Source organism: Pseudomonas pergaminensis (assembly GCF_024112395.2).
Lineage (GTDB): Bacteria > Pseudomonadota > Gammaproteobacteria > Pseudomonadales > Pseudomonadaceae > Aquipseudomonas > Aquipseudomonas pergaminensis.
In genome coordinates this window covers 113,074-1,035,819 of record NZ_CP078013.2, presented here as the reverse complement: position 1 = coordinate 1,035,819, position 922,746 = coordinate 113,074, and the positions used below count along the sequence as shown (strand labels likewise).

783 protein-coding genes, 16 tRNA genes, 7 rRNA genes, 22 pseudogenes and 1 riboswitch (2 of these 829 cut by a window edge) are annotated in these 922,746 nt (G+C 60.7%); of the genes and pseudogenes, 379 read left to right on the top strand and 449 right to left on the bottom strand.

Annotation, left to right across the window (positions count from 1 at the left end; all coding sequences use genetic code 11):
• From lptC to KUA23_RS04630, 8 genes are all read left to right on the top strand, one after another.
• Positions 1–497, top strand: the 3' portion of a protein-coding gene (lptC, locus tag KUA23_RS04665) for an LPS export ABC transporter periplasmic protein LptC (protein ID WP_078046893.1). The gene continues 76 nt to the left of window position 1, outside the view; only the last 497 of its 573 coding nucleotides appear in the window; its start codon lies beyond the left edge, outside the window; its stop codon occupies positions 495–497.
• Entirely contained in the window at positions 484–1,017 is a 534-nt protein-coding gene (gene lptA / locus KUA23_RS04660; protein ID WP_078046892.1) for a lipopolysaccharide transport periplasmic protein LptA, read from the top strand. The genes lptC and lptA overlap by 14 nt, the downstream gene beginning before the upstream one ends.
• The gene (lptB, locus tag KUA23_RS04655; protein ID WP_003171806.1) at positions 1,017–1,742 is read left to right on the top strand and encodes an LPS export ABC transporter ATP-binding protein; all 726 of its coding nucleotides are present in this window, start codon (positions 1,017–1,019) and stop codon (positions 1,740–1,742) included. The genes lptA and lptB overlap by 1 nt, the downstream gene beginning before the upstream one ends.
• 185 nt (positions 1,743–1,927) lie before the next feature.
• Entirely contained in the window at positions 1,928–3,421 is a 1,494-nt protein-coding gene (locus KUA23_RS04650; protein ID WP_016974289.1) for an RNA polymerase factor sigma-54, read from the top strand.
• A gap of 75 nt (positions 3,422–3,496) precedes the next feature.
• Positions 3,497–3,802, top strand: coding sequence for a ribosome hibernation-promoting factor, HPF/YfiA family (hpf, locus tag KUA23_RS04645; protein WP_003171804.1), 306 nt, complete (start codon positions 3,497–3,499; stop codon positions 3,800–3,802).
• 10 nt (positions 3,803–3,812) lie between these two features.
• On the top strand, positions 3,813–4,277 hold the full coding sequence (ptsN, locus tag KUA23_RS04640; protein ID WP_061435337.1) for a PTS IIA-like nitrogen regulatory protein PtsN: 465 nt from the start codon (positions 3,813–3,815) through the stop codon (positions 4,275–4,277).
• A gap of 2 nt (positions 4,278–4,279) precedes the next feature.
• Positions 4,280–5,137 carry an RNase adapter RapZ gene (rapZ, locus tag KUA23_RS04635; protein WP_049709982.1) on the top strand — a complete coding sequence of 286 codons (858 nt, stop codon included), beginning with the start codon at positions 4,280–4,282 and terminating at the stop codon, positions 5,135–5,137.
• A 16-nt stretch (positions 5,138–5,153) separates the two neighbouring features.
• Entirely contained in the window at positions 5,154–5,426 is a 273-nt protein-coding gene (locus KUA23_RS04630) for an HPr family phosphocarrier protein (RefSeq protein WP_078046891.1), read from the top strand.
• Between the two features lie 101 nt (positions 5,427–5,527).
• On the opposite strand, the gene KUA23_RS04625 is transcribed toward KUA23_RS04630, so the two are convergent.
• The 6 genes from KUA23_RS04625 to pmbA form a co-directional block, all read right to left on the bottom strand.
• Positions 5,528–6,421, bottom strand: a complete 894-nt coding sequence (locus KUA23_RS04625) for a ZIP family metal transporter (RefSeq protein ID WP_252993512.1) — start codon at positions 6,419–6,421, stop codon at positions 5,528–5,530.
• 33 nt (positions 6,422–6,454) lie between these two features.
• A complete protein-coding gene (locus tag KUA23_RS04620; protein WP_078046889.1) occupies positions 6,455–7,066 on the bottom strand; it encodes a superoxide dismutase in 612 nt (203 codons plus the stop codon).
• 1 nt (position 7,067) lies between these two features.
• A complete protein-coding gene (locus KUA23_RS04615; RefSeq protein WP_078046888.1) occupies positions 7,068–7,496 on the bottom strand; it encodes a DUF2753 family protein in 429 nt (142 codons plus the stop codon).
• A 27-nt stretch (positions 7,497–7,523) separates the two neighbouring features.
• Positions 7,524–8,900: a class II fumarate hydratase gene (locus tag KUA23_RS04610; protein ID WP_252993511.1), complete on the bottom strand. Its 1,377-nt coding sequence runs from the start codon at positions 8,898–8,900 to the stop codon at positions 7,524–7,526.
• Positions 8,893–9,288, bottom strand: a complete 396-nt coding sequence (locus KUA23_RS04605; RefSeq protein ID WP_252993510.1) for a FagA protein — start codon at positions 9,286–9,288, stop codon at positions 8,893–8,895. The genes KUA23_RS04610 and KUA23_RS04605 overlap by 8 nt, the downstream gene beginning before the upstream one ends.
• A 150-nt stretch (positions 9,289–9,438) precedes the next feature.
• A complete protein-coding gene (gene pmbA / locus KUA23_RS04600) occupies positions 9,439–10,785 on the bottom strand; it encodes a metalloprotease PmbA (RefSeq protein WP_252993509.1) in 1,347 nt (448 codons plus the stop codon).
• Positions 10,786–10,893: 108 nt separating this feature from the next.
• On the opposite strand from pmbA, the gene yjgA reads away from it, so the two are divergent.
• Positions 10,894–11,415: a ribosome biogenesis factor YjgA gene (yjgA, locus tag KUA23_RS04595; RefSeq protein WP_017138246.1), complete on the top strand. Its 522-nt coding sequence runs from the start codon at positions 10,894–10,896 to the stop codon at positions 11,413–11,415.
• 45 nt (positions 11,416–11,460) lie between these two features.
• Here the strand turns inward: yjgA and tldD are convergent, their stop codons facing one another.
• From tldD to mreB, 8 genes are all read right to left on the bottom strand, one after another.
• Positions 11,461–12,903, bottom strand: coding sequence for a metalloprotease TldD (gene tldD / locus KUA23_RS04590; protein WP_078046884.1), 1,443 nt, complete (start codon positions 12,901–12,903; stop codon positions 11,461–11,463).
• 16 nt (positions 12,904–12,919) lie between these two features.
• Positions 12,920–13,768 carry a carbon-nitrogen hydrolase family protein gene (locus KUA23_RS04585; RefSeq protein ID WP_100491480.1) on the bottom strand — a complete coding sequence of 283 codons (849 nt, stop codon included), beginning with the start codon at positions 13,766–13,768 and terminating at the stop codon, positions 12,920–12,922.
• A gap of 48 nt (positions 13,769–13,816) precedes the next feature.
• A complete protein-coding gene (locus KUA23_RS04580; RefSeq protein ID WP_252993508.1) occupies positions 13,817–17,632 on the bottom strand; it encodes a YhdP family protein in 3,816 nt (1,271 codons plus the stop codon).
• 76 nt (positions 17,633–17,708) lie between these two features.
• The gene (gene rng, locus KUA23_RS04575; RefSeq protein ID WP_071491141.1) at positions 17,709–19,166 is read right to left on the bottom strand and encodes a ribonuclease G; all 1,458 of its coding nucleotides are present in this window, start codon (positions 19,164–19,166) and stop codon (positions 17,709–17,711) included.
• Between the two features lie 70 nt (positions 19,167–19,236).
• Positions 19,237–19,833: a Maf family protein gene (locus tag KUA23_RS04570; RefSeq protein ID WP_078046881.1), complete on the bottom strand. Its 597-nt coding sequence runs from the start codon at positions 19,831–19,833 to the stop codon at positions 19,237–19,239.
• A gap of 51 nt (positions 19,834–19,884) precedes the next feature.
• Positions 19,885–20,373 (bottom strand): rod shape-determining protein MreD, encoded by a 489-nt coding sequence (mreD, locus tag KUA23_RS04565; RefSeq protein WP_016976217.1) that lies wholly within the window; start codon positions 20,371–20,373, stop codon positions 19,885–19,887.
• On the bottom strand, positions 20,373–21,509 hold the full coding sequence (gene mreC / locus KUA23_RS04560) for a rod shape-determining protein MreC (RefSeq protein ID WP_099494050.1): 1,137 nt from the start codon (positions 21,507–21,509) through the stop codon (positions 20,373–20,375). Before mreC ends, mreD begins: the two co-directional genes overlap by 1 nt.
• Before the next feature lie 140 nt (positions 21,510–21,649).
• The gene (gene mreB, locus KUA23_RS04555) at positions 21,650–22,687 is read right to left on the bottom strand and encodes a rod shape-determining protein MreB (RefSeq protein WP_002555108.1); all 1,038 of its coding nucleotides are present in this window, start codon (positions 22,685–22,687) and stop codon (positions 21,650–21,652) included.
• Positions 22,688–22,897: 210 nt separating this feature from the next.
• On the opposite strand from mreB, the gene gatC reads away from it, so the two are divergent.
• From gatC to KUA23_RS04525, 6 genes are all read left to right on the top strand, one after another.
• Complete coding sequence (gene gatC / locus KUA23_RS04550; RefSeq protein WP_010213142.1) at positions 22,898–23,185, top strand: Asp-tRNA(Asn)/Glu-tRNA(Gln) amidotransferase subunit GatC; 288 nt, start codon at positions 22,898–22,900, stop codon at positions 23,183–23,185.
• Between the two features lie 16 nt (positions 23,186–23,201).
• Complete coding sequence (gatA, locus tag KUA23_RS04545; RefSeq protein ID WP_252993506.1) at positions 23,202–24,653, top strand: Asp-tRNA(Asn)/Glu-tRNA(Gln) amidotransferase subunit GatA; 1,452 nt, start codon at positions 23,202–23,204, stop codon at positions 24,651–24,653.
• A 10-nt stretch (positions 24,654–24,663) separates the two neighbouring features.
• The gene (gatB, locus tag KUA23_RS04540; protein WP_252993505.1) at positions 24,664–26,109 is read left to right on the top strand and encodes an Asp-tRNA(Asn)/Glu-tRNA(Gln) amidotransferase subunit GatB; all 1,446 of its coding nucleotides are present in this window, start codon (positions 24,664–24,666) and stop codon (positions 26,107–26,109) included.
• 144 nt (positions 26,110–26,253) lie between these two features.
• Positions 26,254–26,625: a septal ring lytic transglycosylase RlpA family protein gene (locus KUA23_RS04535; RefSeq protein ID WP_078046877.1), complete on the top strand. Its 372-nt coding sequence runs from the start codon at positions 26,254–26,256 to the stop codon at positions 26,623–26,625.
• Positions 26,626–26,683: 58 nt separating this feature from the next.
• Positions 26,684–27,730, top strand: coding sequence for a calcium/sodium antiporter (locus KUA23_RS04530; RefSeq protein WP_252993504.1), 1,047 nt, complete (start codon positions 26,684–26,686; stop codon positions 27,728–27,730).
• Positions 27,727–28,104 (top strand): carboxymuconolactone decarboxylase family protein, encoded by a 378-nt coding sequence (locus tag KUA23_RS04525; RefSeq protein ID WP_078046875.1) that lies wholly within the window; start codon positions 27,727–27,729, stop codon positions 28,102–28,104. The genes KUA23_RS04530 and KUA23_RS04525 overlap by 4 nt, the downstream gene beginning before the upstream one ends.
• Before the next feature lie 43 nt (positions 28,105–28,147).
• Here the strand turns inward: KUA23_RS04525 and KUA23_RS04520 are convergent, their stop codons facing one another.
• The 5 genes from KUA23_RS04520 to kdgD form a co-directional block, all read right to left on the bottom strand.
• On the bottom strand, positions 28,148–29,089 hold the full coding sequence (locus tag KUA23_RS04520; protein WP_078046874.1) for an AEC family transporter: 942 nt from the start codon (positions 29,087–29,089) through the stop codon (positions 28,148–28,150).
• A gap of 187 nt (positions 29,090–29,276) precedes the next feature.
• Positions 29,277–30,830: a galactarate dehydratase gene (garD, locus tag KUA23_RS04515; RefSeq protein ID WP_078046873.1), complete on the bottom strand. Its 1,554-nt coding sequence runs from the start codon at positions 30,828–30,830 to the stop codon at positions 29,277–29,279.
• Between the two features lie 11 nt (positions 30,831–30,841).
• Entirely contained in the window at positions 30,842–32,206 is a 1,365-nt protein-coding gene (locus KUA23_RS04510; protein ID WP_078046872.1) for an MFS transporter, read from the bottom strand.
• A gap of 184 nt (positions 32,207–32,390) precedes the next feature.
• Complete coding sequence (locus KUA23_RS04505) at positions 32,391–33,836, bottom strand: aldehyde dehydrogenase family protein (protein WP_252993503.1); 1,446 nt, start codon at positions 33,834–33,836, stop codon at positions 32,391–32,393.
• Positions 33,837–33,890: 54 nt separating this feature from the next.
• A complete protein-coding gene (gene kdgD / locus KUA23_RS04500) occupies positions 33,891–34,802 on the bottom strand; it encodes a 5-dehydro-4-deoxyglucarate dehydratase (protein ID WP_034102171.1) in 912 nt (303 codons plus the stop codon).
• Positions 34,803–35,036: 234 nt separating this feature from the next.
• Here kdgD and KUA23_RS04495 point away from each other — a divergent pair, with 234 nt between their 5' ends.
• Positions 35,037–36,194 (top strand): phospholipase, encoded by a 1,158-nt coding sequence (locus KUA23_RS04495; RefSeq protein ID WP_346356374.1) that lies wholly within the window; start codon positions 35,037–35,039, stop codon positions 36,192–36,194.
• Positions 36,195–36,280: 86 nt separating this feature from the next.
• Here the strand turns inward: KUA23_RS04495 and KUA23_RS04490 are convergent, their stop codons facing one another.
• The 8 genes from KUA23_RS04490 to rplM all read right to left on the bottom strand — a co-directional run bounded on the left by KUA23_RS04490 (position 36,281) and on the right by rplM (position 42,077).
• Positions 36,281–37,030: a FadR/GntR family transcriptional regulator gene (locus KUA23_RS04490; protein ID WP_016976230.1), complete on the bottom strand. Its 750-nt coding sequence runs from the start codon at positions 37,028–37,030 to the stop codon at positions 36,281–36,283.
• 157 nt (positions 37,031–37,187) lie between these two features.
• Positions 37,188–37,607, bottom strand: a complete 420-nt coding sequence (locus KUA23_RS04485) for a ClpXP protease specificity-enhancing factor (protein ID WP_078046869.1) — start codon at positions 37,605–37,607, stop codon at positions 37,188–37,190.
• Between the two features lie 17 nt (positions 37,608–37,624).
• Positions 37,625–38,242 (bottom strand): glutathione S-transferase N-terminal domain-containing protein, encoded by a 618-nt coding sequence (locus tag KUA23_RS04480; RefSeq protein ID WP_024073431.1) that lies wholly within the window; start codon positions 38,240–38,242, stop codon positions 37,625–37,627.
• 149 nt (positions 38,243–38,391) lie between these two features.
• Positions 38,392–39,171 carry a cytochrome c1 gene (locus KUA23_RS04475; protein ID WP_034102164.1) on the bottom strand — a complete coding sequence of 260 codons (780 nt, stop codon included), beginning with the start codon at positions 39,169–39,171 and terminating at the stop codon, positions 38,392–38,394.
• Positions 39,171–40,382, bottom strand: coding sequence for a cytochrome b (locus tag KUA23_RS04470; RefSeq protein ID WP_003171746.1), 1,212 nt, complete (start codon positions 40,380–40,382; stop codon positions 39,171–39,173). The genes KUA23_RS04475 and KUA23_RS04470 overlap by 1 nt, the downstream gene beginning before the upstream one ends.
• Entirely contained in the window at positions 40,382–40,975 is a 594-nt protein-coding gene (gene petA / locus KUA23_RS04465; RefSeq protein ID WP_034102161.1) for a ubiquinol-cytochrome c reductase iron-sulfur subunit, read from the bottom strand. The genes KUA23_RS04470 and petA overlap by 1 nt, the downstream gene beginning before the upstream one ends.
• Positions 40,976–41,241: 266 nt before the next feature.
• Entirely contained in the window at positions 41,242–41,634 is a 393-nt protein-coding gene (gene rpsI, locus KUA23_RS04460; protein WP_002555064.1) for a 30S ribosomal protein S9, read from the bottom strand.
• A 14-nt stretch (positions 41,635–41,648) separates the two neighbouring features.
• Positions 41,649–42,077 carry a 50S ribosomal protein L13 gene (gene rplM / locus KUA23_RS04455; RefSeq protein ID WP_003188508.1) on the bottom strand — a complete coding sequence of 143 codons (429 nt, stop codon included), beginning with the start codon at positions 42,075–42,077 and terminating at the stop codon, positions 41,649–41,651.
• A 248-nt stretch (positions 42,078–42,325) separates the two neighbouring features.
• Here rplM and KUA23_RS04450 point away from each other — a divergent pair, with 248 nt between their 5' ends.
• On the top strand, positions 42,326–43,366 hold the full coding sequence (locus KUA23_RS04450; RefSeq protein ID WP_017138269.1) for an NADP(H)-dependent aldo-keto reductase: 1,041 nt from the start codon (positions 42,326–42,328) through the stop codon (positions 43,364–43,366).
• A 113-nt stretch (positions 43,367–43,479) separates the two neighbouring features.
• Here the strand turns inward: KUA23_RS04450 and KUA23_RS04445 are convergent, their stop codons facing one another.
• Positions 43,480–44,616 (bottom strand): acyl-CoA dehydrogenase family protein, encoded by a 1,137-nt coding sequence (locus KUA23_RS04445; protein WP_252993502.1) that lies wholly within the window; start codon positions 44,614–44,616, stop codon positions 43,480–43,482.
• A 220-nt stretch (positions 44,617–44,836) separates the two neighbouring features.
• Here KUA23_RS04445 and KUA23_RS04440 point away from each other — a divergent pair, with 220 nt between their 5' ends.
• The gene (locus tag KUA23_RS04440) at positions 44,837–45,757 is read left to right on the top strand and encodes a GlxA family transcriptional regulator (protein ID WP_178076864.1); all 921 of its coding nucleotides are present in this window, start codon (positions 44,837–44,839) and stop codon (positions 45,755–45,757) included.
• Between the two features lie 141 nt (positions 45,758–45,898).
• On the opposite strand, the gene zapE is transcribed toward KUA23_RS04440, so the two are convergent.
• The 3 genes from zapE to KUA23_RS04425 all read right to left on the bottom strand — a co-directional run bounded on the left by zapE (position 45,899) and on the right by KUA23_RS04425 (position 49,082).
• A complete protein-coding gene (zapE, locus tag KUA23_RS04435; RefSeq protein WP_034102154.1) occupies positions 45,899–46,993 on the bottom strand; it encodes a cell division protein ZapE in 1,095 nt (364 codons plus the stop codon).
• 79 nt (positions 46,994–47,072) lie between these two features.
• Positions 47,073–48,428, bottom strand: coding sequence for a tryptophan--tRNA ligase (locus KUA23_RS04430; protein WP_078046866.1), 1,356 nt, complete (start codon positions 48,426–48,428; stop codon positions 47,073–47,075).
• A 24-nt stretch (positions 48,429–48,452) separates the two neighbouring features.
• Positions 48,453–49,082 (bottom strand): alpha/beta hydrolase, encoded by a 630-nt coding sequence (locus KUA23_RS04425; protein ID WP_078046865.1) that lies wholly within the window; start codon positions 49,080–49,082, stop codon positions 48,453–48,455.
• 147 nt (positions 49,083–49,229) lie between these two features.
• Here KUA23_RS04425 and KUA23_RS04420 point away from each other — a divergent pair, with 147 nt between their 5' ends.
• Positions 49,230–49,667 carry a Z-ring associated ZapG family protein gene (locus KUA23_RS04420; RefSeq protein WP_078046864.1) on the top strand — a complete coding sequence of 146 codons (438 nt, stop codon included), beginning with the start codon at positions 49,230–49,232 and terminating at the stop codon, positions 49,665–49,667.
• Between the two features lie 87 nt (positions 49,668–49,754).
• Here KUA23_RS04420 and KUA23_RS04415 read toward each other — a convergent pair whose 3' ends face one another.
• The 3 genes from KUA23_RS04415 to KUA23_RS04405 all read right to left on the bottom strand — a co-directional run bounded on the left by KUA23_RS04415 (position 49,755) and on the right by KUA23_RS04405 (position 53,405).
• Positions 49,755–51,479, bottom strand: coding sequence for an ABC transporter ATP-binding protein/permease (locus KUA23_RS04415; RefSeq protein WP_100491491.1), 1,725 nt, complete (start codon positions 51,477–51,479; stop codon positions 49,755–49,757).
• Between the two features lie 110 nt (positions 51,480–51,589).
• Positions 51,590–52,150, bottom strand: coding sequence for a response regulator transcription factor (locus tag KUA23_RS04410; RefSeq protein WP_010213178.1), 561 nt, complete (start codon positions 52,148–52,150; stop codon positions 51,590–51,592).
• A complete protein-coding gene (locus KUA23_RS04405; protein ID WP_058423028.1) occupies positions 52,143–53,405 on the bottom strand; it encodes an ATP-binding protein in 1,263 nt (420 codons plus the stop codon). Before KUA23_RS04405 ends, KUA23_RS04410 begins: the two co-directional genes overlap by 8 nt.
• 205 nt (positions 53,406–53,610) lie before the next feature.
• On the opposite strand from KUA23_RS04405, the gene KUA23_RS04400 reads away from it, so the two are divergent.
• The 11 genes from KUA23_RS04400 (at position 53,611) to KUA23_RS04350 (ending at position 70,289) form a co-directional block, all read left to right on the top strand.
• Positions 53,611–54,321, top strand: a complete 711-nt coding sequence (locus tag KUA23_RS04400; RefSeq protein ID WP_100491492.1) for an SIMPL domain-containing protein — start codon at positions 53,611–53,613, stop codon at positions 54,319–54,321.
• A 366-nt stretch (positions 54,322–54,687) separates the two neighbouring features.
• Positions 54,688–57,543: a dermonecrotic toxin domain-containing protein gene (locus KUA23_RS04395; protein ID WP_252993501.1), complete on the top strand. Its 2,856-nt coding sequence runs from the start codon at positions 54,688–54,690 to the stop codon at positions 57,541–57,543.
• A 130-nt stretch (positions 57,544–57,673) separates the two neighbouring features.
• Positions 57,674–59,275, top strand: coding sequence for an ABC transporter substrate-binding protein (locus KUA23_RS04390; RefSeq protein ID WP_214496637.1), 1,602 nt, complete (start codon positions 57,674–57,676; stop codon positions 59,273–59,275).
• Between the two features lie 258 nt (positions 59,276–59,533).
• Positions 59,534–61,162 carry an ABC transporter substrate-binding protein gene (locus tag KUA23_RS04385; protein WP_078046859.1) on the top strand — a complete coding sequence of 543 codons (1,629 nt, stop codon included), beginning with the start codon at positions 59,534–59,536 and terminating at the stop codon, positions 61,160–61,162.
• Positions 61,163–61,463: 301 nt separating this feature from the next.
• Positions 61,464–63,068, top strand: coding sequence for an ABC transporter substrate-binding protein (locus KUA23_RS04380; protein WP_078046858.1), 1,605 nt, complete (start codon positions 61,464–61,466; stop codon positions 63,066–63,068).
• A 170-nt stretch (positions 63,069–63,238) separates the two neighbouring features.
• A complete protein-coding gene (locus KUA23_RS04375) occupies positions 63,239–64,654 on the top strand; it encodes an OprD family outer membrane porin (protein ID WP_252993500.1) in 1,416 nt (471 codons plus the stop codon).
• Positions 64,655–64,734: 80 nt separating this feature from the next.
• Positions 64,735–66,330 (top strand): ABC transporter substrate-binding protein, encoded by a 1,596-nt coding sequence (locus KUA23_RS04370; protein ID WP_078046856.1) that lies wholly within the window; start codon positions 64,735–64,737, stop codon positions 66,328–66,330.
• A gap of 76 nt (positions 66,331–66,406) precedes the next feature.
• A complete protein-coding gene (locus KUA23_RS04365) occupies positions 66,407–67,417 on the top strand; it encodes an ABC transporter permease subunit (RefSeq protein ID WP_017739471.1) in 1,011 nt (336 codons plus the stop codon).
• Between the two features lie 10 nt (positions 67,418–67,427).
• Positions 67,428–68,339, top strand: a complete 912-nt coding sequence (locus KUA23_RS04360) for an ABC transporter permease subunit (RefSeq protein WP_003188486.1) — start codon at positions 67,428–67,430, stop codon at positions 68,337–68,339.
• 10 nt (positions 68,340–68,349) lie between these two features.
• Positions 68,350–69,318 (top strand): ABC transporter ATP-binding protein, encoded by a 969-nt coding sequence (locus tag KUA23_RS04355; RefSeq protein WP_078046855.1) that lies wholly within the window; start codon positions 68,350–68,352, stop codon positions 69,316–69,318.
• Complete coding sequence (locus tag KUA23_RS04350) at positions 69,318–70,289, top strand: peptide ABC transporter ATP-binding protein (RefSeq protein WP_078046854.1); 972 nt, start codon at positions 69,318–69,320, stop codon at positions 70,287–70,289. The genes KUA23_RS04355 and KUA23_RS04350 overlap by 1 nt, the downstream gene beginning before the upstream one ends.
• A gap of 78 nt (positions 70,290–70,367) precedes the next feature.
• Here the strand turns inward: KUA23_RS04350 and KUA23_RS04345 are convergent, their stop codons facing one another.
• The 4 genes from KUA23_RS04345 to KUA23_RS04330 all read right to left on the bottom strand — a co-directional run bounded on the left by KUA23_RS04345 (position 70,368) and on the right by KUA23_RS04330 (position 73,402).
• A complete protein-coding gene (locus KUA23_RS04345) occupies positions 70,368–70,844 on the bottom strand; it encodes a hypothetical protein (protein ID WP_252993499.1) in 477 nt (158 codons plus the stop codon).
• 197 nt (positions 70,845–71,041) lie between these two features.
• On the bottom strand, positions 71,042–71,302 hold the full coding sequence (locus tag KUA23_RS04340) for a hypothetical protein (RefSeq protein ID WP_078046852.1): 261 nt from the start codon (positions 71,300–71,302) through the stop codon (positions 71,042–71,044).
• Between the two features lie 97 nt (positions 71,303–71,399).
• Entirely contained in the window at positions 71,400–71,645 is a 246-nt protein-coding gene (locus KUA23_RS04335) for a hypothetical protein (RefSeq protein ID WP_078046851.1), read from the bottom strand.
• Positions 71,646–71,818: 173 nt separating this feature from the next.
• On the bottom strand, positions 71,819–73,402 hold the full coding sequence (locus KUA23_RS04330; protein WP_078046847.1) for a peptide chain release factor 3: 1,584 nt from the start codon (positions 73,400–73,402) through the stop codon (positions 71,819–71,821).
• A 331-nt stretch (positions 73,403–73,733) separates the two neighbouring features.
• Here KUA23_RS04330 and KUA23_RS04325 point away from each other — a divergent pair, with 331 nt between their 5' ends.
• From KUA23_RS04325 to KUA23_RS04305, 5 genes are all read left to right on the top strand, one after another.
• Entirely contained in the window at positions 73,734–74,450 is a 717-nt protein-coding gene (locus KUA23_RS04325) for an ABC transporter permease (RefSeq protein WP_004372306.1), read from the top strand.
• A gap of 20 nt (positions 74,451–74,470) precedes the next feature.
• On the top strand, positions 74,471–75,367 hold the full coding sequence (locus tag KUA23_RS04320; protein WP_100491497.1) for a glycine betaine ABC transporter substrate-binding protein: 897 nt from the start codon (positions 74,471–74,473) through the stop codon (positions 75,365–75,367).
• A gap of 11 nt (positions 75,368–75,378) precedes the next feature.
• Complete coding sequence (locus KUA23_RS04315) at positions 75,379–76,032, top strand: ABC transporter permease (RefSeq protein WP_065900622.1); 654 nt, start codon at positions 75,379–75,381, stop codon at positions 76,030–76,032.
• Complete coding sequence (locus KUA23_RS04310; RefSeq protein WP_078046845.1) at positions 76,029–77,186, top strand: osmoprotectant ABC transporter ATP-binding protein OsmV; 1,158 nt, start codon at positions 76,029–76,031, stop codon at positions 77,184–77,186. Before KUA23_RS04315 ends, KUA23_RS04310 begins: the two co-directional genes overlap by 4 nt.
• Before the next feature lie 740 nt (positions 77,187–77,926).
• Complete coding sequence (locus KUA23_RS04305; RefSeq protein ID WP_014716890.1) at positions 77,927–79,090, top strand: type III PLP-dependent enzyme; 1,164 nt, start codon at positions 77,927–77,929, stop codon at positions 79,088–79,090.
• A 50-nt stretch (positions 79,091–79,140) separates the two neighbouring features.
• Here the strand turns inward: KUA23_RS04305 and KUA23_RS04300 are convergent, their stop codons facing one another.
• Complete coding sequence (locus KUA23_RS04300; RefSeq protein ID WP_078046844.1) at positions 79,141–79,893, bottom strand: tetratricopeptide repeat protein; 753 nt, start codon at positions 79,891–79,893, stop codon at positions 79,141–79,143.
• 1 nt (position 79,894) lies between these two features.
• Positions 79,895–80,575, bottom strand: coding sequence for a Fe2+-dependent dioxygenase (locus tag KUA23_RS04295; RefSeq protein WP_078046843.1), 681 nt, complete (start codon positions 80,573–80,575; stop codon positions 79,895–79,897).
• Between the two features lie 206 nt (positions 80,576–80,781).
• Between KUA23_RS04295 and KUA23_RS04290 the strand changes: the two genes are divergently transcribed.
• Complete coding sequence (locus tag KUA23_RS04290) at positions 80,782–83,067, top strand: TonB-dependent receptor (protein ID WP_252993498.1); 2,286 nt, start codon at positions 80,782–80,784, stop codon at positions 83,065–83,067.
• A 136-nt stretch (positions 83,068–83,203) separates the two neighbouring features.
• Positions 83,204–85,729, top strand: coding sequence for a PepSY domain-containing protein (locus KUA23_RS04285; RefSeq protein WP_252993497.1), 2,526 nt, complete (start codon positions 83,204–83,206; stop codon positions 85,727–85,729).
• 109 nt (positions 85,730–85,838) lie between these two features.
• On the opposite strand, the gene KUA23_RS04280 is transcribed toward KUA23_RS04285, so the two are convergent.
• The 4 genes from KUA23_RS04280 to ptsP form a co-directional block, all read right to left on the bottom strand.
• Entirely contained in the window at positions 85,839–87,380 is a 1,542-nt protein-coding gene (locus KUA23_RS04280) for an alkaline phosphatase D family protein (RefSeq protein ID WP_252993496.1), read from the bottom strand.
• Positions 87,381–87,480: 100 nt separating this feature from the next.
• Complete coding sequence (locus tag KUA23_RS04275) at positions 87,481–89,187, bottom strand: PTS fructose-like transporter subunit IIB (protein ID WP_252993495.1); 1,707 nt, start codon at positions 89,185–89,187, stop codon at positions 87,481–87,483.
• Positions 89,188–89,198: 11 nt separating this feature from the next.
• Complete coding sequence (pfkB, locus tag KUA23_RS04270) at positions 89,199–90,119, bottom strand: 1-phosphofructokinase (protein WP_252993494.1); 921 nt, start codon at positions 90,117–90,119, stop codon at positions 89,199–89,201.
• Positions 90,120–92,978 (bottom strand): phosphoenolpyruvate--protein phosphotransferase, encoded by a 2,859-nt coding sequence (ptsP, locus tag KUA23_RS04265; protein ID WP_214496643.1) that lies wholly within the window; start codon positions 92,976–92,978, stop codon positions 90,120–90,122.
• Positions 92,979–93,271: 293 nt separating this feature from the next.
• Here ptsP and cra point away from each other — a divergent pair, with 293 nt between their 5' ends.
• The gene (gene cra / locus KUA23_RS04260) at positions 93,272–94,267 is read left to right on the top strand and encodes a catabolite repressor/activator (RefSeq protein ID WP_252993493.1); all 996 of its coding nucleotides are present in this window, start codon (positions 93,272–93,274) and stop codon (positions 94,265–94,267) included.
• Positions 94,268–94,269: 2 nt separating this feature from the next.
• Positions 94,270–95,049 (top strand): TatD family hydrolase, encoded by a 780-nt coding sequence (locus KUA23_RS04255; protein WP_099494021.1) that lies wholly within the window; start codon positions 94,270–94,272, stop codon positions 95,047–95,049.
• Here the strand turns inward: KUA23_RS04255 and KUA23_RS04250 are convergent.
• The 5 genes from KUA23_RS04250 to KUA23_RS04230 all read right to left on the bottom strand — a co-directional run bounded on the left by KUA23_RS04250 (position 94,993) and on the right by KUA23_RS04230 (position 101,427).
• On the bottom strand, positions 94,993–95,424 hold the full coding sequence (locus KUA23_RS04250; RefSeq protein WP_078046834.1) for a hypothetical protein: 432 nt from the start codon (positions 95,422–95,424) through the stop codon (positions 94,993–94,995). The two genes, KUA23_RS04255 and KUA23_RS04250, sit on opposite strands and share 57 nt — an antisense overlap.
• Positions 95,425–95,550: 126 nt before the next feature.
• Positions 95,551–96,255: a methyl-accepting chemotaxis protein gene (locus tag KUA23_RS30220; protein WP_410896872.1), complete on the bottom strand. Its 705-nt coding sequence runs from the start codon at positions 96,253–96,255 to the stop codon at positions 95,551–95,553.
• Between the two features lie 1,563 nt (positions 96,256–97,818).
• On the bottom strand, positions 97,819–98,655 hold the full coding sequence (gene ampE / locus KUA23_RS04240) for a regulatory signaling modulator protein AmpE (RefSeq protein ID WP_078046832.1): 837 nt from the start codon (positions 98,653–98,655) through the stop codon (positions 97,819–97,821).
• Positions 98,652–99,215, bottom strand: coding sequence for a 1,6-anhydro-N-acetylmuramyl-L-alanine amidase AmpD (gene ampD / locus KUA23_RS04235; RefSeq protein WP_078046831.1), 564 nt, complete (start codon positions 99,213–99,215; stop codon positions 98,652–98,654). The genes ampE and ampD overlap by 4 nt, the downstream gene beginning before the upstream one ends.
• Before the next feature lie 61 nt (positions 99,216–99,276).
• Positions 99,277–101,427 carry a DUF1631 domain-containing protein gene (locus tag KUA23_RS04230; protein ID WP_252993491.1) on the bottom strand — a complete coding sequence of 717 codons (2,151 nt, stop codon included), beginning with the start codon at positions 101,425–101,427 and terminating at the stop codon, positions 99,277–99,279.
• A gap of 191 nt (positions 101,428–101,618) precedes the next feature.
• On the opposite strand from KUA23_RS04230, the gene nadC reads away from it, so the two are divergent.
• Positions 101,619–102,467, top strand: a complete 849-nt coding sequence (gene nadC / locus KUA23_RS04225) for a carboxylating nicotinate-nucleotide diphosphorylase (protein WP_252993490.1) — start codon at positions 101,619–101,621, stop codon at positions 102,465–102,467.
• A 43-nt stretch (positions 102,468–102,510) separates the two neighbouring features.
• Here nadC and KUA23_RS04220 read toward each other — a convergent pair whose 3' ends face one another.
• The 4 genes from KUA23_RS04220 to KUA23_RS04205 form a co-directional block, all read right to left on the bottom strand.
• Positions 102,511–102,816 carry a DUF6388 family protein gene (locus KUA23_RS04220; RefSeq protein WP_078046828.1) on the bottom strand — a complete coding sequence of 102 codons (306 nt, stop codon included), beginning with the start codon at positions 102,814–102,816 and terminating at the stop codon, positions 102,511–102,513.
• 160 nt (positions 102,817–102,976) lie between these two features.
• Positions 102,977–103,049, bottom strand: a tRNA-Thr gene (locus KUA23_RS04215).
• Between the two features lie 48 nt (positions 103,050–103,097).
• The gene (locus tag KUA23_RS04210) at positions 103,098–104,498 is read right to left on the bottom strand and encodes an O-antigen ligase family protein (protein WP_252993489.1); all 1,401 of its coding nucleotides are present in this window, start codon (positions 104,496–104,498) and stop codon (positions 103,098–103,100) included.
• 35 nt (positions 104,499–104,533) lie between these two features.
• A complete protein-coding gene (locus KUA23_RS04205) occupies positions 104,534–104,947 on the bottom strand; it encodes a pilin (RefSeq protein ID WP_078050867.1) in 414 nt (137 codons plus the stop codon).
• A gap of 202 nt (positions 104,948–105,149) precedes the next feature.
• On the opposite strand from KUA23_RS04205, the gene KUA23_RS04200 reads away from it, so the two are divergent.
• Genes KUA23_RS04200 through yacG form a run of 4 tightly spaced genes read left to right on the top strand, consistent with a single transcriptional unit; the run spans position 105,150 to position 108,038 of the window.
• Positions 105,150–106,358 (top strand): type II secretion system F family protein, encoded by a 1,209-nt coding sequence (locus KUA23_RS04200; protein WP_252993488.1) that lies wholly within the window; start codon positions 105,150–105,152, stop codon positions 106,356–106,358.
• Positions 106,355–107,221 (top strand): prepilin peptidase, encoded by an 867-nt coding sequence (locus tag KUA23_RS04195; RefSeq protein WP_100491510.1) that lies wholly within the window; start codon positions 106,355–106,357, stop codon positions 107,219–107,221. The genes KUA23_RS04200 and KUA23_RS04195 overlap by 4 nt, the downstream gene beginning before the upstream one ends.
• Positions 107,218–107,841 carry a dephospho-CoA kinase gene (gene coaE / locus KUA23_RS04190; RefSeq protein ID WP_252993487.1) on the top strand — a complete coding sequence of 208 codons (624 nt, stop codon included), beginning with the start codon at positions 107,218–107,220 and terminating at the stop codon, positions 107,839–107,841. Before KUA23_RS04195 ends, coaE begins: the two co-directional genes overlap by 4 nt.
• Positions 107,838–108,038, top strand: a complete 201-nt coding sequence (gene yacG, locus KUA23_RS04185; protein ID WP_003188437.1) for a DNA gyrase inhibitor YacG — start codon at positions 107,838–107,840, stop codon at positions 108,036–108,038. Before coaE ends, yacG begins: the two co-directional genes overlap by 4 nt.
• Here yacG and KUA23_RS04180 read toward each other — a convergent pair.
• Positions 108,035–108,250 (bottom strand): hypothetical protein, encoded by a 216-nt coding sequence (locus KUA23_RS04180; RefSeq protein WP_003171680.1) that lies wholly within the window; start codon positions 108,248–108,250, stop codon positions 108,035–108,037. The genes yacG and KUA23_RS04180 overlap by 4 nt on opposite strands.
• A gap of 76 nt (positions 108,251–108,326) precedes the next feature.
• Positions 108,327–109,016 (bottom strand): energy-coupling factor ABC transporter permease, encoded by a 690-nt coding sequence (locus tag KUA23_RS04175; protein ID WP_252993486.1) that lies wholly within the window; start codon positions 109,014–109,016, stop codon positions 108,327–108,329.
• A 103-nt stretch (positions 109,017–109,119) separates the two neighbouring features.
• Between KUA23_RS04175 and KUA23_RS04170 the strand changes: the two genes are divergently transcribed.
• From KUA23_RS04170 to KUA23_RS04160, 3 genes are read left to right on the top strand one after another with little or no spacing between them, the layout of a single operon-like run.
• Positions 109,120–109,749 carry a DUF1780 domain-containing protein gene (locus tag KUA23_RS04170; RefSeq protein ID WP_010213242.1) on the top strand — a complete coding sequence of 210 codons (630 nt, stop codon included), beginning with the start codon at positions 109,120–109,122 and terminating at the stop codon, positions 109,747–109,749.
• Positions 109,750–109,803: 54 nt separating this feature from the next.
• Positions 109,804–109,977, top strand: coding sequence for a DUF3094 family protein (locus KUA23_RS04165; protein WP_016976295.1), 174 nt, complete (start codon positions 109,804–109,806; stop codon positions 109,975–109,977).
• Between the two features lie 60 nt (positions 109,978–110,037).
• Positions 110,038–111,336: an NAD(P)/FAD-dependent oxidoreductase gene (locus tag KUA23_RS04160; RefSeq protein WP_100491512.1), complete on the top strand. Its 1,299-nt coding sequence runs from the start codon at positions 110,038–110,040 to the stop codon at positions 111,334–111,336.
• Positions 111,337–111,516: 180 nt separating this feature from the next.
• Here the strand turns inward: KUA23_RS04160 and KUA23_RS04155 are convergent.
• The 7 genes from KUA23_RS04155 to rluD form a co-directional block, all read right to left on the bottom strand.
• A tRNA-Pro gene (locus KUA23_RS04155) sits at positions 111,517–111,593 on the bottom strand.
• A gap of 94 nt (positions 111,594–111,687) precedes the next feature.
• A tRNA-Lys gene (locus tag KUA23_RS04150) sits at positions 111,688–111,763 on the bottom strand.
• 5 nt (positions 111,764–111,768) lie between these two features.
• A tRNA-Pro gene (locus KUA23_RS04145) sits at positions 111,769–111,845 on the bottom strand.
• Between the two features lie 10 nt (positions 111,846–111,855).
• Positions 111,856–111,931: transfer RNA gene (locus KUA23_RS04140), tRNA-Asn, on the bottom strand.
• 300 nt (positions 111,932–112,231) lie between these two features.
• A complete protein-coding gene (gene clpB / locus KUA23_RS04135) occupies positions 112,232–114,796 on the bottom strand; it encodes an ATP-dependent chaperone ClpB (protein WP_078046820.1) in 2,565 nt (854 codons plus the stop codon).
• A gap of 148 nt (positions 114,797–114,944) precedes the next feature.
• A complete protein-coding gene (pgeF, locus tag KUA23_RS04130) occupies positions 114,945–115,670 on the bottom strand; it encodes a peptidoglycan editing factor PgeF (protein WP_078046819.1) in 726 nt (241 codons plus the stop codon).
• A complete protein-coding gene (gene rluD, locus KUA23_RS04125; protein WP_034102080.1) occupies positions 115,667–116,629 on the bottom strand; it encodes a 23S rRNA pseudouridine(1911/1915/1917) synthase RluD in 963 nt (320 codons plus the stop codon). Before rluD ends, pgeF (KUA23_RS04130) begins: the two co-directional genes overlap by 4 nt.
• A 149-nt stretch (positions 116,630–116,778) precedes the next feature.
• Here rluD and KUA23_RS04120 point away from each other — a divergent pair, with 149 nt between their 5' ends.
• Together KUA23_RS04120 and KUA23_RS04115 are read left to right on the top strand one after the other, a co-directional pair.
• A complete protein-coding gene (locus tag KUA23_RS04120) occupies positions 116,779–117,804 on the top strand; it encodes an outer membrane protein assembly factor BamD (RefSeq protein ID WP_078046818.1) in 1,026 nt (341 codons plus the stop codon).
• Between the two features lie 123 nt (positions 117,805–117,927).
• Complete coding sequence (locus KUA23_RS04115) at positions 117,928–118,161, top strand: PP0621 family protein (protein ID WP_078046817.1); 234 nt, start codon at positions 117,928–117,930, stop codon at positions 118,159–118,161.
• Here the strand turns inward: KUA23_RS04115 and thiO are convergent.
• The 5 genes from thiO to pilV all read right to left on the bottom strand — a co-directional run bounded on the left by thiO (position 118,148) and on the right by pilV (position 121,460).
• On the bottom strand, positions 118,148–119,257 hold the full coding sequence (gene thiO / locus KUA23_RS04110; protein WP_252993485.1) for a glycine oxidase ThiO: 1,110 nt from the start codon (positions 119,255–119,257) through the stop codon (positions 118,148–118,150). The two genes, KUA23_RS04115 and thiO, sit on opposite strands and share 14 nt — an antisense overlap.
• A gap of 62 nt (positions 119,258–119,319) precedes the next feature.
• Complete coding sequence (locus KUA23_RS04105; protein ID WP_078046815.1) at positions 119,320–119,721, bottom strand: type IV pilin protein; 402 nt, start codon at positions 119,719–119,721, stop codon at positions 119,320–119,322.
• Positions 119,722–119,732: 11 nt separating this feature from the next.
• A complete protein-coding gene (locus KUA23_RS04100) occupies positions 119,733–120,224 on the bottom strand; it encodes a PilX N-terminal domain-containing pilus assembly protein (RefSeq protein WP_410896867.1) in 492 nt (163 codons plus the stop codon).
• A gap of 46 nt (positions 120,225–120,270) precedes the next feature.
• Positions 120,271–120,978: a PilW family protein gene (locus KUA23_RS04095; RefSeq protein ID WP_078046813.1), complete on the bottom strand. Its 708-nt coding sequence runs from the start codon at positions 120,976–120,978 to the stop codon at positions 120,271–120,273.
• Positions 120,975–121,460, bottom strand: a complete 486-nt coding sequence (gene pilV / locus KUA23_RS04090; protein ID WP_256997319.1) for a type IV pilus modification protein PilV — start codon at positions 121,458–121,460, stop codon at positions 120,975–120,977. Before pilV ends, KUA23_RS04095 begins: the two co-directional genes overlap by 4 nt.
• Positions 121,461–121,653: 193 nt before the next feature.
• On the opposite strand from pilV, the gene KUA23_RS04085 reads away from it, so the two are divergent.
• Positions 121,654–122,235, top strand: coding sequence for a GspH/FimT family pseudopilin (locus KUA23_RS04085; protein ID WP_252993483.1), 582 nt, complete (start codon positions 121,654–121,656; stop codon positions 122,233–122,235).
• Here KUA23_RS04085 and ispH read toward each other — a convergent pair.
• From ispH to murJ, 6 genes are all read right to left on the bottom strand, one after another.
• On the bottom strand, positions 122,189–123,136 hold the full coding sequence (ispH, locus tag KUA23_RS04080) for a 4-hydroxy-3-methylbut-2-enyl diphosphate reductase (protein WP_012722142.1): 948 nt from the start codon (positions 123,134–123,136) through the stop codon (positions 122,189–122,191). The two genes, KUA23_RS04085 and ispH, sit on opposite strands and share 47 nt — an antisense overlap.
• A 157-nt stretch (positions 123,137–123,293) precedes the next feature.
• The gene (fkpB, locus tag KUA23_RS04075) at positions 123,294–123,731 is read right to left on the bottom strand and encodes an FKBP-type peptidyl-prolyl cis-trans isomerase (RefSeq protein ID WP_177111390.1); all 438 of its coding nucleotides are present in this window, start codon (positions 123,729–123,731) and stop codon (positions 123,294–123,296) included.
• 7 nt (positions 123,732–123,738) lie between these two features.
• Positions 123,739–124,251 carry a signal peptidase II gene (gene lspA / locus KUA23_RS04070; RefSeq protein ID WP_078046809.1) on the bottom strand — a complete coding sequence of 171 codons (513 nt, stop codon included), beginning with the start codon at positions 124,249–124,251 and terminating at the stop codon, positions 123,739–123,741.
• Complete coding sequence (ileS, locus tag KUA23_RS04065) at positions 124,244–127,075, bottom strand: isoleucine--tRNA ligase (RefSeq protein ID WP_252993482.1); 2,832 nt, start codon at positions 127,073–127,075, stop codon at positions 124,244–124,246. The genes lspA and ileS overlap by 8 nt, the downstream gene beginning before the upstream one ends.
• A 14-nt stretch (positions 127,076–127,089) precedes the next feature.
• A complete protein-coding gene (gene ribF, locus KUA23_RS04060; protein WP_010213269.1) occupies positions 127,090–128,028 on the bottom strand; it encodes a bifunctional riboflavin kinase/FAD synthetase in 939 nt (312 codons plus the stop codon).
• Between the two features lie 119 nt (positions 128,029–128,147).
• Complete coding sequence (gene murJ, locus KUA23_RS04055; RefSeq protein ID WP_078046807.1) at positions 128,148–129,686, bottom strand: murein biosynthesis integral membrane protein MurJ; 1,539 nt, start codon at positions 129,684–129,686, stop codon at positions 128,148–128,150.
• A 253-nt stretch (positions 129,687–129,939) separates the two neighbouring features.
• Here murJ and rpsT point away from each other — a divergent pair, with 253 nt between their 5' ends.
• Positions 129,940–130,218, top strand: coding sequence for a 30S ribosomal protein S20 (gene rpsT / locus KUA23_RS04050; RefSeq protein ID WP_003188401.1), 279 nt, complete (start codon positions 129,940–129,942; stop codon positions 130,216–130,218).
• A gap of 354 nt (positions 130,219–130,572) precedes the next feature.
• On the opposite strand, the gene KUA23_RS04045 is transcribed toward rpsT, so the two are convergent.
• Entirely contained in the window at positions 130,573–131,058 is a 486-nt protein-coding gene (locus KUA23_RS04045; protein ID WP_027606858.1) for an FKBP-type peptidyl-prolyl cis-trans isomerase, read from the bottom strand.
• Between KUA23_RS04045 and KUA23_RS04040 the strand changes: the two genes are divergently transcribed.
• The 3 genes from KUA23_RS04040 to yihG all read left to right on the top strand — a co-directional run bounded on the left by KUA23_RS04040 (position 131,057) and on the right by yihG (position 134,426).
• Positions 131,057–131,347, top strand: coding sequence for a DUF3565 domain-containing protein (locus KUA23_RS04040; RefSeq protein ID WP_100491519.1), 291 nt, complete (start codon positions 131,057–131,059; stop codon positions 131,345–131,347). The two genes, KUA23_RS04045 and KUA23_RS04040, sit on opposite strands and share 2 nt — an antisense overlap.
• A gap of 79 nt (positions 131,348–131,426) precedes the next feature.
• A complete protein-coding gene (pta, locus tag KUA23_RS04035) occupies positions 131,427–133,526 on the top strand; it encodes a phosphate acetyltransferase (RefSeq protein WP_025856577.1) in 2,100 nt (699 codons plus the stop codon).
• Entirely contained in the window at positions 133,527–134,426 is a 900-nt protein-coding gene (gene yihG, locus KUA23_RS04030; RefSeq protein WP_252993481.1) for a 1-acylglycerol-3-phosphate O-acyltransferase, YihG family, read from the top strand.
• Between the two features lie 175 nt (positions 134,427–134,601).
• On the opposite strand, the gene cysN is transcribed toward yihG, so the two are convergent.
• From cysN to KUA23_RS04015, 3 genes are all read right to left on the bottom strand, one after another.
• Positions 134,602–136,500, bottom strand: coding sequence for a sulfate adenylyltransferase subunit CysN (gene cysN / locus KUA23_RS04025; RefSeq protein WP_078046804.1), 1,899 nt, complete (start codon positions 136,498–136,500; stop codon positions 134,602–134,604).
• A 9-nt stretch (positions 136,501–136,509) separates the two neighbouring features.
• Complete coding sequence (cysD, locus tag KUA23_RS04020; RefSeq protein WP_005784641.1) at positions 136,510–137,427, bottom strand: sulfate adenylyltransferase subunit CysD; 918 nt, start codon at positions 137,425–137,427, stop codon at positions 136,510–136,512.
• Between the two features lie 136 nt (positions 137,428–137,563).
• Positions 137,564–138,322 (bottom strand): Nif3-like dinuclear metal center hexameric protein, encoded by a 759-nt coding sequence (locus KUA23_RS04015; protein ID WP_016977054.1) that lies wholly within the window; start codon positions 138,320–138,322, stop codon positions 137,564–137,566.
• Positions 138,323–138,424: 102 nt separating this feature from the next.
• On the opposite strand from KUA23_RS04015, the gene algW reads away from it, so the two are divergent.
• Both algW and KUA23_RS04005 read left to right on the top strand, forming a co-directional pair.
• A complete protein-coding gene (gene algW, locus KUA23_RS04010) occupies positions 138,425–139,579 on the top strand; it encodes a Do family serine endopeptidase AlgW (RefSeq protein WP_034102043.1) in 1,155 nt (384 codons plus the stop codon).
• Positions 139,580–139,691: 112 nt separating this feature from the next.
• Entirely contained in the window at positions 139,692–141,788 is a 2,097-nt protein-coding gene (locus tag KUA23_RS04005; RefSeq protein WP_252993480.1) for a TonB-dependent siderophore receptor, read from the top strand.
• Between the two features lie 124 nt (positions 141,789–141,912).
• Here the strand turns inward: KUA23_RS04005 and hemH are convergent, their stop codons facing one another.
• Both hemH and KUA23_RS03995 read right to left on the bottom strand, forming a co-directional pair.
• Positions 141,913–142,938 carry a ferrochelatase gene (hemH, locus tag KUA23_RS04000; protein ID WP_252993479.1) on the bottom strand — a complete coding sequence of 342 codons (1,026 nt, stop codon included), beginning with the start codon at positions 142,936–142,938 and terminating at the stop codon, positions 141,913–141,915.
• A gap of 14 nt (positions 142,939–142,952) precedes the next feature.
• Entirely contained in the window at positions 142,953–143,852 is a 900-nt protein-coding gene (locus KUA23_RS03995; RefSeq protein WP_078046801.1) for a TIGR01777 family oxidoreductase, read from the bottom strand.
• Positions 143,853–144,062: 210 nt separating this feature from the next.
• On the opposite strand from KUA23_RS03995, the gene KUA23_RS03990 reads away from it, so the two are divergent.
• From KUA23_RS03990 to KUA23_RS03935, 12 genes are all read left to right on the top strand, one after another.
• Positions 144,063–145,049, top strand: a complete 987-nt coding sequence (locus tag KUA23_RS03990; RefSeq protein WP_078046800.1) for an NAD(P)/FAD-dependent oxidoreductase — start codon at positions 144,063–144,065, stop codon at positions 145,047–145,049.
• Positions 145,046–145,261: a TIGR02450 family Trp-rich protein gene (locus tag KUA23_RS03985; RefSeq protein WP_078046799.1), complete on the top strand. Its 216-nt coding sequence runs from the start codon at positions 145,046–145,048 to the stop codon at positions 145,259–145,261. The genes KUA23_RS03990 and KUA23_RS03985 overlap by 4 nt, the downstream gene beginning before the upstream one ends.
• A gap of 112 nt (positions 145,262–145,373) precedes the next feature.
• Positions 145,374–146,333 (top strand): YbgA family protein, encoded by a 960-nt coding sequence (locus KUA23_RS03980; RefSeq protein ID WP_252993478.1) that lies wholly within the window; start codon positions 145,374–145,376, stop codon positions 146,331–146,333.
• A 3-nt stretch (positions 146,334–146,336) separates the two neighbouring features.
• Positions 146,337–147,266 carry a MerR family transcriptional regulator gene (locus KUA23_RS03975; RefSeq protein WP_252993477.1) on the top strand — a complete coding sequence of 310 codons (930 nt, stop codon included), beginning with the start codon at positions 146,337–146,339 and terminating at the stop codon, positions 147,264–147,266.
• On the top strand, positions 147,267–148,712 hold the full coding sequence (gene phrB, locus KUA23_RS03970) for a deoxyribodipyrimidine photo-lyase (protein WP_252993476.1): 1,446 nt from the start codon (positions 147,267–147,269) through the stop codon (positions 148,710–148,712). It abuts the gene before it with no gap.
• Positions 148,705–149,127: a nuclear transport factor 2 family protein gene (locus KUA23_RS03965; protein WP_078046795.1), complete on the top strand. Its 423-nt coding sequence runs from the start codon at positions 148,705–148,707 to the stop codon at positions 149,125–149,127. The genes phrB and KUA23_RS03965 overlap by 8 nt, the downstream gene beginning before the upstream one ends.
• Positions 149,124–149,906, top strand: coding sequence for an SDR family NAD(P)-dependent oxidoreductase (locus KUA23_RS03960; RefSeq protein WP_078046794.1), 783 nt, complete (start codon positions 149,124–149,126; stop codon positions 149,904–149,906). Before KUA23_RS03965 ends, KUA23_RS03960 begins: the two co-directional genes overlap by 4 nt.
• Positions 149,903–151,150 (top strand): NAD(P)/FAD-dependent oxidoreductase, encoded by a 1,248-nt coding sequence (locus tag KUA23_RS03955; protein WP_099493995.1) that lies wholly within the window; start codon positions 149,903–149,905, stop codon positions 151,148–151,150. Before KUA23_RS03960 ends, KUA23_RS03955 begins: the two co-directional genes overlap by 4 nt.
• Positions 151,147–151,956 (top strand): DUF1365 domain-containing protein, encoded by an 810-nt coding sequence (locus tag KUA23_RS03950; RefSeq protein ID WP_214496663.1) that lies wholly within the window; start codon positions 151,147–151,149, stop codon positions 151,954–151,956. The genes KUA23_RS03955 and KUA23_RS03950 overlap by 4 nt, the downstream gene beginning before the upstream one ends.
• Positions 151,943–153,214 carry an SAM-dependent methyltransferase gene (locus KUA23_RS03945; RefSeq protein ID WP_252993475.1) on the top strand — a complete coding sequence of 424 codons (1,272 nt, stop codon included), beginning with the start codon at positions 151,943–151,945 and terminating at the stop codon, positions 153,212–153,214. The genes KUA23_RS03950 and KUA23_RS03945 overlap by 14 nt, the downstream gene beginning before the upstream one ends.
• Positions 153,207–153,686, top strand: a complete 480-nt coding sequence (locus KUA23_RS03940) for a DUF2878 domain-containing protein (RefSeq protein ID WP_078046790.1) — start codon at positions 153,207–153,209, stop codon at positions 153,684–153,686. Before KUA23_RS03945 ends, KUA23_RS03940 begins: the two co-directional genes overlap by 8 nt.
• A gap of 54 nt (positions 153,687–153,740) precedes the next feature.
• The gene (locus tag KUA23_RS03935; protein WP_034102020.1) at positions 153,741–154,046 is read left to right on the top strand and encodes a YkgJ family cysteine cluster protein; all 306 of its coding nucleotides are present in this window, start codon (positions 153,741–153,743) and stop codon (positions 154,044–154,046) included.
• Between the two features lie 127 nt (positions 154,047–154,173).
• Here KUA23_RS03935 and KUA23_RS03930 read toward each other — a convergent pair whose 3' ends face one another.
• The 6 genes from KUA23_RS03930 to hemA all read right to left on the bottom strand — a co-directional run bounded on the left by KUA23_RS03930 (position 154,174) and on the right by hemA (position 159,540).
• Positions 154,174–154,692 carry an acyloxyacyl hydrolase gene (locus tag KUA23_RS03930; protein WP_071491044.1) on the bottom strand — a complete coding sequence of 173 codons (519 nt, stop codon included), beginning with the start codon at positions 154,690–154,692 and terminating at the stop codon, positions 154,174–154,176.
• Between the two features lie 112 nt (positions 154,693–154,804).
• Positions 154,805–155,599 (bottom strand): glutamate racemase, encoded by a 795-nt coding sequence (gene murI, locus KUA23_RS03925; RefSeq protein WP_100491524.1) that lies wholly within the window; start codon positions 155,597–155,599, stop codon positions 154,805–154,807.
• Positions 155,592–156,347 (bottom strand): molybdopterin-synthase adenylyltransferase MoeB, encoded by a 756-nt coding sequence (locus KUA23_RS03920; RefSeq protein WP_099493992.1) that lies wholly within the window; start codon positions 156,345–156,347, stop codon positions 155,592–155,594. The genes murI and KUA23_RS03920 overlap by 8 nt, the downstream gene beginning before the upstream one ends.
• Complete coding sequence (gene prmC / locus KUA23_RS03915; protein ID WP_078046787.1) at positions 156,341–157,171, bottom strand: peptide chain release factor N(5)-glutamine methyltransferase; 831 nt, start codon at positions 157,169–157,171, stop codon at positions 156,341–156,343. The genes KUA23_RS03920 and prmC overlap by 7 nt, the downstream gene beginning before the upstream one ends.
• Entirely contained in the window at positions 157,172–158,254 is a 1,083-nt protein-coding gene (prfA, locus tag KUA23_RS03910) for a peptide chain release factor 1 (RefSeq protein ID WP_078046786.1), read from the bottom strand.
• Positions 158,251–159,540: a glutamyl-tRNA reductase gene (gene hemA / locus KUA23_RS03905; RefSeq protein ID WP_078046785.1), complete on the bottom strand. Its 1,290-nt coding sequence runs from the start codon at positions 159,538–159,540 to the stop codon at positions 158,251–158,253. Before hemA ends, prfA begins: the two co-directional genes overlap by 4 nt.
• Before the next feature lie 182 nt (positions 159,541–159,722).
• On the opposite strand from hemA, the gene KUA23_RS03900 reads away from it, so the two are divergent.
• The 19 genes from KUA23_RS03900 to KUA23_RS03810 all read left to right on the top strand — a co-directional run bounded on the left by KUA23_RS03900 (position 159,723) and on the right by KUA23_RS03810 (position 173,952).
• Complete coding sequence (locus tag KUA23_RS03900) at positions 159,723–161,447, top strand: tetratricopeptide repeat protein (protein ID WP_252993474.1); 1,725 nt, start codon at positions 159,723–159,725, stop codon at positions 161,445–161,447.
• A gap of 4 nt (positions 161,448–161,451) precedes the next feature.
• Entirely contained in the window at positions 161,452–162,069 is a 618-nt protein-coding gene (gene lolB / locus KUA23_RS03895) for a lipoprotein insertase outer membrane protein LolB (RefSeq protein WP_078046783.1), read from the top strand.
• A 1-nt stretch (position 162,070) separates the two neighbouring features.
• The gene (ispE, locus tag KUA23_RS03890; protein ID WP_078046782.1) at positions 162,071–162,922 is read left to right on the top strand and encodes a 4-(cytidine 5'-diphospho)-2-C-methyl-D-erythritol kinase; all 852 of its coding nucleotides are present in this window, start codon (positions 162,071–162,073) and stop codon (positions 162,920–162,922) included.
• A 36-nt stretch (positions 162,923–162,958) separates the two neighbouring features.
• Positions 162,959–163,033: transfer RNA gene (locus KUA23_RS03885), tRNA-Gln, on the top strand.
• Positions 163,034–163,078: 45 nt separating this feature from the next.
• Positions 163,079–164,020 (top strand): ribose-phosphate pyrophosphokinase, encoded by a 942-nt coding sequence (locus tag KUA23_RS03880; protein ID WP_003208392.1) that lies wholly within the window; start codon positions 163,079–163,081, stop codon positions 164,018–164,020.
• A 137-nt stretch (positions 164,021–164,157) separates the two neighbouring features.
• Positions 164,158–164,757: a 50S ribosomal protein L25/general stress protein Ctc gene (locus tag KUA23_RS03875; protein WP_034102008.1), complete on the top strand. Its 600-nt coding sequence runs from the start codon at positions 164,158–164,160 to the stop codon at positions 164,755–164,757.
• Between the two features lie 167 nt (positions 164,758–164,924).
• A complete protein-coding gene (pth, locus tag KUA23_RS03870; protein ID WP_252993473.1) occupies positions 164,925–165,509 on the top strand; it encodes an aminoacyl-tRNA hydrolase in 585 nt (194 codons plus the stop codon).
• A gap of 21 nt (positions 165,510–165,530) precedes the next feature.
• A complete protein-coding gene (ychF, locus tag KUA23_RS03865) occupies positions 165,531–166,631 on the top strand; it encodes a redox-regulated ATPase YchF (RefSeq protein ID WP_078046781.1) in 1,101 nt (366 codons plus the stop codon).
• Positions 166,632–166,902: 271 nt separating this feature from the next.
• Positions 166,903–167,829: a sigma 54-interacting transcriptional regulator gene (locus tag KUA23_RS03860; protein ID WP_099493990.1), complete on the top strand. Its 927-nt coding sequence runs from the start codon at positions 166,903–166,905 to the stop codon at positions 167,827–167,829.
• Between the two features lie 171 nt (positions 167,830–168,000).
• Positions 168,001–168,189 (top strand): hypothetical protein, encoded by a 189-nt coding sequence (locus KUA23_RS03855; RefSeq protein ID WP_078046779.1) that lies wholly within the window; start codon positions 168,001–168,003, stop codon positions 168,187–168,189.
• Positions 168,190–168,253: 64 nt separating this feature from the next.
• Complete coding sequence (locus KUA23_RS03850) at positions 168,254–168,613, top strand: hypothetical protein (protein ID WP_223204493.1); 360 nt, start codon at positions 168,254–168,256, stop codon at positions 168,611–168,613.
• A gap of 6 nt (positions 168,614–168,619) precedes the next feature.
• The gene (gene sctJ / locus KUA23_RS03845) at positions 168,620–169,405 is read left to right on the top strand and encodes a type III secretion system inner membrane ring lipoprotein SctJ (protein ID WP_099493988.1); all 786 of its coding nucleotides are present in this window, start codon (positions 168,620–168,622) and stop codon (positions 169,403–169,405) included.
• Entirely contained in the window at positions 169,398–169,943 is a 546-nt protein-coding gene (locus KUA23_RS03840) for a MerR family transcriptional regulator (RefSeq protein ID WP_252993472.1), read from the top strand. The genes sctJ and KUA23_RS03840 overlap by 8 nt, the downstream gene beginning before the upstream one ends.
• A 14-nt stretch (positions 169,944–169,957) precedes the next feature.
• Positions 169,958–170,554 (top strand): type III secretion system stator protein SctL, encoded by a 597-nt coding sequence (gene sctL, locus KUA23_RS03835; protein WP_214496667.1) that lies wholly within the window; start codon positions 169,958–169,960, stop codon positions 170,552–170,554.
• A gap of 163 nt (positions 170,555–170,717) precedes the next feature.
• Positions 170,718–170,858 carry a hypothetical protein gene (locus KUA23_RS03830; RefSeq protein WP_157806799.1) on the top strand — a complete coding sequence of 47 codons (141 nt, stop codon included), beginning with the start codon at positions 170,718–170,720 and terminating at the stop codon, positions 170,856–170,858.
• 1 nt (position 170,859) lies between these two features.
• Positions 170,860–171,252 (top strand): type III secretion protein, encoded by a 393-nt coding sequence (locus KUA23_RS03825; protein WP_252993471.1) that lies wholly within the window; start codon positions 170,860–170,862, stop codon positions 171,250–171,252.
• 14 nt (positions 171,253–171,266) lie between these two features.
• Positions 171,267–173,402, top strand: coding sequence for a type III secretion system outer membrane ring subunit SctC (sctC, locus tag KUA23_RS03820; RefSeq protein ID WP_346356373.1), 2,136 nt, complete (start codon positions 171,267–171,269; stop codon positions 173,400–173,402).
• Positions 173,399–173,602 (top strand): HrpT family type III secretion system protein, encoded by a 204-nt coding sequence (hrpT, locus tag KUA23_RS03815; protein ID WP_078046772.1) that lies wholly within the window; start codon positions 173,399–173,401, stop codon positions 173,600–173,602. The genes sctC and hrpT overlap by 4 nt, the downstream gene beginning before the upstream one ends.
• 11 nt (positions 173,603–173,613) lie before the next feature.
• Positions 173,614–173,952: a transcriptional regulator gene (locus KUA23_RS03810; protein WP_078046771.1), complete on the top strand. Its 339-nt coding sequence runs from the start codon at positions 173,614–173,616 to the stop codon at positions 173,950–173,952.
• Here the strand turns inward: KUA23_RS03810 and sctU are convergent, their stop codons facing one another.
• From sctU to KUA23_RS03755, 11 genes are read right to left on the bottom strand one after another with little or no spacing between them, the layout of a single operon-like run.
• The gene (gene sctU / locus KUA23_RS03805; protein ID WP_099493983.1) at positions 173,953–175,050 is read right to left on the bottom strand and encodes a type III secretion system export apparatus subunit SctU; all 1,098 of its coding nucleotides are present in this window, start codon (positions 175,048–175,050) and stop codon (positions 173,953–173,955) included.
• Positions 175,047–175,835: a type III secretion system export apparatus subunit SctT gene (sctT, locus tag KUA23_RS03800; protein ID WP_078046769.1), complete on the bottom strand. Its 789-nt coding sequence runs from the start codon at positions 175,833–175,835 to the stop codon at positions 175,047–175,049. Before sctT ends, sctU begins: the two co-directional genes overlap by 4 nt.
• Positions 175,836–175,845: 10 nt before the next feature.
• Positions 175,846–176,109, bottom strand: a complete 264-nt coding sequence (gene sctS, locus KUA23_RS03795) for a type III secretion system export apparatus subunit SctS (RefSeq protein ID WP_065888055.1) — start codon at positions 176,107–176,109, stop codon at positions 175,846–175,848.
• Between the two features lie 7 nt (positions 176,110–176,116).
• Positions 176,117–176,770, bottom strand: coding sequence for a type III secretion system export apparatus subunit SctR (sctR, locus tag KUA23_RS03790; protein WP_078046768.1), 654 nt, complete (start codon positions 176,768–176,770; stop codon positions 176,117–176,119).
• Positions 176,767–177,780, bottom strand: coding sequence for a FliM/FliN family flagellar motor switch protein (locus tag KUA23_RS03785; protein WP_252993470.1), 1,014 nt, complete (start codon positions 177,778–177,780; stop codon positions 176,767–176,769). The genes sctR and KUA23_RS03785 overlap by 4 nt, the downstream gene beginning before the upstream one ends.
• Positions 177,774–178,235, bottom strand: a complete 462-nt coding sequence (locus KUA23_RS03780; RefSeq protein ID WP_214496670.1) for a type III secretion system HrpP C-terminal domain-containing protein — start codon at positions 178,233–178,235, stop codon at positions 177,774–177,776. Before KUA23_RS03780 ends, KUA23_RS03785 begins: the two co-directional genes overlap by 7 nt.
• Entirely contained in the window at positions 178,232–178,660 is a 429-nt protein-coding gene (gene sctO, locus KUA23_RS03775) for a type III secretion system stalk subunit SctO (protein WP_252993469.1), read from the bottom strand. The genes KUA23_RS03780 and sctO overlap by 4 nt, the downstream gene beginning before the upstream one ends.
• A complete protein-coding gene (locus KUA23_RS03770; RefSeq protein ID WP_252994256.1) occupies positions 178,647–179,993 on the bottom strand; it encodes a FliI/YscN family ATPase in 1,347 nt (448 codons plus the stop codon). The genes sctO and KUA23_RS03770 overlap by 14 nt, the downstream gene beginning before the upstream one ends.
• 8 nt (positions 179,994–180,001) lie before the next feature.
• The gene (locus KUA23_RS03765) at positions 180,002–180,901 is read right to left on the bottom strand and encodes an FHA domain-containing protein (protein ID WP_078050865.1); all 900 of its coding nucleotides are present in this window, start codon (positions 180,899–180,901) and stop codon (positions 180,002–180,004) included.
• Positions 180,902–180,911: 10 nt separating this feature from the next.
• Positions 180,912–183,005 carry a type III secretion system export apparatus subunit SctV gene (sctV, locus tag KUA23_RS03760; RefSeq protein ID WP_078046763.1) on the bottom strand — a complete coding sequence of 698 codons (2,094 nt, stop codon included), beginning with the start codon at positions 183,003–183,005 and terminating at the stop codon, positions 180,912–180,914.
• Complete coding sequence (locus tag KUA23_RS03755; protein ID WP_252993468.1) at positions 183,002–184,072, bottom strand: HrpJ domain-containing protein; 1,071 nt, start codon at positions 184,070–184,072, stop codon at positions 183,002–183,004. The genes sctV and KUA23_RS03755 overlap by 4 nt, the downstream gene beginning before the upstream one ends.
• A gap of 262 nt (positions 184,073–184,334) precedes the next feature.
• On the opposite strand from KUA23_RS03755, the gene KUA23_RS03750 reads away from it, so the two are divergent.
• The 6 genes from KUA23_RS03750 (at position 184,335) to pgeF (KUA23_RS03725) (ending at position 189,175) form a co-directional block, all read left to right on the top strand.
• On the top strand, positions 184,335–184,886 hold the full coding sequence (locus KUA23_RS03750; RefSeq protein WP_078046761.1) for an RNA polymerase sigma factor: 552 nt from the start codon (positions 184,335–184,337) through the stop codon (positions 184,884–184,886).
• 191 nt (positions 184,887–185,077) lie between these two features.
• Positions 185,078–185,154 (top strand) — tRNA-Met (locus KUA23_RS03745).
• A gap of 119 nt (positions 185,155–185,273) precedes the next feature.
• A complete protein-coding gene (locus KUA23_RS03740) occupies positions 185,274–186,107 on the top strand; it encodes an EamA family transporter (protein WP_078046760.1) in 834 nt (277 codons plus the stop codon).
• A 57-nt stretch (positions 186,108–186,164) separates the two neighbouring features.
• Positions 186,165–186,515: a DUF2388 domain-containing protein gene (locus KUA23_RS03735; RefSeq protein WP_223204492.1), complete on the top strand. Its 351-nt coding sequence runs from the start codon at positions 186,165–186,167 to the stop codon at positions 186,513–186,515.
• A 77-nt stretch (positions 186,516–186,592) separates the two neighbouring features.
• A complete protein-coding gene (gene ggt, locus KUA23_RS03730; protein WP_252993467.1) occupies positions 186,593–188,422 on the top strand; it encodes a gamma-glutamyltransferase in 1,830 nt (609 codons plus the stop codon).
• A gap of 27 nt (positions 188,423–188,449) precedes the next feature.
• A complete protein-coding gene (gene pgeF, locus KUA23_RS03725; RefSeq protein ID WP_252993466.1) occupies positions 188,450–189,175 on the top strand; it encodes a peptidoglycan editing factor PgeF in 726 nt (241 codons plus the stop codon).
• Here the strand turns inward: pgeF (KUA23_RS03725) and ddlA are convergent.
• The 4 genes from ddlA to KUA23_RS03705 are packed head-to-tail and all read right to left on the bottom strand — an operon-like array spanning position 189,165 to position 191,766.
• Positions 189,165–190,259 carry a D-alanine--D-alanine ligase gene (gene ddlA, locus KUA23_RS03720; RefSeq protein ID WP_099493975.1) on the bottom strand — a complete coding sequence of 365 codons (1,095 nt, stop codon included), beginning with the start codon at positions 190,257–190,259 and terminating at the stop codon, positions 189,165–189,167. The genes pgeF (KUA23_RS03725) and ddlA overlap by 11 nt on opposite strands.
• 44 nt (positions 190,260–190,303) lie before the next feature.
• Positions 190,304–190,942: a LysE family transporter gene (locus tag KUA23_RS03715; RefSeq protein ID WP_214496683.1), complete on the bottom strand. Its 639-nt coding sequence runs from the start codon at positions 190,940–190,942 to the stop codon at positions 190,304–190,306.
• Between the two features lie 31 nt (positions 190,943–190,973).
• Positions 190,974–191,195 (bottom strand): helix-turn-helix domain-containing protein, encoded by a 222-nt coding sequence (locus KUA23_RS03710; RefSeq protein ID WP_099493974.1) that lies wholly within the window; start codon positions 191,193–191,195, stop codon positions 190,974–190,976.
• Between the two features lie 7 nt (positions 191,196–191,202).
• Complete coding sequence (locus KUA23_RS03705; RefSeq protein WP_078046754.1) at positions 191,203–191,766, bottom strand: DUF2975 domain-containing protein; 564 nt, start codon at positions 191,764–191,766, stop codon at positions 191,203–191,205.
• Between the two features lie 195 nt (positions 191,767–191,961).
• Between KUA23_RS03705 and KUA23_RS03700 the strand changes: the two genes are divergently transcribed.
• Positions 191,962–192,783, top strand: coding sequence for an AraC family transcriptional regulator (locus KUA23_RS03700; RefSeq protein ID WP_252993465.1), 822 nt, complete (start codon positions 191,962–191,964; stop codon positions 192,781–192,783).
• On the opposite strand, the gene KUA23_RS03695 is transcribed toward KUA23_RS03700, so the two are convergent.
• A complete protein-coding gene (locus tag KUA23_RS03695; protein ID WP_252994255.1) occupies positions 192,760–194,097 on the bottom strand; it encodes an MFS transporter in 1,338 nt (445 codons plus the stop codon). The two genes, KUA23_RS03700 and KUA23_RS03695, sit on opposite strands and share 24 nt — an antisense overlap.
• Before the next feature lie 122 nt (positions 194,098–194,219).
• On the opposite strand from KUA23_RS03695, the gene KUA23_RS03690 reads away from it, so the two are divergent.
• Positions 194,220–195,104: a LysR family transcriptional regulator gene (locus KUA23_RS03690; protein WP_078046751.1), complete on the top strand. Its 885-nt coding sequence runs from the start codon at positions 194,220–194,222 to the stop codon at positions 195,102–195,104.
• A 39-nt stretch (positions 195,105–195,143) separates the two neighbouring features.
• On the opposite strand, the gene KUA23_RS03685 is transcribed toward KUA23_RS03690, so the two are convergent.
• The 4 genes and pseudogenes from KUA23_RS03685 to KUA23_RS03675 form a co-directional block, all read right to left on the bottom strand.
• Positions 195,144–195,722, bottom strand: coding sequence for a flavin reductase family protein (locus KUA23_RS03685; RefSeq protein ID WP_214496686.1), 579 nt, complete (start codon positions 195,720–195,722; stop codon positions 195,144–195,146).
• A 53-nt stretch (positions 195,723–195,775) separates the two neighbouring features.
• Positions 195,776–196,207, bottom strand: a pseudogene (locus KUA23_RS30215) (methyl-accepting chemotaxis protein); the annotation flags it as partial.
• A gap of 108 nt (positions 196,208–196,315) precedes the next feature.
• Positions 196,316–197,002, bottom strand: a pseudogene (locus KUA23_RS30210) (PAS domain-containing protein); the annotation flags it as partial.
• A 196-nt stretch (positions 197,003–197,198) separates the two neighbouring features.
• Positions 197,199–197,531 carry a DUF2790 domain-containing protein gene (locus KUA23_RS03675; protein WP_078046748.1) on the bottom strand — a complete coding sequence of 111 codons (333 nt, stop codon included), beginning with the start codon at positions 197,529–197,531 and terminating at the stop codon, positions 197,199–197,201.
• 224 nt (positions 197,532–197,755) lie between these two features.
• Between KUA23_RS03675 and KUA23_RS03670 the strand changes: the two genes are divergently transcribed.
• From KUA23_RS03670 to KUA23_RS03660, 3 genes are all read left to right on the top strand, one after another.
• Positions 197,756–199,075 (top strand): OprD family porin, encoded by a 1,320-nt coding sequence (locus tag KUA23_RS03670; protein WP_252993463.1) that lies wholly within the window; start codon positions 197,756–197,758, stop codon positions 199,073–199,075.
• A 358-nt stretch (positions 199,076–199,433) separates the two neighbouring features.
• Positions 199,434–200,108 carry a heavy metal response regulator transcription factor gene (locus tag KUA23_RS03665; RefSeq protein ID WP_058423142.1) on the top strand — a complete coding sequence of 225 codons (675 nt, stop codon included), beginning with the start codon at positions 199,434–199,436 and terminating at the stop codon, positions 200,106–200,108.
• Positions 200,105–201,541 (top strand): heavy metal sensor histidine kinase, encoded by a 1,437-nt coding sequence (locus tag KUA23_RS03660; protein WP_252993462.1) that lies wholly within the window; start codon positions 200,105–200,107, stop codon positions 201,539–201,541. Before KUA23_RS03665 ends, KUA23_RS03660 begins: the two co-directional genes overlap by 4 nt.
• Here KUA23_RS03660 and KUA23_RS03655 read toward each other — a convergent pair.
• The 4 genes from KUA23_RS03655 to KUA23_RS03640 form a co-directional block, all read right to left on the bottom strand.
• Positions 201,465–204,602, bottom strand: coding sequence for a CusA/CzcA family heavy metal efflux RND transporter (locus tag KUA23_RS03655; RefSeq protein ID WP_252993461.1), 3,138 nt, complete (start codon positions 204,600–204,602; stop codon positions 201,465–201,467). The genes KUA23_RS03660 and KUA23_RS03655 overlap by 77 nt on opposite strands.
• An 18-nt stretch (positions 204,603–204,620) precedes the next feature.
• Positions 204,621–205,727: an efflux RND transporter periplasmic adaptor subunit gene (locus KUA23_RS03650; RefSeq protein ID WP_078046744.1), complete on the bottom strand. Its 1,107-nt coding sequence runs from the start codon at positions 205,725–205,727 to the stop codon at positions 204,621–204,623.
• A gap of 18 nt (positions 205,728–205,745) precedes the next feature.
• Positions 205,746–206,969 carry a TolC family protein gene (locus tag KUA23_RS03645; RefSeq protein ID WP_252993460.1) on the bottom strand — a complete coding sequence of 408 codons (1,224 nt, stop codon included), beginning with the start codon at positions 206,967–206,969 and terminating at the stop codon, positions 205,746–205,748.
• Between the two features lie 109 nt (positions 206,970–207,078).
• Entirely contained in the window at positions 207,079–207,984 is a 906-nt protein-coding gene (locus tag KUA23_RS03640) for a cation diffusion facilitator family transporter (RefSeq protein ID WP_100491558.1), read from the bottom strand.
• Positions 207,985–208,204: 220 nt separating this feature from the next.
• Here KUA23_RS03640 and KUA23_RS03635 point away from each other — a divergent pair, with 220 nt between their 5' ends.
• Positions 208,205–209,575, top strand: a complete 1,371-nt coding sequence (locus KUA23_RS03635; RefSeq protein WP_078046741.1) for a GntT/GntP/DsdX family permease — start codon at positions 208,205–208,207, stop codon at positions 209,573–209,575.
• Between the two features lie 2 nt (positions 209,576–209,577).
• Here the strand turns inward: KUA23_RS03635 and KUA23_RS03630 are convergent, their stop codons facing one another.
• Positions 209,578–210,867, bottom strand: coding sequence for an MFS transporter (locus KUA23_RS03630; protein ID WP_252993459.1), 1,290 nt, complete (start codon positions 210,865–210,867; stop codon positions 209,578–209,580).
• A gap of 185 nt (positions 210,868–211,052) precedes the next feature.
• On the opposite strand from KUA23_RS03630, the gene KUA23_RS03625 reads away from it, so the two are divergent.
• The 5 genes from KUA23_RS03625 (at position 211,053) to KUA23_RS03605 (ending at position 216,673) form a co-directional block, all read left to right on the top strand.
• The gene (locus tag KUA23_RS03625; RefSeq protein ID WP_252993458.1) at positions 211,053–212,471 is read left to right on the top strand and encodes a short-chain fatty acid transporter; all 1,419 of its coding nucleotides are present in this window, start codon (positions 211,053–211,055) and stop codon (positions 212,469–212,471) included.
• Between the two features lie 126 nt (positions 212,472–212,597).
• On the top strand, positions 212,598–212,918 hold the full coding sequence (locus KUA23_RS03620) for a hypothetical protein (RefSeq protein WP_252993457.1): 321 nt from the start codon (positions 212,598–212,600) through the stop codon (positions 212,916–212,918).
• Positions 212,919–213,011: 93 nt separating this feature from the next.
• The gene (locus KUA23_RS03615; protein ID WP_252993456.1) at positions 213,012–214,712 is read left to right on the top strand and encodes an acid phosphatase; all 1,701 of its coding nucleotides are present in this window, start codon (positions 213,012–213,014) and stop codon (positions 214,710–214,712) included.
• Positions 214,713–214,834: 122 nt separating this feature from the next.
• Entirely contained in the window at positions 214,835–216,004 is a 1,170-nt protein-coding gene (locus KUA23_RS03610; protein ID WP_078046736.1) for a hypothetical protein, read from the top strand.
• A gap of 147 nt (positions 216,005–216,151) precedes the next feature.
• Entirely contained in the window at positions 216,152–216,673 is a 522-nt protein-coding gene (locus tag KUA23_RS03605) for an SET domain-containing protein-lysine N-methyltransferase (RefSeq protein ID WP_099493960.1), read from the top strand.
• On the opposite strand, the gene can is transcribed toward KUA23_RS03605, so the two are convergent.
• Positions 216,670–217,314 (bottom strand): carbonate dehydratase, encoded by a 645-nt coding sequence (gene can, locus KUA23_RS03600; protein WP_025856499.1) that lies wholly within the window; start codon positions 217,312–217,314, stop codon positions 216,670–216,672. The genes KUA23_RS03605 and can overlap by 4 nt on opposite strands.
• 154 nt (positions 217,315–217,468) lie before the next feature.
• Here can and KUA23_RS03595 point away from each other — a divergent pair, with 154 nt between their 5' ends.
• Positions 217,469–217,873, top strand: a complete 405-nt coding sequence (locus KUA23_RS03595; protein ID WP_028618685.1) for a hypothetical protein — start codon at positions 217,469–217,471, stop codon at positions 217,871–217,873.
• Positions 217,874–217,986: 113 nt separating this feature from the next.
• On the opposite strand, the gene rimI is transcribed toward KUA23_RS03595, so the two are convergent.
• Positions 217,987–218,439, bottom strand: a complete 453-nt coding sequence (gene rimI, locus KUA23_RS03590) for a ribosomal protein S18-alanine N-acetyltransferase (RefSeq protein WP_003188286.1) — start codon at positions 218,437–218,439, stop codon at positions 217,987–217,989.
• The gene (locus KUA23_RS03585) at positions 218,432–219,178 is read right to left on the bottom strand and encodes an energy transducer TonB (RefSeq protein WP_214496705.1); all 747 of its coding nucleotides are present in this window, start codon (positions 219,176–219,178) and stop codon (positions 218,432–218,434) included. The genes rimI and KUA23_RS03585 overlap by 8 nt, the downstream gene beginning before the upstream one ends.
• A 187-nt stretch (positions 219,179–219,365) precedes the next feature.
• On the opposite strand from KUA23_RS03585, the gene mksB reads away from it, so the two are divergent.
• Genes mksB through mksF form a run of 3 tightly spaced genes read left to right on the top strand, consistent with a single transcriptional unit; the run spans position 219,366 to position 224,180 of the window.
• Positions 219,366–220,658, top strand: a complete 1,293-nt coding sequence (mksB, locus tag KUA23_RS03580; protein WP_078046732.1) for an Mks condensin complex protein MksB — start codon at positions 219,366–219,368, stop codon at positions 220,656–220,658.
• Entirely contained in the window at positions 220,648–221,355 is a 708-nt protein-coding gene (gene mksE, locus KUA23_RS03575) for an Mks condensin complex protein MksE (protein ID WP_252993455.1), read from the top strand. The genes mksB and mksE overlap by 11 nt, the downstream gene beginning before the upstream one ends.
• A complete protein-coding gene (mksF, locus tag KUA23_RS03570) occupies positions 221,352–224,180 on the top strand; it encodes an Mks condensin complex protein MksF (RefSeq protein ID WP_078046730.1) in 2,829 nt (942 codons plus the stop codon). The genes mksE and mksF overlap by 4 nt, the downstream gene beginning before the upstream one ends.
• A 189-nt stretch (positions 224,181–224,369) precedes the next feature.
• Here the strand turns inward: mksF and KUA23_RS03565 are convergent, their stop codons facing one another.
• From KUA23_RS03565 to aptA, 10 genes are all read right to left on the bottom strand, one after another.
• The gene (locus KUA23_RS03565) at positions 224,370–226,673 is read right to left on the bottom strand and encodes a PqiB family protein (RefSeq protein ID WP_099493957.1); all 2,304 of its coding nucleotides are present in this window, start codon (positions 226,671–226,673) and stop codon (positions 224,370–224,372) included.
• On the bottom strand, positions 226,666–227,289 hold the full coding sequence (locus tag KUA23_RS03560; RefSeq protein WP_034101913.1) for a paraquat-inducible protein A: 624 nt from the start codon (positions 227,287–227,289) through the stop codon (positions 226,666–226,668). Before KUA23_RS03560 ends, KUA23_RS03565 begins: the two co-directional genes overlap by 8 nt.
• Positions 227,276–227,935, bottom strand: coding sequence for a paraquat-inducible protein A (locus KUA23_RS03555; RefSeq protein WP_078046727.1), 660 nt, complete (start codon positions 227,933–227,935; stop codon positions 227,276–227,278). The genes KUA23_RS03560 and KUA23_RS03555 overlap by 14 nt, the downstream gene beginning before the upstream one ends.
• 162 nt (positions 227,936–228,097) lie before the next feature.
• A 5S ribosomal RNA gene (rrf, locus tag KUA23_RS03550) occupies positions 228,098–228,213 on the bottom strand.
• Positions 228,214–228,370: 157 nt separating this feature from the next.
• Positions 228,371–231,262, bottom strand: a 23S ribosomal RNA gene (locus KUA23_RS03545).
• Between the two features lie 249 nt (positions 231,263–231,511).
• Positions 231,512–231,587 (bottom strand) — tRNA-Ala (locus KUA23_RS03540).
• Positions 231,588–231,617: 30 nt separating this feature from the next.
• Positions 231,618–231,694: transfer RNA gene (locus tag KUA23_RS03535), tRNA-Ile, on the bottom strand.
• Between the two features lie 82 nt (positions 231,695–231,776).
• Positions 231,777–233,313 (bottom strand): 16S ribosomal RNA (locus KUA23_RS03530).
• The 16S, 23S and 5S rRNA genes sit together here with 2 tRNA genes alongside, the layout of an rRNA operon.
• 625 nt (positions 233,314–233,938) lie before the next feature.
• Positions 233,939–235,432: a CoA-acylating methylmalonate-semialdehyde dehydrogenase gene (locus KUA23_RS03525; RefSeq protein WP_099493344.1), complete on the bottom strand. Its 1,494-nt coding sequence runs from the start codon at positions 235,430–235,432 to the stop codon at positions 233,939–233,941.
• Between the two features lie 39 nt (positions 235,433–235,471).
• Positions 235,472–236,821 (bottom strand): omega-aminotransferase AptA, encoded by a 1,350-nt coding sequence (gene aptA / locus KUA23_RS03520; protein WP_065900385.1) that lies wholly within the window; start codon positions 236,819–236,821, stop codon positions 235,472–235,474.
• 125 nt (positions 236,822–236,946) lie between these two features.
• On the opposite strand from aptA, the gene KUA23_RS03515 reads away from it, so the two are divergent.
• From KUA23_RS03515 to KUA23_RS03490, 6 genes are all read left to right on the top strand, one after another.
• On the top strand, positions 236,947–237,867 hold the full coding sequence (locus tag KUA23_RS03515; protein WP_078046725.1) for a LysR family transcriptional regulator: 921 nt from the start codon (positions 236,947–236,949) through the stop codon (positions 237,865–237,867).
• An 88-nt stretch (positions 237,868–237,955) separates the two neighbouring features.
• Entirely contained in the window at positions 237,956–239,350 is a 1,395-nt protein-coding gene (locus tag KUA23_RS03510; protein ID WP_252993454.1) for a uracil-xanthine permease family protein, read from the top strand.
• Between the two features lie 87 nt (positions 239,351–239,437).
• Complete coding sequence (locus KUA23_RS03505; RefSeq protein WP_078046723.1) at positions 239,438–240,097, top strand: TetR/AcrR family transcriptional regulator; 660 nt, start codon at positions 239,438–239,440, stop codon at positions 240,095–240,097.
• Positions 240,098–240,109: 12 nt separating this feature from the next.
• The gene (locus KUA23_RS03500; protein WP_099493346.1) at positions 240,110–240,691 is read left to right on the top strand and encodes an IMPACT family protein; all 582 of its coding nucleotides are present in this window, start codon (positions 240,110–240,112) and stop codon (positions 240,689–240,691) included.
• A 49-nt stretch (positions 240,692–240,740) separates the two neighbouring features.
• Positions 240,741–241,427, top strand: a complete 687-nt coding sequence (locus KUA23_RS03495) for an SDR family oxidoreductase (RefSeq protein WP_078046721.1) — start codon at positions 240,741–240,743, stop codon at positions 241,425–241,427.
• Between the two features lie 145 nt (positions 241,428–241,572).
• The gene (locus KUA23_RS03490) at positions 241,573–242,928 is read left to right on the top strand and encodes an 8-oxoguanine deaminase (protein WP_252993453.1); all 1,356 of its coding nucleotides are present in this window, start codon (positions 241,573–241,575) and stop codon (positions 242,926–242,928) included.
• On the opposite strand, the gene KUA23_RS03485 is transcribed toward KUA23_RS03490, so the two are convergent.
• A complete protein-coding gene (locus tag KUA23_RS03485) occupies positions 242,929–244,020 on the bottom strand; it encodes a calcium:cation antiporter (RefSeq protein ID WP_099493349.1) in 1,092 nt (363 codons plus the stop codon). It abuts the gene before it with no gap.
• A 194-nt stretch (positions 244,021–244,214) separates the two neighbouring features.
• Between KUA23_RS03485 and KUA23_RS03480 the strand changes: the two genes are divergently transcribed.
• Positions 244,215–245,168, top strand: a complete 954-nt coding sequence (locus KUA23_RS03480; protein ID WP_012722045.1) for an adenosine deaminase — start codon at positions 244,215–244,217, stop codon at positions 245,166–245,168.
• A 94-nt stretch (positions 245,169–245,262) separates the two neighbouring features.
• Here the strand turns inward: KUA23_RS03480 and KUA23_RS03475 are convergent, their stop codons facing one another.
• Together KUA23_RS03475 and KUA23_RS03470 are read right to left on the bottom strand one after the other, a co-directional pair.
• Positions 245,263–245,955, bottom strand: a complete 693-nt coding sequence (locus KUA23_RS03475) for an ArsR/SmtB family transcription factor (RefSeq protein WP_078046717.1) — start codon at positions 245,953–245,955, stop codon at positions 245,263–245,265.
• Positions 245,956–246,092: 137 nt separating this feature from the next.
• Positions 246,093–247,019, bottom strand: a complete 927-nt coding sequence (locus KUA23_RS03470) for a LysR family transcriptional regulator (RefSeq protein ID WP_252993452.1) — start codon at positions 247,017–247,019, stop codon at positions 246,093–246,095.
• Between the two features lie 118 nt (positions 247,020–247,137).
• On the opposite strand from KUA23_RS03470, the gene KUA23_RS03465 reads away from it, so the two are divergent.
• The 3 genes from KUA23_RS03465 (at position 247,138) to KUA23_RS03455 (ending at position 248,798) form a co-directional block, all read left to right on the top strand.
• Positions 247,138–247,431, top strand: a complete 294-nt coding sequence (locus KUA23_RS03465) for a putative quinol monooxygenase (RefSeq protein ID WP_025857591.1) — start codon at positions 247,138–247,140, stop codon at positions 247,429–247,431.
• A 25-nt stretch (positions 247,432–247,456) separates the two neighbouring features.
• A complete protein-coding gene (locus KUA23_RS03460) occupies positions 247,457–248,470 on the top strand; it encodes a zinc-binding alcohol dehydrogenase family protein (protein WP_078046714.1) in 1,014 nt (337 codons plus the stop codon).
• Positions 248,471–248,615: 145 nt separating this feature from the next.
• Positions 248,616–248,798, top strand: a complete 183-nt coding sequence (locus tag KUA23_RS03455) for a hypothetical protein (protein ID WP_010213424.1) — start codon at positions 248,616–248,618, stop codon at positions 248,796–248,798.
• 8 nt (positions 248,799–248,806) lie between these two features.
• On the opposite strand, the gene KUA23_RS03450 is transcribed toward KUA23_RS03455, so the two are convergent.
• Together KUA23_RS03450 and KUA23_RS03445 are read right to left on the bottom strand one after the other, a co-directional pair.
• Positions 248,807–250,000, bottom strand: coding sequence for a Bcr/CflA family multidrug efflux MFS transporter (locus KUA23_RS03450; RefSeq protein WP_099493350.1), 1,194 nt, complete (start codon positions 249,998–250,000; stop codon positions 248,807–248,809).
• An 85-nt stretch (positions 250,001–250,085) separates the two neighbouring features.
• Entirely contained in the window at positions 250,086–250,283 is a 198-nt protein-coding gene (locus KUA23_RS03445) for a heavy-metal-associated domain-containing protein (RefSeq protein WP_252993451.1), read from the bottom strand.
• A 147-nt stretch (positions 250,284–250,430) separates the two neighbouring features.
• Between KUA23_RS03445 and KUA23_RS03440 the strand changes: the two genes are divergently transcribed.
• From KUA23_RS03440 to cueR, 3 genes are all read left to right on the top strand, one after another.
• Entirely contained in the window at positions 250,431–250,811 is a 381-nt protein-coding gene (locus tag KUA23_RS03440; RefSeq protein ID WP_078046711.1) for a hypothetical protein, read from the top strand.
• 66 nt (positions 250,812–250,877) lie between these two features.
• The gene (locus KUA23_RS03435) at positions 250,878–253,079 is read left to right on the top strand and encodes a heavy metal translocating P-type ATPase (protein ID WP_252993450.1); all 2,202 of its coding nucleotides are present in this window, start codon (positions 250,878–250,880) and stop codon (positions 253,077–253,079) included.
• Positions 253,076–253,477: a Cu(I)-responsive transcriptional regulator gene (cueR, locus tag KUA23_RS03430; RefSeq protein ID WP_252993449.1), complete on the top strand. Its 402-nt coding sequence runs from the start codon at positions 253,076–253,078 to the stop codon at positions 253,475–253,477. Before KUA23_RS03435 ends, cueR begins: the two co-directional genes overlap by 4 nt.
• A gap of 146 nt (positions 253,478–253,623) precedes the next feature.
• On the opposite strand, the gene KUA23_RS03425 is transcribed toward cueR, so the two are convergent.
• Positions 253,624–254,523, bottom strand: a complete 900-nt coding sequence (locus tag KUA23_RS03425; RefSeq protein WP_014716761.1) for a PA4780 family RIO1-like protein kinase — start codon at positions 254,521–254,523, stop codon at positions 253,624–253,626.
• 124 nt (positions 254,524–254,647) lie between these two features.
• On the bottom strand, positions 254,648–255,925 hold the full coding sequence (locus tag KUA23_RS03420) for an acetyl-CoA C-acetyltransferase (protein ID WP_099493354.1): 1,278 nt from the start codon (positions 255,923–255,925) through the stop codon (positions 254,648–254,650).
• A 114-nt stretch (positions 255,926–256,039) separates the two neighbouring features.
• Here KUA23_RS03420 and KUA23_RS03415 point away from each other — a divergent pair, with 114 nt between their 5' ends.
• The 4 genes from KUA23_RS03415 to KUA23_RS03400 all read left to right on the top strand — a co-directional run bounded on the left by KUA23_RS03415 (position 256,040) and on the right by KUA23_RS03400 (position 262,002).
• Positions 256,040–257,383, top strand: coding sequence for a 3-oxoacyl-ACP reductase (locus KUA23_RS03415; RefSeq protein WP_252993448.1), 1,344 nt, complete (start codon positions 256,040–256,042; stop codon positions 257,381–257,383).
• A gap of 2 nt (positions 257,384–257,385) precedes the next feature.
• Complete coding sequence (locus tag KUA23_RS03410) at positions 257,386–258,234, top strand: MaoC family dehydratase (RefSeq protein ID WP_078046706.1); 849 nt, start codon at positions 257,386–257,388, stop codon at positions 258,232–258,234.
• Between the two features lie 301 nt (positions 258,235–258,535).
• Positions 258,536–260,134 carry a collagen-like triple helix repeat-containing protein gene (locus KUA23_RS03405; protein WP_252993447.1) on the top strand — a complete coding sequence of 533 codons (1,599 nt, stop codon included), beginning with the start codon at positions 258,536–258,538 and terminating at the stop codon, positions 260,132–260,134.
• Between the two features lie 185 nt (positions 260,135–260,319).
• Positions 260,320–262,002, top strand: coding sequence for a ShlB/FhaC/HecB family hemolysin secretion/activation protein (locus tag KUA23_RS03400; RefSeq protein ID WP_252993446.1), 1,683 nt, complete (start codon positions 260,320–260,322; stop codon positions 262,000–262,002).
• A 29-nt stretch (positions 262,003–262,031) separates the two neighbouring features.
• Here the strand turns inward: KUA23_RS03400 and KUA23_RS03395 are convergent, their stop codons facing one another.
• Together KUA23_RS03395 and KUA23_RS03390 are read right to left on the bottom strand one after the other, a co-directional pair.
• Positions 262,032–262,433, bottom strand: a complete 402-nt coding sequence (locus KUA23_RS03395) for a response regulator (RefSeq protein WP_252993445.1) — start codon at positions 262,431–262,433, stop codon at positions 262,032–262,034.
• A 47-nt stretch (positions 262,434–262,480) separates the two neighbouring features.
• Positions 262,481–262,678, bottom strand: a complete 198-nt coding sequence (locus KUA23_RS03390; RefSeq protein WP_078046702.1) for a Flp family type IVb pilin — start codon at positions 262,676–262,678, stop codon at positions 262,481–262,483.
• Positions 262,679–263,009: 331 nt separating this feature from the next.
• Between KUA23_RS03390 and cpaB the strand changes: the two genes are divergently transcribed.
• From cpaB to KUA23_RS03350, 8 genes are read left to right on the top strand one after another with little or no spacing between them, the layout of a single operon-like run.
• Entirely contained in the window at positions 263,010–263,957 is a 948-nt protein-coding gene (cpaB, locus tag KUA23_RS03385) for a Flp pilus assembly protein CpaB (protein ID WP_078046701.1), read from the top strand.
• 19 nt (positions 263,958–263,976) lie between these two features.
• Positions 263,977–265,194, top strand: a complete 1,218-nt coding sequence (locus KUA23_RS03380; RefSeq protein WP_078046700.1) for a type II and III secretion system protein family protein — start codon at positions 263,977–263,979, stop codon at positions 265,192–265,194.
• Positions 265,191–266,384, top strand: coding sequence for a CpaE/TadZ family protein (locus tag KUA23_RS03375; RefSeq protein ID WP_078046699.1), 1,194 nt, complete (start codon positions 265,191–265,193; stop codon positions 266,382–266,384). The genes KUA23_RS03380 and KUA23_RS03375 overlap by 4 nt, the downstream gene beginning before the upstream one ends.
• Entirely contained in the window at positions 266,381–267,652 is a 1,272-nt protein-coding gene (locus KUA23_RS03370) for a TadA family conjugal transfer-associated ATPase (protein WP_078046698.1), read from the top strand. The genes KUA23_RS03375 and KUA23_RS03370 overlap by 4 nt, the downstream gene beginning before the upstream one ends.
• 10 nt (positions 267,653–267,662) lie before the next feature.
• The gene (locus tag KUA23_RS03365) at positions 267,663–268,544 is read left to right on the top strand and encodes a type II secretion system F family protein (protein ID WP_078046697.1); all 882 of its coding nucleotides are present in this window, start codon (positions 267,663–267,665) and stop codon (positions 268,542–268,544) included.
• Position 268,545: 1 nt separating this feature from the next.
• On the top strand, positions 268,546–269,433 hold the full coding sequence (locus KUA23_RS03360; RefSeq protein WP_099493363.1) for a type II secretion system F family protein: 888 nt from the start codon (positions 268,546–268,548) through the stop codon (positions 269,431–269,433).
• A 10-nt stretch (positions 269,434–269,443) separates the two neighbouring features.
• Positions 269,444–270,160 carry a tetratricopeptide repeat protein gene (locus KUA23_RS03355; protein WP_078046695.1) on the top strand — a complete coding sequence of 239 codons (717 nt, stop codon included), beginning with the start codon at positions 269,444–269,446 and terminating at the stop codon, positions 270,158–270,160.
• A gap of 3 nt (positions 270,161–270,163) precedes the next feature.
• Complete coding sequence (locus KUA23_RS03350) at positions 270,164–270,433, top strand: DUF3613 domain-containing protein (protein WP_078046694.1); 270 nt, start codon at positions 270,164–270,166, stop codon at positions 270,431–270,433.
• 11 nt (positions 270,434–270,444) lie between these two features.
• Here KUA23_RS03350 and KUA23_RS03345 read toward each other — a convergent pair whose 3' ends face one another.
• Positions 270,445–271,233: a response regulator transcription factor gene (locus KUA23_RS03345; RefSeq protein WP_100491579.1), complete on the bottom strand. Its 789-nt coding sequence runs from the start codon at positions 271,231–271,233 to the stop codon at positions 270,445–270,447.
• A 126-nt stretch (positions 271,234–271,359) separates the two neighbouring features.
• Positions 271,360–271,809, bottom strand: coding sequence for a prepilin peptidase (locus tag KUA23_RS03340; RefSeq protein WP_252993444.1), 450 nt, complete (start codon positions 271,807–271,809; stop codon positions 271,360–271,362).
• A 72-nt stretch (positions 271,810–271,881) separates the two neighbouring features.
• Here KUA23_RS03340 and KUA23_RS03335 point away from each other — a divergent pair, with 72 nt between their 5' ends.
• Positions 271,882–272,325: a TadE/TadG family type IV pilus assembly protein gene (locus tag KUA23_RS03335; protein ID WP_078046691.1), complete on the top strand. Its 444-nt coding sequence runs from the start codon at positions 271,882–271,884 to the stop codon at positions 272,323–272,325.
• Positions 272,322–275,048, top strand: coding sequence for a PAS domain-containing sensor histidine kinase (locus tag KUA23_RS03330; RefSeq protein ID WP_252993443.1), 2,727 nt, complete (start codon positions 272,322–272,324; stop codon positions 275,046–275,048). Before KUA23_RS03335 ends, KUA23_RS03330 begins: the two co-directional genes overlap by 4 nt.
• Here the strand turns inward: KUA23_RS03330 and KUA23_RS03325 are convergent.
• The 6 genes from KUA23_RS03325 to pbpC all read right to left on the bottom strand — a co-directional run bounded on the left by KUA23_RS03325 (position 275,045) and on the right by pbpC (position 282,960).
• Positions 275,045–276,994, bottom strand: a complete 1,950-nt coding sequence (locus tag KUA23_RS03325; RefSeq protein WP_252993442.1) for a pilus assembly protein TadG-related protein — start codon at positions 276,992–276,994, stop codon at positions 275,045–275,047. The two genes, KUA23_RS03330 and KUA23_RS03325, sit on opposite strands and share 4 nt — an antisense overlap.
• 1,294 nt (positions 276,995–278,288) lie before the next feature.
• A complete protein-coding gene (locus KUA23_RS03320) occupies positions 278,289–278,846 on the bottom strand; it encodes a DUF4136 domain-containing protein (protein ID WP_100491584.1) in 558 nt (185 codons plus the stop codon).
• 45 nt (positions 278,847–278,891) lie between these two features.
• Positions 278,892–279,494 carry a DUF4136 domain-containing protein gene (locus KUA23_RS03315; RefSeq protein WP_078046687.1) on the bottom strand — a complete coding sequence of 201 codons (603 nt, stop codon included), beginning with the start codon at positions 279,492–279,494 and terminating at the stop codon, positions 278,892–278,894.
• A gap of 24 nt (positions 279,495–279,518) precedes the next feature.
• Entirely contained in the window at positions 279,519–280,268 is a 750-nt protein-coding gene (locus KUA23_RS03310) for a methyltransferase (protein WP_078046686.1), read from the bottom strand.
• Entirely contained in the window at positions 280,261–280,569 is a 309-nt protein-coding gene (locus KUA23_RS03305) for a MazG-like family protein (RefSeq protein WP_025857622.1), read from the bottom strand. The genes KUA23_RS03310 and KUA23_RS03305 overlap by 8 nt, the downstream gene beginning before the upstream one ends.
• Before the next feature lie 78 nt (positions 280,570–280,647).
• Complete coding sequence (pbpC, locus tag KUA23_RS03300; protein WP_078046685.1) at positions 280,648–282,960, bottom strand: peptidoglycan glycosyltransferase PbpC; 2,313 nt, start codon at positions 282,958–282,960, stop codon at positions 280,648–280,650.
• 218 nt (positions 282,961–283,178) lie between these two features.
• Here pbpC and KUA23_RS03295 point away from each other — a divergent pair, with 218 nt between their 5' ends.
• Positions 283,179–283,472, top strand: coding sequence for a hypothetical protein (locus tag KUA23_RS03295; RefSeq protein WP_078046684.1), 294 nt, complete (start codon positions 283,179–283,181; stop codon positions 283,470–283,472).
• Between the two features lie 138 nt (positions 283,473–283,610).
• Here the strand turns inward: KUA23_RS03295 and KUA23_RS03290 are convergent, their stop codons facing one another.
• Positions 283,611–288,509, bottom strand: a complete 4,899-nt coding sequence (locus tag KUA23_RS03290) for an alpha-2-macroglobulin (RefSeq protein ID WP_346356410.1) — start codon at positions 288,507–288,509, stop codon at positions 283,611–283,613.
• A gap of 250 nt (positions 288,510–288,759) precedes the next feature.
• Between KUA23_RS03290 and KUA23_RS03285 the strand changes: the two genes are divergently transcribed.
• Complete coding sequence (locus KUA23_RS03285; protein WP_100491585.1) at positions 288,760–290,097, top strand: MATE family efflux transporter; 1,338 nt, start codon at positions 288,760–288,762, stop codon at positions 290,095–290,097.
• Here KUA23_RS03285 and KUA23_RS03280 read toward each other — a convergent pair.
• The 5 genes from KUA23_RS03280 to KUA23_RS03260 all read right to left on the bottom strand — a co-directional run bounded on the left by KUA23_RS03280 (position 290,042) and on the right by KUA23_RS03260 (position 295,160).
• Positions 290,042–290,935, bottom strand: a complete 894-nt coding sequence (locus KUA23_RS03280; protein ID WP_252993441.1) for an alpha/beta hydrolase — start codon at positions 290,933–290,935, stop codon at positions 290,042–290,044. The two genes, KUA23_RS03285 and KUA23_RS03280, sit on opposite strands and share 56 nt — an antisense overlap.
• Positions 290,936–291,033: 98 nt before the next feature.
• Positions 291,034–292,947 carry an arginine decarboxylase gene (speA, locus tag KUA23_RS03275; protein WP_078046681.1) on the bottom strand — a complete coding sequence of 638 codons (1,914 nt, stop codon included), beginning with the start codon at positions 292,945–292,947 and terminating at the stop codon, positions 291,034–291,036.
• A 143-nt stretch (positions 292,948–293,090) separates the two neighbouring features.
• Positions 293,091–293,462: a translation initiation factor Sui1 gene (locus KUA23_RS03270; RefSeq protein ID WP_252993440.1), complete on the bottom strand. Its 372-nt coding sequence runs from the start codon at positions 293,460–293,462 to the stop codon at positions 293,091–293,093.
• 181 nt (positions 293,463–293,643) lie between these two features.
• Positions 293,644–294,180: an NUDIX hydrolase gene (locus tag KUA23_RS03265; protein WP_252993439.1), complete on the bottom strand. Its 537-nt coding sequence runs from the start codon at positions 294,178–294,180 to the stop codon at positions 293,644–293,646.
• Between the two features lie 2 nt (positions 294,181–294,182).
• A complete protein-coding gene (locus KUA23_RS03260) occupies positions 294,183–295,160 on the bottom strand; it encodes a DUF2333 family protein (protein ID WP_371322043.1) in 978 nt (325 codons plus the stop codon).
• 388 nt (positions 295,161–295,548) lie between these two features.
• Between KUA23_RS03260 and KUA23_RS03255 the strand changes: the two genes are divergently transcribed.
• The 13 genes from KUA23_RS03255 (at position 295,549) to KUA23_RS03195 (ending at position 312,624) form a co-directional block, all read left to right on the top strand.
• Positions 295,549–297,219, top strand: coding sequence for a response regulator (locus KUA23_RS03255; protein ID WP_078046678.1), 1,671 nt, complete (start codon positions 295,549–295,551; stop codon positions 297,217–297,219).
• Between the two features lie 1,466 nt (positions 297,220–298,685).
• Positions 298,686–299,234: a methyl-accepting chemotaxis protein gene (locus KUA23_RS30205; RefSeq protein ID WP_371857068.1), complete on the top strand. Its 549-nt coding sequence runs from the start codon at positions 298,686–298,688 to the stop codon at positions 299,232–299,234.
• A 272-nt stretch (positions 299,235–299,506) separates the two neighbouring features.
• Positions 299,507–299,962 (top strand): type II 3-dehydroquinate dehydratase, encoded by a 456-nt coding sequence (gene aroQ, locus KUA23_RS03245; RefSeq protein ID WP_003171482.1) that lies wholly within the window; start codon positions 299,507–299,509, stop codon positions 299,960–299,962.
• Positions 299,963–299,986: 24 nt separating this feature from the next.
• The gene (gene accB / locus KUA23_RS03240) at positions 299,987–300,451 is read left to right on the top strand and encodes an acetyl-CoA carboxylase biotin carboxyl carrier protein (protein WP_010213489.1); all 465 of its coding nucleotides are present in this window, start codon (positions 299,987–299,989) and stop codon (positions 300,449–300,451) included.
• A 17-nt stretch (positions 300,452–300,468) separates the two neighbouring features.
• Positions 300,469–301,830 (top strand): acetyl-CoA carboxylase biotin carboxylase subunit, encoded by a 1,362-nt coding sequence (gene accC / locus KUA23_RS03235; protein WP_025857634.1) that lies wholly within the window; start codon positions 300,469–300,471, stop codon positions 301,828–301,830.
• Positions 301,831–302,094: 264 nt separating this feature from the next.
• A complete protein-coding gene (gene prmA / locus KUA23_RS03230) occupies positions 302,095–302,973 on the top strand; it encodes a 50S ribosomal protein L11 methyltransferase (RefSeq protein WP_099493457.1) in 879 nt (292 codons plus the stop codon).
• Between the two features lie 30 nt (positions 302,974–303,003).
• Positions 303,004–304,236 carry a DUF3426 domain-containing protein gene (locus KUA23_RS03225; RefSeq protein ID WP_214498019.1) on the top strand — a complete coding sequence of 411 codons (1,233 nt, stop codon included), beginning with the start codon at positions 303,004–303,006 and terminating at the stop codon, positions 304,234–304,236.
• Between the two features lie 185 nt (positions 304,237–304,421).
• Complete coding sequence (gene dusB / locus KUA23_RS03220) at positions 304,422–305,435, top strand: tRNA dihydrouridine synthase DusB (RefSeq protein ID WP_099493459.1); 1,014 nt, start codon at positions 304,422–304,424, stop codon at positions 305,433–305,435.
• Positions 305,432–305,752, top strand: coding sequence for a DNA-binding transcriptional regulator Fis (gene fis, locus KUA23_RS03215; RefSeq protein ID WP_003221275.1), 321 nt, complete (start codon positions 305,432–305,434; stop codon positions 305,750–305,752). The genes dusB and fis overlap by 4 nt, the downstream gene beginning before the upstream one ends.
• Before the next feature lie 81 nt (positions 305,753–305,833).
• Positions 305,834–307,441 carry a bifunctional phosphoribosylaminoimidazolecarboxamide formyltransferase/IMP cyclohydrolase gene (gene purH, locus KUA23_RS03210; protein WP_078046672.1) on the top strand — a complete coding sequence of 536 codons (1,608 nt, stop codon included), beginning with the start codon at positions 305,834–305,836 and terminating at the stop codon, positions 307,439–307,441.
• A 167-nt stretch (positions 307,442–307,608) separates the two neighbouring features.
• Entirely contained in the window at positions 307,609–308,901 is a 1,293-nt protein-coding gene (gene purD / locus KUA23_RS03205) for a phosphoribosylamine--glycine ligase (protein ID WP_099493460.1), read from the top strand.
• A 114-nt stretch (positions 308,902–309,015) separates the two neighbouring features.
• Positions 309,016–311,787 (top strand): hybrid sensor histidine kinase/response regulator, encoded by a 2,772-nt coding sequence (locus KUA23_RS03200; protein ID WP_099493461.1) that lies wholly within the window; start codon positions 309,016–309,018, stop codon positions 311,785–311,787.
• A 240-nt stretch (positions 311,788–312,027) separates the two neighbouring features.
• The gene (locus tag KUA23_RS03195) at positions 312,028–312,624 is read left to right on the top strand and encodes a MarC family protein (protein ID WP_003217330.1); all 597 of its coding nucleotides are present in this window, start codon (positions 312,028–312,030) and stop codon (positions 312,622–312,624) included.
• Here the strand turns inward: KUA23_RS03195 and KUA23_RS03190 are convergent.
• From KUA23_RS03190 to cobG, 5 genes are all read right to left on the bottom strand, one after another.
• Positions 312,621–313,400 (bottom strand): hypothetical protein, encoded by a 780-nt coding sequence (locus KUA23_RS03190; RefSeq protein ID WP_252993437.1) that lies wholly within the window; start codon positions 313,398–313,400, stop codon positions 312,621–312,623. The two genes, KUA23_RS03195 and KUA23_RS03190, sit on opposite strands and share 4 nt — an antisense overlap.
• A gap of 236 nt (positions 313,401–313,636) precedes the next feature.
• Positions 313,637–315,274, bottom strand: coding sequence for a precorrin-3B C(17)-methyltransferase (cobJ, locus tag KUA23_RS03185; protein ID WP_100492503.1), 1,638 nt, complete (start codon positions 315,272–315,274; stop codon positions 313,637–313,639).
• Positions 315,274–316,005 carry a precorrin-2 C(20)-methyltransferase gene (locus KUA23_RS03180; protein ID WP_078046668.1) on the bottom strand — a complete coding sequence of 244 codons (732 nt, stop codon included), beginning with the start codon at positions 316,003–316,005 and terminating at the stop codon, positions 315,274–315,276. The genes cobJ and KUA23_RS03180 overlap by 1 nt, the downstream gene beginning before the upstream one ends.
• Positions 316,005–316,631, bottom strand: coding sequence for a precorrin-8X methylmutase (locus tag KUA23_RS03175; RefSeq protein ID WP_078046667.1), 627 nt, complete (start codon positions 316,629–316,631; stop codon positions 316,005–316,007). The genes KUA23_RS03180 and KUA23_RS03175 overlap by 1 nt, the downstream gene beginning before the upstream one ends.
• Positions 316,624–317,913 carry a precorrin-3B synthase gene (cobG, locus tag KUA23_RS03170; protein ID WP_306428758.1) on the bottom strand — a complete coding sequence of 430 codons (1,290 nt, stop codon included), beginning with the start codon at positions 317,911–317,913 and terminating at the stop codon, positions 316,624–316,626. Before cobG ends, KUA23_RS03175 begins: the two co-directional genes overlap by 8 nt.
• A gap of 95 nt (positions 317,914–318,008) precedes the next feature.
• Here cobG and cbiE point away from each other — a divergent pair, with 95 nt between their 5' ends.
• The 11 genes from cbiE to KUA23_RS03115 all read left to right on the top strand — a co-directional run bounded on the left by cbiE (position 318,009) and on the right by KUA23_RS03115 (position 330,174).
• Entirely contained in the window at positions 318,009–319,214 is a 1,206-nt protein-coding gene (cbiE, locus tag KUA23_RS03165) for a precorrin-6y C5,15-methyltransferase (decarboxylating) subunit CbiE (protein ID WP_252993436.1), read from the top strand.
• Positions 319,211–319,930, top strand: coding sequence for a cobalt-precorrin-6A reductase (locus KUA23_RS03160; protein WP_100491592.1), 720 nt, complete (start codon positions 319,211–319,213; stop codon positions 319,928–319,930). The genes cbiE and KUA23_RS03160 overlap by 4 nt, the downstream gene beginning before the upstream one ends.
• Positions 319,931–320,192: 262 nt before the next feature.
• Positions 320,193–320,588, top strand: coding sequence for a DUF2946 domain-containing protein (locus KUA23_RS03155; RefSeq protein WP_252993435.1), 396 nt, complete (start codon positions 320,193–320,195; stop codon positions 320,586–320,588).
• A gap of 46 nt (positions 320,589–320,634) precedes the next feature.
• Positions 320,635–321,117, top strand: coding sequence for a copper chaperone PCu(A)C (locus tag KUA23_RS03150; RefSeq protein WP_078046662.1), 483 nt, complete (start codon positions 320,635–320,637; stop codon positions 321,115–321,117).
• A gap of 11 nt (positions 321,118–321,128) precedes the next feature.
• Positions 321,129–321,524, top strand: coding sequence for a DUF2946 domain-containing protein (locus tag KUA23_RS03145; RefSeq protein ID WP_252993434.1), 396 nt, complete (start codon positions 321,129–321,131; stop codon positions 321,522–321,524).
• 93 nt (positions 321,525–321,617) lie between these two features.
• Entirely contained in the window at positions 321,618–323,678 is a 2,061-nt protein-coding gene (locus tag KUA23_RS03140; protein WP_100491595.1) for a TonB-dependent copper receptor, read from the top strand.
• Between the two features lie 113 nt (positions 323,679–323,791).
• A complete protein-coding gene (locus tag KUA23_RS03135) occupies positions 323,792–325,174 on the top strand; it encodes a PepSY-associated TM helix domain-containing protein (protein ID WP_252993433.1) in 1,383 nt (460 codons plus the stop codon).
• Positions 325,175–325,326: 152 nt separating this feature from the next.
• Positions 325,327–327,435: a TonB-dependent receptor gene (locus tag KUA23_RS03130; protein WP_252994253.1), complete on the top strand. Its 2,109-nt coding sequence runs from the start codon at positions 325,327–325,329 to the stop codon at positions 327,433–327,435.
• Positions 327,435–328,223, top strand: coding sequence for an ABC transporter ATP-binding protein (locus tag KUA23_RS03125; RefSeq protein WP_252993432.1), 789 nt, complete (start codon positions 327,435–327,437; stop codon positions 328,221–328,223). Before KUA23_RS03130 ends, KUA23_RS03125 begins: the two co-directional genes overlap by 1 nt.
• Positions 328,220–329,167: an ABC transporter substrate-binding protein gene (locus KUA23_RS03120; RefSeq protein WP_252993431.1), complete on the top strand. Its 948-nt coding sequence runs from the start codon at positions 328,220–328,222 to the stop codon at positions 329,165–329,167. The genes KUA23_RS03125 and KUA23_RS03120 overlap by 4 nt, the downstream gene beginning before the upstream one ends.
• Positions 329,164–330,174, top strand: a complete 1,011-nt coding sequence (locus KUA23_RS03115) for a FecCD family ABC transporter permease (protein ID WP_078046655.1) — start codon at positions 329,164–329,166, stop codon at positions 330,172–330,174. The genes KUA23_RS03120 and KUA23_RS03115 overlap by 4 nt, the downstream gene beginning before the upstream one ends.
• A gap of 41 nt (positions 330,175–330,215) precedes the next feature.
• Here the strand turns inward: KUA23_RS03115 and KUA23_RS03110 are convergent, their stop codons facing one another.
• The gene (locus tag KUA23_RS03110) at positions 330,216–334,820 is read right to left on the bottom strand and encodes a DUF4329 domain-containing protein (protein WP_346356372.1); all 4,605 of its coding nucleotides are present in this window, start codon (positions 334,818–334,820) and stop codon (positions 330,216–330,218) included.
• Positions 334,821–335,105: 285 nt separating this feature from the next.
• Here KUA23_RS03110 and urtA point away from each other — a divergent pair, with 285 nt between their 5' ends.
• The 11 genes from urtA to ureC (KUA23_RS03055) all read left to right on the top strand — a co-directional run bounded on the left by urtA (position 335,106) and on the right by ureC (KUA23_RS03055) (position 345,276).
• Positions 335,106–336,371: an urea ABC transporter substrate-binding protein gene (urtA, locus tag KUA23_RS03105; protein ID WP_078046653.1), complete on the top strand. Its 1,266-nt coding sequence runs from the start codon at positions 335,106–335,108 to the stop codon at positions 336,369–336,371.
• A gap of 168 nt (positions 336,372–336,539) precedes the next feature.
• A complete protein-coding gene (gene urtB / locus KUA23_RS03100; RefSeq protein ID WP_100491602.1) occupies positions 336,540–338,042 on the top strand; it encodes an urea ABC transporter permease subunit UrtB in 1,503 nt (500 codons plus the stop codon).
• Complete coding sequence (gene urtC / locus KUA23_RS03095) at positions 338,042–339,109, top strand: urea ABC transporter permease subunit UrtC (protein WP_078046651.1); 1,068 nt, start codon at positions 338,042–338,044, stop codon at positions 339,107–339,109. The genes urtB and urtC overlap by 1 nt, the downstream gene beginning before the upstream one ends.
• The gene (gene urtD, locus KUA23_RS03090) at positions 339,106–339,939 is read left to right on the top strand and encodes an urea ABC transporter ATP-binding protein UrtD (protein WP_177409477.1); all 834 of its coding nucleotides are present in this window, start codon (positions 339,106–339,108) and stop codon (positions 339,937–339,939) included. The genes urtC and urtD (KUA23_RS03090) overlap by 4 nt, the downstream gene beginning before the upstream one ends.
• 140 nt (positions 339,940–340,079) lie before the next feature.
• The gene (gene urtE, locus KUA23_RS03085; RefSeq protein WP_078046649.1) at positions 340,080–340,778 is read left to right on the top strand and encodes an urea ABC transporter ATP-binding subunit UrtE; all 699 of its coding nucleotides are present in this window, start codon (positions 340,080–340,082) and stop codon (positions 340,776–340,778) included.
• A gap of 31 nt (positions 340,779–340,809) precedes the next feature.
• Entirely contained in the window at positions 340,810–341,649 is an 840-nt protein-coding gene (locus tag KUA23_RS03080; protein ID WP_252993422.1) for an urease accessory protein UreD, read from the top strand.
• Positions 341,650–341,796: 147 nt separating this feature from the next.
• The gene (gene ureA, locus KUA23_RS03075) at positions 341,797–342,099 is read left to right on the top strand and encodes an urease subunit gamma (protein ID WP_003171437.1); all 303 of its coding nucleotides are present in this window, start codon (positions 341,797–341,799) and stop codon (positions 342,097–342,099) included.
• A 9-nt stretch (positions 342,100–342,108) separates the two neighbouring features.
• A complete protein-coding gene (locus KUA23_RS03070) occupies positions 342,109–342,621 on the top strand; it encodes a GNAT family N-acetyltransferase (protein WP_078046647.1) in 513 nt (170 codons plus the stop codon).
• A 5-nt stretch (positions 342,622–342,626) separates the two neighbouring features.
• Entirely contained in the window at positions 342,627–343,160 is a 534-nt protein-coding gene (locus KUA23_RS03065) for a GNAT family N-acetyltransferase (protein ID WP_099493480.1), read from the top strand.
• Positions 343,157–343,462, top strand: a complete 306-nt coding sequence (locus tag KUA23_RS03060; RefSeq protein WP_078046645.1) for an urease subunit beta — start codon at positions 343,157–343,159, stop codon at positions 343,460–343,462. Before KUA23_RS03065 ends, KUA23_RS03060 begins: the two co-directional genes overlap by 4 nt.
• 113 nt (positions 343,463–343,575) lie before the next feature.
• Positions 343,576–345,276 carry an urease subunit alpha gene (gene ureC / locus KUA23_RS03055; RefSeq protein WP_099493481.1) on the top strand — a complete coding sequence of 567 codons (1,701 nt, stop codon included), beginning with the start codon at positions 343,576–343,578 and terminating at the stop codon, positions 345,274–345,276.
• A gap of 91 nt (positions 345,277–345,367) precedes the next feature.
• Here the strand turns inward: ureC (KUA23_RS03055) and KUA23_RS03050 are convergent, their stop codons facing one another.
• From KUA23_RS03050 to KUA23_RS03030, 5 genes and pseudogenes are all read right to left on the bottom strand, one after another.
• Entirely contained in the window at positions 345,368–349,672 is a 4,305-nt protein-coding gene (locus tag KUA23_RS03050) for an NEL-type E3 ubiquitin ligase domain-containing protein (protein WP_252993428.1), read from the bottom strand.
• 166 nt (positions 349,673–349,838) lie between these two features.
• Positions 349,839–350,438 (bottom strand): hypothetical protein, encoded by a 600-nt coding sequence (locus KUA23_RS03045; RefSeq protein WP_252993427.1) that lies wholly within the window; start codon positions 350,436–350,438, stop codon positions 349,839–349,841.
• 77 nt (positions 350,439–350,515) lie between these two features.
• The gene (locus tag KUA23_RS03040) at positions 350,516–350,992 is read right to left on the bottom strand and encodes a DUF6543 domain-containing protein (RefSeq protein WP_252993426.1); all 477 of its coding nucleotides are present in this window, start codon (positions 350,990–350,992) and stop codon (positions 350,516–350,518) included.
• 7 nt (positions 350,993–350,999) lie between these two features.
• Positions 351,000–352,334 carry a dermonecrotic toxin domain-containing protein gene (locus tag KUA23_RS03035; protein ID WP_252993425.1) on the bottom strand — a complete coding sequence of 445 codons (1,335 nt, stop codon included), beginning with the start codon at positions 352,332–352,334 and terminating at the stop codon, positions 351,000–351,002.
• Between the two features lie 155 nt (positions 352,335–352,489).
• A pseudogene (locus KUA23_RS03030) lies at positions 352,490–353,416 on the bottom strand (DnaJ C-terminal domain-containing protein); the annotation flags it as partial.
• A 239-nt stretch (positions 353,417–353,655) separates the two neighbouring features.
• Between KUA23_RS03030 and KUA23_RS03025 the strand changes: the two are divergent.
• Positions 353,656–354,890 (top strand): annotated as a pseudogene (locus KUA23_RS03025) (Hsp70 family protein); the annotation flags it as partial.
• Positions 354,891–355,187: 297 nt separating this feature from the next.
• Here the strand turns inward: KUA23_RS03025 and KUA23_RS03020 are convergent.
• The 4 genes and pseudogenes from KUA23_RS03020 to KUA23_RS03005 form a co-directional block, all read right to left on the bottom strand.
• Positions 355,188–355,331: a hypothetical protein gene (locus KUA23_RS03020; RefSeq protein WP_252993424.1), complete on the bottom strand. Its 144-nt coding sequence runs from the start codon at positions 355,329–355,331 to the stop codon at positions 355,188–355,190.
• Between the two features lie 893 nt (positions 355,332–356,224).
• A pseudogene (locus tag KUA23_RS03015) lies at positions 356,225–357,240 on the bottom strand (AI-2E family transporter).
• A gap of 200 nt (positions 357,241–357,440) precedes the next feature.
• Positions 357,441–357,738, bottom strand: a pseudogene (locus KUA23_RS03010) (PsiF family protein).
• 72 nt (positions 357,739–357,810) lie between these two features.
• Positions 357,811–358,571, bottom strand: a pseudogene (locus tag KUA23_RS03005) (AraC family transcriptional regulator).
• A 119-nt stretch (positions 358,572–358,690) separates the two neighbouring features.
• Here KUA23_RS03005 and KUA23_RS03000 point away from each other — a divergent pair.
• The 10 genes and pseudogenes from KUA23_RS03000 to ureC (KUA23_RS02955) all read left to right on the top strand — a co-directional run.
• A pseudogene (locus KUA23_RS03000) lies at positions 358,691–358,803 on the top strand (EamA family transporter); the annotation flags it as partial.
• Positions 358,800–359,422 (top strand): annotated as a pseudogene (locus tag KUA23_RS30200) (ABC transporter permease subunit); the annotation flags it as partial. The pseudogenes KUA23_RS03000 and KUA23_RS30200, both read left to right, overlap by 4 nt.
• Positions 359,419–360,252, top strand: a complete 834-nt coding sequence (gene urtD, locus KUA23_RS02990) for an urea ABC transporter ATP-binding protein UrtD (protein ID WP_177409477.1) — start codon at positions 359,419–359,421, stop codon at positions 360,250–360,252. The pseudogene KUA23_RS30200 and the gene urtD (KUA23_RS02990), both read left to right, overlap by 4 nt.
• 140 nt (positions 360,253–360,392) lie before the next feature.
• Positions 360,393–361,091, top strand: a complete 699-nt coding sequence (gene urtE, locus KUA23_RS02985; RefSeq protein WP_078046649.1) for an urea ABC transporter ATP-binding subunit UrtE — start codon at positions 360,393–360,395, stop codon at positions 361,089–361,091.
• A 31-nt stretch (positions 361,092–361,122) separates the two neighbouring features.
• Positions 361,123–361,962, top strand: a complete 840-nt coding sequence (locus tag KUA23_RS02980) for an urease accessory protein UreD (protein WP_252993422.1) — start codon at positions 361,123–361,125, stop codon at positions 361,960–361,962.
• A 147-nt stretch (positions 361,963–362,109) separates the two neighbouring features.
• The gene (ureA, locus tag KUA23_RS02975; protein ID WP_003171437.1) at positions 362,110–362,412 is read left to right on the top strand and encodes an urease subunit gamma; all 303 of its coding nucleotides are present in this window, start codon (positions 362,110–362,112) and stop codon (positions 362,410–362,412) included.
• A gap of 9 nt (positions 362,413–362,421) precedes the next feature.
• Positions 362,422–362,933, top strand: a pseudogene (locus tag KUA23_RS02970) (N-acetyltransferase family protein).
• 5 nt (positions 362,934–362,938) lie between these two features.
• Positions 362,939–363,472, top strand: coding sequence for a GNAT family N-acetyltransferase (locus tag KUA23_RS02965; protein ID WP_099493480.1), 534 nt, complete (start codon positions 362,939–362,941; stop codon positions 363,470–363,472).
• Positions 363,469–363,774, top strand: a complete 306-nt coding sequence (locus tag KUA23_RS02960; protein ID WP_078046645.1) for an urease subunit beta — start codon at positions 363,469–363,471, stop codon at positions 363,772–363,774. The genes KUA23_RS02965 and KUA23_RS02960 overlap by 4 nt, the downstream gene beginning before the upstream one ends.
• Positions 363,775–363,887: 113 nt before the next feature.
• Complete coding sequence (gene ureC, locus KUA23_RS02955) at positions 363,888–365,588, top strand: urease subunit alpha (RefSeq protein ID WP_099493481.1); 1,701 nt, start codon at positions 363,888–363,890, stop codon at positions 365,586–365,588.
• Positions 365,589–365,679: 91 nt separating this feature from the next.
• On the opposite strand, the gene KUA23_RS02950 is transcribed toward ureC (KUA23_RS02955), so the two are convergent.
• Together KUA23_RS02950 and KUA23_RS02945 are read right to left on the bottom strand one after the other, a co-directional pair.
• Positions 365,680–372,720, bottom strand: a complete 7,041-nt coding sequence (locus KUA23_RS02950) for an NEL-type E3 ubiquitin ligase domain-containing protein (RefSeq protein WP_252993421.1) — start codon at positions 372,718–372,720, stop codon at positions 365,680–365,682.
• Positions 372,721–372,804: 84 nt separating this feature from the next.
• Complete coding sequence (locus KUA23_RS02945; RefSeq protein WP_099493483.1) at positions 372,805–373,743, bottom strand: DnaJ C-terminal domain-containing protein; 939 nt, start codon at positions 373,741–373,743, stop codon at positions 372,805–372,807.
• A 239-nt stretch (positions 373,744–373,982) separates the two neighbouring features.
• Here KUA23_RS02945 and KUA23_RS02940 point away from each other — a divergent pair, with 239 nt between their 5' ends.
• On the top strand, positions 373,983–375,251 hold the full coding sequence (locus KUA23_RS02940; protein WP_078046641.1) for an Hsp70 family protein: 1,269 nt from the start codon (positions 373,983–373,985) through the stop codon (positions 375,249–375,251).
• 61 nt (positions 375,252–375,312) lie between these two features.
• On the opposite strand, the gene KUA23_RS02935 is transcribed toward KUA23_RS02940, so the two are convergent.
• The 5 genes from KUA23_RS02935 to KUA23_RS02915 all read right to left on the bottom strand — a co-directional run bounded on the left by KUA23_RS02935 (position 375,313) and on the right by KUA23_RS02915 (position 378,955).
• The gene (locus KUA23_RS02935; RefSeq protein ID WP_078046640.1) at positions 375,313–375,912 is read right to left on the bottom strand and encodes a hypothetical protein; all 600 of its coding nucleotides are present in this window, start codon (positions 375,910–375,912) and stop codon (positions 375,313–375,315) included.
• A gap of 23 nt (positions 375,913–375,935) precedes the next feature.
• On the bottom strand, positions 375,936–376,514 hold the full coding sequence (locus KUA23_RS02930; protein WP_252993420.1) for a hypothetical protein: 579 nt from the start codon (positions 376,512–376,514) through the stop codon (positions 375,936–375,938).
• A 60-nt stretch (positions 376,515–376,574) separates the two neighbouring features.
• Positions 376,575–377,588 carry an AI-2E family transporter gene (locus KUA23_RS02925; protein WP_078046638.1) on the bottom strand — a complete coding sequence of 338 codons (1,014 nt, stop codon included), beginning with the start codon at positions 377,586–377,588 and terminating at the stop codon, positions 376,575–376,577.
• A 207-nt stretch (positions 377,589–377,795) separates the two neighbouring features.
• Entirely contained in the window at positions 377,796–378,095 is a 300-nt protein-coding gene (locus KUA23_RS02920; protein ID WP_017849707.1) for a PsiF family protein, read from the bottom strand.
• A 71-nt stretch (positions 378,096–378,166) separates the two neighbouring features.
• On the bottom strand, positions 378,167–378,955 hold the full coding sequence (locus KUA23_RS02915) for an AraC family transcriptional regulator (RefSeq protein WP_099493485.1): 789 nt from the start codon (positions 378,953–378,955) through the stop codon (positions 378,167–378,169).
• 97 nt (positions 378,956–379,052) lie between these two features.
• Between KUA23_RS02915 and KUA23_RS02910 the strand changes: the two genes are divergently transcribed.
• A complete protein-coding gene (locus KUA23_RS02910) occupies positions 379,053–379,928 on the top strand; it encodes a DMT family transporter (RefSeq protein WP_078046636.1) in 876 nt (291 codons plus the stop codon).
• A gap of 113 nt (positions 379,929–380,041) precedes the next feature.
• Here the strand turns inward: KUA23_RS02910 and KUA23_RS02905 are convergent, their stop codons facing one another.
• Entirely contained in the window at positions 380,042–380,932 is an 891-nt protein-coding gene (locus KUA23_RS02905; RefSeq protein ID WP_099493486.1) for an esterase/lipase family protein, read from the bottom strand.
• A 171-nt stretch (positions 380,933–381,103) separates the two neighbouring features.
• Here KUA23_RS02905 and KUA23_RS02900 point away from each other — a divergent pair, with 171 nt between their 5' ends.
• Positions 381,104–381,634: a ferritin-like domain-containing protein gene (locus KUA23_RS02900; RefSeq protein ID WP_078046634.1), complete on the top strand. Its 531-nt coding sequence runs from the start codon at positions 381,104–381,106 to the stop codon at positions 381,632–381,634.
• A 51-nt stretch (positions 381,635–381,685) separates the two neighbouring features.
• Here the strand turns inward: KUA23_RS02900 and KUA23_RS02895 are convergent, their stop codons facing one another.
• Positions 381,686–383,755 carry an AsmA family protein gene (locus tag KUA23_RS02895; RefSeq protein ID WP_078046633.1) on the bottom strand — a complete coding sequence of 690 codons (2,070 nt, stop codon included), beginning with the start codon at positions 383,753–383,755 and terminating at the stop codon, positions 381,686–381,688.
• A 359-nt stretch (positions 383,756–384,114) separates the two neighbouring features.
• Between KUA23_RS02895 and KUA23_RS02890 the strand changes: the two genes are divergently transcribed.
• The gene (locus KUA23_RS02890; RefSeq protein ID WP_078046632.1) at positions 384,115–384,567 is read left to right on the top strand and encodes a hypothetical protein; all 453 of its coding nucleotides are present in this window, start codon (positions 384,115–384,117) and stop codon (positions 384,565–384,567) included.
• A 153-nt stretch (positions 384,568–384,720) separates the two neighbouring features.
• The gene (locus KUA23_RS02885; protein WP_012721951.1) at positions 384,721–385,353 is read left to right on the top strand and encodes a TetR family transcriptional regulator; all 633 of its coding nucleotides are present in this window, start codon (positions 384,721–384,723) and stop codon (positions 385,351–385,353) included.
• 5 nt (positions 385,354–385,358) lie between these two features.
• Here the strand turns inward: KUA23_RS02885 and KUA23_RS02880 are convergent, their stop codons facing one another.
• Positions 385,359–385,856, bottom strand: a complete 498-nt coding sequence (locus tag KUA23_RS02880) for a C40 family peptidase (protein ID WP_078046631.1) — start codon at positions 385,854–385,856, stop codon at positions 385,359–385,361.
• A 277-nt stretch (positions 385,857–386,133) separates the two neighbouring features.
• Here KUA23_RS02880 and ureE point away from each other — a divergent pair, with 277 nt between their 5' ends.
• The 5 genes from ureE to KUA23_RS02855 all read left to right on the top strand — a co-directional run bounded on the left by ureE (position 386,134) and on the right by KUA23_RS02855 (position 389,811).
• Positions 386,134–386,634, top strand: a complete 501-nt coding sequence (ureE, locus tag KUA23_RS02875; RefSeq protein WP_078046630.1) for an urease accessory protein UreE — start codon at positions 386,134–386,136, stop codon at positions 386,632–386,634.
• Positions 386,631–387,305 carry an urease accessory protein UreF gene (locus KUA23_RS02870; RefSeq protein WP_078046629.1) on the top strand — a complete coding sequence of 225 codons (675 nt, stop codon included), beginning with the start codon at positions 386,631–386,633 and terminating at the stop codon, positions 387,303–387,305. Before ureE ends, KUA23_RS02870 begins: the two co-directional genes overlap by 4 nt.
• 12 nt (positions 387,306–387,317) lie before the next feature.
• Complete coding sequence (gene ureG, locus KUA23_RS02865) at positions 387,318–387,932, top strand: urease accessory protein UreG (RefSeq protein WP_016972570.1); 615 nt, start codon at positions 387,318–387,320, stop codon at positions 387,930–387,932.
• Between the two features lie 22 nt (positions 387,933–387,954).
• Complete coding sequence (locus KUA23_RS02860; protein WP_078046628.1) at positions 387,955–388,527, top strand: HupE/UreJ family protein; 573 nt, start codon at positions 387,955–387,957, stop codon at positions 388,525–388,527.
• Positions 388,528–388,701: 174 nt separating this feature from the next.
• Positions 388,702–389,811 (top strand): AGE family epimerase/isomerase, encoded by a 1,110-nt coding sequence (locus tag KUA23_RS02855; protein WP_346356371.1) that lies wholly within the window; start codon positions 388,702–388,704, stop codon positions 389,809–389,811.
• A 120-nt stretch (positions 389,812–389,931) separates the two neighbouring features.
• On the opposite strand, the gene KUA23_RS02850 is transcribed toward KUA23_RS02855, so the two are convergent.
• From KUA23_RS02850 to amaB, 9 genes are all read right to left on the bottom strand, one after another.
• Positions 389,932–390,837 (bottom strand): cation diffusion facilitator family transporter, encoded by a 906-nt coding sequence (locus KUA23_RS02850; protein WP_078046626.1) that lies wholly within the window; start codon positions 390,835–390,837, stop codon positions 389,932–389,934.
• A 182-nt stretch (positions 390,838–391,019) separates the two neighbouring features.
• Positions 391,020–391,787, bottom strand: a complete 768-nt coding sequence (locus KUA23_RS02845) for an SDR family oxidoreductase (protein WP_078046625.1) — start codon at positions 391,785–391,787, stop codon at positions 391,020–391,022.
• 803 nt (positions 391,788–392,590) lie between these two features.
• Positions 392,591–393,307, bottom strand: coding sequence for an ABC transporter ATP-binding protein (locus tag KUA23_RS02840; RefSeq protein WP_078046624.1), 717 nt, complete (start codon positions 393,305–393,307; stop codon positions 392,591–392,593).
• Positions 393,304–394,179: an ABC transporter ATP-binding protein gene (locus KUA23_RS02835; RefSeq protein ID WP_252993419.1), complete on the bottom strand. Its 876-nt coding sequence runs from the start codon at positions 394,177–394,179 to the stop codon at positions 393,304–393,306. Before KUA23_RS02835 ends, KUA23_RS02840 begins: the two co-directional genes overlap by 4 nt.
• Positions 394,176–395,453: a high-affinity branched-chain amino acid ABC transporter permease LivM gene (livM, locus tag KUA23_RS02830; RefSeq protein WP_078046623.1), complete on the bottom strand. Its 1,278-nt coding sequence runs from the start codon at positions 395,451–395,453 to the stop codon at positions 394,176–394,178. The genes KUA23_RS02835 and livM overlap by 4 nt, the downstream gene beginning before the upstream one ends.
• Before the next feature lie 2 nt (positions 395,454–395,455).
• On the bottom strand, positions 395,456–396,370 hold the full coding sequence (locus KUA23_RS02825; protein WP_010213575.1) for an ABC transporter permease subunit: 915 nt from the start codon (positions 396,368–396,370) through the stop codon (positions 395,456–395,458).
• A gap of 234 nt (positions 396,371–396,604) precedes the next feature.
• The gene (locus KUA23_RS02820; protein WP_078046622.1) at positions 396,605–397,741 is read right to left on the bottom strand and encodes a branched-chain amino acid ABC transporter substrate-binding protein; all 1,137 of its coding nucleotides are present in this window, start codon (positions 397,739–397,741) and stop codon (positions 396,605–396,607) included.
• Between the two features lie 374 nt (positions 397,742–398,115).
• Positions 398,116–399,399, bottom strand: coding sequence for an L-pipecolate oxidase (amaA, locus tag KUA23_RS02815; RefSeq protein ID WP_252993418.1), 1,284 nt, complete (start codon positions 399,397–399,399; stop codon positions 398,116–398,118).
• 173 nt (positions 399,400–399,572) lie between these two features.
• Positions 399,573–401,063 carry an L-piperidine-6-carboxylate dehydrogenase gene (gene amaB / locus KUA23_RS02810; RefSeq protein ID WP_252993417.1) on the bottom strand — a complete coding sequence of 497 codons (1,491 nt, stop codon included), beginning with the start codon at positions 401,061–401,063 and terminating at the stop codon, positions 399,573–399,575.
• 154 nt (positions 401,064–401,217) lie between these two features.
• Between amaB and KUA23_RS02805 the strand changes: the two genes are divergently transcribed.
• From KUA23_RS02805 to nadE, 3 genes are all read left to right on the top strand, one after another.
• Complete coding sequence (locus KUA23_RS02805) at positions 401,218–402,108, top strand: LysR family transcriptional regulator (RefSeq protein ID WP_099493497.1); 891 nt, start codon at positions 401,218–401,220, stop codon at positions 402,106–402,108.
• A 207-nt stretch (positions 402,109–402,315) separates the two neighbouring features.
• The gene (pncB, locus tag KUA23_RS02800) at positions 402,316–403,530 is read left to right on the top strand and encodes a nicotinate phosphoribosyltransferase (protein WP_252993416.1); all 1,215 of its coding nucleotides are present in this window, start codon (positions 402,316–402,318) and stop codon (positions 403,528–403,530) included.
• A gap of 3 nt (positions 403,531–403,533) precedes the next feature.
• Entirely contained in the window at positions 403,534–404,361 is an 828-nt protein-coding gene (nadE, locus tag KUA23_RS02795) for an NAD(+) synthase (RefSeq protein ID WP_078046618.1), read from the top strand.
• A 194-nt stretch (positions 404,362–404,555) separates the two neighbouring features.
• Here nadE and azu read toward each other — a convergent pair whose 3' ends face one another.
• Entirely contained in the window at positions 404,556–405,002 is a 447-nt protein-coding gene (gene azu / locus KUA23_RS02790; RefSeq protein ID WP_010213586.1) for an azurin, read from the bottom strand.
• A 333-nt stretch (positions 405,003–405,335) separates the two neighbouring features.
• Here azu and KUA23_RS02785 point away from each other — a divergent pair, with 333 nt between their 5' ends.
• The gene (locus KUA23_RS02785; protein ID WP_100491614.1) at positions 405,336–405,518 is read left to right on the top strand and encodes a hypothetical protein; all 183 of its coding nucleotides are present in this window, start codon (positions 405,336–405,338) and stop codon (positions 405,516–405,518) included.
• 46 nt (positions 405,519–405,564) lie between these two features.
• Here KUA23_RS02785 and KUA23_RS02780 read toward each other — a convergent pair whose 3' ends face one another.
• The 14 genes from KUA23_RS02780 to rnr all read right to left on the bottom strand — a co-directional run bounded on the left by KUA23_RS02780 (position 405,565) and on the right by rnr (position 424,376).
• Positions 405,565–406,455 (bottom strand): transglutaminase family protein, encoded by an 891-nt coding sequence (locus KUA23_RS02780; RefSeq protein WP_078046616.1) that lies wholly within the window; start codon positions 406,453–406,455, stop codon positions 405,565–405,567.
• Complete coding sequence (locus tag KUA23_RS02775) at positions 406,455–408,941, bottom strand: circularly permuted type 2 ATP-grasp protein (RefSeq protein ID WP_252993415.1); 2,487 nt, start codon at positions 408,939–408,941, stop codon at positions 406,455–406,457. Before KUA23_RS02775 ends, KUA23_RS02780 begins: the two co-directional genes overlap by 1 nt.
• 147 nt (positions 408,942–409,088) lie before the next feature.
• Positions 409,089–412,379, bottom strand: a complete 3,291-nt coding sequence (locus KUA23_RS02770) for a transglutaminase family protein (protein WP_252993414.1) — start codon at positions 412,377–412,379, stop codon at positions 409,089–409,091.
• A 187-nt stretch (positions 412,380–412,566) separates the two neighbouring features.
• Positions 412,567–412,962 (bottom strand): hypothetical protein, encoded by a 396-nt coding sequence (locus tag KUA23_RS02765; protein WP_050587826.1) that lies wholly within the window; start codon positions 412,960–412,962, stop codon positions 412,567–412,569.
• A gap of 50 nt (positions 412,963–413,012) precedes the next feature.
• The gene (locus tag KUA23_RS02760; protein WP_252993413.1) at positions 413,013–413,471 is read right to left on the bottom strand and encodes a hypothetical protein; all 459 of its coding nucleotides are present in this window, start codon (positions 413,469–413,471) and stop codon (positions 413,013–413,015) included.
• The gene (gene ssp4, locus KUA23_RS02755) at positions 413,468–414,388 is read right to left on the bottom strand and encodes an Ssp4 family T6SS effector (protein ID WP_252993412.1); all 921 of its coding nucleotides are present in this window, start codon (positions 414,386–414,388) and stop codon (positions 413,468–413,470) included. The genes KUA23_RS02760 and ssp4 overlap by 4 nt, the downstream gene beginning before the upstream one ends.
• A gap of 211 nt (positions 414,389–414,599) precedes the next feature.
• Complete coding sequence (locus KUA23_RS02750) at positions 414,600–416,903, bottom strand: YgiQ family radical SAM protein (RefSeq protein WP_078046611.1); 2,304 nt, start codon at positions 416,901–416,903, stop codon at positions 414,600–414,602.
• Positions 416,904–417,092: 189 nt separating this feature from the next.
• Positions 417,093–418,490, bottom strand: a complete 1,398-nt coding sequence (gene dnaB / locus KUA23_RS02745) for a replicative DNA helicase (RefSeq protein ID WP_025857358.1) — start codon at positions 418,488–418,490, stop codon at positions 417,093–417,095.
• Between the two features lie 110 nt (positions 418,491–418,600).
• Complete coding sequence (gene rplI / locus KUA23_RS02740; RefSeq protein ID WP_003171376.1) at positions 418,601–419,047, bottom strand: 50S ribosomal protein L9; 447 nt, start codon at positions 419,045–419,047, stop codon at positions 418,601–418,603.
• Between the two features lie 18 nt (positions 419,048–419,065).
• Entirely contained in the window at positions 419,066–419,959 is an 894-nt protein-coding gene (locus KUA23_RS02735) for a YybS family protein (protein ID WP_078046610.1), read from the bottom strand.
• A gap of 36 nt (positions 419,960–419,995) precedes the next feature.
• Positions 419,996–420,226, bottom strand: a complete 231-nt coding sequence (gene rpsR, locus KUA23_RS02730) for a 30S ribosomal protein S18 (RefSeq protein ID WP_002551829.1) — start codon at positions 420,224–420,226, stop codon at positions 419,996–419,998.
• Positions 420,227–420,254: 28 nt separating this feature from the next.
• Positions 420,255–420,677, bottom strand: a complete 423-nt coding sequence (gene rpsF, locus KUA23_RS02725; protein WP_003236224.1) for a 30S ribosomal protein S6 — start codon at positions 420,675–420,677, stop codon at positions 420,255–420,257.
• A gap of 307 nt (positions 420,678–420,984) precedes the next feature.
• Positions 420,985–421,743 carry a 23S rRNA (guanosine(2251)-2'-O)-methyltransferase RlmB gene (gene rlmB, locus KUA23_RS02720; protein WP_078046609.1) on the bottom strand — a complete coding sequence of 253 codons (759 nt, stop codon included), beginning with the start codon at positions 421,741–421,743 and terminating at the stop codon, positions 420,985–420,987.
• The gene (gene rnr, locus KUA23_RS02715; protein ID WP_252993411.1) at positions 421,740–424,376 is read right to left on the bottom strand and encodes a ribonuclease R; all 2,637 of its coding nucleotides are present in this window, start codon (positions 424,374–424,376) and stop codon (positions 421,740–421,742) included. Before rnr ends, rlmB begins: the two co-directional genes overlap by 4 nt.
• Before the next feature lie 225 nt (positions 424,377–424,601).
• Here rnr and KUA23_RS02710 point away from each other — a divergent pair.
• The 4 genes from KUA23_RS02710 (at position 424,602) to KUA23_RS02695 (ending at position 427,663) form a co-directional block, all read left to right on the top strand.
• Positions 424,602–424,688, top strand: a tRNA-Leu gene (locus tag KUA23_RS02710).
• A gap of 152 nt (positions 424,689–424,840) precedes the next feature.
• Positions 424,841–424,927: transfer RNA gene (locus tag KUA23_RS02705), tRNA-Leu, on the top strand.
• A gap of 145 nt (positions 424,928–425,072) precedes the next feature.
• A complete protein-coding gene (locus KUA23_RS02700) occupies positions 425,073–426,098 on the top strand; it encodes an iron ABC transporter substrate-binding protein (protein ID WP_100491620.1) in 1,026 nt (341 codons plus the stop codon).
• The gene (locus KUA23_RS02695) at positions 426,098–427,663 is read left to right on the top strand and encodes an ABC transporter permease (RefSeq protein ID WP_252993410.1); all 1,566 of its coding nucleotides are present in this window, start codon (positions 426,098–426,100) and stop codon (positions 427,661–427,663) included. The genes KUA23_RS02700 and KUA23_RS02695 overlap by 1 nt, the downstream gene beginning before the upstream one ends.
• A 93-nt stretch (positions 427,664–427,756) precedes the next feature.
• On the opposite strand, the pseudogene KUA23_RS30195 reads toward KUA23_RS02695, so the two are convergent.
• From KUA23_RS30195 to KUA23_RS02635, 13 genes and pseudogenes are all read right to left on the bottom strand, one after another.
• Positions 427,757–428,263 (bottom strand): annotated as a pseudogene (locus tag KUA23_RS30195) (methyl-accepting chemotaxis protein); the annotation flags it as partial.
• A 399-nt stretch (positions 428,264–428,662) separates the two neighbouring features.
• Positions 428,663–428,716 (bottom strand): annotated as a pseudogene (locus KUA23_RS30190) (hypothetical protein); the annotation flags it as partial.
• A 1,115-nt stretch (positions 428,717–429,831) separates the two neighbouring features.
• Positions 429,832–431,121: an adenylosuccinate synthase gene (locus tag KUA23_RS02685; RefSeq protein WP_078046604.1), complete on the bottom strand. Its 1,290-nt coding sequence runs from the start codon at positions 431,119–431,121 to the stop codon at positions 429,832–429,834.
• 54 nt (positions 431,122–431,175) lie between these two features.
• Positions 431,176–432,363 (bottom strand): ATP phosphoribosyltransferase regulatory subunit, encoded by a 1,188-nt coding sequence (locus KUA23_RS02680; protein ID WP_034105702.1) that lies wholly within the window; start codon positions 432,361–432,363, stop codon positions 431,176–431,178.
• Between the two features lie 294 nt (positions 432,364–432,657).
• On the bottom strand, positions 432,658–433,524 hold the full coding sequence (hflC, locus tag KUA23_RS02675) for a protease modulator HflC (RefSeq protein WP_078046603.1): 867 nt from the start codon (positions 433,522–433,524) through the stop codon (positions 432,658–432,660).
• Positions 433,524–434,699: an FtsH protease activity modulator HflK gene (gene hflK / locus KUA23_RS02670; protein ID WP_028615515.1), complete on the bottom strand. Its 1,176-nt coding sequence runs from the start codon at positions 434,697–434,699 to the stop codon at positions 433,524–433,526. Before hflK ends, hflC begins: the two co-directional genes overlap by 1 nt.
• Positions 434,700–434,795: 96 nt before the next feature.
• Complete coding sequence (hflX, locus tag KUA23_RS02665; RefSeq protein WP_016976905.1) at positions 434,796–436,097, bottom strand: ribosome rescue GTPase HflX; 1,302 nt, start codon at positions 436,095–436,097, stop codon at positions 434,796–434,798.
• A 12-nt stretch (positions 436,098–436,109) separates the two neighbouring features.
• The gene (gene hfq / locus KUA23_RS02660) at positions 436,110–436,370 is read right to left on the bottom strand and encodes an RNA chaperone Hfq (protein WP_028615514.1); all 261 of its coding nucleotides are present in this window, start codon (positions 436,368–436,370) and stop codon (positions 436,110–436,112) included.
• A gap of 94 nt (positions 436,371–436,464) precedes the next feature.
• A complete protein-coding gene (miaA, locus tag KUA23_RS02655; RefSeq protein WP_078046602.1) occupies positions 436,465–437,436 on the bottom strand; it encodes a tRNA (adenosine(37)-N6)-dimethylallyltransferase MiaA in 972 nt (323 codons plus the stop codon).
• Entirely contained in the window at positions 437,436–439,352 is a 1,917-nt protein-coding gene (mutL, locus tag KUA23_RS02650; protein ID WP_099493507.1) for a DNA mismatch repair endonuclease MutL, read from the bottom strand. The genes miaA and mutL overlap by 1 nt, the downstream gene beginning before the upstream one ends.
• Positions 439,352–440,773: an N-acetylmuramoyl-L-alanine amidase gene (locus KUA23_RS02645; protein WP_078046600.1), complete on the bottom strand. Its 1,422-nt coding sequence runs from the start codon at positions 440,771–440,773 to the stop codon at positions 439,352–439,354. The genes mutL and KUA23_RS02645 overlap by 1 nt, the downstream gene beginning before the upstream one ends.
• Positions 440,774–440,788: 15 nt before the next feature.
• Positions 440,789–441,259, bottom strand: a complete 471-nt coding sequence (gene tsaE / locus KUA23_RS02640; protein WP_078046599.1) for a tRNA (adenosine(37)-N6)-threonylcarbamoyltransferase complex ATPase subunit type 1 TsaE — start codon at positions 441,257–441,259, stop codon at positions 440,789–440,791.
• Positions 441,247–442,107: an NAD(P)H-hydrate dehydratase gene (locus KUA23_RS02635; RefSeq protein WP_078046598.1), complete on the bottom strand. Its 861-nt coding sequence runs from the start codon at positions 442,105–442,107 to the stop codon at positions 441,247–441,249. The genes tsaE and KUA23_RS02635 overlap by 13 nt, the downstream gene beginning before the upstream one ends.
• A 63-nt stretch (positions 442,108–442,170) precedes the next feature.
• On the opposite strand from KUA23_RS02635, the gene queG reads away from it, so the two are divergent.
• Positions 442,171–443,235: a tRNA epoxyqueuosine(34) reductase QueG gene (queG, locus tag KUA23_RS02630; RefSeq protein ID WP_252993408.1), complete on the top strand. Its 1,065-nt coding sequence runs from the start codon at positions 442,171–442,173 to the stop codon at positions 443,233–443,235.
• Here queG and KUA23_RS02625 read toward each other — a convergent pair.
• Complete coding sequence (locus KUA23_RS02625; protein WP_078046596.1) at positions 443,232–443,846, bottom strand: trimeric intracellular cation channel family protein; 615 nt, start codon at positions 443,844–443,846, stop codon at positions 443,232–443,234. The two genes, queG and KUA23_RS02625, sit on opposite strands and share 4 nt — an antisense overlap.
• A 169-nt stretch (positions 443,847–444,015) precedes the next feature.
• Complete coding sequence (orn, locus tag KUA23_RS02620; RefSeq protein ID WP_024073074.1) at positions 444,016–444,558, bottom strand: oligoribonuclease; 543 nt, start codon at positions 444,556–444,558, stop codon at positions 444,016–444,018.
• A gap of 108 nt (positions 444,559–444,666) precedes the next feature.
• Between orn and rsgA the strand changes: the two genes are divergently transcribed.
• Positions 444,667–445,698 carry a small ribosomal subunit biogenesis GTPase RsgA gene (gene rsgA / locus KUA23_RS02615; protein ID WP_078046595.1) on the top strand — a complete coding sequence of 344 codons (1,032 nt, stop codon included), beginning with the start codon at positions 444,667–444,669 and terminating at the stop codon, positions 445,696–445,698.
• A 51-nt stretch (positions 445,699–445,749) separates the two neighbouring features.
• Here rsgA and motB read toward each other — a convergent pair whose 3' ends face one another.
• Positions 445,750–446,769 (bottom strand): flagellar motor protein MotB, encoded by a 1,020-nt coding sequence (gene motB / locus KUA23_RS02610; RefSeq protein ID WP_078046594.1) that lies wholly within the window; start codon positions 446,767–446,769, stop codon positions 445,750–445,752.
• A 3-nt stretch (positions 446,770–446,772) separates the two neighbouring features.
• Positions 446,773–447,624 (bottom strand): flagellar motor stator protein MotA, encoded by an 852-nt coding sequence (gene motA / locus KUA23_RS02605; protein ID WP_016976894.1) that lies wholly within the window; start codon positions 447,622–447,624, stop codon positions 446,773–446,775.
• 166 nt (positions 447,625–447,790) lie between these two features.
• On the opposite strand from motA, the gene KUA23_RS02600 reads away from it, so the two are divergent.
• From KUA23_RS02600 to asd, 3 genes are read left to right on the top strand one after another with little or no spacing between them, the layout of a single operon-like run.
• A complete protein-coding gene (locus KUA23_RS02600) occupies positions 447,791–449,326 on the top strand; it encodes an HDOD domain-containing protein (RefSeq protein ID WP_252993407.1) in 1,536 nt (511 codons plus the stop codon).
• 57 nt (positions 449,327–449,383) lie between these two features.
• Entirely contained in the window at positions 449,384–450,199 is an 816-nt protein-coding gene (gene rhdA, locus KUA23_RS02595; protein ID WP_252993406.1) for a thiosulfate sulfurtransferase, read from the top strand.
• A 15-nt stretch (positions 450,200–450,214) separates the two neighbouring features.
• Positions 450,215–451,075 (top strand): archaetidylserine decarboxylase, encoded by an 861-nt coding sequence (gene asd / locus KUA23_RS02590; protein WP_078046591.1) that lies wholly within the window; start codon positions 450,215–450,217, stop codon positions 451,073–451,075.
• Positions 451,076–451,196: 121 nt separating this feature from the next.
• On the opposite strand, the gene serB is transcribed toward asd, so the two are convergent.
• Entirely contained in the window at positions 451,197–452,411 is a 1,215-nt protein-coding gene (serB, locus tag KUA23_RS02585; RefSeq protein ID WP_252993405.1) for a phosphoserine phosphatase SerB, read from the bottom strand.
• A 133-nt stretch (positions 452,412–452,544) separates the two neighbouring features.
• Here serB and KUA23_RS02580 point away from each other — a divergent pair, with 133 nt between their 5' ends.
• Positions 452,545–454,047, top strand: coding sequence for an AhpA/YtjB family protein (locus tag KUA23_RS02580; protein WP_078046590.1), 1,503 nt, complete (start codon positions 452,545–452,547; stop codon positions 454,045–454,047).
• Positions 454,048–454,160: 113 nt separating this feature from the next.
• On the opposite strand, the gene KUA23_RS02575 is transcribed toward KUA23_RS02580, so the two are convergent.
• The 8 genes from KUA23_RS02575 to KUA23_RS02540 all read right to left on the bottom strand — a co-directional run bounded on the left by KUA23_RS02575 (position 454,161) and on the right by KUA23_RS02540 (position 463,118).
• The gene (locus KUA23_RS02575; RefSeq protein ID WP_252993404.1) at positions 454,161–454,871 is read right to left on the bottom strand and encodes a PqiC family protein; all 711 of its coding nucleotides are present in this window, start codon (positions 454,869–454,871) and stop codon (positions 454,161–454,163) included.
• Positions 454,872–455,047: 176 nt separating this feature from the next.
• Positions 455,048–457,312, bottom strand: a complete 2,265-nt coding sequence (gene parC, locus KUA23_RS02570) for a DNA topoisomerase IV subunit A (RefSeq protein ID WP_078046588.1) — start codon at positions 457,310–457,312, stop codon at positions 455,048–455,050.
• A gap of 73 nt (positions 457,313–457,385) precedes the next feature.
• Positions 457,386–458,381, bottom strand: a complete 996-nt coding sequence (locus KUA23_RS02565; RefSeq protein ID WP_078046587.1) for an esterase-like activity of phytase family protein — start codon at positions 458,379–458,381, stop codon at positions 457,386–457,388.
• Positions 458,381–460,288, bottom strand: coding sequence for a DNA topoisomerase IV subunit B (gene parE / locus KUA23_RS02560; protein ID WP_078046586.1), 1,908 nt, complete (start codon positions 460,286–460,288; stop codon positions 458,381–458,383). The genes KUA23_RS02565 and parE overlap by 1 nt, the downstream gene beginning before the upstream one ends.
• Positions 460,289–460,333: 45 nt before the next feature.
• Positions 460,334–460,942 (bottom strand): YqiA/YcfP family alpha/beta fold hydrolase, encoded by a 609-nt coding sequence (locus KUA23_RS02555; protein ID WP_078046585.1) that lies wholly within the window; start codon positions 460,940–460,942, stop codon positions 460,334–460,336.
• A 205-nt stretch (positions 460,943–461,147) separates the two neighbouring features.
• On the bottom strand, positions 461,148–461,963 hold the full coding sequence (cpdA, locus tag KUA23_RS02550; RefSeq protein WP_099493516.1) for a 3',5'-cyclic-AMP phosphodiesterase: 816 nt from the start codon (positions 461,961–461,963) through the stop codon (positions 461,148–461,150).
• A 97-nt stretch (positions 461,964–462,060) separates the two neighbouring features.
• The gene (locus KUA23_RS02545; protein ID WP_012721893.1) at positions 462,061–462,510 is read right to left on the bottom strand and encodes a DUF1249 domain-containing protein; all 450 of its coding nucleotides are present in this window, start codon (positions 462,508–462,510) and stop codon (positions 462,061–462,063) included.
• A complete protein-coding gene (locus tag KUA23_RS02540; protein WP_078046583.1) occupies positions 462,501–463,118 on the bottom strand; it encodes an NUDIX domain-containing protein in 618 nt (205 codons plus the stop codon). The genes KUA23_RS02545 and KUA23_RS02540 overlap by 10 nt, the downstream gene beginning before the upstream one ends.
• Positions 463,119–463,311: 193 nt before the next feature.
• On the opposite strand from KUA23_RS02540, the gene KUA23_RS02535 reads away from it, so the two are divergent.
• Complete coding sequence (locus tag KUA23_RS02535; protein ID WP_078046582.1) at positions 463,312–464,058, top strand: RsiV family protein; 747 nt, start codon at positions 463,312–463,314, stop codon at positions 464,056–464,058.
• On the opposite strand, the gene cytX is transcribed toward KUA23_RS02535, so the two are convergent.
• The gene (gene cytX / locus KUA23_RS02530; protein WP_252993403.1) at positions 464,027–465,316 is read right to left on the bottom strand and encodes a putative hydroxymethylpyrimidine transporter CytX; all 1,290 of its coding nucleotides are present in this window, start codon (positions 465,314–465,316) and stop codon (positions 464,027–464,029) included. The two genes, KUA23_RS02535 and cytX, sit on opposite strands and share 32 nt — an antisense overlap.
• A 140-nt stretch (positions 465,317–465,456) precedes the next feature.
• Positions 465,457–467,361, bottom strand: coding sequence for a phosphomethylpyrimidine synthase ThiC (gene thiC, locus KUA23_RS02525; protein WP_252993402.1), 1,905 nt, complete (start codon positions 467,359–467,361; stop codon positions 465,457–465,459).
• Between the two features lie 148 nt (positions 467,362–467,509).
• A riboswitch (TPP riboswitch) is annotated at positions 467,510–467,615 on the bottom strand.
• Between the two features lie 196 nt (positions 467,616–467,811).
• On the opposite strand from thiC, the gene KUA23_RS02520 reads away from it, so the two are divergent.
• Entirely contained in the window at positions 467,812–469,251 is a 1,440-nt protein-coding gene (locus KUA23_RS02520) for a TolC family outer membrane protein (RefSeq protein WP_252993401.1), read from the top strand.
• Positions 469,252–469,375: 124 nt separating this feature from the next.
• On the opposite strand, the gene waaA is transcribed toward KUA23_RS02520, so the two are convergent.
• On the bottom strand, positions 469,376–470,653 hold the full coding sequence (gene waaA / locus KUA23_RS02515; RefSeq protein WP_100491631.1) for a lipid IV(A) 3-deoxy-D-manno-octulosonic acid transferase: 1,278 nt from the start codon (positions 470,651–470,653) through the stop codon (positions 469,376–469,378).
• Positions 470,654–470,676: 23 nt separating this feature from the next.
• Positions 470,677–471,567 carry a LysR family transcriptional regulator gene (locus KUA23_RS02510; RefSeq protein WP_078046577.1) on the bottom strand — a complete coding sequence of 297 codons (891 nt, stop codon included), beginning with the start codon at positions 471,565–471,567 and terminating at the stop codon, positions 470,677–470,679.
• Positions 471,568–471,669: 102 nt separating this feature from the next.
• Between KUA23_RS02510 and KUA23_RS02505 the strand changes: the two genes are divergently transcribed.
• The 4 genes from KUA23_RS02505 (at position 471,670) to KUA23_RS02490 (ending at position 475,119) form a co-directional block, all read left to right on the top strand.
• Positions 471,670–472,005: a DMT family transporter gene (locus tag KUA23_RS02505; protein WP_012721885.1), complete on the top strand. Its 336-nt coding sequence runs from the start codon at positions 471,670–471,672 to the stop codon at positions 472,003–472,005.
• A 128-nt stretch (positions 472,006–472,133) separates the two neighbouring features.
• Positions 472,134–473,309: an NAD(P)/FAD-dependent oxidoreductase gene (locus tag KUA23_RS02500; RefSeq protein WP_252993400.1), complete on the top strand. Its 1,176-nt coding sequence runs from the start codon at positions 472,134–472,136 to the stop codon at positions 473,307–473,309.
• On the top strand, positions 473,306–474,118 hold the full coding sequence (locus KUA23_RS02495) for an aldo/keto reductase (RefSeq protein WP_252993399.1): 813 nt from the start codon (positions 473,306–473,308) through the stop codon (positions 474,116–474,118). Before KUA23_RS02500 ends, KUA23_RS02495 begins: the two co-directional genes overlap by 4 nt.
• Before the next feature lie 41 nt (positions 474,119–474,159).
• The gene (locus KUA23_RS02490; RefSeq protein WP_100491633.1) at positions 474,160–475,119 is read left to right on the top strand and encodes a metal ABC transporter ATPase; all 960 of its coding nucleotides are present in this window, start codon (positions 474,160–474,162) and stop codon (positions 475,117–475,119) included.
• A gap of 47 nt (positions 475,120–475,166) precedes the next feature.
• Here the strand turns inward: KUA23_RS02490 and KUA23_RS02485 are convergent, their stop codons facing one another.
• The 6 genes from KUA23_RS02485 to KUA23_RS02460 form a co-directional block, all read right to left on the bottom strand.
• Positions 475,167–476,093, bottom strand: a complete 927-nt coding sequence (locus KUA23_RS02485; RefSeq protein WP_252993398.1) for an NAD-dependent epimerase/dehydratase family protein — start codon at positions 476,091–476,093, stop codon at positions 475,167–475,169.
• Positions 476,086–477,510 carry a bifunctional D-glycero-beta-D-manno-heptose-7-phosphate kinase/D-glycero-beta-D-manno-heptose 1-phosphate adenylyltransferase HldE gene (hldE, locus tag KUA23_RS02480; protein ID WP_078046572.1) on the bottom strand — a complete coding sequence of 475 codons (1,425 nt, stop codon included), beginning with the start codon at positions 477,508–477,510 and terminating at the stop codon, positions 476,086–476,088. The genes KUA23_RS02485 and hldE overlap by 8 nt, the downstream gene beginning before the upstream one ends.
• Before the next feature lie 103 nt (positions 477,511–477,613).
• Positions 477,614–478,222, bottom strand: coding sequence for an adenylyl-sulfate kinase (gene cysC, locus KUA23_RS02475; RefSeq protein WP_252993397.1), 609 nt, complete (start codon positions 478,220–478,222; stop codon positions 477,614–477,616).
• On the bottom strand, positions 478,215–478,919 hold the full coding sequence (locus tag KUA23_RS02470) for a sulfotransferase family 2 domain-containing protein (RefSeq protein ID WP_078046570.1): 705 nt from the start codon (positions 478,917–478,919) through the stop codon (positions 478,215–478,217). The genes cysC and KUA23_RS02470 overlap by 8 nt, the downstream gene beginning before the upstream one ends.
• A gap of 154 nt (positions 478,920–479,073) precedes the next feature.
• Positions 479,074–480,882 carry a lipid A export permease/ATP-binding protein MsbA gene (msbA, locus tag KUA23_RS02465; RefSeq protein ID WP_078046569.1) on the bottom strand — a complete coding sequence of 603 codons (1,809 nt, stop codon included), beginning with the start codon at positions 480,880–480,882 and terminating at the stop codon, positions 479,074–479,076.
• Between the two features lie 9 nt (positions 480,883–480,891).
• Positions 480,892–482,070, bottom strand: coding sequence for an O-antigen ligase family protein (locus KUA23_RS02460; protein WP_078046568.1), 1,179 nt, complete (start codon positions 482,068–482,070; stop codon positions 480,892–480,894).
• A 148-nt stretch (positions 482,071–482,218) separates the two neighbouring features.
• On the opposite strand from KUA23_RS02460, the gene KUA23_RS02455 reads away from it, so the two are divergent.
• Positions 482,219–482,785 carry a BUD32 family EKC/KEOPS complex subunit gene (locus tag KUA23_RS02455; protein WP_178076804.1) on the top strand — a complete coding sequence of 189 codons (567 nt, stop codon included), beginning with the start codon at positions 482,219–482,221 and terminating at the stop codon, positions 482,783–482,785.
• Here KUA23_RS02455 and KUA23_RS02450 read toward each other — a convergent pair.
• The 9 genes from KUA23_RS02450 to KUA23_RS02410 all read right to left on the bottom strand — a co-directional run bounded on the left by KUA23_RS02450 (position 482,774) and on the right by KUA23_RS02410 (position 491,755).
• Positions 482,774–483,859 (bottom strand): glycosyltransferase, encoded by a 1,086-nt coding sequence (locus KUA23_RS02450; protein ID WP_252993396.1) that lies wholly within the window; start codon positions 483,857–483,859, stop codon positions 482,774–482,776. The genes KUA23_RS02455 and KUA23_RS02450 overlap by 12 nt on opposite strands.
• A gap of 47 nt (positions 483,860–483,906) precedes the next feature.
• Positions 483,907–484,668 carry a hypothetical protein gene (locus tag KUA23_RS02445; protein ID WP_078046565.1) on the bottom strand — a complete coding sequence of 254 codons (762 nt, stop codon included), beginning with the start codon at positions 484,666–484,668 and terminating at the stop codon, positions 483,907–483,909.
• 51 nt (positions 484,669–484,719) lie between these two features.
• Positions 484,720–485,676, bottom strand: a complete 957-nt coding sequence (locus KUA23_RS02440) for a glycosyltransferase family protein (RefSeq protein ID WP_100491640.1) — start codon at positions 485,674–485,676, stop codon at positions 484,720–484,722.
• On the bottom strand, positions 485,676–487,085 hold the full coding sequence (locus tag KUA23_RS02435) for a PIG-L deacetylase family protein (protein ID WP_214497991.1): 1,410 nt from the start codon (positions 487,083–487,085) through the stop codon (positions 485,676–485,678). The genes KUA23_RS02440 and KUA23_RS02435 overlap by 1 nt, the downstream gene beginning before the upstream one ends.
• The gene (locus tag KUA23_RS02430) at positions 487,082–487,978 is read right to left on the bottom strand and encodes an antimicrobial resistance protein Mig-14 (protein WP_078046562.1); all 897 of its coding nucleotides are present in this window, start codon (positions 487,976–487,978) and stop codon (positions 487,082–487,084) included. The genes KUA23_RS02435 and KUA23_RS02430 overlap by 4 nt, the downstream gene beginning before the upstream one ends.
• Complete coding sequence (locus KUA23_RS02425) at positions 487,978–489,108, bottom strand: glycosyltransferase (protein WP_252993395.1); 1,131 nt, start codon at positions 489,106–489,108, stop codon at positions 487,978–487,980. Before KUA23_RS02425 ends, KUA23_RS02430 begins: the two co-directional genes overlap by 1 nt.
• Positions 489,092–490,849, bottom strand: coding sequence for a carbamoyltransferase family protein (locus tag KUA23_RS02420; protein ID WP_034136622.1), 1,758 nt, complete (start codon positions 490,847–490,849; stop codon positions 489,092–489,094). The genes KUA23_RS02425 and KUA23_RS02420 overlap by 17 nt, the downstream gene beginning before the upstream one ends.
• Before the next feature lie 142 nt (positions 490,850–490,991).
• Positions 490,992–491,321 carry a YceK/YidQ family lipoprotein gene (locus tag KUA23_RS02415; protein ID WP_410896866.1) on the bottom strand — a complete coding sequence of 110 codons (330 nt, stop codon included), beginning with the start codon at positions 491,319–491,321 and terminating at the stop codon, positions 490,992–490,994.
• Positions 491,322–491,419: 98 nt separating this feature from the next.
• Positions 491,420–491,755 carry a YceK/YidQ family lipoprotein gene (locus KUA23_RS02410; protein WP_078046559.1) on the bottom strand — a complete coding sequence of 112 codons (336 nt, stop codon included), beginning with the start codon at positions 491,753–491,755 and terminating at the stop codon, positions 491,420–491,422.
• Between the two features lie 172 nt (positions 491,756–491,927).
• Here KUA23_RS02410 and KUA23_RS02405 point away from each other — a divergent pair, with 172 nt between their 5' ends.
• Complete coding sequence (locus KUA23_RS02405) at positions 491,928–494,015, top strand: TonB-dependent receptor family protein (protein WP_252993394.1); 2,088 nt, start codon at positions 491,928–491,930, stop codon at positions 494,013–494,015.
• Positions 494,016–494,133: 118 nt separating this feature from the next.
• Here KUA23_RS02405 and KUA23_RS02400 read toward each other — a convergent pair whose 3' ends face one another.
• From KUA23_RS02400 to glnE, 8 genes are all read right to left on the bottom strand, one after another.
• Positions 494,134–495,573 carry a lipopolysaccharide kinase InaA family protein gene (locus tag KUA23_RS02400; RefSeq protein WP_078046557.1) on the bottom strand — a complete coding sequence of 480 codons (1,440 nt, stop codon included), beginning with the start codon at positions 495,571–495,573 and terminating at the stop codon, positions 494,134–494,136.
• Complete coding sequence (locus KUA23_RS02395) at positions 495,573–496,325, bottom strand: lipopolysaccharide kinase InaA family protein (RefSeq protein WP_078046556.1); 753 nt, start codon at positions 496,323–496,325, stop codon at positions 495,573–495,575. Before KUA23_RS02395 ends, KUA23_RS02400 begins: the two co-directional genes overlap by 1 nt.
• Positions 496,322–497,056 (bottom strand): lipopolysaccharide kinase InaA family protein, encoded by a 735-nt coding sequence (locus KUA23_RS02390; protein WP_099492867.1) that lies wholly within the window; start codon positions 497,054–497,056, stop codon positions 496,322–496,324. The genes KUA23_RS02395 and KUA23_RS02390 overlap by 4 nt, the downstream gene beginning before the upstream one ends.
• Entirely contained in the window at positions 497,056–497,862 is an 807-nt protein-coding gene (gene rfaP, locus KUA23_RS02385) for a lipopolysaccharide core heptose(I) kinase RfaP (protein ID WP_078046554.1), read from the bottom strand. The genes KUA23_RS02390 and rfaP overlap by 1 nt, the downstream gene beginning before the upstream one ends.
• Positions 497,859–498,983: a glycosyltransferase family 4 protein gene (locus tag KUA23_RS02380; protein ID WP_078046553.1), complete on the bottom strand. Its 1,125-nt coding sequence runs from the start codon at positions 498,981–498,983 to the stop codon at positions 497,859–497,861. Before KUA23_RS02380 ends, rfaP begins: the two co-directional genes overlap by 4 nt.
• The gene (waaC, locus tag KUA23_RS02375) at positions 498,983–500,044 is read right to left on the bottom strand and encodes a lipopolysaccharide heptosyltransferase I (RefSeq protein ID WP_099492868.1); all 1,062 of its coding nucleotides are present in this window, start codon (positions 500,042–500,044) and stop codon (positions 498,983–498,985) included. Before waaC ends, KUA23_RS02380 begins: the two co-directional genes overlap by 1 nt.
• A gap of 1 nt (position 500,045) precedes the next feature.
• Positions 500,046–501,080 (bottom strand): lipopolysaccharide heptosyltransferase II, encoded by a 1,035-nt coding sequence (gene waaF, locus KUA23_RS02370; protein WP_078046551.1) that lies wholly within the window; start codon positions 501,078–501,080, stop codon positions 500,046–500,048.
• 231 nt (positions 501,081–501,311) lie between these two features.
• Complete coding sequence (glnE, locus tag KUA23_RS02365) at positions 501,312–504,251, bottom strand: bifunctional [glutamate--ammonia ligase]-adenylyl-L-tyrosine phosphorylase/[glutamate--ammonia-ligase] adenylyltransferase (RefSeq protein ID WP_100491648.1); 2,940 nt, start codon at positions 504,249–504,251, stop codon at positions 501,312–501,314.
• Positions 504,252–504,634: 383 nt separating this feature from the next.
• Here glnE and aceE point away from each other — a divergent pair, with 383 nt between their 5' ends.
• From aceE to msrA, 4 genes are all read left to right on the top strand, one after another.
• Positions 504,635–507,280 (top strand): pyruvate dehydrogenase (acetyl-transferring), homodimeric type, encoded by a 2,646-nt coding sequence (gene aceE / locus KUA23_RS02360; RefSeq protein WP_078046549.1) that lies wholly within the window; start codon positions 504,635–504,637, stop codon positions 507,278–507,280.
• Positions 507,281–507,291: 11 nt separating this feature from the next.
• The gene (gene aceF / locus KUA23_RS02355) at positions 507,292–508,944 is read left to right on the top strand and encodes a dihydrolipoyllysine-residue acetyltransferase (protein ID WP_252993393.1); all 1,653 of its coding nucleotides are present in this window, start codon (positions 507,292–507,294) and stop codon (positions 508,942–508,944) included.
• 315 nt (positions 508,945–509,259) lie between these two features.
• Entirely contained in the window at positions 509,260–511,953 is a 2,694-nt protein-coding gene (locus tag KUA23_RS02350; RefSeq protein WP_099492871.1) for a putative bifunctional diguanylate cyclase/phosphodiesterase, read from the top strand.
• Positions 511,954–512,026: 73 nt separating this feature from the next.
• Positions 512,027–512,674 (top strand): peptide-methionine (S)-S-oxide reductase MsrA, encoded by a 648-nt coding sequence (msrA, locus tag KUA23_RS02345; RefSeq protein WP_078046546.1) that lies wholly within the window; start codon positions 512,027–512,029, stop codon positions 512,672–512,674.
• Positions 512,675–512,870: 196 nt separating this feature from the next.
• On the opposite strand, the gene KUA23_RS02340 is transcribed toward msrA, so the two are convergent.
• Positions 512,871–513,707: a 23S rRNA (adenine(2030)-N(6))-methyltransferase RlmJ gene (locus KUA23_RS02340; RefSeq protein ID WP_078046545.1), complete on the bottom strand. Its 837-nt coding sequence runs from the start codon at positions 513,705–513,707 to the stop codon at positions 512,871–512,873.
• Between the two features lie 174 nt (positions 513,708–513,881).
• Between KUA23_RS02340 and KUA23_RS02335 the strand changes: the two genes are divergently transcribed.
• Positions 513,882–515,159, top strand: coding sequence for an O-acetylhomoserine aminocarboxypropyltransferase/cysteine synthase family protein (locus KUA23_RS02335; RefSeq protein ID WP_078046544.1), 1,278 nt, complete (start codon positions 513,882–513,884; stop codon positions 515,157–515,159).
• On the opposite strand, the gene KUA23_RS02330 is transcribed toward KUA23_RS02335, so the two are convergent.
• The 4 genes from KUA23_RS02330 to KUA23_RS02315 form a co-directional block, all read right to left on the bottom strand.
• Entirely contained in the window at positions 515,145–515,828 is a 684-nt protein-coding gene (locus tag KUA23_RS02330) for a DUF4123 domain-containing protein (protein WP_346356370.1), read from the bottom strand. The two genes, KUA23_RS02335 and KUA23_RS02330, sit on opposite strands and share 15 nt — an antisense overlap.
• Before the next feature lie 27 nt (positions 515,829–515,855).
• Complete coding sequence (locus tag KUA23_RS02325) at positions 515,856–517,832, bottom strand: type VI secretion system Vgr family protein (RefSeq protein ID WP_252993392.1); 1,977 nt, start codon at positions 517,830–517,832, stop codon at positions 515,856–515,858.
• Positions 517,833–518,036: 204 nt separating this feature from the next.
• Positions 518,037–519,521: a sodium/proline symporter PutP gene (gene putP / locus KUA23_RS02320; RefSeq protein ID WP_078046541.1), complete on the bottom strand. Its 1,485-nt coding sequence runs from the start codon at positions 519,519–519,521 to the stop codon at positions 518,037–518,039.
• Between the two features lie 121 nt (positions 519,522–519,642).
• Positions 519,643–519,900, bottom strand: a complete 258-nt coding sequence (locus tag KUA23_RS02315) for a hypothetical protein (RefSeq protein ID WP_143523181.1) — start codon at positions 519,898–519,900, stop codon at positions 519,643–519,645.
• Between the two features lie 81 nt (positions 519,901–519,981).
• On the opposite strand from KUA23_RS02315, the gene putA reads away from it, so the two are divergent.
• Together putA and KUA23_RS02305 are read left to right on the top strand one after the other, a co-directional pair.
• A complete protein-coding gene (gene putA / locus KUA23_RS02310; protein ID WP_252993391.1) occupies positions 519,982–523,935 on the top strand; it encodes a trifunctional transcriptional regulator/proline dehydrogenase/L-glutamate gamma-semialdehyde dehydrogenase in 3,954 nt (1,317 codons plus the stop codon).
• A gap of 210 nt (positions 523,936–524,145) precedes the next feature.
• On the top strand, positions 524,146–525,948 hold the full coding sequence (locus KUA23_RS02305; protein WP_100491654.1) for an acyl-CoA dehydrogenase: 1,803 nt from the start codon (positions 524,146–524,148) through the stop codon (positions 525,946–525,948).
• A gap of 7 nt (positions 525,949–525,955) precedes the next feature.
• On the opposite strand, the gene KUA23_RS02300 is transcribed toward KUA23_RS02305, so the two are convergent.
• Positions 525,956–526,249 carry a cell division protein ZapA gene (locus tag KUA23_RS02300; protein WP_078046538.1) on the bottom strand — a complete coding sequence of 98 codons (294 nt, stop codon included), beginning with the start codon at positions 526,247–526,249 and terminating at the stop codon, positions 525,956–525,958.
• Positions 526,246–526,476 carry a hypothetical protein gene (locus tag KUA23_RS02295; protein WP_038844376.1) on the bottom strand — a complete coding sequence of 77 codons (231 nt, stop codon included), beginning with the start codon at positions 526,474–526,476 and terminating at the stop codon, positions 526,246–526,248. Before KUA23_RS02295 ends, KUA23_RS02300 begins: the two co-directional genes overlap by 4 nt.
• A 239-nt stretch (positions 526,477–526,715) precedes the next feature.
• Between KUA23_RS02295 and KUA23_RS30185 the strand changes: the two are divergent.
• The 5 genes and pseudogenes from KUA23_RS30185 to selO all read left to right on the top strand — a co-directional run.
• Positions 526,716–527,477, top strand: a pseudogene (locus KUA23_RS30185) (MCP four helix bundle domain-containing protein); the annotation flags it as partial.
• Positions 527,478–527,507: 30 nt separating this feature from the next.
• The gene (locus KUA23_RS30180) at positions 527,508–528,380 is read left to right on the top strand and encodes a methyl-accepting chemotaxis protein (protein WP_370694346.1); all 873 of its coding nucleotides are present in this window, start codon (positions 527,508–527,510) and stop codon (positions 528,378–528,380) included.
• Positions 528,381–528,612: 232 nt separating this feature from the next.
• On the top strand, positions 528,613–530,355 hold the full coding sequence (locus KUA23_RS02285) for a potassium/proton antiporter (RefSeq protein ID WP_016977199.1): 1,743 nt from the start codon (positions 528,613–528,615) through the stop codon (positions 530,353–530,355).
• A 50-nt stretch (positions 530,356–530,405) separates the two neighbouring features.
• Complete coding sequence (gene mscK, locus KUA23_RS02280) at positions 530,406–533,789, top strand: mechanosensitive channel MscK (RefSeq protein ID WP_078046536.1); 3,384 nt, start codon at positions 530,406–530,408, stop codon at positions 533,787–533,789.
• A gap of 48 nt (positions 533,790–533,837) precedes the next feature.
• Positions 533,838–535,301: a protein adenylyltransferase SelO gene (selO, locus tag KUA23_RS02275; RefSeq protein ID WP_099492878.1), complete on the top strand. Its 1,464-nt coding sequence runs from the start codon at positions 533,838–533,840 to the stop codon at positions 535,299–535,301.
• A gap of 6 nt (positions 535,302–535,307) precedes the next feature.
• Here the strand turns inward: selO and KUA23_RS02270 are convergent.
• Positions 535,308–535,424: pseudogene (locus KUA23_RS02270) on the bottom strand (transcriptional regulator); the annotation flags it as partial.
• Between the two features lie 74 nt (positions 535,425–535,498).
• On the opposite strand from KUA23_RS02270, the gene trxC reads away from it, so the two are divergent.
• Positions 535,499–535,933, top strand: a complete 435-nt coding sequence (gene trxC, locus KUA23_RS02265; protein ID WP_078046533.1) for a thioredoxin TrxC — start codon at positions 535,499–535,501, stop codon at positions 535,931–535,933.
• 32 nt (positions 535,934–535,965) lie between these two features.
• Here trxC and KUA23_RS02260 read toward each other — a convergent pair whose 3' ends face one another.
• Together KUA23_RS02260 and KUA23_RS02255 are read right to left on the bottom strand one after the other, a co-directional pair.
• Positions 535,966–536,175, bottom strand: coding sequence for a DUF6124 family protein (locus tag KUA23_RS02260; protein WP_078046532.1), 210 nt, complete (start codon positions 536,173–536,175; stop codon positions 535,966–535,968).
• Between the two features lie 494 nt (positions 536,176–536,669).
• Entirely contained in the window at positions 536,670–537,440 is a 771-nt protein-coding gene (locus tag KUA23_RS02255) for a ParA family protein (RefSeq protein ID WP_078046531.1), read from the bottom strand.
• Positions 537,441–537,787: 347 nt separating this feature from the next.
• Between KUA23_RS02255 and KUA23_RS02250 the strand changes: the two genes are divergently transcribed.
• Genes KUA23_RS02250 through KUA23_RS02155 form a run of 20 tightly spaced genes read left to right on the top strand, consistent with a single transcriptional unit; the run spans position 537,788 to position 555,159 of the window.
• The gene (locus tag KUA23_RS02250; protein ID WP_214497979.1) at positions 537,788–538,507 is read left to right on the top strand and encodes a beta-ketoacyl synthase chain length factor; all 720 of its coding nucleotides are present in this window, start codon (positions 537,788–537,790) and stop codon (positions 538,505–538,507) included.
• Complete coding sequence (locus tag KUA23_RS02245; RefSeq protein WP_252993389.1) at positions 538,483–539,295, top strand: lysophospholipid acyltransferase family protein; 813 nt, start codon at positions 538,483–538,485, stop codon at positions 539,293–539,295. The genes KUA23_RS02250 and KUA23_RS02245 overlap by 25 nt, the downstream gene beginning before the upstream one ends.
• The gene (locus tag KUA23_RS02240; protein ID WP_014716603.1) at positions 539,273–539,542 is read left to right on the top strand and encodes a phosphopantetheine-binding protein; all 270 of its coding nucleotides are present in this window, start codon (positions 539,273–539,275) and stop codon (positions 539,540–539,542) included. Before KUA23_RS02245 ends, KUA23_RS02240 begins: the two co-directional genes overlap by 23 nt.
• A 9-nt stretch (positions 539,543–539,551) precedes the next feature.
• Entirely contained in the window at positions 539,552–539,806 is a 255-nt protein-coding gene (locus KUA23_RS02235; RefSeq protein WP_003187949.1) for an acyl carrier protein, read from the top strand.
• A complete protein-coding gene (locus tag KUA23_RS02230; protein ID WP_071497133.1) occupies positions 539,803–540,348 on the top strand; it encodes a COG4648 family protein in 546 nt (181 codons plus the stop codon). The genes KUA23_RS02235 and KUA23_RS02230 overlap by 4 nt, the downstream gene beginning before the upstream one ends.
• A complete protein-coding gene (locus KUA23_RS02225; protein ID WP_252993388.1) occupies positions 540,345–542,015 on the top strand; it encodes an acyl-CoA synthetase family protein in 1,671 nt (556 codons plus the stop codon). The genes KUA23_RS02230 and KUA23_RS02225 overlap by 4 nt, the downstream gene beginning before the upstream one ends.
• On the top strand, positions 542,008–542,742 hold the full coding sequence (locus KUA23_RS02220; RefSeq protein WP_252993387.1) for a glycosyltransferase family 2 protein: 735 nt from the start codon (positions 542,008–542,010) through the stop codon (positions 542,740–542,742). The genes KUA23_RS02225 and KUA23_RS02220 overlap by 8 nt, the downstream gene beginning before the upstream one ends.
• Positions 542,739–543,674, top strand: coding sequence for a lysophospholipid acyltransferase family protein (locus KUA23_RS02215; protein WP_099492884.1), 936 nt, complete (start codon positions 542,739–542,741; stop codon positions 543,672–543,674). The genes KUA23_RS02220 and KUA23_RS02215 overlap by 4 nt, the downstream gene beginning before the upstream one ends.
• The gene (locus KUA23_RS02210) at positions 543,658–545,199 is read left to right on the top strand and encodes an HAL/PAL/TAL family ammonia-lyase (protein ID WP_252993386.1); all 1,542 of its coding nucleotides are present in this window, start codon (positions 543,658–543,660) and stop codon (positions 545,197–545,199) included. The genes KUA23_RS02215 and KUA23_RS02210 overlap by 17 nt, the downstream gene beginning before the upstream one ends.
• Positions 545,192–545,617, top strand: coding sequence for an acyl-CoA thioesterase (locus tag KUA23_RS02205; protein ID WP_028615440.1), 426 nt, complete (start codon positions 545,192–545,194; stop codon positions 545,615–545,617). Before KUA23_RS02210 ends, KUA23_RS02205 begins: the two co-directional genes overlap by 8 nt.
• Positions 545,614–546,324, top strand: a complete 711-nt coding sequence (locus KUA23_RS02200; protein WP_252993385.1) for an outer membrane lipoprotein carrier protein LolA — start codon at positions 545,614–545,616, stop codon at positions 546,322–546,324. Before KUA23_RS02205 ends, KUA23_RS02200 begins: the two co-directional genes overlap by 4 nt.
• Positions 546,314–548,626 (top strand): MMPL family transporter, encoded by a 2,313-nt coding sequence (locus KUA23_RS02195; protein WP_252993384.1) that lies wholly within the window; start codon positions 546,314–546,316, stop codon positions 548,624–548,626. Before KUA23_RS02200 ends, KUA23_RS02195 begins: the two co-directional genes overlap by 11 nt.
• Before the next feature lie 33 nt (positions 548,627–548,659).
• Positions 548,660–549,907 (top strand): NAD(P)/FAD-dependent oxidoreductase, encoded by a 1,248-nt coding sequence (locus KUA23_RS02190; protein ID WP_252993383.1) that lies wholly within the window; start codon positions 548,660–548,662, stop codon positions 549,905–549,907.
• A complete protein-coding gene (locus KUA23_RS02185) occupies positions 549,904–550,638 on the top strand; it encodes a class I SAM-dependent methyltransferase (protein WP_078046520.1) in 735 nt (244 codons plus the stop codon). The genes KUA23_RS02190 and KUA23_RS02185 overlap by 4 nt, the downstream gene beginning before the upstream one ends.
• On the top strand, positions 550,635–551,117 hold the full coding sequence (locus tag KUA23_RS02180; RefSeq protein ID WP_214497973.1) for a hypothetical protein: 483 nt from the start codon (positions 550,635–550,637) through the stop codon (positions 551,115–551,117). The genes KUA23_RS02185 and KUA23_RS02180 overlap by 4 nt, the downstream gene beginning before the upstream one ends.
• Positions 551,114–552,280 (top strand): beta-ketoacyl-[acyl-carrier-protein] synthase family protein, encoded by a 1,167-nt coding sequence (locus tag KUA23_RS02175; protein ID WP_252993382.1) that lies wholly within the window; start codon positions 551,114–551,116, stop codon positions 552,278–552,280. Before KUA23_RS02180 ends, KUA23_RS02175 begins: the two co-directional genes overlap by 4 nt.
• A complete protein-coding gene (locus tag KUA23_RS02170) occupies positions 552,277–552,738 on the top strand; it encodes a hotdog family protein (RefSeq protein ID WP_252993381.1) in 462 nt (153 codons plus the stop codon). Before KUA23_RS02175 ends, KUA23_RS02170 begins: the two co-directional genes overlap by 4 nt.
• A complete protein-coding gene (fabG, locus tag KUA23_RS02165; RefSeq protein ID WP_078046516.1) occupies positions 552,735–553,463 on the top strand; it encodes a 3-ketoacyl-ACP reductase FabG2 in 729 nt (242 codons plus the stop codon). The genes KUA23_RS02170 and fabG overlap by 4 nt, the downstream gene beginning before the upstream one ends.
• Positions 553,463–554,689, top strand: coding sequence for a beta-ketoacyl-ACP synthase (locus KUA23_RS02160; protein WP_078046515.1), 1,227 nt, complete (start codon positions 553,463–553,465; stop codon positions 554,687–554,689). The genes fabG and KUA23_RS02160 overlap by 1 nt, the downstream gene beginning before the upstream one ends.
• 26 nt (positions 554,690–554,715) lie before the next feature.
• Complete coding sequence (locus tag KUA23_RS02155; RefSeq protein WP_078046514.1) at positions 554,716–555,159, top strand: hypothetical protein; 444 nt, start codon at positions 554,716–554,718, stop codon at positions 555,157–555,159.
• A gap of 208 nt (positions 555,160–555,367) precedes the next feature.
• On the opposite strand, the gene KUA23_RS02150 is transcribed toward KUA23_RS02155, so the two are convergent.
• Both KUA23_RS02150 and KUA23_RS02145 read right to left on the bottom strand, forming a co-directional pair.
• Positions 555,368–555,754, bottom strand: a complete 387-nt coding sequence (locus tag KUA23_RS02150) for a type II toxin-antitoxin system PemK/MazF family toxin (protein ID WP_078046513.1) — start codon at positions 555,752–555,754, stop codon at positions 555,368–555,370.
• A gap of 87 nt (positions 555,755–555,841) precedes the next feature.
• Positions 555,842–556,735, bottom strand: coding sequence for a LysR family transcriptional regulator (locus tag KUA23_RS02145; RefSeq protein ID WP_099492896.1), 894 nt, complete (start codon positions 556,733–556,735; stop codon positions 555,842–555,844).
• Between the two features lie 172 nt (positions 556,736–556,907).
• On the opposite strand from KUA23_RS02145, the gene KUA23_RS02140 reads away from it, so the two are divergent.
• Positions 556,908–558,134 carry an MFS transporter gene (locus KUA23_RS02140; protein WP_428847452.1) on the top strand — a complete coding sequence of 409 codons (1,227 nt, stop codon included), beginning with the start codon at positions 556,908–556,910 and terminating at the stop codon, positions 558,132–558,134.
• Positions 558,135–558,275: 141 nt separating this feature from the next.
• Here the strand turns inward: KUA23_RS02140 and hemE are convergent, their stop codons facing one another.
• From hemE to pilM, 10 genes and pseudogenes are all read right to left on the bottom strand, one after another.
• Positions 558,276–559,343 (bottom strand): uroporphyrinogen decarboxylase, encoded by a 1,068-nt coding sequence (gene hemE, locus KUA23_RS02135; protein ID WP_252993379.1) that lies wholly within the window; start codon positions 559,341–559,343, stop codon positions 558,276–558,278.
• 230 nt (positions 559,344–559,573) lie between these two features.
• Positions 559,574–560,992, bottom strand: a complete 1,419-nt coding sequence (locus tag KUA23_RS02130; protein WP_034105894.1) for an FAD-dependent oxidoreductase — start codon at positions 560,990–560,992, stop codon at positions 559,574–559,576.
• A gap of 32 nt (positions 560,993–561,024) precedes the next feature.
• Positions 561,025–565,470 (bottom strand): glutamate synthase large subunit, encoded by a 4,446-nt coding sequence (gene gltB, locus KUA23_RS02125; RefSeq protein WP_078046510.1) that lies wholly within the window; start codon positions 565,468–565,470, stop codon positions 561,025–561,027.
• Positions 565,471–565,823: 353 nt separating this feature from the next.
• Positions 565,824–567,383 carry an SPOR domain-containing protein gene (locus KUA23_RS02120; RefSeq protein WP_078046509.1) on the bottom strand — a complete coding sequence of 520 codons (1,560 nt, stop codon included), beginning with the start codon at positions 567,381–567,383 and terminating at the stop codon, positions 565,824–565,826.
• A gap of 10 nt (positions 567,384–567,393) precedes the next feature.
• Positions 567,394–568,494, bottom strand: a complete 1,101-nt coding sequence (gene aroB, locus KUA23_RS02115; protein WP_021492321.1) for a 3-dehydroquinate synthase — start codon at positions 568,492–568,494, stop codon at positions 567,394–567,396.
• A gap of 125 nt (positions 568,495–568,619) precedes the next feature.
• Positions 568,620–569,138 (bottom strand): shikimate kinase AroK, encoded by a 519-nt coding sequence (gene aroK, locus KUA23_RS02110; protein ID WP_003187914.1) that lies wholly within the window; start codon positions 569,136–569,138, stop codon positions 568,620–568,622.
• Between the two features lie 4 nt (positions 569,139–569,142).
• Positions 569,143–570,399 (bottom strand): annotated as a pseudogene (locus KUA23_RS02105) (type IV pilus secretin PilQ); the annotation flags it as partial.
• Positions 570,400–570,537: 138 nt separating this feature from the next.
• Entirely contained in the window at positions 570,538–571,509 is a 972-nt protein-coding gene (locus tag KUA23_RS02100) for a pilus assembly protein PilP (RefSeq protein WP_252993378.1), read from the bottom strand.
• The gene (locus KUA23_RS02095; protein ID WP_078046505.1) at positions 571,506–572,060 is read right to left on the bottom strand and encodes a PilN domain-containing protein; all 555 of its coding nucleotides are present in this window, start codon (positions 572,058–572,060) and stop codon (positions 571,506–571,508) included. Before KUA23_RS02095 ends, KUA23_RS02100 begins: the two co-directional genes overlap by 4 nt.
• A complete protein-coding gene (gene pilM / locus KUA23_RS02090) occupies positions 572,057–572,710 on the bottom strand; it encodes a type IV pilus assembly protein PilM (RefSeq protein WP_100491673.1) in 654 nt (217 codons plus the stop codon). Before pilM ends, KUA23_RS02095 begins: the two co-directional genes overlap by 4 nt.
• A gap of 220 nt (positions 572,711–572,930) precedes the next feature.
• Between pilM and KUA23_RS02085 the strand changes: the two genes are divergently transcribed.
• Positions 572,931–575,390, top strand: coding sequence for a penicillin-binding protein 1A (locus KUA23_RS02085; protein ID WP_410896871.1), 2,460 nt, complete (start codon positions 572,931–572,933; stop codon positions 575,388–575,390).
• 206 nt (positions 575,391–575,596) lie between these two features.
• On the opposite strand, the pseudogene KUA23_RS02080 reads toward KUA23_RS02085, so the two are convergent.
• From KUA23_RS02080 to rpmE, 5 genes and pseudogenes are all read right to left on the bottom strand, one after another.
• Positions 575,597–575,746 (bottom strand): annotated as a pseudogene (locus KUA23_RS02080) (malic enzyme-like NAD(P)-binding protein); the annotation flags it as partial.
• Between the two features lie 185 nt (positions 575,747–575,931).
• Positions 575,932–576,081, bottom strand: a pseudogene (locus KUA23_RS02075) (malic enzyme-like NAD(P)-binding protein); the annotation flags it as partial.
• Between the two features lie 185 nt (positions 576,082–576,266).
• The gene (locus tag KUA23_RS02070; protein ID WP_016979185.1) at positions 576,267–577,535 is read right to left on the bottom strand and encodes a malic enzyme-like NAD(P)-binding protein; all 1,269 of its coding nucleotides are present in this window, start codon (positions 577,533–577,535) and stop codon (positions 576,267–576,269) included.
• Between the two features lie 181 nt (positions 577,536–577,716).
• Positions 577,717–578,523, bottom strand: coding sequence for a thermonuclease family protein (locus KUA23_RS02065; RefSeq protein ID WP_078046502.1), 807 nt, complete (start codon positions 578,521–578,523; stop codon positions 577,717–577,719).
• A gap of 14 nt (positions 578,524–578,537) precedes the next feature.
• Positions 578,538–578,771: a 50S ribosomal protein L31 gene (rpmE, locus tag KUA23_RS02060; protein WP_005784030.1), complete on the bottom strand. Its 234-nt coding sequence runs from the start codon at positions 578,769–578,771 to the stop codon at positions 578,538–578,540.
• A 214-nt stretch (positions 578,772–578,985) separates the two neighbouring features.
• Between rpmE and KUA23_RS02055 the strand changes: the two genes are divergently transcribed.
• The 10 genes from KUA23_RS02055 to KUA23_RS02010 all read left to right on the top strand — a co-directional run bounded on the left by KUA23_RS02055 (position 578,986) and on the right by KUA23_RS02010 (position 591,899).
• Complete coding sequence (locus KUA23_RS02055; RefSeq protein WP_252993377.1) at positions 578,986–581,205, top strand: primosomal protein N'; 2,220 nt, start codon at positions 578,986–578,988, stop codon at positions 581,203–581,205.
• 204 nt (positions 581,206–581,409) lie between these two features.
• Positions 581,410–583,146 carry an arginine--tRNA ligase gene (gene argS / locus KUA23_RS02050; RefSeq protein ID WP_252993376.1) on the top strand — a complete coding sequence of 579 codons (1,737 nt, stop codon included), beginning with the start codon at positions 581,410–581,412 and terminating at the stop codon, positions 583,144–583,146.
• A 1-nt stretch (position 583,147) separates the two neighbouring features.
• Positions 583,148–583,849 carry an SPOR domain-containing protein gene (locus KUA23_RS02045; protein WP_025858692.1) on the top strand — a complete coding sequence of 234 codons (702 nt, stop codon included), beginning with the start codon at positions 583,148–583,150 and terminating at the stop codon, positions 583,847–583,849.
• A 246-nt stretch (positions 583,850–584,095) separates the two neighbouring features.
• On the top strand, positions 584,096–584,626 hold the full coding sequence (hslV, locus tag KUA23_RS02040; protein WP_003171209.1) for an ATP-dependent protease subunit HslV: 531 nt from the start codon (positions 584,096–584,098) through the stop codon (positions 584,624–584,626).
• Between the two features lie 37 nt (positions 584,627–584,663).
• Positions 584,664–586,001: an ATP-dependent protease ATPase subunit HslU gene (hslU, locus tag KUA23_RS02035; protein ID WP_078046500.1), complete on the top strand. Its 1,338-nt coding sequence runs from the start codon at positions 584,664–584,666 to the stop codon at positions 585,999–586,001.
• A gap of 160 nt (positions 586,002–586,161) precedes the next feature.
• Positions 586,162–586,539: a gamma-butyrobetaine hydroxylase family protein gene (locus KUA23_RS02030; RefSeq protein WP_252993375.1), complete on the top strand. Its 378-nt coding sequence runs from the start codon at positions 586,162–586,164 to the stop codon at positions 586,537–586,539.
• Positions 586,540–586,788: 249 nt separating this feature from the next.
• Complete coding sequence (gene phaC, locus KUA23_RS02025; protein WP_100491677.1) at positions 586,789–588,468, top strand: class II poly(R)-hydroxyalkanoic acid synthase; 1,680 nt, start codon at positions 586,789–586,791, stop codon at positions 588,466–588,468.
• 165 nt (positions 588,469–588,633) lie between these two features.
• Positions 588,634–589,479: a poly(3-hydroxyalkanoate) depolymerase gene (phaZ, locus tag KUA23_RS02020; RefSeq protein ID WP_016979176.1), complete on the top strand. Its 846-nt coding sequence runs from the start codon at positions 588,634–588,636 to the stop codon at positions 589,477–589,479.
• A gap of 89 nt (positions 589,480–589,568) precedes the next feature.
• Positions 589,569–591,251, top strand: a complete 1,683-nt coding sequence (gene phaC, locus KUA23_RS02015) for a class II poly(R)-hydroxyalkanoic acid synthase (protein ID WP_078046497.1) — start codon at positions 589,569–589,571, stop codon at positions 591,249–591,251.
• Positions 591,252–591,278: 27 nt separating this feature from the next.
• Positions 591,279–591,899: a TetR/AcrR family transcriptional regulator gene (locus KUA23_RS02010; RefSeq protein WP_078046496.1), complete on the top strand. Its 621-nt coding sequence runs from the start codon at positions 591,279–591,281 to the stop codon at positions 591,897–591,899.
• A 37-nt stretch (positions 591,900–591,936) separates the two neighbouring features.
• Here KUA23_RS02010 and KUA23_RS02005 read toward each other — a convergent pair whose 3' ends face one another.
• Positions 591,937–592,632 (bottom strand): response regulator transcription factor, encoded by a 696-nt coding sequence (locus tag KUA23_RS02005; protein ID WP_223204490.1) that lies wholly within the window; start codon positions 592,630–592,632, stop codon positions 591,937–591,939.
• Positions 592,633–592,975: 343 nt separating this feature from the next.
• Here KUA23_RS02005 and KUA23_RS02000 point away from each other — a divergent pair, with 343 nt between their 5' ends.
• The 6 genes from KUA23_RS02000 to KUA23_RS01975 all read left to right on the top strand — a co-directional run bounded on the left by KUA23_RS02000 (position 592,976) and on the right by KUA23_RS01975 (position 599,414).
• Positions 592,976–593,557, top strand: coding sequence for a fimbrial protein (locus KUA23_RS02000; protein WP_078046495.1), 582 nt, complete (start codon positions 592,976–592,978; stop codon positions 593,555–593,557).
• A gap of 94 nt (positions 593,558–593,651) precedes the next feature.
• The gene (locus KUA23_RS01995) at positions 593,652–594,425 is read left to right on the top strand and encodes a fimbrial biogenesis chaperone (RefSeq protein ID WP_078046494.1); all 774 of its coding nucleotides are present in this window, start codon (positions 593,652–593,654) and stop codon (positions 594,423–594,425) included.
• 7 nt (positions 594,426–594,432) lie between these two features.
• A complete protein-coding gene (locus tag KUA23_RS01990; protein ID WP_100491678.1) occupies positions 594,433–595,200 on the top strand; it encodes a fimbrial biogenesis chaperone in 768 nt (255 codons plus the stop codon).
• Between the two features lie 127 nt (positions 595,201–595,327).
• A complete protein-coding gene (locus KUA23_RS01985; RefSeq protein WP_252993374.1) occupies positions 595,328–597,892 on the top strand; it encodes a fimbria/pilus outer membrane usher protein in 2,565 nt (854 codons plus the stop codon).
• 22 nt (positions 597,893–597,914) lie between these two features.
• Positions 597,915–598,871: a fimbrial protein gene (locus tag KUA23_RS01980; protein WP_306428756.1), complete on the top strand. Its 957-nt coding sequence runs from the start codon at positions 597,915–597,917 to the stop codon at positions 598,869–598,871.
• 18 nt (positions 598,872–598,889) lie between these two features.
• Positions 598,890–599,414, top strand: a complete 525-nt coding sequence (locus KUA23_RS01975; RefSeq protein ID WP_078046491.1) for a fimbrial protein — start codon at positions 598,890–598,892, stop codon at positions 599,412–599,414.
• A gap of 82 nt (positions 599,415–599,496) precedes the next feature.
• Here KUA23_RS01975 and KUA23_RS01970 read toward each other — a convergent pair whose 3' ends face one another.
• The 3 genes from KUA23_RS01970 to KUA23_RS01960 form a co-directional block, all read right to left on the bottom strand.
• The gene (locus KUA23_RS01970) at positions 599,497–600,495 is read right to left on the bottom strand and encodes a phasin family protein (RefSeq protein WP_100491680.1); all 999 of its coding nucleotides are present in this window, start codon (positions 600,493–600,495) and stop codon (positions 599,497–599,499) included.
• A 12-nt stretch (positions 600,496–600,507) separates the two neighbouring features.
• Positions 600,508–600,930, bottom strand: coding sequence for a phasin family protein (locus tag KUA23_RS01965; RefSeq protein ID WP_078046489.1), 423 nt, complete (start codon positions 600,928–600,930; stop codon positions 600,508–600,510).
• Between the two features lie 105 nt (positions 600,931–601,035).
• The gene (locus KUA23_RS01960; protein WP_078046488.1) at positions 601,036–601,311 is read right to left on the bottom strand and encodes a polyhydroxyalkanoic acid system family protein; all 276 of its coding nucleotides are present in this window, start codon (positions 601,309–601,311) and stop codon (positions 601,036–601,038) included.
• A 144-nt stretch (positions 601,312–601,455) separates the two neighbouring features.
• Between KUA23_RS01960 and ubiE the strand changes: the two genes are divergently transcribed.
• From ubiE to KUA23_RS01905, 12 genes and pseudogenes are all read left to right on the top strand, one after another.
• A complete protein-coding gene (ubiE, locus tag KUA23_RS01955) occupies positions 601,456–602,226 on the top strand; it encodes a bifunctional demethylmenaquinone methyltransferase/2-methoxy-6-polyprenyl-1,4-benzoquinol methylase UbiE (RefSeq protein ID WP_003171186.1) in 771 nt (256 codons plus the stop codon).
• Positions 602,226–602,849, top strand: a complete 624-nt coding sequence (locus KUA23_RS01950; protein WP_078046487.1) for a ubiquinone biosynthesis accessory factor UbiJ — start codon at positions 602,226–602,228, stop codon at positions 602,847–602,849. The genes ubiE and KUA23_RS01950 overlap by 1 nt, the downstream gene beginning before the upstream one ends.
• On the top strand, positions 602,846–604,450 hold the full coding sequence (gene ubiB, locus KUA23_RS01945; RefSeq protein WP_078046486.1) for a ubiquinone biosynthesis regulatory protein kinase UbiB: 1,605 nt from the start codon (positions 602,846–602,848) through the stop codon (positions 604,448–604,450). Before KUA23_RS01950 ends, ubiB begins: the two co-directional genes overlap by 4 nt.
• Before the next feature lie 41 nt (positions 604,451–604,491).
• Positions 604,492–604,884 (top strand): phosphoribosyl-AMP cyclohydrolase, encoded by a 393-nt coding sequence (gene hisI, locus KUA23_RS01940; RefSeq protein WP_058423690.1) that lies wholly within the window; start codon positions 604,492–604,494, stop codon positions 604,882–604,884.
• Positions 604,885–604,886: 2 nt separating this feature from the next.
• A complete protein-coding gene (locus tag KUA23_RS01935; protein ID WP_003209299.1) occupies positions 604,887–605,219 on the top strand; it encodes a phosphoribosyl-ATP diphosphatase in 333 nt (110 codons plus the stop codon).
• A 26-nt stretch (positions 605,220–605,245) separates the two neighbouring features.
• Positions 605,246–605,524, top strand: a complete 279-nt coding sequence (locus tag KUA23_RS01930; RefSeq protein WP_003171180.1) for a twin-arginine translocase TatA/TatE family subunit — start codon at positions 605,246–605,248, stop codon at positions 605,522–605,524.
• A gap of 10 nt (positions 605,525–605,534) precedes the next feature.
• A complete protein-coding gene (gene tatB, locus KUA23_RS01925) occupies positions 605,535–605,939 on the top strand; it encodes a Sec-independent protein translocase protein TatB (protein WP_078046485.1) in 405 nt (134 codons plus the stop codon).
• Positions 605,936–606,724, top strand: a complete 789-nt coding sequence (tatC, locus tag KUA23_RS01920) for a twin-arginine translocase subunit TatC (RefSeq protein ID WP_025858678.1) — start codon at positions 605,936–605,938, stop codon at positions 606,722–606,724. The genes tatB and tatC overlap by 4 nt, the downstream gene beginning before the upstream one ends.
• The gene (locus tag KUA23_RS01915; RefSeq protein WP_252993373.1) at positions 606,721–607,428 is read left to right on the top strand and encodes a 16S rRNA (uracil(1498)-N(3))-methyltransferase; all 708 of its coding nucleotides are present in this window, start codon (positions 606,721–606,723) and stop codon (positions 607,426–607,428) included. The genes tatC and KUA23_RS01915 overlap by 4 nt, the downstream gene beginning before the upstream one ends.
• Positions 607,429–608,163: 735 nt before the next feature.
• Positions 608,164–609,222: pseudogene (locus KUA23_RS30175) on the top strand (methyl-accepting chemotaxis protein); the annotation flags it as partial.
• Positions 609,208–610,080 carry a methyl-accepting chemotaxis protein gene (locus tag KUA23_RS30170; RefSeq protein ID WP_428847451.1) on the top strand — a complete coding sequence of 291 codons (873 nt, stop codon included), beginning with the start codon at positions 609,208–609,210 and terminating at the stop codon, positions 610,078–610,080. The pseudogene KUA23_RS30175 and the gene KUA23_RS30170, both read left to right, overlap by 15 nt.
• A gap of 98 nt (positions 610,081–610,178) precedes the next feature.
• Positions 610,179–612,086, top strand: a complete 1,908-nt coding sequence (locus tag KUA23_RS01905) for a methyl-accepting chemotaxis protein (RefSeq protein WP_252993372.1) — start codon at positions 610,179–610,181, stop codon at positions 612,084–612,086.
• A gap of 41 nt (positions 612,087–612,127) precedes the next feature.
• On the opposite strand, the gene KUA23_RS01900 is transcribed toward KUA23_RS01905, so the two are convergent.
• The 20 genes from KUA23_RS01900 to hutU form a co-directional block, all read right to left on the bottom strand.
• Positions 612,128–612,862, bottom strand: a complete 735-nt coding sequence (locus tag KUA23_RS01900) for an amino acid ABC transporter ATP-binding protein (protein WP_078046481.1) — start codon at positions 612,860–612,862, stop codon at positions 612,128–612,130.
• Positions 612,855–613,814: an amino acid ABC transporter permease gene (locus KUA23_RS01895; protein WP_071492396.1), complete on the bottom strand. Its 960-nt coding sequence runs from the start codon at positions 613,812–613,814 to the stop codon at positions 612,855–612,857. Before KUA23_RS01895 ends, KUA23_RS01900 begins: the two co-directional genes overlap by 8 nt.
• Before the next feature lie 181 nt (positions 613,815–613,995).
• Positions 613,996–614,793: a transporter substrate-binding domain-containing protein gene (locus tag KUA23_RS01890; protein ID WP_078046480.1), complete on the bottom strand. Its 798-nt coding sequence runs from the start codon at positions 614,791–614,793 to the stop codon at positions 613,996–613,998.
• 220 nt (positions 614,794–615,013) lie between these two features.
• Positions 615,014–615,814 (bottom strand): transporter substrate-binding domain-containing protein, encoded by an 801-nt coding sequence (locus KUA23_RS01885; protein WP_078046479.1) that lies wholly within the window; start codon positions 615,812–615,814, stop codon positions 615,014–615,016.
• A 196-nt stretch (positions 615,815–616,010) separates the two neighbouring features.
• Positions 616,011–618,581, bottom strand: coding sequence for a glucans biosynthesis glucosyltransferase MdoH (mdoH, locus tag KUA23_RS01880; protein WP_078046478.1), 2,571 nt, complete (start codon positions 618,579–618,581; stop codon positions 616,011–616,013).
• Positions 618,574–620,310 carry a glucan biosynthesis protein G gene (locus KUA23_RS01875; protein WP_078050857.1) on the bottom strand — a complete coding sequence of 579 codons (1,737 nt, stop codon included), beginning with the start codon at positions 620,308–620,310 and terminating at the stop codon, positions 618,574–618,576. The genes mdoH and KUA23_RS01875 overlap by 8 nt, the downstream gene beginning before the upstream one ends.
• Before the next feature lie 267 nt (positions 620,311–620,577).
• Positions 620,578–621,015 carry a D-aminoacyl-tRNA deacylase gene (gene dtd, locus KUA23_RS01870; RefSeq protein ID WP_057724454.1) on the bottom strand — a complete coding sequence of 146 codons (438 nt, stop codon included), beginning with the start codon at positions 621,013–621,015 and terminating at the stop codon, positions 620,578–620,580.
• Positions 621,012–621,983 (bottom strand): prolyl aminopeptidase, encoded by a 972-nt coding sequence (pip, locus tag KUA23_RS01865; protein ID WP_078046477.1) that lies wholly within the window; start codon positions 621,981–621,983, stop codon positions 621,012–621,014. The genes dtd and pip overlap by 4 nt, the downstream gene beginning before the upstream one ends.
• A gap of 104 nt (positions 621,984–622,087) precedes the next feature.
• Complete coding sequence (locus KUA23_RS01860; RefSeq protein WP_252993371.1) at positions 622,088–623,017, bottom strand: alpha/beta hydrolase; 930 nt, start codon at positions 623,015–623,017, stop codon at positions 622,088–622,090.
• Positions 623,018–623,171: 154 nt separating this feature from the next.
• Positions 623,172–624,107, bottom strand: a complete 936-nt coding sequence (locus KUA23_RS01855; protein WP_252993370.1) for a choline ABC transporter substrate-binding protein — start codon at positions 624,105–624,107, stop codon at positions 623,172–623,174.
• Between the two features lie 190 nt (positions 624,108–624,297).
• The gene (gene hutG / locus KUA23_RS01850; protein ID WP_078046474.1) at positions 624,298–625,098 is read right to left on the bottom strand and encodes an N-formylglutamate deformylase; all 801 of its coding nucleotides are present in this window, start codon (positions 625,096–625,098) and stop codon (positions 624,298–624,300) included.
• A gap of 12 nt (positions 625,099–625,110) precedes the next feature.
• Complete coding sequence (gene hutI, locus KUA23_RS01845; RefSeq protein ID WP_252993369.1) at positions 625,111–626,316, bottom strand: imidazolonepropionase; 1,206 nt, start codon at positions 626,314–626,316, stop codon at positions 625,111–625,113.
• 15 nt (positions 626,317–626,331) lie between these two features.
• Positions 626,332–627,741 (bottom strand): amino acid permease, encoded by a 1,410-nt coding sequence (locus KUA23_RS01840; RefSeq protein WP_099491298.1) that lies wholly within the window; start codon positions 627,739–627,741, stop codon positions 626,332–626,334.
• A 154-nt stretch (positions 627,742–627,895) separates the two neighbouring features.
• Positions 627,896–629,434: a histidine ammonia-lyase gene (gene hutH / locus KUA23_RS01835; protein ID WP_099491301.1), complete on the bottom strand. Its 1,539-nt coding sequence runs from the start codon at positions 629,432–629,434 to the stop codon at positions 627,896–627,898.
• Between the two features lie 31 nt (positions 629,435–629,465).
• Positions 629,466–630,974, bottom strand: a complete 1,509-nt coding sequence (gene hutH / locus KUA23_RS01830) for a histidine ammonia-lyase (protein WP_252993368.1) — start codon at positions 630,972–630,974, stop codon at positions 629,466–629,468.
• Between the two features lie 145 nt (positions 630,975–631,119).
• A complete protein-coding gene (locus KUA23_RS01825; RefSeq protein ID WP_005783958.1) occupies positions 631,120–631,944 on the bottom strand; it encodes a quaternary amine ABC transporter ATP-binding protein in 825 nt (274 codons plus the stop codon).
• Complete coding sequence (locus tag KUA23_RS01820; RefSeq protein WP_028615386.1) at positions 631,941–632,792, bottom strand: ABC transporter permease; 852 nt, start codon at positions 632,790–632,792, stop codon at positions 631,941–631,943. The genes KUA23_RS01825 and KUA23_RS01820 overlap by 4 nt, the downstream gene beginning before the upstream one ends.
• A 71-nt stretch (positions 632,793–632,863) precedes the next feature.
• Positions 632,864–633,829 carry an ABC transporter substrate-binding protein gene (locus tag KUA23_RS01815; protein WP_078046470.1) on the bottom strand — a complete coding sequence of 322 codons (966 nt, stop codon included), beginning with the start codon at positions 633,827–633,829 and terminating at the stop codon, positions 632,864–632,866.
• Between the two features lie 69 nt (positions 633,830–633,898).
• The gene (locus KUA23_RS01810; RefSeq protein ID WP_252993367.1) at positions 633,899–635,344 is read right to left on the bottom strand and encodes a purine-cytosine permease family protein; all 1,446 of its coding nucleotides are present in this window, start codon (positions 635,342–635,344) and stop codon (positions 633,899–633,901) included.
• Between the two features lie 145 nt (positions 635,345–635,489).
• Positions 635,490–637,193: a urocanate hydratase gene (gene hutU / locus KUA23_RS01805; RefSeq protein ID WP_252993366.1), complete on the bottom strand. Its 1,704-nt coding sequence runs from the start codon at positions 637,191–637,193 to the stop codon at positions 635,490–635,492.
• Here hutU and KUA23_RS01800 point away from each other — a divergent pair.
• Positions 637,192–637,434 carry a hypothetical protein gene (locus KUA23_RS01800; protein ID WP_252993365.1) on the top strand — a complete coding sequence of 81 codons (243 nt, stop codon included), beginning with the start codon at positions 637,192–637,194 and terminating at the stop codon, positions 637,432–637,434. The two genes, hutU and KUA23_RS01800, sit on opposite strands and share 2 nt — an antisense overlap.
• A gap of 143 nt (positions 637,435–637,577) precedes the next feature.
• Here the strand turns inward: KUA23_RS01800 and KUA23_RS01795 are convergent, their stop codons facing one another.
• Together KUA23_RS01795 and hutC are read right to left on the bottom strand one after the other, a co-directional pair.
• Entirely contained in the window at positions 637,578–638,138 is a 561-nt protein-coding gene (locus KUA23_RS01795) for a HutD/Ves family protein (protein WP_028615382.1), read from the bottom strand.
• Entirely contained in the window at positions 638,135–638,845 is a 711-nt protein-coding gene (hutC, locus tag KUA23_RS01790) for a histidine utilization transcriptional repressor HutC (RefSeq protein WP_017738808.1), read from the bottom strand. The genes KUA23_RS01795 and hutC overlap by 4 nt, the downstream gene beginning before the upstream one ends.
• A 147-nt stretch (positions 638,846–638,992) precedes the next feature.
• Between hutC and KUA23_RS01785 the strand changes: the two genes are divergently transcribed.
• Positions 638,993–640,357, top strand: a complete 1,365-nt coding sequence (locus KUA23_RS01785; RefSeq protein WP_252993364.1) for a formimidoylglutamate deiminase — start codon at positions 638,993–638,995, stop codon at positions 640,355–640,357.
• Positions 640,358–640,487: 130 nt separating this feature from the next.
• On the opposite strand, the gene KUA23_RS01780 is transcribed toward KUA23_RS01785, so the two are convergent.
• The 6 genes from KUA23_RS01780 to KUA23_RS01755 form a co-directional block, all read right to left on the bottom strand.
• Positions 640,488–641,057 carry a lipocalin family protein gene (locus KUA23_RS01780; RefSeq protein WP_010213852.1) on the bottom strand — a complete coding sequence of 190 codons (570 nt, stop codon included), beginning with the start codon at positions 641,055–641,057 and terminating at the stop codon, positions 640,488–640,490.
• A 30-nt stretch (positions 641,058–641,087) separates the two neighbouring features.
• Positions 641,088–641,342 (bottom strand): hypothetical protein, encoded by a 255-nt coding sequence (locus KUA23_RS01775; protein ID WP_017849914.1) that lies wholly within the window; start codon positions 641,340–641,342, stop codon positions 641,088–641,090.
• 176 nt (positions 641,343–641,518) lie between these two features.
• Entirely contained in the window at positions 641,519–642,529 is a 1,011-nt protein-coding gene (locus tag KUA23_RS01770; protein ID WP_003187818.1) for a class 1 fructose-bisphosphatase, read from the bottom strand.
• A 109-nt stretch (positions 642,530–642,638) separates the two neighbouring features.
• Entirely contained in the window at positions 642,639–643,991 is a 1,353-nt protein-coding gene (locus KUA23_RS01765) for a DUF3999 domain-containing protein (RefSeq protein ID WP_252994250.1), read from the bottom strand.
• The gene (locus KUA23_RS01760; RefSeq protein ID WP_252993363.1) at positions 643,991–647,509 is read right to left on the bottom strand and encodes a DUF2339 domain-containing protein; all 3,519 of its coding nucleotides are present in this window, start codon (positions 647,507–647,509) and stop codon (positions 643,991–643,993) included. Before KUA23_RS01760 ends, KUA23_RS01765 begins: the two co-directional genes overlap by 1 nt.
• 200 nt (positions 647,510–647,709) lie before the next feature.
• Positions 647,710–650,160: a glycogen/starch/alpha-glucan phosphorylase gene (locus tag KUA23_RS01755; RefSeq protein WP_078046464.1), complete on the bottom strand. Its 2,451-nt coding sequence runs from the start codon at positions 650,158–650,160 to the stop codon at positions 647,710–647,712.
• 226 nt (positions 650,161–650,386) lie between these two features.
• Here KUA23_RS01755 and KUA23_RS01750 point away from each other — a divergent pair, with 226 nt between their 5' ends.
• The gene (locus tag KUA23_RS01750; protein ID WP_017529542.1) at positions 650,387–650,821 is read left to right on the top strand and encodes a YkgJ family cysteine cluster protein; all 435 of its coding nucleotides are present in this window, start codon (positions 650,387–650,389) and stop codon (positions 650,819–650,821) included.
• A 238-nt stretch (positions 650,822–651,059) separates the two neighbouring features.
• Here the strand turns inward: KUA23_RS01750 and typA are convergent, their stop codons facing one another.
• Both typA and thiI read right to left on the bottom strand, forming a co-directional pair.
• Positions 651,060–652,880 (bottom strand): translational GTPase TypA, encoded by a 1,821-nt coding sequence (gene typA / locus KUA23_RS01745; RefSeq protein WP_025859468.1) that lies wholly within the window; start codon positions 652,878–652,880, stop codon positions 651,060–651,062.
• 139 nt (positions 652,881–653,019) lie between these two features.
• The gene (gene thiI / locus KUA23_RS01740; protein WP_078046463.1) at positions 653,020–654,474 is read right to left on the bottom strand and encodes a tRNA uracil 4-sulfurtransferase ThiI; all 1,455 of its coding nucleotides are present in this window, start codon (positions 654,472–654,474) and stop codon (positions 653,020–653,022) included.
• Positions 654,475–654,808: 334 nt separating this feature from the next.
• Here thiI and glnA point away from each other — a divergent pair, with 334 nt between their 5' ends.
• The 4 genes from glnA (at position 654,809) to ntrC (ending at position 659,794) form a co-directional block, all read left to right on the top strand.
• On the top strand, positions 654,809–656,215 hold the full coding sequence (gene glnA / locus KUA23_RS01735) for a type I glutamate--ammonia ligase (RefSeq protein ID WP_252993362.1): 1,407 nt from the start codon (positions 654,809–654,811) through the stop codon (positions 656,213–656,215).
• A 151-nt stretch (positions 656,216–656,366) separates the two neighbouring features.
• Positions 656,367–656,903, top strand: a complete 537-nt coding sequence (locus KUA23_RS01730; protein ID WP_252993361.1) for a chorismate mutase — start codon at positions 656,367–656,369, stop codon at positions 656,901–656,903.
• 372 nt (positions 656,904–657,275) lie between these two features.
• On the top strand, positions 657,276–658,361 hold the full coding sequence (gene glnL, locus KUA23_RS01725; RefSeq protein ID WP_078046461.1) for a nitrogen regulation protein NR(II): 1,086 nt from the start codon (positions 657,276–657,278) through the stop codon (positions 658,359–658,361).
• A complete protein-coding gene (ntrC, locus tag KUA23_RS01720; RefSeq protein ID WP_069021257.1) occupies positions 658,358–659,794 on the top strand; it encodes a nitrogen regulation protein NR(I) in 1,437 nt (478 codons plus the stop codon). The genes glnL and ntrC overlap by 4 nt, the downstream gene beginning before the upstream one ends.
• Before the next feature lie 622 nt (positions 659,795–660,416).
• Here the strand turns inward: ntrC and KUA23_RS01715 are convergent.
• Positions 660,417–660,857, bottom strand: coding sequence for a hypothetical protein (locus tag KUA23_RS01715; RefSeq protein ID WP_078046460.1), 441 nt, complete (start codon positions 660,855–660,857; stop codon positions 660,417–660,419).
• Here KUA23_RS01715 and KUA23_RS01710 point away from each other — a divergent pair.
• On the top strand, positions 660,856–661,311 hold the full coding sequence (locus KUA23_RS01710) for a tRNA (cytidine(34)-2'-O)-methyltransferase (RefSeq protein WP_197901282.1): 456 nt from the start codon (positions 660,856–660,858) through the stop codon (positions 661,309–661,311). The genes KUA23_RS01715 and KUA23_RS01710 overlap by 2 nt on opposite strands.
• Before the next feature lie 158 nt (positions 661,312–661,469).
• Here KUA23_RS01710 and secB read toward each other — a convergent pair whose 3' ends face one another.
• From secB to KUA23_RS01695, 3 genes are read right to left on the bottom strand one after another with little or no spacing between them, the layout of a single operon-like run.
• On the bottom strand, positions 661,470–661,949 hold the full coding sequence (gene secB / locus KUA23_RS01705; RefSeq protein WP_010213875.1) for a protein-export chaperone SecB: 480 nt from the start codon (positions 661,947–661,949) through the stop codon (positions 661,470–661,472).
• Between the two features lie 42 nt (positions 661,950–661,991).
• Complete coding sequence (gene grxC / locus KUA23_RS01700; protein ID WP_252993360.1) at positions 661,992–662,246, bottom strand: glutaredoxin 3; 255 nt, start codon at positions 662,244–662,246, stop codon at positions 661,992–661,994.
• 1 nt (position 662,247) lies between these two features.
• Entirely contained in the window at positions 662,248–662,661 is a 414-nt protein-coding gene (locus tag KUA23_RS01695; protein WP_010213877.1) for a rhodanese-like domain-containing protein, read from the bottom strand.
• Positions 662,662–662,812: 151 nt separating this feature from the next.
• Here KUA23_RS01695 and gpmI point away from each other — a divergent pair, with 151 nt between their 5' ends.
• From gpmI to KUA23_RS01675, 4 genes are all read left to right on the top strand, one after another.
• Positions 662,813–664,339 carry a 2,3-bisphosphoglycerate-independent phosphoglycerate mutase gene (gene gpmI / locus KUA23_RS01690; protein ID WP_078046459.1) on the top strand — a complete coding sequence of 509 codons (1,527 nt, stop codon included), beginning with the start codon at positions 662,813–662,815 and terminating at the stop codon, positions 664,337–664,339.
• A gap of 256 nt (positions 664,340–664,595) precedes the next feature.
• Complete coding sequence (locus tag KUA23_RS01685) at positions 664,596–665,891, top strand: murein hydrolase activator EnvC family protein (protein ID WP_100491694.1); 1,296 nt, start codon at positions 664,596–664,598, stop codon at positions 665,889–665,891.
• 30 nt (positions 665,892–665,921) lie between these two features.
• A complete protein-coding gene (locus KUA23_RS01680; protein WP_078046457.1) occupies positions 665,922–667,238 on the top strand; it encodes a S41 family peptidase in 1,317 nt (438 codons plus the stop codon).
• Position 667,239: 1 nt separating this feature from the next.
• Complete coding sequence (locus KUA23_RS01675) at positions 667,240–668,013, top strand: divergent polysaccharide deacetylase family protein (protein ID WP_099491323.1); 774 nt, start codon at positions 667,240–667,242, stop codon at positions 668,011–668,013.
• Between the two features lie 52 nt (positions 668,014–668,065).
• Here KUA23_RS01675 and KUA23_RS01670 read toward each other — a convergent pair whose 3' ends face one another.
• The 7 genes from KUA23_RS01670 to KUA23_RS01640 all read right to left on the bottom strand — a co-directional run bounded on the left by KUA23_RS01670 (position 668,066) and on the right by KUA23_RS01640 (position 673,845).
• Positions 668,066–668,821 (bottom strand): substrate-binding periplasmic protein, encoded by a 756-nt coding sequence (locus tag KUA23_RS01670; protein ID WP_214498473.1) that lies wholly within the window; start codon positions 668,819–668,821, stop codon positions 668,066–668,068.
• Between the two features lie 66 nt (positions 668,822–668,887).
• Positions 668,888–669,658 (bottom strand): imidazole glycerol phosphate synthase subunit HisF, encoded by a 771-nt coding sequence (hisF, locus tag KUA23_RS01665; RefSeq protein WP_003171107.1) that lies wholly within the window; start codon positions 669,656–669,658, stop codon positions 668,888–668,890.
• 9 nt (positions 669,659–669,667) lie between these two features.
• The gene (gene hisA, locus KUA23_RS01660) at positions 669,668–670,405 is read right to left on the bottom strand and encodes a 1-(5-phosphoribosyl)-5-[(5-phosphoribosylamino)methylideneamino]imidazole-4-carboxamide isomerase (RefSeq protein ID WP_003187784.1); all 738 of its coding nucleotides are present in this window, start codon (positions 670,403–670,405) and stop codon (positions 669,668–669,670) included.
• Positions 670,406–670,444: 39 nt separating this feature from the next.
• Complete coding sequence (locus KUA23_RS01655; RefSeq protein ID WP_078046454.1) at positions 670,445–670,702, bottom strand: DUF2164 domain-containing protein; 258 nt, start codon at positions 670,700–670,702, stop codon at positions 670,445–670,447.
• Complete coding sequence (hisH, locus tag KUA23_RS01650; RefSeq protein WP_016979116.1) at positions 670,703–671,341, bottom strand: imidazole glycerol phosphate synthase subunit HisH; 639 nt, start codon at positions 671,339–671,341, stop codon at positions 670,703–670,705. It lies immediately after the preceding gene.
• Positions 671,341–671,934, bottom strand: coding sequence for an imidazoleglycerol-phosphate dehydratase HisB (hisB, locus tag KUA23_RS01645; protein ID WP_017849940.1), 594 nt, complete (start codon positions 671,932–671,934; stop codon positions 671,341–671,343). The genes hisH and hisB overlap by 1 nt, the downstream gene beginning before the upstream one ends.
• Before the next feature lie 249 nt (positions 671,935–672,183).
• Entirely contained in the window at positions 672,184–673,845 is a 1,662-nt protein-coding gene (locus tag KUA23_RS01640) for an OFA family MFS transporter (RefSeq protein ID WP_078046453.1), read from the bottom strand.
• Between the two features lie 325 nt (positions 673,846–674,170).
• Between KUA23_RS01640 and KUA23_RS01635 the strand changes: the two genes are divergently transcribed.
• The 4 genes from KUA23_RS01635 to KUA23_RS01620 all read left to right on the top strand — a co-directional run bounded on the left by KUA23_RS01635 (position 674,171) and on the right by KUA23_RS01620 (position 677,893).
• Positions 674,171–676,381 (top strand): AsmA family protein, encoded by a 2,211-nt coding sequence (locus tag KUA23_RS01635; protein ID WP_252993359.1) that lies wholly within the window; start codon positions 674,171–674,173, stop codon positions 676,379–676,381.
• The gene (gene mutY / locus KUA23_RS01630) at positions 676,378–677,445 is read left to right on the top strand and encodes an A/G-specific adenine glycosylase (RefSeq protein ID WP_078046451.1); all 1,068 of its coding nucleotides are present in this window, start codon (positions 676,378–676,380) and stop codon (positions 677,443–677,445) included. Before KUA23_RS01635 ends, mutY begins: the two co-directional genes overlap by 4 nt.
• Positions 677,442–677,714 carry an oxidative damage protection protein gene (locus KUA23_RS01625; RefSeq protein WP_100491698.1) on the top strand — a complete coding sequence of 91 codons (273 nt, stop codon included), beginning with the start codon at positions 677,442–677,444 and terminating at the stop codon, positions 677,712–677,714. The genes mutY and KUA23_RS01625 overlap by 4 nt, the downstream gene beginning before the upstream one ends.
• Positions 677,715–677,817: 103 nt before the next feature.
• Positions 677,818–677,893: transfer RNA gene (locus tag KUA23_RS01620), tRNA-Phe, on the top strand.
• Positions 677,894–678,048: 155 nt separating this feature from the next.
• Here KUA23_RS01620 and KUA23_RS01615 read toward each other — a convergent pair.
• Together KUA23_RS01615 and KUA23_RS01610 are read right to left on the bottom strand one after the other, a co-directional pair.
• The gene (locus KUA23_RS01615; RefSeq protein ID WP_100491699.1) at positions 678,049–679,641 is read right to left on the bottom strand and encodes an ArnT family glycosyltransferase; all 1,593 of its coding nucleotides are present in this window, start codon (positions 679,639–679,641) and stop codon (positions 678,049–678,051) included.
• Positions 679,642–679,728: 87 nt separating this feature from the next.
• Positions 679,729–680,694, bottom strand: a complete 966-nt coding sequence (locus KUA23_RS01610) for an arsenic resistance protein (RefSeq protein ID WP_252993358.1) — start codon at positions 680,692–680,694, stop codon at positions 679,729–679,731.
• A gap of 174 nt (positions 680,695–680,868) precedes the next feature.
• Here KUA23_RS01610 and KUA23_RS01605 point away from each other — a divergent pair, with 174 nt between their 5' ends.
• On the top strand, positions 680,869–681,822 hold the full coding sequence (locus KUA23_RS01605) for an alpha/beta hydrolase family protein (RefSeq protein WP_099491336.1): 954 nt from the start codon (positions 680,869–680,871) through the stop codon (positions 681,820–681,822).
• A 4-nt stretch (positions 681,823–681,826) separates the two neighbouring features.
• Entirely contained in the window at positions 681,827–682,240 is a 414-nt protein-coding gene (locus tag KUA23_RS01600; protein ID WP_078046446.1) for a hypothetical protein, read from the top strand.
• Positions 682,241–682,359: 119 nt separating this feature from the next.
• Here the strand turns inward: KUA23_RS01600 and gabP are convergent, their stop codons facing one another.
• Complete coding sequence (gabP, locus tag KUA23_RS01595; RefSeq protein WP_078046445.1) at positions 682,360–683,751, bottom strand: GABA permease; 1,392 nt, start codon at positions 683,749–683,751, stop codon at positions 682,360–682,362.
• Positions 683,752–684,306: 555 nt separating this feature from the next.
• Here gabP and KUA23_RS01590 point away from each other — a divergent pair.
• The 5 genes from KUA23_RS01590 (at position 684,307) to KUA23_RS01570 (ending at position 688,512) form a co-directional block, all read left to right on the top strand.
• The gene (locus KUA23_RS01590) at positions 684,307–685,080 is read left to right on the top strand and encodes an ABC transporter ATP-binding protein (protein ID WP_078046444.1); all 774 of its coding nucleotides are present in this window, start codon (positions 684,307–684,309) and stop codon (positions 685,078–685,080) included.
• A 13-nt stretch (positions 685,081–685,093) separates the two neighbouring features.
• On the top strand, positions 685,094–685,846 hold the full coding sequence (locus KUA23_RS01585) for an ABC transporter substrate-binding protein (protein WP_003187758.1): 753 nt from the start codon (positions 685,094–685,096) through the stop codon (positions 685,844–685,846).
• Positions 685,847–685,920: 74 nt separating this feature from the next.
• Positions 685,921–686,616, top strand: coding sequence for an ABC transporter permease (locus KUA23_RS01580; RefSeq protein WP_099491340.1), 696 nt, complete (start codon positions 685,921–685,923; stop codon positions 686,614–686,616).
• Positions 686,617–686,654: 38 nt separating this feature from the next.
• Positions 686,655–687,344 (top strand): ABC transporter permease, encoded by a 690-nt coding sequence (locus tag KUA23_RS01575; protein ID WP_078050854.1) that lies wholly within the window; start codon positions 686,655–686,657, stop codon positions 687,342–687,344.
• Positions 687,325–688,512: a methyltransferase gene (locus KUA23_RS01570; protein WP_252993357.1), complete on the top strand. Its 1,188-nt coding sequence runs from the start codon at positions 687,325–687,327 to the stop codon at positions 688,510–688,512. Before KUA23_RS01575 ends, KUA23_RS01570 begins: the two co-directional genes overlap by 20 nt.
• 241 nt (positions 688,513–688,753) lie before the next feature.
• Here the strand turns inward: KUA23_RS01570 and bcsQ (KUA23_RS01565) are convergent, their stop codons facing one another.
• The 10 genes from bcsQ (KUA23_RS01565) to bcsQ (KUA23_RS01520) all read right to left on the bottom strand — a co-directional run bounded on the left by bcsQ (KUA23_RS01565) (position 688,754) and on the right by bcsQ (KUA23_RS01520) (position 704,367).
• Positions 688,754–689,689 carry a cellulose biosynthesis protein BcsQ gene (bcsQ, locus tag KUA23_RS01565; RefSeq protein WP_078046441.1) on the bottom strand — a complete coding sequence of 312 codons (936 nt, stop codon included), beginning with the start codon at positions 689,687–689,689 and terminating at the stop codon, positions 688,754–688,756.
• Positions 689,690–689,865: 176 nt separating this feature from the next.
• Entirely contained in the window at positions 689,866–690,990 is a 1,125-nt protein-coding gene (locus KUA23_RS01560; protein ID WP_346356368.1) for an alginate O-acetyltransferase AlgX-related protein, read from the bottom strand.
• Between the two features lie 12 nt (positions 690,991–691,002).
• Positions 691,003–692,418: an MBOAT family O-acyltransferase gene (locus KUA23_RS01555; protein ID WP_078046439.1), complete on the bottom strand. Its 1,416-nt coding sequence runs from the start codon at positions 692,416–692,418 to the stop codon at positions 691,003–691,005.
• A gap of 16 nt (positions 692,419–692,434) precedes the next feature.
• Complete coding sequence (locus tag KUA23_RS01550) at positions 692,435–693,100, bottom strand: alginate O-acetyltransferase AlgF (protein ID WP_252993356.1); 666 nt, start codon at positions 693,098–693,100, stop codon at positions 692,435–692,437.
• The gene (locus KUA23_RS01545) at positions 693,100–693,762 is read right to left on the bottom strand and encodes an SGNH/GDSL hydrolase family protein (RefSeq protein ID WP_078046437.1); all 663 of its coding nucleotides are present in this window, start codon (positions 693,760–693,762) and stop codon (positions 693,100–693,102) included. The genes KUA23_RS01550 and KUA23_RS01545 overlap by 1 nt, the downstream gene beginning before the upstream one ends.
• A 16-nt stretch (positions 693,763–693,778) precedes the next feature.
• Positions 693,779–697,669: a cellulose biosynthesis protein BcsC gene (locus KUA23_RS01540; RefSeq protein WP_252993355.1), complete on the bottom strand. Its 3,891-nt coding sequence runs from the start codon at positions 697,667–697,669 to the stop codon at positions 693,779–693,781.
• Positions 697,651–698,847 carry a cellulose synthase complex periplasmic endoglucanase BcsZ gene (gene bcsZ, locus KUA23_RS01535; protein ID WP_252993354.1) on the bottom strand — a complete coding sequence of 399 codons (1,197 nt, stop codon included), beginning with the start codon at positions 698,845–698,847 and terminating at the stop codon, positions 697,651–697,653. Before bcsZ ends, KUA23_RS01540 begins: the two co-directional genes overlap by 19 nt.
• Entirely contained in the window at positions 698,844–701,078 is a 2,235-nt protein-coding gene (gene bcsB / locus KUA23_RS01530; RefSeq protein WP_078046434.1) for a cellulose biosynthesis cyclic di-GMP-binding regulatory protein BcsB, read from the bottom strand. Before bcsB ends, bcsZ begins: the two co-directional genes overlap by 4 nt.
• A complete protein-coding gene (bcsA, locus tag KUA23_RS01525) occupies positions 701,075–703,294 on the bottom strand; it encodes a UDP-forming cellulose synthase catalytic subunit (protein WP_252993353.1) in 2,220 nt (739 codons plus the stop codon). Before bcsA ends, bcsB begins: the two co-directional genes overlap by 4 nt.
• Positions 703,291–704,367, bottom strand: coding sequence for a cellulose biosynthesis protein BcsQ (gene bcsQ / locus KUA23_RS01520; protein ID WP_252993352.1), 1,077 nt, complete (start codon positions 704,365–704,367; stop codon positions 703,291–703,293). Before bcsQ (KUA23_RS01520) ends, bcsA begins: the two co-directional genes overlap by 4 nt.
• A gap of 589 nt (positions 704,368–704,956) precedes the next feature.
• Here bcsQ (KUA23_RS01520) and KUA23_RS01515 point away from each other — a divergent pair.
• The gene (locus tag KUA23_RS01515) at positions 704,957–705,181 is read left to right on the top strand and encodes a DUF2790 domain-containing protein (RefSeq protein WP_252993351.1); all 225 of its coding nucleotides are present in this window, start codon (positions 704,957–704,959) and stop codon (positions 705,179–705,181) included.
• A 54-nt stretch (positions 705,182–705,235) separates the two neighbouring features.
• Here the strand turns inward: KUA23_RS01515 and KUA23_RS01510 are convergent, their stop codons facing one another.
• Positions 705,236–705,643: a hypothetical protein gene (locus KUA23_RS01510; protein WP_099491358.1), complete on the bottom strand. Its 408-nt coding sequence runs from the start codon at positions 705,641–705,643 to the stop codon at positions 705,236–705,238.
• A gap of 183 nt (positions 705,644–705,826) precedes the next feature.
• Here KUA23_RS01510 and KUA23_RS01505 point away from each other — a divergent pair.
• Positions 705,827–705,902: transfer RNA gene (locus tag KUA23_RS01505), tRNA-Thr, on the top strand.
• A 131-nt stretch (positions 705,903–706,033) separates the two neighbouring features.
• Here KUA23_RS01505 and KUA23_RS01500 read toward each other — a convergent pair.
• Both KUA23_RS01500 and KUA23_RS01495 read right to left on the bottom strand, forming a co-directional pair.
• Positions 706,034–706,903, bottom strand: a complete 870-nt coding sequence (locus KUA23_RS01500) for an AraC family transcriptional regulator (RefSeq protein ID WP_122456247.1) — start codon at positions 706,901–706,903, stop codon at positions 706,034–706,036.
• Between the two features lie 569 nt (positions 706,904–707,472).
• Complete coding sequence (locus KUA23_RS01495; RefSeq protein WP_346356367.1) at positions 707,473–707,739, bottom strand: hypothetical protein; 267 nt, start codon at positions 707,737–707,739, stop codon at positions 707,473–707,475.
• 250 nt (positions 707,740–707,989) lie between these two features.
• Here KUA23_RS01495 and KUA23_RS01490 point away from each other — a divergent pair, with 250 nt between their 5' ends.
• A complete protein-coding gene (locus tag KUA23_RS01490) occupies positions 707,990–708,211 on the top strand; it encodes a DUF3077 domain-containing protein (protein ID WP_428847366.1) in 222 nt (73 codons plus the stop codon).
• A gap of 136 nt (positions 708,212–708,347) precedes the next feature.
• Here the strand turns inward: KUA23_RS01490 and KUA23_RS01485 are convergent, their stop codons facing one another.
• From KUA23_RS01485 to KUA23_RS01435, 11 genes and pseudogenes are all read right to left on the bottom strand, one after another.
• Positions 708,348–708,635: a hypothetical protein gene (locus KUA23_RS01485; protein WP_252993349.1), complete on the bottom strand. Its 288-nt coding sequence runs from the start codon at positions 708,633–708,635 to the stop codon at positions 708,348–708,350.
• Between the two features lie 207 nt (positions 708,636–708,842).
• A pseudogene (locus tag KUA23_RS01480) lies at positions 708,843–709,378 on the bottom strand (phage portal protein); the annotation flags it as partial.
• Positions 709,379–709,458: 80 nt separating this feature from the next.
• Positions 709,459–710,829 carry an exopolysaccharide Pel transporter PelG gene (gene pelG, locus KUA23_RS01475; RefSeq protein ID WP_099491381.1) on the bottom strand — a complete coding sequence of 457 codons (1,371 nt, stop codon included), beginning with the start codon at positions 710,827–710,829 and terminating at the stop codon, positions 709,459–709,461.
• Positions 710,830–712,344: a GT4 family glycosyltransferase PelF gene (pelF, locus tag KUA23_RS01470; protein WP_025858569.1), complete on the bottom strand. Its 1,515-nt coding sequence runs from the start codon at positions 712,342–712,344 to the stop codon at positions 710,830–710,832.
• Entirely contained in the window at positions 712,334–713,329 is a 996-nt protein-coding gene (locus tag KUA23_RS01465; protein WP_078046424.1) for a HEAT repeat domain-containing protein, read from the bottom strand. Before KUA23_RS01465 ends, pelF begins: the two co-directional genes overlap by 11 nt.
• Positions 713,307–714,674: a PelD GGDEF domain-containing protein gene (locus KUA23_RS01460; RefSeq protein ID WP_078046423.1), complete on the bottom strand. Its 1,368-nt coding sequence runs from the start codon at positions 714,672–714,674 to the stop codon at positions 713,307–713,309. The genes KUA23_RS01465 and KUA23_RS01460 overlap by 23 nt, the downstream gene beginning before the upstream one ends.
• A 5-nt stretch (positions 714,675–714,679) precedes the next feature.
• The gene (locus tag KUA23_RS01455) at positions 714,680–715,198 is read right to left on the bottom strand and encodes a hypothetical protein (protein ID WP_025858572.1); all 519 of its coding nucleotides are present in this window, start codon (positions 715,196–715,198) and stop codon (positions 714,680–714,682) included.
• Between the two features lie 26 nt (positions 715,199–715,224).
• Entirely contained in the window at positions 715,225–718,833 is a 3,609-nt protein-coding gene (locus tag KUA23_RS01450) for a tetratricopeptide repeat protein (protein WP_252993348.1), read from the bottom strand.
• Positions 718,811–721,624, bottom strand: coding sequence for a bifunctional glycoside hydrolase/polysaccharide deacetylase family protein (locus KUA23_RS01445; RefSeq protein ID WP_252993347.1), 2,814 nt, complete (start codon positions 721,622–721,624; stop codon positions 718,811–718,813). The genes KUA23_RS01450 and KUA23_RS01445 overlap by 23 nt, the downstream gene beginning before the upstream one ends.
• Positions 721,625–721,686: 62 nt before the next feature.
• A complete protein-coding gene (locus tag KUA23_RS01440; RefSeq protein ID WP_252993346.1) occupies positions 721,687–722,619 on the bottom strand; it encodes an NAD-dependent epimerase/dehydratase family protein in 933 nt (310 codons plus the stop codon).
• A gap of 360 nt (positions 722,620–722,979) precedes the next feature.
• Entirely contained in the window at positions 722,980–723,504 is a 525-nt protein-coding gene (locus tag KUA23_RS01435) for a hypothetical protein (protein ID WP_250883754.1), read from the bottom strand.
• Between the two features lie 88 nt (positions 723,505–723,592).
• Here KUA23_RS01435 and KUA23_RS01430 point away from each other — a divergent pair, with 88 nt between their 5' ends.
• A complete protein-coding gene (locus tag KUA23_RS01430; RefSeq protein ID WP_252993345.1) occupies positions 723,593–724,480 on the top strand; it encodes an AraC family transcriptional regulator in 888 nt (295 codons plus the stop codon).
• A 15-nt stretch (positions 724,481–724,495) separates the two neighbouring features.
• Here KUA23_RS01430 and KUA23_RS01425 read toward each other — a convergent pair whose 3' ends face one another.
• On the bottom strand, positions 724,496–725,197 hold the full coding sequence (locus KUA23_RS01425; RefSeq protein WP_100491723.1) for an SDR family NAD(P)-dependent oxidoreductase: 702 nt from the start codon (positions 725,195–725,197) through the stop codon (positions 724,496–724,498).
• A 280-nt stretch (positions 725,198–725,477) separates the two neighbouring features.
• Positions 725,478–726,794: an OprD family porin gene (locus KUA23_RS01420; RefSeq protein WP_214498454.1), complete on the bottom strand. Its 1,317-nt coding sequence runs from the start codon at positions 726,792–726,794 to the stop codon at positions 725,478–725,480.
• Between the two features lie 411 nt (positions 726,795–727,205).
• Between KUA23_RS01420 and KUA23_RS01415 the strand changes: the two genes are divergently transcribed.
• A complete protein-coding gene (locus tag KUA23_RS01415; RefSeq protein WP_252993344.1) occupies positions 727,206–729,293 on the top strand; it encodes a TonB-dependent receptor in 2,088 nt (695 codons plus the stop codon).
• 90 nt (positions 729,294–729,383) lie between these two features.
• On the opposite strand, the gene KUA23_RS01410 is transcribed toward KUA23_RS01415, so the two are convergent.
• The 3 genes from KUA23_RS01410 to KUA23_RS01400 form a co-directional block, all read right to left on the bottom strand.
• Positions 729,384–729,602, bottom strand: a complete 219-nt coding sequence (locus tag KUA23_RS01410) for a hypothetical protein (RefSeq protein ID WP_078046414.1) — start codon at positions 729,600–729,602, stop codon at positions 729,384–729,386.
• 234 nt (positions 729,603–729,836) lie between these two features.
• Positions 729,837–730,943 (bottom strand): agmatine deiminase, encoded by a 1,107-nt coding sequence (aguA, locus tag KUA23_RS01405; protein ID WP_078046413.1) that lies wholly within the window; start codon positions 730,941–730,943, stop codon positions 729,837–729,839.
• A 122-nt stretch (positions 730,944–731,065) separates the two neighbouring features.
• The gene (locus KUA23_RS01400; protein ID WP_346356366.1) at positions 731,066–733,966 is read right to left on the bottom strand and encodes an aminotransferase; all 2,901 of its coding nucleotides are present in this window, start codon (positions 733,964–733,966) and stop codon (positions 731,066–731,068) included.
• A 140-nt stretch (positions 733,967–734,106) separates the two neighbouring features.
• On the opposite strand from KUA23_RS01400, the gene rfbB reads away from it, so the two are divergent.
• The 7 genes from rfbB to KUA23_RS01365 are packed head-to-tail and all read left to right on the top strand — an operon-like array spanning position 734,107 to position 741,169.
• A complete protein-coding gene (rfbB, locus tag KUA23_RS01395) occupies positions 734,107–735,189 on the top strand; it encodes a dTDP-glucose 4,6-dehydratase (protein WP_252993343.1) in 1,083 nt (360 codons plus the stop codon).
• Positions 735,186–736,061: a glucose-1-phosphate thymidylyltransferase RfbA gene (gene rfbA / locus KUA23_RS01390; RefSeq protein WP_078046410.1), complete on the top strand. Its 876-nt coding sequence runs from the start codon at positions 735,186–735,188 to the stop codon at positions 736,059–736,061. Before rfbB ends, rfbA begins: the two co-directional genes overlap by 4 nt.
• Positions 736,058–736,603, top strand: a complete 546-nt coding sequence (rfbC, locus tag KUA23_RS01385; protein WP_252993342.1) for a dTDP-4-dehydrorhamnose 3,5-epimerase — start codon at positions 736,058–736,060, stop codon at positions 736,601–736,603. Before rfbA ends, rfbC begins: the two co-directional genes overlap by 4 nt.
• Positions 736,600–737,469 (top strand): dTDP-4-dehydrorhamnose reductase, encoded by an 870-nt coding sequence (rfbD, locus tag KUA23_RS01380; RefSeq protein WP_252993341.1) that lies wholly within the window; start codon positions 736,600–736,602, stop codon positions 737,467–737,469. Before rfbC ends, rfbD begins: the two co-directional genes overlap by 4 nt.
• A 36-nt stretch (positions 737,470–737,505) precedes the next feature.
• Positions 737,506–739,314, top strand: coding sequence for a sensor histidine kinase (locus KUA23_RS01375; RefSeq protein ID WP_078046407.1), 1,809 nt, complete (start codon positions 737,506–737,508; stop codon positions 739,312–739,314).
• Positions 739,311–740,687: a sigma-54-dependent transcriptional regulator gene (locus KUA23_RS01370; RefSeq protein WP_078046406.1), complete on the top strand. Its 1,377-nt coding sequence runs from the start codon at positions 739,311–739,313 to the stop codon at positions 740,685–740,687. The genes KUA23_RS01375 and KUA23_RS01370 overlap by 4 nt, the downstream gene beginning before the upstream one ends.
• Positions 740,688–740,713: 26 nt before the next feature.
• Positions 740,714–741,169 (top strand): YiiD C-terminal domain-containing protein, encoded by a 456-nt coding sequence (locus KUA23_RS01365; RefSeq protein WP_252993340.1) that lies wholly within the window; start codon positions 740,714–740,716, stop codon positions 741,167–741,169.
• A gap of 127 nt (positions 741,170–741,296) precedes the next feature.
• Here KUA23_RS01365 and cysQ read toward each other — a convergent pair whose 3' ends face one another.
• Positions 741,297–742,133 (bottom strand): 3'(2'),5'-bisphosphate nucleotidase CysQ, encoded by an 837-nt coding sequence (cysQ, locus tag KUA23_RS01360; RefSeq protein WP_078046404.1) that lies wholly within the window; start codon positions 742,131–742,133, stop codon positions 741,297–741,299.
• Entirely contained in the window at positions 742,130–742,696 is a 567-nt protein-coding gene (gene nudE, locus KUA23_RS01355; RefSeq protein WP_078046403.1) for an ADP compounds hydrolase NudE, read from the bottom strand. Before nudE ends, cysQ begins: the two co-directional genes overlap by 4 nt.
• An 87-nt stretch (positions 742,697–742,783) precedes the next feature.
• Between nudE and yrfG the strand changes: the two genes are divergently transcribed.
• On the top strand, positions 742,784–743,446 hold the full coding sequence (gene yrfG / locus KUA23_RS01350) for a GMP/IMP nucleotidase (RefSeq protein WP_099491410.1): 663 nt from the start codon (positions 742,784–742,786) through the stop codon (positions 743,444–743,446).
• A 108-nt stretch (positions 743,447–743,554) separates the two neighbouring features.
• Here yrfG and lysM read toward each other — a convergent pair whose 3' ends face one another.
• Entirely contained in the window at positions 743,555–743,995 is a 441-nt protein-coding gene (gene lysM / locus KUA23_RS01345; protein WP_099491412.1) for a peptidoglycan-binding protein LysM, read from the bottom strand.
• A gap of 132 nt (positions 743,996–744,127) precedes the next feature.
• Here lysM and KUA23_RS01340 point away from each other — a divergent pair, with 132 nt between their 5' ends.
• The 4 genes from KUA23_RS01340 to KUA23_RS01325 all read left to right on the top strand — a co-directional run bounded on the left by KUA23_RS01340 (position 744,128) and on the right by KUA23_RS01325 (position 749,026).
• A complete protein-coding gene (locus tag KUA23_RS01340; protein WP_100491733.1) occupies positions 744,128–745,015 on the top strand; it encodes a LysR family transcriptional regulator in 888 nt (295 codons plus the stop codon).
• Positions 745,016–745,112: 97 nt separating this feature from the next.
• Positions 745,113–745,952, top strand: coding sequence for a formate dehydrogenase accessory sulfurtransferase FdhD (fdhD, locus tag KUA23_RS01335; RefSeq protein WP_252993339.1), 840 nt, complete (start codon positions 745,113–745,115; stop codon positions 745,950–745,952).
• Positions 745,949–748,297, top strand: coding sequence for an FdhF/YdeP family oxidoreductase (locus KUA23_RS01330; RefSeq protein WP_078046398.1), 2,349 nt, complete (start codon positions 745,949–745,951; stop codon positions 748,295–748,297). Before fdhD ends, KUA23_RS01330 begins: the two co-directional genes overlap by 4 nt.
• Positions 748,298–748,546: 249 nt before the next feature.
• Positions 748,547–749,026 (top strand): glycine zipper domain-containing protein, encoded by a 480-nt coding sequence (locus KUA23_RS01325; protein WP_078046397.1) that lies wholly within the window; start codon positions 748,547–748,549, stop codon positions 749,024–749,026.
• A 76-nt stretch (positions 749,027–749,102) separates the two neighbouring features.
• Here the strand turns inward: KUA23_RS01325 and KUA23_RS01320 are convergent, their stop codons facing one another.
• Together KUA23_RS01320 and KUA23_RS01315 are read right to left on the bottom strand one after the other, a co-directional pair.
• Positions 749,103–749,534, bottom strand: coding sequence for an acyl-CoA thioesterase (locus KUA23_RS01320; protein WP_078046396.1), 432 nt, complete (start codon positions 749,532–749,534; stop codon positions 749,103–749,105).
• A 23-nt stretch (positions 749,535–749,557) separates the two neighbouring features.
• Positions 749,558–751,495 (bottom strand): RecQ family ATP-dependent DNA helicase, encoded by a 1,938-nt coding sequence (locus KUA23_RS01315; protein ID WP_078046395.1) that lies wholly within the window; start codon positions 751,493–751,495, stop codon positions 749,558–749,560.
• Between the two features lie 163 nt (positions 751,496–751,658).
• On the opposite strand from KUA23_RS01315, the gene KUA23_RS01310 reads away from it, so the two are divergent.
• The gene (locus KUA23_RS01310) at positions 751,659–752,708 is read left to right on the top strand and encodes a S8 family peptidase (RefSeq protein ID WP_346356365.1); all 1,050 of its coding nucleotides are present in this window, start codon (positions 751,659–751,661) and stop codon (positions 752,706–752,708) included.
• A gap of 64 nt (positions 752,709–752,772) precedes the next feature.
• Here KUA23_RS01310 and KUA23_RS01305 read toward each other — a convergent pair whose 3' ends face one another.
• Positions 752,773–753,948, bottom strand: a complete 1,176-nt coding sequence (locus KUA23_RS01305; protein ID WP_252993338.1) for a tetratricopeptide repeat protein — start codon at positions 753,946–753,948, stop codon at positions 752,773–752,775.
• 175 nt (positions 753,949–754,123) lie between these two features.
• On the opposite strand from KUA23_RS01305, the gene KUA23_RS01300 reads away from it, so the two are divergent.
• The 4 genes from KUA23_RS01300 (at position 754,124) to KUA23_RS01285 (ending at position 756,907) form a co-directional block, all read left to right on the top strand.
• Positions 754,124–754,294 carry a YhfG family protein gene (locus tag KUA23_RS01300; RefSeq protein ID WP_003236014.1) on the top strand — a complete coding sequence of 57 codons (171 nt, stop codon included), beginning with the start codon at positions 754,124–754,126 and terminating at the stop codon, positions 754,292–754,294.
• Positions 754,294–754,893: a putative adenosine monophosphate-protein transferase Fic gene (locus KUA23_RS01295; RefSeq protein WP_078046392.1), complete on the top strand. Its 600-nt coding sequence runs from the start codon at positions 754,294–754,296 to the stop codon at positions 754,891–754,893. Before KUA23_RS01300 ends, KUA23_RS01295 begins: the two co-directional genes overlap by 1 nt.
• A 735-nt stretch (positions 754,894–755,628) precedes the next feature.
• Complete coding sequence (locus KUA23_RS01290) at positions 755,629–755,985, top strand: DUF1493 family protein (protein WP_078046390.1); 357 nt, start codon at positions 755,629–755,631, stop codon at positions 755,983–755,985.
• Positions 755,986–756,043: 58 nt separating this feature from the next.
• A complete protein-coding gene (locus KUA23_RS01285) occupies positions 756,044–756,907 on the top strand; it encodes a DMT family transporter (RefSeq protein ID WP_223204486.1) in 864 nt (287 codons plus the stop codon).
• Positions 756,908–756,964: 57 nt separating this feature from the next.
• Here KUA23_RS01285 and KUA23_RS01280 read toward each other — a convergent pair whose 3' ends face one another.
• A complete protein-coding gene (locus KUA23_RS01280; protein ID WP_078046388.1) occupies positions 756,965–758,506 on the bottom strand; it encodes a phosphoenolpyruvate carboxykinase in 1,542 nt (513 codons plus the stop codon).
• A 179-nt stretch (positions 758,507–758,685) separates the two neighbouring features.
• Positions 758,686–759,588: an Hsp33 family molecular chaperone HslO gene (gene hslO / locus KUA23_RS01275; RefSeq protein WP_078046387.1), complete on the bottom strand. Its 903-nt coding sequence runs from the start codon at positions 759,586–759,588 to the stop codon at positions 758,686–758,688.
• A 125-nt stretch (positions 759,589–759,713) separates the two neighbouring features.
• On the opposite strand from hslO, the gene KUA23_RS01270 reads away from it, so the two are divergent.
• A complete protein-coding gene (locus tag KUA23_RS01270; protein WP_100491742.1) occupies positions 759,714–760,517 on the top strand; it encodes a phosphatase PAP2 family protein in 804 nt (267 codons plus the stop codon).
• 115 nt (positions 760,518–760,632) lie between these two features.
• On the opposite strand, the gene KUA23_RS01265 is transcribed toward KUA23_RS01270, so the two are convergent.
• Positions 760,633–761,040, bottom strand: coding sequence for an RNA-binding S4 domain-containing protein (locus KUA23_RS01265; RefSeq protein WP_078046385.1), 408 nt, complete (start codon positions 761,038–761,040; stop codon positions 760,633–760,635).
• A 116-nt stretch (positions 761,041–761,156) separates the two neighbouring features.
• Between KUA23_RS01265 and rimA the strand changes: the two genes are divergently transcribed.
• Genes rimA through rimK form a run of 3 tightly spaced genes read left to right on the top strand, consistent with a single transcriptional unit; the run spans position 761,157 to position 763,334 of the window.
• On the top strand, positions 761,157–761,936 hold the full coding sequence (gene rimA / locus KUA23_RS01260) for a S6 modification regulatory phosphodiesterase RimA (protein ID WP_099491419.1): 780 nt from the start codon (positions 761,157–761,159) through the stop codon (positions 761,934–761,936).
• Positions 761,937–761,949: 13 nt separating this feature from the next.
• A complete protein-coding gene (rimB, locus tag KUA23_RS01255; protein WP_078046383.1) occupies positions 761,950–762,432 on the top strand; it encodes a retropepsin-like aspartic endopeptidase RimB in 483 nt (160 codons plus the stop codon).
• Entirely contained in the window at positions 762,429–763,334 is a 906-nt protein-coding gene (gene rimK, locus KUA23_RS01250; protein ID WP_025855543.1) for a 30S ribosomal protein S6--L-glutamate ligase, read from the top strand. Before rimB ends, rimK begins: the two co-directional genes overlap by 4 nt.
• A 174-nt stretch (positions 763,335–763,508) precedes the next feature.
• Here rimK and KUA23_RS01245 read toward each other — a convergent pair whose 3' ends face one another.
• Both KUA23_RS01245 and ompR read right to left on the bottom strand, forming a co-directional pair.
• Positions 763,509–764,822 carry an ATP-binding protein gene (locus KUA23_RS01245; protein WP_078046382.1) on the bottom strand — a complete coding sequence of 438 codons (1,314 nt, stop codon included), beginning with the start codon at positions 764,820–764,822 and terminating at the stop codon, positions 763,509–763,511.
• A 117-nt stretch (positions 764,823–764,939) separates the two neighbouring features.
• Entirely contained in the window at positions 764,940–765,680 is a 741-nt protein-coding gene (gene ompR / locus KUA23_RS01240) for an osmolarity response regulator transcription factor OmpR (protein ID WP_016979041.1), read from the bottom strand.
• A gap of 357 nt (positions 765,681–766,037) precedes the next feature.
• On the opposite strand from ompR, the gene KUA23_RS01235 reads away from it, so the two are divergent.
• The 7 genes from KUA23_RS01235 to tauD all read left to right on the top strand — a co-directional run bounded on the left by KUA23_RS01235 (position 766,038) and on the right by tauD (position 774,241).
• Positions 766,038–768,362 (top strand): Tex family protein, encoded by a 2,325-nt coding sequence (locus KUA23_RS01235; protein ID WP_099491421.1) that lies wholly within the window; start codon positions 766,038–766,040, stop codon positions 768,360–768,362.
• A complete protein-coding gene (locus tag KUA23_RS01230; RefSeq protein ID WP_078046380.1) occupies positions 768,362–768,745 on the top strand; it encodes a PaaI family thioesterase in 384 nt (127 codons plus the stop codon). Before KUA23_RS01235 ends, KUA23_RS01230 begins: the two co-directional genes overlap by 1 nt.
• Before the next feature lie 214 nt (positions 768,746–768,959).
• Positions 768,960–770,543: a glutamate--cysteine ligase gene (gene gshA, locus KUA23_RS01225; protein WP_078046379.1), complete on the top strand. Its 1,584-nt coding sequence runs from the start codon at positions 768,960–768,962 to the stop codon at positions 770,541–770,543.
• A 243-nt stretch (positions 770,544–770,786) separates the two neighbouring features.
• The gene (tauA, locus tag KUA23_RS01220; RefSeq protein WP_252993337.1) at positions 770,787–771,764 is read left to right on the top strand and encodes a taurine ABC transporter substrate-binding protein; all 978 of its coding nucleotides are present in this window, start codon (positions 770,787–770,789) and stop codon (positions 771,762–771,764) included.
• Positions 771,765–771,780: 16 nt separating this feature from the next.
• Entirely contained in the window at positions 771,781–772,560 is a 780-nt protein-coding gene (tauB, locus tag KUA23_RS01215; RefSeq protein ID WP_078046377.1) for a taurine ABC transporter ATP-binding subunit, read from the top strand.
• The gene (tauC, locus tag KUA23_RS01210) at positions 772,557–773,393 is read left to right on the top strand and encodes a taurine ABC transporter permease TauC (protein WP_078046376.1); all 837 of its coding nucleotides are present in this window, start codon (positions 772,557–772,559) and stop codon (positions 773,391–773,393) included. Before tauB ends, tauC begins: the two co-directional genes overlap by 4 nt.
• An 11-nt stretch (positions 773,394–773,404) precedes the next feature.
• Positions 773,405–774,241 (top strand): taurine dioxygenase, encoded by an 837-nt coding sequence (gene tauD / locus KUA23_RS01205; RefSeq protein ID WP_252993336.1) that lies wholly within the window; start codon positions 773,405–773,407, stop codon positions 774,239–774,241.
• A 132-nt stretch (positions 774,242–774,373) separates the two neighbouring features.
• Here tauD and mgrA read toward each other — a convergent pair whose 3' ends face one another.
• The 5 genes and pseudogenes from mgrA to epsC all read right to left on the bottom strand — a co-directional run bounded on the left by mgrA (position 774,374) and on the right by epsC (position 780,445).
• Positions 774,374–775,411 carry an L-glyceraldehyde 3-phosphate reductase gene (gene mgrA / locus KUA23_RS01200; RefSeq protein ID WP_078046374.1) on the bottom strand — a complete coding sequence of 346 codons (1,038 nt, stop codon included), beginning with the start codon at positions 775,409–775,411 and terminating at the stop codon, positions 774,374–774,376.
• Between the two features lie 108 nt (positions 775,412–775,519).
• Complete coding sequence (locus KUA23_RS01195) at positions 775,520–776,848, bottom strand: OprD family outer membrane porin (protein ID WP_099491428.1); 1,329 nt, start codon at positions 776,846–776,848, stop codon at positions 775,520–775,522.
• 161 nt (positions 776,849–777,009) lie between these two features.
• Positions 777,010–777,102: pseudogene (locus KUA23_RS01190) on the bottom strand (LysR family transcriptional regulator); the annotation flags it as partial.
• A 39-nt stretch (positions 777,103–777,141) separates the two neighbouring features.
• Complete coding sequence (betT, locus tag KUA23_RS01185; RefSeq protein ID WP_174555869.1) at positions 777,142–779,103, bottom strand: choline transporter BetT; 1,962 nt, start codon at positions 779,101–779,103, stop codon at positions 777,142–777,144.
• A gap of 415 nt (positions 779,104–779,518) precedes the next feature.
• Complete coding sequence (gene epsC, locus KUA23_RS01180) at positions 779,519–780,445, bottom strand: serine O-acetyltransferase EpsC (protein ID WP_078046371.1); 927 nt, start codon at positions 780,443–780,445, stop codon at positions 779,519–779,521.
• A gap of 166 nt (positions 780,446–780,611) precedes the next feature.
• Here epsC and KUA23_RS01175 point away from each other — a divergent pair, with 166 nt between their 5' ends.
• From KUA23_RS01175 to KUA23_RS01125, 11 genes are all read left to right on the top strand, one after another.
• Positions 780,612–781,607 (top strand): D-cysteine desulfhydrase, encoded by a 996-nt coding sequence (locus KUA23_RS01175; RefSeq protein WP_252993335.1) that lies wholly within the window; start codon positions 780,612–780,614, stop codon positions 781,605–781,607.
• A gap of 281 nt (positions 781,608–781,888) precedes the next feature.
• Positions 781,889–782,683: a cystine ABC transporter substrate-binding protein gene (gene tcyJ / locus KUA23_RS01170; RefSeq protein WP_252993334.1), complete on the top strand. Its 795-nt coding sequence runs from the start codon at positions 781,889–781,891 to the stop codon at positions 782,681–782,683.
• Complete coding sequence (tcyL, locus tag KUA23_RS01165; protein WP_010214112.1) at positions 782,683–783,348, top strand: cystine ABC transporter permease; 666 nt, start codon at positions 782,683–782,685, stop codon at positions 783,346–783,348. The genes tcyJ and tcyL overlap by 1 nt, the downstream gene beginning before the upstream one ends.
• 3 nt (positions 783,349–783,351) lie before the next feature.
• Positions 783,352–784,098, top strand: a complete 747-nt coding sequence (tcyN, locus tag KUA23_RS01160) for an L-cystine ABC transporter ATP-binding protein TcyN (RefSeq protein ID WP_078046368.1) — start codon at positions 783,352–783,354, stop codon at positions 784,096–784,098.
• A 371-nt stretch (positions 784,099–784,469) separates the two neighbouring features.
• Positions 784,470–785,234 (top strand): hypothetical protein, encoded by a 765-nt coding sequence (locus tag KUA23_RS01155; protein WP_252993333.1) that lies wholly within the window; start codon positions 784,470–784,472, stop codon positions 785,232–785,234.
• Between the two features lie 187 nt (positions 785,235–785,421).
• Entirely contained in the window at positions 785,422–786,663 is a 1,242-nt protein-coding gene (locus KUA23_RS01150; protein WP_252993332.1) for an SfnB family sulfur acquisition oxidoreductase, read from the top strand.
• A gap of 24 nt (positions 786,664–786,687) precedes the next feature.
• The gene (locus tag KUA23_RS01145; protein ID WP_252993331.1) at positions 786,688–787,881 is read left to right on the top strand and encodes an SfnB family sulfur acquisition oxidoreductase; all 1,194 of its coding nucleotides are present in this window, start codon (positions 786,688–786,690) and stop codon (positions 787,879–787,881) included.
• The gene (locus tag KUA23_RS01140) at positions 787,881–789,233 is read left to right on the top strand and encodes an LLM class flavin-dependent oxidoreductase (RefSeq protein ID WP_252993330.1); all 1,353 of its coding nucleotides are present in this window, start codon (positions 787,881–787,883) and stop codon (positions 789,231–789,233) included. The genes KUA23_RS01145 and KUA23_RS01140 overlap by 1 nt, the downstream gene beginning before the upstream one ends.
• A 141-nt stretch (positions 789,234–789,374) precedes the next feature.
• Positions 789,375–790,190: a MetQ/NlpA family ABC transporter substrate-binding protein gene (locus tag KUA23_RS01135; protein WP_252993329.1), complete on the top strand. Its 816-nt coding sequence runs from the start codon at positions 789,375–789,377 to the stop codon at positions 790,188–790,190.
• Entirely contained in the window at positions 790,187–791,302 is a 1,116-nt protein-coding gene (locus KUA23_RS01130; protein ID WP_078046362.1) for a methionine ABC transporter ATP-binding protein, read from the top strand. Before KUA23_RS01135 ends, KUA23_RS01130 begins: the two co-directional genes overlap by 4 nt.
• The gene (locus KUA23_RS01125) at positions 791,292–791,936 is read left to right on the top strand and encodes a methionine ABC transporter permease (protein ID WP_016974994.1); all 645 of its coding nucleotides are present in this window, start codon (positions 791,292–791,294) and stop codon (positions 791,934–791,936) included. The genes KUA23_RS01130 and KUA23_RS01125 overlap by 11 nt, the downstream gene beginning before the upstream one ends.
• 2 nt (positions 791,937–791,938) lie before the next feature.
• Here KUA23_RS01125 and KUA23_RS01120 read toward each other — a convergent pair whose 3' ends face one another.
• Positions 791,939–793,042: a hypothetical protein gene (locus KUA23_RS01120; protein WP_252993328.1), complete on the bottom strand. Its 1,104-nt coding sequence runs from the start codon at positions 793,040–793,042 to the stop codon at positions 791,939–791,941.
• 178 nt (positions 793,043–793,220) lie between these two features.
• On the opposite strand from KUA23_RS01120, the gene KUA23_RS01115 reads away from it, so the two are divergent.
• Positions 793,221–793,847 carry a class I SAM-dependent methyltransferase gene (locus KUA23_RS01115; RefSeq protein WP_078050851.1) on the top strand — a complete coding sequence of 209 codons (627 nt, stop codon included), beginning with the start codon at positions 793,221–793,223 and terminating at the stop codon, positions 793,845–793,847.
• Between the two features lie 167 nt (positions 793,848–794,014).
• Here KUA23_RS01115 and KUA23_RS01110 read toward each other — a convergent pair whose 3' ends face one another.
• The 4 genes from KUA23_RS01110 to KUA23_RS01095 all read right to left on the bottom strand — a co-directional run bounded on the left by KUA23_RS01110 (position 794,015) and on the right by KUA23_RS01095 (position 801,579).
• Positions 794,015–796,192 (bottom strand): glycoside hydrolase, encoded by a 2,178-nt coding sequence (locus KUA23_RS01110; protein ID WP_252993327.1) that lies wholly within the window; start codon positions 796,190–796,192, stop codon positions 794,015–794,017.
• 175 nt (positions 796,193–796,367) lie between these two features.
• Positions 796,368–799,433: an efflux RND transporter permease subunit gene (locus KUA23_RS01105; RefSeq protein WP_099491443.1), complete on the bottom strand. Its 3,066-nt coding sequence runs from the start codon at positions 799,431–799,433 to the stop codon at positions 796,368–796,370.
• On the bottom strand, positions 799,430–800,500 hold the full coding sequence (locus KUA23_RS01100) for an efflux RND transporter periplasmic adaptor subunit (protein ID WP_099491445.1): 1,071 nt from the start codon (positions 800,498–800,500) through the stop codon (positions 799,430–799,432). The genes KUA23_RS01105 and KUA23_RS01100 overlap by 4 nt, the downstream gene beginning before the upstream one ends.
• Positions 800,497–801,579, bottom strand: a complete 1,083-nt coding sequence (locus KUA23_RS01095) for an efflux RND transporter periplasmic adaptor subunit (RefSeq protein WP_078046357.1) — start codon at positions 801,577–801,579, stop codon at positions 800,497–800,499. Before KUA23_RS01095 ends, KUA23_RS01100 begins: the two co-directional genes overlap by 4 nt.
• 121 nt (positions 801,580–801,700) lie before the next feature.
• Here KUA23_RS01095 and KUA23_RS01090 point away from each other — a divergent pair, with 121 nt between their 5' ends.
• Positions 801,701–802,861, top strand: a complete 1,161-nt coding sequence (locus KUA23_RS01090) for an AAA family ATPase (RefSeq protein WP_214498294.1) — start codon at positions 801,701–801,703, stop codon at positions 802,859–802,861.
• Between the two features lie 134 nt (positions 802,862–802,995).
• Here KUA23_RS01090 and KUA23_RS01085 read toward each other — a convergent pair whose 3' ends face one another.
• The 11 genes from KUA23_RS01085 to KUA23_RS01035 form a co-directional block, all read right to left on the bottom strand.
• The gene (locus KUA23_RS01085; protein ID WP_071493188.1) at positions 802,996–803,844 is read right to left on the bottom strand and encodes a transporter substrate-binding domain-containing protein; all 849 of its coding nucleotides are present in this window, start codon (positions 803,842–803,844) and stop codon (positions 802,996–802,998) included.
• Positions 803,841–804,617, bottom strand: a complete 777-nt coding sequence (locus KUA23_RS01080) for an amino acid ABC transporter ATP-binding protein (RefSeq protein ID WP_252993326.1) — start codon at positions 804,615–804,617, stop codon at positions 803,841–803,843. Before KUA23_RS01080 ends, KUA23_RS01085 begins: the two co-directional genes overlap by 4 nt.
• The gene (locus tag KUA23_RS01075) at positions 804,614–805,273 is read right to left on the bottom strand and encodes an amino acid ABC transporter permease (protein WP_252993325.1); all 660 of its coding nucleotides are present in this window, start codon (positions 805,271–805,273) and stop codon (positions 804,614–804,616) included. The genes KUA23_RS01080 and KUA23_RS01075 overlap by 4 nt, the downstream gene beginning before the upstream one ends.
• On the bottom strand, positions 805,254–805,919 hold the full coding sequence (locus KUA23_RS01070) for an amino acid ABC transporter permease (RefSeq protein ID WP_078046355.1): 666 nt from the start codon (positions 805,917–805,919) through the stop codon (positions 805,254–805,256). Before KUA23_RS01070 ends, KUA23_RS01075 begins: the two co-directional genes overlap by 20 nt.
• Before the next feature lie 493 nt (positions 805,920–806,412).
• A complete protein-coding gene (locus KUA23_RS01065; RefSeq protein ID WP_028615272.1) occupies positions 806,413–807,195 on the bottom strand; it encodes a MetQ/NlpA family ABC transporter substrate-binding protein in 783 nt (260 codons plus the stop codon).
• Positions 807,196–807,322: 127 nt separating this feature from the next.
• A complete protein-coding gene (locus KUA23_RS01060) occupies positions 807,323–808,249 on the bottom strand; it encodes a sigma 54-interacting transcriptional regulator (RefSeq protein ID WP_078046354.1) in 927 nt (308 codons plus the stop codon).
• Positions 808,250–808,299: 50 nt separating this feature from the next.
• The gene (locus KUA23_RS01055) at positions 808,300–808,881 is read right to left on the bottom strand and encodes an alpha/beta hydrolase (RefSeq protein WP_078046353.1); all 582 of its coding nucleotides are present in this window, start codon (positions 808,879–808,881) and stop codon (positions 808,300–808,302) included.
• A gap of 173 nt (positions 808,882–809,054) precedes the next feature.
• Entirely contained in the window at positions 809,055–809,456 is a 402-nt protein-coding gene (locus KUA23_RS01050; RefSeq protein ID WP_010565408.1) for an ExbD/TolR family protein, read from the bottom strand.
• Position 809,457: 1 nt separating this feature from the next.
• Positions 809,458–810,180, bottom strand: coding sequence for a MotA/TolQ/ExbB proton channel family protein (locus tag KUA23_RS01045; protein ID WP_252994249.1), 723 nt, complete (start codon positions 810,178–810,180; stop codon positions 809,458–809,460).
• Between the two features lie 51 nt (positions 810,181–810,231).
• Positions 810,232–811,047 carry an energy transducer TonB gene (locus KUA23_RS01040; protein WP_100491754.1) on the bottom strand — a complete coding sequence of 272 codons (816 nt, stop codon included), beginning with the start codon at positions 811,045–811,047 and terminating at the stop codon, positions 810,232–810,234.
• A gap of 240 nt (positions 811,048–811,287) precedes the next feature.
• On the bottom strand, positions 811,288–812,139 hold the full coding sequence (locus KUA23_RS01035) for a LysR family transcriptional regulator (RefSeq protein ID WP_252993324.1): 852 nt from the start codon (positions 812,137–812,139) through the stop codon (positions 811,288–811,290).
• A 106-nt stretch (positions 812,140–812,245) separates the two neighbouring features.
• Here KUA23_RS01035 and KUA23_RS01030 point away from each other — a divergent pair, with 106 nt between their 5' ends.
• From KUA23_RS01030 to KUA23_RS01020, 3 genes are all read left to right on the top strand, one after another.
• Complete coding sequence (locus tag KUA23_RS01030; protein WP_126569777.1) at positions 812,246–812,707, top strand: nucleoside deaminase; 462 nt, start codon at positions 812,246–812,248, stop codon at positions 812,705–812,707.
• Positions 812,694–813,863, top strand: a complete 1,170-nt coding sequence (locus tag KUA23_RS01025) for a CynX/NimT family MFS transporter (protein ID WP_214498292.1) — start codon at positions 812,694–812,696, stop codon at positions 813,861–813,863. Before KUA23_RS01030 ends, KUA23_RS01025 begins: the two co-directional genes overlap by 14 nt.
• A 97-nt stretch (positions 813,864–813,960) precedes the next feature.
• Entirely contained in the window at positions 813,961–814,896 is a 936-nt protein-coding gene (locus KUA23_RS01020; protein WP_252993323.1) for a LysR family transcriptional regulator, read from the top strand.
• Here KUA23_RS01020 and KUA23_RS01015 read toward each other — a convergent pair.
• Complete coding sequence (locus KUA23_RS01015) at positions 814,787–815,881, bottom strand: fatty acid desaturase (RefSeq protein WP_252993322.1); 1,095 nt, start codon at positions 815,879–815,881, stop codon at positions 814,787–814,789. The two genes, KUA23_RS01020 and KUA23_RS01015, sit on opposite strands and share 110 nt — an antisense overlap.
• 101 nt (positions 815,882–815,982) lie before the next feature.
• Here KUA23_RS01015 and KUA23_RS01010 point away from each other — a divergent pair, with 101 nt between their 5' ends.
• Positions 815,983–816,987: an AraC family transcriptional regulator gene (locus KUA23_RS01010; RefSeq protein ID WP_100491757.1), complete on the top strand. Its 1,005-nt coding sequence runs from the start codon at positions 815,983–815,985 to the stop codon at positions 816,985–816,987.
• A gap of 128 nt (positions 816,988–817,115) precedes the next feature.
• Here the strand turns inward: KUA23_RS01010 and KUA23_RS01005 are convergent, their stop codons facing one another.
• Positions 817,116–817,481, bottom strand: a complete 366-nt coding sequence (locus KUA23_RS01005; RefSeq protein WP_058424844.1) for a response regulator — start codon at positions 817,479–817,481, stop codon at positions 817,116–817,118.
• 98 nt (positions 817,482–817,579) lie between these two features.
• On the opposite strand from KUA23_RS01005, the gene KUA23_RS01000 reads away from it, so the two are divergent.
• Together KUA23_RS01000 and uraH are read left to right on the top strand one after the other, a co-directional pair.
• The gene (locus tag KUA23_RS01000; protein WP_058424845.1) at positions 817,580–818,053 is read left to right on the top strand and encodes a GlcG/HbpS family heme-binding protein; all 474 of its coding nucleotides are present in this window, start codon (positions 817,580–817,582) and stop codon (positions 818,051–818,053) included.
• A 10-nt stretch (positions 818,054–818,063) separates the two neighbouring features.
• A complete protein-coding gene (gene uraH / locus KUA23_RS00995) occupies positions 818,064–818,474 on the top strand; it encodes a hydroxyisourate hydrolase (RefSeq protein ID WP_058424846.1) in 411 nt (136 codons plus the stop codon).
• On the opposite strand, the gene KUA23_RS00990 is transcribed toward uraH, so the two are convergent.
• Positions 818,471–819,160, bottom strand: coding sequence for a Crp/Fnr family transcriptional regulator (locus KUA23_RS00990; RefSeq protein WP_071489768.1), 690 nt, complete (start codon positions 819,158–819,160; stop codon positions 818,471–818,473). The genes uraH and KUA23_RS00990 overlap by 4 nt on opposite strands.
• A gap of 83 nt (positions 819,161–819,243) precedes the next feature.
• Between KUA23_RS00990 and KUA23_RS00985 the strand changes: the two genes are divergently transcribed.
• Positions 819,244–819,768, top strand: a complete 525-nt coding sequence (locus KUA23_RS00985) for an Mpo1 family 2-hydroxy fatty acid dioxygenase (protein ID WP_078046345.1) — start codon at positions 819,244–819,246, stop codon at positions 819,766–819,768.
• Positions 819,769–819,900: 132 nt separating this feature from the next.
• Here KUA23_RS00985 and KUA23_RS00980 read toward each other — a convergent pair whose 3' ends face one another.
• The 6 genes from KUA23_RS00980 to dibA form a co-directional block, all read right to left on the bottom strand.
• Positions 819,901–820,881 carry a sulfate/molybdate ABC transporter ATP-binding protein gene (locus KUA23_RS00980; protein WP_034101869.1) on the bottom strand — a complete coding sequence of 327 codons (981 nt, stop codon included), beginning with the start codon at positions 820,879–820,881 and terminating at the stop codon, positions 819,901–819,903.
• A gap of 3 nt (positions 820,882–820,884) precedes the next feature.
• Complete coding sequence (cysW, locus tag KUA23_RS00975; protein WP_078046344.1) at positions 820,885–821,757, bottom strand: sulfate ABC transporter permease subunit CysW; 873 nt, start codon at positions 821,755–821,757, stop codon at positions 820,885–820,887.
• A gap of 13 nt (positions 821,758–821,770) precedes the next feature.
• On the bottom strand, positions 821,771–822,589 hold the full coding sequence (cysT, locus tag KUA23_RS00970) for a sulfate ABC transporter permease subunit CysT (RefSeq protein WP_012721625.1): 819 nt from the start codon (positions 822,587–822,589) through the stop codon (positions 821,771–821,773).
• 162 nt (positions 822,590–822,751) lie between these two features.
• A complete protein-coding gene (locus tag KUA23_RS00965) occupies positions 822,752–823,762 on the bottom strand; it encodes a sulfate ABC transporter substrate-binding protein (RefSeq protein WP_028615255.1) in 1,011 nt (336 codons plus the stop codon).
• A gap of 74 nt (positions 823,763–823,836) precedes the next feature.
• Positions 823,837–824,019, bottom strand: coding sequence for a sulfur starvation response protein OscA (gene oscA, locus KUA23_RS00960; protein WP_003170956.1), 183 nt, complete (start codon positions 824,017–824,019; stop codon positions 823,837–823,839).
• Between the two features lie 305 nt (positions 824,020–824,324).
• Positions 824,325–826,238, bottom strand: a complete 1,914-nt coding sequence (dibA, locus tag KUA23_RS00955; protein ID WP_252993321.1) for a phosphodiesterase DibA — start codon at positions 826,236–826,238, stop codon at positions 824,325–824,327.
• Between the two features lie 165 nt (positions 826,239–826,403).
• On the opposite strand from dibA, the gene desA reads away from it, so the two are divergent.
• A complete protein-coding gene (gene desA / locus KUA23_RS00950) occupies positions 826,404–827,588 on the top strand; it encodes a delta-9 fatty acid desaturase DesA (protein WP_078046342.1) in 1,185 nt (394 codons plus the stop codon).
• Between the two features lie 188 nt (positions 827,589–827,776).
• Positions 827,777–828,778, top strand: coding sequence for a sensor domain-containing diguanylate cyclase (locus KUA23_RS00945; RefSeq protein ID WP_078046341.1), 1,002 nt, complete (start codon positions 827,777–827,779; stop codon positions 828,776–828,778).
• A 24-nt stretch (positions 828,779–828,802) separates the two neighbouring features.
• Here the strand turns inward: KUA23_RS00945 and KUA23_RS00940 are convergent, their stop codons facing one another.
• The 3 genes from KUA23_RS00940 to gabD form a co-directional block, all read right to left on the bottom strand.
• Entirely contained in the window at positions 828,803–830,011 is a 1,209-nt protein-coding gene (locus tag KUA23_RS00940) for an HDOD domain-containing protein (protein ID WP_252993320.1), read from the bottom strand.
• Positions 830,012–830,150: 139 nt separating this feature from the next.
• A complete protein-coding gene (gabT, locus tag KUA23_RS00935; RefSeq protein WP_252993319.1) occupies positions 830,151–831,428 on the bottom strand; it encodes a 4-aminobutyrate--2-oxoglutarate transaminase in 1,278 nt (425 codons plus the stop codon).
• 182 nt (positions 831,429–831,610) lie between these two features.
• Entirely contained in the window at positions 831,611–833,053 is a 1,443-nt protein-coding gene (gabD, locus tag KUA23_RS00930; RefSeq protein WP_025855477.1) for an NADP-dependent succinate-semialdehyde dehydrogenase, read from the bottom strand.
• Between the two features lie 371 nt (positions 833,054–833,424).
• On the opposite strand from gabD, the gene KUA23_RS00925 reads away from it, so the two are divergent.
• The 7 genes and pseudogenes from KUA23_RS00925 (at position 833,425) to KUA23_RS00895 (ending at position 839,537) form a co-directional block, all read left to right on the top strand.
• A tRNA-Arg gene (locus tag KUA23_RS00925) sits at positions 833,425–833,501 on the top strand.
• Between the two features lie 120 nt (positions 833,502–833,621).
• Positions 833,622–834,029: pseudogene (locus tag KUA23_RS00920) on the top strand (DUF927 domain-containing protein); the annotation flags it as partial.
• 71 nt (positions 834,030–834,100) lie between these two features.
• Entirely contained in the window at positions 834,101–834,550 is a 450-nt protein-coding gene (locus KUA23_RS00915) for a hypothetical protein (protein ID WP_252993317.1), read from the top strand.
• Between the two features lie 1,486 nt (positions 834,551–836,036).
• Positions 836,037–837,290, top strand: a complete 1,254-nt coding sequence (locus KUA23_RS00910; RefSeq protein ID WP_252993316.1) for a hypothetical protein — start codon at positions 836,037–836,039, stop codon at positions 837,288–837,290.
• Positions 837,287–838,315 carry a hypothetical protein gene (locus KUA23_RS00905; RefSeq protein ID WP_346356364.1) on the top strand — a complete coding sequence of 343 codons (1,029 nt, stop codon included), beginning with the start codon at positions 837,287–837,289 and terminating at the stop codon, positions 838,313–838,315. Before KUA23_RS00910 ends, KUA23_RS00905 begins: the two co-directional genes overlap by 4 nt.
• 231 nt (positions 838,316–838,546) lie before the next feature.
• Positions 838,547–838,927 (top strand): hypothetical protein, encoded by a 381-nt coding sequence (locus tag KUA23_RS00900; protein WP_252993313.1) that lies wholly within the window; start codon positions 838,547–838,549, stop codon positions 838,925–838,927.
• 313 nt (positions 838,928–839,240) lie between these two features.
• Entirely contained in the window at positions 839,241–839,537 is a 297-nt protein-coding gene (locus KUA23_RS00895; protein ID WP_252993312.1) for a hypothetical protein, read from the top strand.
• Positions 839,538–839,724: 187 nt separating this feature from the next.
• Here KUA23_RS00895 and KUA23_RS00890 read toward each other — a convergent pair whose 3' ends face one another.
• The 9 genes from KUA23_RS00890 to KUA23_RS00850 form a co-directional block, all read right to left on the bottom strand.
• Entirely contained in the window at positions 839,725–840,834 is a 1,110-nt protein-coding gene (locus KUA23_RS00890; RefSeq protein WP_252993311.1) for an XRE family transcriptional regulator, read from the bottom strand.
• A gap of 10 nt (positions 840,835–840,844) precedes the next feature.
• Entirely contained in the window at positions 840,845–841,546 is a 702-nt protein-coding gene (locus KUA23_RS00885) for a hypothetical protein (protein WP_252993310.1), read from the bottom strand.
• Between the two features lie 406 nt (positions 841,547–841,952).
• A complete protein-coding gene (locus tag KUA23_RS00880) occupies positions 841,953–842,546 on the bottom strand; it encodes a hypothetical protein (protein ID WP_078046328.1) in 594 nt (197 codons plus the stop codon).
• Positions 842,543–843,115: an RNA polymerase sigma factor gene (locus KUA23_RS00875; RefSeq protein ID WP_025855475.1), complete on the bottom strand. Its 573-nt coding sequence runs from the start codon at positions 843,113–843,115 to the stop codon at positions 842,543–842,545. The genes KUA23_RS00880 and KUA23_RS00875 overlap by 4 nt, the downstream gene beginning before the upstream one ends.
• A 152-nt stretch (positions 843,116–843,267) precedes the next feature.
• Entirely contained in the window at positions 843,268–844,890 is a 1,623-nt protein-coding gene (locus KUA23_RS00870; RefSeq protein WP_252993309.1) for a vWA domain-containing protein, read from the bottom strand.
• 121 nt (positions 844,891–845,011) lie between these two features.
• Positions 845,012–845,662, bottom strand: coding sequence for a DUF799 domain-containing protein (locus KUA23_RS00865; protein ID WP_252993308.1), 651 nt, complete (start codon positions 845,660–845,662; stop codon positions 845,012–845,014).
• Positions 845,659–846,021: a DUF4810 domain-containing protein gene (locus KUA23_RS00860; RefSeq protein ID WP_100491775.1), complete on the bottom strand. Its 363-nt coding sequence runs from the start codon at positions 846,019–846,021 to the stop codon at positions 845,659–845,661. Before KUA23_RS00860 ends, KUA23_RS00865 begins: the two co-directional genes overlap by 4 nt.
• A gap of 29 nt (positions 846,022–846,050) precedes the next feature.
• On the bottom strand, positions 846,051–846,731 hold the full coding sequence (locus tag KUA23_RS00855; protein WP_078046324.1) for a CsgG/HfaB family protein: 681 nt from the start codon (positions 846,729–846,731) through the stop codon (positions 846,051–846,053).
• 38 nt (positions 846,732–846,769) lie between these two features.
• Complete coding sequence (locus KUA23_RS00850) at positions 846,770–847,351, bottom strand: hypothetical protein (protein WP_078046323.1); 582 nt, start codon at positions 847,349–847,351, stop codon at positions 846,770–846,772.
• A 269-nt stretch (positions 847,352–847,620) separates the two neighbouring features.
• Between KUA23_RS00850 and KUA23_RS00845 the strand changes: the two genes are divergently transcribed.
• Complete coding sequence (locus KUA23_RS00845) at positions 847,621–848,232, top strand: hypothetical protein (RefSeq protein ID WP_078046322.1); 612 nt, start codon at positions 847,621–847,623, stop codon at positions 848,230–848,232.
• Positions 848,233–848,248: 16 nt separating this feature from the next.
• On the top strand, positions 848,249–848,836 hold the full coding sequence (locus KUA23_RS00840) for a hypothetical protein (RefSeq protein WP_078046321.1): 588 nt from the start codon (positions 848,249–848,251) through the stop codon (positions 848,834–848,836).
• 63 nt (positions 848,837–848,899) lie between these two features.
• Here the strand turns inward: KUA23_RS00840 and KUA23_RS00835 are convergent, their stop codons facing one another.
• The 25 genes from KUA23_RS00835 to KUA23_RS00715 form a co-directional block, all read right to left on the bottom strand.
• Positions 848,900–849,532 carry a hypothetical protein gene (locus tag KUA23_RS00835; protein WP_252993307.1) on the bottom strand — a complete coding sequence of 211 codons (633 nt, stop codon included), beginning with the start codon at positions 849,530–849,532 and terminating at the stop codon, positions 848,900–848,902.
• Positions 849,533–849,639: 107 nt separating this feature from the next.
• On the bottom strand, positions 849,640–850,428 hold the full coding sequence (gene lepB, locus KUA23_RS00830) for a signal peptidase I (RefSeq protein WP_214498282.1): 789 nt from the start codon (positions 850,426–850,428) through the stop codon (positions 849,640–849,642).
• 89 nt (positions 850,429–850,517) lie between these two features.
• Positions 850,518–851,336: a hypothetical protein gene (locus KUA23_RS00825; RefSeq protein ID WP_157806810.1), complete on the bottom strand. Its 819-nt coding sequence runs from the start codon at positions 851,334–851,336 to the stop codon at positions 850,518–850,520.
• A 476-nt stretch (positions 851,337–851,812) separates the two neighbouring features.
• Positions 851,813–852,019, bottom strand: a complete 207-nt coding sequence (locus tag KUA23_RS00820) for a transposase (RefSeq protein ID WP_223204520.1) — start codon at positions 852,017–852,019, stop codon at positions 851,813–851,815.
• Between the two features lie 375 nt (positions 852,020–852,394).
• Positions 852,395–852,790 carry an SMI1/KNR4 family protein gene (locus KUA23_RS00815; protein ID WP_078046318.1) on the bottom strand — a complete coding sequence of 132 codons (396 nt, stop codon included), beginning with the start codon at positions 852,788–852,790 and terminating at the stop codon, positions 852,395–852,397.
• A 10-nt stretch (positions 852,791–852,800) separates the two neighbouring features.
• Positions 852,801–854,375 carry an HNH endonuclease signature motif containing protein gene (locus KUA23_RS00810; protein WP_252993306.1) on the bottom strand — a complete coding sequence of 525 codons (1,575 nt, stop codon included), beginning with the start codon at positions 854,373–854,375 and terminating at the stop codon, positions 852,801–852,803.
• A 60-nt stretch (positions 854,376–854,435) separates the two neighbouring features.
• Positions 854,436–855,236 carry a hemagglutinin repeat-containing protein gene (locus tag KUA23_RS00805; RefSeq protein ID WP_252993305.1) on the bottom strand — a complete coding sequence of 267 codons (801 nt, stop codon included), beginning with the start codon at positions 855,234–855,236 and terminating at the stop codon, positions 854,436–854,438.
• A gap of 187 nt (positions 855,237–855,423) precedes the next feature.
• Positions 855,424–856,041: a hypothetical protein gene (locus tag KUA23_RS00800; protein ID WP_252993304.1), complete on the bottom strand. Its 618-nt coding sequence runs from the start codon at positions 856,039–856,041 to the stop codon at positions 855,424–855,426.
• Between the two features lie 321 nt (positions 856,042–856,362).
• Entirely contained in the window at positions 856,363–856,809 is a 447-nt protein-coding gene (locus KUA23_RS00795; protein WP_078046308.1) for a hypothetical protein, read from the bottom strand.
• Between the two features lie 248 nt (positions 856,810–857,057).
• Positions 857,058–857,504, bottom strand: a complete 447-nt coding sequence (locus tag KUA23_RS00790) for a hypothetical protein (protein WP_078046307.1) — start codon at positions 857,502–857,504, stop codon at positions 857,058–857,060.
• A complete protein-coding gene (locus tag KUA23_RS00785; protein WP_252993303.1) occupies positions 857,501–865,408 on the bottom strand; it encodes a two-partner secretion domain-containing protein in 7,908 nt (2,635 codons plus the stop codon). The genes KUA23_RS00790 and KUA23_RS00785 overlap by 4 nt, the downstream gene beginning before the upstream one ends.
• Before the next feature lie 31 nt (positions 865,409–865,439).
• Positions 865,440–867,161, bottom strand: coding sequence for a ShlB/FhaC/HecB family hemolysin secretion/activation protein (locus tag KUA23_RS00780; RefSeq protein ID WP_078046305.1), 1,722 nt, complete (start codon positions 867,159–867,161; stop codon positions 865,440–865,442).
• Between the two features lie 366 nt (positions 867,162–867,527).
• On the bottom strand, positions 867,528–868,010 hold the full coding sequence (pgaD, locus tag KUA23_RS00775) for a poly-beta-1,6-N-acetyl-D-glucosamine biosynthesis protein PgaD (RefSeq protein WP_252993302.1): 483 nt from the start codon (positions 868,008–868,010) through the stop codon (positions 867,528–867,530).
• Positions 868,011–868,012: 2 nt separating this feature from the next.
• Positions 868,013–869,353, bottom strand: a complete 1,341-nt coding sequence (pgaC, locus tag KUA23_RS00770) for a poly-beta-1,6-N-acetyl-D-glucosamine synthase (RefSeq protein WP_099491524.1) — start codon at positions 869,351–869,353, stop codon at positions 868,013–868,015.
• Positions 869,354–869,355: 2 nt separating this feature from the next.
• Entirely contained in the window at positions 869,356–871,353 is a 1,998-nt protein-coding gene (gene pgaB, locus KUA23_RS00765) for a poly-beta-1,6-N-acetyl-D-glucosamine N-deacetylase PgaB (protein WP_100491782.1), read from the bottom strand.
• Between the two features lie 12 nt (positions 871,354–871,365).
• Positions 871,366–873,846, bottom strand: a complete 2,481-nt coding sequence (gene pgaA, locus KUA23_RS00760) for a poly-beta-1,6 N-acetyl-D-glucosamine export porin PgaA (RefSeq protein WP_100491783.1) — start codon at positions 873,844–873,846, stop codon at positions 871,366–871,368.
• 299 nt (positions 873,847–874,145) lie between these two features.
• The gene (locus KUA23_RS00755; RefSeq protein WP_252993301.1) at positions 874,146–875,642 is read right to left on the bottom strand and encodes a YdgA family protein; all 1,497 of its coding nucleotides are present in this window, start codon (positions 875,640–875,642) and stop codon (positions 874,146–874,148) included.
• A 147-nt stretch (positions 875,643–875,789) separates the two neighbouring features.
• Positions 875,790–876,422: an NADH:ubiquinone oxidoreductase subunit N gene (locus KUA23_RS00750; RefSeq protein ID WP_078046299.1), complete on the bottom strand. Its 633-nt coding sequence runs from the start codon at positions 876,420–876,422 to the stop codon at positions 875,790–875,792.
• 81 nt (positions 876,423–876,503) lie between these two features.
• Positions 876,504–877,946 carry an efflux transporter outer membrane subunit gene (locus tag KUA23_RS00745; protein WP_252993300.1) on the bottom strand — a complete coding sequence of 481 codons (1,443 nt, stop codon included), beginning with the start codon at positions 877,944–877,946 and terminating at the stop codon, positions 876,504–876,506.
• Positions 877,943–878,833, bottom strand: coding sequence for an efflux RND transporter periplasmic adaptor subunit (locus KUA23_RS00740; protein WP_099491531.1), 891 nt, complete (start codon positions 878,831–878,833; stop codon positions 877,943–877,945). The genes KUA23_RS00745 and KUA23_RS00740 overlap by 4 nt, the downstream gene beginning before the upstream one ends.
• Complete coding sequence (locus KUA23_RS00735; RefSeq protein WP_012721577.1) at positions 878,830–879,039, bottom strand: DUF1656 domain-containing protein; 210 nt, start codon at positions 879,037–879,039, stop codon at positions 878,830–878,832. The genes KUA23_RS00740 and KUA23_RS00735 overlap by 4 nt, the downstream gene beginning before the upstream one ends.
• Positions 879,036–881,114 carry an FUSC family protein gene (locus KUA23_RS00730; protein WP_252993299.1) on the bottom strand — a complete coding sequence of 693 codons (2,079 nt, stop codon included), beginning with the start codon at positions 881,112–881,114 and terminating at the stop codon, positions 879,036–879,038. Before KUA23_RS00730 ends, KUA23_RS00735 begins: the two co-directional genes overlap by 4 nt.
• Positions 881,111–881,521, bottom strand: coding sequence for a MarR family winged helix-turn-helix transcriptional regulator (locus KUA23_RS00725; protein WP_028615224.1), 411 nt, complete (start codon positions 881,519–881,521; stop codon positions 881,111–881,113). Before KUA23_RS00725 ends, KUA23_RS00730 begins: the two co-directional genes overlap by 4 nt.
• A gap of 347 nt (positions 881,522–881,868) precedes the next feature.
• Entirely contained in the window at positions 881,869–882,114 is a 246-nt protein-coding gene (locus tag KUA23_RS00720) for a DUF2789 domain-containing protein (protein WP_028615223.1), read from the bottom strand.
• Between the two features lie 33 nt (positions 882,115–882,147).
• Positions 882,148–883,752 (bottom strand): glycosyltransferase family 39 protein, encoded by a 1,605-nt coding sequence (locus tag KUA23_RS00715; protein ID WP_252993298.1) that lies wholly within the window; start codon positions 883,750–883,752, stop codon positions 882,148–882,150.
• A gap of 168 nt (positions 883,753–883,920) precedes the next feature.
• Here KUA23_RS00715 and KUA23_RS00710 point away from each other — a divergent pair, with 168 nt between their 5' ends.
• Together KUA23_RS00710 and KUA23_RS00705 are read left to right on the top strand one after the other, a co-directional pair.
• Entirely contained in the window at positions 883,921–886,089 is a 2,169-nt protein-coding gene (locus KUA23_RS00710; protein WP_252993297.1) for a PA5441 family protein, read from the top strand.
• Positions 886,086–886,790, top strand: coding sequence for a DUF3142 domain-containing protein (locus KUA23_RS00705; protein WP_252993296.1), 705 nt, complete (start codon positions 886,086–886,088; stop codon positions 886,788–886,790). The genes KUA23_RS00710 and KUA23_RS00705 overlap by 4 nt, the downstream gene beginning before the upstream one ends.
• A 12-nt stretch (positions 886,791–886,802) precedes the next feature.
• On the opposite strand, the pseudogene KUA23_RS00700 reads toward KUA23_RS00705, so the two are convergent.
• The 10 genes and pseudogenes from KUA23_RS00700 to KUA23_RS00655 all read right to left on the bottom strand — a co-directional run.
• A pseudogene (locus tag KUA23_RS00700) lies at positions 886,803–886,944 on the bottom strand (sigma factor); the annotation flags it as partial.
• Positions 886,945–887,018: 74 nt separating this feature from the next.
• A complete protein-coding gene (locus KUA23_RS00695; RefSeq protein WP_099491540.1) occupies positions 887,019–888,464 on the bottom strand; it encodes an efflux transporter outer membrane subunit in 1,446 nt (481 codons plus the stop codon).
• Positions 888,461–889,519 carry an HlyD family secretion protein gene (locus KUA23_RS00690; RefSeq protein ID WP_252993295.1) on the bottom strand — a complete coding sequence of 353 codons (1,059 nt, stop codon included), beginning with the start codon at positions 889,517–889,519 and terminating at the stop codon, positions 888,461–888,463. The genes KUA23_RS00695 and KUA23_RS00690 overlap by 4 nt, the downstream gene beginning before the upstream one ends.
• Positions 889,520–889,534: 15 nt before the next feature.
• On the bottom strand, positions 889,535–891,070 hold the full coding sequence (locus KUA23_RS00685) for an MFS transporter (RefSeq protein WP_252993294.1): 1,536 nt from the start codon (positions 891,068–891,070) through the stop codon (positions 889,535–889,537).
• Positions 891,071–891,201: 131 nt separating this feature from the next.
• A complete protein-coding gene (locus tag KUA23_RS00680; protein WP_065899503.1) occupies positions 891,202–892,122 on the bottom strand; it encodes a LysR family transcriptional regulator in 921 nt (306 codons plus the stop codon).
• Between the two features lie 52 nt (positions 892,123–892,174).
• Positions 892,175–892,801: an energy transducer TonB family protein gene (locus KUA23_RS00675; protein WP_252993293.1), complete on the bottom strand. Its 627-nt coding sequence runs from the start codon at positions 892,799–892,801 to the stop codon at positions 892,175–892,177.
• Between the two features lie 123 nt (positions 892,802–892,924).
• Positions 892,925–893,773: an ABC transporter permease gene (locus KUA23_RS00670; protein ID WP_012721565.1), complete on the bottom strand. Its 849-nt coding sequence runs from the start codon at positions 893,771–893,773 to the stop codon at positions 892,925–892,927.
• Between the two features lie 11 nt (positions 893,774–893,784).
• Positions 893,785–894,636 (bottom strand): ABC transporter ATP-binding protein, encoded by an 852-nt coding sequence (locus KUA23_RS00665; RefSeq protein ID WP_099491545.1) that lies wholly within the window; start codon positions 894,634–894,636, stop codon positions 893,785–893,787.
• A 1-nt stretch (position 894,637) separates the two neighbouring features.
• Positions 894,638–895,663 carry an ABC transporter substrate-binding protein gene (locus KUA23_RS00660; RefSeq protein WP_099491546.1) on the bottom strand — a complete coding sequence of 342 codons (1,026 nt, stop codon included), beginning with the start codon at positions 895,661–895,663 and terminating at the stop codon, positions 894,638–894,640.
• Positions 895,664–895,676: 13 nt separating this feature from the next.
• Positions 895,677–896,570, bottom strand: coding sequence for a TauD/TfdA dioxygenase family protein (locus KUA23_RS00655; RefSeq protein ID WP_099491548.1), 894 nt, complete (start codon positions 896,568–896,570; stop codon positions 895,677–895,679).
• A 366-nt stretch (positions 896,571–896,936) separates the two neighbouring features.
• Here KUA23_RS00655 and KUA23_RS00650 point away from each other — a divergent pair, with 366 nt between their 5' ends.
• From KUA23_RS00650 to KUA23_RS00630, 5 genes are all read left to right on the top strand, one after another.
• A complete protein-coding gene (locus KUA23_RS00650; protein WP_078046284.1) occupies positions 896,937–897,650 on the top strand; it encodes a GntR family transcriptional regulator in 714 nt (237 codons plus the stop codon).
• 338 nt (positions 897,651–897,988) lie between these two features.
• Positions 897,989–898,747: a DUF3050 domain-containing protein gene (locus KUA23_RS00645; RefSeq protein WP_252993292.1), complete on the top strand. Its 759-nt coding sequence runs from the start codon at positions 897,989–897,991 to the stop codon at positions 898,745–898,747.
• Positions 898,744–899,691, top strand: coding sequence for a diiron oxygenase (locus tag KUA23_RS00640; protein WP_252993291.1), 948 nt, complete (start codon positions 898,744–898,746; stop codon positions 899,689–899,691). The genes KUA23_RS00645 and KUA23_RS00640 overlap by 4 nt, the downstream gene beginning before the upstream one ends.
• Positions 899,688–903,065: an amino acid adenylation domain-containing protein gene (locus KUA23_RS00635; RefSeq protein ID WP_252993290.1), complete on the top strand. Its 3,378-nt coding sequence runs from the start codon at positions 899,688–899,690 to the stop codon at positions 903,063–903,065. The genes KUA23_RS00640 and KUA23_RS00635 overlap by 4 nt, the downstream gene beginning before the upstream one ends.
• A gap of 18 nt (positions 903,066–903,083) precedes the next feature.
• Positions 903,084–903,542 carry an SRPBCC family protein gene (locus tag KUA23_RS00630; RefSeq protein ID WP_252993289.1) on the top strand — a complete coding sequence of 153 codons (459 nt, stop codon included), beginning with the start codon at positions 903,084–903,086 and terminating at the stop codon, positions 903,540–903,542.
• A gap of 44 nt (positions 903,543–903,586) precedes the next feature.
• Here the strand turns inward: KUA23_RS00630 and KUA23_RS00625 are convergent, their stop codons facing one another.
• Complete coding sequence (locus KUA23_RS00625; RefSeq protein ID WP_252993288.1) at positions 903,587–905,467, bottom strand: methyl-accepting chemotaxis protein; 1,881 nt, start codon at positions 905,465–905,467, stop codon at positions 903,587–903,589.
• A gap of 279 nt (positions 905,468–905,746) precedes the next feature.
• On the opposite strand from KUA23_RS00625, the gene KUA23_RS00620 reads away from it, so the two are divergent.
• The 3 genes from KUA23_RS00620 to KUA23_RS00610 all read left to right on the top strand — a co-directional run bounded on the left by KUA23_RS00620 (position 905,747) and on the right by KUA23_RS00610 (position 909,820).
• The gene (locus tag KUA23_RS00620; protein ID WP_078046278.1) at positions 905,747–906,262 is read left to right on the top strand and encodes a sigma-70 family RNA polymerase sigma factor; all 516 of its coding nucleotides are present in this window, start codon (positions 905,747–905,749) and stop codon (positions 906,260–906,262) included.
• Positions 906,259–907,242, top strand: coding sequence for a FecR domain-containing protein (locus KUA23_RS00615; protein WP_078046277.1), 984 nt, complete (start codon positions 906,259–906,261; stop codon positions 907,240–907,242). The genes KUA23_RS00620 and KUA23_RS00615 overlap by 4 nt, the downstream gene beginning before the upstream one ends.
• Before the next feature lie 91 nt (positions 907,243–907,333).
• On the top strand, positions 907,334–909,820 hold the full coding sequence (locus tag KUA23_RS00610) for a TonB-dependent siderophore receptor (protein WP_252993287.1): 2,487 nt from the start codon (positions 907,334–907,336) through the stop codon (positions 909,818–909,820).
• A 190-nt stretch (positions 909,821–910,010) separates the two neighbouring features.
• Here the strand turns inward: KUA23_RS00610 and rrf (KUA23_RS00605) are convergent.
• The 8 genes from rrf (KUA23_RS00605) to KUA23_RS00570 all read right to left on the bottom strand — a co-directional run bounded on the left by rrf (KUA23_RS00605) (position 910,011) and on the right by KUA23_RS00570 (position 918,499).
• Positions 910,011–910,126: ribosomal RNA gene (gene rrf / locus KUA23_RS00605) — 5S ribosomal RNA — on the bottom strand.
• A gap of 109 nt (positions 910,127–910,235) precedes the next feature.
• A 5S ribosomal RNA gene (gene rrf / locus KUA23_RS00600) occupies positions 910,236–910,351 on the bottom strand.
• 157 nt (positions 910,352–910,508) lie between these two features.
• Positions 910,509–913,400 (bottom strand): 23S ribosomal RNA (locus KUA23_RS00595).
• A 249-nt stretch (positions 913,401–913,649) separates the two neighbouring features.
• Positions 913,650–913,725: transfer RNA gene (locus KUA23_RS00590), tRNA-Ala, on the bottom strand.
• A gap of 30 nt (positions 913,726–913,755) precedes the next feature.
• Positions 913,756–913,832, bottom strand: a tRNA-Ile gene (locus KUA23_RS00585).
• An 82-nt stretch (positions 913,833–913,914) separates the two neighbouring features.
• A 16S ribosomal RNA gene (locus KUA23_RS00580) occupies positions 913,915–915,451 on the bottom strand.
• Positions 915,452–916,084: 633 nt separating this feature from the next.
• Positions 916,085–917,305: a CaiB/BaiF CoA transferase family protein gene (locus tag KUA23_RS00575; protein WP_078046275.1), complete on the bottom strand. Its 1,221-nt coding sequence runs from the start codon at positions 917,303–917,305 to the stop codon at positions 916,085–916,087.
• Positions 917,306–917,317: 12 nt separating this feature from the next.
• Positions 917,318–918,499 (bottom strand): acyl-CoA dehydrogenase, encoded by a 1,182-nt coding sequence (locus KUA23_RS00570; protein WP_003170842.1) that lies wholly within the window; start codon positions 918,497–918,499, stop codon positions 917,318–917,320.
• Between the two features lie 158 nt (positions 918,500–918,657).
• Here KUA23_RS00570 and KUA23_RS00565 point away from each other — a divergent pair, with 158 nt between their 5' ends.
• From KUA23_RS00565 to KUA23_RS00550, 4 genes are all read left to right on the top strand, one after another.
• Positions 918,658–919,557: a LysR family transcriptional regulator gene (locus KUA23_RS00565; RefSeq protein WP_078046274.1), complete on the top strand. Its 900-nt coding sequence runs from the start codon at positions 918,658–918,660 to the stop codon at positions 919,555–919,557.
• A gap of 452 nt (positions 919,558–920,009) precedes the next feature.
• Entirely contained in the window at positions 920,010–921,131 is a 1,122-nt protein-coding gene (locus KUA23_RS00560; RefSeq protein ID WP_099493329.1) for a Re/Si-specific NAD(P)(+) transhydrogenase subunit alpha, read from the top strand.
• A 15-nt stretch (positions 921,132–921,146) separates the two neighbouring features.
• Entirely contained in the window at positions 921,147–921,467 is a 321-nt protein-coding gene (locus KUA23_RS00555; RefSeq protein ID WP_003187417.1) for an NAD(P) transhydrogenase subunit alpha part 2, read from the top strand.
• Positions 921,467–922,746 carry the 5' portion of an NAD(P)(+) transhydrogenase (Re/Si-specific) subunit beta gene (locus KUA23_RS00550; RefSeq protein WP_252993286.1) on the top strand. It continues 157 nt past the right edge of the window, so the window shows 1,280 of its 1,437 coding nt (coding positions 1–1,280); its start codon is at positions 921,467–921,469; its stop codon lies beyond the right edge, outside the window. The genes KUA23_RS00555 and KUA23_RS00550 overlap by 1 nt, the downstream gene beginning before the upstream one ends.

Below are 922,746 nucleotides of genomic sequence, written 5' to 3'. Positions count from 1 at the left end.
ATATCAGCCCGGAGCGCTTTCTCGACCAGCCTGCTGCGCAGGTGGACGAGGGCGCTATCGACTACTACGCCATCAATGCCAAGAGCGTGCAATTCCTGCCAGACGGCAAGGTTCAGTACGAGATGACTTCGGACAAGGTCGAGCATGTAAAGGCCAGCGAAGTCACGCTGCTGACCAATCCGGACATGAACATTTACCGCGGTACCGAGTTCCCATGGCACGTCACCAGCAAACGTGGTGAGGTCAACCCGGACGGTACCGAGGTGGAACTGATCGACTCGGTGCGCGTTGCGCGCACGGACGATAAAAAACGTGAGACCGTGATTACCAGCAGTCGCATGACCGTATTCCCGCAGAAGCAATATGCGCAGACCGAGCAAGACGTTAGAATCGACGGCGCTGGCGGTGTATCGACTGGCAAGGGAATGAAAGCGTATTTGAAAGAAAGCAGGATACACCTGCTATCGAACGTAAGAGGACAGTATGAGGCTCGTTAAAACTCTCCCTATTTTGCTCGGTCTGGGCGCAGCACTGGGAAGCGTGAGCGCCTGGGCTCTGCCGAACGATAGCCAGCAACCGATCCACATCTCGGCTGACGATGCACAGCTCGATGACAAGCAAGGCGTCGCCACCTATACCGGCGGTGTGATCATCACCCAGGGCTCGATGAAGATCACCGGCAATACGGTGACACTGACGCGCACCCAATCGGGCGATATCGACGTGGTAACGTCGGTGGGCAACCTGGCTTACTTCGAACAGAAGCAGTCCGCGACCGATACCGGCCCGATGAAAGGCTACGGCAAGACTATCCAGTACCATGCCCAGCAGAACCGCATCGTCCTGATCGACCAGGCCAAGGTGCTCAGCCCCGATGGCAACTCGACGGAAGGTGAGAAGATCACCTATGACACCGTGAAACAGATCGCTAACGCCGGTCGTGCCAATGGCAACAAGGTCACCGCGCCTCGTCCACGCATCGACATGGTTATCCAGCCGAAGAAGAAGGCCGAGTAATGGCAACCCTGAAAGCCCAGCATCTGGCCAAGGCCTATAAAAGCCGTCAGGTCGTGCGCGACGTCAGCCTGTCGATCGACAGCGGCCAGATCGTCGGCTTGCTCGGCCCCAACGGCGCCGGCAAGACCACCTGCTTCTACATGATCGTCGGCCTGGTCCAGGCGGATCAGGGCCGCGTCCTGATCGACGACCTGGACGTGAGCCACCAGCCGATGCACGGCCGCGCACGCGCCGGTATCGGCTATCTCCCGCAGGAAGCGTCGATCTTCCGCAAACTGTCGGTCGCCGATAACATCATGGCCATCCTCGAGACCCGCAAGGAACTCGACCGTGACGGCCGCCGCAAGGAGCTGGAAAGCCTGCTGCAGGAATTCCACATCAACCATATCCGCGACAACCTCGGCATGAGCCTGTCCGGTGGTGAGCGTCGCCGCGTGGAAATCGCCCGCGCCCTGGCCACCGCGCCCAAGTTCATCCTGCTGGACGAACCGTTTGCCGGCGTCGACCCGATCTCGGTGGGCGACATCAAGCAGATCATCCATCATCTCAAGGCCAAGGGCATTGGCGTGCTGATCACTGACCACAACGTCCGTGAAACGCTCGATATCTGCGAAACCGCGTATATCGTCAACGATGGCCAACTGATTGCCGAAGGCGATTCCGCCACTATCCTGGCCAACGAATTGGTCAAGGAAGTGTACCTGGGTCACGAGTTCCGCCTGTAAACACCGTGGTGTCAAGGCCGTTTGCCAAGGTGCGCGGGAGTCAATGAAAACCTCCGGATTTTTATTGTTACCGCGCTCTAGGCAAAGCCCCCGACATCAGGCATATAATTTGCTTATGTTTGGCGCTCACGCGCCCTGTCGTGGATGGCGCATTGCGCCGGCGAATAAGGTGTTAAGCCCCTGCCATGAAACCATCGCTAGTCCTGAGAATGGGCCAGCAGCTGACGATGACACCGCAGCTGCAACAGGCCATCCGCCTGCTCCAATTGTCGACACTGGACCTGCAACAGGAAATCCAGGAGGCCCTGGAGTCCAATCCGATGCTCGAACGCCAGGAAGAAGGCGACGACTTCGATAACGCAGACCCACTGGCCGATAACATCGAGCAAAAACCCAATTCTGACGTGCAGGAACCCTCCTACCAGGAAACCGCCCCTACGGTGGACAACCTTGAGGAAGGCGAATGGAACGAGCGCATTCCCAACGAGCTTCCGGTCGATACCGCCTGGGAAGACGTCTACCAGACCAGCGCCAGCAGCCTGCCCAGCAACGATGACGACGAGTGGGACTTCACCACCCGCACCTCCGCCGGCGAGAGCCTGCAGAGCCACCTGCTGTGGCAACTGAACCTTGCGCCGATGTCGGACACCGATCGCCTGATCGCCGTGACGCTGATCGACTGCATCAACAACCAGGGTTATCTAGACGAGACGCTTGAAGAGATTCTTGAAGCCTTCGACCCTGAACTGGATATCGAGCTGGACGAGATCGAAGCCGTCCTGCACCGCATCCAGCAGTTCGAGCCTGCCGGTATCGGCGCGCGCACGCTCAGCGAATGCCTGTTGCTGCAATTGCGCCAGCTACCCGCCAAGACCCCATGGCTCGCCGAGGCCCAGCGTCTGGTCACCGATTACATCGACCTGCTGGGCAGCCGCGACTACAGCCAATTGATGCGTCGCATGAAGCTCAAGGAAGACGACCTGCGCCAGGTCATCGAGCTGGTACAGAGCCTCAACCCGCGTCCCGGCTCGCAAATCGAATCCAGCGAAGCCGAATACGTGGTGCCCGATGTCATCGTGCGCAAGGACAACGAGCGCTGGCTGGTGGAACTGAACCAGGAGTCGGTGCCGCGCCTGCGGGTCAACCCTCAATACGCAGGCTTCGTACGGCGCGCCGATACCAGTGCCGACAACACCTTCATGCGCAACCAGTTGCAGGAAGCCCGCTGGTTCATCAAGAGCCTGCAAAGCCGCAACGAAACCCTGATGAAAGTCGCCACCCAAATCGTCGAGCACCAGCGCGGCTTTCTGGAATACGGCGACGAAGCGATGAAACCGCTGGTACTGCATGACATCGCCGAAGCGGTTGGCATGCATGAGTCGACGATTTCACGGGTAACCACGCAGAAATTCATGCATACCCCACGGGGTATTTATGAACTGAAATACTTTTTCTCCAGCCACGTCAGCACCTCCGAAGGCGGTGAATGCTCGTCCACGGCGATCCGCGCGATCATCAAAAAACTGGTTGCCGCGGAAAATCAGAAAAAGCCATTGAGTGACAGTAAGATCGCTGGTTTACTGGAGGCACAAGGCATTCAGGTCGCCCGTCGAACCGTCGCCAAGTACCGCGAGTCCCTCGGGATCGCGCCTTCCAGCGAGCGTAAGCGTTTGATGTGACGGGCGGGCCACAGCGTTCCAGTGGCAGGTATTCCTACCTGCCGCTTTATGCACTGGCAACGAAGGAGAAGCTGTATGCAAGTCAACATCAGTGGACACCAGCTGGAAGTCACCAAACCCCTGCGTGAATACACCGAAAGCAAGCTGAACAAGCTGGCGGGGCATTTTGACAAGATCACCAATGTGCAGGTCATCATGGAGGTCGATAAGCTCAAGCAGAAAATCGAGGCCACCCTGCACGTACCGAATGCGAAGCTCGTCGCCAATGCAGAACATGAAGACATGTACGCGGCGATCGACTCGCTCTACGACAAGCTGGACCGCCAACTCATAAAGCATAAGGAAAAGAATCTGCACCTGATGCAAGGTACAGGTCGTTAACTCTCCCCCCATGATCCGACTTGAAACCATCCTGACCCCCGGCCGTTCCCTCGTGAACGTGCCGGGAGGCAGCAAGAAAAAAGCCCTCGAACAAATTGCCAACCTGATCGCGCGCGAAGTGCCGGATCTGGAGATGCAGGATGTGTTCGATGCGCTGATTGCCCGTGAAAAACTCGGCTCTACCGGTTTTGGTAACGGCATCGCCATTCCTCATTGCCGCCTCAAAGGCTGCGAAACACCCGTCAGCGCCCTGCTCCACCTGGAAGCCCCCATCGATTTCGACGCTATCGACGGCGCCCCGGTCGACCTGCTGTTCGTTCTGCTGGTCCCGCAAGCCGCCACCGATGCACACTTGGAACTGCTCAGGCAGATCGCCAGCATGCTCGACCGCAAGGAAGTACGCGACAAACTGCGTAGCGCCAGTAGCAATGAGGCGCTGTACCAGGTTGTCCTGGATGAACAGAACGGGCAGTAATCATGCGTTTGATCATCGTCAGCGGCCGTTCTGGCTCGGGTAAAAGTACCGCCCTCAATGTTCTTGAGGACAGCGGTTTCTATTGCATCGACAACCTGCCCGCCGGCCTGCTGCCGGAACTGGCGGAGCGTGCGCTGATCCACACCGAACTGGCGCAACCCCTGGTCGCCGTTTCGATTGATGCCCGCAACCTGCCCAGCCACCTTGAGCGATTTCCGCAATTGCTCGAGGAAGTGCGCGCCAAGCATATTCATTGCGATGTGCTTTACCTGGACGCCGACGAAGAGACTTTGCTCAAGCGCTTCTCCGAAACCCGTCGACGCCACCCCCTCAGCAGCCCCCACCGTTCCCTGGCAGAAGCCATCGAAGACGAAACCAAGCTGCTGGGGCCGATCATTGACCTCGCTGACCTCAAGATCAATACCACCAGCCTCAACCTGTATCAGCTGCGCGACGCCATCAAGCTGCGCCTGCTGAATCAGCCGGAGCCCGGTACGGCATTTCTTGTTGAGTCATTCGGGTTCAAGCGTGGCATGCCGGTGGACGCCGACCTGGTGTTCGATGTGCGCTGCCTGCCCAACCCCTACTGGAAGCCGGAACTGCGCGAACAGTCCGGGCTGGATCAGCCCGTGGCTGATTACCTGGCAGCGCAGCCGGATGTGGAGGAGATGTTCCAGGACATTTCCAGCTACTTGCTCAAATGGTTGCCACGCTTCGCCGCCAGCAACCGCGCCTACGTCACCATCGCCATCGGCTGCACCGGCGGCCACCACCGCTCCGTCTACCTGACCGAGCGCCTGGGCCAGGTGCTGCAACAAACCCTCAAGAACGTCCAGGTCCGCCACCGCGACCTTAGCTGAAAGGAACACCTGCGCGATGCCCGCTCTGGAAATTGAAATCATCAACAAGCTGGGCCTGCACGCCCGGGCCTCCGCCAAATTCGTGGGTGTGGCTGGGCAGTTTCCCTGTCAGATCCGCGCCGGGCGCTCACCGGAATCGATGGTCGACGGCAAAAGCATCATGGCGATGATGATGCTGGCAGCGGGCAAGGGCACCAAGATTCACTTGAAGACCGAAGGTGAGCAGGAGCAGGAAGCGATGGACGCCTTGGTGGCGCTGATCAACAACTACTTCGACGAAGGCGAATAACCCTCTGTAGGAGCCCGGCTTGCCGGCGAAGGCGTCGCCAAGCGCACTGCACGTCTCAAGGATTGATCGCCGGCAAGCCGGCTCCTACAAGGGAGCGGGCGTTATCCCAAAGCCGTGTCCATCACCATCATCAAGCAAAACCCGATGCACAACCCCAAACTGGCGAGCTTTTCGTGACCATTGCGCCGCGATTCGGGAATGACCTCGTGGGTCACCACCAGCAGCATCGCGCCGGCGGCCAGGGCCAGACCCAACGGCAACAATACCTCGGCCAGGCTGACCAGCCAGGCACAGAGCACCGCAAACACCGGCTCAACCAGACCTGACGCCGCACCGATCAGGAACGCCTTGACCCGCGACATCCCTGCCCCGGCCAACACCAACGCAATCACCAGGCCTTCGGGCACGTCCTGCAACGCAATGCCCATCGCCAGGCTGTCTGCATCCGGCATACCGCCGCCTGCGGAGACGCCGACCGCCATGCCTTCGGGGATGTTATGGGCGATGATGGCAAACACGAACAACCAAATGCGCGGTGGAATCACCGGTTTGTCCGGCGTGCCCACCAGCATTTCCGGGCTAGCGCCGGAGACCTTGCGGTCAACCAGATACAGCCCGAATGCTCCCAGCATAATGCCAAAGCTGATCAGGCCACTTGCCCCCCAGGGCGAGAGCCCCAGGCCTTCAGCCGCGGCAATGCCCGGCACGATCAGCGAAAACGCCGTCGCCGCCAGCATCATCCCGGCGCCAAAGCCCAGCAATGTATCGCTCAACGCCACCGGCATACGTCGGATGACCAGCACCGGCACGGCGCCAAGGGCCGTGCCGAGCGCACAGATGGCGCCGCCCTGTAGGGCACGCAGAATACGCGGTTCCAGGTCCAGCCAGGCCAGCCCGTGGGCCACCAGCAATGCAATACCTGCCAATAGCAGTAGCGAGCCAAACGCATAACGAAACATTCGCCCGCTGCTGATCGCCAGTGTTTCAGTGCCCATAGTCGGCCTTAGATCTTGTTATGAAGGTGAATGTCAGGCCACGGCGGCCTGATAGCGCGCGGCGACTTCTGGCCAGTTGATAACACTGTAGAAGGCATTGATGTATTCCGGGCGACGGTTCTGGTACAGCAGGTAGTAGGCGTGTTCCCAGACGTCCAGACCGAGAATCGGCGTATTGCCGTTCATCAGTGGGCTGTCCTGGTTGCCACTGCTTTCCACCACCAGGGTCTTCTGCGGAGTCACACTCAACCAGGCCCAGCCGCTGCCGAAACGGGTCAATGCAGCCTTGGTGAAGGCCTCTTTGAAACTGTCGAAGCCACCCAACTGTTCATCAATGGCTTTGCCTAACGCGCCTTCGGGTTTGCCGCCACCTTTGGGCGACATCACTGCCCAGAACAACGAGTGGTTGGCATGGCCGCCACCCTGGTTGATGACGGCTGCACGCAGTTTTTCCGGCAGTTGCTGCACACTGGACACCAGTTTCTCCACCGGCCATCCGGCAAACTCAGTGCCTTCGACAGCCGCATTGAGGTTGTTGATGTACGTCTGATGGTGCTTGGTGTAGTGGATCTCCATGGTTTGCGCATCGATATGCGGTTCCAGGGCGTCGTACGCGTAAGGCAAGGCAGGCAAGGTATAAGTCATATCAATGTGCTCCGTAATGAGGAGTGGTCGGCTGTGCCGCAGTACCGCCCAGCAAGCGATGGGTACGAGGGTATTCGCCGTGGTCGCTGATGAAATTCAACAGCTCGACGTAGGTTTTGCTGCTCTGACGCAGGGCCGCCTCCCGTAATTGCGGGCTCAAACGCGAGTCCTGCATGGTCTGCAACAGGCGCTGATGAATAGCGCAGAGGTATTCCGCGCTCTCCTCTGGCTGATTCAGGCGCAGGTGCAAATCCGCCAGGTTGTGATGGGAAATGACGCAAGCCGCCACTGCTTCGTCGGCATCCGCCCAACGTTCGAATAACACTTGAGCCAGGGCCAGGGCTTGCAGATAGGCCTCGCGAGCGTCGACCAGTTCGCCTGCCATAAAGCAGCGATTGGCCCGTTCGATCGTGCGTTTCCAGTGCTCCATGGTGAGCCTCCAAAGCAAGGTCGGTGATTACACGCCGCCAGCCGTGAGCTTTTCCGGATCCAGCAGGATCTCCAGTTGGCTGCGCGGCAAGTCGGTGTGCTCCAGTGCGACCTCAATCACCGTGCGGCCCTGCTGATAGGCTTTCTTGGCGATTTCGGCGGCCTTTTGGTAACCGATGATCGGGTTGAGTGCGGTGACCAGAATCGGGTTGCGCGACAGCGCTTCCTTGAGCTTGGCTTCATTGACCTTGAAACTGGCAATGGCCTTGTCCGCGAGCAGGCGACTGGAATTGGCCAGCAGTTCAAGGCTGCTGAGCAGGTTCTGCGCGATGATCGGCAGCATCACGTTCAGTTCGAAGTTGCCTGACTGGCCGGCGACGGTAATTACTGTGTCATTGCCAATGACCTGCGCGGCGACCATCGCAGTCGCTTCCGGGATCACCGGGTTGACCTTGCCGGGCATGATCGACGAGCCAGGTTGCAGGCCTTCCAGTTCGATTTCACCCAGGCCGGCAAGCGGACCGGAGTTCATCCAGCGCAGGTCGTTGGCGATTTTCATCAGCGACACGGCGGTGGCTTTCAACTGGCCGGACACGGCCACGGCGGTGTCTTGGGAGCCAATCAGGGCGAACAGGTTTTTGCCAGGGGTGAATTTCACGCCTGTCAGGCTGCTCAGTTGCTGGCTGAAACGCGCAGCGAATTCAGGGTGTGCATTGATCCCGGTGCCCACTGCCGTGCCGCCCTGAGCCAGGGCTTGCAAACTCGGCAGAAGGTCCTGCAAATGCCCGATATTGGCCTTGAGCTGCTGCGCCCAACCGTTGAGCACTTGGCTCATGCGCACCGGCATGGCGTCCATCAGGTGCGTGCGACCGGTCTTGATGAAAGGATGGACCTCTTCGGCCTTCCGCTCGATCACCTGCACCAAGTGCAACAGGGCCGGCAGCGTTTGCTCGTGCAGGACCAGCGCGGCACTGACGTGGAGGGTAGTCGGGATGATGTCGTTGCTGCTTTGGCCGCAATTCACGTGATCGTTGGGGTTGACCGACTCGCCCAGCAAACGGCTGGCGAGGGTTGCAATCACTTCGTTGGCATTCATGTTGGAGCTGGTGCCGGAGCCGGTCTGGAAGATATCCACCGGGAAGTGCGGCATGAAATCCCCTTCCAACAAGCCTTGGGCGGCATCGACAATGGCTTTGCCCCGCCCCTCGCTGATCTGCTTGAGGTCAACGTTGACCTTGGCAGCGGCGGCCTTGGCCAGGATGAGCGCGCGAATGAATTGCGCCGGCATGCGTTGGTGGCTGATCGGGAAGTTGTTCACCGCGCGCTGGGTCTGGGCGCCATACAGGGCCTCGGCAGGCACGTGCAGTTCGCCCATGCTGTCGCGTTCGATACGGGTGTTACTCATCGGAAGATCCTTGCACCAGGTAAGAAACAGAAATTGAGGGCAGCAATTCACACGTCGCCAATTGCCAGGCAAAGGTCTGCCAGCGCTTGAGGCGGCAGGCACAGTGAGAGAGTTTTTCCAGGTCACGCAGAGGGCGCCAGGCCTGGTCAAGGCACAAGGAGCGCCAGTGCCAAGGCAGCGCAATATCGCTGGCAGTGTCGAGCAACAGGCGGAATGAGGTTTCGGCGATCGTCCACGGATGGGTCGCAGTGCAGCACGCCAGGTATCGACCTTCATTGAGGTAATGTTCGATCAGGCGCGGTTCGTTGGGGTCGAGGCCGCAGCGAATCTGGCGACTCATCCAGCGCCAGCTCTCGAGGTAGGGATCCTCATGCAGGACAGAACTCATGATCCACACTCATCCGGTAATGATATTTATTATTAAATGATATTGAGAATCAAAACAAGGGTGGCACGTTAATCCCGCTGACACGTGGCCACAAAAAAAGGCGCGCCATTTAAGATGGCGCGCCTTTCTTGTTTAACCGGGTCGGAAGGATCAGCTACCGGCGACGGTCATCCGTTCGATCAACACCGAACCCGTGCGGATATTGCTGCGCAGTTCCAGGTCGTTCCCGACCGCAATGATCTGCTTGAACATATCGCGCATGTTGCCGGCGATAGTCACCTCCTGGACGGCAAATTGAATTTCGCCGTTTTCCACCCAGAAGCCTGCCGCGCCACGGGAATAATCGCCCGTGACCATGTTCAGGCCGTGGCCCATCAACTCAGTCACCAGCAGGCCGCGCCCCATCTTCCGCAGCAACGCTGCTTGGTCTTCATCGCCATGGGTGACGAACAGGTTGTGCACGCCGCCGGAGTTGGCGGTGCTCGGCAAACCAAGTTTTCGGCCGGCGTAGGTACCGAGCACGTAGGACACCAATTCACCGTTTTCGACAAACGGCTTCGCGTACGTCGCCAGGCCATCACCGTCAAACGCCGAACTGCCCATGGCGCGCATCAGGTGTGGGCGCTCATCGATGGTCAACCATTCTGGAAACAGCTTCTGCCCAATCGCCCCGTCCAGGAACGAGGACTTGCGATAAAGGTTGCCCCCGGAAATCGCGCCAAGGAAGCTGCCGAACAAGCCACCGGCCAATTCCGCCGAAAACAGCACCGGCACTTCACAGGTCGGCACGGGGCGCGCGCCCAGGCGGCTCGCGGCACGCTGTGCAGCACGCTGGCCGATGCTGATCGGATCGGCCAGTAAATCGCCCTGGCGGTTCACGTCATACCAGTAATCGCGCTGCATCTGGCCATTGGCTTCGGCGATCATCACGCAGCTCAGGCTATGACGCGTGGACGCGTAACCGCCAATAAAACCATGGCTGTTGCCATACACGCGGCAGCCCTGATGGGTGCTCAATGTGGTGCCATCAGCGTTCTTGATGCGGGTATCGGCGTCGAACGCGGCGGCTTCACAGGTCAGTGCCTGTTCAATGGCCTGCTCGGGCGTGATGTCCCAGGCGTGGAACAGATCAAAGTCTTTCAAGTCCTTGGCCATCAACGCCTTGTCAGCCAAGCCCGAGCTTTCATCCTCGGAGGTGTGCTTGGCGATCGCCAATGCCGCCGCCACGGTCTCGCGAATAGCCTCCGGGCCACTGGCCGATGTGCTGGCCGAACCTTTGCGCTGCCCTACATACAAGGTGATGCCAAAGCCTTGGTCGCGGTTGAACTCCACGGTCTCGACTTCCCGCTGGCGCACCGATGTCGAGAGCCCCTGCTCCAGCGACACCGCCACTTCACAGGCGCTAGCCCCCTGGCGCTTGGCTTCGGCAAGGATCTGCTCGACTTGTTCCTGCAGTGCCGGTAACGCTTGCGGACCGACGCTTTGGGCTGCACTCATGGTTTTCTCCACTCAAATTCTGCTTTCGGTTAAGGCCATCGAGCGACCGGGCCGGACAAGCGGCCCCCGACTGGTTATCATGGCGGCGTTTCTTTGCGGACTGCCACCATGGTTGATTCTTACGACGACTCCCTCGATGGGGAGAAAAGCAAAACCCAGGTCAAACGTGAGCTGCATGCTCTGGTTGACCTCGGCGAGCGCCTTACAACGCTCAAGAAGGATTTGATTGCAAAACTGCCATTGACCGACGAAATGCGCCGGGCCTTGGCGGATGCGCCCAAGCACACCGCGAATATCGCGCGTAAACGGCACATCATGTTTATCGGCAAACTGATGCGCGATCAGGACACTGACGCCATTCTGGCCTTGCTCGATCAAACCGATGCCTCCACTCGCCAGTACAACGAACGCTTCCATAACCTGGAACGTTGGCGTGACCGCCTGATCTCGGGCGATGACGCCGTGCTGGAAAAATTCGTACTGGACTACCCGGACGCGGACCGCCAGCAACTGCGCTCCCTGATCCGTCAGGCCCAGCACGAGCAGGCGCATAACAAGGCGCCGGCCACCAGCCGTAAAATCTTCAAGTACATCCGTGAGCTGGACGAGACTCAACGCGGCCTGCGCTGATCCTCTTCCCCGGGTGGCGGCCTTCGCCACCCGAAGCTCCCGCGTCTACGCCCCCGTGCCACCCACGGTGATCGCATCAATCTTCAGCGTAGGCTGGCCGACACCCACCGGCACCGACTGCCCATCCTTCCCGCACGTGCCCACGCCGCTGTCCAGCGACAGGTCGTTACCGACCATCGACACCTTGCTCATGGCTTCCGGACCGTTACCGATCAACGTTGCGCCCTTGACCGGCGCGGTAATCTTGCCGTCTTCGATCAGGTAAGCCTCGCTGGTGGAAAACACGAACTTGCCGCTGGTGATATCCACCTGGCCACCACCGAGGTTGGCGCAATAGATGCCGCGCTTCACCGACGCAATGATTTCTGCCGGGTCGCTTTCGCCACCGAGCATGTAGGTGTTGGTCATGCGTGGCATCGGCAGGTGCGCATAGGATTCACGGCGACCGTTACCGGTGCGAGCCACGCCCATCAGGCGGGCGTTGAGCTTGTCTTGCATGTAGCCCTTGAGCACACCGTTTTCGATCAGGGTGGTGCACTCGGTCGGGGTGCCTTCGTCATCGACACTCAGCGAGCCACGACGCCCGGCCAGGGTGCCGTCATCAACGATGGTGCAAAGTTTGGACGCAACCATCTCGCCCATACGCCCGCTGTACGCCGAGCTGCCCTTGCGGTTGAAATCACCTTCCAGGCCATGACCGACCGCTTCGTGCAGCAGCACGCCGGACCACCCCGAACCCAGCACCACCGGCAAGGTCCCGGCCGGTGCCGGAATCGCTTCCAGGTTGACCAGCGCCTGGCGCAGCGCTTCGCGGGCATACCCCATGGCACGGTCGTCGGTGAGGAAATAGCGATAGTCGGTACGCCCGCCGCCGCCATGGCCGCCGCGCTCGCGACGACCATTCTGCTCGACGATCACACTGACATTGAAGCGCACCAAGGGGCGCACATCCGCCGCCAGGCTGCCATCGGTGGACGCAACCAGAATGCGTTCCCACACGCCGGCCATGCTCACGGTCACCTGCTGGATACGCGGGTCCAACGCACGCGTCGCGGCATCGACACGCTTGAGCAAGTCGACTTTTTCGGCACGGGTCATCACTTCCAACGGGTTGTCCGGCCCATACAACTGGGTCACGTCCTGGGTGCTGAACGCCTGCACCGTGCCGTTTTGCCCAGCCCGGGAAATAGAGCGCGCGGCACGGGCGGCCAGGCCCAAGGCCTCAAGGGTGATCGCATTGCTGTAGGCAAAGCCGGTTTTTTCGCCGGATTGCGCACGCACACCCACACCTTGGTCAAGGTTGAAACTGCCTTCCTTGACAATGCCGTCTTCCAGGGCCCAGGACTCGGAGATCTGCCCCTGGAAATACAGGTCGGCCGCGTCGATGCCCGGCCCGGCAAGATCGCCCAGCACGGTTTGCAAACTTTCGATGGTCACGCCACCGGGTGCCAGGAGGTGTTCACTGACTGAGGACAACAACTCGCTCATAGGTATGGCCTTAAATTCATCGTTCCGAAGCAGGCCGCTGTGCGCCCTGCGAGAAAAAGCGCCGATGGTTGGCCACCGGCATGCGCGCCCTAATCGACGCTTGTTCACTGCTATCGCGTTCGGCCAGCAACACCGCTTCGCCCTGATCCTGTTGTGCCAGCACGCGCCCCCAGGGATCGACAATCGCCGCATGGCCATGGGTTTCCCGTGGCCCCGGATGCACGCCCCCCTGGGCGGCCGCCAGCAGGTAGCACTGGGTCTCGATGGCCCGCGCGCGAATCAGCACGTCCCAGTGCGCAGCGCCGGTTACGGCCGTAAACGCCGAAGGCGCAGTGATCAATTCAGCCCCCGCCGCGCGCAATTCGCTGTACAGCTCGGGGAAGCGCAGGTCGTAACACACTGTCAGGCCCAAGCGACCAACGGGTGTATCCGCCACCACCACATTGCCCCCGAAAGCATAGTCGTCGGATTCGCGATAACGCCCGCGAGCGTCGGCAACGTCCACATCGAACAAGTGCAGCTTGTCGTAACGGGCAACGATTTCACCCTGATCATCGACCAGCAGCGAGCAGGCATTGGACTTGGCGTGCGGTTGGTCTTTAGGCGGCAATGGCAAAGTACCCGCCACTATCCATAAGGTGAGGTCGCGCGCGGTCTGTTTCAACCATGGCAGGATCGGGCCTTCGCCCAGCGCTTCGGCGCGGCCGATGTCGGCCACGTCACGGCGGCCCATGGCAGCGAAGTTTTCCGGCAATACCGCCAGCTTTGCACCGCCTGCCGCCGCTTCCTCCAACAAGCGCCGGGCCTGGGCCAGGTTGGCCAGCACATCGCTCTGGCTGACCATTTGAATTACCGCAAAGGACATGGGCCGACACTCCATAAAGGGCATGCGGTCATGCTACTCCACAGGCTCTCAGTTTGGTTTTTCAAATGGCTTGTCGAAGGTGATTTTCGGATCCTTCCACGGGCCTTCGACCTTGTATTGCACGCTGGCGAAGCGTGAAACACGGTCACCGATCAACTTGTCGATCAGGAACAACGCACCGCCAATGGCCGGCGCCCCGACGATCAACGCCGCAATCGGCAGGTTGTTGGTCACCGGCAGCGTCACCAGCAACTTGGCATCCACGCGGTCAGCCACCAGGTCCAGGGTGCCATTGAGCTCCAGATTGCTTGACGGCCCGGTCATGGTGATCGGCTCGCGGGTCACGAACACGCCATTGCTGGCCGCCAGCAAGCCTTTGACCCGGTCATAGCTCAAGCCCTTGCCAAGCAAGTCCGAGAAGTCCAGGCGCAGCCGACGCCCGATGGAGTTGAAGTTCAGCAGGCCGAACACCCGCAGGGCCTGGGCGCCCCCCTCGACTTCCACGAACTGGCCGTTGCGGAACGCCGCATCCAGGCTGCCGGAGAATCGCTTGGGCCCGACATAGGCCGGCGAACCGGGCCAGCGTCCATCCACATCCAGGTGGAAATCCTGGCTGGTCACAGTGGGCGCATAACCCCAGCCCTTGAGGACATCGCCGATATTCTTGCCGTCCAGGCGGCCCTTGTACCAACTGCTGCTGTCACCGGCCCCGCCTTCCCAGCCTCCGGCCCCCTTGAGCTGCATGCCCTTCAGGCCCAGGTCCAGATTGCTGAAGGCCAGGCCCTTGGCGGTCGGGCGGATCTTCAGCGACCAGGCACCTATCAGGTCCGGGCCTTGGAACAACTGATCAATGGCGATATCCAGCGCTGGAATGTCCTTGGGATCGATATTTGCCAAGGGATCCGGTGCGTTTTCATCCGCCTGCACGGTTGGGTCTACCGCCGGCAGCTTCACGTATTGCAGGTTGATCGCAATCGGCGCGCCTTTGGCGTCCGGCAGGTTCACCGTGCCCTTGGCTTGCTGGCTGCTGAATTGCAGTCCCCACGCCGCAGGCTTGCGGTCCAGCTGCAAATTGACCTGATCAAACTGGGTACCCATCCCGGTCAGCTTGTCCACCTTGAAGTCGGCGCCGTTGAGCAGTTGCTTGGCACTGCCACCCGGATCGTTGCCCGCGTAGCGGTCCACCAGTTTTTTCCACGGGTCGATATCGAGTTCCGACAAGACCCCACGAATGCGCAAGCCCTTGGCACCCGGCAATACGGCATCGCCATCCCCCAGGAACAGCTCACCACGGCCATCATTGAATTTGTCCGGTGGCGCGGCAAAGGTAAAGTTTGCCAGCTCGCCATAATCGAACCAATAACGGCGCTCGGCACCCTGCAAGGTCATGCGGAACACGCTGTCGCGCCCCTGGCTGGCCGGCATGCCGAACGGCGCCGGCAAATCCACCGCCACGCCCTTGAGGTTGGAGCTGACCATCAGCTGGCTGTCGGCGCCGTTCAGGGTCAGTTGCAACTGGTACGGAATATCGCCGGATACCGGCAACGGCTGGGTGATTTTCAGCCAGTCCGTCAGCCGCTTGACCGTGACCTGGCCCTTGGCAGTCACGCGAGTGCTGATATTGCCCGGCTTGCCGTCGGCAAAGATCTGCGCAGTGATCGGGCGGTCAAACGCCTGGGCCGTGATGTTCTGGCCACTGAGGCCCTTGGCGCTGTCGAAACGGAAGTCGCCCTTGAGCTGATTCAGGTCCAGGGTGGGTTCAGCCAGTTGCAGGCGCGACTTATCGGTCTTGAAGTCCACTACGATCTTCGGCTCGGCGCCCTTGGCCAGCGGAATATCGAGGTCCAGGCTCCCCTGCAGGTCGCCCTCGCCTTTCCAGCCAGCGAAGGTCGAGGCGGTGCCGATCGGCGCTTCCTGGAGGATTTTGAGCCCATCGCCCAAGCCACCGGCAAAACCACCCGTGAGCAGCAGATGGCTGTCCTTGCCCGCAGGCGCGTGGGGGATATTGACGTAGACATCCTTGACCTTGGTGTCGAGCAATTGGCCCTTGCTGGCCAGGATGCGCACGCCGCTTTCCTCGACAAACACTTCGCCATTGACCTTGCTCACGTGAGGCCAGCCCGGCTGGAATGCCAGTTCGGCGTCATGCACCTTGAAAAACAGGCTGATATTGCGCGAGGCCGGCAGTGCGTCGTGGTTCAACGAACCCTGATACTGGAAGAAGCCTTGGTCCACCGCGCCCTTGAGAATCGCGGTGCGCAACCATTCGTCCAACGCCGGGCTCAACACCGCCGGCAGGTATTTGGGGGTGAAACGCCCATCGCCATCGACCATGCCGACACGCAGGTCCATGTAGTCTTCCTGGTTGTGGTCGAAATGCAGGCGGATCAGGAAGTCGGCGGCCACCTTGCCCTCTTCGCCCAGCACCTTGATATACGGCGCGATCAGGGTGAAGCCTTCCTCGTCCAGCTTCCACGTCAGGCGCGCGTTGGCCTGGATGTACTGCCAAGGCTTGGCAAAGATCGGGTCGAGGTGCAGGGAAAAATCCTTGCTGTCCATGCGCAGCTCGCCATGACCCAGGTCGCCGCTGATGCTGCCGGACACATTGCGCGCGGCCGGCGCGCCGAAGTAGGCATCAAAGCCAATGCGTTCAAGGTTGGCAGCGAAGCTGACTTTTTGATCGGTGGTGTCATGTGGACGGAAGTCCACCAGCACGTTACGTAGCAGGCCGGTGGCCTTCAGATGCTGCACAGTCTTGGCAAACCCCTCCGGCAACGGCGCCAACGCATTGAGCAGCGGCGTGATCGGCGTGAGGTCCAGGCGGTCGGCCTGAAGCTTCCAGACTTCCTGGTCCTTGTCGGTAGCCAGCGTCTGCTGCAATTGCAGGCGCGATTCCCAGCGTGTTTCACCCAGGTTCATCGCCAGGGAATCGAACAACACCTTGAGACCAGTTTCACTGCGCTGCAGGTAGGCGGTTAGGGCGAGATTTTCGATATGGACAGGCTTACGGTCGGCGTAGCTGCCTTTCACCTGTGGCGAGTTGAGGCGCACCACCGCGCTTTGCACGGTGCCCTTGGCCCAGCTCAGCCAGAATTCGCCGCCAGCCTTGAATTGCGTGAGTGTCCACTGTTGGGTCAGCTTGGCCGGAATCCACTTGGCCCAGTCGCTTTGCGGCAGGCTCAGGTAGGCCTGGATTTCGGCATCCTTCCATTGGCTGGCACGAATGCGGGTGCGCAGGTTAACGGCGAGCGGCTGGCCGTCGGGCAGGGTCAGGCGTGCATCGAGGCGCTGACGGACGGCGCCGGTATGCAGGCTCAGGCCGACATATGTCAGGGTCACCGGCGCTTGGTCAAACGGCTGCAACGTCACCTGGCTGTCGAGCAGCGACACACGCTTGACCGTCTGCATGCGCTTTAGCACCTGCTCCGGATCCAGCGGCTGGTCGTCTTGCACGGGCAGGCCCTGCAGGGCCCATTTGCCGTCCTTGTCTTCCTTCACACTGAGTTGCAGGCCACTGACTTGCAGGTGCGCAATGCGCACTTCGCGGGCCATCAGGCTGGCCCAGATATCCGGCACCACTTCGACCTGATCCAGGCGAAGGGCACTGCTGCCCTCGCCCACCATCACATCATGGGCGAGCAATACCGGCGCGAAACCACTCCAGCGGCCTTCCAGGCTGCCGATATGCAGGGGCATGTCCACAGCAGCCTGGGCCTTGGCCTCGACTTCTGCACGGTACTCGGCCACCAGCGGCGTCAATTCACGGCCCAGGCTCACGTACACGGCCGCCAATACCAGCAGCAAGGCACAGAGGCCCAGGCCCCAACGGGTCAAAGCGGCAAAAAAGCGTATCAGACGCTCCATGTCAGGCGACCCTCAAGGCGGTAGTCGGACGGCAGATCAAGGCCTGCTCGTCTCATAAAAGGAAAACGATTGGGGATCAGAGCAGCACCACGTCGTATTGTTCCTGGGAATACATGGTTTCGACCTGGAAGCGTATCGTGCGGCCGATAAAACCCTCCAGCTCGGCAACGTTACCGGATTCTTCATCCAGCAGCCGGTCGACCACTTTCTGATTGGCAAGCACCCTGTAACCCTCGGCCTGGTAGGCCCGCGCCTCCCGTAGGATCTCACGGAAAATCTCGTAGCAAACCGTTTCCGGGGTCTTCAATTTACCGCGGCCCTGGCAACTGCTGCACGGCTCGCACAGCACCTGCTCCAGGCTTTCCCGGGTGCGCTTGCGGGTCATCTGCACCAGGCCCAACTCGGTGATGCCAATGATGTTGGTCTTGGCGTGATCGCGCTCCAGTTGCTTTTCGAGAGTACGCAGTACCTGGCGCTGATGCTCTTCATCTTCCATGTCGATGAAGTCGATGATGATGATGCCGCCCAGGTTGCGTAGGCGCAGTTGGCGAGCAATCGCGGTGGCCGCTTCTAGGTTGGTCTTGAAGATGGTCTCTTCGAGGTTGCGATGGCCCACGAACGCGCCAGTGTTGACGTCAATGGTGGTCATGGCTTCCGCCGGGTCCACCACCAGGTAGCCACCGGACTTGAGTGGCACCTTGCGCTCCAGGGCTTTCTGGATTTCATCTTCGACGCCATACAGGTCGAAGATCGGCCGCTCGCCGGGGTAGTGCTCCAGGCGGTCGGCAATTTCCGGCATCAGCTCGGCAACAAATTGCGTGGTGCGCTGGAAGGTTTCCCGCGAGTCGATGCGAATTTTCTCAATTTTCGGGCTGACCAGGTCGCGCAGCGTGCGCAGGGCCAGACCCAGGTCTTCATAGATCACGCTGGGCGCGCCGATGGTCTTGATTTGTGCATCGATCTGGTCCCACAGGCGTCGCAGGTAGCGGATGTCCATGAGGATTTCATCGGCACCCGCGCCTTCAGCGGCGGTGCGCAGGATAAAGCCACCGGCTTCCTTGATGCCTTCGGCGGCCACGCAGTCGCTGACTACTTTCTTCAGGCGTTCGCGCTCGGCTTCGTCTTCGATCTTCAGGGAAATACCCACATGCGCAGTGCGCGGCATGTAGACCAGGTAGCGTGACGGAATCGACAGCTGGGTAGTCAGGCGCGCACCCTTGGAACCGATGGGGTCCTTGGTGACTTGCACCACCAGGCTCTGCCCTTCATGCACCAGGGCGCTGATACTTTCTACCGCAGGGCCTTCGCGCAGGGATATTTCCGAAGCATGGATAAAGGCGGCACGGTCCAGGCCGATATCGACGAACGCGGCCTGCATCCCCGGCAATACGCGCACCACCTTGCCTTTGTAGATGTTGCCGACGATCCCGCGCTTTTGGGTGCGCTCAACGTGGACTTCTTGCAGAACACCGTTCTCTACCACCGCCACGCGCGATTCCATCGGCGTGATATTGATCAGAATCTCTTCACTCATGGCTGGGTCTCGTTCAGGCGTTTTCACAATAGTGACCGGTCGCTTAAGGCTGGGCGCTGGGATACGACGCTCAGCGCACGGTAAGGTTTTGCCAACAGGGTATGCCGAATTGGTCGAGCAGTTGCGCGGTTTCGCACACCGGCAGGCCTACCACGGCCGAATAACTGCCATTGAGCCCGGCGACAAACACCGAGCCCAGCCCTTGGATAGCATAGCCGCCCGCCTTGTCCTGGGGTTCGCCACTGTGCCAGTAGGTTGTAGCCTCCTCGACAGAAATACCGCGAAAACGTACACGACTGCTTACACAAACAGTCTCGCTGCGCTGGCCATCAGTGAGGGCAATGGCGGTGAGCACTTCATGTTCACGCCCCGCCAAGGCCATCAACATGGCCAGGGCATCGGCTTGATCCACAGGTTTGCCGAGAATCTTGCCATCGACAATCACTGCAGTATCAGCCCCCAGCACACAGGCGCCCGAGGTTTGCCCGAGCGCAGCAAAACCCGCCGCAGCCTTGCCGCGCGCAAGGCGCTCGACATAGGCAACGGCGGGCTCATTAGTAAGAGGTGTTTCATCAATAGCGGCGCTGACCACGGTGAAGGGCACACCGATCTGGGTCAGCAGTTCACGCCGCCTCGGAGAGCCCGAGGCCAGGTAAAGCGAATTCATTGCAGACTCTCCCTGTAGGGTTCGATAACCAGGCAGAGCCTCGCAATCCATTCAATTGATTTTATAGCGACGACGCAACCCACGCAGACCGAAGCTGATCCATGGCCACAGCAAAGCACTCACCAGCGCCGGCAGCACCAGCGCCAGGGTGGGTTGGCGGTTGCCGGTCAGGGCGCTGAGCCAGAGCTGGACAAGCTGTGCCAGGCCAAAGATCACCAGGATCACCAGGCACTGTTGCCACATCGGGAACATGCGCAGGCGTTGCTGCAACGACAGCACCAGGAAGGTGATCAGGGTCAGGATCAACGCGTTCTGGCCCAGCAACGTGCCATAGAGCACATCTTCTGCCAAGCCCAGGAACATCGCGGTGACCATGCCGACTTTGTGCGGCAGGTTCAGCGACCAGAAGGCCAGCAGCAATGCCAGCCAGAGCGGGCGCAGGATTTCCATGAATTGCGGCAGCGGCGAAACGCTCAGCAGCATACCGATGGCGAAGGTCAGCCAGACGATCCAGCCGTTGCGTGAATGTGTACTGGCCATTATTCCTCCCTCTGGCGCGTGGTGGCCGGGGCGGTCGCCGCTGGGCGGGCAGCCGGGGCAGCAGGCGGTTTGGTGGCCGGCGTGGTGGTGGCCGGCGTCGACGTGGGAGGTTTGGTCGCAGCCGGTTTAACCGGATGCGCCGCAGGCTTGACAGGTGTAGCCACCGGCGCCGCAGTTGCCGGCGCGGTCGCAGGCGTGGCCGGCGGGGTAGTGGCCGGCTTGGGTACGGTGGCAGGAACGATCGGCGCAGTGCCGTTCTTCTTGTCTTCCGCCTCCTGGGCCTGGGCGGCTTCGTTGGCGCGCTCTTCGGGGGTGCGATTGTCGCTGAACACCAGCAATAGGTAGCGGCTGCGGTTCAGCGCGGCAGTGGGCACGGCACGCACGATGGCGAACGGCTGGCCTGAGTCGTGGATCACTTCCTTGACCGTCGCTACCGGGTAACCCGCCGGAAAACGCTGACCGAGGCCGGAACTGACCAGCAGGTCGCCTTCCTTGATATCAGCGGTATCGGCCACATGGCGCAGTTCCAGCCGCTCAGGGTTACCGGTACCGCTGGCAATCGCACGCAAGCCGTTGCGGTTTACCTGCACCGGGATGCTGTGTGTGGTGTCCGTCAGCAGCAATACCCGCGAGGTGTAGGGCATTAGCTCTACCACCTGGCCCATCAGGCCACGGGCGTCGAGCACCGGCTGGCCAAGAACCACACCGTCGCGCTCACCCTTGTTGATGATGATGCGATGGGTAAAGGGGTTGGGGTCCATGCCGATCAACTCGGCCACTTCGACCTTTTCGTTGACCAGCGCGGAAGAATTGAGCAACTCGCGCAGCCGAACGTTCTGCTCGGTGAGGGCCGCGAGCTTTTGCATGCGCCCCTGCAACAGCAGGTTTTCGGTCTTGAGTTTTTCGTTCTCGGCGACCAGCTCGGTGCGGCTGCCGAATTGGCTGGCCACGCCCTGGTACAGACGTTGCGGCAGGTCGGTGATCCAGTAGGTCTGCATCAACACCAGCGACATCTGGCTACGCACGGGTTTGAGCAGTGCAAAGCGGGCATCGACCACCATCAGCGCGACCGAAAGCACGACCAGCACCAACAGGCGCACGCCCAATGAGGGGCCTTTGGCGAAAAGCGGTTTAATAGGCCGCTCCTCCCAGGCAAATGTTCTCTTTATTCATACGGCATCTAACCGGCCTGGATGCAGATTGAAGAAGATAAACGCCAACAGGCAGCACTGCAAAGTGCTGCCTGCGGGCGAAACATGGGCTAATCAGCAAAGGCTTATTCGCTGGAAAGCAGGTCCATGGTGTGTTTATCCATCATTTCCAGTGCACGGCCACCGCCACGGGCGACGCAGGTCAGCGGGTCTTCGGCGACGATCACCGGCAGGCCGGTTTCCTGGGCCAACAGCTTGTCGAGGTCGCGCAGCAAGGCGCCACCACCGGTCAGCACCAGGCCACGCTCGGCGATATCGGAAGCCAATTCCGGCGGCGATTGCTCCAGGGCGCTCTTCACGGCCTGAACGATGGTGGCCAGGGACTCTTGCAGAGCCTCCAGCACTTCATTGGAGTTCAGGGTGAAGGCACGTGGAACGCCTTCGGCCAGGTTGCGACCGCGCACATCGACTTCGCGCACTTCGCCGCCCGGGTAGGCAGTACCGATTTCCTGCTTGATGCGCTCGGCAGTGGATTCGCCGATCAGGCTGCCGTAGTTACGACGCACGTAGGTGATGATCGCTTCGTCGAAGCGGTCGCCGCCGACGCGTACGGATTCGGCATACACCACACCGTTCAGGGAGATCAGGGCGATTTCAGTGGTACCACCACCGATATCCACCACCATCGAACCGCGCGCTTCCTCTACCGGCAGGCCGGCACCGATCGCGGCAGCCATTGGCTCTTCGATCAGGAACACTTCACGGGCACCGGCACCGAGGGCCGATTCACGGATGGCACGACGCTCAACCTGGGTGGATTTGCATGGAACGCAGATCAGCACACGAGGGCTGGGCTGCAGGAAACTGTTTTCGTGAACCTTGTTGATGAAGTACTGCAGCATCTTCTCGCAGACACTGAAGTCGGCGATCACGCCGTCTTTCATCGGACGAATGGCAGCAATATTGCCTGGTGTACGGCCGAGCATGCGCTTGGCCTCGGTGCCGACGGCAACGACACTTTTCTGATTACCATGGGTCCGAATGGCCACAACCGATGGCTCATTCAGGACGATACCGCGCTCGCGCACGTAAATAAGGGTGTTGGCAGTGCCCAGGTCAATGGAAAGATCGCTGGAAAACATGCCACGCAGTTTCTTGAACATGGGAAAGGGACCCTAGGCAACGCGTGGGTAAAAAAGTGCGGCAAACTCTAACAACGACAGGGATTTTGGGCAAGGCGCCAATGTGCTAAATTGGCCGACTTTCTGTGCACCTAACCCCACAATCGCGGCCGTAAGACCGTAGAAATGCGGTAGTGTTCCGACAATCTAACACACGGACAGCCTCCGTTCTGTTTTCCACTGGAGATTCCCATGACGCTTGAACGCTCCGACGTGGAAAAAATCGCGCACCTGGCCTCGCTTGGCCTCAATGATGCCGATCTTCCACAGACCACCGCAGCCCTGAACAGCATTCTCGGGCTGGTCGACCAAATGCAGGCCGTGAATACCGACGGCATCGAGCCTCTGGCTCACCCGCTGGAAGCCAGCCAGCGCCTGCGCGCAGACGTCGTGACCGAGAGTAATAATCGCGAGGCCTACCAGTCCATCGCGCCAGCGGTCGAAAACGGCCTGTACCTGGTTCCGAAAGTCATCGACTAAAGGGAAAGAGCCTGCAATGCATCACATGACTCTGGCCGAGATCGCCCGCGGTCTCGCCGACAAAAAGTTTTCTTCCGAAGAGCTGACCAAGACCCTGCTGGCGCGCATCGCCGAGCACGATCCAAAGGTCAACAGCTTCATCAGCCTCACCGAAGAACTGGCCTTGAGCCAGGCCAAGGCCGCCGACGCACGTCGCGCCAACGGTGAAAACGGCGCACTGCTGGGCGCACCGATCGCCCACAAGGACCTGTTCTGCACCCAGGGCATTCGCACCAGTTGCGGCTCAAAGATGCTCGACAACTTCAAAGCCCCCTATGACGCCACCGTGGTGTCCAAGCTGGCCGCCGCCGGGGCCGTGACCCTGGGCAAGACCAACATGGACGAATTCGCCATGGGTTCGGCCAACGAGTCGAGCTACTACGGCGCAGTGAAAAACCCGTGGAACCTGGACCATGTGCCCGGCGGTTCGTCTGGCGGTTCGGCCGCAGCAGTTGCCGCACGCTTCCTGCCCGCCGCTACAGCCACCGACACCGGCGGCTCGATCCGCCAGCCTGCGGCCTTCACCAACCTCACCGGCCTGAAACCGACCTACGGTCGCGTTTCCCGTTGGGGCATGATCGCCTACGCTTCCAGCCTGGATCAGGGTGGCCCCCTGGCCCGCACTGCTGAAGACTGCGCAATTTTGTTACAAGGCATGGCAGGCTTCGATAAACAGGACTCCACCAGCATCGATGAACCTGTGCCGGACTACAGCGCCAGCCTGAATACTTCGATCAAGGGCCTGCGCATCGGTGTGCCGAAGGAATACTTCAGCGCCGGCCTCGACCCGCGTATTGCCGAGTTGGTGCACAACAGCGTCAAGACGCTGGAAGGCCTCGGCGCGGTGATCAAGGAAATCAGCCTGCCGAACAACCAGCACGCAATTCCTGCGTACTACGTGATCGCGCCGGCAGAAGCCTCCTCGAACCTGTCGCGTTTCGACGGCGTGCGCTTCGGCTACCGTTGCGAAAACCCGAAAGACCTTACCGACCTGTACAAACGCTCCCGTGGCGAAGGCTTCGGCGCCGAAGTTCAGCGCCGAATCATGGTCGGTGCCTACGCCCTGTCGGCCGGTTACTACGACGCCTACTACCTCAAGGCCCAGAAAATCCGACGCCTGGTGAAGAACGACTTCATGGCGGCCTTTGACCAGGTCGACGTGATCCTCGGCCCAACCACGCCGAACCCGGCCTGGAAGCTCGGCGCCAAGAACGGCGACCCGGTGGCTGCCTACCTCGAAGACCTGTACACCATCACCGCCAACCTCGCGGGCCTGCCGGGCTTGTCCATGCCTGCCGGTTTCGTCGATGGCCTGCCGGTCGGCGTGCAATTGCTCGCCCCGTATTTCCAGGAAGGCCGCCTGCTCAATGTGGCGCACCAGTACCAGTTGAACACTGACTGGCACACTCGCACCCCTACCGGCTTCTGAGGAGAACACTATGCAATGGGAAGTTGTGATCGGGCTGGAGATTCATACCCAGCTCGCCACCCAATCGAAGATTTTCTCCGGTAGCGCCACCACGTTCGGCTCCGAGCCGAACACCCAGGCCAGCCTGGTCGACCTGGGCATGCCCGGCGTACTGCCGGTGCTGAACCAGGAAGCGGTGCGCATGGCGGTGATGTTCGGCCTGGCGATTGACGCCGAGATCGGCCAGCACAACGTGTTCGCACGCAAGAACTACTTCTACCCGGACCTGCCAAAGGGCTACCAGATCAGCCAGATGGAACTGCCGATCGTCGGCAAGGGCCACCTGGACATCCCCCTGGAAGACGGCACCATCAAGCGCGTCGGTGTGACCCGCGCCCACCTGGAAGAAGATGCCGGCAAGAGCCTGCATGAAGAATTCCCGGGCGCGACCGGTATCGACCTGAACCGTGCGGGCACGCCGCTGCTGGAAATCGTTTCCGAGCCGGATATGCGCAGCGCCAAGGAAGCCGTGGCCTACGTCAAGACCATCCACGCACTGGTGCGCTACCTGGGCATCTGCGACGGCAACATGGCCGAAGGTTCGCTGCGTTGCGACTGCAACGTGTCGATCCGTCCCAAGGGCCAGGTCGAGTTCGGCACCCGCTGCGAGATCAAGAACGTCAACTCGTTCCGCTTCATCGAAAAGGCGATCAACAGCGAAGTGCGTCGCCAGATCGAGCTGATCGAAGACGGCGGCAAGGTCATCCAGCAGACCCGCCTGTACGATCCGAACAAAGACGAAACCCGCGCCATGCGCAGCAAAGAGGAAGCCAACGACTACCGTTACTTCCCCGACCCGGACCTGTTGCCGGTGGTGCTTGAGGACTCATTCCTCAATGACATCCGCGCTACCCTGCCGGAGCTGCCGCAGCAGAAACGCGAGCGCTTCCAGGCGCAGTTCGGCCTGTCGGTCTACGATGCCAGCGTGCTGGCCTCCAGCCGTGAGCAAGCCAACTACTTTGAAAAAGTCGTGAGCATTGCCGGCGACGCCAAACTGGCGGCCAACTGGGTCATGGTTGAGCTGGGTAGCCTGTTGAACAAACAAGGCCTGGAGATCGACGAAGCCCCGGTCACCGCCGAGCAACTGGGCGGCATGCTGCTGCGCATCAAGGACAACACCATCTCCGGCAAAATCGCCAAGACGGTGTTTGAAGCGATGGCCAGCGGTGAAGGCTGTGCCGATGAGATCATCGACAAGCGCGGCCTCAAGCAAGTCACCGACAGCGGCGCGATCTCGGCCGTGCTGGATGAAATGCTCGCGGCCAACGCCGAGCAGGTCGAGCAATACCGCGCGGCCGACGAAGCCAAGCGCGGCAAGATGTTCGGCTTCTTCGTGGGCCAGGCGATGAAAGCCTCCAAAGGCAAGGCCAACCCGCAACAGGTGAACGAATTGCTGAAAAGCAAGCTCGAAGGCTGACACGTGCAGGACCCGGCTTCTGTGGGAGCCGGGCTTGCCCGCGATGCAGGCGCCTCGGTGCATCAGTGACACCGAGGTGAAGCCATCGCAGGCAAGCCAGCTCCCACACGAGCCAACTCCAACATTTGTAATGGGACTCCTTGCATGAAGCGTCTACTCGGCCTGCTGGCCCTGTTCTCCCTACTGGCCGGTTGCGCCAGCGGCATCATCAACCCCAACGGCTACGACGAAACCGGCACCGCCTCCTATTACGGCGCCAAGCACCATGGCAACAAGACTGCCAGCGGTGAACCCTTCAACCAGAACGCCCTGACCGCCGCCCACCGGCAACTGCCGTTTGGTACCCAGGTCAAGGTCACCAATCTCGACAACGACAAATCCGTGGTTGTCCGCATCAATGATCGCGGCCCGCATACCCGTGGGCGCTTGATCGACCTTTCACGCAAGGCCGCCGAGCAACTGGGTATGATCGGCAGCGGTACGGCGCGTGTGCGCGTACAAGCGCTGAGCAACTAAAGACGGAGCCCTGGCCATTTTCGGATTAACCGCCCTCTCGCCCTGGAGCCTGCTGGAATTGGTCAGCGGCCTGGTGCTGCTGATCATCGGCGCCGAAATCCTGGTGCGCGCCGCCGTGCGCCTGGCCGCAAGCCTTAAGGTGCGGCCGCTGATCATCGGCCTGACGATCGTCGCCTTTGGCAGCAGTGCTCCGCAGATGACCGTCAGCCTGCAGGCCACCCTGGCCGGCAATACCGATATCGCGGTGGGCAGCGTGATCGGCAGTAGCATCTTCAACATCCTGGTGACCCTGGGCCTGTCGGCGTTGATTATCCCGCTGCGGGTCTCACGCCAACTGGTGCGCCTGGATATCCCGGTGATGATCCTGGCCGGGCTGCTGGTGTTCACCCTCGCCGCCAACGAAGAACTTACGCCGGTCGATGGCCTGTTGCTGCTGGTTGCCTTGGTCGCGTACCTCGGTGTCTTGCATTACCAGACGCGCCACTCGCGCCGCCCTCGCACCCTGGACACCGTGGCCCGCGCGCCGTGGCTGAGCAGCGTGCTGTTGATGCTCGGCGGTTTTTTGATCCTGGTGCTGGCCGGGCATTTGCTGCTGGGCGCGGCGGTGGATGTGGCAGGCGACCTGGGCCTGTCGGAACGCGTAATCGGCCTGACCTTGATCGGCGTCGGCACCTCGCTGCCGTGCCTGGCGACGTCCCTGATTGCCGCCCTGCGCGGCGAACGTGAAATTGCCGTGGGCAACGTGATCGGCAGCAACCTGTTCAACCTGCTTGGCGTATTGGGGCTGACTGCCCTGCTCGCCCCTTCGCCGCTGTCAGTGTCGCCCAATGCCCTGGATTTCGATCTGCCGGTGATGCTCGGCGTGGTGGTGCTGTGCCTGCCGGTGTTCTACACCGGCTACCGCGTGACCCGCGCCGAAGGCCTGGGGCTGCTGGGCCTGTACCTGGCGTACGGGCTGCATGTGATGGCATTTACCACCGGCATGCCACTGGCCAACAAGCTTGAACAACTGATGCTGTATTACGTCCTGCCAGTGCTGGTGGCTTTTCTGTTGTTCAGCACGCTGCGAGCCTGGCGCCGCCAACACAAGAGGGAATCGCAATGACCGATCAGAAGAAGCCCGGGGTTGAAATGCGTCGCCAGGTCATGGGCGATGCATTCGTCGACCGCGCCCTGGGCAATGCCACCGAGTTTTCCCAGCCGCTGCAGGACTTCGTCAACGAACATGCCTGGGGCAGCGTGTGGAACCGTGAAGGCCTGCCACTGAAGACTCGCAGCCTGATCACCCTTGCCGCGCTCACCGCGCTCAAGTGCCCGCAGGAACTCAAGGGCCATGTGCGGGGCGCACTGAACAATGGGTGTACGGTGGAAGAGATTCGTGAAGCGTTGCTGCATTGCGCGGTGTATGCCGGTGTGCCGGCGGCGATTGATGCGTTTCGGGCGGCGCAGGAAGTGATCGATACCTACGAGGCACCGTAGGAGCCGGCTTACCGGCGATCGGTCCTCACAGACACCACAACACTCAGATCCAACCACCCGCCTGCAACACAAAGATCCCGATATTCGTGGTCACCGCCGCCATCAAGGTGGTGATCACGATAATGGCCGCCGCCAGCTCATGATTACCCTCGGCCGCCCTGGCCATGACAAAGCTGGCCGCCGCAGTCGGTGCACCGAAGTACAAGAACAGAATCCCCAGCTCCGGCCCCCGGAACCCCAGCAACCACGCGCCCAGCGTCGCCACCAGCGGCAGGCCGATCATCTTCACCAGGCTGGCGCTCAGGGCCATGCTGCCACTTTTGCGCAACGCTGCCAGCGACAGGGTGCCACCGATGCAGATCAGCGCCAGCGGCAAGGTCATGTCCGCCAGGTACTGGCCCGAAGATTCCAGCCAACCCGGCAAGCCAATCTGGAACACCGCGAACGGCGTGGCCGCAAACACACTGATGATCAGCGGGTTGGCCACCACGCTCTTGCAGATGCTCCACGGGTCGGACTTGATCACCGGGCTGTACACCGCCAGCACGATGGTCGATAGGGTGTTGTAGAACAGGATCACCAGCGCCGCGAGGATCGCGCCGAGGGAAATCCCGTAGTCGCCGTACATGCTCGCGGCCAGCGCCAGGCCGATCACGCCGTTATTGCCACGGAACGCACCCTGGGTATAGATGCCCCGGTCTTCACGCGGGCAACGAAAGATCGCCCAGCCCCAGGCCAGCGCGAAGCTGACCAATGTGGCGACGGCAAAGTAGATCAGCAAACCTGGCTTGAGCGCCGAGTGCAGGTCAGCATGCAGGATGCCGAGAAACAGCAACGCCGGCATGGTGACGTTGAACACCAGGGACGAGGCTGTATGGATAAAGTTGTCGTTGATCCAGTTGATGCGTTTGAGCAGCACACCCAGGAACAGCATGGCAAACACCGGCGCGGTGATGGTCAGGGTGGTGAGGAAAATTGCCAGCATGCCGGGTAGAACCTTGGTGAGCGTCGTTAGGTGGCCAATGATAAGCCAATGTAGGCCGCTTCGTCCGGGCAACGCTGATCATATGTGGGAGCCGGCTTGCCTGCGATGGCGGTGTACCGGTCGATACGCTCGTATCTGACACCCCGCCATCGCAGGCAAGCCAGCTCCCACAAGGTCCGTGGCGGGCTCAGGTAATGGGCGCCGGGTTGAACAAGGTGATGTCGTTGTGCAGCTTGTGGTGCTCCGCCCACGTCTGCTTCTTGCCGCTGGCCACATCCAGGTAGAAGTGAAACAGCTCCCAACCCAGCTCCTCGATGGTCGCGCGCCCGGTGGCAATGCGCCCGGCGTCGATATCGATCAGGTCTGGCCAACGCTGCGCCAGCTCCGTACGCGTCGACACCTTCACCACTGGCGCCATCGCCAGCCCGTAAGGTGTGCCGCGTCCGGTGGTGAACACATGCAGGTTCATCCCTGCAGCCAGCTGCAAGGTGCCGCACACAAAGTCACTGGCCGGGGTTGCGCAAAAGATCAGGCCCTTACTCTTGAAGCGCTCACCCGGGCCCAGCACGCCATTGATCGCGCTGCTGCCGGATTTGACGATAGAGCCCAAGGACTTCTCGACAATGTTCGACAAGCCGCCCTTCTTGTTTCCCGGCGTGGTGTTGGCGCTGCGGTCCGCCTCGCCCTTGGCCAGGTAGCGATCGTACCAATCCATTTCCCGGACCAGTTCCTGGGCAACGGCTTCGCTTTCAGCGCGAGAGGTCAGCAGGTAGATCGCATCGCGAACCTCGGTCACTTCGGAAAACATCACCGTCGCCCCAGCCCGCAGCAACAGATCCGAGGCATAGCCCAGCGCCGGGTTGGCGGTGATGCCGGAGAACGCATCACTGCCGCCGCACTGCATGCCCAGGATCAGCTCGGACGCCGGCACCGTTTCGCGGCGGCGCTGGTCGAGCTTCTTCAGGCGCGTCTCGGCCAGCTCCATGATCTGCTCGATCATCTCGGTAAAGCCGTGGCTGGAGTCCTGCAGCCGATACAGCCACGGCTCGCTCAGGTCGACCGAGCTGTCGTTGTCGTGCATCACCTGCCCGGCCTGCAATTTCTCGCAGCCCAGGCTGATCACCAGGGCCTCGCCCCCCAGGTTCGGGTTGCGCGCCAGGTTGCGCACGGTGCGGATCGGGATGTAGGCATCGGTCGCAGTGATTGCCACGCCACAGCCGTAGCTGTGGGTCAGCGCCACCACGTCATCGACGTGCGGGTACTTGGGCAACAATTCGTCCTTGATGCGCTTGACCGCATGGTCCAGCACGCCCGTGACGCACTGCACCGTGGTGGTGATACCGAGGATATTGCGCGTGCCCACGGTGCCGTCGGCGTTGCGGTAACCCTCGAAGGTAAAGCCCTCCAGCGGTGCCTGGGTTTCAGGCACCTCGGTGGACAGTGGCAAGCTGTCCAGTGGTGGCGCGGTCGGCATGCGCAGTTGATCTTCCTGCACCCAACTGCCGCGCGGAATCGGCGCCAGGGCGTAACCAATGGTCTGGCCGTAGCGAATAATCTGACCGCCTTCGGGGATATCTTCCAGGGTCACCTTGTGGCTCTGGGGGATGAAATCCACGGTCACCAGGCCGTCCGGGAACTCGGTCCCGGCCGGTACGCCCTGGTCATTGACCACGATCACCACGTTGTCGCGCTCGTGCAAGCGAATCGAGCGCGGCGAGTCGGCATGTTCAATCAACTGCATCACACGGCCCCTCAGGAATGCGCTTCGGTTAGGTTGGTCAACTCAGGCCCCTTGGTAGGCGGCTCTTTGAGTACTACACGTTTGATCGGGCCAACGATGACCAGGTAGCTGAACACCGCCACCAGGGCATTGGCGCCCACGAACACCAGGGCCCATTTGAACGAACCGGTGGTGCTGATGATGTAGCCGATGACAATCGGCGTGGTAATCGACGCGAGGTTACCGAAGGTGTTGAACAAGCCGCCACTTAGGCCGGCGATTTGTTTCGGCGAGGTGTCGGACACCACCGCCCAACCCAGTGCGCCAACGCCCTTACCGAAGAAGGCCAGGGCCATGAAACCCACCACCATCCATTCGATATCCACATAGTTGCAGGCCACGATGCTGCTGGAGATCAACAGACCACCGATGATCGGTGCCTTGCGGGCGAAGGTCAGGGAGTGGCCCTTGCGCAGCAGGTAATCGGAAATCACCCCGCCAAGAACGCCACCAATAAACCCGCAGATCGCCGGCAACGAGGCAATAAAACCGGCCTTGAGGATGGTCATGCCACGGTCCTGCACCAGGTACACCGGGAACCAGGTGAGGAAGAAGTAGGTGATGCCATTGATGCAGTACTGGCCCAGGTACACGCCAAGCATCATGCGGTTGGTCAGCAACTGGCGGATGTAATCCCACTTCGGCCCATCGGTTTTCTTGCCCTTGCCTTTGTCCTGGTCCATGTCGACCATCGCCCCATTGGCGGCGATGTGGTTGAACTCAGCTTCGTTGATCATCGGGTGCTGACGCGGGCTGTGGATCACTTTCAGCCAGATCAGCGAGAACACGATGCCGATCACGCCCATCACGATAAACACGTGCTGCCAGCCAAAGCTGTAGACGATCCAGCCCATCAGTGGCGCAAACAGCACGGTGGCGAAGTATTGCGCCGAGTTGAAGATCGCCGATGCCGTACCGCGTTCAGCGGTCGGGAACCAGGCGGCGACAATTCGAGCGTTGCCGGGAAAGGACGGCGCTTCGGCCAGGCCCACCATGAAGCGCAGCATGAACAGCGCAACCACGGCGGTGGAGACACCAAACTCACCGACATAGCCTTGCAGCACAGTGAACAGTGACCAGGTGAAGATGCTCAGGGCATAGACTTTTTTCGAACCGAACCGGTCCAGCAGCCAGCCGCCGGGGATTTGCCCGGCCACGTAGGCCCAACCGAATGCAGAGAAGATGTAACCGAGGGTGACCGCGTCGATGCCGAGGTCTTTTTGCAGGCTGGAGCCTGCGATAGCGATGGTGGCCCGGTCGGCGTAGTTGATCGTGGTCACCAGGAACAGCATGAGCAGGATCAAATAGCGGACGTGGGTCGGCTTGGTCGCTTGCATGTAGAAGTACTCCCACTAATTATTTTTTTTGCGGGTAATGGTCTATTTGTCGGTGGGGACCGCTTTCATGCGGAAGCCGGGCTTGCTCGCGATTCAGGCACCTCGGTGTGTCAGGCACACACCGGTGGATGCTATCGCAGGCAAGCCAGCTCCCACACAAAGCGGGCGCCACGGGTGTCGCGTATTACGAACCGATGTAGCTGGTCTTCACCACGGTGTAGAACTCTTGCGCATAGCGACCTTGCTCACGCGAACCATAGGACGAGCCCTTACGGCCACCAAACGGAACGTGATAGTCCACGCCGGCAGTCGGCAGGTTGACCATCACCATCCCGGCCTGGGAATGGCGCTTGAAGTGGTTGGCGTACTTGAGCGACGTGGTGGCAATGCCCGCCGACAACCCGAACTCGGTGTCATTGGCCATCGCCAGCGCTGCTTCGTAGTCCGCCACGCGCACCACGTTGGCCACAGGGCCGAAGATCTCTTCACGGCTGATACGCATGGCGGCTTCGCTGTCGGCAAACAACGTCGGTGCCAGGTAATAGCCTTCGGTGTCACAGGTCACCAGGCCACCACCGCTCACCAGCCGCGCACCTTCGCTCTGGCCGATGTCGATGTACTTGAGGTCCTGGTCCAACTGGGCCTGGGAAACCACCGGGCCGATGTCGGTGCCGCTCTTGAGGGCGTGGCCGACCTTGATCGACTTCATGCGCTCAGCCATGGCCGCGACGAACTGGTCGTGGATACCGGCGGTGACGATCAAGCGGCTGGAGGCCGTGCAACGCTGGCCGGTGGAGTAGAACGCGCTCTGCACCGACAGCTCGACGGCCTGCTTGAGGTCGGCGTCGTCGAGGATGATCTGCGGGTTCTTGCCGCCCATTTCCAACTGCACCTTGGCCTGGCGCGACACGCAGCTGACTGCAATCTGGCGCCCAACACCGACGGAACCGGTAAAGCTGATGCCATCGACCTTCGGGCTGTTGACCAGCACATCACCCACGACGCGACCGCTGCCCATCACCAGGTTGAACACACCGGCAGGGAAACCGGCGCGGGAAATGATTTCGGCCAGGGCCCAGGCGCAGCCCGGCACCAACTCGGCAGGCTTGATCACCACGCAGTTACCGTAGGCCAGGGCCGGGGCGATCTTCCAGGCGGGGATGGCGATCGGGAAGTTCCACGGCGTAATCAGGCCGACCAAACCCAGGGCTTCGCGGGTGACTTCAACGTTGACGCCCGGACGCACCGACGGTACGTAGTCGCCGGACAGGCGCAGGCATTCACCGGCGAAAAACTTGAAGATGTTACCGGCACGGGTCACTTCGCCGATGGCTTCGGGCAGGGTCTTGCCCTCTTCACGGGCCAGCAGGGTGCCGAGTTCTTCGCGGCGTGCGAGGATTTCGCTGCCGACTTTATCCAGGGAATCATGTCGCGCCTGGATGCCGGAAGTGGACCAGGCCGGGAATGCGGCGCGGGCAGCGTCGATGGCAGCGTTGACTTGGGCAACATCAGCCTTGGCGTATTCACCAATGACATCGGACAACTCCGACGGGTTGAGGTTGACGCAATAGTCGGCACCGGCCACCCATTGGCCGTTGATGTAGTTATCGAAACGTTGGGCTTGGGACACAAATCTTCTCCTGACGCAAAAGGCCGCTGATTACTCAGCGGCCTTGTAGATGGGTTATTGCGCGCCTTGCTTGTCGATCAGCGCGGCCAGGGCTTCATATTCTTCTGGCAGCAGGTCGGTCAGCGGCGTACGCACCGGGCCTGCGTCATAGCCGGCGATTTTTGCACCGGCCTTGACGATGCTCACCGCATACCCGGCCTTGCGGTTACGGATGTCCAGGTACGGCAGGAAGAAGTCGTCGATGATCTTGGCGACAGTGGCGTGATCGTCCTTGGCGATGGCGTGGTAGAAGTCCATCGCAGTTTTCGGGATGAAGTTGAACACCGCCGAGGAGTACACCGGCACACCCAGGGCTTTGTAGGCAGCGGCGTAAACCTCTGCAGTCGGCAGGCCGCCGAGGTAGCTGAAACGATCACCGAGGCGACGGCGGATCGACACCATCAACTCGATGTCACCCAGGCCATCCTTGTAGCCGATCAAGTTCGGGCAACGCTCGGCCAAGCGTTCCAGCAACGGCGCGGTCAGGCGGCAGACGTTACGGTTGTAGACCACCACGCCGATCTTGACCGATTTGCACACGGCTTCAACGTGGGCGGCAACCCCGTCCTGGCTGGCTTCGGTGAGGTAGTGCGGCAGCAGCAACAGGCCTTTGGCACCGAGGCGCTCGGCTTCCTGGGCGTACTCGATGGCCTGGCGGGTCGAACCGCCTACACCGGCCAGGATAGGCACGCTGGTGGCGCAGGTATCAACGGCGGTTTTCACCACCTGGGAATATTCGCTGGCAGCGAGGGAGAAAAACTCACCGGTACCGCCGGCAGCGAACAAGGCAGTGGCGCCGTAAGGGGCGAGCCATTCCAGGCGCTTGATATAGCCCGCCTGGTGGAAGTCACCCTGGGCGTTGAAATCGGTCACCGGGAAAGACAGCAGACCGTGGGAGAGGATGGACTTCAGTTCTTGTGGATTCATTATTCGAACACCCTGGGCGAAGACTTTCTGTCGAAAGGTTGTTGTTGGTTTTGGTGATGTCGTACGTCATCGTACAACTATAAAAAGATTCGTCAACTGCAATTCATCAGACTTCATCGGGTGACGTGTTTAGACGTGCGTTCTTGACGTAGGAAGTTTTTCCTCTATGCTCGGCATTACTGTATATACATACAGTTATTACGGAAGATTCCTACGACATAGCAAGGAGCTAACATGTCAGGTCTAGAACTCGCTGCACCCGAAAAGAACCCGCCTACCCTGCGCTTCGAAGGGGGTGAACACACCGCCATAGGCGACGACACGCTGTTGCGTTTCGTCAAAGACGCACCGGCCATTCCCGCACGCCAAGTCGAACTGCACCTGCCCAACGGGCTGGCGCTGACCTATGGTCAAGTGATCGCCCTGGGCGGCGACTTCTATGGCATCCCCGGCCAGCCCATCAGCGACGGCGCCTCCCCTGCCGATCGTCTGCAACGCTTTACCGCCGCATTCAACAGCCTGGCGGTACTGCCCGCCTCGCGGGAAGAAGCGCACAAGATCCTCGCGGTGATGCAAAAGGAGATCAATGCGGTCAAGCAGGCGATCAAGGATGGCAAGCAACCTCACGAAGCCTACGACGCGCTGGGTGACACGTTGTCGGAAGAATGGAATCGCATCACCGGCGGCGGCAGTGCGGTATCGGCGCTGATTCCGCTGGGGCGTTACTTGAAACTGGCAGCGGACAACGCCGATCACTTCGGGGAATGGGCGCTGTCGGCGTACCTGGCAGGCCACACGGCGGCGCTGCAACAAGCCGTTGTGGCCCACCAGACCGGCACCGACCAGGCGCTGGAACTGGCGTATGCCATGAACAGCTTTGCCGATCACTTTTTGACCGACCTGTTCTCAGCCGGGCACTTGCGTGTCCCACGCAAACAACTCGCAGCGGTGGTGACACCCGGTGAACTGGGTTCGCTGATCAGTCGCTTCATGCATGACGAAGACAGCAAGTTCGGACTCAAAGTACGCAATGCCATGGGCGATCAGTGGCACGCGTATGGGGATAAACGCTACTTCGACGCCATCGATGCGGACAACCGCGTGCAGGTCAAACGCGCTGTGCAAGCTTCGGCGGATGAGATTTTCGACACCTTCATCAGTGGTGTCCCCCCCTCCCCGGCCAACTTCAAGGCACCGCTGTATGTGCCGGACTTGAATGCCGCGCAGAACCCGGCGAACAACTTCTCGCCGTTGTTCAAAATGGAGGGCGACAAGGTGCTGCGTCGCAAGGACGTGAATGACTTGAACGACAAGTACTGGACGAATGATTGGTGGGGGTGGAGCACTTACCTGCTGCTCAAGGACTACAAGCCAAACCAACCCGCCAACTGACGCAGTAGGAGCCCGGCTTGCCGGCGATGACGATCTTTTGGACGCTATCGCCGGCAAGCCGGGCTCCTACAGGGTCGGTGCAGCCTTCAACCGCGCTGCGCTTCTGCCTCTTCATGGGCATGGCGCAGCCGCTCACGGCTGTTGGTCAGGTGCAATCGCATCGCCGCCCGCGCCGCATCGGAATCCTGGCGGGCAATCGCTTCATAGATTTCTTCATGCTCACGACTCAAGCGCCCCATGTAGTGCTGCTGGTCATCATGGGCCAGGCGCGCCGAATTCAGGCGGGTGCGTGGAATGATGCTGGTGCCCAGGTGGGTCATGATGTCGGTGAAGTAGCGGTTACCGGTGGACAGGGCAATTTCCAGGTGGAATGCAAAGTCGGAGGCCACTGCGTCACCGGCGTGAGCCGCGCTTTCATTCAGGGCATCGAGCGCCGCACGCATGGCGGCCAGTTGCTCGTCGCTGCGGCGCAAGGCGGCCAGACCTGCGGATTCCACTTCCAGGCTGATCCGCAACTCCAGAATCGCCAGCACATCACGCAGGGTCACCACGGTGGCCGGGTCGATACGGAAACCGCTCGGGCTTGGCGTATCCAGCACAAAAGTGCCGATACCATGACGGGTCTCGACCTGACCCGCCGCCTGCAAGCGTGAGATGGCTTCACGCACCACGGTGCGGCTGACCCCATGGGCGTCCATGATCGCTGACTCGGTGGGCAGCTTGTCGCCCCGCTTGAGCTGGCCGTCGCGGATCTGCTCGGACAACACCGTGACCAATTCCTGGGCAAGGCTGCGGCGCTTGCGGGGAAGACGAGGGGCGGTGTTGGCGTTTTCCATGATGAATCATCTTTCTCGGTGAGCTTGAGCACGCATCATAGCCCATGGTGGTTGTACGATCACCGTCTGGGCGCGACTTTCATCCTTATCCTGCGCGCAAAAAAATGCCCCGACACAGGTCGAGGCATTTTTCCAGCCACCCCAAGGGGACAGCTCGTTATTTCACGACTTTCAGGCTCGGCCGGCCACTGGGGCGCGGTGGCTCGGAATCCGGTGGCGGCAGATCATCGCCCTCTTCGGTTTCAATCGATTCGTCATCCTCGAAAGGCGACTCCAGATCAAACACCATGCCTTGGCCGTTCTCCCGGGCATAAATGCCAAGGATGGCGCCAATCGGCACGTACAGCGTATGCGGCACACCGCCGAAACGCCCTTCGAAGCTAACCGCTTCATTGTCCATGTGCAGGTGGCGCACAGCACTGGGTGATACGTTCAGCACAATCTGCCCGTCACTGGCAAAACCCTGCGGCACCTGAACCGCAGCAAATTCGGAATTGACCAGCATGTGCGGGGTGCAATCGTTGTCCACAATCCACTCATAGAGCGCGCGGACCAAGTAGGGTCGACTGGAGTTCATCAGCGGCTCCTTAAGCCTTAGCGCATATCGCGTTCGACACCAGACAGACTCGCCTGGAAAGCCTCACGCGCAAACTGGCGCTCCATATAATCAAGCAGCGGCTTGGCAGGCCGCGGCAGTTCAATACCGAGAATCGGCAAACGCCAGAGTATCGGTAATAGGCAGCAATCGACCAAACTTTGTTCCTCACTGAGGAAAAAAGGTTTATCGGCGAACAGCGGCGAAACGCCGGTCAGGCTCTCGCGCAATTCCTTACGCGCCTGTACACGTGCCGCCTCTTTACTGCGGGTATCCAGAATCACATCCACCAGCCCGCACCAGTCACGCTGGATCCGATGGATCAGCAGGCGGCTATTGGCACGCGCCACCGGGTACACCGGCAGCAAGGGTGGATGTGGGTAACGCTCATCCAGGTATTCCATCACGACGGTCGACTCCCACAACGCCAGGTCACGATCGACCAGGGTGGGCAAGCTGCCGTAGGGGTTCACTTCGATCAGTTTGGGTGGATGACGACCTGCTTCCACACTGATGATCTCGGCGCTGACACCCTTCTCTGCGAGCACGATACGTACTCGGTGGGAATAGTGGTCGGCGGGGTCGGAGTAACAGGCCAACCGGTTGGTCACGCCCATGGCGGTCCTCCTCGCTTGTTGAAATTATCGAAAGCTCAAAAACGAGCGCGCCCAGAGAGCATCTCTGTAACGCCTGGTACAACCAGACCGCTACGTATTCAGAGATGCCGCTGGGCGCGCAAGATTAACAGCAATTGCTTACGGTTGGATCAATGCACATCCTTCCAGTATTCGCGTTTGAGCAGATAGGCGAATACGAAGAAGAAGGCCAGGTACAGCAACACATACGTACCGATGCGCTGATGCTGCAGTTTGACCGGATTGGCCGAGTAGGCCAGGAAAGTCACGAGGTTCTTGACCTTCTCGTCGAACTGCTCGTCTGTCAACGAACCTGGGGTTTCTATCTTCAGTTGATCGCACGCTTCATGAGTCAAAGGCGTGCCAGTCAACGGATCGTATTGCTTCTTGCCGTCTTCAACGACCTGAATCTGCTTGCATCCTACCACTTGCTTGCCTTGCAGGCCGACCAGAACGTTAGGCATGCCGACATTCGGGAATACACGGTTGTTCACGCCATAAGGGCGCGCCGGGTCTTCGTAGAAGGATTTCAGGTAGCCGTAGAGCCAGTCGGTGCCGCGTACACGTGCCACCAGGGTCAGGTCAGGCGGTGCTGCGCCGAACCAGGTCTTGGCGTCGGCGGGCTTCATGCCGATGGTCATGTGGTCGCCGATCTTGGCACCGGTGAACACCAGCTTCTCCAGCATCATTTCATGCGGGATACCGAGGTCATCGGCCACCCGTTCGTAACGCTGGAACTTGGCGCTGTGGCACCCCATGCAGTAGTTGGCGAACGTACGTGCGCCGTCTTGCATGGCTGCCTTGTCAGACACGTCGATATCGACTTTTTCCAGTTCCGGGCCGCCGTGCTCGGCAGCGAAGGACAGTAGCGGCAGGGCCGCAAGCATCAATGCAACGAATAACTTTTTCATCAGCCAGTCACCCTTTCCGGAACCGGTTTGGTCTTCTCGAGCCGGGTGTAGAACGGCATCAGAATGAAGTAGGCGAAGTACAGGAAGGTGCAGACCTGCGACAGCAACGTACGCTCAGGGGTCGGCGCCAGTACGCCCAGTACACCCAGGATCACGAACGCAATGCAGAACACCCACAGCCAGATCTTGCTCAGCCAGCCCTTGTAGCGCATGGACTTGACCGGACTGCGGTCGAGCCAAGGCAACACGAACAGCACCGCGATGGCCGCGCCCATGGCGATTACGCCCATGAGCTTGTCGGGGATCGCCCGCAAGATCGCGTAGAACGGCGTGAAGTACCAGACCGGGGCAATGTGCTCAGGTGTCTTGAACGCGTTGGCCTGTTCGAAGTTAGGCTTCTCCAGGAAATACCCGCCCATCTCCGGGAAAAAGAACACGATCGAGCAGAACACGAACAGGAACACCACCACGCCGACAATGTCTTTCACGGTGTAGTAAGGGTGGAACGGAATGCCGTCCAGCGGGATGCCGTTTTCGTCCTTGTGCTTCTTGATGTCCACGCCATCCGGGTTGTTGGAACCCACTTCGTGCAGCGCCAGGATGTGCAATACCACCAGGCCCAGGATCACGATCGGCAAGGCCACCACGTGCAGGGCGAAGAAGCGGTTCAGGGTGATGCCCGAGATCAGGTAGTCACCACGGATCCACTGGGTCAGGTCGTTGCCGATCACCGGGATCGCACCGAACAACGAGATGATCACCTGGGCGCCCCAGTACGACATCTGGCCCCACGGCAGCAGGTACCCCATGAAGGCTTCGGCCATCAGCGCCAGGTAGATCAGCATGCCGAACACCCACACCAACTCGCGGGGCTTCTGGTACGAGCCGTAGAGCAGGCCGCGGAACATGTGCAGGTAGACGACGATGAAGAACGCCGACGCGCCGGTAGAGTGCAGCAGGCGCAGGATCGAGCCGTACTCGACGTCACGCATGATGTACTCGACGGAGGCAAATGCCTCTTCCGCCGACGGGGTGTAGCTCATCGTCAGCCAGACGCCAGTGACAATCTGGTTGACCAGCACCAGCAATGCCAGGGAGCCGAAGAAGTAGAAGAAGTTGAAGTTTTTTGGCGCGTAATATTTGCTGAGATGGTCTTCCCACATTTTAGTGGCGGGGAAGCGCGCATCCACCCAATCCATGAACTTGCTCATCACGCGTTCTCCTTATCGAGGCCAATGACAATGAGGTCGTCAGTTTCGTAGGTATGCGGAGGCACAGGCAGGTTCAGTGGCGCGGGCTGGGACTTGTAGACACGGCCAGCAAGGTCGTAGTGGGAGCCGTGGCAGGGGCAGAAGTAACCGCCAACCCAATCCTTGCCCAGGTCGACTGGGGCCACTTCCGGGCGGAAGGTAGGCGAGCAACCCAGGTGGGTACAGAGACCGACCAGCAGCAGGATCTCTGGCTTGATCGAACGCACTTCGTTCTTGGCGTAGGCGGGTTGGTCGGAATTCTCGGATTTTGGGTCAGACAACTGGCCTTCGATCTTTTTCAGATTCCCCAGGATTTCCTCGGTACGACGAACAATGAAGACCGGCTGGCCGCGCCACTCAGCAATCATCTGCTGTCCTGGCTCGATCTTGCTGATATTCACCTTCACCGGTGCACCTGCGGCTTTCGCCTTGGCACTGGGAAACCATGACCCCACGAACGGGACCGCAGCCCCCACCGCTCCTGCAGCACCCACCACGGATGTGGCTGCTACCAAGAAGCGACGCCGGCCTGCATTCACGCCGTCATTGCTCATTCAGTCCTCTCCCATCAGCTTTTTGGCCTGTTAAATCAGGCGTCTACTAAGTGTTGAATCTTTACTTATAAAAATTTTGCCGAATGGTAATGAAAAGCCCCACGTATGACAAGGGAATTGCCCTGGGCTCAGCCTCCAGGCCTTGTAGTATAGGGGGTCTACGGATGTGGCAAGTTGTCACGGCGATTTTTCTGCATAAATTGCAGGCAATAAAAAACGCCCAGCTCCGTGAGGAGGCTGGGCGTTTTTGTGGAACGTAAAGCGAATTAACGCTTCGAGTACTGCGGACGCTTACGCGCTTTACGCAGACCGACTTTCTTACGTTCAACTTCACGGGCATCGCGAGTTACGAAGCCAGCTTTGCGCAGAGCGCCACGCAGGGTTTCGTCGTACTGCATCAGAGCGCGAGTGATACCGTGGCGGATTGCGCCAGCTTGACCACTTACACCGCCACCGATAACGGTGACGTAGATGTCGAACTTTTCAACGGTCTCGGTCAGTTCCAGCGGCTGACGAACTACCATGCGGGCAGTTTCGCGGCCGAAGAAGTTGTCCAGGGAGCGGTTGTTGATCGAGATGTTACCAGTGCCCGGACGCAGGAAAACGCGTGCGGTTGCGGTTTTGCGACGGCCAGTGCCGTAATTTTGAGTCGCCGACATAATGAACTATTCCGTTAAAACTTCAGTTCTTGGGGCTGCTGAGCAGCATGAGGGTGTACAGCGCCCGCATAGACTTTCAGCTTGCGAAACATATCGCGACCCAGTGGGCCCTTAGGCAGCATGCCTTTGACCGCGATTTCGATCGGGGCTTCAGGCTTCTTGGCAATCAGGCCTTCGAAGTTGGAAGACTTGATACCGCCTGGGAAACCGGAGTGACGGTAGTACATTTTGTCGCTTGCTTTGTTGCCGGTTACACGAACCTGCTCAGCGTTGATGATCACGATGTAGTCACCAGTGTCAACGTGAGGGGTGTACTCAGGCTTGTGCTTGCCACGCAGACGGCTGGCGACTTCAGTGGCCAGACGACCCAGGGTCTGACCAGCGGCGTCGACGACAAACCAGTCGCGCTGAACTGTTTCCGGTTTTGCAGTAAAAGTTGTCATTCTTTAATAGCCTCAGGGGCCGCCCTGTAAATTAGACGGCGGATCTTACTGAATAGTGCGTACTTTGACAAGTCAAAGGCAGCCGGATACAGACGCTATCGGGGGCTCGGGTCGGCGCGTCCGTTCAACGGCAAGATTCTTCGGCAGGCGGCGCATCACTTCCACTGCAGAAAGAGGTGGGCAATTATGCAGATTGCGAAAAAAAATTCAACCTGCTTTTATGATTGTTTTCCCTGAAGGAGCACCCGATGGATTATCGACAGCTGGGCCGTACGGATCTGAACGTGAGCGCGATAGCCCTCGGCACCATGACGTGGGGCGAGCAGAACAGCGAGGCAGAGGCCTTCGCACAGATCGAGCGGGCCAAGGCCGCGGGGATCAACTTCCTCGACACAGCCGAAATGTACCCGGTGCCGCCCAAGGCCGACACCTACGCCACGACCGAGCGCTACATCGGTAATTACTTCAAAAGCCGTGGCGACCGCGCCGACTGGATCCTCGCCAGCAAGATCGCCGGCCCCGGCAACACCATCGACTACATCCGCGATGGCCACCTGCGCCATAACCGCAAGCACATCGTCGACGCACTGGATGCCAGCCTCAAGCGCCTGCAAACCGACTGGATCGATCTCTACCAGCTGCATTGGCCAGAACGCAGCACCAACTTCTTCGGCCAACTGAGCTACAAGCACAAGGACGAAGACGACCTCACCCCGCTGGAAGAAACCCTCGAGGCGCTGGACGAGCAAGTGAAGGCGGGCAAGATCCGCCACATCGGCCTGTCCAACGAGACCCCGTGGGGCACCATGAAATTCCTGGCCCTGGCCGAAGCCCGTGGCTGGACCCGTGCGGTGTCGATCCAGAACCCCTACAACCTGCTCAACCGCAGCTTTGAAGTGGGCCTGGCGGAAGTCGCGATTCGCGAACAATGCGGCTTGCTGGCCTACTCGCCACTGGCGTTCGGCATGCTCAGCGGCAAGTACGAAAACGGCGCGCGCCCGGCAAAGGCACGCCTGACGGAATACAGCCGCTTCAGCCGCTACTTCAACCCGCAGTCGGAGGCGGCGTGCAGCCGGTATGTGGCACTGGCACGCGAACACGGCCTGGACCCGGCGCAGATGGCGCTGGCGTTCGTGACCCAGCAGCCATTCGTGACCAGCAATATCATTGGCGCCACCAGCCTGGAGCAGCTGGACAGCAACATTGCCAGTGCTGACCTGAAACTGTCGAAAGAGGTATTGGAAGGGATTGAAGCGATTCAGAAGGATCACCCAAACCCAGCACCTTGATTGACCGTTAGATCGCTATCGCAGGCAAGCCAGCTCCCACATCTCACGGTGTTCACGCGCCAAAATGTGGGAGCTGGCTTGCCTGCGATGGCGCCCTTAAAAGCCCCACAAGCTCAAAGCGCCCGCGCAATGATCTCCTTCATGATCTCATTGGTCCCCGCATAAATGCGCTGCACCCGTGCATCCGCCCACGCCCGGGCAATCGGGTACTCCCACATAAAGCCGTAGCCGCCGTGCAGTTGCACGCACTCATCGAGCACCTTGCATTGCAGGTCGGTGGCCCAGTACTTGGCCATCGCCGCCGTGGGCACATCCAGCTTGCCCTCCAGGTGCAACGCCATGCACCTGTCGACGAATACTCGGCCGATCTGAATCTCGGTGGCCATCTCCGCCAGCTTGAAGCGCGTGTTCTGAAAGTCCGCGATCGCCTTGCCAAACGCCTTGCGCTCGCGGGTGTATTCCAGGGTCCATTGCAACGCCGCCTCGGCTGACGACAACGCGCCAATCGCCACGGTCAGGCGCTCCTGGGGCAACTCCTGCATCAAGTACGCGAAGCCCATGCCCGCCTGGCCCAGCAGGTTTTCCTTGGGCACCCGCACATCCTGGAAGAACAGCTCCGAGGTGTCCTGGGCCTTCATGCCCACCTTCTCCAGGCGCTTACCCTTGTCGAAGCCTGGCGTGTCGGCTTCCACCAGGAACAGGCTGGTGCCCTTGGCGCCCGCCTTGGGATCGGTCTTGGCGACCACGATCACCAACTCAGCCAGGTAGCCATTGGTGATGAACGTCTTGGAGCCGTTGATCACGTACTCATCGCCATCCAGCACAGCAGTGGTCTTGACGCCTTGCAGGTCGGAACCGGCCCCCGGCTCGGTCATGGCAATGGCCGTGACCATCTCGCCGGAGATCAATTTGGGCAGGTATTTGTGCTTCAGCGACTCACTGCCGTAATGCAGGATGTACGGTGCAACAATGTCCGAGTGCAGGGAAAAACCGATGCCGGTCAGGCCCAGCCGGCTGATCTCTTCGATCACCACCGCGCTGTACAGGAAGTCCGCGCCCAGCCCGCCATATTCCTCCGGCAAGTGCGAACACAGCATGCCCGCCTCCCCCGCCTTGCTCCACAAACTGCGGTCGATGTAGCCCTGCTTCTCCCATTGCCCATGGAACGGCGCAGCGTCCTTTTCGAGGAAGGTGCGCACGCTCTCGCGGAAGAGTTCGTGTTCCGGGCTGAACAAGGTTCTGGGAATCATGGGTCACCTGCGTGGATTGTCGGACAAAGACGAGCCCACAGAGACTATGCCGCGAAGGCAGCACGGGACACTGGACACATGCGACAAAAAATAAGACGATCCAGCCGTCTGGTGACCACTTTCCCCTATAAGAATAAATGAAATTATGTCTAACCAAATCTCCACGCCGTTGCGGCGCGTCAGCATTTTGGCCATTGATCGGGTATTCGCTTCAACCCTCATGCAAGCCAAGGATTTCTTCCATCTCGCCAGCCTGCGTTACGGCAAACAGCAAGGCCTGGGCCTGACCCCCGCGTTTGAAACGCGCCTGGTCAGCCCCGACGGTCAATCGGTGCGCAGCTTCAGTGATGTGATCATGCCGGTGGACGGCGGCCTGGAAGACGCCGACATCATCGTGCTGCCAGCCTTCTGGGATGACTTCGACGCCTTGTGCACACGCTACCCGCAGGTGTTGCCCTGGCTGCGCGATCAGCACGCACGCGGTGCGGTGTTGTGCGGCGAAGCCACCGGGGTGTTCTGGCTGGCTGAAGCCGGCCTGCTCGATGGCAAGGAGGCGACCACCTATTGGCGCTTCTTCAATGCGTTCAGCGAACGCTTCCCCAAGGTCCAACTCAACCAGGACAAGCACCTCACCGACGCCGACAACCTGTATTGCGCCGGCGGCACCACCTCGGCGTGCGACCTCTACATCTACCTGATCGAGCGTTTCTGCGGCGCCAACATCGCCCAGGCCGTGGCCCGCGACATTCTCTATGAAGTACAGCGCAGCTATGCACCGGGACGCATCGGGTTTGGCGGACAAAAGCTGCATCAGGACGTGATCATCCTGCAGATCCAGCACTGGCTCGAAGAACACTTCGCCGACAAATTCCGCTTCGAAGACGTGGCCCGGGAACACGGCATGAGCATCCGCAACTTCATGCGCCGCTTCCAGACTGCCACCGGCGACAAGCCTTTGCATTACCTGCAACGGCTGCGTATCGAAACGGCCAAAGGCCTGCTCTCGGGCAGCCGCAAGAGCATCAAGACCATCAGTTATGAGGTGGGTTACGACGATGCGAGTTTCTTTGCGCGGCTGTTCCGGCAGCACACGGAGTTGTCGCCGAACCAGTATCGCCAGCAGTTTCAGCAGGCTGCCTGAGCAGAGGCAAACACAAAACTAGTGTGGGAGCTGGCTCGCCTGCGATAGCGGTGTATCAGCTAGCAGATAAGCTGGCTGACAGACCGTTATCGCAGGCAAGCCAGCTCCCACATTTTGATCTCCATTTTTCTGAAGATTTGCTTACGGCTTGTGCCCACGCGACAGGAACTCGTGGGACTGCATTTCCAGCAAGCGGCTCAGCGTGCGCTGGAACTCGAAGTTCAGGCGCCCGCCGGTATACAGGTCCTTGAGCTCGACTTCCGCCGAGATGATCAACTTGACGTTACGGTCGTAGAACTCGTCGACCATGTTGATGAAACGTCGCGCGATGTCGTCGGTGGTGACGCTCATCTGCTCCACGCCACTCAGGATCACCGCGTGGAAGATCTTGCCCAGTTCAATGTAGTCGTTCTGGCTACGCGGGCCGTCGCACAGCTGGCGGAACTCGAACCAGGCCACGTCATCACAGGTGCGCAGCGCGATGATTTCGCGGTTCTCGATCATCAGCTTGTCGTTTTCCACCGCCTGGGTGCATTCCGGCGTGAGGGCGCGGAAGCTCTTTTTCAGGCTTTCGTGGGCGGCTTCGTTCAGCGGGAAGTGGAACAGCTCCGCTTGCTCCAGGTGACGCAGGCGGTAGTCGACGCCGCTGTCGACGTTGACGATCTCGGTGTTCTGCTTGATCAGCGCGATGGCCGGCAGGAAACGCGCGCGTTGCAGGCCGTCCTTGTACAGGCCGTCAGGCACGATGTTCGAGGTGGCGACCAGGGTCACACCGTTCTTGAACAGCTCTTCCATCAAGGTGCCAAGGATCATGGCGTCGGTGATGTCGGAGACGAAGAATTCATCGAAGCAGATCACCCGGGCTTCTTCGGAGAACCGCTTGGCGATGATGGTCAGCGGGTTTTTCTCGCCCGGCAGGGTCTTCATCTCTTCATGCACGCGCTTCATGAAGCGGTGGAAGTGCGTCCGGACCTTTTCCTTGAACGGCAGCGCCTCGAAGAAGGTGTCGACCAGATAGGTCTTGCCCCGGCCTACGCCGCCCCAGAAGTACAGGCCCTTGACCGGCGTGTGGTCTTTCTTGCCAAACAGCTTGCTGAACATCCCTGGCTTGTTCTGCGAGGCCGCGATCAGGTCGTCGTACAGGCGCTGCAAATGACGCACCGCGTTTTCCTGGGCCGCGTCATGGAAGAATTCAGGGCGTTTCAGATCAGCTTGATATCGTTCTAGGGGCGTCATAATTTCGTTAGCAAGGCAACAAAAACGGGCCGTCACTGTAACGACGGCCCTGGATAATGGCAATCAACCCTTGGTCGGGTTAATCCTCGAGGGGGGTCAACGCGACGCGCAGAGCAGCGATGGCCGCATCGCGAGACGCTTCGTCGGCGAATTCCGCACTGTCCGCCACCGCCACGCCGTCCAACCATACGCTGAAGCCCAGGGCCTCGGTGCGCAGGTCCAGCGCGTCGCCGCTTTGCAGTTGCTTGGTCACTGCGCCTGCCGCCTTGCCATCGGCAAAGTTGCGCGACAACAGCAGTTGCTCACCATCGGCGGCCAGCAGGCGGAAGCGGAAACTGCCGTCGTCTTCACGGAAGCTCACGAAGCGCGCGGCTTTCGCGGCTTTCTTCTTGGCCGCGACCGGCGCTGCCGCCTGGTTGACGAACGAACGCAGGCCGACCGCTTCACGCAGTTCAGCCAGGAACGGAGCGGCCACGGCACGCGCCTTCTTGGCGCCGATCAGCAGCAAGTCTTCCATGTCCGATGGGCGCGACATCAATTGATGGTAGCGCTCACGGGCTTCGCCCAGTTGGCCATCGAGCAGTTGGAACAGACGGTTTTTCGCCTCGCCCCAACCCAGCCCTTGCAGCAGCTCGGCGCGGAACTCTTCTTCCTGGGCCTTGCTGGCAAACGCCTGGTACAGGGTGAACAGGTGCGAATTGTCCGGGTCCTTGGCTTCGCCCGGCGCGCGGGAGTCGGTGACGATCCGCGAGATCGCGTCCTTCATGTCCTTGGCGCTGGTGAACAGCGGGATGGTGTTGTCGTAGCTCTTCGACATCTTGCGGCCATCCAGGCCCGGCAAGGTGGCGACGCTTTCTTCGATCAACGCCTCGGGCATGGTGAAGAATTCTTTACCGTTGCCGAACAGGTGGTTGAAGCGTTGGCCGATGTCGCGGGCCATTTCCACGTGCTGGATCTGGTCGCGACCGACCGGCACCTTGTGCGCGTTGAACATCAGGATATCTGCCGCCATCAGCACCGGGTAGCTGTACAGGCCCATGCTGATGCCCGCATCCGGGTCTTCGCCGGCCTCAACGTTCTTGTCCACCGAGGCCTTGTACGCATGGGCGCGGTTGAGCAGGCCCTTGGCGGCAACGCAGGTCAGCAGCCAGGTCAGCTCGGGGATTTCCGGGATGTCCGACTGGCGATAGAAGGTCACCCGGTTCACATCCAGGCCACCGGCCAGCCAGGTCGCGGCGATTTCCATGCGCGAGCGCTGGATGCGCTGCGGGTCATCGCACTTGATCAGGGCGTGGTAGTCGGCCAGGAAGTAGAAGGAATCGGCATTGGCGTCCTGGCTTGCGAGGATCGCCGGGCGGATCGCACCGGCGTAGTTGCCCAGGTGCGGCGTGCCGGTGGTGGTGATGCCGGTGAGGATACGGGTACGAGTCGTCATGGGTAATCGCTTATCAGACTGCTATCAATTCGAGAGGCGCGGCAGTACCAGATCCTTGAGATCGGTCAGCTTGCCGTGAAAAAAGTGTCCGCATTCTGCCACTTTCAGCAGCTCATGGGGGCGTTTCAGGGCGGCGGACCAATCGTAGACCAGCTGCGGGTCGACCACTTCGTCGGTTTCCGGCTGGATCAGGGTCAGCGGGCAGCCTTGTGGCAACACATCGGTATCGCGCAGGCGCATCACCGCCGCGGCAACCATAAACAGATGCGATAGCTTTTCACCCTTGGCTTCCAGGCGACCACCGAGGCTCGCCGCAACATAGCCACCGAAGGAAAAACCAAGCAAGGTGATCGGCAAATCAGGGTGTTTTGCCCGCAGCCAGGTGGCAGCCGCTTCGGCATCGTCCACTTCACCGGTGGCCATGTCGTGGGTACCGGCACTCGCGCCGACGCCACGGTAATTGAAACGCAACGTAATCAAACCGGCATCGCGGGCGGTGCGTTGCAGGGTCGATACCACTTTATTGAGCATGGTCCCACCCTGCACCGGGTTGGGGTGGCAGATCAGCGCCAGGCCACGTGGCTCGGGGTGATCCAGGTACAAGGCTTCCAATTGGCCTACCGGGCCATCGATCAAAACGGGGGTTTCACGCATGAGCAAGGAATGAACTCCGTGACCTCTCAAGGGGTCGACTCGTCTAGCTAAAAGTCTGTGCTTGGCATCATTGCGAGCTTAATCGCGGTATACAGCGCAGGTCCGAGCCGTTAACGTAAAGCAAAGCCGTTTATAGAGGAAGGACTCGTGGAACACTCGCTCTTAGTTTGGTTGTTGCCGACTCTTGCCCTGGTTGCCGGTGTCGCCATTGGTTTCCTGGTTGCTCGCTTGCTGCCGAATGCCGCGCCTAACCGCACGCAGCGTCAGTTGGATGACATTCAGGAACGTTTTGACAGTTATCAGAACGAGGTTGTTACCCACTTCAACAGCACCGCGACCCTGGTCAAGAAGCTCACCCAGAGCTACCAGGAAGTACAGGATCACCTCGCCGATGGCGCCAACCGCCTGGCCCTCGACGACATCACCCGTCAGCGCCTGCTGGCCGCGTTGCATTCCGATGCCCCGCAAACCCCACGGGAACGCCTGACCCCACCCCGGGAAAACCAGGAACCACCACGGGACTACGCGCCAAAAACGCCGAACGCCCCAGGCATGCTGGATGCGCATTACGGTTTGAAGAAGTAAATCATCTTCAAGCACTGAAAAGCCCGGCTGATCGATGATCAGCCGGGCTTTTTGTTGGATAGAGATCCGGCTCCTACAAGGACCGTGTCAGGACACGGGTTGCTCTTGCAATTGGCCGCCCTCGATCCGCACATGCCGACCATGGAAGCGCTTGAGGCTGCTGCGATGGCCGACGCTGACGATACTCAACCCCGGCAACTCGTCGATCAGCGCCTGATACAGCGTCGCTTCATCCTCTTCATCCATGGCCGACGTGGCTTCGTCCATGTACAGCCATTGCGGCGCGAACAGCAACGCCCGGGCAAAGGCCAGGCGTTGCTGTTCGCCCGGCGAGAGCATGCGCTGCCAGTGATTGGCTTCATCCAACCGCCCGACCAGGTGCGGCAGGCGGCAGGTTTCCAGGACCTGTGCATAACGCTCTGCCGGGTAAACACTGTCCTCCTGTGGATAACTTAATACCGCCCTTAACGTGCCGATCGGCAAGTAAGGCTTTTGCGGCAGGAACAGATAACGCTCGGCTGGCAGGCGGATGTTGCCATGGCCGTTGGGCCATAGGTTGCCCATCGCGCGCAACAAGGTCGATTTGCCACTGCCCGAGCGACCACTGAGCATCAAGCGCTCACCTTCGGCGACGGTCAGGTCGGCACCCTGCAGCAAATGGCGGCCGTCGGCCAGGTCCAGGCTCAGGTCCTTGACCTGCAAGTTGCCGCCCTGATGCTGCAGGCCAATGCCCATGGTGCGGGTTTCGTTGTCCTGCATGGCCTGGCCGAAACTCAACAGACGATCACAGGTGGCGCGCCAACTGGCCAACAGCGTATAGGCATCGACAAACCAACTCAGGCTGCCTTGCACACTGCCAAACGCCTGGGCAACCTGCATCAACACACCCAGTTCGATCTTTCCGGAAAAGTAACGAGGTGCCGCGACCACAAAAGGAAAGATGATCGCAATCTGGGAATAACCACTGGTAAAGAAGTTCAGGCGCTTCTTGAGCTGCATGATGCTCCAGAAATTGCTCCACACTCGCCCGAAACGCGCGCTCAATTGCTGATGTTCGTTAGGCTCGCCATTGAACAGCGCGATGCTTTCCGCGTTCTCCCGTACCCGCACCAGGCTGAAACGCAAGTCAGCCTCAAAGCGTTGTTGGCGGTTGCTCAAGCCGATCAGTTTTCGCCCAATCAGGTGGGTTAACCAACTGCCAACCACCGCGTAGACCAACGCGGCCCAGAACATGTAGCCGGGAATGGTGATGCCCCACACTTCGATGCTGCCCGACACGCCCCACAGGATCACCGAGAACGACACCAGGCTCACCAGGTTGGCGATAAAGCCCAAGCCCAGCGTGAGGGTGCTGCTGGTAAAGGCGTTGAGGTCTTCGGAGATACGCTGGTCGGGGTTGTCGGTGTAGCCGCCGTATTCCAGGTGGTAGTAATTCTTATGGCCCAGCCACTGGGCGAAATAGGTTTCCGTCAGCCAGCGGCGCCAGCGGATGGTGAGCATCTGTTGCAGGTAGGAGGTAAACACGCCGGTCACGATCGACACCACCGCAATCACGCTGAAGTACATCAGCAAGTGCGTAAAGGCGTCGTAGTCCTTGTTTTCCAGCGCGTTGTAGAAATCACGGTTCCAGCTGTTGAACCACACCGACACGGCGACACTGAACAGCGACAACCCCAGCACTACCAACAGCAGCAGCCAGGCCTTGGCCTTTTCTTCGCTGCGCCAATAAGGCGTAATCAGCCCCCACACCCGCCGTAAAAATTGCCCACGCACCGCGTCGTTGACCGCGGAATACTCAGCGTTCTGATTCATCGTTCAGGCTCTGTAAGAAAATGTGACAGGCGTTCGAACCGATCATAGTTGATCGGTTCGAGGCTCCGTGCGGCCTGAAGCAGATTGTTCAGCTGTTGTTCAGATCAGCCTCAGCGGCGTACCGGGCGCTTCTGCAACTTGCGCTGCAAGGTACGGCGGTGCATGCCCAGGGCGCGGGCAGTGGCGGAGATGTTGCCTTCGTGCTCGGTCAGCACACGCTGGATGTGCTCCCACTGCAGGCGGTCCACCGACATCGGGTTTTCCGGCACCAAGGTGTCGAGGTCGGCATGTTCGGAGAGCAAGGCGGCCAGTACGTCATCGGCGTCCGCCGGCTTGCACAGGTAGTTGCAGGCACCACGCTTGATCGCCTCGACGGCGGTGGCGATGCTGGAGTAACCGGTGAGGATCACCACGCGCATTTCCGGGTCGAGTTCCAGCAGCTTGGGCAGCAGCACCAGGCCGGAGTCGCCGTCCATCTTCAGGTCGAGCGCGGCGTAGTCCGGCAGGTCAGCCTGGGCGATGGTGAAGCCCTCCTCGGCCGACCCAGCGGTGCTGACACGGAAACCGCGCCGGCTCATGGCGCGCGCCATCACGCGGGTAAAGGTGGCGTCGTCATCTACCAGCAACAGGTGCGGCAGTTCTTCGCCTTCGACTTGGATCTCGTCACTCATCGATATCTCCTCGTGCGACACGGGGCAGGCGCAGCTCGGTGAGCGTGCCACCTTCCTCATGACTATAGAGCTTCACTGAGCCGCCCGCGCGGGTCACGCTGGCCTTGCTCAAAAACAGGCCCAGGCCGAAGCCTTTGCCCTTGGTGGTAAAGAAGGGTTTGCCGATCTGTTCGGCAATGGCCAACGGTACGCCCGCGCCGTGGTCACGAATGCTGATGGTCACGTCTTCCGCATCCCAGTCCAGCTGTACGCCCAAGCCTTCGGGGCAGGCGTCAGCGGCGTTGTTCAACAGGTTGAGCAGCGCCTGGGTCAAATCCGGTGGCGGCGCCATGCGTGGCACGGTGCCCTGCCCCAATAGATGAAACCGGTAGCTGGCTTCGGGGCGCATCAGGTGCCAACGGTTCAGGGCTTCGTCGAGCCACTGGGTCACGTCCTGCATCTCCACTGCCAGGCGGCGATTGGCTTCGGCGGCACGTACCAGTTGTTGCAAGGTCTGCTTGCACTGCTTGACCTGTTCGCGCAGCACACCGAGATCTTCCTGCAGCGCCGGGTCGTGATGGTCCTGGGTCATTTCGTTGAGCAGCACGCTCATGGTGGCCAGCGGCGTACCCAGTTCATGGGCGGCGCCGGCGGCCTGGGTGGCGACGGCGAGCAACTGCTGATCGCGCAGGCCTTCTTCACGGCGAATGGCGCGCAGTTCTTCCTGGCGGCGCAGCTCCTCGGCCATGCGCGCGGCGAAGAAGGTGATGACCGCAGCCGACAGGGCAAAGCTCAGCCACATCCCGTAGATCTGCAGGTTTTCCCGGGCGATGGGGAAAGTTTGCAGCGGGTAGAAGCGCGCCAGCAGCAGGGTGTACAGGGTCAGGGCAATGCCAGACAGCACCACCGAATAGCGCCACGGCAGGGTTACGGCGGCGATGGTCAATGGCACCAGGTAATACGAAACAAACGGATTGGTGGAACCGCCAGAGAAATACAGCAACACACTGTGGATAAACAGGTCGCAAGCCAACTGCAGGGCGTATTCCAACTCGGTCACCGGCCACGTGGTGCGCAACCGGATGGCGGTGAACACACAGAGCACAATGGAAAAGCCGAGGGTCACTCCCAGTTGCAGCCACGGCAGCGGCAACAGGTCGAACCAATAGGCGAGCCCGACGGAGCCGGCCTGTGCGGCCAGGACCAGGGTACGGATGAACGTCAGGCGCCAGAGGTTCTGGCGAGTGGCGGAAGTCAGTTTTACGGCGGCGAGCATGAGCTCTCCCGGTGAGCGCTGCAGGCGGATCGGCAGGAGTATAAACGAAGCAGGCCGGCTGGCACGGCGCGTGTGGCTCTTTGCCGCAGGCCGGGCAAATGACCGTTCGTCGGCACCCCCGCAACTTGTAGCTAATGTGTAAACCCGAAGAACCCCACCCCACCGTCTACAGTCATACCCAACACGACTATCTCAAGGAGCTTCCATGTCTCGTTTCACTCGCAGTGCAGCCGCCATCACCCTCAGCATGGGCACCCTGGTCAGCCTGCCAGCACTGGCCGCTGACGCACTGAACTACAACCAGATTTCCCTGCGCGCCGAGGTCAGCCAGGAGGTGGCCCGCGACAAGATGATCGTGACGCTGTACACCGAATCCCAGAACAGCGACCCGGCCAAACTCGCCGCCGAAATCACCACTACCCTGAACAAGGCGCTGGGCCAGGCCCGCGAAGTCAAAGGCGTGACCCTGCGCCAGGGCAGCCGCAACAGCTACCCGATCTACGACAACAAGAACCAGAAGATCACCGGTTGGCGCGAGCGTGCCGAACTGCGCCTGGAAAGCGCGGACTTCCCGGCACTGTCCAAGCTCACCGGCGAACTGCTGAACACCCTGAAAATGGAAAACATGGACTTCGCCATCGCCGACGCCACGCGCAAGTCCAGCGAAGATGCACTGCTCAAGGACGCGGTCGCTGCATTTAAAGCACGCGCGCAACTGGCCACCGATGCGTTGGGCGGCAAGGGCTACAAGATCGTCAACCTGAACTTCAACACCAATGGCTACCCGATGCCTTACGCCCGTGGCGGGATGATGATGAAAGCCGCGATGGCCGATTCCGCACCCACGCCTGAGGTGGAAGCCGGCACCAGCCAGGTCAGCATGAGTGCTGATGGGGTGATTGAAGTACTGCAATAACGCGCTGACTGAGGCGAACGGGTCTGTAACAACGGCGTCAGTACCCGTTCAGCCAACTGAAGGCCTGATAGCTGGCGCAACCTTGTGGATGCGCCTTTTTTATGGGCGCAACCGCTACCAGATAATTCAGTACATATTGTTCGTTACAAACATACTTCCTCACATCCATTCGTACAACGCTCTTTATATGTGCCCCGACTCAATACAGCAGCACAACTAACCCACCTCACACTTTTCAAAAAGTGTTAGCCGTAATATCCAAACAGATATACGGAACAGATGGCAGGAACGTCAACGCGATCATTTCCCACGCATGTATCGAACAAACCAATGCCAGGGAGGCTCACTTGCCAAGAGCGATACAGAATGATCACGACGTCTTTACCCCCTGTTCTTACATCCGCACCCGAAACAACGAACGCCTCGACAACCCCAGCCTCAAACGCAACGCCCGCTAATGCCGAACATGAGGCCCGCCAAAAAAGCCCCAAGCGTCGCAATCATCACGAAACGCTTATTCCGGGTCTGCCCTATAACCCTGGGATAGAGAAGTACATCGCCAAATCGACTGCTGGGTTCAAGACGCCCAGCCAGAACACGGCAGAGATTATTCAAGTAGAGTTAAAGAAGCGTTGGGGGAAGGATTTAGATCCCGATAAAACGTTTATCGTCACGTTGAACTACGACCCCAAGAAGCCAAAGCCTACGAATGGCAAAGTCTTAAACAAAATATCCCTGACCCAAGCCGCACTGCATAACGTACAGCGCGCCAATCACAACGACGAACACCAGACCCCAGCCGAAAAAAAACGATCAACCCTGCACACCTGGCTCGATCGGCTGGCGCCCGTGCTCCCTGTACCCGCAATAGTTGACCAGATAGATACAGTCGCGCATCAGCCAACGACCTACGAAGGCATATTTGTTGGCGCGCAGCCCGGTCAACGGGAGGTGTACAACACGACAAACCTGTTGCCCCATCAACCTGCGGCCTTCCGAAACATCGTGTGGAACACTGAGTTCAGCAAACCCTACACCCAGTTCCTGAATGAGTTCTGGCCCGCCCATCAGCACAAATACGAACAAATGAGCAAAGCGTCCCTAGTGGCGAGTGCCTTGGGGCAATTTGAGAACGATAGTTTGAACGCCCGTGATACCGATTTGGTGATGCGCGCCGCCGGCCTGCCGTCGAACACGACTTGGAAGAACCTGAAGCTGGACGATCTGGGCCCCGCCGCCACCAAGGATCCCGACGTGCAGGTAGGCTTGTTGAGCATCAATAGCTTCAAGTCTGTGAGCTTGCTGACTATCACTGACAAGAAAACCAGCTTCGATACGAACGGTAAGCCGATCAACCGTACACTGCTTTACATACCCGGAAACTCCTCGCCGATTCATGGGTTCGACAGCCCGTCACAGATGAAAACCTGGTTGGCGGAACAGGCGGCGGACCCGGTCAAACGTGAAGCCTTATCGATGCACTTCTCCCAGCGCGATCAGGCTGATCGCTTTTTCTCTGAAGGGGTCAATCAAACGCTGGTAGGGATCGGCGGCTGGTCGAAAAAGGATGCACCCGATGCCAGCGTTCTGGAACGCCTGAATGAATTCGACCCAGAGCAGTTCATTAAAGTTGAACCGCTGGCTGGGGACCCCTTCATCGAAATGACCCAAAGGCAGAAAAAACGCTCATACGACGATGCCGAGACCGAAATAACCACGGATGGCGACGTCACCAAAGCCACTATCCTGGAAGTGTTGGAGACCACCACAAAAATCGCGTTGATGATGACGCCCCTGGCCGCCGTCATGCCCGAAGTGGCAGTGGGGTTGGAGGTGTTTTATCTCACAGCCGGGGCGGCGGAAGCCGGGATTGGTGCAGACGACCTCAAGCATGGCAAGCCCGGTGGCGCAGACCATATTGTATTCGGTGTACTGAATGCGGCCCCCGTCATCGCCGGTGGCGCGAGCAAACTGATAAAGGCCGAGCAGGGGGCGACCCATCTGGTCGGCGATAGCATCGAGGCTTCCGTCAAAGAGCCAGTGGTGCCAGACGTCGAGACGCCAGAGAAGCCCATCGTCGTTGAGCCCCCCGTTAATCGACTCAGGCCGATACAGGCAGCTAACATCAGTCAGCACGCAGTGCCGAACGGCGAGCAACTGATCGAAGGGGCAACTCGCAATTCAAAAGGTATCTATCAAGTCAAAGCCGCTGATGGCACGGACCAATGGCTCATCCGTTACACCGATGCCACCGGCGTTCCCAAGGTGTATGAGATCAAAGGTGATTTCAAACTGAGCAATGATTATGTACAGATCATTGATCGTTCGACGCGCAAGCCAGTGATGACCGTGCATTCCACACTGGACGGCGAATGGGCCCGAGAAATTGGCCCAGGTGGCGCGCGCAAGTGGCCGTGGCAGCGTACGCCATCGCCGACCCCGAGTAACGAGTTGAAGATACCGCCCAAGTTTTCCGATCAATTCGTCACAGTCGAAGGTTCGAAAATCCAGGGTGCCGAACCTTTTGACAAGTACTTTAATTTCGACACAAAAACAGACTATGTTTTGTCCACGACTAACTACGAAGAACAGGGTGCGATCAAGCAGAGCCTCAACGTTTCATGGACACAGGAAGAGGAAAACTTTGCAGTTCTGGCGGGCGAAAAAGCTACGCCTTATGAAGGTGGAAGTGACTACTATGATGGCTTTGTAAAAGATTCCAATCGAAGTAATTACAGCATCCGAACGACGACACCTACTGGGAGTACGGAACACACGTTGAGTAGCACAGGGCGCAGTTCCGCCGAGGAAATACAAGCTGACAAGATCAAACAATTCGAACAACTTATTCCAGATCCAGAATTGCGTGCACGTATTTCCGAAGTGGCTCACCAGGGATCCATGGGACCAGCCATGGAGCCATTTTTTGCACATAAAACAGCCTCTGGCGAATTCGAAAACCGCCTATTAACTGATAACGTAGTTATCAGTAATCGTGACCATGTGCACTTTCACATCGACTACGACCCCTCCAAAAATGTCACCCACGTGACGGCTTCCGGGAACTATCGTCTCATGCACACAGAAGAGGGCGCGTTGGACAACATAAACGTCCAGGCCAGGCGCACCTTTACTATTCACCACACCCCCTCGGCGGGCAGCCGCTACACGATCGACAAAAATGCGCCGACCCATTTCGAAATATCGGTTAAAACACCTTAAACATGGTGAAAAAACGAGGCGTGATTAGCGTTGCCCCTCGGCCATCTACCTGAAAATGCTTAACGGCGGTAACCTCGGTTACCGCCGTTTTTCGTTCGGGCAGCATTTACCTGCCACCTCAGGGGTCTCCATGGAAAGAATTGCCTTAAAACCGCTCATCCTCGCCGCAGGCCTGCTGGCCTTCATGCCGCTGGCCCAGGCCGCCAGCACCCTGGTTTACTGCTCCGAAGCCAGCCCCGCCGGTTTCGACCCCAGCCAGTACACCAGCGGCACCGATTTTGATGCCTCTGCCGAAACCGTGTTCAACCGCCTCACCCAGTTCAAGCGCGGCGGTACCGAAGTCGAACCGGGTCTGGCGACCCGTTGGGACATCTCCAAAGACGGCCTGACCTACACCTTCCACCTGCGCGATGGCGTCAAATTTCACACCACCGATTTCTTCACCCCTACCCGCGACTTCAACGCGGATGATGTGCTGTTTACCTTCAATCGCCTGCTGGATGCGCAAAGCCCATTCCGCAAGGCCTACCCCTCCGAGTCGCCGTACTTCACCGACATGGGCTTGAACACCACGATCAAGAGCGTCGACAAACTCGACGAACACACCGTGCGCTTCAACCTGAATAACGTCGATGCGTCGTTTGTGCAGAACCTGGCCATGAGCTTCGCCTCGGTGCAATCCGCCGAGTACGCCGCGCAACTGCTCAAGCAAGGCAAGGCCGAAGAGATCAACCAGAAACCGGTCGGCACCGGGCCGTTCGTGTTCAAGCGTTACCAGAAGGACTCGCAGATCCGCTACGTGGCCAACAAACAGTATTGGAAGCCCGAGGATGTGAAACTCGACAACCTGGTGTTCGCCATTACCCCGGACGCCGCGTCGCGCCTGCAAAAGCTCAAGGCCGGGGAATGCCAGGTCAGCGGTTACCCGCGCCCTGCGGATATAGAAGTGATGAAGCAGGACCCGAACTTGCGCGTGCTGCAGCAAGCCGGTTTCAACCTGGGGTTTCTGGCCTACAACGTGACACACCCGCCGCTGGACCAACTCAAGGTGCGCCAGGCCTTGGACATGGCCATCGATAAGCCGGCAATTATCAAGGCCGTGTACCAGAGCGCCGGGCAATTGGCGCAGAACGCGCTGCCACCTGCGCAGTGGTCTTATGACCCCAGCATCAAGGACGCACCTCACGATCCAGTGAAGGCCAAGGCGCTACTAAAAGAAGCAGGGGTTGCACCAGGCACCACCATCAACCTGTGGGCAATGACCGTGCAACGCGCCTCCAACCCCAACGCGCGCATGTCCGCACAAATGATCCAGCAGGATTGGGAAAAGATTGGCATCAAGGCCAATATCGTCAGCTATGAGTGGGGCGAATACATCAAGCGGGCCAAAAACGGTGAGCACGACGCCATGATTTATGGTTGGACCGGTGACAATGGCGACCCGGATAACTGGCTGGGCGTGCTCTACAGTTGTGCCGCGGTCAAGGGCAGCAACTACGCCAAATGGTGTAACCCGGCCTACGACAAGCTGGTGCAGCAAGCCAAGGTCAGTAATGACCGCGAGCAGCGCATCAAGTGGTATCAACAGGCTCAGAAAATCCTTAAGGAACAAGTACCTATAACGCCTATTGCGAACTCGACGGTTTTCCAACCGCTGCGCAAGGAAGTGCAGGACTTCAAGATCAGCCCCTTTGGCCTGACGCCGTTCTATGGTGTGAGTCTAGATAAGTAACAGCAGCGCCCCAACCGAGTGCGCTAGACGCCTCGGTTGGTCATTTTTGGTGCGTCAGTTGCACCGAAAAAACCCTCAAAATATGCGCAAATATGTACAAACTTTCATAATTGCGACATTCCTGTACGTTCGTACCACTGTTTCACCCTCACAACGGTTCAGCATCTTGCAATGGGTATGGCGCCTGCATAAGTATCCGCAGGCCGACTCACGAGGTCGCCCTCACCACCAAAAATGACAACAAATCATGAGGCCAACATGCTTAAACACGCAGTCATTCCGTTAATTGTTAGCGCTGGCCTTATGGCCGCAGCTCCTTTCGCCCAAGCGGCGACTAACCTGGTGTTCTGCTCCGAAGGGAGCCCGGCCGGTTTCGACCCAGGCCAGTACACCACCGGAACAGACTTCGATGCCTCGGCCGAAACCATGTTCAACCGCCTGACCCAGTTCGAACGCGGCGGCACCGCTGTGATTCCTGGGTTGGCCACCAGCTGGGACGTGTCCCCGGATGGCTTGACCTACACCTTCCACCTGCGTGATGGCGTCAAGTTCCACACCACCTCGTACTTCAAGCCGACCCGTACCTTCAATGCCGATGACGTGCTGTTCACGTTCAACCGCATGATCAACAAGGACGATCCGTTCCGCAAAGCCTACCCCACCGAGTTCCCGTACTTCACGGACATGGGGATGGACACCAACATCAAGAACATCGAGAAGGTCGATGAACACACCGTCAAGTTCACCCTTGGCACCGTGGACGCCGCCTTCATCCAGAACCTGGCAATGAGCTTCGCTTCGATCCAGTCGGCTGAATACGCCGCCCAACTGTTGAAAGAAGGCAAGGCTGCGGACATCAACCAGAAGCCGGTCGGCACTGGCCCGTTCGTGTTCAAGAGCTACCAGAAAGACTCGAACATCCGTTACACCGGCAACAAGGACTACTGGAAACCTGAAGACGTGAAGATCGACAACCTGATCTTCGCCATCACCACCGACCCGTCGGTGCGTATCCAGAAGCTGAAGAAAAACGAATGCCAGATCACCCTGTTCCCACGTCCGGCCGACCTCAAGGCGCTGGAAGCGGACAAGGACCTGAAACTGCCGAACCAGGCCGGTTTCAACCTGGGCTATATCGCCTACAACGTCATGGACAAGGTCAAGGGCAGCGACCAGCCAAACCCATTGGCTGACCTGCGCGTACGCCAGGCGCTGGACATGTCGGTGAACAAGCAGCAGATCATCGATTCCGTGTACCAGGGCGCCGGCCAACTGGCCGTCAACGCCATGCCGCCGACCCAATGGTCGTATGACACCACCATCAAGGACGCCAAGTACGACCCTGAGAAAGCCAAGTCGCTGCTCAAGGAAGCCGGCGTCAAGGAAGGTACTGAAATCGTTCTGTGGGCCATGCCGGTTCAGCGTCCGTACAACCCGAACGCCAAGCTGATGGCAGAAATGCTGCAAAACGACTGGAAGAAGATCGGCCTCAACGTGAAGATCACCAGCTACGAGTGGGGCGAGTACATCAAGCGCTCCAAAGGTGGCGAGAACCAAGCCATGATCATTGGCTGGAGCGGTGACAATGGTGACCCGGACAACTGGCTGAACGTGCTGTTCGGCTGCGACTCGCTGTCCGGTAACAACTTCTCGAAATGGTGCGACAAGAAATTCGACGGCATCGTGAAAGAAGCCAAGGCTACGTCGGACGTCGCCAAACGCACCGAGCTGTACAAGCAGGCGCAACATATCCTCAAAGATGCAGTCCCGATGACACCTATCGCGCACTCGACGGTGTATCAACCCATGCGCAACACCGTGCAGGACTTCAAGATCAGCCCGTTTGGCTTGAACTCTTTCTACGGCGTGAGCGTAAGCGGCAAGTAAGAAGCCATGACGGCGACGTTTCATAACGTCGCCGTTATTGCATCCGCCTGGACCGTAGGAAACAGACCACGCTCGAAATCGTTGCGTCCTACAGCAATGAACTGCGATGTGTGTCTCCGTTGCCTACAAGGTCAATCCAATTTGGTGCATTTACTGCCAGGTCCACGACCCATAACGTCGTAGGACAGCGGAAGCTCCTTACATGGATAGGCACTTGCTGCGTGTGGGATCAGTGATGTCGCCCTGGCACGCCGGGGTGATTGCTCGCTGATGACAATTACAAACAAGGATCGGGATCGTCATGCGCCATACCACCGTTCTATCCGCAATTTTTGGCACCAGCCTGTTGGCTGCGGCCATGATGGGCCACGCCGCCGACAAGCGGAGCCTGGTGTTCTGCTCGGAAGGCAGCCCGGCAGGCTTTGACACCGCGCAATACACCACCGCCACCGATAACGATGCGGCCGAGCCGCTGTACAACCGCCTGGTTGAGTTTGAAAAGGGCGAGACGGGTGTCGTACCTGCGCTGGCAACCAAGTGGGATATTTCGCCAGACGGACTGACCTACACCTTTCACCTGCGTGAAGGGGTGAAATTCCACAGCAACAAGGAATTCAAGCCGACGCGCGACTTCAACGCCGACGACGTGCTGTTCACCTTCAACCGCATGCTTGACCCCGACCACCCGTTCCGCAAGGCCTACCCCACCGAGTTTCCGTACTTCAACGGGATGAGCCTGAACAAGAACATCGCCAAGGTCGCGAAAACCGATCCGCATACCGTGGTGATCACCCTGAACACAGTGGACGCCGCATTTATCCAGAACATCGCCATGAGCTTCGCCGCGATCCTCTCGGCCGAATATGCCGAGCAGTTGCTCAAGGCCGGCAAGCCCAGCGACATCAATCAGAAGCCGATCGGCACGGGCCCCTACGTGTTCCAGCGGTATCAGAAAGATTCGCAGATCCGTTACGTGGCCAACAAACAGTACTGGGACCCGAGCAAGGTCAAGCTGGACCAGTTGATCTTCGCCATCAACACCGACGCGTCGGTGCGGGTGCAAAAGCTCAAGGCCGGCGAATGCCAGGTGACCCTGCATCCGCGCCCGGCTGACGTCGATGCCCTCAAGGCCGACCCGAACCTGCAACTGCTGACCAAACCGGGTTTCAACCTCGGCTACATCGCCTACAACGTGCGCCACAAACCTTTCGACCAGCTCGAAGTGCGCCAGGCGTTGGACATGGCGGTGAACAAGCAGAGCATCCTGAACGCCGTGTACCAGGGTGCGGGGCAACTGGCGGTCAACGCCATGCCGCCGACGCAGTGGTCCTACGACGACAGCATCAAGGACGCCGCCTACAACCCGGAAAAAGCCAAGGAACTGCTCAAGGCCGCCGGCGTGAAGGAAGGTACCGAGATCACCCTGTGGGCGATGCCGGTACAACGGCCGTACAACCCCAACGCCAAGCTGATGGCCGAGATGCTGCAAAGCGACTGGGCCAAGATCGGCCTCAAGGTCAAGATCGTCAGCTACGAATGGGGCGAGTACATCAAGCGCACCAAGAACGGTGAGCACGATGTGAGCCTGATCGGCTGGACCGGCGACAACGGTGACCCGGACAACTGGCTGGGCACCCTCTACAGCTGCGACGCCATCGGCGGGAACAACTACTCCATGTGGTGTGACCCGGCGTACGACAAGCTGATCAAGCAAGCCAAGGTCGTGACCGACCGCGAACAAAGGACTGTTCTGTACAAACAGGCGCAGCAACTGCTCAAGCAGCAGGTGCCGATCACGCCAGTCGCCCACTCGACGGTCAACCAGCCGTTAAGCGCCAAAGTCGAAGGGTTCAAGGTCAGCCCCTTCGGCCGGAACGTGTTCTCGGGCGTCAGTATCACCCCATAAGAAAATAACCGGATTGCGCAGGGCGAGCCCCGCCTTGCTGCAAACGCGCGGCCTTTTGTTGGGATTTTTCCTACGCCAAACGTTTGCCATGGCTTGAACGAGTTACACACCCAATAGCCGGATCACCAAAAAAGACCGGCATTAAAAAGAGAACCAAAGGAGCTTCACCCATGAAACTGAGCAGCAAAGCGCTTCTGGCCCTGGCCATCAGCAGCATCACGGCAACCGCCTACGCTGAAACCGCCAGCCAGGACTTCGTTCCAACCACATTGGCCGGCGCCAGCGCCCAAAGCGAGGCCAAGGGCTTTATTGATGGTCAAAGCCTGGGCGGCACGACCCGTAACTGGTACTCCAACGAAATGAAATTTCGTGGCCAGAAGTTCGGTTATTACAAAAATGAAGCCGATAAAGCCAATGATGTAACCACCAGGGTTTCCCGCCGCTACAACTGGGCCCAAGGCACCATCCTCAACTACACCTCGGGCTTCACCCAAGGCACGGTTGGCGTGAGTACCGAAGTCGCCGCTTACAACTACATTGCGCTCGACCGGGACCAAAAAGACATCGCCGGCGGCTCCAACCGTACCCTGGCTCACTCCTTCGGTGACGCTGTAGGCCAGTGGAGCAAGCTGGGCTTGGCTAACGTCAAATTCCGCGTGTCCAACACAACCTTGACCGCCGGTCGCCAGAACTTCAGCAGCGGAATTGTCGACACCATCGGCAACCGTGCACTGCCATCGAGCTTCGAAGGTGTGAGCTTCAACAGCGAAGAGTTCAGCAACCTGTCGTTCCAGGGCGGCATCTTCGATCGCGTTTCGCCGCGTACCGAACAAAGCCTGTCGAAATTCCGTTCCGAGTACGGCAATGGCCAGGAAACCGACAAGGTCAAAACCCTGGGCTTCAACTACCAGCCGTTCAAGAGCCTGAAAACCAGCGTATTCGCCGCTAACGTCGAAGACTTCTGGAACCAGTACTACTTCGGTGCCACCCACGAATTGGGTGATGCACAGACCCTGGCACTGACCACCGGCCTGAACTACTACAAAACCACCGACACCGGCAGCAAGAAGATGGGCAACATCGACAACGACACTTACTCGTTGTCCCTGGGCTTGACCCACCAGGCCCACAGCCTGACCTTCTCGTACCAGGAAGTGAACGGTGACGAGTACTTCGACTACCTGCACGAAACCAACGGCATCTACCTGGCAAACTCCCTGACTTCGGACTTCAACAGCCCGAACGAGAAGTCTTTCCAGATCGCCTACGCCATCAACATGGCCGAATACGGCGTGCCAGGCCTGAAGTTCAACGTCTACTCGGCGCGCGGTTGGGGCATCGACGGTACTCACTACAACGGCACCGCCTACGGCGAAGCCGGCGCATCGCGTAGCGACCTGCGCCTGATGGACGGCGAGAAACACCAGGAATACGGCGTTGGTACTTCCTACGCAATTCAGAGCGGCCCGCTCAAGGCCACTACGATCCGTGGCACCTACGTGACTCACCGCGCCAGCGCCCAACAAGCTGACGGCAACATCAAAGAGTTCCGCCTGGTCACCACCATCCCGTTCAACATTCTTTAATTAGCGCCAGGTAAACGGCGGGCTCAGGACGAGCCCGCCGTCTACGCTTGTCTGGTCCCATCGATTGCAGAGGGCTATGAATGAAAATGCTTCCGCTACAAGCCACCATGGCCGCCGCGCTGTTGAGCGTGGCGATCGGCGTTTCGGCCAAACCACTGGTTGTCTGCACCGAAGCCAGCCCGGAAGGTTTCGACCCGGTCCTGTACACCACGGCCGTGACCGCAGACGCCGCCGCTGAAACCATGTTTAACCGTCTGGTGGACTTCAAGCCAGGCACCACTGAAATCGTTCCCGCGCTCGCCAAGACCTGGGAAATCAGTGACGACGGCCTGACCTATACCTTTCATCTGCGCGATGACGTCAAGTTCCACACCACCGACTATTTCAAACCCACGCGCAACTTGAATGCCGATGACGTGCTCTGGAGCTTCCAGCGCCAGTTGGACCCGAAACACCCTTGGCATAACAAATCCACCACGGGTTTCCCCTATTTCGAAAGCATGGGCTTCAAGGAATTGCTCAAAAGTGTCGAGAAGACTGATGACCACACGGTGGTCTTCACCCTGACGCGCCCTGAAGCACCGTTCCTGGCCGATGTCGCGATGCCGTTTACCGCCATCCACTCCGCTGAATACGCCGACAAACTGCTCGCCGCCGGTAAGACCGATGAGCTCAATAGCAAGCCGATCGGCACCGGCCCGTTCATCTTCATCCGCTACCAGAAAGATGCCCAGGTACGCTTCAAGGCCAACCCGGAGTACTTCCGTGGCAAACCGCCGGCCGACCCGTTGATCCTGGCCATTGCGGTCGACAACAACGTGCGCCTGCAGAAGCTCAAGGCCAACGAATGCCAGGTCGCGCTATATCCCAAGCCGGATGACCTGCCCAGCATCAAGAAAGACCCGAACCTGAAGGTCGATGAACTGGCGGCGATGACCACCGCCTACACCGCACTGAACACCACCCACAAGTACATGAGCGACGCGCGGGTGCGTCATGCGATCAACATCGCGTTCGACAAAAAAGGCTACAACGAATCGCTGTACGGCAAAGGCAACGCTGTCGATGCCACCGGCCCGTTTCCCCCCACGCTGCTGGGCTTCAACGACAAGCTGAAAAACCCACCGCGCGACCTCGACAAGGCCCGCGCCCTGCTCAAGGAAGCCGGCGTGCCGGAAGGCACCGAGTTCACCCTGTTCACCCGTAACGGCGGCGGCCCGACCAACCCTAACCCGATGCTCGGCGCCCAGCGCATGCAGGCAGATCTGGCGCAGATTGGCCTGAAGGTGAATATCAAAGTCATGGAATGGGGCGAAATGCTCAAGCGTGCTAAAAACGGCGAGCACGACATGGTGTCCGCCGGTTGGGCGGGGGATAACGGCGACCCGGATAACTTCCTCACGCCGAACCTGAGTTGCGATGCAGCGAAAAACGGCGAAAACTACGCGCGCTGGTGTAACAAAGAGTTTCAAGACTTGATCGACAAGGCGCGCGCTGTCGCTGAACCCGCACAACGCGCTGCACTCTATGAACAAGCCATGGACGTTTTCGACAAGGACCAACCATGGATCCCCATGGCTTACCCGAAAATGTTCACCGCCATGCGCAAGAACGTCGAGGGTTATACCCAAAGCCCTCTGACGAACAATAACTTCGCCACTACCCAGGTGAAGTAAATAAGAAAAACGCTCGGCACCGTCGACACTGACGGTGCCGAACCTGCCTAACCGGCTGATTGAGGTACACGACAAGATGTTTAGCTTTATTGCCCGCCGACTGGGGTTACTGATCCCTACGTTTTTCGGCATAACGTTGCTCACGTTTGCGTTGATTCGCATGATCCCTGGCGACCCCGTCGAAGTCATGATGGGCGAGCGGCGCGTCGACCCCGAGATGCACGCACAGGCAATGGAACGCCTTGGCCTTAACAAGCCGTTGTATGCGCAATACCTGGACTACGTCGGCAAATTGGCCCAGGGCGACCTTGGCGAATCGCTGCGTACTCGCACCAGCGTGTGGACCGAATTCACCGCACTCTTCCCGGCGACCCTGGAACTGTCCATGGCCGCCCTGCTGTTCGCCGGTATCCTGGGCCTGTTGGCCGGGGTGATCGCGGCCTTGAAGCGAGGATCCCTGTTCGACCATGGGGTGATGGGCATCTCCCTGGCGGGATATTCGATGCCGATCTTCTGGTGGGGCCTGATCCTGATCATGTTCTTCTCGGTGAGCCTGGGCTGGACCCCGGTTTCCGGGCGTATCGATCTGCTCTACGACATCGAGCCACGCACCGGCTTCATGCTGATCGACACCCTGCTGGCTGACGAGCCAGACGCTTTCTTCGACGCCCTGCACCACCTGATCCTGCCGGCCATCGTGCTCGGCACCATCCCGCTGGCGGTGATCGCGCGGATGACCCGTTCGTCGATGCTCGAAGTCCTGCGTGAAGACTATATCCGCACCGCCAAGGCCAAGGGCCTGTCGCCGGCGCGCGTGGTGTTCGTGCACGGCCTGCGTAACGCGCTGATCCCGGTACTGACCGTGGTCGGCCTGCAAGTCGGCACCCTGCTGGCCGGTGCGGTTTTGACCGAAACCATCTTCTCCTGGCCCGGCATCGGCAAATGGCTGATCGAAGCCATTGGCGCGCGGGACTACCCGGTGGTGCAGAACGGCATCCTGCTGATCGCCTGCCTGGTGATCCTGGTGAACTTCGTGGTGGATATCCTCTACGGCTTCGCCAACCCACGCATCCGTCACCAGCGCTGAGATCATGACCATGACCACACCTACTCAAGTGTCAGCAGTCGATCAAAGCCTGCTGTACCCGTCCCCGTACAAAGAATTCTGGCAAGCCTTCTCCAAGAACAAAGGCGCGGTTGCCGGCCTGCTGTTCATGTTGCTGATCGTGTTCTGCGCGATCTTTGCCCCGTGGGTTGCACCGCATAACCCAAGCGAGCAGTACCGCGACTTCCTGCTGACCCCGCCGGCTTGGCTGGAAGGCGGGCAGATGCAGTTCCTGCTCGGCACCGATGAACTGGGCCGTGACCTGCTCTCGCGCCTGATCCAGGGCTCGCGCCTGTCCTTGCTGATCGGCTTGTCGTCGGTCGTGATGTCGCTGATCCCGGGGATCCTGCTGGGTCTGTTCGCCGGGTTCTTCCCGCGCCTGCTCGGCCCGACCATCATGCGCCTGATGGACATCATGCTGGCCCTGCCGTCGCTGCTGCTGGCCGTTGCCATCGTCGCGATCCTCGGCCCTGGCCTGATCAACACCGTGATCGCCATCGCCATCGTGTCGCTGCCGTCCTACGTCCGCCTGACCCGCGCGGCGGTGATGGGCGAACTGAACCGCGACTATGTGACTGCCGCCCGCCTCGCCGGCGCCGGCCTGCCACGCCTGATGTTCATCACCGTGCTGCCTAACTGCATGGCGCCGCTGATCGTCCAGGCCACCCTGAGCTTCTCCTCGGCGATCCTCGACGCCGCGGCCCTGGGCTTCCTGGGCCTTGGCGTACAACCGCCAACCCCGGAGTGGGGCACCATGCTGGCTTCGGCCCGTGACTACATCGAACGCGCCTGGTGGGTGGTGAGCCTGCCTGGTTTGACTATTTTGCTCAGCGTGCTGGCAATCAACTTGATGGGTGACGGCCTGCGCGACGCGCTGGACCCGAAACTCAAGAACGCCGCCTGAGGAGATTCCCATGTCACTGTTAGAAATCAAGAATCTCAATGTCCGCTTCGGCGACAAGACCGCCGTGCCGGTGGTCGATGGCCTCGACATTTCCGTCGACAAAGGCGAAGTACTGGCAATCGTTGGCGAGTCGGGCTCGGGTAAATCCGTGACCATGATGGCGCTGATGGGCCTGATCGAGCACCCCGGCATCGTCACCGCCGATGCCCTGAACTTCGACGGCAAGGACATGCTCAAGTTGAGCAGCCGCCAGCGCCGCCAGATCGTCGGCAAAGACCTGGCGATGGTGTTCCAGGACCCGATGACCGCGCTGAACCCCAGCTACACCGTGGGTTTCCAGATTGAAGAAGTGCTGCGCCTGCACCTGAAAATGTCCGGCAAGCAAGCGCGCAAGCGGGCCATCGAGCTGTTGGAAAAGGTTGAAATCCCGGGCGCTGCCAGCCGTATGGATGCCTACCCGCACCAACTGTCCGGCGGCATGAGCCAGCGTGTGGCCATCGCCATGGCGATTGCCGGCGAGCCAAAGCTGCTGATTGCCGACGAACCGACCACCGCGCTGGACGTCACCATTCAAGCGCAGATCATGGACCTGCTGCTGGCCCTGCAGAAAGAGCAGAACATGGGCCTGGTGCTGATCACCCACGACCTCGCGGTCGTGGCCGAAACCGCCCAGCGCGTGTGTGTGATGTACGCCGGCCAAGCCGTGGAAGTCGGCCAGGTGCCGCAACTGTTCGACATTCCGGCGCACCCGTACAGCGAAGCCCTGCTCAAGGCGATCCCCGAGCACAGCCTCGGCGCCACGCGCCTGGCCACGCTGCCGGGTATCGTGCCCGGTCGTTATGACCGTCCGCAGGGTTGCCTGCTGTCGCCGCGCTGCCCGTACGTGCAGGAAAACTGCCGTACCCAGCGCCCCGGCCTTGACCCGAAAAGCAACAGCCTCGCGCGCTGCTTCTACCCCTTGAACCAGGAGGTGGCGTAATGGCCGTCGTTCTTACTGCCCGCGACCTGACCCGTCACTATGAAGTGTCCCGTGGCCTGTTCAAGGGCCACGCCACGGTGCGTGCCCTCAATGGCGTGTCCTTTGAGTTGGAAGCCGGCAAGACCCTCGCTGTCGTCGGCGAGTCGGGTTGCGGCAAATCCACCCTGGCCCGTGCGCTCACCTTGATTGAAGAGCCGTCCTCCGGCTCCTTGAAAATCGCCGGCCAGGAAGTCGCCGGCGCCGACAAGGCCCAGCGCAAGCAATTGCGCAAAGACGTGCAGATGGTGTTCCAGAGCCCGTACGCCTCGCTCAACCCTCGGCAGAAAGTCGGTGATCAACTGGGCGAGCCGCTGTTGATCAACACCAACCTGTCCGCCGCCGAACGCCGTGAGAAAGTGCAGGCGATGATGAAGCAAGTGGGCCTGCGCCCCGAGCATTATCAGCGCTACCCGCACATGTTCTCCGGTGGTCAGCGCCAGCGCATCGCCCTGGCCCGCGCCATGATGCTGCAACCCAAAGTGCTGGTGGCGGATGAACCCACCTCCGCACTGGACGTGTCGATCCAGGCCCAGGTGCTCAACCTGTTCATGGACCTGCAGCAAGAATTCAACACGGCCTACGTGTTCATCTCCCACAACCTGGCGGTGGTCCAGCATGTTGCCGATGATGTGATGGTGATGTACCTCGGTCGCCCGGTGGAAGTGGGCCCCAAGGAGGACATCTACGCGCGTCCCCTGCACCCGTACACCCAGGCGCTGTTGTCGGCCACCCCGACCATCCACCCGGACCCGAACAAGCCGAAGATCAAGATTGTCGGCGAGTTGCCCAACCCACTGAACCCACCGCCTGGCTGCGCGTTCCACAAGCGCTGCCCGTATGCGACCGCACGGTGCAGCACCGAGGAGCCGCAGTTGCGGCCGCTGGATAACCGCCAGGTGGCTTGCCATTACGCGGAGCAATTTGTGGCGTGACACCGCAACAAAAATGCCCTGGGTGACTAAGCCCAGGGCATTGCATGTGTTCTACAGCCCTTCCCATCAGGTTGCGCATCAGCCTGGCGGGAGGGGTTTTCTTTTGGGCTTGGATGGAAAACGCTTGCGCAGGGTTTTACCCCAGGGAGCAGCCCCCTTGACGTCGCCCTCGCCCTTTATCGACATAACACCGCCGTTCAGGGCAACCTCAATCCCAAAAATGAGCTTAACGCGCCAAATGCCCGGATCGCTGGAAGAAAAGTCCGCCGCTTCCCGAACCACGTAGCCGCCCTGCCAACTATTAGGTCGACCGCCGACAGTGTAATGAACCGAGGCTTGATACTCGTCATGGGAACCGTAGGTGTATTTTTTACGTTGCGGGTCTCGTTCTGGAATATAGAGCGTCAGCTCGACATCTACACCATCGCTTGCAGTGGAACGGGCTTGAACCACGAAATCCTCGCTTTGGTCATCAGCCACAAAACCCAGATCGGTCGATTCAAAGGCCTGAGCTCCCACTTTCCATTTAAACCGTCCCGTCGCGTTGTTTTTCATGGTGCTCTCCTGTTTCAGGCATTGATCCGCCCCTGGATAAAGACACCTGAAAAATAAGGAGGCGAGCGCCGGCCGTCTACTGTCAAACCTGACAGGTCGGCTCAGCAATCAAAGGTAATGGGGAGCGTCAAAGAATGCGTTCCCACGCAGAGCGCGGGAACGATCGCGGGCATTACAGGCAGGGGGGCCCAGACGTATCAGGTGTCGCTGTCACCTTCAGTGTCATCGTCATCTGGCGGCGCTTGCTGGTCGTCATCATCCTTTGAGCCGCCCTGATCTTCGTCACCGGGTTCCGACTCGCTCTTGGCCAGTTGCAAACCACCGGCCTGCACCGTCTTCGCCGCCACAAAGCCCGGCGCCTGGCTCTGCACAGCCGCACTGGCCCATGCGGACGAGATGCCCAGGGATAACATCACCAACACTTTCAGCAACAGCACTACACGTTGAAAGATAGTCATGGTCGATTTCCGTCCAGTCAGTGAATCACGTGCGGCGGCGTAGGACCGTCGCTGTGGATTAAGCTAGTTCCGATCCTGGGTTTGCGCCAATTACGCCTCAGGTATCGCCATCATCGTAGGTTTCGCTGTCTTCGCCCTCGTTGTAAGGGTTTTCTGCATCCTCCTTCGGCGCCGGCTGGGCCTGGGGCTGCCAGCTGCCAGAGTTGACCTCGTTCTGTTTGCGCTTGGTGACCGGTCCAGTGTCCTTCCACTGGGGGGTGCCTGCACCCGCCAACGCCCAGGAGGCAGACAACCCCAAGACGCCAAGCAGCACCAGTTGAATGGCGCATCGAGTTAAACGCATCAGGAACTCCTATTCCGTCGGTGAATCGGTGAAATATGTGAACGCTAGACCGGATACGGGGTTAGCGCCAATTCAGTAGGAGCCGGCTTGCCGGCTCCTACAGGTTGGGCTTGTGGCGAGCATGAAAAAGGGCGAAGCCATTACAGCTTCGCCCTTTATCGACCGCTTGGACCTTAGTGGTGCTCGCGGGTCGCGCGGAATTTCACATCTGGCCAGCGCTCTTCCATCAGCGCCAGGTTGACCCGGGTCGGCGCCAGGTAGGTCAGGTGACCGCCGCCGTCCACCGCGAGGTTTTCCACGGCTTTGTTGGAGAACTCTTCCAACTTCTTCTTATCGCTGCACTCGATCCAACGCGCGGAGTACACGGTGATTGGCTCATAGGAGCATTCGACCTTGTATTCCTCTTTAAGGCGGCTGGCGACCACGTCGAACTGCAGCACGCCGACGGCGCCGAGGATGATGTCGTTGCTGCGCTCGGGGAAGAACACCTGGGTGGCGCCCTCTTCCGCCAGTTGCTGCAGGCCCTGGCGCAGTTGCTTGGACTTGAGCGGGTCACGCAGGCGCACGCGGCGGAACAGTTCCGGGGCGAAGTGCGGGATACCGGTAAAGCCCAACGCTTCGCCTTCGGTGAAGGTGTCGCCGATCTGGATGGTGCCGTGGTTGTGCAGGCCGATGATGTCGCCGGCGTAGGCTTCTTCGAGTTGTTCACGCTCGGAGGAGAAGAACGTCAAGGCGTCGCCGATGCGCACGTCCTTGCCGGTACGCACGTGGCGCATCTTCATGCCTTTTTCGTATTTGCCGGAGCAGATGCGCATGAAGGCGATACGGTCGCGGTGTTTTGGGTCCATGTTCGCTTGGATCTTGAACACGAAGCCGGTGAATTTCTCTTCGACCGGTTCCACGGTGCGCTCGTTGGCAACACGGGCCAGAGGCTTGGGCGCCCAGTCGACAACGGCGTCGAGTACATGGTCGACACCGAAGTTGCCCAGGGCGGTCCCGAAGAACACCGGGGTCAGTTGGCCGTCGAGGAACTCCTGCTGGTTGAACTCATGACAGGCGCCCTGCACCAGTTCCAGCTGATCGACAAAGCGGTCGTACTCGTCACCCAGGTGGGCGCGGGCTTCGTCGGAGTCGAGTTTCTCGATGATCTTGGTTTCGGTGCGTTCGTGACCGTGGCCGGCGGTGTAGACAATGATGTAGTCGTCAGCCAGGTGGTACACGCCCTTGAAGTCGCGATAGCAACCGATCGGCCAGGTGATCGGCGCGGCCTTGATCTTCAGGACGGCCTCGATTTCATCCAGCAACTCGATGGGGTCGCGGATGTCGCGGTCGAGTTTGTTGATGAAGCTGACGATCGGCGTATCACGCAGACGGCACACGTCCATCAGCGCGATGGTGCGGGGCTCGACGCCTTTACCGCCGTCGAGGACCATCAGCGCCGAGTCCACCGCGGTCAGGGTGCGGTAGGTGTCTTCGGAGAAGTCTTCGTGGCCCGGGGTATCGAGCAGGTTGACCATGTGGTCGCGATACGGGAACTGCATGACCGACGTGGTAATGGAGATACCCCGTTGTTTTTCCATTTCCATCCAGTCGGAGGTGGCATGGCGGTCGGATTTGCGGGATTTCACCGTGCCGGCCACCGCGATTGCCTTGCCCATCAGCAAGAGCTTCTCGGTGATGGTGGTTTTACCGGCATCGGGGTGGGAAATAATGGCAAAAGTGCGGCGTTTCGCGACTTCGGCGGCCTGGTGGGTCATGGGAAATCGCCTGGCAGGTGAGTCAAAAAAGGGCGGCGAGTATAGCGCAAACCCCAGGGGCCGGACCACCGTTCACCCGATTGGGGGTGGCTAATTGCTGCCAAGTGTGGAACCTTTTAAAAGGTAGAGACGTCCACTCCCCTGCTGCCGCACTCGGAACAGGGGCTGATAAATCAGCAAGTTAGCCTGACGAGGCTGCGCTCATGGCTCGATCGCATACCGCGTTGCCGGTATCGGCGAGCTGCTTTTCGCGAACTCATTCGCCGACAGCCAGGAATGGCATTGCCGCTCGGAAATGTGTTCGCCGACAAAAGAAAAAAGGAGTCCGCCTGTGGCTATTCGCTATGGCAAAGGGCTGATAGGAGGAGCGGTTGTCGTCGCCCTCTTGGCCCTGCTGGTCCACTGGATCGGCATCAACACGATCGAACTGTACCGCGACGATTTGTTGTTTTACCTGCAAGCTCATCTGATCCTCGTTCTTGTCTCCATGCTGGCCGCCCTGATTGTGGGCATCCCCGCCGGTATCCTGCTCAGCCGACCGAACATGGTCGGGCGTGCAGAACGCTTCATGCAGATCTTCAACATCGGCAACACCGTCCCTCCCCTGGCCGTACTGGCCATCGCCCTCGGCGTCCTTGGCATCGGCAGCGGCCCGGCCATCTTCGCGCTGTTCCTCGCCTCGTTGCTGCCCATTGTGCGCAACACCTACGAAGGCCTCAAAAACGTTCAAGGCTCACTGAAAGAAGCCGCCACCGGCATCGGCATGACGCCGCGCCAGGTGCTGTTTCGCGTGGAATTGCCCAACGCCGTGCCGATCATCATCGGCGGTGTGCGCGTGGCCCTGGCGATCAACGTGGGGACCGCCCCGCTGGCCTTCCTGATCGGCGCCAACAGCCTGGGCAGCCTGATCTTCCCCGGCATCGCCCTGAACAACCAGCCGCAATTGCTGCTTGGCGCCGCGTGCACCGCGTTGCTGGCATTGCTGCTCGACGGTCTGGTGACCATGGCCAGCCGCCTCTGGCTGGAACGCGGGTTGCGTCCGTCTTAAGGCTTGGCAAAGGAAATCACATGAAAAGACTGACCCTGATATTGAGCTGCGTCCTGCTGCTTGCAGGTATTGCGCAAGCTGCCGAAAAACCGGTGATCCGCATCGGCGCCCGGGTGTTCACCGAACAGACCCTGCTGGCCGAAATCACGTCCCAGTACCTGCGTACCAAGGGCTATGACGCCCGTGTGACCGGCGGCCTGGGCAGCAACCTGGCACGCAGTGCCCAGGAGAGCGGGCAACTGGATCTCATCTGGGAATACACCGGCGTGTCGCTGGTGGCCTACAACCATGTCGACGAGAAACTCGACAGCGAACAGTCCTACGCTCGGGTGAAAGAACTCGATGCGAAAAAAGGCCTGGTCTGGCTCTCACCGTCGCGCTTCAGCAACACCTACGCCCTGGCCCTGCCCGAGAATGTGGCCAAGGAGTTCCCGCAGATCAATAGCATCAGCGACCTGACCCAAGCCCTGGCAGAGAAAACCAAAGGTACGCGCCTGGTGGCCCTGGACACCGAGTTCGCCAACCGTTCCGACGGCATGGGCGGCATGGTCAAGCTGTATGACATGAACCTCACGCGCAAAAACACCCGGCAGATGGACGCCGGCCTGGTCTACACCGCCCTGCGTAACGGCCAAGTGTTTGCCGGTTTGGTCTACACCACCGACGGTCGCCTGAACGCCTTCAAATTGAAGCTGCTGGAAGACGACAAGCACTACTTCCCGGACTACACCGCCGCACCGGTGATCCGCCAGGAATACCTCGACCAGCATCCAACCCTCGCGGCTGAACTCAAACCGCTGGCCGAACTGTTCGACGACGAAACCATGCGCCAACTGAACGCGCGCGTCGACGTCGACCATGAAAGCCCATCCGCTGTTGCCGCCGATTTCCTGCGCCAACATCCCATCAATCAATAAGAGGAGAAGACATGGAATTCCTGAACGCCTTTTCCCATCTTGATTGGGCCCAAGTCCTGCACTTGACCTGGCAGCACATCACCCTGGTCGGCATCGCCGTGCTGCTGGCGATTTTTATCGGTGTGCCCCTGGGCATTCTGATGACGCGCTTCCCGACCCTCGCCGGCCCATTGCAGGCCAGCGCCACGGTGTTGCTGACCGTGCCGTCCATCGCGCTGTTCGGCCTGCTGCTGCCGTTCTATTCCAAGTTTGGCCAGGGCCTGGGGCCGATGCCGGCGATCACCGCCGTGTTCCTCTACTCCCTGCTGCCGATCATGCGTAACACCTACCTCGCCCTCACTGGCGTCGAGCCGGGCATTCGCGAAGCCGCACGCGGCATCGGCATGACCTTCGGCCAGCGCCTGCGCATGGTCGAACTGCCCATCGCCGTGCCAGTGATCCTCGCCGGCGTGCGCACCGCCGTGGTGATGAACATTGGTGTGATGACCATCGCCGCCACCATCGGCGCCGGTGGCCTGGGTGTACTTATTCTGGCTTCCATCAGCCGCAGCGACATGTCGATGCTGATCGTTGGCGCCGTGCTGGTCAGTCTCCTGGCCATCTTCGCCGACCTGCTTCTGCAATGGCTGCAACGCTCGCTGACTCCAAAAGGACTGCTCAAATGATCGAACTTCAAAACCTGACCAAGACTTTTCAAAGCAACGGCAAGACTGTCTCTGCCGTGAACGACGTAAGCCTGACCGTCAACGAAGGCGAGATTTGCGTATTCCTCGGCCCGTCGGGCTGCGGCAAGAGCACCACGCTGAAGATGATCAACCGCCTGATCAAGCCCACCTCGGGCAAGATCCTGATCAACGGCGAAGACACCACCGACCTCGATGAAGTGACCCTGCGTCGCAACATCGGCTACGTGATCCAGCAGATCGGCCTGTTCCCCAACATGACCATCGAGGAAAACATCGTGGTGGTGCCCAAGCTGCTTGGCTGGGACAAACAGAAATGCCATGACCGCGCCCGCGAGTTGATGAGCATGATCAAGCTGGAGCCCAAGCAGTACCTGCATCGCTACCCGCGTGAGCTGTCCGGTGGCCAGCAACAGCGTATCGGCGTGATCCGTGCACTGGCGGCCGATGCGCCGTTGCTGCTGATGGACGAACCGTTCGGCGCGGTCGACCCGATCAACCGCGAGATGATCCAGAACGAATTCTTCGAGATGCAACGCGCACTGAACAAGACCGTGATCATGGTCAGCCACGACATCGACGAAGCCATCAAGCTGGGTGACAAGATCGCCATCTTCCGCGCCGGCAAGCTGCTGCAGATCGACCATCCGGACACCCTGCTGGCGCACCCGGCCGACGAGTTCGTCAGCAATTTCGTGGGCCAGGACAGCACCCTCAAGCGCCTGCTGCTGGTGAAAGCCGAAGACGCGGCAGACAACGCCCCGTCGGTGAGCCCGGAGACCCCGGTGGCCGATGCCCTGGAACTGATGGACGAAACCGACCGCCGCTACGTGGTGGTCACCTGTTCCGAGAACAAGGCGCTGGGGTATGTACGACGTCGCGACCTGCACCGTCAGACCGGCACCTGCGGCCAGTATCTGCGCCAGTTCAACGCCACGGCGGCGTACGACGAGCATTTGCGCATCCTGCTGTCGCGCATGTACGAGTTCAACCGCTCGTGGTTGCCGGTGATGGATGCGGAGCGGGTGTTCCTCGGGGAAGTGACCCAGGAGTCGATTGCCGAGTACCTGAGCTCTGGTAAGTCGCGTGGGGGCAAGACCAGCATCGTCTCCCCTGCCGAGACGGCGCTCGCATGACCTGACGCGCCGCGTTCAACATGTGGGAGCGGGCTTGCTCGCGAAGGCGGAGTGTCAGCCAACGGATGCATTGGCTGATACACCGCATTCGCGAGCAAGCCCGCTCCCACATTGGATCTTCACAGTGCCTGAAACACCTCAAATTGCCCCATCCGGGGAACATCATTCCGTCACACCTGTCGGTTACATAAGTAGCTGCACGTGGCTCCGCGACGAACGCGTGCAAAAACGCGACATTTTTAGTTGATCTATGGCCCCTCACGTCCTAAAGTTCGCGCCGAACGTCCATGCTGGAAACGATCCATCCGGCTCAAGTACTGACGACGAGACAGCAAGGCCAAGGGAAGCGGTTATTCCCATGGCCTTTTTGCTTTCGGCGACATGCCTTGGGAAGTAGGCGAACCAAAGTGGGGATACGGAGGACGTTCAGGAGGGTGTGTCATCAATGAATTCACGAGTGCGCCGGCGCCTGCTTTTGCGCAGGGCAAGGCATGAGGACCGAAGTTTGGTTGTTCCAAATGAGGTCCGAGTAACGCAGCCCTGCGCAAAAGCAGGCCCGGCCCTTCGGGTTGTGCCTGAGCGCGCGCCATGCTGCGTTGCAGGCCTTGCGAAGGGAATAGCCATTAGCTGCGGCCTGCGCCTTGCCTGGCACGCGCTCAGGCGCAACGCACTCGCGAATTCATTGATGACACACCCTCGCACCCATTGATCAAATTAGTTTGCCCTTAGGAGTTCCCAGCATGTCGATCAACGTCGAAGATTATTTCGCGCGCGCCACTTTTGACAAAATGAAGGCGTTCGCCGACAAGCAAGAAACCCCGTTCGTGGTGATCGACACCGCGATGATCAGCCAGGCCTACGATGACCTGCGCGCCGGTTTCGAATTCGCCAAGGTCTATTACGCAGTCAAGGCCAACCCAGCTGTCGAGATCATCGACCTGTTGAAAGACAAGGGGTCGAGCTTCGACATCGCCTCGATCTACGAGCTGGACAAGGTCATGGACCGTGGCGTCAGCGCCGACCGTATCAGCTACGGTAACACCATCAAGAAATCCAAGGACATCCGCTACTTCTACGAGAAGGGCGTGCGCCTGTTCTCCACCGACTCCGAAGCCGACTTGCGCAACATCGCCAAGGCCGCGCCGGGTTCGAAAGTGTATGTGCGTATCCTCACCGAAGGCTCGACCACGGCTGACTGGCCTTTGTCGCGCAAATTCGGCTGCCAGACCGACATGGCCATGGACCTGCTGATCCTCGCCCGTGACCTGGGCCTGGTGCCGTACGGCATCTCGTTCCACGTGGGCTCGCAGCAGCGCGACATCAGCGTGTGGGACGCGGCGATCGCCAAGGTCAAAGTGATCTTCGAGCGCCTGAAGGAAGAAGACGGCATTCACCTCAAGCTGATCAACATGGGTGGCGGCTTCCCGGCCAACTACATCACCCGCACCAACAGCCTGGAAACCTACGCTGAAGAAATCATCCGCTTCCTCAAGGAAGATTTCGGCGACGACCTGCCGGAAATCATCCTGGAGCCGGGCCGTTCGTTGATTGCCAACGCCGGTATCCTGGTCAGCGAAGTGGTGCTGGTGGCGCGTAAATCCCGTACCGCCGTCGAGCGTTGGGTGTACACGGATGTGGGCAAGTTCTCCGGCCTGATCGAAACCATGGACGAAGCCATCAAGTTCCCGATCTGGACCGAGAAGAAAGGCGAGATGGAAGAAGTGGTCATCGCCGGCCCGACCTGCGACAGCGCCGACATCATGTACGAGAACTACAAGTACGGCCTGCCGCTGAACCTGGCGATTGGTGACCGCTTGTACTGGTTGTCGACCGGTGCCTACACCACCAGCTACAGCGCGGTAGAGTTCAATGGCTTTCCGCCACTGAAATCGTTCTACGTCTGATCATCCCGCCCGGGAACGATCAATCTTTGTAGGAGCCGGCAAGCCGGCTCCTACGGGTTTAGGTGCATAGCGCGACCTTTGTATAGTTCGGCCATCGCGCGGATTTGCGCATTGTCTGCCGCCTCCAACGCCTTCTGCGCCGTGCGCAGAAACTTCAAATTCCCGCCCGCCAACGCCTCTCGCAACCACTCCAGCGCCGCTTCGATTTGACCTCTGTCAGCCAACACCGCCGCATAGCTGAACTGCCCGCGAAAATCCCCGGCTTCGGCGGAGCGTCGATACCAATCCACGGCGGCATCCAAATCCCTTGGGCAGCATTGTCCGTCTTCCAGATAACGGCCCAACAGGTTCATCGACTTGGCATGGCCTTGTTCCGCTGCCTGGCGATATAGGCTCAGCGCTAGTTGCTGGTCTTGGGCAATACCACGCCCGGTCGCCAGCAGATTGGCGTAGTTGTATTGCGCCCAATCCAACCCTGCCTCGGCGGCCAAACGGTAATTGCGCGCCGCTGCCGCTTCATCCGCCGCACACCCCCAGCCATGTTCCAAACAGCGCCCAGTCATATTGCGCGCCATCAGGTGACCGCCCTGCGCCGCAATCTGGAACCAGCGCAGCGCCAAGGCTTCATCGCGCTCAATGCCACGCCCTTCCAGCAGGATTTGGCCGAGCAGCGCCTGGGCATCCACCACGCCTGCCTTGGCCGCGATCAGGATGGCCTGGGCTGCACGCACCGGGGAGTCGTCGAGCATGGATTGGAGTTGTTCGACGTTGAGTACTTCTTCACGACGTAACAAAAAACCCACGTCAGACCTCGACCCAGCGGCGCAACAGGTTGTGGTAGGTGCCGGTGAGCTGGATCAGCGCGGGGTGGTCGGGCACGTCGGCGCTCAGTTGCTGGATCGCGCCGTCCATTTCGAACAGCAGGGTGCGCTGGCTGTCTTCGCGCACCAGGCTCTGGGTCCAGAAGAACGAGGCATAGCGTGCGCCACGGGTGACAGCATTGACTTTATGCAGGCTGGAGCCGGGGTACAGCACCATGTCGCCGGCTGGCAACTTCACGCGCTGCAGGCCGAAGGTGTCCTGGATCTCCAGTTCGCCGCCGTCGTATTCGTCCGGATCACTGAAGAACAAAGTGGACGACAGGTCGGTGCGCACCCGCTCATGGCTGCCACGCGCCTGGCGCACGGCATTGTCGATGTGGAAGTCGAAGCTGCCACCGGCCGTGTAGCAATTGAGCAATGGCGGGAAGACTTTATGCGGTAACGCCGCTGACATAAACAGCGGGTTTTTCCACAACCGTTCGAGCATCGCCGCGCCGATTTCCTTGGCCAGCGGGTGGCCCTCGGGCAATTGCAGGTTGTGCTTGGCCTTGGCGGACTGGTGCCCGGCGGTGATTTTGCCGTCGGCCCAGTCGGTGTTTTCCAAAGCCTGGCGAATGCGCTGCACCTCCTCACGAGAGAACAGGCCGGGAATGTGCAGCAGCATGGGGCAACACCTGAATTCGGAGAGGCGTCAATGGTATTGATTCTTATCCGCCCTGTAAAACGTGGCAGACGAACGAGTTCGTAAAAACCGTAAGCAAAAAGTGTAAAGAATGTAAATTCGATGCAATTAGCAATGTATCGCAATTGATAGAAAGTCTTGTTCGCCCTATATTCCGCGGCCTCACATCCTTGGGGAAAGGACACGTCATGTCGCGCACCATTACAAAAATACCTGCCAGTTCACCTCGCATGTTGGCCTCGGCCATCGGCGTGGCCCTCAGCGCCAGCTCTGTCGCCCACCTGGCGCAAGCGGCCGAAGACACTGAACAAAAAGGCCAGCGCAACAGCATCTCCCTGGGCGCCACCAGCATCACCGGGGAAGAGCAGGACAACACCTCCTACCAGGTCGAAAAAGCTTCGTCGCAGAAATACACCGCGCCGCTGGTCGACACACCGCGCTCGGTCACCGTGGTGCCGCAACAAGTGCTCAAGGACACCGCCGCCACTTCGCTGCAGGATGCCTTGCGTACCGTCCCGGGCATTACGTTCGGCGCCGGCGAAGGTGGCAACCCCCAGGGCGATCGCCCGTTCATCCGTGGTTTTGACGCCCAAGGCGACACCTACCTGGACGGCGTGCGCGACACCGGCGGTCAGAGCCGCGAGATTTTCGACATCGAGTCGATTGAAGTGAGCAAGGGCCCGAACTCTTCGTTCGGCGGTCGCGGCTCGGCCGGTGGCAGCCTCAACCTGGTGAGCAAGACCCCACAAGCACGGGACTTCACCAATGGCGGCTTCACCTACGGTTCCGACCAGACCCGCCGCTACGTGCTCGACGTGAACCGCCAGTTCCTCGACGACAGCGCCGCGTTCCGCCTGAACCTGATGAGCCACGAACAGAACGTGGCCGGTCGCGACGCGATCAATTACGACCGCTGGGGCGTGGCACCGTCGCTGACCTTTGGCCTGGGCACCCCCACCCGCGTCAACCTCAGCTACTACCACCTGGAAAGCAATGACCTGCCGGATTCGGGGATTCCGTACGGCTACGGCTCGTCGACCGCGACTGCCCACGTGCATGACAAACCCAACGACGGCGGCGACAGCAACAACTTCTACGGCCTCAAGGACCGTGACTTCCGCAAGACCCGCGCCGATATCAGCACGTTCTCCATCGAGCACGACCTGAACGACACCATGACGCTGAAAAACACCCTGCGTCACGGCAGCACTGGCCAGGACTACATCCTGACGCAACCGGATGACAGCAAACTCAACGTCAACCGGTTCGGCACCGTGTGGCGCCGCGCCAACAGCCGGGTCTCGACCACAACGACCACCACCAACCAGACGGACTTGTTCGGCAGCTTCCAGGCGTTGGGCTTCAAGCACAGCTATTCCACCGGCCTGGAGTTCACCGGCGAAGAAACCCGCGTGAGCAGCTACACCATCAGCCCCAACGCCAACCCGATCTGCACCGTGGCCAAAGGCAGCCTGGGCGGCCAGTGCACCTCCCTGAGCAACCCGAACCCGGATGACGCCTGGACCGGCAGCATCGCACGCAACTACTACGGCACCGCCACCAAGGCCACCAGCCGTGGCGCCTATGTATTCGACACCATTGAGCTGGACCCGAAATGGCTGCTGAACGTCGGCCTGCGCTATGACACCTTTGACACCGTTGCCAACACCGATTCCGCGACCGGCCGCAGCAAAATCAAAGAAGACAGCCAATTCTTCAACTGGCAGGCCGGCCTGGTCTGGAAGCCTGTGGAAAACGCCAGCGTCTACGCGTCCTACGCCACCTCGGCAACGCCTGCCGGCGGCCTGGTCGGTGAAGGGTCGGACGGCAACCCATTGTCAGCCGGTGCCGCCACCAGCGACCTGCAGCCGGAAGAAACCGTCAACTACGAGCTGGGCACCAAATGGGGCCTGTTCCACGATCGCCTGTCCCTGACCGCCGCGGTGTTCCGTACCGAGAAGAAAAACACGCGCATCCTCGTCGATGCGCTGACCTATCAGAACGCAGGTGAGTCCCAGATCGACGGCCTGGAATTGTCCGCCAGCGGCAAGATCACCGACCAATGGCAAGTGTTCGCGGGCTACAGCTACCTTGACAGCGAACTGGTCAAATCCGGCCTGAACGGTCGCAACGGCGTGGTCAGCTCGGGTTCGAACAAAGGCAATCAAATGCCCAACACGCCGAAGAACACCTTCAGCCTGTGGACCACTTACGACGTCACCGCCAAGCTCACGATCGGTGGCGGCGCGTTCTATGTGGACCAGGTCTACGGCGATGCCGGCAACACTGTTTATGTACCGTCCTACACCCGCTACGACGCCATGGCCAGCTACAAACTGACCAAGAACGTCGACCTGCAATTGAACGTGCAAAACCTGACGGACAAGACTTACTACGACAAGGCCTTCTCGACCCATTTCGCCAACCAGGCGGCCGGTCGGACAGCCCTGTTCTCCACCAATTTCCACTTCTAAACAGCAACGCCACGCAGCAAATAGCCCCACGCATCGGATGCGTGGGGCTTTTGCGTGTAAAACAGAAAGTTTCTCGAAAAGCCACGGCATAATGCGCGCCGTGCCCTACATATCCAGATAGACGAGGCGGTCAGACGTGTTGAAGAAAACCCTGTTCCAGTTGCACTGGTTCTTCGGCATTACCGCCGGGCTGGTGCTGGCCTTGATGGGGATCACCGGGGCTGCGGTCTCGTTTCAGGATGAAATACTGCGCGCGCTCAACCCGAGCGTATTGACCGTGCAAAAACGCGACGCCGGCGTACTGCCGCCCGCCGAGCTGGTGCGCAAGCTGGAGGCCACCGAAGGCCAGACCGTGGCCATGCTGTTCGTCGAGAGCGAAAGCGGCAACGCTGCACGCGTGTTCTTCACCCCGCCGCCCGGCGAGCGCCGTGGCCAGTTGCGCTATTTCGATCCCTACACCGGCGACTACATGGGCGACGTGGTTGGCGAGGACGTCTTCGGTTTCCTGCTGCAATTTCACCGTTTCCTGGTGATGGGCGATACCGGGCGCAACATCACCGGTGCCTGCACGCTGATCCTGGTGTTCTTCTGCCTCTCCGGCCTGTACCTGCGCTGGCCGCGCCAAGTGGCGAGCTGGCGGGCCTGGCTGACGCTGGACTGGCGCAAGAAAGGCCGTGCCTTCAACTGGGACCTGCACTCGGTAGTCGGCACCTGGTGCCTGCTGGCCTACCTGTTGTCGGCGCTGACCGGTTTGTATTGGTCCTACGACTGGTACAGCCAGGGCCTGACCAAACTGCTGTCCGACGCCCCGCACAACGAACGGGTGCGCAAGCGCGGCCCGGCACCCGAGGGTGCGGCGCCCGTGGCCAACTACGACGCGATCTGGAGCAGTATCTACAGCAACGCCGGCCCCGGCTTGAACGCCTACAACATCCGCATGCCCGCCGTCGCGGGGCAACCGGCAACCGTCTACTACCTGCTGGAAAACTCGCCCCATGACCGCGCACTCAACCAGATCAACCTGGACCCGGCCACCGGAGAGGTCAAATCCCACGACCAGTATGCGAACAAGAGCCTTGGTTCCAAACTGCTGACCAGCGTCTACGCACTGCACACCGGCAGTTATTTCGGCCTGGTGGGGCGGATTATCCTCACGCTCAGCTCGGTGTTGATGCCGCTGTTCTTTATCACCGGCTGGTTGCTGTACCTGGATCGGCGGCGCAAAAAGCGCCAGGTGCGTGATGCGCGCAAAGGCCTCGCGGCCAACCACAGCGATGCGCCAGCGTGGCTGATCGGCTTTGCCAGCCAGAGCGGATTTGCCGAGCAGCTTGCCTGGCAAACGGCTGGGCAATTGCAGGCGGCTGGCCTGCCGGTGAAGGTGCAACCCCTGGGCAGCGTCAGCCAGGATGACCTGCGCCAGTCGGAAAACGCGCTGTTCGTGGTCAGCACCTTCGGCGACGGCGAAGCCCCCGACAGCGCCCGAGGGTTCGAGCGCAGCGTGCTCGGCCAGGACCTGTCCCTCAAGGGCCTGAACTATTCGGTGCTGGCCCTGGGTGATCGTCAATACGAACACTTCTGCGGCTTCGCGCGGCGCCTGCATTTCTGGCTCACCCACCAGGGTGGCAATGCATTGTTCGCCCCGGTGGAAGTCGACAGCGGCGACACCAGCGCCCTGCTGCACTGGCAACAACAGCTTGGCCAACTCACCGGCCAAGCGGCGGTCAGCGCCTGGCCAACCGCCCAGTATGAAAACTGGACACTCAGCCAGCGCACCCTGCTCAACCGCGACAGCGCCGGCTCGGATGTCTATTTGCTTGGCCTCACCTCGCCGTCGCCCCAACGCTGGCAAGCCGGCGACCTGGTGGAAGTGTTGCCACGCAATTGCCCCTGGGCCATCGAACATTTCCTCGAAGGCCTGGGCCTGGCCGGCAGTGACGGCGTATTGATCGAAGGCCTCGCGCAATCCCTCAACCAGGCCCTGGCTACCCGCCAACTGCCGGACAACCGCGCGCATCTGGTCGGCCTGCACGCACAGGCACTGGTCAACGCGCTGGTGCCTTTGGGCATGCGCGAATACTCCATCGCCTCGATTGCCAGCGACGGCGTGCTGGAGTTGATCGTGCGCCAGGAGCGCCACCCCGATGGCAGCCTGGGGCTGGCGAGCGGCTGGCTCACCGAGCACGCCACCGTCGGTTCAAGCATCAGCCTGCGCCTGCGCCGCAACAGTGGTTTCCACCTGCCGGAGGCCCCCGTGCCTCTGATCCTGCTGGGCAACGGCACCGGCCTGGCCGGCCTGCGCAGTTTGCTCAAGGCACGTATTGCCGATGGCCAGCAGCGCAACTGGTTGCTGTTCGGCGAACGTAATATCCAGCACGACTTCCTGTGCCAGGACGAGCTGCAAGGCTGGCTGACCAGTGGTGACCTGGCGTTGCTGGACCTGGCGTTTTCCCGCGATCAGGAAGAGAAAATCTACGTGCAGGATCGCCTGCGTGAATCGGCGGATGTACTGCGCAAGTGGCTGTCGGAAGGCGCGGCGATTTATGTGTGCGGGAGTTTGCAAGGCATGGCGGCTGGGGTGGACCAGGCGCTGGTGGACATACTCGGCAGAGAGGCGGTGGATCGGCTGATCGAGCAAGGGCGTTATCGCCGCGACGTCTACTGACCTCCCCCCTCTACTGTAGGAGCCGGCTTGCCGGCGATGAGGCCCCTGAGCCCTGCATACCTCTCAAGGGCGCCATCGCCGGCAAGCCGGCGCCTACAGGGGGCGGGGTTTAGGCGGGTTGTAGCTTTTGTTCGAATACCGAGACGCCATCCAGGTCGCGCAGAATGACCGTCAACTCCGCTGTCTGCGCATCGATCTGCACTTCGCCAAAAAACTGAAAACCCGCGAACGGCGAGGTGTTCTGTGCCGGCGGAGCCTTCTCGAATACCACTTCGGGGCCAAAGGTTTTATCCAGCGGGTTGGGCCCGAAACTCCCCGCATTCAACGGCCCGGCGACAAACTCCCAGAACGGCTCGAAATCCTGGAACGCTGCCCGATCCGGGTGATAGTGGTGCGCTGCGCAGTAATGCACGTCGGCCGTCAGCCACACATGGTTGCGTACTTTTTGCGCCCTTAAAAAGCCCAGCAACTCTGCAATTTCCAGCTCGCGCCCTTGCGGCGCACCCGGATCGTTGTTGGCGATGGCTTCCCAACGCGCCACACCGGGGCTGACCTCACCGTCGGGCACGCCGAGGCCGATGGGCATGTCGGCGGCGATCACCTTCCACTGCGCCTGAGACGCCTTGAGTTCACGCTTGAGCCAATCCAACTGCTCGCGGCCAAGGAAGGGTTTTTCACCGCCCAGGTTGTCATCGTTCGGTCCGCGATAGCTGCGCATGTCCAGCACGAACACATCCAGCAGTGGACCGTAGCTGAGCTTGCGATAAATCCGCCCGCCGCCATCGGCGCTTTGCCGGCGCATGGGGGAGTACTCCAGCCAAGCCTGGCGCGCACGGCCCACCAAGGTGTTGATGTCCTTTGTCTGGTAACGCTCGTCCAGTTGCTTGCTCGGCGACCAGTTGTTCACCACTTCGTGGTCGTCCCATTGCCAGATCTGCGGCACCTCGGCGTTGAAGCGACGCACGTTTTCATCCATCAGGTTGTAGCGGTAATTGCCGCGATACTCATCCAGGGTCTCGGCGACTTTGCTCTTGGCTTCGGTGGTGATATTGCGCCAGATGCGCCCGCCTTCGGTGGTCAGTTGCGCCGGCACCGGGCCGTCGGCGTAGATGGTGTCGCCGCTGTGGATAAAGAAGTCCGGCAGGCGCAGGCGCATGGCTTCGTAGATGCGCATGCCGCCGATGTCCGGGTTGATGCCGAAGCCCTGGCCAACGGTGTCGCCGCTCCACACAAAACGGATGTCGCGGCGCTGTTGCGGCACGCTGCGCAGGTGGCCGAACCAGGGTTCACTGGCGACGCCGGTCTGGGCATCCTCGAAGTGCACGCGATAGAAAATCGCCTGGTCGGCGGGCAGTCCGGTGAGTTCGACGCGGGCGGTGAAGTCGGTGCGATTGTCGGCCAGGGGCGAGATGAACCGGCGCGGGTTGCTGAAGACGCTGCGGGTGTCCCACTCCACCACCATGCGGGCTGGGCGGTCGCTGCGGCTCCAGATCATGGCGCGATCGCCGAGCAGGTCGCCGGACTGCACGCCGTCGGTGAGTTGCGGCCGGTCCTTGACTGACGCGATCACTGCCGGGGCCAGGCCCGGCAACAACAGGCCGGCGCCGACGGCTTGCATCACGCGGCGGCGGCCGAGATCGAAGTGGCTCATGCAGGTGCCCTCTTGAGTATCAAAAGGGAAACTTAACCACGTCGGGATGAAAGCCAGATGACACCCCCCTGTAGGAGCCGGCTTGCCGGCTCCTACAGGGTCAGGCAGGGGCGACGGCCAGCTCTTGCGCTTCGGGGCGTTTGATCAGCGCGTACACCAACCCCGTCAGCAGGCTACCGGCAACGATTGCCAGCAAATACAGCAACGCATGGTTCATCGCATTCGGGATCACCAGCACCGCCAGCCCGCCGTGGGGCGCTGCCAGTTTGCAACCAAAGTACATCGACAAGGCACCGGCCAACGCGCCACCGGCGATGCTGGCCGGGATCACGCGCAGCGGATCTTTGGCCGCAAAGGGAATCGCACCTTCGGAAATGAACACCATCCCGAGAATGATCGCCGCCTTGCCAGCTTCCCGCTCCGTCTGGGCGAACTTGCGGCGCGCCAGGAATGTGGCGATGCCCATGCCGATGGGCGGCACCATGCCCGCGGCCATCACCGCGGCTATCGGCGCGCCACTGTGCTCGGCGAGCATGCCGACCGAGAACGCGTAGGCGGCCTTGTTGATCGGCCCGCCAAGGTCGACGCACATCATGCCGCCCAACAGGACACCCAGCAGCACGGCGTTGGCGGTGCCCATGGTGTTGAGGAATCCCGTCAGGCCCACCAGCATCCGCGCCACCGGCGGCCCGACCAGATAGATCATCGCAAGGCCGGTGAACAGGCTCGCCAGCAACGGGATGATCAGGATCGGTTTGAGCGCATCCAGGCTCTGCGGCAGTTGCACCGCACGGCTGATCAACTTGACGCAGTAGCCGGCGAGGAAACCGGCGAATATCCCGCCGATGAAGCCTGCACCCAGGGTCGTCGCCAGCAGCCCGCCAATCATGCCGGGGGCCAGGGCGGGACGGTCGGCAATGGAGTAGGCGATATAGCCTGCCAGCAGCGGCACCATCAACATGAAGGCCTGGTTACCCACCGTTTTCAACGCGGCGGCGAGGGTGCCTTGCTCTTCAAACGCCGTGATGCCGAACATGAATGACAAGGCGGTCAACAATCCACCCGCCACCACCATCGGCAACATGAACGACACCCCGGTGAGCAGGTGTTTGTAGACGCCGGTTTTTTCCTTCTTGGCCACGGTACCGCTGGCCGCGCTTTCCACCGCGCCTTCAGCAAGGGCTTTGTTAAGGGTGGCTTCGGATTGCTTGAGGGCAATGCCGGTGCCGCAACGGTAGATCTTCTTGCCGGCGAAGCGCTCGGTGGCGACTTCAATATCGGCGGCCAGCAACACCACGTCTGCATCAGCGATGGCCTGCGAGCTCAAGGGTGTACGGGCACCGACCGAGCCTTGGGTCTCGACCTGCAAGTCGTAGCCCAGACGCTTGGCGGTCTGCTGCAAGGCCTCGGCCGCCATGAAGGTGTGGGCGACGCCCGTCGGGCAAGCGGTGATCGCAACAATACGCGGCGCTTTTTTGGCCGCGTGTTCGGTGGCGACATGCACCTGCGCCTCTTCGGCGCCGCGCCGCAATACGGCGTCGACATCTGCCAGGGCCTGGGCCGGTGTGCTCTGGAACACACGCTTGCCGACAAACCGCTGCATATCCACCGGGGTGCTGCTGACCAGCAACACCCATTCGGCGTCGTCGATCGTGGCTTGGGACAACTGGCGTTCCGGGCGCTGCACATCCACCACTTCAACGCTGGTGCTCCAGCCCTGACGCTGCGCGGCGGCGTCCAACAAGCGAGCGCACAGCACACTGGTGACCATGCCGTTCGGGCAGGCGGTAACAATGGCTAACTTCATCACAAACCCTCTTATTGTTCTGTCAGCGTGCGCACTTGGACGCCGCTTTCGAGGCGCGCCAACTGCGCGTGATCGCTGATGCCGAAACCGATCTGCGTCACCGCCATCGCGGCAATTGCCGTGGCTCGGCGCAAGGTTTGATCCGGCGTATCACCCGTGAGCAGACCGTGGAGCATCCCGGCCAGTAGCGAGTCGCCGGCGCCGACGGTGCTGGCGACCGCGACCTTGGGCGGTGTGGCGTGCAGCGATGCGCCTGGGCTGTACCAGCTCACGCCGGCGGCGCCGTCGGAAACCACCACGTGTTCCACACCTTGTTGATGCAACTGGCTGATGGCATCCGGGGCATTACCCAGCGCATCGGCCAGTTCTTCGGTATTGGGTTTGACCAGCCACGGGCCGGCTTTCAAACCGGCGCGCAGCGCTTCGCCGCTGGTGTCCAGGGCGACTTTCAAGCCCAGGCCCTTGATTTTCTCCAGCAAACCCTGGAACCACTGAGGGCTGATACCACGCGGCAAGCTGCCAGCCACCACCACCGCATCGAATTCAGGGCCGACGATGGCGATGAGTTTGAGCAGTGCGTTCTGCGCCTCTTCACTCACCAACGGCCCAGGCGTATTGATGTCGGTGACCCGGCCATCCTGCTCGGCAATCTTGATATTGCTGCGTGTTTCGCCCGGCACGCGAATGAACGCATTGCCAAATCCACGGAGGGCAATCAGCGCGTCGAACGCCTGGGGGTTTTCTTCACCGAGAAACCCGCCCACGCTCACCTGATGGCCCAGATCGGCCAGCACCTGCGCCACATTCACACCCTTGCCGGCGGCATGGGTCAGCAGGGTTTCGCTGCGATTGACTTCACCCGGCTCCAGGCGCGCCAGGCGTACCGTCAGGTCCAACGCCGGGTTCAGCGTCAGGGTCAGAATCCTTGCCATCTACACGGCCTCCACTAGGGCACGCACTTCGGCGGGCGAGCCCACCGCCAGTGCTTGTTGCGCCAGGCCCTGGGCCTCGCTCAGACTGAATTCGCGTACACGCGCCTTCACTTCGGGAATGCTGCGAGCCGACACACTCAGCTCATCAACGCCCAGGCCGATCAGCACCGGCACGGCCAACGGGTCCGCTGCCAGCTCGCCGCACACGCCGACCCATTTGCCATGGGCATGGGCGGCGCGCACGGTGATGTCGATCAATTGCAACACCGCCGGGTGCAGGCCATCGGCCTGGGCCGACAGCGTCGGGTGACCACGGTCGATGGCCAGGGTGTACTGGGTCAGGTCATTGGTGCCGACGCTGAAGAAGTCCACCTCCTTGGCCAGCACCGGCGCGAGCAATGCCGCCGACGGCACCTCGATCATGATGCCCAGTTGCAGGTCCGCCACCGGGATTTCCAGGCGCAGACGCTCGGTCATGTCGCGGGCGGCACGCCATTCGTCAACACTGCCGACCATGGGAAACATGATGCGCAGCGGGCGATTATCCGCCGAACGCAGCAGCGCCCGCAGTTGCGCTTCCATGATCTGTGGGCGCTGCAAGGTGAGACGAATGCCGCGCACACCAAGGAATGGGTTTTCCTCTTGGGCGATCGGCCAGTACGGCAGCGGTTTGTCGCCGCCCACATCGAGCGTGCGCACCACCAGCGGACGACCGGCGAGGCCATCGAGGACGCGACGGTATTCGGCTTCCTGGGTGGCCTCGTCCGGCGCTTGCGGGTGGGCCATGAAAATCAGTTCGGTGCGCAGCAAGCCAATGCCTTCGGCGCCCTGCTCCACCGCGCTGGCCACGCCTGCGCTTTCGCCGATATTGGCAAACACTTCCACGGCGTGACCGTCGCGGGTCAGCGCCGGTTCATGGCGTTGCGCCGAGGCAGCTTGCAGGCGCTGTTCGCGGGTGTCGCGCTCGACCGTGGCGCGTTGCAGCGTGGCAGTGTCGGCGTCCACATGCAGGCGGCCGCGCTGGCCGTCTAGCAACAACGGCGTACCGGAAGCCAACAGCAACACCGCCGGGCCGGCGCCGACCAATGCAGGGATACCAAGGGCGCGGGCGACAATGGCGCTATGGGCCGTCGCGCCGCCACGGGCGGTGAGGATGCCGGCGACGCGCGCCGGATCAAGCCGCGCAACGTCGGACGGGCCGACTTCGTCCATCACCAGAATGTAGGGTTCGCTCGGCTCCTGGGCGGTTTCAACGCCGCACAGTTGCGCCAGCACGCGACGGCCGATATCCCGCAGGTCGGCGGCACGCTCGGCGAGCAGGGCGTCTTGCAGCGACTCCTGCTGCTTGGCGGCCGCTTCGATCACACTCATCCACGCCGCTTCAGCGCTTTCGCCTTGCTTGAGACGGGTGTCGACTTCGTCGGTGAGTTCCGGGTCGTCGAGCATTTCCTGGTGGGTGATGAAAATCTCGCGGATCGCCTTGGATTGGCTGCGCTCGATCAGGCCCTGGATGTCGCGGCGCACCTCGGCCAGGGCGCTGTGCAGGCGCTGGCGCTCGATGGCCGAGGACTCGCCGCGCAACGGGTAATCGAAGGTTTGCTGAACCTGAATATGCGCAGGGCCGATGGCGATGCCTGGCGCGGCGGCGATGGCCTGGATCTGGCTGCCGGCCAATGGCGCGCTGATCACCGGTTCGATATCGAGGGCTTCGGGCTGGGCGCTCAGGGTCGGCAGTGGCTCGACGTCTTCGCCGAGGCCTTCTTCCACCGCCGCCAACAGCGCGGGCAGTGCGTCGCCAGCAATGCTCGGCTCGGCGACAAATTCCAGCACCTGGCCGCGCCGCGCGCCGAGGCTCAGCAGCTTGCTCAGGCTTTTCACCGACACCGCGCCTACCGGGCCATCGACGATGCGCACGCGGATATCGCCATCAAAACTTTTCGCCAACTGCGCGAGGATCTTCGCCGGCCGCGCATGCAGACCGTGGGCGTTGGCCAGGGTGATGCGCACGCTGGGCCAATCGGGCGGCAGTTCGCCGCCGAGCACTTCGAGCACGGCGCGGCTGCTGGTGGCGCGGCCAAGTTCCTGGCCGCGCCCTTCGATCAGCAAGGCGCACAAGCGTTCGAGCAGGGTCTGGTGGGCTTCACCAAGGCTGGCCAGGCAGAACAGGCCATGGAGCGGTTGGCCGAGGTAGCGCATGGGTTTGTCCGGGGTAACAAACGCCAGGCCCGGGCGCTTGACGGTCTGCTCGCTGTGCAGCCACCACAGGCCGTCACCGAGGGGCAGCGCATCCACCTGCTGCAACACGGCGGCGAAACCATTGCTCACACAATCGGCCTGACGCAACAGGCGTGCGCCGCGCCATACCAGCTCTTCAAAGTCGTCGGCGGACACGCCCAGGCTGATCATCTGCGCATCCAGCGCCAGTTCCTGCGGAGCGCCCTGCAACAGTTTCAGCAAGGCTTCGGCGGTGCCGGCGCGGCGCAGTGCCTGGCCCAGGTCGGTTTCGCCAAGGGCGCGGGTGAGCAGTTGCAACAAGCGCAGGTGCTCGTCGGACTTGGCCGCAATGCCGATGGCCAGGTACACGATCTGGCCGTCGCCCCAGTCCACCCCTTCGGGGAACTGCAGCAGGCGCACACCGGTGGAAAACACCTGGTCGCGGGTTTCGGGGGTGCCGTGGGGGATGGCAATACCTTGGCCGAGAAAGGTCGAGCCTTGGGCTTCACGGGCTTGCAAACCGCTGAGATAACCCTCGGCGACCAGGCCGTCGGCCACCAGTTTGTCAGCGAGCAGGTGCAAGGCAGCAGATTTGTCCACAGCCACCTGGCCCATGGAAATCTGCTCTACAGTGAGCTCAAGCATGCCGTTCTCCTAGTTAGTGCAAGGGCGCACTAGGTATTGTTTTAAACAAACAGTGTAAGGGGTGTTCACGATTAACTGACTGAGCAGTCAATTGGCAGTAGCCACTCAGTCGCGAACGTCTTAAAAATACGCTGGCTGAAACGTTTAATCTAGAATTTATGGAAGACTACGCGTTAATTGCGCCTCATTGAAGAACCACTCGGCACTTGAGCTGAGACATTGGTCGGGTGCTGGAATCGGTTACGATTGGACAAAATGTCGGGGCAAGCTTCAGAAAACAAGGAAATCCCGGTTTGAAACTCAGTGATATCGCACGTCTCGCCGGTGTGTCCGTGACCACCGCCAGCTACGTCATCAATGGCAAGGCCGAACAGCAACGCATCAGCAACGCCACCGTTGAACGGGTGCGTGCTGTGGTCGAAGCCCATGGCTTTACCCCAAACCCACAGGCCGCCGGGCTGCGCAGTCGGCACACGCGCACCTTGGGCTTTATCCTGCCGGACCTGGAAAACCCCAGTTACGCACGCATCGCCAAGCTCCTGGAGCAAGGCGCACGGGCGCGCGGCTACCAGCTGCTGATCGCCAGCTCCGACGACGACGCCGAAAGCGAGCGCCAATTGCTGCAACTGTTTCGCGCCCGCCGTTGTGATGCGCTGTTTGTCGCCAGTTGCCTGCCGGCCAGCGATGACAGTTACCGCGAGCTACAAACCAAGGGCCTGCCGGTGATTGCCATCGACCGGGTGATGGGCTCGGACCAGTTTTGCTCGGTGGTCAGCGACGACCGCCAGGCCTGCCAGCAACTGACCAGCAGCCTGTTGCAACCGTTGCCCAAGCAGATCGTGCTGATCGGCGCACGGCCCGAGCTGAGCATCAGTCAGGAACGTGCCGCGGGTTTCCGTGAGGCCCTCGAAGCGTTCACCGGCGAAGTGATCATCGAACATGCTGAAGCCTTCAGCCGCGACTGTGGCCGACAGTTGATGGAGCAACTTCTGCAACAACTGGGGCATTTGCCTGACGCGCTGGTGACCACTTCCTACGTGCTGCTGCAAGGCGTGTTCGATGCCTTGCATGACTTCCCGCTCAAATCACGACCGCTGCGCCTGGGCACCTTTGGTGATACGCAGTTGCTGGATTTCCTGCCGCTGCCGGTCAATGCCATGGCCCAGCAGCACCAGTTGATCGCCGATACCGCCCTGCGCCTGGCGCTGGCCGCGATCGAAGAAGAACAGTATCAACCCGGCGTGCATGCCATCGGTCGAACCTTCAAGCAGCGTATTCACGAGGCGTGAGCGTGGAGCTGATCGACACCCATACCCACCTGGACTTCCCGGATTTCGACAGCGACCGCCGGGACGTCCTCGCAAATAGCCGCACACTGGGCGTGCGGCGCATGGTGGTGTTGGGCGTGTATCAGCAGAATTGGCAGCGCCTGTGGGACCTGGTGCAGGCAGACGAAGGTTTGTTCGCTGCCTTTGGCCTGCACCCGGTGTACCTCGATGAGCATCGCCCCGCCGACCTCACGGAATTGGGCGACTGGTTGACGCGCCTGCATGGCCACCGACAACTGTGCGCGGTCGGCGAGATCGGCCTGGATTACTTCCTCGAACAACTGGACCGCGACCGCCAGCAAAGCCTGTTTGAAGCCCAACTCAAGCTGGCGGTCGACTTCCAATTACCAGCGTTGCTGCATGTACGTCGCAGCCACGCCGCAGTGATCGCCACCCTCAAGCGCATCCGTGTGCCGCATGGCGGCATCATCCATGCGTTTGCCGGTAGCCGCGAAGAAGCCCGTGAGTACATCAAGCTCGGTTTCAAGCTGGGCTTGGGCGGCGCCGCCACTTGGCCCCAGGCCCTGCGCATGCACAAGGTGCTAGCACAACTGCCGCTCGACGCGGTGGTGCTGGAAACCGACTCACCCGATATGGCGCCCGCCATGTACCCCGGTCAACGCAACAGCCCGGAACACCTGCCGGACATTTGCGCTGCCCTCGCCGAGCGCATGGGCACCACCCCCCTATTGCTGGCTGAGGCGAGCACACGCAATGCGTGCGAGCTGTTCAATTGGCAGTGACGGCGTAGCCAGTTGCAGGTCCAGGGTTATGCGCTGGCGATACCGGGCGTATCGCAACACCAGGAAATGCACCAGCACCACCACCAGCGAAATGTTGAACTGGCCGATCACACTGATCAGCCCTACCCACTCGGTCACCAATGCCACGATCAGCACCATGCAGGTCAGCACTACCATGCTCGGCTGTACCAGCGCCCAATGGTCCAGGGATCTGAACTGGCGCAACTGCCGAGGACAGTTCAACTGGAGAATCCACTGGCAATACGGGCAATCGAATGGCTCCTCAATGGCGATGGCATTCACTTGCCAAGGCTTGAGATTGAAGGTGATGTCGCAATGAGCGCAGTGCCCCTTGATGCCGATTACAGCGTTCATCGCTGTGCCTCCTCTAAGCGTGAAATCGAGTGAAACAATTTTCACCCATTCAGGGACCCAGAAAAGAGACGCCGCGAAATCAGGACGGGCACCACGCCAGCAAACGATAAATCCTACAACTAGATCTCACACGCGAAACGCACCGATCAATTGCTTCAACTCGATCACCTGCATCGACAACTGCCGGCTCGCTGCCTCGGTCTGATGCGCACCTTCGGCGGCATGTTCGCCGGCACGATTGATTGCAACAATGTTCTGGTCAATGTCGTGGGCGACAGCGGTCTGTTGCTCCACGGCAGCGGCAATCTGCTGATTCTGGTCGACGATCATTCCTACGGCGCCGAGGATATTTTCCAGGGCCTGCTGGACCTTTTCCGACTGACCCACGGTGCCATTGGCCATTTCATGGCTACTGCCCATGGCCTTGACTGCCGCTGCCACGCCGCCGTGCAAGCGGCTGATCATCTGTTCGATTTCTTCTGTGGAGTGCTGGGTGCGCCGGGCCAGGGTGCGCACCTCATCGGCCACCACCGCAAATCCCCGCCCTTGCTCACCGGCGCGCGCCGCCTCGATGGCGGCGTTGAGCGCCAGCAAGTTGGTTTGCTCGGCGATGCTTTTGATCACCTCCAACACACTGCTGATGGACTGGCTGTCGGTGGCCAACTGGTTGATCACCCGCACCGACTGATCGATCTCCGAGGCCAGCCGCGCAATGCTGCCCTGCTGGGACTGCACCAGGCCACGGCCGCTGACGGTTTCATCGTTGACACTGTGGGCACTGCTGACCGCAGCCGCCGCGCTGCGGGCAACCTCCTGGGCAGTCGACGACATCTGGTTCATGGCCGTCGCCACCTGTTCGATCTGGGTGCGCTGGCCCGACACCGCCTGGTTGCTCCGGGCCGAGACCGTTTCGACCTGACCAGCCTGCAACTCGACTTGGCTGACGGTATGCCCGACGCGCTCGATCAGGTCATGGATCTTCGCCACGGTGCCATTGAACACCTGGCCCAGGTCACCCAGCTCGTCGCGGCTATGGGCAACAAAGGTGACGGTCATGTCGCCGGCCGCCACTTTGTCCATCATCGCGCCCAGGCGGCGCAGCGTGGTGCGCGTGGAGGCGTAGAACCCGGCGTACAGATAGAAGATCAGCAAGAACACCGCTGTCAGGGCCGAGACCAGCACCACCATGTGCGTGCGATGCTGCGCCAAGCGTTGCTCCAGCTGCTGGCCGAGGAACGTCATAGTGGCGTCATCGAGCTGGTAAGTCTGGGCCATCAACCGGCTGACGCTGTCGTAGAAACCCTGCCACGGCGCGTCAAGGGTTTCGGCCATCACCACCTGCTCCTCAAACAACTCGCTGCCCTGCTTGAGGCTGGCGTTGCTGGCCTTGGCCAGGCTGTCGAGCGCTGTGTGAGCAGCGTTGCTGGAGCCCAGCGCATCCTGCAACTTCAGGCCATATTCGGCCTGGAGTTTTTCCAACTGCTGCAACAGTTCGTCAAAACGTGTGCTGGACGACGAATTGAGAAAGCCCTGCCCCAGGGAATACGCGCCCATCGCCCGGCCTTCGCCAAGGGTCTGGGTGACGTGCGGCGTGACACTGGTGATCAGTTCGCTGAGCTGTCGCAGGTCGCTCTGGGGGTCGCGGCTCAAGCCGGATTGGCTGGCAATGATCTGGCTGAGCATCTGCGCCTTGTTGAGCAACTTGCCGATCAGCGCACTTTTGCTCAGCAGCGACGTTTCCTGTTGCTGGGCCTTGAAAGCAGCGATCAACTCGTCGCGCTTGGCGTCAAAAGCAGCGATTTGCTCGGGCTCGGTGGCCATGGCGTCGAGGCCTTGCAGGCGGTTCAGCACGCTTTGTTCCAGGGCACTGATCTTGCCCTCAAGGTCGCCGGCCTTGCCGGACTGGCCGAGGGTGGCATTGATCTGCACTTGGTTATTGAGCGTTTCCAGGTCGCGACGCAGGGCCAGGCTGCTGCCGAGCAAGTCGAGGCTTTGCAGTTCTACGCGCGTGCCCTGGAATTCACGCCATGAATCACGCACCAGGTAATAGTTGGTCGCGAGCATGGGCAGCAGGAATAACACGCTGATCAAGCTGAACTTCATGCCGAAGCTCAGGCGATTCATCAGCGCGACGGCGGGATAGAGCAAGCTCTTCACAGGTGAACTCCCTTTCTTTTATTTTTATTGAGGCGCAGGGCGGCAGTTAGCCAGCATCTGTATAGCTCAATTTGACAGAGAGTTTTGTAACTTAAGGTTAACGACAGGAAGGGCGCGGCAAAAACAAATGTGGGAGCGGGCTTGCTCGCGAATGCAGTGTGTCAGTCAAAGACTCATCGACTGATATACCGCATTCGCGAGCAAGCCCGCTCCCACATTTTTTGACCTTGTTCGCAGTCAGGGCAGCACGGTCCAGATCGCAAACCCGGCATACCACAGCACCGCCGCGCGCAGCAGCAGTTCCCAGAGCCGGTCGAGGCTATTGATGCCGTCGGGGCCTACCGCCGGCGGCGGGATTTCGGCGGCAACCAGGCCGACTTTCTCCACCAACTCGGCGGCACTGATGTCCCAACTCAACAGTTCATGCAGCATCACACGACCAACCGCGACGAAGTTGCCCACCAAGGCAAAGCTGGCCGCCAGCAAGCGTACCGGCAGCCAGTCAAACGCGTGGCGCAATTGGCCCGCACGCTCGGCCACCAGTGGGTTCTTGCTGTGTTCACTGGCCAGTGCGAGCAGGCGATAAGCCAGCGCGGCAACCGGGCCCAGCAGGAAGTACCAGAAAATCACCGCGAAAAAGCTCTGGTAGGCCTGCCACAACAAATGACCCTGCACGCGCTCCAGCAATTGCTCGCCACTCTCGGCGCTCAGGCTCAGGTCACGTTCGGCCACATGTTCGGCGGCCTGCAGGTCGCCCCGCCGCCAGGCATCCCGAAATGGACCGAGCCCGGCGAGCAGGTCACCGCGGCCCAGGCTGTAGATGACGATCAACAGGTGCACCGGCAGCGCCAGCAATCCGTAGGCCACCGGCTCCAGCACCAGCAGCAACAACGCCAGCAAGGCCACCGGCAACAACACCAGCAGGGTCAGAATCAGCCAAGGCTGCTTGCCCATGCGCGGGCTCGATTCCAGCTTGGCCAGTTCGCGCAGCCAACCGCCATCACGTTGCAAACGCTGGCGCAGGGCCGAGAACTTCTCGATCCATACGGCCAGCACCAACACCAGGAAACTCATCGTGCTTGTCCTCCATGCTGCAGGGCGCTGCGAAAGCGCGCCCAATCAAAAGCGGGGCCAGGATCGGTCTTGCGTCCCGGCGCGATATCGCTGTGACCACAAATGCGCTGGGGCGTGATACCTGGGTAAGCCGCCAGCAGTTGGCGGGTCAGATCGGTCAGGGACGCATATTGGGCATCCGTGAACGGCTGATCATCCGTGCCCTCCAGCTCTACCCCCAGGGAAAAGTCATTGCAGGTGTCCCGCCCCTCGAACTGCGAGATCCCGGCATGCCAGGCCCGATCAAGACAGGACACAAACTGCGTCACCGCGCCATCGCGTTCAATCAGAAAATGCGCAGACACCCGTAGGTCGGCAATCCCTTCAAAGTAGGGATGCTCCGTGACATCCAGGCGATTCTGGAAAAATTCCTGCACTTTGCCCGTGGCAAACTGCGCCGGTGGCAGGCTGATGTTATGCACCACCAACAGTGAAATTTCGCCTGCGGGGCGCTCGTTGAAGTTGGGCGAAGGGCAATGGCGGATGCCCTCGCACCAACCGCTGGCGGGGTCCAACTGCATACAGGTTCCTTGAACGAGACAAAGTGTGACCAGTATGCCGCGTTAGACCCTCAGGTTGCGATCACTTGCCGCGATTGAGTTGACGCAGCTCGCCCACCACCGCGGCCAGCGCGCGCTCGAACAGCGGTCCGTCATCCAGGGTATGCAGCGCACCACGCTTGAACGCCAAAGCCAGTTGGCCGGCGCTCTTCTCCAAGACTTTGAGCCCCGTGCGACTGGTGAACACATAGGCATTGGCCGGCGCCATGATCGCCGTCAGCTTGCACCGCAGCGTATGGGCGTCGCCTTCCTGGAAGACCACCCAACTGCCCACCTTGAGTTGATGAGCCTTGAGCAGGTCGGGGTCGTTGTCCGGCAGGTCGATGATGGCGTCCGGTGACGCCGCGCTCAGTACAAACGGCTCGCGCACCTCGCCCCACTCATCGACGCCTTCAGGTGCCTGGACATGCAGGGCCTGCAAGCGCACAAAGAATTCGCGCGTGCTGAAGGGATCGAACGCGGCGCTGGTCAGACCGTCGCGCAACGCCTTGAGCAGGCCCGGCAGTTGCTCCAGCAAATGGCGCCCGGCCTCGGTGTCTTGCTGCAGACCCACACTCCAGATCAACTCATCCATGGTACGCAGCGCCGCCTGCCACTGCACAGACTGCTCGCCGTGCTTGAGACTGGCCAGCAACAGCACCTGGCTCCAGGCTTGCTGCAGGAACTGCACGACCGGACGTGGCAGGACCTTGCCCAGCAATCGCTTATTCATGACATCCGCCACACGCTGGCGAACAACTTCGGTGCGTACGCGCCCGGCTTCGGCATCTCGGGTGTGTTGTTCAAGCAACTCACTGCGACGCCGCTCATCGGCGGTAAACGCGCTGAACTCGGCGAGCAACTGGGAAAAAATCGCCGGGTCTTCGACAAACTCGTTGAGCAGGCGCTGCACGACCTGCTCGATGCGCAGGTAGAGGTGGTCGCGCTGGTAGTCTTCGCTGGGGCTGCTGCCCAGGGCAGCGGCCGCGATTTCGTTGAGCAGGCGCCGCGCCGGGTGGCTGGCGCGACTGAAAAAGCTCTTGTCCAGCAACGCCACTTTGAGCATTGGGATCTGCAAGCGACCGATCAAGGCCTTGAAGGCATCCGGCACGGCGCGGTCGTTAAGGATGAACTCGAACAGCAGCGCGACCAGATTGATTACGTCTTCGTCCGCGCCCTCCACCACCCGCGACTTGCCACTCTTGACGCTAAGGCGGGTGAGCAACTGTTCAAGCTGGCTACGCAGGTCGAAGTCGTCTTCGGCCTCGGGCTCCGGCACGTACTGCTGCAAGTGAGAGAGCAGGCGCAGCAGGTCACGGGTGGAAATGGGCAAGGGCTCGGCGCTGGCCTCGAGCGTCGGCGCCACGCTGCCACGCACCGCCGTAAGCAGCTGTTGGAGCGCAGCGAACGCTTCCTGGCCATTTTCGTCGACGGGCAGGTCGGCAGCCGGCAAGCTTGCTGCTTGCGCATGTTCACGGTCCGCACGCCCTTCAGGGCGGCGGGACGGTATGGCCTTGAGTTCGGGTAATACGCCCGTTGCCACCAGCAGTTGATTGGCTTCGCCGTAGAGTTGGTCGGCATCGCTGAGCACGTATTTTTCAAACAGCTTGAGCATGATCAGTTTGACGCGGATCTCCACGCCCAGACTGCGCCCCGCCCGCAGGAAAAACTCACAGAGCAGCGCAGGTCCCAGGGGGTTCTCACGATCGTCCAGGCGGTTGCCGAGCAACACGCTCAAACGCGCCGTGAGTTGCGCCAGGGCCAGACCGTCGCGGTGCCGCACCCGGCCCAGCATGGCGTCCAGCGCCACCGCTTTTTCGAGGTCATCCTTGGATGAACCCGGTGCGGCCTCATAGGACACCACCGGCACCAGCTGCAACTCGCCCCGCCCCGCATGGCCCAGGCTGGCGAAGGCTTCGAACAGACGCTCCATGAACACGCGTTCGAAATTCTTGCGCTTGAGGCGCAGGTCGCGCATGGCTTCAAAGAAAATATGGTGGTCCAGGTTGTTGCGCGCCTTGTCGGCCATCTCGAACAACGTGTCGTCAGCGTTATCGAATAGGTCCTGCAACCCTTGCTGCAACTGTTGCGCCGCTTTATCGCGGACCTGCAGCAACACCACCGGCAGTCGGGCGAGTGGCGATGGCGTGGCTTGTGCCCGATTGATTGGCACCACCTTTCCGTCATTGTGCATCCTGGCCTCCTGAAACGGCGGTACTGGTCTGAACGTCAAAGCTATGACGCCAATTGCAAGGCGCGAGATTATCTTGCAAATGAGGGGGGTTGCGCCAGCAAACTCTGGCATTGCGCGGTAAATGAGTGCCGAGCCTGGGTTCGAACGCACACTGCCCCTATAATCGGGACACTTTGTATGTGGAGCCTGTTATGCCGAATCTCCGTCTTGCCGACCTTACCGCCGAAATCGAAGCCAACGTGCGCCGCGCACTGCTGGAAGACATCGGCAGCGGCGACATCACTGCGCAGTTGATCCCCGCCGAGCGGCTGGCGACGGCCACCATCATTACGCGTGACGCTGCAGTGATCGCCGGCACAGCCTGGGTCGATGCCGTGTTTCGCCAATTGGACCCCAGGGTCGCCGTGCATTGGCAGGTGGCCGACGGTGAGCGCGTCAACCCTAACCAGGCGCTGTTCCACCTTGAAGGCCCGGCGCGCTCGCTGCTCAGCGGCGAACGCTGCGCGCTGAACTTCCTGCAGTTGCTGTCCGGAGTCGCGACCCGCGCCCAATTCCTGGCGGATTTTGTCGCCAGCACCCAGGTCAAGCTGCTGGATACCCGCAAGACGCTGCCGGGCCTGCGCCTGGCGCAGAAGTACGCGGTCACCTGCGGCGGCTGCCACAACCACCGAATCGGTCTTTACGACGCGTTCCTGATCAAGGAAAACCACATCGCTGCCTGTGGTGGCATTGCCCAGGCGATCACAGCCGCCCACAAGATCGCACCCGGCAAGCCGGTGGAAATCGAAGTGGAAAGCCTGGAGGAACTGCACGAAGCCCTGGCGGCAGGCGCCGATATCATCATGCTCGACGAGCTGAGCCTGGAAGATATGCGTGAAGCCGTGCGCCTGAACGGCGGCAAGGCCAAGCTGGAAGCCAGCGGCGGGATCAATGAAAGCACCCTGCTGCCCATTGCCGAGACCGGGGTGGACTACATTTCGATTGGCGCGATGACCAAGGATGTGAAGGCGGTGGATTTGTCGATGCGGCTTAGCATCTAAGATGATTTGTAGGAGCCGGCTTGCCGGCTCCTACAATGAGTGTTTAAACGACCAGGTCGTTCATCTCGCAATACTCTTCCCATTCAACACCCAGCACCTCGGCCGCCTCTTTGTGCAAGGCCAGCCGTGCTGCTTCGAATTCTTCCGGTGTCGAGGTGTACTTGAGGGTCAGCTCCCAGGGCTGATAGCCCTGGCTCTCGGCCTCGTCCTCGAATGCCCACTGGATCTGGTCGCGCTGATCATCGGCGCTCAGGTCCTTGATCTCTTCTCTGAGCTGCGGCGACTCCGCGAGGTATTTCTCGAGGGCTGCTTGATGCCGAACTTCCTGGGTCATTTCAGTCGTGGTCATGTTGTTCTCTTAGATCGAGGAATGGGGATGCATCTGGGTCATCAAGGTTGCGCAGATACAAAAGAGCAGGCTCACATGCCGGCTCGTCTGGCCTTCAGAACCATTCTGGGATCAACTGAAAACAGTGCCTTTGAAAACGGTGACGCCTTTGTTGCCTTTGTGCCCGAGACAGGAATCGAACCTGCGACCTTCGCGTTACGAGTGCGCTGCTCTACCGGCTGAGCTACACGGGCGGTGGGCTAAAGCTAGCACCGCATGGGGAGTCCGGCAACTTGCCGCCGTCACCGGGCAATCACACCCTGGGCCCAGAAGCGCGGTTGCAGCAAGTTGGCATGGCTGTCCAGGTACTGCTGCTGGGCTTGCTGGATATGCGGCACATCGCGCACGGCGATAAAAACCAGCAGACCAACGGCCAGTACACTCAGCGTTTTCCACGCGCCCCAGGCTAACGGCAGCTCAGCCGTCTCCGGGGTTTTCCACAGGTGCAACGCCATCAACCAACCCACCACCAGCGCCAGCCACACTTGAGAGTTGGGCATCACAATCACACCGTCGACCATGGACTGCACCAACGCACCGACGAGCGCTGCAAACAGGCACATTCGCAGCAAGTCCGCGGTTTCAGAGCACAGCGCACGCTCCCGCAATAGGCCGAACGTGGCCCAACCACTCCGCCACGCCAGCACCGCAACGCACAACGTAGATGGCACACCCCATTCACTGGCCCATTGCAGGATGGCCTGGTGGGGGTGCGCGGCGATTTTATTGGCGATATCGGCAAAATGCATCGGCCCAAAGCCCAGCCATGGCCGCTCGACGAGCATGTGCCAGGCCTGCCACCAGATCGGACCGCGCCCGGACAGGGAGGTGGTGAGACGATCACTGGCGCCATTGAGGATCTGGATCCCGAGGTAATCCGCCAGCACCGTAAACACCAGCCAATACAGCAACAGCCCAGCCAGCACTGCGGCCACTTGCCAACCCACCCAACGCCGGCCCCAAGGGCCCAGCAACGCCACTACCAGCGTCGCCGCGCCCATGCCCAGCCAGGTGCCGCGCGTGCCGCCACCAATCGCGATCAACCACCACACACACAGCAATGCAAACACAGCGGCCCTGAGCGAGCGGGTAAGCGTAGGGATCAGTAAGGGAAGTGCCAGCAGCGGCAAGGTAAATGTCTGGAATTGGCCATAGAATCGCTTGTTGGAAAAGCCGGACAGCAACAGGTCCGGGTCCAGGATTCGTTCGGCGCTGATGAACGCCAATGTGCCCGCATACACATATTGAATCGACTTGATCAGGCACAGCAGCACCACCAGCATGATCAAGTAGCGATCCAACGGCTCACCGCCCTGGCGACGCAACAAGGCAAACGCCACGGCAATTGCCCCGCCACTGACAAACAACGCCACCTCGGCAAACGCCCACAGCGGCTGGTGGGCCAGCACCGATGACACCAGGCCCAACCCGATAATCAGTCCCAGGCCCAGCGCCGTGGGGCGGTCCAGCAGCTGTTGCATGCGAGGGACCGACAGCCCATACAGCACCGCGCAAACCCCGACGGCAATCTGCATGCCGCGCTGCAAATCATGCCCGCTGAACGGCGCACAAATCCCGACGACCAGCAGGCATATCACTGCTACCAGAAAAACATTGCCGCGCTGCGGTACGGATAACGACATCGGCCACCTCATCTTCCCTGTGGGTGGTTTAGCCGTCAGGCCCCGTCGGCGCCGCAGCCTTTAGCGACATATTTTGCGTCAGCGGTGGTGGTGCATTTCCAACCGGTGGTGGCATTGCGCGTCAGGCTGATGGTCTTGCCCAGCACCGGCGCCGGCGCGTCGAGTATTTCGCAACTGATGGCGCCCGCGCCCGTCGCAACATCCCCTGCTACATCGATCTTGCAGTTGGCCGTTGGGCTGGTGCCGCCGATCAATGCCAGGGTCGGTACAGTGCCCTGGTTGAGGGTGTCTTCGTACCCGGCCTTCAACGCGGTGATTTCAGCCAGGCCGGCAGTGAACTTGGCCTTGGCCTGGTGGGTGGTGTACATGGGCAGGCCGATGGTGGCCAAAATGCCGATGATTGCCACGACGATCAACAGCTCGATCAGGGTAAAACCTTTTTGACGAATCACATTCACTCTCCAGGATAGAACTCATGACAAGGCACGTCCTGCGCCCCGTGTTGTGCAGCGGCGCCAGTGTACTCATCCGCAGGCGGTCAATCGCGCACAAGACGCACATTCTGACATTTTATCCGCCACTGCCGGCCTGTCCGAATCCGTCACCTGACTACGCTATAAAGCTTCGACGACCTCTGTGCGGAACCATGACATGGACAACGCTTCAACGCTCTACGCCTGGGAAGGCATCAACCGCAAAGGACGCAGGGTGTCCGGGCAAACCACCGGGCACAACCCTGCCTGGGTGAAGGCCCAATTGCGCAAGCAGGGCATCAGCCCAGGCCATGTGCGCCAGAAATCTCCAATGCTGCCGAGCCTGGCACCCTCGATAATATCGACGGACATCACCCTGCTGACTCGCCAACTGGCCACGCTGCTGAAGGCCGGTATTCCTCTATTGCAGGCCTTCGATATCATCAGTGAGGGCTTCGACAACCGCGCCGTGCGTGAGCTTGTGCAAGGGTTGAAACAGGCGATCGCCGCCGGCACCAGCCTTGCCGAGGCGCTGCGCAAACAGCCTCGTTATTTCGACGCGCTGTACTGCAACCTGGTGGCCGCCGGCGAACAGGCCGGAGCACTTGAAACCCTGCTGGAGCGCGTGGCGATCCACCGGGAAAAGAGCGAGCAGCTAAAGGCCAGGATCAAAAAAGCCATGACCTATCCGATCACCGTGCTGGTGGTCGCCAGCCTGGTCACTGGGGTGCTGTTGATCCACGTCGTGCCGCAGTTCCAGAATCTGTTTGCGGGGGTGGACGGCACGCTGCCCGGCTTCACCTTGCAGGTCATCGCCCTTTCCGAGTTCGTGCAAAAAGCGTGGTGGGGGCTGGCGTTGGGCGTTCTTGCGGGAAGCATGGGGCTGCGCCATGCCTATCGGACGCTCCCTGGATTTAGTCTGTGGTTGGACCGCTGTTTGTTGAAAGCGCCCCTGGCAGGCAAACTGCTGAGCAAATCCGCCGTGGCCCGCTTTGCCCGCACACTGTCCACCACGTTTGCCGCCGGCGTTCCGTTACTGCAGGCGCTGGACTCGGTGGCCGGTGCCGCCGGTTCCGGGCCATTCAGACAGGCAATCGAACATATGCGACGCGATGTAGCGACTGGCATGCCATTGAATCAATCCATGCTTGCCAGCGGCCTGTTCCCCGGCATGGCGATCCAGATGACAGCCATCGGCGAAGAGTCGGGCACGCTGGATCGCATGCTGGAAAAGGTCGCCAACCATTACGAGGCCGATGTGGACAACCTGGTCGATAACCTCACCCACCTCATGGAGCCCCTGATCATGGTGGTGCTGGGCGGCATTGTCGGCGCATTGGTGATCGCCATGTACCTGCCGGTCTTCCAGCTGGGGAGCGCATTTTGAGCCAGCTATTGGCTGTACACCCCTGGGCTTTTGTTGCACTGGCGTCGGTGCTGGGGCTGATCGTCGGCAGTTTTCTCAACGTGCTGGTGTGGCGCCTGCCGAAGATGCTCGAACGGGAATGGCGCGCCCAGGCCCACGAAGTGCTCGGCTTGCCCGCTGAGCCTGCCAGCCCGACCTACACCCTGATGCAGCCTAATTCCTGCTGCCCACAGTGCAACCATCCGATACGCCCTTGGGAAAATATCCCACTGCTCAGCTACCTGTTTCTGCGAGGTCGCTGCGCCCATTGCCAGGGTGCGATCAGCGCCCGTTATCCGCTCACGGAACTGACGTGCGCGCTGATCTCGGCCTGGGTGGCCTGGCATTTCGGCTATGGCTGGCAGGCGGGCGCAGTGCTGGTATTGAGCTGGGGCTTGTTGGCGATGAGCCTGATCGACGCCGACCACCAACTGTTGCCGGATGTGCTGGTGATGCCGCTGTTATGGCTGGGGCTGATCGTCAACGGCTTCGGCCTGCTGACGACACTGTCGGATGCCCTGTGGGGTGCGGTGATCGGCTACATGAGCCTGTGGAGCGTGTTCTGGCTGTTCAAGCTGGTCACTGGCAAGGACGGCATGGGCCATGGCGACTTCAAGCTGCTGGCCTTGCTCGGCGCCTGGGGTGGCTGGCAAATCCTGCCAATGACCCTGTTAATGTCGTCGCTGGTGGGAGTATTCGTGGGCTTGATCCTGATGCGCCTGCGCAAGTCCCAAGCGTCGGCACCGATGCCGTTTGGTCCGTATCTGGCGATTGCCGGCTGGATTGCATTGCTCTGGGGTGGTCAAATAACCGACTTCTATTTGCAGTCTGTCGGTTTCAGATGACCACTTCTGTTGCAACACCCTGGATTCTCGGCCTCACTGGCGGCATCGGCAGCGGTAAAAGTGCCGCAGCCCAGCACTTTATCGACCTGGGCATCGACCTGGTGGACGCCGATCACGCCGCCCGCTGGGTGGTCGAGCCTGGACGGCCGGCATTGGCACGTATCGCCGAGCACTTCGGTGCCGGCGTGCTGCAGCCGAACGGTCAACTGGACCGCGGCGCCTTGCGCAAGCTGATCTTTGAAGTACCCGAAGAGCGCCGCTGGCTCGAAGCCTTGCTGCACCCGTTGATTGGCGAGGAGATTCGCAGCCACCTGGCGCGTGCGAAGTCGCCCTACGCGATATTGGTGTCGCCGCTGCTGATCGAGTCCGGCCAGTACAGCATGACCCAGCGCATCCTGGTGATCGACGTGCCGCAATCGCTGCAGATTCAGCGTACCCTGCAGCGCGACGGCATCAACGAGCAACAGGTGCAGGCGATCCTCAAGGCCCAGTCCAGCCGCGAAGACCGCCTGAACCATGCCGATGACGTGCTGGTCAATGACCAGGACCTTGCCTGGCTGCACAGCGAGGTCGAGCGACTGCACCACTTTTACCTTACTTTGCGTGGAGGCCGATCATGAGCCAACCCTTGACCGTCGACTGCCCAACCTGCGGTGCACCCGTGGAATGGAAAGCGACCAACCTCAACCGGCCGTTCTGCTCGGACCGCTGCAAGCTCATCGACCTGGGCGCCTGGGCCGCTGAGGAACACAAAATCCCCGTGGCCCCGGATGCCGAAGACGAGCTGTTTTCCGAAGACCTGCCGCCGCGCCACTAAGGGCGCATAAAGGCGTATTCCTGCTGGTCGTCGAGGTTCTCTGCAAGGTATTGCAGCTCGTCGGCCAGGTCTTCAAAACTGCGCACACCCTTGCTCTGTTGCACCACCGCACTGAGCATCGCACGCAGGGTCAGGCCCGGGTCAAAACCGATTTCCTGTGCCGCGTCCTGGCTTCTGCGCAACTCCTGCCGTGCCCACTCGTACACACTCATGATCCGTGCTCCCCGCCTTGCCTGGAAAAATTTGGCAGAGCATGGGCCTGCTCGGCCGGCCAGGATTTGATCTGGGTCAACGCTGTGAATCGTCGTCCTTCCAGGGTGCCGACAAGTAGCGCGTGCGGTTGAAAGTCTCCAGCCATTCCGGGCAAAACACCACCAGTGCGCTGATGACCATGCCGTTGATAAAGGCTTCGGGAAAGATGATCAGCCATAGGTAGCCGATAAAATCCTCCAGCCATTCCGGCATGGCGAAACGGCCGTCGAACCACAGCAGCCCCAGCCCAAATAGCAGGCACAGCAGCGCCGACAGCGCGGCAGCAAAAAAACCGGAACAGAAGATATACACAAAGGGATTGCGCGGTTGCGCGCGCTCGACCAGCAACGCGCAGGTTTCGGTGATCAGCACAGGCAACCCGATCAGCAACAGGCCGTTGACGCCCAGGGCTGCGAGGTCCTGGCGACCCAGCGCCATCAAACCCAACTGGGCGACAAAGCCGCCGACAATTGCGAGGGGCCAATCCAGCAACAGGGTCACGGCAGTCATGCCGATGAAGTGGTAGGAAACACCTGTATCGAAATCCCGCCGTACCAGCCACAGCATGAACAACGCGAACACGGTGCCGAACAGCAGATGCTGACGCCGCCGGTCGGCAAACAGTTCGACCCAAGGTGAACGCAGGATCGCCCACACCACCACGGGCGCATACAGCAGCCACCCGATGCCCATTGTTGTCGGCGCCAACATGGCGGCACTGATCACGGCAGCACTCCCCAGGGTCGAATATTGCTCGGATGATCAGTCTACACCGACGTTTCACAGGGGTACTTCCTGCGGTCATCATTTGGGCGCTAAGCTGCTAGCTATGGATGACTCAGATTACTTGCGCCTGCTCACCGTAGCGGCCGAACAAGCCAACGCATTCTTGTCCAATGCCCGCAAATGGGAGCGTGAGCGTTGGGTCTGCCAGCGCCTGCTGCAAGGCTTGAATGTGCCTTACCGTGCCGAGGAATTCCACGCCGCCGGGCAAGAGCCACCGGACGTGCTGTTTCGCGATGCCAGTTTCGAGGTGTTTTTTGTGCTGGACGAGGGCCGTCGCCTGAATGACGAATGGCGCGACGAGTTGCTGCGCCGACGCAGCGCCTTCTCCCTGAGCCAATTGGTGCGGCGCGAAGCCAAGCCGCGACGCATCCCGGCCCATGAGTTTTTACTGCGCCTGGCGCCCACGCTGCGCAAGAAGGCGCATAACTACAAAGAACGCGGGATGGACCTGGGGGAGCTGGATATCGTTGCCTTCACCAGCCTCAAGCGTGAGGTGCTTGACCTCAACAGCCATTTTCCGCCGCCGACGGAATACCTGCGCCAGGGCTGGCGCTCGCTGTCGCTGGTGGGGCCGACCTTTGCACGGGTGTTGTTCGCCCACCCGGATGCACCGGATTTCTTGCGCAACAACTTGGGCCGCAGCATAGTGTTCGACGTGGGCATCAGCCTCTGAGCCCCCGGACTGTAACGTGGCGCCCTTTTGCAACGTCTACCTGACGAGGCCTTTATGACCAGCCGCCTGAACCCCGATGACCAACAGCATGTCGAAGAGTACCTGCAACTCTCCCAGAACCGAGTCGAGCGCAAGCCTTTCCGGCCGTGGCTGCTCCTTGGTGTGGTGCTGGTAGTGGTGATCGGTCTCGGCTTGCTGAGCCGACTTTTGAGTTACCTGACGCTATGAGCTGCCTGGCGCTCGCGGGGGTAACTGCTCCGATTTCTTTTAGCCTTGCGAGATATCCCCATGACCCATCGTATTATTATCGTCGGCGGCGGCGCCGGCGGCCTGGAGTTGGCTACCCGCCTGGGTAAGACTCTGGGCAAGCGCGGCACCGCCAGCATCACGCTGGTGGACGCCAACCTGACCCATATCTGGAAGCCCCTGCTGCACGAAGTGGCAGCCGGCTCGCTGAACTCCTCGGAAGATGAACTCAATTATGTCGCCCAGGCCAAATGGAACCACTTCGAGTTCCAACTGGGGCGCATGAGCGGGCTCGACCGTGAACAGAAGAAGATCCAGCTGGCCGCCACCCTCGACGAAGAAGGCCGTGAACTGGTGCCGGCGCGCGTGCTGGGCTATGACAGCCTGGTGATTGCGGTCGGCAGCACCACCAATGACTTCGGCACCGAAGGCGCCGCGCAGCACTGCCTGTTCCTCGACACCCGCAAGCAGGCCGAGCGCTTTCACCAGCAGTTGCTCAATCACTACTTGCGCGCCCATGCCGGGCAGACCGATGTGGTGGAAAAAATCAGCGTTGCCATCGTCGGCGCGGGTGCCACTGGGGTCGAACTGGCCGCCGAACTGCATAACGCCGCCCACGAGTTGGCCGCTTACGGCCTGGACCGCATCAAGCCGGAAAACATGCACATCACCCTGATCGAAGCCGGCCCACGGGTACTGCCTGCCCTGCCGGAGCGTATCGGCGTGCCGGTGCATAAAACCCTGGAAAAGCTCGGTGTGACGGTACTGACCAATTCGGCGGTCAGCGAAGTGACTGCCGATGCGCTGATCACCAGCAGCGGCCAGGTCATCCCCGCCAGTCTCAAGGTGTGGGCGGCCGGCATTCGCGCGCCAGGTTTCCTCAAGGATATCGATGGCCTGGAAACCAACCGCATCAATCAGCTGCAGGTATTGCCAACACTGCAAACCACCCGCGACGAAAACATCTTCGCGTTTGGCGATTGTGCCGCCTGTCCGCAACCGGGCACTGATCGCAACGTGCCGCCACGTGCCCAGGCGGCTCACCAGCAGGCATCGTTGCTGGCCAAGTCGCTGAAGCTGCGCATCGAGGGCAAGGACCTGCCGACCTACAAGTACACCGACTACGGCTCGTTGATCTCGCTGTCGCGGTTCTCGGCGGTGGGTAACTTGATGGGCAACCTCACCGGCAGCGTGATGCTGGAAGGTTGGCTGGCGCGAATGTTCTACGTGTCGCTGTACCGCATGCACCAGATGGCGCTGTATGGGGTCTTCCGCACGGCGATGCTGATGCTGGGGAGCAAGATCGGGCGCGGCACCGAGCCGCGCCTCAAACTGCACTAACAACACGGTCCCGGATGGGACTTGGTCAATGTGGGAGCGGGCTTGCTCGCGAAAGCGGTGTATCAGTCAGTACATCTACCGCTTTCGCGAGCAAGCCCGCTCCCACATTCGTTTTGCGGTGAGTCAGATTTGCGTGCACAAAAAAAATCCCCGTATCTTTCGATACGAGGATTTTTAATATGGTCGGGGTAAGGGGATTCGAACTCCTGACATCCTGCTCCCAAAGCAGGCGCGCTACCGGACTGCGCTATACCCCGGTAAAAAAAAGGCGACCTTTCAGTCGCCTTCTTCGATCAGCGCTTTTGGCCTCTGATCTTAAGATTCGATTCCAGCGTTAACTGGTCTCAAAAATGGTGGGTCGTGTGGGATTCGAACCTACGACCAATTGGTTAAAAGCCAACTGCTCTACCAACTGAGCTAACGACCCAAATATGGTCGGGGTAGGGGGATTCGAACTCCCGACATCCTGCTCCCAAAGCAGGCGCGCTACCGGACTGCGCTATACCCCGATATTGAAATTGGCTCCGTGACCAGGACTCGAACCTGGGACCCAATGATTAACAGTCATTTGCTCTACCGACTGAGCTATCACGGAACTACATATTTCAAAGTACTACGTTGTTGCTTACTACCTTCTCTTCGACTTGCCCGTATCGCTACGTTCATGTCTCTGAGGCGCGCTATTCTACAATCTTAAAAACCCCTGTCAACCCTTTAAATTGCTTTTAAGACAATGATTTGCGCTTGTTTCTGATTTCTTCTTGGGGAGAAGAAACCCGTGGGCTGACGTTGCTGCGGGGCGCACTTTACAAGCCTTTGCCTTACAGTTCAACGCCCTATCGAAAAAAAAGGCCCCGCAATGCGGGGCCTTCTCTTGTCACCCTGCTGCCAGGGCTCAGTGGAAGACGATTTCGTCGTTTTCCACCGTCGCTGTCACGCTGGTGCCAGGCATGAAGCTGCCCGACAGGATCAACTGGGCCAGCGGGTTCTCGATCCAGCGCTGGATCGCACGTTTCAACGGCCGTGCGCCATACACCGGGTCGTAACCCACAGCGATCAGCTTGTCCAACGCCTCGCGGCTCAGCTCCAGCGACAGCTCACGCTCGGTCAGGCGGCCACGCAGACGACCCAACTGGATCTCGGTAATGCCCGCGATCTGATCCCGCGCCAACGGCTCGAAGATCACCACTTCGTCGACCCGGTTGATGAATTCCGGGCGGAAATGCGAGGTCAGTGCATCCATCACCGCCGCACGCTGGGCTTCACGATCCCCCACCAGCTCCTGGATCTGCGCCGAGCCCAGGTTGGAGGTCATCACGATCACCGTATTGCGGAAATCCACGGTACGCCCATGGCTGTCGGTCAGGCGGCCGTCCTCTAGCACTTGCAACAGGATGTTGAACACATCCGGGTGCGCCTTCTCGACCTCATCCAGCAGGATCACCGAGTAAGGCTTACGCCGCACGGCTTCGGTCAGGTAACCGCCTTCCTCGTAGCCCACATAGCCTGGTGGCGCACCGATCAAGCGAGCCACCGAATGTTTCTCCATGAATTCGGACATATCAATCCGCACCATGGCCTCTTCAGTATCAAAGAGGAACTCGGCCAAAGCCTTGCACAGCTCGGTCTTACCCACACCGGTCGGGCCGAGGAACATGAACGAGCCACTCGGACGGTTCGGATCGGACAACCCGGCCCGCGAACGCCGTACCGCGTTGGAGACGGCCACCACGGCCTCTTCCTGACCGATCACACGCTGATGCAGCAGGTGTTCCATCTTCAGCAGCTTGTCGCGTTCGCCTTCAAGCATTTTCGACACGGGAATGCCGGTCCATTTAGAGACGACTTCGGCAATTTCTTCCTCCGTCACCTTGCTGCGCAGCAACTGGTTCTCAGGCTTGCCATGCTGGTCGACCATCTGCAGGCTGCGTTCCAGGTCCGGGATCACCCCGTACTGCAACTCAGCCATGCGGTTCAGGTCGCCTTTACGGCGGGCAGCTTCGAGTTCCTGGCGCGACTGCTCGATCTTTTGCTGGATCTGGGCCGAGCCCTGCACTTCGGCTTTTTCCGAGGTCCAGATTTCTTCCAGGTCCGAATACTCACGTTCCAGGCGGACGATTTCTTCCTGGAGTTTTTCCAGGCGTTTCTTCGCCGCGTCGTCTTCTTCTTTCTTCAGGGCCTGGGACTCGACTTTCAGTTGGATCAGGCGCCGATCCAGACGGTCGAGCACTTCCGGCTTGGAGTCGATTTCCATGCGGATACGGCTGGCCGCTTCGTCGATCAAGTCGATGGCCTTGTCGGGCAATTGACGGTCAGTGATATAGCGATGGCTCAATTTAGCCGCCGCAATGATCGCGCCGTCGGTGATCGCCACCTTGTGGTGGACCTCATAACGCTCTTTCAAGCCACGCAGGATCGCGATGGTGTCTTCTTCGCTCGGCTCTTCCACCAGCACTTTCTGGAAGCGACGCTCAAGGGCCGCGTCCTTTTCAATGTACTGGCGGTATTCGTTGAGCGTAGTAGCACCGACGCAGTGCAACTCACCCCGCGCCAGGGCAGGCTTGAGCATGTTACCGGCGTCCATCGAGCCTTCGCCTTTACCGGCGCCGACCATGGTGTGCAGCTCGTCGATAAACAGAATGATCTGCCCTTCCTGCTTCGACAGTTCATTGAGCAGGGATTTCAGGCGTTCTTCGAACTCGCCGCGGAACTTGGCGCCGGCGATCAACGACCCCATGTCCAGGGACAGCAGACGCTTGCCTTTAAGGCCATCCGGCACTTCACCATTGATGATGCGCTGGGCCAGGCCTTCGGCGATCGCGGTTTTACCCACACCAGGTTCGCCGATCAGTACCGGGTTGTTCTTGGTGCGACGTTGCAGTACCTGGATGGTGCGACGGATTTCATCGTCACGGCCGATCACCGGGTCAAGCTTGCCCTCTTCGGCACGCTTGGTCAGGTCGACGGTGTATTTATCCAGGGCCTGGCGCGACTCCTCATGGTTGGGGTCGTTCACCGCGTCGCCGCCACGCAGGTTGTTGATGGCATTTTCCAGGGCTTTCTTGCTCACGCCCTGGCCCAGCAACAACTTGCCGAGCTTGCTGTTCTCGTCCATGGCGGCGAGCAGCACCAGTTCGCTGGAGATGAACTGGTCACCCTTCTGTTGGGCCAGGCGATCGGCCTGGTTAAGCAGACGCGCCAAGTCCTGCGACATGTTCACGTCGCCGGTTGGGTTTTGGATTTTCGGCAATTGGTCGAGCTCTTTGCTCAACTCCTTGCGCAGGCTGTTGACGTCGAAGCCCACCTGCATCAGCAAGGGCTTGATTGAACCACCTTGCTGTTCCAGCAGCGCCTGCATCAAGTGCGCAGGCTCGATGGCCGGGTGGTCGAGACCCACCGCCAAAGATTGAGAGTCAGACAGTGCCAACTGTAATTTGCTGGTTAAACGATCAATACGCATTAGTCACCTTCCTTTTGAGCAGGCCGGAGCTAGTAAACACATCCTGAATGAAGAAACCTGCCAGATACCCCTATAGATGGGGTGGATTCTGGAAGATTCAAGCGACAGATGCTTGATGTGCGTCAGTGTTGACCCAGGTCAGGAGAGTCTAGCGCTCGAGCCAGATAAGGGAGGCAAAACGTCCGGTGCGGGGGCTGCGCCGGTAGGAAAAGAAGCGCGGGTCGGTCACCGTGCAGAAACCGCCGCCATACACGGCAGTCACACCGCACGCAGCCAGGCGCAGGCGCGCGAGCTTATAGATGTCAGCCATGAACTTGCCCGGATTGCGACTCGGTACAAAGGCTTCGACGGTGGTCGGCAGTTGCTGCATGAAGACTTCACGCACTTCCGGGCCGACTTCAAAGGCTTGCGGGCCAATCGCCGGACCGAGCCACACCAACACGTCGCCAGCGTCGGCGTCGAGGCTTTCTAGAGTCGCCTCCAACACGCCCGCCGCCAGGCCACGCCAACCGGCATGGGCCGCCGCCACGCGTGTGCCTGCACGGTTGCAGAACAACGCGGGCAGGCAATCGGCAGTCATGGATGTGCAGGCGATGCCTGGGGTGCTGGTCCAGCTGCCATCGGCTTCGGCAGTGCGGCCAGGGTCGGCCTCGACCACGGTCACGCCATGGACCTGGCGCAGCCAGGCTGGCTGGATATCGAAGGCCGTGGTCAGGCGGCGACGATTTTCGAGCACGGCCTCCAGGCGGTCCTCGACATGATCACCCAAATTGAGGCTGTCGAACGGCGCCAGGCTGACGCCGCCCGCACGGGTGGTGACACAGGCCTTCACCTGAGCCGGCGCGGGCCAGTCAGGAATCAGCCAGTCATTCACCCGACAAACGCCTCGCGATCCTGCTTGAGCAGCGACAACAACCAGACCAGGTCGTCCGGCAGAGGCGATTCCCAGCTCATCCGCTTACCGCTCGTCGGATGATCCAGTTCCAGGAAACGTGCATGCAGTGCCTGGCGCGGGAAGTTTTTCAGTGAATCAACCATGGTTGCACTGGCCGCCGGCGGAATACGGAAGCGACCGCCGTAGGCCGGATCTCCGACCAACGGGAAGTTGATGTGCGCCATGTGCACGCGAATCTGGTGGGTACGCCCGGTTTCCAGCTTGACCCGCACGTGGGTGTGGGAGCGGAAACGCTCGAGTACACGGTAGTGGCTCACGGCCTGCTTGCCGCCTTCCATCACCGCCATACGCTGGCGCTGCTGGCCGTGACGACCGATCGGCGCGTTGATCTTGCCACCGGCCACGACTACGCCGATCACGATGCACTCGTAGATCCGGCTGACGCTGCGGCTTTGCAATTGTGTGACCAGCTGCGTCTGCGCCTGAATGGTCTTGGCCACCACCATCAAGCCGGTGGTGTCCTTGTCCAGACGGTGCACGATGCCGCAGCGCGGGACGTTGATGATGTCCGGCACGTGATGCAACAGGGCATTGAGCAAGGTGCCATCAGCGTGCCCGGCTGCCGGGTGAACCACCAGGCCCGCGGGTTTGTTGATGACCAGGATGTCGTCGTCTTCATAGACGATATCCAGCTCGATGTCCTGGGCAACCCATTCTCCCTGGGCTTCCTGCTCGGCAGTCAGCTCAAGAATCGCACCGCCATGGACTATGTCTCGCGGGCGGATAACCGCTCCATCCACAGTCAGGCGGCCGTCTTTGATCCAGGCGGAAAGGCGCGAGCGCGAGTGCTCAGCGAATAATTGTGCGGCGACTTGATCGAGGCGTTGGCCGCCCAATTCGGACGGCACCTCTGCGCGAAGTTCAATTTTATCGGACATGCTCAGACTAGGCGTGGCACAGCCTTTGGTTTCGGCTGCGCGCTTGTGGTTAAATACGGCGTCTTTTGCCCCGAGGCTTTCAACGGGGCGCTCATCATAACAGGACGGCCCCGCCCAAGACAGCGGCCGTCATAGGGACGCAAGCCGCCATGCAAGTGAAACACCTGCTGCTGATCGCCATCCTCGCCATGACTGCTGCTTGCTCGTCAACAAAGGAAGTCGTCGACGAAAACCTGAGCGAAGTCGAGTTGTATCAACTGGCTCAGAAAGACTTGGACAATAATAGCTACACCAGCGCCACAGCGAAGCTGAAGGCACTGGAGTCGCGCTATCCGTTCGGGCGCTACGCCGACCAGGCCCAGCTCGAGCTGATTTACGCCAACTACAAGAACGCCGAGCCGGAAGCTGCCAAGTCCGCCGCCGAGCGTTTCATCCGCCTGCACCCGCAGCACCCGAACGTGGACTACGCCTACTACATGAAGGGCCTGACCTCGTTCGACCAGGACGTCGGCCTGCTGGCGCGCTTCCTGCCGCTGGACATGACCAAGCGTGACCCAGGTGCCGCCCGCGACTCCTACAACGAGTTCGCCCAGCTGACCAGCCGCTACCCCAACAGCCGCTACGCGCCGGACGCCAAGCAGCGCATGATCTACCTGCGCAACCTGCTGGCGTCCTACGAGATCCACGTGGCCCACTACTACCTGACCCGTCAGGCTTACGTAGCGGCCGCCAACCGTGGCCGTTATGTGGTTGAGAACTTCCAGGAAACCCCATCCGTGGGTGACGGCCTGGCGGTGATGACCGAGGCTTACCAGCGTCTGCACCTGGACGAGCTGGCCAGCACCAGCCTGGAAACCCTCAAGCTCAACTACCCGGACCACCCAAGCCTGAAAGACGGCCAGTTCGTGCCTCAGGTTGACGAAGCCGACAACCGTTCGTGGCTGAGCAAGTACACCCTGGGCCTGATCGAGTCCCGTCCACCGCTGCCGCCGGGCGAAACCCGTGCCAACCAGGACGTGATCAAGCAGTACCAGGACGCCAAGGATGCCATTCCTTCGGAGCTCAAGCCCCACGACGAGAACGGCGACGTGATCGAAGAGGAAGAACCGCAGGCCTTGGGCAACAACCAGGATCGCTCGTGGTTCAGCTACATGACCTTTGGTGTGTTCGACTGATCGCACCAGCGTCATCAAAAAGGAGCCTTTCGAGGCTCCTTTTTTGTGGGCGGTATCATTGCGCTGTGCGCCTGGCACGTCCTTGGCTAAACTGGCGCATTCCCTGTCGAGAAACTGCCCATCATGCTTCGTCTATTGTTCTGGATTGCCGTCATTGCCGCCGCAGTATGGTTCTGGCGCAAATTCAAAAGCCCGGCCGCCAAACAGCAACGCTCCAGTGAGCCTGGCGCGGCCCTGATGGTGCGCTGCGCCCACTGCGGCGTGCACTTGCCGCAGGATCGCGCCCTAAGCTCGCGCCAAGAGTGGTATTGCACCCAGGCCCATCTGGAGCAGGGGCCGAAGTCTATCCAGCGTTGATCCGACCTTCGGGTGCATACGGCGCCGGGTCGATGATCGGCGCACGTGCCAGCAGTAAATCGGTAAACAACTGGCAGGAGGCTGGCGCAAGCACCAGGCCATTGCGGTAATGCCCGCAGTTGAGCCACAAGCCCTTGAAGCCTGGCACTTGGCCGATATACGGAATGCCTTCCGGAGACCCGGGGCGCAGTCCGGCCCAGTGCCCCACCACTTCAGCGTCCGCCAGGGCGGGAATCAGCTCCACCGCTGATGCCTTGAGGCTTTCCAGTGCGTTCTGGGTCGGGGTCTTGTCGAAACCTTCGTGCTCCAGGGTACTGCCGATCAGGATGTGCCCGTCACGCCGCGGGATCGCATAGCGCCCCTTGGCCAGCACCATGCTCGACAGGAAGTCCGAGGCGCACTTGTACAAAATCATCTGGCCCTTGACCGGCTCCACCGGCAATGACAGGCCTAATGTGCCGAGCAACTCACCACTCCAGGCGCCCGCCGCCAATACAACCTGATCGCCGAAGATCGGGCCATCAGCCGTGTTTACGCCCACGACATTGCCAGCATCCAGAACAAACCCGGTCACTTCGCATTTCTCATGAAGGGTTACGCCAGGCAGCGCCAGCAGTGCGGCCTTGAGGGATTTGACCAAGCGTGGGTTGCGCACATTGGCGACGTTGGCCATGTAGATCGCCTGGGAGTACCCGCCGCCCAGCACCGGAACGGCGTCATGGGCGGCCGACACGTCGACTTTGCTCAATGGGCGGCCCTCACGTGCGGCCCACGCCAGGGCTTCGGCCTCATCCTCCAGGTCCAGCCAGTACAGGCCTGTGGTGTGAACCTCCGGATCGACGCCCGTCGCAGCAAACAGACGCTCCGCCAACTGTGGATAAAAATCCTGGGACCAATGGGCGAGCGCCGTGACTGCCGGGCTGTAGCGCCACGGATAGAGGGGCGAGACAATGCCGCCGCCCGCCCAGGAAGATTCCTGCCCCAACCCCGCGCGCTCCAATAGCACCACCGCTTGCCCTTTGGTCGCCAGGTTGAACGCCGTCAACAAGCCGATGACACCGCCACCGACAATCACTACCTGCTGTTGCTCTGCCATCATTTGATCCAGCCGATAAATAGGAACAAGCGCGCCCGGCGCCCAGTCGTCCAGCCCCCTCATCATTGCCCCCAGCACAGCTTGCGCGACATTTCTGGTATTGCACCGGGGTTGCTGCGCGTGCCGGCGCTGGTCAGGACGAAATCACCGCAAGGGTCACCAGCCATCATCGAGCCGATAGCAGGCGTCGCCACCAACTGGAAATCCTGAGGGTTCAACGCAGCGCTGATTCTATAGCGATCATTGCCCGCACTGACGCCGCTTGCATCAATAAAAGTACCGTTCCTCGCATAAAAGCGCTCCAGATGCTGAGCCTGCCCGGTCAACAGCGCCACGACTTCAGCGCGATATACTTTTTTCATATGGCCGGTGTATCCGGGGTAAGCAATCCCCGCCAACACCGAAATGATCGCAACCGCGATCAGTAACTCGATCAAGGTAAACCCCTGGCTGTCCATGCCCATTGCAGTGCTCCTTATTGAAGTTGCCGCCACGCCACTCGCCGAAAACGCGAGCCGCCCTGCTCCTCTACTCGCGCATAGACGCTCTCCAGCACCGTGCGCAATTGGCCGCTGAGGCCAACAGCCGTCACTCGATACACCGAAGCCGGCATGTGCGGCGGTAAATGCGCCACCCCGACCGCCGGCCCAAGGGATTGAAGGCCGTATACACCGCCTTTCAGCGCCACCCAGCTAACGCCTGAAACAGGGTCCGCGCCGGGCCCGGACACTGAAAATGCAGCCTCCGGCGGCGCACATCGGGTAATCGATTGACACAACGGCAGCGTCGTAAATGACCGCTGTACCGCCGCCTCCCCGAGCCTCAAGCCACTTTCAGCACGCTGCAGCGATTGATTGCGCTGCCAGACGCTGCCGGCGATCTTTTGCTGGATGAGTGCACCTTGCATCGAGGACAAGCCGACCAGCGACACCAGCAACAGGAACACCAGGCTGATCAGCAGCACCATGCCCGCCTGCCTTAAACGATTACTCTCGCTAAGCACCATGGCCGCCCTACCCCAGCTGGTTTCGCAACGCCGCCACGACGCTGTAGGTTTGAGCTTTTACCCGGCCAGAAGGGTCTTGCAGCGTCATCTGGATACGCACGCTGCGTATCAGGGAGGCGTCGGCTGGCGCGGCGTCGTAACGCACGACCTGCAGTGATGCGGGCTTGGCGGCAAGGCCAAAGCCAAGCTCGAACGCCTGCACGTTATCCACCAGCACGGCCTTGGCGGGTGCTGCAGGGGTGCTGACTTTAAGCTGGCCCGCTTCGAAGGTGTAGGTCACTTGGCGCAATGCAAAACGGATCTCGCCCGGAGCAGGCGCAGGGGAGTTTCCAATGTAAGCCTGGGCGCTACCCGTGCAATCGGACAATACGGTCCAATCAGGCTTGCCGCTTTCATTACCGGCATCTGCAGTCACCAACGTCAGCGACTTGGCGCCCGCCCCACCATCCCAACTGACGGGCCGATCAAAGGCCGGTGGCGCATTCTCGATAAAGCCTGTGGCCAAACAACCAAACATGCCCGCCTGGCGGATGTCCTGAATGATTTTGCCCAGTACGAACCGCGCATCATCCTGCAGCGACATGGCTGCCTGCTGGCTGGCGTGGGTAGCTCTGGAATCAATCACCACCTGGCTGCCCCCAAGCACCAGCACCAAGCCCATGGCCAACGCCAGCAGTAACTCCACCAGACTGAAACCGCGAGCAAGACGCCTCATTGCGCCACCCCCGACTCATCGCTGATACGGCTGGTCAGGGTGAAGGTTTCCCGGGCACCTGGCGTGTTGGTCCCCCGGTTGTCATCCCAGCTGATACTGACCGTTACCTCACTGCCGCTGATCGACACCGAGCCTTTGGCGCCCTCCCCGGCAAAGCCGAGGATATTGGCCTCGAAATCATGCAGGTCCAGATCGCGCACGCTGCCAGTAGCGCCACTGGCATGAGCACGCTCTCCCCGACCCCAGGCGTAGTCGGCGCCAGAATTGGCGCGGATCCGGTCGAGCATGTCGTAGGCAATGAAGCTGGCCTGGCTGGTCATCCTTGAGCTGTCGGTGTACTTGAGCGCGTTGAGTTGGATCACTGCCGCACCCAGCAGGCCAATGGCAAGGATCAGCACGGCGACAAGCACTTCGATCAGCGTCATTCCGGTCTGGCGTGGGGATAAAACAGGAGAAATACAGGTATTCGTGCAGGCAAGCATTACCGTCGCCATCCATGTCGAAGTCCGAAAAAGAGCAGGCAGAACCTGCTGTGCGGCTCAAGACTAGCGCCGGTTTTTCACCCGTGCTGCTCCGGGAACAAAGGGAAATACTTTGGACATAAAGGCCATCATCCAGCGCCTCAGCCTGGACGCTATACCTAGGACGACACCCCTATCCACGGAGGAATGGCACATGCACCAACGCGGTTTTACCCTGATCGAATTGCTGCTCGGACTGACCCTGAGCAGCATTCTGGCGATCCTGGCAGTGCCGAGCTTCAAGAGCCTGCTGGACTCACAGCAACGCCACAGCGCGGCACAAACATTGGCGGCAGGCCTGCGCTACGCACGCACCGAAGCCATTGCACGCAATCGAGCGGTGGTCATTCACGCATTGAACGATGATTGGAGCCTGGGCTGGCGCGTCATCGTGGATGCCAGCGGACGCGGCCACCTGGACGACGACAACCCCGTATTGCTGACTCACCAGGACAGTGGCCATGACTTGATCGTGGGCAATGGGCCGCTCAAGAGCCAGGTGCGTTTCAGCGGGCTGGGCGAGCCGATATTTTCAGGGGGAGGTTTCCGTGCCGGCACCGTGCATGTGTGTGCCAGAGATCAGGCAGAGAGCCTGCATCAGATCGTGCTGGCGCCCAGCGGGCGCATCAGCCTGCGCAGCGACAGTGCCGAGCAGGCGTTGTGCCGGAGTGGGTCCGGCAACCCGACACTCAGAGCAACGAGCGAACGCGCAATTCCTTGGGCATGGAAAACGTGATGTTTTCCTCGCGACCTGCCAGCTCATCGGCACCGGTAGCGCCCCAGGCGTGCAGTTGCTGGATAACCCCACGTACCAGCACTTCCGGGGCCGAAGCACCGGCCGTGATGCCAATGCGCTCGACGCCATCGAACCAACTGCGCTGCATATCTTCGGCGCCGTCGATCAGGTACGCCGGTGTGGCCATGCGCTCAGCCAGCTCACGCAGGCGGTTGGAGTTGGAGCTGTTGGGGCTGCCGACAACCAGCACCACATCGCATTCATCGGCCAATTGCTTGACCGCGTCCTGCCGGTTCTGGGTGGCGTAGCAGATGTCGTCCTTGCGCGGCCCACCAATGGCCGGGAAGCGGCTGCGCAGCGCGTCGATCACGCGACTGGTGTCGTCCATGGACAAGGTGGTCTGGGTCACGAATGCCAGGCGTTCGGGGTTCTGCACCTGCAGGTTGGCGACGTCTTTTTCGTCCTCCACCAGATAGATCGCCCCACCATTGCTGGCGTCGTACTGCCCCATGGTGCCTTCGACTTCCGGGTGACCGGCATGGCCGATGAGGATGCACTCGCGTCCGTCACGGCTGTAGCGCGCGACTTCGATGTGAACCTTGGTAACCAGCGGGCAGGTAGCATCGAACACTTTCAGGCCACGGCCTGCCGCTTCGGTGCGCACTGCCTGGGAGACACCGTGGGCACTGAAGATGACGATGACGTCGTCCGGCACTTGGTCCAGCTCTTCGACAAAGATGGCACCGCGTGCGCGCAGGTCTTCGACCACAAATTTGTTGTGGACGACTTCATGGCGCACATAGATCGGCGGCCCGAAGACCTCCAAGGCGCGGTTGACGATTTCGATCGCCCGGTCCACACCGGCGCAGAAGCCACGGGGGTTGGCGAGTTTGATTTGCATGCTGTGCCTCGTGTCTTGCTCGGCAAGAAATTGGATCTTGTGGGAACTGGCTTGCCTGCGATGCAGGCACCTCGGTGTATCAGGTACACCAGGGTGATGCTATCGCAGGCAGCCAGCTCCCACACAAGCCAGCGCCCGCAGGCGCCGGTTTTGTCAGTTAGATCGCTTTAACGCTGATGATTTCAACGTCGAACGTCAAGGTTTTACCGGCCAACGGGTGGTTGAAGTCGATGGTCACTTGCGCGTCATCGAAGGTTTTCACCACGCCGGGCAGTTCGGTATTCGCCGCATCGTTGAAGATCACCAACAAGCCTTCCGACAGGTCCATGTCCTGGAACTGCGAACGCGGGATGATCTGCACGTTTTGCGGGTTGGGTTGGCCAAAGGCGTTTTCCGGCAGGATCTGCAGGGTACGCTTGTCGCCAGCCTTGAAGCCGAACAGGGCCGCCTCGAAACCCGGCAGCAGGTTGCCATCACCGACCTTGAAGGTGGCCGGTGCCTTGTCGAACGTGCTGTCGACCGTGTCGCCATTCTCCAGGCGCAATGCGAAATGCAAAGTGACTTCCGTGTTCTGGCCGATGCGTTGCTCAGCCAATACCTGATCAGTCATTGACGGTCTCTCCGGTTTTCTTGCTTTTGAACATATCCAACGCCAGCATGATTGCACCGACGGTGATGGCGCTGTCGGCAAAGTTGAACGCCGGGAAGTACCAGCGGTTCTGCCAATGCACCAGAATGAAGTCGATCACATGGCCGAGGGCAATGCGGTCGTAAAGATTGCCCAGAGCACCGCCCAATACCAGCGCCAAGGCGATCGCCAGCCAGGTGTCATCACGGCCAAGACGCTTGAGCCACACCACCAGCACCGCACTGACGACCACGGCGATCAAGGCGAACAGCCAGCGCTGCCAGCCGCCGCTATCCGCCAAAAAGCTGAACGCGGCGCCGGTGTTGTAGGCCAGGGTCCAGCTGAAGTAATCCGGGATCACCACGATCTGCTGGAACATCTCCAGGGAGCCTTCGAAGTGAGCCTTGCTGACCTGGTCGATGACCAGGACCAGCACGCTCAGCACGAGCCAGCCCAGACGTCCGAAACGACTGGCTGAGTTAGGCATAGTGACGAACCTCGCCTTCACCGCTGATGTTGTCGACGCAACGACCACAGATTTCCGGATGCTCAGGGTTCACGCCGACATCTTCACGGCAGTGCCAGCAACGGGCGCATTTAGGGAAGGCGGACTTGACCACTTTGAGCTTGAGGCCCGGCACTTCGGTGGCGACCGCGTCCGCCGGGGCCTGGGCGAATGGCGCCAGGCTCGCGGTAGAGGTGATCAGCACGAAGCGCAGTTCGTTGCTCAGCTTGGCCAGGTCGGCGGTCAGGCCTTCCTCGGCAAACAGGGTGACTTCGGCTTGCAGGTTGCCACCGACGGCCTTGGCCGCACGTTGCACTTCCAGCTCCTTGTTCACCGCAACCTTCACGGCCATCACGCCTTCCCAGTACTCGCGGCCCAGTTCGAAGTCGGCCGGCAGTTCGGTCAGGCCTTCGTACCAGGTGTTGAGCATCACGGACTCGTTGCGCTCACCCGGCAGGTATTCCCACAGTTCGTCGGCGGTGAAGGCCAGGATCGGCGCGATCCAGCGCACCAGCGCTTCGGAGATGTGGAACAGCGCGGTCTGCGCCGAGCGGCGCGCCTTGCTGTTGGCGCCGGTGGTGTACTGGCGGTCCTTGATGATGTCGAGGTAGAAACCACCCAGCTCCTGCACGCAGAAGTTGTGGATCTTCGAGTAAACGTTCCAGAAACGGTATTCGCCGTAGTGCTCTTGCAACTCGCGTTGCAGCAGCAAGGTACGGTCCACGGCCCAACGGTCGAGGGCGAGCATGTCCTCGGCCGGCAGGATGTCGGTAGCCGGGTTGAAACCGGTCAGGTTCGACAGCAGGAAGCGTGCGGTATTACGGATGCGGCGGTAGGCATCGGCGCTGCGCTGCAGGATCTGGTCCGACACGGCGATTTCGCCCGAATAGTCGGTCGACGCGACCCACAGACGCATGATGTCGGCGCCCAGGGTGTCGTTGATCTTCTTCGGCTCGATCACGTTCTTCAGCGACTTGGACATTTTGCGGCCCGTCTCGTCGACGGTAAAACCGTGAGTCAGCAGTTCGCGGTATGGCGCGTGGTTGTCGATGGCGCAACCGGTCAGCAGCGACGAGTGGAACCAGCCACGGTGTTGGTCCGAGCCTTCCAGGTACAGGTCGGCACGCGGGCCGGTTTCATGACCCATCGGGTGCGAGCCGCGCAGCACGTGCCAGTGGGTAGTACCCGAGTCGAACCACACGTCGAGGGTGTCGCTGATCTTGTCGTACTGCGGCGCTTCATCGCCCAGCAGCTCGGCAGCGTCCAGTTTGAACCAGGCTTCGATGCCTTCCTGTTCAACGCGCTGGGCCACGACTTCCATCAGTTCGACGGTGCGTGGGTGCAGCTCGCCGCTTTCCTTGTTCAGGAAGAACGGGATCGGCACGCCCCAGTTACGCTGGCGGGAGATGCACCAGTCCGGGCGGTTGGCGATCATCGAGTGCAGGCGCGCCTGGCCCCAGGCCGGGACGAACTGGGTGTCTTCGATGGCTTTGAGCGAGCGTACACGCAGGGTGTCGCCCGTGGTCGGCTCTTTGTCCATGCCGATGAACCACTGCGCTGTGGCGCGGTAGATCAGCGGGGTCTTGTGGCGCCAGCAGTGCATGTAGCTGTGCTGGATGGTGGCGGTCTGCATCAGCGCACCGACTTCACGCAGCTTGTCGATGATCGGCTGGTCGGCCTTGAAGATGAACTGGCCGCCAAAGAATTCGAGCGACGGCACATACACGCCGTTGCTCTGCACCGGGTTGATGATGTCGTCGTTGACCAGGCCGTACTTCTTGCAGATGACAAAGTCGTCCACGCCATAGGCCGGCGAGCAGTGAACAATGCCGGTACCCGAACCCAGCTCGACGTAGTCAGCCAGGTACACCGGCGACAGGCGGTCATAGAACGGGTGACGGAAATTGATCAGTTCCAGCGCGGAGCCGGTGGTGGTCGCGATCACCGAACCTTGCAGTTCGTAGCGGGCCAGGCAGCCCTCGACCATTTCCTCGGCCAGCACCAGCAAGCGATCACCGACGTCCACCAGGGCGTAGGTGAATTCCGGGTGCACGTTCAGCGCCTGGTTGGCCGGGATGGTCCAAGGGGTGGTGGTCCAGATCACGATGGCCGCCGGCTTGCCCAGGTTTGCCAGGCCAAAGGCCTCGGCCAGCTTGGCGTCGTCGGCGATCGGGAAGGCCACGTCGATGGTCGAGGACTTCTTGTCTTCGTACTCGACTTCCGCTTCGGCCAGGGCCGAACCGCAGTCAAAGCACCAGTTCACAGGCTTGAGGCCCTTGAACACGAAACCGCCTTTGACGATCTCGGCCAAGGCACGGATTTCACCGGCCTCGTTCTTGAAGTTCATGGTCTTGTACGGGTTGTCCCACTCGCCGAGCACGCCCAGGCGGATGAATTCGGACTTCTGCCCTTCGATTTGCTCGGTGGCGTAGGCACGGCATAGTTCGCGGGTTTTATCCGCGCCCAGGTTCTTGCCGTAGGTCACTTCGACTTTGTGTTCGATCGGCAGGCCGTGGCAGTCCCAACCCGGGACATACGGCGCGTCGAAGCCCGACAGGGTCTTCGAGCGCAGGATCATGTCCTTGAGAATCTTGTTCAGCGCATGACCGATATGAATCGTGCCGTTGGCATAAGGAGGGCCGTCGTGCAGGACGAATTTCGGACGATCCTTGCCAATTTCGCGCAACTTTCCGTACAGGCCAATACTGTCCCAGCGCTGCAGGATCTGCGGTTCGCGCTGTGGCAGGCCGGCCTTCATTGGGAAGGCGGTGTCCGGAAGGTTTAGCGTGGCTTTATAGTCGGTCATTTAAGGCTCTTCGGTTAGCGATGGGCGCTAGGTGCGGCTAGTGCACGGGCGGCGGCGACATCCGCATTGATCGCCGTTTTCAACGCCTCAAGGGAGGCGAAACGCTGCTCTTCACGCAGCTTCTGGTGGAAAACCACCGTCAAACGCCGGTCATACAGATCACCGGCAAAATCCAGCAGATGTACTTCCAGGTGGGCCTTGCCATCACCTGCAACCGTGGGCCTGACGCCTATGTTGGCGACTCCCGGCCACGATTGGCCGTCGATGTCGACGCTCACCAGGTAGACCCCGGTCAGCGGCACACGACGGCGCTTGAGTTGCACGTTGGCGGTTGGCGTGCCCAATTGGCGCGCCAGCTTCTGGCCGTGCAGGACCCGCCCGGCAATGCGGAACGGGCGGCCGAGCAGCCGCTCGGCCAAGGCGAAGTCGGCAGCAGCCAGGGCGTTACGCACCTGGGTACTGCTCACGCGCAGGCCGTCCAGTTCGACGGTTTGCGCGGCTTCGACGGTAAACCCCTGGTTGACGCCGGCATGCTGCAGGAAATCGAAATCACCCACGCGGTCGCAACCAAAACGGAAATCGTCACCGACCTCCAGGTGCTGCACGCCCAGGCCATCGACCAGGATGCGGTCGACGAACTCGGCGGCGCTCAGGCTTTGCAAACGCTGGTTGAAAGCCAGGCAGAGGACGCGGTCCACGCCTTCTTCGGCCAGCAGTTGCAGCTTGTCCCGCAGGCGGGCCAGGCGCGCTGGCGCGGTCTCGGGCGTGAAGTATTCCCGCGGCTGTGGCTCGAAAATCACCACGCAGCTGGGCACGCCCAACTCGACCGCACGCTCGCGCAGCCGAGCCAGGATAGCCTGGTGGCCACGGTGAACACCGTCAAAGTTGCCAATAGTGGCGACGCAGCCCCGATGCTCGGGGCGTAGGTTGTGGAGACCTCGAACCAGCTGCATAACGCGCTTCTTGCTCATAAAGTGGTCGATTATAACCACACCCGGCCCCGGACGACAGGCAACAGCACGGGCCAAATGGATCGAATCGATAAAACAACCGTTTTATCGCGGCAAACTCTCTAGCTCAGCGACTTGCGATTGAAATCCCGCAGCCGGAAGCCTTGCAGCAGCAACATCCCGAAGTACACCACCACGCCAGCGACGACCAGCACGCCCAGGCGCAGGAAGCGCTCAAGCATATGGCCTTCATCCCAGGCGGGCATAAAGTGCATCAAGCCCAGCAGCACTGCTGACATCGCCCCCACCGCCACCAGCAGCTTGAGGGCAAACAGGCCCCAACCTGGCTGCGGCTGAAACATTTGCTGTTTGCGCAGCTGGTAAAACAACAGCCCGGCATTGATACATGCGCCGGCACTGATGGCCAGGGCCAGGCCAGCGTGAGCCAGCGGACCGATAAACACCAGGTTGAGCAGTTGCGTGACGACCAAGGTGAAGATCGCGATTTTGACCGGCGTACGGATGTTTTGCTGGGCATAGAAGCCGGGAGCCAGCACTTTGATCACGATAATGCCGAGCAGACCGACGGAATAAGCGACCAGCGCGTGCTGCGTCATCAAGGCGTCATGGGCATCGAACTGTCCGTATTGAAACAACGACACGGTCAACGGCTCGGCCAGGATCCCCAGCGCCAGGGCGCATGGCAGCACCAGCACAAAGCACAGGCGCAGGCCCCAGTCGAGGATGCGCGAGTATTCCTGGCGATCTTTACTGGCGTAGGTGCGCGCCAGCGTCGGCAGCAGAATCGTGCCCAGCGCCACGCCCAGCACGCCGGACGGCAACTCCATCAGGCGGTCGGCGTAGTACATCCACGACACCGAGCCAGACACCAGCAGCGAAGCGAACGCCGTGTTGATAATCAGCGAAATCTGGCTGACCGACACGCCGAGGATCGCTGGCAACATATTGCGCATCACGCGCCACACGCCGGTGTCCTTGAGGTTCAGGCGCGGCAACACGAGCATGCCGATCTTTTTCAGGTGTGGCAGCTGGTAGAGCAGTTGCGCCAGGCCGCCGGCCAGGACGGCCCAGCCCAGGGCCATTACCGGTGGGTCGAAATACGGGGTAAGGAACAGCGCGAAGATGATCATGCTGACGTTCAGCAGGGTCGGCACGAAGGCCGGCACCGAAAAACGATTCCAGGTATTGAGGATCGCACCGGCCAGGGATGAAAGGGAGATCAGCAATATATAAGGAAAGGTCACCCGCAGCAGATCGGTGGTCAGCGCGAATTTTTCCGGGGTGTTGGCAAAACCGGGGGCCGTGGCCCAGATCACCCAGGGAGCGGCGAGCATGCCAAGGATGGTCACCAGCATCAGTACCAGGGTCAACAGGCCTGAGACATAGGCAATAAAGGTACGGGTGGCTTCCTCGCCCTGCTGGGTCTTGTACTCGGCCAGGATCGGCACGAATGCCTGGGAAAACGCGCCTTCGGCGAAGATCCGTCGCAGCAGGTTGGGTAACTTAAATGCAATAAAGAAGGCATCCGTGGCCATGCTGGCGCCAAAAATGCGCGCCAGCAAGGTGTCACGCACAAACCCCAGAACCCGGGAGATCATCGTGATAGAGCTGACGGCGGCCAACGATTTGAGCAGATTCATTGAAAGAGTTTGCGCCTTTAGATAAAGAGCAGGCGAACAAAGCGCCCACTTATGCGATACTGCGCGCCTGCAACAGCACAGAGCCAAAGCTCGCGAGTTTACAGGTCAAGCGCCGGAAATAAATCACCCGCCTCTTCAGATCGACCACTCAGCAGTTCGCATCAGCCGCCCTTGACAACCCATCAAGTCATCGGCATGATTCGCGGCCTATTTTGTTTGCTATTTCCTAAAAAGTCTTTCGAGGAGCTCGACGGTGGCCAACACACCTTCCGCCAAAAAACGTGCAAAACAGGCTGAGAAGCGTCGCAGCCACAACGCCAGCCTGCGTTCCATGGTTCGTACCTACATCAAGAATGTAGTTAAAGCCATCGACACCAAAGACGCTGAAAAAGCCCAAGCTGCTTACGTTCTGGCTGTGCCAGTTATCGACCGCATGGCCGATAAAGGCATCATCCACAAGAACAAGGCCGCTCGCCATAAGAGCCGCCTGAATGGCCACATCAAGGCTCTGAGCGTTCCTGCTGCAGCCTAAGTGGTAACAACTGCAACGCAACCTTGGTTGCGAAACAGTTAAGAAATGCCCCGTACCGAAAGGTCCGGGGCATTTTTGTTGGGGCCTGAAAATCCCCCCTGCGGGATGTGCGGCTTTTTTGTGGTGAGCGGGCTTGCCCGCGCTGGGCTGCGCAGCAGCCCCAATACATCAACGCGTTCCTCCAGACAGAACACAGTCCCAGGTTTTGGGGCCGCTTCGCGCCCCAGCGCGGGCAAGCCCGCTCACCACAAAAAGCCCGCTCACCACAGGAAACCGGTCCACCAAAAAACACAGGCAAAAAAAAACGCCCCGAACCAGTCGGGGCGTTTTTGCTACCTATTGATCAAACCACGATCAATGGTGATGACCGCCTTCACCGTGGACGTGGCCGTGAGCCACTTCTTCCTGGGAAGCGTCGCGGATGGCAACGATCTTCACTTGGAAGTTCAAGCGCTGGCCAGCCAGAGGGTGGTTGCCGTCGACGGTCACGTCGTCGCCGTCCAGGTCACGGATGGTGACGATCTGCATTTGGCCGTCCGGCGCGGATGCGTGGAACTGCATGCCCACTTCCAGTTCGTCAACGCCTTCGAACATGCTGCGGCTCAGGGTGCTGACCAGTTCGGCCGAGTACTCGCCGTAGGCATCTTCAGGTTCTACGGCAACGGTCAGCTCATCACCGACGCTCTTGCCTTCCAGCGCCTTTTCCAGGCCTGGGATGATGTTACCTGCGCCTTGCAGGTAGACCAGCGGCGCGCCGCCGGCGGAGCTGTCGATGACCTCACCAGCGTCGTTGGTCAGGGTATAGTCGATGGAGACAGCCTTGTTAGCGGCGATCGTCATGGGGCGAGACCTTTTGCATAAGAATGAAGAACGGACAAGTCTAAACAAGGATTTGCCCGAAAGCGAACAGAACCCGGACAGACGGGACCGATCAACGGCATCCTTCATCATCGGGTTCCACCAGGACGAGGACCAGCACTGGGTCGCCGAGCTCTCTTGCGGCCACACCCAGCACCTTCGCCACCAGCCACCCTGGCAGTCCCGCGCCTGGGTACTCGACCCCGCGCAACGCCTTGAAAAAATAGGCCAGCCCTTTGCCTGCGGCTGGTGTGCGCAGGAGCGCGAATAACGATAACCTTGGCGCTTGATTCGCGGTAGACGCTCAGCCATAGAGCGCCACCCAAGCCATGCACCTCCAGAGAATTCGCATGCAGACTTTTTTTATCGCGCCCACCGATTTTGGTGTGGGTCTGACCTCCATCAGCCTTGGGCTGGTGCGTACCCTTGAGCGGGCCGGGCTGAAAGTCGGCTTTTTCAAGCCGATTGCCCAGCCACATCCCGGCGATACCGGCCCCGAGCGCTCCACCGAACTGGTGGCGCGCACCCACGGCCTCAAGCCGCCACAGCCCCTGGGCCTGGCCCATGTAGAGCGCATGCTCGGTGACGGCCAGCTCGACGAACTGCTCGAAGAAATCATCACGCTGTACCAGCAAGCGGCCGTGGGCAAGGACGTGCTGATCGTTGAAGGCATGGTGCCCACCCGCAGCGCCAGCTATGCGGCACGGGTCAACCTGCACCTGGCCAAGAGCCTGGATGCGGAAGTGATCCTGGTGTCCGCCCCGGAAAACGAAGTACTCACCGAGCTCTCCGGGCGCGTGGAACTGCAGGCCCAGCTGTTCGGCGGCCCGAAAGACCCGAAAGTACTCGGCGTGATCCTCAACAAGGTGCGCACCGACGAAAGCATGGAAGCTTTCTCGGCACGCCTCAAAGAACATTCGCCATTGTTGCGCAGCGGTGATTTCCGCCTGCTCGGCTGCATTCCCTACCAGCCGGAACTCAACGCGCCGCGCACCCGCGACGTCGCCGACCTGATGGGCGCGCAGATCCTCAACGCCGGCGACTACGAAACCCGGCGCATGACCAAGATCATCATTTGCGCCCGCACCATGCGCAACACCGTGGAGCTGCTCAAGCCCGGCGTGCTGGTGGTGACGCCCGGCGACCGCGACGACATCATCCTCGCTGTCAGCCTGGCGGCGATCAACGGCGTGCCCCTGGCCGGCCTGTTGCTGACCAGCGACACCCTGCCCGACCCGCGCATCATGGAGTTGTGCCGTGGCGCCTTCCAGGCCGGGCTGCCCGTGCTATCAGTGAGCACCGGCTCCTACGACACCGCCAACCAACTCAACAGCCTCAACAAAGAAATCCCCATCGATGACCGCGAGCGTGCGGAGATCATCACCGACTTCGTCGCCAGCCACCTCGATGCGCGCTGGCTGCACCAACGCTGCGGCACGCCACGGGAAATGCGCCTGTCACCCGCAGTGTTCCGCTACCAGTTGATCCAGCGTGCACAGGCGGCCAACAAACGCATCGTGCTGCCCGAAGGCAGCGAGCCACTGACCGTGCAAGCCGCCGCCATCTGCCAGGCGCGGGGCATTGCCCGCTGCGTGCTGCTGGCCAAGCCGGCAGACGTGGAAGCCGTCGCCCGCGCCCAGGGCATCGAACTGCCCGAAGGCCTGGAGATTCTAGACCCGGACCTGATTCGCCAACGCTACGTCGAGCCGATGGTGGCGCTGCGCAAGAGCAAGAGCCTCAACGCGCCGATGGCCGAGCAGCAATTGGAAGACACGGTGGTGATCGCCACCATGATGCTCGCGCTGGATGAAGTGGACGGCCTGGTCTCCGGCGTCATTCACTCCACCGCCAACACCATCCGCCCTGCCCTGCAGCTGATCAAGACCGCGCCGGGCTGCACCCTGGTGTCGTCGGTGTTCTTCATGCTGTTCCCCGAACAGGTGCTGGTGTACGGCGACTGCGTGATGAACCCGCACCCGAGCGCCGCCGAACTGGCGGAGATTGCCCTGCAAAGCGCCGACTCGGCGGCCGCGTTCGGCATCACCCCGCGGGTGGCGATGATCAGCTATTCCAGCGGTGACTCGGCCAGCGGCGAAGAAGTGGAAAAAGTCCGCGAAGCCACCCTGCTCGCCCACGAGCAGCAAAGCTCGCTGCTGATCGACGGGCCGCTGCAATACGACGCTGCCGCCAACGAGAACGTGGCCCGGCAACTGGCCCCCAACAGCCAGGTCGCCGGCAAGGCTACAGTGTTTGTGTTCCCCGACCTCAACACCGGCAACACCACGCACAAGGCCGTGCAGCGCAGCGCCGATTGCGTAAGCCTGGGGCCAATGCTCCAGGGCCTGCGCAAGCCGGTCAACGACCTGCCGCGTGGCGCCCAGGTAGACGACATCGTGTACACCATCGCGCTCACCGCGATCCAAGCCGCCAACCGACCTATGGATATCTAAATGCTGGATTTTCTACCTGCCGCCGTGCGCGGGGTGATCGCTTCGCTGTTGCTGGCGCTGAACACGATCCTGCTGTGTTCGTTCCTGTTTATCGTGGCGCTGTTCAAGGCGCTGCCATTTGCCAAGCGTTTCAGCGAATGGCTGATGAACCACACCCATGAGGCGTGGGTGACCAACAACAAGGGCTGGATGAACCTGGTACGCCGCACCCGCTGGCACCTGACCGGGCTTGAAGGCCTTGATTACCAGCACTCGTACCTGGTGACCAGCAACCACCAGAGCTGGGTCGACATCATGGTGTTGCAATACGTGCTGAACCGCCGAATTCGCCCGCTGAAATTCTTCCTCAAGCAGGAGCTGATCTGGGTGCCGGTGATTGGCCTGGCGTGGTGGGCGCTCGGCTTTCCGTTCATGAAGCGCTACACCAAGGCCTACCTGGAAAAACACCCGGAAAAGAAAGGCAAGGACCTGGAAACCACCCGTAAGACCTGTGCGAAGTTTCGCGACAACCCGGTGGGCATTTTCAACTTTGCCGAGGGCACACGCTTTACGCCGGGCAAACATGCCCAGCAAAACTCGCCGTTTCGCTACCTGCTCAAGCCCAAGGCTGGCGGCATTGCGTTTGTGCTGGATGCCATGGGCGAGCAGTTGAAGTCACTGGTAAACGTGACCATTCACTACCCGGCCGGGCGTCCTGGGTATTGGGATTTGCTGTGTGGGAATGTGAAGGATGTGGTGGTGCAGTTCGAAGAAGTGCAGATCCCGGCCGCGTTCATTGGCAAGAATTATGAGCAGGATGGGGAGTATCGGACGGCGTTCCAGGGCTGGATCAACCGGTTGTGGGAAGACAAGGACCAACTGCTGGAAAAGCTGCACAAAGACTTCCCAGGTAAACAGTGATCAAAATGTGGGAGCTGGCTTGCCTGCGAAAGCGGTGGATCTGTTGTAAATATATCAACTGGCAGACCGCTATCGCAGGCAAGCCAGCTCCCACATTGGCAGTGTGCACATTTGTTAATATGTAAAAAGCCCGCCACCGATCACTCGGTGGCGGGCTTTTTTGTGGCCGCGAGGGTTAGATCGCGCCGCGCTGGCGCAACAACTCCAGCACTTGCTTGACGCTCTCTTCCAGCGACAGGGCCTGGGTGTCGATGACCAGGTCGGCATTCAACGGCACGTCATACGGGAAGGACTCGCCCGGGATGTTATCCCCACCGGCAGCGTACAAGCCTTGCGGATCACGCTCGGCGCACACCAGCGGCGACGCTTGCACGTAGACGGTCAGCAGGCGGTCAGCGCCGATCAGCGCCTTGGCCTGTTCACGGCCTTCGGCATCCGGCGCCACAAAGGCAGCCAGGGTCAGCAGGCCGGCTTCGTTGAACTGGCGTGCCACGTGAGCGGCACGACGCCAGTTCTCGGTGCGACCGGCGCGGTCCTGCGGCAAGCCTTTGTTCAGGTCGTGACGCAGGTTCTGGCCATCCAGCACGAACACCGCACGGCCCATGTCGAAGAGCTTGCGCTCAACCGCGTAGGCCAAGGTGCTCTTGCCAGCGCCCGACAGGCCGCTGAACAGCACGGTAGCCGGTTGCTGGCCAAAGCGCAGTGCGCGCTCTTCGGTGGCGACGTGAGCCAGCTTGCCGTGCTGCGCCGAGCTGCCGTGGGTGACCGGTGGTGCGATGATCATGCCCGCCGCCACGGTGCCGTTGGTCAGGCGGTCGATAACAATGAACGCGCCAGTGGTGCGGTTACTGTCGTAGCCGTCCAGGGCGATGGCCGCGTCGAGACTGACCTTGACCCGGCCGATCTCGTTCAACTGCAGCGAACTCGCCGGGCCTTCGGCCAGGGTGTTCACATCCACGCGGTGCACGATGCTGGTGATGGAACCCGGCACGTAGCTGGTGGCGCGCTTGATGTCGTATTTTTTGCCCGGCAGCATCGGCTCTTCGGCCATCCACACCAGCATGGCGTCAAAGGCATCGGTCACTTGCGGCACATTGTCGGCGTGTACCAGCAGGTCGCCACGGGAGATGTCGATCTCGTCTTCCATGGTCAGGGTCACGGCCTGGCCTGGGCCGGCGTGCTCCAGTTCACCTTCAAAGGTGACGATGGATTTGACGCGACTGCTCTTGCCCGACGGCAGCACCACGACTTCGTCGCCCTTGTGCACGATGCCGCTGGCCAAGGTGCCGGCAAAACCACGGAAGTTCAGGTTCGGGCGGTTGACGTACTGCACCGGGAAACGCAGGTCGGTGTAGTTGCGGTCGTTGGCGATCTCGACGGTTTCGAGGATCTCCATCAGCGACTGCCCGGTGTACCAAGGCGAACGCTCACTCTTGTTCACCACGTTGTCGCCCTTGAGCGCCGACATCGGCACGAACGCCAGGGTGCTCGGCTTGAACGCGATACCGTCGGCGAACTTCAGGTAATCGGCCTTGATCTGCTCGAATACGCTCTGGTCGAAGCCATTGATGTCCATCTTGTTGACGGCCACCACGATGTGCTTGATGCCCAGCAAAGAGGCGATAAAGCTGTGGCGACGGGTCTGGGTCTGCACGCCATAACGCGCGTCAATCAGGATGATCGCCAGATCACAGGTGGAGGCACCGGTGGCCATGTTGCGGGTGTACTGCTCATGGCCGGGGGTGTCGGCGATGATGAATTTGCGTTTGGCGGTGGAGAAGTAGCGGTAGGCAACGTCGATGGTGATGCCTTGCTCACGCTCGGCCTGCAGGCCGTCGACCAGCAGTGCCAGGTCGATATCATCGCCCGTGGTGCCGGACTTCTTCGAATCGCGGGTGATGGCTTCCAGGTGATCTTCGTAGATCATCTTGGAGTCGTGCAGCAGGCGCCCAATCAGGGTGCTCTTGCCGTCGTCGACGTTGCCACAGGTCAGGAAGCGCAACATTTCCTTGCGCTCGTGCTGGCCCAGGTAGGCGAGGATGTCCTCGCTGATCAAATCAGATTGATGCGACATGACAGCCCCTTAGAAATAGCCTTGACGTTTTTTATCTTCCATCGAGCCTGCACCATCGTGGTCGATGACACGGCCCTGGCGCTCGGAAGTTCGCGTCAGGAGCATTTCCTGAATGATGTCCGTCAGCGTCTCGGCTTCGGACTCCACCGCGCCCGTCAACGGGTAGCAGCCAAGGGTACGGAAACGTACTTTCTTTTTGACGATTCGGGCTTTGTCTTCGTCGGACAGGTGCTCGAGGATGCGGTCGTCATCGATCATGATCAACGTGCCGTTCTTCTCGATCACTTCACGCTCGGCGGCGAAGTACAGCGGCACGATCGGGATGCCTTCGAGGTAGATGTACTGCCAGATGTCCAGCTCGGTCCAGTTGGACAGCGGGAACACGCGGATGGACTCGCCCTTGTTGACGTTGCCGTTGTAGACATTCCACAACTCGGGGCGCTGGTTTTTCGGGTCCCAGCGGTGTTTGCTGTCGCGGAATGAGTACACGCGCTCTTTGGCGCGGGATTTCTCTTCATCGCGACGGGCACCGCCAAAGGCCGCGTCGAAACCATGCTTGTCCAGGGCCTGTTTGAGGCCTTCGGTCTTCATGATGTCGGTGTGCTTGGCGCTGCCGTGGGTGAAGGGGTTGATGCCCTGCGCCACGCCGTCCGGGTTCACGTGGGTGATCAAGTCCAGGCCCAGCTCCTCGACCATCTTGTCGCGGAACTTGTACATCTCCTGGAATTTCCAGCGGGTGTCGACGTGCATCACTGGGAACGGCAGTTTGCCCGGGAAAAAGGCCTTGCGTGCCAGGTGCAGCATCACGGCGGAGTCTTTACCGATCGAGTAGAGCATCACCGGGTTGTCGAACTCGGCGGCGACCTCGCGGATGATGTGGATGCTTTCCGCCTCCAGCTGTTTCAGATGCGTCAGTTTGTCGACCATGGTTACTCACGGAAAAACGATCTTATGGACGGCCAGCGGGCCGTGTTCGAGCGGGGCATGCTAGCACAGCACCTGCTTCTATTCAGGGAGCCATCTAGATCGAAACGGTATATGAATATGCCCCCAGGTTTGGCCCTCAAATCGGGTTGGGGCAATCGATGAACAGATGCTCCAGGGCAAAGCGCCGCGCCAGGTAATCGCCCAGGGCCTGTACGCCGTAGCGCTCGGTGGCGTGGTGGCCGGCGGCGATGAAGCTGATGTCGTTTTCGCGGGCGCTGTGAAAAGTTTGCTCGGAGGCTTCACCGCTCAGGTACAGGTCGACACCGGCCGCAATCGCGTCGTCGATGTAGCCCTGGCCACCGCCGGTGCACCAGCCGACACGGCGGATCATTTCGCTGCCTTCGATCAGCAGCGGTTCACGGCCCATGACCTCCTGCACACGGCGGGCGAAATCACGGGGTGACAGGGGCTCGGCGAGGGAGCCGACCAGTCCGACGATCTTGGGGTTGCTCGGGTCCAGCGGGCCTTCGACGGTGATATCCAACTGACGGGCAAGTTGCACGTTATTACCGACGTCGGGATGCAAGTCCAACGGCAGATGGTAGGCCAACAGGCTGATGTCGTGCTTGAGCAGCGTCTTGAGGCGACGCTGCTTCATCCCGGTGATGCAGGGGTTTTCGCCTTTCCAGAAATAGCCGTGGTGCACCAGGATCAAATCGGCCTGGGCTTCGACGGCAGCATCCAGCAAGGCCTGGCTGGCGGTCACGCCGCTGACGATGCGCATCACTTGAGGGCGGCCCTCGACCTGCAGGCCATTGGGGCAATAATCGGCAATTTTTGCACTGCCGAGGTAGCGGTCCGCTTCCTCGACGAGGGTGGTAAGGGGGACGGCCATAAAAGACTCCTAAATATCCCGTTCGAAGGCGCTCGCAGCCTCGTATAATGCGCGACATTATGGGCGCTCTCCCGCCCCCTGCAACCTGTCAGGACTTACTTGATGCTCAAGGCGCTGCGTTTTTTTGGATGGCCATTGTTGGCTGGCGTGCTGATCGCGATGTTGATTATTCAGCGTTTCCCGGAGCTGGTGGGTCTTCCCAGCCTTGATGTAAACCTGCAGCAGGCGCCGCAGAGCAACGCGGTGGTGCAAGGCCCGGTGACCTATGCCGACGCGGTCACCATTGCCGCCCCGGCGGTGGTCAACCTGTACACGACCAAGGTCATCAACAAACCGGCGCACCCGCTGTTTGAAGACCCGCAGTTCCGCCGCTACTTCGGCGACAACGGGCCCAAGCAGCGGCGCATGGAGTCCAGCCTGGGTTCCGGGGTGATCATGAGCCCCGAAGGCTACATCCTCACCAACAACCACGTGACCACCGGCGCCGACCAGATTGTAGTGGCCCTGCGCGACGGTCGCGAAACCCTGGCCCGCGTGGTGGGCAGCGACCCGGAAACCGACCTCGCAGTCCTGAAGATCGACCTCAAGAGCCTGCCTTCGATCACCCTCGGTCGTTCCGACGGTTTGCGCGTCGGTGATGTGGCACTGGCCATCGGCAACCCGTTCGGCGTGGGCCAGACTGTGACCATGGGCATCATCAGCGCCACCGGGCGTAACCAGCTGGGCCTTAACAGCTACGAAGATTTCATCCAGACCGACGCCGCGATCAACCCGGGCAACTCCGGCGGTGCGCTGGTGGATGCCAATGGCAACCTGACCGGTATCAACACGGCGATTTTCTCCAAGTCCGGCGGCTCCCAGGGCATCGGCTTTGCGATCCCGGTGAAGCTGGCGATGGAAGTGATGAAGTCGATCATCGAGCACGGCCAGGTAATCCGCGGCTGGTTGGGGATTGAAGTGCAACCGTTGACCAAGGAGCTGGCCGAGTCGTTTGGCTTGACCGGACGCCCAGGCATCGTGGTCGCTGGGATCTTCCGCGACGGCCCGGCGCAGAAAGCCGGCCTGCAACTGGGGGATGTGATCCTCAGCATCAACGGTGAACCGGCCGGTGATGGCCGCAAGTCAATGAACCAGGTGGCGCGGATCAAGCCGACCGATAAGGTGGCGATCCAGGTGATGCGCAACGGCAAAGAGATCAAGTTGCTGGCGGAAATCGGCCTGCGTCCGCCACCTGCACCGGTCAAGGAAGAGGAATAACCCCTCGCACACAGGTGCTCGTACGCGGGCATCTGTAAGCTGATATTTCAAAGCAATTCATTCTCATTGGTCATGTTATATTGTTTCAATATCGTTATTGGAACGCTCTATCATGCCGTCTCGAAGAACCGCCCCCTTGGCTGGCCTGGCCTTGGGTTTACTGCTCGACCCCGCCTTCGCCGAAGAAAACACCCTGGAACTCGACACCATCAGCGTCACCACCGACGCTTATGAGTCCGCGACCTCTCCGGTGAAGGGCTACCGCGCCACCCGCTCTGCCAGCGCAACCAAAACCGACACCGCCCTTCGTGATATCCCACAGTCCATCAGCGTGATTCCCGCCACGGTGCTCAAAGACCTGGGCAGCAGCAACGTGGAGCGCGCCCTGGAGTTTGCCGGCGGCGTGTCCAAGCAGAATAACTTTGGCGGACTGACACTCTACGAATACAGCGTGCGCGGTTTTACCACGTCGGAGTTCTATCAGGATGGCTTCAGCGCCAATCGCGGGTACCCGAGCACACCGGACGCGGCGAATATCGAACGCATCGAAGTGCTCAAGGGCCCCGCCGCCAGCCTGTATGGCCGTGGCGATCCTGGCGGCACGGTGAATATCGTCACCAAGAAGCCCCAGCCTAAAGCCTTCACCACCCTGCAAACCAGCGCCGGCAGTTGGGACCGTTATCGCACGGCCATTGACGTCAACACCCCGCTGGACAGCGAAGGCAAGGTGCTGACTCGGGTCAACCTGGCGGTAGAAGACAACCACAGCTTCCGCGACCACGTGCAAAGCAAGCGGGTATTCGTCGCGCCTTCGTTCAGTTGGCAACTGGACCCGGACACCAGCCTGTTGGTGGAAAGCGAGTTCGTGCGCCACAGCTCCACCTTCGACCGCGGCATTGTCGACGCCAGCGGCGTATCCCGCTCCACCTTCCTCGGCGAACCCAACGATGGCGATATCGACAACCACAACAACCGCATTCAGGCGACCCTCGAACACCACCTCAACGACGCCTGGAAACTGCGTCTGGCCAGCCACTACAAGCAAGGCAGCCTGTGGGGCGACGCCTCGGAAAACCGCGCGCTGAATGCCGACGGCCACACCATAGACCGCCGCTACCGCGAACGCTCCACGGGCTGGCACGACAGCATCACCCAGCTTGAACTGCGGGGAATGTTCGATATCGGCAGTTGGCAGCACGAGTTGCTGATCGGTACCGAATACGAGGACTACCGCAAGAAAGAACGCGTCACTGCGATTGGCGGTAGCCGCTACCCCATCGACATCTACAACCCGGTCTACGGCCAACCCAAACCCAACGGCGCGCGCTCCGGCACTGACTTCTTCGAACAGACCAAAAGCCAAGCGCTGAACCTGCAGGACCAGATCCTCTTCACCGACCGTCTGCGCGGCATGGTCGGCGCGCGTTTCGAGCATGTCGAGCAAAGCCTCGACGATTTCACCCGCAACCACGCCAAGAGCAAGCAGACCCACGACGCCCTTACCCAGCGCGCCGGCCTGCTCTATCAGCTCACACCGCAAGTCGGGGTGTTCGCCAATGCCTCAACGTCGTTCAAGCCCAATAGCGGCCTGGACGCCAACAACAAATCCTTCAAGCCCGAAGAAGGCGTGGGCTACGAAGTCGGAATCAAGAGCGAGCTGTTCGACGACCGCCTCAGCGCGACACTGGCGGCATTTCATATCGAAAAGGAAAACGTGCTCACCCTCGACCCGGCCACCAATCTCAACCGTGCAGCGGGCAAAGCCCGTAGCCAGGGCCTGGACCTGCAACTGACCGGGCAAGTGACCGATGCCGTGCGGGTGATTGGCGCGTTTGCCTACATCGACGCCGAAGTGACCAAGGGCAATAAGGCCATCCCTGCTGGCAGCCGGATCCTTGGCGTGGCCAAGCGCAGCGGCAGCCTGTTGGGGGTGTATGAATTCCAGAACGGCGCATTGCGCGGCTCAGACCTGGGTGCGGCGTTTACCTATGTGGGTGATCGCTCCGGTGAGGCCGGCACGGGTTTTGAGCTGCCGGCCTACCACACCGTTGATCTGCTGGCCCATTACAAGGCTACGGACAACGTCACTGTGGGGCTGAACCTCAACAACCTGTTCGATGAGAAGTACTACGAGCGGTCGTACAGCAACTATTGGATCAACCCCGGTGAACCGCGTAACTTCACGGTCAGCCTGACCCTCAACCTGTAATGCGGTAAAAAACTGTGGGAGCGGGCTTGCTCGCGAATGCGGTGTTTCAGTCACTGATTACTTGACTGATCCACCGCATTCGCGAGCAAGCCCGCTCCCACAGGTTGATCTTCACTTGGTTCGGTTAGAGCGTTGTCGGCGCGCGCTCGCACAAGGTATTCAACGCCTTCGCCCACTGCGGGTCATCATTCAGGCACGGCACCAATACCAACTCTTCCCCCCCAGCCTCGCGGAACTGCTCGAGCCCACGATCGCCGATTTCCTCCAGCGTCTCGATGCAGTCGGCGACAAACGCCGGGCACATCACCAGCAGCTTTTTCACGCCTTGCTTAGCCAGGGCTTCCAGGCGCGCCTCGGTGTAGGGTTCGATCCATTTGGCGCGGCCCAGGCGTGACTGGAACGCCACCGACCATTTATCTTCCGGCAAGCCCAGTCGTTCAGCAAAATCGCGGGCGACGCTGAAACATTGCGCGCGGTAGCAGGTTTTCAACACCTCAGGCGAGGCGTTCTTGCAGCAGTCGGCATCCTTGAAGCAATGCTGGCCTGTCGGGTCGAGCTTGGTCAGATGACGCTCTGGCAGGCCGTGGAAACTCAGCAGCAGGTGATCGTAATCCTGCTCCACATAGGAGCGGACACTCGCCGCGAGCGCGTCGAGGTATTCCGGCTGGTCGTAGAACGGCGGCAAGATCGAGAACTGCACGCTCAGCTTCTTATCACGTACAACCCGCTTGGCCTCTTCAATCACCGTGGTCACAGTGCTGTCGGCGAACTGCGGGTACAGCGGCGCCAGTGTGACTTTACGGATGCCCTGGGTGGCGAGGCGGGTCAGCACGCTTTCAATCGACGGCTCGCCGTAGCGCATCGCCAATTCCACCGGGCCTTGGGTCCACTGCGCAGTCATCTGCTGTTGCAGGCGGCGACTGAGCACCACCAGCGGCGAGCCTTCGTCCCACCAGATCGAGGCGTAGGCGTGGGCCGACTGCTCGGGACGCTTGATCAGGATCAACGACACCAGCAGACGCCGCACCGGCCACGGCAGGTCGATCACATAAGGGTCCATCAGGAACTGATTAAGGTAGCTGCGCACATCGGCCACCGACGTGGACTTTGGCGAGCCGAGGTTGACCAGTAACAACGCGTGATCCGTCATGCAACATCCTATCTCTAGAGGCGGCTGGACAAGTCGTCCAGAGCCGCGCGCAACTCAGTGAACTGGAAAGTGAAACCGGCGGCCAGCAAGCGTTCGGGCACCGCCTTCTGCCCACCCAGCAACAGGCCGGACAACTCGCCCAGGCCCACCTTCAACGCGAAGGCCGGCATCGGCATGAACGCCGGGCGATGCAACACCTGGCCCAGGGTTTTCGCAAACTCGCGATTGCGCACCGGGTGTGGCGCGCAGGCATTATAAGGACCGCTGGCGTCAGGCTTGTGCAGAAGAAAATCAATCAGGGCGATTTGATCCTTGATATGCACCCACGGCATCCACTGCCGACCATTGCCGATAGGCCCGCCCAGCGCCAGTTTGAACGGCAACAACAGCCGCGACAAAAAGCCGCCCTGCGCCGCCAGCACCAGGCCGGTACGCACCAGCACCACGCGTATGCCCAGGGCTTCGGCGCGCTGGGCGGTTTCTTCCCAGGCGATGCACAACTGGCTGGGGAAATCGTCCTGCACCGGGCCGCTGGCTTCAGTCAACTCGCGCTCGCCGCCGTCGCCGTACCAGCCCACCGCCGAGCCCGAAACCAACACCGCTGGTTTTTGCGCCAGGGTTTCCAGCCATGCCAGCAGGGTTTCAGTCAGGCTGATGCGGCTGCTCCACAACAGCGCCTTGCGCTTGTGGGTCCAAGGGCGATCAGCGATGGGCGCGCCAGCAAGGTTAATGACCGCGTCGACCGGGCCGATAACCTCTTGCAGGCTGGCAACACCCGCTACCTGCTCGCCGCACAGCTTGGCGACCTGGTCCGGATGACGGCTCCACACCGTCAAGCGATGGCCCTGGGCAAGCCAGTGCTGGCAGAGTTGACGGCCGATCAGGCCTGTACCGCCGGTCAGCAAAATGTGCATGGGATCTTCCTCATGTAACGTTCGCCGCCCATCACTGGTCTATTTTATAAGCAGGGACCGATTTGAACGGGCGTAACGTTGGATTAAGCCTCTGCTTTAACCATAGGCCACGCCCTAAGAACAGGTAAGCCAAAACTTATACCAAAAAACAATATTGTACAGCTATTGGTGTCGGCGTAGTCTGTACCCAACGGTAAAACGAGGCCTCCCATGACTGTTCCCATCGCGATCATCGGCACCGGCATCGCCGGTCTCTCCGCCGCCCGAGCGTTACGAGACGCGGGGCACGTTGTACAACTTTTCGATAAAAGCCGCGGCAGTGGTGGCCGCATGTCCAGCAAGCGCAGTGATGCCGGCTCCCTGGACATGGGCGCGCAATACTTCACTGCCCGCGACCGGCGCTTCGTCAACGAAGTGCAGCGCTGGCAAAGCAACGGTTGGGCCGAGCAATGGAAGCCCCAGCTGTACAACTTCAAGTCTGGCCAGCTCACTCCCTCCCCCGATGAACAGATCCGCTGGGTCGGCACGCCGCGCATGAGCGCAATCACCCGCGCCCTGCTCGATGACCTGCCGGTGGAGTTCGGTTGCCGTATCACCGAGGTATTCCAAGGTAAACAGCACTGGAACCTGCTGGATGCCGACGGCGAAAACCACGGCCCCTTCAGCCACGTGATCATCGCCACTCCGGCGCCCCAGGCCACTGCCCTGCTGGCTGCCGCCCCCAAGCTGGCAAGTGCCGCCGCCGGAGTGAAAATGGACCCGACCTGGGCCATCGCCCTGGCGTTCGATAAACCGCTGGATACGCCCATGGAAGGCTGCTTCGTACAGGACAGCCCTCTCGACTGGCTGGCACGCAACCGCAGCAAACCGGGGCGCGACACCACCCTCGACACCTGGGTGCTGCATGCCACCAGCGCGTGGAGCAAGGCGCACCTGGACCTGTCCAAAGAGGCGGTGATCGAGCACCTGCACGGCGCCTTCGCCGAGCTGCTGCACAGCGCCATGCCCGCACCATCGTTCAGCCTTGCACACCGCTGGCTCTACGCGCGACCGTCCAGCAGCCACGAATTCGGCGTACTGGCCGATGCAGACCTGGGCCTGTACGTGTGTGGCGACTGGTGCCTGTCGGGACGCGTGGAAGGCGCTTGGCTCAGCGGCCAGGAAGCCGCGCGACGCTTGATCGAACACCTGCAATGAACCGCATCAATCCCGCCAAGTTGCTGCTGTCGAAATGGACAGCAGCGCGTCCAGTGAACAAAGAAAAACACTTCCTGGTCACCGAGCTGTTTCGTGACGAAGAAGGCACCGTGCTGGAAATCGAACTGCAGGCTGTCATGACCCACCGCAGCGAACGCTTGCCCTGGCAAACCCTGCAGGACATCGACACCTGGAAAATCGGCTGGAAATAGCCTGCGCGCAAAACTTGTACAAATAATTTGACTTGTACAGCATCGAACCTATGATGAGATTTAGTTGTACAAGATTCTATTCTTGTACAGGAATCTTGCAGAGGGTTCGCGTATGTCCAGCACCACCAAACCGAAGATCGCCATCAGCGCCTGCCTGTTGGGCGAGAACGTGCGCTTCAACGGCGGCCATAAACAATCCCTGCTGTGCAGCCAGACCCTCGCCGACTATTTCGACTTTGTGCCACTGTGCCCCGAAGTCGCCATTGGCCTGGGTATTCCGCGCGAACCCATCCGCCTGGTGGGCGACCCTGCCAACCCGCAAGCGGTTGGCACTGTGCACCGCGAGTTGAACGTCACCCAGCCTCTGGACGATTACGGCCAACAGATGGCGGCAGAGCAAACTGACCTGTGCGGGTACATCTTCATGCAGAAGTCACCGTCCTGCGGCCTGGAGCGGGTCAAGGTGTACCGCGACAACGGCACTCCGGTGGACGGCGGCGGGCGTGGTATCTACGCCCAGGCCTTTTGTGCCCGCCACCCCAACCTGCCGGTGGAAGAGGACGGTCGGCTGAACGACCCCGTGCTGCGTGAAAACTTCCTGACCCGCGTATTCGTGTACGCCAGCTGGCAAAAACTGCTGGCCGAAGGCCTGACCCGTCATCGCCTGCTGGCCTTTCATTCGCGCTACAAATACTTGTTGATGGCCCACAGCCCGGCGCACTACAAAAGCCTCGGTCACCTGCTGGGCAGCATGACCAAGGGCGCCAACCTGGATGAGTTGGCCAGTGGCTATTTCAGTGAGTTGATGACCGGCCTGACCAAATGCGCTACCCGAGGCACCCACACCAATGTGCTGCAACACATCAGTGGCTACCTCAAGCAAGCCATAAGCGCCGACGACAAACAGGAAATGCAAACCGTCATCGGCCAGTACCGCCACGGCATCGTGCCATTGGTGGTGCCGATGACCCTGCTCAAGCACCACTTTCGCCAACACCCGGACCGCTATATCGCGCAGCAGGCCTACCTGCAACCGCACCCGGAAAACCTCAGCCTGCGAAATGCGATCTAGACCATGAAAGCTGCCCTGCTAGACGAACCCGGCGAAGACATCGCCCAAGCCCTCGAGGACGGTTGGCTGCCGATCCGCGAAGTGGCGCGCCAGACCGGCGTCAACGCCGTGACCCTGCGCGCCTGGGAACGCCGTTACGGCCTGATCGTGCCCCAGCGCACGCCCAAGGGTCATCGACTGTTCAGCGCCGAACATGTCCAACGTATCCACACCATTCTCACTTGGCTCAATCGCGGCGTGCCGGTCAGCCAGGTCAAGGGCCTGATCGACTCCGCCCAAGCCCTTCCCGATGGCGGCGAAAATGAATGGCACACCCTGCGCCAGAACCTGGTGCAAGCCATCAGCGAATTGACCGAGCGCCGGGTCGACGATGCCTTCAACCAGGCCATGGCGCTGTACCCGCCGCGCACCTTGTGCGAGCAATTGTTGCTGCCGTTGCTCCAAGAGCTGGAACAGCGTTGGCAGGGCCAATTCGGCGCACAGATGGAGCGGGTGTTTTTCATGTCCTGGCTGCGCAGCAAATTCGGTGCACGCATCTACCACAACAACCGCCAGTTACACGGCGCGCCCTTGTTGCTGGTGAATCAATCAGACCTGCCGCTGGAGCCGCACCTGTGGCTCAGCGCCTGGCTGGCCAGCAGTGCCGACTGCCCGGTAGAAATCTTCGACTGGCCGCTGCCCGCCGCTGAACTGGCCCTGGCGGTGGAACACCTGCAACCGCGCGCCGTGCTGCTGTATTCGAGCAAGGCCCTCCACTTGTCAGCTTTCGCCAAACTTCTCAGCGGCATCCAATGCCCTACGTTAATCGTCGGACCAACGGTATGCATCCACCAGGCCGAGTTGGCGGTATTAAGCCGTGACATCCCTCAATTGTTCAGCGCCGAAGAGCCGTTGTCGGCCCACCAGCTACTGATCCAGCGTGGACTCGTTTAAATGCATCTGATCTGGCTGCGCACCGACCTGCGCCTACACGACAACACCGCCCTGGCCGCCGCAAGCCAGCGAGGCCCGATTGCGGCGGTGTACCTGATCACGCCCGAACAGTGGCTGGCCCACGACGATGCGCCGTGCAAAGTGGATTTCTGGCTGCGCAACCTGCAGGTGCTGAGCAAAACGCTCGGCGAGCTGAACATTCCCCTGCTGATCCGCACCGCAGCCACCTGGGATCAGGCGCCCGACGTGCTGAGCCAGCTGTGCCACGAGCTGTCGGTGGCGTCGGTGCACGTCAACGAGGAATACGGCATCCACGAAAGCCGTCGCGATGCGGCCGTCGCCAAGGCCTTGGAAGCACAAGGCGTGAGCTTTCACAGCTACCTGGACCAACTGTTCTTCCAGCCCGGCAGCGTTCTGACCAAAACCGGTACGTATTTCCAGGTGTTCAGCCAGTTTCGCAAGGTCTGCTACACCCGCCTGCACAGCGCCCTGCCCCGCAGGGTCGCGGCGCCAAAAGCGCAGGCTGTGCTCACGCTCAAAAGCGATCCGGTGCCCACGGCAGTCGACGGTTTCGAGCCGCCCAGCGAGGCCCTACGGGCGCTGTGGCCGGCGGGTGAGGACGAGGCCCGTCGCCGTCTCGATGCCTTTGCCGATCAGCAAATCAGTTACTACAAGGACGAGCGCGACTTCCCCGCCAAACCCGGCACCAGCCAGCTCTCCGCCTACCTTGCGGCGGGCGTGGTTTCGCCGCGACAGTGCCTGCATGCCGCACTGCAAACCAATGGCGGCGAATTCGAAAGCGGCGACATGGGCGCCATCACCTGGATCAACGAGTTGCTGTGGCGCGAGTTCTACAAGCACATTCTGGTGGGCTACCCCAGGGTATCGCGCCACCGCGCGTTCCGCCCCGAGACCGAAGCCGTGGCCTGGCGCAACGCACCCAAGGACCTCGCTGCCTGGCAGGAAGCCCGCACCGGCCTGCCGATTATCGATGCCGCCATGCGCCAACTGCTGGAAACCGGCTGGATGCATAACCGCCTGCGTATGGTGGTGGCGATGTTTCTGACCAAGAACCTGCTGATCGACTGGCGCGAAGGCGAGCGCTTCTTTATGCGTCACCTGATCGACGGCGACCTGGCGGCGAACAATGGCGGCTGGCAGTGGAGCTCATCCACCGGCACCGACTCGGCGCCGTACTTCCGGATTTTCAGCCCGTTGAGTCAGTCGGAGAAGTTTGACGCCGAAGGCGTGTTTATCAAGCACTGGCTGCCGGAACTGGCCGCGCTGAATAAAAAGGATGTGCACAACCCCGAAGCCGCCGGCGGCTTGTTCGGCGTGGCTGACTACCCGCGCTCGATCGTCGACCTGAAAAAATCCCGTGAACGTGCGCTGGCCGCCTTCCGCAGCCTGCCCTCGCGCCAGGCCGCAGGGGGTGAGTATGAGTGACTTCCTGCGCCGCTTCGCCCAGGCCTTTGCCACGCTGGACAAGCACAACCTGCACCTGCTCGACAGCCTGTACAGCCAGGACATCGCCTTTGCCGACCCGTTGCACGAAGTCCACGGCTTGCCTGCCATGCACCGTTACTTCGCCGACCTGTATAGCAACGTCAGCCAGTTGCGCTTTGACTTCCACAGTTTCGACCAGGTCGCCGAAGGCGAGGGTTACCTGCGCTGGAAGATGAGTTTTTGCCACCCGCGCCTGGCCAACGGTAAGGTGATCCGGGTGGAAGGCTGCTCGCACTTGATGTGGCGTGACAAGGTGTACCGCCACCGCGATTATTTCGATGCCGGCGCCATGCTGTATGAACACTTGCCTGTGCTGGGCAACGTTATCAGTTGGCTGAAAAGGAGAATGGGATGAGCCTGACACCGCCCCGCCGTTATTGGCTGACTGGCGCCAGCAGTGGCATCGGTGCCGCATTGGCCGTGGAACTGCTCAACAGCGGCGCCCATGTGGCGCTCAGCTCGCGCACCAAAGGACCGCTGGAGGCACTCGCCCAGCGTTTCCCCGGCCAAGTATTAGTGGTCGCCGGCGACCTGACCAACAGCCAGACCGTGCGTGAGATCGGCGAGCATATCGGCGTGGTCTGGGGGTCACTGGACACGGTGATCCTCAATGCCGGTACCTGTGAGTATGTGGACGCGCGGCAGTTTGATTCATCGATCATCGAGCACGTGGTGCGCACCAACCTGTTGGCCAGCAGTTATTGCATCGAAGCCGCCCTGCCACTGTTGCGCGCCGGACAAACGCCGCACCTGGTGGGTGTCGCCAGCGCCGTCACCTACCTCCCCATGCCGCGCGCCGAAGCTTATGGCGCCTCCAAGGCGGGCCTACGCTACCTGTTCGAATCCCTGCGCATCAGCCTGTCGCCGGAAAATATCGACGTGACCGTGATCAGTCCGGGCTTCGTCGATACGCCACTGACCGAACGCAATGACTTCCCCATGCCGCTCAGTTGGTCGGCAGACAAAGCCGCACGGCACATCTTCGCCAAGCTGGAAGAACGTCCGCTGGAGATCGCCTTTCCCGCCCTGTTTATCGCCGCCCTCTGGCCGCTGTCGAAACTGCCGAACCGCGCACAACTGATCATCGGCAAGCGCATGCTGCGCAGCCCGCCGCCGAAAAAGGACGACCTGTGAAGATCGCCATCATCGGCAGCGGCATTGCGGGGCTGACCAGCGCCTACCTGCTCAGCCGCCGTCATGACATCACCCTGTTCGAAGCGGGTGACCGCATCGGCGGGCACACCCATACCGTCAACGTGACGGTCGAGGGTAAGCGCTACGCGGTAGACACCGGTTTTATCGTGTTCAACGACTGGACCTACCCCAATTTCATCCGCCTGTTGGGGCAGATCGGCGTGACGTTCAAACCCACTGAAATGAGCTTTTCGGTGTGCGACGAAAACACTCGGTTCGAGTACAACGGCAACAACCTCAACAGCCTGTTTGCCCAGCGGCGCAACATCCTGTCGCCGGGGTTCTGGGGCATGTTGCGTGACATCCTGCGCTTCAATCGCGAGGCACCGCTGGACCTGCAAGAGCAACGCATCAGCGCCGACATGACCTTGGGGGATTACCTCGAAGCGAAAGGATATGGCCCGCGGTTTATCCTGCATTACATCGTGCCGATGGGTGCCGCGATCTGGTCGATGTCCTTGGTGGACATGCTCAAGTTTCCCTTGCAGTTCTTCGTGCGGTTTTTCAAGAACCACGGGCTGCTCTCGGTGAATAACCGGCCACAGTGGTGTGTGATCGAGGGCGGCTCAAGCAGCTATATCGAACCCCTGACCCACAGCTTTCGCGAACAGATACGACTCGACTGCCCGGTGCATCTGGTGGAGCGCGATGCAGAGGGCGTGGTAGTGCACAGTGCCGCCGGCACCGAGGCCTTCGACAAGGTGGTGTTTGCCTGCCACAGCGACCAGGCGCTGGCGTTGCTCGGTGACCCCAGCCAGGCCGAGCAGCATATATTGGGCGCACTGCCCTACGCCGACAATGATGTGGTGCTGCACACCGACACGCGCCTGTTACCCGAGCGCAAACTGGCCTGGGCCAGCTGGAACTACCGGCTCAACGCCAACCGGCAGACGCAGGCGGCGGTCACCTACGACATGAACATCCTGCAAGGCATCGACAGTGACACCACGTTCTGCGTCAGCCTCAACCAGACGCAAATGATCAACCCGCTGAAGATTCTTGCCCGCTACACCTATGCCCATCCGCAATACAGCCTGGCGGCGGTAGCGGCGCAGGCGCGTCGCGACGAAATATCCGGCGTGCGCCATACCTATTACTGCGGCGCCTACTGGGCCAACGGTTTTCACGAAGACGGCGTGGTCAGCGCCCTGCACGTGGCCCAGGCGTTTGGAGAAACCCTGTGAACAGCGCCCTGTACAGCGGCTGGATTGCCCATCGCCGGTTTGCGCCCAAGGCCCACGCCTTTCGCTACCGCATCGGCTTGCTGTACCTGGACCTGAGCGAAGAACACGAAGTAATGGGGTTGTCGCCCCTGGCCGGGCGCAGCCGCCTGGCCCCCTTTGGTTTTCGTCAGCAGGACTACCTGCGTGAATTGACGCGCACCGGCATGAGCTTGAGCGATGCCGTGCGCCAGGAAGTCGGCAAGGCACTGGGGCATACACCCCAGGGCGTAATCTGCCTACTGACCCAGGCCCGCAGTTGGGGCCTGGCTTTTAACCCCGTGAGTTTCTTCTACTGCTTCGAGGCCGACGGACGTCTGGCCGCGATCCTGTGTGAAGTGACCAACACCCCATGGCGCGAGCGCTACCACTATGTGCTGCCAGCCCAGGCCTTGAGTGCGGATGAGCATCAGCATTTTGCCGTGGCCAAGGCCTTCCATGTGTCGCCGTTCTTGCCACGCGACCTGGAATACCGCATGAGCTTCAGCCCGCCCGCTGCCCGGCTCGGCGTGCACATGGCCGACTGGCAGGGCACGCAAAAAGTCTTCGACGCCACCTTGAGCCTGCAAAAAGAACCGCTCAACCGCGCCAGCCTGCATCGCTACCTGTGGCGCTTCCCCTGGATGACCGCCAAGACCTGCCTCGCGATCTACTGGCAGGCCATGCGCCTCTTGCTCAAACGCACACCGATTTTTTCCCACCAGGCCGCCGATGGCGCCTCTCGCACCGCAGTCGGGTATACCAAGGATCGCCGCCATGAAATCCCCTAGCTTATCGGTCAAGGGCAACCGCCTGAACGTCAATGGCATGACCGCCGCGCTGTTGCGCAAGGCGGTACTGCGTCAACTCAGCCAGCTGCGCCATGGCCAGCTGGTGGTGATCGAGGAGGGCGAGCGGCAGGTATTCGGCGCACGGGAAGCGCACTTGCTGGGGGAAATCCAGATCGTCGATTCAGCCGTGTGGGGCCTGGTGGCGGCCAACGGTTCCATCGGCGCCGGCGAGGCGTTTATCCACGGCTACTGGACCAGCCCGGACCTGACCGCCGTTGTGCGCGTAATGGTCAGCAACCTGGACGTACTCGACGCAATGGAAGGTGGCCTGGCGCGCCTGGCGCGGCCGTTCACCCAGGGGCTGCACTGGCTCAACCGCAATACGCGCAAGGGCTCGCAGAAAAACATCGCCGCCCACTATGACCTCGGCAATGACTTGTTCGAGGAATTCCTCGACCCGACCATGATGTATTCGGCGGCGCAATTCCTGACCCCGGACGACACCCTGGAGCAGGCGCAGCTGAACAAGCTGGAACGCATCTGCCAAAAGCTCGCCCTCAAGCCCACCGACCACCTGCTGGAGATCGGCACCGGCTGGGGCAGCATGGCGCTCTATGCCGCGCAGCATTACGGTTGCAAGGTCACCACCACGACCTTGTCCAAGGAACAGTTCGCTTACACCGCACAACGCATCGCGGCCTTGGGGCTGCAAGACCAGGTCACGCTGTTGCTGCAGGATTATCGCGACCTTACCGGCCAATATGACAAGCTGGTGTCCATTGAGATGATCGAGGCGGTGGGCCATCGCTTCCTGCCGACCTACTTCAAACAGTGCGCGCGCTTGCTCAAGAGCGACGGCCTGATGTTGCTGCAAGCCATCACCATTCGTGAGCAACGCTTTGAACAGGCCAAGCGCAGCGTGGACTTTATCCAGCGCTACATCTTCCCCGGCGGCGCCCTGCCCTGCGTGCAGAACATGCTGCACATCGTCAGCCGCGATACCGATATGAACCTGCTGCACATGGAGGATTTTGGCCTGCATTACGCGCGAACCCTGCGCCTGTGGCATGAGAATTTTCGCCGCGCCCACGGTCGCCTCACCGAACTGGGCTACGACGAGTATTTCCTGCGCCTGTGGGAGTTTTACCTGTGTTACTGCGAGGGTGGCTTCATGGAGCGCACCATCGGCACGGCGCAATTGCTGCTGGCCAAACCTTCGGCGATCAACCCGCCGCTGCTCGGTCGCTTCAGTGCTTAAGACCCTGGCCAACGCCGCGCTCTTTCAGTGCGGCTGGTTTGCCTGCGTGCTCGGCGGTGACAGTGCATGGTTATTCGTGGGGCTGGCGGTGCTGGCCGTTCATCTGTTGTGGATAAGTTCGTGGGCCGCAGACGCCAGGCTGATCCTCAGTGTCACCGTCGTGGGCACGCTATTGGACACTGCGTTGCGCACGCTGGGCGTGTTTCAGTTCACCGAGCCGGGCCCGCTGATTCCCTTCTGGTTGATCCTGTTGTGGGCGTTGCTGGCAACGACGTTGCGCCATTGCCTGGCCTGGAGCGCCCGCCCCTGGTGGCGTGCGGCGGTACTGGGCGCATTCGGCGGCCCGCTTTCCTACTACGCCGGCAGCCAATTGGCGGGGGTGCAGTTTGGTTATGGCCTCGCCCCCACGATGGCGGCGCTGGCGCTGCTGTGGGCCTTGGTATTTGTGGGGTTGCATCGGTTGGCGCGTTGACGTCTGTCAGTCGTTTCACACCTGCGTCACCCGCTTGCCTTACACTGCGCGTCTATGACCAACATCCCCCACACTCAAATCGCCGAACCCACCGTCACCTGCTCGACGTGCGCGGCCTGCTGCTGCCAGCTGGAAGTGATGCTGATCACCGACACGGGCGTGCCAGAGCGTTATATCGACACCGATGACTGGGGCGGCGAAGTGATGCTGCGCCTGGACGACGGCTGGTGCGCGGCGCTGGATCGGGACACGATGATGTGCACGATCTACGAGCGACGCCCGCTGATTTGCCGGGAGTTCGAGATGGGAGCACCGGAGTGCCTGACCGAGCGCGAAGGGATTGCGACGGCCTACCGCTGATCGTTTGGTGAGTGGAGCTCTAAATGTGGGAGCGGGCTTGCTCGCGAAAGCGGTGTGTCAGTCAAACATGTAGCGACTGTTACACCGCTTTCGCGAGCAAGCCCGCTCCCACAAGGGTTCTCCGGTGTTACAGCGGCAAGGTGTAGTGCAACGAGTAACTCTCTACCCCATCGTTATTACTGCTGATGCCCGCATTGGAATAATGCGTAGCACGAATGCCCACCTCATGCCCACCCGCGAAGCGCAGGCCAAAGCCCAGGCGGTCTTCGAACTGGAAGGCCTGGCCGATGTTGTTGTCTTCCAGCTTGGTGCGCGAGAACACCGCCACCCCGATCCCAGCCTCGATGTAAGGCTTCACCGATTCGCCGGCAAACTCATACACAAAAACTGGCGAGAACGACAGGCTGCTGGCGCTGGCGCGCTTGTCGCCATCCCAATAGGTGTAGGCACCGCTCCAGTAACCGGTCAGACGACCGGTATCGCTTTGCCACCAGCTTTTGTCCCAGTCCGATGTCAGCCCCAGCCGATAGGTCATGGTCGAATCGCTCGTGCTCCCCACACCGAACTCCAGGCCGGCGGCCTGTGCCGAAACAGAGTGCCCCACTACAGCGGCCGCAATCGCGGCCAAACAGAACAAGCGCTTCATAAGAAACATCCTTTCCAAACGAAGTTATAGAATTTTTTACAGGCAATCTGGCTATAGAAGCTGGCGTGTAGTCAGAAGTTCCAGCTTATAACGCCGGTATTTCACGAATTTTTCACGAAGCGAAGCTTCGCACATCGCCCGGATATTTCCATAGTGTCGGTAGGATATTTCTTAAGTGATACACATCGCCGCTGGTCCAGAACTGCGCAGGTTCTGGATTGCCGTCGGCCAGCAACTCGCGCTCGCCCAGCAAACGCTTGAGCTGGCGGGCCACGGCGGCACCGGTGTCGATGAGAATGATGCTGGGGGGCAGCATCTGCGCCAGGAGTGGCTTGAGGAAGGGATAGTGGGTGCAACCGAGGATGATGGTGTCGCAGCCGGCGCTGAGCAGTGGTTCGACGTAACCCTGCAACATCTGGCGCAGGGCTGGGCTGGTCAGGTCACCGCTTTCAATCAGTTCGACCAGGCCCGGGCACGGCTGGGTGATGACCTTCACATCGGTAGCGAATCGGTCGAGCAACGCGGCGAACTTGGCGCTTTGCAACGTGCCGGTGGTGGCAAGCACCCCGACGACGCCACTGCGAGTGGCCGCGGCTGCGGGTTTTACGGCCGGCTCCATGCCTACCAGTGGCCAGTCAGGAAAATCCAGCCGCAGGTCGGCGACAGCGGCGACGGTCGCGGTATTACAGGCAATCACGAACGCCTTGGCGCCCTGCTCCCGGAAAAACGCCGCCACCCGCCGCGAACGCTCAAGGATAAATGCCGGGCTTTTCTCGCCGTAGGGGATGTGCCCGCAATCGGCCACATACAGCAGTGATTCGTGGGGCAACAGTTGCTGGATTTCGTCCAGCACGGTCAACCCGCCGATACCGGAATCGAACACACCGATCGGCGCGCCCTTAACCATGGTGCGTCCCGCACACGCTGCAGCCGGGGTCACGCTTGACGCGCAATTCGCGAAAACGCGTGGTCAAGGCATCGATAAGCAACAGGCGACCCACCAGCGGCTCGCCGAAACCGGCCAGCAGTTTCAAGGCTTCCAAAGCTTGCAGGCTACCGACCAGCCCCACCAACGGGCCGATTACGCCAGCTTCGCTGCAGGTGAGTTCGGTGTCGCTGCCGTGCCCATATAAACAGTGGTAGCACGGGCTGTCGGCGCGACGTGGGTCGAATACCGACAACTGCCCTTCAAGGCGAATCGCCGCGCCGCTGATCAATGGCTTGCCGGCGGCGACGCAGGCGGCATTCACCGCTTCACGGGTGGAGAAGTTGTCGCTGCAATCGAGCACTACATCCACAGCGTCTACCGCGGCGGCCAGGGAATCGACATCCAGCGCGGTACGGTGGGCAATCAGCGTGACATCGGGGTTGATCGCGGTCAGGCGGCGCAGGGCCGAGTCGACCTTGGTCTGCCCGACACTGTCGGTGTCATGGATGATCTGGCGTTGCAGGTTGGTCAGGTCGACGGTGTCGAAATCCGCCAGATGCAGCGCGCCCACACCGGCCGCTGCCAGGTACAACGCCACGGGCGCGCCCAGGCCACCGAGGCCGACGATCAATGCACGCGCGTTTTTGAGGCGCAATTGGCCGTCGATGTCGACATGCTGCAACAGAATCTGTCGGCTATAGCGCAACAGCTCCTGATCGGTCAGCACGGCCGACGCCCCAGGGTGATGCGCTCGTGGCCGCCGAGGTCGATACGACTGTGCACGTCCTCAAACCCTTCGCTCAACAGCAGGTCACGCACGGCCGGGGCCTGGTCGTAACCGTGCTCCAGCAGCAGTCGCCCGCCGGCATTCAGGTGGGCGGGGGCTTCTCTGATGATCAACCGCAGGTCGTCCAAGCCATCGTGGCCGGCCACCAGCGCGCTGGCCGGCTCAAAGCGCACGTCGCCCGCCGCCAGGTGCGGGTCGTTGTCGGCGATGTACGGCGGGTTGCTGATGATCAGGTCATAGGTGTGACCTTGCAGCGCGCTGAACCAGTGGCTGTTCAGCACGGTGGCGTTCTTGAGGTGCAGGCGCTGGCGGTTGCGCTCGGCCAGGGCCACGGCTTCCAGCACGCGGTCGACGGCGGTGACCTGCCAGGCCGGACGTTCGCTGGCCAGGGCCAAGGCGATGGCACCACTGCCGGTACCCAGGTCGAGGACCTTGGCGGGCGTGGCAGGCAACAATTCCAGGGCAGCCTCTACCAGCAGCTCGGTGTCCGGGCGCGGGATCAGCGTATGGGGCGCGACTTCCAGGTCCAGCTTCCAGAAGCCTTGCTGGCCGAGGATGTAGGCCACCGGCTCACCGCCGCGACGGCGCTGTAGGTAGCCGCCAAAGGTCAGCGCATCTTCGCTGCTGACGATTTTCTCGGGCCAGGTGTGCAGGTAGCTGCGGGATTTACCCAGGGCAGCGGCCAGCAGTAATTCAGCATCCAGGCGCGCAGTGGGCGAGTCCGGAAGGTCGGCGGCGCGCAGCAGGCTGGCGATGATGGTCATTTATTCACCTATCGCCGCCAATTGATCGGCCTGGTACTCAGCGAGTAACGGCTCGATCACCGCTTCCACGCCACCGGCAAGAATCTCGTCCAGGGAGTAAAGCGTGAGATTGACCCGGTGGTCGGTGACCCGGCCCTGGGCAAAGTTATAGGTGCGGATGCGCTCGGAGCGGTCGCCCGAGCCCACCAGCAACTTGCGCTCGCTGGCAATCGCGTTGGCGGCGGCGCTGGTCTGCTGGTCGTTGAGCTTGGCCGACAGCCAGGACATGGCCCGTGCACGGTTCTTGTGCTGGGAGCGTTCTTCCTGGCACTCCACCACGATGCCCGAGGGCAAGTGAGTGATGCGGATCGCCGAGTCGGTCTTGTTGACGTGCTGACCACCCGCGCCCGACGAGCGGTAAGTGTCGACACGCAAGTCGGCCGGGTTGATCTCGATGGCTTCCTGTTCGTCCGGCTCAGGCAACACCGCGACAGTACACGCCGAGGTGTGGATACGGCCTTGGGATTCCGTGGCCGGGACGCGTTGTACGCGGTGCGCGCCGGATTCGAACTTGAGCTTGCCGTAGACGTTATCGCCTTCGACCCGCGCGATGACTTCTTTATAGCCGCCGTGCTCGCCTTCGTTCTCGGACAGGATCTCCACACGCCAGCCGCGACGTTCGGCATAGCGCGAATACATGCGGAACAGGTCGCCGGAGAAGATCGCCGCCTCGTCACCGCCGGTCCCTGCACGGATTTCGAGGAACACGTTGCGCCCGTCATTCGGGTCCTTGGGCAGCAACATGCGCTGCAGGTCGCCTTCCAGCTCGGCCAGTTTTTCCTTGGCTTCGCGGACTTCTTCCACCGCCATTTCGCGCATGTCCGGGTCGCTGTCCTTGAGCAGCGCCTGGGCGCCTTCGAGGTCGGCCTGTACCTTGGTCAGGTGCTTGTAGGTGGCCACAATCGGCTCAACTTCGGCGTATTCCTTGGAATAGGCGCGGAATTTGGCTTGATCGGAGATGACCTCGCCGTCGCCAAGCAAGGCGGTCAGTTCTTCGAAACGGTCCTGGAGCACGTCCAGTTTATTGAGCAGTGACGCTTTCATTGCGGTTTTTTATCCGAAGAGCTTTCTGACGCGCCCTCACCGAGGGCAAAGAGTTCCTGGGCCATGGCCAGCGCATCGAGGCGGCCTTCGGCGGTAAGCTTTTTCAACTGTACGCTGGGTGCGTGGAGCAATTTGTTGGTGAGGCCACGCGCCAGTTGCATCAACACTTCCTCGGCGCTGCTACCGTTGGCCAGCAAGCGCTGGGCCTTGATCAGCTCCTCGTCGCGCAGGCGCTCGCCTTGCTGACGATACGCCTTGAGCACGTCCACCGCCGCCAACTCACGCAGGCGCACCATAAAATCTTCGGCGCCGGTGCTGACCATTTCCTCGGCGGCCTGGGCGGCACCCTGGCGGCTCTTGAGGTTTTCGGCGACCACTTCGTGCAAATCGTCGACGCTATAGAGGTAAACGTCGTCCAACTCGCCGACTTCTGGCTCGATATCCCGGGGAACAGCGATGTCTACCATGAAGATAGGTTTGTGCTTGCGCAGTTTCAATGCACTCTCGACCGCGCCCTTGCCCAAGATCGGCAACTGGCTGGCGGTTGAGCTGATGACGATATCGCTGCGCACCAGCTCGGCCGGGATATCCGACAACAACACGGCATGCGCACCGAACTGCTCAGCGAGGATGCTGGCACGTTCCAGGGTGCGGTTGGCAACGACGATACGCTTCACCCCCAGGTCATGCAGGTGGCGGGCGACCAGGGTAATGGTCTCGCCGGCGCCGATCAGCAGGGCCTGGCTGCGCTGCAAGTCACTGAAAATCTGCTTGGCCAGGCTGACCGCGGCAAATGCCACGGACACCGGGTTTTCGCCAATGGCGGTGTCGGTGCGCACTTGCTTGGCGGAATTGAACGTGGCCTGGAACAGCCGGCCCAGCAGCGGGCCAACGGTGCCTGCCTCACGCGCTACGGCGTAGGCGGACTTCATCTGGCCGAGGATCTGCGGCTCGCCCAACACCAGCGAATCGAGCCCGGCGGCCACACGCATCATGTGACGAACTGCCGCATCCTCTTCATGCACATAAGCGCTCGCGCGCAGGTCGTCGAGGTCCAAATGGTGGTAATCGGCCAGCCAGCGCAGCACGACATCCGCTGAAAGATGTTCCTGCTCTATATAAAGCTCGCTGCGATTGCAGGTCGAAAGGATCGCAGCTTCGCGACTGTCGGTGAGCCGGCAGAGCTGCTGCAAGGCCTCAACCAACTGCTCTGGCGTAAACGCCACGCGCTCGCGCACGTCTACGGAGGCAGTCTTGTGGTTAATACCGAGTGCGAGGAAGGCCATTCAATATCGCTGATGATGTCGGGAAGCCGACAATTGTCCTACTTCGAAAGATTCAGAACAACCACCGTCGTCTATTGTCCTAATGCCTTGTGTCTATAAAGGCACCCATTGAGTCTCGGTTATGTTTGGCCGAAGGCTTGTGTCATGATGATCCGACCGCAGGTTAGTCGTCCTCTTCCTATATGAATAGATCTTCCGCGTTGCTCCTTGCTTTTGTCTTCCTCAGCGGCTGCCATGCCATGGCACCCGTGTCGCCGGACGGTACCCCGCCGGTGGAAGACAGCACCCCAGCCCCTGAAAAGCCCAAGGTTTATTCCTCGTTCAAGGAAGAAACGGTGTACAGCCTGCTGACCGCAGAGCTGGCCGGCCAACGCAATCGCTTCGACATTGCGCTGGATAACTACGTGACCCAGGCGATCAACACCCAGGATCCAGGCATTTCCGAGCGGGCCTTCCGCATCGCCGAATACCTTGGCGCTGACCAGGCTGCGCTGGACACGTCGCTGATCTGGGCAAAAAACGCCCCGGACGACCTGGAAGCACAACGGGCGGCAGCCATTCAACTGGCACGCGCCGGGCGTTATGACGACTCCATGGTTTATATGGAGAAAGTCCTGCAGGGCAAGGGCGACACCCATTTCGATTTCCTCGCATTGTCGGCTGCCGACACCGACCAGGACACCCGCAATGGCCTGATGAAGAGTTTCGACCGCCTGCTGCAGAAACATCCGAAGAACAGCCAGCTGATCTTCGGCAAGGCATTGCTGCTGCAACAGGATGACGAAGCCGACGCGGCGTTGAAGCTGCTGGAGCAGAACCCGCCGGAAGAAGGCGAAATCGCCCCGATCCTGTTGCGCGCTCGCCTGCTGCAGAACCTCAACCGCGGCAAGGAAGCGATTCCGCTGCTGGAAAAAAGCATCAAGAAGTATCCGGACGACAAGCGCCTGCGCCTGACTTACGCGCGCATGCTGGTGGAACAGGACCGCATGGAGGACGCCAAAGTGCAGTTCGCCAACCTGGTCCAGCAATACCCGGATGACGACGAATTACGTTACTCCCTGGCGCTGGTGTGCCTCGAAGCCAAGGCCTGGGACGAGGCCAAGGGCTACCTGGAAGAGCTGATCCAGCGTGAGAGCCACGTGGATTCGGCGCACTTGAATCTCGGCCGCATCGCCGAAGAACGTAACGATCCACAAGCTGCCCTGCTTGAATACGCCCAGGTCGGCCCCGGCAATGACTACCTGCCAGCCCAATTGCGCCAGGCCGATATCCTGATGAGCAATGGCCGTACCGACGAGGCGGAAAAACGCCTGGCCGCCGCGCGGGATGCCGAACCGGACTACGCGATCCAGCTGTACCTGATCCAGGCCGAAACCCTGTCGGCCAACAATCAGGGCGAGCGGGCGTGGAAACTGCTGCAACAAGCCTTGCTGCAGTTCCCCGATGATTTGAACCTGCTGTACACCCGCGCCATGCAGGCGGAAAAACGCAATGACCTGGCGCAGATGGAAAAAGACCTGCGCCTGATCATCAAGCGCGACCCGGACAATGCCATGGCCCTCAACGCCTTGGGCTACACCCTGTCCGACCGCACCACGCGCTACGACGAAGCCAAGGTGCTGATCGAGCAAGCCCACAAGCTCAACCCGGAAGACCCGGCCGTACTCGACAGCCTCGGCTGGGTGAATTACCGCCTGGGCAACCTGGACGAAGCCGAACGCTTGCTGCGCCAGGCACTGGAGCGCTTCCCGGACCAGGAAGTCGCTGCCCACCTGGGCGAAGTGCTGTGGGCCAATGGCAAGCAGCGCGAAGCACGTCAGATCTGGGAAAAATTCCTCAAGGAACAACCTGAAAGCCCCGTCCTGCGCGGCACCATCAAACGCCTGACCGGCTCCGAGACCCTTTAAGCTTATGTTCTTGCGCCACCTCATTATTTTCAGTTTCATCGCCCTGCTCGCCGGTTGCGCGGGCTTCGGTGCCCGTGAATCCGTTGAGGGCCAGGGCAACCCGGCGCAATGGAAGCAACACAAGGACCAGCTCAGCAGCATCGATGGCTGGCAGATCGAAGGCAAAGTCGGTGTACGTGCGCCGAAAGACTCCGGCAGCGGTACCTTGTTCTGGCTACAACGCCAGGATTACTACGACATTCGCCTCTCCGGCCCGCTCGGTCGCGGCGCAGCCCGCCTGACCGGGCGACCAGGGCAAGTCAGCCTTGAGGTGGCCAACCAAGGCCGCTACGAAGCCACCTCCCCGGAAGAGCTGCTGGAACAACAGATTGGCTGGAAGCTGCCGGTGTCTCACTTGGTCTGGTGGGTACGTGGCTTGCCCGCACCTGACAGCAAGAGTCGCCTGAGCCTTAATGGCGACAGCCGCCTGGCCACCCTGGAGCAGGATGGCTGGCAGGTGGAATATTTGAGCTATGTGGAACAAAGCGGGTATTGGCTGCCTGAACGTATCAAGCTGCATGGCCCCGACCTTGATGTCACACTGGTGATCAAGGACTGGCAACCGCGCAAACTGGGGCAATAACGTGTCCGTACAAACATTGACCCTGCCCTCCCCGGCCAAACTCAATCTGATGCTGCACATCTTGGGCCGCCGTGAAGACGGTTACCACGAGCTGCAGACGCTGTTTCAATTTCTCGACTACGGCGATGAGCTGACATTCGCCGTACGCGACGATGGCGTCATCAAGTTGCATACCGACTTCGAAGGTGTCCCTCACGACAGCAACCTGATCGTGAAGGCGGCGAAAAAACTTCAGGAGCAATCCGGCTGTACGCTCGGCATCGATATCTGGATTGATAAAATCCTGCCCATGGGCGGTGGTATCGGTGGCGGCAGTTCAAATGCCGCGACCACATTGCTCGGGCTGAACCACTTGTGGCAACTGGGCTGGGATGACGATCGCCTTGCGGCCCTGGGCCTGACGCTGGGGGCCGACGTCCCGGTTTTCGTGCGTGGGCACGCGGCTTTTGCCGAGGGCGTTGGGGAGAAACTCAGCCCGGAATACCCCGAGGAGCCGTGGTATGTCGTGCTTGTTCCGCAAGTATCTGTAAGTACAGCAGAAATTTTTTCAGATCCACTGTTGACACGTAACTCTCCTCCCATTAAAGTGCGCCCCGTTCCCAAGGGAAACAGTCGAAATGACTGCTTACCGGTTGTAGCAAGGCGTTATCCAGAGGTACGTAACGCTTTGAATTTGTTAGGTAAATTTACCGAAGCAAAATTAACCGGCACTGGAAGTTGTGTGTTTGGGGGCTTCCCAAGCAAAGCTGAAGCTGATAAAGTCTCGGCCCTTCTTACAGAGACCCTTACAGGGTTTGTAGCAAAGGGAAGCAACGTTTCGATGTTGCATCGCAAGCTGCAAAGTCTGCTCTAAAGGAACCGAGTGTTAGGCACTCGTTGCAACAGATACAGGGGCGTCGCCAAGCGGTAAGGCAGCAGGTTTTGATCCTGCCATGCGTTGGTTCGAATCCAGCCGCCCCTGCCATTTTCTATACTCATCCAGGTTACCCCCAGCCTCTAGGTACTGCGCGTGTCCAAGATGATGGTCTTTACGGGGAATGCTAACCCCGATCTGGCTCGGCGTGTCGTACGTCAGCTGCATATCCCTCTCGGTGACATCTCTGTCGGTAAATTCTCCGACGGCGAAATTACAGCCGAGATCAATGAAAACGTTCGCGGTAAAGACGTCTTCATTATTCAGCCGACTTGCGCTCCGACCAACGATAACCTGATGGAACTCGTCGTGATGGCTGATGCCTTCCGCCGCTCCTCAGCGACTCGAATCACAGCTGTAATCCCTTACTTTGGTTATGCCCGTCAGGATCGCCGTCCGCGTTCCGCACGTGTGGCTATCAGCGCGAAAGTCGTGGCTGACATGCTCACCGTGGTAGGCATCGACCGTGTTCTCACGGTTGACCTGCACGCTGACCAAATCCAGGGGTTCTTCGATATTCCGGTAGATAACATCTACGGCTCCCCCGTATTGGTGGATGACATCGAAGACCAGCGCTTTGAAAACCTGATGATCGTGTCCCCGGACATTGGTGGCGTCGTGCGTGCACGGGCTGTTGCCAAATCCCTGGGCGTGGACCTCGGGATCATCGACAAACGCCGTGAGAAAGCCAATCACTCTGAAGTGATGCATATCATCGGTGATGTCGAAGGGCGTACCTGTATTCTGGTTGATGACATGGTCGACACCGCCGGCACCCTGTGCCACGCGGCGAAAGCCTTGAAAGAGCACGGTGCCGCTAAAGTCTTCGCCTACTGCACACACCCTGTGCTGTCTGGCCGAGCGATCGAGAACATCGAGAATTCAATGCTGGACGAACTGGTGGTGACCAACACCATCCCGTTGTCCGCTGCTGCTCAAGCCTGTTCGCGTATCCGTCAACTGGATATCGCACCGGTTGTTGCCGAGGCGGTTCGCCGCATCAGCAATGAAGAATCGATCAGCGCGATGTTCCGTTAAGGGTCAAACCTACGGTCTATCCCACTGACGAAAAGCGCCCCGCCCCGACATTCTGTTGGGGCGGGGCTTTTTTGCCCATGTCGAGTCTGGCGCTGGTCGCAAACGCCGCTCGATGATGGCTATTTTGGAGATACAACATGAACGACTTTACTCTGAACGCCCAAGCGCGTACTGACCTGGGGAAAGGTGCGAGCCGCCGCCTGCGTCACGCCGCCAACATCCCAGCCGTTGTATACGGTGGTAACAAGCCTGCTGAATCCGTGACCATCCTGGCCAAGGAAATCGCCAAGCTGTTCGAAAACGAAGCTGCCTACAGCCACGTTATCGAGCTGAACGTCGACGGCGCCAAGCAGAACGTCATCGTTAAAGCGATGCAGCGTCACCCGTCCAAGCAGTTCATCATGCACGCTGACTTCGTTCGCGTTGTAGCTGGCCAGAAACTGACCGCTATCGTGCCTGTGCACTTTGTTGGTGAAGAAGCTCCGGTCAAGAAAGGCGGCGAGATCTCGCACGTCCTGAACGAAATCGAAGTGACCTGCCTGCCGAAAGACCTGCCTGAGTTCATCGAAGTCGACCTGTCGGCTCTGGAAATCGGCGCTATCGTTCACCTGTCCGACCTCAAGGCACCTAAAGGCGTTGAGTTCGTCGCACTGGCTCACGGTGATGACAAAGCTGTTGCCAACGTTCACGCTCCACGCGTTGCTCCAGAAGCTGAAGAAGAAGGCGCTGCAGAGTAATTCACTCTGTATTGCCGGAGCTTGAGGAAACATCGCGGACCGAAACGTAGCGAGAAAGCGGGCGATGACGCGACGTTTACTCTTGAGTAAATGATGTAGTGTTGTCCACTTTCGCCGCACTCAGGTCTGGCGATGTTATCCACAACTCCAAAGGAAGGGCCCCTGTCGTGACTGCCATTAAACTGATCGTTGGCCTGGGAAATCCAGGCGCCGAATACGAACAGACCCGGCATAACGCGGGGGCCCTTTTTGTTGAGCGCATCGCCCACGCCCAAGGTGTGAACCTGGTGGCCGATCGCAAATATTTTGGCCTGACCGGACGCTTCCCGCATCAGGGTCAGGATGTTCGTCTGCTGATTCCCACCACCTACATGAACCGCAGCGGCCAGGCTGTCGCGGCGCTTGCGGGTTTCTTCCGGATCAAACCCGAGGAAATCCTGGTGGCCCATGACGAGTTGGACCTGCCACCCGGTGTTGCCAAGCTCAAGCTGGGCGGCGGGCATGGCGGGCACAATGGCCTGCGCGACATCATCGCGCAGCTGGGTAATCAGAATAATTTCTACCGTCTGCGGCTTGGCATTGGCCACCCAGGCGTTGCCAGTATGGTTTCAAATTTCGTCCTGGGTCGTGCGCCACGCGCCGAACAGGAAAAACTCGATGCCAGCATCGACTTTGCCCTCGGCGTGCTGCCGGATATCTTCGCCGGTGAATGGAACCGCGCGATGAAAAACCTGCACAGCCAGAAGGCCTGACTCTTACCGAGGGGAAACACCATGGGATTCAATTGCGGCATCGTCGGCCTGCCCAACGTCGGCAAATCCACCCTGTTCAACGCCCTGACCAAGTCCGGTATCGCAGCGGAGAACTTCCCCTTCTGCACCATCGAGCCCAATAGCGGCATCGTGCCTATGCCCGATCCGCGCCTGGAAGCCCTGGCGGCCATCGTCAACCCCAAGCGCATCCTGCCGACCACCATGGAGTTCGTCGACATCGCTGGCCTGGTCGCCGGCGCCTCGAAAGGTGAAGGCCTGGGCAACAAGTTCCTGGCCAACATCCGCGAGACCGATGCCATCGCCCACGTGGTCCGCTGCTTTGAAGACGAAAACGTGATCCACGTCTCCAACAGCGTCGACCCGAAACGCGACATCGAGATCATCGACCTGGAACTGATCTTCGCCGACCTCGACAGCTGCGAGAAGCAACTGCAGAAAGTCGCGCGTAATGCCAAGGGTGGTGACAAGGACGCTGTGGTCCAGAAAGGCCTGCTGGAGCAGTTGATCGCTCACTTCACCGAAGGCAAGCCTGCACGCAGCCTGATGAAGAACATGGGCGCTGACGAGAAGGCCGTGATCAAAGGCTTCCACCTGCTGACCACCAAGCCTGTGATGTACATCGCCAACGTCGCTGAAGACGGTTTCGAGAACAACCCGCTGCTGGACGTGGTCAAGGCCATCGCCGACGAAGAAGGCGCCATCGTGGTTCCGGTGTGCAACAAGATCGAAGCCGAAATCGCCGAGCTTGATGACGGCGAAGAAAAGGATATGTTCCTCGAGGCCCTGGGCCTGACCGAACCTGGCCTGAACCGCGTGATTCGTGCCGGCTACGAAATGCTCAACCTGCAGACCTACTTCACCGCTGGCGTCGAAGAAGTCCGCGCGTGGACCGTCAAGGTCGGCGCCACCGCGCCACAGGCTGCCGGTGTGATCCACACCGACTTCGAAAAGGGTTTTATCCGCGCCGAAGTGATCGCATACAACGATTTCATCCAGTACAAGGGTGAAGCAGGTACCAAGGAAGCCGGTAAGTGGCGTTTGGAAGGTAAGGAATACATCGTGAAAGATGGCGATGTGATGCATTTCCGCTTCAACGTTTAAACGCTAGCGCAACACCCATAAAGCCGACGCTCTGCGTCGGCTTTTTTGTGTGTATGATTTTATGGATCATGTTAAATACAAACTTTATCCTACATACAAGAAACAACTTACTCACCACCACTCCAGCCAACTAAAAAAACCAAAATAAACAAATTTTCCTACACTACAATACCCGGCTTTTTACCCGTGCACACGATGACAGCGTCGAAAAATTGCGCTCTACTTAGCAATTACGGCAGCGCTTTGAAATGTCAGTGGAGTAACAACAACTATGTCGGCCTCCTATCATCATGGATATGAAACAGATACGCCGCACTTTGAGGATCCTGATATTGAAAACACACTCAACGCTACGGCTACACGCAATATTGATATCCTGTTACTTGGGGAAACCGGTACAGGTAAAGACACGCTAGCCCTGCGAATTCATAATTTATCCGGACGACGTGGAAACTTTGTCGCGGTGAACTGCGCGGCTATTCCGGAGAGCCTTGCTGAAAGTCAATTGTTCGGCGTCAATACCGGAGCCTATACCGGTGCTGTGCAATCGCGGTCGGGTTTTATCGAGGCCTCGCACTTGGGCACACTTTACCTGGATGAAATCGACAGCATGCCGCTCGCGTTACAAGCCAAGTTGCTACGCGTGCTGGAATCCCGAGGCGTTGAGCGATTAGGCTCGACACGGTTCATTCCCGTGGATATGCGCGTCATCGCCTCCGCCCAGCAATCACTTTATGAAATGGTTGAACAAGGCGCTTTCAGGCGCGACCTTTACTTTCGCCTGAGCGTTGTCAGCATACATCTCCCCGCACTGCGCAACCGCCGCGAGCGGATCATACCTTTATTTCTCAAGATGGTTAGACAGGAGGCGGAATACTTCCATTGCGCAGCAGAGCGCCCTTCAGAAGCGCTGATCCAGCAGCTTTTATGCCACCCTTGGCGGGGCAACGCGCGCGAATTGCGATCCACGGTAAAGCGATTTGTGCTGGGGCTTCCCCCTTTCTCGTCCGTCTCTAAGACAGACTCATCCGATAACGAAAAAAACTTGAAACAGCGTCTGCAGCAAATCGAAAAAGTATTAATTGAGGAGTCATTGCGCCGTCACGCTCAGTGCGTGGATGGGAGTGCTGAGGAACTGGGCATGGCCAAGCGCACGCTTTACTACCGCATGAAACTACTGGAAATATCAGCCGACTGATTCCCAGCACACAAAAAAGAAACGCCTTGAAACACTCATCACCATCACCACCGGAACCTCTTTACGCACCCCCGCCACTCAAGCTATGAGTCTGATATCTGGTGCACTCAATACGCATCTAATATCAATAGACCAAACACCCAGATCTTTTTTCAATAACGGAGTGATCCTATGTCCAGTATTGGTTACACACCACCCTACAACCCAATTTATTCCAATTACGACGGTGGCGGCATCGGCGGTGACGAGAACGCAGACCTCAAGGCTTTAAGGAAAAAAGAGGCACGCGAGTCACTGATAGAAGGCATTGAAGCGTACAAGATTACTGAGCAGAAAAAGAACATCGACGCCATACGTTGATCGAACAACCGCCCTCGTATACGGACGAGGGCGGCCTTTTAGTTTTTCTCGCCCGAGGTACAGTATGGAAATAGAAAGCTCACTTCAGCTGGGTCATTCACTTCGCCCTACCATGAACCTGACTCAGGGCAGTACGCCACATCAAAACGAAGACGTGAATTTCTTTTCTTCACAGCTGGGACCTTCAACAAGGCACAACATCCCAACATCAACCACAGGTGTATTGGCTGACGCACTGCGGCCGTTGGAAAAATCGACAAGATCAATGAAAAATAGCCTGAAAGCCTTCAACTCTCAATTCAACGAAAAGGCTCGGCTTAACTACGCCTCTCACCTTTCAGACACAATGATAACGACACAAGTGCTGGTAAAGAGCGTAGGCAAAGGCGCGCAGCTCATCGATAAAATCGGCAATTTGCAGTAGGTAAACATGATTCACTCTCTGGCCACAGGGCTGGCTTTATCATTGGTAGTACTGCTCGCAGGGTGTTCCGATAGCGTTGAACTGCGTCGACAACTTTCCGAACAGGAAGCCAACGAGGTCATCGCAGAACTGGCGGACAAACATATACGCGCTCGAAAAGTCCCAGCCAAAGACGGAGATGTTGTTATCGTCAATGCCAGCGACATCAGCCGTGCCGTTCGCACACTGGAGGCCGCAGGACTACCCCGGATGGCTCGCGCCACAATGGGAGACACTTTCCGCAAGGAAGGGGTTATTTCCACTCCGATGGAGGAGCGCGCTCGCTACATTTATGCCCTGTCCCAAGAGCTGGAAGCCACCCTATCTAAAATCGATGGCGTCATCGTCGCCCGGGTACACGTCGTATTGCCCGAGCGTGTTGCACCGGGAGAACCTGTTCAACCGGCGTCTGCTTCGGTGTTTATCAAGCACGACCCGAGACTTGAACCCGACAATATCCGGGGGCGTGTACGCCGGATGGTTGCCAGCAGCATCCCAGGCATGACGACAGAAGTCGATAACTCACGAAAGCTGAGCGTAATTTTCGTACCTGCAGCGGCTTATCAAGAGCAGCAACGGCTGAGCTACTTCGGGCCGTTTCTGCTTCCCGAAAATGACCTGACGTTTTGGCGTGTGACTACGTCACTGACATTCATCGGCAGCGTGCTTGGGATACTGGCTGCAGTGATTTGGCATAGACACCGGCAAAGCCTGTTGGCGAAAGCAAGCAAGGCCACAGAACCTGATGAATGAGGCACTGGCGTGGGCGCAATGGTGGTTCTCCCCATGGAGCCAGGCCCATGAAGAATGGGACGAACTTAGCCAATGCTTAGGGCTCGATGATCTCTGGCGTGCTCAGCACTCGCGGGCCAGTGTGGCCCTGAACATCGCCCCCTGCCTCCCATTACCGCCTCAAGGCGCGGTTCTGCAACTGGCACTCGCATCAGCAGAGCAACTGCAGCAGATGCTGGCGCTGTTGGGTCATATTTGCCATCGGCCCGTCGATGGAGCCGTCAGCGACGCCCAGCATTTATGGTGCTTGCGCCTCTCCAAAGCAATAACCCTGGAAGCCCTGCTACCTGGCGACGCAGACCCTCTGCATCTGTTGCAGGCCTGGGTGGAGCCCGCCGTTTGGCAGCGCCTTCGACTGCGCTTCCCCCCACAGCGTGTGCGACGGCTGGAATACCAACAGCTTGCACTCGAAGACACACGTGGACGACTGGATACGCTCTGGAAAGCACTGGTCTGGCGAGTCATATCACCCAATGACGAAGATTTTCCGAGCTCATAAAACAAGGCACGAACATGCTATGCCGACGCAAGATTGAGTTATATGAAAAGGCCTCTGATCTGGCCCATGTCCTGATAAAGCGAGAAATACTCAGCCAGAGTACCCAAGCCTACGAACTGGTAGAGCGTGCGAAGCTACAGGCTGATCACCTGGTGAGTGAGGCCGTACAGCAACGTGACACCTTCCATGAACAGGCAAACCTGGAGTTCTGGCGAAGGGCAGATCGCGTGCTGGGACAGTGGGAACATCAGCGGCTCATCATGTGCGAGCAACTGGAGCGTTATGCAACTGCAATCACCAACGAAGCCTTTTGCCATCTGTTAGAGGAGGTGCCGCCTGCAAAACGCCTTACCGCCTTGATCAAACAATTGACAGCCAACCAACTCCCATCGGTCCAAGCCTGCCTGCTGTGCCATCCCCCTGAGCGAGAGGATCTTGAATGCAGCCTCGCTGCGTTGGACATAACGCTCTGGACCGTACGGCCTGATGAAAGAGTCAAGCCCCAGGCATTGGTATTGGAAACAACGGAGGGCGACTTCCACATCGACTGGCACACCCTGCGCGACATGCTGTTGATACAGGAGACCCCACCGTCGACTCCGAAGCCTTGAGCAGACGATAGTTCAATGCGCTAGTGGCAGATGGAACTGGTGGCATCTCGAGTGCCACATAGCAGGAACACACCATGAGATTATATTTATGGAAACCTCCGCGAGCCTGAGAAGCAGACTGTCAAAACATGCCGATCTTGAATCTAATCGGTTGGATAAACTCTTGAATAGTCCAGACACGCTGGACACAGACGTCGCTTTTTTTGAACAGGCCAAGGCACAGCGCCTGTCCATGTTTGCCTACAACGAGCACGTACGCGCCGAACACATGCTACTCAAAACTGCGCTCGACGGCGTCCAGTAAAGTGGATGAACTGATCACTCGCTGGTTGGGTAGTCATGAAGAGCAACTGTCGCTGTTCGAAGGCGACGACGAAATCATCCTGCGGCGTCAATTCGGATCGTTTCAGCTAAGCGTGCAACTGACGCCGCACTGCCCCGCCCAGTTCTCCTTGGAAACGTGGATGAGACTAGGGGAAGCCAGCCTCAATCATTTTCAGGGTGCGCTCGCCCAGGCTTCGGTCACCGGTGCGCTGTGGCTGGCTCAGTGCATACCGGACACACACCAGACGCGCCTTCTGCTCAATACCATCGAACAACTGCTCAACCAACGCGACACCTGGCGCGCGGTTGTCGCGCGCCAGGTTAAGCAGCACCTCAAACGCCCTCCCTCACCGCTACGCTCGCTGGCACTTTAGAAAGAGAATCCTAAATGGATAACAAGACTGACAAGCACTTAAGCTTGCTCCTGCACCTGCGCGAGAAACGCTCAAGAACACCGTACTGGCGCGGCCTGTTGATACTGCCCTGGTTGCTTGCCCCTACTGGAAACGCCTTCGCTGCCATCCCCCCGGAATGGAAAAACACCGCCTATGCCTATGCGGCCGAGCACAAGCCTCTTCGGGACGTACTCGAAGATTTCGCCCAGACCTTCGGCACCAAACTACAGATCGAGGGCCTGCTGGAAGGCAACGTCAACGGCAAAATCCGCGCGAATACGCCACAGTCGATGCTGGACCGGCTGGGGGTTGAGCATCGCTTCCAGTGGTATCTGTACAACAACACTCTGTTCATCAGCACGCTGGACCAGCAGCAGTCTGAGCGCCTGGAAGTCTCCTCCGAGACGATTTCCGACCTTAAGCAGGCACTGACCGACATCGGGCTACTCGATAGCCGTTTCGGTTGGGGCGAGTTGCCGGAAGACGGTGTCGTGCTCGTCTCCGGCCCCAAAACCTATATCGAACAGGCCAAGCAGTTCAGCAGTAAACGTCGCTCAACCGATGAGAAACAGAGCGTGCTGAGTTACCCGCTGAAATTCGCCAATGCCGCGGACCGCACGCTGGACTATCGCGGCGAAAAACTCATCATTCCCGGAGTTGCCAGCATTCTGCGTAGCCTGCTGGAGCCGCGCTCTACTTCTACGCTGGCGGGGCTGAGCCAACCACCCGCCCCCCAACCCGCTCTCCTGACACCCAACCTGCCCCGGTTGACCAACCCGCTGTTGGGCCAGATGCTCGGCGCAAATGGCAATACCGGGCAGTTGGATGCCAGCCCGACAATGACCGCGCGCGCACCGACATCTACAAGTCGAATCCGCGTCGAAGCCGATGTGCGCAATAACGCCGTGCTGATCTATGACTTGCCTGAACGCCAGGCCATGTACCGCGAGCTGATCAACCAGCTCGACGTCGCGCGCAAGCTGATCGAAATCGATGCGATCATTCTCGACATCGAGCGTACGCAGTTGCGTGAATTCGGGGTGAACTGGGGGTTCCAGAACAGCCGCTTCCGGGGCGGTGTCAACATGGCACCCGGCACCTCGTCGCAGCTGTCGATTGAAAACCGCGATCGTTTCTATGCCGATATTCGCGCACTGGAAGAAAAGGGACTGGCAACCATAGTCTCGAACCCTTCGGTGCTTACCCTGGAAAACCAACCAGCAGTAATCGACTTCAACCGCACCCAGTACCTCACTCCCGGCAGTGAATATGCATCCATTTTGCCCGTCACCGTGGGCACCAGTTTCCAGGTGGTCCCCAGGGTTACCACCAGTCGAGGCGGCCACCAGATCCATTTGGCAGTGGACATCGAAGATGGCAACTTCGACGAGAGCAACGCTGACCCCAATCACCTTGATGTACGCCGGGGCAAGGTCAGCACCCAAGCGGTAATGGCAGAAAAGCGTTCGCTGGTGGTTGGCGGGTTCCATGTCACTGAAAGTACCGACAAGCAGAGAAAGATTCCTCTGCTGGGCGATATCCCACTGTTGGGCAAGGCACTGTTTTCCTCGACCGAACGCCAGAACAATCGCCGTGAACGCCTGTTCATCCTCACCCCGCGCGTCATCGGCGACCAGGACGATCCGTCGCGCTACTTACCGCAAGCCGATCAGGCCGAGTTGCAGGCGGCCTTAGCCCCGCTGGCACGACGGTACTCTCCCCATCAGCCCGTCATAAAGCGCAGTGACATTACCACCACCCTGGCGCATCTGGTCAGTGGGGAAGTCCCCAAGGCTTTCAAGGCAGCACCAATGCCTTTGGGGCTGAACACCTTATGCAGCACCCGCAACCTGCTGTCACTGAACACCGAGCGCAGCCAGTGGTACGCAGGCCCGGAATACAACGTGGCGGTCGTGGTATTGCGCAACCAATTCAACCGCAACGTACGTATCGACGAGAAAGAGTGCAGCAACTCGCAGACCCTGGCAGTCACCGTGTGGCCGCGCGCCTGGCTCAAGCCAGGTGAAGAAGCCGAGGTATTTATCGCCATGCGTCCGGTGGTGAAGGATGAACACCTCAGTGTGCCCCGTCCGTCCTTGATCACTCCTGCTCAGAAGGCCCTGCCATGAAACTCAGACCTTTATGCGTCATCTCGATCGGCATAGCATTGCTCGTCAGCGGTTGTACGCCCACCTGCAAGGGTGATTCTTGCTCACGCCCGCAATCGACCACGGACAAGATGGTGATCTGGTGGCCGCCACAGATGCGCGTCGAGCCTGGCCCCGCCGGCGAGCGCCCGGACTACCAGACGGTGTCACTGCAGCGATGAGGCGCCCGGAAATGCCCGACGATCAACGCCAGGCGTTTCTGGATAATCTGGTGAGTGGCACTGCCACTCGCCTGTCCCTCGCACCCGGTATCCAGGTGTGCGCGCTGCGCGCCGGAAACCGCCCGGGTATTGCCCTGCAAGTCGCTCGCGAAGCGTTACAGACCGGGCAACAACAACGAATTCTAGAACGACGCTTTGAGCAAGCGCTGGCATTCGATGGGTGTTTTATTTACCTCGATGCCCAGGACGCACTGGTGATCTGGCACGCGCTGCCAGCAACCCACAGCACGCTGGACAGAATCCTCAGCCGGATGCTTTCACTGGCGAACCTGCAAGCCTTGGACCGCTGATCAACGCTGCTCAAGCTCGGGCAGTTCCAGGGTTTCACGCTTGGCTTCATCATCGAGTTCGCGCAAGGTGCGATAAATCACTGCTACCGCCTGCAGGGTCTCGCGGGGGATGCTTGCGCCCAGTTTTTTCGTGTAGAGCGTGCGGGCCAGCCAAACACATTGGATCACTGGCACGTCAGCTGCCTTGGCGCGCTGGATCAGTTTGCGGGCCTCGTCATCCGTGCCCTTGCTGACCAGCAAGGGCAGCGGTGTTTTACCGGGTCGGTAATACAAGGCAACGGCAAAGTGCGTCGGGTTGACCACCAGCATGTCGGACTCTTCCAGCTTTGGAAGCTTGACCTTGGGTTCTTCATTAGCCAATTGATACGCCAGCGAACGCCGCTGACCCTTGACGTGCGGGTCGCCCTCCATGTCCTTGTACTCTTTGACCACCTCCACCTGGGTCATGCGCATGCGTTTGGCGAAAAAGTGCTTCACCATCATCAGGTCGATAAGCGCCAATACCAGGAGCATGCCGAGGCAGGCGTGCAGCAAGTGCCGAAACAGCGCAATCAACGCCAGGATATAGCTCTGCAAATCACTGGTGGCCAGGTTGATCAGAGTGCCCAATGACGGCCAGATCACTACATACAGAATCAAGGCGATAAGACACGCTTTCACGATGCTCATCAGCAGGTTCATCAACTGTTGAGCGGAGAACATTTGCTTGACCTGACTGATCGGGTTGAGGCGGTTGAAATCCAGCTTCAGGGTCTCTGGTGCAAACAGCATCCCGAACTGCATCCAACTGCTGATCAGCTTGGCAGCAATCGCCAGCCCGGCCATCAGCAAGGCGAACGAGAAAAACACCACCATCCCTTCAAGCAGCACCTCCTCCAACGCTCGCGCAAAGGGCTGAGTCAGGCGCGACATCGGCAGCAGCATCAATTGCTGGAAGCGTTGCAGGCTGGTCTCGGCAGTGAACAAGGCAATCTCGCTGATAGCCGTCAGCGCCACCAGCTTTGCCACATCCTGGCTTTGGGCGACCTGGCCTTTCTTGCGTTGGTCACGCAGTTTCTTGGCTGACGCCGGGTGCTTCTTTTCGCCGGAATCGCTCATGGGATAGCGACCTTGATCAACAGCCTCAGTGAATGTTTAAGATCGCCCAACAGCCCCATGCGGCCGACGATCAAGTCCTGCAACAGCGCAAAGTAGAGCAGGAGAATACCAATCCCCGCCAGGCTCTTGACCGGTGGCGCCAGCGTACTCACTTGTAACTGTTGGCTGTAGACCCCCAGCAGCGCAATGCCGAACTCCAGCAACAGCAACGCTGCAATAAACGGCGCGGCGTAGAGCAACATGTGTGTAAAGGTATCGCCCAACAGATCGATGAACACGCTCATCCCATTCGCCGCCGGCAGCGGGAACCACACAGTGGGTGGCCAGATCAAGTAACTGTCCCAGATCACTTGGGTCAAGGACCCCAACCCCAGGCTCACCATCAGCAGGAAAATCGCCAACTGCTTGAACAAATGCCCGATCGGCGTCGCGTCCGGCCCCAGCGACGGGTTGAGTTGGCCACCGGCCAAGGCGCCACGCTGGTTATCCAGCAGAGCGCCCACCGACTCAAACATCCAGAACGGCATCGATAGCAGCACGCCCAGCAGAACGCCCAGGGCCACCTCCTTGAGCACTAACGCACCCAATAGAATCGCGGAGTAATCCTGGCCTGCCAACGCCGCATGGATACCCGGTGCAGGCATCAAGGCCAACACCATCACGATGGTATGGCGCGGCATGCCCTTTATATGCTGAAAACAGAACGCCGCCACCAGAATGCCACAGGGGTAGATCCGCGCCATGCCGATCAAAAGGCTGGGCAAATACTCGAGATAGAGCAGCACGGGCAGTGCCTCAGTTCAGGGCCGATCGGCCGATCATGTCAAAGGTCAGGTTGATCAGTTGGATCAACTCAACGCCAATCCAACGGCCGGTCATGATCAGCGTGATCCCCACCGCCACCAGCTTGATGCCGAAGGGTAGCGTCTGGTCCTGTACCTGCATCAACGCCTGCACCAGGGACGTCATGACCCCGACCACCACCGCGACGATCAACGGCGGTGCCGATAGCACGACCACCAGCAACATGCCTTGCTTGAACAGCACGATGGGTTCCATAAGCCACTCAGAGATAGGAGAGGAACAGACTGTCGAGCAATCGCGACCAACCGGACACCATCACGAACAACAGTAATTTGAGCGGTAGGGAAATGGTCATCGGCGAGACCATTTGCATGCCCAGCGCCAACAGAAGATTGGACACAATCAAGTCGATGACGATGAAGGGGATATAGATCAGAAAGCCGATCTCGAATCCCGCCTGCAGCTGCGACAGCACGAACGCCGGGATCAACAGGATCAAGTCTTCGCGCTGCACCTCTTGGGCCATCTGCGCGGGCCACAGGCGTGCGGTGTTTTCCAGCAGGTGTGTGAGCACATCCGCATCGACGTTGCGTAACATGAAGGCACGCAAAGGTTTGATGGCTTCATTTCCTGTCTGCAGGAACGTTTGTACGTTGCTCAGATCAAGCGGCGAAGCTTTGACACTTTCGGCGATTTCATACCCTACAGGCGCCATGACAAATAGCGTGGCCGCAAGCGCTATGCCATTGATGGCCATGCTCGGCGGCACCTGCTGCACACCGATGGCGTTACGGGTGATCATCAGTACAATCACGATCTTCAGGAATGCCGTGCAGACGATTAACAGCATGGGCATCAACGATAATGCCGCCAGAAACACGGCCAGGACTAAGGGGTCCAACCCCTGAAGTATCATCGGCCGAACATCACGCGAGACAGTTGCAACCCCAGGCGCCCATCGACTTCCACCAACTGTCCCAGGCCAATCGGTCGGTCACCGTAATAGAGGCCCGCCATGCCTGGCGCGTAACCGCCAATGCCCAACACCGCTCCCGGCGCGAGGTTTCGCAACTCGCCCAGGGTCAGGTTCAACGTGCCGCAGCGTATATTCAGCGCCATGCTCAACTCATCGAACGGCTCGTCGCCAAATATGTCCGTCACAGGCTCATCGCCCTCATCCCCGGAGTAGTGGGGAGCCAGGAATTCTTCGTCCACAGACGTGTCCTCGATTGAAGTAAGGGTCAGGCACAACGGCCCACTGTTATCGTCAATGCATCCATGCAGTCGTTGTTTGCCAACCTGTACATGACCGCTGCCCTGGGCTTGAAAAAAGCTCTGCTCAGGCACCAGCACATCTCCAGTCCGCAGGCTGCGTGCTTGCGCGATTGGTAACCGCAAGCGCCCGAGGGTGACTGCAATGGCCAGGCGGAACGAGGTGGGCATCGGCCCGGCTGTGGCACGCCATGGCCCGGCATCGCATAAGGCCAGGAAGCTCGCGGGAGCCAGCCACACATATCCCTCAACCCGGGATTGCCCCAGGCTCACACTGAGGCGGCAGCCGAATGCCTTGGGTGGTTCGGTCTCCAACAATCGCAGATAGCCCAGCAGGGTTTTCACCTGAGGACTCAGGTGATACTGGAACAATTCCCAGAACCAGGAGTCCGGATCGTTGCCCGTCGGGGCCAGCGTCACAGGACACTCACCCAGCAGGCTGAGCAGCGGCCCGGCCTCGGCAAGCGCCAGCACTCCACACACCGTTTCGAGGCACACCACCTCACCACGTGCAGGGGCGCGCCCGGGTTCGAGCCGCAGCTGACCACGCTGCCCGGCTACCTGAAACGGCATGCACAGGCCACGCCCCAGCCTGCGCCGGGCGGCAACTGTAATGCCATTGACCGAAGGTAATGTCAGCAACGGCACTAGCATGCGCAGCCGGCATTGGGCACAAACAGGCTGACCGGCTGTTCCAGCGTGAGTGCGAAGCGATCTTCACACTGTTGCCTCACGCTGCTGAGCCAACGCGCCGTCGTATCCTCTTGTGCCTCCAGGTCGATACTCCAGCTGTTTTGTTCACGGCGCACAGTGGCATTGATTCGCCCCAGGCGAGGCAAGTACAACACGGCCTGAAGCGGCCACTGCGAAGTGGCCAGCAGACGTGGCGCCAGTTGTTCGGCAAGCGCCTCGATCATCGCGGCACCGCCCAATAACTTTGATCCCGACAGGGAAGCCCCCCCGCCTGAGCCCTCACCGTCATCCGCCCACAACTGGTTGAACAACCGCGTCAACGCCTCAGGCACAACGCCTCCCGCTCCGAGCTCACGCTCCTCTCGTTGTTCACGCACCCGTGGGCGTTCAGCAGGTCTATCTGAAACCTGGGTCATACCGACTCCTGCACCAGTAAAAGGGATAACTCCTGAAGCTTTTCCACTTGTCGTAGGCACTCAGTGGCCTGTTTCTGGGCACTGCCGACGCAGGCCTGCTTCTCTGCTTGCTGGCCTCGCAAGACCTCCAACTCCCCGATACCCCGCCGGGTATTGGCAGACAAGCCGCGCTCCTGCGAGCCCCAGGCTTTCAGGTCCCGCAGGCTCAGTACCTGGCCCTGATGCTGGTTGAGCAACCGAGCACTCTGCTGGGCCTCTTCCAGTTGGGTCTGCTCAAGGGTGTCCTGGGCTTGCTGGATATGTGCAAGCAGGGCCTGCTGGGCTCGCTTCGCTTCACGCAAAGCGCGCTCGGCCCGGTCTGCCCGGTGACGGCGCAGGCGGCGCAGCGTTTCGACCTCACCTAGCAGCTCGTCAGAATGGGACATAAGCGGTCAGCTCCTTGAGTTGCTCCAGCGTCATTGCCATCGGGGAAGGCTCACGCAAGTCCTGACGCAGAAAACCATCGACGGCCTGGCGGCTGTCCACTGCCAAGTCGATCAAGGCATCGCTGCCTGGCTGGTATTCCCCCAGCTTGAGCATCAGCTCGATCTGCTGATACGCCGACAGCAACCGTCGCAACGCGGTACCCGCCTGGATATCCGCAGGCTCGGCGACATTGCTCAGGATCCGCGACAAGCTCGCCAGCACGTCCACCGCGGGATAGTGCCCACGCTCGGCCAACTTACGAGACAGCACGATATGGCCGTCGAGCAGCGAGCGAACCTCATCAGCCACCGGGTCGTTCATCGAGTCCTGCTCGATCAGCACCGTATAGATCGCCGTGATCACGCCGTCCTTGGTCAACCCGGCGCGCTCTACCAGCCGTGGCAACAGGCTGTAGACCGAAGGTGGCAGGCCGCCGCGACCGAGGGGTTCGCCGGCGGCCAGGCCGATTTCGCGCTGGGCCCTGGCGAAACGGGTCAGGGAGTCGATCAGCAGCAACACACGTTTGCCCTTGCGGCGAAATCCCTCAGCCAATGCGGTCGCCGTGAAGGCCGCTCGTGCTCGCTCCATGCTGGAGCGATCGGACGTGGCACACACCAACACCGCCTTGGAGCGCAGCTGTTCATCCAGCTCATGATCGAGAAACTCGCGCAGCTCGCGGCCCCGCTCGCCAATCAGGCCGAATACGATGACATCGCACTCCACGTTACGGGCGATCTCGGCCAACAAGGTGGTTTTGCCGCAACCCGCCCCGGCGAACAGGCCCACACGCTGGCCTTCGCCCAGCGTTAGCAGGCCGTCGATCGAGCGCACCCCGGTAGCGAGCGCGCGGTGGATGCGTGGCCGCTCGGTGGGCAACGGCGCCTCGCACAGCACCGCGCTGGTATCGGGCAAGTCGGCCTCGACAAACGCGCTGGGCCCCTCTCCCGCAATCGGTCGCCCGAAACCATCCAGCACCTGGCCCAGCAGTGCGTCGCTGACCTGTACCCGATGGGATACCCCCAGGCGCTCGACGCCGGCACCCACCTGCACGCCTTCCAGGTTGCCCAGCGCACTGAGTACGGCATCCTGTTGATCAAAACCGATGATCTCGGCGAGCATGTAGTCGCCCGGCTTTTTCTCCACTTGGCACAGATCCCCAATACGCGCCTGGGGCAGTCGGCACTGCAATAACATGCCGTTGACGCGCTGGATGCGCCCCCGCACGGTAACGGGTGCGAAAGTGGCCAACGACTGGGCCTGGCGCTGTTGCCAGGCATCGAGGCGCGCTTGCATTTGCGTATTCACCAGCGCACCTCATAACGCTGCACGCCATCGAACACCACTTTGCTGTTGTCGATCAGTACCAGGCGCAGGCCATCCACCTCATCGCCAATAAACAGCCGGCTACCCTCTTCCAGGACCACATGAGCATTGGGCCCGCCCACGATCTGCACAATCTTGAACGGCAAGGCTCCGTCGCGCGCACGCACACGGCTGATCACCGGTATGGCATTGTCGTATTGCTCGCCAAAACGGTTGAGCATGCGCGCGACCAGCTCTACATCATCCTGGGAAACGTCGCCATCAAGCACGACCTGGCCATTGATCACCTGCAAGTTGACGCGCTGGCTCAGCTCACGTTCGCTGAGCATTTTCAACAGCTGTTGGCGCACTTCAAACGGTGAGCCCAACGCCTGCTTCTGCACCACAGGCGGCGTCAAGGAAGCCTTGGCCTCAGGCTCACCGTTGAAGGCCATACCCACCACGATGAAGATGACCGTTACCGCCAACACGAGGCTGATCAGGCGCTTTTGCTGGGAATGGGAGATAGTCGATAATTTGAGCCCCCGCGCCGGCTCATTGACGACGGGCGACGCTACCGTTGCTGGGGCGGGTGATCGGGGCCAGGGTTCATCGGCCAGGCTGACACACAGCCGCACGGCCCCCACCGAAAAAACGGTATCGAGCGCCAGGCACGGAATCTGAGCCAGCACCCGACCATCAGCCCCGCGCAGCAGTCCGGCTTCGGCCTGCACCGACCAGTTCGCGTCGATGAGCCTCAGCCGTGCATGCTGCTCGGCGATGCCAGGGTCGCTCAGCACCAGGTCTGCATCGCCATGGGCACCGATGCTCCACTGCTCACCAAACAAAGGCAGCGCAGCCCCCTGGTGCCGTCCATCAAGCACGCGCAACTCGAACATCATCAAGTCCTCATGCCACCGCTCCGCGCATCAACTCGTCCTGCCCCAAGTCGAACCGCCCAAGCACTTTGACCTTGGAGGTACTGCTCAGCTCGGCAAAGGACAGCACCGGCACGTGATTGAATTCCTCCAGCAACAAGGTGCGCAGTGGACTGCGCAAGTCCTGCGCAACCAGCATCACGCTCTTGAGTTTGGGTCGTAGGGGAAAGGCTTGATTGAGCAGGCTGACCAACGCTGCACTGTGTTCATCGTCGAGTGCGAAAAACACCCCCGTCTGGGTCTGGCGCAGCGCCTCGCGCAGGATGCTTTCAGTCTGCGGCGACAGCAGCCAGGCATGCAGGCCTTCGGCTTCGCTGTACTGATGGTAAATCTGTGCCTTGAGCGCAATGCGCGCATAGTCGGCCAGTGCGTCCGGTTCCCGCTCATGCTGACCGTATTCGATCAGCGACTCGACAATCAGCCGCACTGCCCGCAATGGCACACCTTCGCTGGCCAGGCGTTGCAACACCGCCGAAAACCGCGATAGCGGCATGATCCGTTGCAGCTCCTGGACCAATTCCGGCTGGTTGTGCTCCAGCCAACTGAGGATCGACTTGCTCTCCTGGATCCCCAGGAACTGCGGCCCGCTGAGCATCATGGCCTGCTTCATACGCTCAACGATCAGGCTCGCCGCAGTGAAGCGTTCCAACTGGGGATCATCGAGCAACGGATCATCCGGCGCCAGCCAGACCCACCCCTGTTCATCGCGCTCTGCCAGCCCCGCGATGGCATGTGCAGGCTCAACCGTCAGCGCCTTTCGCTCAACTGCCACCAGGCTGACGACCGAGGCCCTGACCATTGGCACCTCATGCACACAAAAGCGCATTTCATCGTCGGCCAGCGAGTCATCGAGCTCTACCTCGAACGGCGGCAGTGTCAGCCCAATATTGGCAACCAGCGCATTTCGCGCCTGGCGAATCGCGTGGATAAGTTCCGTCACTTGCGGCGTGCCTCGCAACGCTGGAGAGAATTGCAGTAGGTAGGGCCTTGAAGGATCGAACCCTCGCAAGTCCTCACTGCCGTTCTCTTCGGGACGCACCGCTTCAGCCGCTTCGGCTTCAGGTTGTTCCTGCCGTTGACGCTGACGCATCAGGTAATACCCCAGGCTGCCAGTGACCAACGCGATCAGGATAAACACCAGGGTAGGCATGCCGGGCACCACCGCAAAGGCGAGCATTCCTACCGACGCAATCATCCAGCTCTTGGGCTCGCTGGTCATCTGCCGAGCAATTTCGGCGCCCATGTTAGTGACACCCCTGCGCGCATCCGGCGCTACACGGGTGATGATCATGCCGGCGGTGAGTGAGATCAACAGCGCGGGAATCTGCGCAATCAGGCCGTCGCCGATGGTCAGTACCGAGTACAGCGCCATTGAATCGGCGGCACTCAAGCCATGCTGGAACATGCCCGTGGAGAACCCACCCAACAGGTTGACCACAACGATGATCAAGCCGGCGACGGCATCCCCCTTGACGAACTTCATGGCGCCGTCCATAGCCCCGAACAATTGACTCTCGCGGGACAACTGCTCGCGCTTGTCCCGCGCTTGCGCGCCGTCAATCAAGCCTGCACGCAAGTCGCTGTCGATGGACATCTGCTTGCCAGGCATCGCATCCAGGCTGAAACGCGCCGCCACTTCGGCGACCCGCTCCGAGCCTTTGGTGATCACCAGAAAGTTGACCAGGGTCAGGATCAGGAAGATCACCATCCCCACGGCCAGGTTGCCGCCGACCACAAAATTGCCGAAGGCCTCGACGATGTCACCAGCGTCCTGCTCCAGCAGGATCAAGCGCGTCGTCGCAATCGACAGCGCCAGGCGAAACATGGTGGTCAACAGCAGGATCGACGGGAAAGATGAGAACGCCAGGGGCCCCGGCAGGTATAGCGCCAACACGATCAACAGGCACGAGATGCAGATGTTGAGTGCAATCAGGATGTCCACCAGCCAAGTCGGCAGCGGCACAATAAAGATGAACACAATGGCCATCACCACCACGGCGCCCAGCACTTCGGCGCGCTGCGCGACCTTTAGCAACACGCGGTTGATGACCAACAGCACTGTCACGCCTGGGCCTCCAGCACACCTGAAAACCGTGCAGGATTGCGGGTAGCCCGGTCTTGCTCCCCGATCACCACCCGTAAGCAACGCAGGGTATCTGCACGTACTCGACCATCAAGCCATAGCGCCAATGGCAAATCGTGGAGCACCGGACAAAGCGCATTGAGTGCCAACAATGGCAGGGCGCTTGAGTTGCCCTGCAATTCCATCCCAAGCCGAAGGATTCCATCAGCATCAAGCCCACTGCCCGTGAAACCCAAAATGCGCTGCAGTAGCGCTACCTTGTCATGGTCGACTTTCAGGTCTTCGATCAGCTTCTGACACCCGTTCAGCGTCCCGCTCAGTTGCCCACAGCTTTGCAGCCCCAGTAACAAGGTACGCAGTAGCGGTGTAGGCATTGACGACACCTTGGCCGCAATATCGTCCGCCAAAGCCTTTCGCATCAACATGAGCCCGTCGGCAAACCGTTCGCTGCCGTATAAGCCCAGCAGCGCCTGCATCATCGTCGGCAGCGACTGCCGCATGACCACACTGGCGTAGTAGAGCGTACGCAGTGCCTGACGCTCCTGTGGGTCGACACCAGACGCTTGCATCGCCACGGCAATGTTCAGGCCGGCCTGGATCTCCCTTTCGTAGAGCACTTTCAGCTTAGCAATGGCAACACGTGCCAGGGCCGCTTCGGCGGGACGCGACCCAATGTCCGCCTGGGCCGCCACATGCTTGAGCACCACGAACGCACGCGCGGGGTCTCCTTCGGAAAGCTTCAGCGATGCTTCAAACCCGCCCTCGCCCCCCCGCCTCAGCGCCTCCCTGACCATCAACGAAATCATTGCCAGGGTCTTCTTGGCCGGATGCCCCAACTGCCGATAAAGCTCCGCTATCTGTTCGACCGGGGAGACGCGTGCGCCCATCTTCCGCTGGCTCAGCGGCAGGCTATTGCTTGCCACTTCCTGGCTGAACAGGTGAGCAAGAGTATCTACGCCGCTGGTGGGCTGAGGCGTCGGGGCCTGGCTGACGGCAAGCTGATCCACGGGCCGGATCGACTTAACCTCGGGGGAGAGTTCAACTTTCATGGACAGCCCTGTACGGGAAGAGTGTTTCCCTGTGTGGCAAGACCTGCCCATCTGGTTCCATCGAAAAACACTTGCACGGCTAAATTGAAAAGACTTGCACGCCCCATGGCAGCTCTATGCAAACCCCTGCACAACATCTCATCATTTCAGGATATTTACCTATATAAATCAGTAAGTTGAAAAAATTTCTCCTTGGCACAACCAGTGCAAACGAGGTCCCCGTCGACATCCTTTCGACTGCGTCTACACCAAGGAAAAAATCATGAATATCCCTATTGAAGCTTTAGCGCACCTCGTTGGCAGCTCGCCTCAATTCATGCTTCACCTGACAGACGACCAGCAAAAAAAACTGCGGCGCTTCATTCACAAGCGCGTACTCAACCCGGAAGATGCAGACGACCTGCTGCAACTGACGTATCTGGAAGCCTGGCGCAACCGCGAGCGTTTCAGCGGCAATGCCACGCTCAGCACCTGGATGTGCGGTATCGCGCAAAACCTCATACGTAATCACTTCAGGCGCCTGTATGCCAAGCCTATGCATTGCGAATTTGACGAGTCGCTGTGGCATGGCCAGGAGGAGAACCACAACCTGGATTGGGAATTTGAAATCAACCGGCGCCTGGAAAAAACCCTGAACGCCATCGACCACCTACCGGCAGAAATGCGCAAGACGCTCTACGCCTCCCTGGAAACCGACGGCAGCTACCAGGACACCGCCGACGTACTGGACATTCCTATTGGCACCGTGCGCTCACGCCTGTCGCGAGCCCGCGAGCAACTCAAGCGCGCCACGCATAACTCGTCGTATCCTTGAAGTCGGCCTCGCGTGGGGCGGCAGGGATATCTGCCCCACGCGATCAGGTTTTTGCGGGGAGGCGTCGGGATTAATCAGGAACCACTCGTCGCCCGATCCGCTGATTTCGCTTAAACAGTTGAAAGCGTAGATAAAAATTCAAAATAAATACTTGACGCATTGGCGTTCTACGCGAATAATGCGCGCCACTTGGCTACATAGCTCAGTTGGTTAGAGCATAGCATTCATAATGCTGGGGTCCGGGGTTCAAGTCCCTGTGTAGCCACCAAGTACTAAAAACGGCTTACCGAAAGGTAGGCCGTTTTTTTATGCCTGAAGAAAAGTGCTGGGGCATACTCGCAGCGATTCTCCCCGACTAACCAGCCTGAGCCCGACAGGAACCCACTCATGAGCTTTGACGTGTTCGCGGTCATCCTGCTGGGTGCCGCTCTCCACGCGACCTGGAACGCCGTGGTCAAAGGCGGCGGCGACAAGCTGCTGACCACATGCATGATCACCGCCTTCGCCTCGCTGATCGCATTGGTCGTTATTCCATTCCTGGCGCTACCGGCAAGAGAAAGCTGGCCGTTCATCGGTGCATCGGTCATTTTGCAGGTGCTGTATTTCGTCTTGGTTGCCTCGACCTACCGAATCGCCGACATGAGCCAGACCTACCCGATCATGCGCGGCACTGCGCCGTTACTGGTGGCAGCTGCGAGTGTGCTTGCACTGTCCGAGTCGTTGTCAGCGTTTGCATGGAGCGGCATTGCAGTGATCTGCATCGGTATCCTGAGCATGGCTGTCGCCCCCTCGACGAGCCCGCGAAAAGGGCTGGTCCTCGCCTTGATCAATGCGGGGGTCATTGCCGGCTATACCCTTGTCGACGGTTTGGGCGTGCGCAAGTCCGGCGCCCCTGCGGCGTACACATTGTGGATTTTCCTGCTGACCGGGCTACCGTTGGCCGCCTGGGCCCTGGCCACCCAACGCGGGGTGTTCTGCCGCTACGTCATCCGTCACTGGCACCTCGGCGTGGTGGGCGGGGTCGGCACGGTTGCGTCCTACGGACTGGCGCTTTGGGCAATGACGGCGGCCCCGATCGCCACCGTTTCAGCGCTCAGGGAAACGTCGATCCTGTTCGGCGTGATCATCTCCGCGCTGATACTCAAGGAGCAACTGACGCGCACTCGCGTGGTTGCCGCCTGCATCATTGCTGGCGGGGCGATGGTGTTGCGATTGGGCTAAACCCGCGTTACCAAGTAGGATCACGCCCTCAATCACACTCAATGGAACCAGTGTTGGATGACCATCAAGCCCCTGCACCTTGCACTTGCATTGTCAGCCCTGCCATCGCTCGCCAGTGCCGCGTCCGAAGGCTTGGGGAAGGTCGATCAAGCCAGTTTGATGGTCCTCGCCGGCCCGGTGCTGACCACCTTCGCCACGCTGGGCACCACGTCCCATCCGCTCGATATGCTTGAGTCGGCCAAGGGGGACGCCCTGGCCTTCATCGGCTCGGACGGGAATATCCGTGGCGCACGCTTTGAGCTCGCCGTGAGGACTTACCACACGTCTTACCCGGCGCCTCACATGAGTGATATGCAACTGGCCCAAGCGATCGCCGTGACCGAGGCACACCAACCGGAGGCGCGATAGCCTGTTGCGGGTGCTGGCCAAATTTGACCGGCTCGGCGATAGCGAAGTGTTTCAAAGGACAACAGATCATTCTCAAAATGAACGGAGTTCCGCGCGTGTTTTCGATTTCCCGCCATCAACTGTCGGTAATAGCCGCAGCCCTCGCCCTGGCTGCCTGCAACACGTCTGTCTACGAACAGCCACCCGCACCGGAATTGGGATCGGGTTATCGCACCGACCTCACCCCCCAACATGCCGAGCGCCATATGGCGGCGGCGGCCAACCCGTTGGCAGCCGAAGCCGGTCGCGAGATGTTGCGCAGGGGTGGCTCGGCAATTGATGCAGCGATTGCAATGCAGGCGGTATTGACCCTGGTGGAGCCGCAGTCATCCGGCATTGGCGGTGGCGCGTTCATCATGCTGTGGGACGGCAAAAACGTTCACGCATATGACGGCCGTGAGACCGCCCCGGCCGGGGCCACCGAGCGCTTGTTCCTGAAGGCCGACGGCAAGCCGATGGCGTTTCCCGAGGCGCAGATTGGCGGGCGCTCGGTTGGTACGCCTGGAGTATTGCGTGCGCTCGAAATGGCGCACAAGAAGAGCGGCCACCTGCAATGGGCCGAGCTGTTCGAACCTGCGATCCGGCTGGCGGAACAGGGCTTTGCGATTTCCCCGCGCCTGCACAGCCTGATTGCGGCTGACCGCTATATCCCACAATCGCCTGACATGGCGGCGTACTTTTTGAACGCCGATGGCACGCCGAAAGCCACCGGAACTGTGTTGAAAAACCCCGCGTTGGCCAAGGTGTTCAAACGTATCGCCAAGGAAGGCCCGGACGCGCTGTACCACGGGCAGATTGCCGAAGAGATCGCGCGCAAGGTGCAGGGCCATCGCAATGCGGGCAGCCTGTCCCTGGCGGACTTGAAGGGCTACGCCGCCAAGGAACGTACACCGCTGTGCACCGACTACCAGCAGTGGAAAGTCTGTGGCATGCCGCCACCTTCATCGGGTGGCGTCGCCATCGCGCAAATCCTCGGTACATTGCAGGCCTTGCAAGCCCGCGACCCAGGCCTGGGTATCGCAGCGATGCGACCGCTGAAAAGCTCATCGCCAGCAGGCCTTGAACCAACACCGGAGGCAGTACACCTGCTCGCTGAAGCGGGGCGCCTGGCCTTCGCCGATCGCAGTCTGTACCTCGCCGACGCCGATTTCGTCCCCGTGCCGGTTGCCGGCCTCGTCGCACCGGACTACCTGGCCAAGCGCGCCGCGCTGATCGGCGAGCGCAGCATGGGTATCGCCAAGCCGGGCGTCCCCGCAGGCATCCAGGTGGCCTACGCGCCGGATCGCTCGCCGTTGCGCATCTCTACCTCGCAAGTGGTGGCCGTGGATGACCGGGGCGGCGCCGTGTCGATGACCACCACGGTGGAAGCGGCATTTGGCGCCCATGTGATGGTCCAGGGTTTCTTGCTGAACAACCAGATGACCGACTTTTCGTTTATCCCTGAAGAAAACGGCCAACCCGTGGCCAACCGGGTCGAGCCTGGCAAACGCCCGCGTTCGGCGATGGCGCCGACCCTGGTGTTCGACCGCAAGAGCGGCGAGTTGCTGGCCACTGTCGGCTCACCCGGCGGCTCGCAAATCATCGAGTACGTGAGCAAGTCCCTGGTGGCAATGCTCGACTGGAAACTTGACCCGCAAGCGGCCATCAGCCTGCCGAACTTCGGCAGCCGCAATGGCGCAACCGAGCTGGAAACCGGTATGTTCAGCCCCATGCTGAAACAGGCGCTCAAGGACAAGGGCCATGCGCTGAGCGAGATCGATATGACCAGTGGTATCCAGGCCATCGTGCGCACGCGGGATGCCCAGGGCAAGGTGTCACTGAGCGGCGGTGCCGACCCTCGGCGTGAAGGCGAAGCGGTTGGCGACTGAACACATCAATCAACGGAGAAAGCGCTCGTGCAACAGGCAGATAATCTCGCCGCCATCCCTGGCGTCGACCACGGTTTTTGTTCGATCAATGATCCGCAGCGCCCGGCAGACGTGTTCATCTGCAAGCAAGTGCACAGCGCTTCGGTGATTGAGTGGCAGGCGGACCAGGTGAGCAACACGGTCGAGGCAGACGGGGTGTGCACGGGTGAGCATTACCCCATCGCGGTAATCACCGCCGATTGCCTGCCCCTCCTGATTGCCTCGAAAAACGCTGAGAAGGTGGCTGCGGTGCACGGCGGTTGGAAGGGGTTGCAAGCCGGGATTGTGGCGAATGCCATACAGCGTTTTGCCGATGAAGGAATTGCCATCGACCAGTTGCAGGTAGCGATCGGTCCCTCGATCAAGCCGTGCTGTTATGAGGTGAGCCGGGAGTTCATTACCCAGTTTCAAACTGAACAGGGCCACTTGTGGCGCGATGGTCAGGCGCCCTGGAGCCAGGTCCAACCGGCGCCGCTGCTGCGCCCCGAAATTGCCCCGCCCACTGCGAGGCAAGTTGCAAGTGCATGGTTTGACTTGAGCGGATATGGCGTGATGTTGCTGCAAGCGGCAGGGATTCGGCGTGAGCAGATCGAGGTGAGTGAAGTGTGCACCTACTGCACCTCCCCCACCTTTGCCAGCTATCGTCGCAGGACGCATCACCCTGAGGAGCTGAAGACATTGATCTATTCGTGGATTGCTCGCTTCAACGACTGATCTTCAATCCCTTGCGCCCCGCATGCCGCTCCAGCGCCAGCTCGATCAAGCGGCTCACCAGTTCGCTGTAGCTCATGCCCGCCGCCTGCCACAGCTTGGGGTACATGCTGATGCGGGTGAAGCCGGGCAGTGAGTTGATTTCGTTGATCAGCACTTCGCCGTCGTCGGTGAGGAACACGTCGACCCGCGCCAGCCCCGAACAGCCCAGCACCTCGAACGCCTCCAGGGCCAGCCCACGGATACGCTCGCTGGCCTCGTGGCTGATAGCGGCCGGCACCACCACTTGGGCAGCCTGGCCGTCGATGTATTTGCTGTCGTAGGAATAGAAACCGCTGCTCACCACGATCTCACCGCAACCGCTGGCGATCGGGTTTTCGTTGCCCAGCACGGCGCATTCGATTTCACGGCCCTTTACCGCGGATTCCACCAAGACCTTTTCATCAAAGCCCAAAGCCAGTTCAACAGCAGCGTGGTATTCGGCTTCGTCGCCGACTTTGCTCACGCCCACCGAAGAGCCCTGGTTGGCCGGCTTGACGAACATCGGCAAGCCGAGCTTGCTCACTGCCGTGTCGAAGGCTGTACGCGCGGCGTTGCTACGGGTCAGGGTGATAAACGGAGTCACGGCAATGCCGGCGTCGCGCAGCAGGCGCTTGGTGATGTCCTTGTCCATGCACACTGCCGAGCCGAGGACGTCGGAGCCGACGAAAGGCAGGTCAGCCATACGCAGCAGGCCTTGCAGGCAACCGTCTTCGCCGAGGGTGCCGTGGACGATGGGGAAGATCACGTCGACATGTTCCAGCAAGCCGGTGCCGGAGGTCTCTACCAGTTGCTGGCTGGCCTTGCCAGGCACCACGGCCAGTTCGCGATTGGACTGGTTGAGGGCGATAAGGGCCGGGTTTTCCTGGTTGAGCAGGAAGTTCGAGGTGTCATTGAGGTGCCAATGGCCGGCCTTGTCGATACCGATCAGCACCGGTTCGAATCGTGAGCGATCCAACGCATCGACGATGTTACGCGCCGATTGCAACGAGACTTCATGCTCCGCCGAACGGCCACCAAAAATAATACCTACCCGCACCTTGCTCATGACCCGGCCTCACTGTTGAAAGTAAGGCTTCTTAACACGGGCCGTCAGCGGTTCGCCACCAGATGTGCACCGAACAGCACGTAGCAGCCCCCGGCAAAGCGGTCGAGCCACTTGCGCGAACGGCTGTAGAGCGTGGCCATGCGCTCACTGGAAAACACCAAGGCCACGCTGGAATACCAACTGAACGATAAGGTGGCCATGGTGATCACCGCCAGGGTCAGCAGCATCGGTGAAGGCGACGGCGGCATGGTGGACGCAAAGATGGTGGCAACAAACAACGCCGCCTTGGGGTTGGACAAGTTGCCCAGCAACCCCAGGCGCCAGGCGGAAAACAGCGAACGGCGCGCTTCATCCGGCAGCACGTTCTGGCCCATCGCTGGCGCCGAGCGCTTGAACAGCTTCAATCCAAGGTAGATCAGGTAGCAGCCGCCGATGATCTTGAACGCGAGGTACAGCATGGGGGCCGCCGCAAACAGCGACTTAATGCCCAGGCCACCCGCCAGCCCCCACATGACGGTACCCGTGGCCACACCCGCTGACGCCACCACACCATGGCGGCGCGAACAACTGGCAGCCAATTGCGCTGTGTTGAAAAAATTGGGCCCGGGCGTCACCACCGCGACGGTCCAGAGCAACGCCAATGATAACAATGGCGCGGCGTACGGCAGGTTGGAGAACAGCATCGGACGGTCCTTCTTGCGATGTGGGTAGCGGCTACTGGTCGGCAGCAGGCCCGGGAATGTGGACAAGCAAGTCACCTGGCTGGCAATCCAGATAGGCGCAGATGGCATCCAGCGTCCCTAGCCTTACCCCCTTGACCTTGCCTTGTTTAAGCAACGACAGGTTCTGTTCGGTAATTCCGATGGCGGCCGCCAGGTCCTTGGATTTGACCTTGCGCCGGGCAAGCATAACGTCCAGCTCGATCACGATGGGCATTTGAATCTCATACAAACGTGCGGTTTTCGGAATCCACTTCACTGGCCTGCCACAGGATACGCGCGATGACCGCGATGCAGGCGGCCAGAAACAATGCCACAAAGCTGGGTGCCGTCACACTCAAGGTGATCAACCGTTGGCCGACAGGTTCGTTCATCGTCACCCACACGCTCAACAGCGGCTCACACAAAAAATCCAGCAAAACCCATAAAGCCACCGCCTTACCGACCTTGCCCAAGTGCAACGCCGCCGCGCTGGAAAAATACTCGCCCCGCGCATAACTTTGGAACAGTTTACGCAATTGATTCAGGCCCGACGCCAACGCCAGCAAGGGAACGCTGGACAGCAAGATGCCACCCAGTGTCTGCCAGACAGGAAACAGTGCCACCTGAGCGGCGCGCCCCTGGATCTGGCGGTCGCTCAGCGCGAAACCAAACCCCAGCCCGTCGGCTGAAGAGCTTAGCACCGGAAACCACCACACCGCGGCGTTAAGGAGCAGCATTGTAACGATCAGCAGCAGCGTGATCAGGGACATGCGCTGGCTGAGTTGGGCAAGACGTTGGGTGTTCATAAACAACCTCGCTGAATAGATGTCGAGGCAAAATAACGAATTAATTATCGTAAAACAATAATTTTTTAGCGCAAAAACAATACAAACCTTGAGCTGCACGTCGAATCGGCTGCACAATCGTTCAAGACCCTGCCAGGCAATCTGTCGAATACGGGGTTAACGTGTTTCCATCTCTATTTTTTGTGACAAGTCACCATGGGCAAACCCACCGCCACCCTCGACTGGCTGCACCGCGCCCCACATGCCAGTGGCCTGGACCGTATCGAGGCGTACTTTGCCGGCTTCGCCTTCGACCCGCATCGCCATGACACCTACGCCATCGGTCGCACGTTGAGCGGCGTGCAGAGCTTTCACTATCGCGGCGACATGGTGCACAGCCTGCCCGGTACGACCATGGTGCTTCACCCCGATGAAACCCATGACGGCCACGCCGGCAGCGATGAAGGCTTCAAGTACAGGATGATTTACGTCGAACCGGCGCTGATCCAGCAGATCCTCGGCGGCAAGCCGTTGCCGTTTATCCCCAACGGTTTATCCACCGATCCACGGCTGTTCCGCGCCAGCGAAGTGTTGCTGCAGAACCTGGACAACCCCATCGACCCGCTGCAGGAACAGGACGCCCTGTTCGACCTGGCCCACGCGCTTAGCAACGTCTCGGGCGGGATCGTCAGCCGCAAGACCTTCGACTATGTCGCCGCCGAGCGGGCCCGTGAGTTTATCCACAGCGCCCTGGGGCGCAGCATCACCCTGGATGAAATGGCCGACCACGCCGGCCGCGACCGCTGGGCCTTGTCGCGGGATTTTCGCTTGCTGTTCGGCACCAGCCCCTACCGCTACCTGACCATGCGCCGGCTGGACCTGGTGCGCAGCCTGCTGGCCCAAGGCCAATCACTGGTGGACGCGGCGATGACCGCCGGCTTTACCGACCATAGCCACATGACCCGGCAATTTCGCAGCACCTACGGCATGCCGCCGTCGCGTTGGGTGAAGATGTCAGACCGCTTCCAGGCCCGCTGACTCGGCAGGTTGCCTGAGGCGCAGCGCCAACACCGCGCCTGCCAGGGCAATCGCTGCGCTCCACCACAACGCCCGTTCGATGCCCCCCGCGCTCGCCACCGACACCAGCACCGCCAGCCCCAAGGCCCCGCCGATCTGCTGGCTGGTGGAGGCCATCCCCGCCGCCACGCCCTGCTCGCCCGGACGAATGCCCAGGCCCGCTGCCACCCACATCGCGGTCCAGGTCATGCCCTGGCCGATGCTCAGGATGAAAATACCCGGCAGCAGCGACCAGAACCCCACGCCGGTCGGCAGTGCCCAGACCACCAGCGCAATGCCCACCGCCCCGGCCAGTTGCCCACTGACGAGGGTGTTGCGCAACCCCAGCCGAACCAACGAACGCTCCGCCAGCCAGATGCCGAACGTGCACACCAGAGTCGCCGGCAAAAACGCCAGCCCCGCCTGCAACACGCTGTAGCCGTAGACTTGCTGGTAATACAGCGCGAGGAAGTAGTACTGCACGCCAAAGCTGCTCATGAACACTGCCGTCAGCACCATCGCCATGCGCAACTCGCGGTAGGCAAACAGACGCAGCGGCATCAGCGGGTCGCGGCCACGGTGTTCGATCCAGGCGAACAGCCCGAGCAGCGCCAGCGCCAAGGCGAGGCAGCCGAGGGTGGACGGCGCCGCCCAACCCCATTCCGGCCCCTGCACCAACGAGAACACCAGCAAGCTGCCACCGACGGTGACCGTCAACGCACCACTGACGTCGAAATTGCGCCCTCGCGCCTGTTCACCATCGGCGGGGATCCAGTACCGCGCCGCCCAGGCGCAGCCGCCCGCCAGGGGCACGTTCACCAGGAACACCGCTTCCCAGCCCCACACCTGGGTCAACACGCCACCCAGCAGTGCGCCCAGCGCCAGCCCGGCCGCCGACGCCGCGCTCCACACGGCGAACGCACGGTTGCGCGCCGGCCCTTCGGCGTAGTGGGTGTTGATCAGTGCCAGGGTGGCCGGGAACAGCATCGCGCCACCCACGCCCTGCACCGCCCGCGCCAGGACCAGCAACACTGCGCTGCCGCCCAGCACCGCCGCAAGGGACGCCAACGCATAGAGCGACTGCCCCACCCGGTACAAACGGCGCTTGCCGAGCAAATCCGTGGCCCTGCCACCCAGCAGCAGGAATCCACCAAACGCCACGCTGTAGGCACTCACCACCCACTGCAACTGCTGGGCAGAAAAATCCAGGTGAGCGCCGATCTGCGGCAAGGCGACAAACACGATGGTGGCATCCAGCGCGATGATCAGTTGCGCCGTGGCCAGCAACGCCAGCATCCAGCCAGAGGGTCGAGAGGGAGACATCACAACGTCCTGTTCGAAAAAGAGAGACCGCCAGTGTCTTTCATGCCAGATAGATGATAAATACGGATATTACCCTTTCAGTAATGACTTTAATCATGGATCTGAACGCTGTTCGCCTATTGGTCCGCGTCGCCGAAACCCGCAGTTTTACTCGGGCGGCTGGCGATCTGGGGTTGACCCAGTCCGGCCTGTCCCGCGCCATATCGCGCCTGGAGAACGAGCTGGGCGTGCGCCTGCTGCAACGCAATACGCGCAGCGTCAGCCTCACCCCCGACGGGCAAATGCTGTACGAGCGCAGCGCACCATTGCTGGCGGAATTGGCCGAAGCCGAGAAGCTGATGCTCGACCGACGCAGCACCCCTTCCGGCCTGTTGAAGATCAGTACGCCGTCGCTGTTCGGGCGCAAAGTGGTCATGCCGGTAATCGGCGAATTGACCTTGCGTTACCCCGAGCTGCGCATTGAGGCGGTGATGACGGACCGCCTGGTGGACATTGTCGACGAAGGCTTCGATGCCTTGCTGCGCACCGGCGAGATTCAGGACCAGCGCCTGATCGCCCGCGCCCTGCCGCCACTGCGCTGGGTGACCGTTGCCGCGCCGGCTTACCTCGCACGTTTCGGAACCCCCACCCGTGTGGATGAACTCAACGACCACCACTGCCTCACCGTGCGCAATCTGCGCAGCGGCCGCATGGTGGACTGGCAGTTCATGATCGATGGCAACGTGCAGGACGTGAGTGTCGAAGGGCGACTGATCTTTGATATCGGCGATGCGCTGGTGGATGGCGCCGTGGGCGGCTTCGGCATCGCCCAGGTGATGGACTTTGCCGTGCGCGACGACCTGGCCGCTGGGCGCCTGGTGCCGATATTGGAGGACGTTGCCGGGCGCAGTCGGGCGATCTCACTGGTCTATCCGCCGTCCCGGCAGTATTCGCCCAAATTGATGGCCTTCGCCGAAGCGCTCAGCCAGGCACACTGGTAAACCTGTAGGAGCCGGCTTGCCCGCTCCCACAAGGGCCTATCAGGTCAGGGTTTTGCCGATGATGGGCTGGCCGATGGTCAGGAAGTTCCCGCCCGCCACATGGTGCAAGGTGCGCAGCTCGTCATGCCCTTCGAAGTGCCAGTGGCCGTCGCTGAACACGCGCTCGTCAGCATAGGCTGCGACCACTTCACCCAGGAACAGGTCGTAGGTTTGCTGGTTGTGGGGCTCGGGCAGCAGGCGGCATTCCAGCCAGGCCACGCAGCCTTCCAGCAGCGGTGCTTCGGTGTGTTCGCCGTTGAATACCTGCAGGCCGTAAGTGGCGAATTTGTCCGTCTCGGAACCGGTGATGTTGCCCACCGTTTGCACAAGGTCAGCCTGGGCCGCGCACGGCACCTGGAGCACAAAGGTGCCGGCGCTTTCCAACAGTTGGCGAGTCCAGGTGGCTTTGTCCAACACCACCGCGACTTTCGGCGGCTCGAAGTCCAGCGGCATGGCCCAGGCGGCCGCCATGATATTGCGCTGTCCATTGTGCGCGGCGCTCACCAGCACGGTGGGGCCGTGGTTGAGCAAACGGTAGGCCTTGGACAGCGGAACGGGGCGACGGTGGGTAGGGCTCATGGAAGGTCGACTCTTCGTGCAAGAAAGCACCTACGATACCTGAAGCCCTACGCTTAACTCGACAGTTGGTTGGCGAACTGGCCGACCGCGCTGACCACCTTCTGGGCACCGTCCTGGATTTCCACGATCACCGTGCCCGCCTCGGCAGCCAGGGCCAGGCCTTGCTCGGCTTGCAGACGGCCATCGTTCATCAGGGTCACAGCATCGCGGGCCATGTCCTGGTTCTGGCGCACCACGCCGACGATCTCTTCGGTCGCCTTGCTGGTCCGTGATGCCAACTGTCGAACTTCATCGGCCACTACGGCAAAACCACGGCCCTGCTCACCGGCGCGCGCCGCTTCGATAGCTGCGTTGAGTGCCAGCAGGTTGGTCTGCTCGGCAATGCCGCTGATGGTCTTGACGATGGTGCCGATGACCTGGGACTGAGCGTTCAGCGCCTCGATGCCGTCGCCGGCCTGCTGCATGTGCTTGGCCAGGTCGCGCATCACATCCACGGCCTGGGTCACCACGGTGGTACCGCGCTGGGCGCTGTTGTCGGTTTGCAGCGAGGTGCTGTAGGCAATGTTCGCCGCTTCGGCGACCGCCTGTTCCTGGTTGACCTGGTCGGTGATCACTGTGGCGAACTTGACCACTTTGTACAGCCGGTCATTGGCGTCCAGCACCGGGTTGTAGGTCGCTTCCAGCCACACCACACGGCCATGGCTGTCGACCCGCTTGAAGCGTGCCGCGACGAATTCACCGGTGTTCAGGCGTTTCCAGAAGTCCTGGTATTCGGTGCTGTTGTATTCCTCCGGCTCGCAGAACATCCGGTGATGCTTACCCTGGATCTGCGCCAGGCTGTAACCCATGCCGCCGAGGAACCGATCATTGGCGGTGAGCACGTGGCCACCGAGGTCGAACTCGATCACGGCCGTCGAGCGTACCAGGGCGTTCATGAGGTTTTCATGCTCGCGGGAGGCTTCGATCGTGCGGGTGAGATCGCTGGAATAAATCGAAAAATGCTTGATGCGCCCATCGGAACTGCGCACCGGCTGCACAATCGAGCGCAGCCAGGCTTCCTGGCCATTGCCACGCATCAGGCGCACGGTGCCTGCGAAGTGTTGACCGCGCACCAGGGCGTTCTTGAAGCGTTGCTGGAACTCATCCCGACGAACGTGGGCCGGCTCCAGATCTTCGATCGCGCGCCCCAGCAGTTGACCATTCTGGTAGGCCAGTTCCTGCAGGAAGTTAGCGTTCGCCCACTCCACCCGGCCTTCGGCGTCCAGCGTCAGGCACAACATTTCACTTTCCAGGCTCTCCTTGACCTGATTCAAGCTGGACAATTCTTCGCGAAGAGCCGCCAGCTCCTGCTTCAAACGGGTGTTGAACATGGGGCACCAATGACCAAATGGGGGAGATGAACCTGACCTGCATCGGCGCTACCCGCATTTTCTTAAGCGGGCTTTAATCCCCAAAACAACTATATTTTTGGATCCATTAACTGCCGTTATTTCGGCACACCCCCATCACCTGATATTCAAGAGTAGAGAGCTTGCCGCTGGAGTCCTCATAGGTCATGCGCGACGGCACCGGGTTGCACGAACGGATCGGCGGCGTAACGTTGACCACCTTGGCAATGTCCAGTGTCATGCCATAGCGGTACGCCTGCACCTGGGGTGCCGGCTTGCCTTTCTTGGCTGCGTAGTCGGCCATGGCCTTCTCGTTGCGTTCCATCATCAACGCGAACGTTCGATCACCCCCGCCCTCGGCCAATGCGCCAAAAGACAGGATTGCAGTTAGCACACCCAGACCCACGGTATAAAAGTTCATGGTTAGTTCCTCGACTGAAGTTCAGTGCCGAGACTAACCAACGAACCCTGACGCCACCTTCACTAGAACATTACTTATTTGTTAGATAACGCTGAGTTTCCAGAATTGTAATGTGCGCGCCACGTCTTCGTTATCCACGGTTTGCAACTATCAGCCCGGGCTACATCAATAAGAACGCCCACTCCCATAAGAAGCTGATAACTGCCAATACCCAGGAGCGAACCATGCGTATCCGTCACTACAGCTTGCCCCTGTCACTGTGTGCCGCCTTGCCGCTGGCTGCGGTGGCCGTGGAGGACAAGCCCGAAGGCTTTATCGAGGGCAGCAGCTTCAATGTGCTGGCGCGTAATTTTTACTTCAACCGCGATGACCGCAAGGGCCAGTCCAGTCCCACCGGCAACGGCTATTCCGAAGCCTGGGCCCAGGGTTTGATTGGCAAATTTGAATCCGGCTTCACCCAGGGCTTCGTGGGGTTTGGCCTGGACGCGTTCGCCATGGTCGGCGTGAAACTCGACTCAGGCACCGGTCGCAGCGGCGGCAAGGGTTCGTTCGGCATGTTGCCGGTGGACAGCGAAAACCACCCCGAGGACAACTACAGCAAAGTCGGCGGTGCGGCGAAATTGCGTGTGCTGGATACCGTGATCAAGGCCGGCGACGTATTCCCGCTGAACCCGGTGGTGGCCTACGGCGATTCGCGCGTCTTGCCGGAAAGCTTCCGGGGCGTGACCGCACTAAACACCAGCCTTGAGGGCCTGACCCTGCAAGGCGGACGTTTGAGCGGCATGAGCCAACCGACCGAAAGTGGCATGAACAAAGGCTTTGCGACCTTCTACGCGGGGCAAGTCGACTCGCCCTGGGTCGGCTATTTTGGCGGCGACTACACCGTCAACAAACACCTCAGCGTCAGCCTCTACAGCAGTCGCCTGAAGGACGCCTGGGACCAGTACTACTTCGGCAGCGCCGCCAGTTATCCGCTGAATGACGACATCTCGCTGTTTGGTGACTTCAACTACTACAAGGCCGTGGACGAAGGTCAAAAACGCCTGGGTGAGTTCGACAACAACATCTGGAGCGCCAGGCTCGGAGTGAAGGTCGGCGCCCACAGCCTGGCCGTATCGCACCAACGCAACAACGGCGATGACGACTTCGATTACCTGCGCCAGTCGGACTCGATCTTCCTGAACAACTCGATCCAGTACAGTGACTTCAACTCGCCCAAGGAGCGTTCGTGGATGGTGCGCTACGACCTGGACATGCAGGCCTTCGGCATCCCCGGCCTGTCGTTCATGACCCGCTACGGCAAAGGCACCGGCGCCGACTACAGCCATGCCAACGCGGTGTACATGCGTCGCGATGCGGCAGGTGACCCTCTCACCGATCAACGCCGCTGGGAGCGGGATATCGAGGCCAAATATGTCGTGCTGGCTGGCAACTTGAAGGACTTATCGTTGCGACTGCGACAGGCGACCGTGCGCTCCAGTGCATTTGAGTCGGACCTGGAAGAAGTTCGGCTTATTGTCGAGTACCCCATCGCCGTACTGTAAAGCCAGCCCATTACATTCACTTGCCGATGCACTACACCTCTTCACAGGTTGAAGTCTGTCAGAACTGTAATATCAGGCTCACCTTCGCGTTAAGTTGCACTTTCTACACTGCACATCGAACACATCTCATCTCTGCAGCTTTTGTGTAGCTCCTTTGGAACAGAGATGAATTTTTACGCCCCAGCCGGGGCGTTTTTTTTGTGCGCAGGCTCTGTGACGAATCGTCGCGCGCGCCTGACGTGGCTTGACCCTAAAGCTACTTCACCGTTCAGGCTGCGCTTTTGATGACGTGGCCTACAGACTACCCCGCCTCGCTATGAGGCCATGCCCTTTTCGTTTTCTTTGAAGGTAACTCCCCATGCGTATCCTTGTGGTTGAGGACGAGCAGAAAACCGCCGACTACCTGCAGCAAGGCCTGACCGAAAGCGGTTATGTCGTCGATTGCGCCGCCAGCGGCATTGATGGCCTGCACCTGGCCCGGCAACACAGCTACGAATTGGTAATCCTTGACGTCAACTTGCCCAACACCGACGGTTGGGAAGTGCTGGAGCAACTGCGCCGCGACGGCAACCAGCGCGTGATGATGCTGACCGCACGCGGGCGGCTCGCCGACAAGATCAAGGGTCTGGACATGGGCGCCGATGATTACCTGGTCAAGCCCTTTGAGTTTCCCGAGCTGCTGGCCAGGGTGCGTACCCTGCTGCGACGCAGCGAACACATCCCGGTGCCGGACGTGCTGCGGGTCTCGGACCTGGAACTGGACCCGCGCCGGCATCGCGCCTATCGCGGCAACCGCCGGATCGACCTGACCACCAAGGAATTCGCCCTGCTGCATGTGCTGATGCGCCAGGCCGGCGAGGTGATGACTCGCACGCAAATCATCTCGCTGGTGTGGGACATGAACTTCGACTGCGACACCAATGTGGTGGAGGTTTCAATCAGCCGCCTGCGGGCCAAGGTCGATGACCAGAGCGAAGTAAAGTTGATCCATACCATCCGCGGCGTGGGTTATGTGCTGGAGGCGCGCCCATGAGGACCAGCAGCCTGTCGATGCGCCTGGGGTTGACGGTCAGCCTGATGGGCGCCGGGTTGGTTGTGCTGCTGGCGACCCTGGCGTTCCTGGCGCTGACCCATGAACTGGACAAGCTGGCGCGCAAGGGCCTGGAAAACAAAATGGAGCAACTGGCCCATACCCTCGGCCAAGGCCTCGATGAACATCGCATCACCAACCGCCCCCATTCGCTGCTGGACCTGGTGATGGGCCACGACAACATCTACCTGACCATCATCGGTACCCGGCGCGATGCACCGGTACTCCTCAGCGTCGGCGCCAAGCCCCAACAACCGCTGCTGCTCGATGTGCCCACCGGCAAAGACCTGGCCTATCTGAACTGGGTCGACAGCCAGGGCAATCGCATCCTCAGTGCGACGCGCCTGATGCCCCTGCAAGGGGGCGAGTACGTGCGTGTGCTGCTGTCGCTGGACCGCTCCGATGATGAAGCGTTGCTCAGTGCCTACCTGCGCTCCACGGTCATCGCGCTGCCGATGCTGCTGATCCTGATCGGCATGGGCGCCTGGTGGCTGGTGCAACGCGGGCTCGCGCCCTTGCAGCAGTTCAGCCGGGTGGCAGCCAAAGTCAGTACCCAAGACCTGACCCATCGCCTGTCCCTGGACAACCTGCCCAAGGAGCTAGGCGAGTTGGCCGAGGGCATCAACGTTATGCTGCATCGCCTCGACGCCGGGGTGCAGCAACTGTCGCAGTTCTCCGACAACCTGGCCCACGAACTGCGCGCGCCCTTGACCAACCTGATGGGCAAGGCCCAGGTGACCTTGTCCCGCGAACGGCCCTCGGCGGAATACAAGGCCGGCCTGGAATCCTGCACCGAGGAAATGGAGCGCCTGTCGCGAATCGTTTCCGACATGCTGTTCCTGGCCCAGGTCAGCCACCCCGCCGCACGCGCCGGGTTTGCCCCGGTGTCATTGGCGCAGGAGGCCCGGCGGGTGATGGAACTGTTCGCCCTCAGCGCCGAGGACAAACACATTACCCTGAGCCTGCGCGGCGACGCCTGGGTGATGGGGGATCGCCTAATGATCCAGCGCGCCATTTCCAACCTGCTGTCCAATGCCATTCGCCATACCCCCGAGGCTTCCAGTGTTTTGTTGCTGGTGGAAAGCTACGACCAGAGCGTGTCGCTGTCGGTCGGCAATCCGGGGCGCGGCATCGAAGCCCATCACCTGCCGCACCTGTTCGAACGTTTCTACCGGGCCGACAGCAGCCGCACCCGGGCCGAAGGCGGCACCGGCCTGGGGCTGGCGATTGTGCAGTCGATCATGCGCCTGCATCAGGGGCACGCCGACGTCAGCAGCCAGCCGGGCCGGTTTACACGGTTCAGCCTGGTATTTCCTCTTCCTTGCGATGCGCCCACTGATACAACGCCGGTAGCACCAGCAACGTTAGCAACGTAGACGACATAATCCCGCCGATCACCACCGTCGCCAGCGGCCGCTGCACTTCGGCGCCGGTGCCGGTGGCGAGGGCCATGGGGATAAACCCCAGGGACGCCACCAATGCCGTCATCAGCACCGGGCGCAACCGGGTCAACGCACCTTCGTGGATGGCCACCGACAACGAACGCCCTTCCTCGCGCAGGTTACGGATGAACGCGATCATCACCAGCCCGTTCAGCACCGCCACACCGGACAAGGCAATAAAACCCACCCCGGCCGAGATCGACAGCGGAATATCGCGCAGCCACAGCGCCATGATCCCACCGGTCAAGGCGAATGGAATGCCGGTAAACACCAGCAGCCCGTCCTTGAGGTTGTTGAACATCATGAACAGCAAGCCGAACACCAGCAACAACGCCACCGGCACCACGATGCGCAGCCGGTCGGACGCCTCCTTCAATTGTTCGAACTGGCCGCCCCACGAGGTCCAGTAGCCCGCCGGCACTTTCACCTGGGCGATGAGCGCGGCTTCGGCCTCTTCCACGAATGTGCCGATATCCCGCCCACGCACGTTGGCACTGACGATCACCAGGCGCTTGCCGTTCTCGCGGCTGATCTGGTTCGGCCCGAGCACCAGGTCCAGGCTCGCCACCTGGGACAAGGCGATAAAGCCCAACTGACCCGACGCGTTACCCGGCACCGGAATCAACAGCCGCGACAGCCCGTCGATATCGGTGCGCAGCGCGTCGGACAAACGCACCACCATGTCAAAGCGCCGATCGCCTTCATACAACGTACCGGCCTGACGCCCTCCGACAGCGACGGCGATGGTGTCCTGCACATCCCCCACGTTCAGGCCAAATCGCGCGGCCTTGTCGCGGTCGATATTGATGGTCAGCACCGGCAGGCCAGAGGTTTGTTCCACCTTGACTTCGGAGGCGCCACTGAGCTTTTGCAAGGTCTCGGCAATTTGCCCGGCGGTCTTGTTGAGCACGTCCATGTCATCGCCGAATACCTTCACCGCCACATCACTGCGTACGCCGGAAATCAACTCGTTGAAACGCAGTTGGATCGGCTGCGACAACTCGTACGCACTGCCCGGCACAATCGCACTGGCGCGCTGGATGTCGGCAATCAGCGCCTCGCGGGACTTGCTCGGATCAGGCCATTGGTCCTTGGGCTTGAGCATCACGTAACTGTCGGAAATATTCGGCGGCATCGGGTCGGACGCAATTTCCGCAGTGCCGGTACGCGCAAATACCCGCTCGATTTCCGGCACCTGGGCCATCAAGGTTTTTTCCAGCTGCTGCTGCATCTGCACCGATTGCGTCAGGCTGGTGCCCGGCACGCGCAAGGCCTGCTGGGCGAAGTCACCTTCACTGAGGCTGGGGATAAATTCGCTGCCCATGCGGCTGGCGACAGCGCCCGAGGCGACGATGGTCAACACGGCGAGGCCGAATACCAGCGGACGACGCGTCATGACCCAATCGAGCACCGGTGCATAGACCCGGCGCGCGCTGCGCATGACAACGTTTTCTTCTTCCTTGACCTTGCCCGTGACGAACAGCGCAATCGCCGCCGGCACGAAGGTCACCGACAGAATCATCGCGCCCAACAGGGCGATCACCACGGTAAATGCCATGGGGTGGAACATCTTCCCGGCCACCCCGGTGAGGGCAAAGATCGGCAGGTACACCACCATGATGATCAGTTGCCCGAAGATCAGCGCGCGCCGCGCTTCCTTGGCGGCGGCGAACACTTCATGCAGGCGCTCGCTGCGGGTCAGCAGGCGACCATGGCGCTGTTGCGCGTGGGCCAGGCGGCGGATGGCGTTCTCGACGATCACCACCGCGCCGTCAACAATAATGCCGAAGTCCAGCGCGCCAAGGCTCATCAAGTTGGCGCTGACCTTGTTGGTGAACATCCCGGTAAAGGTGAACAGCATCGCCAGCGGAATCACCATCGCGGTGATCAGCGCAGCGCGGATATTACCGAGGAACAGGAACAGCACCGCCACCACCAGCAATGCACCTTCGAAGAGATTTTTCTTCACGGTGGCGATGGCTTTTTCGACTAGGTTGGTGCGGTCGTAGACGGTGACCGCGACGACGCCTTCGGGCAGCGACCGGTTGATCTCTTCGAGTTTTTTCGCCACCGCCTGGGACACGCTGCGGCTGTTTTCGCCGATCAGCATGAACACCGTGCCCAGCACCACTTCGCGGCCATTTTCCGTGGCCGCGCCGGTACGCATCTCACGCCCGATCTCGACCTGGGCCACGTTGCGCACGCGGATCGGCGTACCGTCCGAGCTGGTGATGACAATATTGGCGATGTCCTCAATGGACGCCAATTGCCCCGGCGCACGGATCAGTAATTGCTCGCCGCTGCGCTCGATGTAGCCGGCGCCGACATTGGCGTTGTTACGTTCAAGCGCCGTGACCAGGTCATTCAAGGTCAGGTTGTAGGCGGCCAGGCGCTTGGGGTCGGGCGCAATCTGGTATTCCTTGGCAAAGCCGCCAATGGTGTTGATCTCGGCCACGCCCGGCACGTTGCGCAGTTGCGGCTTGATGATCCAGTCCTGGATCACCCGCAGATCGGTCGGGGTATAGGGCGTGCCGTCGTCCTTTAGCGCGCCGTCCTTGGCCTCCACGGTCCATAGGAAAATTTCTCCGAGGCCGGTGGAAATCGGCCCCATCGCGGTTTCGATGCCGACGGGTAATTGCTCGCGCGCCACCTGCAGGCGCTCATTGACCAATTGGCGGGCGAAGAACAGGTCGGTGCCGTCCTTGAAAATCACCGTCACCTGGGACAGACCGGACCGCGACAGCGAACGGGTCTGCTGCAAACCGGGCAAGCCGGCCATGGCTGTTTCAATGGGAAAGGTGATGCGCTGTTCGGTTTCCAGCGGCGAAAAACCGGCCGCCGCCGAGTTGATCTGCACCTGCACGTTGGTGATGTCGGGCACCGCGTCGATGGGTAACTTCTGGTAGCTGGCGATGCCGACACCGGCCATCAACAGCACTGCCAGCAACACGATGATGCGCTGCTCGATGGCAAATTGGATAAGGCGCTCAAACATGGGGAATCACTCGCAGGATCAATGGGCGTGCTCGGCCGAGCCTTTGCCCAGTTCAGACTTGAGGATGAAGCTGCCGACCGTGGCCACCTGCGCCCCGGCATCCAGGCCCTGGCGTACTTCGACGTAGCCGTTTTCGCTCGCGCCGAGTTCCAGGTGACGGGTGACGAACCCGTGTTCGGTGCGCACAAACACCGAGGGTTTGTCCTCGACAGTCTGGATCGCCTCTTGGGGTACGGTGACCTTGGCCTGGAACGTGTCCGTGGCCAGTTGCACGCTGACAAACAAACCAGGGCGCCAGGCGTCATCGGGGTTGGGCACGCTCACGCGCACGGTGGCGGTGCGCGTCTGCTCGCCGAGCAGGTTGCCGACATAGGCCACGGTGCCGCGCACGTCGGTGCCCATTTCCGTGGAGCTGACGGTCACCGGCTTGCCCACCCGTACCTTGTTCAAGTCCTTGGGAAACACGCCGAAAGTCACCCACACCTGGGACAGGTCCGAGAGCGTAAAGGCGTTGGTGGTTTCACTCACCACTTCGCCAACGCCCAGGTGTTTTTCCACCACCACACCGGCAAAGGGCGCACGCAGTTCATAGCGATTGCCACCCACCAACACTGCACTGCCACTCAAAGCCGTCATCTTCTGGCGGGCGTTGTTCAGGGCGATTTCGGCTTCTTGCAGGGCCTGGCGAGCCAGCAGGTAATCCTGCTCGGCGGAGATTTTGTCCTGCCACAGTTGACGCTCTCGCTGGAAGGTGGTGCGGGCCAGTTCGACCCGGCGCTCACTGGCGGCCAATTCGCTGCGCTGATCGGAAATCTGCTGGCTGGCGATCACCGCCAACAACTCACCCTGCTTCACCGACTGGCCCAGGTTGACCTTGACGGCCTCCACCACACCCGCCGCACGCGGGACGATGTGGGAGGTGCGGTCTTCGTCGAAGCGTACTTCCCCCGGCAGCACCAGCAGCGTGCTGATCGCACGAGGTTGAGCCTGGGCGATCTGAATGCCGGCGGCCTGAATCTGCTGCTCGGTGAGTTCAAGTTCGCCTTCTTCTTCATCGGCCATCGCGAAGCTGGACAGCATCAGGCTCAAGGCGACGGCAAGCGCCACGCCATGTGTGTTGTTCATAAAGGACTCCAGGAAAAATCAAAACCGGGCGAGGTCGCCGTAGATCCGTTCGATGCGCACCCAGGCGTCGGTGGCCTGGGCGGTGGCCGTGAGGTATTGGGTGCGGGCTGCGATCAGGGTGCGCTGGGCGTCAAGCACATCGAGGAAGCTGAACTTGCCCATCTCGAAACCGCGAGTGGCGCTGTCCACCGCCAGTTGAGCCGCAGGCAGGATCTGCTGGTTGAAGGCGCGCACTTCGGTATTCGCGGTTTGCCACAGGTCGAGGGCTTGCCGGGTTTCGGTGCGCAGGCGCAGTTCGGCGGCGTTGCGCAGGTCGCGAGCCTGGTCGGCGCGGCGCGTGGCCGCCAGCACGTTGCCCTGATTGCGGTTGAACAGCGGGATCGGCATCGACACGCCCACCAGGTTCACGCGCTCGCGCACGCTGGCGTCGTATTGGCTGCCGATGGACACGTCGAGGTCGGGAATGCGCTGGGCTTTTTCCAGGCCCACGCTGGCTTCGTTTTGCAGAATGTTCAGTTCGGCCAGGCGCAGTTCAACGGTTCGCTCAAGACGATCGAGCAACTGTACGGCTGGCGGCAAGGACGGTGGGAATTGGTTTTGCGAGGCGACGGCCTGGAAGTCCGGCACGGCGCTGCCGGTGCTGGCGGCCAGGCGGCGATAGGCATCGGTGAGGCCTATCTGTGCACGGTTCAACTCCAGGCGTATTTCCGACGATTGCACCTGCGCGCGCGTCGCTTCCACCGGCGAGGTTTTGCCCGCCGTGACGCGACCGTTGGCGACGACCAGTCCACGCTCGGCCACCGCCATGGAGCGCTGTGCCAGGTCGAGGCGTTCCTGGGCGCGCAAGGCACCGTAATAGCTGTCGATGACGTCCGCGCGCAGAAGGTTGCGGCGCTGTTCCAACGTCAGCGCGGCAGCGTCCTGGGCACGGGTGGCGACGTCGATGCGCGCGCCGCGCTTGCCGCCCAGTTCCAGGGTTTGGCTGAGCTTGATGGAGGTGGTACGAGAGTTGCGCCGCGTGTCTTCAGCATCCCAGGAAGCCACCGGGTTGGGGATCAGGCCGGCCTGTTGACGTGCGCCTTGGGCGATGTCGATTTCCCATTGCGCGGCCGCCAGGTCAGGGTTGTTGGCGAAGGCGGTTTGCAGGGCAGCGTCGAGGGTCAGGGGTTGTGCACCGACCCCTTGCGCCGTCGCCAGAAACACGACGACCGACCACAGAAATGTTCTTGCACGAATTGGCATAACGAGAGTTCCAGGCCCATGAAATGGCGGATAAATCCAAGCCGGGGCACTGTAGCTTTCGGTACTTATCAGAGCGGTGTGCAGAACATTACAAATCCGTTAGACAGGGTCAGGCATGCACGTCGTCATGTTCGTCATGCGCAAAACCGTCGCCTTCGATCTGGATGGTCGCGTGGGAAATATCGAATTGCTCATGCAGCAGTTCCGTCACCGCGGTGAGGATTTGTGGTTCCGTACTGAGCGCCGAATCCGCCACCAGGTGGGTGCTCAGCACATTCTTGCCGCTGGTGAGCGCCCAGATATGCAGGTCGTGTACATCCTTGACCCCACGCACACCGCGAATAGCCTGCTCCACCTGGTCGATATCAATACCGTCCGGCACCCCTTGCAGCAGCACATTCATGCTGTCCTTGAGCAACGTCCAGGTACGGGGCAACACCCAGAAACCAATGGCCGCCGCGACCAGCGAGTCGACCCAGCCCCAGCCTGTGTACAGGATCACCAGCGCCGCGATGATCACACCGATGGAGCCAAGCATATCGCTCCAGACCTCCAGGTAGGCGCCCTTCACATTCAGGCTTTCGCCGCTGGCGGCGCTCAGCAGGCGCATGGAAATCAGGTTGACGATCAGCCCCAGCACGGCGATCACCAGCATGCCGGTGGACTGTATCTCGGCGGGCGCCTGCAGGCGCTGGTACGCCTCGTAGAGGATGTAGAACGCAACGACGAACAGCAGCAACGCATTGAATGCCGCGGCGAGGATTTCGAAACGCGCATAGCCGAAGGTGCGCTTACGATCAGCCGGGCGTTTCGCAACCTGGATCGCCACCAGGGAAATCGCCAGCGCCAGGGCGTCGGTCATCATGTGGGCGGCGTCGGACAGCAGCGCCAGGCTGCCGGTGACGAAAGCGCCAATGACTTCGGCAATCATGAAACTGCCCGTCAGCCCCAGGGCGATCCATAACAGACGTTCGTGGCCGGCGCGTACTTGGGCGTGGCTGTGTCCTGCGCTCATGGAAAATCCTCGTGATGGTCAGTGGTGCGCAATCATAGAGCGATAGGCCAAATCCCCCGCTCCAGGTTGCAGGATTGTCATTGTGGCGCCAGCCCGGCGTTAATTTTTGATCGCACCAAAAGTGCACATGAACGCTCTGGAACAGTTGTATCAGGTATGCTTTTCGAGCAGGAAACAAAAAGAAACATATTTCCCAACCTGTTCGATAAGGAGTCCCGTTTTGGAGTTATCGACTGCCGCGTGGATGGTTCACGACACCCGCCTTATGTTCTGTGTACTGCTGGCCATCGCCAGCATCATTGTGCTGATCAGCGCGACCAAGTTGCCACCGTTCCTGTCGATCCTGATTGGCACCTTTATCGCCGGAGTCGGCGCCGGCCTGCCGCCAGAAGAGGTGGCCAAGGCGTTCAGCAAAGGCGCCGGGGCGATCCTCGGTGAAGCGGGGATTATCATCGCCCTGGGCTCGATGCTCGGCGCACTGATGGCCGAATCCGGCGCGGCCGACCGTATTGCCACCACCCTGCTCGGGCTGGGCAAGGGCAAGTCATTGCCGTGGGTAATGGCGCTGGTAGCCATGGTGATCGGCTTGCCGCTGTTCTTCGAAGTGGGCCTGGTGATGATGGTGCCGATCATCTTTGTGATGGCTAAACGGTCGAACCAGCCGCTGCTGAAAATCGCCATCCCGGCACTGGCGGGCATGACCACCCTGCACGCCCTGATGCCACCGCATCCAGGGCCGCTGATTGCAGTGGGCGCGTTGCATGCGGACCTGGGCCTGACCATGTTGCTGGGCTTCTGCCTGGCGGTGCCGGCGGTGATCCTGGCGGGCCCGATCTACGGCAACTGGCTGTCCAAGCGCCTGCATGTGGATGAACCAGCCGACATTGGCGCGCTGTTCAGTGCGCCACCCAAGGCGCCGCGCCAGCCGGGTTTCGGCGTGTCGCTGCTGATTATTCTGTTGCCGGTGATTCTGATGCTGGGCAGCACCCTGGCCAAGGTCGCGTTGCCAGCCGAAAGCACCGTCGGCCTGACCTTGAAGTTCCTCGGCGAGCCGTTGATCGCCCTCGGCCTGGCCGTGATTGCCGCCGTGATCTGCCTGGGCTGGGCCGCCGGCATGCCGCGTGCGGACGTTGGCAACACCCTGCGCAAAGCCCTCGCCCCCATCGCCGTGTTGCTGCTGACCATCGGCGCCGGCGGCGGCCTCAAGCAGACCCTGTTGGACGCCGGCGTCAGCCAGACCATCAGCAAGGTCGCCGAAGGCGCACACATGCCCTACCTGCTACTCGCGTGGCTGATTGCAGTTGCGCTGCGCCAGGCCACCGGCTCGGCCACCGTCGCCACCACCACGACCGCCGGCATCCTCGCACCGATGATGGCGGGCCTGGCCGCGACACAGAGTTCACTGGTAGCACTGGCGATCGGCGCCGGCTCGGTGTTCTTCTGCCACGTTAACGACGCCGGGTTCTGGATGGTGCGTGAGTACTTTGGCCTGCAGCTGAAGCAGACGATCTGGGTGTGGTCGGTGCTGCAGACCATCGTGTCAGTCGTGGGGTTGGTGGGTACGTTGTTGATGTGGCACTTCTTGACCTGAAACTAGGCAGCCAAGGTGTGGCGCTTTCCAAACAGCGCCACACTCACCACGCCCACCGCCCCCATCACTACGCAATACCCCACGCAAATCCACGGGCGGGTCGGCATCAGTGCAATCAGCAGCAGCGGTGTCGTACTGGCCCACAGCGCGTAGGCAATGTTGTAGGTGAAGGATATCCCTGACACCCGCACGTGCGCCGGAAACAGGCCGACCATCACCGAAGGTACCGCGCCCACCACGCCACAACTGAGTCCCGCCAGGGCATACGCCGCCCCCAGCCAGACGCCGCCGTTGATCAGGCTGGCGTATAAAATGCCGACCCCCACCGGCAGCAGCAGGCTGTAGACCAGCACCGCGCGCCAGGCGCCAATGCGGTCGACCAGCAAGCCGGCCAGTACGCAGCCGATATTCAGGAACACGATGCCCAGGGCGCTCAAGGCGAAGGTGTGGCTGGGGCTCATGCCGAAGGTTTTCTGCATCATGGTCGGGGTGATGACCACCAGCACCACCACACCAGAGGTGAGCACGCAGGTGAGGATCATCGCAGGCAGCAGCACGGCACGATGGTCGCGCAGCACGGTGCGCAGTGGCAGTTCGGCAGCGGCCTGGCGGCGAGCCTGCATTTCGAGGAATACCGGGGTTTCGCTGAGCCAGCGGCGCAGCCACACGCCGATCACACCGAATACGCCGCCAAGCAGGAAGGGGAGCCGCCAGGCATAGTCGAGGATTTCGGCTGGGGTGAAAACTTGCGCCAGCAGGGTCGCGGTAAGCGCGCCGAGCAGGTAGCCGAAGGTCAGTCCGGCTTGCAGGAACCCCAAGGCATAGCCGCGATGGTGGGTGGGTGCGTGCTCGGCGACGAAGGTCCAGGCGCTGGGCACTTCACCGCCCACTGCGGCGCCTTGCAGCACGCGCAGCGCCAGCAGGATCAGCGGGGCGAAATAACCGATTTGCGCATAGGTGGGCATGATCCCGATGAGCAGGCAGGGCAAGGCCATCATCAGGATACTCAGGCTGAACACGCGCTTGCGCCCCAGGTGATCGGCAAAGTGCGCCATCAGGATGCCGCCCAACGGGCGTGCCAGGTAGCCGGTGACGAAAATGCCAAAGCTCTGCAACAGGCGCAGCCACTCGGGCATTTCCGGCGGGAAGAACAGTTGGCTTAAGGTCAGCGCGAAAAACACGAAGATAATGAAGTCGTAGATTTCCAGGGCACCGCCCAGGGCGGCCAGGCCCAGGGTTTTGTAGTCGGAGCGGGAAAAACGCTGCGCCTGTGGGGAAAAGGTGGCAGTCATGTGATGGCTCGGCAGACAAACAAAATGGCGTGCAGGTTATGAGTTGAGCCCATTGAAGGCAATCACGGCAGATATATTTGTTTTCCTCATGGATCGATGAAGATAACTGCATTCCCATATCAATGGCCGTAGCGGAACATGCCGTAAAACTGCCAACACCATAATAAATACAAGAGGAAAGACTCGTGGCCGATGCTATCGAAGAAAGCCGCTATGCTCGATTTGCCCTGCGCTGTTCCAACTTCGCCGAACGCTGGTTTCCAGACTCCTGGGTGTTTGCCGCCCTCGCCGTGATCATCGTCGCCGTGGCAACCCTGGGCATGGGTGCCGCGCCGACCGAAGCGGCCAAAGCCTTCGGCGATGGGTTCTGGAGCCTGATTCCATTCACCATGCAGATGGCCTTCGTGGTGATTGGTGGGTATGTGGTCGCCAGTTCGCCGCCTGCGGTGAAACTGATCGACCGTCTGGCGCGTATCCCCAAGAACGGCCGCTCCGCCGTGGCTTGGGTGGCCTTGATCTCGATGGTCGCCTCATTGTTGAACTGGGGCCTGTCCCTGGTATTTGGCGGTTTGCTGGTACGGGCATTGGCGCGTCGCACTGATTTGCGCATGGATTATCGCGCGGCCGGGGCTGCGGCCTATCTGGGCCTTGGCGCTGTGTGGGCGCTGGGGTTGTCGTCGTCGGCCGCGCAGTTGCAGGCCAACCCGGCCAGCTTGCCACCGTCGATTCTGTCGATCACGGGGGTGATCCCCTTCACCGATACCATTTTCCTGTGGCAATCCGGCGTGCTCTTGCTGGCGTTGATCGTGGTGTCGCTGATCATCGCCTACGCCACCGCCCCCGGCCCGAACAGCGCCCGCGATGCCATGGCTTGCGGGGTCGACCCGGCCTTCAACCTGCCCAAGCTGCAAGCTCCCACCCGCCCGGGTGAATGGCTGGAACACAGCCCGTTGCTGACTATCCTGCTGGCGCTGCTGGCGGCTGGCTGGCTGTTCCATGAGTTTTCGACCAAGCCGGCGATCAGCGCGATCTCGGGGCTGAACACCTATAACTTCCTGTTCATCATGACCGGTGCCCTGCTGCACTGGCGCCCGCGCAGCTTCCTCGATGCAGTGGCCCGTGCCGTTCCGACCACCACTGGCGTACTGATCCAGTTCCCGCTGTACGGCTCGATCGCCGCGCTGATGACCGTGGTCAAGGGCGGTGACGGCCAGACCCTGGCGCACCATATCTCGACCTTCTTCACCTCCATCGCCTCTCACGACACCTACGCGCTGCTGATGGGTGTGTACTCGGCAGTGCTGGGCTTCTTTATCCCGTCGGGCGGCGGCAAGTGGATTATCGAAGCACCGTATGTGATGCAGGTGGCCAATGACCTGCAATACCACCTGGGCTGGTCGGTGCAGATCTACAACGCAGCCGAAGCGCTGCCGAACCTGATCAACCCGTTCTACATGCTGCCGTTGCTAGGGGTGCTGGGCTTGAAGGCGCGGGACTTGATCGGGTTCTCGTTCGTGCAGTTGCTGGTGCACACCCCGCTGGTGTTGTTCCTGCTGTGGGCGCTGGGGACGACGTTGACGTATTTGCCGCCGGTGATGCCTTAAAAGCACCTTCTGATGCAACGCGTGGGGTTGTCCTACTCCAGACAACGGCAACCCCCGACTCCTCTCGCCAACACCTTTGATTAACCTGACTCGGACTCCTACTCACCTAGCACCAAGGAAACTCCGATGACGCCCCTATCCAAATCACTGGAAGAGTTGATCACTGATATTTACCAGGACGGCAACGTGTCGTTCACTGAGTACAGGGCCTTGCGAGACGATGCCGATCGCCGCATGGCGGCCGTTATCAAAGAGTTCGGCCAGCACAACAACGTGACCGCCTTTCAAAAATCGATCGACGTGACCATGCAGTTATTGCAGACCAGCGTGATCGATGCAAAAAAGGCCAAGCTGACCGATACGGGCGAGGCCATCGTCAAAGATGCGGTGACGGCTCAGGTGGAGTACCTGCGTGCAGGCAGCCAGTTGGCACTGCGTCTGCTGTAATCCTCCGATTCAAATCGCTGTCTTCGTTCCGTCACATTCCGTTGCTACCGTCCTGCGAAATATCTTGCAACAACTCGCCAAGGACTCCCCGCAATGAGTGACGAGCACGAAGACCGCCCTACCCCCGATTCCGCCGACCAACCGCCCGTAGACACCAGCCGTCGGCGTTTCCTGGGAGGCGCGGCGGTGTTGGGGATCGGTGCGACCCTGAGTGCCTGCGGCAATACCGGCGAAGTACCGGGCAAGCCGGTGGCGCGGCCACTGACGCCGCAAGAGCTGGACAAGGCCTTGCACGACCAGGTGAAAACCGTGGTGGTGATCTATGCCGAGAACCGCAGCTTCAACAATTTGTTTGCAGATTTCCCCGGTGTAGAGAAACCACTGTCGGCCCTTTCTGTCGCTGACGTCCAGCAACGCGACCGCGACGGCAGTGTGCTGTCCACCCTGCCTCCCACCTGGGGCGGCGTGTTGCAAGTCGGCCCGCAAACGGTGGACGGGGTGACCTACCCCAGCGAGGTGCAATTCCAGGAAAACCTGCCCAACGCGCCGTTCGCCCTCAAGGGGCCCAACGGCGAAGACCTGCCCCTGAGCCTGGTCACCCGCGATTTGTGGCACGTGTTCTACCAGAACCAGATGCAGATCAATGGCGGCAAGAACGACGGTTTCGTTGCCTGGGCGGACTCCGGTGGCCTGGTGATGGGCCACTACGCCCAGAGCCGGTACTCCCTGCGCCTGTGGGACGTCGCCAAGGAGTTTGTGCTGTGCGATAACTTCTTCCAGGGTGCGTTCGGTGGCTCGTTCCTCAACCATCAATACCTGATCAGCGCCACCGCACCGTTTTACCCGAATGCCGCGCAATCGGTGGCCAAGGCGCAGATCGCCACGCTGCAAAGCGATGACCCCACCGACCCGCGCCTCAAGCCGCTGGACAAGTCCCCGGCCAGCGCGATGACCGGCCCGCCACAGTTCGGCCCTAGTGCGTTGACCCCGGACGGTTACGGCGTGAACACCCTGGCGCCGCCTTACTGGCCGACCTGGATCCGCGACCCGGAAAACCCGGATTACTCCAAACCCGACCTGCCCAACGTGCTGGTGCCACAAACCCACGAGCACATCGGTGACAAGCTGTCGAAAAAGAATGTCGACTGGGCCTGGTACGCCGGCGCGTGGCAAGCCACCTTGGACCAGTTCAAGGACTCGGGCGGCATTCCGAAGATTCCGAACTTCCAGTATCACCACCAGCCATTCAACTACTTCAAGCAGCAGGGTCCGGAAAATCGCGCCGAGCGTGACAAGCGCCTGCGCGATGGTGGCTTGGGGGATGAGTCGAGCACCAACAAGTTCTTCGCCGACGCCCAAGCCGGCAAACTGCCCGCGGTGACCTTCTACAAGCCTCAAGGCAACCTGAACATGCACGCCGGTTATGCCGACGTGGCCTCTGGCGACCGCCATATCGCCCGCGCCCTGAAAGTGCTGCAAGAGAGCCCGCAGTGGAAAAACATGGTGGTGGTGGTGACCGTCGATGAAAACGGCGGCTGGTGGGACCACGTGGCCCCACCCAAGGGCGACCGCTGGGGACCGGGCACACGGGTCCCGGCGATTGTGGTGTCACCGTTCGCACGCAAAGGCACGGTGGACCATACGGTGTACGACACTGCCTCGATCCTGCGGTTGATCACCCGGGTGTTCCAGCTGGAGACCCTGGACGGCCTCAAGCAGCGGGATGACGCCATGATCGCCCGTGGCCAGAAGCCCATGGGTGACTTGAGCAATGCCTTGCAATTCAACCTGTAGGTTTTCTTATCCAATAGCGACACGCCGGGTGATTTAGTGCGCGGCTTTCCTGGTCAGCCGCTACTGTGTGGAGGTGGGCTTTCATCCCGCGCAGACGGGCTTTCGCTGACAAGGAAACAATCATGTTTAAACCGACCAGGCTGTCCTTCACCCTGGCCGCACTGATGGCGAGTGCGGTCGTACAGGCCGACATCGAGGTGCCGCTGGGGAACACGCAGCGTGTGACCCAACTGTTCGCCTACCCCAATAACTGCAACGTGATCTGCTTTCGGCCATGGACGCTGGAACAGACTGCCGAGCACTATCTGAACCAGAGCCTGCAACGGGATGGATACAGTCGGGCGAAAGTCAGCGTCAAGACCCGTGACGGGCAAGTATCCGCCACGTTCAGCGGGGTACCGGAGAGCTATGGCCAACCCCTGACCACGTTGCTCAATACCGCCGATCTGGCCTACCAGGGCGCCAGCAAGCTCAACAGCGATGGCAAGTGGGCCTATAACTGGTACCTGTTCCTGCCGCTGGGCATGGCCCTGGAAAACCGAAAAAGCATCGAGCTGCTGCATTTCCCGCCGGATTATTCCCTGACCCAGGCCCAGGATTACCTGGAATCGGCCACCACCGACCGCTGGGCCACCTTGCTCACGGATAACGGCATCCCGGCCACCGAAACCCCGGCTTACCAGACCATCATCGATATCGCGCCCATTGCCGCGCCATCCAACGCAGGCAAGGACCTGGAAACCGTCTACAGCTATTTCACCGATTACCAGACGCGCATGGTCCAGGAACTGAGCCTGTCGGCCAAAGGCGCTTTGCCCATGGTTGCGTTCGGCGCGCCGGTGCGCAGCTGGATCAAGCAACAATACGGGCAGACCGTGAACGTGCTGAGCCTGGCGCAGATCAGCCCGACACCGGGCCAAAGCGTGTCGGTGCTGGGCGCTAACCACCCAAGTTACATTTGGTATGCCGCAAGCCCCGACACCTACGACGGTAACGAGCAGAAAGCCGATGAGGCCGGTTTGAAGGTGATGGGCCAGGATCTGAGCGCCGCATGCTGGCAGGCCGGGATGGGCCAGAAACCAGCAAGCGATCCGAATGTATTGCTCAAGGCATGCATGAACACCTGGCAAGTCACACGCAAGGAGCAGACCTGTGAGTTGTTTTATACCTCGGTGCGCAACTTGTCCCCGGAAGAGGCAAACGCAAAATGCGCCACGCCCGCCATCAAGACGCAGTTGAAGCAACTCAAGAATGCCGCCCCCACCCCAGCCATTGCGGCCCCGGCGTTGTAATTCGCACAAAAAACCGTCGATTTCTACTGTCAACATTGACAGTAGAAATCGGCACCATCTTCAGCGAGTCTTGAGCGGCGTTCATCAGCTGCAAGACCGGTAGTCAGACACCACCCGCAGGTCGATGCAGCCTAAACCAGGAGAGTTATGAAAACTCAGGCCATGGATAAGGCTAAAACTGCTGTGAGTGACTGCCTTTACCCTTTCAAGTCCACGCTCGGACCGGGCTACCCTTCGGTCGAGCAATTCGAAGTGGTGCAGAATATTGAAGGCGTGGGGGTCGGAATCAAGGCACGCACGGCCTTTGACAGCCGTGTGTGCATCGCCAAAATCTCCGGCTATGCCCTGAACGAGCGACGCCTGCACACCTTGCAGCTATCGTCGCGCACCCACCTCTACGACTGTTGGTTCAGTGGCCTGTTTTCACATTCATGCAAACCGAATGTGTTTCTCGACCTGCACTATCTGGAGGTCTGGACCCTGCGGGACATCCGTCCAGGCGAGCTGCTGAGCATGGATTACACCATGACCGAAGACGTGCTGTTCCGGCAGTTCGCTTGCCAATGCGGCGAGCTGAACTGCCGGGGCTGGATTACCGGTCACGACGAGCTGCTAAGCGCCGAGGGCCAGGCGTTCATGGCCCAGTGGCGCGAGCGCAAACGCCCTTAGGCTTCACCCAGCGGGCGCAGGCGATATTGCGGCGGCAACTGCTCGAAACCACTGATGGTGGTGTTCAAGCTCTTCCAGCGGCCATCCTTGATGCCGTAGATGCAGCCATGGATCGACAGGCTCTGCCCACGGTGCCAGGCGTTTTGCACAATGCTGGTGTGACCGACGTTGGCCACTTGCTGGATCACGTTCAACTCGCACAGGCGGTCGACGCGCTCTTCTTCCGTCGGCAGCTGGGCCAACACGTCGCGGTTTTCGTAGTAGAGGTCACGAATGGTGCGCAACCAGCCATCGATCAGGCCGAACTGACGGTCTTGCATCGACGCGCGCACGCCGCCACAGCCATAGTGGCCGGTGACCAGGATGTGTTTGACCTTGAGCACGTCCACTGCGTACTGGATCACCGACAGGCAGTTGAGGTCGGTGTGCAGCACCACGTTGGCCACGTTACGGTGTACGAACAGATCACCGGGCAGCATGCCGACGATCTCATTGGCCGGTACCCGTGCGTCGGAACAGCCGATCCACAGGTATTCCGGGGTTTGCTGGCGGGCGAGCTTGGCGAAGAATTCGGGATCTTCCTGTTTGATCGCGTCCGCCCAGCGTTCGTTGTTATCAAGCAGGTCTTGTAGTTCGTTCATCAGGGAAAGCCTCAGGAATGATGCGCAGTTTTGTGACTGACAACCCCACGTCCAGGTCACGCCCTGCCGGTGAATAACAAGCGTGAATTAGCTTGAATCTTTGGGCCGCCCAGCCTGTCCACACACTATAAGCCCCACAGTATGAGGATTGGCCATGACTGAATCACGACGTCCCTACGGCGCTACGCAGCCTGAACCCATAGATGACAATGAGGACCGCATGGGCTCGATGCGCGAACTGGATTTTGACGAAGAAGAACCGACGGCGGAGATCGGCGATGAGATCCCTCGTCGCGAACGTGAACACCGAATGCCCGACGAACGGGTGCGTGAAGCAGGTCTCACCGGCGCGTCCACAGATGATCACGAGCCGACTGATGATGATTTAAGCCCGGAAACGTTGATCCGTGAGGATGGTGCTCGCGATGCCCGTGAAGAAGGCGAGGATAACCCGGCGGATTACGACCTGAGCATCGTCGATGAAGATGAAATTGGCGGGGGTACTGGGTTGGATGAGGCCGAACTGGCGGATATCGACCCGATAGACGGTAAACCCTGATACACCTTCGCCCAGACTATTAACCCCGACCTGTAGGAGCCTGGCTTGCCGGCGACGGCGATCTCGAGGACGCCATCGCCGGCAAGCCGGGCTCCTACGGTTTTGGACGGTGTTTAATCGACCAGGGTGCAGGCCATCACGACCGCATCTTCGCGGCCACCGACGGCGGGGTAATAGTCGCGCCGGCGGCCAATTTCATTGAAGCCATAGCGCTCATACAGGCGAAACGCGCCGGTATTACTGTCGCGCACTTCCAGGAAGCATTCACGGGCATTGGCGGCATAGGCGCGGGACATCAGATGTTCCAGCAACGCCAGGCCGAGGCCGCGGCCCTGGTTTTCCGGCTTCACGGTGATATTCAGCAGGTGAGCCTCGTCGAGGATGATCTGCACCACGCCATGCCCCACCTGCTGCTCACCTTCAAACATCAGCCAGATCTGGTACTTACCCAACCCGTCGAGAAATATCCCACGGGTCCAGGGGTGGCTGAACGCGGCGTATTCGATTTTCAGCACGGCGTCGAGGTCGGCCTCGGTCATCGGGCGGAAGGATAAAGCCTCACTCATCGGTCGTTTTCCAGCGCGCCATCAGCCGGCGCATGGCTTGCCAGACATCAGCCTTACGCTGTGGCTCTTCCATTAATAATTCCAGGCCCGGCAGGGCCCATACCGAGCCCAGGCTTTCGACCTGGAGCTCGCGGTACCAGGCTTCGGCGTTGGCTTCGCCGGCAAATCGCACGGCGGGCAGGCCGATCAGCCACAGGCACACACAGGGTTCGTCTTCCAGGCGTGCCGATACAAAGCCTTGCACAAAATCCCTCGCGGCTTCCGGGCCCTGGTCCATGTTGCCGCGCACCAGCAGCGGCCAGCGCACCGGGTCGCCGACGATTTGCGGGCTGTCGGGCAGGCCGGCGGCACGCAGCATGTCTTTTAGCAGCATGTAGGCGGGGTCGCGGGTCTGGAAGCGTTCGCCGGTCGGCAACTCCACCAGCAGCAGGCAGCGCCCGGCCCGCAGCAATTGCAGGGCAAAACGCGGTGGCGGTACCACCGGGGCCTTGACCACCGGCGCAGCCTCTTCGACCACCTTGGCCGCCTTGGTGACTGGCGCGGGACGCGGTACTTCGATCTTCGCCCGTTCCACCACCGGGCGCGTTTGCGGGGTGGGCTCGACCACCGCCACGGGCGCGGCCGCCTCTTCCCCCGAAGACTCGAACGCCTCGTAGGGCTCAAGCGCCTGCAACAGCTCCGGCCGCGACGGCGCGGCAAACGGCAGTTCGGTGCGGGGCAGCCAGTTGACCACCTGCATGGCGGTCAAGTAAGCGCGACGTCGGGACTCGATAAGCACAGCTCGGCCACTTGTGGATAACTAAAGAGCGGGGATTCTACCGCTGTTCGGTAACAATCGCCCACTGCGTACTGACCGGCTGTGGATAAATCCCGCGTCCGATGCAGTACAATCGCGACTTTTAATCGCCAACCAGCCGGCCATTCCCATGATCGAACCCAAGCGCGTCCTGCGCGCCCTCGCCGAACACTGGGCCTTACTTGAGCCACTGTGCGAACACTTCGACCAAGGCACCCTGAGCCTGGGCGAGCTGCGCGCACAACTGGCCGCCCAACAACTGGACAGCACGCCCCAGGACATCACCAGCCTGCTGGACGTGTGGATTCGCCTGGATATCCTGGTGCCTGTCGCCAAGAGCCCGAACCGATTCGAGCTCAATGCGCAGATCCACGACTTCCTGGCCTATCTTCGCAAGGAGCACCGGCTTGGCCTGTGCCTGGAAATCGAAGCCTACCTGCGCCACCTTGAGCGCCTGGCCGGTTATATCCAGGACGCCTTCGACATCCGTGATGGCCACGACCTGGCCCGCCAGCTGCGACTGCTGGATATGCGCGTGCGCGACGTGCTGAAAAAGCTCGCCAACGACGAGCAGGCCCTCGCCGCCGTGGCCGACCGGGCCAAGACCAGCGATCGGCAGATCCCGCTGCGCCAGCGTTATGCCGAGGTATTGGCGACCTGGGACGAATACGTCGAACCCATGATCCAGCTGGTGAACGCCGACGGCGCCTTCGAGCAAGGCGTGCGCAAGGTAGAAAACGTGCTGCTGCGCATGCTCACCGAGCAACAGCGCCTCGGCCACTTGGTGGACGACGACATGCTGCTGCGCACCCACGCACGCATCCTCGAAATGCAGACCAGCGCCCAACTGACCCTGCGCCATGCTCGCGAGCTGTTGCTGCCGCTGCGCGAAGAAGCGCGCCGGCACAATGCCGTGACCCGTGGCGCGGCGCTAGCCTTGTCGGCCATCCGCCGCAAAGGCCTGGACGCGGTGCCGCAAGCGGCGATGCCGATGTTCACCCGGCCGCAAAGTACCTTTCTCGGCAGTGCCAGCCAAGTCGAGGCGTACGTGTATGCCCTGGCGAATTTCGAGCCGAAACCGGCACGTTTCCCCAAGGCGCACAAATCCCACAAGGGCGACGCCCAGCGCGCACCGCGCACGGTCAAGGAGATGCTCGAGCGTTGCGAAGACGCACTGCCGATGCCAGACCTGATGACCTGGTTGCTGGAGCAGGAACCGGACGGCGCCACCGACGAATTGCTGTACTGGTTCTCACGGCTGTCTCGCGAAAAACGCTTCAAGCGCGAACGCCTGGAGCGTCGCGATTACCACACACACGAGCACCAGGTCAGCCTGCGCTCGTTCGCCCTGCTCCCGGCCACGCCCGACGCCGCCGAGAATTCTGCGAGCACCGCTTCTGTAAGGACTTCGCATGCATCTTGATCTATCCGAACTGTCCCAGCTGGCGCCGATCTTTCGCGAGCTGTTCAAGGGTTACCACGTCAGCCGCCGCGACCCGGAGCTGTACGCGCAACTGTCGAACTTCCAGGACCAGTACCGCACGCTGTTCAGGGCCTTGGGCTTTGAGCTGGTCTGCGATACACGGGGTTTCTACTATTTCGTGCCGGACTCCGCCATCGCCAGCGCGCAGGTGAACAAGACCGCCCAGCGCCTGGCACTGTTTACCTTCATCATCGTCGAGCACTTGGCCGACCAAGGCCGCGACCCGATTGCCGTGCTCGACGGTGGCAGCCTGGGCCGTGATGAGCTGCCGTCGCTGCTGGAGAAGTACCGCGACCTGTTTATCCAGGCCGAGGTGCAGACCCAGGAAGAACTCGAAGAAAAAATCATGCGCCGCATGACCCAGCTGGGCTTTGCCAGCGAAGACAGCGGCGTGTACCGCTTCCTGCCGCCGATGCACCGCTTCCTCGATGTGTGCCTGTCGGTGCAGCAAGACCGCGACCTGGCGGCCAGCGTGCACAGCGTGTTGCCGCTGCCGGCACCGGTGATCATCGACGAAGACAGCGATGAGAAGCTGCTGAAAACCGATGACCCACTCGACTTGAGCGACTTCGCGGATGAAAGCGAAGAAGACGCACTGGCCCGTGCGATTGCCGAAGAACAGGAGACCGATGCATGAGCAAGGAACGCTACGGCATCCGCCGCTTCGCCCTATTGAACACGGCCGGTTACAGTCTGGGTTTGTTCCCGCTGGAAGAACCGCTGTCGGTGTATGGCGCGAACAACCTGGGTAAATCCGCGTCGATCAACGCCTTGCAGTTCCCGATCCTGGCGCGCATGTCGGACATGAGTTTCGGCAAGTACACCCTGGAACAATCGCGGCGCTTCTACTTCGCCACCGACACCAGCTACATCCTTGTCGAAGTCTCCCTGCCCCACGGCCCGCACGTAATCGGGGTGGTCGGGCGCGGTCCGGGCGGTGGTTTCGGTCACCAGTTCTTTGCCTATGCCGGCAAGTTGGACCTGGCTCACTACCAGAAGAATGACACCTGCCTGCGCCAGAAAGAGCTGTTCACCAACCTGGAGCGCGAAGGCCTGAAAGCCTACGAACTCAAGCCGGATGAACTGCGCCGTTTGCTGGTGGGCGGCCATACGTCGATCCCGCTGGACCTGACGTTGATCCCGCTGCGTTCCACCAGCGAGCAGAGCCTGAAGACGTTCCGCGCGCTGTTTATCAACCTGCTGCACATGCGCGAAATCACTGCGGCCAAGCTCAAGCAATTGTTTCTCGATGCCTTCGAACACAGCTTGCGTTCCGGCAGTGTCGATTACATCGCCGCGTGCGAAGAAGCCTTCCGCGATGTAAGGCGCATGGAGCAGGACTACAACTCCCTGGTCGCCGCCGGCCCGCTGGTAGAAGCGCTGTCCAATGGTGTTCGCCAGCGCGACGTGTTGCGCGGTAAATTGCATCGCCTGTCGCCGCTGCTGGATTCGTTGCTGGGCACCTGGTCGGACTACGCCAGTGCACGCAAGGAAGAGCTGACCATCCAGGCCGAGCACTACCGCAACGAGCAGGACGCACTGCAGAACGACCAACGCGGCGGCACTCAGGAGCTGATGCGCCTGGAGCGTGAGATCAGCGGTATCCAACGCTGGTTGGGCGAGCTGTCGGTGCTCAAGCACCGCTTTGCGTTAGTGGATGACGTGAAGGTGCTGGAGCAACAACTGCTGGCAGCCAAGGACGCGCACGATGAATTGGCGGGCGCGCTGGCGCAGTCGCGGCAGTTCAGCGCCGAGGATCTGGACGAGCGTTTGCGCGACCTTGAAAAGCGCTTGAAGTCGGTCAAGCAGCAACTCGACCACGCCGACAACAACAGCTACGCCAAGCTACGGGAAGAGTTCTCGCAGCAGGACGTCGAACGTCTGATGCGCCTGTTCAACAGTTCGTTGTTCAGCCTGCCATTGGGCGAGCATGGCATCACGCTGGACGAGGATGGCCAGTGGGTCAAATCCCTGGAGCAGATCCTCGATGGCTTCAAGGGCGAACGTTTTGAAGTGCCGGGGCTGTCCATCGATATTTCCCACATTGAGCCGCCAGCCTTGCAGGCCTTGGCGGATCGTGCGGCATTGCGCGACCAGAAAGAGCGCCTGGAAAAAGAACTCAAGCAGTTGAAAACCCAGCAGGCCGTCGCGTCTGACCGCGCCGCGAGCAAGACCCAGACTGAAGCGCTGTACCAGCAAGTGCTGGATGCGCAGAAGGCCCTTGAAGACTTCCGCCGTACCCAAACCCTGAGCGCGGAGGAAGGCGAGAAGCTGGAAAACCTGGCGCAGATGGAAGCGGCGCAGGATGAGTTGAAGCGCTCCAGTGATGCCTTCACTGAACGCGTCCAGCAACTGTCGGCCAAGCTGCAACTGGTCGGCCGTCAGATCGGCGACATGGAAGCCAAGCAGCGCACGCTGGATGATGCGTTGCGCCGTCGTCAGTTGTTGCCGGCAGACCTGCCGTTCGGTACACCGTTCATGGACCCGGTCGACGACTCCATGGACAACCTGCTGCCGCTGCTCAACGACTACCAGGACAGCTGGCAAGGCTTGCTGCGCGCCGATGGCCAGATTGAAGCGCTGTATGCACAGGTGCGCCTCAAGGGCGTGGCCAAGTTCGACAGCGAGGATGATGTTGAGCGTCGCCTGCAGTTGCTGATCAACGCTTATGCACACCGCACTGACGAGGCCCTGACCCTGGGCAAGGCACGGCGCGCGGCGGTGACCGACATTGCGCGGACCCTGCGTAATATCCGCAGCGACTACGACAGCCTCGAGCACCAATTGGCGTTGTTCAACCGCGAGATCAACAAGCGTCAGGTCTCTAACCTGCAAAGCTTCCGCATCGTGCTGGCGCCGAACAAAGAAGCCCTCAAGCATATCGACCAGATCATCCACAGTGCCGGTCAGTATGAAGAAGGCGAAACCCTCTCGGTGTTCGACCTCAGCCAGAGCGCCGAGCAGGACAACAAGAACGAAGAAGCCAAGGAATACCTGGCGCGCCTGGTGGCCGCCAACCATAACCAGTTGGGCCTCAAGGACTTGTTCGAGCTGGCGTTCGAGATCACCAAGGTACATGGCCAACCGGTGATCCACACCGACATCGATGGTGCCGCGTCCAACGGCACCACCATGACCATCAAGGCGCTGACCAACATGTACTTGTTGCTGCACTTGATGGACCGCGACCAGGCCGGGCGTGTGCGTTTGCCGTACTACCTCGACGAAGCTGCGGACATCGACGAGAAAAACCAGGCGGCGCTGCTGGAAACCAGTTTGCAACTGGGCTTCGTGCCAATCCTGGCCAGTGTGAAACCGCAGGTGTCCGCCCAAGTGGCGATCGACCTGGAAGGTGGCAGTGGGCCGAACGGCATCTATATCGATGAGGCGGACTGGAAGTACATCCGTCGTCACGATGTCGTGAAGGCGACGATGAATGAGCCGGAGTTGGACGAGGTTTAATCCACGACGCTGAAATATGAAAAGGCCGCGATCTTATGGATCGCGGCCTTTTTTATGGGTTTGAATAGTGTGGTGCTTTTGAGGGCCTCTTCGCGGGCAAGCCCGGCTCCCACAGTTGACCGAGTTTTTCCCTGTAGGAATGCGGTCGAGTGAGGGAGCCGGGCTTGCCCGCGATGGCCGCGCCTCGGCCTATTTGCCGAGCGGGATTTTAGGCGCCCACGTCAGCCATTCATCTTCAAACTTGTCGAACAGCGGGAAGGTTTGTTGTGGCCTGGCGGCATTGCCCATGCGCTCGCCGTCCGGTGTCGCGAAGGCGATGCCACCGGCAACCAACGTCTCCAGGGACTCAGTACGCACGGTAGCGCCTTTGAACAGACCGAAGTCGAGGCCAAAGCCACTGGTGTTCCAAAAGCGACTGCCGCTGCGCACGAGGGGTGCGTACTTGGGTTCGATCAGAATATGGATCAGGACACGGTCAGCGGTTTGGCCCAACTCATAGCCTGTCACCTTGCCCACGGTGACTTCGCGGTAGGTGACCGGTACGCCTTCCTTCAGCGAGCCACGGCGTGCGGCGCTGAGTGTCAGGCTCAGGCCAGCTTCCTGGTGGACGGCCTCGGGAGGCTGGTCCAGCGCGACAAAACTCTTTTGCGGGCCGGCGTTTTTCGCGGCCGGTTGCACTTCGATGTATTGCCCGGTGACCAGGGTTTCCAGGTTGGAGGTTTTCATCAGGCCCAACTCGGGCTTGACCACCCAGAACTGGCTGCCGACGCGGGCGATGCGGTCCGCTACCTGGGTGATACGCGCACTGAGCAATACCGACTGCATGTCGGCACTGAGGTCAACACTTTCAATCTTGCCCACGTCCAGGCCTTTGAAGCGCACCGGTGTGCCAGGACGCATGCCGTCGGCGCGGTCGACCTTGATGGTCACCAGGGTACCGTGTTGGTTGGCGGCTTCGCGGTCGGCAAACAGGCGGAAACGTGGGATGCGTTTTTTCAACGGAACGTTGGGCTCCGGCGTTTCGAAGGCGATGCCGCCGGCCATCAGGCTGGCCAGGGATTCACTCTTCACCTGAATGCCGCCAGTGAGGCCGCCGGTCAGGGTGACGCCGCTGGCATTCCAGAAGCGCGTCGAGCCATTGACCAGGTTTTCGTATTCCTTCTCGATGTGAACGCCGATCACCAATTGCTTGTTCTTGCGCGAGAACTGGTAGCTCTGCACCGAGCCGACCTTGACCTGTTTGTAGAGGATCGGGCTGCCGACATCCAGGGAACCGAGGTTGTCGGTGAACAGCACCATGTGCAGGCCTGGAGAACGCAGATCCAACGGTGGTGCTTTGGCGCGCGCGACGAATTCACGCTGGGGAGCGCTGCCTTTGTCACCCGGGCGAATGGCGATGTAGTTACCTTTTACCAACGCTTCAAGCCCGGTGATGCCTGCCAGGGAGATGGAAGGCTTGACGACCCAGAACTGGGTATCTTGCACCAGGTAATCTTCGGCCAGCGGGTCGAGGGTCAGCTCCGCGTTGGCGCTGGACAGGTCCGGATCAATCTTCAGGGTTTTCAGGCTGCCGACCTGGATGCCTTTGTACATCACAGGTGTGCGACCGGCCTGCAGGCCTTCGAAGTCGGTGAGCTTGACCTTGACCTTGATACCGGCCGCAGCGGCGTCGAAATCTTCGTAGAGCCGAAATGGCAGGCTCGGGTCAGTGGGTGGGCTGTCCTTGCGGTTCTCTGGCGTGGCGAAGGCAATGCCGCCGGCGACGATACTGGAGAGGGACTCACTGCGGACTTTCACGCCGGAAAGGTTGGCGTCGATGCTGATGCCGCTGGCGTTCCAGAAACGCGTGTGTTTGCGCACCAGGCTGGCATAGGTCGGTTCGATATAGACTTTGATCTCGACAGTGCTCTGGTCTTCGGAGAGCAGATAGCTTTTGACCTGGCCCACTTGAATCTGCTTGTAGAACACCGGACTGCCACGGTTGAGGGAGCCGAGTCGGTCGGCCTTGATCGTCAGGTGCAAGCCTGGCTTGGCGTCAGATAAGGGCGGCTCTTCGGAGAGTGCCTTGAATTTGCGCGTGGGCTCACCGTCGCCTGGGCTGGCGGCGATGTAATTACCCGAAACCAGGGTTTCCAGGCCGGTGATGCCGGCGAGGCTGACGCTCGGTTTGACCAGCCAGAAGCGGGTGTTGGTCTTGAGGTATTGTTCGACGTCCTTGTTCATCTCGATGGTCGCAATCACCCCGCGATTGTTACCTTCATCGTCCAAGGCCAGGGCCTTGACCTTACCCACCGGCATGCCTTTATAGACAACTTCGGTTTTGTTGACCTGGATACCTTCGCCGCTTTCAAAGCGTACCTGGATATCGATGCCCTGCTGGGAATAGGCACGCCACCCCAGCCAGCCACCGATGATCAGGGCAATCAGGGGCAACACCCAAATAGCCGACCAGTTGGAGGCTGGGCGGGTTTTAGCTTTAGGCAAATCACTCATGGTCGTCGTCCGACTCCGTGTTATCCCAAATCAGTCGGGGATCGAAAGTTACTGCGGCAAGCATCGTCAAGATCACCACACTGGCGAACGCTGCAGCGCCGAGATTGGCCTCGACACTGGCAAGTCGCCCAAAGTTTACAACCGCCACCAGGATGGCGATCACGAAGATATCCAGCATGGACCAGCGGCCAATGAATTCGATAAAGCGGTACATCACTATGCGTTGTTGCGCGGATAGCGGCTGGTGACGCTGCACCGAGAACAGTAGCAGACCGATGCCTACCAGTTTGAACGTCGGCACGAGGATACTGGCAATAAACACGACCGCCGCAATAGGAAACATACCGTGCTGCACCAGCTGGATCACCCCGGCCATGATCGTACTGGGATCACCCTGCCCGAGGGAGTTGATGGTCATGATAGGCAACAGGTTAGCGGGGATATACAGAATAGCTGCCGTGATCAGCAACGCCCAGGTGCGGGTGAGGCTGTTGGGACGGCGGGCATGGATCAGCGCACCACAACGGGTACAGGTTTGCTCGTCGGTATCCGGTTCTTGCTTGTTTAATTCATGGCATTCGGTACAAATCAGAATGCCCGCATCAATCGCCCGCATGATCATCCTCTCCTGACAACGCTTGCCAGATCTGGTGGGGCGACATCACCACCTCAAGTAACACTTGAACCATTAGCAGGCTGACGAAGCAGACCAGACCCAGGCCAACAGTGATGGACGCCATGTCGGCAAGTTTCACGATCGCCACCAGCACGCCCATCAAGTAAACCTCCAACATCCCCCAATCTTTCATGTGATGGTAGATGCGGTACAGCAGCAGTCCATAACTGCGGCCGACCTTCCAGCGGATGCTGAGTAGCACTGCCAATTGGCAAAGCAGCTTTAGCAAGGGGATACCCATGCTGCACAGGAAGACAACCGCAGCGACGCCCTGCATGCCTGTATCGAACAGACCGACGACGCCGCTCCACACGGTGTCTTCAGAAGACTGCCCGAGTAGATTGAGCTGCATGATGGGTAGAAAGTTCGCAGGGATGTACAACAGCAGTGCAGCCAGAACCAAGGCGAGACTTCGCTCAACGACATTGTGACGGTGAGCATATAGCTCGTAACCGCAACGGGGGCATTGGGCTTTTTCGCCAAGGGCGAGCACTGGTTTGCGCATCAGCAAGTCGCACTCATGGCATGCCACCAGGTCGTCCAGTGGTAAATCCGATACCTCAAGGGCATCAACCGGATCGGACATAAATAGGGCTCGGACTCTAAAAAAGGTTAGGTGCCTATTCTAGTGTTCTGATTCAGAAATAACTGTGCAAATTTGTCGGGGGGGGATTCGCGCTGATTGAGTTTTCGACCGCCCAAAACAAAACCCCTGTTTGCGTTAGCAAACAGGGGTTCTGGAATTTAATCTTGACGATGACCTACTCTCACATGGGGAAACCCCACACTACCATCGGCGATGCATCGTTTCACTACTGAGTTCGGGATGGGATCAGGTGGTTCCAATGCTCTATGGTCGTCAAGAAATTCGGGTACTGAGTCGTGGCCAGCTGGCCTCGCTTCAGCAAATTGGGTATGTGATAGCTTTCGGTGTTTTGTGAGCGTCGAACTTTCGGTTCATTTCGTCTTCACACACCGCAATCTGATGCTCGTTAGAGTAGTCAAATTGCTTGGGTGTTATATGGTCAAGCCTCACGGGCAATTAGTATTGGTTAGCTCAACGCCTCACAGCGCTTACACACCCAACCTATCAACGTCGTAGTCTTCGACGGCCCTTCAGGGAACTCAAGGTTCCAGTGAGATCTCATCTTGAGGCTAGTTTCCCGCTTAGATGCTTTCAGCGGTTATCTATTCCGAACATAGCTACCCGGCAATGCCACTGGCGTGACAACCGGAACACCAGAGGTTCGTCCACTCCGGTCCTCTCGTACTAGGAGCAGCCCCTCTCAAATCTCAAACGTCCACGGCAGATAGGGACCGAACTGTCTCACGACGTTCTAAACCCAGCTCGCGTACCACTTTAAATGGCGAACAGCCATACCCTTGGGACCGGCTTCAGCCCCAGGATGTGATGAGCCGACATCGAGGTGCCAAACACCGCCGTCGATATGAACTCTTGGGCGGTATCAGCCTGTTATCCCCGGAGTACCTTTTATCCGTTGAGCGATGGCCCTTCCATACAGAACCACCGGATCACTAAGACCTACTTTCGTACCTGCTCGACGTGTCTGTCTCGCAGTCAAGCGCGCTTTTGCCTTTATACTCTACGACCGATTTCCGACCGGTCTGAGCGCACCTTCGTACTCCTCCGTTACTCTTTAGGAGGAGACCGCCCCAGTCAAACTACCCACCATACACTGTCCTCGATCCGGATAACGGACCTGAGTTAGAACCTCAAAGTTGCCAGGGTGGTATTTCAAGGATGGCTCCACGCGAACTGGCGTCCACGCTTCAAAGCCTCCCACCTATCCTACACAAGCAAATTCAAAGTCCAGTGCAAAGCTATAGTAAAGGTTCACGGGGTCTTTCCGTCTAGCCGCGGATACACTGCATCTTCACAGCGATTTCAATTTCACTGAGTCTCGGGTGGAGACAGCGCCGCCATCGTTACGCCATTCGTGCAGGTCGGAACTTACCCGACAAGGAATTTCGCTACCTTAGGACCGTTATAGTTACGGCCGCCGTTTACCGGGGCTTCGATCAAGAGCTTCGCGTTAGCTAACCCCATCAATTAACCTTCCGGCACCGGGCAGGCGTCACACCCTATACGTCCACTTTCGTGTTTGCAGAGTGCTGTGTTTTTAATAAACAGTCGCAGCGGCCTGGTATCTTCGACCGGCATGAGCTTACGGAGCAAGTCCTTCACCCTCACCGGCGCACCTTCTCCCGAAGTTACGGTGCCATTTTGCCTAGTTCCTTCACCCGAGTTCTCTCAAGCGCCTTGGTATTCTCTACCCAACCACCTGTGTCGGTTTGGGGTACGGTTCCTGGTTACCTGAAGCTTAGAAGCTTTTCTTGGAAGCATGGCATCAACCACTTCGCTAACTAAAAGTTAGCTCGTCATCAGCTCTCGGCCTTAAGATCCCGGATTTACCTAAGATCTCAGCCTACCACCTTAAACTTGGACAACCAACGCCAAGCTGGCCTAGCCTTCTCCGTCCCTCCATCGCAATAACCAGAAGTACAGGAATATTAACCTGTTTTCCATCGACTACGCTTTTCAGCCTCGCCTTAGGGACCGACTAACCCTGCGTCGATTAACGTTGCGCAGGAAACCTTGGTCTTTCGGCGTGGGTGTTTTTCACACCCATTGTCGTTACTCATGTCAGCATTCGCACTTCTGATACCTCCAGCAAGCTTCTCAACTCACCTTCACAGGCTTACAGAACGCTCCTCTACCGCATCACTTACGTGATACCCGTAGCTTCGGTGTATGGTTTGAGCCCCGTTACATCTTCCGCGCAGGCCGACTCGACTAGTGAGCTATTACGCTTTCTTTAAAGGGTGGCTGCTTCTAAGCCAACCTCCTAGCTGTCTAAGCCTTCCCACATCGTTTCCCACTTAACCATAACTTTGGGACCTTAGCTGACGGTCTGGGTTGTTTCCCTTTTCACGACGGACGTTAGCACCCGCCGTGTGTCTCCCATGCTCGGCACTTGTAGGTATTCGGAGTTTGCATCGGTTTGGTAAGTCGGGATGACCCCCTAGCCGAAACAGTGCTCTACCCCCTACAGTGATACATGAGGCGCTACCTAAATAGCTTTCGAGGAGAACCAGCTATCTCCGAGCTTGATTAGCCTTTCACTCCGATCCACAGGTCATCCGCTAACTTTTCAACGGTAGTCGGTTCGGTCCTCCAGTTAGTGTTACCCAACCTTCAACCTGCCCATGGATAGATCGCCCGGTTTCGGGTCTATTCCCAGCGACTAGACGCCCTATTAAGACTCGCTTTCGCTACGCCTCCCCTATTCGGTTAAGCTCGCCACTGAAAATAAGTCGCTGACCCATTATACAAAAGGTACGCAGTCACAGAACAAAGTCTGCTCCCACTGCTTGTACGCATACGGTTTCAGGATCTATTTCACTCCCCTCTCCGGGGTTCTTTTCGCCTTTCCCTCACGGTACTAGTTCACTATCGGTCAGTCAGTAGTATTTAGCCTTGGAGGATGGTCCCCCCATATTCAGACAAAGTTTCTCGTGCTCCGTCCTACTCGATTTCATGACTAAGAGATTTTCGCGTACAGGGCTATCACCCACTATGGCCGCACTTTCCAGAGCGTTCCGCTAATCTCAAAGCCACTTAAGGGCTAGTCCCCGTTCGCTCGCCACTACTAAGGGAATCTCGGTTGATTTCTTTTCCTCAGGGTACTTAGATGTTTCAGTTCCCCTGGTTCGCCTCTTGCACCTATGTATTCAGTACAAGATAACCATCTTATGATGGCTGGGTTCCCCCATTCAGACATCTCCGGATCAAAGTCTGTTTGCCGACTCCCCGAAGCTTTTCGCAGGCTACCACGTCTTTCATCGCCTCTGACTGCCAAGGCATCCACCGTATGCGCTTCTTCACTTGACCATATAACCCCAAGCAATCTGGTTATACTGTGAAGACGACATTCGCCGAAAATTCGAATTTCTCAATTAAGAGAACTCACAAATTTTACCTTAGCCTGATCCGTTACCAGTGAAAGTAACGTTCAGTCTATCTTTCTATCACATACCCAAATTTTTAAAGAACGATCTAATCAAAGACTAGAAATCAACATTCACCATCACTTGGATGGAATGCTCATTTCTAAGCTTTCAAAACTTTCAGAAGCAGTAGTGGTGGAGCCAAACGGGATCGAACCGTTGACCTCCTGCGTGCAAGGCAGGCGCTCTCCCAGCTGAGCTATGGCCCCGTATTTCTACAGGCGTTTCCCACACAAAATTGGTGGGTCTGGGCAGATTCGAACTGCCGACCTCACCCTTATCAGGGGTGCGCTCTAACCAACTGAGCTACAGACCCAATTTCGGGCTGCTTCTTATCGTCTTCTTCAATGAATCAAGCAATTCGTGTGGGAACTTATGGAGCAGCTGATGTCGTCGATTAAGGAGGTGATCCAGCCGCAGGTTCCCCTACGGCTACCTTGTTACGACTTCACCCCAGTCATGAATCACACCGTGGTAACCGTCCTCCCGAAGGTTAGACTAGCTACTTCTGGTGCAACCCACTCCCATGGTGTGACGGGCGGTGTGTACAAGGCCCGGGAACGTATTCACCGCGACATTCTGATTCGCGATTACTAGCGATTCCGACTTCACGCAGTCGAGTTGCAGACTGCGATCCGGACTACGATCGGTTTTATGGGATTAGCTCCACCTCGCGGCTTGGCAACCCTCTGTACCGACCATTGTAGCACGTGTGTAGCCCAGGCCGTAAGGGCCATGATGACTTGACGTCATCCCCACCTTCCTCCGGTTTGTCACCGGCAGTCTCCTTAGAGTGCCCACCATAACGTGCTGGTAACTAAGGACAAGGGTTGCGCTCGTTACGGGACTTAACCCAACATCTCACGACACGAGCTGACGACAGCCATGCAGCACCTGTCTCAATGTTCCCGAAGGCACCAATCTATCTCTAGAAAGTTCATTGGATGTCAAGGCCTGGTAAGGTTCTTCGCGTTGCTTCGAATTAAACCACATGCTCCACCGCTTGTGCGGGCCCCCGTCAATTCATTTGAGTTTTAACCTTGCGGCCGTACTCCCCAGGCGGTCAACTTAATGCGTTAGCTGCGCCACTAAAAGCTCAAGGCTTCCAACGGCTAGTTGACATCGTTTACGGCGTGGACTACCAGGGTATCTAATCCTGTTTGCTCCCCACGCTTTCGCACCTCAGTGTCAGTATTAGTCCAGGTGGTCGCCTTCGCCACTGGTGTTCCTTCCTATATCTACGCATTTCACCGCTACACAGGAAATTCCACCACCCTCTACCATACTCTAGTCAGTCAGTTTTGAATGCAGTTCCCAGGTTGAGCCCGGGGATTTCACATCCAACTTAACAAACCACCTACGCGCGCTTTACGCCCAGTAATTCCGATTAACGCTTGCACCCTCTGTATTACCGCGGCTGCTGGCACAGAGTTAGCCGGTGCTTATTCTGTCGGTAACGTCAAAATTGCAGAGTATTAATCTACAACCCTTCCTCCCAACTTAAAGTGCTTTACAATCCGAAGACCTTCTTCACACACGCGGCATGGCTGGATCAGGCTTTCGCCCATTGTCCAATATTCCCCACTGCTGCCTCCCGTAGGAGTCTGGACCGTGTCTCAGTTCCAGTGTGACTGATCATCCTCTCAGACCAGTTACGGATCGTCGCCTTGGTGAGCCATTACCTCACCAACTAGCTAATCCGACCTAGGCTCATCTGATAGCGCAAGGCCCGAAGGTCCCCTGCTTTCTCCCGTAGGACGTATGCGGTATTAGCGTCCGTTTCCGAACGTTATCCCCCACTACCAGGCAGATTCCTAGGCATTACTCACCCGTCCGCCGCTCTCAAGAGAAGCAAGCTTCTCTCTACCGCTCGACTTGCATGTGTTAGGCCTGCCGCCAGCGTTCAATCTGAGCCATGATCAAACTCTTCAGTTCAAACATCTTTGGGTTTTTAAGAAACCCTAAACTTGGCTCAGCAATCGTTGGTTACATCTTTGATTTCTCGCGGAGTAACTTGTGATGCTGATAATCTTGTTGACTATCAGTCTGACTCCACAAGCACCCACACGAATTGCTTGATTCAGTTGTTAAAGAGCGGTTGGTTAAGATCTTTCGTCTCAACCGAGGCGCGCATTCTACAGCAGCCTCATTTGCTGTCAAGTGATTATTTTCAGAAGTTTTCGAAGATTTCTTCAACAACTTCAACCACTTGCGCTTCCGATCTCTCGTTAGCGGGAGGCGAATTCTACAGCGTTACACGCTGCTGTCAACACCTCTTTTTCTCCGCTTTCGACCGAGAAGATCGAAACGTTAATAGAGCCAAACAACACTGCTCTACCAACTCCTTCTGGGCTTCGATGACCTGAAGCAAATCGCTGTCGAATTCTGCGTAACTCTTTGTTTACCAAGGAGTTTTCCGTTTCGACTGCGCCGGAAGTGGGGCGAATTATAGACTTCCAGAATCTGCCGTCAACACCTTTTTTCACATTTCTGTCATATCGGTCAAAAAGGCCCCAAAAACGCAAAAGCCGGCCCCAAGGGGCCGGCTTTCTAGCCAACCTTACAAACTAGGGAAGGCAAACTGAGACGCTTCATGGCTGGCCCGTTGCGGCCAACGCTGGGTAATCGCCTTACGACGGGTGTAGAAACGCACCCCATCCGGCCCATAGGCATGCAGGTCGCCAAACAGCGAACGCTTCCAGCCACCAAAGCTGTGATAGGCCACCGGCACCGGCAGTGGAACGTTAACGCCCACCATGCCCACTTCAATCTCGTCACAGAACAGCCGCGCCGCTTCACCGTCACGGGTGAAGATGCACGTTCCGTTACCGTATTCGTGATCATTGATCAGTTGCATCGCCGCTTCCAGGCTAGCCACTCGCACCACACACAGCACCGGCCCAAAGATCTCTTCTTTGTAGATACGCATTTCAGGCGTCACATGATCAAACAGACTGCCACCCAGGAAGAACCCCTCCTCGTGGCCCGCAACGCTCAGACCGCGACCATCAACCACCAACTTGGCGCCCGATGAAACACCGTCTTCTATATAGCCGCTGACTTTATCCCGAGCCTGCCCGGTCACCAGCGGCCCCATATCCAGCCCGCAAGAGGTGCCCGCACCGATCTTCAATGCCTTGACCTGCGGCACGAGCTTGGCGATCAACGCATCCGCCACCTGGTCGCCCACGCACACGGCCACCGAGATCGCCATGCAACGCTCGCCGCAGGAACCGTATGCCGCGCCCATCAGAGCACTGACGGCGTTGTCCAAATCCGCATCCGGCATCAGTACCGCGTGGTTCTTCGCCCCACCCAACGCCTGGACGCGTTTGCCGCGCCTGGTTGCTTCGGAATAGATGTACTCGGCAATCGGCGTCGAGCCCACGAAGCTCAGCGCTTTCACTTCCGGTGCTTCGATCAGCGCATCCACCGCGCCCTTGTCGCCGTGCACCACGCTCAACACGCCTTTAGGCAGACCGGCCTCCTGCAGCAGCTGTGCGATCAATAGCGTCGAGCTTGGATCACGCTCCGATGGCTTGAGGATGAAACAGTTGCCACAGACGATCGCCAGCGGGTACATCCACAACGGCACCATCGCCGGGAAGTTGAACGGCGTGATACCAGCCACTACACCCAGCGGTTGGAAATCCGACCAAGCATCAATGTTCGGCCCTACGTTACGACTGTACTCGCCCTTCAGAATTTCCGGCGCCGAACACGCGTACTCGACGTTCTCGATCCCACGCTTCAGCTCACCCGCGGCATCTTCCAGCGTCTTGCCGTGCTCTTCGCTGATCAATTGGGAGATACGCGCTTCGTTCTGCTCCAGCAACTGCTTGAAACGGAACATCACTTGGGCGCGTTTGGCCGGCGGGGTATTACGCCACGCCGGGAACGCCGCCTTGGCTGCGTCGATCGCCTGTTGAATGGTTTCACGGCTGGCCAGCGGCACCTGGTGGATCACCTGGCCGGTGGACGGGTTGTACACGTCGGCACTGCGACCGCTGTCGTTGATCAATTCACCGTTGATCAAATGCTGGATAAGGCTCATGCAGGGCTCCTGAAAAGTTGTTCTATATAGAAGGAGAAATCAGTCGATCTTGTTCAGCACTTCACCGACCGCATCGAACAGGCGATCCAGGTCTTGCGGCTTGCTGTTAAAGGTTGGCCCGAACTGCAGGGTGTCGCCGCCAAAACGCACGTAGAAACCTGCTTTCCACAAGGCCATGCCGGCCTCGAATGGTCGCACGATGGCATCGCCGTCACGCGGGGCGATCTGGATCGCGCCGGCCAGACCGTAGTTGCGAATGTCGATCACGTTCTTGCTGCCCTTCAGGCCATGCAGCGCATTCTCAAAGTGCGGTGCGACTTCGGCCACGCTCTGCACCAGGTTTTCCTTCTGCAACAGGTCCAACGCCGCCAGGCCGGCCGCACAGGCTACCGGGTGCGCCGAATAGGTATAGCCGTGGGGGAATTCCACCGCGTACTCCGGCGTCGCCTGGTTCATGAAGGTCTGATAGATCTCGCTGCTGGCAATCACGGCGCCCATCGGGATAGCGCCGTTGGTGACTTGCTTGGCGATGCACATCAGGTCCGGGGTCACACCGAAGCTGTCGGCACCAAACATTGAGCCAGTACGGCCGAAACCGGTGATCACTTCGTCGAACACCAGCAGGATGTTGTGTTGATCACAGATCTCACGCAGACGCTTGAGGTAGCCCTGCGGCGGTACCAGCACGCCAGCGGAGCCGGCCATTGGCTCGACAAAGACTGCGGCGATGTTCGACGCATCGTGCAATTCGATCAGCTTGAGCAGTTCGTCGGCCAGCGCGATACCGCCCTGCTCCGGCATGCCACGGGAGAAGGCATTGCTTGCCAGCAAGGTGTGCGGCAAATGGTCAACGTCCATCAAACCCTGGCCAAACAGCTTACGGTTACCGTTGACGCCACCCAGGCTGGTGCCGGCGATGTTCACACCGTGGTAACCACGGGCGCGGCCGATCATCTTGGTCTTGGTGGCCTGGCCTTTTAGACGCCAGTACGCACGCACCATCTTCACCGCGGTATCGGCGCACTCGGAGCCGGAGTCGGTGAAGAACACGTGGTTCAGGTTGCCTGGGGTCAGGTCGGTGATCTTTTCCGCCAGTTGAAAGGACAGCGGATGACCGTATTGGAAGCCCGGCGAGTAGTCCAGCGTGCCCAGTTGCTTGGCGACCGCTTCCTGGATTTCCTTGCGGGTGTGCCCAGCGCCGCACGTCCACAGGCCCGACAGCGAGTCGTACACCTTGCGGCCCTTGTCATCAGTCAGCCAGCTTCCTTCGGCAGCAACGATCAGGCGCGGGTCACGCTGGAAGTTACGGTTGGCGGTGTACGGCATCCAGTGAGCATCCAGCTTCAATTGGCTGGCCAGGGACGATGGGGCGTTTTCGGGCATGTTCATCAGCAAAACCTCGCAAGGCAAAAGGCAGCGTCGGGATTGAAAAGCGTTGTTGCAGCTAAATTGCCACGGCGATAAAGTCGGTGAAATCCAACTCTTCTAACCTTCAGTCAGGCCTTCACTAAACTATGAGCAGCCGTCGACCCGACCCTTTGGCCCAAGTCAGTGACTTCGATATCCGCCTGCTGCGCATCTTTCGCAGCGTGGTGGAATGCGGCGGCTTTTCGGCGGCCGAAACCGTATTGGGCATCGGGCGTTCGGCGATCAGCCAGCAAATGAGCGATCTCGAACAACGGCTCGGATTAAGACTGTGCCAACGCGGCCGCGCCGGTTTTTCCCTGACCGAAGAGGGCCGCGAGGTCTATCAGTCGGCCCTGCAACTATTAAGTGCTCTGGAAAGCTTTCGTACCGAAGTCAACGGCCTGCACCAGCATCTGCGTGGCGAGCTGATCATCGGCCTCACCGACAACCTCGTCACCCTGCCCCACATGCGCATCACCCACGCACTCGCACAGTTAAAGGAGCGCGGCCCGGACGTGCAGATCCAGATTCGCATGATCGCTCCCAATGAAGTCGAGCAAGGGGTCCTCGACGGCCGCCTGCATGTCGGCGTGGTGCCACAGGCCAGCGCACTGTCGGGTCTGGAATACCAGCCGCTGTACAGCGAGCGCTCCCTGCTCTACTGCGCGGTGGGCCACCCGCTGTTCTATGCCGACGATAAACAACTGGACGATGCACGCATCGATGCCCAAGACGCCATCGCCCCAACCTTTCGCTTGCCCGCCGAGATCCAGGCCCATTACCAGGCGCTCAACTGCACCGCCAGCGCCTCTGACCGAGAAGGCATGGCGTTCCTGATTCTCACCGGCCGCTACATCGGCTACCTGCCTGATCACTACGCCAGCCTATGGGTACAACAAGGCCGACTGCGTGCGCTGAAACCGGCTACACGGTTTTACGATTTAAGCCTCGCATCGGTCACGCGCAAAGGCCGTCGCCCCCATTTGGTGCTGGAAAGCTTCCTCGAAAGCCTGGCTGCAACGCGCTAGCTCGGGCCTTGCGCAAAAAGCTGAGCAACTGGACAGCTTTTTGCAAGAGTTCAAGGACCTAGAACCGTCCGACTCGAGTTTGCCCGCCATGCCACCAGAATCTTCCAGCCCCAGCGACCTGATTTACGGCCTCAACGATCGGCCGAAACCTGCTCCGGCCTTCCTCGCTGCCCTGCAACACGTACTCGCCGCTTTCGTCGGCATCATCACCCCGCCGCTGATCATCGGCTCTACCTTGGGACTCACCGCCCATTTGCCCTACCTGATCAGCATGGCGCTGATGGTTTCCGGCGTAGGCACGTTCATCCAGGCGCGTAGACCTTTTGGTATCGGCGCCGGGATGATCTGCCTGCAAGGCACGAGCTTCGCGTTCCTCGGCGCGGTGCTGTCGGCAGGCTTCCTGGTGAAACAACGAGGTGGCAGCCCGGAGGACATCATGGCGATGATCTTTGGCGTGTGCTTTTTCGGTGCTGCGGTGCAAATCGTGTTGAGCCGGTTTATCGGCCAACTGCGTCGGGTCATCACGCCACTGGTGACGGGGATTGTCATCACCCTGATCGGCATCAGCTTGATCAAGGTCGGTATCACTGACCTTGGCGGCGGGTTCAACGCCGCCGATTTCGGCGCGCCCACCAACCTGGCACTGGGCCTGTTCGTGGTGCTGACGATCATTTTGCTCAACCGCTCCAACACCCCTTGGGTACGCCTCTCTGCAATCATCATCGGACTCGCGCTCGGCAGCCTCGCCGCCTGGTTCAGCGGCAAACTCGTGCCCCAGGCCCTACCCGACCTGCCGCTGGTCAGCGTGCCGATTCCGCTCCGCTTTGGTTTCAAGTTCGACTGGAGCGCTTTCCTGCCGATCGCGCTGATTTATCTGATCAGCAGCATCGAAACCGTTGGCGACCTCACCGCCAACTGCATGATCGCCCGTCAGCCCATCAGCGGCCCCTCTTATATAAGCCGGCTCAAGGGCGGCGTACTCGGCGACGGCGTGAGCTGCATGATCGCTGCCACTTTCAGCGCCTTCCCCAACACCACCTTCGCGCAGAACAACGGCGTGATCCAACTCACTGGCGTGGCCAGCCGTTACGTTGGCCTCTACATCGGCGTGGTGCTGTTTTGCCTGGGCCTGTTTCCGTTGATTGGTGCCGTGCTGCAGCAAATCCCCAAACCGGTACTGGGCGGCGCAACCCTGGTGATGTTCGGGAGTGTGGCCGCCGCCGGCGTGCGCATTCTTGCCCAGGCTCCGCTGGACCGGCGCAGCATGCTGATCATCGCCACCTCGTTTGGCGTCGGCCTGGGTATCGCCGCCCAACCGAACCTGCTGCACCTGATGCCAACGCTGGTGCAGAACCTGTTTGACTCGGCCATCACCAGCGGCGGGCTGACGGCCATCCTGTTGTGCCTGCTGCTGCCGGAAAGCAAAGCGCCCGTGACTGCCGCAAACAAAGCGCCGGAAAGCGACAGTCTGGAACCGCTTTGACGGTTTTATTGCATCAGGACTTGTCTGGGGCTTGAGGGTGGGTTATCTGTGCACACGTCGTCTCTATCGATCAGCACGGAAACCTCCATGAGCCTCGAAGTTCCTGCCCACAGCAACCAAGCCGGTAAACCCGCCAGCCGCATTCGGCAAAAGAACGAACAAGCGATTCTCCAGGCTGCTGAAGATGAGTTCGCGCGCCATGGCTTCAAAGGCACCAGCATGAACACCATCGCTGCCAGTGCCGGACTGCCGAAGGCCAACCTGCATTACTACTTCACTAACAAGCTGGGGCTGTACATCGCGGTGCTCAGCAATATCCTCGAACTGTGGGACAGCACCTTCAACGCGCTGACCGCCGAGGATGACCCAGCCGTGGCGCTCACCCGCTACATCCGCACCAAGATGGAGTTTTCGCGACGCCACCCCCAGGCCTCGCGGATCTTCGCCATGGAGATTATCAGCGGCGGCGAATGCCTGACCGAATATTTCAGCCAGGACTACCGCGCCTGGTTCAGCGGCCGCGCGGCCGTGTTCCAGGCTTGGATCGACGCCGGCAAGATGGACCCCATAGACCCCGTGCACCTGATCTTCCTGTTGTGGGGCAGCACCCAGCACTACGCCGACTTTGCCACCCAGATTTGCCGCGTCACCGGTCGTACCAAGCTGACCAAGCAGGACATGGAAGACGCCGGCACCAACCTGATCCACATCATTCTCAAGGGCTGTGGCATCAAGCCCGTCTATTAATCGAAGCGACTTATGCCTTTCACGCTCACCGGCCTTTGCGAGTTTCGCGAAGAAATACGCAAAAGCCGCTTTATTACCCTCGCCGCACCGATCACCAGCGCGCAAGACGCCCAGGCGTTTTTCGAGCAACACAGCGACCTGAACGCCACGCACAATTGCTGGGCCTGGAAACTGGCCGACCAATACCGCAGCAATGACGACGGCGAACCCGGCGGCACCGCCGGGCGCCCGATCCTCGCAGCCATCGAGGCGCAAGGTTTTGATCAGGTCGCGGTGTTGGTGATTCGCTGGTACGGCGGCATCCAATTGGGCACCGGCGGCCTCGCCCGCGCCTACGGTGGCGGCGCGAATAAATGCCTGCAAAATGCCGACCGCATCGAACTGATCAGCCGTGTCCCCTTGAGCTGCGCCTGCGGGTTCGCCGAGCTGAACCTGGTGAAATTGCGCGTTGCTGAACTGGGCGGGCTGGTGGTCGACGAAACCTTCACCGCCAATGGCGTCGAGTTGCAACTCGCCTTGGGCGAAGCGCATATCGATACCCTGCAGACTCAGCTTGCCGACCTCAGCCGTGGGCGTATCCTGCTACAACGCTGAAACTGCTAACGTTGCACTCCCTGAACCGCGACTCTAAAGGAAGCTTTTCATGTCTACGCCAAAAACCGCATTGATCATCGGCGCCTCGCGCGGGCTGGGCCTTGGCTTGGTCAAGCAACTGTTGCAGGACGGTTGGGACGTGACGGCCACCGTGCGCGATCCGAGCAGGGCCGATGCCCTGAAGGCCGTCGGCCCAGTAAAGATCGAAAAACTCGACATGGACGACCAGCAAGCCGTGATCGCCCTGAGCCAACGCCTGAAGGAACGGACCTTTGACCTGCTGTTCGTCAACGCCGGCGTCAAGGGCCCCGCCAATCAAGAGCCGGGCCACGCCACCTTGGCAGAAGTCGGCCAACTGTTCTTCACCAACGCCGTAGCGCCGATCAACCTCGCCCAGCGTTTTGTCGGGCAAATTCGTAAAGACAGCGGCGTATTGGCCTTCATGAGTTCGGTACTGGGTAGCGTGACCATCCCCGACGGCTCCGACCTGGCGCTGTACAAAGCCAGCAAGGCGGCACTCAACTCCATGACCAACAGCTTTATTACCCAGCTGGGCGACCATAAGTTGACCGTGCTGTCGTTGCACCCAGGCTGGGTGAAGACCGACATGGGCGGTGAAAACGCACACATCGACGTCGACACCAGCGTGCGCGGCCTGGTGGACCAGGTGAACGCCTACACTGGCAAAGGCGGCCATCATTTCATCGATTACAAAGGCGACACCATCGCCTGGTAAAACCCTGAGGATCGTTATCGACCGATTGCCGTCGGTAACGATCCGCGCGTAGACTGCCCCCTCGCCTTTACCGGCGACCCTGGATCAGCAGACAGGGCAACACTGAGCTGGCAAACCTGAACCCATCATTCAGAGGAGCCGGCCAATGCCTGCGACCCGTATCTGGTTAAAAAACCCCCTCGCGATTTTCACGGCGAACGGCCTCGATGCCCGTGGCGGCCTGGTGCTGCAAGACGGTGTGATCACCGAAGTGCTGGCCCTGGGACAAGAGCCCACACAACCCTGCACACAGGTATTCGATGCCCGTGAGCATGTGGTCCTGCCGGGCCTGATCAACACCCACCATCATTTCTATCAGACCCTGACCCGCGCCTGGGCGCCGGTGGTCAATCAGCCGTTGTTTCCCTGGTTGAAAACCCTGTACCCGGTCTGGGCACGACTCACCCCGGAAAAGCTCGCTCTCGCCAGCAAAGTCGCATTGGCCGAACTGCTGCTCTCGGGCTGCACCACAGCGGCGGACCACCACTACTTGTTCCCCGACGGCCTGGAAAACGCCATCGACGTACAAGTGGAAAGCGTCCGCGAGTTGGGCATGCGCGCCATGCTCACCCGTGGCTCCATGAGTTTGGGTGAAGCCGACGGCGGCCTGCCACCGCAACAGACGGTGCAGCAGGGCCAAGTCATCCTTGAAGACAGTCAGCGGCTGATCCGCGAATACCACCAGCGTGGTGACGGCGCGCAAATCCAGATCGCACTGGCGCCCTGCTCACCGTTTTCCGTCACCCCGGAAATCATGGAAGCCAGTGCCGAACTGGCCAACCGCCTGGATGTACGCCTGCACACCCACCTGGCGGAAACCCTCGACGAGGAAGACTTCTGCCTGCAACGCTTCGGCCTGCGCACCGTGGACTACCTCGACAGCGTCGGCTGGCTCGGCCCACGTACCTGGCTGGCTCATGGCATTCACTTCAACCCGGATGAAATTGCGCGCCTGGGCGCCGCCGGCACGGGTATCTGCCATTGCCCAAGCTCGAACATGCGCCTCGCGTCCGGCATCTGCCCGACCCTGGACCTGCTCGCGGCAGGCGCGCCTATCGGACTGGGTGTGGACGGTTCCGCGTCCAACGATGCGTCGAATATGATCCTTGAAGCGCGCCAGGCGTTGTACATCCAGCGCCTGCGTTACGGCGCGGAAAAGATCACCCCGGAAGGCGTGCTGGGCTGGGCAACCAAAGGATCGGCGCAGTTGCTGGGCCGTACGGATATCGGCGAATTGGCCGTCGGAAAACAGGCCGACCTGGCGCTGTTCAAGCTCGACGAGCTGCGCTTCTCCGGTAGCCATGATCCGATTTCGGCGCTGCTGTTGTGCGGCGCCGACCGTGCGGACCGGGTGATGATTGCAGGCAAATGGCGCGTGATCGACGGCCAGGTCGAAGGCCTGGACCTGAGAGGCCTGATCGCCGATCACACCCAGGCCGCGCGGCAGTTGATCGCTGGCTGATTACAACCCCAACAGCGACAGCATGATAAAGGTCGCAAACAGCACGAAATGGGTCATCCCTTCGATGGCGTTGGTTTCGCCATCGTTGAGGTTGATCGCGCTGACGATCAGCGTGATAAACACCATCACCGTTTGTACCGGCGTCATCGCCATCTGGAACGGCTGGCCGGTGTAGAGCGCCATCGCCTCCATCACCGGCACCGTCAGGATCACCGTCGACAACGATGCACCCAACGCGATGTTGACCACCGACTGCATGCGGTTGGCCAACGCGGCGCGCAATGCCGTCAGAATCTCCGGTGCTGCCGAAATGGCCGCGACCACAATCGCCGTAATCACCGGCGGCGCCCCCGTGCCTTCCAGGCCCAGGTCCAACGTTTTGGACATCACCTCGGCCAGCGCCCCGATCACGATCACACCAAACACCAACGTGCCGATGGAAAACGCCAGGTTGACCGGCTGCGCCTGTTCTTCTTCCGGCTGTTTCTTGCGACGTTTCTCCGGGTAGCTGTAGCTGAAGAAGTAGCTGTGCGGCCCCACCTGCATGCGCAGGAACAGGGTGTACAACACCACCATCGCGCCGATGGTGAAGGCCGAATAAATTTTCCAGTCGGCTTCGGGGATAAATTCCGGCACCACCATCGACACGCCCATGGCGGTGAGGATCATCACGCTGTAGGTTCGCGCCGAATCGTCGTTGTAGGACTGTTCGCCATGCTTGATGCCGCCCATCAACGCGGCGAGGCCGAGAATCCCGTTGATGTCGAGCATCACCGCCGAGTAGATGGTGTCGCGCACCAAGGTGGGCGACGGCTCATTGCTCATCATGATCGCCAGGATCACCACTTCCACCAGCACAGCGGCGAGCGTGAGGATCATGGTGCCGTAAGGGTCGCCGACTTTTTCCGCGAGTTGTTCAGCGTGATGGGCCACGCGCATCGACGCCGCCACGATGAAGCCAATCAGCACCACGCCCGCCAGCAGCGCCACCACTTGCCCGCTGTGGAGCATCCAGTGCTCCAATGGGTAGGCGGCAATGGCGGCAATCAGCGCCAGCAGCATGAATTTTTCTTGCTTGAGGGATGTGAGCATTCCGGGCCTTTTAGTACGGCAAATCAGTCATTGATGGGGTACAGACTGCGCCAAGCCGCTAACGTTTCGTTACACCTTAGTTCACGGGAACCTTGCATGAATAAAAGCAAAACTCTCCTGCTGGTCAGGTTTTGCCAATTATTTCAGCCATGGGCTGTAGAATGCCGCCATTGCACCTGATGAGAATTTAGAAAATGTACGATTGGCTCAACGCCCTGCCCAAGGCTGAACTGCACCTGCACCTGGAAGGCTCGCTGGAGCCTGAGCTGCTGTTCGCCCTGGCCGAGCGCAACAAGATTGCGCTGCCGTGGAACGACGTCGAAACCCTGCGCAAGGCCTACGCCTTCAACAACCTGCAAGAGTTCCTCGACCTGTATTACAAGGGCGCTGACGTGTTGCGCACGTCCCAGGATTTCTACGACCTGACCTGGGCCTACCTGCTGCGCTGCAAAGAGCAGAACGTGATCCACACCGAACCCTTCTTCGACCCGCAAACCCACACTGACCGTGGCATACCGTTCGAAGTGGTGCTTAACGGCATCGCCGCCGCGCTCAAAGATGGCGAGCAGCAACTGGGCATCACCAGCGGCTTGATCCTCAGCTTCCTGCGCCACTTGAGCGAAGCCGAAGCCGAGAAAACCCTCGACCAGGCGCTGCCGTTCCGTGACGCGTTCGTGGCCGTGGGCCTGGACAGTTCGGAAATGGGTCACCCGCCAAGCAAATTCCAGCGCGTGTTCGACCGTGCTCGTCACGAAGGCTTCCTCACCGTGGCCCACGCCGGCGAAGAAGGCCCACCCGAGTACATCTGGGAAGCCATCGACCTGCTGAAGATCCAGCGTATCGACCATGGCGTACGCGCCATCGAAGACGAGCGCCTGATGCAACGCATCATCGACGAGCAAATCCCGCTGACTGTGTGCCCGCTGTCCAACACCAAGCTGTGCGTGTTCGACGACATGGCCCAGCACAACATCCTCGACATGCTTGAGCGTGGCGTGAAGGTGACGGTGAATTCGGATGACCCGGCCTACTTCGGCGGTTATGTCACCGAAAACTTCCACGCGCTGTACACCTCGCTGGGCATGACCCAGGACCAGGCCAAACGCCTGGCGCAAAACAGCCTGGATGCGCGACTGGTCAAACCGTGATCCCGTAAGCGCCGGCTTGCCGGCGATGCAGACACCTCGGGTTGTTCAGGATGACCGAGGTGATCCTATCGCCGGCCAGCCGGTTCCTACGCAGTCAGCTCCTCGCTGGCACGGCCAATCGGGTGATTTCCTGCCGTCCGATAGCATGGACCTGCAAGGCCTGGGACTCATTGATCACGCTGATCCAGTTCGACTGCAAGAACAACTGCAACAACCCCGCCCCCAACGCCCCGCCCAGATGCGGCTGCTGCTGGCTCCAGTCAAAGCAGTTGCACACCAGCGGCGACGCCAATGCCTGGGTGAAAATCCCCAAGCCTGCCAGGCACAGCGCACCTTTGACCGTGATATCGGTACGCTGCTCATGGCGCTCGATCCATCCCGCTTCCAGCAGATGTTGATACAACTGCGCCCCCAGCTCTCCACCCAGGTGGCCGTGGCACAACCGGGCCTGCCGTAACAACGCCGGCGCGACCAGGGCTGGCAAATTATCCGACGTGCTGCGCGCGGCGCACGCCATAGTAGTCCTGGCCAGGGCATCAATGGCTGCGCTGACATCCGGCGCCGCCACGCGAAACAAGCGCTTGCCACGCCTGGCCTCTACGCGCAGCAAACCACCGGCGGTCAGTCGCGCCAGGTGCGCGTTGGCAGAGGTTGCTGACAACCCGGCGAGTGTCGCCAACTCGACCGGCGACTTGGCCGAGCCATCCATCAACGCCCATAGCATCGCAGTGCGTTTGGGTTCAGCAAGTAAGCTGGCGATCTGACTGATGCACGGTGCTGCTTCCATCGTTTCACTCCCTGTTGAATTATTTTCCCATTGAGGTCAGCGCCAGAGTATAGGGGCGCAAACCGCCGGCTCCACGGCGTCTGACAGCGCGGATAGGGACAGGGAATGAGTGAAATTTCCTCTTGTGGTGGAGGGCGTTACGTCGCGCTCAATCGTTCCGGTAACTGAGCGGTCAACGTCGCACAGCGGGACACAAGCATTTCTCGCAACAGGTTGATGGGTTTGCTCAGCTGCGCACGGTGAGCACACAACAAATTGAGCGGCGTGCGCTCGCCACGCAGCTCCGGCAGGATCAGACGCAAGCGCCCCGCCAGCACATCGGTGCTCACATCGAGCCAGGACTTGTAGGCAATGCCCACACCCGCCACCGCCCAACGACGGACCACATCGGCATCGTCACTGAAGCGGTCGCCGGTGACGGTCAGGCTGATTTCGCGCTTACCGTCGCTGAAGGTCCAATGATCGTGGACCCGGCTGCCGAGCATATAGAGCAGGCAATTGTGCTGGGCCAGTTGCTCCAGGTGCCGAGGCTCGCCATAGCGCGCGAGATAGCTGGGGGAGGCACACAGCACGCGAACGTTATCCGGCGCGACGGGCAGCGCGATCAGGCTGGAGTCCTCGGGCTCACCGTAGCGCAGGGCAATATCCACCGGCTGGCGGAACAGATCGGCAATCCGATCGCCCAACAGCAGCCGTACGGTCAAATGCGGGTACTCCCGCTGGAACTCGTCCAACCAGGGCAGCAGCTGATTACGCCCGAAATCCGACGGAGCCGATAGCTGCAGCACACCGCTGACATGGTCCTGGCCACTGGCCAACAAGCGTCGGCCTTCATCCAGCGAGCTCAAGGCAGCGCGAGCATATTCCAGAAAGCCGTCGCCTTCAGCGGTCAGGCGCAGGCTGCGGGTAGACCGCGCCAGCAAGCGTGTGCCCAATTGCTGCTCGATACGCTTGAGCGCCGCACTTGCGACAGCCGGTGACAGGTCCATGACCCGTGCAGCAGCGGACAGGCTGCCGAGGTCCGCCGCACGTACAAACAACTGCAAATCATCAAAACGCAGCATGCATTCCCACTCATTATCAATATTTTATTGAAACAGACTGCTGTTTTAGCCGCTTTTATCGGCGCGGAAAATAGCCAATCATCTGTGCATCCCGTTCATCACGTGCCTGGAGTTGAATATGTCCACTGCCTTTAACGTCATTGCCACGCTGATCGCCAAACCCGGCCAACAGGCCACCCTGGAAACCCTGCTGCGCGGCCTGCTGGAACCCACGCGCCTGGAAGCCGGCTGCGAGCAGTACGACCTGCACCAGGACCTGCAACACCCCGAGACCTTCTACATGCTCGAACGCTGGAGCGACGACGCGGCGCTGGCCGACCACGACCAGAGCGCGCACATCCAGAGCTTTCGCGCCAAGGCCGCCGATGTCATCGAACACTTCGAACTCAAGCGCCTGAAATTTCTCGCCTGATCACCCGCCATTTTCCGGAGCCATCATGAAAGCCATTGCCTACTACGCGTCACTGCCGATCAACGATCCCAACGCCCTGCAAGACATCGAATTGCCAGCGCCCGTCGCCGGTCCGCGCGACTTGCTGGTGGAAGTCAAAGCCATCTCGGTCAACCCCGTGGACACCAAGGTGCGCCAGAACGTCGCCCCGGAAAACGGCGCCGCCAAAGTGCTGGGCTGGGACGTGGCCGGCGTGGTCAAGGCGGTCGGCAGCGAAGTGACGTTGTTCAAGGCCGGTGACAAGGTGTTCTACGCCGGCTCGCTGGTGCGCCCGGGCGGTAACAGCGAACTGCACACCGTGGATGAGCGCATCGTCGGCCACATGCCCAAGAGCCTGGGCTTTGCCGATGCCGCCGCACTGCCGCTGACCGCCATTACCGCCTGGGAACTGCTGTTCGAACGCCTGCACGTGCGTGAAGGCAAGCAAGACGAAGGCCAGAGCCTGCTGATCGTCGGCGCTGCCGGTGGCGTGGGGTCGATCCTGACCCAACTGGCCAGCCAGCTCACGGCCCTTAAAGTGATCGGTACAGCCTCTCGCCCGGAAACCCAGGAATGGGCCAAGGCCCTCGGTGCCGACCTGGTGATCGATCACAGCCAACCGCTGAGCGAAGCACTGACAGCCGCCGGTCACCCGCAAGTGACCCACGTCGCCAGCCTGACCCAGACCGATCATCACCTGGACCAACTGGTCGAAGCCCTGCAACCCCAGGGCAAGCTGGCACTGATCGACGACCCCAAGGCGCTGGATGTCAGCAAGCTCAAGCGCAAGAGCCTGTCGCTGCACTGGGAGTTCATGTACACACGCTCGATGTTCGAGACGCCGGACATGATCGAGCAGCACAACCTGCTTAACCGCGTGGCCGAACTGATCGACGCCGGTACCCTGAAAACCACGGTGGGTGAGCACTTTGGTGTGATCAATGCCGCGAACCTGCGACGCGCTCATGCCCTGCTGGAAAGCGGCAAGGCCAAGGGCAAGATCGTGCTGGAAGGGTTCTGAAATCTACGCGTCGGCGCCGTCTGTTATTCACCTGAGTGATGGACGGTGCCATTAGTCCGAGAGTTGACCTTTGTCATATTTGTGAGCGTGTTCGGGTTTATATTGGCCGCCTTTGCCACGATTCTTTTACGTGAGGAAGTCAGCAATGAAGATCCTGATAAAAGCGTTAGCAAAATCCGCAGGCAATAAATGGCAGGTTCGTCTCGACCAGGACGCGTTCACCTTCCGCACCGAGGCCGAGGCCCGCGCCTTTGCCGACACCCTGCAAGCCCGTATCCAGGCGCCCCACCGTTTTCCAAACAGCCAGCAACGCTCCGCCGCTGGCTGAACCGCTCTTCAGACCTGTGCCTGCAAGGCCCGTTTGCGTTGCAGGCGCTGGGTCGACATCGCAATCGTCACCGCCAATACCCCGCACAAGCTGATGACCATGGCCATCGGCATCGCCGTGCCGTCGTGCAGGATCCCCACCAACGACGCCGCCCCCGCCGCCACGCCAAACTGAATGCAACCGAGCAACGCCGATGCGCTACCCGCCCGTGCTCCCTGCCCGCTCATGGCACACGCCGAGGTATTGGGCAAAATGCAGCCCAGGCTGGCGATGCAGATAAACAACGGCACCAGCAATGGCCACAGCGCATCGGTGCGCAAGGCTGCAATGCCGAGCAACGTCAGCGCCGCCAACAGGTAGACCCACACACTGCGCGACAGTAGAAACGCGGGGCCACGCTTGGACAGCAACCGCGCATTCACTTGGGCCACCAGGATAAAGCCCGCAGCGTTGGAACCGAACAGCCAGCCGTAATGCTCGGCAGGCACGCCGTAGAGTTGGATAAACACGAAAGGTGAACCGGCGATGTAGGCAAACATCCCGGCAATCGAGATGCCACCGGTCAGGGCGTACCCCAAGTAGACGCGGTCCGACAACAATGCTGCGTAGCGACGCAGCGACCCGGACAACGGCTGACGTGGCTGATGCGCCGGAAAGGTTTCCGGCAACCCGACTGCCACGGCAATGGCGGCCATTACGCTGAATATCGACAGCGCGAGGAAGATCGACTGCCAACCCCACAGCCCGACCATCAACCCGCCTGCCAGCGGTGCGAGGATCGGCGCCAGGCCGGTGACCAGCATCAGCTGGGAAAACACTTTGGCCGAGCCCACCGCATCACATTTGTCGCTGACCACCGCACGGGAAATCACCATGCCCGCGCAGCCACCCAGGGCCTGCACAAAGCGCGCAGCAATCAGCCACTCCAGCGAAGGCGCAAAGGCACACGCAAAGGACGCCAAGGTGAACAGCGTGACACCACTGAGCAGCGGGCCGCGTCGTCCGAAGCGGTCAGCCAGTGGGCCGTAGATCAATTGGCCGATGGCCAGGCCACCGAAGTACACCGCCAGAGTCAGCTGGATGTGTTTTTCATCGGTCGCGAAAGCCTTGGCCATGGCCGGAAAGCCCGGCAGGTAAAAATCGATCGCCAACGGCGCAAAGGCGCTCAAGGCACCCAGAATCAGGATTATGCGAAGGTTCATCGGGCACCCAAGTAAGACGGCAGCCCGATAGTCTAGCCGCGCTTGGGTGCATTGAACACGATAGCTCGCTAACTATTTGTTCGCGTCAGGCGAGCTTGGCGCTGTAGCCCTCTTCGGTGATCGCCTCGATCACTTCCTCGGCAGACAGGCGGCTTTCGACGCCCACTTCCGCTGCCGCCAGGTCGACCTTCACACTGGCCGCCGGGTCTTGGCTCTGCACTGCCTGGGTCACCGCTCGAACGCAATGGCCGCAGGTCATTCCTTTAACGCTGAATACTTGCATGACATGACTCCTTTGATGAGGTGGGACCCAGTGTCGAGCTTGCCACGATGGCAAGGTCAAGTTACGGGAATATCTGCCGGGCTGGTAATCATTGGCGTCGTCGGCCAAGCTTCACCTATCTTCGATTCACACCACGGAGCATTCGCCATGCGCTGGTCGTTTTTTGCCCTTCTCGGCCTGATGAGCTTGTCTGCCGCTGCGCCGCAGGCTATCGCCGCCGAAGACTATGCGGTGCTGATCATTTCCCGGGAACGCCTGGAAGTGCCGACCAACTGCGAAATCGGCTTGTACCTGAATGACCAACTGGCGGGCCGGCTGTTCCAGGAACAAGCCACGTCCTTCAACCTGCCGGCGGGCAACCTGTCCTTGCGCCTGAAGCTGCTGCCAGGCCAATCCCCAGGCTGCCTGCCAGGGATGCTGGCACCGCCCGCGCAAAACATCACGCTCAAGGTCGGTGACGTACGCAAGTTGCGTATCGCCCAAGGCCCGGATGGCATGTACCTCAAGCCCGCCGCATTGGAATATTAAAGGCGCTTGACCTTCCCCACAGGTCAAGGTTGATCCTACGGGCAACGTCTCCTGGAGGACTGCCCCATGAATGGATCCACCACCTTTGACCTGCCCATCGGCGGCATGACCTGCGCCAGCTGTGCCGGCCGGGTCGAGCGCGCGCTGAGCAAGGTGCCGGGGGTGCAACGCGTCAGCGTCAACCTGGCCAACGAGCGCGCCCATGTTGAAGTGCTGGGCCAGATGGACCCCGGCGTGCTGATCGCCGCAGTCGACAAAGCCGGCTACACCGCCACCCTGCCCCAAAGCGAAACCGCCACCGACGCCAATCAAGCCCAGCGCCTGCAGCGTGAGCGTTGGGCGCTGCTGCTGGCGATCCTGCTGGCATTGCCGTTGGTGCTGCCGATGTTGGTGGAACCCTTCGGCCTGCACTGGATGCTGCCCGCCTGGGCACAGTTCGCCCTGGCCACGCCGGTGCAATTCATCTTCGGCGCGCGCTTCTATATTGCTGCCTGGAAAGCCGTGCGTGCCGGTGCCGGCAATATGGACTTGCTGGTGGCCATCGGCACCAGCGCCGGTTACGGCCTGAGTATGTATGAATGGCTCACCGCTCACCCCGGCATGGCACCGCACCTGTACTTCGAAGCCTCGGCGGTAGTGATCGCCCTGGTGCTGCTGGGCAAATACCTGGAGAGCCGCGCCAAGCGCCAGACTGCCAGCGCTATCCGCGCCCTGGAAGCCTTGCGTCCCGAGCGGGCGATTCGGGTCATTGAAGGGCGCGAAGAAGACGTCGCCATCAATGCGTTGAAGCTCGGTGACCTGGTGATGGTCAAGCCTGGCGAGCGCTTCCCGGTGGACGGTGAAGTGGTCGAGGGTCAAAGCCATGCCGACGAAGCCTTGATCAGCGGCGAAAGCCTGCCGGTCCCGAAACAGCCTGGCGATACCGTCACCGGCGGCGCCATCAACGGCGAAGGCCGCCTGCTGGTGCGCACCCTGGCCCTTGGCGCTGAAAGCGTATTGGCGCGGATCATCCGTTTGGTCGAAGACGCACAGGCCGCCAAGGCACCGATCCAGAAGCTGGTGGACAAAGTCAGCCAAGTCTTCGTCCCGGCCGTGCTGGTGCTGGCGTTGGCCACCCTGGTGGGTTGGTGGCTGTATGGCGCGCCGCTGGAAACCGCAATCATCAATGCCGTGGCCGTGCTGGTAATCGCCTGCCCGTGCGCCCTGGGCCTGGCCACGCCGACTGCGATCATGGCCGGCACGGGTGTCGCCGCACGCCACGGCATCCTGATCAAGGACGCCGAAGCCCTGGAACGCGCCCATGAGGTGAGCGCCGTGGTCTTCGACAAGACCGGCACCCTCACCTCCGGCACGCCGAAAATTGCCCACCTGGCGGCAGTGGATGGCAACGAATTGCTGCTGTTGCAGCACGCCGGTGCACTGCAGCGCGGCAGCGAACACCCGCTGGCCAAAGCCGTGCTGGATGCGTGCAACGAAAAAGGGCTGCCCGTGGCCGACGTGACGGCCAGCCAATCCCTGACCGGACGCGGCATCGCCGGCACGCTGGAGGGACGGCAGTTGGCGTTGGGCAATCGTCGCCTGCTGGAGGAAAGCGGCTTGAGCGCGGGCGACCTCGCCGACTCGGCCAACGCCTGGGAAGCCGAAGGGCGCACGTTGTCATGGCTGATCGAGCAAGGTGCGCAACCGCGTGTGCTGGGGCTGTTCGCCTTTGGCGACACGCTCAAGCCCGGTGCGTTGGAGGCCGTGGAACAACTCAAGGTCCAGCACATCACCAGCCATTTGCTCACCGGCGATAATCGTGGCAGCGCCCGTGTGGTCGCGCACGCCCTGGGCATCGACGATGTGCACGCCGAAGTGCTGCCCGCCGATAAAGCCGCCACCGTCGCCGAGTTGAAAAAAACCGGGGTGGTGGCCATGGTCGGCGACGGCATCAACGACGCCCCGGCCCTGGCCGCCGCCGATATTGGCATCGCCATGGGCGGTGGCACCGACGTGGCCATGCACGCGGCCGGCATTACCCTGATGCGCGGCGACCCGCGCCTGGTGCCCGCAGCCCTGGAGATCAGTCGCAAGACCTACGCGAAAATTCGCCAGAACCTGTTCTGGGCCTTTGTGTATAACCTGATTGGCATTCCCCTGGCCGCCTTTGGCCTGCTCAATCCCGTGCTGGCGGGCGCGGCGATGGCGTTTTCCAGTGTCAGCGTGGTGAGCAATGCCTTACTGTTGAAGACGTGGAAGCCTAAGGACCTGGAGGATCAACGCCCATGAATATCGGCCAAGCCGCACGCCAGAGCGGGCTCAGCGCCAAGATGATTCGCTACTACGAATCCATCGGCCTGCTCAAAGCCGCCCACCGCACCGACAGTGGCTATCGCGTGTATGGCAGTGACGACTTGCACACGCTGGCGTTTATCAAACGCTCGCGGGACCTGGGGTTTTCATTGGAAGAGGTCGGCAAGCTGCTGACCCTGTGGCAGGACCGGCAACGGGCCAGTGCCGATGTCAAGGCGTTGGCACGCCAGCATATCGATGAGCTGAACCAGAAGATTCTGGAGCTGGGGCAACTGCGCGATACCTTGCAGGACCTAGTGGAGCACTGCCAAGGCGATCATCGGCCGGATTGCCCAATCCTCAAGGAATTGGCGTCCGGTAGTTGCTGCGTCTGATGGAATCTATCTGAATACATGCAAAACCAAATGCGGGAGCGGGCTTGCTCACGAAGGCGGTGGATCAGTCAGCACATGCATCGACTGACACTCCGCTTTTGCGAGCAAACCCGCTCCCACAGTGTTGATCTTCATCTACCCAAAGATCATTGCATCCACGGCGGTGGCGGCGGCTCGTCCGGCACTTTGCTCGGTGGCGCATCATCCGCCGCCCGAATCGCCTGGCGACGCTCTTCATCCAGCCGCGCGGCTTCGATCTCGCGGATCACACCGCCGACATCCGCCAACTCTTCCGGCTCGTCGAACTCGCCGGTCAATACGCTGGCCGGGTGCAAGGTGCCGGCTTCGTACAGGGCCCACATTTCCTTGGCGTACTTGGTCTTCTTCAACTCCGGGGCAAAGCGCCCGAAATAGGAAGCCATGTTGCCCACATCCCGCTCCAGCATGCTGAACGCGTGGTTGTTGCCCGCCGCATCGACGGCCTGGGGCAGGTCGATGATCACCGGGCCCGTTGGCGTGAGCAGTACGTTGAACTCGGACAAGTCACCGTGCACCAGGCCGGTACACAGCATCAGCACGATCTGGGAAATCAGGAAAGCGTGGTATTCACGCGCCTGGTCCGGCTCCAGCACTACGTCGTTCAGACGCGGCGCCGCATCGCCGTACTCGTCGGCCACCAGCTCCATCAGCAGCACGCCTTCCAGGAAGTCGAACGGCTGGGGCACGCGAACGCCCGCACCGGCCAGGCGGAACAAGGCCGCCACTTCGGCGTTCTGCCAGGCATCTTCGGTTTCTTTCTTGCCGAACTTGGAGCCCTTGGCCATGGCCCGGGCCTGCCGGCTGTTGCGGACCTTACGGCCTTCCTGGTATTCGGACGCTTGACGAAAACTTCGTTTGTTCGCCTCCTTGTAAACCTTGGCGCAACGCAATTCGTTGCCGCAGCGCACCACATAAACAGCTGCTTCTTTACCACTCATGAGTGGGCGCAGCACTTCGTCGACCAGACCGTCTTCGATCAGGGGTTCAATGCGTTTAGGAGTCTTCATCAGCTTTTATTGTGGGTCCTTTATTACCAAATACGCGTATGGCACTCGTTATACGGCAATCAGCTCGCCGGTGGGAGAGGCTACCGACCGTTGATCACTTAAGAATGCATCCAATATGCCAGTTTCAACGTTCAATGATCGCGGTTACACCCTGCCCACCTGCCGCACAGATCGAAATCAGGCCACGTCCCTTGCCCGCCGCATCCAGCAACTTGGCCAGGTTGGCGACGATACGCCCACCCGTGGCAGCGAACGGATGCCCGGCCGCCAGTGAACTGCCCTTCACATTCAGGCGGCTGCGGTCGATGGCGCCCAACGGTGCCTCCAGCCCGAGTCGCGTCTTGCAGTAGTCCGCATCTTCCCAGGCCTTGAGCGTGCACAAAACCTGGGCAGCGAACGCCTCATGGATCTCGTAGTAATCGAAGTCCTGCAGCGTCAGACCATTCCTCGCCAGCAAGCGCGGTACCGCGTACACCGGCGCCATCAGCAGGCCTTCGGCGCCGTTGACGAAGTCCACCGCCGCCGCTTCACCATCGCGTAAATACGCAAGGATCGGCAAGCCACGCTCCTGGGCCCAGGCCTCGCTGCCCAGCAGCACCAGCGACGCACCATCCGTGAGCGGCGTGGAGTTGCCGGCGGTGAGCGTGCCTTTTTCGCTGCGCTCGAAGGCGGGCTTGAGCGCGGCGAGTTTTTCCAGGGTCAGGTCCGGGCGCAGGTTGTTGTCGCGGGTCAGGCCCAAGAACGGCGTGAGCAAATCGTTGTGCCAGCCTTCAGCGTAGGCAGCGGCCATTTTCTGGTGGCTTTCCAGGGCCAACTGGTCCTGCTCGGCACGCGGAATCTGCCAGGTCTGCGCCATCAATTCACAGTGCTGGCCCATGGACAAACCCGTACGGGGTTCGCCGTTGCGCGGCAGTTCTGGCTTGAGGTGATGGGGACGAAGTTGTAACAGGACTTTTAATTTGTCCGCCACGGACTTGCTGCGGTTGGCTTGCAACAGAATCTTGCGCAAGCCTTCATTCACGCCGATAGGGGCGTCGGAGGTGGTGTCCACCCCACCGGCAATCCCGCATTCGATCTGCCCCAGGGCGATCTTGTTGGCCACCAGCAGCGCCGCTTCCAAGCCGGTGCCGCAGGCCTGCTGAATGTCGTAGGCGGGGGTTTGCGGTGACAGGCGCGAGCCCAGCACGCATTCGCGGGTGAGGTTGAAGTCGCGCGAATGCTTGAGCACCGCACCGGCAGCCACTTCACCCATGCGCAGGCCGTGCAGGTTGTAGCGTTCGATCAGGCCCTCCAGGGCGGCGGTCAGCATCGCCTGGTTGCTCGCCGTGGCATAGGGGCCATTGGAGCGGGCGAAAGGAATGCGGTTACCGCCAATGATCGCTACACGGCGCAATTGAGTCATGGAAAGCTCCCTGATGGTTGTGGGTAGAATCACCAAGCCTAGCCTAGGCTCAATCGAACGACTGCCACCCCGGGGTGGTCAACCCTTTGAACCCCAGCCTTCGGAGAGCGTTCCATGTCTGACCGTTATATCGACTTCGCCAACTCAAGCCTCGGCCATCGCCTGGTCGCCGCCATTGGCCTGCCGTCACCGGTACGCCTGGAACGCTGGCAAGCCGGGCGCCTGCGCCCAGTGGAGGGTGCATTGCTGCTGGGCGGCGGTGCGCTGACCACCCAGGTGCAGGCGTTCGCCAATCGGCTCACTGACGCCATCTACACCTACGGCAGCGAGACCTCGACCTGGATTCCCGGCCACGGTCCCAAGCTCAAGGCCGTCGTGTTCGACGCCAGCGACTTGCAGCACACCGACCAACTCAAACAGCTGCGCGAATTCTTCCAGCCACTGCTGAAAAACCTCGATAACAGCGCGCACCTGGTGATCCTCGGGCGTGCGCCGGAAGGTCTCAGCGATCCCTTCGCCGCCAGCGCCCAGCGCGCCTTGGAAGGGTTCAGTCGCTCGCTGGCCAAAGAGCTGCGCAATGGGGGCGTGTTGCAACTGCTCTATGTTGGTGACGGGGCCGAAGAGCAACTGGAAGGCGCACTGCGCTTCTTCCTTTCGCCAAAAAGCGCGTACATCTCCGGCCAAGTCATTCGCCTGGAGGCCTGCACCACACCGGTCGAAGACTGGACGCGGCCCTTGGCCGGGCGCAAGGCACTGGTCACCGGCGCCGCCCGAGGCATTGGTGCATCCATCGCCGAAACCCTCGCCCGCGACGGCGCAGAGGTGATCCTGCTCGACGTGCCCCAGGCCAAGGCCGACCTCGAAGCCCTGGCCGCGCGCCTGGGGGCACGCACCGTCACGCTGGATATCTGCGCTGAAGACGCCGCCCGCCAGTTGATTGAACAGTTGCCCGATGGCCTCGACATCCTGGTGCACAACGCCGGTATCACCCGCGACAAAACCCTGGCGAACATGACCCCGGAATATTGGGACGCGGTGCTCGCCGTCAACCTCAATGCGCCGCAAGTACTGACCCAGGCGCTGCTCGACAACGGCACCCTGCACGACAACGCCCGCGTGGTGTTGCTGGCGTCCATCAGCGGCATCGCCGGTAACCGTGGGCAAACCAACTATGCGGCGAGCAAAGCGGGCTTGATCGGCCTCGCGCAGGCCTGGGCGCCGCTGCTTAAGGAGCGTGGCATCACCATCAACGCGGTGGCGCCGGGCTTTATCGAAACCCAGATGACCGCGCATATTCCGTTTGGCTTGCGTGAAGCCGGGCGACGCATGAGTTCACTGGGCCAGGGCGGCCTGCCACAGGACGTCGCCGAAGCGGTGGCGTGGCTGGGCCAACCAGGTTCGGGTGCGGTCAGCGGGCAAGCGCTGCGTGTGTGTGGGCAAAGTCTCCTGGGAGCGTAAGCATGCAATGGAAGACACTGGGCAATACGCCGTTTCTGCCGCCGCTGTATTGGCGCGCGGCGCTCAAGCGCAAGATTACCGGCAGCGCCCTGCCCGAGCAGGGGCTGCGTTGTCGGGTGAGCATCAACCCCAGGCACGTGGCGGCCTATCGCAAGGTCTGTGGTTTTGCTGACAGCCCGATCCTACCGGCGACGTACCCGCATATCCTCGCGTTTGGCCTGCAGATGCAGTTGCTCACCGATAAACACTTTCCCTTCCCGCTGCTGGGGCTGATTCACCTGAGCAACCGTATCCGCATCCATCGCCCGCTGGGGGGTGTCAGTGAGCTGTCCGTCGGTGTGCACGCGCAGAACCTCAAGCCCCACCCCAAGGGCGCGACCTTCGACCTGATCACCACCGTCGAAGACTCCCTTGGCCTGCTGTGGGAAGCCGAAAGCCGCATGCTGTGCCGAGGCGTGAAACTGGACGGTGAGGCGCAAGAGGACGCCCAACCCTCCCCCACCCAGGTCAGCGAATTGTCCCGCTGGAAGGCACCCGCCGACATCGGTCGCCGGTATGCACGGGTGTCCGGTGACTACAACCCGATCCACCTCAGCGCCCTGACCGCCAAGCTGTTTGGCTTCCCCCAGGCCATCGCCCACGGACTGTGGAACAAGGCGCATACCCTCGCCGCACTCGGCGAACACCTGCCCGCCGCCAATGTTGAGATAAACGTCGAGTTCAGGAAACCCGTACGCCTGCCCAGTGAAGTGACGTTATTGGCCAGCGCCGCCGGTTCCAGCGGAGAGTTGTGGCTCAAAGGCGCAGGCGATATTGAACATATGGTAGGCAAGTGGCAGCCAATCGCCTGAAATAAAATGATTAATTGTATATATACACCCTAAGTAATAGCGGACTTTTTTAAGCCCGCTTTTTTATACAACCTATTGATTTTAAACATATATACATCTTGATACATCCCCGCCTTATACCCTTGGTATTAGCTACTTAAACGGTACAGCTGCGCGATATATAAATCGTTAATACCAAGTTGAGCATTGAGAGAACGCACGTCCGGGGCTGTTATAGCCACACGGACAAACGTATCGCTATCCCTAGAAATAGTGAGCGTTTGAAGACAACCAAGGTTGTACAGGTGCAAGGAACTCAATCATGAAAACTCAAGTAGTGTTTTGGAAAGCAAGTACCGCGCTGGCCCTGGCAGTAGCACTGGCACTCGGCGGCTGCAGCAGCGGTGGTGGTGGGCATCACAGTGGTGGATCTTCCGATGCTGGCGCTGGCGCAGGTGGTGGCACAGGCGGCGGGGGAACCGGTGGCGGTACAGGCGGCGGTACAGGCGGCGGGGGAACCGGTGGCGGCACCGATCCTGGCACCGACCCGGGCACTAACCCAGGCGGCGGCACCACGCCACTGGTTACGGCGACCGTGGTCGACACCGTCGGCGATACCGTGACCGGTCTCGGCGGCACCGTCAGCAGCCTGGGCACCACCCTTGGCAGCCTACCAATCGTCGGTGCAACCGCTGGCGGCCTGGTCACCGCTACCGGCAACGCCGTCGGCAGCATCGGTACCGGCCTGTCGGATGGCCTGGGTACGCTGGGTACTGACAGCAATGCATTGGGCAAAACCGTCGCTGGCGTGGCCAACGGGGTTTCCGACCTGGGCGACGGCGTGACCGTCACCGGCACTAATGTCGCCACCCTGCTGGGCAAAGTGCCGGTGGTCAGCGGCGCTGCACCGGTGGTAGGCAACGTCGTCGGCAAGGTGGGCAATGCCGTGACCATGCTGGGCGACACCCTGAGCACCGCGAGCACTACCGGCCCACTGGGTTCGGTCACCAACACCGTGGGCGCAAAAGTCCTGGTGCCCGTGGTCTCCCTGGTGGAAAACACCACCGGTAAAGTCGGCTCCTCTACCGGCCTGGATTCTCCAGTGGGCGGCTTGCTGAAAAAAGTGGGCGATACCGTCGACGGCCTGGGCGATAAAGTCGCCGACACCGGCGGCACCGGCAACCCTGTGACAGGCGCGGTGGGCAATGTGCTCAATGGTGTCGGCACCGTGGTCGGCAAGGCCAGCGGTTATGTCGACCCGGATGCGGATAACAGTGGCGGCGGCAACGGCGGTGGTACAGGTGGCGGTACTAACAACCTGGGCTTGCCTGAACTGATCGGTGGCGTGATCGCCGGGGCCGGCAGCGGCCTGGATGCAGGCAACACCAACGGCGTGGTCAGCGCGACCGGCGTCACGGGTGTCAAAGCCGGCACCACCGTGGCGTCCCTGGGTACCCTCCTGGGCGGCAGCGGCGTCCCCAACACAGCGGCCGGTGCCCCCATTGCCGGGCTGACCACTCAAATCGGCGGCGCTATCAACCCTGTCACCAGCGGCGTGCAAAGCCTGACCCAAACCATCGGCGGTGCCACCGGCCTGGGTGCGCCCGTCAATGGCCTGGCGACGAATGTCGGCGGCGCTGTCAGCAGCCTGGGCGGCAAAATCAGCGGCACCAATGCCAACCCGGTCACCAACGCCCTCGGCGGTACAGTGACTGCAGTGGGCGGTACCGTGGCCTCGATCGGCGGCCTGGTCACCGGCGGCACCAATACCGGCGGCGGGCTGCTCGGGGGCGGCCTGAACCTGGGTGTCGGCGCAGGTGCCGGTGCCGGTGCCTCTGCCGGTGCCTCTGCCGGTGCAGGCGGCAGCGCAAATGGTGGTCTACTGGGCGGGCTGTTAGGCGGCCTGGGCGGCAAAAAATAGAATTGCACCTGGCCGATTAGACGGCCTCACCTACAGCGCCTACGCTTGGTTGAGACGAGAGACCCCACTAAGTCTCTCGTCTTTTTTATGGGTCAATGATCGATCCCTGAAAGCACCCGAACCGCGCCCCCAGAGCCCGGCGGGAATCTGCGAAACGCTGCTGCAGTTTGACCATGGAGTGTCCTATGCGCGCTTTGACGCCGTTGTTATTGCTCACCCTCAGTGCCTATGCCCACGCCGATACCCTACCCAGTTTCCTCAATAGCAACGACACCATCCGCAACCTGCCCGTGCCCAACCTGCCCGCCGACGCCTACCGTCCGGCGGCCACACCCACCCAGGTGCCGACGCCGGCGCCCACCGCCGGGCAACCGTTGCTGATGGACACCAAAGTGACCATCCGCAAACTGCAGATCGACGGCGGCACGGTCTACCCGCTCAGCGACGTTGCGCAGGCATTCGGGCCGCTGATCGGCCACGAAACCAATCTGGAGCAATTGATCGAAGCCACCCGCAGCATCACCCGGCGTTATCAGCAGGACGGCTACTTGCTGTCGTACGCCTTCCTGCCGGAACAACGTTTCGAGGACGGCCTGGTGCGCGTGGTGCTGGTCGAAGGCTACATCCGGGATTACCAACTGCAAGGCGACATTGGCGCGGTCTCGTCCTACGTCGACAAACTGGCCGAGAAACTCAAGGCCGAACGCCCGCTCACGCGCAAGACGTTCGAGCGCTACACCACGTTGATGGGCGCTATACCGGGTATAACCGTGCAAGCCCAGGTGCCGCCGCCAGGCACCACCGATGGCGGCACCCACATGCAGATCAACGCCAGCCGCAAGCCCATCACCACCAGCATGAGCCTCAACGAAGCCAGCCGTGGCGGTACCCAGGCCTTGCTGACCGGTACCAGCAACTCGTGGACATCCATGGGCGAGCAACTGAGCATCAGCGGCCTGTTCCCGCCAGGCGAAGACAAAGAGCACTACTACCGCGCGACCTACAGCCAATTCATCAACGCCGAGGGCACCCAACTCGCGCTCTCGGGGGAACGCTACCGCGCCGACCCAAGCACCAGCCTGCAACTGGGCGACGGCCTGGAACTCAAGCCACACCAGCAGATCGACCGTTACTCCATCGGCATCAGCCACCCCTTCATCGCCTCGCCCGGCGAGTCGTTGAGCCTGGGGACGCGCCTGTACGCCGTGGACCAGACCAACCGCTACAAACTGGAAGGTTTTCCCCAGCGTTTCGAACTTGAAACCAACCTGCGCGCCCTGGCCTTCGAAGGGGACTGGCGCAAGGCTGACACCACCCAATTGCGCATCATCAGCGGCGGCGTGTACCAAGGAATCAATGGCATGGGCGCCAAGACCCGCACGGACTTTGGCGGCCTCAAACCCGACCTCGACTTCTTCCGCCTGCGCCTGTCTGGCGTACAGAGCAACAAGCTGTTCGAGAACTGGCAAGGCGTGCTGTCCGGCGCGCTTTACTGGAGCAACGACAACCTGCCCGACAGCGAACGCGCCACCTTCGGCGGGCAGAGTTTCGGCCGCGGTTATCCCGATGACCAGGGCACCGGCGACAAGGGCTGGGGCCTGGCCTACGAGGTCAACTACAGCTACAACCGCGCCGGCGACTGGGTGAGAATCCTGCAACCCTACGTGGTGTTCGACCGCGCCAAGACCTGGTTCAACGACCTGCCGGTGCAGGGCAACGACCTGTCATCGGCGGCGTTGGGGCTGCGTTTTGGCGATGCCAAGTACTACAACATCGCGCTGGAGGTCGCCAAGCCGATGTCGGACGTGGCATTGGACAGCTACGATCGGCGGCCGCGTTATTCGGTGAGCTTCAGCTACCAGCTCTGACATCTGCAGGAGCCCGGCTTTCCGGGCGCCTACAGTTTCGCTCTGGGGAGGGGGAAGAGGTTGTTCAGCGTATCGATCAACCGCACCAGGTAGATCGGCTTGCGAAACAGGTCCAGCACCTGCAGGCGCAGCATGTCGCTCACATCATCCATTTCGGCATGACCGGACATCACAATCACCGGCAGGTGGGAACGTGAGGTGTGTTCGCGCAGGCGCTTGATCAACGAAATGCCACTTTCCTCGGGCATGCGCAGGTCGGTAATGACCAGGGCGATGTCGGGGTGAAGTGTCAATTCTTGCAGGGCGAAGGTGACGGAGTTGGCGGTAAAACAGACAAACCCCTCGTTCTCGAGGGATTCGGCAAGTTCGATTAAGGCGTCCTCTTCGTCGTCCACCAATAGGATTTGCTGGCGTGAAGAAGACGCGCTCATGGCATTACCTGCAAGAGGGAATAATCATAACGACTGCCACACTTAAATCAGGTCCCAGTCGGCATGCTTGTGGTCATGTTGGTGAAAATGTTTTTGATCTTAGTTCCCAGCCCCGTTCCGGCGCCGACAATAACCAGCGCGACCAACGCGACGACAATTGCGTACTCGATACCTGAGGCACCCTCTTTGCGACTGAAGAATAGTTGCGTCTGAACGTAAAGTTTCAACACCAGGTCAAGGAACATAAGACTTCTCCCTAAAACGCCACTGGAAGCCGGAACGGCTCTAGTACCAGATGATCGCGGCGTGCCATTAGAGCATTGTCAACAAACCTCGGCCTCACAACTGTAATAACGGATTAATCACAAAGTATTAGTCACAACGTTGACGCCATAAACCTGCACGCCAAGCCGCTGCTTCTATAGTTCAGATAAATTTTTCCTACGGTAATGGCATTTCGTCCTAGCTGAGCTACCTTCAAATAGCCAAATCGTTAGATGTTCATCACAGCCAGGTTGCGGATTAACCCGTTTGGATTAAGCGGGCGCGCAGTGCAACGGGATAGGGAGAGCCGTCATGAACAGTCGTATCAGCATGGTCCTGGCCGGCTTGTTGCTGATCGGGGCGTTGATCGCCGGGTATTGGGGACTGGTCTTGAGCCGCACACCGGAGCCTGTCGCCGCCCCAGCTGCACCTGTCGTTTCCGTTGCAAACACCGTCGCTGCCGCCGAAGACCAGACCCGCCAACCGGTGGTGGTGCTGGTGCACGATGTGCCGGCTTTTATTCCGCTGACCGCCGCCGACCTGACGGTGGAAAAACTACGCACCGTGCCCGCTGGCAGCCTCACTCAGCTCGACCAGGCCATCGGCCGCACGCCACTGCGCGCCCTCGGCGCCGGCACTTGGCTCACCGAAGAAAGCTTTAACAGCGGCGGCCCCCTCGCACGCATGATTCGCCCCAACGAACGCGCCCTGGCAGTGGCCGTGGACGAAGTCATCGGCGCCGGCGGCCAACTGAGCCCAGGCGATTACGTGGACGTACTGTTGTTCTTGCGCCAGGACACCAGCAACGCCGAGCAATCGGCCCAGATCGTCCTTCCCGCCATGCGCCTGCTCAGCGTCGGCGACCAATTGGGCCTGGCCAACGATGGCACACCCGCCGTCCCGCCGCCGGCCACCGCCGAAGAGCGCGCCCAGGCCGCCCAACGCCGGGCGGGCGCGCGCACCGTTGTGCTGGCCGTGCCGGAGCCTCTGTTAAGCCGCATGATGCTCGCGGCACAAGCCGGGATATTGCGCCTGGCCGTCCGCAGCGCCGAAGAGCAACTGCTCAGCCGCTATTGGGCCGGTGAAAACGAATCGCCGGACAAACTGGAAAGTGCCAACCGCGACCTCTACCAATTTACTCAACTGGCCCTGACCGGCCCGCCCAAACGCGTCGCCGCAGCCGCGGCCGCCGGTGAGCCTGGCGTGCGCCGTGGCATTGAAGTGATTCGCGGCGCCCAGGCGGCGCCACAAACTCCGTGATCGAGCAAGGATGCTTTGAATGAGCCATCGCTACGCCCCCATGTTCACGCAACTGGCCTGCGCCCTGATGCTGTCGAGCCTGCCGGTCGGCATGGCTCTGGCCGCGCCGGGCAATTGCAGCGCCTTGGGCCAGTTGCCCGCCGTGGTCGAAGTGGGAGAAGGCCTGCAACAGGAGCTGCAATCACCGGTAGCCATTACGCGCCTGGCCATCGGCGATCCGAAAATCGCCGATGTGCGGGTGAACGGCGACCGACATTTCCTGCTGACCGGTGTCTCGTCCGGCGCCACCAGCCTGATGGTGTGGACCGCCTGCGCCAGCGCGCCGCGCCAGAGCATGGTGTTCGTCAAGGGCAAGGCCACCTCGGCATTGACCAGCCTGTCACTGTCGCCGTCGGAAGATCCCTTGCTGCCCAGCCAGGTGCAGACCGATATCCGCTTTGTGGAAGTCAGCCGCACCAAGCTCAAGGAAGCAAGCACGCGGTTCCTGGGCACGGGCACGAATTTTTTCCTCGGCAGCCCCAACCTGCTGTCCCCCTCGGAAGGCGTGTTCAAACTGCCGGTGAGCGCTGACAGTTTCAACATCGGCTTTGGCGGTGGCCGGGTAAAAGCCATGATCAATGCCTTGGAACGCAGCGGCTTTGCCTACACCCTGGCGCGCCCGAGCCTGGTGGCCATGAGCGGCCAGAGCGCTTCCTTCCTGGCCGGCGGCGAGGTGCCGGTGCCGGTGCCCAGCGCCGGCAGCGACACCATCTCCATCGAGTACAAGGAGTTCGGCATCCGCCTGACCCTGACCCCCACGGTGATCGACCGCAACCGCATCACTCTCAAGGTGGCGCCGGAAGTCAGCGAGCTGGACTACAGCAATGCGGTGCAGATCCAAGGCATCCAGGTGCCGGCGCTGACCGTGCGCCGCACCGACACTAGCGTTTCCCTGGCCGATGGCGAAAGTTTTGTGATCAGCGGCCTGATCAGCACCAATAACCGCTCCACCATCAGCAAGTTTCCAGGGCTGGGCGATATCCCGATCCTCGGCGCGTTTTTCCGCGACTCCAATATCAGCCGCGAAGAAAAGGAACTGCTGATGATCGTTACGCCGCACCTGGTGCAGCCGCTGGCCGCCAACGCCCAATTGCCCTCCTTGCCCGGCGAAAAACTGCGCACCTACGACCCGAACTGGTACCGGCTGTTCTTCCTGGAAAACGGTAATTTCGACCGTCGCAGTGGACTTTCCCAATGAGCGATAGCCTGAGTCAGACCTTCCTCGCCATCACCCGCAACGCCACTGACCTTGAGTGGCTGCAGGGTGCCCTGGCGCCCCTGGGCCAAGTCGTGAGCGCCGGCACCGGCAGCCTGGACGAGCTGCTGGCGCTGGTGGACGTGACCTTTGCCAACCTGGTGTTTGTCGGCCTGGACCGTGAAAACGTAGTGGCCCAGAGCGCGCTGATCGAAGGTGCCCTGGAAGCCAAGCCGATGCTCGCGGTGGTTGCCCTCGGCGATGGCATGGACAACCAACTGGTACTCAACGCCATGCGGGCCGGCGCCCGCGATTTCGTCGCCTACGGCTCACGCTCCAGCGAAGTGGCCGGCCTGGTGCGACGCCTCAGCAAGCGCCTGCCGACCGTCACGCCCAATACACAGCTGGGCGGCCTGACCGTGTTATTTGGCACCCAGAGCAACGCCGATGGGGCGATGCTGGCCACCCACCTGGCGCTGGTGGTGCAAAAAAGCGGGCAGCAGACCCTGCTGCTCGACCTGGGCCTGCCGCGCAGCGACAGCCTGGCCTTGCTGGGCCTGGAGAGCACGTTCAATTTCGGCGATGCATTGCGACACTTGCGCCGTCTCGACACCACCTTGATCAACAGTGCCTTCACCACCGCCCTCGATGGCCTGCGCATCCTGGCGTACGCCACCGGTGACGAACCGCTCAAACTCACCAGTGCCGCCGAGCTGTTCATGTTGCTCAGTGCGCTGCGCCAGCACTTCCAGCACATTGTCGTGAACATTACCGGGCAACCGGACAGCGAAGCTCTGCGCACCTTTGTCAGCCACTGCGACAAGCTGCTGTGGTGCACTGACCAAAGCGTACTGGACTGCCGCCGCAACCTCGCGGTGATCAACCGCTGGCGCGAAAAAGGCATGAAGCTCGATCACGCCAAGCTGGTGGTGGACCGCTACATCAAGGCCTGTGCGCCGGACACCGAAGCCCTGGAAAAAAGCTTCGGCCTCGAATGCGTCGCCGTACTCCCCCTCGCCGCCGAGCTGCGCCTGAATGTGAAAAACCAGGGCCAGACCCTGTTCGCACTGGCCCCACGTGAACCTTTGACCCAAGCCGTGCGCACCTTGGGCGAGCGCCTGGCAAAACGCTCCGAGGGCCTTGCGAAACCCTCAATGCGCTGGTTTGAACGCTTCCTGGGGTCCGGACGATGAACGGCGAAAAATTATTTGGCGGCCCGGCCCGAAGCGCCGGGGGCAACAGCGATCACGATGGCCTGAAACTGGTGCTGCATCGCTACATCATCGACGCCATCGAAGAGTCGGGCAAGAACCTGCTCGAAGGCACGCGCCAGTCCTTGGCGCAGTTTGTCATCGACAAGGTTTCCGAATACATCACGCGTATGCGCCTGGCGATCTCGCGCTATGAAATGGAGCGCCTGGCCGAAGAGATCGTCGACGAACTCACCGGCTTCGGCCCACTGGAAGTGCTGCTGCGCGACCCCTCGGTGACCGAGATCCTGGTCAACGGGCCGCACCGGGTGTTTATCGAACGCGACGGCCTGCTGCACCAGAGCGACCTGCGCTTTATCGACGACCACCACGTGGAGCGCGTGATGCAACGCATCCTCGCGCCACTGGGTCGGCGCCTCGATGAATCCTCGCCGATGGTGGATGCGCGCCTGCCCGACGGCAGCCGGGTCAACGCGATCATCCCGCCGATTGCCCTGGACGGGCCATGCCTGTCGATTCGGAAATTTCGCAAGGACATGCTCAAGAGCAGCGACCTGGTCGCCATGCAGACCATCGACCAAAGCATTTTCGAATTCTTCCAGGAGGCCGTGGGCAAGCGCTGCAACATCCTCATCAGCGGCGGGACCGGCACCGGCAAAACCACGCTGCTGAACATTCTCAGCCAGCTGATCAACCCCCACGAGCGCCTGGTCACCATCGAAGACGTGGCCGAACTGCAACTGGGCCACCCCCATGTGGTGCGCCTGGAAACCCGCCCGCCAAACGCCGAAGGCCATGGTGAAGTACGCTCCAGCGACCTGATCCGCAACGCCCTGCGGATGCGCCCGGACCGCATCATCCTCGGGGAGATCCGTGGCGTGGAAGTGCTCGACGTGATGACCGCCATGAACACTGGCCACGACGGTTCCATGAGCACCGTGCACGCCAACAATGCCCAGGATGCCTTGCTGCGCCTGGAAACCCTGGTGGGCCTGACCGGCCGGGTGGTCGCGGAAAAAACCCTGCGCCAGATGATCTGCGCTGCACTGGACGTGATCATCCAACTGACGCGCATGCCCGATGGCCGCCGCTGTGTGAGCGAGGTGGTGGAAGTGGTCGGCGTACGCGAAGACGTGTATGTCACCAACACCCTGTTCCGCCTGGACCGGCGCACCGGCATCGGGTTCCTGCGCGAAGCCATCAACCCGGCCGGCGACAAACTGCGCCGTGAATCGGCGTTGCAGTCGTAGGGGGCGCTTGATGACCGGACCGATATTGCTGCTTGTCTGCCTGCTGCTGATCGGCCTGTCGTTCTGGCAGTTTCACCACGGCCTGCGCAAGGCCCAGACGGACCGCGTGCTGGAACGCCTCGGCGACGGCCAGCCCGACATTCAGGAAACCGCGACCAAATGGACGGGGCTTGAGCGCATGTTCGCGCGCGCTGGGCTGGGCAAGCCCACCGATCGCCTGGGCCTATGGCTGAGCGGTTGGGTGATCGGCGCATTGCTCGGTTGGCTGTTCGCAGACGGGCTGGGCCTGATCGCAATGATCCTGGGGCCGCCACTGGCACTGCGCGTCTACATCAGTTGGCGTTATCAACAGCGCGTGCAACGCATGGTCGAACAGCTGCCGCAGTTGCTCGACCACAGCGTTCGCAGCCTCAAGTCCGGCAGAACCTTGGCCGATGCTGTGCTGGGCGGCGTCGAAAGCATTGAAAACCCACTCAAGGACGCCATGGGCCGGGTGCAGCGCAACGTGCGCATGGGGGTCAGCCTGCCGGACTCCGTCAGTGACTTCGCCGAGTTCTACGAACAGGACGAGTTCCGTCTGTTCGCCCTGGGGCTGAAGGTCAACCATCGCTACGGCGGCAACGCCAGCGAGCTGCTGGAAAACCTGATCAAGATGATTCGCGAGCGCGAACAAGGTGCCCGCCAACTCAAGGCCATGACCGGCGAAACGCGCATGACCGCCTATGTATTGGGTGGGTTGCCGGTACTGATCGTGGGCTATTTCATCATGGTCAACCCGGACTATTTGATGACCATGTGGAACGACGGCACCGGGCGCATCATGCTGTTCAGCGCACTGGCCATGGACATCTGCGGCACCCTGATCATGTGGCGCATGCTGAGGAGTGTCTGAGATGGCCCTTCTCGCCAGCGCCTTGTTGCTGCTCGCCGCCCTGGTACTGGTGGCCGGCCAATTGCTGGAGCATCGCCGGCGCGATCGCCGGGTCGCTGATCGACTGCAAGGGCGGATGGGCGGCGATGCCCGGCTCGGTACGCTGATGCGCCAGCTCGGCGGGAGCACCCTGGCCCAGCGCTCGGTCAGCCTGGACCAGGAGACCCAGGTGTTGCTCAACCGAGTCGGGTGGCGCAAGGCCAACCAGCGCTCGCTGTTTGCTGCCTTCCAGATCGGTTTGCCCATCGTGCTTCTGGGCCTGACCCTCTTGGGCCAGCAAATTCTGTTTCCCCATGCGGACCCTGCATGGATTGCCCCGCTATTTGCCTTGGGGATTGGCTACCTGTTGCCCAAGCGTGTGCTGGCTGCGGCTGCCAAACATCGCCAGCAAGCCATCGCCAAGGAAGTCTCAACGTTTATTCCGCTGCTGCGCATCCTGTTTGAGTCGGGCATGGCAGTTGAACAGTCGTTACGGGTGCTGGGCAACGAAGCCCAGCGTTTGCTTCCCCACCTCACGCACGAATTGCGCCTGATCCTGGCGCGGGTCGATTCCGGGCTGGAGTTGGGTGAGGAACTGGGCAAGACCGCGCGCGTGCTGGAAGTGGATGAGTTCACCGACACCTGCATCATCCTCCAACAACTGATCCAGCAAGGCGGCGGCGCGATGAAGTCGCTGCTGGCGCTCAAGCAATTGCTCGACGACCGACGCCTGACCCGCTTGCAGGAATACATCTCGAAAATGTCGGCAAAAATGTCAGTGGTGATGATGGTGTTTCTGTTCCCAGCTTTGCTGATCGTGCTCGGCGGCCCGGCCTTTATCGGCATCGCCCGCGCGTTGAGTCACTTTTAAGGAGTCGTTGATGAAAGTACTGATTGCCGGCCTGGCCTTGCTGATGCTCGGCGGCTGCGCCACCGATGGCCAATCACCCTGGTCGGCATTGACCTCATCCGGCAGTTGCGCCAAGCCGAGTTCCGAGCAGGAGCTGGCGCTCAACCTGTCCGATGACCTGGCCAACGAAGGCAAGCTGCACGCCAGCCTGGCCAATCTGCAAAATATGCCCGACGCCCTGCCTCAGGTGCGCCAGCGCAAGGCCCGTAACTACCGACTGCTCGGGCGCAGCGAGGCCGAGCCGTTGTACCGCAGCCTGCTCGGTACTTGCATGGACGCCGAAGGCGAGCACGGTCTGGGGCAATTGGCGGCCGCCAGGGGCGACAACGCCCAGGCCATGGCGCATATGCAACGGGCCGCGCAACTGGCGCCCACCGACGAAAAAATCCGCAATGACCTGGGCGTGGTGTACCTCAACCAACTGCGCATGGCAGATGCGCGTTTTGAATTCATGACCGCCATCGAGCTCAAGCAAAGCGACCCGTTGGCCGCCGTCAACCTGGTGACTTTGCTGATCTATCAGGACGACTGGGGGCAAGCGGCAAAGGTGGTCAGCCAATTGGGCCTGAGCCCCGAACAAGTCACCGATGCCCAGGCCCGCGCGCAAAAACTCAAGGGCCCCAGCGCACCAGCACGCAAAGTCGTGGCGGTCAGCGATGCCATACGCTGGCTATCAAGTGAGGAGTGATCGATGAAAGCACATTACCTGATCGGCCTGGCGCTGCTTCCGCTGAGCGCACTGGCCATTGAACCGGGCCCATCGTCCCCGCAACAGGCAGAGACGGAAAACTGGCTGGCCTTGCAGGTCGATGGGCGTGTCGCTTCACCCACGCCGCAAAGGACCACGCCCGCAGAACGGGAGAATGCCTTGCAGCGTTGGCTGGACAGCAACAAGCACCCCATCCCGGAGTTTTTCGAGTCAGAGTCCGGTGGGTCGTCCAAGGGCGGGAAGAGCCAATAACACCCGAAGATTCAGTGTGCCGTCACCCGTTGGCGCATCGCCGAATTGTTCGGCGACAAGGCCAGTGCCAGTTGAGTGCGGTTATGCATATGGGTCAGGCGCAACACCTGCGACACGTAGAGCTTGACCGTGTTTTCGGTGATCCCCAGTTCACAGGCGATCTGGTAGTTGGTCTGGCCCTTGCCCACCAGGCGCGCCACATCCAGCTGGCGCGGTGACAGCTGGTTGAAAATGGTCGGGATTTCCAGCGGCCCGGTTTCTTCGGCGGCCAACTCGCCCTCATCCGCCAAGCCGGTACCTGGGCTGCGACGTACTTTGTCGAGGTCCTGATACAGGTCATTGATGGATTCGGAGAGGTATTGCAGCTTCTGGTTCAGGTGCCCCAGTTGCAGCTCTTTTTGCCGCTCTTCCAATGCCGCTTCCTGGCGTTGCAGGCCTTCGAGCAATTCATCGAGGTTGATCGGCTTCTGGTAGTAATCCGAGATCCCCGCGCGCAGGGCCTTGATCACGTCCTGTTTGTCGGCACGCCCGGTCAGCATGATCGCCTCAAATGCCCGCTGCTTGCCGGCCACTTTCTGCATGGCCTGCACCAGCTCGATGCCATCCATGTCCGGCATGTGCAGGTCGCACAGCACCAGGCCGATCTCGGCGTCTTCGCTGAAGCGCTGCAAGGCGTGTCGGCTGGACTCACAAGGGACGCAGCGGTAGCCACTGCCTTCAAGAAATTCGCACAGCTCTTCCACGATCATCGGCTGATCGTCGACCACGAGCACTTTCACCGCCGAGGTAAGCTTGTTCACGCGCTACTCCATGCCTGGCAAGCCAAAAGATTGACCTATCCCTTTTGACGAAGAATCCTATACATCTACTCAATAAACGTAGACCTACTTTCCGACTATGTACATAGCGATAGAGGCCTTGTGCGACTAATGGATCCAAAACCAATACAGCGCAAACCCTGTCGATAAAAAGGGCGCATAAGGCTGCTTTGTTGACACTCCCGGAGGCGACACCTCTCGACGCGCGCTAAGCCTTTGACTGATAAGCACCCAGGCGCCCTGGAACACGGCGGCGCCGATCAATGACCACAGCAAAACGTCCAGCGAACTGGCCAGGGCCAGGGCGGCCAGCAGCTTCACATCCCCCGCGCCAAAGCGGCCCAGCGCATAGCCGGGCAAGGTCAGCAGCAGCGCCACGGCGAAGGCCCAGCCTCCCTCGCTGGCAGGCGCTCCCAGCCAGGTCAGGCCCATCCAGAGCAGGTAGATCAACGCCAGCAGTGCCCCACCCAGGGTCAAGCTGTTGGCGATTTGCCGTTGACGCATATCCTGCAACGCACAGAGCCCCAGCCAGAGCAGTATCACCACGCTTTGGATCACGTAAAAAACATCCCTTTTCGCTGAATGATTCTATGCTGATATCAGGTAGTAGCCGTCAGGGTAGACGCAGTCATGAAAACGGGCCTCCCCAAAAAGCAAAAAGGTGCTGCGGCGATTGAATTCGCCTTGGTCTTCGGGATCTTTTTCGCGGTGTTCTATGGGTTGGTCAGCTATAGCCTGCCACTGCTGATGATGCAGTCGTTCAACCAGGCGGCTGCCGAGGCCGTGCGCCAGGCCATGTCGGTGGACCCGGTGGCCGCAGGCACCAATTACGCCACGCAGGTAACCGCACGCGCCAAGGCCACGGCGATCAACCAGTTGAAGTGGATCCCGGCAAGCTTCCAGTTTTCCGACGATTTAGTCACCGCCACTTACAGCGGCACCACGCTGACCGTCACGATCAAATACCCGACCAGCCGCCTTCATTCCGTATTCCCGGCGCTGGTGTTGCCGGTCATCGGCACTGTGCCGAACTTGCCGGCCAACTTGTATGCCAGTTCGAGCCTGCAGTTTTGACCTCGGGGGATAAGCTCTTCGGGCGCCTGCTCGGCCGCACCAGCGCGCTGGCTCTCGACGCCCCCGGCACGCCGACGCCAGGGCTGCACCTGCAACTGGATGCCCAGGGCCACGTGCTAAGCATCGGCGGTACCCTGCGCCCACAGCTTGCGCCACACGGCGTGGGCGAACCCCGGCCGCTGTTGCGTGAACTGCTGTGTGCCAACAGCGCGCTGAGTATCGAAGGCAGCCCCGCCGAGTGGCAACACCAGAGCCTGGACCTGGATTTCCAGGGCGCTACCGGCCAGGCCCTGCACACCCGTGGCTGGGTCGAGCCGCAGGGTGATGGCTGGAACTTGCACCTGCAAGACGTTGGCGACTTGATCGCCGGCCAGCAACTGGCCCAACACCGCGAGCAAAACCATCAGCTGGCCTGCCAGATGAGCGAGCAATTGCGCGTGTGCAGCTTGGCGCGCCTGCCTGAGGTGTTCAATGAACAGCTGCGCAGCCTGGCCCAACGCTGGCGAATCCCTTGCGTCGCCCTGGCCTTGCTCAATGAGGACGACCAAGGCTGGCGCGTCTACAGCCACTACGCCGCCCATGATGCGCCCACCTTGTGGCAGACCGGCCAGCACCTGGGCACCAGCCTGGACAGTGCCAATGGCAACGCGCCGTTGAGCCTGGCCCTGGCGCGCAGCGACCACCCACGCCTGCACGGCATTTTCGGCACCACCGACGGTTTCCTGGTGCCCTACCGTGACAGCCAGGGCGTCGCCGCGTGGTTGCTCTGCGGCCTCTACAGCGGCGAGCGGCACACCAACGAGCGCGACTGGCTGAACCTCACCGCCGCCCTCGCCGCCCCGCTGCTGAGCCGCCTGCGCGAGCAGCGCTACCACCAGCAACTCGACCGCATGGAGGCTTTGCAAGGCCTGCTCGGCACCGGCTGGTGGGAACTGCTGCCGGCCACCCAGGAAGTCCAGCTCGCCCCGCAGTTGCTGCACAGCCTCAGCCTGGAAGACGGCCCTACCCGCCAGCCTCTGGCCCTGTGGCTGGAGCTGATCCACCCTGCCGACCGCCAGGCACTCAACAGCCGCCTGCACGACCTGCAAGCCCTGGGCAAACCGCTGCTGACCAGCGTGCGCCTGCAACGCACCGACGCCGAGCACAACCCGCTCTGGTATCGGGTACAGGGTCAAGTGCTGGGCGTGGGCGACAGCCGCCGCTGGATCGGCTTCATGCTTGACATCAGCGACATCAAGAACCAGCAACTGCAAGCCGCCGCCGCCCATGCGCGCCTGGACAACCTGATCGCCAGCTCACCGGCGGTGATCTACGTGCAACGTTATGTCAGCGGCGCCCTGCTCCCGGCGTTCTTCAGTGACAGCTTGCTGCCGCTGCTGGGCTGGACGTTGGCCGACTGCAACCACGACAGCCTGGCGTCATTGATCCACCCCGACGACCGCGAACTGTACTTTGAGCGCAGCCGCCAATTGCTGCGCGAAGGCAGCGTCCGCAGCCGCTACCGCCTGCGTGACAAACAGGGCAACTACCACTGGTTGCTGGATGAGGCCAAGTTGCTGCGCGACGACCTCGGCCTGCCGGTGGAAGCCGTCGGCCTGTGGCTGGATGTCACCGACGCGACCCTGGCCGCCGAACAGATCAAGCACAGCGAAGAGCGCTACCGCATCCTGGTCGAAGACTCCCCGGCGATGATCTGCCGCTATCGCCCGGACCTGACCCTGACGTTTGGCAACACGCCGTTGGCCAATTACCTGGAGTGTCTGCCGGCGCAATTGCCGGGCTTGAACCTGGGCCATTGGTTGTCGGAGGAACAACGCCAGGCCTTTGTGCAGCGCATCGGCCAGTTGACCCCGGAATTCCCGGTGAGCACCGCCGAGATCAGCCTGGAGTTGCCGGGACGCGAACATGCCTGGTGGGTGTGGTCGGACCGTGGCGTGTTTGACGAACAGGGCGCGCTGGTGGAAGTGCAGGCCGTCGGCCGCGACAACACCGAGGTGCGCCGCTCCCAGCAGCAACTGACCCAGAGCGCCAAGATGGCCACCCTGGGCGAAATGGCCACCGGCCTGGCCCATGAGATCAACCAGCCGTTGAACGTGATGCGCATGGCCATCGTCAATGTACTCAAGCGCCTGGGCAACGGCGATGCGCAGATCGACTACCTCACCGAAAAGCTCCAGCGCATCGACACCCAGGTGCAGCGCGCAGCACGGGTGGTGGACCATATGCGCGTGTTCGGCCGCCGCTCGGAAATCGAACAGCAGCCCTTCGACCCGTCGCAGGCGGTGGAAGGCACGCTGTCGCTGCTCGGCGAAGGCCTGCGTGGCAAGGGCGTGGAAGTGCGCGTAACACCGGCGGACTTTACCGTGCAGGTCAAAGGTCACGTCGACCAGCTTGAGCAGGTGCTGATCAATCTGATGGTGAATGCCCGTGATGCGTTGTTGAGCCAGCGCGAAAAAGATCCTGGGTTCCGTCCCTGGATTGCTGTGCATTGCGAGCATGACAGCCGCCATGTGCGGATCTGGGTAGAAGACAACGGTGGCGGCATTGACCCACGGTTGCTGGAGCGGATTTTCGAACCGTTCTTTACCACCAAACCGATTGGCGTAGGCACCGGGCTCGGGTTGTCGGTGAGCTACGGCATTGTAGAAAACATGGGCGGACGCTTGAGCGTTGCCAATGGTGAGCAAGGCGCGAGGTTTTGCGTGGAGTTGCCGGTGGTTTAGATCACCAGGTAGGCACGTCCCATGTGGCAGGTGAGGTTGGCGCCAACTTCAGCGTTGCCGAGGCTGATGCCCAGGGCCGAAAGCAAGGTGTTGACGATAGGGTCGAGTATCGGCGCCAGTACGTTCTGGACAAGGTTGACCACCGAGCTGACGATGGTTGTCAGAGCACTGGTAACAGTACCGTTCGCCGGGCCGGGCGTGCTGCCGGTGGGCGGTACGTAAGTGACCTGCAGGCCGTTCAAGGTATCTCCCAGGCTATGAATGATATCGGCGGTGCCTGGCGGGCTTTTGTAAGTCGGCGTCGTGTTCATTTCGGCCACGGGCAAGAACAGCATCGCGTTGGTTTGCGCGCCCACGGTCGTCAGCGCCTTCAGATTCAATCCTCCGCCCACGCCCGCTGTGCGCGGACCGCATAGCAGCGTCAATACAATGCAATAGCGCTGGCCAAAATCGATCAGCCTGACCGGCTGCACGGTGACGGGGCCCGATGAAGAAAATGCCGCAACCGGATCAACATAGCCCACGCCCAGGGTGGCCAATGAAGTGGTGGACTTGACCGTCAGCGACTTGGTGGCAGGCGTGGCACAGTTGTAGTCCGTGACATAGCTTTGCGCACTGGCTGCCTCGATATAAATGGACAGGGTTTGGGTGATATCAACATCCGCGACATTACACGCCACCAGGCACAAGACGCCGCCCACCACTGCCGGCAGGTTCAAGTTCAACAGGCCGCCGACCACCTTCGACACAGGCGTGCCCAGGCCGGAAAGGATCGATGAAACCCCTGAAACCACCTTGATGATCGGCGCATCAATGGTGACCAATGTGCGTACTTGGGCGGTGCGTACGAAAATCTGATCGGTCTGCGGATTATTCAAAAGCCCGGCCTTGGCCTTTGCCGGATTACCAATCGCCGACAGTTGCGGTGCCTCAATGACTTTGGTCTGGATCGAGACGTTGCCCACCAGCGGGATGTTCACCTGGGCTGCCGCGCTCACCGCGCTCTTGCTATTGGACAGTTGCGCCACCGTCTCCAGCAACTGAAACAACTGCACAGTGGTATTCAAGGCTGCGGAGGGTGTTCCGCTGGCAACTTTGAGCAGATCCCCCACTTTCAAAAGCTGGGTATTGGGGGCGATGGCTTTCAGTGAGATCACGTCGTTAATGATCGCCGTGGCCACCGATCCGTTTTTCTGCAGCACCTTGACTGCGGCGTCGATCAACTGGCTTGCGGAGACAGCCGTGTTGAGCAACGCCTCGTAGTCGCCCGCCGTCACATTCAATTGAATCGCCAACTGATCCAGGTAGCTGAGCAGGTTCACATTCGTGGCCAGCAACCCATTCCAACCCGCAGCGGTCAGCGACAGGCTGCCGCCCAACAGATTGCCGATGACCATGTTCAATAGCGGGGAATTGCTGGAATTCACCGATGCCAGGCTGCTGCGAATGGTCAACTGCGCCACCGGAGGCGCATACGCCGCCACGGCGGTGGCACTCAAGATCATCTGCGAGGAAACCGACGCACCGCTGAACATGCTCCAGATACCACTGGCGAGGCTGGTCGTTACACTGCGAGTGGCCACCACGCGCACGGCGTCATTCTTGGTGGCATCGACCGTAAACACGCGGATATTGCTGGCATTGGTCACCAGCGCACCGCAGGTCACCGCCAGGCCACGGCTGTTATCGCCGGCGACCACCGGAAACCCGTTACGCGTAGCGTTCTGTACGGCATAGTCGTTGGCGGTGGTGCTGGGGGTGCAAACGCCGCCACGGCCGGCAGCTTCGAGGGCCGAGGTGTCGGCGATGGACTGCAGCTTGCGTTTTTCCAGGTACAGGCGGCCACTGTCCACCGCCAACAGCATAAACACCATGGCCACCGCCAGGGTGCCTGCTGCCATCAAGCCAATCGCACCACGTTGCCTGGAACGAAGTCGGGGAGACATCAGGCACTCCTTAGCGCTTACTCTCCGTAGTTATTTGGAGTGTAGACAAGGGCTGGCCAGTCGCCACAAATCAATGCGGGCGCTGGCCTACCGGCGATGACGATAAATATCGACACGACGTTGTAACACCCACGACAACCCCCGTAACCACGATGCGAAGCGAGTAGCTGTTGATCTTGATCTTGATCTTGATCTTGATCTTGATCTTGATCTTGATCTTGACCCTGCTTTTGATCTTAGGCGCCCCGTCAAACACGCTGGCCGGAATTCGACAGGGATTTGGGGGGTAAACCGGCAGGGATGCCGGTTTAGCCGCCCCGCGCCATGGATGGCGCGTGGCGGCGGCCCCCCAAATACCTGTCGGATTACGGGCACACCGAGCGTGAGCGAGGTGCCGAGTGTTGGGGCAAGAGCGTTTTGCTTACTTTTGCGCTTTTCAAAAGTGAGCCGCCGTAAGGGCGGAACCAATACCAGCCGTTACCCAAATAACGGATATGTACCCGGTCAGATCCAACATCCTGGTCGGCTGGCAGGCCGCCTTCGCAGGCAAGCCAGCTCCCACATTTGGATCGTGGGGTGGCAGTTAGAGAGTGGTCGGCTGTCAGGCCGTATTCGCAGGCAAGCCAGCTCCCACATTTGGATCGTGGGGTGGCAGTTAGAGCGTGGTCGGCTGGCAGGCCGTCTTCGCAGGCAAGCCAGCTCCCACATTTGGATCGTGGGGTGGCAGTTAGAGAATGGTCGGCTGTCAGGCCGTATTCGCAGGCAAGCCAGCTCCCACATTTGGATCGTGGGGTGGCAGTTAGAGAGTGGTCGGCTGTTAGGCCGTCTTCGCAGGCAAGCCAGCTCCCACATTTGGAGCGTGGGGTGGCAGTTAGAGCGTGGTCGGCTGGCAGGCCGTATTCGCAGGCAAGCCAGCTCCCACATTTGGAGCGTGGGGTGGCAGTTAGAGAGTGGTCGGCTGTCAGGCCGTCTTCGCAGGCAAGCCAGCTCCCACATTTGGATCGTGGGGTGGCAGTTAGAGAGTGGTCGGCTGGCAGGCCGCCTTCGCAGGCAAGCCAGCTCCCACATTTGGATCGTGGGGTGGCAGTTAGAGAGTGGTCGGCTGTCAGGCCGCCTTCGCAGGCAAGCCAGCTCCCACATTTGGAGCGTGGGGTGGCAGTTAGAGAGCGGTCGGCTGGCAGGCCGCCTTCGCAGGCAAGCCAGCTCCCACATTTGGAGCGTGGGGTGGCAGTTAGAGAGCGGTCGGCTGGCAGGCCGTCTTCGCAGGCAAGCCAGCTCCTACAGGTCGAGGGAACTAGTGAGGGGGATAGCTGGAAAGGACACGAGTGACGGTGGTGCGAATGGCTTTGTCACGATCCTGAGGGTTGGGCGAGGTAGCCATCATTTGTTCATCGCTGCCGCGCCAGACGAGCTTGCCATCCTTGCCGTCAAGCAGGTCGATCTGGATGGTGGCGACTTTGTAAGTGATGTTGCGCGTTTCGTTGTACATCGGCGCGCCCCAATAGCCATTCCACGGCCCCCCCCAAGCGCCACCATAGTTGGTGGTGACTTGCTGCTGACGGTCCTCGACAATCAGGTAGGCCTGAACATTCAGGTCAGCCTTGGTGCCGGACGCGGCCGGGCGCAGGCCGCGCTGGTCGAGTTGTTCACCCACGGCCTGCCGGATGCGCTGTTCAGTGAGGTCGCTCTTGATGCGCGGGTCATCGGGGCGATATTGCAGCGCCGGGTCCTTCCAGGCCCAACTGCGGTAGGCACCGAAATCCCGGCTGGCGTCAAAATCGTGGTTGACCTGGCTGGTCTGGCAACCGCCCAGCAGCACTACAACAGCAAGCGTAGCGATACGACGAAACATGGTTTTTCTCCAAAGAGCGACCCGCGCTTGAAATGAGAATAGCTGTTAACTGGGAGGGTATGCCGTCATTGCCTTTTGCACCGCCTGGCGCAAGGCATCTCCCCGCTCGCTGAGGCTTCCCTGGCTGCCAGTTTCCGCGCTGGCACTCCACACCGGTTGACCGGTGCGGGCATCGAACAGGTTGACGCGAACTACCACGACCTGGACTTCATAGGTGCGCACGATCGGCACCGAGTTGTACATGCCGTAGCCATTGCCATAGCGGTTGTAACCGCCATAGCCGTAGCCATAGTCATCCTGGACTTGCTTGAGGCGCTTCTCCAGGCGCACATCGGCGCTCACCAGCAGGTCTGCCGGGCGGTTGTCGTGCAGGGGACGCAGGCCGCGCTGGTCGAGGGCGCCGCTGACCGCTTCGGCAATTTGCGCCGAATCCGCCCAGGCCGTGCCCGCCGGCAGTTGGCCGTTACGCCAGGCCCAGTTGCGGTAAGCACCGTAGTCGCGCACCGGCGCCGGGTAGGCGCTGGCATCAAAGGTGTTGGCAGCCTGGGGAGGCGCCGGCGGGATCGGCGCCGAAGCGGCCACATAAGGGTTGGGGCTGGAACACGCGGCCAGCCCGAGGGACAACAGGATCAAACAGAGACGACGCATTTCGACCTCCGCAGACTGGGCCGCTTAAACCGGACGGCAGATCCAGTGCAAATAACGCCCAAGTCCGGCAAAGCTTGGGTGACGACGGTGAGCGAGTTCCATCTCCAAAAGGTCCTGCAAATCCGCGCGCGCCTGGAATTCCACTGGCATGTAGTCATGGAAAACCCGCACACCGCTTTGGCTTTCGACCTGCCAAAGGCCGTCGAGTTGCGCCGCCAATTCACGTGGGTCAAGGGGTTGTTGCGGCGTGAGGCTCTGCTTTTCGCCGGCCATGTCGTTCTTGCGCATTTTGCGGAAGTGGCCCTTGAGCAGGTTGCGGTAAATCAGCGCATCGCGGTTGTAGAACGCCAACGACAACCAGCCGCCGGGCACCGTGAGCTGGTGCAGCACCGGCAGGATCGCATGGGGCTCGGCCAGCCATTCCAGCACCGCGTGGCACAACACCAGGTCGTAGGGTTCGGTGAGCTGGCCCAACAGGTCTTGCCAGGGCGCATGGATAAAGGTGGCGGTCTGCCCTGCGTCAGCAAAGCGTTGGCGTGCACCTTCGAGCATCGGCTCGGCAGGTTCGGCCAGGGTGACGTCGTGGCCCTGCTCGGCCAACCACAGCGACATATGGCCCAGGCCCGCGCCGATATCCAGCACACGCAACGGGCGCTTGGGCAGGGCCTCGGTCAGGTCGGCCTGGAGCACCGCCAACCGTATGGCACCTTTGGCGCCCCCGTAGATCTTTTCGGCGAAGCGCGTGGCGAGCTGGTCGAAATGGCGGTCACTCATGAGCAAACCGCCGTTCGCTGTCGGCCAGTTTCGCGCGCACCACCTCGTTCATGTCCAGGCCCAGCTCGCTGCACAGCAACAGCAGGTACAGCACGATATCGCCGACTTCCTGCCCGGCATGGGCGAGTTTATCGGCAGGGAGCTGGCGCGATTGGTCTTCGGTCAGCCATTGGAAGATTTCCACCAGCTCGGCCATTTCCACGCTGGCGGCCATGGCCAGGTTTTTCGGGCTGTGGAATGGTTTCCAGTCGTTGTTATCGCGGATGCGGTGCAGGCGTTCGGTGAGGTGTTCGAGGTTCATGCGGGGGCTCCTGAAGGTGGATAGCTTCGGGGGGATTAGCCTTGAAGGCAAGTGAACCTTTAGGCCGGCGATGGCGATTCAATCGACGACGCTGAACTCCAGCCGGGCCGTTTGACCGGCTTCATCGAGGACGCTGAGCTGGTAGCGGCCCAGGCGCTCGAAACTGGCGTTGATAAAGTCCTGGTTGGCGCTGTCACCCAGCGGGGCACCGTTGAGAAACCACCAGCGCCGTCCACTGCCGCCCAATGCGGAGATTTTCAAACGCAGGGCCTGTTGGCTGGCGGCGGGCAGGCGCAGTTGGTCGCCTTCGCGCACACCCACGATCGACAAAGGTGAAGACGCGGCGAGCGCCGGTGGCGGGCATTCGGGGTCGGCTGCAGGGATACGCGCTTCGCGGCGCTCGGCCCTGGGCAGCCAGGGCTCCAGGGGCGCAGGCCACAGGGCGATGTTCTTGTGCTCGGCGCCAGGGCAATGGGCGTCGACCCGCAAGCCCTTGCCATTGACCCACACGCTTTCCATCAAGCCCACGCTCAAGGGTTGGTCCAGCGCCTGCAGGGTGGGCGGCGTGGTGTTATCCAACGTCCAGGCGAAGCGCTGGCGACGGCAATTGGGGTCGCTGCGGCTCATGGGCTGGCCCAGCGGCCAACAGATCGCCGCCACGCCGACATTGGCCGGCACCGGTTTGACGGGGGCGCTGATACCGCGCTGGCTGTCGCGGTTGGTCAGCACGTCGTGCACCTGCAACATCAACGGCGCGGCCGAGGCGAGGCCGAACTGCCCCGGCACCGGCGTACCGTCCGGGCGGCCGATCCATACGCCGATCAAATAGCGCGGCCCCACGCCAATCGCCCAGGCGTCCCGAAAGCCGTAGCTGGTGCCGGTCTTCCAGGCCAGCACCGGGCGTTGCACCAGCTCGGCACGCGGGTCGCGGTCCGGGCGTGCCTGGCCACTGAGGATACGCCGCACAATCCAGGCGGCCCCTGGCGACAGCAAAGGCCGTTCTCTCAGCGTATCGTCCGGCTGTAATCGAAGGGTGGCACTCCTGCCGTCCCGGGCGAAGGCGCTATAGCCGCTCACCAAGTCTTCGAGGCGACTGCCGGCGCCGCCCAGGATCAACGCCAGGTTCGGCTCGGCCAATGCCGGCAGCGCCAACGGCACGCCGCCGATGCGCATCTGGGCGGCGAACCGCTTCGGACCATAGGCTTCCAGCAATTGCACCGCCGGCAGGTTCAGCGAACTGGACAACGCCGTACTCGCCGGCACCGCACCGGTAAAGCCCATGGAGAAGTTGCCCGGCCGGTAATCGCCATAACGCCGGGGCACGTCCTGCAGCAGGGATTCGGAATGAATCAACCCATCATCCAGGGCCATGCCATAGAGGAAGGGTTTCAACGTGGAGCCCGGCGAACGCAGCGCGCTGATCATGTCCACATGGCCAAAGCGCTTGGTGTCGTTGATGTCCACCGAACCGAGGTAGGCACGCACGGCCATGGTTTCCTCTTCCACCACCAAAATGGCGGCGGAGGTGTGCTCCGGCAACCGTGCACGCCAACCCAGCAGCAGGTCTTCGAGGCGGCGTTGCAAGGTGGCATCCAGGGTGGTGCGGATCAGCGGGGGGCTGTCGGGGCGGTTCAGGCGGCGCGCGAGCAAAGGCGCCAGGCTCGGTTCCAGGCGCGGGGCGAGCAGCAGCGGTTCTTCCAGGGCTTCATCGACGGCGGCCTGCGGCCACACCTGGAACTCAGCGAGGCGGCGCAGCACTTTGTCGCGAGCTTGCTGGGCGCGTTGAGGATGGCGGTCCGGGCGCAAACGGCTCGGCGCCTGGGGCAACACCGCGAGCAAGGCGGCTTCGGCCTGGGTCAGCTGTGACGGCGATTTGCCCAAGTACGCCCAACTGGCGGCCGCCACGCCCTGCAACGTACCGCCAAACGGTGCGCGGTTCAGGTAGAGGTTGAGGATTTCTTCCTTGGACAGGTGCCATTCCAACTGCGCCGTGCGCCACAACTGGCGCAACTTGCCATGGAAGGTCCGCGAATGCGGATCCAACAGCCGCGCCACCTGCATCGACAACGTGCTGCCCCCCGACACCACCCGCGCACCCGTGAGGTTCTGCCACGTCGCCCGAACCAGTGCCAGCGGGTTTACGCCGGGGTGCTGATAGAACCAACGGTCCTCATAGGTCAGCAACGCGTCCAGGTAATAGGGCGACACCTCGCGCGTCTGCACCGGATACCGCCACACCCCATTGGCATCGGCAAACCGCCACAACGGCGTGCCATCCTCAGCCAGCACCACCCGCGCCAAATCATCCTTGGGCAACGGCAACGGCCAAATCCGATCGGCCAGCCAAATCAGCGCAACCACCACCCCAACAACCCCTACACCCCAACGCAAAACCCGTAGGAGCCGGCTTGCCGGCGATCGTGGCGACTCAGTTGGCACATTTGTCACAGGCACACCGCAATCGCCGGCAAGCCGGCTCCTACCCTGAACCCTGTACAATTAATGAAACCCATGTTTAAACCGGCAAACCTCTATGCTTATAGGGAACTAGCCCGTCGCAATAACAACCAAAAGCACAGATACGCCCACCTTCTCATCAGGACACACACATGCAGGTAGAAAGCTTTTTCGGATGGTTGGGCCAGGCGCTCGGTTCCATCATCCGTTTTATCGTCGACGGACTCAGCGGCCTGTTCGGTGCGCTGACCAATGCCGGTGGCAACTTCATCGATGGCCTGTCCCGTACATTGGGCATGGACACCTCGATTATCAGCATCATCACCCTGATCATCGGCCTGATGCTGCTGTACTCGGCCATACGCGCCTTCATGCGCGCGTCGATCATCATGGGCATCATCTGGCTACTGCTGGGCCTGTGGCTCCTGAGCTGGGTCGTCCACTAACCCAAAACCACCACAAATCCCCTGCGGGAGCGGGCTTGCTCGCGAATGCGGTGGGTCAGTAATAGAGGCGCTAACTGACACTCCGTATTCGCGAGCAAGCCCGCTCCCACATTTGATCTCCATTTCAAGCTGAGACCTTCAGCGCCCCTTGATCACCAGATCCGCCGGTGTCTCCCCCACCGCCTGCCAGTTCGGCCGGTACATCGACTCCACCTGCGGCGGCGGCACCCGGTATGTACCCGGCGTCACGGCACGCGCCAAGTAGAGCAAGTGCGTAGTGCCAGAGCCTTCCAGATTGATCGCCGCCACATAGCGGTCATCCCTGAACTCCTGGTGCTTGAGCGACGCATTCTGCATCGACTCACGCCACTCCTTCACCTGGCTGCTGGCGTTTTCCAGGCTGGCAGCACTTTGTGCCAGGTTCTGGTTTTCCAGCTCCAGGCCGGCGGGTAACAGGTCCACCACCAAGGCATCCGGCACACGCTGCTTGGCGCCGACCGCCAGATGTACCAGCACCAGATCACCGCTGTTGAGGTTGCGCAGGTTCAGCGGCTGGCCGTTCATGCCCAGGTATTCGCGGCGGATGCTCAGGTTGTCTCCGCCAGGCGCCGGTGGCACCTGTGGATAACCCGAGATCGTCAGTTGCTGGTACACCGGCGTCTCGCCCTGATTGCTCAGGCTCAGGTCGCTGGACAGCAGTTTGCCTTCCAACTCCAGCGTCGGCTGCTGGTTGTTCAATTCCTGCACGCCGCCACTGCCGGTGAGCGACACCTGCCAGTTCGCGTCCGGCTTGGCGAACCCCAGGCGCCCAGCCAGGAACAGCGAGTTACGCTCCTGGGTCGACAGATAGGGGCTGGCCGCCAGCTGGTCGGATAGGGTGAACAAGCGCTCCTCACGCTTGCCCTTGGCCAGGTCGTTCTCTTCCAGCAGCGCCAGGATCATCGCCTGGTCCCGCAGCGGGCTGCCGTAGTCGGCCAGCCATTCGTTGGCATTGCGCTGCGCAGAGAGCCCGGCGAGCAAGGCTTGGTCCGCGCGCGGCTGGTCACCCATCTTCTGCAACGCGATAGCCAGCTGTACCAACGGCAAACCGGAGCGAGCATCGCTGCGCCGTTCGAAGATGCTGCGCAGCGCCCCCAACGGCGCCTGCTGACTGCGCGCCAGTACCATGCCGGCGTAGGCCTGCACGGCAAAGCGGGTGTGGTCGGCGTTATCGCTGTAGTCGACGTCGATCAGGTTGCGCTCCTGCACGTACCGCAGCAGGCGCTCGCTGGCCTTCTTCAACGCTTCAGGCGGCACGGCAAAACCCTGGTCACGGGCACGCAGCAGGAAGTCGGTGACGTAGGCCGTCAGCCAGTATTCTTCTTCGCCATCAGCGCCCCACAGACCGAAGCTGCCGTTGTAGCGCTGCATGCCCAGCAGGCGTTCGATGCCCAGCTCGATCTTGCGTTTGCGCTCGCTGTCCGACTCGCCTTTGATCGACAGGCGCTTGAGCAATGCATCGTCGGCGTACAGCGACGGGTACAGGCCGCTCGCGGTCTGTTCCAGGCAACCGTAGGGGTAAGCCTTGAGTGCGCTGATCTGCGCACCGAGGTTCAGCGGTGGCCGGCTCGACAGGCTCAGCAGCGCCTGGCGCCCCGAGGCATCGAATTGATCCAGGGTGCCCACCGGCAGGTTCCATGGCTGATCCTTGAGCACTGCACGGTAATGCTTGAGCAGTGCCGGATATGCAGGTCGCACACCCAGCGTCCATTCACGGGTGAACGGCGGCAGGTTCTCGCCCGGCAGGTCCAGGCCATTCACGGTCACCTTGACCTTGCCCTGGCCCAACCCGCCCCAGGCTTTCACCGGGATGCGCAGGGTGGTGCGCTGGCCTTGTTTCAATTCGACGGTTTGCGCACCACCGTTTGCCAACTCCAATTGCCCGTCGGCGCTCAGCTGTACGTCGAGCTTCTGCGCCTTGCCCGACAGGTTGGACAGGTCCAGGGCCAGCGTCGTCTGGTCACCACCGGCGAGGAAGCGCGGCGCCGACAGCTCGGCAATCAGCGGTGCAGCGATCACCGTCTTGGCTTCGGCCATGCCGTAGCGGTCGTCGGTCCAAGCCTGGGCCATCAGCCGCAGTTCGCCGTTGAAGTCGGGAATATTGACGCTGACCTCGCCCTCGCCTTGCTCATTCAAGGTCACGGGTGCGCTTTGCAGGGCGACAATGGTCACGCTGGTGTCCGGGCGCTTGCCGCCCTTGGCCAACGCCGCATCACCCCCAAACGCCAGGCTGGCCAGGCGGCCCTGCCCGGCTTCGATCAACTGGCCGTAGATATCGAATTGGTCCACGCCATAGGCCTTGCGGCCGAACAGGCTGGAGTACGGGTCCGGCGTCGGGTATTCGGTAATATTGAGAATGCCCACGTCCACCGCGGCCACCAGCACATGCACCTGTTTCGGCACGCTGCCATCGGCATTGCGGGCGGCGACTTTCACGGTCAGTGGTTGTTTGGGGCGCATTTTTTCCGGTGCTGTAAGGGTCACACCGAGTTTGCGCTGGGTACGATCCAAAGGCAGGTGCAGCAGGCCCACCGCCCGCTTGGGGGTGATATTGGCCTTGCGCTCGCCCGGGCGAATCACCAGGGCACTGACGTACAGGTCATGGCGCGACCATTTCGGGTCGAGCTTCACCGCGAAGCTTTTGCCTTCGGCCGGCACATCGATTTCCTGCCACCACAGTGGTCCTTCGGCGGACTCCACCAGCAGGTAGCCTTTGCCGGCTGCCGGCGGCGTCACGGTGACGTTGGCGGTGTCGCCATCGCCATACGCGGGTTTATCCAGCGCCAGCTTGACCTGGTCCGGGCGCACGGCGCCGCCTTCGGTGTTGTCCTGGGCTTGGTAGCCGGCCCAGAAGCGCAGGCTGCTGACCAGGCCGGTCTGCGGGTCTTCCACTTCGACGCGGTATGGGCCCCACTCCACCTGGAAGCTGACCTTGGCCGTGTCGCCGGCCTTGATGTTCAGGGTCTGCTCGTCGAGGTTGAGGAATTTCTCGTTGAAGTGATAGCTCCAGCCATCATTCTCGGAGTAGTTCCAGTAGTAGTCACGGCGCTCGCGCACCAGGCGCACCTTGAGGTTCTGCGCGGCGAGTTTCTGCCCGTCCTGGTTGGCCAGCAGCACTTCGAATTCCGCCGGGCCATCGCCATTGGTTTCCGTGCCGTCAAACAACCCGCGCAAGCCCGGCAGTTGCTCGGCCGGCCAGATCGGCTGCACCAGGCGCCGCGTGATCGGCCGCCCGCCCGACTCTTGCAGGCTGGCCTGCACGATCAGTTGCAGCGGCGACTTGGCCTCGGCCCACTTGCTTTCCAGGGTCAGCTCTTCTTGGCCCTTGGCGTCGAGGACGCTTTCTTCCAGCTCAAAATCCTGGCTCAATTCTTCTTCGGTCACGGAGCCGAACTGGTAGCCCGGCAGCGACTTGACCGCTTCGCGCAAAGGCCGCACATACACTTGCCCACTGACCCGGTTGCCCGACGCAGGCGCGCCATACAGGTAACGCCCGTTGACTTGGATCACCGGGCTGTCTGCCGGGCTCAACGCCGTGTCGCTGCCCTTGAGTTCCAGCGCCAGTCGCTCGGGCAGGAAGTCTTCGACGAGGAATTCATACAACTGCGGCTTGCCATCGCCCAGGTCAAACACCAATTGCCAGCGCCCGGTCGGTGCTTCGCCGGCCAATTGCAGTTGATATTGGTAAAGGCCAGACGCATCGGCATCCCAAACGAATTTGCGGCTCACCTGCTCATCCGGGCGACGCACTTCGACACTCACCGGCTGCGGTTTGACGGCATTGCCATCTTTGTCCCGCAGCAGGGCGTTAAGCAGCACGGTTTCGCCGGGGCGATACAGATCACGCGGGCCAAAGACAAAAAACTGCAAGGGATGAGACGGTTGGCCGCCGATGTCGAACTCAGCCAGGTCCAGTGCCGCGCTGTCGAGGCGCAGCAGGCTGGTCTGTTCGCCCTGCTTGGCCAGCAGCACCTGGGCCTTCTTCGGCAGCGGCAATTCGGCGTGGCCGCCCTTCTCGGTCTTGCCCTGGCCCAGCACGCGGCCCTCGGCGTCGAGCACTTCGAGGTCAACGCCATCCAGTGCCTTGCCGCCTTCCAGCGCCTGGGTAAACACGTCCAGGCGATTGGCGTAGCGGTGCACCGACAGGCCTATATCACTCAAGGTAAACAGCGTGGCCGGCTGGGAATAGTTGTAGGTGCCCGAAGCACGCATCACCGCCAGGTACACGCCCGGCTGCTGCAATTGCTTGAGGCCGGCGATGGGCAGCAACAGGGTTTCGCGGGTGTTGCGCGCCGGGTTCAGGTCGAAACGGCCGCCGTAGACCAGGTCGGCCATCGGCAGCAGCTCGCGGGATTCATAACTTTGCAGGCTGGTGTTGCGCCCCCACTGCGCCAGGAACGACGGCAGGGACTCGGGCTTGATGCGGAAGAACTCGACGTCGATCTTGTCGACGTTCAGCGCGATCACCGGCAGGCCCTCGGCCAAGCGGGTCGGCAGCAACGTGCCACGGCTGGCGAAGCCAACGGTGGCTTGCAGGTCACGGGTTTCGAGACGGGCGATGTACTCGGCGGGCAGCAGGTTGTTGTTCACCGCCTTGAGACCGGGATCAACCGTCAGCACCAGTTTGCGCTGCGGCTCCAGATGGCGCAGGCGCAGTTCCATCAGGTTGTCGGAGATTTCCCAGGCCCCATCGACCTTGCCGGACTTGCTGTCCACCAAATGAAGTTTGTCGGCGAATTTCTGGTCGGGATCCAGCGGAATGGAAAAGCTCACCGACAAGGTGCTGGCCCCGTCAAGCTGCACCTCGGACACGTCCACCACGCTTAACTCACGCCCGGCGTACCGCTGCTTCAGCGCCGCCACATCCACCGCCGCCTTGGCCGGTTTGGGGGCCACTGTCGCCGCTGTGGGAGCGGTCGGGGCAGCCGGTTTATCGGAGGAATCGCAGGCGCTCAGCAGGGCCAGCGCACAGGCAAGAAACAGTCCTTTGTTAAGCACGCTTTTATTAAGCATGTGAGCACTCGTAGTGAGAGGGGTCCGAAGGGTGAACTATATATCAGCCTGCGTGGGGCCGATGTGGCGCTGGTCACATTGACCGACGGAGGGCAGTTTGGTTCTGGGCAGGGATAGCGAGCCAGCCGAATCCCACAGGCAAAAGAGCTCACCTGTGGGAGCAAGCCCGCTCCCACATTGGTTCTGCTGCGCACCTGATGGATAGGTACAATGCCGTTCCTCTGAAGGAGCCCGCATGCCCACTTTGCTCACCGACTGGCGCCACCGCCCCACCCACCGCCGCGTCTGGGCCCTGGCCGCGCCGATGATCCTGTCGAATATCTCGGTGCCACTGGTGGCGCTGGTCGACAGCATGGTCATCGGCCACCTGCCTCACGCTCACCAGTTGGGCGCCGTGGCCGTCGGCGCCAGCCTGTATACCTTTCTCGCCTGGGCCATGGGGTTCCTGCGCATGGGTTCCACCGGCTTCGCCGCCCAGGCTGCCGGGCGCAATGATGGGGCTGCACTGCGGCAAATCCTGCTGCAAGGCCTGTTGCTGGCGCTGGGTTTGGCGATGCTCCTGGGCACGGTGGGTATTCCGCTGAGCCATCTGGCGCTGGAGTGGATGCAGCCTTCGCCCGAACTGAATCAACTGACCCGCGAATTCTTCCACACCCGCCTGTTCGGTTTGCCCGCCGCATTGGCCAGCTACGCGCTGGTGGGCTGGTTCCTCGGCACGCAGAACGCCCGCGCGCCGCTGGCGATTCTGCTGACCACCAACCTGGTCAACATCGCCCTGAACCTGTGGTTTGTACTCGGCCTGGATTGGGGTGTGGTCGGCTCCGCCCGCGCCTCGGTGACTGCCGAATGGACCGGCGCCCTGCTCGGCCTGGCGATGACGCAAAAAGCCCTGCGCGCCTACCCCGGTCATATCGCCTGGGCAGCGCTGAAAGCGTGGGAGAGCTGGCGCCCGTTGCTGGCGGTCAACCGCGACATTTTTATCCGCAGCCTCGCGCTGCAATCGGTGTTTTTCATGATCACCGTACAAGGCGCCCGCCTCGGTGACGCCACCGTGGCGGCCAATGCATTATTGCTCAACGGCCTGCTGCTGACCGCCCACGCCCTGGATGGCTTGGCCCATGCGGTAGAAGCCCTGTGCGGCCACGCAATCGGCGCCCATGACCGCCAGTCCCTGCGCCGCTCGCTGGTGGTGGCCGGTGGTTGGTCGTTGATCGCCAGCATCGGTTTCGCCCTGCTGTTCACCGTTGCCGGCCACCTGTTCATCGCCATGCAGACCGACATCCCCAGCGTGCGCGAAACCGCCGACCTCTACCTGCCTTATCTGGCCGTGCTGCCGTTGATTGCGGTGTGGAGTTACCTGCTGGATGGCCTGTTCATCGGCGCAACCCGCGCGCGGGAAATGCGCAACGGCATGCTGCTGACGGTGCTGCTGACATTGCCATTCGCCTGGGCATTGCAGGCCTTGGGTAACCACGGGCTGTGGATCACCTTCCTGCTGTTCATGGCTTTGCGCAGCCTTACTCTGTGGGCGATTGCCTGGCGCTTGAACCGGCAGGATCAGTGGCTTGGATAAACGCTGTCGCCCGGTCCAATACCGGTGCCAACCAGCGCAGCGGTTTAGCGATTGCAGCCACCAGCGTCTGGTGATTGGTCTTGCCAAAATAGAACACCTCCACTGGAACACCTGCCGCCCGCAACTTGTCCGCCAACCCGCCGGTATTGCGTATGGGGTTGACCAGCTTGTCGTCCGTCGAGGCCATCAACAGACTCGGCGGTGCGCTGGCGCTGACGTGGTTGATCGGCTGGGAATCCGGCGGTGAATCGGGGAAGAAAAACACCGGTTTCACCTCAGGGTTTTCAATCGGCAGGAAGTCATAGGGGCCGGCCAGGCCGATCCAGCCTTTGAAGATTGACGGCGTCAGGCCAACCTCTTTCAGCCAACGCGCATCCAGCGCCAGCATCGACGCGTTGTAGGCGCCGGAGCTATGCCCCATTACATAGAGCTGGCGGGGATCACCACCATGTTCGGCGATGTGTTGATAGGTCCAGGCAACGGCGTGGGCGTTGTCTTGGAGGAACGCGGGATATCGCACTTGCGGGTAAAGCCGGTAATCGGCGATCACCACCACGATGCCGCGTGAGGCCAGGGCTTCGCCGACGAAACCATAGTCGTCCCTGGAGCCGCTGTTCCAGCTGCCGCCGTAGAAGAACACCACCACGGGGGCGTTGGAGATAGCAGGAGCAGGCCGGTAGATATCGAGTTTCTGGCGGGGATCATCGCCGTAGGCGATGGCCGAGGTTCTGGTAAACGTGCTGGAAGGGGTGAGTGCGTTGAGCACATTGATGGGGGAACAGGCCGCAAGGCATGCCACGACGGCCAGGGTAAACGCTTGCAAGAATACTCTCGACATCGCCAACCCCTTAGACCTGTGAAGACCGACTTATGTGGTGAGCGGGCTTGCCCCGCGCGAGGCAAGCTCGCTCACCACAAAGAGCACGTTGTACGCGGTTATGAGGACAGGTACGAAGACCGTGTCAGGCCCAAACGCAGCGCATCCAGGAACTGGGTACGCTCCGCCGCACTGATCTTCGCGCTCGCACACTTGTCACGGTAATGCGTCATCAACTCCTCCGGCGACAAGTGCACGTAGCGCAGCATGTCTTCGATGGTGTCGTGGGTCTCGATCCCGGCGCTGTACACCGAACCGTCTTCACGCTGGTAGATGTTCACCGAGTCGGTGTCACCAAACAGGTTGTGCATGTCGCCGAGGATTTCCTGGTAAGCCCCCACCAGGAAGATGCCCAGCAGGTAGTCCTCTCCTTCGTTCAAACCGTGCACCGGCAGGCTGGTCTCGATCGACTGCTCGTCGACGTACTGCTTGATCTTGCCGTCGGAGTCGCAGGTCAGGTCTTGCAGTACGGCACGGCGCAGCGGCTCTTCGTCGAGGCGGTGCAGCGGCAGGATTGGCAGTACCTGGCCGATGGCCCAGGTGTCCGGCAGGCTCTGGAACACCGAGAAGTTGCAGATGTACTTGTCGGCCAGCTTGTCGTTGAGCTCGTCCAGCACCTGGCGGTGCGAGCGCTGACGGGCCTTGAGCGAGTTGTGCAGGCGGCGGCACACGGCGAAGTAGCACTGCTCGGCCAGGGCTTTCTCGGCCAGGGTCAGTTTGCCGTCGGCGTACTGGGTGGCCACGTCGCTCATGTAGTGAGTGGCGCGCCAGTAGGTTTCGGTGACCATCTCGATGTCGGTCGGCCCCAGCAGGTCCACCAGCCATTGCACGGTTTCCGGCAGGCTTTCCTTGTTTTCGATGGTCGGGATTTCGTCGTTGTGTTTCTCGACGTCAGTCACCTGCACCACCAGCATGGCGTGGTGGGCGGTCAGGGAACGGCCGCTTTCAGAGAAGATGTTCGGGTGCGGCAGGCTCTGCGCGTCGCAGAATTCCTTGAGCATGCCCACGACCACGCCGGCGTAGTCGTCCATGTCGTAGTTGATCGAGCTGGCGTTACGCGAGTGCGTACCGTCGTAGTCCACGCCCAGGCCACCGCCCACGTCGATGTGGTCCACCGGCAGGCCGAGGTTGCGCAGCTCGCCGTAGTAACGGATGGCTTCCTTGAAGCCGTGCTGGTAGTCGGCCAGGTTGGCGATCTGCGAGCCCATGTGGAAGTGCAGCAGGCGGATGCCCTGGTCCAGGCCCGCCGCGCGGAAGCGCTCGACCACGGACAGCAACTGCGCCGCCGACAGGCCGAACTTGGACTTCTCACCGCCGGTGTCTGCCCACTTGCTCGACGCCAGCGACGACAAGCGCACGCGCAGGCCGACCTGTGGCTTGACCTTGAGGCTGGCAGCCTCTTCGATCACCAGCTCAACTTCGGATTCTTTCTCGATCACGATAAACACGTTGTGGCCGAGCTTCTGGCCCATCAGCGCGAGGCGGATGAACTCACGGTCCTTGTAACCGTTGCAGACAATGGTGCCGCCCTTCGGCGCCAGGGCCAATACCGCCAGCAGCTCAGGCTTGGAGCCGGCTTCCAGGCCGATGGACACGTTCTGGGTGGCGATGATGTTCTCGATCACCGCTTCCTGCTGGTTCACCTTGATCGGGTACAGCGCGGTGTACTTGCTCTGGTATTCCAGGCGTTCGATGTTGGCATCGAATGCCCCGGTGAGCTGGCGCACGCGGTCTTGCAGGATGTCGGGGAAGCGCACCAGCAGCGGCAGCGAAAGGCCGCTTTTACGCAACTCGTCGACTTGCTCGTACAGATCGACCGGCGTGCTGTTCGGGCCGTTCGGACGGACTTCTACGCGACCGGCTTCATTGATCGCGAAATACCCGGCCCCCCAATGGCGAATCCCGTAAACACTGCGGCTGTCCGCAACTGTCCATTGGCTGCCATCGTCTTTGCGTGTGCGTCGTACGGACATCGAAGTCCCCTATAAATGAAGGCGAAAGCGCCGCCCCTGGTTGAGGCTGGCGCAGTCTAAAGAATGAAAATGACGATTTGCCTGCGTGCAAGGTAGGACCCCACGCGCAGGACAGAGTTTAGACACAGGTCGGGAAGAGGCTCTCAGCCGCCGGACTTCTTGGCCTTGTACCCGAGCTTGATCAGCTCGGCCAACAGTAGCTCGACGTGATCGCCCTGGATCTCGATGACACCGTCTTTCAACGCACCACCGGTGCCGCAGCGCTTTTTCAGCGCAGTGGCGAGTTCCTTCAGCGCGTCTTCGGCCAGCGGCACGCCGGTGATGGTGGTCACCGTCTTGCCGCCACGGCCCTTGCTCTCGCGTCGCACGCGGGCAATACCGTCGCCTTCAGGGAGCAGGGTCTGTTTGCAGGTACACGAATCCACGGGCTGACGACAGTCCGGGCAGTGTCGACCTGCGTCGGTGGAAAATACCAGGCCACCAAGGGCGGCGAAGGATGCGGCTTTTTTGGCCACCGGCAATCCTCTTGGGAGGACAAAGACTGATCGACACCTTCGAAGAGGTTGTCGACCGCGAAGCCCCACTCAGGCAGGGGCAGCGCTACCGAACCGCCAAGGCGGTTCGGGTGAAAAGTCGCGCAGTGTAACCACAAAAAGCCGACTTGCTAAGAGCCAAATGGCGCCAATTTATGCAACTTTAGCGACGCAACGCCAGATAGCGCCGCAACCCCTCTTGGGCGTCCGGGCAGTAAGGCTTTTGTTCGGCCTCCTGCAGGACGGTTTCGATAGGTAAAAAGCGCGCTTCCATGACCTCTTCCGGCTGCAGGCGCAGTGGCCCATCCCAGACGGCAGAGTAGGATTTACACCAGAGCCGGCTGTCGCCATCCTCGAAATAGAAATGGTCGTGCTCGACCAACTCCACTCCGCTGACGCCCAGTTCTTCCTCCAGCTCGCGGGCGGCCGACAGTGAATAGGATTCACCCGCCGCTACCATTCCACCCGCCGCCGTGTCCCAGAACCCTGGATACATGGCTTTGCTCAGCGTGCGCCGATGCACACACAGCTCGCCACGGGAGTTGAACAGGAAGATAAAAGTGCAACGGCCAATCAGGCCGCGCTGGCGCAGGTCGGACCTGACGAGGGTGCCGAGCAGGGTGTCCCGCTCGTCGACCCAGCAGATCAGTTCAGCATCGGAAGCCGCGCGGTGTGCGACCTCCTTTTGAGTAGCGTCCATCATCAACCCTGGTTGAGTAGCTGACGCAAGTCGATCACTGCAGCGTTTGCCCGGGAAATATAGTTGGCCATCACCAGCGAGTGGTTCGCCAACACGCCGAAGCCACTGCCGTTGAGAATCATAGGACTCCAAACCGGCTCTTGCGAGGCTTCCAGCTCACGAATGATCTGGCGCACGCTGACGGTGGCGTTTTTCTTGGCCAGCACGTCGGCAAAGTCGACTTCGATGGCGCGCAGCAGGTGCGACAGCGCCCAAGCCTGGCCACGGGCTTCGTAGAACACGTTGTCGATCTGCATCCATGGGGTTTCCACCACTTCTTCATCGACCTGCGGCACCTCACCCGGCGCCAGCGCTTCGGTTTTCAGTGCGGTGTTGAGCTTTACCCGGCCAACGCTGGCGGACAGGCGTTGCGACAGCGAACCCAGGCGGGTAGCGACATCGCCCAGCCAGTTGTTCAGGTTGTCGGCACGCGCATAAAACAGCGCGCCCTTCTGATTCGGGTCGGACAAACGCGCTTCATAGCGGCTCAGGGAATTGATGCCTTCCTGGTACTCGGACTCGCTGGACGGCAGCACCCAGCTCTTGTTGTCGAAGTTGAAGCGTGGCTCGGCCTTGGCCAGATCAGCGTCTTCGGCCGACTGCGACTGCGAACGGGCAAAGTCTTTACGCAGGGCGCGGGTCAGGTCACGCACCTGCACCAGCACGCCGTATTCCCAGCTCGGCATATTGTCCATCCACAGGCCAGGCGGGAAGCGGTCGTTGGAAATGTAGCCACCGGGTTTGTTCAGCAGGGTGCCGACCACGGTCTTGAGGGTTTCGACGGTGGTAAAGCCCACCACCATCTGCTTGCCGTCTTTTTCGGCGGCAATCTGTGCGTTCTGCTGGACCGGAAACAGCGCCGGCTCTTCGCTCCAGTACCAGCCCAGGGCGCCGGTGACCAACAGGTACAGGCCGAGCACGCTGAGCACGGCACGGCTCATCAGCACGGTACGAAGATAGCTGCGGTTGGCCGACTTGGGCTCAGGGGCGGGGCCTTTGGCACTGCCTGCACGGTTTTTCCAGTCCAGCATGGCGATATCCTTTCAATCACTTGAGTTCATGCACTTGAATTGATGGCGTGCGTTCAAACACTCCGACCACAACCCTACCCCATCGTGCCCGCGCGTGCGGGGGTTTTCGCCAAACTGGCGCACAGGAGGCATTGGACTATAAAGGATGCACGCTTTTTACGCTGCGCGACCATCGAGTCAGCAACTGAATTCGCGGAACACGTAGTTTATTGATGTATGACACTCATCCCATGGAAAAGAGGTGCTAGCATAGAGCCATCAGTCGACCTCAGCATGCACCCTAACTAGTAGTCAGGATATGACCGAGCCAGAAGACCCCAGCCGTGAGCGTCTCAAGCAGCACTTTGCCCAGCGGGTAATTCATCAGGCACGTCAAATTCTTGAGATCTGGCAGCGCCTGCAACGTAGCGAATGGACCGGCACCGACCTTTCCGAACTCAGCGAAGCCAATTTGCGCCTGCTGCGTTTCGCCGAGCGTTTCGAACAACCGGAACACAGCCAGTTGGCGCAGCACATCGGTGCATCCCTCAAGGCGGTGGACGAGAACCGTGGGCGCCTGAGCAGCCACCTGATCACCGAACTCAACCGTTTGATGCAGCGCCTGTCCCGCACCGGCCTGCGCCAGGGCGACCAGCTGGAACAAACCTTCCTGCCGCCGATGCGCAAGCCGATCTACGTGATGCTGGCCGATCACGACCGCGCCGAGCGCCTGGCCAAGCAGCTGGAGTTCTTTGGCATGAGCGCCCAGTCCCTCGACAGTGTGGCCGCGTTTCGCGCGTCGATGGCCGAGCGCCTGCCTTCGGCCATTGTGATGGACGTGGATTTCTGCGGCACCGGCCTGGGCCTCAAGCTCGCCGCCGAAGCCCAGGAAGGCCTGGAACAAAAGCTGCCGCTGCTGTTTTTCAGCCTGCACGAAACCGACACCCCTACCCGCCTGGCCGCCGTGCGCGCCGGGGGCCAGGAGTTCCTGACCGGTACGCTGGAAGCCTCCAGCCTGCTGGAAAAGATCGAAGTGCTCACCTGCGTCGCCCAGTACGAGCCCTATAAGGTGTTGATCATCGACGACTCGCGGGCCCAGGCGCTGCACACTGAGCGGCTGCTCAACAGTGCCGGCATCGTCACCCGCACGTTGATCGAACCGATCCAGGCCATGGCCGAGCTGGCGGACTTCCAGCCCGACCTGATCATCCTCGACATGTACATGCCTGCCTGCACCGGTACGGAACTGGCCAAGGTGATCCGCCATAACGACCGCTACGTCAGTGTGCCGATCATCTACCTGTCGGCCGAAGACGACCTGGACAAGCAACTGGATGCCATGAGCGAAGGCGGCGACGACTTCCTCACCAAACCGATCAAGCCGCGCCACCTGATCACCACCGTGCGCAACCGTGCGGCCCGCGCGCGCAACCTCAAGGCGCGGATGGTGCGCGACAGCCTGACGGGGTTGTACAACCACACTCACATCCTGCAACTGCTCGAAGACTGCAGCTTCCGCGCACGCCGCGAGAACAAGCCACTGAGCTTTGCCATGCTCGACATCGACCACTTCAAACGGGTCAATGACAGCCACGGCCACCCCATGGGCGACCGCGTGATCAAGAGCCTGGCGCTGTTTCTTAAGCAGCGCCTGCGCAAGACCGACTACATCGGGCGCTACGGCGGTGAAGAGTTCGCCATCGTGATGCCCGATACCGATCTGGAATCGGCGTGCCGGGTGCTGGATGAGATTCGCGGGCGTTTTGCCGAGATCCATTACCCGGCCCAGCCCCAGGATTTGTGGTGCACCTTCAGCGCCGGACTGGTGGAGCTGTGCGACGGCTCCGACAGCCTGATGATGGCCGCCCAGGCGGACGAGGCGCTGTACCGCGCCAAGGATGCCGGGCGTAACCGCGTACAGGCCGCACGCACATCAAAGCAAAGTGCCACCTTTTCACCAGAATCAACTGATTCGGTCATAACCTTGTAATGAAAACGCAATAACTTCAGGCACTTATCTTTTGCCGTCGGTTGAAACCACGCATGCGCCTGAAGCTGCTGACCAATCTCAATACCCTTCTTCTAGTGGCCGTGTGCCTGGCGCTCGGGGCGACGCTGTGGTGGTCGCAACGGGCGCTGGAACGGCCTTACCTGCTGATGGAGCGCTACCTGAGCCTGTCGCAGACCTTCCAGAACCAAGCCGCGCGCAATATCGACGACTACCTGGCCAGCGGTGATGCGCTGCGCTTGAGCAGTGCCAGCCAGAGCCTCGAAGGCGTGTTGCAGCATCTGGATGAACTGCCGGCGGACCTCGCGCAAAACCTGCGCCCGAGCCTGGTAGACCTGGACACATTCAGCAAGACCGCCTTGCTGGCTGCCGGCAAGCTGGCTGGCGACCCACAAGCCTTGCTGCTGCAGGCCGAGCGCGAGTTGGGCGCGAACCTGGAACAACTGAGCCAGTACGCTATCGGCGTGAATTCCCCCGAAGCTGCACGCTATCTGCCCCCCCTGCTGGCTGCCGCACAGCACCTGGGCAAACTGTCCCTGGCCCGCGACAAGTTGGTGAGCAGTGGTCGCGCGGAGCTGGCCGATGATGTGGAGCGTGAAGTCGGCAACATCCGCACCCAGGCTGGTGTGTTGGAACAATTGCCGTTGCTTGGGGTGAAGGCCAGCGCCGACTCCAACACCGATGATTTTTCTGCGCTGATGGGCTTGGAAAACACCGAAAAAACCGAAGCCCAGGACACCGGCGTCGACCTCAAGCGCGAACTCAACAGCCTGTTGACCCGCTACCCCGCCGAACTCAAGCGCACCCGTGAACAGATCCAGCAACGCGCCGACCTGGCCGCCAGCACCCACCTGAAAATCAATGCCGTGCAGCAAGCGATCGCCGGCCTGGAACCGGTGGTGCGCGCGCAGCACGGCAAGATCCAGGGCGAAGTGCGCCTGATGCAAGGCGTGATGATCGGCCTGATCCTGCTGATCGCACTGCTGATCGACACGCTCCAACGCCGCCTGGCGCGGGTGCTGACCAACCTGGCGCCGGCCTTGTCGACTTGGGCCGAAGGTGACTTCAGCCGGCCGATTGCCCTGGGCAAGACCAACCGCGAGTTGCACGATATCGAAGCCTCGTTGAACCGCCTGCGGGCCTACTTGGTTGATCTGGTTGGTACCATTCGCGGCAATGCCGAGGAAGTCGCCGGCAGTAGCCGCGCCCTCGCCGAACTGAGCAGCGGCCTGCACGACGGCGCCGAGCGCCAGGCCGGGGATACCGCGCAGATCCGCGATTCGCTGGGCGAACTGGAAGCGACCATCCAGCAAGTCGCCGGCGATGCCAGCCAGGCGGCGGGCGCCAGCCGAAGCGCTGGCCAGGCGGTGGAGCAAGGCCAGCGCGTGATCGGCCTGAGCCTGACCGGGCTGCACGCCCTGGTGGGCGAAGTGCAGCAAAACGCGCAGATGATCGAAAAACTCGCAGAAGAATCCGCCACCATCGGCGGCGTGCTGACCGTAATTCGCGCCATTGCCGACCAGACCAACTTGCTGGCCCTCAACGCGGCCATCGAGGCCGCGCGCGCCGGTGAGGCCGGCCGTGGTTTTGCCGTGGTCGCCGACGAGGTCCGTTCGCTGGCCCAGCGTACCGCCGGGGCCACGGCAGAAATCCAGACCTTGATCGCCGGCCTGCAAAACGCCGCCCACCAATCCGTGCAAGGCATGCGCGCCCAAGTCGAACATGCCGAAGCCACCGCCCAGCAGGCGCAGGCGGCGGACGGCGCGCTGGATGAAATTGTCGGCGCGATCCAGACCATTTCCGACACTGCCGTGCGCATCGCCGATGTGACCGCGCAGCAAAGTGGTGCCGTCAGTGAAATTCGCGACAACAGTGAACGGATTCACCAGTTGGGCGAGGACAACTTGCTACGGATTGGGCAGGGCCGCAGCCAGGGTGAGCACTTGCTGGTGCTGGGTGGGCAACTCAACACGGCTGTCCAAGCCTTCCGCGTCTGACACGATCTTCAGCCTTATAGAGATCAAATGTGGGAGCAATTGCTCAGCATCTGTAACGGATCCACCGCCATCGGGGGCAAGCCCCCTCCCACATTTGACCTTCATGGCATTCAGGAGCGTATTACCCATGACCGGATCACCGGCCACAGTCACAAATTTCGCGCTATCCTCGGTAATCGTGCTGGCTACTGCATAGAACTGGACAGTCACAAAGGCTTTGCGGCATAGTCGCCGGGTTCTGCCGTACCCACATCAATAACAAGGAACAGCCGATGGCGACCTTACTGGTTCTTCACGGACCCAACCTGAACCTGCTCGGCACCCGCGAACCGGGCGTCTACGGGGCAGTCACCCTGGACCAGATCAACCTCGATCTTGAACGCAGGGCGCGTGAAGCCGGCCACCATCTGCTCTACCTGCAAAGCAATGCCGAGTACGAATTGATTGATCGTATCCATGCCGCGCGCGGCGAAGGCGTGGACTTTATCCTGATCAATCCCGCCGCTTTTACGCACACAAGTGTTGCATTACGTGACGCGCTGCTGGCGGTGAGCATCCCATTCATCGAAGTGCATTTGTCGAACGTGCACAAACGCGAACCTTTCCGCCATCACTCTTACTTCTCCGACGTAGCGGTAGGAGTGATCTGCGGCCTTGGCGCCAGCGGTTACCGACTGGCCCTGGAGGCCGCCCTGGAACAGCTTGAAGAACAGGCCAAGCGCCCCTGACCGACCCTTGGGAGTTGATGATTCATGGATATCCGTAAAGTTAAGAAACTGATCGAACTGCTGGAAGAATCCGGTATCGACGAGCTGGAAATCAAGGAAGGCGAAGAGTCCGTACGGATCAGCCGTCACAGCAAGACCCCGGCCCAACAGTTCTACGCGCCACAGATGCAAGCGCCGGCTCCAGCCGCTGCTGCACCGGCCGCCGCCCCTGCTGCTGCCGCTGCGCCTGCCGCCCCGGCTGCACCTGCGCTGAACGGCTTCGTGGTCAAGTCGCCAATGGTCGGTACCTTCTACCGCACCCCGGCACCGACCTCGCCAGCCTTCGTTGAAGTCGGCGCAACCGTGAAAGTGGGCGACACCATCTGCATCGTTGAAGCGATGAAGATGATGAACCACATCACGGCTGAAAAAGCCGGCGTCATCGAATCCATCCTGGTAGAAAACGGTCAGCCGGTTGAGTACGACCAGCCGCTGTTCACCATCGTTTGAACCGCGGAGCGCCTTCGATGTTGAAACCTGCGAAGAAACTGCAAAAAGTCCTGATCGCCAACCGCGGCGAGATTGCGCTGCGTATCCTGCGCGCCTGTAAGGAAGAGGGCATCAAGACCGTCGCTGTTTACTCGACGGCCGATACCGAATTGATGCACGTGAAACTGGCGGACGAAAGCATCTGCATCGGCCCGCCACTGGCCACGAACTCGTACCTGAAAGTCTCGAACATCATCGCTGCCGCTGAAGTGACCGGCGCTGATGGCATCCACCCGGGCTACGGCTTCCTCGCGGAAAACGCCGATTTCGCCGAACAGGTAGAAAAATCCGGGTTTGCCTTCATCGGCCCGAAAGCCGAAACCATTCGCCTGATGGGCGACAAGGTCTCGGCCAAGGACGCCATGATCGCCGCCGGTGTACCTACCGTTCCTGGTTCCGACGGCCCACTGCCTGAAGACGAGGCAACCGCCCTGCGCATTGGTCGCGAAGTCGGTTACCCGGTGATCATCAAGGCCGCCGGTGGCGGTGGTGGTCGCGGCATGCGCGTGGTGCACAAGGAAGAAGACCTGATCGAAGCCGCCAAGCAGACTCGCTCCGAAGCGGGCGCCTGGTTCGGCAACCCGATGGTCTACCTGGAGAAGTACCTCACCAACCCACGTCACGTGGAAGTGCAGGTGCTGTCCGACGGCCAGGGCCACGCCATCCACCTGGGCGACCGTGACTGCTCGCTGCAGCGCCGTCACCAGAAGGTGTTGGAAGAAGCGCCGGCACCGGGCCTGGATGAAAAGGCTCGCCAGGAAGTCCTGGCTCGTTGCGTCAAGGCGTGCATCGACATCAACTACCGTGGCGCCGGTACCTTTGAGTTCCTCTACGAGAACGGTCGTTTCTACTTCATCGAGATGAACACTCGCGTGCAGGTAGAGCACCCGGTTTCGGAGATGGTCACCGGTATCGACATCGTCAAGGAGATGCTGAGCATCGCCGCCGGCAACCCGCTGTCCTTCACCCAGGACGACGTGAAGATGCACGGCCACTCCCTGGAGTGCCGCATCAACGCCGAAGACCCGAAAACCTTTATCCCAAGTCCAGGCCTGGTCAAGCATTTCCATGCACCCGGCGGCAACGGCGTTCGCGTCGATTCGCACCTGTACAGCGGCTACAAGGTTCCGTCCAACTACGACTCGCTGATCGGCAAGCTGATCACCTGGGGCGCCACCCGCGACGAGGCCATGGCCCGTATGCGCAACGCCCTGGACGAAATCGTGGTAGACGGCATCAAGACCAACATCCCGCTGCATCGGGACCTGGTGCGTGATGAAGGCTTCTGCGAAGGTGGTGTGAACATTCACTACCTGGAACACAAGCTGGCTAACCAGTAAGTGCTCCACCCAACAAGGCCGCCTTCGGGCGGCTTTGTTGTTTCTGGGCCCTGGGTTTTGCTGGATGGATACATCACCCTGTGGGAGCGGGCTTGCTCGCGAATGCGGTGCATCAGCTAAAATACTCTTCACTGACTCACCGCATTCGCGAGCAAGCCCGCTCCCACATTTGTTATGTGTACACCCCTCCCGCCGCTCGCGTAAACTTGCGCCCTTTCGCAGCCCCACCCCGCTGCACACTCATTTTTTTCAAAGGTGCCCGCCATGCCTTGGCTGCAAGTCCGTCTCGCCATCAGCCCAGAACAAGCCGAAACCTATGAAGACGCTTTCCTCGAAGTAGGCGCTGTCTCAGTCACGTTCATGGACGCCGAAGACCAACCGATCTTCGAGCCGGAACTGAACACCACCCCGCTGTGGTCGCACACCCATTTGCTGGCCCTGTTCGAAGACGGCACCGATGCCGCCGCCGTGCTGGCCCATATGGAATTGCTCACCGGCAGCCCGCTGCCCGAGCATCACAGTGAAGTCATCGAAGACCAGGACTGGGAACGCAGTTGGATGGATAACTTCCAGCCGATGCGTTTCGGCCAGCGCCTGTGGATCGTGCCAAGCTGGCACGCCGCGCCTGAGCCGGATGCCGTCAACCTGCTGCTGGACCCGGGCCTGGCGTTCGGCACCGGCACCCACCCGACCACCGCGCTGTGCCTGGAATGGCTGGATGGCCAGGACCTGACCGACAGCCACGTGCTGGACTTCGGCTGCGGCTCGGGGATCCTGGCGATTGCCGCCCTGCTGCTGGGCGCCAAGGAAGCCGTGGGCACCGATATCGACGTGCAAGCCCTGGAAGCCTCCCGCGACAACGCCGGGCGCAACAACATCCCGGAAGGCAAATTCCCTCTTTACCTGCCGGAGCAATTGCCCCAGGTGCAGGCCGACGTGCTGGTGGCCAACATCCTCGCCGGCCCGCTGGTGTCACTGGCACCGCAGCTGTCGAGCCTGGTCAAGCCGGGTGGCCGCCTGGCGCTGTCGGGCATCCTGGCCGAGCAAGGCGAAGACGTTGCCGCCGCCTACGCGAAGGATTTCGAGCTGGATCCGATCGCCAACCGTGATGGCTGGGTACGCATCAGCGGTCGTCGGCGCTAGAATGAGCGCTTGCCTGAATCGGATGGCCGCATGACCGACAGTTTCGTCACCCAGTGCCCGCATTGCCAATCGCGTTTTCGCGTCAGTCACGCTCAATTGAGCGTGGCCCGTGGCGTGGTTCGCTGCGGCTCGTGCCTGCAAGTGTTCAACGCCGCTCGCCAATTGCTGGAGCAGCGCGCAGCCGGCACCGCCGCGCCTGAGCTGCCGGCGGCGACCGAGCCGGAGCCGGAACCGCCGCGGGCAATCAGCCAGAAACAGTGGACGGCCGAAGAGCTGGACCTGGATAACCTGGACCTGGACGAAGAACTGGCCAAGCTGGAACGCCGCGAGATTCAACACACACTGCCCGTCAGTGCGGAACGCCGCCAGGCGGGCGCCGATCGTCGCCAAAAGGAAGAGTCCCTCAGTGCCAGCCGTGACACGGTCAAGGCCGAAGAGGAAAAATGGGCCGCCAGCCTGTTCAGCGAGCCGCCCGAAGAGCGCCCCCCGGCCACTGAAACCGAGCCGCCGCATACGCCGGCGACCCGGCAGCGCACCGAGCCGTCGATGTCGCTGCACGTTGACGATCTCGACGACGAACCGCCACTGCGCTCCACGCCAGACGATGACCACATCGACCCGCCGTTCACGCCGCTGACCAAAGCCGCGGAAGCCGCCGACCCTGACGAGCGCCCGCCCTTGCGGCGCAAACGCCCACGCCCTGAAGCCAGCGTCCATGACGATGTGCTGCAGGACCTGGAAGACGACCCGCTGCATCTCTACGCGCAAAAACGTCCGTCGGGCTGGGGCCGTCGCCTGATCTGGCTGTTGCTGGTCCTGATCGCCGCCGCAGGCCTGGCAGGCCAGTACATTGCCTACCAATTCGACGACCTGGCCCGCCAGGACGCCTATCGCCCCTGGTTCCAGCAACTGTGCCCCACACTGGGCTGCACGGTGCCGTCGCGGGTCGATATCGCGCACATCAAGAGCAGCAACCTGGTGGTGCGCAGCCATCCGGATTTCGCCGGGGCGCTGGTGGTGGACGCGATCATCTACAACCGTGCGACCTTCTCCCAGCCCTTCCCGCTGCTGGAGCTGCGTTTCGCCGACCTGAATGGCAGCCTGATTGCCAGCCGTCGCTTCAAACCCGCCGAATACCTCAGCGGTGAGTTGGCCGGAGTAAGCGAAATGCCATCGCAGACCCCGATCCATATCTCCCTGGATATCCTCGATCCGGGCAATAAAGCCGTGAATTACAGCCTGAGCTTTCACTCGCCCGAGTGAATCGGTTCACGCACTGAGGTTTGACGGCGGGTTATTGACTAAGCCCCGCGCAACCAAACCGACGGCGATAAAGAAATAACTGTTCAGATTTTATCCAATTCAGCCTTTATCCAGTCATCGAGAGCGGGTATCATGCCAACCCTTTTTCGAACTCTAATGATCCGGCCCCACAACAGGGAAGTCCTATGTCGGCGGTACGCATCGGCCCATACACATTGCAGAACGGCTTGATTCTCGCCCCCATGGCGGGCGTCACCGACCAGCCCTTTCGTCAGCTGTGCAAGCGTTTGGGCGCGGGTCTAGTAGTCTCGGAAATGGTCACCAGCGACATGAGCTTGTGGAACACCCGCAAGTCGCGGATGCGCATGATCCACGAAGGTGATCCCGAGCCCCGCTCGGTACAGATCGCCGGTGGTGATGCACAGATGCTGGCGGATGCGGCCCGGGCCAACGTGGAGTTGGGGGCGCAGATCATCGACATCAACATGGGCTGCCCGGCCAAGAAGGTCTGCAACAAGGCCGCCGGTTCCGCGCTGTTGAAAGATGAGCAGTTGGTTGCCGAGATCCTGCAGGCCGTTGTCGCCGCAGTCGATGTGCCGGTCACCCTGAAGATCCGTACCGGCTGGGACCGGGACAACAAGAACGGCCTGACGGTGGCGAAGATCGCCGAACAGGCAGGAATTACAGCGCTGGCGGTGCATGGCCGCACCCGCGCCGACCTTTACACCGGTGAAGCCGAGTACGACACCATCGCTGCGATCAAGCAGGCGGTGTCGATGCCGGTGTTTGCCAATGGCGACATCGATTCAGCCGAGAAAGCCCGGCGCGTGCTGCACGCCACTGGCGCCGATGGCTTGTTGATTGGCCGGGCTGCCCAGGGGCGGCCGTGGATTTTCCGTGAGATCGAGCACTTTCTGCGTACCGGTGAAGTGTTGCCGGCACCGGAGTTGGTCGAGGTGGAACGTATTCTGCTAGAGCATCTGGCCGCCCTGCACGCCTTCTATGGAGACGTGATGGGAGTACGCATTGCTCGCAAGCATGTCGGCTGGTATCTCGCAACCCTGCCGGGCGCCAGGGAGTTTCGCGCCCACTTCAATCGTTTGGATGATACGGAAGCACAATGCGCCAACGTTCGTGAGTTCTTCAGCGAGCGTTACAAGAGCCTGAGGACAGGGGACGGAGAGGGGGTGGCCGCATGACGATGATGACCGAGACTTTAGTGAGTGGAACAGCACCCGTGAGCGACAACGTCAATTTGAAACAGCACCTCAACACGCCGAGCGAAGAAGGCCAGACCCTTCGCGGGAGTGTCGAGAAGGCGCTGCACAATTATTTCGCCCACCTTGAGGGCGCTTCCGTCACGGACGTGTACAACCTGGTGCTCTCCGAAGTCGAGGCGCCCTTGCTCGAAAGCGTGATGAACTACGTCAAGGGCAACCAGACCAAAGCCAGTGAGCTGCTGGGCCTCAACCGTGGCACCTTGCGCAAAAAGCTCAAGCAATACGATTTGCTGTAAGCATTCAATCAAACCAGAAAGGCGCCCGCGTAAAAACGGTCGCCTTTTTTGCTGACTCCTTTGCTTTTGATGGAAATTGAAATGACCGACCAGACTACCCGCCAGCCGATCCGCCGCGCCTTGATCAGTGTTTCCGACAAGACCGGGATCCTCGAATTTGCCCGGGAGCTGGAAGCCCTGGGCGTGGAAATCCTCTCCACGGGCGGGACCTTCAAACTGCTGCAGGACAACGGCGTGGCCGCAGTGGAAGTGGCGGACTACACCGGTTTCGCAGAAATGATGGACGGTCGGGTCAAGACCCTGCACCCGAAAATCCACGGCGGCATCCTTGGCCGTCGCGGTATCGACGACGCCATCATGACCGAGCACGGCATCAAGCCGATCGACCTGGTGGCCGTTAACCTCTACCCGTTCGAAGCCACCATCAACAAGCCAGGCTGCGACCTGCCGACCGCCATCGAAAACATCGATATCGGCGGCCCGACCATGGTGCGCTCGGCAGCCAAGAACCACAAAGACGTGGCCATCGTGGTCAACGCCAGCGATTACGCCCAAGTGCTCGAAAACCTGAAGGCCGGTGGCCTGACCTACGCCCAGCGTTTCGACCTGATGCTCAAGGCGTTCGAACACACCGCCGCCTACGACGGCATGATCGCCAACTACATGGGTACCGTGAACCAGGCCGCTGAAACCCTCAGCACCGAAGGTCGCAGCCAGTTCCCGCGCACCTTCAACAGCCAGTTCATCAAGGCCCAGGAAATGCGTTACGGCGAGAACCCGCACCAGAGCGCGGCGTTCTACGTTGAGGCCAAGCCGGCCGAAGTCGGCATCGCCACCGCGACCCAACTGCAAGGCAAGGAGCTGTCCTACAACAACGTGGCCGACACTGACGCCGCGCTGGAATGTGTGAAGAGCTTCGTCAAGCCGGCCTGCGTGATCGTCAAGCACGCCAACCCATGCGGCGTGGCCGTGAGCCCGGACGCGGAAGGTGGCATTCGCCAGGCCTACGAACTGGCCTACGCCACCGACACCGAATCGGCGTTCGGCGGCATCATCGCCTTCAACCGTGAACTGGACGCCGAGACCGCCAAGGCGATCGTCGAGCGTCAGTTCGTCGAAGTGATCATTGCCCCAAGCGTCAGCGAAGAAGCCCGTGCCATCGTGGCGGCCAAAGCCAACGTGCGCCTGCTGGCCTGCGGCGAGTGGTCGGCTGACCGCGCAGCTGCCTGGGACTACAAGCGCGTCAACGGCGGCTTGCTGGTACAGAGCCGTGACATCGGCATGATCGGCAGCGAAGACCTGAAAGTGGTGACCAAGCGCGCCCCGACCGAGCAAGAGATCAACGACCTGATCTTTGCCTGGAAAGTGGCCAAGTACGTGAAGTCCAACGCCATCGTCTACGCCAAGAACCGCCAGACCATCGGTGTCGGCGCCGGCCAGATGAGCCGCGTGAACTCGGCGCGTATCGCTGCGATCAAGGCCGAGCACGCCGGTTTGCAGGTGGTGGGCTCGGTGATGGCTTCCGACGCATTCTTCCCGTTCCGTGACGGCCTGGACAATGCCGCGAAAGCCGGCGTGACCGCCGTGATCCAACCGGGCGGTTCGATGCGTGATGCTGAAGTGATCGCCGCTGCTGACGAAGCCGGCATCGCCATGGTCTTCACCGGCATGCGCCACTTCCGTCACTGATCCAACATTGCCTGGTGGGCACTGGCTTCTGTAGGAGCTGGCTTGCCTGCGATAGCATCACCTCGGTGCACTTGTTACACCGAGGCGCCCGCATCGCAGGCAAGCCAGCTCCCACAGAAAAGCGCCCACAGTGTTCCCAAGAATTTGCGTCATCCGAGGTTTTTGAAATGAATGTTTTGATCATTGGCAGCGGTGGCCGTGAACACGCCCTGGCCTGGAAAGTTGCCCAGGACCCGCGCGTCCAGAAAGTGTTCGTGGCCCCCGGCAACGCCGGCACCGCCATTGAAGCCAAGTGCGAGAACGTCGCGATCGACGTGCTGGCCCTTGAGCAGTTGGCAGATTTTGCTGAAAAGAACGTCTCCCTGACCATCGTCGGTCCGGAAGTCCCGCTGGTGGCCGGCGTCGTGGACCTGTTCCGCAGCCGTGGCCTGGACTGCTTCGGCCCAACCGCCGGCGCTGCCCAACTGGAAGGCTCCAAGGCGTTCACCAAGGACTTCCTGGCCCGCCACAAGATCCCGACTGCCGATTACCAGAACTTCACCGAGATCGAGCCGGCCCTGGCTTACCTGCGTGAAAAAGGCGCCCCTATCGTGATCAAGGCCGACGGCCTGGCGGCCGGTAAAGGCGTGATCGTGGCGATGACCCTGCAGGAAGCCGAAGACGCCGTTCGCGACATGCTCGCCGGCAACGCCTTTGGCGACGCAGGTTCGCGTGTGGTGATCGAGGAGTTCCTCGACGGCGAAGAAGCCAGCTTCATCGTGATGGTTGACGGCAAGAACGTCTTGCCGATGGCCACCAGCCAGGACCACAAACGCGTCGGCGACGGCGACACCGGCCCGAACACCGGCGGCATGGGGGCCTACTCCCCTGCCCCAGTGGTCACCGCCGACGTGCACCAACGCGTGATGGACCTGGTGATCTGGCCGACCGTGCGCGGCATGGCCGATGAAGGCAATGTGTACACCGGCTTCCTGTATGCCGGCCTGATGATCGACAAAGCCGGTAACCCGAAAGTCATCGAGTTCAACTGCCGCTTCGGCGATCCTGAAACCCAGCCGGTGATGCTGCGTCTGCAGTCGAGCCTGGTACTGCTGGTGGAAGCCGCCCTGGCCCAGGCCCTGGACAAGGTTGAAGCGCAGTGGGACCCACGTCCGAGCGTCGGCATTGTGCTGGCGGCCGGTGGTTACCCTGCCGACTACGCCAAGGGCGACGTCATTGAAGGCCTCGACGCCGCGGCTACGCTGGAAGGCAAGGTGTTCCATGCGGGCACCGCGCTCAAGGATGGCAAGGTCGTCACCGCCGGTGGCCGCGTGTTGTGCGCAACCGCCATGGGCGCCAGTGTCGACGCCGCGCAGCAACAAGCGTACAAGCTGGCGGCGAAGATCGATTGGAACGGCTGTTTCTACCGCAAGGACATCGGCTATCGCGCCATCGCCCGTGAACGGGGCGAGAACAGCTAAGCAGCCGCCGTCAATAGCTGTCCATTCGGCTAGGCAAGGGCCTCTGGCCCTTGCCGTATGCAGGCTTCCCCGCGCATAGTTAACCCGTGCATCAACCTACGAAGGGATTTCGCCGTGCGCTGGCTCAGGATCGCCATAGGTTTTACTGTCAGCTTGCTGACACTGCTCTGCTTGCTCCCGGCCCAGGCCGCCGCGCAAGGCAGTGGCTGGGCAGTATTGCTTGACGAACAGGCCGACCTGCAACTGAGCGACATCCGTTCCTCGCGCTACACCAATCAATTCAGCCCCATCGAACTGGACCGCATTACCGCTGCGGAACCGGACGGTGCGTTGTGGGTACGTTTCAAGCTGCAACCCGGCAAGCACGAACAAGTGCTACGGGTATTCGCCCCGGATCTGTCACACCTGAGCCTCTATGTCCTGGACGGCGACACCCTGGTGGAACAGCAAAGCACCGGAACTCGCCAGCCCCAGGCTGAGCGGCCGCTGCCCAGCAGTGACTTCATGCTGCCGATGCCCCAGAGCCAGAAGCCCCTCGAGGTCTACCTGCGCCTGGTCTCGGAGCACGAACTGCGCCCCTACATCACCCTGGAACCGGCCGTGCTCGCCGCCGCCGACCAGACCCAGACGCTGATCTACGGCCTGCTGTTCGGCTGCCTGCTGATGCTGATCCTGCACAACCTGACGCGCTTCGCCTACCACCGCTCGCGCAGCAGCCTGTGGCTGGCGGCCTGCGAAGTGCTGTTGATGCTCAGCCTGGCACTGCTGCTCAACCTGGTGGGCCCGTGGCTGCCGAACTGGCATGCGATCCAGACCCCCGGCGCCTACCTGGCGCTGCTGCTGACCGCACCGTGCGGGCTGATGTTTGCCTACCGTTTCTTCATGCCATTGGGCCCGCACCCGCTGAACAAACTGTTGATGGCCGACATCCTGTTCATCGTGCTGTGCGGCCTGCTGCTGTTGTTCGTCAACACTTTGCCGCTGAACATCATCACCTACGCCCTGGTGGCCCTGGCCGGCTTGAGCATGCTGTTTATCTCGGCCTATCACTGGCAGAAAGGCTACCGCCCGGCACGCCTGTTCGTGGCAGCGATGGTGGTGTTCAACATCGGCACGCTGATCATCCTGCCGGCGCTGCTGGGCCTGACGATGGTCTCGCCCCAAGGCCTGATCGTCACGCTGCTGGCCTTTATCTGCCTCAGCGGCCTGTTGATGAGCCTGGCGTTGGGCGAACGCCAGCGCGCAATTGTCGAGGCACGTTTCAGCCTCAGCCGCGACCTGGCGGCGAGCAACGCCGAGATCGCCGCCAAGGCCGAGTTCCTGGCCAAGATCAGCCATGAGATCCGCACCCCCATGAACGGCGTGCTGGGCATGACCGAGCTGCTGCTGGGCACGCCGCTGTCGGTAAAGCAGCGCGACTATGTGCAGACCATCCACAGCGCCGGCAACGAACTGCTCACGCTGATCAACGAAATCCTCGATATCTCCAAGCTGGAGTCCGGCCAGATCGAACTGGACGACGTGCAATTCGACCTCAATGCGCTGATCGAAGACTGCCTGAGTATCTTCCGCGCCAAGGCCGAGCAGCAGAACGTCGAACTGATCAGCTTTATCCAGCCCCAGGTGCCTCGCGTGATCAGCGGCGACCCGACACGCCTGCGTCAGGCCATGTTGAGCCTGCTGGAAAACGCCTTGCAAAAGACCGACGAGGGCGAAGTGCTGATCGTCGTCGCCCTCGATGACCGCAGCACCAAGCCGCGCTTGCGCATTGCCGTACAAGACAGCGGCCTGCCCATGGAAGCGGCCGAGCGCGACGCCCTGCTGCACAGCGAACTGCACAGCAAGAATTTCTTCTCGGCCACCCGCCTGAACGGTCACCTGGGCCTGGTCATCGCCCGCCAGTTGATCCTGTTGATGAACGGCGAATTCGGCATCAAGAGCGGCAGCCACCAGGGCAGCACCCTGTGGCTGACCCTGCCGCTGGACCCGCAACGCCTGGAACATCCGACCTCCGACCTCGACGGCCCACTCAAAGGCGCACGGGTGCTGGTGGTGGACGACAACGACACCTGCCGCAAAGTGCTGGTGCAACAGTGCTCGGCCTGGGGCCTGAACGTGAGCGCGGTGCCCTCGGGCAAGGAAGCCCTGGCGTTGCTGCGTACCAAGGCGCACCTGCGTGACTACTTCGACGTGGTGCTGCTGGACCAGAACATGCCCGGCATGACCGGCATGCAACTGGCAGCGAAGATCAAGGAAGACCCGAGCCTGAACCACGACATCCTGCTGATCATGCTCACCGGCATCAGCAATGCGCCGAGCAAGATCATCGCGCGCAATTGCGGGATCAAGCGCATCCTCGCCAAGCCGGTGGCCGGCTACACGCTCAAGACCACCCTGGCCGACGAACTGACCCAGCGCAGCAAAGGCAGCATCCCGCCACGCCCAGTCCTCAACGCCCCGGCGGCCGTCACCGTGCCCAGCGATTTCCGTATCCTGGTGGCCGAAGACAACAGCATTTCCACCAAGGTGATCCGCGGCATGCTCGGCAAGCTCAACCTCAACCCGGACACCGCCAGCAACGGCGAAGAAGCCCTGGAAGCGATGAAGGCCCAGCGCTATGACCTGGTGTTGATGGATTGTGAAATGCCGATCCTCGATGGCTTCTCGGCCACTCAACAACTGCGCGCGTGGGAAGTCAGCCACCAGCGCATCCGCACCCCGGTGGTGGCGTTGACGGCGCACATTCTGTCGGAACATAAAGAACGCGCACGCCAGGCCGGGATGGATGGGCACATGGCCAAGCCGGTAGAGTTGTCGCAGTTGCGCGAGCTGGTGGAGTTCTGGGTGGCACAGCGTCAGCAACGACCCGAACACGCGCCCTCCTGACCTGAAACACGACCTCCCGTAGGAGCTGGCTTGCTGTGGTGAGCGGGCTTGCCCGCGCTGGGCTGCGAAGCGGCCCTAAAACCCAACGCCGCGGAGTGCCTGACACAACGCGGCGTTTTTATTGGGGCCGCTTCGCGGCCCAGCGCGGGGCAAGCCCGCTCACCACAGCAAGCCCCCTCCCACATTTGATCTCTGGCGCCTGATAGACTCGACACACTTCTCCCATCGCGAGCCACTCACATGCTCCACGTGTTATTCAGCGTCTACCTGAAAATGCTGGTGCTCTACAGCCCGTTCTTCGTGCTGTCCTGCTTTATCAGCCTCACCCGTGGCTACTCCAGCAAAGAGCGGCGGCGGCTGGCGTGGAAGGTGGCGCTGGCGACCCTGGTTTCAAGCGTGTTGCTCTACCTGTTCGGCCGGGTGATTTTCAGTGTGTTCGGCATCACCGTCGACGCCTTCCGCATCGGCGCCGGCAGTGTGCTGTTCATCTCCGCCTTGGGCATGGCCCAGGGCAAGTCGGCGGTGCAGACCGACAACGTGCAGCAAGACGTGACCATCGTGCCGCTGACCATTCCCCTTACCGTCGGCCCCGGCACCATCGGCGCACTGTTGGTGATGGGCGTGAGCCAGCCACACTGGGACGACAAGATCACTGCCATCCTCAGCATTGCCCTGGCCAGCCTTACAGTGGGCGTGGTGCTGTACCTGTCCAACCGTATCGAACGCATCCTCGGCGACCAGGGCTTGCAGATTGTCAGCCGTTTGATGGGGCTGTTCGTGTGCGCCCTGGCCGCGCAAATCATCTTTACCGGCGTACGCGGCTATCTGGTGCCCTAAATCCGGTACTTGGCGATCGCCAGCTGGACCTTGTCCCCCGCACTCTCGCGCATCAGTTGCAGGGTCTTTTCGTTGACCACCGAGGTATTCAGCACCAGACACGTCTGCCCGCTGAAGGCCTCGAACGAAGAACTGTCCCACTCCAGGAAGGGCAACCCCACCTGTTTGCTCACGCCATGGGTGCTGTAGGTCACCAGCACCATCATCAGCTCCCCGTCTGTTTCAGCACAGGAGGCCAGGCCGAAATCACCGCCCTGGTGCACGGCGCTGTTGCGTTTGAACAACTCGAAAGACGCCGGCGTCTGCTTCAATGCCTCCAACGCATCGGCCGCCAGCTTTGGCAGCAGGGTCAGCAGTGGCGCGGTCAACGACGTCGACGCCAGCACGCTGGCGATGAGATTAAGCGCAGCCAATTGCACGGTCAGGCCCTTGCCCGAGCGTGACACCCGCTCGAAGCTGCTGCGTACCGGCAACCACCCCAGGCTGACCATCACCTTGATGAGCTCGTCGTACCAATCTTCGGTACCCCGGTGCACGTTCAACACATCGCTGACATAGCTGCTGGCAAGCAGATAGCTTTTACGGATGTATTCGCGGTTCAGGCCGGACAGGCCTTCGGCAAAGGAAATCACGCTGTTGTTGACCACCGCTGCGTTGAAGTCGTCTTCGGTGTCCAGCGGTACAGTCTTCTGCGCGCCAGGCGCTCCCGGCAGTTTGTAGGCGGCAATCAACTTGCGCCTTTTTGTGCTGTTGATCCGTCTGTGATGTCGCTCCATTTTGATTCTCCACAAGCACCCCAACTCGAGGCTTAACCCCACCCTAGTCCAGTGCCCGACGGGTTTTCCAGACGATAAAAATCCCTTGGCGCCACGCGTCAAACCCTGGCGCCCAGCAATCATGCAGGGTGCCTGGCGAGCTTCCGGAGTTCGTCGCAATAAAAAGAAAAAGCGCCGAACAACATCAGGAAATTCCCTGGGTCATTCAGCGCTTTCAGGCAGCCAACCGGTCGTTTTCAGGAGGCGGGTTTCTCGCCGTACCAGCGCGGCGTGTACACCCACTCACCGCCACCGGCACGGGGGAAGGTGCAGGTGGTGGAGGAGCCGATCAGCACCATGGTGCGCATGTCCACCTGCTCCGGCGTCAGTTGCCCAAGCGTGGTCACACGCAAGGTCTGCCCCGGGCGCCCAATATCGCGACCCAGCACAACCGGTGTTTGCGGCGTGCGATGCAGCGCGACGATTTCCAGGGCGCGCCCCAGTTGCCATGGCCGCGAACGCGAGATCGGGTTGTAGAACGCCAGGGCCAGGTCGGCCTGGGACGCGAGGTCCAGGCGCTTTTCGATAATCGACCAGGGCTTGAGGTTGTCCGACAGCGACATCACGCAAAAGTCATGGCCCAACGGCGCGCCCGCCTGGGCAGCTGTGGCCAGTGAGGCCGAGACACCGGGCAGGATCTGCAGGTCGACCTGATGCCACGCCGGGTCATTGGACTCGTGCAAGGCCTCGATCACCGCAGCGGCCATGGCGAATACGCCAGGGTCGCCGGACGACACCACCACCACCGAGCGACCTTGGGCCGCCAGCTCGAAGGCATGGCGCGCGCGCTGCATTTCTTCGCGGTTATCGGTGCAATGCTGCACCTGATCATCGCGGAACGGCCCGGCCATGCGCACGTAGGTTTCGTAGCCGAGCACGTCGGTGCAACGTGCCAGTTCAGCCTTCACCGCAGGCACCATCAACTCGGCCGCACCAGGACCCAGGCCGATCACGGCGAGGCGGCCACGCAGACGTCCGACTTGCGACAGGTCCAACGGCTGCTCAGCGACATCGATCACAATATCGGCCTCTTGGCTGGCGCTGACGAACCGCAACGGTACGCCCAGCTCCAACGCCGCCTCATGCAGCGACGCTTCGGCCATCTGCGTATCACTGGCCAGCAGGCACGCCAGGGATTGCACGGCGATGCCGGCCTCATGCAATGCCGTGCGAACGCGCACTGCCAGCTGCGCACCGGGCTGGCAGGTCACGCTGACGTTCTTCGGGTAGATCAGCAATTCATTGGCGGCGGGTGTGCGCTCGGCACTGCCCACGTGAATCGCCAGGCGTGCCTGTTGATCCTGGGGCAGGTTGGCCTGGTCCAGCCATGGCGCCGCGCCTTCGATGCGCACACTTTCGCCGGCCAGCAGGTCCGAGACGAAGCGCTTGCCCAGTTCCAGATCGGCCAACTCATAGCCCTTGGGCGGGTTGAGCAGGCAGGTGCCGAAACGCAGCTCGCCACTGGTGGTAATCGCAGCAGCCACGTCCAACGCAGCGGCAATCTCCCGCGCCATGACGTTCACGCCACCCAGGCCACCCAGCAACGGCACCACCGCGCTGCCGTCTTCGGCCACCGCCAGCACGGCGGGCTCTTCGCCTTTTTCCAGCAACAGCGGCGCCAGGGTGCGGATCACGATGCCGGCGGCGCACAGCACGATCAGCGGCGTGCCCTGTTGATAGAGCTGGCGCAGGGTTGCGCCGAACTCGCTGTAAGCCTGGTCTGCACCGTCGACGCGCCCGGCCAGGCCATGAATCAGCGCACCGGGGTACACCTGCTGGATCTTGCGCGCAGTGGCCAGGCTACCCTGGCCGAGGATGACAATCGCCGGGCTGATCAACCTTGCCACCGTTCACCGGGCACGATGATCAGCGAGAAGTACGGCGAAGACATCGGCTCCACCTCATCGAGCGGTACGATTTTCTGGTTGGCCATGGTCGCGCGCTCCACATACAACGCACGCTCGGCCAGGCCGAGCTCTTCCAGCACCTGGCGCACCTTGGGGAAGTTGCGGCCCAGCTTCATGATCACCGCTGCGTCGGCGTCCGCCAGGCGGCGCTTCAAGTCCTCATGCGGCAGCACGCCCGAGAGCACCGACAGGCTCTGGTTGCGATACACCAGCGGCGCGCCGAGCACCGAGGCGCCGCCGAGCATCGAACACACGCCTGGGATGACCTGGGCGTCGTAGCGCTCGGCGAGACGGTCGTGCAGGTACATGTAGGAACCGTAGAAAAACGGGTCGCCTTCGCAGATCACCGCCACATCACGGCCGGCATCCAGGTGCGCGGCGACGTCAACACTGGCGGCGTCGTAGAAATCGCTGATCACTTGCTCGTAGGACATCGGTGCCGGCAATACCTCGGTGGTCACCGGGTACACCAGCGGCATCAGGGTCTGTTGCGGCACCAGGTGGTCTTCGATGATGCCGAAGGCGTTGCCCTTTTTGCCCTTGGCCACGAAGTACGCCACCACCGGCGATTCGCGCAGCAGGCGCAGGGCCTTGAGGGTAATCAATTCGGGGTCACCCGGCCCCACGCCCAGGCCGATCAAACGTCCGCGTGCCTGCATTATTCGACCTCCGTGGCCAGGGCATTCACTGCGGCGGCGGCCATGGCACTGCCACCCAGGCGGCCCTGCATGATCACGAACGGCACGCCACGGCTGTCGGCGGCCAGCATCGCCTTGGACTCGGCGGCGCCAACGAAACCCACCGGGAAGCCGAGGATCAACGCCGGTTTCGGTGCGCCGGCGTCGAGCATTTCCAGCAGGTAGAACAAGGCGGTCGGCGCGTTGCCGATCACTACCACGCTGCCTTCGAGGTGCGGACGCCACAGCTCCAGCGCCGCAGCGGAGCGGGTGTTGCCCAACTCCCGTGCCAATTGCGGCACGCTGTCGTCGCGCAAGGTGCAGATCACTTCGTTGTTGGCTGGCAGCCGCGCGCGGGTCACGCCTTCGGAGACCATCCGCGCATCGCACAGAATCGGCGCACCGGCGGCCAGCGCATCGCGCCCGGCCTTGCCCGCACCTTCGGAGAACTGCAGGCCGTCGATGGCCTCGACCATGCCGCAGGCATGAATCACGCGCACCGCGAGTTTTTCCAGGTCGGCCGGGATGCGGTCCAACTTGGCTTCCGCGCGAATAATGGCGAAGGAGTTGCGGTAGATCTCCTGACCGTCGCGGATGTAATCAATCATCGGTGTTGCTCCGTGGGCGAGCGCGCAGCAAGGCGCCCGTCGCTTCAATGGAAAGGGTGCGCGCGTGCAGCCGGCCAAAACCTGGGTGGGCTGCATCGCGGAAATAGAGGTCGTAGTGGCCGGGGCTCACTGCCAACAGGGTCACCGGCGCAACGTGCGCAGCGGCGCAGGAACGTGGGCAGCCGGACACGTGCACATCAACGCCTGGGTCGAGCGCGGCCAGTTGCTGGGCGTCCGCCTTGGTGTCGGCCAGGCCTTTGCCGCAGCCGCTGGAGCCGGTGCAGGCAGTCATGCGCGCCAGCGGTTGGTCGACCGAGACGAGAAAGCCCAGTTGCGCCAGGCGCTCGGTCACGGCGTGAGGCTTTTCGACGTTGGGCAGCAGCACGCCCTGCCAAGGGGTGAAGCGCAACGTGCTGTCGCCGTACTCGCTGGCGAGTTGCGCGACACCCCTGAGCATCGTCGCGTCCAGGCGACCCAAGGGTGCGATCGCAGCAACGTAAAACTGATTCTGTTGCGACTGTGGATACGTCCCAAGGTGCAGTAAAGCGCCGCTGGGCGGGCGTTTGAAGCCGTCAACCGGCAGCAGATTCAGGTGCAGATGGCTCAGCAAGTTATCCACAGGCAGATGACGCATGCGGGTTTGCTCCGGGGTGGCGAGATCAAGAAACGCCTCCAGCACCGCCACCACCAGCGCATGGCCCTGCGCCAACGGCACGGCCGCCAACGGTGCATCCAACCCTGGGCAACCGGCCAGGCCAAACGCCAGGAGCGTCTCACCATCGCGTACGAAGGCCGACAGCCACACGTCATGATGATGTTCGAGCATCGCCAGGGCTTCACCGCCATCCAGTTGCACGGCGAACTTGGCCGACAGCTCATGGAAACGCGGATGGGTTTGCAGGGTGGCGAGGATTTCATCGGCCAGCAGGCGGGTGTCGAACAGCATCTGCGGGTCGATGCCGGCGCTGGGGCTGAGCATCAAGTTGCGTACATCGTCACCGGCCGCGTTGCTGGGGCCCAGGCCTGCGGCCAGCAGCTTGGCGATCAAGGCGTCCTCTTCGGCGCCGATCCCGCGAATCTGCAGGTTGGCGCGGTTGGTCGCCTCGATCACCCCGCCCGCGTAAGCCTGGGCCGCATCCGCCACCGCATGGGCTTGCTCGCTGGTGATGGAACCACCGGCCAGTTTGATCCGGCAAATCCCGCCATCCAACGCCTGGACGATACGCAGCAACCCCGGACAAGCCGAGGGGCGCAAGGTATTCGCAGTGTGTGTTGGGTTCACGGGGCTACCGGTTCACAGGTAAAGGCGCGGTATTATGCCTGCTTTGTCCGCCGGCATGAAAAGCCTGCCCGTCGGATGTCGTTCAAGGAATCCATATGTCGCCCTGGCTGACGGTTGTAGGCATCGGTGAAGACGGCTTCAAGGGGCTGGGCAGAAATGCCCGGCATGCCCTGTTGCGCGCCACTCGGATTATAGGAGGTCAGCGCCAGTTGGACCTGTTGCCGGTGTGTATTCGGGGCGAGCGTCAGTTGTGGCCGAGCCCGTTTTCCCTGGAACCCGTGCTGGCGCGGCGTGGCGAGCCGGTGTGTGTGCTGGCCAGCGGCGACCCGATGTTTTATGGCGTGGGGGCCAGTCTGGTGCGGCAGGTGGCAGCGCAGGAGTTGCTGATTTTACCGGCGCCCTCATCGGTGTCCCTGGCGGCGGCGCGGCTGGGCTGGCCGTTGCAGGAGGTGGTGACGTTATCCGTGGTCGCCCGGCCATTGGCGGTGCTGAATGCGCACATGGCCAGTGGCGTGCGATTGCTGGTATTGAGCAATGACGGGCGCAGTCCGGCGTTGATTGCCTCATTGTTGGCTAAGTCAGGGTTCGGGCCCAGCCGGTTGAGCGTGTTTGAACACCTGGGCGGTGCGGATGAGCGGCGCATCGACGGTTTGGCTGCTGATTGGCAACACACCTCAGTCGCCGATTTGAATCTGGTCGCCATCGAGTGCGTGGCCTCCAGCGATACACCACGCCTTTCACGCCTGGCGGGCCTGCCCGACTCAGCCTTCAAGCACGACGGTCAATTGACCAAGCGCGACGTGCGCGCCATGACCCTCGCCCGCCTCGCCCCGATGCCCGGTGAACTGCTGTGGGACGTGGGCGCGGGCAGCGGCTCCATTGGTATCGAATGGATGCGTGCGCACACGAGTTGCCGAGCGTTGGCGATTGAAGCGGATGAAGGTCGGCAAGGCCTGATCGAACACAACCGCGATGCGCTTGGCGTGCCTGGCCTGCAGTTGGTTCGCGGCAGGGCGCCCGAGGCGTTGCTGGGCCTGGAAGCACCGGACGCGATCTTCATCGGCGGCGGCGTCACCCGCGAAGGCGTGCTCGACACCTGCTGGCAACATCTACGCCCCGGTGGCCGCCTGGTCGCCAATGCTGTGACCCTGCAAAGTGAAATGACCTTGATGAACTGGCGCGCGCAACATGGCGGCGAGTTGACCCGCGTCCATGTGGCGCAGGCCCAGCCGCTGGGGGAATTCGATACCTGGCGCCAGGCGTTGCCGATTACCTTGCTGGAAGTGGTCAAGCCGCTATGAAACGCATCTTGCTGTTGGGTGGCGTGACTGAAGCGCTGGCTATCGCGCGGACCTTGGGGCCAGAGCATATCTACAGTTTGGCCGGGGTCGGCCGTGTGCCTACCGATCTCACATGCCAGGTGCGAGTGGGCGGCTACGGCGGGGCCGAGGGCTTGGCGCAGTTTGTTCGGGATGAGGGGGTTGGCCTGATTCTCGACGCGACCCATCCGTACGCGGCGCAGATCAGCCGAAATGCGGCCGAGGCTGCGCAGTTGAGCGGCGTGCCTTGCTGGGCTTTGCGCCGACCGGCGTGGCAGCCGCAGACGGGAGATGATTGGCGCGAGGTCAGTGATTGGGCCTCGTTGATTGAAGCGCTTAAACCCTTCAAGCGTCCGCTGTTCACGCTTGGCCGCGAGCCGTTGCAGCACATTGATGAAATCCCGCCGGAGCAGTTCTGGACACTGCGCGCGTTGGATGTGTATCCGGGGAGCGAGCGCTGTGAAGTGATCGGCGCGCGTGGGCCGTTCTTGATCGAAGATGAGCGTGCGTTGTTCGCACGGCGTGGCATTGATGTGTTGATCAGCAAGAACAGCGGCAGCACCGCGACGGAGCCGAAGCTGGAAGTGGCAAGGGAGCTTGGGGTGCCGGTGTTGGTGTTGAAGCGGCCGGTGTTGGCAGCCGTAGATCAAGAATTCACCAGCGTGGCCGCGGTGCTGCAGACAATCACCGTTTTCTGAACGACGACTATCCCCTGTGGGAGCGGGCTTGCTCGCGAATGCGGTGTATCAGTCACCTGATGTATTGGCTGACACTCCGCTTTCGCGAGCAAGCCCGCTCCCACATTTAGCACCGCGTTGTCCTTGATATCGGCAACCTCTCAGTTCCCGTCTATCCTCAACCACTGGCACTGCGACACCAAACCACATGCCCTGTTTTTACTTCTCCCCTACGATCAGGCTAAATACCCGCCTGATCGTTTAACCCTACGGATTGTCCGCCATGGCCCGTCAACGCTTTGCAATCGCCTGGATCGCCTGCCTTGCAGTGCTGTTCAACGCCTTTGCCATGCCGATGGCCAGTGCGATGCAGCAATCCCAGGACCCGGTGCAGCAATTGCTGTGGGGCAGCTTCTGCTCCTCCAATGGTGCCAGTCTGAAGACTATTGCCCTGGGCCAACTGGAGATTCCGGCGCCGCAGCAGGACGATCACTCCACCATGCAGCATTGCTGGTGCTGCTCGGGCTCGACGCCGGTGGTGGCGTTGCCGGGGCATGTGCCGCAGTTGTATGTGACGCGGTTCGACGCGTTCCAGCACCTGACGCCGTCTGCGCTCCAGCAACCTACCCCGCGCCAGCAATGGCCGAGTCTTAACCCCCGCGCCTCCCCGACGGTCTGATTTCTTCGCAAGTGAACTGCGTTTAGAACCGTTCTGGAGAACTGCCATGCTCAAATCTTCCCTGCTTCTGGCTGCGTTGTTGTTGCCGGTGTTCAGTGCTGCCAATGCCGATGACTACAAGGTCGGCGAACTGGAGATCCGTGAACCCTGGTCCCAGGAATTGCCGCCCAATGCGCCGACTGTCGCGGCGTATTTCGTGATTCATAACACCGGCGAAACGGCGGACCGTTTGCTCGGTGTCGAGACGCCCGTGGCGGACAAGGCCGAGTTGCACGAGCATGTGATGCAAGGCGACTTGATGAAGATGCAACAAGTGCCCAGCGTGGCCGTACCGGCCAAAGGCGATCTGACCTTCGCGCCCATGGCGTATCACGTGATGCTGCTGGGCCTCAAGGACCGCAGCCTGTTGGCCGACGGCAAGCAATTCCCGCTGACCCTGACCTTCGAGAAAGCCGGCAAGGTCGAGGTGGAAGTCAGCGTGCAAAAAACGCCGCCAATGGCCACCCACGAGCATAAGCACGCCCAGTAGGTAGACTCCCGATGGGCGCCCCTCGCGCCAGGTTATCTCCACACTCCCGCCTGAGAAGCGGCAGTTGGATCAGCCTGTTCGCCATGCTGATGATCTTTATCGGTCCGCTGATTTCCCAAGCGATGCCGATGGATCATCACGCCGGTATGTCCATGTCCATGGACATGCCGATGGAGCACGGCGAAACCCATCACAAGCAAGCCCCTGACGAACACCACGCCCTCTGGTCCAAGTGCGGCTATTGTGACCTGCTCTATAGCTGCCCAGCCCTGCCCGGCGGCATTTCAACCTTTACCCTGAGCAGCCCGCCGCCCGCCAACGCCCTCACCCCCGCCACACGCCTGGGCCATGCCCGGCAGAGTATCTTCCCGGGCGCCCGCAGTCGCGCCCCGCCCATCGCCTCGTAAGCACTTCACACCGTTACTTCACCCCGGCCGACTTTAGACAGACAGCCGCAGGCTGCTGGCCGTGTTGTTTACGAATGATTGATGGAATTTGTCATGTCCAGGTTTTCTGCTGACACCCGTTTGGGATGTACCCCCGTGCTCGCTGCCTTATGCGGCGCATTACTGGCGCCCCACGTTCACGCCGACGAGCATGAACTGAGCCCGACCGTGATCACCGCGATTGCCCCCAGCTCACCACTGACGGTGATCACCCACCCCAAGGACCCGCGCCAACCGGTGCCCGCCAGCGATGGCGGCGACTACCTCAAGACCATCCCCGGCTTTGCCCTGGTGCGTAACGGCGGCACCAATGGCGACCCGGTGCTGCGCGGCATGTTTGGCTCACGCCTGAATATCCTCACCAACGGCAGCATGATGCTCGGTGCCTGCCCTGGCCGCATGGACGCCCCCACCTCCTACATTTCGCCGGAAACCTACGACAAGCTCACCGTGATCAAAGGCCCGCAAACCGTGCTGTGGGGCCCCGGCGCGTCGGCTGGCACCGTCCTGTTCGAGCGCGAGCCGGAGCAGTTCGGCGAGCTGGGCACGCGGCTCAACGCCAGTGTGCTGGCCGGCTCCAACGGGCGCTTCGACAAAGTCATCGATGCCGCCGCCGGCGGCCCGCTGGGATACGTACGGGTGATCGGCAACCAGGCCCATGCCGATGACTACAAGGACGGCAACAACGACACGGTTGCCTCGCGCTACGACAAGTGGAATGGCGATGTGGCGGTCGGTTTCACCCCCGACGCCGACACCTTGCTGGAACTCACCGCTGGCCGTGGCGATGGCGAAGCCCGCTACGCCGGGCGCGGCATGGACGGCTCGCAGTTCCTGCGTGAGAGCCTGGGGCTGCGCTTTGAAAAATCCAACATCGGCGAGGTATTGGACAAGGTCGAGGCCCAGGTCTACTACAACTACGCCGACCATGTGATGGACAACTACAGCCTGCGCACGCCGTCGGGCACCGGGATGATGGCCGGGCCGATGGCCTCCAACGTCGACCGCCGCACCCTTGGCGCGCGCATCAAGGCCACCTGGCGCTGGGCCGATGTGCAGTTGATCAGCGGCCTGGACGCGCAGACCAACGAACATCGCCAACGCAGCAGCATGGGCATCGACACCTACAAGGATCTGCCACGGGTCAAGGACGCCAACTTTCACAACTACGGCGTGTTCGGCGAACTCACCTGGTACGCCGCCGACCGCGACCGCCTGATCACCGGCGCACGCCTGGACCGCGCTTCGGCCAAGGACTTCCGGCAAACCACCGGCTCGGGCATGAGCAGCCGCGCCAACCCGACTGCTGACGACACCCGCGCCGATACCTTGCCATCGGGCTTCGTGCGTTATGAACACGACCTGGCCGACAGCCCCACCACCCTCTACGCAGGCCTGGGCCACTCGGAGCGCTTCCCGGATTACTGGGAGCTGTTTTCGCCCAATACCGGCGCGGTCGGTTCGGTGAATGCCTTTGACGGCGTGAAGCCGGAGAAAACCACCCAACTCGACTTCGGCGCGCAGTACAAGGCCGAGGACCTTGAAGCCTGGGCCTCGGGCTACATCGGCCGAGTGCAGGATTTCATCCTGTTCGACTACAAGCCCGGCATGATGGGCACCACTTCCCAAGCGCGTAACGTGGATGCGCGCATCATGGGCGGTGAATTGGGCGCAGCGTACAAACTGACGCGCAACTGGAAAGCCGACGCCACCCTCGCCTACGCCTGGGGCAAGAACAGCAGCGACGGCAAGGCCCTGCCGCAAATGCCGCCACTGGATGCACGTTTCGGCCTCACCTACAGCGAAGACGACTGGAGCGCCGGCGCGTTGTGGCGTGTGGTCGCGGCGCAACACCGCATCGATCAGAACAAAGGCAACGTGGTCGGCAAGGACTTCGACAAGAGCGGCGGTTTTGGCGTGTTCTCGCTGAACGCGGCGTACCGCATCAACAAACACTTCAAGGTCAGCACCGGTGTCGACAACCTGTTCGGCAAAGCCTACGCCGAGCACCTGAACCTGGCCGGCAACGCCGGGTTCGGTTACCCGGCCAGTGACCCGCAGGCCATCAAGGAGCCAGGCCGGACCCTTTGGACCAAAGTCGACATGAGCTTCTGACGCCCCCCTGTAGGAGCCGGCTGCCGGCGATGGCGTCGATTAGATCGCCCCCGCCGGCAAGCCGGTTCCTACAGGTCATGACCGGATAAATAACAAGCCTTGCGGAGCACCTGATGAGCACTCAAAAAATATCTTTCTACAACCTGGCCTGGCGCTGGCACTTCTACGCCGGGCTCTTCGTCGCCCCTTTCATGGTGCTGCTGGCCCTGACCGGCATCATCTACCTGTTCAAACCCCAGCTCGACCCGCTGATGTACAGCGACCTGCTCAAGGTCCAGACCGCCGAGCACGCCCTGAGCGCCGACGAGCAATTGCAACGCGCCCAGGCGGCCTACCCCAAGGCCGCCATCAGCAAGTACTTGCCGCCGGCCGACGCCACCAGCAGTGCGCAGTTTGTGATGCACAACGACGGGCGCGAAGTGACGGTGTTCGTCGACCCCTACCGCGGCACGGTACTCGGCGAACAGGACGCCAAATACAACCTGCAAGCCATCGCCCGTGCGCTGCACGGGGAATTGATGATTGGCACCGTCGGCGATCGGCTGGTGGAACTCGCCGCCGGTTGGGGCGTGATGCTGGTGGTGTCGGGCCTCTACCTGTGGTGGCCGCGCGGCAAATCCTCGGCGGGCGTGCTGTGGCCAAGAGTCAACAGCCGCGGCCGGGTGTTCTGGCGTGACATGCACGCGGTCACTGGCTTCTGGGGCGCGTCGCTGCTGCTGGTGATGCTGCTCAGTGGCATGACCTGGACCGGCTTTTGGGGCAAGCAGTACGCCGACTTGTGGAACACATTCCCGGCGGCGATGTGGAACCAGGTGCCACAGTCGGACCAGCAGGCGCGTGTGCTCAACACCGCTGCCCAGCAGACGGTGCCCTGGGCCATGGAAAACACGCCAATGCCGATGTCTGGCGACCATGCCGAGCACATGAATCACGGCGCGATGCATTCAGCGCCAGCCGCGCCGACCTTGCGCCTGCAACAGGTGGTCGACCTGGCCAACGCGCGCAAGGTCGAGCCTGGCTACAGCATCACCTTTCCCACCACCGCAGAAGGTGTGTTCACCATCGCGGTGTTCGCCAACGACCCGCGCAATGACGCCACCCTGCACGTAGACCAGTACACCGGCAAGGTGCTGGCCGATGTGCGCTGGGAGCACTACAACCTCGTGGCACGGGCCACCGAAACCGGCGTGATGCTGCACGAAGGCAAGATGTTCGGCTGGGTCAATCAACTGGTCGTGCTGCTGATCTGCCTGATGATTCTGCTCAGTGCCGTGAGTGGCCTGGTGATCTGGTGGAAGCGGCGGCCAGCAGGTGGCTTGGGTGTTCCGCCGATACGCCACGACCTGCCCAAGTGGAAGACCGCGATGGTGATCATGCTGGGCCTGGCGATCATTTTCCCACTGGTTGGCGCGTCGTTGATCGTAGTGTGGGCGCTGGATCGCTTGGTAGTGTCGCGGCTGTTTGCGCAACGTGAATCTGCCTCAGGTTCGACATGAAGTCGGCGAGATGCCCTACATAGAGGCGTTATGTAGTCTTACGCGGGCTTTCGCCCACGACGCAGGAAGTGTTAACTTATAACACTTACTGCATACCTCAGCTCGCCGCGCCCAGCGGCGAGCGCTGCCTCGAAGAAGCGATTTTCCGTCCGATGAACAAGTACCTCGCGTCCGGCCTGTGCCTGCTCGCCCTGCATCACAGCGCCCAGGCCCTGACTCTGCCCGCCAGCCCCGTCACGGCACCCGCCGTGGACGACGAACGCGTCGACCTCAAGACTCCGACCACCGCCGGCTCGCGCCTGAACCTCACGGCCTTGCAAACCCCCGGCAGTATCGAGAGCCAGACCGGCGTGCAGATCCGTGCACGCGGCGACGTGAGTGTGCAGGACGCGATTTCCCGCGCCACCGGCATCAGCCGTACCGGTTCGCCGGGTGACGGTGGTACGTCGTTGTCGGCCCGTGGATTTACCGGGCAGGGCTCGGTGATGCAGTTGTACGACGGCAACCGCATGTACATGGGCATGGGGACATCGACGTTCCCGGTGGACACTTGGTCGGTGGAACGCGTCGACGTGCTGCGCGGCCCGGCCTCGGTGCTGTACGGCGAAGGGGCTACTGGCGCGGTGGTCAATACCGTGCCGAAAAAGCCGTTTGAAGGCGAGATCGAAAACCACATCCGCCTGGGCTACGGCTCCCATGACCGCCAGCAAGAAGCCCTGGACAGCGGTGGCTCGCTGACCGACACCCTGAGCTATCGCCTGAACCTCAATCGCCTGCGCAGCAATGGTTTCATCGACCATGGCGACTCCAGCAGCGACTTTGTCAGCGGCGCCCTGCGCTGGCAGGCGGCAGACAACCTGAGCTTCACCCTGGCCAGCGACTATGGCGACCAGCGCCCGCAAAATTACTTCGGCACCCCGTTGATCAACGGCCAGTTGCACAAAGGCCTGCGCGACAAAAACTACAACGTCAGTGACGACATCCAGCACTACAACGACCAGTGGACGCGCCTGACCAGCGAGTGGCAGATCAACGACAGCGTCAGTGCCACCAACGAGTTGTTCTACCTGAAAAACCAGCGGCGCTGGCAGAACGCCGAGAACTATAACTTCACCAACGGGCAACTCACCCGCAGCGGCAACTTCGGCATCAAGCACAACCAGGAACAGGTGGGCGACCGCCAGACCTTCACCTTCAAGCACACCCTGTTCGGCCTCGACAGCCAGACCGTAACCGGCGTGGAGTACAACCGCATTCGCTTCCGCCTGGCCAGCAACTCGCCGTTCGAGGATGTGCTGCCGGATGGGCAACCGATCGATATCAATCACCCGGCGCCCGCCGCATTCGATAGCCAGAGTGCATTCAGCCCGCTGTTCTCCACCACCACCAAAACCGTTGCTGGCTTCGCGGAAAACCGCCTGCAACTCACCGACCGACTGTCGTTGATCACCGGCATCCGCCGCGACTACGCCCACGTCGACCGCGATGACCTGCGCACCGGCAGCCAGTCCGACAAGACCCTCACCGGTAATAACTGGAAGGCCGGCCTGGTCTATGCGATCACGCCGGACACCTCGGTGTACGGCCAGTACGCGACCAGCACTGACGGCGTCGGCGGCCTGATTTCCCTGAGCCCGAGCCAGCAACAGTTTGACCTGTCGACCGCCAGGCAAACCGAGATCGGCATCAAGCAGGCCTTCTGGGACCAGCGTGGTGAATGGACGCTGGCGGCGTATCACATCGTCAAGAAAAAACTGCTCACCGACGTACCGGGCGACCCGGACCTCAAGCAGCAAGTCGGCCAACAATCGTCACGCGGCCTGGAAGCCAGCCTCGACCTGCAACTGCCACACGCCTGGCAATTGCAGGCCAACGCGGCCATCGTCCACGCGCAGTACGACGACTTCACGCAGGACCTTGGCGGCGTGCAAGTGTCCCGCGACGGCAACCGCCCGGTGGACGTACCGCGCCGCACGGCCAACCTGTGGCTGAGCAAGGCCGTGACCGACGACATTCGCGCCGGTGCCGGCGTGCGTTACGTCGACGCACGGTATGCCGACATGGCCAACCAGAACGAGCTGCCGAGCTACACCGTTGTCGATGCCACCGTGTCGTGGAAAGCCATGCGCAACACCACCCTGGGCCTACAGTTGAACAACCTGTTCGACCGCACCTATGCCGTCAGCCAGTACAACGACGGCCAGCAGTGGATACTGGGTAAACCGCGCGCCTTCTTCGTCACGGCGGACTACACCTTCTGATGAGCTCACTCACCCTCACCGACCTGGCCTGGACCCCTTCGGGGCATGAGCACTGCCATCACCAGTTCCAACTGCGTGACGCCAGCCTGCAGGTCGGTGCCGGGGAGTTCGTCGGGCTGATCGGGCCCAATGGCAGCGGTAAGACCAGCCTGTTGCGCTGCGCCTACCGGTTCAGCAAACCGGCGCAGGGCGACGTGCTGCTCGAACACCAGAATGTGTGGAAACAAAGCGCGAAATGGTGCGCGCAAAGGGTTGCCGTGGTGCTGCAGGAGTTTCCCGATGCCTTCGGCCTGCGGGTGGATGAAGTGGTCGCCATGGGCCGCACACCGCACAAGGGTTTGTTTGATGGCGACACACTGCAGGACCGGCAATTGATCCAGCAAGCGCTGGTGTCGGTGGGCATGCAGGGGTTCGAAGACCATGGGTTCGCCACCCTGTCGGGCGGTGAAAAACAGCGTGTGATCCTCGCCCGCGCCCTGGCCCAGCAGCCGCAACTGCTGATCCTCGACGAGCCCACCAACCACCTCGACCCACGCTATCAGTTGGAGTTGCTGCGGCTGGTCAAGCGTCTGAACATCGGCACCCTGGCGAGCATCCACGACCTCAACCTGGCGGCCGCATTCTGTGACCGCCTGTACGTGATCAACCACGGGCGCATCGTCGCCAGCGGCACGCCGCATCAAGTACTCACGGCCGCTTTGCTGCGCGACGTGTTTGGCGTCGAAGCGCTGATCGACACTCACCCCTTGTCCGGCTACCCCCGAATCACCTGGATAACCCAACCATGAGCCTGCGCCCCCTGCTTGCCGTTGCCTTGCTGTTCAGTGCCGCCGAGGCGCTTGCCGAAGCCACCCATTACCCGGTCACCGTCAAGAGCTGCAACCGCGACGTGACCTTCCAGGAGGCCCCGAAACACGCGGTCAGCCACGACATCAACATGACCCAGATGATACTCGCCCTGGGCCTCAAGTCGCACATGGCCGGCTACAGCGGCGTCACCGGCTGGAAGTCGGTGACCCCGGAAATGGCACACCTGCTCGAGGGTTTGCCGGAGCTGGCGAGCAAGTACCCGTCGGTGGAAACCCTGCTCAACGCCAACGTGGATTTCTTCTTCGCCGGTTGGGATTACGGCATGCGCGTGGGCGGCGACCTGACCCCGCACACACTACAACCCCTGGGCATCAACGTGTATGAGTTGACCGAGTCGTGTGCCTTCGTGATGAAGCGCCCGGCCGCCACCCTGGACGACACCTATAACGACCTGCGCAACCTGGGCAAAATCTTTGACGTGCAGGACCGCGCCACGGCCTTGATCACGCAGATGCAGGCACAGGTCGCCGAGGTGCAAAAGGACCTGCCAGCCGAGAAACCGCGGGTGTTCCTCTATGACAGCGGTGAAGACCGCGCCATGACCTCCGGGCGCCTTGGCATGCCCCAGGCACTGATCACGGCGGCCGGTGGGCGCAATATCCTCGATGACATCGACGCCAGCTGGACCCGGGTCAACTGGGAGACCGTGGTGGAACGCAACCCGCAGGTGATTGTGATCGTCGACTACAGCGAAATCACCGCCGAGCAGAAGCAGGCGTTCCTGATGAATAACCCCGCGCTGCAAGCGGTGGACGCCATCAAGAACCAGCGCTTTATCGTGATCCCGTACGTACAGGCGACGCCAGGCATCGATAACGTACTGGCGGTGGAAACCCTGGCCAAGGGGTTCCACGGCGAATGATCACCCGTCGCTACGCCTGGTTGCTTGCCGCGCTTGCGCTGGTGTTGCTGGTGTCCTGCGTGACGTCCCTGGGCTTCGGCCCGGCGCGGGTGCCAGTGGACGTGGTGTGGCGAATCGTGGTGTACAAGGCCTTTGGCATCGGCGAGGTGAACTGGCCGGCCGGGCAGGCGCATATCGTCTGGCTGATCCGTGTGCCGCGCCTGTTGCTCGGCGCGTTGGTGGGCGCCGGCTTGGCGTTGATCGGTGCGGTGTTGCAGGCAGTGACGCGTAATCCGCTGGCCGACCCGCACCTGCTGGGCGTCACGTCGGGCGCCACCCTCGGCGCAGTGATCGTGGTGCTGCACGTGGGCGAAATAGTCGGGCTGCTGACCCTGCCGATCGCCGCCTTTGTCGGCGCGCTGCTGAGCATGCTGGTGGTGCTGGCGGTGGCCAGTCGCAACGGACGACTGGACAGCGACCGCCTACTGCTGTGTGGCGTGGCAGTGTCGTTCGTGATGATGGCGGCGGCCAACCTGCTGCTGTTCATGGGCGACCATCGCGCGGCGTCGGCGGTGATGTTCTGGATGCTGGGCGGCCTGGGCCTGGCGCGCTGGGAGTTGCTGGCGATCCCCACGGCCACGGTGCTGCTGGGGCTGCTGGTACTGCTCGGCATGGCGAGGCCTTTGAACGCGCTGATGGCCGGTGAGCAGACCGCCGTGACGCTGGGCCTGAATGCGCGCAACGTGCGGCTGAAGGTGTTCCTGGTGGCCTCGTTGATGACCGGCGTGCTGGTGTCCATCAGCGGCTCCATCGGCTTTGTCGGGCTGATGGTGCCGCACATTGCCCGGCGTCTTGTCGGTGCCGAGCATCGCCGCCTATTGCCGGTGTGTGCCCTGCTCGGCAGCCTGTTCCTGGTGTGGGTCGACGTCGCCGCACGCACCTTGATCGCCCCGGAAGACCTGCCCATCGGCGTGGCCACCGCAGCCATCGGCGGGCTGTTTTTTATCGGGTTGATGCGCCGGCGCTGATCAGAATGAGGCGTTTCAGGCAGTTGCGTGGAGGATGCTCATCAAAGCTCATCCTTGTTGCGGCCATACCAGGGCTCATTTGCCCCGATCCTCATAAGATCCGACTGTTCATTCAAAGGCCCCAGTGCGTTCCAGAAGCTGTCGGCGACCAGCACTGACAGCTTGCCTATGCGCCGCAACCGACTCACCAGCACACTGGGAGTGAGCGCTGGCCAGGCGCGCAGCAGATTGGCTTCCTCTGCTGTCATTGCAGGGTCGTACTTGAGCAGCGCTCCCCGACGGCAAGACAGGTAGATGCTCTTGGCGTCAGGTAAATTACTGCGTATGACCGAAAGATAATTGTCCAGGTCAGTACCGGAGACAAAATTAGCCAGCAGGTTGATGTCAACTTGGAGCTTACTGGGCGTACCAGGAATTGTCTTATAAAAGACATGCACCGCTGCAATCTTGTAGTTGCGCAGCACATTGGTCGTCGGCACGTCGAATCCGGCGTGATCCTTCCAGAACAAACCTTCCAACGTACTGTCGCCAAAACCGGGGCGATCCTCCACGGGATCGATTGCGACAAACCCGCCAACTCTCGGCGGCACCAGGACTGCCCCTAGATACGAACGATCAACAAAGCGGGCAAGCGTGCGCTGAGCGTAACGGGCGGCGTCATCGGCATAGAAATACCATGGACCGCAGAATGAATGGTAATAAGGGTCGTCAGCAAAATCGTGCGGCAGTCGATGGGGAGACCACAGGGCATCGACCAGCTCTTTGCGGCCCCAGATCGGGCTGGTGACCCGGATGTCCAACTCTCCAATGCTCGCCAACTCACGTACGTAGTCCCGCACTGTCAAGTAGCCCTTATTCACGCCTTCGGCGATGTGGTACTGGTCATTCTGCCACTGCGTCACAGCATCTGATTTAGGCACCTTGTACCGCAGCAACGCACCGTCGGCACATAACAGGTAAAGCGGCAGTGTCAGTCCATTACGGGGGGTGGTCATGTAAGCCAGTGCTTTCGCAATCGTGACAGGCGAGAAGAAGGACCGGGCCATTTCGTCTTTCGCCGGGGCAATCGGTTCAGTCGATGCGCACAAGTACAAGCCATGCATCAGGTAACCCTGGGGTAATTGGCCGCCGGCAAAGACGGCTGCCAATGCACTAAATTGCGCTCTGACAAGAGGTAACGTTGCCATGTACAGGTCCCGTCCGAATGCCTTCAGCACATAACCAAACGCCACTTGAGCCTGTGGTTTCCAAGCCAGCTGGACGTGTCGGACGGCATCAAGGGCACGGGTGAATATCGGACTGCACGGTGAGTCCGCTGCGACTTGGCGCACCTCCAATGGGTTTGGGATGTATTGATTCAGCGCGAACTCAGGTTTGAGTGTCCTCGGATGCCCCCACAGGGCGTCTCCCTTAACAACCCGCAAGAGGCCAGCCTTGGCCACTGCATTGACGAAATCCTGCGGTGACAGCGTTCCCGTGCGAAGTTGCTGCTCATAGTCGTTGTCGGCCAAATCACCTTTGACGCGGTTAAGAGCAAGCAACTTACGGTTCAGCAGCTTTTCCTCTTCAGAGTCTGACAGGTCGTAGCTGAGAATCGCCCCGTTCGCTCCGAAAACGTAGTCGCGCTTGATATGCGCCTCTCTGTCTAGCAGCTCTGCCAGCACAGCACTGGGAATCATGCTTTGGTAGACCGATTTTTGTAGGGCCGACAGCAATAGAGGGACTTCTTGAATGGGTAGGGAGCGGTAGCGAGCGATGATCGTGCTCCCCCCGGGATAAAGCCCCAAGGCAACGCTGGCATCCGGGTAGATCCAGTTCAGCGACACCCCCCGCGGCGGCAGTATCAAGGGTTCAGTGGCCACGCATAGACCGTTGACCAGCTTGAGGATGACGCCGCCATAGGCGCGGCGAAAGTGGTTGCCAATGGAGCTCAGGGCATAACGGGCCGCATCATCAGCCGAGGCAAACGCCGGGCTCAAGCGGCGTGAAGTCAAGGTTTTGTAGCCGGTCCAGTCTTTATTCACAATGCCAACTTCATCCCAGCATTGACTGGTCCGCACCACTTGTAGCTCGCCCTTGGTTGCCCACTGTCTGACAAAGTCAAAATGGGTCTTTATGCCAGAATCCAACTGCGTCTGTGCCAGCGCTAACAGGGTGTCCGCCTCGCCGCCGGCTTTCACGTCGATAGGCGAGGCGCGAAAACTTAACAGTGCACCGTCCAGCGTCGAAAAGTAGATGGGCAGGTTGCGTGTTTGATTACGCTGGGCTTCATAGAGCGCGGAATACAGTACTTTCGGCGTGACGAAATACAACGTCAGCCAAGCATTCGCTGCAGTGTTCCACTTCGGCGACCATTGCTGTGACCTGAACAAGGCATGTAGCTCAAACCCCTCGGGCAACGCATACTCGTCACGGCTCGTTCGAGCAAACAATTTGTCGAGGTCGAACAAGTCGCCGGCGGAGAGAGCGCCCTCTACCTCAGTGCCAATGTACTGTTCCTGGCCTTTGCGTTTGAGGATAAATGCGAAACAGGCCTGCGCGGCAAGATTGCGACCATGCACTCGCTTATGCAGATCGCGGGCGGCGTCATTGAGGGTTGTGAACAAGGAACCATAGGTGACGTAGTCGGGCGGGCCGATTCTGGGTGCATATTCAAAGTCAGGCGTCCAATCGCTGTAGACAACCCCGCGCGGGCCCCACAACGAATTGCCCTGAACAATTTTGAATTCGCCCGCAGCGGCTAACCTCGTGACCCAATCGGCAGGTCTTAGCACGCCGCGATCCATCTTGCGTGCAAGGCCAAGCTCTCCGGCAGACGGGTTGAGAGTTTCCAGTAGCCACTGCTCCTCGGACGAATGGCTCGGGGCGTATTCCAGTAGACAATCCTGCGCTCCGGAAAGGTAAGCCACCCGCCCGGATAGGAGTATTGAGTACATCTCATCGCAGGAAAATACCTGTAGGTTGATCAGCGCTTCCTGCCGCGTCCACCGCCGCTGCTTAACCCAGTCAGGATCGATCATGGACAGTGCCGGATGGGAACCATAGCGTGCATACAGCTCATAGCCTTCGGGAGGAATCAGTGCGCCTTGCTCGTCTACGGGGAAAAACAGCATGAACGCAAATGGGTTGGCAAGGCTTTGCTTGGGCGGGGTGATCACGAAGCGACCGTCAGGCCCTATCAACACGTAACCGCCGTAGTAACTACCTCGGGAGTTGCCAATCTGCTCATGGGCGTACGACGCAGCGTCCCGGGATGACAGAAACGAGCCACTCAAGGTCACCGGGTGCTCTGTTGACAATACCGTCGATTGCTTATTCACCCGCCCGACCTCACGCCAGACCTGGCCTGCTCGAACCACCCACAGGTCCGTGACATCGATCACCCTGCGCAAAAAGTCGCGTGGTGTCAGGGTGCCAGCGGCCATCTCGGCCTGGGCACCGCTGTCATTGATCCCCCCATCGCTGCTGCGTTTAAACAGCTCGGCCGCCAGATACGCCAGAGGGACTTTAAGTTTGAGCAACGCTTGATCCAGGGTATTGATGTAGAGGGACAGTCCACGCTTCGGGTCCTGAAGAGCCAACGTCCCGCTTCCCGCTCGGATGGCGGCCCCCAGTTGCATCGGTGTAAAAAGCACATTGACCAGCCAGTTTTCTCGAGCAGCAACCCTACTCACTTCAGACCCCTCACTGAAATAGAGGGCTTCCAGGCGATAGTCGGCGGGTAATTGCAGGCCCCCATCCGGCCCCTTGGGGAAGAGCGTATCGAGAGAAAATAACGGTTCGAGACCGGGCGTTGCCAAGGTTGCGACGTAACGATCCAGGCTGACGTGCTTGAGCACCACGCCGATGCGCGATTCAACGGTCTCTGGCTGCGGGGGAAACGCTGCCGTCACCGCCAACGATGCCTCAGGAAAGATCGCCGTGAACAGCGGTTGCTCGGTCACCGCCGACGAGGAAAAAGGTTCGAAAACGACCCAATCGGGCGGCACCTTGCCGCGAGAACCACCCCACAGTGCGGTCGGCACAATTAAGCTCAACGAGCCGAAGGTCGAGACCTTTTTGATGAACTCATCAAAGCCGCCGTACACACCCACCGGATTGCCGGGTGGTTTTCCGGCCTGTACCCAAAGGGCGAAGCTGAACTCCGCCCTGGATCCAGAAGGGGTATGGCGGATGAGGGATCCGTCCGGCCCAGAGAGATAGGAAGACGTGAAGAAAGCACGATCATGCACATCCTGGTAAAAATCTGTACCGGAGATGAACCCCAAAAACGCCTTGGCCATGCGTTCATCAAAGCTGGGGTTTCTCTGGAGAATCATTTCATGTTGCGCAGGATGTGAATGGTAGCAGGCGACGCAGGTATACCCCGGTGGTTGAAGATAGTGGCCATCGGTGCCGATAGCCAAAACAGCCCGTAAATCGAACTGCATTCCCTTGCCCGCCACCGGCTGAGTCGAGAAATACTGGCCGGAAGGGTCTCGCACAATCACCCCGCCGTACTCGACGTCTCGTCGCTGACCAATTTCCTGATGAGCCCAGTAAGCCGCATCTGCCTCATGCAGAAAAGCAGGGCTCAGTGGTGGCAGCTGGGTAGCCCCACGGTTTGAGCTGGCAGCCCGCCCTTCACGTGACAATCTGATCGCCATGACAACTCCTTGAATGAATGCCTGAGCACAGCGCCCGGCCCTTTCATTCTCGGAGTGCAAAGCTACTTCTGACCGGTAGATAAGTAGCGACAGCACCAAGCACCACAACAGCACACAGTCGTGCCCGTTTACCGCAATCGGGCGCCACTTTGGTGCGACCCATTCGATCTGCACATTTGCCCGCCCCTTGCCCGTGCGGGGTGGACGAGTTCGGCACACCCCTTGCTATCACCTCAGTAATGTCACTCATCTGCCCCTTAAAAAATCGATCTCGGAGATCGCACCATGAAGCGTCGCAGCTTGATCAAGGCTTTCACTCTCTCGGCATCCATTGCCGCCATGGGCATGACCTGGACGGTGCAGGCTGCCGAGACTATCAAGGTCGGCATCCTGCACTCGCTGTCCGGCACCATGGCTATCTCCGAAACGTCCCTTAAAGACATGGCCTTGATGACCATCGACGAGATCAACGCCAAGGGCGGCGTGAACGGCAAGATGCTCGAACCCGTGGTCGTCGACCCAGCCTCCAACTGGCCGCTGTTCGCCGAAAAGGGTCGCCAGTTGCTGACCCAGGACAAGGTCGCCGTGGTGTTCGGCTGCTGGACGTCGGTGTCGCGTAAATCGGTCTTGCCGGTGTTCGAAGAACTCAACGGCCTGCTGTTCTACCCAGTGCAATACGAAGGCGAAGAAATGTCGCCAAACGTGTTCTACACCGGCGCGGCGCCGAACCAGCAAGCCATCCCGGCCGTGGAATATCTGATGAGCGAAGAAGGCGGCGGCGCCAAGCGCTTCTTCCTGCTCGGCACCGACTACGTGTACCCGCGCACCACCAACAAGATCCTGCGTTCGTTCCTGCACGCCAAGGGTGTCGCGGATAAAGACATCGAAGAGGTCTACACCCCGTTCGGCCACAGCGATTACCAGACCATCGTCGCCAACATCAAGAAGTTCTCGGCCGGCGGCAAGACGGCGGTGATCTCCACCGTCAACGGCGACTCCAACGTGCCGTTCTACAAAGAGCTGGCCAACCAAGGCCTGAAGGCCACCGAGGTACCGGTGGTCGCCTTCTCCGTGGGTGAAGAAGAACTGCGCGGCATCGACACCAAGCCGCTGGTGGGCAACCTCGCCGCCTGGAACTACTTCCAGTCGGTCGAGAACCCGGTGAACCAGAAATTCGTCGCCGACTGGAAGGCCTACGCCAAGAAACACAACCTGCCAGGCGCGGATAAAGCCGTGACCAACGACCCGATGGAGGCCACCTACGTGGGTATCCACATGTGGGCGCAGGCGGCCGAAAAAGCCAAATCCACCGACGTCGACAAAGTGCGCGAAGCCCTCGCCGGCCAGACGTTCGCCGCGCCGTCAGGTTTCACCCTGACCATGGACAAGACCAACCACCACCTGCACAAGCCGGTGATGATCGGCGAGATCCAGGCCGACGGTCAGTTCTCGGTGGTTTGGCAAACCAACGAGCCAATCCGTGCACAGCCGTGGAGCCCGTACATTCCAGGCAATGACAAAAAGCCGGATTACGCCGTGAAGAGCAACTAAAGCCTCAACCAGCCTCTATTGTCGGGCACGGTCAATGTTGGAGCTGGCTTGCCTGCGATGCAAACAACTCGGTGTACCTGGTACACCGCAGCGATGCCATCGCAGGCAAGCCAGCTCCCACACAAAGCCAGTGCCTACACCGTCCGCGCATGATCAGGACATTTTGGTATGCCCACTGCCCTGTACCGCTTCATCCTCACGGCCCTGCTGTTGCTGTCTTTCACCGCACACGCCAGCGACGCCGACGACTTCCTGGCCGCCAACCCGACCCAGCAGGCCAAGCTTCTCCAGGACTGGGCCGCCCAGCCCGACCCGGCCCGCATCGAGTTGGTGGACGCCCTGCAACAAGGCCAACTCACCGTTAACGGCGAAACCAAGACCGTACGCCTGAACAACCGCCTGCGCGGCTTGATCGACAACGTACAAGCCAGCCAGCAACTGCTCGCCGCCGACCCCAAGGTACGCCTGGCCGCCGCGCAAGCGCTGCAAAAAAGCGCGCAACCCGCGCAACTGAAATTCCTCGACCAGCAGGTCGCCGCCGAAACCAATGAGGACGTGCACACCGCTCTCAGCCTGGCCTTGGCCAACCTGCAATTGGTCGACCCCGACCCGCTGGTGCGCCTGGCCGCCGTGCGTCTGCTCGGCAGCACCGGCGACCCGCTGGCCCGTACCCGCCTTGAGGCACTGCTCGCCCCCGGCGTCGAAGCCGACGCCGCCGTGCACACCGCCGCCGAGACCAGCCTGGCACAGGTCAAACGCAAACTGATGGTCGGCGAGGTCCTCGGGCAGGCCTTTAGCGGCATGTCCCTGGGTTCGATTTTGCTGTTGGCGGCCTTGGGCCTGGCGATCACCTTTGGCTTGCTCGGCGTGATCAACATGGCCCACGGTGAAATGCTGATGCTCGGTGCCTACTCCACCTATGTGGTGCAGATGCTGATGCAACGCTATGTGCCTGCGGCCATCGAGTTCTACCCGCTGATCGCGCTGCCGGTGGCGTTTTTTGTCACCGCGGCCATCGGCATGGCCCTGGAGCGCACGGTGATCCGCCACCTGTACGGCCGGCCACTGGAAACCCTGCTGGCCACCTGGGGGATCAGCCTGATGCTGATCCAACTGGTGCGCCTGGTGTTCGGGGCGCAGAACGTCGAGGTGTCCAACCCCGAATGGCTCTCCGGAGGCATTCAAGTGCTGCCCAACCTGGTACTGCCCTACAACCGCATCGTGATCATCGCCTTCGCGCTGTGCGTAGTAGTGCTCACCTGGCTGCTGCTGAACAAGACCCGCCTGGGCCTCAACGTGCGCGCCGTCACCCAGAACCGCAACATGGCCGCCTGCTGCGGCGTGCCCACTGGCCGCGTGGACATGCTCGCCTTTGGCCTCGGCTCCGGTATTGCCGGCTTGGGCGGCGTGGCGCTGAGCCAGATCGGTAACGTCGGCCCGGACCTCGGTCAGAGCTACATTATCGACTCGTTCCTGGTGGTGGTACTGGGCGGTGTCGGCCAGTTGGCCGGTAGCGTCATGGCGGCCTTCGGGCTGGGCATCGCCAACAAGATCCTGGAACCCCAGATCGGCGCCGTGCTCGGCAAGATCCTGATCCTCGCGCTGATCATTCTGTTTATCCAGAAACGCCCGCAGGGACTCTTCGCATTGAAAGGACGGGTGATCGACTGATGAACCAGCCATTGATGCTTACGGCCACGCAAAAGGCCGGCCCCAAGGCGACGATTGCCGTCGGCACGCTGATCCTTGTGGTGCTGTTGGCCCTGCCGTTGCTGTCGCTGCTGCCACCTGACAACGCGTTTCATGTCTCGGCCTACACCCTGACGCTGGTGGGCAAGATCCTCTGCTACGCCATCGTCGCCCTCGCCCTTGACCTGGTGTGGGGCTACGCCGGCATGCTGTCCCTCGGCCACGGCCTGTTCTTCGCCCTGGGCGGTTATGCGATGGGCATGTACCTGATGCGCCAGGCGTCCGGTGATGAACTGCCGGCGTTCATGACCTTCCTGTCGTGGACCGAACTGCCGTGGTACTGGGTGGGCACCGAGCACTTCCTCTGGGCCTTGTGCCTGGTGGTACTGGCGCCGGGGGTGCTGGCGCTGGTGTTCGGGTTCTTCGCTTTCCGCTCGCGGATCAAGGGCGTGTATTTCTCGATCATGACCCAGGCGCTGACCTTTGCCGGGATGCTGTTGTTTTTCCGCAACGAGACCGGGTTTGGCGGCAATAACGGCTTTACCAATTTCCGCAGCATCCTCGGCTTTGGCATTACCGAGCCAGGCACACGCGCCGTGTTGTTCGTGGCCACGGTGCTGTTGCTGGTGGCGAGCCTGTTCATCGGCTGGCGCCTGGCCAAGAGCAAGTTCGGCCGGGTGTTGACGGCTCTGCGCGATGCCGAGAACCGCCTGATGTTCTGCGGCTACGACCCGCGTGGCTTCAAGCTGTTCGTGTGGGTGTTGAGCGCCGTGCTGTGTGGCTTGGCCGGGGCGCTGTATGTGCCGCAAGTGGGCATTATCAACCCCAGCGAAATGTCGCCAACCAACTCCATCGAAGCCGCCGTGTGGGTGGCCCTGGGTGGGCGCGGTACGTTGATCGGCCCGTTGCTCGGTGCCGGCGTGGTGAACGGCATGAAAAGCTGGTTCACCGTGGCCTTCCCGGAATACTGGCTGTTCTTCCTCGGGGCGTTGTTCATCATCGTCACCCTCTACCTGCCCAAGGGCGTCATCGGCCTGCTGAAGAAATGAGGAACGTCATGCTTGAACCTATTTTCGATGCAGGCAGCGGCCGCGATGCCATCGGCATTGGCCAGGCCGCCGGCAAGGGCCTGGACACCCGCCACGGCACCATCCTGACCCTGGAAGACATCAGCGTCAGCTTCGACGGCTTCAAGGCCCTCAACAACCTGAACCTCTACATCGGCGTTGGCGAACTGCGCTGCATCATCGGCCCCAACGGTGCCGGCAAGACCACGCTGATGGACGTGATCACCGGCAAGACCCGCCCCAGCCATGGCACCGCCTGGTTTGGCGAACACCTGGACTTGACCGGCATGAGCGAAGTGCAGATCGCCCAGGCTGGCATCGGCCGCAAGTTCCAGAAGCCCACGGTGTTTGAAGCCCTGAGCGTGTTCGAAAACCTGGAGCTGGCGCAGAAGACCGATAAATCCGTATGGGCCAGCCTGCGCGCGCGCCTGAGTGGCGAGCAGAAAGACCGTATCGACGAGGTGCTCGACACCCTGCGTCTCACCGCCTTGGCGCAGAGCCAGGCGGGGTTGCTGTCCCACGGCCAGAAGCAGTTCCTGGAAATCGGCATGCTGCTGATGCAGGACCCGCAGCTGTTGCTGCTGGACGAACCGGTGGCGGGGATGACCGACGCCGAAACCGACTTCACCGCCGAATTGTTCAAGCGCCTGGCGGGCAAGCATTCGCTGATGGTGGTCGAACACGACATGGGCTTTGTCGGCTCGATTGCCGACCACGTGACCGTGTTGCACCAGGGCAGCGTGCTGGCCGAAGGCTCGCTGGAACAGGTGCAGGAAAACGAACGCGTCATCGAGGTGTACCTCGGTCGCTGAGCCGGACACGGACTGCTTTATGTGGGAGCTGGCTTGCCTGCGATACAGGCAACTCGGTGTAACTGATACACCGTTATCGCAGGCAAGCCAGCTCCCACATTTGATCCGGTTTCCAAACGGGAACCGAGGAGGTTTTGAGAATGCTGCAAGTCGACAAGCTGCACCAGTACTACGGCGGTAGCCACATCCTGCGCGGGCTGTCCTTTGAGGTGAAGGTCGGCGAAGTCACCTGCCTGCTCGGCCGTAACGGCGTGGGCAAGACCACCTTGCTCAAGTGCCTGATGGGTCTGCTGCCGGCCAAAGAAGGCGCGGTGAATTGGGAAGGCAAGGCGATCACCGGTTTCAAGCCGCACCAGCGTGTGCACGCGGGCATCGCCTATGTGCCACAAGGCCGGGAGATCTTCGGGCGGCTGACGGTGGAAGAAAACCTGTTGATGGGGCTTTCGCGTTTTCCGGGCTCGCAAGCCAAGGAAGTGCCCGCTTTCATCTACGAACTGTTCCCGGTGCTGCTGCAAATGAAGCATCGACGTGGCGGCGATTTGTCCGGTGGCCAGCAACAGCAACTGGCGATCGGTCGAGCGTTGGCCAGCCGCCCGCGCCTGCTGATCCTCGACGAGCCCACCGAAGGCATCCAGCCCTCGGTGATCAAGGAGATCGGCGCGGTGATCAAGAAACTCGCGGCCCGTGGCGATATGGCGATTCTGCTGGTGGAGCAGTTCTACGATTTTGCCGCCGAGTTGGCGGATCAATACCTGGTGATGTCCCGTGGTGAAATCGTGCAGCAAGGCCGAGGTGAAAATATGGAAAGTGAAGGTGTACGCGGGCTGGTTACCATCTAACCTGTAGCGTCCTATTGATAAGTCAAAAAACATGAATCTGCCCGTTACTCCCGCCCTGTTCACCCCCAGCTGGCACGCCGAGCTGGAACTCGGCTACGCGCGTTTCGGCGACACCACACGCCCGGTGATGCGTCGCCATCGCGGTCCGCTGCGGGTGCAAAAGCACCTCTACGCCGAAGGCCCCGAGGTGTGCCAGCACATCATCGTGCACCCGCCCGGTGGGATTGCCGGCGGTGATCGCCTGGACATCAGCGCCCATGTCGGCGCGGGTGCCTGGGCGCAATTGACCAGCCCCGGCGCGGCCAAGTGGTATCGGGCCAGCGGCCCGGCCTACCAGCAACTGGACCTCACCGTGCAAGCGGGTGCCACCCTGGAATGGCTGCCCCAGGAAACCATCGTATTCAGCGCCGCCCAGGCCGAACTCACCACGCGCATCGAGCTGCAAGGCGATGCCCGCTTGTTCTACTGGGATGTGGTCGCACTGGGTCGCCCGGCCAGTGGAGAGCGTTTTGACCTGGGCCACTTTCAATCGCACCTGGATATCCGTCGCGACGGCCAGTTGCTCTGGCATGAGCGCCAGCGCATTGTGGGCGCCGACGGCTTGCTCGACTCGCCCATCGGCCTGGATGGGCAGCCGGTATTTGCGACCCTGTTGCTGACCGGCGACGTAGACCCCGAATTACTCGACACCTGTCGCGCCCTGCCCCATGAAGTGCGCGGCGACCTGACCCAACTGCCCGGCCTGCTGGTCGCCCGCTGCCTGGCCAGTGAAGCGTTGCTGGCGCGGGGATGGTTGATTGATTTATGGCGGCTGTTGCGCCCGGCGGTGCTTGGGCGAGAGGCGGTTTCACCCCGGATCTGGAGCACATGACGATCTAAATGTGGGAGCGGGCTTGCTCGCGAAAGCGGTGGACCAGGTAAAGACGCATCGACTGACACACCGCTTTCGCGAGCAAGCCCGCTCCCACATGGGATCTCTGTGGTAATTAAGAATGCTGTTTTTCAAGGACCTTGAACCATGGATTTGACCCCACGGGAAAAAGACAAACTGTTGATCTTCACCGCAGGCCTGGTGGCCGAGCGTCGCCTGGCGCGCGGTGTGAAGCTCAACTACCCGGAAACCATCGCCTATATCTCCGCAGCCTTGATGGAAGGCGCCCGCGATGGCCGCACGGTGGCCGACCTGATGCACTACGGCACCACCCTGCTCAGCCGCGAACAGGTAATGGAAGGCATCCCGGAGATGATCCCGGATATCCAAGTGGAAGCCACCTTCCCCGACGGCACCAAGCTGGTCACCGTCCACCAACCCATCGCCTGAGGCCCGGCCATGATTCGTGACGCAACCCAAAACGACTTGCCGGCGATCCGCGACATCTACAACGACGCGGTGCTCAACACCACGGCGATCTGGAACGAACAACCGGTGGACCTGGGCAATCGCCAGGCCTGGTTCAGTGCACGCCACGCCCAGGGTTATCCGATCCTGGTCAGTGTCGAAAATGGCGAGGTCACCGGCTACGCCTCATTCGGCGACTGGCGGCCGTTCGAAGGCTTTCGCTACAGCGTCGAGCACTCGGTGTATGTGCGCAGCGACCAACGCGGCAAGGGCCTCGGCCCATTGCTGATGCAAGCCCTGATCGAACGCGCACGCACATGCGGCAAGCACGTGATGGTCGCCGCCATCGAAAGCGGCAACCTCGCCTCGATCCGCCTGCATGAGCGCCAGGGTTTCATCACCACCGGGCAAATGCCCCAGGTCGGCATCAAGTTCGGCCGCTGGCTGGACCTGACCTTCATGCAACTGGCCTTGAACCCGGGCGCGGAACCGCCCAAGGAGTGAAGTCGATGAACGCTACGCAACTGCGTCGAGTGAATGCAGAAAGTTTTGCCCACTACCGCCTGGGTTTGATCGAGCTGTTGCTGGACGCGGTGAAGCACGGTGCTTCGGTCGGCTTCATGGCGGACTTCGACGAGGCCGAGGCCCGCGCCTACCTCCAAGGCGTGCAAGCCAGCATCGAGGACGCCAGCTTGTTGCTGTGGGTGGTGGTGCGCGACGAACGGGTGATCGCCAGCGTGCAACTGGCCCTGTGCCAAAAGGCCAACGGCCTCAACCGTGCCGAAGTGCAAAAGCTGCTGGTACACAGCAGCGCCCGACGCCATGGCCTGGGCCAGCAGTTGATGAACACCCTGGAGCTTGCCGCACGCCAACACAAGCGCGGCCTGTTGTACCTGGACACCGAGGCCGGCTCCCCGGCCGAGGCCTTTTATCAGTCGCTGCGCTACACCAAGATCGGTGAACTGCCCGACTACTGCCAAAGCCCGGACGGGCGCTACAGCCCGACCGCCATCTACTTCAAGACCCTGGGGCAACCTGCATGATTCCTGGTGAATATCAGATCCAGCCTGGCGATATCGAACTCAACGTCGGCCGCCGCACCGTCACCCTCAGTGTGGCCAACAGCGGCGACCGGCCGATTCAAGTGGGCTCGCATTACCATTTTTTCGAGACCAATGACGCGCTGACGTTTGATCGCGCGGCGAGCCGTGGCATGCGCTTGAACATTCCGGCGGGGACGGCGGTGCGGTTTGAACCGGGGCAGAGTCGTGAAATCGAGTTGGTCGACTTGAGCGGTGGGAGACGGGTATTTGGGTTTGCAGGTCGAGTTATGGGTGATCTTTAGGCCCTCTTCGCGAGCAAGCCCGCTCCCACACTTAGAATGCATTTCAAACTGTGGGAGCGGGCTTGCTCGCGAAAGCGGATTCACATTCAACACATATTTATCAGGGCAACCACATGAAAATCAGCCGCCAAGCCTACGCCGACATGTACGGCCCCACCGTCGGAGACAAGGTCCGCCTGGCCGACACCGAACTGTTTGTCGAGGTCGAACAGGACTTCACGGTCTACGGCGAAGAAGTCAAATTCGGCGGCGGTAAAGTCATCCGTGATGGCCAGGGCCAAAGCCAGTTGCTCGCCCATGAAGTGGTCGACACCCTGATCACCAACGCGCTGATCATCGACCACTGGGGCATCGTCAAGGCCGACGTCGGCCTGAAGAACGGTCGTATCCATGCGATCGGCAAGGCCGGTAACCCGGACATCCAACCGGGCGTGACCATGGCCATCGGGGCCAGCACCGAAGTGATCGCCGGCGAAGGCATGATCCTCACCGCCGGCGGCATCGACAGCCACGTGCACTTCATCTGCCCGCAGCAGATCGAAGAAGCGCTGACCAGCGGCGTCACCACCATGATCGGTGGTGGCACAGGCCCTGCCACCGGCACCAACGCCACTACCTGTACCTCCGGGCCGTGGCACCTTGCGCGCATGCTCCAGGCCAGCGATTCGTTCCCGATGAACATCGGGTTCACCGGCAAGGGCAACGCCAGCCTGCCGGAGCCGTTGATCGAACAGGTCAAGGCCGGCGCCATCGGCTTGAAGCTGCATGAAGACTGGGGCACCACCCCCGCGAGTATCGACAACTGCCTGAGCGTTGCCGATGACTACGACGTGCAAGTGGCGATCCACAGCGACACCCTCAACGAGTCCGGCTTTGTCGAAACCACCCTCGCCGCGCTCAAGGGCCGCACCATCCACACTTACCACACAGAAGGTGCCGGTGGCGGTCACGCACCGGACATCATCAAGGCCTGCGGTTTCGCCAATGTGCTGCCGAGCTCAACCAACCCGACGCGGCCGTTCACCCGCAACACCATCGATGAGCACCTCGACATGTTGATGGTCTGCCATCACCTGGACCCGAGCATTGCCGAAGACGTGGCCTTCGCCGAAAGCCGTATCCGCCGCGAAACCATCGCCGCCGAAGACATCCTGCACGACCTCGGCGCGTTCTCGATGATCAGCTCCGACAGCCAGGCCATGGGCCGCGTCGGCGAGGTGATCACGCGTACCTGGCAGACCGCCGACAAGATGAAAAAACAACGTGGTCCGCTCCCCGGTGACGGCCCAGGCAATGACAACTTCCGCGCCAAGCGCTACATCGCCAAGTACACAATCAACCCAGCGATCACCCACGGAGTCAGCCATATCGTCGGCTCGATCGAAGTGGGCAAGTGGGCCGACCTGGTCCTGTGGCGACCGGCTTTCTTCGGCGTAAAACCCACCTTGATTCTCAAGGGCGGCGCCATCGCCTCAAGCCTGATGGGCGATGCCAACGCTTCGATCCCGACACCGCAGCCAGTGCACTACCGCCCGATGTTCGCCAGCTTCGGCAGCTCGCTGCACGCCACCAGCCTGACCTTTATCAGCCAGGCTGCGATGGAGGCCGGCCTGCCCGAAGCGCTGGGTTTGAAGAAGCAGATCGCCGTGGTCAAAGGCTGCCGCACCGTGCAGAAATCCGACCTGATCCACAACGACTACCTGCCGCACATCGACGTCGACCCACAGACCTACCAGGTCAAGGCCGACGGCGTGTTGCTGTGGTGCGAGCCGGCTGAGTCGTTGCCGATGGCCCAGCGTTACTTTCTGTTTTGAGCCTGCGCCGGTGATTGACGCGGCTCGGCGTTGGCCCCTTCCCACGAGGGCGGCAACGCCACGCTTTCAGGGATGAACGTCAACCACCGTATCAGCCAAACTTGATTTTGATATCCTCCTCTGAATACCCGTAGTCAACGCGCAACTCGACGCCCGCAGGAATATCTTCGGTCGCAAATACCACATTCAACAGATAGGGCGTCAGCTTGCCTGGGCGGCTGGCAGGGTGTTCGGCTTGAATATCGAAAGCCGCGGTCTCGACGTTATATCCACTGGCTGCCTGCTTCACGGGTTTGCCGTCAAGATCGTAGTCGAAATGGGTATTGATCCTGGAGATGATGGTATCCCCCACCAGATAGGTCGGGTTGGGCGACATACCGACGGTGCCGGGTCGGGGCTTTGGGGAGACAACCACCCCAAACGTATTCGCCGTCTCAAGCCCAAAGCCATCGGGCATAATCACTCCGCCATAAATGCCGACGATCTCGCCTTTGGCAATACGCCGGTTGGCGACCACCATGGACTGTCCGATCAAGGCTCTTTCTCCGGGCACTTTCACATCATCGGCGGTAAATTTGCGCCACTGCAGTTTCTCCTCATACAAGGCCCCCACGCGCTCATACCCCTCAAAGAGGATGTAAGGCTTGATCTGCGCCGACGTGTAGGTAGAGCCCGAGACCAGAGAAACCTCGGTCTCCAGACTTCGTATACGTATCGGCCTGCCCTGTAGATCCCGGAGTGGGTACTTACCATTGTTGGCGCGGTTATAGGCTCCCAGTTCGTTTTCCTGAGTCATCCAGTGAACATTGCGCCGCATGAAATCGAGTTCGTCTGCCGTGTAGGGCGTCACTTGCATAGACTCGAGAGCATCTTCAAACACGTCCGGAGAACCCTCTGGCCTCATCCCTCCAATCAAGCCTCTGCGCTTCCAAAGCCCGGCGGCATCGGGTTTGGCAATAATCCCACTGGTGACCAGGGCAAACGGATTGTCCGGCGCCTGCACCCTCAACACGTAGTGCATACCATCGCCGGCATCGGGCATGCTCGCAATAAAATACTGTTGGCCATTGAACTCGATGGTGTGCGCCTTGGCGAGCTGTAATTCAGGCGTTGTGTTCTCCAACGCCTCCAGGTTTCCCCGTGGCAGCAGCGCTTCAGCGATTTCCTTTCGGGTCAGCGTGTCTATCAACTCGGCTTCCTTGATCGCCAACTGCGCCTGCAGGCTCTTCGCCTTGGCCTCGTGAGCGGAACTGGACAGCAGTTTCGCTTCAAAATCGGCGTGTTGGGCAGCCAGTTGATCGTGGAACGGCTGGCTCAACGCCTCGAACTGGGCCTGGTATTTATGGGTGATGTAATCGTTCCAGAATTCCCGGCTCAGCAGGGCCTGGTGTTCCTGAGGCGAGTCATTCAAGGCGACAACTTTTTCATAGGCGCTGTCCAGCATGGCAGGCGTGACGCCCCCCATAGAAGTGAACCGCGTGTGCTGCGGTTGACCCGGCAGATCCAGTCGGTCCTTGAGGCCATCGCGGTAGGCCAACTTGATCTCGACTTCTTCAAGCATTTCCAGTTGCCGATTCCTGGCAGACTCACTCAAGCCGGGTTGTGCGTTGATAGCGGCTCGCCGCTGATCGATATCGGCCAGGGCGATCTTTTCCACCTCATCCAGGCGAAACAAGCGCCTGGACAGTGTCAGCAGCGAGGGGCCCTGACTCACGTCCAGCGCCTGGGTGCTGGCCCGGTAGACCAGGGTCATGACTTCCAGGTTGCTGAACGACAGCGCCGCGCGGTCGCAACACGCTGCACGGCCGGCCCATTCAAACATTTGCGTGCGCAGCTTTTCGGATTCCGGACTGTTTTCAGTGATGCTGTCGATGACCTCCCAGACCCTGCGCTGCAGGTCCTCCTGGCCATCAGCTGCGGGTTCCAAGTCCCTGAGGACCTCAAAGAACCCGTTGCTTGCCGGTTGTTCACGCAACCCCTGCCACTGGGCTTTGCGTTGCGCCACTTGCCCCTCGGGCATACCGCGGGCCCACCTCTTGAAAGGCGCCAGGGACATGGGCAGTTTCACCCTGATGGACCCGCCAATGTCCAACGCCGTGGCGACCAGACGGTTGGGGTTGTCCGGCGATGCCAGGCCTGCCCGCTCCAGTCGCTCACCGTACGCACTGATCTGCTGGCGAGTTTGCTCCGATAAGGGGTTGTTGCCGATATTGGTGACTCGGCTGACGCGGTTGCTTGCCGCCAGTTCCTCATCCGACGGTGCAATGACCTCATCGGGAAGGGTTGTGAACTGATTGTTGCGCAAATCCAGGTTATACAGCAGCGGCTGCTCACCCAGGCCGGTCGGCCAGCTATCAAGGTTGGCGTGGCTCATGAACACGTTGCGCATGTCCGGGATCCGGCTGAAATCCGGCGTGATGCCAAGGGGGTTTGCGCTCAGGCTCAATGCACGCAAAGACGTGCGCTCGGACAGTACCTGGGCGGTTTGCGGGGTGAGACGCAGCCGGTTTTTGTGCAGGAATAAACGCGTCAAGCCATGCATTTCACCGAGCGCCGGCGGCAGCTCGCGCAACTGGTTGTTTGAAAGGTCCAGCCAGCGCACGTTACGAAAGCGTCGCAGCATGCCCTCGGGTGAAGCCACCAGGTTCATATGGGTCAACTTGAGCGAGCCGACATGACTGAAGTCGGCGTCCAGCTCCGGCAGGGTCGGCAAAGTCAGCCCGCTCAGGTCCAACTGAATGCCGATCTGGGTGCCGTCTGCTGCGGTTTCCTGTGGCGCATCACCTCGCCAGCACTTCAGGATACGAGTCCTGGCGATGTAGCGATGATCACTGTCCGCAGCATTGAGTTCGCGCTGTGCGGTTCGCACGTAACGGGCGGCACCGCTGCTGGTGCTCTGATTGCCCCCAGCCGATGCCCAAGTGTTCAACTGTTGCTGCAACTGATCGAACGCCAGCCTGCGACTGGCCAGTTCCGCTTGCGCGCCGTCGCCCAATCCCCAGACAAACTCCCTGGCGTCTTGAACGTTATAGTGGTTGTAAAGGAGACTCGCCTCCTCAACCAGCGGGTTTTTCAGGTAAAACGCATAGCCGTCAAAGTCCGCGACCAGGTCAGGGCGTGCCTGCGTAAGCGTTTGCCAGTAACGATCCAGGACACGCCAATAGTCGTCAGGGAACGGATTACCGGAGAGCTGTGTCACTTTGTTGAGCCGGGCGACCTCTTCGACTTGCTCCGGGGATGGGTTGAGATAGGCCTGGGGCACCTCACTTAGTTTGTTATTACTCAAGTCCACGGAGGTCAGACGCGCTTTCCCTACCAAGCCAGTGGGCCATTGATCAATACGGGTGGACCTCAAGTTGAGTGCCTTCAACTGGGACATCCCCGCGAAATCGGGTAATACGCCCAGAGGATTCTGGGACAAGTCCAGCACCTGCATGTGGGTGAAGGCGCTGAGCGTGGAGGCGCCTTTGGCATCCAGCTGAATCTTGTTGCCAGACAGGTCCAGATGGGCCAATTGACTCATTTCATAAACGACATCAGGTAACTGCGTCATCTGGGTGTTGATGATCTTGAGTGTTTTTACGTGAGAAAAATTTTTAAGAAAGGTTTGGGTAGAACTGTCCACGCTGACCCCCACCAACTTCAGATGATCGATGTGGCTGAAATCCGCTGTCAGCGCCGGCATCTCCACGGGTACACCGATATTGAAAAGAAAGGACGAGCCCGTCTCGCGTCGCCAGCATCGCCTGATTTGATCAGCACAGGCCCGCATCCCTCCAGCCTGCCGGTAGAAAAACGTGATTGAGGACGGGTGGGTATGTGCCTTGACCCATTGGTTGAGCTCACTGTCCAGGGCTGCGTACTCCGTCTCTCGACGCGCCAGTTCCGTACGAGGGTTGTCTCCAAGTGTTTCGATCAGGGCCGAAATGCCCTGCTCATCCAGCGCCGGATAAAGACTGCGTACCCGCGCACGGGTGCTGCGCAACGCATTCACTCCTTGGGCCAGCAGTTGTTCATACCCGCGGCCACCACCCAGCAGTCGCATCGCTGGATCATAGGCCGGCTTGCGTACCGGATGCTCCAACAGTACGGTGCGCAACGGTGCACGTGGCAGTGGTGACGCCTGAATCAATGCCTTGAGCTGTTGGGTATCGGTCAACCCCAGCCGTTGACGTTCATCCGGGGACATCACCTCCCACACCGCCTCATAAAAGTCCCTGGGCATTGCGGCGACGAACTGGCCATTCTCCATCAGCACCAGTTTGCGCACCTGAGTCTGGTCAGGACTGCCAATGGCATCGAGCAACGTGCCCTGCTCCGAATACTGGCGCAGCTCCAGACGAACGCCCCTGCGCCAGCCAGGCAAGGTTTCCAGGGTACGCAGGGCCAGGCGCAAGCTGTCGACATCGGCCAGGAGTCCAGCAGCAGCCCTTCATAGGCGCGGGATACGCGGGCCTCCTGCTCATACCAGCGCGCCTGCTCCACCACCGGTTCCGGCAGGATGGCCTTGGTGCGCCAGGTTTGCAGCTCCTCGGCACTGAGACCGTCGAGCAAGCGGGAGGCTATCGCGCGGGAAGCTTGGGGTAGCCCTCCAGGGAGCCGTCGGCTGCCGTCAGTGCCTGGTAGCGCTCCTCCAGGAAAGCTGCCTTGAAGACCTCCACTTGATCACCCAGGTACTGGCGCAGCTTTGCGGCCCTCGCAGACAAAGATTCCTCAGGCGTTCCCGGGAACTCCTTGAGTTCAGGATCAACCCCTTGCAGGGTGTACAAGACTTGCTCCAGCAACTCACCCCGCGCCTGATGGTTTGCGCTGAGTACGATGGTGCGACGGTTGCCGGCGGCAGCATCCTCCCAGAGCGTGCGTCCGGCAGCGTCGATGACGCGCAAGGGCGATGTGCTGGGGAGCATCCCTCGGCGCTTGAGCAGATCCAGTTGTAACACCGGGTCCGCCTGGGCATACACTCCGGGGTCGAGGCTTTTCATCTGCTCGATAAACCGCGAGAGCTCGTTGTGCAGGGCAAAGCGCTTGAAAGTGTCGGCAAGTATCAGCGGCGTGGGCTCATGGTTGAACTGGGCCTCTCGCAGCGCGTCTGGCTCTACCCCACTGGCGAACAGTGCATCGGCCCGCTGCCCGACCGGCACGGGTTCCGCTGGCAACCCCATACGCCGCAACAACGTGTCCGTGTCCCAGGTCAGCGGCGCGTCGGCTTCAGACTGCCAGGCGCCTTCGTGGTTGTGCGCTAGCTGCGGGCATAGGCATCGGCGCGGTGGGGATGGCGGATGCGCCAAGCTTCCAGGGTGTCATCAAACGTCGTCTCGTAGACCTTGCCGTCCTGACGGATGTAGGTCTTGCCGTCGACCACAAACTGCCCCAAGGCATTGGGCGCCGTGCTGTCGGGTAGCTTGGTGGGGCTTTCATAAGGCGTGAGGTCAGTTTTCCATAAGCGTGCCTGACCATCGCTCGACTCGACCTGTTTCAAGCCTTCGATAACCGGCTCTGGCTTCACCGTCACCAGCTTGCCAATCCCCTTCCCTGCCGCGCCCATCACCGCAATCAACGCGAGATTTTGCGCCACATCCACCAAGTGCACCTTGGCCGCCTTGCGGTCGCCCTCGCTCCATTCGGTCGCGCCCTCAAACACGGTGTACAGCAGCTGACCGGCAATCACCACCATCATCAACTCACCCAGACCCGGCACAAAACCTAACACCAGCATGCGATGTTCAGCAGGCTGGCGATTTTTTGCGAGCGCACCTTCGCATCCACATCCGCCGTCGACACCGCGTGGTGCGTGCGTCGCCCAGCAGCTTGTCGCGATACCGGTCAAACAGGTAATCCCATAGGTCGACGTTATCCGCCCAGATACCGCGGCCCCTGCGCGCAATGCCCTGAGGGTCGAGGTAGGGGTCATCCTCCGGCACTTGGACCACCGCATCCGGCGGGGGCAGCTCGTTGAAAGCACCCCAGGGGTTTAAGCCCTTTACAACCATATTGAGCAGCGGAGCGTAAGGTGCAAAGGACTGATCGAAGGTTTTATCCGGTCCGTTCTGGGTGAATTGACTGAAATAATCCGGCAGGTCGGCGTAGTCGACGAACTGGCTGAAAAAACGCTGGTAGGCGGTCGGCCCTGATACAGATAAGTCACGCGCCGTGAACTGGCGCTTGAACTGCTCGCGCAGTTGGCCGAGAGAGTAGCGCTTGAGCGGTGACTGCGGGTCTTGCGGTACATAGAGGATGAATTCATCACTGTAGGCGTACTTGTCACTGATGCTGAACACTACGCAGCCGGTCAAGCGGTGCTTCATCAATTGGAGGTCGCGAAACCACACGCGCTTACCCTTCAGGCGTGGATTCATTTCGCCCGCGATCACCGACAGGATCATGTCGTAGTCGGCCGGCTCGATATCCTTTTTCAACAGCGCCATTTCTGCCGCCGCGCGCATCGCGTCTTTCTGTGCGGCCACGAATGGGTCGTGAAGGGCCTTTGCCTTCGCCGCGTCCGTGGGGTAGAGAAACCCTTGAGGTACAGCTGATAGAGCGCGCCGATATTCAGCACGCGACAGAGCTTGAGAAACTGGCGGACCGTCAGGGATGTCGACAACGGCTCGAAGGTGCCGGGTGGCGCCTTCGACCACGAACCCCGAGGTCTCATCGAATGCCCCCGCCTCACACTCCGCGGCCTCGAAGTTATGGATGGCGGCCTGCAACAGCGACAGGTTCAAGACCTGGTACGTACCGACACGTTCGCGCAGGATCCCATACGTGATGGTCTTGTTCAGGCGCAGGAAGGTCTTATTGACGTCGAGGGTGACCTTCAAGGCGTCTTTCAACGCCTGGCTGAGCAACGGCGCGGCGAACGCGTCGAGGCCCTGCAGGTCGGCCATGGCCTTGTCGAGTTGGGTTTGCGAAGAGAAGCTGGCGAACGTCGCAGTGTCCACTGCCTGGCGCTGGACCGGGGACGCCTGGTGATACCAGTCGGGCAAGTTGGCGGGCGCGTCTTTCACCGCCTGGCGCCGTTTGGCGTGGCCTGGATCAACCAGTCGGGATGGCTTGCTCAAGCAGGGGGTTGTGGATACTTGCACTGGCTGGCGTGGCCGGGAGTGGCGATGGTGTGCCGGGCATAGTGACTCTCCTGGTTCAAAGGAGAGACAGCACACCATGCCCGGCACCGCTGGCCGCGGTAGATGCTTAGCCCACCGGGCCGATCAGAACCCTCGCGCGGGTTGAACGCCGCCTTGGCAGCCAGTTCCTGCCACAGCGCCTTGACCTCATCGCTGCTGTCCTTGGGCATCACCGCCTTGAGCTGCACGAACAGGTAACCGCGCTGCCCGGCCTTGTTCAGCAGGCCATGGCCCTTGGCGCGCATGCGCTGGCCGTTCTGGCTGCCGGCAGGCACCTTGAGGTTGATCTTGCCGGTGAGCGTCGGCACCTGCACTTCAGCACCCAGCGCCAACTCCCACGGGGCAGGGGCAGGTTGATGATCAGGTTTTCGCCGTCCACTTCGAACTTGGGGTGTGGCGCGAACTTGATGATCAGGTACAGGTCGCCATTGGCCCCACCGCCGATACCGGGGGCGCCTTGCGCCTTGAGGCGGATACGCTCGCCGTCGGCCACACCGGCGGGGATCTTCACGTTCAGGCTCTTGGTGGTGTTGCTGACGTGACGCCCGAAGCGTCGTACTGCGGCACCTGGAAGCTGATCTGCTTGACTCGGTGGATAGCGTCTCTTCCAGGAACACCACAGCTGCATCTCGACGTCCTGGCCTTTGCGCCCGGCAGGACGGCGCTGGCCGCCACCAAAGGCGTCGCCGCGCGAGCCGAAGATCGAGCTGAAGAAGTCCGAGAAATCCTCGCCACCACCGCCACCGCCGAAGCCGCCACGGCTCTGCAGCCCGGCGGGCCCTGGAACGGCTGGCCATGCTGGCCGTATTTGCGCAGCTCGTCGTACTCGGCGCGCTTATCGGCGCTTTTAAGCGCTTCATAGGCTTCGGACGCGTCCTTGAACTTTGGCTTCGGCGTCTTTTTCCTTGCTCACATCCGGGTGATATTTGCGTGCGAGTTTTCGATAGGCAGCCTTGATTTCCTTGTCATCGGCGCCTCGGCTCGACACCCAATATCTTGTAGTAGTCTTTGAAATCCATCGGCGGTTCACCATCCTTAATCGAGATCGCACCGCCCAGGGCACAGCGTGCGCTGCATTGCACTTGTTGAATCTTGTGGCCTGGGGGTGCGTCAAAGTGTTATCGGCACTAGCCGTATGCAGCAGATGTGGGGGCAAATACCCAACTTTCAAGCACGATTTAGCGGATAGTCGGCCTACGCATCCGCCTTCGACTGGCATACACTGCGCGGCCGTTTTTCAACCGGAACCCGATAGATCATGAAAAACCCATCCCCAGCCCGTGCCTGCGGCATCGACTTTGGCACGTCCAACTCCACCGTCGGCTGGATCCGCCCGGCGAGGAGACGCTCATCGCGCTGGAGGACGACAAGATCACGTTGCCGTCGGTGGTTCTTCAACTTCGAGGAGCGCCGCCCGGTGTACGGCCGCCTGGCCCTGCATGAATACCTGGAAAACTACGAAGCCGGTTGATGCGCTCGCTCAAGAGCCTGCTGGGTTCCAAGCTGATCAAGCACGACACCAGCGTGCTGGGCACCGCGATGCCTTCACCGACCTGCTGGCGCTGTTCATCGGCCAGCTCAAAGAGCCGCGCCGAAGCCAATGCCGCGGCGTGAGTTCGAAGAAGTGGTACTGGGCCGCCCGGTGTTCTTCGTCGATGACGACCCGATGGCCGACCAGGAAGCCGAAAACACCCGTCGACGTGGCACGCAAGATCGGCTTCAAGGACATCTCGTTCCAGTACGAGCCGATTGCAGCGGCGTTCGACTACGAGTCCACCATTGAAAAGGAAGAGTTGGTTCCTGATCGTCGACATCGGCGGGGTACGTCCGACTTCTCCCTGGTGCGCCTGTCCCCGGACCGTCGCCACAACGACAACCGCCAGAGCGACATCCTCGCCACCCGGTGGCGTGCACATCGGCGGCACCGACTTCGACAAGCAGTTGAGCCTGCAAGGGATGATGCCGCTGTTCGGCTACGGCAGCCGCATGAAAAGCGGTGCCTACATGCCCACCAGCCACCACATGAACCTGGCCACCTGGCACACCATCAACTCGGTGTACTCGCAAAAATCCCAGCTGGCATTGGGCAGTATGCGCTACGACATCGAAGACACCGGTGGCATCGACCGCCTGTTCAAGCTGATCGAACAGCGCGCCGGGCACTGGCTGGCCATGGAAGTGGAAGAAACCAAGATCCAGCTGACCCACCAAGACAGCCGCCACGTGCTGCTGGATCGGGTTGAGCCAGGGTTGAGCGTGGAACTGAGCCGGACGCTATTTGAATCGGCCATCGACGGCTTGCTGGAGCGCGTGCGCAACAGCGTCACGCAGTTGCTCAACGATGCGTCGGTGAGCGGCACAGGTAGACACGGTGTTCTTCACCGGTGGTTCAAGCGGCATCCCGGCACTGCGCCACAGCATCTCGGCGATTTGCCGAATGCACGGCATGTGGAAGGCAATATCTTCGGCAGTATCGGCAGTGGCCTGGCGATTGGGCCAGCAAGCGTACGGAAACTGATCTGTCGAGTGGTGAGCGGGCTTACCCCGCTCACACAAAGACTCAGTTCGGCCCAAGATGCTAAGCGCCACACCCCACCCGCGCCTTTTTGCACGCCGATGTACCGCTCAAATGTCCCGTACTTGGCCGGCACCTGGATCACGGCGCCCGGTTTGAGCCGCGCGTTCTCCCGGCTTGCCGCCAGGCTATCAACATAGGCCTGGCAAGCCGCCGACTTATCCCCCGCCATCTCGTAGGCAAAGCCTCGGTTCAAATTGAGATTAGTCACCACCTCAAACGCCCGCCTGGGCATAGATCGCCCGGGACTTCTCCAAGTACTCATTGGCTTTCACGTAGCGCTGTTCGTAGGTCGCCGTGGTGTCACGAAAGCCCTGGGTCGTATAGCGGTCCTTCTGGCTGGCCAACGCCGACGACATGAAAACAATCCATACCCGCGATAAGCGTCCGCCAGGCACAACTGATCCCCGGCCGCCGTGCACCGTGCACGGCCTCGGCAATCAAGCGCTCGGCCGGCAATGGCCGCCCTGATCCGCAACGCGTCGGCGTCAGCAACTTTTGCCGTGGATCGGAACTGGCCACGACACCGGCTGCGGAACAGCCGACCAGTGCCGAAAAGCGATGGCGAGGAGTACGACGCTAAATTCCTTGTTCATGGAGCAGTCCTTTTTGCGGGGGGCTAGCGAAAATAGATCACCCATAGCCAAAGAAATGTCAGGCCCCACATGACAATGCGGGCACGATCACCAAGTAGTTCCACGGATTGAACCGAGCGTTGCTGTCTGACCTTCCGGGTCGCCGGCGGCAAAATTGATCAGGGCCTGGATTGTTGAAGGATGTAGGCACAAAGAGGCAGCGCAGGAGCGTCAGGCTTTTATAGGCAACAACGCCTCGACGCGCGCAGCCACGGCGTCGAACACGTTGGCGCCACAGTCACCACACAAACACCGTGCCCATTGCTCAAAATCGAAATCGAATTTTCGGCCGCTCTCGACCACCCGCCGGTAGGCAAGCGCGGTAAAGCTTGTGCACAAAGAAGATAAAAAAAGAACGCGCGCGCAACGGCAAGATATCGGCCTGGTTGGCTTTCTTGTACAGGCTCCAGTTTTTATACGCCCAGACATAGGTGTACAGCCCAAAACTGAGCAGGCTCAGAATCATCAGCTTTTTCTGGGAAATGACATAGAACTCGGCAGCGGGCTTTACCGCCTCAGAAACTCTGCCGTTGGTGGAGCATAGATATTGTCGCTCACAACTTGGATCCCTCTAAGTCCCTTTAAGTCCACGAAGCAACAGCGCTTCAGTTATTGCGTCAAACCATCCCGCCGAGCTTCAACTCGCTTTTCAGGTACGCATAGTAAATCGGCCCCGCCACCACGCCCGGCAAGCCGAAGGCGGCTTCAAACACCAGCATCGCCAGGAGCATTCCCACGACTTGGCACTGATCTGCCCGCCTACGATCCGCGCGTTGAGGAAGTACTCGACCTTGTGGATCACGATCAGGTAACCCAGCGCCGCCACTGCGACCCAGATCGACAACGACAGCGCGACGATGGTGATCAGGGTGTTGGACATCAGGTTGCCGATCACCGGCAGCAGGCCGAGCAGGAAGGTCAGCACGATCAGGGTTTTGGTCAGCGGCAGGTGGATGCCGCACAGCGGCAGCACCACAGCAAGGAATATGGCGGTGAACGCGGTATTGAGCGCGGCGATCTTGATTTGCGCGAAGACGATGTTGCGAAACGCCTGGACCAGCAGGTGCAGGCGGTCGAACAGCGCGGCGGCCAGGGTTTGCGTTTGGTCGGTCGGGCACGCGCTGCAGGGCGATGATCGCACCGAGCACCATGCCGATCAGCAAGGTGACGAACATGTGGGCAGCATCCTTACCCACAAGCTGCAGCTCGCTCAAATGCTTGCTCAGCCAGTCGCCAATGGCCACGCGGAACTCGGCGGCGCTGCGGGCAGGTAGGCGTCAAGGAACGGCGGCAACTGGCCGCCGCGCGCGGTCGACCACGCCCATGAATTTGTCGAGGGACCCCCGGGGTTTCCGCTTCGTGGAGCAGGAAGCTGATGGGCGCCGGCAAAAATCAGGGGTCAGCACGCTGACGATCAGGGTGCCGAGCAACGCCACCGCCAGCCAAACGCGCGCGGCCGGCCTTCGATCAATCGCTGCAGTTGGGGGTGAGCATGTTGACCAGTTCATAGACCAACAGGCCGGCCAGGCAGGCTGGCAGCAATTTGAGCGGCAGGACCAGCAGCAACCCGCCGAAAAATGATGATGTAGCTGGCCAGCAATATCACGTGACGTTGAGAAACGTTGGCATACAGCCTCAAAACGAACGGCGTTAAAGGATGGGCAGTCTGCCAGCCTTGAGGGAATCAAGCGAGGGATCGGTTGTGAATGCGATCAAGTGTGGGAGCCGGGCTTGCCCCGATGGCCTCGCCGCGGTGTACAAGACAGAGCAGGGCGCCTGTTATCGCGGGCAAGCCCAGCTCCCCACTCGATCTGCGGCGTTCGCAACGAGTGATCAGCCTTTGAGACAGGTGCTTAAAGGTTTTACGCGCATCGCCGGTCAACGCCTTGGTTTTCGCCGACGCATTGCAATCCTTCATCTTCTGCTGCTGCGGTGTCAGGGTCTTGGCGTCATTGGCTGCCGGGGCCGACAGGCAGGTCTTCATAAAGGCCTTGCGCTCGTCACCCTTGAGCGTCTTGGTGGTGGCTTCGGCGTTGCAGGTGGTCATTTTGTTTTGCTGGGCGGTGGCGGCAAAACCTTGGGAACACAGCAGCAGGCCCATCATCAACAGCGGAATTCGCAGCATCTTCATGGAGTTTCTCTCCCTGTTACCGCACCGGGGGGCACGGCCTACCCAGCAGTGTAGTCAAAGCTTGTTACATCTTCATCGGCCGCGGATGTGTGTCCGTCGATACTGCTCAGGGGTGCAGCCGGCCTGGCGCTGGAACATGGCGATAAACGCCGAGGCGGTGCTGTAGCCCAGGTTCAAACGCCACATGTTGCACGCTGCGTTCGCTGTCGAGGGCCTCGATGGCCGCCAGGTAACGCAAGCGCTGGCGCCACTCGCCAAAGCTCATGCCCAGCTCGCGCACAAACTGACGCGCCAGGGTGCGCTCGCTCACGTGCACCTGTTCGGCCCAATGCGCCAGCGGGCGGTTGTCGCCGGGGTCGGCCTGCAGGCCTTCCAGCACGCCGAGCAGCCGGGGTGACGGGCGTAGGGCAAGAAACACTCATGAATCGGCGCTTGCTTGAGCTGGTCCACCAGCACCTGGGCCAGGCGGATGTCGGACTCAGTCCTGCGGCATGTTCACATCGCGCTGGCGAAGTCCGCTGAGGATCTTGAGGATGTCGCTGATGGCAGGGTGCAAGGCTGCTGCGGCAACTGCTCGCAGAGTTCCGGCGCCACCCGACCGAGTGGTAGACAATTGCCTCGGCATTGTAGGAGCTGTGTTCGGTATGCGGTGGCACCCACAGGCGTATTGCGGCGGTGACATGAAGCGGTTGCCGCACTTCCATGCGCATCACGCCGCTGGCGAGTAGTCCAGCGAGCCCCATAAATGCTGGTGCGGGGTGCATTCGGTGTCCGGGGCGAAATCCGAATAACGGAAGTACACCGGGCTCGGCAGCCGGGGGAAAATCCGCCAGGCGTACATTGTGCTTGCCATATTGTCTGGATACAGAGGTCGGTTGTCTGGATCGCAGTATAGGCTTCGATTCCAGACAATGGATAATCCCGCCCTCATCAACACACCTGGTTCCTTTCGATGCAATACGCTTATCCCCTGCTGGCCATTTTATCTGGGCCGGCAACACCGTCGTCAATAAACTGGCCGTGGGCTCGATCTTCCCGGCGGAAATCGGCTTTTACCGCTGGCTTTCCGCTCGCGGATCAAGGGCGTGTATTTCTCGATCATGACCCAGGCGCTGACCTTTGCCGGGATGCTGTTGTTTTTCCGCAACGAGACCGGGTTTGGCGGCAATAACGGCTTTACCAATTTTCCGCAGCATCCTCGGCTTTGGCATTACCGAGCCAGGCACACGCGCCGTGTTGTTCGTGGCCACGGTGCTGTTGCTGGTGGCGAGCCTGTTCATCGGCTGGCGCCTGGCCAAGAGCAAGTTCGGCCGGGTGTTGACGGCTCTGCGCGATGCCGAGAACCGCCTGATGTTCTGCGGCTACGACCCGCGTGGCTTCAAGCTGTTCGTGTGGGTGTTGAGCGCCGTGCTGTGTGGCTTGGCCGGGGCGCTGTATGTGCCGCAAGTGGGCATTATCAACCCCAGCGAAATGTCGCCAACCAACTCCATCGAAGCCGCCGTGTGGGTGCCCTGGGTGGGCGCGGTACGTTGATCGGCCCGTTGCTCGGTGCCGGCGTGGTGAACGGCATGAAAAGCTGGTTCACCGTGGCCTTCCGGAATACTGGCTGTTCTTCCTCGGGGCGTTGTTCATCATCGTCACCCTCTACCTGCCCAAGGGCGTCATCGGCCTGCTGAAGAAATGAGGAACGTCATGCTTGAACCTATTTTCGATGCAGGCAGCGGCCGCGATGCCATCGGCATTGGCCAGGCCGCCGGCAAGGGCCTGGACACCCGCCACGGCACCATCCTGACCCTGGAAGACATCAGCGTCAGCTTCGACGGCTTCAAGGCCCTCAACAACCTGAACCTCTACATCGGCGTTGGCGAACTGCGCTGCATCATCGGCCCCAACGGTGCCGGCAAGACCACGCTGATGGACGTGATCACCGGCAAGACCCGCCCCAGCCATGGCACCGCCTGGTTTGGCGAACACCTGGACTTGACCGGCATGAGCGAAGTGCAGATCGCCCAGGCTGGCATCGGCCGCAAGTTCCAGAAGCCCACGGTGTTTGAAGCCCTGAGCGTGTTCGAAAACCTGGAGCTGGCGCAGAAGACCGATAAATCCGTATGGGCCAGCCTGCGCGCGCGCCTGAGTGGCGAGCAGAAAGACCGTATCGACGAGGTGCTCGACACCCTGCGTCTCACCGCCTTGGCGCAGAGCCAGGCGGGGTTGCTGTCCCACGGCCAGAAGCAGTTCCTGGAAATCGGCATGCTGCTGATGCAGGACCCGCAGCTGTTGCTGCTGGACGAACCGGTGGCGGGGATGACCGACGCCGAAACCGACTTCACCGCCGAATTGTTCAAGCGCCTGGCGGGCAAGCATTCGCTGATGGTGGTCGAACACGACATGGGCTTTGTCGGCTCGATTGCCGACCACGTGACCGTGTTGCACCAGGGCAGCGTGCTGGCCGAAGGCTCGCTGGAACAGGTGCAGGAAAACGAACGCGTCATCGAGGTGTACCTCGGTCGCTGAGCCGGACACGGACTGCTTTATGTGGGAGCTGGCTTGCCTGCGATACAGGCAACTCGGTGTAACTGATACACCGTTATCGCAGGCAAGCCAGCTCCCACATTTGATCCGGTTTCCAAACGGGAACCGAGGAGGTTTTGAGAATGCTGCAAGTCGACAAGCTGCACCAGTACTACGGCGGTAGCCACATCCTGCGCGGGCTGTCCTTTGAGGTGAAGGTCGGCGAAGTCACCTGCCTGCTCGGCCGTAACGGCGTGGGCAAGACCACCTTGCTCAAGTGCCTGATGGGTCTGCTGCCGGCCAAAGAAGGCGCGGTGAATTGGGAAGGCAAGGCGATCACCGGTTTCAAGCCGCACCAGCGTGTGCACGCGGGCATCGCCTATGTGCCACAAGGCCGGGAGATCTTCGGGCGGCTGACGGTGGAAGAAAACCTGTTGATGGGGCTTTCGCGTTTTCCGGGCTCGCAAGCCAAGGAAGTGCCCGCTTTCATCTACGAACTGTTCCCGGTGCTGCTGCAAATGAAGCATCGACGTGGCGGCGATTTGTCCGGTGGCCAGCAACAGCAACTGGCGATCGGTCGAGCGTTGGCCAGCCGCCCGCGCCTGCTGATCCTCGACGAGCCCACCGAAGGCATCCAGCCCTCGGTGATCAAGGAGATCGGCGCGGTGATCAAGAAACTCGCGGCCCGTGGCGATATGGCGATTCTGCTGGTGGAGCAGTTCTACGATTTTGCCGCCGAGTTGGCGGATCAATACCTGGTGATGTCCCGTGGTGAAATCGTGCAGCAAGGCCGAGGTGAAAATATGGAAAGTGAAGGTGTACGCGGGCTGGTTACCATCTAACCTGTAGCGTCCTATTGATAAGTCAAAAAACATGAATCTGCCCGTTACTCCCGCCCTGTTCACCCCCAGCTGGCACGCCGAGCTGGAACTCGGCTACGCGCGTTTCGGCGACACCACACGCCCGGTGATGCGTCGCCATCGCGGTCCGCTGCGGGTGCAAAAGCACCTCTACGCCGAAGGCCCCGAGGTGTGCCAGCACATCATCGTGCACCCGCCCGGTGGGATTGCCGGCGGTGATCGCCTGGACATCAGCGCCCATGTCGGCGCGGGTGCCTGGGCGCAATTGACCAGCCCCGGCGCGGCCAAGTGGTATCGGGCCAGCGGCCCGGCCTACCAGCAACTGGACCTCACCGTGCAAGCGGGTGCCACCCTGGAATGGCTGCCCCAGGAAACCATCGTATTCAGCGCCGCCCAGGCCGAACTCACCACGCGCATCGAGCTGCAAGGCGATGCCCGCTTGTTCTACTGGGATGTGGTCGCACTGGGTCGCCCGGCCAGTGGAGAGCGTTTTGACCTGGGCCACTTTCAATCGCACCTGGATATCCGTCGCGACGGCCAGTTGCTCTGGCATGAGCGCCAGCGCATTGTGGGCGCCGACGGCTTGCTCGACTCGCCCATCGGCCTGGATGGGCAGCCGGTATTTGCGACCCTGTTGCTGACCGGCGACGTAGACCCCGAATTACTCGACACCTGTCGCGCCCTGCCCCATGAAGTGCGCGGCGACCTGACCCAACTGCCCGGCCTGCTGGTCGCCCGCTGCCTGGCCAGTGAAGCGTTGCTGGCGCGGGGATGGTTGATTGATTTATGGCGGCTGTTGCGCCCGGCGGTGCTTGGGCGAGAGGCGGTTTCACCCCGGATCTGGAGCACATGACGATCTAAATGTGGGAGCGGGCTTGCTCGCGAAAGCGGTGGACCAGGTAAAGACGCATCGACTGACACACCGCTTTCGCGAGCAAGCCCGCTCCCACATGGGATCTCTGTGGTAATTAAGAATGCTGTTTTTCAAGGACCTTGAACCATGGATTTGACCCCACGGGAAAAAGACAAACTGTTGATCTTCACCGCAGGCCTGGTGGCCGAGCGTCGCCTGGCGCGCGGTGTGAAGCTCAACTACCCGGAAACCATCGCCTATATCTCCGCAGCCTTGATGGAAGGCGCCCGCGATGGCCGCACGGTGGCCGACCTGATGCACTACGGCACCACCCTGCTCAGCCGCGAACAGGTAATGGAAGGCATCCCGGAGATGATCCCGGATATCCAAGTGGAAGCCACCTTCCCCGACGGCACCAAGCTGGTCACCGTCCACCAACCCATCGCCTGAGGCCCGGCCATGATTCGTGACGCAACCCAAAACGACTTGCCGGCGATCCGCGACATCTACAACGACGCGGTGCTCAACACCACGGCGATCTGGAACGAACAACCGGTGGACCTGGGCAATCGCCAGGCCTGGTTCAGTGCACGCCACGCCCAGGGTTATCCGATCCTGGTCAGTGTCGAAAATGGCGAGGTCACCGGCTACGCCTCATTCGGCGACTGGCGGCCGTTCGAAGGCTTTCGCTACAGCGTCGAGCACTCGGTGTATGTGCGCAGCGACCAACGCGGCAAGGGCCTCGGCCCATTGCTGATGCAAGCCCTGATCGAACGCGCACGCACATGCGGCAAGCACGTGATGGTCGCCGCCATCGAAAGCGGCAACCTCGCCTCGATCCGCCTGCATGAGCGCCAGGGTTTCATCACCACCGGGCAAATGCCCCAGGTCGGCATCAAGTTCGGCCGCTGGCTGGACCTGACCTTCATGCAACTGGCCTTGAACCGGGCGCGGAACCGCCCAAGGAGTGAAGTCGATGAACGCTACGCAACTGCGTCGAGTGAATGCAGAAAGTTTTGCCCACTACCGCCTGGGTTTGATCGAGCTGTTGCTGGACGCGGTGAAGCACGGTGCTTCGGTCGGCTTCATGGCGGACTTCGACGAGGCCGAGGCCCGCGCCTACCTCCAAGGCGTGCAAGCCAGCATCGAGGACGCCAGCTTGTTGCTGTGGGTGGTGGTGCGCGACGAACGGGTGATCGCCAGCGTGCAACTGGCCCTGTGCCAAAAGGCCAACGGCCTCAACCGTGCCGAAGTGCAAAAGCTGCTGGTACACAGCAGCGCCCGACGCCATGGCCTGGGCCAGCAGTTGATGAACACCCTGGAGCTTGCCGCACGCCAACACAAGCGCGGCCTGTTGTACCTGGACACCGAGGCCGGCTCCCCGGCCGAGGCCTTTTATCAGTCGCTGCGCTACACCAAGATCGGTGAACTGCCCGACTACTGCCAAAGCCCGGACGGGCGCTACAGCCCGACCGCCATCTACTTCAAGACCCTGGGGCAACCTGCATGATTCCTGGTGAATATCAGATCCAGCCTGGCGATATCGAACTCAACGTCGGCCGCCGCACCGTCACCCTCAGTGTGGCCAACAGCGGCGACCGGCCGATTCAAGTGGGCTCGCATTACCATTTTTTCGAGACCAATGACGCGCTGACGTTTGATCGCGCGGCGAGCCGTGGCATGCGCTTGAACATTCCGGCGGGGACGGCGGTGCGGTTTGAACCGGGGCAGAGTCGTGAAATCGAGTTGGTCGACTTGAGCGGTGGGAGACGGGTATTTGGGTTTGCAGGTCGAGTTATGGGTGATCTTTAGGCCCTCTTCGCGAGCAAGCCCGCTCCCACACTTAGAATGCATTTCAAACTGTGGGAGCGGGCTTGCTCGCGAAAGCGGATTCACATTCAACACATATTTATCAGGGCAACCACATGAAAATCAGCCGCCAAGCCTACGCCGACATGTACGGCCCCACCGTCGGAGACAAGGTCCGCCTGGCCGACACCGAACTGTTTGTCGAGGTCGAACAGGACTTCACGGTCTACGGCGAAGAAGTCAAATTCGGCGGCGGTAAAGTCATCCGTGATGGCCAGGGCCAAAGCCAGTTGCTCGCCCATGAAGTGGTCGACACCCTGATCACCAACGCGCTGATCATCGACCACTGGGGCATCGTCAAGGCCGACGTCGGCCTGAAGAACGGTCGTATCCATGCGATCGGCAAGGCCGGTAACCCGGACATCCAACCGGGCGTGACCATGGCCATCGGGGCCAGCACCGAAGTGATCGCCGGCGAAGGCATGATCCTCACCGCCGGCGGCATCGACAGCCACGTGCACTTCATCTGCCCGCAGCAGATCGAAGAAGCGCTGACCAGCGGCGTCACCACCATGATCGGTGGTGGCACAGGCCCTGCCACCGGCACCAACGCCACTACCTGTACCTCCGGGCCGTGGCACCTTGCGCGCATGCTCCAGGCCAGCGATTCGTTCCCGATGAACATCGGGTTCACCGGCAAGGGCAACGCCAGCCTGCCGGAGCCGTTGATCGAACAGGTCAAGGCCGGCGCCATCGGCTTGAAGCTGCATGAAGACTGGGGCACCACCCCCGCGAGTATCGACAACTGCCTGAGCGTTGCCGATGACTACGACGTGCAAGTGGCGATCCACAGCGACACCCTCAACGAGTCCGGCTTTGTCGAAACCACCCTCGCCGCGCTCAAGGGCCGCACCATCCACACTTACCACACAGAAGGTGCCGGTGGCGGTCACGCACCGGACATCATCAAGGCCTGCGGTTTCGCCAATGTGCTGCCGAGCTCAACCAACCCGACGCGGCCGTTCACCCGCAACACCATCGATGAGCACCTCGACATGTTGATGGTCTGCCATCACCTGGACCCGAGCATTGCCGAAGACGTGGCCTTCGCCGAAAGCCGTATCCGCCGCGAAACCATCGCCGCCGAAGACATCCTGCACGACCTCGGCGCGTTCTCGATGATCAGCTCCGACAGCCAGGCCATGGGCCGCGTCGGCGAGGTGATCACGCGTACCTGGCAGACCGCCGACAAGATGAAAAAACAACGTGGTCCGCTCCCCGGTGACGGCCCAGGCAATGACAACTTCCGCGCCAAGCGCTACATCGCCAAGTACACAATCAACCCAGCGATCACCCACGGAGTCAGCCATATCGTCGGCTCGATCGAAGTGGGCAAGTGGGCCGACCTGGTCCTGTGGCGACCGGCTTTCTTCGGCGTAAAACCCACCTTGATTCTCAAGGGCGGCGCCATCGCCTCAAGCCTGATGGGCGATGCCAACGCTTCGATCCCGACACCGCAGCCAGTGCACTACCGCCCGATGTTCGCCAGCTTCGGCAGCTCGCTGCACGCCACCAGCCTGACCTTTATCAGCCAGGCTGCGATGGAGGCCGGCCTGCCCGAAGCGCTGGGTTTGAAGAAGCAGATCGCCGTGGTCAAAGGCTGCCGCACCGTGCAGAAATCCGACCTGATCCACAACGACTACCTGCCGCACATCGACGTCGACCCACAGACCTACCAGGTCAAGGCCGACGGCGTGTTGCTGTGGTGCGAGCCGGCTGAGTCGTTGCCGATGGCCCAGCGTTACTTTCTGTTTTGAGCCTGCGCCGGTGATTGACGCGGCTCGGCGTTGGCCCCTTCCCACGAGGGCGGCAACGCCACGCTTTCAGGGATGAACGTCAACCACCGTATCAGCCAAACTTGATTTTGATATCCTCCTCTGAATACCCGTAGTCAACGCGCAACTCGACGCCCGCAGGAATATCTTCGGTCGCAAATACCACATTCAACAGATAGGGCGTCAGCTTGCCTGGGCGGCTGGCAGGGTGTTCGGCTTGAATATCGAAAGCCGCGGTCTCGACGTTATATCCACTGGCTGCCTGCTTCACGGGTTTGCCGTCAAGATCGTAGTCGAAATGGGTATTGATCCTGGAGATGATGGTATCCCCCACCAGATAGGTCGGGTTGGGCGACATACCGACGGTGCCGGGTCGGGGCTTTGGGGAGACAACCACCCCAAACGTATTCGCCGTCTCAAGCCCAAAGCCATCGGGCATAATCACTCCGCCATAAATGCCGACGATCTCGCCTTTGGCAATACGCCGGTTGGCGACCACCATGGACTGTCCGATCAAGGCTCTTTCTCCGGGCACTTTCACATCATCGGCGGTAAATTTGCGCCACTGCAGTTTCTCCTCATACAAGGCCCCCACGCGCTCATACCCCTCAAAGAGGATGTAAGGCTTGATCTGCGCCGACGTGTAGGTAGAGCCCGAGACCAGAGAAACCTCGGTCTCCAGACTTCGTATACGTATCGGCCTGCCCTGTAGATCCCGGAGTGGGTACTTACCATTGTTGGCGCGGTTATAGGCTCCCAGTTCGTTTTCCTGAGTCATCCAGTGAACATTGCGCCGCATGAAATCGAGTTCGTCTGCCGTGTAGGGCGTCACTTGCATAGACTCGAGAGCATCTTCAAACACGTCCGGAGAACCCTCTGGCCTCATCCCTCCAATCAAGCCTCTGCGCTTCCAAAGCCCGGCGGCATCGGGTTTGGCAATAATCCCACTGGTGACCAGGGCAAACGGATTGTCCGGCGCCTGCACCCTCAACACGTAGTGCATACCATCGCCGGCATCGGGCATGCTCGCAATAAAATACTGTTGGCCATTGAACTCGATGGTGTGCGCCTTGGCGAGCTGTAATTCAGGCGTTGTGTTCTCCAACGCCTCCAGGTTTCCCCGTGGCAGCAGCGCTTCAGCGATTTCCTTTCGGGTCAGCGTGTCTATCAACTCGGCTTCCTTGATCGCCAACTGCGCCTGCAGGCTCTTCGCCTTGGCCTCGTGAGCGGAACTGGACAGCAGTTTCGCTTCAAAATCGGCGTGTTGGGCAGCCAGTTGATCGTGGAACGGCTGGCTCAACGCCTCGAACTGGGCCTGGTATTTATGGGTGATGTAATCGTTCCAGAATTCCCGGCTCAGCAGGGCCTGGTGTTCCTGAGGCGAGTCATTCAAGGCGACAACTTTTTCATAGGCGCTGTCCAGCATGGCAGGCGTGACGCCCCCCATAGAAGTGAACCGCGTGTGCTGCGGTTGACCCGGCAGATCCAGTCGGTCCTTGAGGCCATCGCGGTAGGCCAACTTGATCTCGACTTCTTCAAGCATTTCCAGTTGCCGATTCCTGGCAGACTCACTCAAGCCGGGTTGTGCGTTGATAGCGGCTCGCCGCTGATCGATATCGGCCAGGGCGATCTTTTCCACCTCATCCAGGCGAAACAAGCGCCTGGACAGTGTCAGCAGCGAGGGGCCCTGACTCACGTCCAGCGCCTGGGTGCTGGCCCGGTAGACCAGGGTCATGACTTCCAGGTTGCTGAACGACAGCGCCGCGCGGTCGCAACACGCTGCACGGCCGGCCCATTCAAACATTTGCGTGCGCAGCTTTTCGGATTCCGGACTGTTTTCAGTGATGCTGTCGATGACCTCCCAGACCCTGCGCTGCAGGTCCTCCTGGCCATCAGCTGCGGGTTCCAAGTCCCTGAGGACCTCAAAGAACCCGTTGCTTGCCGGTTGTTCACGCAACCCCTGCCACTGGGCTTTGCGTTGCGCCACTTGCCCCTCGGGCATACCGCGGGCCCACCTCTTGAAAGGCGCCAGGGACATGGGCAGTTTCACCCTGATGGACCCGCCAATGTCCAACGCCGTGGCGACCAGACGGTTGGGGTTGTCCGGCGATGCCAGGCCTGCCCGCTCCAGTCGCTCACCGTACGCACTGATCTGCTGGCGAGTTTGCTCCGATAAGGGGTTGTTGCCGATATTGGTGACTCGGCTGACGCGGTTGCTTGCCGCCAGTTCCTCATCCGACGGTGCAATGACCTCATCGGGAAGGGTTGTGAACTGATTGTTGCGCAAATCCAGGTTATACAGCAGCGGCTGCTCACCCAGGCCGGTCGGCCAGCTATCAAGGTTGGCGTGGCTCATGAACACGTTGCGCATGTCCGGGATCCGGCTGAAATCCGGCGTGATGCCAAGGGGGTTTGCGCTCAGGCTCAATGCACGCAAAGACGTGCGCTCGGACAGTACCTGGGCGGTTTGCGGGGTGAGACGCAGCCGGTTTTTGTGCAGGAATAAACGCGTCAAGCCATGCATTTCACCGAGCGCCGGCGGCAGCTCGCGCAACTGGTTGTTTGAAAGGTCCAGCCAGCGCACGTTACGAAAGCGTCGCAGCATGCCCTCGGGTGAAGCCACCAGGTTCATATGGGTCAACTTGAGCGAGCCGACATGACTGAAGTCGGCGTCCAGCTCCGGCAGGGTCGGCAAAGTCAGCCCGCTCAGGTCCAACTGAATGCCGATCTGGGTGCCGTCTGCTGCGGTTTCCTGTGGCGCATCACCTCGCCAGCACTTCAGGATACGAGTCCTGGCGATGTAGCGATGATCACTGTCCGCAGCATTGAGTTCGCGCTGTGCGGTTCGCACGTAACGGGCGGCACCGCTGCTGGTGCTCTGATTGCCCCCAGCCGATGCCCAAGTGTTCAACTGTTGCTGCAACTGATCGAACGCCAGCCTGCGACTGGCCAGTTCCGCTTGCGCGCCGTCGCCCAATCCCCAGACAAACTCCCTGGCGTCTTGAACGTTATAGTGGTTGTAAAGGAGACTCGCCTCCTCAACCAGCGGGTTTTTCAGGTAAAACGCATAGCCGTCAAAGTCCGCGACCAGGTCAGGGCGTGCCTGCGTAAGCGTTTGCCAGTAACGATCCAGGACACGCCAATAGTCGTCAGGGAACGGATTACCGGAGAGCTGTGTCACTTTGTTGAGCCGGGCGACCTCTTCGACTTGCTCCGGGGATGGGTTGAGATAGGCCTGGGGCACCTCACTTAGTTTGTTATTACTCAAGTCCACGGAGGTCAGACGCGCTTTCCCTACCAAGCCAGTGGGCCATTGATCAATACGGGTGGACCTCAAGTTGAGTGCCTTCAACTGGGACATCCCCGCGAAATCGGGTAATACGCCCAGAGGATTCTGGGACAAGTCCAGCACCTGCATGTGGGTGAAGGCGCTGAGCGTGGAGGCGCCTTTGGCATCCAGCTGAATCTTGTTGCCAGACAGGTCCAGATGGGCCAATTGACTCATTTCATAAACGACATCAGGTAACTGCGTCATCTGGGTGTTGATGATCTTGAGTGTTTTTACGTGAGAAAAATTTTTAAGAAAGGTTTGGGTAGAACTGTCCACGCTGACCCCCACCAACTTCAGATGATCGATGTGGCTGAAATCCGCTGTCAGCGCCGGCATCTCCACGGGTACACCGATATTGAAAAGAAAGGACGAGCCCGTCTCGCGTCGCCAGCATCGCCTGATTTGATCAGCACAGGCCCGCATCCCTCCAGCCTGCCGGTAGAAAAACGTGATTGAGGACGGGTGGGTATGTGCCTTGACCCATTGGTTGAGCTCACTGTCCAGGGCTGCGTACTCCGTCTCTCGACGCGCCAGTTCCGTACGAGGGTTGTCTCCAAGTGTTTCGATCAGGGCCGAAATGCCCTGCTCATCCAGCGCCGGATAAAGACTGCGTACCCGCGCACGGGTGCTGCGCAACGCATTCACTCCTTGGGCCAGCAGTTGTTCATACCCGCGGCCACCACCCAGCAGTCGCATCGCTGGATCATAGGCCGGCTTGCGTACCGGATGCTCCAACAGTACGGTGCGCAACGGTGCACGTGGCAGTGGTGACGCCTGAATCAATGCCTTGAGCTGTTGGGTATCGGTCAACCCCAGCCGTTGACGTTCATCCGGGGACATCACCTCCCACACCGCCTCATAAAAGTCCCTGGGCATTGCGGCGACGAACTGGCCATTCTCCATCAGCACCAGTTTGCGCACCTGAGTCTGGTCAGGACTGCCAATGGCATCGAGCAACGTGCCCTGCTCCGAATACTGGCGCAGCTCCAGACGAACGCCCCTGCGCCAGCCAGGCAAGGTTTCCAGGGTACGCAGGGCCAGGCGCAAGCTGTCGACATCGGCCAGGGAGTCCAGCAGCAGCCCTTCATAGGCGCGGGATACGCGGGCCTCCTGCTCATACCAGCGCGCCTGCTCCACCACCGGTTCCGGCAGGATGGCCTTGGTGCGCCAGGTTTGCAGCTCCTCGGCACTGAGACCGTCGAGCAAGCGGGAGGCTATCGCGCCGGGAAGCTTGGGGTAGCCCTCCAGGGAGCCGTCGGCTGCCGTCAGTGCCTGGTAGCGCTCCTCCAGGAAAGCTGCCTTGAAGACCTCCACTTGATCACCCAGGTACTGGCGCAGCTTTGCGGCCCTCGCAGACAAAGATTCCTCAGGCGTTCCCGGGAACTCCTTGAGTTCAGGATCAACCCCTTGCAGGGTGTACAAGACTTGCTCCAGCAACTCACCCCGCGCCTGATGGTTTGCGCTGAGTACGATGGTGCGACGGTTGCCGGCGGCAGCATCCTCCCAGAGCGTGCGTCCGGCAGCGTCGATGACGCGCAAGGGCGATGTGCTGGGGAGCATCCCTCGGCGCTTGAGCAGATCCAGTTGTAACACCGGGTCCGCCTGGGCATACACTCCGGGGTCGAGGCTTTTCATCTGCTCGATAAACCGCGAGAGCTCGTTGTGCAGGGCAAAGCGCTTGAAAGTGTCGGCAAGTATCAGCGGCGTGGGCTCATGGTTGAACTGGGCCTCTCGCAGCGCGTCTGGCTCTACCCCACTGGCGAACAGTGCATCGGCCCGCTGCCCGACCGGCACGGGTTCCGCTGGCAACCCCATACGCCGCAACAACGTGTCCGTGTCCCAGGTCAGCGGCGCGTCGGCTTCAGACTGCCAGGCGCCTTCGTGGTTGTGCGCTAGCTGCGGGGCATAGGCATCGGCGCGGTGGGGATGGCGGATGCGCCAAGCTTCCAGGGTGTCATCAAACGTCGTCTCGTAGACCTTGCCGTCCTGACGGATGTAGGTCTTGCCGTCGACCACAAACTGCCCCAAGGCATTGGGCGCCGTGCTGTCGGGTAGCTTGGTGGGGCTTTCATAAGGCGTGAGGTCAGTTTTCCATAAGCGTGCCTGACCATCGCTCGACTCGACCTGTTTCAAGCCTTCGATAACCGGCTCTGGCTTCACCGTCACCAGCTTGCCAATCCCCTTCCCTGCCGCGCCCATCACCGCAATCAACGCGAGATTTTGCGCCACATCCACCAAGTGCACCTTGGCCGCCTTGCGGTCGCCCTCGCTCCATTCGGTCGCGCCCTCAAACACGGTGTACAGCAGCTGACCGGCAATCACCACCATCATCAACTCACCCAGACCCGGCACAAAACCTAACACCAGCATGCCGATGTTCAGCAGGCTGGCGATTTTTTGCGAGCGCACCTTCGCATCCACATCCGCCGTCGACACCGCGTGGCTGCGTGCGTCGCCCAGCAGCTTGTCGCGATACCGGTCAAACAGGTAATCCCATAGGTCGACGTTATCCGCCCAGATACCGCGGCCCCTGCGCGCAATGCCCTGAGGGTCGAGGTAGGGGTCATCCTCCGGCACTTGGACCACCGCATCCGGCGGGGGCAGCTCGTTGAAAGCACCCCAGGGGTTTAAGCCCTTTACAACCATATTGAGCAGCGGAGCGTAAGGTGCAAAGGACTGATCGAAGGTTTTATCCGGTCCGTTCTGGGTGAATTGACTGAAATAATCCGGCAGGTCGGCGTAGTCGACGAACTGGCTGAAAAAACGCTGGTAGGCGGTCGGCCCTGATACAGATAAGTCACGCGCCGTGAACTGGCGCTTGAACTGCTCGCGCAGTTGGCCGAGAGAGTAGCGCTTGAGCGGTGACTGCGGGTCTTGCGGTACATAGAGGATGAATTCATCACTGTAGGCGTACTTGTCACTGATGCTGAACACTACGCAGCCGGTCAAGCGGTGCTTCATCAATTGGAGGTCGCGAAACCACACGCGCTTACCCTTCAGGCGTGGATTCATTTCGCCCGCGATCACCGACAGGATCATGTCGTAGTCGGCCGGCTCGATATCCTTTTTCAACAGCGCCATTTCTGCCGCCGCGCGCATCGCGTCTTTCTGTGCGGCCACGAATGGGTCGTGAAGGGCCTTTGCCTTCGCCGCGTCCGTGGGGTAGAGAAAGCCCTTGAGGTACAGCTGATAGAGCGCGCCGATATTCAGCACGCGACAGAGCTTGAGAAACTGGCGGACCGTCAGGGATGTCGACAACGGCTCGAAGGTGCCTGGGGTGGCGCCTTCGACCACGAACCCCGAGGTCTCATCGAATGCCCCCGCCTCACACTCCGCGGCCTCGAAGTTATGGATGGCGGCCTGCAACAGCGACAGGTTCAAGACCTGGTACGTACCGACACGTTCGCGCAGGATCCCATACGTGATGGTCTTGTTCAGGCGCAGGAAGGTCTTATTGACGTCGAGGGTGACCTTCAAGGCGTCTTTCAACGCCTGGCTGAGCAACGGCGCGGCGAACGCGTCGAGGCCCTGCAGGTCGGCCATGGCCTTGTCGAGTTGGGTTTGCGAAGAGAAGCTGGCGAACGTCGCAGTGTCCACTGCCTGGCGCTGGACCGGGGACGCCTGGTGATACCAGTCGGGCAAGTTGGCGGGCGCGTCTTTCACCGCCTGGCGCCGTTGTGGCGTGGCCTGGATCAACCAGTCGGGGATGGCTTGCTCAAGCAGGGGGTTGTGGATACTTGCACTGGCTGGCGTGGCCGGGAGTGGCGATGGTGTGCCGGGCATAGTGACTCTCCTGGTTCAAAGGGAGAGACAGCACACCATGCCCGGCACCGCTGGCCGCGGTAGATGCTTAGCCCACCGGGCCGATCAGAACCCCTCGCGCGGGTTGAACGCCGCCTTGGCAGCCAGTTCCTGCCACAGCGCCTTGACCTCATCGCTGCTGTCCTTGGGCATCACCGCCTTGAGCTGCACGAACAGGTAACCGCGCTGCCCGGCCTTGTTCAGCAGGCCATGGCCCTTGGCGCGCATGCGCTGGCCGTTCTGGCTGCCGGCAGGCACCTTGAGGTTGATCTTGCCGGTGAGCGTCGGCACCTGCACTTCAGCACCCAGCGCCAACTCCCACGGGGCCAGGGGCAGGTTGATGATCAGGTTTTCGCCGTCCACTTCGAACTTGGGGTGTGGCGCGAACTTGATGATCAGGTACAGGTCGCCATTGGCCCCACCGCCGATACCGGGGGCGCCTTGCGCCTTGAGGCGGATACGCTCGCCGTCGGCCACACCGGCGGGGATCTTCACGTTCAGGCTCTTGGTGGTGTTGCTGACGTGACGCCCCGAAGCGTCGTACTGCGGCACCTGGAAGCTGATCTGCTTGGACTCGGTGGATAGCGTCTCTTCCAGGAACACCGACAGCTGCATCTCGACGTCCTGGCCTTTGCGCCCGGCAGGACGGCGCTGGCCGCCACCAAAGGCGTCGCCGCGCGAGCCGAAGATCGAGCTGAAGAAGTCCGAGAAATCCTCGCCACCACCGCCACCGCCGAAGCCGCCACGGCTCTGCCAGCCCGGCGGGCCCTGGAACGGCTGGCCATGCTGGCCGTATTTGCGCAGCTCGTCGTACTCGGCGCGCTTATCGGCGCTTTTAAGCGCTTCATAGGCTTCGGACGCGTCCTTGAACTTGGCTTCGGCGTCTTTTTCCTTGCTCACATCCGGGTGATATTTGCGTGCGAGTTTTCGATAGGCAGCCTTGATTTCCTTGTCATCGGCGCTCGGCTCGACACCCAATATCTTGTAGTAGTCTTTGAAATCCATCGGCGGTTCACCATCCTTAATCGAGATCGCACCGCCCAGGGCACAGCGTGCGCTGCATTGCACTTGTTGAATCTTGTGGCCTGGGGGTGCGTCAAAGTGTTATCGGCACTAGCCGTATGCAGCAGATGTGGGGGCAAATACCCAACTTTCAAGCACGATTTAGCGGATAGTCGGCCTACGCATCCGCCTTCGACTGGCATACACTGCGCGGCCGTTTTTCAACCGGAACCCGATAGATCATGAAAAACCCATCCCCAGCCCGTGCCTGCGGCATCGACTTTGGCACGTCCAACTCCACCGTCGGCTGGATCCGCCCCGGCGAGGAGACGCTCATCGCGCTGGAGGACGACAAGATCACGTTGCCGTCGGTGGTGTTCTTCAACTTCGAGGAGCGCCGCCCGGTGTACGGCCGCCTGGCCCTGCATGAATACCTGGAAAACTACGAAGGCCGGTTGATGCGCTCGCTCAAGAGCCTGCTGGGTTCCAAGCTGATCAAGCACGACACCAGCGTGCTGGGCACCGCGATGCCCTTCACCGACCTGCTGGCGCTGTTCATCGGCCAGCTCAAGAGCCGCGCCGAAGCCAATGCCGGGCGTGAGTTCGAAGAAGTGGTACTGGGCCGCCCGGTGTTCTTCGTCGATGACGACCCGATGGCCGACCAGGAAGCCGAAAACACCCTGGTCGACGTGGCACGCAAGATCGGCTTCAAGGACATCTCGTTCCAGTACGAGCCGATTGCAGCGGCGTTCGACTACGAGTCCACCATTGAAAAGGAAGAGTTGGTCCTGATCGTCGACATCGGCGGGGGTACGTCCGACTTCTCCCTGGTGCGCCTGTCCCCGGACCGTCGCCACAACGACAACCGCCAGAGCGACATCCTCGCCACCGGTGGCGTGCACATCGGCGGCACCGACTTCGACAAGCAGTTGAGCCTGCAAGGGATGATGCCGCTGTTCGGCTACGGCAGCCGCATGAAAAGCGGTGCCTACATGCCCACCAGCCACCACATGAACCTGGCCACCTGGCACACCATCAACTCGGTGTACTCGCAAAAATCCCAGCTGGCATTGGGCAGTATGCGCTACGACATCGAAGACACCGGTGGCATCGACCGCCTGTTCAAGCTGATCGAACAGCGCGCCGGGCACTGGCTGGCCATGGAAGTGGAAGAAACCAAGATCCAGCTGACCCACCAAGACAGCCGCCACGTGCTGCTGGATCGGGTTGAGCCAGGGTTGAGCGTGGAACTGAGCCGGACGCTATTTGAATCGGCCATCGACGGCTTGCTGGAGCGCGTGCGCAACAGCGTCACGCAGTTGCTCAACGATGCGTCGGTGAGCGTGGCACAGGTAGACACGGTGTTCTTCACCGGTGGTTCAAGCGGCATCCCGGCACTGCGCCACAGCATCTCGGCGATGTTGCCGAATGCACGGCATGTGGAAGGCAATATCTTCGGCAGTATCGGCAGTGGCCTGGCGATTGAGGCCAGCAAGCGTTACGGAAACTGATCTGTCGAGTGGTGAGCGGGCTTACCCCGCTCACCACAAAGACTCAGTTCGGCCCAAGATGCTAAGCGCCACACCCCACCCGCGCTTTTTGCACGCCGATGTACCGCTCAAATGTCCCGTACTTGGCCGGCACCTGGATCACGGCGCCCGGTTTGAGCCGCGCGTTCTCCCGGCTTGCCGCCAGGCTATCAACATAGGCCTGGCAAGCCGCCGACTTATCCCCCGCCATCTCGTAGGCAAAGCCTCGGTTCAAATTGAGATTAGTCACCACCTCAAACCGCCCGGCCTGGGCATAGATCGCCCGGGACTTCTCCAAGTACTCATTGGCTTTCACGTAGCGCTGTTCGTAGGTCGCCGTGGTGTCACGAAAGCCCTGGGTCGTATAGCGGTCCTTCTGGCTGGCCAACGCCGACGACATGAAAAACAATCCATACCCGCGATAAGCGTCCGCCAGGCACAACTGATCCCCGGCCGCCGTGCACCGTTGCACGGCCTCGGCAATCAAGCGCTCGGCCGGCAATGGCCGCCCCTGATCCAGCAACGCGTCGGCGTCAGCCAACTTTTGCCGTGGATCGGAACTGGCCACGACACCGGCTGCGGAACAGCCGACCAGTGCCGAAAAGCCGATGGCGAGGAGTACGACGCTAAATTCCTTGTTCATGGAGCAGTCCTTTTTGCGGGGGGCTAGCGAAAATAGATCACCCATAGCCCAAGAAATGTCAGGCCCCACATGACAATGCCGGGCACGATCACCAAGTAGTTCCACGGATTGAACCGAGCGTTGCTCTGACCTTCCGGGTCGCCGGCGGCAAAATTGATCAGGGCCTGGGATTGTTGAAGGATGTAGGCACAAAGAGGCAGCGCCAGGAGCGTCAGGCTTTTATAGGCAAACAACGCCTCGACGCGCGCAGCCACGGCGTCGAACACGTTGGCGCCCACAGTCACCACCACAAACACCGTGGCCCATTGCTCAAAATCGAAATCGAATTTTCGGCCGCTCTCGACCACCCGCCGGTAGGCAAGGCGGTAAAGCTTGTGCACAAAGAAGATAAAAAAGAACGCGCGCGCCAACGGCAAGATATCGGCCTGGTTGGCTTTCTTGTACAGGCTCCAGTTTTTATACGCCCAGACATAGGTGTACAGCCCAAAACTGAGCAGGCTCAGAATCATCAGCTTTTTCTGGGAAATGACATAGAACTCGGCAGCGGGCTTTACCGCCTCAGACAACTCTGCCGTTGGTGGAGCATAGATATTGTCGCTCACAACTTGGATCCCTCTAAGTCCCTTTAAAGTCCACGAAGCAACAGCGCTTCAGTTATTGCGTCAAACCATCCCGCCGAGCTTCAACTCGCTTTTCAGGTACGCATAGTAAATCGGCCCCGCCACCACGCCCGGCAAGCCGAAGGCGGCTTCAAACACCAGCATCGCCAGGAGCAATTCCCACGACTTGGCACTGATCTGCCCGCCTACGATCCGCGCGTTGAGGAAGTACTCGACCTTGTGGATCACGATCAGGTAACCCAGCGCCGCCACTGCGACCCAGATCGACAACGACAGCGCGACGATGGTGATCAGGGTGTTGGACATCAGGTTGCCGATCACCGGCAGCAGGCCGAGCAGGAAGGTCAGCACGATCAGGGTTTTGGTCAGCGGCAGGTGGATGCCGCACAGCGGCAGCACCACAGCAAGGAATATGGCGGTGAACGCGGTATTGAGCGCGGCGATCTTGATTTGCGCGAAGACGATGTTGCGAAACGCCTGGACCAGCAGGTGCAGGCGGTCGAACAGCGCGGCGGCCAAGGGTTTGCGTTTGGTCAGGTCGGGCACGCGCTGCAGGGCGATGATCGCACCGAGCACCATGCCGATCAGCAAGGTGACGAACATGTGGGCAGCATCCTTACCCACAAGCTGCAGCTCGCTCAAATGCTTGCTCAGCCAGTCGCCAATGGCCACGCGGAACTCGGCGGCGCTGGCGGGCAGGTAGGCGTCAAGGAACGGCGGCAACTGGCCGCGCGCGCGGTCGACCACGCCCATGAATTTGTCGAGGGACGCCCCGGGGTTTTCCGCTTCGTGGAGCAGGAAGCTGATGGCGCCGGCAAAAATCAGGGTCAGCACGCTGACGATCAGGGTGCCGAGCAACGCCACCGCCAGCCAACGCGCGCGCCGGCCTTCGATCAATCGCTGCAGTTGGGGGGTGAGCATGTTGACCAGTTCATAGACCAACAGGCCGGCCAGCAGGCTGGGCAGCAATTTGAGCGGCAGGACCAGCAGCAACCCGCCGAAAATGATGATGTAGCTGGCCAGCAATATCACGTGACGTTGAGAAAACGTTGGCATACAGCCTCAAAACGAACGGCGTTAAAGGATGGGCAGTCTGCCAGCCTTGAGGGAATCAAGCGAGTGGGTCGGTTGTGAATGCGATCAAGTGTGGGAGCCGGGCTTGCCCGCGATGGCCTCGCCGCGGTGTACAAGACAGAGCAAGGCGCCTGTATCGCGGGCAAGCCCAGCTCCCACACTCGATCTGCGGCGTTCGCGAACGAGTGATCAGCCTTTGAGACAGGTGCTCATAAAGGTTTTACGCGCATCGCCGGTCAACGCCTTGGTTTTCGCCGACGCATTGCAATCCTTCATCTTCTGCTGCTGCGGTGTCAGGGTCTTGGCGTCATTGGCTGCCGGGGCCGACAGGCAGGTCTTCATAAAGGCCTTGCGCTCGTCACCCTTGAGCGTCTTGGTGGTGGCTTCGGCGTTGCAGGTGGTCATTTTGTTTTGCTGGGCGGTGGCGGCAAAACCTTGGGAACACAGCAGCAGGCCCATCATCAACAGCGGAATTCGCAGCATCTTCATGGAGTTTTCTCCCTGTTACCGCACCGGGGGGCACGGCCTACCCAGCAGTGTAGTCAAAGCTTGTTACATCTTCATCGGCCGCGGATGTGTGTCCGTCGATACTGCTCAGGGGTGCAGCCGGCCTGGCGCTGGAACATGGCGATAAACGCCGAGGCGGTGCTGTAGCCCAGGTCAAACGCCACATGTTGCACGCTGCGTTCGCTGTCGAGGGCCTCGATGGCCGCCAGGTAACGCAAGCGCTGGCGCCACTCGCCAAAGCTCATGCCCAGCTCGCGCACAAACTGACGCGCCAGGGTGCGCTCGCTCACGTGCACCTGTTCGGCCCAATGCGCCAGCGGGCGGTTGTCGCCGGGGTCGGCCTGCAGGCCTTCCAGCACGCCGAGCAGGCCGGGGTGACGGGCGTAGGGCAAGAAACACTCATGAATCGGCGCTTGCTTGAGCTGGTCCACCAGCACCTGGGCCAGGCGGATGTCGGACTCAGTCTGCGGCATGTTCACATCGCGCTGGGCGAAGTCGCTGAGGATGGCCTTGAGGATGTCGCTGATGGCCAGGGTGCAAGGCTGCTGCGGCAACTGCTCGCAGAGTTCCGGCGCCAACCCGACCGAGTGGTAGACAATTGCCTCGGCATTGTAGGAGCTGTGTTCGGTATGCGGTGGCACCCACACGGCGTATTGCGGCGGTGACATGAAGCGGTTGCCGGCCACTTCCATGCGCATCACGCCGCTGGCCGAGTAGTCCAGCGAGCCCCATAAATGCTGGTGCGGGGTGCATTCGGTGTCCGGGGCGAAATCCGAATAACGGAAGTACACCGGGCTCGGCAGCCGGGGGAAATCCGCCAGGCGTACATTGTGCTTGGCCATATTGTCTGGATACAGAGGTCGGTTGTCTGGATCGCAGTATAGGCTTCGATCCAGACAATGGATAATCCCGCCTCATCAACACACCTGGTTCCTTTCGATGCAATACGCTTATCCCCTGCTGGCCATTTTTATCTGGGCCGGCAACACCGTCGTCAATAAACTGGCCGTGGGCTCGATCTTCCCGGCGGAAATCGGCTTTTACCGCTGGCTGCTGGCGGCGCTGCTGTTCACGCCGTTCATGGTCAAGCCGGTGATCGCCAACTGGACGCTGATCCGCCCGAACCTGGGCAAGGTGTTCATCCTCGGCGTATTGGGCATGGCGGTGTACCAGAGCCTGGCGTACTACGCCGCGTCACTGACCAGCGCCACCAACATGGGCATTATCCTGTCGTTGATGCCATTGATGGCGCTGACGGCGGCCATTATCAGCCTCGGCCAGCGCCTGACCTACGGCGCCCTGACCGGCGCGGTGCTGTCATTCGCCGGTGTGGTCGTGGTGGTGTCGGCCGGCAGCCTCGACGCGCTGTTGCAGCACGGGGTCAACCTGGGTGACGGCATGATGCTGGTCGCGACCCTGGCCTACGCGGTCTACAGCACCCTGCTGAAAAAATGGCAGCTGCGCCTGCCGCCGCTGGTGTTGCTGTATCTGCAGGTGCTGGTGGCGGTGGTGGTGCTGTTTCCGCTGTTCCTGTTCTCGACCAAGGCCGGCCTGGGCTGGGCCAATATTCCGCTGGTGCTGTATGCCTGCCTGCTGGCCTCGATGCTGGCGCCGCTGGCGTGGATGCATTCGGTGAAAACCCTGGGGCCGAGCCGCACCACCTTGTTTTTCAACCTGCTGCCCCTGATCACCGCGCTGATTGCCGCCGTGGTGTTGAAGGAAGAACTGGCGCTGTATCACTTGGTGGGCGGCCTGCTGACCTTGGGTGGGGTGATCTTGTCGGAGCGCTGGACCACGCCGGTCAGTGCTGCCTGAACCGTCGCTATCGCAGGCAAGCCAGCTCCCACATTCGGCCACATTCCAAAGGTGGAACTCGGTCGAATGTGGGAGCTGGCTTGCTCGCGAAGAACGAAAACGCGGTCTCCCGACTAGACTCCAGCAGCCTTGAGCCTTTGCGCATGCTCGACAAATAGACGGATCGGCTCCGCGCCCTTGCCCACCAGGCCCATGGACTGGTTGACGATATCGAAGTGGTCAAGGGCGTAGTCATCGCCGATCACCAACCCCAGGTGTGAGCTGTAGCGCCCGACCATGCCGTCGCACTGGCCCTTTTCGCGCACGAAGCTGCGGGCGAACACGCGGCAGCTGCGATTCGTGCCGTCGAACAGGTTGCGGCCACGATCGGTGATGCCCGGCTGCAAGGTGCCGGACCACGAGTAATAGCGCACGCCGTTGACCACTTCCGCGCCCTGCCCGCCCCATGTCTGCGGCAACCCCTGTGGATAATTTCGATTGAACAGCGCCACGCCGGCGCTGGTCAGGGAGTGATGGGACGCCTGCAAGTCCGCCTTGAAGCGTGGCCCGCGATAGCCGGTTTCCAGCACGCCCATCACGAAGGCGACCAGGTGAAACAGTGCGCTCATGAGTCGGCCTTTTACGCCGTCAGCGGGATAATGAAGATGGATATGGTCCGCCAGCTCCGAGCCATGATTGGGGCCGGCCACGGACGTCACCGACGCCACCCACTCCGGACGTTTGGCCGCCGCATACCGCGCGGTGAGCGAGCCCTGGCTATGGCCGATCAGGTTGACCTTGTCGGCCCCGGTGTCGCGGCGGATGCGCTCGATGTGCGCCAGCAATTGCTCGCCGCGCACCTCGCTGGAATCCAGCGGCGCCACCTGCACAGGAAACACCTGCGCCCCGCCCGCCCGTAGCGCGGGGACGATGCCGTACCAGTAGGGGAACCAAACCAGGCGCACAAATCCGAGCATGCCCGGCACCAACACCAGGGGGTAACGCGTGGCCAACGACTGCGGCATGAATCGGGCATCCTCTTAATCTGATCCATGCAGCCTAGCCCAGCCTCAAGTCCGGCTGATGACGCGGCTGGAAAATCCGATAAAACTTTTTGCGTTGCCTGGGACTCACAACTGGGAGCGATCACGCCGGCAGAGCGTGGCGCAAAACCGGATTAGCCCCAGGAGATTGAAATGACTGAAGCAAACTTGACTGACGTTGCGACCCTGCGCAGCCGCGCCCGCCAGAACGTCGAAAACGGTGCCGTGACCGAGGGCTACGACGCCGATCGCGAAGAAATCATTCGCCTGCTGAACGCCTCGCTGGCCACCGAGTTGGTCTGCGTGTTGCGCTACAAGCGCCACTACTTCATGGCCAGCGGCATTAAGGCGGCAGTCGCCGCGCAGGAATTCCTTGAGCACGCTACCCAGGAAGCCGAACACGCCGACAAGCTCGCCGAGCGTATCGTGCAGTTGGGCGGTGAGCCGGAGTTCAACCCGGACCTGCTGTCGAAGAACTCCCACGCACAGTACGTGGCAGGCAATAACTTGAAGGAAATGGTCTACGAAGACTTGGTAGCCGAGCGCATTGCCGTGGACAGCTACCGCGAAATCATTCAATACATCGGCGACACAGACCCAACCACGCGCCGCCTCTTCGAAGAAATCCTGGCCCAGGAAGAAGAGCATGCCGATGATATGGCCGACATCCTAGAAAGCCTGTAACCCCGCACCACCCTGTAGGAGCCGGCTTGCCGGCTCCTTTTCTTTGGCCGATCAACCTTTTACGGTTTTCGGCGCCTTGCCTTCCTTCATCTGTTGCAGCAACGGTGCGCACTCGTTCGGCTCGCCACCACTTGGGGCAACCAGTGCCAGCAGCCCGGCCGCCGGGCCAGCGATCACACCGAGCGCCACCATGCCTGCACCACGCAGCGCCAGGGGAATGGCTTTCACGCCGGCATTCGGCTTGATGAACGGCCCGTTAACGTACAACGGTGAACGCAGGGAGAACAGGCGGAAGCCTTTCGATTCCGGGGTGATGGTCAGGTCCAATTGTTCCGTGGCCATGTTCGCGGTGCCGTCGATGTAGATGATGGCGTTCTCGGTATCGAACACAAACAACCGCGTGGTCGCCAGGCCGGTCTTGATCCCGAAGTCCGCCGCCGCGCAGTTGATCTTAACTTCCTTGTCGCCGAACAGGCGGCCCACCACGTAGTTGCCCACGTTGAGCCCGGCGATTTCCATCAGGCCACGGCTGATAGCGCCGTCGTTGATCAGCATCTTGAGGTCACCGTTGGAGGTGCCCAACAGTGCTGCGACCGAGTTGCCGCGCCCGGAGATGTCGGCATCGCCGTTAAGCTCACCGAAACTGGTTTTCATCGGTTCGAAGGTTGGGAACAGCTGCTTGAGCTTGAAGTTGCGCGCGGTGAGTTTGGCGCGGCCCTCCATCGGTACCGTGCGGCCATTCAAACGAATCTGCGCGTCCAGCTTGCCGCCGGCCACGCCGAAACGCAGCGGTTCAAGGCTCAGTTCACCGTCATTGAGCACCAGGTGGGTGTAGAGGTCGGTAAAGGGCAGCTCGGCACTGTGCACGATGCGCTTGCCGGTAAATTCCACATCGGCATCCATGACGCGCCAGCGCTCGGTGCGGAACTCTTCCACTGGCAGCACTTTGGTCGCTGGCTGCTTGCTGTCGCCGCCACGGGCTTTTTGCTTGGCATTGGAGTCGGCGCCAATCAAGGGCGCGAGGTCGGTCATCAGCAATTGGTTGGAGACCAACGCACCACTGAGCTTGGGCCGTGGCTGGCTAGCGACGTAGCCGAGGTTGCCGTGGATATCGCTGTTGCCGATCTTGCCGTTGAAGTTTTCATAGCTGAACGAGGCGCCGTTGGCTTCGTGCAGTTTGGCGATCAGATGCCCGTCGGTGGAGTAGGCCGGCGAGTCCGGCAGGGTCACGCCAGTCAGTGGGTAGAGGTTGCCCAGGCTGGAGCCGGCGAGTTTCAGGCGCAGGTCGAGGGCCCCCAGGTTGAGCGGGTCAGTGAGCGTGCCGGCCAGGGCGATGCTGGTGTCGGCAATCTTGACCTGGGCCTGCAAGGGGAACGGCTTGGCCGCGTCCTGCAGGGCGAGCAGGCCGCCGATCTTGCCGCTGCCGTCGAGCTTCTGGCCGTGGTATTGGCCTTTGACCTTGAGGCCAAACGCGTAGTCCTGCGGGGCGGAGCCTTTTTCCAGCGCCTTTTTGGCATCGGCATCGCCGACGATTTCGCCGAAGGGGATGGGCTTGCCCAGCGGATCGATGATCACATCCAGTTGGGTCTTGAGGGTTTGGTCGTCGAGGGTCACATGGCCTTTGTCGAAGCCGATGGCACCGATGTCTACCACCCAATTGGAGGGCTCGGCGTTCGGGTCCTTAGGGTCGAACTTGAAGGTCCAGTTGGCGCGGCCGTCGGCCAGGCGCTGCAATTGCGCGCTCGGTTCGGTGAGGTCGATGCGCGGGATCACCACGCGCTGCACCAGCAATGCCAGCGGCGAAATGCGCAACTCGACCTTTTTGAGCGTGACCATCTGCGGGTTTTTCGACCAGTCAGGGTTGCCCAGGGTCAGGTCTTCGGCAATCACATGAGGCCACGGCACCCAGGCGCGCCAACCACCTTCATCGGGCTCACGCGCCCACACCACCGCCAGATTGCCATTGATGGCGAACGGTCGGTGCAGCTCTTCCGAAACCTTGGCATTGAGGGTCGGCTTGATGCGGTTCCAGTCAAAGAACACCAGGACCACAACCGCCACGGCGATTAACAGAACGAAGCTGGCGCAGCTCCAAGCGATGATTTTACGAGTGCGCGTCATTGCACAGGACTCCTGAATACGACTGGCTGGGTCAAAGCCCTTTAGGACAGCTTATAGAACTACGACTGGCAAACCGCGCGGGGGTTTAACCCAATCCCCGATTTGCCAGGAAAAACCTCGATTTCTGACCAACCCGACAGATTCCGCCCGGGACGGCGCACCAATGTTACCCATGTGCGTGTCGAAAATACCCACCCCGGTGCAAAACCGCGTGCTTGAGAGGCCCGTTCTAGAGCCTCCGCCTAGAACAATCAATTCTGTTGATTATTACCATTGTGTTTATGAACTTTTATATCGACTTATCGAGAGTAGCATTAGCCCTGTACCCACTTTATCGCCCTCCCAAGGAGCAACCCATCATGAAACGCCAAGTACTCGCTACCGCCCTGTTATCCATCCTGGCTTCCAGTGCCTTTGCCCTGCCAGCCGCCGAACAGGCCACCCCACAAGTCAAAGCTGACGCCGTTCATTACAGCCAGACTGTCGCTCGCAGCGGTTCGCAAGAAGAAGAGAACCGTGACTACGCCAAAGGTGCTGTTGCTGAAAATGGTTCGGAACAAGCCAACAAACGCGCTTACACCGAAGGCCTGACCGAAAACGGTCGCAACCGCCTGGAACAGAAAGGTCTGGTTGAAGGCGGTGCTGATCGCTTGCTGGAACGTAACGCTGTTGCCGAAGGTGGCCGTGATCGCCTCGAACAGAAAGGCCTGGTCGAAGGCGGTGCTGAACAAGCCAACAAACGCGCCTACACCGAAGGTGTTGCCGAAGGTGGTGCAGACCGTCTGCAAGAACTGCATCAAGCACAGAGCTAACCCCGTGGTGGCCCATAAAAAAGCCCGATCCGCCGATCGGGCTTTTGACTTTTTGTAGACCTTGTCACGCATGTCCTCCCTGCCAAGTTCGACGCCAGCGAAGCTGTTTTGCTAGAGTGCGTCGCTGTACTTGCCGACGAAGCCCGCCCGCCAATGCTGCCCCGCGCCGAACAAAAGCAACAAACCCGCCTCGCCCTGATGGACGCAGCCCGCCATCTGATGGAGTGTGGCCGTGGGTTTGGCAGCCTGAGCCTGCGCGAAGTGGCGAAGACGGCCGGCATCGTGCCCACCGGTTTCTATCGCCACTTTGCCGACATGGACCAGCTTGGCCTTGTACTGGTGAGTGAAGTGGGCCAGACCTTCCGCGCCACGATCCGTCTGGTGCGCCACAACGAATTCGTGATGGGCGGTATTATCGATGCCTCCGTGCGGATCTTCCTCGATGTGGTCTCGGCCAACCGATCGCAATTCCTGTTCCTGGCCCGCGAGCAATACGGCGGCTGCCTGGCCGTGCGCCAGGCCATCGGTGCATTGCGCGAAGACATCACCCGCGACTTGGCGGCCGACCTGACGCTGATGCCCAAGCTGCAGCACCTGGATCCCGAAGGCTTGCACGTGATGGCCGACCTGATCGTCAAAAGTGTGTTCGCCACCCTCCCCGACATCATCGACCCACCGGCCCAGGCCCTGCCCGACCATCTCACGCCCCAGGCGAAAATCACCCAGCAATTGCGCTTTATCTTTATCGGCTTGAAACACTGGCAAGGCCTGGGCAGCACCGAATAACGCGATCACCCCGCCGAGTGGAAACGCTTGGCCGTGGTGTAGTGCTTATTCCAATACTTGTTGCTCAACGAGTCGATGCGGATGCTCTTGCCCGTGCGCGGCGAATGGATGAATTTGCCCTCGCCGATATAAAGGCCCACATGGCTGACCTGGCCGCGCCCATTACCTCTAAAAAACACCGCATCACCGGGCTTGAGCGCGGTGCGCTTGATGGTCGCGGCGGTTGAGCGGTGCATCGCGGCGGTAGTGCGCGGTATCTGGATATTGGCCTCGGTCTTGAACAGATAAACCAGGAAACTGCTGCAATCGAAGCCCTGGTCCGCCGAGGTGCCGCCCCATTTGTAAGGGGTGCCCAGCAGTTCGTGGGCGCGGTCGACCACATCGTTGATGGACGCTTCTTTCAGTGAGGCCGAGAAAGAAGTATGAGGCTGTAGAGAGGCGGAGGCCGATGAAAGCGCAAATGCCAGGCTGGCAATAAACAGGTAACAAAGTGACTTGAACATGATGAACGTCGCAGTGGATTAAACACGGCGCACAGACTAATGATCTCGCAGGTAAGCAGATGAACGCCGTTTCCTCAGACCCTGTAGGGAAAATCTGAAAACGCCCACCACGCGTGCAACAAGCAATAACTTGCACCACTTTGGAGCACTTCGTCGGTTTCCGCTCGCCCTATTTAGTGGCGCTGCCCCACCTGCCTACAGGCAATTCCTACTCTCCAACGAGGTTGGCAAGCCCCTTGCTCTAGGTGTTTCATCGCTCATAGCTGGAAGCTTCCTGATGCTGGTGATCCACCGTCGAATCGCCCCCCAAGCCCTCTGGGCCGCTGAGTTGCTGCTGAATTTCGAAGCACGCAGCAAAAGCCGCCTGCGCTGTTTCAGTGCCGACGGTGAAGACGTCGGCCTTTTCCTGGAGCGTGGCCAGCCACCGCTGCACGATGGCGAATGCCTACAGGCCGAGGACGGACGCGTCGTACGCGTGTGCGCTCGGCCTGAACAACTCTTACACGTGACGTGCAGCAGTGCGTTTGAACTGACCCGCGCGGCCTATCACCTGGGCAACCGCCACGTAGCACTGCAAGTGGGCGATGGCTGGTTGCGCCTGCTCGACGACTATGTGCTCAAGGCCATGCTCGAACAACTGGGTGCGCACACCGAAACCATCGAGGCGCCGTTCCAGCCGGAGCATGGCGCCTACGGCGGCGGGCACCATCACTCGCGCCATGGCGATGAAGACTTCAATTACCCGCCCAAGCTGCACCAGTTCGGCGTGCGTCTATGAACCCAGCCTGGGCGCTGCTGCGTCTGGCCAGTCCGCAATTGCCGATTGGCGGCTACAGCTATTCCCAAGGCCTGGAAATGGCGGTGGAGAACGGCCGTGTCGCTGACGCAGCGAGTGCAAGACGCTGGATCAGCGATCAGTTGCTGCTCAACCTTGCGCGTTTCGAGGCACCGCTGCTGCTCGCCCATTGCCAGGCCGCCCTGGACGCGGATTGGTCGCGGCTGGCGCAGCTGTGCGACGAACACCGCGCCAGCCGCGAGACCCGCGAGCTGTATCAGGAGAGCCGGCAGATGGGCTACTCCCTGCAACAATTGCTCAACGGCCTGCCGGAATTGGACGACGCTGCGCGCGACTTCCTCGCACAAACCACCGAGCCCCACTTGGCCTTGGGCTGGGCCCTCGCCGCCCGCGCCTGGGGCATCAGCCCCGCCGATGCCCTCGCCGCCTGGCTGTGGAGCTGGCTGGAAAACCAATTGGCCGTGCTAATGAAGACCCTGCCCCTGGGCCAGCAAGCCGCCCAGCGCCTGACCAGCGAACTGCTGCCGCTGTTGCAGCAAGCCCAGCAGGATGCCAGCCGCATCGACCCCATCCCTTTCGGCAGCGCCGCGTTCGGCCTGTCCCTGGCGTGCATGGCCCACGAGCGCCAGTACAGCCGCCTGTTCCGTTCCTAGGAGAACACACCCATGAATACACAACCCCTGCGCGTCGGCATTGGCGGCCCGGTCGGTTCCGGCAAGACCGCCCTGACCTTGGCCCTGTGCCTCGCACTGCGCGACCGCTACAACCTGGCCGTGGTCACCAACGATATCTACACCCGCGAAGACGCCGACTTCCTGGTGCGCAACCAGGCCCTGGCGCCGGAACGCATCATCGGTGTGGAAACCGGCGGCTGCCCGCACACGGCGATCCGCGAAGACGCCTCGATCAACCTGGAGGCGGTGGATCAACTCAACCGCCGCTTCCCCGGCCTGGACCTGATCCTGGTGGAGTCCGGCGGCGACAACCTTTCGGCGACCTTCAGCCCGGAGCTGTCCGACCTGACTATCTACGTGATCGACGTGTCCGCCGGCGACAAGCTGCCGCGCAAGGGCGGGCCTGGCATCTGCAAGTCCGACCTGCTGGTGATCAACAAGATCGACCTGGCGCCTTTGGTCGGTGCGTCGCTGGAGCTGATGAACAGCGACACCACCCGCATGCGCAACGGCAAACCCTTTGTGTTCAGCAACCAGAAAACCGGTGTCGGCCTGGATGACATCGTCGCCTTCATCGAACGCCAAGGCCTGCTGACCGCCGCCTGATCAACCCATAAGGAACCTGTCCATGAGCCTCAAGAAACTCTTCACCGCCGCCGCCCTGCTGCTGGCCCCGGCCCTGGCCTTCGCTCATCCGGGCCATGGCGACAATGGCCTGGTGGCCGGCATCAGCCACCCTTTGAGCGGTATCGACCACCTGCTGGCCATGGTGGCGGTCGGCTTGTGGGCCGCCCAACAAAAAGGCGCCGCGCGCTGGGCACTGCCGTGCACCTTCGTGGGCACCATGCTGATCGGTGGTGTGCTGGGTTTTGAAGGCCTGGAATTGCCGGCGCTGGAAAGCGGGATTGCCGCGTCGGTGCTGGCGCTGGGCTTGGCGGTGGCGCTGGCGGTGCGTCCACCGTTGTTCGTGGCAGTCGGGGCGACGGCCTTGTTTGCGCTGTTCCACGGCGTGGCCCATGGCCTGGAACTGCCGGACATGTCCAGCCCTTGGACATATGCGGCGGGTTTTGTCGGTGCAACGGCGGTGCTGCACGCGGCCGGTTATGCCGTGGTGCGCTTCCTGCCAGCCGCAGCGGCGCCGTTGGTGCGGATTGCTGGGGCGGCTTCGGCGGCGACTGGAGCCTGGTTGCTCGCGGGCTGAGTGATGTTGCGCTTTTACGGGCCTCATCGCAGGCAAGCCCGCTCCCACATTTGATTGGGTTTGCAAATCAAAAATGTGGGAGCCGGGCTGCCCGCGATGACGGTCTCAAAGACACCACACAACCCAAGCCTGATACCATGCGCGCCTACACCCCTGCCGTGACGACGCCAGCCAATGCCCAGCGCTTCCCAACCCGCCTTGAACACCGTGCTCACGCACTTCCACAGCCTGATCGTGCCGCTTTGGCAAGGCCCTGGCTGGAACGCCGAGTTGGCATTGCCCTATGAGGCGCTGGACGCCGATCACCAGCCGCTCCCCCCCCAACGCTATCGCGCCATGGCCTGTGCGCGGCAGTTGTACCTGTTCGCCAGCCTGATCGGCGAGCCCGGCGCAGGGTTTGCCGAAGAGCGCGCGGCGGCGCTGTTCCGTTCGCTGCAACGGCACTTCCACGACGCCGAGCACGGCGGCTGGTTCTACAGCATCGACCCGGCCGGCCAGCCGCTGGACAAGCGCAAAGATCTCTACACCCATGCGTTCATCATCTTTGCCTGCGCCCATTACTGGGCCAAGGTGCGCGAGCCGCTGGTGGAATCAGTCCTCAATGCTGCCCTGGAAGTGGTCGCCGAGCGGTTTTCCACCGGCGACGGTTTGTATGAAGCCGTGCTGGAGCGCAACTGGTCGTCCCTCAAGTCCGGCCCGTTGCAGAACCCACTGATGCACCTGGCCGAAGGTTTCCTCGCTACCCTCGCCGTGCGTGAAGATGCACAAGTGCGAGCGGCCCTGCTGGCCTTGGCGACGGCCATGCAGCAGCGTTTCATCGACCGCCAGCACGGCGTGATGATGGAAAAACCGCTGGGCGCTGTGGATAACTGGTTCGAACCGGGCCATCAATTCGAGTGGTTCTTTTTGCTGGAGTCTTCGGATGTGCTGCGCGGTACGCCGCTGCATGCTTCGCTGACGCGGGCTTTCGCCTACGCCGAGCTCAAGGGTGTGGATAACGCCAGCGGTGCGGTCAGCGGCATGTTGGCGCTGGATGGCACTGTGCGCGACGGTACCCAGCGGATCTGGGCCCAGGCCGAGTACCTGCGGGCACTGACCTTGCGGCCGGACAGCGAAGCAGTGCTGCAGCGCCAATTGCTGGCGCTGCAACAGCACTTCTTGCATACAAAAGGCTGGAATGAATGCCTGGATGCCCAAGGTGTGGTGAGTCGGTGGGATATGCCTTCGACTACCCCTTATCATTTGGCGACTTGCTACCAGGGCCTTGTCCAGCATCTTGGGTGAACGCCAGGGCCTCTTCGCGAGCAAGCCCGCTCCCACAGTTTGACCGAGTACATCCTTGAAACACGGTCGAAATGTGGGAGCGGGCTTGCTCGCGAAGGCGTCAACTCGATCTCACTGACCTCACGCAATCCACTTGCGATCCCCGGTAAAGCTGATCGTTAGCCAACGCGCCGCATCCGGCGTGCCGAGCCCTGTGGATATCTCTTCGCGCAGCGCGTCGAGGGTCGCGACGTTATCCACCGGGTAATCCGCCGGCAGCACCACATGAATCTCGATAAACCGCGCCCGCCCGTGCTTTTGCACGTACGACACGTAGTCGTCGAAACCATGTTTGGCCTGCACCGCCTCCATCACTTCGCGCACTTTGTCGTCCAGGTGGTCTGGCGCAATCCCCAGCACCTCGCGCAACGCTGGGCGCAGGATCTTGAACGCCGGTGCCAGCATGCTCAGGGCCAGCAGGATCAGGATCAACGGGTCGACGTATACCGCCCACTCGCCATAGCCCTGGGACTTGAGCAACAGTGCCGCCAGAAAGCTGATCAGCAAGCCCACCGACAGCATCGCGTCCACCAGCCAACTGATGTTATCGAACTGGATCAGCGATGATTTCAGCCGGCGATTGCGGTAGCGCACGTAGAAGAAGTAGGCGAACTCGACGACGGTGAACACTGCCGCGTAGATGATCACCAGCCCCAACTCAATCTCGCGCCCGCCATTGATGATGCCGAACACACCGTTGAGGAACGCATAGATGGCGATCAGCAACAGGAAACTGCCTTCGATCAGCAGCACCATGGGCTCCAGGTGCCAATAGCCGAACTGGAAGCGCTCGTTGCTTTTCTTGGCGATCAGCTTGGCCGTGATCAGCATCAACACCTTGATAGCGGTGGCGATCAGCGAGAAAAAGCCGTCGAACAGAATGGATTGGGCGCCGGATACCACGCCCGTGACGATCCCGGCGATCGCGACAGCGAACATCAGGATGGTCGATTGTTTGAGCAGTGCCTGCTCACCTCGGTTACTCACATTTCCTCCCGTCAAAACCTTAAATCCGCACGGTGCGGAGGGGTTTTACCGGGTGGAGTGTACCTTATGTCGTGTTTTGGCCGATTTGCCGCATGGTTACCGGTAAAAACTGATCCTGTGATGAGCGGGCTTGCCCCGCGCGAGGCAAGCTCGCTCACCACAAAAACCAGCAGGACGGAGCGTCAGCCTTTGGCGCCACGCTCAATCGCAAACCCAGCCCAGGTCTGGCTCACCGGCATCAGTTCCAACCGGTTGATATTCACGTGCGCCGGTGTGTTGAGCACCCAGAAGATCGTGTCGGCGATGTCCTGCGGCTGGATCGGCTCGGCACCCGCATAGGTCGCGTCATAGCGCGCCTGATCGCCGCCAAAACGCACCAGTGAGAACTCGCTCTCGCACAGGCCTGGCTCAATGTTGGTGACGCGCACGCCGGTGCCCTGCAGGTCGCAGCGCAGGTTCAGCGAGAACTGCTTCACGAATGCCTTGGAGCCGCCATACACATGGCTGCCCGGGTACGGGTAGCTGCCGGCGATGGAGCCCAGGTTGATGATACCGGCGCCACGGCCATGGGCGATCAGGCGCGGCAGCAGCAGGCTGGTCGTGGTCAGCAGGCCCTTGATGTTGGTGTCGACCATGGTTTCCCAATCGTCGAGGCTGCACTTGGGCGCAGGGTCAGTGCCCACGGCCAGGCCGGCGTTGTTGATCAGCCCGCGCAGCTTGGCGAACGACGGAGGCAGGTTGGCGATGGCGTCTTCCATGCCTTTGCGATCCCGCACATCCACCACCAGGCCGTGTACTTCGGTCTGCTTGGAAAGCTCTTCGACCAGCGCATTCAGGCGGTCGCCACGACGGCCAGTGAGCACCAGTTTCCAGCCGGCTTCGGCAAAACGACGGGCGCAGGCTTCGCCGAAACCTGAGGTTGCGCCAGTAATAAACAGCGTGTCGGACATGGTGTTCTCCTTGCGGGCATCGGGGAAAAAATCAGCCAGCAGAATGCCCGTACGCCGCGATGGCGGCAACCGCTATGCACACAACTTCACGCGCACCTGATCATTTTTTAACCATGACGAGCAAAGCCATATAAACCGTGGCTTGCAGCTATATGCGCGCAGGTTATCCACAGCTGCGCCCACAGTCTTTGGGGGCAAGTGCAAAATGCCTCAGGCCTTTATACACAAGGGTTTCAGGCGGTTTTAGAAAGTTTTTTGCTTGACCTTGGCGGGAGCGTATGTAGGCCCCAGGAAGAACGGGAAATCGGAACGATGGCTCCAGGCCAGTCATTCCGGCCTCTGCGGCGGTCTTTCCAGAGTTTAGTCACAGACTTATCCACAGGCTGTATAGACATTTTTCGGTCATATACCTGTGTCTTTAAACAGGTTGACAAAGTGCTGGAGCGGTCACTAAAAACCGCCTGATCAAATATTAACCATCGCGCTACAGGCCCCGTATTTATTGGCGTCCAGCCAGCTACACCCACGTTACCCACAGCCGGTTCCACAGCGGATGGGGACAAGTCAAAACTGTGACAAAACAGGGATTTGCGGCGGCTATATGTCGCGCTTTGGAGGGGAGCCAGATTTGTTTTCCACAATTTGGCAGCGGCCTTGTGAACACCGCAAAAACAAATGTGGGAGCTGGCTTGCCTGCGATGCAATCTCCTCGGTTCAACTGATAGACCGAGGCGTTTGCATCGCAGGCAAGCCAGCTCCCACATGCAGCAGCCACCTACAGGAGGCCTGCATCAAGTTTTACATCAGTGCCCGCCGAGGTAGGCGTTGCGCACTTCCTCGTTCACCAGCAATTCCTTGCCGGTGCCGGTCAGGCGAATCTCGCCGTTGACCATCACATACGCGCGGTCCGACAAGCGCAGCGCATGGTTGGCGTTCTGTTCCACCAGGAAGATGGTCATCCCGGTGGAGGCCAGCTCGCGCAACGTCGAGAAGATCTGCTTCACCACAATCGGCGCCAGGCCCAGGCTCGGTTCATCCAGCAGCAACAGCTTGGGCCGGCTCATCAGCGCGCGGGCGATGGCGAGCATTTGCTGCTCGCCGCCGGACATGGTCATGGCGCGCTGGTTACGCCGCTCCTTGAGCCTTGGAAACAGCTCGAACATGCGCTGCATATCTTCCTGGGCAAACTTGTCGCCAATCGGGATGGTGCCCATCAGCAGGTTCTCCTCGACGGTCATGTCAGGGAACACCCGCCGCCCTTCCGGCGACTGCGCAATGCCGTTGGAGGCGATGTAGTGCGACGACTTGTGGGTAATGTCCACGCCGTTATAGATGATCTGCCCCGACTCGGCCCGTGGCTGGCCGAAGATCGACATCAGCAGCGTGGACTTGCCCGCGCCGTTGGAGCCAATCAGGCTGACAGTTTCGCCTTCATTGATGTGCAGCGAGACTTTTTTCAGGGCCTGGATTGGGCCGTAATACACGTCCAGGTCCTTCATTTCGAGGATAGGTGCACTCATACCAACTCCTCTTCGTCAGCGCCCAGGTAGGCGGCAATCACTTTCGGGTCGTTGCGGATCGCGTCCGGCTCGCCTTCGGCGATCACGTTGCCGTGGTCGAGCACCACGATGTGGTCGGAAATACTCATCACCATGCCCATGTCGTGTTCGATCAGTACCACCGTGAGGTCGTGTTCGTCGCGCAACAGGCGAATCATCGCGCTGAGGGCTTCGGTTTCCTGGGGGTTGAGGCCCGCAGCGGGTTCGTCCAGGCAGATGATCTGCGGCCGGGTGCACATGGCGCGGGCGATTTCCAGGCGGCGCTGTTGGCCGTAGGAGAGTTCACCCGCCAGGCGGTTGGCGCAGTCCACCAGGTCCACCACTTCCAGCCAGTAGAAGGCGTGGTCGAGGGCATCGCTTTCAGCCTTGCGGTAGCCCTTGGTGTTGAGAATGCCCGCGAGCATGTTGCGGTTGACCCACATGTGCTGGGCCACCAGCAGATTCTCCAGCACCGACATTTCCTTGAACAGGCGAATGTTCTGGAAGGTACGCGCCAAACCGGCACGGTTAACCAGGTGGGTGCCGCCGAACATCTTGTAGTAAACGCGGCTGAAAAAGCTCCTGGGCGACACAAAGTCGGTGGCCTTGAAGCGCTCGCCCAGCAGTTGGATCACGTTGGTCTGCTTGCCACGGATGTTGAGTTCGATCTTGCCGCCGCTGGCTTTGTAGAAACCGGTGAGGCAGTTGAACACTGTGGTCTTGCCGGCGCCGTTGGGGCCGATCAGGGCGAAGATCGAGTTGCGTTCGACCTTGAGGCTCACGTCGCTCAAGGCCTTGATGCCACCGAAGTGCATCATCAGGTGTTCCACGGAGAGCACGACTTCCTTGCTCATGGCGCTACCCCCTTACGTGGCGTCACACCGGTGCGGCTGATCCGGATCAGGCCGCGCGGTCGCCAGATCATCATCACTACCATCAACACGCCAAACAGCAGCACGCGGTACTCGGAGAAGCTGCGCAGCAGCTCGGGGGCGACGGTCAATACAAAGGCCGCGATCACCACGCCCACCGTCGAGCCCATGCCGCCCAGCACCACGATGGCCAGGATCAGCGCCGACTCGAAGAAGGTGAACGATGACGGGTTGACGAAGCCCTGGTAGCTGGCAAAGAACACACCGGCCAAACCGGCAGTCGATGCACCGATGGTGAAGGCCGAGAGCTTGACCAGCACGTGGTTCAGGCCCATGGAACGGCAGGCGATTTCATCTTCGCGCAGCGCTTCCCAGGCGCGGCCTACCGGCATGCGGGTCAGGCGATGCTTGATGTACAGCACGGCCAGCACCACCAGGAACAGCACAATGTAGATGAACAGGAATTTGATGTTGGGGTTGTAGTCGATGCCGAAGAATTCATGGAAGGGAACCCCGCCATCCTTCGCGCGCTTGCCGAACTCCAGGCCGAGGAAGGTCGGCGAGGGCACCGGCATGCCGTTGGGTCCGCCGGTAAACGACAGCCAGTTGTTGAGCACCAGACGGATGATTTCACCAAAGCCCAGGGTCACGATGGCCAAATAGTCACCGTGCATTCGTAGCACCGGGAACCCGAGTATGCACCCCGCCAACGCTGCGGCGATGGCCGCCAATGGCAACACGGTCCAGAAGCCCAGGCCCAGGTATTGATAACCCAGAGCAAGGCCGTAGGCGCCGATGGCGTAGAACGCCACGTAACCCAGGTCGAGCAAGCCGGCCAGGCCCACCACGATGTTGAGGCCCAGGCCGAGCAACACGTAGATCAGCCCGAGGATCACCACGGTCAGCAGGTACTTGTTGGCGAAGATCGGAAACACGATGGCGATCACGATCAGTGCTGGGATGATCCAGCGCAGCCGCGACTTGTAGTCCGGCGCCAGCACATGCACGCCAGAGCCACTGCTCTCGAAGCCCTGCAAAATCTTCACGCCCTTGGGGGTTTGCAGGAACAGGCTCATGGCAAAGCGGCCGACCATCACAATGGCCACCAGCAGGCCCACGCGGGCCGGTTCCAGGTTGAAGCTGTAGCCGTCGAGTACAACGCCGACGATCGGACCGAACACGATCAGCGAAATCAGCCCGGCGAGGACCGTATCGACCACACTTTTCTTGATATCGATTGGTTTGGCAGCAGACATGTTTACACCTTCGCCACAAGTGGGCGACCAAGCAGGCCCTGGGGACGGAAAATCAGAATCACCACCAGCAGGGAGAAACTGAACACGTCTTTGTAGTCAGAGTTGATCAACCCCGAGAACAACGACTCGGAGATACCGAGGATGATCCCGCCCAACATCGCCCCAGGCAGGGAGCCGATGCCGCCGAGTACCGCTGCGGTAAATGCCTTGATGCCGATGATGAAGCCGGCATAGAAGTCGAAGGTGCCGTAGTTGAGGGTGATGAGCACGCCGGCCAATGCAGCCATGGCGGCACCGATGACGAACACGTAGGAGATCACCCGGTCGGTGTTGATGCCGAGGATCGACGCCATCTTGCGGTCTTGCTGGGTCGCGCGGCACATGCGGCCGAGCTTGGTGTACTTGATCACGTAGGTCAGCAGGGCCATGCCGGCGAAGGCGGCGACCAGGATGAAGACTTTGGTATAGGTGAGCTGGACGAACCCGCTGCCGATGTCGACACGCCAGGCCCCGGCCAGCAGGGTAGGAATACCTTGTTGCTTGGCGCCCTGGGCGATCTGCGCGTAGTTCTGCAGGATCAGGGAGATGCCGATGGCGCTGATCAGCGGTGCCAGTCGGGTGGAGTTGCGCAGCGGTTTGTAGGCGACACGCTCGATGACCCAACCGTAAACGCCAGTGACGACCACGGTAAAGATCAAGGTGCCGAGAATGAGCAGCGGGAAGGATTCGATGCCGAAGTAAGCCAGCAGTGCCAGACTGATCGCCGCGAGGTAAGCGGAAATCATATAAACCTCGCCGTGGGCGAAGTTGATCATGCCAATGATGCCATAGACCATTGTGTAGCCGATGGCGATCAGGCCATAGACCGACCCGAGGGTCAGGCCGTTGACCAGTTGCTGCAGGAAAATACCATCCATAACGCAATCTCACGCGGTGAGCACCTGCACACCGGTGGGTGTGCGGCGCTTCTGGAGGAAAAAACAGAGTCGTTGCTGGACACGATGCAGTTGGCAACCTCGATCCCCTGTGGGAGCTGGCTTGCCTGCGATAGCGGGTTCACATTCAACACAGGTGTCGACTGTCAGTCCGTCATCGCGGGCAAGCCCGGCTCCCACAGTGGCTCTGTGTTGCCTGCGTGGTCGCGTTAATGCTTACTTCTGTTTTTCCAGCTGATGGTATTTGCCGTCTTTATCCCACTGGTAAACCACGTAGTCGGAGATTTTCAGGTCGCCCTTGGAATCCCAGGCTTTTTCGCCCATGACGGTTTTTACCGGGTGAGCCTTGAGCCACTTGGCGGCATCTTCACCCTTGTTGGACTTGGCACCGTTGAAGCCGGCGGCCAGGGCCTGGACCGACGCGTAGGCGTACAGGGTGTAGCCTTCTGGCTCGGTACCGTTCTTACGGAACTCTTCCACCACCGCCTTGCTGTCTGGCAGCAGGCGCGGGTCAGCGCCGAAGGTCATGTACACGCCATCGACGTATTGCTTGCCGCCAGCGGTGGCCACCAGTTCGTCGGTCACAACACCGTCATCGGACATGAACTTCACGTCTTTCAGACCGGCTTCACGGATCTGGCGAACCAGTGGACCGGCTTCCGGGTGCAGGCCGCCGAAGTACACGACGTCGGCACCGGTGGAGCGGATCTTGGTGACCAGGGCGCTGAAGTCCTTCTCGCCACGGGTCAGGCCTTCTTCCAGCACTGGCTTGACGCCGCGCTTGGTCAACTGGGCAGCGGTAGCGTCAGCCAAGCCTTTACCGTAGGTGTCCTTGTCGTTGATCACGGCGACTTTCTTGCCCTTGAGCACGTCGACGATGTAGTCGCCGGCAACGATGCCTTGCTGGTCGTCACGGCCGCACATGCGGAACATGGCGCCCAGGCCACGTTCGGTCACTTGTGGGTTGGTGGAACCTGGGGTGATCGCGATGATGCCCGCTTCGTCATACACCTCGGACGCCGGGATGGTGTTGGAGGAGCAGAAGTGGCCGACCACGCCGATCACTTTGTCCTGGTCTGCCAGGCGGTTGGCCACAGCCACGGCCTGCTTGGGTTCGCAGGCATCGTCGCCGGCAACCAGCACGATTTTCTCACCGTTGATGCCGCCGGCCTTGTTGATCACATCGGCTGCCGCTTGGGCACCCTTCATGTACTGCTCACCGAAAGCGGCGTTGGCACCGGTCATCGGCCCCGCTACGCCAATCTTCACATCAGCTTGAACAAACGCAGAAACACCCAGCGCCGCTGCAACGGCGAGGGCCAGAAAACCTTTCTTGTAAAACGTCTGGGACATGAGTGGTGCTCCGATATTTTTGATTTTTGGCACGACAACTTGCGTTCAAACTTTTCACTGAAAGCCCAGAGCAAGGCGCGTGCCATTACGTTTTTATTCTTCAAAAAGACACGGTGTCATTGTTATTGCAGGCGTTTCGCCTCCATTCGCCAGGACGTGCAACCCTCTAGCATCAGAAGGTGCAACCAATGGATCCAAAAAGTACAACCTCAGCAGGTCGCACCTGCAACCAAAGCTATAAACGACAGTTCCTACAGCTGTAACAGACGGCGTAACGGAACTGCACATTTACAGTGCGTGATTGCTACGACTTGCACCAATACAGATTAGTAGCGTGCTAAGAAAATGCAGGCTTCTGAGCGGTATTTCGCTGATCAGATAACGATCCTCAAGCATTGCCCAGCGTGATACAGCGAGAATCCTGCTTCATAAAGACAGCTGCGCAGTCCCACCCCGGCCAACGGCTGCATAGGCGCGAATGGGATCGGCAACGCCTGGGGATTCTGGTGACACAGGTAGTCGGCAAACGCCTTGCCGACCACGCTGCCGGTGGTCACGCCACGCCCGTTATAGCCCGTGACTGCCACGAGGCCAGGGGCGGGCTCGAACAGGCGCATCAAGTGATCCGGGGTGAAGGCGATGCAGCCGGTCCAGGTGAATTCCCACTGCACCGATTTGAGGTACGGGAAGTAATGCTGCTGCACCCGATCGGCCCACGCCTTGAGGAACCATGCCGGTTTCTGGTTGCCATTGCCCAGGCTGCCGAGCAACAGACGGCCATCGGCATCACGGCGGATGCTGCTCAGCACCTGGCGCGTGTCCCAGGAGCCCTGGCCACCGGGCAGGATCTGTTTGGCGGTGTCGTCCGTCAGCGGAGCCGACGCGACCTGATAGTAGTAACCGGGGAAAAAATTGCGCCGCAGTTCGGTCCATTCGCCTTCGGTGTAGGCATTGGAGGCGATCGCCACCTGTGCAGCCTGCACTAAACCCTGGGCGGTCTGCACCGACCAGTGCGCGCCTTGGCGTTCAAGCTGGGTGACGGGAGAATGGTCGAATAACTGCCCGCCCAGGCCGACCGCCGCGTTGGCCAAGCCACTGGTATAGGCCATCGGGTTCAGGGTGCCGGCGCGCCGGTCCAGCAAGGCGGCAGCGATTTTCCGGGTACCGGTGGCCTGCTCGCAAGCCTGGCCGGTGAGCAGTTCCACCGGTGCGCCACGGCGCTTCCATTGTTCTTCGCGACTGCGTAAATCCGCCTCGCCACGGGCGTTGTGCGCCATGTGCAAGGTGCCTTCACGGCGCAGTTGGCAATCGATGGTGTATTTGTCGATCAGGCTGAACACCAGCGACGGTGCCGCGCCCAACATGCGGTTGAGCTGGCTGCCCACCGCCTCGCCAAAACCGGCTTCGATGTCGTCCGGCGGGATCCACATGCCGGCGTTGACCAGCCCGACGTTGCGCCCCGAACCACCATGCCCGGTGCGATGAGCCTCCAGCACGGCGACGCTTTTACCCTGCTCCAGCAAATGAATGGCTGCCGAAAGGCCCGTGATCCCGGCGCCGATCACACACACATCGACCTTGACCTCACCCTTGAGCGCCGCACGATCCGGCCGGCCAGGGGTGAGGTGCTCCCACAAACATGTTTCGCGTAGTGCCATTGCCAGACTCCGGGATGAAACCTAACAAACAACTGTTATTTTGAATTGCAAACCCAATCAAATGTGGGAGCTGGCTTGCCTGCGATGCAGGCACCTCGGTGTATCAGGTACCCCATGGTGATGCTATCGCAGGCAGGCCAGCTCCCACATTGATCGCGCTTCGACTTCAGGAATCAGTCGAAAGTAATGCCCTGGGCCAGCGGCAATTCCAACGAGTAGTTCACGGTGTTGGTCTGGCGACGCATGTACCCGCGCCACGCATCCGAACCCGACTCACGCCCGCCGCCGGTCTCTTTCTCACCGCCAAATGCGCCACCGATTTCCGCGCCGCTCGGGCCGATGTTGACGTTGGCGATGCCACAGTCACTGCCGACCGCCGACATGAACTGCTCGGCTTCACGCACGTCGGTGGTGAAGATGCACGACGACAAGCCTTGCGGCACGGCATTGTTCAGGCGCAGGGCATCGGCGAAGTCGGTGTAGCCCACCACGTAGAGAATCGGCGCAAACGTCTCGGTGCACACCACATCACTTTGCTCGGGCATTTCCACAATCGCCGGCGACACGTAATAAGCGTTGGGGAATGTGTCTTCCAGTTGGCGCTTGCCGCCGAACACCTTTCCGCCTTCGCTCAAGGCTTGCTCCAGGGCGTCCTGCATGTTGTCGAAGCCATGCTTGTCGATCAGCGGGCCGATCAGGTTGCCTTCCAGCGGGTGGCCGATGCGCACCTTGGAATAGGCGGCCTTGAGGCGGGTGACGATTTCATCCTTGACCGATTCATGGGCGATCAGGCGGCGCAGGGTGGTGCAACGCTGGCCGGCAGTGCCGACGGCGCTGAACAGGATGGCGCGCACGGCCATGTCCAGGTCGGCACTTGGGCCGAGGATCATCGCGTTGTTGCCGCCCAGCTCAAGGATGCTGCGGGCAAAACGTGCGGCGACTTTCGGCGCCACTTCGCGGCCCATGCGCGTGCTGCCGGTGGCGCTGATCAGGGCGACGCGCGGGTCATCCACCAGCGCGGCACCGGCATCACGACCGCCGATGATCACCTGGCTCAGGTACTCGGGGGCGCCGTCGAATTTCTTCAGCACACGCTCGAACAGCGCCTGGCAGGCCAGGGCGGTGAGCGGGGTCTTTTCCGACGGTTTCCAGATCACGGCGTTGCCGCACACCAGGGCCAGGGCGGTGTTCCACGCCCACACGGCCACCGGGAAGTTGAAGGCGCTGATCACGCCGACCACGCCCAGCGGGTGCCAGGTTTCACGCATGTGGTGGCCCGGACGCTCAGAGGCGATGGTCAAACCGTACAGCTGGCGCGACAGCCCGACAGCGAAGTCGCAAATGTCGATCATTTCCTGCACTTCGCCCAGGCCTTCCTGGGTAATCTTGCCGGCTTCCCAAGACACCAGTTCACCCAGGTCCGCCTTGTATTCGCGCAATACATCGCCAAATTGGCGCACCAGTTCGCCACGGCGCGGGGCCGGCACCTTGCGCCAGGCGTCGAATGCATGCTCGGCGCGACTGACCTGCTGCTCCACCTCGGCGGCACCTTCCCAGTGCACGCTGCCGATGCGGCTGCCATCAATCGGCGAATGCACGGGCTGTTTGCCCGACTGGTACAGCGCCGGGTTTACCCCGAGACGATCAAGCAATGCGGCAACCATGGGTCACTCCTTCAATCTACAAACAGAAAAATTGCGCCGCCACCGACACGGCGATCCAGACCTTATTTGTAGCTGGCCCAAGACTTGCCAACAAACGACGATTAGGCGAGATATCATTCCGTTTATTCATGCAAAGAATAAAAAGAGGCGTGCCGTGCTGAACAAAAGACATTTGCCCTCGATCACTGCCCTGCAGTGTTTCGAAGCCGCCACCCGCCACTTGAGCTTCACCCGCGCCGCCGAGGAGCTGAACCTCACGCAGAGCGCGGTGAGCAAACAGGTGGCGCAACTGGAAGAACTGCTGCAACACCTGCTGTTTCGCCGGGTGCGTCGGCGCTTGCAGATGACCCCGGCAGGCGACCTGTATCTGGTGGAAGTGCGCAAGATCCTCACCCAGGTGGAGATGTCCACCCATTACCTGCGCTCCTACGGCGGCGAAACCGAAGTGCTGCGCGTGTCCACGCCCTACACCTTCGGCGCGCGCTGGCTGGTGCCGCGCCTCAAGGGCTGGCGCCTGCGTCATCCGCAGATCCATTTGGACCTGTGCAATGAACAGGAGCCGGATGAATTGTTGCAAGGCAAGGCCGACATGGCCTTCTACTTCGGCCAGGGCTCACGGCCGGGCACCGAAAGCCTCAAATTGTTCAGCGAAGCGTTGGTGCCGGTGTGCGCGCCAGAAAGCCTGCCGGCGCAGCCGTTCACCGATCCCACGCAACTGAGCGACCTGGTGCTGCTGCAAAACGCTTCGCGTCCCCAGGGCTGGCACGACTGGTTTGCCAGCCAGGGCTTCCACACCGAGCACAGCTATCACGGGCCACGCTTCGACACCTTCTATATGTGCATTCGGGCCGCGCAGGTGGGCTGTGGCGTGGCGTTGTTGCCGCGCTTTCTGGTGGAAGAAGAGTTGGCCGAAGGCAAGCTGGTCATTCCCTGGCAGCATGCAATGCCGAGCCAGGATGCGTATTACCTGGCCTACCCCGAACATTCGGCGGAGGTGCCCAAGGTGCGTGAATTTGTGAAGTGGATGATGGAGCAGGTGCTTTAGCGCCTGGAGAATCGCCGTCGCGAGCAAGCCCGCTCCCACACTTGAAATGCATTCCAAAGGTGGGAGCGGGCTTGCTCGCGAAGGCGTCGGTAGCTCCAGCGCAAAAAATCACTGGCAAAACCCCACAGGTCTATGCGCCACTAGCCCCCTTCCTCAATTGTGCGTAAAGGTCGGCGCCCATCGCCGACCCGTCTGGAGATTCCCGTTATGAGCGAGAGTGTGTTTGCCGATCGCATCGTGCAGAACTTGCTCGACACCGACTTCTACAAGCTGACCATGATGCAGGCGGTGCTGCACAACTACCCCAACGTGGAAGTTGAATGGGAGTTTCGTTGCCGTAACAGCGAAGACCTGCGCCCGTACCTGGCGGAGATCCGCTACCAGATCGAGCGCCTCGCCGAGCTGAGCCTGAGCCCGGACCAGTTGGGTTTCCTGGAACGCATCAGCTTTATGAAGCCGGACTTTTTGCGCTTCCTCGGGCTGTTCCGCTTCAACCTGCGCTACGTGCAGACCGGCATCGAGAACGGTGAGTTGTTCATCCGCCTGCGCGGGCCGTGGCTGCATGTGATCCTGTTTGAAGTGCCGATGCTGGCTATCGTCAGCGAAGTGCGTAACCGCTATCGCTACCAGACCGTGATCCTCGAACAGGCCCGCGAGCAGCTGTACCGCAAGTTCGACTGGCTGACCGCCAACGCCAGCAGCGACGAGCTGTCCGAGCTGCAAGTGGCTGACTTCGGCACGCGTCGGCGCTTCTCGTACCGTGTGCAGGAAGAAGTGGTCAGCGTGCTCAAGCATGACTTCCCCGGGCGCTTCGTCGGCACCAGCAACGTGCACCTGGCGCGCGAGTTCGACATGAAGCCGCTGGGCACCATGGCCCACGAATGGATCATGGCCCACCAGCAACTCGGCCCGCGCCTGATCGACAGCCAGATCGCCGCGCTCGACTGCTGGGTCCGCGAATACCGTGGCCTGTTGGGTATCGCCCTGACCGACTGCATCACCACCGACGCGTTCCTGGGCGACTTCGACCTGTACTTCGCCAAGCTGTTCGACGGCCTGCGCCATGACTCCGGCGATCCCGTGCAATGGGCAGAAAAGGCCATCACCCACTACCACAAGCTCGGCATCGAGCCGATGAGCAAGACCCTGGTGTTCTCCGACAGCCTGTCGTTGCCCAAGGCCCTGGAGATATTCCGCGCCTTGCGGGGTCGGATCAATGTGAGCTTTGGCATCGGCACAAACCTAACCTGTGACATTCCAGGTGTCGAGCCGATGAGCATCGTGCTTAAAATGACCGCCTGCAATGGCCAGCCCGTCGCGAAGATCTCCGATGAAGCGGGCAAGACCCACTGCACCGACCCGAATTTCGTCGCCTATTTGCGTCATGTTTTCAAAGTACCTGCCATCTCTAGCAAGGAGTGAATCATGCAAGCCGTACAGCGTGAGATTGCTGAACAGCTCAAGGTCCAAGCACCGTTCAACGACCAGGCGGCCCTTGAGGCCGAGGTTGCCCGCCGCGTGACCTTTATCCAGGACTGCCTGCGCAATTCCGGGCTCAAGGCGTTGGTGCTGGGCATCAGCGGTGGCGTCGATTCCCTGACCGCAGGCCTGTTGGCCCAACGTGCGATGCAGGAACTGCGCGCCAGCACCGGCGATGAGGCCTACCGTTTTATCGCCGTGCGCCTGCCGTACGAAACCCAGTTCGATGAGATCGACGCCCAGGCGTCGGTGGACTTTATCGAGCCGGACGAGCGCCACACCGTGAACATCGGCCCGGCGGTGAAAGCCCTGGCCAATGAAGTGGCGGCATTTGAAGGCAAGGCCGCGGTGTCCCGCGACTTCGTACTGGGCAACACCAAGGCACGCATGCGCATGGTGGCGCAGTACACCATCGCTGGCGCGGCCGGTGGCCTGGTGATCGGTACCGACCATGCGGCGGAAGCGGTGATGGGTTTTTTCACCAAGTTCGGTGACGGCGCGTGCGACCTGGCGCCGTTGAGCGGCCTGGTGAAGAACCAGGTGCGTGCGATTGCGCGGCACTTTGGCGCGCCGGAATCGTTGGTGGAGAAGATTCCGACTGCCGACCTCGAAGACCTGTCGCCGGGCAAGCCGGACGAAGCGTCACATGGCGTGACCTACGCCGAGATCGATGCATTCCTGCACGGCGAGCCGGTGCGTGAGGAAGCGTTCAAGATTATCTGCGACACCTACCGCAAGACCGAGCACAAGCGGGTCATGCCGTTTGCGCCGTGAGGTGAACCAGATAGGCTTGTGCTGACTGTTAGACCGCTATCGCAGGCAAGCCAGCTCCCACAGTTGACTGAGTTCCAGCATGAGAATGCGCTTGAATGTGGGAGCTGGCTTGCCTGCGATGAACGATGACTCAGTTCAACTGAACGCCCACAAAAAAGCGCCCCTCGAGGCGCTTTTTTTCGATCGGAATCGGCTTACTTAACAGTCACAGTGCCTTTCATCATCGAGATGTGGCCTGGGAACGAGCAGAAGAACGCGTAGTCAGTCCCGGCTGCCAGCTTCGACACATCGAAGGTCACCGAGTCTTTCTCGCCCGCACCGATGATCTTGGTGTGGGCGATGATGCGGTCATCACCGGGTTTCAGGTAGTCCTTGTCGATACCAGCGGCCATGCCGTCAGTGGCAACCGGCTGCATGTTGGCGGCACTGGTCAGCACCCAGTTATGGCCCATGACGTTTTTCGGCAGGTTGCCGGAGTGAGTCAGCTCGACGGTGAATGTCTTGCAGCTCTTGTCGATTTCAATGGCTTTGGTGTTGAAGGACATTTGGTCAGTGGAGTCGACAGTGACCTTGCACTCTGCAGCAAGCAACTGGCCGCTCGCCAGAGTCAGCAGGGAAACAGCAACGAGTTTGGCAAACATGTGAATCTCCAAGGCAGGGTTTAGAAAACGCGTATTGCGACAAAGGGTGCCTGAAGCAGGCAGGAATTCTTATGATCTGAATCAACAGATTGTATACAACTTTAGGCTATCAGACTTATCAACACAATCTACCAGCCAAAGTACTGCCACCTGCCTATGATCGGCCCATCACCCACTGGAGTCCGAGCCATGCACCTCAATCAACTGTTCAACGGCCTGCTGGCCGCTTACGCCTGCGGTAAGTGAAGGCCAAGCGCACCTTGAAGCTGCTACCATGTCGTCCCAAGGCAGCTGCGCGCCGCCACCCTCACCTTCGACCCTAGAGGATCGCCCATGGCCAAACCTAATTACTCCTTCGCCAAACGTCAGAGAGACTTGGCCAAGGAACAGAAGAAAGAGGAAAAACTGCAACGCAAGAAAGCCGCTGCAGATGAAGAAGCCGGCGCACTGAACCCGGATGCCGATGGTGAAGTAACGAGCGACGAGCCCGAAACACCAAAGGATCCGGCTGAATAATTTCCTTTGTGCTGAGCCGGCTCACCCGGCTCGGCACAATCAATCGCTATTCCAGCGGCATCACCGTCACCCGTACCTCCGGGTCATGGCTCCCTCCCCCCAGAATCACTCCTCGCAACGGCGACACATCGGAAAAGTCCCGGCCCCAGGCCAGGGTGATGTGCTCCAGTGCCGGCTGCACATTGTTCGTCGGATCAAAATCCACCCAGCCTGAAACCGGGCAATACACCGACACCCACGCATGGGACGCATCGGCGCCGATCAGCCGTGGCTGGCCGGGCGGTGGCTGGGTGAGCAGATAACCGCTGATATAGCGCGCCGCCAGGCCGCGCGAACGCAGGCAGGCGAGCATCAAGTGGGCGAAGTCCTGGCATACACCGCGTCGGCGCTCCAGCACTTCCACCAGCGGGGTAGCCACCTGGGTAGCTTCGGCATCGAAGGTGAACTCGCTGAAGATCTTTTCCATCAACGCCTGCACGCCCAACAGCAAGGGTTCGCCAGGGGGGAAACAGCTTTCGGAGAACTCAACGAAGGTTTTCTTCAGGTGCACGTAGGGTGATTCGAACCGGTAGCGGCAGGCTTCGATCAGCTGCGGCGACATGGCCTGGCTGCTGTAGGTCAGGCTGTCGCGGGTTTGGTCCCAGGCCGGCGACTGCTGGAAGTCCAGCATTGGCCGCGCCAGCACTTCCACGGTCAGCCCGGCATTCACCAGCAGTTCATCATGGGGCCGCTCGAACGCCAGGCGGGTGATGGGATTACCGAACACATCCAACTCATCGCGGCGCGACGTCGGTTCCGGGCTGATATCCAGCTGTTGCGAGCTGCAGCGCTGCCAGGCGCACGGCCGTGGCCACAGGTGCGCCAACTGTTGGGCCAGGGACACCGGGCTGTCGTAGTGGTAATGGGTATCGTGGAAAATCTGGTAGCGCGCACTCATCACACCGACACCGTTTGCTGGCTGACATCATCCACATGGGCAAAATGGCGCAAGGCCAAACGGTCCGACACTTGCCCACTCTCATCGGCGACTGCTTGCAGCAGGTCCGCCAGGCCCTCCAACGCGGCACGCACGCTGGCCTCACCAAACAACGGGTTCTCCAGGCAACCCAGGTCGAATCGCGCCAGGCGCTCCACCAACGGGCCGAGACCGGTTTCCCGTGGCACACCAAAGTCGTCATTGAGACGCCGCAGGGTGCGGCTCACCAACTTGAGCTGGAACAACACCGCATGGGGGTTCTGCTCGTCCAGCAACAGCAGGTCGAGGACCGGGATCAACTGCGGCACCGCCAGGTAGCGCGAGCGATAGGTAATGCTGCTGTTGCCCAGCTCCAGCAACCACTCCAGCCCGGCCTGATCGAACACCGCCACGCCACGCAGGAATGCGGCGAGGCTGCTGCTCAGAAACTGCAGACGCTCGATGCGCCGGCCCATCATCAAGAAACGCCAGCCTTCGTCGCGGGTCATGTCGTCCAGGGCAAACCCCGACAACGCCGCCAGGGACATCACCAGGCGGTTGAGGAAATCCAGTAACTCGCCAAAGTCCGGGGTGTCGCGTTCCAGCTCCATGGCTTCGCGTTGCAGCTCCACCAGGGCCTGCCAGTTCTCCCGGGACAACTTGCCGCGCACCTGGGACGCCGCCCACTGCAAGCGTTGCAGGTTGGCGCGCAGGCTCGACGGCCAGTCATCGCCGAGCAGTGCCGCCAGCAGGCGTTCGGGCAACTCGCCCTCTTCCGGCAGCAGTCGCAGGTTTTCGCCCAGCTCGACCGCCGCCTGCAAGGCCAGCGGATCATCGCCGTCCACATAACGCGCCAGCACGATGCGCAGCCAGCGCGCGCTGTCATCGCAGCGCTCGCAATAACGCCCGAACCAGAACAGGTTTTCCACCACGCGGGACGGCAGGTAGGGATCGCGGCGCACCAGGTCATGGGCGCCAATCGCCCGCTGTGCGCGCCAGTGCTCGCCACCGGCGGCGCGTTCGCCGAGCACCCAGGTGTCCTTGCTGGCGCCGCCACGTTGCATCGACACCACTTCGGCATCGGCTTCCGCCGCTACACGCGTCAGGCCGCCGGGCAGCACGCGGTAACCCTCGTCACTCGCCACGGCGTATACGCGCATGCCAATCGCGCGGTGTTGCAGGTGGTCATCCACGGTGTGCCACACCGGCGCCTGGGACAGTTGCGCCAGTTCCTGGGCAACGTAAGCGTAGGGGCGCGCGCGCATGCGTTCGGCCAGGGCCTGGCGCTGTTCGTCGTCCAGGTCACGGCCAAATACCGGCGCAAAACTCTGCGACGGAAACGCCGGCTTGATCAGCAACTCCGGCAGTTTCTCCAGCGCTTCAGCGAGTACCGGCGCTTCACCGCACCACCAGGTGGCGATGGACGGCAAGATCAATGCTTCGCCAAACAGGAACTCGTTGATCTTCGGCAAAAAGCCCAGCAGACCGGGGGACTCCAGCACGCCGCTGCCCAGGGCATTGGCCACCAGCACATTGCCTTGGCGCACCGCGTCCAACAGGCCGGGCACGCCGAGGGCGGAGTCGGTGCGCAGTTCCAGCGGGTCGCAGAAGTCGTCATCCAGGCGCCGCATGATCGCGTGCACCCGGCGCAGGCCGCTGAGGGTTTTCAGGAATACCGTGCTGTCGCGCACCGTGAGATCACCGCCTTCTACCAGCGGGTAGCCGAGCTGGCGGGCGAGGTAGAGGTGTTCGAAATAGCTTTCGTTGAACCGGCCCGGCGTGAGCAGCACGATCAGCGGCGGCTGGTTATCACCGGGCGCCTGGCGGGCCAGGGTTTCCTGCAAGGTGCGGAAAAAACCGGTGAGGTGCTGGACCTGCAAATCCCGGTAAAGATCCGGGAACGCCCGTGACACAATGGTGCGGTTCTCCAACGCATAACCGGCACCGGAAGGCGCCTGGGTGCGGTCGGCGGTGACCCACCAACGGCCATCCGGCGTGCGCGCCAGGTCCACGGCGTACAGGTGCAGGAACGCTCCGTCCGGCGGCTGGATGCCCTGGCACGGCCACAGGAAGTTGTTATGGCCGAACACCAGCTCGGCGGGCAGCAAGCCTTCCTTGATCAGGCGCTGCGGGCCGTACAGGTCGGCGAGCACGGCGTTGAGCAGGCGCGCACGCTGGGCGATCCCCGCCGACAGCTGCTGCCATTCATCGGCGGCCAGCACATGGGGCAGCAGGTCCAGTTCCCACGGGCGGTCGGCGCCCTTGGGGTCGGCGTAGACGTTGTAGGTCACGCCGTTTTCCTGGATCTGTCGGGTCAGCAACGCCTGGCGCTGGGCCAGTTGGGCAGGCGTGCTGCGTTGCAGGTGATCCAGCAAGCGCCGCCAATGGGCACGTACCGCGCCGCTGTCGTCCAGCAATTCGTGATAAGTGCCCGCGGTCAGCGGGTAACGGTCGAGCAAGTCGGACATGGAACGCTCGGCAGAGGCAAGGGGGCTCAGATTAACTCAACAAACACTGCAAATCCCCTGTAGCCCCCGGCTTTTGTGGTGAGCGGGCCTGCCCCGCGCGAGGCAAGCTCGCTCACCACAAAAGCTAGCGTCCACAGGGGATAGCGTTCAGTCATTTTTATTGGGGAAACGACGTAGATCCAGGGTCATCGGCAATTCGTCGTTAATGACAACCGTCGGCACGTCGAGCTTCCCCGGGCTATGCCCCAACCGGAAAAAACGCGCCATGCGCCGGCTCTCCGCCTCGTTGGCATTCACCGGCAAGCTGTCGTAATTGCGCCCGCCCGGATGGGCAACATGGTACTGGCAGCCGCCCAGCGAGCGTTGCATCCAGGTATCCAACACGTCGAACACCAACGGCGCATGCACGGCGATGGTCGGTTGCAGGCAGTTGGCCGGTTGCCACGCGCGGTAACGCACGCCGGCCACGAACTCCCCGACTCGCCCAGTAGCGTGCAGTGGCACTGGGATTCCGTTGCAGGTCAGCAGGTAGCGTTGCGGTGGCAGCCCGGTCAATTTGACTTGCAGGCGCTCCAGGGACGAATCCACATAACGCACCGTGCCGCCCACCGCGCCCTCTTCGCCCAGCACATGCCAGGGTTCCAGGGCCTGGCGAAGTTCCAGTTCGATACCACTGACGGCGTAATCGCCCACCTTGGGGAAACGGAATTCCAGGTGCGCGGCGAACCATTCGGCGCGCAGCGGGTAGCCGGCCGCGTTGAGTTCGACAATCACGTCGGCGAAGTCCTGCTCGATAAAGTGCGGCAACAGGAAACGATCGTGCAGTTCGGTGCCCCAGCGCGCGAGCTTCGGCGGCGCATAGGGCTCGCGCCAGAAGCGTGCGACCAAGGCGCGCAGCAACAGTTGTTGGGTCAGGCTCATGCGCGCATGGGGCGGCATTTCAAATGCGCGCAACTCCAGCAGGCCCAGGCGGCCGGTGGCGCCGTCGGGCGAGTAGAGTTTGTCGATGCAGAATTCGGCGCGGTGGGTGTTGCCGGTCACGTCGATCAGCAAGTTGCGCAGCAGGCGGTCCACCAACCATGGCGGGCATTCTTCACCGGGTTCGGGCATTTGCGCGAAGGCGATTTCCAGCTCGTACAACGCATCGTTGCGTGCCTCATCCACCCGTGGCGCCTGTGAAGTCGGGCCGATGAACAGGCCGGAGAACAGGTAGGACAACGACGGGTGGTTGTGCCAATAGCTGATCAGGCTACGCAGCAAGTCGGGCCGGCGCAGGAACGGCGAGTCCTTGGGTGTCGCACCACCGAGCACAAAGTGGTTACCGCCACCGGTGCCGGTGTGGCGCCCGTCGATCATGAATTTCTCAGTGGTCAGGCGGGTTTGCCGGGCCTCTTCGTAGAGGAACTCGGTGCGCTCCACCAACTCGTCCCAACTGGCGGACGGCTGCACGTTGACCTCGATCACGCCGGGGTCCGGCGTGACGCGGAAGTTGCTCAGGCGCGTGTCCGCTGGCGGTTCATAGCCTTCCAGCAATACCGGACAGTGCAGTTCTTCGGCTGTCGCCTCAATGGCGGCCACCAACTCCAGATAGTCCTCGACACGCTCAAGGGGCGGCATGAACAGGTAGAGGCGCCCTTCCCGCGCCTCGGCACACAGCGCGGTGCGGGTCAGCCAGTCGGCGGACTCGTCGACCTTGGGCACGCGTTCATCAATCGGCGCAGGGTCGCCATGGCTTTGCAGTTGGGAGGTGGTCGGCAGCTCCGGCTGGTCCTGGTTAGGGTCCGTCGGGTGCACAAATGGGTACTCGGCCGCCGTCACCCAAGGCTGCGAGGCCAGTGGCAGACGATAACCCAGGGGCGAATCACCCGGCACCAGGCGGCAATGGTTGTCACGCAGGTACCAGCGCCCGCTTTGCCAGCGGTCATTGGCCGCCGTGCGCGCCAGCGGCAGCACTTGGCCGATGATTTTATCCAGGCCCTGGGCGAACACTTTGCGCAGGCGTTCGCGCTCCAGGTCGTCGCTCAGGCGTGGGTCTTGGGCGGTGACGTTTTGCGGCAGCGCACCTTCGCGCCACAGGTAGTAGAAGTTGTCTTCAAAGGCCGGGAACACAAAGCGTGCCGGTAGCTTCAGGCGCTCAGCGACGCTGGCCAGGAAACGCCCGGCCAGGGCGCCATCCGCGCCATAGTCCTGTTGTTCATCGGCGATCAACGCGCTGTTGTGCCAGATCGGCACGCCATCGCGGCGCCAGTAGCAATTGAGCGACCAGCGTGGCAGTTGCTCGCCGGGGTACCACTTGCCCTGGCCGAAGTGCACCAGGCCCTTGGGCGCGTAGTGCTTGCGCATGCGCTGGAACAGCTCGGCGGACAGGCGGCGCTTATCCGGCCCGAGCGCGGCGGTATTCCACTCGGCGCCGTCGGGGTCGTCGATGGACACAAACGTCGGCTCGCCGCCCATGGTCAGGCGCACGTCGTCCTTGAGCAGGTCGCCGTCAATCTGCCGACCCAGGGCCTGGATCGCCAGCCATTGTTCTTCGGTGTAAGGCTTGGTGACCCGTGGGGCTTCCCAAATCCGCTCGACCGACATTTCGTGGGTGAACTCACACTCGCACGGTTCCACCAGCCCACTGATCGGGGCGGCAGACGAGGGATCGGGACTACACGCCAACGGAATATGCCCTTCACCCGCGAACAGCCCGGAGGTGGCATCCAGGCCGATCCAACCGGCGCCGGGCAAATACACTTCGCACCAGGCGTGCAGGTCGGTGAAGTCCACTTCGGTGCCGGACGGGCCGTCGAGGGCTTTGACGTCGGCGGTCAACTGGATCAGATAGCCAGACACAAACCGTGCTGCCAAACCCAGGTTGCGCAGCAACTGCACCAGCAACCAGGCCGAGTCGCGGCAGGAGCCGGAGGCATTTTCCAGGGTGAACTCCGGGGTTTGCACGCCCGGCTCCATACGGATCAGGTAGCCAATATCAGCCGCCAGGCGCTGGTTGAGCCCCACCAGGAAGTCCACCGCCGGCAGTGGCGTGCGGTCGATACCCGCCAGGTACGCGGCGAACTTCGGCGTCAGCGGCAGGGTTTCCAGGTACGGCGCCAGTTCGCGTTGCTCATCGGCGGCGTAGCGGAAGGGGATTTTTTCGGCGTAGGGCTCAAGGAAAAAGTCGAAGGGGTTGAACACCGCCATTTCGGCGACCAGGTCGACCTCGATGCGCAACTCATCCGTTTTTTCCGGAAACACCAAGCGCGCCAGGTAATTACCCTGGGGATCTTGCTGCCAATTGATGAAATGCTGCTCGGGCAGCACTTTCAGCGCGTAGGACAGAATTCGCGTCCGACTATGGGCCGCCGGGCGCAACCGCACGATCTGTGGGCCGAGTTCGACAGCGCGGTCATAGCGGTAATGCGTAACGTGGTGCAACGCGACATGAATCGACACGGCGGCCTCCTGCGAGCCAGGGCATGGGAACAAAGCGCGCAAGACTTATGCCAGAGCGGCGGTCATTGCGCTTTATCGTAAGACCCGGTGAAGTACAGCACCAAAACGGCGCCAACGGGGGCGCCGTGGTGCAAGTGACGCACATATTTGTGGCGCGGATGTGAGGGTGGGTGGGGAATCTACCCAATCAGCCGGTTTTGCGCTTGGCGATCGCGGCTTGGCGCAGGTGGCGGATCTCAAGCAGCTTCTGGCGCATTTCGCGATGGCGCTTGCTGTTGAGCAGCAACAATCCAAGCAGCGGGAAGAGCACAGCCGAGCCATAGACCAGCGTGTGCAGGTCGTATTGAATCATTGGCAGTACGAACAACAGGCAAGCGCCGAGATAGCCCGCCACCAGTTTCGTCGCCCACGGATAGCCGCGCGCGATCATGACGTTGCCAAATACCAGCACCGCGACCAGCATCAGGATCGCAGCGCCCGAACAGCCGGATTTAAGCGCGGGATCAGTGTCGCGCAAATAGGTTACGCCCGCCGTGGAAACCGCAGCGGAGCCGGAAAAGATCGCCATGAAAATCGTGCCCATGAACACGGGGAAATAGCGCGCGAAAAAACCGGTTATCGACGGCGACGCCTTCACATGCGGCTACTCGACCCAACGGTTGATTTGACAGATTGCCGAATGCGACGGATTCCCACCAGTTTTGCACGCATCTCTCGTTGAACCTTGCTGTTAAGTATCAACAATCCAAGGAACGGGAATAACAGCGCCAACCCATAGAGAACTTTATGAGGCTGGTACTGAAGCATTGGGACGACAAACAGTAGACAGGCGACGTAGATGCCGACCATCACCCACACCCAGGAGGGTCGGCCCCGCAAAATCATAAAGTTGCTATGGACCGTCAACAGAATGAGCAGCGCCCCGGCAGACATGATCTTGAGCCCCACTTGATCAATGGGCGCATCACGAAAATAGGTGATGAACGCCAGCGCCACAGCCAACGCCAAAGAAAAACACGCAGCAAATACGCCGCCCATAAACGTCAGAAAGTATTGCCTGAAAAAGTCGCGTAGCGTCATTAACTCGTTCATTCGTTTATTTCCTCGTACAACCCAATCGCGATGGTATTGACGTTTCCGGAGTAAGCACTCCCGCCAAATCCTATGGTTGCGCCGAGGACGTCTTTGATCTGGGTAGTGGTGCTGTGCTTGAGCTGCGTCGGGGTGAAACGCTTGGTGAGTTCGCCCGACGCCTGCCTCAATTTGATCATCTTCGCGGTCAAGCTGGGATGGTTGATGCTCAGCAGTTCTTTCGTCAGCTTGGCTCTTTCCTGGCGATTCAAACCGCGAAGCACATCACGCAGGCTCTTGCCCGTCGATGCTTTGGCGGCCCTGACCAGCTTGACCGTCGTCAGGGCCGAAGCGCCCACGCCTGCCAGTGATATGGCGTCCAGCACGATGGACGCATTCTGGTACCAGCCTTCACTGTCGAGCGAATCCTTGACCTCAGGTTTGGCGACTTCCAGCGCTGTTCGGGCAATGCCGTTAAAGCACTGAAGCGTACTCGCGCCAGCAGCCGCATACCCCACTACAACGATGACGGAACTGGCGCCAGCGCTGAAAGGCACCAGAATGGTTCCACTGGCGATCGCAGCCCAACTGATGACCGCCCCCAAGCAGGAGACTCCGGTATTCACGGCTTCGCCAATCAGTCGCGACTCTCGAGGATTGCTCACGACATGTTGAGCAAACTGCGTTGGCGCAATGTACTTCTGCGCTTCACGCAAAATGATGCGCTTGGGCTTGATGCTGCAGATGGGCTTGAATTCGCGCAGGGTAATGACGTTGAAGTCGGCGTCGATATACACCACGCCTGCGCCGACAATCCCGGGGTCGGCGTCGATAGCCGCGAACAGGCGCGGCAGGTTGATCTGGCTTTCGATGCGCTGGCGCGCCATGAACTGCGAGCGGTTGGAGTCCATGCCGATGCCGGCCAGGGGGTTGCCCATGGGGTGTTCTTCCTTGAAATGGGTGGTGACTGAACTGACGCCTTCGCGAGCAAGCCCGCTCCCACATTTTGATGTGCGAATACATTCAAGTGTGGGAGCGGGCTTGCTCGCGAAGGCGATTTAATGGTCGCCACCTTAACAAACAGGCTCGCCACCGAATAGAAAGCAAAACGCCAGCACACGGCTGGCGTTTTACATGTTCAGGCTGCGATCAACGCGGCACTACCGGCTTGCGCGCAGGCTTGCCGCCCTTGCCCTTGGCCGCATCGGCGCGCTCCTTGGCGGCCTGCTTGTTGCGCGCCTGGGCCGCGGCCTTGGCTTGCTCACGCTTGTCCCACGGGTTGCTGCCGTCGCTGCCACGCGGCGGCAGCCCGGTGTGCTGGGTGAGGATCTTCGTGGTGGTTTCCTTGGCGACCTTGTGGCTGCCGGCCGGCGTCGAGTTCTTGCGACGCGCGCTCTGGTAGCTGTCGGTGCTCGGCTGGTGCAGCGGGATCAACTGGTCCTTGCCCGGCCCGATCAGGTCGGCACGGCCCATGCGGGTCAAGGCTTCACGCAGCATCGGCCAGCCCTTCGGGTCGTGGTAACGCAGGAAGGCCTTGTGCAGACGGCGCTGCTCTTCGCTCTTGACGATGGTCACCGCGTCGCTCTTGTAGGTGACCTTGCGCAGCGGGTTCTTGCCCGAGTGGTACATCGCCGTAGCGGTGGCCATCGGCGACGGGTAGAACGCCTGCACCTGGTCGGCGCGGAAGCCGTTGCCCTTGAGCCACAGGGCCAGGTTCATCATGTCTTCATCGGTGGTGCCGGGGTGGGCGGCGATGAAGTAAGGAATCAGGTACTGCTCCTTGCCCGCTTCCTTGGTGTACTTCTCGAACATGCGCTTGAACTTGTCATAGCTGCCAATGCCCGGCTTCATCATCTGGTTGAGCGGACCTTCCTCGGTGTGTTCCGGGGCGATCTTGAGGTAGCCACCGACGTGGTGGGTCACCAGCTCCTTGACGTATTCCGGCGATTCGACGGCCAGGTCATAGCGCAGGCCGGAAGCGATCAGAATCTTCTTCACACCCGGCAACGCACGGGCGCTGCGGTACAGCTGGATCAGCGACGAGTGGTCGGTGTTCAGGTTCGGGCAGATGCCAGGGAACACGCACGACGGCTTGCGGCACGCGGATTCGATCTCCGGGCTCTTGCAGGCGATGCGGTACATGTTCGCGGTCGGGCCGCCGAGGTCGGAGATCACGCCGGTAAAGCCCGGGACCTTGTCGCGGATCTCTTCGATCTCGCGAATGATCGACTCTTCGGAACGGTTCTGGATGATGCGGCCTTCGTGCTCGGTGATCGAGCAGAAGGTGCAGCCGCCGAAGCAGCCACGCATGATGTTCACCGAGAAACGGATCATGTCGTAGGCCGGGATCTTTTCCTTGCCATACGCCGGGTGCGGGACACGGGCGTAAGGCATGCCGAACACGTAGTCCATTTCTTCGGTGGTCATCGGAATGGGCGGCGGGTTGAACCACACGTCCACTTCACCGTGCTTCTGCACCAGCGCACGGGCGTTGCCTGGGTTGGTTTCCAGGTGCAACACGCGGTTGGCGTGGGCGTAGAGCACCGCGTCGCCACGGACTTTTTCCACCGAGGGCAGGCGGATCACGGTCTTGTCGCGGGTCATCTTCGGGCTGGCCAGGATCTGCACGACCTTGGCTTCTTCCGGATCGTCCTGCGGCCCCTTTTCCTGCTCGATAGCGCAGGCTTGGGTGTCCTGGGTATTCACGTACGGGTTGATGATCTTGTCGATCTTGCCCGGACGGTCGATACGCGTGGAGTCCACTTCATACCAGCCCACCGGCGTATCACGACGGATGAACGCGGTGCCGCGCACATCGGTGATGTCTTCGATCTTGTGGCCCCACGACAGGCGCTGGGCCACTTCGACGATGGCGCGCTCGGCGTTGCCATACAGCAGGATATCGGCGGTGGCGTCGATCAGGATCGAGTTGCGCACGCGGTCCTGCCAGTAGTCGTAGTGGGCGATGCGGCGCAGGGACGCCTCGATGCCGCCGAGTACGATCGGCACGTTCTTGTAGGCTTCCTTGCAACGCTGGCTGTACACCAGGCTCGCGCGGTCCGGGCGTTTGCCGGCCATGCCGCCAGGCGTGTAGGCGTCGTCGGAACGGATTTTCTTGTCGGCGGTGTAGCGGTTGATCATTGAGTCCATGTTGCCGGCCGCGACACCGAAGAACAGGTTCGGCTCGCCGAGCTTCATGAAGTCGTCTTTGGATTGCCAGTTCGGCTGCGCAATGATCCCGACGCGAAAGCCCTGGGACTCCAGCAGCCGGCCGATGATCGCCATGCCGAATGACGGGTGGTCTACGTAGGCATCACCGGTGACGATGATGATGTCGCAGGAATCCCAGCCAAGCTGATCCATCTCCTCCCTGCTCATCGGCAGGAATGGCGCTGGACCGAAACATTCGGCCCAGTACTTGGGATAGTCAAATAACGGCTTGGCTGTTTGCATGACGGTGACCGGTGTTGAGATGAAAAATCGCGGGCGCGGAATATAGCACAAATTTTGACCAATTCCGACGGTAATGGTCGGAATTGTGATGACGCCATCGCAGGCAAGCCAGCTCCCACACTTGAATGTATTCACACATCAGTGTGGGAGATGACTTGCCTGCGATGAGGCCCTTACAGGCGCTGGGACTTACTCGTCGTCATCGAAGTTGTAGCTGCCCGGCGCAAGGTTTTCGAAGCGCGTGTACTTGCCGATAAACGCCAGGCGGATAAACCCGATCGGGCCGTTCCGCTGCTTGCCGATAATGATCTCGGCAATACCTTTGTGCTCGGTTTCGGGGTGATACACCTCGTCGCGGTACACGAACATGATCACGTCAGCATCCTGCTCGATCGCTCCGGATTCCCGCAAGTCGGAGTTCACCGGGCGCTTGTTGGGACGTTGCTCCAGGGAGCGGTTGAGCTGGGACAGGGCCACTACCGGGCAGTTGAATTCCTTGGCCAGGGCCTTGAGAGACCGGGAAATCTCGGAAATCTCGTTGGTACGGCTGTCGCCACTGGAGCCGGGGATCTGCATCAACTGCAGGTAGTCGATCATGATCAGCGCGATGTCGCCGTGCTCACGCGCCAGGCGGCGGGTACGTGCACGCATTTCCGAGGGGCTGATACCCGCGGTGTCATCGATGAACAGCTTGCGGTCGTTGAGCAGGTTGACGGCCGAGGTCAGGCGCGGCCAGTCGTCGTCTTCCAGCTGGCCGGAACGCACCTTGGTCTGGTCGATACGCCCCAGAGACGAGAGCATCCGCATGATCAGCGATTCACCTGGCATCTCCAGGGAGTACACCAGCACCGTCTTGTCGCTGCGCAGCACGGCGTTTTCCACCAGGTTCATCGCAAAGGTGGTTTTACCCATGGATGGACGGCCGGCGACGATGATCAAGTCGGAGGGCTGCAGGCCGCTGGTCTTCTCGTCCAGATCGGCATAACCGGTGGAAATACCGGTGATGGCCGCATCGGTGTTGAACAGCGTGTCGATACGGTCGATAGCCTTGGTCAACAGCTCGTTGACGCCTACCGGGCCGCCGGTTTTAGGCCGCGCCTCGGCGATCTGGAAGATCTGGCGTTCGGCCTCATCGAGGATTTCTTCGGCCGTGCGCCCTTCGGGGTTGAAGGCGCTGTCGGCGATCTCGGTGCTGATGCCGATCAATTGGCGCAACGTGGCCCGCTGGCGAACGATCTGGGCATAGGCCTTGATGTTGGCGACGGACGGCGTGTTTTTTGCCAACTCGCCCAGGTAGCCGAGGCCGCCGACCTGGGAGGTCTGGCCTTCCTTGTCTAGCTGCTCGGCCAGCGTCACCACGTCGATCGGTGAGTTCTGGTCGGCCAGTTTGGCGATGGCACGGAAGATCAGGCGGTGGTCATGGCGATAGAAGTCACCGTCCGAGACTTGATCCAGCACGCGTTCCCAGGCGTTGTTGTCCAGCATCAAACCACCGAGCACGGCCTGTTCGGCCTCGATGGAATGCGGCGGCACCTTCAGGGCAGCGGTTTGCAGATCGTATTGCTCAGGAGCTGAAATATCGTTCATGGCCACTTGGAATTAGGGGTGTGTAGAAAAACAAAAGGCACGACCTGTAAACAGGATCGTGCCCGATGTTAACTGGCTGGCACGCGGGGTGCCAGTCAGTTAGGTGCTGCTTAAGCTGCTACCACGACAACGCGTACGGTGGCTTCAACTTCGGCGTGCAGGTGCACGGCTACGTCGAATTCGCCTACGTTGCGGATGGTGCCGTTCGGCAGACGAACTTCGCTCTTCTGCACTTCAACGCCGGAGGCGGTCAGTGCATCAGCGATGTCGTGGGTGCCGATCGAACCGAACAGCTTGCCTTCGTCACCGGCGGTGGCAGTGATAGTCACTTCCAGCTCAGCCAGTTGGGCAGCACGAGTTTCGGCCGAAGCTTTTTTGTCTGCTGCTGCTTTTTCCAGCTCAGCACGACGCTCTTCAAACGCAGCCAGGTTGGCAGCGGTTGCAGCGGTGGCTTTGCCGTATGGCAGCAGGTAGTTACGACCGTAGCCGGCCTTAACGTTCACTTTGTCGCCCAGGTTGCCCAGGTTGGCGACTTTTTCCAGAAGGATCAGTTGCATGTGAAAATCCTCTAACTTTTAACCTTCACCGTTCGCGTTATCGGCGTCTTTCGGCGCCAGACGACCGCGAAAATCAATCAGGCCGTCGACAATGGCCAAAACCACGAGTAACGGATAGATCAGCTGCATGAACACCAGCATCGTTACGTACATCCCCACCAGCCAGAACCTGGCCAGGCGCTTCTGCGCGACCAGCCCGTGAATCAGGGCCAGTCCGGAAAACACCAGCGGTACGCTGCAAAACAGCATCAGCAAGGTGGCATGTGAACCGAAGTACGGTCCGACCACCATGAGTGCCAGCAGCAACATCGCCGGGCCCACGGGGATTCTGATACTGCGAAACTCGCGACCAAAACCACCCGGGTTGTACAACAACGCCTGCCAATATCGCCCAAGCATCAGGCTCAGCAAACTGACGATCTGCATCATTACCGCCATCAGGCCGATCAGGGCCGGTGCAATCAGTGTTGCCAGTCGCGCTCGCTCTTCTACCGACAGCTGCTGGTAGAGTTCCCCGAGGGCCATCGGCAGGATCTTGACGATCTCTTGCGACAGCGCCTCGATCTGCGGGCGGAAAGCCGCGTCAATCAACACCGAAAACACCAACCCCAATGCCACGCTGACCAGCAGCGTGCGGACCCAGGACTCACTTGCGCGCAAAACCAACGCAAGGCTCGACGACCCCAGCAGCACCAGAAGCACCTTGGGTTCGCCCAGTTGCAGCCACCAGATCAAGGCGGCCAGCACTCCCAGGGCCAGGACACCAACGGCATCCTGCAAACCGCGCCGCAGGAGCACAAGGCATCCAGCGGCAGCACCCAACCAATACAACAACGGCAATGCTGCACATCCAGCCACTACCAGAGTGGCCTGCACGCGACCGCGCATGATGAACTCAGCTAAGGCGCGCATGCATTCAATCCCTTACTACTTGTCGACTGCCCGGTCTCAGCGGCCGTGGCTGTCGGTGTAGGCCAGCAGGGCCAGGAAGCGGGCGCGCTTGATAGCGGTGGCCAGCTGACGCTGATAACGTGCTTTGGTACCGGTGATACGGCTTGGAACGATTTTGCCGGTCTCGGATACGTAGGCTTTCAGAGTGTTGAGATCTTTGTAATCGATCTCTTTCACGTCTTCAGCGGTGAAGCGGCAGAATTTACGACGACGGAAGAAACGTGCCATTTGATAGGCTCCTTAAAAGGTCCGTGGATTACTCGTCAGCGTTATCGCTGTTGTCGCTGTCATCACTATCAGCGCTATCAGCGCCTTCGTGCTCAGGACGGTCGCGACGCTCACGGCGCTCACTGCGGTTTTCTTCAGCCTTGAGCATCTCGGATTGGCCGGTAACGGCTTCTTCGCGACGGATGACCAGGTTACGGATCACTGCATCGTTGTAGCGGAAGTTGTCTTCCAGCTCGGCCAGGGCCTTGCCAGTGCACTCAACGTTCAGCATCACGTAGTGAGCCTTGTGAACATTGTTGATTGCGTAGGCCAGTTGACGACGGCCCCAATCTTCCAGACGGTGGATTTTGCCGCCGTCTTCTTCGATCAGCTTGGTGTAACGCTCAACCATGCCGCCGACTTGCTCGCTTTGATCCGGGTGGACCAAAAAGATGATTTCGTAATGACGCATGAATGCTCCTTACGGGTTGTAGCCTGCCGCTCAAAAACGGTCAGACAAGGAGTGAATGACACTTATGGATCTTGCCGCAGGGAGGCACATCGGTGCCTGCCAGGAAGGCAAGGGGCGCAATTGTAGAGAAGGGGGAGGAAGCGTGCAAGGTGATTGGTGATTATTTGAACAGCGCAGCCGCCGCATAGACGCCAAACAACTGTGGGAGCTGGCTTGCCTGCGATGGCGGCGGTACTGGCAACATCTCTGTTGACTGTTACACCGTCATCGCGGGCAAGCCCGGCTCCCACAGCGTACTGCGTTGTTATCAGCCCTTCTTCACAGCCTTTTTGGCGCCACGCTGGCGCTGGGCTTCGAACAGGCAGACGCCCGTTGCGACCGACACGTTGAGGCTGCTGACGCTACCAGCCATCGGCAGGTGCACCAGGTAATCGCAATGTTCACGGGTCAGGCGGCGCATGCCTTTGCCTTCGGCGCCCATGATCAGGATGGTCGGGCCGGTGAGGTCCTGGTCATAAATGCTGACCTCCGCCTCCCCTGCCGTGCCCACGACCCACAGGCCGCGCTGCTGGAGTTTTTCCAGGGTGCGCGCGAGGTTGGTCACGGCCACCAACGGAATCACTTCCGCCGCGCCACAGGCGACTTTACGCACGACCGGCGTCAGGGTGGCCGACTTGTCCTTGGGCACGATCACCGCCAGCGCACCGGCAGCATCCGCCGAACGCAGGCACGCGCCCAGGTTATGCGGGTCGGTCACGCCGTCCAGCACCAGCAGCAGCGGCGCGCCTTCGGTGCGATCGAGCAGCTCATCGAGCATCGCCTCGCCCCAGACCTGGCTCGGGCTTACGTCGGCGACCACGCCTTGGTGGACGCCCTCGACCCACACGTCCATTTCACGACGCTCGGCCTGGCCGATGGCAACCTTGTTTTGGGTGGCCAGCTCGACCAGCGCTTGCACGCGCGGCTCGCTGCGGCCTTCGGCCAGCCACACTTGCTTGACGCGCTTGGGGTGATGACGCAGCAGTGCTTCTACGGCGTGGACGCCGTAGATTTTTTCCAGACTCATGACTTGGCCTTAGGTTTGCGCGACCCGCCGCTTTTGGCGGGGGCCGAACCCGCTTTGGGCGGGCCTTTACGGTGTTTACTTGGCTTGCTCGACGGCTTTTCCGCCCCGTGGGACTTTCCCCCAGACGCCGCTTTACCACCGCTTTTGGCTTCGTTGAGCAACTGCTGCTTCAACTCGCGGCTCTTGCGCAGCTCGGCGTTTTTCGCCGCGGCGTCGCTTGGGCGGTAAGCCTCAGGGGCCTTGTCCTTGGCCGACGAACGGCGACCGGCCTTGGCCGGTGCAGGCTCGGCGGCAGCTGCTTTCGCAGGCGCGCCTTTGCCCTTCGAGGTCGGCGCTGCGCTTTCGCTGCCGCGTTTTTTACGACTGCCCGGCGCTTCAGCGGGTTTATCTGGCATGCCGAAGTCGATCTTGCGCTCGTCGAGGTCGACGCGCATGACCTGCACTTCCACGGTGTCACCCAGACGGAAGCTGCGACCGGTGCGCTCGCCCGCCAGGCGGTGATGCACAGGGTCGAAGTGGTAGTAGTCACCCGGCAAGGCGGTAACGTGCACCAAGCCTTCGACGTAGATGTCGGTCAGTTCCACAAACAAACCAAAGCCGGTCACGGCAGTGATCACACCCGGGAACGACTCGCCTACGCGGTCTTTCATGAACTCGCACTTGAGCCAGTTCACCACGTCGCGGGTGGCTTCGTCGGCACGGCGCTCGCTCATGGAGCATTGCTCGCCCAACTGCTCCAGGGCCGCTTCGTCGTACGGATAGATCCGTGCCTTCGGAATGGTCATGGCACCGGCACGCTTGACGTGCGGAGTGTTCTGCTTGGAGTGGATCACGCTGCGGATTGCACGGTGCGTGAGCAGGTCCGGGTAACGGCGGATCGGCGAGGTGAAGTGGGTGTACGCCTCGTAATTCAGACCGAAGTGGCCCTGGTTGTCGGCGCTGTACACAGCCTGGCTCAGGGAACGCAGCATGACGGTCTGGATCACATGGTAATCCGGACGATCCTTGATGCTGGCCAGCAGAGCCTGGTAGTCCTTCGGCGTCGGGCCGTCCTTGCCCTTGTGCAGGGACAAACCGAGCTCGCCGAGGAAGGCGCGCAATTTTTCCAGGCGCTCCGGCGGCGGACCGTCGTGCACACGGTATAGCGCAGGGATCTCGTGCTTCTTCAGGAATTCAGCCGTGGCCACGTTGGCCGCCAGCATGCACTCCTCGATCAGCTTGTGCGCGTCGTTGCGCGTTGTTGGGGTGATCGCGGCGATCTTGCGTTCGGAACCGAAGACAATCCGGGTTTCCTGCGTTTCAAAATCGATCGCGCCACGCACGTGACGGGCACCCAACAACACCTTGTACAGCGCGTAAAGCTGCTTGAGGTGCGGCACGACATGGCCGTACTCGCCGCGCAAGGCTTTGGCTTCGCTGGTTTTCGGCTGTTCCAGGATGGTGCTGACCTTGTTGTAGGTCAGGCGGGCCTGGGAGTGGATCACCGCTTCGTAGAACTGGTAATCGGTCATTTCGCCGGTTTTCGAGATAGTCATCTCGCACACCATGGCCAAACGGTCGACTTTCGGGTTCAGCGAGCACAGGCCGTTGGACAGCTCTTCCGGCAGCATCGGGATCACGCGCTCCGGGAAGTACACCGAGTTGCCACGCACCTGGGCTTCGTTGTCCAGAGCCGAACCGATCTTCACGTAGCTGGAGACGTCGGCAATTGCCACGAACAACTTCCAGCCGCCGGAGAACAGGCGCAGCTTGCCCGGCTTGGCTTCGCAGTAGACGGCATCGTCGAAGTCGCGGGCGTCTTCGCCGTCGATGGTGACGAACGGCAGATGGCGCAGGTCGATGCGCTTCTCCTTGTCCTTCTCCTCGACTTCAGGCTTGAGCTTGCGCGCTTCTTTCACGACGGCTTCAGGCCATACGTGAGGAATGTCGTAGGTGCGTAGCGCAACATCGATTTCCATGCCCGGCGCCATGTAGTTGCCGACCACTTCGATCACATCGCCCTGCGGCTGGAACCGCGGGGTTGGCCAGTGGGTGATTTTCACCTCGACGAACTGACCGACCTTGGCGTTGGCGTTGCGGCCCGGGGTGATCAGCACTTCCTGCTGCACCTTGGGGTTATCCGGAACGACAAAACCGATGCCACCTTCTTCGAAGTAGCGACCCACGATGGTCTCGTGACCACGGGACACCACTTCGACGATCACGCCTTCACGGCGACCACGACGGTCCAGGCCGGAAACACGGGCCAGGGCACGGTCGCCATCGAACACCAGGCGCATTTGCGCCGGGCTCATGAACAGGTCGTCACTGCCGTCGTCCGGGATCAGGAAGCCGAAGCCGTCACGGTGGCCGGCGATGCGGCCGAGGATCAGGTCGAGCTTGTCCACGGGCGCATAGGTGCCGCGGCGGGTGTAGATCAGTTGTGCGTCGCGCTCCATGGCGCGCAGGCGGCGGCGCAGGGCTTCGAGCTGGTCTTCGGTGGTCAGACCGAATTCTTCAACCAACTGCTCGCGGCTAGCAGGCGAACCCCGATCGGCGAGATGCGCCAGGATCAGTTCGCGGCTAGGAATAGGGTTTTCATATTTTTCCGCTTCACGAGCGGCCTCGGGATCGAGGGACTGCCAATCGGCCATTAGAGAGTTTTCACCTTGTCTATATGCGGGTTAGTTTGGCATACGCGTATTGAAACGGGAAATTTCAGACGTCAACAAGCTTTTAAAAGCCCTTTGCAGCCCCCTGCGCGCACCTTGCACGACCATTGGTGAAATTTTCCAGGCTTTTTTCATAGCAGGGCTTTACAGCTTGAAATCGCCTCCGTATAGTGCGCGCCATCGACGACGGCAACGTTGTCGGATAATGCCCAGGTGGTGAAATTGGTAGACACGCCAGCTTCAGGTGCTGGTGATCGCAAGGTCGTGGAAGTTCGAGTCTTCTCCTGGGCACCAAATTCAGATTAAACCCGCGAAAGCGGGTTTTTTCGATTCAGGCCTTTGATTTTTAACGGAAAACTTGATTTATTTTTTCGAATCAGGGGTTTACAGATCAAAAAGCCCTCCGTATAGTTCGTTCCATCAACAGCGCAAGCGCTGCTGATAATGCCCAGGTGGTGAAATTGGTAGACACGCCAGCTTCAGGTGCTGGTGATCGCAAGGTCGTGGAAGTTCGAGTCTTCTCCTGGGCACCAAATTCAGATCAAACCCGCGAAAGCGGGTTTTTTCGTTTCTGGCGTTTAAAAACTCCGCCAGCAATTTCCCCCCTGCACCGCACTTGAGAAGTTTTATCGTTTATCCTTGCAATGATTTGTTGCACTCAAGTGAGGAACACCCCGGATGATGATCCGCGATACCCGTCTCAAGACATCCCTTCTGCGTGGCCTGACCATCACTCTGCTCGGCCTGACCCTGCTTTCACCCAGCGCCTATTCCGCCGACAAGGTGTCCCTGACCTTGTACAACGGCCAACACAAAGAAGTCGGCGATGAACTCGCCAAGGCCTTTGAGGCCAAGACCGGCATTCACGTCAACGTGCGCAAAGGCAGCAGCAACCAGCTGGCCAGCCAGGTTGTCGAAGAAGGTGACCGCTCCCCTGCCGACGTGATCTACACCGAAGAATCGCCCCCGCTGAACAAACTCGGCGAGCAAGGCCTGCTGGCCAAGATCGACGCCAGCACCCTCGACGTATTGCCCAAGGATTACGTGGGTGCCAATGGCGACTGGATGGGCGTGACCGCACGCACCCGCGTCGTCGCCTTCAACCCGAAGCTGATTGCTGAAAAAGACCTGCCGAAATCGGTACTGGATTTCGCCGGCCCCGAGTGGCAAGGCAAGGTCGGCTTCGTGCCGACCAGCGGCGCATTCCAGGAACAGGCCGTGGCGATCATCAAGCTGCACGGTCGCGAAGCGGCTGAAGAATGGCTGACCGGCCTGCGCGCCTTCGGCAAGGTGTACAGCAACAACATGGTTGCGCTGAAAGCCGTCGAAAACGGCGAAGTGGCCACCGTATTGGTAAACAACTACTACTGGTTCGCCTTGAAGAAAGAAAAGACCAACCTGGATTCCAAACTGCACTACTTCACCAATGGCGACGCCGGCGGCTTGATCACGGTGTCTTCGGCTGCGGCGCTGAAATCCAGCAAGCATCCCAAGGAAGCCCAGCAATTGCTCGCATTCATGGCCAGTGAAGAAGGCCAGCGCGTGATCACTAACACCTCGGCCGAATACCCGCTGCGCAAGGGTATGGAATCGAACCGCGGCCTGAAGCCTTTCAGCGAGCTGCAACCGCCGAAAGTCACCCCAGCGGACCTGGGCAATGCCGAAGAAGCCCTGGACCTGGAACGTGACGTTGGCTTGAACTGATGAACCCATCGCTACCCGCCCCCGCCTTGCGTGGGGGGTTGCGCCCAAGGCGCAAGCGCCCTTCGATCTGGCTGTTGCTGCCCGTAGTGTTCCTGGTGGGCTTGAGCCTGCTGCCACTGGCCTATGTCGGGCTCAAAGCCTGGCAAGCTGGCTGGGCGGAGGCGGTGCACCTGCTTTGGCGGCCGTATGTGTTCGGGCTGCTGCGCAACACCTTGGCGCTGATGGTCGGGGTGACGGTGGCGTGTGGCGTGATTGGCTTGTCCCTGGCCTGGCTGCTGGAACGCAGTAACCTGCCGGGGCGGCGCATCTGGGGCGTGATCCTGTGCCTCCCGTTTGCGGTGCCGGCGTTTGTCAGCAGCTTCACCTGGGTGTCCCTGAGCGCCAACTTCGAAGGGCTGGGCGGGGCGATCCTGGTGATGAGCCTGTCCAAGTACCCGCTGGTGTTTTTGCCGGTGGCGGCAACATTGCGCAATCTTGATCCCTCCCTGGAAGAATCCGCCCGCACCCTGGGACTGAACCGGTGGGGCGTATTCTTTCGCATCACTTTGCCTCTGCTGTGGCCGTCGCTGCTGGCCGGCGCACTGTTGATCGCGCTGCACATGCTGGTGGAATTCGGCGCACTGTCGATCATCGGGTTGCAGACATTTACCACCGCGATCTACCAGCAATTCGAACTGGAATTCAGCAACGCGAATGCCGCGATGCTGTCGGCGGTGCTGCTGGTGATGTGCCTGACGCTGCTGTGGCTGGAGCTGCGCGTACGCGGCAAGGGCCGGCATGTGCGAATCGGCCAGGGCGCGGCGCGGCATGCCGAGCAGGTTCGACTGGGCAAGTGGGCGCCACTGGGCCAGGTGTATTGCCTGGCATTGGCGATCATCGGCAGCGGCATTCCGCTGGGCATGCTCGGGTATTGGCTGGCAGTCGGTTCGTCAGCTGCGTTTCCGGTGGCCGAGATCGGTGAGGCGTTGCTGTCTTCCCTGGCACTTTCGCTGGGCGGCGCCGCACTGTGCCTGGTGCTGGCGGTACCGGTGGGGTTATTGGTGGTGCGCTACAAAGGCCAACTGGCGATTTGGGCTGAACGCTTGCCGTACCTGCTGCATGCGCTGCCCGGCCTGGTGATTGCGCTGACCCTGGTGTACTTCGCGCTGCACTACGTGCCGGCGCTGTACCAGACTTCGGCATTGCTGTTGATTGCTTATGCGCTGTTGTTTCTGCCATTGGCCCAGGCGCCGATTCGCACCGCCTTGAACAAGGCCGCCCCGCAACTGGAAGAAGCCGCGCGCACGCTCGGCGCTTCATCGTTCAGCGCGTTTTGCCGGGTGACGCTGCCGATCATCTTCCCAGCGTTGGGCGCGGCGTTTGCGCTGGTGTTCCTGGATGCGATGAAGGAATTGACGGCGACGCTGCTGCTCAGCCCGACGGGGTTGAATACCTTGGCGACGGCGGTGTGGGCGCACACTTCGAATGTGGAATTTGCGGCGGCGGCGCCCTATGCGGCGTTGTTGATTCTGGTGTCGGGGTTGCCGGTGTACCTGCTGACGACCCGGATGTATCTGAGCCGCTGAGAGCGCTATCGCCGGCAAGCCCGAGTCCCACACTTGGAATGCATTCCAAGGTGGGAGCCGGGCTTGCCCGCGATGACGCCGGAACAGGCGATGCTAGGCCCGGAACTGCCCCAGGCTTGCCTTCAATTGCGCCGCCAACCCATCCAGCACCTTGCCACTGGCCGTCGTCTCCACCACCGCCTGCGCAGCACGCTCAGCCTGAGCGTGGATCACTTCAACGCGACCACGCACCGCATGGGCGCCCTGGGCCTGATGCTCAGCCGCGCGCGTGGCCAAGCCAATCGCCGCATGCACCTGCTCCACCGAGGCCTGCACCGTCTGCTGCAAACGCACGCTGTCGCGCAGCACCAGCAAACCTTCGTTAGCCTGGCGCCCAGCCTTGCCGATGGTTTCCACTGCTTCGCGCGCGCCTTGCTGCAACGCCACGATATGCGCCTGGATATCACCGGTGGAGCTTTGGGTCTTGCTCGCCAGCGCCCGCACTTCGTCCGCCACCACGGCAAAGCCGCGCCCGGTCTCGCCGGCACGGGCCGCTTCGATTGCCGCATTGAGTGCCAGCAGGTTGGTTTGCTCGGCGATGCCATGAATGACGGTCAACACCACCTCGATCTGCTCGCTTTGCTGGGCCAGGCGTTCAATCACCTGGGACCCTGCCTGCACCTGGCCTGCCAACGCTTCGATCAGGCCGCCGACTTCGGCTGAAGTGCGCGAGTTCTCATCCGTGGCCTGGCGGATGTCCACCACCTGCTGCAACGCCGCCTGCATCGCATGGCTTTCGGCCTGCGCCTCGTCGGCCATTTGCGAGAGTGCGCGCAGGCTTTCGGCCACTTCATCGCGCTGCAAACCGGCTGCTGCGTCAGCACCGGCATTGCGCAAGGTCATGGCACCAATTTCCACGCCGGTACGCTGGGCCACATCGCCCGCCTCGCGCACGATCGGCTGCAACTTATCCACAAAGCGATTGACCGCCGAGGCCATGTCGCCAATTTCGTCCTTGCTGCTGATCTGCACGCGCTTGGTGAGGTCGCCCTCGCCTGCCGCCAGGTCGTCCATGGCTGCGATCAGCAACTTCAGACGGTTGACCACACGGCGGCCCAGCACGATGGCGATCAACAGCAATACGCCCAAGCCAACCAGCGCGAGCCCCATGCCGATGCGCCAGCGCAACGTGCCAGCAGCGTCCTGGACGGCGCTGGTGGTGTTGGCCGTCATCTGGGTGGCCGTCGCCTGCGCGGATTGCAGGCGGGCGCCCATGGCGGCAGCACTGTCGGCCGCCGCGCCTTTGAGGCTATCGCCGACCAACTGATCACCGCTGGCGATCAGCGCCGCGAAACGCTTGTCGAGCGCCTGCAGGTCAGCCTCAACCGACGCGGTCGAAACCCCCATGCGCACCTTGCCGATCTCGACCCCATTGGGGCTGATGGACGCTTCGACGTAGTAGACAGCAGGGTCGCTCTTGGCCGCGTCGAGTACTTTATCCAGCGCACGCTCACCCGCGCCTTTTGCCAGCAATGCCTGGTTGATCGGGTTTTCCCGGTTCAGGTAGCGGGTCAGATGCTCGCCCGCGGCGTCGTCATAGACCACGAACAACACGTTGGGATTGCGCTGGGCACGCCGGGCGAACTCCGACAGCGTCGGCACGTCGCTGTCCCACATGGCACGGGGCGCCACCGAGGCCAGCAGTTGCGCCATATCATTGGCGGAGTCCTGCAGGTCTTTTTCCAGGGTCGCACGCAGTTGCTTCTGCTCTTCCTGCAGGCGGGTCGAAAGCCCTGCCGTCAGACGCTGACGCGTACTGGTAGACAGGCTCTCCAGGCTAGACGTGACTTCCTTGCCCGCCTGCGCCAGTTCGCCAGACAGTTTCTGGCTGTCGACACTCAGTCGATTGCCTAAATCGGCTTCCAGCGCCGAGACCGTGCTACGTGTGAGGGCAACCGCCACCAGCACTTGCACCAAAAGAGCGATACCTAGGGTAACGAACACCGGCCGCAACAGACGGCTTTGTAACAATGAGAGAACGGCAGACATCTGAGAATCCCTCCACCACGGGTGCCATTAATTTGATAGCACCGCGAAAGAGAGAAGCAAAGCAAGGGTCGTGCCGCCCAGGCGGCAGAAACGACAAAGGGCTCCCGAAGGAGCCCTTTGCTTTTTACATCAACAGCTTATTAAGCGAACGGGTGACGCAGAACGATGGTTTCGTTGCGGTCCGGACCTGTCGAAATAATGTCAATCGGCGCACCGATCAGCTCTTCAACTCGCTTGATGTAAGCACGAGCATTGGCTGGCAGCTCTTCCAGGGTCTTGGCGCCCACGGTCGATTCGGACCAGCCCGGCACTTCTTCGTACACAGGCTGCAGGCCCACGTAGCTGTCAGCGTCGGTCGGAGCAACGTCCTTGCCTTCTGCATCTTTGTAGCCGATGCAGATGTTGATGGTTTCCAGGCCGTCGAGTACGTCCAGCTTGGTCAGGCAGATGCCCGAGATGCTGTTGACGTCGATAGCGCGACGCAGGATAACGGCGTCGAACCAGCCACAACGACGAGCACGGCCGGTGGTCGCGCCGAATTCGTGACCTTGCTTGGCCAGGTGAGCGCCGACTTCGTCGAACAGCTCAGTCGGGAACGGACCCGAACCTACGCGCGTGGTGTAAGCCTTGGTGATGCCCAGAATGTAGTCCAGGAACATCGGGCCCACGCCCGAACCGGTCGCAACGCCACCAGCAGTCGTGTTGGAGCTGGTCACGTACGGGTAGGTGCCGTGATCGATGTCCAGCAGCGAGCCTTGGGCGCCTTCGAACATGATGTCTTTGCCAGCACGACGCAGGTCGTGCAGCTCAGCGGTCACGTCCAGCATCAGCGGCTTGAGCAGCTCGGCGTATTCCTTGCACTCGGCCAGGGTCTTTTCGAACTCGATGGCGGGCTCTTTGTAGTAACCCACCAGCATGAAGTTGTGGTAATCCACCAGCTCACGCAGCTTGTCTTCGAAGCGCGGCATGTTGAGCAGGTCGCCCACACGCAGGCCACGACGTGCGACCTTGTCTTCGTAGGCCGGGCCGATGCCGCGACCGGTGGTACCGATCTTCAGCTCGCCACGGGCCTTTTCACGGGCCTGGTCCAGCGCAACGTGGAAGGACAGGATCAGCGGGCAGGACGGGCTGATACGCAGGCGCTCGCGCACCGGTACGCCTTTCTCTTCCAGCTTGGTGATCTCGCGCAGCAGGGCATCCGGTGCAACTACCACACCGTTGCCGATCAGGCACTGCACGCCTTCGCGCAGTACACCCGACGGGATCAGGTGCAAGACGGTTTTTTCGCCATCGATGACCAGGGTGTGGCCAGCGTTGTGGCCACCTTGGTAGCGCACTACGGCGGCAGCATGTTCGGTCAGCAGATCAACGATCTTGCCTTTGCCCTCATCACCCCATTGGGTGCCCAGGACTACGACATTCTTACCCATAACACTTGTCCTCATTCGCGCAAACTTGGTGCCGGCGATGGCCGGCAGGAAAACTCAAGAAGCCAGTGGCGATACTTGCCAAAGCCCGTTCTGCAGAATCAATTGCTGGTCGCAGTCCGCTTCACGGGCGGCGGCCAATGGCTGGCCAGGCAAGGCCTGGACAACACGCTGACCCTCACTGCGCAACTGGCAAACCTGCTGCCAGAGTGCTGCGTCCGTACTGTCGGGCATCCAAATGCCACCAGACGGCAGCTCGACCTCAGCACGCCCCAGGGTCACCAGGGTTTTCAAATCGGTGGAAAAGCCGGTGGCCGGACGCGCACGACCGAAGTCGGCGCCGATATCGTCATAACGACCGCCTTGGGCGATGGCCTGGCCAACACCCGGTACAAATACGGCAAACACCACACCGGTGTGGTAGTGGTAGCCACGCAACTCACCCAGGTCAAAGTACAGCGGCAGCTCCGGGAAGCGCGCCGACAACTGCTCGGCAATCGCCAGCACGTCGTCCAGTGCAGCCAAGACCGGTGCCGGCGCATTGGCCAGGCGCTCACGGGCAGCGACCAGCACTTCACGGCCGCCACACAGGTTCACCAGTGCGCGCAGCATGTCGGCCAGATCGGCAGGCACGCCAGCGGTCAAGGCGATGACTTCATCGATAGCCTTGCGCTGCAGGGCATCGAACAGCTGTTGTTCGACTTCACCAGACAAACCGGCCGCACGGGCCAGGCCACGGTAGATACCGACATGACCCAGGTCCATGTGGACATCCGGCACGTCGGCCAGTTGCAGCATGGCCAGCATCAAGCTAATCACTTCGACGTCGCTGCTTGGGCTGGCATCGCCGTACAACTCGGCGCCCAACTGGATCGGGCTACGGGACGACGACAACGCGCGCGGCTGTGCATGCAGCACGCTACCTGCGTAGCACAGACGGCTCGGACCTTCACGGCGCAGGGTGTGCGCATCGATGCGCGCCACTTGCGGCGTGATGTCGGCACGGAAACCCATTTGCCGGCCCGATTGCGGGTCGATGACCTTGAAGGTGCGCAGATCCAGGTCCTGGCCCGCGCCGGTCAGCAGCGATTCCAAGTACTCGATATGGGGGGTCACGACAAACTCGTAACCCCAGCTCTGGAACAGATCCAACACCTGGCGACGCGCTACTTCAATGCGCGCAGCTTCTGGTGGCAGTACTTCTTCGATGCCATCTGGCAGCAGCCAGCGGTCTACCGTTGCCATTACGCCATTCCCCTATGATCCGGGCGGCCAGCCCTCGGCCGAGCCTTGAGTGAAGCAGAAAATACCCGCCCCCTGCATAAACCACGCGCAAGAGCGACGTGACGAATGGCCTGCAAACGGCCTCGTCGGGCACTTTCCTCGAAAAACCTGTCACGCCTGCCGAATCAAACATGCAGACGCAAAAAAGCCGGGAATTTCCCGGCTGCCGCATCATACACCCGTTTTCCGAAAGGATCACCCCGCCAGGCGTTTTAGCCGCCCGACGGAGATGACACCTACAGAATCACAGGCTGGTTACTTGGACTTTTCCAGGTAGCGGAAGAAGTCGCTGCTTGGGTCCAGCACCATGACGTCGGTTTTGTTCGCGAAGCTTTCACGGTAGGCACGCAGGCTACGGTAGAACGCGTAGAACTCCTGGTCCTGGCCGTAGGCCTTGGCGTAGATCGCCGCAGCTTGAGCATCGCCATCACCACGGGCCTCTTCAGACTCGCGATAGGCTTCGGCCAGCAGTACACGGCGCTGACGGTCGGCATCCGCACGGATACCTTCAGCCAGCTCGTTACCCTTGGCGCGGTGCTCACGGGCTTCACGCTCACGCTCGGTGCTCATGCGCTCGAACACGCTGCGGTTCACTTCCTTCGGCAGGTCGATGGCCTTGACCCGGACATCGACAACCTCGATACCCAGCTCTTTTTCCGCCATCGAATTCAACGAACGCGTGATGTCAGCCATCAGCGCGTCACGCTCACCGGAAACCACCTCGTGCAGGGTGCGCTTACCAAATTGGTCACGCAGGCCCGATTCCAGACGACGCGACAAGCGCTCGTCAGCAATCTGCTTGAGGCCGGAGGTCGCGGTGTAGAAGCGCTCGGCATCCTTGACGCGCCACTTGGCGTAGGCGTCAACCATCACGGCTTTCTTTTCCAGGGTCAGGAAGCGCTGTGTCGGAGCATCCAGGGTCATCAGGCGGGCGTCGAACTTGCGCACCTGGTTGACGTAGGGAACTTTCACATGCAGGCCCGGCTGGACATCTGCCTGGACCACGCGACCGAATTGCAGCAGCACCGCACGCTCGGTCTGAGCCACGATGTAGAAGCAGTTCCAGGCAGCGATGACCACGACGACGCCCACAATCAGGGCGGTCAGCGATTTATTGCTCATCAACGACTCTCCCTGGTACGTGTTTGCTGTTGCAGCAAGTCAGCGGCCGCACGGGCGCTCGCTTCGTTGGCAGCGGCATTGGAACCGGTGGACGGTGCGCTGGTGCTGCTACGACCACCTTCGATCATCTTGTCCAGCGGCAGGTACAGCAGGTTGTTCTGCCCACCTTTGCTGCCGGTCACGAGAACCTTGCTGGTGTTGCTGAAGACTTCCTGCATGGTGTCCAGGTACAGACGTTCACGCGTGACTTCCGGCGCCTTGCGGTACTCGGCGACCAGCTTGGTGAAACGGTCCGCCTCACCCTTGGCGCGGGAGACCACTTCGTCGCGGTAGCCGTTGGCATCCTCGAGGATGCGCTGGGCCTGACCACGGGCTTCCGGCACGACGCCGTTGGCGTAGGTTTCAGCCTGGTTGCGCGAACGCTGCTCGTCTTCACGGGCACGGATCACGTCATCGAAGGCTTCCTGCACTTCGCGCGGTGCCGCTGCGCTCTGTACGTTCACCTGGGTGACGGTGATACCGGTGCGATAGGTATCGAGGAACCGTTGCAGCCGCTCCTTGATCTCGCTGGCCATCAACTCACGACCTTCGGTCAGCACCTGGTCCATCGCGGTAGAACCAACGACGTGGCGCAGGGCGCTTTCGGTAGCGTGTTGCAGGCTGATTTCCGGCTGGTCGACGTTCAGCACGAAGTCCTGCAGGTTGCTGATCTTGTACTGCACGGTCAGCGGCACTTCGACGATGTTCTCGTCTTCGGTCAGCATCTGGCCCTGCTTGGTGTAGGCACGCTCACGCGTGACGTTCTCCATGTACTTCTTGTCGATCGGCGGGAAATAGATGTTCAAGCCCGGGCCGACGGTCTCGTAGTACTTGCCGAAGCGCAGCACCACGGCCTGCTCCTGCTCGTCCACCACGTAAACGGCGCTGTACAGCCAGACGGCCGCCAGCACGACAAGACCCAGGCCCAGCAGGCCATAGCCACCGCCCTTGCTTGTGCGACCGCCGTCGTCACCACCACGTTTTTTTCCACCACCGAACAACCCATTCAGGCTTTCCTGCAGCTTTCGGAAGGCCTCGTCGAGATCTGGTGGCCCCTTGCGGTCGCCATTATTGCGGCGTTTACCACCCCAAGGATCCTGATTATTCGAGTTGCCACCCGGCTCATTCCAAGCCATAGCGCTCTCCATCTGATAAAGCAAAGACGCACCCACGGCGCGCCGACCAATGCTACAGAATGCCTGCCACTGCGGCACAACCGCTTTAGGAGGCTTTTATTGCAAAGTGTGTTGTTCGATAAACTCCGTCGGTACCACGCCTTCACGACTGACCAGCCGATTCAGCTCCGAGCGCGGCAATCGAACGGCCAGCAAGCTGACACCTTCTTCGTCGTGTTCTTCTTTCTGTACCGCGCCCAACTCAAAAAACTGTGCACGCAGTCGAGCAAAACGCTGGGGCAAGCGCAAGGTGCCGACGAACAAATCGCCGCCGAGCAGCTCGGCAATGGCTTGTTCAAGCAACTCAAGACCACTGCCATCACGCGCCGACAACCAGACCCGCTGGGGCTTGCCGTTCTCATCGCGCTGGATTTGTGGCTCAACGCCTTCAAGCAAATCGAGTTTGTTATAGACCTCGAGGATCGGCAAGTCCTGGGCACCAATCTCGCCCAGCACCAGCATTACCTGTTCTATCTGCAACATGCGATCCGGTTCGGCCGCATCGATCACGTGCAACAGCAGGTCGGAATTGCTCGACTCTTCGAGCGTAGACCGAAATGCCTCGACCAGCTTGTGCGGCAAGTGACGAATGAAACCCACGGTATCGGCCAGGACAATCGGCCCCAGGTCGTCCAGGTCCAGACGGCGCAGGGTCGGGTCGAGGGTGGCGAACAGTTGATCGGCCGCGTACACGTCCGACTTCGTCACGTTGTTGAAGAGCGTGGATTTGCCGGCGTTGGTATAGCCCACCAGGGACACGGTAGGGATATCCGCCCGAGTACGGCCGCGCCGCGATTGCTCGCGCTGGCTGCGGACTTTCTCGAGACGGCCCTTGATCTGGCGCAGGCGCACCCGCAGCAGGCGTCGGTCGGTTTCGAGCTGGGTTTCACCCGGGCCGCGCATGCCGATACCGCCACCCTGGCGCTCAAGGTGAGTCCAGCCGCGGACCAGCCGGGTGCTCATGTGGTCAAGCTGGGCCAGTTCAACCTGGAGCTTGCCTTCATGGGTACGGGCGCGCTGGGCAAAAATATCGAGAATCAGACCGGTACGGTCGATCACGCGACACTCGAAGACTCGTTCGAGGTTACGTTCCTGACTGGGCGTGAGGACGTGATTGAAGATCACCAGATCGGCTTCTTCGGCGTGGACCAGGTCGCGCAGTTCCTCGACCTTGCCGCTGCCTATCAGGAATTTGGCGGTTGGCCGATGACGCGGTACGTTAAAAAACGCAACGGTCTCGGCGCCGGCCGAATTTGCCAACTCCTGAAACTCCTGCGGATCTTCGCGCGCCTCAGGGTCCTGTCCATCCAAGTGAACGAGGATTACTCGCTCACCACCACCGTGGCGCTCAAAGAACAAAGGAGACTCCTATCAGGCGTTACCTGGCTCAGCGTCAACTGCATCATCACCTGCTGCGCTAGGCAGACGGATTGGACGAACAGGGACGACTGTCGAGATAGCGTGCTTGTAGACCATCTGACTGACGGTGTTTTTCAGCAGGATCACGAACTGGTCGAACGACTCGATCGTGCCTTGCAGCTTGATACCGTTGACCAGGTAGATGGAAACCCCCACTTTCTCTTTACGTAAAGTATTCAAGTAAGGGTCTTGTAGCGAATGCCCTTTTGACATGTGCCGCACTCCTTTAAGGATCAATAATAAAAAATCGGAAAATAGATAGCTTATGGCCGTCACACCCCCAAGGATAGACGGCAATTGCAAGGACTCAGCTCAATATGGAGACCGTTCCCAAGTATTTCAAGGCGCGTGACAGATTGTCGCTGTCCAGGCTGTCCAGCCAGTGCAAATCGCTCCAGCTGCGCAACCAGGTGAACTGGCGTTTCGCCAATTGGCGCGTGGCAATGATGCCGCGCTCCTGCATTTCGGCTGACGTCAGCTTGCCATCCAGATGATCCCAGACTTGGCGGTAGCCTACGGCACGTATCGAAGGTAACCCTGGATGCAGGTCACCTCTGGAACGCAGAGCTACGACCTCGTCCACAAACCCCTGTTCCAACATAATTGTGAATCTTTGTGCAATTCGTTCATGCAGCACCTGGCGATTTGCCGGAGCGATGGCCAGATTCGCCACAGTATAGGGCAATTGTGACTGTCCAGATGCGCCTGCGTCAGCACTTTGCGCACTTTGTTTCAGCCGATGTTCAGTCATGGTCTGCCCGCTCACACGCCAGACTTCCAACGCACGCGAAAGGCGCTGGGGATCATTGGGGTGAATACGCGCGGCGGATACTGGGTCGATGGCTGCCAACTGGTCGTGCAGGGCTTGCCAGCCAAGGCATGCAGCCTCTTCCTCAAGCTCGGCGCGCACCTGGGCGTCGGCTGGCGGCATATCCGCCAGGCCTTCCTGCAAAGCCTTGTAATAGAGCATTGTGCCGCCCACCAGCAGCGGAATATTGCCCCGCGCGGTGATGTCGGCCATGGCGGCCAGGGCGTCGTTGCGAAAATCCGCCGCCGAGTAGCTCTGCGCCGGGTCGATGATGTCGATCAGGCGGTGCGGATACTGGGCCAGCAATGCCTTGGAGGGCTTGGCGGTGCCGATGTCCATGTCCCGGTAAACCAGGGCAGAGTCGACACTGATCAGCTCGCACGGCAGCACCTTGGTCAGCTCGATGGCCAGGTCGGTCTTGCCGGCGGCCGTGGGGCCCATCAGGAAGATCGCGGGGGGCAAGGCACTCATCAACGGCCGCGCAGGAAGAGTTTGTCCAGATCGTCCAGGCCCATTTGGGTCCAGGTCGGTCGGCCATGGTTGCATTGCCCGCTGCGCTCGGTGTTTTCCATGTCGCGCAGCAAGCCGTTCATTTCCGGCAAGGCCAGGCGTCGATTGGCGCGAATGGCGCCGTGGCAGGCCATGGTGCCGAGCAGTTCGTTGATGTGCGCCTGGATACGGTCACTGGTGCCGTATTCCATCAGGTCCGCCAGCACGTCAGCGACCAGGCGGTTGGCCTCGGCCTGTTTGAGCAGGGCGGGAATCTGGCGGATGGCCAGGGTTTCCGGGCCCAGGCGCTGCAATTCAAAGCCCAGCTTCTGGAACACACTGTGGTGCTCTTCAGCGCAATCGGCCTCGCGCTGGCTGACCGCCAAGGACTCCGGCACCAGCAGTGGCTGGCCGCTGAGGCCTTCACTGGCCATGGCAATCTTGAGGCGCTCGTACATGATCCGCTCGTGGGCGGCGTGCATATCCACGAGCACCAGGCCGTGGGCGTTTTCCGCCAGGATGTAGATACCCTTGAGCTGGGCCAGCGCGTAACCCAACGGCGGAATATCTCCACCGCCCTCCGGCAAGGCGACAGGCGCCCCCGGCTCGGCCCCCGGCAGCGGCGCAAAAAATTCGCGATAGGCCGCCTGGGCCTCGGCCACTGGCACCGTCGACTGTGGGCGCGGGGTGTATTGGTACTGGTAACCCGAGCCAGAACCAGAACCTGGCGCGGTATACGACGGTTGCGGCTGCGGCGATTGCAGCAGGTTGGCCGCCAGGCTCATTTCGCCCTGGGGGCCGAATTCGCCGGCTTCCGGGCCGCTGGGCCGAACCACCGCCGTGACAATTGGCGCTGACAACTGATCATCCGGGCGCACATCGCCCAGGGTGCGGTGCAAGGTGCCATAGAGGAAGTCATGCACCATGCGTCCGTCGCGGAAGCGCACTTCGTGTTTGGTCGGGTGCACGTTGACGTCCACCACCGACGGGTCGACCTCGAAAAACAGCACAAACGTCGGGTGGCGCCCGTTGAACAGCACGTCGCGATACGCCTGGCGCACCGCGTGGGCCACCAGTTTGTCGCGCACCGCACGGCCATTCACAAAGAAGTACTGCAAGTCCGCCTGGCTGCGGGAGAACGTCGGCAACCCGACCCAGCCCCACAGCCGCAAGCCGTTGCGTTCGATTTCAATGGGCAGCGCTTGCTCTAAAAAGCCCGCGCCGCAAATCGCCGACACACGGCGCGCTCGCGCGGCGTCATCATTGGCCTCATGCAGGCTGAGGATGGTCTTGCCGTTGTGGCGCAGGTGGAAGGCCACGTCGAAGCGAGCCAGGGCCAGGCGCTTGATGACTTCTTGCAGGTGATCGAATTCGGTCTTTTCGGCCTTGAGGAATTTGCGCCGCGCCGGGGTGTTGAAGAACAGGTCGCGCACTTCCACCGACGTCCCGACTGGGTGCGCCGCCGGCTGGACCCGAGGCGCCATGTCGCGGCCTTCGGTTTCCACTTGCCAGGCCTGTTCGGCACTGCGGGTGCGGGACGTGAGAGTCAGGCGGGCTACGGAGCTGATGGAGGCCAGGGCCTCACCGCGAAACCCCAGGCTCATCACCCGTTCAAGGTCTTCCAGGTCGCGAATCTTGCTGGTGGCGTGACGCGCCAGAGCCAGCGGCAGGTCATCGGCGGAAATGCCGCTGCCATCGTCGCGCACGCGCAACAGCTTGACGCCGCCCTGCTCCACATCGACGTCGATGCGCTTGGCGCCGGAGTCGATGCTGTTTTCCAGCAGTTCCTTGATCACCGATGCGGGGCGCTCGACCACCTCGCCTGCCGCAATCTGGTTGGCGAGGCGCGGGCTCAGCAGTTCAATGCGCGATCCGCTGTTCAGGAGTGATTCACTCATTACTGCGCCGCCAATTCAGTGCCAGGGATAGTCAGCACCTGGCCAACCTTCAGTTCATCCGTCTTCAGGTTATTCGCGCTGCGCAAGGTAGCGGCGGACACCTGGAAACGTACCGCCAGCATGGCCAGGGTATCGCCTGGCTGCACGCGATGGTCACGCGGGCCCTGGGCGATTTTCCCCGAATCACGCAGCCAGGCGATGTAAGTGCCCGGCGGCGGGTTCTGCTGGAAGAACTGGCGGATACCGGCGCTGATCGAACGCGCCAGCGCCTGCTGGTGACTGGCACTGGCCAGCTTCGAGGCTTCGTTGGAATTGGAGATAAACCCGGTTTCCACCAGGATCGATGGGATATCCGGCGATTTCAGCACCATGAACCCGGCCTGCTCCACACGCTGCTTGTGCAGCGAGGTGACCCGGCCGATGTTGCTCAGCACCTTCTGGCCCACGTTCAAGCTGGACGTCAGCGAAGCAGTCATCGACAGGTCGAGCAGCACGCCGGCGAGCATTTTGTCCTTGTCATCGAGGGACACGTTGCCGGCCCCGCCGATCAAGTCGGAGCGGTTTTCACTGTCAGCCAGCCAACGCGCGGTCTCGGAGGTAGCACCGCGATCCGACAGGGCAAACACCGAGGCACCAAAGGCTGCGGTCGACGGTGCGGCGTCGGCGTGGATCGACACAAACAGATCGGCGCCTTTCTTGCGGGCGATTTCGGTACGGCCGCGCAAGGGGATGAAGTAGTCGCCGGTACGGGTCAGCTCGGCGCGATAGCCTTTCATGCCATTGACCTGGCGCTGCAGTTCGCGAGCGATGGCCAGCACCACGTCTTTTTCATGCTGGCCGCGTGAGCCGGAAGCGCCCGGATCTTCACCGCCGTGGCCGGCGTCGATCACTACGATGATGTCACGCTTGCCGGCCGGGGCCGGTGGCGGCGGTGGCAGCTTGACCTGCGGTTGCGACGGGTTGACCGGCACCGCCGGCACCGTGGCCACGCTCGGGGTTGGCGCGGGCGGAGGCGCGGCATCGGCGGCGTTGTCGAACAGGTCGACCACCAGCCGGTTGCCGTACTGGGCGTTGGGCGCCAGGGAGAAGCTTTTCGGGGTCACGACTTTTTTCAGGTCGATCACCACGCGCAAGTCGGTGGGCGTGCGCTGGGCCGAGCGCATCGCGGTAATCGGGGTATTGGCGGTGGAGACTTTCAACGGCGCGGCCAGGGTCGCGCCGTTGATGTCGATCACCAGGCGATCAGGCGACGTGAGGGTAAAGACGCTGTGCTGGACCGGGCCAGACAGGTCGAACACCAGTCGCGTGTTATCCGGCGCTCGCCACAGGCGAACACTCTTTACCTGAGAAGCAGCCAGAGCATTGACAGTCATTGCCGCAAGCAACACCCCCACGACAGCAACCAACGCGCGAAAGCGCATACCTAACCCCACCAATTATTTGAATTCCAATGCCAAAGCGGCGCACCACGACTGGCCACGCGCGCTCTGGGGCAACAACTTCAGCTGACGTCCGTGCTCATGCGGCGTAATGGTAATGGTCAGGTCCGGCTTTGGCAAAAAGCCTGTGCCTTTATCTGGCCACTCGATCAGGCACAACGCATCTTCATCGAAGTAATCGCGGATCCCCATATATTCCAGCTCTTCGGGGTCCACCAGGCGATAGAGGTCGAAATGGAACGCTCGCACGTCGCCAATCTCATAGGGTTCTACCAGGGTGAACGTCGGGCTTTTTACCGCGCCGGTGTGGCCCAACCCGCGAATGATCCCCCGGGACAGCGTGGTCTTGCCCGCCCCCAGGTCGCCTTCCAGGAAGATCAGCCCCGCCCCGGCCGTGACCTGGGCAATGCGCTGGCCGAAGCTGACCATGGCCTCTTCATCGGCCAGGAAAAGAATTACTTCAGACACGGCGACTGTTCCTCCAGCAATTGACGAATGGCGGGTATCAGGTCGCTTGCCGCCAGGCCGCGACCAAAGGTGCCCTGGCGATCTCCCGCGGTGGCGTGCAACCACACGGCCAGGCAGCTTGCCTCATAAGCCGGCATGCCCTGGGCCATCAGCGCGCCGACCAGGCCGGCAAGGACATCACCCAAGCCCGCCGTTGCCATCGCCGGATGGCCTTGGTCGCATCGCGAAATACGCCCGTCCGGGCTGGCAATCAAACTGCCAGCCCCCTTGAGAATAGCCACTGCGTTGAATTTCTGGCTCAACGCGCGCGCCACCTTAAGACGGTCAGCCTGAACCTCGGCTGTCGAGATCCCCAACAAGCGCGCGGCCTCCCCCGGATGCGGGGTAATCACGCAATCGGCCGGCAAACTGACGCTGCCGGTGGCGAGCTGATTCAACGCGTCGGCATCCCACACCTGCGGCAGGCTGGCGTTGGCCGCCACCGAAAGCAGGCTGTTGCCCCAGGACGCATCACCGAGCCCAGGCCCGATCACAATGACCGAGATCTTTTCCAGCAGACCCATCAGTTGATTGGCCGAGCTGACGCCTACAGTCATGACTTCCGGCAGGCGAGCCAGGGCGGCGGGCACATGCTCCAGGCGCGTCGCCAGGGACACCATGCCGGCGCCACTGCGCAAGGCACTTTCAGCACTCAGCAGCGCTGCGCCGCCGAAGCCACGGTCACCGCCAATGACCAGCAGGTGGCCGAACTGGCCTTTATGGGCGTCCGGGGAACGCGCAGCCAGTTGCGGCAAATGGCCGTGCAACAGTGGCTGTACGTCGGTTATTGCGTGTTTTGTCTGCGGCATGCGTCTTCAAGCTCCGATGTCTGGCAGAATTATACCTATCTAACCTGCGGTTTCCCTTGTCTCATGCCTCCCATCACCACCGATCTGCCTGCCCTCGCCCAATCGATCAAAGACTGGGGCCGCGAGCTGGGCTTTCAACAAGTCGGCATCAGCGGCCTGGACCTGGCCGAGCATGAACAACACCTGCAACGCTGGCTCGACGCGGGCTACCACGGCGAAATGGAGTACATGGGCGCCCATGGCAGCAAACGCTCCCACCCCGATGAACTGGTGCCCGGCACGTTGCGCGTGGTCTCGCTGCGCATGGACTACCTGCCCGGCGATACGCACATGGCGCATCTGCTGGCCAAGCCGGAAAAAGCCTATATCTCGCGTTACGCCCTGGGCCGCGACTATCACAAGCTGATCCGCAAGCGCGTGCAGCAATTGGCCGACCGCATTCAAGCGCAGATCGGCCCGTTTGGTTTCCGCGCCTTCGTCGACAGCGCGCCGGTGCTGGAAAAAGCCATCGCCGAAAAAGCCGGCCTGGGCTGGATCGGTAAAAACACCCTGGTCCTCAATCGCAAGGCCGGCAGTTATTTCTTCTTGAGCGAGTTGTTTGTCGACTTGCCGCTGCCCATCGACGCGCCCCACAGCACCGAGCATTGCGGGCGGTGCACGGCGTGCCTGGACATTTGCCCGACCAATGCCTTTGTCGGCCCCTATGTGCTGGATGCCCGACGCTGCATTTCCTACCTCACCATCGAGCTCAAGAGCGCGATCCCTGAAGACCTGCGCCCGCTGATCGGCAACCGTGTGTTTGGCTGCGATGACTGTCAGATCGTTTGCCCGTGGAATCGTTTCGCCCGCCCCACCGCCGAAAGCGATTTTAAGCCGCGCCACAATCTGGATAACGCGGAACTGGCCGAGTTGTTTATGTGGGACGAGGATAAATTCCTCAGCAGCACCGAAGGCTCACCCCTGCGCCGTGCCGGCTATGAGCGCTGGCTGCGCAATCTTGCGGTGGGCCTGGGCAATGCGCCGTCGAGCATTCCAGTGCTGGAGGCCTTGAAGGCGCGCCGGGATTACCCCTCGGAATTGGTGCGAGAGCATGTGGAATGGGCGCTGAACCAGCACGCTACGCGCTAGTGCACGTCGTCGTTGTAGACGAACTTGGGCATTTCCCAGTGAAAACGGATCGCCAGCAGGCGCAATAGAAAGCCGCTGAACAGGGTCAGCAGGATGGCTTGCTCGCTCGGCAGTTGCAGGTACAGGCACAGCATGTAGAACCAGGCGGCCAGGAACGACACGCTGGCGTACAGCTCACGGCGGAAAATCAGCGGGATGTCGTTGCAGAAAATATCCCGGAGGATGCCGCCGAAGACCCCGGTGATCACGCCGCTGACCGACGCCACCAGCATGCCATGGCCCATTTCCAGGGCAGTCATGCAACCAATCAGGGTGAAGGCCACCAGGCCCACCGCGTCGAGCGCCAGGAACAGCGAGCGCAAGTGGCGCATCAGCGGAGCAATGAAGATCGTCACCAGTGCGGCAATCGAGGTCAGCACCAGGTATTCCGGGTGTTTGACCCAGGTCAGCGGGTAATGCCCGAGCAGCACGTCGCGCACCGATCCACCGCCCAACGCTGTGACGCAAGCGATCAGCACTACACCAAACCAGTCCATGCCGCGCCGTCCGGCCGACAGCGCGCCGGTCATGGCTTCGGCAGTGATGGCGATGAGGTAGAGCATCAGCAGCATGAGGGCGATCCTTGCAAAGAGGCCGGCAGTCTAATCATTTGCTGATGGCACCAAAAGAGGGCAAGCCATTATCTGCCGTAAACTCGATCCTGTGGCGTCCGGCTTGCCGGCGATGGCGATCTTTGGGGCGCCATCGCCGGCAAGCCGGGCTCCTACAGGATGACGGTCATCAAGCCTTGATGAAATGCTTGCGGTAATGCTGCAGCTCGGCAATCGACTCGCGGATATCATCCAGCGCCAGGTGGGTACTGCCTTTATGGAAGCTGTCTTTGACTTCCGGCGCCCAGCGCGCGGCCAGCTCTTTAAGGGTGGACACATCCAGGTTGCGGTAGTGGAAGTAGCTTTCCAGCGCCTTCATGTGCGTATAAAGGAAGCGGCGGTCCTGGCAGATGCTGTTGCCACAGATCGGCGACTTGCCCTTGGGCACCCACTGTTCCAGGAAGGCGATGGTTTCGGCTTCGGCTTCGGCCATGCTGATGCGGCTGTCACGTACGCGCTGGGTCAGGCCGGAGTTGCCGTGGGTGCGGGTGTTCCACTCGTCCATGGTGGCGAGCACGGCGTCGCTGTGGTGGATGGCGATCACCGGACCTTCGGCCAAGGTGTTGAGGTTGCTGTCGGTGACAATGGTCGCCATCTCGATGATGACGTCGGTGTCGGGGTTCAGACCGGTCATTTCCAGATCGATCCAAATCAGGTTCTGTGGGTTTTGCATGGCTTGATTCTCTTGGCACCTTGGCTTAGCTGCGCAGTTTAGCAGGCAGGGGCGTGCTAGACTCGCGACCGTTTTACCTAACCTTTGCATTATCGACACGGAACACCAATGGCCAAACGCCAGCTCAACCGTCGCCAAAACTGGCGCATCGAAAAGATTCAGGGTGAACGCGCCGCTCGCGCCGCCAAACGTGAATCCTCCGCCGTAGAAGCGCTTGAGGGCGGCGACCTGGGCCCCGAGCAAACGGGCCTGGTGATCGCGCACTTTGGTGTGCAGGTCGAAGTCGAGGCACTCGAAGGCGAACTCGCGGGCCAAGTGTCCCGTTGCCACTTGCGCGCCAACCTGCCTGCGCTGGTCACCGGCGACAAAGTAGTCTGGAGGGCCGGCAACCAGGGCATCGGCGTGATTGTCGCCCAGTTGCCGCGCACCACCGAACTGCGCCGCCCCGACAGCCGTGGCCAGCTCAAGCCGGTGGCGGCCAACGTCGACATGATCGTGATCGTGTTCGCACCGCTGCCCGAGCCCCATGCCAACCTGATCGACCGCTACCTGGTAGCCGCCGAGCATGCCGGCATCCGCCCGCTGTTGCTGCTGAACAAATTCGACCTGATCGACGCACAGAACGCCCCGGCGCTCAACGCCTTGCTGGCGGTGTATCGCACACTGGGTTACCCGGTGCTGGAGGTGTCGGCGCATCACGGCAATGGCATGGAACAGCTGCAACAGCAGTTGGACGGGCGCATCAGCGTGTTTGTAGGCCAGTCTGGCGTGGGCAAGTCTTCGTTGGTCAACAGCCTGCTGCCGGAAGTCGACACCCGCGTAGGGCCACTGTCGGAGCTGTCCGGCCAGGGCACTCACACCACCACCACCGCGCGGTTGTTCCACTTCCCCGGCGGCGGTGAGCTGATCGACTCCCCAGGCATCCGCGAGTTCGGCCTCGGCCACGTCAGCCGCAGCGATGTGGAAGCGGGCTTTATCGAATTCAACGACCTGATCGGCACTTGCCGCTTCCGCGACTGCAAACACGACCGCGAACCCGGCTGTGCATTGCTCAAGGCGCTGGAAGACGGCCGCGTGCAGCAACAGCGGATGAACAGCTATCGGTCGATCATTGCGAGCTTGCCCGAAAGCAGTTACTAAGCCGCAGAAAAAATAAGGCCGCGATCATCGCGGCCTTTTTGTATGTGAGGCCTAGGACCCCGTCCCAGGCACCGTAGGATCCTTCACCCCACCCTCATCAAACAGGTTCAGCTTCTGGCGCAGTTCATGCGCCGGCAACGGTTCCTGACCTGGCGGTATGGCGTTCGGATCAGCCGGTACTTCGCCCGGTGCGCCGGCGCCCGGAGTGGGTTGCGGCGCTGGGGGCTGGTCACCTTCGATCGCACGCTGAGCCTTTTTGGTCAGCACCACGATATCGATACGGCGGTTGATCGGGTTGAACGGGTCCTTGGGGTCAAACAGCTGCGACGATGCAAACCCCACCACGCGCGCCACTTGCGGGTCCGGGTAGCTGCCGGCCACCAGCGCACGGCGTGCGGCGTTGGCGCGGTTGGCGGAAAGCTCCCAGTTGCCGAAGTCGCCCTGCCCTGCATACGGCTTGGCGTCGGTGTGGCCACTGATGCTGATCTTGTTCGGCACCGCCTTGATGGTGTCGGCCATGGCCAGCAAGATGTCTTCAAAGTACGGCTTCAAGCGCGCACTGCCGGAGTCGAACATCGGGCGGTTGGCTGCGTCGGTGATCTGGATGCGCAAGCCGTCCGGGGTGATCTCGAATGAAATCTGATCCTTGAACTTCAGCAGTTGCGGGTTTTCCTCAACCTTGGTCTGCAGTTCTTGCAGCAACAGTTCTAGGCGCTCCTGCTCGACCTGTTCGGCCATGGCTTCGACGGTATCGCGCTCGATCGGGATTTTCTCTTGAGGCGATTCGGTCTTGATTTCCGGGTTGATGGTGCGCTCAGGCGCCAGTTGCGGCGAGCCGCCCAAGTCGATCACGAAGGGCGTACCACTTTCCGAGAAACCAATGGGGTCTTTGAAGTAGCCGGCAATGGCGATCTTCTGTTCAGGCGTGGCGGTGGACATCAGCCACAGCACCAGAAAGAACGCCATCATCGCCGTCGCAAAGTCGGCGAAGGCGATTTTCCAGGCGCCCCCATGGTGCCCCGCAGCGAAGCGCTTGACGCGCTTGATGATTATCGGCTGGTTGTTTTCCATGGCTTAGCGACCACGAACCGCTTGTTCCAGCTCGGCGAAGCTTGGGCGATGTTTCGGGTACAGCACCTTGCGACCGAACTCCACCGCCAGCGACGGCGGCATGCCGGAAGCCGAGGCTACCAGGCTGGCCTTGATCGACTCGTACAGGTTGATTTCTTCCTTGGCGTCATGGGCCAGGGAGGTGGCCAGCGGGCCGAAGAAACCGTAGGCCGCGAGAATACCGAAGAAGGTACCGACCAGTGCCGCACCCACGTGCATGCCGATGGCCGCTTGGTCGCCCTCGCCCAGGGAAGCCATGGTCACCACGATACCCAGTACCGCCGCGACGATACCGAAACCCGGCATACCGTCAGCGATACCGGTCACGGCGTGGGACGGATGCTCCAGCTCTTCTTTAAGGCTGAACAACTCCATGTCGAACAGACCTTCCAGCTCATGGGGGGCCATGTTGCCGGAGGACATGATGCGCAGGTAGTCGCAGATATAGGCGGTCATGCGCTCATCTTTGAGCACGGCCGGGTACTTGGCGAAAATCGGGCTGGCGGCGGCATCTTCGATGTCAGCCTCGATGGCCATCATGCCTTCGCGGCGGCTTTTGTTGAGGATCTCGTAGACCAGGCCCAGAACCTCCAGATAGAAGGTGTGGGTGAAGCGCGAACCGAACATGCCCAGGGACTTCTTGACCACGTGCATGGTCATGTAGCCGGGGTTGGCCTGCAAGAATGCGCCGAACGCCGCACCACCGATGATCAGCACTTCGAAGGGCTGGATCAACGCAGCAATTTTACCGTGGGACAGGACGTAGCCACCGAGCACGCTTGCGATGACGACGATGATGCCGATAATTTTAGCCATAGGGGATGAGTACTTGCGCCGTCGGGTTCATGGACATATTGGGTGTAGCAGAAAACTCTTGTTCTACTTATCGGCAAAACTGCGCCAGACTATAGGCCGTTAAGGCGAAAAGCCAGTTCGGCCCGCTCCGGGCGTGTAGACCGCAAGTGATGATCGCGCCCCAATCATGGCTAATGAAACGACAGTCCCAACTGCAAAACCCAACTCTCTCGCCGCTTGGATCAAGCGCCTGGACGATGTGCTGCTGCCTGTGCCCCAGGCCAGCCACGACCGTGTGTGCAAAGGCATCCGCGACAGCCGCAGTTCGTTGCGAGATATTGCCGAGCTGATGCAAAACAGCCCGGCCCTGGTGCTCAGCGTGATGCGCGAGGCCAACAGCCACACCCATGGCAGCCTGGCGGAACCGGCGGAAAACCTCGAAGTGGCGCTCAACCGCCTGGGCCTCAAGCGCGCCGAAGAACTGCTGGCGCGCCTGCCCTCGGTGCCGGCCCACGAGATTCCTGTGGCGCTGCGCCAATTGTTGCTGGTGAGCCAGCACGCTTCGCAGCAAGCCAACGGCTTGTTCGGCAGCCGCCTGGCGCGGCTGTGGCAGGACATCCACTGGGGCAGCCTGCTGTTCCTGTCGCCGCTGTGGCCGATGGCAGTCGCCTACCCCAAGCTCCTGGAAGAATGGGAGCTGCGGGTTATCCACAAAGGCCAGTCAGCCCGCCAGGTCGAACAGGAACTGTTCGGCGTGCGCCTGCTGGACCTGTGTGTCGGCCTGACCGAAGCCTGGCACCTGCCGATCTGGGTCTCCCAGGGCTACAAGCTGCTGATGAGCGAACAGCGCCTGCTGGTCAAGGCCCTGCACATCGCCCGTGAAGACGACCCGCTGCGCCATCAGCAATTGCTCGATGCCGAACCCAATCTGCGCCGCTGGTTGAACCAGCCCGCCAACACCGTGCTGCTGGCCAACGGCCTGGCGATGTCGGCCCAGGAGTCATGGACCTGCCCGCACACCGAACGCTGGCAATTGCTCACGGCGCTGTACCTGCAACAGCCTTTGGGCGAGGTACAGCAACTGGTCCACCAACAGGCTGTCACCAGCGCCCGCACCGCCTTGATGACTGACCTCTGGCACCCGGCGCTGTCGCTGATCTGGCCGTGGCATGTACAGAAGATTCACCGCGGCCTGTTGCCAGCGCCGCCACCCACCGCCGAGGCCCTGGCCGTGTGGCGCAAGCGTTGCACCGAGTTGCTGGTGGAGCCGAGCCGCTTTGCCAACGCCATGCACTTGACCACCTGCGCCAAGGAAGCCTTGGTCGCCAGTGGCATGCAGCGGGTCATGCTGTTGATGGCTGATCGCGCCCTGAGCACCTTGCGTGTTCACCAGGCCGACGGCCTGCCGAAGGACGCCGCGAACCTGAGCCTGGACGTGGTCAACAGCACCTTGCTGCAACGCTTGCTGGAGAAGTCGGCCCAGGTGCGCCTCAATCCTGAAAACCACGCCCAGTTCGCGGCGTTGCTGCCGCCGATCCTGCGCCGCCTGTTCACCGGCGAGCACCTGCTGCTTCGCTCCCTGAGTTGCAACGGCAAGGTGGTCATGCTGATGGTGGCCGACCAAGGCGGCGGGCCATTCTCGGAAACCACCGTGCAGGCTTTCGGCAAAACCGCCCAATGCATCGAGAAAGCCCTGCACAGCTTTACCAACCGCAGCGCTTGATGCTTGCGCTACAATCGCCCTCCTTTATCGCCAACATTTGTGCCCAGGAGACCTCACATGCCTGACTTCTCTGGCTTGCCGCTGGTGATCGAACCCAGCGACCTGCTTGGTCGCCTCGATGCCGAACACCTGATTCTGGTGGACCTCACCAGTGCCGCCCGCTACGCCGAAGGGCATATCCCCGGCGCGCATTTCGTTGACCCCAAGCGCACCCAACTGGGCCAGCCACCGGCTCCCGGCTTGCTGCCCAGCAAGGCCGAGCTGGAAAAACTGTTCGGCGAATTGGGCCACACCCCTGACGCCACCTACGTGGTCTACGACGACGAAGGCGGCGGCTGGGCCGGGCGGTTCATCTGGATGCTCGACGTGATCGGCCACCCGAAATACCACTACCTCGACGGCGGCTTGCTTGCGTGGCTGGCGGACCAACACCCGGTCTCCACCGAGGTGCCCGTCCCTGTCGGCGGCCCGGTCAGCCTCACGCTGCACGACGGCCCTACCGCCACCCGCGAATACCTGCAAAGCCGCCTGGGCGCCGCCGACCTGGGCATCTGGGACGCGCGCGGCCCGCTGGAGTACTCCGGCGAAAAAGTGCTCGCAGCCAAAGGCGGGCACATCCCCGGCGCAGTGAACTTCGAATGGACGGCCGGCATGGACAAGGCGCGCAACCTGCGCATCCGTCGCGACATGCCGCAGATCCTCGAAGACCTCGGGCTGACCAAAGACAAAGAAATCATCACCCACTGCCAGACTCACCACCGCTCTGGCTTCACCTACCTTGTGGCCAAGGCGCTCGGTTATCCGCGGGTCAAAGGTTATGCCGGTTCCTGGGGCGAATGGGGCAATCACCCCGACACCCCCGTCGAGATTTAAGGTTTAAGGACAGTTATGAAAAAGCAGTTGTTTATCCTCAGCCAATACTTGCTACCGCACCACTTGCTGTCGCGCCTGGCCGGCTGCGTTGCCGAGTGCCGTGTGCGCTGGTTCAAGAACGCCTTCACCAGCTGGTTCGCCAAGCGCTATCAAGTGGACATGTCCCAAGCCCTGGTTGAGGACCTGACCGCTTACGAGCACTTCAATGCCTTCTTCACCCGTGCATTGAAAGACGGCGCCCGCCCATTGGATCAGACCCCTGGAGCGGTGTTGAGCCCTGCCGACGGCGCGGTCAGCCAGCTTGGCCCGATCGAACATGGCCGTGTGTTCCAGGCCAAGGGTCACAGCTTCAGCGTGCTGGAACTGCTGGGTGGGGACGCGGCCTTGTCGGCGCCGTTCATGGGCGGTGACTTCGCGACGGTCTATCTGTCGCCGAAGGACTACCACCGTGTGCACATGCCACTGGCCGGCACTCTGCGGGAAATGGTCTACATCCCGGGCCGTATCTTTTCGGTAAACCAGACCACTGCCGAAAACGTTCCAGAGCTGTTCGCGCGCAATGAGCGTGTTGCCTGCATTTTCGACACCGAGCGCGGCCCGATGGCTGTCGTGTTGGTGGGCGCGATGATCGTCGCGTCGATTGAAACCGTATGGGCCGGCCTGGTGACACCGCCGAAGCGCGAGCTGAAAACCTTCCGCTACGACGAGGCCGCACGTGCGCCGATCCACCTGGAGAAAGGTGCGGAGCTGGGTCGCTTCAAGCTGGGTTCGACCGCGATTGTGTTGTTCGGGCCGGATCAGGTGAAATGGGCAGAAGCACTGGTAGCCGGTTCGCCGGTGCAGATGGGCCAGGGTATTGCACTGCCGAAAGCCTGACCCAAAACCCAATGTAGGAGCGGGCTTGCTCGCGAATACGGAGCATCAGTCGACAGATCAGTGACTGAACCACCGCATTCGCGAGCAAGCCCGCTCCCACCTTTATTTACCGCGTTTCTACCTAGAGCTGGCCGTCGCGGTCGCGGAAGCCCAGCAGATACAGCACGCCATCGAGCCCCAGCGTCGAAATCGCCTGCTTGGCCGACTGCTTCACCAACGGCTTGGCACGGAACGCAACACCCAACCCGGCAATTGCCAGCATCGGCAAGTCATTCGCACCGTCGCCGACCGCAATGGTCTGCTCCAGGCGCAACCCCTCCTTGTGGGCCAACTCCTTCAACAGGTCCGCCTTGCGCTGCGCGTCGACAATCGGCTCCACGGCCACGCCGGTCACCTTGCCATCCACCACTTCCAGCTCATTGGCGAACACATAGTCGATACCCAGCTTGGCCTGCAATTGCTTGGCGAAGTAGGTGAAGCCGCCAGACAGGATGGCAGTCTTGTAGCCCAGGCGCTTGAGTTCGGCGAACAGGGTTTCGGCACCTTCGGTGAGGCGCAGGGAGGCGCCGATGGAATCCAGCACGCTCACGTCCAGGCCCTTGAGCAGCGCAAGGCGCTCTTTGAAGCTGGCGCGGAAGTCGAGTTCACCGGCCATGGCGCGCTCGGTAATCTCGGAAACCTGCTCGCCTACGCCGGCAGCCTTGGCCAGCTCGTCGATGACTTCGGCTTCGATCAGCGTGGAGTCCATGTCGAACACCGCCAGGCGACGGTTGCGACGGAATAGCGAATCTTCCTGGAAGGCGATATCGACGTTCAGCTCCTGGGCCACGCTGAGGAACTCGGCACGCAAGGCTTGTGGGTCGGCCGGCTCACCGCGCACGGAGAACTCGATGCAGCCCTTGCCCTGGTCGGCCGGCGTATCCAGCGGCATGCGACCCGACAGACGGTCGATGTGGTCGATGTTCAGGCCATATTGCGCGGTGATGGAGCTGACGCGCTGCAGTTGCTCAGCAGTGACCTTGCGGGTCAGCAGCGTCACGATGTGGCGTTTTTTGCCCTGGCCCGCGACCCATTGCTGGTAATCCTCTTCGGACACTGGGGTAAAACGCACTTGCTGGTCCAGCTTGTACGCCGTAAACAGGATGTCCTTGAGTACCGAAGACGCCTGTTCCGTGCTCGGGATCTCGACCAGGATGCCGAACGACAGGGTGTCGTGGATCACCGCCTGGCCGATGTCGAGAATGTTCACACCACCCTGGGCCAGCACTCCCGTAATAGCCGCAGTAAGACCCGGGCGGTCTTCACCAGTGATGTTAATCAGGACAATTTCGCGCAAGGCGCACCCCCAGGCTGGAAAAAAACCGCATTCTACCCACTTTCAGTGACCATCGGGCACAGCCAGCGCTTTGCCGGCCCTAGGGCTGTCGCTATACTGCGCGTCAACTTCACGGACCAAGAGCCGAGCGCAAGTGAACCGGCCCACGCCAGTAAAAACCGATAATTTCTTCCTGCTGATCTTCCGGGCACTGCGCCACCGCCGTGTACCGATCGCATTACGCATCGCCAGCCATAACGTGATCCTGGTCGCCCTGGCCCTGGTGATCTACGCCTGCGTGATGGGTTTGCAGTTCAAGCAGGCCATGCACGAGCAGGCCGACGCCCTGGGCGAGAGCTTGACCACCCAGACCGCCACCTCGGCGACTGAGTTGTTGGTGTCCAATGACATCCTCAGCCTCAACGTGCTGCTCAACAACCTGACCAAGAACCCGCTGGTGGCCCACGCCGCCATCTACAGCGTGGACAACCGGATCATGGCCGAAGCCGGGCAACGCCCGAAAAACGGCCTGCTGGGTGAAGCCGAAGGCCTCTACCAGAGCAACATTACGTTTCAGGATGTGAAGGCCGGCCAACTGCGCATCAGCCTGGATATGCAGCAATTCCAGCAGCCGATGACCATCAGCCTGCAAAGCATGGGCATCCTCAGCGCGATCCTGCTGGCATTGGCCTTGGCCCTGAGTTTGCGCCTGGGTCGGCATATCTCTACGCCCTTGATGCAACTGCGCATCTGGCTGCGGGACATTGACGAACACACCCCGGCCACCGACCGCCAGGATGAGATCGGCGACCTGGCGCGCCAGCTTCACGCCAGTTTCGCCCCGGAACCGGTTGTGCGCGAAGTGGAGCCCGAGCCTGAGTTCGACGCCGACTACGACGACGAGCCCGAGTTTGAAGTGCGAGACGCTCCGGTGGCGGGCCTGAAGCCTGCCACCCGCCAGGCGTTCAAGGCCGAAGAGGACGAGCTGGACGACGAAGACCCCTTCGCCGACCTGCGCGACACCTCGGCCGGCGCGCCGGCCGTTGCCGCCAAACCGGCGCCGGTGAAGAGCACCGAGCCCCAGTTCAGCGCCGTACTGGCCGTGCAAATGGGTGCCCAGGACCAACTGCGCCGCCTGCCACGCGCACGCCTGACCGAGCTACTGGAACGCTATCGTGACTGCCTCGACCAGGCCGCATCGCTGTACCAGGGCGAGCTGCATACTCTGAACGATGGCAGCACGCTGATGCTGTTCCACAGCGAAGACAGCGGCGAAGACTACCTGACCAACGCCATTTGCTGCGGCGAGCTGCTGCGCGCCCTGGGCCATGAATTGCAGATCGAAGTGGCGGACAGCGGCATCACCCTGCAATTGCAGCTGGGCCTGACGGTCGGCGACGATTTGTTCGGCATGAGCCAGATCGACCTGTTGCTCACCGAGATTGCCCAGGATGCCCTGGCCCTGTCGCAACACAGCCGCAACCTGCTGCTGGTGGAGCGCAAGATCAGTGAAGACACGCTGATCCGCCAGCGCGCGCGTATCCGCCCGATTGCCAGCCCCGAGGGTGCCAGTTGTGTGGAGCGTTTGATGGAGCCGTACCCCTCGATGCTGGAGCGTCAGTTGGCGCGGATGCATGAGACCCGCACCAAGGGCTGATCACCGCCCCTCTGTAGGGATCGCCGGCAACCCGGCTCCTACAGGGGGTAGGTTTCAAGCCAACGAAAAAGGCCCGCTGATTCAGCGGGCCTTTTGTTTGTCTGCCATTCAGATCAGAACCTGAACACTTCCATATCCGTACGGATCGGCGTGGCCATCGGCATTTTCGGCTTCCGCGGCTCTGCCGGCTTGGCCTGCGCCGGGGCGCTCTGCTTGCGGGGTGCCTCGGCAATCGGCGGCTGGTTGGCCAAAGGCTTGAGCGCCACCGACAACTGCCGAGCCAGATGCTGCAACAATACGCCCTGAGCCTGGACCTGGGACGCGGTGGTGCCGGTGTGTTGTTCCTGCAAGTGCACGATACGGTTATCACGCACCTGGCCGCGACGGTCGATCAAACGCCATTGTGCATCGAGGATCGCCGGTTGCGACGTACCTGAATCAAGCCGGGTGATGGTCAGCAGCACCTGCACATCCGGGGTGAAGCCGGGGGGTGCGGGCGCCAGCACTACGCGCTGGCTGTCCAACTGGCCTGCCACCTGGCGCAACATCAACTGGTTGATGTCGGAGGACAAGCTGCCCGCCCAACGACCATCGGTGGAACCTTGCAGGCTGCCGTCATTCTGACGTTGCAGGAGGGTTTCACGTTGCAGGTAGTCAGCCACGACTACCGGACCCAGCAAAACCGCCATGCCAGCGGTTTGTGCTGGCTGAGCCGGACTTCCGCTGTCCAGCTGGTACAGCGACACCGGCTGGTGTGTGCTGCAACCCGCCAGCCCCAAAAGGCCAGCGAGCATGAAAATAAAAGGAAGGCGTGGAGCAGTCATCATCCCATCCAGGTGGCTGCCACAAGGCGAACCACAATGTAATACTAAAAATAACCTAAACACGCTCGGCCACGCCGGCGCTGGAAAGGCCATATCATCCGTGAATATGCGCCATGACTCCAGCGCCAAAGCGTCGATCTACGGGTTAAATCGTAGATCGAGGGCTCTAATACGCGTTAAACCGGCGTTTCCACCAACAAAGCATCCACGCGCTGGAAGCCACGAGGCAATTTGTTACCACGCCGACCGCGCTCACCCTTGTAATGCTCAAGGTCGTCAGGACGCAACGACAGGGTACGTTTACCGGCCTGAAGCACCAACGTCGCGCCTTCCGGGATTACCGCGATATCGGTCACGTACTCTTCGCGACTGGCCACGCGCTCGCCGGGAATACCAATGATCTTGTTGCCTTTGCCTTTACCCAACTGCGGCAGGTCGCTGATTTTGAACACCAGCAAGCGACCTTCGGTGGTGACCGACGCCAGCCAGTTGCTCTCACGGTCGTCCACCGGCCGCGGCAGGATCACCTTGGCGTTGTTCGGCAAGCTCAGCAAGGCCTTGCCGGCCTTGTTCTTGGCCTGCAGGTCTTCACCTTTCACCACAAACCCGTAGCCCGCGTCGGAGGCGATCACGTACAGCGCATCATCGTCCGGCAGCAGCACGCACTCGAAATTCGCCCCTGGCGGCGGCGTCAGGCGCCCGGTCAATGGCTCGCCCTGCCCTCGTGCAGACGGCAAGGTGTGCGCCGGCACCGAATAACTGCGCCCAGTGGAGTCAATAAACACCGCAAACTGGTTGGAACGCCCGGCGGCGGCGGTCTTGAACCCGTCACCCGCCTTATACGACAAACCAGTGGCGTCAATATCATGCCCCTTGGCGGAACGAACCCAACCCTTTTCCGACAGAACGACGGTAATTTTCTCGTTCGGCAGCAGTTCGGTCTCGGTCAGCGCTTTCGCCTCAGCGCGCTCGACGATCGGCGAGCGACGGTCGTCGCCATAGGTTTCGGCGTCTTTGATCAGCTCGCTGCGCACCAGCTTCTTGAGCTTGGCCTCGCTGCCCAGCAACGCTTGCAGCTTGGCTTGTTCCTTGAGCAACGCGTCCTGTTCGTCGCGCAGCTTCATTTCTTCCAGTCGTGCCAACTGACGCAAGCGGGTGTCGAGGATGTAGTCCGCCTGGATCTCGCTGAGCTCGAAACGCGCGATCAGCTCGGCTTTCGGGTGCTCGGCGGTACGAATGATGTGGATCACTTCATCCAGGTTGAGGTAGGCGATCAACAAGCCGTCCAACAGGTGCAAGCGGCGCTCGACCTTGTCGAGGCGGAATTGCAGGCGGCGACGCACGGTCTGCACGCGGAACTCCAGCCACTCCACCAGCAGGTTGCGCAGGTTTTTCAGCTGCGGTTTGCCATCCAGGCCAATGATATTGACGTTGACCCGGTAGCTGGACTCCAGGTCCGTGCTGGCAAAGAGGTGCTGCATCAGCACTTCGTGATCGACCCGGCTGTTGGTCGGGATGATCACGATGCGGCACGGGTTTTCGTGGTCGGACTCGTCACGCAGGTCGGCAACTTGCGGCAGTTTCGACGGTTTGGCCTGCATCAGCGCGGCGATTTGCTCCAGCACTTTGGCGCCCGATACCTGGTGCGGCAGCGCGGTGACAATAATGTCGCCATCTTCGACGTGGTACACGGCACGCATGCGCACCGAGCCCTTGCCGGTTTCGTACATTTTCAGCAGGTCGGCACGCGGCGTGATGATTTCCGCTTCGGTCGGGTAGTCCGGGCCCTGGATATGCTCGCAGAGCTGTTCGACCGTGGCTTTCGGCTCATCCAGCAGGCGTACGCAAGCGCTGGCGACTTCGCGCAGGTTGTGCGGCGGTACGTCGGTGGCCATGCCCACGGCAATACCGGTGGTGCCATTGAGCAGGATGTTCGGCAAACGTGCCGGCAACACCAGGGGTTCTTCGAGGGTGCCGTCAAAGTTCGGGCCCCAGTTCGCGGTGCCCTGGCCCAATTCGCTGAGCAGCACTTCCGAATAACGCGACAGGCGGGCTTCGGTATAACGCATGGCGGCGAACGACTTGGGATCATCCGGCGCACCCCAGTTACCCTGGCCGTCCACCAACGTGTAGCGATAGCTGAACGGCTGGGCCATCAGCACCATGGCTTCGTAGCACGCCGAATCGCCGTGGGGGTGGAACTTACCGAGCACGTCACCGACGGTTCGCGCCGACTTCTTGTGCTTGGAATCAGCGTCCAGGCCCAACTCACTCATGGCGTAGATGATGCGCCGTTGTACGGGCTTCAGGCCGTCGCCGATATGCGGCAAGGCACGGTCCATGATCACGTACATGGAGTAGTTGAGGTAGGCATTTTCGGTGAAGTCAGCCAGCGACCGGCGTTCTACGCCATCTAAGCTGTCTGCGAGGATGTCACTCATGCGGGCCTCATCATGGTCTGGTATGGCGCAACGGAACTGCCGTTGCACCGGGTCAATTCAAAAAAACAGGGGCTCATGGCTGGGCGCTCCAGCCACCGGCAGGGGCGGCGAAACGATAGACCACGGGGCGTTTTTCACCATCGGCACGCGGGCCGAAATTATTGTCGATGCCCAGCCAGGCACCCTCGGCATCGACCACCAGGGCTTCTGCCAGGCCATAGGGCTGGGGATAACGCCGCTCGGGTGTCAGCGTCTCGTCGGCAAACGACCAGCACAGCTCGACCTTGGCGGTGACCGCATCACGCCGGCAAATCTGGAACGCATTGCGCTCCAGGGTAAACAGTTTGCCGTTGAACAGCGCCAGGTCGGCGAAGTCCTTGGACACGGCCTTGGCATCGGTGAACTTGGCCGGCTGCATTTCCTGGCCGGCCTCACTCAGCAATACGCAGGGACCGTCACAGCCCCACAGGCTTTGCGGACGCTTGATCGAAATCAGCCCGCGCCGCTCACGCTCGGCCGCCAACCAAATCTGATTGCCTTGCGGGTTGATCGCCAGGCCTTCAAACAACGCATTGAAGTGCAGCAACATGCCGCTGGCCCGCGCTTCACGCACCATGCCTGGGTCGATTTTCAACCACTCAGGCGCGCCCGTGACCGGCACTTGCAGCACCGCCGCATGGGCTTCGCTGACAATATAGCGGTTACCGGCGGCGTCGCAGGTGATGCCTTCAAAGTCCAGGTCGCCACCGCGAATGAACGAAGCGGCCTTGGTGCGCGAACGCAACCCCCACGGCAGCCCGGATTCAGGCACCGGCGGCACGTCGATCTTCACGGCTTCGGCCTGCCAGGTCGGCGCGCTGATATCCAGGCGGTAGATCTGGTCGTCATCGCGGTCGGAGACCGTCCACAAGTCGTTGCCACACAGTGCCAGCCCCGACAGATTACCGCCGCGCATGCCGTCCACCGGGTGCTCGGACACCCGCTTTAGCTCAGCCACGGGTGCGGCAACCACCTCGGTGGCCACCCACCCGCTCAACATCAGGATCGCCAGGGCGAAACCTGTGCGCATCAGCCCAGGACCTCGGCCAGGTTGCCTTTGGATTCCAGCCAAGACTTGCGGTCCGGCGCGCGTTTCTTCGCCAACAGCATGTCCATCATTTCCGAGGTTTCGGCGAAGTCTTCGCCCAGCGTCAACTGCACCAGGCGCCGCGTGTTCGGGTCCATGGTGGTTTCGCGCAGTTGTGGCGGGTTCATTTCACCCAGGCCTTTGAATCGCGTGACCTGTGGCTTGCCGCGTTTCTTCTCGGCCACCAGGCGGTCGAGGATGCCATCACGCTCGGCGTCGTCCAGGGCGTAGTAAATCTCTTTGCCCATGTCGATACGGTACAGCGGTGGCATGGCGACGTAGACGTGACCGGCATCCACCAATGGGCGGAAGTGCTGGACGAACAGCGCACACAGCAGCGTCGCGATGTGCAAGCCGTCGGAGTCGGCGTCGGCGAGGATGCAGATCTTGCCGTAGCGCAGCTGGCTCATGTCCGCCGCACCTGGGTCAACGCCAATGGCCACGGCGATGTTGTGCACCTCCTGGCTGGCCAGGACTTCGCTGCCATCGACTTCCCAAGTGTTGAGGATCTTGCCCCGCAACGGCAGGATCGCCTGGAATTCCTTGTCCCGCGCTTGCTTGGCGGAACCGCCGGCGGAGTCACCTTCCACCAGGAACAGCTCGGAGCGCATCGGGTCCTGCCCGGCGCAATCGGCTAGCTTGCCGGGCAATGCCGGGCCCTGGGTGATGCGCTTGCGCTCGACTTTCTTGCTGGCCTTCAGGCGACGACCAGCGTTGTTGATCGCCAGTTCAGCCAGGGCCAGGCCTAATTCTGGGTGTTCGTTGAGCCACAGGCTGAACGCGTCCTTGACCACGCCGGAGACAAACGCCGCCGCTTCACGGGACGACAGGCGTTCCTTGGTCTGGCCGGAGAACTGCGGCTCCTGCATCTTCATCGACAGCACGAACGCGATGCGCTCCCACACGTCTTCCGGCGCAAGCTTCACGCCGCGCGGCAGCAGGCTGCGGTATTCGCAGAATTCGCGCATGGCATCCAGCAAGCCCTGGCGCAAACCGTTGACGTGCGTGCCGCCCTGGGCCGTGGGGATCAGGTTGACGTAGCTTTCCTGCACGCTGTCGCCGCCTTCGGGCAACCACAGCAGCGCCCAGTCCACGGCTTCTTTATTACCGGCCAGGCTGCCGCAGAACGGCTCGTTGGGCAGGCGTTCGAACTCGCTGACGGAATCTTCCAGGTACGAGCGCAGGCCATCTTCGTAGTGCCATTCGACCTTCTCACCGGTGCCTTTGTCTTCAAAAGTCACCAGCAGGCCTGGGCACAGCACGGCCTTGGCCTTGAGCACGTGCTTGAGGCGGCTGATGGAGAATTTTGGCGAATCGAAGTATTTCGGGTCCGGGGCGAAGTACACGCTGGTGCCGGTGTTGCGCTTGCCAACGGTGCCGATCACTTCCAGGTCGGTGGCTTTGTAGCCATCGGCGAAGGTCATCTGGTACTCGTTGCCGTCGCGCTTGACCTTCACCCGTACCAGCGTGGACAGGGCGTTGACCACGGAAATACCCACACCGTGCAGGCCACCGGAGAATTGGTAGTTCTTGTTGGAGAACTTGCCACCGGCGTGCAGCTTGGTGAGGATCAGCTCGACGCCCGGCACGCCCTCTTCGGGGTGGATGTCCACTGGCATGCCACGACCATCGTCGGACACTTCCAGGGAATGGTCTGCGTGGAGAATGACATGCACCGACTTGGCGTGCCCAGCCAAGGCTTCGTCGACGCTGTTGTCGATGACTTCCTGGGCAAGGTGGTTCGGCCGACTGGTGTCGGTGTACATGCCGGGGCGTTTGCGCACCGGGTCGAGGCCCGAGAGGACTTCGATGGCGTCGGCGTTATAAGAGCTAGCGCTGGGAGTGGCCATGGGGTCTCGTCGTGAGTCGTTCGATTAAAAAGTGACCTGCGATTCTTACAATGAAGAAAAATCGAAGGATTGATACTGATCTGCGCCAATGCCGGCAAAGCTCAACATGGCCGGCAATTGCTGGGCGAACCCCTGGTAACCATGGTCGCCCCCGGCCTGGATGCGCAAGGCACAGGCCCGGTAGTACTGCTGGGCGAGGCGATAGTCCAGGGTTTCATCCCCGGTCTGCAACCACACCTGATACCGCGCGGCATCCTGGGGCGCCGGCACTTCCAGCTCGGCCAGCGCCGCGACGTGGTCGTGGGTCAGTTCCCAGGTTTCATCGGTGTAGAGGTTCTTCTGGGTGCCCAGGTAACCGTCGAACATCCGATGAGGGCTGACCGCCGGGTTCACCAGCAACGCCTTGAGGCCATGGCGTTCGGCAAGATGGGTTGCATAGTAGCCGCCGAGTGAGCTGCCGACCAGCAGTGGCCGCCCCAGTTCAGCGATAGCCGCTTCCAACTGAGGAATCGCCTGACGGGGATGGTGATGCAGGGCCGGAACGCGCAATTGGTCGGCCATGCCGAGAGCGTCCATCACGGTGATCAGTTGGCTGGCCTTATTGGACGCCGGCGCACTGTTGAAACCGTGGATATACAGGATCGAAGCGGACATGCCGGGCTCTCCATGCTTGCGCCAAAAAAGGCGCAGTTTACAGGGATCGAAGCCGTGTGTGATGCACTCAATCCAAAGGACACAGAAGACCCACTGTGGGCGCTGGCTTACCGGCGATGGCGGTGTACCCATCACACATTTATAGACTGGCACACTGCCATCGCCGGCAAGCCAGCTCCCACAGGTTGATCAGCGTTTACAGGTTTTAATAGCCGTTACTGCCGTAATCGACGGTAAAGTTGAAGCCTTGGACCCGCTCCACCCCAGTCTCCAACCGTCCGTCGGCATGCAGGCGCAGCCAGCGATAACCCGGCGCTTGCTCACTGACCTTGAAATCTTCGCTGCCCGGCGCGAACTGGATGCAGGTGGACGGCGACGCCAGCAAGCGCACGCCGTTGCGCTCGCGGTCGATTTCCTGGTGCACGTGGCCCCAGAGTACCGCCCGCACCTGTGGGAACCGGTCGAGCACAGCAAACAAAGCATCAGGATTGCGCAGGCCAATAGGCTCCATCCAGGCGCACCCGATAGGCACGGGATGATGATGGAAGCACACCAGATGATGCCGGTTCGGTGCTTCGCTCAGGGCCTGGGCGAGCAGTTGCAGTTGTTGATCCTGCAGGTAGCCCGGCACGGAGCCTGGTACAGCGGAGTCCAGCAGGGTCACGCGCCAGTTGCCGATATCGACCACCGGTTCCAGCAGGTCACTGTGCACGGCGGCGCGGGCCATGATCTGCGGTTCGTCGTGATTACCGGGGATCCAGCGCGTCGGTGCACCCATGGGCGCGGTCATGTCGCGAAATTGCTGGTACGACTCAAGCGTGCCGTCCTGGGACAGGTCCCCCGTGGCCAGTACCAGATCAATGCGCGGCTGTTGCGCGCTCACCAACTCGATCACGCGCTGCAGGCTTTCACGGGTGTTCATGCCCAGCAGCGTGCCGTCGGCCTCGGCGAACAAATGGCTGTCGGACAGTTGCACCAGCAATGCCGGCGCATCGGGGCTCACGGTGGATACGCTCGGCAAGGCGCTCTCCCAAGGCAATCACAGGAATGGACGTTTGGCGTGATTATGCTGGGGCAGGACGCAAAGAGGAAACCCAGGAAGCAGACGCAGTTCACATCTACCGCACAGCTTCGAACTCATGGCCCAGGGCCAGGCAGTGGCTCAACCATTCACCGAGGAACACATTGAGCTGTGCTTTCTCATCGGGCTGGTGCATGAACACGTTGGGGTAAGGATAGATGCTGCGAAAGCGCCGCGCATGTTCGGCGCTGATCACTTCGGCCATTCGCGCGTCGTGGTAGACCTGCACCTCCAGTTGCGGCACCGGCAGCCACGGCAAGCTGTGTTCCTGACGCACACGCAGGGTGGTGGTGTAGGGGCAGTTGACGATGACCTCCAGGGCCAGCACGCCGAGCATCTGGTCGCCGTGGGTCACACCGATGCGCCGCGCCTCCGGGGCGTGGCGCATATCGGGGAGCAGGCGCATCAACCGCGCGTAATTGGCCTCGCAGGCTGCTTGCAGCCCGATCAGGTCGACTCGATAACGTTCCCGTGCCTTTACTGCCATAACCCCCTCACTTCTGCGCGATTAAGCGCAAGCCATTGCAGGGCGATGATGCTGGCTGCATTGGAAATTTTGCCGTCACGCACCGCTTGCAGGGCATCTTCGAAGGCCCATACGGTGACGCGGATATCTTCAGCTTCTTCTTCCAATCCATGGACGCCACCTACACCGGCGCTGTCGCAGCGGCCCAGGTACAAGTGCACGTATTCTGTACTGCCGCCGGGTGACGGGAAATATTGGGTGATCGGCCACAGTGCCGAGAATGTCAGCCCAGCTTCCTCCTCGGCTTCGCGGTGTGCAACCTCCTCCGGTTGCTCATCCTTGTCGATCAGGCCCGCGACCATCTCGATCAGCCAGGGGTTGTCGGTACGGCCCATGGCGCCGACGCGAAATTGCTCGTTCAACACCACTTCATCGCGCTGCGGGTCGTAGGGCAACACACACACGGCGTCGTGGCGAACGAAGATTTCACGATTGATCACCCGGCTCATGCCGCCATCGAACTTTTCGTGGCGCAGTTGCATGCGATCAAGCTTGTAGAAGCCCTTGTAGGCATTCTCGCGCTGAACAATTTCGATTTTGCTCGGCTTCGATTTTGCAAAGTCCGTCATGTCCCATCCTCGTTAAGCCTGCGCAATGGGCGCCATCCTAACGCGCTCCTGCACCTTGGCGCAGCCCCTTTCCAGTTGCCGGGATAGACGGCGGGCGTCAAACACACTCTAATCAGCTTAGTGGCGAACTGACTGCCGTGCTGGCAGTCGAAGCTCCACAAATTTCGCTCTTATCGATAGACGAAGGACTTACATGTCGCTTTTAAAAATCGCCTCCGTGGCCTGCATCGCATTGACCCTCGGCGCTTGCCAGAGCCTGTTCCAACCGAGCTACAAGGCACCGCTGGAAGCCACTCGCGACGCCACCGAGCAAAGCAAGCCGGGCTGCGCCAGCGCTGATTGCCCGCTGGTGAATATCGACACGGTGCACTTTGCCAAGGAGCCCAAGCTCGACGCGCTGATCGAACAGCGCCTGCTGGAAATGACCAGCACCAACTCGAACGACCCGCTGCCGACCAGCCTCGACACCTACCGCGAGCAGTTCCTGCGCACTGCCGCACCGCGCAACAGCATGTACTTGCAGGCCAAGGTACGCGAACAGCATGACGGCTTGGTGATCATCGAGTTGTCCAGCTACCTGGACCAGGGAGCCACCCACGGCGAGCCGGGCCGCGCCTTCATCAACTACTCACGCCAGCAGCAAAAGGCCCTGACCCTGACCGATATGCTGTTGCCCGGCAAGGAAGACGCGTTCTGGAAAGCCGCCCAAGTGGCGCACAACAGCTGGCTGATCAGCACCCGCCTGAGCCTGGAACCGGAGTACGTGAAACAGTACCCTTTCCAGAAAACCCCTAACGTGGCGCTCACCTACGGTGGCGTGATCCTCAAGTACCCCACCACCACCATTGCGCCGTATGCCTTGGGCCACGTCGAATTGCAGATTCCCTACTCGCGCCTGGACGGTATTCTCAAACCTGAACTGGTGCCCGCGCGCCGCTGAAGGCCCGGCCCAGGATGAGTTGCAACAGCCCTGCCAGCAACAAAGCCGGCAGGGTCGCGCCGACGTCCGGATACAGATTGGCCAGCAGGTGGTATGTCGCGATACCGCCCAGCCAGGCGACCAATGCCGGCCAGCGCAGACTGGCTACTGCACCCGCCCTACGATGGCGCAGAATGAAGTGATCCACCAGCACCACGCCAAACAACGGCGCAAACACCGAGCCAATCAGCAGCAGGAAATTCTGGTATTGCGCCAACGGCGCAAAACAGGCGATCAGGGTGCAGATGACGCCGATGGCCAGGGCCAGGTGCTCGACCTTCAAGCGCAACAGGATCCCGCTCGACACTGCCGCCGAGTGGATATCGGCGAAGGCGTTTTCTGATTCGTCCAACAGGATCAGCAGCAGCGGAATACCCAGGCCCGCACCGGCCAAAGCCAGCAAAAGCGCATTTACCTCACCGCTCGGCGCGAATGCCAGGGTGTAGGCCACGCCCAGGCTCATCAGCCAGAAGTTACCGATAAAGAAGCCCAGGGCGGTGCCGCCGAACACGTTTTTCGCGCGTTTGCCGAATCTTGAGTAGTCGGCAATCAGCGGCAACCACGACAACGGCATGGCGATGGCAATGTCAAAGCCCACCGCGAACGGCATAGAGCCGTCACCGGCCTGGGCCCAGAGTGCGGCGAGGTCGGCTTTGGCGAACAGGTTCCAGGTCAGCCACAGGCAGGCGGCGAGCAGCAGCCAGATCCCCCATTTGCGCAGGATCTGGCGCACAAAGGTCAGGGGGCCGCTGACGGCCAGCAAGGTCGCCAGGCCGCCGAAGAACAGGGTCCACAGCAAAGGGCTGGCCAACAAGCTGCCGTCACTGAAGGCCCGTGCGCCCAACAGGCTGGCCGCGTCGCGCATCACAATGATTTCAAACGAGCCCCAGCCGATCAGCTGCAGCAGGTTGAGCAGCGCCGGCAGGCTGGCGCCCTTGCCCCCCAGGCTGAGCTTGAGCGCGGCCATGGCGGACAGGCCGGTGTCGCTGCCGATCACGCCGACGGCAGCCAGCAACAGCACGCCGACCAGGGTGCCGAGGAAAATCGCCAGCAACGACCCGGACAAGCCCAGGCCCGGTGCGAGCAAGGCGCCGGTTTGCAGGACCATCAGGCCGATGCCGAGGGAGAACCACAGGGAGAACAGGTCGCGGGCACCGAAGACGCGTTTGTCAGCGGGAACCGCGATGTCTGGGGAGTAGGTGCTGGGTTGAATGCTCAAGGGTGTTATCTCTGAGGGACACTTTGATGTTTGGCAGATCGCTATCGCGGGCAAGCCCGGGTCCCACACCGGAATGCATTTCAAATGTGGGAGCCGGGCTTGCCCGCGATGGCGGCGGCACAGTCACCGCCGCCTCTGGATCAGACCTTCTTGTACAGCTGGCTACCTTCCTGCTTGAACCGCTCCGCCTGCTCGGCCAAGCCCTTGGCCACGTCCACGTCCACCGCTTCAATGCGTTGGTTGGCCGCGTACTCACGCACTTCCTGGGTGATTTTCATCGAGCAGAACTTCGGCCCGCACATCGAGCAGAAATGCGCGACCTTGGCTGAGTCCTTCGGCAGGGTTTCGTCGTGATAGGAACGCGCGGTGTCCGGGTCCAGGCCAAGGTTGAACTGGTCTTCCCAGCGGAACTCGAAGCGCGCCTTGCTCAGCGCGTTATCGCGGATCTGCGCGCCCGGATGGCCTTTGGCGAGGTCCGCCGCATGGGCAGCGATCTTGTAGGTGATGATCCCGGTCTTCACGTCATCCTTGTTCGGCAGGCCCAAGTGTTCCTTGGGCGTGACGTAGCAAAGCATGGCGCAACCGAACCAGCCGATCATCGCCGCACCGATGCCGGAGGTGATGTGGTCGTAGCCCGGCGCGATGTCGGTGGTCAGTGGGCCGAGGGTGTAGAACGGCGCTTCGTCGCAGCACTCGAGCTGCTTGTCCATGTTCTCCTTGATCAACTGCATCGGCACGTGGCCGGGGCCTTCGATCATGGTTTGCACGTCGTGCTTCCAGGCGGTCTTGGTCAATTCGCCGAGGGTTTCCAACTCGCCAAATTGCGCGGCGTCGTTGGCGTCGGCAATCGAGCCCGGGCGCAGGCCATCACCGAGGGAGAAGCTGACGTCGTAGGCCTTCATGATTTCGCAGATTTCGTCGAAATGCGTGTAGGTGAAGTTTTCTTTGTGGTGTGCCAGGCACCACTTGGCCATGATCGAGCCGCCACGGGACACGATGCCGGTGACGCGCTTGGCGGTCAGCGGCACGTAGCGCAGCAACACGCCGGCGTGGATGGTGAAGTAGTCGACGCCCTGCTCCGCCTGTTCGATCAGGGTGTCGCGGAACAGCTCCCAGGTCAGGTCCTCGGCGGCGCCGCCGACTTTTTCCAGGGCCTGGTAGATCGGCACGGTACCAATCGGCACCGGCGAGTTGCGGATGATCCACTCGCGGGTTTCATGGATGTGCTTGCCGGTGGACAGGTCCATCACGGTGTCCGAGCCCCAGCGAATGCCCCAGGTGAGTTTCGCCACTTCTTCTTCGATGGACGAACCCAGGGCGCTGTTGCCGATGTTGCCGTTGATCTTCACCAGGAAGTTACGGCCGATGATCATCGGTTCCAGTTCGGTATGGTTGATGTTGGCCGGGATGATCGCGCGGCCACGGGCGATTTCTTCGCGCACGAATTCGGGGGTGATGATCTTCGGCACGCTGGCGCCAAAGCTGTGGCCGGCGTGTTGCTGGTCGAGCAGGCCACTGGCGCGGGCTTCTTCAAGCTTCATGTTTTCGCGGATGGCGACGTACTCCATCTCGGCGGTGATGATGCCTTTGCGCGCGTAGTGCATCTGCGTGACGTTGGCGCCGGCCTTGGCACGGCGCGGGTTCTTTACATGGGCGAAGCGCAGCGCGGTGAGTTCGGCATCGCTCAAGCGCTGCTGGCCGAAGTGGGAGCTGAGGCCTGGCAAGCGCTCGGTGTCGTTACGCACTTCGATCCACGGCGAGCGCACATCGCCAAGGCCTTTGCGCACGTCGATGATGACGTTAGGGTCGGTGTACGGGCCGGAGGTGTCATAGACCACAACGGGAGCGTTGATTTCACCGCCGAAGTCGGTGGGGGTCACATCCAGGCTGATTTCGCGCATCGGCACGCGGATGTCCGGGCGAGTGCCCTGCACGTAGATTTTTTGCGAGCGGGTAAACGGCTGCACGGAGCCGGAGTCGACCTTGGCCGATTCACTCAGGTGCACGGTGTTTTTGAATTTTGTACTTTTTATTTCTGTGCTCATCACGGGCTCTCCAACTATCCAGGCGGTGGATTTTTGTCGGAGCGAACCTGTGACGGATGGACGCACTGAAACCAGTGCTGTGCTTGGCGCACGAGGGCTGTTCGATTGTCGAACAGCATCCCGGACGAAGCACAAGAGGACTCGCCGGGTGACGAGAAATCTTGTTCCCTACGCAGGCGCTAACCTGATCAGGTTCAACGGGATCCGGTATTTACCGATCTCAGCCTTCCAACAAGGCACCCCGACAAGAACGCGGCCAGTCTAGACCATGCCGTGGGCAAATTGCCAATAGCGGTGCATTCAGCGTGATGAATGGCGTGATTGCGGGATTGTTGCGCCGAGTCAGCGCCACTACACTCGGTTGCCGCCACAATGCTTGACGCCAGGCATGGCCCGCCTTAGCCTTGGGCGCTAAATTATCACCGTAATATTAAAACTAGGGATCGCCTCATGCTGCGCAAACTTTCACTGGCTCTCGCCGTGTCTTGTGCGACCAACGGAATGGTCTGGGCAGCTGAAGCGCCCTTGTCCGCCAAAACTGATTTGGTCAGCGTCTACCAGGAAGCGGTGGACAACAACGCCGACCTGGCCGCTGCCCGTGCCCAGTACGGCGCGCAAAAAGAAGTAGTGCCCCAGGCCCGTGCCGGGTTGCTGCCCAACCTGTCGGGCGGTGCCGATATCAACAACGTGCGCACCCAGATCGACACGCCCGCCGCCACCGCCAACCGCGATGCGCACTCCTGGCGCGCGACGCTGAGCCAGCCGCTGTTCCGTGCCGACCGCTGGTTCCAGTTGCAGGCGGCCGAGGCCACCAACGAACAGGCCGCGCTGCAACTGTCGGCCACCGAACAGAACCTGATCCTGCAAAGCGCCGAAAGCTACTTTGCCGTGCTGCGCGCCCAGGATAACCTGGCCTCGACCAAGGCCGAAGAAAACGCCTTCAAGCGCCAACTGGACCAGTCCAACGAGCGCTTCGACGTGGGCCTGTCGGACAAGACCGACGTGCTGCAATCCCAGGCCAGCTACGACACTGCGCGCGCCAACCGGATCCTGGCCCAGCGCCAGGTCGAAGACGCTTTTGAAGCGCTGATCACCCTGACCAACCGCCAGTACAACTCGATCCAGGGCATTGTCCACACGCTGCCGGTGCTGCCACCGCTGCCGAACGACGCCAAGGCCTGGGTTGAAACCGCCGGCCGCCAGAACCTGAACCTGCTCGCCAGCAACTACGCCGTCACCGCCGCCGAAGAAACCCTCAAGCAACGCAAGGCCGGGCATGCGCCGACGCTCGACGCAGTGGCGCAATATGAAAAAGGCGATAACGACGCCCTCGGCTTCAGCAATCCGAATGCCTTTGGCACGCCCTATCGCGGCGATGTGGAACAACGCACCATCGGCCTGCGCCTGAACATCCCGATCTACAGCGGCGGGCTGACCAGCTCCCAAGTGCGTGAATCCTACTCGCGCCTGGGCCAGACCGAGCAGCAACGCGAAGGCCTGCGCCGCCAGGTGGTGGAAAACACCCGTAACCTGCACCGCGCGGTGAACACCGATGTGGAACAGGTACAGGCGCGCCGCCAGTCGATCATCTCCAACCAGAGCGCGGTGGAAGCCACGGAAATCGGTTATCAGGTGGGGACGCGCAACATCGTCGATGTGCTGGATTCACAGCGCCAGCTCTATGCGTCGGTGCGCAACTACAACAACAGCCGCTACGACTACATTCTCGACAACCTGCGCTTGAAGCAAGCGGCGGGCACCTTGAATCCAGGGGACCTGCAGGACCTGGCGCGCTACCTCAAGGCTGACTACAACCCTGACCGCGACTTCTTGCCGCCGGACTTGGCCAAGGCTGCGGCCGAACAGCTCAAGGCCCGCCTGAATAATTGATAACACTGCAAAACCCATGTGGGAGCGGGCTTGCTCGCGAATGCGGTGTGTCAGACAGTACATCCGGTACTGATACACCGTATTCGCGAGCGAGCAAGCCCGCTCCCACATTTGATTTGTGTTGTCAGTGGTTTAGCAATCGGCCCAAACCCTCCAGCAAACGCTTCAGCGCGCCCTGGTTGGCCTGCATCACCTTCAGCCCCGCCTGTGCCATCTTGCGGGCATCCTGGGGCAGTTCGAACAACTGGCGCACGGCTTCGGCCAATCCTTCAGCGTCATCCACCTCTCGCAACGCACCCGCCTCACGCATCATCGCGGTGATTTCGAGGAAGTTGAACACGTGCGGGCCCATGATCACCGGCAATGCCAACGCTGCCGGCTCCAGCGGATTATGCCCACCGGTCGCCACCAGGCTGCCGCCCACAAAGGCGCTGTCGGCCAAAGCGTAGAGAAACAGCAATTCGCCCATGGTGTCGCCGAGCAACACCGACGTCTGCGCAGTGACGGGCTCGCCGCTGGAGCGACGCACCGTGGCAAAGCCCTGCTGCGTGCACAGTTCGAACATCGGGCCGAAACGTTCCTGGTGACGCGGCACCAGGATCAGCAGCGCGTTTGGATAGCTGTCGAGCAATTGACGATGGGCTGCCAGCACCACCTCATCTTCACCTTCATGGGTACTGGCGGCGATCCACACCGGACGCTCACTGGCGCCCCACTGCTCGCGCAATGCGGCAGCGCGTACCGGTAACTGGGGATCGATGGTCAGGTCGAACTTGATTGAGCCGGTGACTTCGACGGTTTCCGGCCGAGCACCGAGGCTCAGGAAGCGCTGGGCTTCGGTCTGGGTCTGTACGGCGAACAGGCTCATTTGCGACAGCATCGGCGCCGTCAACTTGGCAAAGCGCGCGTAGCCCTTGGCCGAACGTGCCGACAACCGTGCATTGGCCAGTGCCACCGGGATCCCGCGCTGGGCGCAGGCGTGGATATGGTTGGGCCATAACTCGGTTTCCATGATCACCGCCAGCTTGGGCTGCACGCGATCAAGGAAGCGCTTGGCGGCGCACGGCAAGTCATACGGCAAGTAGCAGTGCTGGACGCGAGGCTCATTGGCAAACAACGCCTGGATGCGCTCGGAACCGGTCGGCGTCATGCAGGTAACGGTGATCGGCAACGTTGGATAGCGCGCCAGCAGCCCGCGCACCATTGGCGCGGCGGCAATGCTCTCGCCCACGGACACGGCATGCACCCAGATCCCGCCCGGCTGCATCACCGGCAGGCCATAGGAGAAGCGCTCGCTGACGCGCTTGGCATAGGCCGGCGCCTTGCGCGCGCGCAGCCACAGACGTAAAGCCACCAAGGGCAGCGCCAGGTAAAACAGACAGCTGTAGAGAGTTCTATTCATGGCGGCGGAGTTTATCGGCTTTTTCAGTCGATCGCCTGCAAGCACTCGGCAAATCGTTTGGCCAGGAAGCGTGCGGCCGGCCCCAGATGCTCGTCGCGCCGCCACACCAGCTCCACCACCAAGGCCGGCGGCGTCCATTCGCTGTCCAGTTCCACCATTTGTTGCTGGTAGGTCGGGTACTGCACGATATGCCGGGGCAGCCAGGCCCAGCCCAGGCCGCTCATCAGCCACTCGGCCAGCACGTAGAAGCTGTCGGCGCGCCACACCAATGGGCTCGCGGCTTCGCTGCCGGGGTAGACGCTGGTCTGGGTCGACATCAGCAACTGGCGAAACTGCGCCAAGTGCTGGCACGTCACGTAGTGCTCCTTGGCCAGCGGGTGGTTCACGCCGCACACGGTGACCATCTCCACGCTGCCGACCACCCTCCGCTCCAGCGCTTCGGGGATCTGGTCGTGATAGAACAGCAGGCCCAGATCAGCCTTGCGCTCCACCAGCTTACGCGCCACATCGCCCTGGGCCGCGCTGGATAGCTGCACCTCCAGCAGCGGGTATTGCCCGGCCAGCGCCTCAAGGCTATCGAGCACCGGCTGGAACAACATCGCCTCATCCTGGGCCAGGCGCAGGCAAGCCTCCTCGCCGCGAGTCAGCGACAACGCCCGACCGTTGAGCCGCTCACACTGGCGCAGCACTTCGCGCGCCTCCTCCAGCAGCACGCTGCCGGCTTCGGTGAGGCGCGGTTGGCGGCCACTGCTGCGTTCGAACAGGCTCACGCCAAGGTCAGCCTCCAGCAGGGCAATCCCGTTGCTGACCGCCGATTGGGCCTTGCGCTGCTGGCGCGCCACCGCCGAAAACGAACGCTGCTCGGCAACGCTGACAAACAGGCGCATCTGCTCCAGATCCCACTGCACGCTCATGGCTCAACCCATCTCTAATTCGGATAGGTAATGACTTTACCCCATCTGAGTGAACGCTAGAATGCGTGCCTTATCTGATTGCTATACCCCGAGGATTGACCCATGAACGCCGCTTACTGCTACCTGGCCATTGCCATCTGCTCGGAAGTGATTGCCACTGTTTCCATGAAGGCCATCAAGGGCTGGAGCACGCCGATCCCACTGCTGCTGGTGATCGTCGGCTACGGCGTGGCGTTCTGGATGCTGACGCTGGTGGTGCGCACGGTGCCGGTGGGCGTGGCCTACGCCGTGTGGGCCGGGATGGGCATTGTGATGGTGAGCATCGCGGCACTGTTTATCTACGGGCAGAAGCTGGATATTCCGGCGATGCTGGGGATGGGCCTGATCGTGCTGGGCGTCGTCGTGATTCAGCTATTCTCGAAAACCGCCGGCCACTGAAATACACACCTGTAGGAGCCCGGCTTACCGGCGTGGCGGTCTCTCAGACGCCATCGCCGGCAAGCCGGGCTCCTACAAATAGTGATCCCTGTATACTGCGCCCCTTGTCTTGAACACTGAGGTCGCCCATGCCATCCGTTATTTCCACCGACGTTCTGATTGTCGGCGCCGGGGTTGCCGGCCTCTGGCTGAATGCGCGCCTGCGCCGCCAGGGGTTTTCCACGGTGGTGGTGGAAAGCGCCACCTTGGGTGGCGGGCAAAGCGTGAAGTCCCAGGGGATCATCCACGGCGGTGCAAAATACGCCCTGCACGGCGCCCTCACCGGCGCCTCCGAAGCCATTGCCGATATGCCGCGCCGCTGGCGTGAAGCGCTGGCGGGCAACGGTGAGCTGGACCTGTCCGGCGTGCGCTTGCTCTCCGAAGCGCATTACCTGTGGTCCCCGGGTACTCTCGCCGGCAACCTCACCAGCTTTTTCGCCAGCAAGGCTGTGCGCGGCCGTGTCGACCAGGTCAAGGGCGACGACCTGCCCCCCGCCCTGCAAGACCGCCGTTTCAAGGGCAAGGTCTATCGCCTGGCGGAGCTGGTCATCGACGTGCCGAGCCTGATCGAACGCCTGGCGCAACTGGCTGGCGATGGCTTGCTTGCCGGGCAACACATCGAACCCTTGCTTGAAGACAACGCACTGGTGGGTTTGAAGGTCGACGGTCGCGAGATCCGCGCCCAGCGCATCGTGTTGAGTGCCGGCGCTGGCACGGCTGACCTGTTGGCCGCGCTGGGCCTGAGGCAGCCGGCCATGCAGACGCGCCCCCTGCACATGATCATCGCCAAAGGCCCCGGCCTGAAGCCGCTGTATGCCCACTGCCTGGGCGGCGGCACCAAGCCGCGCATCACCGTCACCACCCACCCGGCGGCGGATGGCAACTGGGTGTGGTACATGGGCGGCGACATCGCCGAAGCCGATGGCGTGGCGCGCACACCGCAAGAACAGATCGCCACGGCGCAGAAAGAATTGGCGCAGTTGCTGCCCTGGATCGACATGAGCCAGACCCAATGGGCCACCCTGCGCGTCGACCGTGCCGAGCCGCTGCAGTCGGGCTTGAGCCGTCCCGACAATGCCTTCCTCGCCGAGCAAGGCCGCCTGCTCGTGGGCTGGCCGACCAAACTGGCACTGGCGCCGGACTTCGCTGATCGCGTCATCAGCAGCCTTGAACGTGACGGCATCCGCCCGAGCGCCAGCGAGCCCCTGCCCGACCTGCCAAAACCCGCCATTGGCGTACCTGCCTGGGAGCAACTGTTGCCATGAGCCTGCCCACCCTGCACGACCTGCATCGCCCTCTCGGCAGCACCGGCCTGTTGGTGTCACCGCTGGGCCTGGGCACCGTCAAGCTGGGTCGCGACCAAGGGGTGAAATACCCCAGCGGCTTCCAGATCCCCGGTGACGACGAAGCCCGCATGCTGTTGCGCCAGGCTCGCGAACTGGGGATCAACCTGATCGATACCGCGCCGGCCTATGGCATGAGCGAGGAACGCTTGGGGCCGCTGTTGCGTGACCAGCGCAAGGACTGGGTGATTGTCAGCAAGGTCGGCGAAGAGTTCGAGAATGGCGTCTCCCACCACGACTTCAGCGCGGCCCACACGCGGATGTCCATCGAACGCAGCTTGAAACGACTTGAAACTGATTTTATCGACCTGGTGCTGGTGCACTCGGACGGCAACGACCTGCACATCCTCAACGACTGCGAGGTCTACCAAACCCTGGCAGCGCTGAAACAGGAAGGCAAGATCCGCGGTTTCGGCTTCTCCGGGAAGACTGTCGAAGGCGGCGTGAAGGCTCTGGAACAAGGCGATTGCGCCATGGTCACCTACAATCTGAACGAACAGGCCGAGAAAGCCGTCATTGATTACGCGGCGGCACACGGCAAGGGCATCCTGGTGAAAAAGGCCCTGGCCAGCGGCCACGTGTGCCTGGAGCCGGGAATGGATCCAATTCGTGCCAGTTTCACGTTGTTGTTTGCGCAAACGGGCGTCGCCAGTGCTATTGTCGGGACCATTAATCCGCTGCACCTGGCTCATAACGTGGCGACCGCTGCCCAAGTCATTCGTCAACTCTGATGCCGCCGACGCGGCCGACCCCGTCGCAAGAAGGAGCCGACATGCCGCGAACGCTCATAAGAAAAAACCCTAGCAACTTCAAAACACTGCCGCTGCACGTCGAAGCCACCCCCGAAGGCCTGAGCTACCAGAGCGTGGGCATGCCGCTCAACTTTGCCCAGACCCTGCAACGGCGCAAGCCGGTGGAAGTGGCCGACCCCGAGCGCTTTGCCCTGGAGCTGGCCAACCTCGGCGTGTCGGTGCGACTCACCCTGCATTGGCAAAACAAGGATTACTGGGTACTGGTGCGCCAGCGCCGCCAGGACCGTGGTGACGTGGTGCTCAAGCTGATTTCCGGCTACGTACCCGCCCACGAGTTGAACCTGCCACTGCATACCGCCATCCAGGAAATTGCCGAAGAGTGCCTGCTGGAGACGCCAGAAGGTTGGCTCAGTGGGCGCTTCAATGACACCTGGTTGCCGGCGCCTTACTCCGCCGCGCTGCATTACCGCGAAGCCCTGCCCTTTCGCCTCAGCCCGCTATCCGGCGCCGCCCGACCGGTGCGTTGCGCCACCACCCAGTTGATCGAACGCCCGCGCGCCTATGTGCACCTGCCCACCGCCTCGCTGCAACTGATTTACGACCTGCGCCTGGAAGTGCCCAAGGAAGCCAAATCCCTGAGCCTGTTCCATGTGGACGAACGCCTGGAAGGCGACCAACTGGTTGCCCGCCTCGACCGTCAGCGCCCGGACCTGTACCTGATGCCGCTCAAAGACGGCCAGCCCCTCGCCGAGTTGTACACGGTCAAGAAAGACCAACTGTACCCGGCGAGCACGCGAGGGGTGTACTTGGCGGAAAGCTTCGCCCAACAGGAAGGCTGGCTGGTGCGTGACGAGCGGATTCGCTGGAAGGATTGGCTACGCCAGCAAGGCCTGGCAACGCCTGAGAAAGAATCGAAATTGAAGCGCCTGGCACAGCGGGTGCTGCGCAAGATCGTGCCGAAGAAAAAAGCCAGCCGCTGATTTGAAGAGCCCACCTGTAGGAGCCGGCTTGCCGGCTCCTACGGGGGTCAGATGTTGAGCAGGCGTGCCAGGCCAACCTTCAGGGGGGTGGGCTCGGGCAGCGTAAAGCTTGCCAGCAAGCGCTGGTTATTCGCCCGCGAATGCCGGATATCCCCAGAGCGTGCGGGCCCGTAAGTCACGGCCGGCAACTTGCCGACGATTTCTTCCAGGGCTTGCAGCACGTCCTTGAGCGTCGTGGTGCGGTTCCAGCCGACATTGATTGCGCCAAGCGGCGCAGCCGGCGTTTCGATGGCCTGCACCAGCACGTCCACCAGGTCCTCCACGTACATGAAGTCACGGGTTTGCTCGCCATCGCCGAACACGGCAATCGGCACGCCCTGCTGCACGCGCTCGCTGAAGATACTGATCACACCGGAGTACGGCGATGACGGGTCCTGGCGTGGCCCGAAGATATTGAAGAAACGGAAGATCACCGGCTCCAGGCCATGCTGGCGACGGTAAAAGTCGAAGTAGTGCTCGCTGGCCAACTTGTCGGACGCATAGGGCGTCAACGGCGCCTTGGTGGTCTCTTCGTCAATCGAAGCGCCTTCGCCATTGTTGCCATAGACCGCGGCGCTGGAGGCATACACCACACGTTTGACGCCGGCCTTGCGCATGGCTTCGCAGACATTCAGTGTGCCGACGAAATTGCTCTGGTGCGTGCTGACCGGGTCATCCACCGACGCCTGCACCGAAGCCACTGCCGCCAGGTGCACCACCGCCGTTGCGCCGACGGCAGCACGGGCTACCAGGTCGGCATCGGCCACATCACCTTCCAGCAGTTCGACGCGCGGGTTGTCCAACGGCAGGTTGCTGCGCTTGCCGGTGGACAGGTTATCCAGCACCCGCACACCGTAGCCTTTGGCGAGCAGCGCATCGACCAGGTGCGAGCCGATAAAACCCGCACCGCCGGTGATCAGAACCTGCTTATTCATTGTTGCGGATCTTCTCGACAATGGCGGTGGTCGAGCTGTTCTCGACCAGGCCCAGCACCTTAACCTTGCCGCCGTAGGCGCTGACGATATCCGCCCCCACGACTTGGTCGACGGAGTAGTCGCCACCCTTGACCAGCACGTCCGGCTTGACCTGGGCCAGCAGGTTTTCCGGGGTCGCTTCAGGGAAGCTGATCACCCAGTCCACCGCGCCCAGGCCAGCCAGCACGGCCATGCGACGGTCGACACTGTTGATCGGGCGGCCAGGGCCTTTCAGGCGGCTCACCGACGCATCGTCGTTGACCGCGACGATCAGGCGATCGCCTTGGGCGCGCGCCTGCTCCAGGTAAGTCACATGCCCGGCATGGAGGATGTCGAAGCAACCGTTGGTGAACACAATGCTTTCGTTGTGAGCGCGAGCATCGTCAATGGCCAGCAGCAGTTGCTCGATGGTCAGCACACCACGCTCCGAGCCTTCGGAGCGTTGGATAGCGCGGCGCAATTCAGGCGCGCTGATAGCGGCAGTACCCAACTTGCCCACCACGATGCCCGCCGCCAGATTGGCCAGGGCCACGGCGTGGGGCAGTTCTTCACCCGCCGCAATCGAGGCGGCCAGGGTGGAAATCACGGTGTCACCGGCGCCCGTGACGTCGAACACTTCACGGGCCCGTGCCGGCAGGTGCATCGCCGGGTGGCCGGGACGCAGCAGGGTCATGCCGTGCTCGCCACGGGTCACCAGCAAGGCGCCCAGGTCGAGGTCGGCCATCAGTGCCGCACCCTTGGTCACCAGGTCGTGCTCATCGACGCAACCGCCGACGATGGCTTCGAACTCGCTGAGATTAGGCGTGATCAGGCTGGCTCCGCGATAAATCGAGAAATCCTTGCCCTTGGGATCGGCCAATACCGGGATGCCCTTGGCCTTGGCGGCCTGGATCAGTGCCTGGTGGTTCCTCAAGGCGCCTTTGCCGTAGTCGGACAACACCAGCACCTTGATGCCTTCGAGCAGCTCATCGACCTGACCGCTCAGGGCCAGGGCGTCGGTGGCGAAGGGTTCTTCGAAATCGATACGCAGCAATTGCTGGTGACGGCTCATCACCCGCAGCTTGACGATGGTCGGCTGGTGGGCGATGCGCTGGAACAGCGCGCGCACGCCGGCACCGCGCAGGCTGTTGGCCAGGCTGTCGGCGGCTTCGTCGTCGCCGGTCACGCCGACCAGGGAGGCCGGGGCGCCGAGCGCGGCAATATTGAGGGCAACGTTGGCAGCGCCACCTGGACGGTCTTCGATTTGCTCGACCTTGACGACCGGTACCGGCGCCTCAGGGGAAATCCGTGAGGTACCGCCATGCCAGTAACGGTCGAGCATGACATCGCCGACCACCAAGACAGGGGCTTGATCGAATCGCGGCATGGACAACTTCATGGAGCAACCCACATACAAAATGAACAGGGGCGCGATATTAGCACAGGGTGAGCGCCGCCTAGTTCGAGAGCTTTATCCGGGATGCATCACGGGGGTTTTCTGGTTATTTTTTAAACAGTACCGTCAGGATATGCTCCACCGCGTCGGCCAACTCGACCTCATCGGTGTTGATTTCGCAGTCAGCCGCCTCCGGTGCCTGATAAGGGCTGTCCAGCCCCGTGAAGGCTTGGATGCGCCCTTCCAACGCTGCGCGATACAAGCCTTTGGGGTCTCGCCGCGCACACACATCGAATGGTGTGCTGATGTAGACCTCGAAGAACTGCCCTGGCCCGAACAACGCCTTGGCGCTCGCCCGGTCGGCGCTAAACGGGGAAATCGCCGAGACGATCACGATCAATCCTGCGTCCACCATCAGCCGCGCCACTTCGCCGATACGCCGGATGTTTTCCTTGCGCGCCGCGTCGCTCATGCCCAAGTCATTGCACAAACCGGTGCGCAAATTATCGCCGTCGAGCACGAAGGTATGTCGCCCCTGCTCGTTGAGCTGTACTTCCAGGGCGTTGGCCAGGGTCGACTTGCCGGAGCCGGATAACCCGGTCAGCCACAGGCAGCAGGGCTGCTGATGCTTGAGCGCCGCCCGCGCGGCCACCGACAACGACAAGGCGAACGGACGGATGGAGGCAGAACCACGGGAGAGCGACTGACTATTCATACCCCAGGACCTCGTAGTCACGTTGATAGGCGCGCCGGACCAGGCGGCGCGTACGCAGGCTGCAGAACTCCCTGACCGGCTCGTTGCGCCGCCCGAGTGAAACGTTGAGATGGGGCAGCGACGAGGTCACGCCGAGGCGTTCGCACAACTGCTGGAAGTCTTGCTCCAGGGATTCCTGGCGCCCGAGAAAGTCCATGGCCATGCGGCCCATGTGATCGGTCAGGAAATCGGTCTGGGGTGCAAAGTGCAACTGGCGGCGCAGGTTGTCCGGGTGCAGCCAGTTGCCGACGAAATCATCGAAGTCCCGGTAGCTGCTGACGAGTGCCTGAGCCTGCAGGTCGCGCACGCCCATGTGGTTACTGCGCAAGTAGGTGTAGGCCGAATAGGCGCGCTCCAACGGATCACGCACAAAGGCGAACTTGAAACTGCGTGCGCAGTGTTCAGGGAATTGCTGCTGGTACCAGTAGTACGGCAGATGCCCCGGCCAGCGCCCATCAAGCAGCGCCGAGCAGACACTGCTGCCTGCGCATTTGGGCACATGAATGAACACGCAGTTGTGTTGTTCGAAAGCACGCGGAAGGGTGGTCACCCCAGACAGGGATTTATTCACCGCCTGGCGATCCACCACCGACAAACGCCCCAGCAAAAACACCCGCTGGGGCTTGGGGAGCAGTTTCCAGAACAGACGTTGCAACATTCCATTACCCACGCAAGAAGGTTAGCCCTCTCGTTCGTCAATCGAATCGAGAAGGCCAACATAACAAACGATAGGCAGCGAATTATTTGGCTTTGGTCAAGCCTGTAATGGGCCAGATACAAACACCGGGGCGCATTGCGCGCCCCGGTCTACATCAAGTGATGTTGGCCGTGACCGGTTCATCCAGGCCCATGGCGTGCAGGCGCGAGTAGTACCCGCCCATGGCCAGCAGTTCCACATGTGTACCACGCTCGACAATTTCACCGTGGTCCATCACCAGGATCATGTCGGCTTTCTCGATGGTGGACAGTCGGTGCGCGATCACCAGGGTGGTGCGGCCCTTCATGACCTTGTCCAGCGCGGCCTGAATGTGGCGTTCGGACTCGGTGTCGAGTGCCGAGGTCGCTTCGTCCAGGATCAGCAGCGGGGCGTTTTTCAGCAGCGCGCGGGCGATGGCCAAGCGCTGACGCTGGCCGCCGGACAGCAGCACGCCGTTTTCACCGACTTCAGTGTCCAGGCCTTTGGGCAGCTCGGCGATGAAGTCCATGGCATAGGCATCGGTGGCGGCTTTTTCGATGTCCGCACGCGGTGCACCCGCCAGGTCGCCGTAGGCGATGTTATTGGCCACGGTGTCGTTGAACAGGGTGACGTGCTGGGTGACCTGGGCCACGTGCCGGCGCAGGTTGCGCAGGCGGTAGTCTTCGATCTCGACCTCGTCCAGCAGGATTTCCCCGGTCTCGTGATGGTAGAAACGCGGGATCAGGCTGGCCAATGTCGACTTGCCACTGCCCGAGCGCCCGACCAGGGCGATCATCTGCCCAGGCTCTGCGGTGAAGCTGATGTTCTTCAGCACTTCGCGCTCGGCACCCGGGTAGGTGAAGCTGAGGTTACGCACGTCCAGGCGGCCGCTGACGCGATCACGCTCCACGGTGCCGCCGTCGACTTCCGGCTCTTCGTCCAACTGTTCGAAGATGCTTTCTGCACCGGCAACGCCCTTCTGGATCGTCGAGCTGACTTCCGACAACTGGCGGATCGGCTTGGGCAGCAAGCCCGCTGCGGTGATGTAGGCCACCAGGTCACCGGCCGTGGCGTCGCCGCGCAGCAGCAGGACCAAAAACATCAGTGCGGCCATGGCGGTGTAGATCACCAGTTGCAGCATCGGCGTGTAGACCGCGCCGGTCTTGTTCATGCGCAGCTGTTTGTCAGTGTTGCCCTGGCTGGCCGCGGCAAAACGGCGTTCTTCGTAACTTTCGCCGCCGAAGCTGCGCACCACGCGGTAGCCCTGGATGGTTTCCGAGGCCACGTGGGTGACGTCGCCCATTGCCACCTGGATCTTCTTGCTCTGCTTGCGGAATTTCTTGCTGGTGCTGCCAACCATGATCGCAATCAGCGGCAGGATCGCCAGCATCACCAGGGTCAGCTTCCAGTTCATCCACAACAGGTAGCCGAACAGGAATACCACGGTCAGGCCTTCGCGGATCACTACTTTGATCGCGTCCGTGGCGGCGCCGGTGACCATGGTCACGTTGAAGGTGATGCGGGAAATCAGGTGCCCGGAGTTATGCGTGTCGAAATAACGGTTGGGCAGCACCAACAGCTTGTTGAACAACTGGACCCGCAGGTCATGCACCAGGCCCAGGGAAACCTTGGCCAGGTAGTAGTTGCCCAGGAACGAACCGAGGCCCTGCCACGCGGCGATCAGAATGATCAGCAGCGGCACGGCCATCAGCAGTTTCAGGTCCTTGAACAACGGGATCTTGGGCAGGAACACCACGTCGGGATTGCTCAAGCCGTCCACGAAGTACTTGAGGATCCCGGCGAGCATCGGCTGGGTGGAAGCAAAAATCACGAAGCCCACGATACTCAGCATGAACATGCCGATGTACGGTTTCACATAGCCCAGCAGCCGGAAATAGATTTTCAGGCTGGATTCCTGGTCCGCTTTTGGCGGTGCGTCACTCATGTGTCGAGCTCACTGATTGGGTAGGACGCGAACTTTATCACATGCTTCGGGGTTGGCCCGAGCCCAGACCAAGACACTGGCCAGCGCGATCGGCAGCCACGAGATAAACCACTCGGCCCGTGGGGTGCCCGTCAGGCTGGCCGCGTCGAACTGCATGGCCAGGAACGAAAACACCCACATACCGATGATGCCCTTGCCGTAGAGCGTGTCGCGGGCTTTCCAGGCTTGCCACAACACACCGAACCAGAGCCCGCACCACAGCAACAGGCCGGGCAGGCCCAGTTCAATGGCGACGTGGGAGAACAGGTTGTGGGCGTGGTCGAAATACACGCCGTCAGCCAGTACTTTATAGTCCCCGCCCAACCCCAGTCCGGTCCACGGGTGTTCGGCAATCATCTGCATGGCCGACATAAATATCTGAGGCCGATAAGATACCCCGCGAGCCAGCATCAGTGATTGCATGGCGAAGAACACCGCCAGCGCCGCCAACACTGCGCCGGCTGCGATCACGGTAGTCCGTCGGTCACGGCACCACGCCGGCATCGCCACCACCGTCAACAGCAACGCCAGCGCCGCGCCACGGCTTTGGCTCAGCACCACAAAAAGCCCGAGCAACCCGATGGACAGCACCCACGCCACTTGCATCCAGCGCCCACGGGGCAGCCAGTGCAGCAACCAGACCGCGGCCAGGCCAATCACATAGGCGCCCAGAATCGGGTGGGACAATTGCCCCAATCCCTCAAGACGCGCATACCAGGCATTATGCTCAAGGCCGTAGAACTTGATGATAGCGCCCAGTGATGACAAGCCCAGCCCGAAACCACCCCACTGCATCACGCGAATGACGCGCTCGGTTTGCCCGCAGGCAAACACCGGGAAGAACAGCAGGAACATACCTATATACAGAAGGCGCTTGGCCTCGCGCGAAGGGTCTTCGGCGTTGGTCCACAGCAAACTGATCGCCCCCCAGGCCGCCAATGCGGCAATCATCAGGCATATCCAGCGCTGCTCACGCCAGACGTCCTTGAGCCGTTCACGCGCCGACCAGGCAAACACCACGGCCGGCAACCACAGAAACAGGGTCAGGCCTTGTTGATAAATCTTGTTGGTGGGTGCAAAGGCAATCGCCAGCAAAAACCACAGTAAACCGAAAATCATCCATACCTGCGCCCAACGACTTGCTTGCATCACCTGCTCCTGAATACGTCCAACCCGCCAACCCGGCATGGTTAAAACCCAAAACTTTCGGCATTATTGCCGATCACTGTGCCCGCGACTCCCACAAGGCTTTCCGACGATGCAATGTTCAAGGCTTCCCCAAGCCGATTTAACCGCGATGATTGAAGGCGCCAAGATCCTCGAAAAGGACAGCTACGGCCCCAAAGTCTACCTGTTGGCAGACGGGAACATCCTTAAACTGTTTCGCCGTAAACGTCTGTTTTCGTCGGCACTGTTTCGTCCTTACTCCAAACGTTTCATCGACAACGTGGCGCAACTGCAACAGCGTGGCATCCCCACCTTGACCGTCCTTGCGTTCTATCAGTTGGCTACGCCGGGCATGACGGCGGTGTTGTATCGCCCACTGCCAGGGGAAACACTGCGCCAGATTTCCAACAAGGAAGGCTTTGACTGGCAATCCAACCTCGACCCGCTGGTGGCCCTCATTCGCCGCCTGCACGGTGCTGGCATCTACTTTCGCTCCTTGCACCTGGGCAATATTGTTGTCACGCCTGACAATGAAATGGGGCTGATCGATGTGGCCGATATGCGTTTTCTGCGCGCCCCGCTCAACCCCGAACTCGCACGGCGCAACTTGCAGCATTTCGCACGCTATATTGCGCGCGAGAAGCTGAACGAACGCTTTCCAATGCAAGCGCTGGAGCAGGCGCTGCTAGCGGCATGAAAACAGGCGCTGGGAGGTTTCACTGAAATCCTTCCAGGCCTGCTCTGGCGCCAGCGCCCGCGATTGAGCCTCCAGCACTTCCCGTGGCGAGGCCGCGAATGACCGCTCCATCAGGTGCGCCCAAGCCTGCACATCGTCTGATGGGGCATACCAGCCGGCATCCGCCAACTGCTCACGGAACACCGCCAACTCACTGGTCAGTACCGGTACACCGGCCATCACCGCCTCTTGTAGGATCAACCCCAGCCCCTCTTCCGTCGACGGGATGGCCACCCAGTCAAACGCCCGGTACAGGGTCGCGGCTTCCGGAAGGTGACCTGGCAACGAGACCTTGCCCTGCAAACCCAACTCTTGGATACGCCTCTCAAGGGTAGACCTGGCCGGACCCTCGCCAATAATCACCAGGCGCGCCTGCGGCTGTTGGGCCGACACACCGGCAAACGCCTCAAGCAAACAGCCAAATCCCTTGCCGTCCACCAACCGACCGACGGCGCCCAGCACCGGCGAGTCTCCCAGGGGCAGGCCCAGACGCGACCGCGCCTGCTCCCGGGAAAGCGCGGCAGCACGAAATGCTACCGGGTCAAAAGCGCTGCGCAGCACCGCAACGGGCCGTTGCAGGTAGTGTTCAAGGGAGTGGGCCAGGGTTTGCGAGACGGCAGCGAGGGTCAAGTGTGATGCCGGAAATTGGTCGAGCAGCTTGCGGTCGGCCTTTCGCAAGCGCGTTGCCCCATGAAAGACAACCACGGCCCGCACCTGCGGCGTACGCTTGAGCACCGGCAACATCACCCGGGCAACGCCCATCCCATCCAGCAATACAATTTCCACATCCTCGGGCAGCGCTTTGTGAAAACGCGCGCGCATCAGGGGCGCCAGCAGCTTCCAAAGATGCCGCCCCTTGAGTTGGGCGGAAGACAGGTTCCACTCGCGAACCGGCTCACCCGGCTGCGCGCCGCCTTGCAGCAGCCAGGTGTTGATCGGCGCATGGCAAATGGCATGGGACAGTATCTGTTGATGAACCTTCTGCACCGAAGCGAATGCAGAACCACCGGCCCACATGATGTTGAGGATACTCATCGGTAAAAATGACCTTTTGCGGCGTTAGGTTGGCTTGTCGTACGCAACTAATGGATCAACCAGCCGATACCCAGTCCCAGTATCAGCATGGCCGCCAACTTGATCCGCTCTCGCCGCTTGCGTCGCGCCTTGGTCAGGCGTTCTTCTGCAGTTGCCACATGCAGACCGAAACCGGTATGCAACACCGCATCACCCTCCAGGGTCACGGCGCCCAGGTTCAGCTGCGCGTAACGCTTGGAAAGCCCCTTCTCACCCTCGAACCCGGCATAGGGCGCGCACAGCCGATATTCCTTTATGCGTCGCAACCCCGGGTTCAGTGAAAATCCCTGCCACTCAGGCTTGTCGGACAGCAGGGGATAACACGGCACCCCTCCAATCACTTCACGCGGCCCCAAATGGATATAGGGACTGTGCACCTGCAAGTCGTAAACGTAGTTGCGCAACCACACCTGTAAAATATCGGGTCGCTGCTCCAGTACCGTCTTGGAGTCCTCGACAAAGCCGGGTCGATAAAACGCCCAGTCATCCTCGCAATGGAAAATGTAGGGGGTCTTGACCGACTCGTAGGCCAGGTCGATAGATGCCAACTGCCCAAGCTTCGGGCGATTGATCAAGAAAGTGCAATGACTGTGCCAGTGCTCTGGAACCGCAAGGCGCACGGCATCATCGCCGGAGTCTTCGGTGATGAAGACTTCGCGTATGTCCGCCGTATTGAACAGATCGAAGCTCGCGAGCGTGCGCTTCAACAAATCGAAGCGACCGCAACTGGTCACTACGAGCGTTATGTCGCTTTGATCGGAGAATTGCATTCAAGCCTCGATAATATCATATAGCCATCACTTATGGCCATTTGGCCGACATTAAACGCCCAGCTTCGAGCGCAACCTTTCCAACAGACTCAGTGGAGCACGCGGCCGCAAGGGCGGTTCAAGCACTTCGACAATCCGCTGGCCGATACGAGCAAAGCTGAACTGACTGACAGCCAGCTCCTGCCCACAGCGTGCAATGTCGGCCGCCAACTGCGGGTTCGACCGTAACACGGCGAGTTTTTCCTGCAACTGCGGGATGTCCTTGTAGAACACCACATTGGCCATGTCTACGAAACCGAGGGCCGCATTTTCCTCAGCGCCCTGATCGAACGCCAGCAATACGCAACCACAGGCCATGGCCTCGAAGTTCTTGATCATGTACTCGCCCATGCCCACATCGGCACTGACGAAGAAACGAATCCGGTTGAGTGTGGCGCAGTATTCCTCGCCGGATTTGGTGCGCGTAACCACCAAAGGTTCAACCTGTGCCAACTCATCAAGCAGTGCCTTGCGACCACTGTAGGCCACGCTATTGGTACTGCCGACAAACGCCAGCTCGATATCACGTACACGTTCCTGCGGCTGCAGCAGCGCCTGATCGTAGCCCTTGGGCACAAACACTGCGTCAAAACCTTCGGCACGCAGGCGTTCGGTCACCATATAGCCGGAGCTGATCACCCGCGCCCACGGCAGACGGCGGTAATGCGCGCTGAACTTGCCGGTGTACTTGCAGGGAATATAGTTCTGGTAGGCGTCGTGCTCGAGGATCACCAGGTTCGGGATCGTACGAATAAACCCGGCCTGGCGGATCTCCTGCTTGAAACGCAGGAAGAACACGATGCGGTCGTAACGGTTCACATCGACTTCGCGCCGGAAGTAACCACGCAGGTTGCGCTGCTCATCACTGCTCAACCAGCGGATGTCACACTCGCAATGCTCGGCCACGCCTTCGTACAAGCGATCCAGAATGGCGCGCTGCTCTTTCTGCACCAGAAACAAGACTTTCATTACTTATCCTTTCCCAAACGCCAGAACAACTCATGCCGTCGTACGGCCTTGCGGAAAAATTCGTTCTCGCCGTAGGGTGATTGCGCACGGCCTGCCAACACACGCTGCAGCCAGCGCCGCACACGGCGCTTGAACGGTGGCGCAGGTTGCAGATCATGCATCATGCCCAGCGCCATGGCCTTGTCGCGCTGTTGCTCCAACGACAATGACAGGCTGCACGGCGTCAATTCCAGCCCATCATCGAACTGCGGCGGCAACGCAATGCCGGCGCCGGCATCGCCCATGGGCCAGCGGTCGTTGTCATGCAGGTGGTTGGCGTAGCCCAGTAAGGTCGTCGGTTGCCATTCCAGCCCTTGCAGGGCTTCGATTACCGCCTGCTGCGCGCAGATGTGATCGGGGTGCGGGTCGATAACCGGATGGGGCAACACGATCACTTCGGGACGTGCGGTGAGCAGCAATTGGCGCAGGTCGGCCAGCAGGTTGTTCCAAGTGGGCAGGCCATCCACGTCAGCCGGCAGCGGAAACGGGTTGAACTGGCGGAACAGGCGGATATCCGAGAGGTTCGCTTCGCGTGAGGCCACCGGTTGATCCGGCGTCGCGCGCATCGCGGGCAATTGCAGGCAGAAGTAACCGAGCTGCACGCAATGCGCTTCGGGCACCCCGGCCCAGCGGGGCACGGCGATGCTGTCCCAGGCGCGCAGGCGCCCCTTGAGGCGCGAGGCTTCGGCCGGGGCCAAGCCCATGTGCCGATAGTGTTCTGCTTCAATCTCACCGGCGGTGAGGGTCACGATCCAGGGTTTATCGGCCTGGCTGTACAGACCAAACGCGGCCAACTCAGCGTCGTCGGCATGGGGCGCGATTACCATCACCCGTTGTGCCGCATAATCCGCAGTGGCCCACTGCCATAACCGGGGCGCGCCCAGCAGTCGGCAAAAGCGCCCGCGCAAACGCAACTCGCCAGCCACAAGGGCGGGCGCCAAACCACTGAGATTGAGATAACGAACGCCGTTCACGCCACGTTCGAACACTTGTCGATCGGGACTTGTTCCGCCCGATAGTTCAATAGCCGGGTCCAAAAAGCGCCCCAACCAACTGCTCTTGACGCGGATGGCCAACACCAACGTCGCATCAGCCTCCAGGGCCGAATCAACCAGCAGTCGCCCGCCCTCCAAGCGAACCGCTCCCACCTCGGCATCTGCCGAAAAGCGGTATTGATAGTCTTCGTTGGGGGCATAAAACAGGTGGTCGGCAAACCACGCCTCGTGGGCAACCCAGGCCAGTACGCCGAGCACAAACGGCAGCCACCAGGCCACCCAGATACCGATCACCACCAGCAGCATCAAGCCAATCAACAGGCCAATGCGCTTGTTGCGTCGGTGGCGCTTGAGCAATTGCTGTTTGCGGCTCATACGCTCAGCACCGGTACGGGGTTGCACCACCGGTCCTTGTACTCCCGGTCGGCGCGACCGAAGGAGAAGCGCAGCGGCTTGCCGGCCTCGCGCGCCTGTTCCCAGGCACTCTGGGTGTTCAAGAAACTCAGCACACTGCCTGGGCTGAACGCGCGAGTTTCAGGGTCCACGCCACCGTTGACGTACTCCACGCTGATCCACTCGGGCGATTCAACCCGGTACACCAGTTGGACGGCAATCGGCGCATCGTTGAGAAAAATCACCGAGCCTATCAGCCACTCGCGCAACAGCTCGATCACTTGCGCCATACGCTCAGCTCCCGTGGCGACAAAACCCCAGCGACGCAGGAACAAATCGCAGTAGATCGCCGCCAGTTCCTCGCTGGAAAATTCACTCACCGGCCGCACGACGCCCCCCGCCTCTTCCAGCAAACGCAGTTCACGGCGTTGGTTGTAGCGGAATTTCTTCGACAGTTCTTCCGGTGTACGCGCCATGGCCAGTTGCTCAGCCTGGGGCTTGAGGCCACTGAAACGGCCTTCGTTCAACACCGACAGGTAGCGTGCACGCTGGCGCAGCGGCGCCTTGGCATCGGCAGCAGCCGGCAGGATCAGCTCGGCGTTGCCCAGGTCGAACAAACCTTTTTTGCCGCGTTGCTTGAGCACATCCTTGGACAGGGCCAGGTCTCGTCCCCAGGTCGCGATGCATGCCTGAAGCTCGCCGCCCTGCTCCCAGGCCAGGTAACGCACCGGGATCTCGGCGAGCCCCGCCAGGCGCTCGATCACCTGCGGGTGGGTGGCGACGCTGCCACCAAAACGCTGCCAGGCGTCGTTGTAGGCAGGCGCATCCACGACGGACCAGCCCCGCTCGCGCCAGCCTTGGAATCGATTGAGCATCAAGCCCCCGCGGTCAGTTCAATAACGTGCGGCAGTTGCCAAAAGGTGTCGCGTACCGCCTGATCCGAAAAGCGCGCATGCAGGCGTTCCAGCATCATCTCGGCACACTGCCGTTGCTGGTGCTGATCCATCGCGGCCAGGTGTCGCAACCCTTGGGCCAGGTGTTCGGCATCGCCCAAGGGAAACAGGATACCCACGCCCTCGACCACTTCCTTCGCCCCACCACATGCCGTGGCCAGCAACGGCACGCCAGCGGCCATGGCCTCCAGCAGCACCATGCCGAACGGCTCATGGTCGGAACTCAACGCAAACACATCGAACGCGCGGAAATACCGACGCGCATCCGGTACCTGGCCAAGGAACAGTACCTTGTCGGCAATCCCCAATTCACGGGCCAGTTCCTTGAGGTCCTGTTCCAGGCGGCCGGTGCCGAGGATCGCCAATCGGCTGTCCTCCGGCAGGTGCGGCAGCGCCAGGGCAAAGCCCTTGAGCAGCGTGGCTTGGTCCTTGTCCGGGTGCAGGCGGCCGACATTGCCGACCACCCATTCGTCCGGCGACAGCCCCAGGGCATCACGCGCGTCATCCACCGGCACCTGCATGGCTTGCAGCGCGTCGACATCAATGCGGTTGTACAAGGTCTGGATGCGTGCAGCCGGCCAGGCCGGGAGGCAGCGGCGCATGTCGTCACGCACCGCGTCAGACACGCCCAGCAAACTCAGGCGCTTGCGGAATAACCCGGCAAACAGCTTGCGGCTGCGGCGCTGATAATCGCCAAAGGCGTGATGCACACCGATCACCGGCAACCGCGTGGCCAGCAAGGCCACGTAGATAGGCTTGAAACGATGGGCAATGCAAAAACTGAAGTTGCGCGATGCCGCGATCTTGCGCAGCTCGGCAATGGCCGACAGCTTCAGGCCGCGAACGGCCTTGGAGCTGTACGCCATGAACAGCACTTCATCGCTGGCACAACCGGCGGCCACCTCGGGGTCGGCGACCCCGGTAAGGAACACCGTCGTCACCTTGTAGCCAGACCCTGCGAACAAACTGGCGTACTGTCGCGCGCAGTCCAGGAACGGTCCGTCATAGCTATGACAGAACTGCAGGACGTGGCGGTCAGCCGAGCGCGTCATAAGGGTCCACGCCGTCTTTGACGACCAGGATGTCTTCCATGATCAGATACTGCAGGTCGGAGCCGAAGAACATGTTCAGCGCGTCGGTCGGCGAGCAGATCATCGCTTCGCCGCGACGGTTGAGCGAGGTGTTCAGGGACACGCCGTTGCCGGTGAGGACTTCCAGTTCCTTCATCATGTCGTAGTAGCGCGGGTTGTATTCGCGCTTGAGCACCTGGGCACGGGAGGTGCCATCTTCATGGACCACTTCCGGCACGCGGGTTTTCCACTCTTCGGCCACTTCAAAGGTGAAGGTCATGAACGGCGCCGGGTGGTCGACCTTGATCATCTGCGGAGCCACGGTGTCGAGCATCGACGGGCAGAAAGGCCTCCAGCGCTCGCGGAACTTGATCTGGTGGTTGATACGGTCAGCCACGCCAGTGGCGCTCGGGCAACCGATGATCGAACGACCGCCCAGGGCACGCGGACCAAACTCCATGCGGCCCTGGAACCAGGCCACCGGGTTGCCGTCGACCATGATCTTGGCGATGCGCTGGGGCATGTTTTCGATCTTGCGCCAGTTCGGCTTGCTCTCGTGTTTGGCGCACGCGGCAATCACGTCTTCGTTGCTGTAGGACGGGCCGAGGTAGACGTGTTCCATCTTCTCGACCGGTACACCACGGGCGTGGGACACATAGGCCGCCGCCCCCACGGCAGTGCCGGCATCGCCGGACGCGGGCTGCACGAACAGCTCCTTCACGTCGTCACGGGCGATGATTTTCTGGTTCAGCTTGACGTTCAGCGCGCAACCGCCGGCGAAGGCCAGCTTGCCGGTGTCTTTCAGGATGTCGCCCAGGTAGTGGTCGATCATCTGCAGGGCCAGCTTCTCGAACAGTGCCTGCATACTGGCGGCGTAATGGATGTACGGCTCGTCGGCGATATCACCTTCGCGCTTCGGCCCCAGCCACTCGATCAGTTTTGGCGAGAAGTAGAACCCCTTGCCCTTTTCTTTATAACGGCGCAGGCCGATGACGTTGGCGTAGTCGGTGTTGATCACCAGCTCGCCGTTCTCAAACGAGGCCAGACGCGAGAAATCGTACTTGCTGGCATCGCCATACGGCGCCATGCCCATGACCTTGAACTCACCGTCGAGCATCTCGAAACCGAGGAACTCGGTGATCGCGCCGTACAGGCCGCCCAGGGAGTCCGGGTCGTAGAATTCCTTGATCTTGTGGATCTTGCCGTTCTCGCCATAGCCGAAGAACGTGGTGGCGTACTCGCCTTTACCGTCGATGCCGAGGATCGCGGTTTTCTCCTGGAAGCCGGAGCAGTGGTAGGCACTGGACGCGTGGGCCAGGTGGTGCTCCACCGGCTCGATCTTGATTTTCTTCGGGTCGAAGCCCAGTTGTTCCAGGCACCAGACGATCTTGTTGCGATAACGCTTGTAGCGACGGTTGCCCATCAGGATCGCGTCGAGGGCGCGGTCCGGGGCATACCAGTAACGCTTGGCGTAGTGCCAGCGGGCCTCGCCGAACAGGCTGATCGGGGCGAACGGGATCGCCACCACGTCAACGTCGGAAGGCTTGATGCCGGCCTGTTCCAGGCAGAACTTCGCCGATTCGTAGGGCATGCGGTTCTTTGCATGTTTGTCGCGTACGAAGCGCTCTTCTTCGGCGGCCGCGATCAGCTTGCCGTCGATATACAAGGCTGCGGAAGGATCATGGCTAAGGGCGCCGGACAGGCCAAGAATCGTCAATGCCACAGGGGTCTAGCCTCTTTTAGTCTGCATGCAGGCGGGTTGCGCCTGAAAAAAGTGTGCCTCCTGCCTGGGCAGGAAACAGCTAAAGGGCGGGATTATAGCTTAAAAGCAGGGCAAAGCTGTTAGCGGCAAACGGCGAGCGGAACTAGCGGAAGATCTCAATGCTGCCGTCCTTGTTCTGTCGGTAGATCGTGTAGGGCAGCACCAGTGTGTCCAGTACGCCGGAGGCAACGAACTCGATGGCGACGATCGGGAGGGCGTTGCCCGCATGGTCCGTCAGCGTTTGGTCCTTCAGGCTTTTTCCAGCCCTGGGCTCGCCATTGAGCGTACAAAAGCCGTAGATCATGCCGCTGTAGATACGCGGTACGCTTTCGCAATGGCTACGGGAGTCCTTGAGGTTCTGGCTGGTTACAACGTCCGGGCGAAACACGGTGTTGATTGTGCCGCAACCGGAAACCAGCAGCAGGGCAGACATGAACATGGCCTTGCAACTACGACTCACAGCTAACTCCTACTATCCCAAAGACTTAAAGCGCCGCGACTTACGTCATGTTTACACTGTTCAGGCACTCGTCAGGAGCGGCCTGGCCGCCAATAAATGCCTATGTTGCCATCGGCAGTCTGCCGGTAGATCGTATAGGGCAGCACGACGGTATCAGCAACGCTTGAGGCGGTGATGTCCACCAGCACCCACGGCACAAGCACGCCCGTGAAGTCCGGCGGCGCGTTCAGAAGGCAGAAGCCGAATGCAGCGCCGCTGTAGACGCGAGGTATGGCCTGGCAATAGGTCTTTTGCTTGCGCAGTTCACGGGTAGCGGCCATATCATCACGTAATACCGTATTCAACGTTCCACAGCCACTCAATACAACGCATGCGGCGCTCATTGCAGCAGTCATTTTCAACGTCATGCACAGCCCTCCGAGTGGTCTGCGATGCTAGCAGCGCCATGTTGGGTACCCCAGCCCCCGACACCGATGCCCCCTGTGGGAAATATCCGAAATGGAAAAAACTGCCCGAACCACTAAACTCGCGCTCTTTTGCGCGTTTACGTCCTATGCGCCATAGATTTTGGCTGACCCCATGAAAACCCTCACTCGCTTCACCCTGCTGATGCCCGGCCTTTTCGCCTTGAGCGATGCTGCCCGCGCCGAGGACGCACCACTGGTGCTCGACCCCAGCGTGGTCACCGGCTCGCGCAACGCCAGCCCGACGTTCGACCTGCCCTACTCGGTGGACGGCATCAGCCGGGAGCAGATCAGCGATGGCCAACTGGGCATCAATGCCTCCGAGGCGCTGGCCCGCGTGCCGGGTCTGGTGGTGCAGAACCGCCAGAACTACGCCCAAGACCTACAGATTTCTTCCCGCGGCTTCGGCGCCCGCTCGGCCTTTGGTGTGCGCGGTCTCAAATTGATTGCCGACGGCATCCCTGCGAGCACCCCGGACGGCCAAGGCCAGGCTGCCACCTTCAACCTCGACACCGCCGAGCGCATCGAAGTGCTGCGCGGTCCTGCGGCCACCTTGTATGGCAGCAATGCTGGCGGCGTGATCCAGATGTTCTCCCGCGACGGCGAAGGCCCGCCGCGCATTGGCGCCGAAACCCTGGTGGGCAGCGACGGCTTGAACAAGAACCACCTGACCGCCGAGGGCGCAGCGAATGGCGCAGGCTTCGTGCTCGACGCCTCGCGCATGGACACCAACGGCTACCGCGACCACAGCAGCGCGCGCCGCGACCAAACCTTTGCCAAGCTCAACGTGCAGCCGGATGACGACAGCAAGCTGGCACTGATCTACAGCAGCCTGGAGCAAAACGGCACGCAGGATCCGCTGGGGCAGACGTGGGCGGCGTACAAGGCCGATCCGCGCTCGGTAAGCGCCAATGCACTGACGTACAACACGCGAAAAAGTATCGACCATCAGCAATTGGGGATGAATTACGAACGTTACATCGGTGATGCGACGTTGCAGGTGAATGCGTATACAGGGCGGCGGAGTGTGATTCAGTACCTGTCGATCCCCAGAGGCACCCCGGCCAACGAACGCGGCGGCGGCGTGGTGCAATTCGACCGCAAGTTCTACGGCGGCAGCGTGCGCTGGATGCAGCCCATCGAAAGTGCACCGGGCGAGCTGATGATCATCACCGGCCTGGACTTCGACCAGAGCGAGGACAGTCGCCACGGTTACCAGAACTACAGTGGCAACACCCTCGGCGTGAAAGGCCAACTACGCCGTGATGAAATCGACACCGCCCGCAGCCTCGACCCCTATATCCAGGCCAACTGGGCCCTCGATCGCTGGACCCTGCAAGCCGGGGTCCGCCACAGCACCATGGAGCTGGACGTCGACGACCAATTCCTCAGCAACGGCGATTCCAGCGGCAACAAGACCTATCAAAAAAACACGCCGTCGATGAGCGTGATGTATGCGTTCACCCCGCAGCTGCATGGTTATGTCAGTGCCGGCAAAGGCTTCGAAACACCGACCCAGGCGGAATTGGCCTACGCACCGGGCAGCATCGAGGGCTTCAACTTCGGTCTCAAGCCTTCCGAAAGCACCCAGTACGAGGTGGGCTTGAAGGCCCAGCTCAACAACACACGCATCAACGCGGCGGTCTTCCAGATAACCACCGAGGATGAACTGGTGGTCTATCAATCCCTGGGCGGTCGCACCAGCTACCAGAATGCCGGTCGCACCCTGCGTCGCGGCTTCGAACTGGGCGTCGAAAGCCAACTCAGCGAACAGTGGACCGCCAACCTCGCCTACACCCGCCTGCAAGCCACCTACGACAGCGACTTCGTCAGCGGCGGCAGCACCGCCGTCGACAAGGGCAATTACCTGCCCGGCGTACCGCAAACCACGCTGTTCGCCGAGCTCAACTGGAAACCCCGCGACTGGGTCAGCACCGCCATCGAAGGCCTGTACCGCAGCAAGGTCTATGTCGAAGACACCAACAGCCAGCGTGCCGCGCCGGCCTACAGCGTCTTCAACTGGCGCGCACGTTTTGAGCAGAAAGTCGAACACTGGACCTTCCACCAGACCCTGCGCCTAGACAACTTGCTCGACCGCCAATACGTCGGCTCGGTGATCGTCGGCGACGGCAACAACCGTTACTACGAAGCCGCTCCTGGCCGCTCGTGGTACGCCGGTGCTGGCGCCGAGTACCAATTCTAAAACCACCACAAGGCTCATGTGGGAGCTGGCTTGCCTGCGAATGCGTTAGGTCAGCAACAAATGCACTAACTGACACACCCTATTCGCGGGCAAGCCCGCTCCCACATTTTGACCGCGATCAGACCTGAGCTGGCAAGCGCTGATCGATGAGTTTGTACAACGCACTCTCCGATGGCCAGTTACGCATGAACCGTGCACGGTCCTTGGCGTACGCCGGGGCGAAGCTGGCGGTGGAGGTGTGTTGGCACATCGCGTCCAGGTCGATGAGGGACCAGCGGTCCTTGTCCCAGAACAGGTTATGCCCCTTGAAGTCGCCATGGCTGATGCGCTCGCGGATCAGTTCGGCAAACAGGTGATCCAGCGCCAGCAGTTCGTTTTCCGGGGCGTCGCCGTTTTCAACGTACGGCGCGAAGCGTTCGATGATGTCCGGGCCAGGCAGGTATTCGGTGATCAGGTACGCGCGGCCGCGCAGCCACAGGAAGCGCTTTTCCAGCACGGCCAGCGGTTTGGGCGTGGCGATGCCGAGGAAGGCCAAGCGGTTGCCTTCGCGCCAGGAATGCCAGGCTCGGCTCGGGCGCCAGAAGCGCTTGAGCCAGTGGGCGAAGCCTTTGATGTTGTAGCGCTTGATCACCAATGGCCGACCGGCCACTTCAACCTTGGCCACGCTGGCGGCGCCACCGGTCTTGTACAAATGCCCCTGGTCCAGCAGCGTATCGGCCTGCTCCAGCACGGGCAGCATCGCCGCTTCTTCTTCGCGACGAATCGCGCGCAAGGCGAAGGCGCCTCGCACCACGCTGAACAGCGTGCATTCGCGACCGACCTTGTTCAGGAAGTCCCGGAGACGCCAGGCGCTGACTTTGCGCACCTGTTTCTCCAAAGCTTCCAGCGGCAGGGCGTGCTCGCCATTGGCAAGCAGGTAATAAACCAGCAGCTCTTCGGTGAACGGCGCGAGATTTTTTGGCAATTGGGCGAAAAACACCCCGAGGTTTTCCAGCACACGGTTGCGCGACAGCGGCTTGCCCGCCTCTTCGGCGCGGATCCCGGCGCCATCGATCAGGTAAAGCTTGCCGTCCTGACGCAGCAGATTGTCCAGGTGCAGGTCTTCCTGCCAAAGCCCCTTGGTGTGCATCTGCGCAATTGCGCCCAGCGCTTCGGCCAGCACTGCGGTTTGTTCGTCCGCCAACGGCGGCAACCCTTCGACGGCCTGCCAGGCATCCGCCAGGCTTTCGGCGCCCTCGATGAATTCGAACAGCAACCAACCGCCCTCGCCTTCCTGCAAGCCATCGGCCAGCAACAACGGTGTGGTCAGGCCTTGCTCGGCCAGCAAGCGCACGCCGCTGAGTTCACGCTGAAAGTGCCGCGCGGCCTTGCTGCCCACCAGTAACTTGGCCAATACCGGACGGCCGCGCCAGACGCCCGCGCCCACGTACCGCTCGCCCGGCAACACGCGCAACAGGCTCAGCAGTTGCAACTGGCCAGGGCCCGCCGCATCGGCCAGCGTCAGGGTCAGGGGCAAGTCCGGCGTGCGGCCGGCGCTTTTCAGCTCGGACAAACGCATCAACGGTTTTCCTTGTGGCTGCGGCGGGCGGTCAATTTCTGTAGCCAGGTGGCGACCAGCGCGCTGTCTTTGGGTTGGTCGAGGTAGGCGGCCAAGAGCTGGCGCACTTGCTCGTCAGACCACTGCGGCGCCCGGCGCAACAGCGGCTCCAGGTCCTTGACCCGATCGCGCCAGCCGAACAGCAGCGGGCGGGTTTTCTCCAGGTCGATCAACTGCGCGGCATAGCCGTCACCGGTGGCCTGCATAAAAATATGCTTGGGGTAAAAACAGCCATGCACCTGGCCAACGCCGTGCAGCCGACGCGCCAGTTGGCCGCAAGCCAACAGGATCGCGCTGTGCTGGGCGTCGCTCAACTGCGACCACTGCTCCAGCAACGAATCCAGGTCATTCCAACCGTCCAGCGCACGGGTCAGCAGCATCGCGCGGTGCTCGCCGGCGACGTTACGCTCGCCATAGAACGCGGCCTGCAAGGCAGGGATGCCGAGCTTGCGGTAACGGCTGATATTGCGAAATTCGCGGGAGAAACTCGGCTCGCCAAAGGGCCGGTGCAGGCTGCGCGTCAGGTAGTTGCTCTGGCGCTTGAGGTAGTAACCGTGGCCGTCGAGTTCGAGGCGAAACACGCTGCTCCAGCCCCCGCGACTGGTATTGGGTTCGTCCACTGCGTCCAATTGCTTGGCCCACAGGGCGTCGAAGGTCGCCAAACCGTTGCGCTCCAGTAGCGCACGGTCTTCAGCCGCCAGGAAATCACTCATTCGCGTCCCTCGAAAAACTTCACCACGTGGCGAATACGCTCTTTATCCGATGCACTCAGGTGCCGGCGCTGACGGTATTGCATGTAGAACCGCAGGCGCTGGGTGGCGGACAGGTGATACTTGGCCACCTTGTCCAGGCAGGCCAGGTCTTTGGTGATGCGGTACTTGAGCCAGAACCCGCGCCAGAAATCGCCGTTGGGGCAGTCGATCAGGTACAGCGTGGACTGATCGTCGATCAGCAGGTTGCGCCACTTCAAGTCGTTATGGGTAAAGCGGTGATCGTGCATGGTGCGCGTGTATTCGGCGAGCTGGCGGCTCACCGCGTCGACCCACTTGGGGTCGCGCAGGCGCGCATCGTGACGCTCGGCCAGCACCGACAGGTCTTCGGTCCTCGGCAGTTCACGCGTGATCATCGCCCCACGGTCGTAGGCCAGACCCTTGCGCTCCAGGCCCCAGGCGACCACATCCGCCGTGGGAATGCCCCACTTGGCGAAGCGCTTGAGGTTCTGCCATTCGGACTTGACCCGCGGCTTGCCCAGGTAGCGCCGCAGGCCCTTGCCGGCGCCGGTGTAGCGTTTGACGTAATAATTGACCCCGCCACGCTCCACGCGGATCACTTCTGACAGTGGGTCGCGGGTCAGCCGCTCGCCCTGCAGGGCGAACACGGCTTCGAGGCTCCCAAAATCATCCGCCAGGTGGGCGTAAGCAGGTTCCAGGTTCCAACCCGCCATCAGATCGCATCCCCGTAACGTTGCTTGCGCGCATAGAGCTTGTCGGCCTTGCGCTGCATCAGGCTCAACGACGCCGATTGCTCGGCCAGGATCTGGCGAAGCGGCTGGCGGAAGTAGCCCTTGAGGAAGCGCAATTTGTCGCGGCGGGTCAGGCCGATCTCCAGCGCCGAGTAGTACAGCGCGGACAGGTCCTTGTCGCGCCAGCGCAACGGCAGATGGGCGCGCAGTTGCGCGCGGTGCAGGTCGATCACCGACAGCTTGATGTTGTTCGCGTCGATAGGTTTCGACGTATCCAGCAAGAAGTGGCACAGGTAGCAATCGCGATGATTGACGCCACCCCGGTGCATGTCGCCCACCATGCGCGCCAGCTCGGCCGTGAGGGCGTGCCGCAACGCGGGGGCAGGCGGTTGCGTCACCCAGTTGAGGGTTACATCTTCGAGGCTGAGGGTCGGCGCCAGCTCTTCGGTGATGATGAACGAGTGCTGGTCCGCCGGGTTGCTGCCCTTCTCGCCGAAGGCCACGCCGGTCATCGTCGGCACGCCGAGTTCCTGCAAGCGATGAATCGCCGACCACTCAAGGCCGGCGCCGAGTACCGGCAGCTTGGCGGTGATCAGGTTCTTGAAGATCTCGCCCCAGCCGATGCCACGGTGGATCTTCACGAAATACGGACGGCCATCCACCTCGGTACGCAGGGTGCGACGCGCCGCCAGTTCACGGAATACTTCACCTTGCAGTTTCTCGACTTCGGCAAAGGCATCAAGCCCGGCCCACAAAGTCTTGAACGGTTCGGCAAGAATCAACTTCATCGTTTTGGCTCCGCCAGAATCACATCCGCAGCGTGCTGCGGCATGCTGTAGAGGTCGGCCGTCTCAGCGAAGGCCAAGCCATTGCGGCTCCAGGCCGCGCGCTGTGCAGTGTCGGTGAGCATGTGCGTCAGGTACTGGTTGAGCTGGTTCTGTTCGAACGGCTCATCCAGCACCAGGCCGCTGTCGGCTTCAGCGATGTAATGGGCATACCCACATACGGCCGAGACCAGCACCGGCAACCCGGCCACCAGGGCTTCAAGCAATACGGTGCCGGTGTTTTCGTTGTACGCCGGGTGGATCAACAGGTCGGCGCCCAGTAGAAAACGCGGGATATCACTGCGGCCCTTGAGGAACTGCACGTTGTCCCCCAGGCCCAGCGTCGCACTTTGCAATTGGAATACTTTGGGGTCGTCCTGGCCGATTACAAACAGGCGCGTGCGTTTTTTCAGCTCCGCCGGCAGCGCGGCCACGGCCTTGAGGCTGCGGTCGACACCCTTGGTCTTGAAGCCCGAGCCAATTTGCACCAGCAGCAGGTCGTCAGCGCCCAGGTTGAATTCCTTGCGGAACCCTTCACGGATTTCGGCGGCATTCGGCGGCGCACGACGGTCCTGGGCAATGCCCGGCGGCAGCAGGTGGAAGCGTTCCAGCGGCGTGTCGTAATGCTTGATGAACAGCGGCTGCTGCACTTCGGAGATCATCAGGACTTCAGTCTTGGCCTCCTTGGCGAACACCGCGCGCTCGTAATCAGCGAAGTGCTTGTAGCGACCAAAATAGCGGTACAGCGAGTGGCGCAGGTTTTGCGCCTTGTCTTCAAAGCAGCCGTCGGCGGCGTAGTACACATCCAGGCCAGGCATTTTATTGAAGCCGATCAAGCGGTCCACCGGGCGCTTGGCCAGGTCGGCGGCCATCCAGGCACTGAGCTTTTCGTTGCGCCGATGGTTGAAGAACGCCTTGACCGGCGCCACCAGCACTTCAAAGCCGGGTGGGATATCGCCTTCCCAGATCAGCGTGTAGACACGAATCTGATGGCCGCGCTGCTGGCACTCCAGGGCGATGCGCATGAAGTCACGCTGCAGGCCCCCGAAGGGGAAATATTTGTACAGAACAAAAGCCAGTTGCATCAGTGCAGCTCCTCAGCCAATAACAACGTGCTCAGTCGGCTTGCCACACGCTCAGGGTTCAGGCGCGTGAAGCACAGGGGCGACTCGCGCTTGATGTCGAACCGACGCAGGTCGTCGGCCGTCGGTTGATAGGTACAGTGTTTTTGCAGGCACGGCGCACAGGGGAAGTCGCTGGCCAGGTGAATCTGGCCCTTGCCGTAGGCGCCGGTGAGGCCAGGGTTGGTCGGGCCGAACAGGGAAATGGTCGGCACATCCAACGCGGCAGCCAGGTGGCCGAGACCGGTGTCCACCGCCACACAGGCGCGGGCGCCGGCCAGTACCCGGGCGACACCGGCCAGGTTCAACTTGGGCAGTACTTCGGCGTTTTGCAGGCCCTGGGCCAGGCGTTCGGCGCGGGCTTTTTCGGCGGCGTTGCCCCACGGCAATTTCACGTCCACGCCCAGGCGCCCCATGCGTTCGGCCAGTTCGCGCCAGTAGGCTTCGGGCCAGTGCTTGGTGTCCCAGGTGGTGCCGTGCAGCAGCAGTACAAAGGGTTTCTTGGGCGGTAGGCCGAGCAGTTTTTCGACACTCAGGCCGTAATCGCCCAGGCCCTTGGGCAGGTCGTAACCCAGCGCTACGGCAAACAGCTGGCGCAGGCGCTCCACCGCGTGTTGCCCACGGGCCACGGCCAGGCGCCGGGAATAGAAGCGCGCAGCGATGGGCTCTCGGGCCGAGTTCTTGTCGAACCCCGCCACCGGCGCCCGCACATAGCGGGTCAACCAGGCGCTTTTGAGCAGGCCCTGGGCGTCGATCACCAAGTCGTATTTGGTCGACTGGATGCGCTGCTTGAAACGCCGCCATTCGCCACTCTTGATGGTCTGCCAGAGGTTCTTGCGCCAGCGGCGGATCGCTACCGGGATCACCTTGTCGACCGCCGGGTGCCAGGTGGGGATCTCGGCGAAGCCCTCTTCCACCACCCAGTCGAATTGAATGCCGGGGATCGCCCGCGCGGCATCGGTCAGTGCCGGCAAGGCATGGATCACGTCGCCCAGGGATGAGGTCTTGATTACCAGTACGCGCAAACTATCGGACCTCGACCACAGAGCCCTGCAACCGCTGCAAGGCCTCGTTCACCGGCTGCGGCAGTAATTGCCGCATGCAGTTGTAGTGACCGAAACGGCAGGTGCGATCAAAACACGGGCTGCACTCCAGGCCCAGGCGCACCACTTCGACCTGGTCGGCCAATGGCGGGGTGAAGCCCGGCGAGGTGGAGCCGTACACCGCCACCAGGGGGCGGTTCAGCGCCGCGGCCACGTGCATCAGGCCGGAGTCATTGGACACCACCGAATCGGCGCAGGACAGCAAGTCGATGGCCTCGGCCAGGGACGTGTCGCCGCTGAGGTTCACTGCCTCTTCGCGCAGGCCCGGAATCAGGCGCTGGCGGATGTCCTCACCCACCGGGTGGTCCTTCTTCGAACCAAACAGCCACACCTGCCAGCCTTCGCGGATCTTGGCCTCAGCGACCTTGGCGTAATGCTCCGACGGCCAGCGCTTGGACTCGCCAAACTCAGCCCCGGGGCACAAGGCCAATACCGGGCGATCCAGGGTCAGGCCGAACTTGGCCAGGGCGGCGTCGCGGCTCAGCGGGTCGATCTGCAAGCTCGGGCGCGGATACGGCTTGGGCAACTCGGCACCCGGCTCATAGGCCAGGGCCATGAAGCGTTCGATCATCAGTGGGTAGCGGGCTTTGTCCAGCGTGCGCACGTCATTGAGCAGCACGTAGCGGAACTCGCCACGCCAGCCGGTGCGCTTGGGGATGCCGGCAAAGTAAGGCACCAACGCCGACTTGAGCGAGTTGGGCAGCAGGATCGCCTGGTCGTATTCGCCCGCCAGGGATTTACCGATGCGACGGCGCGTTGCCAGTTCCAGGGCCCCGTGGCCGAGCGGGAAGCTCAAGGCCTTGCGCACTTCAGGCATGCGCTCGAGGATCGGCCGGCTCCACTCGGGGGCGAGCACGTCGATCTGGCAGTCCGGGTAACGCATGCGCAGGCACTGGAACAGTGTCTGCGCCATCACCATGTCACCGACCCAACTGGGCCCAACGATCAGAATATTCATGTAGTTTCCACAAACGATGCGGGGAGGCCTGTGCCTCCCCGCATCGAAAATTTCTGTAGGTCGCGCTTTATCTGGGAGCTGGCTTGTGTGGGAGCCGGGCTTGCCCGCGATGCAGGCGCCTCGGAATACCAGTAATACCGAGGTGATGCAATCGCAGGCAAGCCAGCTCCCACACAAGCCCGGCTCCCACATAAAGCCGATTTCCACATTGGATTGGCGTCATTCAATTAATCAGCTTAACCCCAGCTCTTTCCAGATTCGCATCACCTGGCGCCGTTCGTCGGCGAACTGATCCCCGGCCACCGTACCGGCCTCGTTTTGCAAGGCCTGGCGGTGCGCAGCGGAACGGTAGGCCTTATACACCTCGCGCAGCAAATGGGCATCGGCGGCGGGCATCAAGCCCACCTGCTCCAGGCCTTCCAGAATGCGGATATTGTCGGTGTAGCGCAGCAACGATGGATGTTGCGCAGACCACGCCAAAGCCGCGTATTGCACCATAAATTCAATATCGACGATACCTCCGGCGTCCTGCTTGAGGTCGAACGCCGCCGTGGCCTCGAAGGCATTGGCGCCAGTGCCGGCCGCCGTGGTCTTGGTGCCCAGGTTGTCGCGCATCTTGGCACGCATCTCGCTGACCTCCTGGCGCAGCTTCGCCAGGTCGCGCTCCTGCCCCAACACTTTAGCCCGTACCTGCTCGAATGCCTGTCCCACATCCTGGCTGCCCACCAGCACCCGCGCGCGGATCAGCGCCTGATGCTCCCAGGTCCAGGCTTCATTTTGTTGATAGCGGTCAAACGCGCCCAGCGAACTCACCAGCAAACCAGACGCGCCGGAAGGCCGCAGGCGCATGTCGACTTCGTACAACTGGCCGGAGTTGGTCTGCGTGGTCAGCAAGTGAATGATGCGCTGGCCCAGGCGCGTAAAGAACTGCGCCCCGTCGATCGGCTTGGCGCCATCGGTTTCCGCTTGTGGATCGCCATCGTGGATAAACACCAGGTCCAGGTCCGAACCATGCCCCAGTTCGATCCCGCCGACTTTCCCATAACCGACAATGATGAACCCAGGATCGCACAGGGTCCCGTCCAAACGCTGCGGCGAGCCGTGGCGCGCGACAGTCTGGCGCCAGGCCAGGGCCAGCACTTGTTCGAGGATGGCCTCGGCGAGCCAGGTCAGGTAATCGCTGACTTTCATCAGCGGCAGGCTGCCGGCGATTTCCGAGGCGGCCACGCGCAGGCGGTGGGCCAGCTTGAAGTGCCGCAGGGCCTCCATCTGTTGCTCCAGGTCGTCCTCCGGGATGCGCGTCAGGCGCTCGCGCAGCTCGGCAGCCAGCTCCGGCGCCAACGGTGGCTTGAACAGGCGGCCTTCGTTGAGCAATTCATCGAGCAACAGCGGGAAGCGTGTGATCTGCTCGGCGATCCACGGGCTGGCGGCGCACAGGGTTAACAGCCGACGCAGGGCGTCGGGGTTTTCCGTGAGCAGCACCAGATAAGCGGAACGCCGGGCGACGGCTTCCACCAGCGGCAGCACGCGTTCCAGCACCAGGTCCGGGTTGGCATGCTCAACAGCTTGGGCGAGTAGGCGCGGAATAAAGGCATCCAGCCGTTCGCGCCCCAGGCGCTGCATGGCGCGCAGTTGCGGGCTGCCACGCAGGCCGGCCAGGGCCTTGAGTGCCTTGGGCGCATCGGTGAAACCGCCTTCGGCCAGTTGGCGGCAGGCTGCGTCTTCGTCTTGGGACTCTTCCCACAGCGGCAACCACTCACCGCCCACGACCAATTCGCTTTCTTCGCCCTCTTCTTCGTCCGGATCGGCAATCACTTGGCGGAAGTGCCAGTCCACGCGACCGCGCCAGTGCATCAGGCGCTCATGGAAGGCGGCCCAATCAGCAAAGCCGAGCATAAAGGCAATGCGCGCCTGGTCTTCCGGACTGTCCGGAAGCATCTGCGTCTGCCGGTCGGCAATCGCCTGGATCGCGTGCTCGGTGTACCGCAGGAATTCGTAGCCATTGCGCAACTCGGCGATCACCGCAGGCGGCAGGTAGCCCTGCCCTTCCAGCGTGCCAAGCACCTTGAGCAGCGGCCGCTGTTGCAGGCTGAGGTCGCGACCGCCGTGGATCAGTTGGAATGCCTGGGCGATAAATTCCACTTCACGGATGCCACCCGAGCCCAGCTTGATGTTGTCGGCCATGCCTTTGCGCCGCACTTCCTGCTGGATCAACTGCTTCATGGTGCGCAGCGCTTCGATCGCGGAGAAGTCCAGGTAGCGGCGGTAGACGAACGGCCGCAGCATGTCGAGCAATTGCGCGCCCGCTGCCTGGTCGCCGGCGACCACCCGCGCCTTGATCATGGCGTAGCGCTCCCAGTCACGGCCCTGATCCTGGTAGTACTGTTCCAGAGCGTTGAAGCTGAGCACCAGCGCGCCCGCCGAACCGTAAGGGCGCAGGCGCATGTCGACGCGGAACACGAAGCCATCGACGGTCATCGGGTCGAGGGCCTTGATCAGTTTTTGACCAAGTCGGATAAAGAATTCCTGGTTGTCCAGGGAGCGTTTGACGCCAACGGTCTCGCCGCCTTCGGGGTAGGCGAAGATCAGGTCGATATCCGACGACAGGTTCAGCTCCACGGCACCGAGCTTGCCCATGCCGAGGATCACCATGTGCTGCGGCTCGCCGCTGCGCCGGCCGGTGGGCGTACCGAACTGCACGCAGTGGCGCTGGTACAGCCATTGGTAGGCCTGGTCGATGCTGGCGTCGGCCATGTCGGACAGGTCGCGGCAGGTTTGCACCAGGTCCGCCTGGCGGGTGAGGTCGCGCCAGATGATGCGCACTTGCTGGCGCGTACGCTGGCGACGCAGCACGCGGCCCAGCTCATCTTCTGTTTCGGCTTGTTGCACAGCGCCAGCGATCTGCCCGCACAGCTCGCCGGGCGCAAAACCACGGTCCAGCTCGCCCCAGGCCACCAGCTCCAGCAACATCAAAGGGTCACGAACACTCTGTTCAATGACGAAATCACTGGCGGCGCACACGCGGGCGAAGTCGGCCCACCGTTGCGGCGTCCACGCAGAAAGTCCATGATCGTCGTCCAGCGCGGCCACTGCGTCACGAAATGACTGCTCGGCCCGCTGGGCTTTTGGCAAAAGAATGGCTGGCAGTTCGACCAGCGTTGGAAGGCTCATGGTCTATCCTTGATCGGCGCGTAAAGGGCGTGTAGTTGTGAACGCAAGAACCACGCTCTATGAAGGACTGTCGAACAAAGGTGATAAATAGCTGAAATTAATTTCATTTTGGCAGCCAACATCAAACTTTCACCTTTTCTTGTTCGCAAAAGATCAACAATAACGATTATGCTCACCAGCCAGACCGAGCCATACGCTCAGTCTTGTGTAGTTTTACTACTCGTATATACATTCGAAAGGCTGAAATGGCCGACGATTTGTAGTAAAACTACAGGACGCCGAAGCAACCTTCGGCCATCCAAGAATTTATGTCGTCTGCCCACAAGGCCAGTCGCAAACTTCAGGCAACCGATTCTGGTAGCCTTTCCGCCCTGGAGCAAGCCATGCAAGACCTCGATCCCGTCGAAACCCAGGAATGGCTGGACGCCCTGGAATCGGTTCTCGACAAAGAAGGCGAAGACCGTGCTCATTACCTGATGACCCGTATGGGCGAACTCGCGACCCGCAGCGGCTCGCAACTGCCTTACGCCATCACTACGCCATACCGCAACACCATCCCCGTTACCCACGAAGCACGCATGCCTGGCGACCTGTTCATGGAACGCCGCATTCGCTCGCTGGTACGTTGGAACGCCATGGCGATGGTAATGCGCACGAACTTGAAAGATTCGGACCTGGGCGGTCACATCTCCAGCTTCGCTTCCAGCGCAACCCTGTATGACATCGGCTTCAACTACTTCTTCCAGGCCCCGACCGACGAACACGGCGGCGACCTGATCTACTTCCAGGGCCACACCTCGCCAGGCGTCTACGCCCGTGCGTTCATGGAAGGCCGCATCACCGAAGAACACATGAACAACTTCCGCCAGGAAGTGGACGGTAACGGCCTGTCGTCGTACCCGCACCCTTGGCTGATGCCTGATTTCTGGCAGTTCCCGACCGTTTCCATGGGTCTGGGTCCAATTCAAGCGATCTACCAGGCACGTTTCATGAAGTACCTGGAAGCCCGTGGCTTCATCCCTGAAGGCAAGCAGAAAGTCTGGTGCTTCCTGGGCGACGGCGAGTGTGACGAGCCGGAATCCCTGGGCGCCATCTCCCTGGCCGGCCGCGAGAAGCTGGACAACCTGATCTTCGTCATCAACTGCAACCTGCAGCGCCTCGACGGCCCGGTTCGCGGCAACGGCAAGATCATCCAGGAACTCGAAGGCGTGTTCCGCGGTGCTCAGTGGAACGTGACCAAAGTCATCTGGGGCCGTTTCTGGGACCCACTGCTGGCCAAGGATGTCGACGGTATCCTGCAACGTCGCATGGACGAAGTCATCGACGGCGAGTACCAGAACTACAAGGCCAAAGACGGCGCGTTCGTGCGTGAACACTTCTTCAACACGCCTGAACTCAAGGCGATGGTTGCCGACCTGTCCGACGACGAGATCTGGAAACTCAACCGTGGCGGCCACGACCCGTACAAGGTCTATGCGGCGTACCACGAAGCGGTCAACCACAAAGAACAACCGACTGTCATCCTGGCCAAGACCATCAAGGGTTATGGCACCGGTGCCGGCGAAGCGAAGAACACCGCGCACAACACCAAGAAAGTCGATGTCGACAGCCTGAAGTTGTTCCGCGACCGCTTCGACATCCCGGTCAAGGACGAAGAGCTGGAGAACCTGCCGTTCTTCAAGCCGGAGCCGAACAGCGCCGAAGCCCGCTACCTGGCCGAGCGCCGCGCCGCACTGGGTGGTTTCGTGCCACAGCGTCGCGCCAACAGCTTCAGCGTACCGACGCCAGACCTGAGCACCCTCAAGGCTATCCTCGACGGCTCGGGCGACCGTGAAATTTCCACCACAATGGCTTTCGTGCGCATCCTGGCGCAGCTGGTCAAGGACAAGGACATCGGCCCGCGCATCGTCCCGATCATCCCGGACGAAGCCCGTACCTTCGGTATGGAAGGCATGTTCCGTCAGTTGGGCATCTACTCCTCCGTCGGCCAGCTCTACGAGCCAGTCGATAAAGACCAGGTGATGTTCTACAAGGAAGACAAGAAGGGCCAGATCCTCGAAGAAGGCATCAACGAAGCGGGCGCCATGAGCTCCTTCATCGCTGCCGGTACTTCGTACTCCAGCCACAACCAGCCGATGCTGCCGTTCTACATCTTCTACTCGATGTTCGGTTTCCAGCGTATCGGCGACCTGGCTTGGGCAGCAGGCGACAGCCGTACCCGTGGCTTCCTGATCGGCGGCACCGCCGGCCGTACCACGCTGAACGGCGAAGGCCTGCAACACGAAGACGGTCACAGCCACATCCTGGCTGCCACCATCCCGAACTGCCGCACCTTTGATCCTACCTACGGCTACGAGCTGGCGGTGATCATCCAGGACGGCATGAAGAAGATGACCGAAGAGCAGCAGGACGTTTTCTACTACATCACCGTGATGAACGAGTCCTACCAGCAACCTGCCATGCCGGCCGGTGTCGAGGAAGGCATCATCAAGGGCATGTACCTGCTCGAAGAAGACACCAAGGAAGCGGCGCACCACGTACAGCTGATGGGCTCCGGCACCATCCTGCGCGAAGTGCGTGAAGCGGCGAAGATCCTGCGTGACGAGTTCAACGTCGGCGCTGACGTGTGGAGCGTGACCAGCTTCAACGAACTGCGTCGCGATGGCCTGGCCGTAGAGCGTCACAACCGCCTGCACCCTGGCCAGAAGCCACAGCGCACCTTCGTCGAAGAATGCCTGACTGGCCGTAAAGGCCCGGTGATCGCATCGACCGACTACATGAAACTGTTTGCTGAACAAATTCGCCAGTGGGTCCCGTCCAAGGAATTCAAAGTCCTGGGCACCGACGGTTTCGGCCGCAGTGACAGCCGCAAGAAGCTGCGTCACTTCTTCGAAGTTGACCGTCACTTCGTGGTGTTGGCAGCCTTGGAAGCCTTGGCTGACCGTGGTGAGATCGAACCTAAGGTGGTGGCTGACGCTATCGTCAAGTTCGGGATCAACCCGGAAAAACGCAACCCACTGGACTGCTGAGGAGATTTTTTGTGAGCGAACTCATTCGCGTACCTGACATCGGCAGCGGTGAAGGTGAAGTAATCGAGCTGTTTGTGAAGGTCGGCGACACCGTCGAAGCCGACCAGAGCATCCTGACCCTGGAGTCGGACAAGGCGAGCATGGAAATCCCTGCTCCCAAGGCCGGCGTGGTCAAGAGCCTGAAAGTGAAGCTGGGCGACCGCCTGAAAGAAGGCGACGAACTGCTGGAGCTGGAAATCGAAGGTGCCGCTGATGCGGCCCCTGCGGCGGCTCCTGCTGCCGCTGCTGCACCTGCCCCTGCTGCTGAAAAACCGGCTGCTGCCGAGGCCGCTCCGGCCCCGGCCGCTGCCCCTGCCGCCGCTAGCGTCCAGGACATCCATGTCCCGGACATCGGTTCGTCGGGCAAGGCCAAGATCATCGAGCTGCTGGTCAAGGTGGGCGACACCGTCGAAGCCGACCAGTCGCTGATCACCCTGGAGTCCGACAAGGCCTCCATGGAAATCCCTTCGCCGGCTGCCGGCGTGGTGGAAAGCATCGCGGTCAAGCTGGAAGACGAAGTCGGCACTGGCGACTTCATCCTCAAGCTGAAAGTACAAGGCGCTGCACCTGCTGCCGCTCCAGCACCAGCGGCCGCTCCGGCTGCCAAGGCTGAATCGGCTCCGGCTCCGGCTGCTGCCGCCCCTGCGCCTGCTGCCAAAGCAGAGGCTGCTCCGGCCCCTGCTGCTGCCGCTCCAGCGGCAAGCGGCGCCAAGGTGCACGCCGGCCCTGCCGTGCGTCAGCTGGCCCGTGAGTTCGGCGTTGAGCTGAGCGCTGTGTCGGCCACTGGCCCTCACGGTCGCGTGCTGAAGGAAGACGTGCAGGTTTACGTCAAGGCCATGATGCAGAAGGCCAAGGAAGCGCCAGCTGCTGGCGGCGCTACCGGTGGTTCGGGCATTCCGCCGATCCGCACCGTCGACTTCAGCCGCTTCGGCGAAATCGAAGAAGTGCCGATGACCCGCCTGATGCAAATCGGCGCGGCCGGCCTGCACGCCAGCTGGCTGAACATCCCGCACGTGACCCAGTTCGACCAGGCCGACATCACCGACCTGGAAGCTTTCCGCGTTGCGCAGAAAGCCGTGGCCGAGAAGGCCGGCGTGAAGCTGACCGTGCTGCCATTGCTGCTCAAGGCGTGCGCGCACCTGCTCAAGGAGCTGCCGGACTTCAATGCTTCGCTGGCGCCAAGCGGCAAAGCGATCATTCGCAAGAAGTACGTGCACATCGGCTTTGCGGTCGACACCCCGGATGGCCTGCTGGTACCGGTCATCAAGAACGTCGACCAGAAGAGCCTGCTGCAACTCGCTGCGGAAGCCGCTGCACTGGCTGCCAAGGCCCGCGACAAGAAGCTCACCCCGGACGACATGCAGGGCGCATGCTTCACCATCTCCAGCCTCGGCCACATTGGCGGCACTGGCTTCACGCCAATCGTCAACGCGCCGGAAGTGGCGATCCTGGGTGTGTCCAAGGCCACTATCCAGCCTGTGTGGGACGGTAAAGCGTTCCAGCCGAAGCTGATGCTGCCACTGTCGCTGTCCTACGATCACCGTGTGATCAACGGCGCCGCCGCTGCACGCTTCACCCAGCGTCTGAGCCAACTGCTGAACGATATCCGCACTATCCTGCTGTAAGTCGCCATGGCCTCCTCTTCACCGAGGAGGCCTGGCTGCAACGATTTTCGAGCGCCACGCTCGTACCTCAACCCCGCCACTTGGCGGGGCTTTTTTTGCCTGTTGCCCCGTAGGAAGCTGGACACACAAAACAGGTTTGTACACCTTCCATCACCTCGATTGCAGAAATCCCTCTCGCGGCCGATAACCCCCTTATAGCACTTAGCCTTCATCCTCTCTTGTCAGCCCGCGCCGCATGATGCAACCTTGCCGCAGGCAACAGAAAAGAGGGCGTGAGCCCGGCGCCGTGCGCGTTATTTCAAGTGAGTCTCCCCCATGAAAAGCCAACCCGATGTCGCCCGAATGGCGGCCGAGGTAGTGACGCAGTTACCGGTGCCTTCGCGCCTCGGTATGCTGCGTTTCGAGCGGCTTAATGAGGCAAGCTGGGCCCTCCTTTACCTCGACCCCAACTGCGAGCGCCAATTCGGCCTGCCGGCGGTCGAGCTGTGCGCCCTGCTCGGCACCCCCTACGCCAGCCTGATGGAGCCCCAGGCGCGCTATGAGTTGCACGACACTATCCAGCAGCAACTGACCCATAGCCCTCACTACCTGGTGCGCTACACCCTGCACACCAGCGACGGCCCACTGAGCCTGCTGGAAATGGGCGAAGCCTACAAACAACACAATCGCCACCTGCTGCGCGGCTACTTGATGGTGGTCGATGGCCTGTTCAGTGAAATCCCCACTGCGGCCCCGACGGCAGACCTGGAGAACCAGAACAGCCGCCTGCAGATCGCCCTGGAACTCAACCAGCGCGCCCAGCAGGAACAGCTGCAGCACCTGGAGCGGGTGCGCGCCCAACAGGAGCTGATCCTGCTGCTGGCCCGCCATCGCTACACCACCAATAATTCATTGCAAGAAGCCGCCGAGCTGATCACCCGCAGCGCCTGCGATATCTATCAGATTGACTGCGCCAGCATCTGGAACCTCGAAGGCCATCATCTGGTGCCGATCTCGGCCTACCACCGCGACAATCAGCAGCACCATTTGCCCGACCCCATTGATGCCAGTTGTTTCCCGGACTACCTGGAGGCCTTGCACACCAGCCGGGCCATCGACGCCACTAACGCGATGCGCGACCCACGCACCCGGGAAATGGCCGACAACCTGCGCGCCAACGACATCCACGCCATGCTGGACGCCAGCATTCGCGTCGATGGCCAGGTGGTGGGCGTGCTGTGCCTGGAGCAAAGCGGCAGCACGCGTGCCTGGCAGGCCGATGAAATCGCCTTCGCCGGCGAGCTGGCCGACCAATTCGCTCAAGTGATCAACAATCACAATCGCCGCACCGCCACCAGCGCCCTGCACCTGTTCCAGCGTGCCGTGGAACAAAGCGCCAACGCTTTCCTGCTGGTCAACTGCGACGGCGTCGTGGAGTACGTCAACCCGAGCTTCACCGCGATCACCCAGTACAGCGCCGAAGAGGTCCACGGCCACCGCCTGGCCCAGTTGCCGGCGCTGGAGAACCTCAGCGAATTGCTCTTCGATGCACCGTCGAGCCTGGCCAAGAGCAACAGTTGGCAGGGCGAATTCAAGAGCCGACGCAAAAACCTCGAACCCTACTGGGGCCAGCTGTCGATCTCCAAGGTGTACGGCGACAACCGCGAGCTGACGCACTACATCGGCATCTACGAAGACATCACCCAGACCAAACTGGCCCAGCAGCGCATCGAGCGCCTGGCCTACACCGACAACCTGACCAACCTGGGCAACCGCCCGGCGTTCATCCGCAACCTCGACGAACGCTTTGCCCGTGACAGCGACAGCCCGATCAGCCTGTTGCTGGTGGACATCGACAACTTCAAGCGCATCAACGACAGCCTCGGCCACCAGACCGGCGACAAACTGCTGATCAGCCTGGCGCGCCGATTGCGCAACAGCCTGAGTGCCGGTGGCAGCCTGGCGCGGTTTGCGAGTAACGAGTTTGCGGTGTTGCTGGACGATACCGACCTGGAGAGCGGCCAGCAGGTTGCCAGCCAACTGCTGGCAACCCTCGACAAGCCGATGTTTGTCGACAACCAATTGATCAGCGTCACCGGCTCCGTGGGCCTGGCGTGCGCGCCGCTGCATGGCCGCGACCCGCAGACCCTTATGCGCAACGCCGGCCTGGCCCTGCACAAGGCCAAGGCCAATGGTAAACACCAGGTACAGGTGTTTACCGAAGCGCTGAATGCCGAGGCCAGCTACAAGCTGTTCGTCGAGAACAACCTGCGCCGCGCCCTCACCCAGAACGAGCTGGACGTGTTCTATCAGCCCAAGCTGTGCCTGCGCAGTGGCCGTTTGCTGGGCATGGAGGCGCTGCTGCGCTGGAACCACCCGGAAAAAGGCATGATCCGCCCGGACCAATTCATCAGCGTGGCTGAAGAGACCGGCCTGATCATCCCTATCGGCAAATGGATCGCGCGCCAGGCCTGCCGCATGAGCAGGCAGTTGACCGCCGCGGGCATGGGCAACCTGCAGGTGGCGATCAACCTGTCACCCAAGCAGTTCTCCGACCCGGACCTGGTGGCTTCGATTGCCACGATCCTCAAGGAAGAACAACTGCCGGCCAACCTGCTGGAGCTGGAGTTGACCGAAGGCTTGCTGCTGGAAGCCACCGAAGACACGCGCCTGCAGCTTGATCAATTGAAGAGCTTTGGCCTGACCCTGGCCATGGACGACTTCGGCACCGGCTACTCGTCGCTGAGTTACCTGAAAAAATTCCCCATCGACATCATCAAGATCGATCGCAGCTTTATCCACGAGATCCCGGACAACCAGGACGACATGGAAATCACCTCCGCGGTGATCGCCATGGCGCACAACCTCAAGCTCAAAGTGGTCGCCGAGGGCATCGAGACCGCCGAGCAACTGGCGTTCCTGCGCCGCCACCGCTGCGATGTGGGCCAGGGTTACCTGTTCGACCGGCCGATACCCGGCGCAGAGCTGCTGGCGATGCTAAAACGCTACCCGCGCGGGCCAATCGCCTGACAGCGCTGTAACACTCGGGCACACTGACGGTCTGACAATTTACCGCTAACTCAACCTGACGAGAGGACTGATCATGGCCTTGCGCTCGGAAATTCTGGTGAACAAAAACGTGCTGCCTACCCAAGAACAAGCTCTGCCTGGCCGTGAAACCCCGATGGCGCTGCCAGAGACTCACTTCGTCAACGGCAACCCGCTGCTGGGCCCGTTCCTTGATGACGTCGGCTTTGCAATCTTCGGCCTGGGCTGCTTCTGGGGTGCCGAGCGTCGGTTCTGGCAGCGCGATGGCGTGGTCAGCACCGTGGTCGGCTACGCCGGCGGCTACACGCCGAACCCGACCTATGAAGAAGTCTGCTCGGGCCTGACCGGCCACAGCGAAGTGGTGCTGGTGGTGTATGACCAGGCCAAGGTGAAATACGAAGACCTGCTGAAGATGTTCTGGGAACTGCACAACCCGACCCAGGGCATGCGCCAGGGCAATGACATCGGCAGCCAGTACCGTTCGGTGATCTACGCGACCACGCCGGAGCAACTGGCAGCGGCGCAGGCGAGTGCCGAGGCGTACCAAGGCGAACTGACCAAGGCCGGCCTGGGTGCGATTACCACTGAGATCGAAGAAGCCCCGACGGTGTACTTCGCCGAGGCGTATCACCAGCAGTACCTGGCGAAGAACCCGCAGGGCTATTGCGGTATTGGCGGCACAGGCGTGACCTGCCCGATCTGAAGCCATTTTGTGGTTACACAGGTCCCCTGTGGTGAGCGAGCTTGCTCGCGCTGGGGCGCGAAGCGGCCCCAACAAGGCCGCTACGGTTTTTCAGATAGACCGTGGTGACTGGTTTTGGGGCTGCTACGCAGCCCAGCGCGAGCAAGCTCGCTCACCACAACAGCCGCCCCCCCCGCAAATTGATCAGCGTTGCTGACTACTCAGCGATCAGCCAATCCATCTGCCAGCCACCCTGGGTCTGACCGAGCTTCTTGGACAGCCATGGCAGCAGCTCACGCAGCTCCTCTTCCAGGCCCCACGGCGGGTTGGCGATCGCCAGGCCCGAACCCGTCAGGGTATTGGGCGTATCCAGCGGGTGCACCAGCAATTCCACACGCAACAACTTCGGTGCACCGGTACCGGCCAAGTCCTGGTAGAAACGGCGCAGCATGCGCTGGTCTTTCACCGGGTACCAGATCGCCGCGACGGTCTGGCGCATGCGGCCCACGGCTTCCTTCAGGGACGCCGCGCAGCGTTGCATTTCGTCGAGTTTCTCGAACGGCGGGTCGATCAGCATCAACGCGCGCTTTTCCGGCACCGGCAGCAGCGCACGCGGCACATGCCAGCCTTCGCCCAAGTGCACTTTGACGCGGCGATCACCCTTCATGTTGTCCTTGAGCAACACACCGTCTTCCGGGTGCTTTTCATTGAGCAGCACGCGGTCCTGGGGGCGCGTCAGGCGTCGCGCAAGTTCCGGCGAACCGGGGTAGTAGCGCAACTCGCCATCCGGGTTCATTTCATGCAGCACGCGCATGTAGTCGGCGGTCAGCGGCGGCAGGTCATTTTCGCCCCACAGGCGCGCGATGCCTTCCAGGTATTCACCGGTGCGGTTGGCCTGGTCGCCTTGCAGGTCGTACAGACCGATCCCCGCATGGGTGTCGAGGTAGGCGAACGGCTGCTCCTTGCGCGACATCAGGGCGATGAGGCGGGTCAAGGTCAGGTGTTTGAAGACATCGGCATGGTTGCCGGCGTGAAAGGCGTGACGATAATTCATGGTTGCTCCTGCGCAGGGGGCGAAGTTTACCTTTTACGCGGGCGTTGGTGCAGTGCGGCGTGCCGGGCGGTGCTTATGTCAAAAAGTCAGGGTGACGCCCGGAAAAAATCTAAATGCTCACGCCGGGGCAGATTTATTGTGGCAATCCACAATCCAGGGAGGTCACTAACCATCATGAAAGACGCCACCATCGCGCTGCACCACGGTTTCAAATCGGACCCGACCACCAAGGCCGTCGCCGTGCCGATCTACCAGAACGTCGCCTTTGAATTCGATAACGCCCAGCACGGTGCCGACCTGTTCAACCTGGACGTGCCAGGCAATATCTACACGCGCATCATGAACCCCACCAATGACGTGCTGGAACAGCGCATTGCCGCACTTGAAGGCGGTATCGCAGGCCTGGCGGTGTCGGCCGGCAGCGCGGCGATCCACTACGCGATTCAGACCCTCACCCGTGCCGGCGACAATATCGTCACCACCCCGCAGCTCTATGGCGGCACGTACACCTTGTTCGCCCACTTGCTGCCAAGCTTCGGCGTCGATGTGCGTTTTGCCCGCGATGACTCTCCCGAAGCCATCGCGGAGCTGATCGACGACAACACCAAGCTGGTCTACTGCGAAAGCATCGGCAACCCCGCGGGCAACATCATCGATATCGAAGCGCTGGCCAATGTCGCCCACGCCCGTGGCGTGCCGCTGGTGGTGGACAACACCGTGGCCACGCCGATCCTGTGCAAGCCGATCCAGTTCGGCGCCGATATCGTGGTGCACTCGGTGACCAAATACATCGGCGGCCACGGCAATTCCCTCGGCGGTGTGATCGTCGACAGCGGCACGTTTCCCTGGACGAAATATCCGCAGAAATTTCCCGGGCTGAATAACCCAGAGCCCGCCTATCACGGCGTGGTCTACACCGAAAAATTCGGCCCCGCCGCCTTTATCGCCCGTGCTCGCACCGTTCCGCTACGCAATACCGGCGCGGCGCTGGCGCCGATGAACGCTTTCCTACTGTTGCAGGGCCTGGAGACCCTGGCCCTGCGCATGGAACGCCATACCGAAAACGCCTTGAAAGTTGCGCAGTTCCTGCAAGGCCACGCCGACGTGGAATGGGTCAGCTATGCCGGCCTGCCCGATCACCCTCATCACGCGCTGGCGCAGAAATACCTACAGGGCAAACCCTCGGCGATCCTCTCCTTCGGCCTCAAAGGTGGCTATGCGGCCGGCGTGCGCTTCTACGACGCCCTGCAAATCTTCAAGCGCCTGGTGAATATCGGCGATGCCAAATCCCTGGCCTGCCACCCCGCCTCCACCACCCACCGGCAGATGAACGAGCAGGAACAAGCCAAGGCTGGTGTGAAGCCGGAAATGATTCGCCTGTCGGTGGGCATCGAGGCGATCGAAGACCTGATCGAAGACTTGCAGCAGGCACTGGAATCAACGCAGCTCTGAAGACAGGTAGTCGGCCAGCGACTGATAACTGATATCCGTGCCGCGCGCGAAGTAAGCGACCTTGTGATGCAAGGTCGTCGGCGCAAAGGCGATATGAAGGTCGGGTCGTTGTTCTTCGAGCCATTGCAGCAGATTGTGAATAAGGGTCTGCGGCGATTGCTCCGCCAGGTGCTCCACCAACCCGGCGGGCACCCGCCACCATGGGCTGGTTTTGGCGGCAGTGACCGGGCCAGTCTTAACGTCCAGCGGTTGGCCATTGATCAGGTAACGCTGGAACACCGGCAATATCTCACCCCCCCACTGCTGAATGATCGGCAGAAACTGCACCCCATCCCAAAAGCGCAGAAACACTTCCTGGCCATCAGGCAGATACACCTTGGTCAGGCTTTGCAGGTGTGCAACCACCCTCTCCAATGGGCTCGACGAGATGGCCAGCCAGCCCCAATCCGTAGCGTCAGTGGAAGCCGCCCATTCAAGGAAAGGGCTGCCCGGCTCGACGATTCCCACATAGGGCATCACCTCATCCCATGTCGCATAGGCCGTGCCGGCCCAAACGGGCTGTGGCGGGGCGCCGCCGAGTAGCGTACGCCAAGCGTCCAAGGGTTTGGCGTCACTGGCAGCGCTCATGACCGCGAAGATTTTTTCACCAGCAAGCAAGCTTTGCAGCATCGGCATAAAGTCCTTTCAAGATGCACGTCAATTGAGATTGCATTGGCCCTTCTTGCAACGCTCGCACTCTTCGCAGAACGGCGCGCTGCGCTTCAGGCTGGCAACTTGCGCCCGACTCAGAGGCGCAGGAATAACTGCCAGCAACGTGTCCTTCAGCCCAGGCATCAACGGCGCTGCCGCCGGCACGGGCGAACTACCCAGTTGAATGGGTACGCTGCTGAAAATGCCGCCGGCAGACAGGGTGATTGACTGCCCACCTGCCTGAATCGTGACCGTCGCCCCCGCATCGATAACGATGCTTTGCCCTGCGCCTATTTGAATGGTCTGCCCGGCGCGTACCTGCTGCGAGCCATTGACTATCAAGTGATCGTCCTGCTTGAGGTCGGTCAGGCGATTGCCATGGGTAATGCGTTGTTCTTCGCCTTGCAGTTCGTGATGAGACTCGCCGCCTACGGTCACCCGGTGGTCATGCAACACATGCTGCGTCCAGTCTCGCTGGGCCCGCAGGTAGATCTCCTCGGCGCCCTTGCGATCTTCGATGCGCAATTCGTTGTAACCACCCCCACCGGGGCTGCTTTGGCTGCGCAAGATACTGCGGGTCTTGTCTGCCGGCAGGTCGAGGGGCACCTGCGTTGCCGCGTTGGGTAAGCAGCCCATGACCAACGGCATGTCCATGTCGCCATTGACGAAGCCCACCAGCACTTCCATGCCGACTCGTGGGATCAGCACCGACCCATAGCGATCATGCGCCCACCCACTGGCAACCCTCAGCCAGCAACTGGAATGATCGTTATAGTCACCGGCGCGGTCCCAGGCCAGTTGCACCTTGACCCGGCCGTACTCATCGCAATGGATTTCACTGTCGACGGGGCCGGTGACCACGGCTTGCTGATAACCGGAAACCATTGGCCGCGCATGCTCCTCCACCGGCGGACGGAAAATCACGTCCCATGGTGCGGCGCTGAATTCGTTGCGATACCCCTGGCGAAAATCCGCGCCTGCCGCCTCGGTCACAGCCTCTTCCAGCACCTGGGGTTGCTTGCCCTCGTGGGTCACCTGCGTTACCAGCCACAGGTCATTCCATTCGTCGCGCGGATGACCGCTCAGCTTGAGGAACCTGCCACTGGCCAATGCCGGCTCATCCCCGCTGCCATGGGCGATGCGGTAGTCACTGCGATGGCGCTCCAAGCCACGTTGTGCCAGGTATTTTCCATGGGCGCGGTCGCTGAAGTGACCGGGGTAAACCTGCATTTCAAGCTTCGGAAGCTGCTCGCCAGCCACCGCACTTTCAAGGCCCAGCCGCGGTTTGCGAAAGTCGTAATCGCGCAGGTTCATGGCCGTGGTGCGGGTCTGCACCTGCACCGTAAACCGCTTGATCGCCGGGGTATCCGCCACCATCCCGGACCCGGGGGTGTAAGGCGTGGGCGGGTCGGCTTGGGCAAAGACGGTCTGGTCATCGCCAAAGACCAGCAAATGCCCCTCGGCCGAATGCTGGAAGTGATAGTGAATGCCCAACTCCCCGCACAGCCGCTGGATGAACGCCAGATCCGTCTCGCCAAACTGCACGCAATACTCGCGTTCGGGGTAGGTACCACTGAGGCGGAATTCGAAACGATCCGCCTGGATACCCTGCCCCTCCAGCACTTGCGCGACAATCTGCGGCACCGTCTTGTGCTGGAAAATGCGCTGGTGGCTGCTGTGATCCAGATAGGCAAGCTGCGGCACGAGCGTCATCTGATAACGCGTCAGCCGCCGACCCGAATCACCCTGCGCCATACGGTAAACCAGGCCATGAACACCATGGCCGTGCTCATCGAACCCCAGGTACACCGGGTGATGCAGCAGGCCTTCAAGATCCAGATCAGGTTGCTCACTGACCAGTTCGAGCTCGAAACGATAGGGCCGGCTGATGGATTCGTCCCCCTTGAATTCGAACACCTTGAACTCACTGGGCGCCCCGTCGAGGGACAGGGTAAAGGCACTTTGATTGGCAGGAGCGAACATCCGGTGTTTCTCTGCGAGGGATGGGAGGCGGATTTTGCATCACTGTTCCGCCCTGCTGAGCACGGCCCAGATAAATCAGTAAAACCCTACACAGACACGTCAGAATCCTCTTCGGAGCGACGTAAAACACACGCAAAAAAAGGCCCGCCATCCGTAGGACGCGGGCCTTTTTTTCAACTCACCAGGCGCTTAACGCCCGGCGAATTACTTGTTGAGGTTGTAGTCTTTTTCCGCAGCATCAAAACGCTCGACCATACCCGCCGTCGGTGCGCCCATCTTGCTCACGAAGTAGATCGCGAGGCTGGCAAAGATGAAGCCTGGGATGATTTCGTACAGGCCCAGCAGCTCGAAGTGCTTCCACACGATCACGGTGATCGCGCCGACCAGGATGCCGGCCAGTGCGCCGTTGCGGGTCATGTTTTTCCAGATCACCGAGATCAGCACCACAGGGCCGAAGGCAGCACCGAAACCTGCCCAAGCGTAGCTCACCAGGCCCAGAACACGGTTGTTCGGGTTGGCGGCCAGGGCGATGGCGACCAGGGCCACCAGCAGCACCATGGCACGGCCGACCCACACCAGTTCAAGCTGGGAGGCAGTCTTGCGCAGGAAGGTCTTGTAGAAGTCTTCGGTCAGGGCGCTGGAGCACACCAGCAGTTGGCAGCTCAGGGTGCTCATGACGGCAGCCAGAATGGCCGACAGCAGCACGCCGGCGATCCATGGGTTGAACAGCAGCTTGGCCAGCTCGATGAACACACGCTCGTGGTTCTCGTTGACCGGGCCGGCCACTTCCGGGTGCGCCGAGAAGTACGCGATACCGAAGAAGCCCACCGCCACGGTGCCGCCCAGGCACAGGATCATCCAGGTCATGGAGATGCGACGTGCGTTGGCAATCGACTTCACCGAATCTGCCGCCATGAAACGCGCGAGGATGTGCGGCTGGCCGAAGTAACCCAGGCCCCAGCCCATCAGCGAGATGATGCCGATGAAGGTGGTGTTTTTCAGCATGTTGAAGTTGTCAGGGTTCTTGGCTTCGATCGCCAGGAAGGTGGTATCGACACCACCGGTCGCCAGCAGCACGATGATCGGCGTCAGGATCAGCGCGAAGATCATCAGTGTGGCTTGTACGGTATCTGTCCAGCTCACCGCCAGGAAACCACCAACGAAGGTGTAGGCGATAGTCGCTGCTGCACCGGCCCACAGCGCGGTCTCGTAGGACATGCCGAAGGTGCTTTCGAACAGGCGGGCACCGGCGACGATGCCGGAGGCGCAGTAGATGGTGAAGAACACCAGGATCACGACGGCGGAGATGATCCGCAGCAGGCCGCTCTTGTCTTCGAAACGGCTGGAGAAGTAATCCGGCAGCGTCAGGGCGTCACCGTTGTGCTCGGTCTGTACCCGCAGGCGACCGGCGACGAACAGCCAGTTGAGGTAGGCACCGACGATCAGGCCGATGGCGATCCAGCTTTCCGACAGGCCAGACATGTAGATCGCGCCCGGCAAGCCCATCAACAACCAGCCGCTCATGTCGGAAGCGCCGGCCGACAAGGCAGTCACCACGCTACCGAGGCTACGACCGCCGAGGATGTAATCGGAAAGGTTGTTGGTGGAGCGATAGGCCATGAAGCCGATCAGCACCATTGCTGCGATGTAGATCACGAACGTGATCAGGGTTGGATTACTAACGCTCATAAGAGTGACGCCCTGGCTTTGTTTTTATGTAGCGGCGGTCTGTCAGACGGCCCCCCACTGGAAGTAGGTAGACGTAGCTGCGTGCCGCGCATTTATGACTGACGTTTCCCCAGGAAAGCCGTCAGCCGATGAACCCAACGATTAAGTTGGTTGCACCTTGGGCGCGAATGCTATTCAACAAAGCAAATAAGGTGCAACCAGTTTCTTGAGAATAAGTTGCACCTAGGTGTGTTTTGCGGAAAACACCCCGTTTTTGCTCCTTTTCGGAGCAAGAACAGCCGATCTCAGAAGCAAACGCACCAAGGCGAAGCGGATTCCGTCGAAGGCCGGTTTTTTTCCCGATCACGATCGAAAAATTCCTGAAGAAAATGGGTTGCACCCGGTTGCACCTCTGCATGCGCAAAGCTAATCTTGCCGCCAGCTAATGCCACTCGGTAGTGGCACCCATGAGGATAAGAAAATGGCTACGACCACCCTTGGGGTCAAACTTGACGACCCGACCCGCGAGCGCTTGAAGGCGGCCGCGACCTCCATTGATCGCACGCCGCACTGGCTGATCAAGCAGGCGATCTTCAATTACCTGGAGAAACTGGAGGGTGGTGCAACCCTGACTGAACTCAATGGTTTGAGCAGCAAGGACGCTGACGACGCTGGCGAGGTCCAGACCGACCACGCCCACCAGTGCTTCCTTGAGTTCGCCGAAAGCATCCTGCCGCAATCCGTGCTGCGCGCTTCGATCACCGCCGCTTACCGTCGCCCCGAGCCGGAAGTGGTACCGATGCTGATCGAGCAAGCCCGCCTGCCGGCGCCAATGGCCGAAGCGACCAACAAGCTGGCGGCGTCGATTGCCGAAAAACTGCGTAATCAGAAGAGCGCAGGCGGCCGTGCCGGGATTGTTCAAGGCCTGCTGCAGGAATTTTCCCTGTCGTCCCAGGAAGGCGTGGCCCTGATGTGCCTGGCCGAAGCGCTGCTGCGCATCCCGGACAAAGGCACCCGCGACGCGCTGATCCGCGACAAGATCAGCACCGGCAACTGGCAGCCGCACCTGGGCAACAGCCCGTCGTTGTTCGTCAACGCCGCGACCTGGGGCCTGCTGCTGACCGGTAAACTGGTCGCCACCCACAACGAAGCCGGCCTCACCTCGTCCCTGAGCCGCATCATCGGCAAGAGCGGCGAGCCGATGATCCGCAAGGGCGTCGACATGGCCATGCGCCTGATGGGCGAGCAGTTTGTCACCGGTGAAACCATCGCCGAAGCCTTGGCCAACGCGAGCAAGTTCGAAGCCAAAGGCTTCCGCTATTCCTACGACATGCTCGGTGAAGCCGCGCTGACCGAACACGATGCGCAGAAGTACCTGGCCTCGTACGAACAAGCCATTCACTCCATCGGCAAAGCCTCCCATGGGCGTGGGATTTATGAAGGCCCGGGCATTTCCATCAAGCTGTCGGCGCTGCACCCGCGCTACAGCCGCGCACAGTACGAGCGTGTGATGGACGAGCTGTACCCGCGCCTGCTGTCCCTGACCCTGCTGGCCAAGCAATACGACATCGGCCTGAACATCGACGCCGAAGAAGCCGACCGCCTGGAGCTGTCCCTGGACCTGCTCGAGCGCCTGTGCTTCGAGCCGCAACTGACCGGCTGGAACGGCATCGGTTTCGTGATCCAGGCCTACCAGAAGCGTTGCCCGTATGTGATCGACTACGTCATCGACCTGGCGCGCCGCAGCCGCCACCGCCTGATGATCCGCCTGGTAAAAGGCGCGTACTGGGACAGCGAAATCAAGCGCGCCCAGGTCGAAGGCCTGGAAGGCTACCCGGTGTACACCCGCAAGGTGTACACCGACGTTTCCTACATTGCCTGCGCACGCAAACTGCTGTCGGTGCCGGAAGTCATCTACCCGCAGTTCGCCACGCATAACGCTCACACGCTGTCGGCCATCTACCATATCGCCGGTCAGAACTATTACCCCGGCCAGTACGAGTTCCAATGCCTGCACGGCATGGGCGAACCGCTGTACGAGCAGGTTGTAGGCAAGGTTGCCGATGGCAAGCTGAACCGTCCGTGCCGCGTGTACGCTCCAGTCGGCACCCACGAAACGCTGCTGGCCTACCTGGTCCGTCGCCTGCTGGAAAACGGCGCGAACACCTCGTTCGTCAACCGAATTGCCGACCAATCCATTTCGATCCAGGAGCTGGTGGCCGACCCAGTGGCCAGCATCGAGCAAATGGCCACGCTGGAAGGCGGCTTCGGCCTGCCGCACCCGCGTATCCCCTTGCCGCGTGACCTGTACGGCAGCGACCGCGCCAATTCGGCCGGTATCGACCTGGCCAACGAACACCGCCTGGCGTCGCTGTCCTGCGCCTTGCTGGCCACGGCTCACAACAACTGGAAAGCTGCGCCGATGCTCGGTTGCGCCTCCAGCGAGCAAGCGGCGGCGCCGGTACTGAACCCGTCCGACCTGCGTGACGTGGTCGGTCATGTGCAAGAAGCCACCGTCGAAGACGTCGACAACGCTATCCAGTGCGCTATCAGCGCCGGTCCGATCTGGCAGGCCACCCCGCCCGCCGAGCGCGCCGCGATCCTGGAACGTGCCGCCGACCTGATGGAAGGCGAGATTCAGCCACTGATGGGCCTGCTGGCCCGTGAAGCCGGCAAGACCTTCGCCAACGCCATCGCCGAAGTGCGTGAAGCCGTGGACTTCCTGCGCTACTACGCGGTGCAGGCGCGCAATGACTTCACCAATGATGCCCACCGCCCATTGGGCCCGGTGGTCTGCATCAGCCCGTGGAACTTCCCGCTGGCGATCTTCAGCGGTCAAGTCGCTGCCGCACTGGCCGCCGGTAACCCGGTATTGGCCAAGCCGGCCGAACAAACCCCGCTGGTCGCCGCGCAAGCCGTGCGCATCCTGCTGGAAGCCGGCATTCCGGAAGGCGTGCTGCAACTGCTGCCGGGCCAGGGCGAAACCGTCGGTGCGCGCCTGGTGGGTGATGATCGCGTCAAAGGCGTGATGTTCACCGGCTCCACCGAAGTGGCGCGCCTGCTGCAACGCAATGTCGCCGGCCGCCTGGATGCCCAGGGCCGTCCGATCCCGCTGATCGCCGAAACTGGCGGCCAGAACGCGATGATCGTCGACTCCTCAGCGCTCACCGAACAAGTGGTAATCGACGTGGTGTCCTCGGCCTTCGACAGTGCCGGCCAACGCTGCTCGGCCCTGCGCGTGCTGTGCCTGCAGGAAGATTCGGCAGACCGTGTCATCGAAATGCTCAAGGGCGCCATGGCTGAATGCCGCCTCGGTAACCCGGAGCGCCTGTCCGTGGATATCGGCCCGGTGATCGACGCCGAAGCCAAGGCCGGTATCGAGAAACACATCCAGGCCATGCGCGACAAAGGCCGCAACGTGTACCAGGTGGCCATTGCCGACGGCGACGAGATCAAGCGCGGCACCTTCGTGATGCCAACCCTGATCGAGCTGGAAAGCTTCGACGAACTGCAACGCGAAATCTTTGGCCCGGTACTGCACGTGGTGCGCTACAAGCGCAAAGAGATCGACCAGCTCATCGGCCAGATCAATGCTTCCGGCTACGGCCTGACCCTGGGCGTGCATACCCGTATCGACGAGACCATCGCCAAGGTGATCGACAACGTCAACGCCGGTAACGTCTACGTCAACCGCAACATCGTCGGTGCCGTGGTTGGCGTGCAACCGTTCGGCGGCGAAGGCCTGTCGGGCACTGGCCCGAAAGCCGGCGGCCCGCTGTACCTGTACCGCCTGCTGTCGACTCGCCCTACGGATGCCATCGAGCAATCCTTCGTACGTGGCGATGCACTGTCTGCACCGGATGTTCGTTTGCGCGACGCCATGAGCCAGCCGCTGACCGCCCTGAAAACCTGGGCCGACAGCAATCAGTTCAGCGACCTGAGCGCCCTGTGCAGCCAGTTTGCCGCGCAATCGCAAAGCGGTATCACCCGTCAACTGGCCGGCCCGACCGGCGAGCGCAACAGCTACGCCATCCTGCCCCGCGAGCACGTGCTGTGCCTGGCGGACGTAGAAGGCGACCTGCTGACTCAACTGGCGGCGGTGCTGGCTGTTGGCGGTTCTGCGGTATGGCCGGAAACCGACCTGACCAAGGTCTTGTTCCCACGCCTGCCGAAGGAGATTCAGGCGAAGATCAAGCGCGTGGCCGATTGGACCAAGGATGACGTGGTGTTCGACGCCGTCCTGCACCACGGTGATTCCGATCAACTGCGTGCGGTGTGCCAGCAAGTGGCCCAGCGTGGCGGGGCGATTGTCGGGGTGCATGGTTTGTCCCAAGGCGAGACAGCGATTGCGCTGGAGCGTTTGGTGATCGAGCGGGCATTGAGCGTTAACACGGCTGCGGCAGGTGGGAATGCGAGCCTGATGACTATCGGTTAACTCATGTGGGAGCTGGCTTGCCTGCGATAGCGGTGGGCCAGTGACTTAGATGTCAGCTGGCACGGCCTCATCGCAGGCAAGCCAGCTCCCACATTGACCGCATCCAACCTTCCGCCCGCGTTCTGCCCCTCCATCACGCAAATCAATCTTGCTATCCAGCATATATTCGCGCACTTAGACTCAGGCCAATTCCTCCAAAGGTAAGCCGCCATGTCCGAGACGCTGCTCAGTTCCCGCAATCTGGCTTTCGAGCTGTATGAAGTCCTCGATGCCGAGGGCCTGACCCAGCGCGAGCGGTTTGCCGAGCACAATCGCGAAACCTTCGATGCGGCCATCAGTACCGCGCGCACTATTGCCGAGAAGTATTTCGCCCCTCACAACCGCAAGAACGACGAAAATGAACCGCGCTACGAAGACGGCAAGGCCATCCTGATTCCGGAAGTGAAGCCAGCGGTGGATGCGTTCCTCGAAGCCGGCTTCCTCAACGCAGCCCGCAGCTTTGAAGCGGGCGGCATGCAACTGCCCACCCTGCTGTCGCAAGCCTGTTTCGCGCACTTCCAGTCGGCCAACGCCGCGTCCACGTCCTACCCGTTCCTGACCATGGGCGCCGCCAACCTGATCGAAAGCTTCGGCACCGACGATCAGAAACAACGCTTCCTGCAGCCGATGATCGACGGCCGTTTCTTCGGCACCATGGCCCTCACCGAACCCCACGCCGGCTCATCGCTGTCGGATATTCGTACCCGCGCCGAGCCTGCGGCTGACGGCACATATCGGCTCAAGGGCAACAAGATCTTCATTTCCGGCGGCGATCACCCACTGTCGGAAAACATCGTGCACATGGTGTTGGCCAAGCTGCCGGATGCGCCGCCCGGAGTGAAGGGCATTTCGCTGTTTATCGTGCCCAAGTTCCTGGTCAACGACGACGGCAGCCTGGGGGAACGCAACGACGTGCTGCTGGCGGGGCTTTTCCACAAGATGGGCTGGCGCGGCACCACGTCCACGGCGTTGAATTTCGGCGACAACGGCAACTGTGTCGGCTACCTGGTGGGCAAGCCGCACCAGGGGTTGAGCTGCATGTTCCAGATGATGAACGAGGCACGCATCGGCGTGGGCATGGGCGCGGTGATGCTCGGTTATGCCGGCTACCTCTACTCCCTGGAGTACGCCCGTGAACGCCCGCAAGGTCGCCTGCCTGATAGCAAGGATCCCACCACTGCGCCGGTCTCGATCATCCAGCACGCCGACATCAAGCGCATGCTGCTCACCCAAAAGTCCTACGTGGAAGGCGCCTTCGACCTCGGCCTCTACGCCGCTCGCCTGTTCGACGACACCACCACCCTGGAAACCGAAGCCGAGCGCAAGCACGCCCACGAACTGCTGGACTTGCTCACCCCTATCGTCAAATCCTGGCCCTCGGAGTTCTGCCTCAAGGCCAACGAACTGGCGATCCAGATTCTCGGTGGCCATGGCTACACCCGCGAATACCCTGTGGAGCAGTATTACCGTGACAACCGCCTGAACCCCATCCATGAAGGCACCCATGGCATCCAGTCCCTGGATTTGCTCGGGCGCAAGCTCGCACAGAATGGCGGAGCGGGCTTGAAGCAACTCATTAGACTGATCGCCGAAACCGGTGCCCGGGCGCAGCAGTACCCAAGCCTCACCCCACTCAGGGAACCGCTTGAGCAGTTGGTCAACCGCCTGCAAAGCGTGACGATCGGCCTACTGACGGATCTCGCCCACGGCAAGGTCAACAGCAGCCTGGCGAATTCGGCGCTGTACTTGAAGGTGTTCGGGCATACGGTGATTGGCTGGCGCTGGCTGGAACAGGCGATTCGCGCCGAAGAAGGCTTGGCCAAGGGCGTGGCGGCCGATGTGGCCTTCTATAAGGGCAAGCTCCAGGCTGCCCGGTACTTCCTGACCTGGGAAGTACCGAGCTGCCATCATGAACTGGCGATCCTGGAGGCACGCGATGATACGTGCCTCGGCATGCAGGATGAGTGGTTCTAACCGCTGATCAAGGCGTTCCGATCGCCTTGGCAATCACATCGACCGTGGCGCTGACTTGCTCTTGGTAACGGTCGAGTTCCTGCTGGTGAGCCTGCTGCATTTCGATCTGCTCGGCGCACAGGTTCAGCGCCGCCAGCACCAGTAACTTGTCACCGATCAGGGTCGGGTACTTTTTCTTGGTGGTGGCCAGGGACGCCTTGAGCAGGGTCACGGCGTGCATCAGGGTTTTCTCTTCCCCGGCCGGTGCCTTGATCGAGTAATCCTCTCCGAGAATCGAAACGACCTTTATCCCTTCACTCATGCGCCGACAGGCCCTGCGCTCACACGCTCAACCAGTGCCTGTATACGTGCGGCAGTAGCGCCGTGCTTCTCTTCCTGTTCCATCAGGTTCAACTGCAGGCTGTCGTTCTCATCTTTGGCACGCGCCAGTTCGGCCTTGAGGGATTCGTTGCTGCCCAGTAGGTCCTGATTCTGCTGTACCAGGTCGCTGACCAGTTGTTCCAATTGGCTGAGGGATGCTTCTAACATTTTGATTTCTCGGGCTTTTTCAAAGGGCGGTGACGATAAAGAAAATTCACCTCGGATGCCAGGGTTATCCCTGGCGCGCAGCCCGATTTTTAAGGGCCGGGCCGCACTTTCGAGCCTTAGTGACTGCATTTACCCGATCTGGTTCCTGAATCGGCCGAACCCCTCGTCAGATGCGACAAAAACGCACATGCCCCTTTAGACTTTAGTCGTACGACCGATAGAGAGGCACAGACCGTCTCATGGCCGCACGGATCGCGCTCTCCCCCCAGGATTCCCGCATGTCGCTTCGTAATATGAATATCGCTCCGAGGGCCTTCCTCGGCTTCGCGTTTATTGGCGCGTTGATGTTGTTTCTCGGTGTGTTCGCCCTGAATCAAATGAGCAAGATACGCGCCGCCACGGAAGACATCACCCTGTCCAGCGTGCCAAGCATTCGTGCCCTCGATGAGTTCACCCAACTGACTCTGCGCCTGCGGGTGCTGTCGTACCGCCTGCTGACCAACCGCGAGCCGGAGGTCCAGCAAAAAACCCTGGAAGCCTTTGAGCTGCGCAATCAGCAGATTCGCACGGCCCAGGGCATCTACGAAAAACTCATCGAGAGCAGCGAAGAGCGTTCGACCTACGACGAATACGTGCGCCTTCTCGGCCAGTACCACCAGATTGAAGAGCGCATGAAGAGCCTGTCGCGCGCCAATCAAGTCGAAGAGCTGCGCACCCTGCTCAACACCGAACTGCTGAGCAACTCCGAGCAGGTCAACGCCGTGCTCACCCGCCTGCTGGACATCAACAATAAGATGGCCCTGGCTACCAATAAAGACGCCGAAGACCAATACAACATGGCCTTCAACATGGTGGTGAGCCTTCTGGTGATCGCCACCCTGCTGACACTGCTGTTTGCGTGGCTGCTGACCCGCAGCATCACCCTGCCCATCTCCCAGGCCTTGGACGCGGCCGAAGAAGTGGCCGAAGGCAACCTGACGCGCCCGATCAACGTCGACGGCAACGACGAAGCCGGGCGCCTGTTGGCGGCCATGGCCAAGATGCAGGACAAACTGCGCGACACCCTGCAACGCATTGCCGGGTCCGCGACCCAGCTGGCGTCGGCTGCCGAGGAACTGAACGCCGTCACCGACGAAAGCGCCCGTGGCCTGACCCAGCAAAACAACGAAATCGAACAAGCCGCCACGGCGGTGAACGAGATGACCAGTGCCGTCGAGGAAGTCGCCCGCAATGCGGTGAGCACCTCCGAGGCATCGCGCAACGCCACCACTTCTGCCGGCGATGGCCGTGACCTGGTGCAGGAAACCGTCAGCGCCATCGAACGCATGAGCGGCGACGTACAGGCCACCGCCACCCTGATCGGCGACCTGGCCAATGAGTCCCGCGATATCGGCAAGGTGCTGGACGTGATCCGTGGCCTGGCCGACCAGACCAACCTGCTGGCACTGAACGCGGCGATTGAAGCGGCACGTGCTGGCGAAGCCGGTCGCGGTTTTGCGGTGGTCGCCGATGAAGTGCGCGCCCTGGCTCATCGCACGCAGCAGTCGACCAGCGAGATCGAGCGGATGATCGGCAGCATCCAGGCCGGCACCGAGCACGCAGTAGATTCGATGCGCAACAGCACCGAACGCGCGGAATCGACGCTGAATATCGCCAAAGGCGCCGGGATGTCGCTGGATACCATCAATACCGCGATCGTCGAGATCAACGAACGCAACCTGGTCATCGCCAGCGCAGCCGAAGAGCAGGCCCAAGTGGCGCGGGAAGTGGACCGCAACCTGGTGAACATCCGTGACCTGTCGGTGCAATCGGCCACGGGTGCCAGCCAGACCAGTGCGGCGAGCAGCGAGCTGTCGCGCCTGGCGGTGGACTTGAATGGGATGGTCGGGCGCTTCCGCCTCTAACTGACACGCCCCAGTCAAAATGTGGGAGCGGGCTTGCTCGCGAATGCAGTGGTTCAGTCAGCATATCTTTAGCTGATATACCGCATTCGCGAGCAAGCCCGCTCCCACATTGGATCTATAGCAACCTGTAAAAGCTTTTTGACAGCGCAGCAATTCAACAGGTTAGAATCACTGGCACGCAGACTGCATGGTCAGTTTGCGCCCCGTCTTGTTTGCTCATGGAGTACTGCCTTTGAATGCGACGACCATCAACAGCCTGTTCTTGATCGGCGCGTTGCTGGTGAGTGCGAGCATTCTGGTGAGTTCTCTTTCGTCCCGCCTGGGCATCCCGATCCTGGTGATCATCCTGGCCGTGGGCATGGTCGCCGGCGTCGATGGCGGCGGCATCATCTTCGACAACTACCCGACCGCCTACCTGGTGGGCAACCTCGCCCTGGCCGTGATCCTGCTCGATGGCGGTTTACGTACACGGGTGGCGAGTTTCCGCGTGGCACTCTGGCCAGCGTTGTCGCTGGCCACGGTGGGGGTGTTGATTACCACAGGCCTCACCGGCATGGCCGCGGCCTGGCTGTTTGACCTCAATATCATCCAAGGCTTGTTGATTGGCGCGATTGTCGGCTCCACGGACGCTGCGGCAGTGTTCTCGCTGCTCGGCGGCAAGGGCCTCAACGAACGGGTCACCGCCAGCCTGGAAATCGAATCCGGCAGCAACGACCCCATGGCGGTGTTCCTTACTGTCACCTTGATCGACATGCTCGCCAGCGGCCAAACCGGTTTACACTGGAGCCTGCTGACTCACTTGGTGCGCGAGTTCGGCATCGGCGGCGTGGTCGGCCTGGGTGGCGGCTGGCTGATGCTGCAAATGGTCAACCGCATCAACCTGGCCACCGGCCTGTACCCGATCCTGGTGATCGCTGGCGGCCTGTTCGTGTTCGCCGTAACCAACGCCCTGCACGGCAGCGGCTTCCTCGCCGTGTACCTGTGCGGCCTGGTGATCGGCAACCGCCCGGTGCGCAGCCGTCATGGCATTTTGCATATGCTCGACGGCATGGCCTGGTTGGCGCAGATCGGCATGTTCCTGGTACTGGGCCTGCTGGTCACGCCCCATGACTTGCTGCCCATCGCGTTGCCGGCCCTGGGCCTGGCGCTGTGGATGATTCTGTTTGCGCGGCCATTGTCGGTAATGGTCGGCCTGCTGCCTTTCAAAGCGTTCCACGGTCGGGAAAAGGCCTTTATCGCCTGGGTGGGCCTGCGCGGCGCGGTGCCGATCATTCTGGCGGTGTTCCCGCTGATGGCCGGGCTGCCCCATGCGCAGCTGTATTTCAACCTCGCGTTCTTTATCGTGCTGGTGTCGCTGCTGGTGCAGGGCACAAGCCTGCCGTGGGTGGCCAAGCTGCTCAAAGTCACCGTACCGCCGGACCCGGCGCCGATTTCCCGTGCCGCGCTGGAAGTGCACGTCACCAGCGAGTGGGAGCTGTTCGTCTACCGCCTGGGCGCGGAAAAATGGTGCATCGGTGCTGCCCTGCGTGAGCTGAAAATGCCCGAAGGCACGCGCATCGCTGCGCTGTTCCGTGGCCAGCAACTGCTCCATCCGTCGGGTAGTACGGTGCTGGAAGTCGGCGATTTGCTCTGTGTGATCGGCCATGAACACAACCTGCCCGCCCTGGGCAAACTGTTCAGCCAGGCGCCGCAACGCGGCCTGGACCTGCGCTTCTTCGGCGACTTCGTGCTGGAAGGCGACGCCCAGCTGGGCGCGGTTTCCGCCCTGTACGGCCTGAAGCTGGAGGGCATCGACCCGGACATGCCACTGAGCAGTTTCATCACCCAGAAAGTCGGCGGCGCGCCCATCGTCGGCGACCAGGTGGAGTGGAACAACACCATCTGGACCGTCGCGGTCATGGACGGGAACAAGATCGGCAAAGTGGGCGTCAGATTCCCCGAAGGAAGTCGCCCGGGCCCCGGACTCTTCCTCTAAACTGCGGGGCGACGACGCCCCCGATTCTTCACCTTGCAAGACCGGTCTCTATGCCTACCCTGCGCACGTTCCTCGCCACTGCCCTGCTGGGCCTGACCCTTTGTGTCGGCACCGTTCACGCGGCCGACCCGCCCAGCGCCGACGCCATCCAGCAAACCCTGGACAAGCTGCCCGACCGCAAGCTGCCCGACGCCGACATGAAGGCGCTGCAGACCATCCTGCAACAGACCCTGACGTACCTGGGCAACAAGCAGGATTACGAGCAGCGCCTGGTCGACCTCAAGCGCCAGTTGGAAGACGCGCCACGCCAGACCGGCGACAACCAGCGCGAGCTGACCCGGCTCAAGGCCACCAAAATCATCCCGGTCGCCCAGCGCTACGCCACCCTGCCGGTGCCGCAGCTTGAGCAGTTGCTGGTGCAACGCACCACCCAGCAAGGTGACCTGCAAAAAGAACTGGCCGACGCCAACAGCCTATCCATCGCCGCCCAGACCCGCCCGGAGCGCGCCCAGACCGAAATCAGCAGCAGCCAGACGCGCATCCTGCAGATCAATTCGATCCTCAAGGCCGGCAAGGACAACGGCAAAACCCTCAGCGGCGACCAGCGCAACCAGCTCAACGCCGAACTTGCGGCCCTCAACGCGCTGATCCCGCTGCGCCGCCAGGAACTGGCCGGCAACAGCCAACTGCAAGACCTGGGCAACAGCCAGCACGACCTGGTGATGGAGAAAACCGCGCGCCTGGAACAAGAGATCCAGGACCTGCAAACCCTGATCAACCAGAAACGCCTGGCCCAGTCCCAGCAGACGGTGACCCAACAATCCATCGAAGCGCAAAAAGCCGGCGGCAGCAGCCTGCTGGCCACCGAAAGCGCGGCCAACCTGAAGCTGTCCGACTACCTGCTCAAAAGCACCGACCGCCTCAACGATCTGACCCAGAAGAACCTGAAAACCAAGCAGCAACTCGACACGGTGACCCAGAGCGACTCGGCCCTGGACGAGCAGATCAACGTGCTCAAGGGCAGCCTGTTGCTGTCCAAGATCCTCTACAAACAGAAACAAGCCTTGCCACGCCTGACCGTGGACCGCGACCTGGCGGACGACATCGCCAACATTCGCCTGTACCAATTCGAGGTCAACCAGCAACGCGAACTGATCAGTTCGCCAAGTGCCTATGTGGATAACCTGCTGGCCAACCAAGCGCCGGAAGACATCACCCCCCAACTGCGCCGCACCCTGCTGGAACTGGCGATCACCCGCAGCGACCTGCTGGAGCGCCTGAGCCGTGAGCTGAGCGCGCTGCTCAATGAATCCATCACCCTGCAACTGAACCAGAAACAACTGCTCAGCACCGCCACCACCCTGCGCGCGACGCTGGATGAGCAGATGTTCTGGATCCCCAGCAACAAGCCGCTGGACACCGAATGGCTGGAAACGGTGCCGGCGCACCTGAGCAAGCAAGTCGCCACCTTGCCCTGGGCCTCCAGCGTCAGCGAACTGTATGACGGCCTGACCCAGCGCCCGCTGCTGTTCCTGCCGCTGCTGCTGTTGATTGGCGCGCTGCTATGGCGCCGTAAAAACCTGTACCAGCGCCTGAACAAGGTGCATCTGGATATTGGCCACTTCAAGCGCGACAGCCAGTGGCACACGCCCCAGGCCATCCTGATCAATATCCTGCTGGCAATGCCGGTTTCCCTAGGCTTGGCGCTGTGCGGCTACGCGCTGCAAATCGACGCCCGTGGGCAGAACGCCAACCTCGGTTCGGCCCTGCTGCAAATCGCCCAGGCCTGGCTGGTTTTCTATACCGCTTATCGCATCCTGGCGCCGGGTGGCGTGGCGGAACTGCACTTTCGCTGGGAAAAGCCCCAGGTCGAATTCCTGCAAGGTTGGGTACGCAAACTCGGGCTGGTGGTACTCGCGTTGGTGGCCGTGGTGGCCATCGCTGAACACCAACCGGCGGCGCTGGCCGACGACGTGCTGGGCATCGGCGTGGTACTCACCTGCTACGCGCTGATGGCCTGGCTGCTCGGCCGCCTGTTGCTCAACAGCCCGACCCATGAAAAGGCCTCACTGTTCCGCAAGGCCGTGGGCCTGATGTTTACCGCGCTGCCGGTCGCGCTGTTTATCGCCGTGTGCTTTGGCTACTACTACACCGCGCTCAAGCTCAGCGACCGCCTGATCAACACCCTTTACCTGCTGATGTTCTGGCTGGTGATCGAAGCCACCTTCGTCCGCGGCCTGGGCGTTGCCGCCCGGCGACTGGCCTATGCGCGTGCCCTGGCCAAACGCCAGGCCGCCAAGGAAGCCGGCGACGGCGAAGCAGTGATCGAAGAACCGACCCTGGACATCGAACAGGTTAACGAACAGTCCATGCGACTGATTCGCCTGGCCTTGCTCGGCGGCTTTATTGCCGCGCTGTACTGGGTATGGTCTGACCTGATCTCGGTGTTTTCGTATTTGGATAACGTCACGCTGTACGAATACACCAGCGGTACGGGTGCCAATATCAGCATGGTGCCGATCAGCATCGGCGACTTGCTCGGCGCGCTGATCATCATCGGCATCACCTTCGCCCTGGCGCGCAACCTGCCCGGCCTGCTCGAGGTGCTGGTGCTGTCCAAGCTGGACCTGGCCCAGGGCAGCGCCTATGCGACCACCACGTTGCTGTCGTATGTGATTGCCGGCGTCGGTTTCGTCTCCACCTTGTCCACCCTCGGCGTGAGCTGGGACAAGTTGCAATGGCTGGTGGCGGCGCTGTCGGTGGGCTTGGGCTTTGGTATGCAGGAGATCTTCGCGAACTTCATCTCCGGCATCATGATCCTGTTCGAACGCCCGGTGCGCATCGGCGACACCATCACCATCGGCAACCTATCGGGCACGGTGAGCAAGATCCGCATCCGCGCCACCACGATCACTGACTTTGACCGCAAGGACATCATTGTCCCGAACAAAACGTTCATCACCGGGCAACTGATCAACTGGTCGCTGACCGACACCATCACCCGCGTCACCCTGAAACTGGGCGTGGACTACGGCTCGGATCTGGACCTGGTGAAGGAACTGTTACTCAAGGCTGCCAGGGAAAACCCACGGGTCCTGAAAGAGCCAGAACCCCATGTTTACTTCCTCAATTTCGGCGAAAGCACCCTCGACCACGAACTGCGCATGCATGTGCGCGACCTGGGTGACCGTAACCCGGTGCTGGACGAGGTCAACCGCTACATCAACCGTGAGTTCAAGAAACAGCACATCAACATCTCGTTCCGGCAGATGGAGGTGTACCTGAAGAATATGCACGGTCAGGAATACAAATTGGTGCCGGTTGAGGATGACCGCAAGACCATCGCAGGGCCTGAGACAGAGCAAGACGCCCCCGAGCCGCCACCCGGCAAAGTCGACGATGCGCCGGAACCGCCGCCGAGCAAGCTCGACTAACTCCGCTATCCCCAGCAGAATGCTCGGACATTCTGCTGGAGATGGCCGGTGAAAGCCCTCGACGAACTGACCTTCGACAACCGCTTCGCACGCCTGGGCGACGCATTCTCGACCCACGTACTGCCTGAGCCCCTCGACGCGCCGCGCCTGGTCGTAGCGAGTGAGGCCGCGATGGCCCTGCTCGACCTTGACCCCGCCGTTGCCGAAACACCGGTATTCGCCGAGCTGTTTGGCGGCCACAAGCTGTGGGCCGAGGCAGAACCGCGGGCGATGGTCTATTCCGGGCATCAGTTCGGCGGCTACACCCCGCAGCTGGGTGACGGCCGTGGGTTGTTACTGGGTGAGGTGTACAACGAAGCCGGCGAGCACTGGGACCTGCACCTCAAGGGCGCCGGGATGACACCTTACTCACGCATGGGCGATGGGCGTGCCGTGTTGCGCTCGTCGATCCGTGAGTTTCTGGCCTCCGAAGCCCTGCACGCGCTGGGCATCCCCAGCAGCCGCGCACTGTGCGTGATCGGCTCCGACACCCCCGTGTGGCGTGAGAAACAGGAGCGTGGCGCGATGGTATTGCGCATGGCGCACAGCCATATCCGCTTCGGCCATTTCGAATATTTCTACTACACCAAGAAGCCCGAGCAGCAGGCGCTGTTGGCCGAGCATGTACTGAACCTGCACTACCCCGAGTGCCGCGAACAACCCGAGCCGTACCTGGCGATGTTCCGCGAAATCGTCGAGCGCAACGCCGAATTGATCGCCAAGTGGCAGGCTTATGGCTTCTGCCATGGCGTGATGAACACCGACAACATGTCGATCCTCGGCATCACTTTCGACTTCGGGCCGTTTGCGTTTTTGGATGACTTTGACGCGCACTTCATCTGCAACCACTCGGACCATGAAGGGCGCTATTCCTTCAGCAATCAGGTGCCGATTGGGCAGTGGAACTTGAGTGCATTGGCGCAAGCACTGACGCCGTTTATCAGCGTCGACGCCTTGAAAGAAGCCCTTGGGCTGTACCTGCCGCTGTATCAGGCGAACTACCTGGACCTGATGCGCCGCCGCCTGGGACTCACCACCGCCGAAGACGATGACCAGCAGTTGGTGGAGCGTTTATTGAAGCTGATGCAGAACAGCGGCGTGGACTACACCCTGTTCTTCCGCCGCCTGGGGGATGAGTCGGCGGCGTTGGCCGTAGCGCGGTTGCGCGATGACTTTGTCGACCTGGCCGGGTTTGATGCCTGGGCCGAGCAGTACAAGGCGCGTGTTGTACGGGATGGTGACTACAGCGAGGAACAGCGCCGTGCGCGGATGCATGCGGTGAACCCGCTGTACATCTTGCGCAACTATCTTGCGCAGAATGCCATCGCTGCCGCCGAGTCCGGGGATTACAGCGAGGTACGACGGCTGCATGAAGTGCTTTCCAGGCCGTTTGAGGAGCAAGCGGGGATGGAGCAATACGCACAGCGGCCGCCGGATTGGGGGAAGCATTTGGAGATTAGTTGTTCCTCGTAAAAACCTTTAAATGAAGGTTTCTACTGAAACCCCAAAACGCTCAGCCAGCCAACGTATTTGACGTATGTTGAGCTGGCGCTTGCCACGCAATCTCTCGGAGACGAGCGATTGCGCCCCCCGGCAGATCGCATCTGGTCTTGATAAACCTCGTTGCCGGCTCCAGATTGAACCTAATGGCCACACCCTAGGAGCCCCCGATGTCCGAACCTCTTGTAATCCCCTGCCCCCACTGCAACGGGCTCAACCGCATCCCCGGTGAACGCCTGGGTGATGCGCCAAAGTGCGGGCGCTGCAAGCAGCCGGTTTTGTTGAACAAGCCGTTTGAGCTGAAACAAGGCGACTACGCCAGCCAGATCAAAGGCGACCTGCCGTTGCTGGTGGATGTATGGGCCGACTGGTGTGGCCCGTGTAAATCGTTTGCGCCGGTGTTCGAGCAGGCGGCCGGGCAGTTGGCGGGCAAGTGCCGGCTGGCCAAGCTGGACAGCGAGGCCAATCAGCAGTTGTCGGCGCAGTTGGGGATTCGCTCGATTCCCAGTTTGATTCTGTTCAAGAACGGCCGCGAAGTGGCGCGCCAGAGCGGGGCGTTTCCGTTGCCGCAGTTGATGGCGTGGCTTCGCAGCCAGGGCATTTGACACGCGGCTCCTACAGCGATGGTATTCCAGCGTTAGGCCACGGGTGTTTCGCGGTCCATCATCTGGCCGACCAGCAGTACACCCAGCTCGCTCAATTGGTGGATCGCCAAAGCAACGTCTCGGTGTTCGCCGGTAAGGTCGTTGGACAGGTTGAGCAACAGGGTGCGGACGGAGGAGAAGGTTTCGTAGCTGTTGAGGACTAGGGTTTCGTTGGGGAGGTTGGGGGTGACGGTGAATAACATGCTTTTCGTTCTCTGATAGGGCCACCACCTATTCGCTACTAAACAAGGGCGGCGGCTGTACGCAGGTTAGTAGACCGGGAACGAAAGCAAAAACCGGCGCACCCGAAGGTGCCCTGCGCACAGCCACCATCAGATAGGCGAAAAACGCCATGCTGTCGGAGCGGTGCACATACTTTCGTCTGACTGGGCTACTAAACCCGACCACTGAGAATTCAGCGGCCCGAGAACCTTAAGAGAAGCCCATCCAGACGCACAAGCCGGGCGATTCTGGCTTACCTGTAGGCATCGTTACAAGGCATAACCCCATTGCCAGACCCGTCCTACAGCCTCTGTGGGACAAATCAAGCGGCTGGAATGCAGAACCAAGTGTGGGAGCTGGCTTGCCTGCGATGCAGGCGACTCGGTCTGCCTGATACACCGAGGCGATGCGATCGCAGACAAGCCAGCTCCCACACTGATCGCATTTCAAACTCAGGTCCGCGCTGCCTTTCAGATCACGCGTTTTCCAGCAGGTTATGCAGCTCCACAAATTGCTGTGTGAGCTTATGCCGTGGATCCAGATGGATCAGCGGCTTGCTCTCCTGGTGCGATTCACGCATGCGTACGGAACTGGCCAGGTACACCGGCAACACCGGCAGGCCCTCAGCAATCAACTCATCCAGCATCTGCTGCGGCAGGCTCGCCCGGGCCTGGAACTGGTTGACCACGATGCCTTCGACTTCAAGGCCTTCGTTGTGGTCTTCCTTCAACTCTTCGATTTCTGCCAGCAAGCCATAGAGGGCCTGGCGCGAGAAGCTGTCGCAATCGAAGGGGATCAGCACGCGATCAGCGGCAATTAACGCCGAAACCGCATAGAAGTTCAGCGCCGGCGGCGTATCCAGATAGATCCGGTCGTAATCTTCGCTCAGTTCATCCAGCAGCTTTCGCAGCTTGTTGATCTTGTGCTTGGCCTCAAGCTTGGGCTGCAGGTCCGCCAATTCGGCGGTGGCGGTGATCACGTGCAGGTTGTCGAAGGGCGTCTCGTAGATATCCACCCGGTTTTTTTTCGAAAACGGCCCGGAAGACAGGGTTTGCTTGAAGAATTCGGCAATGCCCATCGGTATATCTTCGCCGGTCAGCCCGGTGAGGTATTGGGTTGAGTTGGCTTGTGCATCGAGGTCCACCAACAGGGTTCGATAGCCTTCGCTGGCGCTGACTGCCGCCAGGTTGCAGGCGATGCTGGACTTGCCCACGCCGCCTTTCTGATTGAACACCACGCGCCGCATGGAAAAACCTCCGTGTATCAATGAATATCCGAGTGTAGAGGGCAGAAGCGCCTGTTAGCTACCTCGTTCATCCATGCACTGCTGCATGACGGGCCGTTGGCGACCTACCTGTCATACGCAACCGACAGACTAAAAAGAACGGTCCGACAATCTATCCCGCCCCAGGTAAAGGACAATCTGTAAATTCTTCCGACTATTTTGTAATCGGCCATGCACAATTCTTTACCAAAGTTTGCTAGAACCCCACGGCACCGGGATAATGCGCGCCATTCGGCGATTGCTCCCTGTCCCGGTATTCGGGGCCAAAAGCTGCACATGGAAGCCCGCAGGGGCGGGATAACTTCTCAGTGATCACTTTCAACATCGCCCAATGGCGCGCCTGGGCCCCTGGGCTCGATAGCGTGGACGACTGGCACGCCTGGTGCCAGGCCCCGGCGTTGCTGCCTGCAAGCGATGCCGCCCCTGATGTCTCGTTCCTGCCGGCCATGCAACGTCGCCGCCTGAGCCGCCTGGCGCGGATGGCGTTCAGCGTCGGCTGGCCACTGGCCGAGGGCCTGCAGGACCTGCCGCTGGTGTTCATTTCCCGGCATGGCGAGACCCCGCGCACCCTCGACATCCTCAGCGACCTGGCCAACGAACAGCCACTGTCGCCCACCCAGTTCAGCCTGTCGGTGCACAACGCCGTGATTGGCCTGTGGTCGATCCTGCGCAACGAAACCAGCGAAATGACCGCCCTCGCCGCCACCGGCGACGGCCTGGAACACGGCATGCTCGAAGCCGCCGCGCTGCTCAACGAAGGCGCCCCGGCCGTGTTGCTGGTGATTACCGAGGAGCAGCCGCCCGAGGCCTACGCCAGCTGGATCGTCGATGTGCCCTTTCCCTACGCCCTCGGCCTGTTGCTGACACCGGGCGACGAGTGGCAGCTGGAACTGAGCAGCGGCACTGTCAAACCCACTCAAACCCAGTGGCCCCACGCCCTGAACCTGCTGCGCACCCTGCTCACCGAACAGGTCGCCTGCCAACATGCCTGGAAGAACCGCGTATGGAACTGGCAACGCAAGCCGTGAACGACAAGCCTCGGGACGCCTACTACTGGCGCCTGTTTGCCACCGCCGCCAGCTTCTTCCTGTTCGGCATAGGCGGGCTGTGCCTGCGCCTGCTGGTATTTCCACTGCTCAGTTGCCTGCCAGGCAGCGCAGAAGAACACCAGCGCCGTGTCCGCCACACCATCAGCAAACTGTTCTGGTTTTTTATCCGCCTGATGCAGCGCGCCGGCGTGCTGACCTACAGCGTCGAAGGCGCGGAAAACCTCGGGCGCCCAGGCCAGATGATCATTGCCAACCACCCGTCGCTGATCGACGTGGTGTTCCTGATCGGCCTGATGCGCCAGACCAATTGCGTGGTCAAGCAGAGCCTGTTCCAAAACCCGTTCATGCGCGGCCCCGTGCGCGACGCCGGCTACATCAGCAACGACGGTAGCTCGGACATGCTCGATGCCGCCGCCGACGCCTTGCGCGCAGGCCAGACCCTGATCATTTTCCCGGAAGGCACCCGCACCACACCCGGCGCAGCGCCTGCCTTTCATCGCGGTGGCGCCGCCATTGCGCTGCGGGGTGCGACAATCGTCACCCCGGTGGTGATTAAAGTGAGCCCCACCACGCTGACCAAGGCCGAACCCTGGTATCGCATCCCAAAATGCCGCTTTCACTTCAGTTTGCGCGTGGGTGCCGATATAGAACCACAGGCGTTCGCAACACTGGGCCCCGCGCCCCAGGCCTCACGCAAGCTCAACGATTACCTGCATCACTATTTTATTAAGGAGCTCGCCGAAGATGAGCGACCAACACCGCCTTGAGCACGACATAAAGACGCTGATCATCGAGGCCCTGGGCCTGGAAGACATCAGCGTCGACGACATCGGCAGCGAGCAAACCCTGTTCGGCGAAGGCCTCGGCCTGGATTCGGTAGACGCCCTGGAACTGGGCCTGGCGATCCAGAAAAAGTACGGCATCAAGATCGATGCCGACGCCAAGGACACCCGCAATCACTTCACCAACGTGGCCAGCCTTGCGGCGTTCGTCACGGCCAGACAGGCAGCTTGAGACCGGACCATGCAAACTCGTGACGATATTTTCAACACCCTGCGCGACGCCTTGGTGGAACTGTTTGAACTGCCGCCGGAGCGCGTCACCCTTGACGCCAACCTGTACCAGGACCTGGAAATCGACAGCATCGATGCCGTCGACTTGATCGACCATATCAAGCGCCAGACCGGCAAGAAGATCGCCGCCGAGGAATTCAAGGCAGTGCGCACTGTTAACGACGTGGTTGAGGCGGTGTACCGTCTGGTCCAGCCTGCCGCATGAGCCGGCTGATCGGCCTTGGCCTGTTGTTGGCGGGGCTGCTGTACCCCTTTGCGGTCTATTACGGCACCGAGCACTTTGCACCATGGCAATTCGGCCTGCTACTGGGCAGCCTGTGGCTACTGCGCGCGCTGACCGGCGCGCGACGCCCCGGCAGCCGCTGGATGGCGCTGGCGGTGATCGTGTTCTGCCTGCTGCTGGCCTGGTTCGATAACCCCCGCCTGTTGCGCTGGTACCCGAGCCTGGTCAGTGCCTTCATGCTGGCGCTGTTCGGCTTGAGCCTCAAATATGGCCCGCCGATGGTCGAGCGCCTGGCGCGCATGACCGACCCGGTGCTGCCCCCGCATGCCATCGTGTATACCCGCCAGGTGACCGTGGTATGGAGCGTGTTTTTTCTGTGTAATGGCCTGCTCGCCGCCGCCCTCACCCTGTGGGCGCCGCTGAGCTGGTGGACTTTGTACAACGGCCTGATCGCCTACGGGCTGATGGGGCTGTTGTTTGCCGTGGAATGGCTGGTACGACAAAGGGTTCGAGGCCGCGTATGAATGGGTTGAAACTTGAGCACTTGTTGCTCGAGCCGCTGGAACAGCGTTGGGTCACCACCGAACCTGCCATGAATCACGCGCAGCTGTGGGAGCAGTCCCTGAGCCTGGCGGCGGGCCTGCAAGCGCGGGGTATCCAGCGCCTGGCCGTGTACCTGGAAGACGCCGGCCTGCTGGCGATTGCCCTGCTGGGCGCCTGGCGGGCCGGGGTCAGCGTGCTGATGCCCGCCGATTTGCAACCTCAGACCCGCCAACGCTGGGATGAGGCCGTCGATGCCTGGCTGACCGAAGCGGCGGACCTGGACGCGCTGTACGAGGCGCCACTGAGCGCTGCAGCACTCGACCTCGACGCTTGCCAATTGAGCCTGTGCACCTCCGGCTCCAGCGGCGAACCCAAGCGCATCGACAAAAACCTGCGCCAACTGGCCAACGAAGTCGAGGCCCTGGAAACCCTGTGGGGTCCTGGCCTCAAAGACGCCTGCATCATTGGCAGCGTCGCCACCCAGCATATCTACGGCTTGTTGTTCCGCGTGCTGTGGCCGCTGTGCGCCGGCCGCACCTTTGTGCGCAAACAACTGGCCTTCCCCGAAGACATGCAGCGCGCCAGCCGCGAGCACGCGCACTTTGCCTGGGTCGCCAGCCCGGCGCTGCTCAAGCGCATGGGCGACAACCTTGACTGGCCGGCGCTGAGCCAGGTGTCGCGGGTATTTTCATCTGGCGGCGCGCTGCCCGTAGAAGCCGCCGGCAGCCTGTACGACCGCTTGCAACAATGGCCGACCGAGATCCTCGGCAGCTCGGAAACCGGTGGCATTGCCTGGCGTCAAGGCGCACAGCCGTGGCAGCCGTTTGCCGACGTGCAACTGAGCCAGGATGCCGACGGCGCCCTGCGCATCGCCTCGCCTTACCTGCCTGAGGGGCATGTCGAGCAAACCGCCGACGCGGCACGCATCCATGCCGATGGCCGTTTCGAGCTGCTCGGCCGCCTGGATCGCATCGTCAAGCTGGAAGAAAAACGCATCTCCCTGCCCATGCTGGAGCACGCATTGATGGACCACCCCTGGGTCGCGGAAACCCGCCTGGGCGTGGTGCAGGAAAACCGCGCGTCACTCGGCGCGCTGGTGGTGCTGAGCGCCGAGGGGCTGCATGCCTTGCGCAACCAGGGGCGACGCACGCTCACCCAGACCCTGCGCCAGCATCTGAGCCAACATTGCGAAGCCCTGGCGTTGCCGCGCCGCTGGCGGTTGTTGAGACAGTTGCCCCTGACCAGCCAAGGCAAACTGCCCCAGGCCGATGTCGAGGCGCTGCTGCTGGCAGCCCGCCCGAAGACGCCGGAAGTGCTGGAGCAGGTTGAAGCCGACGGCGAATGGACCTTGCAACTGAGCGTGCCGCCAGACTTGGCCTATTTCAGCGGACACTTCCCGTTCACGCCGGTGCTGCCGGGGGTGGTACAGGTGGAATGGGCCTTCAACCTGGGCCAGCAACTGCTCGATCTGCCGCCGACCTTTGCCGGCATGGAAGTGCTCAAGTTCCAGCAATTAGTGCGCCCTGGCGATGCGATCGAACTGCACCTGCGCTTTGATGCGCAACGCGGCAAGTTGTATTTCGCCTACCGCAATGGCGTTGCGGCGTGTTCCAGTGGCCGGATTCAACTGGAGCCCGCGCATGCATAACCCCTGCGCCCTGATCCCGGTCTACAACCACGAAGCCGCCGTACCGGCCGTGGTCCGCAGCCTGCTGGACAGCGGCCTGCCCTGCCTGCTGGTCGACGACGGCAGCAGCCCCGCCTGCGCGGCCGTACTGGCGCAATTGGCGACGCTGGATAACGTCACCCTGCTGACCTTGCCCAGCAATCAGGGCAAGGGCGGTGCCGTCATGGCCGGTTTCCGCGAAGCCGCACGCCAGGGCTTCAGCCATGCCTTGCAAGTCGACGCCGACGGCCAGCACGACCTGCGCGAAGTCGAGACCTTTATCGACACCTCGCGCCGGCATCCCGATGCCATTATCTGCGGCTACCCCGAATACGACGATAGCGTGCCCAAAGGCCGTTTGTACGCGCGCTACCTGACCCACGTGTGGGTATGGATCAACACCTTGTCGCTGCAGATCCGCGACTCGATGTGCGGCTTTCGCGTGTACCCACTGGCGCCGGTGCTGGCGCTGATGGACTCGGCCTACATCGGCACGCGCATGGATTTCGACTCGGACATCCTGGTGCGCCTGGCCTGGCGCAACCAGCCGATGCGCTGGCTGCCGACCCAGGTGCATTACCCGGCTGACGGCCTGTCGCACTTCCGGCTGTTCCGCGACAACGTACGCATCTCGGCCATGCACACCCGGTTGTTCTTCGGCATGCTGGTGCGCGCGCCAGTGATTCTGTGGCGACGGTGGCAGGCATGAGCGACAGCACCAAGCACTGGGCTGACCGCGAAGAGCGCGGCAGCTACTGGCTGATGAAGCTCACCGCCTTCGCCGCCAAGGTCCTTGGCCGCCGCGTGTTGAGCCCGCTGCTGTACGGCATCGTGTTGTACTTCTTCCTGTTCGGCCGCACCGCGCGCCAGAGCGCCTGGCAGTACCAGCAGCGCCTGGCCGACTGGAGCGGGCGTGAGGAACTGCGGCCTACCCACTGGAAGGTCTTCGGCCAGTTCATGGCGTTTGCCGACTCGCTGCTCGACAAACTCGACGTGTGGAACGGCAAGCTGCGCCTGGAGCAGATCGAGATCAACGACCCGGCCCAATTGCGCGGGCAACTGCGCGGCGAGCGCGGGCAGATGCTGGTGGGCGCGCACCTGGGCAACCTCGAGGTGTGCCGTGCCCTCGCCGAGATCGGTGAACAGGTCACCATGAATGTGCTGGTGCACACCAAGCACGCCGAACAATTCAATCGCCTGCTGGGCGAAGCCGGTGCCACTCACCTGCGCCTGATCCAGGTCAGCGAGCTGGACCCGGCCACCATGCTGCTGCTCAGCCAGCGCCTGGACGACGGTGAATGGCTGGCCATCGCCGGCGACCGCGTGCCGTTGCACGGCGGACGCACGGTGCGCGTGGATTTCCTCGGCCATGACGCCGCCTTCCCCCAAGGCCCGTGGCTGCTGGCGGGCCTGCTTAAATGCCCGGTGAACCTGCTGATGTGCCTCAAGCACAACAGCCGCTATCGCCTGAGCATCGAGCCGTTCGCGCCGCGCGTCGAATGGAAACGCAACACCCGCGAGCAGGTCATAGCCCTGTGGACCGCGCGCTACGCCGCACGGCTGGGCCAGTTCTGCCTGGAAGCGCCCCAACAATGGTTCAACTTTTACCCTTTCTGGAAGACCGATGACGACGCATCTTGAGCCGGTAACCTTTGGCGAACGCGCTTTGCGCATCGAAGACGTACTGGCCTTGGCCAACCGTCAGGCGCCGACCCAATTGCAGGACGACGCCGCGTATCGCCAGCGCATTGCCAAGGGCGCGCAGTTCCTCGACTCGCTGCTGGACAAGGAAGGCGTGATCTACGGCGTAACCACCGGCTACGGCGACTCGTGCGTGGTGGCGGTGCCGTTGCAGCACGTCGAAGCGCTGCCGCGTCATCTGTACACGTTCCACGGGTGTGGCCTGGGCAAGCTGCTCGATGCCCAAGCCACCCGCGCGGTGCTGGCTGCGCGCTTGCAGTCGCTGTGCCACGGCGTGTCCGGGGTGCGCGTAGAGTTGCTCGAACGCCTGCACGCCTTCCTTGAACACGATGTGCTGCCGCTGATCCCGGAAGAAGGCTCGGTGGGCGCCAGCGGTGATCTGACCCCGCTGTCCTACGTGGCCGCGACCCTGTCCGGCGAGCGTGAAGTGATGTTCCGTGGCGAACGGCGCCAGGCGGCCGACGTGCACCGTGAGTTGGGCTGGACGCCTTTGGTGCTGCGCCCTAAGGAAGCCCTGGCGCTGATGAACGGCACCGCCGTGATGACCGGCCTCGCGTGCCTGGCCTTCGCCCGCGCCGACTACCTGCTGCAACTCGCCACGCGCATTACCGCGCTGAACGTGGTGGCGCTGCAAGGCAACCCGGAACACTTCGACGAGCGCCTGTTCGCCGCCAAGCCGCACCCGGGGCAGATGCAAGTCGCCGCCTGGCTGCGCAAGGACCTGGCCATCGATGCACCGACCGCGCCGCTGCATCGCCTGCAGGACCGTTATTCGCTGCGTTGCGCGCCCCACGTCCTTGGCGTGCTGGCCGACAGCCTGAACTGGCTGCGTTCGTTCATCGAGATCGAACTGAACAGCGCCAACGACAACCCGATCATCGACGCTGAAGAAGAGCGCGTGCTGCATGGCGGGCATTTCTATGGCGGGCATATCGCCTTTGCCATGGACAGCCTCAAGACCCTGGTCGCCAACGTCGCTGACCTGCTGGACCGCCAGCTCGCGCTGCTGGTGGACGTGCGTTACAACCACGGGCTGCCGAGCAACCTGTCCGGCGCGCCGGCTGACCGCGCCATGATCAACCACGGCTTCAAGGCCGTGCAGATCGGCACCAGCGCCTGGACCGCCGAAGCCCTGAAAAACACCATGCCGGCCAGCGTGTTCTCACGCTCCACCGAGTGCCATAACCAGGACAAGGTGAGCATGGGCACCATCGCCGCCCGCGATGCGATCCGTGTGCTGGAGCTGACCGAACAGGTCGCCGCGGCAACCTTGCTCGCCGCCAACCAGGGTGTGTGGCTGCGCGCTCAGGCCGAGGACGCCCGCCCATTGCCGCCGGCCCTGGCGGCGATGCACGAAGAGCTGGCCAAGGACTTCCCACCCGTCATCGAAGACCGCGCCCTTGAGGGCGAGTTGCGCCTGTGCCTGCAACGCATTGCCGAGCAACACTGGAGGCTGCATGCGTAGCCAGGGCGTGCTGCATTGCGACACTGAAATCCTCGTGCCGTTTTTTGACGTCGACACCATGAACGTCGTGTGGCACGGGCATTACGTGAAGTACCTGGAAGTGGCGCGCTGCGCGCTGCTGGACAAAATCGGCCATAACTACACGGCGATGCTCGAATCGGGCTACGCCTGGCCGGTGATCGACATGCAGCTGCGCTACGTACGCGGCGCCGTGTTCGGCCAGACCCTCAACGTGCGCGCCAGCCTGGTGGAGTGGGAGAACCGCTTGAAGGTCAATTACCTGATCACCGACCTCGCCAGTGGCGAGCGCTTGACCCGTGCCAGCACCGTGCAGGTGGCAGTAGAGATCGCCAGCCGCGAGATGCAGCTGGCCTCCCCCAAAGTATTCACCGACGCCGTAGAGAGAGCCCTGAAATGAGATCCCCTGTGGGAGCGGGCTTGCCCGCGATGGACGTCAACGATAACGCGAGCCGCCTGACACTGCGCGGTGCCCTCGGGTTCTTCGCTGGCAAGTCGAATCGTCGCACCGCCGCTCCCACATGGATTGCGCTGATCTTGTTGTTCAGCATTCCAGGCCTGGCTCACGCTTTTGACTTGCAACAACTCAGCGAGCAGCTCGCCAAACCCTCAGTGATCCACGGCAACTTCACCCAGGAAAAACACCTGCGTGCCCTGCCCCAGCCGCTGGTCAGCAAAGGCACCTTCGTGCTCGCCAAGGACCACGGCCTGTTGTGGCTGCTGAAAACTCCGCTGCAACAGGACTACCGCATCAGCGCCCAAGGCATTGCCCGCCGCGATGCCAACGGCTGGCAACTGCTGCCGAACAAGAGCGCCGGCGCCGAACAGAACCGGTTGTTCCTGGCGGTGCTGCAAGGCGACAGCAGCGGCTTGCAGCGAGACTTCGAGTTGCAGCTGCAAGGCGAGGCCAAGCAGTGGAAATTGACGCTGATCCCACGCTCGCTGCTGCTCAAGCAAGTCTTCACCCAGATCAATATCGACGGTGGCGACCTGGTGCACAACATCCAACTGCTGGAAACCCAGGGCGACAGCACTGTGCTGCGCATGCAGGACAGCACGGCCGAACTGCCGTTGAGCGAAGCGGAGCAACACGACTTTGCCCAGTGAACGCCTGCTGCCGCGCCTGTTCCTGATCCTGCTGGTGGCCGTGCTGGCCCTGGCCGGTTGGCAGTGGCGCCACGGCGCGCCCTTGTCGGCCAACCTGATGGAGCTGGTGCCGGGCAACACGCCGGATGCCCTGGAACAGCAAGCAGAGCAGCGCATGCAGGAGCCACTGAACCGCGAGATGCTGGTGCTGGTGGGGCATGCCGACCGCCAGCAAGCAGTGACCGTGGCGCAACAACTGGGTGAGCGCTGGCAGGCCAGCGGGCTGTTCGAAAAGGTGCAGTGGAACCTGCAAGCTGACTTGCCGGCACTGCGCGAGCAATTGCTGCGCGGCCGCCTGGCGATGCTCTCGGCCAAGGACCGCGAGCAACTGATCGAACAGCCCGACGCGTTTATCCAACAGCGCGTGCAAGCGCTGTTCGACCCCTTTACCGGCTTCAGCCTGGTGCCGAGCCAGGACGACTGGCTGGGCCTGACCGGACGTATCCAGAACAGCCAGCCGCAACACGGTGCGGTGCAACTGGATATCGGCAGCGGCGCGTTGATCGCCGATGCCGACGGCAAGAGCTGGGTGCTGTTGCGTGCGCGCACCACCGGCAATGCCTTCGACATGAAACTGCCGCTGCAAGTGGCGGACCTGCTCCAGGCCAGTCGCGCGCAGGCCAGCGAACACGGCGCGCAATTACTCGCCGCCAGCGGCTTGCTCTACGCCGCCAATGGCCAGCAGCAGGCCACACGGGAAATCACTTGGGTGGGCGGCGGCGCTACTGTCGGCATCCTGTTGTTGCTGTTGCTCGCCTTCCGACGCTGGCGCGTGCTGCTGGCCTTTGTGCCGGTACTCGTCGGCATGTTGTTTGGCGCGGTGGCCTGCGTGGCGCTGTTCGGGCATATGCATGTGATGACCTTGGTATTGGGTTCCAGCCTGATCGGCGTGGCGGTGGATTACCCGCTGCACTATTTGTCGAAAAGCTGGAGCATGAACCCGTGGCGCAGTTGGCCGGCGTTGCGCATCACCTTGCCGGGATTGAGCCTGAGCCTGGCCACCAGTTGCATTGGCTACCTGGCGCTGGCCTGGACACCGTTCCCGGCCCTTACACAAATCGCTGTGTTCTCCGCCGCCGGGCTGGTCGGTGCGTACCTGTCCGCCGTGTGCCTGTTGCCGGCGCTGCTCAAGGGCGTCGAACTGCGCCCGGCGCAATGGCCGCTGCGCATCGCCGAATGCCTGTGGCTGGTACGCGCCTCTTTGCTCAAGCGCGTGCCGAGCCCGGTGCTGCTGGCCTTGCTGCTGCTGTTTTGCGCGGGTGGCCTGTGGCACCTGAACAGCAAGAACGATATTCGCCAATGGATCGGTGCTCCGCCGCAATTGCTGCAAGAAGCACAGGCCGTGGCGCGCATTACCGGGTTCCAACCCACCAGCCAGTTTTTCCTGGTGCGGGCAGACAACCAGCAACAGCTGTTGGAGCGTCAAGCTGCCCTGGGCCAACGCTTGGATCAGTTGGTGAACATGGACAAACTCCAGGGCTACCTGGCGCTCAACCAACTGGTCAGCCTGCCTGCCGAGCAGCAACGTCTGCGCGATGCGCTGAATAGACTCCCGGAACACTGGCAGCCGCTGCTGGACCTCGGCGTCCCCGCCAGCGCCCTGCAAGCCGAAGTGGCGCAACTGCAAGCGCTGCCCACCGAAGACATCGATGCCGCGCTGCTAGGCCCGCTGGCCGAACCGTGGCGCACTCTGTGGCTTGGCCCGGTGGACGGCGGCGTAGCCGCGATGGTCAGCCTGCAAGGCTTAAACAACCCGGCGCTGCTGCGGGTACAAGCGCTGGATTTGCCGGGCGTGCAACTGGTGGACCGCCTGGGCGACTTGAACCGGGTATTTGCCGACACGCAGATCAGTGCCGCCGAATTGAAGCTGATGTCCTGTGTGCTGATCGTGCTGCTGCTGATCCTGCCGTTCGGCTTCGGCGGCGCCTTGCGCATTGTCGCCCTGCCACTGCTGGCGGCCCTGTGCAGCCTGGCCAGCCTCGGTTGGCTGGGGCAGCCGCTGACCTTGTTCAGCCTGTTCGGCCTGCTGTTGGTCACGGCCATCAGCGTCGACTACGCGATCCTGATGCGCGAGCAGATCGGCGGCCCTGCGGTCAGCCTGTTGGGGACACTGCTGGCGGCGCTGACGACCTGGTTGTCATTTGGCCTGCTGGCGGTGTCCAGCACGCCGGCGGTGAGCAATTTCGGCTTATCGGTCAGCCTGGGCCTGGCATTCAGCTTTATGCTGGCGCCTTGGGCCGGGCAACAGAAACACGCCTTATGAATGTGATTATCGCCAATGTGGCAAGGAGCCCTCGTGCCCACAGTTGAAATGGAACGTCGCCAGGTGGTGGTGATCGGTGCCGGTCCGTCCGGGGCCATCGCCGCCGCGCTGTTAAAGCGCAAAGGGCATGATGTACTGATTATCGAGCGCCAGCATTTCCCACGGTTCTCGATCGGCGAAAGCCTGCTGTCCCACTGCATCGACTTTATCGAAGAAGCCGGCATGCTGGAAGCTGTGCAGGCGGCGGGTTTCCAGGTGAAAACCGGTGCTGCGTTCGCCTGGGGCGAGCGCTACAGTGCGTTTGATTTTGGTGACACCTTCAGCAACGGCAAGCCGACCACCTTCCAGGTGCAGCGCGGCGAGTTCGACAAGTTGCTGGCCGATCAGGCCGCCAAGCAAGGCGTGGACATCCGATACGGCGAATCCATCGTCGGCGTGGATTTCAAAGGCGAATCCCGTTACCTGCACGTACGCCGCGAGAACGGCAGCGAGTACCACCTCAAGGCCACGTTCGTGCTCGACGCCAGCGGCTACGGCCGCGTGTTGCCGCGCCTGCTGGAGCTGGACGTGCCGTCAGACTTTCCGGTGCGCCAGGCGGTGTTCACCCACATCGAAGACCGCATCGAACACCCAGGCTTTGACCGCACCAAGATTCTGGTCACCACCCACCCGACCAAGCGCGATATCTGGTTCTGGACCATCCCGTTCAGCAACGGCCGCTGCTCGGTGGGCGTGGTCGCGGCCAAAGCGCATTTCGACGGCCGTGACAGCGACCTGGATGCCTGCCTGCGCGGTTTTATCGATGAAACCCCAAGCCTGTCCGGCGTGCTGCAAAACGCCGTCTGGGATACGCCCGCGCGGACCATCGGCGGCTACGCGGCCAACGTCAAAAGCCTGCACGGGCCGGGCTTTGCCTTGCTGGGTAACGCGGCGGAATTCCTCGACCCGGTGTTCTCCTCCGGGGTGACCATCGCCATGCGTTCGGCGAGCATGGCCGCCGGTGTGCTGCATCGCCAGCTCAACGGCGAAACCGTGGACTGGCAAACCGAATTTGCCGAGCCGCTCAAGCGCGGTGTCGATACCTTCCGCTGCTACGTCGAAGGCTGGTACGCCGGGACGTTCCAGGACGTGATCTTCCATCCCGGCAGCTCGCCGGATATTCGCCGGATGATCAGTTCGATCCTCGCCGGTTACGCGTGGGATGAGCGCAACCCGTTTGTGAGTGAGCCCAAGCGGCGGTTGCGGATGTTGTCGGAAATTTGTGCAGGGGATGCAGCGTGAGCAGTCAGTACTTGAGTAAGAACTACGTCGAAGAAACCAAGTTCGGCTTCTGGTTCCTGCGCAGCCATACCTGGCAACATCACGTGCTGCGCGTGGCGATCAACGATCTGCGCAGCCTGTTCACCGAGCCCTTGCCAGCAGCGCCGGTGCTGCTGGACGCCGGTTGTGGCCAGGGCAAGTCCTTCAAGCTGTTGCAGCAGGTGTTCGCCCCTGAGCGCCTGATTGGCCTGGACGCCGACCCTCACAGCCTGGAGCTGAGCCGTGCAGAAGCGGCGCGCCAGGGCTTGGCCATCGAGTTGATCGGCAGCGACTGCGCCACCCTGCAAGTGCCGGACGAAAGTGTCGATATCCTGTTCTGCCACCAGACCTTCCACCACCTGGTCGAGCAGCATCGCGCGCTCAAAGAGTTCTACCGCGTGCTCAAGCCGGGTGGCTATTTATTGTTTGCCGAGTCCACCGAAGCCTACATCGACACCTGGGTCATCCGCTGGCTGTTCCGCCACCCGATGCACGTGCAAAAAAGCGCCGAAGAATACCTGGAGATGCTCCGCGAGCAGGGCTTTGAATTCGGCCCGCAGAACGTCTCATACCCGTACTTGTGGTGGAGCCGCTCCAGCGACTTCGGCCTGCTGGAACGCTGGGGCCTACGCAAGGCGCCACCGGTGGGCCAGCGCGAAGAAACCCTGGTCAACTGCGTGGCACGCAAACCGTTGGCGAGTGCCGCGCCATGATGCGCTACCTGTTGATGGGTTGCCTGTTGCTGCTCAGCGCCTGCGCCAACCAGCCACCGCTGCCCGAGAAAACCCCGGCCCTGGCCTTGCCGCTGCAACTGCATGTGCAGCGCCTGGCCGACGGCCAGAGCCAGGACTGGCTACTGGTGATCCAGCGCGAAGGCGGTGGCATTCGGTGGTCGATGATGGACCCGCTGGGCATCCCCCAGGCGCGGCAAAAGCTGATCAATGGCGAATGGCAGGCCGATGGCTTGCTGCCGCCCAATCCGCAGGCGCGCGAATTGTTTGCCGCGCTGCTGTTTGCGCTGACCGCGCCGGATGACGTGCGCGCCCTCTACCCCAGCGCGCAGGCGATGGACTTGACGCGTACCCTGCCGGGTCATTGGCAGATCGTGTATCAATCGTCCGAGGTATTCAGTGTGAACATCAGCGGGCAGCCGCTGAGCTATCGCATCACACCGCTCGGAGTCGCACGATGAGCGCCTACCTCAACGCCTTGGGCGTGATCTGCGCACTCGGCCGTGGCCAGGCGGAGGTCAGCCGCAGCCTGTTTGCCGGTGACTGCTCCGGCATGCGCGCCGAAGGCGGCTGGGTGCCGGAGCGCGTGCTGCCGGTGGCCGGTGTGCAGGGTGAGTTGGCAACCATCCCCACCGAGCTGGGCCAGCAAAGCAGCCGCAATAACCAGTTGTTGCTGGAAGCGGCGCTGCAGATCGAAGGCGAGATCCGCCAGGCGATCCACACCTATGGCGCATCACGCGTCGGCATCGTGCTTGGCACCAGTACTTCGGGTATCGACGAAGCCAGCCGGGGCATCGCGCATTTTTTGCGCGAACACCAGTTCCCCGGCGACTACGACTACCAGCAACAGGAACTCAGCGCTCCGGCGAACTTCCTGGCTGACTGGCTGCAACTGAGCGGCCCGGCCTATGTGATCTCCACCGCCTGCACCTCCAGCGCCCGCGCGCTGATGAGCGCCCAGCGCCTGCTGGACCTGGGTGTGTGCGATGCCGTGATCTGCGGCGGTGTCGACAGCCTGTGCAAGCTGACGCTTAACGGCTTCAGCTCGTTGGAAGCGGTGTCGAACGAGCGTTGCAACCCGTTTTCAGTCAACCGCAACGGCATCAACATCGGCGAAGCGGCGGTGCTGTTTCTGATGAGCAAGGAACACGCGCCCATCGCTCTGCTGGGCAGCGGCGCCAGTTGCGATGCGCACCATATCTCCGCCCCCGAACCCACCGGCAAAGGCGCGTTGCAATCCATGCGCAAGGCCTTGGCGAGTGCCGGTTTGCAGCCTGGGCAGATCGGTTACCTGAACCTGCACGGCACCGCTACCCAGCATAACGACGCCATGGAAAGCCTGGCCGTCGCCAGCCTGTTCCCCCAAGGCGTGGCCTGCTCCTCGACCAAACCCATGAGCGGCCATACCCTGGGCGCAGCCGGCGCGCTGGAAGCGGCGTTCTGCTGGTTGAGCCTGGTTCACAACCGGCTGCCACCGCATGTGTGGGACGGCCAGGCCGACCCCGCACTGCCCGCTTTGCAATGGGCCACCGCCGGCGCCACCCTGGAAAAACGCTGCCTGATGAGCAACTCATTTGCCTTCGGCGGCAACAATGTCAGCCTGATAATCGGAGGGGCCCCATGATCGATTGGCCACTCGCCGAACTGCTGCCCCATGCGGGCGACATGATCCTGATCGATCAGGTGCTGTCGTTCGATGAAGAGCAGGTCCGCACCCGCACCACGGTCAAGCCTGGCGGCCTGTTCAATCGCCCGGATGGCAGCCTGCCGGCCTGGGTCGGCATCGAGTTGATGGCGCAAAGTGTTGCCGCCTACGCCGGTTGCCGCGCACGCCAGAAGGGTGAAGCCGTGGAACTCGGCTTCCTGCTTGGCACACGCAAGTTCGAGTGCAACGTGGAGCACTTCCCGGCCGGTGCCGAGCTGAGCATCCACGGTCTGCGCTCCCTGGAAGACGACAATGGCATGGGTGTGTTCGAATGCCACCTGACCGGCGACGGGATCCAGGCCAGCGCCCGCTTGAATGTATTTCGACCGCCCCAGGCGGCCAACTATTTAGATGAATCGAAGGACGTGACGCCATGACTGAATCCGTACTGGTCACCGGCTCCAGCCGTGGCATCGGCCGCGCCATCGCACTGCGCCTGGCTCAGGCCGGGCATGACATCGTGCTGCATTGCCGCAGTGGCCGTAGCGACGCCGATGCGGTGCAGGCCGAAGTTGAAGCCCTGGGCCGCAAGGCGCGGGTGCTGCAATTCGACGTGGCGGATCGCGCGCTGTGCAAGCAGATACTCGAGGCGGATGTGGAGCAACATGGCGCCTATTACGGCGTGGTGCTCAACGCCGGCCTGGCCCGTGACGGTGCGTTCCCGGCCCTGTCGGAAGACGATTGGGACGTAGTGATGCGCACCAACCTCGACGGTTTCTACAACGTGCTGCACCCGGTGATGATGCCGATGATTCGTCGTCGTGCGGCTGGGCGTATCGTCTGCATCACCTCGGTTTCCGGTTTGATCGGCAACCGCGGCCAGGTCAATTACAGCGCCTCGAAAGCCGGCCTGATTGGCGCGGCCAAGGCCCTGGCAATCGAGCTGGGCAAGCGCAAGATCACCGTCAATTGCGTCGCTCCGGGCTTGATCGACACCGCCATGCTGGATGAAAACGTGCCGGTGGAAGAATTGATGAAGATGATCCCGGCGCAACGCATGGGCACGCCGGAAGAGGTAGCCGGCGCGGTGAATTTCTTGATGTCGGCCGAGGCAGGCTACATCACGCGCCAGGTCCTGGCCGTGAATGGAGGCCTGTGCTGATGAAACGCGTCGTCGTCACCGGCATGGCCGGCATGACCTCACTGGGCAGCGATTGGGACACCATCGCCGCCAACTTCCGCGCCAACCGCAGCGGCATTCGGCGCATGGACGAGTGGGACCGCTTTACCGAATTGAACACGCGCCTGGCCGGGCCGATCGACGATTTTGTCGTGCCCGCCCATTGGACGCGCAAGCAACTGCGCAGCATGGGCCGTGTCTCGCGCCTGGCGGTATGGGCCGCCGAGCAGGCGTTGCAGGACGCCGGCTTGCTCGGCGATGAGTCGATCAAGGACGGACGCATGGGCGTGGCCTGCGGCTCGTCCACCGGCAGCACCGACGAGATCAAGGCGTTCGGCAATATGCTGCTGAACTCGGTCGCGGAGGGGCTGAACGCCAATTCCTACGTGCGCATGATGCCGCACACCACGGCGGCGAATATCAGCATCTTCTTTGGCCTCACCGGGCGGCTGATCCCCACGTCCAGCGCTTGCACCAGCGGCAGCCAGGGCATCGGCTATGCCTATGAGGCGATCAAGTTCGGGCGCCTGCCATTGATGCTCGCCGGTGGCGCAGAAGAGCTGTGCCCGACCGAAGCCATGGTGTTCGACGCGCTCTACGCCACCAGCCTGAAAAACGACGCCCCGCAGACCAGCCCGCGCCCGTATGACAGCGGCCGCGATGGCCTGGTGATCGGTGAAGGCGGCGGCATGCTGGTGCTCGAAGAGCTGGAACATGCGTTGGCGCGCGGTGCGCATATCCACGCCGAAATCGTTGGCTTTGGCAGCAACGCCGACGGCCAGCACACCACCCGCCCGGAGCAGAAAACCATGCGCCGCGCCATGGAGTTGGCCCTCGAAGATGCCGGGCTTGAGCCTAACGCGATCGGCTACGTGAACGGCCACGGCACCGCCACCGACCAGGGCGATATCGCCGAGACGCTGGCGACCAGCAGCCTGTTCGGCAGCCGCATGCCCATCAGTTCGCAGAAGAGCTTTCTCGGCCACACCCTGGGCGCCTGCGGCGCGCTGGAGTCATGGTTCAGCATCGAGATGATGAACCGCGACCAGTACGTGCACACCTTCAACCTGGATGCGGTAGACCCGCAATGCGGCGAGCTGGATTACCTGCAAGGTGAATTCCGCGAGATGCACCACGACTACGTGATGAACAACAACTTTGCCTTTGGCGGCGTCAACACGTCACTGATCTTCCGCCGCTGGTCCTGACTTTTTAATCGATTGGAGAATACGGAATGTCTTCCTTGCTACGCGTCACCCTGATCACCCTGGCCCTGCTGGTCACCGCCGGTTGCACCAGCAAGCCGATCCTCAACACCCAGCACAACCTGCCGGCCGACACCCAGGTCAGCGAAGAAAAAATGAAAACGGTGATCGTCAACGCCCTGCAAAAACGCGAATGGACGGTACAACGCCTGAGCCCGCAGCTGGTACAGGCCGAGATCAACGTGCGTAACCAGTACTACGCGGCCATCGACATCCGCTACACCCGCAACAGCTACGCCATCACCTACCGCGACAGCCGCGAACTGGGCTACAAGGACGGCAAGATCCATCGCAACTACAACCGTTGGGTGAACAATCTGGACAGCGACATCATGGCGGGGTTGCGCAGCAATGGCGTGAATGAGGCCGGGACGGCGGCGCAGTTGTTCGAACAAACCGGCACCACCAAGTAAAAACGAATTCAGGCTCTACAGAAACGACAAAGGGCGCCTTTCGGCGCCCTCTTCACAAACAGGTTGGCTTGTCATCGCCGCTTCCTGCCTGGCTCTGCAATTGCTGGTTGCCCAGGATCCTCAGAGTCTCACAAGCCCCTTTCGGGAACGTGGGCAGTATGCCTGAAAACAACTTTACGGCAACCTGTGGCAAAGTGCCGTTCGTCCCTCAGCGCAACCCCAACGCGCTGCGCACCGCCGCCTTTATTGCTAGAAGCTGATCAGAAGTGAGCTCAGCGATTTTGTAAGTTCGTTTGCCATGACGATCTTTGATTTTGATTCGGTCGAGCCTTCCCAAGCTGACGGTTGCCACAATGTCACATTTCGCCCAACAGATAGGGCTTGCTCCTGGAAGATGACTATCAAGCTGGCAGTGGTGATCCAGAACCGTCTGCGGCGCAGTAGTACTCAACGGCACAACCGTCACCAACAACTTATTGGTTCGGTGCTTGCGTATCACAATGACCGGGCGGATCTTTATGATTTCCGGGACCTCATAGCCTCGAAAGTCACAAATCAACACGCTGCCCTCCTTGGGCTGATAGAGAAGTGCCATCCATATCACTCGCTTGAGAAAAAGCGATTCTGCGTAACTTTCCCGCGAATCGCTAAGCAGCTTGCGTTACCTGATATGTGAGCACCTCTACACCGAGGCCTTGCGCGTCAACAACTCCACAAACGCCTCTGCCATGGGCGTCTGCGCGCCCTTGCGTTGCACCAGCCATACCGCCGTCACCGCCTCCTGATCCAGCAGCGTGCGATACACCACGCCATCGATACGAATGCGCTGGTAGGACGCCGGCAGCACCGACACGCCCAAGCCCGCCGCCACCAGGCCGATGATGGTCATCGCCTCCCCGGCCTCCTGGGCAAAGTGCGGGCTGAAGCCGGCATCACGCGCCAGGTTGAGCAACTGGGCATAGAGACCACTGCCGTAGGTGCGCGGGAAAAACACAAACGGTTCCTGTGCCAATTGCGCCAGGTGCAAACCGCGCTCACTGCCCTCCACCAGCGGGTGCCCGGCGTTCAACACGGCCACCAGCGGCTCACGCATCAGCTCGACCACACCCAGTGAATCCGGCAATGGCAGCGGCCGCATCAGGCCCACTTGGATCGACTCATCCACCAGCGACTCGGCCACTTCGGTGCTGCTCATCTCCTGCAGGTTCAGATGCACTGCCGGGAATGCCTGGCGAAACGCAAAGATCGCCTGAGGAATGCTGGAATTGAACGGCGCCGACGAGGTGAAGCCAATCTTCAGTTCGCCCAGCTCACCCAACTGCGCCCGCCGCGCCACATCCGCCGCCTTGTCCACCTGCGCCAGCACCAGCCGCGCCTCTTGCAAAAACAATCGTCCCGCCTCGCTCAGCTCGACCCGACGATTGGTCCGCTCAAACAGCCGCGCCCCCACCTCCTGTTCCAGCGCCTGGATCTGCTGGCTCAGCGGCGGCTGCGAGATGCCCAGCACCTGCGCAGCCCGGCCGAAATGCAACTCTTCGGCGACGGCAATGAAGTACCGCAAGTGACGCAATTCCATGCAAGCCTCATTAGGTCGTTAAAGCTATCAAACAGGTCGAACAATATATTGGAAAGAATCATTAGGGAGCTATATTCTTTTTTGCATTGCCGGTCCTGGTACGCTCTTCCTCCCCGAGGTCCCCGTGAAAGCTGCTGTCGCTCCACTCGCTCAAGAAGTCCCGCCCACTGCCCTGGATGAGGTGGTGGCCCAGCTCAATGACGCGTACATCGAAAAAGGCACGCCGATGTTCATGCGCACGGTGTTGGCGCTGTTCTCCGGCGGTTTCGCTACCTTTGCGCTGCTGTATTGCGTGCAGCCGATGATGCCGGCGCTGTCCCACGAATTTTCCATCAATGCGGCGCAGAGCAGCCTGATCCTGTCGGTGGCCACGGCGATGTTGGCGTTCGGCTTGCTCATCACCGGGCCGATCTCCGACCGGTTGGGACGCAAGCCGGTGATGGTGTCTGCGCTGTTCTGTGCCGCATTGGCGACCATAGCCAGTGGCTTGATGCCGACCTGGGAAGGCATCCTGCTGATGCGTGCGCTGGTGGGCCTGTCGCTGAGCGGCCTGGCCGCCGTGGCCATGACCTACCTGAGCGAAGAGATCCACCCGCAGCACATCGGCCTGGCCATGGGCTTGTACATCGGCGGTAACGCGATCGGCGGCATGAGCGGGCGCCTGATCATCGGCGTGTTGATCGACTTTGTCAGTTGGCACACCGCAATGCTGATCATCGGCGCCCTGGCGCTGATCGCGGCCACGGTGTTCTGGAAAATCCTCCCCGAATCGCGCAACTTCCGCGCCACCAGCCTCAAGCCGCGCAGCCTGGTGGATGGCTTCGTCATGCACTTCAAGGACGCGGGCCTGCCCTGGCTGTTCCTCGAAGCGTTCCTGCTGATGGGCGCGTTCGTGACGATGTTCAACTACATTGGCTATCGCCTGCTGGCCGATCCCTACGACCTGAGCCAAGCCGTGGTCGGCCTGCTGTCGCTGGTATACCTCTCGGGCATCTACAGCTCGGCGAAAATCGGCTCACTGGCTGACCGCCTCGGCCGCCGTCGCGTGCTGTGGGGCACCATCGTACTGATGCTGGCCGGCATGGCCCTGACCCTGTTCACCCCGCTGTGGCTGGTGGTGCCGGGCATGCTGATCTTCACCTTCGGCTTCTTCGGCGCCCACTCGGTGGCCAGCAGCTGGATCGGCCGCCGCGCGGTGAAAGCCAAGGGGCAGGCATCGTCGCTGTACCTGTTCTGCTACTACGTGGGGTCGAGTATTGCGGGGACGGCGGGCGGATTCTTCTGGCACTTTGCCGGGTGGAATGGGATTGGGGCGTTTATTGTGGCGCTGTTGATTGGCGCGTTGCTGGTGGCGTTGAAGCTGGCGAAGTTGCCGCCGTTGGGAGACGTGAAGGTCTAAGGCTATTTTGCTTTTATGTGGGAGCTGGCGTGCCTGCGATAGCGATAGTGAATTCACTACTGCTATCGCAGGCAAGCCAGCTCCCACATTTTGATTTGTGTTCAGCCATGAAAAAGCCCGGCATTTGCCGGGCTTTTTCATTTACTCGTGGTACTGCGCGGACAGTTCGTGCACCGCTTGCAGGAAGGCACCTGCATGCTCTGGGTTCACTTCCGGAGTAATCCCATGGCCGAGGTTGAACACATGCCCGGTGCCTTTGCCGTAGCTGGCGAGGATGCGGCCAACTTCGGTGCGGATGGCTTCCGGCTTGGCGTACAGCACCGTCGGGTCCATGTTGCCTTGCAGCGCGACGCGGTTGCCCACGCGCTGGCGGGCTTCGCCAATGTCGCAGGTCCAGTCCAGGCCCAGGGCGTCGGCACCGGCGTCGGCAATGCTTTCCAGCCACAGGCCGCCCCCCTTGGTGAACATGATTACCGGCACTTTGCGGCCTTCGTGTTCGCGGATCAGGCCGCTGACGATTTTGCGCATGTAGGCCAGGGAGAACTCCTGGTATGCCGCCGCCGAGAGGTTGCCGCCCCAGGTGTCGAAGATCTGCACCGCCTGGGCGCCGGCCATGATCTGGCCGTTGAGGTAAGAGGTGACCGACTGCGCCAGCTTGTCCAGCAGCAGGTGCATGGCCTGTGGGTTGTCGTAGAGCATGGCCTTGGTCTTGCGGAAGTCTTTCGACGAGCCGCCTTCGACCATGTAGGTGGCCAAGGTCCAGGGGCTGCCGGAGAAGCCGATCAGCGGCACACGGCCGTTAAGCTCGCGGCGGATGGTGCTGACGGCGTCCATCACGTAGCCGAGGTCTTTATGCGGATCGGGGATCGGCAAGGCTTCGATATCGGCCAGGGTGCTGACGACTTTCTTGAAACGCGGGCCTTCGCCGGTTTCGAAGTACAGGCCTTGGCCCATGGCGTCAGGGATGGTGAGGATGTCGGAGAAGAGGATGGCCGCGTCCAGTTGTGGGTAGCGGTCCAGCGGCTGCATCGTGACTTCGCAGGCGAACTCCGGGTTCATGCACAGGCTCATGAAGTCGCCGGCGTTGGCGCGACTGGCGCGGTATTCCGGCAGGTAGCGACCGGCCTGGCGCATCATCCACACAGGGGTGACGTCCACGGGTTGCTTGAGCAGGGCACGAAGGAAACGGTCGTTCTTGAGGGCAGTCATGTCGGCATCCGCAAAAAAAGTGCGGGCATTTTCTCAGAGCCAGACGCAAAAGGCACGGAATGCGCCGTGCCTTTTGTCTATCGGGTCAATTTGTCGCAATCTCTTGAACACGCTGGAAACCAATGTGGGAGCTGGCTTGCCTGCGATTGCGGTGGATCAGTCGATACATCCTGTGACTGTTACACCGCTATCGCAGGCAAGCCAGCTCCCACATTTGAGCGTATTTCAGATCAGACCTGCAGGTAATCCAGGATCCCTTCGGCGGCATTGCGGCCTTCGAAGATCGCCGTCACCACCAGGTCAGAACCGCGCACCATGTCGCCACCGGCGAAGATTTTCGGGTTGCTGGTCTGGTGTTTGTACTGGCCTTGTTCCGGGGCTACGACGCGGCCCTGGCTGTCGGTCTGGATCTGGAACTGTTCAAACCACGGCGCCGGGCTTGGGCGGAAACCGAAGGCGATGACCACGGCGTCCGCCGGGATGATCTCTTCGGAGCCCGGGATCGGCTCGGGGCTGCGACGACCACGGGCGTCCGGTTCGCCGAGGCGGGTCTCGACCACCTTCACGCCTTCGACGCGGTCTTCACCGACGATTGCAATCGGCTGGCGGTTGTAGAGGAATTTCACACCTTCTTCCTTGGCGTTCTTCACCTCTTTGCGCGAGCCGGGCATGTTGGCTTCGTCACGGCGATAGGCACAAGTCACCGACTTGGCGCCCTGGCGGATCGACGTGCGGTTGCAGTCCATCGCGGTGTCGCCACCGCCCAGCACCACGACCTTCTTGCCTTTCATGTCGACGAAATCTTCCGGCGACTTTTCAAAGCCCAGGTTGCGGTTGACGTTGGCGATGAGGAAGTCGAGCGCGTCATACACGCCCGGCAGGTCCTCACCGGCAAAGCCGCCTTTCATGTAGGTGTAGGTGCCCATGCCCATGAATACCGCATCGTATTCTTCGAGCAGTTGCTCCATGGTGATGTCCTTGCCGATTTCGGTATTGAGTCGGAACTCGATACCCATGCCGGTGAAGACTTCACGGCGGTTGCTCAGCACGGTTTTTTCCAGCTTGAACTCGGGGATGCCGAAGGTCAGCAAGCCGCCGATTTCCGGGTTCTTGTCGAACACCACCGGGGTCACGCCGCCACGCACCAGCACGTCGGCACAGCCCAGGCCCGCCGGGCCCGCGCCGATGATCGCGACGCGCTTGCCAGTCGGCTTGACCTTGGACATGTCCGGACGCCAGCCCATGGCGAACGCGGTGTCGGTGATGTACTTCTCCACCGAACCGATGGTCACCGCGCCAAAGCCGTCGTTAAGGGTGCAGGCACCCTCGCACAGACGGTCCTGCGGGCACACCCGGCCGCACACTTCCGGCAGGGTGTTGGTCTGGTGCGACAGCTCGGCAGCGGCAAGGATGTTGCCCTCGGCCACCAGCTTCAGCCAGTTGGGAATGAAGTTGTGCACCGGGCACTTCCATTCGCAATACGGGTTACCGCACCCCAGGCAGCGGTGGGCCTGGTCGGCCGAGTGCTGGGGTTTGAAGGGTTCGTAGATCTCCACGAACTCTTTCTTGCGTTGACGCAACAGTTTCTTCTTCGGATCTTTGCGCCCGACATCGATGAACTGGAAGTCGTTATTCAGACGTTCAGCCATGTTAAAACCTCATCAAACTCTTCAGGCGCATATCACTGCGGGTTGGCACGGATGCTGGAAAGCAACGATTTCAGGTTGGCAGCCTTGGGCTTGACCAGCCAGAAACGACGCAGGTAATCATCGAGGTTTTCAGCGAGGTTACGGCCCCATTCGCTGCCGGTCTCCTCGACGTACTCGTCCAGCACGTGCTGCAAGTGGTTCCGGTAGGACTCCATGGCTTCGCCGCTGATCCGCTGGATCTCGACCAACTCGTGGTTGACCTTGTCGACGAAGGTGTTGTCCTGGTCAAGCACGTAGGCGAAACCGCCGGTCATGCCCGAGCCGAAGTTGTAACCGGTCTTGCCGAGTACCGCGACAAAGCCCCCGGTCATGTACTCGCAGCAGTGATCGCCAGTGCCTTCTACCACGGTGTGGGCACCGGAGTTACGCACGGCGAAACGCTCACCGGCGGTACCGGCGGCGAACAGCTTGCCACCGGTGGCGCCGTACAAGCAGGTGTTGCCGATGATGGCACTGTCCTGAGTCTTGTAGACGCTGCCTTTAGGCGGAACGATCACCAGCTTGCCGCCGGTCATGCCCTTGCCCACGTAGTCGTTGGCGTCGCCTTCCAGGTACATGTGCAGCCCGCCGGCGTTCCACACGCCAAAGCTCTGGCCCGCAGTGCCTTTGAAGCGGAAAGTGATCGGCGCTTTCGCCATGCCCTGGTTGCCGTGCTTGCGCGCGATTTCGCCGGAGATGCGGGCGCCAATCGAACGGTCGCAGTTGCAGATATCCAGGGCGAATTCGCCACCGCTGGCATCGTTGATCGAGGAAGAAGCCATCTCGACCATCTTCTCGGCCAGCAGGCCTTTGTCGAACGGTGGGTTGCGGTCCACCTGGCAGAATTGTGGCTTGTCCGCCGGGATGTGGTCGCTGCCCAACAGCGGCGTCAGGTCCAGGTGGTTCTGCTTGGCGGTCTGGCCTTCAAGGATGTCCAGCAGGTCGGTACGACCGATCAGCTCTTCGAGGGAGCGCACACCCAGCTTGGCCAACCACTCACGGGTTTCTTCGGCGACGTAGGTGAAGAAGTTCACCACCATGTCGACGGTACCGATGTAGTGATCCTTGCGCAGCTTCTCGTTCTGGGTCGCGACGCCGGTGGCGCAGTTGTTCAGGTGGCAGATGCGCAGGTATTTACAGCCCAGGGCGATCATCGGCGCAGTACCGAAGCCGAAGCTTTCGGCACCGAGGATCGCGGCCTTGATCACGTCGAGGCCGGTTTTCAGGCCGCCGTCGGTCTGTACCCGAACCTTTCCGCGCAAGTCGTTGCCGCGCAGGGTCTGGTGGGTTTCGGCCAGGCCGAGTTCCCACGGTGCACCGGCGTACTTGATCGAGGTCAGCGGCGAAGCGCCGGTGCCGCCGTCGTAGCCGGAGATGGTGATCAGGTCGGCATAGGCCTTGGCCACGCCAGCGGCAATGGTGCCTACGCCGGCTTCTGCCACCAGTTTCACCGAGACCAGGGCCTGCGGGTTGACTTGTTTCAGGTCGAAAATCAGCTGCGACAAGTCTTCGATCGAGTAGATGTCGTGGTGCGGTGGAGGCGAGATCAGCGTCACACCCGGCACTGCATAACGCAGCTTGGCGATCAGACCGTTGACCTTGCCGCCTGGCAGCTGGCCGCCTTCACCGGGCTTGGCGCCCTGGGCCACCTTGATCTGCAGCACTTCGGCGTTGACCAGGTATTCCGGGGTCACGCCGAAACGGCCAGTCGCGACCTGCTTGATTTTCGAGCTCTTGATGGTGCCGTAGCGCGCCGGGTCTTCACCGCCTTCGCCGGAGTTGGAACGCGCACCCAGGCGGTTCATGGCTTCGGCCAGGGCTTCGTGAGCCTCAGGCGACAAGGCGCCCAGGGAGATACCGGCGGAGTCGAAGCGCTTGAGGATCGATTCCAGCGGCTCGACTTCGCTGATGTCCATCGGCGTGTCCAGGGTCTTCACCTTGAACAGGTCGCGGATCATCGACACCGGGCGGTTGTCCACCAGCGCGGTGTATTCCTTGAACTTGGCGTAGTCGCCCTGCTGCACGGCGGCTTGCAGGGTGTTGACTACGTCCGGGTTGTACGCGTGGTATTCGCCACCGTGCACGAACTTGAGCAGGCCGCCTTGCTGGATCGGCTTGCGCGCACTCCAGGCTTCGGCTGCCAGGGCTTTCTGTTCGGCTTCGATGTCGACAAAACGCGCACCCTTGATACGGCTTGGCACGCCACGGAAACTCAGCTCGCAGACTTCTTCGGACAGGCCGATGGCTTCGAACAGCTGGGCGCCACGGTACGAGGTGACAGTGGAGATGCCCATCTTCGACAGGATCTTCAGCAGGCCCTTGGTGATGCCCTTGCGGTAGTTCTTGAACACCTCATAGAGGTCGCCCAGCACTTCACCGGTACGGATCAGGTCACCCAGCACTTCGTACGCGAGGAACGGGTACACCGCCGAGGCGCCGAAGCCGATCAGTACCGCAAAGTGATGCGGGTCGCGAGCGGTGGCGGTTTCCACGAGGATGTTGGAGTCGCAGCGCAGGCCTTTCTCGGTCAGGCGGTGGTGCACCGCGCCGGTGGCCAGGGAGGCGTGGATCGGCAGCTTGCCTGGGGCAATGTGACGGTCAGTCAGCACGATCTGGGTACGACCGGCACGCACGGCTTCTTCAGCCTGGTCGGCGACGTTGCGCACCGCGGCTTCAAGGCCGAGGCTCTCGTCGTAGTTCAGGTCGATGATCTGGCGGTCGAAGCCCGGGCGCTCCAGGGTCATCAGCGAGCGCCACTTGGCCGGGGAAACGACCGGCGAGCTGAGGATCACGCGGGAAGCGTGCTCAGGCGATTCCTGGAAGATGTTGCGCTCGGCACCGAGGCAGACTTCCAGGGACATCACGATGGCTTCGCGCAGCGGATCGATCGGTGGGTTGGTCACCTGGGCGAATTGCTGGCGGAAATAGTCGTACGGCGTGCGCACGCGCTGGGACAGCACCGCCATTGGCGTGTCATCGCCCATGGAACCGACCGCCTCGTAGCCTTGCTCGCCGAGCGGACGCAGCACCTGGTCGCGTTCTTCGAACGTGACCTGGTACATCTTCATGTACTGCTTGAGCTGGTCAACGTCATAAAAAGCCGAACCGTGGTCGTTGTCTTCCATGGTCGCCTGGATGCGCAGGGCGTTCTTGCGCAGCCATTGCTTGTACGGGTGACGCGACTTCAAGCGGTCGTCGATGGCGTCGGTGTCGAGGATCTGCCCGGTCTCGGTGTCCACGGCCAGGATCTGGCCAGGGCCTACGCGGCCTTTGGCGATCACGTCTTCCGGCTTGTAGTTCCACACGCCGATTTCCGACGCGAGGGTGATAAAGCCGTTGGTGGTGGTGACCCAACGCGCCGGGCGCAGACCGTTACGGTCGAGCAGGCACACCGCGTAGCGACCGTCGGTCATGACCACGCCAGCCGGGCCGTCCCACGGCTCCATGTGCATCGAGTTGTACTCGTAGAATGCACGCAGGTCCGGGTCCATGGTCTCGACGTTCTGCCACGCTGGCGGAATGATCATGCGCACGCCACGGAACAGGTCGATGCCGCCGGTGACCATCAGTTCGAGCATGTTGTCCATGCTGGAAGAGTCGGAACCCACGCGGTTGACCAGCGGGCCGAGCTCTTCAAGGTCCATCAGGTCATTGGCGAACTTGGTGCGACGGGCCACGGCCCAGTTGCGGTTGCCGGTGATGGTGTTGATCTCGCCGTTGTGGGCGAGGAAGCGGAATGGCTGGGCCAGCGGCCATTTCGGCAGGGTGTTGGTGGAGAAGCGCTGGTGGAACACGCAGATTGCGGTTTGCAGGCGCTCATCGCTCAGGTCTGGATAGAAGGCGGTCAAGTCCGCCGGCATCATCAGGCCTTTATAAATGATGGTCTTGTGGGAAAAGCTGCAGATGTAGTGGTCGGCGTCGGCGGCGTTGGCCACGGACGAGCGACGACGCGACGTGAACAGCTTGATCGCCATGTCCTGGTCGCTCAGGCCTTCGCCTGCGATGAACACTTGTTCGATCTGCGGCAGGCGCTCATTGGCCAGGCGGCCGAGCACGCTGGTGTCGATCGGCACTTTGCGCCAGCCGACAAGTTGCAGGCCGGCGGCCAGGATCTCGCGGTTCATGTTCTCGCGAGCGGCTTCGGCCTTGACCGGGTCCTGGTTGAAAAACACCATGCCCACGGCGTACTGCTTGGGCAGGTCGACAGCAAATTGCTCTTTTGCGACAGCGCGCAGGAACTGGTCGGGCTTTTGAATCAGCAAGCCGCAACCGTCACCGGTCTTGCCGTCGGCGTTGATCCCACCGCGGTGGGTCATGCAGGTCAGGGCCTCGATGGCCGTTTGCAAAAGGGTATGACTGGGCTCGCCCTGCATGTGGGCTATCAGGCCGAAACCGCAGTTATCCTTGAATTCATCGGGTTGGTACAGACCTGCTTTCATAGACACTTTCTCACCAGGCTGCCTCTTATACCGAGGCAAATTTCTTTTCAATTCAACCGGTTACCTTCCACGCCGAACGTACGCCGGCTTAGCGGGGGCAAAAGGGAGGTCATTGTACACACCGACACAGACGCTCACAAATTTAGCGACGAAATGTCGCAAATCTATGTCGCATTTATGAAAGGTTTAAAGCGATATGCTGTGCTAGTCAAAACTTTTTTAATTCTGACCGCTACGACTCAAAAGCTACTGTGACGCAGACACCACAAAGCGCGCGGTCTCTAGAGACTGCACGCACTTGCGGTTATTTTTTGAGGTGCCGGGAGGGCGGCCTGGGTAAGGCCGCCGGATCTTCAGCGAGTTGTTGCGAGTTCTTGTTGAACGCTGGCAACAGTGCGAGGCCAAGGTTTACCAGCCTGGACCTTCGCTGGCAAGGTTTTGATCGCAGAATCGGCGGCTGCACGGCTGGAGAAGTTGCCGTAGGTGATCACGTAGAGAGGCTTGCCGTTGAGCACTTTCTTGAAATAACGGTACTCGCCGCCCTGCTCCTTCACGAACGCCTGGGCGTTGGCTTCGGAACTGGTGCCGAGGATCTGCACCACGAAGTTGCCGGTTGGCTGGCTGCTGTACCAGCTGCTGCCAGCGGCGCCGGCCTTGGCAACGGTGGCGGCTGGTTTTTCAGCCGGTTTGGCGGCTGGCGCAGGGGCTGGCTTGGCGGTTGGCGCAGGCGCGACCGGCTTGGTCACGGGCGCAGGCTTGGCGGTGGCGACTGTCGGCGCGGGTGTCGGCTTGGCAGCCGGCTGGCCGGCTGGCACGCCCGCTGGCGGTGCAGTGGTGGTCACGGTAGGCGGTGTGGCGCTGGAGCCTTCCACCGGCACGCCGTCGTCGCCTTCGGAGATGCCACCGGCTTCTTCGGCAAGCGGGCCGCGCATCACAGGTTGGCCAACCATCGGCAGGTTGGTCGGTTGGCCGGAGTTGGCGAATTCGACGTTTGGCGTGGGCTTGCCCAGTGGCAACTGCGCCTGTTCGGTTGGCGCGCCGGCTGTGGTGGGCGCCTTGCTGCGACCTGGGATCAACCAGGCGGCGGCAACAGCGACCACGACAACGGCGGAAATAGCCAATACGTGTTTCTTAGGCATAGTGAACCCCATCTTTGGACGCTTGACCGCAGAGCGGCTGGCAATCATGGCTTCGATCATGGCATCGCGGGCAACCTGGTTGATGGTGCCAGGCCAGCCGTCGGAGCTTTCGTGAATATCAGAGATCTGTTGAGCGGAGAAAAGTTCGATGCCCGCCCCTGCGCCTTCCAGGCGTTGAGCCAGGTATTCGCGGGTTTCTTCCTCTTCGTACGGCTGCAACTCGATGACGTGGAACAGCTCTTGTTCGCCGCTGATCTGCTCAAGGTCGGCGATCAACGACGACTCGCCGAACAGGAACACGTGCGGGCGACCTTCCGGCGTACCCGCCGCCAGCGCCAGCAGCGCTTCAAGCGCGGATTCGTCAAGCTGCTCGGCGTCATCCACCAGCAGGTAGACTTCCTGGCCGGTCAGGCCCAGTTGCACGACCTGCTTGAGAATCGCGTTCGGCTCGGCTGTAGCCACATCCAGGGCCTGCGCAACCTGGCGCAATACGCCAGCCGCATCACCGGCACCACGGGCCGACACCACCACGCTCTGTACCGATTGCTTGTTGGTGCTGGCCACCAGGGCCTGGCGCAACAGCGTCTTGCCGCTGCCCAACGGCCCCGTCACCACCAGCAGCAGTTGGCTGTAGCGCGCGAGGTGGTGCAGCTGGCCGAGCACAGGCTTGCGCTGGGCCGGGAAAAATTTGAAACCAGGCACCCGTGGAGCAAAGGGGTCGTGGCTTAACTGGTAATGGCCGAGGAACGCCTCGTCGGCATGCAAACTAGTCATCGGGATCTTATTAACCTTTAAGCTGGGCCAGGGCGCGGTAATCCGCTCCCAGCGTGGCCTGTAAAATCTCTTTCGGATAATCGTCGGTCACCACCGCTTCGCCCATGTGGCGCAGCAGCACCAGTCGCAGTCGACCGTCGATCACTTTCTTGTCTATCGCCATATGTTCGAGGAAGTCCGCCTCGGTCATTTCCTCAGGCGGAATGACTGGCAAACCGGCGCGCTGGAATAGGCGAATGCCCCGGTCACGCTCCTGGGCACTGATCCAGCCCAGGCGCTGCGACATCTCCAATGCCATCACAGTGCCAGCCGCCACGGCTTCCCCATGCAACCACACACCATAGCCCATGTGCGTTTCGATCGCATGGCCGAAGGTGTGGCCCAGGTTCAAGGTGGCCCGTACGCCGGACTCCCGTTCGTCGGCATTCACCACCAGCGCCTTGGCGGCGCAGGAGCGGGAAATGGCTTCGGTGAGTGCCGCCTGGTCCAGATTGCGCAGGGCGTCGACGTGCTCTTCCAGCCACGTCAGGAACGGCTCGTCGCAGATCAGCCCGTACTTGATGACTTCTGCCAGGCCCGCCGACAGCTCGCGCGGCGGCAGGGTGTTGAGGGTGGCGGTATCAATCAGCACGGCTTGGGGCTGGTAGAACGCGCCGACCATGTTCTTGCCCAGTGGGTGGTTGATGCCGGTCTTGCCGCCCACCGACGAATCGACTTGAGACAGCAGGGTGGTCGGCACCTGGATAAAGTCCACGCCACGCTGGTAGCAGGCCGCTGCAAAGCCGGCCATGTCGCCGATCACACCGCCGCCCAGGGCGATGACGGTGGTGCGGCGGTCATGACGTGCGGTCAGCAGGCCATCAAAGATCAGCTGCAGGGTTTCCCAGTTTTTGTGGGCTTCGCCGTCGGGCAAGATCACAGAGATCACGGAATACGCCGCCAGGCTGCGGCTCAGACGCTCAAGATACAGCGGCGCGACCGTTTCGTTGGAGATGATCGCCACTTGCCGCCCGGCAATATGCGGTGCGAGCAGCTCGGGCTGGTCCAGCAAACCTTCGCCAATATGGATCGGGTAGCTGCGCTCGCCTAGATCGACCTTAAGTGTCTGCATGTGTCCCCGCGTTAGAGATGTATTGACGACCGGCAACGCCAAATTCTGACGTCGCCTGATGGCTCTACGCCACACCCTGGAAGGTGATGGCGCGCCGCCGAGAATAGCGCATTTCGGGCCTGGCTTTAACGGGGTGGCAGCCGTTGCAAGCGCTCAAGAATGTCGAGGACCACCATCCGAGGTGGCCGCTCATCGGTTTCTACCACCAGATCGGCGATTTCCCGATACAGCGGATCACGCAATGCGAGCAGGTCCCGCAAGGTCTTCGCCGGGTCGGCAGTGCGCAGCAACGGGCGATTGCGATCGCGGGCAGTGCGGCCCACCTGCTGCTCGACCGATGCATGCAGATAGACCACCCGACCACCGGCATGCAGCGCCCGACGGTTTTCATCGCGCATCACTGCGCCGCCGCCAGTGGCCAATACCACACCATCGCAGCCGCACAGCTCGGCGATCATCGCCTGCTCACGATCACGAAAGCCCAGCTCGCCTTCCTTATCGAAGATCCATGGGATATTGGCACCCGTGCGCAATTCAATTTCCTTGTCGGAATCTTTGAACGGCAGGCGCAGCTCTTTGGCCAGCAAACGGCCGATGGTGCTTTTTCCAGCGCCCATCGGTCCTACAAGAATCAAATTTCGCACAGAATCAACGACTCACAGCAATCGCCTGGTTATTCATAATACGCGGAGTCAGGAATACCAGCAGCTCGGATTTTTTCTCCGCCAGCACATCGCGCCGGAAAAGGCGGCCAAGATACGGCACATCGCCCAAAAATGGCACTTTATCTACCACTTTGCTTTGGGTATTAGAGAAAACGCCGCCGATGACGATGGTCTCGCCATCCTTGACCAGCACCTTGGCGTTCACTTCGTTTTTCTTGATCGGCGGCACGTCATTGAGCTTGTTCAGGTAATCGGGCTCGTCCTTGGTGACTTTGACTTCCATGATCACCCGGTCGTCGGGGGTGATCTGCGGGGTCACCTCCAGCGACAACGAGGCTTCCTTGAACGACACCGACGTGGCGCCGCTGGAGCTGGATTCCTGATAGGGGATTTCAGTGCCCTTGAGGATGCGCGCGGTTTCCTTGTCGGAAGTCACCACCTTGGGTTGCGAGACAATTTCCCCGTTGCCGGTTTTCTCCATGGCGGTGAGCTCCAGGTCCAGCAGCAGGTTGTCGGTAATAAAGGCGATGCCCAGGCCCGAGGTGCCGGTGAGCGAGCCCAAGTCAACAAAGGGTGAGCTGGGCGGGTTTTCCGAAGGCTGCGCACCTTCGGCCGGTGGCTTCGCAATCCCCCCGGCGCCCCAGTTGCCGCGATTGAGTCGCCCGCCCCAGCGCGCGCCCAGGCTTTTGTCGTAGTCGACATTGGCCTCGACAATGCGCGCCTCGATCATCACCTGGCGCACGGGGATGTCCAGTTGCGCCACGATCCGCCGCAGCTCCTCCAGCCGCTCCCCGGTCTGGTAAGCGATGATGTTATTGGTGCGATCATCGACCGCCACCGACCCACGCTCGTCGGGCACGCCTTCAAGGCCCGTCACCGACTGGAACAGCTTGGCCAGGTCTGCCGCCTTGGCGTAATTGACTTGCAAGAGTTCACGGCGCAATGGCGCCAGCTCGGCCATTTGCTTGCGCGACTCCAGGGTCAGCAGCTCACGTGCAGCCAACTCTCCGGCGGGCGCGACCAGTAACACGCCGGCCTTCACCCGCTTATCCAGGCCCTTGGCCTGCAGCACCAGGTCCAGCGCCTGATCCCAGGGCACATCCTTGAGGCGCAGGGTAATTGAACCCTGCACATCGTCGCTCGCCACCAGGTTGAGGCCCGCCACATCGGCGATTTGTTGCAACGCCGTACGCAGCTCGATGCTTTGGAAGTTGAGGTTGAGCCTGTCGCCCGTGTAGGCGCTCGACGCGGTGTTGCCAGGCGGTGGCAACTGGATCAGGTCTACGCGATTAGGTAGAGCAGCAGCCATCGGTGCCGTGAACGCTATCCATAGCGCCACACCGAAGGACGAGAAAGTCCTTTTCATTGGTTGATTCCGTTATGAGTTGACGTTTAACACCAGGGTTCGCGGGCGTTCCAGCCATGCACCCTGACCATCGGGAAACAGTTCGACCAGCTCCACGTAACGCTCATGGATGACCGTGACTCGGCCATGGTCCGGCCCCAGGTAGTCACCGACCGCCAGCCGGTGCACCCTGGAGGCCGCACGCAGCAGGGCAAAAGCCTGCACACCGCGCGACAGCGTGCCGACCATTTCAAACTGGTCCACTGCCAGGGTTTCCAGGACGCCACGTGGCCTGGCGAGATCCGGCGCCCGAGCGGGCCGACCAGGCAAATGGCCGACCTGAATGGCAAGCCGCTGGAAAGGATCACGCAGACCGGACGCGTCATAGACAAAAGCCTGCCTTGCTAATCCCTGCCCGCCCGGCCCGGCGCCTGACGGCGCCTGCCAATACGTCTTGGCCAGCAGGTCCAGGCGCAGCAGCTTGCCATCACGGCGCAGGGCAATATCGTGCACCGTGGCGATTCGCGACAGGCCACCCAGGCGGCTCAGGAACATTGCCAGGTCGTGATAAGCCCCGGTCAAACCGACCTGCACAGGTTGCTCGTGATAGAACGGCCTGGGCTGTTCATCCAGCGGGGTGACGTTTTCGACCAGCAAACCATTGGCCAGCGCCAAGCCCGCGATGTCTTCCAGCAAGCCGGGCATTTCGGACTCACCCGGCAACGCCTGCAAAAGCTCATTGGCTTTCGCCTGCATCAACTGGAACTGGTGCGTGCGCGTCTCAAGGCTGGCAGCCAGGGCGGTCTTTTGCGCGACATGCTGCTGCAGGGCCACTTCCTGCGTTTCGACCCGTTGTAACCGGTGCCGCGAAGGGCTCAGGTACACCAGGTCGCCCACCACAAACACTACAGCCGCCAGCGCACAGCCCAACAGGGCCTTGCCAGGAAGGGGCCATTTTGCAGCGTTGTGAGTGAGTGCAGAAAGATTGAGCCTTGGCAGGCTCAAGGCTGAGCCTCGGAGGACTCGCCCTGACGCACCATCAGCTGAAATTCGTTGTTGCCGCGCGCGCCATCCGTTCGCACATGTTGCAACCGAGTGGAATGGGCACCTTCTGCGGCCTCGAGGCGGCGCATCAACTGGGCGATGTCCTGGCTGGACTCCGCGCTGCCGCTGATACTCACGGTATCGCCCTTGGCCACCACTTCATGCAGGTGGACGCCGTCGGGTACCGCGCGGGCCAGTTGATCGAGCAACTGGGCACCGGAGGAGCGTGAATCGTGCAGGTCTTGTACGACCTTCATGCGCTGGGCCAACTGCTGGCTTTGCTCCTGCAGATCGTCGATGGTCTTGATGCGTGAATCGAGGCCAGCGACCTCCTTGCCCAGATGGTCGTTGCGGGTGACTTGGCGATCAATGGCCTGGTCGATCACCTGATCCGCCAGCCACACGGTCGCCAGCGCCGCGCAGGCGAACGCCAGCAGACACGCCAGCAAATACTTGCGTCGCCGCTCTGCCAGCGCCTGGCGCCATGGCAATAGGTTGATTCGTGTCTTCAAGCGAAACTCCTCAGGGCCAACCCGCAAGCAATTCCCATCCCTTGGGCATCCACGGCCCATTGTGCACCATCGACTCGATGGCTCGGCGTGAAGCTGGCGAAATCCTGACGGCTAGCGCGCGCCAATGCAAACGCTTCGACATCGATGACCCTGGGCACCAGCCCCGCCAGGGCCAGAACCGCCTCGCGAGTCTCCACCTGTTCCTTAAGGCATGCCGCCAGCAGCACGTCGACCCGGCCGGGTTTCAGCGCCGTCGGCCCACGCACTTGGAAATCGATGGCCACGTCATCCAGGGGATAAGGAATGTACTGGTCCGCCTCCATCTGGATCATCCAGGTCATCTCATCGTCAGTGAGCCCTGCGTCCATCTCGATCATTCGTGTGATCACCGAAGGGCCGGCCACGGCAGCGGCGGCACCACGCACCGAGGTCGACAACCGCGACCACGCACTGCGCAGAGCACGGCCCACGCCTTCAAGATCGAGGAATGTGCCATCGACCACCGACTGCACGGGCAATGCCTGCGTGACGTAAGCCTGAATGGTGTAACCCGAGGTTGAGCGACCCAGTTCCACCAGCCGGATTGCCGTGTCATTGATGTCGACGCCCAGCAGGGTGTCGACTTTTTGCCTGAAAAATCCCTTTCCCATAAAACTCCCTAAAACTTTGCCTGTCATACCGCCTGATTGCCGCTGGGCGCCATGCATTCGGTCGACTTGTTGAACAGGTGCGAATGACGCCCCAAGGCGAAAAATGCTTTAATGCCCAGCGTTTTTTCCCGCTTTTATCTGCAGCTCGGGTCGATCCATCGTTTGCCATGCATGCCCCGACGCCTAACTCATTCTTTTCTCTGGAAATCCAAAAGCCTTGATTCGTCTGCTGAAGTTTTTCGGGTACTCCATTGTCGCCATCGTTTGCGGGCTGCTGCTCGTGCTGAGCGGGGCCTACCTCTACCTTAGTCCGGGTTTGCCCTCCGTAGAGGCCCTTAGAAGTATCCAGTTGCAGATTCCTTTGCGGGTCTACAGCAGCGATGAAAAACTGATCGCGGAGTTCGGCGAAATGCGCCGCACACCGATCCGTTTTGCCGATATTCCACCCAATTTCATCAGCGCCCTGCTCTCGGCCGAAGACGATAATTTTGCCAACCACTATGGCGTCGACCCCAGCAGCCTGGTGCGTGCGGCGACCCAGTTGGTAAAAAGCGGACACATTCAGTCCGGCGGCAGCACCATCACCATGCAGGTGGCGAAGAACTTCTTCCTCACCAGCGAGCGCAGCTTTTCGCGCAAGGCCACCGAAATCCTCCTGGCACTGCAAATCGAACGCCAGTTGACCAAGGACGAGATCCTCGAGCTCTACGTCAACAAGATCTACCTGGGCAACCGCGCCTACGGGATCGAGGCCGCCTCGCAGGTTTACTACGGCAAGTCCATTCGTGACGCCAGCCTCGCGCAGATGGCCATGATCGCCGGCCTGCCAAAAGCCCCTTCACGTTTCAACCCCCTGGCCAACCCGGCGCGCAGTAAAGAACGCCGCGACTGGATCCTGGGGCGCATGTACAAGCTGGGCAAAATCGACCAGGCCGCTTATGAAAGCGCCATCGCCGAGCCGTTGAATGCCAGCTACCACGTGCCGACGCCAGAAGTTAACGCGCCTTATATCGCCGAAATGGCGCGCGCCGAAATGGTTGGCCGTTATGGCAGCGAGGCCTATACCGAAGGCTTCCGCGTGACCACCACCGTACCGAGCGACCTGCAGGAAATCGCCAACACCTCGGTGCATGCCGGCCTGATCACCTACGACCAACGCCATGGCTACCGTGGCCCTGAATCGCGCCTGCCAGGCAAGACCCTGAGCGCCTGGACCACTGAGCTGGGCAAACAACGCGCGATCAGCGGCCTGGAACCGGCCATCGTGACCCAGGTGAAGAAAGATGGGGTGCAGGTACTCACCCGTACCGGCGAAGCCCATGTGACGTGGGACAGCATGAAGTGGGCGCGCCCATTCCTGAACACTAACAGCATGGGCCCGATGCCCAAGCAGCCATCGGACGTGGCGCAGGTGGGTGACTTGATCCGCGTGCAACGCCAGAAGGACGACAGCCTCAAGTTCAGCCAGGTGCCGCTGGCCCAAGGCGCCCTGGTGTCGCTGGACCCGCAAAACGGTGCGATACGCGCCCTGGTCGGTGGCTTCGCGTTCGAGCAGAGCAACTACAACCGCGCGACCCAGGCCAAACGCCAGCCGGGCTCGAGCTTCAAGCCATTCATCTACAGCGCTGCGCTGGACAACGGCTACACCGCCGCCAGCCTGGTCAACGACGCCCCGATCGTGTTTGTCGACGAGTACCTGGACAAGGTCTGGCGTCCGAAAAACGACACCAACACCTTCCTTGGCCCGATCCGTATCCGTGAGGCGCTGTACAAGTCGCGTAACCTGGTGTCGATCCGCCTGTTGCAGGCAATGGGCGTGGGCAAGACCATCGATTACATGACGCGCTTCGGCTTCGCCAAGTCGGACCTGCCGCCCAACCTGTCCCTGGCCCTGGGCACCGCGACCCTCACGCCGATGGAAATCGCCACCGGTTGGAGCACCTTTGCCAACGGCGGCTACAAGATCGCGCCGTACCTGATCGACAAGATCGAAAGCCGCAACGGCGACACCCTGTTCACCGCCAACCCGCCACGTGTGCCGGGTGATGTGGTCAACGGCGTCGCGGCGACTGACGGCCTGGCGGCGCCGAGCAATGGCGGCATTACCATCGAACCGGCTCCAGGCACCACCCCTGCCGCCAACGGCACCCCCGCCGAGCCCCAGGCACCCGCTGTCGCCGAGCGCATTGTCGATGGCCGTACCACGTATATCCTCAACAGCATCCTGGAAGACGTCATCAAGAAAGGTACTGGCCGCCGCGCCCTGGCGCTGAACCGTCCGGACATTGCCGGCAAGACCGGTACCACCAACGAATCCAAGGATGCCTGGTTCTCTGGCTATAACGCCGACTACGTGACCACCGTATGGACGGGCTACGATCAGCCGGAAAGCCTTGGCCGTCGCGAGTTCGGCGGTACCGTCGCGCTGCCGATCTGGATGAGCTACATGGGCGCGGCCTTGAAGGACAAGCCGCCGCACACGCAGCCGGAGCCAGAAGGCATCCTCAGCCTGCGCATCGACCCGGTCAGTGGCCGTGCGGCCTCGCCAAGCACACCGAATGCGTACTTCGAACTGTTCAAGAGCGAGGACACGCCGCCGTCGGTCAATGAGCTGGGCAATGGCGTTGCGCCGGGCAGCCCGCTGCCGGCGGATGAGGCGGCGCCGATCGATCTGTTCTAGTGAGATTTATGGCCTGAAACAGATTCAATGTGGGAGCGGGCTTGCCCGCGATTGCGGTGTGTCAGGCGCCACATGAGCTGATTGATACATCGCTATCGCGGGCAAGCCCGCTCCCACACGTGGGTCTCCACAAGGTCCAAGTGAATCGCCACAAAAAAGCCCCGACTCGCAAGAGCCGGGGCTTTTTGTGGGTGCGCTACAACGGCTTAGCCGTTGAACACATCATCCACGCTTTGCAGCGGGTAGTGCTCCGGATACGGCAGGGTGGCCACGCCGGTCTCGATGGCGGCCTTGGCCACGGCATCGGAGATCAGGCTGATCAGGCGCTTGTCCATTGGTTTCGGGATGATGTACTCGATTCAATGTGGGAGCGGGCTTGCCCGCGATTGCGGTGTGTCAGGCGCCACATGAGCTGATTGATCCATTGCTATCGCGGGCAAGCCCGCTCCCACACGTGGGTCTCCACAAGGCCCAAGTGAATCGCCACAAAAAAGCCCCGACTCGCAAGAGCCGGGGCTTTTTGTGGGTGCGCTACAACGGCTTAGCCGTTGAACACATCATCCACGCTTTGCAGCGGGTAGTGCTTCGGATACGGCAGGGTGGCCACGCCGGTCTCGATGGCGGCCTTGGCCACGGCATCGGAGATCAGGGTGATCAGGCGCTTGTCCATTGGTTTCGGGATGATGTACTCGGTTCAATGTGGGAGCGGGCTTGCCCGCGATTGCGGTGTGCCAGGCGCCACATGAGCTGATTGATCCATCGCTATCGCGGGCAAGCCCGCTCCCACACTTGGGTCTCCACAAGGCCCAAGTGAATCGCCACAAAAAAGCCCCGACTCGCAAGAGCCGGGGCTTTTTGTGGGTGCGCTACAACGGCTTAGCCGTTGAACACATCATCCACGCTTTGCAGCGGGTAGTGCTTCGGATACGGCAGGGTGGCCACGCCGGTCTCGATGGCGGCCTTGGCCACGGCATCGGAGATCAGGGTGATCAGGCGCTTGTCCATTGGTTTCGGGATGATGTACTCACGACCGAATTCCAGCTTGATACCGCCGTAGGCGTCGCACACTTCCTGAGGCACTGGCAGCTTGGCCAGTTCACGCAGGGCGTTGGCGGCAGCCACTTTCATCTCTTCGTTGATGCGCTTGGCGCGAACGTCCAGGGCACCACGGAAGATGAACGGGAAGCCCAGTACGTTGTTGACCTGGTTCGGGTAGTCCGAACGGCCGGTCGCCATGATCACGTCGCTACGGGTGGCGTGAGCCAGTTCCGGCGAGATCTCTGGGTCCGGGTTGGAGCAGGCGAACACGATCGGGTTGGCGGCCATAGACTTGAGGCCTTCGGCGCTCAGCAGGTTCGGGCCGGACAGGCCGACGAACACGTCTGCGCCGTCGAGGGCGTCAGCCAGGGTGCGCTTGTCGGTGGCGTGGGCAAACATCGCCTTGTACTGGTTCAGGTCGGTACGCTCGGACTGGACCACGCCCTTGCTGTCGACCATGAAGATGTTTTCCAGCTTGGCGCCCATGCTCACCAGCAACTTCATGCAGGAGATGGCCGCAGCGCCGGCGCCCAGGCAGACGATCTGTGCGTCGGCCAGGGTCTTGCCTGCGATTTCCAGGGCGTTGATCATGCCGGCCGCCGTAACGATCGCGGTGCCGTGCTGGTCATCGTGGAATACCGGAATGTCGCACTGTTCGATCAGGGCCTTTTCGATCTCGAAGCACTCAGGTGCCTTGATGTCTTCCAGGTTGATGCCACCGAAGGTGATGGAAATGCGCTTGACCGTGTCGATGAAAGCCTGCGGGCTTTCGGAGTCGACTTCGATGTCGAAAACGTCGATGCCGGCGAAGCGCTTGAACAGCACGCCTTTACCTTCCATGACTGGCTTGGACGCCAATGGGCCGAGGTTACCCAGGCCGAGGATCGCGGTGCCATCGGAAATCACTGCAACCAGGTTGCCTTTGCCGGTGTACTTGTACGCCAGTTCGGGGTCGCGGGCGATTTCACGTACGGGCTCGGCAACACCAGGGCTGTAGGCCAGCGACAGGTCGCGGGCGGTGGCAGTGGCCTTGGTGAGCTCTACACTCAGCTTTCCTGGACGAGGATGGGCATGATATTCGAGAGCGGCAGTTTTCAAATCAGACATATCGGCATTCCGCTTTTACTGTTGGTCGACGGACCGCCGAGGATACGCGTGTCGTAAAGTCCCCACAAGACTGGGCAGTCACGGGTGTCAAGGGCCCTGCGCTACGACTTTCGGCCAAGAGCCACGGGATACAAGGGCTCAACTGTTCACAATCGACTAAAAAAATGTCTACAATTTTTCCTTAAAGCGCCGATTTGAGCATGCTGGGATCGGTCAGTGGCAGAAGCCAACGCGCCTGGCCGTTTTTCAGGCCGCCACGCTTGGCGCGATCCTGCACCCAGCCACGGGCCTCGATTGACTGGCCTTGCAGACCATTGAGCCACCCGGCGTCGAATTGACGGACAAGCTCGGGTGCAATGCGTAATACCAGTGAGCCCTGCAATTCGATCCAGATTCCACCGCGATTGCGTTCGATCTTGCTCACCCGGCCGCTGACCAAAGCAAAACCGGACTGCTTGAGCTGCGCCACGCTGTGTACCGGTGACTGGCGCCACACACCCAGACGCGCCTCACGGGCGCTGTTCTCCGCAGCCTGCTGGCAGGCCACAAGATCAACATTGGGCGCGACGCCTACCTGAAACCCCAGGCCTTCAGCCAGCAGCTGCGCCTCAAGATTCTTACCCTCAGCGCCGTACAGGTGGGCCAAGGTACGGCCGTAGCGATCCTTTCCCTCACGCCCAACAACCAGGCCGACGCGACGGTCGCTGGCGTCCACCAATGCCTGCAAGCGCTGACGGGCGGCGACGGCGTAAGGCTCGTCGGCGCGACCGCGCTTACCGGTTTCAGGCGCATTGAGGCCAATCATCCGCACGCTGCGACCATCCTTGAGGCGTACGGTATCGCCATCCACCACACGCTGCACCTCCACCTGGACCAAGGCGGCCGGGGCGGGGCAAAACACGTCGGCCTGGGCGACTGAAAGCCAAATCCCAGGCACAAAAAAGGCGCCCACAAGGGACGCCTTTTTCAACAGCTGGCAAAAGCCCATAAGGCTTTTGGGCCTTACTCTGCTGGAGTAGCAGCAGGCTTCTTGCCGAAAGCACCAAAGCGATCTGCGAAGCGCTGTACACGGCCGCCGGTGTCCAGAGTTTTCTGCTTACCGGTGTAGAACGGGTGGCACTCGTTGCATACGTCAGTACCCAGTGGCTTGCACAGGTTCGAACGGGTTTCGAACTTGTTGCCGCAGCTGCAGGTGACTTCGATGGTTTCGTACGCTGGATGGATATCGGCTTTCATGGCACTTCCTCGGGCTAGCGTGCCGCCACTCGACACTATTGTCGAATACCGCACGTAATTAGGCCGCGGATTCTACCAGACCTTTTCAATCGCGCAAGCGGCGCTTCCGGTTGAAGACCTCCTTTCATCAGAAAACCGTGGCATACCCAAGCCCTCCCCTGTCTGCTAGGCTCCCGCCCCTGCGCCACCGCCTACCTTTATATGAGACCCTCGCGTGCCCGACGCCATTTTGCGCCTAGCCCTGCCCTCGCCCCTGCGCCGCCTGTTCGATTACCGGGCCCCGGCCGGCGTGCTGCGGGCGCAGTTGCAGCCGGGCATGCGCGTGCGCGTACCGTTCGGGCGCCGAGAGATGATCGGCATCCTGGTGGAAGTTTCTGACCACAGCGAAGTGCCTGCCGAGAAACTCAAGCCTGCCCTGGCGATCCTTGACGCCACCCCACCGCTACCGCCTGCGCTGTTCAAGCTGTGCCTGTGGACGGCCCAGTATTACCAGCACAGCCTGGGCGACACCCTGAGCTGGGCGTTACCCGTGCTGTTGCGCCAGGGCGAACTGGCCGAAGCGCGTCAGGAGCGCTTTTGGTCGATGGTGCCGGGGGCGCGCCTCGACGACCCGCGCATTGCCCGCGCGCCGCGCCAGCGTGAAGCCTTGGCCACACTGGCGCAGCACCCTCACGGCGTGGCTCACCAGCTATTAAGCAAGCTGATGCTGAGCAAAGACAGCCTCGACCTGTTGCTCGCCAAGGGCCTGGTGCAGGTGGAAATCCGCAAGCACGCGCCCGACGCCCGCCACGAACACTGGCTGGCGCAGCCGGAACTGCCGCTGAACCCCGAGCAACGCGCGGCCTACGAGGCGATTCGCGCCGGCTTTGACAGTTTCCACGCGTTCCTGCTGGCCGGCGTCACCGGCAGCGGCAAGACCGAAGTCTATCTGCAGTTGATCCGCGAAACCCTGCAAGCCGGAAAACAGGCGCTGGTGCTGATCCCCGAGATCAACCTGGGCCCGCAAACCCTGGCGCGGTTCGAGCAGCGCTTCAACGCGCGTATCGCCCTGGTGCACTCGGCAGTCAACGACCGCGAGCGCCTGGAGTCATGGCTGGCCGCGCGGGATGGCGAGGCCGACATTATTATTGGCACCCGGTCGGCGCTGTTCACGCCGATGAAAAACCCTGGGCTGATCATCGTCGACGAGGAGCATGACGGCTCCTATAAACAGCAGGAAGGCCTGCGCTATCACGCCCGCGACCTGGCGCTGGTGCGTGCACGCCAGGAAGACATCCCGATCGTGCTGGGCTCGGCCACGCCGTCCCTCGAAAGCCTGCACAACGCTTACACCGGTCGTTACGGCCTGCTACGCCTGAACGAGCGCGCGGGCGGCGCCAAGCAGCCACGTTTTCTGCGCCTGGATGTTAAAAGTCGCCCGCTGGACAGCGGTATTTCCGGGCCGATGCAACAAGCCATCGGCCAGACGCTTGCCGCCGGCCAACAGGTGCTGGTGTTCCTCAATCGCCGTGGTTTTGCGCCGACGTTGCTGTGCCATGACTGCGGCTGGATGTCCGAGTGCGAGCGCTGCGACGCGCGCATGACCGTGCACCAGCGCTACGGCGAACTGCGCTGCCATCACTGTGGCCATGTGGAGCGTGTACCGCGCCACTGCCCGCAGTGCGGCAAAGTCGACCTGCGACCGGTGGGCGCAGGCACCGAGCGGGCCGAAGAGCGCCTGGGCATCCTGTTCCCGGATTACCCGGTGCTGCGGGTCGACCGCGACAGCACGTCGCGCAAGGACGCGATGAACCAGCTGTTCGCCACCATCCAGAAAGGCCAGCCGTGCATCCTCATCGGCACGCAGATGCTTGCCAAGGGGCACCATTTTCCACGGGTGACCCTGGTGTCGATCCTGGATGCCGACGGCGGGCTGTTCTCCGGGGACTTCCGCGCCAGCGAACGCATGGCGCAGTTGATCGTGCAGGTTGCCGGCCGCGCGGGCCGCGCCGAGGAGCCTGGCCGGGTGATTATCCAGACGCACCTGGCCGACCACCCGCTGCTCATCCAACTGACAGAACAAGGCTACTTCGCCTTCGCCGAGCAGGCCCTGAGCGAACGCCGCGCCGCCGGCTTGCCGCCGTTTTCCCACTTGGCCTTGCTACGCGCCGAGGCGCACAAGCCGGGGCAGGCCGAGGGTTTCCTGGATGAAGCCTGCAGCGCCGCCGAACGTTTGCTCGGCGAGCTGGGTCTGAGCGGCATCGAACTGCTCGGCCCGGTGCCCGCGCCTATGGAGCGCCGCGCCGGGCGTTATCGTGCTCAGCTACTCTTGCAGGCAACCTCGCGCGCACCGATGCATCGGCTATTAAGTAGCTGGTTGCTTGCCCTGGAGCAACTGCCCAGCGGCCGGCAAGTGCGATGGTCATTGGATGTGGACCCGGTAGATTTGTACTGACCGTTAAATGGCCATCGCAGGCAAGCCAGCTCCCACAATTTGAAATGTGAACAGCCTTAAATGTGGGAGCGGGCTTGCCCGCGATGAGGCCCGCAGGTCCGCCAACCCGTCTGAATGGTTGGCAAGCCCGCCCTCGCCACGGATAATGCCCAGTTTTTCCACCTGCGCATCGCGCGCCGCCGCTTGCGGTCGAAAGAGAACACCATGAAAGACACCATTCGCCAGCTGATCCAACAAGCCCTCACCCAACTCGTCAACGAAGGTGTGTTGCCTGAAGGCCTGTCGCCGGCGATCCAGGTGGAAAACACCCGCGACAAGACCCACGGTGACTTTGCCAGCAACATTGCGATGATGCTGTCCAAGCCGGCCGGCATGAAACCGCGCGACCTGGCAGAAAAAATCATCGCCGCGCTGCCTGCCGACGAGAGTGTCACCAAGGCTGAAATCGCCGGCCCGGGCTTTATCAACTTCTTCCAGAACACCCAGGCCCTGGCGTCGCGCCTGGATGCCGCCCTGGCCGACGCCAGGATCGGCGTGCGCAAGGCTGGCCCGCTGCAGCGCGTGGTCGTCGACCTATCGGCGCCGAACCTGGCCAAAGAGATGCACGTCGGCCACCTGCGCTCAACCATCATTGGCGACGGCGCGGCGCGGGTCCTGGAGTTCCTCGGCGACGACGTGATCCGTCAGAACCACGTCGGCGACTGGGGCACTCAGTTCGGCATGCTGATGGCTTACCTGCAAGAAAACCCGATCACCAGCAACGAGCTGTCGGACCTGGAAAACTTCTACCGCGCCGCCAAGAAGCGCTTCGACGAATCCGAAGAATTCGCCGACCGCGCCCGTGGCCTGGTGGTCAAGCTACAAGCCGGTGACGCCGAGTGCCTGGCACTGTGGAACCGTTTCCGTGACATTTCCCTGTCTCACTGCCAGGAAATCTACGAACTGCTCAACGTCAAATTGACCATGGCCGACGTGATGGGCGAAAGCGCTTACAACGACGACCTGATGAATGTGGTCAACGACCTCAAGGCCAAGGGCCTGCTGGTAGAGAGCAACGGCGCACAGTGCGTGTTCCTCGAAGAATTCAAGACCGCCGACGGCGAGCCGCTGCCGGTGATCATCGTCAAGGCCGATGGCGGCTACCTCTACGCCACCACCGACCTGGCCGCCGTGCGCTACCGCAGCGGCGTGCTCAAGGCTGATCGCGCCTTGTATTTTGTCGACCAACGCCAGGCGCTGCACTTCCAGCAGGTGTTCGAAGTGGCGCGCCGCGCCGGTTTCGTCACCCACCCGATGCACATGGAGCACATGGGCTTCGGCACCATGAACGGCGCCGATGGCCGCCCGTTCAAGACCCGCGACGGCGGCACCGTGAAGCTGATCGACCTGCTCACCGAAGCGCAGGAACGTGCCTACAGCCTGGTGAAGGAAAAGAACCCGGAGCTGGCCGAGGCCGACCTGCGCAACATCGCCCGCGTGGTGGGCATTGGTGCGGTCAAATACGCCGACCTGTCCAAGCACCGCACCAGCGACTACAGCTTCAACTTCGACCTGATGCTCAACTTCGAAGGCAACACCGCGCCGTACCTGCTGTACGCCTACACCCGTGTGGCTGGCGTGTTCCGCAAGCTGGGCAAGGACTTCAGCGAAGTTGAAGGCCAGATCGTGCTGGACGCCCCCCATGAACAGGATCTGGCCGCCAAGCTGGCGCAATTCGGCGAAGTGCTGAACAGCGTCGGTGAGAAAGGCACGCCGCACATCCTGTGCACCTACCTGTACGAAGTCGCCGGCCTGTTCTCCAGCTTCTACGAGAACTGCCCGATCCTCACCGCCGACGACGAAGCCCAGAAGCAAAGCCGCCTGCGCTTGGCTGCACTGGCTGGACGGACCCTCAAGCAAGGCCTCGAGCTGTTGGGCCTGGAAACACTGGAGCGTATGTAAGTTGGCTGCCAAGAAAAAACCCGCACCCAAGCGCGGCGCCAGCCGCTATCAGGCCCCGGCGAAGAAGCCGATCCCGGGCTGGTTGTGGATGGCCATCGGCCTCACCGTCGGCGCGTTTATTGTGTTCCTGATGAAGCTGGATCCGGGCAAGGGCGATGACGTCAAACGGGTCAAGCAGGAACAGCAGAAGGCCACGAAAATGGCCGAAGCGAACAAGACTGCGCCAAGCCCGACCGCACCGGTGAAGCCGAAATACGACTTCTATACGCTGCTGCCGGAATCGGAAGTGATCGTGCCGCCTGACGCCGTGCCGGAGAAAACCCTGCCGACGCCACAAGTGCCGACCACGCCAGTTACCCCTGCCGAAGCGGCGAAAATCGACACGGCACGCGCCCAGGCCGCACTGGCCGGGATCACCCCGCCGCCGGCACCGCCGGTTGCCGAGACCAAGGCCGCACCCGTGACCAAGTTCTTCCTGCAAGCGGGTTCGTTCCCGAAACAGGCGGATGCGGATCGCGTGCGGGCGCAGATCATTCTGCTCGGCCAGTCGGTGACGGTGGAGTCCGGGACGGTCAAGGATGCCACTTGGTATCGCGTACTCGTTGGGCCGTTCAGCAACCGAGAACAGCTGACTGTGGCGCAGAAACAATTGGCTGGCGCGGGCTTTAGCAACCTGTTGTTACAACAACGCCAGAGTCGCTGAGCCTAAGAGCGCAGCAGACCCCATGTGGGAGCGGGCTTGCTCGCGAATGCGGTATTTCAGTCAGTATTTTCGGCGACTGACCCACCGCATTCGCGAGCAAGCCCGCTCCCACATTTTGTTTTATGGCGTGTCAGAAAGATAAACACCACTCGTCCGCACACTGCCCCCGCGGTTGAAATCCCCCCCGCCACCCCCATATGAGTTTTCATCAGGGCATTTTCGCCCCGCTGCGTGGAGACTCTCCCCTTGACCACCATCGTTTCAGTACGTCGCCACGGCAAAGTCGTCATGGGCGGCGACGGCCAGGTTTCCCTGGGTAATACCGTGATGAAAGGCAACGCCAAGAAAGTGCGTCGCCTGTACCACGGCCAGGTGCTCGCAGGCTTTGCCGGCGCGACTGCCGACGCCTTCACCCTCTTCGAGCGTTTCGAAGGCCAGCTTGAGAAACATCAGGGCCACCTCGTGCGCGCTGCGGTCGAACTTGCCAAAGAATGGCGCACCGACCGCTCCCTCAGCCGCCTGGAAGCCATGCTGGCCGTTGCCAACAAAGACGCTTCCCTGATCATCACCGGTAACGGCGATGTGGTTGAGCCTGAACATGGCCTGATCGCCATGGGTTCCGGCGGTGGCTACGCCCAGGCGGCAGCCAGCGCACTGCTGAAGAAGACCGACCTGTCGGCCCGCGAAATCGTCGAGACGGCCCTGGGCATTGCCGGCGATATCTGCGTGTTTACCAACCACAACCAGACCATTGAGGAGCAGGACCTCGCCGAGTAAGCCGTAGGCTTATTTCCGCTTGAGGCCGCCAAACACTATGTCCATGACTCCCCGCGAAATCGTCCATGAACTCAACCGCCATATCATCGGCCAGGACGATGCCAAGCGCGCCGTTGCCATTGCGCTGCGTAACCGCTGGCGCCGGATGCAACTGCCCGAAGAATTGCGCGTTGAAGTAACGCCGAAGAACATCCTGATGATTGGCCCGACCGGCGTCGGTAAAACCGAGATCGCCCGTCGCCTGGCCAAGCTGGCCAACGCGCCGTTTATCAAGGTCGAAGCCACCAAGTTCACCGAAGTGGGCTACGTGGGCCGCGACGTCGAGTCGATCATTCGTGACCTGGCCGATGCTGCCCTGAAGCTGCTGCGCGAACAGGAAATGACCAAGGTCAGCCACCGCGCCGAAGACGCCGCCGAAGAACGTATCCTCGATGCCCTGCTGCCACCGGCACGCATGGGCTTCAACGAAGACGCCGCACCGGCCTCGGACTCCAACACCCGCCAGCTGTTCCGCAAGCGCCTGCGTGAAGGCCAGCTGGACGACAAGGAAATCGAGATCGAAGTCGCCGAAGTCTCCGGCGTCGACATCTCTGCTCCGCCTGGCATGGAAGAAATGACCAGCCAGTTGCAGAACCTGTTCGCCAACATGGGCAAGGGCAAGAAGAAAAGCCGCAAGCTCAAGGTGAAGGAAGCGCTGAAACTGGTGCGCGACGAAGAAGCCGGGCGCCTGGTGAATGAGGAAGAACTCAAGGCCAAGGCCCTGGAAGCGGTCGAGCAGCACGGCATCGTGTTTATCGACGAAATCGACAAGGTGGCCAAGCGCGGTAACTCCGGCGGTGTGGATGTATCCCGTGAAGGCGTGCAGCGCGACCTGCTGCCGCTGATCGAGGGCTGCACCGTGAACACCAAGTTGGGCATGGTCAAGACCGACCACATCCTGTTTATCGCCTCCGGTGCATTCCACCTGAGCAAGCCAAGCGACTTGGTGCCGGAGCTGCAAGGCCGCCTGCCGATTCGCGTGGAGCTCAAGGCGCTGACCCCGGGCGACTTTGAGCGCATCCTCAGTGAACCGCACGCGTCGCTCACCGAGCAGTACCGTGAGTTGCTGAAAACCGAAGGCCTGGGCATCGAGTTCCAGCCCGACGGCATCAAGCGCTTGGCGGAGATCGCCTGGCAGGTCAACGAGAAGACCGAGAACATCGGAGCCCGTCGTTTGCACACCTTGCTGGAGCGTTTGCTGGAAGAAGTGTCCTTCAGTGCCGGCGACCTGGCCGGTGCGCAAAATGGCGAAGTAATCAAGATCGATGCGGGTTACGTCAACAGCCACTTGGGCGAGTTGGCGCAGAACGAAGACCTGTCTCGTTATATCCTGTAAGCCTCACGCAGGACCGCTTTGCTTTATGGTGGGAGCGGGCTTGCTCGCGAATGCGATGTATCAGTAACAGATGTGCTGACTGGCACACCGCATTCGCGAGCAAGCCCGCTCCCACAGTTTGAAGCCGGTTCCTTCAGGACTATTTCTGGGCGGTTCTCCAATGTCGAAATTTCCCACGGCTGTAAACCTGCACAAAACCTCCAACACCCTCGGCCTCACCTACGGGCCCGACGAGGTGTACCAACTCCCCGCCGAACTGCTGCGCACCCACTCGCCTTCCGCCGAGGTCCAGGGGCATGGCAAACCCATCCTGCAATTCGGCAAGCTCAACGTGAAGTTGATCAAGGTAGAAGCCGCCGGCCAGTACGCACTGAAATTGACCTTCGACGACGGCCATGACAGCGGACTGTTCACCTGGGACTACCTCTACCAACTGGCCGTGCGTCAGGACGCGTTGTGGGCCGATTATCTGGCTGAACTGAAAGCAGCCGGCAAAACCCGCGATCCGGATCAGTCGGTCGTACGGCTGATGCTCTAGCCCAGGCCTCTCGCTCTTTAGAGGGCATTTTCTAATTTCATCTGCTTGAATGCCTTCTCTTGTGGCCAACGATTGGCCTGCTTGCGAAAAAAATTAAACTCGGGTAACCAATGGAACTGGCAAGTTCCCTGCATTTGACGATGCGGTATCAACGGTCACCCGAGTCGCAGTACCAGGCTTGTGTTGTGTATCGAAACTTGGTGCGCAGCGGTACCCGGTACTCGTCTTTCGGACAATGGAGCGTCGTAGATGAGTAACAAGAACAACGATGACTTGAAACGCCAGGCCTCGGAAAACACCCTGGGGCTCAACCCGATCATCGCGTTACGCAAAAAGGATTTACTCGCCTCGGCGAAGATGGTGCTGACCCAAGCCATCAAGCAACCGTTGCACAGCGTCAAGCACGTCGCCCACTTTGGCGTCGAACTCAAGAACGTGATGTTCGGCAAGTCGGCGCTGGTGCCCGAAAGCGACGACCGCCGCTTCAGTGACCCGGCCTGGAGCCAGAACCCGCTCTACAAACGTTATCTGCAAACCTACCTGGCGTGGCGCAAGGAACTGCACGACTGGATCGGTGACAGCAATCTGTCGGAACAGGACATCAGCCGCGGCCACTTCGTGATCAACCTGATGACCGAAGCCATGGCCCCCACCAACAGCGCGGCCAACCCGGCGGCGGTCAAACGCTTCTTCGAGACCGGCGGCAAGAGCCTGCTCGATGGACTGTCCCACCTGGCCAAGGACATGGTGCACAACGGCGGCATGCCGAGCCAGGTCAACATGGGCGCCTTTGAAGTGGGCAAGACCCTGGGCACCACCGAAGGCGCGGTGGTGTTTCGCAATGACGTACTGGAGCTGATCCAGTACAAGCCGATCACCGAACAGGTGCACGAACGCCCGCTGCTGGTGGTGCCGCCGCAGATCAACAAATTCTATGTATTCGACCTGAGCCCGGAGAAGAGCCTGGCGCGCTTCTGCCTGCGCAATAACCAGCAAACTTTTATCGTCAGTTGGCGCAACCCGACCAAGGCCCAGCGCGAATGGGGCCTGTCGACCTATATCGAAGCGCTCAAGGAAGCGGTGGATGTGGTCACGGCGATTACCGGCAGCAAAGATGTGAATATGCTCGGCGCCTGTTCCGGCGGCATCACCTGTACGGCACTGCTCGGCCACTACGCGGCGCTGGGGGAGAAGAAGGTCAACGCCCTGACCCTGTTGGTGAGCGTGCTGGACACCACTCTGGACACTCAGGTGGCGCTGTTCGTCGACGAGCAAACCCTGGAAGCCGCCAAGCGCCATTCCTACCAGGCCGGCGTACTGGAAGGCCGCGACATGGCCAAGGTGTTCGCCTGGATGCGCCCCAACGACCTGATCTGGAACTACTGGGTGAACAACTACCTGCTTGGCAACGAGCCGCCGGTGTTCGACATCCTGTTCTGGAACAACGACACCACCCGCTTGCCCGCAGCCTTCCACGGCGACCTGATCGAACTGTTCAAAAACAACCCACTGGTGCGCGCCAACGCCCTGGAAGTGTGCGGCACGCCGATCGACCTCAAGCAGGTCACCGCTGATATTTACTCACTGGCCGGTACCAACGACCACATCACGCCGTGGCAGTCTTGCTACAAGTCAGCGCAGCTGTTTGGTGGCAAGGTTGAGTTCGTGCTGTCCAGCAGCGGGCATATCCAGAGCATCCTCAACCCGCCGGGCAACCCCAAGGCACGCTACCAGACCAGCGACAGCCTGACGGCGAAACCGCTGGACTGGCAGGAGAATGCCACCAAGCACACCGATTCATGGTGGCTGCATTGGCAGGTGTGGCAGGCGGAGCGGGCGGGTAAGTTGAAGAAGGCGCCGACAAGTTTGGGTAACAAAACCTATGCAGCGGCAGAAGCCGCGCCGGGCACTTATGTACATGAACGATAAGCAGATGGTTGGTTGAAATGCAGTCACTGTGGGAGCTGGCTTGCCTGCGATAGCGGCGAGTCAGTTGTTGATGGGCTGGCGGAAAGAATGCCATCGCAGGCAAGCCAGCTCCCACATGGATCGCATCGCCCATAAGACTTACGCACCACCTGACAGGGCTTTCCCATGCCGCAACCGTTCATCTTTCGTACCATCGACCTGGATGGCCAGACCATCCGCACGGCGGTGCGCCCGGGCAAGCCTCACTTGACGCCGCTGCTGATCTTCAACGGCATCGGCGCCAACCTTGAGCTGGTGTTTCCGTTCGTCCAGGCACTGGACCCGGACCTGGAAGTGATCGCCTTCGATGTACCCGGCGTGGGCGGTTCATCCACGCCAAACCGGCCCTACCGCTTTCCCGGCCTGGCCAAACTGACCGCACGCATGCTCGATTACCTGGACTATGGCCAGGTAAATGCGGTGGGCGTGTCCTGGGGCGGCGCGTTGGCGCAGCAGTTTGCCTACGATTACCCGGAACGTTGCAAGAAGCTGATCCTGGCTGCCACGGCAGCGGGGGCGGTGATGGTGCCGGGCAAGCCCAAGGTGCTTTGGCTGATGGCCAGCCCGCGCCGCTATATTCAACCGTCCCACGTGGTGCGCATCGCGCCGATGATCTACGGCGGCTCGTTCCGCCGCGACTCGAAACTGGCCGCCGAACACGCGAGCAAAGTGCGCTCGGCTGGCAAGCTCGGTTATTACTGGCAGCTATTCGCCGGGCTGGGCTGGACCAGCATCCACTGGCTGCACAAGATCCGCCAACCCACCCTGGTGTTGGCCGGCGACGACGACCCGCTGATCCCGCTGATCAACATGCGCATGCTCGCCTGGCGCATTCCCAATGCACAGTTGCACATCATCGATGACGGCCACTTGTTCCTGATCACCCGGGCCGAAGCCGTGGCGCCGATCATCATGAAGTTTCTCGAAGAGGAGCGCATGCGCGCGGTGATTCATCCGCGACCGGCCGTGTAAGGACTGCACCGCCGCGCAACTTGCCAGGAACCGACTATGGTTCTGAATTGGCGTGCCTGTTTGATGGCTTGACGAAGGAGTGTTGGCTCATGCGAGAAAGACCCGTGACGAACCCGGCCCCCACCCCTGCCGCGTTCATCAATGCGCAAAATGCAATCACCGGCCTGCGCGGCCGGGACTTGCTGTCGACCCTGCGCAGCGTCGCCGCCCACGGCTTGCGCAACCCCTTGCATACCGCCCGCCATGCCATGGCCTTGGGCGGCCAGCTGGGTCGCGTGCTGCTGGGTGAAACCGTGCATGCGCCCAACCCCAACGACAGCCGCTTCAGCGACCCGACCTGGGCGCTCAACCCGCTATACCGTCGCAGCCTGCAAGCCTATCTGAGCTGGCAGAAACAAACGCGTCACTGGATCGATGACAGCGCGATGAGCGCCGACGACCGGGCCCGTGCACATTTTGCCTTCGCCCTGCTCAATGATGCCGTCTCCCCCTCCAATACCTTGCTCAATCCCTTGGCGATCAAGGAGCTGCTCAACTCCGGTGGCAACAGCGTGGTGCGCGGCGTCAGCAACCTGTTCGAAGATTTGCTGCACAACAATGGCCTGCCACGCCAGGTCAGCAAGCACGCGTTCGAGGTCGGCAAAACCGTAGCCACCACGCCGGGCTCGGTGGTGTTTCGCAATGAGCTGCTGGAGCTGATCCAGTACAAGCCCATGAGCGAAAAACAGTACGCCAAGCCGCTGCTGATCGTGCCGCCGCAAATCAACAAGTACTACATTTTCGACCTGAGCCCGGCCAACAGCTTTGTGCAATACGCCCTCAAGAACGGCCTGCAAACGTTCATGGTCAGTTGGCGCAACCCAGATGTGCGCCATCGCGAATGGGGCCTCTCCACCTATGTGGCTGCGCTGGAGGAAGCGCTCAACGTGTGCCGCGCGATCACCGGTGCCCGCGAGGTCAACCTGATGGGCGCTTGCGCCGGCGGCCTGACCATCGCCGCGTTGCAAGGCCACCTGCAAGCCAAGCGCCAGTTGCGACGCATCTCCAGTGCCAGTTACCTGGTGAGCCTGCTGGACAGCCAGATCGACAGCCCCGCCACGCTGTTCGCCGACGAACAGACCCTGGAAGCCGCCAAGCGCCGCTCCTACCAGCAAGGCGTGCTCGACGGTCGCGACATGGCCAAGGTATTCGCCTGGATGCGGCCCAATGACCTGATCTGGAACTACTGGATCAACAACTACCTGCTGGGCAAGGAACCGCCGGCCTTCGACATCCTGTACTGGAACAACGACAACACACGCCTGCCCGCCGCGCTGCATGGCGACCTGCTGGACTTCTTCAAGCACAACCCGCTCAGCCATCCCGGCGGCCTGGAGGTCTGCGGCACGCCCATCGATTTGCAAAAGGTCACCGTGGACAGTTTCAGCGTGGCCGGTATCAACGACCACATCACGCCGTGGGATGCGGTGTACCGCTCCACCCAATTGCTCGGCGGCGAACGGCGCTTCGTGCTGTCCAACAGCGGGCATATCCAGAGCATCCTCAACCCGCCGGGCAACCCCAAGGCCAACTATGTCGAGAATCCCAAGCTGAGCAGCGACCCACGCGCCTGGTATTACGACGCCAACCACGTCGAAGGCAGCTGGTGGCCGCAGTGGCTGGAGTGGATCCAGCAGCGATCTGGCGTGCAACGCGAAACCCTCACCGCCCTGGGCAACCAGAACTACCCACCGATGGAAGCGGCGCCGGGCACTTACGTGCGCGTGCGCTGAGCTCAACGATCACATTAAGAAGACTGGATGAAGACGCGCGACCGTATCCTTGAATGTGCCCTGCAGTTGTTCAACCACAAGGGCGAACCGAACGTGTCGACCATGGAGGTGGCCAATGAAATGGGGATCAGCCCCGGCAACCTCTACTACCACTTCCATGGCAAGGAACCGCTGGTACTCGGCTTGTTCGAGCGCTTTCAGAATGAGCTGGCGCCCCTGCTTGATCCACCGGCCGACGCGCAACTGGAAGCCGAGGACTACTGGCTGTTCCTGCACCTGATCGTCGAGCGCATGGCGCATTACCGGTTTCTGTTCCAGGACCTCTCGAACCTGGCGGGTCGCTTGCCGAAGCTGGCCAAGGGCATTCGCAACCTGCTGACGGCGCTCAAACGTACCCTGGCCTCTTTGCTGGCACGGCTGAAGGCAGCGGGCCAACTGGTCAGCAGTACCCAGGCACTGGGGCAGTTAGTGGAACAGATCACCATGACCCTGCTGTTTTCACTGGACTACCAACGGATTCTCGATCGCGAAAGTGAAGTGCAGGTCGTGGTCTACCAGATCATGATGCTGGTAGCGCCGCATCTGTTGCCGCCGGTGCAACAGGTGACCGAGCGACTGGCGCTGCGTTACCTCGACAACCCAACTTAGCGTATAACCCTCAGGCCATTATCGTACGGCGACTATACTATTCAGGCTTTCCGAATTGTCGAGTGAACTTGAAAAGTTCACTGTCAGTCCGGATGCCCAACTTGCGATACGCCGACTGTTTTTGCGTGCTGATCGTACTGGTGCTGCGCGAAAACTTTATTGCAATAGAACTCACCGACATACCATCAAGAAAACAACGCAACACCTCTTGCTCTTTGGGTGTCAGGCAAGCGTTCGGCCTTAATGCGGCAGATACTTCCAGATTCGACTTAAAGTTCACCCACTCCAGAATAGATTGCCTGCCTTGCTCTACTGACAGCATACCCGGCTGCAAGTAAATATATCCTTGTGCGACCGTTCGAACGGCCATGATCAACTCTGCCAACTTCTGGGTCTTGCCTACAACACCCCAGCATCCAGCCTTTAATGCCATCGAGACCGTTGCGGGCGTGCAGTGGGACGATAAGACGACGGGCCTGGACTGCTTGAAACGTCGACTCACTGCCCGGATCAAACTGAGGCCATCAAGCTCCGTAGGCCCCAATGTAAAGTCCATGATGATAACCTCTACAGGCTGAGCGGCCAGCGCCTCCAATAACTCCCTGCCGGTGCCGAACGAGCCCACCACCTCGAGATCGGCCTCGTTACTCAGGCCCAACTCGATCCCCTGTCGAACCATTTCATGATCATCAAGCAACATGATGGAATGCGTTTTGGACATTAAAGTACGCATCGAATAATCCGTCCTCGTCAATACCACTTATTAGAAAACTTCCTAATCATCACGGTCACGGTATATCCCAGCCGAACATCAGGATCAATCAATAGCAATAATAAGGACTGTTCTTACAGAAATATCTTACAGCCATTACCCACACGTCAAGTCAATGCAATTAATTGGAGTAAAAATATAAAATTTCGAACAATCTCTAACGCAATTTCGTTACTTCTCTATAGGCAATAGTTCCCCCCCGAACAATGATTGGGTTCCGCCAATTGCCGCAATGAATCACCCACAGATATCGGGTTTAACACCCGTTGGCGGATTACATAAACACTTCATGTTCGGGACTATTATGAACCTCAATGCTCTCTCTACCCTCGCAGCAGCCGTTGCCTTGGTCACTGCTATTTCGCAAAGCGCACACGCGGCCAATGACGGCACCATCAATTTCACCGGGCTGGTGAATGATGTGACCTGCACCATCGAAGGCTCGGCGCCAGGTACCGGTGCAGTGGTCAAGGACGTCAACCTCGGCGGTGTATCCGCTTCACGCCTGCAAAACCCTGGCGACCGCGCCAACCTGACCGGCTTCTCCATTCGCATTGGTGCGCCCGGCGAAGGCGCATGCACCAACGGCCGCACGGCCATGGTGGCGTTCGACCCCACCAGCCCCGCCATCGATGTAGCGACCGGACGCTTGAATATCGACGGCTACAACGACCCATCCGACACCACCAACGCCAAGAACGTACAGGTTGAAGTGACCAACCGTGATGGCACCCCGATTCACGTTTACACCGAAAAATCGGAAGGCGTAGTGATCGCCGACAACCAGGCCGTGATCCCACTGGCTGCACAAATGTACGCCAGCGGCGCCGCGACTGAAGGTGCCGTCAAAACGCGTGTGGGCTTCATGGTTGTGTACGCCGACTAAGGGGCAAGAGGCCGAGCATCCGCACGCCTTGTATGTAGCGGACCTGCAGCCGTTGGGCAGGTCCTTCCCCAGATTCAAAGAGAACTTCGACACTATGAAAACAATGGCCCGCCTCGCGCTTGCCTTCTGTGTTTTTGGGCTGCTGTCGCTGCAAACAAATAGCGCCCAGGCAGGTGTCATCATTTATGGCACCCGCGTGATCTTCCCAGCCGAGCAGCAAGAAGTGGTCGTGCGCCTGGAAAACAAGGGCGATCGCCCGTCGCTGGTGCAGACCTGGCTGGATACAGGCGACCTGAATTCCACACCGGCCACCGCGCAGACGCCGTTTACCCTTTCACCGCCGATCTTTCGCATGGAACCGCATCAGCAACAGGCCGTGCGCTTGTTCTACTCCGGTAAGCCTTCCCCGTCTGATCGCGAAAGCCTGTACTGGCTCAACGTGCTGGAGATTCCACCCAGCGCAAACAATGCCGAGCAGAACAACCTCGAACTGGCATTTCGCACCCGATTGCGCGTGTTCCTGCGCCCCCAGGCATTGCCCTATCCGGTAGGCAGCGCCCCTTCGAAGCTGGAATGGAAACTGGTCGACAGTGGCCAGGGTTTTGCGCTGCAGGTGACCAACCCGACGCCGTACCATATTTCCCTCACCGCCGTTGACTTGCTGAGCAACGGTAAACGCTTCAGTAAAGCGCCGAACACGCAAGCCAATGACAGCCTGCTGATGCCCGCCGGCGACGTAAAACGCTTTGTGCTGCCGCTGCTGCGCAATCGTCCCGAGGGCGCGCCTGAAGTCGAGTTCACCACGGTTACCGACTTCGGCGCTCGTGTGCGCCACTCGGCAAGCCTTACCCCTTCGGCAGCCAGGTGATGACCCCATGAATGCGCGCTCCTTTGCCTTTTGGCCAGCCAGGCTTCTGACATTGCTGTTTGCACTGATCGCCAGTGCCGCAGCACACGCCAGCGTTATCATCAACAACACGCGGATCATCTACCCGCAGAACGACAAAGAGGTAACGGTCAGGCTGGAAAGCAAGAACCAGGCACCGGTGCTGGTGCAGACGTGGCTGGACAGCGGCGACGAACACTCGACGCCAGACCTCGCAGGAATTCCGTTTATCTCCACGCCGCCAATTTTTCGCATGGAGCCAGGCAAACAACAGGTGGTACGCCTGGCGTATACCGGAGAGGCATTGCCGTCGGCGCAGGAAAGCCTGTTCTGGTTCAACCTGCTGGAAGTGCCGGCTCAATCCCAGGGTTCCCAACAGGGCAACCAGTTGCAACTGGCCTTCCGCTCTCGGATCAAGTTGTTTGTTCGCCCACCCAACCTGCCTTATGGGGTCGATGCGGCTCCTGGAAAACTGCAATGGCGCCGCGAGACCACCGAGCAGGGCCAGGTTCTGGAAGTCCACAACCCGACCCCTTACCACGTGACGTTCGAGCAGATCGAGGTGTTGGCGTCACAGCAACGTCATGCCCGCAAGCCCGCCACGTCAAACGCGGAAAACATGGTGATACCGGGAGGTCGCAACCGCTTTGAACTGCCCGGCTTCAAAGCACCTCACGACGGCACAACCACGGTGGAGTTCCAGACACTGGACGACTTCGGCGTAAAGGTCTCCCACAGCGCCAAGGTCTCGTCATGACTCTCTAGACGCCCTGACTGCAACGGCCGCTCTTCACCTAATCACACGTTCGGTTGATGCCCATTTTTGAGGGCAGGGAATCCCCTGGCCCGAATTCGGCCCCCCTGGTTTTTTTGGAATGGTAAACATGAGTTTGAACACGCCCGCCAGCATCCGCCACTGGCCCCTGGCATGTTATCGATTAACGCGTACAGTGCGTTGCCTGCTGTTGGCCGGCGCACCTGCCATGGGCGCCTACGCCGACGAGAACGTCGAGTTCAACCCCGCCTTTTTCCCGGACGGTGCGGGTGGCCAGCAGGTGGATATTTCGAAATTCAGCCAGGGCAATGTGGTGCTGCCCGGCAGCTACCGCACCGATGTCTATCTCAATGGCCAGTGGATCGGGCGCGAGACCCTGTCGTTCGTTGCGGTCGAAGGGCAAAACTCTGCGCAGCTTTGCCTGGAGCGTGACGCACTGCTCAGGTTCGGCATCGACCTGGACGCGCCGCAGAATCAGCCGCTCGAACCAGGCCAGGCGCCGGCCGCCGAGTTTGCCAGTTGCCATGAAATTTCCACCTACCTGCCGGGCAGTAGCAGCCAGTTCGACTCAGGTGAAAACCGCCTGACGCTGCAAGTCCCGCAGATTTACCTGGCACGCAAGGCACGCGGTTATGTCGACCCCAAGCATTGGGACGGCGGTGTCGACGCCGCGTTCGTGCGCTACAACGCCAACACGTTCTCGACCCGTACCAATGGCCGCACGCTCAACTCCCATTACCTGGGCCTTAACACCGGGCTTAACCTGGGCGACTGGCACTGGCGGCACAGCGGCAGCTTCAGCCGCACAGATAACGCGTCGGGCTATCAAAGCAGCTCCACCTATGTGCAACGTGAGCTGAGCCCACTGCAATCACAACTGATGATGGGGGAGATCTTCACCTCGGGCGAGCTGTTCGACAGCGTGCGCCTGCGTGGGGCCAGCCTGTTCAGTGATGACCGGATGCTGCCGGATTCCCAGACCGGTTTCGCGCCCGTTGTCCGTGGCATCGCCGAAACCAATGCCCGGGTCACGGTGCGCCAACGCGGCGTGCTATTGGATGAAGTCTCGGTCGCACCCGGACCGTTTGTGCTCAACGACCTGTTTCCCACCGGGTACGGCGGCGACCTGACCGTGACCGTCACCGAGGCCGATGGCCGCCAGCGTGAGTTCATCGTGCCGTTCGCCGCCAATGCCAACCTGCTGCGTGCAGGCCATAGTCGTTATTCCGTGAGTGTTGGCCAGCTAGATGAAATCGGCCTGCGTCACCCGCCCAAGCTGATGCAAGGCACTTACCAGCACGGCTTGAACAACCTGTTGACCGGCTATGGCGGTGTCGTAGTCGGCGATGACTATCAGTCGCGCTTGCTGGGCTTGGCATTCAACACCTCGCTGGGTGCGCTGTCGCTGGACCTGACCAACTCAAAAGCCAACATTCCGAGGCACAGCACCCGGGATGGCCAAAGCCTGCAACTGCGCTACAGCAAGAACTTCACCGAGACCGGCACCTACTTTGCCCTGGGTGCCTACCGCTACTCCACGGAAGGCTTCCTGGGCGTGGCCGACGCCGCCCGGGTACGCGACCTCGCCATCGCCGGCCTCAACGTGGACAACGTGTCGCGCCTGCGCGACCGAATGGATATCAGCCTCAACCAAAGCCTGGGCAAGGGTTCGGTGTACCTGACCGGCTCCTCGCAGAACTACTGGAACCGCAACAGCGGCAACCTGACCTTTACCACGGGTTACGCCGGAAGCTGGAAAAGCCTTCACTACACCCTCAGCGCCCAGCGCACCAAGGACCTGCTCAGTGAACGGGTCGACAAGCAAATAGAACTGACCCTGAGTTTGCCGCTCGGCACCGGCGCACGTTCACCGACCCTGACCACCACTGCCTTTCGCGGCAATCAAAGCAGCGGTGAACGCGTGAACCTTGGCGGCACCCTGGGCGAACGCAACGAACTCAGCTACGGCGTAGGCGCCAGCCGGGTTCAGGGTGGCGGCAGCGCCACGAATGCCGATGCGAAGTACCAGGCCAGCAGTGGCGTGGTCTCCGCAGGGTTCGGGCAAAGCAACACCTACCGAGCGTTGTCCCTGGGCGTGACCGGCGGCATCGTCGCCCATGCCGATGGCATCACCTTTGCGCCCGAACTGGGCGACACCATTGGCATCGTGCAAGCGCCCGATGCACAAGGTGCGCGGGTCAATGGCAACCACGGCGCCCAGGTCGGCAAGAATGGCTTTGCCGTGGTGCCCCACCTCACGCCGTATCGCCAGAACGCGGTGGAGTTGGACCCCAAGGACCTGTCCGTCGACGTAGAACTCAAGACCGCCGCGCAAAACGTCGCACCGCGTGCAGGCTCCGTAGTGAAGCTGCAATTCGAGACCGTCAGCGGCCAGGCGTTACTGGTGACTGCGCTGCGGGAGGATGGCAGCCCCCTGCCCTTCGGTTCGGATGTGTTCGACGAAGAGGGCGCCAGTGTCGGCATTGTCGGGCAGGGCGGTAAAGCATTCGTGCGCGTGGCACGCGCGCAGGGGCTGCTGACCGTCAAGTGGGGGCCTGAGGCCGCTGCTTCTTGTCGACTGATGTACGCCGTGGACGCCCTATCGAAAGGTGATGCTCGCCAGCGTTTGCGCCATCTGGATGCTGGCACCTGCCAACCCAATAGCAACGGCTGACGCCCCATTGATGAGTACGGGAATGACCATGAAATACGCCATGAAATTAGTTTTTCCTCTGCTTGCCCTGTGCGTGCCGACCGTTGCTCAAGCGGCGCCGTGCGACAGGTACCAGAGCGATACCTTCATCCTGAACTTGCCGGCGACCATTACCGTGCCCGACAGCCTACCCGTCGGAAGCCTCATTCATCGCCAGGCATTCAACGGTTCGGCCCCCGAGTATTTTGCCAATTGCACCGTGTCTATCGCGAGCTGGATCGACGGGCGATATCCGATGGGAACAGATCCGGTGACCCGCTCCTACCCCACCGAGGCGCCAGGCGTTGGCGTACGCATCACAATGAGATGGGCGGGCGGCGGAGGGCCCGCTGCCTTTTCATTGTTCAACCAAGGCCCCACACCGCTGTACGGGAAGGTGCCCAGCTTCACTTCAGCGGAGGCGAGCTTCTACAAAATCGGGCCAGTCACAGACGGAACAGTGCCCAGCGGATACTTCTGGAGCAGGAGAATTGCTGGCGTCACACAGCGCTTCAGCCTGCAGCTCGGTAGCCGGGTGCGCTTCGTCAGGCCGGCTGCCACCTGCGACCTGGCTGCCGGCGACGTCAACCGCACGATCCCCCTCACCCCGATAAAAGTCAGCGACCTCAGAGACATCGACTATGCCGGCATGCTGAACTTCGAACTGACCGCTAACTGTACAAACGCCACCAACGTCACCTTTCGTTTCAGCGGCACCCCTGCGCCCGGGAACAACGTGCTCTTCGCCAACACGGGCACGGCAAGCGGGGTAGCCCTGTGGTTGGGATCGCGCATCAACGGGGTCCAGCAAACCATTTCTCCGAATGCCAATAACATCCGCAACGTTGCCGTTTCCGGCAATCGCGCAGTCTTACCGCTCAGCGCGGCCTATCACAAAAACGGTACGGTCGGCCAAGGCACGCTCGCCAGTACCGCCACCGTCAACATCACCTATAACTAAAACCCTGAGGAGTCATTGATGAACCTACGAGCCGTGTCTTTCTTACTCGCAACCACTGTCGGCCTCGCGGCCACGCAAGCCCACGCTGCGACAACAGGCACTTTGCGCTTTACCGGCCAGGTCAATGCCGGCACCTGCAACCTGGCAGCTGGTGACGAGAACCGCACTATTTCGCTGCCCCCCATCAAGATCTCGGATTTTGATGCAAGCCCCAGCGCAGGGGTGCTGGACTTCGAGCTCTCTGCCGATTGCGAATCAGACATCCGCAATGTGATTTTCCTCTTCACGGGAACACCGTCCGTAGTAAACGGGGCACTATTTTCCAACACGGGCACCTCGGCGGGGACGGCCCTTTGGCTGCTGCATCGTTCAACACCCCTATACGCCATCCCAGCGAACGGCACCGTCGCTCAGCGCAGCCGCACGGTTACAACAACCGGCAATAAGGCGACCATACCGCTCAGTGCGGCCTACTATAAAACGGGCGCAGTGACCCAGGGCACCCTGGCCAGTGCCATTACGGTTTCCATCACTTACAACTGACGACAGCCTGACCGGCGGCGCTGCGAGCACAAAAAAGCCCGACCTTTAACAGGCCGGGCATTTTTTTGCGTCCTGGAAATAATCAGGACTGACTGGATGGCGTCGGGTTTGCCGGCGTTGCAGTCGGGGTCACAGCAGCAGGGGTCGGTGCGGATACCGAGTTGGCTGTGGAAGCGGTTGGCGCCGGAGTCGCCGGCTTGGCCGCAACAGCAGGCTTGGGTGCTGCTGGTTTTTTCGCGACCGCTGGTTTCTTGGCTGCGGCTGGTTTTGCCGCAGGCTTGGCTGCGGCAGGCTTGGCGGCCGGTTTCGCCGCAGCCGGCTTGGCTGCAGGTTTCGCAGCGGCCGGTTTGGCAGCAGGTTTTGCAGCTGCGGTTTTGGCCGCTGGCTTGGCAGCCGGTTTGGCGGCGGCCTTGGCTGCGGGTTTAGCCGCTGGCTTAGCAGCAGGCTTGGCAGCCGCTTTAGCCGCGACGGGTTTGGCAGCAGTCTTGGCGGCCGGCTTGGCAGCTGCAGTTTTGGCGGCTGGTTTAGCAGTTGCTTTGGCGGGCGCCTTGGCCGCAGGTTTGGAAGCCGGCTTGGCAGCCGCTTTTACCAGAGGCTTGGCTGCTGTTTTGGCAGCAGGTTTGGCGGCGGCGGTTTTAGCGGCAGGCTTGGCAGCAGGTTTGGCCGCAGCCGTTTTCGCAGGAGCCACTTTAGCGCCGGTGAGTTTTTCGATCTGCTTGGTCAGGGTATCGACCTTGCTGTGCAGCGTCTTCAGTTCAGCCTTGCTCGGCACGCCCAGTCGCGAAATGGCACTGTTAAGGCGCTTGTCGAAAGTTTCTTCCAACTTGCCCCAGGTGTCAGAAATGCTCGACTTGGCGGAACCGGCAGTTGCCTTGGCCGCTTCAACTTTTTTACCAACCGTGGTTTTGGTCAACTTCTCGGCCTTCTCGCCGTCCTTGACCAAAGTCTCGAAGTACTTGCCGCCGTCACTGCTAACCTTCGAGTACACGCCTAAACCAGCAAGCCAGATCTTACGGGAATATTTTTCAACTTCCCCGACCCACGAGCTGCCTTCTTTCTGAGTAGTCTTTTTAACAGCCATCCCGATGTCTCCTTAGTGTTTACGCGCGACACGTTCTAGCAATGTCGTCAGCTCTTCGAGCTTAGCAGAGAGTGTCTCAACGTCATGTTTAGACGCAATGCCGATTCGATTCAAGGCACTGGCAACACGAGTATCAAAAGCTTTTTCAACTTTATCCAGCTGAACTTCTACCAGACCTTTGACGGAGGAGACATTACTCTTTACTTGATCAATCTGACTGTTGGCGGCCTCAAGTTGTTCAACTGCAACTTTTTTGCCTTTACTTTCAACATGTTGACCAGTTTTAACCAGCTCTTTGAAGTAGTCGCTGCCCTCGCTTCCAACCTTGGCGTAGGCACCAAGACCCGCCAGCCAGATCTTGCGGGCGTAGGATTTAACGTCACTCAGAGTAGTGGTCGGGGCGTCGATTTTTTTCTTTAGGATAACTTTGGCCATGGTGCACCTCACGCAGAATAGGGGGGAGGAACGGCCCACAGGAGTTGAGGGCTTGGGCACAAAGTAGGCTGGAAAATTAGAATCGGCACCCTAAGAACACAACGGTCAGGCCAACGCCTTATCCAGGGCTTTTTCGATTTCGGACTTGATGGTGCCACTCATGGCCGACATCAACAGCCCCAGTTCCACATCTATACGCAGCGAATCTTCGGCCACCACGACGGTGCCTTTAACCCCCGAACGCTTGAGGTTCAAGGTATCGCCGGACCACGACGGCTCCAGGCCATATTGTTCCTTGAGTTTGTGCGCCAACTTGTCGGCCTTTGCCCGTGCGCCTTCTTTACCCAGGGAATGTGCACGCTCAACGGTTATACGGGCCATTGCAATGACTCCTCTTTATAGGGACTTGGATACCTTCGATGCGGCAAAAGGTCTCGATGACCGCCCATCTTACCTTCAGCCTTGCCAAGACAAAGTAGGCCTTGGGGATTATCATGTCCCGCATTCTCTTTTGGTGACAGCGATATGACTGATCAGCGCAAAGGCAGCGATGCCGAACCCACCACTCACTTCGGCTTCAAGAACGTCCCGGAAAGCCAAAAAGCGGAAAAAGTCGCTGAGGTGTTCCATTCCGTAGCGGCCAAGTACGACCTGATGAACGATGTGCTGTCGGGCGGCATGCACCGCCTGTGGAAGCGGTTCACCATCGAGCTGTCGGGTGTTCGCACCGGCAACCGCGTGCTGGACATCGCCGGCGGCACGGGCGACCTGGCAGCCAAGTTCTCCAAGCTCGTCGGCCCTACCGGCCAGGTAGTCTTGGCGGACATCAACGGTTCGATGCTCAAGGTCGGCCGCGACCGCCTGCTCGACAAGGGTGTGGCCGGCAATATTGAGTTCGTCCAGGCCGACGCTGAAAAGCTGCCGTTCCCAGACAACCATTTCGACTGCGTGACCATCGCCTTCGGCCTGCGCAACGTGACCCACAAGGAGGACGCGATCCGCTCGATGCTGCGCGTGCTCAAGCCGGGCGGACGCCTGTTGGTGCTGGAGTTCTCCAAGCCGACCAATGCACTGATGTCAAAGGTCTACGACACCTATTCCTTTGCCTTCATGCCGTTGATGGGCAAGCTGATCACCAATGACGCCGAGAGCTATCGCTACCTGGCCGAATCGATCCGCATGCACCCCGACCAGGAAACCCTGAAGTCGATGATGGTAGAAGCCGGTTTCGACCGCGTGACCTACCACAACATGACCTCGGGCATCGTCGCCCTGCACCGTGGCATCAAGCCCTGATGCTGCTCAAAGGTCTTCTCGCCAGCGTTGAACACGGCCTCAACCGTGTGCTGCGCCTGGACAGCACCGCCCTGGCGCGGCTGGCGCACCTCAACGGCAAAGTCATTGCCGTCGACTGCCGCAGCCCCACCTTGCAACTGTTTATCCTGCCCAGCGATGAAGGCCTGATGCTCGCGACCCAATGGGCCGCCGACGCCGACTGCACCCTGCGTGCGCCGGCTTCGAGCCTGTTGCACCTGGCTCTGAGCCGCAACAAGACCGCCATCCTGCACAGCGACGAAGTGGAGCTGGAAGGCGACAGTTCGGTGCTGATGGACCTCGCCGCCGTGCTGCAAGACCTGGAACTGGACTGGGAATACGAACTGTCCCGCTGGATCGGCCCGGTGGCCACCCAGTTGATCAGCGGGCACCTGCGCAGCCGCTCGCGTTGGTACCAGCAGGGGTTCGCCAGCCTCAACCAGAACCTTGCCGAATACCTGAGCGAAGAATCGCGCACCCTGGTCGGAGAACGGGAAGCGCAAGCGCGCTTTCGTGAACTCGACAAGGCCAAAATCGACCTGGAACGCCTTGAGGCCCGCTTCGAGCGCCTGAGCCGTTCCCTTGATCCAAGCGATAACGCATGAAGCTGCTCGCCGTCCGCCGTTTGTTTCGTATCCAGCGCGTCGTAATCCGCTACCGCCTTGATGACCTGCTGTTCGCCCTGCCCCTGCCGTGGTTCCTGCTCGCTGTGCGCTATGTACTGCCGTGGCGCTGGTTCCCGCGCAAACAGCTGGAGCTGAGCCGTGGCGCGCGCCTGCGCCTGGCGCTGCAGGACCTGGGGCCGATCTTCATCAAGTTCGGACAGATCCTCTCCACACGGCGCGACCTGCTGCCCGAGGACATCGCCGACGAGCTGATGCTGTTGCAGGACCGTGTGCCGCCATTCGACTCCCAGCAATCGATGAAGCTTATCGAGGAGCAGCTGGGCAAGAAGATCAGCGACGTGTTCAGCCGCTTCGACGTCGACCCTCTGGCCTCGGCCTCGGTCGCACAGGTGCACGCGGCGCAACTCAAGACTGGCGAAGAAGTGGTGGTGAAGGTGATTCGCCCCGGCCTCAAGCCGATCATCGGCCAGGACCTGGCGTGGCTGTTCATCCTCGCCCGCGCTGCCGAGCGCTTCTCTGCCGATGCGCGCCTGCTGCACCCGGTGGACGTGGTCGCTGACTACGAAAAAACCATCTACGACGAACTTGATCTGCTGCGTGAAGCGGCGAATGCCAGCCAGCTCAAGCGCAACTTCGAAGGCTCGCCGCTGCTGTACGTGCCGCAAGTGTATTGGGACTGGTGCCGCCCGAAAGTGCTGGTGATGGAGCGCATCTACGGCGTACAGGTCACTGACCTCGCAACCTTGGCCGACCAGCGCACCGACATGAAGATGCTCGCCGAACGCGGCGTGGAGATCTTCTTCACCCAGGTATTCCGCGACAGTTTCTTCCACGCCGACATGCACCCGGGCAATATCTTCGTCAGCACCGTCAACCCGTGGAGCCCGCAGTACATCGCGATCGACTGCGGCATCGTCGGCAGCCTGACCCCGGAAGACCAGGACTACCTGGCCCGCAACCTGTTCGCCTTCTTCAAGCGCGACTACCGTCGCGTGGCGCAATTGCACATCGATTCGGGCTGGGTGCCGGCGGAAACCAAGCTCAACGAATTCGAAGCGGCGATCCGTACCGTGTGCGAGCCGATCTTCGAAAAACCGTTAAAAGATATTTCATTCGGCCAGGTGCTGATGCGCCTGTTCCAGACTGCGCGGCGCTTCAATATGGAAGTGCAGCCACAGTTGGTGCTGCTGCAAAAAACCTTGCTGAACATCGAAGGCCTGGGCCGCCAGCTGTACCCGGACCTCGACCTGTGGAACACCGCGCAGCCGTTCCTGGAGCGCTGGATGCGCGAGCGGATGAGCCCGAAAACCGTGCTGGGCAACCTGCACAGCCAGATGGAACAACTGCCGCACCTGGCCAACATGACCCGCGACCTGTTGGAGCGCATGTCCCAGCCCCACGCCAAGGACCCGGCGCCGCCGTGGAAGAAGCGCAAGGATGATTGGTTCCTGCGCCTGCTGGGTGCTGCGCACTTGGTCGGCGGGGTGATGCTGGCCATCGGTGGCCCGCTGAACCAACTGGGCCACTGGCCGGCCGGCATCATGGTCGCCGTGGGTGTTTATCTGATCGTGCGTCGATAGCCAATCCGGTTATACACTGTCGCAAATTGCCGGAGCCGAACATGAAAGACTGGCTGGACGAGATCAAGTGGGACAGTGACGGCCTGGTGCCGGCCATTGCCCAGGACTACAAGACCGGGCGCGTATTGATGATGGCCTGGATGAACCGCGAGGCCCTGAGCCTCACCGCCACTGAGCAGCGCGCCATCTACTGGTCACGCTCGCGTGGCAAACTGTGGCGCAAGGGCGAAGAGTCCGGGCACGTGCAGACCCTGCACGAGATGCGCATCGACTGCGACGCCGACGTGGTGATCCTCATGGTCGAGCAGATCGGCGACATCGCCTGCCACACGGGCCGTCACAGCTGCTTCTATCGCGTGTTCGAGAACGGCGAATGGAAAGTCGTGGAGCCTGTGCTCAAAGACCCGCACGCCATCTACTCGGCAGGACACTAGACATGAGCGATACCCTGAACCGCGTGGCCCAGGTGCTGGAAGACCGCAAAGGCGCAGATGCCGACAGCTCCTACGTCGCCAGCCTGTACCACAAGGGCTTGAACAAGATCCTGGAAAAACTCGGCGAAGAATCCGTCGAGACCATCATCGCCGCCAAGGACGCGCAGATCAGCGGTGATTGCAGCGATGTCATCTACGAGACCGCCGACTTGTGGTTCCATAGCCTGGTCATGCTCGCCCAACTGGGGCAGCATCCACAGGCTGTGCTGGATGAACTGGACCGTCGCTTCGGCTTGTCCGGGCATGCCGAGAAGGCCTCGCGCCCGTCCGCCTGAATAACTAAGACTAGAGGATTTGCAGCATGGGCATTTTTGACTGGAAACACTGGATCGTCATTCTGGTGGTGGTGGTACTGGTGTTCGGCACCAAGAAACTCAAGAACCTGGGCACTGACGTGGGCGAGTCGATCAAGGGCTTTCGCAAAGCCATGAACGACGACGAAAAACCTGCCGACCCAGCTGCCAACCCTGTGCCTCCGGCCCAGCCTGTGCACCCGCAGGCCACCCAGCCGATCACCGAGCGTCGCACCTTCGACGTGCAGGCTGAGAAAGTCGAAGAGCCGACCCGCAAAGACTCGTGAGCATTGACTAATGTTTGGTATCAGCTTCTCTGAACTGCTCCTCGTCGGCCTCGTGGCCCTGCTGGTGCTGGGGCCGGAACGCCTGCCCGGTGCCGCACGCACGGCCGGCCTGTGGATCGGGCGCCTGAAACGCAGTTTCAACGCCATCAAACAGGAAGTTGAACGGGAAATCGGTGCCGACGAGATCCGCCGGCAACTGCACAACGAACACATCCTCTCGTTGGAGCAGGAAGCACGGAAGATTCTGTCGCCTGTGCAGGAGCCCGCCAAGCCGGTGGAGCCTGTGGCCGAAAACAGCATCGCGCCTGCGACTGAAGCCGCCCCCGTGGCACCGACCGCGCCAACCGAGCCTGCGCCGACGCCTGTTGCGTCGCCCGCGCCCCATGACCCTACATTGCCGCCGCGAGCCCCATGAGCGCTGATAAACCGGAAAACGACCAGCATATGCCGCTGGTCTCGCACCTCACCGAGCTGCGAACCCGCCTGCTGCGTTGCGTAGCGGCCATCTTCATCATCTTTGCCGGGTTGTTCGCCTTTACCCAGCAGATCTACACCTTCGTCTCCACGCCGCTGCGCCAGTACCTGCCGGCCGGTGCGACGATGATTGCCACCGATGTGTCATCGCCGTTCCTCACACCGCTGAAGCTGACCATGATGGTCTCGCTGTTCCTGGCGATCCCGGTGATCCTGCACCAGATCTGGGGCTTTATCGCACCGGGCCTGTACAAGCATGAGAAGCGCATCGCCGTGCCGTTGCTGGTGTCGAGCATCCTGCTGTTCTACACCGGCATGGCGTTCGCGTATTTCCTGGTGTTCCCGCTGATCTTCAAGTTCTTCGCCGCCGCCACCCCGGCTGGCGTGGAAATGATGACCGACATCACCAGCTACCTCGACTTCGTGATGACGCTGTTCTTCGCCTTTGGCGTGGCCTTCGAAATCCCCGTGGCCGTGGTGCTGCTGGTATGGATCGGCGTGGTCGACGTTAAGTACCTGAAGAAGATCCGTCCGTACGTGATCATCGGCTGCTTTGTGGTCGGCATGATCCTCACGCCACCGGACATCTTCTCCCAGACCCTGCTGGCCGTGCCGATGTGGATGCTGTTCGAGATCGGCATCCTGTTCAGCGGCTTGATCAGCAAGCGCGGCGAACACCCGGATGACCAGCGCGACGACGACCAGCCGCCAGCGACCCAGCCGTGAACCTGCTGCTGCTCGAAGAGGCCGACTTTATCGCGGCCGACCGTGTGGTGCTGCGTGATCGGCGCCTGGTGCACATGCAGGAAGTCCACCGCGCCGCCGTCGGTGACAGCCTGCGCGTCGGCCGTATCGGCGGGCTGATGGGCAATGCGCAACTGGTGCGCCTGGAAACCCGCGAAGCCGAACTGCAAGTCAGCTTCGACCAACCTCCCCCCACCAAATTGCCGCTGACCCTGCTGCTGGCCCTGCCACGCCCGAAAATGCTGCGCCGGGTACTGCAAACCGTGGCCGCCATGGGCGTGCCCAAGGTGGTGCTGGTCAACAGTTATCGGGTCGAGAAAAGCTTCTGGCAAACCCCATTCCTGGAGCCCGAGGCGATTCGCGAGCAACTGATCCTCGGCCTGGAGCAGGCGCGGGACACAGTGCTGCCCGAAATCGTCATCGAAAAACGCTTCAAACCGTTCGTCGAAGACCGCCTGCCAGCCATGACCGAAGGCACCTTGGGCCTGATCGGCCACCCAGGCGATTACCCCGCGTGCCCGCGTGGGCTGGATGAGCCAGTGACACTGGCAATCGGCCCGGAAGGCGGCTGGATCCCCTACGAAGTCGACCTGCTGACCAAAGCTGGATTACAACCCGTGCAACTGGGCGCCCGCATCCTGCGCGTCGAAACCGCCGTCACCGCCCTGCTCGCCCGCCTCTTCTGACACCACCTCCCTTGCAGGAGCCGGCATACCGGCGACAAGCATCGGTATCGACAAAGCGTTGCACCAACCAACCCTAACCACGATGCGAAGCGAGCCGATCTTGATCTAGCTTTTGATCTTGATCCTAGGCGCCCCGTCAAACACGCTGGCCGGAATTCGACAGGGATTTGGGGGGTAAACCGGCAGGGATGCCGGTTTAGCCGCCCCGCGCCATGGATGGCGCGTGGCGGCGGCCCCCCAAATACCTGGCGGATTACGGGCACACCGAGCCTAGGCGAGGTGCCGAGTGTTGGGGCAAGAGCGTTTTGCTTACTTTTGCGCTTTTCAAAAGTGAGCCGCCGTAAGGGCGGAACCCATAGCAGCCGTTACCCAAGTAACGGATATGTACCCGGTAAGGTCCAACATCGAGGTCGGCTGTCAGGCCGCCTTCGCAGGCAAGCCGGCTCCCACATTTTGGATCGCGGGGCGACAGTTAGTTTGTGGTCGGCTGTCAGGCCGCTTTCGCAGGCAAGCCAGCTCCCACATTTTTGGATCGTGGGGGGACAGTTAGATTGTGGTGCTGTCAGGCCGCTTTCGCAGGCAAGCCAGCTCCCACATTTTTGGATCGTGGGGGGACAGTCAGATTGTGGTCGTCTGTCGGGCCGCCTTCGCAGGCAAGCCGGCTGCTACAGAATGTTTCCAACCTGCCGATAACCTTTGAATAAGTCCAAGCCTTGTTCCAGGGGAGTTCGCAGCATGTATCGTTGGTTAGCCGAAAAGCTGGGGAATATCAGCGTCAAAACCAAACTCGGCGTGGGCTTCGGCCTGGTGTTGCTGCTGACATTAATGATCACCTTCACCGGCTGGAGCGGCCTGGGCGATGTGATCAGTCGGGGTGACAAGCTGGGCTTTATCTCCAGCCTCAACGGACTGACCAAAGACCTGCGCCTGGCGCGCCTGGACTTCGAAATGCGGCGCGGCGAACAAGGCACCGATGCGGTCAACGGCCTGCTCACGCAATTGGACAGCGGCCTGAAAAAAGCCGCAGAGCTGATTGAGCAGCCCGCCGACAAGGCCCTGGTGGAACAACAACAGGACGCCTTGAATCAATACAAAAAGGCCTTCGGCGCCATGGTCCAGGCCGGACTCAAGCGCGAAGGTGCACGCAGCAAGCTCGGCGACACCGCCGACAATGCCGTGGCCAAGATCAATGAAGTCGAGAAGTCCCTGCTGCAAGGCGACAGCGTCACCCAGTTCAATAGCGTGGTCGACCTGAGCAAGCTGATCCAGCAATCGCGCTTCCAGGTACGCGGCTACACCTACAGCGGCAAAGTCGAAGCCGAGCAACCAGCCCTGGATGCCATCGACAATGCCCTGAAGAAAATCACCGAGCTCGAAGGGCAACTGCCAGCGCAGTACCAGGCCAACCTGCAAGAGGCCAGCGTGTCGTTGCAGGCCTATCGCGCGGCGGTCAGCCAGTACCGCGACTCCCAAGTTGCCAGCGCAGCGGCGTTGAAAATCATGACCGCGCAGGGCGATATCTTGCTCGGCCACAGTGAAAAACTCACCGCCTCGCAAACCGTGGTGCGCGACACCGACGCCGCGCTGGCCAAGAACTTCCTGCTGCTGGCCACGGCATTGGCGCTGGTCTTCGGCCTGGTCGCCGCCTGGGCCATCACCCGCCAGATCATCATCCCGTTGAACCAGACGCTCCAAGTGGCTGAACGCGTGGCCTCGGGCGACCTGAGCCACAACCTGACCTCCGTGCGCCAGGATGAACTGGGCCAACTGCAACGCGCCATGCAGAGCATGACTGTCGGCCTGCGCGAGCTGATCGGGGGGATCAGCGACGGCGTCACCCAGATCGCCAGCGCCGCCGAGCAACTCTCGGCCGTGACCGAACAGACCAGCGCCGGGGTCAACAGCCAGAAGGTCGAGACTGACCAGGTAGCAACCGCGATGAATGAAATGGCCGCCACCGTGCAGGAAGTGGCACGCAACGCCGAGGAAGCCTCCGAGGCTGCCGTGGCCGCTGACCAACAAGCCCGTGAGGGCGACAAAGTGGTCGGTGAAGCCATCACCCAGATCGAACGCCTGGCCACCGAAGTGGGCAACTCCACCGTCGCCATGGGTGATCTGAAGCGCGAAAGCGACAAGATCGGCAGCGTGCTCGACGTGATCAAGTCCGTTGCGCAGCAAACCAACCTGCTGGCCCTCAACGCCGCCATTGAAGCCGCACGCGCAGGGGAAGCCGGGCGGGGCTTCGCGGTGGTGGCCGACGAAGTGCGCAGCCTGGCCCAGCGCACGCAGAAGTCCACCGAAGAGATCGAGGAACTGATCGTCGGCCTGCAAAACGGCACGCAGCAGGTCGCGACCATCATGGATAACAGCCGTGGCCTGACCGACAGCAGCGTCGAGCTGACGCGCCGTGCCGGCAGCGCCTTGGCGAGCATCACCCGCACAGTCTCGACCATCCAGGCAATGAACTCGCAGATCGCCACCGCCGCCGAGCAGCAAAGCGCAGTGGCCGAAGAGATCAATCGCAGCGTGCTGAATGTGCGTGATGTGTCGGAACAAACTTCTTCGGCCAGTGAAGAGACCGCGGCGTCCAGCGCCGAGTTGGCACGCCTGGGTATTTACCTGCAAACGCTGGTAGGGCGTTTCCGCATCTAACGTATAGCTTGTGAAATTTCCTACGTAGTTATCAGCCCAGCATGACTCCGAATCGAATTAGCGTTTGCGAAACGCTTTTTCAGATTCGGAGGTTCACCATGTTCTCTCGGCTGACCCGCCTGCTGGTCAATGCCAGCATCCGCCTCAAGCTCTCCGTGGGGTTTGGCCAGGTGCTGATCCTCAGCTTCGTCATCGCCATGACCGGTTGGCAGGCCTTGAATGCGGTGTTGTTCCGTTCAAGCAACCTGACAGCCTTAAGCCAGGTGGCCATCAGCGCTGAAGCCATGCGCGCGGACCGTATCGTTTACCGAACGCTGGCGGACACCGCCAGCCTGGGCAAAATGGCGCAGCAGATTGCCCACATCGATCAACACCTGGGCTACCTGGCGAAGCACTTGAAGAACCCGGTCGACCTGCAGCGTATCCAGGAAGCGCAAGGCCTGGTGACGCGCTTCAAGACCGCACTGGTGGAACTGCCACCGTTGATCGAACTGCGCGAAAACATCCGGCCGCCCCTGCATGCGACGGCGCTCCAGGCCAGTGACACCCTCACACAACTGGCCAGCGAGTTACCCGATCAACAGGACCAGCAAGCGTTGAATGCCATCGAAAACCTGCGCCAAGTCATGGAACAAGCCGAGGATCGCGCCCAGAGCCCCGCCTGGGCGGCCGAGTCGCTGCAAGCCTACGCCGAAGCCGTCAGCCACGCCCTCAATGCCCTCGACGTCGCCCAGGCCGCCGTAACTGACCTGCCGGCCGACTCCACGCTGCTTAAAACCGACCTGGCGAACTATCGCGAACAGTTGCTGGCACTCAAGGACGCTCAAGTCACCACCGAAACTGCGCAGAATCAGTTTGAACAGCAGCTCAACCAGTTGCTCGACCAGAACGACGCGGTCAGCCGGGCCCAGACCCTCATGCGCGACAGGGAAGCGGAGCACACGCGAACCCTGCTCATCAGCGTCACGGTTGCTGCCCTGCTGCTCGGCACCCTGGCGGCCTGGTGGATCGCCCGCCAGATTGCCGTGCCATTACGCCAGGTACTCGTTTGCGCCAACCGCATCGCGCAAGGTGATCTCAGCCACGATATCCAAGTGAAGCGCCGCTATGAGTTGGGCCAACTGCAGCAAACCATCAGTGACATGACCCGCAACCTGCGCAGACTGATCAGCGGCATCGGCGACAGCGCCCGCCAGATCGCCAGTGCCGCCACGCAGTTGTCGGCCGTCACTGCGCAGACCCGCACTGGCATCAATAACCAGAAAGACGAAACCGACCAGGTGGCGACCGCCATGAACGAAATGCTCGCCACCGCCCAGGAGGTCGCCCGGCATGCCGAGCAAGCGTCTATCGCGGCGAATGAAGCCGATCTACAAGCCAGCGCCGGGGACAAAGTGGTGACACAGGCCGTTGAGCAAATTGGCCAGTTGGCGGAGGAGATGGCTCTCTCGGGTCGTGCGATGCTGGCATTGCAGCAAGAAAGCCAGAAGATCGGCAGCGTATTGGACGTGATCAAATCGGTGTCCCAACAGACCAACCTGCTGGCGTTGAACGCCGCCATTGAAGCCGCCCGCGCGGGCACTGCCAGCGAAGGCTTTGCAGTGGTCGCCGATGAAGTCCGCAGCCTGGCACAGCGCACCCAGGACTCGGCCGAAGAAATCGAAGGGCTGATCCAGGGACTGCACACCGGCACCCAACAGGTCGCCGACGTCATGGACAGCAGTCGCACCTTGACCGACTACAGTGTCGAACTGACCCGTGACGCAGGGGATGCACTGGCCGCAATTGCCCGCACGGTCTCTGTCATCCAGGAAATGAACCCGCAGATCGCCGCGGCCGCAGAGGAACAAAGCGCGGTGGCCGAAGAGATCAATCGCAGTGTGTTAAAGGTGCGGGATGTATCGGAGCAGACAGCCGCTGCCAGCGAGGAAACGGCGACGGCGAGTGTTCAGCTGATCAAACTAAGCCTGGATTTGCAGACGCTGGTTAGCAAATTCAGGCTTTGAGCCCAGTGTCGCGCCTGTCACTGTGGTGAGCGAACGCGAACCTAGAGGACCTGGCGCAGGAACGCTTGAGCCCGTGGGTCTTTCGGCGCATCAAAAAACTCGGCCGGGGCGGCATCTTCAAGCAATTTGCCGTGATCGAAGAACAACACCCGGTCCGCCACTTCGCGGGCAAAGCCCATTTCGTGGGTGACGCAGACCATGGTCATGCCTTCCAGGGCCAGGGTCTTCATCACATCCAGCACTTCGCCGACCATTTCCGGGTCCAGTGCCGAGGTGGGTTCATCGAAAAGCATCACCTTGGGTTCCATCGCCAGGGCACGGGCAATCGCCACCCGTTGCTGCTGGCCACCGGACAAGCGTGAGGGGAATTCGTTGGCCTTCTGCGCAATGCCGACCTTTTCCAGCAACGCCAGCGCCTTGGCTTCACGCTCCTTCTTGCCGCGCTTGCGCACGACTTTCTGCGCCAGGCACAGGTTCTCCAGCACGGTCATGTGGGGGAACAGGTTGAAGTGCTGGAACACCATGCCGACTTCGCGGCGATAGGCGTTCACGTCGGTTTTTGGATCAGCCAGTTGCAGGCCGTCGATGCTCACCGAACCCGAGTCGAATTCTTCCAGGCCATTGAGGCAGCGCAGGAAGGTGGACTTGCCGGAGCCGGACGGGCCAATCACCACCAGCACTTCGCCTTTGGCCACCTGGGTGGTCACGTTGTCGACCGCACGGACCACATGGCCACGGGTGTCGAAGACTTTTACCAGATCGCGGACTTCAATCACTTTGCGCGAGCCTCCGCTCAAGCCGGCTGGCCATTTTCGACAGCGGCAGGTTGATCAGCAGGTACAGGCCTGCGACACAGAACAGGATTTCAAACGGCGAGAACGAGGTGGTGATCACTTCGCGTCCGCTCTTGAGCAGCTCGGTAATCGCGATCACCGACACCAAGGATGTGTCCTTGACCAGGCTGATAAATTGCCCGGCCAGCGGCGGCAGCACACGCTTGAACGCCTGCGGCAATACCACATGGCGCATCGACTGGCTGGCACTCAGGCCCAGAGACCGCGCGGCTTCGTTCTGGCCGCGGGTGATGGACTGCACACCCGCGCGGACGATTTCCGCCACATAGGCGCCGGTAAACAGCGACAGCGCGGCGATCCCGGCGAACTCCCGGGACAGGTTGAGCACCGTGCCGATGAAGAAATAGAAAATGAAGATCTGCACCAATAGTGGCGTTCCGCGCACCAGTTCGACGTAGATCGTCGACAGATCCCGCAATGTCGGGTTGCTGGACAAACGGCACAAGCCAGTTGCCAGGCCGATCGCCAGGCCCAGGATGCCAGACACCACCGACAGCCACAGCGTGGTCCACAAGCCCCACATCAACGGCCCCAACGCCCACTGCCGGGTCACACCGACAACATCGCCTTCGGCCACATCGTCGCCGCGCGCCACTTGCAGGCTGTTGTCGGCAACGGTCAGCTTTTGCTCGGCGCCGGCGTCGTTGCGCAGGGTCACCTCGGCCACATCGCCCTTGCGTACCAACTCCACCACCGTGGAAATGTCAGCGGCGCGCTGGGAGGTTTCAGCCTGGTAGGCGAAGTACTGCGGTACGCGGTTCCAGCGCCACTCGTAGGACATCAACGAGGTGGCGTAGTACAAGGCGCCGGCCAAGCCGACCAGCACGACCACGGTAAGCAGGTGCCAGGGCCATTGGGCTTTTTTCTGTTTCATTACTCAACATCCAAAAAAGTCTAAGGCAAGCGCCTTTGTGTAGTGAGCGGGCTTGCCCCGCGCTGGGTGGCGAAGCCGCCCTAAGACCAGACGCCGCGGTGTTTCAGAAAGACCGAGGTGTATGGATTTGGGGCGGCTTCGCCACCCAGCGCGGGGCAAGCCCGCTCACTACAAACCAGCCTTATTCCATGTCTTTGAGCCACTCGGAGCTCTTGAACCACTTGTCATGGATGCGATCGTAGGTGCCGTCGTTGCGGATCTGGTGCAGGAAGTTGTTGATGAAGTTGATGCTGTCGTAGTCGCCCTTCTTCAGGCCAAACGCCAGGGGCTCGAAGGTGAAGGGTTCTTCCAGGAATACCAGCTTGCCGTTACCGACTTTTTTCTCGGCAACCACGTTGTACGGCGCGTCATACACAAAGGCATCGGCCTTGCCGTTGACCACGTCCAGCACGCCTTCCTGCTCGTTGTCGTAACCGTGGTACTTGGCCTTGGAGATCAGTTTCTTGGCGACCATCTCACCGGTGGTGCCCAGCTTGGAGGTCAGACGGTACTTCTCGTCATTCAGGTCTTTGTAGGACTTGATGGTGCCTTCCAGGTCCTTGCGGATCAGCAGGGTCTGGCCGACCACGATGAAGGGTTCGCTGAAATTCAGGCGCAGGTTGCGTTCCTGGGTCAGGGTCATGCCGCTGCCGATCATGTCGAACTTGCCGGTCAGGAAGGCCGGGATGATGCCGTCGTAGCCGGTGGAGACCAGCTCCAGCTTGACGCCCATGGACTTGGCCATGGCCTTGAGGATGTCGACTTCGAAACCGATGATCTCACCGCGCTTGTCTGTCATTTCGAACGGCATGTAAGTCGGGTCCATGCCGACTTTCAGCGTGCCGCGCTTGACCGCATCATCGATAGCACCCGCCTGGGCAGCAGTGGCCGCGACCAGCGCGGTGACGCCAAGCAGCAGCATCGAAAGATACTTTTTCATCATCAAGTCCCCTGAACGATTCTTATGAGGTCGGCGCGCAAAAAGGGCTGCACCATTTCGGGGTGCGATCCTAACCCACTCGTCTCTCGTCACAAAGGTTTCACGGCTATTTGTTATCGGCATATGTCGGAAAAGCCCCACAAAGGTGCGGCAAAACGCAGCGATAGACACATGGGCACACGACACCGGCAACGGATTGATGTGTAAGCAGTTATGACTTTCAGTCGATTTCCACCAGCCAGGCCGTGTCTTTAAACCACTTGTCGTGCAGCCGATCATAGGTTCCGTCCTGGGCCACTTGGTTGAGGAAGTGATTGATCCAGTTGAGGCTGTCGAAATCACCTTTTTTCAATCCGAATGCCAGGGGTTCGAAGGTGAAGGGTTGCTCAAGCGCCAGCAGCGCACTGTTTTCCGGGCGACTCAAGGCGATCAGGTTGTAGGGCGCGTCATGGATAAAGGCATCGGCCTTGCCCTGCAGCAATTGGCGTACGCCTTCCTCGGGCGTCGCAAAACTGCTGATCCGGGCCGCGCCTAAAAAGCGCCGGGCGGCCGCCTCACCCGTGGTGCCTTCGGTGGTAGCAATCCGGTAACTGGCATCGTCGAGGTCCTCGACACTGGTGACCTTGCCCAGGAACCTTGGGTGCAACAACACTGACTGGCCAACGACAATGAACGAATCGCTGAAATTCAGCTTGAGGTTGCGCTCTTGGGTGACCGTCATGCCGCTGCCGATCAGGTCGAATTTTTTCGCCATCAATCCCGCCACCAACTCGGTGTAGGGCACGGATACCAATTCGAGCTCCACCCCCAGCGCTTGGCTCATGACCCTGAGCAAGTCGATTTCAAAACCGACGATGCGCCCCTGTTTGTCCGTCATCTCGAAAGGCACGTAGGTGGGCGTGGTGCCGACCTTCAGCACGCCGCGTCGTACCGCGTCGTCAATCGCGCCGGCCTGTGCCAGGCCCATGTGAATCAATGCGACAGCGCTTATCAGCAGTGCCGAACAAAAACCTTTGCTCATGAATACCCCAGTGACACGTCAAATCCGGGGGCGATGCTAACTCAGTCCCAGGCACGGCAATACGCCTCGGACCAAGGTCTTTTGTTTCGAAATAGTTTATAAAAAACAGAGAGTTAGCGCAGGAAGGACGGAGCAGGAAACGCTGTAGGACCAGCGCTTGAAACGCCCCCGAGGCAAGCCCTCGGGGGCGTCTGAATCAGGCCGGTTGGGCCTGGGACGACAGCGGTTGCAATGGCAGCAACGGTGCGTGCGGATCAGCCTTGATCGACTCCCGCCAGGCGGCGAGCCACTCGGCATGGCCTTCGCTCCAGACCTGTTCGTGCAGGCGGGCCAAGGCTACCGGGTCACTGAGCAAGGCCAGGCGTTCACCGTTGTTGAGACCGGCAGGGCCGACCTTCAACGCGTGACGCACACGCTCGGCACGCAGGTACTCGATCGGCTCGGCCTGGGCATGGCGCGAGGTTGCCAGGGCACAGGCCAGGGCGTTCTGCTGCGGGTCGACCACCGAACGCACGAAGCCGTCGTTAAGCGCGTGCCAACGGTTTTCGTGGGTGTACTTGTCGGTAGAGAGCAGCGCCTGCGGCGGATTGTATTCCTCAGGGATCAGGAACAGGCTCTCGTCGCGGGACTTGAGGCCCAGGCCAACACGGCTGGAAATCACCGATACCGGGATCGACAGCATCAGCGAACCGACAATCGGCACCAGCCACCACAGGAAGCTCGGGTTCAACCACACCACCAGCAGCGCCCACAAGAAGCCCAGCAGGGTTTGTGGACCATGGCGCTTGACTGCCTCGCTCCAAGGGGTGGAGTCGTCGTCACGCTGCGGCGAGTTCCAGGTCGCAGCCCAACCGAGGAACGCGGCGAGCACGAAGCGGGTGTGGAAGATCATCCGCACCGGTGCCAGCAGCATGGAGAACAGCATCTCCAGCAGCATCGACAAGGTCACCTTGAACTTGCCGCCGAACTCTTTTGCGCCCTTGGCCCAGATCAGGATGATGCTCAGCAGTTTTGGCAGGAACAACAGCACGATAGTGGTGGAGAACAGCGCTACCGCCTTGTCCGGATGCCATTGCGGCCACAGTGGGTACAACTGGCGTGGCGCCATGAAGTACTGCGGTTCCATCAGGGTGTTCACCGCCAGCAAGGCCGTGGACAGCACCAGGAACAGGAACCACAACGGCGCCGACAGGTAGGACATCACGCCGGTCAGGAACACCGCGCGGTGTACCGGGTGCATGCCCTTGACCAGGAACAGGCGGAAGTTCATCAGGTTACCGTGGCACCAGCGACGGTCACGCTTGAGTTCGTCCAGCAGGTTCGGCGGCAGTTCTTCGTAGCTGCCTGGCAGGTCGTAGGCAATCCACACGCCCCAGCCAGCACGGCGCATCAACGCTGCTTCAACGAAGTCGTGGGACAGAATGGAACCGGCGAACGCGCCTTTGCCCGGCAATGGCGCCAGGGCGCAGTGCTCGATGAACGGCTTCATGCGGATGATCGCGTTGTGACCCCAGTAGTGGGATTCACCCAACTGCCAGAAGTGCAGGCCGGCGGTGAACAGCGGGCCGTAGACGCGGGTCGCGAACTGCTGCATGCGCGCATACAGGGTGTCCATGCCCGACGCACGCGGCGCGGTCTGGATAATCCCGGCATCCGGCGTGGCTTCCATCAAGCGCACCAGGCTGGTCAGGCATTCGCCGCTCATCACGCTGTCAGCGTCGAGCACGACCATGTATTTATAGTCACCGCCCCAGCGACGGCAGAAGTCGTCGAGGTTGCCGCTCTTGCGCTTTACGCGACGGCGACGACGGCGATAGAAGATCTTGCCGAAACCACCGGCTTCGCGGCACACGTCAAGCCAGGCTTGCTGTTCGGCGATGCAGATGTCGGCCTCGTTACTGTCGCTGAGCACGAAGAAGTCGAAACGATCCAGGTCACCGGTGGCGGCGACCGACTCGAACGTCGCGCGCAGGCCGGCAAACACCCGGGGCACGTCTTCGTTGCAGATCGGCATTACCAGCGCGGTACGGGCGTCTTTTGGGATCGGCTCGTCGCCGGCACTTTTACCGGAGATCCGGTATTTATCGTGGCCGGTAAGCAACTCCAGGAAGCCCATCAACGCGGTCCAGAAACCCGCCGACACCCAGCAGAACAAGATCCCGAACATGATCAGGATGCTGGTTTGCAGGGCGTAAGGCAGTACCTGGGTAGCGGTTTGCAACAGGGTCTGGTTGCGGATTTCGTCGAAGTCGACCAGCGACCAGCCCTGGTACGGCATGATGCCTTTCATGTACCAGCCGGCGACAATGGTCTGGCCGAGCATCAGCACCAGCAGGATGTAACGGCGGATCGAGCCGACGGTACGCCAGCGGGCGGCCGGCAATACGCGCTCATCCTTCGGTGGGGCCGGTGGGTTGCTGCGCCCGGTGATACGGCGCCAGCCGCGCACCAGGATGTTGGTGCGCCATGGCTCCGGTACCACGCGGGTACGACGAATCGGCGGCGTGGCCTTGAGGCACACGCGACCTTCAGCGTCGAGCGCCAGCATTTCGGCGTCTTGCAGCTCTTCGGCCGTGTTGAGGGTCAACCGCGTGCCAACCGATGCCTGGGCGGCATCAGTGGGCGCGTCGAAGGTTTTCGACGACAAGCGCTCGTGCAACTCGGTGAAAGATGTGCAGCCCGCCAGTTCGGCGCGCTGCTCAGCGGTCATCGGTAGATGCGCCAGGTACTCGGACAGAGTCTCGGGCGTTACTTGAGAATTACTCATCGGCAGGCAACTGATAGCTCCAGGTCTCGGTCAGGACTTGTTCTGTCTTGATCGGCTCCGGCGTGGCTGGGGCAGCTTCTGGCTGCTTGGCTTCCTTGTCTTTCGCGTCTTTCTTGGCCTGTTTCTCGTGTTGCTTGGCCAGGACCTTGTCAGCCTTGAGCACGTGGCTGGTGTCCTGCTCAGGAGCGGGCGGCGGAACGTCCTGCACCAGTGCAGCGCGCATTTCGGTCGGCTTGCCTGCGTCCTTGATCTTCATCCGCAGGGTCAAGCGCCAGCCCTTGGTGTGCTCGTTGTAGCGCACGCTGTTTTCAACCAGTTCGGCGTTGTCGCTGACACTCACCTGGCTGCGCACGGCGGCATCCGACGGCAGGGCCTTGAGGGACGGGCCCTCGAAGTCCACCAGGTAGGCCACGCTGCCGTCAGGCTGGCGGATCAGGTTGGATTGCTTCACGTCGCCGGTGGAACGCAGGGTCTGCTTGACCCAGGCGCTGTCGGTCGGGTGCAGCGACTTTTCGTCCATGGTCCAGTGCAGACGGTAGGAAACGTCCAGCGGCTTGCCGACTTCTGGCAGCTCCGCAGGGCTCCAGAACGCAACGATATTGTCGTTGGTTTCATCGGCAGTCGGGATCTCTACCAGGTTGACGGTGCCTTTGCCCCAGTCGCCCTCAGGCTCGATCCAGGCGCTTGGGCGCTTGTCGTAGTTGTCGTCCAGGTCTTCGTAGTGACTGAAATCACGGCCACGTTGCAGCAGGCCGAAACCACGCGGGTTCTCTACGGTGAAGTTGCTGACCGACAGGTGTTTAGGGTTGTTCAGCGGACGCCAGATCCACTCGCCATTGCCGGCATGGATCGACAGGCCGCTGGAATCGTGCAACTCACGACGGTAGTTGAGTACTTTCGACGGCTGGTTGGCGCCGAACAGGTACATGCTGGTCAACGGGGCAACCCCCAGTTTGCTGACCTTGTCGCGCAGGAACATCTGGGATTTCACGTCGACAATGGTGTCGGTGCCCGGGCGCAGCGTCAGGCGATAAGCACCGGTAGCGCGTGGGGAGTCCAACAGGGCGAAGATCACCAGTTGTTTCTCACCCGGCTTCGGACGTTCGATCCAGAACTCGGTAAACCGCGGGAATTCTTCGCCGGATGGCAATGCAGTGTCGATCGCCATGCCACGGGCGGACAAGCCGTAGGCCTGGCCCTTGCCAACCACGCGGAAATAACTCGCGCCCAGCATGGTCATGATTTCGTCTTGCTTGTCGGCCTTGTTGATCGGGTACAGCACACGGAAGCCGGCATAACCCAGCTGTTCAGTGGCTTTAGGATCAAACTTCACGTCGCCGAAGTCGAAGCGCGTCGGGTCGTACTTGATTTCCTGGACGCTGTCGGCGGTGACTTCGTTGATTTTCACCGGTGTATCGAAGTGCATACCCTGGTGATAGAAGGACAGCTTGAACGGAGTGTTTTGATCTGCCCATTCGGCTTTTTCGTTACGGAAACGAATCTTCTGGTAGTCCGCGAATTTCATTTCGCGGAACTCGTTCGGCAGATTGCTGCGCGGAGCTTCGTATTTCTGCCCGGCCAGCTCTTTTGCCTTGGCCGACACATCATCCAGACTGAATGCCCACAGTTGACCCGCGCCGAACAGGCAAAACAGGGCGGAGCCCGTCACCAGTGCGTTTCGTAACCGTTTGGCAGACAATTTTGGTGCATTACAGGGACTAACAATCACGAGCAACCCTCGCCGAAAACAGATCAAAAAACCAACGGCCAGCTATCTATATGCCAGGTTGGCGAGCATTGTTCCGACTCCCCTGGGTCAAAATGATTCCCCAATGGCTATCGGACAAGTCTCTACCTAAGTCAAAAATGGACCAAACAACGCTGATCCCCGTAGCGCGCGATTATCTAGTAGCCCGCGAGACAACGCACCATGGAGAACAAAGTATTTGTAGCGAAACCCTGCGTTTTTAGGCATTAAAAGTCGTTTTTAATACATTCACGTCTGCAAGAGGAAGGTCACAGGGCCATCATTGACCAAATGCACCTGCATATCGGCGCCAAAACGCCCTGAGGCCACCTTGCCATGCAATTGTTGCGCTTGTAACAGCAAGTGATCAAATAGTGCCGCTCCCAGGGCTGGCGGGGCCGCTGTAGAGAAGCTCGGCCGCAGCCCGCTCTTGGTGTCCGCCGCCAGGGTGAACTGCGATACCAGCAACAAACCGCCACCGATGTCCTTGAGCGACAGGTTCATCTTGCCTTCGTCGTCGCTGAATACCCGGTAGTTCAGCAGCTTGTGCAGCAGCTTATCGGCACTCTCGGGCGTATCCGAAGGCTCGACGGCCACCAGCACCAGCAAACCCTGGTCAATGGCCCCGACGATCTCCCCTGCTACCTCGACCCGGGCGCCTCGCACCCGTTGCAACAGGCCCTTCATGCTTCTTCAGGCGGCAAATCGAGCAAGCGCCGTGCCATTTCGCTGGTCGCACGCACCAAGGCATCGGTAATGCCCGGCTCGGAAGCCGCGTGGCCGGCCTCGCGAATCACCTGCAGCTCACTGTTGGGCCACGCCTGGTGCAACTCCCACGCGTTGTCCAATGGGCAGATCATATCGTAGCGCCCGTGAATGATTACGCCAGGCAGATGGGCGATCTTGTGCATATCGCGGATCAGCTGGTTGGGCTCCAGGAACGAGTTGTTGGTGAAGTAGTGGCACTCGATCCGCGCAATGGACAAGGCGCGTTGCGGTTCGGAAAAACGCTCCACGTGCTGCGGGCTCGGGCACAGGCCCAGCATGCGACCTTCCCAGCCCGACCAAGCCTTGGCGGCATGCATCTGGGCGATCTGGTCGTTGCCGGTGAGGCGCTTGTGGTAGGCCGCGATCATGTCGTGGCGCTCTTCCGGCGGGATTGGGGCGATGTAGTCCTGCCAGTAATCCGGGAACAGGCGGCTCGCCCCTTCCTGGTAGAACCAATGAATGTCCTGTGGGCGGGCCAGGAAAATGCCGCGCACGATCAGGCCGTGTACACGCTCCGGATGGGTTTGCGCGTAGGCCAGGGCCAGGGTCGAACCCCAGGAACCGCCGAACAGTACCCATTTGTCGATGCCCAGGTGTTCGCGGATGCGCTCAAGGTCGGCGACCAGGTCCCAGGTGGTGTTGTTTTCCAGGCTGGCACGCGGGGTGGAGCGCCCGCAACCACGCTGGTCGAAGGTGACGATGCGGTACAGGTTCGGATCGAAATAGCAGCGGCTCTGGGCGTCACAACCGGCACCTGGGCCACCATGGATGAAAACGACGGGCAAGCCTTCGGGGGAGCCACTTTCATCGACATACAGCGTATGGGTGTCATCGACTGCCAGATCGTGCCGGGCGTAGGGTTTGATCTGCGGGTACCAAGTCTGCATTGCGCGCTCCGTAAGGGGTCGGGTTCATCCCTGGGGGGACGTCTTTTATTCTTGCCGTCTGGCACTATAAACCCGAATTGTGCAATGAGCATGTCCTAGAGCGCTTAGACCTGTGTCAGCCCTTCGCTCCCCAGGTAATCCAGCAGGTAGTCGTAGAGCCGGTCCACCTCCGGCACTTGCCGCCGCGCCCGCAGGCAGCCGTGCACCAGGCCTTTGCCGGGATACAGCACGGTGGTCACGCCCGCCGCTTGCAGCCGTTCGGCGTAGAGCCTGCCGTCGTCGCGCAGCGGGTCGAACTGGGCCACGGCGATGAAGGCCTGGGGCAGACCGCTGAAATCCGCAGCCAGCAGCGGCATGGCATAGGGCGATGGCTTGTCGCTGCCCCGCAGGTACAGCGCCAGGTAGCAGTCGGTGTCGGCGCTGCTGAGCAACGGCGCGTCCATGCAGTCGCGCCGCGACGGCAGGTCGGCCGGGCCGCCCAGGCCCGGATAAATCAATACCTGGGCCCGAGGCAGCGGCTGCCCGTCGTCCCGCAAGCCCAGGCACAACGCCGCCGCCAGGTTGCCGCCGGCGCTGTCGCCCATCACCACCTGACGCTGCAGGTCGATCGCGTGAGGCCCCTGCCCTGCCTGGATCGCCTGCCATACGGCGCGGCAATCTTCATAGGCGGCAGGGAACGGGTGCTCAGGCGCCAGCCGGTAATCGATGGCGATCACCAGTACCTGCAAGGCAGTGGCCAGCTCGAAGCAGATGAAGTCGTGGGAATCTAGCCCGCCGACCACCCAACCGCCGCCGTGTATATAGAGAAGGCATGGCCAGCCATCAGGAGGAGTAGGCGCGGTGGGCAGATAACTGCGCACACGCACGCCCGCCAGGGTGAAGTCCTCGACCTGCAAGCCTTCGGGTTGCGGCGGGGTGAATGCACGGCACATGCGGTCATAGCCTGTGCGCAGCCCAAACAGCGAAGAGTCGTCGCTGGCGAAGGATTCGGTCTTGGCGACGAAAGCAAGAAGCTGAGGAGAAATCGGGTACATGCGCAAATATCCCTGACGCTGGAGATCAAGTGTGGGAGCTGGCTTGCCTGCGAAAGCGGTGTGCCTGCCAACTAGTCAATGCCTGACACACCGCCCTCGCGGGCAAGCCCGGCTCCCACATTTGCCCGGTGTTGCCTGGCGTGGAAGGTTCAGCTCAAAGCTCCAGGCTGGCTTGTACAGCTGCCACTGCGTCCGTGCCATCAAACGCTTGGACCCCCGCCAACCAGCGCTGCAAATCCTCGGGATGATCGCGCAGCCATTGCCTGGCCACATCCTGCGGCGACTGGCGCTCCATGATCGGCACCATCAGCTGGCTTTCCTGGGCGGCGGTGAAGGTGAGGTTCTCCAGCAGGCGGTTGGCGTTGGGGCAACGCTCGGCAAAGTCCGGCGCGGTGACGGTGGAAACAGTGGCGCGGCCTTCGTCGGGGCCGAACACGTCTTCGCTGCCGGTGAGGTAGGCCATTTTCATGTTGATGTTCATCGGGTGTGGGGTCCAGCCGACGAACACCACGAACTCCTTGCGGTTCACCGCGCGTTGCACGGCGGCGAGCATTCCCGCCTCACCGGAGGCGACCAGCTTGAAGCCACCCAGGCCAAAGCGATTGGTGTCGATCATTTTCTGGATATCCGTGTTCGCGCCGCTGCCGGGTTCGATCCCGTAGATCTTGCCGCCCAGTTTGTCTTTGAAGCGGGCAATATCGGCAAAAGTCTTCAAGCCGGCATCGGCCACGTATTGCGGCACGGCCAGGGTGGCCTGGGCGTCGGACAGGCTCGGGGTGTCGAACACCTTGACCTGCTGGGCCGCCAGGAACGGCGCGATGTTGTTGTCCATCGCCGGCTTCCAGTAGCCGAGGAAGATGTCCAGACGTTTGTCGCGGATGCCGGCAAAGATGATCTGCTGCACGGCGCTGGTCTGCTTGCTGTCGTAGCCCAGGCCATTGAGCAGCACGTCGGCCATGCCGGAGGTGGCGATCACGTCAGTCCAGCTGACGACGCCCATGCGGATGTTTTTGCAGGAGGCCGGCTCGGCGGCCATGGCGTGTGCACTGAACAGTGCGGCGCCGATAAGGCTCAACAAGGTTTTATGCATGGGGGGTGGTCTCACTTGGCTGTTGTTATTCCACAACCTTAACCAGTGGAGCCTGAGTCAACACGAACTGGGGCGACGGGCAGTTGCACTGGGGCGACTGTGCGGCCGTCATCGCGGGCAAGCCCGCTCCCACATTTTGACCGTGTAAACCCGATTCAATGTGGGAGCTGGCTTGCCTGCCATAGCTATTTCAGCCGTAACGCTGTTGCCCCCAGGCTAACAACCCGTCGAGCAATTGCTTGAGCACCACCCGCGTCGGCTCGGCCAGGTCCGGGCGATAACGGAACGGCTCAACTTCTTCCATGTAGGTGCTCTGGCACAACTCCAGCTGCACGGCGTGGATATCCTGCGCCGGGTCACCGTAATGCCGGGTGATGTGGCCGCCCTTGAAGCGCCCGTTGAGTACGTGGGTGTACTGCGGATGCGTGGCGCAGATGGCTTCCAACTGGCTGGCCAACGTTGGATCACAGGCGGCGCCGTTGAAGGTGCCGAGGTTGAAGTCCGGCAACTTGCCGTCGAACAGGTGCGGGATCACCGAGCGGATCGAGTGCGCATCAAACAACAGTGCATAGCCAAACTCAGCCTTGAGCCGCGCCAGCTCTTCCTGCAAGGTTCGGTGATACGGGCCCCAGATTTTTTGCAGGTAGGTCACGCGCTCTTCTTCAGACGGCTCATGCCCTTCACGAAACAAGGGCACGCCATCGAACAGCGTCGCCGGGTAGAGGCCGGTGGTGGCGCCGGCATATAACGGCTTGTCGTCGGATGGCCGGTTCAGGTCGATCACAAACCGTGAATATTCAGCCGACAAGGTGCTGGCACCCAGTGCCTCGGCAAAGTCGTACAGCGCAGGAATGTGCCAGTCGGTGTCCGGCAGGCTTTGCGCCTCGGGGATCAGCCCAGCCTTGACGGCGGGTGTGAGGTGTAGACCGGCGTGGGGCATGCTGATCAGCAGCGGCACGCGACCTTGTTTGAAGTTCAGAACCTTATCCACAAGCAGTACTCCTCAAACAGTGACGTCGGCGCCGTGGCGCACGACGCGTTTATCCAGCTCGCCACCCAGCCAATAGGCCAGGTCGGCGGGACGATCGATCTGCCAGGCGACAAAATCCGCGACCTTGCCGACTTCCAGGGAGCCATGGGTGTCGCCCATGCCCAACGCAGTGGCGGCATGTTGCGTGGCGCCCGCCAGCGCTTCTTCCGGGGTCATGCGGAACAGGGTGCACGCCATGTTGAGCATCAGGCGCACCGACAGCGCTGGCGAGGTGCCGGGGTTGAGGTCGCTGGCGATAGCAATTTTTACGCCGTGCTTGCGCAGGGCGTCCATCGGCGGCAACTGGGTTTCGCGCAGGAAGTAGAACGCGCCCGGCAGCAAGACCGCGACGGTGCCGGCGGCAGCCATGGCGATGGCGTCTTCTTCGGTCATGAATTCCAGGTGATCCGCCGACAGCGCGTGGTAACGCGCGGCCAGGCTGGAGCCGTGCAGCGATGAAAGCTGCTCGGCGTGCAACTTCACCGGCAGGCCGAGTTGCTGGGCGACTTTGAACACGCGCTCCACCTGCTCGGTGGAGAACGCCAGGTACTCGCAAAACGCATCCACCGCGTCCACCAGCCCTTCCGCCGCCAAGGCCGGCAGCATCTCGGCGCAGATGTGCTCGATGTAGTCGTCGGCGCGGTCCTTGTACTCCGGCGGCAACGCGTGGGCGGCCAGGCACGTCGCCCGCACGCTGACCGGCAGCGTTTCGCCGAGGCGATGGGCTACGCGCAGCATTTTGCGTTCGTTGGCCAGGTCCAGCCCGTAGCCGGACTTGATCTCTACGGTGGTCACGCCGTCCCGTAGCAGACTGCGCAGGCGCTTCTCAGCGCTGGCAAACAGTTCATCTTCCGTCGCGGCGCGGGTGGCACGCACGGTGCTGGCAATACCGCCGCCCTTGGCCGCGATCTCGGCGTAGCTGACGCCTTCGAGGCGTTGCTCGAATTCGCCGCTGCGGTTGCCGCCGAACACCGTGTGGGTGTGGCAGTCGATCAGCCCGGGGGTGACCCACGCGCCTTGCAGGTCATGCACCTGGGCGTAATCCGCCGTGGGTACCTGGCTGCGGGGGCCGATCCACTCAATGAGCGAATCGGCAGTCACCATGGCGGCATCCTCGATGATCGAGTATTTGCCCTGTGCCATGGTTGCGACGTGGAAGTGTTGCCAAAGCGTTTTCATCAACGCCTCCCTAGATTAACGATGAGACAAAGCCGGGTCGTAGTGGACCTTGGCCGCTTGGCCGGCTGCGGGCTTGACCCACAACAGGTAGGCCACCACCAGCAACACGATCCACACGGCACCGACCAGCAAGGCGGCCTGGGTGTCCGGGAAATACCCCAGCACACCAAACACGAACAGCATGAAGACAATGGCCGCCGCTGGCGCATAGGGCCAGAACGGCACGGGGAATTTCAGCTCGGCGACCTGCTCCTTGGTCATCGAGCGGCGCATGGCAACCTGAGTAAACAGGATCATCAACCACACCCATACGGTGGCAAACGTGGCAATCGAGGCGATCAGCAGGAACACGTTTTCCGGGATCAAGTAGTTGAGCACCACACCGCCCAGCAGCGCCGCGCCCATCACCACCACGGTCATCCACGGCACGCCGTGTTTGGACAACTGCGCAAAACCCTTGGGTGCCTGCCCTTGCTGGGCCAGGCCGTACATCATGCGGCCGGCGCCAAAGATGTCACTGTTGATCGCCGAGACGGCCGCCGAGATCACCACGATGTTGAGGATGGTCGCCGCCGAGCCTATCCCGAGGTTGCTGAAGATCTGCACGAACGGGCTGCCCTGGCTGCCGATCTGCGGCCACGGGTAGATGGCCATCAGCACGAACAGGGTCAGCACGTAGAACAACAGGATACGCAGCGGCACCGCGTTGATCGCCTTGGGGATCACGCGTTGCGGGTCCTTGGCTTCGCCGGCGGTGATGCCGATGATTTCGATGCCGCCAAAGGCAAACATCACCACCGCGAACGAGGCGATCAGGCCGCCGATGCCGTTGGGCATGAAGCCGCCGTGGGCCCACAGGTTACTGAGGCCACTGGCCTGGGTGTCACCGGCCGAATGGATGCCAAACAGCATGATGCCAAAGCCGCCGAGGATCATCGCCACAATGGCGCCGACCTTGAGCAGCGACAGCCAGAACTCCATCTCGCCAAACACTTTGACGTTGCACAGGTTCAGGCCGCCGATCAGAAACACAATGCCGAGTACCCAGACCCACCGCGCGACCTCGGGAAACCAGAAGCCCATGTAGATGCCGAAGGCGGTGACGTCGGCCAGGCAGACGATGATCATTTCAAAGGCATAGGTCCAGCCGAGGATAAACCCGGCCATAGGCCCCAGGTAGGTGCTGGCATACTGGCCGAAGGAGCCGGCGACCGGGTTGTGCACGGCCATTTCGCCGAGGGCGCGCATCACCATGAACACGGCGGCGCCGCCAATCAGGTAGGCCAGCAGTACAGCGGGGCCAGCCATCTGGATAGCCGAGGCAGAGCCATAGAACAGCCCGGTGCCGATCGCGGAACCGAGTGCCATGAAGCGAATATGTCGGGCGCTTAGCCCGCGTTTCAAACCCTTTTCTTGCTGGTGCATTTCTCGTCCTTAATTATTTTTATCCTGAGAAAATTCAGAGCTGCGAACGCTCAAATGTGGGAGCTGGCTTGTCTGCGATGGCGGTGTATCAGTCGTACATTCTTTAACTGACAGAAAGCTATCGCCGGCAAGCCGGCTCCTACAGAGGGCGCTCTTAGAGGCTCGGCAGCAACTTGGCCGGTACCAGCTCGTTCAAGCAGCGAGTGGCGAGCAGTTCGCTGGCAGCGTTGATATCCGGGGCGAAGAAGCGGTCCTTGTCGTAGAACGCCACTTTGTCGCGCAGGATGCCGCGCGCCTTTTCCAGCTTCGGCGAGGTTTTCAGGCCTTCGCGCAGGTCCAGGCCCTGGCAGGCGGCCAGCCACTCAACCGCGAGGATGCCACGGGTGTTCTCGGCCATTTCCCACAGGCGCTTGCCGGCAGCCGGGGCCATGGACACATGGTCTTCCTGGTTGGCTGAGGTCGGCAGGCTGTCGACGCTATGGGGATGGGCCAGCGCCTTGTTCTCACTGGCGAGTGCCGCGGCAGTCACCTGGGCGATCATGAAGCCCGAGTTCACCCCACCGTTGCCCACCAGGAACGGCGGCAGTTGCGACATGTGCTTGTCCATCATCAGCGAGATGCGACGCTCGCTCAGCGAGCCGATTTCGGCGATGGCCAGCGCCATGTTGTCGGCCGCCATGGCCACCGGCTCGGCGTGGAAGTTGCCGCCGGAGATCACGTCGCCTTCAGCGGCAAATACCAGTGGGTTATCCGACACGGCGTTGGCTTCGACCACCAGCACTTCAGCGGCCTGGCGGAACTGGGTCAGGCAGGCGCCCATGACTTGTGGCTGGCAGCGCAGGGAGTACGGGTCCTGCACCTTGTCGCAGTTCTGGTGCGACTGCGACACCTGGCTGCTGTCGCCGAGCAGGTCACGGTAGGCTGCCGCCGAATCGATCTGCCCACGTTGGCCGCGCGCCGCATGAATGCGTGCGTCGAACGGCGAGCGCGAACCGAGCACGGCTTCCACGGTGAGACCGCCACAGGCCAGGGCGCCGGCGAACAGGTCTTCGCCTTCGAACAGGCCACGCAGCGCATAAGCCGTCGACACCTGGGTGCCATTGAGCAGCGCCAGGCCTTCCTTGGCGGCGAGGGTCAGCGGCGTGAGGCCGGCAACTTTCAGCGCTTCGGTGGCTTCCAGCCATTCGCCTTTATAGCGCGCCTTGCCTTCGCCCAGCAGCACCAGGGACATGTGCGCCAAAGGTGCCAGATCGCCCGAGGCGCCTACCGAACCTTTGAGTGGAATATGCGGGTACACCTCGGCGTTGATCAGTGCGATCAGCGCGTCGATCACCTGGCGGCGGATCCCGGAGAACCCACGGCTCAGGCTGTTGACCTTGAGCACCATGACCAGCCGCACCAGCGCATCGCTGATCGGCTCACCGACGCCAGCGGCGTGGGACAGCACCAGGGAACGCTGGAGGTTTTCCAGGTCTTCGCTGGCGATGCGGGTCGAGGCCAGCAGGCCGAAACCGGTGTTGATGCCATAGGCGGTGCGGTTCTCGGCGAGAATCTGCTCCACGCAGGCCACACTGGCTTCGATCTGCGCCGTGGCGCTGTCATCCAGACTGAGGGTTACCGGCTGCTGGTAGATGGCTCGCAGTTGGGCAAGGCTCAGTTGGCCTGGAATCAGGTTTAGCGCAGTCACATTCATGCTCCTTTTGAATTGTTCTTTTGAATAGTCTTCAGTGTAAATTCGGTAAGTCGGTGTCTTTGAGTAGCTTGGCGGCGGCCGCAATGTCCGGCGCCAGCCAGCGGTCCTGCTCATAGGCCGGCACCACTTCACGCAGCAGGCGCCACGCACGGTCGGTGCCCACGCCGAAGCGCTGGTCCTTCAAGAACTCAAACGCCTGGGCGGCCAGCAGGTACTCGATGGCGAGGATCTGCGTCACGTTGGCCAACACCTGGTGCAGCTTGAGCGCGGCATTGGTGCCCATGCTCAGGTGGTCTTCCTGCAGGCCCGAGGTGACGAAATTGTCGAGCACCGCCGGTTGCGCCAACTGGCGGTTCTGCCCACACAGCGAGGCGGCGACGTACTGCACAATCATCATCCCGGAGTTGACCCCAGGGTTGCTGACCAGGAACGCCGGCAAGCCGCTGACGTGCGGGTTGATCAGGCGGTCCAGGCGGCGTTCGGCCACCGAGCCGATTTCAGCCAGGGCAATCGCCAGCATGTCCGCCGCCAGCGCGACGGACTGCCCGTGCGGATTGGCCTGGGACACCACGCGGTAGTGGTCCGGCGTGCCGAGCACCAACGGGTTGTCGGTGGCACTGTTGAGTTCGGTTTCGATCTGGCGTGTGGCGTGCTCCACCTGGTCGCGCGCCGCGCCGTGGATCTGCGGGATCGAGCGGATGCTCAACGCATCCTGAGTGCGAATGCCCTTGCTGCTGGCGATCACTTCGCTGCCATCGAGCAAGGCGCGCAGGTTCATTCCCACGTGTTGCATGCCAGGGTGCGGCTTGAGCGCGATGATTTCTTCATCGAAGGCATCGATCTGCCCACGCTGGGCTTCGAAACTCATGGCGCCGATCACGTCGGCCCATTGCAGCAAGTGGTGCGCGTCGGCCAAGGCCAGGCAGCTCAAGCCGGTCATGCACGGCGTGCCGTTGACCAGGCACAGGCCGTCCTTGGCGCCGAGCACCACCGGCTGCAAACCTTCCGCGCTTAATGCCTCTTGCGCCGGAACGACCCGGCCTTGGTAACTCACCTGGCCCACACCCAGCAAAGCCACGCCAACGTGGGCCATGTGGGTCAGGTAACCCACCGAACCCTGGGACGGTACTTGCGGAGTGATGCCGTGGTTGAGCAGCGCCAGCAACGAGTGCACCACCTGCGGATGCAGGCCGGACTTGCCGTGGCTGTAGTTGATGATGGCGGCACAGATGATTGCGCGGGTCTGCTCATCACTCAGCACCGGACCGACGCCGCAGGCATGGCTCAGCAAGGTGTTGCGCGACAGTTGGCTGAGTTGTTCGCCCTTGAGCGACACATTGCACAGCGCACCCAGGCCAGTGTTCACGCCATAGGCGCGCTCACCGCTGGTGACGATGCGCTGCACGATGGCTTGCGCGTTGTCGATGCGCGCCCAGGCCTGGCCCGAGAGTTCGAGTACCGCGCCGTGACGGGCGACGGCGACGACGTCCTGCCAGCGCAGCGGGGCGTTGGCGATGATGATTTTTGCTGCCTGGGACATCTTTATACCTTCTTTAATTCTTGTGCCGCTTTGCCGGCCTCATCGCGGGCAAGCCCGGCTCCCACATTTGAGCTGTGTGAACCCGATCAAATGTGGGAGCTGGCTCGCCTGCGATAGCGCCAGCCGGCTCACCACAAGGTCCGGATCAGACCACCGCCGCCCGCCGCTGGACAAACCGATCCACATATTCATCCGCCGGCGAATGCAGGATCTCCCGAGGTGTGCCGACCTGAATCAGCTTGCCGTCCTTGAGGATCGCGATGCGGTTGCCGATGCGCACGGCCTCGTCGAGGTCGTGGGTGATGAACACGATGGTTTTGTGCAGGGTCTTTTGCAGCTCCAGCAACTGGTCCTGCATCTCGGCGCGGATCAGTGGGTCGAGGGCGCTGAAGGCTTCGTCCATCAAGATGATGTCGGTGTCGGCCGCGAGCGCGCGGGCCAGGCCGACACGTTGGCGCATGCCACCGGAAAGCTGGTGCGGGTATTTGTTTTCGTAGCCCTTGAGGCCCACGGTTTCGATCCAGTGCAGGGCGCGTTCGGCGCACACCTGTTTGGTTTCGCCACGCACCTTGAGGCCGTAGGCGACGTTGTCGAGCACGCTCTTGTGGGGCAACAGGCCGAAGCTCTGGAACACCATGCTGATCTTGTGTCGACGGAATTGGCGCAGGGCTTCCATGTCCAGCTGCAGGATGTCTTCGCCGTCCACCAGGATCGCGCCACTGGTCGGGTCGATCAGGCGGTTGAAGTGACGCACCAGGGTGGACTTGCCGGAACCCGACAGGCCCATGATCACGAAGATCTCACCGGTGCCGATGCTCAGGGACAAGTCGTTCACGCCGACCACGCAGCCGGTCTCGGCCAGGACCTGGTCCTTGGTCTTGCCCTGCCCGACCATGGCCAGCGCATCCTTGGAGCGCGCGCCGAAGATCTTGAAGACGTTTTTAACTTCGATTTTGCTGACAGTAGTCATTTGCTCGCCTCATGCCGTGGACGACCATAGGCCTGGGTAATGCGGTCGATGACCACTGCGAGAATCACGATCGCCAGCCCGGCTTCGAGGCCTCGGCCGACGTTGAGGGTCTGGATGCCGACGAGGACGTCTTCACCCAAGCCACGGGCGCCGATCATCGAGGCGATCACCACCATCGACAGCGCCATCATGGTGGTCTGGTTGATACCGGCCATGATGCTTGGCAACGCCAGCGGCAGTTGCACACCGAACAGTTGCTGCCAACGGTTGGCGCCGAAGGCGTTGATGGCTTCCATGACCTCGCCGTCGACCTGGCGAATACCCAGGTCAGTGAGACGGATCAGCGGTGGCGCGGCGTAGATCACCGTGGCGAAAATCGCCGGGACCTTGCCCAGGCCGAACAGCATCAGCACCGGGATCAGGTACACAAAGCTGGGCATGGTTTGCATGATGTCGAGCAGCGGCATCAGCACTGAACGCAGGCGATTGCTGCGTGCCGAAAGAATGCCTAGCGGGATACCGATCAGCACCGAGATCACCGTGGCGACCATCATTAAGGCGAGGGTCTGCATCAGCTTGTCCCATAGGCCAACCGCGCCGACCAGGAACAGCAAACCGACGATCACCGCCGTGGTCACCACCTTGCGGGTGGCATGCCAGGCGACGCCGCCGACGATGGCCAGCATCAGCCACCAGGGCGCTGCGCGCAGCAACCCTTCCAGGTTGACGATGGCCCACAGCAGGGTGTCGGAAATGTGCCGGAACACATCACCGTAGTTGGTGACCAATGAGTCCACCCAACCGTTGACCCAGTCGGCGATGGAAAACGTAAAACTCTCAGGAAACATATCGTGCTCTCGATCCAGTGGGTTGTGGCCAGGCGCCCGGCTGCCCTTCAGGGTAGCCGGGCACGCTTGACCTACAAGGCCGCGTCGATTTTCTTGGCTGCGTCGTCGCTCACCCAGGCGTGCCAGACTTCAGGATGTTCCTTGAGGAAAATTTTCGCCAGTTTTGGCGACTCAATTCGCTCCTTGGCCATGCGACCCAGGTTCTGGTTCAGCAGGTCGATAGGCAGGTTGACCTTTTCCAGCACGGCCACCAGCTCAGGGGCTTGCTCATGGAAGGTCTTGGACAGGCCGACCTTGATGCTCACGCTTTTATCCACGCCGGGTTTTTCTTCCAGCTTGACCAGGTCAACCTGGCCCATCAGCGGCGTCGGCGACCAGTAGTAGAACAGAATCGGCTCGCCACGCTTGTAGCTCGACAGCACCGCCGCATCCAGCGCCGGGCCGGTGCCTGGGCGGAAGTTGGTGTAGGAATTTTCCAGGCCGTAGCTTTTCAGCATCTCGCTGTTGTCCAGCTCGCAGGTCCAGCCGGCTGGGCAGTTGTAGAAACGGCCCTTGGACGGTTCTTCCTGGTCCTTAAACACCGAGGCGTACTTGGCCAGGTCGGCGATGTTTTTCAGGTCCGGCGCCTTGGGTTCCAGCTTGCGTTTGGCGTCGCCTTCGATCACATAGCGCGGCACGTACCAACCTTCGATAGCGCCCACGACCGGGGCGCCGACGCCAACGACTTTGCCGGCCTTCTCGGCTTTGTTCCAGACTTCACTGCGGCCCACCCATTCTTCGGCGAACACTTGGATGTCATTGCTGCTCAGGGCGTTTTCCATGGTGATGGAGTTGCCCGGCAGGCTGTCGGTTTTGCAGCCGTAGCCTTTTTCCAGCACGGTTTGCAGGATGTCGGTGAGCAACATGCCGCTTTCCCAGTTCAGGCCGGCGAACTTCACCGGTTTGCCGGATTCGCACCAGCCGGCTGCCTGGGCGCCAGCGGAGGCGAGCAAACCTGCAGAGAGCAAGGTGGCCAGCAGGGTCTTATGCATTTTCATTGTTGTGACGCTCCCAATCTTGAAATGGATTACGGCAGTCAGTAGGCATCCTGCCCTGTCCACGTCCCATCAGGCTTGTGCAGCCAGCCCGTTTGCTCTTGGTATAGCGCCCTGCTCTGTTGGCAGGATCAGGTGATCGGGCACCGTGCCGTGCCATTTTTTTGCACACAGGTAATACAGCGCCGCCGGCAGCACCAGGCCGATGATCCAGGAAATATCCACATCACCCAGCGCGGCCACGAGGGGGCCGGTGTAGAACTTGGTGGAGATGAACGGCAACTGCACCAGCACGCCGAAGACATACACGCTGATACCCAGCAGGTTCCAGCGGCCATAGCGCCCGTTGGGGTCGGCCAGTGCCGGCACGTCATAGCGCTCGCGGGTGATGCAGTAGTAGTCCACCAGGTTGATCGCACTCCAGGGCGTGAAGAACGCCAGCAGGAACAGGATGAAAGACTTGAACGCACCGAGGAACGAGTGCTGGCCGAGCAACGCGATCAGGGTCGCGGTCCCGACAATCACCAGCACGAATACCAAGCGCTGCAGGCGCGTGACCTCAAGGCGACCACGGAAGCCGCTGATGATGGTCGCGATGCACATGAAGCTGCCGTAGGAGTTCAGCGTCGAGATGGTGACCTTGCCAAACGCGATGCTGAAGTACAGCAGCGCAGCGGTGGCGCCGGTACCGCTCAAGCCAACGATGTAGGCCACTTCATGCCCGGCGAACTGACCATTGGACATGGCTGCGGCAAACACGCCGAGGACCATCGCCACCTGAGCGCCCACGACCGAACCCGCGCCGGCGGCGAAAAAAGTCTTTACCGATGACGTGGTGCTCGGCAGGTAACGCGAGTAGTCCGCCACGTAAGGGCCGAAGGCGATCTGCCAGGAGGCCGCGAGCGACACCGCCAGCAGAAAACTGCTCCAGCTGAAGTGACGGATTTGCAGGAGAGCGCCAACGTCGGTCTGGCTTATCAGGCGGCTGAACAGGTAGACAAAGGCGATCACGCCAATGACGCTGGCGACTCGGCCGATGAAATGGATTACCCGGTAGCCCAGCACCGTGACCAGCACGATGACACTGGCGAAAATCAAAATACCGGTGCTGTCGCTGACCCCGAACAACTGGCCCAGCGCTTGACCGGACAGCACCGTGCCGGTGGCGGTGAAACCCAGGTACATCAGGCACACCAGCACGATCGGAATGGCCGCGCCATACACGCCGAACTGCACCCGACTGGAAATCATCTGCGGCAGGCCCAGCTTGGGCCCCTGCGCCGCATGCAACGCCATGACGCCGCCGCCGATCAGTTGACCGACAAACAGCCCGATCAACGACCAGAACACATCACCGCCCAGCACCACGGCCAAGGCCCCGGTGACAATCGCGGTGATCTGCAGGTTGGCGCCCATCCACAGGGTGAACTGGCTAAACAGACGACCGTGTCTTTCCGCTTCCGGGATGTAGTCGATCGAACGCCTTTCGATCAACGGGGTGGTGTCATTTGCAGCCATGTCGGTTCAACCTCTGATGGATTGTTCATAAAGCCTGCGTAAAACCGCTTTTCTGTGGGAGCTGGCTTGCCTGCGATGCGGGCGACTCGATCTATCAGTAGAACCGAGGGGATGCCATCGCAGGCAAGCCCGTTCCCACAATGGGTTATTTGATCATCGGGAGATTGAGGCCCTGCTCTTTGGCGCAGTCGATCGCGATCTGGTAGCCAGCGTCTGCGTGACGCATCACACCGGTGGCCGGGTCGTTGTGCAGTACACGGGCAATGCGCTCAGCCGCTTCGTCGGTGCCGTCGCAGACGATCACCATGCCGGAGTGCTGGGAGAAGCCCATGCCTACGCCACCACCGTGGTGCAGCGAAACCCAGGTCGCGCCGCTGGCGGTGTTGAGCAAGGCGTTGAGCAGTGGCCAGTCGGACACGGCGTCAGAACCGTCCTGCATGGCTTCGGTTTCGCGGTTCGGGCTGGATACCGAGCCGGAGTCGAGGTGGTCACGGCCGATCACGACCGGTGCCGACAGCTCGCCGCTGCGTACCATTTCGTTGAACGCCAGGCCGAGCTTGGCACGCTGGCCCAGGCCGACCCAGCAGATACGCGCCGGCAGGCCCTGGAAGCTGATGCGCTCGCGCGCCATGTCCAGCCAGTTGTGCAGGTGAGCGTCGTCCGGGATCAGCTCTTTGACTTTGGCGTCGGTTTTGTAGATGTCTTGCGGGTCGCCCGACAGCGCAGCCCAACGGAACGGGCCGATGCCACGGCAGAACAGCGGGCGGATGTAGGCCGGTACGAAACCTGGGAAGTCGAAGGCGTTTTCCACGCCTTCTTCTTGCGCCATCTGGCGGATGTTGTTGCCGTAGTCGAAGGTCGGGATGCCTTGCTTCTGGAATTCCAGCATGGCTTTGACGTGCACGGCCATCGACTGCTTGGCGGCTTTGATTACGGCGGCGGGCTCGGTCTTGGCGCGGGAGCGGTATTCGTCCCAGGTCCAACCGGCCGGCAGGTAGCCGTTGAGCGGGTCGTGGGCGCTGGTCTGGTCGGTGACCATGTCCGGGCGTACGCCACGCTTGACCAGTTCCGGCAGGATTTCCGCGGCGTTACCCAGCAGGGCGATGGAGATGGCCTTGCCTTCCTTGGTGTACTTGGCGATGCGTGCCAGGGCGTCGTCGAGGTCAGTGGCTTGCTCGTCGACGTAACGGCTGTTCAGGCGGAAGTCGATGCTGACTTGTTGGCACTCGATGTTCAGCGAGCACGCGCCGGCCAGAGTGGCCGCCAGAGGCTGGGCGCCGCCCATGCCGCCGAGGCCGGCGGTGAGGACCCAACGACCAGTCAGGTCACTGTTGTAGTGTTGGCGACCCGCTTCGACGAAGGTTTCGTAGGTGCCTTGGACGATGCCCTGGCTGCCGATGTAGATCCAGCTGCCAGCGGTCATCTGGCCGTACATGGCCAGGCCCTTGGCATCCAGTTCGTTGAAGTGTTCCCAACTCGCCCAGTGCGGCACCAGGTTGGAGTTGGCGATCAGTACACGTGGGGCGTTGCTGTGGGTCTTGAATACGCCGACCGGCTTGCCGGATTGCACCAACAGGGTTTCGTCGTCATTCAGGTTGGTGAGGCTCTCGACGATCTGGTCGTAGCACTCCCAGTTGCGCGCCGCGCGGCCGATACCGCCGTACACCACCAATTCTTTCGGGTTCTCGGCCACTTGCGGGTCGAGGTTGTTCATCAGCATGCGCAACGGCGCTTCAGTCAGCCAGCTTTTGGCGGTGAGCTTGTTACCGTGGGCGGCACGGATTTCGACGTCACGGTATTTGGTAGGCCTGGCTTTAGAAAAATCGGTCACGACTGGACTCCTCGGCATGATGCGCGAACATGGATGGTGCGAAGGAGAGTCTTACGCACACATCTTTACTTGTACATACAAGCATATGCAATCAAGCGGCCAACTTGCTGAAGGTGCTGTTGAGATTTTTTTCGAAACTGGGCGCAAGCCTTGGAAATTAAGGCTTGGAGACTTAATGAAATTTCTTACGGAGGATTTTTACAGCAAGGGAGGTTTGGCGCGATGGCGTGGTTTTGCGCCACGCTGGGGCATTCGGTAACAAATTGGTGCGGACGTTGGAAACAGTTCTGTTGCTCTCCACAAAACAAATGTGGGAGCAGGCTTGCCCGCGAATGCAGTGGGTCAGCCAGCCTCTCTGGTACTGATACACCGCATTCGCGGGCAAGCCCGCTCCCACAGTTTTTAATCGCGAGCAGTCAGTTCGATAATGCAGCTGCGGCCGCTGACGGAGATATCCAGCAGGCCAGTGTTACCGTCCACTTGCAGGCAGTCGTGATGCCCCAGCTTGTGGTCCAGCACCTTCACTTCATCCGCCACGCTGAACACCAGCACCGTCTGCGCCGTGCTGAAAAAGCGCTGCTCGCCATCGATCCATTGCAACCGTGCGTGGTAACGCTGTGGCGAATAGATCAGGTTGAAGTCGCGGATCGGCCCGGTGATCAGGCGACATGACACTTGGCTGTCACCCTTGAACGCGAAGGGTTGGAGCGGTAACAAACCGCGCTGCTCCTCACCGTCCACGGTCAGGACCATGCCCGCGCCCTTGATCACGGTGATCACGCGCTGGTAGCCGGCGAAAGTCGAAAACCCACCCGACTCGGCAATATCGGCAATCGACAGTCGCCAGCCAAAACCATCCAGGCCGGTACCGGCATCACGGGTGATTTCTTCGGTGCTGCCACCGCCGTTTTTCCATGGCATGCGCACGTAATCGGTGGCGCGCCAGACTTTCACTGCACTCATTTACTGAAACGTCCTTCCAGGCTGTGACGGGAACCGGGGTGGATCAGACGCGCGGCGGTCACCGGCTGGCGGCCTGACCAGGTGCGCCGGCGAATCAGCAGGCACGGCTCGCTGGGTTCGATCTGCAGCAACTTGCACTCGGCTGCATCGGCAAGGATGGCTTCGACCACATGCTCGCCTTCGGTCAGCGGTGCCACCTGGTTGAGGTAGGCGTAAGGCGTCTGTTGGGTGAAATCCTGCTGCAGGTATTCCGGCGCGACCAGGGCGTTGACGAAACGGTCTTCGATTTGCACGGGAATATCGTTTTCGAAATGCACGATCAACGAATGGAAAACACGCCCGCCTTCACGCATCTCCAAGGCGACAGCGCGCTCGGAACCGGCAGCCTCCTCGCCCAGGTGGATGACCTGGCAGGTATGCCGATGACCGCGTGAGGCGATCTCATCGGCGATATTGTGCACTTCGAACAGTGCCGACTGGCTCTTGGGCTCCGCGACGAAAGTACCGACGCCCTGCATGCGCACCAGCAGCCCTTCGGCGGTGAGTTCGCGCAGGGCACGGTTGATGGTCATGCGGCTGAAACCCAGCTGGCTGACCAGTTCGCTCTCGGACGGCACGCGGTAATGGGGCGGCCAGTTGCCGTTGAGGATCTGCTGGCTGATCATCTGTTTGACGCGGGCATACAAGGGCGCCGGACTTTCGTCCATGTGGGCAGCCAGCGAAGACTTGGCAGGCGGAGTCGGCACAGGGAATCCTTGCAGGGGGAAAAGATGCATAGATTGCCGGAGTTTACCGAGCAGGCAAACGTCTGTATATGTATATACAAATAAACACACGACCGGGGTGCCTTGATCATGTCCGCTTTCTTTGCCGAACGCGCGCTGCTGCCTAATGGATGGGCCAATGATGTACGTCTTGAAGTCAGCGCCGATGGGCTGCTGACTAAAGTTGAGGCCAATGCCAGCGCAGAAGGTGCTGAACGGCTGAGAGGCCCGGTATTGGCGGGTATGCCGAACTTGCACTCCCATGCCTTCCAGCGTGCGATGGCCGGCTTGGCTGAAGTGGCCGGCAACCCGAATGACAGTTTCTGGACCTGGCGCGACCTGATGTACCGCATGGTGGGCAAGATAAACCCGGACCAATTGCAGGTGATCGCGCGCCAGCTGTACATCGAGATGCTCAAGGCCGGCTACACGTCGGTGGCCGAATTTCACTATGTGCACCATGACGTCAGCGGCCAGCCGTATGCGGATCGCACGGAGCTGTCGCGGCAGATCAGCCAGGCGGCGGCCAGCAGTGGTATCGGCCTGACGCTGGTGCCGGTGCTCTATACCCACTCCGGGTTTGGCGGCCAGGCCCCGAATGAAGGCCAGCGGCGGTTTATCAACAGCACCGAGCAATACCTGGACCTGCAGGCGCAGCTCAAACCCATCCTCGCCGCACAAACGGCGCAGCAGTTGGGGCTGTGTTTCCACTCGTTGCGCGCGGTGACGCCACAGCAAATCAATGACGTGCTGGCCGCCAGCGACAAGGTGTGCCCGGTGCATATCCACATCGCCGAGCAGCAAAAGGAAGTCGACGACTGCCTGGCGTGGAGTGGCAAGCGCCCGCTGCAATGGCTGTATGACCATGTCGACGTCGATGAACGCTGGTGCCTGGTGCATGCCACCCATGCCGATGCGGACGAGGTGGCGCGCATGGCCAAGAGCCGTGCGATTGCCGGCTTGTGCCTGACCACCGAGGCCAACCTGGGTGACGGGATTTTCCCGGCGGTGGATTTCCTCGCCCAAGGCGGACGCATGGGCATCGGGTCCGACAGCCATGTATCACTGAGCGTGGTGGAAGAGTTGCGTTGGTTGGAATATGGCCAGCGCCTGCGCGATCAGCGGCGTAACCGGCTGTATCGCAGCGATCAGCCGATGGTCGGCCGCACGCTGTTCGATGCCGCGCTGGACGGCGGTGCCCAGGCGTTGGGCCAGCCGATTGGTCGACTGGAAGTGGGCAAGCGTGCGGATTGGATTGTGCTGGACGGTAATGATCCGTACTTGGCGACGGCAACGGAGGACGGGATTCTCAATCGCTGGCTGTTCGCGGGCGGTGATCGGCAGGTGCGGGATGTGCTGGTCAACGGAAAGTGGGCGGTGCGCGATGGGCACCACGCCGGTGAAGAAGAAAGCAGCCGGGCCTTCACGCAAGTCTTGAGAGCGCTACTGGGCTAACACGCGACACCTAACAAATGTGGGAGCTGGCTTGCCTGCGATACAGGCACCAAGGTGTATCAGTTACACCTTGGTGATGCTATCGCAGGCAAGCCAGCTCCCACATTTTTTGATCGGCGGTGGCCCAGGGTTATTGCGAGGTCTTCGCCATCTGCTTGTCCGACGTGCGCCAGATCAAACGTGTGGTGTCATACCCCTGTTGCCGCGCCCTGCTCAGCAGGTCTTCGCGGGTGTCCGCATTGACCGTCGGCGTGCGCGACAAGATCCACATGTAGCGCCGGCTCGGGCTGCCGACGATCGCGGTCTTGTAGTCATCGCTGACATACAGCACCCAGTAATCGCCTTTGGCGACGCCGGGTAGCAGCGCGGTAAACCAGTTATTGAATTCCACCCAGAGCTTGTCGGTCTTGCCCGGTACTTGCGGGGTGGCGGTGCCCTTCGCTTCTTCCCACTTCCACTCGGTCGTCAGGCAGCGGTTGAACACTGACATATCGCCATCGGGCAGCAACGTGTAGCGAGCTTCGGACTGCGCGCAGTTGCGCTGGAAGTACATCGGCAATCGGGCCAACTCATACCAGGTGCCCTGGTAACGCTTGAGGTTGACGCTGCCAGCGGTCTTGGGTTGCAGATCATCGCCAGAATGGCTGGCACAGCCCGCCAAAAACAGGCTGGCACAAAGGAACAAAACAAAACGCATCATTCTTCTTCTCCCGCAGGCTTGCGCCCCGGTTTACTTCAGGCCTTGCCCGGAAAACATCAGAACTTTGTCACCGGCATATTGAACGCTGATAAAGCTGTTTTTATCGCCCCAGGTGCAGCTGGACATGCCCAGTGCGCCAGAACAATCGGTAGGCTTGCCCAACAGCGACTCCACCTCAGCCTTGGCCATGCCAGCCGACAACTTCGCGTAGTTTTCTTGATTGACCTTGCTGCAAGCGGCCAATAGCACGCAAAAAGCCAGCAAAGCGAGACGGCGTAACGACATGGAAAAACTCCTGGAGGGACGAAGCAGCTTGGGTATCTGCCAGAAGCTTAGAAGGGAAAAGAGGTGTCTGGTTCCCGACGAACGAAAACAAAAAAGCCCCGAAAACGCTGAAACGTTTCGGGGCTTCTTCAAGAGTGAAACGGCTCACAACAACGCCGATCACTTATCGCCGCAGCTTACTTCTTGTGATAGGCCGTCACACGCTCAACTTCTTCCTTCGAACCCAGGAATACCGCCACACGCTGGTGTAGGCCTTCAGGCTGGATGTCGAGGATGCGCTGGTGGCCGTCGGTGGACGCACCGCCCGCCTGCTCAACCAGGAACGACATCGGGTTGGCTTCGTACATCAAGCGCAGTTTGCCCGGCTTGGACGGCTCGCGGCTGTCGCGTGGGTACATGAACAGACCACCACGGGTCAGGATGCGGTGCACATCGGCAACCATCGCGGCAACCCAGCGCATGTTGAAGTTTTTCTTCAACGGGCCTTCTTCACCTTCCATCAGTTCGTTGACATAGCGCTTCACCGGTTCTTCCCAGTGACGCTGGTTGGACATGTTGATCGCGAATTCCTGGGTGGACGCAGGAATGGAGATGTCTTCGTGAGTCAGCACGAAGCTGCCCATTTCGCGGTCCAGGGTGAAGCCCTTGACGCCATCGCCCAGGGTCAGCACCAGCATGGTCTGTGGACCGTAGATGGCGTAGCCAGCGGCAACCTGTTCGGTGCCTGGCTGCAGGAAGGCCTTTTCGTTCAGGGCTTCGTTCTGGCTCAGGTATTCGTTCGGGCAACGCAGTACCGAGAAGATGGTGCCGACCGGTGCATTGATGTCGATGTTGGACGAGCCGTCCAGTGGGTCAAATACCAGCAGGTACGCGCCTTTCGGGTATTTGCCCGGGATCTGGTAGGCATTGTCCATTTCTTCGGACGCCATGCCGGCCAGGTGACCGCCCCATTCGTTGGCTTCGAGCAGGATCTCGTTGGAGAGTACGTCGAGTTTCTTCTGCACTTCGCCCTGCACGTTTTCAGTGCCCATGCTGCCCAGGACACCACCCAATGCGCCTTTGGACACGGCGTGGCTGATTTCCTTGCAAGCACGCGCCACCACTTCGATAAGGAAGCGCAGATCGGCAGGCGTGTTGTTGCTGCGGGTCTGCTCAATCAAATAGCGACTCAAGGTAACGCGGGACATGTAAGGCTCCGGAGAATGGGGGGGCTGAAAACCCGCGCAGTTTAACGCGAGTCGGGGCGTATTTCCTCCTATCAGAGGATTTAAACCCAATAGAGTTCATGGACTTTATTTAACCTGCCACCGGCGGCTTGCGCAGCAAACTGTAGGCCATGGCACCCAGTGCCGCCACGCCGAGCAGTAACACGGCCCACAGGCCGAGTTTCTTCCAGTCGGTGCCGGCTTCGGGCAAGGCGGCAATCGCAGGCGGTTTGACCGCGATTTCTCCCACCAAGGTGGCCTGGCCCAGCGCCTTCAAACGCTCGGGACTGTAATCGGGAATCAGCGTCGAAAGTGGCAAGCTCGCGGCTTTCACGGACGCGTTCCCCAGCGCCAGGCTGAAGGGCGGCTCACCCCGCGCCAGGAACACCAGTTGCGTGGCACGCACGGCCACGCGTAAGGCGGGGGCTTCGACGCCCAGTCCACCGCCCCGCTCGTCCACTTGCAACTTCAACTGGGCAACCGTCTGGCCCGGCAACTGCAATTCATCCTGCACCACGTCCTTGCCGTTCTGGGTCAGGCGGTACAGCAGGCCATTGCTCAACGGCAGCCAGGTTTGCTTGGCGTCACTTCGACCCGACAACGTCACCGGCGCCAGCGTATTGGGCTGCTTCAATTCGACCCGCAAGCGCTCGACATTCAGCCCCGTCGGCAATTGCCAACTGTACTCTCCCGCCTTGAGCCGCTCCCCTGGAAAGGCCTGCGACCACACCAACGGCATCGGCAAGGTGCTGCTGGTGGCGCTCTCCAGCTTGGCCGACGTCAACAACGGCGCCGCCTGGCCTTGCCACACCAGCCGCAAATAACGCGCCGATTGCCCCGGCAAGCTCACGTCATGCTGCTCGACCCGTTCATCGGCAAATGACAAGCGCGCCACTTGCCCATCGCCCCAGGCTTTCCAGTGCTGCAAATCATCACTGGCTTCAATGCTGAAACGCTGGAAGCCCTCCTGCTCGCGACTCCAGTCCAGGCTCAATTGCTGCAGGGGCGCCTTGATTGCACTGGCGTCCAATACCCAGCCCCGCAGCACTTGCTTGCCAGGCTTGGGGGCTGTGGACGGTTTGATTTCCACCAGAGTGCCGGAAGTGGTGGCCTTCATTACCACGTTTGGCAGGGCTTGCTGGGTGTCGGCGGCGTAGAGCGGGAACCACTTCACCGCCGTCACGTTGCGACTTTCGCTGCGCTGCGAGGCCTGTCGCGACAACGCATAGGCCTGCGGCTCGCCGGCGGCGTTGAACACGCGCACATCGCCAAGATCGGCCTGGCGCGCGTTCAATTGCACCGCCAGCGGCAACTCCAGGCGATACCAAGGGCCGCTGCCGCTGACGTTCAGCGGCACGTGGGCGGTGAAGTCAGCCGGCGTTTCCTGCGCCCACACAGACAAGGTCGTACACAGGCCCAGCACGGCCACGCTCAACTTACCGATCAAGGGGATGCTCCTTCAGTGTCCAACACCGGTTCGGCACGCTTGGGTGGCAGCGGTGCGAAGTAACCCACCACCAGCAACAGCCCACCCACGCCTATAAACGACACGATCCGCGCCAGACCGCCGCGGTTGCTCAGTTCGACAAAGAACAACTTGGCGACCACCACCGCAATCAACACTGCACCGATCAGCCACACCTCGCGGCGATGGCGCAGGTGGCCGCCGATCATCAGGCCGAGAGCGATCAGGGTCCAGACAATCGACAGGCCGGCCTGTACCAGCATGGATTCGAGCAACGCATCCAGTTGAAACGGCACGCCGCCCCAATGGTGGGCGGTGCGCATCACCAGCGCAGTGAAGAAGGCAAACAGCGAGACACCCGCGACACCTTGGGCAAAAAGCTCGGTACGCGGCCCCCGTAGCGGCGCGACACTTCGCGCGCACCAATACACACCCAGCAGCGCAAAGAGCAGGCCCAAGTCCAGCGGATTGACCAGCGGCACATAGGGCAGCGGTTTGGCCGTGCCGTCGCTGAAGCTGTTCGCCAGCCAGAACCAACCGAGCATCAGCACCGCCAATGGCACGGCCGCCAACGCCCGATATTCCCTTGGATACGCCGACACCGGCCATGGCCAACGACGTGGCGAAGCGGCCAGCACGAGATAGAGACTTGGCAGGATCGCCCAGCCCAGCCAGCGCCAGGCGTTGTACTCGGCAGTAAACCTCAGCAGACCGTAGCGCAACTCCAGCGCCAATATGCCGATCAGCATCCAGCAGCCGAGTACGTGGGCCACGCTCAACGCCTTGGCGGGCACAATCACCGCCAGGCGTCGCAGCGAGATGAAATGCACCACAAATACCGCCGACCACGCCAGCCAGCCGTACTCCGCCGCGGGGTGGTAATAAGTATGTCCGTACACCAGCAACACCAAGCCCACCGCGGGCATCAGCAGGGTGGACAACACCCCCAGCGACACCCACTTCAGGCGCGCAGCCAGCAGCATCCAGACCGCGACGCTGATTGCCGCGCACCCCAGCAGGAATGCCCCCTGCAATTCCTGTGGGATAAACCGCAACACTTCGCCGATCAGCGCCAACGTCCACCAGGCCGCGCCCCAGACCAACAACAAGTCCGACAAGCGTTGCAGCTTCAACACGGCAAACACCGGCGCATGGGGTTCGCGCTGCAAGCGCCAGGCGCCGACCAGTGCAGCCAGGCCCAGCACCATCGGCGTCCAGAAACCGCTGTGGGCCAACGGACGCAGCCCCTCGCTGGTCAGTGGCCCGAGCAACTCCGGTACCGCCAGCAGGAACGAACCGCCGCCCACCAATTGCAGCAGCAAGCCGAACACAAAACTGACCCGCTGTTGCAGGTACAGGCTCAGCCAGATGACCAACAAGCCACTGGCCGCCCACACGCCACTGGCGCTTTCCCACGGCAGCACGAACAGCACCGCGAGGTTGATCAATACGAGGCCCGCCAACAGCACCACCGACAACCCGCGCAGCAGCCGCACATCGCTGCGCACGATGTCGTCACGCGCCGCCAACAACATGCCACCGATCAAGGCCAAGCCAATCAACGACGCCGTGAGCAAACCGCTCCAACCGGCATTGAACACCGCTGCGCCGTCGCCACCTTGCAACCGCAGCAGGAACACCGCGCCACCCAGCAATTGCACAGCGAATGCGGTGAACAGGAAGGTGCGCGAGCCGATGCGCAGGCCTATAAACAGCGTCACCAGGCCAGCGACTGCCCAACTCACAGCGGTGCCTTGGGTAGCCAGCAACAAGGGCGCGAGCAGGTACAAAAAGCTCAAGCCAAGGCTAGCCAACACCGGGAGGCCTTTGCGCTCCCAGTCTGAGGACTGCTCCTCGGACGCCTTGCGCAACTGGTCAAAGCTGAACAACAACGCAGCGCCCAGCAGCAGCGCGCCCAACGGCGCGCCACTGAGCAAGGTGTGCTCACCGACACCCAATTCACTGAGGAACGCCAGCGCCGAACCCACTTGCAGCAACAGGCCAAACGCGCGCGCCAACGGCCGCTGCTGACGCAAGCCGAGCCAGAAAATGCCGGCGCCTTCCACCGCCCAGGCCGCAGCCGTCCAACGCGCGTCGAGGCCCAGGGGGATGGCCAGGCTGGCAAAGATCACCCCCAAGGCCAGGCAGGTTTCCGCCAGCAACAAAGCGCGCCCGCCGCTCAGCAGCCGGGCCAGGCCCATGTAGACGATGCCCAGGCCCAAGGCGCTGAACGCTGCGGCAAACTCCAGGTGCTGCACCAACGCAAACTGCAAGCCGAAACCCACCAGCGGCGGGCCAAACAGCATGCTGCCGTCGACATAATCACCCTTGGCCGCCGACCAGCGCAGCAGTGCACCACGGCTGTCATCCTCGGGCGCGTCGCGCATCTCGAGCAATTTACGCCGGGCGAACAGCAGGCCGATGGCCAGGTACATCAGGAAAAACAGCATCAGGAACGGCTCGGTACTCCACAGCAGTTCCGGCGTGTAGGAGCGCATCCCCCAAGCGAAGCCAATCCCAAAAGTGCCGACAAAACCGATCAGGTTGAGCAGGCGCCAGGCCTTGAACCAAGCAATCGCCAGGATGCCGGCGTTGAGCAGGGCGAAATAACTGAACAGCGCCACATGGTTGCCAGCGCCGGTGGAAGTCAGAATCGGCGCGGCAAAACCACCCAGCGCCGCCGCACAGGCCAGGCCCAGCGCATCCTGGGTAATCGCCAGGATCGCCGAGAACACCGTGACGGCCACCAGCAGGCCAAGCGCCGCACCGGGGTCGATCAGCGGGTGCAAGCGCATCGCAGCGAACACGGTCAGGTACAGCACCGCGATCCCGGTGCCTTGCAACATCAAGCCGTAATTGCTGTTACGCAGCCGCAGCCACCAGCCCAGGCCCAGCAGGCCCAATGCGGCGGCAGCGACGCCGGCGTAACGTAATTCGATCGGCACCACCATGCCTTCGGTGGCATAGCGCAACAGGAACGCCAGACCGAGAAACAACAGCACCACGCCGACACGCAGCACGGTGTTGCCGCCGAACAACCAATTGCGCGCGCCACTGATGGCGCGCTCGATCAGGTTGGGGCCACGGGGGATGGCAGGTTCTTTGGGTTCTGGTATCGGGGCGGGCGCCCATACATCAGCCGGCAGCGGCTGGCTTGGTTCGGCAACGATGGCAACCGGCGCCAATTCGGCCGGCAGCTCCCAAACCAAATCGGGCGCTTTGCCAACAGGTGTGGGTTCAGGGATTGGGGCTTCGACGACGATATTGCTTGGCGGCGTGGGCACTTCCAGCTGCCGCAGACGATCACCCAGCGCAATCAGCGCCTTCTGCGTGGTTTCCAACTGACGCGCCTGTTGGTCCGCCTGAGTCGCCAGCTTTGACAGGCGAATCGCCTGGCCAATGCCCAAGCCCAACAGCGCTCCGATACCCGCATCACTGAACGACTCATCGAGCGTCCAGCCGAGCACCAGGCCAATCAGCATGAAAATCCATTGCATGGTCGATATCCCTAAGCAGCCCGAGGCGGGCAAACTGGCGCCTAGTATATCGACGCAGACCCCATGTGGAAGCAAGCTTATGTGGGCGCCGGGCTTGCCCGCGATGCAGACACCTCGGTGTAGCTGTCACACCGAGGTGATGCTATCGCAGGCAAGCCAGCTCCCACATAAACCCGCACACATGTGCAGGCCAGCGTTGTTTAGTCGAGGGCTTTCCAGATCTCGGTCGCGTACTCCCTGATGGTCCGGTCCGAACTGAACCAGCCCATGCGCGCGGTATTCAGCACCGCCGAACGCCACCACGCCTTGGAATCATGCCAATGCGCCTCGACCCGCGCCTGGGCGTCCCAGTACGAATCGAAGTCAGCACAGACCAGGAAGCGGTCGTAGTCGATCAGCCCATCGATCAGCCCCACGTACCGGCCCGGATCATCCGGCGAGAACACCCCGCCCCGAATCGCTTGCAGCACATCATTCAACCGATGGGACGCTGCAATGTCGGCCCCGGCGTTGAACTCACCGGCGTGTTTGCGCGCTTCCACCTGCTGCGCACTGAGACCAAAGATAAACATGTGCTCGGCACCGACGCGTTCGTGCATCTCGACGTTGGCGCCGTCCATGGTGCCGATGGTCAGCGCACCGTTGAGGCCGAACTTCATGTTGCTGGTACCCGAGGCTTCAAAGCCAGCCGTGGAAATCTGCTCCGACAAGTCCGCTGCCGGGATGATGCTTTCTGCCAGGCTCACGTTGTAGTTGGGCAGGAACACCACCTTGAGCAAACCACGTACGGTCGGGTCGTTATTGACCGTGCGCGCGATGTCGTTGGTCAGCTTGATGATCAGCTTGGCCTGGTGATAACTGGCCGCCGCCTTGCCGGAGAAGATCTTCACGCGCGGCACCCAGTCAGTGCCAGGCTCGGCACGGATCGCCTGGTACAGCGCCACGGTGTGCAACAGGTTGAGCAGTTGGCGCTTGTATTCGTGGATACGCTTGACCTGCACGTCGAACATCGCCGCCGGATTGACCGCGATGCCCAGGCGCTCATGAATGATGTCCGCCAGCGCGCGCTTGCTGTGCAAACGCTGCTCGGCAAATGCCTTGCGGAACGTCTGTTTCTCGGCGAACGGCTCAAGCTCCACCAGCCGCTCTTCGGGCTTGTCGAGAATGTCCGGACCCAGTGCCTCCACCAGCATAGACGTGAGCTTCGGGTTGGCCTGGTACAACCAGCGACGGAAAGTGATGCCGTTGGTTTTGTTGTTGATACGCTCCGGGTACAGCTTGTGTAGCTCGGAGAACACCGTGCTGCGCATCAGCTGGGTGTGCAGGCCGGATACGCCGTTGACGCTGTGGGAACCGAGGAACGCCAGGTTTCCCATGCGCACGCGGCGGCCGTTGTCTTCTTCGATCAGCGAGACGGCGCGCAGTACGTCAAAGTCGTGGATGCCTTTGGCGCGCAGCGAGTCGATGTGCTGGGCGTTGATCAGGTAGATGATCTGCATGTGCCGAGGCAGCATGCGCTCCATCAGTCCGACCGGCCAGGTTTCCAGCGCTTCGGGCAGCAGGGTGTGGTTGGTGTACGACAGGGTTTCGACCGTCACGTCCCACGCCGCTTCCCACGGAATGTCGTGCAGGTCGACCAGTTGACGCATCAACTCGGCCACGGCGATGGACGGGTGGGTATCGTTGAGTTGGATCGCAGCGTGCTCGCCCAGGCTCAGTACCGAGCCGTGCATGTTCTTGTGGCGGCGCAGCAAGTCTTGCAGGGAGGCGGAAACGAAGAAGTATTCCTGGCGCAGACGCAGCTCCTGCCCCGCTTCGGTGCTGTCGGCCGGGTAAAGCACTCGGGAGATGCTCTCGGCGCGGGCCACTTCGGCGACGGCGCCCAAGTGGTCACCGGCGTTGAAGCGCTCCAGGTGCAGGTCTTCTACCGCCCGTGCGCGCCACAAGCGCAGGGTGTTCACACTTGCGCCACGCCAGCCGACCACCGGGGTGTCATAGGCCACGGCCCGTACGGTTTCGTTGGGCGACCACACCTGGATCATCTTGCCGGAAGCATCCGCGAGGGTTTCGACGCTACCGCCAAAGCCGATCGGGTAAATCACTTCGGCCCGCTCGAACTCCCACGGGTTACCGAAATCCAGCCAGCGTTCGGTCTGTTCCTGCTGCCAGCCATCAACAATCGCCTGGCGGAACAAGCCGTGCTCATAACGAATGCCATACCCATGGCCGGCAATGCCCAGGGTCGACATGCTTTCCATGAAGCACGCCGCCAGGCGGCCCAGGCCACCGTTGCCAAGCGCCGCGTCGGGCTCCAGCAGGCGGATGCGCTCCAGGTCGACGCCCAGCTCGGACAGCGCTTCGCGCGCAATCTCCAGCACGCCCAGGTTGCTCAGGCTGTCGTAGAGCAGGCGGCCGATGAGGAATTCCAGGGAAAGGTAATAAACCCGCTTTTGGCCTTTGCGGTAGATACGCCGCGTATGGTCCATCCAGTGGTCGACCATCTGGTCGCGGGCGGCCAGGGCAATGGCCTCGAACCAGTCATGGTCGAAGGCGTGATCCGGGTCCTTGCCCACCGCGTAGGTGAGTTTGGTCAAGACGGCATCGCGAAATGCGGCTACCTCTGCTTCTCGTGCAAGTGGTTCCTGAGACATCAATTGCGACCTCGGGCGAGATAGAAGGAGTTGCTAGAGCCTAGACGGTCTGACAGACGGTAGACGCTCTGGTTCGGCAGTTTTTTAACTCATTCACCTTTGCGCGAATTAGATGCAGGGCGCGTGCCCGAATACCCGTCTGGATGAAATTTGCGAAATATTGTTCAAAAAACCACCAATCCCGGTATGATCGCGCGCCCTGATACCGCCTCACCCTGGAACCTTGATGAAGCCTCAACTGATCGCCGCCGCGGAACTCGACCGTCTTGAAACGTGGCAGAAATATTCCGCGCATATGTGCGGTGGTTGCGTGTCCAGCTGCTGCACGCTGCCGGTCGAAGTGAAGATCAAGGACCTGATCCGCATTGGCATCGTCGATGAGTTCGAGCGCGGCGACCCGCCGAAAAACATCGCCAAGCGGCTGCAGAAGGAAGGCATCGTCGAGCGCTTCAATTCCAAATCCGAGATTTTTACCCTGCAGCGCATGAGCAACAACGATTGCCTGTACCTGGATCGTAAGACGCGCTTCTGCACTATTTATGACAAGCGCCCGGATACTTGCCGCAATCACCCGAAGATCGGGCCACGGCCAGGGTATTGCGCGTACAAGCCGAAGGAAGTGGTGCGCGAGACCAAGTTCAAAACCCTCGACAAGTTCTGATCGACAGCCAAACCCCTGTGGTGAGCGGGCTTGCCCCGCGCTGGGCTGCGAAGCGGCCCTAACCCGGCCACTGCATTTCTCCAGATAAAACTCAGGTGCCTGGTTTTGGGGCGGCTTCGCCACCCAGCGCGGGGCAAGCCCGCTCACCACAACAAGCGGGCTCACCAGAAAAATCCAGGCATAAAAAAACGCCCCCGGCCTTTCGACCGGGGGCGTTTTTCATTCAGCCTGAGTTAACTCAGTTCTTGGCTTTCTTGGCAGCGCGGGTACGCTCGCCTTCGTCCAGGATCTTCTTACGCAGGCGGATCGACTTAGGCGTGACTTCGCACAGCTCGTCGTCCTGGATGAATTCCAGGGCCTGTTCCAGGGTGAAGCGAACAGGTGGAACCAGAGCGATGGTTTCGTCTTTGCCCGAAGCACGCATGTTGTCGAGCTTCTTGCCTTTGGTTGGGTTGACGCCCATGTCGTTGTCACGGCTGTTCAGACCAACGATCTGACCGTTGTAGATCTCTTGACCGTGTTCAACGAACAGCTTGCCACGTGCCTGGAGGGTTTCCAGGGAGTAGGTCAGCGCCTTGCCGGTTTCTACCGATACCAGAACACCGTTCTGACGGCCGGACATGTCGCCGGACTTCATGGTGTCGTAGCGATCGAAGATCGAGGTCAGGATGCCAGCACCGTTGGTCAGGGTCAGGAACTGGTTACGGAAACCGATCAGACCACGCGCAGGGATGTTGTATTCCAGACGCACACGGCCTTTGCCATCCGGCACCATGTTGGTCAGGTCGCCTTTACGCAGACCCATCTCTTCCATCACCTTGCCCTGGGATTCTTCAGGGGTGTCGATGGTGACGTTTTCGAACGGTTCCTGCTTCACGCCGTCAACCTGACGGATGATTACTTCTGGACGACCAACGCCCATTTCGAAGCCTTCGCGACGCATGGTTTCGATCAGTACCGAGAGGTGCAGCTCACCACGGCCGGAAACCTTGAACTTGTCAGCCGAGTCGCCTTCTTCAACGCGCAGAGCAACGTTGTACAGCAGCTCTTTGTCCAGACGTTCCTTGATGTTACGGGAGGTCACGAACTTGCCTTCTTTACCGCAGAAAGGCGAGTCGTTTACCTGGAAGGTCATGGAAACGGTTGGCTCGTCAACGGTCAGAGGCTTCATCGCTTCTACCGCGTCCGGGTGGCACAGGGTGTCGGAGATGAACAGCGAGTCCATACCGCTGATGCACACGATGTCGCCAGCTGCAGCTTCTTCAACGTCGATACGGTGCAGACCGTGGTGACCCATCAGCTTCAGGATACGACCGTTACGCTTCTTGCCGTCGGCGCCGATAGCGACAACCGGGGTGTTTGGCTTGACGCGACCACGAGCGATACGGCCAACGCCGATAACACCCAGGAAGCTGTTGTAGTCCAGTGCGGAGATCTGCATCTGGAACGGACCTTCACGGTCAACAGCCGGCGCAGGTACGTTGTCGACGATCGACTGGTACAGCGGGGTCATGTCTTCAGCCATGTCGGTGTGGTCCAGACCGGCAATGCCGTTCAGGGCCGAGGCGTAGACGACTTTGAAGTCCAGCTGTTCTTCGGTGGCACCCAGGTTGTCGAACAGGTCGAAGATCTGGTCCAGAACCCAGTCCGGACGCGCGCCTGGACGGTCAACCTTGTTGATGCACACGATCGGACGCAGGCCGGCTTCGAAAGCCTTCTTGGTCACGAAACGGGTTTGCGGCATAGGGCCGTCTTGAGCGTCAACCAGCAGCAGAACGGAGTCAACCATCGACATTACGCGTTCTACTTCGCCGCCGAAGTCGGCGTGGCCCGGGGTATCCACGATGTTGATGTGGTAGCCGTTCCAGTTGATAGCGGTGTTTTTAGCCAGGATGGTAATACCGCGCTCTTTTTCCTGGTCGTTGGAGTCCATCACGCGCTCGTCGTTGAGCTCGTTGCGCTCCAGGGTGCCGGATTGACGCAGGAGTTTGTCTACCAGGGTGGTTTTACCATGGTCAACGTGAGCAATGATGGCGATGTTACGTAGATTTTCGATCACTTGTGTATCTCGATCAGAGGATTCGGTGTGCTGACAGGTCGTGGCAGCGATTAACAGTAGAGTCAGGCCTTGCCGTTACAGCTTGACGGCAGAGTCGGGGGGCCGGTGACGCAGGCCACAGGCAAACAGCCCCGGGCTCTTAGCTCGGTCGATAAACGCGCACATTGGCATGCCCCTCACTGAGCAAATGGTGGGCATGCAGGCGACTCATCACGCCTTTGTCGCAATACAGCAGGTACTGACGGCTGTTATCCAGTTCCTTGAAACGCGCGTTCAGTGCATAGAACGGCAGCGTTTGTACGTCGATGCCGGCGATGTCCAGCGGCTCATCCTCAGCGGCATCCGGGTGACGGATGTCGATGACGATCTGGCCGGCCAGGGCTTCGCTGACTTCTTCGATCTTGATGTCCTGGCCCAGTTCGTCGATAACACGATCGATCGGGACCAGCTTGGCGTTCTCGAGCGCACGCTCCAGAATCGCCATGTCGAATTCTTTCTCTTCATGCTCCACGCGGTGACGCTTGGCGTGGGTCTTGGGGTTAACCGAGATGACCCCGCAGTACTCAGGCATGTGCTTGGCAAAATCGGCAGTGCCGATCTGTTCTGCCAGGTCGATGATGTCCTGCTTGTGGCTGGCGATCAGCGGGCGCAGCACCAGCTTCTCGGTGACGCAATCGATGATCGACAGGTTCGGCAGCGTCTGGCTGGACACCTGGGAGATCGCTTCGCCGGTCACCAGCGCATCAATCTGCAATTTATCGGCAATCCGCGAGGCAGCGCGCAACATCATACGCTTCAATACCACGCCCATATGACCGTTATCGACTTTGCCGAGGATTTCGCCCAGCACTTCTTCGAATGGCACGCTTACAAATAGCACGCGCTGGGAGCTGCCGTACTTCTTCCAGATAAAGTGCGCGACTTCCATCACGCCCAATTCGTGGGCACGCCCGCCCAGGTTAAAGAAGCAGAAGTGGCTCATCAGGCCGCGGCGCATGATCTGGTAGGCCGCCACCGTGGAATCGAAACCGCCGGACATCAGTACCAGGGTCTGTTCCAGGGCGCCCAACGGGTAGCCGCCGATGCTGTTGTGCTGGCTGTGGATCACAAACAACCGTTGGTCGCGAATTTCCATGCGCACTTCAATTTGCGGCGCTTTCAGGGAAATTCCGGCTGCGCCGCACTCGCGACGCAGCTTGCTGCCGACGTATTTCTCAACGTCCATGGAGCTGAAAGTGTGCTTGCCGGCACGCTTGCAGCGCACCGAAAAGATCTTGCCTTCAAGCTCACTGCCGTAGTGCTGTTTGCACTTCTCGGTGATGTCGTCGAAGTCGCCCAGCGGGTACTCATCCACCTGCAGGAAATGCGCGATGCCCGGCATGCAGCTCAGGCGCTCGGTCATGTCCTTCAAGGCTTTGGGCTCGGTGATACGGGTTTCCAGCTCGAGATTGTCCCACACGCCGTTCACCACCACAGCCGGGTCCAGATCGCGGAGCACGGCACGGATGTTCTTGGCCAACTGACGGATGAAACGCGTCCGTACCGGTCGGCTTTTGATGGTGATCTCGGGGAAGACTTTAACGATTAATTTCATGGAAACAGCGCGCGCCGGGCCTGCTGAAAAAGGGGGGCGCGGATTATAGCGGAAATCGCTCAAGGTTTAACCAGTTAATATGCACAGCACGCGACACGCACTAAATAGGTGCATTTGTGCCTCTTTACGCTACATTGAGGTGCGCTATTTTTGGGCTTTTGTCGTAATGCACCTTTATAGGGGCGTTTTTGGAGCAGAAAACCCATGTTGGCGCACTGGCATGCAATTTGCTCTCTTGTGAGGCAGGTTGCCATGGCGGAGTATCCGCGCCGGCATCACCCACATTCTAAGGGCTAACTCCACTACCCCAGCCCGAAGCCACCCGGAGGACACTATGTCGAAGTCGGTTCAACTCATCAAAGATCATGACGTTAAATGGATTGATCTGCGCTTCACGGACACCAAAGGCACTCAGCACCACGTGACCATGCCGGCTCGCGACGCGCTGGATGAAGCTTTCTTCGAAGAAGGCAAAATGTTCGACGGTTCCTCCATCGCTGGCTGGAAAGGCATCGAAGCCTCCGACATGATCCTGATGCCGGACGACAGCACTGCCGTACTCGACCCGTTCACCGAAGAGCCGACGCTGATCCTGGTGTGCGACGTGATCGAGCCTTCGACCATGCAAGGCTACGACCGCGACCCACGTGCGATCGCCAAGCGTGCCGAGGAATACCTGAAGTCCACCGGTATCGGTGACACCGTATTCGTAGGCCCAGAGCCAGAATTCTTCATCTTCGACCAAGTCAAGTTCAAGTCCGACATCTCCGGCTCCATGTTCAAGATCTACTCCGAACAAGGCTCCTGGATGTCCGACCAAGACGTGGAAGGCGGCAACCATGGCCACCGTCCAGGTATCAAAGGTGGCTACTTCCCAGTTCCGCCGTTCGACCACGACCACGAAATCCGTACCTCCATGTGCAACGCCATGGAAGACATGGGCCTGGTCATCGAAGTGCACCACCACGAAGTGGCCACTGCCGGTCAGAACGAAATCGGTGTGAAGTTCAACACCTTGGTTGCCAAGGCTGACGAAGTACAGACCCTGAAGTACTGCGTACACAACACTGCAGTCGCTTACGGCCGTACCGCTACCTTCATGCCTAAACCACTGTATGGCGATAACGGTTCGGGTATGCACGTTCACCTGTCCATCGCCAAAGATGGCAAGAACACCTTCGCTGGCGAAGGTTATGCCGGCCTGTCCGACACTGCCCTGTACTTCATCGGCGGTATCATCAAGCACGGTAAGGCCCTGAACGGCTTCACCAACCCGTCGACCAACTCCTACAAGCGTCTGGTCCCAGGTTTCGAAGCACCGGTAATGCTGGCCTACTCGGCGCGCAACCGTTCCGCTTCGATCCGTATTCCTTACGTGTCCAGCCCTCGCGCTCGCCGTATCGAAGCCCGCTTCCCGGATCCAGCAGCCAACCCGTACCTGGCCTTCGCTGCCCTGGTAATGGCCGGCCTGGACGGTATCCAGAACAAGATCCACCCTGGCGACGCCGCCGACAAAAACTTGTACGACCTGCCGCCTGAAGAGGCCAAAGAGATCCCACAAGTGTGCGGCAGCCTGAAAGAAGCCCTGGAAGAGCTGGACAAGGGCCGTGCGTTCTTGACCAAAGGCGGCGTGTTCAGCGACGACTTCATCGACGCTTACATCAGCCTGAAAAGCGAAGAAGAAATCAAGGTTCGCACCTTCGTACACCCACTGGAATACGAGCTGTACTACAGCTGCTGATCCAGTAGCGCCGCTTCTTAGAGCGGCGTGACAAAAAAGACCTCCCCCGGGAGGTCTTTTTTTTGGCCCGCGATTGCGCCGCGCCAGGCACCTATTGTATTGACTGATACGCCGCCATCGCGGGCAAGCCCACCCCCACAGGAGATCATCCTTGAAACATCGACTAGTGTTCGCTCTGCTGTTTGTCAGTGCCACTGCGAGTGCTGCGCCGCCCACGCTCGAGCCGCTGCTCAACAGCATCGCCGAACGCCTGGAAATTGCCGATCAGGTAGCCCTGAGCAAATGGGACAGCAAAAAGCCGGTAGAAGATAAAAAGCGTGAACAAGAGGTGATCGCCAGCGTCAGCGCCCAGGCGCCGACCTACAAGCTGGACTCGGCCGCCGCCGAGCAGTTTTTTTCGGCGCAGATCGAGGCCAACAAACTGGTGCAGTACACCCACCTTTCCGACTGGCAGTTCCAGGGCAAGGCGCCTGACGACCCCCGCCCGGATTTGGTCAAGCAGATTCGCCCGCAGCTGGATGAACTGCAAAAACGCCTGCTGCAGCAACTGGCTGACTTTACCCCGCAGCGCACGGACCCGCAGTGCCCCAAATGGCTCGCCACCGCCGTGCATGAGCCACTGAATGATCCGCTGCGCCAACTGGCAATGATCCGCGCCACCGCCGAGCTGTGCATCTACAAAGGTTAAGCGTTGCAAACCCAATCAAAACTGTGGGAGCGGGCTTGCTCGCGAAGGCGGTGTGTCAGTCTCGATGCATTGACTGAAACACCGCCTACGCGAGCAAGCCCCCACATTTGGATTGGGCGTATTCGGTTATACCTTCCTGAACAACCTTCACAAAACCGCACTATATTGGTGCGATAGGCTGCACCCTTCCCACCTGTCCAGCCCATTTTGGTTCGAAACTTCCCGAGCAAGCTGGCAGAACGCCACAGTTTCGCGCCTAAAACCCCCATTTCAGGGCTTGCACGCTTCTTTTCGGAGCCTTGGTTTGGTTTTTGCATTTTCCTTGTATCAGCGTGTGCCTCAAGCCCGCGCCTTGCTCCAAAAGAGGTCCTGATGACCATCAGCGATGCACTGCACCGTTTGCTACTCGACAACCTGACCACCGCAACCATCCTGCTCAATGACGACTTGCGTCTTGAGTACATGAACCCGGCGGCGGAAATGCTCCTGGCTATCAGCGGCCAGCGCAGCCATGGGCAGTTCATCAGCGAATTGTTTACTGAGTCGGCCGAGGCGTTGAGCTCGTTGCGCCAGGCCGTGGAGCAGGCACACCCGTTCACCAAACGCGAGGCGATGCTCACGGCCCTCACCGGCCAGACCCTGACCGTCGACTATGCCGTAACCCCGATCCTCAGCAACGGCACCACCTTGCTGCTGCTGGAAGTGCACCCCCGTGACCGCCTGCTGCGCATCACCAAGGAGGAAGCGCAGCTGTCCAAGCAGGAAACCAGCAAGATGCTGGTGCGTGGCCTGGCCCATGAGATCAAGAACCCGCTGGGCGGTATTCGCGGCGCAGCGCAGCTGCTGGCCCGCGAGCTGCCAGAGGAACACCTCAAGGACTACACCAACGTCATCATCGAAGAAGCCGACCGCCTGCGGAACCTTGTGGACCGCATGCTCGGCTCCAACAAGCTGCCGTCCCTGGCAATGACCAACGTGCATGAGGTGCTGGAGCGTGTCTGCCAGTTGGTAGAGGCCGAAAGCCAGGGCTGCATCACCTTGGTGCGCGACTACGACCCGAGCATTCCCGATGTATTGATCGACCGCGAACAGATGATCCAGGCGGTGCTCAATATTGTGCGTAATGCGATGCAGGCCATCAGCAGCCAGAACGAACTGCGCCTGGGCCGCATCAGCCTGCGCACCCGCGCCCTGCGTCAGTTCACCATCGGCCATGTGCGCCATCGCCTGGTGACCAAGGTCGAAATCATCGACAACGGCCCCGGCATTCCTGCGGAACTCCAGGAAACCATCTTCTTTCCCATGGTCAGCGGCCGCCCGGACGGTACCGGGCTGGGCCTGGCCATTACCCAGAACATCATCAGCCAGCATCAGGGCCTGATCGAATGTGAGAGCCATCCTGGCCACACCACCTTCTCGATCTTTCTGCCTCTGGAACAAGGAGCCCCATCGACATGAGCCGTAGTGAAACTGTCTGGATCGTCGATGACGACCGTTCTATCCGCTGGGTCCTCGAGAAAGCCTTGCAACAGGAAGGCATGACCACCCAGAGCTTCGACAGCGCCGACGGGGTGATGAGCCGCCTGGCTCGCCAGCAGCCCGACGTGATCATCTCCGACATCCGCATGCCCGGCGCCAGCGGCCTGGACTTGCTGGCGCGGATCCGCGAGCAGCACCCGCGCCTGCCAGTGATCATCATGACCGCGCACTCGGATCTGGACAGCGCTGTCGCCTCCTATCAGGGCGGCGCTTTTGAATACCTGCCCAAGCCATTCGATGTGGACGAGGCGGTGGCGTTGGTCAAGCGCGCGAACCAGCACGCCCAGGAACAACAGAACCAGGAAGCCCCACCGGCCCTCACCCGCACCCCGGAAATCATCGGTGAAGCGCCGGCGATGCAGGAAGTGTTTCGCGCCATCGGGCGCTTGAGCCACTCCAACATCACCGTGCTGATCAACGGCGAATCCGGTACCGGTAAAGAGCTGGTGGCCCACGCCCTGCACCGTCACAGCCCACGGGCAGCCTCGCCGTTCATCGCCTTGAACATGGCGGCGATCCCCAAGGATTTGATGGAGTCCGAGCTGTTCGGCCATGAAAAAGGCGCGTTCACCGGCGCAGCCAACCTGCGTCGCGGCCGCTTTGAACAGGCTGACGGCGGTACGTTGTTCCTTGATGAAATCGGCGACATGCCCGCCGATACCCAGACCCGGCTGCTGCGGGTGCTGGCGGACGGTGAGTTCTATCGCGTTGGCGGGCACACGCCGGTCAAGGTCGACGTGCGCATCATTGCGGCGACCCACCAGAACCTCGAAACCCTGGTGCATGCGGGCAAATTCCGTGAGGACTTGTTCCACCGCCTCAACGTGATCCGCATCCACATTCCGCGCATGTCGGACCGTCGCGAAGATATTCCCACTCTCGCCCGCCACTTCCTCAGCCGAGCCGCCCAAGAGCTGGCTGTCGAGCCGAAGTTGCTGAAAAGCGAGACCGAGGAATACCTGAAGAACCTGCCGTGGCCGGGCAACGTGCGCCAGCTGGAGAACACCTGTCGCTGGATCACCGTAATGGCGTCTGGGCGCGAAGTGCATATCAGCGACCTGCCGCCGGAGCTGTTGAGCCTGCCGCAGGACTCCGCCCCCGTGACCAACTGGGAGCAGGCGTTGCGCCAGTGGGCCGACCAGGCCCTGGCACGCGGCCAGTCGAGCCTCTTGGACAGCGCCGTGCCGGCGTTCGAGCGGATCATGATCGAGACCGCCTTGAAGCACACCGCTGGCCGCCGCCGCGATGCCGCCGTGTTGCTGGGTTGGGGCCGCAACACCTTGACGCGCAAGATCAAGGAGCTGGGGATGAAGGTCGACGGCGGGGATGATGATGAGGGTGATGAAGGCTGACCCACCTTCTCTGATCCACTAAAGATCCCCTGTGGGAGCGGGCTTGCCCGCGATAGCACCGTGTCAGTCACCCGATGTATGGCTGACACACCGCCATCGCAGGCAAGCCAGCTCCCACAGTTGTTTTGTGTTGGACCCAAGACTGTGCACCGCTTCAATGCACCATGAACCGGCATCGGGCACGAATCCAAAGCCCGAAACTACAGCCTCGTTGAAAAGAACCTAAAAGCCAAAAACACCAAAGCCCCGTATTCCGGGGCTTTGCGCTTTCTGCAGATTTTTTTGGCACAACTTGGCGACTCTGGCACGCGCCCTGCAATAACCCTTGTACTACCCAGTTTCGGGGACCTTGGTACAGGCAGGCCGAGAATCCCCTCTTTACATCCGGGGTGCTTGATGCGAACCGCGTCGCGCTCCACACCGCTTTGGGGAACCTCGGTACAGGCAGGCCGGGGATTCCCTCTTTAACACCGAAGCCTTCACGGCTTCACCCCGTTTTGGGAGCCCTGGTACAGGCAGGCCGGGAACTCCCTTCTTTACACCCGGGGCTTATGTGGCACAGCGCCCATAGCCCCAGCCCGTTTTGGGGACCTTGGTACAGGCAGGCCGGGGATTCCCTCTTTTATTCCTCCTGGAGATGGATCTCCAATCGCCAGCGGCCATCGGCCTTCTCACCCTTCCACTCCCCACGCAACGGCCGGGCCGCCACCAGGTTCAGCAGCAGGCCGCCATCGGTCTTGCGCACGCGCCAGTTCACGTCTTTTTCATTGACCTTGAGTTGCCCACCGGCGGCCTTGCCCTGTGCGTCGAACAGCAGCGCCACGGTGCCGTCGATATGCTCGCCGTGCAGCTTGGGCTCACTGTTGAACCACACCACCACGCCATCCCTTGCGGTCTCGACCTGTTGCAGTTCGACCGGGTCCGGGGTGGTCAGCCGGCCGATCATCAGGCCCACCATCATGCCGACAATCGCCAAAGAGCCCATGACCCGAGGCATAAGCTTCGGCCTTGGGTCCTCTTCGGGGGTAGAATGCAGCGCATCTTTGCCTTCGGAGCCGTGCATGTTTCACGTCATCCTTTTTCAACCAGAAATTCCGCCGAATACCGGCAACGTTATCAGGCTGTGCGCCAACAGTGGCTGCCACCTGCATTTGATCGAGCCGCTGGGCTTTGACATGGACGACAAGCGCCTGCGCCGCGCCGGGCTGGACTACCACGAGTACGCCACGCTCAAGCGCCATGCCGACCTCGCCAGCTGCCTGGAAAGCCTGGGCCACCCACGGCTGTTCGCGTTCACCACCAAGGGTTCGCGGCCATTCCATGATGCCAGTTTTGCCGAAGGCGACGCCTTCCTGTTCGGCCCGGAAAGCCGGGGGCTGCCGGCCGAGGTGCTCGACGCCCTGCCCGACGGCCATCGCCTGCGCCTGCCGATGCGCGAGGGTTGCCGCAGCTTGAACCTGTCCAACACCGTGGCGGTTACAGTCTACGAAGGCTGGCGCCAACTCGGCTTCAAATAACACCGCAAAACAAATGTGGAAGGGGGCCTGTGTGGGAGCCGGGCTTGCCCGCGATGCAGGCACCTCGGTGTGTCAGTCACACCACGGTGATGCTATCGCTGGCAAGCCAGCTCCCACACAGGCCCCCTCCCACATTGAGTACTGCGTCGGGTTCGAAATTACTGAACCGTCGAAGAACCTTCTTGTTGCATGCGCTGCAGCTCTTGAGCGTACAGGGCATCGAAGTTCACCGGAGCCAGCATCAGCGCAGGGAACGAGCCACGGGTGACCAGGCTGTCCAGGGTCTCACGGGCATACGGGAACAGGATGTTCGGGCAGAACGCGCCCAGGGTGTGGCTCATGGACGCTTCGTCCAGGCCCTGGATCAGGAAGATACCGGCCTGTTGCACTTCAGCGATGAAGGCCACTTCTTCGCCATTCTTGACGGTCACGGACAGGGTCAGCACGACTTCGTGGAAGTCGCCTTCCAGTGCCTTTTGGCGGGTGTTCAGGTCCAGCGCAACGCTTGGGGTCCATTCCTGGCGGAAGATGGCCGGGCTTTTCGGCGCTTCGAACGACAGGTCACGCACGTAGATCCGCTGCAGCGAGAACTGTGGAGCTTGGGCTTCTGCTGCTTCGGTGTTCTGTTGGTCAGTCATCGCAGATCCTTCTTGATCTTGGGGTCTTTTAGGGTTTAGGAGTCAGACGAGCAGCAACGCATCGAGTTTACCGGCGCGCTCCAGAGCGAACAGGTCGTCGCAGCCACCGATGTGCTTGGCGCCGATCCAGATCTGCGGCACGGACGTGCGCCCCGCCTTCTGGGCCATTTCGGCGCGCACCTGGGGTTTGCCGTCGACCTTGATCTCTTCGAAGGCAACGCCCTTTTTCTCCAGCAGGGCCTTGGCCCGTATGCAGTAAGGGCACCAATCGCTGGAATACACGACAACCTGGCTCATATCACTTCACCAGCGGCAGGTTATCGGCGCGCCAGCTGCTGATGCCACCGGACAGCTTGGCGGCGGTGAAGCCGGTCTTGAGCATTTCGCGGGCGTGGGTGCCGGCGTGCTGGCCTTGGGCGTCGACCAGGATGATGGTCTTGGCCTTGTGCTTTTCCAGCTCGGCCAGGCGCGCGATCAGCTTGTCCTGCGGAATGTTCAGGGCACCGACGATATGGCCGGTGGCGAAATCCTTGGCCGGGCGGATGTCCACGACAACGGCCTCATCCTTGTTGACCAGCGCGGTCAGCTCCGCCGTGCTCAGGCTGCGGCCACCGCGGCTCAATTCGTGAGCGATCAGCAGCGCCAGCAGGATGACGAAGGCACCCACAAGCAGATAGTGGGCAGTGGCAAATGCAATCAGGTGATCAACCATCAAGGAGGTTCCAGGGCGTTAAAATGGCGGTAAGTATACACAGCCGTCAGGGGGGGCCAACCCCCGTAAAGCGGTGACGTGGTCGGAACTTCGCTTTAAACTGCCACTCCCTTTTCAATTGTCTTCCTTTATTACCGCCGCGAGAGGATCTATGACTACTACGCCTAAACCTTTGGTCCTGATAATTCTCGATGGCTTCGGACACAGTGAAAGCCACCACGACAACGCGGTATACGCGGCCAAGAAGCCAGTACTCGACCGCCTGACCGCCAGCGTCCCCAACGGCCTGATCTCCGGTTCCGGCATGGACGTAGGCCTGCCGGACGGCCAGATGGGCAACTCAGAAGTCGGCCACATGAACCTCGGCGCCGGACGAGTGGTATATCAAGACTTCACCCGTGTAACCAAAGCGATCCGCGATGGCGAGTTCTTCGAGAACCCGACCATCTGCGCCGCGGTAGATAAAGCAGTAGCCGCCGGCAAGGCCGTGCACTTCATGGGCCTGCTGTCCGATGGCGGCGTCCACAGCCACCAGGACCACTTGGTCGCCATGGCCGAACTGGCCTTCAAGCGCGGCGCCGACAAGATCTACCTGCACGCCTTCCTCGACGGCCGCGACACCCCGCCGAAAAGCGCCCAGTCGTCCATCGAACTGCTCGACGCCACCTTCGCTGCCCTCGGCAAAGGCCGCATCGCCAGCCTGGTGGGCCGTTACTTCGCCATGGACCGTGACAACCGCTGGGACCGCGTCTCCCAGGCCTATAACCTGATCGTCGACGGCCAGGCCGAATTCAACGCCGCCACCGCCCAGGAAGGCCTGGAAGCCGCCTACGCTCGCGGCGAGAGCGACGAGTTTGTCAAAGCCACCACCATCGGCGAGCCGGTCAAGGTTGAAGACGGCGACGCCGTGGTGTTCATGAACTTCCGCGCCGACCGTGCCCGTGAGCTGAGCCGTGTGTTTGTCGAAGACGGTTTCAAGGAGTTCGAGCGTGCCCGCCAGCCGAAAGTACAGTACGTGGGCCTGACCCAGTACGCCGCCAGCATCCCGGCCCCCGCCGCCTTTGCAGCGGGCACCTTGGATAACGTGCTGGGCGATTACCTGGCCAAAAACGGCAAGACCCAGCTGCGCATCGCCGAAACCGAAAAATACGCCCACGTGACCTTCTTCTTCTCCGGCGGCCGTGAAGAGCCGTTCCCGGGTGAAGAGCGCATCCTGATTCCCTCGCCAAAAGTCGCCACCTACGACCTGCAGCCGGAAATGAGTGCGCCGGAAGTGACCGACAAAATCGTCGATGCCATCGACCACCAGCGTTACGACGTGATCGTGGTCAACTACGCCAACGGCGACATGGTCGGCCACAGCGGCAACCTGGAAGCCGCCACCAAGGCCGTGGAATGCCTGGACCTGTGCGTCGGCCGCATCGTCGACGCCCTGGAAAAAGTCGGCGGCGAAGCGCTGATCACCGCCGACCACGGCAACTGCGAGCAAATGTCCGACGAATCCACCGGCCAGGCCCACACTGCTCACACTACCGAACCGGTGCCGTTCATCTACGTCGGCAAGCGCGACTTCAAAGTGCGTGAGGGTGGCGTGCTGGCGGATGTAGCGCCGACCATGTTGATGCTGATGGGGTTGGAGAAGCCGGTGGAGATGACCGGGACTTCGATTCTGATTTGATTTCAACCACACCGCGCAACAGTGTGGGAGGGGGCTTGCCCCCGATAGCAGTGGATCAGCCAGCACCTATTGAGCTGACACACTGCAATCGGGGGCAAGCCCCCTCCCACATTGTTTTCCGCTGTTTGGAACATGTCTTTTTGCCATACCACTGCCACTCGGCACCTATCTTGCGTTCCAGCCCGAATTGGGCGTTTTTTTTGCCGCGCTTGGCGGGCATACTAGGCCGTCCATTTCCCTGGTGTCGCCCGCCTCTATGCTTCGCGCCTTGATTACCCTTGCTCTTGTCTGCCTGCTCCAACCGGCGTTTGCCGATGAGCGCGCACAAACCCAACAACAGTTGGACGCTACGCGTCAGGACATCACCGAGCTGAAAAAACTGCTCGGCAAGCTCCAGGAAGAGAAATCCGGCGTGCAGAAAGACCTGCGCGGTACGGAAACCGAGATGGGCAAGCTGGAGAAGCAGGTCCAGGAGCTGCAAAAAGAATTAAAGAAGAGCGAGTCGGAACTGGAGCGACTCGACGCTGAGAAAAAAAAACTCCAGAGCGCACGCGTTGAACAGCAACGCCTGATCGCGATCCAGGCCCGTGCCGCCTACCAGAACGGCCGCCAGGAATACCTCAAGCTGCTGCTCAACCAGCAGAACCCCGAGAAATTCGCGCGCACCCTTACCTACTACGACTACCTGAGCAAGGCCCGGATGGAGCAGTTGAAAAGCTTCAACGAGACCCTGCGCCAGTTGGTCAACGTCGAACAGGAAATCGCCAACCAGCAATCGCAGCTGGAAGACCAGAAAAGCAGCCTCAACGCCCAGCGCGACGAGCTGGACAAGGTCCGCAAGGAGCGCCAGCTGGCCCTGGCCAAGCTCAATGACGACGTGAAGGCCCGCGACGCCAAGCTCCAGGCTCGCGAGCAGGACCAGGCCGACCTGGCCAAAGTGCTCAAGACCATCGAAGAAACCCTGGCTCGCCAGGCACGTGAGGCCGAAGAAGCGCGGCAGAAAGCGCTGATCGCCCAGCAGGAAGCCGAAAAAAAGCGCCAGCGTGAGGCCGAATTGGCTGCCACCTCGGACGCTCCGGCACCGCGCAAACCGGCACATTCAGCGCCTGGCCCGCTGGTTTCCAGTGCCGGCGAGTCGTTCGGCGGCCCTTTTGCTTCAGCGCGGGGCAAACTTCCATGGCCAGTTGATGGTCGATTACTGGCACGCTTCGGGGAAACCCGCGGCGATGACACCCGTGCCAAGTGGGATGGGGTGATGATCAGTGCCTCGGCCGGCAGCCAAGTACACGCCGTTCACGGTGGGCGCGTGGTGTTTGCCGATTGGTTGCGGGGCGCCGGTTTGTTGGTGATTCTTGACCACGGTAATGGCTATTTGAGCCTTTACGGCCACAATCAGACTTTACTCAAGTCGGCAGGTGATGTTGTAAAAGCCGGTGAATCCATCTCCACTGTCGGTAACAGTGGTGGCCAGGACACCCCGGCGCTGTACTTCGCTATTCGTCAGCAGGGTCGCCCGAGCGATCCCGCACAATGGTGCCGTTCCCAAGGATAGGGCTGCATCTACATTAGGAGTTCGTTCGACATGCTGCATTTGTCCCGCCTCACTTCGCTGGCCCTGACGATCGCCCTGGTGATCGGCGCGCCTCTGGCATTCGCCGACCAGGCCGCTCCGGCTGCACCCGCCGCCACGGCCGCGACCACCAAGGCACCGTTGCCGCTGGATGAGCTGCGCACCTTTGCCGAGGTCATGGACCGGATCAAAGCCGCTTATGTCGAACCCGTAGATGACAAGACCCTGCTGGAAAATGCCATCAAGGGCATGCTCAGCAACCTCGATCCGCACTCCGCCTACCTCGGCCCGGAAGATTTCGCCGAGCTGCAGGAAAGCACCAGCGGTGAATTCGGCGGCCTGGGCATTGAAGTCGGCTCCGAAGACGGCAACATCAAGGTGGTCTCGCCGATCGATGACACCCCGGCGTCCAAGGCCGGCATTCAGGCTGGCGATTTCATCGTGAAGATCAACGGCCAACCGACCCGTGGCCAGACCATGACCGAAGCCGTCGACAAGATGCGCGGCAAGATCGGCCAGAAAATCACCCTGACCCTGGTACGCGACGGTGGCAACCCGTTTGACGTGACACTGACCCGCGCGACCATCGTGGTCAAGAGCGTGAAGAGCCAGTTGCTGGAGTCGGGCTACGGCTACATCCGCATCACCCAGTTCCAGGTCAAGACCGGCGACGAAGTGGCCAAGGCGCTGGCCAAGCTGCGCAAAGACAACGGCAAGAAGCTCAGCGGCATCGTGCTCGACCTGCGTAACAACCCAGGCGGCGTGCTGCAGTCGGCGGTGGAAGTGGTCGACCACTTCATCACCAAGGGCCTGATCGTGTACACCAAGGGCCGTATCGCCAACTCCGAGCTGCGCTTCTCGGCCACCGGTAACGACCTGAGCGAAAACGTGCCACTGGCCGTGCTGATCAACGGCGGCAGCGCCTCGGCGTCGGAGATCGTGGCCGGCGCCCTGCAAGACCAGAAGCGCGGCGTGCTGATGGGCACCACCAGCTTCGGCAAAGGCTCGGTGCAAACCGTGCTGCCGCTGAACAACGAGCGCGCGTTGAAGATCACCACAGCGCTGTACTACACGCCGAACGGGCGCTCGATCCAGGCTCAGGGCATCGTGCCGGACATCGAAGTGCGCAAGGCCAAGATCACCAACGAGATCGACAGCGAGTACTACAAAGAGGCGGACCTGCAAGGCCACCTGGGCAATGGCAACGGCGGCGCCGACCAGCCAACCGGCAGCGGCAAGAAAGCCAAGCCGATGCCGCAGGACGATGACTACCAACTGGCCCAGGCGCTTAGCCTGCTCAAGGGTTTGAGCATCACCCGCAGTCGTTGATATGCGTTTTGCCCTGATCATCGCTGTGCTGTGCAGCCTGGCAGGCGTCGCCCATGCGACGCCTGCCGGCGAGCCCCACAAAGCCTACCTGACCCTCATCATCGACGACCTTGGGCAAAACCTGCCCAGGGATCGGCGTGTGCTGGCCCTGCCCGGGCCAGTGACCACGGCGATCATGCCCGACACGCCCCACGCCGCCGAATTTGCGCGCGAAGCGCACAAGGCCGGCAAGATCGTGATCCTGCACATGCCCATGGACCCGGCCACCGGACCGTTCGCCTGGCACCCCGACCTGCCCATCGAAGAGCTCGGCAAGCGCCTGGATGCGGCATTCCAGGCCGTGCCCTTCACCGCTGGCATCAACAACCACATGGGCAGCCGCATGACGGCCCAGCCGGCCGCCATGGCCTGGCTGATGGCCGAGCTGCAGCGGCGCAACAAGTTTTTCGTCGACAGCCGCACCAGTGCACAAACCGTCGCCGCCGCCGAAGCCCAGAAAATCGGCCTGGCCCATGTTTCGCGGGACGTATTCCTGGATGACGAGCGCACCGAAGCAGCAATCACCACGCAATTGCAGACCGCGATCAAGCTGGCGCACAAGCAGGGTTCAGTGGTGATGATCGGCCACCCGTATCCGCAAACCCTGGCGGTGCTCGAGCGCGAATTGCCCAAGCTCAAGGCTCAGGGCGTTGACTGGATCGATATCAAGTTGATGATCAGCGTGCGCAGTAACCAGGCGATGGCCGGGCATGGCAAGAATGGCATTTACCGCTGACGGTCCACTGTAGGTGCTGGCAAGCCAGCGCCTACAATGAGAGGTCGGCCGATTACAGATATTTCGCCATGATTTCGTCGACGACACCGTCTTTACGCAGTTGGTCCAGCGCGGCCTGCAGCTTGGCCACCAGTTCGTCCGGCACCTCCTTGTTCAGCGCGAGGTACAGCTGGGCACTGTTGAAACGCAACACCGTCCTGAGCCCCGTCACGCCAACCTGGCGCGCCAGGTAACGCCCGGCGGGGTCGCCAGTGGCCCACAGGTCGATCTGGCCATCCAGCAACTTTTGCGCGTTGTCCTGATCACGTAGCACCACCAGCGGGTTGAGGCCCTGCTTCTCCAGGGTCTCGGCGATGGCATCGCCCTTGTAGGCGCCGATCTTGTAGCGGCGGGCATGCTCAAGGTCATCCAATTGGATCTTGCTGTCGGCCTTGGCCAGCAGCACCCAATCATCCGGGCCGATGGGGCCGACCCACTTGAACAGGGCCTCACGGTCCGGCAGGCGCGCCATCACGAACACACCATAACCAGGTTTTTCCAGCGCGAGCTTGTAGATACGCTCCCATGGGAAACGCAGGGTGAGGTTGTATGAAATGCCGGCGCGCTTGAAGGTTTCGCGCACGATGTCCACGGCGATGCCTTCGATGTTCTCGTCCTTGGCGAAGTTCTTACCGTTTTTCGCCATGTTGTAGGGCGGGAAGTTTTCCGTCAGCAACACCAGGGAAGCGTCAGACGGTTCTTCGGCGTGGACCGAACCTGCCAACAGGAGGGATGTACTGGCGAGGGCGAGCAGCAGGTGCTTGAACATGTAAGTTACCGGAATCCATGGCAAGCGCAGAGAGTGCCGCGCGCCTGCCATGGTGTCCAGCAGCGTTTAGCGTACGACGATGCCGCGCGCCGCCATGTAGGCCTTGGCCTCGGGGACGGTGTATTCGCCAAAGTGGAAAATACTCGCCGCCAGCACCGCGCTGGCGTGGCCTTCGATCACGCCGTCGGCCAGGTGCTGCAGGTTACCGACGCCGCCGGAGGCGATCACCGGAATGCCCAGGGCATCGCTGATGGCGCGGGTTACACCGAGGTCGAAGCCGTTTTTCATGCCGTCCTGGTCCATGCTGGTCAGCAGGATTTCACCGGCGCCCAGGCCTTCCATCTTCATCGCCCACTCCACCGCGTCCAAGCCGGTTGGCTTGCGACCGCCGTGGGTGAAAATTTCCCAGCGCGGGGTTTCGCCCGGGCCTGAGACTTTCTTGGCGTCGATGGCGACCACTATGCACTGCGAACCGAAATGCTGCGCGGCTTCGCCGACGAACTCCGGGTTGAACACGGCTGCGGTGTTGATCGAGACCTTGTCCGCACCGGCGTTGAGCAGGTTGCGGATATCTTGCACGGTGCGCACGCCGCCGCCCACGGTCAGCGGGATGAACACCTGGCTGGCCATGCGCTCTACGGTATGCAGGGTGGTGTCACGGCCGTCGACGCTGGCGGTGATGTCGAGAAAGGTAATCTCGTCGGCACCTTGCTCATCGTAGCGACGGGCGATTTCCACCGGGTCGCCGGCGTCACGGATGTTCTCGAACTTGACGCCCTTGACCACGCGACCGTTGTCGACGTCCAGGCAAGGGATGATGCGTTTGGCCAGCGCCATGGTCAGTCCTCAGCCGTTGTAGGCATCGCAGTAAGCCTGGGCTTCGGCGACGTCCAGGGTCCCTTCGTAGATCGCGCGCCCCGTGATGGCACCGATGATGCCTGGGGCCTTGGCGTCCAGCAGCGACTTGATGTCGCCCAGGTTGTGGATGCCGCCGGAAGCGATCACCGGGATCTTGGTCGCAGCAGCCAGTGCGGCGGTAAACGGCACGTTGCAGCCCTGCATCATGCCGTCTTTGGCGATGTCGGTATAAACGATGGCGGAAACGCCGTCAGCTTCGAACTGCTTGGCCAGGTCGATGACCTGCACAGTGCTGATCTCAGCCCAGCCGTCGGTGGCGACGAAGCCATCCTTGGCGTCCAGGCCCACGATCACTTTGCCAGGGAAGGCGCGGCAAGCTTCGGCGACGAATGCCGGGTCTTTCACGGCCTTGGTACCGATGATCACGTAGCTGACGCCGGCCTTGACGTAGTGCTCGATGGTTTCCAGGGAGCGGATACCGCCGCCGATCTGGATCGGCAGGTTCGGGTAGCGCTTGGCGATCGCAGTGACCACCTCGCCGTTGACCGGCTGGCCTTCGAAGGCGCCGTTCAAGTCCACCAGATGCAGGCGACGGCAGCCCCCCTCTACCCATTTGGCAGCCATGCTCACCGGATCATCGGAGAACACGGTGGAGTCTTCCATGCGGCCTTGGCGCAGACGGACGCAGGCGCCGTCCTTGAGATCGATAGCGGGGATAATCAGCATCTGGCAAACCTTATTCGAAATTCAGCAATGCTTGGGAAATCAGGGTTTCTCAAGCGACCACAGGTCGCTTTCGATGCTTTCGAACCTTTCTTTAAGGAGCGTCTGCGTGTCGAAAATCGCCCTGTTGTAATAATGCGGAGCCACTTCATTGGTGAACAGTTCGAGGATCTCGGCGACCTCGAACGAACCCAGCTTGAGCTCGAAGCGATCTTCCATAAAGCGCTTGATCTTGAGGGTAGCCTCACTCTCCTGTTCGGGCGTGAGGTTCAAGATCGGCTGCTTCGGCTTCCTGGCCATTTACCAGCGCCCGTCCCAGGCGGCGAAGTTCTGCAGCAATTGCAGGCCATGGGTATGGCTCTTCTCCGGGTGGAACTGCACGGCAAACCGCGAACCTTCGGCCAGCGCGGCGGCGAAGTCGACGCCGTAGTGCCCGCCGCCCACCACCTGGCCCGGCTTACCGGCGGCGATGTAGTAGCTGTGCACGAAGTAGAAGCGCGCCATGTCCGGCACTTCGTGCCATAGCGGGTGGTCCACGGTCTGGCGGACTTCGTTCCAGCCCATGTGCGGGACTTTCAGGTGTTCGCCGTCTTCATGCAGGTCTTTGCCGAAGAACTTCACCTGGCCTGGGAACAGGCCGATGCAGTCGACGCCGTCGTTCTCCTCACTGCTGTCGAGCAAGGCTTGCATGCCCACGCAGATGCCGAGAAACGGACGGTCCTGGCTGACTTCGCGCACCAGGCTGTCAAAGCCCAGGCGGCGGATCTCGGCCATGCAGTCGCGAATCGCGCCAACGCCGGGAAACACCACCCGGTCGGCTTCGCGAATCACGCTGGCATCGCTGGTGATCAGCACCTTGCCGGCGCCTACGTGCTCGAGGGCCTTGGCCACCGAGTGCAGGTTACCCATGCCGTAATCGATAACCGCGACCGTCTGCATTACAGGACGCCCTTGGTCGAGGGCATTTGCCCGGCCATGCGCTCATCCAGCTCTACAGCCATGCGCAGGGCGCGGCCGAAGGCCTTGAACACGGTTTCGATCTGGTGGTGGGTGTTGGTGCCGCGCAGGTTGTCGATGTGCAGGCTGACAAGGGCGTGGTTGACGAAACCCTGGAAGAATTCCTGGAACAGGTCGACATCGAAGCCGCCGACGGTGGCGCGGGTGTAGGGCACGTGCATCTGCAGGCCGGGGCGGCCGGAGAAGTCGATGACCACGCGCGACAGCGCTTCGTCCAACGGGACATAGGCGTGGCCGTAGCGACGGATGCCTTTCTTGTCGCCGATGGCCTTGGCAAATGCCTGGCCCAAGGTGATACCGACGTCTTCCACCGTGTGGTGGTCGTCGATATGCAGGTCGCCCTTACTGACGATATCCAGGTCGATCAGCCCGTGACGGGCGATCTGGTCCAGCATGTGCTCAAGAAAAGGTACACCGATATCAAATCGGGCCTTTCCGGTGCCATCCAGGTTGATCGAGGCTTTGATCTGGGTTTCCAGAGTGTCGCGCTCGACGGACGCCTTACGTTCGGCCATCACCAGCTCCGCAAAATCATTGGGCGAAAAAGGCAGCCATTATAGGGGCGCGGGCGCTAAACAGAAACATCGGAGGGGATAAGACTGATGGAGTGTCGGGGATAGACATGTGCATACATGTGAGAACCAGCTTTTGTGGAGCTGGCTTGCCTGCGATACAGGCACCTCGGCTTTTCAGTTGCACCGAGGTGATGCCATCGCGGGCAAGCCCGGCTCCCACAGGAACCGCGCCCACAAAATTTTACGGTGTTAGTGGAACAGGACTGCGGTCTTCTGCAGGGTCACCCACACACCCCACGCCAACGGAATACCCACCACCAGCCAGGCGGCGATAGCCAATGGCACGGTACCGGAGGCTGCCTTCCACTCCAGGGAAGTGGTGGCATCGGCGCCTTTGTCATGGCCCAGCGCCTGTTCTGCGGCCAGTTCGGCGTCGGTCATGAAGTACTTGTCGGCCACCGGGCGGACCATCAGGTTGCAGAGGAAACCCAGCACCAGCAGGCCAGCCAGGATGTACAGGGTGATGTCGTACGCAGCTGCACGCTCGACGCCGATGCTCAGTTGATACTCACGCAGGTAGTTCACCAGCACCGGACCCAGTACACCGGCCGCGGCCCAGGCGGTCAGCAGGCGACCATGGATCGCGCCAACCATCTGGGTGCCGAACAGGTCGGCCAGGTAAGCCGGAACGGTCGCAAAACCACCGCCGTACATCGACAGGATGATGCAGAACGCCGCCACGAACAGCGCCACGTTGCCCAGGTGCCCCAGGTTCGGGATCAGCGCATACAGGGCAAAGCCCAGGGCGAAGAACACGAAGTAGGTGTTTTTACGGCCCAGGTAGTCGGAGAACGACGCCCAGAAGAACCGACCACCGATGTTGAACAGGCTCAACAGACCGGTGAAACCTGCCGCGATGGCCGCGATAGAGGCCAGTTGACCGGCATCCAGCTGACCAAACGGCACATCCACACCCAGCAACTTGCCGCCGAACACTTCCTGCAGCAGTGGCGAAGCCATGCCGAGGATGCCGATACCGGCGGAAACGTTCAGGCACAGCACCAGCCATACCAGGCGGAATTGCGGGGTTTTCCACGCTACGTTCACGTGGACGTGACGGTGGGTGATCATCGCGTTGCTGGCTTTTTTCGCCGGGGCGGTCCAGCCCTCAGGCTTCCAGCCAGTCGGTGGAACGCGGTACAGCAATGCGCCGCCGATCATGAACACAAAGTAGATTGCCGCCATCACCACGAAGCTCTGCCATACGCCCACGCTGGTTGGCGTGGCGAAGTGGCCCATCAGCGCTGCGGCCAGGGGAGCACCGACCATCGCGCCGCCGCCAAAACCCATGATCGCCATACCGGTGGCCATGCCGCGCTTGTCCGGGAACCACTTGATCAGGGTCGATACGGGCGAGATATAGCCCAGGCCCAGGCCGATACCGCCAATGACCCCGGAGCCGATCCACATCAGCCAGATCTGGTGGGTATAGATACCCAACGCCGAGATCAGCAGGCCGCCGCACCAGCACAGTGCCGACACGACGCCAGCCTTGCGTGGCCCGGCATGTTCCAGCCAGCCGCCCCAGATCGCTGCCGAGCAGCCCAGGAAGATGAAGAACAGGGTGTAGATCCAGCCCAGCATGGAGATGGGCCAGTCGCATTGGGACGAGAAGACTTGGGCGATGAAGCCCATGTCTGGCGCGCAGGCGAGCGGTTTGGTGATACCCAGTGCCTTGGACAGTGGCAGCCAGAACACCGAGAAGCCATAGGCCATGCCGATGCACAGGTGGATGGCCAGCGCGGCCGGCGGAACCAGCCAGCGGTTGAAGCCGGGCTTGGCGATAATGCGTTCCTTGGACAGGAACGCAGGCTGTGCGGCAGTCGAACCCGCCGCAGTGCTAGTGCTCATTGGTGTTTCCCCCAGTTGTTAGTATGTGTCCGTCGGGCGCTCTCTCCCTCGGCCTTGCACGCAAAGCGTTGGCCGTTGTTGTTGAGTAAAGCTCCATTTGAACGCGACGCTATGTCGCAGAAGGCAGACGAACCTGCGCAGATTAGCACCTGTGGATGACAGAAAAACCAAACTGATATCACCTTTTTCAGGAAATCTGTTTTATTTGACGCCAGAAACCCGTTTCCCCGCCCTGGATACAATGTAACGATCAGGGCACTGACGTAGGCCGTCGGGCGTTATACTCTGCGGCTAAATTTTGAAATCGACATACAAGGACTCGCCCATGAAAGCGTTCGGCAAAATCCTGGGTCTGGTACTTCTCGGGCTGTTGCTGATCATTGTGGCTCTGGGTTTTGCCCTGACCCATCTCTTCGATCCCAACGACTATAAAGACGAGATTCGCCAGATTGCCCGCGACAAGGCCCACATCGAGCTGACGCTCAATGGCGACATCGGCTGGAGCCTGTTCCCCTGGCTCGGCCTTGAACTGCACGAAGCCAGCGTGGCGACCCTGACTGCGCCGACCCAACCTTTCGCCGACCTGCAGATGCTCGGCCTGTCCGTGCGCGTGCTGCCGCTGCTGCGCCGCGAAGTGCAGATGAGCGACGTGCGAGTCGAAGGCCTGAACCTGCGCCTGACCCGCGACAAGCAAGGCCATGGCAACTGGGAAGACATCGGCAAGAACGTGACCGAGGCGAGCGCTGGCAGCCCGGGTTCGGTTGAGCCGCCTCGCGAGGCTGAACCGGAGAAGCCGGCTAAACCCATCCGTCTGGACATTGATAGCCTGACCGTCAACAACGCCCGCGTTGAATACAACGATGAGCAGACCGGCAAGCAGTTCAGCGCCGAAAGCATTCAATTGAGCGCCGGTGCGGTGCACGAAGGCGCCAGCATCCCGGTGAAACTCACCGCCTTCTTCGGCAGCAACCAGCCGGTGATGCGCGTCAAGACCGAGCTCAACGGCAACCTGCGCATCCAGCGGGCGCTCAAGCGTTATCAGCTTGAAGACATGAAGATCACTGGCGAAGCCACGGGTGAGCCGCTGCAGGGCAAGACCGTGACATTCTCCACCCAGGGCCAACTGCTGGTGGACCAAGCGGCCAATATTGCCGAATGGACCAACATGAAGCTGTCGGCCAACCAGTTGCGCGCCTTGGGCGAACTGAAGGTCAACGATCTGGACAAGACCCCGCAGCTCAGCGGTGCCCTCTCCATCGCCCAATTTGACCTGGCCAAATTCCTCGACAGCGTCGGCCACCCATTGCCGCCGATGGCCGACGGCAGCCTGAGCAAGGTCGAGTTGGTCAGCCGCCTCAAAGGCACGCCGACCAGTGTGGCCCTGGAAGACCTGAACCTGAAACTCGACGGCAGCACCTTCACCGGCCGCGTCGCCGTGGACGATTTCGCCAAGCAATCCCTGCGCGTTCAGCTCAAGGGCGACACCTTCAACGCCGACAACTACCTGCCCGCCAAATCCGAATCCGCCAAGGGCGCCACCGCCGCACGCCAGGCCGAAGTGCAAAACAGCGAAGCCGGTGCCATGGCCGCCGGCGGCACCACGCCACTGCCCGACGCCCCGACCAAAGGGGCCTGGAGTACCGACAAACTGCTGCCATTGGCGCGTCTGCGCACGCTGGATGTGGACGCCGACCTTGCGTTCGGCCAACTCACCCTGAGCAAGTTGCCGATCCAGAATGCCGCGCTCAAAGCCTCCGGCCTCGATGGTCAGCTCAAGCTCGACACCTTGAGCGGCGGTCTCTACAACGGCAGCTTCCAGGCCAATGGCACGCTTGATGTGCGCCAGGATATCCCCGTGCTTGCGCTGCAAAGCCGGATCAAGCAGGTGCCGGTCGAGCGCATCCTGCAAGCCCAGGGGCAAACCCCGCCGGTGAAAGGCCAGATCACCCTCGACAGCAACCTCACAGGCCGTGGCAATAGCCAGAAAGCCCTGATCGACAGCCTCAACGGCACCGCGAGTTTTGTGATCAACAACGGCGTGCTGCTCAACGCCAATCTTGAGCAACAACTCTGCACCGGCATCGCCCTGCTCAATCGCAAGACCTTGAGCAGCACGCCGCAAGGCAAGGACACGCCGTTCCAAGAGTTGAAGGGCAACCTGACCTTCCGTAACGGGGTCGCCAGCAACCCTGACTTGAAAGTGCGCATCCCAGGCCTGACCGTCAACGGTAACGGCGACGTCGACCTGCGCGTGCTGGGCATGGACTACCGCGTCGGCATCATCGTCGAAGGTGACCAGCGTGAAACGCCAGATCCCGCCTGCCAGGTGGGCGCCAACTTCCAGGGCATCGAAGTGCCGCTGCGCTGCCGTGGCCCGCTGGAACTGGGCGCCAAGGCATGCCGCCTGGACAAGGACGGCTTGACCCAGGTTGCCATCAAGGCGGCCGGCAACAAGCTCAGCGACAAGCTGGAAGAGAAGCTCGACAAGGTGAACCCGCAGCTTAAAGACGCGCTGAAGGGCCTGTTCAAACGATGAGAAACGAGCAATTTTCAGAAGCCGTACTCAATTGGTACGACCGCCACGGTCGTCATGACCTGCCCTGGCAACAGGGCATCACGCCTTATCGGGTGTGGGTCTCGGAGATCATGCTGCAACAGACCCAGGTGAGCACCGTGCTCAATTACTTCGACCGTTTCATGGCCTCGCTGCCGACGGTCGAAGCCCTGGCCGCTGCACCGGAAGACGAAGTGCTGCACCTGTGGACCGGCTTGGGTTACTACACCCGGGCACGCAACCTGCAAAAGACTGCAAAGATTATCGTGGCCGAGTACGGCGGCGAGTTTCCCAAAGATGTCGAGAAGCTCACCGAGCTGCCGGGCATCGGCCTGTCCACCGCCGGTGCGATCGCCAGCCTGAGCATGGGCTTGCGTGCGCCGATCCTCGACGGCAACGTCAAGCGCGTCCTGGCGCGATTTACCGCACAGGAGGGCTACCCCGGCGAGCCCAAGGTGGCCAAGCAGCTGTGGGCCACTGCGGAACGCTTCACGCCCCATGATCGCGTCAATGCCTATACCCAGGCGATGATGGACATGGGCGCCACCCTCTGCACCCGCAGCAAACCCAGCTGCCTGCTATGCCCGCTGGAGAAAGGCTGCGAAGCCCACATGCTCGGCCTGGAGACGCGCTATCCGATCCCCAAGCCGCGCAAGACTATCCCGCAGAAGCGCACGCTGATGCCGCTGCTGGCCAATGCCGAGGGTGCGATCCTGCTTTACCGTCGCCCTTCCACGGGCCTGTGGGGCGGCCTGTGGAGTTTGCCGGAGCTGGATGACTTGCAAGACCTGGAACACCTGGCCAACCAGCACGCGTTGGAACTGGGCACGCAGCAGGCGCTGCCGGGGCTGATCCACACCTTCAGCCACTTCCAGCTCGCCATCGAACCCTGGTTGGTCCAGGTCGAAGAATCCGCCCATCACGTGGCCGAGGCCGACTGGCTCTGGTATAACCTCGCCACCCCGCCGCGCCTGGGCCTTGCCGCCCCGGTGAAAAAACTGCTGAAGCGCGCGGCCGACGTATTGAATGCAGGAGTGTCGTCATGACCCGCACCGTAATGTGCCGCAAGTACAAAGAAGAATTGCCAGGCCTGGAACGCCCGCCGTATCCAGGCGCCAAGGGCCAGGACATTTTCGACCATATCTCTGCCCAGGCCTGGGGCGACTGGCTGAAACACCAGACTCTGCTGATCAACGAAAAGCGCCTGAACATGATGAACGCCGAAGATCGTAAATACCTGGCGGGCGAGATGGACAAGTTCTTTTCCGGCGAGGAATACGCCAAGGCCGACGGCTACGTGCCGCCTGCTCAATAATTGATCAAAAACCGGGGTCGGCACGTAAGCGACGGTAATAATTAAATATTTTTTGAAAACTTGCTTGACGACCCCCTGAAAAACCCGTTTAATGCGCCCCGTTGCCCAGATAGCTCAGTCGGTAGAGCAGGGGATTGAAAATCCCCGTGTCGGCGGTTCGATTCCGTCTCTGGGCACCACCTTCAGCTTTCAGGTGGTGTCAACATCACGTGAAAGCAATCAAGAAACCCGCCTAGTGCGGGTTTTTTGTTGCCTGTGATTTTTATCTCCGAGCAGCGTCCGCCGAACTCAATCGCAAACCGGGCGCCCTCCTCGTTCGACTCAAGCTGCCGATTCACTTCAGTAAAAATACCATCAGCGGGTTGTCATTCAACCGCCCTTCAAACCTTGGCGCCAACTGCTCCAGAGGCGTGCCTTTCAACAACGCGGTTTCCTTGCGCGAGACGATCACCCAGGCTGGCCGAGGCAAAGCTTCCAGTCGCGCGATCTCGCTGCTTGCGATGAACACCGGGTACTCATCGTGATCCAGGTTCATCACGTAGCGCACCGCCCAGGTGTCCCGGCCCAGGTTGATAAACACCAGCGGCCCCGGCTGAGCGCCTCGCAGCGCCTCGACTCGGCCGACAAATTGCCGGGTATCGAATTGCAGATCCTTCGCCGGTTCAACCACCGTCACCAACAGCAGCCATTGCGCGGTCAATGCGATCAGGCTGAGCCACACCAGCCGCCCCACCCGACGCCAGGCGATCAGTGCCGCGATCTGCAGCACCACCAGTCCGCCGATCAGCAGCGGTAGCGAAACGTCAGGCCAATAACCATGCTTCTGCCACCCATGCCGACAGACAAGGACTACAACCACGCACAACGCCGGCAGCGCTGCGACAAGCCATTCGTAGGTGCGACGCACGCCAACGAGCCAACCTTGCGCCTGGAGAAGCCCATAGGCGGCGACAGCGGCGAACATCGGCACCATGGGCAGGATGTAATAGGCGCGCTTGAAATGCGGCACCGACAGCCCGAGCAAAATCATCAAGCCGCAGGCCCCTAGCCGCACCACTAACTGCATATCGCCCGCGAACCGCTCGGACCAGCGATGACGCAGCGCAATCATTGTGGCCAGCGCCAACGGCACCACCGGGAAGTAGCGGTACAAACTCAGCTGGAAGTAGAAATAGAACGGCTCACCGGTCTCATCGAGGCGCCCGCCCACCTGCATCTTGAACACCTCATCGGCAAAGGCATCACCGCCACTGACGCGCGCCAACTTCACCAGCACCCACCAACAGGCCGCCAGCAATACCAGGCCCATGACACCGTGGATCAGCACCTGCCTGACCCGCTCACCAGGCTTGCCCAGTGCCCAATAGACGCAGACCACGCCACAGACCTCGATCAAGCCCAACGGCCCGCGTATCGCAAAGCCCAGGATGAACAGCGGGAACACCGCAAGCCGCCGCCAGCGTCCGCCGCTGTGCAGCAGGTAGAAACTGCCGACACACAACAACGCCACCATCTGGTCCAGGCACACCGACCGGGATTTTTCCAGCAACTGAGTGGTGAGCAAGGTCAATAACACCGTGAGCAGCGCCCACTGGCGATTCGCCGGGACCAGCAGGCGATACATCACCGCCACCACCCCAGCGGACGCCAGGGCGGTGGGCAATACGTTCGCCAAATGATTCGGCGCGCCAAACAGTCGGGCAAACAAAAAGCTGAAGAAGGTCGCAGTGCCGGGGTAATCCGCGTAGGGCTGCCCGTAGGTGGTCGGGAAAAAACTCGCGCCATGGCGAAACATTTCCTGCAGGAACAGCGCCCAGCGCCCGTCAAAACCCTGGGGCTGCTGATCCCAGATGCCGAAGGTGAACAACACAAGAGCAAACAGAAAAATGCCCAGTGACTCCAGGCGGAAACGGTTGCGGTGATCCATCGGTTGACCTGTCAGGTAAGGGGCGCCGACTTATGGTGCAGACCGCCCTGCTGAATAGCGCCTGAACAAACCTGAAGATTGCCGTTTTTACCGACCTGCGGGCCACACCCACCTAGGGATCAACCGAACGTAAATCAACTCACCAACGAGCTCGACCAAGGTTTGCAGGATCACCGCAGTCGCCGCCAAGCCACGCACATCCTCGGGCAGCGCCAGCGCCAAGGGCAGCACCACCAACGAGTTACGCGTCGAAGCGCTGAACGTCACCGCCCGCGCCGTAGCGGCGGGGAGCGCAAACAGCCGCGACGCCATCGCACCCATCAGCGGTGCCAACAACAAAAAGCCGATATACACCGGGATCACCGGCAACAGCAGGCTCATATCCCGCACCACCGACGTGATGTGTGAGGCGATCACCACAAACAACACCAGCGCCATCGCCGGCACCGGCAACCACGCCCAGGCACTGCTCCAGACACTGACCATCGATGATCGCCGTGCCAGCGACACCGTGACCACCGCCAGAATCATCGGCACCACGATCAACAAGAGGAACGCCTCTACAAACGGCTGCGCCTGGACGACCACCTCGGATTGCGCGCCGAGCATCAGGCTCAAATAGAGCGGCAACAGCGCCAACTGCAGCAGCAATAGCACCGGCGTCGCCGCCAGCATCAACCGCGAATCGCCCTTGCCGATGTGGGTGAACACCACCACGTAGTCGATGCACGGCGTCAGCAATACCAGCAACGCCCCCACCAACAGGACCGGGCGACCCACCAGGCTTTGGGTCAACGCCCACACCAGTAAGGGAACGAGGATGAAATTGGCCAGCAACAATGCCGACAGGAAGCGCTTGTTGCCCAAGCCTTGGCGCAGGTCCAGGAAGGGGATTTGCAGGAACATCGCGTACATCAGCACCGCGATAGCGGGGGTGACCAACGCGCTGAGGCCGTGGGCGAATGGGGGCGCGAGCAGGCCGAAGACGACGGCCAGCAGAACGGCGGCGAAATAGACCGGGATCTGGTTGTGTTCGAGGGCGTCGCGCGTCATAAGGCTGGCTCGGATGGATCATAAGGCCGACAGCCTAAGCACCCAGGGCGGCAAGGTCGAGCACCCTGACAATCTGCGCAATCACGATGCGCGAAATTTGTTAAGTTCGACGCCTTATAAAAAAGCGCGCGAGCCTGCACTCCCTCACTTGAGGCGCAAGGACCCAATAGCCCTATGAACCTTCCAACCCGCCCCACCCTGGACGCTTTCCACGAGCCTGCCGCCGACGGCTACATGCTGGGCGGCTTTACCTGGCGCCACCCGCGCACCGACCTTGAACGTCCGGTCGTCATCATCAATGCCGCCACCTCCGTGCGCTGCCGTCACTACTCCCGCTTCGCCGATTACCTGTTCGCCAACGGCTTCGACGTCATCACCTACGACTACCGTGGCATCGGCGAATCCCGCAGTGGCTCGCTGCGCGGCTTCAAAGCCTCGTGGTCGGACTGGGGTGTATTGGATTTCGAGGCGATGTTGCAGCGAGCACAGCGGGAATTTCCAGGACAGCCGATTGATGTCGTTGGCCACAGCTTCGGTGGCTGCGCGGCCGGGCTCGGGGCGTCGGGTGCGGTGATCCGGCGGATGGTGACCGTGGGCGCTCAGTTTGCGTACTGGCGCGACTATGCGGCGAGCGTGCGTTGGCGGATGTTCGCCAAGTGGCATGTAGCGATGCCGCTGGTGACAGCGCTGTGCGGGCACTTCCCCGGCAAGCGCCTGGGCTGGCTGGAAGACACACCCGCGGGCGTGGTGCGAGACTGGAGCACGCCGTCGCCCAGGTATGAAACGCGACCCAGCGGGCGAGACCTGGGCGAACTGCCATTCAGCCGCGTGAAGGCGCAGATACTGGCGATCAGCATCACCGATGATCCCTTCGGAACCGTAGCTGCCATTGAACGACTACTGGGTTACTTCGACAGCAGTGAGTGCACTCACCTGCGCATCGCGCCTGAAGACATAGGCGAAAAGGAAGTCGGACATTTCGCATTTTTTCGCAGCGAGTATCAGGACCGGCTGTGGCCGATTGCGTTGGCGTGGCTTCAAAACGACCCATCAACTGCAGATACCCTTGGGATTTCCCCCAACCTGCGCTTCAATACTCCACTCAGACCCAGAACCCTAGGACGTTGAGCCCATGGCCTCGCCGAACAAGCAGCAAAAACGCGCCCACCGGGCAAAGGCCAAGGCCAAGCAAAACCGTACCCAGCGCGCCGTCGCGACCAAGCCGGATGCGTTTGCGGGTGATGACAGCCGCATCGACCTGGAGTCAGTGGATTTGACTGAGCTGTTTGTAGAGATGCGCACCGCAGGCGAGACCAGCCAGCAGGCGCTGTGCGCCGTATTCCTGGCCCATCCCTTGCTGGCACTGGTGCTTGAGCAGGAAGGCGAAGAGGAAGCCACCGACTTCATTCTTGCGGCATTGATCGAGTACCGGCAGTGGGCCACGGACACCGACGATGAAGCCGCCGCACTGGCGTGGATCGAGTCGCCGCAATTCCAGGCGGATTACGTTGCGGCCTCCCAAGCGTTGACCAGTTCGCAAGCCTGACGCAGAACCAAATGTGGGAGCGGGCTTGCTCGCGAATGCGGAGTGTCAGTTAACAGATTCATCCACTGATACACCGCTTTCGCGAGCAAGCCCGCTCCCACATTCTTTACCGCACGCCGTCAGTTCAGTACGGCTGCACCCGCTCTCTGCGCCTTGCGCCGGCTGGACACAAACAACCCCGCCGCCACCACCAGCACGCTCAGCACACCGGTCGCGATGATCTCGACCCGGTGCGCTTCCTGGAACAGCATGATGGTCAGCGTACCGACGATGAACACCATCACCGCGTAGGTCAGGCCTGGGAACAGCCACATCTTGAAGACAATCTTCTCGCCCGCCGCCGTGCGTTTCTGGCGCATGCGCAGTTGCGACACGGCGATCACCAGGTACACCAGCAATGCGATGGCGCCGGAGCTGGCCAGCAGGAATTCAAATACCGCAGCCGGGGCCACGTAGTTGGCGAACACCGCCAGGAACGCTGCGCCGGTGGACAACAATACCGCCCAGTAAGGCGTGCCGCTCTTGTTGGTGCGCTTGGCCACGGCCGGTGCGTCACCGCGACGGCCCAGGGAGAACAGCATGCGCGAAGCGGTATACAGCGCCGAGTTCAAGCAACTGGTCACGGCGACCAGTACCACCAGGTCGACGATCAGCTTGGCGTTCGGGATGCCCATGCGCTCAAGCACAGTCTGGTAGGAACCCACGGCCGCCAGGGTCGGGTCATTCCACGGCACCAGGGACACCACGATGAAGATCGACAGCAGGTAGAACAAACCAATCCGCCAGATCACCGAGTTGGTGGCCTTGGTGATTTGCTGGCCTGGGTTCTTCGATTCAGCGGCGGCAATGGTGACGATCTCGGTGCCCATGAACGAGAACATGGTGGTCAGGATCGCCGCAAGGACTGCACCCATGCCGTTTGGCATAAAGCCTTGGGTGTCGAACAGATGGGAAACACCGCTGACCTGGCTGGTCGGCAGGAAGCCAAAAATCGCGGCCAGGCCCAGGATCACAAAGCCCACGATCGCCACGACCTTGATCAACGCAAACCAGAACTCGAATTCGCCGTAGTTCTTCACGCTGAACAGGTTGGTTGCTGTCAGCAGCAAGGTGATGATCAGGGTGAAGGCCCAGATGGCCACATCCGGGAACCAGGCGTGCAGGATAGTCGCGGCAGCGTTGGCCTCCAGCGGAATCACCAGCACCCAGAACCACCAGTACAACCAACCGATGGTAAACCCGGCCCAGTGACCGATGGCGCGGTCGGCATAAGTAGAGAACGAACCGGTGTCCGGCGACGCCACGGCCATTTCGGCCAGCATGCGCATCACCAATACCACCAGCGTACCCGCCGCGGCGTACGCCAGCAGTACAGCCGGGCCGGCGGCAGCAATCGCGTGGCCGGAGCCGACAAACAAACCGGCACCGATGACGCCGGCAATCGACAGCATGGTGACGTGACGCGGTTTGAGCCCCTGTTCGAGGTCATTGGAGCTTTGCGTACTACTCATTGACACACCTTTGCGAGGAATTGCGAAAACGGTCGGCCCGGCCCGGGATCTTTCTCGTGAAAAGAAACCAACAGGGCGTTCTTTATTTTTTACGCAAGATTTGCGCCAAAATGTTACAGAGCCGCGATTGACGCGGGTTGTAGGACGATTCAACAACCGTCGCAAGTCATTGAGAACAATGGCATTCCGCTATAGCGTTACCGTGCGACCCACATATACGACGAACAAACGCACCATAAACACACACAAAAAGTACGTGACGCCCCACAAAAGGGCTGATATGCACCGTTTGCCCGGTTAACCCTTCCAACACCCGGCCAAAGCTGGCACCATCGCGCCCTTTTTTACGCGAAGCCTGTGGTATTTCGGGTTCAAACGGCTGTTCGGTTGTTGATGGCGCGACACGCTGCTGTGCCGATGCGACACCCTGCCGCACACCACCTGATTACCGCCCGCCACGCTGTTGGCTGCCGTCAAGACGCTATGCTAGCTTGGCGCCTCGCCAGGAAGGCGGCCCAACAGCGACGATCGCAACGAACACAATGAGGACCCCACATGGCCGAGGCCGCGCCCGCGCTTGAAATCCGCAACTTGCATAAACGCTATGGTGAGCTGGAGGTACTCAAAGGTATCTCGCTGACCGCTCGCGACGGCGATGTGATCTCGATCCTGGGTTCCTCCGGTTCCGGCAAGTCCACCTTCCTGCGCTGCATCAACCTGCTGGAAAACCCGCACCAGGGCCAGATCCTGGTGGCCGGCGAAGAACTCAAGCTCAAGGCTGCGAAAAATGGCGAGCTGATGGCCGCCGACGGCAAGCAGATCAACCGCCTGCGCAGCGAAATCGGTTTTGTGTTTCAAAACTTTAACCTGTGGCCGCACATGAGCATCCTCGACAACATCATCGAGGCTCCTCGCCGTGTGCTCGGCCAGAGCAAGGCCGAGGCCATCGAAGTCGCCGAAGCCCTGCTGGACAAGGTCGGCATCGCCGACAAGCGCCACGCCTACCCCGCGCAATTGTCCGGCGGCCAGCAACAACGGGCGGCCATTGCGCGCACCCTGGCGATGCAGCCTAAAGTCATCCTGTTCGACGAGCCGACTTCGGCCCTTGACCCGGAAATGGTTCAGGAAGTACTTAATGTGATCCGCGCGCTGGCCGAAGAAGGCCGCACCATGCTGCTGGTCACCCATGAAATGGGCTTCGCCCGCCAGGTGTCCAGTGAAGTGGTGTTCCTGCACCAGGGCCTGGTCGAAGAGCAAGGATCGCCACAGCAGGTGTTTGAAAACCCGCTTTCGGCGCGCTGCAAACAATTCATGTCCAGCAACCGCTAACGGAGCAACATGCATGCAGAACTATAAAAAATTCCTTCTGGCCGCGGCCGTCTCGATGGCGTTCAGCGCCACGGCCATGGCAGAAACCTTGAAAATGGGGATCGAAGCGGCTTACCCGCCGTTCAACAATAAAGACGCCAGCGGCAACGTCGTCGGCTTCGACAAAGATATCGGCGACGCCCTGTGCGCCAAGATGAAGGTCGAGAAGTGCGAAGTGTATGTGTCCGACTGGGACGGCATCATCCCGGCCCTGAATGCCAAGAAGTTCGACTTCCTGGTGTCCTCGCTGTCGATCACCGACGAGCGCAAGCAGGCCGTCGACTTCACTGACCCGTACTACTCCAACAAGCTGCAATTCATCGCGCCTAAAGCCACCGCCGACTTCAAGACCGACGCCGCTTACCTCAAAGGCAAAGTCATCGGTGCACAACGCGCGACGTTGGCCGGTACTTACCTGGAAGACAAGCTGCCGGATACCGAAGCCAAGCTGTACGACACCCAGGAAAACGCCTACCTCGACCTGACGTCCGGTCGCTTGGACGGCATCCTCGCCGACAAGTACGTGCAGTACGAATGGCTTAAGAGCAAAGACGGTTCCGCCTACGAGTTCAAGGGCGATCCGGTTGTAGAGAGCGACAAGATCGGTATCGCCGTACGCAAGGGCGACCCACTGCGCGAGCGCCTGAACAAAGCCCTGGCAGAGATCAAGGCAGACGGCACCTACAAGAAGATCAACGACAAGTACTTCCCTTTCAGCATCGAATGATCTGAACGGTATGCCCGGCGCGCTCAGTTGAGCGCGTCGGCTTTTTGCAATGCCTGCCGCGATATGAAAACACCATGAATTTCGATCTCTACGGATTCGGCCCGGCGCTTGCCGCTGGCGCGCTGATGACCGTCAAACTGGCGCTCACGGCCCTGTGCCTGGGGCTGGTGCTCGGCCTTGCCGGGGCCCTGGCCAAGACTTCGCCGTACAAGCCGCTGCAATGGGTGGGCGGTGCTTACTCGACTATCGTTCGTGGCATTCCCGAATTGCTGTGGGTGCTGCTGATTTATTTCGGCACGGTCAACCTGATGCGTGCCCTCGGTGAGTTCTTCGGCGACCCCGACCTTTCCCTCAGCGCCTTTGCCGCCGGTGTGATCGCCCTGGGCCTGTGCTTTGGCGCCTATGCGACGGAAGTGTTCCGTGGCGCGATCCTCGCCATTCCCAAGGGCCACCGCGAAGCCGGTGTCGCGCTGGGGCTGTCGAAGTTCCGGATCTTCACCCGGCTGATCATGCCGCAGATGTGGCGCATCGCCCTGCCCGGCCTGGGCAACCTGTTCATGATCCTGATGAAAGACACCGCGCTGGTATCGGTGATCGGCCTGGAAGAAATCATGCGCCATGCGCAGATCGGCGTGACCGTCACCAAGCAGCCTTTCACCTTCTTCATGGTCGCCGCCTTCATGTACCTGGGCCTGACCGTACTGGCCATGACCGGCATGCACTTCCTGGAAAAACGCGCCGCCCGCGGCTTTGCGAGGAGCACCCAATGAGCGGCGACTACAGCTGGCTGGCGCATTTCGATCTGGGCCTGAACTGGGCCGTGATCATCAAGTGGCTGCCCAAATTGGCGCAGGGCGCCACCCTGACCCTGGAGCTGGTAGCCATTGCAGTGATCGCCGGCCTGCTGCTGGCAATCCCGCTGGGTATCGCCCGCTCTTCACGGCGCTGGTATATCAGTGCTGTGCCTTATGCCTACATTTTCTTCTTTCGTGGTACGCCACTGCTGGTGCAGTTGTTCCTGGTCTATTACGGCCTGGCGCAGTTCGACTCGGTGCGCGGGAGTTTCATGTGGCCCTACTTGCGCGATCCGTTCTGGTGCGCCACTGCCACCATGACCCTGCACACCGCCGCCTACATCGCCGAGATCCTGCGCGGCGCGATCCAGGCCATTCCGCCGGGCGAGATTGAGGCGGCGCGCGCACTGGGCATGTCCAAGCCCAAGACGCTGTTCTACATCATCCTGCCGCGCGCCTCGCGCATCGGCCTGCCGGCGTACAGCAACGAAGTGATCCTGATGCTCAAGGCCAGCGCCCTGGCCAGTACCGTCACCCTGCTGGAATTGACCGGCATGGCGCGGACCATCATTGCCCGTACCTATTTGCCGGTGGAGATCTTCTTCGCCGCCGGCCTGTTCTACCTGTTAATGGCGTACCTGCTGGTACGCGGCTTCAAACTGCTGGAACGCTGGCTACGCGTCGATGCCTGCCAAGGACGTTGAAGCACGCTTCCAGGCGCTGGATGCGTTTCTGATCGAGCACCAAGGGCTGTGGAAACCACGGCCCTTTACTCATCTGCACTTGCCGTGGGAAACCCAGCACCCCGCACTCGCCCAGTGGCTGCGCCAACGCTCGTTGGACGATGCCGAAGCCAGTCACAACCATCCTCACGACCTGCCGGCACCGGCGCCTTTTCCACAGCTCGCTGCGCAGGCTCGTCAGCTCAGTGCTGTGGATAAGTTAGCGACGCATCCGCTGCCCACCGCTCGCCATCGCTTGAACGTCGATGTGCCGGGTCGCAAATGGGAACAGATAGAAGCCTTTGGCGCTGCACTGCAGTTTGCGCAGACGCCCACGCATTGGCTGGACTGGTGCGCGGGCAAGGGCCACCTGGGTCGCCGCCTGCTACAAGACGATCAGGCCCTGACGTGCCTGGAGTATGACCCGGCGTTGATCGCTGCAGGCCAGGCCTTGAGCGACCACCACCGTTTGGCCGTTACCCATCGCCTGCAAGACGTCATGACGCACGTTGAGATTGACCCTGAACACACGCCCGTCGCCCTGCACGCCTGCGGCGACCTGCATGTGCGCCTGCTGCGACTGGCCAGTGCGGCCGGCTGCAAACAACTGGCCCTGGCGCCCTGCTGCTACAACCGCATCCATGCCGACATCTACCAGCCACTGTCCCACGCAGGCCGTGCCTCACACCTGCAACTGTCGCTGGATGACCTCGGCCTGCCGCTGAGCGAAACCGTCACCGCCGGCAAACGCGTGCGCTGGCGGCGGGACATGTCCATGGCGCGGCGCCTGGGTTTCGATCAGCTGCAACGTGAACTGCGCGGTCTGGACGAGTACCTGCCAACACCCTCCCTGCCGGCCGGTTGGCTCGACAAACCCTTCGCGGACTACTGCCGGGAGCTGGCAAGCCTCAAAGGCTTATCCACAGGTGAACAGGATTGGGCGGCCCTGGAAGCACACGGCTGGCATCGCCTGGCCGAGGTCAGGAACCTGGAATTGCTGCGTGGTCTGTTTCGGCGCCCGCTGGAGGTATGGCTGGTGCTGGATCGGGCGCTATTTCTTGGCGAAAACGGCTACAAGGTCGACGTAGGCACCTTCTGCGAACCCGCATTGACGCCGCGCAACCTGATGGTGCTTGCCGAGCGCGATTAAGAGGCAAAATTGTCGCCGTGCAGCCTGTGGATAACTCTGTTGATGGATTCTTTACGGAGCCTGTAGCCATCTACGCTACAGGGCAAAAGCCAGGCTGGTCATTTTTTGTTCACAAAATAAAACGCACGTAAAACAGGCAGTTGCGGTGTGATGAGAACGCCTCCACAAAAGGGCTGTTTGATGACACCGACATCCAACCGATTGTGCATAAGCATCTGGCGTTAACCGTATAAAGCGCGATTTATAGGTGTTTTCTGCGTGCGATCAACAGGCGGCAAAGCTCATTGATATCGTCTCCGGCCAAGGTCAATTCCTGGCTGTCCAAGGGGTCGGCGCCAAACGCCAATGCCTCGCTGATCGCCATGTCGCGGTGCACTTCCAGTGGTTCTTTAGCGCCCAGGCGCTGCTTGAACGCCTCGACCATATCCAGGCTGAAGGCATTGTCTTCATCCAGTTGGTTGAGCACAAAATGAACGTGGGGTGGATGCTCGCGCTCAAGGTGCGGCGCCAGCAGCCCGTCAAGCTGGTCCAGGGTGCCCAGGGAGGCGGCATCGGCCTGGGCGATCACCAACACCACATCGGCCACGCTCAAGGCTTGATGGAAATAGACGTTGTTACCGGCAGGGGTGTCGATGATCACGGTATGACGGGCGCTCAGGTCCAAGGCGGCCAGGCGTTGCGCCAGCCAGTCCGGCTCATGCTTGAGCCAGCGTTGCAGGTCATCCTGCTGGCGCAGGTCGGTGTCGCCAAAGGTAATCACGCGACTGCCGACAAAGCCGGGTTGTTGGAGCGTGTCCCAATGCGCATTGCGTAGGCTGGTCGGGCCGATACCCGGCGAACTCGGGCTGACTCCGAAGTGCATCCGCAGGGCGTTCTGTGGGTCCAGATCGATGGCGACCACCGACTCGCCCAGACGCTGCAGGCCGCTGCTCAACGCTGTGGCCAGGGTACTGCGCCCCACTCCACCATTAACCGACACCAACGCCACCACACACGGACGCCGCAACGCCTTATCCACCGGCTGGGACTGCGCACTTGCACTGGGTGTTTGCGGGGGGAACGGGGTGCCGTCATCCACAGGGATGCTGCCAAAAAAATGCAAGCGCGCATTCAATCCCTGGACGTCACGGCTGACATCCTTGCCAAGCAGCACGAGAAGGCCATCGGTAAAGCTCATAGCGAATTCCTCATCACGGCGAAGCTCAAAGACGTGAGAAGGTCAGCTGATACGACTGCTTACCGCAGGTCTTTTTGTGGTCGCCCTAGTGCAGGCAGTCTGCTTCAAGCGCATAAAAGTGTCATTATTTTGATGATGTGGTTGTCTATTTTTTAGACAAACGGCAGATCGTCAAATTACTGACCAATGTTGATCGAATCGTAGGGCGTTTGCAGATCCCGCTCTGGAATTTCCCAAATCAGTAATTTTGGTGGTGTTTGCTTGAAGGCCGGACTTTCAAAGTAAGCCTTGGCCGCGCCCGAGAATTCCCCCCCGTCTTTGCTGAAATTACCCACAGGCGCATTCAGGGCCTTTTGCAGGAAACCGACGAAATTGGAATTACGCGAGAACGAGGTGCCGATCAGCGCCACATTGGGCAGGCCCGCGTCGCCAAACAGGTCGTCGGCATTGCTGGTGGCGCCTGCGGTTTCATGCGCCGTGCTGGCCGCGACCGACTCGACGGGCGGCTGCAGCTTGGGCGGCAACCAATCGAGACCGGCCAGCCGCACCAGGTCACCTGGGCGCACGGCGAGCGGCGCCTGGGTGATGTCGAAGCTTTGCTCGGGCGTGGCCTTGATACCGTGTTGCTGGATACGCTGCGCCAGGGCCTGGGCACCGGCGTTAGCGCCGGTTTCGCTCCAGTGGGTGTCCGTGCGCAGATAGGCTTCGGCGCCCAAGGGCTTGAGTGTATCCGTGAGGTCCAGAGCAGAAACACCAGCCGCTTGCAACGCGGCGGTCCAATCGCGGATTCGACTATCGAGCACGGCTGGACGGTACAGGCCACAGCGCTGGGCGGCGGCGATGCGGCTCTTGTCCGGTACCACCACCACTTGCAGGTCGATGCCTTTGTGACTCAGTTGTTTTTGCAGGTCGATCACCGCCTGGGCCTTGGTCTGGGCATTGCCCTCGGCATGGCGGTTGATGCGCAGCTCATCGCTGATAAACAGCCAGCCGGGGCAACCCGGACGCACGCGCGGCCCTGTGTCGCCGAACACCAGCCAGCTGCCGCCGCGCTCCAGGTTGGCGGCCTGGATCGCCATCGGCGCCTTGGCTAGTTCCTTGGCAAAACGGTGGGTCAGGTCGCCATGAAGCAACATGTCGCTGTCGACCTTGGCCGGCACATAACTGATCGGCCCCTTCACCATCAGCCAAGCGCAGGACAACAGCCCCGCCGCCAAAAAGGGCACCAGCACCCAGGCCGCCAGGGGGCTGGTGCGAACGGCCAAGTCGCTCGGTGGAGTCGGCGCGGTAGGAGCAGGCATGGTCGGGCGTCCTTAGAACTGAAAGTACAGAAACGGTACGGCGTCGCGGCTGGCAATCAGCGCAAACGACAACACAAACCCCGCCACCGGCCACAGTGAAGCCGCCAGGACAAACCACGGCTGGGTGCCGAAACGCTGTTCGCAACGCACCTGCCAGATCGGCGCAATGATGCACACCAGGCCCAACAAGGCCGCCATGCCGTGGGCCGGGCGCATGGCCACGGCCATCGCGTCACCCAGGCCCATGCCATGCATACCGAACTGGCCGGCGTACAGGGTCAGCGCCGAGTGGAAGTCCGGCGCGCGGAACAGGGTCCAGGCCAGGCACACAAACAGCAAGGTGAGGATGTGCGACAGCACCGGCGGAATGCTCGGCAAGCTCGAACGCGACCACGCACGGTCCACGCACAACGCCACGCCGTGAGCCGAACCCCACAGCAGGTAGTTCCAACTGTCGCCGCCGTGCCACAGGCCGGCGATCGCCATGGTCAGGAATAGGTTGCGATAGGTGCGCCACACGCCATCGCGGTTACCACCCAGGGCGATGTACAGGTAGTCGCGCAACCAGCTGGACAACGACAAATGCCAGCGCCGCCAGAAGTCCTGGATGCTGCTGGCCAGATAGGGCCGGTTGAAGTTTTCCGGGAAGTGGAAGCCCAGCATCAGGCCCAGGCCGATGGCCATGGCGCTGTAGCCGGCGAAGTCGAAGAACAGTTGCAGCGAATACGCCAGGCAACCGATCCAGGCGTCCACCAGGCTTGGGTTCTCCAGGTGAAAGGCAATGTCCACCAGCGGCGACAGGGTGTCGGCCACCAGCACTTTCATGCCCATGCCGATCATGAAGCGCCGCGCGCCCAGGGAGAAATTCGCCCAGTTGAAATAACGCTGGTTCAGCTCGCGGCGAACCCAGTCGTAACGGATGATCGGACCGGCAATCGAGTGCCCGAACATCGAGATATAGGTGGCGTAGTTGATGAAGCTGCGCTCCACCGGCACCGTGTGCCGGTGCACATCCACCAGGTAGGAAATCGCCTGCAACACGATGAACGACAAGCCGGCCGGCAAGGCCACGCGTTGCCAGTCCAGCGGCATCGCACCGTACCAAGTGATCACCTCGCTCACAGTGCCAGCGACGATGTTGGCGTACTTGTACCAACACAGCACCGCCGTGTTGAACACGATCAACGCGATCAACAGGCGCACCCGGCCTTTGCCGTCCTCACGGGAGCGGTCCACCAGCAAGCCGCCGACCCATGCCACCACGGTCAACACCATGTGCAGGAACAGGAACAACGGGCTCAACCAGCCGTAGAACAACCAGCTGCCGATCAACAGGATGACGTTGCGCCAGCTCGGACGAGCCAGGGCGTAGATCAACAGGAAGGCCGGCAGGAACAGCGTGAGGAATTCGAGTGAGGCAAAGACCATGGTGGTTCGGGCCTGATCAGTTAGCGAGCGAATCAGGCGCGAACAACAACCGTGAGCCCGTGGCGGATGGCAGCGCCAACACGCTGTAGCGTTCGCCGGCCTTGAGGCTGAACGTCAGCGGCTGGCCAACCGGCGCCCCCGCGCACTTGAGCTGCACCGACAGTTCCACCGGGTTGATCATGCGGCGCTGCACCGAACCTTCAACAACCTTTTTGAACAGCTCGGCCTTCTGTGCCACAGCTTCCAGACTGGCGTCGGCGCACGCGGCGTCGGCGTTGATGAACGCCAGGGAGGCTTTCAGCGCATTGAAATCATCCGGTTGCTCATGGATCACCACTTGGCGAATGCCGCCTTTGGCATCCGTCACCGCGACCACCGTGGCAAACTCGCCCGGGGCCACGGTGACGCTCAGGTCAGCCGTCTTGTCGCCCTGGCTCAACACACCCTTGATAGGAGCACTGCCGCCCGATACCGGCAGGTAGTCGGAAACCAGCTTGTCGCCCGCCAATACCAGGCTGGCCTTGGAACCGTCGGCGACCAGTTCCAATTCGCTGGCGGTGCCATTGGCAAACCGCAGGAACGCCGAGTCTTTTTCCGGCCCGGTGGGGTACAGCGGAATGTCGGCGCTGTAGGCGCTGACACTGGCGAGCAAGGTCGCCAGGCCCAGAGTGATGCGCTTCATCACTTGGCTCCTTTCACGGCATCCGCCGGCAATGCCGACAGCGCGCCGCCGATGGCCTTGGCCCACTTCTGGTAGCCGTCGATGGTGAAATGCTGGCCGTCAGTGGTGATCCACTCGCCCGGTTTGGAGAAGGTCAGCGAGTCGATGTAAGTGCATGGCGCCACATTGGTTGCCAGGAACGACGACATCAACTTGGTGCGCGCGTCATCCTTCTTGTACATGCTGCCGACCTTGCCCCAGGCCGGGCCTACCCATACGCATTTGGTGCCGGTTTCGCTGACAGCCTTGGTCAGTGAGGTCACACTCTTCCACGCCCAGACTTTTGGGAACTGCGGGTCCGGGTAGGAGGCCATGGTGTCGCCGATGATGATCACCACGAGGTCCGGCTTGTCCTTGGCGATCAGGTCCTTGACCGGCGTGGTGCTCATGGCGTTTTTGCCGAACACCTGAGGTTTGCCACCCGGCAACTGCTCGGCACCACAATCGACTTTCTTTGGCACGACCCAGTCGGCTGCACCGGCGCCGCAGGCACCGATGGTGTGCACCTTGGCGCCTTGGGCGGTGAGGTTGGCTTGCAGTGGGTCCAGCAAATGGTCCGGGAAGCTCAAGTGGCTTTCACCGAGTACCAGCAGGGTCAGGCCGGCAATTGCAGAAACAGGCATGGATGACTCCTATCAATCAATTCGAATAAGGGGAACGGTAAGGGCTGACCGGCAAGGGCATAGGCCCGCTCAGGTCTTCAAACAGGTAGCGCAGGTAGGCGTTGCCGACGTACTGGCGATAATCCTGGGCGTTGTCGACGCCGACTTCGCCACCCAGGTAGAAGCGTGAGGTAAGACGGTATTCGGCGGCTGCGTTGAGGCTGTAGCCGATGCCGGTCTTGCTGCTGCTTTTGTATTTCGGGTTTTCAAACGCTTCCTGCAGGTCTTTTTCCGTCGGGAAATAATCGGCGCCATCTTGCGCGATATGCTGCACGCCCACCGAGCTTTTCAACTCGTAGCTGAAGCGATCGAAACTCTGCGCCCAACGCACTGGAACAGCCAGGGAGAAGAAGCGCTGCGGACTGAAGTAGCCGCCGTTGCCGTAGGTGTAGTTACCCTGGTTGTCCTTGAAACCCATGGCCATGCCGCTGATGCCCAGTGTGAGGGTGTCGGTTGGGGTATTGCGCAGGTACCAGTAGACGCCACTGCCCAGTTCCATGCGCGTATTGTCTTCGACGTGATTGCCGAGCAATTGATGTAACGACGCATACCCGTAGGCACCCATTTCCTGATTGTCGTAGCTCAGTTCTGCACGCCCGCCGTTGGCAGTGACACCGCCCCACTTCTTCTCGATGACCTCGCCATCGGCGGTAGTGATCCGTGCTTTCGAACCAGCAAACGAGGTCACGCTGTCAGTGACCGGCCGCCGCGAAACATTCACGCCATAACGCAGGTTGCCGCCTTCGGTGAACGGTCGATTCACACTCACGCCACCGACCACGGTGTTGTAGGTGAAGCCCACCGGGCTGACGCCGATGTCGGCCTTGACGCCTTGCGCCGGGTCTTCGACCGCGACCGCCAGGCCGACACCGTTTTCTCTCTTGGCGCCATCCTCACCTGCACCAGCGCCAAAGCGCGCCGCAGAGATGGCCTTGACCGTCCCGGAACTCAAACTCACCGGCGTCGCACGCAACGCTACGTTGTAGTCACCCACCGGCATACGCGCCTCGAAGGGCGTTTCCACATCGGTGATTTTGCTCAAGCCACTTTCACCGTTGTTGCTGCGCACGCTCAAGCCTTGCACCAGGTACGGGCTACGATCACGCAGCAGACCGTCGAGGGCACGGCGCGCCGGGCTCAGGGTCGGGTTGTCCAACGCGGCGATGCGCGTCCGCGGCACGAACGGGTCGCTCAGTTTGTTCGAAGGTGCAAAGCCGGCGGCGGTTACCGTATTTCCAGGCGCCGATACCGGCGCGGGCATGACGTTTGCCGGCGCGTCGATCGGCGGAGGCACCGCGCCACGGTCAACGGCCAGGTCGGTGATCTGGCGGCGCTGACCCGGCAGGCCAACAAATGGGTTGTACGCCACGCCTTGCGCGTCCGCCAGGGCCGAACGCGCCTGGGTCCGCTGGGTGTTTTCAATCGCCAGGGCGCGACGCAACAACTCCGCTGCTTCGGCATTGCGGCCCAGGCCCTGATAGATCTGCCCCGCCGTCGTCAGCGTCTCGGCACTGGTCGGGTCCAGCCGCAGCGCCTTGTCGGTGGCCGACTCGGCCAGGCTACGGTTACCGCCCTTCAAGGCGATACCGGCCAGGCCCAGTTGCAGGCGCGCGTTATTGGGGTTCTGCTGCACGAGCGGCTCGTAAAGCGCCATGGCTTTCTTGCCGTCGCCGCCGTCGGCATACATACGCGCCAGCACGGCAATGGCCGAGGCGTCATGGGGCCGCTGCACCAGTGCCGGCGAGAGCATGTCGTAAGCTGCCACCAGGTCGTTCTTCTCGCGCAACGCATCGGCTTGCTTGACCCGATACTGGAAGATCAGGTCTTCGTAGCGTTGACGCCCGGCATCACTCAGCGGCTGGCCCTGCATGCCGCGCAGGATGTCGCCGGCCTCGGTGTAGTGGTTGGCTTTGAGCAGTACACCCGCGTAGAGCAGCCTCTGGTCGGCGGTCGGATCAGGCGTGCTGTCCAGCACACCTTGCATGATCTGCAAGCCCTCTTCCGGCGCGCCAACGTCCACGTAGGCAGATGCCAACACCGCCAGACGCTCGGGCTTTTTACCTGCCAGCGTCGCGCTGCGTCCCAGCAAGGCCAGGGCTTCCGGGCGCTGGCCACGGCGAGCGCTTTCGATCGCGATTTCGGTCTGCTTGTGCAGAGCGATGTCACTCGCCAACTCATTCATATCAGCGGTGCGCTGGCCGGCAGGAATGCGCGACAGTGTTGCATCGGCGGCTTTCCACTCGTCCAGTTCAACCGACAGCAAGGTACTGGTGTACAGCGCGTCCGGTTGGTTGGGCTGGCTTTTGAGCAGGCCGTCAAGCAAGGCGCGGGCATTGCGAATCTGCCCGTCGCGCAGGTAAACCCGTGCCAGGGCGAAACGCGTCCAAGGGTTTTCCGGGTCAGCGTCGAGCGCCTGTTGGTACGCGGCTTGCGCGGCCTTCAAGTCGCCACGCTGATCGGCGACCTTGCCCAACTGGGTCGCTCGCAGGGCCTTGATTTTCACGTTGGAGGACAGCTTGGCGCGGTCCGCTGCAGACACCGAGTCGATCAGCTTCAAGGCTTCTTCCGGACGACCGGACTGCGACAGTACGCCGATCAGGCCATTCAACGCGTCCGCATCGCCTGGGTTGCGCGCCAGCACTTTGCGGTAGCTGGCTTCGGAGGCGTCGAGTTGATTGTCCTGGGCCTGGAAACCAGCGAGGGCCACGGTGGCATCCGCCCGGCTCGGGTTCAGGCGCTCGGCCTGCGCGGCGAGGTCGCGGGCCTGGCTGCTGCGGCCGGCATTCTGCGCGTCCCTGGCCTGTTTGAGCAGGCTCCAGTAACGCACGTCATTCAGGGCTTTTTGCCAGGCCGCACCGCCAGGCAAGCGGGTGGCCTGGGCCAGGTAATTTTCCGCTTCGCTGAAGCGCTGCTGCTGTTGGCGCAACACGCCCATACCGCCGAGGGCATCGACATCGTTTGATTTTTCCGCCAGGCGCGCCGCCAGCAATGGCTCGGCGGTTTTCAGGTCACCCGCGTCGAGCGCCTTGAATGCCTTGACCAGCTTCGGATCGCGCTGCCAGCCACCGTCCCCTTTGCCCTGGGCGATGCCCTTGTTCATCAGCTCACGGATCTCGCTGTCGTCCGGGTGCTTGGCAAGGAATTCCTGGAACAACGGCACTTGGTCACGGTTGGGTGCGCCGAGCCAGACCAACGCAAAGCGCCAGCCTTCGTCAGCGGCGCCGCCGACTTCGTTGTTGGGCGCCAGGCGTGCCATGGCGCGGATCCCTTCGACACGGGTGCCGGGGTTGCGCGCCAGGTGCCGAGCCAGGAACAACGCGGCAATCGCGTCATCCGGCCGCTCACGCGTCACTCGTTGCAAGCCGGCGATACCCTCGGCAGTGCCCTTGGGGGTGAAGGCCAGGGCGTTGTAATACTCACGGGCAATCAAGCCTTGAGGCTGGCGATCCTGGAAAATCTGGCGGTACAGCGCGACAGCCTGTTCGCGCTCTTCCACCGGTTCGCCCAGCTCACGGGCCTGCTCCAGCAACTTGGCATTGGCGGGTACGTTGACCAGAATGTCCTGCTCAAGCTGCAACGCCTGGCGTGGTAGCGGCGAAATCGCGCGCAGGCGGGCCAGGTACTTTTGCGCCTCATCCGGGTGCTGCTTTTGCACCTGGATCAGACCCAGGCCGTACAGCGCGTCCGGCTGCTCCGGGCTCAGGCCCAGCAGCTTCTGCCAGGACTCGGTGGCCCGTTCCGGGTTTTTCTTCGACTGCCAGTAGTAACCCTGTTCGATCAGCAAGGTTTGGGGGTCAGTGGTCGCGGCGAGGCTGGCGCTGGACACCAGGGCAGCCACTATCGCGAGGGCTAGCGTGTGACGGCGCATGCGCCCTCCCAGAATAATTTGACCGTACCGTCCTGTTCGAAGCGGTACTTTTGATCGGTAAAGCCTTGGCTGAACAGGCTGAGCATGTAGTCGTAATACACCGGCTGCGCGCTATCGGGCGCCGACGGGGCCATGGCTTTGCCCAGCACGTCGTCCAGCTTGTTTTTCTGCAGTTGCATCAGGGCCGTTTCGCCACGCGCCTGGAAGAACACCAGGGCCGAGGCCGAGAAGCCCAGCGGCGAAAAGCCGTTGTTGTTTTCGGCTGCACCGCTGAGCACGTGGATCTTCTCCGGCGGAAAGCCACTGGGAGAGGCCGCCGTCGCACGGGAAAAGCCAGCCAACGCCTTGAGCATCGGCGCCGCCAGCGGATCAGCCTTGGCGGTCATGCCGGCCCACAGGTAAGTGCGGATGGCGTCGTAGCTGCCGAGGTCATCGGAATACGGGTCGACCACAAACACGCCGGCATTCGCGCCGGTAGCGCGGTAGCCGACCCAGTTGGCGGCGATACCGTGGGGGTTGCTCTTGGGGTCGGCGAGCATCTTGGCATTGCTCTCGGCCACGTCGTTCCAGCCACCGTCGGGACGTTCCTTGTGGAAGCGTCGCAACTGCGCCAGCACTTGGTAGCTGGGGTTGAAACGCCACAACCCGTCGGGGTAGCTGTAACCTACCGGCCCCGGCAACAGCATCTTGCCCAGGCCCGGTACGCGCACGATCAACGTCTTTTCGACATTGGCCAACACCCGCTGCGCATCGGCGCGGTACTGCGGCACATTCCACACCCGCGCCGCTTCCAGCAGCGCGTAGGCCACCCACAGGTCAGCGTCGCTGGCAGAGTTGGCGTCGATCACGCCCCACTCGCCAGTCTTCTTCTTGCCCCACAGCCAGCCTGGCAGGTTGCGGGTGATGTCGTTGCCGGCCATGTTGGCCTTGGTCCAGGTCCAGAGCTTGTCAAAACGCGCACGGTCGTTGCCCACCAGGGCAAAGAACATCGCATAGGACTGGCCTTCGGAATTGCTTTCGCTGGGGTTCAGCGACGAGTTCAACACCCGCCCGTCATCCTGCACAAAGCGCGTCGCGTAGTTCTGCCACAACGGCCACTGCGCGTCGCACGTCTGCGCTTGGGCCGCGCCGGCGAAGAGCGCGAGGCCCAACGCCACCCAACCGGCTTTACGCATCATGCCAACCGCCGTTTTGCACGTGCCCGCAGGGACAGGTAGACCAGGGAGCTCACGATCGCCAGGCCCAGGAAGGTGAACAGCAGCATCCAGCCCAGGTTCTGCGACAGGCGCCATTGCACCTGCTTGAAGAGCCCCAGCTTGCCAACGTAATACTGCTGGTCGGCCACCAGTGAACTGACCTGCGTACCTTGCACCACCGCGAGGCTGCCCTGGATGGTGTCCTTGAACTGGTCACCGCCGATCAATACGGCCGTCGCGGCCTGCAGGCCTTCGGGCTTGGTGCTGGAAATCAACACCACACTGCGACCCGCCTTGAGCGGCGACTCGAAGCCGGCAAACCAGGTGCTGGTGCTCAAGCTGTTGAGACTGATCGCGGCGTTGGCGGCGTGCTTGTTGGCCTCGTCGTCAGGGCTGACCCAGTTGCTCACGTAGCGCGGCAGGTCGGACAATTTGAAGTGCTGCTGCGCCCCGTCAATGTTGGCCGGCAAGTACTGCTGCCACTGCTTGAACAACGGCTGGTCAGCACCGGTGGCAATCACCAGCAAGTCTTTGTCGGCCACGCTTTGCACGTCCTTGGCCTGCACCACCTTGACCGCAGTGGCCGGGTAGCCGGTGGACTCGCCAAAGCGACCGAGGATGGTGAGGTAGGCGCTCAGCTCTTCTGTGCCGAAGGTGTCCGGCAAGACCACGGCCGACTCGGAGAGGTCCGCCAGGCGCGTGAACGGGAAGCCGGCATCGTTGAACACACCCAGGTTAGGCATGGCGATGAAGTGCTGGTACCCGCTGATGTCCAGGCTCGAATCCGGGTCGATGGTGCCGCGCATGTTATCGACGATGATGTCGCGGCATTCGCCTTCTTTTATGTAGTCGTACATGAAGCGCAGTTGCAGCTTGGACATCGGTGACGCCGAGCTGATCGGCAGCAGCACAGTGGCTTCGCGCGGCAGCGTGTTGTCTGTCTGCAGCATGCTCAGCAAGGTCTTGCCGTCCGCCAGGCTGGTGATCGACGGCAACGGCATGGACTTCATGAACAGGTCATCCATACCCACCAGCAACGACGAGTTTGTCGACACCTGCTGCGGTGTGTAGCGGTATTTGAGGTGCAGCGGCACGCCTTCTTCACGCCAGTTGAACAAGTCGGGCGGCAGGCGGAAGTCGACGTTGATGGCGCCCGGGTTGTAGCCTGCGACGCTGAGCTTTTTCAGCTCGACCAGTTCACCGAGGCGTACCGGGCGATCACTCGGCACCCAGTTCGGCGCGTCGTAGGGGCGACGCGGCGCCAGGCTTTCGAGCTTGTCGATCACCACGCTGCTGCCAGCCAGCACCGGGTTGCCCAGCGCCACGGCGGTGGCGGCACGCTTGAGCTCGGCACCGTCGCGGCCCGACACGATCAGCAGTTTGCCCTGCGGATCGTTGGGGTTGGCGATGAGGTTCAGGGTCGGCCCGGTGGCCTGTGCAACCTGGACACCGTTGACGTCGACCGCACTCGGGCTCAGCACCAGCACAATGGCATTGCCCTTGGCCGGGATCGAGCCGTAGGTGGTGGGGAACGTCGCGCCACGGTAGCTGGCCAGCGCGCCGAACCACGACGACAAGGTGGCCGCCGCTTCCAGCGTGGCGTTGTCCGGGGCGGTGGCAAACACGAATGGCAGACTGAGCTGGCGCGCATCGCGCTTGTCGAAAAACGGCAGCGGCAACACCGACAGGTCGTTCTTCAACTGGATCTGCGACACCTGCAGTTTCAGCTCGCTGCTGTTGCTGATTTTTGCCCACAGGCTGCTATGCAACGGGTCTTCGCAGGACATGCTGTAGTGACCGATGAACTGCACGCGCAGGCGGTTGAATTCGGTGATCAGGTGCGGCGGGATCTGCACCAGCGTCTGTTGCGCAGTGCCCGCGCCCTCTTTGGTCAGCGGGATACTGGCCGCCACTTCATCGTTGACCAGCACGTTGATCTGCGACAGGTCAGCCAGCAACGCCGGCGAGTAGCTGTAGTTGAGCAGCACTTGCGCGCCGGTTACCACCTGGTCGGCGCGGATGTCGAAGTTGACGCTGTCGGACGACTCCACACCCTGCAGGTTCATGGTGTCGCGACGGCCCAACTGCTTGAGCGTCAGGCTGTAAGCGCTTTCGGCAGCCTGTACCAGCGAGCTCAGGCCCAGCAGCGAGGCAATCATCAACGTGAGTGCCGCGCGCATACGCGTGCGCGCAAAAAACAAAGTGGAAGTCATGGCTTGTCCATCAACGTGTCGAGCGGTTGTGAGGGGCTGCGGCGCAGGGCCGTTCGCAATTCATGCAGGGTGGCGCGGCACAGGGTGAACAAGCCGCCAATGCCAATGCCACCGACTTCACGCAGGGCCGCCAGCGGCGTATCGGGCTGGCCGGCGCCCCAACTGGCGGCCCAGGTGTCGGCACGGGAAAACGTCAGGCGTACCAGCTCGCTTTGCTCGCGCAGCGACAGCGATTCAAATTGCGCCCCGATCTGCGAACCTTTACTGAACGCGACCCGCGCCTGGAACAGACTGTCCTGGCCATTTCGCGACAGCACCAATTGCACCCGTTCGCCCTGGCCGATGGAGTGGCCATCATTGAGGATCAGGCCAAAGCCGTTCTGGGAGAAGTCCTGGGTGATACCGGCGAGTAACCGGCCATCGGCGCAGATTACGCTGACCGGCAGTTTCGCACTCACGCGCGGCTCGGAACGCACCTGGCGTGTCTCGGACGCCACGGCCACGGCGGCGCTGGTGATGATCAGGTTATAGAGGGTCCAGGTCAGGTTGATCACCACGGTCACGGCGGTGGACTCATCGCCCCAGATCAACTGGTGCACGCCGAAACCGATACCGACCAGGTTCACCAGCAACAGCACCAGGTACGGGCGCGCCAGCTTCCAGTCGAAGAATTGCTTGTCGATGATGCCGCCCTTGTCGGTGACGTTGAAGCCACCAGCCTTGGGATTGACCAGCGCCACCAGCACCGGCGGCAGGATGTACCAGGCGAGTACGGTCTCGTACACCTCGTTCCAGAACGAGTGGCGAAAACGCCCCTGGATCCGCGAGTTGGTCAGACTGGAGTGCACCAAGTGCGGCAGCACGTAGGCGACGATCATCAATGCCGACGCGTGGAAAATCTCGGCGCCGAACACCAGGTAGGCCAGCGGCGCGGTGAGGAACACCAAGCGCGGCAAACCATAGAAAAAGTGAAGCATGGCGTTGGCGTAGCAAATGCGCTGGCCCCACTTGAGGCCTTTGCCAAGCAGCGGGTTGTCGGTGCGAAAAATCTGCGCCATGCCCCGTGCCCAGCGAATCCGCTGGTTGATGTGGCGCGACAGGCTTTCGGTGGCCAGGCCCGCGGCTTGCGGGATCGCCAGGTAAGCGGTGTTGTAGCCCAGGCGGTTGAGCTTGAGCGCGGTGTGGGCGTCTTCAGTCACGGTTTCGACGGCTACGCCGCCGATTTCAAGCAGCGGCTCACGGCGAATCACTGCGCAGGAGCCGCAGAAGAAGGTGGCGTTCCAGAGGTCGTTGCCGTCCTGCACCAGGCCGTAGAACAGCTCGCCTTCGTTGGGGACGGCACGGAAGGTGTCGAGGTTCTTTTCGAACGGGTCCGGCGAGAAGAAGAAGTGCGGCGTTTGCAACATCGCCAGCTTCGGATCCTTGAGGAACCAGCCCAGGCTCACTTGCAGGAAGGAGCGCGTTGGCACGTGGTCGGCGTCGAACAAGGCGATGTATTCGCCATCGGTGACCTTCAACGCTTCGTTGAGGTTACCGGCCTTGGCGTGGAAGTTGTTGTCGCGGCGGATGTAGTTCACACCGATCTTGCGGCAGAAGTCGCGAAAGTCATCGCGGCGGCCGTCGTCCAGCACGTGGACGCGCAGCTTGTCCTTGGGCCAGTCCATCGCCTGAGCGGCGAAGATGGTCAGCTTAACGATGCTCAGGGCTTCGTTATAGGTGGGGATGAACACATCGACCGTTGGCCATTCTTCTGGCTCGGTCTTCAACCACACCGGCGTGCGGCGCAGCGGCCAGGCGGTCTGCACGTAGCCGAAGATCAGCACGATCATAGCGTAGAACTCGGCCGCGACCAGGCCGTAGCCGAAGAACATGTCGACCCAGGTTTCAAAGCCAAGGGTGGAGGTGAGGCGCCAGAACATGTAGCGCAACGACGCCACCAGCGACAGCACCACCAGCGCGAGGATCGCCAGGCGCCCCGGAATCTTGCGCAGTACCAGCACCGCCAGGAAGCACACGGCGGCAAACAGGCATTGAGTCACGAGGTCCAGGGGCGCGCAGATAATGGCCAGCAGCAGCAAGCCACCGAGCACGCAACTGCCCACCACCAGCAGCGTTCGCAGCACTGCAGGCCAGCGATTGAAGCGCGCGATGGCGCCGTTCAGGCGCCGTTCTACGCGCCCCTCGACGAAGGGCGTGGAGGACGTATTGTCGTTCATGGAAGGTCCGAGTCGAGGCGTTCAAGCAACGCGCGGCACAGGGCGAGGACGTCCTGGCAGCCGATACTGTTGACGGTAGGGTCGAGGGGGTCACGCCCATAGGCCTGGGCTTCGCTGAACGAAAGGTCACGATGCACCGTGCCCAGCAAGGCACTGCCCAGGCGCGTCTTGAACACCTCGGCCATGTCCAGGCTGAAGCGGTGGGCAGCGTCCAACTGGTTGATCACGTAGAAGCGTTGTGGCGGTTCTTCACGCTCAAGGTACGGCGCGAGCATCGCGTCCATCTGCGCCAGGGCGCCGAACGAAGCCACGTCCGGCTGCACCACGACCAACACGGCGTCGGCAACCGACATCGCCTGGCTCAAATACGGCGTGTTGCCGGCCGGGACATCGATGACCACCGTGTCCTGGCCGTTCAATTGGAGCCCGCCCAAGCGCTTGCCCAGCCACTCGGCATCCTGGCCCAACCAGCGATTCAAGCTCTTTTGCTGCTCATGGTCGGTGCTGCCGAACGCTACCAGCCGGCAACCGGCAAAGCCGCGCTCGGGCAGGTTGCCCCAGCCTTCATTCAGCAGGCTTGTGGCACCGATGCCGGGAATATCAAGGCCCAGGCACAGGTGATGACGTAAGGCATTTTGCGGGTCTAGGTCCAGGGCCAGCGCCGGCCGGCCCTGGCGCTGCAATCCACTGGCAAGCGCCGCAGTGAGGGTGCTGCGACCGACGCCGCCTTTGATCGAGACCACCACCACGACTTTCGGCGTGGTCGGCTCCGAGTACACCTCACCTTGAGGCCCCTCTACCACTTCGGGCGGGTGCAGGTGGTCGGCTTCACCGTGGTTCAGCTCTTCCAGCAAGCGCAACAACGGCGCCGACGGGGCTTCGTCAATGACAGTGGCAACCACAGGCCGGGTAGGCGTTTGAACGAGCACAGGCAAGTCGATAGCAACGGCAGGCGTTTCCAGGACCTCTATTGCGTCCTCGATGTACTCGTGGACGAAGTCGATCTCCCGGTAGCCGCTGGGGCTGACGCCCAGCTTGTTGAATAGTCTTGAAATGTCATCTGCTCGACTCACGTTCTGCCCCTCCCCCACCCTGATTTGCGCTTTAAAGGCGATAAAAAGGCCAGCGCAATGCTGACCTTGAACTTTTCTAGTTATGTGAAGTCGGGCGCATTCTGTGATACCACATTAGTGGTGTCAGTATTTTGATATTCAAAGCCCAAAGCAATCCGACGAACGGCATGACGCCATTTTCATGACGCTTACTCAAGAAAAAATCCATTCCCTGTAAGAACATAGACATACGTTATTCTTTCACGAAAAACATTGTCTGGTTGGACAGAAACGACACAAATCTGACATATGTTCCAACAAAAATTCGATCGCAGCGCAGTCAATCAAAAATTTGACTACAACGATCCGCGATAAACCTGACGGTTTATATCGCGCGACAGAATACGTAAACCGTATCTGCTTTCAAGGTAATTACCGCTGAGCGGTCGATTCAAAATCCGCCGCAAGGCCACGGCCAGTGTATCGCTGTGTGTGCAGTCACCGCCTCGCTACACAACGAAGCAAAACCCGCGCCGCACGACACATAACGGATACCTCCAGGGTGCTCAATTAGCCCACACCCACTTGTTGAACCCGGAGGATACTCACCATGAAATGGAACACCTTGATCGCCGTCAGCCTGCTGGCATTTGCCGTTAATGCCCATGCCGACGCGCAGCCCAAGCCGGATATCCAGCGTGTGCTGGCCACCGTCGAAGACACGGGAAATTCATGCGGGATCGTCAACGCGCGGATGACCTACCTGGATTCCCATGGGCAAAAACAGGTACTGGACTACAAGAAGTTTGCGGACAACTGCGCGGAAGGCAGTTGAGGATTGCGCCAACCGGGCGCCCGAGCGCCCGGTTTTGGAACGGCGTTTGACGGATTAGCGCACGCGTCGCTCGGTGAACGCGTAATCATCCTGGCAATCGCTGGTCGGGTCCGATGCCACGCTCACGTAATGCACCGTGTCTGCATCCAGCAGCTTATAGGTGTACACATCCGGCGAACGCACGCCGTCGGTGCGCAATTCATTCTTGCCATTGGCCGCCGACCACGAACCCTGCTCGGTCTGAATCACCTGGGTCTGCTGCGCATCGCGGTAGAAGGTGATCACAAAGCGACCGTCGGGCTTGAGGTTATTGGTCCACGATAGGAACTGGCACTTACCGGTCTCGGTGCGCAGGCCCTTCCAAGTGCCCACCAGCGCGGGATCGTTGGCTGGCTTATTGGAGGAACACGCGCCGAGCGCGACGGTGAGAAGGATGAGGGACAGAGAGAGAGTCCGTTTCACGTGGGGCTTCCTTTGGTTTGGATAAAATTGCGCAGGGGCAGGCCCTTCAGCGACAAGGGAAGAATCCTACACTTGCTAGCCGAAAAAAGGGGCGAGCGTGAAAAAAGCGCGGGTTCTGCAAAAATAGTCAGAATTCAGGGGTTTACAGAACCTTGCCAATCGCTATAATCGTCGCCCTAACACGCCGGTATAGCTCAGTTGGTAGAGCAACTGACTTGTAATCAGTAGGTCCCGGGTTCGACTCCTGGTGCCGGCACCATATAAGACAAAGCCCTCACAGAAATGTGAGGGCTTTGTTGTTTCTGGGGTTTGGAAACTCCCCCTAGAACCTGTCACATTGCTGCGCGGACACTCGTCAACGTCCTTCAGGGTCGAAAGCTGCTTGCTCCGCTATTGCAGCGGAACATACACATCAGTTTGCCATTGATCCTGCGGTGTCTCGGGATAGGCGCTCAGGTAATGAAAGAACAACGGCTGGTCACGGAGTTCCTCTCCACTGGCCGGAAGCCAATCGCGGTAAATCGGATAGATCGTTTCGCCGATGTGATCCGGTGACCCCGCGTGTCGCACCACGACGCAGCGACCGCCAGGAATGACGATCTCGTGCACACCGAACTCATTCGACGCCACGGCCTCGTGAATCTCGCCGCAGATTGCGAAGCGGAATTCTTGTGGAGGTGTCGTATCGGGGTTGCCATAGGGAATGCCAAAGGTGCGACTCGATGCCACCGGCGACTGTCCGCTCTGCATACGCCACTCGATGAACTTGCATACGCTCTCATTGACGAGCCCGGCGGGTCCGCAGTGCTCAAGCGTTGCTACCCTGACTTCAGGGAATTCCACGATTCGTACTTGCATGATGATAGTCCTGGAAAAGTGAGGGATTGCGAATACCGTACTCCAGACCTGCCAGTTCGGTTCCTTCCCGAACGCACTCGGCGTCATACCGAACGCCCGCCTGAACGCCCTGCAAAATGCCTCGGGACTTTCAAAGCCGGCACCGAGTGCGGCGTCCAGTACCGAGTGATCAGCGAGGGAGGCCAGGCGATGTGCCGCGCGTCGTAGCCGCATCAGTTGCACATAACGCGAGACAGGCACTCCTACGAACGCGGTGAATTGCCGATGGAAGTGAAACGCCGAAAAGTTCGCCACATGGCTCAACGTCTTCACCGACAGGTCACCTTCGAGATTGGCATCAATGTAGGCGAGTACGGCGTTGAAGCGTTTTGTGTAAGCGAAGTTGGTCGGCATGTCAGACACTGGGAAAAGGCTCCGGGAAGTACGGTCGGCAATAGAGTCGACTATAACGGCGTGAACGCGCCTAGCCGCGTATGCTCAAGGTGCGTTTTGGGTTGGCCAATGTGATCTCTTCCAAGACGATGCAAAGGTCGGGGGCATCCAGGCGTCCACTTCTGACCGTCTGCTGCCTGTCGCCACGGCAGTTTTTGGCGGATTCCTGCCTATTCTCTACGGAGGGGATGATCGACAACGTTCGAAGGATTACCATCCGTATGCGGCTCTGAATTACTTGCAGACCGACAACGTGCTGACATATCAAGAATCCCGAGTTCGATTCCATCGAACGCCATAACTAGCTGATTATTTATAGTTACTAGTTGGGGGACGCCGAATTTTCCAGCGAACTCCAGACGCCCGAAAAACCTGGCCTCCCCGAAACATACCGTTCGTCTGGTGCCGGCACCATATCTCGAAGCCCCGCAATGCGGGGCTTTGTGGTTTCTGGGGTTTGGAAAACTCCGAAAACCCATACTGCATTTTTTGGGAAAACGTCCACATTCAAAAAATCACAGTCCGCATTTCCACAAGCTTCACTTCTTTTTGGTTGCCTCATCGGTCAGCTCACGGCCAATTTTCATCGCAGCCTCCAACAGATCTGCTGCCTCGCATAAACTATCTGGATCTGTAGTCCCTTCGAAAAGGGATCCGCCGATGGTGACATCTAATCTCACGCTGTCAGCCAATTGATAGAAACGGACAATATGTTTAGCTTCATTCGGCGACAACCCACCGAGCCGAGTCACGTTTGCCTGATACACCCGGTTGTAGTGCTCATGAACGTTGACGGAGTACTTCAAAAACCTGGGCTCAAAGATTTCTGTTACTGAGGCACCCAGCCTGCGCACGGCTGCCACCCATCGCCTGGAAACGATGTGTGGACGTCTCAGTTGGTCATCAGAGGGGTTTCACACCATGCTTGATTACCGTAGCGCCGTCCGTACCAATACCTCCACCTATCGTGTGGGAGGTCAGCAATGAGCACCCCATCCTCAAGCGACAACCATTGGCTTTCAAACCTTCGCAGACTGCGGGGAGAACAAAAGCCATTTGAAGCTGTTTCGTGTAAACGCCGGGGTTCCGCTTTACGAAGCCGTTGAACACGCAGCCCATTTGCTTGACTCCGCTGAAATGCTCGCGCTTGAAGCGGCCATGGACCCGAGGGCAGAGAAATTCATATTTGCCTCGCACTACCGAGCGAAATGGCCAGGGCGATCCTTAACGACCTGCTCCTGGCGATACAGCCAGGTGGTCCGCATCCGCAGTAACTGAGGTTGGCCGGCACCCGATACCTGTTATCGAGCCTCTGCCGAAATTCAAAAGGGATGTCCGATGCAAGCATCGGACATTTATTCAACGATCACCACGGCAAACAAACACCAACTATTGAGATCGTTTAACTCTTAATTTAATTCAGATAAATAATCGCGAAATTTCTTTTTTTATCTTCGTGCTCTATATTTTTGCCAAAAGCGGTCATCACATTCATATTAAAAACTTTATCTACGCCTGAAACCTTTACCGTACACGTTCTGGCCTTAATATCATAACTTTCCAACGTACCAGTCACGTTTGAGTAAACATTATTTTCGACATAATAAACCGTACATTCATTACCCACGCCAACAGCCTTAAACATTTCTTCAACTTTTTCATCGGAAACCGTATCAGTAGTACTTCCTTTAGCAGCGCTCATGGAACACCTCACAAAAATGAATAATAACAGCACCTTTCAACGACAGGGTACGTTCACTTAAGTCCCACTGATACTGTGAAATATAACAGTCCGCTATACCTATTCGACATAAATAACCTAATTATCACGCCTTAAGTCTTCCATAGTCATGAGTAGCCCTACTGAACGAGCGCGATGTAGCTAACACAAAAAAACACATAAATTTAACTACCAGTTAGCTTGCAACCACCCAATCCAGCGATCAATCCGCAACCACCCATTCACCTGCAAAAACAATTGCCTGATCGGCCGTATCTCGTTGTTGGTGTACACCCGATCCATCTTCTCAACATCCCCAAATCCCGCCGCGTTCTCCGGCATGCACCCCGCCAGCGCCGGGTTCATCCTCCAGGCCGCGATCACGTCATTGCGGGTGATGTTCTTGATCCGCTCAAACTCATCTTTGGTCGCAATGTCCCCCACCGGAATGATCTGTATCGCCTTATCCCCTCCCCCCGGAATATTCACAAACAGCGACCTGAAATTCCCCACCCCTTTGCTAGCCCCGATCTGGGCTGCATTCGCTGTTCGTCCGCCTCCGACAGGTTGGGGTCATTGGTGTAGAAGATGAAACCCGCGTGCGCGCCGTTGTTGTAGTACCGGCGCCGGAACAGCGTGGCGGACTCATTGAGCAACAGGGCATGCATTCCGCCCAGGTAGTCGGATACGCCGTAAATGTTCTGCTCTACGTCGTAGTCCAAAACGCCCACAACTGCCCCCACGCCAACAAAAAAAGGCACTGCCGCTAACGGCCAGTGCCTTTTTTACACCCATCAAACCCCAATCAGCGCGCCAACATAAACGTCTCATACTCCAGATCTTCCAGCGCCGACGACAAGCGCGCCAGCCCCAGCAACACGCACACTAGCAACGAAAGCGTAAACCCGTAGCCGAAGAAGCTCGGGCCCAGGTGCATGCTGAGCAGTGTCAGGGCTGCGTTGAGCACGGCGAAGAGTACGCACAGTTCCAGGACTACGCGGCGTTTGTCGAGGTAGAAGAACACGTTGAGCAGCGCCATGAACACGACCTGGATGCTCACGCCGATCAGGTCGATGTAGAACAGCGGCAGGTAGTAGCTGGAGATGCCGATCCACTCCAGCAGGCGCGGTGCAAAGAGGAATAGCAGCACCACCGTGAGCCCCTGGACTTTGCAGATTTCCAGCAGGCCCTGGCGAATGGACAGGGTCATTTCGGTTTTCAGCGAACCGATGTGCTGCAAGGTTTCGCCGTCGCGGATGGCGCGGAACAAGCGGTCGTACCACTCGGCAAAATCGGTCTCGATGCGCACCAGGAACACGGCCATGCCAGGGATGATCGCCAGGTAGGCAATAAAGATGGGCATGTCGTACAGGATCGATGCTCGCAGCGGGCCGATCACGGTGTTGGAGGTGCTTGGGTTGAACCAGAACAGGATCTTGTCGACCCAGATGCCGAAGTTATAGAAGAACCCGGTGACCAGCAGGCTGAGGAAGACGTTGCGACGATTGAGGAAGTCGAAGGCAATCATCTTCTCGGCGCGATACTCGCGCAGGATGTCGTAGAGGTACAGGAACAGCAGGCTACCGTGTCCGATCAACAAGGCCAGCAACAGGCCTGGCATCTTCAGGAAGCTCAGCAGGTAGGCGCTCGCAACCATCAGCGAGTAGCCCACCACCATCACTAGGAGGATGCGGTTATATTTCTTCATCCCCGAGAGGAAGATGATCACCAGCCATAGGTTGCACAGCACCACGAAGTTCGACAGCACCAGTACACGGTAGATCAGCGGCTGATCGAACAGCAGCGCCAGCACGATGACGCCCAGCACCCCTGCCCCCACAGTCACCATCAACAGAATGCCCAGCAGGTTGGGCAGGATCTGTTCGTAGTTGTGCTCGAACAACTGGTCGGACACAAAGCGGGTGAAGAACAGCTGCAGGCCGCCCGTCAAGATCAACGAGCTGGCCATCAGGTACGTCACCGTGACCAGGAATTGTCCCACCAGCGAGTTAGGCAACAACAGCCCAAGACTGATGATCCCCACCAGCATCACGCTGATGATCGACAGCACCCAGGGGCCGGAGCTGATCAACCCTGCGTACACATAGGCGTGGAGGGTGGCGGTGTATGAGTCGCGCGAGAGGATCTTGCGCAGTTCGAAGCCAATACCGGCCATTTAACTGTTCTCCATGGCTGCCTGGTACAGGTCGCGGTAGCGCTGCAGCATCAAGGCTTCGGTGTAGTAACGGTTGACCCGCAGCAAGCCGCTGGCTTGTGCAGCCTTCCAGCGCTCGGGGCTGCGCAGCAGCTCGAGGATGGCAGCGGAAGTGGCCTGTGGGTCGGCGATCGCCACCACCTTGCCAGCGTGGCCAAGGTCACGGTCTTCGGCGCTGCCGCCTTCGATCAATTCGCGGCACGAGCCGACGTCGCTGCTGATCACTGGGGTGCCGGCGGCCCAGGCTTCGAGGATCACCAAGGGTTGTGCCTCGCTGATCGACGTCAGCACCATCAGGCCAAGCTTGGGCAGAATGTCCTGGATGCGCTGGAAGCCGAGGAAGTGCACCTTACCCTCAAGCCCCAGGCTTGCCATCAAGCTGCGGCACTCGCTGACGTATTCCGGATCTTCTTCTTCCGGGCCAACAATCCAGCCTTCGGCGTTCGGCATGGCGCTGATCACGCCACGCATGGCGCGCAAAAAGGTTTTCACGTCCTTGATCGGCACCACCCGCCCGATCAACCCGACCACGGGGGCAATGCCCGGCTCGCGGGTTTCCATGGCGCTGGCCCATTGCGACAAGTCGATGCCATTGGCGATCAGTTGCGTACGGCGCGGGTCGGCACCGTCCTTGATCTGGCGCTGACGGTTGCCGTCATACAAGGCAATGATGTTATCGGCACTGTTGTAGGCCAATTGGCCGATCCGCTCGAAGTAGCGCACCCACAGGGTGCGGATATAGCCCGAACCACCGTCGAGGCTGCGGTTGAGCGCCTGCCCGGAGCTTTCGGCGATCCACGTGGCCTGGGCCAGATCGATCTTGCGCTCTTTGGTGTAGATGCCGTGCTCACTCAACAGGTAGGTGCACTTCCAGCGGTGCTTGAGGATGCAGCCCAGCAGTCCGGCGTAACCGGTGGAGATCGAGTGCAGCACCCGCGCCGGCGGCATCTTGCGCGAGGCTTCAGCGAGCATCAGCAGCGGTGACTGCAACGAACGCAGGGTCCAGAAATAGTTGACGAACGAGGGGTCGGCGCAATGCTGGCGATAGCCTTCGCTGAGGGTCTCCCAACTGGCGCGGCTGCGCAGTACATCATCGAGGGTCATATGCCCGTCGGCGATGCAACTGAGCAAGCGCTCGCCCAGCTCGCGTTCCGGCTGGTCCGGGTGGTGCAAAAAGCGATACAGGTCGGCGAGTTGCTGCGGGTCGGCTTCGCGCGGCGTACCCCGGGTGTTGGTGGGGTGCGTCGCATCTTCGAGGAACACCTCTTCGATGTGCACCACGTTGGCCGGTATCTCATAGCGTCGCGAGGCGTAGGCTGAACGCTGGCCGCCAATGAACATCACCGAGAACGTCAGCTCCGGCAGGCCCAGGATCATCTGGTGAATCCAGCTCGAGACGCCGCCACGCACGTACGGCCAGGTCCCCTCCAGCAACAGGCAGATATCGGCAGTCGGTGGCGTTTGCTTATGATTCATTCCAGCTCCTCACCAGCTCAGCGAACGGTGGCCGCTGGCGGGTTTCTTCAGGAAGGCTGGCGAGCAACCCAGGGATTTCATGATAACGACCGGCCTCAAACGCCAATTCAGCATGGAACGGCAGCAACTGAGCAGCGCCCAGGCCGTTCTTCTCGGCCTCATGCAACAACACTTCGGCGCGTTCGTTCTCGCCGCGTTCCAAGGCAATACGACCCGCCAGCAGCAACAGTTCGCCACCCTCGCCTGCCGCCAAACCCTGCTCGGCGTGCTCACTGGCCTGGCTGAGTACGTGTTCGAGTACGCTGCCCTGAGCCAGGCCTAGATAGGCCAGTTCCCAGTACCAGCGCGCCAACATGCCATGTACCGGCCCAGCGGTGCGCGGGCTGACGCCGGCCAACTGCTCAAGGGCCATCTGGATGTGCAGGTTGATGTCGCTTTCTTGCTTGTCGAGCATCGAATACGCCAGAAGGCGCACGTCATCGCTCGGGTCGCCCAAGGCTAATTTGAGGATTGGCACGGCGTCCTTGCCGGGCATGCGGCGGGTCGCCAGCAATGCGGCGAGGCGCTGGTCCGGGTCGGGCGCATGACGCAGTACGTCCTGCAGTCCGCCATCCGCGAAAATCGGCGAGCGCGTCTGGGCTTGAGCTCGAAATGGCAAACCTGGGATGCCCACGGATTGCCAGGCCTGACGGTCACGTTTGCGAGGCAGATAAAGCGCAGGAAAGATCGACGCAACCACACCCAACGCGCCGATGACCGGCACGAAGAATGCCAGGCTGAAAATAAAAATCGGGCTCCAAGGCAAGGGTGCGCGGTAGCGCGCCGGCAGTAATAGCCACACGGCGCCACACAGCATCAGGCAGGCCAGGGCGTGGCTGAAGATGAACACCAGCAATTGATGAGACACTGGCGCATCAAGCCACAAACTGCCCCAACTGCCCGCCTCTAACACCAAGGCCCCGCTAAACAGCCACTTGCTGATCATTCAGGCCACACTCGTTGTAGAGGAAGTTACGCAGCCCGTTGCGATCACAGCCAGGCACCAGGTTGAAAGGCATGACCCGCACACCCAAGCTGTCCAAGTCGGTATCGATACCAAAGTGCTCGTGCAACAGCATGCCAATCCGCGCCAGGTAGCCTTCGGTACCTTCCGGGCTTGTCAGCGGCAAGAGCACCAGCAGCAGACGATGTTCGCGGTTGTTGCGCACCGCCAGGTGCAGGTCCAGGCCACGTTGGCTGCGCTCCATCAGACGCGACAGTTCCTCGTTGGCGCGCGTCATCTCGAATGCGAACAGACCGGCCGGCAAGGTGTGCTGCTCGACATCCACCAGCGAACGCTTGAGCTGCAAGGTGAACTGCTGGGAATCGGCGTCGGGCAATTGCAGAACGTGCGGGTCGCGGCGCAACAGGTCGGCGATGTGGCCAGCCAGCAGCGACAAGAGGCTCAGCGTACGATCCTGGAACGCGAAGAACGGCATCTGCCGAACCGCCAGGATCGCCAGCAGCCGACCTTCGGCGTCGATCAACGGGATGCACGCCTGCAGCGATGAGAACTGCGCGGAGTTACCCGAGTCGATCAGTTCCTGGCGTACGCTGACCAGTTCACCGCGCTCCAGGCACAGCTTGATCAAACCGTCGTCGGTACCCAGGGGGCCCATCACACCGATCATCGCCAGGGCTTGCGGCAATACGTTTTTCTCGCTGTCGTCGACGCGGTACAGCCCCGCCACACGCAATGCACCGTACTGTCCGAGCATCGCCACAATCGGCTCTGCCAGTTCGCTCAATGCATCGCCTTCAACTGGCATGCCACGCAGTTTTTCGCGCAGGCCCAGCAGCGAACTGCGCAGGCTCTGGTCACTGCCGGCTACACGTTGCTCAAGCAGGTCGTGGGAAACCCGCAGGATCTGGTGGGCACGGGTAAATTCGTCGAGACGGTACTGACGGTATTCGTTAGCCATCTGCAGACGCTCCAGGCGGCGCACCCACAGGTCGCGCACCTCACCCACCAGCATGCCGCAGACCAACACACCGACGATGAACGACGGCTCAAGCTGGGTATAACCTTCATGACCGCTGTAACGCAGCGCAAACAGCGCCGCAACGAGCAGCCCCGCGCTGAACAGGCCGCGCACAAAACCGTAACGCACACCCAACAGCAGCGGCGCCAGAATCGGCCAAGGGAAACCACCGTGCATCTGCAACGGGTCCTCGGGAGTCAGCCAGAAACCAAGGCCAATCGCCAAGCCCGTCACCAGCAGTGTTTCCAGCCAAGACACCGGCCCGCTGGCGCGAGGCGCCAGGCTGTAATCCATGTGTGGAGAATTCATTGCGTTCACTCGAACCGAAGGGCGCCAACAAGTTTGTCGATTACCGTCTGAGCATTGCCCGCCAGGCTTTCACGGGACCAGCCGGCGCGTGCGCCACTTTTGCTCCAGAGCACACGACCGCTGCTGGCTTCCAGAACGCGCAGGCTGATGCCGACCGCTGGCTCGCCGTCCAGGCCGTTCTTGTACTGCCACTCTTCCACGCTGCCGGCAACGACGTAATCGAGCTTTTGCTCACGCGCCCATTCAAGGGCACCGGTCAAGCGCTCGTTGTCATCCATCAGCGCCTGTTCGCCCTGGGTGCTGGTGGGGTAAACCCGCGGTTGCAGGCCGTGGCTGCTGAGCACGCTGAGCAGGATCTGCTCGCTGCGCTCACCGGCTTGCGGGGTCTGGGAGTAGTTGATCATCGGCACGATGCCCCACTGCGCATTGCGCGGCAGGTTCGGGCTGTTTTCACTGGTGAAGCTGGAGCAGCCGGCGACAAACAGTACTGTCAGGGCCAGGCTCAGGTTACGAATTGCTTGCATAGGTTTTTCTCCCGTAGATTCTGTAATCAGCGCCCGAAACGCACGCCGTAGCTCATGCCCAGTGTGCCGCCGGACTTGCCATCCCCGCCTTGTGGCGCAGATTGGTAGCCGAAGGTGAGGGCCAGTTCGTCGTCACCCAGGACTTCGAAGCCGACGCCGGTGTTGATGCCGTAATTGAAGGTTTGATCGGTCCACTGCCAACCCGCCGTCATGTCCACCAACCAGGTGTATTGCGGCTTGCTGCGCACCAGCGCTCCCGGTATGCCGCGGCGCCAGGAACTACCGACGTAGAGTTGGCCGTAGCGGCTTTGCAGCAGGTCGGCACCGGTGACGGTGTCCACATCAAGAGGATCGAGCGCGCCGGTATCCGGATCTGTCGACTGAGGCGTGATCTTGATAGCACCGCCATTGCGGCTGGACAGGTAATCCAGGTTGCGATCCTTCACGCTGTTCTTCTGGTAATCCACACCACTGCGCACCGTCCAGTTAGGCCCGGCGAATTCCAGCGTGTGGTTAAGCTCCAGCTTCACTGCATGGCCGGTGCCCAGCGAGTCGCCAGCGCGGGTCGAGAACGACCGCTGCGCCACTTCCCAACTCAGCTGATCCCGTGCGGTCAAGCCATGACGCCCGCCGACCCAAGCCCGGTCCTGCTGGCCGAAAGCGCGCATCAGGCCGCTGTCGTCGCTCTTGCGATGCCAGTCCAGGCCGGTCTCGAGTTGATGGCTGGTACCCAGTTGCCACATACGCGACAGCCCCAGGCCGTTACGATCGTCGTCCTGGCGCTGGCTGGTATCGGCGAACAGTTTCCAGCTGCCGTTTTCCACCGAGCGAATCAGGGTCAGGGCCGCGTTGCTCTCTTCACCGATTCGCGAGGAGATCACGTCGTCGCCTTTGTATTTGCCATGTTCCATCTCGACGTCGGCGTACCATTTGTCACCCAGGTTATGGGCGATCTCCAGGCGTGGAGAGTCAAACGAAAGGCCACCGAAATCCTGCTTCTGATAGGACAGCAGGGCGCCTTGCGGGGTGGATTCGTGGATCTCTACCGCCTGGCGGCGCAGTTGCTCATTCACCGAGCCTGGCTGGTCATCGCCCAATGCCGAGAGGCTGGTTTCCAGGGCTTCATTGTTACGGTTCAGACGACTGAGGGCCTGGGCACGCTGCGCCGGGTTCAGGTCGCTGCTGGCCAACAGGGTTTCAACCTGCGCTTTGTTGCGGCTGCGCAAGGCTTCCTGGATTTGCTCATAGCGGTCGACCTTGAGGCCTTGGGTGCGCGCCCAGGCCAGCCAATCGTCTTTCTGCGCTTCTTGATTGGTCGCGTCCAGTCGAGCCAGCAGGCGTTCGAACCACAGCTGCTTCATCGACGGCGAACCGTCTTTCCACTTCAGCAGTTCTTGCTGTGCCTTGCGTGGCGAGTAGCTGCTGGACATCAAGCGCAGCCAGATCGCGTAGCGCTGGGACGACGGTTGCAAGTTGTCGGCCTCGGGGTTGCGCAGTAGTTTCAGGCGCAGACGCTGGGCGGCATCCTGGTAGCCAGAGGTTTCCAGTGCGTCGGCATAGGCCGCCTGCACCAGCCAGTCGTTCGGGGAAAGCTTGAGGTACAGGCGATACCAGGCCAACGCCTCGGCATCGCGACCCAACAGCTGGCTGGCACTGGCGAACGGCAACCACAGCAGGTGGTCTTCGCGTGCATAGGCACGCCACTTGGTCAGCAAGGGCTTGAGTTTGGCCGTATCAGCCTGGTCGACGTAGAGCCAGGTCAGGCGCTCGCGGAACAGGTTGTCATTGGGATAGCGCGACAGGCCCAGCAGGTACAGACGCTCGGCTTCAGCACTATCGCCCTGCTCTATCGCCAGCGCGCCACGCACCGCCAGAACCTGGGCCTGCTCGTAGGCATCCGGGTACTTCTTGGCGTCTTCCAGCAACGCGACGACCTGGTCCCACTCCTCCAGCTCCTGAGCCAGTTGCAGCGCCTCGACCAGTCGCTGCGGGTCTTGGGCGCGATGCCAACTGGCAACCATCAACGCCAGGGCGCGCTGTGGGTCGCGTGTGCGGTACAGCGTGATCAGCTGGCTCTCGTCACCACTGACCAGCTTGCCATTGAGGGACAGCAGTTTTTCCAGTGAGACGCGCAGGTCTTCGTCGCGCTCCAAGTCCCAGGCCAGGGCAGCACGGGTGCGCCAATACTCAGGGTCATCGATGGACGCGTCAGCGGACTTCACCACTTCCCATGCAGCCTGTTCATTGAACAGCTTCATTTCAGTGCTGGCCCAATCAACCAATTCATCCGTGGTCAACTTGTAGCGTTTTGCATAGTCCTTGTAGAGCGTGCCCTTGGCCGCGAACTGCCCGGTGTTTTCCAGGTTTTGCAGCAGGCGCGTCCAGGCCAGGCGATGCGACGGGTATTTGCGCAAGTAAGTGCGTAACCAGGCCTCGGCTTCGGCGGGTGTACCGCGCGATTCGTGGCCGTAGATCAGCGCGTCCAACTCGGTATCTGTCAGCGCACGTTGCTGCATGATCTCGGCGAGCAACGGGATAGAGCGGTCAAAGTCGAACTGCTGGCTCGCGAGGCGCCAGGCATGCTCGCGGACTTGCGCGTCTTCCTTGAGCTTGAGCACGCGGATCCAGTAACCCAGCGCCGCTTCATTTTCGCCGCGCCATTCACCGAGCTTGGCCATCTGTTCGAGCAACTCGATATCATCCGGATAGTCGACCGTCAGTTGCTGACCGGTGTCCCACGCGCCCGCCAGGTCATTGATGGCCAGGCGAACATGGAACTGCTTCAACGGGATACTCGGGTTATCAGGTTCCAAGGCATGCCATTGCTCAAGCACACGCTGTGCGAGCTCGAACTGCTTGGTCGCCACCGCGACGTCGACGCCCTGCTTCAGCCATGCTACGTCGGTCTGCGGGTTCGTGAGCATCGGCAACTGGTCGGCAAGCACCTGCGCGGCCTGCTCGTCACGGCCGGCCGAGAGCAAACTGTTGAACGCCAGTTGCGCGTACTCACGCTGCTCGCCAGGTTGCTGGGCGTCGCGCTTGAGTTGCAAATAGATCGCCGCCGCACGTGCCGGTTGTTCACCCGCCAGGTACCACTGCGCGGCCGATTTGAGGGCTTCGTTCTTTTGCCCAGGATCACGCCCGGCAATCTCTTCAAAGACGCTCGCGGCAAATGCCGGGGCCTGCAATGTCAACGCCAGCTTCGCCAGGTTCTGCAACTGCGCCACCGGCAATTTACGGTGATCGAAGCTTTCCAGGCGCTCGACCAATGCCTGCTGCGCGATCAGATCATTACCACTGGCGGCAACCAGCGCATCCAGCTCCAGCCGGTAGTAAGCCTGGGTTTCCAACTGTGGCGTGGGCCAGGCTTCAATGTGCTCGCGCGCCTTGGCGTAGTCACCGAGGCGAATCAGCAGGTCAACCAACTGCAACCGCAGGCGGTCGTCGTCCGGGTGTGCTGTCAGCAACAGCTCGGCATAGTTGGCCGACACGGCGTCGGGTTCGCGCCCGTCGGGCTGGAACACGGATTCACGCTGAAAAGTCGCCCACAGCAGACCGCCTACGGCAACCGCGACTACCGCCAGCGCCCAGGGGTTGAGCAGCCGACTGTTCTTAGTTGCAGAGGAGCTGACCATTACTCACCTGCTTCATAGGTAATTGAAAAGTCCAAAGGCCGGCCGAAGCCTTGCCCGCGAATCGCTGCCCATCCACCTCCACGCGACAGGCTGTTGCCGAGCGCACGGAGAAGGACAGGTCAAACTGACCGGCGAAGGAAAAACTCACACGCCGATCATCCAGGTAGCGCCAATCCAGCAACGGCAGGTTGGCCTCCTCCAGTGCGGGCCTGGGGTCTCTGTCCGCGCGCAGCACAAGCAATGCCTTGTCGCTGCTCAGTGCCACATAGCGCCCTTGCGGCAAGTCGCGCACACCGGCAATGCCTTGTGATTGCAGCAAGTCCGGCCAGCCCATTTGCGCATCAAGCCGCACGGTACGCAGTGCATCCATCCCGCGGATCTGCCAGGCGCCGTCGGCGGTACGCGCCAGGCTCGACTGGTAGAGGCCGTGCAGACGGTCGACGTAGTCACTCATCCACAACGACATCGGCTGTTGCTCGCGCATGTAGCCGTAGATCTCGTGCATGGCCTTGATCGAGGCCTGCTTGGTGCTGGAGTAGAAGTGGTAGTAGAGGTGCAGGCCACGCAGGCGGCGGGGGCTGTCGGTCAGCTCAAAGGTCTCGACCAACTCGCGAAAGCCGTAATACGGGCCTTTCCACAGGTTGGTGTAAAGGTTTTCGTTGATGATGGGTGCGTAGTACTGCAACCCGCCAGGGGTCGGTCGCAGCAATGGGTTCAAGCCCGTCAGCGACGGATTGGCCTTGGTCATGATGGTTTCGGCGCCATTGACGTTCTTCAGGCCGGCGTCGTAGGCCAGCTTGATGGTGTCGGACGATGGCAGCGCGTCGCCTGGCCAGAACACCATCTTCACCGGCTTCTGCGGGGTGGTCAGGTTCTGGTTGATGTAGTCGCGCGAGCCAAAGATCTCGCGACGGAAATCGATTTTGTCGTACCCGGCGATTTTCATGTTCAAGCCGTATTCCGGGTTGAAATTCTCGCGCTTTTTGGCCTTTTCAGGCTGCATGAAAAAGGGGTGGCTGTAGGTGTGCGTGGCCACTTCGACTTTAGGGTTGGCGAAGATTTCTCGGGCAATCGGCTCAAGCTCACGCGCCAGGAACGGGAATGCACCACGCGGCGAGATCTCACCTTCGATGATCGACACCGAGGTCAGGAACGGGTTGGGCTTGATGTAGTCGTCCAGGGTGTGGCGACCGGCGTACGGAGTACCGCGCACTTCGGCACGGGAAGGGAAACCGTCACCGTCGATATGCACGGTCGCAATGCGCCGGCCGTTTTCGGTGGTGGTGTCCGGGCGCGGCTGTGCCGGCAGCCTCAGGCTGGCCTGCAGAAACGCGAAAGGATCGAGAATCCAGCGACTGCGCTCGTTGTTGATTTCCAGCAGGTAAGGCGCCAGTGCAAGGCCGCCCCAGTTACCCACCACCACCGGATTGAACACGGCGCCACCGGCACCGCTCAACGACAACGCCGGTGTCGGGCCGTTGGGCAGGACAGACACCGAAGCCAGATCACGGGAGCGAGGGACCACTGGCGCTTCGAACGCACCCAGTAAAGCCTTGTCCTGGTGAGTGATGGTCAACACTTGGGTCGCGGGTGGCACATCACGCTTGAGGCCCAGACGCTTGAGCAGCAGTTTGTCTTCAACCGGAAGGCCGCTGAAAAACACCACCGGCACCTGCTCGTCCAGGCGAGCATTGAGAAAGCGATTGAACGCCGCTACGTCCTGGGGCGGGCCGCTGGTCATCCAGGTCACAACACCCGCGTACACGCCACTGAAACCGTAGAGCGGCAGGTCACTGTTGGCCGGCAGATAATCGACACGGTAGCCGAGGTATTCCAGCAACCCACCGAGGTTGCTATGGCCAGCGGAATCTTCCAGCGCGCCTTCGCGCGGGTCGAAGATCATCGCAATGCGGCGCGGCTGGACTTCGATGCTGCTGATGCCCAGCGTATTGAGGTCAGGCGTGCTGATGTACGGGATAAAACCTTCGTCGCGCAGACGCTTGGCGAGCTTGCGCGCTTCATCGCGACGCTCAGGTGGCAAGTAGTCAATCGCCACCAGTGGGACGCCCTTGGCGCGCAGTGGTTGCAGGTGCGTTTCAAGCCACTGGCGGTCGGACTCCGAGACCGGACGATAACGCTTGGCAGCGGCATCCCAACCGGCATGGATCGATTCGACAGCCACGGCGGCGGCGACGCCATCCAGCTCCGGCAACACTTCGAAGCCGCGGTTGAAAAACAGCTTCAGCGTGGGCTGACGCTTGTGCAACTCACGCAGCAGGCTGGCCAAGCCCACGCGCTGAGCTTCGCGCTGGTCTTGCGGCACCAGTTGGAAACTATCGAGCGTGTCGAGAAACAGACCCGCATAGCCTTGCGCTGCCAAGGCCTTGGCGCGACCGAACAAATGCTCACGCCAGGCCGTCGAGGTGAGGTCCATGACCTGACTGTTCCAGGCGTCGTTACGCACAGGGGAGACCGCCTTGCTCAACCCCGCTTTCTCGACCTCAGCCTTGTTGCCGTCGAACTCGCCGATGGACAGGTACGCAAACGGCTGGCTGCCCAGCGCCCGCAAGGTTTTCACATCACCCGGCGTCATGTGGCCCGGTTCGACCACGGCCCAGTCGAACTGCGCCAGTTCCGGCAGCGGTGGTTGCTCGGCATACCAGAAGGCCACGCTGGCCGGCTGGGAGACAGCAGCAGCGTGCACGGCCGGCCCACCGACGAACAAGGCAAGAGCAGCCAACAGCCGCTCAGCGATCGCGCGGATACGCGTCCTGCGGAAAACGATTTCCATAATTCACTCTAGAAGATGACTGAGCCAATACTGCGTTAACGTCGGGCGAATTGACCGGCGAACTACAAACTGCGCAAAAGCTGCGCCAGACCCTTGCCGATCGAGGTCGGTTCCGGGAGTGCAAAGCGCTCCAGCAGACGGGTGTTATTGGCGCGTGAATGGCGTATGTCACCTTGGCGTGGCGCCTGGTACGTCACATCCAATGGGGCACCTGTGGCATTGCCCAGCTCGGCGATCAGATCGTTGAGGCTGGTCGAACGGCTAAGCCCGACGTTGATCGCATCAGGCGCCGGCTCGCGGGTCTCGACTGCCTGCACAAGGATGCTCACCAGGTCCTGCACATAGACGAAGTCGCGCGTTTGCTCGCCGTCGCCAAATACGGTGATGGGCTTACGCGACAGTGCGCGCTCGGTGAAGATGCTGATCACACCGGAGTACGGTGAGGAAGGGTCCTGGCGTGGGCCGAAGATATTGAAGAAACGGAATATCACCGGTTCCAGGCCATGCTCGCGACGGTAGAAGTCCAGGTAGTACTCACTGGCCAATTTGTCGCTGGCATAAGGTGTCAGTGGCGACTTGGGCGTGTCTTCCACGATGGCGGTGCCTTCACCGTTGTTGCCATAGGTCGCCGCGCTGGACGCAAACACCACGCGCGTCACGCCGGCCTTCAGCATGCTTTGGCATACATTGAGCGTGCCGACGAAATTGGCCTGGTGGGTGGCGACAGGATCATCAACGGAGGCCTGCACCGAAGCCACCGCAGCCAGATGCACGACCGCGCTGCAATCTGCCATGGCCAGCTCAACGATGGCGCTGTCCGCGACATCGCCGACCAACAGTTCCAGGTCAGGATTCCCGACAGGCAGATTCGCTGTTTTGCCAGTCGACAAATCATCCAGCACGCGAATCTTGTAGCCTTTACCCAGCAGCGCATCTACCAGATGTGACCCAATAAAACCTGCACCACCGGTAACCAGAATTCGCCCTACAGCCATGACGTTCACTTCCCTAAGACTCATATGCAGGCGCGTAGAAACGAGCCTGCTAATACAGTGACAATGTTTAAGGGCTACACGCTTGGCCGTCCGAGTCGAAGCCGCCACATCCCTATATCTTGAAGATCCACAGCGCGCGACGAATGTGCGTCGCCGATATCATTTTAATGGCTTAGAGCCATCAAAACGTCGCGAATAATGTTGGATCCCAAGTGAACTGTCAACGTATTGTCTTTTTTGCCGCCAGACGGCAATTCGGGCCTGAAAATGCCATTTATTTGACGACGGCAATAGGATGAAAAAGTGATCGGGCCTTCAATGACGCGGGCTGTGCGCAGGTGATGGCAGGCGCTGAATGGGTCAGTGGGCGATGCTGAGACGCGCCCTTCTGCGCAGGTGGATCATTTGTGCAGTCAGGCCAATGACGAGCGCCAACGCGATGCTCGCCTGCGCACCTAGCAGCAGTGGCGACTGCAGGTCTGTGACGAAGGGGTGGCCATCCGGCACGCGTCGCAAGGTCTCGGAAACCGTCGGCACCATCAGAAAGAAAGCGGTCAGGCTCAGGAACACCGTTTCCAGGTAAACCCGCGCCCGCCCCAACCAGGCCACGTGCCCTACACCATAACCGGCAGCGAGCAATGCAATCGTGATGACACCAATGATATTGCTGACGGGTTGCTTTGCGACCAGGAACACGGTGAGGCCACCGATCAACATCGAGACGAGATAGAACAACCCCGGCACTGAGCGGGGAACAATGCGTCCGTGACGAATGAACATGTAGGCGGCCAGTGGAATGGCCGGCAGGCTGCCGAGGGTGTGGATCCAGCCTAGGGCGGAGATTCCGAACATTTCAGTGCTCCCATGTAATTGGATGATGCGCATAGACGGCCTTCGCTGGAAAGGCGCTTCCCGATGGCGCGGTACGCTATGATTTCGAGGGTCAGCATATTGAGCACGTGGTCGAACCAACATGATGAATCCCCTGGAAAACTTGATCATTCATCCAGAAATGCAGCTTGAAGGGTTTGCCAGGGGCGATCTGCTGTCCCAAGTCTTGGCGCAGATCCGCCTGACAGGTGATCGCGTGTATTCCTGCGCGCTGGCGGATGCGCAGTGCCTCGCGCTGGATGAAAAGAGCGCGCACATTTGCGTGCTTCAGCAAGGCCAGTTGCATCTGGAAGTGGCCGACCAACCGCCGCTGACGCTCGACCAGGGCGATGTGATCCTGCTGCCCCACGACCCCTCGGGCATTACGATGACGGCAGTCAACGGCCCCGCCAACGTGGTCATCTGCCGGTTCTGGTTCGATGCGAGCAGCTTCCAGGCGATGCTGTTTGCGCTGCCGCGGCTTATCCACATTCAGCACGCCGAGGCTGCCGCCTGGGCGGAGGGCATCCTGCATTTCATGTTGCTCGAAGCCCATGACACGCAGCCGGGCGGGGCGTTGATGATTTCGCGCCTGATCGACCTTGTGGTGATTCGCATCCTGCGCACCTGGGTGCATCAGGGCGTCGCTTCCGGTTGGCTGGGTGGGTTGTCGGATGCGCGTATCGCCCGCGCGCTGAAAGCCATTCATGAAACGCCTGGCAAGCAGTGGCGCATTGATGCGCTGGCAGAGGTTGCCGGGATGTCGCGCTCCAATTTCTGCGAGCGTTTCAGCTCCCTGATCGGCCGCTCACCGTTGCGCTATCAGAACGAGTGGCGGCTGACCCTGGCGAAAACCATGCTCGCCAAGCAGGACGGTCGCATCGGCGAGATTGGTTTTGCGATTGGCTATGAATCCGAAGCGGCGTTCAGTCGCGCCTATAAAGCCTTTTTTGGCCGGTCGCCACGCGAAGATAACGCCCGGAAGGCTTAGGCCGGGACGCCTGTATCAATGCCCGGCGCTTTGCCCGCCATCGACATGCAGAATCTCACCCGTCACAAACCCAGCGTTTTCCAGGTAGACGATCGCCTGGGCAACATCACTCACCTCGCCCATGTGCCCGACCGGGTGCAATTGCCCCAGCGCCGCGTGGGTTTCTGCGCTGTGCATCGGCGTCTTGATGATCCCCGGGCTCACGGCATTCACGCGAATCCCGCGCTTGGCGTATTCAATCGCCAACGATTTGGTCGCCGAATTCAGCCCGCCTTTGGTGAGGCTGGCGAGTACTGACGGCACGCCATCGATGGCATGGTCCACCAGGCTGGTGGTGACGTTGACGATATGGCCGGCGCCGTGTTTTTCCATCTCGGCGATGGCGAGTTGGGTGATGTAGAAAAAGCCGTTGAGGTTCACTGCGAGGACGTTGGCGTAGTCCTCTTGGGTGTAGGCCGTAAACGGTTTGGCGATGAAAATGCCGGCGTTGTTAATCAAGCTGTCGATGCGACCGAACGTGGCCAGGGCTTCACGAACGACGCGTTGGGCAGTGGCCGGTTCGGCGATATCGCCCGCGACGGTGTGGATGTCGGGATCGGTGGACGGCTGGATCGAGCGCGAAGTGGCGACCACGCGATAGTCGAGGGCGCGGTAGGCCTGGACCACGGCGGCACCGATACCTTGGGACGCGCCGGTGATGATGACGACTTTTTTCATGATGGTGCTCCAGTAGCCGGGCATCGGGATGATGGCCGGGCAGTGGGGCCAATTTAGGCTTGCGCAGGGAGTGGATAAAGATAGGCCTGGGTACTTCATTAGTGATGCGGTGTAATAGATCAACTGAACGGCGTGAAACTGCTTTTCCTATTAGTAATATTCCCGCCGCTATTGGCCTACCTTGCAAGCTCTTGCCGCCTGGACTGATCGCTGCCCATAAAAAAACCCCGAACCAGTCGGGGTTTTTTATCGCCTTGAATCAGGCGCGACCTGCGATCAATTAGAAAACGTTGATCGGGTAGTCGGCGAACAGACGGATTTCGTTACCGCCTACGTTGTACTGGTCAGCGTTGCTGGAAACGCGCAGCCACGAGGCACGAGCACGCAGGCTCAGGTCTTTGGCCGGGCCGCTCTGTACGACGTACTTGAACTGGTTCCAGATTTCACGCTCGGTGCCGTCGCCGCGGTTGGTACCGTCGTCGATGTTGGTACCGCGCACGTAGGCAACGTTGTAGGTCAGGCCTGGCACGCCGAAAGTGGCGAAATCGATGCCGTAGCCCACTTGCCACGAACGCTCGTCCTTGCCGTTGAAGTCGGACCAGTAGGAGTTGGCCAGCAAGATGGTGTTGCCACCGTCGCCGATGCCGCCAGCGTTACGGTAGCCGCCGTACAGGTAGCCAGTGTCGCCGGTGCTGCGCTGGTGAGCGACGGTGAAGCTGTGCGGGCCAACGGCCCACGTGGCGCCCAGGCTCCAGATTTTGTTGTCACGAGCGTTTTCGTCCTTCTGGTTTTCCAGGGCGAAGCTCTTGTCCAGCTTGGTTTTGTAGCCGTTGAAGTCGAAAGTCAGCGACTGTTTTTCTGGCAGGGCCAGCACGTAGTTGACGTTGACGTATTGCTTCTTCAGTACGTCCTGCATGTCCGAGGCGTACAGCGCGGCGGACAGGCTTTCGGTGAATTTGTAGCTACCACCGATGTAGTCGATGCTTTTCAGGCGACCGCTGTCGGTGCCTTCCATGCTCTTGCGCGCTTCTTTGGTGAAGTGACCCGCATCCAGTTGCAGACCGGCGATCTCTTTGGAGACGATCGAAGTACCGGTGTAGGTTTCCGACAACAGACGGGAGTTGTCGTACTGCAGCACAGGCACGGCCGGGAACTGATCACCGTACTTGAGCACGGTGTTGGAAACGCGGAACTTCACGGCAGCGCCGCCCTTGGCCAAGTCGTGTGGTGCCGAGCCTGGGTTGTTCGAGCCATCAGGGTTGGTCGTGCCATTGCCCTGTTTGAAGAAGTCGATGCCGCCAGCGCCGGCGCGACCTTTGCCACCGTCCAGACGGATAGCGTATTGGCCGATCACGTCCACACCCACACCGACGGTGCCTTGGGTGAAACCGGACTCCAGCTTGCCGATGAAGCCTTGGCCCCATTCGGCTTTGTCTTGCTTGCCGTTTTTGTAGTCACGGCTGATGTAGGCGTTACGTGCGGCGATGTTCAGGTGGCTGTCTTCGATAAAACCCTTGGACTGGTCCTGGTCGTTAGCCATTGCTGCCGATGCGCTCAAAATCCCCAGAGCGATCAGACTCATCCGTTGCTTCAACATTTTCTTGTATTCCTTATTCCTGGTTGAGTACGCGCTGTGACACCAGGCTCCATGTCGCTTTTCTGGTGTCGACTGATTTCGGAAAAAAGAAGGCCCGCGGACGACTTAACTGGCCGCGAGCCTTTTTTATTCGATGAGTCATGGCGGTTAGCCACAGGCGTTGGGCGCAATCCTAGTCGCGCCCGGAACTATGTGTCAATTTCGCGAATCGTCTGTATTTAGGCGAAATAATTCTAAGGAAAGCCCTATCGACATACTGAGAGCGACAAAAAACCGCATCGAAAACGGCAAAAAACACATCTCGTAACATATTTCATGGCCGGCACGTTTGGTAATGGATAACGCGCGCAAATGCAAAGCATTACCATTAACGCGCAACTTTCCTTCCTAACAATTCGGATACATTCCTCCATGCCAGCCCCTCGCCTGATGCCCCTTTCCCTTGGGCTTTCTGTTCTGCTGTCTGCCGGTTTTGCCTGTGCGACCACAACCTTGCCCGAAACCTCGGTCAGTGCCGAAGCTGACGAGGACGACCCACGCGTCAAGGAAACCAGCACCGCCACCCGCACCGCCACGCCCGTGCGTTATGTGCCCCAGGCCATCGATTCAGTAAAGACCGAAACCCTGCGCGCCTATGGCACCAATGACCTGGGCCAGGCGTTGAGCGGTATCCCCAACGTGAGCAGCGGCGCCGACACGCGCTTCGACAGCCTGCGCATCCGGGGTTTTGACGCGAGCAATGACTTCTACCTCGACGGCATTCGCGATGACAGCCAATACATTCGCGACCTGCACAACATCGAGCGCATCGAAGTGCTCAAGGGGCCGGCAGCAGTCCTCTACGGGCGAGGCGGTCAGGGAGGGATCGTCAACCGCGTGAGCAAACTGCCTACGGCCGGACACAAATCGAGCATCGAGGCCCAAGGTGGCAGCAACGATTTACGTAGTGTGTACGCCGATCTCAGCACCGACCCCACCGATAACATCAGCCTGCGCCTGAACATGGGGAACCAGGACAACAACAGCTTCCGCGATGGCGTCAGCGGCAACCGCCAGCTGTTCGCACCGTCCATGAGCTGGCAACTCACGCCGGACCTGAACTGGCTGGTGCAATACGAATACAGCCGCTACAACCGCACGCCAGACCGTGGCATACCCGGCGTCAATGGCCGCCCCGCGGATGTGAGCCGCAGCACTACCTACGGTGACAGCCGCGATTACATCGACGACAAAACCCAGTCGCTGCGCTCCAAGTTGGCCTATGAGCTCAACGATAATTGGCAACTGCGCCAGACCTTGGGTGTGTTCAAGCTCGACAGCGACTTCGACAACACCTACGCCACCGGCTACACCCCGGCGACCAATCGTGTCACGCGCCAGCGCTGGCAGCAGGACCTGACCACCCTCAATATCTTCAATAACGTCGAGCTCGAAGGCGGCTTCAGCACCTTCGGCCTGGAGCACCGTCTGCTCACCGGCCTCGAGCTGGGCAGCCAGCGTCGCGATCCGAAGCTGTATACCGCCACTGCAGTCGCACAAGGCGGCCGCGTCGTACCGCCCCTCGACCTCAACCAACCCAATCGCAATCTCAGCCACACCGGGCGGATGAGTGTGTCGAGCAACAACCACACCGAAGTCGACAGCCGCGCCGTATATGTGCAAGACCAACTGCGCCTGAATGACCAGTGGCAAGTGCTCGCCGGCCTGCGTTACGACCGCTTCGAAGTCGACACCAAGAACAAGCTGCTCAACACCCAGCAGGACGTCAAAAGCCACAGCACCAGCCCGCGCTTTGGCCTGGTGTGGACGCCACTGGAGCACCACTCGTTCTACGCTTCATGGAGCAAGACGTTCTCCCCGGCAGGCGGTGGCCTGATCGGCATCACGCCGAACGCCGCCGGCAGCGTCAACGACCTGAGCCCCGAGCTGACCAAGCAGAAGGAAATCGGGGTCAAGAGCGACTGGCTCGACGACCGCTTGAGCACCACGCTGGCCGTGTACGAACTGGAACTCTATAACCGTCGCACCAGCGACCCGCTGGACCGCACCATCACCCTGCTCAGCGGTCTGCAGCGCTCACGCGGTGTGGAGCTGACCGCCACCGGGAAGATCGTTGGTAACTGGTACGTACGCGGTGGCGTGGGCGTGCAGGACGCCAAGGTCGAGAAGGACAACAACGGCTTTGAAGGCAAACGCGTCAGCGATGTAGCCAAGCGCAATGCCAGCCTGTTCATCACTTGGAAACCGGAGATGGGCTGGTACGCCGAAACCGGCTTGACGCTGGTGGGCGACCGTTATGCCGACAGCCTCAACACCGTGGTGCTGCCGGGCTATGGCCGTTGGGACGCGTTGGCCGGGTTCCGTCAGAAGGAATGGGATGTCACGGCGGCGCTGAACAATATCGCAGATAAAACCTACTACGCATCGGCGACCAGTGTGGCGCAGATTCAGCCAGGGGAACCGCGCAGCCTCGTCGTCACCGGCACTTACAGTTTCTAAATCACCACCTCCACCTAAAGGAGCCGGCTTGCCGGCGATAGCGACCTGAAGTCATGCGCTGATTTCACCGACGCTATCACCGGCCAGCTCCTAAAGGGGCGCCATCAATTCGCATAATGCGCGCACTTCATCCTCGCTAAACAACCCCACCGGGTAGCGTTCACTCATCACGCTGCGCAGGTCTGGTTGTTGCCTGATCTGCCGCGAACCGTTTTCCTTCAACCAGAGCGCCAGTGCATGGATCGCGTCGCCGTTGACCCGCAGGGGGTGGAACGTGCGCGTGTACATCGGGTTGATATCGGCATTCATTTCAGCGCTCTCTCCTACTGCGTGAGCGGCTAACTTACTCAAGGTTTATGACAGAACTGCGCAGTCACTGCCTTGGGCCACTGTGACCAAACCGATACAAGAGCTATGCCAATGTCCCGTGTTTATAGGCACTCGGACACAAAAAAGCCCACGACCTGTCTGGGCTGCGGGCTTGTCGTAGGCGCTTGAACTGATCAGCACCGGATCGCCGTCATGGCGCTGTTACAACTGCACTCAGTTTTTGTGCGGGGCCGGCTGCTGCTGGGTCAGGCAGTGGATATTGCCGCCGCCCAGTAACAGTTCGCGGCCCGGCACCATCACCACTTCGTGCTGCGGGAACAGGTCCTGCAGGATCGCCTTGGCCTGGCTGTCCAGCGGGTCGTCGAAGCTCGGCGCGATGATGCCACCGTTGACGATCAGGAAGTTGACGTAGGAACCGGCCAACCGCACGGTAGGATTGCGCTCTTGGGTGCCGTCAACCGGGTCCACGCCAGCGCACTCTTCCTCGGTGGCATACAGCGGGCCAGGGATCGGCATTTTATGCACTGTGAACGGGCGACCTTGGGCGTCGGTGCTGCTTTGCAGTACGTCCATGGCCGCGTGGCAGCGCGCGTAGTTCGGGTCTTGCGGGTCATCGGTCCAGGCCAACAGGACTTCACCAGGGCGCACGTAGCAGCAGAAGTTATCCACATGGCCGTCGGTTTCATCGTTGAACAGCCCATCTGGCAACCAGATGATCTTATCCACAGCCAGGTTGGCGCTCAGCACAGCCTCGATTTCGGCACGGCCCAGGTGCGGGTTGCGATTGCGGTTGAGCAGGCACTCTTCGGTGGTGATCAGGGTGCCTTCACCGTCGACATGGATCGAACCGCCTTCCAGCACGAAGCCTTCGGTGCGATAGCGCGGGGCGCGTTCGATCTCGAGGATCTTGCCGCCGACCTGGGAGTCTCGGTTCCACGGCGAATACAGGCCGCCGTCAAAACCGCCCCAAGCGTTGAAGTCCCAGTTCACGCCGCGTACTTCGCCGCTGTTGTTGATCACGAAGGTAGGCCCAGTGTCACGCACCCAGGCGTCATCACTGGACATCTCCACCACACGGATATTCGGCACATCCAGGCGCGCGCGGGCGTTTTCGTACTGGCCGGCAGAGACGGCCACGGTGACCGGCTCAAACCGCGCAATGGCCTTGGCGACCGCCACGTGAGCGGCCTGCGCCGGTTTGCCGCCCAGGCGCCAGTTGTCCGGGCGTTCGGGCCAGACCATCCAGGCCTGGGTCTGTGGCGCCCATTCGGCAGGCATGTGGAAGCCATCGGCGCGGGGGGTGCTGTGCAGGGTGGTCATGGCGATCAGGACTCCGAATGGGGGTAAAGGCCGACTTTATAACGGATAAAAATCGGCTTTAAAAGCGACAAAAGATCATAGACGATAAATATGACACTAATTAACCGATAACAATCGATTAACTACAGCTGCTCATCCAGCACCTTCGACAGCATGTCGACGAAGAAGTCCACGCTGCGCCGGGAGGTGACCATCGGCGGTTTTATCTTGAGGATGTTCAGATAATCACCCGTGGGCTGCATGAAAATCCCCAACTCGCGCAAGCGGTCACAGAGTAACGTGGTTTCTTCGGTGGCCGGCTCCAGGGTCTGCCGGTCGCGCACCAACTCCAGGCCGAGGTAAAAGCCGGAACCGTGAACAGCACCCACCAACGGATGGCGATCGATCAGTTCTTCCAGGCGCGCCTTGAAATGCCCTCCGACCACTTGGGCGTTTTCCCACAGCTTTTCCTCCGCCATCACGTCCAGCACCGCCATGCCGATCCGGCAACTCACCGGACTGCCCCCCGAGGACGAGAAGAAGTACCCCTCGGCCTCCAGGGCTTCCGCGATTTCACGCCGAGTGATCACCGCGCCGAGAGGCTGGCCGTTGCCCATGCCCTTGGCCATGGTGATGATATCGGGCACCACGCCCTGCTCCTCGAAGCCCCAGAAGAAATGCCCCATGCGGCCATAACCCACCTGCACTTCATCGGCGATGCACACGCCACCCTGGGCGCGGACACGCTCGTACACCTGCTGCAGATAGCCCGGCGGCAACGAAATACCTCCGGCATTGCCGTACACCGGCTCACAGATGAAGCCTGCCAGTTGCCGTTTGCTTGCGGCGATTTTCGCCAGGTTGTGTTCCACGCTTCGGACGTAATCAGGCGCGCTGTCCTGCCCGCGGAACTCGCCGCGATAGGTATTGGGCGCGGTCACCGGGTGCACCCAATCTGGTCGGCTGCTCAGGGCCTGGGGGTTGTCGGCTATCGAGGTGGACACCGCATCGGCTGCCACCGACCAACCATGGTAAGCCTCCAGCACGCTGAGCATGTCGCGCCCGCCGCTGTAGGCCCAGGCCAGGCGGATCGCCAGGTCATTGGCCTCGGTGCCGCTGTTGACCAGGAAAACCCGGTCCATGCCTGCCGGCGCCAGCGCGAGTAAGCGTTCGGAAAACTCGGCAATCGCCGCATAGTGAAAGCGTGAGTTGGTATTGAGCAACGACCATTGCCGCGCCGCCACCGCCGCCATGCGCGGGTGGCCGTGGCCCAATACCGCCACATTGTTGAGCATGTCCAGGTAGGAACGGCCCTGCATGTCGATCAGATGATTGCGCCAGCCGCGTTCGATGCGCGGCGGGTCGGCGTAATAGTGCTTTTGCGAGCGAGCGAAACTGGCATCGCGGCGCGCCAGCAGCGCCTCGGGGTCCAGCTCGGGCTCGGCATCGCAGGCCAGCCCCAGCAGCGCGGCCGGCGATGGGCACAGCGCTTGCCACGCCTGTGCCCGGGACGGCGTGCAATACAGCGGTGCGGGCAGGTCGGTGCGGCACAGTTGCACGGTGAGCGGGCCTTCAACTTCACCAATCACCTGGCCCTTGAGCACTGCGGCACCCGGTTGCAAGTGCGCTTTGACACCCCATAGCCGCACGTTTGTTTCGTTGTTGTGCACGTGAAGCCCGCCGTCAGCACCCAGTCGAACAACCCCGGCGAACGGCGATTCAACGGCGGTGCCCAACGGCACATACAGCTCGACGTGCAGCGGGAAGGTTTCAGGTTCCTCCGCGCTGTCGGGCCGGGTCCGCGACAAACGGTATTGCCCGTAGCGACTCGCCGCCAAACCATGCAACACCGCTGCGTCCTGCAACAGCCGCTGATCAATACCAGGCTGCTCCCAGTTGCCGGCTTCGAAATGTGGGCTGAGTACGCCCAGGTCAATCAATGCGAACTCACGTCCTACCAACCCGGGTAATAAGGGCGCAAAACCCTGCCCTTCGAGCGGCGTTGGTGCCTGCCCGACACAGCCAAGAATCGCCGCCTCCATCAGCTCGAACGGCACGGAAGTCGCCACATGGAAGATTTCCCACTCATGCTCGGCGTTTTTCAGCAGGTAGCTGTTATCCGGGTCCAGCCGTTGCTGCTGCTCGCTGCTCAAGACCAGCACCGCCGCACGGGCGACGATGAGCGGCCACAGTGCCTGCAATTCTGCGTGCTGCAACGGTGTGACCGCATGACAGGCCTGGATCGCAGGCAAGATGGCAAAGGGGTCACCTTCGGCGTGGTGCAGCAGGGCTGCGCAGGTCACCGACAGGTCGGCAATGCGCCAGGTGTGCACCAGGTCGCCGAAATCGATCACGCCTTGGACCTGCCAGTGCCGCCGCGCATCGCGCTGCCACACCACGTTGTCATCGGTGATGTCCATGTGCACGGCTTGCCACGGCAGATGGTCGGCCAGGGCGCACAGGCGGTTTTCAACCTGTGCTGCCACGCGTTCGAGGGCGTCGCGGTGAGGTACATCGTCCAAGGTTGCCAGTAAGTGCTTGATCAACGCCTGGGCGTGGCGCGGGTCCCATTGCAGCGTACGCGCCAGGCCCGGGTGGTCGAACTGCGCCAACGCCTGGCTCATTCGACCGCACAGGTCACCAAACCCTGCGATCACCTCGCGGCCCACGTGCGGCAGATGGGTCAACGGCTGGCCGTCGATATAATCCAGCACCCGCACGTGCAGGGTTTGGCCATCGACGGTCAGGGTCAACAACTCCTCACCCGTCAGGGCCTTGATGACCTTGGGTACGCGCACAGCCTGCAGGCTGTTAAGCGCAGCGTGCTGGGCCTGAAGCTCAACGGCAGCGTAATCGCCCCGGCAGATTTTCAGAACAAACCGGCCGCGGGCACTGTCGACTTTGTAGTTGAGGTCCTGCTGGCTGCCCAATGATTGCAAGGTGCCAGTTAGGCCGTAATGCTGCTCGAGCAATTGCGCCGCCTGTCCGGGGCCTACTTGCGGGCAGGGTAGACTGGCGCGATGGATCAGGGTGGCGAGCAGCATGGGGTCGGCCTCGATTTTTTAGGGGTGTATATCGCCATTGTTCAGGGGGCTTATGCAACCCCTGGGGCAATCCGACCTGCCTAGCGTCGCAACACAGGCTATGCTCGCTAATCGTCCGCTTAAGGAAAAGGGCCCCCGACATGCGCATTTTCATTACCGGTGGTGCCGGTTTTATCGGTTCTGCTTTAGTACGGCACCTGATTCGCCACACAGAGCACGAAGTACTGAACCTGGACAAGCTCACCTACGCTGGCAACCTGGAGTCGTTGACGAGTATTGCGTCCAACAGCCGTTACGAATTCGTCCAGGCCGATATCAACGACCAGGCCACTGTCAGCGCCGTGCTGGCCCGGTTCGAGCCTCAGGCAATCATGCACCTGGCGGCCGAGTCCCATGTCGACCGCTCGATTGACGGCCCGTCGGACTTTATTCAAACCAATATCGTCGGTACCTACAGCCTGTTGGAGGCGGCTCGTGGCTACTGGCAATCACTCGCCAGTGCGGAAAAAAGAGCCTTTCGGTTCCACCATATTTCTACCGACGAGGTGTACGGCGATCTGCATGGGGTCGACGACCTGTTCACCGAGACCACGCCCTACGCCCCCAGCTCGCCCTACTCTGCGAGTAAAGCGGCGTCCGACCATCTGGTTCGCGCCTGGCAGCGCACCTATGGCTTGCCGGTGCTGCTGACCAACTGTTCCAACAACTACGGGCCGTTCCACTTCCCCGAAAAACTCATTCCGCTGGTCATTCTCAACGCCCTCGCGGGCAAGCCGTTGCCGGTCTATGGCGATGGCTTGCAAGTGCGCGACTGGCTGTTTGTCGAGGACCACGCCCGGGCCTTGCTCAAGGTAGTAACAGAGGGTGCAGTGGGCGAGACCTACAATATTGGCGGCCACAACGAACAAAAGAACATCGACGTAGTTCGCAGCATCTGCGCCCTCCTGGAAGAGCTGGCACCCCAGCACCCAAAAGGTGTGCAGCAATACGCCGACCTGATCACATTTGTAAAAGACCGCCCTGGGCACGATCTGCGCTATGCAATCGACGCCAGCAAGATCGAAACCGAACTGGGCTGGGTACCCGAAGAAACCTTTGAAACCGGGCTACGCAAAACCGTGCAGTGGTACCTCGATAACCTGGAATGGTGCCGCAGGGTCCAGGACGGCAGTTATCAGGGCCAGAGATTGGGCAACACCGACATGAGGGATCTGATCGCATGATGAAAGGAATCGTACTGGCCGGAGGCTCAGGCACTCGTCTTCACCCCATCACCCTGGGCGTATCCAAGCAGTTGTTGCCCGTGTATGACAAGCCAATGATCTACTACCCGATTTCGGTGCTGATGCTGGCGGGCATCAAGGAAATCCTGGTGATCTCCACCCCGGCGGACTTACCGCAATATCGCAACCTGTTGGGTGACGGCAGCCAGTTCGGCGTGAAATTCAGCTATGCCGAACAGCCGAAGCCGGATGGACTGGCACAGGCCTTTCTGATTGGCGAGCAGTTCATTGGCAGCGATCCAGTATGTTTGATTCTGGGCGATAACATTTTCCACGGGCAACGCTTCAGCGAACAATTGCACGCAGCGGTAAAGCGTGGCAAAGGCGCCACGGTGTTTGGTTATTGGGTCAAGGATCCGGAGCGCTTCGGCGTGATTGATTTCGACAGCGAAGGCCGCGCCCTGTCCATCGAAGAAAAACCGGCAGTGCCAAAGTCAAGCTATGCGGTGACAGGCCTGTATTTCTACGACAACGACGTGATAAGCATTGCCAAGGCCGTCAAACCCTCCGCACGAGGCGAGCTGGAGATCACCGACGTCAACAACGCCTACCTGCACCGCGGTGACTTGCAAGTGGAGCGCTTCGGTCGAGGCTTCGCCTGGCTGGATACGGGTACCCACGATAGCTTGCTGGATGCTTCGCAATATGTGCAGACCATTGAGCGACGCCAGGGGCTGAAGGTGGCTTGTCTTGAAGAGATTGCCTACGGCAACGGCTGGATCGACCGTGACCACCTGCTAGAGCGCGCCAAGTACTTCGGCAAGACCGGCTACGGCCAATACCTGTATGCACTGGCCGGAGAGAGCAAGTGAACATTGTTGAAACCGCTTTGCCCGGCGTACTCATCATTGAGCCCAAGGTGTTCGGTGATGAGCGCGGCTTTTTCTACGAAAGCTTCAACGCCCGAGCCTTTGAAGCGGCCACTGGACTCAAGCGTAATTTCGTCCAGGACAACCACTCGCGCTCACAAAAGGGCGTGCTGCGCGGCTTGCATTACCAACTCGAACACACCCAGGGCAAACTGGTGCGCGTCACCGCCGGTGAAGTGCTGGACGTGGCCGTGGATATCCGCCGCAGCTCACCGAATTTCGGCCGATGGGTTGGCGTGCGCTTGTCTGCCCAGAACCACCGTCAATTGTGGGTGCCGGAAGGTTTCGCCCATGGGTTCGTGGTAATGAGCGATCACGCCGAGTTCCTCTACAAAACCACGGACTACTATCAGCCCAGCGCTGAACGCAGCATCCTGTGGAATGATCCGACCCTGGCCATCGACTGGGAGCTGACCGTAGCACCGCAGTTGTCCGCCAAGGACCAGGCCGGTAAACCGCTGATGGAAGCCGACCTCTTCCCATGAAAATCCTCATCACCGGCCAGCACGGCCAAGTCTCCCGCGAACTGCAACAACGGCTCCCAAGCCTGGGCGAACTCATCGTCCTGGGCCGCGAACAACTTGACCTTGCCAACCCCGACCAGATCCGCCAGCAAGTCCGTGCCCACCGCCCCGGCCTGATCATCAACGCCGCCGCCCATACCGCTGTCGATCAAGCCGAAAGCGAACCGGAGCTGGCGTTTGCGATCAACGCCATCGCCCCCGGCATCCTTGCCGAAGAGGCCAAAACCCTGGGCATCCCGCTGATCCACTACTCCACCGACTATGTGTTCGACGGCAGTAAACCGGCGCCCTACACCGAAGCCGACACGCCGAAACCGCTGGGCGTCTACGGGCAGAGCAAACTGGCCGGCGAGCAAGCGATAACGGCCGTGGGCGGCGACTACCTGATCCTGCGCACCAGTTGGGTCTACTCCAGCCACGGTAAGAATTTCCTGCTGACCATGCAGCGTCTGCTGCAGGAAAAACCGCACCTGCGCATCGTTGCCGACCAGATCGGCGCGCCCACTTGGGCCGGCAGCATCGCCAACAGCACGCGTGCATTGATTGAGCGCTGGCAAGCAGGCGAGCCGGGGCCATGGGGGGTCTATCACCTGACCGCTCGAGGCGAAACCTCATGGTTCGGTTTTGCCGAGGCCATCGGCGAATACCTGCGCAAGCAGGGCAAGGCCTGCGCGGAGCTGGAGCCGATTCCGTCCAGTGCCTACCCGACGCCCGCCAAGCGCCCGCTGAACTCACGCCTCGATTGCAGCCGGCTGCAGCAGCAATGGCACGTCAGCCAGCCAGCGTGGCAAGACGCATTGCGCGAGTGTCTTGCACAGCAGCACTAGGCATAATGCGCCTGTACCCACAGGCGCACGACTCCCATGACTCCATCCCTCCCGCGTAGACCCCGCTGGCGCAGCCTCGCCCTGCTGGCGCTGTGCCTGGCGCCGCTGCTATGGCCACTGGAGCACCTGGCCGAACGTTATTACCGCAGCGAACTGGCCGGCCAGAACCGCCAGACCCTCGACCTCTACGTGGCCAACCTGCTGGGCACCCTGCACCGCTATGAAGTGCTGCCGCAAATCCTCGGTGACCTGCCGGCCTTGCGCACGGCACTGGACGCACCCCAGGTCAGCACCAACCTGGTCAACGCCAACCTGCTGCTCAAGGACGTCGCCGCCCAGGCCGGGGTGGAGGTGATGTACCTGATGGACACCACCGGCAAGACCCTCGCCGCGTCCAACTGGGATAAACAAGACAGCTTCGTCGGGCGTAATTTCTCGTTCCGGCCTTATTTCAGCGAAGCCATGGCCGGGCGCCTGGGGCGGTTTTTCGGCCTGGGCACCACCTCGGCCAAACGCGGCTACTTCTTTGCCGCCGCCGTGCGTGATGGCGATACGATCATCGGCGTGCTGGTGGTCAAGGTCGACCTGGACCACACCGAAAGCCTGTGGGGCAACACGCCGGAACAATTACTGGTCACCGACCATAACGGCGTGGTGATCCTCACGTCACGCCCGCAATGGCGATTCCGCGCCACCCGGCCACTGACCGCCGAAGAGCGCCAGGCCATCATCGCGATCCAGCCCTACCCGACCCGCGACCCGCAGCCGCTCAGCCTGAGTGACACTGCGTGGCTGCGCCAATCCACGGCCATCGCCGAGACCGGCTGGAATGTGGAGATCCTCGCACCGCGCTCGCTCATCAACCGCCCGGTACGCACGGTGGTTGCAGTGGGTGGCGCCACGCTGCTGGTGTTGATGTTGTTGCTGGGCCTGATGATGCAACGTCGCCGCCATTACCTGGAGCGTATCGCCTTTGAAGCCAAGGCCCGGCGCGAGCTGGAAGCACGCGTGGTCGAACGGACCAGTGACCTGGAAGGCCTCAACCGGCGCCTGAAACAGGAAGTGCTGGAACGTGAACACGCCCAACAAGAGTTGGTGCGCGCCCAGGATGACCTGGTGCAGGCAGGTAAACTGTCGGCGCTGGGCACCATGTCGGCGAGTATCAGCCACGAGCTCAATCAGCCTTTGGCGGCGATTCGCAGCTATGCGGAAAACGCCGAGATCCTCCTCGACCATGAGCGCACCACGGATGCGCGTGGCAATCTCAAGTTGATCAGCGAATTGACCGGGCGCATGGCCTCGATCATCGCGCACCTGCGCGCCTTCGCCCGGCGCGACCGCCATGCGCCCGAAAGCGTGGCCCTGCAACCGGCGCTGGACGATGCGCTGGCGTTGCTGGGCAAGCGGCGGCGGTCGATGGAGGTGGAGCTGATCCGTGATTTGCCCGAAGCCACCCTCTGGGTACAGGCCGGCGAAACCCGTTTGCGCCAGGTACTCGGCAATCTGCTGGCCAATGCCCTCGATGCACTCACCGAAAAAGGGCCGCCGCGCAAACTGTGGCTGAGTGCCGAAACCACCGATCAGGGCGTCAACCTGTACATTCGCGACAATGGCCCGGGCTTTTGCATGGAAGCCCTGGGACGCGCCAGCGAGCCGTTCTACACCACCAAGACCCGCACCCAGGGTCTTGGATTGGGGCTGGCGATCTGTGACACCCTGATGCGTGCCTTTGGCGGCGAATTGCTGTTTGCCAACCACAAGGAAGGTGGCGCGCTGTTAACCTTGAAATTGCGTGCCGGCTCGCCGGGCGTCAGTCTGCAACCGTCCGAGGACCGCAGTGTATGAGTATCGATAACCAGATTCAGGTGGTGTTGATCGACGACGATCCGCACCTGCGTCAGGCCCTGTGCCAGACCCTGGACCTGGCCGGGCTGAAAGTCCTGACCCTGGGCGAAGCCACAGGCCTCACCGCGCGATTGTCGCGGGATTGGCCGGGCGTGGTGGTCAGTGACATCCGCATGCCCGGCATGGACGGCCTGGAGCTGCTGGCCGAACTGCACGGCCAGGACCCGGAGCTGCCGGTGCTGCTGATCACCGGCCACGGCGACGTGCCGTTGGCCGTGCAAGCCATGCGCGCGGGGGCCTATGATTTCCTGGAGAAACCGTTCGCCAGCGACGCGCTGCTCGACAGCGTGCGCCGCGCCTTGGCCCTGCGCCGACTGGTGCTGGACAACCGCAGCCTGCGCCTGGCCCTCAGCGACCGCCAGCAATTAAGCACACGCCTGGTGGGGCACTCCCCGCAAATGCTGCGTCTGCGCGAACAGATTGGTGCCCTGGCCGCGACCAAGGCCGATGTACTGATCCTCGGCGAAACCGGCGCCGGCAAAGAAGTGGTCGCGCGCGCACTGCACGACCTCTCGAACCGCCGCAGCGGGCCCTTCGTGGCGATCAACGCAGGTGCCCTGGCCGAGTCGGTGGTGGAAAGCGAGCTGTTCGGGCATGAACCGGGTGCCTTCACCGGCGCGCAGAAACGCCGCATCGGCAAGTTCGAATTTGCCAACGGCGGTACCTTGTTCCTCGATGAAATTGAAAGCATGAGCCTGGATGTGCAGGTCAAACTCTTGCGCCTGTTGCAGGAGCGGGTGGTGGAGCGCCTGGGCGGCAATCAGCTGATCCCGCTGGATATCCGCATCATCGCCGCCACCAAGGAAGACCTGCGCCAGTCCGCCGACCAGGGCCGCTTCCGTGCCGACCTGTATTACCGCCTCAACGTCGCGCCGCTGCGCATTCCCCCGTTGCGTGAGCGCGGTGAGGATGCATTGATGCTGTTCCAGCACTTCGCCGACGAAGCCAGCAGCCGTCATGGCTTGCCGCTGCATGAACTGCAACCGGGCCAGCGCGCGCTGCTGTTGCGTCATAGCTGGCCGGGCAATGTGCGTGAACTGCAGAACGCCGCCGAACGTTTCGCCCTCGGCCTGGAACTGGCGCTGGACAGTTCGCCGGACAACCCTGCGGCAGGCGTGCTCACCTCCACACCTGGCGGCCTGAGCGAGCAAGTCGAGCAGTTTGAAAAGAGCCTGATCGCTGCCGAACTGACCCGCCCCCACGGCTCCATGCGCAGCCTCGCCGAAGCCTTGGGCGTGCCGCGCAAGACCTTGCACGACAAACTGCGCAAGCATGGCCTGAACTTCGCCAACCAAAGCGGCGATGACGAATGACCGCTCCCACCCGCCAAGAGGCCCCCATGAACCGCGACAGCCGTTACCTGGAATCCATCCTCCACCACGACATCCCCCTCACCCGGGAAATGGGCCTCAAGGTGCTCGACTGGCAACACGGCCAATTGCAGCTGCACCTGCCGTTGCAAGCCAACATCAACCACAAGAGCACCATGTTCGGCGGCAGCCTGTATTGCGGCGCGGTGCTGGCGGGTTGGGGCTGGCTGCACTTGCAGTTACGTGAAGAAGGTATTGAAGACGGGCATATCGTGATCCAGGAAGGGCAGATCAGTTATCCGCTGCCGGTCACGCGCGATGCAACCGTGATGTGCCAGGCGTCGGAGGAAAAAGTGTGGAAGCGCTTTGTGGCAACCTACAAGCGCTATGGTCGCGCACGGTTGACGCTGGAGACGTGGGTTGTGAATGAGGGCAGTGAGGAGCATGCGGTCAACTTCACCGGCCAATACGTCCTGCACCGTTAGAAACCACAACACAAAACCACTGTGGGAGCGGGCTTGCTCGCGAATGCGCAGGGTCAGTCGATACTTTCATCCGTTGACAGACCGCATTCGCGAGCAAGCCCGCTCCCACATTTGATCTGATGTGACCTTAAGATCTCGCCAGGTTTAGCAACCGCTCACGCCAAGCGGCCTTCGCCGGCAACGCAAGGAAGAATGGGTTCAACAACGACGCCCGCGCCGGATAGCTGAACGGCTCGCCACTCAACTCCACCACCTCGCCCCCCGCGCCTTCCAGCACACCCTGGGCCGCCGCGGTGTCCCACTGTGACGTCGGCGCCAGGCGTGGATAACAATCCGCACTGCCCTCGGCCAACAAACAGAACTTCAACGAGCTGCCGATATTCGCCAGCTTCAACGCGCCCAGGCCTTCGCTCAGCCCGTCCAGCAGACGCTCCTGCTCCGGGCTGGTATGCCGACGACTGGCCACCACGGTAAATGACTCGCCCGCTGCCGGTGCTTCGCGCACCTGGATCTGCTTGGGGGCTTCATTCACATCCGAACGCCAGGCGCCCAAGCCGGCACCACCGAAGTAGCAACGGCCGCTGGTGGGCATCGACACCACGCCGAACACCACGCGGCCCTGTTCGATCAGGGCGATGTTCACGGTAAACTCTTCGCTACCGGAGATAAATTCCTTGGTGCCGTCCAAGGGGTCCACCAGCCACCAGCGCTGCCAGCCGGCGCGCACGCTCTGGTCAATGTCAGCGTCTTCCTCGGACAGCACCGGAATGCTGGGGTCCAATGCAGTCAGGCCGGCCAGGATCAGATGGTGAGCGGCCAAATCCGCTGCCGTTACGGGTGAGTCGTCGGCCTTGGAGGTCACGGCCACGTCGGCGCGCCAGTAGGGCAGTATCACCTCACCGGCCTGGCGTGCCAGCTCAATCACAGGGGCAATAAACGGGTGGCCTAAAAACAGTTCGCTCATGCGGTAAACGCTCCTCGCTGGGTCAACAGGTCTCGTACCAGGTACAGCGCGGCCAAGGCACGGCCTTCGCTGAATTGCTCATTTTGCGCCAGCAACGACAGCTCACGCAGGTTGACCCGTTCCACACGCATCGGCTCAGGTTCATCGCCTTCCAGGCGTTCTTCATAGAGATCGGTGGCGAGGACCACCTGGATTTTCTGACTCATGTAGCCAGGCGACAGCGACAGCTCGGTGAGGTGCTCCAGCTGACGTGCGCCATAGCCTGCCTCTTCCTTGAGCTCGCGATTGGCCGCTGCCAGCACGTCTTCACCCGGCTCGATCAACCCCTTGGGCAACGACAGTTCATATTCGTCGGTACCCCCGCAGTATTCTTCCACCAACAATGCATGGTCTGCATCGATCATTGCCACGATCATCACCGCGCCGTAACCGGCACCGCGGCCCACCAGGCGCTCGTAGGTGCGTTCAACGCCATTGGAAAATCGCAATTGCACTTCCTCCACGCGGAACAAACGGCTACTGGCGACTATTTCGCGGGCGAGGACGGTGGGTTTCTGGCGCATAAGCGGCTCCTTGGCGTGATCGGGTTACTATACCGTGGCTTTTCCGATTGTCTGTGTCGGATATCTTTACTTACATGAGAACACCCCATGCCCTCTTTGCCCTGGCACGCCATCGACACTGTCCTGCTGGACATGGACGGCACCCTGCTCGACCTGCATTTCGACAACCACTTCTGGATGGAACACCTGCCCCAGCGTTACGCCGAGCTGCACGGGGTGAGCCGCGCCATGGCCGAGATGGAGCTGCAGCCGCTGTTCGAGCGTAACGCCGGACAGTTGCAATGGTATTGCCTGGATTTTTGGAGCACGGAGCTGAAGATCCCGGTGCGCGAACTCAAGCTGGAGACCGCCCACCTGATCGCGCTGCGTCCGGATGCGGACACGTTCCTGGCGGCGATCAAACAGGCCGGCAAGCGCGTGATCCTGATCACCAATGCTCATCGTGACTCGCTGTCATTGAAGTTGGAACGCATTGAACTGGCGCCGTATTTCGAGCGGTTGATCAGCTCCCATGACTATGGTTTCGCCAAGGAAAACCCGCAGTTTTGGGATGCCCTTCAAGCCGACATCAACTTCGACCCCGCCCGCAGCCTGTTTATCGACGACACACTGCCAATACTGCGCAGTGCACGGGATTTTGGCGTGGGGCATCTGCTGGCGGTAAAGGAGCCGGACAGCAAGAAGGGGCCAAAGGACACGGCAGAGTTTGCAGCGGTAGATGACTATCGCGACCTCATTGCCGGGCTCTAAACCAATGTGGGAGCGGGCTTGCTCGCGAATGCGGTGTATCAGCAACACATCCAGTGACTGACACTCCGCTTTCGCGGGCAAGCCCGCTCCCACATTTTGCTCTGCGTTTTACTCAGGAATACGCAGTGTCTGCCCTGGGTAGATTTTGTCCGGGTGTGACAACAGCGGCTTGTTAGCCTCAAAAATCTTGTTGTACTGGTTGGCGTTGCCATATACCGCCAGGGAAATCGCGCTCAGGGTGTCACCCTTCTTCACCACGACGAAACGGGCGGCGGCTACGGCCGGGCCGGATACGGTGATCTGGTCATCTACACTGGCTACACCGGCGATATTACCTGCCGCAAGCAGGACTTTTTCTTTCTCTTCCTGAGTGGCAACTGTCCCCGTAAGCGTGACCTTGTCACCGTCGACGGTGGCGTGCACGTCTGGATTGCCCAGGCCGACTTTCTCGATATGTTTCTTCAGGTCCTCACTCGCGTTGGCGTTGCCCGGAGTCAACAGGTCAATCAACTTCTCGCCCGCTTCCTTAACAAAGCTAAAAATACTCATGGTGCGCTCTCCTTGGGATTTGATTTCCAGATGCCCAAGACTAGACCAGTCCTACAGACTTGGGTTCCAGCCCGACCAAAGACCCAAACGCGCTAGAATCCCCCCGCCATTGGAATAAGCCCCGGAGCGAAGATGGACATCAAACAGCTGAAATTCCTCATCGCCCTCGACGAGACCCGTCACTTCGGCCAAGCGGCGGCGCGTTGCCATATCACCCAGCCGACCCTGTCGATGCGTCTGCGCAGCCTTGAAGAAGAGCTGGACCTGCCTCTGGTCAATCGTGGCCAACGCTTCGAGGGCTTTACGGCACCCGGTGAACGGGTGCTGGCCTGGGCACGCACGGTGCTGGCGGCGTACGACGGATTACAGGCCGAAGCGGCAGCCTGTCGCGGCAACCTGGTCGGCACGTTGCGCCTGGGCGTGGTGCCGCTGTCGAGCTTTGATCCTTTGGCATTGATGCAGCAACTGCATAAAGAACACCCAAGCCTGCGTTTCGAGCTTTCGGCACTCAGTTCGGAGCAGATTCTGGAGCAACTGGCGAGCAATCGCCTGGACCTGGGCGTGTCTTACCTGGAGCGTTTGGACACTGAACGCTTCGACTCGCTAGCCCTGGGCGAAACCCGTATGGGCCTGCTCTACGACCAGCGCTTCTTCAGCTTTGGTGACACGCCCCTGAGCTGGGAAGCGCTGATCGAGTTGCCATTGGGCATGCTCACCAGCGGCATGCACTTTCGCCAGTCCATTGACCACAACTTCCACAGCCGTGGGCTCAACCCGCAACCGCTGCTGCAGACCGACGCCGTCCATCAATTGTTACAAGCCGTGCACGGTGGATTGTGTTGCGCGGTCATGCCGCTAGATGGCGGCCTGGACGCACTCACCGAGCATCTGCGCCTGCAGCCGATCGAAGACGCCCATACCCTCGCGCGCCTGGGGCTGATCATGCGGCGTAGCGCACCGCGATCGGCATTGGCCGAGGCGTGTTTTGCGCTGTATCAGAAATCGCAAAACGAACCTTGATCGACGTCATCTATCGGTAGATCAGTACTGGCAATTAGACGCGACGCTTTGTCGCGCCTAGTCTAAACACTGATCAATCCGTCGGTGGTACTGCCTCATGAACGCCAAGCGCCCAGTCTGCGCGGCGCCCGCTCTCGAAACGCCTGCGCCCGCCGCCAGCCAGAGCTACCAGTATTGCAATCTTGAACACACAGAATCTGCCAGCACCGCGCTGGCGGAAGAAGTGGCGTTGGCGATTGCCTATAACGACATCAGCCAAGCCGTGATGTTGGTGACACCGACGGACCTGGAAGACTTTATTGTCGGCTTCAGCATCGGTAGCGGCATTATCGCCGACGTTAGCGATATTTATGACCTGAAACTCAGCGGTTCGGGCTCAGCCCAATTTGCTCAGGTGCAGATCTCCAGCCGCGCCTTCTGGAACCTCAAGCAGCAGCGCCGCCAGTTGGCCGGCACCAGCGGCTGCGGTTTATGTGGCGTGGAAGCCGTTGAACAGGCCCTCCCAGACCTCCAGGTATTGCCCGGCGCGCCTTTGCCGCCCGCCGAATGGCTCGATGGCTTGCGTCAACGCATCAGCGCCTTTCAGCCCCTGGGTCAATACAGCGGCGCCGTGCATGCGGCGGTGTTCATGAACGGCCAGGGCGAGTTGTTGCTCGGCCGGGAAGACATCGGCCGGCACAACGCCCTGGATAAATTGATCGGCGCCTTGATCCGCCAAAAGATTCCGACCGAAGGCGGCCTGGCGATTGTCACCAGCCGTTGCAGCCTGGAGTTGATCCAGAAAGTCCTGCGCGCGGGCATCCAGACCCTGGTCAGCCTGTCGTCACCCACCGGCCTGGCCCTGCAATGGGCCCGCCGGCATAACCTCAATCTCATCCACCTGCCGCAGAAAAGTGCGCCGCGGGTCTACAGTCCTGCGATGGAGAATCAGCCATGAGCCAGCACCACCAAGCCGACCAAACCCCAACCCCGCGCTACAAGCCCTACAAGGGCCCGGCCGGCGGCTGGGGCGCACTGATCAGCGTGGCGCAGGCCTGGCTGACCAGCGACAACGCGCTGAAAAACCTGCGCATGATGCTCAAGACCAACCAGAACGGTGGCTTCGACTGCCCGGGGTGTGCCTGGGGCGACTCGCCGGAAAGCGGCATGGTCAAATTCTGCGAAAACGGCGCCAAGGCGGTGAACTGGGAAGCCACCAAACGTCGCGTGGATGGCGCATTCTTCGCCAAACACAGCGTCACCGCCTTGCTGGAGCAGAGCGACTATTGGCTGGAATACCAAGGCCGCCTGACCGAACCGATGCGCTATGACGCCGAGACCGACCGCTACAAACCTATCAGCTGGGAAGCGGCCTTCGACCTGGTCGGCAAGCACCTCAATGCCCTGCCCAGCCCGGACATGGCCGAGTTCTACACCTCGGGCCGCGCCAGCAACGAAGCGGCGTACCTGTATCAACTGTTCGTGCGCGCCTACGGTACCAACAACTTCCCGGATTGCTCGAACATGTGCCACGAAGCCAGCGGCGTCGCCCTGGCGCAAAGCGTGGGCGTCGGCAAAGGCACCGTGACCTTTGACGACTTCGAACACGCCGATGCGATTTTCGTCTGGGGCCAGAACCCCGGCACCAACCACCCGCGCATGCTCGAACCGCTGCGTGAAGCGGTTAAACGTGGCGCTCAGGTAGTGTGTATCAACCCGCTGAAAGAGCGCGGCCTGGAACGTTTCCAGCATCCGCAGCACCCGCTGGAAATGCTCACCAACGGCGACAAGCCGACCAACACCGCCTACTTCCGCCCGGCGCTGGGTGGCGACATGGCCATCCTGCGCGGCATGGCCAAGTTCCTGTTGCTGTGGGAGCGCCAGGCCCAGGCCGAAGGCAAAGAGGCCGTGTTCGACCACGACTTCCTCAACGAACACACCGCCAACGTGCTGGATTACCTGGGCAAGATCGACGACACCTCTTGGGATGAAATCGTCGAGCAGTCCGGCCTCACCCTGGTCGAGATCGAGCAAGCGGCGCGCATGTACGCCAAAGGCAAGAACGTGATCATGTGCTGGGCGATGGGCATCACCCAGCATCGCCACTCGGTGCCGACTATCCAGGAAATCGCCAACCTGATGCTGCTGCGCGGCAATATCGGCCGCCCTGGCGCCGGCCTGTGCCCGGTGCGTGGCCACAGCAACGTGCAAGGCGACCGCACCATGGGCATCAACGAGCGCCCACCGGTGGCCTTCCTCGACGCCCTGGAGCGTCGCTTCCAGTTCCAGGTGCCGCGCGACAATGGGCACAACGTGGTTGAAGCGATCCACGCCATGCTCGAAGGCCGCTCCAAGGTGTTTATCGGCCTGGGCGGCAACTTCGCCCAAGCCACGCCAGACAGCCCACGCACCTTCGAAGCGCTGCGCAGTTGTGACCTGACCGTGCAGATCAGCACCAAGCTCAACCGCAGTCACCTGATGCACGGTAAAGACGCGTTGATCCTGCCATGCCTGGGCCGTACCGACATCGACATCCAGGCCGAAGGCCCGCAAGCGGTGACGGTGGAAGACTCGTTCAGCATGGTCCACGGCTCCAATGGTCAGCTGCAGCCGCTGTCGAAACTGATGAAATCCGAGCCGGCGATCCTGGCCGGTATCGCCGCGGCGACCCTGGGCAGCAAACCGGTGGACTGGAATTGGCTGGTGGCCGACTACAGCCGCATCCGCGACCTGATCGCCGACACCATCCCCGGCTTCAAGGACTTCAATGAGAAGATCAAGAATCCGGGCGGCTTCTACCTGGGCAACTCCGCGGGCGCGCGCCGCTGGAACACCCCGTCGGGCCGCGCCAACTTCCGCCCGAACATCCTGCCCAAGGACTTGATCCACGAACGTACCCATGCCACCGGCCGCGTGCCAGACCTGATCATGCAGTCGATGCGCTCCCATGATCAGTACAACACCACCATCTATGGCCTGGACGACCGCTATCGTGGGGTCAAGGGCCAGCGGGATGTACTGTTCGTCAACGAAGCCGACATCATCCGCCTGGGCTTCAAGCCTGGGCAAAAAGCAGACATCGTGTCGTTGTGGGAAGACGGCCGTGAGCGTCGCGTGAAGGGCTTTACCCTGCTGGCGTTTGATATTCCGGCGGGGCAGGCTGCGGCCTACTACCCGGAAGTGAACCCATTGGTACCACTGGAAAGCACTGGGGATGGCAGCCACACGCCAACGTCGAAATTCGTGGCGATCCGCCTGGAAGCGGCGAGCGACAATGGCTTGATCATGGCGCGTTCAGCCTGATTACCCAGCCGGCTCCTGCAATCAGCGCTCCGCTGCAGACAGCCGGTCAGAATTCGGGCACAAAAAAGGCCGCTTTTGCATAAAAGCGGCCGTTCCGAAGTAGTTAAAGACTCACGAAAACGACTTAAGTTCCCCAGCCAAAACAGTAACTTAGCGAATTGTGTACAACTCGTGTTACTGGTCGGATTTCTATTGTCACAATCTCAACACAGCCTCAGGATCGCGCCGTCATCCTCTTGAGGTCTCTCTATGAAGTTCTCCTCGATTCTCTTGTTGTCCCTTGGCCTGGTCAGTGGCGCAGCCATGGCCGGTGGCACCACCGAAGCCGGTGTGGGCGGCGCATTGGGCGGGGTACTCGGTTCGGTTGTCGGCCAGCAGATCGGCGGCAATACCGGTTCGGCCATTGGCGCAGCCCTGGGCGGCGCAGGCGGCAGTGCGGTCGGTGCCGACAAGCGCAGCCGTGGCGAAGCGGCCATCGGTGGCGCCCTGGGCGCAGCAGGCGGTAACGTGGTCGGCCGCAGCATGGGCGGCAATACCGGCAGCCTGATCGGCGCAGCCGCCGGCGGTGGTGCAGGTGGCGCGCTGGGCAACTACATGGGCAACAAGAGCGATGACGACGACCGTCGTTCTCGCAGCCGTGACAACCGTCGATATGACCGCGATGATCACCGTGGCCGCGGGCATGCCTATGGGCATCGCAAGAACAAGCACCACTACCGTCACCGGTAAGGTCTAAAGAACAACCACTAACAATGTGGGAGCCCGGCTCCCACATTGGTGTTCACCACCGCCTGCAAAAAATGCGTCAGGCCACCAATCGCTGCAACGCCTCGCGTAACCCGGCAGGAATCGTCACCGGCTGATTCGACCCGCGATCCACAAACACATGCACAAAGCGCCCCGCCGCACAGGCCTCCTCTTCGCCGGCCTTGAACACCGCCAACTCGTACTGCACTGAGCTATTACCCAATTTGCCGACCCGCAGGCCGACGTCGATGCGCTCGGGAAAGGCAATCGATGCAAAGTAGTCACACGCCGAACTCACCACAAATCCCACCACGTCGCCGTCATGGATATCCAAACCGCCCTGTTCGATCAGGTAGGTGTTCACCGCCGTGTCGAAAAAGCTGTAGTAGGTCACGTTGTTCACATGCCCATACACATCGTTGTCGTGCCAGCGCGTGATGATCGGCTGGAAGTGTGGGTAGTCGGCACGTTGTGGCACTGAGTCAGGCATCGGGGTCATCTCATGAAAGTGAGTTACAGGTCGTCCAAATGGGCCTGGGCCCACTCGCGCACCTCGGCGTACGGGTAATCTTCCAGCGCAGCAAAACCCGGAATGCCCCGTGCCTTCAGCTTGGTAAACAACGGCACGCTGATCCCCCCGAGGAAACGCGTCAGGCGGTCCGCCCCAGGCAGTTGGCCGGTGTGTTCATGATGCCTGTGGATAAAATCACCGCACAGCCCCATAAAGTTTTTATCCACAAGCGGCGGCAAGCCAGGCGGTGGAGGCAGGTGCGCAACATGGCCATGGCACACCGAGCAATGCCCGCAACGCTGGGGTGCATGCGCATCGCCAAAGTACTGCGCCAGACGCTGCCCCAGGCAATGTTCGGTAGCGAACAGATCGAGCATGGCGTGAATCCGCGCGACTTCCCCCACCTCGTGTTGCTTGAAGCCTGCGTACAACGTTTCGCTGAGCACCTGCGGATCAAAATCGGTATCCAGCAGGCTGTAGACCTCAGTCATCTGCTTGCTTTCCAGCTCGATCAGGCCTTGCTCCTGGAAGTAATCCAGCGCCTTCACCACCCGATTACGCTCGGCATTGTGCTGTTGATAAAGCGCGTCGAAATCCACCGTCGCCCAAGTCTTTGCCCGTTTGCACACTTGGATGATGGCCGCGACAAACTGCTGCCGCTCGCCGGAGAAACGCGCCAGCAGCGCCTCGGGTTCGATCAGGTATTTGAAGCGGTACTCGGCGTAAAACGCATAGCGCGGCGCAATCACGCCCCTGAGCTCCAACTGCACCAGCAGCGTCTTCAGGGGCAGCTCGCGGATATTGCTGTGGTCCGACAGCGACCTCAGCAGGAACTCCCACTGCCCCTCACTGCGCGCCGCCTGCAACTCATCCAGCACACGGTGGATACCCTCCTGCTCGGGCGTATCACCGTACACAAAGTTTTCCAGCACATTGAGGCTGTCGCGATTGGCCAATACCAGGCAGTCGGACGGCTGCCCATCACGCCCCGCACGGCCGATTTCCTGGCTGTAGTTCTCGATGGACTTGGGCAAGTCAAAGTGCACGACGTTGCGAATGTCACTTTTGTCGATCCCCATGCCAAACGCGATAGTCGCGACGATGCAATTGGAGCGCCCACCCATGAAGCGCTGCTGGATGCCCTCGCGTTTATCGTGGGGCAAACCGGCATGGTAGGCCTCGGCCTGGATGCCGTTGCGATTCAGGTGCTCGGCGATCTGCTCGGCGGTTTTTTGCAAGGTGACGTAGACAATGCTCGGCTGGTTGGCGCGCTCGCTCATCCACTGCACCAGGCGCCGACGCTTGTCGGCACCGCGCACCGGCTCGACCAACAGGTTGAGGTTGGGCCGATAGAAGCCTGTGGTGACCACATCGTCCGGCGCAATGGCGAACTTCGCCTGCATGTCGGCAATTACCTTGGGCGTGGCTGTAGCCGTCAGCAGCAGCGCTTGTGGGATATTGAACTGACGCTGGTAGTCTGGCAGCTTCAAATAGTCCGGACGGAAGTTGTGGCCCCACTCGGAAATACAGTGCGCCTCATCCACTACCAACAGCGAGAGCTGCACACTTTGCAGGAAGTTACGGAAACGCTCATTCTTCAAACGCTCCACCGAAATCATCAGGATCTTCAACTCGCCCGAACGCGCACGGGCCATCACCTCGTTGGCCTCATCACGGCTCTGGGCCGAATCGATACTGCCCGCCGAAATGCCATGGCGCTGCAAAAAGCCAAGCTGGTCCTGCATCAACGCCAGCAACGGTGACACCACCAGTGTCAGGTGCGGCAGTAATACCGCTGACAGTTGGTAGCACAGCGACTTGCCCGATCCAGTTGGAAAAATGGCGGCCGCCGAGCGGCCTGCCAATACGGCGCTGACGGCTTGCTCCTGGCCCAAACGAAACTGTGGATAACCGAAGACCTGTTGGAGGGTGTCGTGCATAGGCTGTCACTCCGTTGACCGCTGAAAGAATCAAAAACATAGATCAGCGATCGAGAATAGGTCAGGGATAAACGCTACAAACTGATACAGAGAAAACCAGCAAGCCCGCGCAAAAACGAAGACAGTAGCACGCTTGATCAGCTACCCCGACAAGGAGTCGTGAATGCCACTATGTCCCCCGACCAAGCTGCACCGTCTCATCCTGTGCACGCTGCCCTTGCTACTGCTGGGCTGTGTGTCCACCCCCGCCCCAATGCCTGCCGAACCGGACACCCGCCGCTTTGAAACCGCCGAATACCTTGCGCAAAAAGCCCTGCCTATCGTCAAGGCATCCTCCCTCTACGCACGGGGCGGCACCGGCCAAGGCGTGAGGGTTGCGCTGATCGACTCAGGCCTTAACCTTGAGTTGCCCGAGTTCAACGGGCGCGTGTACGACCCAGGCTATGACTTCGTGCGCCAGCAACCTGGCACCGTCGATGTCAAAGGCCACGGCACCCAGATGGCCGGTATTCTCGCCGCGAACAAGAATGACCAAGGCATGCATGGCATTGCCTTCAACGCCCAGCTGATTCCCATGCGCTTCGGTGATGACAAGGAGCCGTTCTACTTTGACAGCGAAATAGCCCAGGCCTGGGACCTCGCCTATTCCAAGGGCGCACGCATTTTCAGCAACTCATGGGCGAATCCCATTGAAGCCAACACCAACGAAGTGCCCATCTATGAACGCCTGATGGGTGACTCGTTGGCCGTCGCAAAAAAACGAGTGGCCGACGGCGCGGTGTTTGTTTTCTCAACGGGCAACGAGGTCAAGCGTGAGCCGCTGGCCGAGCCCGGCCTGCCTGCATTGGTGCCTGAACTCGAGAAGGGCTGGATAGCCGTCATGGCACTCAAGAACGACGGCACGGCCATCAATCTCAAGTCCAACTATTGCGGTCTGGCAGCGCGCTGGTGCATCGCGGTGCCCGGGGGGGACGGTGGCGCAGGGCTGTTGACCACCCAAAAGGACGGCAGCTACGGGCCCACCGCTGGCACCTCGCCGGCTGCCGCGTTGGTGAGTGGCGCGCTGGCGGCATTGCAAAGCCGTTTTCCGGAGATGACGCCGCAACAAATTCGTGAGCGCCTGCTCAGTACCGCGAATCGAACAGGCATCTATGCCAACAGCGAAGCCTATGGCCGCGGCCTGATGGACCTGGACGCAGCCTCTCGCCTGTAGCCGTGCTCCAAACAAACAACGCGCCATTGGGGCGCGTTGTTGGTGGAGGGCTTATCGCTGCTGATCAGCGATTCTGCACGCGCTCAATCGCTGTGTCATACACCGGATTGGCCTTCTGCTCCTTGGCCAACTGGTAGTGACGCAACGCATCGGCGAACTGCCCCGCCGCTTCGTAGATCCGCGCAATGTTGTAGTAGGCACCCGCACGCACCGTCGCAGCGTTTGCGCCGGTCGCCAGAGCGATGGCCTTGCGGTTGGCCCAGATAGACTCGGCAGTATTGCCGGCCTTCTGATACGCCAGGCCCAGGTTGCCGTAGGCCTTGCCGAAACCATTGTCCAACTCGATCGCCTGGCGGAAGAGGTCGATGGCCTGGTCGAGGTTACCCGCCTGGTAGGCCGCTTCACCTTGGACGTTCAGACGTTTAGCGTCGGTTTGTGCGGAAGAACTGACTACGACGGCGGTGACCGCCACGCTGTCGTCCAGCAACGGCTTGACTTCGTTCAGTACATTCGCGGCATTTACGGTCACACCGCTGAAGGTGTTGATGTCCTGGAAGTCGCCGCTGCCGGTCATGCGGAACACGGTCCACAGGTTGCCGCTACGGTTTTTCGGCACGTAATAGGTTCGCACCAGCGATTGGCCCATGTAGACAAACACTTTGGCTTCGCTGCTGGACAATTGGCGTGAGCCTGGATTGCCACCGTTGCTGAAGTCATGCACGGCATACACGTAGCTTTCGCCGTAGTGTTTTTTCTGCAGGGTGATGGTTTCCGGGCCGTAGCTGTCGGTGTCATCCACATCCAGCTCGGCGTCGGTGCCGTTCTTGTTCTCGAAGTAGATGTTATTGCCGGGGAAAATCATGTGGGAATCGAGGTCACGCGGCGTCTTGCCCCAGGTCAGCACCACACGCAGGCCGTCGAGGTTTTCCATCACCGGGCTGATGGCGTACGTCATGCCTGCGCACGGGCATTTCACCACCAGGTTGGAGTAGCCGGGCTTCTTGATGATCAGCAGATTGGTGGCGTCGTCAGCCGCTTCGCTGGTCAGCGTGACCTGGCCTTGGGCGTTGGTGCGGCCCACCACGTTTTGTGCGCCGTTACGCTGCAGCAGCACTTCGGCGTCAGCGATTTTCTGGTCCTTGACCACGGCACTGAGTACTTCAATCGGCAATTGCTCGGCCTGGGCCGAAAAAGCCATCGCACACAAAGACATCGCCGAGGCGACACGCAGCAAACCCATGCTTAACTCCCTTTAAGTAGTGGGCGAAATCGCCCTACAAGATTTTGCGGTGAAACATACGCTGAAATCAGGCCGCTGGCGGTTTTTTTGCGCAAAATGTGACGTGGTTTTTATCCCGCCTGCACACTGAAGCATTGCGCTACAATCAAACCTTGCCACCCAGGAGTACGCTGCAATGAGCGAACTGACGTTTGAGCAAAAACAGGATCATTACCACAAGATCCGCCGTTCCAATTACCTGGCCAGCCTGCGCCTGGAAGGGTTCGACACCCAACCGGCCGACGTCGACAAACCCCTGCCGACCCGCGAAGCCGTCCTCGCCAAGTACCGCAACACCCCACGCTGATGCTCGACAAATATGGGGTGGGCCAGGACCCGTACTGCTACCCCGGTAGCAGCGTCCTGCGCAACCGCCTCGACCTGCTCGACGATGCGCGCCTGCACCAGGCCGAGCGGGAGTTGTCCGAAATCGCCGTAGGCAGCCTCCCCCTGTTCCCACCGCCCTACGACCTAGACCGCCTGCAACATATCCACCGCACCCTGTTCGGCGATATCTACGACTGGGCCGGTGAGTTACGCAGCGTCAACATCCAGAAAGGCGACACCTTGTTCTGCACCCCGGAACGCATTCCACCGGAGGCGGCTAAAATCGTCCGGCACATGGAAGAGGCGAACTGGTATGTCGGCGCGAGTCAGGCCGAGTTGGTCAGGCAGATTGCCGAAGCCTACGGCGACCTCAACGTCATCCACCCTTTCCGCGAAGGCAATGGCCGGGCGCAGCGGATTCTGTTTGAACAGATCATCGTGAATGCGGGATTTTCGGTGAACTGGTGGTTGGTGAAACACGCGGCGTGGGTACCGGCGAATATTGACGCGGTGGCGTGTGACTACCGGGGGCTGGAGTCGATTTTTGAGCGGTGTGTGAGTCGGCCTGTCGGTGCTTGAGCGAAATTACAAACGGTTAGATCTTACGACGATTCAACATGCCTGCGACTACGTCGCATCAGGCAACATTTCCATACCCGGCACACCGTCTCGCGGGCACGCCGACTCCCACATTTGCTCAGTTTTGCCTGTTGAGTCGCTGCCAAGCCACAAATGCCGGAAACCGTTGTAAGAAACCTCCACGCACTACGACATCCTCTTCCCAAACTGCACAAAACAGCCGCTCACCCCCCTATAGAAATTACCCACAGCTGAATGAAAATAGCGCTCTCACCACTGTCTCGGCAAAAACACCGTGAACATAGAAAAGACTCAATACATCAGCCAATACGGGATCACCTTCATAGTGGGCCGCTTCACCGTGATGCCCCGCGACCACAATGCACGCGCTGCTCTTGGCTTGCTAGATGCAAAGACTTCAGCGTTCATGCCTCTCAATGCACGTGCATTTAAATGAACCATAGTGAATGGCTTTACCTACAAGCAGCGCTGTTCTTTGCCCTCCATCTACTCCTGTATTTCAAAATCACTGTCTGCACGCTCAGAAAGCGTTTCGCCGCGACCTTCATCGTAACGGGGTTAGTCCTGTTGTTGTGGCGACCCCATGTGGCCATCCTCAACATCCAGCTCCTACCTCTGGCCCTAATCTTGATAGGCTTGGCACTCTTCATCACTCGCAACAAATTCCGCCACAGGCGCATTAAGCCCTCTCAACTACTCCTGCGTGCCCCCACCATGAACCTCGCCCCCAACCTCCCCGAAGACCCCGTCATGCAGCAACTCCTGCAACTGCTGCATGAAGAAATCGGCCTGCCGAAACACAAGACGATCCGCCTGCAAACCTCACTCAACTTCGACCTCGGCTGTGACGGCAGCGACGCCAAGCAACTGATGGAAGCGCTGGAACAGGCATTTGCCCTCGACCTGGGCGACTACGACACTTATCGTTACTTCAACCCGCCGGTGTTCGATGTGTTCCTCAAACGCCGGTCCAAGGGGCGCGGCGAAAAAGTGCCGCTCACCATCGGCATGCTTTACCTGGCCATCAAGACCCACAGCTGGGACACGCAGACGCTGGAAAACCTGAGCTGACACGCCGCCCCTTGCAAGCCGGGCGCCTACAGGAAATCAAGCCTTCAAAGGACCTTACATGGACGTAACAATGGGCCTGCTGGCTGCCCTGCTCTGGGGCGGCACGGATTTTCTCGTGGGTCTCAACGCCCGCGCCGTAGGCGTTAAACGTGCGGTTTACTTCGGGCAAGCGTTGGGGCTCCTGATCATGACCCTGCTGCTGGTCATGCTTCCAAGCTTCCTGTTCAAGTCGCTCGAGGCCCCACTGAGCGCCTGGCTGTTGGGCATCGCTGCGGCCTTGCTCACCGTGTCCGGCGCCCTCGCCCTGTCCAAGGCCTTCGCATTGGGCAAGGCCGCCATCGTGGCGCCGCTGGTGACGTCCTACGGCGTCGTCACCACACTGCTGTCCTGGGCCAGTGGCGAACACATCAACCTGACGCAACTGGGCTGCATCGCCCTGTGCGTCATCGGCGTGACCCTTTCCAGCCTCCACAAGGACAACGGCGTCCCCCACAACAACCCACGCCTGTCCATCGCCTACGCCATGCTTGCCGCCTTGCTGTACGGCACCAGCTTCTGGCTGCAGGGCCGCTACACACTGCCGGCGCTGGGGCCGATCACCATGCTGTGGCTGGGTTACCTGGTGGGCCTGTGCGTACTGGTGGTGATGGTGCTGAAGATCAAGGACGGCCTGAAAATCCCACCGCTGAAAAACTGCGCGACGTTGACGGGGGCGAGCTTGATGAACCTGGGTGGGTTCTCGGCGTTCTCGTGGGGCGCTATGGCGGGGTCGGTTTCAGTGGTGACGGTGATCAGCACGTTGTCGGGCGGGATTGCGGCGATTCTGGGCTTTGTGTTTTTCAAGGAACGGTTGTCGGCGGTGCAAGCGCTGGGGGTTGTGCTGGTACTGGTCGGCGCCGTGGTCTTGCATATCGCCGACTAAAATTGCGCCCACAAAAAAGCCGCCCACTAGGGGCGGCTTTTTCACAACGCTCGAAGCTTACAACTTAGGACCCGCAGCCTTGATCGCATCGCTCACTTCAAACTTCTTGAAGTTTTCGATGAACAGGCCGGCCAGCGCCTTCGCCGCTTCGTCGTAGGCTGCCTTGTCGGCCCAGGTATTACGTGGGTTCAACAGGCCAGTCTCGACGCCTGGTACAGCCAGCGGTACGTCGAGGTTGATGGTGTCGAGGTGTTCGGTTTCTGCACCGATCAACGCGCCGCTCTGGATCGCTGCGATCACGCCGCGAGTGGTCGGGATGTTGAAGCGCTTGCCGACGCCGTAGCCGCCGCCGGTCCAGCCGGTGTTGACCAGGTAGACCTTGGAGCCGAAGCCACGGATGCGCTTGATCAGCAGCTCAGCGTATTCGCCAGCCGGACGCGGGAAGAACGGTGCGCCGAAGCAGGTGGAGAAGGTCGACTTGATGCCGCCGCCGGAACCCATTTCGGTCGAACCCACCAGTGCGGTGTAGCCGGACAGGAAGTGGTAGGCCGCTTGTTCTTCGCTGAGGATCGACACGGGCGGCAGTACGCCGGTCAGGTCGCAGGTCAGGAAGATCACAGCGTTTGGCTCGCCGCCCAGGTTCTTCTCTGAACGCTTGGCAACGTGCTCAAGTGGGTAGGCCGCGCGGCTGTTCTGGGTCAGGCTGACGTTGGTGTAGTCGGCGTGCTTGGCGTCGTCGATCACGACGTTTTCCAGCACCGCGCCGTGCTTGATGGCTTTCCAGATGACCGGCTCGTTCTTCTCGGACAGGTCGATGCACTTGGCATAGCAACCGCCTTCGATGTTGAACACCACGCCTTCACCCCAGCCGTGTTCGTCGTCACCGATCAGGTAACGGCTCTCGTCGGCGGACAGGGTGGTCTTGCCAGTGCCCGACAGGCCGAAGAACAAGGTCACGTCGCCTGCTTCGCCAATGTTGGCGGCGCAGTGCATTGGCAGTACGTCGGAAGCCGGCAGCAGGAAGTTCTGCACCGAGAACATGGCTTTCTTCATCTCACCGGCGTAACGCATGCCGGCGATCAGGACTTTTTTCTGTGCGAAGTTGAGGATCACGCAACCGTCGGAGTTGGTACCGTCACGCTCTGGCACGCATTCGAAATTGGCCACGTTGAGCACTTGCCACTCTTCACGACCGGCCGGGTTGTACTGGGCCGGGTTGATGAACAGGCAACGACCGAACAGGTTCTGCCACGCAGTCTGGGTGGTCATTTTCACGGCCAGGTAGTGGTCTTCGGCAGCCCCTACGTGAACATGGGAAACGAAATGCTCTTGCGCGTTGTTGAACGCCTCGACGCGCGCCCACAGGGCATCGAACTTGTCGGCCGGGAACTTGCGGTTGATCGGGCCCCAGGCAATGGAGTCCTGGGTGGAAGGCTCTTCAACGATGAAACGGTCGACTGGCGAACGGCCGGTACGATGACCGGTTTCGACAACCAGCGCGCCAGTATCGGCAAGCACGCCTTCACCGCGCTGCAGGGCTTCTTTGACCAGATCGTCAACACTCAGATCGGTGTATACGGCGTTATTGGCTTGCGTCATGAGGTTCCCCGTCGGCCTATGGCCGAGTGCTCCAAACGTTTTGTAGTAGAAAGTTGCGCACTACTACCGCGAAAAAAGTGGGCCGGATTATGCCAGAAAAGCCCAAAAAGAGTAGGGCCCTCCCGTCAGAACAGCGCTAATCCGGCATTTGTCAGGTGATTCACCTGTGCTTAAACGTTTTAGTGGCGGGTGTCGGAAGGGGTGTCGATGCCTGCACCGGCGAACAATTGGGCTACATCAGCCGCGTCGAACAGATAGCGCTGGTTGCAGAACTGGCAGTCGATCTCGATATGGCCACCATGCTCCACGACCAATTCCTGCGCATCTTCCAGGCCCAGGCTAGCCAACGCGTTCGCCGAGCGCTCGCGGGAGCAGCTGCAATGAAAGCGCAGGCCCTGTGCGTCGAACAGCCGCACGGCTTCTTCGTGGTACAGACGGTGCAGGATGGTTTCGTTGTCCAGGCCCAGCAGCTCTTCAGCCGTCAGGGTGCCGGCCAGGGCGGTCAGCTTGCGCCAGCTGTCGGTGCGTTCATCGTCATCCTTGATGCGGTCGGCCGGCAATTGCTGCAACAGCAGGCCACGGGCGCGCTTGCCGTCGGCGTTGAGCCAGAACTTGGTGCCCACCTGCTGGGACATCACGAAATAGTTGGTGAAGCAGTCCGACAGGGTTTCGCCGTCCAGATCGACGATACCCTGGTAGCGCTGGCCTTCAGTCGGATCGACGGTAATCGCCAGCACGCCGTTGGCCATCAGGTCGGACAAGGTCGCGTCCGGAGCAATCTGATCGGCGTCGTAACGGGCCAGCCCACGGATTTCACGCTCGCTGGAGCATTCGATCATCAGCATCGGCACTGGCCCTTCGGAGCGTGCCTGCAGGATCAGCAAACCGTCGAACTTCATGGTGCCTACCAGCAACGCTGCCGCCGCCATCAACTCGCCGAGCAGTTGTGCGACCGGCTCCGGATAGGGGTGCTTGGCGAGGACTTCGGCATAGCTGCGCTCCAGCGAGACCAGTTCGCCGCGGGCGTCGGTCTCGTCGAAGATGAAGCGTTGGGTGAAGTCGGTATCCGGTAGATCAGTCATAGGTCTGGGTATCTGAATTGATGACAAATTGATTACAAGGTTTATAGAATTAAACGCTTTAGCACCATATTGGTGCGGCTTTCTCCTGGAAACAGAGAGCTTCATAGAGCGAAGAGGGACAGTTTATGAACAATCCGGGTTTGTTCCAAGCCAAGTGGAACCTCCGGCGATGGGCTCTTTGCAATCTACTCGCTATCGGACTGCTGTGTTTTTGGCTGTGGCCCACGGGCCAGATGCTGTGTGTGATTTTCGACGAGTGGCTGTTTCACCTGCTCAATGATCCGCTGGCGACCAACTCGACATGGTTGCATGTGTGGGCTGTAGCCAGCTTGCGACCTTTTGATGCAGTGGTCGGGGTGATTCTGCTGGCGCTGCTGATTCGCGGTGACTGGGTGTTCAAGGCCGTGCAGGTGCGCCAGGCTTTGTTAGGTTTTATCGGGGTTCTGCTGCTGTTGTTGTTTATCCGCATGCTGTTTTCCAAACTCGCGGCGCAGATGGGCTGGCAACACAGCAGCCCGTCGATGGTGATCAGCGGGGCGATCCAGATGAGCGACTACTTCCCGGGGCTGGAGAAGACGTGGGAGTTGAAGGACCGTTCGAGCCAGAGCTTCCCGGGGGATCATGCTTCGGTCTTGTTGATCTGGGGCATGTTCATGACAGTGTTCGCCCAACGGATTGGCCAGGTGCTGGTGATCTGGGGTCTGGCGCTGCTGTTCATGATGCCGCGCCTGGTGGCCGGCGCCCATTGGGGGCAGGACGACTACATCGGCGGTGTGTTGTTGGCGCTATTGGCGCTGGGGTGGGGGTATTACACGCCGTTCGCGGCGAAGGTGTCGGCGGGGTTGCTGCGGCTCACGGCGCCGGTGTTCGGGCTGGCTGCACGCCTACCAATCGTCGGGCGAATGAGCGTCGTTAGAACTGCGCAATAATTTGTGGTGAGCGAGCTTGCTCGCGCTGGGCTGCGGAGCGGCCTCAAAAAGCGGGAGCGCTGCGCACTCCAGCGCGGGACAAGTCCGCTCACCACAAAGGCTCATTCGACTCAGGCTAGTCGTCATTGCCGCTGCCGCGAAACTTGAACAGATCGCGGCGCTGTTTCTTGCTCGGTTTGCCATCGGTGGTCATACCGGTGGCGCCCGCTTTGCGCATGGCCGCCGCATTTTCGCGCTTGGCGATACTGGCCTCGGTCTCTGTGTACAGCGCCTGGGCTTCAGGCGCTCCACGACGAACGATGGAAAGCGCCTGAACCACGACAGTCTTTTCGTCAAAGCCGGTACGAATCTGCAACTCATCACCGACACGTGGCTCTTTGCCTGGCTTGCAGCGCTCGCCACGATGATGCACCTTGCCGCTCTCGATAGCGGCCTTCGCCAGGGCACGGGTTTTATAGAAACGCGCCGCCCATAGCCACTTGTCCAGACGGACCTTTTCTTCCTCTTCCTGCTTTTGAGCCACTTGAATTCCTCGCTCTGAAAAATGTCGCAACTTTACCGTTGAAACCCTTCGACGCATAAACCCCAAGGCTCACCTAAGATACGCCAGGTAGCACCCTGTTTTTGCGAGGATATGCTGTGACCGAATTCCCCCTTTCACTCACCTCGCCCAACCAGCGCTGCGTGGGTTGCCAGCAAAGCGAGCCCCTCGGGTTCGATTTTGCATTCGCTTACCAGCCTATCGTAGACCTGCGGGATCATTCGATCTTTGCCCACGAGGCGCTGGTGCGTGGCACCCACGGCGAAGGGGCACTGTCGGTGCTCGACCAGGTCAACGAAAGCAACCGCTACCGCTTCGACCAACGCTGTCGAACCCAGGCGATTGCCGGGGCAGCAGCCCTGGGCATGCAAACCCACCTTTCGATCAACTTCATGCCCAATGCCGTGTACCGTCCGGAATTGTGCATCCGTAGTACCCTGGAGGCGGCTCGCGCGCATAATTTTCCGTTGAACCAGCTGATTTTCGAGACCCTCGAAAGCGAGCACGTAGATAACTATCGCCATTTGACGAATATTCTGCGTGAATACCGCGAATTCGGCTTCAAGACCGCCATCGACGATTTCGGCGCGGGCTATTCGGGGCTGAACCTGCTGGCCGATTTCCAACCTGACTTGATCAAACTCGACATGGCGCTGATTCGCGATGTCGATCAGGATCGTGTTCGTCAGGTCATCGTCCAGGGGATTGTCACAATCTGTGAGCAGTTGGGGGTTACTGTCATCGCCGAAGGCATCGAAAGTGCCGGCGAGCGTGACTTCCTGTCCGACTGCGGAATTTTTCTGATGCAGGGCTATTGGTTCGCCAAGCCTGCATTCAAGGCCCTGGCCGAGGTTTCCCCTCAGGCCTGGGCGAATTGATCGGTTACCCATATTGAAGACATTTGACCATTTGACCGTTGTGGGTCTGCGTGAGTGGGTGGCACTCCCCGACCTGGGGGTGGCAGGCCTGCGCGCAAAGATCGACACCGGCGCCAGCACCTCAAGCCTGCACGCCACCGATATCGAGCCGTTTGAGCGCGACGGTGAGCAGTGGGTGCGTTTTACTGCGCACCTGGGCAGCGTGGTGCAACTGCGTCACCGTCGCTGCGAAGCACCCCTGGTGACGATGAAAACCATCAAGAGCTCCAACGGCCATGCGCAGGTGCGCTACGTCATCAGCACCACGCTGGCGCTGGGGGATCGGGTATGGCGGGTGGAATTCACCCTGGCCTGCCGCAAAGCCATGCGTTACCGCTTGTTGCTGGGTTCCAAAGCCTTGATTGACGGCCAGTTGGTGGTCAATCCCGGCATCAAGTACGTTCAAGACAAGCCGGTGTTCCCGGTCTCTACTATTTCTGCCCCAGGTGCTGCATGAAGATTGCTGTGCTGTCGCGAAACCCGCGTCTGTATTCCACCCGCCGCCTGGTTGAGGCCGGCACCGAACGTGGCCACGAAATGGTGGTGATCGACACGTTGCGTGCCTATATGAACATTGCCAGCCACAAGCCGCAGATCCACTACCGGGGCAAGCCGCTGGAGGGGTTTGATGCGGTGATCCCCCGTATCGGTGCTTCGGTGACGTTCTATGGCTGCGCAGTGTTGCGCCAGTTTGAAATGATGGGGGTGTTTCCCCTTAACGAATCGGTTGCCATTGCTCGCTCGCGAGACAAGTTGCGCTCGTTGCAGCTGCTGTCGCGCCGCGGGATCGGCCTGCCCGTGACCGGCTTTGCCCACTCCCCCGACGATATCCCCGACCTGATCGACATGGTCAATGGCGCACCGCTGGTGATCAAGGTGCTGGAAGGCACCCAAGGTATCGGCGTAGTGCTGTGTGAAACCGCGACAGCGGCGGAGTCCGTGATCGAGGCATTCATGGGCCTCAAGCAGAACATCATGGTGCAGGAATACATCAAGGAAGCCGGCGGTGCGGATATCCGCTGCTTCGTGGTGGGCGACAAGGTGATTGCGGCGATGAAGCGCCAGGCCAAGCCGGGTGAGTTCCGCTCCAACCTGCACCGTGGCGGCAGCGCCAGCCTGATCAAGATCACCCCGGAAGAGCGCATGACCGCATTGCGAGCAGCCAAGGTGATGGGGTTGGCCGTGGCGGGCGTGGATATCCTGCGATCCAACCATGGGCCGCTGGTGATGGAGGTGAACTCATCGCCGGGCCTGGAAGGGATTGAGACCACCACCGGCAAGGATGTCGCGGGGATCATCATTCAGCATTTGGAGAAGAATGGTGGGCCGAATATGACCCGGACCAAGGGCAAGGGCTGATACAGCACGGCGTTTGAAACACCGAACAGCCAATGTGGGAGCGGGGTTGCTGTGGTGGGGGGGGGTGTCCCCGGCTGGGGGCACCCCGGTCCAATGGGACTGCTACGCAGTCCGGCGCGGGGCAAGCCCGCTCACCACAGCAAGCCCGCTCCCAACTATGGCCTACGTTCTTGCTTAGACCGCGTCTCGGGGTAGCATCAGCCCAAGCGGCAAGCGTACCCGCGCTTCAAGGCCACCCTCTTCGCGATTACGCAGCTCAACATTGCCGCCATGCATCGAGGCAATCCGCCGCACAATCGCCAACCCCAGGCCGGTCCCCTTGCCACCCCGGGCACGGTCGCCACGGGTAAAGGGGTTGAAGATGCCTTCCAACTCATCCGGGTCGATGCCTGCGCCACGGTCCATCACGCTCAGCACCACATACGGCGCAGCGCTGTCGCCAGACACATACGCCGCCACTTCCACATCGGAACCGGCGTGGTGCAGGGCGTTGCCGATCAGGTTGTTCAACAGGCGCTTCATCGAAACCCGACGCAACGCAAACGGCTGGATCGGCTCCAGGCGCATGCGCACCTGTTCACCGTTCTGGTTGTAGGGCGCCACCACCTCTCGCACCAGGTCGGTCAGGTCGACTTCTTCCACCACTTCATCGCGGCCATCGCGGATGAACGCCAGGAACTGGTCGAGAATCGCGTCCATGTCCTCAATGTCGCGAACCATGTCATCGGTGAGGTCGGTATGGCTGCCCATCAACTCCAGCGACAAGCGCAGTCGCGTCAACGGGGTACGTAAGTCGTGGGACACCCCCGCCAGCATCAGCTCGCGCTCGCGGCCGGCCTGTTCGACGTCCTCCGCCATCTGGTTGAACGCGCCGTACACCTCGGTCATCTCACTGGGCGTATCGCTGACGGGCAGGCGCACGCTACGGCCCTGGCCCAGTTGGCGGGCGGCAAACACAAGGCGTTTGAGCGGCTGATTGAGCTGGCGCACGAAGATCCACGCCGATGCGGTTGAAAGCAGCCCAATCGCCAGGAACCAGCCCAACACGTTCCAAATTTTCTGCCCGCGCAGCGGGTGCGGGTAAAGCGGCACCTTGATCCAGGCATCTCCCAGGCTCGGCGCCCTCACCCACAGTGCAGGCGAAACATGCATGCGCAGGCGAACTTCGGTGTCCTCTCCAAGTTCATCGCGCATCTGGCGCTGGTAGATCTCACTGTAAGGCCAATGCTGCTCGCCTTCCGGCACACCGGCCCCCTGGACGCGAATCAACGTCGACGCCTTCGCCACCTTTTCGCGGTTCTCAGGGTCTACGGCCCAGTAGGCGCGCAAGGTCAAGGCGACACCATGGGCATATTGTCGATCCACCAGTACGTCCTCGTTCATCAACAGATAAACCAGCGTGAGGGCCTTGGAAAACAGAACGACGATCAGCACCAGCCAAAGGGTGCGGGAGAAGAAACTTTGCGGGAACCACAGCGGGGTTTTCATAGAAGACAGCTAGACACCTTGCAGGAACGAGCGGCGCTCGCAGAATTGCAGACGCCGGGCATCCCGTCGACCCTCATGGAGTCAAACACCGGGAGTCCCGCCCCTGCAAATCATCGGTCAACTGGTTTTATTGCCATCCGGCACAAACACATAACCCACGCCCCAGACCGTCTGGATGTACCGCGGCTTGGACGGATCCGGCTCGATCATCCGGCGCAGACGGGAAATCTGCACGTCGATGGAACGCTCCAAGGCATCCCATTCCCGGCCACGGGCCAGGTTCATCAGCTTGTCGCGGGTCAGCGGTTGGCGAGCGTTCATCACCAGCGCCTTGAGCACGGCGAATTCGCCGGTGGTCAGCATGTGCACTTCATCGCCACGCTTGAGCTCGCGGGTCGCCAGCGACAGTTCGTAGTCGCCAAAGGTGACGCTTTCGTCTTCGCTGCCCGGCGCGCCCGGAACCGGCGGTGCCTGGCGACGCAGTACGGCTTTGACCCGTGCCATCAACTCGTCAGGGTTGAACGGCTTGGCCAGGTAGTCATCGGCGCCCAGCTCGAGGCCCTTGATGCGGCTCAGCTCGTCGCCCTTGGCGGTGAGCATGATGATTGGAATCTGGTTATTCGCGCCGCGCAGGCGTTTGCAGGCGGTCAGGCCGTCTTCGCCGGGCAGCATCAGGTCGAGTACGACCAGGTTGAATACTTCACGCCCCAGCAGGCGGTCCATCTGCTCGGTGTTCGGCACCGCGCGGGCACGGTAGCCCTTGGAGTTGAAGAAACGCTCCAGCAGGCTGCTCAGCCCCGGATCGTCATCAACGATGAGAATTTTTTCGCCTTCAGCAGTTTGTGCAGTGCTGCTCATTGGATGCTCCTCTTATCTCGGCGCGCATTATGGCCTAGCTGCCGTTATACGCACCGTGTGCATTGTTAGCAGATTTTTCCTCTACCGCCAGCGAACCCGCGCCCTACAACCGTTGGCGCAATCCCCCTCAAGGACAGAACGCTGGTTATAATGCGCCGCCGCCGTGCAGGGCAACGTCAGATCGTTACTGCTTGCTGCCGGGGCTTTTTTTACCCGCGTGTCGTGATTTTTTAGGTTTCGAGGGTCAATAGGCTGCCTCTTGACCCAGGCAGCGGCGCCAGTCGGGCCGCTCAACCAGCCTCCCAAGGCCTTGTTTTCCGGGCCTGCGAGCTGCTTTTCAGAATTTCAGGTGGTTTTATGGACAGCATCAACAGCCGCATCGCCGAGGAACTCGGTGTACGCCCACAACAGGTCGAAGCGGCCGTCGCTCTACTGGATGAAGGCTCCACGGTGCCCTTCATCGCCCGTTACCGTAAAGAAGTGACCGGCAGCCTCGACGACACCCAACTGCGTCACCTGGAAGAGCGCCTGCGCTACCTGCGAGAACTCGACGAACGGCGCATCAGCATCCTCGCCAGCATCGAGGAACAAGGCAAGTTGACCCCGCAACTCGAGCGCGACATCAAGCTCGCCGACACCAAGACCCGCCTCGAAGACCTTTACCTGCCGTACAAACAGAAGCGCCGCACCAAGGGCCAGATCGCCCTGGAAGCCGGCCTGGGCGAGCTGGCGGACGGCCTGTTCAACGACCCTTCGCTGACCCCGGAAGCCGAAGCCGCACGCTTCATCGACGCCGAAAAAGGCGTCGCCGACGTCAAGGCGGCCCTCGAAGGCGCCAAGTACATCCTCATGGAGCGCTTCGCCGAAGACGCCAGCCTGTTGGAAAAACTGCGCAACTACCTGAAGCAGGAAGCCATTCTCAGTGCCCGCGTCATCGCCGGCAAAGAGGAAGAAGGCGCCAAGTTCCGCGATTACTTCGAACATGACGAGCCGCTCAAGAGCATGCCGTCCCACCGCGCGCTGGCCATTTTCCGTGGCCGCAACGAGGGCATTCTCAGCTCTGCACTGAAGGTCGGCGACGAATTGCCGGGCACCATGCACCCGTGCGAAGGCATGATCGGGCAACAATTCGGCATCCAGAACCAGAACCGTCCTGCGGACAAGTGGCTGGGTGAAGTGGTGCGCTGGACCTGGAAGGTCAAGCTCTACACCCACCTGGAAACCGACCTGCTGGGTGAGTTGCGCGACGGCGCCGAAACCGAGGCGATCAACGTGTTCGCCCACAACCTGCACGACCTGCTGCTGGCCGCCCCGGCCGGCCCGCGCGCGACCCTGGGCCTCGACCCCGGCCTGCGCACTGGCTGCAAGGTTGCCGTGGTCGACTCCACCGGCAAGCTGCTGGACCACGCCACTGTGTATCCGCATGTGCCGCACAACAAGTGGGACCAGACCCTGGCGATTCTCGCCGCCCTGTGCGCCAAGCACGCGGTGGACCTGATCGCCATCGGCAACGGCACCGCCAGCCGCGAGACCGACAAGCTGGCCGCCGAGCTGATCAAAAAGTACCCAGCCATGAAGATGACCAAGGTCATGGTCTCCGAGGCCGGTGCTTCGGTGTATTCGGCGTCGGAACTGGCGTCCAAGGAATTCCCGGACCTCGACGTGTCGATCCGTGGCGCGGTGTCCATCGCCCGCCGCCTGCAGGACCCGCTGGCCGAACTGGTGAAGATCGACCCTAAATCCATTGGCGTCGGCCAGTACCAGCACGACGTGTCGCAACTGAAACTGGCGCGTGGCCTGGATGCGGTCGTGGAAGACTGCGTAAACGCCGTCGGCGTCGACGTGAACACCGCCTCCGTGGCGCTGCTGGCGCGTATTTCCGGCCTCAACGCCACCCTGGCGCAGAACATTGTCAGCCACCGTGATGAAAACGGCGCGTTCAAGACCCGTGCAGCGCTGAAAAAAGTCGCACGCCTGGGTGAAAAAACCTTCGAACAAGCCGCCGGCTTCCTACGCGTGATGAACGGCGATAACCCGCTGGACGCCTCGGCGGTTCACCCGGAAGCCTATCCGCTGGTGCAACGCATCGCCGCCGAGACTGACCGCGACATCCGCTCGCTGATCGGCGACGCCGCGTTCCTCAAGCGCCTGGATCCCAAGAAGTACACCGACGAAACCTTCGGTGTGCCGACCATCACCGACATCCTGCAAGAGCTGGAAAAACCTGGCCGCGACCCACGTCCCGAGTTCAAGACCGCCGAGTTCCAGGACGGTGTCGAAGACCTCAAGGACCTGCAACTGGGCATGATCCTGGAAGGTGTGGTCACCAACGTGACCAACTTCGGCGCGTTTGTGGACATCGGCGTGCATCAGGACGGTTTGGTGCATATCTCTGCGCTTTCGGAGAAATTCATCAAGGACCCACGGGAAGCGGTTAAAGCCGGTGACGTGGTCAAGGTCAAGGTCATGGAAGTCGACATCCCACGCAAACGCGTCGGCCTGTCGATGCGCATGAGCGACACCCCTGGCGAGAAAATCGACGGTGCCCGTGGCGCACGCCCAGGCTCGGCGCCGCGCCAGTCGCAAAACCATGCACCGCGCAAGGAAACCGCCACGGCAGCCCCAAGCAACAACGCCATGGCCTCGCTGTTCGCCAACGCCAAACAGTTGAAGAAACGTTGATGGAAATCCCGGCCGGCTTGACCCATAGCGCGTTCAGCGAACTGATCGGCTGCCGCCTGCAACGCCTTGAGGAAGGCGTCGCCGAGGTGGCCCTGACCCTGGAGCCGCAACTGCGCAACCGCGCGGGCAAGCTCCATGGTGGGGCGATTTTCAGCCTGGTGGACATTACGATGGGGCTGGCCTGTTCCAGCTCCCATGGTTTCGACCAGCAGAGCGCGACCATCGAGTGCAAGATCAACTACATCCGTGCCGTGTCTGACGGAGACGTGCTGTGCACCAGCCGGGTAATTCATGCGGGCCGCCGCACCCTGGTGGTCGAGGCAGACGTGTACCAGGAAGAAAGACTTGTCGCAAAAGCACAGGGCACCTTCGCTGTCCTATAGCTCCCCACCCTCGATTTGAGTTAATTTCGGCGCTGCGACAACAGCGTCGGAATTTTCTTGCCACGCTATAGCCCAATTCATGGAGTGAAGTAGGCTTTTTAAAGGCGGGTCAAATCGACTCAAAACCAGGCGATAACGCCAGTTTCAACTTCACCCTTGTAGACCGTCCTGCCCACCCCCATATTGGGGCGACTGACGCGTGAAGGAATCCAACTTGAGCGAACTTCTCAACCGCCGCCTGGCCCTGCTCGGCAAGCGCGAACACCTCTCCCTGCTAGAGCAGTGCTTGCACGGCATCGAGCGCGAATGCCTGCGTGTCACCAGTGAGGGTCGACTGGCGCAAACGCCGCACCCGGAAGCCCTGGGCGCCGCGTTGACCCATGAACAGATCACCACCGACTACTCGGAATCGCTGCTGGAGTTCATCACTCCCGCCCTGCCCAACCCGGCCGATACCCTGAGCAGCCTGGACAAGATCCACCGCTTTGCCTACACCAAGCTCGGCAGCGAATACCTGTGGAGCCCCTCAATGCCGTGCCCGTTGCCGGCCGAAGAAGATATTCCGATTGCCTACTACGGCACCTCCAATATCGGCCAGCTCAAGTACGTGTACCGCAAGGGCCTGGCCCTGCGTTACGGCAAGACCATGCAATGCATCGCCGGCATCCACTACAACTTTTCCCTGCCGGAAGCGTTGTGGCCATTGCTCAAGGAGACTGAAGGTTTCGTCGGCACCGACCGCGACTACCAGTCCACCGCGTATATCGCGTTGATCCGTAATTTCCGTCGCTACAGCTGGCTGTTGATGTACCTGTTCGGTGCCTCCCCAGCGCTGGACGCCGGCTTCCTGCGCGGTCGTTCGCACCAGCTGGAAGTCTTGGACGCCGACACCCTGTACCTGCCGTATGCCACCAGCCTGCGCATGAGCGACCTGGGTTACCAGAGCAACGCCCAGGCCGGCCTCACGCCGTGCTACAACGACTTGAGCAGCTACACCGACAGCCTGCGCGAAGCGGTGGCAACGCCCTACGCGCCGTACGTCGAAGTCGGCACCCACAAGGATGGTGAGTGGGTGCAGCTCAACACCAACATCCTGCAGATCGAAAACGAGTACTACTCCAACATCCGCCCCAAGCGTGTGACCTACACCGGCGAGCGGCCGATCCAGGCGCTGATGGCCCGTGGTATCCAGTACATCGAAGTGCGCTGCCTGGACATCAACCCGTTCCTGCCGATGGGCATCGACCTGCCGGAATCGCGTTTCCTCGACGCCTTCCTGCTGTACTGCGCGCTGAACGACAGTCCGCTGTTCGCCGACAACGAGTGCGGCAACGCCACGTCCAACTTCCTCAGCGTGGTCAAGGAAGGCCGCCGTCCAGGCCTGCAATTGCAGCGCCAAGGCCAGGCGGTGGACATGAAGGAATGGGCTGCCGAGCTGCTGGAACAGATTGCACCGCTGGCTGCCTTGCTGGATGAGAGCCAGGGCATTACCGAGCACAGCCAGGCGCTGGACGCTCAGATGGCCAAGGTCAAGGACCCGTCCCTGACACCCTCGGCCCAAGTGCTGGCGGCGATGGCCGAGCGCAAAGAAAGTTTTGCGCAGTTCTCCCTGCACCAGAGCCAGTTGCACGCCGAGCATTTCCGTAAGGAGCCGTTGCCGGCTGAAGAGCAGGCGCGCTTTGAGGAGCTGGCACGGACCTCGCTGGCGCAGCAAGCTGAGTTGGAGCAGAACGAAGTGGGCGATTTCGATGTGTTTGTTGGGTCGTACCAGGCCAGCATTCTCGCCATCAGCAACTAAAGCCTTACGCGGCCCCCTATGGGAGCTGGCTTGCCCGCGATAGCATCAGCTCGGTCTATCTGGAATACCGAGTTGTGTGCATCGCAGGCAAGCCAGCTCCCACAGTTGCTCCCCTCAGCCTGAGGACCGAATTCCACTTTTCTTCTCATAAGCTAATTCGAAAATGTTATTTATTTTCGGATTCTTAGATCATTTAGTCTCCTCACACGCCGACCCTCGGCCGCCTGATTGAGGAGCTTCCCCTTGAAACTGCTAATCCCTCTGCGCCTCTTGGCCGCATTGTCCCTGGCCGGTGCCAGCCTGTTTGCCCAGGCGGCGGATGTGACCATCGCTTACCAGACCACCGTGGACCCGGCCAAAGTCGCCCAGGCCGATGGCGCCTATGAAAAAGCCACCAACGCCAAGATTGACTGGCGCAAATTCGACAATGGCGCCGACATCATCGCCGCCATCGCTTCCGGCGACGTACAGATCGGCTACCTCGGTTCCAGCCCGCTGACCGCTGCCATCACCCGCAAAGTGCCGGTGGAAACCTTCCTCGTCGCCACCCAGATCGGCGGCGCCGAAGCCCTGGTGGCGCGCAACGGTTCGGGGATCAACAGCCCGCAGGACCTGATCGGCAAGAAAATCGCCGTGCCGTTCGTGTCCACCGGGCACTACAGCCTGCTGGCCGCGCTGAAGCACTGGAACATCGACCCGGCCAAAGTGACCATCCTCAACCTCGCGCCACCGGCCATCATCGCCGCCTGGAAGCGTGGCGATATCGACGCGACTTACGTGTGGGACCCCGCCCTGGGCGTCGCCAAGGAGAACGGCAAGGTGCTGATAACCTCCGGCGAACTGGCCAAGTTCGGCGCGCCGACCTTCGATGCCTGGATCGTGCGTAAGGACTTCGCCGAGAAGCACCCGGAAATCGTCACCGCGTTCGCCAAAGTCACCCTGGACGCCTACGCCGCTTACCGCAAAGACCCACAAGCCTGGCTCGCCGACAAAGGCAACGTCGACAAACTGGTCAAGCTCTCCGGCGCCAAGGCCAGTGACATCCCCTTGCTGCTGCGAGGCAACGTCTACCCGCTGGCCGCTGACCAGGTGACCCTGCTGGGCGCACCGACTACCAAGGCCGTGACCGATACCGCAGCGTTCCTGAAGGAACAAGGCAAGGTCGAAGCCGTGCTGCCGGATTACGCCCCTTACGTCAGCGCCAAGTTCATTACTAACTGATCAGGAGTTCATTGCGATGGCCTTGCTACAGCTGGAGCGCATCAGCGCACAGTACCCAGGCGCCACAGAACCGGTACTGTCCGACATCTCACTCGACCTGGGGCCCCAGCAATTGCTGGTGGCCCTCGGTCCGTCCGGCAGTGGCAAGACTTCGCTGTTGAACCTGATTGCCGGCTTTGTCGAACCGTCTGCCGGGCGCATCACCCTCGATGGCGTGCCGGTCAAAGGCCCCAGCGCCGAGCGCGGCGTGGTGTTCCAGGACGACGCCCTGCTGCCCTGGCAGGACGTGCTGGCCAATGTCGGCTTCGGCCTGGAGCTGGCCGGCGTGCCCAAGGCACAACGCGAAGTGCGCGCCCGGGAAATGCTCGCGCTGGTCGACCTGGCCGGTTTCGACAGCCGCCGCATCTGGCAGCTTTCCGGCGGCCAGAAGCAGCGTGTCGGCCTAGCCCGCGCCCTGGCAGCCGACCCTCGTGTGTTGCTGATGGATGAACCCTTCGGCGCCCTCGATGCCTTCACCCGCGAACAGATGCAGGAGCTGCTGCTGCAAGTCTGGCGGCGCACGGCCAAGCCGGTGTTCCTGATTACCCACGACATCGAAGAGGCGGTATTTCTCGCCACCGACCTGATCCTGCTGGCGCCCAACCCCGGCCAGATCGTCGAACGCCTGAGCCTGGACTTCGGCCAACGCTACGCCGCCGGTGAGTCGGCGCGGGCGATCAAGTCCGACCCGCGTTTTATCGAAACCCGCGAACACGTGCTGGGCAAAGTGTTCTCCCAACGGCAGGTGTCCGCATGAGCAGCTACGAACTCCCCGCCACCGTCACTAAACCGGTCGCGCACACGGTCATCCCGGTACGTCGCAGCCTGAGCACGCGCTGGATCAGCCTGCTGACCCTGGTCGCCTTGCTGGTGATCTGGTGGGCCGTGACCGCCACCGGTTTGATCGAACCGCTGTTCCTGCCGCCGCCGTCCGCCGTGCTGCAAAAAGGCTGGCTGCTGGCGACCACGGGCTACATGGATTCCACTCTCTGGCAGCACCTGGGCGCGAGCCTCAGCCGTATCGGCCTGGGCCTGGGCTTTGCGGTGCTGACCGCCGTGCCGGTGGGAATTGCCATCGGTTCCAATCGTATTGCCCGGGGTGTACTCGACCCGCTGATCGAGTTCTACCGGCCGATCCCGCCGCTCGCCTACCTGCCGCTGATCGTGATCTGGTGCGGCATTGGCGAGCTGTCCAAGGTGCTGCTGATTTACCTGGCGATCTTTGCGCCGATAGCCATCGCCACCGCCACGGGTGTGCGCACAGTCGACCCGGCCAAGCTGCGCGCTGCGCAGTCGCTGGGCGCCACCCGCGCGCAGCTGATTCGCCATGTGATCCTGCCGAGCGCCCTGCCCGACATCCTCACCGGCGTGCGCATCGGGCTGGGTGTGGGCTGGTCGACGTTGGTCGCCGCCGAGCTGATCGCCGCCACCAGCGGCTTGGGCTTCATGGTGCAATCGGCGGCGCAGTTTCTGGTCACCGACGTGGTGGTGCTGGGGATCCTGGTCATCGCCCTGATCGCCTTCGCCATGGAAATGGGCTTGCGGGCCCTGCAGCGTAAATGGGTGCCGTGGCATGGCCAGGCACATTGAGTGAGAACAGCATGAGCAGCCTGACCGTTACCCCATTAAGCACCGCCCTGGGCGCCCAGATCAGTGGCGTCGATATCACCCAGCCGCTGAACCTCGAACAACGCGACGCCATCGAACAGGCGTTGCTCACCCATTCAGTGCTGTTCTTCCGCGACCAAGACATCAACCCGCAACAACAGGCGCGGTTCGCGGCGAATTTCGGTGACCTGCACATTCACCCGATCTACCCCAACGTGCCGGAACAGCCTGAAGTGTTGATCCTCGACACCGACGTCACCGACGTGCGTGACAACGCCGTGTGGCACACCGACGTGACCTTCCTGCCCACCCCGGCGCTCGGCGCGGTGCTCAGCGCCAAGCTGCTGCCGGCGTTTGGCGGCGATACGCTGTGGGCCAGTGGCATTGCGGCGTATGAGGCGTTGTCCGAGCCGTTAAAACGCTTGCTCGATGGGCTTACCGCCACCCACGACTTCACCAAATCCTTCCCGCTGGAGCGTTTTGGCAACACCGTCGAAGACCTGGCGCGGTGGGAAGAAACCCGCAAGAAGAACCCACCGCTGTCCCACCCGGTGGTGCGTACGCATCCGGTGAGTGGGCGCAAGTCGCTGTTTGTGAGTGATGGGTTTACCACCAAGATCAATGAGCTCGAGCCGGCGGAGAGTGAAGCGATCCTGAAGCTCTTGTTCGCCCACGCGACACGTCCGGAGTTCACCATCCGCTGGCGCTGGCAGGAAAACGATGTGGCGTTCTGGGATAACCGCGTGACGCAGCATTACGCCGTGGACGACTACCGGCCGCAGCGGCGGGTGATGCATCGCGCGACGATCCTGGGGGATGTGCCGTTCTAGCTCTCAAACACACTGAAAATCACTGTGGGAGCTGGCTTGCCTGCGATAGCGGTGAGTCAGCAACAGATTCATTAGCTGACACACCGCTATCGCGGGCAAGCCCGGCTCCCACATTGACCGGGCTACGCCAGGTTACTCAGCAGTAGACGGCTTTTCCCACAGGTTGATCCCGCCTTCCTGGGCAAACCGATCGATCTCCGCCAGTTCTTCCACGCTAAAGCTCAAGTTCTTCAACGCACCGACGTTTTCGATGATCTGCTCCGGCCGGCTCGCACCGATCAGTGCACTGGTCACTCGTGGGTCACGCAGGGTCCAGGCCAATGCCAGTTGCGCCAGGCTCTGGCCCCGGCGCTGGGCGATTTCATTCAGTGCACGCACGTGGGCGATGTTGGCTTCGGACAGGTGCTTGGCCTGCAACGAACCACCCCCCGGACGATTCACCCGCGCATCCGCCGGCACGCCGTTGAGGTACTTGTCGGTCAGCAGCCCTTGAGCCAGCGGTGTGAACGCAATCACCCCGGCACCGAGTTCTTCGGTGGTGTCCAGCAGGTCTTTTTCCACCCAGCGGTTGAGCAGGTTGTAGGCCGGCTGGTGAATCAGCAGCGGCACTTTCCACTCTTTGAGCAGGGCGGCGATTTCGCGGGTTTTTACCCCTGAGTAGGACGAGATACCGATGTACAACGCCTTGCCTTGTTGTACGGCAGTGGCGAGGGCGCTGGCGGTTTCTTCCAGGGGGGTGTCGGCGTCAAAACGGTGGGAATAGAAGATATCCACATAGTCGACACCCAGGCGTTGCAGGCTCTGGTCGAGGCTGGCCAGCACGTATTTGCGCGAGCCACCGCCCTGGCCGTAAGGACCGGGCCACATGTCCCAGCCCGCCTTGCTGGAGATGATCAGTTCATCGCGGTAGTGCTTGAAGTCTTCGCGCAGCAAACGGCCAAAGTTGATCTCGGCGCTGCCGTACGGTGGGCCGTAGTTGTTGGCCAGGTCGAAGTGGTTGATGCCCAGGTCGAACGCGGTGCGCAGCAAGGCGCGCTGGGTGTCGATCGGGGTGCTGTCGCCAAAGTTGTGCCACAGGCCCAGGGACAGTGCAGGCAGCACCAACCCACTGCGGCCTACGCGGCGATACGGGATAGATTCATAGCGGTTTTCGGCAGCAATGTAAGTCATCGAATCCTCTCTTGGACGTAGGCAAATAAGGCCCGGGAATAACGATATTCCCAGGCCTTTTAACCAGCTGAATCGCTTAAGTCTGCCTTTCCGTTTTACAGCAATTGCCTACCAGAGTGGAACGACATAACTCACATAGAAGCGGTTTTCATCTTGCACGGTGGCGCCGGTGATGTCCGGGCTGGCGTGGGCATTTTTCCAGGTTACGCCCAGGCCTTTGAGGGTGCCGGTGGGTACTTGATAGGCCACGGCGACATTACGCTCCCATTCGCTGGTGGTGCCCTGCGCCGTGCGGATGTCATCGCCATGGGCGTAGGCAGCGGAGAACGTCAGGCCGGTGAGGCCGAGTTTGCCGAAGTCATATTTGTATTGCGCCAGCCAGGTGCGCTCACCGGCGTGCTGGAATTTGTTCAACTGCATGTTGGTCAGCGCCGGGGTGTCGGCGCCTGAACCGGGGCCCTGGCGGTTGTCGCCGCTGTTCAGGCCGGAATCCAGGTACGGGAAGTCGCTGTCGCCACTGTTCTTCTGGATACCCAGGCCGACGGTATGGCCGTCCAGGCTGTAGCTCTCAAGCAAGCTCGCGGTGGTCTGGTTGATGCGACCCTTGCCCGTGCCGTCACCGTAGAGGCCAGCCGCTGCGAAGTCTTTGTCACCGTCGGCGTTGCCGCCCACCCCGAGGCTGCGGAACACGCGCACGTCGGTGTCGATGGCGCCGACGGACAAGGCGTCATGGCGCTTGGCGCCAAGGAAAAACTGCTGGTAGTAATCCTCAAGGTTGGAATACCACAGGCTGACCGTGGTGTTCTGGATGCCGGTGTAGTCCGCACCGCCGAACAGGAAGCGATCACTCTCTTTGGTGCCGCCGGCGGTGATCATGCCCTGGTCGCCGGTTTCGTTGCGGATCTTGGTCTTGAAGATGTCGCCGCCGGTGAAGGTGAAATCACTGAGGTCCTTGGACACCAGTTGTACACCGGTATTGGTCTGCTGGTACAGGCGCCCGTCGGTGTTGGCGAGTATCGGGTTGTTGCCGTAGAGCGTGCCGACACGCAGCTCATCCTTGGCAAAACGCATCTTGAACGTCGGGCTCAACACGCCGAACTGGTCGGCGGATTTGCCGTTGTCCAGCGGGAACATGCTGCCGGGGTAGCGGCCCTGGTGATCCTTGTCGTTGAGGTCGCCGCCGGAGTCCAGTTTCAACCCGTAGAACGCCTGCAGGTCCAGGCCAAAACCCACTGGGCCTTCGGTATAGCCGGACTTGAAGTTGAACTCGAACCCCTGGCCCCAATCACGAATGCTGTGGGCCTTGGCGTTGCTGTTCACCACGTCACGCCCCTGCTGGTTGAGATAGCGATTGAGCAGGGTCACATCGGCGTGGCTGTCATCGATAAAATCGGCATGGGCGGACAGCATAAAGCTCGCCATGGCGGCACCCACCATGGGGCTTAATAACGTCTTCATTGGTACCGGTCTCCGTCACTGTTCTGAAATGAAAGCGTCAAACGCTTCACACAATTACGCAGTGGCCAGATGACAGTTCCGCGTCAAACAGCGGCGTGGACGGATGAAATTAAATTTAAGAAACCCTTCTACTACGCGGCTTAGCGGGCATTTTCGAAGATTTCGGCGAGCCCGTCGACGAACACTCGCACCCTCGGCGACAGGTGTCGGTTGTGTGGGTAAAGCACCGACACCAGCTCCTGATGTCGGAGCTGGTGATCAGGGCCTGAACCTCAGCGCACCAGGTGCAGGAACTGCAAGTGTCGCTCGTACTGGTCGAGAATGTCGTTGATGATTTGTTCCTTGGTGTAGCCGACCAGATCGTAGTCCTGGCTGCCCTCGCTCAAATGCACTTCCGCCCGGTAGTAGCGACGGTTGTTGAGCTGCTTGGAACCCATGCCACCGCGTGCAAATGACGGCGTGAAATAGCCGCGCATCTGCACTTGGTAAACGAATGGATGCTCTTCGCCGTGGCCGATTTCCAGGCTGACGCTGTCGTTGGACGGGTCGGGCTGGGTGACGACGCTAAGGCCTTTTTCGACAAACACCGCCGTCACTTCTTCGATCGCCGGGCGCACCGTGGTCTCAAGGAAACGGTACACCTCGTCGCGTGACGGGAAATGCACCGCCTGGCTCAAGCGCTGACGCCAACCGCCAGTGCCCTTGCGGGAGCCCGACACCGGCGCCAGCGAGTGCAGCTGGGCGATCTGCTTCTGCGATTCGAGGTAGAAAGCCTTGTGCAGCCCCCACATCATCAGCAGCAAGATCATCGAAAACGGCAACGAGGTCAGCACCACCGCTGACTTGAGCGAGTCGATACTGCCGGCAAACAACAAGGCACTGGTGACCAGCGCGGTCATCGCGCCCCAGAACACCCGCAGCCATTTCGGCCCGTCTTCGTCGGCGTTGCCGCCCTTGGACGACAGCGTCGACAGCACCACGGTGCCGGAGTCGGCGGAGGTGACGAAGAACACAAAGCTGATAAACACCGTGACCGCGATGACGGTCTTGCTCCACGGGTAGGTTTCCAGCAGCAGGTAGAGGCTCATCGACGGGTCATCGATGGCCGACTGGCCGAGCGCGGTCAGCCCGTGGTTGAGCACCTGGTCGATGGCGCTGTTGCCGAAGATCGACATCCACGCCAGGGTGAAGCCCAACGGGATCAGCAGCACGCCGAACACGAACTCACGGATGGTGCGGCCACGGGAAATCCGTGCGATGAACAGGCCCACGAACGGCGACCATGCGATCCACCAGGCCCAGTAGAACACCGTCCAACCACCCAACCAGTCGCTCGGTTTGTCGTAGGCGTACACATCGAAACTCTTGGTCGGCAAGGCGCCCAGGTAGTCACCGATGTTCTGGATCAGAGTGTTGAGCAAATGCTGGGTGGGACCTGCGAACAGCACGAACAACAACAGCGCACAGGCCAGCAGCATGTTGATGTCGGACATCACCCGCACGCCCTTGTCGACGCCGGAGACGGCGACCAGGATCGCGGCGCCCATCATCAGGGTGATCAGGCCGACCTGGATCCACTGGGTGTGGGCGATGCCAAACAGGTAATCGAGCCCGGAGTTGAGGTGCAAAACGCCAAAGCCCATGTCCGCGCCGAGGCCGAACACCGTAGCGATGATGCCGAAGCCATCCACCGCATAACCGATGGGACCGTTGATGCGCTTGCCGATCAGCGGGTACAGCGCCGAACGCAGCGCCAGAGGCAAGTTATGCCGGTAGGCGAAGTACGCCAGGGCCATGCCCACAAAGGCAAACACACCCCAGCCATGCAGGCCCCAGTGCAGAAACAGGATCTGCATGGCCTGGCGCGCAGCATCGGCGTTCATTGGCGCGCCCTGGGGCGGTTGCACCAGGTGTGTCAGCGGCTCGGACACACAGAAGAAGAACAGCGTGATGCTGATCCCAGCGGCGAACAGCATGCCGGCCCAGGACAGGTAACTGAATTCGGGCTCGTCGTGGTCGGCACCGAGTTTTATCTTGCCGTAGCCCGATAGCGCGGTGACCACCACGAAGACCAGATACAGGGTCATCGCCAGCATGTAGTACCAGCCGACCGTATTGGCCGCCCAGTTTTGCGCCGCCAGCAGCCAGGCGCCAGCCTGTTGCGGAATAGCGATGACAGTGATGCCGAACAGCAGGATGAAGCTCGCGGCAAAGTAGAAGACGGGCGCATTCATGCGCACCAGGCTGCTGGATGGGGTGGACGATGCACTCATGAACGATGCACCCCGAGGGAAGGGAATGTGGCTGTCAATAACGGACTCAGCAAAGGTAAGCCTCCTGTTGTGAGCGGGCAGCGGACCACCGGGTTTAACTTGAACGAACATTCAAGTTAAACATAGGAAGGCGGTCTGGGACTAATCGCATGGCTGAGTGGTAGATAATTCCTACACTAGCTCAAGGATTGGTATGACGGGCGCGAGAGGCAAATCGTTCAGCGATTACTGGCACAAATCCGCGTGAAATCTGGAATGCATTCCAAATGTGGGAGCGGGCTTGCTCGCGAATACGGTGTGTCAGCCGATAAATCCATTGACTGATACTCCGCATTCGCGAGCAAGCCCGCTCCCACAGGGGATTCGCGAGGGTTCGTTACTTCTGCGTCCCATCATCATGCTGCAAATTCGCCTGGGTGATGTTCGCCCCCGCCGGCACGCTGCGCGTCAGCCACACGTTGCCGCCGATGGTCGAGCCCTTGCCGATGGTGATGCGCCCCAGGATGGTCGCGCCGGCGTAGATCACCACATCGTCCTCGACAATCGGGTGACGCGGGTGGCCCTTCTGCAACTGCCCGTCCTCATCCGCCGGGAAGCGTTTGGCACCCAGGGTCACGGCCTGGTAGATGCGCACCCGCTCGCCGATGATCGCGGTTTCACCGATCACCACCCCAGTCCCGTGGTCGATAAAGAAGCTCGGGCCGATTTGCGCACCGGGGTGGATATCGATCCCCGTGGCCGAGTGGGCGATCTCGGCACTGATGCGCGCCAACAACGGCAAACCGGCGCGGTACAGGTGGTGCGCCAGGCGGTGGTGAATCACCGCCAGGATCCCGGGGTAGCACAGCAGTACTTCATCCACGCTGCGAGCGGCGGGGTCGCCGTGGTAGGCGGCCAGCACGTCGGTGTCCAACAGACTGCGTAGGGACGGCAGGGCCAGGGCAAAATCCTGGATCAGGCGGATAGCGTGGGCGTCGACAGCACTGTCATCCTGGCCGCCTTGGCGCGCGGCATAACGCAACTCCAGGCGGGCCTGGGCGAGCAACGCATTGAGCGCCACATCCAGGGTGTGGCCGACGTAGAAATCTTCGCTTTCTTCTCGCAGGTCCACCGGCCCCAGGCGCATGGGGAACAAGGCGCCGCACAGCGACTCCAGGATCTGCGCCACGGCTTCGCGCGAGGGTAACTCGCGGCCGCCATGCTCGCCACTCAAGCGCCCATTGCGCGTCCGCCACTGGTCCCGGGCGCCGCGCAACTGGCTGACGATGGTCTGTAATTGCCAATGACTGGAACGCTCACTCACGGTATTCACTCCTGACGTAATGGCGCTCACTTTACGGTATGCACCCTGGCCACCCTTAAGAACCAATGGTGTGATACCAAGAACCATCCGGAATAAGCGATTGGCGGTTGCCCGATGAAAAGTGCCTGCCTATAGTCGCCCCATCACTTAGCAACCGTGCGTAGCCATGATCAAACAACAGCTCGACCGTTTTAACCGCCTGGAACTGCTGGGCGGCGCCACTGCCCTGGAAAAACTCGAGCGGCTGTCGGCCTGGTCGGGCAGGGACATCTACGTAAAACGTGACGACACCACGCCGCTGGCCATGGGCGGCAACAAGCTGCGCAAGCTCGAATACCTCGCCGCCGACGCGATCGCCCAGGGCGCCGATACCCTGGTGACCGCCGGCGCGATTCAATCCAACCACGTGCGCCAGACCGCTGCGCTGGCCGCCAAACTCGGCCTGGGCTGCGTCGCGCTGCTCGAAAACCCCACCGGCACCGAGGACCCGAACTACCTGGGCAACGGCAACCGCCTGCTGCTGGAGCTGTTCGACGCCAAGGTGGAATTGGTGGAAAACCTCGACAACGTCGACGACCAGCTCAACGCCCTCGCCGACCGCCTGCGCAGTAACGGCAAGAAACCGTACCTGGTGCCTATCGGCGGCTCCAATGCCCTGGGCGCCCTGGGATACGTGCGCGCCGGGCTAGAGCTGGCGGCGCAGATCGAAGCCAGCGGCATCGCGTTTTCCGCCGTGGTGCTGGCGTCCGGCAGCGCGGGTACCCACAGTGGCCTGGCCCTGGCCTTGAGCGAAGTATTGCCGAACCTGCCGGTGGTTGGCGTCACCGTATCCCGCACCGACGAAGCCCAACGCCCGAAAGTGCAGGGCCTGGCCGAACGCACCGCCGAGTTGCTGGGTGTAAAGGTGCCCGAGGCGTTCAAGGTGATTCTCTGGGATGAATACTTCGGCCCCCGTTATGGCGAGCCGAACGCCGGTACGCTGGCAGCCATCAAGCTGCTCGCCAGCCAGGAAGGCCTGCTGCTGGACCCGGTCTACACTGGCAAGGCCATGGCCGGCTTGTTGGATGGGATCGGGTGTCAGCGTTTTGAAGAGGGTCCGATCATTTTCCTGCATACCGGCGGGGCGCCGGCGTTATTTGCCTACAACTCGGTATTCAATTGAATAAACGCGGACTAAAAAATGTGGGAGCTGGCTTGCCTGCGATGGCGGTCTGTCAGCTACTGATGTGCTGACCTTTGCACCGCTATCGCAGGCAAGCCAGCTCCCACATTAAATAGGTCGTATATTCAATAATAGAATAACAATTTATATTTATATTATTTTCAAGTCTTAAAAACCCGCTTTATAGTCGCGCCGTAGGCGAAGACGCGCTACGCGCTTTAAGGCAGGATACGACTACTGCGTCACCTGCTTCGCTCACCATAAAAACACAGGGGCTCTTCATGACTATTTCTGTATTCCGTCGCACATTGCTGGTTGGCACTTTGGGCCTGGCACTCGGGGCTGGCCTGCTCGGCCAGGCAGTGGCTGGCGAGCAGCTGGATAACATCAAGAAAGCAGGCGAGATCAAGATCGGCCTGGAAGGCACCTACCCACCGTTCAGCTTTGTCGATGAAAGCGGCAAACTCACCGGTTTCGAGGTGGAACTGTCCGAAGCACTGGCCAAAGAGCTGGGCGTGAAGGTCAAGCTGCAAGCGACGCCATGGGACGGCATCCTCGCGGCCCTGGAATCCAAGCGCCTGGACGCGGTGGTCAACCAAGTGACCATCTCCGATGCACGCAAGCAAAAATACGACTTCTCCACGCCTTACACCGTCTCTGGTATCCAGGCGCTGACCCTGGCGAAAAACGTCGACACCATCAAGACCGCCGACGACCTGGCTGGCAAGAAAATCGGTGTGGGCCTGGGCACCAACTACGAACAATGGCTCAAGGAAAACCAACCGAAGGCCATCGTCAAAACCTATAACGATGACCCAACCAAGTTCCAGGACCTGCGCATCGGCCGTGTCGACGCCATTCTGATTGACCGCCTGGCTGCACTGGAATATGCCAAGAAAGCCAAGGACACCGCTGCTGCAGGTGCTGCCTTCTCCCGCCAGGAAGCTGGTATTGCCCTGCGCAAAGGCGAGCCTGAACTGCTGGCTGCTGTGAACAAGGCCCTCGACAAACTGCGCGCCGACGGCACTTTGAAGAAGCTGTCCGAGAAGTACTTCAACGCTGACGTCACTCAATAATGGAAGCAGGTTTCCAACTCGCGCTGGACTCCGCGCCCTTTCTGCTCAAGGGCGCGTATTACACGGTGATCCTCAGCCTCGGCGGGATGTTTTTCGGCTTGCTGCTGGGCTTCGGCCTGGCCTTGATGCGCCTGTCGCGCTTCAAGTTGGTGAGCTGGCTCGCCCGAGTCTATGTGTCGTTCTTTCGCGGCACGCCCTTGCTGGTACAGCTGTTCCTGATCTACTACGGCTTGCCGCAAGTGGGCATCGAGCTGGATCCGATCCCGGCGGCCATGATCGGCTTTTCGCTGAACATGGCAGCCTACGCCTGTGAAATCCTGCGCGCCGCCATCGGCTCCATCGAGCGTGGCCAGTGGGAAGCCGCCGCCAGTATCGGCATGACCCGTGCGCAGACCCTGCGCCGGGCCATCCTGCCGCAGGCGATGCGCACAGCCCTGCCGCCGCTGGGCAACAGCTTTATTTCGCTGGTCAAGGACACGGCGCTGGCCGCCACCATCCAGGTGCCCGAGCTGTTCCGCCAGGCCCAACTGGTGTCTGCGCGGACCTTCGAAATCTTCACCATGTACCTGTCCGCAGCCCTGATCTACTGGATCCTGGCGAGCATCCTGGCGCATTTGCAGAATCGTCTGGAAGACCGGGTCAACCGGCATGACCTGGAGTCCTGAAGCATGATCGTGGTTGAAAAACTGACCAAACAATTCAAGGGTCAGGTGGTGCTCAACGGCATCGACCTTGAGGTCAAGGAAGGCGAAGTCATCGCCATCATCGGCCCCAGCGGTTCCGGCAAGACCACCTTCCTGCGCTGCCTGAATTTCCTCGAACAACCCACCAGCGGTCGCATCAAGGTGGGCGACATCGAGATCGACACCAGCAAGCCGATCAACCAGCAACAGAGCCAGGTGCGGCGCCTGCGCCAGCACGTGGGTTTTGTGTTCCAGAGCTTCAACCTGTTCCCCCATCGCACCGCGCTGGAAAACGTCATCGAAGGCCCCACCGTGGTCAAGAAGATGCCCCGCGAGGCCGCTGTTGCGCTGGGGCGCAAGCTGCTGGCCAGGGTCGGCCTGGCGGGCAAGGAAGACGCCTACCCACGGCGCCTGTCCGGTGGCCAACAGCAGCGCGTCGCCATTGCACGGGCGCTGGCCATGGAGCCGGAGGTGATTCTATTCGACGAACCCACCTCGGCCCTCGACCCGGAGTTGGTGGGCGAAGTGCTGGCAACCATTCGCAGCCTCGCCGAGGAAAACCGCACCATGGTCATCGTCACCCACGAGATGAGCTTCGCCCGCGATGTGGCCAATCGGGTGATCTTTTTCGACAAGGGCGTGATCGTGGAGCAAGGCGAAGCCAAGGCACTGTTCGCCAACCCCAAGGAAGAGCGTACCAAACAGTTCCTGAGTAAATTCCTCGCCCACTGAGGCTTTGTGTGGGAGCTGGCTTGCCTGCGACGCAGCCACCTCGGTGAACCTGTCTCACCGTGGCGACGCCTTCGCAGGCAAGCCAGCTCCCACACAAGCCTGTTCCTACACGAAGTCCTCATTCCAACCTGAAAAACACCCCACAGCACCCGCCTGAATATCCCCGCCTCAGTCAGACCCTTCTGAATCACGCCAACACCGCCGTTTAGCCCTTTGCCGCCATTGACGCCCCTCGGCCAACCCTCTTATCTAGCGCCCAGAGGATTGGATCCTATCCCGGCTATTCACTGAATCGTTTCGTTCGGCCCACCGCGCACACCTGCGCCAAAGGTCCGGAGCGATTGCTGCTGGCTGCATCAAGGAGATTACTTATGACGCACCCCCTGCTCACCGCCCCGACACTGCCCCAGGCCGTCGGCAATGGCATCAATGCCCTGGCCGCCGCGCACTTGCAGGTCGACATCCCGCCGTATCCCGGCATGGATGAAGGCGACCTGATCGAGCTGTTCTGGAACAACTGTTTCGCCGCTTCACGTCGGATCACCACCGGCAAGATCGGCGAGTTCACTCACCTGCGGGTACCAGAGAGTTTTGTGCTGGAGGGGCCGACGCAGGTGCATTACCAGGTCATGCAAGTCGGCCATACCCCTGCTCGCTCAGCCGTCACGCGAGTGCGTGTAAAGACCCGTTGCCCAGGCGGCCAGCCCTCGCCCCTTTGCTGTGACGAAAACCAGAACCTCGCCCCCGTGGGTCTGCCCGACACCATCCGCCGCTACGGCGTCAACGCCAGCCAGGTACGGCGCGGTATTCCCCTGACCATCGAGCCCTACCTGCACATGACCACCGGCGATGCCATCACCTTGCGCTGGGGCGATGTGCGCCTGGACCTGCCGAAAATCCGGGCCAGGGAAGTCGGCATGGCGGTACAGGTATGGGTGCCCTCGACGCTGATTATCGAAGCGGGAGACGACTGTCGGCTGGAAGTGACGTACTGCATTCTTGACCGCGTCGGCAACAATTCACGCTGGGCACCCTCCCGCACGCTGCGCATCGCCAGCGAGGCAGAGTCCCGGCCCGCCGGGACGGCGCTGATCTATCAGCCACGCCCTATCGGTTCACCTTGCGAACCGGGGTGACAGACCTTCTATGCATATTCCCAAAAGTTAGTTTATTTAAATATTTAACACGCTTAGGGTATATGCACCGGACCACCGGACATTCCTGATTTTTCTGTTTTTATTTCATTGAATGCGAGGTCGGTATGGTCAGAATTACCCCGGTGCGTAACGCCAGGGCATTACGTGCAGCCAAGGAGCGGCGCTGATGTCTAACTTGGCTCTAACACCCCCCCAGAGTGATCTGGATGTCGCTCCCCTGCTGTTGCCGGCCGCCGTGCTGCGCAACGATGCAGAGGCGCTGAAGGCTGCCCATGAGCTGGCCCAGGCTGCACGCCTGCAAGCCGCCAAACGCGACCAGCAACGCAAGCTGCCGTGGGCACAGATCGAGCAGTTCACCCGCAGTGGGCTGGGCAGTATTTCCATTCCCCGTGAGTACGGCGGGCCGCAGGTGTCGTTCGTGACCCTGGCCGACGTGTTCGCGATCATCAGCGCGGCAGACCCGGCCCTCGGGCAGATCCCGCAGAACCATTTCGGCATCCTGCACCTGTTGCAGGGCGCCGCCACCGAACGCCAGAAAAAGCAGCTGTTCCAGAGCGTCCTCGACGGCTGGCGCATCGGCAATGGCGGCCCGGAACGCGGCACCAAGAACACTCTGGAACTCAAGGCGCGCATCACCGCCGAGGGTGACGGTTATGTGATCAGCGGCCAGAAGTTCTATTCCACCGGCGCATTGTTTGCCCATTGGGTGGCCGTGAAGGCCCTGAACGATGACGGCAAGCAAGTCATGGCGTTCGTGCGTCGTGGCACCGAAGGCCTGCGCATAATTGACGATTGGTCCGGCTTCGGCCAGCGCACCACCGCCAGCGGCACCGTGCTGCTGGACAAGGTGCCGGTGGACGCGGAGCTGGTAGTTGAGAACTGGCGCATCGGCGAAACCCCGACTATCCAGGGCGCCGTCTCGCAGCTGATCCAGGCGGCCATCGACGCCGGCATCGCCCGTGGCGCGCTGGATGACACCATCGCCTTCGTGCGTGAGCGCTCGCGCCCATGGATCGACGCCAAGGTCGAACGCGCCAGCGATGACCTGTATGTAATCGCCGACATCGGCAAGCTGAAGATCGAACTGCACGCCGCCGAAGCCCTGCTGCGCAAGGCCGGCCAGGTGCTGGACCAGGTCAGCGCCGCGCCGATCACCGCGCAGTCCGCTGCGCGCGCATCCATTGCGGTGGCCGAGGCGAAGGTACTGACCACCGAAGTGGCGCTGCTGGTCAGCGAAAAGCTCTTCGAACTGGCCGGCAGCCGCGCCACCCTTGCCGAATTCAACCTCGACCGTCATTGGCGCAACGCCCGCGTGCACACCCTGCACGACCCGGTGCGCTGGAAGTATCACGCCATCGGCGCCTATCGATTGAACGGTACCTTGCCGGCTCGCCATTCCTGGATCTGACCGACCAGACCTCTGGAGAACATCATGACTTTCTCTCACCCCGTCGCGGTCATTACCAGCGACGAACAAGCCCTTATTGTCGCCAGCGACCTGGCCGAAGACTTCCGCCGCGACAGCGCCCAGCGTGATCGCGAGCGCCGCCTGCCCTTGCCCGAACTGGACGTATTCTCGCGCTCCGGCCTGTGGGGCATCAGCGTACCCAAGGAATTCGGCGGCGCGGGCGTTTCCAACGTCACCCTGGCCAAGGTTATCGCCCTGATCGCCCAGGCGGATGCGTCCCTGGGCCAGATCCCGCAAAACCATTTCTATGCCCTGGAAGTGCTGCGTGTGAACGGCAGCCCGGCGCAACAACAGCGCCTGTACGCCGAAGTATTGGCCGGCCAGCGTTTCGGCAACGCCCTGGCGGAACTGGGCACCAAGACCGCCCATGACCGCGTCACCAAAATCACCCGCGACGGTGACGGTTTCCGTATCTGCGGCCGCAAGTTCTATTCCACCGGTGCGATCTACGCTCAACGCATTCCCACCTCGGTGGTGGATGAACATGGCGTGCAGCACCTCGCCTTTGTCCCGCGCGACAGCGAAGGCCTGAGCGTGATCGATGACTGGAGCGGCTTCGGCCAGCGCACCACCGGCAGCGGTTCGGTGGTGTTCGACAACGTGTGGGTCGCGGCGCAAGACGTGATCCCGTTCCAGAGCGCTTTCGAGCGCCCGACCACGGTCGGCCCCCTGGCGCAGATTCTTCACGCCGCCATCGACACCGGTATCGCCCGCGCGGCCTTCGAAGATGCGCTGCACTTCGTGCGCACCAAGACCCGCCCGTGGATCGACGCCGGCAACGACAAGGCCACCGAAGACCCGCTGACCCTGAAAAGCTTCGGCCACCTGAGCATCCGCCTGCACGCCGCCGAAGCGCTGCTGGAACGCTCCGGCGAATTCCTCGACCGCGCCCAGGCCGACAGCAATGCCGAGACGGTGGCGGCGGCCTCGATTGCCGTCGCCGAAGTGCGCGCCTTGAGCACCGAAATCTCCCTGGCCGCCGGCAGCACCTTGTTCGAACTCGCCGGCAGCCAGGCGACCCTGGCCGAGCACGGCCTCGACCGTCACTGGCGCAACGCCCGCGTCCACACCCTGCACGACCCGGTGCGCTGGAAGTACCACGCGGTGGGCAATTACTACCTCAACGATGAAAACCCGCCACTGCGGGGGACCCTCTGATGGCGAAGAAGAAAATCCTGCTCAATGCCTTCAACATGAACTGCATCGGGCATATCAACCACGGCCTGTGGACCCACCCACGGGACACCTCCACCCAGTACAAGACGATCGAGTACTGGACCGACCTGGCGCAAACCCTGGAGCGCGGGCTGTTCGATGGCCTGTTCATCGCCGATATCGTCGGCGTCTACGACGTGTACCAGAATTCGGTCGATGTGCCGCTCAAGGAGTCGATCCAACTGCCGGTGAACGACCCGCTGCTGCTGGTCTCGGCGATGGCGGCGGTTACCCGGAATCTCGGTTTCGGCCTCACTGCCAACCTCACCTACGAGCCGCCGTATCTGTTCGCCCGGCGCATGTCCACGCTGGACCACCTCAGCCGTGGCCGCGTGGGCTGGAACATCGTCACCGGCTACCTCGACAGCGCTGCCAAGGCCATGGGCCTTACCGAGCAGGTCGAACATGACCGCCGTTACGACCAGGCCGATGAATACCTGGAGGTGCTCTACAAACTCTGGGAAGGCAGCTGGGAGGACGGCGCGGTGCTCAACGACCCGCAGGCGCGGGTGTATGCGCAGCCGGGCAAGGTGCACAAGGTCGAGCACCACGGCGAGTTCTACCAGGTGGAGGGTTATCACCTGTGCGAACCCTCGCCACAACGCACGCCGGTGCTGTTCCAGGCCGGCAGCTCGGACCGCGGCTTGCTGTTCGCCGGGCGCCATGCCGAATGTGTATTCATCAGCGGGCAGAACAAGGCGGCGACCAAGGTCCAGGTGGACAAGGTGCGTGCCAGTGCGGTCGAGGCCGGACGCAATCCGGATGACATCAAGGTGTTCATGGGCCTCAACGTGATCGTGGGCGCCACCGAGGAGCTTGCCTGGGCCAAGCACGCCGAATACCTGAGCTATGCCAGCCCGGAAGCCGGCGTGGCGCATTTCTCGGCGTCCACCGCCATCGATTTTGCCCAGTACGAACTGGACGAACCGATCCAGTACGTGAAGAGCAACGCGATCCAGTCGGCCACCAAGAACCTGCAGAACAACGACTGGACCCGGCGCAAGTTGCTGGAGCAACACGCCCTGGGCGGCCGCTACATCACCCTGGTCGGCTCGCCCGAACAGGTCGCCGACAAGCTGGAATCCTGGATCAGCGAAACCGGCCTGGATGGCTTCAACCTCACGCGCATCGTCACGCCGGAAAGCTACGTGGACTTTATCGACCTGGTGGTGCCGGAGTTGCAAAAGCGCGGGTCGTACAAGACTGAATATGAACAGGGAACGCTGCGGGAAAAAGTCTTTCAAGGCAGCGCCCGCCTTCCCGAACAACACACCGGATCCCACTACAGACACTAATCAAAAATGTGGGAGCTGGCTTGCCGACGATGGCGGTGGATCAGCGAAAAAGAGTTGCCTGACAGACCGCCATCGCAGGCAAGCCAGCTCCCACCGTTGACCGCATTGTTCTTACCAACACCTTATGACTGGAAATCGATCATGAAAAAAACACTGCTCTCCCACCCAGTCAAAGCACTGGCCCTGGCATTCGGACTGTTCAGCTCGGCGGTGTTCGCCACTGATGCAGCGTTGAAAATCGGCACCACTGCCGCCTTCGCTATTCCCCTGGAAGCCGCGGTGGCCGAAGCGGGCAAGCAAGGCCTGAAGGTCGAGCTGGTGGAGTTCACCGACTGGATCGCGCCCAACGTCAGCCTGGCCGCTGGCGATATCGACGTGAACTACTTCCAGCACATCCCGTTCCTGGAAAACGCCAAGGCCGCCGCCGGTTTTGACCTGGTGCCATACGCGCCGGGCATCATCAACAACGTCGGCCTGTATTCGAAGAAGTACAAGAGCATCAACGACCTGCCCGAAGGCGCCAGCGTGGCGATTGCCAACGACCCGATCAACAGCGGTCGCGGCCTGCAATTGCTGGCCAAGGCGGGCTTGATCACCCTCAAGCCGGGGGTGGGCTACAAGGCCACCGAAGAAGACATCGTCAGTAACCCGAAGAAGATCAAGATCCTGCAAGTCGAGGCCGTGCAACTGGTACGCGCCTATGACGACGCCGATCTGGTGCAGGGCTACCCGGCGTATATCCGCCTGTCCAAGACCTTCGATGCCGAGTCGGCACTGCTGTTCGACGGCCTCGACCACCCGGAGTACGTGATCCAGTTCGTGATCCAGCCCAAGAGCAAGACCGACCCGCGCGTGATCAAGTTCGTCGACATTTACCAGCATTCGCCCGTAGTCCGCGCTGCGTTGGATAAATCCCTGGGCAAGCTCTATCAGGTCGGCTGGGAAGATAAAAAATGACCGCCGCCCACTCTCAACTGCGCGACCTGGGCTTGCCGCCCAGGGACGCCGAGCAGACAGAACTGCACCCTGACCTGAACCGTGCCCACGTGCGCTTTATCAACCTGGGCAAGACCTACGACGGCACTGTGCACGCCTTGCAGGGCATCGACCTGGCGATCCAGCGCGGTGAAGTGTTCGGCATCATTGGTCGCAGCGGCGCCGGCAAGTCGTCGCTGATCCGCACCATCAACCGCCTGGAACAACCCAGCAGCGGGCGGGTGTTGATCGATCAGGTCGACATCGGTGACTTCGACGAAGACCACCTGGTGGCGCTGCGTCGGCGCATCGGCATGATCTTCCAGCACTTCAACCTGATGTCGGCCAAGACGGTGTGGCAGAACGTCGAGTTGCCGTTGAAAGTGGCGGGCGTTCCCAAGCCCCAGCGCGAGCAGAAGGTGCGCGAGCTGCTGGAGCTGGTGGGGCTGCAAGACAAGCACACGTCCTACCCGGCGCAACTGTCCGGCGGGCAGAAACAGCGCGTGGGCATCGCTCGTTCGCTGGTACACGACCCACAGATTTTGCTGTGCGACGAGGCCACGTCGGCCCTCGACCCGGAGACCACCCAATCGATCCTCGGCCTGCTGCGCGAGATCAACCAGCGCCTGGGCCTGACCATCGTATTGATCACCCATGAAATGGCGGTGATCCGCGAAATCTGCGACCGCGTGGTGGTGCTGGAGCATGGGCGTGTCGTCGAGCAAGGCCCGGTGTGGCAAGTGTTCGGCAACCCGCAGCATGAGGTCAGCAAGACCCTGCTGGCACCGCTGCAACATGGGCTGCCGGACGAGTTGCAAAGCCGTTTGCAGGCCAAGCCGGCGACCGTCGACGCGGCGATAGTGCTGCGGCTGCAATTCACTGGCAGTGATTCCGACGAGCCGGACCTGGCCGCGCTGTTCAGCGCCCTCGGCGGTCGCGTGCGCTTGCTGCAAGGCGGCGTGGAACGCATCCAGGGGCATGCCCTCGGTCAACTGCTGCTGGCGGTGAATGGCTCGCCTCACACCGCAGAAGAACTGCGCAACCGCGCCGGCAATTGGGCACAACAGGTGGAGGTGCTGGGCTATGTGGTTTGATCGTTTAGTGCAGGGCGCCATCGACACCTTGTTGATGGTCGGCGTGTCATCGTTGATTGCGTTGCTGGTGGGCATCCCGCTGGCGGTGTTTTTGGTCACCAGCGACAAAGGCGGCATCTACCAGGCACCGGCGTTAAACCGCGTGCTGGGGGCGTTCGTCAATCTGTTCCGCTCGATTCCGTTCCTGATCCTGATGGTGGCGTTGATCCCGTTCACGCGGCTGATCGTTGGCACCACCTACGGCGTATGGGCCGCCGTGGTGCCGCTGACCATCGCCGCCACACCGTTTTTTGCGCGCATTGCCGAGGTGAGCCTGCGTGAGGTCGACCACGGCCTGATCGAAGCGGCACAAGCCATGGGCTGCCGCCGGTGGCACATCATCTGGCATGTGCTGTTGCCGGAAGCGCTGCCGGGGATTGTCGGCGGGTTCACCATCACCCTGGTGACCATGATCAACTCGTCGGCCATGGCCGGCGCGATTGGCGCGGGCGGCCTGGGCGACATTGCCTACCGCTACGGCTACCAGCGTTTTGATACGCAGATCATGCTCACCGTGATTGTGCTGCTGGTGATCCTCGTGGCGGTGATTCAGTTGGGCGGTGATCGCCTGGCTCGGGTGTTGAACAAACGCTGAAATCAGGGGCATTCATCCAGCTGGGCAACGCTGGAGTGGGGGACGAAGGTGATGGTTTTTTCCTTGGCCTGCCATGGGCGAACACTGTAGCTCCCGTCCGAATCCGCCAGCACGCGCAGCTTGATGCTGCCCTCAGGTTTCTTGGCGTCGACCAGCATGCCGGGAACCTTGGCCCCCTCTGACCAGGTCATGACGGTACACATACGCCCTCCCGACGCGGAGGCTTGCAGCGGCAGGCCTCCCAACTTTGCGCCCGTCACAGGGATAAGCCCCAGCACGACCAAAAGCCCAAGGGCGGCCAAGGATGCCAGCGCCACCGGGTTTTTATGATCGTTCATGCACGCCACAAGGCACGCCCCAAGCCCCTGAATCAGAAATAGCACCACTATTTCAGCCAACATGACAGGCGCAAACAGCACGACACTGTCGGAGTATTCGCCGAACGCGCGCGAGACAGGCACGGTGACCATCAGAACAATCAGCATCTGAATGACGCCGGCACTGGCACTCGCGATCCAGAACTCCACGGAAAGCTCGCGCCGCGCGATATTGGCCGGCCGGGCACGAATGATGATGCAGGTATAGGCCAGTACCGTCACAGCGATCGCCACTACCCAGCAAACAGTCTGAAGCGGTCCGCTTTCTGCGTTCGCGGACAGGTACACCGCCGATAACCAGAACACCGCCAGCACCACGAGACTGGCAGCCCAATGCATCAACAATCGACGATGTTGAGCCGTCGTCTCAGGCGATTGCCGACTGAGATTGAGTTGATCACTGAGCCGCGCGCCCGTGGCATTCATGCGCAGGAACAAGATGAATGTAGGCATCAGGATCGACGCCCCCATCATGCCGATGACAAATACCAACATGGCGAACATCGCCGGCAACGCCGTGAACGCAGCTGCCGACAAAATACTCAGCGGCACCTTTTCCACTTGGATGTATTGGTACAGATAAAGCCCGGCCACAGACAAAATGCCCACGGTCAAAGGCCATGCGCGCTCGTTGAGCCATAACAGTCCATTACTCAAGACATTGGAGTATCGATCCATTTTCTTTTGCTGAATGACGTTATCAGTCGGGGGTGGAGATGCCTGATCCATGGGTATACAACGCCTCTTCAAGTAAGACGCGAATGGTACCTAGAATCCTGCGGTCAGTAAGTCGGATGCTTACGCTGAATAGGCACTGAATTGCCCTACACAGGGCACACGTCTTTCAACTGAATCAGACGATGGCCTGAGGTATAGTCCAATGACCTCAGCCCAAGTGCGCCCTGCCATGAAACTTGCACCCCACGACCTCGACCAGATCACGTCCACCACCCTCGGCCACTACAACAAGGTGGCCGAGGACTTCCGTGAGGGCACCCGCGACCACGACGTGAGCCAGAACATCGATGCGCTGCTGCGGCATATCCAGGGTACGGCGCCCTTCACCGTGCTGGATTTCGGCTGCGGCCCGGGGCGCGACTTGCAGACCTTTACCCGCATGGGCCATATCGCCGTGGGGCTGGACGGCTCGGAGCGGTTCGCGCAGATGGCGCGGGAAGACAGTGGCTGTGAAGTGATGCAGCAGGACTTCCTGAAGCTGGACCTGCCTGCCGAACGCTTCGACGGCATTTTTGCCAATGCGGTGCTGTTTCATATTCCCAAACAGGAACTTCCCCGTGTGCTCAAGCAGATGCAAGGCGCATTGAAGCCGGGCGGCGTCCTATTCAGCTCCAACCCCCGGGGTGAAAACCAGGAAGGCTGGAATGGACCTCGGTATGGGTCGTATCACGACCTGGAGGCCTGGCAGGCGCTGCTGACGCAGGCAGGATTTGTAGAGCTGGAGCATTACTATCGCCCCGCAGGCTTGCCTCGAGAGCAGCAACCTTGGTTGGCCAGTGTGTGGCGCAAGCTTTAGCCGCCGTTACCTGGATAACGGATATGTACACCGCACCGCCGCCTTCGCAGGCAAGCCAGCTCCCACAGTTTTGGATCGCGGGGTTACAGTTGGAGAGCAGTCGTCTGCCAGGCCGCTGGCGGGAGTAAGCTCCCTGGCCAGAGGTCGAGCGCCGTACCCGGCGATTGCTATTGCACTTGATACACCAAAGCGCTCCCCCCCACATCAAGCACCGTCAGGCTATACCCCGCATACCCTTGTTTCTCCGCTGAAGAAAAATTCGCCACCAACCGCGTCCCATCGGCAAAGGTGGTTTCCTGCACCTGCCTATCCGCCGTCAACCAACGAAACCCCGTCATCGCCTGGGTCGCCAACCGTTGATGCAATGGCCGAAAAACCCGGTCCTGACGCTGTATCAACGGCAGCCGCTGCTTGAGCGTCGACGCACTCAAGTGATACAGCGGCGGCACGTTGTAGAGCAACTGCGTCAACTCGTTCTCAGCCTGCACATTGCTCAGCTTCAAGCTGTCGAACAGCCAGTGATGCGTGGTGATCACCGAGCCGTGGAACACTGCCTGGTACAGCGGCAGGCGCAGGGTCGGATCGAAATACACCGTACGATACGGCTCCTTCAACGGCACCGACTTGAAGAACACGGCGGGTTGCTCCGGCGGATACCAATTACCTACGTAATAAGGCGATTGCTTGTCCTGGGCCATCGCGTGATCTCCCCAGCCAATCACGGGCGTCTGCATGCCATGGGCGAACAGAATGCCTTCGGCGGTGATCGCGTTGCCGTCTTCGGAACCGGCGGGCAACTTGAGCGCGGTATTGAGCCAGCGCGAAGCGTCGATGTTGCCTTCGGCGTTCTGTGCCTGGGTCATCCGGGCGCCGTCACGGTAGCTGTCGAACACCATGCTGGTGGCGTAGGCATCGAGGAACCAGGCGTTGAAGCCCGCCTTGGCCTGGATAGCCTTTACGCGAGCCTCCAGCAGAGGCCGCACACAACGTGGGTCGGTGTAGTGGCCGGACTGCTGGAAACCGGTTTTCAGCTTGCCGTCCTTCAGCACAATCGCGCACTCGCGGTACGCCCTGCCGCCCAGGTGAGCGGTGGTCCAATCCGGGTTTTCCGTAGCGGACAACGCGGTTTCATAGGAGTCGTAAGGGGCTATCAAGAAGCCCGCGTCGACCCCGGCCCGGATCACCTCGGGGTGCCAGAGGCCGCCTTCCCAGCCTTCGCCCAGGGTCAGCAGCAAGCGCGGCAGGCCTGAGCTGCGCAGTGACTGGATCACCTGGCTGCCCCAATGCGCAGGGGTATCGCTGAGGGCCCCGGCAAAGTCCACGGCCAGTTCGCTACGCAACTCGCCATAGCGCGCGGCGAGCCGGGTCATGTCGGGTTCTTCTACCTGCCAGCTCTGCCGAGCCTTTTTGTTGATCGCGGCGTTCAGGCCCCGGAGCACGACCGTCTGCTCATAGCGATTCAAGGCGGCACCCTGCGCCAGGAGCTTGGCGGACTCCTTGTCCAACAAGCCCTGGAGTGCATGGCCGCGCAAGCGTTTGAGCAACAGCGGCCAATCGCGCACATCCTCGGGGGCCAGCAAGTCATTGCCCCACAAGTAGACATGACTGGCGCCCAGCAGCTTCTCGGCCTCGGGCGTCTTTCGCAGTTTGTCAGCCAACGTTTCATAACGGCCCTGCGCCACCAACCATTGGCGGTAGCGCTTGGCGCCGGCCAACGGATCGGCATCCCCCAGGTGCAACAGCAGGGTCATGGGTGCGGCCGGGTCGAGGGCTGTGAATTCATGGGCCACTGACAGTGCCATACCTGCCTGCCAGTGCAGGCGATTGTTGTACGGGTTGGTCAGCAACCAGTTCAAGGTGAAGCGCCCGTGGTCCAGCCCCCACAGGGGCAAGCTGAGGTCCTGGGTCGTGTTTAAATCACCTTGTTGCAGCAGGAAACCCTTCCACTCTGCATTGCCGGTGGGCACGTAATGCCCCTCGGCCAACGGCCACATCAGCCCCTCGCCCAGGGCACTCGCCGGTTGCTCGAGGATCGGCAGCTCACCCGCTTCCCGCGCCGTGATAGAGAGCAGCAGGTCGCGTTGCTCAAGGCTGGCGCTCACCCGAAAGGCGCCGTCATCCCATTGCCAGCTCGCTTGCTGAGGGTGGTGTTCAAGTTGGCTGACGGTACGGGCCACGACGCCGCTGGAAGCTTGCACCGTCGGTTGGCCGTTGGGCGTAACGCGGAGGGCCAGGGTTGCCGGGTCGAGCTCGACCCGCCACAGGGCGTTTTCCAGAACGGTGGCGAACGTCAGCGGCGAGAGGAAGAGACCGCAGAGCAACAAAACAGAACGCAGGTAGCGCATAGGACTGGACCCGAACGAAGTGAAGTCGGGAGGGTAGACCACTCTATGACTGGCGGGGGCAACGCGTATCACCTCCGGACGTTTCCCACGGTATAAAAGGTCAATGAGCATCAAGCTGTGGGAGCGAGCTTGCTGTGGCGAGAGCACCTGAACACCACAGCAAGCCTCCACATTTCTAACTGCGTTTTTCCTGCTGCTCCTGCTTGGGCTCGCGGATTTTGTACCAGGCCACGTAGAGCGCCGGCAGGAACAACAGCGTCAACAAGGTGGCGATGATGATCCCGCCGATCATCGCGTACGCCATCGGCCCCCAGAACACTTCGCGGGCGATGGGAATCATGCCAAGGCTCGCAGCAGCGGCCGTCAGCAGGATCGGCCGGCGCCGATGTTCGGTGGCTTCCACCACCGCATCCCACGGCGAATAGCCGGCCACTTCATATTCATGAATCTGCGTCACCAGGATCACCGAGTTACGGATGATGATGCCGATCAACGCCAGAATACCCAGGATCGCCACAAAGCCCATGGGCGTGCCCGTGGGAATCAGCGCCAGTACCACGCCAATCAAGCCGAGCGGCGCCACACTGGCCACCAGGAACATCTTCTGCACGCTGTGCAGCTGAATCATCAGGAAGGTCGCCATCAGGAACAGCATCAGTGGCACCACGCTGGCAATCGGGCCCTGGGCCTTGCCGCTTTCCTCCACGGTGCCGCCAGTGGCGACCTTGTAGCCCACCGGCAGGCCGGCGCTGAACTTGTCGATCTCAGGCTTGAGTTGCTTGACCAGGTCGGTGGGTTGCATCTCGTCGCGCACCGACGCCTTGATGGTGATGGTCGGCTTGCGGTCGCGACGCCACACCAGCGGCTGTTCCAATTCATAGCGCACGGTGGCGAAGGCCAGCAGCGGGATGGAAGTGCCGTTGGGCGTGACAATCTGCAGGTTCTGCAAGGTTTCCGGCGTACCACGCTCGGCGTCTTCGGCGCGGCCGACCACGTTGATCAGGTAGATATCATCGTGTACCTGCGTGACCGAGGCACCGCTGACTACGCTGTTCATCAACTGCGCGACGTCTTCCGACGACAGCCCCAGTTGCCGCGCCTTGTCCTGCGCAATGTCGATACGCAGCACTTTGCCCGGCTCGTTCCAGTCGTAAATGATCTCGCCCAGGTGGGTGTTCTTATCCAGCAGGGTCGCCAGTTCGATGGCGTGTTTGCGCACCTGGTCGGTGTCTTTGCCCGACACGCGATACTGAATCGGCCTACCCACCGGCGGGCCCATCTCCAGCGGCTGCACGTAGCTGCCGATGCCCACGAAGTCATCGCGCAGGCGCTTTTGCAAACGCGCGATCAACTCGCCACGTTCTTCCAGGCCTTTGCTCACGATCACCAACTGCGCGTAGTAGGGGTTTTCCAGTTGCTGGTCGAGGGGCAGGTAAAAACGGATCGCGCCCTGGCCGATGTAGGTGCTCCAGCGCGCGATGTCCGGGTCGTCCTTGATGATCGCTTCCAGGCGGTCGACGGCCTTGCGGGTCTCGTTGATCGAGGCGTTTTGCGGCAGGTTCAGGTCGACGAGAATTTCCGGGCGGTCCGACGACGGAAAGAACTGGTTCTGCACGAACTGCATGGAGAACACCGACGCCACAAACAGTGCCACGGTGATGCCGATCGCCCACCAGCGGTTGCGCATGGCCCACAGCATGCCGCCATTGAAGGCGCGGCCGACCCGCCCTGGCTCAGCGCTGTGGGGTTTGACGTTGGCGCTGAGGATATGCACGCCGATCACCGGCGCAAACAGCACCGCCACCACCCACGACACCAGCATCGCCACGGCAATCACCGCAAACAGGGTGAAGGTGTATTCGCCCGCCGAACTGGCGTTGAGGCCGATCGGCACAAAACCCGCCACGGTCACCAGCGTACCAGTGAGCATCGGGAAGGCCGTGGAGGTATAGGCGTAGGTCGCTGCCTGTTCCTTGGTTTCGCCTTTTTCCAGGCGCGTGATCATCATCTCGACGGTGATCATCGCGTCGTCCACCAACAGGCCGAGCGCAATGATCAGCGCGCCCAGCGACACCCGTTGCATGGTGATGCCGCTGTATTCCATGAACACGAACACCAGCGCCAGCACCAACGGAATCGAGCATGCCACCACCAGCCCGGCGCGCATGCCGAGGCTGATAAAGCTCACCACCAGCACGATGATCACCGCTTCAAACAGCGCACTGGTAAAGCCGCCGACGGCCTCCTCCACCACCTCCGCCTGGTCGGACACCTTATGCACACCGACGCCCACCGGCAGGTCGGCGGTCAGCTCGTCCATGCGCGTGTGCAAGGCCTTGCCGAACGACTGGATATTGCCGCCCTTTTGCATGGCAATCGCCAAGCCGATCGCCGGCTTGCCGTTGAACCGGAACATCGGGCGCGCCGGGTCCACGTAGCCACGGCTGATCTCGGCAATGTCCGCCAGCCGATAGAACCGGTCGTTGAGCCGCAGATTGACGTTGGCCAAGTCCTTCTCCGAGGCGAACTGCCCCGACGTGCGCACCGAAATGCGCTCCGGCCCGGCCTCGATCACACCGGCCGGAGTTACCGCATTCTGCGATTGCAGGCTTTGCACGACCTGGCGTTGATCAATGCCCAGGGCGGCCAGTTTGCGCGTGGAGAAATTCAGGTAAATCACTTCGTCCTGTTGGCCGATCATCTCGACCTTGCCCAACCCCGGCACCGAACGGATCTCGGCGCGCACCTGCTCCACGTAGTCGCGCAACTGGCGCATCGACAGGCCGTCGCCGGTAAAGGCGTACACCGAGCCGAACACATCACCGAACTCGTCGTTGAACGACGGCCCCTGCAAGCCCTGGGGGAAAGTGCCACGAATGTCGTCGATCTTCTTGCGTACCTGGTACCAGATCTCCGGGATGGCCTTGGCGCTGGTGGTGTCCTTGAGGAACACGAACACCGTGGATTCACCCGGCCGCGTGTAGCTTTTCACGTAGTCGAGGGAGTCCAGCTCTTCGAGTTTTTTCTCGATGCGGTCGGTGACCTGCTTGAGCGTTTCTTCCTGGGTTGCACCCGGCCAGCGGGTCTGGATCACCATGGTCTTGATGGTGAACGAAGGGTCTTCCTCGCGGCCCAGGTTCATGTAGGAGAACACGCCCATCAGCAGCGCGACGAACATCAGGTACCAGACGAAGGACTGATGCTTGAGGGCCCAGTCGGATAAGTTGAAGCTCCCTTTCATCGCGGGCTGTCCTCGTCGATTTTGACTTTTTGCCCGGGTTTCAGGCTGTTCACGCCGGCGGTGACGATGCGTTCGCCGGGTTTGACGCCACCACTGAGCATGGCGCTGTGGGCGTCACGGCTGATCACGCTGACGTCGCGCGGTTGCACGGTCTGGTTCTGGGTATCGAGCAGCCAGATCCGGGTCTTGCCGTCGACCTCCTGCAAGGCGCTCAGGGGCAGTTCGATGCGGGGCGCGATGGCGGTGCTCAAGGTCACGCTGATCGCCGTGCCCAGGCGGAACGCGGGCGGCGTTTCGGCCAGGGTCAGGCGTGCTCGGCGAGTGCGCGTGGCGCTTTGGGCCTGGGGCTCGATCTCGCGCACGATGGCGGTGGTGTGCACGCTAGGGTCAAGCTGCCCGGCGACCAGGAACACCACGTCTGGCGGCAGGCGCTCGGCAAGGCCGGCCGGCAGATCGATCACCGCTTCCTTGATATCCGGGCGGGCCAGGGTCACCACTTGCTGGCCGGCGCTGACCACCTGGCCGGCCTCGGCATTCCAGGCGGTGACGATGCCCGCGTGGTCGGTGCGCAGTTCGGCGTAGTTGAGCTGGTCCTTGGCTTGATTGACCGAGGCCTGGGCCTGGTCGAGGGACGCCTGGGTGGTCTTCAGGTCGGTCTGGGCAATATCCAGCTGGGCCTGGGCGCCAACGCCACGGTTGAACAGCTCCTGTTGGCGGCGGGCGTTGGCCTGGGCGTTGATGTATTGCGCTTGCACGCGGGCCAGGTCGCCCTGGGCCGAGCGCAATTGGTTCTGCTGGTCGGTGGGATCGAGGACGGCGAGCAAGGCGCCCTTCTCCACCTCGGCGCCCACATCCACGGCGCGCCGGGCAATGCGACCAGGCACGCGAAAGCCCAGGTTACTTTCATAGCGGGCCTGGATGGTGCCAGCGAAGCGGCCAAGGTTTTCCTGGTCCTCGGACGTCACTTCCATGGACAGCACCGGGCGCACAGGCTCGGGCGGCGGTTCTTCCTTGGAGCAGGCCACCAGCAACAGGCTGGCGGCGAGTATCCCCGTCAGGCGCTTCATGGTTGGGCTCCTTGCTGGGCGATCTCGACCAGCATGCCGGGGTGCAGCAATTGCCCGCCGGCCACCACGACTTTTTCGCCGCCCTTGAGGCCGTCGCCAATGATGACTTTGCCGGTGAGGTAGCGCGCCACGGTGACTTTGTGCAGCTGCGCCTTGCCGTCGCCGTCGATCAACCACACGGCGGGCTCGCTGAGATCTTTGGTTAGCGCAGCCCAAGGTAATTCGATACTGGCCTTGGCCGGGCCGTTGGCGGTAGCGCTCACTACAGAACCCAACTCCATGCCCTTGGGCAACGCTTGCAGGGCGATTTTCACCTGCACGGTGCCCGTGTTGGCCGCCACGGCAGGCGTGACTTCACGCACTTTGCCCTGGACCTTGATGCTCGGGTTATCCAGCAGGCTGACGGTGATCGGCGCGTCCGGCGGCGGCTCCACCAGCAGCGACTCATAGACGTTGAACACCGCATCGCGCTCGCCATCCCGCGCCAGGCTGAAGATCGGCACGGTGGCCTGCACTACCTGGCCGACTTCTGCCTGGCGCGCGGTAATCACTCCCGGCGCTTCAGCGATCAGCGCGGTATAGCCGAGCTGTTCGCGGGCATTGGCTAGTTGGGCCTGGGCGGCGGCGAGAGCACTCTGGCTGCTGCGCAACGCGGCCTGGGCGGAATCGTATTCGCTGCGGCTGGTGTAGCCCTTGGGCAAGAGTTTTTCCTGGCGCACGAAGGCGGCGGCCGTCTGTTTGACCCGCGCCTGCTCGGCCACGACCTGGGCCTGGGCGGAATCGACGTTGGTCTGCAAGTCTTTGGGATCGAGCTTGGCCAGCACTTGCTTGGCGGTCACACGGTCGCCCACGTCCACCATGCGCTGGATGATCTTGCCGCCCACACGGAAGGACAGATCGGTTTGCACACGGGCCTGGATATCGCCGGTCAACGTGACTGCTGCGGCAAAGTCCGCCGGCTGCACGGTCTGTACAAACACCCGTGAATGCTGCTTCGGTTCGGCATTGTCCTCGCTACAGCCGCTCAAAAGCGCCAGTAGGCCAAGGCCTAGAATAAAGGTGGAAATACGACCGCCCATGCAGGCTCCTTTTGCGTGATGCCGACTTGCCAGTGTGTATGCGACTGTGAGCTTAGTTGAGGGTTCCTTATCTGCATGGAGGCTCCCATACTCCAATGGTTCCCACGCCGACTGAATGCCCATGCTCAAGACCCTCGCGGTAGCCAATTACCGCTCGATCAATAAATTGGTAGTGCCCCTGGACCGACTCAACCTGGTCACCGGCCCCAATGGCAGCGGCAAGTCCAACTTGTACCGCGCCCTGCGCCTGCTGGCGGAAACCGCCCAGGGTGGGGTGATCAATGCGCTGGCCCGTGAGGGTGGGCTGGATTCGACCTTCTGGGCCGGGCCGGAGACCATTAGCCGGCGCATGCGCAGCGGTGAGGTGCCGGTCGAGCCCATCGTGCGTCAGGGCGTCAAACGCTTGCGCCTGGGCTTTGCCGGGGAAGATTTCAGCTACGCCATTTCCCTGGGGCTGCCGGAAAAAACGCTGTCCTATTTCTCGCTGGACCCGGAAGTGAAGAAGGAATGTATCTGGGCCGGCCCTATCTACCGCCCGGCCAGCCTGCTGGTGCAGCGTTCCGGGCCGATGGTGCGGGCGCGTGAGGGCCGCGCCTGGGATGTGCTGGCCCAGCACACGCCGAACTACCACAGCCTGTTTGATCAGGTTGGCAGCCTGCGCGGTTCGCCGGAGGTGTTGCTGCTGCGCGAAAGCATCCGTGGCTGGCGCTTTTATGATCACTTTCGCAGCGATGTCGACGCGCCGGTCCGCCAACCTCAACTGGGCACACGTACGCCAGTGCTACATCACGACGGGCGCGACCTGGCGGCGGCGTTGCAGACCATTCGTGAAATCGGCGATCCCGAGGCATTGCAGCGCGCAGTCAGCGACGCTTTCCCCGGCGCACGCTTGAATATCCAACCGTTGCAGGGTGGGCGCTTTACGATTGAGTTTTATCAGGAGGGCTTGCTGCGGCCGCTGTCGGCGGCGGAGTTGTCGGACGGCACCTTGCGTTACCTGCTACTGATCGCGGCGCTGCTCACACCTCGGCCGCCGACCATGATGGTGCTGAACGAGCCAGAGACCAGTTTGCACCCGGATCTGCTACCGGCATTGGCGCGCTTGATCATCCAGGCGTCCCAGCACTGCCAAGTGTGGGTGGTGTCCCATGCCAGCCGCCTGATTGCGGCATTGCAGCAGGATGAGGGCTGCAATTCGATTGTGCTGGAAAAGGTGTTGGGGGAGACGCGGATCGTCGGGCAGGGAATATTGGATGCACCCGCCTGGCATTGGCCGGAATAGGCGGTTGCTGTGCCGGCCTCATCGGGGGCAAGCCCCCTCCCACACTGGGTTGGGTTCACAAATTTTGATGTGTGAATACCGTCAAATGTGGCAGGGGGCTTGCCCCCGATGAGGCCAGAACAATCAATCAACAATCAGCCCTGCCACTTCCCGCCTTCAACAATCACACTCTCCGGCTTGGTGTCATCGCTCAGCTCTTTACGCACATACTGGTCGTACAGCTTGAGCAGGAATTTCTCCTCGCCCAACTTGGCCAGCTCGGCATTCACCCAGTCGCGCAGTTCGATGTTGCCCTTCTTCACCGCGGGTGCAATCGGCGCTTCATCACCCAGCTTTTCTTCCAGCACACGGTAGCCCGGGTTCTGCTTGGCCCAGCTGAACAGCACAAGGTTGTCCTGGGCATAGGCATCACCACGGCCGGCAGACAACGCCTGCAACGACTCGGAGTTTTTCTCGAACTTGAGCAGTTTCCAGTCCGGGTGGTTCTTGGTCAGCCAGATGTCAGCCGTGGTGCCGGTGGTCACGATGGTGGTCCGGGTAGCCAGGTCATCCAGGCTTTTCACCGCGCTGTCGTTGGGTACCAGGGCCTGTACCGCAACTTTCAAGTTGGGGTTTGTAAAGTCCACCGCTTCCTTGCGCTCCGGGGTCACGGTCATGTTGGCGAGGATCAAATCGACCTTGTCGCTCTGCAGGAACGGAATACGGCTGGCCGGCTCGACGGCAACGAACTCGACCTTGTTTTCATCGCCCAGCAGGTCTTTGGCGAATTGGCGACCGATGTCGGTATCGAAGCCTACGTAACGGCCAGCTTCGTTCACAAAACCAAACGGCGGTTTGTCGGTGAAGACACCGACGATCAGTTTGTCACGGGCCTTGATCTTATCGATGTAACTGACAGCGGCAGGTTTTACAGGCTCTTCGGCCTTTTTATCGCAGCCGGCCAGCAGAGCGACGGCAAACAGTGGCAGCAGTAACTTTTTCATATCAGCTCCAGTTCCTTGGTTTTCTTGGGCAGTGTTGAAACAAAGGAGAACTTCTCCAGGAACTGCTGCGCTCGTGCGGTTTGCGGGTTCGTAAAGAATTCTTCGGGGGTGTTGTGTTCAAGGATGCGACCGGCCTCCATGAACACCACGCGGTCGGCGACGGCGCGGGCGAAAGCCATTTCGTGGGTAACGATCAGCAGGGTCATACCATCGCGGGCCAGGCCCTGGATCACTTCCAGCACTTCCTTGACCATCTCCGGGTCGAGGGCGGCGGTGACTTCGTCAAACAGCATGACCTGAGGGTTCATGCACAACGAGCGGACGATAGCGATGCGTTGCTGTTGGCCACCGGACAACTGGCGCGGGAAGGCGTCGCGTTTGTCGGCAAGGCCTACACGGTCGAGCAGTTTTTCTGCCTGTTCACGGGCTTCGCGGGGATCGCGTTTTTGTACCTTCAAGGGGCCGAGCAGGATGTTGTCGAGCACGCTCATATGCGGGAACAAGTGGTAGCTCTGGAACACCATGCCCACGTCCTGGCGTACCTGGCGCCAGTCGGTGCTTTTGTCCAGAAGCTGCTTGCCGGCGAAACGCAGGCTGCCGCTGTGCGCGACTTCCAGCCCGTTGAGGCAACGCAGCAAGGTGCTTTTGCCGCAGCCGCTGGGGCCGAGGATCACCACCACTTCGCCACTTTGCACACTCAGGTCGATGCCCTTGAGCACCTGCTGGTCGCCAAAGAATTTGTTGAAACCCTGGAACTCGATCAATGCGCTCATGCTTGGGCCCAGCGCCGTTCCAGCACCTTGGAGGCGGCCGACAACGGGTAGCAGATAAAGAAGAAAAACAGGAACAGCACGCCGTAGATCAGCACTGACTCATAGGTGCGTTCGATGATTTGCTGGCCAACCTTGATCACATCCACCACGCCGACCAGCACCGCCAGGGAGCTGGTCTTGATGATGCGCGTGTAGACGTTGATGGTCGGCGGCGTCATGCGTTTCAGAGCTTGGGGCAGCAGCACGTAGCCGTAGAGCTGCGGGTCCGAGAGACCAATCGACAACCCCGCTTCACGTTGCCCGCGTGGCAGCGAATGCAAGGCACCGCGCACCACTTCACCCACCTCGCTGGCGCCCCACAGTGACAGCACCAGCACCGCACACCAGAAACTCGGAATGCTCAGGCCGAAGAAAATCGGCAGCCCGAAAAACAGCAGGTACAACCACACCAACACCGGGATCGCGCGGAACAGCTCCAGGTACACCCGCAGCACCGCGTTGATCAACCGGTTGTTCAAAGTGCGCAGCACGCCATACAACACGCCGCCGATGGTGCTGAACGCGATGCTCAAGAACGAGATCGACAGGGTTTGCGCAGCGCCCTTGCCCAGTTGCGGCAACGACACCCACAGCAACTCAAGACCCGAACTGGCCATGCTGGAGCCTCCTTTCCAGGCGGCTGAGCAGCAGCGACAGTGGCAGGAACAGCAGCACGCAAATCAGCGTCAGCACGGCGAGCATTTCGTAGGTCTTGTAGTAGAGGGCGATGTAGCTCTTGGTGGTGTAGAGAATCTCTGGCACCGCCACGGCGGAGACGACGGTGGTCTCCTTGAGCAGGAAGATGAAGTTGGCGAACAGCGCCGGCAGGCTGAGGATGCCGGCCTGGGGCAGGATCACATGACGCAGCAGCTGCCAGTCGGACAAGCCGATGGACTTGCCCGACTCGATCTGCGCCAGCGGCACCGCTTCCACACCTGCGCGCAGCACCTCAGTGAGGTAAGCGCCGCCAAGGAAGGTCATGGTGATGATCGCCGCCCAGAACCCGGAGATATTGAAACCCAGGGCCGGCAGCGCGAAGTACACGAAGAACAGCTGGATCAACAGCGGCGTGTTGCGCGCCAGCTCCACATAGAGCGCCACCAGGCGCGACAGGTACGGCGTGCGAAACACCAGCATCGCCGCGTTGATCAGCGCCACCAGTAACGAGGTGGCAATGGCGATCAGGCCGACTTGCAGCGTCACGCCCACGGCTTTCAGAAACGCCGGGAGCGTGCTGAGGATAAAAGCGAAATCGAAGGTCATTTCCAGTCCATGACGCCGCAAGGGTAATGCAGCGAGCGCAATCCGATCCGGCATGGGTAACGCCGGGTAGCGCGAACTTTAAAGGTATAAAAAAGAAAATTTAAATACCTAAATAGCATATTGATATCACCCAAAAAGATAACCGCCGGATTCGCGGGTTTGACGGGTGACAGCTATGGTTGGAGGGTCTGAGATTCGAGGGATCGAACCATGAAAGAAGTGAAACCGATTGATCCGCAGGAGCTGGTGAAATGGTTGGTGGCGCTGCGGCGGGCAATCAACAGTCGCGCTCTCTAAAATACACCGCCGACAAAGGTGGGAGCTGGCTTGCCTGCGATAGCGGTGGATCAGCCAGCACGCCATTAGCTGACAAACCGCCATCGCAGGCAAGCCAGCTCCCACAGTTTTAACCGCATTCCAATGCCGAGCATAAAAAAACGCCGACGCTGTAACAGCCGTCGGCGTTCAAACCTTGAAGGGGGTTTTGTCTACATCAGAACGCAGGCACTACCGCGCCGTTGTACTTTTTCTCGATGAAGGCTTTGACTTCCGGGCTGGTCAGGGCCTTGGACAGTTTCTGGATAGCGTCGCTGTCCTTGTTGTCCGGGCGAGCCACCAGGAAGTTCACGTACGGCGACTTGGCGTCTTCGATGATCAGCGCGTCTTTGGCTGGGTTCAGGCCAGCTTCCAGGGCGTAGTTGGTGTTGATCAGGTCCAGGTCCACCTGGTCCAGCACGCGTGGCAGCAAGGCCGATTCCAGCTCCTTGAATTTCAGATGCTTGGGGTTGTCCTTGATGTCTTTTGGCGTGGCCAGGGCGTTGGTCGGGTCTTTCAGGGTGATCACACCGGCTTTCTGCAGCAGCAACAGGGCGCGGCCGCTGTTGGAGCCTTCGTTTGGAATGGCCACGGTGGCGCCATCTTTGAGCTCGGAAATGTTCTTGATCTTTTTCGAGTAACCGCCGAAGGGTTCAACGTGCACACCGACTACGGTGACCAGGTTGGTGCCCTTGCCCTTGTTGAAGTTTTCCAGGTACGGCAGGGTCTGGAAGTAGTTGGCGTCCAGGCGCTTCTCGGCCACCTGCACGTTAGGTTGTACATAGTCGGTGAAGACTTTGATTTCCAGGTCCACGCCTTCTTTGGCAAGGGTTGGCTTGACCAGTTCGAGGATCTCGGCGTGCGGGATCGGCGTGGCGGCCACCACCAGTTTCTCGTTGGCCTGGGCGAAGCTTGCAGTCAGGGCAGCCGCCAGTGCGGTAAACAACAGAACCTTTTTCATGCAGTGTCCTTATCGAAATTCCGGGGCGTCTCTGACGACCGTTTTTTATGAGGTGTGCCAGCGAAGTGCTATCGCGGCGTGGAAGGGACAATACCTAGATTTTTTATTCCCGAACAATATCTTTTATTCACGTTGATATTCCATTTTGTTCATGTAGGAATTTACGCAGAGTTTCCTGCTCGGCGGGGCTGGCACGCTGGAAAATACGCTGCACCTGTTCCAATGGCGAACCAGCGACCGGCAGGTTCAAATGCTCGGGCAGGATCTCGTCGCCGCTGCTCACCAGCAACGCGAAGTGAATGACGTTTTCCAGCTCACGAGTATTGCCCGGCCAGCTATGGTGCTCCAGCACACGCTGCGCGGCATCGCTGATCAGCGGCACCGGCAGGTCCAGACGCTGGCTGTAGATACCCAGGAAGTACTCGGCCAGGGACAGGATGTCACCCACGCGTTCGCGCAGTGCTGGCAAGTCCAGCCGCCCTTCGCTCAAGTAGTGAAACAAGCGCTCATGGAACTTGCCGGCTGCCACGGCCTGTGCCAGGTCGATGCTGGTGGCGGCGACCAGGCGCACATCCACCGGGCTCGGCTGATGGGCGCCGACGCGAGTGACTTCGTGGTTTTCCAGCGCGGCCAACAGCTTCACCTGGATCGGCAGCGGCAGGTCGCCAATCTCATCCAGGTACAAGGTGCCGCCATTCGCCGAACCGAACCACCCTGCCCGGCTGCTGGCCGCGCCACTGTGGGCACCGGCGGCATAACCGAATAATTCCGCATCGGCATAGGTCGGGCTGATGGCGCCGCAATTGACCGAGACAAACAGGCCTGTGCGGTCGCTGCCACGGTGGATGTGCCGCGCCAGCAACTCTTTACCACTACCGGTTTCGCCACGAATCAATACGGGCAAGGCGCGCGGCGCGAGGCTTTCGAGGTCTTCGCGCAATTGGCGCGAACGGGGATCGACAAACACCAGCGCCTTGGCGCGGATACTCAGCGGGCTTTTTTCCGCGTCGGGAAAGGTCAGCAAAGGCTGGCCGTAGGTTTCATGCAGACTCATGGCAGGCTCCCGCCCCAAATCCACTTAAGGGACGGGGCGTTGAAAAATGTTCAGGCAGTGCGCCGGGCGTGATGCTCAAGGCGACTTTGCAGGCGGTACAGGTAAGCAAATCCCTGCTCCCAGCGTTGGTGGCCAGACTTCACATTGATATGCCCGGCGCCGGACAGAATGCCGGCTTCGGCACCCCAGTTGCGCGCCAGCTCCAGGGCCCGAGGGGCGCTGACGGCACTGTCGTTGTCGGAGCTGACCACCTGGCTCGGAAACGGCAGCAGGTCGGTTGGAATGGGGGCGAAATTACGCAAGGCCGGCGCGCAAGCAGGACGTTCGACATCAGCCGGCGCCACCAGCAACGCACCGCGTACCTGACGCAAAAACCGCACCGGTGCAGTGGCCGCCCAGTGCGCCACGGTGATGCAGCCCAGGCTATGGGCGATCAGGATCACCGGCGTGCTGTCGGCCGCAATGGCCTCGGCCAGCGCGGCGACCCAGTCTTCGCGACGCGGGGTCAGCCAGTCGGCCTGCTCCACGCGGGCGCTATTGGGCAGGCTGTTCTGCCAGTGACTTTGCCAATGATCTTCTGGCGATCCTTGCCAGCCCGGCACGATCAGATAACGAATCGACTCGCTGTGCATGGGTGTGCCCTCCTGCAGCGTTTAACGTTGCTGAACAGTATAGGGACGGGTGTTATATTCGTTAAGGAATAAGAAGCTATTTATTAATAACCAAAAATACATATGGGTTTTACGCAAAAAAAAGGCCGCACCCTGCCAAGGAGACGGCCAAAAAATTGTCGAGGCATTTGCAACTAACGTGCGGTAATCACCGACAACTTGGTGATGCCCGCGCGCTCGATAGACGCCATGGCTCGCGCCACTTCGCCGTAGTTCACGCCATCGTCAGCCTGCAGTTGCACCCGCACATCGGGGTCCTTGGCCTTGGCCGCCTGCAGGTTGAACTCCAGCAGGTCCGGCTGGATTTCGTCCTTGTTGATAAACAGTTTGCCGGCGCCGTCGATGCTCACCACCAGCGGGTCCTTCTGCTCCACCGGGGCCACGGCCTCGGTCTTGGGCAGGTTGATCGGGATTGCGTTGGTCAAAAGCGGCGCAGTGACGATAAACACCACCAGCAGCACCAGCATCACGTCTACCAGCGGTGTGACGTTGATCTCGCTCAGTACCTCATCGCTGTCTTGGGTGGAAAAGGCCATCTCAGGACGCCTCCTTCACTTTTTGCGGGTTACTGGCAGTGGTTTTGTTCAGGGTCGGGTGCAGCAGCACACGGAAGGAATTTTTCTGCGCCAGGCTGTAGAAGTCGTGGGCAAAGTCGTCCAGGTCCGCAGCCGTCAGCTTCAGGCGACGCAGGAAATAGTTGTAGACCAGCACCGCAGGCACCGCGACGGCGATACCCACACCGGTGGCGACCAATGCCGCGCCAATCGGGCCGGCCACGGTTTCAAGGCTGGCGGAACCGGCGGCGCTGATGCCCTTGAGCGCTTCCATGATCCCCCACACGGTGCCGAACAGGCCGATAAACGGCGAGGTGCTGCCGATACTGGCAACCACCGCCAGGCCGGTCTCCAGGGAGCGGCGCTCACGCACGATTTGCTGGCGCAGGGCACGTTCGAGGCGGTCCTGGTGGTTGATCGCCTGGCTCAGGTCAGCGGCGTGCGGGGCGTCACCCACCTGGATCGCGGCATAACCGGCCTGGGCCACACGGGCAGCGGCGCCTGGCTGGGTTTCAGCCAGCTCGGCGGCCGAGTCGAGACTCGACGCCGCCCAGAACTGTTTGTGGAACTTGCGATCCTGGGCCTTGAGGCGACCGAACTGCACGCCCTTGAGCAGGGCCAGGCCCCAGGTGGCGACCGAAAAAACCACCAGCAGCCAGATCACCGCGCTTTCGATGGATTCAAGTGGAGATGCTAATGCCATGATGTCTTCCCTCTGTGCAGGTCGCGGCGTGTGCAACACACCGCAGCCGAATAGTTAGTGAATCTTGAAATCGATCGGGACGCTGACCCAGCCGTCCTGGGCCACATCGCCCTGCTTGGCCGGCACGAAGCTCCAACGCTTCACGGCGGTCAGTGCGGCGTCATCGAGTTGCTGGCGACCGCTGCTTTTCTGGACCTGGATTTCGCCCGGCTTGCCACTGGCCAGGACATGCACCCGCAACAACACCGTGCCTTCCCAACCGCGACGCTGGGCCAGTGACGGGTACTCCGGCGCCGGGTTCTTCAGGTACGCGGCGTTGGCCGAAGCAGGCGTTACCGGCGCCGGCGCAGGCGGAGCAACGGGCGCGGGGGCCGGTGGGGCTGGCGTGGGTGGCGCAGGCGGCTGCTCGACCGGCTTCGGTGCGGGCTTGGGCTCAGGCTTTGGCACGGGCTTTGGCTTGGGTTTTGGAATCGGCTTGGGCGGCGCGGGCTTGGCGGCCAACTCATCCACGACCGGCGGCGGTGGCTCGACCACAGGTGGCGGTGGCGGCGGCACAGGCGGCGGCGGTTCCACCACCGGCGGCGCCGGCTGCGAAAATTCGATGGTCATCGGTGGGATTTCCGGCGGCACAATCGGCAGCACCGGCGTCGGCTTCTGGCTCACCCAGTAAATCACCGCTCCGTGCAAGGCCAGCACCAGCAAACCGAGCAGGATCCCTTCGCGACGGCTAGAGAAACGCTTTGGGGTTTGCTGCGTTCGCAGTTGCCCCAACGGCGCGCGGTGCGGCCGGCCAAGGTCGACCAACTCACCGCTCGGTGCCTGGCGCCATTGCGCCTCGTGTGCACTGGCGGCGGTCTGGACATTGCCCATTGATTCACTCCCTACGGTTTTGAAACAAAAAAACCGACAGGCCTGCATGGGAGGCCGTCGAGGGCTGAATCATCGGGGCCAGACGCTTATCTCTTAAAGTAATCTTTAAAGTTATACATAGATCTAAATTGAATAAATGAACCATCCTGAAATGGCAAACCCACGTCCTGCGTGGCCTGGCGCCGAGGCACCACTTTTGAATGCCTTTCAGGCATAAAAAATATTCAGTAAAGGCATGGGTCAAGCAGGGCTGTTTGCGCACAAATCGAGCAATTGCCGTTGCAGGCTCTGCCCCGCCGCGCCCAAGCCAGTGCGGCCGTACAACGCCAACCGCACGCCTTGGACCTTCGGCAAACCGCTGTCCGGACCCAGCACGACATGCCCATCCTGCACGACTCGACGGGGCAACAAACTGATACCCAGCCCCGCCGCCACCGCGGAACACACACTGGCCAGGCTCGCGCTGGAGTAACCAATGCGCCAGCGCCAGCCGCCCACTTCCAGGTGTTGCAGCATTTCATTGCGATACAGGCCGCCCACCGGAAATGCCACCAACGGCAATGGGTCGCGCGCCAACGACGGCGTGCTGCGGCTGTCGACCCAGCACAACGGCTCCGGCCACGAGGCCTGGCAGTCATCGCTGTCACCCATCTGCTTGACCAACAATACGTCGAACTCACCGCTGCGGTACTGGCGCTGCAACTCGGGGCCAAGGCCGCTGGTGACTTCCAGGCGCACCCGGGGATAGGCCTGCACAAACGACGAAAGCAGCGGCATCAGGCGCTCGGCGGCAAAGTCCTCCGGCACACCGAGGCGCAGCACACCGTCGCTTTGCTGGTTGATCAACACATCGGCGGCTTCTTCATGCAGCGCGAGGATGCGCCGCGCATAGGCCAGCAGGCGCTCGCCCTCAGCGGTCGCCACCACCCGGCGCTGATCGCGGTCCAGCAACTGGCACGCTACCGCGTCTTCAAGGCGACGGATCTGCTGGCTGACGGTGGACTGGGTCAGGTGCAGGCGCTCGGCGGCACGGGTGAAATTGCCGCAATCCACCACGGCGACAAAACTGCGCAACAACACAGGATCGAACATGACGCTCACCATTCCATTTGCCACTGGTTGGCATGGTTATATTTAATTTCAGAATACCTCGGCGGCTGCCCATACTTCACCCTCCATCCTGCCCAGAGGGGTTCCCATGACCGACGATCACCCGCACCTGCAACGCGCCATCCGACTGGCCCAGGCCAACGTCGCCAGCGGTGGCCGGCCCTTTGGCGCCGTGCTGACGCGCAACGGCGAAGTGCTGGTGGAGGCCGTGAATGAAATCCACTTGACCCAAGACCCGACCGCCCACGCCGAACTGCTGGCAATCCGCGCAGCAAGCCAGCAGCTCGGCGCGCGCCTGGACGGCTGTGTGATCTATGCCAGCGGCCAGCCCTGCCCCATGTGCCTGAGCGCCATGTACCTGTGCGGTGTGGAGCGAGTGGTGTTTGCCGCCAGCAATGCCATGGCCGAGCCGTTTGGCTTGTCGACGGCGGCGATCGGGCAACAAGTGGGCTTGCCGGTGAGCGAACAGCGCTTGCCGATCCAGCACCTGCCCGACGCCGCCATGACAGCCCTGTATCGCGAATGGAAAACCCTGCATGCCCCAGAATAAGTCCCTCGCTGGCTGGGGCCTGCTGGTGGTCCTGGGCTTGAACCTGCGCCCCATCCTCAGCTCCATCAGCCCGCTGCTCGGCGAGATCCGCCAGGCCACCGGCCTCAGTTTCCAGAGCAGCGCCCTGCTCACCAGTTTGCCGGTGGTGTGCATGGGCCTGGTGGCGCTGGTAGGCGTGCGCGTGGAAGCGCAACTGGGTGAGCGACGCGGCATCGCCCTGGGCCTGGTGATGATCCTGTTGGCGTGCCTGGCCCGCTGGCTGATGGGCCAGGGGTCGACATTGCTGGTGACGGCATTGCTTGGCGGTGCCGGCGTGGCGCTGATCCAGGCGTTGGTGCCGGCGATGATCAAGCGTGAATTCCATCACCGCGTGCCGGTGGCGATGGGCGTGTATTCCGCGTCATTGATGGCCGGCGGCGGCCTGGCGGCGCTGCTCAGCCCGGTGGCGGCCAGCCACTTCCAGCAATGGCAGGCCGGGCTCGGCGTGTGGCTGTTGCCGGCGTTGGCGGCGTTGCTGCTGTGGGCCTGGTTGCCGCTGGGCGCAGCCAAAAACCTCCAGGTGGCGCCTGCCTTCCAGGGCCTGCGCAATCGCCGCGCCTGGCTGCTGGCGCTGTACTTCGGCCTGGTCAATTGCGGCTACATGAGCATGGTGGCGTGGCTGCCGGCTTACTATCAGCAGCTGGGTTGGGGCGTGTTGCCCAGCGGTTCATTGCTGGCGTTCATGACCATCTTCCAAGTGATCGCCGCGCTGTTGATGCCGGTGTTGGCGCAACGCGGAGTCGACCGCCGGCCATTGCTGTGGATCAGCCTGCTGGCCCAGACCATTGGCTACCTCGGCCTGTTGATCGCGCCGCTGCAGTTTCCCCACCTGTGGGTGGCGCTGTGCGGCTTCGGCCTGGGCGCGTGTTTCGCCCTGAGCCTGCTGCTGACCCTCGACCACCACCGCGACCCGCGCCAAGCCGGGCAACTGGCGGCGTTCGTGCAAGGCGTGGGCTTTTTGATCAATGCAATTTCGCCATGGCTGACCGGTTGGCTGCGTGAACTCACCGGCAGTTTTGTCAGCGCCTGGGTGGTGCTGACGGTGACAGCGGTGGCGATGCTGGTGGTGACCCGGGTATTCAGCCCCTCCACCTACCGCACGGCGCCGGCTCTATAGATATGCATTTAAGATCTAGATAAAACAAACATGCTTCATTGACGGAATAAGCATCGCCCTTAAAATCCCGGTTCCCCTACAGGATGCCGGGCATACCATGGACCTTCGCCAACTGCGCTACTTCATCGCGCTCAACGAGCACCGCAGTTTTGTGCGCGCGGCGGACGCCATGGGTATCACGCAGCCGGCGTTCAGCCGCAGCATCCAGGGGCTAGAGCAAGAGTTTGGCTGCGTGCTGGTGGACCGCGCCAATAAAGACCTGCGCCCCACGCCGGAAGGCCAAGTGGTCCTGCAACACGCCTTGAGCTTGGTGCAAGGCGCCGCATTGCTGAGCCATGAAGTCACGCGCATGACCAAACTCGATGCCGGCGAAGTACGTTTTGGCAGCGATGCCGTGGCGTCGGTGAACCTGGTGCCCCAGGCCATGGCGCGCTTTATCTCCACCTACCCCAAGGTGCGCACCGCCTTGCAGGTGGATAACTGGGAAAAACTTGGGCGCAGCCTGAACCGTGAAGAAATCGAATTCTTTATTGCCGATGTGCGGCACTTCGAGGCCGACCCGAACTTTCAGACCCAGGCCCTGACGCCTCGGCGCAGCGTGTTTTTCTGCCGCGCGGGGCACCCGCTGCTGGCCAAGGACAGCCTGTCCACCAACGACCTGTTCGGCTACCCGCTGGCGACGCCACTGATCGCACCCGGCATTCGCAAACTGCTGGCCAACCTTAGCGGGCGCATCGACTTTGCCCCCGCCATCGAGCTTGAGCAGTTTGCTGCGCTGGCCACTATCGTGCGGCAATCCGACGCCATTGGCCTGGGCGCCGAAGAAGCGTTCGTCGACGCCTTTGCCCGTGGCGAACTGCAGGTGCTGCACTGGCGCAACCTGCCTCACGCCCTGGACAGCCTGAACAACCGCTGCGGCGTGATCAGCCGTGCTGGGGTGCGCTTGTCGCCTGCGGCGAAGGCGCTGATCGAAACCCTGCAGGCGGTGGAAACCCAAGCCGATTGGCCCGCGCAAACGTGCCGAAATCATTGAAGCGCACGCCCATCTCAGCCATCACTTTGTGCGCCACCTTGGCGGTCATCTGGCGGATGTAGAACGGTTCCTTCACCACAAAATGGTGAATGCCATGGGTGCTGCCGAAGTTGAAGCAGAACGCCTGCAACGGCCACAACCACCAAGGTTTCAATACCTGGGTCTGCTGGATCACATTGCCCAGTTCCACATCGCCGTAGTAGTGCATGTTGGAGCTGACAAAGTGCAGGCAAAAGGTACGCAGCACGTTGGGGCCGATGATCACCACGGCGGCGATGTCGATCACCTGCATCATCTGCAGGGTGCCGGCTGACCACTCGATGGGCGCACCGAGCAGACTGGCAATGCCATTGGCGGCATGAAAGCCGAGGAACACGTACCACGCGCCCCAATGCAGCAGCGCCAGCGGTGCATACACCAGCAGCGAGCGCTTGAGGATCGTCAGTTTGTGCTTCCAGGTCTTGGCCCGCAGGATGCGGATAAACGCCGACATGACGTTATCGCCGACCATCAGCAACCGCGCAAAACCCCAGGGCTCGCCGTTAGTGATCGCGCGCTCCTCCATATCGGTCTCAGTGCCGGAGACCTTGTGATGGTTGAGATGCAGGTGCCGGCGCACCCACGGGTTGATCGTGCTCGGCCGCGCCAGCCACACCAGGCCCATCATCAAGTTGTGGGGCAGGCGCTGCTTGCGAAAATACATGCTGTGGATCAGGTCGTGTTCCAGCTCATGGGTCAGTGAAGCCAGGAATGCGTTAAGCAGCAGGCACACCCACCAGGCCATGTGCCCGGTGATGTAGAGCGCCGCCGAGCCCAGCATGCCGAGCAGCGCAAACGCCAGGATGCCTGCGCCCAAAGCATCCTGATGCAGCAACCAGGGGTGCTGCTGGCGCAGGCGCACGCCTTCGGCCAGCACCACTTCACGGATATGCGCCGAACGCTGTTGCGCGTTCATCTGCTGGGGACTTGCAGAAGTACCGTCCATGCTTCCATCCTCTTGTTTATTGATGCTCACATCCTGCCCCAAGCAATGCCCCAGGATGCTAGCCCCGGACGCCAACCTGTTGACCGCAAGCGCCAATCGCCATGACCGAACCCACTTCCCTTGCCAGCTGGACCCGCGCCCTGCGCAAGCAACTCGACGCCCTGGGCCTCGACAGCGCCGCGCTGTGCGTGCAAGCCGGGCTCGACCCACAGCAGATGGACGACCCGAATGCGCGATACCCGCTGTCGGCCACCACGCGCTTGTGGGAACTGGCGGTGCAGGCCAGCGGCGATCCAGCGATTGGGCTGCGGGTGTCGCGGTTCGTCAGCCCCACCACGTTTCATGCGTTGGGGTATGCGCTGGTGGCCAGTGGCAGCTTGCGGGAAGTGTTCGAGCGCATCGTGCGGTATCACCAGGTGGTCAGCGATGCCTTGAGCCTAGAGCTGAGCGGCGACGGCGAACGCTATCGGTTCCGCTTGCTGCAACTACCGGGAAACCCAGCGCCAGCGTTCGAGGCCATCGATGCGTTTGCGGCGATCTATGTGCGCACTTGTCGCAATCGCCTGGGGCGCGAATACGCGCCGCTGGCGGTGTACCTGCGAAGGCCGGAACCGGCCGATCCCAAGCCATGGCACACCGTATTTCGCGCGCCGGTGTTTTTCGGCGCTGAGGAAGACCGCCTGGAGTTCGCCGCACAGGATTTCGACAGCCACCTGGACGACGCCAACCCCGAGTTGGCCGAGCACAACGAAACCGTGCTCAAGCGCACCCTCGCTCAACTGCAACCGCTGACCTGGGAGCGCAAGGTTCGCCGGGTGATCGAAGCGCAGTTGCCGGACGGCGAGCCAAGTGCCGAGCGCGTCGCCCACGCGCTGCACCTGAGCCTGCGCAGCCTGCAACGCCATCTGGCGGATGAAGGCTGCCGGTTTGATGCGTTGCTCAATGAGTGCCGCGAGAATCTGGCCTTGCTGCACTTGCGCGATCCGCAATGCTCATTGGCCGAGATCAGTCATTTGCTCGGGTTTGCCGACACCAGCAGCTTCAACCGGGCGTTCAAGCGCTGGACGGGGATGACGCCGGGGCAGTTCAGGGATGGGTTGCGGTAGGTGGATTTGCGGTGTTCATGATGGCCCCATCGCGGGCAAGCCCGGCTCCCACGGGGGAATGCATTCCAAATGTGGGAGCTGGCTTGCCTGCGATGGCGGTGGTCCAGGTATTGAAGATGCCGGATCAATCAGCGCCCACGGTCACGCCGCAACAACTTCTTCACCCGCGCCACCAAGGCCTTGGCTTCAAACGGCTTGAGCAAGTAATCATCCTCATGCAGTTCCAACCCGCGCAGACGGTCCTCGATCCCTTCCGGGGTCGTCAAGAACAACACCGGCGTCTCGCCCTTCTTGCGAATCGCCTGCTGCAACTTCCAGGCATTCAAACCCGGCAACATGACATCCAGGATCACCAAGTCATAGTCAGTGCTTTCCACAAACCGCTGAGCGGCCATGCCATTGGCTGCGACTTCCACTGCGAAGCCGGCCTCACTCAAGCCCTGAGCCATGACTTGCGCCAATTTCGGCTGGTCTTCCACTAACAACACCTGCATGCCTACCTCTTGGTTTATTACAAACCTGTAATCGAATTGTTCGGCTTTTGACCGAGACCGCTGGCTAAGGTAGCGGCCTGCTTTCTGGAGCCGTTCCCATGTACCGCAATGCCTTGTTCTTGAGCTTCGCCATCAGCGCCAGCGTCCTGGCAGCACCACCGCTGCCGCGCCACGCCGACCTGGATTTGCACACCGCACGCCAACTGGCAGACGCCAGCCTGGCACAGTGCACGGCAGCACTTACCGTACTCGACCGGGGCGGCAATCCGTTGCTGAGCCTGCGGGCCGACGGCGTAGGTCCACACAACAGCATCGCCAGCCAACGCAAAGCGTACACGGCGTTGTCGACTAAAACCCCCACTCGGTTGTTTGCCGAGCGTGCGCGCAACAACCCAGAGGCCGCCAACCTTAACAGCTTGTCCGAATTGCTGTTGCTCGGGGGCGGCGTGCCGCTGTTCGCCGACACTGAACTGGTAGGCGCGCTTGGCATTGCCGGTGCCGGCGGTGCCGAGCAGGACGACGCGTGCGCGGTAAAGGCGGCCAATCAACTTGGCCTGACAATCACCCCTTGAGGAAACTTCGATGAAAACCCTGACTATGACCCTCGCCGCCCTCAGCCTGAGCGGCCTGAGCAGCCTGGCCCTGGCGGCCGGCAACCCGCTGAGCGTGCATGTGCTGAACCTGGAGAACGGTCTGCCGTCTGCCGGAGTCAACGTCACCCTGGAGCAACACGTAGGCGATCACTGGCAGTCGCTGTCCGAAGGTGTCACCAACCAGCAGGGGCGCATCGCCGAACTGTTCCCGGCCAACCAAGCCATGAAGCCGGGCGAGTATCGCGTGGTGTTCAAAACCGGTGACTACTACAAGAAAGCCAATCGCGAGACGTTTTTCCCGGAAGTCCCGGTAATATTCGAGGTCAAGCAGGCCGACCAGCACTACCACATCCCGCTGCTGCTGAGCCCTTACGGCTTTTCGACGTATCGCGGTTCCTAGCCAGCCCCCGCGGCCTGCCGCAAGCGCGGCAGGTCGAGCACTTCAATCGCGCCGTAACTCAGCTTGATGATCTCCTGCTGCTCTAACGCCTTGAGCAAACTGTTGGTGGTCTGGCGCGACAGGCTCAGCATCGCGGCCAGATCTTCCTGGGGCAGTTGCAGGACGCGACGGGAATGCTCTATCTCGCCGTACCCGCCGGCAATCATCAGCAGCCGGTGAGCGATACGTGTCGACGCCGGCATCAGGCTCATCTGTTCGATATTGATCAGCGACAGGCGCAACTTCTGGCTCATCAACAACGCCATGTCGCGCCAATACGCCGGGCTTTGGTCAAGAATCTCGAGCATCGCCGATTGCGGTACCTGCAACAGCGTGCACGGCCCAACCGACAAGGCGTCGTGGGTACGCGGCAAACCGTCGAACAGGCAGATCTCGCCGAACCAGTAAGGCGTTTCAACCAGGCTCAGAATAGCTTCCTTGCCCTGCGCATTGACCGCGCTGACCCGCACCGCCCCCTCCAATACCGCATACACCCCACAGGGCGGATCACCGCGCCGGAACAGGTACTGCCCCGCCGTCAGCTGACGCAGCCGAGCCGCCGCCAGCAAACTATCCTGTAGCGGTACAGGCAGGTGGCTGAACCACTGGCCGGTGGCCAATCGGGCATGCCAGGTTGCCGCAATCATGAGAACTCCAGAGATTGTCGCCCAGTTGACAGTCAGTCGCCGGCTGACGGGAGATGATCAAACATCCTACAGGAGGAATAACAATGAAAAGCCTCGTCGACCACCTCAGTCAATATGCCGCGTACCACCGCGACCCGCGCAATATCGCCAGCCACTTCGTCGGCATTCCACTGATTGTGGTGGCAGTGGCCGTGCTGTTGTCACGCCCGGAATGGGCGGTGGGTAACTTCTGGCTTTCACCCGCCGTGATTGTCGCGCTGTTTTCAGCATGGTTTTACCTACGCCTGGAACTGGCACTGGGTGTGCTTATGACGGTGCTGATGGGGCTGTCGGTGTGGGCCGGGCATGTGCTGGCGGCGCAGAGCACGTTGGTGTGGCTCAGCAGCGGTGTGGGGATGTTTGTGGTGGGTTGGGTGATCCAGTTTGTCGGCCACTATTACGAAGGCAAGAAGCCGGCGTTTGTGGATGACGTGTCGGGGCTGATCGTGGGGCCGTTGTTTGTGGTGGCGGAGTTGGCGTTTCTGCTGGGGCTGCGCCATGACCTCAAGCAACAGATCGAGGAGCGTTCGGGCCCGGTGGCCGTTAGAGGAAAACGCGCCACGGTCTGAAGATTAATGAAGATCCACTGTGGGAGCCGGGCTTGCCCGCGATGACGGTGGACCAGCCAACATCATTGTCGACTGAAAGTCCGCCATCGCGGGCAAGCCCGGCTCCCACAAGGGTTTTGCGGTGTTTTAGGCTCAGGCTTTTTGCCAAACCTTGGGTTTGAAGAACAGCGTCTCGCCGCGCGCCAGGCCGGTCAGGCTGTCGTGGTCTTTCACCACTTCAGCTTCGATCAGCTCGCTCTGGCCTTCCACTTTCAACGTCACACGGGTAGTCGCGCCGAGTGGGCGAATATCACGCACTTCAGCCGCGTGATGGTCTTCCAGCTCGTGCCGTGACAGCGACACTTCGTGGGGGCGGAACAGCACGTGTTTGTCTTCACCCAGGTGCAGGCGGTTCGAATCACCCAGGAAGTGATAAACGAAATCGCTGGCCGGATTTTCGTAGACGTCACCCGGTGAGCCGATCTGCTCGATCACACCCTTGTTCATCACCACGATACGGTCGGCGACTTCCATGGCCTCTTCCTGGTCGTGGGTCACGAACACCGACGTCAGGTTGATGTCTTCGTGCAAGCGCGCCAGCCAGCGACGCAGCTCTTTACGCACCTTGGCGTCGAGGGCGCCGAAGGGCTCATCCAGCAGCAGCACTTTGGGCTCCACCGCCAGGGCGCGGGCCAGGGCGATACGTTGGCGCTGACCACCGGACAACTGCTCCGGGTAGCGATCCGACAACCAATCCAGCTGCACCATGTTCAACAGCTCATGCACCTTGACCGCAATCTGGCTTTCGCTCGGGCGCTGGTTCTTGGGCTTCATGCGCAGGCCGAACGCGACGTTGTCGAACACGGTCATGTGGCGGAACAACGCATAGTGCTGGAACACAAAGCCGACGTTGCGATCACGCACGTCGTGGCCGGAGACGTCTTCACCGTGGAACACGATGCTGCCGTCATCCGGGGTTTCCAGGCCGGCGATGATGCGCAGCAAGGTGGTCTTGCCGCAGCCGGACGGGCCAAGCAACGCCACCAGCTCGCCACTCTGGATGTCCAGGTTGATGCTGTTCAGGGCCTTGAAGGCGTTGAAGTTCTTGCTGACATTACGGACTTCGATCGACATGACTTATTCCTCAGCCGCAGCGGCGCGCAGGCGATTAATACGGTTCTCGCTCCACTGCTTGAGCAGCAGGATGAAGAGCGCCAGGATCAGCAGCAGACTCGCCACCGCAAACGCGGCAACGTGGTTGTATTCGTTGTAGAGAATCTCGACGTGCAGCGGCAGGGTGTTGGTCACGCCGCGAATGTGGCCGGACACCACCGACACCGCGCCGAACTCACCCATGGCCCGTGCGGTACACAGCACCACGCCGTAGATCAGGCCCCATTTGATATTTGGCACGGTCACATGCCAGAACATCTGCCAGCCATTGGCACCCAGCAGGCGCGCAGCCTCTTCTTCCTGGGTGCCCTGCTCCTGCATCAGCGGGATCAGTTCGCGGGCCACGAAAGGTACAGTCACGAAGATGGTCGCCAGCACGATGCCCGGCAAGGCGAACACGATCTGGATGTCATGGTCCTGCAGCCACGGCCCAAAAAAGCCCTGGGCGCCGAACATCAGCACATAGACCAGGCCGGCGATCACCGGCGACACCGAGAACGGCAAATCGATGAGCGTCACCAGGATGCTTTTGCCACGGAACGAGTACTTGCTCACGCACCACGCGGCGCTGACGCCGAACACCAGGTTGAGCGGCACCGAAATCACCACGGCGATCACCGTGAGTTTCAACGCCGATAGCGCATCGGGTTCGAGGATCGCGGTGAAGAACGCGCCGAGGCCGTTCTTCAGGCCTTGGGTCACCACGATAAACAGCGGCAACAGCAGGAACAGCGCAAACACCAGCCAGCCCAGGCCGATCAGGATGCGTCGGGACGCAGCACTGCCACGCCGGGCGGCGTTGGCCGAGGACGCGGCGGAAATAGACGATTGGGACATGTTCCGCGCCTCCTTATGGACGTTCGATGCGCCGCTGCAACAAGTTGATCAGCAGCAGCAGGACAAAGGAAACCACCAGCATCAGCACGCCGATGGACGTGGCGCCGCGGTAGTCGTACTGGTCGAGCTTGACCATGATCAGCAGCGGCAGGATCTCGGTTTTCATCGGCATGTTGCCGGCAATGAAAATCACGGAACCGTACTCACCGACGCCACGGGCAAACGCCAGGGCGAAGCCGGTCAGCCAGGCCGGCAGCAACGCAGGCACAAGGATGTAGCGGAACACCTGCAACGGCTTGGCACCCAGGCAGGCGGCGGCTTCTTCGACTTCCCGGGGGATATCGGCCAACACCGGCTGTACCGTGCGCACTACAAACGGCAGCGTGACGAAGGTCAGCGCCAGGGTGATGCCCAAGGGGGTGTAGGCGATCTTGAAGCCCAGGTCTGCGGCGAACTGGCCGACCAGGCCGTTAGGCGTATACAGCGCGGTCAACGCGATACCGGCAACGGCGGTGGGCAGGGCGAACGGCAGGTCGATCATCGCGTCGATGATCTTGCGACCGGGGAAGGTGTAGCGCACCAGCACCCAGGCCAGCAGCGTACCGATCACGCCGTTGATCAGCGCGGCGTACAGCGCGGTGCTGAAGCTCAGTTGCAACGCCGCCAGCACGCGCGGTGCGGAGATGATGTTCCAGAACTGATCCCAGGTGAGTTGAGCGGCGTGTACGAACATCGCCGCAAGGGGGATGAGTACGATCAGGCTGAGGTACACCACGGTGTAGCCCAGCGTCAGCCCGAAGCCGGGTATGACGGGGGAGATACGACGCGACATAAGAGTCCTTGGTTAAGGGGAAACCACTGGAGGCACACACGTCCTGTGGGAGCTGGCTTGCCTGCGATGCAAGCGTCGCGGTATGTCGGTCACACCGCGGCGATGCTATCGCAGGCAAGCCAGCTCCCACAGGGCATAGCGTGCGCCACCAGATTGTGTTGGTTACTGCGCGGTGTAAATCTGATCGAACACGCCGCCGTCGTTAAAGAACTTCGGTTGGGCAGTTTTCCAGCCGCCGAAGTCTTTGTCGATAGTCACCAGGTCCAGTTTCGGGAACTGCTGGGCATATTTGGCGGCCACTTTGGCATCGCGTGGGCGGTAGAAGTTCTTCGCCGCAATCTCCTGGCCAGCCGGGCTGTACAGGTGTTTCAGGTATTCGGTGGCGATTTCGGTGTTGCCCTTTTTCTCGGCGTTCTTGTCGACCACGGCCACTGGCGGCTCGGCGAGGATCGACAGGGAAGGCACGACGATATCGAACTTGTCGGCGCCGCCGTCTTCTTTCAGGGCCAGGAACGCTTCGTTTTCCCACGCCAGCAACACGTCACCCTGACCGTTGTTGACGAAGGTGATGGTCGAACCGCGAGCACCGGTGTCCAGCACAGGCACGTGCTTGAACAGCTCTTTCACGTATTCCTGGGCCTTGGCTTCGCTGCCACCGGTTTTCAGGCCGTAGGCCCAGGCGGCAAGGAAGTTCCAGCGGGCGCCGCCGGAGGTTTTCGGGTTCGGGGTGATCACGGATACGTCTTTCTTGATCAGGTCGCCCCAATCCTTGATGCCTTTAGGGTTGCCCTTGCGCACCAGGAACACGATGGTCGAGGTGTACGGGGTGCTGGCGTCCGGCAGGCGGGTCTGCCAGTTTTCCGGCAGGGTCTTGCCCAGCTTGGCGATTTCGTCGATATCACCGGCCAGGGCCAGGGTGACCACGTCGGCGCGCAGGCCGTCGATCACGGCACGGCCTTGTTTGCCCGAACCGCCGTGGGACTGCTGGATCTTGACGTTGTCGCCTGGGTGGGACTGTTTCCAGAAGTTAGTGAACTCAGCGTTGTAGTCCTGGTACAGCTCACGGGTAGGGTCGTACGAGACGTTGAGCAACTCGTAGTCCTTGGCAACCGCGGAACCTGCAAACACGGCGCTGGCCAGGGCGGCCAGGGCATAACGGCGAATCGACGACATAGAAGCTCCTGAAATTCTGGGGTGTTGGCTTTTTCTTATAGTTGCGGGTCTAGCATGCGAATCGCCGTTCTTGCTTAGCTCGGTTTGTTACCCGGGTTCTGCAGACGGAATTTCTCTTTGCGTTCAATCTGTACCACTTGCGCGTTATGCACAGTGATTTCCACCGCGCCAAACCGCAGATCGCGCAACGCGCTCTGGATCTCACGCAAAATGGCTGCTTCGTCCTGGCCGTCGACGCTACGTAGAGATGCGCTCATGGTCTCGCTCCTGAAATGAATAGTGCGTGCCTTGCAGTGGCGGCACTGCTTGCGGCGTGAGGGCGATAGTAGATAAGCGCGGATATTCTTAAAAATACTATTTAAGAATGTTTATATAACCAGAAAGAATTTTCTGTTGGAACGTGGGGTTGCGCGCGGGTTTGGCGCCCAAGTACGTAAATAAAGCCTTGAGAAGATCCAAATGTGGGAGCGGGCTTGCCCGCGAAAGCGGTATGTCAGCTAAAAAGTGTTAACTGATGCACCGCATTCGCGGGCAAGCCCGCTCCCACCTTATTGACTGCATTTCAGGGCTGGATTGGGGGGGCTCGGTGCCAATCAATTTCGTGGGCCGGCACCGGCCGGCCAAACCAATACCCCTGCCCCATATCGCACGCCTGATCCAACAAAAACCGCGCTTGCTCTACCTGCTCGATCCCCTCGGCATGCACCTGCATGCCCATGCTTTTCGCCAGGGCGATCACCACGCGCACAATCGCCGCGTCGTCCTCATCCCACGGCAACCCGGCGACGAAGCCTTGGTCGATTTTGAGTTTCTGCACCGGCAGGCGCTTGAGGCGCAGCAGTGACGAGTAACCGGTACCAAAATCATCGATGGCCAGGCGCAGGCCCAGTTCGCGCAGGCGATGCAGTTGTTCCAGCGCCACTTCCGGGTCATCCATCACGGCGCTTTCGGTGACTTCCAGCTCCAGGAACGCCGGATCCAGACCGGTGTCGTGCAGCACCTGGGCCACCTGCTCATACAGCTCGCGCCGGGCAAACAGGCGGCTTGACACGTTGATGGCGATAAAACTCAGCGGCACGCCCTGTGCCAGCCAATCACACATCTGTCGGCAGGCCTGGTCCATCACCCAGGCATCAATATCGGCAATCAGCCCGGTGCGTTCGGCGATCGGGATAAATTCCCCCGGCGGCACCAGGCCACGCTCCGGGTGCTGCCAGCGCACCAGCGCTTCGACGCCTATAAGGCGGCTGCCGTTGAGGTCATGCACTGGCTGGTAGTAGACGCACAGCTCTTGCTGCTCGAGGGCACGGCGCAGCTCGCCAGCGATTTCCACGCGGTTCTGCGCATGGGCCGTGAGCTCTTCGGTGTACAAGGCATAGCCTTCGCGGCCAGCACTCTTGGCCTTGAACAGCGCGGAGTCGGCGTTGCGCAGCAACTGTTCGGCGCTGAGGGCATCATTGGGGAACAGGCTGATACCAATACTGGCGCTGATAAACAGCTGATGACCGTCAAAGATGAACGGCTGTTTCATCGCATCCAGCATGCGTTGCGCCAGGCCGGCGGCTTGTGCCACCTGTGGACAACTTTCCGCCAGCACGGCGAATTCATCCCCACCCAGGCGCGCCAGGGTCACGCCGGGGCCAAACAGTGCCTTGAGCCGCTCGCCCACCAGCTTGAGCAATTGGTCGCCGACGTTATGGCCGAGGCTGTCGTTGATAATCTTGAAGTGGTCCAGGTCCAGCAACAGCAAGGCGCAGCCACGCTTGTGGATCTGCGCCGAGGCCAGCGCCTGCTCGGCGCGGTCGGTGAATAGCAGGCGGTTGGGCAAGTCGGTCAGCGGATCGTGGTGCGCGAGGTGGGCCAGTTCGTGCTCGGAGTCCTTGATGGCACTGATGTCGGAAAACACTGCGACGTAGTGGCTGACCTTGCCCTGGTCATCGTGGATCACGCGAATGGTTTGCCACTGTGGATAAATCTCGCCGCTTTTGCGCCGATTCCAGATTTCACCGCTCCATTCGCCGGTGCGTTCCAGGCTCTGGAACATCTGCTGGTAGAAATTCGACGAATGGCGACCGGACTTGAACAGGCTGGGCTGCTGGCCCATGACGTCTTCGCGGCAGTAGCCGGTGATCTCCATGAAGGCCCGGTTCACGTGCACGATCAGCCCCTGCGCGTCGGCCACCAGCACGCCTTCGCGGGTGCAATCGAACACGGCGGCGGCCTGGCGCAGGCGTTCGCGGTTTTCCTTCAGCGGTTGCTGCAACTGGTTTGCACGCGCAAATCGGGCGCATAGCAGGTAAATCGCCAACGCGCTGAGGGCCACCCACACATAGCCGCGCACCTGCAGCCAGTGGTTCAACTCACTCGGGCTATCGAGAAACTCGATCAATACGCGCTGGGTTACGCCGATCCACAGAACGGAAACCAGCAGATATACCAGCCCCGCACGCAGGGCACCTCGGTATGAAAACAGCATATGGTTAGTAATCCTTACCAAAAAACAGAATCGCCCTACAAAGGCTGCGGATTATAGAATAAGAAACATCCAGTCACTCCTATCTGAAAGCGCGGCTGGTTTTCTCTGTAGGCTTAGTGATAATGCGTGAGCTGTTCTTTTCTTTATCTGAGGGCCATACAGCCTATGTGGTACAACGGTTTTCTTGACCTGTCAGCCTGGCAACTGGTGGCGGTCACTCTGTTGATGACCCACGTGACCATCGTTGCGGTCACGGTCTATCTGCATCGTTATTCAGCCCATCGCTCCTTGGAGCTCAATGCCGGCCTGAAACACTTCTTCCGCTTCTGGCTGTGGCTGACCACGGCGCAGAACACCCGCGAGTGGACCGCCATCCACCGCAAGCACCACGCCAAGTGCGAAACCGTCGACGATCCGCACAGCCCGGTCATCAAGGGCCTGTCCACCGTGATGCGCAAAGGCGCCGAGCTGTACCGCGCCGAGGCCGAAAACCCCGAGACCCTGCGCATCTACGGCAAGAACTGCCCGGACGACTGGATCGAACGCAAGATCTACACCCCGTACCCCTTGCTGGGCGTGGCGATCATGGGCGTGATCGACCTGATGCTGTTCGGCACCATCGGCATCACCATCTGGGCGATCCAAATGATGTGGATTCCGTTCTGGGCCGCCGGCGTGATCAACGGCCTGGGGCATGCCGTGGGTTATCGCAACTTCGAATGCCGTGACGCGGCGACCAACCTGGTGCCGTGGGGCATCATCGTTGGCGGCGAAGAGCTGCATAACAACCATCACACCTACCCCAATTCCGCCAAGCTGTCGGTGAAGAAGTGGGAGTTCGACCTGGGCTGGGCCTGGATCAAGGTGTTCAGTTTCCTGCGCCTGGCCAAGGTGCAGCGCGTCGCGCCGATTGCCCACCGCGTGGAAGGCAAGGGCAGCCTGGACATGGACACCGCCATGGCGATCCTCAACAACCGCTTCCAGATCATGGCGCAGTACCGCAAGTTGGTGATCGGTCCGCTGGTCAAGCAGGAGCTGGAAAAGGTCGATCACTCGGTTCGTCACCAATTCCACCGCGCCAAGCGCCTGCTGTCGCGAGAAACCAGCCTGTTGGACGACCGCCACCACCTGCGCATCCAGAGCATGCTGGAACACAGCCAGGCCTTGAAAGTGATCTATGAAAAGCGCCTGGCGCTGCAGCAAATCTGGCTCAAGACCAGTTCAAATGGCCACGATATGCTGGCAGCCATCAAGGAATGGGTGCATGAAGCCGAGGCCAGCGGCATCCAGTCCCTGCGGGATTTTGCCCACCAACTGAAGACCTATTCGCTGCGTCCTGCGGCGGTCTGACAGTGCGGCGGGAGGGGCTTCCCTCCCGCCCACCAGCTTTTTGGCGTCATTTCTCGGACACCGGCAATCGGTCCTGTTGACGGAACTTCACTGCAATTCGCCTCTCTCAATGAACACTTCGCCATCATGGTGGCCCCTTGTAGTGACCGCTGCTAAATCCTGCGGCGCGCCCAGAGAGAGTTGTGCCGATGGTTCACGAAAAGTCCTCCTTGATCGACGCTCCTACGACTGAGCCTCCCCGCCCAGCCGCGGCGGCGACCCTGCTGGCACTGATGCATGCCCAGGGCGAAGTCGAGCGATTGAGCGAGCGTGAGCAGCTGCTGAGCTCAATGCTGGTCAGCGTGAATGCCGTGCTGTGGGCCATCGACTGGGAAACACGCCGCGTGCTGTATGTGAGCCCGGCGTACGAGCGGGTGTTCGGGCGTTCTGCCGGCCTGCTGCTGGCCGACCATCGGGAATGGCGCAACAGCATTCACCCCGAAGACCTCGACTACGCCGAACACAGCCTGGCCCGCGTGCTGGAACAGGGCGTCGTGGAAGACCGCGAGTACCGCATCATCACCGCCGACGGGCAGATCCGTTGGTTGAGCGACAAGTGCTACATCAACCAGCAGGTGGAGCCTGGCGAACCGCTGATCGTGGTGGGCATGGCCGAGGACATCACCGAAAAGAAACAGATGGAGCTGGAGCTGCATCGTCTCGCGACCACCGACGTGCTGACCCAGAGCAGCAACCGCCGGCACTTCTTCGAGTGCGCCAACCAGGCTTTCGACAGTGCCTGTGCCCAAGGCGCGCCGCTGTCCTTCCTGTTGCTGGACATCGATGACTTCAAGGACGTCAACGACACCTACGGCCACTTGGAGGGCGATCAGGTGTTGCGGCGTATCGCCGAGAGCGGACGCGGGGTATTGCGCCGAGGCGACCTGTTTGGGCGCATAGGTGGCGAAGAGTTCGCAGCCGTGCTGCCCGGCTGCGGCCCGGAGATGGCTTTGCAAGTGGCCGAGCGGTTGGGCAAGGAGATTCAGGCGCTGAGTTTCAGCTACGAGGGCCAGGCGTTCAGCGTGACCATCAGCCAAGGCCTGGCCAGCCTCACCGAGGCAGATTCGACCCTGGACAGCCTGTTCGCCCGCGCCGATGCCGCCATGTACGAGGCCAAGCGCCAGGGCAAGAACCGCGTCATAGCAGGCTAGGCGCCTACAGGGTGGGTGCAGGCCTTAGGATTTGCGTACTCGGGTCAGTTCGGACAAGCCCACTTTGAGCAGTCGCGCCGTCTTGCCATTGGCAAGTTCTTCCAGCCCTTCATGCTCGGTCAAGCGCGCCATTTGCGCCGCCAGGTTCACCACCAGCGCATCCCGCGCATAGACCCCGCCCTCCAACGAGTAAATCGCCGCAATCAATTGGCGCAACTCATGCGGCAAGCGCCAACGCGCGCGCAGTGCCGAACCATAGGCGGCGCCAAAGGTGTAGAGGGACTCGCCAATCGCTTCGTCGTCCAGCGCGCCGCCGCCCTGGCGCCAGTCTTCCAGGCAGCGCAGCAGCGCCAAGTCACCCAGCCGATGGAGGATACCGGCGCTGTAGCAGCGTTCGTGGTCCAGATCCAGCATGCGCGCCAGGCGCCGGGCGTAGTCGGCAGTGTCCTGGGACAACTGCCAGTGGCGCTCGGCGTAGGCCACCAGGCCCGGATCGCCCAATACCACGTTGTGCTTGAGCGCCAACCCCAGGATCAGGTTCATGCTCTGCCCCGGCACCAGCTTGTGCAGGGCAGCGTGCAGGGTTTGCACGGGTGTACCGTGATGACCGGCACTGTTGGCGGCGGCGATGAGCACGGCGGTGATTTGTGGGTCCATGCGCACTTGGTCTTCCAGGCGCGTGAGGTCCAGGCCTTCTGGCCCGAGGCTATGTTGCACGGCGGCTTTCACATCCACCCGCAATGGTGCGCCATCGGAGGCCTCGCGGCGGCGCTCCAGGAATACCGGCAAGGTCATGCCGGGCGCCAGCGGTGGGATCTCGCAGTAAACATTCTCGCCTTCGTTGAGCAGCAGGTCTTGCAGGCGCTGCGTCAGGCCGTCCATGTTCAGGGGTTTGGTCAGGTACGCCGTGGGCGCCAGGGGCAGGGCTTCGCGCACGCTGGCGCTGTCATTGCGACTACTGAGCAGAATGAACGGCAGCGCGGGCGAGCGGCGCTTCTGGCGCACCTTGCGCAGCAGGCTCAGCCCATCGATGCCCGGCAGCTCCCAATCCGCCAGGATCAGGTCGTAGGCTTTTTCTCGCAGCAACGTGGCCGCGTGCTGCCCGTCGGCACACACATCCAGCCGCGCATCGCAGCGCACATTCAACAGCACTTGCTTGAGCAGATCCCGCGACCAAGGATCCGCCTCGGCAATCAATACGCGGGGTACAGCGGGTAAATCAACAGCAGTCATCCAGCACGCTCCCTCGGCAATGCTGCAACCTTAGACAATGGAGGGGCCTACGTACAATGAACAAGGCCTGAATGTGCGGCAATAGGCACAAAAAAACCCGCCGAAGCGGGTTTTTTCTGTCGATCAGGTCAGCATCCGCTTACAGCTCGGAGAAGCACTCTTCGATGATCGCCAGGCCTTTGTCCAACTGCTCGTCCGGCGAGGTCAGCGGGACCAGTACGCGCAACACGTTGCCGTAGGTGCCGCAGGACAGCAGGATCAGGCCCTTGTCACGCGCCTTGGCCACCACGGAGGCAACGGCAGCAGCGTTTGGCTTGTGGCTGTCGCCATCTTCGAACAGCTCGACCGCGATCATCGCGCCCAGGGCACGCACTTCGCCGATCACCGGGTACTTGGCCTGGATGGCTTTGAGCCCGGTAACCAGACGCTCGCCGACAGCTTTGCAGCGGTCCAGCAGGTGTTCTTCTTCGAACACTTCCATCACCGCCAGCGCGGCCGCGCAAGCGATCGGGCTACCGGCGTAGGTGCCGCCCAGGCCGCCTGGCGCGATGGCGTCCATGTATTCCGCCTTGCCACACACACCGGCCAGCGGGAAGCCGCCAGCGATGGATTTGGCGAAGGTGGTCAGGTCGGCGGCAACGCCCATCTGTTCCATGGCAAAGAAGGTACCGGTACGGCCGGCACCGGTTTGCACTTCGTCGGCGATCAGCAGGATGCCGTGCTTGTCACACAGCTCGCGCAGGCGCTCCATGAAGGCTTTAGGCGCGACGTAGAAACCGCCTTCGCCCTGCACCGGCTCGATGATGATCGCGGCGATGTCGCGCGGCTCGGCATCGTTCTTGAAGATGCGTTCGATGCTGGCGATGGAGTCGTCCACGCTCACACCGTGCAGTTCGTTCGGGTACAGCGCGCGGAACACGCCGCCTGGCATCAAGCCCATGCCGGCCGAGTAAGGCACGACTTTACCGGTGAGACCCAGGGTCATCATGGTACGGCCGTGGTAGGCACCGGTGAATGCGATCACGCCGGCGCGGCCAGTCGCGGCACGGGCGATTTTCACGGCGTTTTCAACGGCTTCGGAACCGGTGGTGACCAGCAGGGTTTTCTTGGCGAAATCACCTGGGACCTTGGCGTTCACTTTCTCGCACAGTTCCACGTAAGGCTCGTAGGCCAAGACCTGGAAGCAGGTGTGGGTCAACTTGTTCAACTGCTCGGTCACGGCCGCGATGATTTTCGGGTGCACGTGGCCGGTGTTCAGCACGGCGATACCACCGGCGAAATCGATGAACTCGCGACCTTCAACGTCGGTCACGGTGGCGTTCTTCGCGGATTCGGCGAAGATCGGGTGGATCTGGCCAACACCGCGCGGTACAGCGGCTTCGCGGCGTTTCATCAGGGATGCGTTGGTCTTGCTCATAAAGTCCTCATTCGCCACTCATCGGGTGGCGTGGTCCAAGGAATACGTGGCGGGGAGGCAACTACGGCAGCATGCGATGATCGACTGCCACAGCTTTCCCGGCCACTACGAATTACGGGGTGAAACACGCAAAGGGACAGCGCTCTCGTGCCCTCTGCGTTTGCTGCGATCTCTTGCTGAGCTTAGATGCCCAGGCAGAGGTATTTGATTTCCAAGTAATCCTCGATCCCGTACTTGGAGCCTTCACGGCCCAGGCCCGAGGCCTTGATGCCGCCGAACGGCGCCACTTCATTGGAGATCAACCCGGTGTTGACGCCGACCATGCCGTATTCCAGGGCTTCAGCCACGCGGAACACACGGCCCAGGTCACGGGCATAGAAATAGGAGGCCAAGCCGAACTCGGTGTCGTTGGACATCGCGATCACTTCGGCTTCGTCTTTGAAGCGGAACAGCGGCGCCAATGGGCCGAAGGTTTCTTCTTTCGCCACCGCAGCGTCTTTCGGCACGTCGACCAGAATAGTCGGCTCGAAGAAGTTGCCTTCCATCACCTTGCCACCGGCCAACAGCTTGGCGCCTTTGCTCAGCGCATCGGCAATGTGCTCCTGGACCTTGGCGACGGCTTTTTCGTCGATCAGCGGACCGGTGGTGGTGCCCTCTTCCAGACCGTTGCCGATCTTGAGCTTGGCCACGGCCACTTTGAGTTTTTCCGCGAATGCGTCGTACACCGAATCCTGGATGTACAAGCGGTTGGCACAGACGCAAGTCTGGCCGTTGTTGCGGTACTTGGAGATGATCGCGCCTTCGACGGCCTTATCCAGGTCGGCGTCGTCGAACACAATGAACGGCGCGTTGCCGCCCAATTCCAGGGAGACTTTCTTGATGTCCTTGGCGCATTCGGCCATCAACTGGCGACCGATTTCGGTCGAGCCGGTGAAGGACAATTTGCGCACGATCGGGTTGCTGGTCAGCTCGCCGCCGATGTCGCCGGCGCTGCCGGTCACCACGCTCAACACACCTTTGGGGATACCGGCACGGTGCGCCAGCTCAACCAAGGCCAGGGCCGAGAACGGCGTTTGCGAAGCTGGCTTGATCACCATGGTGCAACCGGCGGCCAGGGCCGGACCGGCTTTACGGGTGATCATCGCGGCCGGGAAGTTCCACGGGGTAATCGCAGCGGTCACGCCGATCGGCTGCTTGATCACGATCAGGCGCTTGTCGGGCTGGTGGCCCGGGATCACGTCGCCGTAGATGCGCTTGGCTTCTTCTGCGAACCATTCGATAAAGGACGCGGCGTAGACGATCTCGCCCTTGGCTTCAGCCAGCGGCTTGCCTTGCTCGAGCGTCATCAGGCGACCGAGGTCTTCCTGGTTCTCGATCAGCAGTTCGAACCAGCGGCGCAGCTTGTTGGCGCGCTCTTTGGCAGTCAGGGCACGCCAGGCCGGCAGCGCTTTGTCGGCCGCTTCGATGGCGCGGCGTGTTTCAGCGGCGCCCATCTTCGGCACGGTGCCGAGAATCTCACCCGTGGCCGGGTTGTTGACCTTGATGGTCTGACCGTTGTCCGCATCGACCCAAGCGCCATCGATAAAGGCTTGCTGGCGGAACAACTGGGTATCTTTGAGCTGCATGTCGGCTTTCCTTAACAGCACCGCGCGCACGCGGAGCGAATTAGAGTTGTTGAAAGGCGCCTTGTGGGCTGCCGTCAGGGAAATCAGCCCCAGCGCGCGGGATTGAATAAACAGCGCACGGGAGACAGAGCGTTTGAAATCTCAAACGAATCCTAGGATCAATGGGGGTACAGGGCAATAGTCTGTTCGAAAAAAAGAACGAAAACGGCGCATTTGCCGAAACTTTCTGATCAGCGTGTTTCAGCCAGGTTCCAGCACATCGATCACCGGCACCCGGCGCAGGGCCTCTGCGGGGCCAATTCCTACGTATAAACGGCCAAAGACCAGCATGGACGCCCAAGGTCGACATGGGTATGATGTCGCCCGCACAAGCATCCGTAGCTCAGCTGGATAGAGTACTGCCCTCCGAAGGCAGGGGTCGTGGGTTCGAATCCCGCCGGGTGCACCATATACTGGTTTCTGGCTGTCTCAGACGGTCTACGAAACGCCTCAAGAAGCCCGCCCAGTGCGGGCTTTCTTGTTTCTGGCTATTCACCTCTCTCCCCCCTATATCTTTCCACCGTGTATCTTCGAAAGTGACGCCATCGTCGCGTGCCTTCGCCAAGTGATAGAGCGTTTCGGAGAGAGCCGTTTCACCCGCTGGGAATCCGCCGCCGCCAAGATCGACGAGCACAGCCCTCGCACCATTGACCGGTTGGGCTTTCGCAAGACGCTGGAGCATGGCCTGGGTGATGCGTTGCACACCACCACTACCTACTACGTATTGCCCGAGGCTTGGTGTTCCGAAGTCTTCAAAGGCATGAACCTGAACGCCGTTAACAAAGAGCTATTGAGCCGGGCCATTTTAGAGCCCGGCAGCGATGGCAAAGCGGCTCAATCGGTAAGGCTGCCGGGCATGCCTAAAGCCCGTGCCTACGTTTTCAACTCATCCGCACTCATGGCGGATGACAGCGGGCACTCCATCGAGGCCGCATAAATTAGTTATCCATTTTGGCCTGCCATTCCGGCAAGCCTTTCGCAGCACCATATGTAAATGGAGATACCCGCATGTCTAACAGAAACTCGATTTCAACCCCCGAAATTAAAGCGGCTCAGAACAAATACGCATCTCAACGTGAAACGCTCCACGAACTGGGGAGGACCAAGAAGCAGCTAGCCCACAAGTTAACGGCCTTGGTTGCTGAGAACACTCTGGACAAGGAAGCCAAAGCATCGGCGCATGACAAGGCGCTCAAAGCCTACAGTGCGGCCATTGCTGCTGGTGATACCGCCGCTGAAGCCGAAGCAGACACCGCCCTGCAATCAATCCTTAGCGAGTCGGACAGAAGCCGTGGCAAGCACCTGGCTCGAACTGCCGCTATCGCTAAACTTGAACAGGAAGTGGTTGAGATCGACCAACGATCTCGAACAGTGTGCCCAGGAGTTGGAGGTTTCACACAAAGAGCTCTTGAGGGCAATCCTGTACAAACGAGCGGAACAAATAAGAAGCAGCGCTAATGAGTTGGTGGCAGTAGCCAAACGATACCAGCAGGTCGCGTATCTCATGGGCCTGCAAGGCTCTTTGCAGGACATTCGGATTCCCTTACCTCCCACTCACCGGGAGGACCGGTTTGACTACGTTGGCCCTCATACAATCAGGACAGGCCCAGCGAGACCGACAGTTGAGGAACTGCTGTTGGACTGAATGACACAGCATCAACGTGGAACACCTTTTTCCCCTGGAACACGCGGTGTTCCACCTCAAATATAAAGGTGTTCCGGCCTGAAAGCCACGTATTACGTGGCCTTCAGCTTTAGTGGAACACCTGGAACACCTGGAACACCGTTTTTTGAGGGGGTATCGGTTTTTTACCTCCGTCATCCCGTCGCATTGGGTGCCGTCAGCGAGCAACAGCAGGCTCTGCGACACATGTACCAGACCGAACCTACTACGTCTGTCCGCACACAAATCGCTCCTGGCGCAACCAACGCGAAACTTTGAGGACGTGACTCTGGGACCAAATCAACAAGCTTCAACGTGGAACACCTTTTTCCGCTGGAACACCTGGTGTTCCAGCTCAAATAAAAAGGTGTTCCACTCTGCAAGCCACGTAACTCGTGGCTTCCAGCCTTAGTGGAACACCTGGAACACCTGGAACACCGTTTTTTGAGGGGTATCGGTTTTTACCCCCATCACCCCGTCGCATTGGGCGCCTTCAGCGAGCAGCAGAGGGGTCACCACACGCCTGCCCACCCCCTCCTCCAAGCGTACAGACAGCAGGCAAAAAACGGCCCTTCCGCGCTGCTCATGGGTCCTTTGGGAGGTTATTTAGATTGGGGTAATTCGAACCCCGATGTTTTTGCAGATTCAAGTGTCTATAGGGGGTTCCGTCTCCGGTTGGACAGGCAGCTCAGTAGGTGACCAAGACAGCATACCCAACCTTTACCAGCGTTCATTGATGCTGTTGAGGTGTCATGGAGAGAAGCGGCCGGCATGACGGCACCCTTACCCGCTGTAGGCAAACCTGATAGAGGGTGTCGGGATGAGTCAATATCTACCCCTTCCAAAATCCGGTGCTCCAAATACCCCAAGAACGCTGAAAGCTAAGAACCGTGGCTTTGATGGCGGCACACCTAAACGAAATAGGCGGAATACACCGTGTTCCATACACATAATGTGTTCAAAGATGAAGTGACACGAAAATCCTCTTAAACGCCGTATGCCAGTCGTTCATTCGGGGCTGATTTTTAACGTGCAGCAAAGGCAGTAACCGGACACAGGCGGCTGCGCCGGCCTGGTCGACCTTCAGCGAGAAGCAGACACCTACAACTCATTGCCTCGGGGATTTTCGCGGTCATAGGTGTAGGCTGAAAACCTTGCTTTTTTCTTGATTGCCTGGCGTATGGCTATCTGCAATTATGAAGTTTGGCGCCCTCGTCGGGCGACTCGCCGAACCGAAACGCCGGAAGACTACGCTGACATACGACAGGATGCGGATGAAAAATGGAAAAAAATATAAAAGGCGCATGGATACTTCAGCACGGCCAAAAACTACAGGCAACTACGAACCAAGATTTCGATGCGATAAGTTTTGCCGGTAAGTGCGGAAAATTCTTATCAGCGATATCGGCTGAAAATCAAGAGAAGATAACTGATAAGCGCCTTGAGGCTCTTGCAAAGGCAAATTACATTAGCCCCAAAACTGAAGTCCCCGCGATCATCGCGGAGTTCAAACGACAGAAGTTAATTTTGCCTGGAGCTGGAGGGATCGAAGTTCTGGGTCTCACAGGAAGAGAAGTTCTTAGCTATACGGCAACCATTTTTGACGAGTCCGATAGAGAGACTTACGAAGATGCTGTTATTAGTCTTTCAGAGGCCACATCGGATCTGCCGATTACTAATACATTAGCAATTGACTACATTTCAGACACATTTAAACTAGCTAAAGCAGATGCACAATCTACTTTGTTACTTGGTAGCAATATCGGTTTTTTTGATACTGAATCCATCTCACCGACTGAAAAATTAATTTTTAATGGGAATTTGTTCCGTCGTGAAGATGCACGAAAGATTAATGCCGTTTTAAGCACGCTTTCGGCTGTTGAAACTCAAAACGTCAATGAAGTTAATTCCCGACTGAATGGGGCAGGTTGTTTACCTTTATCTTCTGTGACGACTATTCTCGGAGAGAAATTATTTTCTCAACTACACTCAATTGGAATGTTCGACGTCAGTGTGGTTGGTAATGAGAGTGGGAAAAATTCTTTTGTCACAAGGCCAGCAGCATTTTCGAAGTTCACAAACTCCATAGCTGACGACGCGCTTGATCTTGCTAAGGCACTAGTTGCTTCATTAACTTATGGCATGACGGTAAGTACGTATTATCGTGGGAAGATTACAGCCATTTCCTCACTGATGCAGAAATTAATTGATGGTGGAACAGTAGGGCCGGCAACTGCAATTGGTAACGACTACCAAGCTTTAGAGTACAAAGGTGTTGTAAAGGTAAGCCCCGCACATGGTGGAATGTTCAATATGAAGCTTTTGAAGCCAGAAGTCGGACGACTGGCACTGTCAGTAATACAAAGCGGTAATATAACAGGCGAGGCCGTGGATAATTTACCTGGGGCAAAAGTTACTTCGTATACAGCCCCAGAAGCCACAAGAGATGTATGCCGCAAAAACTCAACAGATGCGGTAAAGTTAAAGACTCGCAATTTATTAAATGAGATCAGGACAGGCGGACTTAACAAATGAGCCAACAACTCCTGAAAGGTCCAGCGGCAGAAGAAGCTATACGCAACTATTTTTTGAGCATCGGATACTTTGTCGTAAGAGGATGCAAGTTCAAGTACAATCAATTCGATGTGACCGACATCGATTTGTTCTTATATGGAAAAAGCTCTGCGTTCAGTCGCGAGCGGCTCAACGTGGACATCAAAAATAAAAAAACGCCACAAGCTCTTGAACGGATTTTTTGGGCGAAAGGACTACAACAAGTCTTGGGTCTCGATGGGTGCTTAGTTGCTACAACGGATTTGCGATCAGATGTGCGCGAGTTCGGCCTAGAGCATAAGGTTAAAGTTTTAGATGGGCGTTTCTTGGCTCGACTGACTAAGAGTGAAAGAAGCCATCTAGCACGTATAAATGAAGAAGACTTTATCGCAGAAATTGAAAAACACTCATTAGGGAAACTGGGGGGGGATTGGCGTGGCAGGTACGAAGCTAGCAAGTCAAGAATGCTTGACTCCTTAAGTTTTGATGGGGCAAATGCGTGGCTCAACGATATTGATTACTATATGAGCGAGATCAATAGCCAATCAAATTCCTCACCTGCTTGGCGAATGATTTATATATCAATATCTCACTTACTAATTTGCATTGATTTCATCTTACGCGAGCATGTTGCTGCTGAGCACGAGCAGAGAAAACTATTATTAGACAACGGCTTTAGGTATGGAACGGCCGGAAAGTCGTTTACCGTAAAGGTGGGTAAAATGGCATCTGCTTTAGTGGGTAGCATTGTAACGCAACCTGGACTATCACAAACCCTTGAACGTGAGCTTGCTGACCAGGCTTCTGATGTGAAAGCTGATGTTCTTGCTGAGTTCTTCTCTAAGTCGCAAGTTTTCGCATCTTTGTTTGATTCGGGTAAACTATTCGAAGGATATGCGTATCTTGAAGGAGTACCTCTACCTTCCTCTTTGCCGGCTCATGCACAGTCGTTTTTAGGAGTGATCGCCGACTTCTTTGATCGGGACCGAAAGAAGATTCTAATATGATCTGACGAAAGTGACTCCTTTTGGCCGACAGCTGCTAGACATAATCGGCAGCTATCGGCGGGGCGCACGCCATAATTTTAGTCCATTGCAAACTTTCAAAGGGAAACACTAATCACCAGAATCGTGTTCCTAAGAAGCTACGAATGGGCAGAGACCGTATACGACCGAATTAGCGAAAACCCAATGTAATATTTTTTCAACTATTTATATTAAATCAACAGGAGAAAAGACATGGTACCCGAAGCGATTGGAGCAATTGCAAACTTAATAAATGCATGGAACGCAAACAATCAAGAAAACAAGAACGACGTTCAAAAAAAACTTGATGCAGTACAACTAGTAATGAGCGCCGTAGTGACTACAAAGGCATATTTGCATGATGTAGAGACGGGAGTGGCGCCGTCTCGAGAAATTGAAAAAGACCTCTCCACGAAGTGGGTGCAAGCATCAATGGCGATAATTAAATACGATCGTGGGCTTCATGAGGTAGCAAAAATAAAATCATTGGGCTGGGCCGATCCGAACGAATGGGCAAGGGCTGCCTCAAGACCTTGGGCGATAAAGTTAGATACAATAATCGAGCAGTGCCAATACATACTTAATAATAAGTGAAAATAAAAAATCGGGATTAGTCCTCAACGTTCCTAGATTCGGTCTAGCCCCGATCACGCTCTTCGCTTGACCATTATTAACCTTAGCCGAGTACGCTCAATCGTAGATGGTATAATTTAGCAAGAGGCCAATACCCGAAAACCCTCTACCTGAAGTTTTTGCCACCTATGCAGTTTAGCGCCAAACCGTGCGCACCTATTTTCGTATCTACTTCACACAAATATCCTTTTAGCGCTATCCTATGGGTAACCGAAAGTACGTGTTCCAAGTAGTATTTTCCAACCCTAGAACTTTTAGATTAGGTCTTTAAAGCATGGGCAATATTGCTTTTTATCTTACCATCGCTTCAATTTTCACAGGCCTAGTTTCAGCAGGAAGTTGGTTATATGCAAGCGTGGTAAAAGTAAGCTATGAAAAAGCGATGAAGGCCCGTAAAAAACAGGCCAGAAAGCGGGGAGAGCAACCAAACTATGCGTCAGCAGTATTAGATGGTTGGGATATGTCAGCTACTTTTTCAACACAATCAAAGTGGAACGGCGCTGGAGCTTTTTTTGCAGCAATCTCAATCTTGCTACAAGCGATAGTACAGGTTCTAAGCAATTTACAATGATGATAGTTCGCTTAGACAAACTTTGTTTTCAGTATCTGTCTGTTGCAGCTTCTGGCCGAGCTGCACACCGTGAACGGTTACTTCTGGCCAAAAGCGGTTGGTAGTGTGTTCAGCATGAACCATAATTCTGAAACGACATATATCTATATTGGTTCAACTCATAAACTTTGTTAATGGATGCCCTCAGCTATACGAGCCTCAAGTTTGGCGCACCCTTCTTAGCGGTCGACCCACTAATTACATGCCCTGAAACCACCGACAACCTTGTCAACTGGAACGTTAGAGAATTAATTTCATCTATGCTCACACTCAAGCTTTCTGCAATTTCACGACGGCCCTGCTTTCGACTATGTAAAGCGTCTAAAACCTTAGTGAGTAACTGCGACGTCTCTCGCTCCATCGGCTCAGGCTCATTAACCCGATATCCACTTTTAGCAATATCTATACAGAGGCTGCGGTAATTCCACTCACTGACCAGGCCTAATGAATTAAACCGGTATGCCATAGCTGCGAGCGACACACCCCAATAATGTTTAAGCTTCATCAGATACTTAATAGAGTAAGTGGGTGGTTGATTAGCAGCCACACTCTCTCTAGGCATTAGAAAGGCGGCAGCAAATGCATCTGCCTGTCGCTCCATTTCAGGTCCGTGGGCTTGACCATGCTGCATGGTGTAAACGTCCCGCACCAAATGCCCTAGTTCGTGCGCGGCGTCAAAGCGGCTTCGCTCCGCGGACTTGATGGTGTTAAGGAAAACAAATGGCTTACCCTCGTACCACGTACAAAAGGCATCAACCTCTCGGGTTTCTTCGGCCAACGAAAAAACACGTATACCTTTCGACTCAAGCAAGTGAATCATATTAGGAATGGGCGCATTACCTAGCCCCCATATCCTACGAAGGGTGGCAGCGGCCTCTTCAGGTGCTAAATCGCTCAGGTCGGGTAACCCTGCCGCAGGCAGATTAAACCTTTCCTCAATCCAATGGTTGACTCTAAACGCGATAGCTCCTGCTGCAAAAGTGCAAGCTTTCAACGCATCAGTCATTTTTGAAAGTTTACGAAAACTTACCGAATCTTCCCTCAACTCTGGCATATCTTCATCAAGGAAAAAAAAGCCCTGAGGAAAGTTCAGTAACTTCGCGATTTTCTCCAGAACCGCTGCCTCGGGGTAAGAAGCACCAGTTTCGTAATTCTGTAGACTACGACTAGTGATACCTAACTCCTTTGCCAGCTGAGCTTTAGTGAAGCGTCTTCTAACCCTGGCAAACGTGATTTGCTTGGGATTTATTTCGGACATAGCAACTTACTCACAACATACCTATTTTTGGCTCTACTTCTACCGAAATCTGAGAATTTGATTCATCTTTACGAATGGTGAAATTATCAGGATTATTAGAAACACTTCCTAATAGGATACGGACACCCCAGTTAGTAATTTTCTTATTACCAAACCCGGTCGGCAAAGATAGCTCATACCGAACTTCCTTAAGCACCTTGTCGTAGTGATAAAGCAACGCCCAGACCTGAGTTTCTCTTTGATGGTCTTTGGCAAACTGGAACGCGTCACTATTGAACAACTCTAACTGACGATTATTTTTATAAACATACCCCTCAGCAACAGCACCTTTTTCAGCCTGGTTCGTTGGCTCATCAATGCCATTGATGCCGGTTTCGCTGTTCCCAGTCATCACCACGATGGAAATGCTCCGATCAGGCGAACTGATGAAAGGGCAGTTCTTCTGTTCATGGATATGCCAGTGATCTGTCGCTAGCAAAGTGCGTAGGTCTTCAACAGTCTTCAACCATTGCTGAACGCCAGCCGCAGTAGGCGCGGACGCGCGACTAGTTTCATTGCGTCCTTGAAGACCGCCAGTGATAGCATTACGGAGCAGGACTGGGCTCAAGTCAGAATGCAGCTCCCGCAAACGGGCATCCACCTCTGCGGGATCATCGACAATCGTCGCTCGCCGAGTAAAAGCGTTTGAGGCCGTCAATTCAAATGTGCTCATCACCGCTCCGCAACCGTTTCCGAAAATGACCCCTCATGTTGAGGTATAAAAAGCGGAAAGACAAGGACCGTTAGCACAGAACACTTGCCAGCTCGCTCAATGCCATTGAGACCATCCTCCACGTTCACGATTGCTACCTATCGACCGCTTACCTCGCGCAGTTCGGCCTTTGGGCTCAGGTAGTCCTAAATCCATTGTAAAATATTGGCTGTAGTACGCACTGAGTGGATCAACATCAGCAAGCAACACTGCCCGTGTATCCCTACATGTATCCCTAAACGGAATTTATTCTATTTTTATTATATAAATCAGATACTTGAATTCTTTGTTCAAATGACGCCGGGGCACCAGATATGATGAGAAAGCCCCAGGTCGAAAGACCTGGGGCTTTTTTGTGGACGACGATTTAATGTTTCTGCAACGCCTCCAACAGCGCCGGCAAATCTTCACCGGGAAAGCGCTTGTACAACTCCAACAGCTTTTCATCCGCCGCCTTGGTTTCCCCAGCCTCACGCAGGCTCACAATCTCCTGCAACCCCTCCTCCAACCCCGGCAACACCACCGGCGCGCGCTTGCTGAGCTTGGCGCTCGACTCATCCGCCATCGAGCCCATGACTTGCGCGCTCTCAGCCTTGGGGGCTACAGCCAGTCGGGCCACCGGCGCAGGCGCGGACATCGGTGCCGGGGCGGGCCGCGCGGCTTCCTCATGAAGCGCGGAGAAGGTCGCGGTGGAGATTTCGGGTTGCGGCACGGGTTCGCGCATCACCACGCCAATCATCAATGCCAAGCCTGCAACGGTGGCGAATGCCATCTGCCAGCGTGGCCGTTGGCAGGTTTGCAGCCAGCGTTGCCACAGGCTTGGCTGTGGTGCCGGGGCTTCGCGGCGGGCGGCGTTGAGGATGAAGGCGTCGAGGGACGCGGGCGGCTCGCCGGTGCTGTGTTGACGCATGTGCCGGAGCAGCACGTCGTCGGGGTCCGGGGTGTGTCGGGAGTCGGTCATGCGGGTATCTCCTCGGCCAGCAGGCGGCGCAGTTTCTGCTGGGCGTAACGCAGGCGGCTTTTGACGGTTTCCAGCGGGGCGCCGGTGAGGGCGGCAATTTGCGGCACTTCGAGGTCGCCGTGCAGGCGCAGCAGGAAGACTTCGCGCTGGTCTTCGGGCAGGTCTTGCAGCGCGGCGTCGAGTCGCGCCTGGTCGCGGCTGAGGCTCAGTTGCTGCTCGGGGCCGGCGCTGTCGTCGGCCTGGGCGTGCAGTTGCTCGTCGTAGCTGTCGTGCAGCGGGTTGTGGATGCCGTGCTTGCGCCAGTAATCGATCAGGCGGTTGCGGGCGATCTGGAACAACCATGTACGAAAACTCGCCCGGCCTTGTGGCTGGGTGGCGCTGCGGATCAGGCTGAGCCAGGTCTCCTGGTAGATTTCCTCGGCCAGTTCGGCCTTGTTGCTCAAGGACACGAGGAACCGGTACAGGCCCTGGCGATGGCGCGCGTACAAGGCTTCGAACGCGGCGCTGTCGCCGGTTCGGTAGCGGGCCAGCAGCGCTTCGTCGCTGGGTGAATCATCGGGTACGGCCATGTAGGTGGCGAACTCCTTTCGATGGATCAATGCAGATTTCCTGTGGGAGCCGGGCTTGCCCGCGATGCAGACGCTTCGGTGTTTCAGTCACACCGCATTGATGCTATCGCAGGCAAGCCAGCTCCCACATTGGTTCGACGCTGCAGGCAAATTCAGTGTTTGAGGCTTTGGGCCAATTCCACCAGTTGCACGAACTCGTTACGCAAGCCGAACGGGTCATTGCCTCGGGCTGAGCGGGCCAGTGCGGCAGTGTCCTGCAGGCTCATGCTGCCAGTGTAGCGGCCATCGCCCTTGAGCTGTTGGGCGAAAGCAGCCACGGCTGCCGCGAAGCGCAGGTCATCGCTGGCATTGGTGGACTCATGACTGATGGGCCGCTCGATCAGTTGACTGTCACCACCCGCCGCAGGCTTGTAGCGTACACGCAGCATCGCCAGCTCAGCGGATTTGTCCCCGGCCACAGGTGCAGCGGCGTACCGCAAAGGCTCCAACCAGCCCTTCTCGCCTTTAGGCACAATTTCGTACAGCGCTGTGACTGTATGCCCTGCGCCAATTTCACCAGCGTCGACCTTGTCGTTGTTGAAATCCTCACGCCTCAGGGCGCGGTTTTCATAGCCCAGCAGGCGATATTCACTGACCTGCGCCGGATTGAATTCCACCTGCAACTTCACATCCCGCGCCACCACCGCCAGGGTCGAGCTGAGTTGGTCCACCAGCACTTTGCGCGCTTCGCGCAGGTTGTCGATGTAAGCGTAATTGCCGTCACCGGCGTCGGCCAATTGTTCCATCAGGTGTTCGTTGTAGTTATCCACACCGAAACCCAGGGTGGTGAGGGACACACCGCTTTTGCGCTGCTCTACCGCCATCTGTTTGAGGCTGTCGAAATCACTGATGCCCACGTTGAAATCACCGTCGGTCGCCAGCAGGATGCGGTTGATGCCGTTGTCGATAAAGCCTTCGCGGGCCATCTGGTAGGCCAGTTCGATGCCGGAAGCGCCCGCCGTGGAGCCGCCTGCGGTGAGTTGGTCAATGGCGTTGCGGATCTTCACCTTGTCTCGACCGGAAGTCGGTTTGAGCACTATCCGGGACTCACCGGCATAGACCACCAGCGAAACACGGTCCTGCTCACGCAACTGATCCACCAGCAATTTCAGCGTGCTTTTCACCAGCGGCAAGCCTTCGCGACGGTCCATGGAGCCGGACACGTCCACCAGGAACACCAGGTTGGCCGGCGCCAACTCCGCCACGGGGCGGTCGGACGCCTTGATGCCGATGCGCAGCAGTTGGGTGCGCGGGTTCCACGGTGTGGCGGCCACTTCGGTGGTCACGCCAAAGGGCGAGCCGTCGGTGGGCAACGCGTAGTGGTAGGGGAAATAGTTGACCATTTCCTCGAGTCGCACAGCGCCTTCGGGCGGCAGGCTGCCGTGGTTGAGGAAGCGTCTGACGTTGGCGTAGCTACCCGTGTCGACATCAACACTGAAGGTTGAAACCGGCGTTTCGGCCACGCGATGCACCGGGTTGTCCGGCAGGTTTGCGTATTGCTCGCGGGGTTCGCTGCGGTAGTCCATCGCCGCTGATTCCTGCATGCGCATTGGGGCGGGCATTGCCATGCGTTTGACCAAGGCGCCCTGGACCGGCGCGCTTTGCAATTCGGCGACGGGCTCAGCCGGTTTGGCCAACTCAGGGGATGAGGACAGCCCACAACCGGCCAACGCCACCACCATGGTGACGGCAAAGCCTTGGGCGGCAGGACGCAGGAAGAGCAGAGGACGGGACATGGGCTGAACCTCGTGAATGAATGATCCGTTCACAAGGTCAGACGCACGGTGCGGGATGTTCGGGTTAACCCTGATTCAAATAACACCACAGTCCAACTGTGGTGCTCTCAGAATCCGGATATCAGTCCGTACCGTACTTCGGATTACGCGGACCGTACAGGATCCCCGCACGCTGCCCCGGCGACAGCAGGCGCGCACTGGTAATACCGGCGATCGGGTGCGCCGCATCGGTGGAGCTGTTGATCACCTGCTTGACCGCCGCCGTGATCAGCATGCCGACGAGACCGCCACCGTTGTTGTTGCCTTCTTCGCTGGAAGCACGCGCCGAGCCGGTCCACAGGGTGGTGCCGGTGCGCAGGTCCACCAGTTTGGCCGAAGCCGTCACGGAGGTGTCGCTGGAGATCAGCATGTACTTGGTGCCGTACTCGGTGACGGTGATGTACAGCGCCGCGTCCGCCCCAAAGATGTCGTGCAGCTTGGTCGGCGGTACGGCCTGGATATCGTTGGCGGTGGTGAGACCGTTCTGGCGGAAGGTTTCGTCCACCAGGGCAATCGGCAATACGTAGTAGCCGGCTTCCGCCAACGGGTAGGTCACTTGCGAGACCATGCTGTAGGACGCCTGCACTTCCGGCGACTCATTGATCGGCGGCAGTACCAGGATCGACTTCGGTCGTGCCTGCTTGTACGCCGTGTAATCAATGGTCTTGGGGGCTGCGCAACCGCCGAGCAGGGCCAGGGCCAGCAAGGCGCCCGTGAGTTTCAACAGGCTCATTTAGTGGCGACTCCGGTCTTGGCGTTTTTCAGCAGAAAGTCCATGTACGAGGCGGATTCAGGGAATAGCGCCTTCTCGGTGCGGAACTCCTGCACCATCTGGTCATCCTTGCCCATGCTCAGGTACAGCATGCCCAGGTGGGCGTGATAACCCGGCGGGGCCTTGCGGCCGCTGGCGTTGATCTTCTGCAGATCGCGCTCCAGTGCCTCGACCTGTGCTTCCTTGGGCTCGCCCTTGAAGTACTCGTAAACCTGCGGCTGGTAGCTTTCCCACTGATACAGGGGTTGAGGCGCCGTATGGCACCCGGCGACCGCTGCGACTGCTGTCAGCATCAACGCCAACTTGACTGCCTTGCTCATCCTTGTACTGCTCCTTGAGGTGCTGCTGATCAGTTACGCGGGTTCCAGGCGCCGGCGTTGATGCCGTCGACGAGGCGGTTGATGGCTTCGCGCATGGCCAGGTCCAGGACCTTGCCATTGAGGGTGGAGTCGTAGCTGGCGGTGCCGCCGAAGCCGACCACTTCACGGTTGGACAGCGCGTATTCACCGGCGCCCTGGGTGGAATACACCACTTCGGACGTGCTGATGTTGACGATGTTCAGCGCGACTTTGGCGTAGGCCACCTGGGTCTTGCCACGGCCGAGAATGCCAAACAGCTGGCGGTCGCCGGTTTCCTTGCGGCCGAACTCGGTCACATCGCCGGTCACGACGTAGTCAGCACCCTTGAGTTTCTGCACGGTGCCTTTGATCGCGGCTTCCTGGGAGATTTCGCCCATGTTGTCGCGGTCCAGCACGCTGAAGCGGTTGGTCTGCTGCAGGTGGGTGATCAGGATAGTCTTGGCCTGGCCACCGAGGCGGTCAACGCCGTCGGAGAAAATGCCGCGCATGTAGCTGGAGCGGTTGTCGAACTTGCCCACGGCAATCGGCACACGCACGCCGGAATAGGCGACGTGGGCGCTGGCGACTTGTTCCACCGGCATTGCGCGGTTGCTCTCCGTGGCGCAACCGGCCACGGTCAGCAACGCTGCGGCGGTGAGGCCGGACAGCAGGATTTTGGACAGTGTTTTCACGGGGTGCTCCTGGAGTGAAAGTTTGTTCTGCAAATGAACTAGCGGGACGGAATGTTGCGTAAATCATCGACGATAAAGCGGCTCAACAGACCGGTGTAGAACGGCTCTACGTTGGCGTTGCCACTGCGGGTCAGAATCCCACCGACCGTCTTGAGGTTCTGCCAGTGCCCAACCGCGCCGGCAGGCATCAAACCTTCGCGCGCCTGGGCGAAGTGCAGGACTTCGGTATCGCCTTTCCTGACGGTGACTTTGTAGTTGAAGTCCACACCGACCAGGTACTTGTTGTCTTCGATAAGCGGGCTGACCAAACCACCCTGGGTGTCCTGAATACGCCGGGCGTAGATCACGTCCATATCCAGGATGTAGTCGGCGGATGCCTTGCTGGTGGCGTAACGCTTGGCCTTGAGCAGGCGATCGATCAGGTCGACGCCCAGTTGCTGGCGGACTTTGTCATCCGGCAAGAAGCGCTCGTTTTTACCCCGGACCTCAACGTCGAAGTTGTCGAGCCAATAGGTAGCCGTCTTGGGAATGGTCACCGGCGCCGGGGAGATGTAGTAATCCGGCTTGGAGGCACAGCCCGCCATAAGGCAGGCCGCGAGAAATACGACAAACACACGCATGTCTGAATTCGTCCCTGAAAAGTATCAAGCTTTAAACAATCGCGGCATTTTACGGAGTTGAAAGCCGTTCTCAAGCTGTTTTGGCGCCAGGATAGTGTCGTTTTAATGGCACTGGCGCATAAGCCCCTGGCGTCAGTCCCCAAGACGTTGTGTGGCAAACAAAAACAATAATGGCTCTTGCCTCATCCTGATAAATAAAATTGCGTGCTCAAGTTATGCCCGTAAAGGACGAGACAGTGGCTTGGTTCGTTCTTTTATAGGGATATTACGTGTCGAAAACCCTCCTACGGGCGACGGTGCTCTTTGCCGCGCTGTCGATGACCGGCTGTGTCTCCTACACCGTCACCGGCCCCATCGGCGCCCCGCTCCATCCGGTTTCCACTAGCAGCGCGCGCAGTGCACAAGTCGCCGATGTGACGGTGAGTGCCGCCGACGTCAACGAAGCCAACAAGACGGCCATCAGCCGATCATTGACGGCCCAGATCAACCAATACGTGCGCACGGCGGGTTATTTCAAGCAGGTCACCGAGTACCCGGTCCGCCTCGGTGAGCACGACGTCACGCTCAAATTCAACATGACTTCCCTCAAGGGCCATCGCGCCCCGCACCCGGCCTACGTCCCCGGCGCGCTGCTAACGCTGACCATTTGGATCTGGGTCAACGGCCCCATCTACGTGGACAGTTTTGACGTGGCCGGCGACCTGGTCATCGTCGATCGCGACGGCAAGGAACTGGCATCGGCGAAGGAGTCGATCACGTTCGAACACAACGTCGGGCTTTACAGCGGCCAGTATTGGGCGCCTTCGATGGGCGGCCAGCAACTGACCAAACTGATCGCGCAATTGCTCGACACCGCCACCGCCAAACTGGCGAAACCTTAGTTTCAAGGAGCAACACATGAAAGGATTGATCAAGCACAGCCTGGTACTCGCGGCGGTCCTGCTGACCGGCTGCGTGTCCTACTCGCAACACGAACTGCCAGTGGTACAGACCTGGCCACCGACCGCTCACGCCCCGGCGCAAAAACCTACCGCGTACGTGCGCACCACGGCGCAAAACCATGTCAACGGCGGCCCGGGCAATGCGGCAGTCGGCGCCCCGGTAGTGCTGTGGGAAAAGGCTGTGGCCGACACCTTCCAACAGTCCAACCGCTTTTCGCGGGTCAGCACCGACAAGGCCGACTCGGACCTCTATGTGGACGCCACACTGCACAACAATGAAGAATACAGCCCGGTTTCGGCGTTCATTACTGGCTTCACATTCTTCGTGATCCCCACTACCGCGAAAAACATTTTTACCCTTGAAACCGTGTTCAAGGACAAGGATGGCAAGGAGCTGGGCCGGGTCAAAAAGAGTGAGTCGGTGCGCACCTGGGTGCATCTGGTGCTGATCGTGGGCCTGCCGTTCCAGACTGATACGCGGGAAGTGGTCGAGACGTTGACGCGCAGCACACTGGACGAAGCAGTACAACGCAAGTTGCTGTAAACCGGCACGGGCGCACGCCGTTCTGTGTGGCAAGCGGGCTTGCCACACAGGCTATTCAAAGGGTCACTGAGGCCGGCACACGTTGTAAGCCTGGTTCTCGGCGACCTCTTCCATGTGATGACCAACGACGGTATTGAGCACCAACTGGCGCTCCGACTTCCCGGTCGGGCGGTAGGCTGGGCCCTGGGCATCGCGCTGCAACTTGAAACCGCTATTGCCCAGTTCCTTGACCAGTTGCACGCGCCTGGCCATGTCGCCATTGCCACGATGGTCGCTCGGCGAAAGGAACACGAAGCGCTCTTTTTGCAGCAGCCATACCGGCCTGTCACTGCCCTCGCTTTCGAAGATGTAGGCACAGTCCACCGATGCCACCGGGAAGCTGGCCTGGCTCACATAGTGCCCGCCCTCATACCCCACCAGCGTGACCCGGCCCGGCTGCACCACGGCAACCGCATCCTTTGTCTGGGTACCGGATTGAATGCCATAGTCCGAGTAAGCCCAACGCAAGGGGATGAACTGGGAAGGTGTCGCCCCTAGTTTCAAGTCGGCGTTGATCCGCGCCTGATCTTCGGCGCCTCGGTAGGGGACACCCTGGCAACCTGCGAGTGTTGCCAGGCAAAGGAGGATGAGCGCGGCCCGGCGTCGGCCGATGCTGGCCAGAATCGTCGGGCGTTTAGCGGTGTTATTGACGTCCATGCGGTGTCGTTCCAGGTTCAAGGTGTTTGTGTCTGTCTTGAGCGGGCGCAGATGGGCTCACACTCTTTCTCAATCGTGCCCGTGTACTTGACTGAACGTCGGAAGGCTCACGGGAATAACGTGCCGATACGTGCGCGATCATTCGAGAACCAGATCCCGGTGACCTTGCCCACCACCTCTGCAACCGGGACTTGGCCCATGAAGCGGCTGTCGTTGCTGTTGTAGCGATTGTCACCCAGCAGGTAGACGTGACCCGGTTCGACCTTTACCGGCGCCAGCGTCAATGACTCAGCGCCTTTGACCCGGTCTGCCGGTGCGTGGAAGAAGCCGAGGTTTTCGCCGTTGCGGATCAACTCGCCGTTCACGATGGCCAAGGTATCGCCGCCGATGCCCGCCACGCGCTTGATCGCTTCGGTGCCATTCCAGCGGTACACCACGATGTCGCCGACCTTGGGCGCACCGGCCTTGAGGTCGGACACGATGTAGTCGCCAATCGACACTGTGGGAGCCATCGAGCCTGTCGGCACGAAGTACGTATTGAAGCCCAGCAACGGCGCCCGAAGCACGGTCAGCAGAATCAAGGTGATCACGATCAGCACGCCAACGTAGAGCGCGTGGAACCGTTTACGCGGTACGTCCAGCGGGCCTGTATAGCGGCGTGCCAAAACGGCGGACGCAACCGCCGACGCCAGCTTCACCGCGATGATGAAGCCCAACAGCACATACAACCCGACCGGTGTTGCGATCACCCCGCAGAGGCCCATCAGGATGATACCGGTGTACAAGAGTGCCGCGACGCGGATGCCCCACTTGATGCGATCGACGTACACCAGGCCCCAGCCAGCTACCAGGCAGGACATGAGGAAGGCTTGGAGGGAGAGTTTTACAGGTTTCATTGATCATCCTTGATTAGGCCATCGGGCGCGCATGTTACTGCGTGGCTCCCCATTGCACGTAACCTTTAACCACTACGAATCAGCCAAGTTCAATAGCCTCCGGCATCCAGATCCGCAATGGACAACCAATAGTCGACAACGTTATCAAAGCGTTCATCACCGGCCCGAGCCTGCAATTCCACCAGTGCCTGGCGTGCATCGGCGATGGACCAGCCAGTGGAGTTCAAGGTCAGCCATGCGCAGTCAAGGCGCCCCGCTTGCATATAAGCCTCGAACAACGGCTTTTTCTCGCGTTCAGGATCAAACCACGCGGGCAATTCCACGCCTTTGGGCACCGGCATGTGCTCGTCGACAACGTCAAAATAGCAGCTGCTTTCCCACCAATCAGGGGCTGGGGCGGACGGGTTCGGGAAGTTTCCGGTGTAACGCGTTACGCCGTCAGCAACACTGGCCAGTGGCGTCAACGTCTTGAACGGTTCGACGTTGGCGAAGCCTTTGGGGTCGTCGCCACTTTTCAACGATTGCGCATCCAATGCGCCCAGGCAATCAAGCCCCACCGCCTTGGCGAACTGCTCAAGTTCGGGCGTGACACCCTCCTCAAGACTCATGGACATCATGGCGAGCACGGCCATCAGTTGCTCAGGCGTGCGGGCGATCTCGACGGTCATTCGGTCGCTGCCAACGTACATTTTTACGAAGGTGGGTTCACGATCAACAAACCAGTGCTTCCAGTACCCAATATAGGTAGGCCGAGATCCGTCACTCCATATCGGGATCAGCGCAGGTGGAAACCCATACCACTCGGCAGGGGCCTGCAGCGTGCAAATGGGCGGGTCGATGCTTCCATCGGCGCAGGCCACCAACGCGTGGGGTAACCCCAGCGCTTCCAATGCTGTTTTAACGTTCATGCCTTCACCGTTTTGGCGCCAGGGGCGTCGACCATTCGGGGATCTCTATTCGGTGCAACGGAGAAATAGGCCCCACCCAGATGTTAGAGGTCGCGCTCGTTTGTTGGTGTATCAGTTGATGAGCCTCGCGCGAAGGTACGGGCACAAGATGGCGAGGGTCAACGATCTGCGTTGGGAAATCTGTCTTGCCGAAGTTCCAATGGTGAATAGGATTCGGCTCGTTGCACGGTACTGCTACCTAACTCTCTATAGACCGCATGTGGGCTTAAAAAGCTTGATGGCTCGCCCTGTGCATTTGCCCTGTAGCTGGTCCAGCGATAGTCGCCCGGATGAGCAACCATGCCCGCTCTAACCGGATTCATTTCGATATATCGATAGCAAGCTAAAACATAGTTGTCTTTTTGAACCAGACAGGAGCGGAAACGTCCTTCCCACAACGTGCCCGTTCGTTGATAGGTTCGATTGATGTATTGAACTTAGCGCTGCCCCAGCCCTTTCATAAGTAGACCAGCACCTGCGAAGCAGGTGGGAGTCAACAACAAGTGAACGTGATTTGTCATCAAGCACATTGCGTGAATTTCACAGCCATACAATTCAGCAAGCAGGTCTAATTTATCAACGTAAAAAATATAGTCTTCGTCTGAATAAAAACACTCAGATCGGTTGTTTCCCCGCTGAATCATGTGCAACGGGATATCCGGCAGTATAACTCTAGGGCGGCGAGCCATATAAACCCCCAAATGAATAAGAGCTTACAGCTTAGCCGCCCATCACCAGGCCAACAAAATCGAACAATTACAAAAAATGAATCATATTTTAAAAGAGCAATTCTGCTGAACTCTAAAAAGCGCAAAACCGTGGTCTGACCACTATATTTTCCCAATTCCTTATAACAATCATGAGGCGTTATAAGTGCTGAAGGTTCCAGCTGTGCATTTGCTCGGGGGAAATAGGGGAAATAGGGGTCAGACCAGCAATATACATAAGTGCACTAATCGTGGTCCGCCCCCTATTTTCCTCCCCTATTTTCCTTTCTATTTCCCTGACCCCTATTCCCCTCAACTCAGTAAACCATATAAAAAACAAGAAAATTCATCAGACAACTTTCTAATATTCATATCCGATGAGTCCACTTCGACTACAGACCAGTTGTCGTTTGTATCGAAGCCGAAGCATCGGCCCTGCATATCATCTCCGAAAAATCGAATATCCCGAAAAGCGTTAGCAGTACCTGCATCAAAAATCTCTTCAGCCTCTAAAAAGCCGCTGTAAAGCATGATACCTGCATAGTCAATTTCTCCAGCACCAAAGTCTTTTAAGAATGCCAGATAATCTTCGGGAACATTTTGAAAACTGTCTCTTATCGCACGTAAAACTGCATCATCCACAGCGTCTAACCCATCCAATAAATGCTCATCTTTCTTCTCTCGCATCAAAACTTCAAAGTTCTCCATCAGAGCCTCTCTATTTTTTATCTGAGAAAATTTCTCGCGCTACGCTCCCCGCGCGATGGATTCCACCTTGGTGCTGATCCGGGAATCTAGCAGGGTGCATGTTCCACCATTCATTAGGCCCCCCAAAGCTATTTTCAATAATATGATGTGCATCGAAAGGTTGCCCCGCCTTTCGTGACACTGTAAGCCCATTCTTAGCAAGAACGTCCTCAGTATAGCGCGGCCACATTTGGCCTGTATTAGCCTCCCATTGACTGATTAAGTCATTCTTCACTTTATTGAACTGCTTCCTATTAATATCAGACAGCTCCGGAGAAAGCTTGGTGAATTCTTGCTCGCGCAAAATGTTGGCGAGGTTAGCACGTTGTTCATCTGTCACTTTAAATCCGGTCTGCGCTTCGAGATCTTTAAGATAACGACGAGCCTGACTCGACAGTTCAGTGAAACCTTTCGCACCCTGGGCTAAAAACTCACCCGACTCCTCCGTGGCCAACTTCTTTTTCGCCAAGGCAGCGGCAATGACCTCTGAAATCTTCCCACCCAAGCGCACACCGGCAAGAGAAAGCAGCGCATCATCCAACGCCGTGACCGGTTCAGCCGATTTCCTGGCGAGTACCAACAGCCTCGACATCGCGTCTTTTGAAGCCAAGTCGTTGGTCGAGACGTTAATGATTTCCGTCGCATGAGCATCTGCCTGCTCCCGACCGTACTGAGCCCATTTGTCAGCCAAGGGCAATTCGCCATAAAGGCCTTTGCCCAGACCATTAAACAGGCTCGTGTCTACAAACTGCTCTTTGGTGGAGTTGAACGCATAAACCGCAGAGCCATTGGCGATAATTGCGGTGCCGTCTTTCCACGTTAATGGAATTTTCTGGTCCGCCAATTCCTGAATAGCGCCTCTGGCAATCGCCAAATCACGATCAAGCCAATCCCGCGTCGGGTCGTTGCCCCAGTTTTTTTCCAGTGCATCCAAACGCGCGTTTTCTACGGCATCGACCTTGGATCCTGCCGCCATACGTAGCAAGTCTTCCCACAAAGCATCCGACTTGGGCTTGCCCTGTGTTTTCTCTAACTCTTCAGCTTTCTTCTTGAGTAGTGGCACCTCTTGGGTCAGGTGAAGTTGGCGATTGAATACTTCGACGCCGTAACCTGTCCCACTCCCGACAGCCGCGCCGCCGATACCATTCCCGGCACCTGCTCCAGCGCCTATCCCGGTCGCTACCAACGCGGCGATGTTGTCCTGGCTGGCCTCAGATAATTTGCTGTTTTCCAGCGCCTTTGCAATCGAGGGCATCAACGCAGCAGAAGCACCAGCCCCCAACGCGCCACTTTCCACACTGCCGCTGGACAACCCCATGGCGGCACCTGCCAACGCGTGCAACATGACGCGTGCTGCTCCACCTTCTGCCCATGCGGCTCGGGTGGCCGCGTCCGATTTCGGGTTCAGGGATTGCGCCTCAGCGTAATCACCCACTCGCTTGAAGATCTCGCTAGACGCAGTATTGGCGACGATACCGACTGTCGTACCGACGGGCGCGCCACCAAGGCCCGCGGCGATCAGTCCCGTCGCGATATCGGCCATCATTTTCTTGTCGCCGCCGAACTGCCAACGCTTGGCTTCCGAATGGAAATAGGGGTCAGACCACTATTCTCCGAGGTCGAGGGTGAAGCCGTTTTGCTCGCCAATATTGAAGCTGGCACCAATAGCGGTTTTACTTTTCGACCCTTCGTTTTTGCGGTCGGTGGTGTTTTGTGCGCTTTGCATCAACACATCGTTTTTGGCTAACAACAAGGTGTTGGCGGCTCTCAAGCTGCTGCCAGTGATCTGGATATCACCCTGAGTTCCCGTCGCAGCGCCCGTGGCAACGATCGACAAGTCTTGCCCTGCGTTGAGCGTGCTCTGCTTGGCGGTGACGCTGTTGTATTCGCTGCTGTTCTTGCTGCGATTATTAGCCAGTTCAGTACCGATCTTGATCAGCGAACCGTTGCCGGGCGTGCCGCCGGTTTTGTTTTTAAAGCCGGAGCTTTGCGCATTGGCGTCCGAGGCCTGGCCGTTCAGGTTGTAAGCGGCGAGGGCCGCCTGGGCGATTTTGACTGCCTTGAGTCGTGGGTCATCAGCACTACGGGCCGCTTTGACCGCGTCGCGCATGCTGGTGGCGGTGTCCACCACCGAGCCCGCGATCACCCGTCCTACCGCCAAACTCTTGGAACTGTCCTTACTGGTCTGACTGGCCGTCTCCATCCCCGAAGTAACGGTGACATTCGCCCCACTCAACTTCATGTTCTTGGTGCTCACCAGATCACTGGCCACCACCTTCAACTCACGCCCCGCCGTCAACGACACATTGCCCGCGCTCGAACCAATGGTACTGCCGGTCAAGGTCATTTCATTGGCGGTGCCGTTGCGCTTCGAGCTGTTGATGTACAGCTTCTGGTTGCCGGTCATGTCATCCAGACCGAGCTTGTTGCCGGTAGGGAAATAGGGGTCAGGGAAATAGGGGTCAGACCACCATTAATGTAACCGTGGTCTGACCCCTATTTTCGGAAACCATTACGTGCGCCACGCAACCAAGAGAAATTCGCCCCGCTTATTTGGGGGCTTTATAAAAATGTGGCCTGACCCCGATTACCCCTTACTTCATGAAACTTGATGAGTGAAGAATCCAGAAATCCATATCATGGATCACCCAGTATTTATTTTCAGTTGAAATTAATTTATCAAAATCACTGGATGCCTTCGCATCCCATCTCAAAGGAGCGTAATCCTCATGAGCTCTATCCCAATCAGTGTGTCGCAGCACCTTATTATCAAGATCAATAAAGAATTTCGGAAGCCTCATTCTCAAATTATCAAGTTCATCCGACCGCCCCTCCGCGTCATTGGACAAAATAGCTTCGATATGTCGATAAATCTCAAAGAGATGTTCCGGAGAATATCCAAAACAGAAAAAGTCCCGCATTTCCTCAACAGAAAACTCAATCAAACTTGCAGCTTCTAGATACCGAGAAAAGGTATTGACATCCAGCACAGGGATGCCACCTCTAAAATTAGCTACTACATCATCATAAAGATCCGCGTCCATTTCACCAGCATCTATATAGGCTTTGTACTCCACCCCAACATCGATGCAATAGTTTTCTTTATCATCAACAACATAATAATATTTGCCACTTACAACAAACATGGCCACATCTTTTCGCCCTTCAAAAATATCATGAAGTACATCATTTAAGTCATTTTCCAAATTCATCAAAAAACTCCTTGCTCGTTATCACTCTAGCTTTTGAAGAACTCTGCTCTATCAATCTATCCCAAACTTTTTTAAAAACGGGGACGTAGAAAAACGGGGACGGATTTATTTAGGTTTGGCGCTGGTCGGTACTAAATAAATCTGTCCCCTTTTCTCGAAACTCAAACAAAAAGGGTGTCTGGCCCCGATCACCCACTCGAGATGCTCGTCCATACTGATGTGGATGTTGCTGTAAAATTCGCATCATTAGCCGCTGGTTTACCGTTACCGACTAACTTTGTTTCACCAGACGGCGAGCCGCTCGCAGGTCCTTTTGAACCATCAACTTACCCAGGAAATGTGATTTCCATCTAAGTAATATAGTCCCTCAAGCCTTCCTGAAATTTCAGGCAGCTCGAGAAGGGAATCTGAAATATATGAGAAAGGAAGTCCGTTCCTTAGCTCTTGAGCTCTTGCAGAGTAGTCTGCCCAAGAAGGTTCAACCATCCCATTCCATAATGTAACAAACGAGCCATCTTCAAGAAGAATGACAGGCTTTAAGTACTCAACTTCCCCACCGCCATCCCAGTACAGATAGCCCAAGTAACTAGAACCATCTCCCCCAACAAAACTAGCGCGAACGATTATTTGAGCGTCAGTACAAGTTTCCTTATCAATGAGAGGGCGAACTGTTAACTCATCTTCCGCAGACTCATCCATAGGAAAGTACCAAACACCACAACAAGCAAGATCATCAATAGCTAGTTCATATATCTGTTTATCAGTCATGCTTGCATACCTATTTAATCAGGTGCTTTATTGACTCAAACAATTCGGGCCGTCCTATACCGCCATAGGCTTTCTGCAACGCTGAGCTTATTTGACCAGAAGTATACGTAGCCGGCTTAACGCCTACCAGGGGAGACAAACATGAAATAGGGGTCAGGCCACCAATATACACTGGTGCACTAATCGTGGTCTGACCCCTATTTTTCCAAGAATGCGCCGGATATTAGGCAAAGCAAAAGACCTACTGATTAAGACTTTGGCAAACCCGAAAGTACTGCTTTAAAAATTTGAGTTCCATCATCAACGGCTGATGATGCTTCATATATTGCTTCGGCTGCTGCCATAAGCGAGTTCTCTCCACCAGCTAAGGACAGCGCCGATACAGCGCGAGCTTGGCTAAACAGCTGAAGGCCTTCTACATTTAAGTTTTGCCCTTCGTCCAGACTGTCTTGCAAGTCAAAATACTTCTCATCCAACTGTGCAGCTAAAGCATCTAGCTCAGAAATCTGATCAGTCGTAAGTTTATTACCAGATCTTAGTTGCCTAAGAGACTCGACAACAATAGGCACTTCCACTGGACAGGCCTGAAAAGCAAGTTCGCAAGCCACTTTTACAGCACTTCTTCGTTGCTCCTCACTGACTAACTTAAGCTTTTCTACAAGGCCTTTCTCAACCGTCTCTAAACGCATAATCATTGTTTAGCCTTTGGCAGTGGTTTTAATGGCGTTGACACATTGGCCCCTGTCGGTTCAATTACGTTCTGACATGATGCACAGACAGGGCGTGTGGCACCGATATCAACAACTTTCAATCCGTTGGCATTGGCATAGCTGACAATATCCGCTTCTGCGTGGCCTGTACCAACAACTACTTTCTCACCTTCTTGCAAACTCACTCCAGGACGAAGATAGCCACGAGGTTCACTTGTACTGACTAGAACAGAGCGAACACCATTCGTATCCTCTACTACCGCAACCCCCATAGTTATTCGGCCTTGAGAATTCGCAGGTATTTGTGACTGAATTTCACTTACACGATTTTGGACAAGGTTCGATGGGTTTTCGTAGGCAAGATCTCGCTCTAGAGATGTACCTGCACCTTTTGCATCAAGAGCGCTACCTTTTGCAGTCTCGACATTCCGCGCTGCTGCCGCAGCATCTGCAGTAGCAGCTACCTCCTTCGCTGCAAGCCTGCCAAATCCTCCCACACCTAACGCCGTACCGCCAGCCGTCGCGGCACCAAAGGGCAACTCAACTGCTGTTAATGTCAGTTCGGTACAAACTACTGGGTTCATCCCACAGGCATTTAACAGTGCTGGACCAAGCAGCATGGCTCCTGCCACCGTTCCGGCTACAACTGCACCACCCGCCACCGTATAAGCAAGGTTTTCACGACGCTCATCATACATTTGCACCGAGCACGCTTGCGCGCTCAGTCCTGCACAGTTTCGCTCCTTGTAGCGCTCATTTTCAGCCTTGATGCGCTCTTCAGCCTTTTGTTCAAGTGTCTTACCCTCAGCTAACGCACTTGCAATATCACCCAGCGAGTTGTTCTCAACCGCATTGTTGCCAGCCTTTGCACCGGCAATTGCACCGCTCAGGTCACCTCCTGCAAGCCCGCCTGCCAACCCCGACGCCAATGTCGAAAGCGCCGATACGGTCTGTCTCTGCTCCTCGCTCAAATTCTCAGTTTTAATATCCGGATACAACCGCGCCGCAATTAACTCCCCCGTACCAGCTCCCGCGGCACCGGCACCCGCCGAGTTCCCTTGGGCCTGTGCAACCACAGCACCCAATACCACGTGGGCCATGATTCGGGCGGTATCGTTGCCCTGCGTTGATTGCTTGATGAGGTTTGCCAGATAGGGTGCCGACGCACCCGCAAGGGCAGAGCCGATGTCACCCCCTGCCAGTCCTTGCAAAGCTGCCGTCACCGCTTGAGCGGCACGTTGATAATCGCCCCCCGTTCCGTACGGCTGCATCACCGTACGGGTCACCTGTGCGGCGATCTGTTCATCCGTTGGCCGGGTATTGCCCTCCCTGATCAGCTTGTCTCGCGCAGCTGCTATCGCTTCCGGATCTTTTTGAGCGTTGGCCGCGTTGATGGCGCCTTGAGTGCGAACGATGTCCGACGCCTGAGTGCCAATATCAGCAATCAACTGCACTTGCCGCAGGCGCTTCTGCTCTTTCTCCTTATCGAAGATAGGGCTGATGCTGCCGTTGGCGTGTTCGACATCGTGGCTCAGCGTTGCAACGTCCTGCTGCTGTTTGGCAGGGTCGCGGATGTCGAGGGTGCCGTTGGAAATGGCCGATGACGTGGTACCGCTGTCGCTGTCGCCATGGTTGAATGCGACCAGCGTGCCACTCGGCATATTGCTGATGAAACCTTCAACGCCATTGTTGCCACTGCTGACGCTGGCGCTCTGCAACTGGCTTGTATAGTCGGCTTTGTTCTTCAAAACGCTCCAGCCAAGGGTGCCGGTGCTCAGGCGGTTTTTGTCCGGAGTTGCAGTGCTGGCGATCACGCTGCCATCGAGTTGCGTGTGGTTGCCCACATCAATCTGGTAGCCGCCCTTACCGCCGAACAGGCCAGTTTGCTCCTGCACACTTTTATAGTTGGAGTCGATCTTGCTTTTGCTGACGCTGAGCGAGCCGCTACCCGTCATGGTGCCAATCGTGAAACTCGCGCCGCCGCTGACATCTGTTTGCTTGGACTTGTAGTCGTCGGTGTCTTGCAGACTTTGCAGCGTCAGATCGCGACCGACTGTGGCTTTAATCTGATCTGCACTGACCTGTGCGCCTTTAAGGACGGTGTCGCGCCCACTGATCAGGCTGACTTGCTTGCCAGCATCCAATGTCGTTTCTGTCCAAGTTGTACCGGTGCCTTTCTCGTTGCCGCTGCCCTTATTCGCATTGGCGAAGATGCTCAGGCCAGCACCACTGGAACCGAACCCAAGGCTGACGCCTATGGCACCACCGCCACTGCTGTTCTTGCCATCAAGCTTTTGTGTGTTGGCGGCTGCTTCCAGGCGGATATCACGCTCTGCTGCCAACAGCATTTCATTACCGGCCTGGAGCTTGCTGCCCTGGACACGGATGTCCCCGTCTGCGCCAGGCGTGCCGTTACCGGCGGCTACAATGCTGAGGTTATTGCCGCTGGTGAGGCTGCTGCCTTGGTTTGCTGTCTGCTCCTGGGTCTGTTTGGAGCTGGATTTTTGCGAGCCGAGCGAGATGGCGATGCCTACAAACTGCCCAGCGTTAGCGCTGGTCATGCCGCCATTCTGCTGTGCCGCCTGCCACGCCTGCACACCCGTCAAACCCGCCTTCACACCTTGCAGCGCCGAGAGGCGGCCGTCGTCCTCATTCTTGGCTTGTTTGGCGGTCTTGTAAGCGGAGTCCACCGCGCTACCCACAGTGCCGGATAACGCCAGGGTCAAACCACTGGTTTTGCTTTTGGCCGTCTGTTCGCTGCGATTGTTATTTTCGGACGCCAGGATGCTGACATTTTGCCCAATAAGGCTGATGTCCTTACCGGCAACCACGTCAGAGCCGCGAATGGTCAGGTCTTTACTAGCCTGGACGTCCACACTGCCCAGCACACTCCCGATGTTGCTGGCCCGGGTGGTCTCGGTGCTGCTGGTGAAGGTGTTTTGGTTGCTGCTTGAGCCCAAGGTAACGCCGATCCCACCAGAGCTCATCAAACCCGATTTTTTAGTCGAGGAGGAATGGCTTTGTCCGAAGGTTTCCGTCGCCCCGTCAATCACCACATTGCGCCCGGCAATCAGGCTGGTGGCATTGGTGGAAACCACGTCACTGGCGGTTGTGCCGATGTCCCGCCCGGCGCGCGCAACGACGGTGTCAGCACTGATGGAAGAACCCTGCTGGCTGATCTGGTTACTACTATCGATGCGCGTCTTCTGGCTGCTGGACAGCAACCCGCTGCTGGTTTTGGTTTTGCGGTAATAGCTGTAGTCGCTGTCTTGCACGGCGTTCAGCGCAAGGTCGTTGCCAGCGTACAGGTAAGCTTCCTTACCGGCGCTCGCGCGGCTGGCGCTGACGAGGAGGTCGTTGCCTGCACTCAAGGAAAGGTTGTCACCGGCCACCAACGATGTGCCCACTTGTTGGACATGATCTTCCCGGCTCGTAACCTTCTTCGAATTAGATGCCGAGTGTTGCTCGTTCGCGACCGAACCGAGACTCAAATTACCCGTAGCCGCCATCGCTAAATTGCGTTTGGCATTAACCTGGCTGGCCACGGCGCTGATGTCGCGCCCGCCAATCACATGCAGGTCGCGGCCTGCCTCGACCACCGAGCCTTGCTGGGCGATGGTGGTGAAGCTGGAACGATTGCCGATGGCGCCGCTGTCGAGGCTTTTTGAAGCGGTGATGTTGACGTCGCCCGCCGTCTTGACTGTGGTGTCGGCACCGCTCTTGAGCACGCCGCCGACGTTGTTGACGTTGCCACCGGCTTGCATGGCCAGATCGTTGGCCGATTCGATGCGCGCGGCGCTGTTGACGAAGTCGCTGCGTTCGGTACGGTAGCTACTGGCGCTTTCGTGGGTGGTGACGCTGCGTTCGTTGAGCAGGTCGGCGCCGGCGGCGAGGTTGACGTTGCCCGCGCTGATCACACCGCCTGCGCGGTTGCTAAGGTTGTTGCCGGCCAGCAGGTCGAGACGGCCAGCGGCCTCCATCAAGCCGCTGTTGGTGAGGTTGCCGCCGACGTTCGCCAGCAGGTTGCCGGTGGCACGCAAGGTGCCGGCGTTGTTGAGGTTGCTGCCGGTGATCAGGTTGACGTCCGTGCCGGAAATCAACGCGCCGTTGGGTGCCAGGCGGTTGTTCGCCTGGGCCAGGTACAACACCGGCACCAGCACTTGTTGCCCGGCGACGGTGGCGTTTTCCAGCCAGACGATGTCGTGGGTCAGGGCCGCGACCTGTTCGGCGGTGAGGCTTACGCCCACCGACAGGTTAAGCGCGGTTTTGCTGCCGATGGCGTTGTCCATCAGGTGCTTGAACAGGTCGGCGTCGCTGGTCTGGCCGTCGATGAAACGCTGGCCGGTACGGGCGAGTACGGCTTGCTGGATCAGGCGCTGTTCGTAGAAACCATCGCCCAGGCGCTTTTGCGCGGTGTCGGGGTCATAGCCGAGCTTGGTCAGCATGTAGTCCGAGCCCAGGAACTTGCGCATAGCCGTGAACAGCGGGTTGGTTTCGATCAGGTATTTATGCGGGCTGGCCGCGAACTGGCTGGTGGGCAGGCCTTTGGCGCCATCGCTGTCGTTGAGGTGGAACAGGCCGTTCTGGCCGGTGGGCAGGTCGAAGCCGGGCAGGCGCAGTGGGTTGACCTGTTGCTGGGCCACGTCCGGTGGCAGTTGCGCGTTGAGGCTGACCAGGGTCGAGTAGCCTGGCGCATTGGTGTTGGCGCCGCTGCCGACGTAGGTGTAGCCACCTCGCACGACACTGTTGTCGATGCCGGCCTGGGCCTTCACGTCTACGCTGCCGCCGGCCTGGATGACGGCGGCGTAGCTCTGGTCGGGCGCCATCAACTGGGTGGTCTTGCGCAGCTTGTCCTTCTCGCCCTCCATCTTGCCAATGAACGACGCCAGGCCGGCTTCGACGCCGGTCATGTCCTGGCCCGCCGAATAGCGCTGGGTGAACGCAGCGGCTTCACGGTACCAGCCTCCAGGCTTGCGCTCGCGGGCGGAGGTAAAGACGCGGTCATACTGGGTATCGTGGGTCACGACGCCGACGTTGGTGAGTTGGTTGACGATGGCCGTGAGGTTGCCACCGGCGGCGATGCTACTGCTGCTGTTGAGCAGCTCGCCGCCAGTGAGCAGCATGTTGCCGCCCGAGGTGATGCTGGACGCTGCCGTGGCATCACTGACGATGAAGTGATCACGCTGGGTGATCTGGAACGGCCGGTTCTGCTTGCCGCCTTCGCAGTCGCCACCGGTCACCCCGTCGATACAGGCGATGGGCGTGATGGAGGCACTGTAGATGCCGGACTCGGTGGTGAGCACAGTACGGATGTTCTGGATCGTGCTGGCGGCCAGGACCAGGTTGCGCTCGCTCTCGATGGTGCCCGAGCTGTTGATGATGCTGGTGGCCAAGCCGCCCTGGCCGTCGCGGTCGACGCGCAGGTTACCCATGGCGTAGATCGTGGCGCCGAGGTTTTTCAGGCGCTCGACCTTGAGGTTCAGGTCGCCGCCACTGAAGATCAGGCCGTGGTCGTTGAGCAGGTTGCCCACCGAAAGATCCAGGCTGCCCTGGCTGGCGACGCTGCCGCCCACGATCCAGTCCTTGCCGCTGCCGACCAGGGCGCGGGTGCCGAGCAGTTTGCCGGTGGCGGTCTGTTGCAGGTTATCCACGTTGACGGTCAGGCGCCCGGCCTGGATCGCGGTGCTGTTGGTCCAATTGACTTTGTCGAAGGTCAGGTCGCCGTTGGTGACCAGGCTGCCACCCACGTCATCGAGGCTGATGCCACTGAGGTCGAGCACCCCGGTGCCCACATGCAACACCTTGCCACCGGTGTTCTGGAAGCGATTGGCGGCGAGGCTCAATTGGTCGTTGGCGGTCTCCAGGCTGCCGCTGTTGTTGAGCAGGCCACCGATGGCGTAGCGGGTCTTGCCGCTGGCGCCCAAGGCACGCATTTGCCCGCTGTTGTTCAGGCTGGCGGTCTCGACATCAAGGGCCGTGGCGCTTTCGATCAGGCCTCGGTTATTCAATGCGCCTTCCAGGCTGATGTCGATCCGGTTGCCGGCGATCTCGCCGCCGTTATCCACATTCATACCGGTCAGGTGCACGCGATCGCGAGCAAACAACGCGCCGCTGCCGTTGTTGAAGTCAGTGGCGTCGATCTGCGCATCACCGCCCTTGGCGGCGATGCGGCCACCGTTGTTGTCGAGGGTGCCGGCGGTGATGGTCACGCCAGCGTTTTCACTGTGGATCAGGCCGTTGCCGCTGTTTTGCAACAGGCCGCTGGTGGTCAGGGTCAGGCCAGCGTTGGCGGCCAGGGTGCCGGTGTTACGGTTGTCGATGCTGTTGGCAAATACCGTCAGCAAGCCCTGGCTGGCGAGCTTGCCGCCCTGGTTGTCAACGTGAGCGGCGCGCTGGATCAGCAGCGGCCCGGCGCTGGCCAGCTTGCCGTTGCGGTTGATCAGGTCGCCGATCAAATCCAGGGTGATCGCCCCGCCGGCGGTCAGGCTACCGGTGCTGTTATCCAGGGTATTGCCGTTGAGGGTGAACGCACCGGTGCTGTCGATGATGCCGCCCTGGCTGTTGTCCAGCAGGCCGCTGACGTTGAGGGTTTGTGCACCGTCGCTGAGCAGGCGACCTTTGTTGCGGTTGTCGACGCTGGCGGCGGTGACGTTCAGCGCCTGCTTGGCGCTCAAGGTAGCGCCCTGGTTATCCAGGCTTTGCGCGGTGGCGGTGAGGTTGCGATTGGCGATCACCGTGCCGGTGTTGGTGAGGTGCTGGCTGTCGAGGGTGACGTCGCCACCGGCATTGCGGGTGTTGTCGGCGTTGACCCCGGCTTCGACGATGCCGCTGTTGGTCAACTGGCCATTGCTGGCCAGGGTGATGCTGTCGCGCGCGGCGAGGGTCTTGCTGTTTTTCAGGGTGCCCTTGGTCTGTGCCTTGAGGGTGGTGCCCGCGTACACCGCGCCCTTGGTCTCCAGACTCGCGGCCTTGATGTCCACCGCACCGCTGGCGGCGGCCTGGGCCATGCTCAGGTGGCCGTTGGCGTCGAGCTGAATATCACCACCACTGGCGGCCAGTGTGCCGTCGAGCTTCACCCCCACACCGGCTTCGGTGCCCACCAGTTTGATCGCACCGGCATACATGCCGCCCAGGGCCGACGAGTCGATGGCCAGTTCCGGCTTGGTGCTGCCGTCGTCGGCGCGCGCGGTGGTTTTCAGGCTTTGGGCGTCGACGTCATTGCGCCCGGCGATCACCGTGAGTTGTTTCGCGTTGATCTGCGCATTGATCTTGGCCGAACGCGTGATGATCTCGAAGTGGTCGACGTTGCTCGCGTTCAGGCCTTTGCCATCGATGGTCACGGCGCCGCCGTCGACTTGGTAGCTTTTCAGTTGCCCGGCCTGATCGATCACCGGTTTACCGGTGGTCAGGGTGACGTTGGGGGTGTTGATGAACCCGCAACCGTTGCAGCTGATGCCGTAGGGGTTGGCGACGATGACCTTGGCCGACTGGCCCGCCACTTCGGTGTAGCCGCGCAATTGGCTGGGGCTACCACCTTTGACTTCGTTGAGGATGACATTCGCCGCGCCGCCCTTGAGGTTCGGGTTGCCGACAATGATCCCGCCCAGTTGCGTGCTTTGCACAATGCTGTTGGCGTTGTTGAGGATCACGCCGTTGGGGCCGACGTTGTAGTCCTTGAACTGGTTATGGGACAGGCCGCTGCCATTGGGCGTGGCGATATTCACCACCGGCACGCCGTTGCCCGCCTGGCCGACCGTGGTGCCCGGGCCACTGACCACGATACCGTCGGCCTGGGCCAGCAATGGCTGCCAGAACAGCGCGTTGGCCAGGATCAAGGCCAGGCCGCGTTGGCTCAGGGTTTTCAGGGCAGTAACGGGGCGAACGTCCATATTCAAAATCTCAAAGGCTGCGGGCGTTGAATTACAGGTAGAAATCCAGGCGGAAATAGATCGGCGCTTCGCGCTCGGTCATCACGCCAGGTCGCTCCAGGGAGTGGGCAAAGGTCACGCTGGTGCTGACGTTTTTGCCGCGAGCGAACAGCTCCAGGGAGTTACTCGAAACCCTGCCGTGCTGGTCATCGTTGTAGCGATCGTTGCGAATCACGCCCTGGTCATAGCCGACGCTGGCGCCGTATTCGGCAAAGGCGGGGCGCATCCAGTCGAGGGTCACCGGGCGTGCCCAGCGCACTTCGTTGCGCCAGTAGCCGCCGCTGTCGCCGGTCAGTTGCTGGTCCTTGAACCCGCGCACCGAGTACGAGCCGCCGAGACTCATGCGTTGCGCCGGATACAGCACGTCCTCACTGCGCTGTCCGGTGGCCAGGCTGGAAAAACTCAACGATTCGCCCCACAGCGTGAAGGGTTGCAGGTAGCTCACGGTGGCGGTGTATTTGCGGTAGCGCGGGGTTGGGGTGAGGTTGCCGCGGATGCGTTCCTGGTCGTCCTTTTGGGCGTCAAAGGCACCGGTGCCGTTCTGCATGCCGACATCCAGGTTGACGAAGGCGCTACCGATGCGGCGCCCGTGGTTGATGCCCACCTGGAACTCGCTGAGGCGGTTGCTGCTGACGTCCAGGCGCTCGTCGTTGAAGTAGTTGTTGGTGCGCAGATGGGTCAGGCCGACGTTGACCGAGGTCTTGCTCACGTCATCGCGATGCACCACGCGCTCGGCACGCACCTGGTGGTTCTGGCTGTCGCCCGTTTGCTTGTACTTGTAGCCGTCAAGGTCGCCCGGCGCGCGGTACTCGCTCTCGCTGTAGGTGTAACTGAAGTTCCACCAGCCCCACGGCACGTTGTAATACAGCATGCTGTTTTTCGAGGTTTTCTGATGGTCGCTGATGGCGTCGTGGCCGCCGCGCAGGATCAGTTGATCGGCCAGGCCCAGCGGGCTGTCCCACTCAAGGCCGGCGCCCCACTGCTGTTCGCCGGTGCTTTTCTGGCCGTCGTTATTGCGCGACAGGCTGGCGCGCCAGGGTTTTTGCGGCTGGTTTTTGACCAGCACTTCGCTGCCGCCGATCTGGGTGCCGGGGGTCAGTTCCATTTGCGCCTGTTTGGACGGCAGGCGGCTCAGTTGATCCACCAATTGTTCGACTTCGCGCAGGTTGAGCGCTTCACCGACCTTGCCGGGAAACGCCATGGCCAGTTCGCGGTCGGTGACCGTGCTGCCCTGGGCGCCCTTGATGCCTTCGAGTTTGCCTTCGACCACCAGCACTTGCAGATGGCCGCTGGAAAGGTCCTGTTGTGGCAAGTAGGCGCGGCTGGTGACGCGGCCCTTGGCGATGTAGTCGTCGGTGATGACCTTGAGCAGTTCATTGAGCTGCGTAACGCCCAGGCATTGGCCGATATAGGGTTTGAGCAAGCGCGTGCGGTCGGCGGCGGACAGGCTGTCGGCGCCCTTGAGTTCGATGTCCTGGATGGGAAAGCAACGCGTATCCGCCGGCAGCGCCGGGGCCTGGGGCTTGGTGTCTTTGCCGGGCAGGTCCTGAAGCTCTTCCAGGCGCCGGCGCTGCTCTTCAAGGAGCCGGTTCTGCCGGTCGCGGATCAGGTCTTGATCCCCAGGCGTAGGGGCGGCCATGGCGCTGTTCAGGCTCAAATAAGCGAGCAGGAAAGTGCACAGCAGGTACCGGGTCCGTGGCAATAACAAAGACATGTTCGATCCATCGAAAATCAACGGCGGGCAAACTAACATCGAACTTGTACCCACTCAAAAAGCCGAGTTAGTTAGACGCTCGTACTAGTTTTCACCACAAGCCATTGATTGATAACGACTTAATATAATCAAAAGGTCATGCAACTTGTAATAGGACATATTATTCCGACAAGCGGCAGCACTATTGATCGCGATTCTTCGGAGAACTTATAAATTGCCATTAATTGGCCATCTAGTTCTCGCAGAGATAAGTTAGTACCGGAAAGAGCAGAAAAGTTCGCGGCGGTTTTGTGAATTGGATCCCATTTGTCGGGATTAGACGAGATCGTCCCCACCTTGCATGGGAACGACCCTTCCAGCCTTTACCTAGCTGGCGTCTTTATTCTGGTCCTTGCCCGACACCAGGGTCAGCCCAGGCTTCTCCACATCACGGGAAACGTGGGATTTCACTTCGGCAACACCGCCGTCCTCGTCGTTATGGATCACCAGCACACCCGGTCGACGCAGCTGCTCCAGGTCGCCTTCGCCCAGGCTGAAACTTTCGTTCAGGTTCTGGTCGGTCAGGGCCTTGGCCTCGGCCCGGCGCTGGGCAAACTTGCGGCCTCGGCGCTGCTGGTAGCGCGCCCAGCTGATCAGGATCACGGCGTTGAACAGGGCGATCCACAGGTAGATCTGCAGGGTGTTGAGGGCGGCAAAAATCGGCGCCTCGATCCGCGGCCCACCGTGGGTTTCCAGCATCGAGCTTATCCCGCGCGCCAGCAGCCAGATCAACCCGGCCCAGGCCATCAGGGTCAACAGCACATCGATAATCCACATCACCGTACGTTGGCGGGTTCTGACCAGTTTCATGATCACGCCTCCTCTTCAGTAGGTTTGATGCCGCGATCAGGGCTGACCCAGCGCGCACGCTTCTGATGCTGGTTGAACAGCACCTTGGGAAAACTGACCAGGGTGGTGAACAGGCTGACCAGCCAGAACACCATCGGGTACCACACGGTCCAGAACAGAGTCTTCCACAGGTCTTTCTCGTAGCGGCGGTCGATGATGATGCTCACCGCAAACTGCAACAGGCACACCATCGCCAGCACCAGGCCGGTAAACGCTGGCGGGACCAGGGAGTCCACCGCGATCGCCGGTGGCAACACCATGAACTTGCCAAGCACGTAGAAGATCACCGACAACAGGAAGGTAAACGCCCAACCGGTGGACAGGCAGTATTCGAACAGCAGCGGCCACAGGTAGCGATGGCGCCATTGCCAGATGCCACGGATATTTTTGAACAGCACTTCAGCACCGCCCTGGGCCCAACGCAGGCGCTGCTTCCACAGGCCGCCGACAGTCTCGGGCATCAGGATCCAGCACAGGGCGCGTGGCTCGTAAAAGATGCTCCAGTGATCGAGCTGCAGCTTCCAACTGACATCGATGTCCTCGGTGATCATGTCGGTGCTCCAGTAGTCGATGCGGTCGAGCGCCTTTTTACGGAACGCTACCACCACACCCGACACCGTGAAGATCCGGCCGAACACCCGCTGCGTGCGCTTGATCAAACCGATGATCGACGAGAACTCACCCACCTGCACGCGGCCGATCAAAGTCGAGCGTGTACGAATGCGCGGGTTGCCGGTCACGGCGCCCAGGCGCGGGTTATCGAGCATCGGCGCGACCATGTAGGCCGCCGCGTTTTTATCCAGCAACGCGTCACCGTCGATGCACACCAGGTACTCGCTGCGCGCGGCAACTGCGCCCATGCGCAAGGCCACGGCCTTGCCTTGGTTCTGCGCCAGGTGCAGTACGCGCAGGCGTGGGTGTTCCAGTGCCAACGCATCGAGCACCGCAGCGGTGTTGTCTGTGGAGCCATCGTTTACTGCGATCACTTCAATGTTCGCATACACCTGCCCCAGCGCCGCACGCATGGTATCGGCGGCGTTATCGCCTTCGTTGTAGCAAGGGATGATGATCGAGATCAGCGGGTTGCCGGCCAAGGTGGGGGCCGGTGTGTCCTCTTCCCACGGCCAATGGCGCTCCCAGTGCAGCCAGAAATACAGGCCGCCTGCGATCCACAACGCCGACATGAACAGCGGGTAGAAAAACACGAAGTCCATCAGGAACTGCCCGGTGACCAGGAAGATCAGGCCCAGGGGCACGCCCAATACCAATGCCAGCACGAATAAAGCCAGGATTCTGTCGAACATGGTCAAGGGTTCCATTGGTTGGAAAGGGCCGGACGCACAGTCTTCAGGTCCGGGGAGTTTTCCAGGAAGTTGTCCGGGTAGTAACCAAAACTCGTGACCCCCTGGCGCTTGAGCACACCCATCCATTCAGCCATTTGCTTGGCATTGATATCCGGCGCTTCTTTGGTGCGCCAGTCTTTGGCTTGCAGTTCAAATACCGTGCGTTCCAACGCGCCAGGGCGCGATTTCACCGTCGCCACCAGCTTCTCCAGCCAGGCGTTGGAGGTCTTGTACTCCTGGCCTTCCATCAGCGGCATGGCCATGGGCGCGGTCCAGTCATAGGTCTGGAGGAAGTCATCGAGGTTCTGCGCAAACCAGGTTTCGCTGCCCGGATTGAGCATCGGCTCGGCGAAGATATTGCGCGCGGTCTGCACCTGCGGCCCACCGATAGCACGGACCTTGGCGGTCAGCTCATGGGTGAAGTCGATCAAGTAGCGGCTCTTGAAGCGCGTCCAGCGTTGCATCACGGCCGGGTCGGCACGCAGGGCCTCGATGGTGTTTGGCAGGCCGTTGGCGGCATACGCCTTGAGCGCGGCCGGGCTGGCATCTTCGAAATCGTTGAACACGGCGTCGTCGTGGTACAGCACACCGTCGATGGCGTTGTTGCGTGCCAGGTCCTCGTAGATCTCGCCGATGATCTTGCGCACCTGCGGGTCAAACGGCGACAGGCGCTTATATTGGTCCGGGTCGAGGCCGACCTTGCCGGTTTCCGGGTCCCAGCGCGTCACGCGTGGCAGCTTGGGGTCGAGGGCGAAACTGAGCACCGGCATCCAGGCATACACCGCCGTATGGGCACGGGTGTGCAATTGCCAGGAGACGCGGTTGAACAAGTCGGCACGTACCGGTAAGTGGCGGTTGGGGAAGTACAGCTCATGCACCAGGCCGTCGCCCTTGGGGTCGGCGAAGGCTTGCAGGAACACGGTGCCTGCGCCCATGTCGACCACCCTCTGCACCAGCTGGTCGAGGTTGCGGGCCTGTTGGGCCGGGTCCGGGTCGTAGACGTTATCCAGGTCCACGTGCAACACGCGCAGCGGTGCCTTGGCTTGCGCCGCGACGATGCTGTTGGCGAAGTGCTCGCCGTCCGGGTCGGAGGCCACCAGGAAGCGTGGGCTGTTCATCAAGTCATTCGAGCTGTCGAGGCCATCTTCCAGGGTCAGGGCCATCTGATAGCCCTGCTCGCCGACGATCGCCAGTGAAGTGCCCTTGGCTGCACCGTACGGCCATACCCACACGCGCGGTTTCTTGCCGGTGACCTTTTGGATTTTGTTGGAAATCGCCACCACATCGGCACGCATCCGTGCATCGAACTGCGCCTGGCTTTCATAGCGCCCCGTGGCCGGGTCAAAGCGCAGCGAGGTCGCCGCCGGCTCCAGGTTGCCTTGGGGGTTGGCGAGGATGCCGGTGTGGCTGGCATCGGTGTGCGCCGCGATTTCCACAAGGCCTGACTGGGACACTTCGCGGATCTGCTGCCAGGTGAGGAATTCGCCACGCGGCCGTGGCTGGCCAGCGAAATCCACCGGTTTGTTCAGTGGCGTATCGATCCAATAGCCCACGGGCGCCAACAACGCTGGCCAGTGGTAGGCGCGCAGGATCGGCATCACCCGTGTGTAGAAGCTGGAATAACCATCATCGAAGCTGAGCATGATGGCTTTGGGCGGTAACGCCGGCCCACCGTTGCGGGCCGCCAGGATCTGGTCGACGCTGACCGCCTGGTAGCCGTTCTCGCGCAGCCAGGCCAACTGCTCGATCAGACGTTCGGTGCGCACCGCCACCACCGCCTGATCGGGGTCGCGATCCTCGACGTCGTGGTAGGCAATGCCCAGGAAATGGTTTTTCGGCCACGGCGCTTCGTTGGCCGGTGTCGGCCGCTCGGCGGGTGGAGTGAAAGGCGCGGGTTGCTGGGCACAGGCACTGGCCAGCATTACGCCCAGAATCAACAAGCATCGGCTGAGGACGGTCATGGTCAGGCTCTTCTAGAAACGGTAAGTGAGGTCGACGAGCAGGCGCAGATCGCGTTCGCGATCACCGTCGTAAGGTCGGCTGATCAGGCTCAGGTTGGCGCCGGCGTCCAGGACATCGTTCCAGCGAAAGCGTTGGCCGTAGCCCACCAGACCGATGCCACCGGTGGAATAATCCCGCTGGCTATACGTACCCGCACCGACCTGGAACTGCTGACTCCACTGGGTCTCGTAGCGGTGATAGAGCACATGGTTGATATTGAGGACCGGCAACACGGTGAAGTCCGACTTCGGGTTGAAGTAGACCGTGTCTTCCTTGCTGTTGCGGCTGGCACCCACTTCGAGGCCCAGGTCCACTTGCACTTTGGACGAGCTGTAGAGGCCTTCGCGGCCGCTGAGCAAGGCTTCGAAGCGGTCATTGCCATCACTGAAATGGGAGGGGCTGAGGGTCAGCTTCCATTCACGGCTTTCGTTGGCGCGCCAGCGGATAAAACCGCTACCGCCGTTGGCTGTGACGCCGTCATTCAACGCCCGCAGGGGCGTGGTGGACAGGAGGTAGCCCAGGCTGCCGCCGTATTGCCAGTTGTCATTGATGTCGCGGGCAATCGACACGGCGGCGCCTTGTTTGGAGCCGTCGCCGTAGGAGTGGTTGGAGACCTCGGCTTCAATGGTCATGTCGCGGGTACGCCGCTCGACGCCGACAACCTGCCATCGGTGCTGGCCGGTGCCTTCTTCGAAATCGGCGCGGGCATAGCCGGCACCGGCGAACAGGCGCCAGTCTTCGTCGATGGGTGGCGTGTAGAGACGGCTTTCGATGCCCCAGTCACGGTTCCCCGACACCGCCCCCGCATCGCCGTTGTTGCCGCCGCCGAAGCTTTTGCCGGTGTAGGCCTCGACCCGCAGCTCGGCCATGTCATGCACATCGCGCAGGCGGCTGAGGCGCTGCACCTGGCGGTTATCCGGGTTACGTGCGACCACGTCATCGGTCAGCACGTCGAGCTGGCGCCACTCCTGCAAGTCCATCGCGGTGTAGGCCTGGCTCACTTCCAGGCCAATATCGCGCGGGGCCTGGGCCTCGGTTTCCTTGAGAATGCCTTCGGCGCGCCGTGGCAAGTCGCGGGCGCGGTACATATCGGCCTGGGCCAGGCGCAAGCCGACATTGCCTGGGGCCTTGGCCACCAGCGCTTCCAGGCCGGCCTCGCTGCCTGGCAGGTCGCCGCCAAAGACGCCAGCCTGGGCAGACAGTTGCTGCGCGTCCATCCATGCGTCGCTGGGGTTGCCAACGGGCAAGCCCTTGAGTTCAACCCGTGGGTTTTGGCTTTTGGCCAGGGTGTTGGCGACCTCGCGCGCGTCGTCGGCTTTGTCGCTTTCCTGCAAGGCGTAGAACAGCGCCGTGGTGTCTTCGACCCGATCATCGGGTTCGGCGTCGGGCGCACTCAGCGCCTGGCGGTATAACGGTTCGGCTTTTTCCGGCTGGCGCTGATCGAGGTAGGACGCCGCCACCCAACGCACGGCGTAGGTGGGCAATTGCACACCTTCGGCCTTGAGGGTTTCGTACTCGCGGATCACGTCAGCGGTGCGCGCGCGGGCTTTGAGCGCGCCCAGGCGGTCAATGCGCCAGGTCAGCACGTCGTCATGGGCGGTGGGGTCCGGGGTCCAACGGGCAAGGAGTCGGTCGTAACCCTGCAACGCCCGGTCAGCGATGACGTAGCGTTCCTTCTCGGAGCGCGTGGCGAACTCGGCCATGCGCACGCGCTCGGCAGCCAAGTCACCTTCCAGGCGACGTTGGGTCACAGGGTCTACAAGCCCTGGCCGCTGGGCCGACAGGCGCAGCGCAGGCTCAGGCAAGCGGGCTTTTTGCAGGGCGACGATGTATTCGCGAGCCACTTCCGGTTTGTCGCCGGCGCGGATAAACGCCTGGTCGAATTCATTCAGCGCGTCGAACTGCAAGCCAGCGCGGGTCAGCGCGTAGCCGAGGGCCATGCGCCGGTTGGGGTCATCGGGCTTGGCGGCCACCAGCGCGCGGGCGCGTTGCACCGCTTCGCTGGCTTTACCGCCGTCTGCCTGAGTGAGAGCCAGACCCAGTTGCAGGTCGACATTGTTCGGCTCACGCAGCAGCGCCTTGCGATAGACCGCCTCGGCCTGCGCCCACTGCTTCTGGTTACGATAGGTCTTCGCGACCGTGGCCAGCGCCTGGGCGGTCAGGTTGCGGTTCTGACCCTGGGCCTCGTACACCTTCAGCACTTCGGCATCCTGGCCGGCCCAACCGGCAATCACCAGGTGATCGCTGATCTGGCCTGGCGTCTGGCGCTCGGCAGGCAGCTGACGCAATTGAGTAAGGGCGGGTGTGAAGTTGCCGTTGCGCGCCTGGATGATCAGGGCGTCATAGGCCGGGTCGGCCATGGCAAAGGTGGGCATCAGCAACTGGCTGCACAAGGTTACCCCGATGAGCAGCCGTAACCGGCCTGAGGCACTGAGTGGAATGTTTCGCAGCATATCGTGAGCTTCCTTACACACGGAAAGCTGTAACGATAGGTGGTCCTGAGCGATTTGCGTCAGGGTGTCGGCGTCTCGTGACCCGACCTAGCTTTCCTGTAGGAACTATCCCCGACGACTGTATGAAAAGGGACAAGTCAGAACAATTGTTCAGAATTGCCCGCAAATCTGAAAAACGAATGGGGGAACGAACTTGCCTGCGATAACGGGCTGCCAGCCGGCATGAACGCCGACTGTTTGACCCTTATCGCGGGCAACCCCGCTCCCCCATCTTTTATTTCAGGGCGATGGCGAAATAGTTACTGCGCGCCGCCAACCGCACCGACTTTGGACATCACGAAGCCAATGAACTGCTCGACGGTCATCTTCTGGCCGTTGAAGGTCACTTCATTGTTGGCGTAATGCAGCTTGGAGACCACGTCGCTGCCTACCAGGGTCGCCAACTGCGTGCCGACGGCCATGCCGCTGACCATTTCACTGGCCATCTGGGATTGCTGCTCGATGGCCTTAGGGTCGGTCACACCACCGACCTGCGCTTGCAGGGCGGCAACGTCGGCGATCATCGGCTTGGACAGGGTCAGGTTGGCGTCCAGCAGCGAGACCATTTGCTTGCCCAGTTCCACCGGCGGCAGTTCCATGGAGGTCGGCTTGGCCAGGTCCAGCACCAGGTTGAACTTGCTCTCACCATGAGTGGTTTTCAGCGACAGGTTTTCCAGCGCCAGGTGCGGCTTGGCGGCCAGCAATTGGTTGACGTTGGCTTCGGCCAGGGTTTGCTCGGCTTCGGTCAATTGCAGCTCCGGCACCGGTTGGCCGGCGGCGGCAGCGGCTTGCACCGGCTGCATCTTGTCCTGGTAGAGCTTGGTCAGCACCAGGCCCGACGGCACATCGATGTTTTTCAAGCTCAGGGCCATGGCGGCAGAGCCGACGGGTTTGCCTTGGTAGCCGATCTCGTCGATCTTGTAGTCGACACGGCCGGCCATGTTGTTGTCGTTGATCTCACTGGAGTCTTTCTGCTCGAAACCCTTGAGGGTCAGCACGGCTTTCTGCGGACCAAAGGTGAGCTTGGTGTCACTTAGCTCTACGGTGTTCTGGCCGGTGTAGAAACCGAAGGTGGATTTCTCCAGGTTGCTGGCGACGGTCAGGCCGGCGAACTCGGCGTTGAACGGCGCGCCATTGGCGTCGACTACGTCCAGCTTCAGGCTGTTCATATAGCCATCCACCTTGACCTTCTTGCCCTCGGCGGTGCTGTCAAAATCCAGGTTCAGGCCCGAGAAGCTCACCGAGGAGGTCTCGTCCTTGAATTCCAGCGGCAGCCATTCAAGGTTGCCGGTGACCGAACGGCTGTAGCCGATATTGGCCACGCCTTTGAGCGGCGACACGTCTTTGGCGGCGGCGAACCATTTTTCGGTAGTGGCGTTCTTTTCCAACGCATAGTGACTGGTGGCCATGACCGGCAGCCACTTCAGCGACACCAGGCGCGAGAACGGCAGCGGGCCGTGTTCGATATGGTCGACAATCAGCAGCTCGGGGTTCGGGTTCTGTTCACCGAAGAACGAGCCCTGGCCCTTGAGGCGGTAATGCGCGGTACTGCTGAACAGGCCACGGTCCAGGGACACCAGCTCCAGGGCAACGGTGCCGTCGACACCGGCCATGGAACGTTGCAGTTCCTTGTTGGCGTCCTGCACAGCCGTCTGCAGCACCGGCTCCAGCTGCTTGCCGGTGTACCAGGCGCCGCCTGCACTGACGACGCCGACGGCGACAACAAAACCCAAAAGAACGACTGCTGGCTTATTCATGAAGTGACCTGATCAAATCCTGTGAGAAGTGGGCTGTCTTCCTTGAACCCCGAGGGGGATTGGCTCAAGCCCGCCGAAAACGGGGGAAGATTAGCACTGGCGGCCACAAACGGCCCAGCCTTTCAGAGGGATCAGTTCAGTAGTAGTTCAGGAATACTCCAGCTCAATTTCATCCAACTGGTGGTCAAAACTCTTCAGCCGCGCCGTCCAGGTGTACACCAACACCTCAAACTCGCGGTGTATCACGGCATTGCCGGGGGTGTCGGCCTTGGGGTCACAGAAATCCAGCTGGTAGCGCTCGCGGGCCATCTGGGTTGCCACATCGGACAATTCCCGCGCGTTATTCAGCCAATGCCTACCATCCGCGACCTGCTGGTCGAGGGCTACGCACTGCTTTTTCAGGACTTCGAGGCTTTTTTCCAAGGGCGTGCCGGTGAGGTCACCCATGACTTCCTGGAACGTACGCCCCGGCTGCCAATAGCTGCCCCAGAAATAGCGGTCGAACACGGTCTCGACCCGGCGCAAGGCGACCTTGGTGTCCCAGATCGCCACGCGGGTCTTGCCTTGTTCGAGAAGCTTTTTTTTCACTCGTTGATTCTGGTAGGAGGCCCAGGCCACGACGCCGATGGACAGGGTGCCGATCACCAGGCAGGCGCTGTCGAGAAACACCATGGCCTTGTCGAGTTGGTGAGCCAGCATGACGCCGTAGAAATAGGCAGCCGATAACAACACCAGTGCGAAACACACGCACCAGAAAGCGGGAGCATAAGGGTTTTTCATTATTGGAATCCCCATGAGCAAACGCGAGCAGTGTCAGGCGAATCGTCACGGCGATCCGCCTGTCAAAGCATAGCTATTCGCTCAGGGTTTGCCGGTCTGTGACACTTGCGTTCGTCCGCTTTCCCAGCCACCGCCCAAGGCCAGGAACAGATCGATCTGGCTCATGGCAACCTGGGTGTTGGCGGCTGCCAGTTGCGCGCGCACATCGGTGTAGGTGCGGGTGGCTTGCAGGTCGGCCAGGAACGACGCTCGGCCCGCCTGGAAGAAGCGGTGGGTCTGGTCTGCGGCTTCCCGGGCAGACTCGCCCGCTTCGGCCAGGGCGTCGCGGCGTTGCAACTGCGCGGTGTATTGCGCGAGGCCGGTCTGGGTTTCGCGGATGGCGTTGAGCACCACACCGTCGAAATGCGCGAGGGCGCCCTGGGTCGCGGCCTCGGCTTCGTGGATACGGGCGCGGGCGCCGTTGGTCGGCACCGACCAACTGATCAGCGGGCCAAAGCCCCAACGGTTGGTCGCCGGTGTGCCCAGGTCATCGAGGATCCCGACAGTGCCCACCGTGGCGCCGATGCTGATGTCCGGGTACAGCGCGCCGGTGGCCACGCCGATACGTGCAGTCGCGGCGGCGAGTTGGCGTTCGGCCTGGCGTACATCGGGGCGACGCTTGAGCAGGGTCGCGCCGTCGCCCACCGGCAGCAACTGGGCGATGTGTGGCAGCTCGGCGCAGCTGGCGGTGCCCACCGGCAGTTGGTCCAGCGGCTTGGCCAGCAGCATCGACAGGCGGAACAACCCGGCCTGGCGTGCTGCTTCGTAGCGCGGCATGTCGGCGCGCAAGGATTTGTATTGGGTCTGCGAACGGGTCACCTGGGTTTCATCACCCCGCCCGGCGTCGCGCAGGCGCTGGGTGAGCTGGGTGCTCTGGGCTTGCAGGTCGAGGGACTCGTTGGCAATCGCCAGTTCTTCGTTGGCCGCGCACACCTGGGTGTAGGAGCGCACCACATCTGCCACCAGGGTGATGCGCGCGATGTCGGCAGCCGCCTGGGCCGCGTCGGCACTGGCCTGGGCGCTTTCGATGCCGCGCTGCAGGGTGCCGAACAAGTCGAACTGGTAGGACGTGCTGATGCTGGCGCTGCCAATATTGGCCACTGGGACTTTTTCTGTCAGCAGAAAGGCTTCGCCCGACTCTTGCAGGCGCTGGGCCTCGGCCTTGGCGCCGGCGCTCCAGCCGCCTGCGGACTCCGCTTCCTGGGTCTGGAAACGCGCGCGTTGCAGGTTGGCGGCGGCCACACGCAAGTCGGTGTTGGAGGCCATGGCCTGGCGTACCAGCTCGTCCAGGCGCGGGTCTTTGTAGAGCTTCCACCAGTCCGCCGGCACCGGCGCCGACACCACGTTATTGCCTTCGCCCGCGAGCGGCCCTTGCAGGTCGCCACGGTTGACGGCCGACGTTTCCGGCAGCTTGTAATCCGGCCCCACCACTTGGCAGGCCGACAGCAACAACCCCAGCGCAGCGGTTGCCAGCAGTTGCTTCATGGCTGGTCTCCGTCTTTGGCCTTGTCGCCGATGATCGACACCGTGGCAGTGCGCCCGGCGATCATACGGAAGTCCGCCGGCACATCATCAAAGGCGATACGCACCGGAATCCGCTGGGCCAGGCGCACCCAGCTGAACGCCGGGTTGACGTTGGGCAGCAGGTTGGAGCCGCTGCTGCGGTCGCGGTCTTCGATACCGGCGACGATGCTCTGCACGTGGCCACGCAGGCGGGCGTTGTCGCCAATCACGCGGATGTCCACGCCCATGCCGACATGGATACCGTCGAGCTTGGTCTCTTCGAAATAGCCATCGATATGGAAGGAATTGCTGTCGACCACCGACAGCACCGGGCGACCGGCGGTGACGAATTCCTGGGTGCGCGGCGCGCGGTCGTTGACGTAACCGTCCACGGGGCTGCGGATCACCGAGCGGTCGAGGTTGAGCTGGGCGGAATCCACCGTCACCTGGGCTTCGGCCAGAGCCGACTGGGCACGGGCGACGCGGGACTGGCTTTCTTCCAGCTGCTCGCTGGGCACCAGGTTGCCGAGGCCACGGTTACGCTTGTACTCGCGCTGGGCCTGCGCCAGGGTTTCCTGGCGGTCGGCCACGGCGGCCTGGGCTTGGCGCAGGGCCAGCTTGAAACGGTCCTGGTCGACGGCGAAGAGCACTTGGCCCTTGGTCACCAGTTGGTTGTCGCGCACGTCCACGCGCTGGATCAGCCCGGACACGTCCGGCGCGATCTGCACGATGTCGGCACGGATGTGGCCGTCACGGGTCCAGGGGGCAAACATGTAGTACATGACCATGCGCCACACCACGACGACCGCAAACGTCACGATCAACAGCGTGAGGACTACACGGCCGATGGTCAAAAAAGGTTTTTTCATGTCATCAGGTATCGACTGAGTGAGTCCACCGCGCCCAGCAACAGCGCGTAGAGCCCCACATTGAACAATGCCCGGTGCCAGACCAGGCGATAGAAGTGGACGCGGGTCAACAACCCGTGCACCACCAGGAACAACACGTACGTAATGCCCATCAGCACCAGCAGCGTGGGCAGGAACACCCCGCTGATATCCAGATCACCGATCATAAAGGCGCTCCATCAGGTAGCGGCGCTTCCATTTCGGTGCCGCCAATAAATTCCACGCCCGGCAGCAGCGACAGGCGCAGCCCGGCCAACGCGTGCAGCAGGTGCAGGCGGGTGTCGTCTTCGTCTTGCAGGCCCTGGCCGTTGAGGGCGCGGCGCGTGCGGTCCAGGGTCATCAGCAGACCGCTGGGCGCGGGCAAGCGTTCACCGGCCTTGAGGCACGCCTTGAAATAGCCGCCCACGCCTTCCACCACCTGGTTGAGCAACACCCGTGGCACCCCGAGGATGCGCGGCGAGTAGGCCAGCAGGTCGAGCAGGTTCAGCGCCACGCGCAAATCGCGCAGGGCGGTGCCGGTGTCCTGGTTGATCAGGGCCAGGCGCGGCAGGTGTTGCATCAGGCGGTCAAGCATCTGCGCGGCCATGTGCCGGTGTTCGGCCAGGGTCGCGGGCTCGGTGAGGCTGACGATGTCGCGCCAGCTGAAACGGGTCAGGCGCTTGGCCGCCAATTCAGCGCCGAAGGGCCGCGCGATCAGCGTCCACACAAAGGCAAACAACAAGCCCACCGGCCCCGCCAGGTTGACGTTGGCGAAGTTGAGGAAGTCCGCGTCATAGGCGCCCTGGATGCTGATGAACGACGAGGTGTTCACCAGCGTCAGCAACATGCCCAGGTAAAAACGCGGCTGCACGGTGAGCGTGCCGATACAGATAAACGGCACGGCGAACGCCAGCACCAGCATCGGGAAGTCATGCAGGTTGGGCAGCACTAGGAACAGATAGAGGCTGGCAAACAGCACTGACATGGCGGTCCAGAAAAAGAACCGATAGATCTGTGGCGCCGGGTCATCCATCGAGGCGAAAAAGCTGCAGGCGACAGCGGCCAGGATCACCGCGCTGCCGCCGTCGGTCCAGCCGAGCAGGATCCACAGCACCGAGGCGACGATGATCGCGGTGACGGTGGAGAACGCCGAGTAGAACATCAACCCACGGTCGAGGAACGGCGTGAGCCGGCCCAGGCGCCAGTGACGGTACACGGCGCGCCAGGTGTCCTGGCTTTCGCACTGGATGGCGGCTTGCAGGCTGCGGCAGTCTTGCCACAGGTCGATCCACTCTGCGAGACGATAGAGCGCATTGGAGAACAGCAGCGTGTGCCGGTCATCCAGCGCTTCGCCCTGGGGTTGAGCGGCGTCGACCTGGTCGCGCAGCACGCGCCAGCGTTCAAGCGGGGCTGTTTCGGTGGTGCTTTCCAGCCAGGCGTTGGCGGCCTCCAGCAACGGTGTGAGCTGATCTGCGAATTCCGGAGCGCGGTGTTCAATCGCGTACACCGCATCATCCAGGGCATCGATCACCGGCAGCAGGTGGATCATGCGCCCGCGCAATTCCTTGGTGTTGCGCACCGTCTGCGGCCGCGCGCCTTCGTGGGGCAACTGGCCGATCATCAATTCGAGGGTGTTGAAGGTAGTGACCATACCGCCGCGCAGCGTGCTGATTTCGTCGGGCTCTACATTGCGTGTGAGGAACCGCTGGCTGTAGACCTGAGCGTCGGCAAACCACTTGGCCACCGAACCATCAAACACCGGCATCAGCCGGCGCGGCCAGAACATTGCGCCCACCACTGCTGCCACTGCGATACCGAGGAAGATTTCTTCGGTACGCGCCTCTGCCACATCCCATACCGCCAGGGGGTTATCCACCACCGGCAGGGCGATCAACGGCAAGGTGTAGCCGGCGAGCATCAGGGCGTAGTTGTTGGCCGTGCGCAGGTGCATGGAGAGGAACAGCAGGGTGCCCGTCCACAAGGCAATCACCACCACCAGCATGTAGGGCGACTGCACGAACATCGGCACAAAAAGAACGGCCGCCGCCGCCCCCATGAAGGTGCCGATGGCGCGGTACAGCGCTTTGGAACTGGTAGGGCCGACAAACGGGCTGGAGACGATATACACCGTCGCCATCGCCCAATACGGACGCGGCATTTGCATGAGCATGGCGATGTACAAGGCAATCATCGAGGCCGCGAAGGTACGGACCCCATAGAACCAATCACGGGCAGGCGGGAAACCGGTAAAAAATCCGTTCAAAGCGACGCTGCCTCGAAGGCGCGCAGCACTCGCAGCGCGGCCTCCATATCACCTGGGGTCATGTCTGCCAGCACTTCCTTGCGCAGCCGCACCAATTGCACTTCCACCGCTTGCACCAGCTCGCGGCCGCGCTCGGTCAGGCTCAAGGCCTTGGCGCGACGGTCATGCACGTCTTCGGTGCGGCACACATAACCGTCGGTGCACAGACGATCGAGCAAGCGCACCAGCGACGGGCTTTCCATCCCGGACGCCTGGGCGACCTTGACCTGGTGCACACCATCGCCCAGGCGGCCGATCATCAACAACGGCACGGCGCAGGCTTCGGAGATGCCGTAGCTCACCAGCGTGGTCTGGCAGATTTTGCGCCAGTTACGGGCGCCCACCACCATGCTGCTGCTGAGGTTCATCTGGAGTTGTTCGAGGGATTGAGGCACTGGATAGTTCGCATACAGTTAGTTTGCTAACTATCAATATGGTGGATGGATCCAGATGCGTCAAGTTTTGAAACAATTTAGCGGATGGGTGGTGGTCGGTGCGTCGGTACAGAATTTACTAACACCGCAAAACTCTGTGGGAGCTGGCTTGCCTGCGATTGCGGTGGGCCACTCGAGGTATATGTCGACTGACACTCCGCTATCGCAGGCAAGCCAACTCCCACATTTAGATCGGGGCTTGGCCCGTCCGGGTCTTAGCGTGGGGAGACAGGCGCGTGCGTCAGAAAAAGCTCACTAACGCGGTAAAACCCTAGGTTTTTTTACCCCCCTCGCCCACCCCGCAACATGAGATTCAACTCATCCACCACTTCCGCCCAATCCGCATCCTCCAGAATCTCCTCGCGCAAAAACGCCTTCTGGCTGTCCGTCCAGAAAAACGCATCCGCCAGTTTCAGCTCCGGCTTGAGCGGCGAATGCACCGCCACAAACTTTTCGATACTCACCGGGTCATCCGGCAGACCCAGCTGTTTGAACAGTGACGGCAAGCTATGCACGGGCGATTCCATGATGGGCTCCTGATAGAACGGCATTAACCCAGTCTAGCGGCAGCCATCGGGCTGCGCTGACGGTACATTGCACAATACAAACAACCGCGCCCTCGCACCGCCGCCATCCTGGCGACTGAGTTCGCGCCAGCCTTCGGGCAGCGGGGCGAATTCGTCCGGCGCTTCGTTGCTGCTGATCAGCCACACGCGGCGAGTCTCGGCGGGCAGTGCCGACAGGTGGTCGAGGTAGATACGCCCGCCGTCCTGGTCCACCAGGGTGCCGAAGCCATAGGCATTCGGCCGGGTGGGCGTGCCGTCGGGTTTGGGCGGGGTGTAGAGCTGCAACTGGGCGTCGGTCTGGTCGTAATACACATAGCTGAGGTACCACATCATGTCGCTGAGGACGATGCGGTCGTCTTCCTGATAGTTGCGGTTGACGAACTCCACCGGCACGTTGAATTGGTCGTGCTCATCCACGGTGAAATTGTTCTTCAACCCCACCAGCTCGACGCCGACGAACAGCACAAACAATGCCGCTCCCAGCAGTGCAAACCGCGACGGCAGACGATCAATGGCCATCGCCAGCAGAATCGGCAAGCCCAGGGCGTAGACCGTCAGGTAACGCTCGATAAACACTGGGGAAATAAACGACACCCCGTAGACCAACAGCAGTGGCAACAGGAAAAACAGCGCCAACAGGCCGGCCGGCCGATAGCGGTCGCGGTCGCGCCAAGCGGTGGCAACGACGACAGCCACCAGCAGCAACGGGAACAGCCAGAACAGTGGCGACCAGAAACCGACACCTTCATCCTGCAGTACGAATTGCCAGACCATCGACGGCAGGGAGAACAGGCTGACCGGTTCTTCCCAGCCAATGTCGCCGCCCACCTTGAGCTGTTCGACGTGTTGCACCAAGTCCAGCAGATTCGGCAGCCAAGGCAGGTACAACAGCACAATCGTGGCGTTGGCCAACCACCACGCCGGGCGCGTGATCAGGCGTTGGTCGCGCGGCATCGTGACACTCAGCATGCCCAGGTAAGCCCAATGCACCAGCACGCACAGCGCAGTGAAGTAATGGGTGTAGAAACCGGCCGTCATCAATACGACATACGCCGCCAGATAACGCGTGCGCTCAGGTTGGCGTACCCAGTAAACCAGCGCCAGGGTGGCGCCCAGCAGCCATACACCCAGCAGCGAATACATGCGCACTTCCTGGCTGTAGCGCACCGCCGTCGGCAACAGCGCCAGCAGTATCCCCGCCAGCAGCGCCGCACGGCGGGTGGACAGTTGCCGCGTCAGCCAGATGCCCAAGCCCACGACGACCACACCGGGAATGGCACTCATGCCGCGAATCGACCAGATGCTGTCGCCGAACAGTTCGATCCAGCCGCGCAGCAGGAAAAAATACAGCGGCGGGTGCACGTCGTGCGCGGCGTGGAACCACAGGTCGTCTAAGGCGTATTCGCTGAGCAGCAGGCTCGAGCCTTCGTCGCCCCAGATCGCTGCCGCCGTCAGTTGGTAAAAACGCAGCGCCATGGCCAGCGCCAGGATCGGTACCCACCACAGTCGGCTGATCCAGCCGGCACCTTCCCACGTGAGGCGATTGAGTGCGGGCAACGTCCCGACCTTTTCGTTTTGCTCTACCACAGACCGACGCACCTCGATTCCCCTGATTGCCCAAGCGCAAACACCGCCACTCTAGGACAAAAGATCCAGGCTGGCTGCTGGAATCGGACAAATCAGTAATTTGTGCAGGGCTTCTCCGAAGCAACCGTAGGAACACGCTATTATTGCCTCCCTCCAAGGACTCAGGATCAAGGACACGTCATGCGCATCGGTTTTCTGTCACCCCTGGCACTGGCACTGCTTGCCGGCATCACCCAACAGGCCCAGGCCAGCTCTGACGACTCGTGCTACCCCGACTGGCGCGTCTCGCGTGATAGCCTCGATTCCTGCAGTAACCTGCCCTTCCTCGGCCCCGGCAACGACAGTCGCGTCAACCTGCGCCTGCTGCTAGCGGACAAAAAGGCCGAACCGCTCACGCCCAATGCGCTGAGCGAAGATGATCTGTCCCAGGGCTTTGGCCCGGTGCCGTTCCCGGTCTATCGCTTGGCGCCTATCCCCGCGACAAACGATGAGCCCGACAACAAGCCGGACAATTCACGCACCGCCGAACTCGACACCCTGCTCAAGCCCCTGGGCATCCAGCGCGACGAGTACAAGACCGCAGGCGAAGCGTTCCTGACTGGCGAGGGCAGCCGTTGCCGCAGCAACGATGATGACAGCGCCACGGCGTTCATCAGCCAGGTGATCAAGGCCGACATGCCGGCTGCTGAGCGTGAGCTGCTGATAAAAGCGCGCCTGCAACTGCTCACAGCCTGTTCGTGGGAAGGCCAGGTGGTGGACGCCCAGCAGATCCAGTCCAACGACGGCCAACTGTTCCGTACCTACCTGCAAGCCGCCGCCGACTTCTACAGCGGTCGCTTCGGTGACGCTGAGCGCGGTTTTGCCGCCGCCAGCGCCAGCCACGTGCCTTGGCTGAAGGAAACCGCGCTGTATATGACTGCGCGCACGTCTTTGAACCAGGCCCAGGCTGAAGCCTTTGACGAGTACGGCATGCCGCAGCTCGAGCATGTGGATAAGTCCGCCCTGAGCCATGCCGAGGAAGGCTTTCTCGGTTACCTGAAAACTTATCCACAGGGCGACTACCTGGCCTCCGCCCGTGGCCTGTTGCGCCGTGTTTATTGGTTGGCAGGTGACAACACCAAGCTCGCCGAGGCCTTCGGCTGGGCAATGACCGAGGCAACGGACGCGCAGCGTAATGTGTCGGTGGATGAACTGGTGGAGGAAGCCGACCTCAAGCTGTTGATGGTCAATAGCGAAACCGTCAGCACGCCGATGATCCAGTTTGTCAGCAACCTGATGGTGATGCGCGGTGGCAACCAGCCCGCCCTCTCCCGCACCGACCTGGAAAAGCAGAAAACTGCGTTTTCCAGCGCGCCGGAGCTGTATGACTACTTGCTCGCGGTGTCTGCGCTGTATACCGAGCATCAGCCGGACGCCGCGCTGAAACAATTGCCCCAGAGCGTGCCGTCGAGCCTGAATTACTTCGCCTTCAGCCAACAAACCCTGCGTGCCCTGGCCCTGGAAGCCAAGCAAGATTGGAAAGGCGCCGAAGCGCTCTGGCTGCAACTGCTGCCGCTGGCGAAGTTGCCGTTGCAACGCGATCAGCTTGAGTTGGCGTTGGCCATGAACTACGAGCGCAGCGGCCAGTTGGCCAAGGTGTTTGCCGCCGATTCGCCGATCAGCGCCAAGCAGGTGCGTTACATCCTGCTGCGCAACGTCGCCGGTCCCGAGTTGCTGCGCCAGCAGATCGCGCAGGCCAGCGATCCGCTGGAACGCCAGACTGCGCAATTCGTGCTGCTCTACAAAGACCTGCTGCGCGGTCAGTACGCTACCTTCGCCGACGACCTCAAGCAGCTGCCAGCCTCTGCCCCGGAAGACAAACTGGGCACCAGCCTGGGCTACGTCTACAGCACCAGCCAGACCTTGAAGCTGTTCCAGTGGAACGGCGACAAAGCCGAGTCTGGCTACAGCTGCCCGAGCATTGCGCAAACCGCCGCGACCTTGCAGGGCGATGCCAAAAACCCACAAGGCTTGAACTGCCTGGGTGAGTTCATCCTGCGCAACGGCCTGGACGGCATGCCACTGGAACAGGCGCGCGCCGCCGGCAGCCTGGGCAGCAGTGCATCGGACTTCAAGGGTGAAACCTTCTCGCGCCTGGACGGCTACAAACAGGTGATCGGCAACGCCAAGGCACCCAAGAATGACAAGGCCTACGCCCTGTTCCGCGCCATCAACTGCTACGGGCCCTCGGGCTACAACAGTTGCGGCGGCGTCGATGTAGAACCGGCCGTGCGCAAGGCCTGGTTTCGCCAGTTGAAAACCAGCTACGCCGACACCCAGTGGGGCAAATCGCTGCAGTACTACTGGTGAAGCACCTGTGGCTAGGTTTGCTGTTGCTGGCAAGCCCGGCCTTCGGCGCCGTCGACGCCCGCGACTATGACGCCTTCTGGCTGTGGAGCGGGGTTACACCACAGCCGGTGCTCAAGCAGGCGAAAACCCTGTACATCCTCCAGGGCCAGATCAACTCCACGCGCCGCGCGCCCCAGCGCGGCGTGCAGATGATTGCCCAAGGCATCAGCGTGCCGCGCCTTACCGAAGGCGACATCTGGATCGTCTACCGCGCCCACACCCTGCACTGGCCCGAGCAGGTCTACCGCCAACTGTTCGGCCAGGTGCAACGCTGGCGCGACGCAGGCAATCCGGTGGTGGGCATCCAGATCGACTTCGATGCTCGCACTCAGTACCTGCATGAATACGCCGACTTCCTGCGCGACCTGCGCCAGCGCCTGCCCACCGACCTGCGCCTGAGCATCACCGGCTTGATGGACTGGAGCAGCAACGCTGATCCGGCTGCCATCGCTCAACTCAAAGGGGTGGTGGATGAAGTGGTGGTGCAAACGTATCAAGGGCGGCACAGCATCCCGGATTACGCGGCGTATTTGCCACGGATGAACCGGTTGGGGTTGCCGTTCAAGATTGGCTTGATTCAGGGCGGGGAGTGGGAAGAGCCGGGGTATCTGAAGGACAGCGAGTGGTTTCGAGGCTATGTGGTGTTTTTGCAAAACCCTTGATGCACGCAATCTGTAGGCGCAGGAAGGTGTCCTGCGCCACATCGGCCGCATGCTCACGGTCGCCCAGACGCTTGCGCAACCCGCCTTGCAGCCAGCCGTGATGGTCGCGGTACAGGAGGTGAAGCTGTCGCTGGCCGTCAGTCGCGGTGTCCATGAAAAGCTCAGATACACTATTGAGAGCAATTATCATTAGACCTTATTTCGCGACTGACAAAAACTCTTTGCCGTTCAGCGCCCAGCGGTTTGCAGCGGATACACCGATTCCCAGCCGCCACCCAACGCTTTGTACAGCCCAACCATGGCCAGGGACACGCTGGTCGAGCTCTCCACCCACTGCTCTTGCGTGGCCAGCAACGCGCTCTGCACGGTGAGCACGTTGACGAAATCCACCACGCCTTCCACGTACTGCTGTTGCGCGGTGCTCAGGGCAATCTGGTTCTGGCGCACGGCTTCGGCGAGGCTGTCGCGGCGCAGTTGGCTGGCGTTGTAGCGAGTCAGTTGGTCGTCGATCTCATGCCAGGCCCGCAGCACGGTTTGCTGGTACGCGAGCGCCGCTTCCTGTTGCTGGGCTTCGCGCAGGTTCAGCATGCCTTGCAGGCGCCCGCCATTGAACAACGGCAAGCTGAACTGCGGGCCGAAGGCAAAGGCGCGGGAGCCCCAGGAACCGAGATCCGAGAGTTGCATGGCCTGGGAACCGAGGCTGCCGGATAAAGTGATGCGCGGGTAGAAGTCGCCCTTGGCCACGCCAATGCTGGCGGTGGCGGCGTGCAGGCGTGCTTCGGCCTGGCGGATATCCGGGCGGCGTTCGGCCAACTCCGACGGTAAGCCAATCGCGACCTGGCGCTGGGTTTGCGGCACAGCGGCGTCCTTGGACAACTGCGCATGCAGGGCCTGCGGCGGCTCGCCCATCAACAGGCTGAGGGCGTTGATCAGTTGGTCCTGGCGCTGTTGCAGATCCGGCAGCCGCGCTTCGATAGCGGCGACCTGGGCGGCGGCTTCGGCGACGTCCAGGTCCGTCGCCACACCGTCCGCCAGGCGCAACTGCGAGAGCTTGAGGCTGTGACGCGCGACGTCGAGGTTTTGCTCGGTGACGGCGCGGGTGTTCTGTACGCCGCGCAGTTGGATGTAGTCCTGGGCCGTCTCGGCGAGTACCGACAACAACACCGCGCGGCGGTCGTCTTCAGCCACTTGCAGGGTGGCGTCAGCGGCTTCGGTTTCGCGTTTTACCCGGCCCCAGAAGTCCAGCTCCCAAGAGGCGGAAAAACCCATGTCCCACTGATTGAACGCCGAGCGGCCGTTGTTGCCGGAAGGGTCGCTCAGGCCCTTGCCGCTGTTGCGTTGGCGCAGGTAATCACCGTTGGCGTTGACGTTGGGATAACGCTCGGCGGTGGTCACCTGGCGCACGGCACGGCTTTGCTGCAAGCGACTGCTGGCCAATTTCAGGTCGAGGTTATCGGTGAGCGCGCGACGGGTGAGCGCCGAGAGTTGCGCGTCGTGGAACACATCCCACCAGCGCTCCTGCAAGGGATCGCTGACGGCACGGCTGGCCGCCTGGCGACCCTGGGGCGCGTTCCATTGCGTCACTTGCGGGCTCTGGGGCTTTTGGAAATCCGGACCGACCGTGCAGGCGCTCAGGCTGATGAGGCTCATGGTGAGCCAGGCCACTCGTTTCATTGCTGGGCCACCTCACGGGTCTGCACGACCGGCCGGGTGTCGACGCTGGCTTCCACCGACATGCCGACCCGCAAGCGTTCGGTGTGCGCCTGGTTGGGTTCGAGGACGATTTTCACCGGGATGCGCTGCACCACCTTGGTGAAGTTACCGGTGGCGTTATCGGGTTTGACCGAGGCAAAGGTCACTCCGGTGGCAGGCGCGAGGCTTTCCAGATGGCCGTTGAGCAACTCACCGTCGAGGCTGTCGACGCGCACCTGCACGGCCTGGCCGGCGTGCATATGGGAGAGCTGGGTTTCCTGGAAGTTGGCCACCACGTACGCTTCTTCCAGCGGCACGACCGCAAGGATCTTGCTGCCTGGCGTCACGTAGGCGCCCACCCGCACTGCACGCTCGCCGACCATGCCATCCACCGGCGCGACAATGCGCGTGTACGACAGCTGGTAACTGGCCAATTCCAGCGCGGCCTGGGCACGCTTGAGCCCACCTTCGGCGGCGTCGCGCTGGGCGGTGAGGATTTCCACTTGCTTGCGTTCAGCCGCCAGCACCGCCGTGGCATTGGCCAGGCGCGCGGTGGCCTGGTCGATGCGGGTCTTGGCTTGCTGGGCATTCTGCACGGTGCCGGCACCGACACCGGCGAGGCGGTTGTAGCGATTCAGTTCGTGTTCGGCAAAGGCCATTTCGGCGCGATCCGCCGCGACGGTGGCCTGGGCCTGGGCGATCACCGAGCTTTGGCGCTCGAGGGTGGCGGTGGCGTTTTTCAGTTGGGCCTGGGCCACCAACGCATCGGCGTCGGCAGCCTGGGCGGCAGCGCGGAAGTCGCGGTCGTCGATCAGCGCCAGCAGTTGCCCGGCCTTGACGCGCTGGTTGTCTTCCACCAACACCTCCTTGATGAAACCGGCCACACGTGGCGCCACCAGGGTGAAGTCCGCAGCAACGAAGGCGTCGTTGGTGGTCTGGCGCTTGCTGCCCAGCACACCCGGCGCGACCAGATACACCAGCACGCCGACGGCGAACACAGCAATAACGGAGACGGCAATTTTGTCTTTGCGTTTCATGAACAGTCCTTTCAATCAAGTCGGTGCGCGAGGCGGGAAAATCCGCGTGGGCATCCAGAAAATCAGCAGGATCAACGCCACCGCGACTGCGGCCATGACGTAATACAGATCCGAAGAAGTCAGCACCACGGCCTGCTCGTGCAGGCGGTGCGCCAGGCCCGGCGCGTCGCCGTCGGCCAGCGGTGAGTTACCCAGGCGGTCGACCAACATGGTCGAGTGAAAATGCAGGCGCTGGGTGGTCAAGGTATCGAGCACACCGGTGGCGATCACGGCGGCCAGGCCCTTGACGGTGTTGAACCAAGCCGAGGCGAACGGGCCGTCCATGGGCTGGATGCTGCCGGTGGAGAGCATCAGCAGCGGCAACACGGCCATCGGTTGCCCGAAGATTTGCAGCAGGTACAGGCCGTAGAAATCGTCACGAATCCATTCCGAAGTGAGGTGCGCACTGCCCACGCAGCACAGCACCAGCATCCCCAGGCCGATCCCCAGCACCCAGCGACAATCGACCCAACGCAGGTTGCACAGCGCCGCCACCAGCGGCAGCGCGATCAACTGCGGGATGGCCATCAGCAGCATCACTGGCGCGGTTTGCAGCGGACGATAGCCCTGGACCTGGGCGAGAAAACTCGACGGGATGATGATCACCGAGGTCAGCACCATGAGCACGCCCGCCAGCACGATCAGCGCAAACGACAGGTTGCGCAGGCCGAGCATCTGCAGCTTGAAGAACGGTATGGGCTGGGACCACTCGTTCACCATGAACAGCACCAGCAAGGCACTGCCGCCGCACAACAGGAAGGTGATCAGGCCCGACTCGAACCAGTCCAGGCGGTTGCCTTGCAGGATGCCGATGACCAGCATGCAGATCGCCGGGAAGCCCAGCAGCAGACCGCGCCAGTTGAACTGCTTGAAGCGCTCCAGGCGCAGCGGGTCCTGCGGCAGCCCGTAGGCCACGGCGACCATGGCCAGCAGGCACGGCGCGACGATCTGCCAGAACGCCCACTGCCAGCCGACGTACTCGGTCCACAGCGCCGCCAGCGGCGTGCCCAGGCTCGGGCCGAAGGTGGCGGTGAGTGCATAGCCGGCCAAGCCGTACAGCTTGACGTTGGCCGGCAGGAAACGCAGCGCCACGGTCATCAGCATCGGCGGCAACGCGCCACCGGCCAGGCCTTGCACAGTGCGCAGCACCAGCAGGCTTTCGTAGTTCGGCGCGAACGGGCACAGGATCCCCAGCACGGTGAATAGGCCGATGGCGCACAGCGTGAAGCGGCGCAGGGAAAAGGTCACCGAGCACCAAGGCGCAAACGCCATGGCCGACACGGAGGTGGCGGTATAAGCCGCGACCAGCCAGGTGCCTTCGTCAAAACCGATGTACAGCGCACCGCGAATATCCGCGAGGGCCACCTTGGTGACCATCTCGTTGAGACCGGAGACCAGCACGGCCAGCAACACGCCGACCAGACCGATGATGATGCGCGGACCGAAGACGGGCGGGGTCATGGCAGTGGGCTTGGCTGCGGCCTGGAGTGCGGGGGCAGCGAGGGACGTCATGAACAGATAACTCGGAATGGTAAATACCCGAGCAGTTTAATCAGGCACACACATGACAAAAAGTTACTTATTGGCAGGGTATAACTGCGCCAGACGCAATCCTGAATTCATGTAGGAGCTGGCTTGGGGCGTCAGGTGGGCTGGGCTTCGAGCCAGGTGGCGTGGCAACTCTCGCGCATGGTTTCGCGCAGCCATTTGTGGGCGGGGTCTTTGTCGAATCGCGGATGCCAGGATTGGGCCAACACCAACGTCGGCAGCGAGATCGGCAAGGCGAATGCACGCAGTGGCAACTTCAGGCGATTAGCGCTCAGCAGCGCTTCCTTGGGCACCGGCAGCAGCAGGTCGGAGTCGGGCAGCATGAACATCGCACCGTGGAAACCCGGGGCGATCATCGCCACGCGGCGCTCCAGCCCCTGGGCATTCAGTGCGGTGTCGATCGGCCCGCGCGCAATGCCGCGCCGCGAGATGCTGATGTGCGAGTAGCTGGCAAAACGCGCCGCGGTGATTTCTTCGTCAAACAACGGATGGTCTTCCCGCGCCAGGCCGACGAAGGTGGTGGAGAACAGGTTCTGCACCTTCACTTCGGGGCTGACCGGCATGGTGTTGCTCACGCGCAAGTCCAGGCGCCCTTCGCGCAGGGCCTCGTCGTCGGTGTCACCTTCGGGCACAAAGCACAGTTCGCACAGGGGGGCCATGCGTTCCATGGTGTCGAACAGGCGCCCGCCATACACACCGATGAAAAAATCATTGGCGCGCACGCTGAAGCGGCGGCGCAATGTGCTCAGGTCCACCTGGTCCGCCGAGCGGAACAGCAGCGCTGCCTGCTCCACCACGTTGCGCACCTGGCCTTGCAGTTGCAGGGCCTTGGGCGTGGGCACCAGGCCGCGCCCGGCGCGCACCAGGATCGGGTCGCCCACGGCTTCGCGGATACGCGTGAGGGTGCGGCTCATGGCGGCGGGGCTGAGGTTCATGCGGCGCGCGGCGCCGACCACGCTGCCCTCGTCGAGCAAGGCGTCGAGGGCGACCAGCAGGTTCATGTCCGGTAGTTGCATGCCAAGCACTCGTGATCAACGGGGCGTGAATTGAGCGCAATCGTAGCAGGCTTTACAGGTAGCGTCGGAGGTTGCTGGGTAGGTATTTCGCGTAGGTCGATTTGGGATGGGCCTGGCATTTACGCACGATTTCCGGCAGGGCGCTTTCAAGCGCGTCGGCGCGGTCCAGGCCTTCGTTGTAATCGCTTTTACCGCTCAATGCCGGGAACATCACGGCGACGCGGGTGATGGCAAAACTCTTCATTTGGATGAGCGGGCGGGAAGGATGGTTGCGGCGGAACTGGCTGACTTCTTCGTTCAACGCGCTGCAGGACTGATAGGTCGTTTCCATGAAGGACAACTGAGTACTCTTCGCCTTGATCTCCTCGGGCGTGAAGATCATCTCGTTTTGCGCGTCGATCACCGCTGGCTGATCCGCATTTACCGTCCAGGGTTTGAAACGCCATTGTGTGGCCGCCTCCACGGCGGCTTCGCCGAACTCGGGCTTGGTGGCGCTGAGCGCTTTTACATCGCTGACCGAACCATCATTGTGGATGTTCAAGCTGATGCGCGCATGTCCCGGGACAGACGTCAGGAACGAGGGGTAGTGCGGCTTGGGCATGGACACGGCTTCGGGAACGAACGCCGCCAACACCGAGGTCGATAGCAACAAAGCCGCTGCCAAGACAAAAAAACGCATAGTCGTAAATCCCTTTACCGATCGACGCCATCGCAGCGCCGAATTCGGGCGGGATTATCGAAGCCAGCCTGGGCAAAGAGCAACCATTCCTATTAAAAACGAAGATTCTTACGCCCCATGAAATCAGCGCTGCATGCCCCAGCGCTTCACCGTCAGACGCTCGAACGTGTCAAACACCAGGTTTTCCACAAGCAGCCCGATCAGGATCACCACCGCCAGCCCGGCAAACACCTTGTCGGTGTACAGCTCGTTGCGGTTCTGGAAGATGTACCACCCCAGGCCACCCTTGCCACTGGTTGCACCGAACACCAGTTCGGCGGCAATCAATGTACGCCAGGCAAACGCCCAGCCGATCTTGAGGCCCGCAAGAATCGACGGCAGCGCCGCCGGGATCAGGATGAACAGCACAAACCGCATGCCCTTGAGGCCGTAGTTGCGCCCGGCCATGCGCAGGGTTTCGGACACGCCAAGGAAACCTGAGTAGGTGTTGAGCGCCAGCGCCCACAATACCGAATGCACCAACACGAAGATGAGGCTGTTCTGGCCCAGGCCAAACCACAGCAGCGCCAGCGGCAACAAGGCAATCGCCGGTAGCGGGTTGAACATCGAGGTCAGGGTGCTCAGCAAATCACGGCCCAGTTGGGTCGATACCGCCAATGTGGTCAGGGCGAACGCCAGTACGATGCCGATCAGGTAGCCCTTGATCAGCACCACCAGCGAGATGCTGACCTTGCTGAGCAATTCGCCGCTGAGCAGGCCGTCGTAGAGCGCGTGAAAGGTCTGCAAGAAGCTCGGCAGCAGCAGGTCATTATTCTGATAACGCGCAACGGCTTCCCAGAGGATCGCGAGCACGATCAGGATCAGGCCCTTGCGCAGCCAGCCTTGTTGCCACAGGCGCTGGCGCAGGGGCAGTTCGCGTTCAACGGGGACGCTGAGCAGCGGTTCGAGGGTGATTTCATATTCCTGGCGCATGGATGTTCCCCTTAATACGCGATGCGGATATCAGCGAAGCCCAACTCACGTTCGGCCTCGGGCGCTTCATCGAACAGCAGGCGATGAATGCGCCGTGCCGACGCCTGGAACTCCACGCCACCGAGGCTGTGCAGGTCGTATTGATGGCTGTGGATTTCCGCGCGTACCCGCCCAGGGTGGGGCGACAGCAACAGAATGCGATTGCCCACCACCAACGCTTCTTCGATGGAGTGGGTGACGAACAACAGGGTAAAGCGCACCTCTTCCCAGAGCAGCAGCAACTCTTCCTGCATCTTGCGCCGGGTCAGCGCATCGAGGGCGGCGAAGGGTTCGTCCATCAGCAGGATCTTGGGCTGCATGGCCAGGGCACGGGCGATGGCGACACGGGCTTTCATACCGCCGGACAGGGTGTGTGGGTAGGCGTCGGCAAAGGCGGTGAGGCCGACTTTGTCGAGGTAGTGCAGTGCACGTTCTTCGGCGTCGGCGCGCTTCAGGGTTTTGGAGGCCAACAGTGGAAACATCACGTTCTGTTTGACGGTTTTCCACGGCGGCAGTTGGTCGAATTCCTGGAACACCACGATACGGTCCGGGCCCGGTTGCTCGACCTTTTGCCCCAACAGGCGGATCTCGCCTTCGCAGGGTTTGATAAACCCGGCGATGGATTTGAGCAAGGTGGACTTACCGCAACCCGAGGGGCCGAGCAGCACGTAGCGGTCGGCCGGGTCGATCTCGAAACTCACCTGGTGGGTGGCCCGCACCACGCGCTCGGGGGTGCGGTATTCCAGGCTGACGTTATCCACCGCGAGTAAGGGGCCGGTGGTGTGCAGGTTGCTGGCCGTGTGGCCTTGCAAGGGCGCGTTCATCTCAACTTCCTTGCAGGGGCTTGGCGTCCTGGAAGAAGTAGTCCTTCCACGATTCAGGCTTGTTCTTGATGGCACCGACGCGGTAGAGGAATTCCGCCAGCGGGTAGGTGTTTTTCGGCGTAACGCTGAATTCGAACTGCGGGTTGTCGATGATTTTCAACAACTCGGCGCGGTCGATCTTGGCCTTGGTCACGCGCAGGTAAGTGTCGGCTGCAGCGCCTTTGTCGTTCTGGGCGAACTGCGCGGCTTCGGTCAATGCCTCGACGAACGCCTTGTAGGTTTTTGGGTTGTCGTTGCGGAATTTCTCGGTGGCGAACAATACCGTCGGCGAGTTCGGGCCGAGCAGGTCGTAGGTGTTCAGCACCACGTGCACGTTCGGGTTGGCCAGGGCCTGGTCCTGAAACGGCGGGTTGGAAAAATGCCCGGTCAGCTCGGTGCCGCCAGCGATCAGCGCTGCGGTCGCATCCGGGTGAGGGACGGCGACGGTGTACTTATCGAGGCGATTGAATTCCTTGTCGCCCCACTGCTTGGCCGCCGCGTATTGCAGGAAGCGTGACTGCACCGACACGCCCACCGCGGGCACGGCAATGCGGTCCTTCTCGGTGAAATCGGCGATGGTCTTGACCTTGGGATTGTTGCTGACGAGGTAGTACGGGAAGTTACCCAGGGAAGCCACGGCCTTGACGTTCTGCTTGCCGTGGGTGCGATCCCAGATGGTCAGCAGCGGGCCGACACCGGCTCCGGCAATGTCGATGGAACCGGAGAGCAGTGCGTCATTGACTGCCGCGCCGCCAGACAACTGTGTCCAGTCGACCTTGATGTCGATGCCTTCCTGTTTACCGTATTTTTCGATCAGGTTCTGGTCGCGTACCACGTTCAGCAACAGATAAACGATGCCGAATTGTTCGGCGATGCGGATCTCGCCTTCGGCCTGCGCGGACGCCGGTGCAATCAGGCTGCCGGCCAAGAGGCTGACACCCAGGCCGACGGTCGCCGCCAGCCGTGCGAATGGAATTTTCCTGGACATGGTCATGCTCCGATCAGAAAGGCGCGTCGCCCTGGATGGTGGTACGAAACAGCTTGCGGCGCAGATGGCTCGGGCAACCGGCGGCCAGGTGGATCAGCGAGCGGTTGTCCCAGAACACCAGATCGTGGGGCTGCCATTGGTGGCGGTAGATGTTTTCTGGTAACACGCTGTGGGCGTAGAGTTGGGCCAGCACGTCGCGGCTCTCATCCTCCGGCAGGCCGACGATGCGGGTGGTGAAGCCTTCACTGACAAATAGCGCCTTGCGGCCGTTTTCCGGGTGGGTGCGCACGATGGGGTGCACGACTTCCGCCACCTGGGCGAGCTGCTCGGGGGTCAACGTGGGGCGCCAGTTGCCTTCGAATTTGGTTTCGCTGTAGCGCGCGGTATAAGAGTGAGCGGCGCTGCGACCTTCGACGGCTTTGCGCAGATGCTCGGGCAATTGGTCCCAGGCTTTGTGCATATCGGCAAACAAGGTGTCGCCACCTTCGGAGGGCAGCTCCTGGGCGTGCAGCATCGAGCCCAGGCTCGGCAGTTCTTTATAGGACAGGTCCGAATGCCAGAATTTGCCGGCGTCACCCAGGCCGATGGATTGGCCGTTTTCGATAATGTTGGAGACGATCAGGATTTCCGGATGGTTGGCCAGCAGGAACTGCTTGAGTACGTGGATCTGCAGCACGCCGAAGCGGCGGCTGAAGGCAATCTGTTGTTCGGGCGTGATGCGTTGATCACGAAAGACCACGACGTGATGGTCCAGGTGCGCACGGTGAATGCGCGCGAAATCCTGCTCGTTGACTGGGCGTGACAAATCCAGGCCAATGACCTCGGCGCCTACACTGCCGGGAAATGGACGAATCTCGAAGGTTTGGGCGGTAGCGGTCGCTGTTGGAACAGTAGAGGTGGCGGACATGAGGTCACTCCCGGTCAGACAGGAGTGTGACTTTATAGATATAAGAACGGCTATTTAAATACCGTTAGTGAATATCGATAGACAGGAATGTATCGACCGAACCCCATACTTCCTAACGCATGGGGAATAAACTGCAACAGCAAAGTGTTCATTCCGTAACCGCCGATAATGCAGCAATCGGCGCAGGAAGCCGGCCGATGAACCCGGCCGTGTAAGACGCCGTAAATGTCGGTTGTGGGGGGTGGGAGCGTGATGTTGAAGCGCTTACAAGCCGAAACCGTACCCGTTTGACAAGCTTATGGGCAGTCTCTAGTGTGCATTGGATCCAATTAGCCACCCTATCAGAATAAGGAGGATAGCGTAACCGTGACGCAGAAGCCGAACCCTTTGAACAGCATCAAGATCAGCGGGCCTATTCCTGCCCATCTCGCTCGTTCCGTGATTGAAGAAACCTTGCGCAACGCCATCCTCGATGGACGCTTGCCGTGCGGTACCGCCATGCGCCAACAGGAATTGGCCAGCCTGTTCGGGGTCAGCCGCATGCCCGTGCGGGAAGCCCTGCGCCAGTTGGAAGCCCAGTCGCTGTTGCATGTGGTGACGCACAAGGGTGCCGTGGTTGCACCGCTGATCGAGGATAACTCGGCGGAAACCTATGAACTGCGGATGTTGCTGGAGTCTGAAGCATTGCGCTTGTCGATTCCGTTGCTCACCGAGGCCGATATCGCCGAGGCGGATGCGATCATCGTCGCCCTGGAGCAGGAAAAAGACTACAGCGAGATTGGCCGCCTCAATCGGCTGTTCCACATGGCCCTGTATGGCAAGGCCCCGAACCAGCGGCTGCTCAATCTGGTGGAGCACGGGTTGAACGAAGAGGAGCGTTTCCTGCGTTATAACCTGGAGGCCATGGGGTTGGGAGAGACGTCCCAGGAAGATCACCGCGAATTGCTGAACCTGGTCGCCCAGAAGAAAACCCAGGAAAGCATCCTGACGCTGCGCAATCACTTGATGCGAGGCATGGAAGTGATCAGCGCCTACCTCAACGGCCTGGAGGCCGACGACGCCAAGAAAGGTAAGTACTAAGGCGCGCGGCCCTCCTGTCGCGAATCTTCCTTACCCCGGGGCTCACTAACTCACGATTAGCGCCCCGCACAGAAGAAGTTTCCCACCTGCCGTAAAGAAGCAAACTTACAGCACATATTATTTAGAAAAACTTCTAACACATTTGTATGCTCGCCAAATTGTTTAACCCGCTTATTATCTTTCCTTACTAAACCAGATAGTTCATTCCGACGTCGCGACGCCCCCATATTGAGCGGCTCGCACGCCAGCGCCTGGTTTATACCTGCTCAATCCTTGCCGATTACAAAAACTCATCGCTGTTCCCACACAGCAGACGCAACAACTTATAGGCATCAACCATGCATCAACCGTTACTTGAAACAATAAAACTGCAGTTATGCAGCCATTCGTTATTTACAGAAATAACTTCTCTGCGAAAGTTGCAACTTTTTATGGAAAGCCATGTATTCGCTGTCTGGGATTTCATGACCCTCGCCAAACGTCTGCAACAGGAGCTGACCTGCACGCGTCTACCCTGGTTGCCACCTGTCGACCCATGGGCTGCACGCCTGATCAACGAGATTGTGCTGGGAGAGGAATCTGACGAACATCCTGCGCAAGGCTATTGCAGCCACTTCGAACTTTACCTGGAGGCCATGGCGGAAGTAGGCGCCAGCACTACCGCTATCAATCACTTCATTGCGCTGCAACGCCAGGGCCTCGAAGCAACTGCCGCCTTGCATGAAGTCGAGATTCTTCCCGGTGTGGCCCGCTTTGTCAGCGACACCTTACACCTTGCGCTAAATGCCCCTGCCCATTGTGTGGCCGCCACATTCCTGCACGGCCGTGAGCACGTCATCCCACCGATGTTCGAGCGCATCCTGCAATCCGAGGCGCTCAACCACCGTCAGACGCCTACCCTGTGCGCCTACCTCAAGCGCCACATCGAATTGGACGCCCAGGACCATGGGCCGGCAGCAGAGCAGTTGCTTCTGCGCCTCTGCAGCGCAGACCCGGCCTACCCGCAACAGGCCAACGCTGCCGCCGTGGCTGCCGTCCAGAGCCGCATCGCGCTCTGGGATGTGGTTCGGGCTTCGCTGCACGAGATGAAGCCATGACCGCTGCCGATTACAAAACCATTGCCGACGACTGGGAGCGCCGCGCAACCATCCGCACACGTCCTCGCCGTTTGCTGGAGGATGATGACAAGCTGATCTACCCGTTGTTTCGCCAGCCCCTGGTGCTTTGTGCAACCTTTATCGAACACTGCCCGCAGTGGCGCGATTTTGTCCTGGCACAGAGCTTTTATAAATTCATCAACGACGTGGTGATATTCGAGACCGAGATTGTCGACCAGACGGCACGCAGCATTGCCAAGAATCGCTTCTCGGTGCCCTTCCCGCTTGCCTGTCGTATTGATGCGATGACCATCGTTGTGGACGAGGACTACCACGCGTTGGTGGCACTGGATTTCCTCCAGCAAACCGTGGCCATGACGGGGATACAACCCCTGGCGCTACCCCAGGAAATCGAATTGAGCCGAGCGCTGCCGGCGGCACAGGCGCAGGTACCCCCTCACCTGCACGATGCCGTCGCGCTGATCGGCGTGGCCATTGCCGAAAATACCGTGACCCACGATGTGGCGGCGTTCTCCAAGGACGCCAGCGTCAAAGCCTCCGTCCGTGGCTTGATGGCCGACCACCTGGCCGATGAAGGCCGCCACGCACAATTCTGGACGCGCTTGGTACGCCTGTATTGGCAGGCTGCCAGCGCCGACGACCGCGACAGCATTGCCAAGGTGCTACCGATTTTCCTGGCCCGGTACCTGACCAACGACCTGCAAAAGAACTTCGACCTTCAGTTGATCGACCACCTCGATATCAGCAGCCCCCTGCGCAACGCCTTACGCGATGAAGTCGCGGCGCTGGCCTTCCCCATCACCCGCCAGCATCCTTTGATGGGCAATATCCTGGGCTTCCTGCAACACAGCGGCTTGCTGCAGACACCAGGTGTGGCCCAAGGGCTGACCGACTACTTGCACGTGGCCGGGAGGGTAGCATGAGGCGCCTGACCATCGGATTTTCCGGCACCAGCAGTGCCTTGGCGGCTATCAGGCGGGAGCTGGAGCAGTATGGGTATGTCTTGAGTGATGCCGGCTCGGACCTGTGGATCGATGACGGCAGCCAGTCGTTGCCGAACCCGGCACACCAAACCTCAGTGCTGGGCCTGCGCCTGGGGGTTGGCCCAGTGACCGACTGCGGGTTACCCGCACTGCAACTGCGCGCCTATGGGCCCGAGGGGCGACTAGCGGCTGTCCTTGAAGTCGCAACGGAGCCCAGTGGAAACGGCCAGCGCCTGCGCCAGCAAGTGACCCAAACGATGATGGAATGGGTTGCGCTGCACGTCAGTGGTTTTTCACGCGACCCCGGATATTTCTCCGTCAAAGCGGTCGCCAATGAATGGCCCGAGCAGGGTTTGGACGCGCTTGACGCCTTGGCATTTGTTCACCGATTCAACCGCACCGAAGACCTCGCTGTCATGCGGGAGGCCCAGGTGCCTGTGATCGAACGGTTGCAGGCCAGCCTTCACCAATTCGCTGATAGGCGGGCGCTGAACATCGACAGCAGCGTGGTGACTTACCGCGAGTTGCACGTGCAGGCCCTCATGATTCAGCAACGGTTAAGCCCTGTGTTGGGCGTCACGCAGGCACCACCGGTGGTTGGGGTTTGCCTGGAAAAGTCCGTAGCGTTGTACGCCAGTATTCTCGCGGTTATGGGCTGTGGCGCGGTGTATCTGCCGCTGGCTCCGGACCACCCGCCTCAACGCCATCAGGCCTTGCTCGAGAACGCAGGGGCCCGGGTGTTGCTGGACGCCGGCCAGCACCCCTTGCGAGAGCGCTTCATTACACTGGATGTGCGCGAGGTCGACCCGCAGGACACCGACTTGCTGCGTCCGCTGATGCACGCTCAGCCCGCCCTCGATTCGCCCTGCATGACGCTCTATACATCGGGTACCACCGGCCATCCCAAGGGGGTGTTGCTCAGCCAAGCCAACCTGGCACATTTCGCGGCCTGGTTCAGGGCCTGCATGAACCTGGATGAACAAAGCCGTATCCTGCAGTTTTCACCGGTGAGCTTTGACTCGTCCCTGATCGATATTGTCCCTACCCTGATAGCGGGCGCCGAGTTGATCGTCCCCAGCGCAGAGCAACGACACGACCCTCAGCAACTGCTCGATCTGCTCCAACGTCAGCGCGTTACCCATGCCTTTTTGCCCCCCTCGCTGCTGAGCATTCTGCCGCCCGATCAACCGCTGGGCCTGACGCACCTGCTGACCGGGGGTGACGTCTGCGAACCCCATGTCATCGACCGCCTGGCGGCGCAGTGCCAATTTCACAACCTCTACGGCCCCACGGAGGCCACCGTAATGATCACCCATCGTACGTTTCAACCTGGCGACAGCAACCGCAATCTCGGCCGGCCGATCGCCAACAGCTGGGTGTTGATCCTCGATGACGACCAGCAGCCGGTCGATGAAGAGGTGATGGGTGAGGTGTACATCGTTGGGCCTGGCGTAAGCCTGGGCTATGTGAACGACCCACCTCAGGCGACCAGTGCCTTTGTGGAGCTTGCAGTGCCTGGGGGCCAGCCCTTGCGCGCCTACCGCAGCGGCGATTTGGCCCGGTGGACCGCCGATGGAATCATGCTGGGCGGACGACGTGATGATCAGGTGAAGATTCGTGGCTTTCGGGTCGGGCCCCAGGAGATTGAGCAGTGCCTGCGTACCAGCCGGCTGTATCGCCAAGTGGCGGTGGTGATCGACCCTGACCGCAGGATCCGTGGCTTTGTCGCTCAACCCGAACCCGGGGCTACCCTGGCGGCCCTGCAGCAACACGCGCGGCAGTGGCTGCCCGACTACATGCGGCCCGGCTTCTGGGATGAGTTGGCATGCATGCCGTGCGCCAGCAACGGCAAGATCGACCGTGAGGCCTTACTGGCAGTGCCGCTCCAGCCCAACGTGCAGGAGGAAGGTGGCACGGCACACACCCCGCTTCAAGTTCGGTTGACTCGCCTGTGGAGCGAACTGTTGACGCTGCCCGAGGGTGAAGTGTCTATCGATGAGAGCTTCTTCGATCTCGGCGGCCACTCGATTGTGCTATCGACGTTGTTGCTGCGCGTTCGCGAGCAGTTTGGTCGTAGTTTCGCACTGAGTCATTTCATTGAAGTACCGACGATTGGTACGCTCGCAACGCTGCTGGAGAACGGTGAACGACCCGATGCTTCCTGCGATGCTGCTGCTCGCGATGCTCAACGGGACTGGACGTTCAACACGCTGCCAGAGGACCGCGCAGGCGACCCACACAAAGTGATCGTGACGGGGGCCAACAGTTTTGTTGGTGTTCATATCGTCGAGGCATTGCTGGCCGCAGGTGCAACGACCGTGGCGTGCCTGGTACGTGAGACGCCGGGACAGTCGGCGATGGCACGATTCACTCAGGCGTTGCGTGAGTACCGCCTGGAACATCTGGACCTGAGCAGGGTGCAGGTATTCGCCGCCGATATCAGCCTCCCTCGGTTGGGCCTGGCCAGCGACGCGTATGATGCTATCGCCCAGGATTTCGGGGTGCTGATACACAACGCAGCACGGGTCAATCACGTGATGGACTATACATCTCTGGCCAGGGACAACGTTGCCCCCCTGTTCGAATGCCTGTGCCTGTGTGAGACCCACAGCAAGAAGGTCCTCAACTTTATCTCGACACTGTCCGCTTCGAGCGCTGTCGACTCGCAGGGTTATGTCCTCGAAGCGCCCGCTGCAACGACGTTGCCGCTGTACATCAAGAATGGCTACAACCTGTCCAAATGGGTTGCCGAGCGCCAACTGGGTCGTGCGGTGGAGCGCGGCGCCTGGGTGAATATCCATCGACCCGGCAACATCAGTTTCAACAGTCACAATGGTGCCTGCCAACCGCAAAAAAATCGTCTGATGCTGATGCTCAAGGGGTCACTGCAACTGGGCCTGATGCCTCGGTTGACGCTGAACTTCGACCTGATGCCGGTGGACTTCCTGGCGCGCTTCATTGCATTCCACAGCAGCCGCTTTCAGGCCGACAGGCATGTGTTCAACCTGCATAACCCCGAGCCGTTGAGCTGGGAGGACTACCTGGATGCGTTCAATCGAGCGGGGCACCGTTTCAAGCGGGTGAGTATCGCGCAGTGGCAACAGGCGCTGCGAACGGTAAACCAGGACAACGCACTGTTTGGCGTGCTCGGTTTCTACCTCGATCGCCTCGACGAAGACATCGGCGACACATCGATGATTCGCCACGACAACGCACGACAGGGTATCCAGCAGATGGGGGCACGCTACCCCGAAAAAGACCCGGCGTTGTTGAGCAAAGGCTGCAACTACCTCAAGACCATCGGCTTTCTTTGAACGCCTCAGGACAACCTCATGAAACTGCTGCAACCCGATACGTTAATTCGCAATCCGAACGGCCTGCCGATAGTGGCGTCCGTCTCGGTCAACTGCTGTGCCTCTCGCCTGTGGGCGATGGTGGGGCAGTTTGCCGGCTTCGATGTGTTTATTCCGGACCTGATGCATATCGAAATGACCGGCTCAGGCGTGGGCGCATTGCGGACTAAATTTTTCCGCGATGGTAACTGTGTCGTGGAACAGCTCAATAGCCGGGACGAACAGGCCATGCACATGACCTGGACCACAATCTACAACACACTGGGCGTGGCCAGGTTATGGGCGGCGATGCATGTGGAAGCGCTTGAAAAGGAGCGCTCCAGGGTGACATGGACAATTATTGCTGAGCCCACAGAGGAGGTGAGCCCAGGGTTTGAACAGTTTGTGCAGGGCTTCGCCAACGGCGCATTGGACAACGTTCGCCGGTTGCTTGGCTAAGCGGCAGGAGCGACGCGCGTCGCTCCCGCCATTCAGTCAGCGGGTTAGATCTTGAAGCTATCGACCAGTTGCTTCAACCGATTGGCCTGCTGCGACAGGGCATCGCAATCCTTGAGGGTTTCATTCAGATTGGCCACGCCCTGCTGGTTCAGCAAGTTGATCTGGTTGATGTCCACATTGAGGGTTTCCACCACGGCAGTTTGTTCTTCGGTGGCGGCAGCCACGGACTGGTTCATTCCGTCGATCTCGACAATCCGCTGCGTCACGCTGACCAGGCGCTCACCGGCCTGGTTCGCGACCTCTACGCTTTCTTCGCTGGAGGTCTGGCTGGCGTTCATGGTGGTGACCGCTTCACGCGAGCCCACTTGCAGCGAGGTGATCATTTTGTGGATCTCCTCGGCCGACTCCTGGGTTCGATGAGCCAGGTTGCGCACCTCGTCCGCGACCACTGCAAAACCTCGACCGGCCTCGCCCGCACGCGCTGCCTCGATGGCCGCGTTAAGCGCCAGCAAGTTGGTTTGCTGGGAGATGCCTTTGATCACATCAAGGATGTGACCAATGTTGTCGGTGCTGGCGTTCAGGGTTTCGATCTGGGTGCAGGACAAGCTGATCTTCTGCGACAGCTCCGACATCGCAAGAATGGTTTGCTCCACCACTTTGCGCCCATCGTCGGCTTGCTCACTGGCACCACTGGCGTGCTGTGAAGCATCCGCGGCGTTACGCGCGATTTCCTGGGTAGCGGCACCCAGTTCATTGATCGCTGCGGCCACGCTATTGGTGCGTGCACTCTGCTCATCGGAACCGATGATAGAGGCATTGGACGAGGCCATTACACGCTGGGACAAGTCGTGTACCTGGCGGGTTGCCGAAGACACTTCCGAAATCGAAGCGTGGATGCGCTCTACAAATTGATTGAACGCACTGCCGACCTCGCCGAATTCGTCCTTGCTGGTGACAGCCAGGCGACGGGTCAGGTCACCCTCGCCCTGGGCAATGTCCTGCATCGCTACGCCCATGGTGGTGAGGGGGCGCAGCAAGACTTGGATCAGCAAGCTCAGGAGCACGGCGATCACGACCACGGCGATCAGCATGGCAATCAACGCGGAAGTTCGGAACTTGCCCAGCGGCGCGTAGGCTTTGTCTTTATCAATCGACAGGCCGATATACCAATCTGCGCCAGGCAAACCACTGATAGGGGTGAAGGACAGGATGCGGTCCTGCCCATTGAGGACGACGTCTTGGCTGACCTTGTCGATACGCACTTGGGTGCCGGGGTAGATGTCCTTGAGGTTCTTCATCACTTGGTCCTGATCAGGACTGACAATGACTTGGCCGTCGCCGCTGACCAGGAATGCGTGGCCGATACCGCCGAAGTCCACCGAGTTGATGATCTTCACCAAGGTTTGCAGGCTCAGGTCACCGCCGACGACGCCGAGCAATTCACCGTTCTTTTTCACCGGAATGGCGATGGTCACGATCTGTCCACCCACTGCGGCCATGTAGGGTGGCGTGAGCATGGGTTTATCTGCGGCCACTGCCTGCTTGTACCAAGGGCGCTGACGGGGGTCATAGCCATCGGGCATTTTCGCGTCGGGGCGCTGGGTGAACACGCCGTTGGTTTGGCCAACGTAGGTGAACTGGAAGTTCGAAGTGAATGCCGCTTGATCGACCAGACCGGGAAGGTCGGCACCACTACCTTGGTGGGCAACGTTTTGCGTGAGGCTTTCGAGCACCAGTATTCGACCACTGAGCCAGTTCTGAACACTGCTGGCGGTGAGTTCACCGGATTGTTGGATGGACGACTCCAGGTTCTGCGTAATGATGCTGCGTTGCAGGTAGTCGTTGTAGAGGGTGAATAACGCGAAGGCCAGAACCACGACGCCTGACGCGGCCAACAGAATTTTATGACTGAACTTGAGATTCATTTCATCGACTTCTTTTGCCAAAGGGGGGTGAGCGTGCCGAGTGGAACATTCCATGTAACGCGATAGGCGGACTCTCGGGCCGCTCTATTTCGGTGCACGCATGGCTCGTCAGGCTTTCGGCCAAGCCGCGGCAAAACTTAGAAAATTGTGAGATAGATCCTCTTTTAACGTAGGAAACCGACAAGTGGTTACTCGACGAGGATCGGTGTTGCAAAATTTTTCTCCCTCCCGAACAATGCGACTAATTATCATTTGTGACGTTTGGCCGAGCTCGCTTGAATGCCGTCTGCTGAGTACTTCCCGTGTGAAAACGCTGTTCAGGCGCTGTATTGCACCCATCACAGTTGGCTGAACACCTGGCTGCGTAGCCGTCTGGGCAACGCGGCGGATGCTGCCGACTTAGCACAAGACACCTTTGTACGCCTGCTGCAGAAAACCGAACGCTTTGAACTCAAGGCTCCCCGGGCATTTTTGCGCACCATTGCACGAGGGTTGGTGATTGATCACTGGCGCCGCGAAGAGATCGAACGGGCTTACCTCGAATCTATCGCCCATTTGCCCGAGGCAATGGCGCCGAGCGCGGAAGCGCGGGCGCTGGTGTTGGAATTACTGGAAGATATTTCCCGTCTTTTGGAGGGTCTCAAGCCTAAGGTGCGTAAGGCATTTCTGCTGGCTCAGTGCGATGGGCTGACACACAAGCAAATCGCGATGCACATGGGCGTGTCGCTGCGCTCAGTGGAGCGTTATGTGGCCGAGGCGCTCTACCATTGCTATGTCCTGCGATATGAAACATGACACCCATGGATAATGCCGCGCGTTGCGGACCCGATCCCCGGGTGATCAAACAGGCTATCAATTGGGCACTGCGCCTGCGTAACAACCGTGCCAATGTCCGTCTGCGCGAGCAGTGTGAGCAGTGGCGCGAAGCTCACCACGACCACGAAGTGGCCTGGCAACGGGTACAGGCGCTGCAACAGGAGTTGAGCGGCACTCTGGCAGCGATTCCGGGCGCGCATGTGGCGCTGGAAAACAGTGCGCAGGGGTTGGGCCGTCGACAGGCGTTGAAGCTATTGACCGGCGTGCTGGTGGCTGGCTCAGCGGCCTGGGTAAGCCGGGATCTGACTGGCTGGCAGCGCTGGACCTCCGACTTCGCAACCGCCACCGGCGAACGTCGTAGCATCCAGTTGTCCGATGGCACGCGCCTGCAACTTAATACTGACAGTGCCGTAGACCTTGCCTTCAATCCTCAGCAGCGCCTGATAACCCTGGTGCGCGGTGAAATCCTGGTGACGTGCGGTGCGGCTGCCTCGGCGCCATTGTTGGTTCAAACACGTCACGGCTTGTTCGAAGGTATCGACGGACGTTTCGCTGTCCACCAAACCAGTGACTGCACGCGGTTAAGCGTGGTCAGCGGCAACGTGGCCATCCATTCACCACACCAGCCGAATGGGTTGTCGACCCAGGCCCACGCCGGCGATAACTACCTCGTGCGTCAGACCCAAGCCACCCTTGCTCCGCCTCTGGCCATGGACATTGGCGCCTGGACCGATGGGCTGATCGTGACGCGGGATATGCGTCTTGCGGATTTTCTATCAGAGGTTGGGCGTTATCGACCGGGTTACCTGGGTTGCGCGGTAGAGGTAGCTGATTTGCGGCTATCGGGGGTCTTCCGCCTGGAGAACACCGATCAATTGCTGGCGATCCTGGCGCGAACGTTGCCGGTTCAAGTGCGTTACCGCACGCGTTGGTGGGTGAGTGTGGAACGGTCGGCCTGATCGTTTGTTTTTTTGGCGGCTTTTTTCCGTGAGTCCGGCTTAGACAGTAAGCCTATCAATCTGCCCTCACCGGCCTCTACGGAACCTGATCATGACTGCGTGTTTCCACCACAACTCTTCCTACCCGTTATTGGGAAAAGCCGTACGCGTGGCATTAATGTCCACCGCATTGGGCATCAGCATGACGCCGATCGCCGGTATGGCTGCACAGGCCGGTATCTCGCAGGTCAATCAACGCTACGAGATACCGGCAGGCCCACTGGGTGAGGTGCTCAACCAGTTTGCGCGGCAGGCAGGCATTACCCTTTCCAGCACGCCCGCGCAAACCCAAGGTCGCCAGTCAGCAGGGCTGCTGGGGGAATATTCTGCCGGACAGGGGTTGAATCAGCTGCTCAATGGCTCAGGGCTGCAGGCCGTTTCTGAAGACGGTGTGAGTTTTGTATTGCAGGCCGTGCAGGAAAGTAGCGCCCTGACGTTGCCAACCACTGATATCAAGGGCTTTGCATTGGGCAATGCGTTGGGAAGCATGGACGGCTACAACGCGACTCACAGCCAGATCGCAACCAAGACCAGTACGGCCTTGCTGGAGACCTCGCAAACCGTCTCGGTGGTCACGCGCGAGCAGATGGATGACCAAGGCTCGCAGACAGTCGCTCAAGCCATGCGCTACACGCCTGGTGTGTTGACCAACCCCTACGGCGCGACGCACCGGTATGACTATGTGGCAATGCGTGGCTTCAACGATGGATCGGTGGATAACATCTACCTCGACGGCTTGAAGTCCATGGGGGACAGCGGCACCTACAGCACCATGCAGGTAGACCCGTATTTCCTGGAACGTATAGACATTCTCAAGGGGCCTTCCTCCGTGTTGTATGGGCGTAGTTCACCTGGCGGTTTAGTAGCGCTTACCAGCAAGAAGCCCCTGTTCGAGCCTTATCATCAGGTTCAGGCGACAGTCGGCAGCAATGGTCAACGCGGTATGGGTTTTGACTTCAGCGGTCCGGTAGATGACGACAAGCGCGTCGCCTATCGACTAACGGGGTTAGCGGATAAATCCGACACTCAATTCGACCACGCCAAGGAAAAGCGCTACGCACTGGCGCCGACGTTGAGCATCGACTTTACCGATGACACCTCGCTGACGCTCCAGGCTTATCTGCAGCACGACCCAGAGGGTGGTTATCACAGCGGTATGCCGGCCGATGGTGCGCTGCATCAACGCAATGGCCAGAGGATCTCCAGTCACTTCTTTGAGGGTGAACCGGGGGTCGATGGCTACAAGCGAGACCAGCAGTCCTTTGGCTATCAGTTTGAGCATCGCTTCAATGATGTTTTCACTGCGCGACAGAACTTCCGTTACCTGGACTCCAAGGTGAAGTTGGATCAGGTGTATGGCTATGGGTGGACCACACCGACCAGCAATGAGCTGAACCGCTACTATTCGGGGGGTGATGAGAAGCTGCATGCGTTCATCATCGATAACATGCTGCAGGCCGAGTTTTTCACAGGGGCGACTAAACACACGGTGTTGATGGGTGCCGACTATCAGCGGCGTAAAACCGTAGTGGACTGGACGAGCGGGTCACTGCAGCCAATCAACGCATTCAATCCTGTGTATGGCAATTCCTCTATCAGCTATTACAACCCAACCAGTTATCTGCGCCGGCTGGAGCAGACTGGCGTCTATCTGCAAGACCTGATTGAAATGGATAAGTGGCGGTTTTCCCTGGGGCTAAGGCAGGACTGGGTAGAGACCTCCGACGAAAACCGGATCGCCGAGACGAGCCGGCCGGTTGGCACGGAAATAAGCGACAAGCGCACCAAGCTCACTGGGCGTGCGGGGGCCTTGTATCTGTTTGATAACGGCCTGGCGCCCTACGTCAGTTATTCCGAATCCTTTAATCCCAACTCCTATTCAGACAGCGCCGGCAACCCGTTGGCACCTACTGATGGGACGCAGTGGGAGGTGGGGCTGAAATACCAGCCGCCAGGCACGGACAATCTGTTTACCGCGTCGTGGTTTCGTATCGACCAGGAAAACCTTGCGACCAAGCTGCCCCAGGAAAACTTTTATCGTGCTGTAGGGGCTGTGCGATCGCAGGGGTTGGAGTTGGAATCCCATATGCAGCTGACTGAGAACTTGAAGCTGTTGGGCAGCTACACCTTTACTGACATTGAATACTCCAAGTCGATGGTGAGCACCCTGAGCACAGCTGGCAATCTGATTGAGAACCAGGGCAACTCTCCGACTCAAGCCCCGCGTCACATGGCGTCCGTTTGGGCTGACTATAAATTTAATCAGGGTGCCTTCGATGGCTTGAGGCTTGGAGGCGGATTGCGCTATGTGGGCTATAGCTGGGCGGATGCGGAAAACACAATGAAGGTACCTTCTTACACCTTGTTTGATGCCTCTGTAGGGTATGACCTGGGTAAGGTTGGACTGAAGGGCGTCGATGTAAGACTCAATGCCAACAACCTTACCAATGAGACCTACGTGGCTTCTTGTGCCAGCCTGAACTTCTGTTATTTGGGGGAAGAGCGAAACGTCAGCGCGACGGTGAGTTACCAGTTCTGATTCGCCCGTGTTTCACCCAAGCCAGCGCCTGATGTCAGGTGCTGGCTTTTTTGTTTCTAACTGCGGCTTCTCCTCGGTTTACTACGCGAGAGTGGCTCGCGTCACCGCAGAAGGGCAAGAAACTGGATCGCCAGGCCCCTAAACGACAAAACCCCTGTCTGCGTTAGCAGACAGGGGTTTCGGAATTCAATCTTGACGATGACCTACTCTCACATGGGGAAACCCCACACTACCATCGGCGATGCATCGTTTCACTGCTGAGTTCGGGATGGGATCAGGTGGTTCCAATGCTCTATGGTCGTCAAGAAATTCTGTGTACCAGACCGTTGCGCTAGCAACGTGCCGGTGAAATTCATGGACTTCTACATAAACAAAACCCCTGTTTGCGTTAGCAAACAGGGGTTCTGGAATTTAATCTTGACGATGACCTACTCTCACATGGGGAAACCCCACACTACCATCGGCGATGCATCGTTTCACTGCTGAGTTCGGGATGGGATCAGGTGGTTCCAATGCTCTATGGTCGTCAAGAAATTCGGGTACTGAGTCGTGGCCAGATGGCCTCGCTTCAGCAAATTGGGTATGTGACAGCTTTCGGTGTTTTGTGAACGTCGAACTTTCGGTTCATTTCGTCTTCACACACCGCAATCTGATGCTCGTTAGAGTAGTCAAATTGCTTGGGTGTTATATGGTCAAGCCTCACGGGCAATTAGTATTGGTTAGCTCAACGCCTCACAGCGCTTACACACCCAACCTATCAACGTCGTAGTCTTCGACGGCCCTTCAGGGAACTCAAGGTTCCAGTGAGATCTCATCTTGAGGCTAGTTTCCCGCTTAGATGCTTTCAGCGGTTATCTATTCCGAACATAGCTACCCGGCAATGCCACTGGCGTGACAACCGGAACACCAGAGGTTCGTCCACTCCGGTCCTCTCGTACTAGGAGCAGCCCCTCTCAAATCTCAAACGTCCACGGCAGATAGGGACCGAACTGTCTCACGACGTTCTAAACCCAGCTCGCGTACCACTTTAAATGGCGAACAGCCATACCCTTGGGACCGGCTTCAGCCCCAGGATGTGATGAGCCGACATCGAGGTGCCAAACACCGCCGTCGATATGAACTCTTGGGCGGTATCAGCCTGTTATCCCCGGAGTACCTTTTATCCGTTGAGCGATGGCCCTTCCATACAGAACCACCGGATCACTAAGACCTACTTTCGTACCTGCTCGACGTGTCTGTCTCGCAGTCAAGCGCGCTTTTGCCTTTATACTCTACGACCGATTTCCGACCGGTCTGAGCGCACCTTCGTACTCCTCCGTTACTCTTTAGGAGGAGACCGCCCCAGTCAAACTACCCACCATACACTGTCCTCGATCCGGATAACGGACCTGAGTTAGAACCTCAAAGTTGCCAGGGTGGTATTTCAAGGATGGCTCCACGCGAACTGGCGTCCACGCTTCAAAGCCTCCCACCTATCCTACACAAGCAAATTCAAAGTCCAGTGCAAAGCTATAGTAAAGGTTCACGGGGTCTTTCCGTCTAGCCGCGGATACACTGCATCTTCACAGCGATTTCAATTTCACTGAGTCTCGGGTGGAGACAGCGCCGCCATCGTTACGCCATTCGTGCAGGTCGGAACTTACCCGACAAGGAATTTCGCTACCTTAGGACCGTTATAGTTACGGCCGCCGTTTACCGGGGCTTCGATCAAGAGCTTCGCGTTAGCTAACCCCATCAATTAACCTTCCGGCACCGGGCAGGCGTCACACCCTATACGTCCACTTTCGTGTTTGCAGAGTGCTGTGTTTTTAATAAACAGTCGCAGCGGCCTGGTATCTTCGACCGGCATGAGCTTACGGAGCAAGTCCTTCACCCTCACCGGCGCACCTTCTCCCGAAGTTACGGTGCCATTTTGCCTAGTTCCTTCACCCGAGTTCTCTCAAGCGCCTTGGTATTCTCTACCCAACCACCTGTGTCGGTTTGGGGTACGGTTCCTGGTTACCTGAAGCTTAGAAGCTTTTCTTGGAAGCATGGCATCAACCACTTCGTTAACTAAAAGTTAACTCGTCATCAGCTCTCGGCCTTAAGATCCCGGATTTACCTAAGATCTCAGCCTACCACCTTAAACTTGGACAACCAACGCCAAGCTGGCCTAGCCTTCTCCGTCCCTCCATCGCAATAACCAGAAGTACAGGAATATTAACCTGTTTTCCATCGACTACGCTTTTCAGCCTCGCCTTAGGGACCGACTAACCCTGCGTCGATTAACGTTGCGCAGGAAACCTTGGTCTTTCGGCGTGGGTGTTTTTCACACCCATTGTCGTTACTCATGTCAGCATTCGCACTTCTGATACCTCCAGCAAGCTTCTCAACTCACCTTCACAGGCTTACAGAACGCTCCTCTACCGCATCACTTACGTGATACCCGTAGCTTCGGTGTATGGTTTGAGCCCCGTTACATCTTCCGCGCAGGCCGACTCGACTAGTGAGCTATTACGCTTTCTTTAAAGGGTGGCTGCTTCTAAGCCAACCTCCTAGCTGTCTAAGCCTTCCCACATCGTTTCCCACTTAACCATAACTTTGGGACCTTAGCTGACGGTCTGGGTTGTTTCCCTTTTCACGACGGACGTTAGCACCCGCCGTGTGTCTCCCATGCTCGGCACTTGTAGGTATTCGGAGTTTGCATCGGTTTGGTAAGTCGGGATGACCCCCTAGCCGAAACAGTGCTCTACCCCCTACAGTGATACATGAGGCGCTACCTAAATAGCTTTCGAGGAGAACCAGCTATCTCCGAGCTTGATTAGCCTTTCACTCCGATCCACAGGTCATCCGCTAACTTTTCAACGGTAGTCGGTTCGGTCCTCCAGTTAGTGTTACCCAACCTTCAACCTGCCCATGGATAGATCGCCCGGTTTCGGGTCTATTCCCAGCGACTAGACGCCCTATTAAGACTCGCTTTCGCTACGCCTCCCCTATTCGGTTAAGCTCGCCACTGAAAATAAGTCGCTGACCCATTATACAAAAGGTACGCAGTCACAGAACAAAGTCTGCTCCCACTGCTTGTACGCATACGGTTTCAGGATCTATTTCACTCCCCTCTCCGGGGTTCTTTTCGCCTTTCCCTCACGGTACTAGTTCACTATCGGTCAGTCAGTAGTATTTAGCCTTGGAGGATGGTCCCCCCATATTCAGACAAAGTTTCTCGTGCTCCGTCCTACTCGATTTCATGACTAAGAGATTTTCGCGTACAGGGCTATCACCCACTATGGCCGCACTTTCCAGAGCGTTCCGCTAATCTCAAAGCCACTTAAGGGCTAGTCCCCGTTCGCTCGCCACTACTAAGGGAATCTCGGTTGATTTCTTTTCCTCAGGGTACTTAGATGTTTCAGTTCCCCTGGTTCGCCTCTTGCACCTATGTATTCAGTACAAGATAACCATCTTATGATGGCTGGGTTCCCCCATTCAGACATCTCCGGATCAAAGTCTGTTTGCCGACTCCCCGAAGCTTTTCGCAGGCTACCACGTCTTTCATCGCCTCTGACTGCCAAGGCATCCACCGTATGCGCTTCTTCACTTGACCATATAACCCCAAGCAATCTGGTTATACTGTGAAGACGACATTCGCCGAAAATTCGAATTTCTCAATTAAGAGAACTCACAAATTTTACCTTAGCCTGATCCGTTACCAGTGAAAGTAACGTTCAGTCTATCTTTCTATCACATACCCAAATTTTTAAAGAACGATCTAATCAAAGACTAGAAATCAACATTCACCATCACTTGGATGGAATGCTCATTTCTAAGCTTTCAAAACTTTCAGAAGCAGTAGTGGTGGAGCCAAACGGGATCGAACCGTTGACCTCCTGCGTGCAAGGCAGGCGCTCTCCCAGCTGAGCTATGGCCCCGTATTTCTACAGGCGTTTCCCACACAAAATTGGTGGGTCTGGGCAGATTCGAACTGCCGACCTCACCCTTATCAGGGGTGCGCTCTAACCAACTGAGCTACAGACCCAATTTCGGGCTGCTTCTTATCGTCTTCTTCAATGAATCAAGCAATTCGTGTGGGAACTTATGGAGCAGCTGATGTCGTCGATTAAGGAGGTGATCCAGCCGCAGGTTCCCCTACGGCTACCTTGTTACGACTTCACCCCAGTCATGAATCACACCGTGGTAACCGTCCTCCCGAAGGTTAGACTAGCTACTTCTGGTGCAACCCACTCCCATGGTGTGACGGGCGGTGTGTACAAGGCCCGGGAACGTATTCACCGCGACATTCTGATTCGCGATTACTAGCGATTCCGACTTCACGCAGTCGAGTTGCAGACTGCGATCCGGACTACGATCGGTTTTATGGGATTAGCTCCACCTCGCGGCTTGGCAACCCTCTGTACCGACCATTGTAGCACGTGTGTAGCCCAGGCCGTAAGGGCCATGATGACTTGACGTCATCCCCACCTTCCTCCGGTTTGTCACCGGCAGTCTCCTTAGAGTGCCCACCATAACGTGCTGGTAACTAAGGACAAGGGTTGCGCTCGTTACGGGACTTAACCCAACATCTCACGACACGAGCTGACGACAGCCATGCAGCACCTGTCTCAATGTTCCCGAAGGCACCAATCTATCTCTAGAAAGTTCATTGGATGTCAAGGCCTGGTAAGGTTCTTCGCGTTGCTTCGAATTAAACCACATGCTCCACCGCTTGTGCGGGCCCCCGTCAATTCATTTGAGTTTTAACCTTGCGGCCGTACTCCCCAGGCGGTCAACTTAATGCGTTAGCTGCGCCACTAAAAGCTCAAGGCTTCCAACGGCTAGTTGACATCGTTTACGGCGTGGACTACCAGGGTATCTAATCCTGTTTGCTCCCCACGCTTTCGCACCTCAGTGTCAGTATTAGTCCAGGTGGTCGCCTTCGCCACTGGTGTTCCTTCCTATATCTACGCATTTCACCGCTACACAGGAAATTCCACCACCCTCTACCATACTCTAGTCAGTCAGTTTTGAATGCAGTTCCCAGGTTGAGCCCGGGGATTTCACATCCAACTTAACAAACCACCTACGCGCGCTTTACGCCCAGTAATTCCGATTAACGCTTGCACCCTCTGTATTACCGCGGCTGCTGGCACAGAGTTAGCCGGTGCTTATTCTGTCGGTAACGTCAAAATTGCAGAGTATTAATCTACAACCCTTCCTCCCAACTTAAAGTGCTTTACAATCCGAAGACCTTCTTCACACACGCGGCATGGCTGGATCAGGCTTTCGCCCATTGTCCAATATTCCCCACTGCTGCCTCCCGTAGGAGTCTGGACCGTGTCTCAGTTCCAGTGTGACTGATCATCCTCTCAGACCAGTTACGGATCGTCGCCTTGGTGAGCCATTACCTCACCAACTAGCTAATCCGACCTAGGCTCATCTGATAGCGCAAGGCCCGAAGGTCCCCTGCTTTCTCCCGTAGGACGTATGCGGTATTAGCGTCCGTTTCCGAACGTTATCCCCCACTACCAGGCAGATTCCTAGGCATTACTCACCCGTCCGCCGCTCTCAAGAGAAGCAAGCTTCTCTCTACCGCTCGACTTGCATGTGTTAGGCCTGCCGCCAGCGTTCAATCTGAGCCATGATCAAACTCTTCAGTTCAAACATCTTTGGGTTTTTAAGAAACCCTAAACTTGGCTCAGCAATCGTTGGTTACATCTTTGATTTCTCGCGGAGTAACTTGTGATGCTGATAATCTTGTTGACTATCAGTCTGACTCCACAAGCACCCACACGAATTGCTTGATTCAGTTGTTAAAGAGCGGTTGGTTAAGATCTTTCGTCTCAACCGAGGCGCGCATTCTACAGCAGCCTCATTTGCTGTCAAGTGATTATTTTCAGAAGTTTTCGAAGATTTCTTCAACAACTTCAACCACTTGCGCTTCCGATCTCTCGTTAGCGGGAGGCGAATTCTACAGCGTTACACGCTGCTGTCAACACCTCTTTTTCTCCGCTTTCGACCGAGAAGATCGAAACGTTAATAGAGCCAAACAACACTGCTCTACCAACTCCTTCTGGGCTTCGATGACCTGAAGCAAATCGCTGTCGAATTCTGCGTAACTCTTTGTTTACCAAGGAGTTTTCCGTTTCGACTGCGCCGGAAGTGGGGCGAATTATAGACTTCCAGAATCTGCCGTCAACCCTTAATTTTACTTTTCTATCAATTAGTTAGAGTTGATTAAAAAACCATCAATAGAGAGCCGGTTATGCCCTCTATATATATAGAAGAAGGGATTCAGATAACGCCCGCAGCCTTCAATGCGACCACATTCGCCACACCCAATCCCAACACCTCTTGAAGCACCTTGGCCGTGTGCTCCCCCAGCAGGGGAGGCGCACTACGGTACTCCACAGGCGTTTTGGACAGCCGTATCGGACTGGCAACCTGAGGCACCATCCCTGCCAAGGCATGAGGTAACGCCATCGCCAGCCCACGCGCCTTTACTTGGGGATCGGCAAACACCTGCGCCAAATCGTTGATAGGCCCACACGGCACTCCAACCCGCTCCAACTGTGACACCCACTCAGCCGTCGTCTTGAATACCGTCGCCTGACGAATCAACGGGATCAGCTCCGCCCGATTGGCCACCCGCACCTTATTAGTAGAGAAGCGCGGATCATCCGCCCACTGTGGCTGCCCAGCCACTTCAGCAAACTTGCGAAACTGCCCGTCATTACCCACCGTCAGGATGAAATCACCGTCGGCCGTGGGAAAGTCCTGGTAAGGCACGATATTCGGATGCGCATTACCCAAGCGCTTTGGCGGCACGCCCGTTGTCAGGTAATTCATCGCCTGATTGGCCAGGCATGCCACCTGCACATCCAGCAACGCCATATCGATGTGCTGCCCACCACCGTCATGGTCCCGATGGGCCAGTGCCGCCAGTATTGCCACGGTCGAGTAAAGCCCCGTAAGGATGTCAGTCAGCGCCACGCCCACCTTCACCGGCCCAGCGCCATCCTCCCCCTCGGGCCGGCCGGTCAGACTCATCAGCCCGCCCAGCCCCTGAATCATGAAGTCATAGCCCGCACGCGCTGCATAAGGCCCGGTCTGACCGAAGCCCGTGATCGAGCAGTAGATCAGCTCCGGATTGATCTCCTTGAGCGACTCATAATCCAAACCATACGCTGCCAGGCCGCCCACCTTGAAATTCTCGATCAAAATGTCCGACTTAGCCGCCAGCTCACGTACCAGCGCCTGCCCCTCAGGCCGCGTGAAGTCGATTGTCACCGACTCCTTATTGCGATTGGCCGACAGGTAATACGCTGCCTCGCTAGTGTTCTCGCCATAAGCATCCTTAAGGAAGGGCGGCCCCCAGGCGCGTGTGTCGTCGCCACTGCCCGGCCGTTCGACCTTGATTACCTCAGCCCCAAGATCCGCAAGGATCTGCCCGGACCAAGGGCCCGCCAGTACTCGCGATAAATCCAGTACCCGCAGATGCGAAAGCGCGCCCATGCCCTGCTCCTATTAATAGAACGCCTGAAGACCGGTTTGCGCACGCCCCAGAATCAAGGCATGCACGTCATGAGTACCTTCATAGGTATTGACCACCTCCAGGTTGACCAGATGACGCGCCACCCCGAATTCGTCGGAAATACCATTGCCACCCAGCATGTCCCGAGCCATGCGCGCGATATCCAGGGACTTGCCACACGAGTTACGCTTCATGATCGAAGTGATCTCAACCGCAGCCGTGCCTTCGTCCTTCATGCGCCCCAGGCGCAGGCAGCCCTGCAAGGCCAAGGTGATCTCAGTCTGCATATCGGCCAGCTTTTTCTGGATCAGCTGGGTAGCCGCCAACGGACGCCCGAACTGATGACGATCGAGCGTGTATTGGCGAGCGGTATGCCAGCAGAACTCAGCAGCGCCCAACGCGCCCCAAGAGATGCCATAGCGTGCAGAGTTAAGGCAGGTGAACGGCCCCTTCAAACCACGCACGTCCGGGAAGATGTTCTCTTCCGGCACAAACACGTTATCCATGACGATCTCGCCGGTGATGGAAGCGCGCAGCCCGACCTTGCCATGAATCGCCGGAGCGCTCAGGCCCTTCCAACCTTTCTCCAGGACAAAGCCGCGGATATCACCGGCATCGTCCTTGCCCCACACCACAAACACATCCGCGATCGGGCTATTGGTGATCCACATTTTTGCGCCTGTCAGGCTATAACCACCTTCCACCTTGCGCGCACGGGTAATCATCGCGCCTGGGTCGGAACCATGGTTAGGCTCTGTCAGACCAAAGCAACCGATCCATTCGCCAGAAGCCAGCTTCGGCAGGTACTTCTGTTTCTGCGCCTCGGTGCCGAACTCGTTGATCGGCACCATGACCAGTGACGACTGCACACTCATCATCGAGCGATAGCCGGAGTCGACACGCTCGACCTCACGGGCAATCAACCCATAACTGACGTAGTTCAAGCCGCTGCCACCGTACTGCTCGGGGATCATCGCACCGAGCAAACCGGTCTCGCCCATCTCGCGGAAAATGGCAGGGTCGGTCTTTTCATGGCGGAAGGCTTCGAGCACACGCGGCGCCAACTTGTCCTGGGCGAACTGCTCAGCACTGTCGCGCACCATGCGCTCTTCTTCGGTGAGCTGTTGATCCAGCAGCAGTGGATCGATCCAGTTGAAGCTTGCCTTGCCAGCCATGAATAAGTCCTCGCGAAAAGAATCAGAAGTCGTGGAAGCAGCCTAGGCCCGGCAAGCGCATAGGGCAAACGAGGTTTCTGCATAGGGTTGTGCTAATTTCTCACTTCGAAGCAGCAGAAAATGGCGCATATGCGCCTTGGCAAGTGAGGACACGGTATATGCGCAGAAAAATTCCCAGCACCACCGCTCTTGTCAGTTTTGAAGCGGCCGCCCGCCACGAGAGCTTTACCAAAGCGGCGCAGGAGCTTTCGATCACTCAAGGTGCCATCTGTCGACAGATCGCCAGCCTTGAGGAGTTTTTAAGTGTCGAGCTGTTTCGCCGCTCACGGCGTGGGGTAAAGCTGACGGAAGCGGGGCTGTCCTATAGCCGTCGCGTCGCCACGCAATTGGATGCGGTAGAACGCGACACGCTTTCCGTCATGGGCCAGCAGGGCGCTAACACCATCGAGCTGGCCGTGGTCCCGACGTTCGGCACTCAGTGGCTGATACCTCGCCTCAAGGACTTCCAACGCCAGCATCCTGAAGTCACGGTCAACCTCACGAACCGAACACGCCCCTTCCTGTTTGCCGACACCGAATTCGACGCCGCAATCTACTTCGGCGATGCCGACTGGTCCGGCACCGAGTCCCATCGACTGATGGGGGAAAACCCCGTTCCCGTGTGCAGTCCTCGGCTACTGGGTAACCGCACGCAGTTCAGCCCCCAGGACATCGCAGAACTACCGCTCCTGCAGCAGACCACCCGCCCCTATGCGTGGCGCCAATGGTTCAACGCCCAGCAACTGAACATCCCCCGCGACATGACAGGTCCGCGTTACGAGCTATTCTCGATGTTGTCCCAAGCCGCCATGCATGACATGGGCATCGCCCTAATACCCCCGTTCCTTATCCAACGTGAGCTGGAGGAGGGCCAACTGGTGGTCGCGAGCCCCGAAGCGCTGAGCAGCTCGAAGGCTTATTACCTGATGATTCCTGACAGAAAGGTCGAATCCGCATCATTGCATGCATTCCGGGACTGGCTGGTCGACCAGTCCAAGCGCTACAGCCCTGGTATTTAAAGGACAAAAGCCATTTGCTGACTTTGTAGTCAGCAATTATTCACGCCTACAGATATACATATATGTCGCATTTAAGCAGACTGTATCTGTCAGTCGAAAATAAGGCTCAAGGCCATGATCTACTTGGCTTCTAGCGACTAATACAAGCCAATGGCCGACTATTCACACCAACGATGACAAAAGATTGCAAAAGCGCCTGCAGCCCTTTAAGGCCATGTATTTGAAGCGGTTATTACCGAGTGTTGCGACAATCAGTCACAGGGTGACTTGTAGTTAATTTTTCGTCACCCGTCATAATCCCTTGATGGCCGTAAAGTTCGCCTGCAAAATGCCGCGCCCCGCTGTCATTTCAGCGGGATCGTGCTGATCGGCCGCCCCAGTTGCGCCACTCGCGGTGCACTGGCCTTTTTACAAAAAGATCAAAAGCAAAAAGATCATGCAGGAGATTTGACGTGCACATTGGTGTTCCTCTCGAAACCCAGACCGGTGAAACGCGGGTGGCTGCCACCCCGGAAACCATCAAGAAGCTGATCGGCCAGGGCCATAAGGTCACTGTACAAAGCGGCGCAGGCATCAACGCCAGCATCGTCGACAGTGCCTATGTAACGGCAGGCGCAACCATCGGCAGTGCCGGCGATGCATTTGGCGCCGAGCTGATTCTCAAGGTGGTTGCCCCCAGCGACAGCGAACTGGCGCTGATCAAAAGCGGCACCGTGTTGGTGGGCATGCTCAATCCGTTCAGCAACGAAACCATCGCCAAGCTCGCCGAACGCGGCATCACCGCCTTTGCGCTCGAAGCGGCTCCACGCACCTCGCGTGCCCAGAGCCTCGACGTGCTGTCGTCCCAGGCCAACATCGCCGGCTATAAAGCCGTGTTGCTCGCCGCTCATCACTACCCGCGCTTCATGCCGATGCTGATGACGGCGGCCGGTACGGTTAAGGCGGCACGCGTGTTGATTCTCGGTGCCGGCGTTGCAGGCCTGCAGGCGATTGCCACGGCAAAACGCTTGGGTGCCGTGATCGAAGCTTCTGACGTACGCCCGGCGGTAAAAGAGCAGATCGAATCTCTAGGCGCCAAGTTCGTCGACGTGCCCTACGAAACCGATGAAGAACGCGAATGCGCCGTCGGCGTCGGTGGTTACGCCCGTCCAATGCCGACCAGCTGGATGCAGCGCCAGGCCCTGGCGGTTCACGAGCGCGCAAAGCAGGCCGACATCGTCATCACCACCGCCCTGATTCCCGGCCGTAAAGCACCGACCTTGCTCAGCGCCGACACCGTCGCGCAAATGAAGCCCGGCTCGGTAGTGATCGACCTCGCAGCCGCCCAAGGCGGCAACTGCCCGCTGACGGTCGCCGACCAAGTCGTCGTGGAAAACGGCGTGATCATCTGCGGCCCAACCAACCTGGCCGGTGCCGTCGCTGCCGACGCGTCAGCCTTGTATGCGCGCAACCTGCTGGACTTCCTGAAGCTGGTCTTCACCAAGGAAGGGCAGTTTGAAATCAACCTCGAAGACGACATCGTCGCCGCGTGCCTGATGTGCCGCGACGGCCAAGTCATCCGCAAAAACGCCTAAGCAGGGATTCAGACGATGGAAGAGCTTATCTCCCCCGGTATCTACAACCTGATCATCTTTGTGCTGGCGATTTATGTCGGTTACCACGTGGTCTGGAACGTCACGCCCGCGCTACACACGCCGCTGATGGCGGTGACCAACGCCATCTCGGCAATCGTGATCGTCGGCGCCATGCTGGCCGCCGCACTGACCGTGACCCCGCTGGGCAAGACCATGGGCACCCTGGCTGTAGCCCTTGCAGCGGTCAACGTGTTCGGTGGCTTCCTGGTGACGCGCCGCATGCTTGAGATGTTCAAGAAGAAAGCCCCGAAAGTAAAAGAAGAGGCGCCGAAGTAATGAGCATGAATCTGGTCACGACGCTCTACCTGATCGCGTCGATCTGCTTTATCCAGGCACTCAAGGGCCTGTCACATCCCACCACTTCGCGACGCGGCAACGTGTTTGGCATGCTCGGCATGGCGCTGGCGGTGCTCACTACCGTGGGCCTCATTTATAAGCTCGGCGCCGAGCTGGCCACCGCCGGCATCGGTTACGTAATTGTCGGCCTGCTGATCGGCGGCACTGTCGGTTCGATCATGGCCAAACGTGTAGAAATGACCAAGATGCCGGAGCTGGTGGCGTTCATGCACAGCATGATCGGCCTGGCTGCGGTGTTCATCGCCATTGCCGCGGTGGTCGAGCCGCAATCGCTGGGCATCGTCAAACACCTGGGCGACGCGATTCCTGCGGGTAACCGACTGGAGCTGTTCCTCGGTGCGGCCATCGGTGCGATTACCTTCTCCGGTTCGGTGATTGCGTTCGGCAAGCTGTCGGGCAAATACAAGTTCCGCCTGTTCCAGGGCGCACCGGTACAGTTCGGCGGCCAACATAAACTGAACCTGGTGCTCGGCCTGCTGACCCTCGGCCTCGGCCTGGCGTTTATGTTTACCGGCAACCTGACTGCCTTCGCCCTGATGCTGGCTTTGGCCTTTGTGCTGGGCGTGCTGATCATCATCCCGATTGGCGGCGCCGATATGCCAGTGGTCGTGTCGATGCTCAACAGCTACTCCGGCTGGGCAGCGGCAGGTATCGGTTTCTCGCTGAACAACTCGATGCTGATCATCGCCGGCTCCTTGGTGGGCTCCAGCGGCGCGATCCTGTCTTACATCATGTGCAAGGCGATGAACCGTTCCTTCTTTAATGTACTGCTCGGCGGGTTCGGCAACGCGCCGGATGCGGGTGCAGCGGCGGGTTCTAAAGAAGCACGCCCGGTCAAATCCGGCTCCGCCGACGACGCGACCTTCCTGCTGACCAACGCCGACACCGTGATTATCGTCCCGGGCTACGGCCTGGCGGTGGCGCGGGCGCAACATGCGCTCAAGGAACTGACGGAAAAGCTGACCCATCATGGCGTCACGGTGAAATACGCGATCCACCCGGTAGCAGGCCGTATGCCTGGGCACATGAACGTACTGCTCGCCGAGGCCGAAGTGCCTTATGACCAGGTGTTCGAGATGGAGGACATCAACTCCGAGTTCGGCCAAGCCGACGTGGTGCTGGTACTGGGCGCGAACGACGTGGTCAACCCGGCCGCGAAGAACGACCCGAACTCGCCGATTGCCGGCATGCCGATCCT

Excerpts from the sequence above, each read along its gene's own strand:
- lptA (WP_078046892.1), top strand. The coding sequence starts at position 484 with ATGAGGCTCGTTAAAACTCTCCCTATTTTGCTCGGTCTGGGCGCAGCA.
- lptB (WP_003171806.1), top strand. The coding sequence starts at position 1,017 with ATGGCAACCCTGAAAGCCCAGCATCTGGCCAAGGCCTATAAAAGCCGT.
- KUA23_RS04650 (WP_016974289.1), top strand. The coding sequence starts at position 1,928 with ATGAAACCATCGCTAGTCCTGAGAATGGGCCAGCAGCTGACGATGACA.
- hpf (WP_003171804.1), top strand. The coding sequence starts at position 3,497 with ATGCAAGTCAACATCAGTGGACACCAGCTGGAAGTCACCAAACCCCTG.
- ptsN (WP_061435337.1), top strand. The coding sequence starts at position 3,813 with ATGATCCGACTTGAAACCATCCTGACCCCCGGCCGTTCCCTCGTGAAC.
- rapZ (WP_049709982.1), top strand. The coding sequence starts at position 4,280 with ATGCGTTTGATCATCGTCAGCGGCCGTTCTGGCTCGGGTAAAAGTACC.
- KUA23_RS04630 (WP_078046891.1), top strand. The coding sequence starts at position 5,154 with ATGCCCGCTCTGGAAATTGAAATCATCAACAAGCTGGGCCTGCACGCC.
- KUA23_RS04625 (WP_252993512.1), bottom strand. The coding sequence starts at position 6,421 with ATGGGCACTGAAACACTGGCGATCAGCAGCGGGCGAATGTTTCGTTAT.
- KUA23_RS04620 (WP_078046889.1), bottom strand. The coding sequence starts at position 7,066 with ATGACTTATACCTTGCCTGCCTTGCCTTACGCGTACGACGCCCTGGAA.
- KUA23_RS04615 (WP_078046888.1), bottom strand. The coding sequence starts at position 7,496 with ATGGAGCACTGGAAACGCACGATCGAACGGGCCAATCGCTGCTTTATG.
- KUA23_RS04610 (WP_252993511.1), bottom strand. The coding sequence starts at position 8,900 with ATGAGTAACACCCGTATCGAACGCGACAGCATGGGCGAACTGCACGTG.
- KUA23_RS04605 (WP_252993510.1), bottom strand. The coding sequence starts at position 9,288 with ATGAGTTCTGTCCTGCATGAGGATCCCTACCTCGAGAGCTGGCGCTGG.
- pmbA (WP_252993509.1), bottom strand. The coding sequence starts at position 10,785 with ATGAGTGCAGCCCAAAGCGTCGGTCCGCAAGCGTTACCGGCACTGCAG.
- yjgA (WP_017138246.1), top strand. The coding sequence starts at position 10,894 with ATGGTTGATTCTTACGACGACTCCCTCGATGGGGAGAAAAGCAAAACC.
- tldD (WP_078046884.1), bottom strand. The coding sequence starts at position 12,903 with ATGAGCGAGTTGTTGTCCTCAGTCAGTGAACACCTCCTGGCACCCGGT.
- KUA23_RS04585 (WP_100491480.1), bottom strand. The coding sequence starts at position 13,768 with ATGTCCTTTGCGGTAATTCAAATGGTCAGCCAGAGCGATGTGCTGGCC.
- KUA23_RS04580 (WP_252993508.1), bottom strand. The coding sequence starts at position 17,632 with ATGGAGCGTCTGATACGCTTTTTTGCCGCTTTGACCCGTTGGGGCCTG.
- rng (WP_071491141.1), bottom strand. The coding sequence starts at position 19,166 with ATGAGTGAAGAGATTCTGATCAATATCACGCCGATGGAATCGCGCGTG.
- KUA23_RS04570 (WP_078046881.1), bottom strand. The coding sequence starts at position 19,833 with ATGAATTCGCTTTACCTGGCCTCGGGCTCTCCGAGGCGGCGTGAACTG.
- mreD (WP_016976217.1), bottom strand. The coding sequence starts at position 20,373 with ATGGCCAGTACACATTCACGCAACGGCTGGATCGTCTGGCTGACCTTC.
- mreB (WP_002555108.1), bottom strand. The coding sequence starts at position 22,687 with ATGTTCAAGAAACTGCGTGGCATGTTTTCCAGCGATCTTTCCATTGAC.
- gatC (WP_010213142.1), top strand. The coding sequence starts at position 22,898 with ATGACGCTTGAACGCTCCGACGTGGAAAAAATCGCGCACCTGGCCTCG.
- gatA (WP_252993506.1), top strand. The coding sequence starts at position 23,202 with ATGCATCACATGACTCTGGCCGAGATCGCCCGCGGTCTCGCCGACAAA.
- gatB (WP_252993505.1), top strand. The coding sequence starts at position 24,664 with ATGCAATGGGAAGTTGTGATCGGGCTGGAGATTCATACCCAGCTCGCC.
- KUA23_RS04535 (WP_078046877.1), top strand. The coding sequence starts at position 26,254 with ATGAAGCGTCTACTCGGCCTGCTGGCCCTGTTCTCCCTACTGGCCGGT.
- KUA23_RS04525 (WP_078046875.1), top strand. The coding sequence starts at position 27,727 with ATGACCGATCAGAAGAAGCCCGGGGTTGAAATGCGTCGCCAGGTCATG.
- KUA23_RS04520 (WP_078046874.1), bottom strand. The coding sequence starts at position 29,089 with ATGCTGGCAATTTTCCTCACCACCCTGACCATCACCGCGCCGGTGTTT.
- garD (WP_078046873.1), bottom strand. The coding sequence starts at position 30,830 with ATGCAGTTGATTGAACATGCCGACTCGCCGCGCTCGATTCGCTTGCAC.
- KUA23_RS04510 (WP_078046872.1), bottom strand. The coding sequence starts at position 32,206 with ATGCAAGCGACCAAGCCGACCCACGTCCGCTATTTGATCCTGCTCATG.
- kdgD (WP_034102171.1), bottom strand. The coding sequence starts at position 34,802 with ATGAATCCACAAGAACTGAAGTCCATCCTCTCCCACGGTCTGCTGTCT.
- KUA23_RS04495 (WP_346356374.1), top strand. The coding sequence starts at position 35,037 with ATGTCAGGTCTAGAACTCGCTGCACCCGAAAAGAACCCGCCTACCCTG.
- KUA23_RS04490 (WP_016976230.1), bottom strand. The coding sequence starts at position 37,030 with ATGGAAAACGCCAACACCGCCCCTCGTCTTCCCCGCAAGCGCCGCAGC.
- KUA23_RS04485 (WP_078046869.1), bottom strand. The coding sequence starts at position 37,607 with ATGAACTCCAGTCGACCCTACTTGGTCCGCGCGCTCTATGAGTGGATT.
- KUA23_RS04480 (WP_024073431.1), bottom strand. The coding sequence starts at position 38,242 with ATGGGCGTGACCAACCGGTTGGCCTGTTACTCCGACCCCGCCGACCAC.
- KUA23_RS04475 (WP_034102164.1), bottom strand. The coding sequence starts at position 39,171 with ATGAAAAAGTTATTCGTTGCATTGATGCTTGCGGCCCTGCCGCTACTG.
- KUA23_RS04470 (WP_003171746.1), bottom strand. The coding sequence starts at position 40,382 with ATGAGCAAGTTCATGGATTGGGTGGATGCGCGCTTCCCCGCCACTAAA.
- petA (WP_034102161.1), bottom strand. The coding sequence starts at position 40,975 with ATGAGCAATGACGGCGTGAATGCAGGCCGGCGTCGCTTCTTGGTAGCA.
- rpsI (WP_002555064.1), bottom strand. The coding sequence starts at position 41,634 with ATGTCGGCGACTCAAAATTACGGCACTGGCCGTCGCAAAACCGCAACC.
- rplM (WP_003188508.1), bottom strand. The coding sequence starts at position 42,077 with ATGACAACTTTTACTGCAAAACCGGAAACAGTTCAGCGCGACTGGTTT.
- KUA23_RS04450 (WP_017138269.1), top strand. The coding sequence starts at position 42,326 with ATGGATTATCGACAGCTGGGCCGTACGGATCTGAACGTGAGCGCGATA.
- KUA23_RS04445 (WP_252993502.1), bottom strand. The coding sequence starts at position 44,616 with ATGATTCCCAGAACCTTGTTCAGCCCGGAACACGAACTCTTCCGCGAG.
- KUA23_RS04440 (WP_178076864.1), top strand. The coding sequence starts at position 44,837 with ATGCAAGCCAAGGATTTCTTCCATCTCGCCAGCCTGCGTTACGGCAAA.
- zapE (WP_034102154.1), bottom strand. The coding sequence starts at position 46,993 with ATGACGCCCCTAGAACGATATCAAGCTGATCTGAAACGCCCTGAATTC.
- KUA23_RS04430 (WP_078046866.1), bottom strand. The coding sequence starts at position 48,428 with ATGACGACTCGTACCCGTATCCTCACCGGCATCACCACCACCGGCACG.
- KUA23_RS04425 (WP_078046865.1), bottom strand. The coding sequence starts at position 49,082 with ATGCGTGAAACCCCCGTTTTGATCGATGGCCCGGTAGGCCAATTGGAA.
- KUA23_RS04415 (WP_100491491.1), bottom strand. The coding sequence starts at position 51,479 with ATGAATCAGAACGCTGAGTATTCCGCGGTCAACGACGCGGTGCGTGGG.
- KUA23_RS04410 (WP_010213178.1), bottom strand. The coding sequence starts at position 52,150 with ATGAGTGACGAGATCCAAGTCGAAGGCGAAGAACTGCCGCACCTGTTG.
- KUA23_RS04405 (WP_058423028.1), bottom strand. The coding sequence starts at position 53,405 with ATGCTCGCCGCCGTAAAACTGACTTCCGCCACTCGCCAGAACCTCTGG.
- KUA23_RS04400 (WP_100491492.1), top strand. The coding sequence starts at position 53,611 with ATGTCTCGTTTCACTCGCAGTGCAGCCGCCATCACCCTCAGCATGGGC.
- KUA23_RS04395 (WP_252993501.1), top strand. The coding sequence starts at position 54,688 with ATGATCACGACGTCTTTACCCCCTGTTCTTACATCCGCACCCGAAACA.
- KUA23_RS04390 (WP_214496637.1), top strand. The coding sequence starts at position 57,674 with ATGGAAAGAATTGCCTTAAAACCGCTCATCCTCGCCGCAGGCCTGCTG.
- KUA23_RS04385 (WP_078046859.1), top strand. The coding sequence starts at position 59,534 with ATGCTTAAACACGCAGTCATTCCGTTAATTGTTAGCGCTGGCCTTATG.
- KUA23_RS04380 (WP_078046858.1), top strand. The coding sequence starts at position 61,464 with ATGCGCCATACCACCGTTCTATCCGCAATTTTTGGCACCAGCCTGTTG.
- KUA23_RS04375 (WP_252993500.1), top strand. The coding sequence starts at position 63,239 with ATGAAACTGAGCAGCAAAGCGCTTCTGGCCCTGGCCATCAGCAGCATC.
- KUA23_RS04370 (WP_078046856.1), top strand. The coding sequence starts at position 64,735 with ATGAAAATGCTTCCGCTACAAGCCACCATGGCCGCCGCGCTGTTGAGC.
- KUA23_RS04365 (WP_017739471.1), top strand. The coding sequence starts at position 66,407 with ATGTTTAGCTTTATTGCCCGCCGACTGGGGTTACTGATCCCTACGTTT.
- KUA23_RS04360 (WP_003188486.1), top strand. The coding sequence starts at position 67,428 with ATGACCACACCTACTCAAGTGTCAGCAGTCGATCAAAGCCTGCTGTAC.
- KUA23_RS04355 (WP_078046855.1), top strand. The coding sequence starts at position 68,350 with ATGTCACTGTTAGAAATCAAGAATCTCAATGTCCGCTTCGGCGACAAG.
- KUA23_RS04350 (WP_078046854.1), top strand. The coding sequence starts at position 69,318 with ATGGCCGTCGTTCTTACTGCCCGCGACCTGACCCGTCACTATGAAGTG.
- KUA23_RS04345 (WP_252993499.1), bottom strand. The coding sequence starts at position 70,844 with ATGAAAAACAACGCGACGGGACGGTTTAAATGGAAAGTGGGAGCTCAG.
- KUA23_RS04340 (WP_078046852.1), bottom strand. The coding sequence starts at position 71,302 with ATGACTATCTTTCAACGTGTAGTGCTGTTGCTGAAAGTGTTGGTGATG.
- KUA23_RS04335 (WP_078046851.1), bottom strand. The coding sequence starts at position 71,645 with ATGCGTTTAACTCGATGCGCCATTCAACTGGTGCTGCTTGGCGTCTTG.
- KUA23_RS04330 (WP_078046847.1), bottom strand. The coding sequence starts at position 73,402 with ATGACCCACCAGGCCGCCGAAGTCGCGAAACGCCGCACTTTTGCCATT.
- KUA23_RS04320 (WP_100491497.1), top strand. The coding sequence starts at position 74,471 with ATGAAAAGACTGACCCTGATATTGAGCTGCGTCCTGCTGCTTGCAGGT.
- KUA23_RS04315 (WP_065900622.1), top strand. The coding sequence starts at position 75,379 with ATGGAATTCCTGAACGCCTTTTCCCATCTTGATTGGGCCCAAGTCCTG.
- KUA23_RS04310 (WP_078046845.1), top strand. The coding sequence starts at position 76,029 with ATGATCGAACTTCAAAACCTGACCAAGACTTTTCAAAGCAACGGCAAG.
- KUA23_RS04305 (WP_014716890.1), top strand. The coding sequence starts at position 77,927 with ATGTCGATCAACGTCGAAGATTATTTCGCGCGCGCCACTTTTGACAAA.
- KUA23_RS04295 (WP_078046843.1), bottom strand. The coding sequence starts at position 80,575 with ATGCTGCTGCACATTCCCGGCCTGTTCTCTCGTGAGGAGGTGCAGCGC.
- KUA23_RS04290 (WP_252993498.1), top strand. The coding sequence starts at position 80,782 with ATGTCGCGCACCATTACAAAAATACCTGCCAGTTCACCTCGCATGTTG.
- KUA23_RS04280 (WP_252993496.1), bottom strand. The coding sequence starts at position 87,380 with ATGAGCCACTTCGATCTCGGCCGCCGCCGCGTGATGCAAGCCGTCGGC.
- KUA23_RS04275 (WP_252993495.1), bottom strand. The coding sequence starts at position 89,187 with ATGAAGTTAGCCATTGTTACCGCCTGCCCGAACGGCATGGTCACCAGT.
- pfkB (WP_252993494.1), bottom strand. The coding sequence starts at position 90,119 with ATGGCAAGGATTCTGACCCTGACGCTGAACCCGGCGTTGGACCTGACG.
- ptsP (WP_214496643.1), bottom strand. The coding sequence starts at position 92,978 with ATGCTTGAGCTCACTGTAGAGCAGATTTCCATGGGCCAGGTGGCTGTG.
- KUA23_RS04250 (WP_078046834.1), bottom strand. The coding sequence starts at position 95,424 with ATGAACGCTGTAATCGGCATCAAGGGGCACTGCGCTCATTGCGACATC.
- KUA23_RS30220 (WP_410896872.1), bottom strand. The coding sequence starts at position 96,255 with ATGTCGTCGACTGCCCAGGAGGTTGCCCGCAGCGCGGCGGCTGCGGTC.
- ampE (WP_078046832.1), bottom strand. The coding sequence starts at position 98,655 with ATGAGTTTCCTGGTGTTGGTGCTGGCCGTATGGATCGAGAAGTTCTCG.
- ampD (WP_078046831.1), bottom strand. The coding sequence starts at position 99,215 with ATGCAGTTGGACCCCGCCAGCGGTTGGTGCGAGGGCATCCGCCATTGC.
- KUA23_RS04230 (WP_252993491.1), bottom strand. The coding sequence starts at position 101,427 with ATGCACAATGACGGAAAGGTGGTGCCAATCAATCGGGCACAAGCCACG.
- nadC (WP_252993490.1), top strand. The coding sequence starts at position 101,619 with ATGCCGAATCTCCGTCTTGCCGACCTTACCGCCGAAATCGAAGCCAAC.
- KUA23_RS04220 (WP_078046828.1), bottom strand. The coding sequence starts at position 102,816 with ATGACCACGACTGAAATGACCCAGGAAGTTCGGCATCAAGCAGCCCTC.
- KUA23_RS04210 (WP_252993489.1), bottom strand. The coding sequence starts at position 104,498 with ATGTCGTTATCCGTACCGCAGCGCGGCAATGTTTTTCTGGTAGCAGTG.
- KUA23_RS04200 (WP_252993488.1), top strand. The coding sequence starts at position 105,150 with ATGGACAACGCTTCAACGCTCTACGCCTGGGAAGGCATCAACCGCAAA.
- coaE (WP_252993487.1), top strand. The coding sequence starts at position 107,218 with ATGACCACTTCTGTTGCAACACCCTGGATTCTCGGCCTCACTGGCGGC.
- yacG (WP_003188437.1), top strand. The coding sequence starts at position 107,838 with ATGAGCCAACCCTTGACCGTCGACTGCCCAACCTGCGGTGCACCCGTG.
- KUA23_RS04180 (WP_003171680.1), bottom strand. The coding sequence starts at position 108,250 with ATGAGTGTGTACGAGTGGGCACGGCAGGAGTTGCGCAGAAGCCAGGAC.
- KUA23_RS04170 (WP_010213242.1), top strand. The coding sequence starts at position 109,120 with ATGGATGACTCAGATTACTTGCGCCTGCTCACCGTAGCGGCCGAACAA.
- KUA23_RS04165 (WP_016976295.1), top strand. The coding sequence starts at position 109,804 with ATGACCAGCCGCCTGAACCCCGATGACCAACAGCATGTCGAAGAGTAC.
- KUA23_RS04160 (WP_100491512.1), top strand. The coding sequence starts at position 110,038 with ATGACCCATCGTATTATTATCGTCGGCGGCGGCGCCGGCGGCCTGGAG.
- clpB (WP_078046820.1), bottom strand. The coding sequence starts at position 114,796 with ATGCGTATTGATCGTTTAACCAGCAAATTACAGTTGGCACTGTCTGAC.
- rluD (WP_034102080.1), bottom strand. The coding sequence starts at position 116,629 with ATGTCCGATAAAATTGAACTTCGCGCAGAGGTGCCGTCCGAATTGGGC.
- KUA23_RS04120 (WP_078046818.1), top strand. The coding sequence starts at position 116,779 with ATGCAAGTGAAACACCTGCTGCTGATCGCCATCCTCGCCATGACTGCT.
- KUA23_RS04115 (WP_078046817.1), top strand. The coding sequence starts at position 117,928 with ATGCTTCGTCTATTGTTCTGGATTGCCGTCATTGCCGCCGCAGTATGG.
- thiO (WP_252993485.1), bottom strand. The coding sequence starts at position 119,257 with ATGGCAGAGCAACAGCAGGTAGTGATTGTCGGTGGCGGTGTCATCGGC.
- KUA23_RS04105 (WP_078046815.1), bottom strand. The coding sequence starts at position 119,721 with ATGGGCATGGACAGCCAGGGGTTTACCTTGATCGAGTTACTGATCGCG.
- KUA23_RS04100 (WP_410896867.1), bottom strand. The coding sequence starts at position 120,224 with ATGGTGCTGCTGATCAGCCTGGTGTTCCTGTTGCTGGTGTCGCTGGTC.
- KUA23_RS04095 (WP_078046813.1), bottom strand. The coding sequence starts at position 120,978 with ATGAGGCGTCTTGCTCGCGGTTTCAGTCTGGTGGAGTTACTGCTGGCG.
- pilV (WP_256997319.1), bottom strand. The coding sequence starts at position 121,460 with ATGCTTGCCTGCACGAATACCTGTATTTCTCCTGTTTTATCCCCACGC.
- KUA23_RS04085 (WP_252993483.1), top strand. The coding sequence starts at position 121,654 with ATGCACCAACGCGGTTTTACCCTGATCGAATTGCTGCTCGGACTGACC.
- ispH (WP_012722142.1), bottom strand. The coding sequence starts at position 123,136 with ATGCAAATCAAACTCGCCAACCCCCGTGGCTTCTGCGCCGGTGTGGAC.
- lspA (WP_078046809.1), bottom strand. The coding sequence starts at position 124,251 with ATGCCTAACTCAGCCAGTCGTTTCGGACGTCTGGGCTGGCTCGTGCTG.
- ileS (WP_252993482.1), bottom strand. The coding sequence starts at position 127,075 with ATGACCGACTATAAAGCCACGCTAAACCTTCCGGACACCGCCTTCCCA.
- ribF (WP_010213269.1), bottom strand. The coding sequence starts at position 128,028 with ATGCAGCTGGTTCGAGGTCTCCACAACCTACGCCCCGAGCATCGGGGC.
- murJ (WP_078046807.1), bottom strand. The coding sequence starts at position 129,686 with ATGAATCTGCTCAAATCGTTGGCCGCCGTCAGCTCTATCACGATGATC.
- KUA23_RS04040 (WP_100491519.1), top strand. The coding sequence starts at position 131,057 with ATGGGGCGAGACCTTTTGCATAAGAATGAAGAACGGACAAGTCTAAAC.
- KUA23_RS04045 (WP_027606858.1), bottom strand. The coding sequence starts at position 131,058 with ATGACGATCGCCGCTAACAAGGCTGTCTCCATCGACTATACCCTGACC.
- pta (WP_025856577.1), top strand. The coding sequence starts at position 131,427 with ATGCAGACTTTTTTTATCGCGCCCACCGATTTTGGTGTGGGTCTGACC.
- yihG (WP_252993481.1), top strand. The coding sequence starts at position 133,527 with ATGCTGGATTTTCTACCTGCCGCCGTGCGCGGGGTGATCGCTTCGCTG.
- cysN (WP_078046804.1), bottom strand. The coding sequence starts at position 136,500 with ATGTCGCATCAATCTGATTTGATCAGCGAGGACATCCTCGCCTACCTG.
- cysD (WP_005784641.1), bottom strand. The coding sequence starts at position 137,427 with ATGGTCGACAAACTGACGCATCTGAAACAGCTGGAGGCGGAAAGCATC.
- KUA23_RS04015 (WP_016977054.1), bottom strand. The coding sequence starts at position 138,322 with ATGGCCGTCCCCCTTACCACCCTCGTCGAGGAAGCGGACCGCTACCTC.
- algW (WP_034102043.1), top strand. The coding sequence starts at position 138,425 with ATGCTCAAGGCGCTGCGTTTTTTTGGATGGCCATTGTTGGCTGGCGTG.
- KUA23_RS04005 (WP_252993480.1), top strand. The coding sequence starts at position 139,692 with ATGCCGTCTCGAAGAACCGCCCCCTTGGCTGGCCTGGCCTTGGGTTTA.
- hemH (WP_252993479.1), bottom strand. The coding sequence starts at position 142,938 with ATGACGGATCACGCGTTGTTACTGGTCAACCTCGGCTCGCCAAAGTCC.
- KUA23_RS03995 (WP_078046801.1), bottom strand. The coding sequence starts at position 143,852 with ATGCACATTTTGCTGACCGGCGGTACAGGCCTGATCGGCCGTCAACTC.
- KUA23_RS03990 (WP_078046800.1), top strand. The coding sequence starts at position 144,063 with ATGACTGTTCCCATCGCGATCATCGGCACCGGCATCGCCGGTCTCTCC.
- KUA23_RS03985 (WP_078046799.1), top strand. The coding sequence starts at position 145,046 with ATGAACCGCATCAATCCCGCCAAGTTGCTGCTGTCGAAATGGACAGCA.
- KUA23_RS03980 (WP_252993478.1), top strand. The coding sequence starts at position 145,374 with ATGTCCAGCACCACCAAACCGAAGATCGCCATCAGCGCCTGCCTGTTG.
- KUA23_RS03975 (WP_252993477.1), top strand. The coding sequence starts at position 146,337 with ATGAAAGCTGCCCTGCTAGACGAACCCGGCGAAGACATCGCCCAAGCC.
- phrB (WP_252993476.1), top strand. The coding sequence starts at position 147,267 with ATGCATCTGATCTGGCTGCGCACCGACCTGCGCCTACACGACAACACC.
- KUA23_RS03965 (WP_078046795.1), top strand. The coding sequence starts at position 148,705 with ATGAGTGACTTCCTGCGCCGCTTCGCCCAGGCCTTTGCCACGCTGGAC.
- KUA23_RS03960 (WP_078046794.1), top strand. The coding sequence starts at position 149,124 with ATGAGCCTGACACCGCCCCGCCGTTATTGGCTGACTGGCGCCAGCAGT.
- KUA23_RS03945 (WP_252993475.1), top strand. The coding sequence starts at position 151,943 with ATGAAATCCCCTAGCTTATCGGTCAAGGGCAACCGCCTGAACGTCAAT.
- KUA23_RS03935 (WP_034102020.1), top strand. The coding sequence starts at position 153,741 with ATGACCAACATCCCCCACACTCAAATCGCCGAACCCACCGTCACCTGC.
- KUA23_RS03930 (WP_071491044.1), bottom strand. The coding sequence starts at position 154,692 with ATGAAGCGCTTGTTCTGTTTGGCCGCGATTGCGGCCGCTGTAGTGGGG.
- murI (WP_100491524.1), bottom strand. The coding sequence starts at position 155,599 with ATGGTTAAGGGCGCGCCGATCGGTGTGTTCGATTCCGGTATCGGCGGG.
- prmC (WP_078046787.1), bottom strand. The coding sequence starts at position 157,171 with ATGACCATCATCGCCAGCCTGCTGCGCGCCGCCGACCTTCCGGACTCG.
- prfA (WP_078046786.1), bottom strand. The coding sequence starts at position 158,254 with ATGAAAGCGTCACTGCTCAATAAACTGGACGTGCTCCAGGACCGTTTC.
- hemA (WP_078046785.1), bottom strand. The coding sequence starts at position 159,540 with ATGGCCTTCCTCGCACTCGGTATTAACCACAAGACTGCCTCCGTAGAC.
- KUA23_RS03900 (WP_252993474.1), top strand. The coding sequence starts at position 159,723 with ATGAATAGATCTTCCGCGTTGCTCCTTGCTTTTGTCTTCCTCAGCGGC.
- lolB (WP_078046783.1), top strand. The coding sequence starts at position 161,452 with ATGTTCTTGCGCCACCTCATTATTTTCAGTTTCATCGCCCTGCTCGCC.
- KUA23_RS03875 (WP_034102008.1), top strand. The coding sequence starts at position 164,158 with ATGAACGACTTTACTCTGAACGCCCAAGCGCGTACTGACCTGGGGAAA.
- ychF (WP_078046781.1), top strand. The coding sequence starts at position 165,531 with ATGGGATTCAATTGCGGCATCGTCGGCCTGCCCAACGTCGGCAAATCC.
- KUA23_RS03860 (WP_099493990.1), top strand. The coding sequence starts at position 166,903 with ATGTCGGCCTCCTATCATCATGGATATGAAACAGATACGCCGCACTTT.
- KUA23_RS03855 (WP_078046779.1), top strand. The coding sequence starts at position 168,001 with ATGTCCAGTATTGGTTACACACCACCCTACAACCCAATTTATTCCAAT.
- KUA23_RS03850 (WP_223204493.1), top strand. The coding sequence starts at position 168,254 with ATGGAAATAGAAAGCTCACTTCAGCTGGGTCATTCACTTCGCCCTACC.
- sctJ (WP_099493988.1), top strand. The coding sequence starts at position 168,620 with ATGATTCACTCTCTGGCCACAGGGCTGGCTTTATCATTGGTAGTACTG.
- KUA23_RS03840 (WP_252993472.1), top strand. The coding sequence starts at position 169,398 with ATGAATGAGGCACTGGCGTGGGCGCAATGGTGGTTCTCCCCATGGAGC.
- sctL (WP_214496667.1), top strand. The coding sequence starts at position 169,958 with ATGCTATGCCGACGCAAGATTGAGTTATATGAAAAGGCCTCTGATCTG.
- sctC (WP_346356373.1), top strand. The coding sequence starts at position 171,267 with ATGGATAACAAGACTGACAAGCACTTAAGCTTGCTCCTGCACCTGCGC.
- hrpT (WP_078046772.1), top strand. The coding sequence starts at position 173,399 with ATGAAACTCAGACCTTTATGCGTCATCTCGATCGGCATAGCATTGCTC.
- KUA23_RS03810 (WP_078046771.1), top strand. The coding sequence starts at position 173,614 with ATGCCCGACGATCAACGCCAGGCGTTTCTGGATAATCTGGTGAGTGGC.
- sctU (WP_099493983.1), bottom strand. The coding sequence starts at position 175,050 with ATGAGCGATTCCGGCGAAAAGAAGCACCCGGCGTCAGCCAAGAAACTG.
- sctS (WP_065888055.1), bottom strand. The coding sequence starts at position 176,109 with ATGGAACCCATCGTGCTGTTCAAGCAAGGCATGTTGCTGGTGGTCGTG.
- sctR (WP_078046768.1), bottom strand. The coding sequence starts at position 176,770 with ATGATACTTCAGGGGTTGGACCCCTTAGTCCTGGCCGTGTTTCTGGCG.
- KUA23_RS03785 (WP_252993470.1), bottom strand. The coding sequence starts at position 177,780 with ATGCTAGTGCCGTTGCTGACATTACCTTCGGTCAATGGCATTACAGTT.
- KUA23_RS03780 (WP_214496670.1), bottom strand. The coding sequence starts at position 178,235 with ATGACCCAGGTTTCAGATAGACCTGCTGAACGCCCACGGGTGCGTGAA.
- sctO (WP_252993469.1), bottom strand. The coding sequence starts at position 178,660 with ATGTCCCATTCTGACGAGCTGCTAGGTGAGGTCGAAACGCTGCGCCGC.
- KUA23_RS03770 (WP_252994256.1), bottom strand. The coding sequence starts at position 179,993 with ATGCAAGCGCGCCTCGATGCCTGGCAACAGCGCCAGGCCCAGTCGTTG.
- KUA23_RS03765 (WP_078050865.1), bottom strand. The coding sequence starts at position 180,901 with ATGTTCGAGTTGCGCGTGCTTGATGGACGGCACCAGGGGGCTGCGCTG.
- KUA23_RS03755 (WP_252993468.1), bottom strand. The coding sequence starts at position 184,072 with ATGAAAGTTGAACTCTCCCCCGAGGTTAAGTCGATCCGGCCCGTGGAT.
- KUA23_RS03750 (WP_078046761.1), top strand. The coding sequence starts at position 184,335 with ATGAATATCCCTATTGAAGCTTTAGCGCACCTCGTTGGCAGCTCGCCT.
- KUA23_RS03740 (WP_078046760.1), top strand. The coding sequence starts at position 185,274 with ATGAGCTTTGACGTGTTCGCGGTCATCCTGCTGGGTGCCGCTCTCCAC.
- KUA23_RS03735 (WP_223204492.1), top strand. The coding sequence starts at position 186,165 with ATGACCATCAAGCCCCTGCACCTTGCACTTGCATTGTCAGCCCTGCCA.
- ggt (WP_252993467.1), top strand. The coding sequence starts at position 186,593 with ATGAACGGAGTTCCGCGCGTGTTTTCGATTTCCCGCCATCAACTGTCG.
- ddlA (WP_099493975.1), bottom strand. The coding sequence starts at position 190,259 with ATGAGCAAGGTGCGGGTAGGTATTATTTTTGGTGGCCGTTCGGCGGAG.
- KUA23_RS03715 (WP_214496683.1), bottom strand. The coding sequence starts at position 190,942 with ATGCTGTTCTCCAACCTGCCGTACGCCGCGCCATTGTTATCATTGGCG.
- KUA23_RS03710 (WP_099493974.1), bottom strand. The coding sequence starts at position 191,195 with ATGCCCATCGTGATCGAGCTGGACGTTATGCTTGCCCGGCGCAAGGTC.
- KUA23_RS03705 (WP_078046754.1), bottom strand. The coding sequence starts at position 191,766 with ATGAACACCCAACGTCTTGCCCAACTCAGCCAGCGCATGTCCCTGATC.
- KUA23_RS03700 (WP_252993465.1), top strand. The coding sequence starts at position 191,962 with ATGGGCAAACCCACCGCCACCCTCGACTGGCTGCACCGCGCCCCACAT.
- KUA23_RS03695 (WP_252994255.1), bottom strand. The coding sequence starts at position 194,097 with ATGCTGGCGTTGCTGGCCACGGCGCAACTGATCATCGCGCTGGATGCC.
- KUA23_RS03690 (WP_078046751.1), top strand. The coding sequence starts at position 194,220 with ATGGATCTGAACGCTGTTCGCCTATTGGTCCGCGTCGCCGAAACCCGC.
- KUA23_RS03685 (WP_214496686.1), bottom strand. The coding sequence starts at position 195,722 with ATGAGCCCTACCCACCGTCGCCCCGTTCCGCTGTCCAAGGCCTACCGT.
- KUA23_RS03675 (WP_078046748.1), bottom strand. The coding sequence starts at position 197,531 with ATGAACTTTTATACCGTGGGTCTGGGTGTGCTAACTGCAATCCTGTCT.
- KUA23_RS03670 (WP_252993463.1), top strand. The coding sequence starts at position 197,756 with ATGCGTATCCGTCACTACAGCTTGCCCCTGTCACTGTGTGCCGCCTTG.
- KUA23_RS03665 (WP_058423142.1), top strand. The coding sequence starts at position 199,434 with ATGCGTATCCTTGTGGTTGAGGACGAGCAGAAAACCGCCGACTACCTG.
- KUA23_RS03660 (WP_252993462.1), top strand. The coding sequence starts at position 200,105 with ATGAGGACCAGCAGCCTGTCGATGCGCCTGGGGTTGACGGTCAGCCTG.
- KUA23_RS03655 (WP_252993461.1), bottom strand. The coding sequence starts at position 204,602 with ATGTTTGAGCGCCTTATCCAATTTGCCATCGAGCAGCGCATCATCGTG.
- KUA23_RS03650 (WP_078046744.1), bottom strand. The coding sequence starts at position 205,727 with ATGAACAACACACATGGCGTGGCGCTTGCCGTCGCCTTGAGCCTGATG.
- KUA23_RS03645 (WP_252993460.1), bottom strand. The coding sequence starts at position 206,969 with ATGCCAATTCGTGCAAGAACATTTCTGTGGTCGGTCGTCGTGTTTCTG.
- KUA23_RS03640 (WP_100491558.1), bottom strand. The coding sequence starts at position 207,984 with ATGAGCGCAGGACACAGCCACGCCCAAGTACGCGCCGGCCACGAACGT.
- KUA23_RS03630 (WP_252993459.1), bottom strand. The coding sequence starts at position 210,867 with ATGACTGCCACCTTTTCCCCACAGGCGCAGCGTTTTTCCCGCTCCGAC.
- KUA23_RS03620 (WP_252993457.1), top strand. The coding sequence starts at position 212,598 with ATGACGCCCCTATCCAAATCACTGGAAGAGTTGATCACTGATATTTAC.
- KUA23_RS03615 (WP_252993456.1), top strand. The coding sequence starts at position 213,012 with ATGAGTGACGAGCACGAAGACCGCCCTACCCCCGATTCCGCCGACCAA.
- KUA23_RS03610 (WP_078046736.1), top strand. The coding sequence starts at position 214,835 with ATGTTTAAACCGACCAGGCTGTCCTTCACCCTGGCCGCACTGATGGCG.
- KUA23_RS03605 (WP_099493960.1), top strand. The coding sequence starts at position 216,152 with ATGAAAACTCAGGCCATGGATAAGGCTAAAACTGCTGTGAGTGACTGC.
- can (WP_025856499.1), bottom strand. The coding sequence starts at position 217,314 with ATGAACGAACTACAAGACCTGCTTGATAACAACGAACGCTGGGCGGAC.
- KUA23_RS03595 (WP_028618685.1), top strand. The coding sequence starts at position 217,469 with ATGACTGAATCACGACGTCCCTACGGCGCTACGCAGCCTGAACCCATA.
- rimI (WP_003188286.1), bottom strand. The coding sequence starts at position 218,439 with ATGAGTGAGGCTTTATCCTTCCGCCCGATGACCGAGGCCGACCTCGAC.
- KUA23_RS03585 (WP_214496705.1), bottom strand. The coding sequence starts at position 219,178 with ATGCAGGTGGTCAACTGGCTGCCCCGCACCGAACTGCCGTTTGCCGCG.
- mksB (WP_078046732.1), top strand. The coding sequence starts at position 219,366 with ATGATCGAACCCAAGCGCGTCCTGCGCGCCCTCGCCGAACACTGGGCC.
- mksE (WP_252993455.1), top strand. The coding sequence starts at position 220,648 with ATGCATCTTGATCTATCCGAACTGTCCCAGCTGGCGCCGATCTTTCGC.
- mksF (WP_078046730.1), top strand. The coding sequence starts at position 221,352 with ATGAGCAAGGAACGCTACGGCATCCGCCGCTTCGCCCTATTGAACACG.
- KUA23_RS03565 (WP_099493957.1), bottom strand. The coding sequence starts at position 226,673 with ATGAGTGATTTGCCTAAAGCTAAAACCCGCCCAGCCTCCAACTGGTCG.
- KUA23_RS03560 (WP_034101913.1), bottom strand. The coding sequence starts at position 227,289 with ATGCGGGCGATTGATGCGGGCATTCTGATTTGTACCGAATGCCATGAA.
- KUA23_RS03555 (WP_078046727.1), bottom strand. The coding sequence starts at position 227,935 with ATGTCCGATCCGGTTGATGCCCTTGAGGTATCGGATTTACCACTGGAC.
- KUA23_RS03525 (WP_099493344.1), bottom strand. The coding sequence starts at position 235,432 with ATGAGCCTTATCCAGCATTTGATCAACGGTGAATTGATCAACGACAGC.
- aptA (WP_065900385.1), bottom strand. The coding sequence starts at position 236,821 with ATGAACATGCCCGAAAACGCCCCATCGTCCCTGGCCAGCCAATTGAAG.
- KUA23_RS03515 (WP_078046725.1), top strand. The coding sequence starts at position 236,947 with ATGAGCAGCCGTCGACCCGACCCTTTGGCCCAAGTCAGTGACTTCGAT.
- KUA23_RS03510 (WP_252993454.1), top strand. The coding sequence starts at position 237,956 with ATGCCACCAGAATCTTCCAGCCCCAGCGACCTGATTTACGGCCTCAAC.
- KUA23_RS03505 (WP_078046723.1), top strand. The coding sequence starts at position 239,438 with ATGAGCCTCGAAGTTCCTGCCCACAGCAACCAAGCCGGTAAACCCGCC.
- KUA23_RS03500 (WP_099493346.1), top strand. The coding sequence starts at position 240,110 with ATGCCTTTCACGCTCACCGGCCTTTGCGAGTTTCGCGAAGAAATACGC.
- KUA23_RS03495 (WP_078046721.1), top strand. The coding sequence starts at position 240,741 with ATGTCTACGCCAAAAACCGCATTGATCATCGGCGCCTCGCGCGGGCTG.
- KUA23_RS03490 (WP_252993453.1), top strand. The coding sequence starts at position 241,573 with ATGCCTGCGACCCGTATCTGGTTAAAAAACCCCCTCGCGATTTTCACG.
- KUA23_RS03485 (WP_099493349.1), bottom strand. The coding sequence starts at position 244,020 with ATGCTCACATCCCTCAAGCAAGAAAAATTCATGCTGCTGGCGCTGATT.
- KUA23_RS03480 (WP_012722045.1), top strand. The coding sequence starts at position 244,215 with ATGTACGATTGGCTCAACGCCCTGCCCAAGGCTGAACTGCACCTGCAC.
- KUA23_RS03475 (WP_078046717.1), bottom strand. The coding sequence starts at position 245,955 with ATGGAAGCAGCACCGTGCATCAGTCAGATCGCCAGCTTACTTGCTGAA.
- KUA23_RS03470 (WP_252993452.1), bottom strand. The coding sequence starts at position 247,019 with ATGCTGCGTTTTGATGATTTGCAGTTGTTTGTACGTGCGGCGGACCTC.
- KUA23_RS03465 (WP_025857591.1), top strand. The coding sequence starts at position 247,138 with ATGTCCACTGCCTTTAACGTCATTGCCACGCTGATCGCCAAACCCGGC.
- KUA23_RS03460 (WP_078046714.1), top strand. The coding sequence starts at position 247,457 with ATGAAAGCCATTGCCTACTACGCGTCACTGCCGATCAACGATCCCAAC.
- KUA23_RS03455 (WP_010213424.1), top strand. The coding sequence starts at position 248,616 with ATGAAGATCCTGATAAAAGCGTTAGCAAAATCCGCAGGCAATAAATGG.
- KUA23_RS03450 (WP_099493350.1), bottom strand. The coding sequence starts at position 250,000 with ATGAACCTTCGCATAATCCTGATTCTGGGTGCCTTGAGCGCCTTTGCG.
- KUA23_RS03445 (WP_252993451.1), bottom strand. The coding sequence starts at position 250,283 with ATGCAAGTATTCAGCGTTAAAGGAATGACCTGCGGCCATTGCGTTCGA.
- KUA23_RS03440 (WP_078046711.1), top strand. The coding sequence starts at position 250,431 with ATGCGCTGGTCGTTTTTTGCCCTTCTCGGCCTGATGAGCTTGTCTGCC.
- KUA23_RS03435 (WP_252993450.1), top strand. The coding sequence starts at position 250,878 with ATGAATGGATCCACCACCTTTGACCTGCCCATCGGCGGCATGACCTGC.
- cueR (WP_252993449.1), top strand. The coding sequence starts at position 253,076 with ATGAATATCGGCCAAGCCGCACGCCAGAGCGGGCTCAGCGCCAAGATG.
- KUA23_RS03425 (WP_014716761.1), bottom strand. The coding sequence starts at position 254,523 with ATGAAGACTCCTAAACGCATTGAACCCCTGATCGAAGACGGTCTGGTC.
- KUA23_RS03420 (WP_099493354.1), bottom strand. The coding sequence starts at position 255,925 with ATGACTCAATTGCGCCGTGTAGCGATCATTGGCGGTAACCGCATTCCT.
- KUA23_RS03415 (WP_252993448.1), top strand. The coding sequence starts at position 256,040 with ATGTCTGACCGTTATATCGACTTCGCCAACTCAAGCCTCGGCCATCGC.
- KUA23_RS03410 (WP_078046706.1), top strand. The coding sequence starts at position 257,386 with ATGCAATGGAAGACACTGGGCAATACGCCGTTTCTGCCGCCGCTGTAT.
- KUA23_RS03405 (WP_252993447.1), top strand. The coding sequence starts at position 258,536 with ATGAAAACTCAAGTAGTGTTTTGGAAAGCAAGTACCGCGCTGGCCCTG.
- KUA23_RS03400 (WP_252993446.1), top strand. The coding sequence starts at position 260,320 with ATGCGCGCTTTGACGCCGTTGTTATTGCTCACCCTCAGTGCCTATGCC.
- KUA23_RS03395 (WP_252993445.1), bottom strand. The coding sequence starts at position 262,433 with ATGAGCGCGTCTTCTTCACGCCAGCAAATCCTATTGGTGGACGACGAA.
- KUA23_RS03390 (WP_078046702.1), bottom strand. The coding sequence starts at position 262,678 with ATGTTCCTTGACCTGGTGTTGAAACTTTACGTTCAGACGCAACTATTC.
- cpaB (WP_078046701.1), top strand. The coding sequence starts at position 263,010 with ATGAACAGTCGTATCAGCATGGTCCTGGCCGGCTTGTTGCTGATCGGG.
- KUA23_RS03380 (WP_078046700.1), top strand. The coding sequence starts at position 263,977 with ATGAGCCATCGCTACGCCCCCATGTTCACGCAACTGGCCTGCGCCCTG.
- KUA23_RS03375 (WP_078046699.1), top strand. The coding sequence starts at position 265,191 with ATGAGCGATAGCCTGAGTCAGACCTTCCTCGCCATCACCCGCAACGCC.
- KUA23_RS03370 (WP_078046698.1), top strand. The coding sequence starts at position 266,381 with ATGAACGGCGAAAAATTATTTGGCGGCCCGGCCCGAAGCGCCGGGGGC.
- KUA23_RS03365 (WP_078046697.1), top strand. The coding sequence starts at position 267,663 with ATGACCGGACCGATATTGCTGCTTGTCTGCCTGCTGCTGATCGGCCTG.
- KUA23_RS03360 (WP_099493363.1), top strand. The coding sequence starts at position 268,546 with ATGGCCCTTCTCGCCAGCGCCTTGTTGCTGCTCGCCGCCCTGGTACTG.
- KUA23_RS03355 (WP_078046695.1), top strand. The coding sequence starts at position 269,444 with ATGAAAGTACTGATTGCCGGCCTGGCCTTGCTGATGCTCGGCGGCTGC.
- KUA23_RS03350 (WP_078046694.1), top strand. The coding sequence starts at position 270,164 with ATGAAAGCACATTACCTGATCGGCCTGGCGCTGCTTCCGCTGAGCGCA.
- KUA23_RS03335 (WP_078046691.1), top strand. The coding sequence starts at position 271,882 with ATGAAAACGGGCCTCCCCAAAAAGCAAAAAGGTGCTGCGGCGATTGAA.
- KUA23_RS03325 (WP_252993442.1), bottom strand. The coding sequence starts at position 276,994 with ATGTCTCCCCGACTTCGTTCCAGGCAACGTGGTGCGATTGGCTTGATG.
- KUA23_RS03320 (WP_100491584.1), bottom strand. The coding sequence starts at position 278,846 with ATGTTTCGTCGTATCGCTACGCTTGCTGTTGTAGTGCTGCTGGGCGGT.
- KUA23_RS03315 (WP_078046687.1), bottom strand. The coding sequence starts at position 279,494 with ATGCGTCGTCTCTGTTTGATCCTGTTGTCCCTCGGGCTGGCCGCGTGT.
- KUA23_RS03310 (WP_078046686.1), bottom strand. The coding sequence starts at position 280,268 with ATGAGTGACCGCCATTTCGACCAGCTCGCCACGCGCTTCGCCGAAAAG.
- KUA23_RS03305 (WP_025857622.1), bottom strand. The coding sequence starts at position 280,569 with ATGAACCTCGAACACCTCACCGAACGCCTGCACCGCATCCGCGATAAC.
- KUA23_RS03295 (WP_078046684.1), top strand. The coding sequence starts at position 283,179 with ATGCAGGTAGAAAGCTTTTTCGGATGGTTGGGCCAGGCGCTCGGTTCC.
- KUA23_RS03285 (WP_100491585.1), top strand. The coding sequence starts at position 288,760 with ATGCCCACTTTGCTCACCGACTGGCGCCACCGCCCCACCCACCGCCGC.
- KUA23_RS03280 (WP_252993441.1), bottom strand. The coding sequence starts at position 290,935 with ATGTCGAGAGTATTCTTGCAAGCGTTTACCCTGGCCGTCGTGGCATGC.
- speA (WP_078046681.1), bottom strand. The coding sequence starts at position 292,947 with ATGTCCGTACGACGCACACGCAAAGACGATGGCAGCCAATGGACAGTT.
- KUA23_RS03265 (WP_252993439.1), bottom strand. The coding sequence starts at position 294,180 with ATGGACGCTACTCAAAAGGAGGTCGCACACCGCGCGGCTTCCGATGCT.
- KUA23_RS03260 (WP_371322043.1), bottom strand. The coding sequence starts at position 295,160 with ATGAGCCGTGCCGTGCTCAGCGTGCTCGGCCTGTACCTGTTGGTCACC.
- KUA23_RS03255 (WP_078046678.1), top strand. The coding sequence starts at position 295,549 with ATGACCGAGCCAGAAGACCCCAGCCGTGAGCGTCTCAAGCAGCACTTT.
- KUA23_RS30205 (WP_371857068.1), top strand. The coding sequence starts at position 298,686 with ATGATCGAAAAACTCGCAGAAGAATCCGCCACCATCGGCGGCGTGCTG.
- aroQ (WP_003171482.1), top strand. The coding sequence starts at position 299,507 with ATGGCGACCTTACTGGTTCTTCACGGACCCAACCTGAACCTGCTCGGC.
- accB (WP_010213489.1), top strand. The coding sequence starts at position 299,987 with ATGGATATCCGTAAAGTTAAGAAACTGATCGAACTGCTGGAAGAATCC.
- accC (WP_025857634.1), top strand. The coding sequence starts at position 300,469 with ATGTTGAAACCTGCGAAGAAACTGCAAAAAGTCCTGATCGCCAACCGC.
- prmA (WP_099493457.1), top strand. The coding sequence starts at position 302,095 with ATGCCTTGGCTGCAAGTCCGTCTCGCCATCAGCCCAGAACAAGCCGAA.
- KUA23_RS03225 (WP_214498019.1), top strand. The coding sequence starts at position 303,004 with ATGACCGACAGTTTCGTCACCCAGTGCCCGCATTGCCAATCGCGTTTT.
- dusB (WP_099493459.1), top strand. The coding sequence starts at position 304,422 with ATGTCGGCGGTACGCATCGGCCCATACACATTGCAGAACGGCTTGATT.
- fis (WP_003221275.1), top strand. The coding sequence starts at position 305,432 with ATGACGATGATGACCGAGACTTTAGTGAGTGGAACAGCACCCGTGAGC.
- purH (WP_078046672.1), top strand. The coding sequence starts at position 305,834 with ATGACCGACCAGACTACCCGCCAGCCGATCCGCCGCGCCTTGATCAGT.
- purD (WP_099493460.1), top strand. The coding sequence starts at position 307,609 with ATGAATGTTTTGATCATTGGCAGCGGTGGCCGTGAACACGCCCTGGCC.
- KUA23_RS03195 (WP_003217330.1), top strand. The coding sequence starts at position 312,028 with ATGCTCCACGTGTTATTCAGCGTCTACCTGAAAATGCTGGTGCTCTAC.
- KUA23_RS03190 (WP_252993437.1), bottom strand. The coding sequence starts at position 313,400 with ATGGAGCGACATCACAGACGGATCAACAGCACAAAAAGGCGCAAGTTG.
- KUA23_RS03180 (WP_078046668.1), bottom strand. The coding sequence starts at position 316,005 with ATGCAGGCACGCGGACGTTTGATCGGCCTGGGCGTGGGGCCGGGTGAC.
- KUA23_RS03175 (WP_078046667.1), bottom strand. The coding sequence starts at position 316,631 with ATGATTGATTACATCCGCGACGGTCAGGAGATCTACCGCAACTCCTTC.
- cbiE (WP_252993436.1), top strand. The coding sequence starts at position 318,009 with ATGTCGCCCTGGCTGACGGTTGTAGGCATCGGTGAAGACGGCTTCAAG.
- KUA23_RS03160 (WP_100491592.1), top strand. The coding sequence starts at position 319,211 with ATGAAACGCATCTTGCTGTTGGGTGGCGTGACTGAAGCGCTGGCTATC.
- KUA23_RS03155 (WP_252993435.1), top strand. The coding sequence starts at position 320,193 with ATGGCCCGTCAACGCTTTGCAATCGCCTGGATCGCCTGCCTTGCAGTG.
- KUA23_RS03150 (WP_078046662.1), top strand. The coding sequence starts at position 320,635 with ATGCTCAAATCTTCCCTGCTTCTGGCTGCGTTGTTGTTGCCGGTGTTC.
- KUA23_RS03145 (WP_252993434.1), top strand. The coding sequence starts at position 321,129 with ATGGGCGCCCCTCGCGCCAGGTTATCTCCACACTCCCGCCTGAGAAGC.
- KUA23_RS03140 (WP_100491595.1), top strand. The coding sequence starts at position 321,618 with ATGTCCAGGTTTTCTGCTGACACCCGTTTGGGATGTACCCCCGTGCTC.
- KUA23_RS03135 (WP_252993433.1), top strand. The coding sequence starts at position 323,792 with ATGAGCACTCAAAAAATATCTTTCTACAACCTGGCCTGGCGCTGGCAC.
- KUA23_RS03130 (WP_252994253.1), top strand. The coding sequence starts at position 325,327 with ATGAACAAGTACCTCGCGTCCGGCCTGTGCCTGCTCGCCCTGCATCAC.
- KUA23_RS03125 (WP_252993432.1), top strand. The coding sequence starts at position 327,435 with ATGAGCTCACTCACCCTCACCGACCTGGCCTGGACCCCTTCGGGGCAT.
- KUA23_RS03120 (WP_252993431.1), top strand. The coding sequence starts at position 328,220 with ATGAGCCTGCGCCCCCTGCTTGCCGTTGCCTTGCTGTTCAGTGCCGCC.
- KUA23_RS03115 (WP_078046655.1), top strand. The coding sequence starts at position 329,164 with ATGATCACCCGTCGCTACGCCTGGTTGCTTGCCGCGCTTGCGCTGGTG.
- KUA23_RS03110 (WP_346356372.1), bottom strand. The coding sequence starts at position 334,820 with ATGGCGATCAGATTGTCACGTGAAGGGCGGGCTGCCAGCTCAAACCGT.
- urtA (WP_078046653.1), top strand. The coding sequence starts at position 335,106 with ATGAAGCGTCGCAGCTTGATCAAGGCTTTCACTCTCTCGGCATCCATT.
- urtB (WP_100491602.1), top strand. The coding sequence starts at position 336,540 with ATGCCCACTGCCCTGTACCGCTTCATCCTCACGGCCCTGCTGTTGCTG.
- urtC (WP_078046651.1), top strand. The coding sequence starts at position 338,042 with ATGAACCAGCCATTGATGCTTACGGCCACGCAAAAGGCCGGCCCCAAG.
- urtD (WP_177409477.1), top strand. The coding sequence starts at position 339,106 with ATGAGGAACGTCATGCTTGAACCTATTTTCGATGCAGGCAGCGGCCGC.
- urtE (WP_078046649.1), top strand. The coding sequence starts at position 340,080 with ATGCTGCAAGTCGACAAGCTGCACCAGTACTACGGCGGTAGCCACATC.
- KUA23_RS03080 (WP_252993422.1), top strand. The coding sequence starts at position 340,810 with ATGAATCTGCCCGTTACTCCCGCCCTGTTCACCCCCAGCTGGCACGCC.
- ureA (WP_003171437.1), top strand. The coding sequence starts at position 341,797 with ATGGATTTGACCCCACGGGAAAAAGACAAACTGTTGATCTTCACCGCA.
- KUA23_RS03070 (WP_078046647.1), top strand. The coding sequence starts at position 342,109 with ATGATTCGTGACGCAACCCAAAACGACTTGCCGGCGATCCGCGACATC.
- KUA23_RS03065 (WP_099493480.1), top strand. The coding sequence starts at position 342,627 with ATGAACGCTACGCAACTGCGTCGAGTGAATGCAGAAAGTTTTGCCCAC.
- KUA23_RS03060 (WP_078046645.1), top strand. The coding sequence starts at position 343,157 with ATGATTCCTGGTGAATATCAGATCCAGCCTGGCGATATCGAACTCAAC.
- ureC (WP_099493481.1), top strand. The coding sequence starts at position 343,576 with ATGAAAATCAGCCGCCAAGCCTACGCCGACATGTACGGCCCCACCGTC.
- KUA23_RS03045 (WP_252993427.1), bottom strand. The coding sequence starts at position 350,438 with ATGGGGTTGCCAGCGGAACCCGTGCCGGTCGGGCAGCGGGCCGATGCA.
- KUA23_RS03040 (WP_252993426.1), bottom strand. The coding sequence starts at position 350,992 with ATGCTGGTGTTAGGTTTTGTGCCGGGTCTGGGTGAGTTGATGATGGTG.
- KUA23_RS03020 (WP_252993424.1), bottom strand. The coding sequence starts at position 355,331 with ATGTCGTCGGCGTTGGCCAGCCAGAAGGACCGCTATACGACCCAGGGC.
- urtD (WP_177409477.1), top strand. The coding sequence starts at position 359,419 with ATGAGGAACGTCATGCTTGAACCTATTTTCGATGCAGGCAGCGGCCGC.
- urtE (WP_078046649.1), top strand. The coding sequence starts at position 360,393 with ATGCTGCAAGTCGACAAGCTGCACCAGTACTACGGCGGTAGCCACATC.
- KUA23_RS02980 (WP_252993422.1), top strand. The coding sequence starts at position 361,123 with ATGAATCTGCCCGTTACTCCCGCCCTGTTCACCCCCAGCTGGCACGCC.
- ureA (WP_003171437.1), top strand. The coding sequence starts at position 362,110 with ATGGATTTGACCCCACGGGAAAAAGACAAACTGTTGATCTTCACCGCA.
- KUA23_RS02965 (WP_099493480.1), top strand. The coding sequence starts at position 362,939 with ATGAACGCTACGCAACTGCGTCGAGTGAATGCAGAAAGTTTTGCCCAC.
- KUA23_RS02960 (WP_078046645.1), top strand. The coding sequence starts at position 363,469 with ATGATTCCTGGTGAATATCAGATCCAGCCTGGCGATATCGAACTCAAC.
- ureC (WP_099493481.1), top strand. The coding sequence starts at position 363,888 with ATGAAAATCAGCCGCCAAGCCTACGCCGACATGTACGGCCCCACCGTC.
- KUA23_RS02950 (WP_252993421.1), bottom strand. The coding sequence starts at position 372,720 with ATGCCCGGCACACCATCGCCACTCCCGGCCACGCCAGCCAGTGCAAGT.
- KUA23_RS02945 (WP_099493483.1), bottom strand. The coding sequence starts at position 373,743 with ATGGATTTCAAAGACTACTACAAGATATTGGGTGTCGAGCCGAGCGCC.
- KUA23_RS02940 (WP_078046641.1), top strand. The coding sequence starts at position 373,983 with ATGAAAAACCCATCCCCAGCCCGTGCCTGCGGCATCGACTTTGGCACG.
- KUA23_RS02935 (WP_078046640.1), bottom strand. The coding sequence starts at position 375,912 with ATGAACAAGGAATTTAGCGTCGTACTCCTCGCCATCGGCTTTTCGGCA.
- KUA23_RS02925 (WP_078046638.1), bottom strand. The coding sequence starts at position 377,588 with ATGCCAACGTTTTCTCAACGTCACGTGATATTGCTGGCCAGCTACATC.
- KUA23_RS02920 (WP_017849707.1), bottom strand. The coding sequence starts at position 378,095 with ATGAAGATGCTGCGAATTCCGCTGTTGATGATGGGCCTGCTGCTGTGT.
- KUA23_RS02915 (WP_099493485.1), bottom strand. The coding sequence starts at position 378,955 with ATGGCCAAGCACAATGTACGCCTGGCGGATTTCCCCCGGCTGCCGAGC.
- KUA23_RS02910 (WP_078046636.1), top strand. The coding sequence starts at position 379,053 with ATGCAATACGCTTATCCCCTGCTGGCCATTTTTATCTGGGCCGGCAAC.
- KUA23_RS02905 (WP_099493486.1), bottom strand. The coding sequence starts at position 380,932 with ATGCCGCAGTCGTTGGCCACGCGTTACCCCCTGGTGTTGGTGCCGGGC.
- KUA23_RS02900 (WP_078046634.1), top strand. The coding sequence starts at position 381,104 with ATGACTGAAGCAAACTTGACTGACGTTGCGACCCTGCGCAGCCGCGCC.
- KUA23_RS02895 (WP_078046633.1), bottom strand. The coding sequence starts at position 383,755 with ATGACGCGCACTCGTAAAATCATCGCTTGGAGCTGCGCCAGCTTCGTT.
- KUA23_RS02890 (WP_078046632.1), top strand. The coding sequence starts at position 384,115 with ATGAAACGCCAAGTACTCGCTACCGCCCTGTTATCCATCCTGGCTTCC.
- KUA23_RS02885 (WP_012721951.1), top strand. The coding sequence starts at position 384,721 with ATGCTGCCCCGCGCCGAACAAAAGCAACAAACCCGCCTCGCCCTGATG.
- KUA23_RS02880 (WP_078046631.1), bottom strand. The coding sequence starts at position 385,856 with ATGTTCAAGTCACTTTGTTACCTGTTTATTGCCAGCCTGGCATTTGCG.
- ureE (WP_078046630.1), top strand. The coding sequence starts at position 386,134 with ATGCTGGTGATCCACCGTCGAATCGCCCCCCAAGCCCTCTGGGCCGCT.
- KUA23_RS02870 (WP_078046629.1), top strand. The coding sequence starts at position 386,631 with ATGAACCCAGCCTGGGCGCTGCTGCGTCTGGCCAGTCCGCAATTGCCG.
- ureG (WP_016972570.1), top strand. The coding sequence starts at position 387,318 with ATGAATACACAACCCCTGCGCGTCGGCATTGGCGGCCCGGTCGGTTCC.
- KUA23_RS02860 (WP_078046628.1), top strand. The coding sequence starts at position 387,955 with ATGAGCCTCAAGAAACTCTTCACCGCCGCCGCCCTGCTGCTGGCCCCG.
- KUA23_RS02855 (WP_346356371.1), top strand. The coding sequence starts at position 388,702 with ATGCCCAGCGCTTCCCAACCCGCCTTGAACACCGTGCTCACGCACTTC.
- KUA23_RS02845 (WP_078046625.1), bottom strand. The coding sequence starts at position 391,787 with ATGTCCGACACGCTGTTTATTACTGGCGCAACCTCAGGTTTCGGCGAA.
- KUA23_RS02840 (WP_078046624.1), bottom strand. The coding sequence starts at position 393,307 with ATGAGTGCACCTATCCTCGAAATGAAGGACCTGGACGTGTATTACGGC.
- KUA23_RS02835 (WP_252993419.1), bottom strand. The coding sequence starts at position 394,179 with ATGAGCAAGGAAGTCGTGCTCTCCGTGGAACACCTGATGATGCACTTC.
- livM (WP_078046623.1), bottom strand. The coding sequence starts at position 395,453 with ATGTCTGCTGCCAAACCAATCGATATCAAGAAAAGTGTGGTCGATACG.
- KUA23_RS02825 (WP_010213575.1), bottom strand. The coding sequence starts at position 396,370 with ATGGATGGTATTTTCCTGCAGCAACTGGTCAACGGCCTGACCCTCGGG.
- KUA23_RS02820 (WP_078046622.1), bottom strand. The coding sequence starts at position 397,741 with ATGTCCCAGACGTTTTACAAGAAAGGTTTTCTGGCCCTCGCCGTTGCA.
- amaA (WP_252993418.1), bottom strand. The coding sequence starts at position 399,399 with ATGGCACTACGCGAAACATGTTTGTGGGAGCACCTCACCCCTGGCCGG.
- amaB (WP_252993417.1), bottom strand. The coding sequence starts at position 401,063 with ATGGTTGCCGCATTGCTTGATCGTCTCGGGGTAAACCCGGCGCTGTAC.
- pncB (WP_252993416.1), top strand. The coding sequence starts at position 402,316 with ATGAGCGAGAGTGTGTTTGCCGATCGCATCGTGCAGAACTTGCTCGAC.
- nadE (WP_078046618.1), top strand. The coding sequence starts at position 403,534 with ATGCAAGCCGTACAGCGTGAGATTGCTGAACAGCTCAAGGTCCAAGCA.
- azu (WP_010213586.1), bottom strand. The coding sequence starts at position 405,002 with ATGTTTGCCAAACTCGTTGCTGTTTCCCTGCTGACTCTGGCGAGCGGC.
- KUA23_RS02785 (WP_100491614.1), top strand. The coding sequence starts at position 405,336 with ATGGCCAAACCTAATTACTCCTTCGCCAAACGTCAGAGAGACTTGGCC.
- KUA23_RS02780 (WP_078046616.1), bottom strand. The coding sequence starts at position 406,455 with ATGAGTGCGCGCTACCAGATTTTCCACGATACCCATTACCACTACGAC.
- KUA23_RS02775 (WP_252993415.1), bottom strand. The coding sequence starts at position 408,941 with ATGTCCGACTTGCTCGACCGTTACCCGCTGACCGCGGGCACTTATCAC.
- KUA23_RS02765 (WP_050587826.1), bottom strand. The coding sequence starts at position 412,962 with ATGGGCACGATTTTCATGGCGATCTTTTCCGGCTCCGCTGCGGTTTCC.
- KUA23_RS02760 (WP_252993413.1), bottom strand. The coding sequence starts at position 413,471 with ATGAACGAGTTAATGACGCTACGCGACTTTTTCAGGCAATACTTTCTG.
- ssp4 (WP_252993412.1), bottom strand. The coding sequence starts at position 414,388 with ATGGGCAACCCCCTGGCCGGCATCGGCATGGACTCCAACCGCTCGCAG.
- KUA23_RS02750 (WP_078046611.1), bottom strand. The coding sequence starts at position 416,903 with ATGCAAACAGCCAAGCCGTTATTTGACTATCCCAAGTACTGGGCCGAA.
- dnaB (WP_025857358.1), bottom strand. The coding sequence starts at position 418,490 with ATGAACGATATTTCAGCTCCTGAGCAATACGATCTGCAAACCGCTGCC.
- rplI (WP_003171376.1), bottom strand. The coding sequence starts at position 419,047 with ATGCAACTGATCCTTCTGGAAAAAGTCGCCAACCTGGGCAACCTGGGC.
- KUA23_RS02735 (WP_078046610.1), bottom strand. The coding sequence starts at position 419,959 with ATGCGCGCCTTAGCTGAGTTCATCATGCGCGGTCGCGTGCAGGCCACT.
- rpsR (WP_002551829.1), bottom strand. The coding sequence starts at position 420,226 with ATGGCACGTTTCTTCCGTCGTCGTAAATTCTGCCGCTTCACCGCTGAA.
- rpsF (WP_003236224.1), bottom strand. The coding sequence starts at position 420,677 with ATGCGTCATTACGAAATCATCTTTTTGGTCCACCCGGATCAAAGCGAG.
- rlmB (WP_078046609.1), bottom strand. The coding sequence starts at position 421,743 with ATGAGTCTGGAAAAAATCTACGGCGTCCACGCCGTAGAAGCACTGCTG.
- rnr (WP_252993411.1), bottom strand. The coding sequence starts at position 424,376 with ATGGCCGATTGGCAGTCCCTCGATCCCGAGGCCGCTCGTGAAGCGGAA.
- KUA23_RS02700 (WP_100491620.1), top strand. The coding sequence starts at position 425,073 with ATGATGATCCGCGATACCCGTCTCAAGACATCCCTTCTGCGTGGCCTG.
- KUA23_RS02695 (WP_252993410.1), top strand. The coding sequence starts at position 426,098 with ATGAACCCATCGCTACCCGCCCCCGCCTTGCGTGGGGGGTTGCGCCCA.
- KUA23_RS02685 (WP_078046604.1), bottom strand. The coding sequence starts at position 431,121 with ATGGGTAAGAATGTCGTAGTCCTGGGCACCCAATGGGGTGATGAGGGC.
- KUA23_RS02680 (WP_034105702.1), bottom strand. The coding sequence starts at position 432,363 with ATGGCAACGGTAGACCGCTGGCTGCTGCCAGATGGCATCGAAGAAGTA.
- hflC (WP_078046603.1), bottom strand. The coding sequence starts at position 433,524 with ATGAGCAATAAATCGCTGACCGCCCTGATTGTGGGCGTCGTCGTGGTC.
- hflK (WP_028615515.1), bottom strand. The coding sequence starts at position 434,699 with ATGGCTTGGAATGAGCCGGGTGGCAACTCGAATAATCAGGATCCTTGG.
- hfq (WP_028615514.1), bottom strand. The coding sequence starts at position 436,370 with ATGTCAAAAGGGCATTCGCTACAAGACCCTTACTTGAATACTTTACGT.
- miaA (WP_078046602.1), bottom strand. The coding sequence starts at position 437,436 with ATGAGTGCCTTGCCCCCCGCGATCTTCCTGATGGGCCCCACGGCCGCC.
- mutL (WP_099493507.1), bottom strand. The coding sequence starts at position 439,352 with ATGAGTGAATCACTCCTGAACAGCGGATCGCGCATTGAACTGCTGAGC.
- KUA23_RS02645 (WP_078046600.1), bottom strand. The coding sequence starts at position 440,773 with ATGCGCTTTCGCGCGTTGGTTGCTGTCGTGGGGGTGTTGCTTGCGGCA.
- KUA23_RS02635 (WP_078046598.1), bottom strand. The coding sequence starts at position 442,107 with ATGCCGCAGACAAAACACGCAATAACCGACGTACAGCCACTGTTGCAC.
- queG (WP_252993408.1), top strand. The coding sequence starts at position 442,171 with ATGCCTCCCATCACCACCGATCTGCCTGCCCTCGCCCAATCGATCAAA.
- KUA23_RS02625 (WP_078046596.1), bottom strand. The coding sequence starts at position 443,846 with ATGCTGCTGATGCTCTACCTCATCGCCATCACTGCCGAAGCCATGACC.
- orn (WP_024073074.1), bottom strand. The coding sequence starts at position 444,558 with ATGCAAAACCCACAGAACCTGATTTGGATCGATCTGGAAATGACCGGT.
- rsgA (WP_078046595.1), top strand. The coding sequence starts at position 444,667 with ATGGCCAAACGCCAGCTCAACCGTCGCCAAAACTGGCGCATCGAAAAG.
- motB (WP_078046594.1), bottom strand. The coding sequence starts at position 446,769 with ATGGAAAACAACCAGCCGATAATCATCAAGCGCGTCAAGCGCTTCGCT.
- motA (WP_016976894.1), bottom strand. The coding sequence starts at position 447,624 with ATGGCTAAAATTATCGGCATCATCGTCGTCATCGCAAGCGTGCTCGGT.
- KUA23_RS02600 (WP_252993407.1), top strand. The coding sequence starts at position 447,791 with ATGGCTAATGAAACGACAGTCCCAACTGCAAAACCCAACTCTCTCGCC.
- rhdA (WP_252993406.1), top strand. The coding sequence starts at position 449,384 with ATGCCTGACTTCTCTGGCTTGCCGCTGGTGATCGAACCCAGCGACCTG.
- asd (WP_078046591.1), top strand. The coding sequence starts at position 450,215 with ATGAAAAAGCAGTTGTTTATCCTCAGCCAATACTTGCTACCGCACCAC.
- KUA23_RS02575 (WP_252993404.1), bottom strand. The coding sequence starts at position 454,871 with ATGACTGCTCCACGCCTTCCTTTTATTTTCATGCTCGCTGGCCTTTTG.
- parC (WP_078046588.1), bottom strand. The coding sequence starts at position 457,312 with ATGAGTGACATCCTCGCAGACAGCTTAGATGGCGTAGAACGCCGGTCG.
- KUA23_RS02565 (WP_078046587.1), bottom strand. The coding sequence starts at position 458,381 with ATGCGCACAGGTTTCGCCCTGGCGATCCTGATGTTGAGCGGGTGGGTG.
- parE (WP_078046586.1), bottom strand. The coding sequence starts at position 460,288 with ATGGCCACTCCCAGCGCTAGCTCTTATAACGCCGACGCCATCGAAGTC.
- KUA23_RS02555 (WP_078046585.1), bottom strand. The coding sequence starts at position 460,942 with ATGTCCGCTTCGATCCTGTATATCCACGGTTTCAACAGTGCGCCGGCG.
- KUA23_RS02545 (WP_012721893.1), bottom strand. The coding sequence starts at position 462,510 with ATGGCAGTAAAGGCACGGGAACGTTATCGAGTCGACCTGATCGGGCTG.
- KUA23_RS02540 (WP_078046583.1), bottom strand. The coding sequence starts at position 463,118 with ATGACGGACTTTGCAAAATCGAAGCCGAGCAAAATCGAAATTGTTCAG.
- KUA23_RS02535 (WP_078046582.1), top strand. The coding sequence starts at position 463,312 with ATGTCGCTTTTAAAAATCGCCTCCGTGGCCTGCATCGCATTGACCCTC.
- thiC (WP_252993402.1), bottom strand. The coding sequence starts at position 467,361 with ATGAGCACAGAAATAAAAAGTACAAAATTCAAAAACACCGTGCACCTG.
- KUA23_RS02520 (WP_252993401.1), top strand. The coding sequence starts at position 467,812 with ATGCTGCGCAAACTTTCACTGGCTCTCGCCGTGTCTTGTGCGACCAAC.
- waaA (WP_100491631.1), bottom strand. The coding sequence starts at position 470,653 with ATGAATAGAACTCTCTACAGCTGTCTGTTTTACCTGGCGCTGCCCTTG.
- KUA23_RS02510 (WP_078046577.1), bottom strand. The coding sequence starts at position 471,567 with ATGAGCGTGCAGTGGGATCTGGAGCAGATGCGCCTGTTTGTCAGCGTT.
- KUA23_RS02505 (WP_012721885.1), top strand. The coding sequence starts at position 471,670 with ATGAACGCCGCTTACTGCTACCTGGCCATTGCCATCTGCTCGGAAGTG.
- KUA23_RS02500 (WP_252993400.1), top strand. The coding sequence starts at position 472,134 with ATGCCATCCGTTATTTCCACCGACGTTCTGATTGTCGGCGCCGGGGTT.
- KUA23_RS02495 (WP_252993399.1), top strand. The coding sequence starts at position 473,306 with ATGAGCCTGCCCACCCTGCACGACCTGCATCGCCCTCTCGGCAGCACC.
- KUA23_RS02490 (WP_100491633.1), top strand. The coding sequence starts at position 474,160 with ATGCCGCGAACGCTCATAAGAAAAAACCCTAGCAACTTCAAAACACTG.
- KUA23_RS02485 (WP_252993398.1), bottom strand. The coding sequence starts at position 476,093 with ATGAATAAGCAGGTTCTGATCACCGGCGGTGCGGGTTTTATCGGCTCG.
- hldE (WP_078046572.1), bottom strand. The coding sequence starts at position 477,510 with ATGAAGTTGTCCATGCCGCGATTCGATCAAGCCCCTGTCTTGGTGGTC.
- cysC (WP_252993397.1), bottom strand. The coding sequence starts at position 478,222 with ATGAATAGTCAGTCGCTCTCCCGTGGTTCTGCCTCCATCCGTCCGTTC.
- KUA23_RS02470 (WP_078046570.1), bottom strand. The coding sequence starts at position 478,919 with ATGTTGCAACGTCTGTTCTGGAAACTGCTCCCCAAGCCCCAGCGGGTG.
- msbA (WP_078046569.1), bottom strand. The coding sequence starts at position 480,882 with ATGAGTGACGCACCGCCAAAAGCGGACCAGGAATCCAGCCTGAAAATC.
- KUA23_RS02460 (WP_078046568.1), bottom strand. The coding sequence starts at position 482,070 with ATGCAAGCAAGTCGTTGGGCGCAGGTATGGATGATTTTCGGTTTACTG.
- KUA23_RS02455 (WP_178076804.1), top strand. The coding sequence starts at position 482,219 with ATGATTGAAGGCGCCAAGATCCTCGAAAAGGACAGCTACGGCCCCAAA.
- KUA23_RS02450 (WP_252993396.1), bottom strand. The coding sequence starts at position 483,859 with ATGAGTATCCTCAACATCATGTGGGCCGGTGGTTCTGCATTCGCTTCG.
- KUA23_RS02445 (WP_078046565.1), bottom strand. The coding sequence starts at position 484,668 with ATGCAATTCTCCGATCAAAGCGACATAACGCTCGTAGTGACCAGTTGC.
- KUA23_RS02440 (WP_100491640.1), bottom strand. The coding sequence starts at position 485,676 with ATGAAAGTCTTGTTTCTGGTGCAGAAAGAGCAGCGCGCCATTCTGGAT.
- KUA23_RS02435 (WP_214497991.1), bottom strand. The coding sequence starts at position 487,085 with ATGAGCCGCAAACAGCAATTGCTCAAGCGCCACCGACGCAACAAGCGC.
- KUA23_RS02430 (WP_078046562.1), bottom strand. The coding sequence starts at position 487,978 with ATGCTCAATCGATTCCAAGGCTGGCGCGAGCGGGGCTGGTCCGTCGTG.
- KUA23_RS02425 (WP_252993395.1), bottom strand. The coding sequence starts at position 489,108 with ATGACGCGCTCGGCTGACCGCCACGTCCTGCAGTTCTGTCATAGCTAT.
- KUA23_RS02415 (WP_410896866.1), bottom strand. The coding sequence starts at position 491,321 with ATGTCTGCCCTGCTGCTGGTTTCCGGTTGCGGCACAATCAACACCGTG.
- KUA23_RS02410 (WP_078046559.1), bottom strand. The coding sequence starts at position 491,755 with ATGACGTTGAAAATGACTGCTGCAATGAGCGCCGCATGCGTTGTATTG.
- KUA23_RS02405 (WP_252993394.1), top strand. The coding sequence starts at position 491,928 with ATGAAAACCCTCACTCGCTTCACCCTGCTGATGCCCGGCCTTTTCGCC.
- KUA23_RS02400 (WP_078046557.1), bottom strand. The coding sequence starts at position 495,573 with ATGCGTTTGTCCGAGCTGAAAAGCGCCGGCCGCACGCCGGACTTGCCC.
- KUA23_RS02395 (WP_078046556.1), bottom strand. The coding sequence starts at position 496,325 with ATGAGTGATTTCCTGGCGGCTGAAGACCGTGCGCTACTGGAGCGCAAC.
- KUA23_RS02390 (WP_099492867.1), bottom strand. The coding sequence starts at position 497,056 with ATGGCGGGTTGGAACCTGGAACCTGCTTACGCCCACCTGGCGGATGAT.
- rfaP (WP_078046554.1), bottom strand. The coding sequence starts at position 497,862 with ATGAAGTTGATTCTTGCCGAACCGTTCAAGACTTTGTGGGCCGGGCTT.
- KUA23_RS02380 (WP_078046553.1), bottom strand. The coding sequence starts at position 498,983 with ATGCAACTGGCTTTTGTTCTGTACAAATATTTCCCCTTCGGGGGCCTG.
- waaF (WP_078046551.1), bottom strand. The coding sequence starts at position 501,080 with ATGAATATTCTGATCGTTGGGCCCAGTTGGGTCGGTGACATGGTGATG.
- glnE (WP_100491648.1), bottom strand. The coding sequence starts at position 504,251 with ATGAGCCTTCCAACGCTGGTCGAACTGCCAGCCATTCTTTTGCCAAAA.
- aceE (WP_078046549.1), top strand. The coding sequence starts at position 504,635 with ATGCAAGACCTCGATCCCGTCGAAACCCAGGAATGGCTGGACGCCCTG.
- KUA23_RS02350 (WP_099492871.1), top strand. The coding sequence starts at position 509,260 with ATGAAAAGCCAACCCGATGTCGCCCGAATGGCGGCCGAGGTAGTGACG.
- msrA (WP_078046546.1), top strand. The coding sequence starts at position 512,027 with ATGGCCTTGCGCTCGGAAATTCTGGTGAACAAAAACGTGCTGCCTACC.
- KUA23_RS02340 (WP_078046545.1), bottom strand. The coding sequence starts at position 513,707 with ATGAATTATCGTCACGCCTTTCACGCCGGCAACCATGCCGATGTCTTC.
- KUA23_RS02335 (WP_078046544.1), top strand. The coding sequence starts at position 513,882 with ATGAAAGACGCCACCATCGCGCTGCACCACGGTTTCAAATCGGACCCG.
- KUA23_RS02330 (WP_346356370.1), bottom strand. The coding sequence starts at position 515,828 with ATGCTGCAAAGCTTGCTTGCTGGTGAAAAAATCTTCGCGGTCATGAGC.
- KUA23_RS02325 (WP_252993392.1), bottom strand. The coding sequence starts at position 517,832 with ATGTTCGCTCCTGCCAATCAAAGTGCCTTTACCCTGTCCCTCGACGGG.
- putP (WP_078046541.1), bottom strand. The coding sequence starts at position 519,521 with ATGAGCGTTAGTAATCCAACCCTGATCACGTTCGTGATCTACATCGCA.
- putA (WP_252993391.1), top strand. The coding sequence starts at position 519,982 with ATGGCTACGACCACCCTTGGGGTCAAACTTGACGACCCGACCCGCGAG.
- KUA23_RS02305 (WP_100491654.1), top strand. The coding sequence starts at position 524,146 with ATGTCCGAGACGCTGCTCAGTTCCCGCAATCTGGCTTTCGAGCTGTAT.
- KUA23_RS02300 (WP_078046538.1), bottom strand. The coding sequence starts at position 526,249 with ATGAGTGAAGGGATAAAGGTCGTTTCGATTCTCGGAGAGGATTACTCG.
- KUA23_RS02295 (WP_038844376.1), bottom strand. The coding sequence starts at position 526,476 with ATGTTAGAAGCATCCCTCAGCCAATTGGAACAACTGGTCAGCGACCTG.
- KUA23_RS30180 (WP_370694346.1), top strand. The coding sequence starts at position 527,508 with ATGGCCAAGATGCAGGACAAACTGCGCGACACCCTGCAACGCATTGCC.
- mscK (WP_078046536.1), top strand. The coding sequence starts at position 530,406 with ATGCCTACCCTGCGCACGTTCCTCGCCACTGCCCTGCTGGGCCTGACC.
- trxC (WP_078046533.1), top strand. The coding sequence starts at position 535,499 with ATGTCCGAACCTCTTGTAATCCCCTGCCCCCACTGCAACGGGCTCAAC.
- KUA23_RS02260 (WP_078046532.1), bottom strand. The coding sequence starts at position 536,175 with ATGTTATTCACCGTCACCCCCAACCTCCCCAACGAAACCCTAGTCCTC.
- KUA23_RS02255 (WP_078046531.1), bottom strand. The coding sequence starts at position 537,440 with ATGCGGCGCGTGGTGTTCAATCAGAAAGGCGGCGTGGGCAAGTCCAGC.
- KUA23_RS02245 (WP_252993389.1), top strand. The coding sequence starts at position 538,483 with ATGGAACTGGCAACGCAAGCCGTGAACGACAAGCCTCGGGACGCCTAC.
- KUA23_RS02240 (WP_014716603.1), top strand. The coding sequence starts at position 539,273 with ATGAGCGACCAACACCGCCTTGAGCACGACATAAAGACGCTGATCATC.
- KUA23_RS02235 (WP_003187949.1), top strand. The coding sequence starts at position 539,552 with ATGCAAACTCGTGACGATATTTTCAACACCCTGCGCGACGCCTTGGTG.
- KUA23_RS02230 (WP_071497133.1), top strand. The coding sequence starts at position 539,803 with ATGAGCCGGCTGATCGGCCTTGGCCTGTTGTTGGCGGGGCTGCTGTAC.
- KUA23_RS02225 (WP_252993388.1), top strand. The coding sequence starts at position 540,345 with ATGAATGGGTTGAAACTTGAGCACTTGTTGCTCGAGCCGCTGGAACAG.
- KUA23_RS02220 (WP_252993387.1), top strand. The coding sequence starts at position 542,008 with ATGCATAACCCCTGCGCCCTGATCCCGGTCTACAACCACGAAGCCGCC.
- KUA23_RS02215 (WP_099492884.1), top strand. The coding sequence starts at position 542,739 with ATGAGCGACAGCACCAAGCACTGGGCTGACCGCGAAGAGCGCGGCAGC.
- KUA23_RS02210 (WP_252993386.1), top strand. The coding sequence starts at position 543,658 with ATGACGACGCATCTTGAGCCGGTAACCTTTGGCGAACGCGCTTTGCGC.
- KUA23_RS02205 (WP_028615440.1), top strand. The coding sequence starts at position 545,192 with ATGCGTAGCCAGGGCGTGCTGCATTGCGACACTGAAATCCTCGTGCCG.
- KUA23_RS02200 (WP_252993385.1), top strand. The coding sequence starts at position 545,614 with ATGAGATCCCCTGTGGGAGCGGGCTTGCCCGCGATGGACGTCAACGAT.
- KUA23_RS02180 (WP_214497973.1), top strand. The coding sequence starts at position 550,635 with ATGATGCGCTACCTGTTGATGGGTTGCCTGTTGCTGCTCAGCGCCTGC.
- KUA23_RS02175 (WP_252993382.1), top strand. The coding sequence starts at position 551,114 with ATGAGCGCCTACCTCAACGCCTTGGGCGTGATCTGCGCACTCGGCCGT.
- KUA23_RS02170 (WP_252993381.1), top strand. The coding sequence starts at position 552,277 with ATGATCGATTGGCCACTCGCCGAACTGCTGCCCCATGCGGGCGACATG.
- fabG (WP_078046516.1), top strand. The coding sequence starts at position 552,735 with ATGACTGAATCCGTACTGGTCACCGGCTCCAGCCGTGGCATCGGCCGC.
- KUA23_RS02160 (WP_078046515.1), top strand. The coding sequence starts at position 553,463 with ATGAAACGCGTCGTCGTCACCGGCATGGCCGGCATGACCTCACTGGGC.
- KUA23_RS02155 (WP_078046514.1), top strand. The coding sequence starts at position 554,716 with ATGTCTTCCTTGCTACGCGTCACCCTGATCACCCTGGCCCTGCTGGTC.
- KUA23_RS02150 (WP_078046513.1), bottom strand. The coding sequence starts at position 555,754 with ATGGCACTTCTCTATCAGCCCAAGGAGGGCAGCGTGTTGATTTGTGAC.
- KUA23_RS02145 (WP_099492896.1), bottom strand. The coding sequence starts at position 556,735 with ATGGAATTGCGTCACTTGCGGTACTTCATTGCCGTCGCCGAAGAGTTG.
- hemE (WP_252993379.1), bottom strand. The coding sequence starts at position 559,343 with ATGACTGCCCTCAAGAACGACCGTTTCCTTCGTGCCCTGCTCAAGCAA.
- KUA23_RS02130 (WP_034105894.1), bottom strand. The coding sequence starts at position 560,992 with ATGGCTGAACGTCTGAATAACGACTTCCAGTTCATCGATGTCGGGCGC.
- gltB (WP_078046510.1), bottom strand. The coding sequence starts at position 565,470 with ATGAAAGCAGGTCTGTACCAACCCGATGAATTCAAGGATAACTGCGGT.
- KUA23_RS02120 (WP_078046509.1), bottom strand. The coding sequence starts at position 567,383 with ATGACTAGTTTGCATGCCGACGAGGCGTTCCTCGGCCATTACCAGTTA.
- aroB (WP_021492321.1), bottom strand. The coding sequence starts at position 568,494 with ATGCAGACACTTAAGGTCGATCTAGGCGAGCGCAGCTACCCGATCCAT.
- pilM (WP_100491673.1), bottom strand. The coding sequence starts at position 572,710 with ATGGGAAAGGGATTTTTCAGGCAAAAAGTCGACACCCTGCTGGGCGTC.
- KUA23_RS02070 (WP_016979185.1), bottom strand. The coding sequence starts at position 577,535 with ATGTCTGATTTGAAAACTGCCGCTCTCGAATATCATGCCCATCCTCGT.
- KUA23_RS02065 (WP_078046502.1), bottom strand. The coding sequence starts at position 578,523 with ATGGGCTTTTGCCAGCTGTTGAAAAAGGCGTCCCTTGTGGGCGCCTTT.
- rpmE (WP_005784030.1), bottom strand. The coding sequence starts at position 578,771 with ATGAAAGCCGATATCCATCCAGCGTACGAAACCATCGAAGTCACCTGC.
- argS (WP_252993376.1), top strand. The coding sequence starts at position 581,410 with ATGAAAGACACCATTCGCCAGCTGATCCAACAAGCCCTCACCCAACTC.
- hslU (WP_078046500.1), top strand. The coding sequence starts at position 584,664 with ATGTCCATGACTCCCCGCGAAATCGTCCATGAACTCAACCGCCATATC.
- KUA23_RS02030 (WP_252993375.1), top strand. The coding sequence starts at position 586,162 with ATGTCGAAATTTCCCACGGCTGTAAACCTGCACAAAACCTCCAACACC.
- phaC (WP_100491677.1), top strand. The coding sequence starts at position 586,789 with ATGAGTAACAAGAACAACGATGACTTGAAACGCCAGGCCTCGGAAAAC.
- phaZ (WP_016979176.1), top strand. The coding sequence starts at position 588,634 with ATGCCGCAACCGTTCATCTTTCGTACCATCGACCTGGATGGCCAGACC.
- phaC (WP_078046497.1), top strand. The coding sequence starts at position 589,569 with ATGCGAGAAAGACCCGTGACGAACCCGGCCCCCACCCCTGCCGCGTTC.
- KUA23_RS02010 (WP_078046496.1), top strand. The coding sequence starts at position 591,279 with ATGAAGACGCGCGACCGTATCCTTGAATGTGCCCTGCAGTTGTTCAAC.
- KUA23_RS02005 (WP_223204490.1), bottom strand. The coding sequence starts at position 592,632 with ATGCGTACTTTAATGTCCAAAACGCATTCCATCATGTTGCTTGATGAT.
- KUA23_RS02000 (WP_078046495.1), top strand. The coding sequence starts at position 592,976 with ATGAACCTCAATGCTCTCTCTACCCTCGCAGCAGCCGTTGCCTTGGTC.
- KUA23_RS01995 (WP_078046494.1), top strand. The coding sequence starts at position 593,652 with ATGAAAACAATGGCCCGCCTCGCGCTTGCCTTCTGTGTTTTTGGGCTG.
- KUA23_RS01990 (WP_100491678.1), top strand. The coding sequence starts at position 594,433 with ATGAATGCGCGCTCCTTTGCCTTTTGGCCAGCCAGGCTTCTGACATTG.
- KUA23_RS01985 (WP_252993374.1), top strand. The coding sequence starts at position 595,328 with ATGAGTTTGAACACGCCCGCCAGCATCCGCCACTGGCCCCTGGCATGT.
- KUA23_RS01980 (WP_306428756.1), top strand. The coding sequence starts at position 597,915 with ATGACCATGAAATACGCCATGAAATTAGTTTTTCCTCTGCTTGCCCTG.
- KUA23_RS01975 (WP_078046491.1), top strand. The coding sequence starts at position 598,890 with ATGAACCTACGAGCCGTGTCTTTCTTACTCGCAACCACTGTCGGCCTC.
- KUA23_RS01970 (WP_100491680.1), bottom strand. The coding sequence starts at position 600,495 with ATGGCTGTTAAAAAGACTACTCAGAAAGAAGGCAGCTCGTGGGTCGGG.
- KUA23_RS01965 (WP_078046489.1), bottom strand. The coding sequence starts at position 600,930 with ATGGCCAAAGTTATCCTAAAGAAAAAAATCGACGCCCCGACCACTACT.
- KUA23_RS01960 (WP_078046488.1), bottom strand. The coding sequence starts at position 601,311 with ATGGCCCGTATAACCGTTGAGCGTGCACATTCCCTGGGTAAAGAAGGC.
- ubiE (WP_003171186.1), top strand. The coding sequence starts at position 601,456 with ATGACTGATCAGCGCAAAGGCAGCGATGCCGAACCCACCACTCACTTC.
- KUA23_RS01950 (WP_078046487.1), top strand. The coding sequence starts at position 602,226 with ATGCTGCTCAAAGGTCTTCTCGCCAGCGTTGAACACGGCCTCAACCGT.
- ubiB (WP_078046486.1), top strand. The coding sequence starts at position 602,846 with ATGAAGCTGCTCGCCGTCCGCCGTTTGTTTCGTATCCAGCGCGTCGTA.
- hisI (WP_058423690.1), top strand. The coding sequence starts at position 604,492 with ATGAAAGACTGGCTGGACGAGATCAAGTGGGACAGTGACGGCCTGGTG.
- KUA23_RS01935 (WP_003209299.1), top strand. The coding sequence starts at position 604,887 with ATGAGCGATACCCTGAACCGCGTGGCCCAGGTGCTGGAAGACCGCAAA.
- KUA23_RS01930 (WP_003171180.1), top strand. The coding sequence starts at position 605,246 with ATGGGCATTTTTGACTGGAAACACTGGATCGTCATTCTGGTGGTGGTG.
- tatB (WP_078046485.1), top strand. The coding sequence starts at position 605,535 with ATGTTTGGTATCAGCTTCTCTGAACTGCTCCTCGTCGGCCTCGTGGCC.
- tatC (WP_025858678.1), top strand. The coding sequence starts at position 605,936 with ATGAGCGCTGATAAACCGGAAAACGACCAGCATATGCCGCTGGTCTCG.
- KUA23_RS30170 (WP_428847451.1), top strand. The coding sequence starts at position 609,208 with ATGCAGAGCATGACTGTCGGCCTGCGCGAGCTGATCGGGGGGATCAGC.
- KUA23_RS01905 (WP_252993372.1), top strand. The coding sequence starts at position 610,179 with ATGTTCTCTCGGCTGACCCGCCTGCTGGTCAATGCCAGCATCCGCCTC.
- KUA23_RS01895 (WP_071492396.1), bottom strand. The coding sequence starts at position 613,814 with ATGAAACAGAAAAAAGCCCAATGGCCCTGGCACCTGCTTACCGTGGTC.
- KUA23_RS01890 (WP_078046480.1), bottom strand. The coding sequence starts at position 614,793 with ATGAAAAAGTATCTTTCGATGCTGCTGCTTGGCGTCACCGCGCTGGTC.
- KUA23_RS01885 (WP_078046479.1), bottom strand. The coding sequence starts at position 615,814 with ATGAGCAAAGGTTTTTGTTCGGCACTGCTGATAAGCGCTGTCGCATTG.
- mdoH (WP_078046478.1), bottom strand. The coding sequence starts at position 618,581 with ATGAGTAATTCTCAAGTAACGCCCGAGACTCTGTCCGAGTACCTGGCG.
- dtd (WP_057724454.1), bottom strand. The coding sequence starts at position 621,015 with ATGAAGGGCCTGTTGCAACGGGTGCGAGGCGCCCGGGTCGAGGTAGCA.
- pip (WP_078046477.1), bottom strand. The coding sequence starts at position 621,983 with ATGCAGACTTGGTACCCGCAGATCAAACCCTACGCCCGGCACGATCTG.
- KUA23_RS01860 (WP_252993371.1), bottom strand. The coding sequence starts at position 623,017 with ATGTACCCGATTTCTCCTCAGCTTCTTGCTTTCGTCGCCAAGACCGAA.
- KUA23_RS01855 (WP_252993370.1), bottom strand. The coding sequence starts at position 624,107 with ATGCATAAAACCTTGTTGAGCCTTATCGGCGCCGCACTGTTCAGTGCA.
- hutI (WP_252993369.1), bottom strand. The coding sequence starts at position 626,316 with ATGAAAACGCTTTGGCAACACTTCCACGTCGCAACCATGGCACAGGGC.
- KUA23_RS01840 (WP_099491298.1), bottom strand. The coding sequence starts at position 627,741 with ATGCACCAGCAAGAAAAGGGTTTGAAACGCGGGCTAAGCGCCCGACAT.
- hutH (WP_099491301.1), bottom strand. The coding sequence starts at position 629,434 with ATGAATGTGACTGCGCTAAACCTGATTCCAGGCCAACTGAGCCTTGCC.
- hutH (WP_252993368.1), bottom strand. The coding sequence starts at position 630,974 with ATGTCCCAGGCAGCAAAAATCATCATCGCCAACGCCCCGCTGCGCTGG.
- KUA23_RS01825 (WP_005783958.1), bottom strand. The coding sequence starts at position 631,944 with ATGACTACTGTCAGCAAAATCGAAGTTAAAAACGTCTTCAAGATCTTC.
- KUA23_RS01820 (WP_028615386.1), bottom strand. The coding sequence starts at position 632,792 with ATGTTTCCTGAGAGTTTTACGTTTTCCATCGCCGACTGGGTCAACGGT.
- KUA23_RS01815 (WP_078046470.1), bottom strand. The coding sequence starts at position 633,829 with ATGAAAATGCATAAGACCCTGCTGGCCACCTTGCTCTCTGCAGGTTTG.
- KUA23_RS01810 (WP_252993367.1), bottom strand. The coding sequence starts at position 635,344 with ATGGCTGCAAATGACACCACCCCGTTGATCGAAAGGCGTTCGATCGAC.
- KUA23_RS01800 (WP_252993365.1), top strand. The coding sequence starts at position 637,192 with ATGATGCGCGAACATGGATGGTGCGAAGGAGAGTCTTACGCACACATC.
- hutU (WP_252993366.1), bottom strand. The coding sequence starts at position 637,193 with ATGCCGAGGAGTCCAGTCGTGACCGATTTTTCTAAAGCCAGGCCTACC.
- KUA23_RS01795 (WP_028615382.1), bottom strand. The coding sequence starts at position 638,138 with ATGAGTGCAGTGAAAGTCTGGCGCGCCACCGATTACGTGCGCATGCCA.
- hutC (WP_017738808.1), bottom strand. The coding sequence starts at position 638,845 with ATGGACGAAAGTCCGGCGCCCTTGTATGCCCGCGTCAAACAGATGATC.
- KUA23_RS01785 (WP_252993364.1), top strand. The coding sequence starts at position 638,993 with ATGTCCGCTTTCTTTGCCGAACGCGCGCTGCTGCCTAATGGATGGGCC.
- KUA23_RS01780 (WP_010213852.1), bottom strand. The coding sequence starts at position 641,057 with ATGATGCGTTTTGTTTTGTTCCTTTGTGCCAGCCTGTTTTTGGCGGGC.
- KUA23_RS01775 (WP_017849914.1), bottom strand. The coding sequence starts at position 641,342 with ATGTCGTTACGCCGTCTCGCTTTGCTGGCTTTTTGCGTGCTATTGGCC.
- KUA23_RS01770 (WP_003187818.1), bottom strand. The coding sequence starts at position 642,529 with ATGTCCCGCGTTACCTTGAGTCGCTATTTGATTGAGCAGACCCGCAGC.
- KUA23_RS01760 (WP_252993363.1), bottom strand. The coding sequence starts at position 647,509 with ATGCAATGGATTTTCATGCTGATTGGCCTGGTGCTCGGCTGGACGCTC.
- KUA23_RS01755 (WP_078046464.1), bottom strand. The coding sequence starts at position 650,160 with ATGTCTCAGGAACCACTTGCACGAGAAGCAGAGGTAGCCGCATTTCGC.
- KUA23_RS01750 (WP_017529542.1), top strand. The coding sequence starts at position 650,387 with ATGAAGCCTCAACTGATCGCCGCCGCGGAACTCGACCGTCTTGAAACG.
- thiI (WP_078046463.1), bottom strand. The coding sequence starts at position 654,474 with ATGAAATTAATCGTTAAAGTCTTCCCCGAGATCACCATCAAAAGCCGA.
- glnA (WP_252993362.1), top strand. The coding sequence starts at position 654,809 with ATGTCGAAGTCGGTTCAACTCATCAAAGATCATGACGTTAAATGGATT.
- glnL (WP_078046461.1), top strand. The coding sequence starts at position 657,276 with ATGACCATCAGCGATGCACTGCACCGTTTGCTACTCGACAACCTGACC.
- ntrC (WP_069021257.1), top strand. The coding sequence starts at position 658,358 with ATGAGCCGTAGTGAAACTGTCTGGATCGTCGATGACGACCGTTCTATC.
- KUA23_RS01710 (WP_197901282.1), top strand. The coding sequence starts at position 660,856 with ATGTTTCACGTCATCCTTTTTCAACCAGAAATTCCGCCGAATACCGGC.
- KUA23_RS01715 (WP_078046460.1), bottom strand. The coding sequence starts at position 660,857 with ATGCACGGCTCCGAAGGCAAAGATGCGCTGCATTCTACCCCCGAAGAG.
- secB (WP_010213875.1), bottom strand. The coding sequence starts at position 661,949 with ATGACTGACCAACAGAACACCGAAGCAGCAGAAGCCCAAGCTCCACAG.
- grxC (WP_252993360.1), bottom strand. The coding sequence starts at position 662,246 with ATGAGCCAGGTTGTCGTGTATTCCAGCGATTGGTGCCCTTACTGCATA.
- KUA23_RS01695 (WP_010213877.1), bottom strand. The coding sequence starts at position 662,661 with ATGGTTGATCACCTGATTGCATTTGCCACTGCCCACTATCTGCTTGTG.
- gpmI (WP_078046459.1), top strand. The coding sequence starts at position 662,813 with ATGACTACTACGCCTAAACCTTTGGTCCTGATAATTCTCGATGGCTTC.
- KUA23_RS01685 (WP_100491694.1), top strand. The coding sequence starts at position 664,596 with ATGCTTCGCGCCTTGATTACCCTTGCTCTTGTCTGCCTGCTCCAACCG.
- KUA23_RS01680 (WP_078046457.1), top strand. The coding sequence starts at position 665,922 with ATGCTGCATTTGTCCCGCCTCACTTCGCTGGCCCTGACGATCGCCCTG.
- KUA23_RS01675 (WP_099491323.1), top strand. The coding sequence starts at position 667,240 with ATGCGTTTTGCCCTGATCATCGCTGTGCTGTGCAGCCTGGCAGGCGTC.
- KUA23_RS01670 (WP_214498473.1), bottom strand. The coding sequence starts at position 668,821 with ATGTTCAAGCACCTGCTGCTCGCCCTCGCCAGTACATCCCTCCTGTTG.
- hisF (WP_003171107.1), bottom strand. The coding sequence starts at position 669,658 with ATGGCGCTGGCCAAACGCATCATCCCTTGCCTGGACGTCGACAACGGT.
- hisA (WP_003187784.1), bottom strand. The coding sequence starts at position 670,405 with ATGCTGATTATCCCCGCTATCGATCTCAAGGACGGCGCCTGCGTCCGT.
- KUA23_RS01655 (WP_078046454.1), bottom strand. The coding sequence starts at position 670,702 with ATGGCCAGGAAGCCGAAGCAGCCGATCTTGAACCTCACGCCCGAACAG.
- hisH (WP_016979116.1), bottom strand. The coding sequence starts at position 671,341 with ATGCAGACGGTCGCGGTTATCGATTACGGCATGGGTAACCTGCACTCG.
- hisB (WP_017849940.1), bottom strand. The coding sequence starts at position 671,934 with ATGGCCGAACGTAAGGCGTCCGTCGAGCGCGACACTCTGGAAACCCAG.
- KUA23_RS01640 (WP_078046453.1), bottom strand. The coding sequence starts at position 673,845 with ATGAGCACTAGCACTGCGGCGGGTTCGACTGCCGCACAGCCTGCGTTC.
- KUA23_RS01635 (WP_252993359.1), top strand. The coding sequence starts at position 674,171 with ATGAAAGCGTTCGGCAAAATCCTGGGTCTGGTACTTCTCGGGCTGTTG.
- mutY (WP_078046451.1), top strand. The coding sequence starts at position 676,378 with ATGAGAAACGAGCAATTTTCAGAAGCCGTACTCAATTGGTACGACCGC.
- KUA23_RS01625 (WP_100491698.1), top strand. The coding sequence starts at position 677,442 with ATGACCCGCACCGTAATGTGCCGCAAGTACAAAGAAGAATTGCCAGGC.
- KUA23_RS01615 (WP_100491699.1), bottom strand. The coding sequence starts at position 679,641 with ATGGATCACCGCAACCGTTTCCGCCTGGAGTCACTGGGCATTTTTCTG.
- KUA23_RS01610 (WP_252993358.1), bottom strand. The coding sequence starts at position 680,694 with ATGACGCGCGACGCCCTCGAACACAACCAGATCCCGGTCTATTTCGCC.
- KUA23_RS01605 (WP_099491336.1), top strand. The coding sequence starts at position 680,869 with ATGAACCTTCCAACCCGCCCCACCCTGGACGCTTTCCACGAGCCTGCC.
- KUA23_RS01600 (WP_078046446.1), top strand. The coding sequence starts at position 681,827 with ATGGCCTCGCCGAACAAGCAGCAAAAACGCGCCCACCGGGCAAAGGCC.
- gabP (WP_078046445.1), bottom strand. The coding sequence starts at position 683,751 with ATGAGTAGTACGCAAAGCTCCAATGACCTCGAACAGGGGCTCAAACCG.
- KUA23_RS01590 (WP_078046444.1), top strand. The coding sequence starts at position 684,307 with ATGGCCGAGGCCGCGCCCGCGCTTGAAATCCGCAACTTGCATAAACGC.
- KUA23_RS01585 (WP_003187758.1), top strand. The coding sequence starts at position 685,094 with ATGCAGAACTATAAAAAATTCCTTCTGGCCGCGGCCGTCTCGATGGCG.
- KUA23_RS01580 (WP_099491340.1), top strand. The coding sequence starts at position 685,921 with ATGAATTTCGATCTCTACGGATTCGGCCCGGCGCTTGCCGCTGGCGCG.
- KUA23_RS01570 (WP_252993357.1), top strand. The coding sequence starts at position 687,325 with ATGCCTGCCAAGGACGTTGAAGCACGCTTCCAGGCGCTGGATGCGTTT.
- bcsQ (WP_078046441.1), bottom strand. The coding sequence starts at position 689,689 with ATGAGCTTTACCGATGGCCTTCTCGTGCTGCTTGGCAAGGATGTCAGC.
- KUA23_RS01560 (WP_346356368.1), bottom strand. The coding sequence starts at position 690,990 with ATGCCTGCTCCTACCGCGCCGACTCCACCGAGCGACTTGGCCGTTCGC.
- KUA23_RS01555 (WP_078046439.1), bottom strand. The coding sequence starts at position 692,418 with ATGGTCTTTGCCTCACTCGAATTCCTCACGCTGTTCCTGCCGGCCTTC.
- KUA23_RS01550 (WP_252993356.1), bottom strand. The coding sequence starts at position 693,100 with ATGAAGCGCATCACTCTGGGCCTGGCGACCTTGCTCGCCAGTGTCAGC.
- KUA23_RS01545 (WP_078046437.1), bottom strand. The coding sequence starts at position 693,762 with ATGCCTGTTTCTGCAATTGCCGGCCTGACCCTGCTGGTACTCGGTGAA.
- KUA23_RS01540 (WP_252993355.1), bottom strand. The coding sequence starts at position 697,669 with ATGCGCCGTCACACGCTAGCCCTCGCGATAGTGGCTGCCCTGGTGTCC.
- bcsZ (WP_252993354.1), bottom strand. The coding sequence starts at position 698,847 with ATGATGCGTAAAGCCGGTTGGGTGGCGTTGGGCCTCGCGCTCTTCGCC.
- bcsB (WP_078046434.1), bottom strand. The coding sequence starts at position 701,078 with ATGACTTCCACTTTGTTTTTTGCGCGCACGCGTATGCGCGCGGCACTC.
- bcsA (WP_252993353.1), bottom strand. The coding sequence starts at position 703,294 with ATGAACGACAATACGTCCTCCACGCCCTTCGTCGAGGGGCGCGTAGAA.
- KUA23_RS01515 (WP_252993351.1), top strand. The coding sequence starts at position 704,957 with ATGAAATGGAACACCTTGATCGCCGTCAGCCTGCTGGCATTTGCCGTT.
- KUA23_RS01485 (WP_252993349.1), bottom strand. The coding sequence starts at position 708,635 with ATGAGCGCTGCTAAAGGAAGTACTACTGATACGGTTTCCGATGAAAAA.
- pelG (WP_099491381.1), bottom strand. The coding sequence starts at position 710,829 with ATGGCCGGTATTGGCTTCGAACTGCGCAAGATCCTCTCGCGCGACTCA.
- pelF (WP_025858569.1), bottom strand. The coding sequence starts at position 712,344 with ATGAATCATAAGCAAACGCCACCGACTGCCGATATCTGCCTGTTGCTG.
- KUA23_RS01465 (WP_078046424.1), bottom strand. The coding sequence starts at position 713,329 with ATGATCAGCAAGTGGCTGTTTAGCGGGGCCTTGGTGTTAGAGGCGGGC.
- KUA23_RS01460 (WP_078046423.1), bottom strand. The coding sequence starts at position 714,674 with ATGAATTCTCCACACATGGATTACAGCCTGGCGCCTCGCGCCAGCGGG.
- KUA23_RS01455 (WP_025858572.1), bottom strand. The coding sequence starts at position 715,198 with ATGCAAGCAATTCGTAACCTGAGCCTGGCCCTGACAGTACTGTTTGTC.
- KUA23_RS01450 (WP_252993348.1), bottom strand. The coding sequence starts at position 718,833 with ATGGTCAGCTCCTCTGCAACTAAGAACAGTCGGCTGCTCAACCCCTGG.
- KUA23_RS01445 (WP_252993347.1), bottom strand. The coding sequence starts at position 721,624 with ATGGAAATCGTTTTCCGCAGGACGCGTATCCGCGCGATCGCTGAGCGG.
- KUA23_RS01440 (WP_252993346.1), bottom strand. The coding sequence starts at position 722,619 with ATGGCTGTAGGGCGAATTCTGGTTACCGGTGGTGCAGGTTTTATTGGG.
- KUA23_RS01435 (WP_250883754.1), bottom strand. The coding sequence starts at position 723,504 with ATGCGCATCATCCAATTACATGGGAGCACTGAAATGTTCGGAATCTCC.
- KUA23_RS01430 (WP_252993345.1), top strand. The coding sequence starts at position 723,593 with ATGATGAATCCCCTGGAAAACTTGATCATTCATCCAGAAATGCAGCTT.
- KUA23_RS01425 (WP_100491723.1), bottom strand. The coding sequence starts at position 725,197 with ATGAAAAAAGTCGTCATCATCACCGGCGCGTCCCAAGGTATCGGTGCC.
- KUA23_RS01420 (WP_214498454.1), bottom strand. The coding sequence starts at position 726,794 with ATGTTGAAGCAACGGATGAGTCTGATCGCTCTGGGGATTTTGAGCGCA.
- KUA23_RS01415 (WP_252993344.1), top strand. The coding sequence starts at position 727,206 with ATGCCAGCCCCTCGCCTGATGCCCCTTTCCCTTGGGCTTTCTGTTCTG.
- KUA23_RS01410 (WP_078046414.1), bottom strand. The coding sequence starts at position 729,602 with ATGAATGCCGATATCAACCCGATGTACACGCGCACGTTCCACCCCCTG.
- aguA (WP_078046413.1), bottom strand. The coding sequence starts at position 730,943 with ATGACCACCCTGCACAGCACCCCCCGCGCCGATGGCTTCCACATGCCT.
- KUA23_RS01400 (WP_346356366.1), bottom strand. The coding sequence starts at position 733,966 with ATGCTGCTCGCCACCCTGATCCATCGCGCCAGTCTACCCTGCCCGCAA.
- rfbB (WP_252993343.1), top strand. The coding sequence starts at position 734,107 with ATGCGCATTTTCATTACCGGTGGTGCCGGTTTTATCGGTTCTGCTTTA.
- rfbA (WP_078046410.1), top strand. The coding sequence starts at position 735,186 with ATGATGAAAGGAATCGTACTGGCCGGAGGCTCAGGCACTCGTCTTCAC.
- rfbD (WP_252993341.1), top strand. The coding sequence starts at position 736,600 with ATGAAAATCCTCATCACCGGCCAGCACGGCCAAGTCTCCCGCGAACTG.
- KUA23_RS01375 (WP_078046407.1), top strand. The coding sequence starts at position 737,506 with ATGACTCCATCCCTCCCGCGTAGACCCCGCTGGCGCAGCCTCGCCCTG.
- KUA23_RS01370 (WP_078046406.1), top strand. The coding sequence starts at position 739,311 with ATGAGTATCGATAACCAGATTCAGGTGGTGTTGATCGACGACGATCCG.
- KUA23_RS01365 (WP_252993340.1), top strand. The coding sequence starts at position 740,714 with ATGAACCGCGACAGCCGTTACCTGGAATCCATCCTCCACCACGACATC.
- cysQ (WP_078046404.1), bottom strand. The coding sequence starts at position 742,133 with ATGAGCGAACTGTTTTTAGGCCACCCGTTTATTGCCCCTGTGATTGAG.
- nudE (WP_078046403.1), bottom strand. The coding sequence starts at position 742,696 with ATGCGCCAGAAACCCACCGTCCTCGCCCGCGAAATAGTCGCCAGTAGC.
- yrfG (WP_099491410.1), top strand. The coding sequence starts at position 742,784 with ATGCCCTCTTTGCCCTGGCACGCCATCGACACTGTCCTGCTGGACATG.
- lysM (WP_099491412.1), bottom strand. The coding sequence starts at position 743,995 with ATGAGTATTTTTAGCTTTGTTAAGGAAGCGGGCGAGAAGTTGATTGAC.
- KUA23_RS01340 (WP_100491733.1), top strand. The coding sequence starts at position 744,128 with ATGGACATCAAACAGCTGAAATTCCTCATCGCCCTCGACGAGACCCGT.
- fdhD (WP_252993339.1), top strand. The coding sequence starts at position 745,113 with ATGAACGCCAAGCGCCCAGTCTGCGCGGCGCCCGCTCTCGAAACGCCT.
- KUA23_RS01330 (WP_078046398.1), top strand. The coding sequence starts at position 745,949 with ATGAGCCAGCACCACCAAGCCGACCAAACCCCAACCCCGCGCTACAAG.
- KUA23_RS01325 (WP_078046397.1), top strand. The coding sequence starts at position 748,547 with ATGAAGTTCTCCTCGATTCTCTTGTTGTCCCTTGGCCTGGTCAGTGGC.
- KUA23_RS01320 (WP_078046396.1), bottom strand. The coding sequence starts at position 749,534 with ATGCCTGACTCAGTGCCACAACGTGCCGACTACCCACACTTCCAGCCG.
- KUA23_RS01315 (WP_078046395.1), bottom strand. The coding sequence starts at position 751,495 with ATGCACGACACCCTCCAACAGGTCTTCGGTTATCCACAGTTTCGTTTG.
- KUA23_RS01310 (WP_346356365.1), top strand. The coding sequence starts at position 751,659 with ATGCCACTATGTCCCCCGACCAAGCTGCACCGTCTCATCCTGTGCACG.
- KUA23_RS01305 (WP_252993338.1), bottom strand. The coding sequence starts at position 753,948 with ATGGGTTTGCTGCGTGTCGCCTCGGCGATGTCTTTGTGTGCGATGGCT.
- KUA23_RS01300 (WP_003236014.1), top strand. The coding sequence starts at position 754,124 with ATGAGCGAACTGACGTTTGAGCAAAAACAGGATCATTACCACAAGATC.
- KUA23_RS01295 (WP_078046392.1), top strand. The coding sequence starts at position 754,294 with ATGCTCGACAAATATGGGGTGGGCCAGGACCCGTACTGCTACCCCGGT.
- KUA23_RS01290 (WP_078046390.1), top strand. The coding sequence starts at position 755,629 with ATGAACCTCGCCCCCAACCTCCCCGAAGACCCCGTCATGCAGCAACTC.
- KUA23_RS01285 (WP_223204486.1), top strand. The coding sequence starts at position 756,044 with ATGGACGTAACAATGGGCCTGCTGGCTGCCCTGCTCTGGGGCGGCACG.
- KUA23_RS01280 (WP_078046388.1), bottom strand. The coding sequence starts at position 758,506 with ATGACGCAAGCCAATAACGCCGTATACACCGATCTGAGTGTTGACGAT.
- hslO (WP_078046387.1), bottom strand. The coding sequence starts at position 759,588 with ATGACTGATCTACCGGATACCGACTTCACCCAACGCTTCATCTTCGAC.
- KUA23_RS01270 (WP_100491742.1), top strand. The coding sequence starts at position 759,714 with ATGAACAATCCGGGTTTGTTCCAAGCCAAGTGGAACCTCCGGCGATGG.
- rimK (WP_025855543.1), top strand. The coding sequence starts at position 762,429 with ATGAAGATTGCTGTGCTGTCGCGAAACCCGCGTCTGTATTCCACCCGC.
- KUA23_RS01245 (WP_078046382.1), bottom strand. The coding sequence starts at position 764,822 with ATGAAAACCCCGCTGTGGTTCCCGCAAAGTTTCTTCTCCCGCACCCTT.
- ompR (WP_016979041.1), bottom strand. The coding sequence starts at position 765,680 with ATGAGCAGCACTGCACAAACTGCTGAAGGCGAAAAAATTCTCATCGTT.
- KUA23_RS01235 (WP_099491421.1), top strand. The coding sequence starts at position 766,038 with ATGGACAGCATCAACAGCCGCATCGCCGAGGAACTCGGTGTACGCCCA.
- KUA23_RS01230 (WP_078046380.1), top strand. The coding sequence starts at position 768,362 with ATGGAAATCCCGGCCGGCTTGACCCATAGCGCGTTCAGCGAACTGATC.
- tauB (WP_078046377.1), top strand. The coding sequence starts at position 771,781 with ATGGCCTTGCTACAGCTGGAGCGCATCAGCGCACAGTACCCAGGCGCC.
- tauC (WP_078046376.1), top strand. The coding sequence starts at position 772,557 with ATGAGCAGCTACGAACTCCCCGCCACCGTCACTAAACCGGTCGCGCAC.
- tauD (WP_252993336.1), top strand. The coding sequence starts at position 773,405 with ATGAGCAGCCTGACCGTTACCCCATTAAGCACCGCCCTGGGCGCCCAG.
- mgrA (WP_078046374.1), bottom strand. The coding sequence starts at position 775,411 with ATGACTTACATTGCTGCCGAAAACCGCTATGAATCTATCCCGTATCGC.
- KUA23_RS01195 (WP_099491428.1), bottom strand. The coding sequence starts at position 776,848 with ATGGTGGGTGCCGCCATGGCGAGCTTTATGCTGTCCGCCCATGCCGAT.
- betT (WP_174555869.1), bottom strand. The coding sequence starts at position 779,103 with ATGAATGCGCCCGTCTTCTACTTTGCCGCGAGCTTCATCCTGCTGTTC.
- KUA23_RS01175 (WP_252993335.1), top strand. The coding sequence starts at position 780,612 with ATGATCAAACAACAGCTCGACCGTTTTAACCGCCTGGAACTGCTGGGC.
- tcyJ (WP_252993334.1), top strand. The coding sequence starts at position 781,889 with ATGACTATTTCTGTATTCCGTCGCACATTGCTGGTTGGCACTTTGGGC.
- tcyL (WP_010214112.1), top strand. The coding sequence starts at position 782,683 with ATGGAAGCAGGTTTCCAACTCGCGCTGGACTCCGCGCCCTTTCTGCTC.
- tcyN (WP_078046368.1), top strand. The coding sequence starts at position 783,352 with ATGATCGTGGTTGAAAAACTGACCAAACAATTCAAGGGTCAGGTGGTG.
- KUA23_RS01155 (WP_252993333.1), top strand. The coding sequence starts at position 784,470 with ATGACGCACCCCCTGCTCACCGCCCCGACACTGCCCCAGGCCGTCGGC.
- KUA23_RS01150 (WP_252993332.1), top strand. The coding sequence starts at position 785,422 with ATGTCTAACTTGGCTCTAACACCCCCCCAGAGTGATCTGGATGTCGCT.
- KUA23_RS01145 (WP_252993331.1), top strand. The coding sequence starts at position 786,688 with ATGACTTTCTCTCACCCCGTCGCGGTCATTACCAGCGACGAACAAGCC.
- KUA23_RS01140 (WP_252993330.1), top strand. The coding sequence starts at position 787,881 with ATGGCGAAGAAGAAAATCCTGCTCAATGCCTTCAACATGAACTGCATC.
- KUA23_RS01135 (WP_252993329.1), top strand. The coding sequence starts at position 789,375 with ATGAAAAAAACACTGCTCTCCCACCCAGTCAAAGCACTGGCCCTGGCA.
- KUA23_RS01130 (WP_078046362.1), top strand. The coding sequence starts at position 790,187 with ATGACCGCCGCCCACTCTCAACTGCGCGACCTGGGCTTGCCGCCCAGG.
- KUA23_RS01125 (WP_016974994.1), top strand. The coding sequence starts at position 791,292 with ATGTGGTTTGATCGTTTAGTGCAGGGCGCCATCGACACCTTGTTGATG.
- KUA23_RS01120 (WP_252993328.1), bottom strand. The coding sequence starts at position 793,042 with ATGGATCAGGCATCTCCACCCCCGACTGATAACGTCATTCAGCAAAAG.
- KUA23_RS01115 (WP_078050851.1), top strand. The coding sequence starts at position 793,221 with ATGAAACTTGCACCCCACGACCTCGACCAGATCACGTCCACCACCCTC.
- KUA23_RS01110 (WP_252993327.1), bottom strand. The coding sequence starts at position 796,192 with ATGCGCTACCTGCGTTCTGTTTTGTTGCTCTGCGGTCTCTTCCTCTCG.
- KUA23_RS01105 (WP_099491443.1), bottom strand. The coding sequence starts at position 799,433 with ATGAAAGGGAGCTTCAACTTATCCGACTGGGCCCTCAAGCATCAGTCC.
- KUA23_RS01100 (WP_099491445.1), bottom strand. The coding sequence starts at position 800,500 with ATGAAGCGCCTGACGGGGATACTCGCCGCCAGCCTGTTGCTGGTGGCC.
- KUA23_RS01095 (WP_078046357.1), bottom strand. The coding sequence starts at position 801,579 with ATGGGCGGTCGTATTTCCACCTTTATTCTAGGCCTTGGCCTACTGGCG.
- KUA23_RS01090 (WP_214498294.1), top strand. The coding sequence starts at position 801,701 with ATGCTCAAGACCCTCGCGGTAGCCAATTACCGCTCGATCAATAAATTG.
- KUA23_RS01085 (WP_071493188.1), bottom strand. The coding sequence starts at position 803,844 with ATGAAAAAGTTACTGCTGCCACTGTTTGCCGTCGCTCTGCTGGCCGGC.
- KUA23_RS01080 (WP_252993326.1), bottom strand. The coding sequence starts at position 804,617 with ATGAGCGCATTGATCGAGTTCCAGGGTTTCAACAAATTCTTTGGCGAC.
- KUA23_RS01075 (WP_252993325.1), bottom strand. The coding sequence starts at position 805,273 with ATGGCCAGTTCGGGTCTTGAGTTGCTGTGGGTGTCGTTGCCGCAACTG.
- KUA23_RS01070 (WP_078046355.1), bottom strand. The coding sequence starts at position 805,919 with ATGACCTTCGATTTCGCTTTTATCCTCAGCACGCTCCCGGCGTTTCTG.
- KUA23_RS01065 (WP_028615272.1), bottom strand. The coding sequence starts at position 807,195 with ATGAAAAAGGTTCTGTTGTTTACCGCACTGGCGGCTGCCCTGACTGCA.
- KUA23_RS01060 (WP_078046354.1), bottom strand. The coding sequence starts at position 808,249 with ATGAGTCTGCATGAAACCTACGGCCAGCCTTTGCTGACCTTTCCCGAC.
- KUA23_RS01055 (WP_078046353.1), bottom strand. The coding sequence starts at position 808,881 with ATGCACAGCGAGTCGATTCGTTATCTGATCGTGCCGGGCTGGCAAGGA.
- KUA23_RS01050 (WP_010565408.1), bottom strand. The coding sequence starts at position 809,456 with ATGGCCTTTTCCACCCAAGACAGCGATGAGGTACTGAGCGAGATCAAC.
- KUA23_RS01040 (WP_100491754.1), bottom strand. The coding sequence starts at position 811,047 with ATGGGCAATGTCCAGACCGCCGCCAGTGCACACGAGGCGCAATGGCGC.
- KUA23_RS01035 (WP_252993324.1), bottom strand. The coding sequence starts at position 812,139 with ATGTTCGATCCTGTGTTGTTGCGCAGTTTTGTCGCCGTGGTGGATTGC.
- KUA23_RS01030 (WP_126569777.1), top strand. The coding sequence starts at position 812,246 with ATGACCGACGATCACCCGCACCTGCAACGCGCCATCCGACTGGCCCAG.
- KUA23_RS01025 (WP_214498292.1), top strand. The coding sequence starts at position 812,694 with ATGCCCCAGAATAAGTCCCTCGCTGGCTGGGGCCTGCTGGTGGTCCTG.
- KUA23_RS01020 (WP_252993323.1), top strand. The coding sequence starts at position 813,961 with ATGGACCTTCGCCAACTGCGCTACTTCATCGCGCTCAACGAGCACCGC.
- KUA23_RS01015 (WP_252993322.1), bottom strand. The coding sequence starts at position 815,881 with ATGGACGGTACTTCTGCAAGTCCCCAGCAGATGAACGCGCAACAGCGT.
- KUA23_RS01010 (WP_100491757.1), top strand. The coding sequence starts at position 815,983 with ATGACCGAACCCACTTCCCTTGCCAGCTGGACCCGCGCCCTGCGCAAG.
- KUA23_RS01005 (WP_058424844.1), bottom strand. The coding sequence starts at position 817,481 with ATGCAGGTGTTGTTAGTGGAAGACCAGCCGAAATTGGCGCAAGTCATG.
- KUA23_RS01000 (WP_058424845.1), top strand. The coding sequence starts at position 817,580 with ATGTACCGCAATGCCTTGTTCTTGAGCTTCGCCATCAGCGCCAGCGTC.
- uraH (WP_058424846.1), top strand. The coding sequence starts at position 818,064 with ATGAAAACCCTGACTATGACCCTCGCCGCCCTCAGCCTGAGCGGCCTG.
- KUA23_RS00990 (WP_071489768.1), bottom strand. The coding sequence starts at position 819,160 with ATGATTGCGGCAACCTGGCATGCCCGATTGGCCACCGGCCAGTGGTTC.
- KUA23_RS00985 (WP_078046345.1), top strand. The coding sequence starts at position 819,244 with ATGAAAAGCCTCGTCGACCACCTCAGTCAATATGCCGCGTACCACCGC.
- KUA23_RS00980 (WP_034101869.1), bottom strand. The coding sequence starts at position 820,881 with ATGTCGATCGAAGTCCGTAATGTCAGCAAGAACTTCAACGCCTTCAAG.
- cysW (WP_078046344.1), bottom strand. The coding sequence starts at position 821,757 with ATGTCCCAATCGTCTATTTCCGCCGCGTCCTCGGCCAACGCCGCCCGG.
- cysT (WP_012721625.1), bottom strand. The coding sequence starts at position 822,589 with ATGTCGCGTCGTATCTCCCCCGTCATACCCGGCTTCGGGCTGACGCTG.
- KUA23_RS00965 (WP_028615255.1), bottom strand. The coding sequence starts at position 823,762 with ATGTCGTCGATTCGCCGTTATGCCCTGGCCGCCCTGGCCAGCGCCGTG.
- oscA (WP_003170956.1), bottom strand. The coding sequence starts at position 824,019 with ATGAGCGCATCTCTACGTAGCGTCGACGGCCAGGACGAAGCAGCCATT.
- dibA (WP_252993321.1), bottom strand. The coding sequence starts at position 826,238 with ATGCTGTTTTCATACCGAGGTGCCCTGCGTGCGGGGCTGGTATATCTG.
- desA (WP_078046342.1), top strand. The coding sequence starts at position 826,404 with ATGTGGTACAACGGTTTTCTTGACCTGTCAGCCTGGCAACTGGTGGCG.
- KUA23_RS00945 (WP_078046341.1), top strand. The coding sequence starts at position 827,777 with ATGGTTCACGAAAAGTCCTCCTTGATCGACGCTCCTACGACTGAGCCT.
- KUA23_RS00940 (WP_252993320.1), bottom strand. The coding sequence starts at position 830,011 with ATGACTGCTGTTGATTTACCCGCTGTACCCCGCGTATTGATTGCCGAG.
- gabT (WP_252993319.1), bottom strand. The coding sequence starts at position 831,428 with ATGAGCAAGACCAACGCATCCCTGATGAAACGCCGCGAAGCCGCTGTA.
- gabD (WP_025855477.1), bottom strand. The coding sequence starts at position 833,053 with ATGCAGCTCAAAGATACCCAGTTGTTCCGCCAGCAAGCCTTTATCGAT.
- KUA23_RS00915 (WP_252993317.1), top strand. The coding sequence starts at position 834,101 with ATGTCTAACAGAAACTCGATTTCAACCCCCGAAATTAAAGCGGCTCAG.
- KUA23_RS00910 (WP_252993316.1), top strand. The coding sequence starts at position 836,037 with ATGGAAAAAAATATAAAAGGCGCATGGATACTTCAGCACGGCCAAAAA.
- KUA23_RS00905 (WP_346356364.1), top strand. The coding sequence starts at position 837,287 with ATGAGCCAACAACTCCTGAAAGGTCCAGCGGCAGAAGAAGCTATACGC.
- KUA23_RS00900 (WP_252993313.1), top strand. The coding sequence starts at position 838,547 with ATGGTACCCGAAGCGATTGGAGCAATTGCAAACTTAATAAATGCATGG.
- KUA23_RS00895 (WP_252993312.1), top strand. The coding sequence starts at position 839,241 with ATGGGCAATATTGCTTTTTATCTTACCATCGCTTCAATTTTCACAGGC.
- KUA23_RS00890 (WP_252993311.1), bottom strand. The coding sequence starts at position 840,834 with ATGTCCGAAATAAATCCCAAGCAAATCACGTTTGCCAGGGTTAGAAGA.
- KUA23_RS00885 (WP_252993310.1), bottom strand. The coding sequence starts at position 841,546 with ATGAGCACATTTGAATTGACGGCCTCAAACGCTTTTACTCGGCGAGCG.
- KUA23_RS00880 (WP_078046328.1), bottom strand. The coding sequence starts at position 842,546 with ATGACCGACTCCCGACACACCCCGGACCCCGACGACGTGCTGCTCCGG.
- KUA23_RS00875 (WP_025855475.1), bottom strand. The coding sequence starts at position 843,115 with ATGGCCGTACCCGATGATTCACCCAGCGACGAAGCGCTGCTGGCCCGC.
- KUA23_RS00870 (WP_252993309.1), bottom strand. The coding sequence starts at position 844,890 with ATGTCCCGTCCTCTGCTCTTCCTGCGTCCTGCCGCCCAAGGCTTTGCC.
- KUA23_RS00865 (WP_252993308.1), bottom strand. The coding sequence starts at position 845,662 with ATGAGCCTGTTGAAACTCACGGGCGCCTTGCTGGCCCTGGCCCTGCTC.
- KUA23_RS00860 (WP_100491775.1), bottom strand. The coding sequence starts at position 846,021 with ATGAGCAAGGCAGTCAAGTTGGCGTTGATGCTGACAGCAGTCGCAGCG.
- KUA23_RS00850 (WP_078046323.1), bottom strand. The coding sequence starts at position 847,351 with ATGCGTGTGTTTGTCGTATTTCTCGCGGCCTGCCTTATGGCGGGCTGT.
- KUA23_RS00840 (WP_078046321.1), top strand. The coding sequence starts at position 848,249 with ATGAAAGGATTGATCAAGCACAGCCTGGTACTCGCGGCGGTCCTGCTG.
- KUA23_RS00835 (WP_252993307.1), bottom strand. The coding sequence starts at position 849,532 with ATGGACGTCAATAACACCGCTAAACGCCCGACGATTCTGGCCAGCATC.
- lepB (WP_214498282.1), bottom strand. The coding sequence starts at position 850,428 with ATGAAACCTGTAAAACTCTCCCTCCAAGCCTTCCTCATGTCCTGCCTG.
- KUA23_RS00825 (WP_157806810.1), bottom strand. The coding sequence starts at position 851,336 with ATGAACGTTAAAACAGCATTGGAAGCGCTGGGGTTACCCCACGCGTTG.
- KUA23_RS00820 (WP_223204520.1), bottom strand. The coding sequence starts at position 852,019 with ATGATTCAGCGGGGAAACAACCGATCTGAGTGTTTTTATTCAGACGAA.
- KUA23_RS00815 (WP_078046318.1), bottom strand. The coding sequence starts at position 852,790 with ATGGAGAACTTTGAAGTTTTGATGCGAGAGAAGAAAGATGAGCATTTA.
- KUA23_RS00810 (WP_252993306.1), bottom strand. The coding sequence starts at position 854,375 with ATGATGGCCGATATCGCGACGGGACTGATCGCCGCGGGCCTTGGTGGC.
- KUA23_RS00805 (WP_252993305.1), bottom strand. The coding sequence starts at position 855,236 with ATGACCGGCAACCAGAAGCTGTACATCAACAGCTCGAAGCGCAACGGC.
- KUA23_RS00800 (WP_252993304.1), bottom strand. The coding sequence starts at position 856,041 with ATGAATTTGGAAAATGACTTAAATGATGTACTTCATGATATTTTTGAA.
- KUA23_RS00795 (WP_078046308.1), bottom strand. The coding sequence starts at position 856,809 with ATGACTGATAAACAGATATATGAACTAGCTATTGATGATCTTGCTTGT.
- KUA23_RS00790 (WP_078046307.1), bottom strand. The coding sequence starts at position 857,504 with ATGATTATGCGTTTAGAGACGGTTGAGAAAGGCCTTGTAGAAAAGCTT.
- KUA23_RS00785 (WP_252993303.1), bottom strand. The coding sequence starts at position 865,408 with ATGGACGTTCGCCCCGTTACTGCCCTGAAAACCCTGAGCCAACGCGGC.
- KUA23_RS00780 (WP_078046305.1), bottom strand. The coding sequence starts at position 867,161 with ATGTCTTTGTTATTGCCACGGACCCGGTACCTGCTGTGCACTTTCCTG.
- pgaD (WP_252993302.1), bottom strand. The coding sequence starts at position 868,010 with ATGAAACTGGTCAGAACCCGCCAACGTACGGTGATGTGGATTATCGAT.
- pgaC (WP_099491524.1), bottom strand. The coding sequence starts at position 869,353 with ATGTTCGACAGAATCCTGGCTTTATTCGTGCTGGCATTGGTATTGGGC.
- pgaB (WP_100491782.1), bottom strand. The coding sequence starts at position 871,353 with ATGACCGTCCTCAGCCGATGCTTGTTGATTCTGGGCGTAATGCTGGCC.
- pgaA (WP_100491783.1), bottom strand. The coding sequence starts at position 873,846 with ATGCTGCGAAACATTCCACTCAGTGCCTCAGGCCGGTTACGGCTGCTC.
- KUA23_RS00755 (WP_252993301.1), bottom strand. The coding sequence starts at position 875,642 with ATGAATAAGCCAGCAGTCGTTCTTTTGGGTTTTGTTGTCGCCGTCGGC.
- KUA23_RS00750 (WP_078046299.1), bottom strand. The coding sequence starts at position 876,422 with ATGAAAAACCCTTATGCTCCCGCTTTCTGGTGCGTGTGTTTCGCACTG.
- KUA23_RS00745 (WP_252993300.1), bottom strand. The coding sequence starts at position 877,946 with ATGAAGCAACTGCTGGCAACCGCTGCGCTGGGGTTGTTGCTGTCGGCC.
- KUA23_RS00740 (WP_099491531.1), bottom strand. The coding sequence starts at position 878,833 with ATGAAAAAACCTTTTTTGACCATCGGCCGTGTAGTCCTCACGCTGTTG.
- KUA23_RS00735 (WP_012721577.1), bottom strand. The coding sequence starts at position 879,039 with ATGATCGGTGATCTGGATATCAGCGGGGTGTTCCTGCCCACGCTGCTG.
- KUA23_RS00725 (WP_028615224.1), bottom strand. The coding sequence starts at position 881,521 with ATGAACCTCAGCAGCAGCATGGTGGTGGGCGCCCGTAACTGGCGCAAA.
- KUA23_RS00720 (WP_028615223.1), bottom strand. The coding sequence starts at position 882,114 with ATGGAATCGCCCGTGCATAGCTTGCCGTCACTGTTCAAACAGCTGGGT.
- KUA23_RS00710 (WP_252993297.1), top strand. The coding sequence starts at position 883,921 with ATGCGCATCGGTTTTCTGTCACCCCTGGCACTGGCACTGCTTGCCGGC.
- KUA23_RS00695 (WP_099491540.1), bottom strand. The coding sequence starts at position 888,464 with ATGAAACGAGTGGCCTGGCTCACCATGAGCCTCATCAGCCTGAGCGCC.
- KUA23_RS00690 (WP_252993295.1), bottom strand. The coding sequence starts at position 889,519 with ATGAAACGCAAAGACAAAATTGCCGTCTCCGTTATTGCTGTGTTCGCC.
- KUA23_RS00685 (WP_252993294.1), bottom strand. The coding sequence starts at position 891,070 with ATGACGTCCCTCGCTGCCCCCGCACTCCAGGCCGCAGCCAAGCCCACT.
- KUA23_RS00680 (WP_065899503.1), bottom strand. The coding sequence starts at position 892,122 with ATGCAACTACCGGACATGAACCTGCTGGTCGCCCTCGACGCCTTGCTC.
- KUA23_RS00675 (WP_252993293.1), bottom strand. The coding sequence starts at position 892,801 with ATGCGTTTTTTTGTCTTGGCAGCGGCTTTGTTGCTATCGACCTCGGTG.
- KUA23_RS00670 (WP_012721565.1), bottom strand. The coding sequence starts at position 893,773 with ATGCGCCAGGAATATGAAATCACCCTCGAACCGCTGCTCAGCGTCCCC.
- KUA23_RS00665 (WP_099491545.1), bottom strand. The coding sequence starts at position 894,636 with ATGAACGCGCCCTTGCAAGGCCACACGGCCAGCAACCTGCACACCACC.
- KUA23_RS00660 (WP_099491546.1), bottom strand. The coding sequence starts at position 895,663 with ATGTCCAGGAAAATTCCATTCGCACGGCTGGCGGCGACCGTCGGCCTG.
- KUA23_RS00655 (WP_099491548.1), bottom strand. The coding sequence starts at position 896,570 with ATGTCCGCCACCTCTACTGTTCCAACAGCGACCGCTACCGCCCAAACC.
- KUA23_RS00645 (WP_252993292.1), top strand. The coding sequence starts at position 897,989 with ATGCATCAACCGTTACTTGAAACAATAAAACTGCAGTTATGCAGCCAT.
- KUA23_RS00640 (WP_252993291.1), top strand. The coding sequence starts at position 898,744 with ATGACCGCTGCCGATTACAAAACCATTGCCGACGACTGGGAGCGCCGC.
- KUA23_RS00635 (WP_252993290.1), top strand. The coding sequence starts at position 899,688 with ATGAGGCGCCTGACCATCGGATTTTCCGGCACCAGCAGTGCCTTGGCG.
- KUA23_RS00630 (WP_252993289.1), top strand. The coding sequence starts at position 903,084 with ATGAAACTGCTGCAACCCGATACGTTAATTCGCAATCCGAACGGCCTG.
- KUA23_RS00625 (WP_252993288.1), bottom strand. The coding sequence starts at position 905,467 with ATGAATCTCAAGTTCAGTCATAAAATTCTGTTGGCCGCGTCAGGCGTC.
- KUA23_RS00620 (WP_078046278.1), top strand. The coding sequence starts at position 905,747 with ATGCCGTCTGCTGAGTACTTCCCGTGTGAAAACGCTGTTCAGGCGCTG.
- KUA23_RS00615 (WP_078046277.1), top strand. The coding sequence starts at position 906,259 with ATGACACCCATGGATAATGCCGCGCGTTGCGGACCCGATCCCCGGGTG.
- KUA23_RS00610 (WP_252993287.1), top strand. The coding sequence starts at position 907,334 with ATGACTGCGTGTTTCCACCACAACTCTTCCTACCCGTTATTGGGAAAA.
- KUA23_RS00575 (WP_078046275.1), bottom strand. The coding sequence starts at position 917,305 with ATGGGCGCGCTTTCGCATCTGCGGGTACTGGATTTATCGCGAGTACTG.
- KUA23_RS00570 (WP_003170842.1), bottom strand. The coding sequence starts at position 918,499 with ATGGCTGGCAAGGCAAGCTTCAACTGGATCGATCCACTGCTGCTGGAT.
- KUA23_RS00565 (WP_078046274.1), top strand. The coding sequence starts at position 918,658 with ATGCGCAGAAAAATTCCCAGCACCACCGCTCTTGTCAGTTTTGAAGCG.
- KUA23_RS00555 (WP_003187417.1), top strand. The coding sequence starts at position 921,147 with ATGGAAGAGCTTATCTCCCCCGGTATCTACAACCTGATCATCTTTGTG.